Genomic DNA, 912,857 nt, shown 5'->3' with positions numbered 1-912,857 from the left:
CCGGTGAAACGCCGACGCGCCGCCCGCCCACTCAAACAAGGACGGAATAGGAGAGGAAGCCATCAACCCAGTGTAATGATGTAATCAAGCGACGAGACGACTAAGGCCTTCGCGAATTGCTGGCTAGATCCAACCCACTCTGCCGTGCAAGGCGGCATAACCGACGAAGCTGACGGTGTCGATCAGGCTGTGGGCAATCACCAGCGGTAGCACCCGCTTTGTGCGAGTGAACCACCAACCGAACAACGCGCCCATAACGAAGTTGCCCAGAAATCCGCCGAGACCTTGGTACGCGTGGTAACTGCCTCGGATCACCGCGCTCAGTAAAATCGCCTTCCACGGCGTCCAGTTGAGCTGCCGCAGCCGGGTCAGCACGAAACCGATCATCACGATTTCCTCGAGCAGCCCGTTCTGGATCGCGTCCAGCACCAAGATCGGATATCGGTACCAGATATCGGCCAGACCGGATGCGCTGATGTCTGCATTGACCCCCAGATGTCGCGCAAGGACGACGAGGCCGAGACCGGGGATCCCGATCAATGCGGCAATGCCGGCGCCCTGCAGGAACTCGCGTCGCAGCCGGGTGGTATCGAAACCGATGCCGAAGCCGGGACCGGCCTGGCCGAGGTACAACAGGTAGAGCGCGAGCAGCGCCGGTACGACCCCGTTGACGACGTCCAGGAGCTGGTAGGACAGATCGACCCACGCTCGCGGGCTCTGCGCGTTATTCAGGCCGGCAACCGCGCCTCTGAAGCCGCCCCTGGTTTGTATGTCGGCATAGTTGATCAAGGAACTGACCGCTGAGATGCCAAGCGAGACGCCCAACACCAGCGAGATCTCGATCGCCGGCCGCGCCGGATTTCTGACCTGGGTATCCGCCCCGGATTCCCGGGTCTCGATGCTCACCTGTGCATTCTGCCGGAGCCAGATGAGTAAATACCTGTGTGCAGGCCTTTAATTTGTTTAGCTGCGACTGGTTCCCGGGGGCGCTGCTAGCTCAGGCGTCCAGTTGACGGGGTCAATGAGACGTTGTTGCAGGCCTCACAGGTGTCGGCAGGAATTACCCCAGATCGCATGAGGTATCCGAAAATGATGCAACCAAGGCACACGGCCAGGATCGATTCGAGAGCGGCCGCCACAACAATGAGCGCCAGCATGGCACTCGTCACCACGGACGATCCAAAGCCGAACCATGAGATGACGGAGGCCACAGTTATGACCGCGCCGATCGCTTGAGCGAAACGCTTCGGCGGCCCGGGCACCAGTTTGGCTGGTCCCAATCTGGGCGCGACTACCCGCGTCGCAAGCTGACCCAATGGACTCAAGGTCGGACCAGTAGCCACCCGGGCGAGAAAACCCAGAGCTAGAAACGCCGTCAGCCACAAGGTTTGGGTGGCCAACGCCACCAGCGCGATCACAAGAACACCGGCGGCCACGGTACGAGCGGCCTTCTCGTTCACGGGATTAGGAAAACCGATCACCGACGCCATGCCTCGTAAACGACGTCGCGGGCGCGACTATTCCTACTCGACCGGCAGGAAAGCTCACATTGGTCAGTGGCCGCGAGCGATCCATTCGTCCAGTTGTCCGGCCTCTGCTCCGATCGTGGTGTCAGGGCCATGCCCCGTGTGGACGACGGTAGCTGCTGGCAAGGTGAGCAGACCGGAGCGAATCGATTCGATGATGGCGCCGAAGTCGGAGAAGGACCGTCCGGTTGCTCCTGGGCCGCCCTGAAAGAGGGTGTCGCCGCTGAATACGGAGCCCAGCGCGGGGGAGTAGAAGCACACAGCCCCCGGCGCGTGGCCGGGTGTGTGCCGCACCTCGAGGCCAACACCGGCGATTGCGATTTGATCGCCGTCAGCTAAAGGGGCGTAGTCGAAATCGGGATAGGTACGACGCCACAGCACATCGTCCGCTGGATGGAGCCGCACCGGCGCATCGAATCGCACGGACAATTCCCGCGCGGCGGTCACATGATCGTCGTGAGCATGTGTGCACAGCACCGCCTGTAGTTGGCGATCGCCGATGACCGATGCGATGACGTCGGCGTCATGGGGGGCGTCGATGACCACGCAGGTGCTGTCATCTCCGATGGCCCAGACGTTGTTGTCAACGTTCCAGGTTTCGCCGTCCAGGCTGAACGTCCCGGAGGTCACCGCGTGGTCGATCCGGACGGACCCAGCAGGCATCAGAAGACGACCACGGACCGAAGCACATCACCCTGGTGCATGCTTTCAAACGCTGCTTCGACGTCGCCGATGCCGATCGTCTCGGTAACGAATTTGTCCAGCGGCAGGCGACCCTGCAGATACAGATCGATCAACATGGGAAAGTCCCGCGACGGCAGACAATCGCCGTACCAGGACGATTTGAGGGAGCCGCCCCGACCGAACACGTCGATGAGCGGAAGCTCGAGCGTGAGCTCCGGCGTCGGGACACCGACCAGAACGACGGTGCCGGCAAGGTCACGGCCATAAAAGGCCTGCTTGTAAGTCTCGGCTCGACCGACTGCATCGACGACCACGTTCGCGCCGAAGCCGTCTGTTGCACGCTGAATCGCCTCGACGACGCCGACCTGATCCAGCCCCTTGGAATTGATGGTGTGCGTTGCACCGAACTCACGCGCGTGAGCCAACTTGCGATCATCGATGTCGATACCGATGATCTTCGCCGCACCCGCTAGCCGAGATCCGGCAATCGCGGCAGCGCCCACACCACCGCAACCGATGACCGCAACTGAATCGCCTCGGCCAACTGCGCCGGTGTTGATGGCCGCACCGAGGCCGGCCATGACTCCGCACCCGAGCAGACCCGCCACAGTTGCTGGCGCGGCCGGATCGACCTTGGTGCATTGACCAGCCGCGACCAGCGTCTTATCGGCAAATGCGCCGATGCCCAGAGCCGCGGACAATTCGGTGCCATCGGTCAGAGTCATCTTCTGCTTGGCGTTGTGGGTATTGAAGCAATACTGAGGGCGGCCTCGAAGGCAGGCACGGCATTGCCCGCACACGGCCCGCCAGTTCAAGATCACGAAGTCGCCGGGCGCAATGTCGGTGACGTCGGGTCCGACGGCTTCGACAACGCCGGCGGCTTCATGCCCGAGCAGAAACGGAAAGTCGTTGTTGATGCCGCCTTCGCGATAGTGCAGGTCAGTGTGGCAGACACCGCACGCTTGCACTGCGACGACGGCTTCACCAGGCCCGGGATCGGGAACGATGATGTCGACGAGCTCGACCGGGTTTTTGAGAGAACGGGCGATGACACCGCGAACGGTTTGACTCATAGGTGAATTTTTGCACGAACCCCGTGATCGTCAGTCGTCGGTCAGCGATCCGAGACTGGCACGTAGGAGCGCTCGGCTGGCCCCACATACAGCTGACGCGGCCGACCGATCTTCGTCTGAGGATCATTGATCATCTCGTGCCACTGAGCAATCCAGCCGGGCAAGCGGCCGATCGCGAACAGGACCGTAAACATCTTCGTCGGAAAGCCCATCGCTCGGTACAACAGTCCGGTGTAGAAGTCGACGTTTGGATACAGCTTCCGGCTCACGAAATAGTCATCGGAGAGCGCATAACCTTCAAGTTCAATGGCGATGTCGAGCAGATCGTCGCGCTTTCCGAGCGTTTGCAACACCTCGTCAGCAGTCTTTTTGATGATCGAGGCCCGCGGGTCCCAATTCTTGTAGACACGGTGCCCGAAGCCCATCAGCTTGACGCCGTCCTGCTTGTTCTTGACCTTCTCGACGAACGCCTTCACGTCGCCACCGTCATCACGAATGCCTTCGAGCATCTCGAGAACTGCCGAGTTCGCGCCACCGTGCAGCGGGCCGAACAGGGCGTTGATGCCGGCCGACACCGAAGCGAACAGGTTCGCTTGGGACGAGCCAACGAGTCGGACGGTCGAGGTCGAGCAGTTTTGCTCGTGGTCGGCGTGCAGGATGAAGAGGAGGTCCAGTGCCCGCGATATCGCCGGGTCGGCCTCGTACGGCTCCGCCGGGAATCCGAACGTCATGCGGAGGAAGTTGTCGACGAGACTCAATGAATTGTCCGGATAAAGGAATGGCTGGCCGACCGATTTCTTGTAGGCATAGGCGGCGATCGTGGGCACCTTGGCCAGCAGCCTCACGGTGGACAGGTCCACCTGGTCATCGTTGAACGGGTCCAGCGAGTCCTGGTAGAACGTCGATAGCGCTGAGACGGCGGAGGACAGTACCGGCATCGGGTGTGCGTCCCGGGGGAAGCCGTCGAAGAACCGCTTGAGATCTTCATGGAGCAGCGTGTGCCGGCTGATACGACCGTTGAACGCAGCCAGCTCGTCGGCGGTGGGCAGCTCGCCGTAGATCAGCAAGTAACTGACCTCGGCAAAGCTCGATTTGGCTGCCAGTTGCTCGATCGGGTACCCGCGATAACGCAGAATCCCGGCGTCGCCGTCGATGTAGGTGATCTGGGAAGCGCAGGAAGCCGTATTGGCGAATCCCGGGTCGAAAGTGACCAAATCTGCCTTGGCAAGCAGCTTGCTGATATCGGCGCCCGCGGCACCTTCGGTCGTCGGCACGATCGGCAGGGACAAGTCCTCGCCGGAGGCCGGGTGGAACACGGCGGTGTCGACGCTCGTGGCGGTGTCCGTCATCTCAGGCTCCCTCATTCTTTCGGATGCTCAAACCCTACTTCGGGGCTCCACGAGAATGTGAGCCTCCCGGGAGATATGAGAGCACCGCGACAGCTTGGTCCGGATGTTTTTCACGGCAATTAAACATTTTGTTCGAAAGGGAGGGCGCGCGTCCCGACATGCTCGGGCTCCCTACTCGCGAAGTCGGCGCCTGAGTGATCTAGTTGAGGCTATGAGCGACAACGATGATTCTCTGTACGGCGACTCGGTGTATGAGGCCGGTGTAGAGGACGCAGACGACTTCGACCCTGCCGAACAACTCACCGGCGAAGACCCGGAAGAGCCCTTCGATACCGGCTACTCGCCACCGGAATACCGCCCGGCGGCAACCCGGTACGGGACCACCGACCTCGAGGAGTTCGAGGGCGAGTCCCTCGAACAGCGGCTTGCCGAGGAGGAGCCCGACATCGAAGTGGAGGGGGATGACACCGACGCCTCACTCGACAGCGATACCACGCTCGACAGCGACGACGCAGACGTTGAAGCCGATCCGCGCGCCGGCCGGCTAGTCGCGCCGGACGAAGGTGCGCACGACGATCTGGAAAAGGACGAAGTCGCATTCGACGTCGGACGCGCCGGCAACGCGGCCAGCGCAGAAGAGGCAGCCGTGCACGTCATTGATGCGGACGAAGACTTCGAAGGTGTTCTCGAGTCGGACTCGGTTGACGACTGAACGCGCTATGTCTCGCCGAGCGATCCTGCTCGCGGGGTCCGCGGTCGCGCTCTCGGCGGGTGGTGTGGCGATCGCTGCAGACGTCTACGGGTCTGATGATCGACCGCACCCGAAGCCGGTCCCCGATCCTCTTACGCCGCTGCCCGATATTGCCGGCGGCCCGACGATAAGCGGTACTTTCACCTCCGTGGCCCGGCTGGACAGGCCGGTGAGCTGGACGATTGCCTATCCACCCGGCTATCAGCGAGCCAGCGCGTCCAGGCCGAAGCTTCCCGTCGCGGTCGTCTTGCACGGGCGGCATGGCGATCACGCGTATGCCTTCGGCAAGCTCTTGGGCCTGGACCGCTACCTCGCGTTGGCGATGCAGCAAGGCACGGCCCCGTTTGCCTTGGCGAGCGTCGACGGCGGGGATACCTACTGGCATCGACGTACCACCGGAGAGGATGCGGGTGAGATGGTGCTCGAGGAGTTCCTTCCGCTGCTGGGCTCTCACGGCCTTGACCTATCGCGCGTGGGGTTCCTCGGCTGGTCGATGGGCGGTTACGGTTCGCTACTGCTGGCGTCGAAGCTGGCTGAACGTGACGGCAGCGCCCGGGTGGCCGCCGTTGCTGCAGAGAGTCCGGCGGTGTGGCGCACCCTCGCCGAGAGTTACCCTGTCGCCTTCGACGGGCCGGCCGACTTCGCCGAAAACGGCATCTACCATCGATTACTGGCTCTCAAGGGAATACCGATTCGGATCGATTGCGGTCGACAGGACGCGCTGTACCCGGTGGCGTACGAGTTCGCTCGCGCTCTTACACCGGCACCCGCCGGTGGGTACGAGCGTGGTGGCCACGATCTGGGGTACTGGCGTCGAACAGCGCCAGGCCAGCTTGCGTTTATCGGCGCGCATTTCGCGACGGCGCGCTGAGGTCGCCTTCACCTGGAGGGTGGTCGCCTGATCAGCTGCCGACCAGGCCTTGAAGCAGGTGCTCGAGTTGCCGAGACGGGTCATCGGTCAGTCCGCCGTGAATCGGTCCAGGTTGCACCACGGTGCTCTTCGGCGCTGCAAGCCAGCCGAATCGTTGACCCAACGTGCTCAGGCCCAAGGTTGCCGCAGATTCATCCCCGCAGCAGACTGCATCAACGGCTCGCAAGGCGGCGGCCACTGCCTCCAGATCCAGCTCTGGGAACAGGTTTGTCAGCCGCAGGCTGTTGAGGCTACTTGCGGCGCACAGGAAGTCCGCCGCTTGGCTGTACAGAACCACGCCGATGTTGACGAACTCTTCGCGGTCAACCCGGGGCACGCAACGCAGTGCCACATATTGATAGCCGGTCAGCTGCGGCCCGGATTCGCCCTTCGAGCTGCTCACGCCGCTTGTCCTTTCGGCAGCCATCGGCCGCGGTTCTCCAATCGCGCGATCAGGTGTTCGACATAAGCCAACCGAACCTCCGCGGGGCCGCTCAGCCCGACCTCGACACCGCCCGCAGGGACGGGTTCCAGCCATTCGTCGGGAACCTGCGCGAGGACGTCAGCCAGCAGCTCCCTGGAGATGGTTTTGGAGCAGTGGTCATCGGCGGCCGCTAAGTGCGAGGCATGACCAATCATGATGTGATCGGTCGCATCGTATGGTTGCTCGGCGAACCGTTGCGGCGAGCTCAAACCACGGCTCCACCCATGATGGAAGTAGAGCGCCGCGCCATGGTCGATCAGCCACAATTGTTTGTGCCAGATCAGCACATTTGGGTTACGCCAGCTGCGGTCAATATTGGCCGTGAAGGCATCGAGCCAAAGAATGCGGGCGCCCTCCTCTTCATCGACGGCGTAGCTGCTGTCCCAGCCGAAGGATCCCGGCAAGAAATCAACTCCGAGGTTGAGACCGACGCTCGCCGTCAGGAGGTCCTGAACTTCTTGGTCGGCCTCGTACTTTCCGATCGCAGAATCGAGAGTAATTGCAGTCAACTCAGGAACTCGTAGACCGAGGCGTCGTCCCAGCTCGCCGACTACGACCTCGGCCACTAGGGCCTTGAGCCCTTGGCCCGCACCGCGGAACTTCATCACGTATGTGCCGAAGTCGTTCGCTTCCACCACCCCGGGAAGCGAACCGCCCTCGCGCAATGGAGTCACGTAGCGAGTCGCATAGACGTGTTCGATCACGATCTCAACCCGCGGGCCACTGCGGCTTCATCATGCGCAACCAAAACCGTGCGCAAGCAATCACCGTGCGCGGCGGCGCCGTAGGACCACCAAGACGACCAACAGCAGCGGTAATGCAAGCGGAATCAGTCGCTTGGCGACGGCTGGGCCTGCCGAACCGAGCAGATCGATCGGTTCCACTTCGGCCGTCGCCTGGCGGACCGGCCGCGGGGGTTGGCGAGCAGGCTCGGTTTGGGCGTTCTCCGCGGCCGGTGCCGACGTCGTCGCCACGGGCTCTGCCGCTGGCACGGTTGCCGGTTCTGACGCTGGTTCTGCTGCCGACCCAGCGTCGGTGCTGCCCGCGAGTTTGCCGGCGAGGCAATCTGCGAACTGACCGATCAACTTGTTTCCGACGTCGACCATGACGCCGCGTCCGAACTGGGCGGGCTTACCGGTGATATTTAGATCTGTCGTCACCGCGACCTTGGTCGACTGTCCCTCTGCAACTAGCGTCGCGGTGACCTTGGCCGCCGCTGTGCCGTTGCCGCGAGCGTCCTTTCCTTGGGCATCGATGACAGCCCGATGCGCGGCGATGTCCTTCTCGACAAAACTGGCTTTGCCCTTGTATGTGAGGCCGATGGGACCGAGGCGCACCTTGACAGAGCCGGTGAAATCGTCGCCGTCCACGGTTTCGAGTGCGGCGCCTGGCATACACGGTGCGACTTGCTCGATGTCGAGCAGCGCTTCCCATGCTTGTTCGATGGGCACCGGGACGGTAAAGGCGTGTTCTAGTTGCACCGCGAACTCCCTATCTCTCTCAAACGGCTACTGAACTTGCTATTGATGCGGTCTGTCTGGCGCTGTCGATCGATGGTGCAACGATTGATCTTGCAATTATCCGAAGGCCAGGGCCAGTCAAAAGCTTCGTTGCTACGTCGAAACGCGGGTCCGATCATCGAAGGTTAGTCGACGTCCGCGGCTCCGCCCGGCCGGTCAGCCGACGGCCTCGTTCAGCTCAGGGCGGTCGCGATGGATTGGCCCGTCGGACCGTCGAAGTGAGCGACCAGATCCGCCCCAGCGCTGGGCAATGATCTCGGCCGCGACCGACATCGCGGTCTCTTCCGGTGTGCGCGCTCCGATATCCAAGCCGATCGGAGCATGCAACCGCACCAGTTCCGCCTCGGTCAAACCCAGCTCGCGTAGCCGTTCAAGCCGGTCTTCATTCGTCCGGCGGGAACCCATCGCACCCACGTAGGCGACGGGCAACCGCAATGCGATCTCCAGCAGTGGTACGTCGAACTTCGGATCGTGGGTCAACACGCAAAGCACAGTCCGCTCGTCCACGTCGGTACGCGTCAGGTATTTGTGGGGCCATTCAACTACGACTTCGTCGGCGTCGGGAAAGCGCTTCTGGGTGGCAAAGATCGGGCGTGCATCGCACACCGTGACGCGATAGCCGAGGAACGAACCCATCTTTGCCACCGCGGCGGCGAAGTCGATCGCCCCGAATACGATCATCCGTGGCCGGGGGGCATATGACGCGACGAACACCCCGATGTCGTCGACCCGCCGTTCGCCGTCGTGGCCGTAGCGGATGGTCTTCGTTTGTCCCTGTTCCAGCAGTCCGCGGGCATCATCGCGGACAGCGTCGTCAAGTCTCGGCGACCCGAGCGATCCTGAGATCGAATCGGGTCGGATGATCAGCCGCCGACCCCGCAGCGGTTCTTCCGCATCAACAAGCGTCGCGATAGCCACTGGCCGGCCCTCAGCAATATCGTCGGCGATCTCGCCCAGTTCGGGGAACGACTTCGAGCTCACAGCTTCCACGAAGATGTCGATGATTCCCCCGCAAGTGAGCCCGACGGCGAATGCGTCGTCGTCAGAGACGCCATACCGCTGAAGGATTGGTGGACCGCCTTCGCGCACCACAGTGCCCAAGTCGTAAACAGCACCTTCGACACAGCCGCCGGACACACTGCCGATCGCCACGCCATCCGGCGCAACGATCATCGCCGCGCCGGGCGGGCGCGGCGCCGAGCTCCACGTCCCGACCACGGTCGCGACCGCTACCTCGGCACCGGCTCGCCACTGTTCCATGAGCTGGTCGAGCACGTCACGCATCGGCGATCACCTGAACGAGTTCCTCCAAGGCCGCGAAGCTATGGCCGGCGACCAGGGCGTTCAAATGCGGTAGGGCCGCGATCATGCCGCCAGTCACCGGAGCAAAGCCGTCCTTCCCTTTGTGAGGATTTACCCAGATGACAGCGTGGGCCAATCTGGCCAACCGCCGAATCTGTTCACCTAGCTGGGCCGGATCGCCCCGTTCCCATCCATCGGAGCACATCACGATGACCGCGCCGCGCGCAAGGCCGCGCTGCCCCCATCGGTCGGTGAACGCCTTCAACGTATCGCCGAGACGCGTGCCGCCGCTCCAGTCCGGAACGGCTTGACCGGCCTGACGGAGGGCGCGGTCAGGATCGCGCAGCCGCATCTCACGCGTGACCCTGGTCAGGCGGGTGCCGACGGTGAACGACTCGGTTCTAAGGGGCGCAACCCGAGTCGCGGCATGGGCGAAGCGCATGAGGGCCTCTGCGTAGGGTGCCATCGAGCCACTCACGTCGATTAACAAGACCAATCGACGTGGCTTCGTCTGGCGTCTACGGCGAGCGAGCCTGCTGGGTTCGCCACCGGCCTTGAGCATCGAGCGGACTGACTGCGCAAGGTCCACCCTTCCGCGTTGAGAGCTTCGGTAGCGATGTGATCGGCGGGCCGATACGCGTGGGGCAAGAAGCGCAAACAGTCGGTGCAGTTGATTCCGTTCGAGAGGTGTCAGTGCAGACACGTCCTTATGACGGAGTACTTCATGACGACTTGCCTGCACTGAGAATTGTGGCTTGTCCTCGGCCTGCTCGGCTGAGCCGTCGATGGCCAATTCGAAGGGTGCAGCGTATGAGACCGGCGGCGGTGGCGACGCCGGCTTGCCGACCGCGAGTTGTTCGGCACCGAAATACAGCGCGAATGCAGCGTCGTACCGCTCGAGATCCTCCGGATCCGAGCAGAGCGTCAGGCGCCCGGCCCAGTAGGTGTCAGTGGGTTTCCTGACGTCAAGGTGGGCAAGAGCCGCAACCATCGCGTGGACTCGATCCTGGCTGGCGGGCACGCCGGCATGGCGCAGTGTGCGGGCAAAGCCGACGAGCACGTCGAGCAGGTCGCCGGTCGGCGCAGGTGGTGTTGCTGTACCGCCTCGATATTGGCGTGCCGCCATCGTCGCTCAGCCAGCCAGCTCGGCAAGCACCGTGTCGCGAATGCGCACCGAGTCCTCCTGGTATTTCAAGACCGCGCCGAGGGTCGCTGCCGCTCGTTCGCGATCCAAGGTCCGTGCCCCCAGAAGGTGTAGGGCGCGGGTCCAATCGATCGACTCGGCTACTCCCGGAGGTTTCAGCAGGTCGGCTTCGCGCATTCGCCGGACGGCGGTTGCGACCTCGGTGATGAGTCTTTCGGAGGCCTCAGGAAGGCGACGACGAAGAATTGCCACCTCACGGTCAAACGGGGGATGAGCGACCCAGTGATACAGGCAACGTCGTTTCAAGGCATCGTGGACTTCTCGGGTTCGATTGGACGTGAGCACGACCAGCGGCGGGTTTTCGGCCCGGATTGTGCCAATTTCTGGAATGGTCACTGCGTTGTCGGCCAGTACCTCGAGTAGAAAGGCCTCGAACTCGTCGTCGGCACGATCGATTTCATCGATGAGGAGCACCGAGCCTGGTTGTTCCAGAGCCTGAAGTATCGGACGCGCGATCAAGAACCGTCGATCGTAAAGCGATCTTTCGAGATCAGCGCCCGGAGCGGCACCCGCCGCGCCCTGGTTCGCGATGCCGGCTGCCTCGGCTACCCGCAGATGCAGCACCTGGCGCGCAAAATCCCAGTCATAAAGGGCCTGCGTCGCGTCAATACCCTCATAGCACTGCAGCCGGATGAGACTGCCGCCGGTTACGGTGGCCAAAGCTTGCGCGAGACTGGTCTTACCGACGCCAGCGTCGCCCTCGAGAAAGAGCGGGCGGTGCATTTGCAGACTGAGATAGGCGGCGGTGGCCAAGCCTTCGTCGGCCAAGTAATCGGCTGCATCCAACGCAGACGCTATCGACGCCGGACTGCTCACATCGGTTTTCACGGAATGCATCACTCCAGAATGGCCTTGCCTCGGTTACTAACGCCACAGCGGCTGCCACGGCGGCCGGTTGCAGCACGGGTAGGCGTGCCGCGATCGTGTTCGACGGCACCTGCCGTACGCCCTCCTGCCAAGCCGTACGGTATCCCTCATGGAGCCGGTCTACTCATCAGTCATAACCCTGGCCAGGGTGGTCTTTGCCGCCCAGGGGCTTAAATTCTCCCTCGATGGGGCCGACAACGTACCGCGTAAGGGAGGCGCGGTGTTGGCGATCAACCACACGGGGTACATGGACTTTACCTATGCGGGCCTTGCTGCGCTGCCCTCCCGACGGTTCGTACGCTTCATGGCCAAAGATGAGGTCTTCAAGCACCGTGTTTCCGGTCCGCTGATGCGCGGCATGCGCCACATTCCGGTCGATCGCGAAGCCGGCGCCGCCTCGTTCCGGGAGGCGATCCGGGCGCTCAAGGCGGGCGAAATCGTCGGAGTGTTTCCCGAAGCCACGATTTCCAGATCCTTCGAGCTCAAGGAGTTCAAGAGCGGGACGGTTCGAATGGCCGCCATGGCTGGCGTGCCGATTCTGCCGATGACTATTTGGGGCTCGCAACGGGTATGGACCAAGGACTACCCCAAGCGGCTCGGCCGCACCAAGGTACCGATCTTGCTGCGGGTCGGCGAGCCGATGGCGGTCGGGCGACGCGATGATGCTGATGCCGCGGCGCTGGAGTTGATGCGGAGGATGACAGAAATGCTGCACATATCGCAGCAGGAATACCCGCCACTGAACGGTGACGATCTGAAGTTTCTGCCCGCTCGGCTCGGTGGCACCGCACCGACCCCGGAGCGGGCTGCGGAATTGGATGCACAGGAGGCTGCAGCGAAGGCGGCCCGCAGAGAGGCGAAGGCGGGCGAGCACTGACCGTGATCGTGAGCACGATGCAAGACGACTTTCCCCTGACTATTACGGCGATTCTCGAGCACGGCGCAAACGTGTACGGCCGCAGCGAATGTGTGACGTGGCAAGGCACACACGCTCGGCACACGTCCTACGCGACCATTAGCGAGAACGCCCGCCGTCTCGCTTCGGCCTTGACCAGGCTGGGGATTAACCGGGGCGATCGCGTCGCGACGTTCTGCTGGAACAATCAGGAACATCTAGAGGCTTACTATGCGGTGCCGTGTATGGGGGCCGTCCTGCACACGCTCAACATCAGGTTGCCGACAGCTCAGCTTGTCAAGATCGCAAACCATGCCGAGGACCGTATCGTCATTGTCGACAGCACCCTGATCGCCGCGTTCGCTGCCGCCCTACCCGAGCTTCGCACCGTCGAGATCGTTATCGTCGTCGGGCCGGGTGATATTTCGTCACTGGGCGCGATCCGGGTGTTGCGATACGAAGAGTTGCTGGCCGCCGAGGAGCCCAGCTTCGAATGGCCGAGGCTCGACGAGCGAGCGCCCGCACTCATGTGTTACACGAGCGGCACAACCGGCGACCCCAAAGGCGTGGTCTATTCGCATCGATCCACGTTCCTGCATGCGCTGTCAGGGCAATCTGCGAGCCTGAGCGGCCCGACGGAGTCCGATCGGATCCTCACCTTCGTGCCGATGTTCCATGTCAACGCATGGGGTATTCCCTACGGCGCCTTCATGTCGGGAGCAACGCTTCACCTACCCGGGCAGTACCTTGCGGCTGGACCGATCTGTGACTTCGTGGCCTCCGAACGTCCGACTCTGGCGTCAGCGGTTCCGTCTATCTGGCAAGCGATTCTCACCTACGGCGCGGACAAGAACGTCGACCTTTCTTCGTTGCGAATGGGAACGTCCGGCGGGGCAGCCGCGCCGCGCTCTTTGATCGAAGCGTTCGACCGGGACTACGGCGTTCGGATCATCCAGGGTTGGGGGATGACTGAGACGTCGCCCGTTGGCGGCATGGCGCATCCGCCAGCAGGCGTCGAACTGGGTACTGTCGAGGAGCTGGACTGGCGGATGAAATCCGGCCGGGTGACCGCGGGCGTGCAGATGCGTATCACCGACGACGCCGGAGCCGTACTGGCCTGCGACGGCGTCGCCGTGGGGGAGATCGAAGTCCGCGGTCCATGGATTGCGGCGGCGTATCACCAGCAATCCTCGCCGGAGAGCTTCCGAGACGGATGGCTGCGAACGGGCGACATCGGCACGATCGATGACCGAGGCTATTTCCAGATCACTGACCGCTCGAAGGACGTCATCAAGTCCGGTGGCGAGTGGATATCGTCGGTGGAATTGGAGAATTTGTTGATAGGGCACCCCGCTGTCGCCGAAGCCTCGGTCGTCGGCATACCTGACGAGAAATGGAGCGAGCGTCCGTTGGCCTGCGTCGTGGTGCGCGACGGCATTGGCTCGGACACGACACAACTCGCCGCGACGCTGGTCGAATACCTCCTCGAGCGGCTCCCACGCTGGCAAGTACCCGAGAACTGGGCCTTCATCGACGAGGTCCCGAAGACGTCGGTGGGCAAATATGACAAGAAGATGCTGCGGGGGAGATTCAAGGCTGGGGATCTCCAGGTCTTGAGGCTGGCGATTCCTCCATCCGGGCGGCCTGACGGACCTCGCGGGTGAGTGGCAGGTTAACGCCGACGGAGTTGATCAACCGAACATCGTGCGCCGTCGAAGCAGCTCGCACTGGCACGACCGCCGAATTCGATGAGGCGAATCGCCAACTTGAGGCCCTCGGTCCGGATCGGGTCGTGCTCGTCCAGGCCGCAGTAATTCGCGGGCTGCTCGAGGAAATCCATCCTGAAGGCCTCACCGGAGAACACGTGGGGCAAGCAATCGAGCGTTGCCTTACCTCGCTCAGCGCCAGACTGCTCGTTGTGGACGCCGAGGCACTGATAGCCGTCTACGCCGGAGCGCTCGGGGTGGCCGACCTCGAGGAGAGGGCAGAACACCGACCATCAGTCCTGATCACCAATGCCAGCCTGGTAATTGCCGATCTTTGTGACGCCGCCGGTGCCGATGTGTCTCAGTACCTGGTTGCAGCGATCGCAGAGATCGAACGCGCCGAAACCATGGAACTGCCGTGATGACTCGGTGCCTCAACCGGCCAAGTTGTCGAGTTCGGTCTGGATGTTGAGTCGAGCCTGGGCATCCCAGCGCACGCGCGCCGCAGCTGTTCGATAGAGCGGGCGGCGATTCAGCAGCCCGCTCAAGACGGCGGTTCGGCCAACGCGCCAGGCGTCCTCTGAAATTGACGCATATTCCAACCGAACGGCTGCTGCGTACTTCGCGTATTGCTCGGACTCTGAGCCCAAGATTGCCAGGTCGGCGTCTAGAAGGACTGAAGCGACCGGATCGTCGTCGCTGGCGGCATGGTCCAAGGTTGCCAGCACGAGGTCGGCGACCCGGACCGCCAGTTGGGCAGGTACGCCTACTCCGAGCAGCCGGGTTCGAGCCCACTCAGCGCTGCTGCGCTCGTCCTCCCCGGGTTTGGCCTCGTAGATGATGTCGTGTGTACAGGCCGCAGCACGTGCGAGCGCTTGGTCCTGAATTGTCAGCGCCAACTCTGGGCCGAGCCACGCTAGGTCCTTCAGGACCGCCACGATGTGTTCTACGCCGTGATAATGGCGGCTCGAAGCGGCATAGCTGCGCTCCAATTCCGCTGCGTCGCCTCTGGCGAGGTCGGGTTCGCCGCCGAGCTGGTGCACGACGCCGAGCCAGCAGCGTGCCAACTCGCTCATTCGACCCATTCTGCCCGACCTGGGCTTGAGTCGCGCTTCGGCAACGCGCTTCATGACGCAATTTGTGGCACAAACGGCGTTGGTCTGAATGGTGCATGGCAGCATTTGACGCCCTCTATTACGCCTTGGTTAACGCGTGTGTGTCGCCTCTCGCCGAGGCCGCTGACCGGGATACCTTCGGGCTGCTAACCGCGGGATGTTAGCCCGCCGAGACCTCAGGAGACATCATGGCGATCCGTATCAAGACAGAGCCGGCCGCGGTCAGCGGTGCCGAGGCCAAGGTCCAGTTCGTCCTTCCGGACGACATCCATGATGGACCGGTATCAGCCGTCGGGACGTTCAATGGTTGGCAACCGGGGGCGCACCGGCTCGTCCGCCGTAGCAATGGCACTCGCAGCGTGACGATTTCCGTTCCGGCTGGCCAGGCTCTCTGTTTTCGCTATCTCGGATCGGGCGGTGTCTGGTTTGACGACCCAGACGCTTCAGAGCTCGTCGCCGAGGGCGGAGTGATCCGGGTCTGACGTGGTCCCTCCGCGAGAACGTTCCAACCGTGTATGGCCTCGGTGAGCGTAGAGGCTGGTAGGCCGTATATCGCAGCCAGCGCACGTACATCGTCGGCCCGCAAGGTCAGCCACCGGCCGTTGGTGTCTCCACGACTGCGCTGCACCGATCGTAGATAGCGAACGAAGAGGGCGGCCGGCGCGGGCGCACCGTCGATGGAGTCCAGGTCGACCACCATCCCGCTCAATGCTCCGGGCTCGCCCGGGTCAGGAACATCTTGTGGAGGAAGCAGATCGGCGGTCGACACTTCGTATAGGTGCGCGAGACTTGCAAGCCGTGCAGCTGATATGGAACGGTCACCACGCTCATAAGAGCCAAGCACAACGGCCTTCCAGTCGTCGTCGGACTTCGTCGCGACATCCCGCAGTGACAGGTGCTTCTGTTGACGTACAGCACGCAACCTACTGCCGAGCGCCCGTAGGTAGTCGAGGCGGTCGTGCGGCTCCGGGTCTGATTGCGAATCGTCTGCGTTCTCGACGGGATCGGGCGGCTTGCTCATGATTCTCCTAGGACGCGACCTCGACGCGTGAGCCGTACTCGGACCGGATCCCCCGATGCTGGTACGAGTACGACTGCGTCTAACTGTCACGGATCGGGAATCCCGATGACTTGACCCGTGGATGGCCTGCTGAGCAAAAGCTATTCCGATTCGGCTTAACACGCAATTAACACGCTGAGTTTGACCATGCTTACGATGTGTCACGAAATTGCACGAATCTACCGGCAATCTCTACCGTGCGGGCACAGTTTGCTACATTGCGTGACATTCGCCAATATTTCAGTTGCGCCACGTGTGCGGTCACGGACTGTGGGTGCACGCCAAAACCTCACACCATCCATACCGTTACCGAAATGTTGCAAATACCCGCGTCACTGTCTGACTACGAGATTGGATCAGGTCAGGTCAGGCTCCTTCAAGTTCTCCCTGGCCCAGATCGCAGCGGACGTTCGATCGCCCACACCGATCTGCCGAAAGACGCTTCCCAGATGGGCCTTGACTGTCCGCTCCGAGATCCCGAGGGCGCGCGCGATCTGCTTGTTCGCCAGGCCTTTGCTGGCAAGCCCCAGAACCTCGCGCTCGCGCGCGCTGAGTCCATCAGAAGTGCGCTCGGTACGTCGGCCCGGCAACAAGCTGGCCGCGACTCGTGGGTCAATCGGCGAATGCCCTTTCGCCGCAGCGCGAATCGCGTTCATCAATTCCGATGGCTCACAGTCCTTCAACAAGTAGCCGATCGCTCCGGCATCGAGCATGTCGTTAACTCTTGACTCATCGGAGAAAGAGGTAAGTGCCAAGACTCTCGCACCTGGCCGGCTGTTGATCAGTTCTCGGGTGGCCGTGACGCCGTCCATGACCGGCATCGAAACATCCATGAGTACGAGGTCCGGAGCAAGCTCACGATCAAGGGTCAGCGCCTGTTTGCCGTCACTCGCTTCGCCGACGACCTCGATGTCCAGCGCGGTGAGCAGCAGTCCAGCCAGGCCGGCACGGACCAACGCATGGTCGTCCACGAGCAGCAATCGAATCATAGGTACGGTAAGTCCATTCGCACCGTAGTGCCTTGGCCCGGCGCACTTCGTATCGCGAGCATAGATCCTGAGCGGGCGGCGATATCGGACATGAGCTCCAGACCCAGGTGGCCGTCCTCGCCCCGGCGATTGCCGGAAACGCTACGATCGCGGCGCGCGAGATTCGGCGTGGTTGTGTCGAAGCCTGCTCCATCATCCTGAATCTCCAGCCGAACATACGTGCGGCTGCGGCCACCATCGCCGTACTCTTTGACATCGCTCGGTAGTAAGTCACCTGGTTGATGGTCGAAGGCCGCTGTACCGACGGAGATCAAAATGGTGGAAGCGTGCGCATGACGGAGCGCATTTCGTAACGACTCCTGCGCGACACGAAAAAGGGACTCTTGGGCTTCGGGCCTTAGCCTGGCGACAACTGTCTGGTCGACGCTTAGCTGTATTCGTGGACCCCGACCTGTCATTGTGCCAACCAGATCGCGTAGACCGGCCTCGAGTCCTCCTGCCTCGAGACTCGGCGGGTAAATGTCAACCAGCAGCGACCGCAATCCGGCGATGCTGGAACGGACCGTCGTCGCTGAGGTCGCAAGGTTTGCTGCTAGTTCGTGATCACCGATGGCCGACGCACGTTCGCCTGCGGCTGCAACGGAAAAGGAAGAGGCAACGAGTTGCTGGACGACGCCGTCGTGCAGATCGGCTGCAATTCGCTTACGTTCCTCGGTAGCGGCGTCAAGGCTGCGACGAGTGAGCGCTTCGCGTCGTGCTTCTTCGCGCCGAACTCGACGAACCAACGTCCAGAGCAGGGGAAACAACAACACCGCAACCGCGACGAGGCTGCTGACCATGATTCCAGAGAATCCTCGCCACAGGTCAAGTGTCTGGGCGTTGACCGAGTCGTAGCGGAAGTACGCCTCGAGCAGCATGGGCCGTCCTGAAGGAGTCCACACCGGTCGGTAGACCTCGAGCAACTTGCCCTGGCTGCGTTCAAACACATTCTCTGGACGTCGTAAATCACTGACGCTGGCTTCAGTCCGCGATCGTGTCAATGACGACTGCGCTTCATCATCGAGGACGAAGGTTGTGCCGACAAGACGCTTCTCATCGGAAAACACAATCAGGCCGGCCGGATTCCAGAGCTTGATCCGTATGAGCGAGCCACTGAGGACGCCATTGAGCACGACGGGGCCGAGCTTGGAGTTCGCGGCCGTCGAATCGGTCGTCATCGGATCTGTCAACAAAGGTTGGAAGACGGCGGTTGCCAAGATGTTGGTCGTCTCTGCGGCCTCGTGTACCGACTGCTGTTCGGCAAGCCGCCGACTGATGATGCCGCCCGCAATCGCAACAAGCAAAACGACCACAAACATTGCCGTTCCGAACTGAAAGAAGATTCGACGCAAAGACGCCGGTTGCTGCTGGTCGGTCTGCTCGGCGAGGCTTCGATTCAAGACCCGCCATTCTTGGCCGTAAAAGGCGTCCGCGCTGTCGGTATCGGGCTCGGCTGCCTTCGATGAGGCAGCACGGATTACTTGCGCGATCTCTTCACCAGCGCCGGTGCCGGCACCCGCTGCGCTCTTCATCGGGTAAGACTAGTGATGGCCCGCGCCGTCGTCACTGCCCCCGATGCCGCCTCGGTCGTCGCCAGGTTCCGGGGTGCGGGTCGTAGCGCCGCCACGGTCGTCGCCAGGTTCCGGGGTGCGGGTAGCAGCGCCGCCACGGTCGTCGCCAGGTTCCGGGGTGCGGGTCGTAGCGCCGCCACGGTCGTCGCCAGGTTCCGGGGTGCGGGTAGCAGCGCCGCCACGGTCGTCGCCGGGCTCCGGATGGCCTGAATCGGTTGATGTCGCCGACGCTGACCGGGTGCCTTTCGATGCCTGCGGTGCTGGTCCGCGACTTGACACCGATAGTTGATTGCCGACGATCTTGACCTGCTGGGCATTGCTGGGCGTGGGAACCGGGATTTGCTGACTGAAGGATGAATTTCCGACCAGGCCAGCAACAGCGGGCGTGGCTGCGATAGCGGCGGCAGCTATTGCGGACGCGGTGTACAAAACTAGACGCTTCACGGTGAGTCCTTTATTCGTTGGAATTTGTCCAATCAGTTATCCCCCGAATCAGGGTCCCTAGGCGATGAGACGTTGGTACTAGTACCGCAGGCTGGGACGTTCAGCCGTTTACCGGCCGAGTAGGCGAAATTGCGCAGGGTCAATGGTGGGTTTCCGTGGCGCCAACTCGCTCGCTCAACTACCTAGAGTGAAGGCGTGAGTCAGATATCTGCTGCTGTCACGGACCTTGCGTGCGCGGGCGTTCTCATCGGTTGCGCCTACGCCGACCGTGAAGAGCCCTCGCGCTGGTGGTCTGTCGCTTTTGCATCCGCTGCCCTCGGAAGTGCTATCGGCGCAGTGCACCACCTCGCCTTTCCGCCAGCAACGACAGGAGATTCAGGCTCCGCGGCGAGCTTCGCTGCCGCTGGGGCGGCCCTCGCGATTTCGCTGGCATCGCTCCTTACAGCGTCGCTCGCTACCGTCAAAGTCGTACGAGGAGAGTGGATTGCCAGACTGGGCTGGCTCTGCAGCGCATTGTTTGTGGTAGCCGCACTGGCGGGCAAAGGAACGGTCGGGCCCTTAGTTGTCCTTCAGCTTCCTACGATGATTTCCATAGTCGGCGTATGGCTGTACGCGGCGCGGAAGGAATTGGCTGGTGCGCGCGAGGTACTTGCTTCGTTCATCGTGACAGCTGCCTCGGCGCTAGCATTTGTGCCGCCGACCAAGCGGATTGGTCTGTCACTGGATATCGATCCAGTCACGTTCCAGCATCTCTTGCAGTTGCCCGGACTGGCAATGATTGCACTGGCGGTTCGCTGGAGGGTGGGAAACGTATCGAAGGTCGGCGTACAGCGGCGTTTCGGCGAAAATCTCGGATAATCCGCGACTACGGTCGATTTCCCGATCGCGTGTTCGGCTAAGTACCGCGTGGGCGCCGGATGTTGGTGTCTTCGTTACCCACCCAATGCGTCTCGGCTTCTCTCAGATATACGTAGGTATCGACATCGAGCCCGGCTCGCTGCGCGGCTGCCCGAACCGAGGGGTGCAGCAGGTCGAATCGCCGCGATCTCGTTGAGACACTGGAATTTGGGGTCAGTCGCATTGTCCTCACTCCTTCTGCCGTCTTGGAGCTACACCACATCACGACCCTCCGACAGTTCCGCTCGAGCGCGAGTCCATTCCGTCAGGGACCGACTCGAGCCAGACGACGGGCGCGCGCTCGGGCTCGGCCTCGTCACACTCTCGATCACTTCGACGCGAACAGAGAATGCGCCTTTGGCGATGATCCAGGTGACTTGTCCGGGAACGATCGACTAGGTCGTTCTGGGCGGTCGTCTGAAGCTCTCCAAAGGGTCCCCGTCGAGCAATTGCCGACGATTTGCGGCGGCGGACACCTGGAACCGGACGAAATCTGTCGGTTCCATCGAGGAGGTCGTGTGTCTCAAGATGATTGCGACTTCGCTACACGACATTGACACCGACCGGACCGCGCCATACCGTCCCACCCACCAACGATATCGAAATCTCGAAGCGTTGATCTGGGCCGCGCTTTTACGCTGAAGCGCGTCCGTGCATCGGCGCCGCAAAAACGTCCGGCGTCTCTCGCCGGAGGACCTCCAACACCGAAAGGTCTTGTCTATGCGCGCAAAAGTGCTGATTGCTGGTGTGGCGATTGCGGCATCATCGGTCGCCCTCGTGGCCTGTAGCTCGTCAAAGAACTCTTCGAGCGGGTCGAACGCGACTGGTGGCTCGACGTCTCAAGCCACCGGAGCGCTCAAGATCGGCGTGCTTTCTGATCTGACCGGTGCGAGTGCGTCCGGTTTCATCACCACGGAAAAGGGCATCAAGGCCTACACCGACGCGGTGAACAAAGCCGGCGGGATCAACGGCCAGCAAATCCAATACGTCATGGGCGATACGACATCGACCGCTGCCGGTGCGTTGACTGCGGCGCAGAAGATGGTCCAGACGGACAAGGTGTTTGCCATCGTGGAGGTGTCGGCGTTCTCCTTCGGGGCCGAGAGCTTCCTCCTGAAGCAGGGCATTCCCATGGTCGGCGGCGGTTTCGACGGTCCGATCTGGACCGACCCGAAGAACACCAATCTCTTCGATAGCGTTCCAATCACGAACTATCTCGATTACCAGGTCGCCATAGGGCAGTTCTTCAAGTCACAAGGGGTGACCAAGTGTGCGTCGCTGGGTTACGCCGATTCGAAGAGCTCATCTGACAGCGTCAAGGCGTTCAACAAGTCCTGCGAGGCGGCCGGTCTGACCTCGGTATTCTCGCAGGGCGTGCCGTTCGGCAGCACCGATATGGGTGCTGTGGCAATCAAGGTCAAGGATTCGGGAGCGGACGGGCTGTTCTACTCGACGGTGCCGAACACCGCCTTCGCCTTGAACGCAGCGTTGCGCCAGCTTGGTGTGAACCTGAAAGTCGCATCGTTGCCCACCGGTTACGGAGGTGACCTGTTGTCCTCAGCACCGGCAGTGCAGGCCGCCCAGGGTGACTTCTTCAGCACCGTCGGCCTACCCGCCGAGGCGAACACGCCGGCCACCCAGAAGCGGGCCGCCGACTTCGCCGCGGTCGGGGTAACGGGACCGCCGACCTTCGCCGAGCAGGAGGCTTACCTAGCGATGACTGCCTTCACGGCGGGTCTCAAAGGCACCGGGGCGAACCCCAGTCGCGACAAGTACATCAGCACCATGTCGGGCATCAAGGACTTCGACGGTGACGGTCTGCTCGCGCCGCAGAAGGTCAATTTCCGTGACTACCGCCCGAAGCAGTCTTGCTTCTACTACGTCAAGCTCCAGGGCACCGCGTTCCAGAATGTGCAGGGCTCACCGTTCTGCGGACCGAACGTGCCGTTGAACGGGTAACTATCAGTAACGATTAGCTAGATCGATTGGGCGAGGGCCAGAAGTGGCCCTCGCCCAATCGTCTGCTGCCGCGCACTCCAATGACGAGTACCTTCGCGCCGATGAGGTCGTTGTGCCGAAGGAGCGGCCAGCTCAACGAGTCGATCAACGACGCGTCGAAGCGGGTGGCTCAATCTGCCTAAATCAGAACCGGTCAGCAGCTCCACAGCTTCGCCGGCCGAGCGCATCTCAACCTGTCGTCGCAGCCTGCCAAGTCGTCTTATGCTTCTGTTGCTTTGATCGACGGCCTCGCCTTGTCCGTCGCCAACTGGCCGCGAAATTGGCACAATATGAGCCGAGGGTCCGGCACCTCTCATCAGGTTCTCGCTCAACTGAACAGTTGGGGCATCGACACCGACTCTGCGCGAACGTCGCTCAGCAAGATCGATCTCAACTCCTTGGTATCAGTGCTCAGACCCGCCCGCGGTACGTAGCGATATCTCTTGGCGTCAGCCCTTTTCGGGGCAATCGATGCAGTACTCGATCTCGGAGCGCTCTGGTTTGCGGGGCGTGCCGATTGCGCTGACCTGGGTTTACTGTCGGTCCTTACCAATTTCGTACCCAATATGGGATTCGTGCTCGGGGTGGTGCCGCCCGCGTTACTCGCGCTCCTCGACCACGGTTGGCAGTTCGTTCCAGGTCCACTTGAAGCCCTACTTGCGGTTGCCGCAACGTTGCTGGCGCGGGCCGTGTTCGTCGATTAGGACCCGGGCGCACGGTGATGTTGATCTTCGGCTCGTCCCGACGGCTCGCCAAAGCCAGGCGCCGGTACCAGAGGCGTTCCCCTTTCGCGGTGAGGGCGAAGGACTCCTGACAAGAGTTGGTCTACAAGAGTTAATCTGATTGTCATCTGGCCGAGGCTGCTGGTACACCGACGTCACGCAAGTCGGCCTACCCTTTTAACTAGGTGACGATGCCAGCCATTAGGTGGTGACCGGAAATGACCACAATCTTCTCCGAGCGTGCCGAAGAGACCGTTTCGCTTCCCCGACCGACACCCGCAGATCGGCGCCGGGAGCTTGGTTCGTCAGAGCGCTCGATGTTGGCCGAACGACTGCTCGCAGAATTCGGTGCGTTCCTCGGAACGCACACCGTGATGTCGGTTCTCGCGCAGCATGCCCGAAACGGCGGAACGAGCGAAGAAGTAGAAGAGCTTTCGCGGCGCGATCTATCGGAGATCTTTGCCGACTCATAGGCCTAGGGTCAGATTTCGGGAGCCCGACGCACATCGATGAGTTCGATACCAAGGTCACGCATCCGGTCAAATAGTGCATGCAGTCTGGCTTGATCGAGGTCGCCGGTCAGCACCGTAGCGGTCGGCTCGACATCCGTCGCCAGATCTGCAAATGCCTGTCGCGCGGCTGGTCCCAAGACACCTACCACTCTGATCTCATAGTTCATGCCTGCCATGTGCGCCCGCCCACCTAGCTCGCTCCGGTGCCTTTATGTTGCTCCGCAGCCAGATTCATGCATCATGCGTCTGGCATGAGAGCGACGCACTGTTGCGACGAACCATTCGTCATCCGAAAATGATGATGCCTGCGACGCCGGCCCGGCGTAGTTATTGAGCTTGTTTGGCTCTGTATCGGCATGATTGTGGATTAGGTGAAGACGTGTCCGAACCTGAAGACGCTGTTCCCGCCCCCCCTACAAACGGCGCGGACGAAGGTAAGCCTCGCCGGCGGATGACCGGATCCTCCTGGGCCTGGATTCGGGTGGTAATCGTTGTTGCCATCCTGCTCGTGATCCTTATTCCCTTGATCGTCGACGTTCGAGACGACGACGACAAGCAGACCGTGGCCAGTACGGACGGCGTTTGTTCTGCGATTCCGGTCGCCGCCGAGGTGCTGCCGTCGGTTGTCACAATTCAGGTACAAGGTGCGGGAGGCGCGGGCACGGGCTCGGGTGAATTCATCAATTCGGACGGCTACTTGCTGACGAACAACCACGTTATTTCAAGCGCCGCGAGCGGCGGCACCGTGACCGTGATCCTGTCATCTGGCGAAGAGAAAGCGGCGAAGATCATCGGACGCGATCAACTGACGGATCTTGCAGTCCTAAAGGCAGACGTATCAGGCGCGCAGTCCAAGCCGATCCATTTCGACACCGAGAACGATCTTGTGATAGGTCAACCGGTGTTCTCGGTCGGCGCGCCGCTCGGCCTGTCGAACACGGTTAGCGCGGGCATCGTCAGCAGTCTCGGCCGCACGATTCGGGTGCCTTCGGACGGGGGTCGAACCGCTTTGCTGGTTTCGGCGATCCAAACTGACGCATCTATAAACCCTGGCAACAGTGGCGGGACTCTGGCTAATTGCGCAGGGGATCTCGTAGGAGTACCTACCGCTGGAGCCACGGCAAGCGACTCGGTGGGTGGACAGGTTGCGGGCAGTATCGGTTTGGGCTTCGCGATCCCCGCAGCTACGGCTATGACCATCGCAAACGAGATCATCGCCGATGGAAGCGCCACCCACAGCTACGTAGGCCTTTCCGTTGTATCGGTGGGAGGCGTCGCTTCTCCCAGCACGGCGCGTGGCCTCTACGTCACGGCCGTCGATCCCGCCGGTCCGGCGGCAAAAGCTGGAATCCAAGTTGGAGACGTCATAACAAGCATCAACGGCGAGTCGGCACGTAGCGCTGATGACATCGAGAGTCTGACACTGACCCGAAGAGCCGGCGACAGCGTGAGCATTACCTTCAACAGGGCTGGCGCATCACACACCGCGTCAGTCGTAGTTGCCGCACAACCCTCCCAATAGCGAGCCAATCGTGCGAATCTGCTGGTGGATTGTCGCCGGCGCGCCTGGCACTATCTAGTCATGTCCGTCGTCAAGATCAACGCAATTACCGTACCGGCCGACAGCGGTGACGAGTTGGCCAGGCGCTTTGCCGCTCGAGCCGGGAGCGTCGACGGTCAGGACGGGTTCGAGGGATTCGAACTTCTGAAGCCCACCGACGATCGCACGACGTGGCTGGTGGTGACGCGCTGGCGGGACGACGAGGCATTCTCGGCGTGGATTTCCTCACCTGGCTTCGGGCATGGGAATCAGACCACAGGCAATGGCGGCACGCCCCCGCCACAAGACAGGGTGGGGATCCATTCCGAACTCTGGTCTTTCGCGATAGCGGGCGGCTCGCCCGGCTGACACCGTTGTGTCTAGCGCCTTGATCGATTGAGGTCGTCAACCACCGCTTGAGCTTGTCCCAACGACGCGAAGTCGACTGCGACCATCGTGGGCAACTGTCCGCGGAGCTTCGCGCAACGTTCCACCCGCGCTTCGAGGAAGCCGGTCGCGTTGACCTCCGCGGATGCGCTGCGACTGCCGGAAGCAATCGTGACGAAGTGGTTCAGTAGGAACAGCCGCTTCCCACTCCCTCCCCGATTCTCGTCACAGCTGCTGTCCTCAGCCAACGCCGAAGCAGAAGAGAAGGAGAATGGCGTTTCTTCGCCGTACGCATAGAAGTTCTGTAGCCAGGGCGCGGCATTTTGAGCGCGTTCGGTGAATACCACGAGTCGGTGTCCGGACGAGATCATCGCGCCAAGAGTCGGCCAGCGGGATGCTGGGTTGGCTGGTGGCGTCGCGATGTAGGGCAATAGGCCGGCCTCCTCGAACGCTGCGATGGTCAGAGCAGCGGGCGTCTCGTCCTGCAGCACGATCGTGACGACCTCGCGAGGGTTGCGATCCAGCCAACCACGCAGTTGCGCCAGCGTCGGGACGATCGGAAGGGCGCCGCCTCTGCACACGACGTGGCACAGCCAGGTGCCCGGTCGCGGGGGATTGGCTACACCTGCGACCGCACTCAATGCGCTCACTGTGTCGGGCGGCAGCCCCGACCCTGCCAGCCGTGAAGCGACCTGTTGAGGAGTTTCCCAAGTCCAGCTGTCGATTTGTAATGCGCGGGCGCCGGCGTCGAGCTGCGTGGTGATGTCTGGATCTTGCAGCGGGAAGAGAAATCGGTCCTCCGTGTTCGCCATGCCGTTATGGGTCGCCAGCGAGGTGACCTGGTCGTAAGGTCGCTGACACAGGTAGGTCTGACCGTTGCAGCGCTGGTCGACATGCGGTCGCGCGGGGGCGAGAAATCCGGCAATGACCAACAGGCAAGCTGCGCCGAATGCAACGGTCACGGGCCCACCTCGTCCCGTCAACCAGGCGGGAATCCTTCGTTCGCTCGGCGTCGCGGGCTGGCCGAGTCGGTGCCGCTGCTGTTTATGCAGGGCGACAGCCCAATACGCGAGCAACACCGCTACCGCGGCCAGCGCCGGGACGGCCGACGATGAGAACCAAGTCCGCATTGCCTCGGTGCGTGCCGCGTGGGCATTGTCTACGACCAACTGCTGGATCGATCCCGGCCAACTGGGCTGACGCGCCGAGCCGGCAAAACCCCGCAGCCAGAACCACAGGGCGCCACCAACGATGCATGCCAGCACCGTCCCAAGTCCAAGAGCGGCGCCAATCGCAATTGCCTGGCGCCATGGGTTCTTACGAGTCAGGAAGATAAGGCCACCGAGAGCGATCAAGCCGAGAACGATCGAACCTGACAGCAGCAACTCCAAGGGTGTTCCCAACCACCAGCGCACCTTCTCCAGCGCGCCCATGCCGTTCGGGCCCGCAACTTGCTCTACGTACGGCGTGAGGGACCAGGTCCGCGTGCGCGCAATCTGCAATAGGTCGCTTTGCGCAATTCGCGCTACGGCGGTGACGATCTCGCCTCCCACCGCGGCGATGGCTCCGTCGAGATCACCCGTGACCAGAGCGGCATGAACCGCGGGCTGAACGCTGGCCCGATCGTTGCCGGGGACCTGGGAGAGCAGCACGGTCTCGACTGCTTGCTTGCTTCGTGCGTCCAAGGGCACGGTCGGCAAGACCGAGGGTCGACGTCCGTTGCGTAGATCGTTGACGACTTGTCGAAAACGCTGCTCGAAGTCTTGGACGGTAACGGTTTTGAGTTCGGGCGTCGCCGCCAGCACCTCTGAGAGGTAACTTTCGGCCGCCCCTTGCAGATTGGCCAGCACCGGGTCAAGGGAAACATCGAGTTCGAGCGTGGGAGTGTCGCCGTTCAGCCAGCGAAGGAACCGCCGTAACTGTTCGGCGACAAGTTCACGCAGCGTGTCCGGTGGCAAGACCAGTCGTACATTCACGCCAATCGCGGCGGTGAGTGCCGCGGGTTGGCCCGCCAGTAGATCCGCCGTCAGTCTCGACAGCTGCGGATCCACCAATACCTCGTCATAAATACGTTCGAAGGTATTCGTGCGGTCTGCCGTGGCGATGTAGAAGCTGTCGTTGGCGACGGTGCTACGTACGGTGGTCGCGGCGACGACGTTGACGATACAGAGGCTGACGACAACCAGCGCCACGATTTGCAGCACGCGATTCCACAAGCGAACGGGGGAGTCTGTGGACGAAGTTGTTCGCGCCGCTTCCCCGGTCGTGTCGTTCATGGTGCTCACGCCACAGGAGACCTCTCAGTAATGTCTGATCGTCCACCGTCGACTTTGCGATGGTGGACCAGTATGCAGGAACGGCATCTGAATTCATTTCGCCGGACCGAGGCTAGTGGACGATTCAGAATCGGCTTTTACCAATCTTCGACAGCGCGCGGCAGGGTGGTGGCGGACGGGTGTCGGCGACTCCCGCAGCGGCGTGGTCGAATGGTCTTGATCCAAGGAGCGAGAATGCAATCTGACATTGATGCCGAGTCGAAGCGCTCACCTGCCCTTTTCGGATTCTCCGCGAGATCGTGGCGACAGCGCCGCGACCACGGTCGCGCTCTGCGGGCTGTCGTTCCGCGCTCTGCGCACGCCGACGGCGGAATCCCGCATGACCGCGATCCGATCGGAATTCTGCAGCAGCAGGCCGCTGCGCGAATACCCGAACTGATTGGCATCCGGCATAGTCGAATGGCTCAAACGCCGTTCGCGTTTCTACGCGGTGCGGCCGCCGTGATGGCCGCAGATCTGGTGACAACACCTGTTACCGGACCACAGGTTCAGCTCTGTGGCGACGCCCATATTCGTAACTTCGGCACCTTCGGAACGCCGGAGAGGAACCTGACGTTCTCGATCAACGATTTCGATGAGACGTTGCCCGGGCCATGGGAATGGGATCTCAAACGTTTCGCCGCCAGTCTGCAGGTCGTCGCGGCCGAACACGGGTTCAGCCCGTCGGTCTGCAGGGAACTCGTGATAGCTGCCGTGCAGTCCTATCGAGAACGACTGGCCAGATACGCTCAAATGTCCACCCTTGAAGTCTGGTATGACCGCAAAGGCGTCGACGACCTGCTCGGGCACTACGGCCAAAACGCCCGAAGCCAGATAGTGCGGGACATCGCGAAAGCGCACCGTCGAGAACACGACCGAGCCGTGGCCAAGCTGACTGAAACAGCAGACCGGGGCGTGGAGTTGGTCGGCGAGGCAGGTCACGCCGGTGGTGCCGTGCGGTTCCGTGAGGATCCACCGTTGCAGGTACACCTCTCATCATCGGGACAAGACGCGGATGAGGTGGTTGGCACCTTCGACTCGTACCGGTCGAGCTTGTCGGATGACATGAAGATTTTGATGGATCGCTATCAGGTCGTCGATGTCGCTCGTCGGGTGGTCGGCGTGGGCAGCGTTGGCACGCTTGTCTGGATCTGCTTGTTGGAAGGTTCGTCCCGACGCGGTGACGAACGCATAGTGCTGCAGATGAAACAAGCGCAGGCGTCGGTTTTGGAGCCCTATCTGCGACCCTCACAGTTCGCTCGGCACGGCCAGCGGGTGATAGTAGGTCAGCGCCTGACCCAGGGTCCGACCGACATCTTCCTAGGATGGTGTGACGGGCCACAGAACGGCCGCCAGTATTACGTCCGTCAGCTTTGGGATCGAAAGGGACGCTCCGAGCTGACCACGATGAACCAACGCGGATTGAAGGAACATGCAACTCTGTGTGCCTGGGCGCTGGCCAGGGCGCACGCTCGATCTGGCGATCCGGTAGTCCTTTCGGGCTATCTGGGACGCTCGCGGACGTTCGACCAGGCGATCGCCACTTTTGCGGAGCGCTACGCCGCTTGCAACGCGACGGATCACCGGGAGTTGGTTACCGCCATCGCCGATGGGCGCTTGCAGGGCAGCGACGTGATCTGATCAAAGGATGCCCAAAACTGGAGCATCGGTCAGTCTTCGCCGCCGAGTTCAGCCTCGAATGCTTCATAGATCAGATCTGAGCCGTGTTGCAGATGCCGATCAATGGCGGCGACAAGTTGTGTCCCGAGCACGTGTGTCGAGTCGACGTTCTCGACCGCGGATCCTTTGTCACAGCTGGAAACGACGTCCGAGGCCATGATGGCCATCTGGGCGTGCTCTCTGACCAGCGTCTCGACGCCGTGCGCCAATCGTGGCGCAGCGACCAATATGTCGTTGTGAAACCCCTGCAAGCCTTCGGTGGCCTCCACATGCGCGCGAAGGCAATCCTGTAGTTCCTGAGCCGATTGCCTGGTGTCCGCAGCTGAATTGCTTGTTGGCTCTGCGGCGGCAATCGCCAAGGATTGCTTCAGATGTTCCGTCGCGGCCCGAAGCGTGATGCGGCGTCGCCGGACTGCATCGAGGTCTGGGAGGGATGAGACTCCGGTTGGATCCATATGCGCCTCCTCGGGAATGCACTCTGATTGTGCTCGTCCGTGCCGCGTGTGACCAGATACACGCGGTGTGTCGTGTTCAGTTGAAGGTTGCGTAGGGAGTCAAGCAACGTCGGGGTCGCGCAGGAATGAGCTGAACTGATCCCGGTTGATTTGTTCAGATCAAAGCTGCGGTTTCTGCGGACGATTCGGCGGGATCGCTCGGTCGCGACCAGCGCGTGCGCTGCATCAGGGCGACGGCAGCTTCTCGTTGAGCGATCGCCGGGAGCCAGCCAGTTCACCCGACATCGACTCCGGGGAGGCGGGCGCGCAGCCGCTGTAGTTCGTCAGGACTGACCGCGACGTCTTGAGCCGAGCCTGGCGAGGTGGGGCAGTTCGTCGCGGCCGCGCTCGTCGGTCCACGACCCGTTCCAGTTGTCAACGGCAACTGAAAACTGATCAGTTGTCGCCGCCGACACCAGTCGAGGGTTCCGACGATTCGGGTCGGTCAGGAATTCGAGGATCGGCACCCGAGGGGTCCCTGTAGCAACCGCGCGAATCTGGTCCTCTCGGCGTTGCAGTTGTCGCACCTTCACCGGGCCTTATCGCGGGCCGGGTTTCTGCGAATCGACGATGCCGGAGTGGATTCGTCGAGTGCCGAGACCGCTGATCATTCGGCGGTGTCCCGTAGGTCGTTCCTCTTACGGTGACTGAACTTGACATCGCGTCGCCTGCCGCTTTTCTCGTCGCCAGGCGACGTCATGACCGCGGCGCTGAGCCGATCCACCACGCAACGGCGGTATCCGGAACGCACAGATGAGTTCCGGATAGCGCCGTGTGTGTGTGACTACTTGACCTCGGAGCGGCGCAGGGAGAGCAGCCCGACGACGAGGGGAAGGACGATCCAGATCATCGTGGTCGAGCCGAGCATCGCCCACTCCTTGACAGTGTTCGTGGCGCCATCGAGGAGCGCCACCTGCGTGTAGTGCCAGTCGATCCACGGCTGCAGGTCCTCGAACCACGAACGCACCTGAGCCAGGAGCGCGAGAATGCCGGGCATGACTAGTGAAGCGACGAAGTAGCCCACGATCGCGGCCGCGGAGTTGCGCAGCACGACACCGAGTGCGAAGCCGAAGGCCATGCCCACCAGGTTGTAGAGCACCATCTGGAGTGCCATGGACAACGAAATGTCCCACGCGGTGTCGACGCCTGCGAGTGCTGACCCGGCCGCGTTGCCGAGGGCGCCAACCGCAAAGGCGACGGAGACGGCGCCGAGGCCCACCAGGAGGGTCGCGATCGCCTTGGCGCCGATCACGCGTTCGCGGCTCGGCACCAGCGTGAACGTGGTTAGCCCACTTCGCTGGCTCCACTCACCCGTGACGGCCAGGATCGCGATGATCGGCAAGATCACTGACATCGGGAACCCGCTCGCCCTCACGAAGTTCTGGTAGGTGACGTCGCTGTTGAGGCCGAGGACGAGGAGCGACCCGGCCGAGATGGGCGACAGGGCGCCGATGCTGATGAGCATCCAGAATCCCGAGCGGGTGTTGAACATCTTGCGCAGCTCGACCTTGACGAGTCGGGTGGCCGGGATGGGTTGGGCGGTCCGTCGGGCCGGCTCGGCCTCGATGGTGTCGGGAGGGATGATCGTGGCGGTCATGCCGCAACTCCTTCGCGTTGGGTGTCGGCAGTGAGCGACAGAAACATGTCTTCGAGCCCGGCGCCCTCGGCGGACCGAAGCTCGGTGAGGGCGATGCCGGCGGTCAGGGCCACGGCCCCCACCCGAGTGGGGTCGGCATCGGTGCGGACCGAGCCGTCCCCGGCGAGCGTGCAAGGGATCCCGGCCCGCTCGAGCGCGTCAGCGAGGTCGCGCGGTGACGTCGACCGGACCAGCGTCCCCGCTGCCGCCAGCAGCTCTTCCTTGCTGCCGGACGCGACGATCTTCCCGTTGCCGATCACGACCAGGTCATCGGCGATGACCTCGACCTCGTGGAGCAGGTGCGAGGACAGCAGCACCGTGCCGCCCTGACTGGCGAAGCCCGTCAGCAGATCGCGCATCCACCGGATCCCGCCAGGGTCGAGCCCGTTGGCCGGCTCGTCGAGGATCAGCACCTTGGGATCTCCGAGGAGTGCGGTGGCGACACCGAGCCGCTGGCGCATCCCGAGGGAGTAGTTGCGCACCCGGCGCTTGGCCTCGGTGGGTGTCAGACTCACCAGCTCGAGCATCTCGTCAACGCGGCGGCGGGGCAGGCCGATGGTGTCGGCGGCGATCGTGAGGATCTCGCGTCCGGTGCGGCCGGCGTGCTGGGCGGAGGCGTCGAGAAGGACGCCCACCTCGAGGCCGGGGTTGGGGAGGTCGGCGAACCGTTCTCCGTTGATGGTCGCGGTGCCGGACGTCGGGGCGGTCAGGCCGACCATCACGCGCATCGTGGTGGACTTGCCGGCGCCGTTCGGGCCGAGGAAGCCTGTGACGCGACCGGACTGGGCGGTGAAGGAGACGTTGTCGACGGCGGTGAAGCCGGCGTACCTCCGGGTCAGTGACTCAACAGTGATCATGTGAGAACCCTCGCCGCGTCGCAGCGTGCGCACATCGGCGTCGAGGCCGGACCCTCCTCGGCCGTAGGGAGGAGCGGGTCTCGTTCTTTCGGTCGGTCCCCGGCGCCTCGGCGGTCCCTAGGCTGGGTGTGTGATCACCAACGCCCTGCGCTCGCTGTGGGCCGAGCCCCGAGCAGCCGCCGTTCCCGAACGGGTGACGCGCGACTGGGTGCTGGTCGGGGCGTTGATGGTGACGGCGCTGCTCGAGGGAGTCCTCCGGGACGACGTCGCCTGGCGGCCGTTCGTGACGATCGTGGCGGTCGGGCTTGCGCCGGTGCTGCTGTGGCGGCGTACCCACCCGTTGGTCTGCGTCGTGGTGGGCTTCGGCACTGGCATGGCGTTGGGACTGGCGAGTCAGCTGGCCGGGATCCCGGGTGTGGGCCTCAACACGATGATCTACATCCTGGTGCTCGCCTACGCGCTGGTTCGCTGGGGCTCAGGGCGCGAGATCGTGATCGGGCTGGCGGTGGTGCTGATCGCTGCGGTGGTCAGCATTGCGACCGACTACTCCGGGCCGGCCGAGCTCTTCGGTGGGTTCGGCGTTCTGGTGGCTGCGGCGGCGGACGGAGCGGCGTTCCGCTACCGCGCCGAGAGCCAGCGCCGGGCGTTGGACCAGATCCGCAGCCAGGAGCGGGTCGCCCTCGCGCGCGAGCTGCACGACATAGTCGCCCACCACGTCTCGGCGATCGCTGTGCAGGCGCAGGCGGGCCGGGCGATGGCCAGGCAGCGACCCGAGGCCGGGCTCGAGGCGCTGGCAGCCATCGAAGGGGAAGCATCGCGGACGCTCGCGGAGATGCGGGCGATGGTCCAGGTACTGCGCGACGGAGCGCCAGCGGAGTACGCCCCCCAGCCCGGCGTTGCCGACCTGCTGTCCCTCGCCCGCCGCGACTCGGTCCCGGTCGTCGACGTGGAGCTGCCGGATGACCTGGACGAACTTCCGCTCCAGGTCGACGCGGCGGTCTACCGGCTGGCGCAAGAGGCGCTGACCAACGCCCTGCGGCACGCCCGCAACGCCTCGCGTGTGGAGATCCGGGTCGTCGAGGGTGGAGGAAGGCTGCGGCTACGCGTGACCGACGACGGTCGGATCGACCCGGCGCGGTCGGCGAGCCACGGCTTCGGGCTGCTGGGGATGACCGAGCGCGTGCAGCTGCTAGGCGGCACGTTGCGCGCCGGGCCGGCGCCCGAGGGCGGATGGGCGGTCGACGCTGAGCTGCCGACGGTGGTACGCCGATGACGGTGCGAGTGCTGGTGGCCGACGACCAGGACCTGGTGCGCACCGGCCTGTCCATGATCCTTGACGCCCAGCCCGACATCGAGGTCGTCGGTCAGGCCGCCGACGGCCACGCCGCGGTCGAGCTGGCGCGTAGGCTCCACCCCGACGTGTGCCTGGTCGACATCCGGATGCCCGGGCTCGACGGCATCGAGGTGACCGAGCTCCTCGCAGGGCGGGGCGTCCCGGACCCGATGGCGGTGGTGGTGATCACGACCTTCGACCTCGACGAGTACGTCCACGGCGCGCTTCGGGCCGGCGCCCGAGGCTTTCTGCTCAAGGACGCCGGGCCGGAGCTGCTCGTCCAGGCCGTGCATGCCGCCGCCGTCGGCGATGCCCTGATCGCGCCGAACATCACCCGGCGGCTGCTGTCCACCCTGGCCGCCAGGGAACCGTCGAAACGACGTACCCAACCGATCGATCCGCTCACCGACCGCGAGGAGGAGGTGCTGGCGCTGGTCGCCCGCGGCCGCACGAACGCCGAGATCGCCGCCGACCTCTTCATCGGCCTGACGACCGCCAAGACCCACGTCGCGAGCCTGCTGACCAAGATCGGCGCCCGCAACAGGGTCGAGATCGCCATGTGGGCCTACGACACCGGCCGGGTGGGGGACTGAAGCCGCCGTCCAAGGACTCGGAGAAGCCGTTCCGCCAAGCAAGCAGGATTCGATGAGCGCGGTCTCGTCAAGGAGATGCGCCGCCAGCCGCGCATCGCGTGTGCGGTGAGCTGGGTGCCGTTGTCCATCCCGATATTCGCCAGTCAACGCCCGGTTTCCGTGGGCGCCGGCGGCAAGGTCGGTTGGACCGTCTTCTCGCTGTTGTGCACGGTCATCGCACTCATCGTCTGGTTCGCGGCTGGGCGCCGCAGCGCATATAACCGCCCGTCCTGATCGCAGCCCAGTCAGCCAGCATGACCGGCTTCACTGTCACGGGGTCTGGCTTTTGGATGATCACGAACGTAACGTGCGAAGCAAGTCCACGCCGTTGTCACCCACTGGCGCCTGATGGCACAGCAGCTCAGTCCGAGCAGGCCGGACCCGGATTGCCGAACTGTACTGAACTGTACCGAACTGTTCAGCCCCACAACTGATGGAAAGAGGTGCACAATGACTGACCCCGTCATCGTTGCCGCAGCCCGTACCGCGGTCGCCACGTCGCGTAAAGGAGCGCTGGCGAACACTAGCGTCGAAGACCTCGCCACTTGGGTTTTGGCCGAGACGGTGCGTCGCTCGGGGCTGGATCCTCAGTTGATCAACGACGTCATCTTTGCCGATTCCGGCAGCAGCGCGCGTTGGGCGGCAATCGAGAACGGCCTGATGAACGTTCCCGGGCAATCGGTAGGCCGCGCGTGCGCCGGCAGTCTGACCGCGATCGGCAATGGCGCGGGCAGCATCAAGGCCGGCATGGACTCGGCGATCGTTGCAGGCGGTGTGTACAGCGCCTCAACGAATCCGCGTGTCACCAAGCGGGTGCTGGGCACTGTCGATGAGTGGGCTCCGGCTCAGATGATGCTGCACTCACTTTCCGATGAGGCGCCCACTCAGGACGTCGCGATCACGGTCGGACACAGCACTGCGGTCGAGGCCGGTATCAGTCGCGAGGAGATGGACGCTTGGGCCTACCGCTCACACCAGCGGGCCATGGCCGCGATCGACGCCGGTAAGTTCGTTGACGAGATCTTCGCGATCAAGGTGCCGGCTTGGGACGGGTCGATCGTCGAGTTCGCCGTCGACGAACATCCACGTCGCGACACCTCGATGGAAAAGCTTGCCAGCCTGAAGGTGTTGCATCCGGAGATCGAGAACTACCAGATCACCGCTGGCAACTCGAGTGGCGTCAATGATGCTGCCGCGGCTGTCGCAATGACCAGTGCCGAGCTCGCCGCAGCCGAAGGCCTAGTACCAATGGCCAAAGTCAAGGCTTGGTGCTCGGCTGCCGTGCACCCCGGCCGCACTGGCTTCGGTGCCCTCGAAGCCACCAAACTTCTCCTCAAGCGCTCGGGCTACTCGGTGGACGACATCGCCCTCTGGGAGATCAACGAGGCCTTCGCGTCGGTCCCGATCGCGGTCTGCAAGGACCTGGGCATCAACGACGAACTGGTGAACGTCTACGGCAGTGGATGCAGTATCGGCCACCCGATCTCCGCATCTGGCGCCCGGATGATCAACACGCTGGTCTATGAGCTTCAGCGCCGGGGTGGAGGCCTGGGCGTTGCGTCAATGTGCGCCGCCGCAGGCCAGGGCGGCGCCGTCCTGATCGAGGTCTGATCGCCCGGTCAGCGGGGGTCTAGCGAAACCCGCCCTGCAAGAGGCACCGACCTCACGGTCGCATTGGTTGCGTCTCCATCAGCCGACCCCGATCACGTTCAATGTTTGGCTGACTGCCGGTCCGAAGCGAATGTTGCACTGCGGCGTACAGCAATACCGTCCCTACGATCTGGGCGAGGTGGTACGCCGAGGTGGGGTCGAGATGCAGTGGGCGCAGGTCGTGCCGATTGAGGGCCTTCGTGCCGGCCGCTGCCATGCTCGCGGCAATTGCGAGCAGTGCCATCGGCGCCATGGGATTGCGCTGGTAGGCCGCCCAAGCCCACAGCACCAGCACGCTGAGCATGGTCAGGCTCTCGCACCACAGAATCGCGCGGATACCCGCGTGCCCCGTCGCGACCATACTTACGTAGGCGACGAAACCCACCGAACGCAGTAGCCAAAACGCCCACGCCCGCCCAGGGCCAAGTGTTTCGGCTACGGTCGCAGCCAGCACGTACGAAACCCCGACCACGACGATGATGCTGATGACGCCCCAACTGACGTCGGCGATCCGAGGCCAGCGGACGATCACGCCGTGGTGCAGGGCGCCCAGCAACGCGGCGAAGCCGAACCAGTAGAACGCGGGGACCCAGTGCCGACAGCGGGCTGGCCCCCGCGACAACCGCCAGCCGGACAGCACCGTGACCAGACCGAGCAATAAATCGGTCAGCGATTGCGCCGGCTGCGCAAGCATGCCGTCCACGCTACGCGCTCGAAACTCGGCCGCTCTGCTGCGCCTTGGCGGCCATGGGAGCGCAACTGACCAGGTGCATGCTCAGCGACGGTTGCCGAGGAGCGCCCGTGCCGGCGATCGTTCCGACCAGGTGTGCTGAACAACGTGTTGACTATGCGCTCGGATGACAGAATTACGACCATGACCGCGGTATCCAACCATCCCGTCTATGAATTGATCGCCTCGATTCAGACGCTTGACGATCTTGCTAGGGAACACAAGGCTCAAGCGTTGCGGTGGCTGAACCAGACAGGCGACATCTACCGCCGAGTGAAGCCGCACCTACCGTCGCCTCACCTCGTGGCCTATTTCCTCGTCGTCGACCGCCAGTCCGGGAGGGTGTTGCTGTGCGATCACCGGTTGTCGGGCCTATGGCTGCCGACGGGTGGACATGTGGAACGAGGAGAAGATCCCGTCGACACAGTGCGACGCGAGGCGATGGAGGAACTTGGGATCGAGGCGCAGTTCGAAGTCGGCTACGGGCCTCGGCCGTTCTTTCTCACGATGACCGACACAGTCGGTCAGCCAGAAGAACGACACACTGACGTCAGCCTGTGGTTCGCACTTTCCGGGTCTCCCGAGCTGCCAATAAAATCCGACGATCGGGAGTTCTTCGGCGTGCGTTGGTGGAGCCGGGCGGAGTTGCTCGCCGCAGATTCTGCCCGTTTCGAGCCGCACCTGCTGCGTGCACTCGATGCCCTTGCATCAATCGTTAGCAGGTATCGATCAGGTCCCTCCTGATCGTGACTCCTATGCTCACTCCGCGCTACGTCCGGCTCGCTTGAGCCCGTCTTGATTCGCCGCTAGAAGGCGGTCTTGTAGGTATCGATCGCTCGCCGACTTGAGCCAGCCCAAGGTGGCGACGAGAACTTCATCTTGAGAGAGCTTCGAAGTATCGAGACGGTGCCAATCCCAGCGATCAGCGAAGCTGCGAAAAACAGCGATGAGTTCGCCCTGATGCCGTATAAATGCCTCAGCCCCAGCACCCTCGAAGCCCTGGACTGGCGAAGCAGCATGAGCCTGCCTTGCTGCGGGAGATGCAGCGCAGGTGTCCAGGCCGGCCTGCTCTTGCCGCAGCACGGTCCAAGGATTGGCTGCCTTTCTCGCAAACTCGAATGAACGTTCGGTGCCCATTTAGACCCCTACTAGCGTGGGTCCTCACTTAAGCAAAAATTCAGGAAAAATACACCGAATGTGGTGTCCGAGGGGGGACTTGAACCCCCACGCCCGATAAAGGGCACTAGCACCTCAAGCTAGCGCGTCTGCCATTCCGCCACCCGGACGAGTGCGAAGCAGAAGTCTAGCCGACGGATTCTGGCGCTTGGAACACTGGTAGGAAGGACTCATGACTTCCGCCGCAGAACCGCGCCTCAGTCCCGGATCAAGCACCGCCACGACGGCTGAAAGCGCTGCGGGGGCCGAGGTCGTATCTCTGCTCTCAGATCTCATCCGGATCAACACCTCGAATCCGACGCACCCTGAACGACCAGCGGCAGAATGGGTGGCCGCTCGGCTCGACGAGGTCGGCATCGAATCGGTCATCCTTGAATCCGAGCCCGGCCGTGCATCAACCATCGCGCGGATCAAGGGGACGGACCCGAATCGTAAGCCGCTGTTGATCCACGGCCATCTCGACGTCGTTCCGGCCGAGAAATCGGAATGGTCGGTTGACCCGTTCGCAGGCGAGGTGAAGGACAACTATGTCTGGGGCCGGGGCGCCGTGGATATGAAGAATATGGACGCGATGACGCTTGCCGTGGTCAGGGATTGGTCGCGGCGAGGCATCCAACCGGACCGCGACATCGTCCTCGCCTTCGTATCGGACGAAGAAGCCGGCGGCCTCAAAGGTGCGCACTGGCTGGTCGACAATCATCCTGACTACTTCGCCGACTGCACCGAAGCGATTAGCGAGGTCGGCGGGTTCTCGGTGACAGTTGGGGGCGACCTGCGTCTATATCTGATCCAAACCGCTGAAAAGGGCATCGGGTGGCTCAAGTTGCGCGCAGAGGGGCGACCGGGGCACGGCTCCATGGTGCACGGTGATAATGCCGTAACGGCTCTCGCGCGCGCGGTCACTCGAATCGGGGAGCACGAGTTTCCCGTCCACCTGACTCCGACTGTTCGCGAGTTTTTGAGTCGAATCGCCACCGTGACCGGGTTGCCGATCGATCCCGACGATCCAGGTTCGGCTTTGCCGCAACTCGGCGGTATGGCGCGGATGATTGGTGCATCCCTCCGCAATACGGCGAACCCGACGATGTTGTCCGCGGGATACAAGGCCAACGTCATTCCGTCTTCGGCGGAGGCGACAATTGATGCGCGTTTCCTGCCTGGCCATGAACCGGAGTTGTTCGAGACGATTGATGCGATCATCGCCTCGGCCGCCACGCCTGGCACCTCGATATCCAGGGAGTTCGTCACCAAGGACATAGCAGTCGAGACCGAGTTCGACGGCGAGATCGTCGATGCCATGGCGGCGGCGTTGAAGGCCGAGGACCCGTCCGCGATCGCGGTGCCTTACCTGATGTCGGGCGGCACGGACGCCAAGTCGTTTTCGCAACTCGGTATCCGAAACTTCGGCTTTTCGCCGTTGCTCTTGCCTGCCGATCTTGACTTTTCGTCACTGTTCCACGGCATCGACGAGCGCGTGCCCGTGGATGCGCTGCAGTTTGGCGTGCGCGTTCTCGATCGGTTCCTGAAAGCGTGCTGAGCCACGTTCGTAGCGGTTGGCAGGCCAGCGCCAGCTGAACCCGGGTTAGGCGATCAGACCCGGCATCGGCAGGGCATCAGCCAAGCGGCGTTTACGTCTGAGCAGGATCTGACGGGAGCCGTCCTCGTATTTGCGGACTCGAGCGAGTTCCCAGCCGCCATATTCGGCGTGTAACGCCAGCCGCACCGCCGCGTTCACCCTCGTGACATCGGAGGGGATGCGCAGCGGTGCGTACTCCCAGTCTGGATCAGAGTCCGCCCTGTTCTCTGTCGGCATCCCGCAATTGTGCCTCTAGATGTCATCGAAATCAGCACCCGGGAGCGGATCTGAGCCCACTTTGCCAAAATATGCGGGGATCGGACCGCGCCGATGCGCGCGGTGGCCGTGCCTCAGATCGTTCCATCAGATCGGATGCCATAGCAGTCGTTGTGGATCGCATCGGCAAGCGGTCGACGAGCACGCCAGCCGTGCCGTTCCAGATCGGGAATGGTGGCGAGCTCAGACACGGGACCCACACACAGCCATGCCACCGGGCGTATTTGCGTCGGAATCTTCAACAGGCGCTGCAGAAATTCCTCCCGGTAAAAGGAGACCCAGCCGAGACCGAGTCCTTCTGCCGTCGCTGCCAGCCACAGGTTCTGAATCGCCAAACAGGTGGAATACAAGCCCGCATCGGCAATTGCGTGCCGTCCCAAGATCGCCGGACCACCCCGTTCAGAGTCGTACGTGACGACGATGCCAACGCTCGAGTCCATGATCCCTTCTATCTTGATTCGGCTGAAGGTTCGCTGCTGCACCGTTGTCAACGACTGCTCGAAAACGCGCTTCTCCTCTGATACATGCGCCTTGAAGGCCCGTCGCAATTCCTGGCTACGGACGATGACGAAATCCCACGGCTGAGTCAGGCCCACGCTCGGCGCTGAGTGCGCTGCCCCCAAGACGCGCCGCAGGCTGTCAGGATCGAGTGGCGCACCCGTGAACTCGGCTCGTACGTCGCGCCGGCGCTCGATCGCGTCATAGACGTCCATAAGTGGGCGCAGCGCAGCTCGCGCTTGTGTTGTGTTGTCAGTCCGTTGTGGCGTCGATGTCATGGCAGGCTCCCGCATCCGGCCGCCGAGGCGGCATTCTGAGCGAGGCCGGTCTTCGGACTTCCGGATCGCTGTCGCGAGATCGCCTTCCCAGGCCGTTGAGCCCAGTGACTGCGCAAAGCGCGTGATCTCTGACTAGCCGGTTACCGCAGCGGGCCCTGTGCCGGAGTCGCACCGGCTTTCCGATTCTCCCCGGACGGGGCACCTCGCAGGTATTGCCAAATGGCACCCTAGCCTTCGAGCTGCGATCACAAAGCTGCGGCCATCATCCTCGCCGTAGCGAAGGCCGGTTCAGCCGAGGAAATCGCGTAAGGCGGTTCGTCGCGGCTTTGATCCGATGTCGTGGACAGCGCGGGCCACCGCTGGCCCCGCGCCATGGACGATTGACAGATGCCGCTGCGCCCGCGTCAGTGCCGTGTACACCAACGGACGGGACAACATCCGGCCACCTTCGGGCGGCAGCACCACGATCACCGCACCGAATTCCGAGCCCTGTGCGCGATGGACAGTGATGGCCCAACCGTGACTGATGTCGGCGAGCACCTTGCCGGTAACCTCGGCCGGCCCGGATCCGAAATCTATCGTCACGACCTTGTCGGCGACCTTGGTCACCACTCCGACCTCGCCATTCGCAAACCCTGTCGGCGTCACCTCGAGGTGGTTGGCGGTGGCGACCACCCGATCTCCCACATCGAATCGACCGAACAGCTGTTTAGACACGGGTGGATTCAGTTTCGCCTTGAGGGCCGCGTTGAGGGCGATCGTGCCGGCGGGACCTTTGTGTACCGGCGTCACGACCTGTATCTGCTCGGTTTTGATACCGAGCGCCCGGGGGATCGAGTCCGTCATGAGCTGTACGACGCGGTGCGCGCATTCGGCAGAGCCACGCGCTGGGACGATGACCACCTCCCGATCTGGCGAATCTACGGCTGGCAGATCACCTTCACGGACTGCGGTGGCCAGGCGCGCGATCGCGCCGCCCGCGTCCTGCCGGTAAAGCGTCGTAAGTTCAACGACAGGGACGACGGCCGAGGCAATCAGGTCAGCGAGCACCTGGCCAGGCCCGATTGACGGTAACTGGGCAGCATCGCCGACGATCATCAGGTGGGTACCGTCCGCGCACGCACGCAGCAGCGCGGCGGCGAGTTCCACATCTAGCATCGAGGCCTCATCAACGACGACAAGATCCTGATCGAGCGGCCAGTCAGGTCCGCGCGAAAAGCCGGCTGAGAAATCGACGATAGCGCTGGTGCCGTCCGTACCCGTTGTCGCACGCGGCTGAACGCCGAGCAGACGGTGAATCGTTGTGGCCTCCGCATCGCAGAGCTCGGCCAGGCGCTTGGCCGCGCGTCCGGTCGGCGCCGCCAGAGCCACCGATTTTCCGATCCGTTCCGCTTCACGGACGACCGTCGCCACAGTGCGGCTCTTTCCCGTTCCCGGGCCACCGGTCAACACGCTGACACCGTGGTCAAGGGCGTTGTCGACGGCAGAGCGCTGGACCGAGTCGAGCGCATCAGGATCAATGACCTCAGACTTTCGCCGCTTGCCGGCACGCGCCTTTCCGATAAGTGCGGCGGTATCAGTAAGTCGATGAATCGCCTCGGCAATCGCGCGTTCGGCCTCGGCATACCGTTTGAGAGCCAGTTGAGAATCGACCACCGAATCTAGGGCCTCGACGACCTCACCGGCGCACGCATCGGCGATGGCTTTAGCCGGATCGGCAACTCGGTGAAGTTCTAGATCCACCGTGACTTGCTCTACCGTGCTGACGGTGTGGCCCTCGCGAGCGGCCTGGCTGAGCGACCAGCCGACGAGCGCGCGTGAGCGTCGGGGATCGCCTTGCAGTACACCGGGAATCGCTGCGCGCCCGAGGGCGTCGGCGTCGGCGACCTCTACTCCGGTGAGCTGGAGCAAGCGCCAGGGGTCATCCTTGAGCAACCGCTCCGCCCCTGGGCCAAAGGTTTCCACCAGCCTTCCAGCCAATCTCGCGGGTAGCCCCGCGGCGAGCAGCAAGGCGACGAGGTCATAGGCCGGCTGGGCAGCGATGAAGGCGGAGAAAAGTCGGCCGGCTCGCAACTTACCGACTCTGGGCAGCGTCGACAGAGCCTCGGCAGTCACATCGTCGGGTGTCCGGATGTCCGCATCGGCGAGCGCGGCTGCCAACGTCGAGCCCAGGCCTTGCCACAATCCGGCTGCACAGAAAGCTGCGAAGACCCGTTCGTCCGTACGGCCCGGCTCGGTCAGCGGAGGTCCTCGGGATAGCCGACGACGGGTGCCGATACATCATCGAGTGCGAGGCGAATCTCGAGCGGGAGCTCGACCGACAGGGATTGGAGCGCCGCGGTGAGTTGACCCAGCGTCCGCGCGCCGACGATCGGGGCGGTAACTGCGGGCCGCCCACGCAACCATGAAAGCGCCACCGTAATCGGCGAGGTTGCGAGCCCGTCTGCGGCGATAGCTACGGCTTCGACAATTCCGACCGCCCGCGGCTCGGAATAGCTGGCCAGATTGCGACCCTGCGCCGCGCCCCGAGAATCCGCGGGCACGCCGTCGCGGTATTTTCCGGTCAGCACGCCGCCGCCGAGCGGTGAGAAGGGCAGAATGCCGATACCCAAATCTGTACAGGCCGGCACTACCTCCCGCTCGATCCCACGATCGAGCAAGGAGTAACGGACCTGGTTCGAAATTACTGGCGCCCGTCCTGGCACTGCCCGTTGCCAGGTGGCCGCCTGTGCGGTGCGCCAGCCCGAGTAGTTGGAAACCCCCGCATAGCGTGCCTTGCCCGAAGACACGGCTGCATCCAAGGCGGACATCGTCTCCTCGGCGGGAACCGTGGGGTCGACAGTGTGAACCTGCCAGAGATCGAGGTAGTCGACACCGAGATTGGTCAGTGATTCATCCAGACGTCGCAGCAGGGCGCCGCGCGAGGCATCAATGTGGACTTCATCGCCGGTGCGGGTAATGCCGGCCTTCGACGCGATGACGAGATCGCTGCGCGGTACGACATCGGCGATCAACTCGCCGAGAATGCGCTCTGACTTACCCGAACCGTAAGACACTGAGGTGTCCACGAACGTGCCGCCGGCATCGTGGAAGGCAACAAGGATCGCGGCTGCCTCATCGGCATCGGTTCCGTTGCCCCAGGTCATGGTGCCTAGCCCGAGCCCCGAGATTTTCAAGCCACTTCGTCCCAAGGCGCGCGTTTCCACACGCAAGAACCTAGTGCACCCTCAGGTCCGTCGCGGGGACGCACACCCAAGTCGGCCGACAAGTTGCCCACCGGTCGCTAGTGTGACTGGCGTGAAGCTTGGATTGAACATGGGCTATTGGAGCGGCGGCGCCGGAAACCTCGACAACGTCCTGCTCGCCAAGGAAGCCGATCAACTCGGATACGACTGCGTTTGGGCCGCCGAGGCGTACGGCTCGGACTCCGTGACCGTGCTCGCCTGGGTAGGTGCTCAAACTCAAAACATCGGCCTGGGCAGCGCGATCATGCAGATTCCGGGCCGCAGCCCGGTCCTGACCGCAATGACTGCTGCGACACTTGATGCGCTGTCCGGCGGACGCTTCCGCCTGGGCCTGGGTGTTTCGGGCCCGCAGGTCTCCGAGGGGTGGCACGGTGTTCGGTTCGACCATCCGCTGGGTCGGACGCGGGAGTATCTCGACATCGTCAAGCTCGCACTGTCAGGCCGCAGGGTCCGCTACGACGGCTCGCATTATCAGCTTCCGCTCTCCGACGGGCCTGGCAAGGCATTACAACTGACGATTCGCCCGACGCAGGACCACGTTCCGGTGTACCTAGCAGCCGTCGGCCCGAAAAACCTGGAGCTCACCGGTGAGGTCGCCGACGGTTGGTTGTCCGTCTTCTACTCAGCCGACTTCGCCGCAGACCAGCTATCTCATATCGAGGCGGGGCGTCAAAGGGCCGGTAAGTCCATGCAAGGGTTTGATGTCGTCGCCAGCCTGCCGTTGGTCATCGGCGAGGACCTCGACGCAGCAGCCCTCCCGGTGCGTTCCTACGCTGCGCTGTATGTGGGCGGGATGGGCAGCCGCGAGGTCAACTTCTACCACCAGCTGGCGAGTCGGATGGGGTTCGGCGACGCCGCTGGCGAGATCCAGGCGCGGTACATGTCGCGAGACTATGCAGGCGCCGCGGCCGCCGTGCCGTTCGATTTCATCGATCGGACCTCGCTCATCGGGCCCAAGGCCCGGATCGCAGATCGCCTCGCCGCGTTGGCTGAATCGGGGGTCACTAGTCTTAGCGTCATGCCGCTGGCCCCAAACCTCGAGGATCGACTTTCCGGACTGCGCATTGCCGCTGAGGCGCTGCGAGAGTCGGGGTTCGCAGCGTGACCAACCTCTCAAGCGTTCCCGTGGTAGGCAAACCCCACGAACGCGGAGCCGCTAAGTGAGCACAATCGGTCCGCTGCAGGCCGTCGTATACGGCGTCGTACAGGGTCTGACTGAGTTCTTGCCGATCTCCTCGAGTGGCCATCTACGTATCGTTCAGGCCTGGTTGAACCCGGATATCAGCCAAGCTGGCTTCACCGCGTTCACGGCTGTCATCCAGCTCGGCACCATGGCCGCTGTCGTTCTGTACTTCTGGCGCGAGCTCGTGCAGATCGCGGTCGCCTGGCTCAGAGGTGTGTTGAGCTTCCTCGGCAAGGGTGGCAAACACGAGCGCACCACCCTCGAGTATCGGATGGGGTGGTATCTCATCCTGGCGACAGTCCCGGTTGGTGTATTCGGATTGATCTTCTCCGACCAGATCGAGACCGGCGCGCGAAATCTGTGGGTCATATCGGTCGCGCTGATCGTGGCGGCTCTGATTCTTGCCCTCGCCGAGAAGGTCGGCAGTCGGACCCGCGATGAAGAGGAGATCAACACCAAAGACGCCGTTGTGGTTGGTGCGGCGCAGTCTTTGGCCTTGATCCCCGGTGTTTCCCGATCTGGGGCCACAATCACGGCCGGCCTGTTTCGAGGTCTGGACCGGGTCACCGCAGCTCGGTTCTCATTTCTGTTATCCGTGCCCGCAGTCGTCCTGTCCGGTCTATTCGAGGCGCGAAAGATCGGCGGCCCGGAGGCTCCGGGGATGGGCGTTACCGTGGTCGCAACGGTGATCTCGTTTGCCGTCGGGCTCGCCTCGATTGCGTGGCTGATCAAGTATGTGTCCAAGCACTCGACGTTTATCTTCATCGGCTACCGCATTGTTCTCGGGCTGCTGCTCATCGGGCTGCTCGCCAGTGGCGCAGTGTCAGCGACCTAAGCAACCCAGCTAGGCAAGCAACCCAGCTAGGCAAGCAACCCAGCAAAGCAAGCAACCCAGCAAAGTAGGCAACTTTCATGGCAACCGTCCTTCTGCTGCGTCACGGACTTACCGCGATGACAGGCCCTGTACTGGCTGGTCGACTCCCGGGCGTTCATCTCGACGAACGAGGCGAGAAACAGGCGCATTCAGTCGCCGACCGGCTTGCAGCGCTGAACCTGTCAGCGGTGGTGACCAGCCCGCTGGAGCGCTGCGCCGAGACTGCGAAACTTGCCGTCAAGGCACAGAAGGCTGTCGGTCACACACCCATCACGAAATCGGATCGACGTCTGCTCGAATGCGACTACGGCGACTGGACGGGCAGACAGATCTCCTCGCTCGCCAAGGATCCGCTGTGGCCGGTCGTCCAGACCCAGCCGTCAGCTGCGACCTTCCCAGGCGGCGAGGCGATGGCCGCGATGGCTTCACGGGCCGTTCAAGGGATCCGTTCGTTGGATCGTCAATTCAGCGACCGGTTCGGAACGGACGTGGTCTGGCTCGCCTGCAGCCATGGGGACGTAATCAAGGCCATCCTGGCGGATGCACTGGGAATGCACCTCGACCTCTTCCAGCGCATCGTCGTCGACCCGTGCTCGGTCTCGGCAATTCGTTATACGGACGGCCGCCCGTTTGTACTGACCCAAAATGACACCGGAGGCGATCTCGGCCGCCTTGCCCCGCCAAAGCCGGCCAAGCCTGGCAAGGGTGCCCGCGGTCGGAAAAGCGCTTCGTCCGGCGATGCGACCGTCGGCGGTGGCGCCGGCGCCGGCAACGTTTAGGCTTGGTGCAATGAGCCGTCAGTTGTTCTTCTTCGATCAGCCGAGACGCTTCGTCGTCGGCACTGTCGGCCAGCCGGGCGAGAGAGTGTTCTTCCTACAGGCATCCGATGGCTCGCGTACCGTCAGCGTCGCTCTGGAGAAGGCGCAGGTGACCGTGCTGACTGAGCGGATGGAGCAATTGCTCGCTGAGATTGCGGCTCAATCAGGTGTCGAGCTGCCCGAGGCAGTAACTCCAGACACCGACCCGCTCGAGAATCCGGTCGATGAGGAGTTCCGGGTAGCCGCGATGGGGTTGGCCTACGACACTGAAGCGGGACTGATCGTCATCGAAGCCCAAGCGGAGGCCGAGTCAACGGAGGCGGCGGAGGCAACCCTGCTCGAAGACACCGAGGACGGTCCGGACGCGCTCCGGGTGCGACTCCAGCATCGTGCGGCATTCGAGTTCATCGAGCGGGCGCGCCGAGTGGTGGCTGCTGGACGACCACCCTGCCCTTTGTGCAATCAGCCGCTGGACGCCAACGGCCACGTCTGTCCGCGCCACAACGGTTACCGTCGACAAACCCAGATTGACATCTGAGCACCCAGATGGACGAGTGTGACCGCGCTGACGAGGATGAGCCAGACGACATGGGCGAGCTCACGGCCGCGCGTGTCATGCCTGCCGAAGACGCATTGGTCTTGCTCGACAAAGGCGAATTGACAATCGAAGGTCGTGTTACAACCGCGTCGAATGCGACGCTGTACTGCCGGATCGAACTCGACGGGTTCGCCGCAGCATGCGTCTACAAACCGGTGGCGGGGGAGCGGCCGTTGTGGGATTACCCCGACGGCACGCTTGCCGAGCGGGAGTACGCCACGTACTTGGTCGGCGCAGCTACTGGATGGGACCCGGTTCCTCCTACCGTGCTCAGGGAAGGTCCCATGGGGGCGGGCATGGTCCAGCTGTGGATCGAGGACGACGACGATTACGACCTCATCGCCGCAATCAATTCCGGGAAGGTTGAGCAACTGCGGCGGATGGCACTGCTGGACGCTGTCGTCAACAACTCCGATCGCAAGGTGTCGCACCTCCTCCCGATCAAAACGTCTGCCGGACAGCTGCACGTCTATGGCATCGACCACGGTGTCAGCTTCGGCACCGAGAACAAGCTGCGCACCGTGCTGTGGCAATGGGCTGGGGTCCGGATTGAAGACGCTGATCTTGCCGTCCTGAGCGAGTTGTCACGCAGGCTGGACGGCGACCTCGGTGATCGGCTGTCTGATTTGCTGACGACAGCCGAGGTTCGGGCCACCCGCCGTCGAGTTCGATTTCTGATTCAAAGCGCGCTTTTTCCGCTGCCGCCAACTGACTGGCCCGCGGTGCCGTATCCGCCCTACTAGACGCGACTCGAACTCGCGAAGCCGCTGGCCTCGCAGACGTCTTTGGTTGGTGCATCGGCGAGAACAGTCAGACGCCACCCACCCACGAGATGGCTGACTCGCAGCCGCCCGCTACCGTTGGCGAATGCAGTCTTGGAACGCTCCCGACGTACCTTCCCTGCCAGGCAGAGCCGCCGGCGACCGCGCATTGAGTCTGTATGACACGGCGACTGACGAGGTTCGACCAACAGCGCCCGGGCCGACCGCGAAGATCTACGTTTGTGGCATCACTCCCTACGATGCGACCCATCTCGGCCATGCTGCGACTTACCTGGCGTTCGACCTCGTGCAACGTGTGTGGTTGGACGCGGGCCACGACGTCCACTTCGTGCAGAACATCACCGACGTCGATGATCCGTTGCTCGAGCGTGCACAACAGACCGGGTCGGACTGGGTAGCGCTGGCCGAGCGGGAGACAGACCTCTACCGGCAAGACATGACGGCACTTCGGGTGTTGCCCCCGCGGGACTACGTCGGCGTAGTCGAAGCCATCGACGAGATCTCCGATGCAGTGGCCAAGTTACTGGCTGATTCACACGCTTATCGGGTTGGCGACGACATCTACTCGCATATATCTGACAGCGGTCACTTCGGCTACGAATCCCGGTACTCGCGGGAAGAGATGCTCCAATTGTTCGCCGAGCGTGGCGGTGATCCGGAGCGGCCGGGCAAGCGTGATCCGCTGGATGCCCTGCTGTGGCGCGGTCGACGAGAAGGTGAGCCGTTCTGGGATTCTGCCGTCGGTCAGGGACGGCCCGGGTGGCATATCGAGTGTTCGGCCATCGCGGGGAATCGGCTGGGAATGGGCTTCGACGTTCAAGGTGGCGGTTCGGACCTTCGCTTTCCCCACCATGAACATTCCGCTGCACACGCCGAGGCGCTAACCGGCCAATGGCCCTTCGCCCGCCATTACGTCCACACCGGAATGATCGGCTTGGACGGCGAGAAGATGAGCAAGTCCCGCGGCAACCTGGTGTTCGTGTCCAAGCTCCTTGGCGCTCGGGTTGACCCGATGGCGATTCGGCTGGCGCTATTGGACGGTCACTACCGGGCGGACCGCGAATGGACCGGCGGACGTCTACCGGCAGCGGAACGGCGTTTGGACAATTGGCGCAACGCGATCGCCTCGGCGACAGCGCCGGACGCCATGGCGGTCATCGAGAAAGTGCGAGAGAGACTCGCCGACGACCTCGACACCGAGGGCGCAATCAGCGTCATCGACCGGTGGGCGGATGAGGCGACAGGTGGCAGCCCGTCGACAGGCGATGCGCAGTCACCCGTACTGGTTCGCGACGCGCTGGACGCGCTGCTGGGAATCAAGCTCTAGCGGTCGCTGCTCAGACCAGATCGACAACGATTGCGGTTATGTTGTCCCGGCCGCCGGCAGCGTTGGCGAGTCTGATCAGTTCGTCTGCAGCAGCTTGCGGATCATCGTTGTCCGAGAGAATTTGCGATATCTCTGAGTCGCCCAATTCGGTGGTTAGCCCGTCAGAGCAAATCAGGAAGCGGTCCCCGGTGGTTGGCGGGAAAAGCCAGATGTCGACGACCGGTGCAGGATCGGAACCGAGCGAGCGCGTGACGACATTTCGGCGCGGGTGCACGCGGGCATCTTCGCTCCGGATCTCGCCGGCGTTCACCAATTCCTGGACCTCTGAATGATCCATCGTCAGCTGGTTCAATACCCCGTTGAGGAACCTGTAGACCCGCGAATCGCCGACGTTGAAAACGGCCCATTGATCGGCGCCATCTGCGGAGACGACAGCCAAGCCGGTCAGTGTCGTTCCCAGGCCGTACCGGTCGCCTCGCTCTTGCCCGGCGCGCAGAATGCGATCGTTGGCCCGCCAGATGGCTGCCGTGATGTCCTCCGCATGTAGGGAATCGAGGTCTGACAGCGCTGCGAGCTCGGATACTGCTAGTTCGCTGGCTACCTCGCCTGCCGCGTGCCCGCCCATCCCGTCGGCCACCACGAGCAGCGAGGGCGACACCCATAAGTTGTCCTCGTTGCGGTCGCGGAGGCGACCGACATCAGTCGCAGAGCCCCATTTCAAAGCAAGCATTCGTTGGTCCGAAGCCTTCTACATGGAACCGGGCGGGCCGTTACCCCGGTCTCGTCGACGTAGATACCGTTCGAATTCCTTGGCGATGGCCTCGCCAGACGCTTCGCGCATCTCGCCGGCGTCGTCGCGCTCTTCAAGATTGCGGATGTATTCCTGGACGTCTTCGTCTTCTTCAGCCATCTCGTCGACGAGTTTTTGCCACTCGTCAGCTTGGGTCGGGAGCTCACCCATGGGAACCGGGATATCGAGAACCTCCTCGACGCGATGTAACAGCGCGATGGTGGCTTTCGGGTTCGGCGGTTGAGCGACATAGTGCGGCACGGCAGCCCAGAAGGAAATCGCGGGGATCCCGACGCCGACGCAGGCGTCCTGTAAGACGCCCACGATGCCGGTGGGTCCTTCGTATCGGGAACCTTCCAACCCGTAGCGGGCGGCACTCTCGGAGTCATAGGAAGTCCCGGTCACCGGAGTCGGTCGCGTGTGGGGCGCGTCGGACAGCAACGCGCCCAGAGTCACGACGGTCCGCACGCCTAGCTCGGTGACCATCTCGAGCAGTTCGTCGCAGAAGCTGCGCCACCGCATGTTGGGCTCTATGCCGCGGACCAGGACGAGGTCGAAGCTTGCCCCGGCCGGACGGCACACCGAAAGTCTTGTGGTTGGCCAGCTGATGCGCCGGGACACGCCGTCCACGAGGCTTACGGTCGGCCGATTGACCTGGAAGTCGTAGTAGTCGTCGGGGTCCAGAGCTGCCAGGGGCGTGGCATCCCAGGTGAGCTCGAGATGCTCGATAGCTCCGGTTGCCGCGTCCCCGGCGTCGTTCCAGCCCTCAAACGCCGCCACGAGGACGGGGTTCTGCAGGACCGGCCACTCCGCGGGTTCAGTCATTCGTCCAGCCTACGGCCGACCCACCTGACCCGTACGCCACATGGGTGATTACGCGCTGTTTGGCGCCGGTAGATTGGACCCGTGCCATTTTGTTCCGTCCCGAGGCTAAGCGATTCGCTGTCGGCTGGAACGTGCTGAGCGACGTGTCTTCGCTCCAAGCCGTTCTCTGGGATATGGATGGGACGCTCGTTGACACCGAGCCGTACTGGATCGCAGCAGAATATCGGCTCGTGGGGGCCTTCGGCGGCGAGTGGAATGACGAGCATGCACATGCACTGGTAGGCAATCCGCTCCTGGTTTCGGCCGCCTACATTCGCAAGCACGGCGGTGTCGAACTACCCCTTGACGACATTGTTGAGCGGTTGCTCGCTGAAGTGATCGCAGACACTCGCCAATACACCGCTTGGCGACCGGGAGTGCTGGGGTTGCTCTCTGAGCTTCACGATGTCGGCGTTCCCTGCGCCATGGTCACGATGTCTTATCGAAGCCTTGCCGAGGCCGTCAATGAACAATTGCCGCCGGGCACCTTTCAGAGTTTGGTCACGGGCGATGAGGTAACTCGTGGCAAACCTGATCCCGAGGCCTATCTCGTCGCAGCCCGTCGGCTGAATGCAGACCCCACTAGATGTATCGCCATCGAAGATTCGCCGGCGGGGATTCGTTCGGCGGAAGCTGCGGGTTGTGTGACGATTGCCGTACCAAATCAGGTACCCATCAAGCCTGTGACCTCGCGCATCATCGTGGATTCGTTGGCTGGCGTCACGATCGCCGACCTAGCCCAGTTGACCGGACTTGCTCCGCCTCAGGTCGAAGTGCACTAACCGCTCAGGTTCGCGGCACCCGCGAGCCGTTCGCTAGAGCTCTGGCTCTACGAGGACAGAGCGGCCATCGCGGTCGGTTGAGGAGTCAGACAGCGCATTAGCAGGGAACGGTGGGGGAGTGCCGCCCTTGGCAGGGCACAGTGCCTGGTGCGAACACCAGTCGCACAAACGGGAAGGACTCGGCCGGAAGTCTCCGGTCAAGCTTGCGTTGGCGATCGCTTTCCAGATGGCATGCAAGGTCTTTTCGAAACGAGCCAACTCTTCGGCGTCGGGCTGGTAAGTCAGAGTGTCTTTCGCTGCAAGATAAATCAGCCGTAGTTGGCGCGGGACGACGCCTCGGGTCCGCCACAAGACGAGGGCGTAGAACTTCATCTGAAAGAGGGCCTTCGCTTCGAAGGCTTCTCGCGGAATTGAGCCGGTCTTGTAGTCGACCACGCGGATGTCGCCAGCAGGCGAGACGTCTATGCGGTCGACGTAGCCTCGCAAGCGCAACCCGTCCAACACCACCTCGATGAACTGCTCCCGCGATTCCGGTTCAAGGCGTTGGGGATCCTCGAGCTCGAAATAGTTGGCGACGAGTTGCCGGGCCGAGCTCAACCATTCTGTCAGTGCAACACCGTCAGTCTCCTCGGCAAATAGCTCGGCGAGTCGGGGATCGCTGCCGCGCAACTCTTCCCATAGCGGCGCAACCGAGGATTGGGCCGCTTGGACGGTGCGCTCGGCTGTAGGCAGCTCATAAAGGTGCTCAAGAACTGAATGAACGACAGTGCCACGAGTTGCGTCACGAGTGGGCTTTTCAGGCAACCGATCGATGCTCCGAAATCGGTAGAGCAACGGACAGGTCTTGAAGTCCGCCGCCCTGGACGGTGACAGGGAACCGACCACCGCGATCGGAAGAGCAGATTCTTCGACCGGAGGCGAAGTAAATTGCTGATCGAACTCGTTCGCAGCGGTGGCCAAATCTGTCATGTGTTCGAGGCTAGCCGCCAGCCACGACAGTTTCGCTCAACCGCCCCGACAAGTCGTGGCCACGTAGCCATGGCCCCGACAAGTCGTGGCCACGTAGCCATCCGCGCGCGGGGCCGTCAAAGGCCGTGAATGCGCTTGAGCGGCCACACAACGGCGAAGGCACGGCCGACGATGGACGACTTCGGAATGGTCCCGAAGACCCGGGAGTCCGACGAATCGCACCGGTTGTCGCCCATCACAAAGTACTGGCCTACGTTCACATGCACCGGCGCGAAGTCCGTCGTCCCGTGACAGGAAGGATTGACGTACGGCTCGTCGAGCGGTTGACCGTTTATGTACACCTTCCCGTCATGACCACTGACCGTTTCACCTGGCAGGCCGATCACACGTTTGATCAGCTCCTTGTCATCGACCTGAAGCTGGGGCGGCTTGTCGAAGACGATGACATTTTTTCGCCCGACCGAACCGATTCGGTAAGACAGTTTGTCGACCATGACACGGTCAGGCTCGCAGGTCGGACAGCCGTGCAATGTTGGTTCCATCGAGGCCGACGGAATGTAGAACGAGGCAATCACGTACGTGCGCAGCACAAGCACCAACACGGCCGTACTCACGATGAGGATGAGATAGCGAAGAAGGAAAGGAAATCGCCGGCTGGTCGCGCCTCTGGTGGAATGCTTGGAGACCCCGTGCTTTGACTTCGGCCGCGAATGACGACCCTTTCGGCGGGCCTTGGTCGCAGCTTCGATCTGGGTACGCAGATCGGCGGGTGGCGCCTGTCGCCAAGGTCGCTCGGGTTCCACCACGGTTGAGAAGGTTAGTGGTCCAACCTGGGTTGGGCCTCCACTGTCCCTATGCGCGTGTTGAGTGGGCCTCAACGTTGCGCGTGTTCTGGGTGAGGTTTGCGATCCGTACGATGTTCGGAGTGAGTAGCCCACGTCCCAGCCAGGGTCAACCTGGTGCCGATAGCGCGCGATTGGTGCGATTGGGCAGCATCCTCGGGGTTCCGATCTTCGTTACTCCGAGTTGGTTGCTGGTGGTGGGCTTCGTCACGATCAGCTATTCGGACTTCCTTCGGTCACGCGTGGCCGGCCTGAGTACCGCGGGTTCGTACGTGCTGTCCTTGGGCTTTGCGGTCGCCTTGGCGCTGTCTGTACTGGCGCATGAGCTTGGCCACACCGTCGCGAGTCGTGCGGTCGGGCTCAACGTTGCTCGGATCGTCGTGTTTCTCCTCGGTGGCGTATCCGAGATCGAAGGTGAAGCTCAACGCCCTCGTGACGAGTTCGCCATCGCTGCCGCAGGGCCGTTGGTCTCCTTCCTGCTGGCGGCCGGCTGCTGGGTGGGCGGCCTAGGTGCTAGTTCCAATTCAAGCGTCGGCGTGATGCTTGAACTGCTGGCGTGGAGCAACCTGGTCATCGCGGTTTTCAACGTGCTTCCTGGCTTGCCACTTGACGGAGGGCGGCTCGTTCAAGCGCTGTTCTGGATGTTCGGAGGCAACCGAAGTCGGGGTACCACAATCGCCGCCTGGTCGGGCCGGGTGATGGCTGTCGTACTGGCCGCAGCAATTCTTATCCTCAACGTAATAGTCAACGACGGTCGGACTCTGTCGTTCACCTCTCTGATCGCGACAGCCCTGGGATTCGCCGTTGCGGCCTTTCTCTGGTTCGGCGCAACGCAGACTCTTCGAGCTGAATCCCTGAACCAGCGCGCGGCTGGAATTCGCCTGACCGCGTTGATCCGTCCGACGTTGTATCTCGACGCGAGCACACCGATTTCCGAGGCAGTCCGGCGGGTCGCCGAATCGGGATCGTCCGGCATCGTCGTTGTGGACTCGATCGGCCGCAGCCGCGCCCTCGTCCGCGAATCTCAAATCAGTCAGCTCGATCCCGTGCGGCGACCGTGGGCAACGCTTGCCGACGTCTCGCGGCCGCTCGAAGCCGGCCTGATCCTTCAAGAGAACCTGACTGGCCAGCAACTACTGGGGGTCTTGAGGGACAACCCGGCCAGCGAATATCTGGTCGTCGGATCAGACGGCACCAGCCGCGGAGTGCTCGCGACCAATGACCTGGTGCGAGCACTTCGGCAACCTCGAGGAGGACCTACTAGATGAATCCGCTCTTCCAGCCTGGCGATCGGGTGCAGCTGACCGACCCCAAGGGCCGGCTGTTCACCGTGACCCTCGAACCTGACAAACAGTTTCATACTCATCGCGGAGCAATTTCGCACAATGAACTGATAGGTACGCCCGAGGGATCAGTAGTTTTCTCGGCATCAGGCACCGGCTACCTGGCCCTGCGACCCTTGCTGACCGACTATGTGCTGTCGATGCCTAGAGGCGCGGCCGTCATATACCCCAAAGACTCGGCTCAGATCGTTGCCCAAGGCGATATCCACCCGGGCGCGCGCGTGCTTGAGGCAGGCGCCGGTTCGGGCGCGCTCACCTGCTCGCTGCTGCGAGCCGTAGGCCCAACTGGCCGGGTCATTTCTTATGAGCGCCGAGAAGATCATTTAGATCACGCGAAGCGCAACGTAGAAACCTTCTTCGGTGAGTTGCCAGAGAATTGGGACTTGCGGCTGGCCGACGTCGACTCACATCCTGCCGACGAAACGGTAGACCGGGCGATTCTTGACATGCTCGCGCCATGGGAGGTGCTCCCTGCGGTGGGTGCCGCACTTCGTCCGGGCGGCGTCCTGATTGGTTACGTAGCGACGACAACCCAACTCTCCAGACTGGTCGAAGCCATCCGAGATGACGGCAGCTACGCCGAACCGCACGCCTGGGAATGCATCGTGCGCAACTGGCACGTCGTCGGCTTGGCTGTGCGCCCAGATCACCGCATGCAAGGGCACACTGCGTTCTTGGTCACGGCCCGACGGTTGGCGCCGGGCGTTGTCGCGCCTACCCGGCAGCGTCGCCCCGCCAAGACGGTAGAGCTCGAAGAGGCGTTCGGGTTAGCCGCGATACCCGCAAGTCATCAGGACGGCAACCTCGACCAGCCCTCGATGCAACCATTTCGCCCCAATTTGCCGTAATGCCTGGACGGTCTACGCGTCCGGCCCCGCCACTGGGGCGCCATCACTCGCTCGAGCGACGTGAATGCAGTTGCCTGGGCACTCTTTCGCTGAGTCGAGGACGTCCAATCTCAGGTTCGCCGGCACATTTACTCGCACACCCGGAGCCAGTTTGAGGTCACCGGCGTCGTCCTTGACGTAGGCCAGGCCGTCGACGTCGAATTCGAAGACCTCTGGCGCGTACTGCACGCAGAGGCCGTCGCCGGTGCATTCTTCCTGATCGATCCACACCTCGAGGTCCGCACTGCTTTCGGTCAAGCGATTGCCCTTCTGCGCTTGTTAAGTCCCGACCCGTCGTAACCGATGGGTAAACACCAGAGTATCTGCCTCGCGATTTCATGCAGCCTGTGTAGGGTGAAATCGACCGAGGTCTCGAAGTGCAGAGCGATATCGGGAGAGTGCGCAGATGGCAGATGAATCGAGCTACAACCGGGCCGGACAGTTCGATCCGGAGCGTCCGGACGCGGCTGCGCTTGCCCAGGAGATCGAACTACTCCGAGCCCGCCTGGCCGAATCACCGAGGCAGATGCGTGCCTTGGAAGATCGGCTCATTGAAACGCAAGCCCGGGTCGCCTCGCTCAATGATCGAAACGAGCGCCTAGCGGACACACTGCGTGAGGCGCGTGACCAACTCGTGGCTCTCAAAGAGGAGATCGATCGACTGGCGCAACCGCCGTCGGGGTACGGCGTTTTCCTCGAGGCGGTCGACGAGCACAGCGTCGACATCTTCACGGGGGGTCGCAAACTCCGAGTCGCCGTATCGCCCGAAGTGGGTATCGAGACGCTCAAACACGGCCAAGAAGTCATGCTCAACGAGGCCATGAACATCGTTGCCGCCAGAGGTTTTGAGAAGGCCGGCGAAGTCGTAATGCTCAAAGAGATCCTCGAGGACGGCGAGCGCGCTCTCGTCATCGGGCACACCGACGACGAGCGCGTCGTGTACTTGGCCGAGGAGCTCCGGGGTACGAAGATCCGTTCCGGGGACTCCCTGCTGATGGAGTCTCGCTCGTCATACGTATTCGAACGCATCCCGAAGAGCGAGGTCGAAGAGCTCGTACTCGAAGAGGTGCCCGACATCGATTACAGCGACATCGGTGGCCTGGCGAGTCAGATCGAACAGATCCGCGACGCAGTCGAACTGCCGTTCCTGCATGCCGAGCTGTTTCGCGAACACCAGCTGCGGCCGCCGAAAGGCATCCTGCTTTACGGGCCGCCCGGCTGTGGCAAGACGCTCATTGCGAAAGCGGTCGCGAACTCGCTCGCCAAGCAAGTCGCACGTGTGCGCGGCGACAACGAGAAGGGACGATCCTTCTTCCTCAACATCAAAGGACCCGAGCTGCTCAACAAGTATGTCGGTGAGACCGAGCGACACATTCGCCTGGTCTTTCAACGAGCTCGGGAGAAGGCGAGCGAGGGCACACCGGTCATCGTGTTCTTCGACGAGATGGACTCCATCTTCCGGACCCGTGGGTCGGGTGTCTCGTCCGACGTGGAGAACACCATCGTGCCCCAGCTGCTCAGCGAGATCGATGGCGTCGAAGGCCTCGAGAATGTCATCGTCATCGGAGCCTCGAACCGTGAAGACATGATCGACCCGGCCATCCTGCGACCAGGTCGGCTGGACGTCAAGATCAAGATCGAGCGACCGGACGCCGAGGCTGCTCGCGACATTTTTGCCAAGTACATCTTGACCAGCCTGCCGATTCACCCGGACGACCTGGCCGAACATGGTGGCTCCGCGGATGCGACCGTAAATGCGATGATCCAGCACACGGTCGAACGGATGTACACCGAGAGCGAAGACAATCGATTCCTCGAAGTTACCTACGCAAATGGTGATAAAGAGACCCTTTATTTCAAGGACTTCAACTCGGGCGCGATGATCCAGAACATCGTCGATCGAGCCAAGAAGATGGCCATCAAGGACTTGCTGACCGCCGGTCAGCGTGGCATAAGGGTCCAACATCTCACCGCAGCGTGCGTGGACGAGTTCCGTGAGAACGAGGACCTGCCGAACACGACGAATCCAGATGACTGGGCGCGAATCTCCGGCAAGAAGGGTGAACGGATCGTGTACATCCGGACTCTCGTCTCCGGTGCCAAGGGGAGTGACGCGGGCCGCGCGATCGACACGATCTCTAATACGGGCCAGTATCTCTAGCGCCATCAGACCTGCCCAGCGCGGCCCTCGCCGAGTCGGGTTGGTTGAATACACACCGCGCTCATGCGGGTTTGTCACTAGATGACCGCTGTCTCGGGTCGACTACACGTAACCTGGAAGTCATGACGGTCACGAGGGTGATGGGCACCGAAGTCGAGTACGGCGTAAGCGTGCCCGGAAATCCGACGGCTAATGCGATGCTGCTCTCCGCCCAGGTAGTCAATGGATACGCCTCGCTGCTCCCGGGCGGTCGGCGCCGGCGGCCAGGTTGGGACTTCGAGGAGGAATCGCCGCTGCGCGATGCACGCGGCTTCGATCTGTCCGGTCCGAACCACGTCGCCGAGCAGTTCCTCGAAGACGAGGAGGATGCGGGCCTGGCTAATGTCGTCCTACCGAACGGTGCGCGACTGTATGTCGACCACGCTCATCCGGAATACTCGACGCCTGAGGTGACCACGCCGCTGGACATCGTCCGTTTCGACCGTGCCGGCGAACTCGTGATGGCCGCCGCGGCCCAGCAGGTCGCCCGACTCAGCGGCGCCACGATCACGTTGTACAAGAACAACACTGACAACAAGGGCGTTTCGTATGGCGCTCACGAGAACTATCTGATGAGCCGGCAGACGCCATTCGCCTCGATAGTCAGCCAATTGACGCCCTTCTTCGTAACCCGCCAGGTATTTTGCGGTGCCGGGCGCGTCGGCATCGGGCAAGACGGCCACCAGCACGGATTTCAGATCAGCCAGCGCGCCGATTTCTTTGAGGTCGAGGTCGGCCTGGAAACCACGCTGAAGCGACCCATCATCAATACTCGCGACGAACCGCACGCGGACCCGGAGAAGTATCGGCGTCTGCATGTCATCCTCGGCGATGCGAATCTGGCCGAACTGTCGACCTTCCTGAAAGTCGGTACTACATCACTCGTCCTGGCCATGATCGAAGGAGGATGGCTCGGCGATGATCTACGTATTGCCGAGCCGGTTCGAGAGCTCAGAGCGATCAGCCACGATCCCGGTCTGAAGCACCAGGTTCGCCTTGCTGACGGGCGAAGCATGACTGCAGTGCAGATCCAGTTGGAGTATCTCGATCGGGCCCGCAAGTTCGTCGACGATCGCCAAGGCGCCGACGCCGATGCCCAGACCATCCAGGTGCTGCAGGAATGGGAATCGGTACTCGAGCGACTGGCTCAAGACCCGATGCAACTTGCGGGGGAGTTGGACTGGGTGGCCAAACTGCGCCTGCTAGAGGGTTTCCGTGAGCGGGACAACCTCGAGTGGTCTGCGGCTCGGCTGCATGCCGTCGACCTGCAGTACGCGGACATCCGACCGGACAAAGGCCTGTATCACCGCCTCGTTCAGCGAGGATCGATGCGCACTCTCATCGATCCGCAGGTCGCGGTGACCGCGATGTCTACGCCCCCCGAAGACACTCGCGCCTACTTCCGCGGCGAGTGTCTACGCCGCTATCCGGAGTCGGTGGCGGCGGCGTCATGGGACTCGGTGATCTTCGATGTCGGACAACAGTCCCTCGTCCGCGTGCCGACGCTGGAACCCCTTCGTGGCTCAAAGATCCACGTTGAGGAACTGTTGAATCGGTGTCAAACCGCTGGGGCCCTTGTCACCGAACTTCTCGGCCGCTGAACATATCCGGTTGAGCTGAAGATCACCTCGCCGCGCCAACCGCCGCAGGAATCGCCCAGTCTGATCGTCCCGTCAAGTCGGATCGAATGCCGTTGTGCTGCGGGTATGGCGAGCGATCGCGAAGCGCGCCTACTAGTGTCGAGGGATACTCACCGAACGGTGTGCAAACGGAGGTGAACATGGCCAGTCACGAAGGCGGTCAGACCAGGCCGTCCAAGCAGCGCGAAGACGAGGCTGAAGAGGCGCCGGAACAGTCGTCCGACGTTGCCGAGCGACACGAAAAACTGACTGACGACGTCGATGCGCTGTTGGATGACATTGACGAGGTGCTCGAGACCAACCCCGAAGACTTCGTCCGAAGTTTCGTTCAGAAGGGTGGCCAGTGAGCCGGCACGATGACTCTCGGGGGCTGCTTCGCTACGCGACCGATCCGGGCTCGTCGTCGTTCGTGGAGTTTCTTTCCGCAGCGGCATCCGATCTGCTGCCCTCAAAGCGGATGAATGCATTCGGAGCCGACGCCGAATACCCGGCAGCCCCGCACGGTACGACCATCGTGGCCGCCATCTTCGACGGCGGTGTCATCATGGCAGGCGACCGTCGAGCGACGATGGGGAACTTGATCGCCCAGCGCGACATCGAGAAGGTGTTTGCGTCTGACGACTTTTCCCTCGTCGGAATTGCTGGCACGGCTGGTATGGCAATCGAGATCGTCCGTCTCTTTCAGGTCGAACTTGAGCACTACGAAAAGATCGAAGGCACGTCGCTCACGCTGGACGGCAAGGCAAATCGGCTCGCCGCAATGATTCGAAACAACCTGGGCGCGGCGATGCAGGGCTTGGCCGTGGTTCCGCTGTTTGCCGGCTTCGATGGGGATCTGAACAGCGACGGATCGGCCTCGGCCGTTGGCAAGATCTACAGCTACGACGTCACCGGCGGTCGCTACCCCGAGCAGTACTACCACTCGGTCGGATCTGGGTCCGTGTTCGCCAAGAGCGCGCTGAAGAAACTGTGGCGGCCTGGTCTCGACGAAGATGAGACGGTTGCGATCGTGGTCGAGGCTCTCTATGACGCCGCCGACGACGATTCGGCAACCGGCGGACCGGATCTGACCCGCCGTATCTACCCGGTGGTGTATTCGGCCACGGCGGACGGCGCACGTCGAATCGCCGATCCTGCCTTGGATACGGTCGTACGCGCACTGATCGACCGTCGTTCGGTCGAGACTGGCTCCTAGCCCGTCGACGAAACCCGCCGCCCCAGATTGCCCGCCCACCCAAACACCCACGACGACTATCGGAGACCACGATGTCGATGCCGTTCTATGCCTCGGCCGAGCAAATCATGCGCGACCGTTCCGAGTTCGCGCGCAAGGGCATTGCCCGCGGCCGCAGCGTGGTCGTGCTCACCTATGCAGACGGCGTGCTCTTTGTTGCCGAGAACCCGAGCTCAGCTCTGCACAAGGTCTCGGAGATCTATGACCGTATCGGGTTTGCGGCGGTCGGAAAGTACAACGAGTTCGAAAACCTCAGGGTTGCCGGTATCCGTCTGGCCGATCTGCGTGGCTACTCCTACGACCGGCGCGATGTGACGGCTCGTGCTTTGGCCAACGCATATGCCCAGACGCTCGGCTCGATCTTCACCGAGCAGCAGAAGCCTTACGAGGTCGAACTGTGCGTCGCCGAGGTCGGCCCCACTGCCGCTGAGGATCAGCTCTACCGGCTCTCTTACGACGGCACGATCGTTGACGAGCCGCAATTTCTCGTGATGGGCGGCCAGGCGGATGCTGTCACGGCTGCAGTCAAGGATTCGTTCCGTCCGGGCCTGCCGCTAGCGGAGGCCATCCCACTGGCAGTAACGGCGCTGGGCTCCGTGGGCGCGGACAATGGCACGCCCCGCGTCATTCCCGCCGATGGCTTAGAGGTCGCAGTTCTCGACCGGACCCGCGCCAAGCGCAAGTTCCGGCGAATCGCCGCGAGTGCGTTGGCGAGCCTGCTTCCCGCAGCCGACCCGGTACCGGCGGCGGGCGCCCATGAGCAAGCTGAACCGGTCAGCGGCGCCGTCCCAGAAGACACTGAGAACCCTGCATCAGATGATCAGGCTCCGCCCTCCGGGCAGGAGTGAGAGCAGCGCCTGCGGCTACCCCGCGACGATGTCGGGGCCGGAGACTGAAACCGAGACAGGCGACAACCCGGTCGGTGCTGGCCCACCTAGCCGAGCGCCCGTTTTCGGATCGAATGTCGAGCCGTGGCAGGGGCACGCGAAGCTCGGCGGCACGGTACAGCCCATATGCGGACAGATCGCGCTAAAGGCCACCACCTCAGTCGCTGCAGTCCGGGTGATGAGGATGTCCTGGCTACTGGCGCCCTTCGCTGCAACCGCGGATCCGATTGGAATATCGGCCAGTTTTGCCAGAGCTTTCTTGCCCGTACCCGCCGGTGCACTGGCGCTCGCGGGTGGTGAAGGCCTGCTACCCGCCGATGAGGACGGGTCAGTAGGTGACGACGTTGGGTTCGAGCCACTCGAGCCGGCCGTCGCGTCGCCAGAGCTCACGGCGACGACCGTCGGCGGCGGGGCCTGGGTACAGGCAGCCATAGTAAGCACCGTTGCGCCAGCGACCCCCACCCCCAGAACGGTCCGGCGGGTGACGGCGCCCGAGCGGTCATGGCGTTTGTCGTCGTAGTCGGTCACGGTGCTGCTCCGATCGTGGGGTCGGGGTTATCTTGACAACGGCGGTGGGCGCCATTGGGTTCATCGACGCCCTTCGCAGTTGACCGGCGACACACTCCCAGTCGCCCGGTTGAACCTTCCCGCTGCGGCGCCCGTAGGGATATTTGACTGGGAAGGATCAGATGTATCGGCAATCCACGCCAACGAGCGAACGCGACCTCATGCAAGCGCTGCACGACGAGCACGCTGCTGCCCTGTGGGCCTTCGCCGTCCGACTAACGGGCGGGGACCGTGCGGCTGCAGAGGACGTCGTGCAGGAGACCCTTTTCCGGGCTTGGAAACAGCCCGACAATCCGGTCTTCGCAGAGGAACAGTCCCGGGCTGCGCGCAGCTGGCTCTATACCGTTGCTCGACGGATCGTGATCGATGAATGGCGTGCCAGAAACGTGCGTCCGGAGAGACTTGTCGCCGACGTGCCAGAGCTGAGTACGGCAGATCACGCCGAGCAGTTGGTCGAGTCGCAGTTGATCGGCGACGCGTTGGGCCGGCTGACACCTGAGCACCGCGCGGTTCTGGTGGAAATGTTTTATCGGAGATCGACTGTCCGCGAGGCTGCCTCGACCCTACGCATTGCCGAAGGAACCGTGAAGTCGCGTACCCACTATGCCCTCCGTGCGTTCAAGCTGGCGCTTGCCGAAATCGGAGTGGAGTCATGACCGGACCAGAAATCGACGGCACCCCGGCTGGGCCCGACCACGACAGGTTCCAGTTCGACGACGCGCTCTATGTCCTCGGCAGCCTCGACACCGACGACCGCATCGTCTATGAAACGCACCTCGCTGATTGCCCGCGCTGTCAAGCGCAGGTCGCAGAACTGTCCAGTGTGCCGCAGATGCTGCGTAAGGCCGACGTGACGGCTTGGCGCCCTGAGCCGCTGCCGGACACCCTGCTGCCGCGTCTCATGCGACAGGTGCGTGAACAGCGGCGTGGGCGGCGCTGGCGGACAGCAGCAATTGCGGCCGTGGCCGCCTGCGTGATCACCCTGCTTTCTGTGGTCGCCGTTACGGCGATCAGACACTCGAGCGAGCCCACGCCGTACACCTTCGCGGCGCTTTCCACCGAAGGGGCACAGGTACAGGCAACGGTGAAGGTGACGAAGGCGGACCACGGCACGAACCTGCTTGTTAGATGCTGGGACTACCTCGGCTCCAATCCCTACCCGACGTCATCGCCAGGCTCAGCACCCGGAATGCAGTCAGAGGGCTATCGACTCATCGTGATCAACAAAGCGGGTGTGCAGCAGGATCGAGGCGGCTGGATGCCGGGTGGGGATATCGAGCTCTCGACCTCCACCAGCTGGCCCGAAGAGGCAATCAGCGCGATTCAAATTGTCGATGCGCAAGGCACTCCGCTGCTACAGGTGGCACCCTAGAGGCCCGGCATCTCGCAGGATGAAGTGCCGCGCATTCGTTAGACCAGATGCGCGGAGACGACAAGGTTGTCGAGATAGCTCCGAGCCCGGTAGTCGAAGTCTCCAGTACAAGTAATGAGGCGAAGCTCTGGCAGCGGTGTCGGCCCGTACACCTCGGCCGCGGGAAAGCTCGCCTTCGGATAGGTACGCACTGAGTCGACAACGAACGTGAGCCGTTGCCCGTCCTGGGTTGTCACGACCACCTCGGCGCCCAGCTTTAGCTCGCGCAGGCGGAAGAACACTGCCGGCCCGCTGACCGAGTCGACGTGTCCGGCGATCACCGCCGGCCCGGTTGCTCCCGGGATGACCCCGCCCGCATACCAACCAGCCACCGCAAAATCGGTCGGCGGTTGCAGCGTGCCATCAGGCAACAGGCCCAATCGCTGCAGGCGGGTGTCGACGCCGATGGATGAAACCGTCAGTCGCGATGGCGGACTCGAACGGATCGGAGCCACGGGCAGAACACCCAGCGGTGCAGCAGAGTGGACGTCGCCAGTCTTCCCGCTCGCAGCTTCGGGCCGCGTACCGGTGCTCTGCGAACCAGCCGAACTCAGCAGGGATGAAGTTCGCCCGGGCGAGGTGGTAGCCGCGTGACTCCAGGACCCGTGGTTGAACCATACGATCGTCGCTACCAGGCTGATGGCGCACAGAGCCGCGATCACGGCCGAGGCCGGCCATCCTGCCCGGCGGTGGATGTGCTGATGGAAGGCGTCGCTGCGATGAGCCACGGTTACCGGGTGCCCGCCGAATACTGCCGATGACGGCCGGCCCGGTTGTGAAGCGCAGGTGCCCGCCCGTCGAGTAATTGCCGTTTTCTATCGCGCCGTGCAACGACGAGCAACGACACGCAAGCTCCGGCCAAGGCGAACAAACCCGCGGCAAGGCTCGGTGAGCCGACCGAACTGCCGGATCCTTCGGAGAGCATCGATGACCAGAGGGCGGTTCCGCCTGCGCCAGCCGGTACCGACCCTGCGGGAGTCGTTGCTGCTCCTACTGCATCGACAACCGTACGTAACGTGATGCCTCCTCCTGGGGCGTCCAGCAGGAGCAGCGAAGTCACTGTTCCTGAAGCGACATCCAGCGATGCTGACGTCGCGGGCCCTCCCGCTGCTGAGGATTGGGCGCGCACCGACCATGACCCGGCTGGGACTGTGGCGTATGCCGTTGTCGTAGCGAAGGCCGCATTGTCTGCGACGACCGGTCCGCCAACGGCAACGACGCTGGCCCTGGGCGCTCTGCTCGCGCCTTGCACTAGACGAACCCGTCCCATCCCGGCCGGCGGGGTCGACAGGTCATCGCGCAGCACGAGAGTTTTCAACGAAGCATTCGCACCGATGGCGGCCGCCGTATAGGCCTGTCCTGCTTGAGCATTCAGGTTCCAGGACACGACCGGTGGGCTCGATACAGGAGCTCCGTGCGCCCGCATTGAAACCACATACAGCCCTGGGTTGATCCGCTCATAGGTGCTGACCGCGCCGTAGGTCGCGTTGGGTACCCACAGGGTCGTCTTGCCGCCGGCGAAAGCGGTTAGATAAATGTCCACGCCGGGCGTATCCGGGGAGAAGTGGGCGGCGCGAACGATGGCAGACGAGGTCGGTTCAGCGAGTGCCGTGGGCGCGCTGAACCAGGTGCCGACAGCAGTAAGCCCGATGGCGGCAACAATGACGCCGAAGCCGCGCAGCGCGAGTCTGGTCACGAGAATCTCCTTTGCAGGGTTGCTAAAAGGCGTCAACTAGCTATCCGGTCGGCAGGGTTGGTACGAGCATCGGGGCCCAGGTCAAGGTCGTTGAGCCATCTGAGAAGGAGACTGCCTTCGCGGGGCGATAGGACGCGGGCAACGTCTTGATCGTCGTCGCGATCAAGGTGGGCACACGAACTCGGATGGTCAAAACACGGATGGGTGCGCCCGCAGCCTTTTCGCCTGCGTCATAGGTCAGACCAAGCACGGCAACATGCGTCGAACCGGCAATGACGGCCAACGCAGTGGCCGCGCGCAGATCGAGGGCGCCTGCTCGGATTGCCTTCCGGGTGGCCGTGCTGAAGGTGAGGTTCGCATTCTCGACAAGCCCCCTACCGGCCATTTCCTGTGCTTGTTGCCGCCGAGCAACGAGTGTCGCGCGTTCGCTGGGATCGGCACCCATCACCTGCTGTACCGACACCGCGTCGTCGCCGCCGCCAAAGGTGACTACTGCGGTTGAATGCTCGAGACAGTCACGGGCGGCGCTGTCCGATCCCGCCCTGGCACGCAACGCAGGTGTAGAGACGACGTACTGGAACTTCGCCGAGCAGCCTTGCGGCGGCGTTGCAAATTGAGCGTTTATGTTGTTGGCGACCAGACTGAGGCTGACGTCCATGTCGGCCAGGACTGGCACGTTCGTTGGCACATTCGTCACCACCCAGTTCTCGGCCTGCAGGTTCAGCCGAGTCAGTGTCCGCGTACCACTGGCCTGGGAGTGCGGTGACCGATGGGGGTTATGTACCAGCCAAATACCCGCAACCACGAGTCCGGCCACCACGAGCGTTGCGGTAACGCCGACGAGCAGTCGCGACAAGACTGGCGGGTCGTCGAACTCGCTGTCGTCTGCCTCCTGAGTCGCCGCAGTTTCCCTCACCGACGTTGTGGGCGAACGCGCGATACCAATCGCGTCGGGCTCGGCGTCCTCCTTCTCATCGGCGACGTCAGTTCGGTTCTCATCGGTGAATCCGACATCGTAGGGGGCCGACGGATCATTGGACAGCTCGTCCTCTGAGGCGTCGCCGACCTCGGCAGCGTCCCCATCTTCGGCTGCTGCACTAGCTGCGACAGTCTCGCGACCCTCGGCAGGGGCTTCCCCGTGGATCGGCCCGGTGAGAGCGGCAAGCAGATCGAGCGCTTCGAGAAGATCGGCGATATCCGCGGGATCAGTCGGTAGCTTGCCCGCTCGATCCTCAGCAGGCAAGCCACCGTCGCCGTTTCCTGGCGTCGACGAAGCGTGCACAGTTACAGAAGGCGCAGCCCTATCGGGCGAGACTTCCTGAGGTGGACCGGATTGGAGGTTCGGCTGGGTTCGCCGCCGAGCTTGCCCCGGGGTCATCGAAGCCTTCGGACAGACGAACTTGTGCGGCTACCCACGACGACGTGTGACGTGTCGCTTTCGGTGCGGCTCGTGTCCATGATGAGAGCCCCCCATGACGCTCATCGGCGTGGCCGGTATGGAAACCATCCGGTAGAGCTTTACCGTCGGATCCCGCACCGGGCTGCGCCGGCTTCACTGTGAGCCGCGCTCAGCCGACTGCGCAACCGATCTGATCGATTTGTCGAGGAATTGGCCCGATCGCTAACACCGACTGAATGTCGTGTCACCGGCCGTAGTCCATCGAGCGCGGAGTGTTGTAAACCACGCCCGGGGTCGCCCGTTCAAAACGAGCGACCATTTGCCCGGTTCACTGACTAGGCTGGGGATGTGCAGCGACGTATTTTCGGTATCGAGAACGAGTACGGCGTGACCTGCACGTTTGAGGGTCAGCGCCGGCTCAGCCCTGATGAGGTTGCGCGCTATCTCTTTCGGCGGGTGGTGAGCTGGGGTCGGTCCTCGAATGTTTTCTTGCGCAATGGTGCCCGGCTCTATCTCGACGTCGGCAGCCACCCTGAGTACGCGACGCCAGAATGTGACTCGCTGACATCGTTGGTTACCCACGACAAGGCCGGGGAGCGAATTCTCGAAGGTCTACTCATCGATGCAGAGAAGCGGCTCAACGACGAGGGAATAGCCGGCGATATCTACCTCTTCAAGAACAACACCGATTCAGCGGGCAACTCATACGGTTGCCATGAGAATTTCCTTGTCGCCAGACATGGCGAGTTCAGCCGGATGGCCGATGTTCTGATCCCGTTTCTGGTGACGCGGCAACTGATCTGCGGCGCCGGCAAGGTTCTGCAGACGCCACGCGGGGCGGTGTACTGCTTGTCGCAACGTGCCGAACACATCTGGGAGGGCGTCTCCTCGGCCACGACGAGATCGCGTCCCATAATCAATACTCGCGACGAGCCACATGCAGACGCCGAACGGTACCGGCGACTCCATGTCATCGTCGGCGATTCGAACATGAACGAGTCGACCACGTTGCTCAAGGTCGGTAGCGCAGACTTGGTCCTTCGTATGATGGAACAAGGGATCTCGTTCAAGGACCTCACCTTGGAGAATCCCATCCGCGCCATCCGCGAGATCAGTCACGATCTCACAGGCACGCGCCAGATCAAACTCGCAAACGGCCGGATGTCGAGCGCTGGCGAAATCCAACGCGAGTATTTCGAAAAGGCCCGGGCCTTCGTGGACAACGCAGGTACCGACCCGGTCACCGAGCAGGTTCTCGATCTCTGGGGGCGCACGCTCAAGGCCGTCGAATCGGGCGATCTGTCGCTGATCGATCGCGAGATCGACTGGGCAACGAAATATCAGCTGATCGAGAGATATCGCAACAGGTATGACCTGCCGTTGTCCTCACCTAGGATTGCTCAGCTCGACCTCACGTATCACGACATCAGGCGCGATCGTGGTCTCTTTTACCTGTTGCAGGGCAGGGGAGCCGTCACCCGCGTGAGCACCGACTTGGCGGTGTTCGAAGCCAAGAACATCCCACCGCAGACCACCCGCGCCAAACTTCGCGGAGAATTCATCAAGCGTGCCCAAGAGACCCGGCGGGATTTCACCGTCGATTGGGTTCACTTGAAGCTAAATGACCAGGCCCAGCGAACGGTGTTGTGCAAGGATCCGTTTCGCTCGGTTGACGACCGTGTCGACAAGCTGATCGCGTCGATGTAATCGCGCTCGCGCCGAGCTACGCAATGTCAGACCAGTTAGTGACCAACCAGCTTCAGAACCAGCGACGAGCAATCGGTGAGCCGATCATGAACACGAAGCCTGATCACGTACGCCGCCCCGGACGGGGTGGTGCACGAGTCTCGAGCAATCGTCGCCTACCGTTCCCTGACATGGCAGCGCGTCGGCAACAGCGATTGGTCAATCTCGTCCTTTGCCTTCTTTCCACACGGCAGTTCATCACCGCGGAACGCATTCGCGACACCGTGGAGGGTTATGCGGTTGCTGAGGATGCCAGCAATCCTGACGAAGCCTTCAAGCGCAGCTTCGAGCGTGACAAGGCCGAACTACGCGACCTGGGTATACCGCTCGAGACCGGCCGCAACTCAGCCTTCGACAATGAAGACGGTTATCGAATTGCCCGAAAGGATTTCGAGCTGCCGCCCATCACCTTCGCCGCCGACGAGGCGGCGGCCGTCGGGCTGGCGGCGCGTCTGTGGAGCACCGCATCGCTGGCGAGCGAGGCGCGGACCGCCCTGATCAAGCTCCGAGCAGCCGGGGTCGAGATCGACGAGCCATCCGGGCTGGACGCACTCCCGAGCGTTCCTGCCAATGAACCCGCGCTGCCGGACCTGGTCGCGGCCGTCTCAGGCCGACGCGTCGTGCAGTTCTCGCATCGCAAGCCCTTTGCCGAGAAGCCAGAAAAGCGAATCGTCGAACCTTGGGGCGTGCTCTCCTGGCGTGGGCGCTGGTACGTAGTCGGACATGACCGCAAGCGCGCCGAGGTGCGCAGCTTCCGGCTGGACCGCATTGTGGGTGCCGTCTCGACCGTCGCCGGCGACCCGGAGACCACCAGGCCCGACGGGTTGAACATGCTTGATCTCGTCCGCGGCGCCAACCACCAGCCGGGCGAGGTCGCCCGAATCAAAGTCAAGGCCAATCGCGCGGGCCAACTACGCAGGCTGGCCCGGGGTGCCCATACGGATGAGGACGGCTGGCAAGCACCTGAGCGCCCGAGTGCTGCGTCGATGCCCGACGAGCCAGCCTTGGCCGAGGAGATCCTGGTCATTGAGTATCGGGATACGGATTGGTTGTCCGCGCTGGTCGCCGCTGCTGGTAGCGACGCCCTCGTACTCGAACCACCGGCGTTGATCAAGGCCGTCATAGCCCTGCTCGAATCTGCCTCCGGAGCAAAGCCGTGAGCACTGACACCCAAGACAAACTGACTCGGCTACTTGCTCTGGTCCCATACGTTCTCTCGCGTGGAGTGGCCTCGATCAGTGAGACCGCCGCGACCTTTGGCATCAGTGAGGACCAACTCCGCAAGGAGCTGGAAATGCTTTGGCTATGTGGACGTAGTTCGGGTCCGGAAGATCTCATCGACCTGATGTTCGAGGAAGATACCGTTTCAGTGACCTATGACGGTGGCCTGAGTAGGCCGCTCAAACTGACCTCCACCGAAGCCATGACGCTCGCCGTCGCCCTTCGGACTCTCACCGATGTCGCCGGAGCTACCCAGGGGGGCGCGGCCGAGCGGGCACTTGCCAAGATCGAAACCGCTGCAGGCCAGCACTTGGACACGACCGCCGTAGACATCCGTCTCGCCGCGCAAGACCGCTGGGTAAATTTGGCTCACCGGGCAGTGTCGGAAAAGCGGGCAGTCGAGCTGCGCTACTACACGGCTGCTCGGGATGAGTCAAGCCACCGGATCATCGATCCGGTCCAGGTTTTTGTCACCGACGGAATCACCTACCTCGAGGCGTGGTGCCGCAGGGCCGAAGGAATGCGGATCTTTCGGTTGGATCGCTTCGAGGCCGCTGAACTTCTTGACGAGCCAGCCGTGATTCCGCCGGATGTGTCCCCGAAGGATGTGACCGGCGGTGTCTACCGTCCGGCCCCTGAGCACCTGCTGGTGGAACTGAGTCTCCGGCCAGGTTGGGAGTGGGTCAGCGACTACTACCCGTGCGAATCGGTTGTAGTGAGCGACGAGGCGTTACGTGCCTCGCTAAGGGTGGCCGACCCCGCTTGGGTGTCGGCACTGGTCCGCCGTTCAGGGGGCGGAGTTCAGGTGCTCGCTCCGGACTGGCTCGCTCACGACGTGCGCCGTAGCGCGAGGGCCGCCATCGCTGCTTACGACGAACAGTAGGCTCGACTTCATGCAGGAGTGGATCGTCGCTGGAGCCTGGGCCTTCGCCGCTCTGTTCGCAGCCGTGCTCTTTGCCTTCGTGGGCTATGAGCTGAGCTGGAAGAGCCGGAGGTTGGAAAGAGATCGAGATCGGCTCGGATCACTGCTTGACGATCTGCGCCTCCTGGGCAGAGACCTGAGCGCCTTGGCGGACCGCACGAAGGCGTCCGCAGAGTCGTTGTCGGGTCCGGCTGGAACCGACCACTCCACGCAGTCGGCGAGCTGACTCGATCATGGTGAGACTGCGCCTGCGAAGTAAGCCCAAGAACGATGAAGGCCGGATGTCGGTCCTGGATCATCTTCGTGAGCTGCGACGGCGAATCTTCATCATCATGCTGATCGTCGGCATTGGCGCAATCATCGGCTGGGTTCTGTACGAGCCGATACTGCATATTTTGGAACGGCCGTACTGCGCAGTTCCGTACCAGCGTCGGCTCGGTGCCACCAGCCAATCAGACTGCTCGCTGCTGTTCTTCGGACCTCTGGACGGCTTCACGATTCGTCTGAAGGTTTCTGTCATCGCCGGCGCCATCATCACCGCGCCGTTCTGGCTGTTTCAGATCTGGGGCTTCGTGACGCCGGGCTTGCATCGTAATGAGCGAAAGTGGAGCCTGACGTTCATCGTCACCTCGACGCTGCTCTTCGCGGCGGGTATGGCGCTCGCATATTTCACGCTGGCCAAGGGACTGGAGACCCTGATTTCGTTGTCCGGCAGCGGAACTCAGGCCGCCCTGGACGTCACGAAATACATTTCCTTCGTCACGCTCGTGCTCGTGGTCTTTGGCGCGTCCTTCGAACTTCCGCTGCTCATCATCATGCTCAACCTGGTCAGAATCCTGCCCTATTCAATCCTCAAACGTGGGCAGCGGTTAGGGATCTTCGGGGTGTTCGTGTTCGCGGCGGTGGCGACCCCGTCCACCGATCCCTTCACGATGACGGCAATGGCCGTACCGATGGTGTTGCTCTTCGAGGCCGCCGTGTTCTTTGCCTTCATCCACGATCGCCGACGGGCTCGGCGACAGATTGCCGAGCAGGCGGATCAGCTAGCAGACGATGTTGCCTCGGCAGTCGACCCGATCCCGGAAAATCTTCCTTCCCATACCCCGGACGCCGGTCAGACCGAGCGGTGGTCAGACGACCTGCCGTGACGCAGCTAAAGGCGGCTGATTGCGGTTCGCAGATCAAGAGAAGGCGCTCGAAAGGTACTTGAGAAAGGGCGCTGCGATCGGCCTGTTGGCTAGGCGCCCTGCGCGATGTAGTGCTCGAGATGCTGGCGGTCGAACTCCAACTGTCGGATCCGCGCCGCCACCACGTCGCCGATGGTCACGATCCCGCTCAGTTTGCCGTCCGTCACGACTGGCATGTGCCGGAAGCGCCGTTCCGTCATGAGGCCGGCGATTTGATCAATGGGGTCCTCAGGCGAACAGCTGACGACGGGCGAGGTCATGAGTTCCGAAACCTCGGCCTCTAGGATCACGGCGCCGCCTTGATGCAGGCTCCGTACGACATCGCGTTCGGAGATGATCCCGACGATGTCGTCGCCGTCGACCACCACTAGTGCTCCCACGCGATGCTCGGCCAACGCCGCCAAGAGGCCGGTTATCGATTCCGCCGGTGCGATCGTGTAGACCGAGGATCCCTTGTGCTTCAACAGATCGGCTATGAGCATGTCGAACACCTCCGCGCTTGTCGTTCTTCTAACCTCGACGCTAGCAGTGTTCTGCGTCACAGCAAGCAGGCCGGCCCGCCGAGTTGTCCACCCATTCCAGCCCGCACGCCTGGCCGGCCATCGTTCGCGCTGAAAAGGGCACATATCTGCCCCGTACGCTGGAACTATGTCCTCGCCGGCGGAACGCTATTCGCAGTCCCGCAAACGATCGAAGTTCCCGACTCTGACAGATTTCCGGTCGGGGTATGGGTTCGAACTCGATGACTTCCAGGTTGCGGCCTGCGAAGCCCTCGAGGGCGGCTACGGGGTGCTCGTCTGCGCTCCGACGGGATCCGGCAAGACGGTCGTCGGCGAGTTCGCGATCCACCTGGCGTTGGCTATCGGCCAGAAGTGTTTCTACACCACCCCGATCAAGGCGCTGTCCAACCAGAAGTTCAACGACTTGATCGATCGATACGGCGCGGATCAGGTCGGCCTTCTAACCGGCGACAACGCCATCAATCCGCATGCCCCGATCGTGGTCATGACCACCGAAGTACTGCGGAACATGCTCTACGTGGGCAGCGACGCACTCACTGACCTGGGATATGTGGTCATGGACGAGGTGCATTACCTCGGCGACCGTTTCCGCGGCGCAGTATGGGAAGAAGTCATCATTCACCTGCCTGCCGCCGTCCGGCTGGTGTCCCTATCCGCAACGGTGTCCAATGCCGAGGAATTCGGCGACTGGCTCGTCGAAGTTCGGGGCGACACGAAGGTCATCGTGCATGAGCAACGGCCCGTACCCCTGTGGCAACACATGTTGGTCGGGACGCGAATGTTCGATCTGTTCGCCGCCGTCGAATCCGGTGGCGATGCCTCGGGTTCGGCGTCAGATGGCGCCGGTGGCCGGCGCGCAGCGGTGGACCCTGAATTGCGCCGCTTCATCCGGGACCGGATGCGCTTCGACGACTCAAGAGACCGAAGCTCGGGTAGGTCCGGGGGCGGCAGTCGAGGTCGCGACAAATACCGTCAGCACGGCGGGAGGTGGCGCCCGCCGCACCGGGCGGATGTCATCAGCCGGCTGGATCGCGAAGGTCTCTTACCAGCGATCACCTTCATCTTCAGCCGGGCAGGCTGCGATGCTGCCGTCAAACAATGTATCTACGCAGGCGTACGACTGACGACGGACGATGAACGCGACGAGATCCGCGCCATTGCCGAGAAGCGCACCGCGTCCCTGGCTCCGGACGATCTCGATGTATTGGGCTACTGGGAATGGCTCGAAGGCCTTCAGCGGGGCATCGCCGCCCACCACGCCGGTTTGATCCCGGCGTTCAAAGAAGCGGTTGAAGAACTCTTCGTCCGTGGTCTCGTCCGAATGGTGTACGCCACCGAGACGCTCGCGCTCGGCATCAATATGCCGGCGCGCACAGTGCTCCTTGAGCGGCTCGTGAAGTTCAACGGCGAGGGTCACGTCGAACTGACCGCGGGCGAATACACGCAACTGACCGGTCGAGCAGGACGCCGCGGCATCGATGTCGAGGGCCACGCTGTGGTGTTGTGGAGTCCCGAGGTCGATCCGGATCAGGTCGGCGGCTTGGCTTCGACACGCACGTACCCGCTTCGCTCGTCGTTCCGACCGTCCTACAACATGGCCATCAATCTCGTTTCACAGGTTGGTCATCAGACTGCCCGGGAGCTTCTCGAATCCTCGTTTGCTCAGTTCCAGGCCGACCGTTCGGTAGTGGGCATCACGAGACAGGTCGCTCGCAATGAACAAGCGATGGCTGAGCTCGCGACGAAGATGACCTGCCACCTAGGCGACTTCTCCGAATACGCTCGGCTACGTCAACAGATCAAAGATCGAGAGAATTCACTCGCCAAGGCAGGTGCCTCCCAGCGTCGTGCCTCCATCGCTCAATCTCTCGAGGCGCTGTCGGTGGGTGATGTCGTGCGCGTACCGGCCGGACGTCGCGCCGGTCTAGCAGTCGTACTCGACCCCGGAACCTCACCCATCGCCGACGCCCGACCGTTGGTATTGACCGAGGACAAATGGGCTGGTCGGGTCAGCATGATCGACTTTCCGACCGCGGCCGAAGTACTCGGGCGTGTCAAGGTTCCAAAACACTTCAACCATCGAAACCCGAGCGCTCGGCGCGATCTTGCATCGTCAATCCGAAACCTTCATCTGCCCGAGGTGCCGCACGGCTCCCGGCGACGAACTCGGAGCAGCGCGGCCGACGATCAGGTACTGGCCGATCTGCGTGCTGCGCTGCGGGCGCATCCGTGCCACGGCTGTAACGACCGTGAGGAACACGCCCGCTGGGCTGAACGCTACCTGCGACTCAAGCGAGAGACTGACACCCTTCGGCACAAGGCGGAAAGTCGAACGCATTCGCTCTCTCGGACCTTTGACAAGGTCTGCGCGCTGCTCACCGAGCGCGGCTACATGAATGTGGACGGATCAGTCGAGAAGATCACCGAGGCTGGCAGGCAACTGTCGCGGATCTGGTCGGAGTCTGATCTCGTCATCGCCGAATGCCTGCGCAGCGGGGCTTGGTCCGGACTGAACCCAGCTGAATTGGCCGCGGTGTGTTCTTCGATGGTGTACGAGGCACGGCGAGATGAGCCTGCAGCACCGAAATTGCCGCAGGGCGCTACCCGCGAGGCCTTGACGAACACCGTTCGACTGTGGGGCGAGATCAGTGAGCGGGAGGCCGAATACGGCCTGCCGATTACCCGTGAACCCGATCTCGGCTTCGTGTGGGCGAGCTACCGATGGGCCCGCGGCGATTCACTCGACAAGGTCTTGGGTTCGCTTTCCGATGACGGTTCTACTCTTCCGGCCGGTGACTTCGTCCGCTGGATGCGTCAGCTTCTTGATCTGCTCGAACAGCTTTCGCGCGCCGACGCCGTGCCATCGGGTCTGAGATCGACCGCTGCCGGTGCGGTCGCGGCACTACGGCGCGGTGTCATCGCACAACAAATCTGAGCCTCGACACTTGGCCCTCAGGATTCCAAGGTCGAGGTCCGGAGGCGCACCAAAGGACGGCTATTTCGCCAGCGCGGCAATGGCCTTTCGCAATCTAAGTACCGAGCTCGCGACGCCGAACTTTTCGCCGAGCGCATCGAGCATCTCTGGATCCTTCGGTGACCCGGGAACACGGGTTTCAAGGTCGGTATCAATCGGCACGTCGATCCGACCCCTGACCACCTGCGGCGCTACCGACAGGTATTCGGCCGCGGCGAGGACCTTCGTCCGGATAGTGGGGCTCATGGCCGAGTCTGCGCTCAGTGCGATGTCGAGAATCTGCTCGATCGGACCAAACTTCGTAACGGCGATCGCTGCGGTCTTCTCGCCGATTCCGGCGACGCCGGGCAATCCATCGGACGGGTCGCCACGCAGTACGGCGAAGTCGGGGTAGAACTCAGCCGGTACTGCGTACTTCGCCTGTACTTCCGCCGGTGTCAGCTCTGCGATCTTGCTGATACCGCGGCCCGTGTAGAGCAGCCGGACGCGTTCGGTCACCACACCGATCAGATCCCGATCGCCTGAGACGACGTCCACCGTCTCCCCGGCCGAATCGGACCGGTGGGCCAGGGTCGCGATTACATCGTCGGCCTCGAATCCGTCAGCGCCCACCGCGCACAGACCGGCAGCTTTGAGGACAGCGAGCAGCACCGGGATCTGAGGCGTCAGCAGATCTGGAACTTCCTCGACATCCGGCTTACCCCCGCTTGTGGGTATGGCCACCCGATGCGCCTTGTACGAGGGAAGCAATGCGACCCGGAAGGCTGGACGCCAGTCATTGTCCAAGCACGCGACGAAGCTTTGCGGACGATAGCGGGTAAGCAAAGTGGCCACCATGTCCGTGAAACCGCGTACGGCATTCACCGGCATCCCATCTGGCGATGTGACGGAATCCGGTACGCCATAGAAAGCACGAAAGTACAGCCCGGCCGAATCGACCAGCATCACTTTGCCTGCCATCAGCACCCCTTCATTGTCCTGCAGTTCGGTAGGTCCGCTAGCAGCGATGACGTCGGATCGAGCGCAACGCCTCTGAGCACGATAACGTCGGGCCATGGTGTGCGTGATCGGTGAGGCAGTGATCGACCTCGTTCCGGTGCATCCCGCCGAGCCGGCCGGGATGACGCCGCCAACGTACGTTGCCCATCCAGGGGGCAGCCCTTTCAACGTTGCGATTGGCCTGGCGCGACTTGGGCAACAGTCCCAGCTACAGGCTCGGTTGTCCGCGGACACCTTCGGACGACAGTTGCGCCGCCATGCCGAGCTAAATGGCGTCGACACGACATTGGCCATCACCGCGGCTGAGCACAGCAGCCTGGCGGTCGTGGGTCTCGATGCGAACGGCAACGCAGCCTACGATTTTTACCTCGCTGGCACCGCCGATTGGCAATGGACGGAGGGCGAGCTCGCGTTGACTCCTCCCGACTGTGTCTGGTTGCACACCGGGTCACTGGCCGCCTGGACCGCACCCGGCGCGGCCGCCGTTCAGGCCCACCTCGAGCGCGTCCGGGATCAGGGCTCAACGATCATCAGCTACGACCCGAACATCCGGCCGCTGCTGATGGGCGCGCGAGCCGTGGCCGTGGCCGCTGTAGAGCGCTCGGTAGCTGTGGCGCACGTTGTCAAAGCCAGCGCCGAAGACCTCGCATGGCTGTACCCCGGCCAAGACGTTGACAAGGTGGTGCGAGCCTGGCTGCGCCTCGGGCCGAGCTTGGTGGTCGTCACCGACGGCGGGGCGGGCGCGTACGCCGCTACGACGTCTTCGGAGCTGATATCGGTCGATGCGCGACCCGTTGCGGTCGTCGACACGGTCGGAGCAGGTGACGCGTTCATGGCCGGGTTGATCAACGCCTCGATCCGCAGTGCTATCAACCTAAGCGCTTTGAACGCCGACCATTCGGCTGCAATCTCAGCGATTCTCGAGGAAGCGATCTTGGTGGCCGCCTTGACGTGCGGTCGCGCGGGCGCCGATCCACCTACTGCCGATGAACTGGCTAAGGCTCGCGCGGCGCCTGCGCTGGATGGCTGACGATCGCTCCTCAGGAGCCTGCCACGCTAGGGCTCTTTGTAACCGTCGGCGTAGACACTCGCCGACTTGACCGTCGAGCCCCGCACGATCAGCTCCGTTTCCAGAACAACATCGTGAGCCTCTGCCGCGTCCAGCAGGCTGGCCAGCATCGCGGTGGCGAGTTGAGCACCCTGCTCAGCGACCGGTTGCCGAATCGTGGTCAGATCCATGAGCGCGGCCGTCGAATGATCATCGAAGCCGATAACGGCAATATCCTCAGGTACTCGCAGGCCACCACGGCGAATTGCCCGGACGGCGCCGTAGGCCATCTCATCTGATTCGGCGAAGACGGCCGTCGGGAGGTCGGGCAGCGCAAGCAGCTCGAGCATGGCAGCCTCACCTCCCTCGACGGTGAAGTAGCCGAGGCGCTCCAACGCGGGGTCAAACGCCACGCCAGCGGCGCTCAAGGCTTGTTGATAGCCGGTCCGGCGATGGTGTGGGGGAGTGAAGCGCATTGGATCGTCGGTCTCACCGCCGATGAGCGCGATTCGCCGATGACCGAGCGAGAGCAGGTGATTGACCGCCAGCTTCGCTGCCTCGATGTCGTCGATGCGAACCGAGAAGAAGCCATCGTGTTCAGCACCCAGCATGCCGATCGGTAAGTCGAGGGATTTGAGCGCGTCGACCTCGTCCTGGGTCAGCGCGAGGCTGACGACGATGACCGCATCGACCCGCTTGCGAACAGGGAGCACCGTGAAAAACCGTTCTCGCCCCTCGCTGTCTCCCAGATTGTGCAGCAAGAGGTCGTAGCCGGCCTGGCTGAGCACTGACTCAACGGCGCCGAGTACCTCGGCGAAAAACCAGCGATGCACGAACGGGACGACAATGCCCACGGTGGACGATCGTCCACTCGCCAGTCTCGCGGCGAACGGCGAAGCAACGTAATCAAGTTCGCGCGCCGCGGCGAGCACCTTGTCGCGTGTGGCCGTTGCGACATCGGGTAAACCGCGCAGGGACCGGGACACTGTGGCGATCGAGACACCCGCGCGTTTGGCGACGTCTTCGATGCTCGCTGCCATCGTCCCCCCGCTCTGGTGAAATCCTTAAGGCACGGTAATCCATGGCATACCGAGCGGCTAGGTCGGCCCTATGGTCGAGCTGGCAGACTGGACCGAATGCGGACCCTTCTCTTCAACGGACGAATCCACAGTCCGTGGGCTCCTGACGCCAGCGCGCTGCTGGTCGACGGCGCGGACGTGGCCTGGCTGGGCGACGACGCCTCGGCGGGCACGATGACCGCAGACCGCAGGGTCGACCTCGAAGGTGCTCTCGTAATTCCGGCCTTCGTCGACTCTCACTTCCACGCAACCGGTACCGGCCTGTCTCTGACCGGGCTGGACCTCAGCGATGCCGCCAGCCTTGCTGTAGCTCTGAGCAGGGTTGAGCGACTAGCCAGATCAAGCGGAGGACGGCCGCTCCTAGGTTCGGGGTGGGATGAGACCAATTGGCCTGAAGGACGACCCCCGACCGCAGCTGAGCTGGATCGGGCGAGTTACGGCGGCGTCGTTTACCTAGCGCGGACCGACGCGCATTCGGCGGTCGCGTCATCGGCGCTGATGGCCTCAATTCCTAGCCTGTCCAAGCTCGACGGCTACTCGCGGGATGGCTTGCTGACAAAGGAGGCTCACCACGCCGCCCGCGAACTGGCGCTCGCAGCGATCAACCCAGCACAGCGGCATGCGCTGCAGCGCGTCGCGCTCGAACGGGCGGCCAGTTGCGGGATCGCAGCTGTGCATGAGATGGCCGGACCAGAGATCTCGAGCGCAGACGACCTGACTGCCTTGTTGGCACTGTCGAGAGAAGAGGTCGTTCCGGAGGTCTTCGGATACTGGGGCGAGTTGGGCGGAACCGAAAACGCCCTGAGCCTAGGAGCGGTCGGAGCCGGCGGCGACCTCTTCTGTGACGGCTCGATCGGTTCGCACACTGCGGGCCTGTCTGAGCCGTATCTGGACTCCGACACGACGGGTTATCTCCGCTTCGACACCGCAGAACTCGCCGATCACATTGTTGCCTGTACCGAGGCAGGTCTTCAGGCGGGCTTCCATGCGATCGGTGATGCAGCTGTCGGGCAGGTGGTGGCAGCAATGGATCAGGCGGCCCAGTCGTTGGCGCCGGGGCGAGTGACCGGCGCCGGGCACCGGATCGAGCATGTCGAGCTGATACCGGACATCGCGGCTCTGGCGCGTACCGGCCTACTGGCATCGGTTCAGCCGGCCTTCGACGCAACCTGGGGGAGAGTGGGCGGAATGTATGAGGCGCGTCTTGGCGCACAGCGCGCCGCGACCATGAATCCGTTCGCGGAGTTGGCTGCGGCCGGAGTCCCGCTCGCGCTCGGATCCGATTCGCCCGTCACTTCGATCGACCCCTGGGGAGCTGTCCGGGCTGCGATCTACCCGTCGAATCCGAAGCACGCGCTGAGCGCCCGAGCTGCATTCGGAGCACACACTCGTGGGGGTTGGCGGGCAGCTCGCGCTGACTCGGACGGCTCGGGCGTTCTCGCACCCGGAAATCCGGCCACCTACGCCGTCTTCAGCGCTGGCCCGCTTGGGGTAGACACCCCTGATGATCGACTCTCGCGATGGAGCACCGACGAACGGGGCGCCGTGCCTGGGCTTCCCGACTTGAGTCCAGGCGTCGAGCTACCGCGTTGTTTGCGCACGGTGCGACGGGGCGTCCAGATATACGATTCCGGCGACCTCGCTTGAAGACACGCCTCGCGATTGCCTTTGCTGCCGGACTGCTCGGCGTTCTGGCTTTTCCACCCTTCGGTTGGTGGCCGTTGGCCTTCGTCTCGGTTGCCGGCTTTACGTGGGCAGTTCATGCCCAGAGTGCGCGGCGCGGCGCGCTCATTGGACTACTCTTCGGCGCCGGACTCTTCCTGCCGATGCTGCACTGGACCGCCACCTACGTCGGTGCCGTCCCGTGGCTCGTTCTCGTCTTCTCACAGACCTGGTACATCGCGTTACTCGGGGCCTGTGCGCCAAAGTTGCTCGCCCGACGTTGGGGACCGGTATGGCTTGCAGCCGGGTGGGTCGCCGAAGAAGCACTACGCGATCGTTTCCCTTTCGGCGGTTTTCCGTGGGGGAGGTGGGCCTTCAGCCAGGCGGAATCGCCAATGAAATGGTTCGCCACTCTTGGCGGCGCGCCGCTACTCACGTTCATGGTGACTCTTGGCGGCACCATTCTGGGCACGGCATTCCTTGGCAATGGCGAACGCCGGATCCGTGAGCGAACCGGATGGCTCGGTTCGGATCTGGGTCAAGGCGCGAGCCGCGCCGTCGCGGCTGCGCTGATCCCGGTCATCGGCCTCCTGTTGTGGATACCGCTGCACCCGCGTGCTGCTCCGAGAACGACCACTGTGGCCGCTGTGCAGGGCGACGTCCCCGACCGTGGGCTGGAATTTGATGCGCGGCGTCGCCAGGTGCTGGACAACCACGTCGCTCAAACGATGAAGCTCGCCGCCGAGATCAAAGCCGGAACGGTAGCGAAACCCGAGCTGGTGCTGTGGCCGGAGAACGCCTCCGATATAGATCCGACGGACAATCTGGACGCGGCTCAGGAGATCCAGCAAGCCGTCGACGCGGTGGGCGTGCCCATCCTCGTCGGCGCCCTCCTGGACGGCCCCGGCGCCACTCACGTCACCAACGCCGGGATTCTGTGGGAGCCGTCAGGTTCGTCTCAGCCCGGGCCAGGCGAGCGATACGTGAAACGGCACCCGGTCCCATTCGGGGAGTACATCCCGCTGCGCTCGGTCGCACGGGCGGTGAGCAAGAAGGTCGATCTCGTCGGTCGGGACATGATCGCCGGTACCGGCAACGGGCTGATGACCCAGACGCCGTATCCGATCGGCGACGTCATCTGTTTCGAGGTCGCCTACGACTCGCTCGTGCGGTCCTCAGTGAAAGCGGGCGCTCAAATGTTGGTGGTACAGACCAACAATGCGACCTTCGGACACAGCGCCGAGACCTACCAGCAGCTCGCGATGAGTCAGTTGAGAGCGGTCGAGAACGGACGCAGTGTCGTTCAGGTCGCGACAAGCGGCAAGTCGGCCATCATCGACGCCGATGGTACGAAGCTGGACGAGTCAGGTGCGTTGTTCACCCCGGATATTCTCGTTCAGACCATAGGACTGCGCACCTCGACTACTCTGGCTACCCGGGTCGGAGCGATTCCTGAGTGGTTGCTGACCGCATTCGCCTTGTTCGGCGTACTTGCTGGTTTGATGCCTTGGATGCGTCGACGCACTGCACGAAGCCGCACTAAAGGGAACGACACTAAACGGAACGACGCTAAACGGAACGACACTGAACGAAAGAACGAGAGAGAGCTGACCGCACCTGTGCCGAACGAGCCCAGCCCGCAACCTGCGATCGAGAAGAGGAACGGGTGACCCACTCCCGCGACGAGGCAACCTCCGCCATGGGGCGTGCGGACGCGCTCAAGGTCATCGTCATCATTCCGACGTACGACGAGCGCGAGAATCTGCCGATGATTCTCGAACGTCTGTTCGCTGCGGTACCAACGGCGCATTCATTGGTAGTCGACGACAACAGCCCGGACGGCACGGGCGAGATCGCGGACAAGATCGCCGCCGATGACGCGCGCGTACACGTCCTGCACCGTACCCAGAAAAGCGGCATCGGCGCCGCTTACATCGCTGGGTTTCGTTGGGCTCTCGAGGCCGGGTATGACGTCATCGTCGAGATGGACGCAGACGGCTCGCATGCCCCCGAGCAATTGCCTCGGCTACTCGCAGCGACTTCGCACGCTGACGTCGTCCTGGGATCCAGGTGGGTGCCTGGTGGGCAGGTTCTTAACTGGCCGAAGTCCCGTGAATTACTCTCCCGCGGTGGAAACCTCTACACGAGGCTGGCGCTGGGAATTGAACTTCACGACGCAACAGGCGGTTACCGCGCATACCGCAGGAACGTGCTGCAAACGATCGAGTTGTCGGGTATCTCCTCGCAGGGTTATTGCTTCCAGGTCGATCTGGCATGGCGCGCAGTTCAGGCCGGCTTTCGTGTGGTCGAGGTGCCCATCACCTTTGCCGAACGTGAGCGCGGTGAGTCCAAAATGAGCGGCAACATAGTCCGCGAAGCGCTTCTGCGTGTCACCGAATGGGGCGTCACCCACCGCGCGGCCCAGGTCAAGGGGCTGCTACGACGGCGGTGACGGCCTTGTAGATGTCATTGTCGCGATGTCATTGTCGCGATGTCATTGTCGTGATGCACTAGTCGCGAAACGCAGAAATCCCGCCGGCGGCGCGGCCTCATCGGCCGCGACGCGTGCGGGATTTCTGCAGATCAAAAGCTAGTGAGCTAGGCAGTCTTGGTGGACTTGCCGCCACCGCCACCACGGCGTGCGCGAAGGACGTCGAGCCGTTCGGCAAGAACTTCTTCGAGATCAGCAATGCTGCGCCGCTCGATCAGCATGTCCCAATGCGTGCGCGGGGGCTTGACCTTCTTCGCCTCCGGCTCGGGGCCATCGACGGACTTGGCCGCGGTGCCATCCAGACGGCACTCCCAGGTCGACGGGAGCTCGGCTTCGTCCGAAAAGGGGACGGTGAACTCATGGTTTCGTTCACAGCGAAATTTCACAAAGCGACGGGGCGCCGGCTCCGCCGCGTACTCGGTTTCGTAACTGATAGCGCCGAGGCGACTGCCTCGAAGAACACGATCGGCCATTTTCAGATCACTCCTCACCCATATCTGGGTACTGACCAACCAACGAACGAACCCAGCAGATGATTCCTGAGATCTGGGACGATGCGCCCGCGGTTACTCGCAATAGCGGCGTACAAAGCCCCAATATCATATCGCAGACAGGTTGGGAAGAACTAATCCGACATCCTGTGTACCGGCCATGGGTATTTCGTCGGACTGTTCGCGACGGCGTGACGTGTACCCAGCGGGGGAGGGGGAGCGATTAGTCAAGCGTGAGCTGACCGGGGTTGAGTTGATGACCGAGATCACCCGCTCTGTAGTGCGAACGGCACAGCACCTGGTACCGAACCTCTGCTCTGACATCAGCAGTGTCGGCCACCACGACGGTGTCGCCCTCGCGTACGACCCGGTCGTCCACGACGCGGGCGTTCTGCTGGCCGGGTCGGCCACACCAACAGAGCACCTCGACCTGAATAGCTGAAATCTCGTCCGCGAGTTCGATCAGGCGCTTGGCCCCTGGCAGCAGAAGACTGCGAAAGTCGGTGGCCAGCCCGAAGCAATAGACGTCGATGTGCAATTCGTCCACGAGCTCGGCCAGTTGATCCACGTGTTCGGGGTTCAGGAAGCCGGCCTCGTCGATCACGAGGTAGTCAACGCGCTCGCCCGCTGCCCAGCGCTGCCGGACCAGAGTGCACATGTTCAGCTCGTCGGTGACCTCGATGGCCGGACGTGACAGCCCGACCCGTGTCGTGATGATCGGGCCACCCGATCTGTCGTAACGAGTCAGGATCAATCCACGTCGACCCTGCCTCGCCTGGTTGTGGTCAATCTGCAAGGCCAGCGTCGATTTGCCACAGTCCATTGGGCCATAGAAGAACTTCAGGTGCGCCGGCATCGGGAGAGCTCGCCGATTGCCTGAGGCCGGCACCGATGCCAGTGCGCTGCTGCGATCGGGCGATAGCGGATCAGCAGCACGCGCAGACTCAGCTACCGACTCAGATGTTTCAGGCACGGACCGGCACGCTACTACTTCCACTGACCGCGCTGTTCAAGGACCTCTCGTAACACGTCCGCGCGGTCGGTCATGATCCCGTCAACTCCGAGATCGAGCAGCCGATGCATCTCCGACCGCCTATTAACGGTCCAGACGTGGACCTCGAAGCCACGCTCGCGCGCCGACTCGATGAACGTACGGTCAACGAGTCGCAACCACCGCGGGCCGGCTGGTACCTGCGCGGCACGGGCGCCCCCGAACTGTCGCCGAACTGGCAAGCGAGCGGGAACCGATCGGATGACCTGCGGTCCAACCGAAGCCAGCTTGAGCGAGACGATCTCGCTGGGGGACAAGCTCGTAGCCACGTATGGACCGGCCACCTTTCGAAGGACGGATAGGCGGCGGTCGGAGAAGGTTGCCAATCGGACGCGATGCCAGCTGTTGGTCCGTCGCACGGCATCCAGCGTCGGTCCGATAACGGCCGCGGTCTTGACGTCGATGTTGAAGAAGGCGTGGCCGAATTGCCCCAACAGGTCCTCCAGGCGAGGTATCGGCTCGCTGCCAACAATCCGAGCCTGGCTGAGCTCGTTCCAGGTCAAGGCGTTCAGTCGGCCGGTGTGATTGGTGAGGCGATCGAGCAAAGCGTCGTGGAATGCGACTGCAACGCCGTCGGCGCTTGCGCGCGCATCGGTCTCGAGATATCGATACCCAAGGTCGACTGCTGCCTGGAAGGCCGCCAGTGAATTCTCCGCTCCGATTGGTGAGAATCCACGATGAGCAAAGGCGATCGGTTCCACTCGTCCCACGGTAGTTCGTGGGCGGCGATCCTCCCATTTCGCTGGACACATCGGCGATCATGTGAACCATGAACCACGCCGAACCGCAGCCAGGCCGCAGGCCGCATCTCGCAGGGCCGACGGTGAGCCTGCGACCGGGCGGCGAAGCTGATATTGATGCTCTCGCAAGCATTCTTGCCGAACCATCAGTCGTGCAGTGGTGGGGTACGCCCGAGCCATTGGAGGAGCTGACGGCTGATCTGCTGGGTTCAAGCGATACGACCCTGTTGGTCATCGAGGTGGATCGCGAAGTCGTAGGCGGAATTCAATACCTCGAGGAGCGTGAACCCCGATATCGCCACGCAAGCATCGATATCTTCATTGGGACGCGGTATCAAAACCAGGGTATTGGGACTGAGGCAATCAAGGCGTTGGCAAGGTTTCTCCTTACCGAACGCGGGCATCATCGGCTGACCATTGATCCGGCAGCCGCAAATACTCGTGCCATTCGTTGCTATTCCCGAGTTGGCTTCCGTCCCGTCGGCCTCATGCGTCGATACGAGCGTCATGAGGATGGCACCTTTCACGACGGACTCTTGATGGACATGATTGTTGACGACAACTCGTGACCATGCGTCCGTCTGGATTCACTTGAAGATCAGCGCGGCGGATACCGGCCGATCAGCAACAGCGACGGTACTTGACATAACGTGCGCGCATCTGACGGTCGATATTCAGTCTGCTTGGATCCCGCTGAGTGACGGCGCGTCTCGTTGAACTGGCCAGATGAACCGATCAGCGTCAGATCGAGCACCACATCACTCGTATCTGTGTGCGTCATTCCGTCCCTGCGTTACTCAGCAGGCAACATTCCGATACTCGCAACGGCGGCCGATGTGGTCACAGGTGCCGCGAACGGGCAGGAAATGCGAATAGGTGGCCGCGTAGGCCGATTACCGGCCGTTCCAAAGTGCCGATAATCGACATTATGTCATTCTGAACGGCGAGGGCCGTCCTGGCTCTGCTCAGCCAGGTCTCGCAGGAATTGTGGCAGTCGCCCTGCGCCGAAGTCGTAGTAACGCACCCAGTGCGGTGTGATCGCGATGCGAGCCATCTGCTCGTACATCTCACGACAGTTCTGTTCGAAGTGGGCCGCGGCCTCGGCGTCCATTGTCTTGCTGGCCCCTGCGAGGTACTCGTCGGGCACACCATCGACGATCTCGACGCTGGCATGCCCGCGTATCGAAAGCGCTCGCGCCTGGCCGGGCGTGTCGCCGGCGTCAATCGTCAGGGCAACGTCCGGGCGAACCGACAGCGCTGCAACCTTCGGTGACGTCGTGGCGGTGGAGATCACCACCTGATCGCCTGTCCAGAAGAAGGCAATCGGGATCACTCGTGGAGTTCCGTCCGGCCCGATGTAGGCCAGGCGAGCCATCGACGTGGCGAGCAGCTCTTGCGCGCCGATATTTAGCAGCTCGTCCTCAATCTCTTTCTGTTGCATGTCTATTCTCCTTCAGCCTCGGAGCACGTCGTGAAGGCGTGCGGCCTGTCGGGTGAGGTGATCGCGCTCGGCAACGTTGGTCGCGGCGCGGGCCGCTTTCCCGTACAGGCGAGCCGCGATCGCGAGTTCGCCGGCCCGCTCCTGGAGGTACGCCGCCACCGCCGGGTATCTGGGGACCGTCGGATCCACCTGTCCAAGGGCAGCCAACCCTGCTCGTGCGCCGTCCGCCTCACCTACCGCAACGGCACGGTTCAAACGCACGACGGGGTTGCTGGTCAGACGGTCGAGCTCGTCGTACCACTCCACGATCTGCACCCAGTCGGTTTCATCCGCCTTGCGTGCGTCGGCGTGGAGCGCAGCGATGGCCGCCTGCGCCTGGTACTCGCCGAGCCGGTCGCGAGCCAGCGCAGCCTGCAGTATTGCCACCCCCTCGGCGATCAGCTCGGTATCCCAGCGCGACCGGTCCTGCTCCGCCAGTGGGACGAGCGCGCCCATGGCCGTCGTACGGGCCGCACGACGGGCGTGGTGCAACAACATCAGCGCGAGCAGGCCGGAGGCCTCCTCATCGTCGGTTATCGACGTCACTTGCCGGGTCAGCCGGATAGCCTCGTGGGCGAGGTCGACCTCGCCGCTGTAGCCCTCGTTGAAGACTAGGTAGAGCACCCGCAGGACGGTGACCAGATCACCGGGCTCGTCAAAGCGCACGCCCGCGACGGTGCGTTTCGCCCGACTGATGCGCTGGGCCATCGTCGCCTCTGGGACCAAATACGCCTCCGCGATCTGTCGTGTTGTCAGCCCACCCACGGCGCGCAGCGTGAGCGCCACCGCGGATGCCGGAGTGAGCGATGGGTGAGCGCACAGAAAATACAGCTGCAGGCTTTCGTCGACATCCTCGATCGGACCGGGCCGCGGCTCGACCTCGATCCGGGCCTCGCGCGCCTGTCGGGAGTTCTCCGCCCGGGTCGTGTCCAGGAACTTGCGCCAGGCCACCGTGATCAGCCAGCCTTTTGGGTCCGCTGGCTGGTCCGCGGGCCACGTCGCCAATGCCCGGATGATTGCTTCCTGCACCGCGTCCTCGGCCGTCGCGAAGTCGGCTCCACGACGGACGAGAACACCGGTGACCTCAGGAATCAGCGTCCGCAACAGGGATTCGTTCACTCCGCGATGGTGGGTGGCGCGGCAAGGAACGGACGCACCTCAAGCCATTCGTAGATTGGCTTGCCGTCCGGGCCAGGTGCGGCCGAAAGCTCGCCCGCCAGCTCCACGGCTCGCTCGTAGGTCTCCACGTCGATCACCATCCAGCCGGCAATCAGATCCTTGGTCTCCGCGAACGGGCCGTCGGTGACCGGCGGCAGACCCTCGCCCGCGTAACGGACGAACGTGCCTTCCGGTGACAGCGCCTGGCCGTCCACGTACTCCCCCGTGCCCTCCAGCCCGGCCGCGAAGTCCTGCATGAACTTCACGTGGGCGTCGATCTCGGCCGGCGTCCACCGGTCCATCGGGTCGATGTCAACGACGGGAGTCGGACCGCCGCGGTAGTGCTTGAGCAGCAGGTACTTGGTCATGCGTTCCCTCCTTCGGTGCGACGCGACCATTGTGGCCGCGTTCGTACCGGGGACGGCGCCGGCCTCGAGTTCTCGACACGGGGCCGCGATAAAACTCCCCCGGAATGGTTCGTCTTCTGACGAGCGTCCGCGAGGCAGTCCACACCCGAACCACCAGCCCGTCAACCGACCGCGTCCGGCCAGAGCGCGCGGACTGCTTCGGTAGCACCCTCGACCGAGTCCGGTCCGAGTAGGGAAAGCTGCAGCAGGTAGCCAGGCATGATCGACATCAGGACAGTAGCCAGCGCATCGGCGGTGACGTCGGCGGGCAGGTGTCCTGATCGTTGGTGGACGGCGACGAGATCAGCTACCGCAGCCTTCAGCTGCCTTAACAGCGCGTTGAATTCATCAGCGAGTGACGGGTTTCGTAGAGCTTCGGCCCAGACGAGGATCGCCAGTCCCCCAAGGCCATCGCTCGAATGCTTGGTCTGCACAACCGACAGAACCTCGGCCATCGCTGCGCCTAAGGAGCCGCGCGGCTGCTGGGATGTGATTGCGTGGATCATCGCAACCACATCCTGCATGTTCTCTTCAGCGATGGCGATGATCATGTCATCTTTGCTGGCGAAGTATCGATAGACCGCACCCGAGGAAAGTCCGGCTTCGATGAAGAGATCTTGCATAGACGTGGCGTGGAAGCCGTCGCGCAGGAAGCACCGACGCGCTGCGCTCAGGATGTGCTCGCGGCGGGCGTCTCGATATTGCTGCGTGACCTTCGGCATGTCCCCAAGATACAAGAAAAACGGACGTTCGTCTTGCAGGTTGTCAGGAGTCGTAGCAGGATAGGAGACTAAAGAGAACGATCATTCGCCTTAGGACGTGTCATTCGTGAAGAACCCTTTGGAAGCACACCCCGCATGGCGACAGCTCGTCATCGTTGCTGGGCTGCTACCCGTCATGATCGCACTCGCAATACTCGCGTTCGCCTGGCCCGCCGCGCGGATCGCGCCCCGTGAGCTGCCGCTCGGAATTGTCGGGACACCGCAAGCGAGTGAGCAGGCCGTCAGTGGCCTGAGCAAGGTCATGCCCGGCGGCTTTGCGTTGCATCGGTACGCCAACGAAGCCTCTGCCCGCGCAGCGATCGACGACCGGGACGTATATGGCGCGCTGATGGTGACCAGTACGGAGATCACCGTGCTCGAGGCCAGCGCGGCTTCGGCCACTGTTGCGCAACTCTTGACCACCGTGGGTGAGCAATTGGCGAGTGAGGCGCCGAAGCACCTGGTCGGCAGGCAGCCAGACGCGGCACCCGATGTCAGGATCGTCGATGTAGTGGCCAGCTCAGCAGGCGATCCACGTGGTCTGGTCTTGAGTTCCGCACTGTTGCCGTTGACGATTTGCAGCATCATCATCGCCTCGGTTATTGGTTTGGTAATCGGGTTCCGCCCCGCTTGGCGTCAGGTCGTAGCGCTTGTCGTTGTGTCCGGCATCGCCGGACTGGGCGCGTTCTTGATCGCCCAAAGCTTTCTCGGCGCACTCCCGGGCGAGCATCTCGCCACTTGGGCTGCGGTCTCGTTGACCCTGCTCGCGATTAGCAGCACGGCCGCAGGACTGATCGCACTGATCGGTTTACCCGGCTTTGCTCTGGGGGCGGTCCTCATGGTGTTTGTCGGCAACCCGTTTTCCGGGGCCACCTCTGCGCCGCAGCTACTGCCCGCGTGGGTTGATCACGTCGGTCAGTGGCTCCCGCCCGGCTCCGGTGCGAACCTCCTGCGCAGCACGGCCTATTTCGACGGTAACGGCGCCGCCGGTCACCTTGCCGTTCTCGTTCTGTGGACGATCTTCGGATTGTCGGCCGTCGTTGTCGGCCACCATACTTCGCCTCGTTTCGCCGCCGGTCAGAGCCGGATCGCCGCCAGTCGTCCTCCTCAGCCCAAAGTCGCCGAACTGGCCTTCCAGGATGGCTAGTGATAGGCCCGGCAAACCGACCTTCTTCTGGATTGCTTGCCGGCTTACCCCTAGCTTGCGTGCAAGTTCCGACGGCGAAAAGCCTTTACAAAACAGGCCTTCCCATACTTTCTCGACGACAACCCAGGTTGACGATTGTCAACCTTGGTCATCAAATCCTACCGGTCCTGATTGCGCTGGATTGCTTCGGCGATCTGCTTGATTCGCCTCAGCCTGGCATCCCAGGTCGCTCCGACTGTGGAGAGTTGAGCGACTGCGCGGGCAAGTTGTGCATCATCCACGCGGTAACGCATCTCCCGTCCGGCTGGGGTGACGTGGACCAACCCGACGCGGTCGAGCACGCCAAGATGTTTCGCCACGGCTTGGCGCGTCACGGGCAGCTGTTCGCTGAGTGTCGTTGCGGTTCCGTCGCCATCCGCAAGAAGCAGATCGAGCATCCTCCGCCGCGTCGGATCCCCGATCGCGGACCAGAGGTCGTCGTTGATGGCGACCGTCATGCGATCGAGACCAACTGAGATAGGTATTCGCCCAGCCGGGCGAGATGGGTGTCCCAGCCGAGGCAGTGATCCCGGTAATGCTCCTCCAGGACGGCAATTTCCCAACCCCTCTCGCGGAACCCGACTTCGGTTAGCCGAACGTGGGTGCCCGTACCGGATGGGAGTAGTTGGAAGGTGACCAGCAATGAGTTTGTCGACGTCGCAACCTCTCCATCCGGGTAAACCCAACGGAACGAGAAGAGCCGCGGTGGCTGAGCATCCACCACGGTAATCGGGACGACCTGCGTCTGAGCGTCACCCCAAACCAGTTCGCCGGTGAATCCTGGGGCAGCGACCAGATTTGCCCTAGCGCCCCACCACTCGCGAATGTGCACAGGGCTGCTGATGACCTCAAATACCACCTCAGGTGACGCCTCGATGTCGAACTCGCGCTCAATGCTTCCGTACTCCATGTCGCTCCCGCTCTCTGCAATGTTTGGTTGCACATGACGGTAGTACACTTCCGCCGGTAACGCAACCGATGGTTGCCTATTGGTGTGTCGACCGGTGACCAATCAGGATTGACCTCGCTGGTACCAACCAGCGGATCGTATTCATCCCGCATCCGGCGACCGTGCACTCAGGCTGACATGCTCGCGCGTAGCCGGGTCCGTTCGTCCTCAGAGAGATGAATGCTGGCGGCTGCAACGCTGTCCAGAATCGTCGCCGGACGCCTCGCTGATGGAATGGGAATGACGATTGGCGATAGGTCCAAAGCCCACGCCAGCGCGATCTGTTGTGGCGATATACCGCGCTCCTGGGCAATCGAGGCGAACACCGGCTTTTCGCCGAGCTCGCCTGCCTGCGCACGCCCACCGAGCGGACTGTAGGACAAAAAGGCGATCCCCTGGGACTCACAGGCCTCGACGATAGGCAACGCGTTGACTGACCACGGTGACAACCGGTTTTCGACCGCCGATATCTTCACAATGTTTTGCGCCTCGGCGAGCTGTCGACGGCCGGCATTGCTTATGCCGATGCGCTGGATTTTTCCTTCTTCCCGCAATTCGGCAAGAGCAGCCATCGAATCGACGAGGGCTACGTTGGGGTCGATGGCATGCAACAAGTAGAGCCCGATGGCGTCCACTCCCAATGCTCGCAAACTTCTTTCGCAGGACCATCGCAGGTTGGCTGGGCTGGCGTCTTGCACGAACGACTTTTCGTCCGTCCGCAGATTCCCGCCTTTGCATACAACAAGAACGTCGCTGGAGGAACCAGTCCAAGACGCGAGCGCGCGCGCCACCAACTCCTCGCAATACCCGAGTTCAGCAGCATTAGACCCGTAATTGATCGCGGTATCGATCAGCCGCACGCCTGCGTCCAAGGCCGCGTGCACCGTGCGGATGGCCGTGGCTTCATCCGGTCGTCCTTCGACCCCGAGCAACATCGCGCCGAACCCGATAGGTGGCACGTCCAAGTCTGCAATCCGCCGCGCCGGGTAAGCAGAACGCATAACTGTCATATGCGCGAGCATAAGACGACACTCAAGGGGCGAATACGCGGGGACCGCGCCATGGCATCCGCGGGTAGGCTTGCGCTGCATCGTCAGTTCGTCCTCAGCGACCGATGAGTGGCTGAGAGCGCCTTCGGAATCCGAAAGGCCCCATGTCTACGGTCGAATCATCTTGGACTTATCCAAAAATCGTCGCTCGACTCCGCGGTGCCGGCTGCGTCTTTGCTGAGGACGAGGCACGGTTACTCCTCTCAGGCTCCGGTACGTCTGATGAGCTCATGACGATGGTGGAGCGAAGGGCCGCAGGCGTGCCGCTCGAGCATGTCTTGGGCTGGGCTGAGTTCTACGGTCGCCGAGTCCTCATCGACGCCGGCGTGTTCGTGCCTCGCCGGCGGACGGAGTTTCTTGTGACCCAGTCCATCGAGGCTCTTACCCCGATGCCTCGGCGGCGAACCGTGGTCGATCTGTGTTGCGGGTCGGGTGCCATCGGCGCCAGCATTTTCGCCGCCCTCAGCGATGTCGAACTGCACGCAACCGATATCGATGCGACGGCTGTGCGCTGCGCGCGAAGGAACGTCGCGCTCGCGAATGGTCAGGTGTACGAGGGCGACCTCTACGACCCACTACCGATTCGATTGAAGGGACGGGTCGACCTTGTCGTGGCCAACGTGCCCTACGTCCCGACGTCGTCGATCCCGACGATGCCGCCAGAAGCGCGGGACTACGAAACGCAGGTCGCCCTCGACGGCGGCCCGGACGGTTTGGACGTCCTGCGATTGGTCATCGCCCGTGCCCCACAGTGGCTGGCACCAGGTGCGTCGGTGATGGTCGAGACGAGTGAAGGACAAGCCGCTGCGGCGTTGGCAACGATTTCCCGACAAGGGTTGGCTGCGCGCGTGACGACTTCCGATGAGCTGAACGCCACAGTCGTCATCGGCACAAAGCCCGCTAACTGGTGATCAGGCCTCCGCTGGGAAGTCCGCCGACCGGCTGACGGCCGCCCACTTCTCGGCCTCCGCTGCACGTGCTCTCGAAGATTGTTCGACGCTTGAAACCGCGCCCGCTCCGAGCAGCAACCGAAGCGGCGGGTCATCGACTCGAGTCAGGTCAATGATGATCTTGGCGGCGCGTGCCGGATCACCGGGTTGCGAACCGTCATTCGCGTCGCGATACCGATTCATAGCGCCAACGGTCGCGTCGTAGTCCTCGCCGACTGCCCTCCTTTGCATCGATGAGCCTTGCCAGTCAGTCCTGAAGGCGCCCGGCTCGATGATGGTCACCTTGATGCCAAACGGTTTCACCTCATTGCAAAGAACCTCTGAGAAGCCCTCGACGGCGAACTTCGCGGTCTGGTAAGCGCCCATTCCTGGAGTGCCTCCTACCCGCCCACCTACAGACGAAAACTGGATGAAGTGGCCCGAACGTTGTCTGCGCAGCACCGGCAATGCTGCCTTCGTAACGTTGACAACCCCGAAGAGATTTGTCTCGATCTGCGCGCGGAAATCATCGTCGGCCATCTCTTCGATGGGCGCCGAATTCGCGTAGCCAGCGTTGTTCACCACCACGTCCAGCGCTCCGAATTCGTCGAGCGCAATCTCTACAGCAGCCTCAGCGGCAGCGCGATCCGTGACGTCGAGCGAAACGGCGCGCACTGCCGATCCCCACTCCCCCACCAAGGCGTCCAACTGGGCAGGGTTACGGGCGGTAGCGACAACCAGATCACCCGCAGCGAGAACTGCCTTGGCAAGTTCCCATCCGAAGCCACGAGAAGTACCGGTAATCAACCAGGTCTTTGGCATCAGGGATCTCCGTGGGTCGAGCCTCGCATGCTGGTGGGACGGCGTTAAGTATTCACCAATCCTCGTGCAAAGCCGAGCGGCCCGAGGAGGACGAAGGGCCCTGAGGCCGAGAGTGATGCCCTACCGCCTTCAGAATACTGTCAGGCATGGGAATAGTAGTCGCGTCCGCAATCATCAGGGGCGCAGATTGAACAAACAAGATTCCACAGCTAATTCAGAATATATTGGATTCCGCTGTGGTGAATGAATATCTCAGCTTCGAGTCTCAGCCATCGACGACATTTGCGTGCGTCCCGTCCGGCGCTCGCTTTAGGCTGTCTTTATGCAATCAGTTAGGTGGTCGCGCAAGCGCGCTATGGGCGCGGCACCATTTGGTGGCCGACGTTCCAAACGCGGCGATCTGCGCCGAGGCCTAACTCTCGGGCTGAAGATCGTTGCGGCGTTACTTTCGCTAACGGTGTTTGTGACAACATGCGCTGCCTGGGCCTCATATCGTAGCTTCCTCTCGAACGTCACCACCGTAGATGTGATCGCTAAGCCGAAGCCGGACCAACCCACATTGCCTGATGTCGACGGGGTTTCTCAGAATATTCTCCTGGTCGGCAACGACGACCGGACGGGTGCTTCACCGGCAGAGTTGGCAGAAATGCACACTGCAGAGGACGACGGTGGCGTGAATACCGACACTATGCTTCTCTTGCACATTCCTGCCGACGGCTCCAGGGCGACTGGCATATCATTTCCCCGCGATTCATGGGTGGATGTACCTGGCCTCGGCCTGAGTAAGCTCAACGCCGCTTACGAATACGGCACCCGCAACGGTGCCGGTGCTGCGGGTGGGGCAAAGCTGCTCATCGACATGATTCAGCAGATCACTGGCCTACACATCGACCACTACGTTGCCGTAAGCATGATCGGCTTTCTCAGAATTGCAACAGTTCTGGGCCCCATTCAGGTGTGCCTGAACGAAGCCGTGGATGATCCCTACTCTGGCGCCGTGTTCAACAAGGGAATTAACACGCTGAATCCGAGCGAGGCCCTTTCTTTCGTGCGGCAGCGCCACGATTTGCCCGACGGTGACCTCGATCGTGAAGTCAGACAGCAATATTTTCTGTCCACAGAATTCCGGAAACTCAGCCAAGGCGGCGCGTTGTTACACCTTGGCACGGTGCAAAGGCTCCTCAAGGCAATCAGCTCGTCGATCGTCACCGATCCTGGCCTCAATCTCTTGACATTTGCGGCTCAGGTGAAGGATTTGAGCGCCGGCAACGTGACTTTTGCGACGCTTCCCATCACAGGTACGCCAGACATCTATCCCGGCGGTGTGCTTACCTCGGTGGTGTCTCTCGATTGGGCAGCCATACCGGGCTTCATCGCCAACGTCGTAGGCTCGACGCCCGCCTACCTCAGGGCCGTGCCGGTCACTCCACAAGGTATAGCTGTTGACGTCGTCAATGCCTCCGATGGCGACGGAACTGCCACCAGTGCTGCCGCTGCCCTGACTCGTCTGGGATTCGTAGCTACAGCCGATCCAACTCATTTCGTCACCCAAGACTCTGACCCCTCCAACATCACGACCAAGACCTCAATCGCCTATCCACCTGGAATGGAAGTGCAGGCCAAGACGCTCGCTGGGGCGATACCCGGCGCGTTGGTCGCCTCATCGACTTCAGTCAAGGTGCTGACCGTCCTGATCGGCACCGACGACCGCGGCATCGCCGCGCCGGTCGCCAACCCGCTCACGAGCTCAAGCGTGAACCCGACGACGAAAGCGACCCTAACCGATCCGGCTTCAGCTTTACCGCCTGCCAGCGCGAGCCAGCCAGCGATCGTGCCGAGCGGCGCATCCCGCGGCTACAGTTCGGCGGACTGCATCAACTGAGCAGCTCAGCGAATTTGTCTGGGCAACTCCTCCAGCCAACCCTGCTGCGCCGCGTACACACCCAGCTGAAACCGGGTGCTCACGCCTGCTCTTGTTTGAAGCTTCTCCAGATATCTAAAGAAGGTTCGGCGGCTCACGCGTAGGGTTCTCACGATGTCGTCGTCACTCATTCCCGCCGATAGCAAGCCAAGCATTCGCTCCTCGACGGGCTCGATGCGGGAGGAGACGGCACCTGTCGGCAAGATGGACAGACTCGATTGCCAGCACATCTCGAAGAGACCGACGAGCGCGCTGAAGAGTGTGCTCGGCCGGACAATGAGCAGAGTTCGGTTCACATCCGCGTCCGTGATCGACAGCGAAACCAGCGCGACGGTGTCATCGATGACGCTCAATTTCACCGGGACGGCACCGAGCACGCGCGCCTGCTCGCCTGCCTTGATGCACGGAACGATGTTGGTCTCGAGGTAGTTCTCACGTGCCAAAGAAGCCTGGGCGTACACGACTCGATATCCCACGCCCCGGGCGAGGTGGTCGAGTTCGGTCCGGTTCGACGATTGGGTTCGATAATAGGGAGGCGAGTCCAGCCGGCGGATTTCTCGTTGAGCGTGGTCTTCAGCCTGCTTGATCCTTTGCAGAATGGCTGGCCCAGTCACGACCTCAACGAGATGGTCCAGACTTGCCCGGCCCGTCTGCCGGGAAAACTCCCGATACGCGTTTTGGATGGCGACCACCGCTTCGTTGAGTTCGCCTTCCTTGCGGCTGCCGAGCATCCGTAGACCGGCGTCCGGGGGCACCGGCACGAATCTGTCTGTGCCCTCTGTCTGGTCCGCACCTGCCGCAGCAATCAGCCCGACATCCATCAACGCGTCGAGGCAACGCTGGGCGGTTGCGGGCATGTCACCCCGCGCAACGAGATCCGCCAGGGTCAGCGAGCCCTTCGCGAGCAGCTCGCGATAGACACTGACCGCGGCGGGCTCCACCCCAAGCAGGGCGAAATGCTCCTTAAGGTCGGCATGCTCCACAACGAACCCTGTCTCGCTAGTGCCACTGACACAAACGGTGTCCCGTCCAACCAAGCTGTGCGATAGAAATCTACCGGTGGGCGAACCATCCCGTTGCTTGTTCGCCCTCCGGCAACATAATGAAGCCTCGACCGGGTTTCGAAGACGCGATCCGGGTGAAGCTTTGCAGCCGCCACTCACGACCACGACCTGGACGTGGCCGCGGAGGCAGCAGCGGGCCACGGCATCGAGCCGTGGCCCGCTTTGTTTCGCTGAGAACCTTCGGGCCACCCCGTGCCGTGCGATCGCGGGTCTGTATCTCCTTCTCAGGTCTCGATGCGGGACTTCTCCGCGTGCGCCGTCGAGTCAGTGCCATATTCCATACCCATCGCCGATCGGACGAGAGCCAGGGTCTGCTCAGCATGCAATGTGGCGCGGGCAATTCCCCGCTCGAGCACGGCTTCGGCATCGGACGAGCAGAGTACTTCCCGTCGCCTGCGGATCGGAGCGAGGAACTGTCTCAGGGACTGCGCCACAACGTTCTTCAGTTCTCGCGCGCCTGAATCACCAACCTCCGCGGCGATATCAGTGGGATCCGCGCCGCGACAAAGGGCAGCGATCCGCAGTAGATTCGCGATCTCTGGCCGACGATGCGGTTCGAAGGTAATCAACCTTTCCGAATCTGTCGGCGCCGCGCGCAGCTTGGTCCGAATTGTTTCATCAGAATCGCGCAGCGTGATCGCGTTACCGCGGCTCTTCGACATCTTCTGTCCGTCGAGACCCGCGAGAACAGTCGCCTCACCGAGCAAAGCCTCCGGTACCTGAAACACCTCGCCGTACCGTTCGTTGAATCGCCGAGCGATGGTTCGGGTCAATTCGAGATGCGGAAGTTGGTCACGACCAACCGGAACGAGCGAAGCCTGGCAGAACAAGATGTCGGCGGCTTGATGGACGGGGTAGGTCAACATAAGACCACTGACCGCGGGCTGAGTCGAGAATCGAATCTCGTCCTTGATGGTCGGATTTCGTTCGAGCTCGCCAATACTGACCAAGGACAGGAACGGCAGCATGAGTTGGTTCAAAGCCGGGACCTGGCTATGCGGGAAAATCGTCGTCCGCGCTGGGTCCAGGCCGCAAGCCAAGTAGTCCAAGACCATCTCGACAACGGTACGACGGAGATCTCCGGGTCGATCGCGGTCAGCGATGACTTGATAATCTGCAACGACGACCAAGACATCGTGGCCACTCTGCTGCAAAGCCACCCGATTCGCGATTGTGCCGAAGTAGTGGCCGATGTGCAGGGAACCCGTCGGTCGGTCGCCAGTCAGGACTCGACCGCCTGAGCGATCGTCGAATCGGTTTGCACCCCGCAGTGTCGATGAATCATTTGATTTTGCTCGTTGATCGAGCATCATTTTCCTCCTTCGGCAGGAGGCATATCCACGCGCAGCGAGGGTCAGACAGAGCAGAGACCGTCCTGGCGAGGACGGCCCCTGCGGCTTGTTCGTTTGCAGCGCGGTGTGTCCGTCCTAGTCGGACGGCCACCAACAGATCTGCCGCGAATGCACGACTTCAGAATATCAGCCGGTCGCAGCCTTTTTTGGCGCTGCTTTCTTCGCCGAATTGTCCTTGGCTGCCGGATCCTTGGCTGATGGGTCCTTGGGCGATGCCTTTTTGGCCGCTGTCTTTCTTGGAGCAGACTTCCGAGCCGCAGCCTTGTTGCCCGGATCGGCAGTACCGGACTTCGCCGAATCAACCTTCGTAACCGAGCCCGCGACCTTGCTCCCCACCTCGGTGGAGGCGCCCGCGCGAGCGCGGTCGACGCTGCGTTGCAGCGCGGTGAGCAAATCGATCACCTCACCGCCCGTTTGCCCAGCTGACTTCGATTCATCCTCGGGCAACTCCGCTGCATCCCCCCGCTCCAGCTTCGCGTCTATGAGGTCGCGGACGGCGACCTGGTAGTCATCAGTAAATTGACCGGGCTCGAAGTCCGCCGCCATGCTCTCCACCAGCGATGCGGCCATCTTCAGCTCCTGTGGCCGAAGCTCGACGTCAGCATCGAGAGTCGCGAAGTCGGCTTCACGAATTTCATCTGGCCACAGCATGGTCTGTAGCAAGATCGCCTTGTCTCGCACTCGTAACACCGCGAGTGTCTCCTTCTGCCGGAGCGCGACCTTGACGACTGCCATCCGATCCGTTTCCACCAAGGCCTCGCGGAGGAGGGCGTAGGGCTTGGTGGCCCGCGCATCGGGCTCGAGATAGTAGCTCTTGGCGAAGAGGATCGGATCAACCTGATCGCTTGGTACGAACTCCACCACGTCGATTTCATGTCCGGTGGCCACCGGTAACTTGTCGAGATCTTCGTCTGTGAGAATCACCAACTGGCCATCCGAGGATTCGTAGCCTTTGGCGATGTCGTCGTAACTGACCTCCTCGCCACAGACGCTGCAGGTCCGCTTGTACCGGATGCGTCCGCCGTCTTCGCGATGTACCTGATGGAACCGGATGTCGTGTTCTTCGGTTGCTGCGAACAGACGCACCGGCACGTTCACCAGGCCGAATGACACGGCACCCTTCCAAATCGCGCGCACGGCCCTGCTCCCCTCGAGTGGCGGCAACCATTGTCCTACAGGCAGCATGACTCTATGCGCCCACTGCTCGCCAGCCCAGGAACGCCACCCAACGGTGATCAGCGGGTTGTCGACGGCACCACGCGGTACCGTCCGTCGACTGCCGTAGCGCTGGGCTCCGGCATCCGTGACGGCTTCGATCTGGGGTGGGCGCGCCGTGACTCCTAAGTCCGAACACGATCAGACCGTGAACGTCGACGGACGCACTTTGACGTTGCGCCGCCTGGACAAAGTTCTTTATCCCGAGGCCGGCACGACCAAGGCCGAGGTGCTGGACTACTACGCACGGGTCGCGCCGGCGATGCTCCCGCATCTGCGCGATCGACCGGTGACCCGCATTCGCTGGCCCGATGGCACATCATCCAAGCCGTTTTTCGAGAAGAACATTCCAACTCATGCACCTGATTGGCTGAGAACGGTCGAGTTGCCGACCCCCGGGTCGAGCCGAAACCGTGAGACCCTCGTCTTCCCTCTCATCGATGACACCGCGGGTTTGGTGTGGGCCGCGAACCTGGCTGCGCTCGAGCTCCACGTCCCGCAATGGACCGTCGGACCGCGCGGCGGCGTCCACAACCCGAACCGGCTGGTGATCGATCTTGATCCCGGACCGCCAGCCGGCCTCACAACCTGTGCCCAGGTCGCTATGATCCTTCGCCAGCGGCTGGCCGATGACGGACTGGAAGCTGTGCCGGTGACGAGCGGCAGCAAGGGCCTACAGCTCTACGTGCCACTGGACGGGAAGCAGTCAGCGATGGTCGTTCACGCCTACGCACGGGCGCTCGCGGAAACGCTGTCAGCCGAACATCCCGACCTCGTGGTAGCCAAGATGGCGAAGAACGTTCGTCCGGGCAAGGTATTACTCGACTGGAGTCAAAATAATCCGGCCAAGACGACCATATGCCCGTACTCAATGCGGGGCCGGGCACAGCCGTGGGTGGCTGCGCCGCGCAGTTGGGATGAGCTGTCCTCCCCCGATTTCGTCCAGTTGACGTCCGCCTCCGTGCTACGACGCATCGAAGAATCGGGTGATCTTGCTCAAGCGCTGCTCACCGGCGGTAGCACACTGCCCGGCTGATCGAATCCAGCCCGTCCTGCCAACGATCCACCTATCACCGCCGCGGCGATGGTGATCAGCGCGCCCATGATCAGCGCAGCCGGTTCACCCGGCGCCAGCACGTGCAGCTGAGTGCCGATGGTCGCCGCGGCTACGGGCACACCGAGTTGAGCCGAGGCCAGCAGACCGAAGCTGAGTGGCTGCCTCCTTCCGCGTAACAGCAGGTGACTGGCACACGCGCCGAAGCCCAACAGCGCGCCGATCAAGATGAACCGCGGATGGCTGCCCAGGTCGCGCAGGTTGAGGGACGCTCCGAGCCATACGAAGAACACCGGGCCGAGAAAGCCCTCGGTAAGCGCAAATAGCTGGCGAGCCAGTCGCCGCGGAGGACCGACAGCCGACACAGCCAGACCGAATGAGAATCCGGCGAGCAAGATCGACACATGCGTGCTGACGGCCAGGGCAGCAAGAGCGAACAGCGCTGCCAGGCTCACCCGGAGCTCAACCGCAAAGCGTCGCTCCTCGGACACCCGATGCACACGACGTCGCCAACCAGAGTTCTCAAGCCATCGCAGCACCACGAATAAGATCGCTGCCGCGGTTATCACCGACAATGCACCGAGCGCGGCTCGACCGGCGTGGCGTTGGTCAATCACCAACGGGAGCGCGACTATGCAAGCGGCGTCTGAAATTGCCACCTGAGGCATGAGTTCGAGAACTGCTGTTCCCTTCAGGGACAGTGAGTCGACAATCGGCAGGATCAGCGCCGCCGAAGATGACGCCATCAGCACTGCGTAGAGCAGGAAATGACCAGCGTGGAAGGCTGATGAAATCACTGCGGCGAGGGCCACGGCCACTGCTGCTGCGGCCATTGCTCGCAGGAGTCCAGCGCCCAACGCGGTATGCAGGCCCGGGTCCCGAAGGGGAACGTGAGTGCCGGCGACGAACATCACCAGGGCAAAGCCGATATCGGCTAACGTGACGAAGCTCGGATTCAAGGGGTTCAGATACCCGGTTCCGGTGGTCCCCAGGGCAATCCCGACCAGTAACTCGCCAAGCACGATCGGCAAATGCCACCCGCGCCGAGCGGCCAGTAACGGCCCGGCCAAGCTCACGAGCATGATCACGGCCAAGCTCGCAAAGCTCATTGTCGGTCTCCGTCTCTCTGCCGTCGGCTCAGCGCACGTTACAGGCCGCCGGGCAGGAGAAACTTTGCCTGTCTAAGGACAAACATAGGATAGGAGTGTGGCAGTGACCGAGCAGCAACAGGCACGTTGGTTGCGCAGGCTCCTCGGCTACTGCCTTCGCCATCGTGCTGACCTGTTCGGCGCGTTCGGAGCTTCGTTAGTCGGCGCGCTCGTTTCGGTCTCCGTCCCATTGGTCGTGAAGCACGTCATTGACATCGTCAGCGCTGGCGACAGCGACAGCACGGGCGCCGTGCCTACCGGACAGTCCGTGACTCCGTGGGTGATCACTCTCGTTGCGGCGGCCCTGCTGCAATATGGGCTGACTTTCTATCGCCGGTTCGCGGCGGGACGGCTGTCATTGAACGTGCAGTATGACCTTCGGGCCGACATCTTCGGGTCATTGCAGCGACTGGACGGCGCAGCCCAAGACGGCCTTCAAACGGGTCAAGTCGTCAGCAGGTCGATAACGGACGTCGGCTTGGTACAGGGGCTGCTGGCGTTCCTGCCGTTGCTCACCGGCAACGTCCTACTCTTCGTGATCTCGCTGGTCGCGATGCTTTGGCTGTCACCCCTTCTGACGGTGGTCGCGTTCCTGATCGCGCCCGCGCTGTGGTTCGTCGCAGTCGCTTCGCGCCGCGACCTCTTCCCAGCGAACTGGGATGCGCAGCAGCAGGCGGGCGATGTCGTGGGCCACGTCGAGGCTGCCGTGACCGGTGTCCGGGTGGTCAAGGGCTTTGGTCAGGAACAGCGCGAGGTTGATGAGCTCAGGGATCGAGCGAAGGGACTGTTCGCCTCCCGCATGCGCGTCGTGCGGCTGCAAGCCAAGTACTCCTCCGCCTTGTCAGCTATCCCTGCCTTGGGGCAAGTCGGGGTACTCCTTCTCGGCGGATATCTCGCCCTACACGGCGAGATCACCATCGGCACCTTTCTCGCCTTTTCGACTTATCTCGGTCAGCTCGTCGGTCCCGTACGCCAGGTGACCGCTCTGCTGACCATCGGCCAGCAAGCCCGAGCCGGCGTCGAACGGGTGCTTGAGGTTATTGATTCATCGCCAGAGGTGGTCGACGCACCGGATGCAAAACCGCTGCCGGCGGGCCCTGTCGGTATCGAGTTCTCTAGGGTGCAGTTTGGCTATACGCGCTCGAACCCTGTGCTCTGCGAACTCGATCTCACCGTGGCGCCCGGGGAGACCGTCGCAATTGTGGGCAGCGCGGGCTCTGGCAAGTCCACCATCGCCATGCTCATCCCCCGCTTCTACGACGTCCACGGTGGTTCACTGACCGTCGGGGGGCTAGATGTGCGCGAGCTGCGAATGGCTGACTTGCGGGCCTCTATCGGCATGGTGTTCGAAGACAGCTTCCTCTTCTCGGACACAATCGCCGGCAACATCGCGTACGGGCGTCCGAATGCCAGTGAAAGTCAGATCGTGGGCGCTGCTCGGGCTGCTGAAGCCGACGCGTTCATCTCAGAGTTGCCCGACGGCTACCAGACCATGGTCGGAGAGCGCGGGTTAACGCTGTCTGGAGGTCAGCGCCAGCGCATCGCCCTCGCACGCGCCCTGCTGACAGACCCGCGGATCATGCTGCTGGACGATGCTACGAGTGCCGTCGACCCTCGGGTCGAAGGGGAGATCCTGGCCACCTTGCGCCGCCTCATCTCTGGACGCACCACATTGCTCATTGCTCATCGCCGCTCCACCTTGGCATTAGCTGACCGGATAGCCGTTCTGGACCAAGGACGGGTCGTCGACGTCGGTGGCTATGACGAATTGCTCGCCCGATGTCCATTGTTCAGCCGCCTGTTGGCCGGCCCTGGCGACGATGCCGAGGGCATCGATGCCGGCGAACTTGATGCCGGCGAACTTGATGCCGGCGGTGGCCCGAAGGTGGCGACGGTCTCGACGAGCCCCGATGAGCGTGTCGACGGCGTGACGCCGAGGCTGTGGATCCGAGCCGAGCCGACCGCGGGAGAGATGACAGACGGTGTCGCTGATCGCCAGCCTGCAGCGGCGGCATCGGCGGGTGGCCCGATGGGCGGCGGCGTGTTCGGCGGAGACGCACCTGCCACGCCAGAACTACTCGCCCAGGTCGCGGCGTTGCCTCCCGCGACCGACCAACCCGATGTCGCCGACGGGCCGGCGCAGGCCGCAGATCCAGGTTTTAGTCTGGGACGACTCTTGAAACCGCTGCGCACTGCCTTCGTGCTCGGCATTGCGCTGATCGGGGTCGACGCTCTCCTGCAACTTGTGCTGCCCTTGTTGATCCGAAGCGGAATCGACAACGGGGTCAACAAAAGTGATGGCTCCGTACTCATCTTCGTCTCGGCCATTGCGCTCGGTGTCCTCATTCTGGATTGGGGCGTCAGTCTGGCCGGCCAACGCCTGACCGGGCGAACGGGCGAGCGGTTGCTGTACACATTGCGCCTCAAGACCTTTGCCCATCTGCAGCGGCTTGGCCTTGATTACTACGAGCGAGAGCTCGGCGGTCGCATCATGACCAGGATGACGACCGACGTCGACGCGCTGTCCAACTTCTTGCAGACAGGCTTGGCAACCGCGATCATCAGCGCCCTGACTCTCGTGGGCGTGCTCATCGCCTTGATCTTGCTTGACGCAGAACTGTCACTCGTACTTGTAGCGATGTTGCCGATATTGATTGCGGCAACGCTGCTTTTCCGGCGATTGGCTGTACCCGCGTACGTGGAGGCGCGGGAGCGGGTCAGCACCGTGAATGCCCAACTTCAGGAAAACGTAGCTGGGGTACGGGTTGCTCAGGCCTTCAGTCGTGAACGACACAACACCCGCCAATTTCTCGGAGCGGCCAGCGAGTATCGCAAGTCCCGACTCAGGGCCCAGACCTATATCGCGGCCTACTTTCCGTTCGTCCAGCTGCTCGCGGACCTCGCCGGCGCCCTGGTCCTCGCGTTCGGCGCGCAGCGGTTGGCCCACGGCACGCTCAGCTCCGGCTCACTGATTGCATTCTTTCTCTATCTCGATGCGTTCTTCGCGCCGGTGCAACAGTTGTCTCAAGTCTTCGACGGCTATCAGCAGGCGTCCGTTGGCCTTTCCCGGCTACAGGATCTGCTTCGAACGCCGACCAGCACTCCCTCGGCCGTCTCACCCCGCTCCCTTCCCGACCTGAAGGGTGAGATAACACTGAGTGAGGTCAGCTTTTCTTACCAAGGCACCGATCGCGCCGCGCTTGACGACGTCAGCGTCCATATTCCTGCGGGCCAATCGGTAGCTCTGGTCGGCCAGACCGGTGCAGGTAAGTCCACGGTCGTGAAATTGATCGCGCGGTTTTACGACCCGTCCAGCGGATCCGTCGACGTCGACGGCATAGACCTGCGCACCCTGAATCTCACCGATTACCGCCAGCGACTTGGTTTCGTGCCACAGGAACCGTACTTATCCCCCGGCTCCATCAGGGACGCAATCGCCTACGGGCATCCGCAGGCCTCGAATGCGCAGGTGGAGACAGCCGCTCGTGCAGTGGGAGCCCACGACATGATCGCCAGGCTCCGAGGTGGCTATCTCCATCAAGTCGGCGAACGCGGCCGGAATCTGTCAGCCGGTCAACGGCAGCTCATCGCGCTGGCCCGGGCTCAACTCGTCGACCCCGATATCCTGCTGCTCGATGAAGCGACTGCGGCTCTCGATCTCGCCAGCGAGGCGGTCGTCACGGAGGCCACCGAGCGGTTGAGCCGGCACCGGACGACCGTGACCGTTGCGCATCGCCTAACCACCGCCGCTCGGTCAGACCGCATCCTCGTCATGGCGGATGGGCGGATCGTCGAGGACGGCACGCACGAAAGTCTGCTATCGGCCGGTTCGGTTTATGCGGAGCTGTGGACGGCTTACCTGGAAGGATCGACCACGGCCAACGACGCAGCGTCGGCCGGCGCGCCAACTTCGGGGCGAACGTAGCCGGGGCCGTGGCCCGATGATCCGCCGCAATCGTCAAGCACGAGAGTCTTTGCGTGGCGGTGGTCGGCCTGCAGCGTTGCGTGCGAGATGTGGTGACGGTCCATCAGCACCTTGCGCACTGCGTTGGCAACGACATGGCAGTCCTGCTCCGGACCAACCACGATATGAGCCGACAAGGCCGGCTCACTGCTTCCGAGATCCCAGACGTGGAGATCATGCACTTCCGTCACTCCACCGACCGCTGCCATGTCGACCCCGATCTGCCGGGGATCGACGCCTTCGGGCGCAGCCTCCAGAAACACCCTGCCCGAGGCCCGGATGAGGCCGCAGCCTGAGTACACCATCAGGGAAGCGACTACAAGCGAAGCGACGGCGTCAGCCCGCGCCCAACCGGTTATCAGGATTACCGCACCGGCGACGGCCGTCGCTGCAAACGCCCAAAGATCGTTGACAACATGGGCGACAGCGCCGCGCACATTGAGGCTGGCTTTGTTGGCTCGGCTCGCCAACATGACCGCGAGCAGATTGACGAGGACTCCTATCAGAGCGACAACGAGCACCAAGCTCCCACCGACGTGCGACGGAGCCACCAGGCGCCGGACCGCTTCGATATAGAACCATGCAGCCAACACCAATAGCGTTATGCCGTTCGCTTGAGCGGAAACAGCATCGATACGGGTAAATCCATAGGTGTAGGAGCCTCTCGCGGGCCGTTGTGCCAACCTCGACGAAAGGATCGCCAGGGCCAGGGCCGCGGCATCAGTGAGCATGTGACCGGCGTCGGCAAGCAGCGCGAGCGACCCCGACACCAGACCAGCGACGACCTCGGCCACCATGAAGAGGACGATCACGCTGAGCGAGGCGAGTAGCCACTTTCGATCGGACTCGGGAGTGATTGCCGCATGGTCGTGGCCATGCGCCTGGGCTTGGCCGTCGATGGCGTCGATGGCGGGGTCGTCAGCCATTGCCATGCCCTCCGCCACGTTCCGGGTGAATTAGCTCGGTGTGTTCAGCATGCGCGAGCGCGATCTCCAGAAGCTCACTGACATGGACGTCGGCGAGTCGATAAATCGCCATCCGGCCATCGCGCCGGACCTCGACTACCCGGTGGGCGCGCAGCAGCCGCAGCGCGTGGGAGGTGGCCGACTCGCTCAAACCGCTGAGATCGGCGAGCTGGCCCACATTTTGCTCGCCTAGTCGTAGCGCGATGAGAAGCCGCAACCTGCCGGGGTCCGCAAGCAAGCCAAAGACGTCCGCCGTGTCAGTGATGTCTCGATCGGTAGGCTGCCCGCGCCGCGGCGCCGCGGCCGAGCTGGGCGTGGCAGCTATCTTCGGCGTCGCATCCATACCTGAACGCATGTTCATATGTTCAGGATGCCCGGTTCAAGTGCCGCCGTCAAGGACGATTCGAGTAGCCGCGGCCCACCGAGCATATTTACCAGCCGACGCCCAACGGGCGGCCTTCGGCGTAGCCTGCTGCGCTCTGGACACCGACCAGTGCGCGCTCGCTGAACTCGTCAATGGTCCGCGCGCCCGCATAGGTGAAGGCCGAACGAACCCCGGCAATGATCGAGTCGATCAAGTCCTCGACGCCTGGCCGCTGCGGGTCCAGAAACATTCGGCCGGTGGAGATGCCCTCTTCGAAGATCGCCTTACGAGCGCGATCGAACGGGGTCTCCTCACTCGTGCGACTCGCCACCGCGCGGGCCGACGCCATCCCGAAGCTGTCTTTGTACGAGCGTCCGTCGGCTGCGATGTGCAGGTCGCCAGGAGATTCGTACGTGCCCGCAAACCATGACCCGATCATGACTGACGAAGCCCCGGCCGCCAGCGCCAACGCCACGTCACGCGGGTGCCTGACACCGCCGTCGGCCCAGACGTGTTTTCCTCTTAGGCGGGCTACCCGTGCGCATTCCAGTACGGCGGAGAACTGGGGCCTGCCTACCCCCGTCATCATCCTGGTCGTGCACATCGCACCGGGGCCCACGCCGACCTTGATAATGTCCGCTCCGGCATCAATGAGATCGACCGCGCCGGCTTCGGAGACCACATTGCCGGCGACGATCGGCACGGCAGGTGCGAGATCACGAATCGCCTTAAGCGCATCGACCATTCTCTGTTGTTGACCGTGCGCCGTATCGACGACCAGCAAGTCGACACCAGCCGCCAGCATGCGCTCGGCCTTGCCCCGCACGTCACCGTTGACGCCGATGGCGGCGCCCACCCGAAGCCGGCCGTCACTGTCAACAGCAGGCTCGTACAGCGTCGCTCGTAGGGCGGCCGTCCGCGTGAGAACTCCGACGAGTAGACCCGACGCATCCACGACGGGTGCCAGCCGGTGATGCTCATCCGCGAGCAGGTCGAAGGCCTGTCGGGGTTCGGTGTGCGCCGGAAGGGTCACGAGCCGCGTCGACATCACCTCGCCGAGTCGCGCGAAGCGGTCTGCGCCTGCACAATCGCGCTCGGCGACGACCCCGACCGGCTTGCCGTCGGTGACGATGACGATGGCACCGTGAGCTCTTTTGGGCAGTAGCGCGAGTGCATCGGAAACGGTATCTGTCGGGCTGAGAGTGAGAGCCGTTTCGTGGACGAGATCGCGCCGCTTCACCCAATCCACCACATCGGCCACGATCTCGCCCGGGATGTCTTGCGGAAGGATCGTTATCCCGCCACGACGCGCGACTGTTTCGGCCATCCTGCGTCCTGCAACTGCGGTCATGTTTGCCACGACGAGTGGAATCGTCGTACCACTGCCGTCGTTCGTCGTGAGATCCACGTCGAACCGGGAGGACACGTTCGAATATCGCGGGACCATGAACACGTCGTCGTAGGTCAGGTCGTGCGAAGGCGTCAGGCCGTTGATGAACTCCACGTTTACAAGAGTCTAGCGGGATACGCCGGCCGCTACCTTTCCTAACCAGTTTCTTCCAACTCGCTTCTTCTAACCCTTCTCCTAGTCGCTTCTGGCAGACCGCTTCGTGTCGAGCGCCCCGCCGGTCCCGAGCAGAACGCAGTGACGCATAAACTCCGTGAGTGACGATTGCAGTCTTTGACATCGACGGCGTGGTGGCCGACGTACGCCACCGCCTGCACTTCCTCGACTATCCACAGGATTGGGACGGGTTCTTCGACGACGCTCATCTGGATACGCCCCTGCAGACCGGCGTCGAGCTCGTTCAAGCCCAGATCGCCGAAGGTCGTGAAATCGCCTGGCTAACTGGACGACCTGACTGGCTTCGCCGGACGACAGTCGATTGGCTGACCAAATTTGATTTGCCTACGGACGAGCTGTGGATGCGCCCGCCACACGACTACCGACCCGCCCGATTCCTCAAGGTGGACGTTCTTCGACATCTGGCTGAACGCGACATTGCCATCTTCGTGGACGACGATCCTGACGTGATTCGATCGGCTAGAAACGCTGGGTTTCCGGTCAAGATGGCTACCTGGGTACCGCACACCAAAACACTTCGCGAAGCACAGGAAGAAGCAGGAAGAACCTGACCCGCGCCACGATGCGCATTGAAAACATCACACTAGGTGACATTAAAGGCTTCCCATTTGTCCACGTTTAGTCTGTGTAAAGATTGCGAATCGGTGACGAGGCGATAAATACCGGCGTGTGGGAGTGGAATCGCTCTCGGAGGGTCCATGATAGATGTGTACTAGAACACATTCAGCTAGCAAGGAAGTGGCATGAGCAATTTCTCCGATCGCGTATCGGATCAGACGAGCGACCTTGTCTCGGTTCACACCATCACTCGGTCAGCATGTATCCATGAACCACGATGCCCGGATGCCGCAGGTCCGGACCGCGATGCCGCACACGTCATCGCCTGCCATCCGGAGCAGGGTTGGAGCCTGCTGTGCAACGGCGTCGTACTCTTCGAGGACTCCGGGGAGATCCTGCCTGACGGTCACTGTCTACATGCACGACGCGCCGATCTCACGGCAGCCGCACTGCATCGAGTCGCCTAGTCAGACCCGTCGTCCGGCGGCGTCGGGAGTCCGAACCGCCGGCGGCCTAGCTAGACCTTTCGGTTTCAGGCATACGCCTCGACCGGCGGACAAGAGCACATAAGATTCCGATCGCCGAATGCACCGTCGATACGACGGACCGGTGCCCAGTACTTTGACTTCGGATCTACTCCGGCTGGGTAGACCGCGGTCGAACGGCTGTATGGATGGTCCCAATCTCCGACCAAGGACTGCGCCGTATGCGGTGCATTCCGCAGCGGATTGTCGGTCGCAGGCCAGCGACCCCCACCGACTTCGTCTATCTCAGCCTTGATGGCAATCATGGCATCGATGAAGCGGTCGATCTCGACTAGGTCCTCGCTCTCGGTTGGTTCCACCATCAAAGTGCCAGCGACCGGAAAAGACATTGTTGGCGCGTGAAATCCGTAATCAATAAGTCGCTTGGCGACGTCTTCAGCTGAAACGCCCGTGTCTTTGGTGATCTGGCGAAGATCGAGGATGCACTCGTGTGCCACCAAGCCGCGAACACCCGTGTAGAGAACTGGATAGTGCTCGTTCAACCGAGCGGCGATGTAATTGGCAGACAGAATCGCAGTTGAGGTGGCCTCGACCAGACCGTCCGGTCCCATCAGACGTAGATAGGCCCAGGTGATCGGCAGGATGGAGGCCGAACCCCATGGTGCGGCTGAGATAGCCCCGGCTCCGGTCGTAGGACCGGCACTGGCCTGCAGCGGGTGGTTCGGCAAGAACGGAGCCAGGTGCGACCGCACTGCTACCGGGCCTATACCAGGACCTCCGCCACCGTGCGGAATGCAGAAGGTCTTGTGCAAGTTCAGATGCGAGACATCCGCGCCGAACTGCCCCGGTCGAGCCAACCCGACCATGGCATTCAGGTTGGCGCCATCTACATAGACTTGGCCCCCCGCCGCGTGCACTAGCTCGCACACCTCGCCGATGTGATCCTCGAAGACGCCGTGCGTTGACGGGTAGGTCACCATGATCGCCGCGAGTCGGTCGGCATGCAGCGCGACCTTTGCTTTCAGGTCGGAAAGGTCAACCTCGCCAGCCTCTCCGCTTGTTGCAACGACCACGACGCGCATACCTGCCAGGACCGCGGATGCCGCGTTCGTCCCATGCGCGCTCGCGGGGATGAGGCAGATGTCACGCTGGTCGTCGCCCCGGCTTCGGTGATAGTTGTGAATTGCCAGCAGGCCAGCGAACTCACCCTGCGCGCCGGCGTTTGGTTGTAGCGACACCGAGTCGTATCCAGTTATCTCACAGAGCCAACGCTGCAGATCATCGATCAGGCTGGCGTAACCGTCAAACTGTCCCTCGGGCGCGAACGGGTGGATGTTGGCGAAACCCGGGTTGGTCACCGGCTCCATCTCGGTGGTGGCATTCAACTTCATCGTGCAGGATCCGAGCGGAATCATCCCGCGATCCAGGGCGTAGTCGGAATCAGCCAGCCGTCGGAGGTAGCGAAGCATCGACGTCTCAGAGTGATGGGTGTTGAAGACTGGATGCGAGAGATAATCCGAAGTGCGAACGAGAGCCGACACGCCCTCAGTGCGAACATCAAGGCAGGACGTAGGCGAAGCGACCGGACGACCGGCCGAATTCGGAATGTCGAAGGCTGCGAGCACAGCAGACAGGTGCGCCTCGGTCGTGGCTTCGTCGCAGGCGATTCCAAGATGATCTTCGTCGATCAGCCGCAGGTTCACACCCTGTTGGTCGGCGGCTGACAGAACTGCGCGCGCACGGCCTGGGATACGAACCGTGAAGGTGTCGAAAAAGCGATGCGTTTGCACGTCAACACCGCCCGCTTCAAGGGCCTGCGCCAGCCCCGATGCCTTGGCCTGCACGTGCTCGGCAATCGTGCGAAGACCCAGCGGGCCGTGATAAACGGCGTACATCGATGCGATGACAGCGAGAAGTACCTGCGCGGTACAAATATTCGAGGTGGCCTTTTCGCGTCGGATGTGTTGCTCACGGGTTTGCAAGGCGAGTCGATACGCTGGATGTCCGTCAGCATCGACCGAAACTCCGACGAGGCGGCCCGGCAACTGGCGCTCGAGTCCAGCTCGAATCGACATGTAACCGGCATGTGGGCCGCCAAAGCCCATCGGTACTCCGAAGCGTTGAGTGGTTCCAATCGCGATGTCGGCGCCTAGCTCACCCGGCGGCATGAGCAAAGTGAGCGCGAGTAGATCCGCGGCGACGGCGACAATGGCTCCGGCAGCCTTCGCGGCCGAGATGACGGGACGCAGGTCGCGCACTTCGCCTGACGCGCCGGGATACTGCATCAATACGCCGAACGGCGCCGGGCCTTCCGCGGCTGGCAAACCGTCGCTGAGGTCTTCGACGCGAACCTGCAGCCCTAACGCTTCCGCGCGGGTGCGCACGACATCGACAGTCTGTGGAAAGCAATCCGCATCGATCAAGAACACCGACGCGCCGTCCTTTACCGCCGGCGCCGTTCGATGCGCCAAAGCCATTGCCTCGGCAGCAGCTGTCGCTTCGTCGAGCAAGGAGGCGCCGGCGGTCGGCAGCCCGGTCAGGTCCTCGACCATGGTTTGGAAGTTGAGCAGCGCCTCGAGCCGGCCTTGGCTGATCTCAGGCTGGTAGGGCGTATATGCCGTGTACCACGCAGGACTCTCTAAGACATTGCGTCTGATCACCGCCGGTGTGATCGTGTCGTAGTACCCCAAGCCGATCATCGATGCTCGGACTACGTTGCGATCGGCGAGGGCCCTCAACTCCGCCGCGACCTCGGCTTCGCTGCTAGCGGCTGGAAGTGCGAGCGCAATCCGCGTCCTGATGGATTCCGGCACGGCCGCCGACAGGAGATCGTCGATCTCGGCATAGCCGATGGCCTTAAGCATCGCGGTTTGATCGACCGCGTCAGTGATCCCAATGTGACGCGCCGAAAACGGCGTCAGCGGGGGTAGATCGGAATTTGCTGCGGAATTTGCCGGGGAATTCGTCATGCGTGCTCCTGCTGGTTGCCTGTAGACAGAGAGTCGAAGCCTGCGGCCCTACCGGGCGCGAGACTCCCCCTCTGTCAGGCGGCGATGCCTTTCAGAGCTACCTACGCATATGGTCCTTGAGCCTGAGAGGTTGGCGGGGAAATTGCCCCTTCGGCGTCAAACCGGATGGCGTCCGGTTGAACTCTCCCATATGCGTGTCGCGGTACCGCCAGAATACCAGTCAGCGGGCCTACCGACGGGGCTACACCCCGCCGCACGGTAGCCGGTCTCAGGCTGTTGCTGTGCGCCGCTGGCGTCGTTGTGACAGTTCGTCCGTTGACGGTGCCTCGACCAAGCCGTCGGTTCGCTCGGACGGCAAGCTCGCCAGTGAGCCGGCAAGCTCACGTAGGGCACCGCTGACCGCGATGCCGAAAACGCCTTGACCACCGCGCAGGAGGTCTACTACTTCTTCTGAAGAGGTGCACTCGTAGACCGTCGTACCATCAGAGAGCAACGTTATGTGCGCCAAATCGTCGACACCGCGCGTACGCAGGATTTCGACCGCGGCCCTGATGTTTTGCAACGAGACACCGGTGTCGAGGAGTCGCTTTACGACCTTCAGCACCAGGATGTCCTTGAAAGAATACAAACGCTGGCTGCCCGACCCTGCGGCTGACCGGACAGATGGCACAACCAGTTCAGTCCGCGCCCAGTAATCGAGTTGCCGGTAAGTGATCCCAGCTGCTGAACATGCCGTTGGTCCGCGATAGCCCACCGAATCGTCGGCACCGAGCGACGGCTGCGCGAAAAGAGCACCCTGTTCCGGCGTTTCGTCAACCACGTCGATCTCCCTGAGTTGTGCCGAGTCGTTCCGATTCCGCCGTGCCACAGCTACCCACGTTGTCTGATGTCAGACTGACTCTGCAGCCAGGATGACATCGGGTGGAATCAGCTGTCGAATTGCACGGTGGGTATTTGACGACGGTATGCCGTCCGTGGTCTCTCGGTCAACGCGCCTCGCCGCGCTTCAGCGAAAAACATAACCCTCAGGTGCACGTCGAGAGTTCCCCTCATCGGTGCGCAGCCCGCGCGGCCGCCCGGCCGGCCCCACGGCGGCCGCACCAGGATCACTCAGCCAGTCTCCGGGCGGGGTTCGTCACCCTCGGAGCCTGCAAAGTCGTCCGCCGAAATCTGGTCGAGAAACTCTCGGAAACGCTCTACCTCGTCTTCGTCCTCATCGGGGATCGCAATACCAACCGCGGCCAGCACGCTCTCGTCCCCGACAATTGGGGTCTCGGTGCGCAAGGCCAACGCAATTGCATCCGAGGGCCGGGCGCTGACGGTGGTGCCATCTCCGAACTGCAACTCCGCATAAAAGACGTCATCACGCAACTCAGTGATCGACACTTGCTTGAGATCGCCACCTAGCGCATCGATAACGTTTTTCAGTAGATCGTGTGTCATCGGCCGGGGTGTCTGTACGCCTTGCTGTTCGAACGCGATCGCTGATGCCTCCACGGCGCCGATCCAGATCGGGAGGTAGCGGACGCCGTCTGTCTCCTTGAGCAACACGACCGGTTGATTCGCGGGCAACTCGACGCGAACGCCGACAACCTGCAACGGGTGCAGCGTCATGTTCCCTCCCTGCAATAGCCGAATCACCACACGAGCTCCGACAGATCGCTGCCGCCCTTCGAGCCTAGCCTGATCCGCCTCAACCGACGATGTCGCGCAGCCCGATCTGTACGAGCGCCGTGTGCAGGCGCACGGATAACGCGGCGAGCTCACGCACCGTCTCCTCGGCCCGGGCCCGGCCATCGCTACTCCGTTGCTTGACCATCGGGCCTGCGACCTGGCCGAAGAGGCTTACTTCGCTCTCAGCCGCCTTCTTGAAGCTTCGGAGGTGACGGCCCTCGATGCCGAAGCGAGCCAGGTCCGACACGATCTGCGCAATCGCGAGCGCATCATCGTCGTACAGGCCACCGCTGCGCGCTGAGATCAGACCGAATTGCTCCAACTCCCGAAGTTGATCGGAAGTCAGGCCAACGGTGTTGAGTAGCTCCTCACGGGTTAACCGCAACGCCGCCGGCGCGGATCGGAAGTGCTCGGAAGTCGGAGCGTTATCGGTTATCGCCAAATGAGCTGGACGAGGGACACCGCCGATGAGTGATGGAGCATGACCGGAATCGATGGCCTCGAGTTGCTCCTTGATCACCCTCAACGGAAGGTAATTGTCCCGCTGCTGGCTGAGCACGTAGCGCAGGCGTGCGACATCGGAGGATGAGAACTTGCGATAGCCCGAGGGTGTCCTGTCGGGCTGGACCAATCCCTGGTCCTCGAGAAACCGGATCTTCGAGATCGTGACATCGGGAAAGTCAGAGCGAAGTTGCGATAGAACCTCTCCGATCGAAAGCGTGCCGCGCGATGGAATGCTCGGGTTGGTCGCGCTCACACTGTCGCTCCAGCCGCAGTCAGATACACCAGCCGGAACTTGCCGATCTGCACTTCGTCGCCGCCGGCCAGAGCCGCAGAATCAATTCGTTCGCGGTTGACGTAGGTGCCGTTAAGGCTTCCTACGTCGTACACGGCGAACCCGGCGCCATCGCGCCGAAATTCGACGTGTCGACGCGAGACCGTTACATCATCTAGAAAGATGTCGCTGTCCGGGTGTCGCCCTGCGGTGGTCACGTCTTGATCAAGCAGGAAGCGACTGCCCGCATTGGGCCCCCGCTTCACTACGAGCAGCGCCGATCCGGGCGTCAACGCATCTACGGCGCGCTGATGAGCTTCAGCGGAGAAGTCCGCGTCGCTATCGGTGGCCGGCGCGGGCGAGGAGGGCGCCGGGCTCGAGAAAATGGACGTCGATTCCGGACCGCTCGGTCGGGTACCTGGTGGCAAACCACCGTTGCCCAAGGGTGCACCGCACTGGGCGCAGAAGCGGCTCTCGGTGGAATTCTCGGTGCCACAAGCAGTGCAAAACACGCTGGTCAACGCCCTTTCTTCTCAACACAGAGCCCACCGGCGAACCCCAACGGACCGGTTCATGATGCCCGATGCTCTCGGCATCCGCGCGGCCATGTTGGGCGAGCCTAGTTCGGGCCGTAGCAAGGGTCAACGCGAGGTGGAGGTTTAATCGACCGCGACTGTTCGGTAAGCGGTCGCGTCCATCAGGGCGTCAAGCTCGCTGGCACCGGCGACATCGATTTCGACGATCCAGCCCGCACCGTAGGGGTCTGAGTTCACGAGCTCGGGATTGGCGTCCAGAGCTTCGTTGCGCGCCACCACTGTGCCGTTGAGGGGCGAGTACAAGTCAGACACGCTCTTTGTGCTCTCAACCTCCCCGAAGGTGTCGCCGCTCGAGACCGCGCTTCCGACTTCGTGTACCGACACGAAGACGATGTCTCCGAGAGACGCTTGCGCATAGTCGGTGATTCCGACTCGTACCTTCGAGCCGTCGATGAGCTTTGCCCATTCGTGGTCGGCGGTATAGCGGAGATCGTCGGGAACTTCGGACACGATGTCACCTCAATGATGTTGTCGGATATGTAGCCCTTGGCCCGGCCGTATGACCTTGAATGGGCTATGCGGCCGTGAACGGCTCCAGTAGCCGCGACCCTATCTGGTTGCATAGGGTGCTCGGCTACGGGCCACTCGGCCGCCGCACCTCATTCGTTGGTCGCATCACTTGTTGGTCGAAGTGGCGTACTTCGGTTTCGAAACGGGGCGAACGGCGGTGACTTCGATCAAGTCCTTCTCGGCAATCTCTGCCTGACCGCCGGCACTGCGGACGCTGCTCACTACTCCTGTCGGAATGTTCAGCGCCGTGTCCATTGTCTTCGCGTCGCCTATTGCCAGCACCGTGTATGGAGCTGAAAGAGTCGTGCCGTCAAGCACCACGCCACCGGGACCGTCCGTGAACGCGCTGGCCGTCCCGACCCGGACTGATCCGAACTGGATGACCTCGGCGCCCGCTCCGCGCAATTCCTCCACCACGTCCAAGAGGTCCTCGGCCTTCAACGCGTGATCCGGGTCAGTGATGAGTACCTGAATGCCTGGTCCGTGCGCCGGAGCCGTCCCGGCCAAGACAGCGAGCGCGTCCGCTTGACTCTGGGCCTCCTGACGCGCGGCCGCGTTGTTGCTGCCACTGTCGGAGAGGTTGGATTTCGCGGTCTGTAAGTCACTTATCTGCCCCTGAAGGCGCTCGATCCGGCTGTTCTGGTCGTCGAGAATTCGCACGAGATCGTCTTCACGCGCCGTCGAGAGCGAGTCGGTACTGGCGTTGGAGCGAAACTGCACGGCTAAGGCGAAGCCGAGAATGGCGAGCAGCGTACCGATGAGCACCGTCGCAGTCCGGTTCAGACCGCGTCTGGACCGCACAGCGTCATCTGGCACAGAGTCATCTGGCACAGCGTCATCTGGCACAGAGTCATCTGGCACAGAGTCATCTGGCACAGAGTCATCTGCCCGAGTCGGCTCAGAGCCTTCGGGCCGGACCGGTGGGGCGTCGCTCATGTCAAATTCGCCATATCGCAAGAGCCATCATGCTCGGAAGAGGTGTCGGCGGATGGCGGCCGCGTTGCCGAAAATGCGAATGCCGAGGACCACCACTACGGCAGTCGAGAGTTGGCCGCCGACGCCGAGCTTGTCGCCCATGAACACGATCAGTGCCGCGACCAATACGTTCGAGACGAATGAGACCACGAACACCTTCGCATCGAAGATGCCGTCAAGCCGTGCCCGGATACCACCGAAGACAGCATCAAGTGCCGCGACCACGGCGATGGGGAGGTAAGGCTCGAGCCAAAGCGGCACGGTCGGGCGAAATACCAGCCCGAGTATGACGCCAATGACAAGCGCAGCCGCCGCAATCATTGATGGGTTTCCCTACTACTCGGGTTGCTCGGAGAATCATGCGGCGTCACCTTATTGGGGTCGCCACCATTGGTACCCGATCCGGTGGCGGTGCCTGCGGAGCCGCGCGGCGCACCCGACTTGCCGTCAACGGCATTGGTTGGCGCTGCGCCGCTGGCCGGTTCTGCTGTCGACAGACCCGGGGACGCGTACTGCTGCTTCACGACCGTGGCTGCCGGCAGCTTCAGTCCCGACTTGCCGTCGAATTTGAAAGTGATGCCTTGCACCTGCTGGGCGGTCTTGAGAGCGCGGGCAATTGGGGAATCGGCGAAGGCAAGCAGCATCCCGTTCCGATCGCCTACGGCATCGATGGTGTAGGGCGTGTTGATCGTCTGAAAGTCGACCAAGATGGATTCGCCGGCGAATCGGATCGCTGAGGTAGCTGTCAGCCTGATGCCATTGACTGCGATGGCCTCGGCACCGGAATTCCATAGCTGATTGACGACATCACGAACCTGAACGTCATGAATCAGCGCTCCCTGTTGCTGGTTGCCGGTGCCGTCGCGTCCGTTGCTGGCAGAAGACACGGGCGCGGCCGGCTCGCCCAGTTCGATCGACACCCCTGGCCCGGAGACCGCCACGCTGCCCGAGCTGATTTCTAGGTTCTTCAAGCCTGGGTCGCCGACCGCGGAGAGCTGCGCATCACGTAGCGCAGCCACTTCTGCCGCGAGTGACTTGGCCTGGGAGTCCATCTTGGTACCGGCGGCCTGCAGGCTGTGAATGCGAGTGATCAGGTCGTGGCTCGCGGCCTCCCGGGCCGGCGCGGAGCGATGGTTCTGTTGGTAGGCGACAACGAGCAGCAACCCAACCGCCAGGCAGCCGATCCAGACCATCGGACGATCCCACCGGTGACTCTTGCGTTGCGACTCCGCCGCGGCGCGATAGCCCGGGTCGAGCGTGTTTGTAAGCAGATCGTCGAGCAGTGCGGTCGTCCAGGTCGGATGGCTTGCGCCGGTCACCGAAGCCGGCGGTGCCGAGACGGGTTCGGAGGGTGGTCTTTGGACGGTCATCGGTCAGCCCACCGGCATCTGGATAGTCAGCCTGCGCACTTGCACCAGGTAGAGCGCTCCGGCCCACACGTACAGTGCGGTCCCCCAGATCGTGAACGCCCATGCGACAGGTTTCACGATGTCGCCGAGGGTGCCTGTGTGCGATCCGATCAGCAACAACGGAAACGCGTACAAGAGGTTGAAGGTAGCGGCCTTACCGAGATAGTGGACTGGTAGCGCCGTGAGGCCGCGACGCCGGAGGGCAGGCAGCGTAGCCAGCAGAATCAGGTCGCGTCCGACGATGATCGCTGCCAACCACCACGGAATCACGTGCCGCAGTACCAATCCGAACAACGTGGCGAGGATGTAGAGGCGATCTGCTAGCGGATCGAGCAACGCCCCCAGCGCCGAAGTCTGGTTGAGTTTGCGTGCCAGGACGCCGTCAGCCCAGTCGGTAATACCACTGACCATCAGCACGACCAGTGCCCAACCATCGGCGTGGGGTCCGAGCAGAAGCCACAAAAAGAGGGGTACGCCGAGCAACCTCGCAAAGCTCAACAGGTTCGGAATCGTCAGGACAGCGGACCGGGCTGAGACCATTTCCGGTTCGGCTGATTGCGGCTGGTCATCCATCGCAGGCGCGAAAACCGTGCTTGGTACGTCCGGTCCCGCACCTGGAATGCTCATCGCTCCATGCTCGCACGCGCAGCCCCGTACTGAGTCCAGCAGTACCGACCGCTGCCTTTCATGATCGACATAGCCCGGATTCCCTACAGAAATCCGGGACCTTCTGGTCGGGCTGACAGGATTTGAACCTGCGACCCCCTGACCCCCAGTCAGGTGCGCTACCAAGCTGCGCTACAGCCCGTCCCGGTGCCGCGGACCAGCCCGCGAACCGGAGACGACTCTAGCCTAGTGACGGCCCAGGGCGCGCCGCGGTACTGGTGATGCATCAACGCTCGCCGCGAATGCCTCGCTCGCGAACCCGCACCGAGATCTCGATGGGGGTGCCCTCGAAGTTGAAGTCCTCACGCAATTTGCGCTCTATGAACCGGCGATATCCGGATTCAAGGAAGCCGGTCGTGAACAGCACAAATCTCGGCGGTCGCGTATCGGCTTGCGTCGCGAAGAGCACCCGGGGGTGTTTGCCGCCGCGGCCGGGGGGCGGTGTGGCCGCGACGATCTCGTTCAGCCAGGTGTTCAGTCGGCCGGTGGGAATTCGTCGATCCCAGGCAGCCAGCGACGTCCTCAGAGCTATGGCGAGCTTGTCGACAGAGCGTCCCGTCTTGGCAGAGACGTTGACGCGAGGCGCCCACTGCACCCGCTGCAATTCCCAATTGATCTCGCGCTCGAGCATCTCCCGTCGATCTTCATCGACAAGGTCCCATTTGTTGAACGCAATGACCAGGGAGCGCCCGGACTCAATGACCATCGTTATGACGCGCTGGTCCTGCTCGGAGATCACTTCGGAGGCATCGAGCAACACGACGGCGACCTCGGCAGCCTCGATTGCGCTCGCAGTGCGCAAGCTCGCGTAGTACTCCATTCCGGAGGCGTTGTTGACTCTTCGTCGGAGTCCAGCTGTGTCGACGAACCGCCAGACCTCGTCGCCAAGCTGCAGCAGGCTGTCGACCGGATCGACCGTTGTCCCGGCGACCGAATCGACAACCGATCGTTCCTCGCCGGTCAACCTGTTCAGCAGGCTCGACTTGCCCACATTCGGTCGACCGACGAGGGCAACTCGCCGCGGGCCTCCCTCAAGATCCGATTCTCGGGGAGCGTCGGGCAGCTTGGCCAGGATGGCATCGAGCAAGTCTCCGGAACCACGTCCATGCAGACCACTGACCGGATAGGGCTCACCCAGGCCAAGCGACCACAACTCCGCAGCGTCTGACTCGCCGCGTTCGTCGTCCACTTTGGTCACGGCCAGAACTACAGGGCGTCCTGCACGGCGCAGCGTTCGTGCCACAACCAGGTCAGTTTCCGTGGCGCCGGTGCGGGAATCGATGACGAACAAGACAAGGTCGGCTGTGACGACGGCTTGCTCGGCTTGCCGAGAAACCATCGCCTGCAATCCCGTCGCGTCGGGTTCCCAGCCGCCGGTGTCTACGAGGGTGAACTGCCGTCCGCCCCACACTGCGTCGTACGCGACGCGATCACGAGTGACGCCTGGAATGTCCTGCACAACGGCCTCGCGGCGCCCGAGGATCCTATTCACCAGGGTGGATTTTCCGACGTTCGGACGGCCAACGACGGCCACCACCGGGACCGACAGCGGTGTCTCGTCGTCGGATCCGACGTCGGATTCCGCTCCTTGCTGTGCGTCTTCGTCGTGTAGATCTTGCTCAGTCATCGTTAACACTCTCGGGATTGGATAACAGTCGACAGTCAGCCACGGCTGGGAACGCTCATGACCTGTCTGGCCAGCTGCTCGAGTACATCCACCACTTCTGTGACAGACAGTTCGGAGGTGTCGACCTCCGTTGCGCCATCGGGACGATGCAACGGGCTCACTGCGCGAGACGAATCGAAATCGTCCCGGCGGCGAATGTCTGCAGCTACGGCAGCAACGTCGCTCAACGCGAGCTCGCCCGCCCGACGTAGTGCACGGATCTGTTCCGTAGCGGTCAGATACACCTTGAGTTCGGCGTCAGGCCATACGACGGAGCCGATATCGCGACCTTCCGCCACAATTGATCCAGCCGAGATGATCGCGCGTTGCTGCGCCACCAACTGCTCACGCACAGCACCGATCGCCGCGACCGCACTCACAGCAGCGGTCGTTTCCGCAGACCGAATCTCGGCGTCGACGGACTCCGAGTTCAATGTGACAGTCGACCTCGCTGGGTCGGTACCGATCAGCAGGTCTATGCCCGCAACTGTGTTCGCGACTGCGACCGCGTCAGTCAGATCGACCTCGGCTCTGAGGACCGCCACCGTGGCCGCCCGATACATCGCTCCGGTGTCAAGGTAAGCGACCCCCAGCCGCTGAGCCAGCTGTCGAGCGACAGTCGACTTGCCCGTTCCCGACGGTCCGTCCAAGGCGACTACCCCGCGAAACGGGACTTCAGTCGGTCGCGCACCCATATCAAGCGTGTCCAGTCTCTGCATCGGGAGAGAACACGCCAACGACGCTGTAGGAACAGCGAGCCCTGCGAATTCTCACTCCGTTCGCCGGAGCCACCCATCAGGATACGGGCTTGAAGCACCATCCACCGACTGTCCGAATCGGCTGAGTCGAATCGGGACGGTCGGTGTGTAGCCGCTACTGGGGTAGATCGGTCCTGAGAGCCGCCGCGCCACGGAGATAGACATGCCGAATCTCGGAGCGAGGGCGCGACGTCTCCACATGTGCCAGTAGCCGAAGGGTGCGGGGCAAGGCGCCCGGGACGGCTATTTCCGAGGCGCACATTAGCGGCACGTCGGTGAGACCGAGCTGTCGCGCTGCATACGCAGGGAACTCTGCGGTCAAGTCAGGTGTCGCGGTGAACAAAATCGAAATCAGATCATCCGGCTCGATTCCGTTTCGTTGCATCACCCCGAGAACCAACTCGGTCGCGCCGTCCAAGACCTCATCACGAGTGTTGTCCGCGACCTGTATGGCCCCCCGAACTGCCCTCACCGACAATTTCCTCACCTTTCACAGTTCTTCAGAATGTAGATCTCATGGTCAGACTCGACTGATTCGTCCTCTGTTCCGTCTTCGCATACTTAACCCTGCCGAGCCGCAGCGGCGACGTCATCCTCCCGTCCGCTACAGACCGAGCTGTTGGTATAGCGCACTCAATTCGTCGCCTGTCAGCTCGCGCAGCGTCCCCTGCCGCAGGTCTCCGAGCCGAACCGGGCCGACCGAGGTCCGCACCAAGCGGCTAACAGGATGGCCGACTGCCTCGAGCAGTCGGCGCACTATGTGCTTGCGACCCTCGTGCAGCGACACCTCGACTAGCGCGCGGCTTCCCGAAGCATCAACGATACGAAAGCCGTCGATCTGAACCGGTCCGTCTTCCAGGTTGACTCCAGCGGCGAGTATGCGACCAAGTTTCGGGTCTACTGGGCCCGGGACGTCCGCAATGTAGGTCTTGACGACGCCGTGCGACGGGTGCGCGAGGCGATGTGCGAAGTCGCCGTCATTGGTAAGTATCAGAAGGCCTTCGGTCTCGGCGTCGAGTCGACCTACGTGGAACAAGCGTTCGGGGCGGTCTGCTACGTAGTCGCCGACACACGGCCGACCCTGCGGGTCCGACATCGCTGTCACGACTCCCCGCGGCTTGTTCATCGCGAGGTAGGCCAGATCTGTGCGGAGGTTGATGCGCTTGCCGTCGATTCGGACGATTGACACGGCCGGATCAACTCGCGTACCAAGCTCTGCCGGTTGGCCATCGACGGTCACGCGGCCGTCGGCAATGAGTTGTTCGCTGTGTCGCCGCGATCCGGCACCGGCGCTGGCCAGGACTTTCTGAAGCCTGATGCCGTCGGGGATGTGGCCGTCCGGAGCGCGCTCGGGTCGAGCGGGTCGGTCGTCGAAGGGTCGAGAGTTCATCAGAGTCCGTCGGAATCAATCGTGTCGAGCTCGGGAAGCAACGGGGCGAGTGAAGGTAGCTCGTCGACCGAGGCTATGCCCATCTTTTCCAGAAACTCCTGGGTCGTGCGGTACAGGCCTCCCCCGGTGTCTGGATCCAAACCTACCTCCGTGATCAGGCCCCGGCTCAACAGAGTCCGGACGACCCCGTCGACGTTGACACCGCGAATTGCAGATATCCGGGCGCGCGTGACCGGTTGCCGGTACGCGATCACGGCCAGCGTCTCGAGCGCTGCCTGACTCAGCTTGCTCCGCTGGCCGTCCAGCAGGAACGCCTCGATGACAGGCGCGTACCGATCACGGGTATACAGCCGAAAGCCGGTGGCCGCAGGGCGCAATTGCCATCCGGACCCGCGGTCGTCCAGATCCGCCGTGATCGCCGCCATGACTTCGGCGACCTCTGCCATCGGTCGTTGGACAGCTGCCGCCAATTGAGTCAGCTCCATAGGGCTGTCGGCGACGAACAGTAGCGACTCCAGAGCCCCACGGAGCGTGAGCCGATCGCTGAAATCCAACACAGCTGGCTCGGCCTCCGAGTCACTCGACGCAGCCTGCGAAGTAGCGGCCGCTGCCAGGTCGTCCGGATCGGCATTCGGCTCTGACATCACTCGTACTCCTCGTCGGGATCGTTCCCACCATCTGTCCGTGTCTGGCCGCCGGTCCATCTGACCCTCAGTTCGGACAGCGCCTCGGCCTGGTCGAAGGCGACGTCGCCATCGCGGTAAAGCTCGAGTAATCCCAGAAACCGCGCGACGACCTCGAGGGTGGAATTGCACTCAGCAACTAACGCCCGAAACGTTGCTGTGCCGACGCGGGCCAACCGCTCGCGCATTGCAGCCATGTGCTCGCGGACGCTGACCCGTGCGGCATGAATATGGTCAATGCCAACCATCGGCACGGGCTTTGGCTTTACCGCCGCAGCGGCTATCGCCGCGAACTGGTAGAGGTCAATCCCGATTTGCAGTTCGGGGCTCAGCGCGGCGAACCGTTCCTCCAATTCGGCATTCCGACCGAACCGACGTCCGGCACTTCGCTCGAGATCCGCAAGATGCTTCGCTGCAAGCTTGTAGGCGCGGTACTGCAGCAACCGGGCGAAGAGCAGATCCCGCGCCTCCAGAAGGGCAAGATCTTCCTCGTCCTCGACCTCCGCCGCGGGGAGCAATCGAGCCGCTTTGAGATCGAGCAACGTTGCGCCAACGACGAGGAACTCGGTCGCTTGACCAAGATCGAAGTCGGCGCCGGCCGCTGTCAGGTACGCAATGAAGTCATCAGTCACCTGCGAAAGTGCAACCTCTGTCACGTCGAGCTGCCTTCGGCCGATGAGGGTCAGCAGCAAATCGAACGGGCCATCGAAGTTGTCGAGGTGAACGCGGAACTTTCCATCACTCACCAGGGGCTCTGGTTCGGACGGCAAGTCCCATTCTTCGGGTAGGTCTTCAAGCGTGAGTTCGTCCGTCGAGGCGAAGACCGCCGCGTCGGAATCGGGTATGCCGTCACTCACGAGCGGGACAAAACCTCCATCGCCAGCTCCCGGTAGGCGGTCGCGCCACTAGAGCTCGGCGCCCAACTCGTGATCGGTTCACCAGCAACAGTCGTCTCGGGAAAACGCACCGTCCGGTTGATCACGGTGTCGAAAACCTTGTCACCGAATGCCTCCAGAACTCGAGAAAACACCTCGCGGCCGTGCAGGGTACGACCGTCGTACATCGTCGCGAGGATTCCCTCGAGACGAAGACCTGGATTCAAACGTTGCTGCACCTTGTCGATCGTATCGATGAGCAACGCAACGCCACGTAGTGAGAAAAACTCGCATTCCAGCGGAATAATCACGCCGTTGGAGGCGGTCAGCGCGTTTACGGTGAGGAGGCCGAGCGAAGGCTGGCAATCGATGAGAATGAAATCGTAGTTGTCGACCACTGGCGCGAGCGCTCGCGCCAATGTTTGCTCGCGCGCCACCTCATTCACCAATTGGACCTCGGCCGCAGACAGGTCGATGTTTGACGGAAGGAGATCCAAACCGGGCACCCCGGTCTTGAGGAGTACCTCGTCGATACCTACTGCGCGCTCCATCAGGAGGTTGTACGTCGTCAGTTCCAGCTGATGCGGTTGAATACCCAGGCCGACACTTAGAGCGCCCTGGGGATCGAAATCCACCAGCAAGACCCGACGACCGAACTCAGCCAGCGCCGCGCCCAGGTTGATCGTCGATGTGGTCTTTCCGACGCCACCCTTCTGATTACACAGCGCAAGGATGCGAGCTGGGCCATGGTGACTGACGGGCTCCGGGGCGACCAACGGCCGACGGTCACGAGCTCGTGCGGGGTCGGCTGACTTGACTCCAGATCCGGCTGCGTCGCCCGTTGCGATCACCGCCGGGTCTTGCCCGGGCGTTTGGGAGGTCGTCATGGAAGAAATGCGCTCCTTACGCGAACGGCGCTGACCCGCAAAGACGGTGCTTGACCCGTTGCGGAGGTTACCGCAATCGGGCCCCCTACCTGCGCAGGCGCCCAGGAGCGAACCATCCCGTCGCAATCTGTGAAGCCATTCGCGCGTACATGGCCGAGTCGGCCGCACGCTTTGGGCCGATTCTGGGATCCGAGTTTGAACACAGACTCTGAGGCCAGCCTTCAGGACGCCTGCGCTCGAGGGTGTGCACCCGCGTAGATCTCACGCAATTGATCGACGGTCACCAGGGTGTAGATCTGGGTGGTGGTCACGGAGGCGTGGCCGAGTAGCTCCTGCACGACACGCACATCGGCGCCGCCTTCCATCAAGTGTGTCGCAAAGGAATGCCGCAGCGTGTGTGGCGAGATGGCGCTCGTCAGACCAGCTTTCTCAGCAGAGCTACGCAGTACCGTCCACGCGCTCTGCCGCGACAGGGTGCCGCCCCTGGCGTTGAGGAAGACCTTCGCAGTTCCCCGTCCTTGACAGACCAATTGCGGTCGAACCCTGACCAGGTAGGCGGACAGCGCTTTGGCGGCAAACGATCCGAGCGGTACCAACCGCTCCTTCCCACCTTTGCCGCGTAACAGCACAGTCTGGCCGGCAAGGTCGATATCGTCGACGTCCAGCCCGACCGCCTCAGAGATCCGTGCTCCGGTGCCGTAGAGGAATTCCAGCAAGGCACGATCTCGCACTGACAACGGCGTCTGATCGAAATCCGAGGCGTCGAGCAGTCGCTCAATGTCTTCAACGGAGATGGCCTTCGGTAGCCGTCGGGGCCGGCTTGGTGGCTTGATCTCGCGAGCGACGTCGGATTCAACTTGGCCGTCGGCGTAGGCGAACTTGTGCAGTCCCCGGACAGCGACCACAGCCCGGGCGGCTGAGGACGCTGACAACGGTGGATGATCCGGATCGCCTTCGCGCATGGCGGCCAAGAAGGCACCGACGGTCATCGCATCCACGTCGGCCAGCGAATCCATACCGCGACTCGTGAGAAAGCTCAGATACCGGCGCAGATCTCTGCGATAAGAGGTCAGGGTATTCATCGACGAACCCCGCTCGACCGTCAGGTGATCAAGGTAGGCATCGATGGTCTGAGCGGCCGACGCCTGCGCGCCCTTGCTGGTTCTCTCAGCGACCGTCATCCGAGCAATCTAGCTCGCCACCGTGCGTCGGACGTGCTCGCCACGGCGAATCCGCAGATCGAAGTCCGTGCCAGCCTTGTGACTGCGCCTGCCGAGCGGCGAAGACGCCGGCTACCGCCGGCCCGTTCGTCAACTCGCCACGTAGCGCCATGTCGGCAAGATGTTGCAGACTGTGTCTCTCCACGGTCATGGTGATCTCTTCATGCTCGCTCTCGAACCTCTCCTCAGCAGGAACATCCACCAAGCCGCGGGCCAGAAAGATCCTGATCGCCTCATCGGTCATGCCCGGCGAGGTGTGAATATCGACGAGAACCTGCCAGTCGCTAGCTGTCAGCGAGGCTTCTTCGTAGAGTTCACGCTGGGCCGCTTGTAGGGCAGGCTCGCCTGCGACATCCAAGAGGCCCGCCGGCAGCTCCAGCAGGAACTGACCCACCGGATGCCGATATTGACGAACCATCACCGCCTTGTCATCAGCATCCAAGGCTACGACTCCCACCGCGCCGGGATGACCGATGACGTCTCGCTTGGCGATGGTGCCATCAGGCATCCGGATCGTGTCAGTACGCACGTCGATCGCCCAGCCTGAATAGTGGTGTTCGCTCGAGAGCAGCACAAAGTCTTCAGCCGTTGTCATCTGGCGGTATCCCTCAGACCGCTGCGGGCTCGGTGCTCGACAGCGGTGCGCGACTCAGAGTGTCCGATGCGTTATCGTCGTCCGGAATCTCAACCGGAAGGCGAGCTGCCTCGGAGTAGTCGATTGCCGCAGAGATGAAGCTGGAAAACAACGGGTGCGGACGAGTTGGGCGAGACTTCAGCTCCGGATGAGCCTGCGTGGCAACGAAGAACGGGTGAACATCTCGCGGCAGCTCCACGAACTCGACCAGCTTACCGTCCGGTGAGGTACCGGAGATGACGAGTCCGGCGTTGGTCAAAGCTTCGCGATAGCTGTTGTTCACCTCATACCGGTGGCGATGCCGCTCGGAGACATCAGTTGTTCCGTACGCCTGTGCCACGATCGAACCCGGAACCAGCTTTGCAGGATAGGCGCCCAACCGCATTGTCCCACCGAGATCTGCGTTTCCCGCGACGATGTCGACCTGATCTGCCATCGTTGCAATAACCGGGTCTGCTGTGTCAGGGTCGAACTCAGCGGAGTTCGCGTCGGCGATGTCTGCCAGGTTGCGCGCCGTTTCGATAGCCATACATTGCAATCCAAGGCACAAACCCAGTGTCGGTATCGACCTCTCGCGGGCGTACCTGATGGCGCCGAGCTTCCCCTCGATACCTCGGATCCCGAATCCACCAGGGATGAGAACCGCATCCACGCCGGACAGTTGGGTCGCGGCTCCTGCCGTCGTCTCGCACAGGTCCGAAGCAACCCAGCGGACATTCACCTTTGCGCGGTGGGCGAAACCGCCGGCACGCAGTGCTTCGGTAACCGAAAGATAGGCATCCGGAAGGTCGATGTACTTGCCGACCAGTGCAACGGTAACCTCCCGCTTGGGGTGGCGTACCCGATCGAGCAGGTCGCCCCACAACGTCCAGTCGACATCACGGAAAGGCAAGCCCAGACGTCGAACGACGTAGGCATCAAGGCCTTCGGAGTGCAGCACTTTCGGGATCTCATAGATGCTCGGCGCGTCAACCGCTGCTACGACGGCCTCGGCATCGACATCGCACATCAACGAGATCTTACGTTTGAGATTCTCTGGAATCTCGCGGTCCGCCCGACACACGACAGCATCGGGCGTGATCCCGATACTGCGCAACGCCGCGACCGAATGTTGGGTGGGTTTCGTCTTGAGCTCACCCGACGGTGCGAGATAGGGAACTAGGGAGACGTGGAGGAAGAAGCAGTTTTCCCGACCGAGCTCGTGCCGAACCTGCCGCGCGGCTTCAAGAAACGGCAGCGATTCGATATCACCGACCGTGCCACCGACTTCGGTGATCACGATATCCGGAATCTGCGGCGCCTCACCCGGTGAAAACGAGGCCGGGGCGGCCATCGACCGAATGCGGTCCTTGATCTCGTTGGTGATGTGCGGAATGACCTGCACGGTATCGCCGAGATACTCGCCGCGCCGCTCCTTCGCAATCACAGAGGAGTAAATCTGACCAGTGGTTACGTTGGCCGAACCCACGAGGTCGGTGTCGAGAAAGCGCTCATAGTGGCCGACGTCCAGATCAGTCTCAGCTCCATCCTCGGTCACGAACACCTCACCGTGCTGGAACGGGTTCATCGTCCCGGGATCGACGTTGAGGTACGGATCGAGTTTCTGCATGGTGACACGCAGGCCGCGAGCTTTGAGCAGGCTGCCGAGGGATGAGGCCGTCAGGCCTTTACCGAGCGAGGATGCAACCCCGCCGGTGACGAAGAGGTGCTTAGTGGTCCGGGCTGATTGAGCCAACGAGACTCCCGTGGTCGCATCGAATACGAGCTGCGGACGGGGCAATTATCGGTGAAACGCACACCCGATAATCCGAGCTGAAACCCCACATATCCACGGGAGTTCACGGTAACACGAATTGACGTGGGGCAGGGCCACCGCGCCGAGTCAGCTGGCGCGCTCAGCTGGAACCGCCCGGGATCAAGGCATCGACGCCGGCCCCGGTGCCGAACTGTCCGGGACGGCCAGCCAGGGCCTCGGCGGCAACCAATACTGTCGTCAGCTGTCCAAGTGCGGTGTTGCCGTCATCGACTGTGGACACGCCCTGCTTCGCCGTGGAATCGGCTCGCACAAGGGAGACCAGTCCACCCTGAGTCGCCGAGGCGTTGTCTCCCACGACGACGGTGGGTCCGGTCACTGCGAATTGGGTAGCCATCGACAGCAGTATCTTGCCAGCCGCATTGTCAGGGTCGCTGGCAGCCTTCGCGCCCGGCGCCACGAGCAGGATGACCTTGCCCGCTGCCGGGTTGGCACCTTCTGATTTGGCCATGCCCAGCGTGCCCAGACCGGCAAGTACCTGCGTGAGGTCGGTCGCCTGGCCTTTGCCCAGTAGGACGAAACCGAGCAATGAACCCGCCAGCGTGCCCGCATCATCGGTCGTTGGCAGTTGCAGACCGACCGGATGAGCGCCAGAGGTAGCCAGTGCGCGAATGTCGGTCGCACGCTTCGGATCGGTGAAGTTGGCTGACAGCTGGATCCGTGCCGTCACCTTGCCCCCGGCCGCGGCCACCTCGGCAGCCAGACCGTCCTTGAATTCGCTGCTGGCGCCCGGGGCGCCGACGATCACAACGTTCGTCTTCGCCAAGGACGAGTTCGCGATCTTTGTACCGAACGCTTTCGCCAGGTCGTCGGCGTCGCCGGCCTGGCTCTGTAGCGTCTGGTTCGCCTGGACGGCGCTTGCGTTGGACTGCTTCAAATCACTGACCTGGCGACGCAGATCGCCTACGACCGCGCCGTTGAGCGCGCTCGTACCGATGACCACGCCGAGCGCAATGGCCAAAAATATGCCGATGATTGAAACAAGGTGGTACCTGAACGAGATCACGAGAAGAGGTCCCTCAGTCGGTCGACGAGATGTTGCCATCCGTCGGACAAGATGTGCAGGTAGCTGTCACCAGCGCTGCTGGCGACCAATACGACGGCAATGGCCACGAGAGCGGCCAATGCGAGCAGGACGAGCGACAAGCTCGAAATCTTCGTCTGAAACAACTGCGCAGCGGCCTTGGCATCCACGAGGCGGCCACCGACCTTGAGTCTGGTCAACACCGTTGACGCCATACCGCCGCGACCGGCGTCGAGGAATTCCTCCAGCGTGGCGCGGATCCCGACTGTGACGATCAATTTGGCGTGGCCAGCGTCCGCGAGCAACATTGCCGCGTCTTCGCTAGTCCCCGCGGTCGGGAAGATGACTGGCTCGATTCGTAGATCCTGCACCCGAGCGAGGCCATCAACCCGGCCGTGCTCGTTCGCGTGAGCCACTACCTCACCTGCGTCGCGTAACGCGGCCTCCGACATCGCGTCCATATCGCCGATAACCAGATCGGGTCGATAACCGGCATCGCGGAGCACATCGGCGCCGCCGTCAATACCAATCAGGACCGGGCGAAACTCGCGAATGTAGTGTTTCAAAGCCTTGAGGTCTGACTTGAAGTCATAGCTGCGGGCGACCATGAGCACATGGCGGCCGTCGAAGCGGGTTGACAGGTCCGGTAAGCCGACGCCGTCGAGCAGGAGTTCCTTCTCGCGATGCATATGCTGCTGCGCGCTGGCCGCAAAGGCTGCCAACTGTGCAGACAGCCCCTCCTTTGCGCGATCCATCGCCGCCGCGATGCTCGCCTGATCCTGACGAACGCCGCGGGCTACCTCGACCTCGCCGCTATACAGGGTGTCACCGTCGAGGCGGAGGCGGGTGCCCTCCTTGAGCTCGGAAAAGATCTCGGTGCCCACATCGTCTACGAGAGCGATACCACTGGCGATCAGGATCTCTGGTCCGAGGTTCGGATACCTACCGGAGATGCTCGGCTTTGCGTTGACCACCGCGGCGACCTGAACTGCAATGAGCGCATCGGCCGTCGCGCGGTCAAGGTCGGACACGTCGATGACCGCGATGTCACCCGCATGCAGGCGTTGTAGCAGGCGCGGAACTCTTCGATCGAGTCGAGCAACGCCCGCGATACCCGGCAGTGACATGTCCCGCGATCGGCGCATGGTGGCCATCTTCATGTGATCCGATGCTGCCATCGACGACCGGCTTTTCGGGTCTTCGCCACGCGGAGTTACCGTTTGGATCGAGTTCCTCGACGTGTCTTCGGCAATTCTGGGACCGAGCCGCCGCCGTCCGTAGACTCAGACATCGCCGATTTGGCGTCGATCGCGGCCGCGGCAAGCAGCTCGGCTGCATGTTTGCGGGCAACAGGCGTGTCATCGCCGGACAGCATCCGGGCGAGTTCTGTCAGCCGTTCGGCGCCGATGACCGTCCGGATGTCACTACGGGTGACACCCGTTTCATCCGTCGCATTCGTCTTGTCGACGACCACGTGATGGTCGGCGTAGGAGGCAACCTGAGCGAGGTGGGTCACCACGATGACTTGATGGCGGCGCGCGAGCAGGGCGAGGCGCCGACCCACTTCGATGGCCGCACGGCCGCCGACGCCGGCATCGACCTCGTCGAAGACCATGGTGGGAACGGGATCGGTACCAGCCAGAACAACCTCGATCGCGAGCATGACCCTCGACAACTCGCCCCCGGAGGCACCCCGCTGAACAGGAAGCGACGGCGCGTCTGGGTGTGAACGCAGGAGGATCTCGACTTCGTCCACGCCGTCCGGGCCCGCTCCGACCGGTTTCTTCTCCACCATCACCGACGGAGCTGCATCTGTCGATGCGCGGAAACTCACCTCGACGATCACCGCCGACCCGGTCATGGCAAGCCCTGCGAGCTCAGTGGTGATCTTGGCCGACAGGTCAGCTGCGGCCTTCCGGCGGAGTTGCGAGACCTCGTCGGCGATTCGGACGTAGTCGGTCCGCGCCCGATCCCGTGCCGCTGCCAGCGCCGCGATTGCTTGTTCTGAGGTGTCTGACTCCAGAAGACGCCGCTGAGCATCCTCCGCCCATTCGATGACAGCAGCCAGGTCCGCGCCGTACTTGCGTGTCAGAGTGCTGAGCGAGGCCCGGCGATCCTGCGTCGCGGCGAGCCGTGCCGGATCGGCTTCGAGCTTCATCTCGTATGCGGCCAATTCGGAGCCGACGTCGTTGGCAACGCTGAGCAGATCTGTCAGTTGGTCACTGATGGCATCCAATTCGATGTCGGTCCCGGCAACCTGTTGCAGTGCCCGTCTCGCCGAGCCGACAAGGCTCTGAACGTCGGCGGCCTCCCCGACCGGATCGTCGGGGTCGCCGAGTAACAGGTTGTGAGCCGATTTCGCAGCAACCCGAAGCGTGTCTGCGTGTTCCAGGCGAGCCGAGAGCACTGCGAGTTCGAGGTCTTCACCGATCTGCGGAGCGACGGCCTCGATCTCGGCGATACCGTAGCGAAGCAGTTCGGATTCCCGCTCGAGTTCGCGCGCGTCACTCTGCCGTCTGGCAAGTTCGGCCTCCGCCTCGCGCCAGTCGCGGAAGGCCGCCCGACACTGCCCAAGGTCGATGCCGGCATAGCGATCGAGCGTCAGTCGCTGCTCGGACGGCTGGGTCAGACGCTGTTGGTCGGCTTGCCCGTGCACCGCAACCAATCCGGTGGCCAGTCTGCTGAGCACGGACGCTGGGACGGAGGCACCACCGGCAGCGGCACGCGAACGACCGTTGGAACTGACCACTCGCCGCAGGACAAGCGTGCCGTCGCCGTCGACATCCCCGCCCGCATCGACAACCAGACTTGCCGCCGCAGAGTCCGCGCCAACAAGTAGTCGGCCCTCCACGCTGGCGGAGTCGACACCCGGACGAAGTCGACCGAAATCAGCACGACCGCCAAACATCAGGGAGAGCCCACTGAGGACCATGGTCTTTCCGGCACCGGTCTCACCGGTGACGACAGTCAGGCCGGGCCCGAATTCGAGCACCGCTTCAGAGATCACCCCAAGTCCGCGGATGCGGATTTCCTCCAGCACGCCCTAGACAGTAGTGGGCCCGCCATCACGAAAACTGCGAACGGGTAGTTGGAATTTGGCGACGAGCCTTTCACCGAACGGCGTTGGGTGCGGCCTCGCCACGAGAATCGGTTTACTTCCACGCTCGACCTGCAAACGAGTGCCAGGTCTCAAATCGTGCGAACGCCGCCCGTCACAGCTGAGCAGACCCGACTGATCTGGTCTGAGAAGGTCAAGCCGGATCTGCGAGGTCGGCGCTACTACGAGGGGGCGGTCGAACAAGGCGTGAGCAGCGTTCGGCACCACGAGCATGGCCTCGACGTTCGGCCAGACGATAGGACCGCCGACTGAGAATGCATATGCCGTCGAGCCCGTCGGGGTTGCGCAGATGATGCCGTCACAACCGAAGCGCAACAACGGACGATCATCGACGGCAACTTCGACCTCGATCATCTTCTCGCGGCTGCTCTTCTCGACCGATACCTCGTTGAGCGCCCAATCGTGGGCGATCACTTCGTCATCAAACATCGTTGTCACCGCCAAGGTCATCCGTTCCTCGACCTCATAGTGACGATCGACGATCGCGGACACAGTTGCGTCGAGGGCATCGACCTCGGTCTCGGCAAGGAAGCCCACGTGTCCCAGGTTGACTCCGAGTAGTGGCACGTCGCAATGACGGGCGAGTTCGGCAGCACGAAGGAACGTTCCATCCCCGCCGAGCACGAGGCTGACCTCGGTGCCAACCGCGCAGTCCGGGCCGTCGAGAATGGTGATCTTGTCCAACGCCGAACCGGGGCCGCTCAGCTCTTCGTTGACGTCGTCCTTGGCGAGATCCGCGGCCTCCGTGGCATTCAGCCTGACTTCGAAGCCGGCAGCGCTCATTTTCATAATGACGTGTCGCGCGAGGTCACGGATGTCGGATCGCCCGGTATGCACGACCAGCATCACCGACCTCATGTGTCCTCCTTCAGGGTGTCAGCTGCCTTGATCGGCACGGTTGCTTTGATCGGCGTCTTGTCCTCGGCGTTCGCATCCGGCTCCATCGCAACGGACTGAATGAGATCGGAATCGGGTGGACCGGCGTCCTTTCGTAGCCACAGGAAGAACTCAATGTTGCCGCTTGGACCGGGCAGCGGACTCTTCGCTACGCCGGCCGTTCCCCAGCCGAGGCGCTCAGCTGCTGTCGCAACCGCGAGGACAGTTTCAGCCCGGAGTAGCGGATCCCGGACCACACCGCCCTTACCGAGCCGATCCCGACCGACTTCGAATTGAGGCTTGACCATCGGAACCAGGTCATCGATGGTGCACGATGCCAAGGCAGGCAGGACGAGGGCCAGGGAGATGAAAGACAGGTCGGCGACCGTAATGTCGGCCGCCCCGCCGATCTGCTCGGGAATCAACGTACGCACGTTTGTTCGATCCTGGACCCGTACTCGGTCATCGGACTGCAGCGCCCACACGAGTTGGCCGTATCCGACGTCGACGGCGATGACCTCACGAGCACCTCGCCGGAGGAGTACGTCTGTGAAGCCCCCGGTTGAGGCTCCGGCGTCGAGGCATCGGCGCCCGCTAACGTCGATTCCCGTGAAGGTGTCGAGCGCACCGATCAGTTTGTACGCGCCGCGTGAGGCATAACCGGGATCGAGCCCGGCGGATTGAATGCGGATCGGCGTATCCGTATCGACACCGGTAGCAGGCTTCGTCGCAGTGGCACCACGGACCTGTACCCGCCCTGAGGCAATCAGCTCGACTGCTTGTTCCCGTGAGCGGGCGAGCTGACGACGAACCAGCTCAGCATCCAGACGCAACCGGCGAACCATGTGCGCTCGGATCAGGCGTGGTCAAGGTCGGAGAGCGCAGCTTGCAACTCAAGATGCAGGCCCTCGAAACGGGTAGCGGCTTCGGCCAAGGGAAGGGTATCGATACCGTTCAACAAGTCGCGGGCACTTTCTATACCCAGAAGTACCTCGGTCACGGGCACGGGCGCAGGCACGGGATCACTCACAGATGCCAAGGTACCCGGTTGGTGCCTCGCTCCCCGGCAACCGCGATGCTGCGAGACTCGCGCAGTAGCTTATCGTCGCGTCACATCACTCGCGAAGCTCATCGAGCCTTGACCGGGAGGCCCAACCCGCTCAGTAGATCCAGAGCGATCTTGTCGGTCGCGACGAGCCCTGCCGGCCTCAGACCGGCGTCACTGAGCGACCATGCAGCTGCCGAGAGGGCACGCAACGGATCGAGACCGTCACCCTCCTCGGACTGCAGCCCGGCGCCGACGCTGAGATCGCGATCATCGATTCGGACCACGGCCGACCCGCAACCGAAGCCGTTCTCGAGTCTGTTGACCTTCGGGTGAGACGTCAGGAGTGCATTTAGGTCCCGACCGAGATAATCGGGACGCTGGGCAGTCGTTGCAGCCAACAAATCGGCCGGTGAGGTGACGCCCGTCAAGACGAGGAGCGCCGCGCAGTCGGCCCGCCTGGCGCCTTCGATGTCTGTGTCCAAGCGATCGCCTACCACCAACGGATGCTTCGCGCCCGAGCGTTGCACGCTTTCGGCGTGCATCGTCGGATCGGGTTTGCCCGTTGATACCGGTCTCATTCCAGTGGCATGGCGTAGTGCAGCGACCAGCGCGCCGTTTCCGGGTAGTGGACCTCGGGGCGAGGGCACGGTCGGATCTAGGTTGGTGGCGACCCACTGCGCGCCGCGGCGGATTGCCACCATGCCCTCAGCGAGCGCGTGCCAGTCGAGTTCGGGCGAGTATCCCTGAGCAACTGCCAGCGGTTCGTCATCAGCTGAAAACACCGGCTTTAGGCCTCGTTCGGTCAACGCCTCGATCAAACCCGTCGTGCCGAGCACTAGTACCGCGGACCCGTTGGGCAGTCGGTCTGCGAGATAATGGGCGGCTGCGTGGGAGGAAGTGATGACCTCACTTGGCTGTGCCGGGACTTCCATCCCGGTCAGGAGTGCGGCCACCTGCTCGGGAGTACGCGACGCATTGTTGGTGACGAAGGCCAACCGCATGCCTTGCCCGCGCGCGGCGGCTAGGGCTGCCGGCGCCCCCGGTATCGCCTGCGCTCCCACGTAAACCACGCCATCAAGATCTAAGAGAGCGACATCGTATTCGATCGCCAGCGGTTGCGCGGAAGCCATCATGGGCTGAATCATTCTCCATCGTGGCTCCTGGCCGGAACCCCATCCCTGGGCCGGGGAATTGCGTAACATCGTTGCGCGTGAGCATCGCCGACAACCCTGACCGCACCCAAGCCGCACCCCCGTCGAAGGGGCTGTCCCTGACACCGTTTCGAGCGACCCGCTATACGAACCCGGACGCGACCCTCGGGCTGCAGCTCTCACCTCCATACGACGTGATCTCACCGGAGGTACGCGCGTCGCTGATCGACGGTAGCGAGACGAACGCGGTTCGTCTGATCCTGCCGGGCGACGCCGAGTCAGCCCTGGCTGACGGCGATCCTTATGCCGGCGCCGAGATGCTGATCGAGGCATGGATCGAAGACGGGACACTTGCCGTAGATGACGTCGAGGCGTTGTTCGTCTACGAAATGTCCACACCGCAAGGCGACGTCACCCGAGGCCTGCTCGGCGCGATCGAGCTTCGCGACCCTGATGACGGCGTGATACTGCCGCATGAGAACACGATGGCAGGTCCTGTCTCCGACCGCCTTGCCTTGATGACCGCTACCGATGCGAATCTAGAGCCCATCTACCTTGTGTACGACGGCGGTGGAGCGGCTTCGAGTTTGGTGGCGGACACGCCTAGTACGCCGCCCGTGGCTCAGGCGCGGACCTCTGACGGAGTCACGCATAGATTGTGGGCACTGACTGATCCCGCTCAGCACGCGGCGGTTTCGGATGATCTGTCCGGCCGGCGTGCGCTGATTGCCGACGGCCACCACCGGTACGCGACCTATCGCCAGCTTCAAGCTGATCATGGTGGCCTGCCCGGGCCGTGGGATCGGGGCCTCACGCTTCTAGTTGACACTTCGGCTTATGGACCGCAGGTCCACGCCATCCATCGTGTCGTCGCCCTCGGTTGGGACCAGATCGTCGCGATGACACGTCAGGTAGCCACGCTAGGTGCGCCCATACCCATCGATCAGGTCGAAGATGTGCTCGCTGACATCGACGGCTTTGCCGTCGCGCTCGTTCACGGAGCCGAGGCCAGAGTGGTGAGCGACGTCAAACCGGACGTGATCTCCCACGGCCTGGGCTCAGAGTCGGGAACCGCTCTTGGCCGCCTGGATGTCACCATCTTGCATCGGGTTCTCGTCGAGCAGGTGTGGGGGCTGACCGATTCGGTCGAAACGGTCGACTACGCACACGACATCGACGACGCGATCGCGGCTGCTGACGCCAGCGGTGGCACCGCGGTTCTGCTGAGAGCCACTCCCGTACAGGCCGTCGCCGAGGTGGCCGCCGCCGGCGCAAGGATGCCGAGAAAATCGACGCTCTTCACTCCGAAACCAGCGTCCGGTCTCGTCCTGCGTCGATTCGCCGATCAGTAGCAGGTTCGCTACAGCAGGTTCGCGGCGCGGTCGGCGGCGTCGGTTTCGTCGTCGTGATCGGCGATCGCCGCGTGTCCGAACCACTGAATCGCGTCTTGAGTGCGGCCTGCTTCAGCCAGAGCGTCGGCGTAGGCGTACCAGAGCCTCGCGCTGCCAGGCTTCGGATTCTTCGGATCGAGGCCGCTTCGCTCGAGTACGGCCAAGGCAGCGTCGAGCTGACCCATGTCCCGCCGAGCACCCGCGACAACGATTTGCAGCTCGGCGCGCGTTGCTGGGTCCAACTTTCCAACGATCGGGTCTTCGATGGCTTTCAACGCACGCTCAGGCCGACCTAAGGCCCGCTCGCAATCGGCCATCACGGCGATGTTGGAGGCATCACCGGACATACGACGGGCCGCCCGCAGCTCTGACAACGCCTCCGCCCACTCGCCTGCGTGGTAGGCGGCGAGTCCACATGCTTCCCGAACCGCAGCTATACGTGCGCCGCGGCCTCGCGCAGCACGCGCGTGTTCGAGCGCCTTTTTAGGATCATCGTCGATCAGCTGACCCGCGGCGACCAGATGCCCACCAACGAACTCGGCGCCGAGCTTGCTCAGTGAACGCAACTCAGATCGAACTGCCGGATCGAGCAAGCGTGGATCAGCATCGGCCGGAATAGCGATCTCCGTGCCTCTGGTCGGTCGAGATCCGCGAGTCGCTTCATAGTCCTCTTCTTCTATCCGATGACTGCGTCCGCCTCGAGGAGCCGATTCACCGGTTCGCGCATATCGCGGAGCGCCTGCCCGATTCGGGCGATCCGCGCCTCCGTGATCCCGGCCACCGGAGCGACCAACATTGCCTTCGCGGCCGGCGGGCCGGCCAGTGGGACGTTCGCGGTTCCCACCCGATCGGTCATTACCGGGCCGGTCGCTGCCGCTCGCGGGACGGGCACCACTCGAGCGGCCCCAGTCATCCGAGCGGGCACCCGAGGCGAACCGCTCGTCACGACCGACCCTCGGTTGCGAGCGACGCGAAGGGTCCGAACCCGAGGCCCGGGCTGCCCCGCCGCGCCGGTCAGAAGCGGGCCGGTCGGAAGCGGGCCGGTCCGATGAGTAGCCGCGGCTCCCGCCTCGTCGGTCTGAGGCACCAGCCGAGCGTTCGGTGCCACTGGACCGGGGCCTGCCGGGCGAGCGGCTGGCGCCGGCGGTGCTGCCGCCAGACTCCCACCAGTTGTTTCCGGCCGCGCGCGGCGCGTCACGGCCAGCGGATTTGCGATCATCAGCACCACGGGACGAGGATCCACCACGTGCAGGGCGGGCTGACTGCGAACGATCCGTTGAACTCTCGCGCCACGGACGATCCGATTGGGAACGCGGCGGCTGAGCACCACGTACGTCTCGACGCTCCGAGCCGCGAGCGCCGGACGACCTCGATGCGGCGCCCCGATCGGCCGAATAGCCGGGACGACCGTCGCGACGGGCGGCACTGCGGTCGGCCGACCCGCGGGCATCACTGCGGTCGCCCGACCCGCGGGTGTCACCGGAGCTCTGGCTGCCTCGACCGCCGGCAGCTGGGTTTGAGGCGCGACCGCGATTTGAATTCACATTGCCACGGTTCGAGGCACCGCGTGAATTCGAACCTGATCCTGTCGTACGCCGTGCTCCGTATTCAGCCATTTAAATCATCCATCCCGATCAATAAACGAAAAACAATCGTGTAAAACAAATAAAGCCATTACTGTTCGACCGAGGCCGAACAGTAATGGCTCAAAATGCGGCCAAGGTCGTTCAGCTAAAAAGCCGAACGACCTTGGTCGAAGTTGTGTCCGGCGACGTCCTACTCTCCCACGCGGTGGCCCGCGCAGTACCATCGGCGCTGGGAGGCTTAGCTTCCGGGTTCGGGATGGGTCCGGGCGTTTCCCTCTCGCTGTGGTCGCCGAAACTCTATGGAGATGTGTGGTCCGCTCCCGCCGGCCCGGCCCCTGGTGTTGTGGGGTGGGTGGTGGGGGGTCCGTATCTCGAGAGACCGCACAGTGGACGCGTAGCATGTTTGTGGTGAAGTCCTCGGCCTATTAGTACCAGTCAGCTGCAACCATTGCTGGTCTTCCACTTCTGGCCTATCAACCCGGTGGTCTCGCCGGGGGCCTTACTCCACTTGGGATGGGAGTCCTTATCTTGAAACGAGCTTCCCGCTTAGATGCTTTCAGCGGTTATCCCTTCCGAACGTAGCTAATCAGCAGTGCCCTTGGTAGGACAACTGACACACCAGAGGTTCGTCCGTCCCGGTCCTCTCGTACTAGGGACAGCCTTTCTCAAGACTCCTGCGCGCGCGGCGGATAGGGACCGAACTGTCTCACGACGTTCTAAACCCAGCTCGCGTGCCGCTTTAATGGGCGAACAGCCCAACCCTTGGGACCTACTCCAGCCCCAGGATGCGACGAGCCGACATCGAGGTGCCAAACCATCCCGTCGATATGGACTCTTGGGGAAGATCAGCCTGTTATCCCCGGGGTACCTTTTATCCGTTGAGCGACACCGCTTCCACTAGCCAGTGCCGGATCACTAGTCCCGACTTTCGTCCCTGCTCGACCTGTCAGTCTCACAGTCAAGCTCCCTTGTGCACTTGCACTCAACACCTGATTGCCAACCAGGCTGAGGGAACCTTTGGGCGCCTCCGTTACATTTTAGGAGGCGACCGCCCCAGTCAAACTACCCACCTGACACTGTCCCTGATCCGGATTACGGACCGAGGTTAGACATCCAATTCGAACAGAGTGGTATTTCAACGTTGACTCCGCCCACACTGGCGTGCGGGTTTCACAGTCTCCCACCTATCCTACACAATTCGAACCGAACACCAATATCAAGCTATAGTAAAGGTCCCGGGGTCTTTCCGTCCTGCCGCGCGTAACGAGCATCTTTACTCGTAGTGCAATTTCGCCGAGTCCACGGTTGAGACAGTCGAGAAGTCGTTACGCCATTCGTGCAGGTCGGAACTTACCCGACAAGGAATTTCGCTACCTTAGGATGGTTATAGTTACCACCGCCGTTTACTGGGGCTTAAATTCTCAGCTTCGCCCTTACGGGCTAACCGGTCCTCTTAACCTTCCAGCACCGGGCAGGCGTCAGTCCGTATACATCGTCTTGCGACTTCGCACGGACCTGTGTTTTTAGTAAACAGTCGCTTCTCGCTGGTCTCTGCGGCCTTCCCACGCTCACCGTCGCTTGTACGGATCACGCGGACAGGCCCCCCTTCTCCCGAAGTTACGGGGGCATTTTGCCGAGTTCCTTAACCATGGTTCACTCGATCGCCTTAGTATTCTCTACCTGACCACCTGTGTCGGTTTGGGGTACGGGCCGCTCAGAGCTCGCTAGAGGCTTTTCTCGGCAGCATAGGATCATCGAATTCGCCCCAATCGGCTACGCGTCAGTTCTCAGGCCTGTGTCACGCGGATTTACCTACGTGACGCCCTACCACCTTGCCCCAGTATTACCACTGACTGGTACGACTACCTTCCTGCGTCACCCCATCGCTTGACTACTACTAGCTCGGGTCACGCGCTCCACCGGTTTCCGTCCGAAGACATGACCGGTTTCAGGCGCTTAGCATCACTAGCCTCATCATGGGCGCTCTTTCGCGGGTACGGGAATATCAACCCGTTGTCCATCGACTACGCCTGTCGGCCTCGCCTTAGGTCCCGACTTACCCTGGGCGGATTAGCCTGGCCCAGGAACCCTTGGTCATCCGGCGGAGGAGTTTCTCACTCCCCTTTCGCTACTCATGCCTGCATTCTCACTCGTGTGCCGTCCACGGCTGGGTTCCCCCGCCGCTTCACCCGGCACACGACGCTCCCCTACCCATCCACACCCCTGGCCCCATACCCCGAAAGGCAGGAACAGGGTAACGCGTGAATGACACAGCTTCGGTGGTGTGCTTGAGCCCCGTTACATTGTCGGCGCAGAATCACTTGACCAGTGAGCTATTACGCACTCTTTAAAGGGTGGCTGCTTCTAAGCCAACCTCCTGGTTGTCTATGCGACTCCACATCCTTTCCCACTTAGCACACGCTTGGGGACCTTAGCTGGTGTTCTGGGTTGTTTCCCTCTCGACTACGGAGCTTATCCCCCGCAGTCTCACTGCCGCGCTCTCACTTACCGGCATTCGGAGTTTGGCTGACTTCGGTAAGCTTGTGAGCCCCCTAGGCCATCCAGTAGCTCTACCTCCGGCAAGAAACACGCGACGCTGCACCTATATGCATTTCGGGGAGAACCAGCTATCACGAAGTTTGATTGGCCTTTCACCCCTACCCACAGCTCATCCCCCAGGTTTTCAACCCTGGTGGGTTCGGTCCTCCACACGGTCTTACCCGCGCTTCAACCTGGCCATGGGTAGATCACTTCGCTTCGGGTCTAGAGCATGCGACTCAAACGCCCTATTCAGACTCGCTTTCGCTACGGCTTCCCCACACGGGTTAACCTCGCCACATACCACTAACTCGCAGGCTCATTCTTCAAAAGGCACGCTGTCACGACCACACCCAAAGGCATGGCGACGCTCCAACGGCTTGTAGGCGCGCGGTTTCAGGATCTATTTCACTCCCCTCCCGGGGTGCTTTTAACCTTTCCCTCACGGTACTAGTCCGCTATCGGTCACTAGGTAGTATTTAGGCTTAGCGGGTGGTCCCGCCAGATTCACAGCGAATTTCACGGGCTCGCTGCTACTTGGGGTAACACTCGGGAGACAGCAGGTTTTCGTCTACGGGGGTATCACCCTCTACGCCACGACATTCAATCGCTTCGACTAACCACACTGTTTTCTCACTCCCTGCAGGCTCGGCAGAACCCACTGAATGGCCCCACAACCCCAACAACACAACACCTGCCGGCTATCACGTGTCACTGGTTTAGCCTCTTCCGCTTTCGCTCGCCACTACTCACGGAATCACGGTTGTTTTCTCTTCCTGTGGGTACTGAGATGTTTCACTTCCCCACGTTCCCTCCACACACCCTATATATTCAGATGCGGGTAACACGACATGACTCGTGCTGGGTTTCCCCATTCGGACACCCTCGGATCACAGCTCGGTTGACAGCTCCCCGAGGCTTATCGCAGCCTCCTACGTCCTTCATCGGCTCCTAGTGCCAAGGCATCCACCGTGCGCCCTTATTAACTTGACCACAAAGATGCTCGCGTCCACTGTGCAGTTCTCAAGGTACGGGCAACACTCACACCAACCCCCGCACACCCCCACCCACAGGCAGAAGCAGTTCAGGGAACATGAGCATCAGACCGATCCAGCCCCCCACCCGGACCCGCCCGACCCCTTACCCAAACAGCAAAGAGACCAGACCAAGCCACGAACCAGGGAAACCGTGAAAGCAACAAACCCCCGCCGCTAGACGGGACTGTTTGTTCTCTCAGGACTCAACAGTGTGCCTACACCACCCCGGACCAGGACCGGACCCGTTCCACCCAGAAAACTCTGGAGTACTAAAGCCCACCCCGGCCGAAGCCAGTGAATTAGTTAGTGTTCCACCCTCGAGCAGCCCGCGCCGAACAGACGTCGACGAACAGGCATGCACTGCGAAACCCCACCGGCCACCCAGGACCGGCGAACATTCCGAAGCAGCTCCTTAGAAAGGAGGTGATCCAGCCGCACCTTCCGGTACGGCTACCTTGTTACGACTTCGTCCCAATCGCCGATCCCACCTTCGACGGCTCCCTCCCCGAGGGGTTGGGCCACCGGCTTCGGGTGTTACCGACTTTCGTGACGTGACGGGCGGTGTGTACAAGGCCCGGGAACGTATTCACCGCAGCGTTGCTGATCTGCGATTACTAGCGACTCCGACTTCATGGGGTCGAGTTGCAGACCCCAATCCGAACTGAGACCGGCTTTCTGGGATTCGCTCCACCTCGCGGTATCGCAGCCCTTTGTACCGGCCATTGTAGCATGTGTGCAGCCCTGGACATAAGGGGCATGATGACTTGACGTCATCCCCACCTTCCTCCGAGTTGACCCCGGCAGTCTCCTATGAGTCCCCGACATAACTCGCTGGCAACATAGGACGAGGGTTGCGCTCGTTGCGGGACTTAACCCAACATCTCACGACACGAGCTGACGACAGCCATGCACCACCTGTGCAAGGCCCTTACGGACCCCGTATCTCTACGAGATTTCCCTGCATGTCAAGCCCAGGTAAGGTTCTTCGCGTTGCATCGAATTAAGCCACATGCTCCGCCGCTTGTGCGGGCCCCCGTCAATTTCTTTGAGTTTTAGCCTTGCGGCCGTACTCCCCAGGCGGGGCGCTTAATGCGTTAGCTGCGGCACAGACCTCGTGGAATGAGGCCCACACCTAGCGCCCAACGTTTACGGCGTGGACTACCAGGGTATCTAATCCTGTTTGCTCCCCACGCTTTCGCTCCTCAGCGTCAGTATCGGCCCAGAGACCCGCCTTCGCCACCGGTGTTCCTCCTGATATCTGCGCATTTCACCGCTACACCAGGAATTCCAGTCTCCCCTGCCGAACTCTAGTCTGCCCGTATCGGCTGCAGGCCCGGGGTTGAGCCCCAGGTTTTCACAGCCGACGTGACACACCGCCTACGAGCTCTTTACGCCCAATAATTCCGGACAACGCTTGCACCCTACGTATTACCGCGGCTGCTGGCACGTAGTTGGCCGGTGCTTCTTCTGCAGGTACCGTCACTCACGCTTCGTCCCTGCTGAAAGAGGTTTACAACCCGAAGGCCGTCATCCCTCACGCGGCGTCGCTGCATCAGGCTTTCGCCCATTGTGCAATATTCCCCACTGCTGCCTCCCGTAGGAGTCTGGGCCGTGTCTCAGTCCCAGTGTGGCCGGTCGCCCTCTCAGGCCGGCTACCCGTCGTCGCCTTGGTAGGCCATTACCCCACCAACAAGCTGATAGGCCGCGGGCCCATCCCTAGCCGAAAAACTTTCCAAACCAAGAGATGCCTCTCGATCTCATATCCAGTATTAGACCCGGTTTCCCGGGCTTATCCCAGAGCCAGGGGCAGGTTGCCCACGTGTTACTCACCCGTTCGCCACTAATCCACCAGCAAGCTGGCTTCATCGTTCGACTTGCATGTGTTAAGCACGCCGCCAGCGTTCGTCCTGAGCCAGAATCAAACTCTCCGTGAATGCTTCAAAGAAAACCCACCCCACACCAAAAAAGGCGCGAAGCAGAGAATCAACCACAAGAAAGCCAACCACCCCAAAGAGCAGTCAACGATTACTGACCAATTCCGAGCCGACAAAAAATCAACCCTAAATCAATCACAACAACCCACAACACAACAACCAACCCACAAAAGAGCCAGCCACCATGCCACAGGCAAAAAAATGGCACTAACTTTCAGCACACTGTTGAGTTCTCAAAGAACAAACACACACCACCACAAACCCACCACAAAGGCGAATCCGATCCGGGGCAACCCACAAAACACTACTCGGCCCGACACGCACAGTCAAACAACCGCACCCGACCCGAACGCCACCAATCAGTACCGGCATGAAGCCGCTTTTCTGTCTCGATGACCACACACCACCAGACCCACAACAACAAGCCCAACACCGTGCAACAAGAACCTTAACGTAGGCCCTCTGCCATTACAAATCGTGGCCGTCAGGTCTCTCCAGGCCCCGTATCTTCGGCCTTTCAAGATCATTTAAGCCCTTCGTTCAGCCGACGCTAGCTGTGACCCGGACCACCTTTCGCTTGCCGATCGAAACAAGTCGGTTCCTAAGCGACTCACCCTCGACGTCGTACTGTTTGGCTGGCTGTACCGCGCCATCAATCTTCACGGCACCAGAATCGATGAAGCGACGGGCGGCGGAGGTGCTTTCGGCCAAACCCGCGGCGGACAGTAACGCCGGCAGATGCACCATCTCACTCAGGTCCCAACTGAAATCGGTCGCCTGAACTGACAGATCTCCCCGTTGGTGAACAGCATTGAAGTGTTCCTCGGCAGCCGTAGCCGCCGCTGGTCCGTGGTAGAGACCGACGATCTCTCGGGCAACGCGACGCTTGGCCAGGTTTGCCGAAATGCCGCCCGCCGCGATGTCGGCAGCCACCCTTGCTACCTCCTGCGGATGCAACGCGGTGCAGAGGGTGGCATACGACTCGACCACTGAGTCAGGAATCGACATGAGTTTGCCGAACTGTTCCGTTGCGGGCTCCGAGATCGCGACGTAGTTACCGAGCGATTTGCCCATCTTCTCTACGCCATCGGTCCCGACGAGCAACGGCACCGTCAGCACTGCTTGCGGCGCCTGCCCCCGGCTCCGCTGCAGTTCCCTGCCAACCAAGTTATTGAAGGTTTGATCGGTACCGCCGAGCTCTATATCCGCCCGGACCTCCACTGAATCGATGCCTTGTAACAGTGGGTAGAAGAACTCCGACAGACTGATCGGACTCTTGTTCGCAAAGCGTCGGGCGAAATCGTCCCTCTCCAGAAGCTGCGCGACTGTCATAAGCCGGGTGTAGCCGAGGATCTCTGCCAAGCCCATCGGAGCGAGCCAATCCGCGTTGTTGAGCACCTCGGTCAAGTCCTGCTTGAGTATCTGCATTATCTGGTCGAAGTAGCCTCGCGCATTGGCCACCACCTGTTCCGCCGACTGCGCGGCGCGCATGCTGGTCTTACCCGACGGGTCGCCTACCTGGCCGGTGAATCCGCCGACAACCAAGATTGCGATGTGGCCGAAGTCCTGAAACTGGCGGAGCTTACGCAACACAACAGCGTGCCCAAGCGTCAGATCCGATCCGCTTGGGTCGATACCAAGCTTCACCCGCAAGGGTCGACCTTCGCGATCTGCAGCCAGCAAACGTTCGGCCAATCCGTCAGCGGGCAAGATATCGGCGGCGCCCGCCGACAACACTTCATAAGCTTCGCGCAACTGGGTAGGCAATTGACTCAGCGAAGACTGTGGTGGATCCGGGGTGACGTTCACATCCTCAAGTCTGCCGGTTGATCCCATTCGCCGAGCGGGCACCCACCCCACTGCCCGAGCGGCGTCCTCCCACCCGATATGGAGAGACCGAAGGCTCACCCGGCAACCAGAATCGCCACGGAAAGTCGGCCGCCACGGCGATGCCTACGCGCGGGCCGACCGAGTACGTTTGCTCCTCGCCGAGTTCAAGCAGCTGAACGAGCGAGCTGCGGGCGAGCAGATCCGTGCCTGTTCGCTCCCCTGTGAGGCCGAGGCACCTGGCCAGCCGCGCAGGGCCGCTGGCGAGCATCGGAGTCTTCAGTTTTGTCGGAGTGCGCCCGCGAGCAGCAGCCTCACCGCTGACGATCTGACCGGAACGCAGCAGCACCGCGGAGGCGACCTCGTACGTCCCACAGGTCACGTTGGCGCACCAGTGCATGCCGTAGATGAAGTAGCAATACAGGTGGCCCGCGGCACCGAACATGACCGCATTCCGCTTCGTTCGTCCACGGAAGGCATGCGACGCGGGATCGAGGGCACCCTCGTAGGCCTCGACCTCTGTAACGCGCACCGATACCTCGACGCCGTCTACAGAGCTCTTCAGAATTGCGCCGAGAAGCGTAGGAGCGACTTCCAACGCTGGCCTGGACAGCTGGTCACGATCGATCACGCCAGCAGGCTAGCCCGATCCGAATGCGAGCTGCCGGTTCAACACCTCGCGTAGGTTGATCAACTGTTCGCGTACCCGTACTGGAGCGGTACCGCCACGTCCCGACCGAGAAGCGAGCGAGCCGGCAACGGTGAGCACGTCCCGCACGCCAGGCGTCAAATGCGGCGAGATCTGCGCGAAGTCCTCGTCAGAAAGTGCGATCAGCTCGATGCCGCGACCTTCACAGGTCCGCACGCACTCCCCCGCGACCTCGTGGGCGACCCTGAACGCCACGCCTTGTCTGACGAGCCATTCAGCGATATCTGTCGCCAGCGAGAATCCCTGCGGAGCCAGCGACTCGAGCCGCGCCGTATTGAACTCCAATGTCGCGATCATGCCAGCGAACGCCGGCAGGAGCAGATGAAGGTTGTCGATGGCGTCGAAAACAGGTTCCTTGTCTTCCTGCAGGTCTCTGTTGTACGCCAGTGGCAATCCCTTCAGCGTCGCCAGCAGTCCGGCGTGATCGCCGATCAGACGCCCCGCCTTGCCTCGAGCTAGCTCGGCGATGTCCGGATTCTTCTTCTGCGGCATGATCGAGGACCCGGTCGAGTACGAGTCGTCCAGCGTTACAAAGGAGAACTCCTTGGTCGCCCAGATAATCACCTCCTCCGCAATTCGGGAGAGGTCAACCGCGATCATGGTGCTGACGAAGGAGAACTCCGCCACGACGTCGCGCGATGCCGTCGCATCGATCGAGTTCTCAGCGCTGGAGTCGAAACCCAATTCCACCGCGACCGCCTGCGGGTCGAGTCCGAGCGAGGACCCGGCGAGCGCCCCCGAGCCGTACGGGCTGACGGCGGCACGGACGTCCCAGTCTTCGAGCCGCTGGATATCACGCAACAGTGCCCAGCAGTGCGCCAACAGATGGTGTGAGAGCAGGATCGGTTGGGCATGCTGCAGATGCGTTCGACCCGGCATGGCAACGCCGAGGTGGGACTCGGCTTGATCGGCCAAGGCCTTGATGACCGAGCCGACTTCGACGGCAAGCTGACGAGCCTCGTCCCGCAGGTACATCCGAATGAGCGTTGCGATCTGGTCATTGCGGGAACGACCGGCGCGCAGGCGACCGCCAAGGTCGGCACCTACCCGTTCAACCAATCCACGCTCCAGAGCCGTGTGCACGTCCTCGTCCGAAGGACTCGCAACGAAAGCACCGGACCGCACGTCGGCGTCCAAGGAGTCCAATCCGGCGAGCATCCCGTCCAGCTCGCGCTCACTGAGCAGACCAGCCTTGGCCAGCACCCTGGCATGCGCCTTCGACCCAGCGATGTCATGTCGCGCCAGGCGCCAGTCGAAATGGGTGGAAACCGACAGCGCGGCGAGCGCATCAGACGGACCACCGCTGAACCGGCCTCCCCATAACCGCGTCGTAGGTTCGGTCGGATTACCGGAGGTCACTGCTTGCCGAGCTTCTGCTGCCGACGGGCCGCAATCCGGCTGGGCAATCCCCACAACTGAACGAATCCCTTGGACAAGCTCTGATCAAAGGTATCGCCCGTGTCATAGGTGGCAAGATCAAAATCGTAGAGTGAGCCTTCGCCGCGGCGTCCGGTGGCAACCGCGCGCCCCCCGTGCAAGCGCAGCCGAATGTCACCGGTGACGTATGCCTGCGAGGCATCGACGAAGCGATCGAGGGCATCCTTCAGGGGAGAGAACCACAAGCCGTCATAGACCAGTTCAGTCCAACGCTGTTCAACGGAGAACTTGAATCGTCGAAGATCACGCTCAACAGTGAGGTCCTCCAGTTCCTGGTGCGCCGTGATCAATGCGATCGCTCCAGGAGCTTCGTACACCTCCCGGCTCTTGATACCGACCAACCGATCCTCGACCATGTCGAGACGGCCGACACCCTGCGCGCCGGCACGCCGGTTCAGCTCGAGGATTGCCTCGAGCATCGTTACCGATTTCCCGTCAATTGCAGTTGGCACGCCGTTCACGAAGCTGATCACAACGTCATCGGGTTCGCGAGCTACAGCAGGGTCTGAGGTGTAGGAGTAGAGATCTTCGATCGGAGCGTTCCACGGGTCCTCCAGGAAGCCGGTCTCCACCGCGCGACCCCAGAAATTCTGATCGACTGAATACGGCGAGCGCTTGGACTGATCGATCGGCAACCCCTTGTCTTCGGCGAACTGGATGGCCTTGTCCCGCGTCATACCGCTATCTCGTACCGGAGCGATGACGTTCAACTCTGGCGCGATCGCGCCGATGCCCACCTCGAATCGCACCTGGTCATTGCCCTTGCCCGTGCAGCCGTGCGCCACCGTGTCGGCGCCGTACTTCTGTGCAGCAAGCGCCAGATGTTTGGCAATCACCGGGCGCGAAAGGGCAGATACCAGCGGGTAACGCTCGAGGTAAAGCGCGTTGGCGCGTAGTGCAGGAAGGCAGTACTCATCCGCGAATTCCTGCTTGAGGTCCAGAACGATGGACTCGACTGCACCGCAATCCAGAGCGCGCTGACGGATATCGTTCATATCTTCGCCACCCTGACCAACGTCAGCCGCAACGCAAACCACCTCGGCGCCGGTCTCCTCGGCGATCCACCCGATCGCGACGGAGGTATCGAGCCCGCCAGAATAGGCCAGGACTACCCGGTTCGTCATTGATGTCTCCTCTTCGATATTGCCACTCGTACGACTACGTCGGTTGATGGTCGGCTAAACAGCTATTCGGTGTAAGAACGTTCTTCGTCAGCTTGTATGTGATAGCCCGATCAGGTGATCGGCCAGTGCCTGGCCGCCAAGCGGCTTTCGGCTCACTACCAGAATGGTGTCATCTCCGGCGATGGTTCCGAGCACCTCCGGCAGACTCGCACGGTCCAGCGCGCTTGCGAGAAAGTTCGAAGCGCCAGGCGGAGTTCTCAGCACCACCAAATTCGCGCTGGCCTCTGCCGAGATCAGCAACTCACCCAGCATGCGCGCCAGGCGTTGTGGCGGCGCGTCATCGGCGTGGCGCGCGGCGAGCGGGGCGCCGTCCTGCGGCACGACGTATACGGGTTGTCCGCCGTCGGGAGTCCGCAGTTTGACTGCCCCGAGCTCGTCCAGGTCACGACTCAGCGTCGCCTGGGTGACCTTCGCGCCTGCCGCTCTCAAGAGCTCGGCAAGCTCCCCTTGAGAGCGGACGGTGTGTTCTGTCAGGAGCGCCACAATCTTGGCATGGCGCGCGGCGCGGGAGGTCAATTCGGCAACCACGACAGGTTCGGCAACCACGACAGGATCGGCAATCCCCGCGCGCCGGTGTTCTTGCCGGACTTGAGGGTGTCGCGCTGAGCCCGCAGGTCTAGCCATCAGGACCGTTCCAGCAGCCAACTCAGGACCGCCTTCTGCGCGTGCAGGCGGTTTTCGGCTTCATCCCAGACGACGCTCTGAGGCCCATCGATGACGTCGGCCGAAATCTCCTTGCCCCGGTAGGCAGGAAGGCAATGAAGCACGATCGCGTCCGGTGCCGCAGCCGCAAGCGCCTCGCTGTCGATCGCAAAGGGCTGAAAGGGAACCTCTCGGTCGGTCTTCTGGCTCTCTTGACCCATGGACACCCAGGTGTCTGTGACGAGCACATCGGCTCCGTCGAAGGCCGCCTCGGGCTGGCTGGTGACGCTTACCGAACCCCCGGTCTCGAGCGCGATCTCGCTGGCTCGCCGGACCACCACGGGATCCGGCAGGTAATGTTGCGGACCCCCCACTCGCACATGCATGCCGGCGGCCGCCCCGCCCAGCAGGTACGAATTGGCCATGTTGTTTGCCGCGTCGCCGACGTAGCTCATGGTCAATTCGGCGAGCTTTCCCTTGTGCTCTCGAATTGTTTGCAGATCAGCGAGAATCTGACATGGGTGGAACTCATCCGTGAGCGCGTTGATCACCGGTACTGAACTCGCTGCTGCCATGGCGTCGATCCGCGCCTGACCGAACGTTCGCCATACAATTGCAGCCACCTGACGATCCAGCACCCGCGCGGTGTCTTCGATCGATTCGCCACGCCCGAGCTGGCTGGTTTGCGCATCGATGATCAACGGTAGACCTCCGAGCTCGGCGATGCCGACACTGAAGGACACCCGGGTACGGGTGGAGGGTTTGTCAAAGATCACCGCAACGCAGTGCGGGCCGGCGAGTGGCTTGTGGCTGTACCGATCCGCCTTCAGGCGATCTGCCAGTTCGAGCACCTCGGCCAGCTCGACCGGGTTCAGGTCATCGTCACGCAGGAAATGGCGCGTCATGCGACACCTGCCTGAGCAACTCGTTCGGCCTGCACCTCAGCCAGGGCCGCCGACAAAATCTCAACTGCCTCGGCGGCTTCCGCCGCCGTGACAATCAGTGGTGGAGCAAGGCGAATCACGTTCGGTTTCACGGCATTCACCAGCAGCCCACGATTTCGAGCCGCGTCTTCGACAGCACCGGCCAGATCCGCGGACAAAACCACCCCGATCCACAAGCCGCTGCCCCGGACCTGCTCGATCAACGGAGTCGCGATTGCCCGCAGGCCGGACATGAGCTCAGCGCCAACCGCACGTACGTTTGCCAGCAGGCCGTCCTGTTCGATCGTGGTCAACACTGCGAGGGCTGCGGCACAAGACACCGGATTGCCGCCGAAGGTGCTGCCGTGCGAACCCGGCGTCAGTAACGACGCCGCGGCGCCAAAGCCCACGCAAGCCCCAATCGGCATTCCGCCACCCAGTCCCTTGGCGAGGGTGATGATGTCGGGCTGCACGCCGGCGGCGAGGCTTGCAAACCACTCACCGGTGCGTCCGATCCCACTTTGAACCTCATCGATCACGAGGAGCGCTCCTGACGCGTCGCAGATCTCGCGGGCCGCCTTGAGATAACCTTCGGGCGCCGGAACGACCCCGCCTTCTCCTTGAGTGGTCTCTAGGAAGACCGCGGCGACGGTTTCGTCCACCGCAGCCTCGAGCGCGGCTGCGTCACCGTATTCGACAAAGGTCACGGGCTCGGGTAGCGGTTCGAAGGGCTTCCGTTTGCTGGGATTGCCGGTGATCGACAGTGAGCCGAGCGTGCGCCCGTGAAAGCTGTTGGCTGTTGAAACCAGCCCGAGGCGACGACCCGATGGATCGAGAGAGCGGCCGTACAGTCGAGACATCTTGATCGCGCACTCGTTTGCCTCGGTGCCATCGTTGGAAAAGAACACCCGCGCTGAGGGCGCGGACGCATTGCCGCCTGCAAGCAGGCCGGCCAACTTCTCAGCTAGCGCAACGCCAGGCTGGTGAATCGCCAGATTCGACGTGTGGGCAAGCGTCGCGACCTGCGTGGCGACTGCACTGGTTATTGCCGGATGAGCGTGGCCGAGGGCCGATACGGCTATTCCACCGATGAAATCGAGATAGCTTGATCCGTCGGCATCCACTACCCTGCAGCCGCGACCACTCACCAGCGCGATGGGCGGAACGCCATAGTTGTCCATCATGCTGTCGGCCCATCGCCGTTGCAGGTCCAACGTGCTCATGAGGTTGCTCCAGGTACGACGTGAGTGGGATGGGGGGTCATCGGATCGTCCGGTAAGACCATCGTGCCGATGCCTTCGGTTGTGAAGATCTCCAGCAACAACGCGTGCAGTTCACGTCCATCAAGGACGGTGGCCCGCGGTACCCCAGAGCGCACAGCCCGAAGGCAGGCCTCCATTTTTGGCACCATGCCGGCGGACAGGGACGGCAACAGGGCAGAAAGCTCGGTTGCACCGATTTCACTGATTACGTCTGTGCTCTCGGGCCAATCCGCGTACAGGCCTGGCACGTCGGTGAGCACAATCAACTTTTCCGCCTGCAACGCGGTCGCAAGTGCCGAGGCAGCGGTATCGGCATTTACGTTGTACGAAAGCCCATCGCGACCTCTCGCCACGGTGGCGATCACCGGAATGCGGCCTGCATCCAGGAGTGCAGTTACCGCACTGGGGTCGACCTCCACGACATCGCCGACCTGGCCAATGTCTATCTCGACACCGTCCACCAGTGCAGGTCGCCGCTCGGCTGTGAAGAGTCCGCCGTCCTCGCCGGACAGGCCCACAGCGAACGCACCGAAGTTGTTGATCAGGTTCACCACGTCGCCATTCACCTGTCCGACCAAGACCATCCGAACGATGGTCATTGCCTCTGCTGTGGTGACCCGCAAACCACCACGAAACTCGCTCGCAATGCCCAACCGAGTGAGATGGTCGGTGATCTGCGGGCCGCCGCCGTGCACAACGACAGGGCGAATGCCTGCATAGCGCAGAAACATGACGTCTTCGGCAAAGGCCTGCTGGAGGTCCGGTGAGGTCATGGCATTGCCGCCATACTTGATGACAATGACCTTGCCGTGAAACCTACCGAGCCAGGGCAGGGCATCGATCAACGTCGCAGCCTTAGAGGCTGCCCGGGACAACTCAGCGGCCGAAATCCCGTCTCGCGTGGTAGGTGCGCTCGGAATCATCATGAGGAGTAAGCCGAATTCTCTTCGACGTACGCATGCGACAGATCGTTGGTGAAAATTGTTGCGCTATGGACCCCGGCGTTCAAATCGACCTCGATACCGATTGAGCGATCGGTAAGGTCAACGCCGTCGCGGCTCGCCGCCGCCTGCCCAGCGCGGCAGACCTGAATACCGTTGATCGCGACGTCGAGTTGGTCCGGATCGAAGGCGGCCGAGGTGGTGCCGATGGCTGCAAGCACCCGACCCCAGTTCGGGTCGTTGCCGAACAAAGCGCATTTGACGAGGTTGTTGCGGGCGATTGCCCGTCCGACCTCGACCGCATCATCCTCCGACGCCGCGCCACGGACGGCGATCTCGACCTCCTTGGTCGCGCCTTCAGCATCGGCAAGCAACTGTGCCGACAGATCGCTACATACCTGGAGCACATAGTCGGCAAAAGTCTCTGGCTCTGTTGACAATCCGGATGCACCGCTGGCCATCAAGATCACGGTGTCGTTAGTGGACATGCATCCATCAGAATCGAGACGGTCAAATGTGCGCCGCACCGCGCCTCGGAGCGCGGTATCGAGGGTCGTTGCGTCGACCTGGACATCGGTCGTGATGACGCACAACATGGTGGCAAGTCCCGGAGCGAGCATTCCGGCACCCTTCGCCATGCCGCCGACTGTCCAGCCCGCCGGGTGGCGCGCCACAGTCGTCTTGGCGACCGTATCTGTCGTGCGGATCGCCTCAGCGGCGGCAGGGCCGCCATCAACAGAAAGCGCGTCAGCCGCGACCCGAACGCCCGCCATTACCAAATCCATCGGCAGGCGCTCACCGATGAGTCCGGTGGAGCAGACAAGCACATCGGCGGCGCCGCAGGACAGTAGCTGGGCCACCCGCTCCGCAGTGCGGTGGGTGTCTGCGAAACCCTCCGGCCCGGTGCAGGCGTTTGCGCCTCCCGAATTCAGCACAACGGCACGCGCCCGGGCATCTGCCGAAGCCTGCTCCGACCACAGCACTGGCGCTGCCTTCACCCGATTTCCGGTGTAAACGGCCGCGACGCCATCAAGCGGTCCATCGTTGACCACCAGAGCAACGTCCGGCGCACCACTGACTTTGAGGCCGGCCGCCACCCCGGTCGCCCGGAAACCCTTCGCTGCAGTGACGCTCACGGTGCGACTCCGTTGGCAGACAGACCAGCACCTTCGTCGATCCCGAGCATGATGTTGGCATTCTGCAGTGCCTGGCCGGCGGCTCCCTTGCCTAGGTTGTCGATTGCCGAGGTCACGATCACCCGCCCCGAATTGACGTCCAGCTGCGCCTGCAGGTGAACCGAGTTCGAGCCAAGGGTGGCGGCGGTATGCGGTTGGCGGCCCTCGGGAAGTACATGAACGAACTGTTCATCGTGGTAAGCGCTCGACAGGACATCCCGAACGTCTGCCTCGCTCAGGCCCTGCCGCGCTGGAATGGCGGTCACCGTTGCCAGTAAACCTCTCGCCATCGGCGCAAGGACGGGCGTCATCGATAGGCTCGCCGCGCCGGTAGCTTGCAGTATTTCTGGGACGTGCTGGTGGGCGCCGACTTTGTAGCCCGAAAGGTCGCCCATGACCTCGCTGCCCAAGAGATTCAACTTGGCTGATCGTCCGGCTCCCGATGTACCAGAGGAGGCCACCACGACGACATCCTCACGTTCGACGATGCCACCAGCGACAAGGGGGGCGAGTGCGGCGATGATCGAGACGGCATAGCAGCCGGTGTTCGCTACGTGGGTGCTCGCAGCGATGAGCGATCTTTGACCCGGAAGCTCTGGTAGCCCGTACGTCCACGTACCAGCATGCGAGCCTCCGTAGTACCTATGCCAAGCGTCTGGGTCGCGTAACCGGAAGTCTGCACCGAGGTCCACGACGCGCGCCGATTTCGGGAGTTGGCCAGCAATCGCGGCCGACGCACCGTGCGGCAGGGCGAGAAAGACGAGATCAGCCTGACCGAGGAGACCGGCCGACGTATCGGCGAACCGCATGTCGCCGTAACTGACGAGGTGCGGATGAAGCTCACTGACAAATTCGCCGGCATTTGCGTGGGCCGTAACCGCCACGACCTCGAACTCCGGGTGCGCGGCGAGCAGCCGAAGCAGCTCGCCACCCGCATATCCGCTAGCGCCGGCGACGGCGACCGTAGTTCCCATACGATTTATTATGCAGCACGACGCAACTAAATACATTCCGGGGTCGGTAGTCTGCCGTCGTGAGGCAATCTGTCCCGGACATGCGGCTCATCAGCGACATAAGAACACAGCTGGCTGAGATGGCAGACCCAACTCTCGCGCCGGCCATGCAGGCCTACATGAAGTCGGAGATGCCATACCTCGGTGTTCGGGTGCCGATGGTTCGTGCCATCGTCCGCCAGGCTGAGCTTGCCAGGCCGCCAGTCGACCTAGAAATGATGACCGCCACCTCGGCGCAACTCTGGCGCGAAGCGACTCACCGCGAACAGCGCTACGCGGCCACGGCGTTGCTCGATACCCGCAGGGCCCAGCGTCTGATGGACCCACGAGCGGTGCCGCTACTGCAGGAAATGATTGTCACCGGCGCCTGGTGGGATCACGTGGACGAGGTCGCGCATCGCGTCAGTGACTTGCTGTTGGCGTATCGACCGAAACTCGATCCCGTGATACGCGCCTGGGCTCAGGCGGAGGACCGATGGTTGCGGCGCGCGGCCGTGATCAGCCAACTGGGCGCCCGAGCCAGTACGGATACCGATCTGCTGTCCCACACCATCGCCGCGAACGCCGCGGACCCAGACTTTTTTCTGCGCAAGGCGATCGGTTGGGCGTTACGTGAATATGCGCGGACGGATCCTGAGTGGGTACGTGCTTTTGTGACCGAACATGCGACGGAGCTGAGCCCACTATCCAAGCGTGAGGCGCTCAAACATGTCTGATCGCACGATCCTGATGACGATGAAACCAGCGACTGTCAGCCACGAAGCGTGGCACCGAATCTGGCCCCGGCCTCAGCGACTGCGGCGTCGCGCGCGGCCGTCGCCTCTTCGAGGGTCAGTGTCCGGTCGGGCGCGCGAAACCGTAGGGCGAACGCGAGTGAGCGAACACCTGGCCCGAGCCGTGTCTCGTCCGAGTAGACATCGAACAGCCGGACCGACTCCAGAAGCTCGCCCGCGCCCGTCCTGACTGCCGCCATCACCTCCGAAGCCGGAACGGCTTCAGGTACGACGAGTGCTACGTCGAGAAGGACAGGCGGAAAGTTCGAGACTTCGGGCGCCTGCGCGGGCGGAGGTGGATCGAAAGCATCGAGGTCGAGCTCCATCGCATTCACCCGAGGCGGCAGGTCAAGTGCGGCGACGACCTTTGGATCCAGCTCGCCGGCCACTCCGATCACCTTGTCACCAAGCAGGAGTTCAGCACACCTACCTGGATGCCACGGGGCGACGTGCGCCTGTCGGATGCGCAGCTCAGCCCGTGCCATCCGGGCAATGGTTCGCGCGGATTCGATTGCGTCGGCCCAGGTGGCCGCTCGGCCGGCGCCCCACCACCCCGATCGGTCGAAGTCGCCGGCCGACAGGGTCGCCACGTGACGCGGTTGTCGAGGTACCGTTCGCGCGATTGCAGCGAGCTCGGCGTCCGAGGGTCGGTGTTCGACGCTAGGGCGCGGGGCACGCTGGGTTGTCTCGGCCGGCAGGTAGATCAGACCCATTTCGAAGGTCGCGAGGTCGCGGCTCCCCCGACCAATGTTGCGAAGCAGATTCGCCAACAATCCGGGAAGCAGAGAGGTACGCATCTCAGGTTCGGCTTCGGAAATGGGATTGGCGAGACGGATTGCGTGCCGACGCTCGTCATCGACAGCCAAACCGAAAAGGTCATGTATGGACGGTGACACGAACGGATAATTGATGACCTCGGTATAGCCGGCTCCTGCGAGCGCCCGCGATACCGACCTCCGCAATTTTTGTCTCGGGGTCCAACCATTTCCAGCGGGAGCGGTCGGCAGGATCGAAGGCACCTTGTCGTACCCGACCAGCCGGACTACCTCTTCGACCAAGTCAGCCGGATCGGTGAGATCTGGACGCCACGTTGGCGGCGTGACAAGGAAGCGATCACTGCTTGTCTGGTCCGGGGCAACAAGGCACCCAACCTGCTCGAGGCGCGCCCGCACGGTCTGAGGAGCGATCGTGAGGCCGGATAGCTCAGCGGCACGCAGCACCGGCAACACGATGGTGATCGGGGCAGGACCATCGCCGATCACGGAGTAGCCCGGCGACGCGACCGCGCTGCCGTACCGGACAAGCAGGTCAACGCAGCGTTGCAGTGCTACGCCGGCAATGCGAGGATCCACTCCACGTTCGAAACGCTTTGCAGCCTCAGAAGGCAATTTGTGTCGTCTGACCGCCCGCGAGATGGCCGCCGGATTCCAGTGGGCGGCCTCTAACAAGATGGCGGTCGTCTCCGCCGTGATCTCGGTTGAAGCGCCACCCATCACACCTGCGAGAGCGACCGGACCCGAATCATCCGTTACTACCAAATCATCCGGGTCGAGCGCTCGTACGATGCCGTCCAGCGTCGTGAGTTTTTCACCAGCCTCCGCGCGCCTGACCCCAATGCCACCGGAGAGTTTCGAGCGGTCGAACGCGTGTAGCGGCTGGCCGGTCTCGAGCATCACGTAGTTGGTGATATCGACAGCCAACGAGATGGAACGCATACCCGAGGAGCGCAGCCGGGCCGCGATGTGTGGCGGAGTGGGAGCGCCAGGATCGAACCCGGTCACCGCTCGTGCCGAGAACTGATCGCAACCGACCGAATCGGACACCGTAATCGGGTAGGCAGCCTGATCTCTCGCTGGCAACGCCACGTCCAGGTCATGGAATTGGACATCCAGCGCAGCGCCCGCCTCGCGTGCCAGGCCTCGCACAGACAGGCAATAGCCGCGGTCCGGTGTGACGGCGATATCGAGAACGGCATCTCGAAGTCCCAACCGATCCAGGCCATCATCGCCCGGCTCGGCTGAACCCGGCTCCAGCACCACGATGCCGTCGTGGTCCGAGCCGACGCCAAGTTCGCGCGCGGAACAGATCATTCCGTCAGATACGTGGCCGTAGGTTTTTCGAGCGCTGATGTCGAAACCACCCGGCAAAGTAGCCCCGGGCAAGACCGCGATAATGAGATCGCCGGCGGCGAAGTTATGAGCGCCACAGACGATTCCGCGCGGCTCAGCTTCACCGACGTCGACCGAGCACCAACGGATGACCTTCCCGTTCTTCTGAGGCTCATCGACGAAGGAGAGAACTCGACCGACCACGACTGGCCCGCTGATTCCGTCGGCCGCGGACTCGACGCGCTCGACCTCTAGTCCCACCCGAACCAATGCGTCTCCGAGTGCCCGCGGCTCAAGACCGGGCGGCAGGTCTACGAATTCGGCCATCCACGAAACCGACGCTCGCATCTCAGGCCTCCATTCCGAAGGCCTGGGTGAAACGCACGTCGCCTTCGACGATGTCACGCATGTCGGCCGAGTTGTTCCGAAACATCATCGTTCGTTCGATTCCCATTCCGAAGGCGAAACCCGAGTAGATCTCCGGATCGATGCCACACGCCCGCAACACTCGTGGATTGACCATGCCGCAGCCGCCCCATTCGATCCAGCCCTCGCTTCCGCATGTTCGACACGGGCGGTCCGGGTTGCCGACCGAATCCCCGCGGCAAACGAAACACAACAAGTCGGGTTCGGCGCTCGGCTCTGTAAAAGGAAAGTAGGACGGGCGCAGCCGAGTGATGATGCCTGGTCCGAAGAAGGCCTCAGCCATGTGATCGAGGGTGCCCTTCAGGTGCGCCATCGTGATGCCCTTGTCGATCACCAGGCCCTCTAGCTGGTGGAACACCGGCGAGTGGGTGGCATCGAGTTCGTCGGTACGAAACACCTTGCCCGGACAGACGACGTAGATCGGTGGCGTCCTGGCCAACATCACCCTCGCCTGCACAGGTGACGTGTGAGTGCGCAGAACCAGGCCGCTGTCTGACGAACCATTGGCATCTTCGACGAAGAAGGTGTCCATCAACGAGCGCGCAGGGTGATCCACACCGATGTTCAGCGCGTCGAAATTGAACCATTCGGCTTCGATCTCGGGCCCTTCGGCGACCTCCCAACCCATCGCCGTGAAGACGTCGCCGACCAACTCTTGGGTGGTCGTCAGCGGATGCCGGGCGCCCTCGAGGTGGCGGTCCCACGGCAACGTGACGTCGACCGATTCCTCGGCGAGCACCTGCGCGTCATTTTGAGCCTGCAACACGGCAAGCCGTGCCGTGTGGGCCCCGCGCGCTTCGTTGCGCGCCGCGTTGATTCGCTTGCCGGCATCAGCCTTCGCCGCTGGTGGCAGGGCACCTATCTCACGATTTGCCAACGCAAGTGGCGATCGGTCACCGAGATGTGCGGCCTGGGCGACGTGCAATTCATCGAGATCCGACGCTAGCTCGAAGGCCGCCCGCGCCGCAGCTACGCCAGCTTGCAAAGCCTCCGGAGACAGCGCGGCGACCTGCTTGGGGTCGTACGGATCGTTGGCGCCGGACATGGTGCTTCCCTCTTTTTCTCGGCTCGGCCGTCGTCCATCGGAACGAAAACTTCGGTTGATCGGGCTCAGGCGCCCCGCAATGACGTTATTGCCGATCCAGTCTATGAGACACGTCGCACCCAATTGCAGTCGCTTGCTCCATTACCGCTTATCGGTAACTCGCTGTGCCCGCGCTGAGCTGTACAAGCAGATTGCAGCCGCGGCAGCCAGATTCAGGCTTTCGGCTCGACCATAGACAGGCACCCGAACCTGAGCGTCCGCGACCTCGAGCACGGATTCTGGCAGTCCCCGTGCCTCATTTCCGAACAGCCAAGCCGTCGGAGCGCTCAGCGAGCCATCATCGATCAAGATGTCGAGATCGGTCGTCCCGCCACCGGTGGTTGCCAGGGTGAGCAGACCAGACCTCCGGCAAGCCAGGACAACCTGCTCGGGATCCGTGCCGGTCACGACATCCAGGTGAAAGATGCTGCCCGCGCTCGCCCGAACTGTCTTACCGTTGTACAAATCGACGGCATCGCCTGCGAGTATCACCAGACTGGCCCCCGCGGCGTCCGCGGTCCGCAGGATTGCCCCAGCATTGCCAGGCTCGTTTGCCTCGACCAGTACGGCTGCCAATGAGGGGCGACGCGACAGCGCGGACTCGAACGTCAGGTCAAAGATGTGACACACCGCGATGAGTCCCTGCGGCGTAACCGTCTCGCTCAGGCCCATCGCTGCCTTTTCGGAGATCTCCTCGACGACGATCGAACGAGATCTAGCGATCGAAACGAGGTCCGCGTACCTGAGGAGGGCAATCTCAGTCGCGAAAAGCTCGACAACGATCTCTGGCCTGTCAAGTGCCTCACGCACGGCCTGCGCGCCTTCGACGAGGAAACGCCCGGTCTCGTGGCGATTTCGCCGACCGGTGAGTCGTCGAGCCGCTACGAGCCGGGCGTTTGAGTCAGATAGCACCGACTGGCTGGGAGACCGCTCAGGCGGCGTCGGAAGCGACGGCGCCGCCGATGCCCTCAGCCTCGACTGCCTGCTTGGCCAGGACCACCAAAGCTGCGAATGCCGGCGCATCGTTGACCGCGAGATCGGCCAGGATCTTCCGGTCTGCCTGCACACCGGCGAGCCGCAGGCCCTGGATGAACCTGTTGTACGTCATGTCGTTAGCGCGCGCCGCAGCGTTGATGCGGGTGATCCAAAGCTGGCGGAAGTCGCCCTTCCTTGCCTTGCGGTCGCGATACGCATAAGTCGAGGAGTGGAGCAGTTGCTCCTTGGCCTTGCGGTACAGCCGCGAGCGCTGACCCCGGTAGCCGGACGCGGCCTCGAGGGCGCTACGGCGCTTCTTATGGGCGTTTACCGCCCGCTTGACGCGTGCCACTTTGTAGTCCTTGATCTTTCAGGCTCTGCTGCCGGCCCGATTCGGGTCGCAAGCTCGGCGGGGATGTCGTCGGGAAGAAATCAGCGACCGAGCAGTCGCTTCACGCGAGGCGCGTCATGTGCAGAAACCTCACGCGTGCCGCTCAGACTGCGGGTCAGCTTGGATGACTTGCGCTCGAGCAGGTGACGCTTGCCGGCCTTCTCGGTCAACAGCTTTCCGGTGCCGGTGACCTTGACACGCTTCTTCATCCCGGAATGGGTCTTCATCTTGGGCATGGAACTTCTCTCTCAGGTTGCGTAACTAGTTGCGAGTCGGCTGACTACGTCAGGCGGGCTGTTCGTCCGCCTGCTCGACGTGCTCTGCTGGTCGCGCGGGTTTGCTGCTCTTTCCGGCCTTGTGCGGCGCTACGACCATTACCATGTTTCGGCCGTCCTGCTTCGGCGAGAACTCGACGAAGCCGAGTTCGGTGATGTCTTCGGCCAGCCGCTGCAGAAGTCGGAATCCAAGTTCGGGACGTGACTGCTCCCGGCCTCGGAACATGATCGTTATCTTGACCTTGTCGCCCTGCTTAAGGAACCGCTCGACGTGACCTTTCTTGGTCTCATAGTCGTGCGGGTCGATCTTCGGACGAAGTTTCATCTCTTTGACGACGGTTAATGCTTGGTTACGCCTGGCCTCTCGAGCCTTCTGCGCACTCTCGTACTTGAACTTTCCGTAGTCCATGAGCTTGCAGACCGGCGGACGAGCCATGGGTGCTACCTCGACCAGATCTAGATCTGCCTCGGCGGCGAGTTCCAGGGCTTTACCGATCGGCACAATGCCGACTTGCTCACCTTCGGGACCGACGAGACGGACCTCGGAAACACGGATCCGGTCGTTGATGCGGGGTTCAGAGCTGATGGGGCCTCCTTGGTTGGCTTTCGTGTGATGCAAGGCCCCACAGTCCGTGCCGCTCTTCGAAGAAACGGCCGAAGCTGCGAAAGGCCCCGCCTGCAACCAGTGCAGTCGGAGCCCAAACGAATTAACACGCGATCCTCGTGCGGCCATTCGGCACGCGACACACACGCACCCCTAGCAACACGACGTAGCCCTCACGGGCTGCGCTGGACCGTACCCGGCTACCAATGGCGGCGCGGGTGGGAAACTCGATGGGCTTCCGCTTGCACACCCCTCGGTCAAGAGGAGCGGGTCGCACATGCCAGGCTACCAGTGTGAGCCCCACCATCCCAACTTCCGGAGACGTCCCGGTATCTGGACAAGGCCCCGGTATGGGCGAGTCCGACGGGCAGTCTGACAGCCAGCAGGTCCGTGAACTTGCCCAGATCCCGGCCGTCGAGGTCATTACGCGAGCCTCCGTGATGCTCATGAGCGCCGCTGCCGAGAAGCTCGGTCTGGCTGAGGACGGCGAGCAGTTCAAAGACCTGGACGAGGCGCGTCGTCTCATCGATGCATATGCAGGGCTCCTCAGCGCGGCCCAGGCTGACCTCGGTGTACACCGCGCGCCGTTACGCGATGGCCTAAAGGCTTTGCAGGCCGCGTTCCGCGAAGCGTCGATTTACCCGGACGCTCCTGGTCAAGGTCCCGGCGAACGGTCGCCAATCTGAGTTCTACCGAGACGCTAGTCGCCTGGTCCTGGCTGGCCTGGGTCGGTGCGCTCGCCTTCGCTGGTAGCTCGGCTCGCTGCGAAAAGTTCGCGTAGGCCCTGCATGACTTCGACGCTGTGCTCGCCGTCGCCACGCTGAACGGCATACAGCGGAATGAGTTCGTCTCCCGGAACCACAAGTCGGGCGAAGCGCACTTTCGGTGGAAACTCCACTGCGGTTACGAGATCCCAGTCGACATGCTTGAAGCCGCCGAAAAAGCCGCGGGCGTCGACGCCGGACTGATCAGCACGCAGCCGTGGTCGCAAGAAAGACAGAATCCCTATCGCGATCAGCACTCCAATGCCCGCTACGCCGATCTGGTCCGCTCCGGTGAAAGTGACACCGTCAGAGGTACTCGGCAGTATCGCGGCGATCGCCACCAGGGCAATCAGTACGACGGCGGCAACGGCGACGGCGATGCGGGCTGAGCGCAGTGGTCTGGCCTCGATGACGCCTCGTACGCGGACCTCAGGCTGTGGGGAGGCGCCACCCCCTGGCGGGACTGGCGGCTCGGTCACCGCGTTCACAGCCGGCACGCGTGAATATCTGTGACCAGGATGGCGCGCGCGCCGATAGCCCAGAGTTCATCCATGATGCGGTTGGTGTCTTTACGCGGCACCATCGACCGGACTGCCGACCAACCCGGCGTGCGCAAGGGTGACACAGTTGGCGATTCGAATCCTGGAGTCACCGCGACGGCCTGCTCGAGCAGGTCGTCAGCGACGTCGTAGTCCATCAGCACGTACTGCCGCGCAATCATCACGCCCTGCAGGCGCCGGATCAGTTGCTCGACGTATGGGTTCGCCTCAGCTCCAGCGCGACGGATTAGCGCGGCTTCTGAACGCAGTAGCGGCTCGCCGAAAACCTCGAGACCAGCATTGCGAAGCGTGGTGCCGGTCTCAACGACGTCAGCTATCGCATCAGCGACTCCGAGTCGTACGGCGGTCTCGACCGCGCCATCGAGCTTGATGACCTCGGCTTTGATGCGTTGTTCATCGAGGTAGCGCTCGAGAAGCCCTGGGTAGGCGGAGGCGATTCGTTTGCCGTCCAGTTCAGCGAGGGTCTTGGTGGTGCCGGCCAAGGACGCGAACCGAAAGGTCGAGCCACCAAAACCCAACTTAAGGATGACCTCTGCGTCGGCACCGGAATCCAGGAGCAGGTCTTCGCCGGTGATACCAACTTCGAGCCGTCCAGAACCGACATAGACGGCAATATCTCTGGGGCGCAAGAAGAAGAACTCGACGCCGTTGTCCGGGTCGGCGAGCATGAGTTCCTTGCTGTCGCTGCGTTGCCGGTAACCGGATTCGCGAAGCATCTGGCTGGCGGGCTCGGCGAGGGCGCCCTTGTTCGGGACCGCAATACGAAGCAGTTCTGTGGAGGTCACGTCAACTCACAAATACTTGTAGACATCGGCGAGCGTGAGGCCTTTACCGAGCATGAGCACCTGCACGCGATACAGCAGCTGGCTGATCTCTTCGGCGGTTCGATCCGAGGATTCATGTTCTGCGGCCATCCACACCTCGGCCGCTTCCTCGACGACCTTCTTTCCCTGGGCATGGATGCCATCGTCCAGAGCAGTCACCGTGGCAGAACCGGTGGGTCGATCCAGCTGGCGCTGGCTCAGCTCAGCGAAGAGATCATCGAAGGTTTTCATCGGTGCTGAGCGTACCGGCGACCGCTGTGGGGCCTCGAAGCCGAGGCACCCAGCGACCGCCCACGGACAACATCAGCGAACTCAGTCGGCTTCGACGATTGCCGCCACCGGTCCCCCACCGTCCGGACCCTGGTGTGCGGCCGACACCGATACGAAGACCGCCGGGTCTCCGGTTACCGAGGCCGCGACACCCCCTACTGCCGCCTTGATCTGGCGATGCCAATGAACATCGGAGTCATCGAGCATTGCGTTACGACGCCCACGCACGCTTCCGTCCTGACTCGCCTCACACTTGAGGAATACATTCACGAGCCGACCTGCGAGGTCCGAACTGTGCGGCCGATCAGGCAGTTGCAGGCCGGCATCCCGAATTGCTGCCCAGATGCCATCGGCATCGAGGGCGTCGGCCATCACCCCGTGGCCGATCCGGTATCTGCCGCCGATCCCCCTGGCGTTGCCGACCACGACTACCTGGGCACGATCGAGTTCCACGCCCGACGAGCAGGAGGCGACGGAGGAATACAGCGAGCGATCGCGCATCACATCGGCGTCGGCCGGCATCTCGATCTCACCGAGCGCAACTGCGATACCCAGTGCCGTACAGCCATTGGATACGTCCATCGAATGCAGCGTGTCGTCGGTAAACACGTCATGCCCGCGACTCTTGGCGTCGCGGATCGTGTCAATCGTGAGAAGCGGCGTCTTCGTCTGGACGTAGTGGACATCGGAAGCGCTTGTGATGCCGGCACGCTGCATTGCGATAGCAACCGCTGCCGCGACTTTCGTGATCATCGCGCTGCGCCCGATGTCCTCGGGTAGCAGGATGTCGCTCATGGCGAAGCCGACGGTCAGACGAGGCTCCGCTGTCTTCGCAACCGTCTCGGGGTTCACCGTGGCAAAGATCGTGGCGTGCGGAGAAATAATGCCATCGGTGCCGCCCGACCAGACTATCGGTATCTGGGCAACCTCCTGGACCGAACGGCTACCTTTTGCCAGTAGCACCTCGCGGAATGCGCGGTCAGCGATGATCCTGGTGTAGTCGTTGACGCCGCCGTTTCCCTCTGTCTTGCCGATTACAGCGATCACACGGTCGGCTTGCAAGACGCCATCGTCAATCAGCTTTGCGAACTCGCTGGCGTCCGACACGTTGTGCAACGGAACCTTGCGTACCTCGATCGGGTCGGGCATCGAATTCTCCTTCGCGGTTCATCGGCTGGCTCGTCAACTGAAGGGCCCGGTGGGCGGCACATCCGCCGGTGTGACGACCGTGCCGACGGTTGGCTCAACGGCATTGTGACCGGCCTCACCAGTGCTTACCAGCTGATGCAAGGCCTCGCCAATGCGGTCCAGTGACGTGATTACGGCGGCTCGGCCGCCGCCTTCGACATATCGGCACGCGGCTTCTACCTTCGGGCCCATGCTCCCGGTCGCGAATCCTTCCCGAACAATGAGTGATCGAAGCGCATCCACACCGATCGATCGCACGGCGGCAGCGTTCTGTGATCCCCAACCGCTTACGACGTATTCGACGTCTGTCGCTATGACGAGGTAGTCAGCAGCCATCGAGTTCGCGAGCAACGCGGCGGTGAGGTCCTTATCGACTACAGCTTCGACCCCGCGGAGGGTGCCATCCGGAGCCGGTACAACAGGAATACCGCCGCCGCCGGAGCAAACCACTATGAACCCCGCCGACAACAACACCTGCGCCGCGTCGACGTCAAGACACTCCAGCGGCTGCGGCGATGCGACGATCCGCCGCCAACCTCTTTCATCACGGCTTTCCCAGTGCTGACCGTGTTCGATCATCCTTGTAGCCTCGGCCTCATCCACGTATCGGCCGATCGGCTTCGAGGGCTTGACGAAAGCTGAATCGTCGATGGACACGCGAGTCCGGGAAATGACGGCGGCCGCCCGAGCTCTCGAACCCCGTTGGATCATCGCCCGGTCCAGTGCATTGATCAGCAGAAGACCGATGGTCGCCTGAGTCTGGGCGCCACACCAATCCAGCGGAACGCGCGGGACCACCGACGCTGCAAGCTCATTCTTGACCAGCAAATTACCAACTTGCGGACCATTGCCGTGGGTTAATACGACTTGGTGCCCGGCGGCGGCCAACTCCGCAATTGGTTCGGCAGCACGCTCCACGGCGGCGCGCTGGTCCTCTGGTCGCGCTCGGCCGTCACGCGCGGTCATCGCATTACCGCCGAGCGCGATCACAACGCGCACGCTGCCTCCTGCCTAGCCCGCCGACCGATCACTGCTCTTCAGCAATCTCACGCAGCTGTCCCTGGACTCTGTCAATAAGCTGAATCGGCGGCATCAGCGATCATCGACCATCCCTGCGGTGGGAGTTGTGTAACCTCGCCCGTTCAGACTCACTCCGCGCGTTCGGCGTCTAGTTGGTCCAGCCAGGTACGAACTGATTCGTTGTGCTCGCCGAGCGTTGGCGGTGCGAGGTGGGCCGCGCGGCCGCCATCGTCGTATCGTAGCGGTGGACCGGGCAGCGTAAGGTGCCCGAGCGTCGTGTGCTCGACGTCGATGAGCAGACCTTGCGACTTCGTCTGGTCCCAGTTGTAGACCTCATCCAAATTGCGTACCTGGCCGGCGGGTGTACCCGTCTCTGCCAGCTTCAGCATGAGCTCGTCGCGGCCGAAGCGGGCGAACGCGTTGTCCACCGCAGCTTCAACCGCGACGCGATCCGCGACGCGATCTGCGTTTGTACGCCATTGCGGCAGATCAAGATCGAAGGCGGCCGCAAAGGACCGCCAGAGGCCTTCCGACCCCACGGCAATCTGAACCATGCCATCGCGCGCGTGAAATAGCCCGTACGGACATATCGACGGGTGGTGTTTTCCAGCAACGCCGGGGGTCTCGCCGGCGACGGTGTAGCGCGTGCCCTGAAAGGCGTGCACTCCGACGACACTGGCCAACAACGACGTCCGGACGACCTTGCCTCGCCCGGTTACGGAACGCTCGTGCAATGCCGACACCACTCCGAATGCGCCGTACATACCCGCAAGGAGGTCTGCTATAGGAACGCCGACCTTCGTGGGCTCGTCCTGCGACGGGCCGGTGACCGACATCAGACCACCTTCGCCTTGTGCGATCTGGTCATAACCGGAGCGGCCACCCTCCGGGCCGTCGTGTCCGAATCCGGTGATCGACAGGACCACCAACCTCGGGTTCAGCTCGGCGAGCCGCACCATATCGAATCCCAGCCTGTCCAGCACGCCCGTGCGAAAGTTCTCGACGAGGACGTCGACGTGGCGCACGAGACGAGTCAGTGTCCGCACGCCATCTTCTGACTTCAGATCGAGGGTGATCGATTCTTTGTTGCGATTGCATGACAAGAAGTAGGTCGATTCACGCTCGCCTACCTCAGGCTGTACGAAGGGCGGCCCCCAGCCGCGCGTGTCGTCGCCGTGACCGGGCGTCTCAACTTTGATCACCCGCGCACCTTGATCGCCAAGCATCATCGTGGCGTGTGGCCCGGCAAGCGCGCGAGTCAGATCTAGCACGACGATGTCTGAGAGAGGTCCAGTCATTGGATGATCCTAGGCACCGCGGCTACCAGTCGAACGTCGAGGACGTCACGCCGCCCGAGAGCAGTTCATATCCCGGCCCGCGATCGAAGAACGGACGCTGACCGATGCGTGTAGCGCGCAGCGTTTCTCGTAGCGTCGCCGTGTCGATGCTGGCCACCTGCACATCATCGCTGTCCTCAGCCAGGACGACTCCGTAGTCTGCACGGGCTGCTGCAAACGAAACCTTGCCCCAGCGAACATCGCGGAGGACGGCCGCTGGATCACGATCAAGGGGATCACCCCAGCCACCGCCACCCGTTGTCCTGATCCGAATGATCTCGCCGGCATAGACAGGCTCAGCGTCAGCTAATGCGTCAACCGTGCGCTCCCGAGGGCCGCCAGGATCGATGACCACCGAGAAGGACTTGCCTGCCTTGCCCCCCTTGACGCCCCAACAGGCCAGGATCGAGCGATCCGCGATTGACATGAAATGCCCATCCTTCAGCATCCGGATGTCCTTCTCGTAACCTAGGCCCCCTCGGTACTGACCGGGGCCGCCGGAGTCCACGGCGAGCCCCAATCGCTCAACCAGCAGGGGAAATCGGGCCTCTGTGAACTCGGACGGAAGATTTCGCGAATCAGGGACAACGTGGATGGTGTCTTCGCCATCGGCGTAATACCGACCACCCGAGCCGCCTCCCAGGACCTCACGCATCAGGTAGGGCGCGCCGTCACGGTCCTGCCCGTACACACCCGTGTAGCGGATCGTTTCCTGATCGGCTGGCATTCGTCCGTCCACGGCCTTCGCCAAAACCCCAGCAAGTACTCCGAGGAGGCGCAGGATGACAAACGTCCTTGCGTTAGTCGGCGCCGGAAAGACCGGTGTCAGCAAGGTTCCTGGCGGCGGGAAGCGCATTTCCATCAACGGCACCACACCCTCGTTGACGTCGAGCTCAGCCATGCGTTCGGGCGAGTCTGCGAGATTTCGCAGAACCGGCGCCAGCCACTTCTTGAGGAAGTTTCCGTCGGCATAGTTCGCGCAATGATTGATGGGGCCCTTGGCTTGTGGCGCAGTTCCGTTGAAATCGAGAATCAGGCGTTCGCCATCGGCATCATCTGCCGCAGTTCGGGTCAGCGTGATCCGTTGCGTATGCAGTCTTGGCTCGTCGACGCCGTCCTGTTCGGCGTAGTCCTCCCAGGTCCACGTCCCGACCGGGATCTTGGCCAGAATTTCCCGTCGGTACGTTTCAGTCGTCCGATCAACGATCTGGTCAAAACACGACTCGACGACGGCCTGCCCGTAGCGCTCGAAGAGTTCTCCGAGCCTTCGAGCGCCCATCAAGCACGCTGAGCACTCAGCGTCCAGATCGGCGGCAAGTGATTCCGGCATCCGCGAGTTACGAGTCATGATGGTAAGTGCAGCGCGGTTCGGCACTCCGGCATCCCAAAGCTTGATCGGCGGCACCATCAGGCCTTCCTCGAAGACGCTTCGCGCGTGCGACGGCATCGAACCCGGTACCGCTCCCCCGATGTCATCATGATGTCCAAAGGCTTGCACGAAGGCGACAACCTGCGGCGGCACGCGATCGCCCCCATCGCCGCTGAGGTCGTCGCGTGCACCTGCAGCCGCGAAGACCGGCACTGTCACGCACAGATCGGGAAGATGCCCGATGCCGCCTTCGGATCGATACACGTCATTGTGGAAGAACACGTCGCCCGGGCGCATCTCGCTTAACGGGAAGTCACGGGCGATCGGGTGTACCAAGGCCGAATACGAGCGTCCAGTGAGTTTGCGCAAAAGGCGGTCATGAATACCGGCTCGGAAGTCGTGCGCATCGCGGATCATCGGTGATCGCGATGTTCGTGCGATCGCCGTCTCGACTTCCAGTTCAACCGCCGCGAGGCTGCCCTGCACCACCTCCAAGACAATCGGATCGACACTGATTCCTCTGTTCAGTGTTAGCGATTCCGTGTTAGCCGTACTCATGCTGAGGCCTCGCTATACAGATCAGATGTTTGGGGACCATCACCTCGCGCGTTCACGATGCGTCGCGAGTTCGGGTCACGAGCAAATTCCCGAAGGCGTCGACCATCGCGACGAATCCCGGATGGATCGGAACGGTCGCGCCGAACTCCTCGATGATGGCCGGGCCCGCAACCCGGTGACCGGGCCCGAGGTCGGGGCGCCAGTACAAAGGAGAAATCACGTACTGCGCGCCGTCGAAGCACACCTGCCGAGTACCGGTTCTCGCCCGTTCGGCATCTTCGGTGTACGACGGATACCGTGGCAGGTTGGGTCGTCGTATCGGACCGATGCCGGACACCCTCAGGTTGACCCACTCGACTGGCTGGGATTTGTCGAATCGAAAGTCGTAGCCGTACAGATCTTTGTGAGCTTGGTGAAAGGCGGCCGCAACCTCGTCAGCTGTGGCCTGATCCATCGGTTCCGCGTTTGAGCCCGATATCGTCACCGGTACCCGTACCTCAAAAGCCTGGCCGAAATAGCGCAGATCAGCTGTTCGAACGATTAGATGCTCGGCATCTGCGAATCCCTCCGTTCTGAGCGCGGACGCGGCCTGACGGCTCAACGTGTCGAAGGCGGCGGAGATTGCGGCTATATCGAGATCGTCGTGTTTTGCGACCATGGTGTGGACATAGTCATTCTTGACATCGACGGTGAGCAAGCCGAAGGCCGAGACGTTACCTGGGTTCGGCGGTATCAATGCGCCTCGGAGGTTGAGGATGTCGAGGAGTCGGCACAACAGCAACGAGCCCGATCCGCCAAACGTGGCAAGCGTGAAGTCACGTACGTCCAGGCCACGCTTGATCGTGATCTGGCGCAAGGCATTCGCTTGATTCCACGCGGAGATCTCGAGCACACCGGCCGCGCATGCTGCCACGCTGAGACCGAGTGTCGACGAAAGTTCGGCCAATCCTTTTGCCGCGGCACCAGCATCCAGGGAAATCTCGCCACCCAGCAGGTGCGCCGGAATACGCCCCAGCACCAGGTGGGCGTCGGTGACAGTGACGTCCGCGCCGCCTTTGCCATAACAGAGCGGGCCCGGCTCGGCCCCAGCTGACTTTGGACCCACCTTCAACGCACCCTCTGGCGAAATCCACGCGATCGAACCGCCGCCCGCTCCGACCGTGGCCACATCGATCATCGGGATCTTCGACGGATAGACCCCGACACTTCCCTCAGTCGTCAGGGTGGGCTCGCCGTCCATAACAACGGAGACATCGGTCGACGTCCCGCCGCCATCACATGTGAGCACCCGGGTGAAACCCGCGTGCTGAGCGATGAGTGCGGCGCCCAGCGCGCCAGCTGCAGGCCCAGACAAGACGGTCGTAATCGGCTGGTGCACGACCTCCTCAGCCGACAGAACGCCGCCGTTGGACTTCATCACATAGAAGGGGATTGGTGCGCTGACCGCTCCGCCCGTCGCGGTGGTGACCGCATCCAGTCGGCGCCTGATGGAATTGACGTACTGCGAAACTCTGGGTTTGACTGCTGCGTCGACAAGGGTCGTCATGGCGCGTTCGTATTCGCGGTACTCCGGCAGCACCTCAGACGAAATCGATACGACGGCGTCGGGGTGAAACTCGCTGAGGATGTCGCGCATCTGATGCTCATGCCGAGGATTGGCATAAGCGTTCAAGAAGCACACTCCGATTGCCAGAATCCGTCGCGCTCTGAACCACTCCGCTACAGCGATTGCCTGCCTACGATCGAAGGGGCGAAGTTCTCCGCCCGTGTAGTCGAACCGCCCGTCGACGGTCTTGACCAGGTCGGCGGGAACGATGCGCTCGGGTTTTACCCAAAAGTAGCTATTGCCGTAGCCGTCGGGTACGGACTGACGGGCGATCTCGAGCATGAACTCGTAGCCGGTTGTGGTGATGAATCCGAGCGGGCCGACCTTGCCTTCAAGAAGTTGGTTGGTGGCGACAGTCGTGCCGTGGCTGACTGCCATCAGCACGTCACCTGTCTCGCCTGGATCGACATCCATCAAACGAAGCACCTTGTCGATGCCGTCCATGAAGCCTTCTGCCGGATCATCGGGCGTCGAGGGCGTCTTCGTCGTAACCAAAGTTCCCGATAGCTCGTCGAAGGCGACGATGTCGGTAAACGTGCCACCGGTATCGATACCTACCCGGATACGTCGAACTGCCATGATCTGAGTCAACTGGCGCGCCGCGCCGAACTCCTCGGCAGGATGTGCCGAAACCTCAATCCAGCCTTGGAGAGAACGCTCCGGTTACTACACGCCTCCGGCTCCTGAGCGGAAGGTCGCTCGTCCCGCGGGCCTTAGTGATTCGAACAAAGGGAAGCACCGGGTTCGCCGGCTACACGAGAGAGCAGGCGCCCTCACCACGACCGTCGCCGTGATCCGACGAGAACTCCGGCGAGTGCGATGGCGGCTCCTATCAACGCTCCTGCGAGGAAACCGCGGTCGGGAAACGAAGTCTGCGTCCGAGATCTTGCAACCTTTCGCGCTGCTGAATCGACCATCCGCACGGGTACTGGCGCGCTCTCGACATCTGCAGTGCTCGTCAGTTCGTCGTCCACCCGAGCGAAGAACTCGCCTGCCATCTTCTTCGCCACACCTGTGAGCATCCGTTGGCCTACGCCGCCGATGACGCCACCCACTACCGCATCAGCGTCGTAGCGCAAGCGGGTATTTCCTTCGAATTCGCTCAGATCCACTTGCACGTCCGCACTGACCGTACCCGGAGCTCCGGCTCCTGATGCGCGCAGAACGAAGGAGCTGGGCTGGCGCTGGTCACGCAACTCCACCCGGCCGGCGTACGTCCCCTTGATCGAGGCGACGCCGGCAGTCAACGTCATCCGGTAGGCGTCGGGACCGGTAGGTTCCAGCCGCTCGCACCCCGGAATCGTACGAACGAGAACGTCCGGATCATTGAGAGCTGCCCAGACCTGTTCGATCGGCGCGTGTAGCAACGCCTCACCTGCGACCTTCATCCTGCGAACCCCCTTTGGGTACTTGGTCATACGGCGCGAGACGGCACTGCGCGGCCGCCGGGTGTTGGTCAGTCAGGCGGCGCGGCCGCATGCTGCTGCCTGAGCTCGAACAGCTCCGACGGTGAGATCGGCATAGAGGTTATCGCGAAACCCTCCGCGTCTGAGATCGCAGACGCCAGGAGTGCCGCGCTTGGGATGACCCCGGCCTCGCCCGCGCCCTTCACGCCGAGCGGGTTGAGCGGCGACGGCGTTTCAAGATGATCAATCTCGATGCCCTTGGGCACCTCGCTCACGTAAGGCATCAGAAAATCCATGAACGATGCGTTCTGAAGCTGACCGGCCTCGTCGTAGACCATCCGCTCGTACAAGGCACCTCCAATGCCCTGGGCGACGCCGCCATGTATCTGTCCCTCGACGATGAGCGGGTTGATCAACGTGCCGCAGTCGTGAACCACGCAGTACCGCAGAATCGTGACCTCGGCGGTATCGGGATCTGTCTCCACGATCACTGCGTGCATTCCGTTGGCAAACGTCGAGCGCAACGGTGAGTAGTACTCCTTGCCCTCCAGTCCCGGTTCGTCACCGTCACGTACCGGCGCGAGATCTGGATCGCCAACAGCGAACTGGGTCGCGGCCTTGGATGCCTCATCGAAGGCATACCTGAGCGGGTTGGACAGCACCGCGACAGTACCGAGTGAGATTTCTGCACCTGGTACGCCCTTGACCCGTACCATGCCGGCGACGATCTCGACGTCAGCAGGATCGACCTCCAGAGCGTCCGCGGCGACCTTGAGAACCTTGGCCTTGGCTGCTCGCGCGGCCAAGGCTATGGCGGAGCCGCTCATCACTGCGGCTCGGGAGGCGAATGTCCCAACTGCGTAGGGAAATCTCCGTGTGTCACCGGTGACCACCTCGATATCGGCCATCGACACACCCAATTCGTCGGCGACGATCTGCGCGAATGCAGTTTGATGCCCCTGACCCTGCGATGTCAGACCGGTAGCCACTTTGACCTTGCCCGAGGTCTCGATCTGGACGTGACCGCCCTCGTACGGACCGACGCCAGTTCCTTCGACGTAGCAGGCCAAACCGATACCGACCGTGCGCCCCTGCGCGACGGCCGCAGCCTTATACACGGCCCAGTCATCCCATCCGATCAGCGCCTTGATCTTCTCCAGAGAAGCAGGGAAGTCTCCGGAGTCATAGATGAGCGGCCGGCCGTCCTGGAAGATCAGGCCGTGATCATAGGGCATCTCTTCGGGTTGGATGAAGTTGTTGGCCCTGACCGTAGCGCGGTCCATTCCCAGTTCGGCCGCTATGGCGTCGACAGTCCGCTCCATGGCGAAGACACCCTGGGGTCGGCCGGCACCACGGTAAGGTGTAACGATTACTGTGTTGGTGTAAAGCGAATCGAACTCGACCCGGTATGCACCGGGCTTGTAAGGACCGAGTAGTTGCGTTGAGGTAATGATGGGCACGATCAACCCGTAGGGAAGATAGGCTCCGTTGTCGTGCCAAAATCTGACCGAGAGCCCAAGTATTCGCCCGGCGGAATCGAACCCGACCTCGACACGCTGCACCTGACCACGTTCGTGGGCCGACGAGATGAAATGCTCGCGGCGATCCTCGGTGAACTTCACGGCACGGCCTATTGCGCGCGCGGCCATCGGAACGAGAACCTCCTCCGGCCACGGATGAACGATCTTCACCCCAAAACCGCCGCCGACATCCGGCGTGATCACTTCGACGCTACCGAGATCTAAGCCGAGCTTCGCGGCTACGGCGGCGCGGACGCCGGTCGACGTCTGGGTTGACGTCCACATTCTCAGTCGTTGCGAATCGCCGTCCCAGTGCGCGAGAACTCCCCTACCCTCCAACGGAGTGCTGGCGGATCGTTCTATCTCGAGGTCGAGTTCAAGGCGATGCGGCGCAGCCGCGATGGCGAGCGCTGCGTCGCCGACTTCTTGAACGAAATGTGCGGCCACATTGCCGGGAACATCCTCGTGAACCAGATGTCTGGCGCTGCGCGCATTGGCAATACCTACCACTGGCGGCAGAACGTCGTAGCTGACCAAGACTCGTTCGGCGGCATCTTCGGCCAGATAGCGATTCTCGGCGATGATCACAGCGACAGCTTCGCCGACATAGTTGACCTCGTCCTTTGCGAGGGCATACTGCGTTCTTCCGGCGACGATCGAAGGATGCGGAATCAGCAACGGCAACGGTTCGGCCAACGCCCCGGGCAGATCCTCATAGGTGTAGATCGCGAGTAACCCATCGACGTCCAGCGCGCCCGACACGTCGATATCGGTGATCCGTGCATGCGCGTGCGGCGACCTGACAACGGCCATCTCAGCCGCGCCGTGCCCGAGATCGTCGAGAAAGCGGCCAGCTCCGGTCAGCAGCCGAAGGTCCTCGACCCTCGAGACACGTTCGCCCATCATCCTCGTCGTCATGCCCGATCCGGTTCTTCCATCGGCTGTTCGACTTCGGAAATGATGTCGGCAGCGCGCAGCACTGCTGCGACTATGTTCTGGTAACCGGTACAGCGGCAAAGGTTGCCGCCGATCATTTCTCTCGCCTCCTCGATGCTGGGCCGCGCATTCGCAGCAATCCCTGCGGTTATTGTTGTCAGGAATCCAGGGGTGCAGAAACCGCATTGCAGGCCATGGCATTCCTGAAACGCCTGCTGAACCGGCGACAACTTCCCGGCCGGATCGGCAAGGCCCTCAACCGTTGTTATCGACTGGCCATCCATGCTGATCGCGAGCAACAAGCATGCTCGCATCGGCGTGCCATCGACGAGAATGGTGCAGGCACCGCACACGCCGTGTTCGCAGCCCACGTGCGTTCCGGTCAGTTCGAGATCGTGCCGCAGGAAGTCTGACAACAGTCGACGCGCAGGAACCTTCGTTTGGTACGCGATGTCATTGACGATGAGGCTTATATCGTAAAGTGATTCGCTCATGCACTCGCTCCGATAGCCGCGTCGGCAGCGTTGCGGGCCGCATCCCGGACGACGCGCGCCGTGAGAATTTCGGCAAGGTGTCGCCGGTATTCGGCCGAGGCGTGAATATCGGTCTCGGGGTCTACCCGGTCCCTCACGTAAACAGCAACGTCGGCGATATCGGCATCAAATAGGCGCCCTCCGATCACGTCTGTCAGATCGATCACCAACGGCGCGGCCGAGATCGATAGATACGATGCGCGAACCGAGCGAATACGAAGGTCGTCGTCAAGAGTCACCAACGACGCAGCCCCGCATACGGCGTAGTCTCCGTGACGTCGCGAAACCTCGGCGAAGGCCGTACCGGACTGCGGCGGAGAGGACGGAAAGAAGGCCTCGACCGCCAGTTCGCCCGGGCGTAACGCCGACTCCATTGCACCCAAGAAGAAATCCGCTGCCGCTATCGTCCTACGGCCACCGGCCGAAATCGCCGTCACCGTGCCGCCCAGTAACGCGAGTACGGCGGGCATTTCCGCAGCTGGGTCAGCGTGCACGATGCTGCCCACCGTCGTCCCTCGGTTGCGGATAGTTGGATGAGCGACCAGCTTGAGCGCGGTCGAAAGCAGCGGCTGCGCGTCTCGAGCGCCAACATCACCTTCCAGCGCAGCGTGTCGTACCAGAGCGCCGATGCGCACACCACGGGATTGGCTGTCGATGTAGGCCAGATCGTTGATGCGGTTGATGTCGACGAGATGACTGGGCGCAGCTAAGCGCATGGACAACAAAGGCACCAGGCTTTGTCCGCCGGCGAGAACTTTTCCCTCTGGGCCGAGATCGGCAAGGATCTTGACAGCTTCATCAATTTCGGTCGGACGGCTGTACTCGAACGAGGCAGGCTTCACGTCAGAACTCTTCGGTGCGATCGGCCGACGAAGCCGCCTTGGTTAGCCAGGCGAAGGCACCGGTCGCAGCCGATCGCGACTCCTCGATTGACATCAGGCCTTACACCGCCAATACCCAGAATGAACCCGTCGAAAAAGGACAGCGGTTCGGATGATTTCTGATATCGCCAAGGTCCTCGGCTCGCATCCCTTCCTCGTAGAGATTCGATCATGCCGTACGACGAGACTGTGCCACCAGCTGTAGCGGACTCTTGCCAACGTCGACCCGAATCACGGTTAACTATTGACAACCGCTGGCGCTGGCGTCAGATGCCTCGCATCTGGACAACCTGAAGAGCGAGCGCGACGTCGAGGCGCAGGTGCGGGTCGGTGGTGAACGGACCGACTATGCGCTCCAACTTTCCGATTCGATATCGCAGAGTGTTGTAGTGAAAATGCAGTAGGCGTGCGGTCTCGGCGACGTTCAGATTTGTATCGAGCAGGGTCTGGAGTGTCAGGCGCAGATCAGCGGCCTCCGAGCTATCGGTGCTCAGGTCGGCGAGTACCTCGACCGCGAAGGTTTTCAGCTCTGCTGTGTCAGGCACCAGCGACAACAGCCGATGGACCCCTAGCGAGTCGAAATGCGAGACACTTCCGTGACCGTGGACGCGTCGCCCGACGGCGACCGACTTGCGTGCCTGCGAATAGCCGGCGGCAATTTCGCCCGGACTCGTGACCACCCGTGAGATCCCGGCACAGAAGGACTGACGGCCTCCGCCACGATCGCCGCGTACGGCCATCACGACCTGATCGACACTGACGGCAGGGTCGTCGACCCGGACAGGCAACAATGTGACGACTTCTTGACTGAATGCGACCACCGGCGCGGACTTGTCACGAGCCCGAACAACCTGGTGCCAGGCCGATGAGAACCGCTCATGCTGGGAGCGGTGGATGACCGGACCTGGGACCACACCCGACGCGGCAGCATCAACCGGATCCAGTTCGGCGACGACGACGACGAGCGGCCGGTCAATTTCCCATCCCAACGCACGGCAGTGCGCGACGACGCTTTCATCAGCGTCAACAAGACCTGTCAGGACATCTCGGAGATAATCGCCGCGGAACTTGCCCTCGACGGCGGATACCGCAAGTTCCTTGGTAATCGTCAAGGCAGCGACGATCGCCGCCCGCTCGATGGCGGTGAGCGAGCCTGGTGGCAGCCTGTCATCAGCTCGATAGGCCACGATCCGGCCGTGATCGATGCCGCCTGCGACGATCGCTGTCATCGCGGCCGACCCCAGGACCGCGCCCGGAACGGCTTGCCGCCCGGGACGAAGTCGCTCGACCAGCAGACGTCCCGTCAAATCGAACTGGTCAGCCGCCTCGAGACCAGATCGGTGCGGCTCCCCACCCTCGTCGGCGAGTACGCGCCCGTCTGGCGTCGTAATAAGCACCACACAATCGAGCAGCCGCGAAACTTCAACGGCGATCTGGGGCAGACCGCCGCCGTCGAGCACGATCGCTGAGATCGCTCGATGCAGCGCATCCGCCTCGGCCAAGACCCTGGCCTGGCGGTCGAGCAACTCGCCGAAAACGTCAGCCAGGACCTCGTCGAATGCGACTGCGTCGGGCAGCCGAAGCACCGGAAATCCTAGTTCGTCGGCGCGATCGAGAACCCGCTGCGGGATCTCGTCGAGATAACGACCCAACTTGACTGCAAGAGCGGCCAGGCCTTTCGTGTTCAAATCCCCCACGAGGTCGAGCATCAGTCGTTCCTGCTCTGCGGGACCGGCTTGGCTCAGCGGAAAGCCGGTGGTCAACAGAAGCTCGTGCTGCTTGACCCACGGCAGAATATCCGGGACTTCCATGACATTCACCCCACGGACCAGGCGATCCAGCCCCGTGTGGCCCGCGAGAACCGTGGTTCCCTCGAGGCTCGGCGTTCCGAGGAGGGCCCGTACTGGCAGGCCATCCAGAGTCGGGTCTGTCAGATCGCCGACCTTTCGCGCGTGATCATTGGCAATTGTGCCCATCGGCAGACGGTAGCCGACGCCGTTACGTTCCAGCGAACACGGGTCGGAAAAGGGGTGTGAATGGGGCAAACCTTCCTTGAGGCACGGGCCGAGACCGTGCAAGCCGGGGTGCTTTCGGTCTTTGCCGAGGCGTCGGAATTCCTGAGATCCCAGGTCCGGAACAATCAAGGCACCGCTCACGTCCTCGGGGTGTTCGCAGAGGCTTGTTACGTCGAGCTGACCTCCGGTGCAGTGTGCGCGATCCTGACGACGACCGCCGTGGTTCAGCCGATCGGCATCCTGCTGGGGGGCGCGGTTGTACACGATCTTCGCGATTGGGTTGGTGCCGCTCGTGAAGCCAGTGTCGGTGTGGATTCGCTAAAGGTCGGCCGCATCGAGGCGCACATTCGCGCTCTGCGCGATCCGAGTCTCCGTTATCTCGGCGAGCCCGACCCGGCGTTGCTGGCCCGGCTCGAGTGCACCCTGAGGCTGGAGGCCTCCAGAATCGCGCTACCCGCGTGGCCGAGCGAGGCGGCAGCTCTGCAATATCGTCTACCCAGTCGGGAAGGGACGAAAACTTTGGCCCGCTCAATCGCTGACTGCATTGGCCACGGACCGGGACTCACGCCGTCAGGTGATGATTTCTTGTGCGGCCTGTTGGCAGGTGGCGTGCTATTCGGTCGCGAGGTAGCGGCCCATCGCGCGGTCATCCGGCACTATCTGAGAACGCACCCGGGCGCGACAACCAGCTTGTCGCGTGCCCTGTTGCTGCGTGCATGCGCCGGCGAGGGCCTGACCGAGCTGTCTGAACTCGGCAAGGCCTTGTGCCGCCACGCCGATCGTTCAACGGCGGAGGCAGTAGAGCAGGTGGAGACCGCCGCTCGGACCGTGACGTCGATTGGCCACAGCTCGGGGCTGGCACTGGCGACGGGTCTGCTCTACAGCGCAGAAATGCTCTCTGGCGGCGTCCGCCGGCCGAGCAATTCGCGTGCCGACGTCGCCAGGGCTCGGTAAGAGCCATCAGATCGAGAGGGGCGTCGTGAGCTCAGATACACAAGAACGAGTCGAATTGCGGCGAGGGCTGTACCAGGACTCGGTCACACTCATGCAGCTGAGCCGTGATCTGACCGCAACCGCGGGCGTCACTTCAGCGCTGGTAGCCATGGCCACGGACGTGAACCTCGAGGTTCTCCGCGATATGGGTTTCCGCGCGCCCGAGGGACTCGAGTCGCCGAACGAGCTCATCATTGCGATCCGTGGCGTGGATCGGTCGACGGTCGAAGCGGCAATGGCCAGAGCCGACGAGTTGCTCGCGGCACCGCGCGGAGCCAGCAACCGCACTGGCATCACCGATGGCAGCGACGCCTTTGGCAACTTCGGAGCGGACGTGCAGGGACGGACGATCGGCACCGTCGCGCGAGATCTCGAACTGAGTTCGCCCTCTCAACGGTGCCTGGCTCTGATATCGGTCCCCGGACAGCATGCATTCACCGAGGCCGTCGACGCGCTCGACGCCGGATGCGACGTCATGATTTTCTCGGACAACGTGACCGTCGAGCACGAAGTGATTCTCAAGGATTACGCATCCGAACGTGGTCTGCTTGTGATGGGCCCGGATTGTGGCACCGCTGTCCTCGGTGGAGTTGGGCTGGGCTTCTCGCACACGCTCGGACGCGGGCCGGTCGGATTGGTCGCTGCCTCCGGCACGGGAGCGCAACAAGTTTTGTGCCTGCTCGACGCCGCCGGAGTGGGGGTCACTGCCGCGATAGGCACCGGCGGCCGGGATTTGTCCGCCGAGGTTGCCGGCCGTTCGACTATCGCGGCTATGCGCGTACTCGATATCGACCCCGATACCGAGCTCATCATGGTCGTTTCCAAGCCGCCGTCGGAGGCGGTTGCGACGGAGCTCAAGCATGTCGCGGCAACCCTGTCGACACCCGTCCACTTCGCACTGCTCGGCCCGGACCTGCCTGATCTCACTGCGGCGACTGAACAAGCGCTTGCCATGCTGGACCGCCCACCCCCGCGCTGGCCGTCGTGGCCCGCCCGCAGCACTCGCCACGCGCAAGCGGACGGCCCTCGGACCGGTACAGCACTGCGCGGCTTCTATTGCGGGGGCACCCTGTGCGATGAGGCGATGCTCATCGCCACTGCCAAACTGGGCCCCATCTATTCCAATACGCCGCTGTATCCGGAATGGGCACTCGACGCATCGCTGCACACCGAAACGCACCTGATGATCGACTTCGGAGACGACGCATTGACTCGGGGGCGCCCTCATCCGATGATCGACGCTTCGATGCGGAACCGGTACTTGCTCGCCGCGATAACCGATCCGGAAACAGCTGTCCTGCTGCTCGACGTGGTGCTGGGACATGGGGCCCACCCCGACCCCGTTGCAGAGCTCCTACCGATCATCGCGCAAGCCGAGGTCCCAGTAGTCTTAAGCCTGATTGGAGCTCGCCTCGACCCGCAGTCACCAATGGATTCCGCGGCGCGGCTGAGCGACGCCGGCGCAGCCGTGTTCACCTCGAACGCGGCGGCGACACGTCATGCCCTCGCACTCCTGGAACGGAGCACATCTTGACGTCTCCAGCACCGTTGAGCGGCGCGTCCATGATCCTCACCGCTGGTGTTGACCTGTTCGCAGAGGCCGTTGCAGCCCAGGGTGCGCCGGTGCGGCGCGCCGATTGGCGTCCGCCGATGCCCGGAACCGAGGCCGATCTATCCCGGGTCATGTCAGATCCCCGTCGATCATTGGCCAATGCCGAGGCGATCCAGCGGATCGTGTCGACGGATGCCTACCTCGTCGACGTTCTTCCGGCCGGCGAGGCCCTCGGCCTGTCGGCGAGCGACTTCCTGCACGCCGGGCCCCCGATCGGGTGGGATCGCGCATCAGGACCACTCCGGGGCGCTCTGATGGGCGCCGCCGCGCTCGAGAAGATGGTCTCGAGCCCGGAGGAGGCCCCAAAGCTCTTCGAATCCGGATCCGGCTACACGCTCGATTCGTGCCATCACCATGGCGCCGTTGGGCCGATGGCCGGTGTCGTGTCCGCATCGATGTGGGTGTTCGTCGTCGAGAACCCGTCAACCGGTGCTCGCAGCTTCTGCACCTTGAACGAGGGACTTGGCAAGGTCCTGCGCTACGGCGCTTATTCGCCTGAGGTTCTGGACCGTCTCCGTTGGATGTCTGAGGTCCTGGCCCCGCTGTTGCAGCGATCCGTGCGGGCTCGGGGACCTGTGAATCTACGAGCCATCCTCGCGCAGATGCTTCAAATGGGCGATGAGGCCCACAACCGAAACCGCGCCGGAACCCTCATGCTGCTACGGGAGTTGCTGCCCTCGCTGATCGATTCCGAAGCACCAGCTGCCGACGTAGCCGAGGCGGTTCGGTTCGTCGCTGCGAACGATCATTTCTTTCTCAATCTGGCGATGCCCGCCTGCAAGCTCACGCTCGACTCGGCTCGAAATATTGACGGTTCCACGATCGTGGTCGCGATGGCGCGAAACGGCACTGACTTCGGCATTCAGACCGCGGGGACCGGTGATGCGTGGTTTACCGGCCCGGCACAACTGGCCGACGGGTTGTTCCTGGGCGATTATGGCCCAGCGGACGCCAATCCCGACATTGGCGATTCAGCTATCACCGAAACAGCCGGGCTCGGCGGTTTCGCCATGGCGGCCGCTCCGGCGATCGTCCGTCTCGTCGGCGGTAGCGTCCACGAGGCACTGAACACGTCCCGACTCATGTATGAAATCACGGCAGCCGAGCACCCCATGTACTCGATACCCGTACTGGACTTTCGAGGCGTGCCGACCGGCATCGATGTCACGAAGGTGGCCCGGACGCAAATCCTCCCCCAGATCAACACCGGAATGGCCGGCAAACAGGCCGGCGTGGGTCAGGTCGGGGCGGGGCTTGTGAAACCACCAGCCGAGGTATTCCCGAAGGCGTTGGCAGGATTGGCTGCGCGAGTCCGAGCGTCAGAGCGTGGCTCGGTACGCTAACCGATCGTGACGCACAGCAACCCCCAGAGCATCGAACAACAGATCGCGCACGAGCTCGGCGTTCGTGAACGTCAGGTTGTGGCCGCGGTGGGCCTGCTCGACAGCGGCGCCACGGTGCCGTTTATCGCTCGCTATCGAAAAGAGATCACAGAGACTCTCGACGACGCCCAGCTCCGGACCATAGAGGCACGACTGGCCTATCTGAGAGAGCTGACCGAGCGTCGGGTGGCCGTGCTCGAGGCCATCGCAGCGCAGGGCAAGTTGGACGACGCGTTACGACAGCAAATCATGGCAGCTGATTCGAAGGCCCGCCTGGAAGACATCTATCTTCCGTACAAGCAGAAGCGTCGTACCAAGGCCCAAATCGCGAGGGAGGCCGGCTTGGAGCCGCTGGCCGCCCGACTTCTCGCCAACCCGCGGCTCGAACCACATGCCGAGGCCCTGGCCTTCGTCAGTGCCGCGAACGGAGTTGGTGACGCTGAAGCCGCGCTCGAGGGCGCACGCGCGATCCTTACCGAACGCTTCGCCGAAGATGCCGATCTCATCGGATCGTTGCGCGAGCGGCTCTGGCAACAGGGCCGACTCGCCTCCGCTGTTCGTACGGGTCGGGACGAAGACGGCACCAAGTTCTCTGACTACTTCAACTTCTCGGAGCCTCTGACCAAGTTACCGTCGCATCGGATACTTGCAATGTTCCGTGGCGAAAAGGAGGACGTCCTCGATGTCACGATAACCGGGGAGGACTCGTCGGCGAGCTCGCCGGCATCCGTCCTCAACGGCTACGAGGTGAGGATCGCGGGCAGGTTCAAGATCGCCGACAACGGACGAGCCGCGGATCGCTGGCTGTTGGACACGGTGCGATGGGCGTGGCGGACTCGCATCTTCGGCAGGCTGTCACTGGACTTGCGCGCCCGGCTACGGCAGGCCGCCGAGGACGAAGCCGTTCGAGTATTCGCTGCAAACCTTCGCGACCTCTTGCTCGCCGCACCTGCCGGAACCCGTGCCACCATGGGTCTCGATCCTGGGTTTCGGACCGGCGTCAAGGTCGCTGTCGTCGATTCCACCGGCAAGGTCGTGGCCACGAACACGATTTACCCGCATGTTCCACAACGACGCTTTGAGGAGGCCTTGGGGACGCTCTCTCGATTGGCCACGGAGTATCAAGTCGATTTGATCGCGATCGGCAACGGTACTGCCTCACGCGAGACGGAGAAGCTTGCTGCCGAGCTGATCAACCGAAATCCCGCGCTCACCCTAACGAAGGCGGTGGTGTCCGAAGCCGGGGCATCGGTCTACTCCGCGTCGGCCTACGCCTCAGCCGAACTTCCGGAGCTCGACGTCTCGCTGCGAGGCGCCGTATCTATAGCGCGGCGGCTTCAGGACCCCCTCGCGGAACTGGTGAAAATCGATCCGAAATCAATTGGAGTGGGTCAGTACCAACACGATCTACCCGAGATCAGCCTTTCGCGTTCGTTGGATGCTGTTGTCGAGGACTGCGTGAATGCCGTTGGTGTCGATCTGAACACCGCATCAGTGCCCTTGTTGGCCCGGGTATCCGGCGTCGGCGAGGGACTAGCTGCGAGCATCGTTGCTCATCGGGACACCGTTGGGCCGTTCCGTACTCGGCGCGCGTTGAAGGACGTACCCAGACTCGGACCGAAGGCATTTCAGCAATGCGCGGGTTTCTTACGCATCCAAGCTGGCGATGATCCACTCGATGCCTCAAGCGTTCATCCAGAGGCGTACCCCGTGGTGCGGCGCATAGTTGCCGCCACGGCCACCAAGCTCGAATCGTTGATCGGCAATTCGGCCGCGCTCGCAGCGATCAAGCCCGACGAATTCGTCGACGATACCTTCGGCCTGCCAACGATCACCGATATCTTGGCTGAGCTGGAGAAGCCGGGCCGTGATCCTAGACCGGCTTTCAAGACCGCTACATTCGCCGATGGTGTCGACACCTTGGCAGACCTGCGTGTGGGAATGGTTCTCGAAGGGACAGTCACCAATGTTGCCGCCTTTGGAGCATTCATAGATGTTGGCGTTCACCAGGACGGGCTCGTACATATCTCCGCGATGTCGGATTCCTACGTCAAAGACCCGCGCGACGTTGTCAAATCAGGCGACATCGTTCGGGTAAAGGTTCTTGACATCGATATCGCGCGTAAACGAATCGCACTCACGCTACGACTGAGCCAGGACGTGGGTCGGGGCGACTCGGCCAAGACATCAAGGCCGGTAACGGCCAAGACGTCAGGGCCGGTAGCGGACAAGCCAGATGGATCGGGCGGACCGTCCCGAGAGCCGGCCAAGGCCAAGCGATCCAATCCTTCCCGCACCTCCGGACGAGCTGAGCGCCCACCGACGGCACCTTCAACAGCGATGGCAGAGGCCTTACGTCGGGCGGGCCTGGGCAGGTCATGACAGCGGCGAGGTGTCCTCGCTCACGGACCCGGCGGCACAAGTAGGCTTGACCGATGCCGATCCTCGTGCGGGCAGCAATGTTAGGTGTGGCCACCGGATCGCGAAGCACTCTCGGGCTCGCGGTGCTGACGCTAACGGCAGGCCGTGAGCCCGCGAGGGCGGCTTCGGGTGCTGTGCCGGCAGGCAGACGTCTCCGGACCCAAAGCGTTCGGTCCGGTAGCCCTTGGACCAACACCGCACAAATTGCGCGCACCTGGACTGATAGCACCTGGACTCACCGCACGTGGACCAAACGCGCTGCCGCGCTCGCCTTGGCCGGCGAACTCGTAGGAGACAAGCTCCCGCAGACGCCGAGCAGACTCGAACCCGTCGGCGTCGCCTCCCGAGTGGTAATGGGGCTTGCCTCCGGCGCCATTCTCTCTTTCAGGGAAGGTCATTCGTCGAGTCGAATGCTGCTCGCCGCCGCCGCTGGCGCTGCTGGCGCAGTCGTGGGAACCGGCGTCGGGGCCACCTGGCGCGATCTGGCGGCCGAGAAGTTCGGATCAGATCTGCCCGGCGCCCTAATCGAGGACGGCGTGGCGATCACGTTGGCCAGCGCTGCAGTGCGCGGCTGATGCCTCAACTCTGATCGACTGCCGCCAGGTCCGCTGGAGTGTCGATGTCGCTTATTTGATTGGGAAGATCGACGAAACGCACTCGATCCGGATGAAGATCTATGAACCTGCGTGCGCCCTGGTCACCTTCTGCAGCGGCACCGAATTCTCCGAAAGAATCACGCGAAACAAGCACCGGATGAGATCGCTTCCCCCCGCGCCGAGCCACCACGACGTCTGCCAGGTCGACCGCGTGTGCCTCCGCGACCGCGCTTATGTCGGATGGTTCGATACCAATCTGATCGACCAACACGATGATGCACACGTCGCCAGATACTGCCTGCAGTCCGATCCGCAGGGACGAGCCCATACCCAAGTCAGGGTCGGGGTTGACGATTGTCGTTGCGTCATCGGCGCGAATTGCCGCTGACCGCACGACTGCGACGACCTCACTGCAACCACCAGCACGCAGGAGGCCCACCGCACGATCAATTAGCCGGACGCCGCCGACAATCAAGTCGGCCTTCGGCCGACCCAATCGGCGTCCCGCGCCTGCGGCCAGCACCAAACCACTGGTAGCCACCCGATGTACACCGTCGCTTCCCTCAGTCGTCCTCACGGCGGCATTCGTTTCATCAAGAACCTTCAGCTATCGGCGTGGATAGTCCCGCAGTAGGACTGCGGTGGCCAACGCCGCCTGCGCCGCCTCGTATCCCTTGTCTTCCTTGGAACCTTCGAGACCGGCTCGATCGAGTGCTTGCTGATCGTCATCGCAGGTGAGCACCCCAAATCCGATGGGTACACCGCTGTGCACCGAAACCCGTGTCAGCCCGCTTGTCGCAGCGGAGCAAACGTACTCGAAGTGCGGCGTACCGCCGCGGATGACCACGCCCAGTGCGACGATCGCGTCGATCTCGCTCTCTGCCACTCGACTCGCGGCAACGGGCAGTTCGAATGCACCCGGGACCCTAAGCACCGTTACATCGGTGACGTGCGAGTCCGCCAAGGCCCGCTGTGCACCGTCGAGCAGTCCAGCCATCACCGCGGTGTGCCATTGTGCGGCGATGATCACCACCTTCAGGCTCGAAGCCCCAGCGACCGCACCGGTCTCAGGTGCACCGTGGCCACTCATTCGGGTGCACCCCAACCCTGATCTTGACCTGCCGCATCATGATGCACGGCCAAGGAATCCGGGCCGAGATCCAGATCATGACCCATTCGGTCGCGTTTGGCTTCGAGGTAGCGCAAGTTCTCAGGATTGACGTGCGAGGGCAAGCGCACTTGGCCGATCACGGACAGTCCATAGCCTTCCAGACCGGCGCGCTTGGCTGGGTTGTTGGTAAGTAACCGCATCGTGTGAATGCCGAGGTCTGCCAGGATCTGTGCACCGGTACCGTAGTCGCGAGCGTCGGCTGGCAGACCCAGATCAAGGTTGGCGTCCAGCGTGTCCCGACCGGCATCCTGAAGCTGGTACGCCTGCAGCTTGTGCAGCAGACCGATGCCTCGTCCCTCGTGTCCGCGGATGTAGAGCACCACACCACGTCCCTCGCGCGCCACCGCAGCCAGAGCAGCGTCCAGCTGCGGCCCACAATCGCAACGCAACGAACCGAATACGTCACCAGTCAGGCACTCGGAATGTACTCGAACGAGAACGTCCCGGCCGTCACCGAGATCGCCGAACACGAATGCGACGTGCTCGCGGTTGTCATAGGACGAGGAGTACCCAACGGCCGTGAACTCGCCATACCGAAGGGGGACTCTAGCTTCAGCGACGCGCTCGACGAGCTTGTCGAAGCGTCTGCGATAGGCGATCAGATCGGCGATCGAGATGAGGCAAAGACCGTGCTCGTCCGCGAAGGCTCGCAGCTCCTCGGCCCGCGCCATGCCAGAGGGATCCTTCTCGCTCACGACCTCGCAGAGCACGCCAGCGGGACGCAGGCCAGCAAGCGTGGCAAGGTCCACCGCGGCTTCCGTATGGCCGGGGCGACGCAGCACTCCGCCGTCCTTTGCGCGCAATGGGACGATGTGACCGGGTCGAGCCAAATCAGCAGAGGTTGTGGACGGGTCCGCCAGCAGTTGAATCGTGTGCGCCCTGTCGGTCGCCGAAATCCCCGTGGCGATGCCTTCGCGGGCATCGACGGTTACCGCGTAGGCGGTCCCGCGACGGTCCTGATTGACCCTGAACATCGGTGGCAGATCGAGTCGGTCCGCTTCTGCTTCGCTCATTGGCACACAGATGTAGCCGGAGGTGTAGCGAACCATGAACGCGACAAGTTCGGGCGTCGCGCGTTCGGCCGCGAAGATCAGATCGCCTTCGTTCTCCCGATCCTCATCGTCGATTACGACGACAGCCCGTCCTGCGGCAATCTCTTCGATGGCCTTTTCTACTGGATCCAACAACATTGTCTAGCTGCCGCCGTTCGTTTCGTGCAACTGGGTGTCGAGCGCCGCGTGTTGCAGCAGGCGCTCGGTGTACTTGGCCAGGACGTCTACCTCGAGGTTTACTGGATCACCGACCGCGAGCGAGCCTAGGTTCGTTGCTCGCAAAGTCTCCGGAATCAAGCCGACCTCGAAAAAATCGGCGCAGCCGTGTGCCTCAGCGAGTACAGCCTCGTCCACGATCGACCCCACCGCCGTCACCGTCAGCGAGACACCGTGCACCGCGATCGAGCCCTTTTCAGCGACGTACCGCGACAACTGCGCCGGCATCGCAAAACGGAACGACTCCCACTCGTCGCCGGGCGAACGGGCAAGCACGATCCCGGTGCCGTCGACATGCCCTTGGACGATGTGGCCGTCCAAGCGTCCGTCGACGCGAGCGGCACGCTCGAGATTCACTCTGTCACCCGGCTCTAGCTGGCCGATGACGCTGCGCTTGAGGGTCTCGGCCATCACGTCGAAATCGAGATCTACCGGCTCGCTGACGTTGCTGAGCGAGCGTCGCTGTGCTGGCGATTGGCCGACGACGGTCAGACAGACCCCGTTGACGGCGATCGATGACCCATGTTTGGTCTCCGCGGCGACCGTCGTCGCGCGGATACGGAGTACAGCGGAATCACCGTGTCCGATGACCGAGACAACCTCGCCGAGTTCCTCGACGATGCCGGTGAACATTCCTACTCCTCCTGACCGGCGGACCATGTTGGGCGGCCCACAATTCTGACGTCGTCGCCTAGTCGGCTGACATCTGATACATCCAGTGTGACGGCATTAGCCATGGTGGTTATTCCCGCGTCCTGCAGGGCGGCCAATCCCGACCCCAACAGCTTCGGCGCGACATAGGCCACGACCTCGTCGATCAACCTCGCTTCCAGGAAGGCGCCCGCCAGCGTCGGGCCGCCCTCAAGTAACACGTGTCGCACACCCCGGTCATAGAGCGCCTTGAGCGCGAACCTGGGAACGGCCGTATCGAGCACCACGGTCTCAGCCGCCGCATCGAACACTCGCGCGTCATCGTTAACGCGATGCCGTCTGTCGAGCACAACCCGCAATGGTTGGCGCGCCGCCAACGCATCGGCCGCGGCCCCGCCGACGCCACGCACTGTCAATTGTGGGTCATCGGCCAAGACCGTACCGCTGCCGACCACGACCGCATCGACGATATTTCGCAGGGCGTGCACATCTGCGCGGGACTCAGCGTTAGTTATCCACTGCGACGTGCCATCGCGTGCCGAGCTGCGCCCGTCGAGCGTCGCTGCAAACTTCCAGGTGACAAAAGGACGCGACTGAACCACGGCGAACAGCCAAGGCCGCAACGCCCCCCTGGCGATCTCGCCTTGGTCGACGTCGGCCATGACTTCGATTCCAGCGTCGCGCAGGCGTTGCGCGCCCCCAGCTGCCTGCGGATTCGGATCCGATACCCCGAACACAACACGCTTGATCCCGGCGTCTATCAAGGCTTCGGTACATGGGCCGGTGCGGCCGGTGTGGTTGCAGGGTTCCAACGTCACTACTGCTGTGGCTCCGCGGGCCGCCGCACCCGCCGCACGCAAGGCAACAATCTCGGCGTGCTCTGAACCAGCTGCCTGAGTCACTCCCTCGCCAATGCGGCGGCCGGCCGGGTCGAGGATCACTGCCGCGACCGGCGGATTCGGGCTCGTCCGCCCCGCTGCGGTGCGAGCCAGCTCGGCCGCATGCTGCAGCGCGACCACCTCGGCATCGGTGGCCTGCAGCAAGGTCATCTTCGTCGCTCCGAACGCCCGCTGTTGATTTCGCAACGAGCCATTGCCGCCCGTGCCTGATCGCGCAGCTTCTCGACCTCCAATGCCGGGTCGGCGGAGTTGTAAATCGCTGATCCGGCGACGAACACGTCGACGCCCGCCTCTGCTGCTTGCTCGATCGTATCGGCCCCAATTCCGCCGTCGATCTCGATAAAGAGTCGGAGGTGACCGGAGTTAACGTGTTCGCGCGCCAACCGAACCTTGTCGAGTACCTCAGGCATGAATTTCTGGCCGCCAAAACCCGGCTCAACCGACATCACGAGCAAAGTGTCGAATTCTTGGAGGATGTCGAGATAAGGATCCAACGGGGTACCCGGTTTCACGGCCAGCCCCACCAAGGCCCCAGCGGCCCGAATAGACCTAGCCGTCTGGGCAACGTCGTCGGCCGCTTCCGCATGAAACGTGACATTCGCCGCACCGATTTCTGCATAACCGACAGCCCATTTGTCCGGATTATCGATCATGAGATGGCAATCCAATGGGAGCGTGGTCGCACGGTGCAGGCTCTGTACGACCGGCAAACCCAACGTCAGGTTGGGGACGAAGTGATTGTCCATCACATCCACGTGCAACCAGTCCGCGCGGGACACCGCCTCAGCCGCGTCCGCCAAATATGCGAAGTCCGCCGAGAGGATGCTCGGCGCGATCATGGGTTCTGGCTGAGATGCTGGCACGACCAAAGTCTAGGGTGCTCGTCGCCCGGGCCCGACTTGGCTGCTGGCCAATTCAGCCCGTCCTACGAAGCGCCGCAAAGAACATCGCGTCAGTGCCCTGCCGGTGTGGCCAAAGTTGCACCATCGGCGAGTCGTCCAGCCCCGAAACGCCGACAAAGGACGGGCGAGCGTCTAGTAGTTCGAGGTCGGGACGTCGCTGCAGCAGCGCCGCTATCTGCTCTCGAGTCTCGGCGAGATGCGGTGAGCACGTGACATAGCCGACGACCCCGCCCGGACGGACCAGCCGGACCGCGGCGTCAAGCAATTCCCCCTGAAGTCGAACAAGGCCGGCCTGATCATCGGGCGACTTGCGCCACCTCGCCTCCGGCCGGCGCCGCAGGGCACCGAGGCCTGTGCACGGAGCATCCAGCAGGACGCGGTCATAGGTTGGGGTTGCCTCGAGCCGGCGAGCATCACCCACCGTCACTTCTACATCCCAACCAGCGGTTGCACGCGAAATCAGTTCGGCTCGGTGAGGATGGAGCTCGTTAGCAGTCAGCCTGGCGCCCCGATCGTCGGCAAGGGCTGCCAGCAGCGCCGCCTTTCCACCGGGCCCCGCGCAGAGATCAAGCCACCGCTCGTCTGGGCCCTCAACACCGATGCCAGCCAGCGCCAAGGCGCAGAGCTGGCTCCCCTCGTCCTGGACTCCCGCTCGGCGGTCTCGCACGGCGCTGAGCGCACCCGGTTCGCCGCCGTCTACAAGCCTTACCGCATAGGGCGAAAACGGTCCCGGTTGACCAGCGGATTCGACAACCAACTCAGCCCGGGAGATCCGTCCTGGCCAGGCGACGAGGTGCGTTTCCGGGCGCTCGTCGTCAGCTGCCAGCGCTGCTTCAATCTCGGTGATGTCGAGCTCGGTGCTGTCAAGCTCGGTGCTGTCAAGGGGACTAGGCCCGCTGACTGTGCCATCTCCGGCTGACAACGCGGCGGCAAACGCCCCGACGATCCAGCCAGGATGGGAATAGCGAATCGCGATCCGGCCCAGCGGGGATGCGTCCCGAGCAATGCGTTCACACCAGTCGTCGAAGCTTCTTGCCGACACCTTTCTCAGTACGGCATTGACGAAACCGGCGGCACGAGTGTTACCGGTAGCACGCGCAAGATCCACCGAGGTGGCGACAGCGGCATGCGAGGGGATGCGGGTCTTGAGAAGCTGATAGGCGCCGAGCCTCAGCACATTGAGCACGCCGATCTCGATATCACGAAGTGGTCGCGTCGAGCAGATGCGCAGCACCTCGTCGATCGTGCCTGTTGCACGAAGCGTTCCGTAGCCCAACTCGGTGGCCAAGGCAGCATCGCGCCCGGACAGGCCTGCGTCAGAGACCAGATGCGGCAGGACAAGGTTCGCGTAGGCCTCGTCCTCCTCGACGGCGGTCAGGGTGTGAAACGCCACCAGGCGAGCCGGATCAACGACGTCTGACGCCCGTGCGCTGCCTGCGTTCGGGTTCATCGTCGGGCTGCTTGAGTTGCAATGTGAGTTTGATCCTGCTCAGCCAAGGGAATCTCCGCTTACCAGTCGCACGCCACGTGCCCAGTCTGCGGCGCTCATCGGTTTCTTCCCTGGCGGCTGAACGTCGCCGAGCAGAAGTGGCACAGTAGCCGTGCCGACCAGCACCGCTTGCTTACCGACTTCGACCACGCCGGGTGCCAAGACGGCGATGTTTTCTGCTCCGGTTGGCAGGTTCAAATCAATCGGAGCTAGCTTGAGTCGGTCACCTCGGAAGTTCGTCCAGGCGCCGGGTGTCGGAGTGCAGGCCCGAATTCGGCGATCTATGGCCGACGCTGCCTGGTCGAACCGGATCTCGCCGTCGGCCGGGGTCAATTTCGGTGCCAACGACACACCTTCGCTCGGCTGTGGGGCGGGGTACAGCGAGCCGTCGGCGATACCGTCCAAGGTTGCCACGAGCAGGCCCGCACCCGCGATCGCCAATCTGTCGAGCAAGTCGCCACTGGTGTCGCGCGGTTGGATCTTTTCGGTCAGGACTCCGAAGACAGGTCCATCGTCCAAGCCCGGCCCGATCAGAAACGTCGTAGCGCCGGTGAACTCGTCGCCACGCAGCACAGCGTGTTGCACCGGTGCCGCCCCACGCCACGCCGGGAGCAGGGAGAAGTGCAGGTTGACCCATCCGTATCGGGGCAAGCTCAGCGTCGGCTCACGTAGCAGAGCGCCGTAGGCAACGACCGGACAGACATCGATCGCCAGGGCGGCGACGGTCTCGACGAAGGCTGGATCTGTTGGCTTCGTCGGAGTAAATACCTCGATGCCGAACTCAGCGGCACGCTCGGCCACCGGCGAGGGCCTGAGCAAGCGACTCCGACCGCTAGCGGCGTCTGGTCTGGTCAGCACTCCAACGACCTCGTGGCCTGGATGGTCGATCAAGGCTTGTAGGGAGGGCAGAGCAACCGCTGGCGTACCGGCGAAGAGCAACCTCACCGACGTAAGCCGAACGGGGTACTCGAGGTACTACCGACGCCGAACGGATGTGTCTGATGTGGACTCAGCTTGATAACCGGTGGCTGAAGACCGGACCACTCCGCATTTCGTATCTCGGTCATTGCTGCCTTACGAGTCTCCGGGTCCAGCCGATCGACGAAGAGCACGCCGTCGAGGTGATCCGTCTCGTGCTGCAAACACCTGGCCAGCCGTGCGGTGCCTTCAACGGTGATTGGATCGCCGTACATGTTCTGTCCGTGAGCGACAACGTGCTCCTTGCGCTTGCAGTCCCACGACAAGCCGGGGATCGAGAGACAACCTTCCGGGCCGTCCTGAAGTTCGTCATCGGGAAAATGCAGGATCGGATTGATCAGGTGGCCTTGTTCTTCATCACTGACTCGATAAGTGAAGACGCGCAATCCAACGCCGAGTTGCGGTGCAGCTAAACCCGCACCCGGTGCCTCGATCATGGTCTCGGTCAAATCTGCGACCAATCCGTGCAATTCCCGATCGAAGACTCGTACGACCTCAGCCGGCGTACGGAGGACGGGGTCGCCGAACAGTCGGATCGGAAGCACGGTCACTTGTCCATTGTATGAAAGGCCACTATGCGCGCCCACCACTTTGCCCCAACGGGCAGGGTAGTTAGCATGGCTAACGAACGAAAGGACCGCTTCGTGTCAATTACCGATGCGCACGACCGCCGTATCGCGCTGTCCGTAACCACGGTCGGCGTCCTGGCTGCAACCCTCAACTCGTCGATCTTGCTTATTTCGCTTCCGGCCATCTTCGACGGCCTCGGATTGAACCCCCTTGCACCCGAGAACATCTCCTACCTGCTCTGGATGTTGATGGGTTATCTGCTGGTAACCGCCGTCCTGGTTGTCACGTTTGGCCGGCTGGGCGACCAGTACGGCCGGGCGAAGCTGTTCAACCTCGGTTTCGGGATCTTCACCGTTGCCTCCATCGCTTGCGCGCTTGTACCCAACACCGGTTCGGCGGGGGCGATGGAACTGATCGCACTACGCGTGATCCAGGGTGTCGGCGGTGCCATGCTCACCGCGAACTCCACGGCGATCATCACCGACGCCTTCCCAGCGGACCGGCGAGGCTTTGCGCTGGGCGTAAACCAGGTAGCCGCCATCGGAGGCTCGTTCCTCGGCCTCGTGATCGGCGGGTTGCTGTCGGAATGGCATTGGCGGGCTGTCTTCTGGGTAAGCGTGCCGATCGGCATCTGGGGTACCTGGATGGGTTATCGCACCCTGCATGACAAGCCGCGCGATCGCACCAAGAAGGTCGCGATCGACTGGTGGGGCAATCTGACTTTCGGGGTTGGCCTGATCTCCATCTTGATCGCCATCACGTACGGCTTGCAGCCCTACGGCGGGCACACGATGGGGTGGACGGCACCTAGGGTTCTGACCGGGCTCATCGGCGGCGTTGTCCTACTCATCGCTTTCGGATTCATCGAAACCCGCGTCAAAGACCCCATGATGGACCTGCGGCTCTTCAAGAATCGTGCCTTCGCGGCCGGTCAGACGGTGAACCTGCTCGCTTCGATGGCACGCGGCGGACTGCAGTTCATGCTGATCATCTGGCTTCAAGGCATCTGGCTGCCCTTGCACGGCTATGACTTCTCCAGCACACCGCTTTGGGCCGGTATCTATATGCTCCCGCTGACGATTGGGTTCCTGGTTGCCGGCCCGGCCTCTGGTGCGCTCTCAGATCGGTTCGGCGCGCGGGCTTTCGCGACCGGCGGCCTACTGCTAACCGCCGCAACCTTCGGCGGGCTTATCGCATTGCCCGCCAACTTCAACTACATGATGTTCGCACTTCTCCTGGCCCTGAACGGCATCGGTATGGGGTTGCTCGCCGCACCGAACTCAGCCGCCATCATGAACTCGGTACGAGCCAGCGAACGGGGTGCGGCCTCCGGTATCCGGGCCACGGGGATGAACGCGGGCATGGTGCTTTCGATGGGTGGTTTCTTCACCCTGATGGCAATTGGACTCGCCAGTCGGCTTCCTGATTCGATGTACAGCGGACTTACCAAGCTCGGCATAACTCCGGAGGCTGCGACCCAGATATCCCATACTCCCCCGGTCGGCACCCTGTTCGCTGCCTTCCTTGGAGACAACCCGATCAAGGCGCTTGTATCTCAGATTGACCCGAAGCAGTTGCAGCCGGGCTCCGGCGTCGATGTAGCTACGCTCACCGGCCGGGAATTCTTCCCCAACCTCATCGCAGACCCCTTCCGCCACGGACTGGCGATAGCCTTCGGAGCTTCGATCGTGATGCTGTTGATCGCTGCGGTGGCCTCAGCGCTTCGGGGTGACAAGTTCCTTCAGACCGAGGACGACGTGGCAACAAGCGTTTCTGGGGTTGTTGCTGACACCGGTGACCGACCTCGGCACGAGACAATCGGCCAAGCGATCGCCCGTGAGGGCGCCGCCCTGGATGGCATCCCTGGGCAGGACGTTGCCTACGAAGACGCCTTGGCAGAACAGGGCGCGCCGCGGTCAGGGCCGTAGTCTGCGTCGGATGGCTGTTCGGGCCGCGTCGGACCTGCCCGTGCAACTGCGGCCAAACTTAGAAGAGCTCCAGCGGGTCCAAGCTGATCCGCACAGCCCCACCTGACTTCCGAGCCGACCTGATCGCGGCGGCCGCGTGTAGAGCTTCTGCCAAGGCAACGCCATCCGGCCGAGGCACCCTGACCAAGGTCCGGATCTGCTCGACCGGCAGTTCGCCGACGGCCAGACCGCGCGGTGGTCGCGATGTAATCACCGGAACGGCGCCCAGTTCTTCGGCGGCCGCTGGAAGGTGCGCCAGGCTCAGCAACTCTGCGATGTCGGCGGCCGACCCAGTGAGTGAGGCGAACCGAGTGACAGGCGGAAAGGCCAGCGCGGATCGCTCGGCAAGCTCACGGTCAGCGTGACCGGACGGGTCCCACCGAACCAACGCCTGCACCGGTGCCAGGCTGGCATCTGCACCTATCACAACCCGCCCATCGGCCCAGACCAACGCCGCCGCGTTACACCAGCGGCGCAGTGTTTCCTCAGCCGCTCGGAGATCCGGTCGGGATAGCAGCGCCCAGCCGTCCAGCAGCAGTGCCGCTCCGTACCCGCCAGCAACCACGGGCTCGGCGCCGGGAGTCGCGATAACGACCGACGGACCACTCGGAATCTCAGCCAGGACTTGATCGCCAGCGCTGGTACGGGTTACCACGCCCGGGAACGCGCGCCCGATCTCTTCGGCCGTTCGGGCCGCGCCGATCACTGTGGCGCGCATCTTGGTGCCCTGGCAGAGCGGGCAACGCCATTGGACAGCGGCCTTTCCGCACCACAGGCAGGTCGCGACCGATGTGCCGGAGGACGCGGCGAGCGGCCCATGGCAATGCTCGCAACGCGCCGGCGTCCGGTCATCGCTGCACGCGAGCGCCGGCAGGTAGCCGCGGCGAGGGACCTGAACCAAAACCGCGCGGCCCCCGGCAAGAGCGTCCCTCGCTGCACGGAACGCCAAAGCAGGTAGCCGCGCGCTGCGGGCCACCGGGTCACGTTCGAGCTCATACTCATCGCCGGTAGCGATCATCCGTGGCGAGGACTCTCGGATCTGCTCGCGACCGGCAACGATGTGTTGAGCCCACCCCGAACTGAGCAGCAGCGACGATTCAGCCGTTTGCGCGAAACCACCGATCAATAACGCGGCGCCACTTTGAGCCGAGCGCAACACGGCCACGTCCCTCGCGTGCGGATAGGGGGCTCTTGGCTCGGCGAGCAGGTCGTCGCCGTCATCGAAGATCACAATCAGACCTAGATCAGCGACCGGCGCAAATACTGCCGAACGGCTGCCGATGACGGCTTTGACAGCTCCGCGTCTGACGGCGATCCATCGCTTGTAGCGAGCTTCCGGACCCAAATCGGCAGACAGTACGACATGGCTGGCAGCCGGAAGTACCGCCGAAAAGGCCGCGTCAACCCGTGATACATCGCGGGCATCAGGCAATACGACAATGGCGCCGCGGCCAGCCGCGAGACTCGTCTGCACCAGCTCCGCAAGCCTTGCTGGCCAGTCCTCCCCCGCCAGTGCATTCCACACGGCCCGCGCCGGCCGGCTTTCAGCTACTGCTGAAACGAAGGCGGCGCCGGCCCGGTAGCGCGTCCAGCCGGCGACGTCGGAAGTATCAGGCGCACTGACCTGCCCGCTGGGGGCAGGCATCGCCGCGGCTTCGGCGCGGGCATGCCGCGGTGGAACTCCGAGACGCACCACGTCGGCGAAGGTTCCGGCCCAGCGGTCGGCCACTGCCCGGAACAGGACGGCCGTTTCCGGGGTCAGGACGGGCTCGTCGCCGACACCACGCTCGACGTATGACAGTCGGCCGTCATGATCGCTCGCGTTAAGCCGGTCGAGTACCCACCCGTCAATCAGACGCCCGGCGAAGCGGACCCGGACGCGGGACCCGGCGATCACACGATGGTCGAGCTCGGCCGGCACCAGATAGTCGAAGGGACGATCCAAATGGGGCAACGGTGAATCGACCGCGACGCGGGCGACCGGAAGTCTCGCGGCCGGCTGCCGGGAACGCTTGGACTCCGCTGGACGCGCCAGATTTGTCCGCCGCTCAGTGCTGGTCACCTGCTATGCCTACCAGCCTCGACCGACGTTTTCCGCGCGAGTTCGCCGGACCGAATCAGTATCGTGCGTCCCACGAATCTCTGGCGCCCAGCATTCGCCGAGCGCCAGAGCCGTAGGTGTTGACTGCTCTAGCTGTTCGCCAGTTTGGCGAGCTGATCGGCGCGGTCGGTGCGCTCCCAGGTGAAGTCAGCGTGCTCGCGGCCAAAGTGACCGTACGCGGCGGTCGTCTGGTAGATCGGGCGCTTCAGATCCAGATCGCGGATGATTGCCGCGGGGCGCAGATCGAAGGTCTCATTTATCGCGTCGATGATGCGCTCGACCGGGACCGTCTCGGTGCCGAATGTTTCGACGAACAAGCCAACGGGCTCGGCCTTGCCGATGGCGTAGGCAACCTGAACCTCGACGCGCCGGGCAAGCTTCGCGGCAACGACGTTCTTCGCGACCCAACGGAGCGCATACGCAGCGGAACGATCGACCTTCGAAGGGTCCTTGCCGGAGAACGCACCGCCCCCGTGGCGAGCCATGCCGCCGTAGGTATCGACGATGATCTTGCGACCGGTCAAACCGGCATCACCCATCGGGCCGCCGATAACAAAGCGACCGGTCGGATTGACCAGGAGCCGATAACCCTCAGTGTCGATACCAAGGCCTTCCAGTACCGGCTTTACCACGTGCTCTTCGATGTCAGGCTTGAGCAGCGTGTCGAGATCGATGTCCTCGGCGTGCTGGCTCGACACCACAACGGTGTCAAGCCGGACGGGCTTGTCGTCCAGGTATTCGATGGTGACCTGAGTCTTGCCGTCCGGACGCAGGTAAGGCACCGTTCCATTCTTGCGGACTTCGGTCAGCTTCTCGGCCAAGCGGTGTGCCAACCAAATAGGAAGCGGCATGAGCTCCGGTGTCTCGTCCGATGCGTAACCGAACATCAAGCCCTGGTCGCCGGCGCCCTGAGCAGCAATCGCGTCTTCGGCGTTGTCTGCGCCCTCCACCCGGGACTCGTAGGACGTGTCTACGCCCTGCGCGATGTCCGCGGACTGTGCGCCAATCGACACGCTGACGCCACAAGATTCGCCATCGAATCCCTTGCGAGACGAGTCATACCCGATCGCCAGGATCGTCTTGCGCACGATCGAGGGAATGTCAGCGTATGCCGAGGTGGTGACCTCGCCGGCGATGTGGACCTGCCCGGTGGTGATCATCGTTTCGACCGCAACGCGGCTGGCCGGGTCCTGGCTGAGCAACGCGTCGAGGATGCCGTCAGAGATCTGATCGGCGATCTTGTCCGGATGGCCCTCGGTCACAGATTCCGAGGTAAAGAGGCGGCGGCTCACAAATGACTCCTGGTTCTATAGATGGCGGGCAAAGTCTAGCGGTTGAGTCGAGAAATGATGGCATCGCAGATTGCGGAGGCCAGCACGGTCTTTGGGCCCAGCGGGACGTCCAGCTCGGATCCGTCGTCACCGAGAATGACCGCAGCGTTGTCCAACTGGCCGAAGGCCTTCTGGTCAGAGACGGCGTTCACAACCAGCAGATCACACCCTTTTCGGGCAAGTTTGGCCCGCCCATGGCTGAGGACATCGGCTGTAGCATCGCCGGTCTCTGCGGCGAATCCCACGATGACGGCGGTCAGCTCGCCCGCTTTCCGAGCGGATACCAGTTCGAACAGAATGTCCGGATTACGCGTCAGGGCAACCGGATCGGGGTCTGAGTTGGACTTCTTGATCTTGTGCTCAGCGATCATCGTTGGACGAAAGTCGGCAACGGCTGCGGCCATGATGATCACGTCGGCGGTCTTGGCGGCCGCATGAGTGGCCTCGCGCATCTGCAGCGCGCTCACCACGTTTATCACCTCTGACCCTGCCGGCGGTGGAGCGTCGACGTTGGCCGCGATGAGGGTCACCTGAGCGCCCCGAGCGGCGGCTACCGTCGCAATATCAAAGCCCTGCTTGCCGGAGGAACGGTTGCCGAGGAATCGGACCGGGTCCAACGCCTCCCGGGTGCCGCCGGCCGTGATGAGCACGTGCCGGCCGACGAGATCGGCGGGAAGGTTACGACCTAGACGAAGTAGCAGTTCGGCCACCCGTGCGATTTCGCCCGGCTCCGGTAGGCGACCTTTTCCGCTGTCGGTGCCAGTGAGGCGCCCGATCGCGGGCTCGAGCACGGTACTGCCGCGACGACGCAGCGTTGCCACATTTTCCGCCGTCGCTGGGTGGTCCCACATCTCGGTGTGCATTGCCGGGACGAACAGCACCGGGCACCGGGCAGTGAGCAGGGTGTTGGTCAGCAAATCGTCTGCAAGGCCGTGTGCAGCCTTGGCCAACACATCAGCGGTCGCGGGTGCGACGACGACGAGATCAGCCTCCCTGCCGATTCGTACGTGCGGCACATCCTGAGGTTGCGACCAAACGTCTGTCGCAACCGGGTTGTGCGACAACGCCGCCCAGGTGGCCTCACCAACGAAGTTGAGCGCGGCACTGGTAGGCACAACGATGACTTCGTGGCCGGCCTCAACGAGCCTACGTAGTAACTCGGCCGCCTTGTAAGCAGCAATACCGCCAGCCACGCCGAGGACCACACGCTTACGGGCAGTCGCGGAGCCGAACTGGTCTGGTGCGGCGGATCCGGCGACTGGATTCACAGCTGGCACCTCGTCTGAAACGGACCCGGCGCTGCGGGTACGCGAGGGCGTGATGTCAGGCTCCTGACCAGCCACATTCGTGCGTGCGCCGGAGGAACTCAGGCCTCGGAGGGCTTGAACTCGATGAGGTCTGAGTTGATCTCGCGGAGGGCAATCGAAAGTGCTTTCTCCTGCGGAGCGGTCTCGACCATTGGGCCGACATATTCGAGCAGACCTTCGCCGAGTTGGCTGTAATAGGCATTGATCTGCCGTGCGCGCTTGGCAGCGACGATCACGAGGGCATACTTCGAGCCTGTCCGGTCGAGCAGCTCGTCGATCGGCGGGTTGGTGATGCCTTCAGGTGTAGACGCAATTCCGGTCACGCGGGGCCTCAAGTTTCAGTCGAGATTTCGGGCTCTCGGTAACGCCCGCGCAGATATCGACTCCGGCTGGTCCGAAGTCCGTATCAGCGGCGGCGTTACGGAAAGGCAAATTCGAGCAATCTTACCAAGCGAAGTGCAATTCTTCCCACTTGACGGGCGCTGGGGTGCCCAAATGTCGACACTCGGTGGATGCGCCAACTGTCAGGCGGCCTGTTCACAGGATATGAATGTGACGCACGTTACGGGTGCCCCGTGGCTTGCACCGATACTGTCCGTTTGCACCGCATCTCTTCAGCCGCATCTCTTGGGCAGCACCTCTTGCGCGCCATTTGACGCAGGAGAGGACGCCGCAGCGGACACGGGAGATGTCGTGCGGCAAGACGGTCAACGCGCACAACCCGAAACTGGAGGCATCTGCAGATGGCGCTCGAGATTGCTACTCGCCGATGGCACTGAAGATCGCGGTCGTCCGTGAGGCCGAGCACGAACACCGGGTCGCGCTCGATCCAGAGGCAGTTGTCCGGCTCAAGGTCCTGGGCGTCGAAGTCCTGATCGAGGAGGGGGCGGGCACCGCTGCATGGTTCTACGACACTGCCTACCTGGACGCCGGCGCTCGGATTGCGGGCCGAGCCGCAGTACTGGCCGACGCGGACGTCTTGATGTGCGTTGCGAAGCCTGCCGACGATGCCATCGAGGCTCTGAAGGACGGTCGCACGGTCATCGGATTGCTTGCGCCTCTGACAAGTCCGGAACTCGTGCGCCGACTGGCGGAGAAGAAGATCACCTCGATCAGCCTTGATGGCTTGCCACGCACGCTGAGTCGCGCCCAGGGAATGGACGCCCTGAGTTCTCAAGCGAATGTGGCGGGTTACCGCGCGGTGCTGCTTGCGGCCGCCCACTTCGAACGCTTCTTTCCATTGCTCATCACCGCCGCAGGAACCTCCAAACCGGCCAGCGTGCTCGTCCTAGGTGCTGGCGTCGCCGGGCTGCAAGCGATCGGCACCGCAAGAAGGCTTGGCGCACTCGTGAGCGGGTATGACGTGCGGCCGGCCGCGCGGGAGGAAGTCCAGTCCCTCGGCGCCAAGTTTGTCGAACTGGGGACGTCGATCGCAGGTTCAGGTGAGGGCGGGTACGCCCGCGAACTGACTTCTGATGAACGTGATGCACAGCAGTCCGAACTGGCTGCCCACATCGCCCGACAAGACATCATCATCACCACGGCACAGGTCCCGGGCAGGACGCCGCCCCTTTTGGTGACCGGCGACGCGGTCGCTGCGATGCGGGCCGGCTCGGTCATCGTCGACATGGCCGCCAGTGACTTGGGCGGGAACGTAGCTGGGTCGAAGGCCGGAGAAACTGTCGTCACACCCAACGGGGTCACGATCATCGGCGCTGCGAACCTTGCCTCTCTGATGGCGACCAGCGCATCTCAGACCTATGCCCGCAACGTAAGCGCTTTGCTTAAGCACCTCCTCGCCGAGGACGGGTCGCTCAATATCGATTTAACCGACGAGATCACCCGAGGTGTCGTGATCACCCACGGCGGGCAGATCGTTCATCCAGCCACGACGGCTGCAATTGAAGGGACCCGATGACTCAGGGCTTTGTGGGCAATCTGACCATCTTCGTGCTCGCGCTGCTGGTCGGCTTCGAGGTCATCAGCAAGGTACCCGCCACGCTTCATACCCCGCTGATGTCCGGTGCCAACTCGATCCACGGCGTGGTGTTGGTCGGAGTAGTGATCCTTTCCTCTTTTGTCAGCGGGCCGTTGGGCTACATCCTGACGTTCTTCGCCGCTGCTTTCGGCGCAGCCAACGTCATCGGTGGATACGCCGTCACCGACCGGATGTTGCAAATGTTCAGGAAGCGGCCTACCCCACCCGAGCGAAGTCCGAGTTCGGCCGGCACGAATCCCGCCGATGTGCCGAATGACCCCAGTGGCGGCAGCCGATGACCGTCAATGACGGCGTGCGGCTCGCCTCACTGTTCGGCGCCGCGTGCTTCGTGCTCGGCTTACACCTGATGAACTCGCCCGCCACGGCGCGGCGAGGCAATCAGCTATCTGCCTTCGGCATGTTTGTCGCCATCGTTGCCGTGTTGGTGCAGGTTTCGCACGGCGGCACGATGACGGCGACAAGATGGCTCGTGCTGGGCTGTGGCGCCCTGCTCGGAGGTGCGGTTGGGCTTTACTCCGCGCGCAAGGTCGCGATGACCTCGATGCCTCAACTGGTCAGCCTGTTCAATGCCGTCGGCGGTGGCGCGGCCGCCCTCATCGCAGTCGCGGACTATCAGCACAACACCCACATCTCCAGCGGCATTGCGACGGCGACCGTGCTGGACGTGCTCATCGGTTGCGTGACGTTCTCGGGGTCGTTGGTGGCGGCCGCGAAGCTGCAGGGTTACTTCAGTCAGCCAGTCACGTTCCCCGGCGCAAGGGCCGCGTCGGCGCTGCTGACCCTCGCCGCCGTGGTCGCAGGCATCGATGTCATCGCAGGTGCGCACAACCCGTGGATCCTCTTCATCGTGGTCGTGTCGGCCAGCGGTATCGGGATCCTGATGGTCTTGCCAATCGGCGGCGCGGATATGCCGGTGGTCATATCGTTGCTGAACGCGTTTACCGGTACGGCGGTGGCGATGGCCGGATTCGTCCTGGAAAATGCGACGCTGATCATCGCAGGTGCTCTGGTGGGCGCCTCCGGCGGCATTCTGACCAAACTCATGGCCGACGCAATGAACCGCTCGGTCCTGAGCATCATCGCCGGCGGCTTCGGGACTGGTGCGACCGGAGTCGACGTCGGCGCCGCGAGCGGCGGCAACGTGCGGTCGATCGCAATCGACGACGCGGCATTGCAGTTGGCTTACGCAAGCAAAGTCATTGTTGTGCCTGGTTACGGGCTGGCGGCCGCACAGGCCCAACACGAAGTGCGCGAGTTGGCGGAGCTGCTGGAGAGCCGCGGGATCGAGGTCTCCTATGCGATACATCCGGTTGCCGGACGGATGCCAGGTCACATGAATGTGTTGCTGGCAGAGGCCAATGTTCCTTATGACCAGCTGCGCGAGATGGATGAGATCAATCCAGAGTTCGATCGCACGGATGTCGCGCTGATCATCGGCGCCAACGACGTCACCAACCCCGCCGCCCGACGCCCAGGAAATGCCGTTTCAGGAATGCCGATTCTTGATGTCGATCATGCTCGAAGCATCATCGTCATCAAGCGATCGATGGCTTCCGGCTATGCCGGGATCGACAATGAGCTCTACACCGATCCCAAAACGAGCATGCTTTTCGCCGATGCCAAGAAGGGATTGTCGCAACTCGTCGCGGCGGCCAAAGTCGTCTGATTCTTGGCTGGTCAGACGACGGCTGCTTCGATCAATTTGACGAGCTCGGCAGCTGCCCGCTCAACGTCGTCGTTCACGATGACCTGGTCGAACTCGTCCGCGGCGGCCAGTTCGATCTCGGCGCGCGCCATCCTTGCCTCGAGATCGGGCGGCCCTTCGGTTCGGCGGCCCAAAAGACGATCGCGCAGCTCGCCGATCGACGGTGGCGCCAGTAGCACGAACTGCGCCTCTGGCATCGACTCGCGAATTTGCCGGGCGCCTTGAAGCTCTATCTCCAGGACGGTCGGCCGTCCGGCGGCGAGGTGTTGTTCGACCGGCTTACGCGGCGTGCCGTATCGATTGCCGGCGAAGGTCGCGTATTCAAGTAGCTCGTCGTCCGCTATGAGCTGATCGAACTGCCCATCACTGACGAAATGATATTGAACCCCGTCGGACTCACCCGGCCGCGGGTTGCGGGTCGTGCAGGAGACCGAGACCCAGACGTGTGGAAACAATCGACGAACCTCGGCCACCACGGTGCCTTTGCCGACACCCGAAGGTCCGGAGAGGACAGTCAGTCGAGCGCGGTGAGATTCAGGCTGGACAGAGGTCATGCTCGCATTCTGCCCAACGCGTCGCGGCGGCGTTCACTCCGGTCTCCCGCAGCTACCCGCCTCGCCCGGAGCAGCGCAGAGGTGCACCCGCTCAAGATATCGATTCGCTTTTCAGGAAAACGAATTCGTCGATAGCGCGTTCAGTCGCTTCGCGCATCGCTGCGGCGGACGGACCGTGTCGCAGAACCTCGCGTGAGACGCTGGGTAGCACCGCAGCCAGACCGGCACCGAAGATACGTCTCACGTCGGCCGCGGTACCGCCTTGGGCACCTATGCCCGGGACCAGGAACGGGCCATTCAGACCGGAGAGGTCGGCCACCGAGTCGCCAATCGTGGCACCGACCACAACCCCCAAGGAACCTAGGGGCTCTGCGCCGGTATTCCGAGCTGCCAAGTCGTCGACGATCGACTGGGCGACGGTGCGGCCGTCGGCAACGCGTGCGTGCTGAACCTGCGGGCCTTCGGCGTTAGAGGTTAGTCCGAGTACGAAGACTCCGGCACCGTAGCGGTCCGCCAGCTCGAAGGCAGGCTGCAGCGAGCCAACGCCCAGATACGGACTGACCGTGATGGCGTCGACCGCAAGGTCAGAAGCCGGGTCGAGGTAGGCATCGGCATATGCCGACATGGTTGAGCCGATGTCGCCACGCTTGACATCGAGCAGAACCAACGCGCCAGCCGATCGTGCCGCGACGATCGTCCGTTCAAGGACCGCTATACCGCGGGAGCCGAAACGTTCGAAGAAAGCGGACTGTGGTTTGACGACAGCTGCCGTGTCTGCGAACGCCTCGACGCAGGTGAGCGCGAACCGCTCGAGCGAATCGACGTCGTCGGACAGACCCCACTGGCTGAGCAGGCTTGCGTGGGGATCGATGCCGACGCACAAGGGACCGCGGGTGCCGAGGGCATCGACGAGACGGGCACCGAAACTCATGAGGAAACCTCTATTGGCGTTCGGTCGGCGAAGAACTCTGCTTGTTCGTCCATTGATCGGTGTGCGAATCCGACGGCTTCGGCAACCGACGTGAAGCCCCGAGCAGCCAGTTCGGCGTTGAGTTCAGCGATGATTCGAATCGGCGCGGTCGGGTCATGAAAGATCGCTGTGCCGACCGAAACCGCGGATGCGCCCGCAAGGATGAACTGCAACGCATCTTGGCCGGTCTTGATACCTCCCATACCGAGCAAAGGTAGATGAGGTACGGCCTGATGGACTTGCCAAACACAGCGCACCGCAACTGGCCTGATCGCCGGCCCGCTCAAGCCACCCGTTACCCCGCCAAGCGTGGGGCGCATCGTGTCGAGGTCAATCACCATACCGAGCAAGGTGTTTATGAGTGAGATACCGTCGGCCCCAGCATCGACCACTGACCGGGCGATCTGGCCGATATCGGTTACATCTGGCGATAGCTTGGCAAAGATCGGAGTATTGGGGTTCGTCGCCCGCCGGACCGCCGAGATCACCCGGGCGGAGGCACTGGCGTCGCAGGCGAATACCTGCCCTCGATTCTCGACGTTCGGGCAGGAGATGTTTACCTCCAACAGGTCGACCGGTTCGTCATACAACCGTCTGGCGAGTGCAACGAATTCGTCGGTGTTGTGACCTGCGATCGAAACCACCGTCCGAGCGCCCGCCTGGCGTAACCAGCTGAGGTCGTTCGCGATGAAGGACTCGATACCGGGGCCTTGCAGGCCGATCGAATTCAACATTCCACTCGGAGTCTCGGCCATTCGTGGCGTCGGCCGACCCGATCGGGGCTTCAACATGATCGACTTCGTTACGATCGCACCGAGCTCTGAGACGTCGAAGAACTGGCTCAACTCTTTACCCGCCGCCGCGCAACCGGATGCGGTCAGAACGGGATTTGGCAACGCCATCGATGCGAGCGACGTCGTCATATCGACGCTCATCGGTGACGGTCGATCTTCCATTTGCTCACTCGCCATCCTCACATTCCATCCGCGCCGAGCAGGTCAGCCGGCAATGTACCTACGTCGGCCCATCTGACCCGGCCGGCGTCAAAAACCGGTCCCTCCACGCATGACCGGACGAACCTTGAAAGCCCGTCCGAGTCCACCACCGGCAGTACGCAGGTCATGCACACGCCGATCCCGCAGGCCATCGACTCCTCGACGGCAACCAGCGCGGGTATCGCATGGGCCTGCGCGACCTCGCCGACCGCTCGGAGCATGCCCATCGGCCCGCATCCGTAGACAATCTCTGCTCCCAGCCGCTCGATTGCTGACGGCAGTGGATCGGTTACCCAACCCCGCTGGCCTGCCGAACCATCATCGGTGGTCACCGTGACTGCTCCGACCAGCCGCTTCACCTGCAGTTCGCCGAACAACCGGCTTGCTGTAGCGGCACCGATTATCACCTCGAGCTCGCTCTCCTGGCTGAGCAGCATTTCTGCCAACGGAATCAACGGAGCCGTACCGTAGCCGCCACCGACGAGAACAGCTGGCACACCGGGCTGGGGCAGCGGAAATGGCACACCGAGCGGACCGACAAGATCCAGTCGGGCGCCGATCTGCTGCCGCACCAGCCACTCGGTGCCCCGGCCATGCGCGGCGACCACGAACTGAATTGTGCCTGCGTATTCCGTGCCAGGTTTGACACCGTACAAGGCGAATGCTCGTCGCAAGAGCATCGAGGTGTCGGGCCCGCCGACTGCGACTGCCACGAACTGCCCCGGCCGGTAACCACGCGCGACTCCCGGTGCGACCACCGTGAATTGAACATATTCACCGAGCTTGGTCACGTCGAGAATCTCGCCGGACTCCTGGACAGCATCCGAGCTTCGACCCGGGCCGGTGCTGCCGGTGCCGCCCGAAGCTGAGCCACTCAAATCTGCGCCGTTTGTGCCGTTGGAGTCCATCAGCGTCCCTCGCGCCAAGCCTGCAGGGCCAGGTGATGCGACTGCAGCGACTGCACGCCGACCTCGCCCCGAACCAACTCCTCGATCCCCTGGACGGCCGCGGCTGCGGCCTGCACGGTCGTCAAACATGGGATCCCCGCCTGCACGGCGGCCGTACGGATCTCGTAGCCGTCGACTCGCGGCCCCGAGTTTCCTGGTGAACCGAAAGGGGTATTCAGTACCAGATCGACCCGTCCAGCAAGGATCTCCTCAACGATGTTTCCCGGACCAGCGGAAAACTTGCCGACGACCTCGGCCGCGACGCCATTGCGTCGCAGAACTTGGGCGGTTCCCTCGGTGGCCAGGATCCGGAACCCCAAATCGTGCAGTCGCTTGACGGGGAAGATTGCGGCACGCTTGTCCCGGTTCGCGATCGACACGAACACAGTTCCCTTGACCGGAAGTGAGCCGTAGGCGGCGGCCTGCGACTTTGCAAATGCAGTTCCGAACACCTTGTCGAAGCCCATGACTTCGCCGGTGGACTTCATCTCGGGACCAAGAATCGAATCGATCGAATCACCCGCCGGCGTGCGGAATCGATGAAATGGCAGTACAGCCTCTTTGACAGCGATCGGCGCATCGGAGGGCAGGTCGCCGCCATCGCCAATTCTCGGAAGCATGCCTTCGGACCGAAGTTGGGTAATTGTCGCGCCCAGGGCAAGTCGCGCCGCCGCCTTGGCCAACGGGACTGCGGTGGCTTTCGAAACGAAGGGCACCGTGCGACTTGCTCGGGGATTTGCCTCCAGCACATACAGAATGTCGCCTGACAGTGCGTACTGCACGTTCATCAGTCCGCGAACACCTACTCCCTGCGCAAGCTTGAGGGTCGCGTCACGAACTTGGTCGATGACCGAACTTCCGAGCGTTATCGGTGGGAGCGCGCAGGCGGAATCGCCGGAGTGAATGCCGGCCTCCTCGATGTGCTCCATGACCCCGCCGAGGTAAAGATCAACGCCGTCATAAAGGGCGTCGACATCGATCTCAACGGCATCGTCAAGAAAGCGATCGACCAAGACCGGTCGGTCGGGTCCGATCTCGGTGGCCCCGGCGATATAGGCGGCCAGGTTCGCCTCGTCATAGACGATCTCCATGCCACGCCCGCCCAAGACATAGGACGGTCTGACCAGCACTGGATAGCCGATCGCATCCGCTGCGGTCTTGGCCTGGGCAAAGGAGATTGCCGTCCCGTGTTTGGGTGCAAGCAGCCCCGCTTCGTCCAGCACCCGGCCGAATGCCCCGCGGTCCTCCGCAAGATCGATCGCCTCGGGCTGGGTACCGAGCACGGGCACGCCTGCCTCTTTGAGGCGACCCGCGAGGCCCAGCGGTGTCTGGCCGCCGAGAGTGCAGATGACGCCGGCTACATTGCCTGATTGCTGTTCTGCATGCACGACCTCGAGGACATCCTCGAAGGTCAACGGCTCGAAATACAGGCGGTCAGCAGTGTCGTAGTCGGTGGACACCGTTTCGGGGTTGCAGTTGATCATCACCGTCTCGTAGCCGGCCTCGCGAAGGGCCATGACGGCATGCACGCACGAGTAGTCGAATTCGATGCCCTGGCCGATCCGGTTCGGACCACTGCCGAGGATGAGGACCTTCAGCTTGTCGGGCTGGGCAATGACCTCGGTCTCTTCGTCATAGGACGAATAGTGATAGGGCGTGATGGCCGCAAATTCGGCTGCGCAAGTGTCGACCGTCTTGAAGACCGGTCGAATTCCGGCACGATGACGCAAGGCCCGCACGCCATCCTCGCCCGCCAGCTCCGGCCGCAGCTCGGCAATCTGCCGATCCGACAGTCCATGTCGTTTGGCTTCCCGCAGGAGCTCTGGCGTAACCGAGACGGCAGCCGCCACCCGCTCGCCGACCTCGAGGATCAGCGCGATCTGGTCGATGAACCACGGATCGATGCCGGTGGCCTCGGCGACCTGGTCTACTGAAGCGCCCGCTCGCATTGCCCGCTCAACCGCATATAGGCGTCCGTCGGTGGGCACCGAGGCGATTCCCAACAGCTCATCGACCGAGGCAAAATCGCTGTTCGAACGCGGACTGGTCCAGAATCCGGCAACCTTCGTATCCATGGAGCGCATCGCCTTGCCCAGTGCCTCGGTGAAATTGCGTCCGATCGACATCGCTTCGCCGACTGACTTCATGTGGGTCGTCAGGACCGGGTCCGCGCCAGGAAACTTCTCGAAGGCGAACCGAGGGATCTTTACGACCACGTAGTCCAGCGCCGGCTCAAAGGAGGCGGGCGTAGCCCGAGTGATGTCGTTGCTGACCTCGTCGAGCGTGTAGCCGACGGCAAGCTTGGCAGCAATCTTGGCAATCGGAAAGCCAGTCGCCTTCGAGGCCAGGGCAGACGAACGCGAAACGCGCGGGTTCATTTCGATCACGATCATCCGGCCGGTCTCGGGATTGATCGCGAACTGGATGTTGCAGCCGCCGGTATCGACGCCGACCTCGCGCAAGATTGCTATGCCCACATCGCGCATGTGCTGGTATTCACGATCGGTCAAGGTCATCGCCGGTGCGACGGTAATCGAGTCGCCGGTATGTACACCCATTGGATCAACATTCTCGATCGAGCAGACGACGACCACATTGTCGTTGCGGTCGCGCATCAGCTCGAGCTCGAACTCCTTCCAGCCGAAGACGCTTTCTTCGACCAGGACTTCGGTGACCGGTGACGCAGCCAATCCCCGCCCGACCAGTATGCGGACCTCATCGGCAGTGTGGGCCATTCCCGAACCGAGCCCACCCATGGTGAACGATGGACGGATGACCACCCGGTTCCCCACCGTCTCGGCAAAGGTCATAGCCTCTTGCAAGGTGTGGCACACCGCTGACGCCGGTGTCTCGGCACCAACGAGCCGGACGATGTCCTTGAACTTCTGACGATCTTCACCGCGTTGAATCGCGTCGATGTCAGCGCCGATCAACTCGACGCCGTATTTGGTGAGCACGCCGGCCTCATGCAGGTTTACCGCGAGGTTCAAAGCCGTCTGTCCGCCGAGGGTGGCCAGGATCGAATCAATCGGCCGCCCCAGGTCCCGCTCGGTTGCGATGACCTTTTCAACGAAATCGGCGGTAAGGGGCTCGACGTATGTGGCGTCGGCGAACTCAGGATCCGTCATGATCGTCGCAGGATTGGAGTTGATCAAGCTCACCCTGAAACCCTCGCTGCGTAGCACGCGGCAGGCTTGGGTTCCGGAGTAGTCGAATTCGCACGCCTGGCCGATCACAATCGGACCAGATCCGATAACCAGGATGTGTTTGATGTCAGTTCGTTTTGGCACTATTTCTTCCCCTTGGCGGCGGCACCACGGCCCTCAAGCAAATCGACGAACCTGTCGAACAGATACGCCGCATCATGTGGCCCTGCCGCAGCTTCGGGGTGGTACTGCACCGAGAACGCCGGTGCATCGAGTGCCCGCAAGCCCTCCACCACATCGTCGTTCAAACACACGTGGCTAACCTCGACCGCTCCGTAGTCAGTCTCGGTAGCGCCGTGCCGTGGGGCGTCGACGGCAAACCCGTGATTGTGCGCGGTGACCTCCACCTTGCCCGTCGAGAGATCTTGAACCGGCTGGTTGATCCCCCGATGGCCGTAGCGAAGCTTGTAGGTGCCGAAGCCGAACGCTCGACCCAAGAGTTGATTTCCAAAGCAGATTCCAAACACTGGTAGCTCAACGGCCAGCAGTTGGCGCAGCACGGACACCGCTGCGTCCGCGGTGGCCGGATCGCCTGGGCCGTTCGACAGGAAGACAGCATCGGCGCCCGTTGCGAGCACCTCCGCTGCCGACGACGACGCCGGGAGGACGTGTGTAGTGATGCCTCGCTCGGCCATCCTTCGCGGCGTCATCGACTTGATCCCGTAGTCCAACGCAGCGACGGTGAACCGGGTTTCACCCAGTGCGGTAACGGTATATGGCTCTGGCGTCGACACGTCGGCGGTCAAGTCGGCACCCGCCATCATTGGCGATTCATGCACCTTCGACAGCAACGAGTCAGCGACGAGGTCGGTCGAGGACACAACACAGCGCATCGCCCCCCGCTCACGCAGATGGCGCGTCAACGCTCGAGTATCGATACCAGATATGCCGACAATGCCCTGCAAGCGAAGCTCATCCTCGAGTGAACGACGTGCTCGCCAGCTCGACACCCGGCGGGCGGGATCGCGCACGACATAACCGGAAACCCAGATCCGAGTAGACTCGTCGTCCTCGTCGTTGATTCCCGTGTTACCGATGTGCGGCGCAGTTTGGATGACGATTTGGCGGTGATACGACGGATCGGTGAGCGTCTCCTGATAGCCGGTCATCCCGGTGTTGAAGACTGCCTCCCCGAATGTCTCACCCATAGCGCCGAATTGCTCGCCGGTAAACGTCCGGCCGTCCTCTAGAACGAGCAGAGCCTTACTCATCCTCTTTTCGTCCCCGATTCGTTCATCTCGTTGTCTGAGTCCGTATGTAAGTCCTTGCGCGTGCGCGCATCCGTGCTGATGTCGGTACCAGCGTTTATTGCTCGCACCCACGCCGGGTACCCGGCTTTGTCATCCGCGCGCAGGCCGGTGTCGAGCTCGACGTCGCCATGACGCCACCGGAGCACCAGCAGACCGCCCCGCCCGACAACTTTCCCGGCGAGTGCTGGCTCCAAGCGTGCGTCGAGCAACTGCCCCGCCGGTATGAAGATCGACCGGCTTCCCTGCCGCTCGATGAGCACACCGTCGTCTGTCAGCCGCGCCCGTGAATCCGCCCGCTGCCCTAAGGAATGCACGACGACTCTATTTTGCCATTGCGTTGCGATCGTCGTGCCGACATAGAGTCCCGATAATTCGGCTACCCGATCCGGGCCGAGTGTCGATGGGATCGCTGCGAGATCGGGCAATGCGCTCTGCCGGCGGCCGCGATTGCGCCAACCGGTGCGCAGACCCAAGAGCGCCAGCGCAAACAGGACGGCGAACGTGAGAACCAACTCGATCCTGTTCATGCCGGCACCCGTTCGTTGTCAACGAGCATGCCCTCGGAGACGGTCAGACGGCCGCGTAACAAGGTGGCCAGCACAACACCTGGCAGGGTGCGCCCGGCGAACGGGGTGTTGGTCGACAGAGACGCCAATTGATCCGGATCGACCAGCCAACTAGATTCCGGGTCGATCAGGGTGAGATTGGCGGGCTCGCCGACCCTGATGTCGCGGCCATGCTCGCTCACGCCACCGATGCGAGCCGGACGCACACTCATGCGATCTGCCAGCCCGGCCCAGTCGAGCAGTCCGGTGTTGATCATGGCTTCGATGACCACCCCGACGGCTGTCTGCAGGCCGAGCATGCCGAACGCCGCATCACCGAATGCATGATCCTTGTCGTGCCCGGCATGGGGCGCGTGATCAGTCGCAACCGCGTCGATCGTTCCGTCGGCCAGAGCCGCCCTCAAAGCCTGGACGTCTTCAGCTGGCCGGAGCGGAGGATTCACCTTGAACACCGGGTCATAGCTGGTCAGCAAATCACAGGTGAGCAGCAAATGATGCGGAGTTACCTCGGCCGTGACGTCGATTCCGCGGGACTTCGCCCACCGGATCACTTCGACGCTCCCCGCGGAAGAGACATGGCAGACGTGCAATCGAGAACCCGTGTGTTCGGCCAGCATCACATCGCGGGCGATGATGCTCTCCTCCGCCACTGACGGCCAGCCGGGAAGGCCCAGCCGGCCCGATATTTCGCCCTCGTGGGCACAGCAGGTGGAGTCGGCCAGCCTCGGGTCCTGAGCGTGCTGGGCGAGGACGCCATTGAAGGGCTTCAGGTATTCCAGCGCTCGACGCATCAGCCGTGCATCCGACACACAATGGCCGTCGTCGCTGAAGATACGAACGGCTGCTGACGAACGGGCCATGTTGCCGATCTCGGCCAACTGCTCGCCGGCCAAGCCCTTCGACACCGCCCCGACCGGGCGCACGTCCACTAAACCGGCCTCGCGGCCGAGGCGCTGGACCTGTTCCACGATTTCGGCGGTGTCGGCAACCGGATTTGTGTTCGCCATCGCATGGACACATCCGAAGCCGCCGAGCGCGGCCGCGGCGGAACCGGACTCGATCGTCTCGGCGTCTTCACGGCCGGGCTCTCGCAGGTGGGTATGCAAGTCCACGAACGCCGGAAGCAGGATCGCCCCACGACCGTCGATGATCTCAACTGGAACGCCTTCCCGGGACACGCTGATGCCAGGGCCTATCTCGGCGATCAGGCCGTCGGCGATCAGCACGTCGGTGATCACGCCGCCGAGGGGTCTTACGCCATGGAGAAGCACTGCGTTGCTATGCGGCCGATCACGCCGTGCGTCGCCGTGCGGCGCGCTGCTTCGCACCTCATCGCTGGGCCGTTGAATCATTGGGTCACTTCTTCCAGAAGGGGCGCAGGCACATCGGCACCGGCGAGGAGGTGGTAAAGGACCGACATCCGCACCGCCACACCGGCTTTGACCTGATCGAGAACGATCGAACGGTCCCCGTCGGCCGCCGCCGACGAAATCTCGAGGCCTCGATTCATAGGTCCTGGATGCAGGATGGGCGCACCGTCCGGGAGCAGTTTCAGCCGGCGTGGATTAAGACCATAGGAGATGGCGTACTCACGTTCGGTAGGGAAATAGCCGCCGCTCATGCGTTCGCGCTGAACCCGAAGCATCATGACGGCATCGACTTCACCGTTGACCTTGCCGACCAAGGTTTCGTCCAGATCCCAACTGGTCGCACAACCCCAGGTTGCCACGCCTGCCGGCATCAAGGTCGGGGGCGCCACCATTGTCACCTTCGCGCCCAAGGTGTGCAGTAGCAACACATTGGATCGGGCGACCCGGCTATGGGTGAGGTCCCCAACGATCACGACGTGGCGACCGGCTAGGTCTCCGATGCGTCGCCGCAAGGAGAACGCATCCAGCAGAGCCTGGGTGGGATGCTCATGCGTTCCGTCGCCGGCGTTGACGACGTGGCAATCGACCCACTCGCTGATGCGCTGTACCGCGCCGGACGTCGCGTGTCGAACGACCAGCGCGTCGACCCCCATGGCCGCGACTGTCAACGCGGTGTCGCGAAGGCTCTCGCCCTTGCTCACGCTGGAGCCCTTTGCGCTGATGTTGATCACGTCAGCCGACAGCCACTTGCCCGCGATCTCGAACGACGAACGCGTTCGGGTGGAGTCCTCGAAGAAGAGGTTCACGACGGTACGACCACGCAAGGTCGGCAATTTCTTCACCTGACGAGCTTGGATGGCGTACATCTGCTCGGCGGAATCGAGGAGAGTCAGTGCTTCAGCCGCGGAGAGGTCCGCGGCGCTGAGCAGGTTGCGACTCATTCGTCCGGCCAAGCTGCCGCGTCGGCGTCGTCCAAAGCTGCGCTGCGAGTGCCGTCAACCCCTGGACGGCCGATCGCAGCAGGGCGGACAACGAGGTGGACAGCATCCTCGTCGTCGATCTCGGTAAGGCTCACTTTGACCTGCTCCTCGCGCGCGGTGGGCAGGTTTTTGCCCACGTAGTCGGCCCTGATCGGCAGTTCGCGATGGCCGCGATCGACGAGCACCGCTAGTTGGACCGCTCGTGGACGCCCGAGGTCGTTGAGCGCGTCCAGGGCAGCGCGGACGGTCCGCCCGGAGAACAGCACATCATCGACCAGGATCACGAGTTTGCCGTCGATCCCACCTTCAGGTTCCTCAGTCGGGCCCAGAGGGCGAATGCCCTGCGTCCGCAAGTCGTCTCGGTGCAGTGTTATGTCAAGCATTCCCAACCCGACATCGACACCGCCGAATGAGCGGATCCTGCTAGCCAGTCGCCGCGCGAGGTATGCACCGCGAGTCGGAATACCAAGTAGAGCCAGATCCGAGCCGCCTCGGCTCTTCTCAAGAATCTGGTGGGCGATTCGATCCAAGACACGCGAGACGTCGTCGGCGTGTAGGACGGTCTTGAACTCAACCCCGGAATGACGGGTGATGGCGGATGCTCGGCTCGAAGGCCGCGAGTTCGACTGTGCCGGCATGGCTACAGCGGACCCCCTTCCTCGCCTCACAGGACGAGTCGTTAAAGGACGTCGGATTCACGTTCACGGTAGCAGCCCCAGGCGGTGCACAGGTCGCGGGGCGCGCCAAGGCAAGATTCGGGAGTTAATCCGGGCAAGATAGACGACAACTGTTACGCTGTGTTGTCTAAGTACTATTCCAAAGGGACATCCAAACGGACATCCAAAGGGACATAACCACCCTAATCCGTAACCGTGAGTGGTCGCACCACCTATAGAACGTAGGACGCGAACGTGACTGAGCAGAACGCGGGAGAAGCAGAGGCCGAGGACCTCGCCTCTGTTGTCGGCGGGTCCGCCGCGGCAGACGGGCCGTCAGAGGCTCCGGACGACCGCGAGTACGCCCGCGCCCTGGGCAGCCGTTTGCGTGCGGTCCGTTCTCAGCAGCGACTTTCGCTCCATGGTGTGGAGCGAAAGTCTGGCGGCAAGTGGAAGGCAGTCGTCGTCGGCTCGTACGAGCGCGGCGACAGGGCCGTATCCGTCGCCCGGTTGGCCGAGCTCGCCGAGTTCTACGGGGTGCCGATCTCGGAGCTCCTGCCGTCCGAGGAGGGCGGGGCGTCCTCGCGTCCCGAGGCGTCCAGCAAGATAGTGCTCGACCTACAGAAGATGCAGAACATACCCGCCGAAGACGCCGCTCCCCTTGTCCGTTACGCCCAGTCGATCCAGCGGCAACGGGGCGACTACGGCAACAAGGTGCTCTCGATCCGGGGCGAGGACCTCCGCGCCCTTGCATTGATGTTCGATACGTCGCTGGAAAAGCTCACCGAGCGCCTGATCGACTGGGGTGTGCTTGCGCCCGGCTCGATGGGTCACTCGACTTCGGAGCCAAAACACACCGCAGGGACCTGACCCAGTTCAAAGCATCCAATATCAGGCCGGGCCGTGAATGGTCAGGCTGCACTCGCGAGTAGCCAACCGCTGTGACGATTGCGCTCTCAGCTACCGGCGGAGCCGCCGGCCGGGATCTGGTCACGCAGCACTCTGCCGAGGATTCCGTTGACGAATTTCGGTGAATCGTCGGTCGACAGATTCTTAGCCAGCTCGACCGCCTCGTCAATGGCGACCGCGTCCGGTATGTCATCGGCCCACAGCAATTCGTAGAGTCCTACCCGCAGTATCGCGCGGTCGACGCCCGGCATCCGCTCGAGCGTCCAGCCTTCGGAGTAGTCCGATAGCATTTGGTCGATCTCTGGCTGCCGCGCCGACACTCCCGAGACCAGCTCAACCGTGTATTCGTTTATCGGTGGGTCACCAAGGGCAACTCGCTCGGCAAGGGTCGCCAAGGGGTCGTCACCGCGCAAGTCCGCCTCGTAGATGAGGTCTACAGCGCGTTTACGGGCTTTGCTGCGGGCAGCCATATCGAAGACTATCTATTCCGGCTAGCTGCTGATCCGACCGAGGTACCGGCCGTCCCGGGTGTCGATCTTGATCTTTTCGCCGGTGGTGACAAAGAGCGGCACCTGCACCTCGGCGCCGGTTTCTACTGTTGCGGGCTTCGTACCGCCAGTCGCACGGTCACCTTGCAGACCCGGCTCGGTGTAGGTGATCAGCAATTCCACCGAGGTCGGCAGCTCGATGAAAAGCGGTAGACCTTCATGCACCGCGATGACCGCTTCCGCGTTGTCGAGTAGGTAGTTGGCGGCCTCGCCCACGACCGCAGCAGGAACATGCATCTGCTCGTACGATTCGCCGTCCATGAACACGAAATCGTCGCCCTCTTTGTAGAGGTAGGTCATGGCCCGCTTGTCGACTGTCGCCGTCTCGACCTTGGTACCAGCATTGAACGTTCTGTCGACGACCTTGCCGGAGAGGACGTTCTTCAAGGTGGTTCGAACGAAGGCGCCTCCCTTACCAGGCTTGACGTGCTGGAATTCAACAACGGTCCACAACTGGCCGTCGATATTGAGAACCAAGCCGTTCTTCAGGTCGTTCGTGCTGGCCATAAGTGGGTAGGTCTCCTAGATCTCGTCAGTGACACATCATCGGATTGCATGTTGGGCTTCCGGTGACCGCGCGGTCTTGGGTAGTCGATGCTCGCTACCCAAGACTAGGAGCACCAACGCACTAGTTTAGCCGCCGAGCGGATTCGAACCGACCACCGGATACAGCACGCCCACGGCCCGTCCCGGTCTGATTAGCGGTATCGACACACTTGCCTGCTGGAGCCATTGCCTCATGCGGTCGAGACAGCTGTTCGGTCGCTGTCCAAGCTCAGCTGCCGGCCGGGGTGAACCCGAGCACGGGGCGACTTCTGCCGCCACTTTCGACGAGCAGAGCAACGGCGATTCCACCCGGTTTGATACCGCCATGAGTGCCGACCATCCCCACCGGCTCGATGGTGCGACCGAAGCTCAATTCAGCGGCCTGCTCCTCGGTAATATGCCTGATCGGCATGGCGACCTCTATCGCCTGCGGCAAGGGCAGGACGACCGGGTCGTCGAGCTCAGCCAGCTCCTCCAGAGGCAGCGCTCGCTCTAACCCGAACTGTCCCACCCGAGTCCTTCGCAAGGCCGTGAGATGGCCACCGACTCGCAGTGATGCGCCGAGATCACGAGCGAGGGCGCGCACGTACGTCCCTGACGAGCAGTCAACCACCACATCGACGTCGCAGAAGCCACCGTGATCATCGTCGACAAAACGCGGTCCACCGATGATGTCGAATCTGGAGATCGTCACCGGGCGAGCGGCGAGGTCTACTGTTTCGCCCGCCCGCACGCGCGCATAGGCCCGTTCGCCATTGACCTTGATCGCTGAAACCGAAGATGGTCGCTGTTGAATCTCCCCGCTGAGGACACCTATTTCGCTAAGGATTTGATCCACCGACAGCGACGACGCATCCGTCCTGGCAAGGATCTCGCCGTCCGCATCGTCGCTGGTCGTCGTCGCGCCAAGACGAACGGTCGCTTCGTAGGTCTTGTCCGTCAGCACGAGGTGATTGAGAAGCTTGGTAGACCGTTCGACGCCGATCACCAGCACTCCCGTCGCCATTGGGTCAAGAGTGCCTGCATGCCCGACACGTCTCGTCTTGGCGAGTCGGCGAACCTTGGACACGACGTCGTGGGAGGTGATCCCAGGCGGTTTGTCGACGATGATGAGGCCGCCTGGCCCGGTGGGTCCCTTACGTGCCACAGGTAATCTCCGCTCTGGTCACTGACTGCCGCCTCATGCTGCCTCTCCTACAACCAACCATCGATTTCCCCTGGTGCGCCAAGTCATTCCGACGAATCGCAGACCGATGAACACCGCCAACCCGATCCAAATGCCAGCCAGACCCCATCCAAAATGCAACGCGGCGAGGCAGATCGGCACATAGCCTCCAAGTGCCGCGACGAGGGTCACGGTGCGCACGAAGGCATTGTCGCCCGCGCCGAGAAGCACACCGTCCAGAGCAAAAACGATGCCGCCGAGCGGCATCATCGCAACGAGCCAGGGCCAGAGCACGTGAGCCTGATGCTGTACCGAGAGATCGGAGGTGAACGCTGCAGGGATCGCATACCAGCCTGCAGCCATTGCAGCACCGAACAGTGCCCCCGCCGTGACGCCATATCGGCTGACGCGCCATGCGATCGCTTTGGCTGCCTCGACATCGCCACCGCCGAGCGCTGCCCCTACCAGTGATTGCGCCGCTATTGCGAACGAATCAAGCAACAACGCGATGAACTCCCACAACTGCAGGCCGATTTGATGAGCGGCCAACTGGGCGGCGCCCATGCGACCGGCCACTCCGGCGGCGGTCAAATAGGCGGCCTGGAAGGCCAGCGCCCGTAACACCAGATCTCGGCTGACGACCAATTGCTTGCCCATCACTGGCCACTGTGGGGCCTTGGGAAGGGCCTGGCGCCTGATCGCGACAATGCACAGCAACGCCGCAATCCACTGAGCGCCAACGTTGGCAACGGCGGAACCCTCCAGTCCCAGACCGGCCGGGTACACCAGCAGCGGCGAGGCAACCGCGGAGGCGAGGTTGGCGACGACGACGATCCGAACCGGGGTCCGAGTGTCTTGGACGCCCCGCATCCAGCCGTTGCCGGCGAGCACCAACAACACGCCGGGTAGACCGAGTATTGCAATCCGCAGCCACGATTCGGCCGCCGTTGCAACCTCATTGGCGCCACCTGCGACCAGCCTCGTCAGCGGGCCGGCAATCAACTCACCGACACCGACAGCCGCCAGGCCAACGATGAGGGCGAGCCACGATGCCTGCACGCCCTCATTGACCGCCGCCTCCCGCCGGCCCGCACCGTAGAACCGTGCGGCACGCCCGGTTGTGCCGTATTCGAGGGAACTACCGAGGATTGCGAGCAGCGTCATGATGGTTCCTGCCGCGCCCAATGCCGCCAGTGGGACGCGACCGAGATGACCCACGACTGCGGTATCAACGAGTAAAAAGAGTGGTTCGGCCGCAAGGACCACAAACGCTGACCCGGCAAGGGTCACGATCCGCCTGGCGGAGGTGTCAGTAGTCGTCACGATAAGCCTGTCGAGTGATCATCGATCGCTGCTGGCCGCCGGCTCGACGACAGCGATTGCCTTGCTCTGGCGGCTTACTCGCCTTCGTCGTCCGCACGTGGCTTACGGTAGGGGTCGGCATCGCCGGCGGGCACGGCATTTTCCCGGACCTTCGACACATCCGCATCAGCTTGACGTGCCACCGCGAGTAGATCCTCGATGTGCTTGGCAGTATCGGCGATCTCGTCGAGTACGAAGGTCAACGTGGGAGTGAACTTGACTCCGGTCTGCTTACCGACTTCGGAGCGCATCTGTCCCTTGGCTGCCTCGAGCGCTGCCGTCGAGTCCGAACGTTCGAGCTCACCACCGAACACGGTGTAGAAGATCGTCGCGTCATGGAGATCACCGGTCATCCGAACGTCAGTCACGGTCACCATACCCAACCGTGGATCCTTGATCTGGCTTTCTATGTACGAGGCAACAATCTGCCGAATCCGACCCGCCATTCGACGCGATCTCGGCGAATCAGCCATGGTGTCTTCCTTTCAACACGTAAAACGGGGAGTCTCCGAACCAGTCCATGATTCGGAAACTCCCCGCCAGAACTACTTAGCCGCGCGGCTTTTCGCGCATCTCGAAGGTCTCGATGATGTCGCCGACTTTGATGTCGTTGAACGAACCGAGACCGATACCGCATTCGAAGCCCTCGCGGACTTCGGTCGCATCGTCCTTGAACCGTCGCAACGAATCGACCGCCAGATTCTCGTTGACCACGATTCCATCACGAACCAGCCGAGCCTTGGAATTACGGCGGATCGTGCCCGAGCGAACAATGGAGCCCGCCACGTTGCCGATCTTCGGAACCCGGAAGACCTCGCGGACCTCGGCGGTACCGAGCTGCGCCTCTTCGAATTCCGGCTTCAGCATGCCCTTCAACGCCGCCTCGATTTCGTCGATCGCCTGATAGATGACGGTGTAATACCGCACATCTACCCCTTCACGATCGGCGATCTCGCCAGCCTTGCCGGCGGGACGAACGTTGAATCCGATGATGACTGCGTCCGAGGCGATCGCCAGATTCACGTCGTTTTCGTTGATCGCTCCAACGCCACGGCCGATGACCCGCAACGACACCTCGTCGTTGCCGTCGTTCAGCTCGATCTTTAGCAATGAATCCTCGAGCGCCTCGACCGAGCCCGACACGTCACCCTTGATGATCAGGTTCAACTGCTGAACCTCACCCGCTGCGAGTGCCTTGTCGAGATCATCGAGTGAAATTCGACGACGGTTGGATGCAAGCTGCGCATTCCGCTCGCGGGTCGATCGACGATCAGCGATCTGTCGAGCGATCCGGTCCTCTTCGACAACGATGAACGAATCGCCGGCCCCAGGCACCGACGTCAAGCCGAGCACCATCACTGGTGTTCCGGGGCCCGCCTGTTCGACCTGGTTGCCGTCATCGTCGAGCATTGCCCGGACGCGACCAAATGCGTCTCCAGCAACGATGGAATCACCGACATTCAGCGTCCCCCGCTGCACCAACACCGTCGCGACGGGACCGCGACCGCGGTCCAGATGCGCTTCGATGGCGATGCCCTGCGCGTCCTGATCCGGGTTTGCTCGCAGGTCGAGCGCCGCGTCAGCGGTCAGCAGGATTCCTTCGAGTAACTCGTCAATGTGCAGGTTGTTGCGGGCAGAGACATCAACGAACAACGTGTCGCCGCCATACTCTTCGGCGACGAGCCCATATTCAGTGAGCTGCTGCCGAACCTTGGCGGGATTGGCACCTTCCTTGTCGATCTTGTTCACAGCGACGACGATCGGCACATCGGCGGCCTGTGCGTGATTGAGCGCCTCGATCGTCTGAGGCATCACGCCGTCGTCGGCTGCAACGACAAGCACTGCAATGTCGGTCACCTTGGCGCCGCGAGCACGCATAGCCGTAAACGCCTCGTGACCGGGTGTGTCGATGAACGTGATCGGTCGGGTGCTTCCCTCGTGATCGACGTGGACCTGGTAGGCACCAATGTGCTGGGTGATGCCACCTGCTTCGCCGCCGATCACGTTGGTCTTGCGGATCGCATCCAGCAGGCGGGTCTTACCGTGATCGACGTGACCCATCACAGTCACGATCGGTGCACGAGCAATCAGATCACCTTCGGCGCCCTCATCCGAACCGAACGTCAAATCGAAGGACTCCAGCAGTTCACGGTCTTCGTCCTCAGGACTGACGACCTGAACGTTGTAGTTCAGCTCCGCACCGAGTAACTGCAGCGTCTCCTCGTTCACCGACTGCGTAGCGGTGACCATCTCACCGAGATGGAACATCACCGTCACCAGTGAGGCCGGCTCAGCGTTGATCTTGTCGGCAAAGTCAGACAGCGAGGCTCCTCGCGGCAGCCGCAACACATCGCCGTTACCGCGCGGAACCTGCACGCCGCCAATCGAGGGCGCAGACATGTTGTCGAACTCTTGGCGTCGCTGCTTCTTGCTCTTGCGGCCACGAGTCGGACGACCGCCCTGGCGACCAAATGCACCTGCGGTGCCCGCGCCACGACCGCGACCGCCTGGACCGCCGCCACCTGGGCGGGGGCCGAAGCCGCCGGCTCCAGCGCCTGGAGCACCGGTGCCGCCGCCTGGGCCGCCGCGGTAACCGCCGCCGCCGCCGCCAGCCGGACCACCTGTGCGGTAGTTACCGCCGCCACCGCCAGGAGCACCGCCGGGACCTGCGGGACGACCAGCGCCGCCCGGTCCACTGGGGCGACCACCGGGGCCACCGCCAGGACCGGCAGGGCGACCGGGACCACCAGGGCCCCCCGGTCCTCCGGGACGACCCGGACCGCCGCTGCGACCGGGCACCAAGCCCGGATTGGGCCGCGGCGGCATCATGCCTGGATTAGGTCGCGGACCGCCTGGACCAGCTGAGCCGCCGGGACGAGGGCTTGCTGGGCGCGGCGGCATCTGATTCTGGTTGTGTCCGGGAGCGCCCGCAGCCGGACGAGGTGTTGCCGGCCGGGGTGCGGCCTGGCTTCCGACTCCAAATGGATTGTTCGCTACCCGAGGCGCGCCAGGGCGCGGACCAGCCGGCCTGGGAGCCGGCGCACCGGGGCGCGTCGCGGCAGTTGGGTCCTCGACCGTTGGAGGCGTAACCGGCAGGGCGGGTTCGGGCGTGACAACCGGCGCCGGCGCGGGCGTCGAGTCGGCTACGGGTGCAGGAGCGGGCGCAGCTGCGACCGGCGTCGGAGCAGGCGCTACGGGTGCCGGAACGGGCTTGGCGGCCGGTTTCGGCGCGACCTTCTTGGCCGGCGCCGCGGACCCAGCTGGGAACGCTTCACGGAGCCGACGCGCCACAGGGGCTTCTACCGTCGACGATGCACTCTTCACAAACTCGCCGAGTTCGCTCAACTTGGCGAGAACTTCTTTACTTGGTACACCAAGCTCTTTGGCGAGCTCGTGTACGCGGGCCTTGCCTGCCACTGGACTCCTTGTCGCAGGACCGGCGGTGACCCGCACAGTCCCGATTTAGGTGGGAAACGCAATCATGGTTGGCGCTTCATCGGGTGCTCATAGCTCTTCGTCTCACTTTCGCGGGTCTCCCCAACGACCCGAGCGGCGGAAGCCGTACGGGGTACTACAGGTCACCAGCTGAGGTAGCGACCGCACTTGGCGCTTCAAACAGCGATGACACGTATTCGCGGACCGGCGTCGGATCGGTGGTCGCCGTACAGCGCAGCGCCCTGCCAAATGCCCGACGACGCTCAGCGAAAGTCACGCACTCCAGGTTCGGGTGAATCCATGCTCCCCGGCCCGGAGCGCAACGCCGCGGATCTGGGCAGATCTGGACCGGACTAACCGGAACAGCTCCAACCGCTGGATCAGCGACTACGCGTAGCAACTCGGTGGCAGTCGCTCTTTGGCGGCAGCCGATGCAGGTGCGGATAACTACACGTTGCAGCGAGACTGCCCCCAGCGGGTTGACGGCCACAAAGAAGTCTACTCCCTGTCGTCGCCAGCAGCGTCCACGACGCCCGCCTGGCCGACAAGCTCGGCCGGAACGACAGCGCTTGAATCTGGACCAGCGCCATCTGAACCTGCGCCGTCTGAACCTGCGCCGTCTGAACCAGCGCCGTCTGAACCAGCGCCGTCTGAACCAGCGCCGTTTGGACCAGCACCCGCCGCTTCTGCACCCTCGGTCTCGGCGTCAGAATGGATGTCGATCCGCCATCCGGTCAGGCGAGCGGCCAACCGAGCGTTCTGACCTTCTCGGCCGATCGCGAGAGAGAGCTGATAGTCGGGCACGACCACTCGAGCCGCTTTGGCCACTGCATCGACAACAGTGATCTGCTGCGCTCGTGCCGGCGAGAGCGCGTTCCCCACAAAAGTTGCTGGGTCCTCGTCGTAGTCGATGATGTCGATCTTCTCACCGTGCAGCTCGGCGACGACATTGCGCACGCGCTGTCCCATCGGGCCGATGCACGCGCCCTTTGCATTCAGGCCGTCGACCATGCTGCGGACCGCGATCTTGGTTCGGTGGCCGGACTCGCGTGCTACGGCCATGACCTCGACACTTCCATCGGCGATCTCGGGGACCTCCAACGCGAACAGCTTCTTCACCAGTCCTGGATGCGTCCGACTGAGACTGATCTGCGGGCCTCGCATGCCACGTGTGACGGCGACGACGTAGGACTTGATCCGCGTGCCGTGGTCGTAAACCTCACCAGGAACTTGCTCTGACTGCGGGAGGACAGCCTCGATCTTGTTGTTCAACTCGACGATTACAAGACCGCGTTGCGCGGCTTGGGCGTCCGCTTGGATCACTCCTGTGACGATGTCGCCTTCATGCCCGGAGTATTCCCCGAACGTGGTGTCGTGCGCCGCGTCGCGCAGACGTTGCATGATGACCTGCTTCGCGGTCATGGCGGCGATGCGTCCGAAATCGGTGGGAGTGTCGTCGAATTCTTCGATAAGTGCCCCGTCCGGGCCGTGCTCGGCAGCCCAGACCGTCACCTCGCCGGACTTCCGATCGATCTCGACACGCGCGCTCGGCATCGGATGATTGGTGTGACGATATGCGGTCAGTAGTGCTGTCTCCAGCGCCTCCATGACGGTATCGAACGGAATCTCTTTCTCTCGCTCGATGCTGCGTAGGGCTGCAATGTCCACTGAGACCATGGGCTCAGGCCTCCTCGTGTGCGTTCTGGGCTACGTGCGCTGTTGCGCGGTTGTGTTCGCGGTTCGCGGGCCGTCCTGCTTGGCCGGGCGCAGGGTCGCTGTCTGGCTCGAAATCATCGGACGCCTGGGAGTCATCGGACGGCGGGAAATCATCCGGCACCCCCGGTCGGGAGAACTCCACCTGAATACGACCGGGCCCCAGCGTTGAATGTGGATGTCTTGTCTGTTCGCCGTCATGGTCGAGCACGACAGCGTTGGCGTCGACCGACGTTATTCGCCCCGATATCAGATGAGCGCTTGCATTGGCGTGTGCGCCGCTCGTGCCAGCGCCCGACTCGCCCACAGGCCCCGACTCGTCCAAAGGCCCCGACTCGTGCAAAGGCACGGTGACGAGGCGACCGATCGCACGACGCCAGTGGCGCAGCTCGGTGAGGGGCCTGTCAACTCCAGGCGAGGAAACTTCGAGGACGAATGGGCCGGAAAATGTCGTCGGCTGAGCTGAGTCCGCGTCGGCGTCCAACAGCTCTGACAGCGCGCGGGATATGTCAGCTACCGCATCGAGGTCCACGCCGTCATCAGCATCGACGATGACACGAATCAGACTGCGCCGACCGGCGGCCGTCACGGACAGGTCTTCAAGGTCATAGCCCTGCGACGTGATCACCGGCCCGAGCAGCTCCATCAGCTGTTGGCGCTGCGGCGTCCGCGCACTCATCCTCTCAGCGCTCCCGTCGGTGTCCAGTTGTGGTTAGTAGGCGTACCTGCGCTCACACTACCGGCATCTGAAAGACTGGTCGGGCCATGGTTGAGATCTCGCGCCGAACGCTCTTCGGACGATCGGCTCTCTTGGTCGCTGCCGCGGGCGGTGTTGCGTTGGGCGTGACGAAGACGGTGCACCACAAAGTCGCGATCCCGCCACCTCCACCGCCGGCCGTGCTGACATCCTTGCTCGGGACTCAGACCCGGCTCTTGGCCAGCTATGACGCGGCGATGGCGGCCGCTGGTCAGACTCCGGTACCGCTCGCGCCGCTGCGGGCCGATGTCGCGGCACACGGTGATGCGTTGCGGGGCGTCTTGCAGAACTATCCCGGCTGGCGTCTGAACCCCACCGAACCGATTGCCAGCCCCACCGCTGCACCAGCTGCGCCAACCATTGCCGGGCTGGCGTCGATGTCCGGATCGGCGGCTGCAGCCTTTTCAGCGGCTTGCCTCGGCTGGCCTCATACCGAGGTCAATGCCGGGCAAACTGTCGGCTTGCTAGGCAGCATTTCAGCGTGCCTCAGCACGCACCGTGAGGTTCTGGCGTGAGCAGTCCGAGCAGTGCGCCCACGTCAGAGCAAGATCAGGTGACCTCGGCCTTGCAGGACATCTTGATGGCCGAGAACGCCGCAGTCTTTGGATACTCGGTGATCGGTGTGCATCTAGGGACGGCCGAGCAGATAGAGCGGGCGCGTTCATCGCAAGCAGCTCACCGCGTCGCCCGCGACAGAGTGATGGCCGCGCTCGTGGCGCGTGGGTCTGTGCCGGCTCCCCCGCAGCCTTCTTACCAACCTCCTGAACGCATCGACAGCGCCCTGAGTGCTCAGCGCTGGGCCGTTGCGCTCGAGGAGCAATGCGCGCTTGCCTACCGATATCTGCTGGTGTCCGCCTCAGGAGCTCCTGCGGCTGATGCCCCCAACGCTGGGCCGACCACAAACTCCAGTTCAGCGGCGCCCGATGGTGCCAATTCAGAGCTCAACACGCTGCGATCCCAAGGCTTGCAAGGTCTGACATCATCTGCCGGCGAAGCCGTGTTCTGGCGCCGATTCACAACCCCTGCCACTCCCACGGTGGCATTCCCAGGCACCTGACATTCGCTGCGTGCTGCTGCAATGCCTTCAGATCCAAGCGTCCACAACCTTCAGCAAATCTGACAGATCGTCGATGACCGCGTCAGGCTGGCCTTCCACTCCAGTTGTTTGCCAAGGCGGAATCTGGCTGTGTGGGATATGAACTGCGCGCATGCCCGCACGCTTGGCACCAAAGATGTCATCGAAGAGCCGGTCGCCGACGAACACCGCCGCCGCCGGGTCAGCGACGCCGACGGCTTGCATCGCGGCACGAAACGCTCGCTCGTCGGGCTTGGTCCATGGTATTTCTGACGAATACACCGCACCGTCTATGTAGGCGTGCACGGCGTCGCGCGCAAAGATCCGCTCGTGCTCATCACGAGGCCAGATCGTGTTCGAGAGAATTCCAATCTTGAGCCCGCGCTCGCGGAGCCCCTGGAATAGCGGCTCAACAGCGGGATCGGTGACCGTGTGCTCATCCCACCAGTCGTAGTAACTCCGACGCTGAGCGTCGGTAAGTGACAGTGCTGCAGCCTGCAGAATGTGGTCCAAGGTGGCGCTGCGATGCTCATCTCGGCTGAGTGTCCAGATAGCTTCCTCAGCTGCCAACAGGGCGCGCGTCTTGCTCTCGTCGGCGGTCACGGCGAACCAGCATGCGAAGGGGTCGATGGTGTGCCAGGGCGTCAACGTTCCGCCCCAGTCGAAGATAACTGCCTGCAGTGCCATGGATGATGGATACCAGATCGCACCGACACCTGCGACGGCAACAGCGGCGAACGGACGTCAGAACAGGACAGTGCTCAGCGTGCCGATTTCTACCATTCCCAATCGGTCGTACATGTTGCGCGCCGTCACATTGAAGTCGTTTACGTACAGGCTGACCGTCGGAGCTCGATCCAATGCCAGGCGAAGCACAGCCGCCATCGCCGCCGTCCCCAAACCTCTGCCTCTGAGATCCGGACGGACCCAGACTCCTTGCACTTGCGCGGTTCCGCATGACAGCGCGCCGATCTCAGCTTTGAACTCGACCTGACCACGGTCGTCGAAACGGGCAAAAGCACGGCCAGTCCCGATCACTTCAGCTACGCGAGCCCGATAGCTCGCTCCGCCATCGCGGCCCATCGGTGAGATCTCAAGTTCTTCGGTGAACATCGCGATGGCAGCAGGCATGAACCGCTCGATCTCCGACGGGCGCACAACCCGGACAGTCGGATCGAATTCAGCGTCGGCCGGTCGGTCGATTACGAGCAGAGGCTGTGACGCACGGACGGCTCGGGCCGGGCCCCACCGGCGGGACAGTACTGGCCAGATGGCTTGGACCGACGATGCCGGTCCGACAATCGAGGAACAGCCGCGCCCACTCCGCGAAAGTTGATCGGCAAGGGTCTCCAGTGCGGAGCGGTCATCACCCACTGGAATCAGATTGCCACCGTGGAACAGGGCCGCGCGCAGATAATGTACGGCGGCTGCGGCGTCGATCTCGGTACCTGAATCAAGTCCCCAGATGAATCCGCCCAGGCGTCGAGCGTCCAATCCGGGCGAGTATTCGATCCGAGAATCCAACACGCAGTTCGTGATCCGGTCCTGATGGACTAGCCGACGCAGCTCAGGGCCGTCCGAACCTGTCAACACCCGCGGTCGGGTCTGCAACGCGGTCACAAATGTGCACGCTACCGCGCCGAGTCAGAAATCCGTGCCGTGAACCGGTACGCGATCAGCCAGGAATGCCAGATCCAGTCGGCGCAACAGGGCGGCATCACTCACCTCGACGCGGCCTGCGGCAGCTAATTCTCCAAGGCGCATTCCGCCGAGATAAGCGGAGCCCAAGGCGTCGACAGTGATCCTGAGGTCGGCAAGCCGGTCAGTGTGCACGCATTCCGCACCGTCGGGCCCACCCTTCAATGCATAGCGTCCAGCGGTTGCACCAACGGCGCCCGTCTCGTCGACGACCTCCAGGACGGCGTCAATTTCGAGCTGGAAGGTTCGCGCAGAGAGCATGGACTCGATGTCCAACGGCCGCACCCAGATGCCGTCGTTCAGCACCGTTGTGCGCAGCTGACGAGGATTGTCCAGCAGGTGCGGTAGCGGATCATCGAGGGCGATCTTGCGGCTCTCAATCGTGCCAACCAGATCGAGACCGAGCAACACCTGCCACAACGCCCGATGCGCCTCGGCCGTCATCCAGACGTAGTCGGTGACAACGCAAACGTGTTGGGGGCGTCCGTCTGCCCAATTGGGCTCGATCCGATAGGCCACAAAACCATCAGCATGAACAACGTATTGAACGGCACTGCTTCCGTTACGGTTCGTCTCGCGATCGATGAAACTGCGCTCCCACCAGGAGGGACTGCGACTCAACGCGCCGGGTACTGTGCGCCGCCATCGATCGTGGATCGGCGGCAGGATCGACCGTGCTTGCTCAGGCGTCGCAGACGAGACTGGTCCGCAGGAGTTGGCATGCGAGGACTCAGGCGAATTCAGCACCGCGAGCTGCCGGTCGATTACGGTTTTGCGCACCCTGGTCGCCGGTCCGAATCCGAAACGGCGGTAGATCCCACCCTCGCTTGCCGTGAGGATCGTCATCATCTCGCCGCGATCGGCGAAGTCGCCGAGTTGACGCTCCATCAAGGCTCGTAAAATTCCTCGGCGGCGGTGCACCGGGCTGACTGACACCCACGTAACCCCCGGCACACCAACCGAAGTTCCAGCCGCCCCGGGGAGCGTGAGGTCGAAGTGGTAATCGCCGGTGACGCCGACTATCCGGTCTGCTTCGGTGGCGACGTAGAACCTGCTCGGATCAACCGCGATCAGGGCGTCAGCGACATCTTGCTCGGAGTACGTGAAGCCGAAGGCGGCGCCGTCCAATAGGGCTATTTGTGGAAAGTCTGCATCGACGGCAGGTCGAATCAAGATGTCCATAGCCGCCCACCCTCGCCCCAAACTGCCGGCGCCACAAACGATTTTCGCGTGATCAACGGTCAGGGACCGCTGACGTGTTCAGCTGACGGCGACCGTCGGTGGCCCGGAGGCCGCACCGTCGGCTTGCATCTGCTCGGCCAAACGCAGGGCCTCCTCGATCAGGGTCTCCACAATCTGGGACTCCGGAACAGTTTTGATGACCTCGCCCTTGACGAATATCTGGCCCTTGCCGTTGCCACTGGCAACGCCCAAATCGGCCTCACGGGCTTCCCCCGGACCGTTGACGACGCACCCCATCACCGCTACTCGCAACGGAACCTCGACGCCGTCCAGCCCTGCGCTCACCTTCTCCGCCAACGTGTAGACATCGACCTGTGCGCGCCCGCAGGAAGGACACGAAACAATCTCGAGCCGCCGCTGACGAAGGTTCAGAGATTCCAAAATCTGAAGCCCGACCTTGACTTCTTCTACCGGGGGTGCAGACAGCGACACCCTGATCGTGTCACCGATGCCTTTCGACAACAGCGCGCCAAAGGCGACACCGGACTTGATCGTTCCCTGGAAGGCGGGCCCCGCTTCGGTGACACCAAGGTGCAACGGGTAATCGCATTGCTCGGCCAGCAACTCATAGGCACGAACCATCACGACTGGATCATTGTGCTTCACAGAGATCTTGAAATCGCGAAAGCCGTGTTCCTCGAACAGGGATGCCTCCCACATGGCTGATTCCACCAAGGCTTCTGGCGTGGCTTTGCCATATTTCTCGAACAATCGCTTGTCAAGCGAGCCTGCGTTCACGCCGATTCGCAAGGAGGTGCCGGTGGCAGCGGCCGCGCGCGCGATCTCACCCACCTTGTCGTCGAAAGCGCGGATGTTGCCAGGGTTGACTCTCACCGCGGCACAGCCAGCGTCTATCGCGGCGAATACATACTTCGGTTGAAAGTGGATATCGGCAATCACCGGGATTTGAGACTTCTTCGCGATCGCCGCAAGCGCGTCAGCATCGTCCTGACTCGGGCAGGCCACACGCACGATGTCGCAGCCGGCGGCTGTGAGTTCAGCAATTTGCTGGAGCGTGGCGTTGACATCGGAGGTAAGTGTCGTCGTCATCGACTGCACCGAGATCGGCGCGTCGCCGCCGACCGCGACCGAACCCACCTTGATCTGGCGAGACTTGCGGCGCGGCGCCAAGACAGGGGGCGGCGCGGTCGGCATACCCAGCGAAATCGATGTACTCATCTCAAATTCCTCTATCCCTGTTTGCGCTCGGTGGATGAACGATCAGTTAGCGCAGGTCGAGAAGGTCGACGACGAAGATCAGCGTCTCGCCGCCCTTGATCGCGCCACCGGCCCCACGATCGCCGTAACCCAAGTGCGGCGGGATGATCAGTTCTCGTCTACCGCCGATCTTCATACCCTGAACGCCCTGATCCCAACCTGCGATCACACGGCCTTCGCCAAGTCCGAAGGTAAAGGGCGCACCCCGGTTGTAGCTCGCGTCGAACTCCTCGCCTGTGGAGTGTGCGACCCCGACGTAGTGCACGACTGCCTGCTGACCCGCCTGCGCAGTCGCGCCGTCACCCTCGATCAGATCGCGGATCTGAAGCTCACCCGTGGGCGCTGCGCTCGGGAATTCAACCTCAGGTTTGGATGGGACGGTCACAGGATCTCCTCTTCATAGAACGTTGGTCGTCATACAACGCTAGTTCGTCAACGAGATTGGTTTAACAATATCCGCATACATCACAAGGACCGAAAACACGATGAGCACGCTCGCGACGACATACATGACCGGAACCAGCTGCGCGACGTCGACGAAGATCGCCCGCGGCCGACGTCGCAATCTGGCAAATCCACGCCGGATCGACTCGACGATCGCGCCTGCCACATGACCGCCGTCCAGCGGAAGCAACGGCAACAGATTGAAGAAGAACAGCAATAGATTGACGCCGGCGAGCAGGCTCAACAGCGTCGAAATCTTGTCGAGCAGGCTGATGCCCTGAGCATCTGCGATCTGACCGCCGATCCGGCCCAAGCCAACAACGCCGACCGCACCCTGCTGGTCTCGTGGCTTGTTTTCAAAGACTGTCCCGACCAAGCTGCTGATCTTGCTCGGAAACTGCTTCAAAGCGTCAATGCTGAGCCCGAGTTGCTGCCAAACGACACGTCCCAAGGCGGCGGGGCCGAGTTGCTGGTATGCCTCGGTAGTCCCGATGCCGATGAATCCGGCCTGTTTCGTCTTCGTGCCGGTGTCGTTCGCGTACTTGGTCGTCTGCACTGGCGTGAGCGTCAACGGCACATTCTTGCCGTCACGGAGCACGGTCATAGTGATCGGCTTGCCGGCCGAAGCCTCGATGATCTTCACCGAGTCCGACCACTCTTTGATCTCGACCCCATTGATTGCAGTGATCTTGTCGCCGGGCAGCAGCACACCATTGGCGGGTGCCTTCACAAAGTCAGCACTGTTCTCGGCAGGACAGTCGGTCACCGTGGAGGTGACGGGCACCACGCACTTGCTGACCTCGGCGACGGTGTTCGTCGGGCCCTTGACCCCGATGAGCCCATAGAGCAGCACGGTGATGAACAAAAAGATGAGCAAATTCATCGTCGGACCGCCGAGCATGATGATCATCTTCTTGCCGGGTGTCACCCGGTAGAACTGACGATGTTCCTCGCCCGGCTCGACCTCAGATCGGCTGGTAGCGCGAAACTCCTCGACTAGATCGGCCATGCGGCGTGGCCATCTGCTCCGGCGACCGTCGGCGCGCGGCGGCACCATGCCGATCATCCGAATGTAACCGCCCATCGGAATCGCCTTCAGGCCGTATTCGGTGTCACCGCGTTTGCGCGCCCAGATAGTCGGACCGAATCCAACCATGTACTGAGTCACCTTGACGCCGAACTTCTTGGCCGGGAGCATGTGCCCGACCTCGTGCAGCGCGATGGACGCCAAGAGCCCGAGCGCGAAGGCGATCACACCAAGGGCGTACAGCACGCGGCGATCCTTTCCGATAACACGTAGCGTGGCTCAGCCGCGAGGGCGCTGGAACCAGTCGTAAAACTGTCCGAAATGACTTCCTACCATTGTGCCCCGACCGCAGCCTCTTAACGACTTTCTGACATCGAAAGCTCAGCTGCTACCCGAGACCGCGCCCACAACTCGGAGTGTTCAACATCGGCGATGTCGCGAGGGTTCCCGGCTGCGGCATGTTCTGTGCTCAGCCACAGCTCGAGGACGCGCCTGGTGATGTCGACGATATCGAGGAAGGCGCAGCGCCCAGTGTGGAAGGCCGCAACAAGCTCTTCGTTGGCGGCATTGAAGACTGCCGGCGCACTACCTCCGGCGATACCCGCGGTTCTCGCCACATCGATCGCCGGGAACGACTCGTTGTCCACCGGCTCGAAGGTCCAGCTGTGCGCCTTCGTCCAATCCATGCCCGGGGCAGCGTCGGCGACACGGTGTGGCCAGCCGAGCGCAAGCGCAATCGGCATCCTCATATCGGGAGGGCTCGCTTGGGCCAAGGTCGAGCCGTCAATGAACTCGACCATGGAATGAACCATTGATTGGGGGTGCACAACGACATCCACCCGGTCGTAGGCCACGTCGAAAAGTAGCGCCGCCTCGATCAGCTCCAGGCCCTTGTTGACCAGAGTCGCAGAGTTGGTCGTCACCAAGGGGCCCATGGTCCACGTCGGGTGCGCCAACGCCTGTTGGGGGGTGACGTGCAGCAACTGATCCCTGCTGTGACCCCGGAAGGGACCACCGCTGGCCGTCAAGACCAAGCGCCGCACCTCGGCGGCCGTCCCACCGCGCAGGGCTTGGGCCAGAGCCGAGTGCTCAGAATCAACTGGGACCAGCTGTCCTGGGGCTGCGGCGTCCAAAACAAGCGGGCCGCCGGCAATGAGTGATTCCTTATTGGCAAGCGCAACCGTGCGGCCGGCCTTCAAAGCCGCCAGCGTCGCCCGCAAGCCCTGGGCGCCGGCGACCCCGTTGAGCACCACCTCACAATCCAGAGCGGCCAGCTGTTCGGTGGCCTGCGGTCCCGCCAGTACTTGGGGCAGCGGTTCACCGGCCGGCCAGGCGGCCGCCAACCGTTCGCGAAGTTCGAGTTCTGCGGAGAGAGCGCTCACCGCGACATAAGGCACTCGCCAAGACACGGCCTGCTCGACGAGCAGACTCAGGTTCGTTCCACCGGCGCAGATACCGGCCACCGAGAAGGCGTCGGCGGCGTTGCCGATGACATCAAGAGCCTGAGTACCAATCGAACCGGTCGAGCCAAGCAGAACAACGCGGCGAATTTCGGCGGGGCGGGTCACCTGGTCATTGTGGCCGATGTCAGAATGAGAGGGCGCCCGACACCTCAAGTACATCGAGGTCGACTCGCGTCCAGTCGGTTAGTTTCGAGCAGATCAAGTCCCAACAGATCAAGTCCCAACAGATCAACAGGTATCGGGAGTGAGTGTCACATGGCAGCCGAACACGGAAACCAGCTGACGGACGGCTCCGACGCTCACGCTGAGCATGAACGTCCGGAAGACTGGGGCTGGCACCACGAGTTCAGCACCGGCCGACAGATCATGGGCTGGTTCTCAGTGATCGTGCTTGGGCTCTATCTGACTACCACCCACTACAACCTCGCTGGCGCTCTGGGCATCGTGCTGACGATGCTCGTCCTCGCCGGCGGCCTGATCTGGGATCGTCAGCGCCGCAAGACACAGTGGCGCAACTAGTCTGCTATTCGACTTCTTTGATCCCCCACGCAGAGCCGTAGCCGTCTTTCGAGTCGGCCAGCAGGTCCAGAAATGGAACGGCGTCGAACGCCTCTGGGCCGAGCACGCCCGCACCGGTCCAGATTCCGGTAGCAATAAGTTCACAGGCAACGATGGGATTCACCGCGGTCTGCCACACCACTGCCTGTGACTGGTACTCCGCCATCGACCAATCGTTGTCCACCACGTGATAGAGATACGTAGAACGTGGCTGACCGTCCTTGCCCAACCCGCGTACCCAGACTCCGGCGCAAGTCTTACCGCTCATCTTGTCGCCGAGTTCAGCTGGATTGGGTAGTGCCGCAGCCACCACATCCCTCGGACTCACCGACGCATCGCCGACCTGCAGCTTTGTTGTCGAGTCCAGTCCAAGCTTGTGCAAGGTCTTGAGGACCTCTATGAACTCGTCACCCAGGCCGTATTTGAAGGTGACGCGCTTGGTGTCGATCCAGCGCGGCATCAGGATTACCTCTTCATGCTCGACGTTGACGCACTCGACCCTTCCGATGCCCTCTGGAAAGTCGAACACCTCAGCCTCGCTGAACGGCTCGGTCGTGTACCAGCCCCGATCTTTCTCCCAGATGACGGGTGGATTGAGGCATTCTTCGATCGTCGTCCAAATCGAGAAGGACGGCGCGAAATCGTAGCCGCGGACGGTCAGGTTCGCGCCGTCGCGCACGCCCAACTCCTCGATCTCACTGAACAGGTGATCTGCGGCGTACCGCGCGAAGACATCGGCCAGGCCTGGTTCGACCCCGGCACCGACGAGCGCGATCTTGCCAGAGGCTTCCCATTGCTCGGACAAGGCAAACTGCTCATCCCCCAACTTCACGCCGACCTTCGCGAAGGGATCTGTCGGGTGAGGTTTCGACAAGGACATTGCCATGTCCATGTAGTGGACATTGCTGGCGAGCGCAGCTTCGAAGATTGGCATAGTAAATCGTGGGTCGGTTGCACCAAGCACGAGGTCGATGCCATGACTCTCGATCAGCAGCTGAACAGCCTGCTGATCGGAAGCGTCGACCTGGGCTGCGAGAAACCGTTCGTCGGCGGTGTCGCGAACAGCCTTCTCGGCCCGTGCCGGGTCAAAATCAGCGACGAGGACCGATTCGAAAACCTTGCGTCGGGCGGCAATCTTGGCGGCCGCCGAACCAACTCCACCGGCTCCGAGAATGAGCAGCTTCACGAGATCGATCTCCCATCGTAGTTTCTGGCTACGAAAACTTTGCAACGCATTGAAGCACCGATACTGCGGATTCAGGATGAGGCTTTGCCCAGGATGCTGCAGTCTGTGGTTCTCAGTACTCGGTACCCGGTCGAGTGCAGCCGTTATCGTCCGTCGAGTAACGGCTGTCGAGGATCCCACCTCGTACCGTCAGCGGCGTCTTTACGGCGGCGGGCGATGCCGCTGAGTACCTCCAGAACCACCCGGTTGGCGAGAAAGCTCGTGATCTCTGCGTGATCATAGGGCGGTGATACCTCCACGAGGTCGACTCCGACGATCGGCAGTTCGTACGCGATGCGCCGAACTGAATCGAGTAATTGTCGCGCCGTGAGGCCACCTGGCTCCGGCGTGCCGGTTCCCGGAGCATGGCCGGGATCGCAAACGTCTATGTCGACCGACAGAAAAACGCCGTCACAATCGTCAGTTGCGATCTCAAAGGCCTCAGACAGACATTCATCGAGACCCCGGGCGGTTATCTCGGTCATCTCGAAGGAGCGCATGCGCTGATCGGCCATCCAACTGAGAATCTCCGGTGGTGGCCAGTACCCACGCAGACCTAGCTGTAGAAATCGATCACCGCGCAGCGCGCCCGACTCGATGAGGCGACGCATCGGTTGGCCGTGGCCTACGAGCGAGCCAAAGGTTATGTCGCCGGTGTCGGCATGGGCGTCGAAATGAATCATCGAGATCCGACCCTGACCCAGGTGCTGCGCCACACCGGCAGCATCAGGCCAAGCGATCGTATGGTCGCCACCCAGAATCAACGGAATTGCGCCCGTTGCCGTGACGGTATAGACGGCTCGCTGCAGGTCGTGCACAGAACGTTCGGCATCGCCGGAATACATCTCCACGTCACCGGCGTCGAAGACCTTGAGGTCCTGCAAGGCGTCCACCCGCATGGCCAGTGATGGCCTGCTGCCATCGTGTGGGAGATAGCAGGTCTGGCGGATATATTGCGGCCCGAACCTCGTACCGGGCCGATGCGAGGTTCCGCCGTCAAAGGGAGCACCAAGAATGACGACGTCAGCGCCGGCATACGACCCAGCGTCCGCCCAATCGCAACGTTGCACTCCGAGAAAGGTGATATCAGGGCCGAACTGCGGGCCATAGCGTGACATGTCGTCAGTTCTACCAGCCGCGGGACGTCCCACTCATGCTGATTCAGTGGATTCTCGTCCAAATATCTACGGATTCGCTTGCAATTCAGCCCTTAATCACGCATTATTCGTAGGTGGCTGATTCGAAGGGCCGGCCCGATGGCATCTCGAAGGCAATCATCGAGCAATTGCAGCAGGACGGGCGACGCCCATACGCCTCGATCGGCAAGGCGGTCGGCCTTTCGGAGGCAGCTGTGCGTCAGAGAGTGCAAAAACTCGTCGACTCGGGAACGGTCCAGATCGTGGCAGTGACTGATCCGCGACAGATTGGCTTTGACCGTCAGGTCATGGTCGGCATCAATGTCGAGGGCGACCTGGACGAGGCCGCGAATCTGTTGGTTGACATACCCGAGGTCGTCTACGTCGTCCTGACCGCCGGCTCCTTCGACATCCTTATCGAGGCGGTCGTCATCGACGACGACCATCTGTTGGAGTTGATAAATGACCGGATCCGCAAGTTACCTGGAGTCCGGCGCACCGAAACGTTCGTGTACCTGAAGCTGAAGAAGCAGACCTACAACTGGGGTATCGCATGACACCAAACGCAAACACCGACCAGCTCTTCGGCGAGCACAATGCCGATGCGCTTTCGAATTCAGCACGTGACCACTTGTGGATGCACTTCACGCGCCTGTCAACCTATGAAACCTCACCGGTTCCGATCATCGTCCGCGGCGAAGGCTCATACATCTATGACATCCACGGCCGTCGCTACCTCGATGGGCTGTCCGGCCTGTTCACCGTCCAGGTTGGCCACGGGCGGCGCGAGTTAGCCGAGGCGGCAGCCAAGCAGGCTAGCGAGTTGGCTTACTTTCCGCTGTGGTCTTATGCACATCCGCAGGCGATCCAGCTCGCTGAACGACTCGCGGATGCCGCGCCTGGCGATCTGAACCGCATATTCTTCACGACTGGCGGCGGTGAAGCAGTAGAGACCGCGTGGAAACTTGCCAAGCAATATTTCAAGCTCACCGGAAAGCCTGAGAAGTACAAGGTAATTTCGCGCTACGTCGCCTATCACGGCACGCCCCAGGGTGCCCTGTCGATCACAGGTATCCCCGCTGCAAAAACGATGTTCGAGCCGCTGGTGCCTGGCGCACACAAGGTACCCAACACCAATATCTATCGGGCTCCGGTACATGGTGATGACCCGGTTGCCTTCGGGCGGTGGGCCGCCGACCAGATCGAGGCCGCCATCGTGATGGAGGGCCCGGAATCTGTCGCGGCCGTGTTCTTAGAACCCGTGCAAAATTCTGGAGGGTGTTTTCCTCCGCCGCCCGGCTACTTCCAGCGAGTTCGCGAAATCTGCGACGAGTACGACGTCCTGCTCGTGTCGGATGAGACCATTTGTGCTTTCGGACGACTCGGTCCCACCTTTGCGTGCGAAAAGTTTGACTACGTGCCGGACATGATCATCTGCGCCAAAGGAATGACGTCGGGGTATTCGCCCATCGGCGCCTGTGTGATTTCGGATCGTCTCGCCGAGCCATTCCTCAAAGGCACGACCTACTTCCCGCACGGTTACACCTTCGGCGGACATCCAGTGTCGTCGGCCGTCGCCATGGCAAATCTGGATCTCTTCGAGAAGGAGCGCCTGAACCAGCGCGTTCTGGATAACGAAGGCGCCTTCCGAAACACGCTTGAGAAGTTGCACGATCTCGAAATCGTAGGAGACATCCGTGGCGACGGCTACTTCTACGGCATCGAACTCGTCAAGAACAAGATCACAAAGGAGACCTTCGACGACGACGAATCCGAACGCTTGCTGCGGGGGTTCCTGTCCAAGGCGCTCTTCGACGCCGGTCTCTACTGCCGTGCCGACGATCGCGGCGATCCGGTCATTCAGCTGGCGCCCCCATTGACCTGCGGACAGGCGGAGTTTGACGAGATCGAGCAGATCCTTCGTGGTGTCCTGCTCGAAGGCGCGAACAAGATCTAGCGAGCGTATTGGGGGGATCATCCGTGTAGCGCCCAGCACGCGCGGGCGGTGCGGGCGCTACACGGATGGCGTTAGGGTATGCAGGTGAACCGCAATCCGCAGGTTCTCGTCGTGGGAGCGGGTATTGCCGGGGCAGCGTGTGCGCGCTTCCTGGCCGAGCGCGGAATTGGTGTGTGTCTACTCGAACGTGCTAGTTCGCCCGGCGGACGGATGGCCTCACCGCTGACTCGCGGCCGACGCGTCGACATCGGCGCCTCTTACTTCACCGTGTCCGACGATGGCTTCGCTTCGGTCGTCCGCCGCTGGCAATCGTCTGGACTCGTTCGGGAATGGACGGCCAGCTTTGATGTGGACCCGCCTCGTGAATCGGAGCGGGCAGTCGCGGCACCGCTCGAGCCGGGACCCGTACGTTGGGCCGCCACCCACGGACTGCAATCACTCGTCAAAGATCTGATCCAGCAGACCGACAACCTCGAAGTACGCCTGTCGGGCTATGTTGATTCCGTCGACTGGCGCGAGAGCACGTTCACTTGTGCGGGTCTGATGAGTCGCAACGTCGTGCTGGCAATGCCCGATCCGCAGGCGCGGCAGCTGCTGTCGCAGTCTTCAGCCCTGCAATCTGAGCGCGCACGTCTCGACATCGCCTTCGAATCGACTATTGCCGTCAGCCTTGGCTGGGCTAAGAGGCAGTGGGGCTTCAGCGATGGTGTATTCGTCAATGAAAGCAGCGATATCTCATTTGTAGCCGACGATGGCGCTCGGCGCGGTGATGCTGCCCCGGTCTTGGTGGTACACACCACGGCAGCGCTGGCACAGAAATGCCAGCACGATCCACGTGAGGCAATAAAGCCGGTTTTGGCCACGCTGCGCGAACGATTCGGCATCGTCGACCCGCCCGACTGGGCGGCGACGCATCGCTGGTCGGTAGCCAAGCCGTCGCGCGCTCACCCAGAGCCCTTTGGTTGGTTCCCAATTGTCGCGGACGGAGACGGCGGGAGGCGAGCGGACGACGGAGGTCCACCAGACGGCCGGGGCAATGGCGCGATATTAGGAGTCGCCGGAGATGCGTGGTGCCCGCAGGGTGCCCCGCGCGTCGAGAGCGCCTGGTTGTCAGGCACAGCATTGGGTGAACACCTCGCCGCACAGTGGAAGTGATTCCGACTGCTGCCAAAAGGCCTCTGGCGCGGGCCGCTCAATACGGTGCGCCGGCCCGAATGTGCTCGAAAATCAAGTTCGTTTCGGTCAAAGCGACGTCTGGATTACCACTGAGGTTGACGACCACGAAGTCCCGGAGGTTTTCAGTCCCACGAGCGGCGACGTGAACGAGAAAATCGTCCGCGCCCGCAAGAAAGAACACGTTGAGCACCTCTGGCAGCGCAGACACGCTCGCAGCAAATTCCTGCATGTGGCTACGGGCATCGGCCTGCAGCCGCACGGCGATCATCGCCTGAATACCTCGGCCAACCGCGGCCGGATCGATATCCGCGTGGAAGCCCCGGATCACTCCCCGTTCTCGGAGGGAGCGGACCCGCCCCAGGCAGGTCGAAGGGGCCACGCCAACAGCATTCGCCAGAGCGTTGTTGGGTAGTCGTGCGTCTTCGGCGAGGCGCTCAAGAATCGCCCGATCAACTGCATCGAGAGAAGGAGTCTGCTCCCTGCTAGTCGCCTTACTAGTTGCGCTGCTAGTTGCGTTCACTGTCGGCTCGGTGGGAGCCCGCCCAGCTGGCCGCAGTCTGTTCGGTGAAAGGCCTTCTTTTCGGGATTGATCCGCACTTCTGGTTGCCACATCCCCATATTGACAGAATATTGTTCATCTCACTAGCGAGAGACTCCCCGATAGTTCATTCTCATTGTCAATCAGCGACAGGTGGCCGCGAGAACGCGCCCAGTGTTGAATTGAATTGACCAGTAACGATGGAGGCGCTTCATGAAGGTCGGGATCCCCCGCGAGATCAAGAACCACGAGTACCGGGTCGCAATCACGCCAGCGGGCGTCAACGAACTCGTTCGCAATGGTCACGAGGTCTTCATCGAGACAGACGCCGGCGTCGGGTCCGCTCTGCCCAACGAAGACTATGTCGCAGCTGGCGCGAAGATACTCGAGACAGCGGATGACATCTGGCAGACCGCCGACCTGATTCTTAAGGTGAAGGAGCCGATCGCCGAAGAGTACGGTCGCATGCGCTCGGACCAGACACTGTTCACCTATCTCCATCTCGCTGCTGACAAGGCATGCACCGATGCCTTGCTCAGGGCCGGAACCACCGGCATCGCCTACGAGACCGTCCAACTTCCGGACAACTCGTTGCCGTTGCTTGCGCCGATGTCCGAGGTGGCAGGTCGGCTCGCACCGCAGGTTGGTTCGTATCACCTCATGCGACAGGGCGGTGGCCGCGGTGTGCTGATGGGCGGCGTACCCGGCGTCTACGCAGCCAAGGTCGTTGTGATCGGTGCGGGCGTGTCTGGACAGAACGCGGCGGCGATCGCGCTCGGCATGCAGGCAGAAGTACTGCTGCTCGATCGCAACGTCGCCCGATTGCGACAGATGGACGCCATCTACCAAGGGCACTGTCAGACCATCGCTTCGAACGCCTACGAAGTCGAGAAGGCCGTACTGGACGCAGATCTCGTGATCGGCGCCGTACTCGTACCGGGCGCCAAGGCGCCAAAAATTATCAGCAATGAGCTGGTCTCGCGAATGAAACCAGGTTCGGTCCTCGTCGACATTTCGATCGATCAGGGTGGCTGTTTCGAAGATTCACGACCGACGACGCACGCCGAACCCACCTACCAGGTTCACAATTCAATTTTCTATTGCGTTGCAAACATGCCCGGCGCGGTGCCTCACACCTCGACCTACGCCCTGACCAACGTCACCCTGCCCTATGCCGTCGAACTTGCGAATCGGGGTTGGAAGGATGCCCTGCGCGCCGACCACGCGCTCGCCCTGGGCCTGAACACCTACGCCGGTGAACTCACCAACAAGCCGGTAGCCGAAGCCCATGGGTACACGAGCCGCACACTGGCTGAGGTGCTCGCGTAGGCACGACCTGCGGAAGGTCTAGCGCGCTGGCCGGAAGGGCAATCCCACTGCGCCGAAGGGCGGAACCAGTATCGATACATACCAAGCGCTCTCGCTCTGGCACGAGACTGCCTGGGACTCTCCGAATCCGGCCGTCTGGGACTCTCCGAGTCCGAGACCTGCGTTCGGCTTGTCGCAAACGGATCCGCACCGCGGAGTAGACGTGGCGATAGTCGGTGCTGGTTACACAGGTCTGTGGACGGCTTACTACCTAAAACAGGCCGCGCCGGACTTGCGCATTGCTGTCGTCGAGGCCGAGGTCGCGGGCTTCGGTGCATCAGGTCGTAACGGCGGTTGGTGCTCCGCGCTGTTTCCGACTTCTCTAACGGCGCTTGCCCGAGAATATGGAGAAGATGCGGCGATTCGTCAATACCGGGCCATGCAGCAGACAGTCACCGAGGTCGGAAGAGTCATCGAGTCGGACGGGCTGAGAGCCGATTGGCGACAAGGCGGAACGATAACCCTCGCCCGCAGTGCGGCTCAGTTGGATCGAGCACGCCAGGAGATCGAAGAGGCGAGGGCGTTCGGCTTCTCATCGGCTGATCTCACGCTGCTCGACGAGTCCGAAACGCGTCAGCGCCTCAACGCTCAATCGACGGTCGGGGGCGTCTACACACCGCACTGCGCAGCGATCCATCCCGCGAAGTTGGTACGGAGCCTGGCGGCCAGGGTCGAGGCGCTCGGCGTGCGGATCTTTGAGCAGACTTTCGCGGAGTCCATTCGTCCTGGGCGCGTGATCACCGCCGGCGGAACCCTTCGAGCCGATTTCATCGTGCGGGCAACCGAGGGTTTTACGCCGCGATTGCGCGGCCACAAGCGCACTGTCGTTCCGGTGTACTCGCTGATGCTCGCGACCGAGCCGCTCTCGGCGAGGGTGTGGGACGAAATCGGCCTCGCCCATCGCGAGACATTCACCGATCTTCGGCACCTGATCATCTACGGCCAGCGAACCGCCGACGACAGGCTGGTGTTCGGGGGTCGCGGCGCCCCGTATCACTTCGGCTCGGCAATCTCACCGAGCTACGACCGGGTGCCAGCTGTGTTCGATGCCCTGCGCAGCGGCCTCACCGAACTGCTACCGATCACCTCCACGGCGCGCATCACACATAGATGGGGCGGCCCGCTTGGCATCGCACGGGACTGGCAGGCCTCCGTGGGTTTGGACAGATCAACCGGCCTCGCCTGGGCCGGCGGCTACGTCGGTGATGGGGTCTCGACGACGAACCTGGCCGGCCGAACGTTGGCCGACCTGATTCTCGGAAACGAGACTGCCTTGACGGCGCTGCCTTGGGTGAACCATCAATCGCCACTGTGGGAACCCGAGCCTCTTCGTTGGCTAGGGGCAAACGCAGGCCTATCCGCGATGACGTGGGCCGACAGAGCGGAAAGCCGCTATGGGCGTTCGTCGCGGGTCGCAAATGCGGTCAACCGGGTGCTCGGTCGCTGAGGTTGCTGGCCGGTCGAGACGATCACCTATTGCCTCTGACCGACGGTTGATGACTTGCTTTCGGCCAGCTCGAGATTGATGCGAGCTCGACGGGGAAACGACAAGCTTTGCGTCGCCAGCATGACCAAGCCTGCCGCGAGGCCCCAAAGCGCCGATCCGATGCCGCCGATACTTACGCCCGAGGCCGTCACCAGAAACGTCACGACTGCCGCATCGCGGCAGCCCTGGCCTTGCCCGTCCAACACTTGCTGAGTCGCGGCCGCCAGCGAGGCGCCGAGCGTCCCCAACAGCGCCAGACCCGCCACCGTCTCTACGAGTCCGGCGGGAGCCACGGCCACCAATGCCGACAGAATCGCCGCGCCGAAGCCAAAGGTCAGATAGCAAAAGCCGGCGAACGCCGAGGCGACCCATCGCCGGTCTCGATCGGGGTGAGCATCAGGACCGGCGCACAACGCAGCGCTGATCGCTGCAAGATTGACGACGTGGCCGCCCAGCGTCGCGCCTACGACGGTTCCGATGCCGGTTTCGAGCAAGACACCCCGCACCGGCACCGGGTAGCCGAAACCATCCAGCACCGCGATTCCAGGAACGTTCTGCGAAGCCATGGTAACGATGAACAGCGACAGACCCAGAGTCACCGCTTGGACCGACAGATGCGGCGCAGTAAAGGTCAAGCTCGCGACGATGGAATGGTCACCGAGCCGGGAATCCCCTGCCCGCGCAACGATCTCGGTGAGCGCTACGAGCATCGCCGCGGGTACCGCCCATCGGCGGGCGAGTCGGAACAGGATCAGCCAGGTCAGCACGATCGGTAGGGCAAGGCCCGGTTGATGCCGCACTGTGGTTACCGGAACAAGACACAACTCCAGCAAGACGCCGGCAAGCAGTGCATTTGCGATCGGCTTCGGAATTGCCAGAATTAGTCCCCGTAGCGGGGCGATCAGTCCCGTGAGGATGATGGCGCACCCGCGGACCAGAAACGCGCAAACGGCCGTACCGAAACCACCGTCGGGCATGCCAGTTGCCAACAGCAGTGCGGCCCCGGGAGTGGACCACGCGATGCTAACGGGGATATGAGTTCTGACTCCGGCCCAGATTGCCAGGATCCCCATGATCACGCAGACCGTGAATAAGCCAGACGCGGCCTGGCGTTCAGAAGCGCCGACGGCCCGCAGGCCGGCCAGGACAATAGTGAAGGAGCTTGTGAACCCGACCAGCGCAGTGATCGCGCCTGCCACAAGTGGCTGGGTCCGTTCCATATGTGGAACGATACCGTCATGTCCCCGTCGCAAGGCAAGCCATCTAGCGTACGAGTTGATGCAGGCGCGCCTCGGGACGCTCCCGGCTCAGACGACATCGAAGAGCTTGCCTTGGCCATCGGTCGGCGAATCACCGGATTGCGGAGCACGCGGGGATGGTCACTGTCGACGTTGGCAAATCGAGCAAAGCTTGGAAAGGCCACGCTCTCCGAAATAGAGGCCGGCCGCAGGAATCCGACATTGGAGACCCTCTATGCGATCGCCGGCCAGCTCGACACTCCCCTGGCATACCTGCTGACGGAAGACGGCGCATCTACGCCGCCACCTGCACGACTGAGCGGAGACGCAGTCACAGCCCGGCTCATCGATGTGTTCGCCGACGACGATGCCACTACCGAGATATACCAACTTACGGTTCGACCGGGACGTACCCAGGTCTCGCCCGGGCATGGCGCGGGTGTGATTGAGCACCTGATTGTCAGTTCTGGGATTCTGGTGGCCGGTCCGTTGGCCGCACCCATTCGACTGCAAGCCGGCGAACACGGTCAGTGGGAATCATCCGCCGAACACAGCTACTGCGCAGTTGGAGGCGATATCGTCGAGGCAGTTCTCGTTATACGGCACCCGAAGCGTCGCCAGAACAGATTCTGAATCGACGTAAGTCGACTGTTACCCACCTATGATGCGCAGATGAGTAGAAGCACGCCAACGAGAACGCTGCAGAAGTTTCCCGGCGAAGATTCCTCCGCCCTGCAAGCACTAATCGCGGAGATGCCGATCGCTCACGTTGCCTTTGTCATCGATCATCAGCCATACGTCCTGCCGATAGCGGTTGCCATCGAAGCCGGTCCGAACCCGAGCGAGCCGCCCACTATCCTGTTACACGGTTCGAGTGGATCCCGGTGGTTACGTTCCGTTGCAGACGGCCGCCAGGTATCAGTCGGCGTGACAGCCCTAGATGGCTTGGTGGTGGCACGATCTGCCTTCGAATCATCGATGCACTACCGCAGCGCGGTCTTGTTCGGCACCTGCTCGCCAGTGCCTGCTACCGAACAACTGAGTGCGCTGGACACGCTCACCGACGCGCTGATTCCCGGTCGGGTCAGCGAAGTCCGACGACCACACCGGAAGGAGATCGCTGCGACGCTGGTGCTGAAAATGACCGTCGAAGATTGGTCCTTCAAAGTCTCTGACGCCTGGCCGGAAGACCCGCCCGAGGACGTCGCAACGGATACCTGGGCCGGCGTGCTGCCTCGTACGGCAAAGTATGGGCGAGCAGAGCCCGCGCCAGATCTCGCCGAGCACGTACAGCTGCCGCCGTCCGTCAGCAGGATCCTCAATCGCTGAGCCGTCCGAGTGACCTCGGGCGGAGCTCGGCGAATCAGCCTTTAGCGGCAAGCTGCCCGCAGGCTCCGTCGATCTCCCGGCCGCGGGTATCTCGCACTGTGATGGACACACCGAATGACGCGACGCGCCGAACGAACTCCTCTTCGACCGGCTTCGGTGACGCATCCCATTTCGAACCTGGTGTCGGGTTCAGCGGTATGAGATTCACGTGCGCCAAGCGCCCGGACAGCAACTCGCCCAGCAGATCCGCCCGCCATCCCTGGTCATTGATGTTGCGGATCATGGCGTATTCGATCGAGTAGCGCCTGCCAGTGCGAGCGGCGTAGGCATCTGCCGCCTCGAGCACCTCCCGCACGCTCCAGCGGGTGTTGACCGGGACGAGGGTGTTACGGAGCTCGTCGTCCGGCGCGTGAAGCGAGACGGCGAGGGTGACGTTGAGACCCTCGTCGGCAAGCCGATTGATCGCCGGCACCAATCCGACTGTCGACACCGTGATGTGTCGCTGGGACAAGCCCAGGCCTGCCGGCGCGGGTTCGACCATGCGATGCAGAGCAGCGGCCACCCTTTTGTAGTTTGCGAGCGGCTCGCCCATACCCATGAAGACCACGTTCGACAGCCGGACCACTCCGCCGGACAACTCGCCAGCGGCCGCCACACGTGCGGCCGCTGCGACCTGTTCGACGATCTCCGCGGTGGACAAGTTGCGGCTGAGGCCGCCTTGCCCGGTGGCGCAGAACGGACACGCCATGCCACAGCCGGCTTGGCTGGAAACGCAGACGGTCAAGCGGTCCTTGTAACGCATCAAGACGCTCTCAACGAGCGTGCCGTCGTGGAGCTTCCACAGAGTTTTGCGAGTCGTGCCGCTGTCGGTTTCGACGTGGCGCACCTCGGTGAGAAGTGGTGGGAGCAACGCTTGACCTAGTCGGCTTCGGACGCCCGCTGGAAGGTCTGTCATGGTGTCCGGGTCATTCTCGAGGCGGCCAAAATAGTGCCGGGACAGTTGATCGGCACGGAATGGCTTCTCGCCAAGCTCAGCTACGGCCTCGCGTCTTTCCGACTGCGACAGATCAGCAAGGTGGCGTGGCGGCAGGCCACGGCGCGGGGCATCGAAGACGAGCGGTAGGGAGGTCATATCACCTCCCATTGTCCCACGATAAATGCCCGCTGCTCGCCGCCGCCGGATCGCAGGCCCTACCGCAAAAACGCGACGAGGAGCAGATAGGCGATCGGCGCGCAGGGCAGAAGCGAGTCCAACCGGTCCATGATGCCGCCGTGCCCCGGCAAGAGTTTGCCCATGTCCTTGAGGCCGAGGTCGCGCTTGATCATCGATTCGCCGAGATCACCCAGGGTCGCGGTCACCGCGATCACGACGCCGAAAGCCACTCCCTTCCACCAGTCCTGGTGGAAGCAGAACACCATCATCAGAACGCCGCATGCTGAACTGGCGAGAATGGACCCGCCGAAGCCCTCCCAAGACTTCTTGGGCGACACCATCGGCGCCATCGGATGTTTACCGATGAGGACACCGGCAACATAACCCCCGGTGTCAGAACATACGACCGCCAGAATGAAGATTACGATCCGTGCGGCGCCGTCGTCAGGATGGGCAAGCAGCGCGGCAAAACCCGCCAGGAACGGAACATACAGCGACACCAGGGTCGCCGAAGCCACATCCGCGAAGTAGCCCGAAGCACCGTCGGCCAGGCGCCAGATCAGTATGCCCAACACGGTGAGGAGCAGCGCTCCCACCAAGCCATCAGGGCCGCGGAACCAGGCGATGGCCTCCATCGCGACACCGCCGACCAAGAGCGGCAGCAGCGGCGGGCGGGCCTCGACGGTCGAAATGGCAGTAACCATCTCGTAGACGCCGAGTGCGGCGGCGATCCCGACGACAATCACAAAACTCGGTCTATACAGGAAGAGCGTCAGCAGTATCAGCGCACCCAGTGCCGCTCCAACGGCGATAGCCGCGGGCAAGTTGCGGCCTGCTCGTGATTTCTTGTCCTCCGCAATCGCAGCGGTCGACTCCACAGCCATCGGTACAGGCGAATCGACGACGGCCAAATGCCGCCGTACGGATGGCTCCTCCGCCGCCGCGGCTTCACGCTCAACGATGGCCTCGGCCTGTTCGGCTGCGCGCCGCGCTGACCGATTCGGCTGATCCGCGAACGGCGGGTTGTCAGCCCGGGCACGAGCTATCAGTTCGGCAGCTGAGAGCCCGGTACCGCTGGCGCCGCCATGTCGCCCGACGGATTCGTTGTCCGCCGGATCGTCGGAATTACGGCGAGCCATCAGACTTCGAGCAGCTCGGCTTCTTTTACGCGAACGGACTCGTCGACCTGCGCTACATACCGATCGGTGAGTTTTTGCAATTCAGCTTCCGCTCGGCGAGCGTCGTCCTCTCCTACCTCGCCGTCCTTCGTGAGTTTGTTGAACGTCTCATTTGCGTGGCGTCGGACCGATCGGATCGACACCTTCGCGTCCTCGCCGCGGCTCTTGGCCACCTTGACGAATTCGCGTCGACGCTCCTCGGTCAACTGCGGAAACAGCACCCGAATGATGTTGCCGTCATTAGTTGGGTTGACACCGAGGTCGCTGTCACGGATCGCTCTCTCGAGTGCGCCCAACTGCCCCGCGTCGTACGGCTTGATTACAGCCATCCGGGCTTCGGGGATGCTGACCGATGCGACTTGTGCCAGCGGAGTCATCGCACCGTAGTAATCGATCGCTATCCGGTTGAAGGCGCTCGCTGACGCCCGTCCGGTGCGCAATCCCCCAAGGTCGTTATGCAAAACGCTAACGGCCTTCTCCATCTTCTCCTCGGCCTCGAAGAGGGTCTCGTCGATCACGTCCATCTCCTTGCATTTCGGGGTGTTGCACATCTCTTCTGTACCAGAGCAGTTGAATCATCTGCATAACTGGCCGTGCCGATACTGATCGCACTCCAGCGATGCCAGCTTGCCACGCAGCAGGGCTAGCCCGCGGCTGACACCACAGTTCCGATCTTCTCACCGCGGACGACGCGAGCGATGTTGCCGTCTGCAAGATCGAAGACGACGATCGGCATGGCATTGTCGCGGCAGAGGCTGAATGCTGTCGCGTCAGCGACGTTCAGGCCACGTTGAAGAACCTCGTCATAGCTGATGGTGTCGAACTTGACTGCATTGGCATTCTTCTTTGGATCGGAGTCATACACGCCGTTGACGCCGTTCTTGCCCATCAGGAGAACCTGACAACCGATCTCGAGAGCGCGCTGAGCTGCAGCCGTATCCGTCGAGAAGTACGGCATGCCAGCGCCCGCCCCGAAGATGACGACGCGACCTTTCTCAAGGTGTCGCTCGGCCCTGCGGGGTATGTAGGGTTCAGCGACCTGGCCCATCGCGATCGCGGTCTGGACGCGCGTCGGAACACCGCGCTTTTCGAGAAAGTCCTGCAGCGCGAGGCAGTTCATGACGGTGCCGAGCATGCCCATGTAGTCTGCGCGGTCCCGGTCCATGCCTCGTTGACTGAGCTCGGCACCGCGGAAGAAGTTGCCACCGCCGACCACTACAGCGACCTGAGTTCCAGTGCGTGTCACGTCACTGATCTGACGGGCGATGGAAGAAACCACGTCGGGGTCAACCCCCACCTCACCCCCGCCGAAGACCTCACCAGAAAGCTTCAGCATGACCCGCCGATACCGGTTCGGCTTCGTTTCAGTGGCGGTCTGGTCGGTCAACAAGTCGAGTGGCGCGGCTGGCGCGACCGAGTCGCCCTCCGGGACAGCGCGCGACTGAGCAGGCGCGTTTGAGTGAACTGCCGGGCTCGGGTGGCCGACGGGCCCCGGCTTCGGAATCGGGTGACCGGAGGCGGACGAAGAAGGGGCCCCCTCGCCGAACCCGGAAGGAGTTTCGGTCATGGCGGCCCCTCTTCGTTGGTGTGCGTCGCGGTAGATCTTGCCCTATCGATCCGCAAACTGCCGGATCGGAGCCCGTCCGCTCTTAGGCGCCGACGTCGAAGCGTGCGAATCCGGTGACGGCAACGCCCGCCTCATCCAGCAGTGCCTTGACCGTCTTCTTGTTGTCCTGCACTGCCGGCTGATCCAGTAGTACGCCGCCTTCGCCCTTGTAGAAGCCCGTAACCCGGCCTTCGACAATGCGGCTTATCGCCGCCTCGGGCTTGCCCTCTTCACGCGCGGTCGCCTCTGCTACGCGCTTTTCGGTCTCGAGCACCTCGCCCGGCACATCGTCGCGCGTCAGATACTGGGCCTTGAGAGCAGCGACCTGCATCGCCGCGCCCCGGGCTGCGCTCACGTCGTCGCCGGTGAACGAAACCAGCACGCCAACCTGCGGCGGAAGGTCGGCAGACTTCTTGTGCAGATAGCTCGCAACCTTTCCGGAGAGCTTCACCGCATTTCGAAGCTCGAGCTTCTCGCCGATCAACGCATTCAACCCGATGATGCTCTCGTCCACGGTCTTGCCGTCGGCGAGGGTCTCCTTCAGCAGGGATGCCACATCAGTGGCGTCGGACTTGACGAAGTGCGCGAGGATGTCGCCGGCAAGGCTCTGAAATTGTTCGTTCTTGGCCACGAAGTCGGTCTCGCACGCCAACTCGATCATGGCATTTTCAGCAGCCGCCACCAGCCCATTGCTGGTGGACCGCTCGGCCCCACGCTTCGCGGCCTTGCCCGCACCCTTGATTCGAAGCTCTTCGACTGCCTTGTCAAAGTTGCCGTCGGCGGCTTCGAGAGCCTTCTTTGCATCCATCATGCCCGCGCGCCGGTTGCGTCGCGAAGCTTCTTTACGTCAGCGGCGGTAATCGCCATCTTCTCGATCCCATCTCATGAAGTTGCGGGTTATCTGTCTAGCTGGAGTCCACCCGCCCGATGCGTTCTGGGCAGGTGGATCGACGATTGGCGCCTTGATTAGGCGTTTCATGCCGAAGGGCGCCCAAGTGCCGATCGCGAAGATCGAACACCGGCGCGCCCCGTCGGTAGCTCTGAACTGCCTAGGCGTCTTCCTTAGGGGCTTCGGTCTCCGCCGAGGGAACCGGGTCGCTATCGGCTGCTTCGGCGATGTCCTGCGCTGATGCCACCTCGGGTGCGGGCGCAGCCTCTGCCTCGGCGGAGGATTCGCTCACCTCGGTCGGCTTGAGCAGTTCCTTCTCCCAATCGGCGAGGGGTTCATCCGTGCCGAGCTGACCGGGTTCCGGCTTCTCGTCCCGACCGGCGTTCGCAGCGGCGCCAGCACGCGCCATCAGACCCTCAGCGACGGCATCGGCGATAACACGGGTCAACAGGCCCGCACTCCGAATCGCATCGTCATTGCCCGGGATCTTGTAGTCGACCTCGTCGGGGTCGCAGTTCGTGTCGAGAATCGCGATGACCGGAATTCCCAGTTTGTGGGCTTCGCCGACCGCGATGTGCTCCTTTTTGGTATCAACGATCCAGACTGCGCTTGGCGTCTTCGACATCTCCCGGATGCCACCGAGGGTGCGCTCGAGCTTGACCTTCTCACGGGTCAAGATCAGCTGCTCCTTCTTTGTGGCGGTACCTTCCCAACCAGCAGCTTCCAGAGCTTCGAGTTCCTTCAGGCGCTGCAGCCGCTTGTACACAGTCGAGAAGTTCGTCAACATGCCGCCTAGCCAGCGCTGATTGACGTAGGGCATGCCGACGCGCGTCGCCTGTTCTGCGATCGCCTCTTGCGCCTGCTTCTTGGTGCCGATGAACATCACACTGCCGCCGTGGGCGACCGTCTCTTTGACGAATTCGTAAGCACGGTCGATGTAGGTCAGCGTCTGCTGCAGGTCGATAATGTAAATGCCGTTGCGCTCGGTGAAGATGAAACGCTTCATCTTCGGGTTCCAGCGGCGAGTCTGATGACCGAAATGGACGCCGGAATCGAGCAGGTTCTTCATAGTGACGACGGCCATTGGGCACGTCCTCCTCACGCTCATGCAAGCAAAACCCTGTGGCAGGGCCTCACACGCAATTCGGTTGTCGCAATCGAGCCGGGTGGCCGATTGCCCTAGTGCCCCAATTCGCGGCCAGTCACCGACTCGCTAGAGTCGGACCGAGGTGGCCGCCTGCCGACCGAGCCGAGATCGGCCGATGCGGTAGAAAGGGCACGCGAAGTCACCTTGCTGTTGCAAGGTGCCAAGCAAGTGTAGCCCGTTCATCCGATGCAACGTAATCCTTCGATGCGTCCCCAACCACGCCGCGAATCGCCCTAGTCCTCCGGACGCGCGCGCGCTGCCGAATCCCCCGTCGCTCGGGCGGTTCGACGGGCGACAGCCGCAGCTTCTGCTCGGCCCCCGACTCCCAGCTTCGCCAAAATATTGGAGACATGGACGCTGACTGTCTTGTCGCTGATGTACAGCTGCCGCGCGATCTGCCGGTTCGTACGTCCCTCGACCAGCAGAGCCAGCACGTCGTTCTCTCGGCTCGTCAATGTGTCCAGCCCCGTACGGTCGACGTCGCGTGCTGTGTCGGCCGTGTCGTGCCGACCAACAGACAGAGCCCGAATCTCGTCCAGCAGAGGCTTCGCGGCGAGACGTTCAGCAACAACTGCCGCCGCCTCTGCCAGCTCGCTGGACTCCTGGTTTCGTCCGCATGCCTTCAACACTGTTGCCAGCCGCGCCATCGAACGCGCTTGCTCATAGATCTCACCGTCGAAAGCGTCGGTCGCCGCACGCCACAACCGGATGTGTTCCTCGACGGTCGGAGGGTCTATGTCGGCGAGCCAACGCAGGCGTGCGTACTCGGCGTCCAATCGTGCCAGCCACGCCCGGGCTTCCGGTCCAACCGACCGTCCCCGGGGCGTGCTCGGATCGATGGTGCTGTGACCATCGGCATGCAGTTGGGCTCCGCGCAACACCGCCGCCCGACGTTGGTCGGCCCTCAACGTTGGCACCGTCGCCGAAATCGAGGCGAGCGCCAGCGCCGACAGTCGTACTCTGGCCATGAACCACGGCTGCCGCCAGATGTCGACTATGAGGTCCACGAGCTCATCGTGGGCGCGTAGGGCAAGGTCAGTGCGTTTGAGCTGGGTATAGAGATCGATCGCGTGAGTAAGTGACCACACTGCCGTTTGCCCGTCCCAGCGCCACCGTTCACGTAGCTGAGCCAGGTCGTCGAGCGCAAGCAGGTCGCCCCGCGCCGCACGGATGGCAAAACCGGCCGCTGTCATCTTCGAGGCGGCGAGTCTCGTTGGCTGTTCGCCTGAAAGGTCCGTGATCGTCACGCTTGCCTCCCAGTCCCCGGAGGCGAAGTAGACCAACGCCAAGTGCGTTCGGGCGTCGATGCCGTAAGGCGCCCACGTTCGCCCGGTGGCGTTCGCACGCTCCACGCACCTTCGATAAGCCGTCGCGGCGGCCGCCAGATCGCCTTGGCTGAACCGCAGAACGCCAAGCTGAAAGAGGCTTCTCAGTTCGTCGCCTATCTGACCGCGCGCCCGCGCGTGTTCGGCAATCTGTTCAAACTTCGCTGCTGCCGCGTCCGGATCTTGGGCACGCTTTTCTTCAACAGCAAGCGTTGTCCAGGCATCCGTGGCAAGTTCGGGACGACCAAGTCGGTCGGCGATCTTGATCGTCTCGTGCGCCCAAGCGTCCGCTTCGTCGGTGCGTCCAAGTTGAGACATTGCACGTGCGTGCAATGTCGTCAGCTGGGCTCGAAGCTCAGTCGGTGGTTCGGCCGAAACCAGTGCCAGCGCCTCAGTTGTCGCCTCGATCGCCTCTAGCTCGCCTTCGACGAGAGCGGCGTGCGTGCCGATCGAAAAGAGGACCTGCGCGCGCAAATGAGCTGGAGTGTCGGGGCTCAATTGCCTGCCCGCATCTCGCGCGAACGCGAGGGCCCGGGTCAGATGTCCAGCAGCTGACGCGGCGTCCGCGGTCGCCAGGAGCAAACCAACGTGATCGGCCTCGACGCCTTTTGTCAGCCGCGGAATGAGTTCCAGCGCCGACTCGTAGTGGTGCATCGCTTCTTGCGGGGCGGCTACTGCTAGCGCCTCGTCCCCCGCGCGGATGCTTGCTGCGTACGCAGTGTCGAGATCGTGCGATTCCCTCGCATGTCGAGCGAACTCGGCCGCCGTACCTGCGATGGACTCCTTACCGAGTGCCGCCGCATAGGCGGCGTGCAAGCGAACGCGTTCACCGGGGAGCAGATCGTCATAGACGGCTTCACCGAGCAACGCGTGCCGGAAGCCATATCGAGAATTGTCCGCAGGCTCAAGGATGTGTGCGTCCACCGCCTCGCGCAAAGCGGCGTCCAACTCGAGATGGGGCATACCCGCGACGACCTCGAGGACCTCGTGCGGGACCTGCCGGCCAGCAACCGCAGCGAGCCTTACGACGGCGTGCGCGGCGTCTGAGAGTTTGTCCAGTCGCACCAGTAGAAGGTCGGCGAGGCCCGCTGGTACCCCGCCGTCCTCACACGTGTCGTCTTCGGCTGCGGCGAGCAATTCCTCTGTGAAGAAAGCATTTCCGTCCGCTCGCTCGACTATCCGGCGGATCACGGTCTCGGAGAGGTCAGGAGCGGCGTCGGCAATAAGCGCTCGCACATCATCGACTGCGAGCGGCGCCAAGTGGATGCGGCGGACCGCCGGCAACCGAGACCACTGTGCGACCGCGGGACGCAGCGGGTGCCTGCGATGTAGATCGTCACTTCGATAGGACACAACTATCGAAACGCGCTCGCCATCCAAACGGGCGAGCAGAAAGGCGATCAGGTCACGCGTCGATTGATCGGCCCAGTGCACGTCTTCAATGAGCAGCAAGGTTGGCGCATCTTGCCCAATCCGTGCCAGTGCACCCAGCACACTCGCGAACAACTCGCCGCGATCTACCCGAATGGCCTCGCTGGAGGCGGGTGCCCCCATGAGCCTTGACTGGGGCAATAGCCTGCCGACCAACGGAAACTCGTCGAGGACGGCCTGAACGAGTTCGGGCCGCTGCCGTGCCAAGCGGCCGAAGGACTCAGTGAACGGCAGGTATGGCAGGGCCATGTCGCCGAAGTCAATGCAGTGACCGACCAACTGAATCATCGCTCGTCGGTCGGCTTCGGCAACAACCTCGGTGAGCAGCCTCGTCTTGCCTACGCCCGCGTCGCCGGAGATCAGGACGGGACTGCGCTGACCTTCAGCCACTTCATCGAGGCTCGTGAGCAACAGTGCTAGCTCTGCTGCCCGACCGACCAACGGTCGCGGTGTCGTGGTCACACCGCCATCTTGCCGTCTCCCTATGACAGCCTGCATGGGAGATCGTGCCAAGTCCCTGCGTCACCAAGACGCAGCAGTCTCAAATGCGGCTCTAGCTCGACCGCGCGACCGCACCTCGTTACGTTCACACTTCGTGACGAGCGCGCCGTCGAGTGTGATGGCCTCTCGCGGTCATGCCGCGGCTCACTCCCGCCTGAAATGACTCGCGAATCTTGGCCTGGCGATATTTGATCTCGGCCGTGGAGTCTTGCGTCGGATACGTATACATCTTGTTGCCTCCTGGGTGCCTTGTTTGACAGTTACGACGATGCACCTCTGAGGAGGGCTGCCACATCGGAACAATTACCTAGTGCTCGTGCCAGCTGCGAACCTGGCATCGGCCTTACCTAAGGGGTCGCCTTAGGTAAGGCGACCCGGCAGCTCTCACCGGACGTGCGAGAAGGTCGAGGGTCTGACAACGCGCTATCTGATGACTTGAATACGGACCTTCATGGCCGGTCGGTTCCACATCGTCGAACCAGTCTGAACGTCCGTCGACGGCGCCAGAACAACTTGTGGACAACGTGGTCTTTGTACACACATCCGCTTCGGTGCCCGTCGCTGCCCACCTTCACCGGCATCGTGAGGCGATGCGATTCATTCGGTCGGCCAAACGCTCAACAGGCGGCTCATCGGGACGCCGCTCGATGGGCCGTTTGTCGATCCTGGCACTAATCAGCTTCCTCGCGGTGGAGGGCACTTTGGTATTGAACCTCCCCGCGCTGGCTCAACCTGCGGTGTTGGTTCCCGCGGAAGACGTAGTCGGTCGGATGGCTGTCTCAGGGAGCCTGACCAGCTATCAGCCGCCTGTCCGCGGCGTTCTGAGCGTTCTGACACGGTTCGCAGCGCCTTTGGACCGCTATGCCGCAGGACACCTCGGCGTTGACCTCGGCGATGCTGACGGTTCCGTGGTGTTGTCTGCCGGTGCCGGAACCGTCCGCTTCGCAGGCATCGTCGCCGGCCGGGGTGTCATAGTCGTGGCCCACCGAGATGACATCAGCACTGAGTACGAGCCGGTTGCAACGCTCGTGCGAGTGGGGCAGCGAGTCGGAGCCGGCCAGCTCATGGGACACATTTCCGGACGCCACGCAAGCTGTGCGCCTGTTTCATGCCTGCATTGGGGCGCTCGGCGTGGTTCGGCTTATCTGGATCCGTTGAGCCTTCTTGGCCCGCTCGGAATTGTCCGTCTGCTGCCGAACACGGGCTCGATACCGGGCAACAACACCAGAAGCGGCTAGATCACGCGCGCGGATGCGCCTGATTGAAACTCTTACGCAGTCGATCAACGGAGACGTGGGTATAGATCTGTGTGGTCGAGAGGCTCGCATGCCCTAGCAACTCCTGCACTGCACGCAGATCTGCGCCTCCGTCGAGCAGATGGGTCGCGGCCGAATGGCGAAGACTGTGTGGCGACACGCTGCTACCGACCCCCGAGCCCCCGGTCGAGCGGTTCACGATCGACCTCGCGGCGCGCTGGTCGAGCCGCCGCCCACGGCGGCCCAGAAGCAGTGCGGCGCCGGATTCAGTCGTCTCACATTCTGGTCGACCCGATGACAGCCATCGATCGATCGCTGTATCGGCTGGCGCTCCGAAAGGCACCACCCGCTGCTTGTTGCCTTTGCCTAGTACCCGAAGCACGCGGCGTCCACGATCGACATCATCGAGATCGAGACCGACCAGTTCAGCTACGCGGATTCCGGTCCCGTACAGCAGTTCCAGGACGAGCCGGTCCCGAAGTTCGGTAACGCTGTCGCCGCCAATGTTGTCGATCATCCGGGCCGCGTCCGTCGCAGAGAGGACCGAGGGAATCGACCGATGTGGACGAGGACTGACGAGCAACTCCCCCACGTCGGCTTCGATCCGTTGATGGGTGAATGCCCACCCGGTAAAAGTGCGTGCTGCGGCCGCGCGACGTGCAAGGGTCGTCCGTGCTGCCCCTTGCTCGTGCAGAGAAGCGAGCCAAGAACGCAGACTTCGCAACGACAGCCCCGACAGGTCGCGCTCGCCTCGCCCGGCAAGATGGGTCAGCAACAATGTCAGATCCCCGATATAGGCCGACACGGTGTTTGCGGAGCGATTGCGCTCGAGGCTCAGAAATCGTTCGAACTCGAAGAGCGCCTCCGACAGCGGGGTGGGTAGCTCAGAACGAAGTTGCGCGAGATCAAGCCGGTCGCGACGAGGTTCCGTCGCGTTGGGAACGACGCTGCCGTGCGACTTGGGAACGACGCTGCCGTGCGACTTGGGAACGACGCTGCCGTGCGACTTGGGAACGACGCTGCCGTGCGACTTGGGAACGCCGTTGCCGGGCGGCGCCGCCTCTGGTGCGTGATGACGATCGGAACTCACAAACAATGACCATGCGCTGCGCGTTCAAGTCGGTCAACTCGCCACGCTCATCGATCGTCGGCGCGGAACTCGACACCCGGTGCCGAGATCTGCGGGATCAGGCTCCGTCGTCAGATCGAACGGTCAGCTTCGCGCGGCTGCGGCGGACGAGCGACTTGTAGGCCTGCTCAATAAGCCGCGCGCGCTCGGTGGGGTCATCCACTTGTTGTAGGCACGTTTCGAGGTTGTCTTCGCGGGAAATGCGGTACATCTTTACCAAGATCCTTCAGTTGCTTCGAATGGCACGAAGCTCTCAAGCCTACTCCTGGGTAATTGCGAGTGCAACAATCACTCACGCGATATTGGCAGACGGTTTCTGCCAGCCCGTCAGGTCGTCCTCCGGGCCGCCGATCGGCAGTAGCCACCGGCCGATGGGGTGACAAAGCCCAGCTGGCCGAGTTTGGGCAGGGCGATCACAACCTGCTGAACCGGCTGCCCGCTCAGCCGCGCCAGCTCGACCTCGGTGACGACACCGCGCGCAGGAAAGCCGTCCAGGACTGCACGAGCACGCGCATCGAGGCAGTCATAGTCAGTAACCACGCTGAGCTGCTGAGACGGTTCGACCACGTCGGCGAGCGAGCCACAGTAGCTCAGGATTTCGGACACCGAAGTCACAAGCACGGCCGGACGTTCTTCGCGCTGGATCAGAGCATGGCTGCCGGCCGACATAGCCGAGGTCACCGGACCGGGCACGGCTAGCACCGCCCGGCCGAGATCGCGCGCGTAACGAGCTGTGTTCAGCGCACCCGAGCGTTGCGCGGCCTCGACCACCAACGTGGCGGAGCCGAGGGCAGCGATCAATCGGTTCCGACTCAGAAAACGCTGACGATGAGGTGCGCTGCCGGGCGGGCGCTCGCTGACCAGAACTCCTGTCTCGGCAGTTTGGTCGTACAGCCGGTCGTGCGCCGCTGGGTAAGGCCGGTCCAGGCCGCCGGCCGACACCAGGACGGACGTGCCGTCCGCGGCTAAGGCTCCGCGGTGTGACGCAGCGTCGATCCCGTACGCGCCGCCGGAGACGATCGCGACGTCGCGGACGGAAAGGCCGTAGGCCAAATCGGCGGCCACATGATTGCCATAGGCAGTCGCCGCTCGCGAACCCACGATCGACACCGATCTGACGCCGATGCTCGACAGGTCACCGCTGCCCCGGATCCACAGTGCGAGCGGTGGTATCAGTTCGCCGCGCTCCGGTCGCTGGCGTTTGCCAGCTAGCCATTGCTCGATCCTCTTGTCGGCCGCTCGGTAGAGCGCACCGAAGGCGAAGTGTGGCCACTCGCTGCTGACCGCCGTGATCAACCTGATGGCATTTCGCTCCGCTGCCTCTAGATCTGCGGCCGCGTCGACAGCATTGCGCCGGGATGCCGTGGCCTCACGCACGGCAGGCGAGACATCATCGGACCGAATGGCCTCCGCGGCCGCCACGTAGCCGAGCTGACGAACGAGCATGTACACCGGTAACGATGCGGGTTCGGCGACTCGACTCAGATATGCCGCGGCGAGCAGTGTCTGTTCGTCGGGCGGAGACTGCGGCTCATCGTGTCTCACGTTCCCATCACTCCGGCCCGCCCTGTGCGTAGCCACACGGCCTCACTGATCTCCTCCAGTGACGGGCTGTTCTTGCCCGCCAAATCGGTAAGTGTCCAGGCCAGCTTGAGCACGCGATCACACCCTCGCGCGCTGAGACCGCCGCGGTCGAGTTCAGCGTCGAGCGGCGCCAGTGCACTACGGCTCGGTCGCCAAGGGCGCCGCCGCAAGACCGGTCCGGGCACCTCCGCATTAGTCGTCCAGCCCTGCGCGGACCAGCGATCCTCAGCGGCAAGCCTGGCGCGACGAACTCTGGCGGCAACAGGAGCGCTGGGCTCACGCGGAGTCGCGTCGTCCATAAGGTCGGCCCGAGTGACTGGATCGACGGCAATTTGCAGGTCAATCCGATCAGTAAGCGGACCCGACAGGCGTTGTCCGTAGCGACGTCGAGCATCTGGCGTGCACAAACACTCGCGCGCTTTCGGCGAGCTGCAGGGACATGGATTTGTTGCCAGCACCAGCTGAAACCGAGCCGGATATTCGACCGACCCCCCGGTGCGATGCAGCACAATTCGACCCGACTCAAGAGGTTGTCGGAGCGAATCCAAGACTCGCGGCGAGAACTCGGCTGCCTCGTCGAGCACCAACACGCCACGGTGGGCAAGGGTCGCTGCTCCCGGCCTAGCGAGCCCCGATCCGCCGCCGACCAGAGCAGCCATGGAGGAAGTGTGGTGCGGCGCCTGCAACGGTGGGCGACGCACCAGCGCTGTACCGGGGCCAAGTAGACCCGCAACCGAGTAGATGGCGGTCACCTCGAGGCCTGATGCGTCATCCAGGCGCGGGAGGATGCCGGGCAATCGGGCAGCGAGCATGGTCTTGCCCGCCCCCGGCGAACCGGACATCAGCAGATGATGAGCGCCCGCAGCGGCAATTTCGAGAGCCCGACGAGCAATTGGCTGACCGACCACGTCGGCAAGGTCGGGACCGTCATCGTCTGCACCCGGTTCTGAGCTTCGGGCTCGGGCCAGCGGCGGCCCGTCCTGCTTGGTTGCAAGGACAACCTCGCGCAGTGAGCTGGCAGTGAAAACCTCGATACCCTCGACCAACGCGGCTTCCGACCCGTTGGCTTTTGGCACGACTACTCGGCTGATCCCTGCGTCCTTCGCCGCGATAACGGCCGGCAAGACACCTCGAACGGGCCGCAGCCGCCCATCTAATCCAAGTTCGCCGAGCCACACCCCCTCGCAGATTCCTGCGGCGGCGATCTCGCCTGTGGCCGCGAGGATGGCCAACGCCAGGGCAAGGTCGAACATGGAGCCGTTCTTTCGAACATCTGCAGGCAGCAAGGCCACCGTGATGCGTTTGCTGGGCCAGGTAAGGCCGGAGTTCAGTACGGCAGAGCGCACGCGTTCCCGCGATTCTGTTACGGCAACGTCCGGAAGGCCCGTAAACGTCAGGCCTGGCAGTCCTGGCGAGAGGTCTGCTTCGACCTCGACGAGGCGCCCCGTGACCCCGATCAGGGCAACGGCATTGGTGCGCGCGAGACTCATCAGAAGGCTCCGCGAAGGTGTTTGACCTGAGCCGGGCCAGCAGACCGTTTCAAGACACTAACTACGTCAAAGCGGATGCTCTCCCACTGTCCCGGGTGCTCGGACAGCCACTGCAGTCCGAGCGCCCGCAGCCGCCTTGTTTTGGTGTAGCTGACGGCTTCGGCCGGGTCTCCGAAGGCCAATGACGACCTGGTCTTCACCTCACAGACAACGAGAACACGGCCGTCTCTGGCGACGATGTCTATCTCGCCGCGTGCACACCGCCAGTTTGTCTCGAGCACCTCTATGCCGGCGTCGGTGAGGCATCTGACCGCTATGCGCTCCCCGTACTGACCGAGCGCGTCCTTGAGTCGCATACATGGACAGTGCCGGATGCGGAAGCTCGGAAATGTGTCTCGTGGCGATTGTGGATAACCGCTGCGCCTGTGGAGGGTCAGGCGTCGTGATTGTTACGCACCGAACGGATCCTTACCGGAAAGATCCAGGTCGGGCTTCTCGAGTTCCTCGATGTTGACGTCCTTGAACGTAACGACTCGCACGTTTTTAACGAAACGCGCAGGTCGGTACATATCCCAGACCCACGCATCACGCATGGTCACTTCGAAGTACACCTCACCGTCAGCATTGCGTGGCAACAACTGCACGTCATTGGTCAGATAGAAGCGCCGCTCCGTTTCGACTACGTAACTGAACTGGCCGACGATGTCCTTATACTCGCGATAGAGCTGAAGCTCCATCTCGGTCTCGTACTTCTCAAGGTCTTCTGCACTCATCTATCGACTCCCGACTCGTTGCTCTTTGCCGGCGTACCAGGTTTTGTGCTTTGCAACCCCTCGACACTGGCACCATCGTCGGGCTTCACGACACGGCTTCGATGCTCATTGCTCCATCATCGTCCATCTCCAACTGCGCGCGGACGACGCCTGGAAGATTCCAAGACCGCCGATGTATCTCCGACGGGCCGTGTTCAGCCAGGGCAGCCATATGTTGCGGGGACGCGTAAGCCTTGTTCTCCTCGAATCCGTAGTGCGGGTACTGATCCGCCAATTCGATGAGCATGGCGTCTCGTTCGGTCTTGGCGAGAACCGAAGCCGCGGCGACCGAGGAGCACTTCATATCCCCCTTGATCAACGTCCGCACCGGAACGGAGCATCGCCAGCGGTCGGTCTCGGACTCGGACTCGGACCCGGCGGGATCTGGCACCGCGAACAAGGCCAGGTCCTCACGCCTGGTGAGATAGTCGTGATTGCCATCGAGTAACACCCACTCCGGTGCAATCATCAGCTGACCGACTGCTCGCTCCGCCGCAAGCCGTAGCGCGGCAATGATGCCAATCCGATCGATTTCGGTGGCCGATGCATGGCCGACCGCACAATCAAGTGCCCACCGTCTGATCCGCGGAACCAACTGTCGGCGCGCTTGTGGGCTGAGCAGCTTGGAATCGGCCACACCGAACGGTGCGGGTTTCGTGTCAGGAGCCAACAGAACCACGCCCACCGAGACGGGACCGGCGAGCGCGCCGCGACCGACCTCATCGATCGCCGCAAGTAGTCCTGCGCCATTGCGCCATGCCTCGCGTTCCAGGCGAAGCGTCGGCGCCGGGACCGGAGTCATGAACGGGCCATGTCGCGAAGCAGAAGGTCATGGAGCAGGTCAGCGAGTGCTGCGGGTTCGTGACGAACGGGGTCACGCCGCAACTCCCCGGCGGAGAACCAGCGGTGTCCGAGCACGGTGTGCTCCTCCAGTTCCGTGCGATTGCCACCCGATATCTCAGGATGGTCCTCGATGCGAACGACGAAGAAGTGATCCGTCTGATCGTAGGCAATTCCGTTCAAGGTCCAACAGCGGCGCTCCGAATGGTCGGCGGTGGCGTCTTTCGGAATTGCTACGTCGATGCCGCATTCCTCGGCCAGTTCTCGTACAGCCGCCTGCGCCGGAGTCTCGTCCGATTCGCAGCCACCCCCCGGCGCGGCCCACACCGACTCCCCACCGTCAGCGGACACCAGATGTTCCAGTAGCAGCACCTGATAGTTCTGATCAATGAGCAGAACTCGTCCGCCCGTACGGACGAGCGGGCCCGCGGGCGGCCCGACCGATGTGGCGGCGCTGCTCACGTCCGCGGGGACGGCGAGGGCGCGTACAACGATAGACACGATCTCCTGAGGCCAGATCTGTGCGGTTGACGCACGCAATTCCGACACAGTCCACCATCGTGCCCCGAGAACAATGCCCCGCTCGAGTTCAGTCAACGCGACTGGGGCGACGGGAGGCGCGTGAGCGTCGATCCGGGCCAGAAAGTAATAGTTCGTCTGATCCCAACTCTGGCCATCCATCGACCACACGTGACGGCCCACATGTACGGCTACAGATGAACGCAAGGTGACCGTCAGACCGGTCTCCTCGAAGAGTTCGCGAACCGCCGCTTGCGCAGGAACCTCGTCACCCTCGACACCGCCTCCCGGCGTCAACCAATGGCTACCGGTGCTACCCATGTCATTTCGCTCTTCTACGAGTAGCACGCGATCGGCGCGATCCAACAGGATCACTCGCCCAGCAACCCTGCGCGGAGCACTAGGAGGGGGCATCGTCAGTTCTCGCCGCGCCGTCGACGCCGACGGCGCAGATAACCAAGGCCTCCCACGGCAAATACTGCCGCCGGTGCAGGTTCGGTGACGACCGAGGCCGGCCCTGGTAGTCCCAGCGAGGTGAAGGTGGCTGGTGTGCCAAGAGTGCGCCACCGCGAAGGCGGCCAAGCAATCACGACAGCCTTGCCGATTACGTCGTCAACGCCGACCGTACTGGACTCGGGATCGCAATTCGCTCCCACGCCGCCATCGCCACAGTGATAGCGCGAGTCAGCAGAATCGCTGCGATGATCACCCATGACCCACAAACGACCGGCCGGCACCGTCACCGGGCCGAAGCTGCGGGTGTCGTTGACCGCCTTAACCCCAGGCGCAGGGGGTTTGCTCCACGGGCTGGGCTCGAAAATGTAGGGCTCGTTCAAGCTACGCCACGGTCCGCTCGGTCCATTGTCAGACACCTGAACGTTGCCGTTGTCGTCGCAGCATTTGATTGTCTGACCGCCCACGGCGATCACCCGTTTAACCAGATCCTTTTCGCTGGGCGGCACGACGCCGACCAGTTGGCCGAACCACTGCACCCCGTGCACGATTGGGTTGGACGACAGACTCACGCCACCGCCTTCGTCCCAGTCCACCGGAGCCTTGAACACCACAATGTCCCCCGGATGTGGGTCACGGACGTGGTACACGGGCTTGAAGACGAGGATGCGGTCGCCAGAGCAGCCGGGGCATCCGTAAAGTGTTTGCTCCATCGACTGGGATGGGATGTAAAAGGGCTGAAGAACGAACGTCTTGAGCACAATCGCAATCGTGATCGCGACGACGATGAGGATGGGCAGTTCGAACTTCGAGGCCTTGCCTCGACGGCGCTTAGTTGTAGGACGACCTGGCCCGCTCGAACCGCGACGTAGTAGGCGTTGTACATCAAAACGGCGTCGCACGTCCGGTGCAGACGAACTGGGCGGCCCGTCGACTGGTTCGGCCGTGTCGTCGACCCCCATGTCGGAGCCTCGAGGGTCGTGGCCATCTGGTTCCGAACTGAAGTCCGGACCAGCTACGCCCGGCTCCGGATCAACCGTTACAGGCTGTGCGTCCGCTGCCGGAGTACCGACATTTGCGTTCGAAGCGTGTGGGGGCGACTCATCTGCCGGAACTGGACCAACGCTCACATCGCTGCGCCTATCGGAATCGGGATCGTCAGATCTCTCCGTGCTCCACAAGCCGCCTTGCCCGCCGGTGTCCGACGCCATGGCGGCTTATCGACACTCGGACAGACGTGATCTAACAGCGGCACGGGGCTGCATTCAGCGAGTGACGTTGTCCCGCTTCTCTTTGATCTTGGCCGCCTTGCCGCGCAGGTCTCGCAGGTAGTACAGCTTCGCGCGCCGGACATCGCCGCGCGTAACAACCTCGATCTTGTCGATCACAGGCGTGTGCACGGGAAAAGTACGCTCCACTCCCACGCCGAAGCTGACCTTGCGAACCGTGAAGGTCTCCTGAAGGCCGCCGCCTTGACGCCGGATGACAACGCCCTGGAATACCTGGACGCGAGAGCGTGTGCCTTCGATAACCCGGACATGCACCTTGAGGGTGTCGCCAGCCCGGAACTCTGGGATGTCGCTTCGGAGCGACTCGGCGTCCAACGTCTGCAGGGTGCTGCTCATTTCGGCTCTGCTTCCTTCGTGTCTGACGTCCCGGGTGTGGGCACACGGGCGTCAATCGCATATGTCTCGATTATGTGGCTGCTGATCGCTGTTGCCGATCGGCGCGCTGCCCCCGGTCGCGGCGGACGTCGAGCCGCTGCGTTCGCTAGGCAACCCCATGATGGTGCCACATCGGCCGCCTAAACGAGAAACCGGGCGAGCTGTGGATACCCGGAGAAGCTCTCGGGACCCCCCGGTTGCACAACCCTGCGTTCTATTCGTCAGCGACATCGGGCAGCAAGTCGGGCCGCCGCCGGCGGGTGCGCTCGACAGATTGCTCTCGGCGCCACGCGGCGATGCGGGCGTGATTGCCGGACAACAAGACCTCGGGCACGTCCAGTCCGCGCCAGCTCGCGGGTTTGGTGTAGGCGGGTGCCTCCAGCAAGCCCTCCACCGCCTCGGTAAAGGAATCGTCCTTAGCCGAATCGACATTGCCCAGCACGCCCGGAATCAGCCTCGCGATGGCCTCCACGATGACCAACGTTGCTGCTTCGCCGCCGCACAAGACGTAGTCCCCGAGGCTGATCTCGTCGACGATCATGCGCTGGCCTGCGTAGTCGATGACTCGAGCATCAATACCTTCGTACCGGCCGCAGGCGAACAGCAGCCAATCCTGGCTAGCAAGTTCGGCTGCCACGCTCTGCGTGAACGAACGTCCTGTGGGAGTCGGAACGATCAATCGAGGCTGGCGTTGCGCACCGGGCGGCGCAATCTCATCTATAGCCCTCGCCCAGGGCTCAGCAAGCATTACCATCCCCGGGCCGCCGCCGTAGGGGGTGTCGTCGACCGTGCGATGTACATCGGTCGTCCATGACCTCAGATCGTGTACATCTACCCGTACCTGACCGCGTTTGATCGCCTTGCCGAGCACAGATTCTCTCAGCGGCAGCAGGTAGTCGGGAAAAATGGTGACGATATCGATCGCCAACCCCGCACCCATGGGCGCTTCGTGCACCGATGGGCCAGCGGCCGTCATGTCTTGGGCCGCCCGGTCACAGATCCAGCAACCCATCTGGCGGGTCGATCGAAAGCGTCCGCGCGGCCAGGTCGACCACCGGAACAAACTGCTTACGAAACGGTACGAGTACCTCTCGACCAGCGACGTCGATCGCGAGCAGGCTGTCACCCGGCGAGTGAAGAACATCTGTGACGAGGCCGACGTCCACGCCCTGCACGGTCATCGCCATGAGGCCGATCAGATCCGTGTCGTAGAACTCATCAGGATCCTCGATCGGTGGCCGCTCGGTGGCCGCTATGACCAAGCGCGTCCCGCGGACGGCCTCGGCTGAGTTGCGATCGTCGATGCCCTCGAACTGAACGATCTGCTTGCCCGATTGCGTCCGGACTTCAGCGATCGTGAGAGGACCTCGCTCGGCCGGATCGGTTTCAAGGACAGCTCCTGGAACGAATCGCTCTTCGGGAACATCCGTCCACGGCTCGACGTAAACGGCGCCTTTGATGCCGTGCGCCTTGCCGATCCGGCCGACAGCAACGAGGTTGGTGCCAGTGTCCTTCGCGGAACTGACGCCAGGCCCGTTGCTGCCTACCGGATTCGGAGTCTTAGCCATGATGAAGCGGAGCGTCAGCGGCGCTCGTCGGTGTCGACGACATCGACTCTGATTCCCTTGCCACCCACGCCGTTGACGACCTGGCGAAGAGCCTTGGCGGTTCGACCGCTGCGCCCGATGACCCGACCGAGATCCTCGGGATGAACGCGCACTTCGAGTCGGCGCCCGCGCCGGTTGTCGATCAGATCCACGGTCACATCAGCGGGATGATCGACGATGCCGCGCACCAAGTGCTCGAGGGCTTCCTCGAGCACTTATTCGGCCGTTTCGTCTGCCGCAGGCGCGGCGTCAGCCGGCGCATCTGCAGCCGCGGGAACCTCTGCCGCGTCGGTGACCGCCGAGTCCGTGCTGGGTTCCGCGGCAACCTTCTTCGGCGCCGCCTTCTTGCGAGGCGTCGTCGCGTCAACGGCTGGTTCGCCCTCTGAGTCCTTGAGAGCGGCGTCGAACAGGGCGCGCTTGTCGGGCTTCGGCGCGGCCAGCTTCATCGGCTCCGGTGCTGGCAGGCCCTTGAACTTCTGCCAGTCACCAGTGACCTTGAGAATCGCGACGACTGCCTCGGTCGGCTGCGCACCGACGCCAAGCCAGTAGGCAGCACGATCACCGTCGATGCGGATGATCGATGGATCGTTCTTCGGGTGATACTCACCAATGGTCTCGATCGAACGGCCGTCCCGCTTGGTGCGGGCATCAGCGATGACGACGCGGTAGTGCGGCTCGCGCATCTTTCCAATACGCGTGAGCTTGATCTTGGTTGCCACTTGTTTTCGGCTCCGTATTTGTGTGCAGGGCGGACCAGAGCGCCTGCGGGTGGGGAACACCCAGGCGATGATCCTTGTGGACTGGCCAGAGATCGGTGAGAGGGTCCGAAGAATGGCCGGTACTCAGCCCGCCATTCTGCCAGATCCCCCGGCCGACTGTTACCACGAGTCAGATCAAGCTCTGAAGTAGCCGATCAGCTCGGATTGCGTGGCCGTCAGTCGGCCTGCGATCTATCGGCCTGCCATCTATCGGCCTGCGATCTATCAGCCTGCGATCTATCAGCCTGCTATCTATCAGCCAGGATCCCACTATCGGCCAAGGTCCCAACGATGGCGCACGATCGCCACTGGTGTCGCTTCGCCGCGATCCTGCGAACTCAACACCACGCGGCGAGCCTTCAGCCACCAGCGGATCATCTGGATCAAACCAACGAGCTGCACACTGACCGCCACCGCGAAGGCGTACCGGTAGGCCAGGGTGTCGACCGCGCCCACTCTGTCCAGCGTCCAGCCGATTCCGAGACATCCGATAATGCCTGCCACAAAGCCGCCGACGTTCACGACGCCGGTCGCCGTTCCCACAATCGCAGGTCCGTTGTAATCGCGAGCCAGCGCGAAGCCAATCGCCGAAACCGGCCCACCTAGCCCGGTGATCAAGACGATCGCCACCAGCAGCGGCCGCGGAATGTGTTCTGGGCAGGCAATCAGCAAAACGTACCAACCGGACACGGTCACCGCGCACAGACCGATCGCGCAGGGAACCCGGATCGCCGGAAACCTTCCGGTGAAGTAGCCGACAACGGGGCTCGCCAAGGTGCTGAAGGCCACGACTGCGAGCAGCAACTCCGACGCACCGTTACGGCTCAGGCCCTCGCCCTGGACCAGGAACGGCACCCCCCACAGCACGCCGAAGGTCAGGGAAGTCGACATCGACGCGAAGTGAACCCAAAATCCCGCTCTCGTGCCCGCCATCGACCATGCGGTCGCAACTCGCCGTCGGACTGCTGCCAACGACGTCAGCAGATCTGCAGGCCCATCGGAGCGCCGCGGCACGGGGGCGGACTTCCGCAGTACCAGGTAGACGCCGAGTCCGCTGAGCAGCGAAAGTGCTCCGGCCGCGAGAAAGGTCGGTGTCCACCCCGCGGAATGCAGCACGGTAGCCAGGGGCAAGGTAGCGGCGATGTTTCCAACGGTGCCGACCATGCCCGTCATCGCAACGACCAACGGATAGCGGCGGGGGCTAAATTGGCCAGCAGCGAAACGAAGCACACTGACGAACGTCAGCGCATCACCAAGACCAAGCATGGCCCGCGCGAACAGAGCCAGTGGATAGTTCGGAACGATCGCGAACATGATCTGAGCGAGACCCATCGTCCCTGCCGCGACAAGTAGCAGCCTGCGAGGGCCGTATCGATCGACCAGGATCCCGGTTGGAATCTGCATACCGGCGTAGACGCCCAACTGCAGTAGCACGAAAATACTCAACTGACTCGGGCTTATCCCGAATCGCGCACTTGCCTGGAGCCCGGCCACGCCCAGGGACGTTCTATGAAATACCGCCACCAGGTACACGGTTACGGCGACGGCCCAGCGCCGGACGGCGGTCGTGCGGCTGCGCCGGACGGCGGTCGTGCGGCTGCGCCGGAGGCCGGTCATCTCATTCGCCACAGAATCTGCGGCGTCTCAGGTGGCGATCGGACACCAGGCAGTTGGTGCTAATTGGGTTCGACGACACGGCCGCGAAGGACGGTACGCAGAGGGCGTTGCAGCGTTGAGAGATCGAGCCGCGGGTCAGCCTCATACACGATCAAATCGGCCTCAGCGCCCTCGGTCAGGCCCGAAAAGCCGAGCCATTGTCGCGCTCGCCACGAGGCCTGAGCGATGACCTCTGGCTGCGGGATGCCGGCGTCGACGAGCGCCGCGATTTCATGACGAACCAAGCCGTGTTCGAGTGAGCCGCCGGCGTCGGTACCCGTGTAGATCGGGATCCCGGCCTCGTATGCGTCACGGATGCGCTGTCTTGACGTTGCATGGAGGCTGCGCATATGTGCCGCATACACCGGATACTTGGCGTCACCCTGCGCAGCGATCTTGGGAAAAGTGTCGATGTTGATCAGAGTCGGCACGACGGCTATACCCTGACGCACCACGTCGTCTATGACGTCAGAGGTTAATCCGCAACCGTGCTCGATCGAATCGAGGCCTGCGGCGACGAGGCCAGGCAACGCGTCCTCACCAAAGACATGTGCAGCGACTCGAACTCCTAGCGCGTGGGCGCGCTCGACGGCCGCGACCAGAACGTCATCTGGCCACACGGGTGCAAGATCGGCTCGATCCCCCATCGACCGATCGATCCAATCGGCAGCCAACTTGACCCAGCCATCCCCGCGACCAGCTTGACGCTCCACCTCTGCGATGAGATTCTCTGGCTCGACCTCCACTCCCAGGTCGCGGATGTAGCGACGGGGACGGGCGATGTGCCTGCCAGCCCTGATCAGTCGCGGCAAGTCAGCCCTGGACTGCACATGGCGATTGTCAACCGGCGATCCGGCGTCTCTGAGGAGCAGCGCGCCGGCATCTCGATCCAGAATTGCCTGTTGAGCCTGGCCTTCCGGAGTTGGTTCATGACCAGCCGGCGAAAGCCCGACATGGCAGTGCGCGTCAACGAAACCCGGGATCACCCAGCCGCGGTCGGCGATCGTCTGCGCGTTTGGCATGGGCGTGAAGCTCAGGCGCCCGTCGATGATCCAGACATCGCGTTCTTCTTCGTCCGGCAGGAGAATCCCCCGCAGATGGAGGACTTGACTGTCTACCGGCATCAGCGGCGCCGCTTCGCGGTACTGAAGATCGACCTCGTAATCTCGCGGCCGAGTACGGTCGCAGCCGACCGCGCAAACGACTTGAACGCCGAAGAAGACAGCACATTCGCCAGCGAACCTTCGTCCGTCTTCGATGCGGTTTTGGATCCCGGCTTAGCCTCCGGTTTCGCGGGTTGTTCCGGCCCGCTGGCCGGCGACTCGGGTTGCGCCAGGCGTGCTGCAAGCTTCTCGTAAGCGGACTCGCGGTCAACCGAAGGTCCGTATTTTGCAAGCAGGCCCGAAGCTGCAACGGCCTGCTGCTGCGCCGCCGGATCGATCTGTGCCATGAGCGAGCGGGGCGCGCGTAGCCGTGTCCAGGCGACCGGTGTCGGCGCACCTCGGTCGGAAAGCACGGTCACGACGGCCTCACCGGTACCGAGTTGGGTAAGCAGTTCCTCGAGCTTGTAGTCCGAAGTCTTGGGATAGGTCCGAACGGCTCTTGCAAGATTGCTCGCATCGTCTGGGGTGAATGCTCGCAACGCGTGCTGAACTCGATTGCCCAGCTGGCCCAGCACCCCGTCTGGGAGGTCGGCAGGCACCTGTGTCACGAAGAAGATGCCGACGCCTTTCGAGCGGATCAGGCGGACGGTCTGCGTCACTTGATCGAGAAATGCCTTGGAAGCTCCGTTGAAGAGAAGGTGTGCTTCGTCGAAGAAGAATACCAGCTTGGGCTTGTCCGGGTCTCCGACCTCCGGAAGCTCGTGAAAGAGATCCGCCAATAACCACATGAGGAATGTCGAGAACAGCCCGGGTCTGTCCTGCACCTGGGACAGCTCTATCGCAGAGATAATGCCCCGTCCGTCCGAGGCGGTCCGCAGCAGGTCAGACGGTTCCCACTCTGGCTCGCCGAAGAAGACATCGCCGCCGTTATTTTCCAGAGTGATGAGTTCACGAAGGATGACGCCGGCGGTCGCCTTGCTCAGGCCGCCAATGTTGGTCAGATCGGCCTTACCCGATTCCGAGGTCAGGTACTGGATCAGCGATCGAAGATCCTTCATGTCTAGCAGAGGCAATCCTGCAGAATCGGCGTAGTGGAAGATAAGCCCCAGCGACGATTCCTGCGTCTCGTTCAAGTCCAGGATCTTGGACAACAGCAGCGGGCCGAAGGCAGTCATGGTCGCGCGGACCGGGATGCCGGTGCCCAGACCGCCGAGAGCGAGAAACTCAACCGGGTAAGCGGTCGGCTGCCAACTATCACCCGTGTCGGTCGAGCGTTGCACGACCTTGTCGTTCGATTCACCTGCCTGGGCCAACCCCGACAAGTCGCCTTTGATGTCAGCAACTACAACGGGGACGCCGTTTGCTGAGAGCTGTTCGGCCAGCCCCTGCAAGGTCTTCGTCTTGCCGGTTCCGGTAGCGCCCGCTATGAGTCCGTGCCGGTTGAGCATGCCGAGTGGAATCCGCACCGGGGCGTCCGGATGCGCGGTGCCGTCCAACACGACACAACCAAGCTCGAGGGCGATACCGCTGAACGCATAGCCCGCCGCGATGCGAGCGGCGGTGTCGGTGGCATCAGCCGTGCCTGCCGTCATATTCAAGCTCCTGGGTTCGCCGGCGCTATTTCTTGGGGAACTTCAGCTTGCTCAGATCAGGCAATTGCGTGCCAGGCGGAAGTTCTGGCGTACTGAAGCCGCCAGGCAGTCCTGCGCCAGGGCCGCCAAACCCGCCGGTAAGCCCACCCATCCCCGGAAAACCAGCCGGCGTCCTGGGCTGGCTCGATCCCCTGCCAGCCTGCTTGTTCTTTCCCTTCTTGTTGCCCTTGCGGCCCTTTGCATTTCTGGTGTTTCGCCGGGCGCCTGGCATGCCCATGCCGCCAGTCATGCGCATCATCATCTTGCGGGCTTCGAAGAAGCGATCGACGAGGTTGTTGACCTCACTGACCATCACGCCCGAACCAGTGGCAATGCGTAGTCGGCGCGAACCGTTGATCATCTTCGGATCGGCTCGCTCGGCCGGCGTCATAGAACGGATAATCGCTGCAGTTCGATCGAGGTCCTTGTCGTCGACTTGGCTGATCATCTCTTTCATCTGACCTGCGCCGGGGAGCATCCCCAGTAGATTGCCGATCGGTCCCATCCGCTTGATCGCCTGCAGTTGGTCGAGAAAGTCCTCGAGCGTGAAGTTGTTGCCGCTCGCGAGCTTGGAGGCCATCTTTTCGGCCTCGTCGTCATCGAAGGTCCGCTGTGCCTGCTCGATCAACGTGAGCATGTCGCCCATACCGAGGATCCGCGACGCCATCCGGTCCGGATGGAAGACGTCGAAATCCTCGAGCTTCTCGCCGTTGGAGGCGAACATGATCGGTTGGCCGGTGACATATCTGACAGACAACGCCGCGCCGCCCCGAGCATCACCGTCGAGCTTGGTGAGGACGACACCAGAGAAACCCACGCCCGTGGCAAATGCCTCGGCGGTATTGACTGCGTCCTGACCCACCATGGCGTCGAGGACGAAGAGAACCTCCTGAGGCTGGATTGCGTCCCGGATCGCAGCGGCCTGAGCCATCATGTCGGCATCGATGCCCAAACGCCCCGCCGTGTCCACGATGACCATGTCGTGCTGCGAACGCTCAGCGAATGCGATGGAATCCCTGGCAACTGCGACCGGGTCACCTACGCCGTTACCGGGCTGTGGGGCGTAGACAGCCACACCCGCACGCTCGCCAACCACCTGCAACTGATTCACCGCGTTGGGACGCTGCAGGTCGCAAGCGACCAGCACTGGGGTATGGCCGAGCTGTTTGAGGTGCCAGGCAAGTTTGCCGGCGAGAGTGGTCTTGCCCGCGCCTTGCAGGCCGGCGAGCATGATCACGGTAGGGCCAGTCTTGGCGTACTGCAGTCGCCGGGTCTCGCCGCCCAGGATCTCTACGAGTTCTTCGTTGACGATCTTGATGACCTGCTGGGCAGGGTTGAGGGCACGTGACACTTCTTCGCCGGTTGCACGCTGCTTCACCGCGGCGATGAACTGACGGACGACAGGCAGGGCCACGTCGGCTTCGAGCAACGCGATTCTGATCTCCCGCGCGGTCGCGTCGATGTCGGCCTCGGAAAGCCGGCCCTTGCCGCGCAGGCCCGTGAAGACCTTGTTCAACCGATCTGACAGTGTGTCGAACACCTGCAACCCCTCAAAACTGACAGCCACTCACGGCCGCTTGTGTATCTCGACCTCCCAGGTTACGGGACGCGACCTGTCCAGGAAGTATCCAAGCGGGTCGGGGAACCTCAGTCGTCAGAGCAACCCACGTCCGCCATCCACGTAGACGACCTGACCGGTCACATAACCGGACTCCTCCGCAGCAAAGAACGCCGCCAGGTTCGCCACATCAGCCGGTGTACCGGCTCGACGCACCGGGACGCTGGCGGCAACGTCGGCGCGCATCTGTTCGATCGTGGTGCCCGTGCGGTCGGCCGTGGCTTTCGTCATCGCCGTCTCGATGAAGCCGGGTGCGATTGCGTTCGCGGTCACTCCAAATGGGCCGAGCTCGATTGCCAGCGTCTTGGTCAGGCCCTGCAACCCAGCCTTGGCTGTCGAATAGTTCGACTGTCCGCGATTGCCCAACGCCGACGTGGAACTCATGCTGATGATCCGTCCGTACTTCCCCTCGACCATGAACCTCTGCGCCGCCTTGCTGCAGAGAAAGGCGCCCTTGAGGTGAACATTCATGACCGTGTCCCAATCGTCCTCGGACATCTTGAACAGCAAGTTGTCACGGAGGACCCCTGCGTTGTTGACCAGGATGTCCAGACTTCCGAACTCCGCCGCGACCCGTTCGAATGCGCTCTGCACCTGATCAGCGCGGCTCACATCCGCACTGATACCGATGCCAACACCGCCGACAGCCCGGATCTCGGTCAACACCTGCTCGGTATTCGACCCAGTCAGATCGAGGACACCGACCTTGGCGCCTCCAGCGGCGAGCTTGACTGCGATCGAGGCCCCGATACCTTGAGCGGCGCCTGTTACTACTGCTACCCGACCAGCTACCCCAGTCATGTGTCGAACTCCTATTCCAAGCCCTGTTACGGATCAGCGTTCGTGCCACTCTGCCGCATCGATAGGGCGTGCGTCTTCGGTATGCAGTATTTTCTGAGCACGCGCGAGATCGTAGATACGGCGCGTATCAGCCAGCCATGACTGGACGTCGGCGGCCTTGGCTGACCACAACTGGGCAACTTCTGCGTGCGGAAGAATGAGAAACGTTTCAGTGGCCAGGCCCTCGATCACCGCGTCTGCGACTTCACCGACACTGAGTATCGGGCCGGACGCCGCGACCGAACGCGCGGTCGCGTTACCCGTCGCCAGCGGCCCTGACAGCAACGGGGTGTCAACGCCCATTGGGCACAGAACGCTGACCTTGATTCCTAGCTCGGCATACTCGATCGCCAGCCACTCGGCGAATGCCACCGCAGCGTGTTTCGTTGCGGCGTAGGGCGCGTCGCCCGGGGCGGTGAGAAGTCCGGCGGCCGAGGCAGTGTTCAGCAGGTAGCCGCCGCCAGCTGCGATCATGGCCGGAACCACCGCCCGCGCGGCGTAAACCTGCGCCATCACATGCACATTCCATGCCAGTCCCCATGCGCCGTCGGCCAACGGTCCCGACTGGAGGCCGACGCCTGTCGCGATACCGGCGTTGGAACAGAACAGATCGATCCGACCATGACGATCGAGCACCGCCGCGACGAGATCGGACATCGCGGACTCGTCTGTGACATCGAGCTGATGTACGCGAGCGACCGGGCCAAGTTCGTCCGCGACTGTCTGCAACGCCTTGCCACGCCTGTCAACCAGCTCGACTGCTCGCGCGCCTGCCGCGACAAAACGCCTTGCCAGCTCGGCGCCGATTCCGCCACCCGCGCCTGTCACGACGATGACGGAGTCGGCGATTAGCACCCCGTAACCCTACGTTGGGGTAACCCCATGTTGGGCGGGCAGGGTTCAGTGCGCCAGAGCCAGAGCAACCGTCGAAGTAACGTCAGCCTGCCTGGATTCGTTGAGCGGTTTGCCGTCGGAGTCGGTCACGTAGAACGCGTCAACCACGTACGAACCAAGCGAAGAAATTCTGGCCGAGCGGATGTCAAGTCCGGCTTCCTCGAGCGCCGCGGTTACCCAGTGCAAGAGTCCGATGCCGTCGCGCGTCCGCACTTCGAGCACGGTTGCATCGGTCGCCTCGTCGTCGAACCACAAGAACCGGGGTGTGGGCTTATCCCCGTCGAGGCCATCATGGTTCTCATAGGCCGCCTCTTTCGCGCGCAACCGGTCATCGAGGCCCAGAGTGCCACCGAGAATACGAAGCAGGTCTGCGTTGAGGACTTCAGCCTCAGGGAATTGTCCGAATCTCGGCGAGACGGTGAACCGGCTGACGGCATGCGCGCCGACCGTGCGGACGTCCGCTGCCTGAACGTCGAGCGAGTGCAACGCCAACAGTCCGGACGTTCTGGAGAGCAAACCAGGCGCATCGGGAGCGACCACGATGACGTCTGATCCTTCGATCACCACTCTCGTTTCACCCGACGCTGCGAGGGCCGCCAACCCAGGCGAGAGCGGCTCCGGTTCCGGCAGGGCCTCGCCGCCGATGACGGCTCGGGTTCGGTTGACGAGCTGTCGTATCAGCGCCGCCTTCCAGTCACTCCAGGCTGCCGGTCCGGTTGCCGCGGCGTCGGCGATCGCCAGGTAATGAAGAAGGTCGAGCAGCTCGGTCGAGCCTTTCAAGATGGAAATGACAAGCTGAACGGTAGAAGGATCGTCGATGTCGCGGCGCGTTGCGGTGTCGGGCAACAGCAGGTGATGTCGCACTTGGGCCGTGATGAGTTCGGCGTCACGCGGACTGAAACCCATACGGCGGGTGATGGTTTCTGCCAGCTGCGCGCCGACCACGGAGTGATCACCGGGATGACCCTTGCCGATATCGTGCAGGAACGCGCCCGCTAGCAGGAGATCTGGCCGGCTCACCTCCGAGGCCAACGCACTGGCTTGCACCGCAGCTTCGATCAGGTGCCGATCAACGGTGAACTTGTGTACCGGATTGTGCTGAGCCTTGAACCTGACAATCTCCCATTCGGGCATGAGCCGGCTCATCAGCCCGTGCTGATCCAGGGCTTCGAGCGCCCCGATTGCGCGACGGCCCGCGCCAAGCAAGCCAATGAATTCACCGCGCGCCTCTGCCGGCCACGGTTCGGGCATTGCAGAGGACTCGGTAGCAAGTCGCGAGAGCGCATAGCTACTGATCGGCAGGTCGTGTTCAGCTGCTGCCCGGGCCACCCTGAGTACGAGAACGGGATCGGCCCACGGGTCGGCGTCGCGCGCCAACACGACCTCGCCACCTTGGGAGACGACGTCCTTGGCAAGCGGTGTCCGAAATGCAGCATCGGGTCCAGCCGAAGACCGGCCGAGACGCAGCTTGAACACGCTCGATCGCCCGGACGGCGCGTTGCTGGCGGCCACTCGGCGCCAGGCCGCGTCCGTGGCGTAGGCCAATGCACGGGCCGACTCGTTCACCGATCGCAATACGGCATCGCCATCTGGCTCGCCAATATCGTTCAGGGCGCCGAGCGCTACCGCGACCGCGCTGCGATCTTGGCCTCGCAGCACGTCGGCAGCCCGCCCGGAGATCCGGTGGAGTTCGCCGCGAACATCGAGCAACGTCCCGCTGGCCTGCACGGCGGCAGGGGCCAGGTCGACCAGTTGCGCCGAGGCGAGTGCGCGCAGTCCCACCCAATCACGCAGCCCGCCCCGGCAGTCTTTGAGGTCCGGCTCGAGCAGGAAGGACGCATCTCCGCGCGTCGACCACCTGTTGCGAGCAAGCTCCTGAAGTTCGGTCAGCCTGGACGGTGCCGTCCGTCGCCAACGTGAAATCACCTGTTCCCGCAACAAACCTGTCAGCGCGGGATCGCCCGCGATATGCCGGGCGTCCAGCATGCCCAGCATGGCCTTGAGATCATCGTTGGCCACCGACACGGCCTCGTCGACGGTTCGAACCGAATGGTCTAATCCCACTCCGGCATCCCAGACCGGATACCACAGGTCGTCGGCCACCCGGCCGATTTCCGGAACTTTTCCGGTGTGCAGCAGCACAAGATCCAGATCGCCGAAGGGGGTCGGCTCCCTGCGCCCCAAACCTCCGACGGCCAACAGCGCTATGCCGGCGATATCGGGCAGCAGCCCGGTAAGCCAACTGTCGTACATAGCGCTCAGAGCGGTCCGCAGTTCCGGACCGACCAGGTCGGTTCGGGCCAGTATCTCGGCCCGAACCGACCTGATGGAATTCTCAGAGGGCGTCTTCATCCCGTTCGCCAGTTCGGACGCGAACCACCGCGTCGACATCGGTAACCCACACCTTGCCGTCACCGATCTTGCCGGTGCGGGCGGCTTCGGTGACCGCGTCAACTACCTTGCCTGCGTCCAAGGTGCCAACCAGAACTTCGACCTTGACCTTCGGGACGAGGTCGACGGTGTATTCCGCGCCTCGGTAAACCTCTGTGTGGCCACGCTGCCGGCCGAAGCCGGACACCTCGCTCACGGTAAGACCCTGGATACCCAGATTTTCCAGGGCAACCTTGACCTCTTCGAGCTTGAACGGCTTGATGATCGCTGTCACCAACTTCATGGCGGTCAGACTCCCTTACCGGTCAGTTCCGAAGAAATGTTCTCGTTTGGTTCAGACGCGCTACCCGTGAGGTGGCTGAGGCCTCCGCTGAGCACCGTCGAGAACGAGTATGCCGACTCTGCGTGCTCGGACTCGTCGAGGCCGGTGAGTTCGGCGTCTTCAGAGACTCGGAAGATACCGACCGCCTTGAGCACCGTGCCGATGATGAAGGTAACCACGAACGAGTATGCAAGGACACTCGCAGCCGCGACGATCTGCACTTCGAGCAGCTTGCCGCCGCCGCCGTAGAACAGTCCTCGTTTCGATTCCACTCCGCCCGCGAGTGCGCCGTGATCGAAGCCGAAGAACCCGATCAGGATCGTGCCGGTGAGACCACCGACGAGGTGGACGCCGACGACGTCGAGTGCATCATCGAATCCGAACCGGAACTTCAGGCCGACCGCGAGCGCGCAGAGAATGCCTGCGATGAGTCCGATCGCCATGCCGCCCAGTGGCGAGACAAACGCACATGCCGGCGTGATTGCCACGAGACCGGCAACGGCACCCGAGGCTGCGCCGACGGTCGTCGGCTTGCCATCACGCAGTTGCTCGACGAGCAGCCAGCCCAGCGTCGCCGCGCAGGTTGCGACTGTCGTAGTCGTGAAGGCGAGGCCAGCGACGCTGTCTGCCGCGCCCTCGGATCCGGCGTTGAACCCGAACCAGCCGAACCACAGCAGCGAAGCGCCGAGCAGCACGAACGGCACGTTGTGCGGCTTCATCGGATCCTTGCGCCAGCCGACCCGCTTGCCGAGAACAAATACCAAGGCGAGCGCCGCGGCTCCGGCGTTGATGTGGACTGCTGTACCGCCTGCGAAGTCCTCCGCCCGGAGCTTGTTCAAGATCCAGCCGGTGCCGAATACCCAGTTCGCGACCGGGAAGTACACCACGGTGACCCAGATACCGACGAACAGAGTCCAGCCCCAGAACTTCACCCGGTCCGCGATAGCACCAGAGATCAGGGCCGGAGTAATCATCGCGAACATCAGCTGGAACATCGCGAAGACCAACACCGGCACGCCCGCGCCTGCCGTGGCAACGCCGTCGGGCAAGGTGGAACCGATCTTGTAGATCGGCCCGAAGCCCCACAGGCTGCTAAGCGTGTCCGGGTTGCCCAGGCCGTAGAAGTTGGCGCTCGACCCGATTAAGCCGCCCCAGCGGGAGGCCCCGAAAGACCACGAGAATCCGTAGAAGGTCCACAGCACACCTACGACGGCTAGACAGATGAAGTTCATCATGAGCATGTTGAGCGCGTTCTTCGCGCGGACCATGCCGCTGTAGAAGAACGCCAAACCTGGTGTCATGAGCAGGACCAGTGCCGCGGACGCGAGGATCCAGGCAGTGTTGCCGGAATCCAAGGTCGCCGTGGCTGGGTCCGCAGCTAACAAGATGGCAGATTGCACCCGTGCGTCTCCTTCGTTGGTGGGATTGTCGAAGGCGGCGTTGCCTCGAAACGTAGCCAGAGATTGTCGGGTTGCTGTTTCGGCAATGCGACCTCGGATGTTTCCGGCAGATTAACGATCACGAGTGCGACAACCGTCACGTCGGAGATGTCCGGATAGCGCACAGTCATCGCGCCGGATCCGGACGCACCGTGACCTCGCAGACGTATCAGCGATAGATCGGGACGGCTCCTCCCGCCGATAGCCAGAGCCATAACCGTTGCTACCCGCGCGGCAGGCTCGCTCTAGCGGAGGTATTGATGGAGCCTCGGGCGGTAACCGACCTCTCGACGGCATCGGGCTGGCCGCTGCTGAAAATGACGGACGTCCTGCCGAGAACCCTGCTGGCGGTTGCCGCCATGTTGGTGCTAGCAGGCCTTGACTTGGTGGGCGCGATCTTGGCACGGCGCTGGGCGGACAGCGGTTCGGTCGCCTTCCTTGCGGCCGGGCTGTGTTGCTTCGCCGTTCTGTTCTGGGTCTATTCGTCGAGCTTGCGATACGCCGAGCTGATCCCGATAACCTTCGGTTGGATCGCGGCGCTTCAGGTCGGTCTGATCGTGATCGAGCGGGTACGCAGTGCTGCCGCCGTCCCTGCGGGCCATTGGGTCGCCGCGGCTGCCATCGTGATGCTCGAGGGTTATCTGTTGTTCGCAGCGGCCGCTTGAGGTAGTTGGGTAACGTCGTGACAATGCCGAGTCTCACACGCGCCGAAGCCATCGAACGGGCCAATCTGCTGAGGGTGGACAGTTACCGGATCTCCCTCCTCCTGACCGAGGACGATCCCGAGTTTGCCTCGACCACAACGATCCGGTTCAAGGCCAGCACGGCCGGCGCAGCCACCTTCGTGGACTGCAAGGCAGTTGCGGTCGAGTCCGCTGTACTCAACGGCGAAGATGTGGACCTGTCCGGGTTGTCGGAAGGGCGACTGCCACTGACGAACCTCCGTGCCGAGAACGAATTGACCATCGTGTCGACGATGGCTTTCTCGGCGGACGGTGAAGGGCTGCATCGACACGTGGATCCCGCTGATTCCCGCGCGTACTGCTACGCAATGTCATTCTTGGACGCTGGGCCGCGTTGGTTTACCAGCTTCGACCAACCCGACCTGAAAGCGACCTACGAGATCGAGGTCAGGTGCCCGGTTGACTGGATCGTGATCGGCAACGGGGCGGCTACCCGCCACGAACCGGGGCACTGGAGTTTGGCAACTACGCGCCCGCTGTCCACCTATTTCGTCACTTTGGTTGCCGGGCCCTATCATTCGGTTACTGCCGAACACGACGGCATCAAGCTGGGTCTGCACGCGCGTGCGTCATTGGCCGCGAGCCTCGACGCCGAGGCTCCAGAGATGCTGGAGATCACGCGCCGGGCATTCGATCGTTACCACGAGCTTTTTGGGATTCGCTATCCCTTCGGTGAATATCACCAGGCCTTCTGCCCCGATTTCAACGCAGGCGCCATGGAAAATCCGGGATGTGTAACGCTGCGCGATCAATACGTTTTTCGCTCAGCCGTGACTGAGGCAGAACGTGGCGTCAGAGCGAACACGATCGTGCACGAGATGGCACACATGTGGTTCGGCGATCTGGTCACGATGCGTTGGTGGGACGATCTATGGCTGAACGAGTCGTTCGCCGAGTACATGGCACATCGGGTCTGTTCAGAAATTACCGACTACGCGGCATGGACGGAGTTCGGAATCCGCCGCAAGGACTGGGGGTACGTCGCCGACCAGGCGCCCTCTACCCATCCGGTGGCTGGCAACGGATCTGCCGATGCAGCCTCGGCACTCGCCGACTTCGACGGTATCTCCTACGCCAAGGGCGCCTCGGCTCTGAAGCAGCTTGCGGCGTTTCTGGGCGACGAGATCTTCTTCAGTGGCCTACGGAGTTATTTCGCTCGGCATTCCTACTCCAACGCCGAGTTCCGTGACCTCATGACGGCATGGACCGATGCAGGTGCACAAGGTCTCGACGACTGGTCGGCGCAATGGCTTCGTACCAGCGGCCTGGACACGATCTCTGCTGCGCCCGCGAGCGATCAGGTCACGCTGACCCGATTCTCCCCGGACGCCAGCAGGCGACCGCACGCGATACATGTGGCGGGCTTCGACGCGCAAGGGTCAGTGGTGTTCAACGAGCCGGTGGCCATAGTCGCGAACGGGCCCGAACCGCTGAGGCTGGAGACGGGGCGTCCGGTGACGTTGGCGGTGGCCGATTCGATCGACGAGACCTGGGCCAAGATCAGATTCGGCGAGAATAACTGGCCTGCGGTCCGCAGCGTGTTGGCGAAGATCGAGAATCCCTTGACTCGCGTGGTCGTCTTCAATGCCATCCGTGACTCCGTCCGAGACGCTGATCTCAATCCCGCTGAGGCGTTGAACATCGTGTTGGCCGCACTAAGCACTGAGTCAGAAGCGATCGTCATCGCCGATCTGCTCCAGTTCAGCGCGCATCACCTTGCCGGCACCTTCGCGCCCGTCGGGGACCGCGCAGCTCGGCTGGGACGCGTCGCCGAGCTTGCCGCCAGCTTGTTGGATGCGGCGAAGCCGGGCAGCGACCCGCAGTTGGTCGCGGCCCGCGCCTTCATTCGCAGTTCGCGCGACAGCGCCCGGCTCGAAGCATGGCTTGCCGGCAATGATGTGCCAGATCAGCTGAGGGTCGACGCCGAACTACGTTGGGCCATCGTGGCCCGCCTCGCTGCGCTTGGATCGGCCGACGGTGATCTGATCGGCGCGGAGCTGCAGCGTGATCGAAGCACCTCCGGTTACGGACATGCTGCCCGCGCCCGCGCCCTGCGCCCGGACGCAGAATCGAAGCGCATCGCGTGGAGGCTACTAACCGAGCCCAGCGAGACCCCGGCTTATGAGCTATACGCGACCGCCGAAGCGTTCTTTGAGCCGAGCCAGACCGAACTGACCCACGAGTACGTCGCCAGGTACTTTACCGATCTGCCCGCTACGTCATCACATCGACGTGGCTGGTCCTTGGCTCGGGTAACGCTGCTGAGCTACCCGACGACGAGTGCCAGCGCGCAGACCCTGGAACTTGCCGAAGTCACGCTCGCTCGCTCGGACCTGGATCCCGGTGTCCGCAGATCGCTCGTTGACGGCACGGACGCGCTTCGCCGTGCGCTGCGTTCACTGACCCGGTATGGGTCTGGCTGAGGCCGCGATGTCGATGGATTAGGGTCGCCTTATGACTGAAATGAGTGTGCGTGGCCTCACTGTCGCGATCCACGTCGGCGACCGTGAACAGGCCCTTGCCTTCTACTGTGCGCTCATCGGACGAGATCCCGACATGGGCCCTGATCCGGACTTTTACGAATGGGAAATCTCCCCCGGTGCCTGGCTACAGCTGGCCACGGGACGGGAAGAAATCGCGCCATCGTCCTTCAGGCTCAGGCTCAAGGTCGATGACATCGAGGCATCGGTGAAGATCCTGGAGGCAAAAGGCTTCGAACCGGGTCGGATCAAGCGGCTGCCGGGACTGGTCACCTTCGCGAACTTGACAGATCCCTGGGGCAATCCGCTCGGCATCTATCAGGACATGGGTTTGGCGCCCGGCGTTTGATCACGTGCGGTCACAAAGGCCGCGACGCAGGTCTCTACGTCCTCGGTCGAGTGGGCTGCTGAAAGCTGCACGCGGATCCGGGCCTTTCCCTGTGGGACGACCGGGTAGCTGAAGGCAATCACGTAAACGCCTTGGTCCAGCATCGCATCGGCGATTCGGGCGGCCAAGGCCGCATCACCGAACATGACCGGAACGATCGGATGTTCGCCGTCGAGAAGCTCGAATCCTGCTGAGGTCATGCGATTTCGAAATAGCTCGGCGTTCTGACGCAAGGTGGCCCTGGGCATGGCGCTGCGCTCGACAAGGTCGAGCGCAGCCAAAGTGCCCGCAACGACGGCGGGTGCCACGGTATTTGAGAATAGATACGGACGCGATCGCTGCCGCAAGAGCTCTACGATCTCGGCCCGCCCGCTAACGTACCCGCCGGAAGCGCCGCCAAGCGCCTTGCCGAAGGTCCCCGTGTAGATATCGACCTGATCGGAAACCCCTGCCAGCTCGGGCGTACCCCGACCGTGTTCTCCAATGAAACCGACCGCATGGGAGTCGTCCACCATGACCAACGCGTCGTGCTCCGCCGCGAGATCGCAGATCTGCCGTAGCGGAGCGAGATAACCGTCCATTGAGAAAACGCCGTCGGTTACGATCACCCGCTGTCGCGCGCCTGCCGAGGCCACCAATTGAGCCTTCAGGTCAGCCATGTCGCGATTGCGGTATCGATATCGCTGAGCCTTGGAGAGCCGGATGCCGTCGATGATCGAGGCGTGATTCAGCTCGTCGGAGATGATTGCATCGTCGGCTGTGAACAGCGTCTCGAAAACCCCTCCGTTTGCATCGAAGCAAGACGAGTAAAGAATCGTGGCTTCCGTGCCGAGAAAGGCTGATACTGCCCGCTCAAGTTCGATGTGCAGAGTCTGGGTACCGCAGATGAAACGCACGCTCGCGAGCCCGAATCCCCAATCATCAATGGCCTTCTTCGCTGCTGCCTCGATGTCGGGGTGGTCAGCCAAACCCAGGTAATTGTTCGCGCAAAAATTTAGCACTCTCTTGCCGCCAGCCGTGATGTGCGCCGACTGTGCCGAGCTGATCTGGCGCTCGCTCTTGTAAAGACCGGCCTCGCGGATCTCATCGAGCGTAGCTATGAGTTGCTCGCGCATGGTGCCATACATCGCAGTTTCTCCTTTTGGATACTCAAGGACCTGTCCAGGCGTGACAAATGCTATTTCGCCTCACGTCAAACTTTGCTCCAGTCGAGCACGACCTTGCCACCGACACCGGCTCGCGCGGTGGCGAAACCCTTGGCCCAATCCGCCGCATCGAACCGATCTGTGATGACAGGGGAAATGTCTAGTCCAGACCGCAACATCGCGCTCATGGCGTACCAGGTCTCGTACATCTCTCGACCGTAGATGCCTTTGATCGTCAGCATATGTGTGACTACTCGGGCCCAATTCACAGTGATCTGCTTCGTCGGGAGGCCGAGCATTGCGATACGACCACCGTGATTCATGTTCGCGATCATGTCTGGTAGCGCGGTGGGCTGCCCTGACATCTCGAGCCCTATGTCGAATCCTTCGCGCATGCCGAGGCTGGCCTGCGCTGCCGCGATCGATGTCTGTTCGACGTTCACAGCGAGATCAACGCCGAGGCTGCGCGCCAGGGTCAGCCGCGGTTCGCTGATGTCGGTGATGACCACGAACCTGGCTCCGATATGTCTGGCTACTGCGGCAGCCATGAGGCCTATCGGACCGGCACCGGTGATCAGTACATCTTCACCGGCCATGGGGAAGCTCAACGCCGTGTGTACGGCGTTGCCGAAGGGATCGAAGATCGCAGCGAGATCGGGATCGATGTCGGAAGGATGCACCCAGACATTGCTTTCTGGCAGTACGACGTATTCGGCGAAGGCACCATCGCGGTGCACACCCACGCTCGAGGTCCTGATGCACATCTGGCGCCGTCCAGCGCGGCAATTGCGGCAGATTCCACAAACTATGTGGCCTTCACCCGAGACCAGGTCTCCGACTCGCACGTCTCGTACCGCGGATCCGATTTCGGCCACCTCGCCGAAGAATTCGTGACCGGGTATCAATGGCGTTTTGACCTCATGCTGGGCCCACTCGTCCCAGGCCTCGATATGCAGATCCGTTCCGCAGAGCCCAGTTCGTAGGACTCGGATCTTCACCTCGTCGTCGGCGGCTTCGGGCTCGGGTCTATCAACGAACTCGAACCCAGCATGGGGCCCGGACTTGAACAATGCCTTCACGTACAAGCTCCTCGCGTCGTTGCGATTCAGAACGCAGACCGGGATTGCCAGCCGCGTCCTGCTATCAAGCTATTCAAGAATTCCGAGCTTGCCAGATCAGCCGTCGCCTTGTCGGAGTCTTGCACTAGCTTCGTCGGCATGACCCAGATAGCTCTGTTCCATTCCGTTCTCGGAATACGAGCCGGGGTGAGCCAAGCCGCCGATGTCATCTCCGCTGCTGGGCATCGCGTGCACGTCGTGGACCAGTACGAAGGCGAGGTCTTCGACAACTACGACGAGGCCAGCGCGTTTGCCGAGTCTATTGGCTATCAGGTACTCGCGCAGCGCGCACTCGACGCCGTCGCTGGGCTAGGCGAAGCCATCGTGTATGCCGGCTTCTCCAACGGCGGAGGTATGAGCGAGTTCGTCGCCAGCCAGCGGCCATCGGCGCTGGGTGTTCTCATGCTCGCCGGCGCCGCCCCTCCCCGCCTGCTCGGTCTGGATGCAACGCCCTGGCCGTGGCGCGTACCTGCGCAGATTCACTACACGTACAACGATCCGTTTCGTAGCGACTCATCGATCGCTGAAGTTCGGGAATGGCTCAAAGCCTCCGATGCACCTCTCGAACAATTCGACTACGTCGGTCGGGGGCACCTGTTCACAGATCGGTCGCTGCCAGACGAGTACGAGCCTGTGAACGCTGACCTCATGTGGGCTCGGGTACTCGGTTTTCTCGACAGGGTCAGCAGAATCTAGCCAGCCCACGGCTAGCCAACGGCGTCGCCCAAAAGCGCGTCGACAAACTGCTCGGGGTCAAAAGGTGCAAGGTCGTCCACACCCTCACCGAGTCCGATCAGCTTTACTGGGACGCCGAGTTCGGCTTGCACGCTGATTACGATGCCGCCCTTGGCTGTGCCGTCGAGCTTCGTCAAAACCACGCCGGTGACGTCGGCGACCTCAGTGAAGACTCGCGCCTGGGTCAGTCCATTCTGGCCGGTCGTTGCATCGAGAACCAGCAGGGTCTCATCTATCGGACCCTGCCTCTCAACGACGCGCTTGACCTTGCCGAGCTCATCCATCAGACCGACCTTGGTGTGCAACCGTCCAGCCGTGTCGATGAGCACGGTGTCGACTCCAGCGGCTTTGCCCGCCTTGACCGCTTCGAAAGCGACGCTGGCCGGGTCGCCCCCTTCCGGTCCACGAATGGTTTCCGCGCCTACCCGAGAGCCCCAGGTTTGAAGTTGATCCGCTGCGGCAGCGCGAAAGGTATCGGCGGCCCCGAGCAGCACGGTACGACCATCGGCGATGAGGACTCGAGCAAGCTTGCCGCACGTCGTTGTCTTTCCGGTTCCGTTCACCCCGACAACAAGGACAACCGCCGGGCCTTCACCGCTGGACACGGTGTGGAGGGTCCGGTCCATCTCCGGACGCAGCGCCGTAATCAATTCCTCGCTGAGGAGCGCCCGTAACTCCGTGTGACTTCGGGTGCCGAGAATTTGTGTACGGGTACGAAGCCGAGCGACTATCTCCGTCGTCGACGCGAGACCGACATCGGCCGTTATGAGTGCTTCTTCGATCTCGTCCCAAGCCTCGTCGTCAAGTTTGTCCCGGGATAGTACGGACAGTAGCCCGCGGCCAAGCGTTGTCTGTGACCTCGCCAGCCTGGCTCGAAGCCGGCGCATGCGACTAGCAGTGGGTTCCGGGACGTCGAGTTGCTCGGCCGGCAGAACCGCCTCGTCTGCGATCTGTGAAATTTGGCCGTCGGGCGGCGTGGCGAGGTCAGTACTCGTTGGCTCAGTCGGCGGCAGCGTGCCCACAGTGCCCTGCGTGCCGTCAGGCGGGCGAGCGATGCCGGTCTCACCCGTCCGTAGCGCGGTCGGCTCGGCCCTGGGTAAGCCGCCAGCGCTTCGCCTGCGAGACCGAGGCAGGACAAAGCCGAAAACGACAATCGCGGCGAGAACCAGGAGTACGACGATGGTCAGGATGATGGGGAGCACCTGCTCATCCTCTCAGCACCAGGGGCGGGCAAGAAATCGCTGCCGAGGTTGCCGACGTCGTCGGCACCTACGCGCCGAGATGAACTGCGCGATTGTTGGGCCGAGTGCCACTCGGCATACCACTAGGCCGTCTTGAGGGACTAGGCCGTCTTGAGGGCTCCACCCGTCAGCCAGGTAGTCCACGGAACGTTCCAGTCGCCGTACCCCTGGCCGAGTTGCATCGCCGGCCCGTTTGCGTTGGGGTAGCTCACCACGTCACCGATCTCGAGGAAGTTGAAGAGTTGCTTGGCAACCGCCGGAGAGAGATTTGTGCAGCCGTTCGAAGTACTGCGTACGCCTAGATTGGCTACGTTCCACGGAGCCGAATGCAGGTACTCGCCGCCGTAAGTCAGTCGCTGGGTCCACTGAACGTGCGGGTCGTAGTAGCCAGGACCTCTCATCGAAATATCCGCGCCCTTTTCCATGATGACCTTCGTGCCACGGGCGGTCGGGGTGTTCGATGCACCAAGCGAAACCGCGAACGTGCCGTACAACCTGTTGTCAGTCTTTACGGTCATCTGCAAAGTATTGGCGTCAACCGTCAGGATGTTGGCCGCACCCGTCGAGATCGACAAGGTGAGGCTGTCGTCGAAAGACAGGCCCGGTCCGGCAGTGAGGCCGTTGACAGGCAGATTCATCTGAATCTTGGCGTGGGCGGGCCAATACGTCGACGGCCGGTAGTGAGCTTCCATGGCCGAACCCGCATGCGCCGTCGACTCGAAGTACCAACTACCACTGATCGGCCTCCCGTTCACGGTGACGGTCGTGGCCGCAGCAAAAGCCTTCGCGTTGGTAGGCGCGCGGTCGAACCACGCGATGATCGGCATGCCTACGCCATAGGTGCCGCCGTCGTTCTCCAACAGTGAGACGTGCACCTTCTTCGTCGGCGCGACGGGCTTGGGCGGCGGCTTAGGTGCGGCTGAGGACGAACTCGCCCCTGCGCTCGGGCTCGAGGCTGACGCTGACACGGGCGCAGAGGCAGAACCAGCGGCAGAAATGGACGGGCTGGGTGCCGCCGTACAGCCAGCCAACATCGATGCGATGGCAAGAAGGGGGACGGCAACCAGGACTATTCGACGCAACACCACGGGAACGTTACCTGCTGAAACTGACAGCCTTGGTTTCACGAACCTGTGAGGTGGCCCCTGAACACGCTCAGAAGCTGCGATATCTCACATACGGTATGTAACCAGATATTATGGGCGAGTTCCCTGAAACCAAGGCTAGCTCACGTTGGCCGGCACGTCGGGTTCGTCCCGCAACCGCTGACTGATCACTTGAGTGATGCCGTCACCGCGCATGGTCACCCCGTACAGAGCATCGGCGACTTCCATCGTGCGCTTCTGGTGCGTGATGATGATGATCTGGCTGCTAGCTCTCAGTTCGCCGATCAATCCGACCAACCTGCCCAGGTTGACGTCGTCGAGCGCTGCCTCGATCTCGTCCATCACATAGAACGGGCTGGGTCTGGCTCGGAAGATCGCCACCAGAAGGGCGACGGCGGTCAACGACCGCTCGCCACCTGAAAGCAGCGAAAGCCGTTTTACCTTCTTGCCCGGCGGACGGGCTTCGATGTCAATGCCGGTGAGCAGCATGTCGTCCGGTTCGGTGAGGACGAGTCGGCCTTCGCCGCCCGGGAACAAGGTTCGAAAGACGATCTCGAATTCACGTTCTACGTCGTGATAGGCAGCGGTGAACACTTCGAGGATTCGGTCATCGACCTCCTTGACGACAGTGAGCAGATCTCGGCGCGTGTTCTTCAGATCCTCCAGCTGAGTGGCCAGGAATTGATGACGCTCCTCCAACGCGGCGAATTCTTCGAGCGCCAGCGGATTGACCTTGCCCAACAGGGCCAGATCCCGCTCGGCTCTGGCAGCCCGCTTTTCTTGCGCGGGCCGGTCGAAGGGCCCCGGCTGAGGGACGATGACATTCTCGCCACGTTCGTGGGCCTGCTGGTATTCGGCCATCTCCGATGACGACGGCGGCACTGGCTGGTCAGGTCCGTAGTCGTGGGTCAGAATGTCGACCGCGACGCCGTACTCCTCTGCTGACCGAGCTTCCAACTGCTCGATCCGCAGGCGCTGCTCGGCCCTGGCAACCTCGTCGCGGTGGACGGCGTCAGTCAGCTTCGCCAGGTCGCCAGCCAGTCTGCGAGCAGTAACACGCGCCGTCGAGAGCGCTGATTCACGCTCCAGCCGCGCCTGCTGGGCCGCTTCACGCTCGGTCGCGGCCTTGGCTACGGCTGCCTCGAGATATGGCATCGCCCTCAAAGCGGCATCGCTCACCGCTTCAGCGACAAGGGCACTCGCGGCGCGCTTGCGCCTCGCCGCCTCCTGCTGACTGCGTGCGTCGCGCTCGGCCGCTGCGGCACGCAACAACTGCTCGGCTCGGCCAGACAGGGCCCGCACCCGCTCCTCTTGGGTGCGAACCGCCAGCCGAGCGTCCATCTCTGCCTGTCGGGCAGCCGCGACCGAAGCCGCTCGGTCGTCGCGCTGCTCGACCGGCGGCTCCTGTTCGGCCGGCTCGGATTCGGCGAGCCGCAAACGCTCCTCAAGCTCAACGAGACCGGCCAGGTCCTCGTCCCGGGCACGCTCTGCTTCAGCGCGGGCGATATCGAGACGTTCGGCCTCTGCCACCGCGGAGCGCTCGACCTGAGAAAGCTGCCCAAGCCGCTCGGCGACCGCGTTCAACCTGGCATCGGATTGGTTCAGAGCAGCAAGGGCGGCCTCTACGCCATCCTTCAGCTGGGCGGCTACGGCTTTCGCCTGTGTCAAGTCGGCCTGCAGACGCTCGTATCGCGACGCCGATTCGATGGCCTTCTGCTCGGCCTCATCTACGGCGACCTGGACCTCTAAAACGCTCGGCGACGACGAGGAACCGCCGAAAGCCCAGGTTCTACCGAGTACATCACCATCGCGGGTGACAGTGCGTACCTCGGGATGTAGTTCGACCAGCCGTTTAGCCGACGCAAGGTCCTCCACCAGTGCCACTTGGGACAGCGCCTGCGCGACTGCTCCCCGAAGGTTTGCCGGCGCGGTCACGAGATCAACAGCCCAGCGCGCGCCAGCGGGAAGCGGCGGCCACTCGGATCTATCCGTGTGCCGCTCAGTCCCGTCAGGAGGATCACCAGCGATCAACAAGCCCGATTGGCCGCCTTCAGAAGACCTGAGAAGCTGCAGGGCGGCTGGCACATCGGCGATTGAACTCAGCGCCACCGCGTCGGCGATCGCACCGAGAGCCGCGGTCAGGGCGACCTCGTCGCCCGCCTCAACCGACAGCAAGGCCGCTACAGAACCGAGCACACCGGGTAGTTGTGACCCCGCCGCGAGCAGTGCTCCGGCGCCGTCCTTGCGCCTGAGGCCCATGGCTAAGGCATCTCTGCGGGCGGCCCAGGTCGATCGATCGCGCTCCGCTTCACGCTCGGCTTTGACAAGATCCTCGACTCGCGCCGAGGCCAGTTCGAACTGCTCGAGCGCTGCTTCGTGTCGCGCGTCGAGATCGACCTCGCCGTCGTCAAGCGCGCCCACCTCGCCCTGAGCCGCCGCGAGTTCGACTGAGGAGGAAGCTGCTCGCTCACGTGCCTGTTGTGCCGCCGCGCCGATTCGCGCGATCTCGTCACCTCCGGCCGAGGCGCGAGTCCGCAACGCGTTGACCTGCCCTGCCAGTTTCGCCAGGCCCTCCCTGCGGTCAGCAACCGCCCGCGCAGCCGCGACGAGGGCGCGCTCTGCGTCGGCGAGCTCCCGTTCTCCCTGTTGCCGAGCGGCCACGGCCTCCTGAAGGACGATCCGTGCATCCTCGAGTTGGGCAGCGAGGGCGTACTCCTCGCTTTGAATCGCCGAGGCGTCGCGTTCGAGCTCTTCCGGGTCGCGCCCCCGGCGCGCTTCCTCGCCGAACTCCGACAGATGCCGAACGCGCTCAGCTGCCAACTTCTGGGTGCTACGGAAGCGCTCTTGCAGAGCTGAGAGCCGAAAAAACACCTCTTGCGCTGCGGCTACCGCCGGTGCGTCGGCAGCCAGTGCGAGCTCAAGCTCCGCTTCAGCGGCAGCCGCGGTGGCGAGCTCGTTCTCGACCAAGGTGCGCCGGGTACGGATGGCCGCCTCGTCAGCCACTTCGGCTTCCAAGGCAGCACGTAGCGAGATCAGGTCATCAGCCAGCAACCTCAGCCGGGAATCGCGAAGCTCCGCCTGGACACCCGCGGCACGGCGAGCGACTTCGGCCTGCTTCCCCAGAGGCTTGAGCTGGCGGCGGAGCTCGCCGGTCAGATCGTTGAGCCGAGTGAGGTTGGCCTGCATCGCGTCGAGCTTGCGCAGAGCACGCTCTTTGCGCTTGCGATGTTTTAGGACTCCGGCGGCTTCCTCGATGAAACCACGGCGGTCTTCAGGGCGAGCTTGAAGCACGGAGTCAAGTTGGCCCTGGCCGACGATGACGTGCATCTCTCGTCCGATGCCGGAGTCCGAGAGGAGCTCCTGGATGTCGAGCAGGCGCGCGGCGTCGCCGTTGATCTCGTATTCGCTCGCCCCGTCTCGAAACATCCGCCGAGTGATGGACACCTCGGTGTAGTCAATCGGCAGGGCGTTGTCTGTGTTGTCGATCGTGAGAGTGACCTCAGCGCGCCCGAGCGGAGGCCGTCCGGCGGTACCGGCGAAAATGACGTCTTCCATTTTGCCGCCGCGCAACGCCTTGGCACCTTGCTCACCAAGTACCCAAGCGATCGCGTCGACGACGTTGGATTTTCCGGAACCGTTCGGGCCGACGACGGCCGTGATTCCAGGCTCGAATCGGAGCGTCGTTGCCGATGCGAAAGACTTGAAGCCCTTCAGCGTCAGTGATTTGAGATGCACTCAGGCTCCGGAAGTAGCTCGACGATGGCGTTGTTCGCGGTGCCGAACGAACACCAAGTGCGCAGCTGGACCTGCAGGGCCCGTACTCGTAACCCTGTGCCACGCCGCCTGGGCCTCGCGCCCGGAACCGCTCAGCGCAATCTACCGCTCGGGCCGGCTGTCGTACGTCAGGCCAGCGCAGAGGCCGAGCTGGTGATCCGGTGTAACTCGTCAAGCAGCTCGACCGAGGACATCGAGTCCTTCAGTTCAGCGAGCTCTGCCTCGAGATCTCGAACGCGGGCTCTGAGCCTGGCGTTCTCTTCGATGAGGTGACGATCTGCAGAGGTGGGAAGGTGTCCCAGCAACGCCCTGGCCATGTTGCGACCTTTCGCGGTCTCCGCCGGCCGGGCGACCACGTGAGGCGAAGACTTAGTTCGTTCGCGCACGAAGCCGCCGACGTCGAGCCGGTGAGGAAGTGATTTCTGTCATCCCATGGTCGCACTACGCACGCCAAGAAACAAATCCCAGGCACGATTAATGTCGCTACCCGCGCGCCAGCTCACCGCGAACCGGACACCTTGGGCAATCGCTGACAGTTTGCGCAAAAGTATGAGGAGCGATTCATCCACTTGATTCGGCTGATTGCGCGACCACATCGCGGACACGGCTCGCCAACCCGTCCGTAGGCATTCAGCGATCGGTCAAAATATCCACTCTCGCCGTTCACGTTGACGTACAGCGCGTCGAACGAGGTACCGCCCGCTGACAACGCGTCGGAAAACACAGCCCGCAGTCCAGCCAGCAGGTCGACCAGTTTGGCACGGGAGAGCGACCGGGTGGAACGATCTCCATGTATGCGTGCTCGCCATAGGGCCTCGTCTGCATAGATGTTGCCGACCCCGGAGATGCACGTCTGGTCGAGCAGCGCACGTTTGATCGTGGTGTTTCGGCGCCTTACCGCTGCAAACCAGCCACCATCGTCGAATGCCGGATCCATCGGGTCACGGGCGATGTGAGCTATTCCTTCGGGTACCCAGTCCGGGCCTTCGGGCACCAGTTGGTCCAGCTGGAGTCCGCCGAACGTCCGTTGGTCGACGAATCTGAGCTCAGGGCCATCGTCAGTGAAACGGAATCGAGCACGTAGATGGCGACCGGCGGGAGTATCGGGCGCCAGGACGAGCAACTGCCCGCTCATTCCAAGGTGCGCCGTCAGGCTGTCCGGACCACCATTCAGCGGCATCCACAAGTATTTGCCGCGTCGATGGACAGCCGTGATTGTTCGACCGCGAAGTTGGTCAGCAAGATCAGCAGGCCCGGCAAGGTGGCGGCGGGTGGCACGAGGATGTAGCGAATCGACGGTGTCGATGGTTCGCCCGAGCACCCAGCGCTCGAGGCCGGACCGCACGGTCTCTACCTCGGGAAGCTCAGGCACCGGGTTGTTCGACGGTGGCGCTCACCGGTAGGGCCTCGAGCGAATTCGGACTCAGTGCTCTCCAGGCGGCCTCGGCCGCTGCTTGCTCGGCCTCTTTCTTGCTGCGACCAGGTCGCACACCATAGGTGTTACCGCCGACCACTGCAGCCGCGGTGAAGGCTTTGGCGTGATCGGGTCCACTCGACGTGATTTCGTAGTCCGGGACGCCTAACCCGCGAAGGGCCGTCAGTTCCTGCAGAGAGGTCTTCCAATCCAAGCCGGCGCCGTAGCCAGGCGCCGCCTTCAAGACATCGTCGAAGAGCCGGTGAATTACCTCGGTAGCAGTGCTAATGCCGTGCTGTAGATGAATCGCACCAAGAATGGCCTCAAGCGTGTCCGCGAGGATCGATGGCTTGTCTCGGCCGCCGGTGGCGTCCTCTCCCCTGCCGAGAAAGAGGTACTTACCGATTCCGCCATCGCCGATCGTTCGAGCCACGTCCGCAAGAGCCCGCATGTTGACGACCGATGCTCGCAGCTTCGCAAGCTTGCCCTCGGGAAGGTCCGGGTGATTGAGATATAGCGCCTCGGTGATTACGACGCCGAGCACCGAATCGCCCAGAAACTCCAGGCGCTCGTTATGCGGCAAATCGCCGTTTTCGTACGCGTAGGAGCGGTGTGTGAGCGCACGAGTGAAAAGCTCGGTGTCCATTTGGACGCCGAGCTCGGCGGCCAGCTCAGCCGGATCGGCGTTTTGAGCCGGCCTACCGGGTGCCATCGACGACCCCGGCCTCTTGCAGGATGGAGTCCATACGCTCGCGGTCAGACCGCGAGAACCTGCCGTCCGTCGTACTGACCGCAATTGCTGCACGCAGTGTGCGGCAACGTCGGCTGCCCGCAGGCACGGTTCGGGCAGGTGACCAGCGTCGGCGCGCTCGTCTTCCACTGGGAGCGCCGGCTCCGGGTGTTCGAACGCGACGTCTTCCGCTTCGGGACGGCCACGGCGGTTACTCCTGACTCTCTGTCGTACGAATCGCGGTCGGTTGACCGTCCGTACGAACTGCTTCGGTGTCGAACCGCTCGGTTAGAGCGGCCCAACGAGGGTCGATCTGGCTATGCGAATGGCCTATTGGAAGATCGTCGATTCGTTCCCCACATTCGGAGCACAAACCGCCGCAGTCCGGGTCGCACAGCGGCGTAAGCGGCAAACTCAACACCGTCACGTCCCGGACGACTGGCTCAAGGTCCAAGCGATCACCTTGCAACCGTGAGACCTCGTCCGAGTCGGTGGTCTGCTCCGTAGTGCTGTCGCGGTATGCGAACAACTCGACAAAGTCGACCTCCAACTCGTCGGTGTACCTGATCAGGCAGCGCCCGCACTCACCGCTCAGCTCGCCGGTGACCACGCCTGTCGCCAGTACGCCTTCGGTCACCGATTCAAGCCGGACGGTCAGATCGAGCGGAGAACCTTCTGGCACTCCGATCATGTCCAAGCCGAGATGCGCAGGAGCAGGTATCTCACGCCGATATTCACGACCCGCGCCGGGACCCCGTCCGAGTTCCCTGGTGTCCAGGACGAACAAGCTTCGGGTATTCACGGGTTGACCTTCGGTGAGCAGAAACGAGCGGACCTTTGCAGCTGGCCAGAACGTGCAATTGGCCGTCGTTCAGGCTACCCGAGGTACGGCGAGGGATGAAATCGCACCCTCGTAGGCTGTCATCGCGGGTCGCTATGAGGACGGCCGCTCAGCTGCTTGGCGGAGTGCTGTTACCGAGCGCCGCTCGGCCGTTTTCGGCGGTCGCAGCCAACCGCTGCAAGTTGGCCACGAGCTCTGAAAGGGTCTTGTCCGCGTACCCGTAGGCGTCTGATTTCAGCCTTTCCGCGTATTCCTCGGCGTCCCGCCGAGCGCCGGCTGCGTAGGCGTTCGCATCATCGGTGACGCGGGCAGCTTCGGTGCTTGCGGCCTGATGCACCGTAGCTGAGGCCACCAACATTGCCTGTTCGGCCTTGGCCTCCTCGAGCAGGTTGTGGGCCGCCGTTCGAGCCGTATCCACGACGGTGTCCGCTTCCTCCTGCGCAGCTCGCCCGATCTCTTCTGCCCGCTCGCCAGCCTCGGCGAGCAGCCGATCACGCTGGGCGACGACTCGTCGGGCCTCCATCATCTCCGGCGGCAGAACCTCGCGAAGCGCATCCAACAAATCGAGCGTGCGTTCTCTCGGGACCACACACGAGGAGGACATCGGTAGCGTTCGCGCGGTCTCGATCAACTCGACCAGCTCCGTCAGCACTTCATCAGCGCGGGCCAGAGTGTGATCAGTCACGACCGCTGTTCTCCTCGATTCGGGCCAGCATCTGAGCATGGACCGAGTCCGGGACCATGCCGCGTATATCACCACCGTAGGTAGCGACTTCTTTTACAAGGCTAGACGCAAGGAAGCTGTACTCGGGATTCGTCGGCATGAAGAGCGTGTCGATTCCGGTCAGACCCCGGTTCATCTGAGCCATCTTCAACTCGTAGTCGAAGTCACTCACGGCGCGAATGCCCTTCAGGATGACGGGGATTTTGTTCGAGCGGCAGTAGTCCACAAGCAAACCGTGAAACGAATCAATTCGAACATTCGGATATTCGGCGGTGACCTCTTTCAGGAGGGCCAGTCGCTCGTCGACGGTGAACAAGGACGACTTGGTCTTGTTGATCAGCACCGCGACGACCACCTCGTCGTAGAGCTGGGCGGCCCTGCCGATGATGTCGAGATGCCCGTTCGTAACCGGATCGAACGACCCTGGACAGACAGCTCTTCGGACAATGGTCTCGGCAGTCATCGCACCTTCTGGTCTGGGCTGGGTCTGGGCTGGGTCGGGTCACGGTCTGGGTCGGGTCACGGTCTGGGTCGGGTCACGGTCTGCGCGAGGCACCCGCACACCGAAGGCCGTAGCGGGCACTACACGCGGCGACCGTACCAAAGCGCTCCCTCGCCGTAACGTCTTTGCTTCATGGCCTTTATCTCATTTGGCCACTCGGGCGCGGAGTCGCGCCACGATCGTTCGACCACCACGATCGCCCCGTCGGTCAGCCAGCGCTCGTCCGCGAGCCGAACCAAGAGGTGACTGACGATGGTCGCGGGAACGGCATAGGGCGGATCCACAAAAACGAAATCGAAGGCGTCGTCGGCGCCAGCCGCCGCCAAGTACGTCTCAACGCTGCAGCGGTGCACCACCGCGCCCGGCAATCCGACTGTGGCGAGGTTCTCATGCAAGATCGCCGCCGCCCGATGGTCAGACTCTACAAATACAGCGGCGTCAGCTCCTCGAGACAGCGCCTCGATGCCGACCGCTCCTGATCCGGCATACAGGTCCAGGGCGCGCGCACCGATCAGATCCATCTCGGTCGCCAACGTATTGAACAAGGCTTCCCGGGCGCGCTCCGATGTCGGTCGGGTGCCGCGGGGTGGCACCGCCAGCCGGCGCCCCCGCGCCTTTCCACCGACGATCCGCGTCACGCCTGAGCACCTTAGACGGCTCGCAGCCAGCGCGCGAGGCGGCTGCCAACCGATCAGGCCAACCGATCAGGCCAACCGATCAGGCCAACCGATCAGGCCAACCGATCAGGCCAACCGATCAGGCCAACCGATCAGGCCTTGTGTAGATACTCAACCCGATCGGAGTCGAAGGACTCGTGCAGGAACAACTGCAAATCTAGGTGCCGCTCGAGGGTCGGGTCGGCCGCGATAACCTCACGCGCCTCACTGCGTGCTTCCATGATCAATTGCTCGTCCCGCAACAACGACAACAGTTTCAACCGGGAGCGCCGTCCGGACTGCAGTTCACCGAGTACGTCGCCCTCTCGGCGCTCCTGGAGGTCGAGCCGGGCCAGCGAGAATCCATCAGAGGTGTCGGCCACCGCCTGCAGTCGTCGAAACGTTGGATGACCGATCGGTAGCCGAGTCACCATGAGGCAGTAGTTCTTGTGATCAAGGTCCTGATAGCTGCCCCGACCGATCCGACCCCGTAATTGATGCAGTTGCGATACGCCAAATCGGTCGGCATCCATGATGATCATCAAGGTTGCGTTGGCGACGTTCACGCCGACCTCGATCACGGTGGTCGCCACGAGCACATCGCAGGAACCTGAGACGAAGTCGGCCATCACCGCCGATTTCTGGTCGCCGCTGAGCCGCCCATGCATGAGTCCGAGGCGCAGGCCAGCTAATGGACCAGCTGACAATTCCGCGAAGGTTGCGAGCACGGAGGCGGTCTGGCGGACCTCTTCCTCAGACGGCGTGGAGTCGTAACCGACCTCGGCCAGGTCGCCGATGTCAGCAACCTCGTCGCCCTCGCCGATCCGCGGACAAACAACGTAGACCTGGTGCCCTTTTGCCACCTCTTTGTGCACACGTTCCCAGACTCTGTCGAGCCAACCTGGTTTGTCAGTGACCGGAACCACCGTGGTGTCTATCTTGGATCTGCCTGCTGGCAGTTGTCGGAGCTCCGACGTCTCGAGATCGCCGTAGACAGTCATCGCGACTGTTCGGGGTATGGGCGTTGCTGTCATGACAAGCATGTGCGGAGGAGCTAATGCCTTGCTTCGCAGGGCGTCGCGCTGTTCGACGCCGAAGCGATGCTGTTCGTCCACCACGACCAGTCCAAGGTCGGCGAACTGTACGTGATCCTGAATCAGCGCATGCGTTCCGATTACGATGCCGGCCTGGCCCGAGGCCGCATCAAGCAAAGCAGCGCGCCGTGCGGGAGCCGACATTGAGCCTGTCAGCAATGCGACATTGGTGCCCAGCTCCGATCCGCCGAGTTGGCCCGCGCGGGCGAGGTCGCCTAGCAGCTCCAAGACTGTCGCTTCGTGCTGGACGGCCAGTACCTCCGTGGGGGCAAGCAGGACTGCCTGCCCACCGGCATCGACGACCTGAAGCATCGCCTGCAACGCGACGACCGTCTTACCCGAGCCGACTTCTCCTTGAAGCAGCCGTTGCATCGGATGCTCGGCCGCCAGCTCGCGTGAGATCAACTCAGCGATGTCGGTCTGCTCGGCCGTGAAGTCGAAGGGCAATCGGTCATGGAAAGCGTCCACCAAGCCGCCGGGGCGGGCAGGCCGCGCAACGGCGGGGTTCGCGGCCTGGGCGTGCTTGCGCTGAGCCAAAATGAGCTGAACGCTGAATGCCTCGTCAAAGGCCAGCCGATGCCGAGCCTTGTCATAGTCAGATCTAGTCTCCGGTCGATGAATGTGCCGCAACGCCCAATCCAGATCCATCAGCCCGGCACGTGCCTTGACTTCGTAGGGAAGTGGATCAGCAACGTCGTCCAGTTGGTCTAGAACGAGTGATACGCAGCGCGCGATCGTCCAGGACGGCAACCCACTTGCGGCCGGATAGACCGGAATCAGCGTGTTCGCAAAGTCTTCCGCTGTCAGTTCGTCGGTTGCGTCGTCCAAGATGTACTCGGGCGAGTTGAGTTGCAGCTTCGAACGGAAACGGCTGACCTTCCCCGCGAAGAATCCCCAGCGACCAGCAACCAGCTCTTTCTCACGCCACTGCTGGTTGAAGAAGCTAATCGTGGCCCTGTTCTTGCCCGAACTGATCACGACTTCGAGGATGTGCAACTTGCGTCCCGGAATCCGACGGCCCGTCACCGACTCGATCTCAGCCTGGACCGTGACTTCGTCACCCTCGACAAGCTCGGAGAGGTCCGTGAGCTCACCACGCTCGCTGAACCGCCTCGGATAGTGCCGCAACAAGTCGCCGACCGTTACCAATTCGAACGATTTTTCGAGCGATTTCGCCGCCTTGCCGCCAAGAACCTCGCGAAGCAATGTGTCACGGGAGGCCATGGGATCACTGTGCCAGACCGTTGTGACTACGTTCGCTACTCGACCCCGATCAGCAGCGGAAAATGCGGCTGACCGCCGACGAAGGCATTGATCTCGACTAGCGGGTGGCGTTTTCTGACGAAGCGTTCGACAGTTGCCGAGGCTTCCGCCGCGAAGTCGTCCGAACCGGAGAGCACAGTGACCAGTTCGCCCCCTGCGCTGATCAGCCGCTCGACCAAGCTGATGCCCACCGCGGCGACTTCGGAGCCGATCTCCACTACTTCGCCGTCGATGAGTCCGAGGACATCACCTGCTTCACACCGACCGACATAGGTAATCGATTCACGCACCGCGATGGTCACCTCAGCAAAATGGGTGGCTGCCGCCGCTTCAGCAACGGCAATCACGTCGTCCTCGAATCGTCTGTTCTCGTCATGCACTGCGATGGCGGCCAGGCCTTGCACTGGGGATTTGGTGGGAATCACCGCTACGGCGACGCCGTGGGCCCGTGCCTGTTGGGCTGCCGCTTCGGCGACGCCACCGACCGCGGACGCATTCGGAAGCAGAATGACGCGGGCGGCCTGACTATTCATTAGCTCGGCGAGCACCTCCGCGGTCGAGGGACTGCGACCGGGCCCGCCGTCTACGACCACGACACCCTCAGACCGGAACAGGTCGGCCAGGCCGACGCCGGGCGCAACTGCAACGATCAGCGTCCCTGAGCGAGTGTCAGCTGGTGCGGCCGCAATCTGATCAGCGAATCGAGTCACCGTGATCCGATGTGGTCGACCGATCTCGATAGCCGCCTCAATCGCCGCACCGACGTCGTTGACGTGGACGTGGACGTTGTAGGGGCCATCGCCCGTTCCGACCACAACCAGGCTGTCCCCGAGCGGGACCAAGGCCGCTTTGAGACCGTCCACCACCTCGGCCGGGGCGTCCAGCAGATATTGAACCTCGTATTCGAACGCGTCGCTGCCCGTTTCTCGGACCCGCTCGAGCGCCGCGCGGTTGCGCGGGGGCATTCTCAGCAGGCCGACATCGTCGGATTCGCGTCCTGTCACCACAGTCGCCAGCGCGTCCAGCAAGACAACCAGACCACGGCCCCCCGCATCGACGACCCCAGCTCGAGCGAGCACGTCAAGTTGTTCTGGCGTACGGCGCAAGGATTCGCGCGCTCCTTCAGCGGCGGCGGCGACGACCCGCGCCAGCTGACCGGTCAGATCTTCAGCCGTCTCGCCGGAAGTTGCCTCCGCAGCAATCGCAGCGCCCTTGATCACCGACAGGATCGTTCCTTCGACGGGAACGGAGACGGCGTCGTATGCTGCTTCGCTCGCGCGTTTCAAGGCCTTGGCGACCAACGACGCGCTACCTTCGACCGCGCCTTCGAATGCCTCCGCGAGGCCGCCAAGGATTTGGGCGACGATCACGCCGGAATTTCCTCTGGCCCCCAGCACCGCGCCGCTGGCCATAGTGCGGAGTACGGCGCCCGCAGCCGCGGAGCTGTCCGTGGCTACAGCCTCGGCGGCGCTGCGCAATGTCAGCGACATGTTCGTGCCGGTATCGCCGTCGGGTATCGGGAAGACGTTCAGGTCGTCGATCTCGGAGCGATGCGCCTCGAGGTCCTCAGCGGCCGCCGTGCACCATCGACGGACAGCTGAGGCATCGAGGAGAACCAGCATGAACGTCCTCTCTGCCATCTTTGGGTCTGCCACCAAGAGACCAAGTGCTGGCGGTCACGATACTGGGAGCTCGCCTGCATGGCTGTCTTTCCTAGGACACCAGGTTCGCCGATCGGCGCCCCGTTTTGATCGCAAGCATGTCGCTGGCTACACTTGACCGGTTGCCTAGCCATGCTCAGGTGGGCGGCACCGTCCGGACCATGCTCGCCCGGGCCATACACGATTAGCAATATTTCTTCGTCTCGAGAACTTGAGGAGGCCATTGTGGCCAGCCACTGCGATGTCTGCGGCAAGGGGCCCGGCTTCGGCATGTCCGTTTCGCACTCCCACCGTCGTACACACCGCCGGTGGAATCCGAACGTCCAGACCGTCCGTGCTCTGGTCGCTCCGGGTACCCGCCGTCGGGTGACGGTGTGCACGTCCTGCCTGAAGGCAGGCAAGGTTACGCGCGGCTAGTAGCTGTCACTCAAAGGCCGGCCCCTCGCGGGTGCCGGCCTTTTTGTTTGTGTTTTCTATTCACTTCTGCCGTCGGACGGCGGGTCCCTTCTGCCGTCGGACGGCGGGTCCCTTCTGCCGTCGGACGGCGGGTTACGAGCCGCGGAAATGTTCGTGACCGCCCTCGGACCAGCGCAATCCATCCACTCTCACGCCCTCACCTTCGCGCACAAGACCGATAGCCGTCCATTCCGACGGCAATGACGCGAAGTTCGGGAACGTCGCGACGAGGCAGTAATCGTCACCCCCCGTAAGGACCCAGGTCATCGGGTCGACGTTGAGAGCGGAAGCGACGTCGCGCAGTTTGGAAGCAGGCGCCAGTGCCTCCCCGCGTAGGTCGATGCGGACGCCGCTTGCCTCAGCGATATGACCGAGGTCCGCGATCAGTCCGTCGGACACATCGGTCATTGAGCTGGCCCCGAGTTCGGCTGCCTTCGGCCCCTGCGCATAGGGCGGATCAGGGCGCCGATGTGCGTTGACGACTTGAACGGGCGAGCGGAAACCCCGCGACAGCACGGCGAAGCCAGCCGCTGCCCAACCGAGGTGACCGCACACCGCGACTATGTGGCCGGGTAACGCACCCGAAAGCAGGACGGGTTCACGTCCTTGCAGATCGCCAAGGGCGGTCACCGAAACGACAATCAGATCCGCAGCGCTCACGTCGCCACCCACCACCTCGGCGCCGACCTGGGCGCATTCCTCAGCGAATCCCGCCACCAACCCATCCACCCATGTGAGTTCCAGGGTGGCCGGCACGGCGAGCCCAACAAGCAACGAGGTCGGTTGGGCACCCATCGCAACGATGTCAGCGATGTTCCGCGCCGCTGCCTTGCGGCCGATGTCGTTTGCCGTCGACCAGTCGCGGCGGAAATGCCGATTCTCGATCAGAAGGTCGGTCGAAGCGACAACCCGGCCATCTGGGGTGGCGACAACCGCTGCGTCGTCGCCCGGACCGATCAGCGTGCTGCCGCTGGGCGTGCCTGGGCGCAGTGCCTGCGTCATCCGCCGGATGAGGCCAAATTCACCCAACTCGGCGATGGTTCTCGGTTCGGAAATGTGACCAGCCTCCAGTGCGTACAGTTTCAGGCGCCGCCCCCCGCTCCCTGAGTGAGATGGGTGAGCGTGGGTGCCCGACCAGAGAATCTTCACATGTCGGGGTGGGCGGCCTGCGCTAGGTTCTACTAGTTGCAACCTGCACTGAGGGCAACCAATCGCCAACGACGACGAAAGGGACGCAGCGTGTCCGATACGGTTCAGGCCTACATCCTCATTCAGACCGAGGTCGGCAAGGCGGCCTCAGTCGCTGCCGAGATCGCCGGCATCTCTGGCGTTACCCTCGCCGAGGACGTCACCGGCCCATACGACGTAATCGTTCGGGCCGAAGCCACCAACGTCGACGAGTTGGGTCGCCTCGTTGTTGCCAAAGTGCAGGGAGTCAACGGTATAACCCGTACTTTGACCTGCCCGGTCGTGCACATCTGAGCCCGTCCGTTTCGACCAAGATCAGTTCCCGCTCTCAGGAATTCCCATCGCTGACAACAAAGCCAACTCCCGCCGGCCTGCCTTGATCGCGACCGCGGTTGCGCTCCCCGTCGCAGTCGTCCTCGCCTTCGTCTTCACCGCTGGGCATACCAAGCAGAACGCGCCCGATTCCACGGCCAGCGGACCGCTCCCAGCGGTTACCGTGGCTCCCCCGCCAGCGCCCGGCGTCGCAACCCAAGAGGCCTGTGTCAAGGTGTTCGCGGGGCTGCCGGTACAACTTGGCGATCTCGCGCCACGAAAGACCGATACCGACTCGTCCTTCGTTGCGGCGTGGGGTGACCCGGCCATCGTGTTCCGCTGTGGGGTGACGAAATCTGCCGTGTTCGGGACGCCCCAAGCCGCCGACCCCATTGACGTCAATGGCGTCATCTGGCAGCCCGATCCGCAACAGAAACAAACCGTCTACACCACGATCGACCGCAAGCCCTACTACGTTGACCTGACTGTGCCCGCCGGCCAGGCCCAGCCCCTGGACGAGTTGTCAGCCGAGCTCGCGGCCGCCATAAACGCGATACCGCAGACCTGCACCGCGACCGACAGCGCAGGCAACGCAGCCAACAGCAAGCTGCCGATCTGCAGCTAATCCTAGGTAGATCGGTGTTTGGCAAGCGCCGTCGAAACCAGCCGATCGATCAGCTCCGCGTAGCCCACTCCGGATTGCGCCCACATCCGGGGATACATCGAGATCGGCGTGAAGCCCGGCATTGTGTTGACCTCGTTGACGATCAGGCTGCCGCCCGTTGAGACGAAGAAATCGACCCTTGCCAGGCCAGAGCACTCCAAAGCTTCGAAAGCGACACACGCTGCTGACTGGACAGCGGCGATGAGATCGTCAGGCAGCTTCGCCGGTATGTCGAAATCGCACGCATCATCGAGATATTTCGCTTCAAAGCTGTACCAGTCAAAGTCGGGGTGCAGACGAATCTCAGCCGGTAACGAGGCAGATACCGTGCCGTCGGCGTCCTGCAAAACGCCGCATTCGATCTCCCGTCCCTCGATTGCGGCCTCGACGAGAACTTTCGAATCGTGTTCGAACGCCAGGGTGAGGGCGTCCGCCAGCTCACCGTAATCTCGGACTCTTGTGATGCCCACGCTCGATCCCGCGCGAGCCGGCTTGACGAAGACCGGAAGGCCGAGGTGCTCGATGTCGGCGGGCTGCAACGGCGTGCCCCGTCGAGCGACCACATAGCTCCCCACGTCCAGGCCCGCAGCCTTCAGCACGGTCTTCGTAAACGCCTTGTCCATGGCGGTTGCGCTGGCCAGCACGCCGGAACCTACGTAAGGCACACCGGCCATTTCCAACAAACCCTGAATCGTTCCGTCCTCGCCGTAGGCCCCATGCAAGACCGGGAAAACGACGTCGACGGTGTCCAGAAGCGAAACCGCAGACCGCGCGTCGAACAGGGCGAGCTCGGCAGCTGCCCGCGGAGCCACTCCCGCTTCTGGCGAGTCGCGTGACGTCGGAGCATCGGTGGCATCGGCCGCCGTAACCTCTGGCAGTTGTCGGCCGGCGATCTGTAATTGTCGAGGATCGGCCTCGGTCTGAACCCACCTGCCCTCACGGGTAATTCCGATGGTTGTGACGTCGTATCTGCTTGGCTGCATGGCGGCCAGCACACTGCCCGCACTTACTACCGAGATCGCGTGTTCGCTGCTTCGCCCGCCATACACAAGGGCAATTCGGATACGTTGAGCCACGGTATGGCAGGCTAGTCGATCGATAGCCGAGGTACTCAACGATTCGGCCGATCACGACCTGAGAGATTTCGGCATCCAAGCGGTCCAACCGATGCGCGCTACTCGCTCTTGATGGAGCGACTCATGAGGCGCTGTACCGCTCGAACCGGGCTGGAATCGCCGTAGCAGACTGACTCGACCTCACGGACTATCGGAACATCCACTCCGTGCCGGTCGGCCAGATCGAGAATCGAACGACATGAAATGACGCCTTCAGCCACCTGGCCATGGGTCGCGTCCTGAGCTTGAGCGAGACTGTCCCCCCTTCCGAGGCGCTCGCCAAAGGTTCGGTTACGAGACAATGGCGACGCGCAGGTTGCGACTAGATCGCCGAGGCCGGCAAGGCCGGCGAAAGTCACCGGATCGGCACCCAGTGCTATGCCCAGTCGGGCCGTTTCCGCTAATCCGCGGGTAATCAACGATGCCAGCGTGTTGTCTCCGAATCCCATGCCGACGGCCATCCCACAGGCAAGCGCTATTACGTTCTTGACCGCTCCGCCGAGTTCGGTTCCGATAACGTCGGAGTTCGTGTACGGCCTGAAGTATGGTGCGCTACAGGCTTTCTGGACCTGCTCTGCCCGTCTCGGATCCAGACAGGCGACAACCGTGGCAGTTGGTTGGCCCATAGCAATCTCGGGTGCAAGATTCGGCCCCGATACGATCGCGACACGCTCCGGATCCGCTTTCGCGACTTCGCTGATCACTTCGCTCATCCGCTTTACGGTGCCGAGCTCGATGCCCTTCATGAGACTCACGAGCGTGACATCGTCGGGCAGTAGCTCAGCCCACACCTCCAGATTTGAACGCAGGGTCTGGGACGGAATCGCCAGTACCACCAGATCTGCACCGTCGAGCGCCTCGACCGCAGCGGCAGTCGCTCGCAGCGAGTCCGGCAAGACGACATGAGTCAGATACGCCGGGTTGTGGTGGGTGGCGTTGATTGCATCGGCGAGTTCTGGGCGCCGGGCCCACATCACGGTTTCGGTCCCCGCGTCGACCAGTACCTTCGCGAACGTGGTGCCCCAGGATCCCGAACCCAGTACCGCTGCTCTCATTCGTGCTCCTGTTCGTCATGCGGCAATCGGGCACGTAGCGCCGATCGTCGCCACGACCGCTTCGTCTCCTTCGCACTCGCACGCGCCTTCGAACGCGAGTTCGTCCTACGTTTCGTACCGCTGACCACATCGGTCGCCGACCCAGCGGCGCCCCCCGGGTGATGGTAGAACTCATCAGGAGCCGGCTCGCCACGAATGGCAGCAACTTGATCGCGAACCTCGCGCATAATGTGGTCTGTCATCTCGTGCAGCACAGCTGTTCGGGGCTCGCCACCTCGATATTGCGACAGATCTACCGGCTCACCGGCCCACATCGACACCGTCTTTCGCGGAATCGGGCGAAACCGATGGGCGTAGAAATCGAGAAAATGTTGGGCGCCCCACTGCCCGACCGGGATAACGGGTACCTCCGGCGCAAGCAGAGCGAGCCTAGCGATGCCGGTTTTGCCGCGCATCGGCCAGAATTGCGGATCGCGGGTCACGGTTCCTTCCGGGTAGATCAGCACGACCTCACCCCGCTGCAATGCCTCGACCGCACCCCGCAACGCCTCGTTTGCCTCGGCAGTGCCGCGATAAACCGGTATTTGGCCTGCGCCTGAAACGATCCTGCCGGCTAGCGGCAGCTTGAACAGACTGGCCTTCGCGAGGAATCTAGGCAATCGTCCGGCGTCCCAGATGAACCTGCCGACGACGAATGGGTCTGCATAGGAGATGTGGTTGATCGCGAGAATCGCCGGCCCCTGACGCGGTATGCGATCGGCGCCCCTCCAGTTGCGACGCCACAGGATGCTGGTAAGCGGATAGATGACGATGACGCAGAACCTCAGATACGGACCTGGTTTCCCCGTCCTACCCTTTCTCACCGGCTACCCCCTCCTCACAGTGATCTGTGGCGAGTCTGCCACTGTGCGGCCGGCGGCTCCGCACCTGCACCAGGCGGGGCAACCCCCAGGCAGCTTTCCGGTGGCCACTAAGCTCGAGGACGTGCGTTGGCAGCTACTCATGCCGGTCCGGCCGAACGGGACCGGCAAGTCTCGGCTACTCGGTGCGACAACAGATGCCGGACTGCACAGCAACCTCGTGCTGGCGATCCAACGTGATGCGATGGCCGCGTTGGTCGCAGCTCGCGCCCAAGCGCCCGCGCGCAGGGAATCGCACTCCATGGAATTGGGCTCCATGGATGCAGGTGCCATGGATGAAGGTGCCATGGAATCGGGTGCCACAATCGCCGGAATCCACGTCCTGACTTCGGGCAATCCGAGAAGATTGCCCCCGGGCGTCGAGCTCATGCCCGATGCCGGAGGCGGCCTGAACGCAGCGTTGGCGGCGGCCTCGGCGACCCTGCGAAGCAGATATCCACGCGATCGGATTCTTGCTCTGGTCGGCGACCTGCCATCGCTACGCGCTGGCGAGGTGCTGGAAGTATTGCAAACCGCGACAGCAGTTGGTCGCAGTTTCGTCTCCGATATCAACGGGACTGGCACGACCATGCTGATGAGTGGGGCCGACCAGGAGCTGGCGCCCTGTTTCGGTCCCGGATCGGCAGCGAGGCACCGGGCATCCGGAGCAATCTCGCTCATGGCTGGCCCCGGTGCGAGATCCGACGTCGACACGGTCGAGGATCTGCAGCGGTGTCTCGACTTGGGAGTCGGACCGAACACAGCCCGCATGGTCGGCCATCTTCAGCCCTTTACCTAGAGCGGGCATGATGTTAGTCATGACCGACATCGCGACCTCTTCGGAACTGAACGAGCCGAACACCTCGGCTGGCGCGACTGCCTCGGCCAGTGCCCCAGGAGACGATGCGATGGCGCCCCCTGGTGGGCCCGCGCAAGGTGTGCAACAGCCCCGTGGGCGTGCGACCGGAGAATTGCCGCCGGATCGATACAGCAACCGCGAGGTGTCCTGGCTCAACTTCAACGCGCGAGTGCTGGCTCTGGCCGAGGATCGGCGTCAGCCGCTGCTCGAACGTATGAAATTCCTGTCGATCTTTGCCAGCAACCTCGACGAGTTCTACATGGTCCGCGTTGCCGGGCTCAAGCGTCGACAGGAGATGGGGCTTGCCGTCCATTCGCCGGACGGCATGTCTCCAAGGGAACGGCTCGCTATGGTCGCCGAACGCAGCCGCGATCTCACATTGCGACACGCTCGCTGCTTTCTCACCGACATAGAGCCGGCGCTCGCGGCGGAGGGTATCCGGATCTTGCGGTGGAGTGATCTCACCGAAGGCCAGCAATCCGAGCTGAGCGAGTACTTCCATTCCAAGATCTTTCCGGTTCTTACTCCCTTGGCGGTAGATCCGGCTCACCCCTTTCCCTACATATCAGGGCTGTCGTTGAATCTGGCGGTCCTGGTGCGCGATCCCGAATCCGAGGTCGACAGGTTCGCCCGCATCAAGGTTCCGAACAACGTCCGGCGCTTCGTGGTGGTGAGCCAGACGGCGGACGTGGCGGAATACCTACCGCTGGAAGACCTGATTGCCGCTCACCTAGCTGCCTTGTTCCCCGGGATGGAGGTCGTCGAGCACCACCTGTTCAGGGTCACCCGCAACACCGACTTCGAAGTCGATGAGGACCGCGACGAGGACCTGCTCCAAGCCCTGGAACGCGAACTGGTTCGGAGACGATTCGGGCCCCCAGTGCGGCTGGAGGTCGGCGAGGACATCGATTCCTCGATTCTGGCGTTGCTGATCAGCGAGATCGATGTCCAGCCTGAGGATGTTCAGCAACTGCCGGGGCTGCTCGATCTCACGTCGCTCTGGCAGATCTATGACATCGACCGACCGCATCTGAAAGAACGCCCGTTCGTACCGGCGACGCATCCGCGTTTCGCGGAGGGCGAGACGCCGAAGTCGGTATTCGCCACGCTGCGCGAGGGCGATGTGCTCGTGCACCACCCGTACGAGTCCTTTGCTACCAGCGTGCAGCGGTTCATCGAGCAGGCGGCCGCAGATCCCAACGTGCTGGCGATCAAGCAGACTTTGTATCGAACCTCTGGTGATTCGCCCATCGTCGACTCGCTCATCGACGCCGCAGAAGCCGGCAAGCAGGTGGTTGTGCTTGTCGAGATCAAAGCCAGGTTCGACGAGCAGGCAAACATCAAGTGGGCGCGCGCCTTGGAGCGAGCCGGCTGCCACGTCGTGTACGGCCTGGTCGGTCTGAAGACACACTGCAAGACCTCGTTGGTGGTCCGCCAGGAAGGTGGATCGCTTCGTCGATACGCTCACATTGGAACGGGAAACTACCACCCGAAAACCGCGCGGCTGTATGAGGATTTCGGATTGTTCACCGCTGATGAGCAGATCTGCTCCGACCTCACCGACCTGTTCAATGTTTTGACCGGTTACTCGCGTCAAACCGAATACCGGACGTTGCTGGTCGCCCCACACCGGCTGCGCAGTGGGCTGCTTGAGCGCATTGAACGCGAGATCACCCTTGCTAACGAGGGCAAGCCCGCACACCTTCAGTTCAAGACCAATCACCTGGTCGACGAAATCTTGATTGACGCCCTCTATCGAGCTTCGCAGGCGGGTGTTCGCGTGGAACTGCTGGTCCGAACCTTCTGTACCATCAAGGCAGGGGTGCCCGGCCTGAGCGAAAACATCACGGTGCGCTCGATTCTGGGGCGGTTCCTCGAACACTCGCGAGTGATGTACTTTGCCAACGACGGCGACCCGGAATACTGGATCGGTTCGGCGGACATGATGCACCGAAACCTCGATCGTCGCGTTGAAGTACTCGCACAGGTGACCGGACCCAACACTGAGCAGTTACGCGAAACACTTGACCTCGCGTTCTCACCGGACACCAGCGCGTGGGAACTGCAGGGGGACGGTCGCTGGATTCGCAGCGGGGGTCCGAAGTCCATCGACTACCAGGAGGTTCTGCTCAAGCGCCTGGCTCATCGAAGCGAGTGATCAGCTCCGGGTCATCCCACCGACCGCCGGCGTCGCGGGCCGCCGGTGGAGTTGTATGGCGCCAAGTCGATGCTGACGTCTTGGTGGCTCTGGTGCATCGGCCGCGCTATGACGACTGGAGTCTTCCGAAAGGCAAACTAGAGCCTGGCGAACATCCGCTACTCGCTGGTGTGCGCGAGGTCCGTGAAGAGACCGGCTCGGACGTCATCGTCGGCCGCATGCTGAGCAGCGTTCGGTACTCGCTCGGCGAAACCGAAAAGCGAGTGTCGTATTGGGCAATGCAACACATCAACGGCGAGCATCAACCCTCTCGTGAAGTCGACGAGATCAGCTGGCTGACGATCGCCGAGGCCAACCGGAGGTTGACCTACCCGATCGACCGAGGCGTCTTGGCTGATTTCGCGAGGATTCCCGCTGAGACGACAACCGTGCTCCTGGTCAGACATGCCAGAGCAGGCAAGCGGTCACAGTTCTCTGGAGACGACCGGCTGCGGCCGCTCGAGAAGATCGGGCGCCGCCAGGCCCGTGACGCCGTGCCGTTCCTGACAGCGTTCGCACCAGCGAATATTCTCAGTGCAGACCGGGTTCGATGCGAGCAGACGGTGCAGCCGTTGAGCGAGCACCTCGGACTAAGGATTGCGACCGCGCCCGAGTTCTCGGACGAGGCCTATGCCGCGGACCCCGACCGTGCGCTCAAAACCGTGCGGCAGCTTGCTGGTGAGCGCACTGCTTCGGTCATCTGCAGTCAGGGACACGCAATTCTCGCACTGCTGGGCGATCTCGAGATTGCCAACGCCCAGCAGACCTCGCGCAAAGGCTCGGTATGGGCGCTTTCCTGGGTCCAAGGCGAATTGGTTGCCGGAACGTACTATTCCCATCCCGGCTGAGGTCCCATCCCGGCTGAGGTCCCATCCCGGCTGAGGTCCCATCCCCGCTGAGGTCGCGGCGGTTGGGATCGGTCTAGAGGGCGGCCGCCGCGAGACTGGGCAGCCATGGCTTCCGGCCGTCCTCAAAGCTTTGGATCAAGTCCGGGTGACGCAAGGTCAGACCTATGTCGTCCAAGCCCTCTAACAGCCGCCAGCGCGTGTAGTCATCGAGTTCGAAATCGTGCACTTCCCCAGTCCAGCGCACCTGGCGCTCGGTGAGGTCGATCGTGACCTTCGTTGTTGGGTCATCCTCGATGTCGTCCAGCAAGCGCTGGACGATCTTCTCCGGAAGCACCACGGTGAGCAGGCCGGCCTTGAGCGAATTGCCGCGGAAAATGTCTGCAAACCGCGGTGAGATCACGACCTTGAACCCATAATCCGACAGCGCCCAGACGGCGTGTTCGCGTGACGATCCGGTCCCGAAGTCGGGTCCAGCGACCAGGACCGACGCCCCCTTGAACCTGTCCTGGTTGAGCACGAAGTCGTGCTCGTTGGCACGCCAGGCGTGAAATAGCGCATCCTCGAAACCGGTGCGGGTGACGCGCTTGAGGTAGACCGCCGGAATGATCTGGTCGGTGTCGACATTGCTACGCCGCAACGGCACGGCCGTGCCGGTGTGAACAGTGAATTTATCCATGATGCCTCTCCTTACAGATCTGCCGGGCTGGCGAGATGGCCGGTGATCGCGGTCGCCGCGGCGACCAAAGGCGATACCAGATGCGTGCGGCCGCCCTTACCCTGCCTGCCTTCGAAATTCCGGTTGGACGTGGACGCGCTGCGCTCGCCCGCGGCGAGCTGATCGGGGTTCATACCGAGGCACATGGAGCATCCGGCTTGCCGCCATTCAGCCCCAGCAGCAGTGAAGATGGCATCCAGACCCTCTTCCTCCGCTTGGGCTTTGACGCGCATCGAGCCAGGAACTATCAGCATCCGCACCCCGTCAGCCACCTTCTGCCCCGCCATTACGGCAGCGGTCGCGCGAAGGTCCTCGATGCGTCCGTTGGTGCACGAACCGACGAAAACCGTGTCGACCTTGATGTCGCGAAGCGGTGTCCCAGCCGTCAAGCCCATGTAGGCCAAGGCCTTCTCAGCGGCGACCCGGTCCGAATCCTCAGCGAACTCAGCCGGATCGGGCACGGACGCGGACAGCGGTGCACCTTGGCCCGGGTTCGTCCCCCACGTTACAAATGGCGTTACGTCCGCGGCATCGAGGACGACCTCGGCGTCGAACTGGGCATCAGCATCGGTGGCAAGGGTCTTCCAGTAGGCGACGGCAGCCTCCCAATCGGCACCGACCGGAGCGTGCGCGCGACCCTTCAAATAGGCGAACGTTGTCTCGTCAGGTGCGATCATGCCAGCGCGGGCGCCCCACTCGATGCTCATGTTGCAGACCGTCATCCGGCCCTCCATGCTCATCGCCTCGAAGGTGTCGCCGCGGTATTCCACCATGTAGCCCTGACCACCGGCCGTACCCGTCTTTGCGATCACCGCCAGGATCACATCCTTCGGCGTGACGCCTGGCGCCAGCGGACCGTTCACGGTAACGGCCATTGTCTTGGGTCGGTCCATCGGAAGCGTCTGGGTGGCAAGCACGTGCTCGACTTGGCTGGTTCCGATACCAAAGGCGAGCGCTCCGAACGCGCCGTGGGTCGAGGTGTGCGAGTCACCACAGACAAGTGTCATACCCGGCTGCGTAATACCCAGTTGAGGACCGATGACGTGGACGATCCCCTGCTCCTTGTTGCCCATGGGGTACAGCGTCACCCCGAATTCGGCGCAGTTGCTGCGCAACGTATCGACCTGGGTACGACTCACCGGGTCCGCGATTGGCGCGAAGATGTCCTGCGTGGGGACGTTGTGGTCCTCCGTCGCCAACGTGAGGTCTGGCCGCCGAACTGCCCGACCTGCCAGCCGAAGGCCATCGAAGGCCTGAGGGCTGGTGACTTCGTGCACGAGATGCATGTCAATGTAGAGCAGGTCCGGCTCACCGGGCGCGGTACGCACCAGGTGGCTGTCCCACAGCTTCTCGGCCAACGTCTTACCAGTGGTCCCGTCCATCAAACATTCCTCCTGCGTCCCAGCAATCGTATCGGCGATCGACTAGCGTCCCATTATATGAGACGCTAGTATCGACCTATGGGACAGCATAGCGGTATTGGCGTCGTGGACAAGACCGTTGCGATTCTCGTCGCCGCCGGCGAGGGCCCGGCCGCGCTGTCGGACCTGGTGGAACGAACTGGCATCCCGCGCGCAACCGCCCACCGGCTCGCGGTCGCCCTTGAGGTCCACCGTCTACTGGCTCGCGATGCCGAGGGGCGTTTCGTCCCCGGACCGCGTCTCGCCGAGCTCGCAGCGAACGCCGTTGACCCACTGCTCGATCGGGCTGTGGAGGTACTTGCGTGGGTCCGGGACACCTCGGGGGAAAGCAGTCAACTCTACCGGCGAGATGGTCGCGATCGCGTGTGTGTCGCAGCCGCTGAGCGCACGACTGGGCTTCGTACGACCGTGCCGCTGGGCGCACGTCTACCGCTGACGGCGGGCTCGGGCGCGCAGGTGCTGTGCGCGTGGGAATCACCCGACACCATAACTACCTTGCTCCAGCACGCCGAGTTCAGCGAGCGCTCCCTCGCCGAGGTTCGCCGCCGCGGCTGGGCCCAATCTGTGGGCCAGCGGGAGGCGGGCGTCGCGTCGGTCTCCGCCCCGGTGTTTGGTCCGGGCCGCCGGGTTATCGCAGCGGTCTCGATTTCCGGGCCGATCGAACGGCTCGGACGGTCGCCGGGCCAGCGTTTCGCGCCCATCCTGACAACCGCGGCTCAGCGTCTGCAGAACTCGCTGACACCTTGATGAACTCACCTGACGAATAGCAGCTAGCCCCCTGGCGGTCCTATGAGCGTCCGACTAGGGACGGCCTCAACGAGCTGGGATGACCGGCTCATGGTCCAGCCAATAGGCGGTGGGCATGGCTCGGCCGAAGAGATAGCCCTGCTGAATCGAGATCCCCATCTCGAGCAGACGGCGGGACTGAGTAACGGTCTCGACACCTTCGGCTACCAGCCGGGGAGCCAAGGTACGCAACAACGAGGCCGTACCTTGCACGAATTCCCACCCTTTGGCGTCACCGTCAGTGGGCAGCAACGAACGATCCAGCTTGATGGCCGCCAGCGGTAGAGATCGCAGCATCGACAACGCCGTCTCGCCACGACCGAAGTCGTCGATGACGATCGCCAAGCCGAGTTCTGCCCCACGCCGCAGTTCAGCCATGAGCACGGCCGAGGAAACTCCGACGGCGACCTCCTCCGTCAACTCCAAGACAATGTCCGCGGGCTCCAGGCCGGCTTCCGCGGCCGCCTCCGCCACCGTGCCGATGGCCAGACCCGTGCCCATGAACTCTCGGGAGATGTTCACGCTGATACTCGCGCCGCCGAAGACACCTCGAAGCTTGCGCCCATCGGCAAAAGCTCGCTGGCAGAACATCTTCGCCAACCTCGGCGTCAACCCGAGCACATGACTGGCCTCGATTATTCGCTCGGCATCCAACCCTGCTCCCGGACCGCCGAGGCGCAGGAGCGCTTCGGCGCTTTGCACGACACCTCGCTCGACGTCTATCAGCGGTTGGAAGTAGACCTCGATCTCTCCGGCGACGACGGCTCGCCGAACCCGCTCCTCCTCGTCCACCCGTTCGCTTGCTGCTCGCGATATTTCGGGCGTCCACCGCACTACGGTCCGCCACGACGACCGCTTGGCTGCGGCCAGGGCGCGCTCGGCATGGTCGACGACCGAGAGTAAGTCCTGTCCCTTGAACCGACGATCCCAACCGGCCTGCAGGGTGATGACTATTCGGTCCTCGCCGAATGGCACCTCGATGTCACCGGCGTTTTCAACAGCTTGCGGGACAGGCGAACCTGCGACGCAGAGAACGAGGAACTCGTTTCCGGAAAGGCGTACGACGACGTCTGTCGGCCGCGCCACTGAACGCAGCCACCGTGCGACCTCGATCAGACACTCGTCCCCGCCGCCCTGACCCCACAAGTCATTGATGCTCTTGAAACGGCGGACATCTGCCAGCAGGACCGCAGTGAACGGCGACTGCGCGGGATCGTCCAATTCAGCGATATCCAGCAATGCCCGTCGGTTGTAGAGCCCGGTCAGCGGGTCCCTGACGATTTGGTCGACCAAACCCTGGCGCGCGTGCGGCGAACTGGTGATCTCTTCAAAATGAAAGACCACCAACGATGCGGCGGCGCTGGTCGAGTCTGCTGCCGCGGCGTGATTGGCGTGCACTCGAAACCATCGCGGCTCGGGCTGGACCGTGGCAATCAGTTCGTCGATGGTTTCGCCTGCCGCGGCGCCTTTGAGCACCTCTCCGATAGACGGACCCATATCGTTGGGCAGAATGGACTGAACTGTGGCGCCCTGCTGTACTTCTGATACAGCCGCGAACTGCAGGAACTGCTCATTCCACCAGGCGATGCGGCCACTCAGGTCCGTGAGAACCGAAGCGAGCCGATTCGGACCAGTCGGCCCGCTGGAGTACCCGTCCGAGCCGGCCGAAAACTCATTGCCGGAGACCTGCCAGATCGCCGCCCACCTGTCTGGCGCTGCGCGTACCAGCCGGACGCTGAAGGCCTGATTCGAGAGAAGCACCTGGAATCGCGACTCGACGTCACTCGGCTTGCTCCACGAGATACGGGTACCGATCGCGGACCAGAACATGACGGCGTCGTAAGAACGTCCCGGCCAGTCAAAGCCCGCCGCGGCGACGACCGCCGGGACGGCCGCGTCGATACGGCTTCCGTGCACGCGCATCTCGGCGACGAATACGCCGGTCACTTGCAGGATCTTCTCTATGGTCGCGGAATCGGCCTCGAACGGCTCGGCACTCTCGGACTCCGCATCTAGCGGCGCCGCAAGGTCGGCAGCCGAATCTGGACCCGAATTGGCGGCTGCAGGAATAGCCGGGTCAGGGTTGTGCAGGTCGACGCCTGGGCTCTGGCGGTGAAGCGGATCCATCACCCATCCTCCCCGGGCTCCACGCCCGTGCCAGGCCTGCACAGCGCGCAGTCGGGCCGGACGCAAACTCGGGCCTACCTAACACAACCATGGCACGCGACATCGTCAATGAAAAGCCTGTCGGACCTGGACGCGTGGGATCCGTGGCCGACATTTAACTCTTAAGCGGCAACAACCGCGGTCGAAGCTCTGCGGCATCTGGCAGTCGTCGACCAGCAATGGCCCCCGAAGTATCTCGGGGGCGCTAACCGTTGTGGTAGCCCCGAAGGGATTCGAACCCTCGCTACCGCCGTGAGAGGGCGGCGTCCTAGGCCGCTAGACGACGGGGCCCTAGGCAATCAAACAGCTCATCGCTCCGACGTTCGGACCGATGTTCAGACCAACTTGCATTTATTGCGCTGGGGTACCAGGACTCGAACCTAGACTAAGTGAATCAGAATCACTTGGGCTGCCAATTACCCCATACCCCATTGCTGCCCGGCCTTGGAGTGCGGACCGAGCCGAGCGCTTACTCTACCGGACGTCGCGGCGGGATCTGAAATCGGACACGATCAATGCTGTGCAGCGGTAAGCCTCGCTAGGGTGGGCTGCCGACCAAGCAGTTCCATGGATTCGAAAAGCGGGGGTGAGACCTGCTTTCCGGTGATTGCCACACGCAAGGCCCCAAACGCATTGCGCGGCTTGAGTTGCATCCCGTCGATCAACTCAGCGTGCAATACCGATTCGATGGCGGGCGCCGTCCAATCGGCGAGATCCTGCAAAACCCGGATCGAAGCTGCGATTACCACCTGTCCCGCTTCACCCAGCTGCTTGCTAGCCGCCGCCTCGTCGACCACGAACTCCGAGTCACTCACAAAGAGAAAGCGCAGCATCTCAGCGCCCTCGGCCAGAGTCTTGATTCGCTCCTGAACCAAAGGCGCTGCAGCTGCTACCAGCCGAAGTTGATCTGGCGTGACATCGGCACCGAGAAGGTCGGATCTAACAAGAAACTCCCGCAGCCGGGAGGCGAAGTCTGCCGGTTCGAGCAACCGGATGTGGGTCGCATTTATCGCTTCCGCCTTCTTGCCGTCGAATCTCGCCGGATTGGCATTTACGTCGGCGACGTCGAAGGCCTGGACCATCTCGTGCAACGAGAAGATGTCGTGGTCGTCGGCGATGGACCAGCCCAGCAGGGCCAAATAGTTGAGGAGACCCTCGGGCAGGTAGCCGGCCTCGCGGTAGGTGTTCAGTGACGCCTGGGGGTCACGTTTGGACAACTTCTTGTTGCCCTCGCCCATGACGTAGGGCAGGTGACCGAACTGCGGCACCCGCTCTGCGACGCCCACGTCCATGAGGGCGCGGTAGAGCGCAATCTGACGAGGCGTGGACGGGAGGAGGTCTTCGCCGCGTAGGACGTGGGTAATGCGCATCATTGCGTCGTCAACGGGATTGACCAACGTGTACAGGGGTATTCCGTTCGCGCGCACCACGACGAAGTCCGGTACGGCCGCTGCCGCGAATGACACCTCGCCGCGGACGAGATCGGTCCACCCAAGATCAGTATCGGGCATCCGCAAACGCAGTACTGGCTCGCGACCAGCCGCACGGAACTCGGCGCGCTGCGCCTCGGTGAGGTCGCGATCATAGTTGTCATAGCCGAGCTTGGGATCCCGGCCATGGGATCTGTGTCGCGCCTCTACCTCCTCCGGCGTGGAGAACGACTCGTACAGGTGCCCGGCGCGCTTTAGTCGCGCGATAACGTCGCGGTAGACCTCGTGTCGCTCGCTCTGCCGGTACGGCCCGTACGGTCCGCCGACCTCGGGTCCCTCATCCCAATCCAGTCCGAGCCATCGCAGGGCGTCGAGAAGTTGCTGGTAAGACTCCTGGGAGTCACGAGCGGCATCAGTGTCCTCGATCCGAAACACGAATGTACCGCCGACGTGTCGCGCATATGCCCAGTTGAACAAGCACGTACGAATCAAGCCCACATGCGGATTGCCTGTAGGAGACGGACAGAACCGGACTCGTATGTCGCCGTCCACGGCGACCTCCGGCACCGCACCGGTCATCGGCGCTTGACCGGATTGACGAGTTGGCCGATGCCATCGATAGCGACCGTCACGGTGTCGCCCGCGACGATCCGCCCCACGCCCGCTGGAGTGCCAGTCAATATCACGTCCCCAGGTACCAAGGTCATCACGTGCGACATGAAGGACACCAGCGTGCCGACGTCGAACACCATGTCCCGGGTGTTGCCGTCCTGCCTCGTCTCGTCGTTGACGAGGGCCCGGATGCGGACCGCGCTCGGATCGAACGTGGTCTCGATCCACGGTCCGATCGGGCAAAACGAGTCATGGCCCTTGGCCCGGGTGAACTGTCCGTCTGCGCGCTGTTGATCTCGTGCTGTCACGTCATTGGCGCAGGTGTAGCCGAAGATCACGTCAGTAGCTTTCTCCCGGGGCACGTCCTTGGCGACCTTGCCGATGACGAGTGCCAGTTCCGCTTCGTGATCGACCTCGTCCGAATCGGCCGGCAACCGGATGACATCATGCGTGCCGATGACGGACGTTGATGGCTTGAGGAAGATCAGCGGACGTTCCGGCACGTCACCGCCCATCTCGGCGGCGTGCGCGACGTAGTTGCGACCGACCGCGATGACCTTGCTTGGCAATATCGGGGCCAACAACCGAACATCACCGATCGCGAATCGCTCGCCGGTGAATTCGATCGGCCCCATCGGATGATCCTTGATCGCAGCAATGGTCAGCGCGTCATAGACAGCCTGGGCCTGACCTTCGACAACACCCCAGGCGATGCCACCAGGATGAACAAATCTCGCGATACGCACGATGGTCAGGCTACCGGTGCGAAGAATCGCTGTGCATTGGCGGATACTGAATGGGTGAGCGACCTGCACAACGTGCCGCCGGCGGTTCGGCGAAGAATGGCGACACTGCTCCTGCCACCCGCAGTCGTGCTGCTGATCGCCGGCCTGGCGCCCCTGATCTGGTCAAGCGGATGGGTTTGGAAGCTGATCGGCATCGTGGTGCTGGTTGTTGCTTGTCTCCTGGTCGCAATCGCATTCGGCCTTCGCCGATCTGCAACGATCGATGCATCGGCCGCGCAGGCCGAGAGGTACGAAGCCGACGTCGATGCCGCAATCATGGCCGCGACCGCCTGCGGATCAGACTGCGGGAGTTCATGCGGTTCAAACGATTGCGCGGTCAGATCCTTGCCGCGCAACGAGCCGTTGCACCGCAAGTAGTTGTTGCACCGCAAGTAGTTGTTGCACCGCAAGTAGTTGTTGCACCGCAAGTAGTTGCTGCACCGCAAGTAGGCGCTCAGCCGTACGCGAACCTAATCCACTTCGGGCGCCGGTGAGGCTGCCTCGCCAACTGCTGCTCGACCTCGTCTGCGTGCCTTGGCCCGTTGGACCAGAGCGACGTAGACCAGACCTGCGCCAGCGCTTGCCAGCGCCACCCAGAGAAAGCGCCAAATACCGGAGGCCACCGTCGCGCCCCAGAGCCCAAGGCCGATCAGCGCAAGCCTGGCTAGCGGTAGGGAGGCAAGCAGACCGCGCACCGACGTAGGCCACCGGCCGGTTGCGTTCAGTTTCCCAACAACCCGTAGCGGACCGCATCTGCCAGAGCAAGCCATGAGGCTTCGATTATGTTGGGGTGAACCCCAACAGTCGTCCACGCCTGAGACTTGTCCGAAGTTTCGATGAGCACCCGAGTGGTCGCGTCCGTACCGTGTTTGCCCGGCAGAATTCGTACCTTGTAGTCGGTCAACTCGAGCCCGGACAGCGACGGGTACGCCTCCTCCAAGGCTTGGCGCAGCGCGCGATCCAATGCGTTCACCGGGCCGTTTCCTTCGGCTGTCGAGATGACCCGTCGGCCGTCGGCATGCACTTTCACGGTCGCTTCGGTCACGATCACGCCGTCTTCGCGTCGATCCACGATTGTGCGGTAAGACTCCAACGTGAACGGCACGAACGCAGCGGCGCCATCCAGTTGGTCCCGCACCAGTAGTTCGAACGAGGCGTCAGCGGCCTCATAGGACCACCCTGACGCTTCGCGATCCTTGACCTGCTCGACGATCTGGCTCACGACCTCGGGGCGTCCCGTCACGTCGACTCCGAGTTCGGCCGATTTGAGCTCGACCGAGGCCCGGCCAGCCATCTCGGTGATCAGTATTCGCTGAGTGTTGCCGACCTCGCCGGGCTCCATATGGTTGTAGAGCTCGGGTCCCATCTTGATCGCCGAGGCGTGCAGGCCCGCCTTGTGGGCAAAGGCCGAGCCGCCGACGTACGGAGCATGCGTGTCCGGTGCGAGATTGGCAATCTCGGCAATCGCATGCGAGACCCGTACGCTCTCGGCGATGGCTCCGGCCGGCAGGACATCGAGGCCCATCTTGAATACGAGACCGCCGATCACCGAAAAGAGGTTTGCGTTACCGGCTCGTTCGCCGTAGCCGTTCGCCGTGCCTTGGACGTGCGTGACACCCGCGTGCACGGCAGCCAGCGTATTGGCGACGGCGCACCCCGTGTCGTCCTGAGTGTGGATGCCTAGCCGTATGCCGGTACGACCCTTAACGGCCGTCACTATCTCGCCGACGCTCATCGGCAGCATGCCGCCGTTGGTGTCACACAGCACGCCGACATCAGCTCCAGCCTCGTGCGCGGCGTCCAGGACCCGAATTCCGTAATCCGGGTCATGCTTGTAACCGTCGAAGAAGTGTTCGCAATCGACGAATACTCGCCTGCCTTCGGCCCGCAAAAAGGCCACGGTGTCGCGAACCATGTCCAGATTTTCCTCAAGAGTGGTGCGCAATGCGCGCTCGACGTGCCATACGTCCGACTTCGCGACCAGCGTGATCACTGAGGCTCGACTGTCCAGCAGCGCCTGCACTTGTCGATCTTCCTGGACTCGAACGCCGGCCTTTCGCGTCGATCCGAATGCCACCAGGGTCGCATTGACAAGTTCCAGCTCACCGGATGCCGCGCGCGCAAAGAACTCCGTGTCTTTCGGAACTGCGCCAGGCCAACCGCCTTCGATGAAGCCGACACCGAGCGAGTCAAGCAACTTGGCAACCGCCAGCTTGTCCGCTACGGAGTAGCTGATGCCCTCGCGTTGGGCACCATCGCGCAGAGTGGTGTCGAAGACATGGAAATCGTCTGTGAGCATGGAATCCTCGGTCTCGAAGGCTGAGATGCGCCGACCCTGTTGCCGATGCCTCAGGAATTGCGGGCTAGCTGGCTGCTGCGGACGCGATCCGCTCGCCGATCTCGGCCGTTGACCCGGGGCTCGCCGCGCCAGTGCCAGCTCGTCCGGCGATGTGCGCCTCGACGGCTGCCTCTACTCGATCTGCCTCCGCCTCGTGCCCCAGATGGCTGAGCAACATCGAGACCGACAGAATGGCCGCTGTTGGATCAGCGAGGCCCCGCCCGGCAATGTCGGGCGCCGAACCGTGAACCGGTTCGAACATCGATGGCGTCGTGCGGGCCGGGTTGAGATTGCCGCTGGCGGCCAGTCCAATACCACCCGCGACCGCGCCCGCCAGGTCGGTGATGATGTCACCGAACAGGTTGTCGGTGACTATCACGTCATAGCGAGCAGGATCGGTCACGAGGTAGATCATCGACGCGTCGACATGGTTGTACGCCACAGTGATGTCGGGATACTCCTCGGCCACCGTGGCAACGATACGAGTCCAAAGATCGCCGGCGTTGACCAGCACGTTGTTCTTGTGGACCAACGTCAGGTGCTTGCGCGGCCGCTTCATCGCACCCTCGAATGCCGCCCGCACGACGCGCTCAACACCGAATGCGGTGTTGACGCTGACTTCCGTCGCGATCTCGTGCGGGGTGTTTTTACGCAACACTCCCCCATTACCCGCATAGGGACCTTCGGTGCCTTCTCGGTACACCACGAAGTCGATCTTCGGATTGCCGGCCAGCGGCGTAGGGATCCCTGGGTACAGCTTGGAAGGCCGCAAGTTGACGTAGTGATCGAGCTCGAATCTCAATCGCAAGAGCAATCCACGTTCCAGAACTCCGGACGGGACGGAAGGGTCACCGACTGCGCCAAGCAGGATGGCGTCGTGCTGGCGTAGCTCGGCCAACACCGAATCCGGAAGCGTCTCGCCTGTGCGATGCCACCTTCCAGCGCCGAGGTCATACGGTGTCTTTTCCACTCCTGGCAGCACGGCATCGAGGACCTTCACCGCTTGCTCGATGACCTCGACGCCGATCCCGTCGCCGGGTACGACCGCTAACTTCATCAATTGTTCCTCTCAATTCGGCACAATCCGAACTCCCGGCTCGCTGCTGACAGAGTCGGACCGGGCACAAATCGGGTCAGGTCAGCGGGCTGCGGTGCCTTCGACGTAGTCGGTGTCGGATTCGTTGTTGACCCAGCTCATCAGACCACGAAGCTTGCGCCCGGTTTCTTCGATGGGATGCTGTTCACCCTTGGCCCGCAAAGCCTTGAACTCCGGTGCTCCGGCATCCTGATCGGCGATGAAGCGAGCCGCGAAGGCGCCGCTCTGGATCTCGCCCAGAATCGTCTTCATGTTCTCCTTGACGTGCGGGTCGATCACCCGCGGACCCGAGACGTAGTCGCCGTACTCAGCGGTGTCAGAAACGGACCAGCGCTGTTTGGCGATGCCGCCCTCGTACATCAGATCGACGATCAGCTTGAGCTCATGGAGGCACTCGAAGTAGGCGATCTCAGGTTCGTAGCCGGCCTCAGTAAGCACTTCGAAGCCATACATCACCAGTTGTGACGCGCCGCCACACAGTACGGCCTGCTCTCCGAAGAGGTCGGTCTCGGTTTCTTCGGTGAACGTGGTCTTGATCGCGCCGGCGCGAGTTCCGCCGATCGCCTTGGCGTACGACAACGCCAGTTCGAATGCGCTTCCCGAAGCGTCCTGTTCGACTGCGACCAGGACGGGCACGCCCTTGCCGTCGACGAACTGCCGACGGACGAGATGACCCGGACCCTTCGGCGCGACCATAGCGACGTCAACATTTGCTGGCGGCTTGATATAGCCGAATCGAATGTTGAAACCGTGACCGAAGAACAGCGCGTCGCCGTCCTTGAGGTTGGGCTCGACCGAATCTGCATACAGCGCACGTTGCTTATGATCGGGCGCGAGAATCATGATGAGGTCCGCTTCCGCCGAGGCTTCGGCCGGCGTCAGAACGCGAAGGCCGGCATCGGTCGCCTTGGCGCGGCTCTTGGAGCCCTCGGGCAGGCCGACACGGACGTCGACACCGGAGTCGCGAAGGCTCAACGCATGTGCGTGTCCCTGGCTTCCGAATCCGAGCACGGCGACCTTGCGCCCCTGCACGATCGACAGATCTGCATTGTCGTCGTAAAACATTTCCACGGCCATCTGGTGGCGTTCCCTCTCATCAAGCCGGCGCCCGGTTGGCGGCCGACTACCTAAATATTCGGACTCATCATGAGGCACTGCGCTCGACGCTTCGCAGGGCTGCTTGCGTCATTGACCGTGGTCCGCGACCAAGAGCGACCATGCCAGACTGGACCATCTCGCGGATGCCATAGGGCTCGAGCATCTTGAGCATGGCTTCAAGTTTCGCAGGTGGCCCAACCACCTCAACAGTGACCGCCTCGGGGCCAACATCGATTACCTTGGCCTTGAACAACTCCACCGTCTCCAACACACCGCGCCTGCTGGTCTCGTCCGCTCGCACCTTGACGAGTAACAACTCGCGTTGAACCGCGTTCTCGCGCTCCAACTCGACGATCTTCAGCACGTTGATCAATTTATTGAGCTGTTTGGTGACCTGTTCGAGCGCATTGCCCTCAACCGAAACGACGATGGTGATGCGTGAAATTTCGGCATGCTCGGTCGGCCCGACCGCAAGGGAGTCGATATTGAAGCCGCGGCGGGAAAACAGACCCGTTACCCGCGCGAGTACACCTGGCTTGTTTTCGACGAGCACAGACAACGTATGGACGCTCATCGGTACACCTCTCTCGTCACCGGCTTGGAAAGTCCGGCGTCAACGCGTGATTCGTCCAACATGAAAGCGGTCAAGACCTCGCAGTGAGACGCGGTCGTATCCAGCAACGGCACAGCGGCGTCACCGTCGGCGAGCAGCAAGCCGATCTCCGTACACCCAAGGATCACCGCTTGCGCCCCATCGGACACAAGCCGACTGATGACCTTTAGGTAGCCGGTTCGGGAATCGCTCCTGACGACACCGCGCGTCAGCTCGTCATAGATCACGTTGTGTACGAACTGCAGGTCTGATTCCTCAGGTACGACGACGTCTATACCGAGCGGTCGGAGCCGGTCGGCGTACATGCTCGAGCGCATGGTGTAACCCGTGCCGAGCAGGCCCACCTTCGCCCAATTTCGTTGAACACATTGGTCAGCGACGATGTCGATCAAGTCTATGAACGGCACGCCCAGCGGTTCGGCGATCTCGGCAGCGACAAGGTGCAAAGTGTTGGCGCAGACCGCGACCGCCTCCGCTCCGCCGGCCTGCAATGCGAGGGCCGCGCGGCCGAGGTCATAGCCAATGCCTGCCCAGTCCCCGGCTACCTGCTGTGCATGGACGGCGGAGAAATCAACCGAATGGATGGTGACAGCAGCGCTCGCCGAGCCGCCCCGTCGGTCCCTGACGGCTTCGTTGAGCAATCTGTAGTAGATAGCGGTCGATTCCCATGAGGTCCCGCCGATCAAGCCGATTCGCCTGAGCGGCTGATCAGCCGTCGCAGCAAACTCGTCACTGGGCAACGCGTTCACGTCACACGCCGGAGTCGAAGTTGGGGCGTATGCCGCGAGCCGCCAGAATCTCGTCGTTGGACGTACCCGCGGCAACCATGGGCCACACCATTGCATCTTTACCGACGGTGAAATCGACGACAACTGGTTGGTCGTCGATGGACATTGCCTTCTCGATTGTCGCGTCGACATCGGCTTTGCTCTCGCACCGTAGGCCGATACATCCATAAGCGTCAGCAAGTTTGACGAAATCAGGGATGCGCGGACGGCTGCCCGACAGCTGGCTCGCGTCGACGGTGGCATGCGTACCAAGGTTGGTGTTTGAATAGCGCTCTTGATAAAACAGCGTCTGCCACTGCCGCACCATGCCGAGGTTGCCGTTGTTGATGACCGCGACCTTGATCGGAATGCCCTCGATCGCGCAGGTGGCCAATTCCTGATTGGTCATCTGAAAACAGCCGTCGCCGTCGATTGCCCACACCAACTTGTCTGGAGCGCCTACCTTGGCTCCCATCGCTGCCGGCACCGAATACCCCATCGTGCCCGCGCCACCAGAGTTGAGCCAGGTGTACGGATTCTCATACGAGATGAACTGGGCTGCCCACATCTGATGCTGGCCGACGCCCGACGTGAAGATCGTATCCGGACCGGCGATCTTACCGAGGCGCTCGATCACGTACTGGGGTGCGAGGGCCCCATCATCGGGCTCTTCATATCCAAGTGGATACGTCTCACGCCAGCTGTCGACCTCGCGCCACCAGCCGGTCAGATCCGATCGATGGTCCGCGGCATATTCAGCCTGAATCGCAGGAATCAATTCGACGATGACCTCGCGGGCGTCACCCACGATCGGTACGTCGGCAATGCGGTTCTTACCGATCTCGGCCGGATCGACATCAGCGTGGATGATCATCGCGTGTGGCGCGAAGGAGTCGAGTCGACCCGTAACCCGATCGTCGAACCGGGTTCCGATCGCGATGAGTAGGTCAGCCTTCTGCAAAGCCGTCACCGCCGAGACGCTTCCGTGCATACCCGGCATTCCCAAGTGCTGGCGATGCGAATCTGGAAACGCGCCTCGCGCCATCAGCGTTGTGACCAGCGGTATGCCGGTGAGCTCGGCCAGTCGCTTCAGCTCCGCCGTTGCGTGCGCCTTCAGCACGCCACCACCGATGTAGAGCACCGGCCGCTGGGCGCCCGCGATCAACCGCGCCGCTTCTCTGATCTGCTTGCCGTGCGGCTTGAGAACTGGCCGGTAGCCGGGTAGATCAATAGTGGGTGGCCAGTTGAACGAGGTTGCCGCCTGCAGGACGTCCTTGGGAATGTCGACCAACACCGGTCCAGGGCGGCCCGTCAAGGACAGGTGAAACGCCTCGGCGATAGTCTGCGGAATCTGCTCGGCGTGCTGGACCAGGAAGTTGTGCTTCGTAATAGGCAACGTGATGCCAGAGATGTCCGCTTCTTGAAACGCGTCGGTGCCGATCGCGGGGTACGGCACCTGTCCGGTGATCGCCACGATCGGAACTGAATCGAGAAAGGCATCCGCGATCGGCGTGACGAGGTTGGTGGCACCCGGGCCGGACGTAGCCATACAGACCCCGACTTTGCCCGTCACCTGTGCGTAGCCCTCTGCCGCGTGTCCTGCGCCCTGCTCGTGGCGGACCAGGATATGGCGGACTCTTGTGGAGTCATACAGCGGGTCGTACGCCGGAAGGATTGCTCCGCCCGGGATGCCGAATACCACTTCTGCGCCGACCTCTTCGAGTGAACGGACCAGTGACTGAGCGCCGGTGACCTGCTCGTTGAAGGATTTCCCGGAGGGTGACGCAGTCATGCTCATGAACCTCTCTGATGCCGCTTGAGTGAAGTGCGGATTCTTGTCAGCGGTGAATCTGTTTCTGTTGTGCGGTGAGCGATCGCTTATGTGCAACAAAAAACCCCTCGTGCTGATGCACGAAGGGTTTAGCGCGTCGTCTGCGGGTTTCCGCTGAGGACGCGCTAGTCGATAAGTACGAGGCGCTGCACAGGAAATAACATACACCCGGTCTGGACGACGTTCAACAACACGGGATCTCTATCCCACCCCCTGAGATGCAAGGTCGCCGACGACTGGTCGGATCACTGCGGTCTATGCCACAATTTAACACCAATATTACTTTCGGCGCGCACATTGCCCAGGGATATGTCACTATCACCGCATGCTAAGAAAATGTGTGTTCGCATCCGTGACTGTCCTCGCGCTTTCAGCTACCGGGTTGGTCGGGATCGACAGCGCACAAGCGGCGGTCGCGCCGGCGCCCGCAACTATCGCCCAGTCGGTCTTCGCCGCACTCAACGCGTCCCGGATCAAAGCCAAACTGCCGCCGCTTCGATGGAATGCTGGCTTACAGCGCAGCTCTCATGCCCATAACGTCACTATGAGCGCGCGCAACACGCTTGGGCATCAGCTTCCGGGGGAAGCGCCCTTCGGCAGCCGCATCACTGCGCAAGGCGTCCGTTGGACCTACGCCGCGGAAAATATCGGCTGGGCGTCGCAGGTCAATACCACTGGGGCTCTGCAGATCGAATCGGTGATGCTTGCGGAGAAAGCTCCGAACGACGGCCATCGGCGCAACATCCTGTCGAATCAAGTCAATTCGATAGGCATCGACATCGTCCTGGACACCAAACACCACCGGCTCTGGCTCACCGAGGACTTCGCGAAGATCTGAGCTCAGCTGCCGATCCTGCGATCCAACGAAGCGCGGACCATCGCCATTGCCTCGGCTGGCGCTATGCCCAGAGAAGTTGCGGTATCGACAAACTCATCCGCTGCCGCGACCGCAGCCGACCGCGCTGCATCACCCGCCGCTGACACAACGCTTCCAGCGCGCCCCCGGGTCTCGATCAGACCCGCCACCTCAAGCTCTCGATAGGCCCGGGCAACGGTGTTGACGGCCAATCCGAGCTCCGCGGCGAGTTGGCGCACCGTCGGTAGCCGCGTGCCGACTGTGAGCTCACGTGACGCGATCTTGGCGGCGTACTGGGTACGGATCTGCTCGTAAGGCGGGACAACCCCGTCGGGTTCGAGCGTGATCGCTGCAGCGACGCTGGCTGGAATGTCGCCCGCTCCGGTGGAGGGCACCGTCGGCATTCTCGACTCAGCCACTACTAGCAGACTGCGCCTTGCGCGGCTGAACCCACGAGTTGGGCGTATTTGCGCAAGACTCCGGTGTTGAACCGGGGCGGCAGCGGTTGCCACGTCGCACGGCGTCGCTCGAGTTCATCGGCGTCGACATCGAGTTCGAGAAGTCGGTTCGCTATGTCCACAACGATGCGGTCGCCGTCCTTCACGAGCGCGATCGGTCCACCAACAGCGGCCTCAGGCGCGACGTGTCCGATACAGAGGCCCGTCGTCCCCCCAGAAAACCGACCATCGGTGAGGAGCAGAACGTCCTTGCCCAGTCCGGCGCCTTTGATAGCGCCCGTAATGGCGAGCATTTCACGCATTCCCGGGCCACCCTTAGGACCTTCCCAGCGGATGACCACGATGTCGCCTGCCTTCAACGAGCCAGCGGCAACTGCGTCCATCGCGGCCTGCTCGCGGTCGAACACCCGGGCGGTGCCCTGGAAGACGTCCGCGTCGAAGCCGGCCGTTTTCACGACTGCACCCTCGGGTGCAAGGGACCCGTGCAGGATCGTCAGCCCACCGGTCTTGTGTATTGGAGCCGACATCGGCCGAATGACCTGGCCGTCGGGTCGCGGTGGGGCGATTTGTGCCAGGTTCTCGGCGAGAGTCTTGCCCGTAACGGTCAACGCATCACCGTGCAGAAGTCCTTCGTCCAACAAGGCTTTCATGACCACCGGGATGCCGCCGATTCGGTCTATATCAGTCATCACATAGCGACCGAACGGTTTCATATCGGCAAGGTGCGGCACCTTGTCCCCGATTCGATTGAAATCTGCCAGGTTCAATTCGACTTCTGCTTCGTTGGCTATTGCGAGTAGATGCAGGACCGCGTTCGTGGAGCCACCGAGAGCCATGACCACCGTGATCGCGTTCTCGAAAGCCTGCTTGGTCAGGATGTGACGCGCGGTGATGCCGGCGTCGATCAGATGAACCACGGCCTCACCGGACCGCTCGGCGTAGGCATCTCGACGAGCGTCGGGCGCAGGAGGCGCCGCCGATCCAGTCAAGGACATACCCAACGCTTCGGCAGCCGAGGCCATCGTGTTGGCGGTGTACATCCCGCCGCAGGCACCCTCGCCAGGGCAGATCGCCCGCTCGATCTCATCGAGCTCATCGCGGGTGATCTTGCCGGTGAGACAAGCGCCCACGCCTTCGAATGCATCGATGATGGTGACGTCGTTTCCGTGCAGTTTGCCGGGCAGAGTCGAACCGGCGTACAAGAACACCGCTGCCACATCGAGTCGAGCAGCAGCCATCAACATCCCGGGTAGCGACTTGTCGCAACCGGCGAGTAGCACGGCACCGTCTAGGCACTCGGCGCGGAAGACGGTCTCGACCGAGTCCGCGATGACTTCGCGCGAGACAAGCGAATAGTGCATACCCGCGTGACCCATCGAGATTCCGTCGGATACCGAGATCGTTCCGAACTCCATGGGGAACCCGTCCGCGCCGCGAACGCCGACCTTGGCCTGCTTCGCAAGGCGGTCCAAGGACAGGTTGCAGGGCGTGATCTCGTTCCAAGACGACGCGACGCCTACCTGGGGCTTACGCCAGTCGTCGTCGCCCATCCCTACCGCGCGGAGCATGCCGCGCGCCGCGGCCCGCTCAATACCGTCGGTCACCGTATGCGAATGCGGTTTACGGTGGACTATCGGTGCTGCGTCGCCGCCTGCCTGCCCGCGGGGAGAACCCGTCTGCTCGTTCGTCACGATGGTCGAGCCTACTTTCATAGAGCGCGGGCGGATATGCGAGGCAGGTCTCACCACAGCGCACCCTAGTCTGGCACCCATGACCGAACGCTCGCGAACTGTTATCAGACAGCCGAATTCCACGTTCTTCATCGTGGCGTTCCTCGCGCTCTGCTTGACCGCAGTCGTTCAGTCAGCACTCTTCACATTGGTCTATCTCATCCCGATCGGCTGCATTGCCTACATCTTGCGGACGGCAACCATCGTCGACGACAACGGACTCACCGCCCGCGCCTTGTTCGGCGCGCAGACCATCAGTTGGGACCACCTCACCGGACTCCGCCTTGCAGATTCGGGCGCCGTATATGCCGTCGACGACGCGGAATCCCAGCTCAAGCTGCCCTGTGTTCGTGCGACGAAACTGAATCCGCTCATCGCTGCGAGCAATGGCCGGATCCCGGATCTCGCAGCTTAGAAGTGCCCTGGAGTGCTACCTAGCCGCTGAGTCCACACTGTGGGCTCAATAATCGCCATCAACGACATTTATCAACGGTTCACCTCGGGTGAATCGTGCGAGCTGGGCTGAGATCAGTTCCGCCGCTCGAGCCTCGAATCCGAGCACCGACCCTCCCACGTGCGGGGTGAGCAAGAGATTGGGCGCGGTCCACAGCGCATGGTCCGCTGGCAGCGGTTCCGGATCGACCACGTCGAGCGCAGCTCGTAGGCGGCCGGATCGCAACTCCGAAAGTAGTGCCTCGGTGTCGACGATCGGTCCGCGAGCCGCATTGACGAGCAGGGCGTTATCAGCCATCTTGGCCAGGAACTCAGCATCAACCATGCCCACCGTCGCCGGTGTCTTCGGCACGATGACAACTACGACGTCGGCGTCCGGTAGCAATTCAGGTAGCTCGGATGTTGCATGCACGCCCGCTCGAGCATGGCGCGCGACCATCGTGGTACTGGCGTCACAGGCTGCAACACGCCGCGCGAGCTGCTCACCGACATCGCCCGCTCCAATGATGAGAACTCGCTTGCCCGCGAGTTCGTCCGTCACGGTTCGGTCCCAACGACGATCGAGCTGCGCTCGGGTGAACCTAGGGAACTCCCGCAAGACGCTGAGCACGGCGGTCAGGGCCCATTCAGCCGTCGCCGAGCCGTGTACGCCACGGGCATCGCAGAGGATCACACCGTCCGGCGTGTGCCCGATGAAGGTATCCACGCCGGCGCTCTGGCTCTGAATCACCCTCAGCCTGGGCATCGCCGAAATGGCCGCATCAAGGGCAGCGACGTCGCTGAGTAGGAAGCCCGGCACCCAGAACTCGACCTCGGCGAGATTGGCGTGATCGGCTTCGGACAGTTCACCCGTCTGCCAAATGACCGCCCGATCGGCGACCTCAATAGCCGGGTCCAGTTGCTGGATGCGCTCACGAAGCGATGCCGACGGCAGGCACACATCTTTCATGCTCCGAACGCTACCGATCGACGAGCGAGGATTTGAACACCATGGCTTCGAAGACCTCGGATTCACACGCCCTGCGGCAGCCCTATTCCACCCCACAGGCAACGCGGTGGGGCAGACAGGCAGACTGGGTTCGTGATGAGGCGAGCTCGCGTGGCGGGCGGGTTGGCGGCCGCGGCGCTAGCGGCCGCGCTGACGGCTGGCTGCAGTAATGGCGCTACAGGCAACCAGCCCACCTGGGTACCTCAGCAAGACTTTCAGGCCAACGCCGAACCTCAGCCCGAGCTACCCGGCAATGGCCTGCCGGCACCCAGCCCTTCAGCGCCCGGCAACGGGCCACAGCCCTCAAACCCCAATGGCGGATCCTCAGGATCCTCGCCAAGTCCGTCGACGACTGTCGATCCAGCCGTGGTGGCCACGAAACTAAATCAGCCGACCGGCCTGATCGTCCTTCCGGACGGTACGGCCCTGGTCGGCGAGCGCACGACCGGGCGGATTGTGCTGGTACAGCCGACGGCAGGCAAGCCCATCAAGGTCATCCAGACTCTTCCTGGCGTGGACGGCGCCGGTGACGGAGGTCTGCTGGATCTGGCGCTGTCACCGACGTTCGACCAGGACGGCCTGATCTATGCATACCTGACGACCTCGACGGACAACCGGGTCGTGCATTTCTCGATTGGTGGCGCACCGACGCCGGTCATTGTCGGAATCCCCCGCGGGACGTCTGGAAATGTAGGCCGCATCGCCTTCGACGGCACTGGAGCACTGCTGGTGGGCACGGGAGACGCAGGCATACCTGCATTGGCCGCAGCCGGGACAAGCCTGGCAGGAAAGGTGCTTCGTTCAGACGATGTCGGCAAACCCGTGACCGGCAACCCGAATGCTAGTTCGATCATTTTCGCATCCGGTCTAGCGGCTGTTAATGGCTTGTGCGTAGACCCGCAATCCGGACTTCGAGTGGCAATTTCGGCCGGCCGGCCGGATGAGGTTAACGAAATCAAGGCCGGTGCAAGTTATGGCTGGCCCACCAGGGGCAGCAATTCGACGGTCGCATCGGCAACTCTGCCAGCGGGCCTGTCAGGCGCCGGGGGGTGTGCACTCAGAAACGGCCAACTTGTCGTCGCGACCTCAACTGGCACAGCCTTGGCGTCGGCAACCATCGACTCCAAAGCCGTCATCGGCACCTTCACACCCGTACTGCAGGGTAAGTACGGGCGGCTTCGGACTGTCGTAGCCGGATCAGACGGGGCGTTGTGGCTGACGACCAGCAATCGCGACGGTAAGGGAAAGCCTGTGTCCGATGACGATAGGGTCATTCGAATTCCAGCCTCGGCTGCTAGCGGCAACTCGCCCCTGTAGTTCAGGTCGCACCTCAAACGCACGAAATCCAGATCACGATGCCGAGGTGGTCGCTTGCGTGCCGGAGCTCAGCGTGGATCAACGCGGAATCAACCTGAACAGGAACTGCTTGTGCAGGCCCAACCAGACCAGACCGATCACGGCGAAATCGAGCAACGAATTGAAGACGACTCCTCGGGCTGCGGAGATGAACGGAATTGCAAAGACCAACGCACTCTGCACGATGTAGACGTACATCGAGTTGCGACCGAACAAGGTGACCACATTGCCTACCGTGGCCATGATCGGCCGGTGTAGGCGCTCGATCACAACGTAGCCGCCAGCGAACATGATCAGCAGAAATACCGGACGCAACAGACCGAGACGATTGTCGAAGATGAGAAAGTCATACCAGGCCGCGGTCGGTCGCAGGCTCGGCGCCCAGAGCGTCACCATGCCCGCGCCGTACAGCAGCACTGCTGAGGTGACGGCAACCAGGGCAAGAACCTGCCGGGTTCGATGGCGAAGCGAGCGCAGCCAGCCGAATATCTCGGTCAAGTGATAACCGACGGCGGCACCGACGACGAAGTGCACCTGCCACTGGATGAACGCGCCGGAGGCGCCCCAGATCGCGGAGTCAAAACTCATCGAGACATACGCAGCAACCGAAACCAATACCACCAGCCAGGTCAACCGGTGAGACATCAGCCAGATCAGCAACGGGGCGATGAAGAACAGCGGTGCGTAGAACGTCAAGAAGTCGGTCCAGCCGTACACGTAGTGCAAGCTCAGCGTGTTGTAGAGCACCCGCTGCCAGGAGGATTCGGTATCCAGTCCGGGCTTCGCTCCCGTCCAACCAAAATTCGTCACGATGCGACCCAGGCCGGTGTAGGCGATCGTGCATACGCAGGCCACGAGATACAACTTGCCGCCTCGGGCCCATGACCTGCGCGCGGCTTGTCGGAAGCCTGAGTTCTCTAGATCTCGTCTTCGAAGCATTGCAACCAACAGGCCTGAGATGAAGAAGAATCCTTCGGCCTCCGAGACCCACAACCGGCCTCTGCCGTCCAGGTAGCCCAGCAAGGAGGGGCCGTAGTCCAGATGCACTGAAGCCAGAATCAGGACGAAGTAGCCGCGCATCAGATCCAGCGTCAGAAGACGCCCGAGCTTTGGCGGCCGCGCGGATGCGACACGTTCAGTTGCGGTGCCGGAAGCCGTCCCTGAATGGGCCTTTTCGGTTGATACCTCGGACGCATTCGGAGCTAGAACTGACACTCATCGAGCCTCGGCCATCCGCCTGGGTGCAGCCTGGCTCAAATATGGGTGCCAGATGAGTACCGCTAGCCCGCTACCAGATGCCGGGCCTGATGCCTATTCAGAAATCCCCAGACGCTGCAGCAGAATCTCGCGTACGGCTGCCGCATCGGCCTGACCTCGGGTGGCCTTCATCACGGCTCCGACCAAGGCGCCAACTGCCGGTAATTTACCCGCCCGAACCTTCTCAGCTACATCAGGATTCGCAGCTATTGCTGCGTCCGCCGCTTCCGTCAGTGCCGTCGTGTCCGAGACCACCGCCAAACCTCGTTCGGCCACTACCTGGTCCACGTCGGTGGCGCCCTGCAACACAGCATCGACGACCTGTCTGGCGAGGGCCGTGGACAGCGTGCCCGCGCTGACCAAAGATATGATCCGCGCCACGTGCGCAGGCGTGACCGCCAGTGACGAAGGGTCGACCTCGAGCGCATTGGCCTGCTGTGCCAGGTAGCCCATCCACCAGTTTCGCGCCTCTGCGGCGGGCGCTCCGGCATCGATGGTCAACCCGACGAGGTCCACAACCCCAGCGTTCACCATTTTTGCCAGATCCTCGACTGAGAACCCGAACTCGGCCTGCAATCTTGTGCGCCGAGCGGCGGGCAGCTCTGGTAGCGAAGCCCTGATCTCATCGACCCATGCTCGGGCGGCAGCGATAGGAACCAAATCTGGTTCGGGAAAATACCGGTAGTCGGTGGCCTCTTCCTTGCTGCGACCTGACCGAGTTTCGCCTGTCGTCTCCTGAAAATGCCTGGTCTCCTGCTTGATGCGCCCACCGCGATCCAAGATCGCAGCCTGTCGGATCATCTCGGAGCGAACCGCACGCTCGACGCTGCGTAGCGAGTTCACGTTCTTGGTCTCGGTCCTGGTTCCCCACTCGGCTACGCCCTTTGGGGACAGGGACGTGTTGACATCGCAGCGCAAGCTACCCTGCTCCATCTTGACGTCGGAGACGCCGAGCGTTCGCAATATGTCGCGCAACTCGGTCACGTACGCCTTTGCCACCTCAGGAGCGAGCGAACCTGTCCCTTCGACGGGCTTCGTGACGATTTCGATCAAGGGAATGCCTGCCCGGTTGAAATCGACCAGCGAATACTCGGCGCCGTGAATGCGACCAGTCGCGCCGCCGACATGAGTGTTCTTGCCGGTGTCCTCCTCCATGTGAACACGTTCGATTCCGACGCGATACGTTTGACCCTGGACCACGACATCGAGGTAGCCCTCGGTACACAGCGGCTCGTCGAACTGCGAGATCTGAAAGTTCTTTGGCATGTCCGGGTAGAAGTAGTTCTTGCGAGCGAAGCGGCACCACTCGGCAATCGAGCAATTCAAAGCCAGGCCGATGCGGATGGTGGATTCGACGGCCTTGGCGTTGGCAACCGGCAGGGCTCCGGGCAGGCCGAGACACACCTGGCAGGTATGGGTGTTCGGCTCGGCCCCGAACTCGGTGGAGCAACCACAAAACATCTTGGAAACGGTGCCGAGTTCGACGTGAGTTTCCAGACCGATCACCGGGTTGTAGCGGCTCACCACACCCTCGTAGCTGGCGTCCACATTTTCGGTGACCTCACCGCTCAGCGTCATCGCACGGCTCCCAGTTGCGGAATACTTTTCAAGATAGGTCCATTCGCAGCGTTGTAGGCAGTCTCGAAGGCGGCCCCAACCCGATAGCAGCGATCGTCTGCCATCGCCGGCGCCATGATCTGTAGCCCAACCGGCAGCGCCGGGCCGGTCTCGGACGAAAGGCCGCACGGCACCGACATCGCGGGTGTGCCTGCCAGCGAAGAGGGCAGCGTGCACAAGTCGTTGACATACATGGCCATCGGATCAGCGACGCGCTCGCCGATGCCGAACGCGACGAACGGTGAGGTAGGTGAGACGAGGACGTCGGCGAGTGAGAACGCTGCCGAGAAGTCACGTGCGATCAACGTGCGGACCTTCTGCGCCTGTCCGTAGTAGGCGTCGTAATACCCCGAAGAAAGCGCGTACGTCCCGATCATGATCCGCCGTTTGACCTCCGGTCCGAAGCCTTGCTCCCGGGTCAGGGACATGACCTCCTCGAGAGAGTGCGAACCATCGTCACCCACGCGCAGGCCGTACCGGACTGCGTCGAAGCGCGCGAGGTTTGAGGAACATTCACTCGGGGCGATCAGGTAGTAGGCCGCGAGCGCGTAGTCGAAATTCGGGCAGCTCACCTCGACGATCTCGGCACCGAGACCAGCGAGCAGATCGACGGCTGAACGGAACGCGGCCAGAACTCCGTCCTGATAACCCCCCGCAGCCCCGGTCAGCTCGCGCACCACCCCAATCCGCACGCCGGACAGATCGCCACCAGCGCCTGAGCGAGCCGCGGCGACCACATCTGGACCAGGTTGCGGTATCGAGGTCGAGTCGAGCGGGTCGTGCCCGGCGATGACCTGGTGAAGCAGCGCGGTGTCCAGGACAGTTCGCCCGAATGGACCTGCCTGGTCCAGCGAGGACGAGAAGGCAATCAGACCGTTGCGGCTGACCGCGCCGTACGTGGGTTTGTGGCCTACGATCCCGGTCACGGCGGCGGGCTGCCGGATTGACCCCCCAGTATCGGTCCCGATCGACAGCGGAGCCTCGAACGCGGCGACCGCGGCCGACGATCCGCCGCTGGAGCCGCCAGGCACTCGGGAAAGGTCCCACGGATTGTGGGTCGGGTGATAAGCCGAGTTCTCGGTGGAGGACCCCATCGCGAATTCGTCCATGTTCGTCTTGCCCAGCATCACCAGGCCCGCATCGAGCACCTTGCGGGTCACCGTCGCGTCATAGGGCGGCACCCACCCCTCGAGGATCTTGGATCCGGATGTCGTCGGCAGGCCCTTTGTCACGACGACGTCTTTCATCGCCATCGGCACGCCGGCAAGCGGGCCCAACGGTTCGCCTGCCGCGCGCTTGCTGTCCACGGACTTCGCGGCCGCGAGGGCTCCGTCAGCGTCGATGTACAAGAACGCCCTGATCTGGCCGTCAACCTGAGTGATCCGATCCAGATGCGACTGTGCTACTTCCACCGCGCTAGCGTCACCCGAAGCAACGGCGGCCGCGGTCTGGCAAGCGTCCAATTCGAATAGATCTGTCATGTCGCGTTACTCCTCTTCGCCCAGGATCTGGGGCACTCTGAATCGGAAGTCCTCGACAGACGGCGCACCTGCAAGCACATCCTCGCGGGGCAAGCACGGCGTGACTTCGTCCGGACGGAAGACGTTTTCCAGCGGTACGGCATGCGACGTCGGCGGGATGTCGCCTGCGGCAACTTCGCCGATACGCGCTACCGATCCCAGAATCACGTCCAGTTGACCGGCGAAGAGGTCGAGTTCGTCCTCGGTGACCGCTAGGCGAGCGAGTTGGGCGAGATGCGCGACTTCATCGCGAGTGAGGGTAGGGCGATCATCAGACACGAATTAGGAGTCTATGACCTGCGGCACCAGGCCTGAGACCAAACCCCGCGATCAGGCCGTTGACGCCTGCCGATGCCAGCCGATACGGCCCGCGGACGCAGGTCAGCAGTCGAGGCAGGGATGATGAGATTACTGAGCGTGCTCTGACGAGGCACCCGGGGTAACAGGCTGGATACATCGTGTTGGGACAATACGCGGGTGTCCTTCCTGATCAGAGTCGTCCTGCCCGATCGCCCGGGTGCACTGGGCGCCGTCGCAACCGCACTCGGCCATGCGGGCGCCGACATTCTCAGCGTCGACATCGTCGAGCGCACTCCCGGACACGCCACTGACGATCTCGTGGTCGAGCTGCCACCGGACAAGCTGGCAGACTCGTTGGTGACCGCGGCAGCCAGCGTGGAAGGCGTTCGCGTCGAGTCGATCCGCCCTTACGCGGGGGTCATAGACCCATTCCGCGAACTGGAACTGCTGGAGAAACTCGCGCCGAACAACGACGATGCTCGTACCGTCCTGGCCGACGGCGTGTGCCGATTGTTTCGCTCAGGTTGGGCGCTCGTCCTTCAGGCACCCGAGTTGACCGGTGGACCGTCAACAGTCATTGCACGCAGTTCTGCTGCTCCTGAGATCGAGACGCTCGCCACGCCGTGGTGGCCCGCCCAGCCCCCAAGGCCATTGGACGCGGACGAAGACTGGGCGCCAAACGACTGGTCGGCCCTCGGCACCGAACTTGCCGTCGTGCCGCTGGGCGCCGAAGCGATTCTGGTCGGCCGCCCTGCCCTGCGTTGGTTGGCGAGCGAGCTCATCCGGATGTCTCACCTGGCCTCGATCGCATCAACGGTGCTGACCTCCTAGCCCGACAAACCGTCTCAGCTGGGATGGTTAGCGCGCGCCGCGCAGGCGGAGGCGCTAGCTCTCGTCGCCAATGCGTGCGAGGGACATCGCTGCGTCTGGCCCATCGGCAAGTAAGACATCGAAACCAGACTCGTCCAGTATGGGTACCTTCAGGTCGACTGCCTTTGCGTACTTCGTGCCGGGTGCCTCCCCTACGACAACGAACGCCGTCTTCTTCGACACCGAGCTTGCGTTCTTGCCGCCTAATGCCGCGATTGCCTCGGCCGCGCTATCACGCGTAAAGCGCTCAAGAGAACCGGTGACCACTATGGAGAGTCCGGCCAGCGGCTTGGGACCGTCATCGACGGGGCGATCCTCGCTGAGGACGACCCCTGCGGCACGCCACTTTTCGATGATCTCGCGATGCCAATCCACGGCGAACCAGTCGACCAGGGATTCGGCGATGGTCATACCCACGCCCTCAGCGGCGGCAAGCTCCGCGGCGCTGGCCGACGCGATGGCATCGATCGACCCGAATTGGGCTGCGAGTTCTTGGGCTGCCGTCGGACCGACGTGCCGAATCGACAAGGCAACAAGTACACGCCACAGCGGCCTGGTTTTCGCGGCTTCGATGTTGTCCAGAAGTTTCTTGGCGTTTGCCGCCAGTTCGCCGTCCTTGCGAATAAAAAACTCGGCTTGACGTAGCGCGGTGGCATCGAGTTTGAAGAGGTCGCCCTCATCGGCCACAATTCCGGCGGCTAGCAACGCAACCGCCGCCTCGTAGCCAAAGACCTCAATATCGAAGGCGCCGCGACCCGCGACGTGGAACAGCCTCTCACGTAGCTGTGCTGGGCACGAGCGTTGATTCGGACACCGGATGTCGGCGTCGCCGTCTTTCTGTGGCTTGAGTTCGGTACCGCACTCTGGGCAGTGCGTCGGCATCACGAACTCGCGTTCCGAACCGTCGCGCAGGTCGACGACGGGACCAAGAATCTCCGGAATCACGTCGCCGGCCTTGCGTAACACGATCGTGTCACCAATTAGCACGCCTTTGCGTTTCACCTCACTTGCATTGTGCAAAGTCGCAAGCGAGACGGTCGACCCGGCAACCTGAACGGGCTCCATGAAGCCGAAAGGTGTCACCCGTCCGGTGCGCCCGACGTTCACGCGGATATCGAGGAGCTTCGTGTTCACTTCTTCCGGGGGGTATTTGAAGGCAATCGCCCATCGCGGGGCACGACTCGTAGCGCCCAACTGCCTTTGCTGAGCGAGTGAATCAACCTTGACCACAACACCGTCGATCTCGTGCTCGACGTCATGTCGATGTTCGCCGTAGTAAGCGATGAACTCCTTGACCTCGGACAGCGAGGGCAGGACCTTTGCCCGCGCAGACGTGGGCAGGCCCCAACCTTGCAGAAGGCCATACCATTGCGACTGCCTTGTGACCGTGGGGCCGCCTTCAACGTGTCCTACACCGTGTACGACCATTTGCAGCTTGCGAGAGGCTGTGATCCTTGGATCCTTTTGCCGTAGCGACCCAGAAGCCGTGTTGCGCGGATTCGCGTACGGGGGCTTGCCGGCCTCAACCAACGCTGCATTCAACTCGGCAAACCGTTCGAGCGGAAAATAAACTTCACCACGAACTTCGATCACTTCAGGTATGCCGTCTCCCACCAGACGGTCCGGAATCCCCTGGATCGTACGGACGTTGCCTGTCACGTCCTCACCTGTGCGGCCGTCGCCACGGGTTGCGCCACGCACCAGCCTGCCGCGTTCGTACACCAGATCGATAGCCAGACCATCGACCTTCAATTCGCAGAGATAGCCCGTTTCGCCGACTTCTTTGTCAACTCTCGCGGCCCAGGCATCGAGTTCGTTCTGAGAGAAGGCATTGTCCAAAGACAGCATTCTCTCCAAGTGGGCGACCGCATTGAATTGCGAGGAGAAATCGCCGGCAACACGTTGCGTAGGTGAATCCGGAGTGCGCAACTGTGGGAAGTCGTCTTCAAGTTTTTGCACCGCACGGAGCTTGGTGTCGTAATCGGCGTCGGAAAGAGTCGGCGCGTTCAGAATGTAGTAGCGATAGGAAGCGTCTAGCAGCTCTTCGGATAGCGCCGCATGCTGTTGACGTGCGTCGGCCGGGACAGAGTCATCCTCGATGGAGGGTGTCGGGTCTGCGGTGCTCACAGCGAACAAGTTACCGTCCACCGCCGACAGAACTCAGCTTCGGGACTGTCAAGCAGCCGCGATGGCGCCGCGCTCACTGCTCCGTAAGAGACCGGCCGACATCGCGCAAGATGTTCATGACGCGCCGTACGTACGGTGCGGACGCACCTGCCAAGCCACATTGCGGCGTCACCACGACGGCATCCGCGAGAGACTCAGACGCAAAACCAAGGCGCTGCCATAGTGAGGCCACCTTGTTTCGGAGCTGGTCGAAAGAAATCTCTGCATCGGTGCTCGGCGCGATGCCCAGCCAAACGGATACATCGGCCTCAATCAGCTCACCGATCGAATCGAGCTGTTTCATACTCAAGAGGGCGTAGTCCACAGCAATCGCCGAGGCTCCCGCATCGCGAATCAACTCGAAGGGAACGTCCGCCGCGCAACAATGCAGAACCCGATGCCCGACGTCGGCGGCCTCCAGGAGGGCGGCCAGGGCAGGCTGCGCTATTGCAGGTGACATTGAACGCACTGTGCCGTAGCCCGACGGGGTGGGCACCGTGCCAGCCAGGACTGAAGGCAACGCCGGCTCGTCGACCTGGAGAACGATACGCGTTCCTGGCAGCCTCGAACGGAGATCGCTCAAATGAAGCCGAGTGCCTTCAGCCAGCGAGCCGGCCAGATCTCGAAAGGCCCCGTGGTCGGTCAATACCTTGTGCAGGTTAGGAAGTTCAACGTTCGCTGCCATCGTCATCGGACCGCAGACTTGCACCTTCAACAATGGCAGTCCTTGCGCCTGCTCGGTCAGCGCATCGAGGTCGCGCTTCAACAGATCGCCCGCTCGGCTCATGTCCCGACCTGTGTGATCCGAGGCCGTCCAGCCATGAAGTTGCCATTCCAACGGCAGATCAACGAGCATGGCTCCGGCCCTACCTACCATGTCAGCGCCGATGCCTCGGTCGGGAAGCTCCGGCAGGTACGGCAGTTCGGGAACTTCGCCGAGCACCAGCCGGACTGCCTCATCAGGGTCCGAGCCCGGAAGCGAACCCAGGCCGGTCGCGGTACCCCGGGGCCACGGCCTATCCGTCATCGCCGACCGGTCATTCGGACGGCCCTGCAACCGGCTGCAGGGGCCGCACGCTGGTGGCCGTAATGGTGGCCGAGCCGATCACTCGATCTCCGTCGTACATCACGAGTGCCTGGCCAGCCGCAACGCCACGCTGGACGCCCTCCAGGATGGCAATCAGGCCGCCGCCACCGGCAGAATCATGCGGCTGGCTCAGGCTGATCCGAGCCTGAGAAACCATTCCGTGCGCGCGCATCTGAACGAGGCAATCGAAATCACGGTCAGGCGCAGCGCTCGTCCACACCGGTCGGTCACAGTGGATGGTGTTGACCTCGAGATCATGTGCGCTACCGACGACGACCGTGTTCGTCTTGGGCTGGATGGCCAACACGTAGCGCGGATCCCCCGAAGGTGTGGGCGTCGTCAACTTCAGCCCCTTCCGCTGCCCGACCGTGAACCCGAACGCACCGTTGTGTGAGCCGAGGACGTCTCCAGCGGAATCGACGATGTCTCCGGGACGCTCCCCCAGTTGCCGTTTCAGGAATCCCTGGGTGTCGCCGTCGGCAATAAAACAGATGTCGTGCGAGTCCGGCTTGTCGGCAACCGTCAGACCTCGTCGAGCGGCTTCGGCACGCACCTCGTCCTTGGTCGAATCCCCAAGTGGAAAGATAGCGTGCGCCAACTGCTCCGGACGCAAAACGGCCAGCACATAGGACTGGTCCTTGGCGTGATCGACGGAGCGGCTCAGGCTGCCTGCGACCAGCTTGGCGTGATGGCCGGTAACCACCGCGTCGAATCCGAGGGCTAAGGCCCGATCCAGCAGTGCCTCGAACTTGATCTTCTCGTTGCATCGCAAGCAGGGGTTCGGGGTGTGCCCGGCCTCGTACTCGGCGATGAAATCGTCGATTACATCGGCCTTGAAACGGTCCGCGAAGTCCCAGATGTAGAACGGGATCTCGAGGATGTCAGCACAGCGGCGGGCATCATGCGAATCTTCGACCGAGCAACACCCTCGCGCGCCAGTGCGCAACGTGGCCGGTTGTTTGGACAGAGCGAGGTGAACGCCAGTCACGTCCCACCCGGCATCGACAGCACGAGCCGCGGCGACCGCGGAGTCGACGCCGCCGCTCATGGCAGCCAAGACCTTCATGACGCTCGCGCCGTCGTCGTCGCAAGCGCAGACATGCCAGCCCGACGGGCCCGCTCGGTGACCGGACCGATTGAATCGATGACTGCCCGCACATCGGAATCCGTGGAGGAATGGCCCAATGACAGCCGCAACGATCCACGCGCCCGGGCCTCGCCGGCTCCCATCGCGAGCAACACATGGGACGGTTGAGCGACTCCTGCCGAACAAGCAGAACCTGTCGAACATTCGACCCCACGGGCATCGAGCAGCATCAGTAAGGAATCGCCCTCACATCCGGGGAACGACAGATGAGCGTTACCGGGTAAACGATCGACCGGGTGGCCGTTCAGGATTGCGTCCGGTACCTCGCGGAGGATGCCTTCGATGAGTTCGCGGCGGAGGCTCCCCAGCCGAGCAGCAGTCTCAGCGCGGCGATCAACGGCTAGCTCCGCGGCCAGTGAAAAGCCCACTACGCCAGGAGTGTCGAGAGTCCCGGATCGAACGTCACGCTCCTGCCCACCGCCGTGCAGTAGCGGGATGCACGACACCTCCCGCTTGAGCAGCAGCGCACCAACGCCGTACGGGCCACCTAGCTTGTGACCTGTGACAGTCAAAGCATCAACGCCCGACTCAAGGAATGACACCTCGAGGGCGCCGACGGCCTGCACCGCATCGGTATGAAATGGCACACCGTAACCGTGCGCGATGTCGGAAAGCTCCCTGATCGGCTGGATGGTTCCGACCTCGTTGTTCGCCCACATCACGCTCGCAACGGCGACAGACGCCGGGTCGGTTTCGATAGCGGCAGAAAGCGTCTCCGGAAGAACGGCGCCGTAGGCGTCGACCGGCAAGAACTCGACCTGCGCACCCTCGTACTCGGCTAGCCAGTTCACCGCGTCCAGAACAGCATGGTGCTCGATCGCGCTGACGAGGACCCTGCGCCGTCGTGAGTCCTCCGCGCGGCGCGCAAAGAAAATGCCCTTGACCGCGAGGTTGTCGGACTCGGTTCCGCCGCCCGTGAAAATCACCTCGGAAGGTCGAGCATCAAGGGCCGACGCCAATCGCTCTCGCGACTCCTCGACAATCCGGCGTGCCTTACGACCGGCGGTATGTAGTGACGAAGGGTTGCCGACCAGGGTCATGGCCTCCGTCATGGCGGCGATGACCTCCTCCAACATCGGAGTGGTGGCGGCGTGGTCCAGATATGGCATCGGAGACCAGCTTACGGCGAGACAGCGTTCGAGCCGACCGCCGACGCATGGCGGCCCTGCGCAACGCTGGCACTGCGCGAAGCCGGTCCAGCGCTGTTTCGGTCCGCTCGCGGGCCACGGTCCGCTGGCCTGAGCCGGGCGGCCCGCACGATGGCAAGGAGTCCTGCGCCCGACAGCACCAAGAACACGATCGAGAGACCCGAACCGTAATCGATCTTGCCGTGTGCGCCGGCAGCGACCAATGCACCAGAAAAGGCCGTGCACAGTGCGCTGCAGGAAGAATCAGCCAACTGCAACGAAGCCGAGTCCGAACCGCGGTCGGCGTCGTTGGTGAACTCGAGCATCGAGACACTCGCGGTCGTGAGAGCGAATCCGGCACCTAAGCCCGCCAGCGGCCAGGCCAGGAAAGCAGCCCACCCGGGCACGACCTCAGCAGCGGTGGCGGCCATACCGATCCCCGCAGCAGCCATCAACACCAGACCGCAGCCCACGAGGAACGGCCGGCTTAATCGCTTGGATCTGCTCTGCACCTGCGAACCCAGCGCCCACGTGACCGCGCTGAGCATCAATGGCGCCCCTGCCAGGGTTGGCGAGTAGTGATGCTGCACCTTCAGCGTCAGCGGCACGATCGATTCCATCCCGAAGAAGGTCCCAGCGAGAACGCCTCGAAACGCCACGGCCGCCGGCACACCGGCCGCGAAGGAGATCGTGCCTGAGGGCAGCAATCGTCGCAGGCCGAGGACGAGCAAGGCGATGCCTGCAACGGCCAGTGCCACGCTGGCGGGTCGTTGGTTCTCTCCGATGTTGGCGATTCCTGCAATACCGATTGCCGTCAGAATTGCGTAGCCGATGCGACTTGGATTCTGGAACCGCTGATGATCGGCGTGGCTGGCATGTACTCGCAGCTGCCGCAACGAGGGCACCAGCATCAGCCCTCCGACCACGACAAACGGGGCCAAGCCCCCAAAGACCCAGCGCCAGGAGAAATGCTCGGTGATCCAGCCGGCGATGACAGGGCCAACCAGCCCTGGAACGATCCACGCGCTGGAGAGCGCGGCGAAGATTCGCGGCCTGATCTCGTCCGGGTAAGCCTCGCCCATCACCACGTACATCGCGGTGATCAGCAACCCGACCGCCAAGCCCTGTACGACCCGCGCACCGACCAGGATCGTCATGGAACCGGCGAGGCCGCCGATTACCAGTCCGACGACGAACAGCAGTAGGCCGACGAGGAGAGGCATTCTCGGCCCGCGCAGATCCGAGTACATGCCCGACGACACCATGCCGACTACCGACGCCACCAGAAAGCCGGTGAATGACCATCCGTACGAGCCAAGGCCGTGCAAATCGCTCGCCGCAGTGGGAAGTGCCGTCGCCACGGCCATCGCCTCGAACGCGATGATCGTCATCAGAATGATGATGCCGAGCGTGGAAATTCGGTATGCCGACGAGAAGATCGACTTCGGTTTGCCGCTGGTGCGGGCAATGGTCCGGTCGGTCACGTTAACTCAGTCTACGGCTCGTTATCTCATTCCTAAAATATCCTGATTCCCCCGCCTAGCCAGCCCCGAAATATCCCTTTTCAGCTCACGCCTTGATGTCCTAGTGCGTCGTTGCGTCGCGGATCGCCAGCTACCTCTGAGCGGCGCAACCCGTATCCGCCCGACATGGCCAGGGCGACACCGCACACACCGAAAACCGAGGCCAGCACCACGAGCACCGCGCTCAGGTCGGCTGGAGAATCATCAGCATCGTCGACGAATACCTTAGACACGCCATTGCAAGCAAAGTGAAAGCTGCCCGTCTGGTCGGCGGTGAAGGTGGCGAAGACGTGTAGGTCCCTCGGATCGTCTCGTGTACCTGAAATCGTGATCGGTCGCGTCGCGCCGTCCGGAGCAGATGCCATACACACCGGCGTGATGTCCGAACCCAGGACGCCAGCCTTCGTCAGTTTCGCGACACCGTCCGCGCTCGACAGTTGATATGTCCGACCTGCAGTGATGTGGTAGGTCGGCGCCGGCACCGCGCCACGGTCGTAGGCGTGCCGCTGGCTTCCCGACACCAAGCGGGCCCCGCCAAGGGACAAGGCCGCGATGACCGCCAACATGACACCTGCGGCCAACCGGGCGGCCGGCGTCAGTCGCTGGCTGCTGCGCCGCTCAGGTTCGGTCATGCCACCATCGTGTCATCCTGCAAGGCCGACCCAAGTCCCGCCAGCCAGGGCGCCCTCAATTTTACTTGCGTATTCCGCAATGAAAATGCCCTGTGCCTGCAGCCAGTCGTCCGAGTAGTAGGTATCGGAATATCGCTCACCCCCATCGCAGATCAACGTCACAATGCTGCCCCGCCGACCCGATGCGTGCATCTGCATTGCAATCGTCAATGCCCCGATGAAATTGGTACCGGTGGAGGCACCGACGCGCTTGCCCAGGGGTTCGGTCAGGTACCGCATCGCGGCCAGCGACGCCGCATCGGGGACGCTGATCATCCGGTCCACCACGTCGCCGACGAAGCTCGGTTCGACGCGCGGCCGGCCGATACCCTCGATCCGCGACCCCTTGCCGGTCACGATCTTGTCGCTGTTCGCCTGCCAACCTGGGAAGAACGCCGAGTTCTCGACGTCAACCACGCACAGTCGGGTATTCAGCCTCCTATACCGGATGTAGCGGCCGACGGTCGCCGACGTTCCTCCGGTGCCCGCTCCTACCACGATCCACGACGGGACCGGATACGGTTCAAGGGCCATCTGAGCGAAGGTGGATTCGGCAATGTTGTTGTTGCCACGCCAGTCAGTGGCCCGTTCCGCGAAGGTGAACTGATCGATGTAGTGTCCGCCACACTGGTCGGCCAAGCGCGCCGCTTCGGCGTAAATCATCGTCGCGTCATCAACCAGATGGCACCGTCCACCCTGGCGCTGGATCAAGGCGATCTTGTTCGCCGACGTGGAACGGGGCATCACTGCCACGAACGGAAGACCCAACAGCCGAGCGAAGTAGGCCTCGCTGACCGCGGTCGAGCCCGACGAGGCTTCGATAACGGTCGTGCCCTCTTTCAGCCAGCCATTGGCTAGCGCATACAAGAAGAGCGAACGCGCCAGGCGGTGCTTGAGTGAACCAGTTGGATGCGTCGATTCATCCTTGAAGTAAAGGTCGATTCCCCAGTCACGCGGAAGCTCGAATCTGATGAGATGGGTGTCGGCTGATCGGTTGGCGTCCGCCTCTACCCGGCGGACGGCATCATCGGACCAAGCCCGTTCAGCCGACGTTCCTCGTTCGACATCGGTCATCGTTTTCTCCGCTTCGAGCCCGCGTTGCGAATGCGGTGGTGCGCATCCGGCTGCGGTGGATGCTACTGAGCGTGGCGAGCATTCTCAGCCGATCAGCGAAAGAACCTCGGAGGGGCTCGCTGCCAACCCGATCGCTCCCGCCGTTGTGAGCTCGGCGCGCGTGCCATACCCCCACAGAACTCCGATACAGCGAACACCGTGCGCTGCCGAGCCAAGGACATCATGGCTTCGATCGCCGACCATCAGAACGGTCGTTGGATCAGGACCGCCAAGCCGGCGCAAGACCTCGCCGACAACGAGGGCCTTGGTGTCCAACGCTCCCCCGAGTGTGTCGCCGCCGATGGTGCTGAAGTAACCAGCGAGACCGAGGTAGTCGATGATCTGAGCGGCGTGGAGCTCGGGTTTGCTGGTCGCCACTGCCATCTTGATGCCTCGACTCGACAGCGCTTCGAGCAGGCGCGGCACACCGTCATACGCGTTGGTGACGTACATGTCGCCCTCGTCGACGTAGTGCCGGCGGTATGCCGCGATCGCTTCGTCCAGGCGATCCTCGCCGACCAAAGGCGGCAGGGTGTGGTAGAACGGTGGCCCGAGTAGCGCCCTGGCTGTCTGGTCGTCGATCCACGGAACACCGAGATCAACGAAGGCTTTGCGCAGCGAGTCCAAGATGCCCGGTGCCGAATCACTCAGCGTTCCATCGAGATCAAACAGAACTGTCTCGATCGGCGGCATGGACTCAGTTCCCGACGAACTCGGCTTTGCCAGGGCCGTTCTGAACGAACGAATCGATCCCCCGTTGCTTGTCTTCCGTGGCGAACACGCCAGCGAACAAGTGGGATTCGAGCCTGAGCCCAGTAGCGAGGTCGATCTCCAGACCCTGATCGATAGCCGCCTTGGCCGCTCTGAGCGCCAAAGCTGGACCCTTGGCGAACTTCGCGGCCATCGCCTGAGCGGTGCTGTAGACATCCGCGGTCCCGACCACCACATCGACGAGACCGATCTCAAGAGCCTCCGCGGCGTCGACAAATCGGCCCGTATAGATGAGATCCTTGGCCTTGGACGGACCGATGAGCCGCGGCAGGCGCTGCGTGCCACCCATACCGGGGATGAGACCGAGCAAGACCTCTGGCATGCCCCATTTCGCCTTGTCAGCGCTGACCCTGAAGTCGGCTGCAAGCGCAACCTCGCACCCGCCGCCGAGCGCAAACCCGGTTACTGCAGCGATGACTGGCTTCGGGATCTGAGCGATGGACTCGGTCGTGGCCATGATCGAGGTCGCGACCCGGCTCATGTCCTGGGCCGACATGGTTTGGAACTCCTTGACGTCCGCCCCGGCCACGAACACCTTCTCGCCACCCCACAACACAACCGCACGAATGTCATCGCGTCGGCTGCATTCCAAAGCCGCCTCGCGGAGGCCGTCCTGCACCTCGGTGTTGAGGGCGTTGACCGGCGGTCGATCAATCCGAATTGTCGCCACGCCGTTGTCTACCTCGCATTGGACGAGTGTTGCCACACCTAGGCTCCTTGACTCTGGGCCGCCAGGAAGACGGCGATGCACGATGTGAGCCTGAGCCTATTACCCGCGCGTTCACCGACCTGTGGCGATCCGGTCGCACCGGCGGATGGACAGCAAAACGGGCCCGGCGATAATCGCCGAGCCCGTCCTCAGTGCAGGAAATCAGATGGCGCGAACGTTCTCCGCCTGCGGGCCCTTCTGGCCCTGGGTGGTGTCGAATTCGACCTTCTGGTTCTCGTCGAGGCTGCGGTAGCCGTCCGACGTGATGGCTGAGTAGTGGACGAAAACGTCCGCGCTGCCATCTTCGGGAGCGATGAAGCCAAAGCCCTTTTCAGCGTTGAACCACTTGACGGTTCCCTGAGTCATGCTGGTGTTCCTTCCATCTTTTGTCAGGTATCGCACCTGCGATACCCGGGTCACTCACCGGACGTACGAACCGTTCCCGGTAGGACCGAAAATGGAAGGGACAACCGGTCGCCAGGTGATGAAGGATAGTTATCCGACGATTCCTGTCTTGGCGGCCAAGGTAACCGTACCAACATCAAGGCAGAAACGGTCAAGCGGCGCGACATTCACCGAGCGCTATTCGGCCGTGCCTTGGCGGCGACGACCCCGTAAGGCTCCTAAAATTGCGGAGTGCGAGACCTCCGAGGACTACCCAAGGTCCATCTGCACGTACATCTTGAAAGCACGATCAGGCCGGCAACCGTCGCCGAGATCGCCCGCGAGAACCAATTGCACCTGAAGTCCATCGGCCCATCGACAGGCTCCCTAGCGACGATTTCTGGTGCCAGGATGGTTGGCCAAACCTCTGACTCACCGCTTGTCGGCTCCGAATTCCGCGCCTTCGCCGATCAGAACGGTCGCATCCGTGACGTGCTTATTCGCCCCGAAGACTTTCGGCGGATCGCCTTTGAATTCTGTGCCGACGAAGCGGCCCAAGGCACTCGGTACGCCGAAGTGACCTTCACGGCCGCCGCGCACGAGGAACGACTGGGGCAACCGAACATGCCCGTGGAAGCCGTACTCGACGGGCTTGCCGCCGGTCGGGATGCCTACGGGATCGAGTCGCGGCTGCTACTCGACCACCCGCGTAAGCGATCGGTCGCGCGTGCTCACCGCACGCTTGACCTGGCGATTCAGTACGCCGATCGAGGGGTGGTCGGCATCGGGCTCGCCGGGGAAGAGTCCCACCCGATCGATCAGTTCGAAGCGGTATTCCGGCGTGCGATGGCCTACAACATTCACCTCGTACACCACGCTGGCGAGGCTTGCGGCCCAGAGAGCATTCGCACGGCCCTTGGGGTTGGGCGAGCCGAACGCATCGGTCACGGCATAACAGTCTTGCAGGACCCGGAGCTCGTCGCCGAGATGCGCGAGCTCAAAATTCCACTCGAGGTCTGTCCCTCGTCAAACGTTGCACTCGGCTTTGCCCGTTCCATAGAAGGACATCCCATTCACGAGATGAGATCGCAGGGGCTCGTTGTCACGCTCAATGCGGATATCCCGTCGGCCACGAACTCGCCGCTGCTGAAGGAGTTCGAACTGGTCCGCGCTGAGTTCAACTATGACGACGAGTCGATCGCAGAGCTCAACCGAGCGGCCATCGACGCCTCGTTCGCACCGGCTGAGACGAAGTTGAGACTTCACCGCTCGACCAACGACTGGCTCACCTAGAATCGCTTAGTACAGACCTACCTTGTGTCGGGAACGAAATCGCCCCTCCTGGAGTTGGTATGAGTTCCAGGCCGTTTTAATTGAAGGAATTCCCTTGACCACGAGTCTTTCCGTCCTTTCCAAGTCATCCCGCACGGCTCTGCAGGCACGACTGGCCGATCTCAAGGCCCAGCGTGCGCAGGCGGCCGTCGAGAGCATCCCTCAGTCCGGCACTGGCGACGCCGCTGACCACGCTGGAAACATCGACGCCCTGATCCGACTCGGTGAGCTGGACAGCCGTATCGCCGATCTCGAAGTCCAACTACAGGCTCCGATCATCGAGGCCGCAGACCCGCTCGAAGCAGCGGTTGGCAGCCAAGTCGTCCTGCGCTTCGGACCGGACGAAGAACCCGAGACCTTCTTGATCGGGCGAGTTGAGCAGGCGAGCACCGGCATCGAAGTCATCACGCCGAACAGTCCACTCGGCTCGGTCCTCATCGGAGCGCACCCAGGAGACGCAGTTACGTACCGCGCTGCCAACGGCAAGACGATCAGTGTGACCTTGGTCTCCGTAGGCGCCTGAGCCTCGAAAAAGATGGCTCCGCCTGCGGAAATTGACCGTTTACGCGAGATCTGCCTGGCGTTGCCACAAACTACGGAGCGGCTCAGTCACGGTGAGCCCACCTGGTTCGTCCGTGACAAGAAGAGCTTTGTGATGTTCGCAGATCACCATCACAACGATGGACGTCTAGCTTTCTGGTGCGCTTCGGTGAGCGAGCGCCAGCAGTCATTGATTGAAGAGGACCCGGAGACGTTCTTCGTGCCGCCGTACGTCGGTAAGAAGGGGTGGGTGGGGGTCCGCCTCGACCGGCAGCCGCAGTGGGACCTCATCGCAGATCTTGTCGACGAGGCCTACCGCATGAGTGCTCCGAAGAGCGTGCTGGCCGAACTCGATCGCCAGGACCCGCTCGGGCTATGACACCGCGCCCGTCACACTGCCCGGGCGATGACACCGCGCCCGTCACACTGCCCGGGCTATGACACCGCGCCCGTCACACTGCCCGGGCGAAGAACCTGCCTCCGGTGTGTTCTACCGACAGGTTCAACCCGAAGGTGACCGACAGAAGTTCTGAGGTCAGAACGTCGTCGAGCAAACCTTGCGCCACGACGCCGCCCTCGCGCAGCAACAACGCGTGACTCATGCCGGCCGGGATCTCTTCAACGTGGTGGGTTACCAAGACCATCGCCGGCGCCTCGGCGTCAGCGGCGAGAGCAGACAGCCGACGGAGCAAGTCCTCGCGACCCCCAAGGTCCATGCCGGCCGCGGGTTCGTCCAGCAACAACAGTTCCGGATCTGTCATCATCGCCCGTGCGATCTGAACTCGTTTGCGCTCGCCCTCGCTGAGTGTGCCGTAGGTGCGCTCCGCCAGGTCGCCGACGCCGAAGCGTGACAGCAGGCTCTTCGCACGACGGACGTCCAGCCTGCCGTACGCCTCGCGCCATCTGCCGATCACCGCGTACCCAGCGGAAACAACGACGTCCACGACCAACTCGCCCGCCGGGATGCGCTGCGCCAGCGATGCCGACGAGAGCCCGATCCGCGGGCGCAGTTCGAAGACATCGACCGCGCCGAGCCGCTCACCGAAGATCGCGACGGTGCCCTCTGTCGGATGCATCGTCGCGGCAGCCATCTGTAGCAGAGTGGTCTTGCCAGCACCGTTTGGCCCGAGAACGACCCATCGCTCGTCCTCCTCGACGGTCCAGTTCATTGCGTCGAGCAACACTTTCTGTCCACGACGTACGGTGACCTGCTCGAACTGCAGCGTCGCGTCGGGGTTGGGCTCAAATTCCGGTGACACCACCCATCCATCCAACAGCACCCACATTTCCTAACGCAGGCGGCATCACCCCGGCGCGTCTTGATTGCGAAGCACAAGGTGACAACACGAGCCTGTCGATCAGCCCGCTTAAGGTGCGATGACCCCGCGTAAAGTGCGAGGACAATGGAACCCGCAACGAACCTCACTCAGTCGTTGGCGCGCCGGCTCGGCGCTCCCAGCGACAACCTCGTCGCTGGGCTCGGCGCTCCCAGCGACAACCTCGTCGCATGGCCCGGCAAGCCATTTCCGGTCGGCGCCACCTGGGACGGCGAGGGCACGCACTTCGCCATCTGGTCGCCAACGGCTACCAGGGCAGACGTCTGTCTGTTCGATACCGCCGGCGACGAACATCGCGTCCAGCTCGCCGAGCGGACCTTTCACATCTGGCACGGCTACATCCCCGGCATCAACCCCGGCCAGCGCTACGGGTACCGGCTGCAGGGCCCGCACCAGCCTTCCGCGGGACTCATTCACAATCCCGCGAAGCTGCTCATCGATCCCTACGCGAGAGCAATCGACGGCGACTTCGTCGACGACCAAGCCTGCTATGCCGACAACGATCTCGACTCGGCCCCTTTTGTACCTCGATCCGTGGTGGTGCTCGACGGATTCCCGTGGGGCTCAGATAGACGTCCACACACGCCGTGGGAAGACACGGTGATCTATGAGTTACACGTCAAGGGCTTCACCGCCTTGCATCCCGACATCCCGGCTGAGCTGCGCGGCACCTACGCGGGCCTGGCACACCCGGCCGCCATCTCTTACTTGAAGAGTTTGGGAATTACCGCTGTCGAGTTGCTACCGATTCACCACTTCGTCACCGAGCCCGCGCTCCAACGTCGTGGCGCGAAGAACTACTGGGGATACAACTCGATCGGATTTTTCGCACCGCACGCTGCCTACGCGACCCACACGGGGCGACTGGGCGGAAATCAGGTACGCGAGTTCAAGGCGATGGTGCGCGCGCTGCACGCTGCCGATATCGAAGTCATCCTCGACGTCGTCTACAACCACACCGGCGAAGCCGAACCCGATGGACCCGTGTTGTCCTTCCGTGGGATCGACAACACCAGCTACTACCGGCTGGATCCCAACGATCGTTCGAAATATCTCGACTACACCGGATGCGGCAACACTCTCGACGCCAGAATCCCAACCGTGCTTCAAATGGTGATGGATTCGCTGCGTTATTGGGTCAGCGAAATGCACGTGGACGGCTTCCGGTTCGATCTGGCATCAGCTCTGGCCCGTTCCCTGCACGATGTGGACAAGCTGTCATCGTTCTTCGACGTCATCCACCAGGACCCGGTGATAAGTCAGGTCAAGTTGATCGCCGAGCCGTGGGATCTTGGCAATGGTGGGTACCAGGTTGGCGAGTTTCCTCCGTTGTGGACGGAGTGGAACGGCAAGTACCGCGATACTGTCCGCGATTTCTGGGCACATGGCGCCGGCGGCGTACGCGACCTCGCCTACCGATTGACCGGCTCCTCGGACCTGTACGGAGACGACGGCCGGCTACCTTTTGCATCTATCAATTTCGTAACCGCACATGACGGATTCACCTTGCGGGATCTGGCAACCTACGAGCATAAGCACAATGAAGCCAACGGCGAGAGCAACCGCGACGGCACGGACGACAATCGCTCGATCAACTTTGGCGTCGAAGGCGAAACCGACAAGACAGACATCGTCACAATTCGGCGTCGACAGGTCAGAAGTCTGCTTGCAACACTTCTGCTGTCTACTGGCGTGCCGATGTTAGTAGCCGGGGACGAGCGGTTTCGGACGCAGCAAGGCAACAACAACGCCTATTGCCAGGACAATGAGATCTCGTGGCTTGACTGGACTTCGAGTGACGCGGCGGACGACTTGTTCGCGTTGGCCCAGCGGCTGATCGCGTTACGTAAGTCATCTCCGGTGCTCCGGCAACGAGCATTCTTCGAGGGTCACTCGGTTGTCGGCGGCGACGGCTGCAAAGATCTCGCCTGGTTTCAGGCGTCTGGCGTCGAGTTGGGCGACCGTGAATGGTTTGATCCGAACCTCCGCACGATTGGTATGTATTTGGACGGCCGCGGCCTTCGACACCGTGGTCCCCGCGGCGAGCTCATCTTGGACGAGTCCTATTTGCTCATCCTGCACTCCGGAGACGACGCGACCGCTTTCACGGTGCCCGGCAAGCCATGGGCAAGCCAGTACGACGTTGTCATCGACACCACCGAACCCGGCGGCGACGACGGTTCGTCCTCCGTCATCGACGCCGGTACGACTATCACCGTAGAAGCCCGTTCAGTGTTGCTGTTGCGAGCTGAACGGGGCTGAGGCACTGCGGGTCCCGCGTCAGTGCGCGGACGGGTGAGTGCCAAGCGTCAGTGCGCGATCGCGACCAAACCTGTTTCAACCGGGTTTGCCAGCGACGGGTGGACAGGCATGACCCGGACCGTGTAACCGAATGCGCCTGCGCGGTTCAGCGGGATATCGCCGGTGAAGAACGCACCGTCCTCACGCTCGTCGGCCAGGTCGAGCACTTCGATATTGGTCGTAGTGAAGCGATTGTCTGCGTCCACCGGTCCGAACAGCGCCTGAACCTGAACATCGGATGATTTCAAGCCAGCCAAGGCCACTTCCGCTCTCAGCGTTAGCGTGCCACCCAGAGTCGGATCGCCATCGACTTGAGACTCGACATGCCGCACTGCAACACCCTTCCAGGCGCCCGTCACCCAGGATTTCCACGCTGCCATGTCCTTCGCTGCGGCGTAGTCATTCGCGTTCATGAGCGCCGCAGCCTGCGCAGCTGGCGCATACAGGGTGCGAATGTAGTCACGGACCATCCGCGTGGCGAGTACTTTCGGTCCGAGCGACTTCAGGGTGTAGCGCACCATCGAGACCCACTGTGCGGGGATGCCTTTGGAGTCTCGGTCGTAGAAGCGCTGCGCTACCTGGTGTTCGATGAGGTCGTACATCGCTGCAGCTTCCACCGCATCACGATGGTCATCGGTGGTGCCGTCAAGCGAATCATCGGCCGACGGGATCTCCCAGCCGTTCTTGCCGTCCTCGCACCATTCATCCCACCAGCCGTCTTTGATGGACAGGTTGAGGCCACCGTTGAGAGCCGCCTTCATACCGGAGGTCCCACATGCCTCCAACGGCCGAAGTGGATTGTTGAGCCAGACATCGCTACCCCAGTAGAGGTAACGCGCCATGCCGATGTCGTAGTCGGGCAGGAAGGCGATTCGTTCGCGCACCTCAGGGTCGTCGGTGAATCGGACGAGCTGGGCGATCAACTCCTTGCCGCCGTCATCGGCCGGATGCGACTTGCCCGCAACAACGATCTGTACCGGGCGTTCCGGATCGGTTAGCAGCTTCTTCAGTCGTTCAGGGTCCCGCAGCATCAACGTGAGTCGCTTATAAGAGGGCACCCGACGGGCGAACCCGATGGTGAGTGTGTCCGGATCGAATGCATTGAAGGTCCAAGCCAGTTCGACGCCGGAGAAACCTCGCTCCAGCCCACTCTGACGGAGGCGGCGCCGGATCTCGCCAACCAACCGCTCCCGCAGATCGCGTTTGATGGACCAGAGTTCGATGTCTTCGATCTGGTCGATCGCGTCCCAGCCCGTCCCTGCGGCCAGCGCTTCTGAGCCAGCGACACGCTCAGCCAGATCAAGGATCTCTCGTGCCATCCAAGTTGGCGCATGGACGCCATTGGTGATCGATGTGATCGGCACTTCGTCCGCGTCGAAGCCTGGCCACAGGTTGTTGAACATCGACCTGCTCACTCGACCATGAAGCTGCGCGACGCCGTTGGCCCGTTGGCCGAGCCGAAGGCCCATATGCGCCATGTTGAACTTGGTTACATCCTCTTCGCGCCCGAGCTCGAGAATCTTGTCAACCGGAACCCCTGGCACATCGTGCAGATAGGACTCAATGAGAGTGCGATCGAATCTGTCGATTCCCGCTGGGACGGGCGTATGAGTTGTGAATACGGTGCCGGCACGTACCGCGGTCAGGGCTTCGTCGAAGCTCAACTTGGCTTCGCCGAACGTGAGCTCGCTGATCCGCTCGATTCCGAGGAATCCTGCGTGGCCCTCGTTGGTGTGAAACACCTGGGGCGAGGCATGCCCCGTGATCGCGCAGTACGCCCGGAGGGCTCGTACGCCGCCGACGCCCAGCAGCAGCTCCTGCAAGAGACGATGTTCTGGGCCGCCGCCGTAAAGCCGATCGGTGACGCCCCGGGCGGCGGCGTCGTTCTCCTCGACATCGGAATCGAGCAACAGCAACGGCACCCGGCCTACTGACGCCAGCCAGATCTGGGCGTGTAGAGCGCGCCCCTCGGGCAGCTCCAGGATCACTCTCGAGGCATTGCCGTCGGCGTCGCGAAGGGGAGTTAGGGGTAGGCCCTGTGGGTCGAGTGAGGGGTAGCGCTCCTGCTGCCATCCCTCGCGCGACAAAGACTGCGAGAAGTAGCCGGCCCGGTACAGCAGACCCACGCCGATGATCGGCGCGCCCAGGTCAGAGGCTGCTTTCAAGTGATCGCCAGCGAGGATGCCAAGGCCACCGGAGTACTGAGGGAGCACTTCGGTGATGCCGAACTCAGGTGAGAAGTACGCGACGGATTCGGGCAGCGACCCAGGCTTGGCCTCCAGCTGGCGCTGGTACCAGCGCGGCTGCTCGAGGTAGTCCTTCAGATCGTCGGACACGTCGGAAAGTCGTCGTAGGAACCTGCGGTCCCGCGCCAGCACTGCGAGTCGATCGGTGCTCACGCCGCCCAGCAATTTAGCGGGGTCGCCGTTGGACTGTGCCCATAATTCCGGATCCACGGACTCCAGGAGATCCAGCGAATCCGGGTGCCAGGACCACCGCAGGTTAGCAACGATCTCGCCCAGCGGCGCCAGCTGCTCCGGGAGCGCAGCGCGAACGGTCAATCGACGAAGAGCCTTCATAGGGCAGAGGATAGCGGGTGACGGTAACGCTTACAGACGAGCACGGGAATGACTTACGTCATCATCGATCTCCGACAACCGCCTTGACGGGCGCTACGGTGAACGGGTGGCCGGACGACTGGGACTCAACGCAATACACCCTGTGATCGCGCTCGGCGAGCTGCCTGCACGGGCGGTCGTAGGCGAGCACATCACTATCGAGGCAACGGTATTTCGGGAAGGCCACGACGCGGTAGCGGCGTCAGTCGTCTGGCGCTCTCCGAAGGGGAAGTCTGCGGAATTCAATCGGCTGCGACCGCTTGGCGGCGGCAGCGATCGGTGGCGGACCGAGGTAGTGCCCACGACGCCCGGCATGTGGACTTTTCAGGTCGAGGCTTGGAGCGACCCGCTCAGCACCTGGTACCACGCCATCGAAGTCAAAGTCGATGCCGGGCAGAACGCCGAGGAATTGGCCAATGACCTGGAGGCCGGCGCCCAGCTGTGGGAACGGGTATCGGCTTTGAGCAAGACAAAAGCGGAGACCAAGCTCGCGATGTCGGTGGCAAAGGACCTCCGGAACGAGACCGTAGATATTCCATTGCGAATCACCCGCTCGCTCAGTCATGAGGTCCGCGATCTCGCGCATCGCCGTCCCATCCGGGAATTGATCACCGAGTCACACAGCTACGAAGTCTGGGTGGACCGGCAGAAAGCGCTCTATGGCGCCTGGTACGAATTCTTTCCACGCTCGATCGGCGCCGAACTCGCCGATGATCTCGACGACCCGGCGAGACCGTTGCGGCATGGCACTTTTGCCGACGCCACCAAACATCTCGACTACGTTTCTGATCTCGGGTTCGATGTCGTCTACCTGCCGCCGATCCACCCGATCGGGAAGGTGAATCGCAAAGGCCCGAACAACAGCCTCAACCCCAAACCAACCGACACCGGTTCACCCTGGGCGATCGGTTCGGACGAGGGCGGCCACGATGCGATTCACCCAGAGCTTGGTGATGAAGCGGATTTCGCGGCCTTCGTCGCACGTGCGCGGGAACTCGAGCTCGATGTCGCCCTCGACCTTGCCTTTCAATGCGCGCCTGATCATCCGTGGGTAAAGCAACATCCGGAGTGGTTCACGACGCTGCCCGACCAGACCATCGCTTACGCGGAGAACCCGCCGAAGAAATATCAGGATATCTACCCACTCAACTTCGACAACGACCCGAAGGGCATCTACGCCGAGTTGCTCCGCGTAACGATGCTCTGGGTGAACCGTGGGGTAAAGATCTTTAGGGTCGACAATCCTCATACCAAGCCGCTCGATTTCTGGCAGTGGTTGATCGCGAGCGTCAAGAAGAAAAATCCGGAGGTGCTGTTTCTAGCCGAGGCGTTCACCCGCCCGGCCATGATGCACGAGCTCGCACGAATCGGATTCAGTCAAAGCTATACCTACTTCACCTGGCGAAACACTCCTTGGGAGTTACAGCAGTACGGTGAAGAGCTCGTGGCGGCAGCAGACTATATGCGTCCTAACTTCTGGCCGAACACGCCCGACATCCTGAACGAGTTCCTGCAGTACTCGGGTCGGGCAGGATTCTCCATCCGAGTGGTGCTGGCTTCGATGATGTCTCCGAACTACGGGATCTATTCGGGATTCGAGTTGTTCGAAAGCACTGCCGTTCGACCCGGTAGTGAGGAGTACCTGAATTCCGAGAAGTACCAACTGCGCCCGCGCGATTATCAGGGTGCGATTGCACGAGGCGATTCCCTGGCGCCGTTCATCACACGACTCAACGAGATTCGGCGCGCGCATCCGGCGCTGCACCAGTTGCGCAATCTTCGCTTTCACCAATCGGAGAATGACGGAATCATCGCCTTTTCGAAGAAGGACCCGAACTCAGACGACACGATCCTTGTTATCTGCTCCATGGATCCGCACAACACGCGAGAGGGATGGGTCCATCTACGGCTGGACGAGCTCGGCGTCGATTGGTTCACCAACTTCACGGCCAGCGATCTCGTCACCGGCACGAATTACGAATGGGGCGAGCACAACTTCGTGCGATTGCACCCACACCAGCCGGCACACATCTTTTCAGTGCATCGCCACGTTTGAGAACCGATAAGGGCCCGCCAAGACGGCCTTGCGGCTGCGCCACGACATAACCGCACGATCGGACAATGCCGACAACGCCGACGCCACGCTGAGAAACGAACCGACGGAGAACGCTGAGCCGAACGCACCAACAGAACCGATGGACAGCACGGACCCGACCGACCCGATGGACAGGATCGATCCACGCGAGCCGATCGACAAGATCGAAGCTTCAGAACGAATGGAGAGGACCGAAGGGATCTTGCCGCTCTTGACCGTAGACATGGCGCAATTGTCTGCCGTCAACGGGTGCTATTGCAATTGCTCCACCGAGGCGATCAACATCGTGGTTCCATGAAGAGGTGCCCGCATGGTTGATCTGGATCATTCTTGCCGCTGGTCTCGCCGGCGCTGAGGCGCTCTCGCTCGACTTGGTACTGGTGATGTGCGCCGGAGGCGCTTCAGCGGGAGCGATCGTAGCGGCGGCGGGCGCCCCGCCAGCGGCTCAGGTTGCCGCGGCAGTGGCCGTAGGTCTAGGACTACTTGTCTTCGTACGTCCGGTCGCGAGGCGTCACCTCAGCGGCGGAACGACCCACGTTTCGGGCACGGCTGCTCTGGTTGGTCACGACGCCATCGTCCTGAGTAGCGTAGACGCCCACGATGGGCGGGTCCGTCTGAACGGTGCGGAGTGGTCTGCCCGCTCGTTCGACCACGTCCAGGTCATCGAACCGGGCACCGTCGTACAGGTGATGCAGATCGACGGCGCGACCGCCGTCGTCTGGGATGCGAAGCACCTGCGATAGCGGCATCTGAGAACGACTGCACTAGAGAACGACATTGAGAGAGGACTGGGATGGATCCCATACTGATAGCGGTGCTCGTGATCGCGATTCTGGCGATCATCACTCTGGTGCGCAGCGTGCGCATCATTCCGCAAGCTCGTGCCGGGGTTGTCGAGCGCCTTGGGCGCTACACCCGCACGCAGGGCGCGGGAGTGGCCGTGTTGGTTCCCTTTGTCGACCGGCTGCGGCCGCTGATCGACCTGCGGGAGCAGGTCGTGAGCTTTCCGCCGCAGCCGGTGATCACCTCCGACAACCTGACCGTGGCCATCGATTCAGTGATCTACTTTCAAGTTACGGATCCCCGATCGGCAACATACGAAATCCAGAACTACATCCAGGCGGTCGAACAGCTCACCATCACGACACTGCGCAACGTGGTTGGCGCCCTGAACCTCGAGCAAACCCTCACCAGCCGCGACGGCATCAACACTCAGCTGCGTGGCGTGCTCGACGAGGCTACCGGGCCTTGGGGGATCAGGGTCGCCCGCGTCGAGATCAAGGCAATTGAGCCGCCAGCGTCAATCCGCGATGCCATGGAGAAGCAGATGCGCGCCGATCGTGACAAGCGGGCGATCATCCTTTCTGCCGAAGGCCAGCGCGAGTCTGCTATCAAGACGGCTGAGGGGCAGAAGGCAGCACAGATTCTGTCCGCCGAAGGTGCGAAGACTGCCGCCATTCTCGCCGCGGAAGCGGATCGACAGTCTCGAATCCTGCGAGCAGAGGGTGAGCGAGCGGCGAGATACCTTTCCGCACAGGGTCAGGCAAAGGCTATCGAGACGACCTTCGGCGCTATACATGCAGCGAAACCCGATCCGGCGTTGCTCGCTTATCAATACCTGCAGACCTTGCCGCAGATTGCGCAGGGTGACGCGAACAAGATGTGGATCGTGCCGAGCGAGTTCTCCAAGGCGCTCGAGGGTCTTTCAAAGCTCACAGGGGGAACCGACGACGACGCGCCCTCCTGGCTGGCAGCGACGAGTACCGGTGGGCCGCCTGGATCGAGTGGTGGATCGGCCGCTAACGTAGCCGAGGCGATCGACACGACCGGTTGGTTCGATTCGAACCTCCCCCCGGCGGCGGAACAGCCCGAGGCAGCCGGTATTCGTGCGTCAGATGACGACCCCGACTCGCGCATTGCTCATGCCGGATTGCCAGACGATTCGGACTCGAGCGGCTCAACCAGCCTGCCGCCGATACCGCCACTACCATCTGTACCGCCCTTGCCGCCCTCCTCCTAGCCCACGTTCTAGCCCACGTTCTAGCCCACGTTCTAGCCCACGTTCTAGCCCACGTTCTAGCCCACGTTCTAGCCCACGTTCTAGCCCACGTTTTAGGAGACTTTCGCAGCCGGTCCGGCTGCCGCATGGACTGATCGCTCAGCTATCGGCGGCGGAAGCTGTGAGCGTTTCCAGTTCATGGCAGACTCGGACGCGCAAAGGGGCCGCAGCACCCGCCGGCAAACAATTCCGGACGGATCTAGCGCCAGCGCGACAGGAGGCACTCGTGACCGAACCCGTGCAGACTGACCGCGATCCCGAATGGTTCAAGCGAGCGGTTTTCTACGAGGTGCTGGTACGTGGCTTCTCGGACTCGAACGGCGACGGCACGGGTGACCTTCGCGGTCTGACCGACAAGCTCGACTACCTTCAATGGCTCGGCGTTGATTGCCTGTGGCTGCCGCCGTTCTTCCCGTCACCATTGCGTGATGGCGGCTATGACGTGTCTGACTACACCGGTGTCTTGCCGGAATTCGGCACGTTGGAGGATTTCGGGCACTTCCTGCAGGAAGCCCACAACCGAGGTATCCGCGTCATCATCGACTTCGTCATGAACCACACCTCCGACGCGCACCCGTGGTTCCAGGCCAGCCGTGCTGATCCTGACGGACCTTACGGGGATTTCTACGTCTGGGCCGATGACGACACCAGATACCCCGAGGCACGAATAATTTTCGTCGACACGGAGCCATCCAACTGGACCTTCGATCCCATTCGCAAACAGTACTTCTGGCATCGCTTCTTTTCCCACCAACCCGACCTCAACTTTGACAATCCAGCGGTGGTCGAGGCGATCATGGACGCGATTCGATTCTGGCTAGAGATGGGCATCGATGGTTTCCGCCTGGACGCGGTTCCGTATCTGTTCGAACGCGACGGTACGAACGGCGAAAACCTTCAAGAGACGCACGCCGTGCTGAGGATGGTTCGCAAAGAGGTCGACGATAACTATCCCGACCGGGTACTGCTTTGCGAAGCCAACCAGTGGCCGGCCGACGTGGTGGAATACTTCGGCGACTACTCGGTCGGCGGTGACGAGTGCCACATGGCATTCCACTTTCCGGTCATGCCTCGGATTTTCATGGCCGTTCGGCGAGAGAACCGTTACCCGATCTCAGAGATCCTGGAACAGACCCCACCTATTCCGTCGAGTTGCCAGTGGGGAATCTTCCTCCGCAACCACGACGAACTGACGCTCGAGATGGTCAGCGACGAAGAGCGCGACTACATGTGGAACGAATACGCCCAAGACCCACGGATGAAGGCCAACATCGGTATCCGCCGCCGGCTCGCTCCCCTGTTGGACAACGACCTGAACCGCATCGAACTCTTTACTGCGCTGCTGATGTCGCTGCCCGGTTCGCCCGTCCTCTACTACGGGGACGAGATCGGAATGGGCGACAACATCTGGCTGGGCGACAGAGACGGGGTACGGACGCCGATGCAGTGGACGCCGGACCGCAACGCCGGATTCTCAACGGCCGAGCCAGGACGCATGTACCTTCCGGTGAACTCTGACTCGGTGTACGGATACCAGGTCACCAACGTCGAGGCTCAGACCCGCAACACTTCGTCGTTGCTGCACTGGACCAGAAGGATGATTGGACTTCGCAAGGCCAATCCCGCCTTCGGACTCGGTACCTTCACTGATCTCGGCGGCTCGAATCCGTCTGTCCTCTCCTTCGTCCGCGAGTTCGGTGACGACGTCGTACTCTGCGTCAACAACCTCTCGCGATTTCCGCAAGCCGTCGAACTGGATCTTCGCCACTGGGAAGGCGCAGAGCCGGTCGAGATGACGGGAGGCAGCCACTTTCCTGCGATCGGTGAGCTTCCATATCTACTTACCCTCGCCGGCCACGGGTTTTACTGGCTGCGTATTCCGCAACACCAACCCCGTGCCGGGACCGGCCTACCCGCGGCCGAGGGCTCCGCGGTTGCCGACGGCGAGGAATTCGGACCCGTTGCCGATGCTGAGATCACAGCGATTCCCGGTGACGTAGTCGCTCCCGTTCAAGACAGCGCAACGCCTGCCGCCGTCGCTGTCGGCTACGGCTCGAGCGACGCGGAAGGAGTCTGACGAGTGAGAGTAAATCCGACTGAAGTAACGCGCGTGCTCAACGATTGGCTCGGCCAACAACGTTGGTATGCCGGTAAGTCCAGGGACGGCCGTGTCGAAGCGCGGTTGCTCGCGACGCTGACAGAGGTGCCGCACACCGTCCAGATTTGGATCGCTGATGTCGCCTATGACGACGGCAGCGTCGAGCACTATCAAGTGCCGATCGTGCTGCGAACCGCGGCCGTGGACTACCTCGACCACGCGCTGATCGGGTCGGTACTGGATGCCGATGGCGAACAACCGATCGAGATCTACGATGCCTTGCATGACAAGGAAGTCACCGGGGTCTGGTTGCGAGCGCTCTCGACCGGAGCCCGACTCGATGGTGTGGACTTCTTTCCGACAGTCGAGCCGAGTGAGATTCCGATCGAGGAGAACAGCCTGGCATTAACCTCGGAACAGTCCAATACGTCACTGGTCTTCGGCGATATTGCGATCATGAAGGCCTTCCGACGTATCGAGGCGGGCCTGAATCCTGACATAGAAATCCACGAAGAACTGAGCCGGCTCGGCGCGCGTCATGTGGCGCGGTTGTTCGGCCATGTCACGGCGCAGATCGACGGTCAGCCTTGGAGTCTGGCGATGGTCCAGGAGTTCATGACCACCGCTACCGACGGCTGGCAGTTGGCAACCGCAAGCGTCCGGGATCTGATGGCCGAAGCTGACCTGCATGCTGAAGAGGCCGGCGGAGACTTCGCGGCCGAGGCACATCGCCTCGGAGTATCTACCGCTGAGGTGCATTCTGACTTGGCTAAGTCGTTTGGCACGTCCGAGTTGCGAACCGAAGATCTCCAAGAGCGAGCTGCGGCTATGACAGCCCGGCTGGAGGCCGCCTTGGCCGAGGTGCCATCACTCGGCGGCGTAGCGGGCGGGTTGCGCCAAGCCTATGCCGATCTTGCCGGCTACCGTGAGCCGGTTGTTGCCCAGCGAGTACATGGTGACCTTCATCTCGGTCAGGTACTTCGCACGGTACATCGCTGGGTGTTTCTGGACTTCGAAGGCGAACCGGCGAAGAGCATCGGGGAGCGACGAGCTCAGGACTCCCCCATCCGCGACGTGGCCGGCATGCTTCGCAGCTTTGACTACGCGGCCCGGCATCAGCTCGTCGACATCCGGGCAACCTCGCAATCGGAATTTCGCGCAACTGAATGGGCCGATCGAAACCGGGTCTCGTTCTGCGAGGGATACGCCGAGGGTGGCGGCGTCGATCCGGAACAGGCCGGCGTGCTTTTGCGGGCCTTTGAAGCCGACAAGGCTGTCTACGAACTCGTGTACGAAGCACGAAATCGGCCCAACTGGTTGCCGATCCCCCAAGCTTCGTTGCAGCGTCTCGCGCAAAGCGCCTGAGTTGTGCCGAACAAGTTGACGATGCGAAGAAGGTAGCGATGCAGTCGACCCAGGCAACCACGTTCAACCCTAGTGCTGACGAACTCGATCGCCTCGTCGCGGGCAATCACGCCCAGCCCCATTCAGTGTTGGGCGCGCACCCAGTCGCTCCAGGCCGAACCGCGATCAGAACGCTACGTCCAGAAGCCGACTCCGTGAGCGTCCTGCTCGACGGCAAACGCACTGCGCTGCAGCAGATCCATCCGGCTGGCGTTTTCGCGGGAGTTGTTGAGGCTGATCCGACCGATTACCGACTCGAAGTCAGTTACGGTTCGCAGACATTCGTGGTTGATGATCCCTACCGATGGCTGCCGACCCTCGGAGAGTTGGATCTGTATTTGGTAGGCGAGGGCAGGCACGAAGAGCTGTGGAAGGTGCTCGGGGCCCATGTCCGGAGCTATGACACCCCGAGCGGCCCGGTCATCGGTACGTCCTTCGCAGTTTGGGCTCCCAACGCGACCGGAGTCCGGGTACAGGGTGACTTCGACTATTGGTCCGGTCGGGCGTTTCCTATGCGGTCATTGGGGTCCTCAGGAATCTGGGAGTTGTTCGTCCCCGGGGTAGGCGACGGCACCCGGTACAAGTTCAACATTCTCGGCAAGGATGGCGTGTGGCGCGAAAAGGCCGATCCGATGGCCTTCGCCACCGAGGTTCCGCCGCAAACTGCGTCAGTCGTCCACACGGCGAACCACGAATGGGATGACGCCGACTGGCTGCGGAAACGGGCTGAGACCGCCTGGCACGCATCGCCAATGTCGGTCTATGAGGTTCACCTGGGATCGTGGCGACAGGGTCTTGGCTACCGTGAACTCGCGACCGAGCTCGTCGACTACGTCAGAAGCGTTGGCTTCACCCACGTCGAGTTCCTGCCGGTCGCCGAGCACCCGTTCGGAGGCTCGTGGGGTTATCAGGTGACCTCGTATTTCGCGCCCAGCAGTCGGTTCGGCAATCCAGACGATTTCCGTTATCTGGTCGACAAATTGCATCAGGCCGACATCGGCGTGATTGTCGACTGGGTGCCAGCCCATTTCCCGAAGGATGCCTGGGCTCTGGCGAGGTTTGACGGCACGGCGCTCTACGAGCACTCCGATCCGCGGCGAGGCGAGCAGCCAGACTGGGGCACCTACGTGTTCGACTTCGGCCGCATCGAGGTACGAAATTTCCTTGTCGCAAATGCGATCTACTGGCTCGAGGAATTTCACATTGACGGGCTCCGGGTAGATGCCGTCGCGTCGATGCTGTATCTGGACTACTCACGCAAGGCTGGGGAATGGCTGCCGAACAAGTACGGCGGTCGCGAGAATCTCGAGGCCGTTGGCTTCCTCCAGGAGATGAACGCCACGGTGTACAAACGGGTTCCGGGCGTCATGACGATTGCCGAAGAGTCCACGTCCTGGCCCGGGGTCACGCGGGCGACTCACCTCGGCGGCCTTGGCTTCGGCTTCAAGTGGAATATGGGATGGATGCACGACACGCTCGAATACATTCAGAAAGAGCCGATCTACCGGCAGTATCACCACCATCAGATGACTTTCTCGATGGTGTACGCATACTCCGAGAATTACATCCTGCCGTTCAGCCACGACGAGGTCGTCCATGGCAAGGGTTCGCTGCTGAACAAGATCCCCGGCGACCGATGGCAACAGATGGCAACACTGCGCGCCCTCTACGCTTTCATGTGGGCTCATCCGGGCAAGCAGCTGATATTCCAGGGCTCGGAGTTCGCTCAGGGCGGTGAATGGAACGAGAGCCGCTCACTGGACTGGTGGCTACTCGACGCTGCAGATCACGCGGGCGTGCTTCGCCTGGTCGGCGACCTGAACGCGACCTATCGCAGCACCCGAGCCCTGTGGTCTCAGGACATCGTCCCTGAAGGTTTTGGCTGGATCGACGCCAACGATGCCAGCGGCAACGTCTTCTCGTTCTTGCGTTGGGGTGACGACGGCTCTGTGCTCGCCGCGATCGTAAATTTCTCGGCGATGCCACACGAACGATATCGCCTTGGCTTGCCGTTACCGGGCCGGTGGGAGGAGGCGCTGAATACCGATTCCGAAATCTACGGCGGCTCCGGCGTCGGGAATTGGGGTGCCGTATCTGCTGACGGTCCTAGCTGGCACGGCCAAGCGACATCAGCGACAATCCGGGTACCGCCGCTCGGCGCTATTTGGCTCCGCCATGATCCGGTGCCTCGTGTCGCCGAATCCGACGCATCGCCCTCTTGAGCCGATCCAGGAAGGGTCTCATGGGCCCGGAATAGTCACCAGGCCAAGGCGGTTGAGGCATATAGTTGCACAAGCAACAATATAGGAGGCTCAAGAATCATGGCTGCGATTACCGCTGACACCTTGACCCTGCCACGCGTCAAGGGCGCGGCGCTGGGCGATGTCGAACGTCCAGTCCTCGTTGTGACTACCGCCCCAGCGGGACATGAGGGCGAAGGTTTCCCCGTTCGCCGCGCACTGGCCGGGGTCAACTACCGCTACCTCGACCCGTTCATCATGATGGATCAGATGGGTGAGGTGGACTATCCCGCTGGCGAACCCAAGGGAACGAACTGGCACCCGCACCGCGGTTTCGAGACCGTGACCTACCTGATCGAAGGTCAGTTCATTCATCAGGACACCCACGGCGGTGGTGGAGTTATCACCGAAGGCGCAACACAGTGGATGACAGCTGGGGCAGGCCTGCTCCATATCGAGACACCGCCCGAGAAGCTGGTCGAGGAGGGCGGGCTATTCCACGGCTTCCAGCTTTGGGTGAACCTGCCTGCCAAAGACAAGTTCCTCGCGCCGAAGTACCAAGGCATCGAGGCCAGCAACATCACCCTGCTAGCTAGTGCAGACGGCGGCTCGTTGCTGCGCGTCATCGCCGGCGAAGTGGACGGTCACGTGGGTCCCGGTTCGACTCACACCCCGATCACGGTGATTCACGCGAGTGTCAGCCCAGGTCAACAACTCTCGTTGCCATGGCAGCCGACCTACAACGGTCTGGTGTACGTCATGGCGGGTTCTGGGACGGTCGGGCCGAAGAGCGAACCGATTCACGCCGGCCAACTGGCAGTGATGGGGGAAGGCGACCGGATCACCGTGACGGCCGACGCGAAGCAGGATGGCCGGACGGCCGCGTTCGAGGTGATTTTGCTCGGTGGCGAGCCGATCAGGGAACCGATGGAGCACTATGGCCCGTTCGTGATGAATACCCGGGCGGAACTTCAGCAGACGCTCGAGGACTACCAGGCCGGTCGGCTTGGTGTCATCCCCCCGGACGCGATCATGCCGCACGTACCCCACGGCCAGCGAAGCCCGCTCGAGAACTGAGCGCTGCAAAACCTACCGCAACTAAACGACGTACGTCAGATGCCAGCCCGACCGATTCGACTTCGGCGGGGCTGGCATTTGGCTCTTGCGGAGCTGCTAGAACAGGGCATTGGCCAATTCGCGCCGCGCTGGGCCGACCCGGGGGTCGTCCGGTCCGAGTAGCTCGAAATACTCGACCATCCGGTCGCGGATAGGCATTCGGTCATCGCCGCGCGTCCGTTTGACCAGGGCAATTAGACGACCGAAAGCGGCATCTATCTGATTATTTGCGAGTTCTGCGTCCGCCGCGGCCAGTTGAATCGCAACGTCGTCGGGCGCGGACTCGGCCTGGGCCAGTGCGTCAGCAGGTAGCGCAGAGAAACGCTTCAGCAAAGCGACTTGGAGCAAGGCGAGTCGAGCCTCGGTGTTTGCGGGTTCCGCCAACAGAATCGCGTTGTAGCGATCGGCCGCAGTGTCAAAATCCCCGTCCTCGAGAGCTTGCTCGGCGGCACTGAACCGTTCGTCTTCGGGCGGCGCCACCTCGCTCTGAGTATCCGGAGCGAGTGCCTCAGGCCCCTCGGCCGGGGCCGGGGAACCTGACAAGCCGGCTTGCTGGGCGGCCTCGAGCAGCGCAGCAATAAATTCGCGCAGCTGTGGTTCGGGCAGCGCTCCCTGGAATCCAGGCACCAGCTGGCCACCGATCACGGCGAAAACCGTCGGAATGCTCTGTACCTGCAACATCTGAGCGATCTGCTGATTTGCATCGACGTCGATCTTGGCCACGATGAATCGGCCGCCGGCTTCTTTCGCCAGCTTCTCCAACAGTGGGGAGAGCTGCTTGCACGGCTCACACCACTCGGCCCAGAGGTCCAGCAATACCGGGACCTGGAAAGAGCGGTCGAGGACCTCGGCCTGGAAATTCGCCTCGGCAACGTCGATTACGAATTCACCGCCGGCAGGAGGTGGCGCGCTCGCGGCGCGGGCTGCCGCCTCCGAACGCGCCTTGACGGCGGCAAGGTCGACCGCACCGCTCATGGCGGCGGCCATCGCCGCTGACGGGACGGGGCCGGACGAAGAGGAACTAGCTGGGCGCGCTCCAGGTCTCATATCTCCAGTTTTCCAGGTCTCGCCACGGCGTGTGCACCGCCCCGCCAAATTTGGTCCACGTGCCGTACTGACGCCTACTACGTTAGTTCTCAAGGTCGTCACGCCAGATATGAGGTCATTCTCGATGAGGCTTTCCCCAACTCGCCAGGTGGCGCAGGTCGACGACTATTTCGGGACGCAGGTAGCCGATCCGTATCGCTGGCTAGAAGGCCCAGCGAGCGATCCTGAGATCAGCAAGTGGGTGCACGACCAGGCAGGCGAGGCGCGCGCCTATCTCGATGCACTACCTGGGCGCGTCGCGATTCGCAAAAGGATCGCGGAGTTGGCATCGCTACCAACCGAAACGGCCCCACGGGGCGCAGGCGACCGTTGGTTTCGCTTCAGCAACGACGGGACCACCGAGCAGGCTGTCTATCGGGTGGCGGAGGCACGGACCGAACCTGATGGGCTGTCCTGCGCGGGAGGGGCACTTACGGACCGGGTATTGATAGACCCCAACCCGCTGGTCGAGCACTCGACGACCTCCGTTGCCTCTGCGATTCCCAGTCCAGACGGAAGGTTCGTCGCGTTCACTTACTCCGACGCCGGTAGCGATTGGCAGAGCTGGCGGGTTCGAGACGTCGATAGCGGCGAAGATCATTCCGACGAGGTCCGGTGGGCGAAGTTCACCGAGGTGGCTTGGCTACCGGACTCCACCGGGTTCTTTTACGGGGGATTTCCAGCACCAGACGTCACGGAAGAGAACGCGTTACGGGCTACTAACACTGGCCATCAATTGCGGTTGCATCTACTCGGCACTCCGCATTCTGCTGATCGGGTGGTCCTGGAGCTCCCCGACGAGCCTGAGTTGCTATTCGTTCCCCATATATCTGACGACGACCGATGGCTCGTGGTTGTCGTCGAGCGCGGCTCCGATCCGACAAACCAGCTCTGGATCGCGCGACTACCCAATGATGGCGACCTCAGTGAGGGTTCGGACGTGCTGCGGCCGCATCCGCTGATCGCCACTCATGACGCCAGCTGGCAACCGGTAGGAGCAGTAGCCGGAAAACTGATCCTGCTGACCGACAAGGATGCTCCTCGCGGCCGACTGGTCAGCCTGGATCTGTCGACCGGGCAGGTCGTCGACCTGGTGGCGCAGCGAGCGAGCAGCCTGATCGGGGCGTATTCGGCCGGCGGTCGCTACGTGTTGCATTGGCTACGGGACGCGCACTCAGCCGTCACGGTGCATGACATTGACGGTGTACAACTCGCCGAGATCCCGCTGCCGGGCCTCGGTTCAGTGCTCGAGGTTCAATCTCGCAAAGACTCGCCCCTGCTGCACCTGACCTATACCTCGTTCACCGTGCCGCGGCTCGTCCTGAGACATGATCTGAACTCGGGGCGGAGCACGTCGGTATTCGGCACGCCCAACATGGGATTCGACGACATCGTCACCGAACAGATTCAATACCAAAGCAAGGACGGAACCACGGTCCCGATGTTCTTGGCCCATCGGTGCGATGTGGATCCTGCGAGCGGGCCGCATCCCACTCTCCTTTACGGGTATGGCGGATTCCGGGTTCCGGTGCTCCCGCAATTCAACGTCGCGCGCGCAAGCTTCCTGAGCGCCGGTGGGGTACTTGCGGTTCCGTCGCTGCGCGGCGGCGGCGAGTATGGCACTGACTGGCACGACGGAGGGCGTTTGGCGAACAAGCAGAACGTCTTTGACGATGCCATCGCAGCTGCCGAGTACCTCATCGGGCAAGGCTGGACGTCCGCGGAGCAACTTGCCTGCAACGGCGGATCAAATGGCGGCCTGCTCGTCGGGGCGCTCATCACCCAGCGGCCTGATCTGTTCGCTGCTGCAGTTCCCGAAGTCGGTGTCCTGGATCTGCTCCGCTTCAAGCACTTCACGATCGGGTGGGCATGGACCTCGGACTACGGCGACCCTGATCGTAGCGAGGCCGAGTTTCGAACGGCATACGCCTACTCGCCGTATCACCGGCTGACGACAGGCCGAAGGTACCCACCAACGCTCATCATGACCAGTGACCATGATGACCGAGTAGTTCCAGCGCATAGCTACAAGTTCGCCGCCCGACTCCAGGCGGTCAGCGACCCGGGCGCCGTCGCACTCTTACGCGTCGAGCGCGACGGGGGGCACGGCGCTGGTCGAGCACGTTCAGCGATCATCGAGGAGCGCACAGATGCTGTCAGCTTCATGAGCAACGCAATCGGGCTGAGCTGGTAGGCAAAGAGTCGTCGACGAGGTTCGGTCGCTAACCGTCCGAGGCATCTAGGGGCGCATCGACGGACTTGACCTTGCTCACCCCAGAGGACAACTCACACGCGCGACCCTGGGTGATCTTCTGCGGGCTCAGGTAGATACTCGAAACCGTCACGTTGTCGCCGACGCTCACTGCGCTTGCATCCGTCGGCAGCGAGGGATCAGCGAGCTGAAATCTGAGCAACTTGGTGAACTGGCAGTCCGGGGCGACGGATTCGATGCTGAATTCCACCGGTGGCGCGGCGGCGCCGCGGCTTATGTTGTCCAGCCCACCAGCCCCGGTCGAACCCTCGACGAGATCGATCAGTCCGTCATGCTGGATGTCGTCGGTTTTGTTCTGCGCATGGGTGTGACCAGCATTCAGCTGCCTGATCTGGTGCGGTAACTGCTTTGCAAGCTCTGATGTAGCGCTGGGTTCATGGCTGGCGAAGATATCGACAGAGAGATCCTTGCTCACACCTTTGACGGCCGCGTCCATCGACTCTCGCTCCAGTGGATCAGTGATCTTGTCTTCGCCGGAGCCGAAGGGCCCATCCGCGCCATACACGCGCGGGTCAGGCACACCGGCAATCGTCAGGCCGAACGCGCGAACCCGCGAACCCGTTACGAAGTACGAGCCGTCGGCCAGCCGCGTCTTGGAGCCCAAGACGGTCACACCTACGACCTTGCTCATTACCCTTATGGTATCGGGTGAATCATGATTCCCAGCCAGCCAGATCATGGGAACCTTCTTTGTTATTCGTGCCATTGCAGCGAGATAACTCGGGGTCATCTCAGCAGTGGTGCCGAATTCGCTCTCATCGCCGGTGTTCACGATCAACTTGACATCGAAGTTGTCCACATACTGTTCGACCAGGGGGTACTCGGCCGCCAGATGCATGTCGGAGATGTACATGACGTTGTAAGCAGTCTCGACGGTGTTCTGCTGATCGATTCGCGCCTGCAGAGCGGCCTGGATACCTACGACCGCGCCGAGCACGTTGTAGGCCTTCGATTGTTGGTTGTAGAACTCGGCCAGCTGGGACGGGAAGAGTTGCACCGCACCGAGGGTGCCGGTGAGCCGAGACTGTTTGTTCCAGTCCTCATTAAAGGTGAGGACGCCATAGGCCGCCACAACCGCGGTCACGACCGCGGCGACCGCCAACTGCCGCAACCTGAGTCGGAGCTCTCGCTGCCGCCGCGGCAGGCCGCTCAGATATCGCACGGCCATGTTGATCGTCGCGGCCATCGCCAGACCAAGCCCCGCGCCAATGAGCGCCAACCCACCCAACCACAGGACCATCAGCGGAATCTGATGAGCGAACCCGGACTTCAACTGATCGACAAAGGCCGCAGTGTCGGGATTTGCATCCTTGGTCAGCCTGAGCAGATCGACATCTTCGGGTGAGATGTGCACGCCGAAAGGTAGTCCGTCGACATGCGGGAACTGCCAACTGCCGAGGGTGGTATCGGCAGTAAAGCCACGGCGGGTGAAGAGAGTGGCCTGAACCCGAAACGGCACGCCCGCCACGGTCGCCCGGTAGGGAAACGCGCGCAACATGACATTGGCGAAGATCAACGGCAGCGAAATCCGCAATACCCACGTCAGGATGAACCGGGTGGGCTTGGCAACGATGCGTCTGACCGTACGAAGCGATGACTCCGGTTGTTCGGCCACGCCGTCTGTGGTGGTGGGGTCTGTGGTGGCGTGGTCTGTGGTGGCGGCGTCTGTGGTGGCGGGGTCTGTGGCGGCGGGGTCTGTGGCGGTGTCGCCGGAAGCCTGGTGCTCCGGCTGGGCTGGCGTGATGTTGTCCTCCACCAGGTCCAACGTACCGATAGGTCGGCGGCTCAGGTGCGCAACGCCTTAATCCACGAAGTCTCCCGCATCGTGACGAAGCTGGCGAAGCGTCCGGAACAGCCCGTCAAGGTCTTCGGTCGACAGCCCGCTCAGGCCGAATCCCTGTCGATGCAGTTCCTGCGTCGCCTCATCCGCGACTTTTCGGCCCGAGTCTGTAATCACCGCGAGGGTGCCTCGGCCGTCGCGTGGATTGGGCTCCCGTATGACGAACCCGGACGCCTCGAGCCGGTCGACGACGTTGGTGACGCTGGTGGCGTGAACCTGAAGCCGCTCACCGACTTTCGACAATGGCAGTGCGCCCGTCGATGAAAAGGTCAGGAGCACCAGCGCTTCGTACCGCGAGAAAGTCAGCCCGAACGGCTTGAGGGCCGCGTCCAAGCCGGCGATGAGAATCTGCTGCGCGCGCATGATCGATGTCACGGCACGCATGGCTGCGTAGACGTCCTCACCAGCATCCGGGTAGTGCTGGGTCCACGATTGGCTGGCACGCAGCACCGGGTCGAAGGGAAGCGGTCCAGACATGCCGGTCAGCATAGGGCTTGTTCTCGTCCTCGATCCGGCGGCATGACGCACGGCACCTCGGGCGGGGGCGAGTAAAAGCGCTCCCGTGCTTATGAGACGCGCCTGGAGGACGGTCGACGTAAGGTGTCGGGCATGACCAGCCTTCCCAGTCCGAAGTCTCTTGCGACTCTCGATCTACTCGAGTTGGACAGCGACCTGGACGCCGACGATCGCCTGTTACGCGACACAATCAGACAGTTCGCCGACGAGCAGCTACGTCCGAACATCGCAGAATGGTTCGAAGCGGGAACTCTGCCGGCTCGAGACCTGGCACGCGAGTTCGGCAAGCTCGGCGTGCTCGGGATGCACTTGGACGGCTACGGTTGCCCAGGCGCCAAACCTAGTCAATACGCACTGGCCTGTATCGAGATCGAAGCCATCGACTCTGGGTTGCGTTCGCTGGTGAGTGTCCAAGGGTCGCTGGCGATGTACGCCATACATGCCTACGGAAGCGAAGAGCAGAAGCAGCAATGGCTGCCCAGGATGGCTTCGGGCGAGGCCATCGGATGCTTCGGCCTGACTGAGCCTGACGCAGGTTCGGACCCGGGCTCGATGCGCACCTTCGCGCGGCGCGATGGAGTTGGCCCCAATGCGGACTGGGTCTTGCATGGTTCCAAGATGTGGATCACCAACGGGTCTGTCGCTGACGTTGCGGTCGTATGGGCCAAGACCGACGAAGGAATCTGCGGATTTCTGGTCGAGAAGGGAACCGATGGGTTTACAGCGACCGATGTGCACCACAAGATCTCGTTGCGCGCATCGATCACGTCTGAGCTCAGCTTCGACGAGGTACGCCTACCTGCCTCGGCAAGGCTGCCGCTAGCAAAAGGGCTCCGAGCGCCGCTCGGGTGCCTGACCGAAGCTCGATTCGGCATCATCAACGGTGTCGTCGGCGCCGCTCGTGACGCACTCGCCGCCACTCTGGACTACGCGGGGACGCGCGTCCAATTCGGCAAGCCTATTTCGTCTTTTCAATTGACCCAACGCAAGCTCGCCGAACTTGCGGTGACTGTGCAGAACATGCAGCTTGTCGCAAGGCGGATGTGCGAACTCAAGGACGCACACCAGATCAAGCCACATCAGATCAGCTTCGGTAAGTTCTCAAACGTCCGCTCCGCCTTGGAGGTCTGCAGGGAAGCGCGCAGCATCCTCGGCGGTTCGGGCATCACCACGGAATATCCGGTTCTCAGACATGCCGTAAACCTTGAGACCGTCTACACCTACGAGGGAACGCACGAGGTGCATACCCTCGTGTTGGGCGAGCAGTTGACCGGCATTTCCGCCTACCGCTAACGCCCTGCACTTCGCCACGAAGGCCCTCTTGGCACTGGCCAGGAGGCACCGGAGACCGCGTGTGGTTAAGGTTGCGCGTGGATTGGAATTTACGGACCTGTTCGCGCGCCGGACACGTCACTTACGCACCAACCGACTCGGCCCTGCGGGCACGACTCGAGGCGAGTACGCCACTTGGGGAGGCGTGGCGCTGTCTGCGATGCGGGACTTACGTTCTCGGCTCACCGGCCGGAGTCGGGGCGGCGGAAGACGCGCCGGTGCTGTTACGGGGCAAGGCTCTACGTTCGGCGTTCATCCTGAGATTTCTAGCTATCGAGCGTTTCGTGCGGGGCATCCTGATCCTTGTGCTCGGTATCGCGGTTTTACAGTTCAAGTCGAGTCAGGTGAGCGTACGGCAGCTGTTCGAACGAGATCTCAGCGCAGCGAAACCCTTGTTCGATCAGCTCGGCTGGAATGCAACCGACTCCGGGCTCATCCGCGCAATCGAGGACGCTCTCAACGCAAAGAGCTCGACGTTGAATCTCGTCGCGGCCTTCCTGATCTTCTCTACAACTGATTGAGGGCGTCGGACTCTGGAGGCTCAAGCGCTGGGGGGAATACTTCGCGGTCGTGGCCACGTCACTCTTCTTGCCACTAGAGCTGTATGAGCTAAGCGAGAAGATAACCGTGCTCAGATTGGCCACGTTTGCCGTGAACGTTGGTGCGGTCCTGTATCTGCTGCTTTCGAAAAGGCTTTTCGGCCTGCGTGGCGGCCACCGTGCCTACGAGGCGCAGCTGCACGAGGCGTCCTTACTCGAAGTCGAGGAATCAGCTACCCAGGCCTGACGCAGCTGCACGGCCAGCCGGGCCCGATGCAGCTGCACAGCTGGCTGGGCCCGATGCAGCAAGGTCAGGCCTGCGTAGCGGACAAAACGCTATAGCCGCCTCAGGCCTTGGGTACCCGAATGATCAAAGCATCGCCCTGTCCGCCGCCGCCGCAGAGAGCGGCGGCGCCGACACCGCCGCCTCGACGCTTCAACTCGTGCGCCAGCTGTAGCACGATGCGCGTACCGGACATGCCGATCGGATGTCCGAGGGCTATCGCGCCGCCGTTGACGTTGACGATCTCCGGATCGACGCCGAGTGCGCGGGTCGAGGAAATCCCGACGACAGCGAACGCCTCATTGATCTCGATCAGGTCCAGGTCCGAGACCGCGATGCCTTCTTTGGCGGTGGCGACCTTGATCGCGTTGGCGGGCTGGAGTTGCAGGCTGGAGTCTGGACCTGCCACCGACCCGCTGGCGCCGATCTCGGCCAGCCACTGAACGCCGAGTTCTTCGGCCTTGGCCTTGCTCATGACAACCACGGCGGCTGCGCCGTCAGAGATCGGGGAGGCTGTCCCGGCAGTAATTGAGCCGTCCTTGCGGAACGCCGGCCTGAGATTGCCGAGGGTCTCCGCCGTGGTGTCCGCACGGATACCTTCGTCATGCCGGATCGTGATCGGGTCGCCCTTCCGTTGCGGAATCTGAACCGGAGCCACCTGGTCGTCGAACAGGCCGTCCTTCCATGCGCGAGCGGCGAGCTGGTGGCTTCGCGCACCGAACGCGTCCTGGTCGGCGCGGCTGACCTCTTGGGCACCGACGTTCGCGTCCTCGGCCAACTCACCCATCGGCTGTTCAGTGAAGGCGTCGCGCAGACCGTCGTAGGCCAGGTGATCGCGCAGCGTCACGTCACCGTATTTGAAGCCCTCTCGGGAGCCACCCAGGATGTGCGGGGCCCGAGTCATCGATTCCTGCCCGCCTGCGACCACAATGTCGTACTCGCCCAGACGAATGAGATGGTCAGCCATCGTGATGGCATTTATGCCTGAGAGACAGAGTTTGTTGATCGTGACCGAGGGCACGCTCATCGGGATTCCGGCCTCAACGGCAGCCTGCCGGGCTGGGCCCTGGCCAGTATCAGCCGAGAGAACCTGACCCATGATTACGTATTCGACCTGTGTCGGATCGATGCCGGTCTTCTCAAGTGCGGCGCGGATCGCGATGCCACCCAGACTGGTCGCGGGAAAGTCTTTGAGCGAGCCGAGCAGTCGTCCCATGGGGGTCCGCGCCCCGCCGACGATGACCGAAGTGCGTTCTGACATCAATCCTCCAGTGGATTCTGCTCGTGACGAACTTGAGGTGCTCGCGCCGACGTCCGCGCGTCTGGATTACCCAGCCGTGCGGCCTATGTTCAGTAGCGCAGGCGAGCCCGAAGCCCACGATAGTCGCGACCAGACGTGCGCGCAGGCGACAATTCATATGAGGAATGCCACGGACTGCTTCCTGGATGCGCTTACGGTCGCCACCATAGGTGAATGACCATCCTGCGCATCGACCACGTCGGCCTTGCTGTCCCAGACCTCGATGAAGCGATTGCCTTCTACGCGGCAACCTTCGGAATCGAGAGCGTGCACGAGGAGACGAACACCGAACAGGGTGTCCGGGAGGCCATGCTCGCGGTCGGCGACGGTACCACCCGCATCCAGCTGCTCGCTCCGCTCGATGAGACCTCGACGATCGCGAAGTTCATCGGACGCAGTGGCCCAGGCATGCAGCAGCTTGCATACACCGTCGACGACATCGAGACGACCTCAGCAGAGTTGCGCGCAAAGGGTCTACGTCTGCTCTATGAGCAGCCGCGCCGGGGAACTGCCGATTCGCGGGTGAACTTCATTCATCCCAAGGACGCCGGCGGTGTGCTCGTTGAGCTGGTGGAACCCGCCAGCACCCATTAGCTCCGGCTGAGCGGCGCCGCTGGGGACAATCCGCGGATACGCCGCCTAAATCGGACCACAGGCCGCTTACTTGGTGAGGATCTCGTCGAGGCAGTCTGCGTCGCCGTGCGCTGTTGTTGGGTTGCTGTTGGGCTGATGCGGGCTGTCGTAGGCAGTCCCAGGGCAGACACACCTGGCGATACCAGCGAGCTGTCGCCTTCGCGTGCGAACATGGATGCATGGCAGCAGACAACCAAACCGACCTCCTGCCCTTGCTAGGCGATGATGTGCCGCATTTCGACATCGCTATGCGCGGTTACGATCGCCGCCAGGTCGACGAATACGTCGCGCGCGCCGAGGCTGAAATCGCCGAGAGCCAATCCGCTCGCGACGCCGCGCTGGCAACGAGTGCGGATCGCGCAGCGCAACTCGCCAGCAACGCGGCCCACATCGAGTCGCTGACTCGGCAAGCCGCCAAGACAACGAGCGAGGCGGTCAGCCCTGCAAACGTGTCCGATCGGATTCGGGACATGTTGCAGTTGGCCACGGACGAAGCCGCGCAGACTCGGCGTGCTGCCGAAGAAGAAGCAGAGCGGGTGATTTCGGCCGCCAAAGCTGACGCCGAACGGGTCCGCGGCGAGGCGGCCGCCGCGCAACAGCGGCTGACCGCGAGCGCCACGCAGCGCTCGGCTGAGGCAGACCAAAAACTCGCACAATCGCGGGTGCAGGCGGCTGCGGACATCGAAAGGGCGAATGCCGAGATCGCCGCCCTCATCGAGGCGACGAATGCTGATCGGGCGCGCCTCGATGCCGAAGCTGCCGCTGCTCGCGAGGAGGCCGACCGGACATCTGCAGCGCACCGTGAGCTCGCCGACGAGGACTTCGAGATCACGTTGCGCGCTCGGCGACGGGCTGCTGAAAATCAAGCCATCGCCGACCACGAGCAGGCAAAGAACATCGCCATCCAGCTCGTCGAGGACGCTAAGAACGAGGTAGCCCGCCTGAAAGAGGAACGGTCGGCCCTTCTGCAAGCGTTAACTGACCTGCGCGACAATCTCGCCTCCCTGATCGAAGGCGCTACCCCCCGGTGATCGAGCCCGCGCGCGGCGGTACTGGTCCGCCCGCTGTCGAGCCTCGAGCCGAACTAGAGCCAAGCGCTGCCACCAGTTCAGGTACCCGGAGCGGCGATCCCACCTCCGAACTCTCAGCCAGACTTAGGCCGGCTTCAGGGCGCACATTTGCGACCTATTCTCCGTTTCGGCTGGGATTGACGGCCGCAATCGGCTTCGGTCTCGCGTACCTGTTGTTCCGAGCCCTGGACCAGGGTCAGGACACGCTCATCTTGCTCGCTTTGTCACTGTTCTTGGCCGCTGGGCTCGACCCTGCAGTACGCAAGCTCGAGGGCTTCGGCTTGTCACGTGGCCCTGCGGTGGCAGCAGTCTTCGTAAGTGCAATCCTCATACTCGTCGGCATCGGCTTCGCCGTGGTGCCACCACTGGTCGATCAAACCGCGACATTCGTCCACAACTTGCCGGGCTACGTGACCGAACTCCAGAACAACAGGCGGATCGCAGAACTCGACAAACGCTTCGGGATCCTCAACTCGATTCAGAACTATCTGCACGACTCGAAGCTGGTGCAGCAGCTTGCAAGCAACCTTTTCACCGTTGGGTCAACGCTCGCAACGACGATCTTCCAGATCTTCTCACTTGCCGTTCTGACGCTTTACTTCCTGCTGTATCTGCGTGATATCACGGGATTCGCGTATCGACTGTCGCCGGCCTCGCGGCGACCTGCAGTGAGCCGCATCGGCGACAAGATCGTGATCCAGATCGGGCATTACGTCGTGGGCACCGGCGCCCTCGCCCTGAGTTCCGGACTCATATCACTGATTTTCTTTTGGATAGCTGGGGTTCACTACCCCTTCGCACTTGCGTTCATCGTCGCGGTATTTGAACTGGCCCCTGTGGTGGGCGCTGTTCTGGCGACGACGGTCGTCACGACGGTGGTGGTCCTCGATTCAGTGCCACGTGGGATCGCTACCCTCGTGTTCTTCATCGTCTGGTACATCGCCCAGCGGATCTGGCTTTACCCCCGGTTGCTACACCCATCAGTTCGGATCAGCCCAGCGGCCGCCGTCGTCGGTGCGTTGGCGGGCTTCACGCTCTTCGGGGTCGTTGGATTTCTGGTGTCGATTCCGCTCGTTGCGGTGATCACGTTGATCTTGCGAGAGGTTGTCCTGCCGAGGCAGGCGAGTCGCTAGGCCGTTAGTGCGCGCTGGCGATGCTGCCTCCCCCTCACGAGTACCGCGGTGCGTTGCGCGAGCGTTGTACGCCCGGCTGTCGACGGTCGCGGGCTGACCAACATGAAGTGTGCCAGTGGCGCCGGTCGGCAGCGTCCAGGTCTTCTGCTGGCCAGGCAACTACATGAGGTGTCGCTGCGCTCAGAACCTGGTCGCAACCAGGGCATCGGTACGGTCCCGAAGAGCCTGAGCCGCTAATCGAGCGCACGCGGTAATCGCGCTGCTGCCAGGTCTCTACCCGCTCGTGTAGGCCGGCAGGCTGCCCTTCCGAAACGACTTGGCTCCCGCGCTTACGGGAGGGCACGTTTCTACGGGGCATATATTCAGGCTAGCTCGCCCGTCACACTGCTGAGCCCGCGAGGGCTTGCACAACCCTCGATGGGCTGGGCCGCCCGAGTTGCTCAGCCATCCAGACGCTTGTCGCCACCAGCTTGTCGAGGTCGACGCCGGTTTCGATGCCCAGGCCGTCCAGCTGCCAGATCAGGTCTTCAGTAGCGAGGTTGCCGGTCGCACTCTCGGCGTACGGACAGCCACCGAGACCGCCGGCCGAAGCGTCCACGATCGACACACCACACTGCAGCGCGACCAAGGTGTTCGCAAGCGCTTGCCCATACGTGTCATGAAAATGCACCGCGAGCTGGTCCAGATCTAGGCCGTCAGCTTCGAGCTCGGCGAGGACTGCACGCACCTGTCCAGGGGTGGCAACACCGATCGTGTCACCGAGGCTTAGCTCCGTGCAGCCGAGCTTCATCAACCTGCCCGCCACCTCAGCGACCTGTCGAATTGGTACGCGACCCTCCCAGGGATCACCGAAGCACATTGACAGATACGCACGAACCCGCATGCCGTGCTCGCGCGCGCTTGCCACTACAGGTGCGAACATGTCGATCGATTCGGCGACGGTTCTGTTCAAATTTCGCTGTGCGAAGGTCTCGGTGGCCGAGCCGAAGATTGCGATCTCGTCGACGCCGGAATCGATCGCGCGCTGCAGACCTCGCTCGTTCGGTACCAGAACCGGGTAGCGGACGCCTGGTCGACGATTCAGGTCGGCGAGCAACTGCTCGGCGTCGGCGAGCTGCGGTACCCACTTCGGGTGCACAAAGCTCGTTGCCTCGACCACCTGGTGGCCAGCTTCGACGAGCCGCTCGATGAACTCGACCTTGACACCGACGTCAACAATTGCGGCCTCGTTCTGCAGACCGTCCCGCGGGCCGACCTCGCAGATCGTTACCCTGGCCGGCAGTTGCCCAAGACGGACGACGTCAGGCAGCCGGAGAAGGGAGTGACGCGTCATGGACCAAGCATATTGTTCTCGAGCGGGTCCCGCTCGGGAACGCCGTTGTAACCGCGCCCAGTGCCGCCCAGTCCTGCATCGCCTTCGCCAGCCGCTGCTCTGGGTTGCCAAGGCCTACGTTTGGCCGCGCCCGGAGATCTTCCCCAGCGCAACCTTGCTATCTGTTGCAGCTGGCTAACGGCCTTTTCCTTGCGGTCGAAAGTGCTCAACACGAGCGGTATCCGATACCGCTGCTGCGTAATCGCACGTGATCGAGCGAACTCGCGCAGGCCGTCCGGTCCGTGGATACGTCCGAACCCTGACGTTCCGCTGCCACCCCACGGCAGCGCAGGGATGAAGGCAAAGGTAAGGACCGAGTTGATGCTCACCATGCCCGCCGTCAAGCGGCGGGCTATCTTCGGTCCCTGTCGCTTGCTGAAGACGGACGCACCGAGTCCGTAGCTCCCCGAGTTCGCCAGTGCGATTGCTTGTTCCAGGTTGTCCACTTTCGTGATGGCTACGACGGGACCGAATGTCTCTTCCATCATGGCTGCATCCGCCTCCGCGACGTCGACCAGCACTACTGGGTCCACAAACGGCGCTCGCACGGAGTGCCGTCCTCCCACGGGTGATCGCGCCCCGTGTGCCAGAGCCTGGTCAACATGCGATGCGATCGTATCGATCTGCCTTGGCATAGTGATCGCTCCGTAGTCGGAGCCGACGCCATCGCCTACCCGCAGACCCCGCGCGAGCTCGACTACCTTTGCGGTGAACGAGTCATAGACGCTGGCCTCTGCATAGACGCGTTCGACGCCCGCACATGTCTGCCCGGCGTTGTACATCGCTCCCCAAACGGTCTGAGAGGCTGCAAGGTCAAGGTCGGCATCTGCCGCGACGATGAGAGCGTCTTTACCGCCACCCTCGATGACGCAGGGTGTCAGCGTCTCGGCACACGTAGCCATCACGATCTTGCCAGTGCGGGCCGATCCGGTAAACGCAACTTTGTCGACCCCGGCGCGACACAAGGCTTGGCCGGTAGGGCCAAGGCCAGTGACCAATTGTAGAACCGGAGACTCCGGCACAACTGCCGCGAAAGAATCGACCAACCATTTGCCAACCGTCGGCGTGAATTCGCTCGGCTTGAAAACCACGGCGTTGCCGGCTGCGAGGGCGTAGGAGATGGAACCCATCGGTGTGTGTACCGGGTAGTTCCACGGTCCGATGACCCCCACCACGCCGAACGGCAGATACTCCAACGTGGCCGAGTGATTGACCGCGAGAATGCCCGGCGCAACCCGGCGCCTGCCGAGCACCTTTCGCGCGTGGTGGGTCGCCCAACTCAGGTGAGCCACGGCGATTGTTACTTCAACAATCGCGTCAGGGACTGACTTACCACTTTCGTCGTGGACAAGCGCGGCTAACTCTTCGGTGTGGGAGACGAGGTACGCGCGCCAAGCCGTCAGCCGGTTCCGGCGCGACGGTTCGCCGAGTTTCGTCCACCAAGCGGCGGCGCGGCGAGCGGCGGCGGCAACCTCCTCCACCTGAGTGGCCGAGTGCACATCAAAAGAGGCGATCAGCTCGCCCGTCACGGGATTTGTCGATGCAAAGACGCCTGTTGTCACATCATTGACCGGATGAGCCATGGCCCGAGGTTACTGATCAGTAGACGCCGATGCCAGCACAGGAAATATGTCGTTAGAACAAGCGTTGGGACGGGTCGTCCTTTCCTCTCAGCAGGTCATAGTCGAGTATCAAGCAGGCGATTCCGCGGTCCAGGGCGAGTGTCCGGGCTTGGGGCTTGATTTCCTGTGCGGCAAAGATCCCTTTGACCGGCGCGAGCAGCGGATCACGATTGAGTAGTTCCAGATAGCGGGTCAGCTGCTCAACACCATCGATGTCGCCCCGCCGCTTTATCTCGATGGCGACTGAGACTCCCTGAGCATCACGCGCCATTATGTCCACCGGCCCGATGGCGGTCGGGTATTCGCGCCGCACCAACCGGTAGCCCTGCCCCGCCGTCTCGATGTGTTCGGCGAGTAAGAGATGCAAATGAGCTTCGACGCCGTCCTTCACCAAACCGGGGTCAACACCCAGCTGATGCGAGGAATCATGCATGATCTCTTCGATATTGATGAGCAACTGCTCGCCGGCCTTGTTGGTGACGATCCAAGTGAGCTCGGTCTCGTCAAGCCGGCACGGTGGCGACATCCAGTTGAGGGGTTTATAGGAGCCGCCGTCGGCGTGAACCAGTACCGAACCATCGTTCTTCACCATTAGCAGGCGCGGCGCCATAGGCAGGTGCGCTGTGAGCCGACCGATGTAGTCAACCGAACAACGAGCTATGACCAGACGCACCGGGGCAGCCTATCGGCCGCACCGCACGCTCGCGACGCCGGGCGAACTCCGGGCATTCGACGCCGCGCGGCACGGTGCAGGATTCACGCATGAGTTCACCTGAACGCGAGACCCTCACCTGGACCGACTTCGGCGTAGCTGGCCGAGAACTTGCGCTTGCGATCGCGGAGGACGGATTCAAACCTGACCTGATTCTCGCCATCGCACGCGGTGGGCTGTTCGCTGCCGGCTCGCTCGGCTATGCCTTGGACGTGAAGAATCTCCACGTGATGAACGTCGAGTTCTACACCGGGGTCGACTCGCGCCTGGTCATGCCGGTCATGTTGCCGCCCGTCCCCGATCCCGTTGATCTGTCCGGCGCGCGCGTCCTGATAGCTGATGACGTCGCCGATACAGGGGCAACATTGAGATTGGTCAAAGACTTCTGCGCGAGCCATGTTGCCGACGTCCGCTGTGCCGTCGTGTACGAAAAGCCGACGTCGACAGTGAAATGTGAGTACGTCTGGCGGCGTACTGACCGCTGGATCAACTTTCCGTGGTCAACTGAACCGCCGGTTGTAGCCGGATCGATGAATCGGGACGCCTAGCGGGCGGCCTGGTCGACCAGCAGATCGGTGACACCACCGATCGTCGGCGGAGGCACCCTGTTCGCTGCGACCGGTTATGCCCATATTCTCGAATAGCAAATCGAATAGCAAAACGAATACCGCAGCGGAGGGAGGCGTGATGGGATTCGACCTCTCCGTTCCGCTCACCGCCTTCGTCATGGCGGCATTGCTAGCATTTGTCCTCCGTTGGGCCTTTCGACCTTCCCGACCTCGCACTGGCCGACCCGCGCAGGGACCCAACGCCGACCTGGGTCTACTCACCGCAGTTCTCAGCTCGGCAAGCCGGTCCGAGGCGTTGCGCGCCAAAAATCAGCTGTCCGCAGCCGGTATTCGGTGCTCACTATCGAGACTCGCCGCAGACCGGTATGACCTGTTGGTGTTTCGTCCCGATGTCGAACGGGCCACCGAGCTGCTCGCCGGCTGACCCCTGGCAGGCAAGACCGGCCGCAGCGTTCGGAGAACGTCTCAGAAGAGGTCGGATTCGGCCCGCGTGACGTCAGCACCGAGCGAGCGCAGCTGCTCATCGAAGCGGACATAGCCGCGGTCGATGTGATGAATCTCGGACACCTCAGTGACCCCATCGGCGACCAGGCCCGCGAGAACCAAGCCGACGCCTGCCCTGATGTCGGTCGCCCGGACGGGTGCACCAGAGAGTTCCGGCTTGCCCCGGACGACCGCGTGATGGCCGTCCGTTCGCACATCGGCGCCCATGCGGGCGATCTCGTCGCAGAACATGAAGCGAGCCTCGAAGAGATTCTCGGTGATCATCGCGGTACCTTCGGCAATCGACAACAAGGCGATTGCCTGCGGCTGAAGGTCGGTTGCCAGGCCGGGGTACGGCAACGTGACCACGTCAAAACTGCGCGGACGATCAGTCGCCGACACCCGGAAACCATCAACAAGCACATCGACCGACGCACCCGCAGACACCAGCTTGTCCAGAGCAATCTCCAGATGAGCCGCCCTGCCGCCCCGGACCGTGACATCGCCTCTGGTCATGGCCGCAGCCATCGCCCACGTCCCCGCGACGATCCGATCAGAAACCGCCGCGTGTGCCGTCGGTTTGAGTGAATCGACGCCGGAGATCTCCAGGGTCGAGGTGCCGATGCCGCCGATCTGTGCACCCATCTCGACGAGCATGTTGCACAGATCGACGATCTCCGGCTCGCGCGCAGCATTATCGATGACGGTTGAGCCCTTCGCCAGCGTTGCCGTCGTGAGCAGGTTCTCGGTCGCGCCCACACTTGGAAAGTCCAGCCAGATGGTCGCACCGTGCAGCTGATCGGCCTCGACGACGACGTAGCCGTGCTCTACCCGCACGGCCGCGCCCATCTTCTCCAATCCCATGAAGTGCATATCCAGCGGACGCGAGCCGATGGCATCACCACCTGGCAGGGCAACCTGAGCCTTGCCGCAGCGGGCGATGAGCGGTCCTAGGACACAAATCGAACCGCGAATCTTTCGAACCAGCTCGTACGGTGCTCGATGCTCCAGAAGGTCGGGCACGTCGATCGACACCACATCTGTGCCGTTCTCATCGCGATGCTCGGTGACGGTGCAGCCCAGCCGCTCGAGCAACCGGTTCATGATGGTGACGTCGGAGATGGCCGGCAAGTTCGAGATCGTGGATCGTCCCGGGGCAAGCAACGCAGCAGCCATCAGTTTGAGAACGCTGTTCTTGGCACCCACTACAGGCACCTCACCTGACAATCGGGCACCACCGACGACTCGCAATACCTGCACCCGGACAGCCTAGTCGGCGCTCTCCGTCGGGCTTACCGCGTCGCGACGAGATGGAGTACATCTCCTGACCGCTAGATTCACTGTATGGCTGTGCACTTAACGCGTATCTACACCAAGACCGGCGACGACGGGACGACGGCGCTCGGCGATATGAGCCGGGTATCCAAAACCGACGTTCGCGTCGCCGCGTACGCAGACTCGGATGAAACCAATGCAGCCCTGGGCGTGGCGATCGCACTCGGCGATCTCGACGATCGCCTGACCGTCGTGATTCGGCGACTCCAAAATGACCTGTTCGATGTCGGCGCCGACCTCTGCACGCCCATCGTTGTCGAACCAAAATATCCGCCACTACGGGTGACCGCGGAATACATCAGCCGCCTAGAAGGCTGGTGCGACGAATTCAACGCAGAGCTCAGCAAACTCGACAGCTTCATCTTGCCGGGCGGCACGGCGGGCGCAGCGTTACTGCACACGGCTCGAACGATCGCCCGCCGAGCCGAACGGTCGACGTGGGCATTGATCGAGGCAGATCCGAACGTCACGAACGTCCTCGCAGCCACCTATCTCAACCGGCTGTCCGATCTACTGTTCATCCTCGCGCGATGCGCCAACCCGGCCGGCGACGTCTTATGGCAGCCGGGCGGCTCCGTCTGAAGTTGGCCTGTGCTTATTGAGCGCCTCAGAACCTCGGCGCTGTGCTGATTGAGCGCCTCAGAACCTCGGCGCTGAAGCCTCCAGCCACGATAGAAATCCTGTCAGGCCGCTGTCTGGGAATCCGAGTGAAATCGATTCGCCCCGAAACGAGCACTCCACTATCGACAGATTTGGGCGCAAGGCCATATCCCGACTCGCATCCCAAGCTCGATTTGATACGACCGACAGCTCACTGCGAGGCATGCGCATCGCCGCGGTGGGCGACAGGCTTAGAGTTCGATACCAGACAAACTCGTCGCCGGCATAGCGCCCGACGCCGTTGGCCCAGCGCTGGTCGCCGCGCTTGAGCGCGACGGCCAAACTTCCCACGGAGGAGACCATTCGTCGCTGGTGAAGTACCACCAGAACAAATGCGGCAATAGCGCAAAGACCGAAAAGGCACACGGCGACGAGGCCGAGGACCTCGACCGCTCTCACCGTGTGCCTCCGTGGCGGAAATCATGGCCGCCGACCACCGGCGGCCCGTGTTGCGTTAGATTTGCTCCCCCGCTGCGCGCAATCGGGCGAGAGCCCGATCTCGTGCCGCGACAGTCGACTCGCCGGACCCCGAACCTGCTCGTTCGAGCGCCGCGTGAGCACGTGCTACGTCAATCTCGTCCGCCGATTCGGCCATCTCAGCTAACACTGACACACCGTCCTCCCGAACGGAGAGGAAACCACCGTGAACGGCCACTCGCTGTTCGACCCCGTCCGCCTGCTGAATCCGGACAAGCCATCCCGGCGCAAGAGCACCGAGCAAGGGTGCGTGACCGGCCATCACGCCAATCTCGCCCTCGCTGGTACGTGCGTACACCGCGGTGGCCTCGCCTGACCAGATCGGCCGCTCTACCGAGACCAGTTCAACCTGCATTGTGTTAGCCATTGGCGCTCCCCTTACCGATCACTGAGCTCAGGCGTTGTTGAGTTCGTGTGCCTTCTGCTCAAGATCCTCGATGCCGCCGCACATGAAGAACGCCTGCTCTGGGTAACTGTCGAAGTCCCCGGCTGCCAGACGCTTGAACGCGTCGATCGTCTCCTCGATCGGAACGAACGAGCCCTCGATCCCCGTGAACTGCTTGGCCACGAATGTGTTCTGCGAAAGGAAACGCTCGATTCGTCGGGCGCGCCCGACCAGAATCTTGTCTTCCTCGGAGAGTTCATCGATGCCAAGAATGGCAATGATGGACTGCAGCTCGTTGTAACGCTGCAGGATCCGCTTCGTCTCCTGGGCGACATCGTAGTGCTCCTGGCCAATGTACTGGGCATCCAGAATGCGTGATGTCGAGTCCAGCGGATCGACGGCTGGGTAGATGCCCTTCTCCGAGATCGGACGAGACAACACGGTCGTCGCATCGAGGTGAGCGAAGGCGGTGTGCGGAGCCGGGTCGGTGATGTCGTCGGCGGGAACGTAGATCGCCTGCATGGAGGTGATCGAGTGACCACGCGTAGAGGTGATGCGCTCCTGCAATTGGCCCATCTCATCGGCAAGCGTCGGCTGATAACCCACGGCCGACGGCATGCGGCCGAGCAGTGTGGACACCTCGGACCCCGCCTGGGTGAAGCGGAAGATGTTGTCAATGAAGAGCAGCACGTCCTGACCCTGCACGTCACGGAAGTACTCCGCCATGGTCAAGGCCGACAGCGCAACCCGCAGGCGAGTGCCCGGCGGCTCGTCCATCTGTCCGAATACCAAGGCCGTTTTGTCGAGAACACCGGAATCGGTCATCTCGGCGATCAGGTCATTGCCTTCGCGAGTGCGCTCGCCCACCCCGGCGAAGACAGAGACACCACCGAAGTTCTCTGCGACGCGGTAGATCATTTCCTGGATGAGCACGGTCTTGCCCACACCGGCACCGCCGAAGAGCCCGATCTTGCCACCAGTCACGTACGGGGTGAGCAGATCGATGACCTTGATACCGGTCCACATCGGCTCGGTCTTGGACTCGAGCTGGTCGAATGGCGGCGGGTCACGGTGAATCGACCAGCGCTCGGGAAATTCGAGGTTCTTGCCAGCTTCATCAAGCGGTACGCCCAGAGCATTGAAGACGTGGCCTTTGGTGATGTCACCAACCGGCACGGTGATCGGGCCGCCCGTGTCGGTCACCTCGGCCCCACGAACAACGCCATCGGTGGGCTGCAGGGCGATCGCGCGCACCATGTCGTCACCGATGTGCTGCGCAACCTCGAGAGTCAGCGTCTTGGAAAGCTCGCCGAGTTCGACCTCAACCGTAAGGGCGTTGTAGAGGCCAGGAATGTTGTTCCGGCCAAACTCGACATCGATCACGGGGCCCGTAACGCGGACCACTCGGCCCACACTTGGGGCCGTCGTGTCGGTTGAGACGGAATCTTCGAAGAGAGTGGTCATCTACTGGTCACTTCCTGCTGCGGCGAGAGCGTCGGCGCCGCCGACGATCTCGCTGATTTCCTGGGTGATCTCGGCCTGGCGAGCCTGGTTCGCCAACCGTGTGTAGGTCTTGATCAGATCGGATGCATTGTCGGAGGCGGACTTCATTGCGCGTCGCCGAGCCGCCGACTCAGATGCTGCTGACTCCAGCAGGGCCGAGAAGATGCGCGCGCTGATGTACCGCGGTAACAACGCACCGAGCAATTCCTCGGGCTCCGGCTCGAAATCGTAGGACGGGCCGAGCTCAGACTGTTCGCTCGCGTCGTCTGACACCAGCGCGCCCTCGGCGTGACGAACGGGCGCCACCTGAACTGCGACTGGCGTCTGTGTGACCATCGATTCGAAACGGGTGTAGACGACGTACAACTCGTCGATGCCCGCGGAATCGTGCGACTGGCCTTCGCTGCCGGCCTCGAGGGCCGAGACGACCGTTTCCGTCGCGTCGCGGACGTCGAGGAACGTCGGCTGCTCGGAGAATCCGGTCCAACTCTCGGCGATAGCGATCTGACGGAAGCGGTAAAAGCCGACGCCTTTGCGACCGATGACGTAGAGAACGGGCTCTTTGCCGGCCGCACGAACCTCATCGCTGAGTTCGTTTGCTTTCTTGATTGCGTTCGCGCTGTACCCGCCAGCAAGACCGCGGTCTGAAGTCACCACCAGGATGCCGGTCCGCTTTGGGTTTTCCGTCCCGGTCAACAACGGGTGTTTGAGCGAGGTGTCCGTACCAAGCGCCCGAAGAGCGCGCGTGAGCTCATCGGCGTACGGCCGGGCCGCGTTGACCCGGTTCTGCGCCTTGACAATCCGCGACGCGGCGATGAGCTCCATCGCCTTTGTGATCTTCTGGGTCGACTGGGTCGACTTGATCTGCCGCCGATAAACCCGAAGCTGAGCGCCCATCAGCTACGACTTCGCGTCCGCTTGAGCAGCTTTGTCTGCCTTGAACTGGGCCTTGACCTCAGCCGTTGCAGCCTCGAGCAGACTTATCGTGTCATCGCTCAGCTGGCCAGTGTTGATGATGGCGTCGAAGATCTCTTGCTTGCTGTGGGCAATGTAATCATGCAGCGCAGCCTCGAACGGTCGAACGTCTGCAACCTCGAGATCATCGAGCTCACCGGTTGTCCCGGCCCAGATCGAAACGACCTCCTTCTCGGGCGAGAACGGAGATGACGCGGGTTGCTTGAGCAGCTCCACCAGACGCGAACCTCGTTGCAGCTGCTGTTGGCTGGCCTTGTCGAGGTCTGACCCGAAGGCCGCGAACGCCTCCAGCTCGCGGTACTGGGCAAGATCCACGCGAAGTCGCCCGGCGACCGATTTGAGTGCCTTGGTCTGAGCAGACCCACCGACTCGCGACACCGAAATACCGACGTTGATAGCTGGCCGGACGCCTGCGTTGAAGAGGTCGGTCTCGAGGAAGCACTGGCCGTCGGTGATCGAAATAACGTTGGTCGGGATGTAAGCCGACACGTCGTTACCTTTGGTTTCGATGATCGGCAAACCAGTCATGGAACCGCCGCCGAGTTCGTCAGAGAGCTTTGCGCAGCGTTCGAGAAGGCGCGAGTGTAGGTAGAACACATCGCCGGGGTAGGCCTCACGACCGGGCGGGCGGCGAAGCAGCAAGGACACTGCGCGGTAGGCCTCCGCTTGTTTGGAGAGGTCGTCGAAGACGATCAGGACGTGCTTGCCGGCGTACATCCAGTGCTGGCCGATGGCCGAGCCGGTGTACGGGGCGAGGTATTTGAAGCCGGCCGAATCCGAGGCGGGGGCGGCAACGATGGTGGTGTACTCGAGGGCGCCTGCCTCCTCGAGGGTGTTCCTCGCGGCCGCGATCGTCGAGCCCTTCTGACCGATCGCAACGTAGATACAGCGAACCTGTTGCTTAGGGTCTCCAGATTTCCAGTTCGTACGCTGATTGATAATCGCGTCGAGAGCAACTGTGGTCTTGCCTGTCTGGCGGTCGCCGATGATCAGCTGACGCTGGCCACGCCCAATTGCCGTCATCGCATCAATCGCCTTGATGCCGGTGAGCAGCGGCTCGCGTACCTCCTTGCGCTGGACGACCGTAGGTGCCTGCAACTCAAGCGCGCGGCGCCCGTCGGCGACGATGTCACCGAGGCCATCGATCGGAACTCCGAGCGGGTTGACGACGCGGCCGAGAAAGTTGTCGCCGACCGGCACCGAAAGGATCTCTCCGGTTCGCTTGACGGCCTGTCCTTCTTCGATCTGGGAGGCATCACCAAGGATGACCACCCCGATGTCACGGACATCGAGGTTCAGCGCCAACCCCAAAGTGCCGCCTTCGAACTCCAGGAGTTCGTTGGTCATGGCACTGGGTAGGCCCTCGACGTGGGCGATGCCGTCACCGGTGTCGGCAACCACGCCGACCTCTTCGCGCGAGGCCTCGGGCGAGTACGAGGACACATAGCCCTCGAGCGCACTCCGGATCTCATCGGCGGAGATCGTCAACTCAGCCATCTTGGTTCCTCAATCTCGATCGCTAGATATGCCGTGTGGGTCAGTCTGCTTCATTCTGCTGCTGTCTTGCTCAATGCTGTCTTGCTCAATGCTGTCTTGCTTGCGTAATGCTGTGATGCTCTTGCTTGGCACCGCGGTTTCGCCGACTACAACTTCAGCCGGCCAGGGCCGACCGCGCCGCGGCCAGCCGGGTCGCAACTGTGCCGTCTATTACCTCGCCGCCGACGCGCACAACCAGGCCGCCCTTTATCGAAGGGTCGACCGCAGTTCGCACGTTTATTGGCCGACCGTAGATGCTCGTCAAGATCGAGCCGAGGCGCTCGGTCTGCTCTTGGCTGAGTTCACTCGCGGAGACCACTCGGGCGACGGACCGGTCGCGCCGGACGGCACTTGCCTCGAGAAGGTCGTCGATTGCCAGTTGGATGCTGCGCTTGCGTCCGGTCGACACGGCGTGAGCCAGCAGCTCGATAGTGATGGAATCGGCCTTGCCGTCCAAAACCGAGTGCAGAAGCGCGACCCGACGCTCGGCCGGCACTACCGCCTCGTCCAACGCGGAGGTAAGGCCGGAGGCGGTCTCGAGAATGCGTTCGAACCGAAACAGCTCGTCCTCGACTGTGTCCAGACGACCCTGTTGCTGGGCCGAAGCCAGCAGCGTGTCATCCGCGAGGATCTCCAAGCTGTCGGTCAGGTCCCAGGCAGATGACCAACGGCTCGTAACGGCCGACACCACGAGATCCACCGCAGGCTCGCCGATACGCCCGCGAAGCAGCGACCGAGCAAGCTCACCACGAGTAGCCGAATCGGTCGAAGGGTCGGCGAGCGTTCGCCGTAACCGCGGTTGGTGCGCAAGCAAATCCGCAGTCGCGTAAAGCTCGCTGGCCAGGTCTCGCTCAGCAGTTCCGCCTTGTGAGGCGAGACCTTCCAGCACGCCGTTCAGACCCTCGCGGACATCCGCGAGTGCCTGACGTGAGGCGGCGTGAATCATGCCGGACCACCGGGGCTTCCGGGGGAACCGGCGGTGCCGCTAGCCTGCTGGCGTTCGATGTCGGCCAGGAACGCATCGACCGTGCTTCGCACCGCAGCATCATCGGAAAGCCGCTCGCCGACTATTTTTTCCGACAGCTCAACCGCCAGCGTGCCGATTTCGCCACGCAGCTCGCGGACGACTTGGCTGCGCTGTGCTGCAAGTTGCTCGGCACCCCGCGCAACGATCCGTCCTGATTCTTCTTGCGCCTGGGCACGCAAATCTTCAACGATGCGCTGCGCCTCTGCGCGCGCACCCTCGCGGATCTGCGCCGCCTCGGCACGCGCCTCAGCTAGTTGGGCGTTGTACTGCTCAAGTAAGCGCGCTGCCTCGGCCTGCGCCTGCTCGGCCCGCTCGATACCACCCTCGATGGCGTCTCGCCGTTCCGCGAACGATTTCTCGAAGGCGGGAACGATGTACTTGCGGACCAGCAGGAACAGCAGCCCAAAGATGATCAGCACGAGGACGATCTCGGACACGTGCGGAAGAAGCGGATTCGGTTCTTCCGTGGTGGTCGTGTCCGCTGCAAAGATCGATGTCATGTTCGGATCCCCATTGCTCGGTGCTGCCGCGGCCAGTTACGGTTTGAGGACGAAAGCCAGCGCGATACCGATGATCGCGAGCGCCTCGGCGAGTGCGAAGCCGAGGATAGCGATCGGCTGCAACCGGCTCTGCATCTCGGGCTGGCGAGCAGTCCCGTTGATGTACGCGGCAAAGATGAGGCCGATACCAACACCCGGGCCGATTGCCGCGAGGCCGTAGCCAACCATGTTGAGCGTGCCACCCATGAGGGTTTCCTTTCGTTTCTCGGCCAGTCTGGCCGATAGTGACCTTATTCGTGGTGCGCACGGTGCGCGGGTATAGCTATACCGGTCTAGCGGATTAGTGTTCCGAGGCCAGAGCGCCCTGGATGTACTGCGCTGTCAGCAACGTGAAGACGTAGGCCTGCAGGAGCGCAACGACCACTTCCAGGAATCCGATCAAGACGCCAAGAGCAAAGGCGAGCACGCCTGCCGGTTTGAGCACTATGGACCCGGTTGCATCGAGCAGAAGGTAGGCGCCACCGGTCGAGAAAAGAATGATGAGCAGGTGGCCGGCGAACATGTTCGCGAACAGTCGCAGCGACAGCGTGATCGGACGGATCAGGATGTTCGACAGGAATTCCAGCGGAATCAACAGCGGCAGGATCCACCCGGGGACGCCTGCGGGAATGGTCGTCGCCTTCAGGTAGCCGAAGAATCCCTTGTCCATGATTCCGACGGCGTTGTAGATGATCCATACCATGGCGGCGATGCCGTAGGCGAAGCTCACTCGCGAAAACGGCGCGAACTGCAAGACGGGAACGATGCTGAAAAGATTGTTGACCAGGATGAAGAAGAAGAGCGATACGAGCAAAGGAACGAACCGCTTGAAGTCCTTGCCGCCGATCACGTCCTGCGCAATGCCATTGCGGACAAAGCTATAGGCCTGCTCGCCCAAGTATTGGCTTTTCGTCGGCACGACAGCGCCATTGCGGGATGTGACCGCTAGGAAGAGGTACGCAACCACAGCGCCCAGGACGAGCAGCACTGACGATTTCGTCAGCAGGACGTCGTAACCGCTCTCATTCCATGACTTACCTGTGAAGTCAGGAAAGAAGAAGTCGATCGGTCCGGGTGCATGGAATCCTTCTGCAAGGACACCGCTTACGGCGTGGCTCACGCAGTCTCTCCTCGGTCATTACTATCTGGCCGTTGTGCTTGGGCTGCATCGTCGGTGGTCGTGCTGGTGGTCGAATCGCTCGCGTGCCCGTCTGGCCCACGAATCAGGTATCGGGCGAATACTAGGTATAGCCCAAAACCCGCGCCGACCAGAATCCCGATCGGAATCCAGTATTCGGCGTGGAGCCAGACGCTCAATCCCCAGCCGATGAAGCCATAGATAGCTACGCCGGCCACAAGGTAGCCGAACGCTGCCCACGGATCACCGCCCGGCGCCGGAGCGCCGGGTTCTGAGGGACGGTTCATCTGATCGAAATGTTAACAGGCGTACAAGGGCGTTACGACCGCACCCTGGTGCGCATGATTTCGGTTCCAATCCAGACCACAATGCCCGTAAACAAGCCGCTGGCAATGGCTGCACCGTCGACGACGCGCGGGCTGGATGCGGCCAATACGAGCGCCAACGCGATTCCGGTTGTCGCGTAGCTCAACATCGCGACCACGAGGGTCAGGCTGGGCAGGTATTTGCCGGTGAATCGAATGTTGAACGAGCCGAACTCAAACGCACCTACGACCAGTGCGAGACCTCCGAGGTAACTCAGGCCGGCTCGGGTACCCGCATCGCTCAACAAGGCGAAACCCAAGCCGCCGGATACGGCTGCGACAGACAGTAGGGCCCACCGCCAGATCGTCCAGCGCCGAACGTGGAAGGTGCCGTGCTTGGCATGACTGTGGTCACTACCGAGCTGACCGTAGTCGAGGGATGGCCGTAAACAGTAAGCCGGCAACGAGCAAGGTGCCGATAACCGCTACAACCAGCCACGGCCCCTGGGTGGTCAATGCCATCGCGACCGCCCCGAAAGCCAGTACCGCCGACCAGAAGTACAGCAGCAGGACAGTTCGGCGGTGAGTGTGCCCGAGATCCATCAAACGATGATGAAGATGTTCCTTGTCGGGAGCAAATGGAGACTGCCCGCGTCGCAGCCTCCGGATGACCGCAAGGAGCAGATCGCCGAACGGCAGGGCCAGCACCGCGATCGGCAGAATAAGTGGCAGATAAAGGGGTAGCGCGCCAGCACGGCCAAGGGTTTGCGGATCAGCTTTGGAGACCGCCGTGGTGGCCGCCGCCGACAACATCAGTCCGACGAGCATCGACCCCGAGTCGCCCATAAATATGCGAGCAGGCGCAAAATTGTGTGGCAGAAATCCCAGGCAAACGCCTACGAGCCCAGCACAGATCAGCGTTGGTGCTGCGGCGATCCCGAAATTGCCGGCGGCCGCGAGGTGATAGCTGTAAGCAAAGAACGCAATGCCTTGAATCGCGGTCACACCGGCTGCAAGGCCGTCCAGCCCGTCGATGAAGTTGATTGCATTGATAGTCAGAACCGTTAGCAGAATGGTCAGCTCCACGCTGGCGTCGCGGTCTAGCACGATGCCGGTGTGCCCCCAAGGGACGTACAAAGTGAGCAACTGGATGCCGCCCACGATCGACATCACCGCGGCCGCCAGTACCTGCCCGGCGAACTTGGTCAACGAATCCAGCTCGTAGCGGTCATCGATGACACCAACCGCGCAGATGATCAAGCCGCCCCACAGAACACCGTTGATCTCGGTGCCGTCAGCAAAGGTGCTGCGCAGCGTGGGCAGCGCATGCGCGATCACCATCGCCACCGCGAAGCCCACGAGCAGCGCGGTGCCCCCCAACCGTGGCGTGTCGACGGCGTGAACATCACGATCCCGGGGCTTGGCTACCGCACCCCACTTGGTGGCAATTTGTCGGGCCACCGGGGTAAAGAGATAAGTCCCTATCGCGGCGATGCAGCCGACCAGGGCATATTCGAGTGATGGGTGCACGTCTAGTCCGGCTGCCCTTCTACTCGTCTCCCGCTATTCGAGCTCAACGCAGAGATTAGCGCTCGACGGTTGGCCTGGGACGAAGGCTCGCATCCGCTCCGGGTGCTCACACGCGGGTCTCGCCAAACAGGCTCAGCTGCAAGTCAGTCGCACACTTCACGCGTTCGGCAGCGAGATCGTCGGCAGAACGGCCTTCAGACTTTCGATACTGACCGCGCCCTCACGAACGATTCGTGGCTGATCGCCAGTCAGATCAACGATGGTGGACGGGAGCCCGATAGGTACCTCGCCGCCATCCAGGTAGACCGACACCGACTCGCCGAGCTGGTCATAGGCCTGCTGAACAGTGGTCGGAGGGGCCATCTTCGTCCGATTGGCACTCGAGACGGCCATCGGGCCGGTGATCTCGAGCAGTTCAAGCGCCACCGGATGCAAGGGCATTCGAATACCAACCGTGCCGCGGGCGTCACCCAAATCCCACGCCAGCGAAGGCGCATGCTCGACGATCAGGGTCAGACCGCCGGGCCAAAAGGCCTCAATCAGATTTCGGGTGTCAGATGTTACATAGCTCAAGAGGCCGTCGACCGTGGTCCACGACCCGACGAGCACCGGGACCGGCATGTCCCGGCCACGCCCCTTCGCCGCAAGCAAACCGGTCACTGCGGCGGTGTTGAAGGCATCGACGCCGATTCCATACAAGGTGTCGGTCGGAAAGACGACTATCGAACCGCCTTCGACGGCCCGAGCGGCCGCGGCAACGGCATCGGCCCGATTCGCCGGATCACTGCAATCAAGCATGTCACTCACGCGACCATCTTGCCTGAGTCGTCACGATCGCTCCGCCAGGGCTGCGCGATGGGTGACCGCGCTCCTAACTGCGGAGGCGAACCTCGGGCGCCCGGCAAGATCAAGATGATCCGTCACGGCAGACCACCGACTGTCTGAACGCAACAGCGCAGGCAGCGTAATGCCCTGGCTCTCATCGTGTTCGATCACGACAAAACCAGCCGGCCTCAGTAATCGAACTGCGGCAAGCGCGACTGCGGGCATGAGGCCGAGCCCGTCATTCCCAGCGAAAACTGCGGCGTCGGGGTCGTGGCCCACTTCACGGCTGAGGCTGCCACGCATCAGATCCGGTACGTAGGGCGGATTGCTGAGCACGACATCGACTTTCCCCGCGAGATCGAATAGCAGATCTGGAGCCGCGACGTCAGCGGTCACGATCTCGATGGGCCGGTCCCCCGCGTCCGCTCGAGCCTGTGCGTTTCGGCGGAGCCAATCAGAGGCATCCGTTGAGCGTTCGACAGCAACGACGCGTGCCGACGGGAACTCATTCGCCACCGCCAGAGCTATCGCACCAGAACCTGCACAGAGATCGACGACCAGCGACGCGTCGGACAATTGGTGATGCGCAAGGTCGACGATGAGCTCGGTCTCCGGTCGCGGGATGAAGACCCCTGGGCCGACGAGCAATTCCAGGTGGCGAAACGGGGCGCTTCCGAGAATATGTTGAAGCGGAACGCCGGCCTTGCGTTGACTTATTGCGAAAGCGAAGTCTTGGGCACCAGCCGCGGTGATCGCGTCGCCCCGCGCAATCGAGGCCCGCAGCTGACCTCGCTGCAGACCGAGCACGTGGGCGAGCAGGATTTCGGCGTCCGGGCCTGGGCTCACTGCGCCGCCGTCGGCAAGCTGGCGCGTCGCTCGTTTGAGCTGATCGCTGAGAGAACTCAATGCTCGGTGTTACCGGCAAGTGCAGCTTCGGTGTCTGCCTTCGTAAGTGCCTCGATTACGTCGTCCAAGGCACCGTCGAGCACCTGATCCAGGTTGTAGGCCTTGAAGTTCACGCGGTGGTCCGCGATGCGGTTCTCGGCAAAGTTATAGGTCCGAACGCGCTCTGAGCGGTCGACCGTACGAACCTGCAGCCGCCGGGCATCTGAGGCCGCTTCCGCGGCCTGTTCCTGGGCGTGCGCGAGCAACCGCGCACGCAATACCCGAAGGGCGGCTTCGCGGTTCTGCAATTGGCTCTTCTCGTTCTGCATGGCGACCACGGTCCCCGTCGGGAGGTGCGTGATCCGAACCGCTGAGTCAGTGGTGTTCACGCTCTGTCCACCCGGCCCGGACGACCGGTAGACATCGATTCGCAGATCGTTCATATCAATGTCAACGTCGACATCTTCGGCCTCAGGCAGGACGAGCACACCTGCAGCAGAGGTGTGAATCCGACCCTGGGACTCAGTGACCGGTACCCGCTGTACCCGATGGACACCACCCTCGTACTTGAGTTTCTGCCATACCGGCGCCTCCGGTGTGCGAGCCCGCACTGCGACCGTCACGGACTTGTGGCCGCCAAGATCGGTCGCTTCATCGTCAAGTATCTCGGTGATCCAGCCCTGTCGCTCGGCATATCGCAGATACATGCGCAACAGATCACCAGCAAACAACGCCGACTCGTCGCCGCCCTCACCGGCTTTGATCTCAAGGATTACGTCCTTGGTGTCGTTGGGATCCTTTGGCAACAGCAACTCGCGCAGGTGATTTTCCAGTTCTGGAATCCGAGCCGCCAGCTCTTGCGCTTCAGCCGCGAAAGCCTCGTCCTCGCCTGACATTTCACGGGCGGCCTGCTCGTCGGCACGTACCCGATCTAGTTCACGGGCGCACCCGACGATGGGAGCGAGCTGAGCGTAGCGACGGCCGAGTCGCTTCGCGACGTTCTGGTCGGCGTGGACCGATGGATCTGACAGCGCCTTTTCGGTCTCTGCGTATTCGACCAAAACCTGCGCCAGCGTCCCCGCGCCTTCTACGACCTGAGCCATGCCGGCCATCCTTCTTGAATTGGTGCACCAAATTGCAATCAACCTCGCCGACCGCGGCGGCTCTTGGTGCCGAGCAGCGCGGTCGAGAGAGCAAAGAAAACGGCGCCCGCCTGCGTGCCCGATAGGCACGGCAGAACGAGCGCCGTCTAGATAGCTAGGCGTTGGTGCGGGTGCGCTTTCCGTAACGCTTCTCGAACTTGTCCACGCGGCCACCGACGTCCATGATCTTCTGCTTACCGGTGTAGAACGGGTGGCAGGCTGAGCAGACCTCAGCGTGAATAGAGCCGGACTTCTCGGTGCTGCGGGTGGTGAACGAGTTTCCGCACGAGCAGGTCACGTTGGTGACCACGTACTCGGGGTGAATGCCGTCCTTCACGGTGGTTCCCTTCTTTGGCACATTATGTGCCGATTATGGCCGCCGGGTCGCCTGCGTTAATGATGCACAAGCGTGAACCGGAACCGGGTCGTCAACCAGACAGTGTGCCAGCTGAGGGCACATTGATCAAAACGCTTGGCGTAGCTCCCACATTCCCTCGCCGATGGCTAGCTCAGTGGCAAACCACTGAGCGTCGTCTGCAGGTCTGCGGCAGCCTGCGCCGGCTTCTTGGCACCGGTGAGAACGGAGTACGCGTCGTCAGCGACGGCGTCGCTGATCGCCTGGTATGCCGGGCTCACGACCGTGGGCTGAGCTGTCTTCCACGATTGTTGAAGCGCGGCGAGGAATGGGTACTTCGTCCGTAACGCAGCGTCGTCGTAGACGCTTTGCAGCGCTGGCGGCAAAGATCCGGTCGTCAGCAGCATCCGCTGAGCTGCCGCTGAGGTGAGGTACTTGGTGAAGGCCAATGCCGTCTGTTGGTTCTGTCCAGCCACGTTGATGCTCACGCCGAGACCGCGAAATGGCGCAGGCGCAGCACCCGTGGCGCCGGGCAGCGCAGCGACCTTGAACTTTCCGCTGACCAATGACGACTTCGCTACCAGGTCCGGGTATACATCGGCATCGGCGCGAAGCATGAGCAGCGAACTGCTGCTGAAGGCGCGGACGCTCTGGTCGGTGCGATAGGTGATTGCTGATGCCGGTATCACTTTTCTTGCGTAGGAGTCCGCAAGAAACTGCAGGCCCTTGCGCGTGCCGGCTGTGTTGGCGTCCGCGGACTTGCCGTCGACGCTGAGAAGGTGTCCGCCCCCGGCGTAGATTGCCTCGATGGCGTTGTCGGTGAGATCCTCCCCTTCGGCGTACTGGCCGCTGAAGCACGCGATGCTCGCTGCCGTAGCGACCGAGCACTGAGCCGCCAGCGCACCCCAGTTCGCGGGCGCGGCCTTCACAAGATCGCTTCGGTAGTAAAGCAAGCCAGTCTCAGCCGTGATCGGCTCGGAGTAGAGCACTCCGCCATAGGTACCGGCAGCCACAACGGGGGCGACCAGCCCCGACGTGTTCACCGCGCGATCGCCGGTGAGGGGTTCGATCCACTTGTTCGCCGCAAAGTCGGCGGTCGAGCTGAGATCGGTGGCGATTACGTCAAAGCCCGCCGAGCGCTGCTGGAGATTCTCCACAAGACCATCGCGTCGGCTCGCCGCATCCGCCGGAAGCGCCTTCAATGTGACCGTTTCGCTGGGGTGCGCCTGGTTCCAAGTCGCGATCACTGCCTTCATCGCCCCGCTCGAGTCCGCCGATGCAACCGTGATCGGACCGGTCGTCGATTTCGAAGGACCCTGAGCTCCCTTGCCGGAGGACGTGCAGCCAGCAGCCGCCAATACTGCGACGACGGCGACAGCGACGCCCGCCGTCCCAGCCCTAGTCGCCGTTCGAATTGACAGCGCTCGGCGCATCAAAATTGACTCCTCTTGTGTTGAACCACGGACGTGGTGCCATCGGGATGCAGCCCATCGCGGTGCCGTCAAACTCCCTGGCGCAAACTCTCGGTTGGCTACCACGGTGCCACGACGGCACCGCGGTTGCCGAATCCCGCATCCGCGCAAAGCGGCCAAATCGGTTGCTGAGCATGGCCTCCAACCCCGTGAGACGGGGCCACCAGCCCTCAACCTGTGAGTCTGACCTCAACGCCGTGGATTGGCCTTCGCATGGCTAGAGGCGACGCGCGACTGGTTCCATTCGCACGATCGACTGCAAGCCAACTCCGCGAGGCAAAAAGAATGGCGCCCCAACACGGTACGAGGACCGGGTTGGGGCGCCACTTTCCGGCTCAGATCGATCAGCGGTCGTCTGCTCCAGGAGCAGTCTTGGCGATCTGCATCAGGAATTCGATGTTCGTCCTGCTCTTCTTGAGCTGAGTCAGCAGCAACTCGATGCCTTGCTGCGCGTCCAGCGCGTGTAGCACGCGCCGCAACTTGAGCACGACGGCCAACTCCTCAGCGCCGAGCAGAATCTCTTCTTTTCTTGTCCCCGACTTGTCCACGTCGATAGCCGGGAAGACTCGCTTGTCGGCAATCTTGCGGTCCAGGATCAGTTCTGCGTTGCCGGTGCCCTTGAACTCCTCGAAGATGACCGTGTCCATTGTGGAGCCGGTTTCCACGAGCGCAGTCGCGATGATCGTGAGCGAGCCGCCGTCCTCGATGTTTCGAGCGGCGCCGAGAAAGCGCTTCGGTGGGTACAGGGCCGTCGAATCGACACCGCCTGAGAGGATTCGACCCGACGCCGGCGCGGCCAGGTTGTAGGCGCGACCGAGCCGGGTGATCGAATCGAGGAGGACGACGACGTCGTGGCCCATCTCGACTAGACGCTTAGCGCGCTCGATCGACAACTCAGCGATCATCGTGTGGTCTTGCGGGCGGCGATCGAAGGTAGAGGCAATGACCTCACCCTTCACCGAGCGCTGCATGTCGGTGACCTCTTCGGGCCGCTCGTCCACCAGGACGACCATCAAGTGGCATTCGGGGTTGTTCACCGATATCGCGTTGGCGATTGCCTGCAGCACAGACGTCTTGCCAGCTTTCGGTGGGGAGACCACAAGGGCCCGCTGACCCTTGCCAATGGGCATCACCAAGTCGATGATGCGCGTGGTCAAAATGTTCTGCTCAGTCTCGAGGCGAAGCCGATCCTGCGGGTAGAGCGGTGTCAGCTTCGTAAACTCGACCCGCTGCTTGGCTTGTTCGGGATCGACGCCGTTGACGCTGTCCAACCGAACGAGGGGGTTGAACTTCTCCTTGCGTTCACCGTCACGAGGTTGCTTGACCATGCCGGTGACAGCGTCGCCACGGCGAAGTCCGAACCGACGAACGTGAGAGTTCGCAACGTAGACGTCCTCGGGACTTGCGAAATAACCCGCGGTGCGAATGAACCAAGTGTTCTTGTCCTCAACCGCGTCGAGGATTCCGGCAACGGGAATCAATACATCGTCGTCGCCAATGGTCGGCTCGGCGTCCTGCCGACCGCTTCTGGTCGAGCCTTCAGCGCCCTCGAACCGGTCGCGGTTACGACCGCGGCGGTCACGGAATCTGCGGCCACGCCGGTTGCCGCCGAAGTCATCGTCATCGTCGGCGTTGTTGCGGTTTTGTCCATCGTTGCGGTTTTGGCCGCCGCTGTTCTGGTTACCGCCGCTCTGGTTGTCGTTGCGATTCTGGTTGCGGTTAGCACCGCTGTTCTGACCGTCGCGGTTCTGGCCGCCATTGTTTTGGCCGCCATCGTTCTGGCCGTCGCGGACTTGGTTGTTCTGGCTGCCGTTGTTCTGGCTTTGGCCGTCACGATTCTGACTGTTACGGCCGCCGTCACGGTTCTGGTTGTCGCGGTTGCCGTCACGGTTCTGGTTACCGTCGCGGTTCTGGTTGCGCGACCCGCCGTTACCGTCTCGGTTCCGCCCGCCTCGCTCGTTCTGCCGGTTCGCGGTGCCATCGTTGGCCTGCGTCCGACCGTCACCGGCGGCATTCGAATCCGGTGTTGAGGGCGCCTCGACCTCCGAGAGGCTCGACGACGAATCGCGAGTGTCACTCCGCAACGGATTTACCGAATTCGAAGCGGACTGGTCGGCGCTCGTGGTCGAGACGAATTCGTCGGTCAGTGTCGGCTGAGCTGCCTGCGGGGCGCCCGCTGCACGGCTGGCGGAGCGGCGCGCGCGAGAAGGTTTGGTCGCGTCGACGTTTCCGGCCGCGTCGGAGGAGCTGGCCTTCGCGCCAGACGATTTGGGAGCAGTGCGAGCGCCGGAGTCACTCGGTGCACGGTTTGCGCCCTCGATGGCAGCGATCAGGTCGCTCTTGCGCATCTTGCCGGTAGTCAGGCCCATCGAACCTGCGAGGGCTTGGAGCTCGGGCAGCAGCATCGCCGAGAGCGAGCCGGAGCGGCGCTTGGCTCGAGCTACCGACGGGGCGGTAGAGCCGTTTTGCTCCTTGGGGGCACCAGACGACTGATCGTCGGTGCTGGACAGGACGTCGAGCTGGTCCTGGGTTTCTGTCACTGTGGTGTCGGATCCTTCCGAGGTGGTCGTACGCCGTCTCTTAAGCGATAACTGCAGGCGTACGCCGATGTGGAATCGGCGGGGTTTCGCCGGAAAGTGACCGGCGAACCGGTCAATCTGGAGTGTCCAGCCCATGTAGATGCGGTGTGTCCAAGATAGAGAAATCAACGACTTCTACACGCTTGGAGTGGCATCGCAGGCTCATCGAGCTGCGTTCGTCGCGTTTCTCCACGAACCGTGGTCCCGCGAGGAATGAGGTCAGCGTAGACGCTTTCCTGTCTCCGGAGCAACACGGGTGGGGTGTGTCGTATTCCTGATCCCATTCGGGAATGCGCAGGAACCGGTCGATCAAGGTCCCCCTCAGCTGAGCAGCGCGCCCTCGGCGATGTTCAACGGTGCGTATTCCCAACCAGCGGGACAGTACCGCTCGACCATCGACGCTTGGGCAGCCGACGTGGCCAAAACGAGGACGGTAGACCCCGCTCCTGAAATCACCGCCGCAAATCCAGCTGCTCGCAGTGTTGTTACGAGCGAGTAACTGGGGGTCATCGCAGCCGCTCGGTAGGTCTGATGGAGTCGATCCTCGGTCGCGCGCATCAACATGTCTGGCCGACTCTGCATCGCGACGACGAGCAAGGCAGATCGGGACGCATTGAACGCTGCGTCCGCGTGCGGGACCACGCTCGGCAGGGCCGATCGGGCGGCCTCAGTGGCGGACTCCTCTCGAGGTATCAGCAAGACCGGGCAAACACCGGAGGCGCTCAAATCACCGGTCTTCGCCGCCGAGGCGCTCGAATCACCGGTCTTCGCCGCCGAGGCGCTCATCAGGTCGACCCTGACCGCGCTTGCCACTCCGTCTGCGGTCCAGGCAATCGCCAGGCCGCCAAGCAAGCACGCCGCGACGTTGTCGGGATGGCCTTCAATCCTCGAGGCCAAGGCAAGTGCGTCCTGGTCGTTGAGTATTTCCCTGCCTCCAACAACCAGGCCTCGCGCCAGCTCGACCCCGGCCACGATTGCAGCAGCCGACGATCCAAGGCCGCGACCGTGCGGAATGCGGTTCTCGCAATTGAGACGCAATCCCGGGGGCTGGCCACCGAGCCGCTCGAACGCGGCTCGCATCGATCGCACGATGAGATGGCGTTCGTCGCGAGGTATGACTGCCTCGCCTTCGCCGGTAACCGAGATTTCCAGGCCCGACGGCGTGACGGTCGCTCTGACTTGGTCGTAACGCGTAAGCGCGAGCCCAAGAGCATCGAAGCCAGGGCCGAGGTTGGCGCTGGTAGCCGGCACTGTGACCGCGACCTCGGTTTCGACAAAGCGCGGATTGGACATTGCGGTCCTCGGCGTCATCCCTCGAACGCTTGCGGATTCAGCCACTCATGCCAGCCCGAGTTGGACGGCAGCCGCGTGGCCGTCAACCGGAATCGTAACCGGCGCCGGGGCGCCCGCGATCGCCCATTCGGGATCCTTCAGTCCGTTGCCGGTGACTGTGCAGACCACCAGGGAGCCGGCGGGGACCTTCCCCAGTCGGGCGGACTTGATCAGACCGGCCACACTCGCCGCCGACGCGGGTTCGACGAACACTGCCTCGGTGCGGGCCAGCAGCCGATACGACTCGAGGATCTCTTTGTCGGTAACAGAGTCGATCAAACCGTTCGAGTCATCGCGGGCCTGCTCAGCCTGTGACCACGATGCGGGGTTGCCAATGCGGATCGCAGTCGCGATTGTCATCGGTTTGAGAACGGGTGCGCCGAGCACGATCGGCGCGGAGCCAGCAGCTTGAAAGCCATACATGGCAGGAGTGCCGTCGACGATCCCGTCGCGGGCGTACTCGGTATAGCCCTTCCAATAGGCGGTGATATTTCCCGCGTTGCCGACCGGAATACAATGAATATCGGGCGCCCGACCCAGCAGGTCGCAGATCTCGAACGCCGCCGTCTTTTGGCCCTCTATTCGATCCGGGTTCACCGAGTTGACCAGTGCAACCGGATAATCTACGGCGAGCTTGCGTGCGAGCTCCAGACAATCATCGAAGTTCCCGTCGACCTGCAGCAGCTTCGCACCATGCACGAGGGCCTGCGCCATCTTGCCGAGGGCGATCTTGCCTTGCGGCACCAACACGGCACAGACCATCCCGGCTCGAACTGCATAAGCGGCAGCCGAGGCCGATGTGTTGCCGGTCGAGGCGCAGATGACGGCTTTGGCGCCAGCCTCGGCCGCCTTGGAGATGGCCATCGTCATTCCACGGTCTTTGAACGATCCGGTCGGGTTCGCACCTTCGACCTTCAGGTACACCTGCGCTCCGACACGCTCCGACAATCCGCTGGCCTCAACGAGCGGCGTGCCTCCCTCGAACAAGGTGATCACCGGAGTATTCGCCGTAACGGGCAGTCGATTCCGATATGCCTCGATCAGCCCCGGCCACGCCGAGCCGTCATACTTGCGTCCGGTCATCGAGAGAATCTCCCTGTTGCTTATGGCTAATCTGGGCGCTGTAGGTCGATCTACTCCGCGGACATGCCCTCGACCCGCATCACACTTCCAGTGCGTCGGATGAAGTCATATCGTGCAAGCCGTTGCACCGTCGAGGCAAGCGCGGCGTCGGCTGCTGTGTGAGTCACGAGGACGAGCGTTGCAGCATCGCCTCGCCCCTCCTGACGTACGGTCTGGATGCTGACCCCGTTGTCAGCAAAGGCCTGGGCAACGGATGCGAGCACCCCTGGCTTATCGGCAACATCGAGCGAAACGTGATAGCGCGTCGAAACCTCGCCGATCGGTTGGATTGCGAGGTCGGCGTACGCGCTCATCCCGGCGCCGCGGCTGCCGCTGACCCGATTGCGCGCTACCGCTACCAGGTCACCCAGCACCGCACTGGCAGTTGGCTCGCCGCCCGCTCCGCGTCCGTAGAACATGAGCGAGCCTGCGGCCTCGGCCTCGACGAAGACCGCATTGAAAGCATCGCCTACGGCCGCGAGTGGGTGCGAGAGCGGGATCATGGCCGGATGAACGCGCACGGAGACCGAGCCCCCGCCATCGTCCGCCGACGAGCCGGATCGTTCGCAGATGGCCAGCAGCTTGACCGTGCAGCCGATCGCCGCAGCACTTGCAACATCGGCTGCAGTGACCGCGCTGATGCCTTCCCGGTAGACGTCAGAGGCAGTGACTCGGGTGTGGAACGCAAGCCCAGCCAGGATCGCGGCCTTGGCTGCGGCGTCGAATCCATCGACATCGGCTGTCGGATCGGCTTCGGCATACCCGAGCGCGGTGGCTTCGGCAAGTGCTTCAGCAAAACCCGCGCCGGTAGAAGACATCCGGGAAAGGATGAAATTGGTCGTGCCGTTGACGATGCCGATCACACGCGTGATGCGATCGCCGGCGAGGGATTCTCGCAGCGGGCGAAGCAACGGAATGGCGCCGGCCACCGCGGCCTCGTAATAGAGATCCACGCCGTTTGCCGTGGCGGCTGCATGCAACGTGGCGCCGTCCTCGGCCAGCAAGGCCTTGTTCGCACTGACCACGCTTTTGCCCGATTTGAGCGCCGCGAGGAGCAGGCTGCGCGCCGGCTCGATGCCGCCGATGACCTCGACCACGAGGTCGATGTCTTCCCTCATGACCAATGCCTCAGCGTCAGTGGTGAGCAGTTCGGCCGGGACGTCGGAGTGCCGGTTCGGCCGACGGACCGCAATCCCCGCAAGTTCCAGCGGAACACCAACTCGGGCGGCTAGATCGTCGGCCTGCTCGGTGAGTAGCCGTGCCACGGCTGAGCCGACGACACCGCAACCGAGCAAGGCCACCTTCAGAGGCTTTCGTGCTGGCACGTCGACCTGATCGGCCACGACGTTGACGACGCTCATCTCGGGGCTCCCGCATCAATCGGATTGTCTGCCTCAATACCGCGGGATCCCGTCTCGTCGACGTCCCCCGAACTGCGCCCTTCGGCGCCGCTCTGCGCCGCTGTCGCGGCATCTTCGCTCTCTCGTCTGTAGCCGACCTGCCAGCCGACGTCGGTTGCCATGACCTCGTCCAGCCGCTCCCGTCGCACAATTACTGACGCGACGCCGTCAGCGACTGCGATGACTGGCGGGCGCGGCAAGCGGTTGTAGTTGCTGGCCATGGCATAGCAGTAGGCACCTGTCGCCGCCACGGCAAGCACATCACCTGGCCGGACGTCGGACGGCAGCCAGCAGTCCTTGACCACGATGTCGCCGCTCTCACAATGCTTGCCGACAACGCGCGACAGCTGCGGTGCTGCGTCAGTATCGCGGTTAGCCAGCACCACGGTGTACTCGGCGTCATACAGCGCAGTGCGAATGTTGTCGCTCATACCGCCGTCCACCGAGATGTAGCTTCGCACCAGCCCGCCATCGAGGCTGACCGGCTTGACTGTGCCTACCTCGTACAGGGTGATCATCGTCGGGCCGATGATGGCTCTACCCGGTTCAACCGAGAGCCGGGGTAGGGGCAGCCCGGACCGCACGCACTCGGAAGCGATGATCATTTGCAATCGCTCGGCGATGTCTGCCGGTTCCTCTGGATCGTCGGCATCGGTGTAGGCGATCCCTAAGCCGCCGCCGAGATCGATCTCGGGCAGCGCAACGCCGTGAGCGTCCCGCACCGCCGCGAGAAGTCCGACAACGCGATGCGCAGCGACTTCGAAGCCGGAAGTGTCGAAGATCTGCGATCCGATATGGGAATGAAGCCCAACGAGTTCAAGCGAAGGTTCGGCGAGCACGCGGGCGACCGCTGCCAGCGCGTCCCCATTGGTCAAGGAGAAACCGAATTTCTGGTCCTCATGGGCTGTCGCAATGAACTCGTGGGTATGCGCCTCAACCCCCACCGTGACCCGGATCAGGACTCGTTGCCGAATCCCTGCGACAGAGGCGAGCTCGGCGAGTCTTTCGATCTCGATGGCAGAGTCGAGTACGACCCGGCCGACCCCAGACTCGACCGCCATGGTGAGCTCATCTCGCGACTTGTTGTTTCCGTGCAAGGCCAAACGAGCCGGGTCTACTCCAGCGCGCAGCGCTATCGCCAGCTCACCACCGGAGCAGACGTCGATTCCCAATCCCTCGTCCGCAATGAGTTTGGCTACCGATGTGCACAAGAACGCCTTTCCGGCATAGAAGACGTCTCCCCCATCGAAAGCGGCGGCGTAGGTGCGCGCCCGGGAACGAAGGTCTTCGGTGTCCAGGATGAACGAGGGAGTCCCGAACTCCTTCACAAGGTCCGTGGCCGCGATGCCCCCGAGGTGGACCTCGCCGCCGCTCCGCCTGGCAGAAGCCGGCCAGATCTTCGTACTCAGCGCGCCCGTGTATTCACGGGACGAGGATTGAGCACCGGTGGGCAGCACGTCGGCATGCCGCGGACCGGCCGGGTGAGCGGAACGGCTCATCGGTCTTCGCTGCTCGCTGTGCGAGTCGGTGCGATGGCGATCATCGAACGTGATCCTGTCTGCTAGCCGCGTTGATGCCTTGACCACGCGGAGACTCCGTCGGTTAACGGTAGCGGGCGGGTTACATCCGCTCGGGGGCGGAGACGCCAAGCAGGTCGAGTCCGTTCGCGAGTACCGTCCGAGTCGCGACATTCAGCCATAGACGCGTCCGGTTGACATCGGTTATCGGTTCGTCCCCTTTCGGGATGATCCGGCAGGCCTCGTACCAGCGATGCAATGTGCCAGCGAGCGCTTCGAGGTACCGGGCAACCCTATGGGGCTCGCGAAGTTCAGCCGCCTGAGCGACCACTCGAGGAAACTCCCCCAACGCGGTGAGCAGTGCGGACTCGGTCTCGTGCACCAACAACTCCGGCTTGAAGGTCTGCAAAGTTATGCCCACCTCGGCGGCATTCTTGGCGACATTGCAGGTGCGCGCGTGAGCGTACTGAACGTAGAACACCGGATTGTCGGCGCTTCGGCGTGTGATGAGGTCGAGGTCGAGGGTCAACGGCGAATCGCTCGGGTACCGGGACAGGGAGTAGCGAACCGCGTCCACACCGGCTGCCTCGACAAAGTCGGTCAGCGTCACGATCTCCCCGGCGCGCTTTGACAACCGAACCTCTTCACCTGCACGAAGTATCTTCACCAGCTGGCCGATGAGGACCTCGATGTTCACGTCGGGGTCATCACCTGCACATGCGGCGATCGCCCGCAGCCGGTTTACGTAACCGTGATGATCGGCACCGAGCAGGTAGATGCAAACGTCGAACCCGCGATCTCGCTTGTCGACGTAGTAGGCGGTGTCGGAGGCGAAGTAGGTGAGGTCGCCATCGCTTTTGAGTAGTACGCGGTCCTTGTCGTCACCGAAATCGGTGGTCCGCAACCACAAAGCGTCGTCGGCTGTGAACAGGTGGCCCTGCGCCTTCAACCGATCGAGGCCACGTTCGACCGCGCCGGAGGTGTGGAGGTAGCGCTCGGAATACCAGACATCAAAGTGCGTACCGAAGTCCTCGAGCGTCTGCCGCTGCTGTGCGAGCTGAAGCCGGTAGCCCTCCTCGCGAAACGCCTCGACCTGTTTCTCGCCCTCGAATTCCAGGACCTCGGGGTTTTCCGCGACGATCTCGGCAGCAAGTTCGGGGATGTAGTCGCCGTGGTAGCCGTTGTCGGGCACGGGGTGGTTGAGAGCCGCTGCACGCAGCGATGCCCCGAAGAGGTCCATCTGCACGCCACGGTCATTTATGTAGAACTCCCGCGTCACGTCAGCACCGGCCGCGCTGAGCACTCGACCGATTGCATCGCCGACCGCAGCCCACCTCGTATGACCCAAGTGCAACGGACCCGTCGGGTTCGCCGAGATGAATTCGAGATTGACCTTGAGCCCGGCGAGGGTCTTGGAGTGCCCGTATAACGAGCCTGCCTCGACGATGGTTTGCGCGATAACGCCGAGCGACGCCGAGTCCAGCGTGATGTTCAGAAAGCCCGGACCGGCGACAACGACCTTGTCGATGCCCGCGGTTTCGCCGAGAACGGCGGCGATCGCCTCGGCGACATCGCGGGGCGACTTACCGGCCGGCTTGGCGAGGCGCATCGCCACATTCGTCGCGTAGTCGCCGTGCTCCCGGTTCTTCGGACGGTCCAGGACGATGTCTTCTGGCATCGAGGCGACGAATGCGCCCGACTCGACGGCACGCACAACGGCGGACCGGATGGCTTCAATGAGATCGTCTGGTGTCACGGACCCATGTTAGTTGCGCCGTCTGCCCGGTTTTACTTCGATACCGAGCTGTCGGCTTTGCCCGAGTTCGCAATCGCACAGATTTTTATTCGGTGCTGCACAGCCTCGCCTCCTAGACTGGTGCGAAACCCGTATGGCCGACTGCCGCGTCAGCCAGCTATGAAAGCGACTCGATGACCAAGCCGACCAAGCCGACCTCCGGTAGATCCAACAAGGGCCAGCCTGCAAAGGGTACGAAAACGCCGGCGAAGAAGGTGCAGTCCCGCAAGATCGTCAATCAACGGCAGACGCCGTGGGGCCTCATCATCACCACCGTCGTCGTAGTGGCCCTCGCGATCGGGGTCATCGGGTACGCCGTCTCGAAGACCAACAACAAGAAGTCCACAGCGTCGGTCAAACCCGACTCGATCAGCGGTATTCAGCACTATCCGAACCTGACCCGCAATCATGTCTCCGGCGTCGTGAACTACCCACAGTCTCCACCGGTCGGCGGCGACCACTCCCCTGTTTGGGCCGACTGCACCGGCACCGTCTACCCGAACCAAATCGCCAATGAGAACGCCGTGCACACGCTTGAGCACGGCGCGGTTTGGATCACCTACAAGCCAGGGCTGCCCGCTGCGCAACTGGACGTACTCACGAAGCTTGTCTCGGGCAATCAGTACACGCTCCTCACGCCGTATGCGGGCCTGAAGTCCAATGTTTCCCTTCAGGCCTGGGGTTACCAATTGTTCGTCGACTCGGCGACCGATCCGCGGGTTGATCAATTCGTCGATGCGTTGAAACTCAATCAGTCCAACACGCCCGAGTTCGGCGCTTCCTGCGATAATCCGACCTTCAAGACCAACCCAAGCACGCCCGGGCATCCGACCGAGTCCTGATCTCAGATGAGCATCGTTATGGATCCCACCGATGAACTCGAACCCGACGAGGTCGGCCCGAGCGCCTCGAACGGGCGCTTGCGGGCCGCACTGGTGGCGATGTTGGTCGCGGCGGCGCTAGTTGTCGCCGGCGGAGTTGGATATGTAATCGGTCATCGCGGCGGTGGCTCGAGTACGCCCGACTCAAGCTCGGTCGATGCCGGCTTCGTCTGGGACATGACCGTGCACCACCGGCAAGCGGTGAGTATGGCCGGCTTCACCCGCGATCACAGCACCGATCCGGCTGTCGCCTTGTTGGCGTATGACATCGAGAGCAGCCAGAACAACCAGGTCGGGCAGATGCAAGGCTGGCTCGACGCATGGGGTTTACCGGTCACGAATCCAAACCCAGTGATGGCCTGGATGGCGGGTTCCGGTCACGATCACACGGAGGCCGACGGCTTGATGCCTGGCATGGCCACCCAGGCCGAGATCGATAAACTTCAATCGCTGTCGGGCAAGGCGCTCGATGTCTACTTCTTGCAGTTGATGCTCCGTCATCACCAAGGCGGCCTGCCGATGGTCCAATGGGCCGCGACCCACGCGAGCGAGCCCTACGTTCGCAATGCCGCCCAAAAGATGGCCGACAGCCAGAGCGGCGAGATCATCTTGATGGAACAGATGCTCCGCGAGCGCAATGCAAGTCCGTTGGCGCCGCCCGCATGAACGCGCCGACGGTCTGCGGCGGGAATGGTGCTCGCGCAGGCTCGCACGGCGGTCGGTAGCGGGCTCGCCGACTGATAAGCTTCACCGCGGTCCAAGACGCCACACACTTCGTGCGCGTCGAAAGGCCCCCGTAGCTCAGGGGATAGAGCACCGCCCTCCGGAGGCGGGAGCGCAGGTTCGAATCCTGCCGGGGGCACCACACTCGAGGTACCGCAATCATTGACTCCGGCCGATCAGCGGGCTGACTCAAGATCAACAATATTTGTCCCGGTACGGCAGCTTGAGCCGCTGCGTCCATCCGCTCCGCCACGTCGTCGAGCTGGTCGGGGAAAGATGCCCATATTGGTCCAGCGTCATCACTGCGGACTTATGGCCAAGCATCTGCTGAACGACCTTCACATTCGCGCCCGACGCGATCGCCAGGCTTGCCGCGGTGTGGCGTTCCTCGTGCGGGTGCAGGCCCCCGACTCCGACGTCCTTTGCGGCACGGTCGAACGCCGCTCCGCGAAAGATAGGCGCCCGCAACGCTCCCCCACCTCTCACGCCCGCATAGACCAGCCCTGCGCGGACAACGGCCCTTCCCATGTCGCCAACGGGAGGATAGCCCGGCCGATAACCAAACCCATGAGGTCCAAGAGCTTCCACCACCCAGGCGTGTCACCAAGACTGCTTAAGCTGGCCGCGACGAATGCCGCTCCGAATCAGGTTCGACCGGATAGGTAACGGCGGTGATAGCCGATGAGGTCCCATCATCGACTGCCGGTTTGAGGATCGCCATTGGTCACAGGGGAATTCTGCACACCATCCTGGTTGGCCTCCTCCGACTCGACTCATCCCCTGCCATGGGAACTGAAACTGGATGACCGGCAAGGCAGACTTCTTGTCGGCCCGCTGGTTGCCGACATCGCGAGCACGCCCGGGCGGCCGGCGCCGGATATGCGGTACCCGCGCGGAAGACCAGTAGAAACTACTGAGGAACTGCCACCTCCGTCGTGGTCGACTGTATCCATGACGCGATCCTTCAGCCGAGTCTGGAACTTAGGCATTCCGCGGAGCAACGGCGTGATGCCGAGGTGTTTCGTGCCCTACACGACGAGCACACGCACTCCTTGCTGTCGTACGTGGTTGGGCTGACCCGAGATCGGGGCCGGCGCGCAGGACATCGTGGAGGAGACGTGGTCCGAGCGTGGCGAAACACGGCAGTGCGCGAATAGACCGGCGGCTCAGAGCGAGGCTGGCTGTTGACGGTGGCGAGGCACATCGTCATCGACGACGGTGGACCGACAGCTCAATACGGGCCGCGCTGCACACCCTGTCAATCGAACACCGACAGACGCCGTTCGAGACCTACTTCCACGGCGCGTCGGTGGCCCAGGCCGCCGAGACACTCGGTGCGCCACGCGGCCCCGCACCCACAACGCGCCACGCGCGCAACGACTGGCAATCGAGGGGATGGGCGGGGTCGCTTGACGACACCCAACCCGACCGAACAACACGACGCGGGCGCCGTCATCCTGGGCGTCGCGGCAAGCGACGCCGTGTTTTCCACTCGACACGACCGTCCCGAGCGAAACTTCCACACCACCGACAAAGGAGACCTGCCATGACCAGCAAGCCAGTGCTCGAACCGGCCGCGCAGCAGTTCGCAGACGCGACCGCCAACCCGCCCTTCCTGTTCGACCTCGGCCCAGAGAAGGGTCGCGAGGCCGTCGACCAGGTGCAATCCGGCGACATCGCCAAGCCTGACATCGACGTCAGCGACACGACGGTGCCCGGGGGGCCGTCCGGCGAGGTGTCGATCCGCATCCTGCGCCCGCGAGGCGCGACCGGCCCGCTGCCGGTCATCGTCTACATCCACGGCGCCGGCTGGGTGTTCGGCAACGCGCACACCCACGACCGGCTGATCCGCGAACTCGCGGTCGGCGCCAACGCAGCCGTGGTGTTCCCCAACTACAGCCTCTCCCCGGAGGCCAAATACCCCACCGCGATCGAGGAGTCCTACGCCGTGGCCGCCTGGGTCGCCCAGCACGGCGCGGAGCAGAACCTCGACCCGACCCGCATCGCCGTCGCCGGCGACTCCGTCGGCGGCAACATGAGCGCCGCGCTCACCCTGCTGGCCAAGCAGCGCGGCGAGGTCAGCTTCGTACAGCAAGTGCTCTTCTACCCGGTCACCGACGCGAACTTCGACACCGAGTCCTATCAGCAGTTCGCCGAAGGCTACTTCTTGCGCCGCGACGCCATGCAGTGGTTCTGGGACCAGTACACGACCGACCCGGCCCAGCGCGCGGAGATCACCGCATCTCCCTTGCGGGCCTCGCTCGACGAGCTTGCCGACCTGCCGCCCGCACTCGTGATCACCGGCGAGGCCGACGTGCTGCGCGACGAGGGCGAGGCGTATGCCGCCAAGCTGCGCGCCGCCGGCGTCACCGTCACCGCGGCGCGCTACCAGGGCATCATCCACGACTTCGTCATGCTCAACGCCCTGCGCGGCACACACGCTGCCGGCGCCGCCATCGCCCAAGCAATCACCACCCTTATCGACGCCCTGCACCCGACCGCCTGACAACCACCCCCGGAAGCAGGCGGCAACCATGGCGCCGCAGGATGAAACGTGCGGCGCTTCGGGCCTTGACGGTCAGGGAGGTGCGCTAGACAGCGTCTCGAAGTGTCCTCCAATCAACGGAAAGGCGCGGATCGGACGGGAGAGTCTCTAGGGTGCTCGATGGCCGCTTCAGGAGCGAGTGCTCATCACCCTCGCCACCCACAGCGCAATCGCCTTGACCAAAGCAAACGCCGCGATCTTGCGATGGATGTGTTGGAAACTGGGACCCTCGACCTCCACCCTTAAGGGCGCCCGGGCGCGCCGCTACGTCATTTCCAGTGAGTGCGATCCTCAGGCAGGACTCGAATGAATCGACGAGGTCGATGCGCGGCCAATCCGCTGCGTTTCCCTCGCCTGCGAGCCGCAGTGGGACTGGGCAGGGGGCGATATCGTGTCCGACATCGTCGACATCGTCTTTGACCGGCCGGCTGCTCGCACACTCCTGATAGCCCGATCGTCCGAAGGCGAATGCCCAAGCGGCGTGAACGGGCCGGTTATCCGATGCCCGAGGGCCGCCTAGGCGAAGGCGCTGGAGTGGAACTGACCGGCGAAGACGCCCCGGCCGGGGCGCTCGGTCAGGGTTCCGGTAGCGGCGCGCGGAATGCGTCCCGCTCTGGTTGGCTAACGTCCTCGAGCGCTCGCCGGGTGCGACGAGGCAGCCGTCGTAGGACCGGGAGAATGCAGCCGACGGTAACAGCTCGGCTCGACGCTATCGGGTGCAACCTGAAATGGCAGGAGACTATGCGCGTTGTCGCGCAGTACGCTTGAACCCCCCTCGAGGCGAGGGCGCGGCAAGACTTCGTCGCGGACGTTAGCGCGTGGAGCCCAGACGAGGTGACGGCTTACGGTGGCTACAGCGATTCCCCGGCTGATTGACCGGGATCACCTTCTCACCGCGCTTGATCCCGCGACGGCGGTGAAGGTCACGATCATCTCGGCTCCTGCGGGTAGTGGAAAGACGTCACTGTTGCGTATATGGGCAAGGCGGGTGGGTCAAGCGCGTGCACTTGCCGCTGTGCAGTTGCAACGCGACGAGCAAGACAGTCAGCTTTTTTGGCTCGAACTTCTCAATGCGATTCGCCGGGCCTCCAAGACAGGTGGCTCAACGGAACCGGCCGTAGCCACTCCCGCGTTCAACGAAGGGGCAATCGTCGACAGGGTTTTAGGAGAAGTTGCTGAGTATCCCGGCTTGCTCACCCTGGTCATCGACGATCTGCACGAGCTGGACTCATCCGAAACGCTTGCTCAGCTCACGCGCCTGTTAACGAGCCTTCCCCCTCACGTGAACGCCCTGCTCGCGACTCGTCGCGATCTCAGACTGCACCTGCAACGGCTCCGCCTCGCCGGCGACCTGGCTGAACTGCGCGCCGCCGATCTGCGGTTCACTGAGGCTGAGACACGCGAGTTTCTCGAGGCTTCCGGTATCAGGCTGTCCGAGGCTGGAACAGCACTGTTGCACAAGCGAACCGAAGGGTGGGCGGCAGGCCTGCGGCTCGCCGCGATCGCCCTCACCGGCCATCCCGACCCCGAGGGTTTCGTTGCCGAGTTCTCGGGGAGCAACCGCACGGTCGCGGAGTACCTGATCGCCGAGATGCTCGAGTGTCAGCCACGTGAGGTCCAGGAGGTGCTTCTACGCACCGCCGTCCTGGACCGTGTCAACGGCGAACTAGCAGACTTGTTGAGCAACCGCGCAGGCTCGGAGCGGATTCTTCTGGAGCTGGAAGACGCTAATGCATTCGTGTCGTCGTTGGACACGGAGCGTACTTGGTTTCGCTACCACCACCTTTTCGCCGATCTTCTCCGCCTGGAGTTGCGGCGACGGCATCCAGAGGCGCTTCCCGCACTGCATCGACGGGCCGCTGAGTGGTTCGCACAGCATGGACAGTTTGTAGATGCCATCCGACACATGCAAGCGGCGGGCGACTGGCCCGTTGCGGCACGACTGCTCGCAGATCACTCGCTCAGCCTGACCCTCGACGGGCAGGAGCGAACCATCCAAGCACTGTTGGACGCGTTCCCGTCCGGAGCTCGCGCGGAAAACCCCGAACTCGCCGTGGTGCGGGCAGGAAGCGCGCTGGCCCGGGGACGTCTCGACGAGGCGGACGCGCACCTAGCAGTCGCCGAAACTCATGCGGCGACAATGCAATCAGTTCGTCGACGTCGACTCGGCGTAGCGATCGCGTCGCTGAAGCTGTCGGTGGCGAGGAGACGCGGTGACCTCGCTGGGGTGATCGAGCAGGTCGCGTTCCTTGCCTCGCCCATCTTGGGAACGACCGACCCGGATGTCGCCCTATCTAATGACCTGCGAGCGGTGACCCTGATGAACCTGGGGGCGGTCGAGGGCTGGACCGGACTTGAGGAAGCGGAACGCCACCTCCAACAGGGCGCCAGCCTCGCCAGGCAAATCGGCCGGCCCTACATCGAGGTCAATTGCCTAGCCCACCTCGGTTTTGCGTCCATGACCCGCTCGTTAGCTACTGTCCGACGATGCTGCCGCGAGGCGGTTGAGCTGGCCGAGCGGTACGGCTGGGGCGCGGAAACATTCATCGCACCGACGCACGTGACCCTCGCCTACGCGATGATCTGGATGGGTGAGTTCGACGAAGGCGAGCGATGGCTAAAGCGCGCAACGGAAACGCTACGAGGAGATGCAGCGCCGGCTATCGGGTTGGCGATGCATCTCGTGACCGGAATGCTTCACGCCGGGCGCGGCCTCAACGAGGAAGCGCTCGAGCAGTTCGCGTCTGCGGGACGTCTGCAATCCGAGTTGATCGGAACGCACCGGGTGGCGAGCCAGGTCACCGGCTGGTTGGCGGCAACACAGGCCCGTCTCGGGATGGTCGAGGCGGCCCGCGCATCACTGGAGGCAACTACCGTCGAGCGGTCGGACTGGGGAGAAATCCACAACGCGTGCGCCGTGATTTATCTCGCGGAGAACCGTCCGAGAGAAGCACTCGGCGCGCTACACGGCGTTCTTACCCGGGCCGCGCCGCTTATCCATGACTTCACCGTCGTTGAGGCTCATCTTCTGGCCGCCCGTGCCAACCTCGAACTCGGTGAGCACCGAGCCGCGAACGACGCCACCGAGAGCGCGCTGTCGCTGGCGGAGGCTGATCGGCTGGTCCTGCCATTCGCGATGACCGCATCGGGCGACCTACTCGAGGCCGTCCCCCGTCACGAGACAAGGCACGCGGCGCTGCTGATTGACATACTCGATGTCCTGCACGGCGAGCGGCTGATCACCAGAGACCTTCCACCTTCACCGCCAACAGAAGCGCTTAGTCCGAGCGAACTCAGGGTCCTTCGCTATCTCCCGACCAACCTGTCTAGGCCTCAAATCGCGGGAGAGCTATCCGTATCAGTGAATACGGTCAACACCCACGTCAGCAGCATCTACTCCAAGCTCCAGGCCCGTGACCGCGCCTCAGCAGTGCAGCGGGCCCGGGAGCTGAGGCTACTTTCGCCCGGCGCTCACTAACCGAATGGTCACCAGATCCTGGTGATGCGGGTTCACTAGCCGGCGCCCAACCATGGCGTCATGGATCCTGGACTCGCCACGTACAGCATTCGGATCAAAGGGCAGCTCGGGGCTACGGCGTTGTCGGCTTTTCCAGCGCTACGGTCCCGGCACGAAGCTGCGGAAACGGTGCTCACCGGCGACCTGGACCAGGCGGCGCTTCACGGCGTCTTGTCGCAGATCGCGGCGCTGGGCCTCGATCTCGTCGAGATTCGAACACTGCAACCGAACCGCAACCCGGCGGGGCCCGGAGATAGCGACCGGTGATACCAGCCTTCCGCCGGCCGGCTGTTCGCCGCCAACATCCGCAAAACATCTGCAGGCAGGGAATCCACTCATGACGAATAAGAGCAGCAACGGTGGGATCGGCGATCGCCCGCAGATGCCGGTGATACCAGCCCCAAACGACCCGGGTAGCAGTGGCCTCACGGCGGTCCCGATGAACTGCCTGGTTGCGTCGGGCCGCCGCGTTCCCGGCCGCCACCCCAGCGCGATCGCAGAACAGCTCGCCGAGCACGCGGGCCGCCTTGCCCTGGAGAACGAGTCGCTCGAGGATCTCACCGGACTCATCGCACACGAGGTGAAATCCGCCCTGCTGCACGCACTGCTGGATCAGGACCCCAAGTCCGGTCTCATGCGGGCCCTGGAAGTCGTCGACACGATCCTTGAAACTGTTCGAGTCCGGCATGCCAACGGCAACGTCATAGTCGCAGATGGAGCAGCGGTTAATGAAGTTGTGCAACAGACCCTTTCTGACCTCGGAAGGATCGACGTCGACGTCATCACGAGCGCCACCGGTGTGTTTCCGCTGCCTCGCGCCGCTCTGGGCCTCGTGCTCCGCAATCTGCTCGCAAACGCCGTCGCAGCCGGCGCGAACAACATCCATATCTCGACCAAAGGCTCCGCCGAGGTTCGAGAGCTGGTTGTCGACGACGACGGTGTGGGGATCGAGTCCCAGGACGGTTATGCCACTGGCGATCAGCTGGGCCTCGCGTTGTGCCGCCGGCTCGTAGCGCGGTACGCAGGGTTGATCGAACTAGAGCCGCGGCCGACGGGTGGAACCCGCGCCGTGATCTCCGTCCCTGGAGCCAGCAGATGATTCGCGTTCTCCTCGTCGACGACCATGCATTGTTTCGGTCATCACTCCGTGTACTGCTAGATCGCGAGGATTGCATCACAACGATCGACGAAGCCGGAACAGCGGAGGAGGCCATCGCCAAAACCCGTGCATTACAGCCCGATGTGGTGCTGCTCGATCTGGTCCTTCCCCGGACGGACGGCCACGCGACCATCCCCGAGCTCCTGCTAGCGAGCCCCTCGACGAAGGTTCTGGTCGTCTCTTCACAGACCCAACCGACATCCGTCCGGCGGTCGATCGCCGCCGGGGCCTGCGGCTTTGTGCCGAAACGGTCGTCGGACACGGAGCTCATCGAAGCCATCCGTCGCGTCGTGGCGGGTGAACAATACGTGGAGCCCGCCCTCGGCGCGCGGCTCGTGGTCGATGACTCATCGCCTGAACTCGACGCGCTCTCTGAGCGAGAACGCGACGTGCTTCATCTCCTCGCGCTCGGATACACCAGTCTGGAAATTGGCAAGAGGCTTCATATCTCGGTACGCACAGTCGACTCCCACCGCGCGAACATCATGCGAAAGCTCAGCCTGCAGACGCGCGCCGAGCTTGTGCTATGCGCGCTCGTAAGTGGCCTAATCGGCGCAGCATGATCCTTGGCCGATAGAGGCTGCCGGCGCCTATGCGGATGAGCCACAGAGCGTCGCAGCGGCGAGTCATCATCGAGTTCAGGCGATGTGCCATCACCCAATAGGCAGGCAAATTGACAACACTAGATCAAGGGCCGAGAGGAATCCGCCATGGACGACACAATCGTAGAGCTGGACCACCGGCCGAGCGGCAGTTTCGAGGTATCCCTGCTATGGCATCGCGACCTCGAGGTCGTCAGCCTCATCATTCGGGACCGATCAGGACGATCGCTTGAGATCCCGGTGGTCCACGACCGGGCACTGCAGGCGTTCAAGCACCCCTTCGCCTACGCCGCATCGATAGGCGTTGACTACCTCACCAGCCTAGCCCGGATGCACCGTGATCTTGGGCTGTCGAACGTGCAATAACGCCGAGATGCCCTTGCGCGGTGGGAGAAACCAGAGCTGAAGAACCGTCATGGCGCGCCCGAATTAGCGGCACCCGCATTTCGACTCCGCCCGGGTCGGTGAATTCGAACCTAGCGTTCAGCGACCGCAAGGGCCTCCCGCCAGCGCTGGTAGTTCTCGGGACTGGCGCGGCGTGGTCCGTGGATGACGTCCCTTCAGGCCGGCTCGTCCAGGCCAATCAGCCTGCTGCAGTAGCTGCCGCGGCTTCGCAACGTATCCAGGCTCGCCGCCAGGCACGAGAGGCTCGCCACCGCACCCGGGTGCTGGCCGGGTATCGCCAGCGAACTATCCGTCTTGGTGAACACGTCGACACATGCGCAACATTTACGCCCAACTGTCGGTCCGCGATCGCCCTTCGACATTGCAACGCACCCCGAGAGCTGCGACTACTGGTCGCAGGCCTTGCCCTCGCGCAGTCACCTGACCCCAGTGATGAGGATTCACCCACCAGCGCCGGACCAAAGGCCTCATGGACCACCACGCGCCCAGAACACGATCCGGATCGGCAGCCACCCCGCCCGTCACGGTGCTTGCTGCGTTCCCGGCGCTGGTGCCGCAGCACCTAGGCACCGAGACCGCACTCAGCGACCTCGTCCGCCGGTCGACACCGCGACCCATATCGTCAGGGTCAGGTGACGACGGCCCACCCTGATGGGCGCTAACTTCAGGCCACGTAAGGCCCGGACGACGGATGCGCCGGGCGTGCAGAGAACACCAGGAGGCATGAGATGCCGACCACTACCCAGCCGTCTACGACGCGGCTTAGCGTGAACGAAGCGTGGTATGAGGCTGTGTTCGCCTCCGCACTGCAGCCATCGGACTCCCCAGCCTCCGATGTAGTCGCAGAGGCCATCAGATGCGCCCTACGCCAGTTCGGCGTCCGTGGCTGCGCCGACCGGATGGCACAAGAGTTCGGCGACCACCCCGACGCGGCCGCCGGCCGAATGCGATGGGTGCGTCAACTTGCCCGCGAGGCTAGAGGCGGACGATGAACGAGACCTGCGACCGGTGCGGACCAGCAGTCTGGGCCGTCTACCGCGTGAGCCGGCATGGCGAGCTGTACCTATGCAGGCGTTGCGCCGGCCGGCTATGGCCAGCCCTGTCAGCGCGGGGCTGGACCGTCTGGCTCGTCATTCTTTCGGGCCTCGGGTGGGCTGGTCGTTCAGAGGCGCCAATGAGCCCGTTTGCGGGCGAACATGACTGCGGTCTGGGCGGCCGGGTCAGAGGCGGTTACGTGATCGTGCGTTCAAGACCGGTAGGAACTACGGAAGACCGGCCGTCTTTGTGATGATGGACTACTTGCATGGACGCAAGACCGCCTCGCGAGCCTGAAACCTCTCGGCCCAGCCCGTGCTCGAACGCACGCCGTGGGGTGGTCAGCCGAGCTGGGAAGCGCGGTTCTTCCATGCGATCAAAGAGGAATTCCGTGCTGGCGCGTGCGCTGCACGATGCACACGCGCAGCCGTTGCTGTCATATGTCGTTGGACTGACCAACGGTGACAGGGCCAGGGCGCAGGACATCGTGCAGGAGACGCTGCTCCGGGCATGGCGCAGCACGACCGTACTCGAACCGCGGGGGCAGCGAAGCTGGCTGTACGCGGTGGCCAGGAACCTCGTCGTCGACGAATGGCGCTCGGCGAGGTACCGCCGCGAGGTGGTGACTGATGATCTTCCCGAGCAGGCCGTGCAAGACACGGCGCAGCAGACGGTGGATCGAGAGCTTGTGCGGGCCGCACTACAAACCCTGTCGGTCGAACACCGGCAGACGCTGTTTGAGTGTTACTTCCGCGGCGCCTCCGTACGCGAGGCCGCGGACACCCTCGGCGTGCCACCCGGCACCATCAAATCCCGCACCCACTACGCCCTGCACGCACTTCGACTGGCCATCGAGGGGGTTAGGCGGCGTCGCCTGACGAAACACCCCGGCGCAATGGTGCGCGCGACAAGTTCAGTCAGTCAAAGCAGGGGAGATTGCTTCTCGGCTCGTCAAACCGTGTCGGTACCTAATTCGCGCGTTTCGCTCCATTCGAGGATGAGTTCACGCGCGGCGAAGTACCAGGCGCCGTCGATCTTGACGAAATCGTCGAGATAACGGAGCCAAGCGACCATCATCATGCGAGATCCGTCTTGAGTAAACAGGTGGTGGGCGATGGTGTAGCTCTCGCCGGTGGCTCGGTCGCCGTCGATCTGAGTACGTAAGTGCCGTACCGGTGCCTCACAGCGTGCGGGGTGCCTGGGATGCCGGCGCGATCCATCGCCAGGCTGAGCACGTGACTCGGCGCCTTGGGCCCGATGGGTTTGCTCGCGTCGATTTGCGACTGAGAACCAACCATCCCTCCCGGGGATAGTGCTCAGCGTCCGCCGCCACGGTCGGGTGCAGCGGCAGATCGGCGGGGTAGCCGCCCTTGCCGACCACGTGCAGCATGCCATCGCGAACGTTCACGCCGCGGATCTTCGCGAACTCGTCTGAGCGCAGCCCTTGGAAGGCAGCCAGACCACCATCATGTGGGTACGCGCACGTAAGCCGGAATCGAGCGGCAGCTGCACATGCTCGGTCTTGGTCGGCCTAGGCCAACTCCGTGGCGTTTTCTGCGTGGGCAATTTCGCGCTCGGATCATCGATCTGGTAGTCCATCCGTTGCAGCCAACGGATGACCTGGACACGCGCGGCGATTGTGCGCTCGCTCAGACCTCCGGCCCGCATCCACCCAACCCATTCTCTAGCAACTGTCCGAGGCTCACGGGCCGTCGCCTAGTGCGACCAACCTGCCGATCTCGCCCGTTCGTCCTCAAGGCTTCGCCATTCGTGATCGCGGACCACGCACCACGTCGGGCAATTCGTGTTGATAATTTCGTCTCCGCATCAGGTCATCGCCGGCTCATTTAGCCGACGCCTGGACGGCAGGAAATCCGGGGGGTCCACGCTCGTCAGCCGCCCGCTCACTATCGCATCGCGTCCTGATGTGCATCCGACCAGCCAGAGGGCTTGCGTCGGCATTCGTTGTTCACCGGATCCGGTCCGAAGGCTGCCCGATCGGCGTGCCGTTGCACCACGATCGGATACGCATCATTCGTCATCCGCACCTCGGCTATGTCACGCCCGCAGGTCGAGCAAGTACGAGAGCGTCGGGTAGCCACGTGAACACTCTCGGTTACACGCCCGCGAGTTCCAAGTCGGCGCGCCGACCAGCTAACGAGATTCGTACGCGCTCGTGTTCCCGATCATCGTGCCTGCGCCTCTGGCTTGCGCTTTGCGAAGTAGGTGCGCACCTCTGATCGAGTCACCCGGTACAAAATTGCAACAAGCAAGAATGCTTGTAATACCTGCTCAGCGCGCATCCAAAACGGATATGGATTGATCCACAGCAACGCAAGACTGGCGATGCCTGCGATGCTCAGCCAGTGGACTCGTAGGTAGGCCCGTCGACGACCGCGCAACAGGGCACGTACGAGAAACACGTAGACGATCGCCACGACGACGTTGCCGGCCACCCGGGACCAGATCGCGGCGTTCGCGGCCTGCCGAAAGATGCGTTGCTGCTCTGCCTCGGTCAAGCTCGAATCGTGACTGAGGTGATGGTGCGCGACCTGGTAGTTGATAACGCTGTGCTTGAAGGTGAAGACCAGAACGGTCAGCAACAACGACATCGCTAGATTGGCGATCAACAGATATATCAATGGATGAAGCGAACGAGGCGGCGGCGCCACCGACTCCAATCCCTCTTGAACTGGTGGCATTGCCGGATACTCGGTCACACCGAGGACCATACGTCAGCTGGGTGGCCGCCACGCAAATCCTTTTGCGTTCATACGGAATACCGATCAGCAAGCCCAGCACACTGATCAGCGAAATCAGCCAGACGTCACGCCCGCCGGGTTGTCATGGGGGTTCATGTATGCCGATCGTGGGGTCGCCACATGATCGGGCGGGACAACGCCCACGACACCTTCAGGCGCCACAATGGGAACAGTAGCGACGAGTAGATGGAGGTAGGCCGTGTCGGATTACCCAGGGCTCATTACCCCGCTTGATCACGTAGAGCCGGTTCCGCGCCGTATCCGAGCCGTCCTGGAAGGAAAGGTCGTCCTCGACACAACTCGCGCACTCTACGTCTGGGAGTCGCCGCACTACCCCCAGTACTACATCCCGCTGGCCGATATCGATTCGAGCATTCTCGTCGACGAGGAGCACGTCCAGAAGCTGCGCCGGGGTAGCGCGCGCAGGCATGCCATCAAGCTCGGCAGTGCGTCGCACCCGGGATCAGCGCGGCTGTACGGCGAGGACGCGATCCCCGGCCTCGCCGGGACAGTGCGCATTGAGTGGTCCGCGCTGGACGCGTGGTACGAGGAGGACGAGGAGGTCTTCATCCATCCGCGCAACCCCTACGCCCGCGTCGATGCGCTCAGATCAACGCGCAACGTGCGAGTCGAACTGCAGGGCACAGTGTTGGCGGAATCGACCTCGCCGATCATGGTCTTCGAGACAGGCTTGCCCACCCGGTACTACCTCAACCGAACAGAAGTCGATTTCACAAACCTCCTACCGTCCGACACCGAAACAGCTTGCCCCTACAAGGGACGGACCACCGGCTACTGGTCGGTCCAGCTCAACGGCACCACGCACGCCGATCTCGCCTGGTGCTACGACTTCCCCACTCGTCAGCTCCTTCCGATCGCCGGCCTGATCGCGTTTTACAACGAGAAAGTCGACATCCTCCTTGACGGTGTGGCACTCGAGCGGCCAGTCACACCGTTCTCCGCTGCAAGCGACGCGCCCTAGGCCTGGTTCGGTTTACAGCGCTCGTTCTGCCGGGGTATCGTCACCTCAGCACAAACTCAGGTACGAAAAGTTCAGCTACAAAGGCTCACCCAGAGCCGCATCGCGAGAAAAGAAGCCGGTGAGATTCCGGCGCGGTAGCGCCACTGTATCGAGCAACCGCCAAGAAGCGTTGTTCGGAGCCAGACCTTCCTGCGATGTAAACCGTTTCTACCGGGACGCATCATCCCGAAGGAGAAGAGTTATGACCACCGCCGTCAATCCGTCATCACCGTCCGTATCGATACCGCGCGTGCTGCCCGCTACCCGAGTAGCGATTCTGCTCGGCATCACGGTGTTCCTCGCCTTGGCGGTCTACTACTTCGTCGGCATTGACGAAGGTATGTCGTCGGTGTTCGGCAAGACGCTGGTCGTCCACGAGTGGGTTCACGACTCAAGGCACTTTCTCGGATTCCCTTGCCACTAGTCCTGCCAACCTCGGACAGGACATCCAATGGAAATACGCATCATTCTGCGTGGCGTGCTCTCTGGAGCAATCGCCGGCGTACTTGGCTTCATCTTTGCCCGGATTTTTGCTGAGCCCTACATCCAACAAGCCATCGATTACGAGTCCGGCCGCGACGACGCCATCGCCTCGGTAGCCAAATCGCTTGGTGTCACCGTAGAGCCTGACGGCCCAGAGATCTTCAGCCGCACGATCCAAGCGAACATCGGCGTCGCGAGTGGCATCATCGGTTTCTCGGCAGCCATGGGCGCTTTGGTCGCCGTGACCTACCTGGTCTTGCATGGCAGGTTCGGGGTGCGGCCGCGCACGCTCGCGCTCTTTATCACTGGGCTCGGATTCCTGGGCGTCTACATGGTGCCCTTCGTCAAGTACCCGGCTAACCCACCTTCGATCGGGCACACCTTCACCATCGCGACTCGCGCGCACCTGTATCTGACGATGGTGGCTTGCTCGCTGATCTTCCTTGGCTTGGCGGTCTTTCTCGGCCACCGCATCCGGCACAGGTTCGGCACCTACAACGCGACCCTGATCGCGGCGGGGGCCTTCATCGTACTGATAAGCATTGTGATGGCCGTCCTCCCGTCGCTCGGGCATCTCGCCGCAAACAAAGCGGTGGAAGGCAGCCTCGGTTACGGCAAGTCTGCGACCGAGACTCCGCTTCCGGTGACGGACCCTCAAGGACACATCGTCTACCCGGGATTCTCCGCGGACGTTCTCTGGAAGTTTCGGTTCTATTCGATCATCGCCCAATTGATCATCTGGACGACGATCGGACTGACTTTCTCCTATCTTGTTGAGAGGTTCGTCGGCAGACCTGCCACGACCGATCCAGCACCCCGAGAAGTCATCACCGTCTGAGACGCACCACGGAACGATCCGGTCAAGGTATACGGACAGCGAGCGCCAGATACCGATCGTCGGCGTCATCGAGCAGCTCGCAACGCCACCCGCTTTCGGCTAGCGCTCTGTGGATATTCGCCCCGGCGCGGACATCGTCACCGTCGAGCGCGTGACCGTGACGCGCGGCTAGCTGCGCTCGCCCGATCGGATGGAACAGCGCAAGTCGACCGCCGACGCGGCAGACTCTTGCAAGCTCCGCGAGGCCGGCGACCGGATCGTTCAGGTGCGAGACGAGACCTGCGGCAAACACAGCGTCGATGGAGCCAGTCGCGAGAGGCAACCTCGTGACGTCGGACAGTATCAACGCGGCATGAGTGTCCCGCCCGAGTCGCACTGCCTCGGCCAGCATCTCGGCAGTCACATCAATAGCGATGACTGCCCCCGTCATGCCCACCGCCGTTCGCAGTGCGGGCAGCGCCCGTCCGGTGCCGCATGCCGCGTCAAGGACTACGCCCCCGAGCTGCGGTGCGAGCTCGGCAACTGCCCGCGCATAGCGCGGGGCGTCGTCGGGAAAGCGGTCCTCCCAGCCAGCCGCTCGGGGACCGAAGTACGCCCGGGTCGCCGCTACGTCAGTGCTCATCGCAACCCAGTACACATCGCAACCCAGCGCTCATCGCAACCCAGTGCTCATCGCAGCGTCGCGGTCATTCATACGATCGTTCTACACCCCGGCCGGGCGCGGCTAGGGTGACAACACCGAATCTGCACTCAGGAGGGCACTATGCGTCTGTCCGCTCGAAACCAGCTCACCGGGACGGTCTCAGGCATTGAGGTCGGCGCCGTGATGACCATCGTCAAGGTTGATCTCGACGGCGGCCAACAGGTCACAGCTTCAGTGACCAAGCAGTCCGTCGAAGAACTCGGTCTGGTGGTCGGCTCGCCCGTTACAGCAGTGATCAAGTCTACCGAGGTCATGCTAGGCGTGGAGTAGCAATCGCAGGCGGCCGGTGAACGCATCGCGCGCGCACTCCGTATTACATGCGAGGCAACGTCTAGAGATGGAGTGCGTATATGAACGACGAGGGATACAGCAGGCGGACAGTGCTCGGTGTTGGTGGCGCCGGCGTGCTTGGAGTGGGCCTGCTCGGCCTCGCTGGCTGCAGCGCCAGCAAATCGTCTTCAGACGCACCTGCTCCCGCGAGCTCCGCTGGCGCGGGTGGTTCGAGCACAGCCGGGGGCTCGCCCGCAGGGGCGTTGGTCAAACTTTCTGACGTCCCGGTCGGGGGGTCAGTGGCGGCAACCGCCAAGTTCGACGGCAAGCCCGTAGTCGTCTCGCAGAAGACGGCCGGCGCAGTCACAGCCTTCTCTGCAATCTGTACGCACATGGGCTGCACTGTGAATGCTGGCGGTGCGCAGTTCCATTGCCCCTGCCATGGCTCGATCTACGATGCGTTCACTGGCCAGGTCATTCAAGGCCCAGCGCCGACGGCTCTCACCTCAATACCGGTTACCGTCTCAGGTGACGAGGTCGTCGCCAGTTGAGCGACCGATGCAGCTGGCTAACCTGCCAATTGACCGGCTGGGAGTATCGGCTTGTCCGGGTAGGCCGATAACGCCTAGGGCTATATCGTCTGCTCATGCCACGCAACGAAGCCGATGACCGAGGCGCGACCACGCAGCGTGAACTCGAAACCATTCAGGTCGCACGCCGAGGATCGGTAATCACGCTCACTCTGAACCGGCCGGAACGTCTGAACGCCATCGTCGGGACCATGCTGGACGAGCTGCTCGCCGAACTCGAAAGCATCGCATCAGATTCCACGGCACGAGTGGTCGTTATCACTGGCGCCGGACGAGGCTTCTGCGCTGGCGGAGACTTGAATGCGACCGGATCTGGTGCGCCGGGACGCATCGAAACCTCAATCGCGGCAAGTCGGCGGGCGCTACGGATCTCTGAACTCATGCGTTCCATGCCCCAACCCGTCATCGCCGCGATCAACGGCCCCTGCGCCGGGGCCGGCCTGTCCTGGGCGTGCGCGGCAGATCTCCGGATCGCCGCCGAATCTGCGACATTCAGCACGGCATTCGTCACCGCCGGAGTGGGCGGCGATCATGGCATCACCTGGTTGCTGCCCCGCATTGTCGGCGTCGGTCGCGCAGCAGACCTGCTGCTTTTGTCAGAGCGGTTCGGGGCCGAGTTCGCACTGACCATCGGCCTGATATCACGAATCGTGCCGGACGCGGAGCTGCTCAGCTCGGTGGAGCAGCTGGCCGCGCGCCTGCTCGAGCGAGCGCCTGGCGCCCTGGCCGCAATGAAGGCCAACCTGCGTGAGGCACAGAGCCTCTCCCTCGGCGAGTCACTAGACCGGGAGGCTGAACGCCTCGTGCATGCGTTCAGGCACCCTGATTCCGCCGAGGCCGCACGGGCGTTCCTGGAAAGACGCCCCCCGCACTACTCCGATTGAGCGATCGGCTCTGTCGACAGTCGGCTCTGTCGACAGTCGGCTCCGTCAACAGTCGGCTCTGTCAACAATCGGCTTCTGTGACCAGTCAGCTTGACCAACGCTTGACCATTGCCAGTAACGTGAACCCGATCCGAGACTGAACTTCACCAAAGCTAGGAGCTGCCGTGACCTTGGCGTTGTCACCCGGTTGCGGAGCGCGCTTCGATTCCGTCGAAGCCGTGGATCAGTATCTCGCCTGCCTGTCGGCTACCGGATTCGGTGCGGTCTCACTCGGTCTCGATCAGATCAAACCCTTCACGGTCAACGGCGCGACCGGGCTACAACTCCTGCGGCGGATGCTAGAACACCACGGCCTGGATTGTTCAGACATCCTGACCGTCTCGGTACGGGGCCAGGAGCGTGACGAGGCTGAGTCGACGAAGTTCATCACCGACGTCGCTCATGGCGTCGGTGCACGTTCGATACTCCTGGTTTGCTTCACCAAGCCAACGGATGCGGTGATGCAGCGCCTCGATCGACTGGCAGCGATTACTGTGCAGGCACAGGTGAAACTGGCCTTGGAGTTTGCGCCTGGCCTTGCGATCGACTCAATTCAGAAGGGGTTGGAGGTCTGCGCGACAATCGGATCGGACCGGATGGGGCTCGTGGTCGATACCTGGCACTTCTTCCGCGGGCCGAGTACATGGGCCGACCTTGAAACTGTGCCGCTGGAGAACGTTTTGCTCGTCCAGTTCGATGACGCGCCGCCGGCCATCAGCGCGGATGTGATGGACGAGACCACCAACCGGCGGACGTGGCCGGGCCAGGGCAGCTTCGAGCTACAGCGATTCGCCACGACACTGAGCGATCGCGGATGGGCAGGCGTCAGCAGTGTCGAGGTGCTGTCCGATGAAACGCGATTGCTCGACATGCACACTTTCGTCCGGACGGCTTACGAATCGTCCAAGCCGTACTGGCCGTAACCCGAACCGGCAGCCACGATCAGCCAAGGCCCGCTGCGCTTGCCGCGATTCGAAGCACGCCCTCCAACATCGCAGGCGTCAGCCGTCCGGTGAAGGTGTTCTGCTGGCTGACGTGATAGCAGCCGATCAGGGTCAGCGATGCACTATTTCCGTCCGAAACATCTCCGTCGACGTCACGCCTGGCAAGTTCATATCGTGCGCCATGCCCGAATCGCGGTTGGGGCGACGGGATGCGCCACCCGGCGTTTGCGAGAACCGGAAGTAACGCCTGCCAACCGAATCGTCCGAGTACGACGACGGAACGCAGCGTTGGGGCCAACAGTTCGAGCTCGCGAGCGAGCCAGGGACGGCAGGTGTCGCGTTCACCCGGAGTGCGTTTGTTCGCCGGTGGCGCACAACGCACCGGAGCGGTAATCCGAACACCACGCAAGCTCAACCCGTCGCCGATAGCCTCGCTCGACGCCTGAGATGCCAGGCCTACCGCGTGCAACGCAGCGAAAAGCACGTCGCCGGACCGGTCTCCGGTGAACATCCGGCCAGTGCGGTTTGCACCGTGCGCGGCGGGGGCAAGGCCGACGATTGCCAGCGGTGCATCGGTCGGACCGAATCCCGGTACCGGCCGCCCCCAATATTCCCACTGCCGAAAGGAAGCGCGCTTGGTAGACGCGACCTCCTCGCGCCATGTCACCAGTCTGGGGCAAGCGCGACACTCCACTAGAGCGTCGTCGAGGTCAACTAGGGATGTCGCTCGGCTCGCGCTCGAAATTGGGTAGCGCCAGTCCGTCGGTGCCGGATGGGTCGAAGATGGTTCGACCGACTGGAGATCGGTTGGACACAACCCGTCGGCCGATTCGGAGACCTTACGCATCGGAGGTACGCGCTATGGTCGCGCTCGCCCGTCGAACGGCACGGATCGGCTCGTCCGGTATCGAGGCGGCCAGGAAATCGTAACTGTGCAGTAGGACGTTCGCGGCTCGCGACCCTGCGGCGGCCTGTTCGACGATCCCCGCGAGCCAGTCAGCAAGATCGCCCCAGCCGGGTGCAGCGAGAGAACCACCGACCTGTTGCACCGACAGCGCAGCGCACAGGTTGGCGAAGGCCATCCGGTTGCGCAACGGCCACCCCCTAAGCGTCCCAAGAACGAACGAGGCAGCAAAGACGTCGCCGGCCCCGGTGGCGTCGACTGCATTGACCGGCAGCGAGGGCACCCACTCCTCTTCGCCAGTAATCGAATCGATCCCGATCGAACCCTGCCCGCCGCACGTGACCACGACAACGGGCACGCTGTCAGCCAATTTCATCAGTGCTGCACGCGGATCGTCGCTTCGGGTGTACGCCATCGCCTCGGTGCTGTTCGGCAGAAATGCATACAGGTCAGCAAGCTGCTCGAGAACCTGAGGCGACCATTGCAGGGTTGGATCCCACCCCACGTCGCCGAACAGTCTCGTTCCGCGACTGCTCGCTTCCGACACCCAAGGTTCGGGACGTTCCCCGAGGTGGACTACGCCAGCCGCTGCATTCGGTGGGCTGGAGATCAGATCAGTCGTAGGAACGGGCGACGGATGGCTGTGGGTGACCATCGCACGATCGCGGTGTACCGCCAACGAGACGGTGACCGGCGAGTGCCAGTCGGCTATGCGTTGCGAGAGCGACAGATCCACGCCCTCTTGCTCAGCTAGCGTGCGCCAGAGGAAGTCGCCGTAAACATCGTCCCCGAAAGTCGCCGCGAGGGCCGTACGCAACCCGAGTCGGCTTGCTGCTACCGCTAGATTGGCGATACCTCCAGGGCACGATCCCATTCCTTCGGCCCACAACTCGGTACCGTTCGTCGGCAGGGCAGGCAATCCCGTCAGCACGATGTCGAAAAAGACCGTGCCCTGCATGACGACGTCGAACTCGGGTTCGTTGATCGTGATCAGCCCCTCTCTCAGGTCAGGCCCAACACCCGGTCTACTTCGAACTCGATGACGACTCGAGTGGGGTTCGGTCGTGGCTGCCGGTATCGCTCGGCGTAGCGCCTCTCGGCCTCCAGCACCGCAGCCTGATCGGCGCGCACGATGGCGACTCCCTCGAGGGTGGACCAGCGGCGGCCGTCGAACTGGCAGACGGCGAGGCGGGCAGAACCCGCTACGCGCGCGTTAGCGGCTGACACATTACGAGCCTTGCGGGACGAGGCCGAACAGATCACGCGCCCAATTCGCCTTTCGAAGTCGAAGGTAACTCCGACAGGTACGACGTGCGGCGAGTGATCAGGTCGTTGCGTGGTCAACGAAGCGAGGTGACGTTCAGTCCAAAAGGCCCGAAACTCCGACGAGAATCCGCTTGATTCCTCGGTCGCAGAGTTCTCTGTCGAAGCCATACCGCCCCCCACCGTTTCGCTCGACTTCGACAATCCCAACCCGTGTCGACGCGCAAGGTGCGCCTGATCGCAGATTCCAGGCTCTCACAACTACCCAGCCCGCTGAGATGCAGCCCAGCACTCTCACTCGCCTGCCGGCGGCCTGCGCAAGAGGGCCGGGAGGTAGGCCGCGCCGCCCGCAGGCGCAAAAGCGGCCGCCCGGTCCCCTGGATTGGACATCGAGCACGACCTGAGTGAGAGGCACCCACAGCCAATGCAGGAATCCAGCCCATCCCGCAGGGCCTGCAGGGCAATGATCTGCTCGTCGAGGCGTTGTCGCCAATCGCGCGAGATGCGGTTCCAGTCGGCTTTCGTCGGGGTCCTGGAGTCAGGCAGCTGCTTCAGCTCCGCACGAATCTCCTCCAGGCTCAGCCCGACATTGCGCGCCGCACGGATGAAGGCCAACCGTCTGAGGACGTTTCGCTCGTACCTGCGCTGGCCGCCGCTCGTCCGTGTCGCTTTCACCAGACCTTCGCGCTCGTAGTAGCGCAAGGCCGAAGAGGCGAACCCACTTCGGCGGACCACTTCGGAGACCGTCATCTGATGCTCCATATCCATGATCGCATTCTACTTGACTTGAAGTTGACTTCAACTTTAACAATGAATGAGCCGACTCGCCCGCACCGAATGCGGATCGGCGAACGTCCTGAGGAGGAGTCATGGCAGTAGCACTCATCACTGGAGCGTCGTCCGGTCTCGGCAAGGCGCTTGCATACGCATTGACACGACGGCATTACACCCTGATTCTTGATGCCAGACGCTCGCAGCCGCTCCTTGATCTGGCCAGCGAGCTGTCGTTGATCACCGACGCCACGGCGATCGCCGGTGACGTCTGCGATCGCGGCCATCGAGCCGCGCTGCAACAAGCAGTGCAAAGCCAAGGCGGCCTTGACCTGCTGATCAACAACGCAAGCATGCTCGGCCCGAGCCCGTTACCCGATTTGGCCAATCTGCCGTTGGAGTCGCTTAGCGAAATCCTGGCCGTCAACCTGATCGCGCCACTCGGGCTGATCCAGGAGCTCCTGCCGGACCTTAGCGAATCGGCCGTCGTCGTGAATGTGAGCTCGGATGCGTCCATCGCGAACTATCCCGGGTGGGGTGGTTATGGTGCATCCAAAGCGGCACTTGACCATCTGACTGCGACCCTGGCGGTGGAGATGCCCGGTCGGCGCTGGTATGCAATCGATCCGGGTGACATGCGCACGCCGATGCATCAGGCGGCCTTCCCCGACGAGGACATCAGCGACCGCGCCGAACCCGAGACCGTGGCCCCAAGTCTGCTCAATCTGATCGATCGCAGACCGTCGAGCGGTCGATATCAGGCATCCGATTTTGGTCGCGAGCCAGTCGCGACCACTAGCGCACCCGCAGAATCGCCAGGAGGCATTACACGATGACCGCCACCTTGCCGGCCACTCATTTCGCCCTACCCGAAAGCCTAACTGCAACCGAGCCCCCCGAGCATCGAGGCCTTAGCAGGGACCACGTCCGCCTGCTGGTCGCCCAATCCGGGGGAATCGAGCACACCACGTTCGACCAGCTCGCGAGCTACCTCTCCCCCGGCGACCTGATAGTCGTCAACACCTCGCAAACCATGGCGGCTGAGATTGACGCCGTCCGGCAGGACGGCTGGCCAGCCGTGGTCCATTTCGCCACCGAACTCGACGATCGAAGCTGGGTTGTCGAGCTCAGAACCGCGCCGAGCGCACGGCGGCCAATTCTGGACGGATTCGCCGGTGAGCTAATCCGGGTGGCGCGTTCGGTACGGGTTCGTCTACTCGAGCCCTATCCGGCCCGGGGCGCGTCTCCAACTGGACGAGGTAATCGACTCTGGCGCGCGCAGGTCGTCAGTCGCAAACCGTTCAGCCAATACCTGGCTGAGCACGGCCGGCCAATCAGCTACGGCTACCTCAGACGTTCCTGGCCACTGGCTGACTACCAAACCGTGTTCGCCACTCACCCTGGATCGGCTGAAATGCCGAGCGCAGGCAGGCCATTCAGTGCCGAACTGCTCGTCAACCTGCTGGTTTCGGGCATCGCGATCGCGCCGATCACCCTGCATACCGGAGTCTCATCTCAGGAAGCCGGCGAGCCTCCACAGGCTGAGCGATTCTCGGTGCCTGCTGCGACCGCGAGGCAAGTCAATTCAGCGCGGGCGGCCGGGTCACGAGTAGTCGCCGTCGGTACGACCGTCACGCGCGCGCTTGAATCTGCTGCAGGCACCGATGGTGAGGTCCGATCGGCGAGCGGTTGGACAGACTTGGTGCTCGGGCCACAGCATCCGGTACAGGTGGTGACCGGTTTGATCACCGGGCTGCACAACCCAGACGCGTCGCACCTGCTACTCGTGGAGTCCGTTGCCGGTGCAGAGCTCGCTCAACTTGCATACGACGCCGCCGTCACCGAACGCTATCTATGGCACGAGTTCGGCGACTCGTGTCTGCTGTTGCGACGCTGAACGCGTGCCGAGGGACGATCGACGAGGCGGGTGCGTCCTATACCGTCGAGTAATGCATCCGGTCTTCGAGGCTATCGCGACAGACCCGGCGAGCTCGCTTGTTGCCCTTGACTTCGACGGCACGCTGGCGCCGATTGTGAACGATCCCGCGCAGTCACGTGCGGTGCCCGGAGCTATCGAGACATTGGCTGTCCTGGCACGACATGGGGTACAGGTGTCGATCGTCACCGGCCGCGACGCCGTGACGGTGGTAAGCCTGGGGCAGCTGGAGCGGATACCCGGTGTGCGGGTGAGTGGCTTGCACGGCGCGCAGACCTGGCGGGACGGCAAGCTGGTCACCCGAGCGGAGCCCTCGGGTATCGCAGAACTACGCCAGTCGTTACCGACCCTCATCGAGTCGGCGGATCCAGCAGTCTGGCTGGAAGACAAGGGGCTTTCCCTCGTCGTGCACACTCGGCTGGCCGAGAACCCTCAAGCAGCACTGAACGCACTGACCGAACCAGTCACCGAACTCGCCGCAACGCACGGCCTTGACGTAGTCGGTGGAAAAATGGTGTTGGAGATCCGCATTCCCGGCCTGTCCAAGGCAGACGCGCTGGAGGAGCTACTCGGCCTCGACATCGCAGCAGCAGTCTTCGGTGGCGACGACTACGGTGACCTGCCTGCGTTCAAAGTGATCCGGGACTGGCGCACAGCTCCTCGCGACACCAGCGATCAGGCCCGCAGCGCCCGATCCGGCTTGACGATTGCCGTGGGAGACGTTGCCGAGGTCCGACAGGCAGCGGATCTTCACGTTGACACCCCTGAGGATCTCGCTGACCTGTTGGCCGAGCTTGCCGACCGACTGGCAGGTGGTCAGTCCAGCGACACTGCTCGAATCTGAGCCCGGAACCACTCTGGCGGAGAGACCCCGGCCGAAGACTGGCGTAGGCGTGCTGAGCGTAACTCCTTCTCAACCTCGGGCATTTCCAAAGCAATCCGCAATGCGGCGGCGGTGCCTGTGACGTCAAAGGGATTGATCAGGACGGCATCGTCACCGAGCTCGTCCACCGCGCCCGCCTGCCGCGACAGCACGGCGATTCCATTGCGCTCGGACAGCACACATCCCTCTTTCACCACAAGATTCATGCCGTCGCGGATCGGATTGACCAACAGCACATCCGCCATCCGCATGGCCGCCAGCGATCCCGGATAGTCCTCCTGCACCTCGAGTTTCAACGGCGTCCACTCGTCGGTGCCGAACTCGTCGTCGATCTCGTCAGCGAGTCGTTTGACTTCCGCGGTGTACGCCCGGTAGTCGGCGAGATCATGCCGCGATGGGTAGGCAAAGGCGAGGTGAATGACCCGGTTGTGCCAGGCCGGGTTTGCCCGGAGAAACTCCCGGTAGGCCATCAACCCGCGCAGGATGTTCTTGCTGAGCTCGGTGCGGTCCACCCGCGTGATGACTTTTCGGTCGCCGACGATTTTCTGCAAGGTTCGCATCCGCGCCTCGGCGTCGCGTTGACGGGAGCGGTCCTGCATGGCCTCGACGTCAACGCCCAACGGAAAGACCTGAATTGAAACCTGACGGCCGTCCTGTGCTGTGACAATTCCGCCCGCCTCGGTGTACTCCACGGTCGCTCGCAGTATTTCTCCGCAGCAATCCAGAAACGCCTTCGCCCACCTGTGCGTATGGAACCCGAGCACGTCAGCGCCGAGGAGCCCGTTGAGTAACTCGCCCGCGATGTCGTCAGGAAATAGCTGGAAGTATTCCGGGGGTGCCCAGGGGGTGTGCGTGAAGTGCGCAATCCGAACGTCGTGCCGAAGCGAGCGTAGATAAGACGGGACCAGATTCAGGTGGTAGTCCTGCACCATGACGGACGCCTCCGGCGCCGATTCTGCATCCAACGCTTCCGCAAAAGCGTGGTTGTACCGCCGATAGGCCGCCCACTGACGACGCCAATTGGCATCGAAGACTGGCGTCCGGGCCGTGTCGTAGAGCAAGTGGCTGATGTACCAGAGCGAGGAATTGGCAATGCCGTTGTAGGCCTGACGAAACGTCGTCGAATCGATCGGCAGCATCCGAACCGAAAGCCCGTCGAGCAGGTCGACAGACGCATCCGCGCCCGAGACATGGCCACGCTCGGACTCTCGCGCAAGCGCACGTTCGACATCATTGAGGGCTGCACAGACCCAGACGACATCATCACGGCCTTGCAGAGCGCCGAGCATTCCGGAGACGAGACCACCTCCGCCACGATCAATCTGATCCTCGCCGCCCTCCACCGCGCGGACCGAGATCGGTCCGCGATTCGATGCAACGACAAGTCTTGCTTTACCCGTTCGGGTATCGGTTGTCACGACAGTCCTTTCACCTCGTCAAAGCCCACTGCTCAGAACGAGCGGCTAGGTACGGCCGCGATTCACACCGGCCCCCTCGAGTCGCCTGGCCGCGTTCACCAGTCCGACGTGGCTGTATGCCTGCGGGACATTGCCCCACAGTGTGGCAGTCGATCTGTCGAACTCCTCGGCGATCAACCCGACATCATTGGTTGCCGCGAGCAGCCGACCGAAAAGTCCTTCTGCAGCGTCCAGGTCCCCGATACCCGCCAGTGCATCCACCATCCAAAACGAGCAGGCGAGGAACGATCCCTCACTGCCACCGACCCCATCAGCGGATCTCGCACGTTCTGGCCGGTACCGACGAACAAAACCACTGGCATCGGTTAGTTCCCCGCGTACCGCCTGCACAGTCGCTACGATCCGTCGGTCGTTCCACGGCAGGAAGCCCACCCGTGCCATCAGCAGCAGCGAAGCATCAAGCTCATCGGAGCCATAGGATTGCACGAAGTGGCTACCGGTTGGGTCCATGCCCTGGGTACAGACCTGGGCGTGGATCTCGTCTCGTTGTTTACGCCAGTCGTCGACCGGCCCGTCCAGATCGCAAGTCTGCGCTCCGTTGATCATCCGGTCGAATGCCACCCACGCCATCACCTTCGAGTGGACGAAGTGCCGGCGCTTGCCACGTATCTCCCACAAACCATCATCGGGGCGGCGCCACCGCCTGGTCACCTCCTCGCACAGCAAACGCTGTATCGACCACGAACTGTCCGTCGCCGCCGTGTGGTCGGCTCGCTCTGGATGCTTGGTGATCTCGGCTGCCCTGGCGAGATCGAGAGTGTCGAGTACTTCGCCGAAGATATCGAGCTGGAATTGCCTTGCGGCAGCGTTGCCCACGCGGACGGGCTGCGACTGCACGAAGCCGGCGAGCCAGGGAAGTTCTGATTCAGTGATTCGTCGCGCACCATCGACCGCGTAGAGAACCTGCAGGTTGGCGGGATCGCCGGCAACGGCGCGCAGTAGCCAGTGCCGCCAGTCGGCAGCCTCGTCGGTGTAGCCGCACGAGATCAGCGCCTCGAGAGTGAACGTTGAATCACGTAACCAGCAATAGCGGTAGTCCCAATTCCGACTGCCACCTGGCCGTTCCGGAAGCGAAGTGGTTGCGGCGGCGACGATGCCGCCGGTGGGTGCATAGGTCAGCGCCTTCAGGGTGATGAGCGATCGGCGCACCTGTTCCTGCCAGCGGCCGGAATAGCTACAGCGTGACAGCCAGTCCTGCCAGTACCGCTCCGTGTCAGCCAGTGCTTGCACCGGGTCCACCGGGGCAGGCTCTGGTTCATGCGACGCGACCCGGGTGAGCACAAACGCTACCTGCTCGCCGGCGGAGACCGAGAAACTCGCTTCGCTGTGGTGATTCTGCCCTATCAATTCCGCATCGGATCGGATGTAGACGGCATCTGGTCCTGCGACGGCTCCGACGCCACCCTCGATGCTGCGAACCCAAGGGACGATTCTCCCGTAGTCGAAACGAATCCGAATCAGGGTGGCGAAGTCGACGCTGCCCTCCTCGCCTCGCACGATCCGCACAACGTCTGAGGATCCGTCATGCGGCGGCATGAAGTCGATCAGCGTTGCGCGGCCGGTCTGGGTCCGAAACTCGGTCTCCAAGATCAATGTGTCCGGGCGGTAGCGCCGGCTGGTCTCCTCGACGGGCTGGTTGGGCGCGATAAGCCAGTGGCCGTTTTCCTGGTTGCCCAGCAGGGCCGAGAAACAGGCCGCTGAGTCGAATCTGGGCAGACAGAGCCAATCGATCGAGCCAGCGCTCGACACCATCGCCGCGGTGTGCAAATCACCGATCAGGGCGTACTCGCCGACCGATCGTGCACACGCCCAGGCAATCTGTACCTCGGGCCGACTCATCCATCCTGTCTACCAGCAGTCCGGCGATGCGAAACTGCCCGATAGCTGCAATGTCCGCACGCCGCGTGCTCAGACAGCGCGACCTCGCCCGAACAAACCTCTTGCCTACACAACCACTGGCAAGCACCTGAGAGCGACTCAGCGGGACATGCCCGATTTCACCGTTGTTTCTGTTTGGATAGCGCCATGACTGTGACTCAAGCGCAGCCGGGCCATGCCGAGCGTCCGGACGGACGCATCGTGATCAACAATCTGACCAAGGTCTTCGGCGTGCAACGAGCGGTCGACAACCTCTCCTTCACTGTCGAGCCCGGTTCGGTCACCGGATTTCTCGGACCCAACGGCGCAGGCAAGACCACGACGCTACGCATGCTGTTGGGACTGGTGAGCGCTACATCCGGCACGGCAACAATCAACGGCGTCGCTTACAGATCACTTGCCAAACCGCTCCAAACGGTCGGCGCCGCCCTTGAAGCATCGAGTTTTCATCCGGCGCATACCGGCCTGCAGCACCTGCGGATCTATTGCGCCGCGGCCGGACTACCGGCCAGGCGCGCAGACGAGGTCCTCGACCTGGTCGGCCTGACCGATGCCGCCAAGAAGAAGACCAAGGGTTACTCGATGGGTATGCGGCAGCGACTTGGTCTGGCCGGCACGCTGTTGGGCGATCCGAAGGTACTGATCCTCGATGAGCCCGCCAACGGACTGGACCCCGAGGGCATCAGGTGGCTTCGTGGCTTCTTCCGCCATCTCGCGAGCGAGGGCCGAACCGTACTTGTTTCGAGCCACCAGCTAGCCGAGGTTCAAGAGGTTGCCGATAGAGCCGTCATCCTGAGCCAGGGCAAATTGGTTCGGGCCGGAACCCTCGAAGAACTCTCCGCAGGCACCTCCACAGCGGTGGTTCGGGGCCCCGACCTCGCACCGTTGCAACGCGCTCTCATTGCTGCCGGCATGACTGGCACCACGGAGGCCGACGGCTCGATGCGCGTTAGGGCCGACGAGCTCACCCAGATCGGCCATCTCGCCTTCGTCAACGGTGTGGAGCTACACGAATTGAGCTTGGAAGAATTCGACCTCGAGCAACTCTTCTTCACCCTCACCGAAGGTGCGCATCAAGGCGCGACCTTCGACGAATCCCGCGGCCCGGCCCCATCAATGCCACCCCGCGTGGAGGGCACCCGATGATCAACCTCATGAAGTCCGAGGTACTCAAGGTGCGGAGTACCCAGGTCTGGATCTGGATGGTGCTACCCGCGGTAGCGCTGACGGCCTTGGCGACCATCATTACGGTGTACAGCACGATCGACGACAACGAGCACCTCGGCGAGCCGATCCGTTACTACGACATCTTCACTCAATCCGGCGGTGCCGCGATCGCCTTGTTGGTCATCGGAATCCTCGGGCTGACCACGGAATTCCGGCACCAAACCATCACGCCGACGCTGCTCGCCACGCCCAACCGGTGGGCGTTACTCGTGGGTAAGGCGCTGTCCTACGTCCTCTTCTCGCTCTTCTACGCGGTCATCTGCGTCATCGTCAACTTCGCCATCGCCATCCCATGGCTGGATGCAAAGAACATTCCGCTCGAGTTCGGTCACGGCGTCGTCGGCGGAGTCATCAAAGCCTTCCTGTCGCTGGTGCTGACCGCCCTCTTCGGTCTGGGTCTGGGTGCCTTGATCAAGAACCAGGCAGCAGCCCTGGTAATCGGCATCCTGTACTTCGCGATCATCAGCAATCTGCTAGGTGCAATACCGGGAGTCCGCAAGGTTTACCCGTTCGAACCGGGCGGGGCGATCTCCGCTTTCACCTCCAACGGCCACGTTCAGGGAACGCCGTCGGACGTGCACCTGCTCGCACCGCTGGCAGGTGGCTTGGTGTTCTTGGTGTGGGCGCTGGTCCTGTTGGTCGCCGGTGGATATCTCAGCCTGAACCGCGATATCAGCTGACAGGCGGCGGTCGCGTCACACGTTCGGCCGCATTTGTGAGCAACCGCACCGATCTCCAGGGCCAGATAACGGGCACGCCGCTGCATAGACAGCCGCTGTCCGCGTAGTCTTATTAGCCGGGTGCTGGCCCATTCGTGTGATGAATGTCGCAGAATGAGCTGAACCCAACTCGCCGACATACGCACACTCTCAAAAGGTGGCCGAACCTCGTGACCGCACCGTCTTCGACTGGTGAATCATCCGCAGCGCGCCCGGACTTCGGGGCAAACGAATGGCTAGTCGAGGAGATGTACGAGCGCTACCTAGCCGATCCGCAGAGCGTCGACGCGGCGTGGCACGAGTTCTTCGACGACTATCGTCCGGCCGTTGGTCCCGCGACGGCGTTGAACGGCACGGCGGTCGGGCACTCAAACGGTGTCGTGAAGTCCGCACCGGCGGTTGACGCACAGACTGCGACAGTGCCGCTGAACGGATCTCCAACCGGCTCGCTCGGTGCTAGTCCCGCTCCGGCGATTACCGAGGCGGCCCCAGTCACCGCCCCGCCGGCCAAGGTTGCAGGCATTGACCGCCCCTCGTGGACCACTCCGACGGTCGCGCCGACAGCAGCCCCCGAGGCCCACATCACTACCTTGCGCGGGGCTCCCGCCAAGGTCGTGTCGAACATGCAGGCATCGCTTGAGATCCCAACCGCGACGAGCGTCCGCGCGGTGCCCGCCAAGCTGCTATCCGACAACCGGATTGTCATCAACAACCATCTGCGCCGCGCGCGGGGCGGCAAGATCAGCTTTACCCACATCATCGGCTACGCGGTTGTCCGCGCGCTCAAGTCGTTTCCCGAGATGAACAATTCGTTTGCTCTGACCGCCGACGGCAAGCCGGCCGTCGTACAACCAGAGCACGTCAACTTCGGCCTCGCCATCGATCTGCCCGGCAAGGACGGAGCCAGGTCCCTGGTCGTCGCCAGTATCAAGAAGTCGGAGAGCATGGACTTCGCCGCCTTCTGGGGTGCCTACGAAGACATCATCCGCCGTGCCAGGGCGGGCAAATTGACGGCTGATGACTTTGCCGGCTCGACGATCAGCCTCACCAACCCAGGGACGATCGGTACGAATCATTCGGTGCCGCGCCTGATGCAAGGGCAAGGCACCATCATCGGCGTCGGCGCGATGGAGTACCCCGCTCAGTACAGCGGAATGAGCGAAGAAGCACTCACTGGTGCGGCGATCAGCAAGATCATGACGCTGACGTCGACCTATGACCATCGCATCATCCAGGGCGCGCAATCCGGCGAGTTCCTGCGCAAGGTTCATCAGCTGCTGCTTGGCGAAGACAACTTCTATTACGACATCTTCAAAGCACTGCGAATCCCCTATGAGCCCGTCGTGTGGCTCACCGACCGCGAGGTCAGCCACGAGGGCCAGATCGACAAGTCGGCGCGGGTGGTCGAGCTGATCAACGCTTACCGCACCTCGGGCCACCTCATGGCCGACACCGATCCGCTCGAGTTCATGATTCGCAACCATCCTGACCTCGACATCACCAAACACGGTCTGACCCTGTGGGATCTCGACCGCGAGTTCCCGGTCGGCGGTTTCGCGGGCAACAAGCTCATGAAACTGCGCGACATTCTCGGGGTGCTCCGTGACGCGTACTGCCGCCGCGTGGGCGTGGAGTACATGCACATCATCGATCCCGAAGAGCGAGCCTGGATCCAGTCCCACATCGAAGTCAAGACCGACGCGCCTACCCGCGACGAGCAAAAGCACATCCTCTCGCGGCTGAACGTCGCCGAGGCCTTCGAGACCTTCCTGCAGACGAAGTACGTCGGCCAGAAACGCTTCAGCCTCGAAGGCGGCGAGACCGTGATTGCGCTGCTCGACGCGGTGCTGGCGACCGCAGCTGCACAGGACCTCGACGAAGTTGTCATTGGTATGCCACACCGCGGCCGCCTCAACGTGCTGGCCAACATCGTCGGCAAGCCGTACGCGAAGATCTTCAACGAGTTCGAGGGCAATATCGATCCGGGGACAGCGCAAGGCTCCGGTGACGTCAAGTACCACCTCGGCGCGCAAGGTACGTACACCTCACCGGACGGTAAGGCGATCGCCGTCGAGCTGACCGCGAATCCATCTCATCTAGAGGCTGTCAATCCAGTTCTCGAAGGAATAGTGCGCGCCAAGCAAGACATTCTCGACAAGGGCGAGGGCGGTTTCACCGTGCTGCCCTTGCTCATGCATGGTGATGCTGCGTTTGCCGGACAGGGCGTAGTTGCAGAGACCCTCAACCTGTCGCAGCTTCGCGGGTACCGCACCGGTGGCACCGTTCACGTCGTCGTGAACAACCAGGTCGGTTTCACGACATCGCCGTCGCAATCACGATCGAGCCTCTACTGCACCGATATCGCACGGATGATTTCGGCTCCGATCTTCCACGTGAACGGCGACGACCCCGAGGCCTGCGTTCGGGTTGCCCGACTTGCCGTGGAGTATCGGCGCACGTTCAAGAAGGACGTCGTCATCGACATGGTTTGTTACCGCAGGCGCGGTCACAACGAAGCCGACAACCCCTCGTTCACCCAACCGCTGATGTACGACATCATCGATAACAAGAGGAGCGTTCGTAAGCTCTACACGGAGGCGCTCATCGGCCGCGGTGACATTACGATCACCGACGCCGAAGAGGCCCTCAAGGACTTCCAGGCTCAACTGGAAAAGGTCTTCCTCGAAACCCGCAATGCGACTGGACGACCTACGCCCGAACCGGTCATGAACGAGTCCGCACCACAACAACAGGCGCCGAGTGCGATCTCGGCAGAGTTGATCAAGAGCATCGGGGAGCTTTACGCCAATCATCCCGAGGGATTCACAATTCATCCCCGGCTCAAGCCACAGATCGACCGACGAGTCGCGATGACGACGGGTGGCGATGTCGACTGGGCCACAGCTGAACTGCTCGCGTTCGGCTCGCTCACAGTCGACGGACATCCGGTTCGCCTCGCGGGTCAGGACTCGCGCCGTGGCACCTTCACCCAGCGACACGCGGTGCTGATCGATCGCGTGAACGGCGAGGAGTACACGCCGCTGCGGCACATCCCGAATGCCACCGCGCCGTTTCGCGCCTATGACTCCTTGCTTTCGGAGTACGCAGCAATGGGTTTCGAGTACGGCTACTCGGTCGCGAACGAGGAGTCTCTTGTCGTTTGGGAAGCACAGTTCGGCGACTTTGCCGACGGCGCGCAGACCATAATCGATGAGTTCATCGCCTCCGGTGAGGCCAAGTGGGGCCAACGGTCTTCGGTGACCTTACTTCTGCCGCACGGCTATGAAGGTCAGGGACCAGACCATTCATCAGGTCGGCCGGAACGCTTCCTTCAGCTCGCGGCCGAGAACAACATGACGATCGCCATCTGCTCCTCGCCTGCGAACTATTTCCATCTGCTTCGCCGCCAGGCATTGTCAGACATCCGCCGGCCACTCATAGCTTTCACCCCGAAGTCCTTGCTGCGACTCAAGGCCGCTGTGAGCCAGATCGACGAGTTCACGACGGGAAGCTTCCGCCGAGTGATCGGCGACAACACCGTCTCGGCTGACGGCGTGACCCGAGTGGTGTTGTCCAGCGGCAAGATCTACTACGACCTGCTCGCCGCCCGGTCGGCCGCGAACCGCACTGATGTCGCTTTGGTGCGTGTAGAGCAGCTGTACCCGTTGCCGGCCGACGAGATCGCAGCGGAGCTGGCCAAGTATCCGACCGCGCAGCTCATCTGGGCTCAGGAAGAGCCGGCAAACCAGGGTGCCTACCCGTTCATCGCCTTGAACCTGCCGGAACAACTTGCTGCCGGCGGCGACACCCGACCGATCTATCGGGCTTCGCGGAGAGCATCAGCCTCTCCGGCTGTCGGCTCGGCCAGTGTCCATGAGGCCCAGCAGCGCGATGTCGTAGCGACCGCACTCGGGTGAGTCGACCGTGGCAGGCGCTAGGTTGGATACATGCCAGAACGACTTTCTGACGAGCAACCGGTTCGCTGGGGCATCCTCGGGGCGGGCAGCATCGCGGACAAGGTTTGCCACGACATTGTCCTGACCGACGGAAATGTGTTGGCGGCGGTCGGAGCGCGCGATGCCAGCCGAGCAGCTGAATTCGCGGCGCGCTACGGAGAAATGCGCAGCTACGGAAGCTACGAAGCGCTTGTCTCTGATGTAGAGGTCGACGTTGTGTACATCGCAACCACGCACCCCGGCCATCACGATCATGCGTTGCTGGCCATCGAGGCCGGCAAGTCGGTGTTGATCGAAAAGCCCGTCTGCCTGAACGCCGGCGATGCCCGGGAAGTATTCGAAGCGGCGACGGACGCTGGCGTCTTTGCGATGGAAGCGATGTGGATGCGCACGAATCCATTGATCCGCAAAGCCGAACATTTGATCAGCGAGGGAGCTATCGGGGAGGTCCGCGGCGTCCGTGCCGAGTTCGGACTCGGCCTGCCATTCGACCCTGCAGACCGGCTCTATGACCTGGCTAACGGTGGGGGCGCCCTACTCGATCTCGGTGTGTACCCGATTACGTTCGCATACCTGTTCCTCGGACGCCCTTCAACCGTTCTGACGTCCGGGGTCCTCTCGCCCACCGGTACCGACGACACGGTCGCTATGGAATGGACGTACAGCCTCGGTACCGGTGCTCAATTGTGGTGCTCAGCCTCGACGCCAGCTCCAAACCAAGGCGTGGTGTTCGGTTCGACGGGCTGGATTGCCACCGAAGGTGAATCGCACCGGCCCACGGGGTTGATCGTGCACACCGCTGAGACCGAGTACCGGCTTGCAGACCCCATCGCCGGCCACGGATACGGGTATGGGCCTGAGATCGCCGAGGTGGGTCGCTGCCTGCGTGCCGGGCTCATGGAAAGCCCTTTGATCCCTCATGCCGACACGATCGCCATTCTCGAGTTGCTGGACGAAGCTCGCGCGGTTCTCGGCGTCAGCTACCCAGGAGAGTAGATGTACTTCACCGATCGAGGCATAGAAGAGCTCGAGAGTCGTCGTGGTGATGAGGAGGTCAGCCTCGCGTGGTTGGCGGGTCGCCTTCAGTCCTTCGTCGACCTGAACCCAGAATTCGAAATCCCGATTGAGCGGCTCGCCACCTGGCTCGCCCGGGCCGATGACGAAGATGACTGAGTCTCGCTCAATGTCAGGTGCGCCAAGGCGGGCTTGAGGGGCCGTCGCTCGGGGTTTATGGGCCCTCGCCCGGACCGAAGCGGGGATACTTCACTCGTGGCCGAATGGAGCAACCTACGTAGCCGCGTCGATCAGCTGTCGGCACGTGTTCGTGCGCTCGGAGTCCGCGAAACGCTTTCCATTGAACGCGAGGTCTTCCGCCGAATCCTCAAATCGACGATTGCGGCGACGCTCGCGTGGCTGGCAGCGGAGCTGATCAACAGTCCAAGACCTGCCTTGGCGGCGTTGGCAGCGATCATCGTCTTGCAAATAACGGTTCGCTCTTCTTTGATGCGCAGCATTCAGCTAACCGTTGCGGTAACGGTCGGGCTCGGTGGCTCCGCCGCCCTCGGTCACCTTCTCGGCGTGAGCTGGTGGTCGATCGGCTTGGTCGTACTGGTGGGACTGATCGTCGGAGAGCTATTGCGGCTGGGCACCCTGTCCGGGCAGGTCGCGATCTCAGCGATGTTGGCACTGTCGCTCGGAACCGGTTACGGCATCGAGCGGACCATTGACACCGCCCTCGGTGCATTGATCGGGGTTCTGGTGAACGTATTGATCAGCCCGGCGTCCTATGTTTCCGAAGGTGGCCGAGCGTTACGAGCGCTCGGGGAGGACCTCGGGGCGCTCCTGAACGAGATTGCCACAGGTCTTAGCACCCATCCGGATGAAGAGACCCTGCACCGGTGGTTGTCGCGGGCGCGCGATCTCGGCGCCGACTCCCGCGCTGCGATCGCGACCGTCAAGCAGGGCGAAGAGAGTCTGCAATTCAACCCACGGGCCCGAGCAGATCTTGATCAACTCGCCAGGCTGACGGAAGGGCGCCGTGCCCTGGATCATGCGATAACTCAGACCCGCGGCATCGCGCGCAGCTTGCTCGAGCTACCGAGGCACGAGGCGGACCCGACCGTGGCCGCGGCACTGCCATCTCTGTCAGAACTCATCGAGGCTGCTAGCGAGGCGGTCGCGGCCTTCGGTCGGCTGCTTGACCAGCCGAACTCCGTGCCGGACCGGGCACTCCTCGAGCGAATTCCAGCGCGGGCGTCCATGCTCGCTGCGCGGGCAGTACACGCGTTGGGCTCGCTGACGATCGACGGCGATCCGGGAGCAGCCGAGTTCGATCAAGTCGATTCGGCGACGACCGAAGATCCGTCGAACGCCGGTATCTCCACTTCGCCGAGCGGAGGGGCCGGACGCTTGCTCGTCTCGATCTTCGTCGACGTCGAGCGACTCGTCCACGAGGTGGACATCGTCTCCGGCACGCACCGAGCAGCGATTGCCGCTCCAGCGGCTATGGAAGTCCGCCCATAGCTCGCCCCGAACAGCCGCAGAAACATCTGGGCTATCGGGCCGATCGCGACCGCGAACAGTACGGTGCCGACACCAACCGTGCCGCCCAGCAGCCAGCCGACCGCCAGGACGCTCAATTCGATCGCGGTACGAGTCAAGCGAATAGACGTGCCCAGCTTCTGGGACCACCCAGTCATCAGACCGTCCCTCGGGCCGGGGCCCAGCCCGGCGGTGATGTACATCCCGGTCGCTAGGCCGCAGAGCACTATGCCGCCGAGTAGGAGGGCATAGCGGGCCAGCAAACCATGCTGCACGGGCAGGAAGCCGAGGGTCACATTCAGCGACAGACCGACGACGACCACGTTGCTGACTGTGCCCAATCCGGGTATCTGTCGAATGGGCAGCCAGCCCAGCAACACGACTGCTCCCACGATGATCGACACGGTGCCGATGGCCAGGTGTACTCGATTGGCGATGCCCTGGTGCAGCACGTCCCAAGGGTCCAAACCGAGCCCGGCTTGAACCTGCATGGCCGCTGATGCGCCGTAGAGGCAGAGCCCGACGTAGAGCTGACTCAAGCGGCGTAGCCAGGCCCCGATCGTCCGGGAACGGGATCGATCAAGCCTCACCTTTGCGCCGCGCACACTTTCGATATCCACCGCTCAATCTTGCAGTCCAATTGAAGCCCATCAACAGAGCCAATCCGTAGGAAGTGGCCTGACTCATCGGTCCACTCAAGGCACAAGGGTGCAGAATGGCGTGGTGAGCACATCCAACGAGGCGCATTCTGCGACCCCCGGCAGAATTGGCCCGCTTACCGTAGCCGGCCTGATACCCGATCTCGCAGAGCAAACCGGTCCTCGCTATCGAGCCCTCAGCCAGGCGCTCGCCGCGCTGGTGCTGGATGGCCGGCTACCGGCAGGCGCTCGGCTGCCATCGGAGCGGGAACTGGCACGGCATCTGCAGATCAGCCGAGCGACCGCAACCGCCGCCTACGACGACCTGGCCGCGACCGGCATGCTAGTTCGTCGGCAGGGCTCTGGGAGCTATCTGATGCTCCCCGCGGCCGCACGAGTGACCGGGCCCGGTGCTCGGATGGCTCGCGCAGCGTTGCCGCCGGACACCCTCGACCTCTCCATCGCCAGCTTGCAGGCGATGCCGGGTGTCATCGAGAACGCGACCTTGGCAGCTCACGCGCGGCTTGGCCCGTTCACCGCCGCTAGTGGCTATCACCCTTACGGGATAGAGGAATTGCGGGAGGCGGTCGCACAGCGATATCGCGCCCGAGGCGTACCGACCACCGCCGAGCACATCCTGATCACCAATGGTGCCCAGCACGGATTCGATCTGATCTTGCGGACCATGGTCAGCCCCGGAGATCGCGTGCTGACCGAGCTACCGAGTTACCCGGGGGCGCTCGAGGCGATCAAGGCCCACAGCGCCCGCGCCATCCCGGTGCCGTTTGGCGAACAACACGCCTGGGACTTAGAAGCGATCGCAAACACGCTGCAGCAAACGGCGCCGAGACTGGCATACCTGATACCCGACTTCCACAATCCGACCGGCGCCTTGGTCGGCACCAGCCAACGGCGCCATGCAGCTTCAGCCGCTAGGCGATCGGGAACGCGCATCGTTGTCGACGAATCCTTCATCGACATCGATCTTCGCACCACCGAAGAGCGCGAAGGCTATGAACGCGATGAACGCGATGAAGCCCTTGGGGGCAGTCCCGGCTGCCCGATGCCGATGGCGGCCATCGATGACTCCGTCCTCAGTCTCGGATCATTGTCCAAGGCGATCTGGGGCGGTCTACGGATCGGCTGGGTACGGGCCGATCCTGGCGATATTCAACGGCTGGCCGGCGCTCGCGCGCTTGGCGATATGAGCGGGGCAGTAATCGAGCAACTCGTTGCCTTGCATCTCATCACCAATCCCGATGACAGCATCGATCGTCGCCGCAACAGCCTGCGTTTGCAGCGCGACGTGCTGCTTTCGGAGCTGTCCGATCAGCTACCAAGCTGGACAACGGTGTGCCCGCCGGGCGGCCTGTCGGTGTGGGTGGAACTCGACGCTCCGGCAGCCACGCCCATGACGCACCTGCTCGAACATCGGGGCGTACTGATCAGCCCGGGGTCCCGCTTCGCGATCGACGGTGCACTGGAACGGTTTCTGCGGATTCCGTTCGCGCTACCGGCACCACAGCTCGTTCGAGCGGTTCAGATTCTCGCCCAAACCTGGGGCGAGCTCGATCCGCGGCGACTCCCCCGTCCAGACAGTTCACTGATCGTCGCCTAGACGCACTTCTCCCCGCATCGTGTAACACTCGGCATCCCATTGATGCCGAGCGTTACACGATTCGGAAGTTAGAGGATGCGTGCGACGCCGTCTCGGCGAGCTTGATCGGCAACCGCGGCCCGCACTGCCGGCGCGACGCGCACGTCAAACGGGGTCGGCACGATGTAGTCAGGTCGCAGTTCGGCGGCCACAACGTTGCCAATGGCGTCGGCGGCCGCGAGTTTCATGCCTTCGGTGATAGTCCGCGCACCAGCGTCGAAGGCACCGGCGAAGACTCCCGGGAAGGCGAGCACGTTGTTGATCTGATTGGCAAAATCGCTGCGGCCGGTAGCAACCACCGCGGCGTGGCGGTGCGCGACATCGGGGTGGACCTCAGGCGTCGGGTTGGCCAGCGCGAAAATGATCGAGTTCTTGGCCATTTGCGAGACCGTAGATTCGGGTACCGCACCTGAGCTCACGCCCAGATAGACATCCGCGCCGATCATCGCCTCCTCGCAGGAACCGGTCAGCCCGAGCGTGTTCGTCTTGGCCGCCAGCTCCTGCTTGACCGGAGTGAGGTCCGTGCGGCCCGGGTGCACGATGCCCCGTGAGTCCGCCACCGCAATATCGCCGATACCCGCTGCGAGCAGGATCTTGGCACACGCAACTCCGGCTGCCCCGGCTCCCGAGACCACCACGCGCAGCTCGCCCAAGGTCCGACCGGTGATTATCGCTGCGTTGCGAAGAGCCGCCAGGACGACAATCGCCGTGCCGTGCTGGTCATCATGGAATACCGGGATCGGCAGCAGCTCGCGGAGCCGCTCCTCGATCTCGAAGCACCTCGGTGCGGAAATGTCCTCGAGGTTGATGCCACCGAACGACGGGGCGATCCTGACGACGGTATCGATGATCTCTTGAGTATCTGTGGTCGCAAGCACGATCGGCACCGAATTCAGGCCGGCGAACTGTTCGAAGAGCGCTGATTTGCCTTCCATGACCGGCAGCGCAGCAGCGGGCCCGATATCCCCGAGACCAAGCACTGCGGTGCCATCACTGATCACGGCAACCAGCCGCGAACGCCAGGTATAGACAGCGGCAAGGTCCTCGTTCTGAGCGATCGCCGAAGATACCTCCGCCACGCCTGGGGTGTACGCCAGTGATAGCGACTCGCGGTCGGTCAGAGCCATTGTGCTCTTGACGACGAGCTTGCCGCCCTCGTGGCTCTTGAAGATCGGGCTGTTCGGATCGAACGGCTGCGTCATTGCAGGCTCCCAGAGAGGTGTGAACTAACACGAATTTTCGAACGTCCCCGCCACGAAGCTACGGTCATGCGGCAAATGCCGGAGCACACCGATTATGAGGCGGAGTGCTGACGTCCGGTGGGACGGCGAGGGTGTGCGTCCGCTCAAGCTTCGGGGCACGAGCCGGGATCGCGGCCTGCCTCTGATGAATCGGGTCTTCGGGCTATCCGGGGTTGCCCCGTAGGCAAAGAGTCTGGCATGTCTGGGCTGCGACGCACAGTCACCGACTCGCTGCGTGAGCAAGGCCACGGATACATCACAAGTCCAGTGGCGTCTCAACGTTGACACGGCGCGGGCGCAACCGACCCAATCGGTAACGTAGGCCGACCGTTGGCGACGGTGGCGCCGGTCGGCGTGCCTGAGCTAGTGGAAGAATCCACAACACCCGCGCCAGCACGTCGGCCTCACCGTGAACGCGCGAATCTGAGCCTGCTCGGCTATTGTCGCTGGCCAGGATCCAGCCGTCGGCTGTCTCGCTTACAGCCCTTTTGACCACCAGGAGATCTGGTTGAGTACGAAATCGAGCCAGGACGACAGCACCGGGTACCGCGGGAGCCCGGTAAGACGCTATGACGAGGTCGCCCGGAATCAGCGTCGGCGTCATCGAAGATCCAACGACCCATACGCCCTGCCACGGCAACACGTACGTCATCTGATGCATGCTGCCTGATCGAGGAACTGTCGTCGGAGTAGGGTCGCCAACGTGCTCCAAGAAGAGGGCGCCCCATAGTCTGACTGAAGGAGATGTCATGCGTTTGCTGCGGCACTCGACCACCGCTTCAGCTCACTGCGACCTGCCTTGCGGTGTCTATGACCCCGCTCAGGCCCGCATCGAGGCAGAGTCCGTGAAGGCCATCATGGAGAAGTACCAGGGCAACGAGGACCCAGTTTTTCGTACTCGCGCTCTGATCATCAAGGAGCAGCGCTCCGAACTCGTCAAGCACCACCTCTGGGTGCTCTGGACGGACTACTTCAAGCCGCCACACTTCGAGAAGTACCCGCAGCTGCACGAGCTGTTCAACACCGCTACGAAGGCAGCCGGCGCCGCTGGTGGCAAGGGTGCAGTTGACCCTGCCGAAGGCCAGAAACTCCTGGACCTCATCGCCCAGATCGACACCATCTTCTGGGAGACCAAGAAAGCTGCGTGAGCGATTCGCAGTTCGACGGCCGTGTGAACGACACGAGAGTTGATACCGCAGTGGAGGCCGATCCGGAGTCCGGATCGGCCTCTGCGTTATTCACGTCTGGCAGGCCGGCGCTGGTTCTCATTCGCCACGGCGAGACCGAATGGAGCAAGCGCGGCCAGCACACCGGACGGACAGATATCGAGTTGACCAAGGTCGGTGAAGATCAGGCCCGCGCTGCTGGCGAGCTTGTCCGACGGCTCCTCGATGGAGCGCGGCCCTCACTCGTGATCAGCTCGCCAAGACAACGAGCCCTGCGGACTGCGGAGCTGGCAGGCTTCACGCCACAGGTCGTCACCGAGGACGCCGCAGAATGGGACTACGGCGACTATGAAGGACGGACGTCAGCGGACATCCGACGCGAAGATCCAGGATGGACGATCTGGTCGGGCCAGGTTCCGGGCGGAGAGACTGCGGATCAGGTCACCGCGCGCCTTGATCGGGTCGTGACGCTTGCCACGACACATCAGGAGCAAGGCCCGGTGCTCACGTTCTCGCACGGACACGCAAGCCGGTGCGTAGCCGCGCGGTGGCTGGGCGAACCGGTCAGCGCTGGCAGGCATTACTGGCTCGGCACCGGCGCGGTGTCAAGCCTCGGATACGAGCGCGACAGCCGTGTCATCCTGCGCTGGAATCTCGATGGATCGATAATCCAATCCATCCCATGGACATGAACACCGACGAACTACCCGGGGACCGGATGACATTGGTCGACAGGAGTGCGGCATCGTGACGGACCCAGATCCGGGCTCAGGCGTTGAAGACCTGGACGGCAGGAACGGCTCTGGGGGCGCCGAGGTCGAACTCGCGCTGCCTGCCGACCCGGCTTACGTCTCGGTGCTCAGGACGGTCACCGCATCGTTGGCCGCGCGCCGGGACTTCACGCTCGAAGAGATCGACGACTTGCGCATTGCTGTCGATGAGGCGAGCGCCCTGCTGCTACCTTCGGCCACTGCTCGAAGCAGGCTCAACGCCTCCTTCGGTGGCCATCACGACAGCTTGACCGTGACCGTTTCCCTGTCGGAGACAACCGCCGCCGAGGGCAAGGAGATCGACGAATCTAGCTTCGCCTGGATGGTTCTCGCAGCACTCGCGGATGACGTAGGCACCGACCTCGTCAACGGCCGCCTGTCGGTCACACTGAGCAAAACCCGCACCCCGCACACACGATGACGGAGCAAAACCCGACTACGCCCGATCAGGCCGAGACTGCTGCGGGGCGGAATCGTCCGGACCGGGATCGGGTCCGTTTGTTGTTCGTTGAGTTGAACAGACTCGATCCGGGCTCTGTAGCTCACCGCGAGATTCGTGACCAGCTCGTCGAGGCGCATATGGCACTCGTCAGCTATCTCGCGCGGCGATTCGCGGGCCGGGGTGAACCATCCGACGACCTGGTTCAAATCGGGACGATCGGTTTGCTACACGCGATCGACCGGTTCGAACCTGAGCGCGGCCTCGAGTTCTCGACCTTCGCCACGCCGAATATCGTCGGTGAGATCAAACGCCATTTCCGCGATCGTGGATGGATGGTGCGCGTTCCCCGGCGCCTTCAGGAACTGCAGGGCGCGCTGACGTCAGGTATCGGCGAACTCTCGCAGCAGCTCGGGCGATCGCCTACGGTCGCCGAGCTCGCGAGGCATCTCAACATCACCGAAGAGGATGTCATCGAGGGCACCGAATCAGCGCGGGCTTACAACGCGATTCCGCTCGATGCGCCAAACGCCTCGACCGGAATGAGCATCGCCGATTCGCTGATCGAGTCCGACGTCGCGTTGGCGCATGTCGAGATCCGGCACGCGCTGCGTCCGGTGCTGGCTGGTCTGGCCGGCCGCGAACGCCAAGCCTTGCTGCTGCGGTTCGTCGAGAACAAGACGCAGAGCGAGATCGCAGCTGTGCTGGGTGTGTCCCAAGTGCACGTCTCGAGGCTGCTGGCCAAGACGCTGACCGACTTGCGAGACAAGCTGCCAGACGTCCACGTCGACGATTGAGCCTGTCAAAATTGAAGATTCGCTAGAGGACCCGATCGAGGGACTGCCGTGCCTCCGGCGTGAACAGCAGCACGAGTGTCGCGAGTGCAGCCAGCAGGATAGGCACGGCAATGAACAGCCGGCCCGCCTGAAATCCGAGCGAGAACGTAACCGGAAGCGTCAATAGCTGGATGAGAACTACCGGGGTGCGTGCGCTCGGGCGCAATCGGTTCAGGCCGCGTGCGCACAGCCACAGGACAGCCGCAGCCCCGAGCGCGAAGCCCACGACGGCAAAGGCAGCCCAAAGCCGGGTCGTCGTGTGGACCGCGATCAGAACGAGCAACACGACTGCCGCACCGAGCAAGGCGACCGCCTCAGCGAAGACGATCGCGGCCGCGGCTCGGATCGCAGTTGGCACGTTCTCTCGTGGTTCATCGGCTGCTTGCGGCACATCTGCAGAGTAGGTGAGCAGCCCGCGCCCCATCAGCGCGGCCCGCAGCATGCCAAGCAGCGTTGGCTCCGAGCGGTTACCGACAAGTACAGTCAGAATCGTGCGCGTCCTCGTCGTCTCCAATCCGCGTGCGACGTCGACGACGCCCCGCCAGCGTGACGTCGTAGTCCACGCTCTGGCAGCAAACGCCAAACTCGAGGTGGACGAGACCGCGAACCGGGGACACGCGGCAGCACTTGCCTGCAGGGCGATGCGGGACGGCGTCGATGTGGTCGTCGCCCTCGGCGGTGACGGCACGGTCAACGAGGTTGTCAACGGTCTGCTCACAGATGGAGTCCACGATCGCGTGCCCGCCCTGGGCGTTATACCGGGTGGGTCGACGAACGTGTTCGCGCGAGCGCTTGGCCTGCCCAACGACCCGATCGAAGCCGCCGGTGCACTCATCAACGCGATAGACGGCCAGCGGCGTCGCAGCATCAGCCTTGGCCGCGCCGACGACCGCTGGTTCGTCTTCGCCGCTGGGCTGGGCTTGGACGCGGCGGTTGTCAGCGATGTTGAGGCGCACCGTCGGCGGGGCCGCAAATCGACGCACGGCCTGTACGTCCGCACTACGATCCGAAAGTTCTTCACCGAGCAGCGACACAAGCCCGCCCTGGAACTCGAACTCCCGGACGGCGAGATCCGGCCTGATCTCTACATGGCCATCGTTACCAACTGCACGCCGTGGACATTCCTCGGAAACCGCCCGCTGTCTCCTACTCCGCAGGCATCGTTCAACGAGGGTCTCGACCTCTATGTCCGGACGAGGCTAGGACTGCCCAGCGTGTTGTGGGGGGCAGCGAGAATCGCTCGAGGGACAACCCGGCGCAAAGAATTCGGCGCGCGTATGGAACACGATCTGGCCGAGTTCACGCTTCGCGCGTCCCGCCCGCTGCCATTCCAAGTCGACGGCGATGCACTCGGCGAGCGCCAAGAGGTGCACTTCACGGGAATACGCGACGCCCTCCGAGTATTGGTTTAGTGGCTCCTAAAAGGCTTGAATCGACCTGTGAAGAGCCTGAGGATCCTGTTACCGAGTACTACTAATTGGGGTAAAGCCCTTGCTTCGTCGCCGAGGGTAAGCAACCCTGTACTCGCAGCAGGAGTTTGAAAGCGCAACCGGTGATGAGTTCCTTGATGTGATCGAGCTGTCAAGAAGCCGGTTTTGCTTGCCGTACGCAGGAGCTCGTGAAAGAATTCACAAGCGCTGTGGGTAGCACTATTCCGGCCTGCAGTACTCAAGCACGATAGGAGAAATACCCCATGGACTGGCGTCACCGCGCGGTATGCCGCGACGAGGACCCGGAACTGTTCTTTCCGATCGGCAACACCGGTCCGGCATTGATGCAAATCGAGGAAGCGAAGGCAGTTTGCCGTCGTTGCCCGGTCATGTCTGAATGCTTGGCTTGGGCGCTCGAGAGCGGGCAGGATGCCGGAGTCTGGGGTGGATTGAGTGAGGACGAGCGACGAGCACTCAAGCGTCGCAACGCTCGCGCTCGCGCCCGCATGGCCTGACAGGTCATTTCGTTCACCCTGATCGACCCAGAAATTCGTTCCTGAAGCGAAATTCGTTCCCGAAGCCGCGCCTGCCATCGACCGATGCATGGTCACCCGATGCATCGTCACCCGGCGCAGGACCTCCCGAAGCGCCGGGATGGCGCGGCGTACTAACTTGAAGGACCGCGATCCTTACGGCTCAGCGGGATTCGCACAATTGCCGCCGTCCCAGCTCCGCCCTCCGGGCGTCGAGTCAGCTCGAGAACGGCGTTGAGTTCGGCGTCAACCAACGTGCGAACAATCTGCAGTCCGAGCCGATCGGCGCGATCGAGTGAGAAACCGTCCGGCAGCCCCGCCCCGTTGTCAGCAATCTGCACCGTGAGCGTTCCCCTCGATCTCGCGCCTGAAACCTCGACCGAACCGGTTCGGCCGTCGGCAAATCCATGCTCGACTGCATTTCCCACGAGCTCCGTGAGGACCATGACTAGGGGCGTAGCCAGTTCGGCCGGCAGCTGGCCGAAGGTGCCGACGCGCCCGACGCTCACTCGGCCCGCGGCGCCGGTCACGTCGACGAGCATTTCCAGCAATCGATCCACGACCTCGTCAAAGTCGACCTCTTCGTCGATCGCCGAAGACAGCGTCTCGTGAACCAAGGCGATCGACGAAACTCTCCGCATCGACTCTTCAAGCGCGGTCCGAGCTTCCGGATTTGCCAACCGCCGCGATTGGAGGCGCAACAGAGCTGCCACCGTCTGCAGGTTGTTCTTCACTCGATGGTGGATTTCGCGAATCGTTGCGTCCTTGCTGAGGATCTGCCGATCACGGCGCCGCAACTCGGTTACATCCTGAAGCAGCACGAGCGCACCGAGCGATTCGCCTCGCAAGAACAACGGTATCGCCCGAAACTGGACGATCGCTCCGCCGCCGTCGATTTCGCGGCTGAACGGATGATCCCCGGCGAGGGCCTCGTGGAGCATCTCGTCGAGGTCGGCAGCATCGAACGGGTCTCGGGCCAAGGCAGCGACTGCGGCCGACAACGGAGCCGTCAGGAGGTTGCCGGTAAAGCCCAGCCGGCGGAACGCCGAGGAGGCGTTTGGGCTGGCGTATAGAACGGCGCCAGTCCGGTCCACCCTGATCATCCCGTCGCCAACACGCGGACCGGCAGCCTCCTCGCGATCGCTTCCCGGACCAGGAAACGCGCCGGCAGCGACCATCGAGGCCAGGTCGGCTGCGCTCTGGAGATAAGCCAACTCGAGTTGGCTGGGGCTGCGCACGCTGGTCAGATTCGAATCACGGCCGAGTACAGCGACGGGACGGCCTTGGAAGAGAATCGGGATGGCTTCGCGTCGGATCGGCGTGTCACCGTCCCAGTCCGGGTCCGACTCCCGAAAGATTCTCGACTCCCCCAGCGCGATCTGCAGTGGCGCTGCCTTTGGGCCGCTGAGGTGGTCACCCACCTGGTCGTGCAGGTACGCGGTCGGCCCCGTCGTGGGGCGACACTGAGCTGCGCAGAGGAACTCTACGGAGCTGAGAGCGCCGCTGGACTCACTCGTCCACTCCGAGCCTGCGGGGGCAGTCCCGATCGGCACCCAGAGAAGCAAATCGGCGAACGAGAGGTCTGAGAGCAACTGCCACTCGGCGACCAATCGTTGCAGATGACCAGTCTGCTCAGCGTCGAGGTGGGTGTGACTCGCCAGGAGGTCGGACAGGGCTGACATGGTGCCGCTGAGCCTGCCATACCCGGGCATCGAACAGTTCTCGGCCCACCGAGTCTGATTGCGTCCTGGGCAATTGCCGAGATTCTGACGATTAGCGGAAATGGCCGGCATTTTCAAGTAACGACCTCCGAGGTGAGCAAGACATGACAAAGGCCGGACCTCGAAGGGTGAGGTCCGGCCTTTGTGTCTAGAAGCTGTGTCTAAAAGCTGTGTCTAAAAGCTGTGTCTAAAAGCTGTGTCCAGAAGCGCAACCGAGCGGCTAAGCCAGTCAGTCGGCCCGGTACTCAAGATGCGACGTTTCTATGACGACCTCGGTCAATCGCAGCCGAATCGTTGACTTGAGACTGTCGGGGGCTACGTCACCGCCGCAGGTCCGCGCCACGAGGGACTTGACGTCCTGCTCCAGCCCGAAGTGCCGCAGGCAGGGCGCGCAATCGTCGAGATGGGTTCGGATGCGGTCTCGAACCTCTGGGTCGGTCTCGTCGTCAAGGTACAGGTACACATCGGACAGAACCTGGTCACAATCCAGGCCACCCGGCCCGAAGCCCATCATGATGTCTCTCCTTCACCTGCGCCGGTCGAGCCGGCCTTGACCAGACCACGGTCCTTCGCGTAGTCGGCAAGCAGGAGCTGAAGCTGCTTTCTACCGCGATGCAAACGCGACATCACGGTCCCGATCGGGGTGTCCATGATCTCGGCGATCTCCTTGTAGGCGAAACCCTCCACGTCTGCGAGGTACACAGCGAGACGGAACTCCTCGGGAAGCGATTGCAGCGCGTCCTTGACGTCGGAATCTGGCAAATGGTCCAGTGCTTCCATTTCGGCTGAACGTAAACCGGACGAGGTATGCGATTCCGCCGCGTGCAGCTGCCAGTCCTCGATATTCTCCGAGCTCGACTTCTGAGGTTCTCGTTGCTTCTTGCGATACGTATTGATGAAACTGTTCGTGAGAATGCGGTAGAGCCACGCTTTCAGGTTCGTGCCCTCTTGGAACTGATGGAAAGCCGCGAAGGCCTTCACGTACGTCTCCTGGACCAAGTCCTCGGCGTCCGCGGGGTTACGCGTCATCCGCATCGCGGCCGCATACAGCTGGTCGACGAACGGCAGAGCGTCGCGCTCAAACCGAGCTCGGCGCTGCTCGACAGTCTCCTCAGCCACTGCTGTACTCCCCTTCAGCTTCGACGGGCCGCCGGATGCACTGCTGACTGACTCAGCAGCGGCACCGTCCGCCAACTGGAAGCTTACGGGGCGCCGCAGAACCGCGGAGGGCTCAGGCGTGCCGACCGTCGTCCACGAACCCACTGGGGTCGGGGAAACGGGCGTCCGATCGAGCAGCAACGTCATTGTGGGGGGTCTTCCTTTAGCGAGGGTCTCATCTGTTGGAACACTCGCTGTTAACCATTCCATTCCCCGTTCGCCACGAATTGCCGACACCATTACCGGGCAATCCGGCGCGCTCTGATCAGGTGAGTTGGCGGGCCGGACCGCGCGGTGCGTCAGGTTGCCAGACGGATTTGTCGGTGCCGCCACCGCCGTCAGAGCACCAAGGACACCATGGCTGTAACTTGCGGTGGGTCGAATGAGATGCGATCAAATAGATCATGGAACCTTGCACGAGGGCCCACAGCCACCGGCCGCCCGACAGGGTGAGCAAGTAGTTCGAGCCAAGCAGCACGATCAGGTAGGGCACCACCAGCTTCAGGTTGGTTCCGGCGTGGGCCGTGTAGAAGCGACGTTGGTAGCGCTGCGCCATCTCGGCGGCATTCAGCGGGATCCCTGCGGCGCACGCCTCACACAGCCGGCGATCGTGGCTGCGCATCTGCAGCCAGGTCACCACGACGAACGCGAGCAGCGATACTCGGGCGAGCAGATCCACCATCGAAGGTGGCGCGGTGCGCAATCCGAGCGCGATCGAAATCGCGATCGCGACCATCAAAAATTGGGGCGACAGATGCCCCCAGAGCTCCATCGCCCGCGATCTGGGACGTGAATAGCCGTAACTATCGGTCATTGGCTTGCTTTCCCCCGTTTGGAATGCATGTATGACTCTGTTGAAGAGTGTAAGACCTCTGCCGTGATGGCAGGATGAACCGCATGAGCGGGGCTACACCGGCGACTGCGACACTCGAGCGGGCGAGCATCGCCTACAAACTGCATCCCTATGACCATGACGCCCGCGCCGAGTCGTATGGAGAAGAGGCCGCTCAGGCGCTAGGTATCGACCCCAACCGCATCTTCAAAACCTTGATCGCTGCCGTCGATTCGCGTCTCGTCTGCGCCGTGGTGCCGGTATCGGCCAAGCTCAGTCTCAAGGCACTTGCCGCAGCAGCCGGCGGCAAGAAGGCGGAGATGGCCGATCCGGCAAAGGCCCAACGGGCGACCGGATATGTACTCGGCGGCATCAGCCCGCTCGGTCACAAGTCCCGGATACCGGTCGTCCTGGACAGCTCCGTCCAGGGCTTTGACACGATATTCGTATCGGCCGGTAGACGGGGCCTGCAGGTCGAACTAACGCCCACAGATCTGCTGTCGCTGACCGGCGGGAACATCGCGGCGATCGCAACCGACCGGCCCGGCTGAGTTCTGCCGATCAGGTGTCGCACGCGAGTGGCCGCCGTTCGGTCCGGGTCTCGCCTAGCGTCTATCCGGAACTGGCCCGGCGTCCTATCAGGGTCTAGCCGGGCGCTGTCAGCCATGCGGCCACAGCCGCGCCGACCTCTTCCGCGGATTTCTTGAGCGAGTGATCACCAGCGACTGCGACAACCGTGACGTCGGGGTGCGGTCCTGGCATGCCGAACGGGTCCTGCAGGCCTTGGACAACCAGCGTCGGGACTGGTACCGACGCCAACTCCGCAAGCCGGCTCTTCTCGGGCTTGCCAGGCGGATGAACGGGGAAAGCGAGTGCGACCACTCGGCTGGCCGGCGGCCTGATCGAGCGGTCCGCCGCGGTCCGGCAGGCCACTCGCGCCCCTGACGAGCGTCCGCCGTAGACGAATTCAAGCCCCTTGAGGTGTTTGCGGCGGCCCAGATTGGCGATGATCGCAGACCAGGCGCCGTCGAGCGAGGCTGCGGTTGGAGGCGCCTTCTTACCGGCAACCCGGTAGGGCTGGGTGACCCGGGCAACGCTGATTCCGGCAGCCAGGGCGTGGCTGCGAACCGCGAGCAAATCGGGAGATTCCACAGTCCCGCCAGCACCGTGCCCAATTACGAGCAAGAGCGGGCCGTCAGCGCTGTCGAGGTCGACCCAAGCCTGGCCGACCGGAGTAGCAATAATCAGCCTCGTTGTCTGGGCCGTCGTTTTGAGGATCATCTGCAGCCGCCGAGAGTCACCTAGAAGAGCTCCAGCGCCGGTTCGGCTGGCTCTACCCGGGTCAAGAGGTCGACGGAATTGTTCTGCACGCTGTTCACCTTGGCAGAAACCGGCCGCAGCTCAAGTGCCTCGCGCGCCGCCTCGTCTTCAGGAGTCAGGAGCTCGCTGGGGCCGCCTTGCGACGGATCCAGCCAGCGCGACCAGTTCGCCTGGCCGACTACCAACGGCATTCTCTCGTGGATCTCAGCCAACTCGCCCTGCGCAGGCACGGTCACGATGGTGACCGAGAGCAGCCACTGCACGGCAGAGTCCTCGGTATCGTCAGATTCGCCTGCTGTCGATTTCGGGCGCCAGAACTCGTAGAGGCCTGCAAGGGCAAGTGATCGGCCATCGCCGGGGGTCATGAGATATGGCTGTTTGGCCGGCTTGCCGGCCGTGTCCGTAGTGCGATGCCACTCGTACCAACCATCGGCAGGCACTAAACAGCGCCGCTTGGCGAAAGCTCGTTTGAATGCCGCCTTGTCAGCCAGACTTTCGGCGCGTGCATTGATCATCTTGTTGCCGACCGACTCGTCCTTCGCCCAAGAAGGCACCAGACCCCAACGGGCAGCGCGTAGCTGCCTGACTGGGTCGACAGCGCTCTCGCTCCTGCTTTCTATCCCTCTCGGGAGTCGAGTGAGAATCGTTCGAACCGATGTTGTCGGCGCTACGTTGTAGTCAGGCACGATGACCGGATCATCCGACTCGGCCACCTCCACCGCGTCGAACTCGTCCAGCAGGTCTGCTGTTGACTTCGTTGATACGTACCGCCCACACATACTGTTCGACGTTACCGGCAGACTGTGACTATGACATCCGGTGCGAGCCCTGCGGCAGCAAGCGCAGACCAGCCGCCAACACAGCGTCCAGACGAGGTCGACGCCTGGACCGCGCCTGCCGGTTCTGGCCCGCTGGCCGCAACCGTCGCGTTACCGGGCTCGAAGTCACTGACCAACCGGGCGCTGATCCTCGCCGCGCTATCCCGAAACCCGACCCGAATCACTGCTCCACTGCGCGCGCGTGACACCTGGCTGATGGTCGAGGCGCTGCGGAACCTGGGCGCTGACATTACTGAGGACGCCGCCGGCAGCCTGTTGATAACTCCGGGCCAGCTGCATGGCGCACAGATCGATTGTGGTCTCGCAGGAACGGTCATGCGTTTCGTACCACCAGTAGCCGCCCTCGCGAGCGGGGACACCTTCTTCGACGGCGATCCACATGCCCGAACGCGACCGATGGCTACCCTGATCGACGCGCTGCGACAGGCGGGTATCGGCATTTCCGACGAAGGCCGTGGGTTGTTGCCTTTCACCGTACTGGGAACCGGTTCGGTGCCGGGCGGCGTCCTGGAACTCGATGCCTCCGCGTCATCGCAATTCGTTTCCGCGCTGATGCTGGCCGGCGCCCGCTTCGACAAAGGCGTCGAGATTCGGCATATCGGCGAACCGATGCCGTCGCTGCCGCACGTTGAGATGACAGTCGCTGCACTTCGCGGGGCCGGCGTGGACGTCGACGATGCGGTTGCAAACCGCTGGGTGATCGGCCCTGGCGTGATCGACTCCCCCGATGTCGTTATCGAACCGGATCTGTCGAACGCGGCTCCCTTTCTGGCGGCCGCCCTTGCTGTTGGTGGCACTGTGACCATCCCGCATTGGCCAGGCGTCACCACGCAGCCCGGAGACGCCCTTCGGGCGCTGCTCAGCGAGATGGGCGCCGACGTTCGGCTGGACCCAGACGGGTTGAGCGTCACGGCCGGCGGAACGATCCGGCCGCTGGTGGCCGACCTACACGACGTGAGCGAGTTGACCCCCGTTCTCGCTGCCCTCTGCGCTCTCGCGGACGGCGAGTCGCAGATCGTGGGCGTCGCACACATTCGAGGGCATGAAACGGATCGACTCGCTGCCATCCGAACTGAGCTCGCCGCAGCGGGTAGCGACGTCACGGAGACGCCCGATGGCCTGATAATCCGGCCCGCCAAGCTTCACGGCAGCCTGTGGCACGCCTACGCCGATCATCGAATGGCTCAGGCCGGGGCGGTACTCGGGTTAGTTGTGGCAGGTTTGAAGATCGACGACATTGCCTCCACCACCAAGACGATGGCCGACTTTCCGGGCCTCTGGACGAGCCTGTTAGCGCAAACGCAAACCCGAGCAGGGTAGGGAATCATGGCGCGACGCGACGCGAATCGGCTGGACGAAGACGACGTCCGCCATCGGCCTTCGCCACGCGGAACTCGGCCCCGGACAAAGCAGCGGCCGGCTCATGCAACCGCCGCGCCTGGCATGGTTCTCTCCGTAGACCGAGGTCGATACGGTGTCCTGTTGAACGACAGCGACGTCGTCTTGACGACAATGCGTGCCCGCGAGCTCGGCCGCACGGCAATCGCGGTCGGTGATCACGTCGATGTTGTTGGCGACACGTCCGGACAACCGGACACTCTGGCTCGCATCGTGAGGGTGGCCGACCGGCGGACCGTATTGCGCCGTACCGCCGATGACAATGACCCGTACGAGCGGGTGATCGTGGCCAACGCCGACCAATTGCTCATCGTCACGGCACTTGCCGATCCGCCGCCTCGGTACGGACTGATCGATCGCTGCGTTGTCGCCGCCCTAACTGCGGGTATGGAGCCGATTCTGTTGTTGACCAAGGCGGACCTGGCTTCGCCTGACGAGGTGCTCGCGAACTATGCAGACCTGGATGTACCCTCCCTGGTCATCTCCCGGGATTCCGACCTCACCGAAGTGCGACAGGTTTTGGACGGCAAAATCACCGTGTTCGTCGGCCATTCCGGCGTAGGAAAGTCGACGCTCGTCAACACCCTGGTACCGGGCGCAGGACGCAGTACTGGCGTGGTAAGCGGAATCGGTAAGGGGCGCCACACTTCAACATCCGCGGTCGCCCTCCGTCTGCCTTCTCCCTTACAGGGCTGGGTAATCGATACCCCGGGTGTGCGGTCGTTCGGCCTGCACCATGTCACAGCGCAAGACGTGCTGTGGGCATTTCCCGACCTCGAGGACGGCGCGGTTCAATGCCCGGGCAGTTGTGAACATTTGACTGCAGCCGACGGGTGCAAACTCGACGCCTGGGTCGAGTCAGGGCACTCTTCCCCCGCCCGACTCGAAGCTTTTCGCCGCCTGCTGGTCAGCCGTAGCGACCTTGGTGACCCGTAGCTCGCCCTAGATCACCCTTAGCGACGAAGGTATTTCCCCAGGACGTCGAGACCCTGCGCGAGCTCGCCGATTTCGCCCGCGAAAGACAAGCGAGCGAACCGTTGACCCGCCCGGGTGTCAAAGTCGACCCCAGGCGCCAGCGCAACGCCGGTGTCGTCGAGCACCTTTCGGACCCACAGCAACGAATCATCAGTGAAGTCCGAGACATCGACGTACATGTAGAACGCGCCATCGGCAGGCGCGAACCTCGGCAAGCCGATGGACGGCAAGGCATCGAGCAGCAATGCTCGGTTCAGTTTGTATCTTTCGACATTCTCGTCCAGTTCGGCATACGCCTCAAACGCCGCTACGGCCGCCAGCTGCGACAGAGCAGGCGGGCAGATTGCATAATTGCTAGCAAGCCGATCCACGGCATCAAGAAGAATGTCCGGTACCAACAACCACCCGAGTCTCCAGCCCGTCATCGAAAAGTATTTCGAGAATGAGTTGACAACGATGGAATCCCGACCGTATTGCCATGCTGACGAAGCCGGCACGGTGAAGCTGATGCCGTGATAGAGCTCGTCCGAAATAAGTCGCACGCCGGCCGCCGAGCACCATGCGACGATCTGCTCCAAGGCCGCGCCGGAAACCATCGCCCCCGTGGGGTTCGCCGGCGACGCCAGGATAATCCCATCGGGGCGTGGGTTCATCGCCTCGAAGATGTCCAGGGAGGGCATGAATCCCAGGTCGGGACCGCAGTCGAATTCTTCGACCACGACCCCGAGGCTCTTGAGGATGTTGCGGTAGGCAGGATAACCCGGCCGAGCCATGGCCACGACATCACCGGCATCGAAAGAAGCAAGGAATGACAACAGAAACCCGCCAGACGAGCCCGTTGTCACCACGACGTTCCGTGCTTCTACATCGATGTCGTACCACGACTTGGTGTGTGCGGCGATCGCGTCGCGCAACGACGGGATCCCCAGCGTGGCCGTATAGCCGATCTTGTCGGCTGTCAGAGCTGCCGTTGCCGCAGAGCGGACAGCGCGTGGCGCTGCCGTGGACGGCTGGCCCGCGGCAAGGTTGTAGACCGCACGGCCCTGCGCCCGCCGGACCTCGGCCGCACTGAAGATCTCCATCACATAGAACGGCGCAACGTCGGCGCGGCCAGAGGGTGAAAAGGTTGATCGTTGTATTCGCGGCGGATCCCCGCCGGGCTGCGACTGTCTCACTCGGCGACGATAACCTGACCAGCGTGACCATCGGGAACGAATTGCTGCAATCGGCGTCCGGGCCGCTGGGGGATCTCGCCGTCGCCTTGCAACTGGCTGATCTCGCGGACGGCATCACTACCTCCAGATTTCGGGCCAGCGACCTGCTGGTGACGAACAAGCCGGATCTGACGCCGGTGAGCGATGCAGACAAAGCGGTAGAGCGAGCGATCCGTACTCATCTCGAACTGCAGCGGCCGGGCGACGCGTTCTTCGGGGAGGAGTACGGCTCGACCGGTACGGGTCCCCGAAAATGGGTGGTCGACCCAATCGATGGCACCAAGAACTACGTACGTGGCGTGCCGGTCTGGGCGACTCTGATCGCACTGTTGCTCGACGACGAACCGGTCCTTGGTGTGGTCTCGGCCCCTGCGCTCAGCCAACGTTGGTGGGCCAGTCTCGGCGGCGGCGCGTTCACCAGCGCGCAGGGTGAAGAGCCCCGGCCGATCCGAGTCTCCCAAGTGACGAAAATAGCGGATGCCAGCCTTGCCTATGCCTCCCTGGATGGTTGGCGTGCGCTAGGCAAGTTGAACTCGATGATCGGATTGACGCAGCAGGTCTGGCGCTCGCGCGGATATGGCGACTTTTGGTCGTACATGCTCTTGGCCGAAGGCGCGGTGGATCTTGCGGCCGAACCGGAGCTCTCGCTGTGGGACATGGCCGCACTCGCTCCGATCGTGGTCGAGGCAGGCGGTCGATTCACCGGGCTTAATGGCGTGGACGGAGTTCACCAGGGCAATGCTGCGGCGTCCAACGGCCTGCTTCACGAGGCGTTGCTCGGAGTCCTCGGTACAAACCGGAGACGGCCTACCTCAGGCGGGGCGGCCTAGATCGGCAACCGATTCGGCGTTTGCAAGTTCGAGTAGATATCGGCCGGGTAGTCGCAGCTTCGAGGCACGTAGACCACTGCCCACCACGACCTTGGCCGCTTCGGCAACTGCAGTGTCCACGAAGATCCGCCAGTCGGCCGGAAGCCCTATCGGTGTGATGCCCCCGTACTCCATCCCTGTCAACGACACCGCCTCGTCCATCGGGGCGAAGGATGCCTTGCGGACGTCAAGCAGCCGCCGCACGATGCCGTTGACGTCGGCTCGAGTCGTTGCCAGCACCATGCACGCCGCATAGCGGACCTCACCCTCACGCTTGCCCGCGACGATCACGCAGTTGGCAGACTCAGCGAGCGATACGCCATAGGTGCTGCAAAACTCTGCCGTGTCAGCGAGACTTGGGTCGATAGGCGCTACCTCAACCTGCTCGTTGGCCGGCCAGACTTGCAGTTGTGCCTCGACGGGCTCAGCGAGGAGGTTCGGTGACCTTAGGGCGGAACGCCATTGCAGTGTTGCTGCAGAGTTAGGTTCGATCACGAACACACACTCTGCCAGAGGCCTTTTTCCCGGCGTCGTCCGTTGAGCTTTGATGCTGTACACCAACGCCGCCGCTGATGATGAGCGGTGCTGGGACGCAACAAACCTTAGGGTGAGCGCGCCCCAGCCCCGCTTCGTCCTAGTTAGTCGCTTCTTCGCCTGGAGTTGAGATCAGTGCGAACCGCGCGCCACCTGGGTCAGAGACCACGGCCATCCGTCCGAAAGGGGTGTCCCACGCGGGGCGGATCACGTTGCCGCCGAGCTTGACCACTTCGTCGGCTGACTCGTCAGTGTCATCGACGGCGAAGTAGATGAGCCACGCAGGACCGGAGTCATCGTCGGCCGCTGCCTCGCCTACCCCGCCGATCGGCGCGGCCTCCGCCGATGCGCCGTCGACTGCGAACGTTGCGTACTTGAACTCGCCATCGGAAACATCAGCAAACGAGAAGCCGAATACCGCCGCATAGAACTTTTGGTTGGCCTCCCACGACCCGGTCATGTTCTCTTCCCAGATCAAGGACCCGGGCTCGTTCGCCAACTGCACACCGGTGTGCGTTCCGGCCTGCCAGATGCCGAACGCCGCACCCCCCGGATCTACGGCGATCGCCATACGACCGAGATCAGCCACGTCCATTGGGGGCGCGAGCACCTGGCCCCCGTTTTCGGAGATCGCGGCCGCGGTAGCGTCTGCGTTTTCGACCGCCAGGTAGGTCGTCCACGCGACGGGCTGGTCTTCAGACATCACCGGAGCCAGACCGGCAACCGCATGGCCGCCCTTGGTCGCAGTCGAGTAGCCCCCAAATTCGGGCGGGCCCTCGACGACTTGCCAACCGAACAGGCCCTCATAGAACAGCCGCGCGGCCGAGATATCGGCAGCGCTCACATCGACCCAACAGGGCGTGCCCGCAGGCCAAGGCGTGTCGCGGGTAACCATCATGTACCTCCCATAGATCGAACTTGCGGTAGCGAAGTAGTACTCCGCAGGTACGACAAAGGCTGCCACCGCGACGCGTCGGCCGCCATGGGTTTGCCAAGATTCACCGCGCCGACGTGCACGGTTCAACACGCGTATCGCACGCCGCGTCTAGCGTCGTGGTCGGGACCACTGAATGCAGCTTGGGTGTCTGGACAGCGTTCTTCGTCTAGACCGCGTTCTTCGTCTGGACAGCGTTCTTCGTCTGGACAGCGTTCTTCGTCTAGACAGCGTTCTTCGTCTAGACAGCGTTCTTCGTCTAGACAGCGTTCTTCGTCTAGACCGCTCAGCGCTGCTGAGTAGCGTGCAGGGCAGCAAACCAGCACGCCTGACGACAGGGCTCGAGGCCAGCGAATCCGCTTCCACGGCGCCCGGCTCAGTCAGTGATAATTCGGCGGAGAGTAGGACTTCGACGCGGAACCCACCGCGTACGCGAACGAAAGGATCTTCGGTGACCACTGAGAACCCGCGGCAGAACATAACGTTTCCGAGCAACGGCGGAATTGCCCATGGCTACCTCGCGATACCCGAAAAAGATGGTGTCCCGACAACCGGTCCCGGTGTGGTGGTCATTCAGGAGTGGTGGGGACTGACCGATCACATCGTCGGCATCGCCGACCGCTTGGCCGACGCAGGATTCGTAGTTCTGGCTCCGGACTTGTTCGGAGGCAAGACGACCCATGATGCCGACGAGGCGGGCAAGCTGATGTCCGAGCTCCCGGTCGAGCAGGCGACGAAGGACCTCGCGGGTGCAGTCGACTTCCTACTCGCGCATGAAGCCGTCACGTCTGAGAAAATCGGCGCTGTTGGATTTTGCATGGGTGGAGGGTTCGTGCTCCTGCTAGCGGCTCAGCTCGGTGACAAGATCGGCGCCGCAGTGCCCTTCTATGGGGTCGGTCAGGGTGTGCCGAACACTTACGCCGGCCTTACTGCGGCGGTTCAAGGCCACTACGGCATGAATGACGATTTCTACCCAGTTGATCAGGCCAGACAGCAAGAAGAGCAAATCGCCAAAGAGAGCGGCGCGGAGGTCGAGTTCTTCTACTACCCGACGGGCCACGCGTTCCACAACGATGAGAATCTTCTCGGTACTTACGACGAGCAGAACGCGAAGCTGGCATGGGACCGGACTGTAAACTTTCTCCGGGACAAGTTGAGCTGACATGCCCGAACCAACTGAAGCCGAGCGTGCAGATCTTGAAGCCCGCCGCGCCGAACTACGAGATCGATACCTGACACCGCAGGATCGCCGTCCGCCCAGCACTGCGCGCGGTATCCACCACGCGGCGCTGATTTGCAGCGATGTCGCAACGACGATCGACTTTTACCAGGGGCTACTGGGCTTTCCGCTCGTTGAACTGGTCGAGAACAGAGACTATCCGGGATCGTCGCATTTCTTTTTCGACCTAGGAAACTCCACGTTGCTCGGATTCTTCGACTTTCCTGGTCTGGGTCTCGAGCCGGGCGTCGAAGCAATCGGCACCGTTCAACACATCGCCATCTCGGTCGCCCCAGATCAACATGGCGCGCTGCGCGCGAAACTAGATCGTGCAGGGGTTGCCTATGGCGGCCCTGACAAAGGCATCGAGGAATCCTTGTACTTCAGGGATCCGAATGGCATCCAGATCGAGCTACTCCGTGATGAGTTGATGTATTTCGGAGGCCGATGGCTGGACGGCCGCACGTGAAACTCGGGTTCGGCCTGCCCGTGTCGGGGAGCTGGGCGACACGAGAGAATGTGGTGTCCATCGCCCGTCGCGCGGAACAGGGCGGCTACGAATCGTTGTGGACCTTCCAGCGCTTGTTGCATCCGGCCACCGGTGACTGGGGGTCGATGTACCGATCGGTCACCGATCCACTGATCACCCTGGCCTACGTCGCAGCGATCACGGAACGTCCTCGCCTCGGCGTGGCGATTCTGAATGCCCCCTACTTCTCTCCGATCTTGTTGGCGAAGCAACTCACGACCCTGGACGAACTTTCCAACGGGCGGTTAGACGCCGGCCTCGGGCTCGGTTGGGCCGAAGAGGAATTTGTGGCTTCTGGTGTCGACTTCGCGAGACGTGGCGATCGCATCGAGGAGTTCATCCAATGCTTGACTGCCATCTGGACTCAGCCGCAAGTGTCCTTCAACGGAGAGTTCTATCAAATTCCGCCTTCCAACGTTGATCCGAAGCCCGTGCAACAACCTCATCCACCAATCCTGCTGGGTGGTGACGCCGACCGAGCGCTGAAACGCGTAGGACGACTCGCCGACGGTTGGATCAGTCGGAGTCGGCATGACCTGACCAAGATCGCAACCGATATCGAGATCATCAAGACGGCGGCACGAAGTGCTGGGCGAGACCCCCACGACCTGCGTGTCATCGTCCGTGGTGTCGTGAATCTGGTTGAGGCAGCGTCTGTCGCGGCGACCGGAGCGGCCGACCGACGCCCACTGCATGGAACAGCACAGCAAATCAAGGATGATCTTTCGCGCCTCGCCGAGCAGGGGGTCACCGAGGTGTTTCTCGATCTCAACTTTGCACCCTCGATCGGTGATCCACAGGCTGACCCGAAGGCATCCATGCAACACGCCGTTAAGGTGCTAGAAACCTTTGCGCCGTTTTCGCACTGAGGCTCCTGGCGACTGAAAGGCCATGAGGTAGACGCGAACGTAGGTGTCCTGTTGACCGGCTGAGAACGAGGCGACGAATCCCCCCACAACCAGTCACACTCCACAAGCACGATTTGGCTCTCTGGAACTGGTAGGAGCGGGAATGCAGACCATCGCTCAATTCGCGATTCGTAGACGCTGGTGGGTTGTAGCTGGGTGGATCGCCTTCATCATCGGTACTCAACTCCTACTCAGCGGGCTTGGTGGCTCGAACTACAAAGATGACTTCAAGCTCCCCCACACCGAGACCGAGACCGTCTCCCAGCTCCTGACGAAGGCCGGTCTGGACAGCCAGAATGGCGCCAGCGGCACCATGGTTCTGCACTCGAAGGTCGGCACGATCGCCGACTATGAAGGCACAGTCAAGCCAGCCTTGCAGAAGCTGTGCGCCAGTGATCTTGGGATCTCGACGATCTCGTCTCCCTACGGTGCCGTTGCGTGCCCACCCGCCACGGTCACCGCTTCAGCCGACACCGCGGCCGCACGGGCTGCATTGATCAGCCCTGACAAGAGCGTGGGGATCGTCGAGATCAACTGGACGGCTGTGAATCCAAGTATCAGCGATGTCCAGAAGGTGTACGACCAACTCAGCGCCTCCTTGTCCACCAAGACCATTCAGGACAAACTGCAGGTCGAGTTCACCGGAAACGTGTTTCAGGCCGTGTCGCAGGGCGGTGGCGGCATTCCGCCTGAGCTGATCGGCTTCATCGCTGCACTCATAATCTTGTTCGTCGTGTTCCGTACCATCGGTGCCACCGTCCTCCCCCTAGCCAGCGCGATCGCGGCGATGGGCAGCGGACTCGCACTAATCGGGCTGTTGTCACACATCATGAGCGTCGCGAGCTTCGCCAATGAGCTCGCGCTGTTGATGATTCTCGGCGTGGGCATCGACTACGCCCTCTTTATCGTGACAAGACATAGGCGAAATCTGATGCGCGGTATCTCGGTGGAGGAGTCGATTGCCATTGCAATCAATACCTCGGGCCGCGCGGTGCTCTTCGCCGGCACGACGGTCTGCATCGCATTGCTGGGGCTATGGGCTTTGGGGGTCAGCTTCCTCTACGGGGTGTCGCTGGGTACCGCGATCGGCGTCGCCCTGACGATGGTCGCATCGCTCACCTTGCTGCCGGCGTTGCTGTCCTTCCTGGGGTTGAAGGTCCTGCCCCGCAAACAGCGCCGAGCCGTTCGGGCCGGCACCTTCGATCTCTCCGAGCACCAGGGGTTCTGGTACCGGTGGTCGCGCATCGTCGAGCGCAACCGGATCGTCCTTGCCCTCGTCGCCGGGATCGTCCTCGTCGTTCTCGCCATCCCCTTCTTCTCGATTCGTCTGGGCTCCTCTGACCAGGGCACCGATCCGAAGGGCTCCACGACTCGCGCGGGTTATGACTTGATCGCCCAAGGCTTTGGGCCCGGCTACAACTCGAGCCTGCAGTTGGTGATCAGCGGGCCCGGGTCGACCGACCAGGCTTATCTGGAAAAGGTCGCAACTACGCTCAAGGGTGTTGATGATGTTGCGCCCAACAGCGTGCGGATCGTCCCCACCGGCAAGCAGGTTGCGTTGGTGACCTTTAAGTCGGTGAGCTCGCCGCAGGACGCGAGGACCACCGATCTGGTGAAGAATCTGCGCAGCAACATCCTGCCGCCGCTGTATCAAGGCACGCAGAGCCACATCTATGTCTACGGAGTCACCGCAATTTTCGTGGACTTCGCGAAGGTGCTGTCGGCGAAGATGGCATTTTTCTTCATAGCTGTCATTGGATTGTCGTTCCTGCTCTTGATGGTCGCCTTCCGCAGCCTCGTGATCCCGCTCACGGCCGCGGTGATGAACCTGCTGGCGGCCGGTGCCTCCTTCGGCGTGGTGGTGGCCGTGTTCCAGTGGGGCTGGCTCTCGGAGGCATTGGGAATCGGCGGGGCGGGTCCGATCGAGCCGTTCATTCCGGTGATGTTCTTCGCGATCCTCTTCGGACTTTCGATGGACTATCAGGTGTTCCTGGTTAGCCGAATGCATGAGGAATGGCAGCACACCGGCGACAACAGCCGTTCAATCACCGTGGGCCAGGGCGAGACTGGTGGCATCATCACCGCCGCCGCAATCATCATGATCGCGGTCTTCGGCGGATTCGTCCTCGGTGACGCCCGAGTCATCAAGCTGTTCGGAATCGGGTTGGCGTCGGCGGTATTCCTCGACGCCTTCATCGTCCGAACGATCCTGGTGCCGTCGCTGATGCACATGATCGGCAAGGCGAACTGGTTCTATCCAGCCTGGCTGGACAAGATCACGCCGCGCGTCTCGATTGAAGCCGCGGATGCAGATGAGGATGCCGACCCGGCCGCAGGCATGGATGACAAGTCACTGACCCGCGTCTAGGCCCTTGGACCCGTCACATTGAACATCTGTCGATGCTCGGCCGCTTAGCTACTACGGCCGAGCATCGACAGCGCGGTCGAAACAATTCTCGGCTCGTCGAGCAACACCAAGCGAGAAGCATCGCCGAGCGGCACGAAGCTGTCCAGACTGGTTACACGTTCGATCGCACCAGCGAAGCCGGCGTCTACGAGGGCCGCGATCACGCCTTCAGAAACTCCGCCGGTGCGACGGGTCTCGTCCACAATCAATGCCCGCCCGGTCGCTTCGGATTCGGAGAGAATATCGGCGACCGGTAAAGGCGACAGCCAACGCAGGTCGACAACCCGCACCGATATTCCCTGCGCGGAAAGGGCTTTCGCGCTGCGCAGACTCATTGGCAGGCCGTTGCCGAAGGTGAGGATGGTCAGGTCCGAGCCAGCACTGTCATCGACCAGCCACCTTCTGGCTCGACCGATCGGAATGTGTTCGCCGTCAAGTGACAGCGGCCGATAGTCGGCAAGCCAGCCGCCGTCGCCATCGTTGTACAGATCTCGTTGGTGGTACAGCGCGATCGGTTCGAGAAAGACGGAAATCGTTCCGTCAACCACGGCGGCCGCGATCATCGTGCGCAGCATTGCCGGGGCATCGGAGGAATGTGATGGCACCCCGACCACAAGGCCAGGGATGTCGCGCAGCACGGCCACCGAATTGTCGTTGTGAAAGTGTCCACCGAAGCCCTTCTGATACCCAAGTCCGGCCACTCGGACAACCATCGGATTGCGATATTGGCCCTGGGAGAAAAATTGCAAGGTCGCAGCTTCGCCTCTTAGCTGGTCCTCCGCGTTGTGCAGGTACGCCAGGTACTGGATCTCGGGTATTGGCAGAAAGCCGTCCAGCGCGGTTCCGAGCGCCAGGCCGAGAATGGCCTGCTCGTCGAGCAACGTATCGAAGACCCTCGCTGCGCCGAATGCCTTACGCAGGCCGCGCGTCACGCCGTAGACGCCACCCTTCACCGAGACATCCTCGCCGAACAGCAGCGATTCCGGTCGTCTGGCGAGCTCGTCGTGCAGCGCACGGTTAATCGACTGCGCCAGCGTCAAGGCACCTTCGTCCTCCGGCAGGACCGCGCCGAACACCTCGCGGCGCGCGTCGTCAGGGAGCCGAGACACCACCTCGCGGGCTACGGCGTCGGGCGAACGTGGCGCCAGCGGAGCGAGGACGACCTCTGCCGAAGCCAGCTGTGGCGTTGCCAGCACCTCCGCAGACGTGATGGTGACTTGGGCCCCGACCGCCTCATAGCGGGCTAGCAACTCCGTCCCGGTGGCCGCACCCGCGCCGACCAGCAACTTGGCGGTAGCGATCAACGGATCGCGCGCGTAGTCAGCAGTGATGTCGGTCTGCCGCCGATAGGCCATTTCGGCATCAGATCCGGCGTGGCCGAGGTATCGCACCATCTTCAGATGCAAGAAGGCCGGCTTCCGATTTGCTCGGACGAAATCGACCGCTTGGGTGGCGGCATCGTAAACGTCGGCGATGTCGCAGCCGTCTGCCGCGATGTACTTCAGGCCCGGGCGCGCCGAAAAACGCTGCGTGATCCAGCCCGAGGGCGTTGGCGTGCTGATGCCGAAACCGTTGTCTTCGCAGACCATCAACATCGGCATCCCGATACCTTGAAAAACAGTGTTGGACGACGAGTTGAACGCTCCGACCAGGGTCGAGTGATTGACTGAGGCGTCGCCGAAACTCGTGACGACTATCGCATCCTCTGGCCACGGCGTATGAAGGCCGAGGCGGCGGGCACGATCGATGCCGAAGGCGACTCCTACCGCGCGCGGCAGGTGGGACGCGATGGTTGAGGTCTGGGGTATCACCGCAAGTTCGTGGTTTCCGAATACTTTGTGGCGGCCGCCGGCAATCGGTTCCGATACCGCCGAGCTCACGCCCGCAAGGATGTCGCGGACCGGATCTTGACCAGGTACTTGCTGGGCACGTGCGCAGTAGAACCCACCTGATCGATAATGCAGCAATGCCGGATCTGTCGGTCGCAGGGCCAGAGCCACGGCCGCGTTGCCCTCGTGACCAGCCGAGGCGATGGTGTAGAAGCCGCGACCCTGGACCTGCATCCGCTTGGCGGCGAGGTCGCTATGGCGGGACTGGCACTGCGCGATGAACAATTCGCTCGTCTGGTCGACGGTCAGCAAACTCCCAGCCCGAACCGGGCTCGCACCCGCGCGCACGCGTCCGCCGACTGGTGCCTGCAACGCCGCGAGGACGCTGAGGAAGTGTTCTTCGAGCGGAACGCGGTCGGCAGCCACGCGACCATTTAACCGCGCGGCCGCAGCACCGAGAACACTACCGTCGGGAGTCGACTCGCCTGGAGGGTGACCGGGTAGCAGTTAGGCGGATACCTCGGACAGGTCGCCGGCCCACAGCGTGTGAAAAGCGCCCGGCTTGTCGACCCGCTGATAAGTGTGCGCACCGAAATTATCTCGGAGTCCCTGGATCAGCGCCGCCGGCAGCCGCGTGCGGCGAAGTCCGTCGAAGTAAGCGAGTGAAGATGAGAATGCCGGAGTCGGAATCCCATGCTGCGCAGCGGCCACAACTATTCGGCGCCAGCTGTTGAGTCCGTCCGACACCGCCGCGGCGAAGTAAGGTGCGACGAGCAGGGAGGGTAGCCCGGGATCAGCCTCGTACGCCTCGACGATCCGGTTCAAGAACCTTGCCCTAATGATGCAGCCGCCACGCCAGATCGTCGCCATGGCCGCGCGGTCGATTTGCCATCCGAATTCCTCGCTGCCTGCCTGAATGTGATCAAATCCCTGCGCATAGGCCACCACCTTGGACGCGTACAGGGCTTTACGTACGTCATCGATGAAGTCTTGCCGATTGGTGGCGAATGCCTCGCCCCCGGTATCCGCACCGCCGAAGGTGCGAGCCGCAGCCTCTCGCTGATCGGCGTGTCCGGAAAGCGATCGTGCGAAGGTCGCCTCCGCGATACCGGTGATGGGCACGCCCAGATCAAGGGCACTCTGCACCGTCCAGCGCCCGGTGCCCTTCTGCTCGGCCTGGTCGAGCACGATATCGACGAACGCCTTGCCCGTTGCAGCGTCCTTGTGAGCCAACACGTCGGCAGTGATTTCGATCAGGAACGACTCCAGATCGCCTGAGTTCCAATCACGAAAGATTGCTGCGATCTCAGCGGGTGTATCGCCCAATCCGCTGCGAAGCAGGTCGTAGGCCTCGGCGATTAGCTGCATGTCGGCGTACTCGATGCCGTTGTGGACCATCTTGACGAAGTGTCCTGCGCCGTCCGGGCCGACGTGTACACAGCATGGAGTCCCATCGACCTCCGCGGCGATCGAAGAAAAAATTGGCCCGAGCTTCTGATAAGCCTCAGCCGAACCTCCCGGCATGATCGAGGGGCCGTTGAGAGCACCTTCCTCCCCGCCGGAGACCCCGCTGCCGACGAAATGCAAGCCCTGCTTCTTCAGGCTCTCCTCGCGGCGGCGGGTATCGACGAAGTGCGCGTTGCCGCAATCTATGACGATGTCGCCCTCGTCGAGCAGTGGTGCAAGTTCATCTATCACAGCATCGGTCGGATCGCCTGCCTTGACCATGATGATGATCGCCCTAGGCTTTTCCAGCGACGCCACGAAGTCGGTCAGCGATTCGCTGGGAATGAAGGTGCCCTCGCTGCCATGATCACGAACCAAGCTCTCGGTTCGAGAATGACTTCGATTGTGAAGCGCTACCCGGTACCCGTGCCGGGCTAGATTCCGGGCAAGATTGCGGCCCATCACCGCTAAGCCGGTCACGCCGATCTGTGCTGTACCGGCCGGACGAACAGCGGTCGATTCGGTCATGAGGAGTGCTCCTTAGTTTGTCGGCTATCGCGAGAATTTGTCGGCTATCGCGAGGTCACGCGGAAGTCAGCTCGGACCGAAGCGCTCGACCCGAATACGGGAATCCGGATAGTCGAGATTGACCAGTTCATGGCTCAAAGCTTCTGCAAAGCCAGCCGACCCACAGACGAAAGCTGTCTGCGCTCCCGGCAGGAGCGGTCGCAGGTCGTCGCGGGTCAGCCGCCGACCGCCATCGCCGGTCAGAGCGACGGTCGCGCCATAGCTGGAAAGCTCATCGGCGTAGGGCAGATCGGCATGGGTTCGACCGGAGACGGCAAGTCTCAACAGATCCGAACGGCCAACAGCAGCGGCGTGCCTGGCCATTGCCACCAGAGGCACGACTCCGGTCCCGCCGCCGATGGCCAGTGCTGGACTAGTCGCGTCCCACACGAACCAGCCGCCGATCGGACCGCGGACCTCGACCCGGTCACCGGGCTCGACCACCTCATAGAGGTAGCCCGAGACCTCGCCGTCATCCAAGCGCTCGATGCAGAGCTCGACGAGAGGATCGCCCGGGGCCGAAGAAACGGAATATGAGCGGGAAGCCGTATAGCCGTCATCAGCGGTGAGTCGAACCACATAGTGTTGACCTGGAAGGTGTTGTAGACGACCTTCGACCTCGAGCCGCAGGATCACGATTCGAGGGGATACTCGGTTCGCCTCGCGCACTGTGGCCGATTGCCACTTCGTTGCCTGAACAGCGCCCGCCAGACCAGGGCCGGCCTCAGCCACTGTCAGTCACCTTGGTAACGCTGCTCTTTCCAGGGGTCGCCGCGGTCGTGGTAACCGTTGCGCTCCCAGAAACCGGGCTCGTCATAGTCCAGCAGCGTGAACTTCGAAATGAACTTGGCGCTCTTCCAGAAATACAGGTGTGGAACCAGCAAGCGAACCGGACCACCGTGTGCTGCCGAAAGGTCTTTGTCCTCATGTGCCCAGACGAGCCAGGCCTTGCCTCCAGTGAGATCAGCAAGCGGCAGGTTCGTGGTGTAGCCAGTAGAGGACGTCGCGAGCACAAACGATGCCGTCGCGCCGATCTCGACCTGATCGAAGAAGATGTCTGTGCTGACGCCGGTGAAGTTGGTCGCCAATTTGGACCAAGTCGTCACGCAATGAATGTCGCCTTCATACTTCGATTCCGGCAAGGCGCGCAGATCCTTCCACGTCCAGGTCCGGGTCTTGTCGACCAGGCCATCAATCGTGAAAGTCCAACGGTCGAAATTGATCGGCGGAGTTACCTCTGCCGTCAGCACCGGCCAGTCTGAACCGACGTCGTATTGCCCGGGCGGCAGTCGCTCGTCTCGGGGGCGTCGCGCTCGGCCACCAAATCCGCGTGAAGCTAATGCCATGACGGCTCCTCTCCTCGATAAACCCTACCGAGAAGAGGAGCCGTGGCACAGCTTAGGCAGCTTCAGCACCTTCGCGGGGCTGACCGGCCTGATCGGATGAGGCTGCCGCGGAAGCAGCCTCCTCCGAAGCGCTCTGAAGCGCTAGCGCGAGAATCTCACCGACGTCGGCGACCAGCCGAACATCGATCGCGGCCAACACATCGGCCGGTACCTCGTCCAAGTCCGGACCATTGCGGGCTGGCAGGAAGACGGTCGTGAGTCCCGCTCGCTGAGCGGCAAGCAGCTTCTGCTTGACGCCGCCGATCGGAAGCACCCTTCCGTTCAGTGTGACCTCACCCGTCATACCGACCTCGGAGCGAACTGGCACGCCGGTCGCCATCGAAACGATCGCGGTGACCATGGTGACGCCGGCCGATGGGCCATCCTTCGGTACCGCACCTGCCGGTACGTGGATGTGGATGCTCCTGTTCAGCACCGCCGGATCCACGCCGAACTCAGCAGCGTGCGAACGGACGTATGACAACGCGATCTGCGCCGACTCCTTCATGACGTCACCGAGCTGACCGGTCAGGGTCAGACCCGCCGTGCCACCGGCAGCCGGTTCGGTTGCCGAAGCCTCGATGAACAACACATCGCCACCCAGGCCGGTTACCGCGAGACCAGTAGCAACGCCAGGTACCGAGGTCCGTTCGTGCGCCTCGGCCGTAAATCTCGCCCGACCGAGGTACTTGCGGAGATCGTCCGGCCCGATCTTGATCTGAGCCGAACCCGGTTCGTTTGCCAACTCCGTTGCAACCTTGCGCAACACCTTGGCGAGCAGCCGCTCCAACTGCCTTACCCCGGCTTCGCGAGTGTGCTCCGAAACCAGCTGGCGTAGTGCGTCGTCGCTCAGTTCCACTTCCTCGGTGCTCAGCGCGGCCCGTTCCAGCTGCCGTGGCAGCAGGTACTGGCGCGCGATCGCAACCTTGTCATCCTCGGTGTAGCCGTCGATGCTCACGAGCTCCATCCGGTCCAACAGCGCCGACGGGATCGATTCGATCACGTTGGCTGTGGCCAGGAACAGCACGTCGGAAAGGTCCAGATCCAGGTCCAGGTAGTGGTCGCGGAACGTGTGGTTCTGCGCCGGGTCCAAGACCTCTAGCAAGGCCGCAGCAGGGTCGCCGCGATAGTCAGCACCGACCTTGTCGATCTCGTCCAACAGGACGACGGGGTTCATCGAACCTGCTTCGCCGATCGCGCGCACGATGCGACCAGGTAGCGCACCGACATAGGTACGGCGGTGCCCACGGATCTCGGCCTCGTCCCGCACCCCACCAAGCGCAACACGAACGAACTTACGTCCAAGTGCCCTGGCGACGCTCTCGCCGAGCGACGTCTTACCAACGCCGGGCGGTCCGACCAGAGCCATGACCGCGCCGGAGCCACGTCCGCCGACTACCTGCAGGCCACGATCGGCCCGCCGGCTGCGGACGGCGAGGTATTCGACGATCCGATCCTTCACGTCGTCGAGACCGTGGTGATCGGCATCGAGAACGGCGCGCGCGGCGGTGATATCAGTGCTGTCGACGGTTCGATTTCCCCACGGCAGCTCCAGGACGGTGTCCAGCCAGGTCCGAATCCAGCCAGCCTCAGGGCCCTGATCACTGGCCCGCTCGAGACGTCCGACTTCGCGAAGCGCGGCCGCGCGAACTGAATCAGGCAAGTCGGCGGACTCGACGCGACCACGGTAGTCCTGGGCGCCGTCGGGTTCGTCCTCGCCGAGCTCCTTGCGGATGGCCGCGAGTTGCTGGCGGAGCAGGAATTCGCGCTGGTTCTGTTCCATGCCCTCGCGAACGTCCTGGCTGATCTTCTCAGAGACCTCGAGTTCTGCCAGGTGGTCGCGTGTCCATTTGATCAACGCTTCCAGCCGCTCGGCTACATCAGGCGTCTCCAGTAGCTGGCGCTTCTGTGCCGATGATAGGTACGACGCATAGCCGGCAGTGTCGGCGAGCTGGCCGGGGTCGACGATCTTCTGAACCGAATCGATCACTTGCCAGGCGTCCCTGCGCTGCAGGTTCGCAATTACCAGCGTCTTGTATTCAGCGGCGAGCTCACGGTCGTGTTCGGTGATCGACCGGTCTGCCACAGGTTCGGCTTCGACCCAGAGCGCGGCTCCGGGTCCCGTTACGCCGGTACCGATCTTGGCTCGAGCACCGGCGCGCAGGACTGCGGCCGGGGCGCCGCCGGCCAGACGGCCGACCTGCTCAATCGTGGCAACTACGCCATACGCGGCGTAGCGATCCTCGAGTCGCGGTGCGAGCAGCAGACTGCCGTCGCTGCTCGTCCTGGCTGCGTCCACGGCTGCCTGGGCTGATTCATCGAGTTCAATCGGTACAACCATGCCGGGCAACACGACGAGGTCGCTGGTTGCCAGCACGGGTAGACGGGTTATGTCGGCCATTGGGCCATCTCCTCACAGTTGAGTCTTGTTCACTCAACCTTGCAGGAGGGCAAGTTGTTCCCGAGCGGATGCTGCCGCTTCAGCGACCGAAATCTGGACTTCAAGTGCGCCGGTCATGAGTCCCAGAGGCCAGTCACGCTCGGGTCGCAGGCCCCGCGCTTGCCGGATCACTGGTTAGGGGTATTTCGGCGGGAGGCTCTTCGGCTAGTGGCGCTTCGGTGACGTCTGCCTCGCCCAATTGAACTTGTGCTACTACCGCGCTGTCGGCACCGCGCCCGGCACCCCGGCGAACCGCCAACGCTCCTATCACCGCGGCGAGCAGGCAGGCTCCCGCAGCAAGCCAGAGCCCCGCGCGGCCTCCGAATTGCTCGCTGACCGCACCGGCGATCGGCCCACCGATCGGAGTCGAGCCGAGAAAGGCGACTGTCCACAGCGAGATCACGCGACCGCGCATGCTCGGCGCCGACTCGAGTTGAAGCGTGGTGTTTGCTTTGGAGAGGAAACCGACGCTCACCGCGCCGACAAGCGCGATGGCAACCATCTCGAGCCAGAGATTTGGTGCGATCGCGGCGCCGGCAAGCACCAGCGCGAAGATCGCGGCCGAATTGACCAGCGACGCCAAGCCGGTGCGACCGCGGGCCGCGACGTAGACCCCTCCGATTACCGCACCGATCCCCATGGCTGCAGTGATGAAGCCGTAGGTTTGAGGGCCGCCGTGGAAGGTCTCCTTCGCGACTACCGGCAGGACGACCTGAAACTCGTACGCCAAGCAGCCGACGAGCGCCATCATCAGCAACGGCGCCAACAGGTTGGGTGTCCGCCGGACGTAGGTGAGCCCCTCGCGCAATTGGCCCTTGGACCGCCGTGTCGGCATCGAAGGTTGCAGCGCGCTGAGGTCAAGCGTGAACAGCGAGAAGACCACGGCGGCGAAGCTGGCGGCGTTCAGCAGGAAGCAGATCCCGAGCCCACCGAGAGCGATGATGACGCCCGCGACGGCTGGGCCGACGGCGCGCGCGGCATTCGCCAGCACGGTATTGAGGGTGACGGCATTGCGCAGGTCAGCCGGACCAACCATCTCCAACACGAAACTTTGCCTGGCCGGGTTCTCGAAGGCGTTGTTCATGCCCAACAGGCAAGCAAGGACGAAGACTTCCCAGAGGTGGACCTGATGGGTGACGGTGAGCGAGCCGAGTACCAGTGCGAGCAGGCCCATAATCGACTGCAGGCTCATCATCAGCTTACGTTTGTCGACCCGATCAGCGACAACGCCGCCGTACGGTCCGAGAAGCAACACCGGCAGCGTCTGCAGGGCCACGAGCAGACCGAGGGCGGTACCCGAGCCGGTCAACTGCAGCACTAGCCACGCCTGGGCCACAGATTGCATCCAGGTCCCGATCAGCGAGACCGCTTGGCCAGAGATATAACGTCGATAGTTCGGTATGGCGAGCGCGGCAAACGCGTCCCGACCAAATCCTTCGAAAGAGGGCCGCTTCAATGAGGTCATCGAAGCCAAACTCACGTATTGCTCGACTTGTGAGCTCGACTCAACGCGTTCGCGTCGGTGCTGATCGGGTCAGGCCGGTGCATCTGCTCGGCGAGGGCCTCGATCGCAGGTATCGCGGCAAGCAGTTGCGCGGCCCTTTCGTCAGACAGCATCGATAGTCGCTCGGCGAAGAGGGTTGTTCGTTCGGCCCGCAGCCGAAGTTGCAAGTTCATGCCCGCCGCGGTGGCTTCCACCAGAACGGCTCGCCCATCATCTGGATGTGTGGAGCGCGTCACCAAGCCCAAAACCTCGAGTTTGCCGATGATGCGAGAGAGCATCGTGGGGTTGAGTCCCTCGAATTCTGCAAGTTCGCTCGCCCCGACCGGGCCGAGCCGAGCAATCGCGGCGAGCACTGACAGTTGTGATCGCGTCATGTCTCCTCTGGACACCTGACGCTCCACAAATCGCGTGATCCGGGCCATCGACATTCTCAGCCGGACGACGTCCTCTTCGACGAAGGTGCCCTGGCTGGACTCGTCGTGGCCTACCGCCCGCTGGTCCCGACTCTGAGTCACTTTGCACCCCACTAATAATTGCCTATCAGCAAGCATACATCAGCTAGACCATCTTTGGCAGCATTTTCCGGGGCCCGGCCCGCTAGCGAGTAGGTCAGGTGGACTGACGGCGCCGGACATTGAGCGTCTCGAGGAGCCGGAGCCAAATTTCACTGGCCGTCGGATAGCTAGGCACCACATGCCATAACACCGATACCGGTATCTTGGCCACGATCGCCATCGTGGCTGAGTGGGTCAACTCCGCAATGCCGGTACCGACGAAAGTTGCACCTACGACGACGTCTTCGCCTTTGTCGATGACCAGCTTGGCGCGGCCGACGTAGTTGTCTCGCAGCACATACGTCCCGGCGAGCGCCGCGAGGTCGTACTCAACGATCTCGATATCCAGACCTGCGTCGCGCGCCTGTGCCTCGGTATAGCCCGCCGAACCCACCTCAGGATCGGTAAACGTCACCTGCGGAACCTGATGATCACGATCGACGACATCGGTGTGGATGCCGTACGCGCGGCCGTCCAGCGGCTCGCCTGCAGCGCGTGCGGCGATCACTTCACCGACGACCCTGGCTTGATACTTGCCCATATGTGTCAGCAGTGCGCGACCGCAGAGATCACCGATGGCATATAGCCATTCTCCGCCTTGCTGGTCGACCTCAGTCACGGTGAGATGATCATCGACAGTTACGAACCCGTTGCCGCGCCAGCCCACGGTGTCAAGACCGAGATCAGCGCTGTTGGGCTTTCGCCCGGCTGCGACAAGGATTTCGTCGGCTACAACCGTCCCCCCGTCGGACATCGTCACCGTGACCTCACCGCCGTGGATGTGCCCCACCGGTGCATCGTTGATCTGCCCCCGAGCAACGGCGGTCACGCGGGTGCCCGTGAAAACCTTGATTCCGAGCGTGTCGAATTGGGCCTGAATGATCTCGCTTGCGAACGGCTCATTCTTGGCCAACAAGCGAGGCGCACCTTCGACAACGGTGACCTCCTGCACTCCGATACCGTTCAGCCAGGTTGCCGCCTCGCAGGCGACCACCCCACCACCGACGATGACAACGCGCTGTGGAATCTCGTGCATGTTCGTCACGTCTCGTGAAACCCAGGGGCGCGCCTCAGCAAGCCCTGGAATCGGGGGTATTGCCGGCGTGCTGCCAGTGTCGAGGACGACAGCGTGTCGCGCACGGATCGTGCGCTCCGTGCCATCGGAACCTGTCACCACCACACTTCGCGAGCCGTTCAAGCGGCCGTAGCCACGAACGACGTCGATGTCGACGCTGATCGCCCAGTCCACCTGAGATGAATCGTCAAGGTGGTTAACAATTTTGTCGCGACGTGCGAGCACCGCCTGGGCATCGAGGACTCGACCTTCGACGAGCTCTTTCATCCCGGGCAGATCTCGGCTGATACCAAGTATCTCCACCGAGCGGAGCAGCGCTTTGCTCGGCATGCACGCCCAGTACGAACATTCGCCACCGACTAACTCCGCTTCGACGATTACAGCATCAAGACCGGAGAACTGGCTCGCGTATTGCGCCGCATTCTCGCCCGCAGCGGCGCCGCCCAGGACGATGACGTCCCACTCGTTGCGATCTGGATCGACTGAAGCACTCATCAGGTATGCCTCTCTGAAGACGTGTGGCCAGATTAGCGGGATAATGGGATTCGCGGGATTCTCGGGACAAGCCCGATTGAGGCGACCGCCTGCCAGAAGTAGGGCTCACCGCAGACAGACCATCGGCGTGGCTTCAGGTGCGCGCGGCCGCCGCGGTCGCCCGCAAGAACTGATCTTGCGTCAAAGGTGTTTCTTTCAGGACAGCAGATAGCCCATCCCTCGCCGCCGGTCGCAGACCAGCGATGAGCAATTCCAGGTGCCGGCGCCAGGCATGGGGCGCAACGGGCCCGCTTGATTCGATCACGCCACCGAGTGACCAGAGGACCATCGAGATGTCCGTCGCCGTGGCATCCGCGCGGATCCGGCCGGCATCCTGACCGCGGCGAAGCAGTTCCGCCAGTAGCAGCCGGAATTCGGCGAGCGCATCAGACTCTGCATCGGAGTGATTCCACAAACTGCGCAGGCACCCAGATTGCAGCGCCTGAAGCTCGCCCGTACCGACGAGCAGTACCTCCAGGCCCGAACCGTCGGGCAGACGTGCGGCCTTGCGGGCTATGTCCTGCATCCTCAAGCGCATCTGACCGACGAGCGCATCGATCAAGGCCTGTTTGGTAGGGAATCGTCGATAGAGGGTCCCAGTGCCGACACCGGCGACGCGGGCAACCTCGTCGACCCCGGCCGACAACCCGTTCTCAGCGAATACCTGACTCGCCGCATCGAGTAGGCGCTGGCGGTTCTCGGCAGCATCACGCCGAAGTGGTCGGGCAGTGGAGGCAGTCATCGACTCACTCGGACTCATCGCCGACGACCGTGCCGCCGGCCACCAACGCCATACCGGGGTGGGACAGCTGCGCCTGCTCCTGCTGGTGTTCGTCGCGGTTCACGTTCAGCTTGGGAATGAGCAGTCCGGCGAGGGCGGACAGCAACAACGCAAGCGCCAGTACGGCGAACGCCATCGTGTACCCAGATTCCTTCGGCAGGCCGCTTGGCTGCAGTTCGGAGGTGACAATACTTGCCACGACGGCGGCGCCGATCGAGCCACCGATGGTTCGAATGTTGGCGTTCATCCCGCTGGCCACACCTGTCTGGTGTGACGGAACGGCGTCAACGATGATGTTCGACATCGCCGAGAATGCCAATCCGAAGCCGGCGCCGAGCAGCGTCATCGAAATGATGATCTGCCAGATTGCCGAGTGCGCCACAGCGAGAATCACGAACGCCGGAACGCACAGCATCGAGCCGGTGATGAGAATCGCTTTCGATCCGAAGCGGGCCGACAGTGCACCGGAGGCGGTGCCCAGCACGAACATCGCCAGCGCCATCGGCATGACGACAAGCCCGGCTTCGGTGATGCTTTGGGAGAACCCGTAGCCCGCGGAGGAAGGCGTCTGCAGGAATTGAGGCATGAATGCAAAGATCGAGTACAGCCCCACGCCGAACAGTAACGACACCAGATTCGTCGTCCACACAGCGGGAATCCGCATCATGCGCATGTCGATCAGCGGCTGAGCCGCTCGAAGCTCGACGAGAACCCAGGCAACGGCGAGGACTATGGCCGCTGCCAGCAAACCGATGACTGACAGGGAGGCCCAGCCCCAGATCGGTGCCTGACTCACAGCAACCAGTAGCGCTATCAGCCATCCGGACAGCAGCAGCGCGGCACCCCAGCTGATCCTTCCCTGTGTGCGCTCGGGCGATTCCGGGACGAAGAAGTAGGTGGCTACCGCTGCCGCCGCAACGATCGCACCCGGAATCCAGAACAACCAGTGGTAGTCGAGCGCGTTCACGATCGGTCCGGCGAGCACCAAGCCCAGCCCACCGCCGATACCAAGCAAAGCAGCGATTACCCCAACAGCGCCGGCAACTTTCTCACGCGGAAACTCGTCGCGAATGATGCCGAAGGACAACGGAATCACGCCTCCGCCGATCCCCTGGATCGCTCGAGCGATGATCATCACCGTGATGGAGCTGGCGACCGCGGCAAGGACGGACCCGACGGCAAGGCTGGCCAAGACGAAGACCATGACCTTTTCCTTGCCGATCATGTCCCCGACCCGGCCGAGGATCGGCGTGCATACCGAGGCCGACAGCAAATATGCCGTCAACACCCAGGTCACAGTGTTCTGCGTCGTGTGCAGATTGGTCTCGAGCAATGGCAAGACCGGGGTCACCAGGGACTGCAACAGCGAATACGCCAGGACCCCTGCGGCGAGGACTACGAAGGTGACCTGATAACGCGATCGCGATGCTGATGTTGACATCTTGAATTCCCAACGAAGACCGATACCGGAGCGACGGCTCCGGCAGCGGTTGAACTTTATCGCTTAAGCGGAGTCAACGTTCCGCATAGGCGCGATGTGCAACGCATCTCACAGGTGGAATGGCGTTTGGCACCCGGCAATCTCGATGAAACATCAGCGCCGTTCGGGCTCAGCGCGGCGCTCAGTGTGGTCACCGACGAGGTCGGAGTCGCGGCGGTCTCGGCGATCGGAACTACGGTCGGTAGCCCGCCGATCGCGTCTATCGGAGCCGTAATCGCGATCCACGGGGACGCGATCGGCAGCCCGACGGTTGTGCGTCGGCGGGGCAACCGGCGGCGCGGCCAGAATCCGGAAGGATCCGGTCCCGTCCGACACGTGCGCCCCGCTTGCGGTTGCGGCGGCACCGCGGTACAGAACGTCCTGCCATCCGACCACGGCCGGCATCGGCGCTGCGCGCCTGCGGCGTCCGCGCGCCGAGATCAGTGAACCGCCTTGCTTACCGGTCTGCTTCTTGTCCGCCTTTTCGGTTACGTACAGGTGCTCGACGAATCCGAGCCACACATCGACGATCGAGTTTCGCAGCCCCATCAAGGCAAAGACGGCATACGTTGCTGTCGCGGCGTTGAACCCGGCAAAAACTGCGTTGCCCCAGTTCGAGTGGTGGACATCGCGCCACAGCGTCAGAACCGAGTATCCGATGATCAGAAAAGGGAAGACCGCGAACAACAACGGCGTGGCGGTTCGATTGCTCACCTTCGGAGTCCGTGCGAACGGAATCTTCTTCGCGGTGATCGCCTGCTGGATCGACTTCAATACACCCGCCAGGTTGACTGGCAGCAGGATGAGGTTGAACCCGTAGATCCGCAGGATGTCGGTGCGCTTGTAGCCACAGCGACGAAGATCGCTTGCCATCGCCATGAAATACGGCAAGGCAGCGAGGACGACAAGCGGGCTCAGCAATTTGCTGTCGAAGGGGTAAGCCAGAAGAAACACGAGCCCGACACTGCTCCACGCCGTTGAGGCCATGTAGTTGATCCTCAACAGTGTCTGCAAGGCGCTGCCGTGCTCGCCTCGCTTCCTTCGTTCACGACTATCGCGCCAGAGCTTCGGCAGGATGAGCAATCCGCCATTGGCCCAACGGCGACGCTGAATACTGAGAGACCCAAAATCGGGTGGGGTCGCTGAATAGCTCAGCCGTTCGGGGTAGTTGATGAGCCGCCAGCCGTGGATGCTCAGATCCAAGCTGGATTCGGTGTCCTCGATAACCGTGCGGTCCTGAACGTAACGGCGAACTTCGTGACCACCCTGATGCTCGACCTCGACGATGTCATCGAGCGCCTTCTTGCGAATAACGGCGTTGGCGCCAACCCAGAAGGTTGCTTCGTAGTAGCTCATGCCCTGGTGCACGATGTGCTGGAGATCAGTTGTCGCTCCAGCCAATCGCTCCATCCGAGTGGAAGAGCCGGGGAACGCCGAATACGGCGTCTGGGCGACGGCGAGTCGGAAGTTCTCCGGTTGGCCCATCAGGTGCACCAGACGGAGGCAATATTCCGGCAGCAGGATGCTGTCAGCGTCCAAAGTAAGTAAGAAATCGGCGTCGGGGATGACGATTGATCCGGTGTTCGCCGACGGAGCAAGCACCAGCCCGTCCGGCGTCTCGCGAGGCTCGAAGCTCCGACCCATCAGGCCGATGTAGCTGTTGAGGTTCATGGCCTTGTTGGCTTCGTGGGACAGCGATGCGTAGAGCTTGCGCTCGAACCAGGTCAGTTCGCCGCGGAACGTCCAGGCCAGCCTTCGGTGCAGTTGCAGCAGTCGAATCTGTGGAAGAACGGCACCTTCAGCTGCTGCGTCGGCGAGCGCCCGGCTGACTTCGGCAAAGTCGGCAGCCAGGACGCCCAAGACCCGATCGGCGAAGAAGCGGTCGACGTGGTCTTCGATGAGTTCTTGTTCCGCTCGCTTGCGAAGCCAGGCTGAAGCCCATCCATACTCCATCGCCAGATCGAGCAACTGCTCTGCAGTCTGCTCGGAATCGGCACGCTGCGAAGTCTCGAATTCCTCTAACGTCCGGGCGAAACGCTCCCGGGGTTCAGCCAACCACGCGGTCAGCTCAGCTGCCAGGCCCCTGGCCGCAGCCAGCGACTCGGAGTGTTCACGCGAGTTCGGATTCGGCGGGTCGTCCAGCAGGAGAACGATCCGCAGATACGGATACTCCTGCAGGGCGGCTGAAAGCAAAGTCTTGCGAACAGTCGCGACCCCCTCGCGGTACGACGGGACGAGGACGGTCATGGTGGGCAGCGTGGTGTCGAATGACTCGTCGATTACGGCTCGCGGCACCCGACGGTGCGCTCGGCTTCGGTATAGCGACCCTTGCCGAGCGACGAGGTACATCAGCGACGAGAGCGTCAGGAAAGACATGATGATGACGTATCCGGTCGTCTCAGACGTGAATCGCATGCCCTGAAAGCCACGATTTACGAATTGCGAGAGGACCGTCACAAATATGTAGGAAGCCCACGCCAACACCGTGAGAACGATGCCGAGCCGGCCGAGAGCGATCTGCGCATCGCTCGCCGCGGGTGCTACAGCCGGTAACGGGTCGACCCGTTTGTCGGCGCCCCACTGGCGTTTCGGCGCGCGTTTTAGGACGGTCAAGCTCATCGAGTCTCCTGTGCGTTACGGAAAGTAGCGCCAGCTCGCACTTAGATCTTCAGTGCGCCCCGTTAGCCGACTTGACACGGAGCATACATCTAACGGAGAGTTTACGTAAAGCCAGCCGAAAACCTTTACAAGGGACCTCCCCGGTCCGCGATGAACGGAGCGCGAGCACCCCATGACCCCCGAAGAACGGGCGCACGCTGCAGCAGTCGGCGAATTCGAGCAAACGCCCGAACCTCGCCGGCGCCTTTCCTGGATTCGCGTCCTCGGGGTCTTCGTCGTGATCGGTGCCATCGCCGCATCTTTGGTCGGATTTCGCAGTGCGAGCAACCATTCGGTGGTCGCGACGGCGTCGACGTCGTTTGCGCCCTACGTAGATGTGACCGCAACTCCACAGTTCGGGTTCGAAGACCCGGCAGCATCGACCTCGACCAACCTCGTTCTCGGCTTCGTCGTCAGCTCCCCCGGTTCTGCCTGCCAGCCGAGCTGGGGCGGCGCATATTCGCTGTCGTCGGCCGCGAGCGGGATGGACCTGGACCGCCGGATCGCTCGGCTGCGGCAACGTGGTGGCGAGGTGTCGGTCTCATTCGGGGGCGCGGCGAACTCCGAACTCAGCATCGGTTGTAAGGATGTCACTCAACTTTCAGCCGCTTACCGATCCGTCATCGACCGCTATTCAGTGAATTCGATAGACCTCGACATCGAAGGCACGACCGCCTCAGCTCCAGACGTAGCCACGAGGCGAGCGATCGCAATCAACGCGCTGCAACAAAGCGAAAAGGCCGCCGGCCACTCGCTCAGCGTTTGGGTCACGCTGCCCGTCAGCCCATCTGGTCTTACCGCCGAAGGCAAAACGGTCCTCAACGCCATGCTTGCCGCACACGTCGAGCTCGCTGGTGTCAATGGCATGACGATGGATTATGGCCAGCCGCTCTCGTCGGGCCAAACGATGGCCAGCCTGAGTGAAGGCGCGCTCACGGCGCTGCAGCAACAGTTGCGAGACGCCTACTCCGCTGCCGGGTCCAGTCTGTCGGATGGGCAGGCATGGCAACACATCGGTGCTACGCCGATGATCGGCCAGAATGACACTGCCTCCGAACGCTTCGAACTCGCGGATGCTCAACAGCTACTCGCGTTCGCCCAGAGCCACCGACTGCGGCGCTTGTCCATGTGGTCGGTGAACCGGGATCAGACCTGTGGCCCGAACTACGCGAATGTCGAGATCGTCTCAAACAATTGCAGCGGCGTCAGCCAAGCGCCAGCCGCATTCACAAAGATCTTCAGCGCATTCAGCAACGACGGTTCGCTCAGCGGTGGCAGCGTACAGCCAAGTCCGACGGCCGGTGCTACGACCGCCACTCCGCCTGCGGGCAGCTCGAACAACTCCGAGACCGGCGTCGATAATCCGGCAACGTCGCCGTACGCGATCTGGAACCCGGCCGCGGCCTACCCTAAGAACACGAAGATCGTCTGGCATCACAACGTTTACCAGGCCAAGTGGTACACCCAAGGCGATACGCCGGACGCACCGGTCGCAACCCCGTCAGACACGCCTTGGACGCTCATCGGACCGGTACTGCCCGGCGAGCACCCTGCTCCGACGCCCACGCTCAAGGCGGGTACCTACCCGACATGGAGTTCGGCGAAGGTCTACGTAGGTGGCGATCGAGTGTTGTTCGAGGGAGTCGGCTACCAGGCGAAGTGGTGGACGCAGGGCGACGCCCCAGGTGCGCCGGTGCTCGCACCTTCTGACACACCGTGGACGTTGATCACCTCGTCCTAGGGTGAGTCCTAGGGTGAGTCGCCTTAGGCTGACAAGCCGTCACGGCAATCTGACGCCGGGGTTTCAGACGGCCGACGGTAGCTTGGCGACCAACGTCAGGACGTCATAGCTCGCTACCACTGCGCCCTCCTGATTCGTCACTACCGCATCCCAACGCACTTCGCCGTAATCGGCCGAAGCCCTAGGCGTGATCTGCTTCGCGGTCAGGGTCACGGTCAAACTGTCGCCTGCCTTGACCGGCGTGAGGAAGCGAAGCGAGTCGACGCCGAAGTTGGCCAGCACCGGGCCAGGACTCGGTTCGACGAACAGGCCCGCGGCCAACGACACCACGAGGTAGCCATGTGCGACGATGCCGCCGAACAGTGGGTTTGCCGCCGCAGCGATGGGATCGGTGTGGGCGTAGAACGTGTCACCGGTAAACTCCGCGAAGTGGTTTATGTCCTCGAGAGAAACCACCCTCGGTCCCGCTACGACCGTGTCGCCCAACCTCAACTGCTCTAGGTGCTTGCGGAACGGGTGGACTGCTGTCTCGTCGCGAGTTGCACCCTGCACCCATCGACCACCGATTGTCGAGAGCATGTCCGGTGACGCCTGAACCGCGGTTCGTTGCATGTGGTGCAGGACGCCTCGGATCCCGCCGAGCTCCTCGCCACCGCCCGCGCGTCCGGGACCGCCATGGACCAAAGTCGGCAGCGGTGACCCATGACCGGTGTTCTCCTTCGCGTCGTCTCGGTCGAGGACGAGAATCCGGCCGTGCCACGGGGCGATACCGAGAACCACTTGGCGCGCTACATCTCGATCATGCGTGACCAACGATCCGACCAGCGATCCCTGACCTCTCGCTGCCAGTTCGATCGCGTCCGAGACTGTCGTATAGGGCAGCACGGTGCTGACCGGCCCGAACGCCTCGACGTCGTGCGGAGCGCGCGCGTCGGGATCATCACAATGCAGCAGCATGGGAGGTACGAATGCGCCGCTGACGGCGTCGGCGCCATGTACTTCGAAGGTGTCAGGATCGCCAAACACCAGTCGGCTTGATTCTGAAAGGGTTTTCACGGCACGCAGCACCTCACCCCGTTGATCGAGGCTGGCCAGGGCGCCCATCGTCACGCCGTCCTGCGCGGGGTCACCTACGACTACGCGCTCGAGGCGTGCGCGAGAGGCATCGATGACGTCAGCGACAAGATTTCTGGGGACGAGTGCGCGGCGTATCGCAGTGCACTTCTGACCCGCCTTGCTGGTCATCTCGTTGACCAATTGCTTCACGAACAGCTCGAACTCTGGTGTGTCCGGGGTTGCATCGGGCCCGAGAATCGCGCAATTCAGCGAGTCAGCCTCCGCATTGAAATGCACGCCTGCCTCCACAACGGCGCGGTGCGCCCGCAATTTCGCCGCTGTCTGTGCGGAGCCGGTGAAGCCAACCATGTCCTGGCCACCGAGGTGGTCGAGGACGCCTGTCGCGCTACCGATCAACAGTTGGACGGACCCCTCCGGCAGCAGGCCGGAGTCGACCATCCGTCGGAATACCAACTCGGTGAGGTAAGCGGTCTGACTGGCTGGCTTCACGACCGTTGGCACGCCCGCCAGGAAGGCCGGCGCCAGCTTTTCAAGCATCCCCCAAACCGGAAAGTTGAAGGCGTTGATCTGAACCATGACACCGCGCCGGCTTGTGTAGATGTGCTGACCTACGAAGGTCCCGTTCTTACCGAGGCTTTCTGGCTGGCCATCGAGGACCAACACGTCATTCGGCAGCTCCCGCTTGCCTTTGCTGGCAAAGCTGAGCAGCGTTCCGAAGCCGCCGTCGACGTCGACGGCCGAATCGCGCTGCGTGGCCCCGGTCGCGGCCGACAGATCGTAGAACTCCTGCTTGTGGTTCATCAGGTATAGCGCGAGGTCCTTCAAGATGGCGGCTCGCTCATGAAAGGTGAGTTCGCCGAGGGCCGCGCCGCCGACCTCGCGCCCGTACTGCAGCATCGCCGAAGCATCGACGCCTGCGGTCGAGACCTGGGCAACCTCGGTGCCGTGCACAGCATCGAGCAGTGCGAGAACAGGCCCTGGCTGCGTCAACCACCGGCCACCGATGTAGCTCTCGAGAACTCTGGTCATGAAGATCCCCTCAATTACCGTCCGTTCGGTCGTTTAATACTGTCACCCCTGGCCGCGCTGCGGTCAAGCGATTCAACCCAGATGCTTGTAGGAGCCTGGTCTCCCACATCGGAGACAGGCTGTCTCGGGTGCTGCCTCGGGTGACAGGCTGTCTCGGGTGACAGGTTTCAGAGCCCGCGCTGACCCGACGACCGGAGGCGGTGCGCCCGCGAGGTCGCTACCCGAAGTCCACCGAAGGCAACCTTGAGCACGGCTTCAGCCAATTCGCCTGCGCTGATGCCGCCATTCGGCCGATACCACTCGGCCAGGGAATTGACCGTCCCGAACAGCAGCCGGCTTGTCACGGCAGGGTCGATATCAGAACGAAGGTCTCCCTCGTTCGCAGCAGCCTGCACAAGATCGCTAACGAGACGGTCGAACTCCCGTCGACGGGCCAACGCCTGCAGCTCCACCGGCGTGTTGCCTCGCACGCGTAGCAGCAGCGTGACGTATGGCAGCTCGTGAATCAAAACCTCAACGCTGCGGTACACCAGGTGTTCGAGGCGATCTATCGCGGGGCCTTCGGTGGTTTCAGGTTCGTCCGTCACGGCGAACAGCGCGTCGAGGGCTCGGTTGAGCGCAAGACGCAGCAGCTCCTCTTTGCCATCGACGTGGTGATAAATCGACGACTTACCGATGCCCAGCTTCGCTGACAGGTCCTCCATGCTGGTGCCGTCGTAGCCTCGCTCATTGAAGACCGTCACAACTACAGCCAGCAATGAGTCGAGGTCATAGCCCGGCCGGCCGCGACGAGCCGGGACCGGCTTGTCTCGATCCACACGATTGACGCTGTTGACCGAAGGGCTCATGGCTGCATTGTCTCAGCTGGGCGAGCAAAACGTGCTTCGGACACCACCGGCAACTACATGCGGCTGCTGAGGCCGGGCACCTTAAGGCGAACGTGCCAGAACTGCTTGTGCCCGTCGCGGTGTTCATGCACAATCAAGGAACCGACCGATCGTTCGGTAATGAGGTGAGCGCATGCCCCACTCTGGAGTGGAATCGATGAACGACCCTAGGACCTTGGCCGCCGGTGGGAGGCCTACGGACAGCGGGCTCCAAAGCGGCTTCGACGAGACGATCTCTCGCGGTCAGCGTATCGAGCCCCGTGACTGGATGCCTGACGGGTATCGAAACACTCTTATTCGACAGATCGCTCAGCATGCTCATTCCGAGATCATCGGGATGCAGCCCGAGGGCGACTGGCTGACCAAGGCACCCTCGTTGCGTCGCAAAGCCATCTTGATGGCGAAGGTCCAGGACGAAGCCGGCCACGGCTTGTACCTGTACTCAGCGGCCGAGACACTCGGCGCTGACAGGACGGATCTGACGCACAAGCTCATCCAGGGACGACAAAAGTACTCGTCGATCTTCAACTACCCTACGCTCACCTTCGCCGACGTCGGTGTCATCGGCTGGCTGGTCGACGGCGCCGCGATCTGCAATCAGGTGCCACTGTGCCGAAGCTCCTACGGGCCGTACGCCCGCGCCATGATCCATGTCTGCAAAGAAGAATCCTTTCACCAACGGCAAGGTTTCGAGCTTCTGATGACAATGAGGCGCGGCACCGAGGCGCAACGTTCGATGGTTCAAGATGCCGTAAACCGTTGGTGGTGGCCTTCGTTGATGATGTTCGGGCCTCCTGATGCGGATTCCCCTAATACCGAACAGTCAATGGCCTGGGGCATCAAGCGGCATACCAACGATGAGCTTCGCCAGCGATACGTCGACATGTCGGTTCCGCAGGCGGAAGCCCTTGGAGTCTCATTTCCAGATGAACGGATCAGCTGGAATGCCGAGCGTGACCATTATGATTTCTCGCCGCCCGATTGGAACGAGTTCATGCAGGTTATACAAGGGAATGGTCCGTGCAACGTCGAGCGAGTAACGCGCCGTAGAAATGCTCACGAGGACGGAAAGTGGGTTCGAGACGCGGCCACGGCCTTCGCGGCGCAGGTCGCAACCTCGGCAAGCTCGTCATGACGAAACGTAGTGAAGATACCGTCGAGTCAGCCGTGGAGGCCGCCGTTGATGTCGGCTGGCCGCTCTATGAGGTCTTCGTGAGGGCCAAGCGAGGTCTGAATCACGTGCACGTGGGTTCTCTGCACGCTGCCGACGACGAGATGGCACTCAGGCACGCCCGAGACGCCTACACCCGTCGGAACGAGGGCGTCAGCATCTGGGTGGTGGCGTCGGCCGACGTCAAGGCATCGAGCCCTGACGAGAAAGACCCATTCTTCGCACCCAGCGGGGACAAGGTCTACCGCCATCCGACGTTCTACGAGATTCCGGACAACGTCCCGCATATGTGAGGCCTTACCCGAGCCCAGCAGCACACCGCCCGAATTTGCCAGAGAGGAGAAACATGCCCGATCAGGATCTGGACCACGACAACGCGTATGGCGGATTGATCGAGAGTGGCGAAAGCATGGAAGACCATCATTGGGCTTTCGGCACGAACTTCGATGACCCTCTCGCCGGCGTGGCGATCGAGACGCCCGCTGGCGTCGACGGCCACGATCTGGCTATTTACAGTCTGATGTTGGCCGACGACGCGCTCATCATGTCCCAACGACTCGCGCAGTGGAGCACCTGCGCTCCAGAACTCGAAGAAGAGCTCGCCCTGGCGAACATCGGTCTCGATCTGCTCGGACAGGCCCGATTGCTGTTGGCGCGAGCAGCCGCGGCAGATGCTTCCGTGGTCCCCGGACTACCGGCAGGCTCACCCGTACCATCCGAGGACGCGCTGGCTTTCTTCCGTGACCAAACGCAGTTCCGCAATGTTCGGCTCACCGAACTCGAGAACGGCGACTTCGCACTTTCGATGTTCCGCTTGGCTGTCTTCTCCATCTGGCGGTTGGAAATGTTCAAGCGTCTGACCGAATCCAAAGACAACGTGCTGGCCGCGGTGGCGGTCAAAGGCGTCAAAGAGATGACTTACCACCGCGACTACGCGGCACGTTGGTGTGTCACCCTCGCCCGCGGTACCGCCGAATCCCGCCTTCGCATAGAACGCGGTATCCAGGCCATTTGGCCCTTCGTCGCCGAACTGTTCTTCGACAACGCGATCGAGCAACGGATGGCTCAGTCAGGCGTCGGTGTTGTCTCTGCCGAGTTGCGGTCTGAATTCGACCTGGTCGTTGATCAGCTGGTCGAGGCTGCTGAGCTCTCGAGCCCGCGCGCTAAGACAGCGACGGCAATTGCCGGGCTCGCTGGCCGCGACGGCATTCATACCGAGGCCATGGGGGCGCTGCTCGCGGAATTGCAGAGCGTGGCCCGCGCGCACCCCTGCGGGCGGTGGTGATGACGACTCCCCTCGAGCGCGCCTGGACAGCCGTGGGCGCGGTCGCTGATCCAGAAATGCCCATGCTGAGCCTGGTTGATCTCGGCATCGTTCGAGAGGTCGGACTCGTAGACGAGACGTTGGTCGTGTCGATAACGCCGACGTATTCGGGTTGCCCGGCGATGAGCACCATCAGGGTCGACCTGCAGCGAGCATTGAGCGATGCCGGTTTTGCCCGTGCCGAAGTGCGCACCGTGCTGCGCCCTGCGTGGAGTTCGGAATGGATCACGCCGGCCGGCCGGCAGAAGCTACGCGAAAACGGCATAGCTCCGCCTGAGGTCACCGACCGCATCACCGCCGACGTGCCTCGAGGTCGAATTCCGCTCACGTTGGTCCGGCGCGCGCAGGCGGTGCATTGTCCACAATGCGGCTCGACCGATACCCGCTTGACCTCCGAATTTGGTTCTACCGCCTGCAAATCGATGCACCGTTGCCGTTCCTGCGCCGAGCCGTTCGACCATGTCAAGGAGATCTAGGACCATGTGGACCTCACAGCGGGACGACCTCGTGGGGCGAGCAGGCCTCAGTTCGTCAAAGGGCCAGCCGCGTCGCCGGCAATTCCACCCCTTGTCGGTGCGGTCGGTCCAGCCCCTGTGCGACGACGCAGTCGCGATCAGCTTCGAGATCCCGCCGGCGCTGGTCGAGACGTTCGCGTTTGTTCCTGGCCAGTCCGTCACCCTTCGTCGCACGATCGATGGTCGGGAGGAGCGCCGTTCGTACTCGATCTGCGCGCCCGTCGGCGACCTTGTTCGGGTGGGGATCCGCGAGGTCCCGGGTGGGGTCTTCTCGTCGTGGTTGGTCCACCAGGTTCATCCGGGCGAAGTTCTGGAGGTCCAGGCGCCCGCTGGTTCCTTCACACCCGATCTCGCTGCCGGCGGCCGTCACGTACTGATCGCGGCAGGTTCCGGCATCACGCCAGTTCTTTCGATAGCGGCCTCCCTGCTGATCGACTCTGACGCCCAGGTGACGCTCTTCTACGGAAATCGTCGGACGACATCGGTCATGTTCGCCGAGGAGCTCTCCGACCTCAAGGATCGATTCGGCCCGCGACTCGAACTTGTCCACGTGCTCTCGCGGGAACCGCGCGACGTAGAGCTCTTCACGGGGCGCCTGGATGCTGAGCGAGTTCGCTTGCTGCTACACCTTCTGGTGCCCGTTGGCGACGTCGATCATTTCTGGTTATGCGGACCGCTTGGCATGGTCGACGACGCAATCCGAGTGCTACGAGAATTGGGCGTGCCCGAAGGTCGCATGCATCGCGAGCTGTTCTACGTCGAGGACGTGGCACCAGAAACTCGTACGAACGGCCCCGAATCCGACCGCGACCCGAATGCCGGCGAGCCCACCTCAGCGGTCACCATAATTCTCGACGGCCGTTCCACCACCCTCCCGCTACGCCGCGACGTCCCTGTGCTCGATTCCGCCCAAGTGTCGCGGTCGGACCTTCCATTCGCGTGCAAAGGTGGTGTCTGCGGTACCTGCAGGGCGAGAGTGACGTCCGGCACCGTGGATATGCGTCGCAACTATGCGCTCGAGGTCAGCGAGGTGGAAGCAGGCTTCGTACTTACCTGCCAGTCGCTTCCGACCAGCGATGAGGTCACCGTTGACTACGATGCGTGATCCGTATACCGGCGCCGACGGACCTGCCCGGCGAACCCGGAGCCCTCATGTCTGAGCCACGATCACCGATCGAAACCGCATCACGCGACGAGATTGCCGCACTGCAGCTGAGCCGAATGCGTTGGTCTTTGCAGCACGCCTACGACAACGTTGGTCACTATCGCCGTGCCTTCGACACGGCGGGTGTACATCCGTCCGACCTACATCAGCTCAGCGACATCGCGTTGTTCCCGTTTACCACGAAGGCCGATCTACGGGACAACTACCCGTTCGGCATGCTCGCAGTTCCGATGGGTGAAGTGTCGAGAGTGCATGCCTCTAGCGGGACGACCGGGCGGCCAACGGTGGTCGGATATACGGCGACCGATCTCGACCTTTGGGCCGAGCTGATGGCTCGATCTCTACACGCCGCTGGTGTTCGGCGCGGGGACAGGGTTCATGTCGCCTACGGGTACGGACTGTTTACCGGCGGCCTCGGGGCCCACTACGGTGCTGAGCGGCTGGGATGCACAGTAATTCCGGCATCAGGTGGGATGACCGAGCGTCAGATTCAGTTGATTTCAGACTTTGAACCCGACGCAATCCTTGTCACCCCGTCCTACATGTTGACAATCGTCGACGCGATGGAGCGTCAAGGCCTCGCAGCGCGGAACACGTCGCTACGCGTCGGCGTATTCGGCGCCGAACCATGGACTGAAAAGATGCGGGGCGAGCTCGAACAGCGGATTGCCATCGACGCCGTAGACATTTATGGACTGTCCGAGGTAATGGGACCCGGAGTGGCACAAGAGTGCGTCGAGACCAAGGATGGCCTGCACATCTGGGAAGACCATTTCTATCCTGAAATCGTCGATCCGATGACCGGCGAGGTATTGCCCGACGGCGAGATCGGCGAGCTGGTCTTCACCTCGCTGACCAAAGAGGCGATGCCGGTGGTGCGCTATCGCACCCGTGACCTCACCAGGCTGTTGCCGGGCACGGCGCGGACGATGCGGCGCATGCAGAAGGTAACCGGTCGCAGCGACGACATGATCATCTTGCGCGGTGTGAATCTTTTTCCGACACAAATCGAAGAACTCATCCTCGGTATCGACGCCCTTGCTCCGCAGTTTCAGTGCGTACTCGATCGGCCAGACCGGCTTGATCGGCTAACCGTGAACGTTGAGTACCGGCCAGGAACGGACGCCGTGTCTCAGGCAGATGCTTGCACGGCGTTGAAACAGCGAGTCAAAAATCGAATTGGTGTCACAATCGAGGTGGCGGTATTGCCGCCCGAAAGCATCGAGTTCTCGATGGGCAAAGCCCGGCGGCTGCTCGACCATCGCCCGAAAGGCTGATTTGCGGAACGCCCACCCGATGCTTTGACTCGAATGCGCGCAGCGGCGATGAGATGAACCTCTCGTGAGGGTGATGTCCAGCAGCCGAGACGGCTGTGCTGAAATCATTCCATGAACGATGCCTTCGATGACGTCCTGAAAGCGAACGCCGAATACGCCGCCGGGTACCAGAACCCGCATCTGCAGGGACGCGCAGCCAAGGGTCTGGCCGTCGTGACCTGCATGGATTCGCGGATCGAGCCGCTAGCGATGCTGGGCCTGGCCAAGGGCGATGCAAAGATTCTCAGAAACGCTGGCGCCCGCGTCACCGATGACGTCCTTCGAACCCTGGTGCTCGCCGTCCATTTGCTTGACGTCCGCCGGGTCATGGTCGTAGCCCACACTGATTGCAGGATGTCGAAAGTCACCGACGAGCAGGTTTACCAAGACATTATGGAGATCTCGGGGATCGATACTCGTAGCCTCGATTTCGGAACGATCTCTGACCAGCGCGCAGTACTGGCCAAGGATGTTCGGCGCATCTTGAGCTCACCGTACCTGCCCGACGAGCTCGCCGTCATCGGCTGTATCTATGACCTCGAAACCGGCGGCCTCAGCGTCGAGGTCACGGACTGAGCTTGCGTGGCTGCACCGACGGAACCGATTCCGCTGCCCCGTAGTCCCGAGTGACTGTGGCCACTCGAACCTGGTAGTTCAGGTACCAGATCGCGCGTCCCCGACGTTGGACGATCAGATGGGCTGCCACGTCCTTCCACGCACGAGCCGCATCGTCGTCGACCCAGTAAGAGACCGTAATTCCAAGGCCGTCCCGCGCGCTTTCGATGCCCAGATAACCAGGCTGGCTATGAGCCAATTCCTCCATCGCAGCTGAAGCGGCCTCATAGCCGTTGTCCCCCTCGCTGCGAACAGAGGTGAAAATGACTGCGGTGTAGGGCGGCCGCGGCGTCGAGGCGATATTTGCGTCGCCGCTAGCTCGGCTGTCCGGCTGTCGCGTGGGTCCGCCGTCGGTGCCCGCCATGAGTACATCCTCTCGTATCGCCCCACCACTTGGCGTGGGAATTTCGCCTCGCTATCGGGTGGGACTACGTAATATCGGCCGCGTGACTGGCACATCCGATTCCAGCTCGCACGTCGCCGACTCGGGTCCTCATCTATTGGATCGCCGGGACTACTTAGATCGCCGGGACGACTTAGATCCCCGGGACGACTTGGGTACGCCTGTTCGACTGTCTGCAGCCCCGTCGCGGGTGGTCTCACTCGTGCCCTCACTAACGGAGGCGATCGCGACGACACAGCCGCAGTTACTTGTAGGTGCTACGGATTGGTGCACTCATCCCGCCGGGTTGAGCGTCACTCGGGTGCGCGGGACGAAGAATCCCGATATCGCCAAGATCATTGGCCTTCATGCCGATCTCGTTGTCTGTAATCAGGAAGAGAATCGAAAGATCGACGTCGATCGTTTGCGCGCGGCCGGCGTGACCGTCTGGGTCACGAGAATCGAGACGCTCGATGAGGCGTTCACCGCCTTGGACCGCTTGTTCGGTGTCGCGTTGCGCGTTGACAGCCCGGCCTGGCTCGATGAGGCGCGGGCACTCTGGACCGGGCCGGGCTCGGCGGTGCCAAACACTGTCAGGACAGCAGCGATACCGATCTGGCGCGACCCGTGGATGGTAATTGGCGGCCACACGTTTGCTGATGATCTGCTGAAACATATGCAAATCGAGAACGTCTTCGGCGACCCCGCTGATCGCTACCCCCATGTGTCCGTCCAAGAGATTGTGGTGCGGCGCCCTGACATAGTGATCTTGCCCGACGAACCTTACCCATTCGCAGTCTCGGATGGGCCAGAAGCGTTTGCCAGCGCGGCTGACGGCCGGCCGATCGACGTGGTTTTCGTCAGCGGCCGCCACCTGACGTGGTACGGACCCTCACTCGTAGAGGCCCATCAGACGCTCGCGGCACAACTCCAGCGGTGATGCCAGTCTCCCAGAGTTGCTAGGACGTCCTAGTAAGTGGTGTACTGGATGTACTAGGACGTCCTAGCATTTGCGCAATCCATCGTTTGGAGCCTGCTGTGCCCGAATTACACCTCGCGAAACATCCGGTGCGGGTCCTGACGGCCGCGGCATTGTTCGACGGTCATGACGCCGCCATCAACATCATGCGACGCATACTTCAAGCTCAGGGCGCTGAGGTCATTCACCTAGGTCACAACCGATCCGTTGATGAGATCGCGACCGCCGCAATACAAGAGGATGTCCAAGCCATCGCGATCAGCTCCTACCAGGGCGGTCACGTCGAGTACTTCGAATATCTGGTGCGCCTGCTCAGCGAGCGTGGCGCCGACATCGGCGTTTACGGCGGTGGTGGCGGCACGATCGTCCCGGCGGAGATCGACTACCTGCACAGCGTCGGGGTTAAGCGAATTTTCTCCCCGGAGGACGGCCAACACCTCGGCCTGGCCGCCATGGTCAACACGATCATCGCCGATAGCGACCGGTCACTGCCTACGCCGACACCGGAGCTTGCCGATCAGCTCAACAGCGGACAGGCCTTGGCACTGGCCCGGGCGATCTCGCATTTAGAAGCCGCCACCCTCGACGACCAGACGCTGGCGTTGATCCGCGATCACCGCGGCGCCGGCCTCGTCCTCGGCATCACTGGCACCGGTGGTTCAGGTAAGTCTTCGTTGACGGACGAACTCATCCGCAGATTCCGCATAGATCAGCAGGACAATCTGCGAATCGCCGTCCTGGCTGTTGACCCGACCCGCCGCAAGGGTGGCGGAGCGCTGCTCGGTGACCGCATCAGAATGAATTCTCTCGGTGCGGGCAAAGTGTTCTTCCGTTCGTTGGCGACTCGCGGCACCTCGGAGCTGCCCCCTTCGCTCGGCGACGCCATCTCAGCATGCCAGGCCGCCGGGTTCGATCTGATCATCGTGGAGACTCCGGGCGTCGGGCAGGGAGACTCAGCAATCGTCGATCTGGTGGACTGTTCGCTGTATGTCATGACAGCCGAGTTCGGTGCCGCCTCCCAGTTGGAGAAGATCGGCATGCTCGACTACGCCGACGTAGTGGCAATCAACAAGTATGAACGCCGCGGTTCCGAAGATGCCCGGCGCGATGTGGCCAGGCAGCTCGTGCGCAATCGGGAGGCGTTCGGACAGAGTTGGGAAGACATGCCGGTCTTCGGGACCAGCGCTGCGAGTTTCAACGACGATGGCGTCACAGCCTTGTACCAGGAGTTGCGACGCCAGCTTGTTGCCAAAGGCGCGGAATGGCTGTCCGCAGACGGCGGGGTGCTGCCGCTCGTTTCGGTCAAAGCGTCGACAGGGCTGACCATTCCGGTTCCGGCGAATCGCGTCCGATACCTTGCTGAGATCGCGGACTGTGTTCGCGCTTACCATGCGGCAACGGAGATGCAGGTAGGCCTGGTCAGGCAGCATCAAGCGCTGAGGACTGTCGGCGACCTGGTCGGCGCGGGCTCGGATCTTGCGGTTTCATTGAACGACATGCGAGACCGGCTCCAGACGAGTGAGGACGCCGCCGTCGCGCTGGCTCAGTTGGAAGCCTGGCCCGAAACAGTCCGCGCCTATTCTGGCGACGAGCTTGTGGTTAGTGTCCGCGACAAGGAAATCAGGACGCCGCTGGCCCGGAAGACGCTTGCGGGCAACGAGGTGCGCAGGGTCAGCTTGCCGAAGTACGAAGATCACGGCGAGTTGCTGCGCTTCTTGCGCAAGGAAAATCTGCCCGGTCATTTCCCTTACACGGCCGGCGTCTTTCCTTTCAAGAGAGACGGCGAAGACCCAGCGCGAATGTTTGCCGGTGAGGGCGACGCCTTCCGGACGAACCGACGGTTCCACCTGTTGTCAGAGGGCCAACCGGCCAATCGCCTCTCGACCGCCTTCGACTCCGTCACCTTATACGGGCGCGACCCCGCCGTACGGCCCGACATCTACGGCAAGGTTGGGACGTCCGGCGTTTCTATCGCCACCATCGAGGATATGAAGGTCTTGTACTCAGGCTTTGATCTGTGTGCCCCGGACACCTCGGTCTCCATGACGATCAACGGTCCCGCGCCGACCATTCTGGCGTTTTTCCTCAACACCGCTATTGATCAACAGCTAGCGAAGTTTCGTATCCAAAACGGTCGGGAACCAGGGCCGGATGAGGCCGCTCAGGTACGAGCACTGGCGCTGCAGACGGTTCGCGGGACGGTTCAGGCAGACATTCTCAAGGAAGATCAGGGTCAGAACACCTGCATCTTTTCCACGGACTTCTCCCTACGGATGATGGCCGATATCGCAGCCTGGTTCGTCGACCAGAAGGTCCGAAACTTCTATTCGGTTTCCATCTCCGGGTATCACATCGCCGAGGCAGGTGCGAACCCGATCAGTCAGCTGGCGTTCACGCTGGCGAACGGCTTCACCTATGTGGAGGCCTACCTCGCCCGCGGCATGCACATCGATGACTTCGCACCGAACCTGTCTTTCTTCTTTTCCAACGGCATGGACGCCGAATACACGGTGCTGGGACGAGTGGCACGCCGAATTTGGGCGATCGCGCTTCGCGACAAGTACGGCGCCAACGAGCGTTCTCAAAAACTCAAGTATCACGTACAGACTTCCGGACGGTCGCTGCACGCACAGGAGATGGCGTTCAATGACATCCGGACGACTCTGCAAGCCCTAAATGCCTTGTATGACAACGCAAACAGTCTGCATACCAACGCATACGACGAGGCTGTGACCACCCCATCGACGGAGTCCGTGCGTCGCGCGCTTGCCATCCAACTGATCATCAACAAGGAGTGGGGTTTGTCGGCCAACGAGAACCCCTTGCAAGGTTCCTACATCGTTGATGAGCTGACTGAACTCGTCGAAGCGGCAGTGCTCACCGAGTTCGACCGGATCACCGAACGCGGCGGTGTCCTCGGTGCTATGGAGACGGGCTATCAACGCGGACGGATTCAGGACGAGTCGATGCTCTACGAACAGCGCAAGCACGACGGAACCCTGCCAATCGTCGGCGTCAACACCTTCCTCGCTCCCCCATCCGATGAGCCGGCACGTGAGCTCGAACTCGCGCGCGGTACCGAGTCCGAGAAGCAATCCCAATTGGCCCGGCTGGCCGCGTTTCACGCAGAGCATGACGCCGAGGCGAGCGCGGCGCTGAAGCGATTAACGGAGGCCTCGGCTACCGACGAAAACGTCTTCGCAGTGTTGATGGACGCAGCCCGGGTCTGTTCGCTGGAACAGATCACCGAGGCCTTCTTCGAAGTTGGCGGTCAGTACCGACGAAACGTCTGACGCCACCCGGCCTCAGCGGCTACGTAAGCCGGCCCTCAAAACTCCAGGACGATTCGTCCGCGGGTACCGCCGGCTTCGAGCTGGCGATGAGCTTCTGCTGCTTGCTTTGCCGGGTAGGTTCGGGCCACCCGAAGCGTGATCACACCGTCTTCGACCTGTTGTCGCAAACCGTCAAGCCGCTTCTGCTCCGTTGCATAATTTCGAACCCTGACGTTGTGCGTTGTGATATTGCGTCCGGGTTCACCACCCCAACCTCTTACGACGGCGAGGCCGCCACCGTCCTTGATGGCCGGCACTATCGCAGCGTCCATCACGGCGCCGTCGGCGAGGCCGTCCACTCCGTCGGGCACAATCCCGCGCATCAGTTCGCCGACACCCGGACCACGGCGGACGATATGGTCTGCACCGAGGCCACGGACAAGTTCCTCGTCAGCCTCGGACGAATCAGCGATGACCTGAAGACCCTCCGCCTTTGCCATTTGTATTACGTAGCTGCCGAGGGTGCCCGCTGCGCCCGTGACACCAAGAATCTGGCCAGGGGCAAGCGCCAGCATGTCCAGGGCCATTCGTGCCGTCAGGCCGTTCATCGGCAAGGTCGCCGCCGAGATGAAGTCGCAATTCGCCGGCGCGCGGGCAACCGACTCCGAAGGCACCACGATCTGCTCTGCGTAAGCACCGCGCAGCGCGATGAATGGACGCACGATTGCCATCACCTTGTCGCCGAGCTGCCAATCGGCGCCGTCACCGACTTCATCGATGACGCCCGCCGCATCCATACCAGGAACGTAGGGGCGCTCGAGCGAGGCGAGCTCTTTGGCAGAAACGCCCGCACGGAAGCCGGTGTCGGTGGGATTGACCGCAGCAGCCTGAACCCGAATCCGAACCTGACCAGGACCTGCATGTGGTTCCGGCAGGTCAATCTCCTCGAGAACCTCCGGCCCCCCGAATTGCCACAGGCCGATTGCCTTCACAACGCCACATTCTGTGTCCGCGCTGCAGCATGCTGGAGCGCCCGCCGGGTCAAGAGCCTCGCGAGATGTCTGCGATACTCCTCGTTCGCATGCATATCCACTACCGGGGCGGTCTCGTCAGCGGCTAGTTCAGCCGCGGCGCTCAAGTCCGCCCCAGCAGCCAAAGCCTGCTCGGTGGCCAGAGCCCGAATCGGCACGCTTCCCATGTTGGCCAATGCCACGCGTCCACGTACGGTTGCGGCCGCGACGATGGCCCAGTCGTTCGCGCGGCGGGTGAACTTCTGGTAGTCCCACGGACTGTCGCCCGTTCGTTCGACGCGAACCTCGACAATCATCTCGTCCGGGCCAAGCGCGGTCTCGAAGTAGCCGAGAAAGAAGTCGCTTGCTGGCACAGCACGTTTGCCGCCGGGGCCCTGCAGGATCAGCGTTGCTTCGAGCACCGTTATGGCGGTCGGCAAATCAGCCGCAGGGTCAGCGTGAGCCAGGGAGCCGCCAAGCGTGCCCCGATGGCGGACTTGAGGATCACCGACCAGGGAGGCTACCCGGGACAACAGCGGCACCTCCTGATGCAGTACCTGCGAAGCGGCGAGAACACCGTGCCTGGTCAGCGCACCGATCGCGACCTCAGAACCTTCGAGTCGAATATAGGAAAGCTCGGCGATGCGGGCGACATCGAGCAGGACGGTCGGATAGGCAAGTCTGAGTTTCATCATAGGCAGTAGCGAATGGCCGCCTGCAATGAGCTTGGCGTCTTCACCGTGCTCGCTCAGCAGCTCGATGGTATGGGCAGCTGACTCAGCGCGCACGTAGTCAAACTGAGCGGGGATCATTCCGCTTCTCCTGCAGCGGTGAGAACAGCCTGAACGATGTTGTGATAACCGGTACATCGGCAGAGGTTGCCTTCGAGACCGATGCGTACCTCTTCCTCTGTCGGGTGCGGGTTGTCCTTGAGTACGCCGATGGCCGCCATCACCATTCCCGGTGTGCAGAAGCCGCACTGTAGTCCGTGCGAAGCCCGAAAGGCTGCCTGCATCTGATGCAACTCTTCTCCCGGACCGCTCAGGCCCTCAAGGGTCGTTATCGCGGCGCCGTCAGCCTGCACCGCCAACACCGTGCACGATTTCACGGTTTCACCGTCGAGCTCAACGGTGCACGCGCCACATGAAGTCGTATCACAACCGATGTTGGTAGCGCGCAGCTCGCGTACCTCGCGCAGGTAATGAACGAGCAGTAGCCGTGGTTCGACCTCATCGGTGCTGGCTTGTCCATTGACAGAAATGTTGACGAGCATTCGGTTACGCCTTTCCGGCTTGAGCTTGCTGGATCGCTGACCAGACGCGTTGTGGTGTGGTGGGCATATCTATGTGCCGTACTCCAAGATGTGCCACCGCATCGATGACCGCGTTCTGGACGGCAGGCGTCGCACCGATCGTGCCGGCCTCGCCGATTCCCTTTGCCCCTAACGGGTTATAGCTGGTCGGGGTCGCCATGTCGACGAGCTCGAAACTCGGCAACTCGGTTGCCGAGACGATCGGGTAGTCGGCGAAGTTGGTGGTGGTCGGGTTGCCATCGACGTCGTAGAGCACCTCCTCCAAAAGCGCTTGTGCTGCGCCCTGCGCAAGTCCACCGTGCCGTTGTCCCTCAGCCAACAGCGGATTGAGCACCGTACCGGCATCATCGACCGCAATGAGGCGTTGCAGAACGGCTTTCCCCGACTCGACGTCGACCTCGACGACCGCGACGTGTGCGCCGAACGGATAGGTCGCGCCAGGTGCGCTGAAGATGGAGCGAATTCGCAGTGGCTCCCTCTCAGCCAAATCCGCATAGCTGATGCCGACTTGCGGCACACCGCGCACCATCAGGCCCGGCAGTGAAGGATCCGCCACCAGGTCGGCAGGGTCCACCTCGAGGAGCTCAGCAGCTCGCTGTTTGGCCAGATCGAGCAGCTCCTGGCTGGCTTGGCGAACAGCAGCCCCGCCCTGTTGCAGGCTGCGCGAACCCCCGGTCCCGCCGCCCTCCGGGATGAGGTCCGTGTCGCCCCACTTGACGGTGATCGACTCTATCGGGACGCCTAGTTCTTCACTTGCCAACATTGCCCAGACCGTCGAATGGCCTTGGCCATGCGGGGAGGTGCCGGTGAGAATTGTTACCGAGCCGTCGGGATGAACCTCCACGACGGCATTTTCCCGGGGCGCGCCGGCCTCGCCGCCGGCGCCGGTGATCTCGACATATGTCGACAGACCGATCCCGAGTTGAAGGACATCATTTCGATCGCGGCGCTTGGCCTGCTCAGCCCGGAGATCGGCGTAACCCGCGGCAGCAAGTACCAGATCAAGTGCGGCTTCATAATTGCCGTTGTCGTACAGCGCTCCCGTCAACGTCCGCAGCGGCTCATCGAACGGGGGGATCAAGTTTCGGCGCCGAATCTCTGCTGGGTCGATGCCGATTTCGGTGGCGTAGAGGTCCATGGCCCGTTCGATCACCGCTGTCGCCTCGGGACGGCCCGCGCCTCGATACGCACCGACCGGCGTCGTGTTTGTGACTACGCTACGAATTCGGCTCTCGAGCCGCGCGATGTCGTACACCCCGGTGGCCATCAGGACGGTGAGTGATGGCAGCATCGCACCGAAACGCGGGTAGGCGCCTGAGTCCTGCAGCAAGTCGAGGCGGTACGCCTGAACCCGGCCATCTCGGGTGCCGCCGATCGTGACGGTCTGGTGCTGCGCGCGCCCGTGGGTCATTGCAAGCATGTTTTCTGATCGCGTTTCAACCCACCGCACAGGCATATCGAATCGCCGAGCAGCCCATGCCACCACTGCCTGTTCAGGGTCCGCGCCGAACTTCGCTCCAAACGCACCACCGACGTCCGGCGTGATCACCCGAATCCTGTCCGGCGCGGTTTTGAGCATGCCTGCGAGCGCTGTCTTGGTTCCCTGGGCGCCCTGATTCGGACACCAGATGGTGAGCCGGCCATCGGTGCCCCAAACCGCGGCGGCAGACCGTACCTCCAACGGTGCCGCGGCCACCCGCTGATTCTCGACCTGCTGGGTGATCACCACCTCGCAGTCGTCAAAGAAGGAATCATCGAACGGCTTGCCTGAGGTGAACGCGTCGTTGGTGCCGCACTCAGGGAAGAGCAGGACGTCACCCTTCGCAGCATCGGCGGGGTGAACGGCTACCGGCAGTTGCTCGTAGTCGACATCGACTAGCTCCGCCGCGTCGGGCCCGGCGTACCGATCGCGGGTGAGCACCATGGCAACGGGCTCGCCAACGTAACGGACAGTCCCCTCGGCGAGCAACGGCTGCGCCATCTCGGTCGGGAACATCGGCATCATCGGCTTTTGTCCGGCGAGTTCGGTCAAGTCAGCTGCACTGATTACGCCGATGACCCCCGGAGTCTGCGTCGCTTGAGTGACATCGATCCCGACGATCCGGGCGTGTGCGACCGGCGAACGGACGAAGGTCGCGAAGGCTGCACCATCAAGGCGATCGTCCACCAGATCCTCGGTGTAAGTGGCGCCTCGGGTGAGAAATTTTGGGTCTTCGGTGCGCACCACTCGGGTACCGAGAATGGACAATTCTGCTCCTGCCGTAGTCGCCGGGACCGAGCGCCGACAGCTACCTAAGCGGCTGCGGGGCTCGGCCGCTTCTCACGGTAACAGCGAGAACCTCCGAAGGATCCTGTCGACCCGATTTTGTGGCAATGCCGCGCTAGAACTCAAAGGAGTTCGAGAATCGTGGCGTTCGCTTGACCGCCGCCTTCGCACATCGTCTGAAGCCCATAGCGTATGCCGTGGGCTCGCATGTGATTGAGCATCGTGGTCATCAACCGGGTGCCGCTGCCACCGAGCGGATGACCGAGGGCAATGGCCCCACCGTTGGGATTCAGGCGTGCGGGATCGGCCCCTGTCTCGACCAGCCATGCGAGCGGCACCGGCGCAAACGCTTCGTTGACTTCGAATACCCCGATGTCATCGATACTCAGCCCGCTCTTTGCCAACGCCTTAGCGGTGGCCGGGATCGGTCCGGTCAGCATCAGATACGGATCATCACCGGTCACAACACAGGTGTGCACTCGCGCAAGCGGAGTCAAGCCGAGCTCGGCCGCCTTTTCAGAGGTAGTGATGAGCATTCCGGACGCACCGTCACTGATCTGCGAAGCGTTCCCAGCCGTGATGACACCGTCGGGGCGGAAGGCCGGACGCAGTTTCGCCATGCTATCCACCGTGCCACCTCGACGAACTCCCTCGTCGGCATCGACTTTCGTGCCCTCAGGGTTGATAACAGCGGCGATCTCGTTGGCGAACCGTCCTTCGTCCTGAGCGTGCGCGGCCTTCTCATGCGAGGCCAGGCTGAACTCGTCCAGTTGCTGGCGACTGAACTTCCAACGCTCGGCGATCATCTCGGCTCCGTCACCCTGACTGGGAGCGCTGTCGCCGTATCGGCTGCGGAAGCCTTCGCCGAAGGGCCACGCGCCCTGGGTGCTTGATCCCATTGGCACCCGGCTCATCGACTCGACCCCACCAGCAACAGCCAGGTCATAATGGCCGGCGATAACGCTGGCAGCCACGAAGCTGACCGCCTGCTGGGAAGATCCACATTGGCGATCAACGGTCGTTCCCGGGACGCTCTCAGGCCACCCGGCGGCCAGAACGGCGTTTCGAGCTATGTCGACCGATTGTTCGCCGATCTGCGCGACACAGCCCCACACGACGTCGTCGACGAGCACCGGGTCGACGCCAGCTCGTTCGACCAGCGCGCGGAGGACATGCGCCGAGAGGTCGGTCGGTTGAATTGCCGACAGCCCACCATTTCGTTTTCCGGTCGGCGTGCGTACTGCCTGGACGATTACCGCATCTCTCATGACGACTCCTTCATTCGTTCGATTTGATGAGCTTGTTACTCACCAAGTCCAACTCATCGATAGCTGGGTGGTGGCCTTCGGCGCAGGACAGTTCCAACGTGACTGTGCTGCCACAGATTCGGTGCTGGAGATCCACTGGACCTCCCGACGGGGCTAGCCATCGGTCACCCCACTGCATCAGGCCAACCAAAACCGGAAAGAGATCTGCTCCCTTTTCCGTGAGCCGGTAGTGCTGTCGGGTCCGCTGCCCGTCTTCTTTGTAGGGTTCTCGTTGCAACAGTTCCGCGTCGAGCAATTCACGCAGTCTCGCGGCTGCCACCGGCTGGCTGATACCGACACGTTTGGCGAAGTCCTCGAATCGGGTAGTGCCGTAAAACGCCTCTCGCAAGATCAACAGTGCCGAACGGGTACTGACCACCTCGAGCGCCCGACCGATCGAGCAACCGTCCGCGCTCCACCCGCTGCGCGGATCCAGCTGTCCCGTCATCCTTACGGTATCCACGAACCGAGCCTACCTGACTTATGACTAACTAAGCCAGGTTTTCGCCGCCAGATCTTTTCGGCCCCGGCGCAGCTCTCTGGTCAGCCTGCGGCAACCCGTGCGGCCGTCAGGGCATCGGCCCACCAGAGCAAGTCGTCGATGAGGAGCGCGAGCCGCCTTTCCAGAGCGGCAAAGACGGCGATGTCGAACGGCTCGGACGCCTGCATCGCCGGCACCATCTGCTCGGGCAGAATGTGTACGGCATGCCGCAGTGGAGCCATCTCGAACTCGACACTCACCCCACGCAGTTGCTCGATGACCCGCGCGCCGCCGACATTGCCCCAACCCACGAAGGAGATCGGCTTTCGTCGCCACTCGATGAACGTGTGATCCATTGCGTTCTTCAACACTGCCGGATAGCCGTGGTTGTACTCCGGGGTCAAGACAATGAAACCCTCGGCATCATCGATTCGTTGCCCGAGCCGTTCGGTTTCTGGAGTCGAATACTCACGTAAAGTGCGAGCCGGCGCCACCTGGTCGAAGAAGGGCAGCGGATGGTGGCGCAGATCGATCAGATCGACCTGCACGACCTCACGCTCGGCCAGCCTTTGCGCCACCCAGGTCGCTGGCTTGTCTGCAAAGCGTCCCTCACGGGTACTACCGACGATGATTGCGATTCGCGTCATCCCACTCCGATTTAGTACGTCACACTCTTCGTCCGGTAAAGGCGATGAATCTGGTCTGTTCGTCAGCGTCGCTCGGTACCTCGAGCTCCGGGCCCATGACACCCGGGCGGCGCAACATGTCGGAGGCCCCGCGCATATTTGCGAATGCGACAGACACCGCCTCGGTGTCCAGTTGCTCGTCTGCCCCCAGGGCTCTGGCCAAATCCCAAGTGTGCACGGTCAGCTCACCGGTCATGAAGCGAACGGTCAACTGCTCGAACGTCATCGTGCCCATGGCGGTCTCGTACTCGACTCCGATTCGTGCGGGATCGGCCAGACCTTCGGCCCACCAGTTCACTCGATCTCGCCACGCAGCGGCCAGGTCGACATCGTCGGGTAACGCCGCGACCTCGGGTCCGCCCACCGTGTTGGCGATGCGCTGGTCACGCAGCACAACGTGTTCAAGCAGGTCGCGCACCGACCAGCCCTCACACGGCGTCGGCGCTGCCCACTGCTCGCCCTCAACGCTGTCCACGAGGTCGGTGAAATGACCGACTACTCTTTGGTAGATTGCAATCCCGGTCGACATGGCGTCACGCTACCGCGCAGTGACCACGCATCGATCGTGAACTCGCTCACCGCGCTCTCCCCAGCCGCTTCGAGTACCGAGCCAAACGCTTGTGACCAAACGCTTCTGAACCATCACCGAATCACGAGCGGATTGACATTGGCACCGGTGGCGTGAGGCAGTGCGAGGGGCGCAACTACGAGTGCGCCAGCGACTCCCCCACCGGCGGGCATCGACGCCCGGAGCGAAGCGAAATCACAACTATCAATCAGCAACTGACCAATCGCCCAGATAAGCGAATGCGCCGTGCTCACCGGGCTGGTCGTCTTCGGAGCGTCCAAGAAGTCCCAGCACAGAATGCTGACCTCGTGCTCAGCGATCCATCGGACGCCACTTTCACCGAGACCAGGACTGGGAGCACTCATGTCATACGTGTGGCCCGCCGCTTCGTACCGATCGCGACCCATGTACAGCAACAAGGCGTCCCCCGGCTCGAATGCGACCCCCGCCTGTGCGAGCGCCTCGGCTATGTCCGCGCCCGTAACCGGGGCGTCCGGTGCCACCCAATCGGTCCCGCGAATCGATGGAATGTCGGCTAGTACGGCGCGCGTCATAAGACCCGCGTTTGCCAGATCGAGGACCGAGGGCGAGTCGGGGTCGTCCAGACTGAAGCCGCCGTACCAGGTACCACCGATGCCGACGTGATTCAGCGCATCGAGGTGGGTGTTCTGCAACCCGTGACAGTCGAGCTCGACGTGATCGGAGCCCATCGCAGCAACATCGGATCCGGTGACGAACACCTCGACGGACATGGTTGGACGACCGTCTCGGCGAGCGCTTGGCGCGTTAACCAGCGGACGGGCGAGGCTGACAACGGCGCCCGTCGTCATAGCCTGGACTGCCCGCGCCCGCGATTCAACAGTGAGATAGTTAGCCGTTCCCCTGCGATCTTCCGCACCAAACTGCGCACGGGCGGCAAGCTCGAGAAGCCAGCTGGATTCGTTGGATTGTGCTGTTGCCTCCGGCAAACCAGAACCTCACTCTCATTCGCAGGCCGTCCCTGTCGTACCCCGTGGCAGTATCGCACGAAGCCCTCACTCCGCGCGGAGCCCGAATTCGATCCGGATCAGGACATGGCGGGACGACAGAAACGCAGCACATGCGCGACCGCCTCGTCCTTTGTGAAGCCGAATCGTTCGGTCCGGCAGCCGCGGATCGTGTCGAGACAGACCGCATAGATTGACAGCGCGTCGGCTTTCGCATTCGTGAGGACACCGGACTCAACCTGCCACTGCTCGATCGCGGTCACCAACGGAGCACTCATGATGCTGCCAAAATAGTCATGGTGAGCGTCCACGTCGGCGCTCCTGACCTCGGCACCAAGCATCGCGATCCGCCGGGCCCGTCGAGCGTCGAAGACCATGCTGAGCATCTCGTCCACCCAGACCTCGACTGCCTGCCATGGTGACTGCGTCGTCGCCATTCGCTTGCGTATGCGAGCGGCCGCGAACTCTGCGTCCTGCTGACGGATGGCCATGATCAGATCGCTCTTGGATTCGAAATGTCGGTAGAACGCCCGAGTGGCCAGACCTGCTTCGTCGAGGATGTCGTTAAGCGTGGCCTCCCGGAACCCATTACGTTTCAACACCGAAATGGCGGCGTCAAGCAGCATCTGCAGTTCGGTCGACCGGTCGTAGAGACGAGGCCGACCACGATTCGCAGTGGTCATTCGGGCAGCTTACGGTCAGACGCCGGGCGCGGCGCTTTACCGGTCACCGCGACCAGGCGTGGCGTGCTCTGCTACTCCTTGCCTTCGAGTGGGCTCTGACCGACGTGCGGGAACAGCTCCAGAAACGCGCCTTGGGTAATACGGTGCCGAACCGACTCTGGCTGGTCGTCGAACAGCTCATGCAGTGTTTTCTGGGTGTGGCCGAATGTGCCTTCGATGTGGGGGTAGTCGCTCCCCCACATCACATTGTTGTAGCCCATCGCCGTCAACGCTTCGACCGCTGACTCGTCGTGCTGGAAACTTGCATAGACCTGGTCGAACAGAATTTCCTTAGGAAGGCGCGTCAGGCTGTCGCGGATGAAATCGCTGTGCTGGCGGTAGGCCTCATTCAATCGATCTCCTACGAAAGGCACCCAAGTAGCACCCGCTTCGGAGATGACCAGCTTGAGTCCGGGGTGTCGATCCAGCACACCCGAGGCGACCATAAACGCGGCCATCGTCATGCCGCTGTACGAAGCCCACAAATAGTTGACCGTGCCGGCACCGGGGCCGTGGAAGAAGACGGCCTCCTCACCACCAGCACCGGTGTGTACGGCCATCACCATGCCGGTCTCTTCCATTGCCGCCCAAAGGGGCTCCCAGTACGGACGGTTGAAGTCCGGCGTACCTTCCGGCGTGGTACACGGCAGGTTGATCGCTTTGATCCCCATGCCCGCCACTCGTTGAACTTCGGCGACCGCATCGTCGACGTCCAAAGGCGAAATCTGAGCAGGCATGACGTGGCGGACGTTGTTCTGCTGGATGTCGACTGCCCAATCATTGGCGACTTTGACCGCCTCGCGGGCCAGCACCGGATCGGTAATCATCGAGTTCCAAAGACCGACTGACGGGTAGATCAACTCTGCCCAGATGCCTTCTTGATCTAAGTCGGCACGTCGGATTTTCATGTCATACGCACCCGGTGCCCTCAGGGCCTCCACGAGCGTCTGTCCGCCTTTACCTTTAACCGTCTGAATCTTGGGCATCGGCCGCGTGAAACTCTTGCCGTCAACGTAGATCGTCTCCGACGTGCCGTCCTCTGACTTCACCGACCGAGGCATCCGTTCAGCAAGCGCAGCCGGCAAGCCGCTGCTGTACAAGTCCTCCGGCTCGAAATAGTGCGAGTCACCGGAATTGGCCCAGATCTTCATCAGAACTCCCAGCGGATCGTTCAGCTGCCTCGAAAGTATTGGTCGTCGCTACCTTAACCCCGGGCGGCGGGTTAATGAAAGAGCCAATTTCAAGGAACCGTCTGGTAGCCGTTGTATCGAGCTCCGAGTCAGATCTGCTCTGGCGCGTCGACCTGCAGTACCCCGGGGATCGCCACCGTCTTCGACACGGGGAGATCGACGTACCGCGGTCCGCGCAGCAACGAGGCCGCAGCACCTGCGACCGCAAGAGTCGCCGCCGCTGCAAAAACGATGATCAGACCGTGGTGAAACGGCCCAGAAATGAGGTGCGGGAAGAAGTGTCGGCCGGTGAGTAGATCAACGTTTACCTGGGGCAAGGTCGACAGAACCCCGGTTGGCGCTAGCAGATGCTGCATAGGGTTGACGCCGAGAAAGGCAGCGAACAGCGACGAAACCGGTGGTAGCTGAGCGACCTGCTGCGCGACCGCGGTCGGAACGCCCTGCTGTTGCAAGCCCGTAGTAAGCGTGTGGGGCAGCGAGTCCGCCAGCCCAGCGATCATGAGGGAGAAGAAGATTCCGATCGAGAGGGAGGTTCCCGAGTTTTGGAAGGTAGATCGCATACCGGAGGCCGCGCCGCGCTGATCTGCGGGCACGCTGCTCATGATGGCTGATGTGTTCGGAGCCGAGAACATGCCGCTGCCGATTCCGTTGAGCGCGATCAATACGGCAAACTGCCAGTACGGAAAGTCGATCGGCAACAGCATCAGGCCGATGAAACTGGCTGCGAATACCAACATTCCAGACGTCGCGAAAGCCCTGGCGCCGAATTTGTCCGAGTAATATCCGGCCACCGGCCCGGCAATCAAGACGCCTATCGTCAGCGGGAGCAGGAAAATGCCGGCCCACAGCGGGGTGTCTGCATAGTCGTAGCCGTGCAACGGCAACCAGATGCCCTGCAACCAAATGATGAGCATGAACTGCAGGCCGCCGCGCGCGATCGAGGCGAAAAGGCTGGCCGCGTTTCCGGCGGCGAAGGCCCTGATCTTGAACAAGGCGAGGTTGAACATGGGAGAGGCAACCCGGCTTTCGATCAACCAAAACGCGACCAGAAGTGCGATTCCAAGGATCAAGCCACCGGAGACTCGCGGATTGAACCACCCCATGGCGTGGCCACCGTGCGGCTGGATGCCAGCGGCGATAGAGGCGAGCAGCAGCGTCGTCCCCAAAGCGAACGTCACGTTGCCCCACCAGTCGATCTTGGCCGGGTGACGTTCGCCGGAGTCGCGCAAACTGCGGTAGGCCCATATCGTGCCGAAGATCCCGACCGGCACGTTCACCCAGAAGACTGCGCGCCAGTCCCACGCCGCCAGTATGCCGCCGGCGACCAGACCAATGAATTGGCCGGCCAGGGCTGCAATCTGATTGATGCCAAGCGCAAGTCCCCGCTGATCAACCGGGAAGGCGTCGGTGATGATCGCAGCGGAGTTTGCAATCAGCATCGCACCGCCGACTGCCTGCACAATGCGCCAGGCGATCAACCACAGAGCGCCGTGCGCGCCCTCGAACGGATCGAATGAGAGCATGATCGAAGCGAAGGTGAACACCACGAAGCCGGCGTTGTAAATTCGCACCCGGCCGTACATATCGCCCAGCCGGCCCAACGTGACCACCAGCACCGCCTGCACGAGCAGGTAGCCCATGATCATCCACAGCAGATAGCTGATATTGCCGGGTGCTAGCGGATCAAGGTTTATGCCACGAAAGATCGCCGGCAGCGAGATGATCACAATTGAGCCATCGAGCGTCGACATGAAAACACCGAGTGTGGTGTTGCTCAAGGCGACCCACTTGTATCGATCGTGAGCGATCGCCGGCTTGGTCGCTAGGTCACTAGACATGAGCTGCACTTTCAAGTGAGGCCTGCTTCGCAACAGGCGGGGCCGCGAGTTCGATGGGCGTGATGTTCGTCAAAGGGCCTGCGCCAGACGTTCGAGCAGCGGCGCCACGGCTAGCAGCTGCTTGCGTTCGGACTCAGTGAAATGGCTGGCCAGCGCCTGCGCCATCAGTTCGGTGCGCTCCCGGCGCCTACCAAGCAAGGTTTGGCGACCGGCCTCGGTAATAGAAAGCACGACGCGTCGTCCGTCCAGGGCATCCGGTCCTCGAGACACAAGTCCTTTGGCCTCCAAACCAGCCAGCGTTGCGCCCATCGACTGGGGGCTGATCTGCTCAAAACCTGCCAGCACAGTCGGTGTCGACGAGCCGTCGCGGTCGAGTCGAGCGAGCGCCGAAGTCTCCGGCAGGCTGAGCTCGCCGTCGACGTGGACCTGTCTCATGCGGCGGAACATCAACCCGAGACTGGCACGCAGCGCACCCGCCGTACGGGCGATGTCATCCACCGTCTCAGTCACGATGCGAAGGCTAAACTAATAAGTTTCTCCTTGCTAGATCGCCTACTGCGCGCCCGTCTCTGCAATCGAGCTCTTCGCGTGCGTGGCTGGTGAAAGTGGCTCCGTGAGGTGTGCCACAGCCGCTGTCGTCGCCCGCTTGGGTCAACGCTTGTCGACGCTGGCCAACGCTGGTCAACGCCGAGACTCTCAACGTGGACTCGCTATCGTGGCCGATATGAGACCCCGGGTTTCCGTCCTAGACGACTATCAGAGTGTTGCGCTTTCGAGTGCGGATTGGTCCGAGGTCGAGGCCGCGTACGACATCGACGTCATTACCGAACATCTCCACGATGCCGGAGACCTCGTTCGACGCCTGCGCGACACTCAGGTCGTCGTCGCGATGCGAGAGCGCACAGCATTCTCGGCGACAACTTTGGCCTCGCTACCAGAACTACGGCTGTTGGTGACCACGGGCATGGCGAACGCATCGATAGATATCCCTGCCGCCCGTGCCCACGGCATTACCGTGTGCGGCACCGGGGGCGCGGGCAACTCAATGCCGGAACTGACCTTCGGGATGATGATTGCCCTATCGCGACACTTCGTCGAAGAGGACCGCAATGTGCGCGCCGGCCGCTGGCAGGAGACCATCGGCCCCGGACTGTCCGGGCGCACTTTGGGAATCGTCGGGCTCGGTCGGCTCGGAAGTCGAGTAGCCGTCCTCGCCCAGGCCTTCGGCATGGCCGTGACGGCGTGGAGTCCGCATCTGACGGCCGAGCGCGCGGCGGCGGTTCCCGGCGTCCAGGCCGTGACCAAGGAGCAGTTGTTTGCCGGGTCCGACTTCGTCTCAATACATATGGCCCTGACCGACACAACGCGTGACCTCATCGGCGCCGCCGAGCTGGATCTGATGGCTCGGCACGCATTTCTCATCAACACAGCTCGCGGACCGATCGTGAACGAGACGGCCCTGGTGAGCGCGCTTGAACGTCAATCCATCGCCGGAGCCGCGCTCGACGTATACGACATTGAACCTTTGCCCACAGATCATCCGTTGCGCACGATGCCGAACACATTGCTGCTACCCCACATCGGTTACGTCTGCACGGAGGCATACCAGACCTTCTACGCCGACGCTGTCGAGGACATCGTCGCATTCGGCGCGGGCGCTCCCGTTCGTGAACTCGCCTGAGGCCTGCCTAGCAGAACTCGTCTAGTTCCCGAGACTTGTCTGGTTACCGCGGCTCGTGTCGATCGGGGAGAAGACATCTACGTTCCGTTGACTAGGACGCGCCACACAGCACATCGCTGCCGATCTGACCCCAACCTGGTCGTGCGAGCCCGTCGCTCAACATGTACAGGACGCGTTCTTGTTACCGTGCGGCATGGCACGCTTCAGGCACGACCTGCACCACGGCTACGACACTCATATTGTCGCGGCCGGTAAGGAGCAGGCTTTTTGGATCCTGGTGTCGTTTCTGATCACGTTCATCTTGGTCCGCGTGATCACGCACGCTATCCGAGCTGGTCATGGCCCGTTTCGCAACGTCAGCGTGGGCGGCACTCACCTGCACCACCTGGTGCCGGGCATCCTGTTGCTCATCGTGACCGGCTACCTTTCCAACGCCTTGCACCTGCGCGAAGCACGAACCGTGGTGGCGATCTTCTTCGGGATCGGGGCCGCGCTGACGCTGGACGAGTTCGCGCTGTGGCTACATCTGAAGGACGTCTATTGGTCAAAGCAGGGTCGTCGATCGGTCGACGTGGTGGTGATCTGTGCGGCGGTCGCTGGTCTGGTGGTCTTGGGTGAGAACTTCTGGCGCGACGTCGGCCGAGCGCTAGGCCATCTGGTTTGACGCCTTTGCCGCCGTGGTGTCAGCGGTGCTCGCGCCTGTCCATGCGTTCGAACATCTTCTCTCGCCTTCGAGCTGTGCCGCGAGAGCGTTGCGCCGTTGAGCGCTGCTCACGAACTCGTTCGCCCGTACCCACCGGATAGCCAGCTTTCACAAGGCGGTGCTCGGTGGTCTCGACGATGTAGCCCAGCGCGAAAATGAAGCCCATCACCAAGCCGCCGAACGCGCTCATCGCTCGTATCCAGAAGGGTCCCGGGACGAAGACCAAGATGCCGGCGACGACGGGCGCCATCTGCAATAGCGATCGAACCACTTGCCTGAGTACCCAGGTCTTACCAGTCGTGTCCATCCACACCCAGCCACGGTTGCGCTCGGGCAGACCAGCGCCGTATGCATAGGCCAACCAACGCCATGGCGTTGGCCGACGGATCGCCGGAACGGAGACGTGTTCAGATTCAGTCACAGTTATTCGAGCACCCATCTCAACGGCCTTCATATAGCAGGTACACTAACAGTTAGTGCACTCATTAATTGTACGCCTGACCTTCGGCTCGTTGAACAGCCGCCGCTGCCAGCCTGAGGAGACCGACCTATGCCCAACAAGACGATGCCCAACAAGACGTTGCTCGACAAGACGTTGCCCGACAAGACGATGCCCACCAAGACGATGCCCGACGATTCGCTTGCACTCGAGCGGCAGGTCTGCTTCGCCTTGGCCGTTGCCAACCGCAGTGTCCTTGCCGTTTACCGACCGCTCCTTGAGCCGATGGGCCTCACGCATCCGCAATATCTGGTCATGCTCGCGCTCTGGGGCGAGACGCCCATGACGGTAAAGGACCTTGCTAGCGCGTTGCAGCTGGATCCCGCGACACTTTCGCCGCTGCTCAAACGTCTTGAGGCCGCAGCGCTGGTCACTAGAACCCGCAACGAGGCAGACGAGCGCCAACTCCGTATCGAACTCACGCCTGCTGGAAAGCGGTTACGCAGCCGGGCCGAGCAGATCCCCGCTCAGGTAGTGGAGAAACTCGACGTGACGATCGCCGAACTTGAGACCCTGCATCAGGTGCTGACACGCATCAACAAGGCCGCTGTCGCTTCCGGCCTGAAGCGAGACGACTGGACGTAACCGCGGAGCACTTGACCGCATGCGGTGGGAGCATGGGGTTATGTCGAACCGAACAGAGAGCGGTAGCGCCGAGTGCAACGCCGAGCGCGGCCAGGTCATCGAGATACTGGGCGACGCGAATCAACTCCCCGAGTGGGCGCCTGGTTTCGCTGACTCGGTGCGCGGTGACGCCACGTCTGGATGGGTGATAACCAAGGCTGGGAGAGAGTTCTCGGTCAGCGTCGATGCGCACCCGGAGGCCGGCACGGTGGATTACGTTCGCGAAGTCGCGCCAGGCGTGCTGGGCGGCGCATATCTGCGGGTGATTCCGCGTCCAGGCGGCGGCAGCGTCATCGTGATGACCCTGCCGATAGCCTCCGGAGCGCAACCAAATGAGGTCAAAGCCACGCTGCATGACGAGTTGACCGCACTCGTTGCCTTGGCCGACGCAGGCTGAGCGAATCGCCACCCATCCTCCGAATCGCGTAACACCTGGCATCGTAGGGATGCCGGGTGTTACACGATTCGGGCCGTCAGACTCTCTTGACTGCGGCCATGATCAACTGCGCATAACTGGCCGCACCAGCAGGATTTAGATGGAGGCCGTCGCCGTAGAACCATGCGGGGTGTGAGCCGCCGATTGAATTCCAGTCAACTAGCCGTACATTGCTGAATTGATGGGCAGCTGTTCGGATCGCTCGATTGTTCGGATCTTGCCAATCACGTGCTACCCGATCGGTTACCAGAACGACCCGAGCCCGATCACGCAGCATCGACAACGTCGACGACAGTTGCGCCGGATTGATGACACCATTGTTGCCGGTGTGGATCACGACTGTCGGAGCGAGCTGGCCAGTCCGATGCAAGGCTGCGATCTCGTCGAGGACAACATAGGCCTGCCGACCTTCGACGGCGTCAACTTTTACCCGGCCATCTAGCGCGAGCAGGGCGCTTGTTGCCCCGAGAAGAACCGAGTCCCCGAAGGCGCTGACGACGGGCAGCGCGAGGCGCTCTGCTGTACTCGGAGCAAGACGATGAGGTGGCGCCCCGGGACGCGTAACCGGCTGCCGAGCCGCGCTCGAGTTGACCCGCGGATGCGCGGGAGTCGAAGGCAGCGAACTGCGGATGTCGGGCGCCAGGGTCGATGCCGACGACGGGCGGTCGCTGCGCGCGTTCAGCGTGCCGGCATTGGCATTTCCCGCGTTGGCAGTTACTGCAGCACCCGCGGACAGGGTGAGCACAGCGACGCAGATGAGAGCGGTTGCGCCGGCAAGGAGCCCATGCGCAACGCCCGGACCCGGAGCCGGCCGATTGAGCGGCCCCGCTGGTCTGGATGTGATCGGAGCTGGCCGCTCAGTCGACATCCTCGAGGCGGTGACGATGACACCCTCGGGCTCGGCGCTCCCACTGCTGCGAATCGAATCTCGGCGTCGACTCACCGAGCGTAGTGGGCGCTCCACGAAGCGATAGCTTGCCGCACCAAGGACGAGGATCAGGCCGAGTCGAGCAGCATCGATTAGCAGCACCGGACCGTGCAGATCGATGCCCGGACGGGTCACCACGACCACCGGCCAGTGCCACAGGTAGATCGAATACGACCGCTCCCCTACCCAACGCATTGGCTGCCGATCGATGATCGGCCCAAGCGCCCCTCCGCGACGCACGACAGCGCACACGACGAGCACGGTGAGAGCCGAGATGCCCAGAAAGCCGCCTCGGTACAACCCCGGTGTGTATTCGTTCAGATGCCTGAACTGCCAGCACAGCACCACGAGACCGAGCAATGCCATGGAGTCCGTTGCCCAAATAGGCGCCCGCCGAGCGCGGGTGAGATCCGCGGGCGTTCGAAACGACCGCAATACGAACCAGGCTCCCGCCGCCGAGCCGAGGAACAGACCCATGCTATGAGTGTCCGTCCCGAAATAAACGCGCGATGAGTCGCTGACGTAGGGAACCTCCGTCCGCACGGCAAGGATTGTCATGGCGAAGGTTGAGGCTAAAGCGAGGATGAATGCGTTCACCCCCACCAGGCGAACAGCCGACGCGACCGAGCGCTTGCGACGCCCGCGACGGGATCTGACCGCAAGCAGAAAGACAGCGACCGACCAAAGCAGGTAATACTGCTCTTCGATGGCCAGCGACCACAGGTGCTGCAGCATGGGCGGCCTGCCGGTCGAGACGAAATAAGACTGATGAGCAAAAATCAACCACCAGTTTGTGACGTATCCGAGACTCGAGGCGACGCTTGCGTGCAGTGTCGAACGCTCATCACTCCACACCAATGAACTCGCTATGACAGCGACCAGTAGTACGGCCACAGCCGGGAACAGTCGTCGCGCTCGGCGCGCATAGAAGCGTCCGAGCCGCAGCCGCTCGCTGTCGACGATCTCGAGAAGCAGCAGCCGTGTGATCAGAAAACCACTGATCACGAAGAACACGTCAACCCCGAGAAAGCCACCAGGCAGCAGAGCTGAGTCCAGATGAAACATCACCACGGCCGCGACCGCGAGACCACGGAGACCATCTAGCCCGGCAAGTCGATTGGTGGGTAGCGCAGGGCCGATGTCGGATCCCTCCGCTACGACCGTCATCCGGCAACTCCCCCTGTGACCTGCACATCCGCGCCCGGCAAAGCCGTTGACGGCAGGTCGGATGTAACTCGCTGCCGTCAACGGATGCCGAAAACCCGAGGAATTTGCGCTCCTGGCGGACCGGCGTTTACGCCAGTCCAAAAATCGGCAAGACGCTGACTTTATACCCTGCCCGTCGAAGCACGAGGACGTCACGCCCAACGGCGTGCGGTGAAAGTCGGCACAGCCTCTATTCGAGGGATTTCGTGTTCGAAGCGGGATTGGCTTCACCTGCACTACCGATCCCGCCGCGGACGGAGTCAAAGATCGCGAGCCCCTGGCTGACCAAGCCGGCTGCGATCTCGCCGAGGCCGTCGGAGCCGTTCAAGACCGTGACGTTCGCCTTGGAAAGACCCTGTGCCGCCTCGCGCACGATCATCGGCAACTGTTCGATGAGCAACTGGTCGAGCGCGACCCTGTTGTTTGACGACGCGGCCTCTGCCTGGATCCGCGTCTTTTCTGCGTCGGCAAGTGCAAGTACGCGGATACGCTCAGCCTCGGCCTCCGCGGGCTTGACGACCTCTGCGACGAGCTGCTGCTGCCGCAGGGCCGCATTGCGGGTAGCGAGCTCGGTCTGAGCCGCGAGCACTTCGCGCTGGGCTGTTGCCTGCGCGAGCGGCCCAGCCTGGCTTGCCTCAGATTCCGCGGTATCGACCTCGGCCTTGGCCTTTGCCCGCACGATGGAGGTTTGGCGAGTGAACTCGGCCTGCGCACGCTGAGACTCCTGCTCTGCTTGGGCCGCTGCCTGGTTGGCCTTCGCAATAGCGACCGAAACTTCCGAATCGTATTGAGCCTGCACGATGCTCGTTTGCCTCGTGAACTCGGCCTGCGCTCGTTGCGATTGCTGCTCTGCTTCAGCTGCGTCCTGATTTGCTTTGGCTTGCGCGACTGAAACCTCGGCGGCGAGCTGGGCTTGCACGATCGTCGTCTGCCGTTGATATTCGGCCTGCGCGCGTTGGGACTGCTGCTCGGCTTCGGCCGCCGCCTGGTTCGCCTGGGCCTGGGCGATCTGCGCTTGCCGTTGTATCGCAGCGTTGTGCGGCGCGGCCATCGCCGTTATGTAGCCCAGCTTCTGATCATCAATTGACTGGATTTGAAACGCATCGACCGTCAATCCGATCTTCGCCATCTCGATCGCGGATCCGTCCAGCACCGCTTCGGCCAGCCGTTGGCGTTCCGTGACGATCTCTTCAACCGTCATCGAACCCACGATCGAGCGCAGGTGACCGGAGAAGATGCGGCCTACCAGCACCGACATCTGGTTCTGATCGGAGAGAAACCGCTGACCAGCGTTGACGATGCTCTCCGTGTCGTTGCCCACCTTGAACGCGATGACCGCCCGCACGTTCAACGCGATGCCCTGTCTGGTCACACAAGCCTCGGTCACTTCGGCCTCGGCCATCGACAAGGAAAGAAACCGGGCCTTCCGGAATAGTGGCAAGACGAATGCCCCGTGACCTGTGACCACCCGGAACGGTGCGTCCCCGTCGTTGCCCTTGCCTCCGGAAATGAGCATTGCCTCGTCCGGCTCAGGCACCTTATATCCAAACATGAAACCGCTTCTTTCTTCTTACCTCGGCACACCGAGTAGACAGTCGACCGCTCGGGGCGAGCAGGACGAGTTCAATCCATACCCTCCCACCGCACGACCGTGACCGTGCGATGCGGATGGGTATCGATCACAAGGACCCGGGTCCCGACCGCCAACGGCGTCTCGGACAGGGCGATGAAGCGCTCGGTGCCGCCTCGAATCGAAACCTGAACCTCGCCGGGACCGTCCTCTCCGCGGCAGGGCAAAGTGAGCGTTCCAACTAGGCCGATCACCGGGTTCCCACGTAGCCAAGAATATCTCGCGAGCCCGTTCAGGGCTCGGGAATGCACGAAGTCCTTCGGTACTGCTAAACCTCGCCGAACTGCTAAACCCGCCGACCGAATCGTGTAACGCTCGGCACCCGTGGGGTGCCGAGCGTTACACGATCCGGGTCCTTTTGCGGGTGGATTACGGAATGAGGACGATCTTGCCCCGCGTATGCCGCTTCTCCAGTTCGGCGTACGCCTGCTTTACCTCGTCGAGGGAAAAGGTCGCCGCGATCGGAAGCTCGATCTGGCCGGAGGCTACAAGCCCGGCCATCTCGGCGAGCACCGCTGTTGTCGATGCGTCCGAGCTACCCTCGGTTTTGGCACCGTACTCACGCGCAGCGTCCCACGAGATGATGGTTTCGATCCGCTCGGGTGCGATACCGAGTTCAGCAGCAAGATGCACGTATTCGGGGCCAAAGAGGTCAATGAAAGCATCGATGCCTTGCGGCGCCACTGCCCGCAAGCGATCCGCCAACGCCTTTCGGCTCTCTACATCCGCACCGCCTTTGGGGTAGCTCACAGGCGTAACGCCATGTTCAGTCAGCCAAGCGTGATTCGGCTCCGAAGCGATGCCGATGACGTTCGCGCCCTTGATCTTCAACAGCTGCACCACCAGTGAACCGACGCCTCCCGCCGCAGCGGATACGACCACCGTGTCACCGGGCTTGACCGAGACCGCTCGCACTGCGGCGTACGCGGTCACCGCCACGACGTACATCGATCCGGCGACCTCCCATGGCATGTTCGGGGGCTTGCTGATGAGCTGCTCGACCGGCACGGTGACGTACTCGGCGTGACTCGAACGCCGGTCGGACCAGCCCAGCACCTCATCCCCGACCGAGAACTCGGTGACGCCCTCGCCAACGGCATGGACGACACCGGCAAGGTCGCTGCCCTCGCCAGAAGGAAACGTGCTCGGGAAGATAGCCTCGAGGTATCCGTTTCGGATCGATGCCTCTCCTGGATTGATGCCCGCTGCCGCCACCTTGACAACAACCTCGCCTGCCACGGCGGCTGGTACGTCTACGTCCGCGACGTATAGGACGTCCACATCGCCGTACTTGTCGAACCGCACTGCCTTCGCCATCGGAAACTCCGTTTCGTCGAGGACGTCAGATGCTCTGTCCTAGTCCCAGCGGTGCCGGGCGGACACTTTATTCCGCTCATGGCAAGCCTGCCTGTTTCTCGGCGGGACCTGTACGCGGCACATTCCGCTGGCTGCAGTCGGCTGCGAATACGAGCTCTTGCGTCTCGCTAGTGATACTGCAACTATGAGCGAACTCACTTGAGATGCCTGATGTTGCGGTAACAGAGGCCCCGGAGGTGTCATGACCGCCGTCGAACGCGAGCCAAAGACAGCAGACTCCAACGCAGTTCTGAATCTCACAGAAGTGGCGCGGGTCGAATCACCGGCGCTCTGGCACTTCGACAATTTCGATCGGCTGCGCGAGCAGGCCCCGATGCATCGCGGTGACGCGCTAGGCCACGAGTTCTGGCTTGCCACGCGGATGGAAGACATTCGGGAGGTGTACCAAGATCCGAGCGTCTTCTCCAACCACCTCGGCGGGCTGCACGTCCCCGATCCGGAGTATCTCTGGATTCCCGAGATGCTCGATCCCCCACTCCATACGGCCTGGCGGCAGCTGCTCGGCGGCCTGTTCTCGCCGGGTGCCGTAGCGAAGTTGGAGCCTCGCGTCAGAGGCAGATTTGTCGAGATTCTCGACGACATCGCCGAACGCGGCGAGTGCGAGTTCATTCAAGAAGTTGCATTGCTGTACCCCAATGTGATTTTCATGGAGCTCATGGGTTTGCCCGTGGAAGATGCTGCCCAGTTCCAGATCTGGGAAACCGAGATCCTCCACCTGCCGCCGACTGAACTCGAACGTTCCATGGCTGCGATGGGCCAGGTCAACGCCTATTTCGCCGACCTGATTGCCGACCGGCGCAAACAGCCGAAGCAGGACATCGTCACGATCGCCTCTGGCTGGGAAATCGACGGCAAGCCGGTTACCGACGACGACCTGCAGTCGCTGTTCCTCCTTCTATTCATGGCGGGCCTCGATACCGTCGCCATGCAGCTCTCTTACTCCTTCATGCATTTGGCCACCCATGACGAAGACCGGCGCAGAATCGTCGCGGACCCCGCTCTCATCCCGGGCGCAATCGAAGAGTTTGTGCGGTACTACTCATTCGTTACGCCGGCCCGCAAGGCGCTCACCGATACCGAGATCGCCGGCTGCCCGGTTAAGGCGGGGACCTCGGTTTGGCTACCGCTGGTGTCGGCGAACCGTGATCCTGCCGAATTCCCCGACGCCGACAAGGTAATCATCGACCGGCAGGACAACAGGCATATCGGATTCGGCGCCGGACCGCATCGCTGCCTGGGCGCCCATCTGGCGCGCCAAGAGCTCAACATCGCGCTGGAGGAATGGCACAAACGCATTCCTAACTACCGTCTCGCGCCCGGTGTCGAGATTCGCGAGCACGGTTCCAACCAGATTGGCTTGAACAATCTGACGCTCATGTGGGACGTCTAGCAAGTCCCGGCCCTGTATCCGCCATTGCTCTATCCCTGCGACCCGCGGTGGGTTAACTTACTCGGGTATCTCCTAGCTCGGCGAACACCACGAGTTGGTCCTCGATCGTTACTCGCTTCATAGGGAATGGTGAACGACGCATGGGTGGACCCTTGAACGGCTTGAGGATCGTCGAGATCGGCACCAGCTTGACGATTGCCCAATGCGGGAATCTCTTCGCCGATCTCGGAGCCGAGGTCATATCGATCGAGCCACCCGCGGGTAGCGAGTTGAGAGCCATTCCTGGCTTCCGCTTCCTCGGACGGGGAAAGAAAAGCATCGCGCTCGATCTTCATAACGCAGTCGACGCCGACTGCGCTCTTCGGCTTGCAGCGGGCGCCGACGTCGTGCTGGCCTCACTTCGGCCCAAGGCCTTGGCGAGGTTTGCTATCGACTACGAATCCGTCGCAGCTGTTAACCCTCGCGCCGTCTACGGCTCAGTGACCGGCTGGGGCCGGTCCGGGCCGATGCGAGACACCAAGGGCTACGAGGGTCTGATCATGGCCAAGATCGGCGCGAACGTCGCCCATCAGCGCATGGTGCCGCGACCAGGGCCAGCTTTTCTTACCGTTCCGTTCGCCTCGTGGAGTGCGTCTCAAACTCTGCTGCAGGGAGTGTTCGCAGCCCTTCGTGAGCGCGAGACTAGCGGCGTGGGCCAACTTGTGGAGACGAGCCTCGCACATAGCCTCGGTGGCCTTGATCCGTGGAATCAGGTCAATGCGCTCCTGACCCAACGCTATCCCGATGCCTTTTCCAGCGCGTTGCCCATCGCCGCGGACGGAAGTCCGAACTCCGCTTTCACCTACAAATTGCTCGTTGCCGTCACGAAGGATGGTCACTGGCTTCAATTTTCGGAGGTTCAGCCACGCCTGTTCGATGCCTTCGTTCGCGCCGCTGGCTTCGAGTGGATGAAACAAGACCCTGAATGGTCCGAATTTATCCTCTCGTGCATCAACACGGTGAACATCCCCGAAAGTGCGAGCGCGGCCAAACGCTTCCAGTTCTGGGACATGCTGCTGGCCGAGGTGCGCAATCGCACGCTGGCAGAGTGGCAAGCGGTCTTTGACGACGATCCAAATGTCTTCGCCGAGGTATTCCGCCGCGGCACGGCACTCCTGCATCACCCGCAACTGGCGGCTGAAAACCAAACCATCGTGCTTCAGGATCGCAGACATGGCGATGTCCTACAGCCAGGCCCACTGATCCGATTTAGTGAAACTCCCGCGCAGCTGGGCGCTGATGCGTCTGAGCTCGACGAACACGGCACCGAACTGCGCGCTCGTGCCGGTGAGGTCGAACTCCAACCTGCCCCCGCGCCTGCAGCTCCTACCGGGCTGCTGCCGCTGTCGGGTGTCACTATCTTGGAACTTGGAACGTTCTACGCCGCGCCCTATGGGGCCACCGTGTTGACCGATCTTGGCGCCAGGGTGATCAAGATAGAGGTGATTGACGGCGATCCGATGCGGAAGCAGCAACCGTTTCCCGAGTCCGGTGCGATCAAGGTCTTACAAGGCAAGGAATCGGTGGCGCTCGATTTGGCTGCGCCTGAAAGCAAAGAGATCTTGCAACGCATCGCGAAATCTTGCGATCTCGTGCTCTGCTCATTTCGCATGGGTGTAGCTGACCGTCTCGGCGTCGGCGCAGACGACCTGCACCGAGTAAACCCCCAGATCATGTATCTCGATGCGCCCGGCTTCGGTATTCGTGCGCCGTACGGAAATCGCCCTGCATTCGCACCGACGATCGCGGCGGGCAGCGGGATCGCCATGCGCAACGCTGGCGCGCTGATTCCTGAAGGAGTGCCAGACGACTTCGATGTGATCCGGGCGCGTGCTCTGCAGCTGCAGGCTGCCGGCGGAAGCTCAGCTGCCCAGCCTGACGGCGTCGCCGCACTGGCTGTCGGAACCGCGCTCGCTGTCGGCGCCTACCTGCAAAGCAAGGGACTCGGCGGTCAGCGGATGCTCACGACGATGCTGCAGTCCTGTGCTCATTGCCTCGCCGAGGACATGGTGGAGTACGCAGGACGCTCGCAAGCACCGACCGCTGACGCTGGCGCACACGGCCTCAGCGCTCTGTACCGTCTGTATGAAACAGCGCAAGGATGGGTGTTTCTTGCCGCGCCTTCGCCTAAGGAATGGGAACCGCTCGTCAAGGCTCTGGCCGATCAGGTCGATCTGAGTGCCGATAACCGCTTCGCGACCTCGCAATCGCGGATCGAGCACGACGCAGAGTTGGCCGAGACATTGAGCCTCGCCCTGCGTGCTCGAACCGCACACGATTGGGAGAAGGATTTGCTTGCGCAGGACATCGGCTGTGTGGTGGTCGAAGACCGGCCGGTCGAACAGATCTTTATGGGTGAGTTGGCGGAGAGCCAGGGGTGGCTGGCGACCGTCGACAGCCCGATTCTCGGAGAGTACCCGCGTTTGGGGCCCTTTAACACGTTCTCCAGGTCCGCGACTGTCGCCACTGTTGGCAGCACGCTGGGGCAACACACAGCGCCGGTACTGCGCGAACTCGGGTATACCGCCGAAGAGATTGCCGATCTCGCCGAACGGGGCGTCGCACAAGTCGGCTGATGCTCCCAGCCGTTCGGTGAAGACGGCGAAGGCTGCCGCGAAGGCGAGGACGAAGTGGCTGGTGTGTCGATTTGCTCTCACTGCCCTCCCGTACCCGAGCCTCCGGCGTAGATTTTTTCCATGGCCAACCAGTTGGAATTGCATCCGGCACATGGACCACACGAGCCGACAACCGGTACTCCACGCCGGCGCCCTGGCTCAGTCAGAAGAACGTCGACCATCGACTCGCTGCGCAGCGGTGACCTCGATCGTCGCGTCAGCCTCGCCGGCCGTGCGCGCGATCTCATTACGCATATGGACGGAACCACCACAGTTGCTGGCTCGGCGAGGATGGCGGTGGACATCGCCTATACCGGTGGGCCGGTTGTGCAGGAGATTGAGACCACCCCTCATGTAGTTGGCGTGGAGAACCTCATCGGACGAATAGCCAGCGCGGGCTTTCGAGCGGCTATCGATGCCGACACAACTGCGGCTCACGGCGAACTGATCTACCTGCTGCTAGACGACATCCCGGTTGCAACGCTGGTCTCGGGTTACGCAGTCGGACACGCGGTCAAGCGTGGCGATCTGACGCTTACCGCGTTGACGACCATGCGAGCACCCGGACCACCGGCGCACGGTCCCAACATGTGTGCTGGATTCCAGGTCGGCGGCACCATCATGAATGCCCTTGCCGATGGCGGCGGCCACGCCTTGGTCACCGGCCCGGTCGCAACCGAGATCGTCGATGCCGACGACACGATTGGCTGGCATGAATTCCCTGGGCCGTTGCGCCCGGATTCGATGAGACGTTGGCGGCGAGCCGACCTCTGGAAGAACGAAGATGGCCTTTTGGAGGTCGACACGTTCTTCCGGGACAGCCACTTGGCCAGCGATGGTGTCGAGACGATCATTCACGAATACACCGTGGCTGCCGTAATCGATCCCGTCGAGATGCGAATCCTCGAATGCGAGGCCACTCCCCGTGTGCTGCCCTGGCAGGAGTGTCCGCAGGCGGCCGGAAGTGGTGCCCGCTTAGCGGGGATGGCGGTCTCGGGGCTTCGGGCGCAAGCCCGCGCGGAGTTGTTGGGCATCACAGCCTGTACGCACCTGACCGATCAGCTGCGAGAGATCGAAGACGTAGCCACTCTGCTGGCCTTACTGCCAAGCTGAGATTGCCACGGGCAGTCACGGCGGTTCAGGCCTTTCAGGCCTTGGGGAACGGTCAGCCGGCAACGACAGCCTTGCTGCTTTGCAGCGTCTCAATCCGATCTGCTGAGTAGCCAAGCCACTCAAGGATCGGAACAGTGTGCTCACCGATCGCGCAAGGATTGCCGGCCACTGTGTTGGAGCGAGAGAACCGCACGAGTGGCGCCAGCCGCGGAATCTCATCGAGCACTGCATGCTTGCACGTCGTCACGAAACCAGAGAGGTCGCCCAGACTTCCTGGATCCAGAAAATGGGCTTCTACGGGACCGCGCATTACCTCCACGCATGCGACGTCGACGGCAGTTAGTCGCGATTCCCACGTACTAGCAGGCAACGTCTGGAAGATCTTCTCCAGCGTAGAAATGAGGTCTGCTTCATTCTGTGTCCGCGCGGCCGCGTCGATGAAGCGGGGATCCTCAGCGATCGGAAAGTCAACGGCGAGAGCTGACGCCAAACGGCTCCACTCGCGCTGAGAAGGAGCAGCCAGAAATACCCAACCATCAGCTGCCTCGTAAAGACGGTAGAGCGCACCGATTCCGTAGAGCTCGGCATCGGCAGTGGGCGCGGCCGGTCGACCATCGAAACGCACCATCTGCTCGGAAAGCGCATGGGTAGCCGTCGAAAGCATGGTGGCCAACATGCTCTGACCACCGAAGCCGAGGCGTCGGACGAGCAGACCGAGACTCATTACGGTCCCGACAGTGACCGCGGCGTAACCATCGGCGTTACCGACTCCCATCACGCCGTAAATCAGGCGGACAGCTTGCTGCTTGATCTCCTCGAGCGACATCCCGACCCCGTCGCTGATCGCCGCAGGAGCATTTCGATCGACCAGACCCGCGGCCGCGCCGATGGTCGGCGCATAGGCCGGACGGTGGCCGCACGGCCCGTCCGGGCCATAACCAGGCGCGGTGACATAAACAAGATTCGGATTCACCGCGCGAAGAGTGATCGCGTCCAAACCCAACCGCTCAGCCACTCCGGCGCGGAAGGACTGCAAAACGACGTCCGCCCGGCGGACGAGATCAAGCACGATCTCGTGCCCTTGAGCGGTCGCGATATCTACCGCGATGCTCTCCTTGCCAACCAATGCCTTGATACCGGCAACATCGGGAAACGGGAGCATGTTGCGCATCGGGTCACCGGCCGGCTCCTCGATCTTGATAACCCTCGCACCGTAGTCGGCGAGCAACGTGGCGCCGAAGGGCGCAGCGTAGTAAGTGCCGAGCTCGAGAACCGTGAGCCCCGATAGCGGCGCGCCCGACGCGCCGGGCTCAGGCGAACCGATATCGGCATCACCACACCGGTCGAGCCGACCAGCCACCAATTGACGAATGGGTCCGGAATGCTCGTTGCGGCGAGGCGCCGGACAACCCAACTGCGCCGGCGTCGAATCCATCCGGACGACGGCCGCCGGCTGGAGCACCGGACCTCGTTCAGGATCCTCTATCTGGACGACCATGCGGTTCCAGATCGTCTGTGGATGATCGAGAACCTCGTTGTTGCGTCGGAAGGTCTCCGCCCAAACGTTTGGATTCTCATCGAACAGCCGCTGCCACTCGGCGAGCGGTTTCGAGTTGACGGCAAGCAGCAGGTGCTCCCAGAAGGCCTCCCGCTTGGCCGGATCGTCAAAGTTGGGCGCTCCGGCCCAGTCTGGATCCGACAACATCCAGCCGAGCCCCAGCGTCTGCATCATTGCTATGAACAGCCGGTCGACCACCTGAGAAAACTGCAGCCAATGGCCATCTGAGGTCATTGCGATCAGCAGGCGAAACGACAGGCCGCCCGTAGGCACGCCATTCTCGACGACTGGGGTCTGACTGAAACCACCCTGAAAACGTTGGGCAACTACACGGGAAAACCAATTGAACGTATCGTGAACGGTGAGCCCCTGAGCGATGCTGGTCTCGACATGCTGGCCAAGTCCGCTGTCTGCACGTTCGATCAATGCAGTCAACACACCTTGCAGCGCAAGTTGCGTAGCCGGGAAGGATCCATACAGTGCAGAGGGAAACGCCGGCCGCGACGGGTTGGCTCCGCCGGCCATGCCGGCAACTTGCCACAGCACGCCGGTCTTGGCCATGATCACGCCTTCGTAGCCTTGCAGCTTCGTGTGCGGCCCCACGCTGCCAAAACCAGAAAGCGACGCGTACACGAGCCCCGAATTCCGATTTCGCAACGCCTCGTAGCCGAGGCCCAAACGGTCAGCAACCCCCGGGCGAAACGTCTCGATCAGCACATCGCTGACGTCTGCCAGCGCAAGGGCCGTCGACAGGTCCGTCGCATCTTTAAGGTCTAGCTCGATGCTTCGCGAGCCTCTGGCCCAGAACGGCCACGCCGCCTGAGTGCGCAAGGCGCTCCCGCCTGGCGGTTCGATGTGGATTACCTCGGCTCCAAAATCGGCCAGGAGTTGGCCGGCCTGAATTCCAGGCTGTGTAGGCGAAAGCAGCATCACTCGGATGCCCGTGAGTGGCCCGCTGGTCGGGACGTCAGCGTAGCCGGGCGTGATCGAGTCGCTGGCCGTCGCACTGCTTTCACCCATATGGACGCCGATCTCCTTACAGTAGCGGCGGTTCGACCCCACGATTTGGTCGACGACGCAATGCCAGCGCAGCTGCCTCGACTTCGTGCGGAATGTGCCGACCTGGCACATAATCGCCAGGCGTTGTGCCTAGACCGTGCCTGAAACGAAAACTAGATCGATCCTCAAATGCTGTCAAGGACTGCACCTTCCGACCGTGGTCGTCTATTGACAACGATGCTTTCAAAAATTACGGTGTATAGCGGCGAGCGCGTTGCCGGCCCGCTTACCTCGCCGTGATTACGTCGCGGGGACTCCTCTTCGAGGTTGGGAGAATTGGCTTGTCGATCACAGATAAAGCTGCGATTGTCGGTATTGGTACAACCCCGTTCTACAAACGCGGCCAGTCCGGTGATCAGACCGAACTCGAATTGATGGTCAAAGCAGCGACAGTGGCGCTGGACGATGCAGGGCTGAAACCGCACGATGTCGACGGTTTCTCCTTCTACGCCGGAGGCTTTGACGCCGGAATGCTCGCGACGGCGTTGGGGATCAAAGAGTTGCGCTACTCGACGATCATGAGCGGTGGCGGCGGGGGATCCCAAGGAACAGTCGCCAATGCGGTCGCCGCGGTAGCGGCCGGGTATGCCGACGTCGTTCTGTGCAACAAGGCCTGCTTTTCGGGAGGACCGGTCGGCGTCCGCCGCGGCCAGCCGCGCGCTCGGACGGGCATTGTCGGCGGCGGTGTCGCCGATTGGGACTACTACCACCCATATGGATTGATGTCACCCGGCCAGTCATTCGCGTTGATGGCCCGCAAGCATATGGATAAGTTCGGCACGACCACACGGCATTTCGGCGAGGTCGCCGTCTCGACGCGCTTTCATGCGAGCCGGAATCCGAATGCGCTGCATCGAAGTCCAATAACCCTGGAAGATCACGAGAACTCGCGGATGATCGCCGATCCGCTTCGCCTGCTCGACTACTGTCTGGAGACCGACGGAGGAACGGCGGTAATCGTCACCTCGGCCGAACGGGCCAAGGATCTAAAGCAAAAGCCTGTCTACGTCATGGGTGCTGCGATGGGCGGCCCCGGGCCATTTGGTCAAGGCATCTTCTACCACCAGATGCCGGATGAGATCTATCACTGGTCTGGACACAAGCCCGTCGCCGACCGAGTCTATGCAATGGCTGGGGTTGGTCCCGGTGACATCGATGTGGCCGAGATGTATGACCACTTCACCCCGCTGGTCATCATGCAACTCGAGGAATACGGTTTTTGTGGCGAAGGCGAAGGTGGCCCTTACGTCGAGAACGGCGGTATCCAATGGGGCAACGGCCGGATGCCGGTCAACACGCACGGCGGCAACCTCTCCGAGGTCTACTTGCTCGGCCTCACCCACACAATCGAAGGGGTGCGCCAGCTGCGTGGTACCTCGACTTCTCAGGTTCCCGATGCCGAGATCGCCCTTATCACGTCCGGGCCTGGCATCCTTCCCACGAGCGCGCTCATCTTGCGTAACTGAGGCCGTATCGAGCCGGCGCAAAATTCGCGCAATCAGAACCGCCAGCCGAAGGGACTTCAGCCGATGACCATCAACACCGACAACTACCTCCCAGCCGACATCGCAATCAGCTTTCCGGATAAGTACTCACAGGAATACTGGTCACGTACGGCGAAGGGCGAGCTGGCGTTTCAGCGCTGTGCGGTGTGTAAGACGTTTCGCCATCCCGCTGGACCGATGTGCCCGAACTGCGCCGCGTTCGAAGACGAATGGATCGCCGTTGCTGGCCGCGGCAGCGTGTACACCTTCACCATAGTGACCCATGCCGTACATCCAGCGCTCACCGCAAGCGTCCCGTTCAACGTCGTGCTCGTTGAGTTTCCTGACGCGCCTGGCGTACGGCTGGTGACGAATCTGATCGACACCGAGGCTGAGGACATCACCATCGGCATGCCAGTTGAGGTGATCTACGAACAAACTCCGAATATGACGTTGCCGAGGGTAAAACGCCTCGTCACGTAACCGGAGGGTCCGTGACGGCCGACCAGGGTTATCGGAGAGCAAAGGAGCGCGGACGTCTGGCCGACCCTGCCCGAAAGCCGAGCAAGAGTCACCGAGTCACCGGGTCACCGAGTCACCGATGGCGAGTCGGACGAAAAGACCGGCACGGTATAACTACCTCTGAGGAGCGCCGGCCTCAGGGCTCTCCATCGGCGGGGTTCAGGTTCGAACTTGACGTCGCGGCATCCGGATCATGTGCGGGGTCCGGAAAGCGGCGGAGTTCGACCGTCTCTGTCGCCGTGTCGAGGATTGCGTAGGAGACAAGCCGCGAAGTCGGATCCCGCGATTCTCCCAACGAGCCAGGATTGACGACCAGCGTGCGGTGGTAACGCTCGGCCATAGGCACATGCGTATGGCCGAGCAGCAGAATGTCCGCGTCCAGCTCCGAACAACGTTCCAAGATCGTCGAGCCCGCATAGAGGTATTCGTTGAACGGGGCAAACGGGCTTGCATGCACCATGCAGATCTTCTTGCCGTCGGCGACAATGTCCAGGCGCATCGGCATTGAGCGGAGGTAGGCGATATTTGTCTCCGACGCGTCCGGGCGCGGTTTGGAGGTTCCATACTTCAAGAAGCCGAGTTCATGATTTCCGAGCACAGACCGCAGCCCTTCCTCACGAGCGCGGTCGATCACTGCATTGGAGAACTTGTACTCATAAATGAGGTCGCCCAACAGGAGGATCTCATCGACGTCCGGCTTCAGCTCTGCCAAGGCCCTGTCGAAGGCAATGGCATTGCAGTGCACGTCAGAGATCAATCCGAATCTCATAGCCACCCGCTCTCGAGCTCGGCCGGCTACCACATCGCCTCGGGTGACTGCGCCAGTTCTCGGCTGGCCGGCGCTCAGTCAAGTCGTCGCAAAACGGCGTTGACTGGACCTTCTTTGGCGACGTCATCTGAGTACCAATGGCTGCCGTCCGAGGCGGTAACGAGCAGTCGATCAGCGATGGCTGGATCCCAAGTCGCCTCCCGCATGTAAAGCGGTGGTGCCATGAAGTAGGAGCCACTCGACAGTGGCCGACCGTCGCGGACAAGCACCTCGAAGCTTGGTGTCCCCAAGACCTCTTCGTCGTCCGCGATCTCGATTTCGCGTAGTTCCATTTTGCTCAGACCTATTTCGTATGTCGGTTCGCGGCTGCCGGGGCCCTCAACAGCAGTGCCCCGGCACCTGACGATTTGCGTACCCGAATATCAGAACTCGTCCGCTGGTGGTGCGCCGACCTCGGGGAACAAGTCTTGGAACGCGCCGACGGTGATGCGCTTACGCACCTCTTCGGGCTGATCGTCGAACAGCTCATGCAGCGTCTTCTGAGTGTGTCCGTAGGTGCCTTCGAGGTGCGGGTAGTCGCTACCCCACATGACGTTCTGCCAGCCCATGTTGCGCATTGCCGGGATGGCGGTGACATCGTGCTGGAACGAGGCGTAGACCTGATCGAAGATGAACTGCAACGGCGGCTTGGACAGCTCGGGACGAACATACATTCCGTGCTGGCGATACCCTTCGTTCATACGATCGCCCAAGAACGGACCCCACGCCGCACCGCCCTCTGAAACGAGCACCTTGAGGTCTGGATGCCGGTCGAGCGCGCCGGAGGCGACCATCTGCATCGTCGCGATCTGGCCGCCGAACGTGGTGTAGGTGTAGTTCAGTACAGCTCCGCCCGGACCATGGAAATGCACACCGGTCTGCTTGTCGGCGTCGAGCGGCTCCGTGCCGATGTGGAAAGCGAGCACCATGTTGTTGGCCTCGAGCGCGGTCCACAGCGGGTCCCAGTTGTCTACGTAGTTGTACGGCTTTTGCCCCGGCGGTGGTGCTGTGGGAAGAAAGGCCGCGCGAAAGCCGAGTTGCGCACAACGCTCGACCTCGGCGACCGCGTCGTCGATGTCGAGCAATGAAAGGGACGCCGTCGGAATCAGGCGCGGTGAGGCCTTCATGATGTACTCATGTGCCCAGTTGTTCAGGGCCTTGACTCCCTCGCGCATGAGATCTGTGCTCTTGATCGAGCTGGCCCAGATACCGATCGACGGGAAGGTGACCTCGGCCCAAATTCCTTCCTCGTCGAGGTCCTTCAAACGCAGATGCGGATCGTTTGCACCGGGCGCGCGATTGTTGACGAGATCACCCATCGACTGCCCGTTCTTGCCCGGTCGCGGCATGTTGCGCTTGAATTGTTGGCCATCGACAGTGACGATCTCGTAGCCGTCGAACTTCTCGGACCTGGGCATTCTCTCCGCCAACGCCTTGGGCAGGCCGTTCTCGAACAGATCGGCTGGCTCGACGAAGTGCGAGTCACCCGAGTTCGCCCAGATTTTCTTGGGAATCATGTTGGTCTCCTGTGGGGGGACGAAATGTGACCGACGGGTAGCTGCCTTATAGCGCAACTACTTATACAGCGTAGAATTGATGTTAGTCAGCAGGGAGTTAACCCGCAAGAAGGTGCGGCTGACGGACGAGCAATCCGTCAGGCTCCTCGTGGTGTCTTCGATGTCGAAGTTGCCTTTGACGACGTGCCCTTTGTCGACGTTGCCGACGTTGTCGATTTCACGGTGGCCCGTCGTCGGACGGGGAGGACCTCGGCCGCCCTGGCCGTCGGGGGCGTGCCGTGCTTACCCTTGTTTGGTTCCTGACGATCGACGTGTGCAGACAGCATTAGCCGTAGACCCGCCACGATCACGTTGATGCCAAAGTCTCGATAGTCGGGCTTGTGCAGATCCGCCCAGTAGGGTTGTAGCTGCGCCAATGCCGGCCAGCTGGCCGGGGGCGCCTCCCGTCCGCCCCGCGCGTTGGAGCGCATCAGTCGCTGCTCCATACCCGCTCGACCAAGGCCGTAGGAGTGGATGACGCTGAACGCCAACGCGGCGCCGCGCTCGTCGAAGCCCGCGTCGAGAAATATCTCAATGTAGGCGTTGATCAGGCGCCAACCGTGCTCGGTAGGTCGCATTCCGAACATGACTGCATCGATACCGCGCCAGGTGGCCAAGACCGCGGAACTTCGGCCGTCCAGAATGCGCAGCCGCTCCTCCCACATGCCAGTGTCTGGCGGCGGAACAACGATTCCGGCCAGGACAGCATCGACGAGCAGTACCAACAGATCGTCCTTGTTACCCACGTGGTGGTAGATGGCCATCGGCGATACACCTAGCTCACGGGCGAGCGGACGCATACTGAGGGACTCGAAGCCATGCTCAAGCCCAAGTCGCAGGGCAGCCTCGACGATCTCATCGATACTCAGCGCCCGTGGCTGACCACCGGGGATCTCCGCAGCTCGTTCCACACCGATTGCGCCGTTCACGCGTGGCAAGACGATCACCCGCTTCTCATCCGCGTAACCGTCTGCACAGCGAACATCGCCAGCCGACGCCATCTTCGACCCAGGTCAGCGCATTATGTCACGCAGGCCCTAATACCCGGGCCGGCGCGAGGCCTACGCTGCCGTCCAGCACCGATATCTCTCAAGTATCTCTAACGGCTGAGGGTCGCCGAACGTAGCCGCCCGAAGGCGGGGTGCGCAGCGCCGCAGCGCGGTTGCGCACCCCACCCGCGTTACGCGCTGGTTGCCAAGGCCTCCTCCGGAGTAAGCCGACCGGGTTGCGCCGCTGAAGCGACGGCGGCCGTCCGAGCCGCGGAAAGGGGCTTCGCTGCCGGCAGCACAGGGTCGGCAGGCCGTTGGGTATGCCAGTCAGTCAGAGCCTGGTAGGCGGCCGCAACCTCCAACAAGCGATCTTCTTCGTACGGTCGGCCGCCGAGGATCGTTCCGACGGGCACCTTCGGGTCGACGCCGAGCGCTTCGAACCCGATCGGAAACGCAAGCTCGGGCAAACCGAGAATGTCGAACGGGACGGGCCCGGTCTGCAGCAACACATCGCAAGAACCCATGACGTCATCGAGCAATTCGCGCAACAGGTGGTGCTTGGCCCGCTGCCCGGTGACCCACTCGTCGCCGGACAGGAAGATGCCCTGCAGCCAACTGAGCAACGATACGCCGAACAGTTTGGGGTCCTGCTTCAAATAAGGCAGGAAGGGCTCCGCGCGCTCACTGAGGCGAATGTCGTTGAACCGGCCGGTCATGAGCGCCCAGTCGGTCGGGTAGGTCACGTCGACCACTGTGGCTCCCGGAATGTTGCCAAGGGTGTTGAGAAAGGTCTTGCGCAACGCCAGCACCGACGCATCGTTGGTGGTTAAGAAGTCCGGCGGCACTCCGATCGTGGTCTGCCGCCGTAGCGTCACTCTGCCGTGCTTGGTCACGGGCAGCGCCGACGTGATCAGGTCGGGCACTGCCGGCAGACCGAGCGTACGGACGTCGTTCGGGTCGGCACCGGCCATGATGGTCATCATGATCGCGGCGTCGAGAGCATCGCGGGCGAGCGGGCCTGAGTGATCGCGTGTGTATGAAAGCGGAATCACACCATAGATCGAGGTACGACCCATCGTCGGCTTCAGACCGGTGAGGTTCTGCTGATTGGACGGATTGACAATGCTGCCGCCCGTCTGGGTACCGATCGATGAACAGGCCATCCGACCGGCAACCGAACAAGCGGGACCAGTGGACGAGCCGCCAGGATCGACGCTGATGTCGCCCGGCGTCCAGGCATTTACGGTCGTGATCGTGCCGTTGGGCGTAGTGGCACGCGTCGTTGCCAAAGGGCCCATCTGTCCCTTACCGAGGACGATGCCACCCTCGTTCTTGAGTCGGGCGACAGAGGTGGCATCGTAAGGCGGAACAAAGTCCTGGTAGATGAACGAGTTCGCGGTCGTCTTCAGTCCGGCGGTGTAGTAATTGTCTTTGATACAAAGCGGGATACCCGCAAGCGCGCCGGTCAAGTGTCGATCCGCCGCCCTGGCCTGAGCTATGGCCTCGGCCGCAACCACGGTATTGAAAGCCTGATAGATCGCGTCGAAACGATTGATCCGATCCAGATGTGCCTCGACCAAGGTGGTGGCCGTCAGCTTGCGGGTTCGCAATAGGTTTGCAGCCTCGGCCAACGTCGCCTCGGTGGGGTCCTTCCTGGCGGCCGCTCGGACATCGACGTTAGGTATGACGACCTTGCGCGGCCTCGGCGCCCGAGCCGGCGACGCCGAAGCGGTTGTAGATTCGAGCACGACCGGCGCGGCGGCAAGGACCGCCGCTCCTGCCGTCACCGTGGCAGATCGGGCCAGGAAAACGCGGCGATTGATCTCCCGGCTCATTTCTCGGCCGCCCGTCCGGTCCAGGCCTCAGTGATCGATGGGTATTCCAGCGGGGGCGAGAGCTCCTGGCTGAGGGGCGTAGAGGCTGCGGCTGGACGCCAGGCGTTGATCTGCACTGGCGAACTGAGAACGAAAGACCGAAGCGAGGTCAGTACCTGATCTTGGGTGGGTGCCCCAGTGACAGGATCGGGTGTGGTGGGTAACAAACTTAGATCGATGCCGGACAACACAAGTCTGGTTTTGATGAAGGTGTTGAGTTCATCCGGGGTGAGCGTGGACGGATCCGCAGACATGCAGAGCTCCTCTAGTTAGCTGTACGAATCGGGTGAAATGCCCAATGACAACCAACCGGGATTGTGTTGCGATTAATCACCTTTTATGTAACGACCGTGAGTCACGGTGCGCGAAGACCGGCTACTCGGTCACAACCGGGTAGCCGGCTTCTGACGATATCGATCCGAACGGAGGATGGTTTGCAAACCAGCAATCAGGACGTCGAACGCGAACCCCCGGTAATCGGACCGATTCAGATCGGCCCAATGCGGCTGAACTCTCGCCAGTGCTGACCAGGCTGGCGGCGGGCCTTCATGTTCATGTCGCGAGCGACTCAACCGATCGGCCATGCCCGTGCGGCCGAGACCGTAGGAGTGGATGACGCTGAACGCGAGCGCCGCACCGCGCTCATTGAATCCTGCATCGAGCAATATCTCAATGTACGCATTGATCAAACGCCACCCATGCGGTGTCGGTCTCATCCGGTACATGATCGCGTCGATGCCCCGCCACGTAGCCAACAGGGCCACGCTCGTGCCGTCGAGGATCCGCAGGCGCTCATCCCACGGACCGCTGTCCGGCGCCGGTACGTCAATGCCGGCAAGAACAGCATCAACGAGCAGTACGAGCAGATCGTCCTTGTTGCCTACGTGGTGGTAAATAGCCATCGGTGAGACGCCGAGTTCGCGCGCCAACGCCCGCATACTGAGGGATTCAAAGCCCTGCTCGAGTCCGAGGTTCAACCCGGCTTCGACGATCTCGTCCACGCCGAGAAGTCGCTGCGGGATGACTGGAGACGACGACGGAGGTTCGGCAACCTCGATCGGGCCGGTCTTGCGCGCCAAGATACCCCGCTTCCCATTTGTACGGTTCGCTTAGGGCATCCGCTACCGGCTGGCTACCCGAACGGCTTGGTGCATTGTGCCATGCACCGGTTCAGTTGGAGCGCGAGCGGGGCGGCGGAGTTGGGAGCGAAACGCAACTCGAGCGCATCACCCGGCAGCGATCAGTGCGCGGCCTCCATGCCCAGGTACTTGCTGAAGAGATCCTCGTCTTTGAGAGCAGCCGCGTCGCCATGGGTCACAATCCCGCCGTGCGACAGCAGGTACGCATAGTCCGCCATGTCCAGAGCGCGCGTCACATATTGCTCAACCAGCAGCAACGACGCACCTTCTTCAACTATCTTATGCAGAAAGTCGAAGACTTGATCGACGATGACGGGCGCAAGTCCCATTGATGCCTCATCGACCAGAACCAAACGCGGCGCGGCGAGATAGGCCCGCGACATCGCCAGCATCTGTTGCTGGCCACCGCTAAGGCTTCCGGCAACTTGCCTCATGCGGTCCTTGAGGAAGGGAAAAACCTCGACAGCCCGTGCGATCGATTCCTTCTCCTTGCCCTTGGGACTCTGCATGATCAAGTTGTCACGAACGTTGAGGTTCGGAAAGATCGCACGACCCTCTGGGATGTGGCATAGACCATGCCGGGCGCGCCGGTACGTGGGCTCTGCCGTTACATCCGAGTCCATGAGGTGCACCGAGCCTGAGAGCGCAGGCAGTTCGCCGGCAATCGCGCGCAACAACGTTGTCTTACCGGCGCCATTCGGCCCTAGCAGCGCGACGACCTGTCCGCTGCGAACCTCTAGCGAGACGTCGCGGAGGACCACGGTGTCGCCATACCCGGCCGTCAGATCCGTGACACGAAGCATGCGAGCCCCTCAGCAAATAGTTGGTGAAGATTAATGTTCCGATTCAAGGGAACCGTTCGGGCCCGCTGGCCCGTGGAGTCCGATTAGATGACTTGCTAGACACCGTACAAGAGCACGAACAGAAGGTAAAGATGATCCGCTCGACGCGCGCCACGAGCCTCCGTACGGAGCGAACTGAGCGCGGCCGGGTGCGCATATACCAACACCCGGCCGCGCTCTGTCAACGGCGCACATCGATCAGTTACGAAATGCAGCTCGCCTTCAGCCCTTGCGGCGCCACCAGCTTGTGATCGGAAATCTTGGCCTCGTAGTAGCAATTCACCGCACGGGCGTTATTAGCAACGGTCTTGGAGAACGTAAGCGGCCCGGTGAGCCCCCCTACCGTTTGATCCTTAACCGTGTACAACGCATCGAGAACGGTCTGGTTCGTGACCGTGGCCGGGGCTGGTCTCATGATCGTCGCGAAGAGTTGCGCCGAGACCCACGCCGTTGCCTCAGCAGGGCCGAGGTTCTTGTCGCTTATCTTTGCTTGGTCTGCCACCGTATGGAAGTCCGCTGTCGCTGAGTCGTCCACGAAGGCGGGGAACGTAGTCAATGGCACAGCCGCGCCATCGACGTTCGGCGAGGCCAGCACATCCGGCGTAACCGACGTCGCGTTGAAGATATATTCCGGGGTGTAGCCCTGCCTCTTGCAGTCGGAGGCCATCCGGACGCTGCCACCGCCTTCGATCGCGAGCGATAGAGCATCTACTCCTGCGTTCTTGGCTGCAAGGCAATTGGACGTGTAGTTGGGAGCGGTTGCTGAGGCAGTCGCGCCGTAGCCGAACTTCATTCCCGCCGCAGCGGCGGCAGCCTTGTGGAAGTCGATCGCAGCCGCACACGCAGCGACCTCCGTACAGTTGACTACGCCGTAGGTCGACTTACCCTCGGACTTGGTCATGAAGGCCCCGCTGAACACGGCCGTCGTCAGGGTTGCCGTGGAGGGAAAGAACATCGGACTGGTCGTCCAGAGCGGCGTGTAGGAGTAACCACCGACGACCGGGATATTTTTCGATTCGACGTAAGAAGCCCAGGTGGATTCCAGGCCCGCCTCGGCTGCCCCCACTATGGCAACGACGTGCTTGTTCTCGACCAAGTCCTTCACGGCCGACTGAGCGGTCGCCGCGTCGTTGTGATCGTCCACGACGTCGAATTTCACCGGGTGCCCATTTAGGCCGCCACCGTTGTTGACCCATTTCGCCCATGACGCGTACAGCGCGGGCATATTCTTGTTCGCGTCGCCCGCGACTCCTGAAAAGGTGCCGACGGTGCCAATTTCGATGGTGGACGCCGTGAGCGCGGGTCCTGACGAAGCGGCCGCTCCGCTCGCTGAGCTGTCGCTGGATGAACAGCCTGCCAGGAGCAACACGGCGCCTGCGCCCGCTGCCACCCCGGCTCTCCATCTGTTCGCGGACATGCCGCGCCTACCGGTGGTGACCTGCATGTGGGGGTGACTCCTTGTACTCGGGTGATTGGACCCCCAGCGAGCTTGCCGCTGAACAGAACGTGCCGTCAGTCAAGGGGCATGCTCGCATGCCGGCTCGGCGGCTGGGACTGTCTGCGGATCCCGCTGGACGTTTTCTTGACACACTTCGACACGCGCGGGCCCCGCAACAAGGCACGCTGTCGATGCTGGCTACGCGCAGCTTCGGCGATGCTATCCACATGAGCTATACAGCGTCAAGACTTCTTGTCCGTGCGATTATCCTGTTACCCACTCGTTACTGCATGGATTTAGCCGCTACAGTAAAACGCCGTATAGGGTCCCGACATAGATGCAGTCGGCGCCGGGTCATCCGGCACCGCGCCTCAATCAAAATGCGACCCTAGAATTGGAGCTTTCACGCATGCTCTCGGATCTTCTGCCGTTCATTCTGGTAGGCCTGACGGCTGGTGCGGTCTACGGCATGACAGCCACGGGTCTGGTTTTGACCTTCAAGACATCGGGAATCTTCAACTTCGCTCAGGGCGCACTCGCCACTGTCGCAACCTACGTCTTCTACTCCTTGCATACTCAGGAGGGGATGCCATGGCCGTGGGCGATGCTTTTGAGCGTAGGCGTACTCGGGACGCTGATGGGCCTTGGGATGGAGCTGATCGCTCGCCGACTAGCCGGCATGAGCACGACAATGAAGATTGTCGGCACCCTGGGCATCATCCTCATCGTCCAAGGTGGGACGGCGATCATCTACGGCGACAGCCTGCGCCAGGTCGATCCGTATTTGCCGCAAGACACCTTCACCATCGGTAGCCTGGCGGTTGGCTACGACCAGTTGATCATCATTATCGTCTCGCTCCTCGCGACCGGGGCTCTGTACGTCTTCTTCCGGACAGCTCGCATGGGCACCGCTATGCGCGCGGTCGTCGATAATCCCGGCCTCTTGGCGTCTCAAGGAGTCAATCCGACGGTGGTTCGCCGGTACTCATGGATCGTGGGCACGATCTTTGCCTCCCTGTCAGGTGTGTTACTCGTGCCCTCGATCGGACTCAGTTCGCTGGCATTGACCCTGTTGATCGTGCAGGCATTCGGAGCCGCCTCGATCGGTTACTTCTCAAACCTTCCGCTGACCTACCTCGGCGGCCTCGTCGTCGGGGTTCTCGCATCAATAGCAACCAAATACGCTGGCCAAGGATTCTGGGCCGGCCTTCCGCCTGCCGTGCCATTCTTGGTGCTGTTCGTAGTTCTGATTGTGGTGCCCCGTGCTCGGCTAACGGCTCATCAATCAAGCGTTCCACGCCCACAACCTCAGTGGCGGGCTCCGCTGCGGTTGCAAGTCATCGGCGGCAGCGTTCTTTTGGTCCTGATGCTCATCGTCCCTATGATCGTCGGAACCAAACTGACCTTCTACACCACAGCATTGACAGAGGTCATCCTCTTTCTGTCGCTGGGGCTCCTCGTACGATCATCTGGCCAAGTCTCCCTTGCCCATATGGGTTTCGCCGCTATCGGCGCCGCAGCATTCTCCCATTTCGCCGTCCATTACCACATGCCGTGGCTCGTCGCGTTGCTGCTGGCAGGCGTCATCGCCATCCCGGTCGGCGCGATCATCGCGATTCCGGCGATCCGGCTCAACACCCTTTACCTGGCGCTGGCCACCCTCGGCTTCGGGATCTTGCTGGAACAGATGTTCTACACCAGCAAGTTCATGTTCGGTCCCGACTCCAATGGCTTGCGCTCACCCCGGCCACACCTGAGCTGGCTCAGCGTTGACTCGGACAAGGGTTTCTACTATGTCGTGCTGGTCATTACCTTGATCTGCGCCGTTTTCGCCGTATGGCTGGATCACGCCCGCTTCGGCCGGCTGCTCCGCGGTTTGGCCGACTCCCCCATCGCGCTGTCCACAATGGGCACCAACATCAACCTGACCAAATTGCTCGTGTTCTGCGTCTCGGCATTTCTCGCCGGCATCTCTGGCGCGCTCACCGCCTCTACGGGAACCTCAGTTTCGGGATCGACCTTTCCCTCTTTCAATTCGTTCACATTGGTTGCGTTGCTGGCGCTTACGGCCGGACGCGTGCCCTGGTATGCCTTCGGAGCGGCCATCAGCCTGTATGTGGTCCCGTCGTTCTTCACCAGTTTCGACATCACCAACTACCTGACTGTGCTGTTCGGAATCGGCGCGGTCCAGACTGCTCTGCTGTTGGAGACGCAAGGCCGAGTGCCTGCTGGCTTCCTCCGCTTCATCGATCGCATCGGCGGGCGCAAGCCCGCACCGGCAACCGCCGGCGGGCCGCCCGCCTCGAAGGCAGCGGTCTCAACTCAGCGCGCAGCCCGGGTGGAGCTGAAACAGAGAGGCACGGTACAACCCTCAGATGGTCTGCACGTAGACCGTCTAACGGTCCGCTTCGGCGGCGCGCTCGCAGTGAACGACTTCAGTCTCAGCGCGCCATCTGGAGCCATCACGGGGCTCATCGGGCCGAACGGGGCCGGCAAGACCACGACATTCAATGCATGTTCAGGCCTGCTACACCCGAGTACCGGCACCGTGACCCTGCATGGGCGTAACGTCTCGAAGCTGGCCCCTGCGGCCCGCGCCAGGCTTGGTCTCGGACGGACTTTCCAGCGCATGGAGCTGTTCAATTCCCTGACCGTGCAGCAGAACGTGGCTTTAGGCGTCGAAGCATCTCAAGCCGGCACTCGGCCGTTGAAGCAGGTCGTCAGCAATCCCTCAGAACGCAAGCTTGCCGAAGAACGCCCACGTGATGCGATGGAGCTGTGCGGTATCGCGCACCTGGCGTCCGTCCAAGTTGGACTTCTTTCCACCGGCGATCGACGGCTTGTCGAACTGGCGCGGTGCCTGGCCGGCCCTTACGACATGATCCTGCTCGATGAACCCTCCTCAGGCCTGGACAACCAGGAGACTCAACAATTCGGGGCGGTTCTCGCGCAGGTCGTCGCACAACGCGGCACCGGGATCCTCCTTGTGGAACACGATATGAGCCTGGTCATGTCGATGTGCCAGTACATCTACGTCCTCGACTTCGGAAATCTGATCTTCGAAGGCACACCTGCCGAAGTCGCCGCCAGCCCGCTGGTCAAGGAGGCGTACCTAGGAGCCGTCGAGTTGGAAAACGATCTGGACCCGACATCCGATGCCGTGCCGCTGGCCTGATCGAGCAAGCGCAGCGGTAGCTGTCGCGAGCACGCAGCCAAAACGAGGGCCGAGGGCCGCCGAGAACTCGGCGGCCCTCGGCTTCACCTTTTCCGCTCACGTGAATCGAGATACCGCGAGGTAATCGAGCAAGCGCCCGTGATCATGTCAGCGGCTGGAGGTGCTTGCGCTCGAGCTGCGGCCGTCGTGACCAACTGTAGGCATTGCGTCGCGCTGAGTTAGGTAGGTATACCCCGTATCTCGGCTGTTTACGCCATTGACTATACGGCAGAAAGGCGCTCCCATGGAAAGCGCGTAACAAGTAAGTAACAGAAATGCAAAACCAGAGATCACCCACTGCGCGCGGTATATCTTTTCCACGTCCGCACAAGGAGGACTCGGTGCGTGCCGGACAGAGCCCTCGCGATGCCCGCATCACTAACTAGCCCGACCACAGCTCCGTACATCACCATCACCCACAAGTGATTTACGAGTCGCCAACGGGGCCGACTTTTACCTTGTTTGCATGTTTACACCGTATCAGGCAAGCGCACGACGACGACAATGCCCTCCACGTCCCGAATCATCCATCCGTACCGAGTGCTTGGAGCATCGTTCATGCCATTTACCTTCAATAGACCCAGCGTGTCGCGTGGTCCACTGCGCGCAGCGATGGCCTTCGCAGCGATTGCGGGATTGCTGCTGACGGCCTGCTCGTCGAGCAAGTCGACGTCGAGCGGATCTGCCCCAACTGACCAGAGCTCTGGTCCCGCGCTGTCGGGGTCCGTAATCAACATCGGCACCGTGGGTACGTTCTCCGGGGTTGTCGGGTTTACGAACAAAGACATGCCGGCCTTCTATCAAGCTTGGGCAGGCTGGGTAAACAACAACGGCGGTATCAACGGACACCCCGTTAAGTTCTACGTAGTGGACGACAAGAACGATGCGGCGACGGCGCAAGCGGGCGTCAAGGACCTCATTGACAACAAGCATGTGGTGGCCCTGGTGGGTACGGCCGAGTCGGGCTTGGAATCGACTTGGGCGTCAGAGCTTACGGCCAAGCAAGTACCAGTCGTCGGCGGTTACTCCTACACGCCGGACTGGACCGACAACCCGCTGTTCTTCCCATCGAGCGCCACGGTCCGCACCGCGATCTGGAGTGGCGCCTTTGCGGCCAAGGCCGAAGGCAAGACCACCTACGGCGTTGTGAACTGCACCGAGTCCGCTGCCTGCGCAGCGGTGATTCCACTGCACAAGGCTGGGGCTGAGGCCGCTGGATTGAAGTTCGGATACGGCGCGACGGCTTCGGGCACCGCACCCAACTACACATCTAACTGCCTGGCGGCGAAGAATGCCGGAGTCGACGTGCTCGCCCTTTCGACGTCAGGAGCAAACGTCCGATTCGCAACCGACTGCAAGCGCCAGAATTACGAACCGCAGTACTTGCTGGCCGCGACGACAATAAACCAGCCGATTCTCGACTCGCCCCTCTTCGACGGATCCCTGATCACGCTGACGACGTTCCCATCGTTCCTTGACGACCCGGCGACGAAGGATTTCCAAACGGTGGTGGGTCTCTCCAAGATCAAGGCAGCGGACGTCAACCAGGCCGAGGCCACCGCTTGGACCGCGGTCCAACTCTTCACTGCGGCAATGAAGTCTGCGCCGGCAAGCGTTTCCAGCAAGTCTGTCCTCGACGGTCTGTACACGATCAAGGACAACACCCTGGGCGGGCTCACCACGCCGCTGACCTTCACTGCGGCGGATAAATCCCGCGAGCAACTCTGCTACTTCACCGCAGAGATCAAGGACAAGAAGCTGACCGCTCCTAACGGCCTGACCCAAGCCTGCATCAAGTAAGGCCGCATTCTGAAGTCAACGCCGGCCGGGTACTCGCCGAGGGGCGAGTACCCGGCCGGCTGTTGCTTCTCCCGAGCCTTGGGCGGCGGCACGTCCGACTCGGGCCGTGTTATGCCGTTCGTCTGCTGCTACGAGCGAGTTTTCGATCGATCGCCAGTTGTGCTCGCAGTCCGTTCAAGGAGTTCTCCAGGCCGAAATCAAAGGCCGCCCGATTCATCGCGGACGAGGTATAAGGCTCGCCCCCCGGCGGCCGGCTGGTCGACGCGAGCAGCGGAAAGTCGCTGAGCAGCTTGCGCCTATTTTGCGCGTAACTCGAGTCGGTTCGTTGTTGTCGTGCCGATCGCTCGATGAACAGGCACCCGCGCGTGTGGACGTCGAGTCCAGCAAGTGCGTGCATCGCCGAAACCGCAGCGAAGCCGGCACCAATCAAGATCTCGGAGAGCTCTGTCCCCCACGTCGCAATGAGCGACATCGTATTATCGGGCAAAGGCCCTCGACGCATAATCGTCAGGTCACAGAGCACGTCGTCGTTTCGCAAGATCGTATGAAAGTCGCTGAAGAACCTACGCAGGTCCTCCTCCCAACTAAGGCCGCTCAACGCCGGCAACCGCGCATCGAGCCTCAGAAACGCCTCTGCCCTCATCGCTTGCAGCAGGCCTTCTTTGCTCTTGAAGTGCCAATAGACGCTCATGGCACCCATATCGAGGTGCTCAGCTAGCCTCGTTATGCTCAGGGCCGCGACGCTATCGATTTGGCACAGTGCGAACGCGCCGCTGACTACATCGTCGGGTCGGATGGATCCTCGCTCCCGTCGCTGGCGCATCCCTTCCGAACTACGTTCAGTCGATGAAACCATCTAAGCTCCCCAGGGACTGCGTTATACGTCGTAGACCAGGGACAACTATACGGCGTACATGTCGATCGCTCGGTTGTACAGATATTGAGGGCGCATCTCCGGTCAGCACCGTTGCGTCGCCAGTCCTGGCATGCCGACCGCAGAGATGCGAGATGAGCTCGGCTTGATGAGCGCAGTACCCGCGGCCGAGGGAATAGACGGACGCCTGCATTCCCGAATCGAGTCGGCCCGCGCGAACAGAGCTCAAGGAGCCGTCGCTGGCCAGACCCTGATCCGGATTGGGCTTCACCCGACCTGGACGGTAGGACAACCGCGACATCCTTCGCGTCTCGAGCATGGGGCAGAAACGAAAGAACCAACGCCCTGAGGCGCTGGTTCTGACGAACAACTTCGGTTGTAGCGGGGACAGGATTTGAACCTGCGACCTCTGGGTTATGAGCCCAGCGAGCTACCGAGCTGCTCCACCCCGCGTCGGTAAACATCACATTACAGGCCTATGTCCCGCAATCCAAATCGGGACCAGTCCGACCAGTGGACCAGCCCCGATTTGGCGGGAATCCCCAGTTACTAGGAGGGCGAAGTCGACGGTATCGGCTTCGGAGAGGTCGCAGGAGCCGAGGAACCGCGTGCCTTGATATAGGCGTCGGTCAACTGTTGAACCTTCGCCTGCGCCGCGCCAACCGCAGCGAAGTTGCCGGTCTTGTATGCGTTCTCGAGGTCCGCGAGAGCGGTATCGAGCTGAGTCAATATCGCGTTCACGTTGGACGGGACGGGGGTGGTCGGCTGAGCTGGCGCGATTGGGGCGCTCGACGTCGGCGGTGCCGAGCTTGTCGGCGGTGAACTGCTAGCTGGCGGCACGCTCGTCTGGCCGCCGGAACCATTTATACCAACGAGGGGTTGGCCTACGATCGGCTGACTGAGGTTCTTCAGCGCATCACTCAGGTTCGCCGCATAACCGATCTTGTCACCGTAGGCAACCTGCACTCGCTGCAGAATTGGGTAACCCTGCGCTCCTGAGGATTGGACGTACAACGGTTCCACATAGAGGAAGGAGTTACCGATCGGCAGAGTGAGTAGGTTTCCGTGAATGATGCTCGATCCACCCTGATCGAGCAACGACAGGTTCTGCGAGATGGTCGCATTCGACTTGAAGGTGTTCGCGATCTGCTCCGGACCCTGGATCACGGTGCTGCTCGGCACCCGTAGGACCGTCATCTTGCCGTAATCAGGCCCAGGATCACTATCGACCGTGATGTAGGCGGCCAAGTTAGTACTGTTGTTGACCTTCATGGGCGTAGTCAGCTGGAACTGCGCCTTGCCGCCCTCGCTGGCCGGTGCACTGGCCAGTACGTAGTACGGCGGCTGCGCTGCCGCGCTGTTGTCCAGGTTCGGGTCGTTGGGGACAGTCCACTTGTCCGCAACGTTGTAGAACTGGCGCGGATCGTCGACGTGATACTGCTCGAGCAGAGACCGCTGGACCTCGAACAGATCCTGCGGGTAACGCACGTGCGCTTGCACATCCGCCGGCATCGAGGCCTTGGGCTTGATCACACCCGGAAAGACCTTCATCCATGACTTGAGGACCGGATCCTGGGTATCCCACTGATACAAGGTCACAGCGCCGGTGTAGGAATCAACCGTTGCCTTTACCGAGTTGCGGATGTAGTTGACCTGGCTACTTGCCTGGGAGGCCGTTCGGTTCGTCGCGGTCAGCGAGTCACTCGTCAGATCAGACAAAGTTTCTCGTTGCGAATAAGGGTAATTCGCCATTGTTGTGTAGGCATCCAGCATCCAGACGGTCCGACCGCCGATGACAGCAGGGTAGGGATCGCCATCAACCGTCAGGAACGGCGCTACCTTCTCGACGCGTTGCCGTGGGTCGCGATCGAACATGATCTTGGCGCCCTTAGCGCTGGCCGCGTCGTTGAGCAAGAAGTTTCCCTGCCGGTACTTCACCGCAAATGCAAGTCGATTCACGACGTTTCCGAGGGAGATGCCGCCGCTGCCGGCATAGGTCGTCTTCTGGTCTGCGCCGTCATACTCGCGGGGGGCTCCGGAGGCGCCGACGATCGAGTAGTTGGGTAACAACTCGCCGTAGTAGACCTGTGGTTGAGTCATGTCGAGCGGACCGGTTGGCGGGATGTCACCTTCGGTGAACTCCTTGGTATTCGTCACATCGCTGCTCGCGGCGGCGGCGACGAATCCGTAGCCATGCGTGTAGAAAGTGTGCTGGTTGATCCAGTTGGTCTGATTGCCTGTCAGCTTGCTCTGATCAAGTTCCCGCACCCCGACGACGTAGTCCTGAGTCTGCCCACCAACGGTATAGCGATCGATATCCAGCTTGTCGGAAAAGCCGTACTGATTCCGCAATTGCTGAAATTTGCTGAAGGTCGGCGACACCACATTCGGGTCCAGGATACGAAGGTTGGCGACCGTAGGATCCGTGGGAACCAGCGCACTGACGCTCGGGGTTGTCGTCGTCTTATAGCTATCGTAGGTGACTGTGCCGCCGTCAGCACCGTCGTTCGTCGTCGTCTGAATGCCATAGGCGGCTCGGGTGGCGGCGATGTTCCGGGAGATATAGGGCGCTTCCTTGTCGCTGGCGTTCGGCTTGACGCTGAGCTGCTGCACCAGAGCGGGATAGATTCCGTTGATACCTATGGACAAGACGAGCAGCACGATAAACGAAACCGTGGCGATCATGGCACTCTTGAGCCACAGGCTGGCCAAGACGGCCAGCGCGATCAAGACGGCGACCCAGAACAGAATTGTCTTCGCGGGCAAGGTCGCGTGAACGTCGGTGTACGACGCCCCTGTCGTCTTGCCGCGGTCAGAAAATACCAGGCCGTACCGGTCCAGCCAGTACGCACAAGCCTTCAGCGCGATAAAGAAGAAAACCAACAAGGTGATATGACGGCGAGCTGAGATTGTCAGCTTCGGGCCGGGGGTGGCGATCCGAAACGCGCCGAAGAGATAGTGCACTGCCAGGCTGAGGATGAGCGAGAAAATGACGATGTTGAAGCCGAAACCGAGCAGTACCCGATACGCGGGGTAGTCCCAGGCGAAAAATGAGATGTCGCGGTGGAATTGTGGATCTTTGACACCGAAGGAGACGCCATGGCGCCATAGCTGCCAGATCTTCCAGTTCGACTGAGCGGAGGCTCCCGCTCCGATGAACAGGGCTACGAGGAGGACGATGAAGATTGGCCGCTTGCGAGGTTCCAAGACCACCCGGTATCGCTCGAGATTTTCCTGCTCTTGAGAGATCGGGCGGAATGGCGGCCTCATTCGGTAGGCCAGGAACACGTTTGCGCCGACGGCCACAGCAAGAACCAAGCCAAAGATCAGGAACAGCACAACCCTGGTCCACAGAATCGTTGAGAAGACATCTCGATACTTGACCTCGCCGAACCACAGCCAGTTGGTGTACACGCGGGCCGCTGACCCCAGCAAGGACACCAGAACGAAGAGCGAGATCAACACCCCGATGATGATCTTGCCGCGACGCGACACCCTGATGCTGGGCATTTCAGGCCGCATGGCCACAGTGCTCTCCTCATCTGGCCTCTGAGCGGCGGGACGCGATGTGCCGCACGACACGGCGCGCCCACGTAACCACCCGGAGGACCACTCCCGACCTACGCAACGCGCAGGCCGTCCTCAAATCAGCAACGTACCGAGCCGAACCGCGGTTCCGCAGGATGCGACCATCTAGTCATGACGCACAGCTCCGATCCCGCTCCGGCAGCCTCCATCATGCTCGAAGCAGTTGCGGCTGAGATCGAGGCCTTCGCGAATGAGGCGGGCTGGGACTCCGCGCCCTTGCTATTTGCCCTCGTACCGACGCGATCGCTGGCCGCCGATCCAGGTGCTGCCGCGTTGCTCTCTATAGACGGAACGTCCATCGATCCCGCCGAAATCGATGAGTCGGCGATAACGCCGATCGCTCAAGAGGACCTGCCGGAGGGCGCATTGGACGAGGTCCTGGCGCAGATCGGCTGGCCCGATGAGGTGATCGGTTGCGCGGTCAGCCAGGAAATCCTGATGTTGCCGCCTTCGGTGGAGGGCGAGTTGGACGATCTGGCCATCGACGCTGCAGTCAACGTTGCAGTCGATCATCCGCAACGCCGGGAGGCAAGGCTTGTGGTGGCGGTACTTCGAGACGGCCGCTCTGCGTGCATTCTTCGGTTGCGGTCGGTGCCGGGTGCGGAAACCGGGGACGATCTACTTACCGGAACCGATTTGGCGCCGAATCTAGCCGCGGCTCTCTCGGCCACGCTGTCCGACTGATTTGCCGCCGCTCAGCAGCGGGGAAGATCTGTCCCGCCCGCGTTCAAAGTGTCCAAGCTCTTTATTGCATCAGACAGCATGGAAACCTTGATGACGTTCAGGCCAGCAGGGATGTTTCCTCGAACATCGGCACAATTTCCCGCCGGCGCCAGGAAGACCGTCGCACCGTCCTGCCGCGCGCCAAGCATCTTCAGCTGAATTCCACCGATTGGACCGACATTGCCGTCCGGATCGATCGTCCCCGTTCCGGCGATGAACCGGCCGTGCGTCAGGTCATCGTGGCCAATTTTGTCGATGATGCCCAAGGCAAACATCATGCCTGCCGACGGACCGCCGATGCCGGCAAGTGCCAGGTTGACCTGAAACGGAGGAAGGCACCCCTCGGTCAGCGTGATCCCCAACAGCGGGGTGGTGCTTGCCCCGGACGGGGCCGACAACGTCAACGTCACCTTGGTATCAACACCGGCGCGACTGATCACCGCAGGTACTTTGGACCCCGCGGGTAACGAATCGAGCACTTTCTTCAAACCAGCGTCGTCGGTCACCGGAACGCCGTTGAACGAGACGAAGCGGTCCCCTGCTTGCAGGACGCTGACGTTCGCCGAATCTGGGTTGACAGCGAGGACGCCGATGCCCTTCGGAAAGTTCAGCTGACAGGCCGCGGCGACGATCGCAGAATCCTGTGACTCGATGAAGTCTTGCTTGTCCTGAGCGTTCGTTTGCTCTTGGGACTGACCAGGGGGGTACACGCTGTCGTGGGGCACGACGACCTGGTCGTGAGCAAGCCAACCCTTCAACGCGCCGATCACCGTCGTGTTCTGGGTGTCGACAGAAACCGTCGTCAAGTTGAGATTGCCAGTTGTGGGCGAGACCGGGTGGCCCTTGATGGCAATGATGTCGGTACCGCTGTCCTGGCCAAGCGTGTTGACCGTTGGACCTGGGCTCAAGACCACGTACGGCACGCGCAGCCCAAAGCTCGCGACGCCGAGAACTACCACCAGCACCGCGCCGATCAACAGGGTTCTTATCTGTCGAGACATTGCCGACACCCTAACTGCCGGCGAGCTCGCTCTGCTCAGCCGGAGCCGGTATCAGGATCAAATTCACCGGGACGACTGCATCACCGTGTTGTGAAGTGAGAGCTTCCAAGATCGCGTGATGCTCCGCAATTGCGTTACCGGGGCGCAAGGTACTCGAACGCCACTCAGTCCACCCCCGCCATGACAGCACCAGCGCGCCGATTGCGGTTGAGCAGACCGGGGCAAGCAGCCACCACACCCATGCCATGCTCGACACCGTAGGTCTTTAGCGCGTGCGCGACGTGGACGCGCGCCGTGATTTCGCTGAAAGCTGATTCCAATCGGGGCACGACACCCACCTCGCGCTCGTTAGCACTAGCGTGACTGGTATGAGTGACTTCGGCTTCGGATTCGGTCCCGGCTCGGGCGGTGATCCGGACGACATCGCAGGCAAGATCCCACTATTTGCTGAGTTGCAGCGTCTGCTCGCCGGCGACGGCGGCCCGGTGAATTGGGACCTTGCCCGTCAGCTGGCGATCTCGAATCTTGCCAGCGGGCATCGAAGCGTTACCGCCGCGGACTCGAGCGCGGTCGCGGACTCCCTGCGACTGGCCGACCTGTGGCTTGATGGTGTGACCGATCTACCGTCAGGAATCACGACAACACAGGCGTGGAGTCAGGTCGACTGGGTCGAGAAGACGATTGGAGCCTGGGCCGCGGTGTGCGATCCGGTCGCCAGCCGGGTCGTCGCAGCCATGTCCGGTGCGCTCCCACCCGAGGTCGCCGCGCAAGCAGGTCCGATGGCGCCCATGATGTCGCAGCTCGGCGGCCTGATGTTCGGCGCTCAACTCGGGCAGGGGCTGGCCGCCTTGGCCGGTGAAGTCGTGTCCGCAACCGACGTCGGCTTGCCGCTCGGCCCTCCCGGCACTGGCGCGCTGGTGGTCGCAAACGTCGAGGCGTTAGCGGACGGTCTTGGTCGACCTCGCGATGAGGTCAGGCTTTTCATGGCGTTGCGCGAGGCGGCGCACCAACGCCTGTTCGGTCATGTGCCCTGGTTGCGCCAGCAACTGATCGAAGCCGTAGATGCGTACGGCCGTGGCATCTCAATTGATCCCGAAGCAATCTCGGCGGCGCTCAACGAGATTGATCCGACCAACCCTGAGTCCTTGCAGAGCGCGCTATCCGGCGGCCTGTTCGAACCGCAGAACACGCCCGCTCAGAACATCGCTCTGCGGCGGCTGGAGACGCTGTTGGCGCTCATCGAAGGATGGGTCGACAACATCGTCAGTCATGCAGCGGGAGACCGCATGCAGGGATCGCAAGCGATGTCCGAAGCTGTCCGGCGTCGTAGGGCCTCAGGCGGCCCGGCCGAGCAAACGTTCGCGACACTCGTTGGCTTGGAACTGCGCCCGCGACGCTTACGTGAAGCTGCGTCACTCTGGCTTGCCATGACGGATCGGCACGGCGCCTCGGTTCGCGACGGCTTGTGGAATCATCCTGATCTACTCCCTACCGCCGACGACCTAGACGATCCGAATGCCTTCGCAGCGATGTACGGGACGATGTCGGAGGCAGACAGGTCAACTTTCGACGAACTCGCCAAGCTCGCAACCGAGGCTGGACCTGCCGACGCCGGACCAAGCGACTCCGGACCAAGCGACTCCGGTTCTAGCGGCTCCGGACCGGGCGACTCTGGACCGGGCGACTCGGCTCAGAACAGCGAATCCGCAGACGGCGAGTCTTCCGGCGAGGCACCGCAATCGGACAAACCCGAAAGCTGAGCAGCGGTCGAGACGCCCTCGAGGAAGCCGCGTGCTCGCTCGGTCCGTGGGAAACGGTCGACCAATCCCCAGAACTGAGGACCGTGACCAGATTCGAGTAGATGGCTCAATTCGTGCATCAGCACATAGTCGATAACCCAGGCCGGCATCGGCTGCAGGCGGTGTGACAACCGGATGGTCCCGTCCGAAGGCGTGCAGGAACCCCACCGGTGCTCCATATTCCGCACCCACCGCACGCTGGTAGGGCGCGCTCGAGCATCCAGATATTCGGACGAAAGCTGACTCGCACGCGAGGCAAGCGCTGTGTCACTTGCCCGCGGGCCACGACTGGCAAGTACCGTTTCTCGCTTCGTTACCCGCTCGACCATCTCGGCTACGAGTTCCTGTTCCCTGGCCTTGCTCAGTCGTGCGGGCACGAGCACGACGATGCGGTCGCCGTCCCGATACGCCGAAACCGTCCGACGTCGCCGAGCACTGCGCCTGACCTCGACGGACTCAGCCGGGACATTTGGCAGCCGTGGGGCAATGAGCGGATCGACATCGGGCATGGGAGCAGACTAGAGCCTCGCAACGACATCCTGATGCCGACGCTTGCGGCTGTGACCGGCCGATGAGTGCCATCCGAACTCGACTATGTCGCCGTGGCGGTTACTTAGCGTCTCACTCCAAAAGCCGATTAATCACGCAACGTGATCGAGCATCATACGGCGATCAGGAGCCTTCCACACCTCCGTCCACAAGTTTTCCACCGAAAATTCCTCCGCAAGCGCTCGTCATCCGCAGGTTATCCACAACCGCCTCCACAAGTGTGGACGTGGGCTTGAGGGTTAAATTGCTGTCTGTGGACAACGTCGCTCGTCGCAGAACCATTTGTGCGACTGTCTGCAGTCATGAGCAGATCATCGCGAGCCAGCGATAACCGGTACGCGGACGGCAACACTCGCCCCGAGCAGAAGATGCGAATCAACGAATCCGTTGCCGTCCTGTGGCGCGGAGCGAATACCGTCCAGCTCGAACTCGGACCGCGTCGAATTGTGGTGGAGAATGTGGGAACCGAACAGCTGCTTGCTTTGATGCCCGCCCGGCGGGTCTCCCCTCGAGGTAGTTCCGTATCCCCCGCATCCGCCGTATCCAACGTCGACCCAGCTCAGGAGTGCGAACCGGAGCTCTCGGATCTACGGCGAGTATTGGATCGATCCGGATTCATGTCCCGCAGCTCAACGCGTCTGGATGTCCTCGATCAGGAGCACGCGGAGCCAGCGCATCTACTGCCCGACCTCTCCGCTTTGACGGGGGCTATCGGGTCCGACGCACGGTCAGTGTTGATGGCGCGGCACGAGACTGCGATCGCCGTCCACGGCACCTCGCGCCTCGCGGTGAGCATCGCTGCCACCCTGGCGGCCGCCGGAGTGGGTTGGGTTCAGCTGGTGAACGGTGGCGACGTGAGCGCAGCGGACGCCTGTCCTGGCGGGCTGGCGCCATCCGATGAGGGACGCAGATTCGGCGCGGCCGCGGCGGACGCGATTCGCCGAGCCGCGCCAGATGTCGACACGACGCCAATCCCCTATGACCGCAGGGCCGACCTCGTCGTCCTGACCGATCCGGGCCCGATCGATTCTGCGGTCCGCGCCAGCCTGCATTTGGACGGCTTGGCCCATCTATCCGCGGAGGTGTCAGGCCTACGAGCGATCGTCGGGCCCTTGGTACTGCCTGGCGTGACCAGCTGCCTGCGATGCGCAGATCTCCATCGAACCGAGCGCGACCCAGCCTGGCCCGCGCTAGCGGTCCAGCTCTCCGGGCTGCCTAAACGCCGAAGGTCCTCAGACGTTGCCTTGTGTGTCGCGACCGCAGGTCTTACTGCAAGCCAGGCGCTGGCGTATTTGGATCGGCAGCACCCAGCAACGGTCGAAGGCACGCTGGAATGGCAGCTGCCCGATTGGCGCCTCAGACGCCGATCCTGGCCCCCTCACCACGCCTGTGACTGCGGGGCGTCGGCAAAAATGGTCAGGGCAGGCCAGAATGGACACGTGAGCCTTCGATGAGTGACATCCCGCAGCGTGGCATGGCCAGGTCGGCACAGCTGGCCAAACTCCCCCTGGGCGTCGCCGGTCGAGCGACCGTCGGCCTGGGGAAACGCCTCGCTGGGCACTCATCGGAGGAGGTCCAGGCCGACCTTGCGCAGCGGACGGCCGACCAACTGTTTGCGGTTCTCGGCCAGCTAAAGGGCGGTGCCATGAAGTTCGGGCAGGCACTGTCCGTGTTCGAGGCAGCTCTACCTGAAGACGCCGCTGCCCCCTACCGCGCGGCCCTGACCAAGCTGCAGGAAGCCGCACCACCGATGGCAGCGTCGGTCATGCACCGAGTCCTCGACGAGCAGTTCGGGCGATCCTGGCGATCACGATTTTCGTCTTTCGATGACGACCCTGCTGCTGCCGCATCGATTGGGCAGGTCCACCGTGCTGTTTGGGCCGACGGTAGAGCTGTAGCAGTGAAGATTCAATATCCAGGTGCGGGCCCCGCTCTCATGGCCGACTTCAACCAGCTCTCCCGCTTCGCAAAGCTTTTCGGGCGGATCTCCCCCGGCATGGACATCAAACCGTTACTGGCCGAGCTGAAGGCGAGGGTCAGCGAGGAGTTGGACTACACGCTCGAAGCGGACTCGCAGCGACGGTTCGCCCAGGCATACAACGGCGACCCCGATATTGCGGTTCCTCGGGTGGTGGCGAGCGCTCCCCGAGTGATCGTCAGCGAATGGCTTGAGGGAACTCCGCTTTCATCGATCATCGCCACAGGCACCCAGGAACAGCGCAATGCTGCCGGCATGCGACTGGCGTTGTTGCATTTCTCTGCGCCACAGCGATGCGGTCTGCTTCACGCGGACCCGCATCCGGGAAATTTCAGATTGATGTCTGACGGCAGGCTTGGTGTTCTGGACTTCGGCGCGGTCGCGCGGCTGCCCAACGGCACACCCGAACCTCTGGGCCGAATTACCCGCCTTGTCTTGGAAGGCGATGTTGACGCGGTCGTCGCGGCGATGCAAGCCGAGAACTTTATCCGACCTGGCGTGAAGATCGATGCGGCCAAGGTGATGGAGTATCTACGTCCGATCCTTGATCCATTAGCCAAACCGGAGTTCAGCTTCACGCGGGATTGGATGAGGGAGCAAGCACAACGCATCGGCGACCCGCGCAGCGAGGCCGCGCGCGTGGGCCGAATGCTCAACCTGCCGCCCGAGTACTTATTGCTGCACCGGGTCACTCTTGGTTCTATCGGGGTTCTATGTCAGCTCGGTGCCACCGCGCCATACCGAGAGATTGCCGAAGTCTGGCAACCCGGTTTCAAAGCCTGACAGCGAACCGAGGCCAGGCTCTGAGTGGACCGCCTACCACCACTCCGGATCGAGTTTTGCTTCGATGGCACGGACGTTTGTCGCGGCGCATTCGGGGCAGGTCCAGCGAACGCGGCCGGAATCGCGGTTCATCACCCAGGTCAGCAGGATCGCGGCGCTTACATCCTCCGACCCGCGAGCCGTGGCAGCCACGATGCCGCAGAGCTGGCAAATAACTTCCTCCATAAGGCTATTTGACCACCAGCGGGACTCGATCGCGATCTGGGTGGCACTCGCGAACGAACGCTGCTTGTCACAACGTATGTGGCGTCAATTCTTGTGACACGACGACGTCGGGAGGGCGGCAGAACGCGGCCGTTGCCTCGTCCTGCACACACCCTCCCGACGTTTTCGACCTCACGATGATCCCGCCCGGTTAGCCGGCGAGGTCATAGTTGGCGGCACCCGAATGTTCCGACAACCGACGCTGCGAACGCGATGCTCGCCGTGTGCAATATGCCGCGATTCGTTGCCACATCTGTACCGAGGCAACCTCACTCGCCAGTCTCCGGTTGGCCGCATCCTTCAGCCGCTCGCGTATTCGTTCACGCGCGATCGCTTCGCTCTGGCAGTACATTTCGATTCTCCTTGGAAAGTTGTTTAGTTCGTTCGACATTGATGTGTCAGCTGGCAGGTAGATCAGAGGTAATCCCTCGATCCCCGCATGACCGGCGTCAGCGGTGCCCGCAACGGCGATCATGCGGCGACCTCGTTCTTACGCGGACGACCTCGCGGCCGCTTACGCGCAATCACGGTGCCCTGTTCGAAGATCTCGCCACCCCAAACGCCCCAGGGTTCGCGACGGTCAAGCGCGCCCGCGAGACAACCGGCGCGCACCGGGCACTCAACGCAGTGCGCTTTGGCTTGCTCGAGATCAGCTGGAGTGTCTGCAAACCATAGGTCTGCATCCAGTACACGGCAGGGTAAGTCGTCGATGTCAGCGCCGAATGCGGGGTCAACTACAGGGATCAGGTCTTCACAAATCGAGATCGCAGCCGGGGTTGTGGCCGCAACCCGCGGCTGTTCCTCCTGCTCGATCAGCAACGGAGTGGCATACACGTCGGGTCAACCTCCTTGTTCCAATAGCTTTTCGGTGTCGGTGTCGGTGTCGGTGTCGGTGCGGTGTCGTTGAGTGTCGATGTCGTGAACCTCGATGGCGGTAGTTCCTTCTGCATCCGGCGATACATTTGATACGGGAATGACAAAGGCCGCGGTTCCCGGTATCGGGAATCCGCGGCCTCGAGGGTTTCGCTCTGAGCTGGTCAGAGTGGTATCCCTCGAGGATGGCGGACCCAACCGAAATCGACGTCGGTCATTCCGGCAGCGCTACCGCGGTGGTTTGCTGGCTTGACCTGGGCGGCCTCGAATGCCGAAACGATGAGCGCCGAGACAGCAGAGAAGGCAGCCGGGATCTCCGCGACTGCGATGTAGGTCGTGTTCGTGAACATTCGGCACCTCCTTCGAAGGTCTAGGCGCAAGCTCAGCTGAACGGCTGCTCAGGCGCGATGTATTTTCTCGTGTGCACGCGAGGCTATCGGACCAGGCGCAAGGTGCACAATTCATTTTCCGAGATTGGCTGAAAATTGCTGACGGATGTCATGTTCGATGCCTGCGGACGGGCGAGCGAGATCCGCCCGCTCGCCCGACGGGTCGGCAGAACATCATGTGATTAAAGGCGAAACAGGGCCAGGAGATGTTGTTGCTTCCGCAACTTATTCAACCTCGACCGGCTCAGGATCCTGTCCCGAGAGCACGGCTAAAACGGGCACCGCGTAGCGCTCGAGTTTCGTCGGGCCCACCCCAGCAATTGTTGCCAACGCTCGTTCATCCGCGGGATTTCTGTCAGCAATAGCGACCAACGTTGCGTCTGAGAATACGACGTAGGCAGGAACACCCTGCGCGTCTGCCTGCTTCTTTCGCCATGCTCGCAACCGACCGAAGGTGGCTGCGTCCTCGGACTGCGGCACGACCTTGGAACGCTTGCGGGCCGATGCAGCTTCTGATGACGCTCTAGCCGTAGCCGGGCTGGCGCTGGGGCGCAGGCCATCGAGAAAGCGGCTGGGCCGGCGCCGTCGTGCCTGCCCGGGGTTGCGTGCCAAAGCCCACGACAGCGCGAGGGACTCCCGAGCACGGGTGATCCCGACATAGAGCAACCGCCGCTCCTCCGCGAGCTGGTCGGCAGTGGTGGCGTGCTGGATGGGAATCGTCTGATCCGCGAGCCCGACCAGAAAGACGGCGTCCCACTCGAGACCCTTCGCCGAGTGCAGCGAGGCAAGCGTGACGCCCTGGACCGTCGGCGCATGTTGCGCGGCCGCTCGCTGCTCCAGGTCGGCGTTGAACTCGTCGAGACGGGCCGTGGGCTGATCGATCAATAGCTGGTCCGCGAGGCTCATCAGGGCCGCAAGTGACTCCCACCGTTCGCGCGCCGCTCCGCCGTCCGGCGGGTGGTCGGCATTCCACCCGACTGAGCTCAGAACCTCCGCGACGGCCTCCGGCAGACTTACCTCGCCATCGTCTGCGCGAGCAGCGCCCCGGAGCAAGACAACTGCCTGACGAACCTCGGCTCGCTCGAAGAACCTGGCCCCACCACGCAACACGTAGGCAATTCCGAGGCTCGACAAGGCCTGCTCGTAAACCTCTGATTGCGCATTGATCCGAAACAGGATCGCTATTTCGGAGGCCGGCGTCCCGCCGTCGACGAGGCGTTTCACCTGTGCGCCGACCGCAGCAGCCTCGGCCACCTCATCATCGTGCTCGGAGAAGGTCGGCTTCGGTCCGTCCGGTCGTTGACCGATCAAACTGAGGCGCGACATGGCCTCGCGCGGCGCGCCACCTATCAACCGGTTGGCCAGCTCGACGATCTGCGGGGTCGAGCGGTAGTCGCGCTCCAAGCGGACGACGGTGGCGTCGGGGTAACGCTCCGCGAAGTCGAGTAGGTAGGAAGGCTGGGCACCAGCGAAGGAGTAAATGGTCTGGTTGGCATCACCGACAACGCAGATGTCATCGCGCTCGCCCAGCCACGCCGAGAGCAGACGTTGCTGAATCGGCGACACATCCTGGTACTCGTCGATCACGAAATATCGGTACTGGGCTCTAACTTTTCGGGCAACCTGATCGTTTTCTTCCAGCGCCCCGGCCATGATCAACAAGAGATCAGAGAAGTCGATCTCATTGTTGCGACGCTTGGCCTCCTCGTAGCCGGAGTACACCTCCGCGACCTTCGCAGGAGTCAGCGAAATGCCGCGATTGGCCCTCGCCGCTTCGGCCACATACTCGCTCGGCGAAACCAGGGATGACTTGGCCCAATCGATCTCGCTCGCCAGGTCCCGAAGCTCGGCGCGGTCAGCACGCAACCGGAGCCGGTTGGTGGCCTGCACGATCCACCGGATCGGGCTGTCGCTCACGTCGGGCATCGGTCCGCCCAGAATCTGAGGCGCGAAATAGTTGAGCTGGCGCAGCGCGGCGGCATGAAACGTGCGCGCCTGTACTCCGCCAGCCCCAAGGGATCGCAGGCGCGTACGTAGCTCCCCCGCCGCCCTCGCAGTGAAAGTCACGGCCAAGACGGCGTCCGCGGGAACGGCCCCCGTGCGTACCGCATATGCGATCCGGTGAGTGATCGCCCTCGTCTTGCCGGTACCGGCCCCAGCCAAGATGCAGACCGGACCGTGCACGGCCACCGCGGCCGCTCGTTGCTCCGGGTCGAGCCCAGCCAACAGCTGCTCTGCCGTCTCGGGCCGCCCCGCGTTACCTACGTGCCCACCCGTCGCTGGGGGGTTAGTAGCTGCCACAGATGCCGTACTGGTCGATGCCGTACTGGTCGATGCCGTACTGGTCGATGTCGTGCGGCGGGAGCTCACCCACCCCATCTTGCCAAGCTTCGGTGACAGTTTCGGCCAGTGGGAACATTCCGTCACTTACCCTGTTGAATTGACTAGGAGCGCCACCCGCTCCAGTTGGTGCGATGCGCGCACCAAACGAGACGATGAATGAGGGCCAATGAGCGCGCAGTTCACGATGTACACGACCTCCTGGTGCGGTTACTGCGTGCGACTGAAGAAGGGCCTCGAGCAGGCTGGCATCACGTTCGCAGAGGTCAACATCGAGCAGGACGAGAACGCAGCCGTCCGTGTCATGGAGGTCAACGGCGGCAATCAAACCGTCCCGACACTCGAATTCGCAGACGGTTCGGCCCTGACAAACCCCACGGTGGCGCAGATCAAGGAAAAGCTCGCAGCGTTGGCGTGACCCGCTTTCACCCGATCTCACCCCAGCATCTGGTCGCACAGTTGGTCGACCTCGCCATCTCGAGGCACCCCGGCTCGCACCCGCTACGGTTCGGTTTCGATGCTCCGCGATGCGCAGAGACTAGTGCGCTGGTCGGAGGAGTTGCACAGGGCCTTATCGCGGCCGGCACCCCGGCGGCGATCGTGCAAGCCGGCAATTTTTATCGTGATGCCTCGTTGCGATTCGAATATGGCAAGACCGATCTTGAATCGTTCTATTCGGGTTGGTTGGACGTCAACGCGCTGCAGCGCGAAGTACTGGTCCCGCTTGGCGGAGGAGACGGCCGTTCTGTCCTGGGCGGTGACCGCCCTGCCGCTCTTGCGGACTCGACGTATCTGCCGTCCCTGCGAGATCCGGTTACCAACCGCTCCAGTAGGGCCATGCCCGCCAGCCTGGCCGCGAACGGCGTCTTACTACTCAGCGGCGAGCTCCTGCTCGGTATCGGTTTGACGTTCGATCTGACCGTGCATTTCTGGGTATCGCGACAGGCACGGATCAGGCGCACTGCCGCTGAATGGGCCTGGACGCTACCCGCCCTGGATCGCTATGACATCGAGGTGGACCCGGTTTCCATAGCTGATGTGGTCTTGCGTTACGACGACCCGGAGCACCCTGCGATCTTCGTTCGGTGATCCGTCTGGGGCTTGGAACGTCTGGGGCTTGGAACGTATCGCCTAGGAACGCTGCTAGTCGTGCCGCGTCGGCGACGTCGAGGCAATCTCGTTCTCGCCTTCGGCCAACCACGCATCGATCAGCTGCCGTGCGATGGACATCGTCCCTGGCAGGGCACGCAGAATGCCGGTCTCAGCCAGCGACTCCTCACCCCAGTCTCGCGCTCGGCGCACCTCTTCGCGAGTGAACCAGCCAGCTTCTGCTATCTCGTCGTTGTCCGGGATCAAGGTCGAATCCCCGGCCGTGTCGGCGGTGAAGCCGAGCATGAGTGACGCTGGGAAGGGATGGGGCTGGCTTGCGAAGTATTCGACATTGCGCACTCTGAGGCCGACCTCTTCACCGACCTCGCGAACGACTGCAGCCTCGGCCGACTCGCCGGCTTCGACGAAGCCGGCAAGCACGGACAGTCGTCCCGGCGGCCAGAGAGGCGACCTCGCTAGAAGGCATCGTTGTTGACCATCGCGAATCAACATGATGACGGCAGGATCGGTCCGCGGAAAATGCTCGGATTTGTCGGCCGGGCAGATTCTGCTCCAACCCGACTGGGCGACCTCGGTGACAGCTCCGCAGCGCGGACAATGTGTATGGCGCTGATGCCAGGCCTGCAGTGCCGTCGCGGCGGTGAGTAAGCCGACCTCGAGGTCGTTGAGTACGACCGCGAGGTCGCGCAGCCCGCGCCAGTCTGCGTCTACTTCGGCGGTGGCCGCGGCCGTGTACGCCAACACCGCGAAGTACACGACGCCTGCGGCTTCGCCGAGCAGCACTCGGTCACCTTCGACGGTGACTTCACCTGGCGATCGGAGATACAACGACGATGGCGACCTCATACGAATGCTCGACGCCGCCGACAGGACAAGCACTCGGCTCGTGGGCGCAGACCACGCGGCGTCGTTCCACTCGGCGTCGCCTCGACGGTGGGCTATCCGGTCATGCGCCGATCTGGACAACACCGGCACGGGCACCGGCACGACCTGGCGCGCCGCTACGCTGTCAGCCACCGCTGGTGTCGGCGTCCTGCACGGTGACATCAATGACCGCGCTGAGCGGGCCCGCGATGCTGGCTGCATCGCCGACGGCAACACCGATGAGTTTGCGCGGCGCCAGGAACTCGGCTGCGGCATCGGCCACCTGCGAGATCGTCGCGGCCGCCAGACGTTCGCGGTGTCGCGTCAGCCACTCGATATCCAAGCCGGCGCCAAGCAAGCCTGACAGGGTGGACGCCAGGCCCGCCTGGGTCGACACTGAGAGCGCCATCGTCCCGATTGCGTACTGCCGACTCAGATCCAGCTCCGCCTGGGTTATGGGCAGCGACGAAATGCGGCCCAGTTCGTAGAGCGTCTCGACGACTGCCGGAGCAGTCACCTCGGTCGCTACGTCTGCGGATGCGGTGAACGACGAGGCAAGGGTCGAATGGTCCAGCGAGCTCCTCGGCGAATAGGTATAGCCCTTGTCCTCACGGATATTTTCGACCCAGCGGGACGAGAACATGCCGCCAAAGGCCAGGTTCGCCAGCTGCAGCGCTGGATACCTCTCGTCATCACGCGTAAGCGAGTGGCCACCGAAACGCAGCGAGGTCTGCACGGAACCCGGCCGGTCGACGATAAGCAACGGCCCCAAGTCGAGTTCCGGTAGCGCCGGCACCTTCCGCTTGGCCTGAGTTCCCGACCATTCGCCGAAAATGCGCTCAACCGAATCCAACGCACGCGAGGGTAGGACGTCTCCAACTATCACGAGCAACGCGCCATCCGGTCGAATCAGATCCGAATGCAACGATCTGAGTTGGCCGGCTGTGGTCGCTTCGACGTCTGCGATAGCGGGCAGTGATGTGCCGTAGGGATGTCCCGGCGCCATACGCTGGCCGAGGGCCTCGTTGGCGATAACGCCAGGCTGTGATCGAGCTAGCGTAATCCGTTCGACGAGGCGTGCACGCTCGCCACCGACCTCGTCTTTTGGATAGCTGGCTGACGTGAGGACTTCCGCGAAGAGCCTGAGCAGATCGGGAAGCTTCGTCGACAGCGCAGATGCCGACAGCAATAAGCGATCTGCGTCCAATCCGACGGACAGATCTCCGCCGAGCTCCTGCAACGCGACGGCAAGTGAGTTGCGGTCATACCTTGCAGTACCCGTCAGTATCGTGTCGGACAGCAGCGCTGAACGGGCCAGATGATGTGGCTTCGCTGAAAGAAACGGAACGCGGAGACGAACCTCGACCATCGGAACCGACGGCCGCCGTGCCACGACAACGCGAAGGCCGGACTCCAACGTGCGCTCGGCGGTCGTGATGCGTTTCGGTTTGGCGGGTTTAGCCAGCGGGGGCACCGGCAAAGGTACCGAATGACGACCCGAACCCCGTGCTCCGTTTCGCGGTGAGGTGTTCGGTGCCGACTCGGCCGTCTGAGAGGTTGCGTTTGCCGGGCTCATTTACCTGCTCCTGGAATGAGTTCGACAACGGCTCGGCTGGACGGTGCGAGATCTGCGGCGGCAGCACGAATGTCTGCATCGGTAATCTCGGCCAACAAGGTGGGCAGCCCCAGGATCAGGGACGCCTTGCCGAAGAGCATCTCGAACTTGGCGAATTCCAAGCTCCGGTTGAGAACCTGGTCGAGTTCGCGGAAGATGGTCGCGGCAAACTTGGTCCGTACCCGATCGAGTTCGCCGGCCTCGGTGCCGTTGTTCGCGATACGGTCGAACTCCTCATCCACTGCGGCAATGACCTTGTCTGTCGAGGACGCATCGCTGAAATGCGCAGTGACGTTGAGCCGGGTGGGATCGCGTTCTTCCAAAGGGTCACCGAAGGTCCCGAGATACGCGGCAACGTCGGTTACAAGACGTTTCGACTGCACGAGGCTGCGCTGCAATCGCGATGCGTCGCCGTCAGAAAGTATCTCGGCGAGCAGCAGGTTCGAGAGGTAGCGGTGCAAGTCCGATCCTGGGTTCGGCACTCGATAGCCGAGCGCCACCGCGGGCATGGGCGCAAGGGCATCGGTAACCGTCTCGCGACGTTCGCTGCTCAGCCCGGGTTCACCGAAGTCTTGTCGCACCGGCTTCTTTCGCCGACGGATACCGGAAAAATGACGTTCGATCAGTTCGATCGCGTTGTCGGGATCAATATCCCCGGCCACGCCGAGGACAGCATTGGCGGGCGCGTAGTAACTGTCGAAGAACGCGGCGGCGTCTTCGGCGGTTGCATTCTGGAGATCCTCGAACCCTCCGTAACCGTTGTGCGCATTAGGGAAAGTGTCAAACAGCACTGGGGGGAGGACGAGCCAAGGAAATCCGCCGTACGGTCGGTTGAGCACGTTGACCCGAATCTCTTCCTTCACGACAGAGATCTGATTGGCGAGGTTCTCTTCGGTAATCCGGGGAGAGCGCATACGGTCGGCCTCGAGGAAGAGACCGCGTTCGAATGCGTTGGATGGCAGCATCTCGAAATAGTTCGTGTAGTCAAGATGCGTGCTGCCATTGAACATTCCGCCTGAGGCTTGCACGTATCGGAAGTGCTCCAGTTTCTCGAGATTTGCCGAGCCCTGGAACATCAGATGTTCGAACAAGTGCGCAAAGCCCGTCCGCCCTTGCGGCTCAGATCGAAAGCCAACGTCGTACAAGACGGCGATGCCGACGACGGGCGCGCTACGGTCCGGCGAGATCACGACCCGAAGGCCGTTACCGAGCGTGTGATGGACGAGTTCGAACGACGGTGCGCGAAATCCCTGCGCGGGGGCAGTCGATGCGCCCCCTGACTTGATGTTGGCCACGTTCCTACCCTAGTCAGTCCTTTGGACTCGTCACCGCCAGCGCCCGGAATGTTGGCTGCCCAGCCACCCGGGAGTAACAGGGAGCGGCTGTCTCACGCCCTCAGATGATCTTGATGGTAGCGACCGTCGCCTCAGCCTTGGGCCATAGATCTTTACGGTCATCGGGTATCGACATCATGAAGATGCTGACGCCGGCACTTGTCGGGACCCCGACCACCCAGAGCCGCTCGGTCTGGGCCTTGATGTTGTTCGCGGCACGGAAGGCGGGGTTGATCGTTATCTCCGTGACGAGCTCGTAGCCGGTGGCACCGGAGAACGTCTGCGTATGCGCTGCCAAGGTCTTGGGCGAGGGACCGTCACCGTAAGCCTGAGCCAAGGCATTCTCGGTGCGGCGCTGGACCTCGGTCTGCACGTCGGCCAGGCTCGGCGGAGCGCTGGTCGGAATCGAACCGTTGGAGGGAACCGCGCTAGGGCCCTGCCGGAAGGCCACGATGCCGGTGGAGGGGTTGACAATGACGCTCTTCGGGTTACCCGAGCCCTCGCTGATGACCCATCCAACTTCGGTTTCGTGGTCCAGCGAGATCCGCAGGCCAAGGTAATTGTTCGCAACGCCTTGCCGGAGGTAGTTGTCGATGCAGTTGTAGGAGAGATGCGATTCCTCGTCACGAATCGTCGGGCAGGCCACTGCGGGGACGTCCGTACCGCCAGAACTCCCACCGCCCCCCCCGGAGCTGGGACCCGGTGTGGGAACGGCTGCGGTCGGATTGGGCCCGGGCAACGCTGACGGCGCCCCCACGCTGTTCTCGGACTTGTTGCCACCCGTCCGCAGAGCGTTGACAAACGCGACGATCACGACGACGACCACTACTGCCGCCACCGCGATCCAGAGCCCCGCTCGCCTACGCGGTGGTGGCGGTGGCGGCGAACCCCAACCCGAGTTGTGCCCGGAGCTCCCGTTGGAATCCCAACCTGTCGTCGATCCGGCGACGGGAGGGGCAGACCATTCCGGCCCGGGACCGGGGGGCTGAGGCGCAAGCCAAGTCTCTGGCTGCCAATCCGGACCAGTCACGCTGCGCTCCTCGGTCGCTGGCGCTCCCTGCGATGCTCACTCGAGTCGCCAATCGCTGCGCTCCTCGGTCGCTGGCGCTCCCTGCGATGCTCACTCGAGTCGCCAATCGCTCCGCTCCTCGGTCGCTGGCGCTCCCTGCGATGCTCACTCATTGCGGGGTTAGCCCTTGAGCCCGAGTCGGCCAACGGCTGCGAATTCCTGCCAGAGGTAACCGGCTGCCTCGGCTCCCTTGTACAACATCGAAATGGTTACCTTCTCGTTCGGAGCATGGATCTGATCGTCGGGTAGCCCAACCCCAAGAAACACCAGCGGCGCGCCGATCGCATCGGCTATGGCAGCTTCCGGTCCCGACCCGCCCTCTCGGGTCGGTAGCACCACGTCAGTATCGAAGGCCGCGCAGATCGCTCGGGACAGCGCGCCGAACGCGGCCGTGTCAATGCCCACGACACAGGGTGAGACTCCGTCGCCCTCCCACTCGATGCTGTGCTCGATTCCGTCCGGTGTATGTGCGGCTACAAATCGTTCTACGGCCCCCCGGATCGCCGCGGGGTCCTGATTGGCGACGAGGCGGAAGGAGAGTTTCACGAAGGCGTCACTCGGAACAATTGTCTTCGTACCGTCTCCCTGGTAACCACCGCCGATGCCGTTGACCTCGGCGGTAGGCCTGGCACCGAGCCGTTCCAAAGTAGAGAAGCCGACTTCGCCGGTTAAAGCTCTGGACTTGCTGGTTGCCAAGAATTCTGCTTCGTCGAAGGGAACGCGGGCGATCAATCGCTGCTCATCGTCGGTCAGGGCCAGAACATCGTCGTAAAAGCCGGGAACCTGAATTCGCCCCCCTTCGTCGTGAAAGGCTGCAGCCAACCGAGCGATTGCGATAGCGGGGTTGGGAACCGCGCCGCCAAATGATCCGGAGTGCAGATCAAGATCAGGTCCGTGGAAGTTCACAGTGGCCGATACCAGCCCACGCATGCCGGTGACTGCACTCGGAATGTCTTCTGCCAGCATCCCCGTGTCAGTTATCACCACGACGTCGCTGGCCAGCCGATCCGCCCGTTCGGCGAGCAGCTGCTCAAAGTTGGGTGAACCTGACTCCTCTTCGCCCTCGACAAGGAATCTCAAGTTCACGGCAGGACTGCTACGCCCAGTTGCAGCCAGATGCGCCCGCAGTCCGAGCAGATGAAACAGCAGTTGGCCCTTGTCGTCTGACGCGCCCCGGGCACGCAGCACTGCGCCGTCGACCGTCGGTACAAACGGATCGGTATTCCACAATTCGATCGGATCTACCGGCTGGACGTCGTGATGCCCGTAAACGAGCACTGTCGGCGTGTTCTCGGTGGCGTCCTCGGCTGGCCACTCGGCGTAGACCGCCGGCAGTCCTCGAGTCGGCCAAATCTCAACTGTGGGGAATCCGGTGCGATGGAAGGCGTCGACCAGCCACTCGGCGCTGCGGTGGACCGCGTCGTGATGTTCGGGCTGCGCGCTGATGCCAGGTATTCGCAGCCACGCATCCAGATCGGCCAAGAGGCTCGCTTGGTTTTCGGTCACAAAGGTGCGCACATCGGTCACGCACTCAGGCTAGCCTTCGGGCTCGGGATTCCAACGCCCGAGCGCACCTAGAGGAGCATTACACAGTGACTCGTTACCTGGTTGTCGGAGCCGGAATTCTCGGTCTGGCCACCGCTCGCGCGCTGCTGAGAAAAGATCCTGCGGCGGCGGTGACTGTACTCGAGAAGGAAGCTCAGCCGGCGTTACATCAGACCGGCCGCAATTCCGGGGTCATACATTCCGGCATCTACTACCCGCCCGGATCAGCAAAGGCCGTGATGTGCCGGGCCGGGGCGCGCTCGATGACCGCATTTGCCGAAGCACACGGCATACCCGTCATCGCCACCGGCAAGCTGATCAACGCGACACAGCCGGACGAGCTTCCAGGACTGAAGAGGCTGTACGAGCGGGGTATCGCCAATCAAATTCCGGTGAGCCTCATCGGACCGGAGGAGGCGAGAGGGTACGAGCCCTATATCGCCTCGGTCGGCGCAGTCCATGTGGCCAGCACCGCGATTACCGACTATCGGGCGGTGTGCGGCGCGTTCATGATAGAGATAACGGCAGGTGGCGGCGACGTCCGGTTCGGGCATCCGGTCATCGGTTTTGATCGACGCGGATCTGTGACGATCGTCAGGACGACCGGCGATGAATTCGAGACCGATGTGGTTGTCAATTGCGCGGGCTTACATGCCGACCGGATCGCTGCCCTTGACGATGGGACAAATTCCGAAGGTGAAACCTCACGAATCATCCCCTTCCGCGGCGAGTACTTTGAGCTGAGGCCCGAACGTCGTTATCTGGTGAAGGGCCTGATCTATCCAGTTCCGGATCCGGATTTTCCGTTCCTTGGTGTGCATCTGACCAAGATGGTGGACGGCGGCGTACACGCTGGACCGAATGCTGTGCTCGCGCTGGCGCGCGAGGGCTACCGATGGCAGACCGTCCGGCCGCGAGACCTCCTAGACGTGTTGAGCTATCCCGGATTCTGGAGACTTGCGCAACACAACATGCGACCGGGCTTGATGGAGGTCCTTCGATCGCTGTCCAAGAAGCGGTTCGCTGCGAGCCTCGCCCGCTTGGTACCCGAGATCACCGCCGATGACCTCATTCCTTCTGCAGCGGGAGTTAGGGCCCAGGCGTTACGCCCGGACGGCGGCTTGGTCGATGATTTCCTGATCCGGACGAAGGGCGGCAACGTCCACGTCCTCAACGCCCCATCGCCAGCTGCAACCAGCTCGTTGGAGATCGGCCAGCACATCGCCTCGCTGGCTATGGCTGGAAACCATTGATCGTCGGGGTGCCCTGGTCAGCCATTTAGCAGCGTGCGTAACTGCGAAGCCGTCAGGAGATCGGCCGGCGCGACCGTGACATCGGCTCCCACGTAGTGGAACGCCGCGCTGACCAGCGCTAGGTCGGAGTCGCCAATGCCCTGCAGCTCTGCCCACGCCAACCGGTACAGAGCAAGCTGGGTAGCTTTGGCACGAGCCTCTGCGCCGACAGGGGGGCTGCCGGTCTTCCAGTCGACGATGACGAATCGGCCTGTCGGCTCTCGAAACACAGCGTCCATCCGACCGCGAACCACTCGCCCGTCAAAGGACATCTCGAAAGGGACTTCGACGGCGATCGGTGTCTGGTCGGCCCACGCACTCGTTTCGAACCTCGCTTTGAACTCCTCCAGTTCGAGATCGTCGATCTGTTCGTCGACAGCACCGGGAAGTTCGTCGATGTCCAGTAAGGTCTCCGCGGCCCATCGCTGTTCCAGCCACCGATGGAACGCATTGCCACGCCGGGCCTGTTTCGCCGGGCGATGTGGAAGCGGACGCCGGAGTCGCCTGGCCAAAGCCTCTGGATTCTGAGCCAGTTCCACGACCTCGGTGACCGACAGTTGATCCGGCATCGCGACGACCACCTCGCCGGGCCCACCGGCGGCGCGGTGCTCGGCAAGAAGCAGGTCGACATCGCGTTGCCAGGACTCGGCGATGCTCAGGTCCGCGCTCGCCCGCCTCGCAATGGCAGGCATCGACGATGGCAGCGATCGGGAGGATGGCGACACAGCTTGGCGAGCCATCGATTGCCGAACGAGTTCTGCGGCAGATTCCAGGGCAACGCGTCGCGCCGGGCTTAGTGGGTCCGCCGGCCATAACACGGCGTGATCAGCGGCTTGAAGTGGATTCGTCTCGCCCTCACTGACGACATGCCATCGATCAACCTCGACAGTGCCCCCCTCGGCAAGACCCCTTAACTCTTCAAGAAACACCGAAGGCACCCGTACGGTGCTGCCGGACCCCCAAGCCGCACCCGAGACGTAGAGCGCCTTTCGCGCTCGAGTGAATGCCACATAAGCCAGGCGCCGCTCTTCAAGGAGGTGACGCGCCGTCAGTTCTGCACGATGCTGCTTGACGCGCTCCTCGGCGTCCGATCGGTCCGCGCAACCGAGGAATGTCAACTCCGGCATGTGGTTTCGGTCGCCCCGCAACGGCGTAGGCAGGAGCGCAGGGGTACTCGCCCAATCATGGCTCTTCGCCTGGTCGGGAAACCCCTTTTCGATCAATCCAGCCACGCAGACGACGTCCCATTCGAGCCCTTTCGACCCATGCACGGTCAGAATCTGAACGCGCTCAGCCTGGACTTCGGTTGCTGCGGGTTTGAGGCCGTATTCCTCATCTTCAGCCGCCTTGAGATACCCCAAAAAGGCAGATAAGCCGGCCACCCGATCGCCGCCCGAACGTTCGCCGACAAAACGTGCGGCTTCATCAATGAAGCGATCCACATTTGCCCGACCAGGGTCCCCGAGAACGGCCTCAGATGCTTCGGAGCGAGCCGCGACCTCGACGTCGAGCCCTAGCGCGCACTCGACCTCGCTGATCAGATCAGGTAATGGCAGTTCCAGGCGTCGTCTCAGGCGGCGAATTACCGTTCCGCAGTCCGCGAGACGACGAAACCCCTCCGCCGAATACGACCGTTCGTCGCCAAGGTCGTCGAGCGCTTCGATCAGCGAGGGATCTACTCGTTCATCGTCGTCGTGCGAAGCACCATAAGCACCATCGGATCGATCGGGGTCGTCTGGTATCAGGCTCAGTGGATCGTCCGAGGAGCGCGCGTCGCTCGACTGTAGGGAGCGGCTTGTCTGGCCCGCCAGCATCCGTGCCCGCTCGTGAAGGGCCACGAGATCTGCGGGGCCGATACGCCAGCGAGCCCCGGTCAGTAAGCGACCTAGCGAACCGCCGGCATTGTGGTCGGCGAGTACCTGAAGCACTGCGCGAATGTCGGAGATCTCTGGCAGCGTCAGGAGTCCACCCAGATCAACGACCTCCACGGGCAAGCCTGCTTCGCGGATCGACTGCGCGATGGTGGCGATCCCCGACCGCTTGCGTACCAGCACAGCAAGCGTGCGTTGGCCGTCTGTCCAGTCCGGATGCTCACGCTGCAGCCATTCTCGTTTGAGCGTTTCGGCGATCCAGATCGCCTCTTCGACAACCGATGGCTGGAAACTGATTGCCACGCGACCGATCCCAGCGTTTGGGCGCTCAGTAAGCGGTCCATCACCCGGGTTTCGAAGAGGTTCGGCGATCCGATTGGCAGCACTTAGGATGCGCCGATCATTGCGCCAGCTCGTCAACAACCCGAATCGTTGGACGGCCTGGCCATCGCCACTCTGGAATCGGCGTTCGAATTGACCGATGTTCGCCGCGCTTGCACCGCGCCAGCCATAGATCGACTGGAGCGGGTCTCCGACGGCTGTCACCGCTTGGCCTTCAGCGAACAACGCGCACAGCATCTCGATCTGCGCGTGGCCGGTGTCCTGGTACTCGTCCAGCAATATCAGGTCATACCGAGATGCCTCTATTGCGGCCACCGCCGGCAAGCTGGCCAATTCGGTGGCAAGCACCATCTGATCTGGGAAGTCGATCGCTCCGACGCGTCGCTTGGCTTCATCGAAACGCTCGATCAGCGGAAGCAGGTCTGTGCGTTTCATGAGGCTGGAGCGCAGCTTGTCGACGTACTCCGGCCATTCCTTTCGCGTGCGCTGGCCCTTCGGCAGCGGATCCAGTTGATTGCGGATCTTGGTCGTCAGCGCGCGCACTTCGTCGGCCTCGGCGAGGTGATCGGCAAGCTGCCCGGCCAGATCCAAGGTCCGTTCGGTCACAGTCGATACCACACCTGGCTCGACCTCGAACGAGCCGTCGTAGCGTCGCACCACTGAATCCGCGAGCTGCCATCTCGCGGCCTCGGTAAGCAGACGCGCGCCAGGCTCTCGGCCGATTAGCATTGCGTGCTCGTCGACCAAGCGGCCAGCGTAGGCGGCATAGGTGAGCACGGTCGGCTCGCCGATGGGCTCAGCGACCTGGTTGTCCGCACGGTAGAACGTACGCAAACGTGCCCGGATACGCTGCTGTAGCTCTCCAGCAGCCTTACGGGTGAAGGTCAAACCGAGGATTCGCTCTGGAGACACGAGACGGTTGGCAACAAGCCAGACGACACGTGCCGCCATCGTCTCGGTCTTGCCTGACCCAGCACCCGCGATGACGACTCCTGGGCGCATCGGCGCCTGGATGATCTCCGTCTGTTCGCTCGTAGGCGGGTAGCCACCGACCATTTCCGCAATTGCCGCCGGACTGAACCTGACGAATTCTCGGTTCGGCCTGGCGGGTACCTGAAGTATCAGCGGCTCAGCCACGCTCATGCGGTCACCTGCATTCCATCGCTCTGCGCCGGACAGCTATTGCGAACCGGGCACCTCGTGCACCCACTGCTCGGCCGCGCCATCACCGTGCTGCCTCGCAGCACCGAGGCAATCCGCGCGAGTTCGCGGCGTACCCATTCGGGATCGCTCATGTCGGTCAGCGCCGGTTGACGCTGTTCGCCGGGGGTAGCGGCACCGACCTGCACCAACCGTGCGCCGCCGGGTTTTGCCGGAGCGTCACCGGTAAAACCACCCTCGAGCACCGCGAGCTGATACGCGGCGAGCTGCGGATGTTCAGCCACCGCGTTCTTGCTTGGCTTGTTCTTGCCCGTCTTCAGATCGACTATCACAAGGCGGCCAAACTCATCCTTCTCAAGCCGATCGACTTTGCCGGAAAGCAAGACATCTCCGACCTCTACTCGGAACGGCAGTTCCCGACCAACCTCGGTCAGCTCGGCCCGGCTCGTCCTCAGCCAGTGGGTCAATTCGGCCAGCATCCGTTCCGCCCGGCCACGCTCATTGATCGCATGCCACGGCGCGCCGAAGTCAAGCTTCGACCAGCCCTCGTCGAGCAGCTCCGCGAGCTGCTCCACGGTCGCATCGAGCGGCGCCTGTTCGGCCACCGAGTGCAAGAGGGTTCCTAGCGATGCCGCGGCCTCATCAGTCGCGTCCACTGCGCCTACTTCGGTCAGCAACGCCCTTAGCTCGCAATCGGAATATGCCTCGAACTTGGACGGGCGGATGGGAACCAGGCCCCCAGAGACCGGACGGATTGGTGCCGAGGTCGACAGCTCAGCCAGCCCCCACCATTCATCCGGGTGTGCGCCGGGGATACCTTCGAGTGCCAGCCGGGCAAGCTGTTCGGCAGCCGCATGTCGATCGGGCTCAGTGGTACGCACGTCCATCATCGCGGCCCGGAGTTCAGCCACGATGCCCGGAAGGGCAAAGGCCCGCTTGCCTGTCTGAACGGGCCGCACGTCGACTCCATCGGGTAACGGAGCAAGTTCTTCGAGGAATTGCGATGGCTGGGTGTCCTCGGTGGCCAACGCGGTCACCACGAGCGATCGGCGCGCACGAGTCACAGCCACATAAAACAGCCGACGCTCCTCCGCCAGTCGCTGGCCTAGCAGACCCGTCGCGATCGGCGCTCGGTCTGCCCGCAGATCGACTAGAAGATCTGCCCCCAAAAGGGAACCTCGTTGTTTCAGATTCGGCCAGCTAGCCTCTTGTACACCTGCAACGCAGACCACGTCCCACTCGCGGCCCTTGCTCGCATGCGCAGTGAGAATGGTGACCACCTCGCCACCGGCGCGTGGCGTGCTGGTCCCGCTGTCGGTGATCTGCAATTGGGTCACCCAGCGATACAGTTCATCCACGCCGCCGCCGGGCGAACGTTCGGCGATCTTGGCAGCTTCGTCGAACAATGCAAGCACTGCGTCGAGATCGCGATCCGCTCGTGCACCGTCTGCTCCGCCAAGAAGGCTTCGCTGTTCCAGCCGGGCGCCGACACCGCTGGCGTTCCAGACCGCCCAAAGGATGTCCTCCGCGGCAGCACTCGACGATGCAGCCGAGTCCCCGGATTCGATCACGGCTCGAACGCGTTCGACTGGGCGTCGTACTCCGGGCGGAACGAGCGCGCTCGCGCCGGGTTCGGTGAGCAATAACGCCAAGGTCGTATCGGCGCCCGCGGCTCTGCGCAGATGCCGTCGCATCCGCAAGATCTGAAGTGGATCCGCCCGGCCAATCGGCCCACTAAGAAGCAGCTCCGCGTCCTCAGCCGTTATCTCCGCCGGGCGCGCAACGCAGCTCAATAGCACTAGCAGGTGCGCGATCGCTGGCTCATCGACAAGCGCGCCGCGCACCGCTTGCCCGACCGGCACACCCGCGGCGGCCAAGCCGCGCCTCAGGCTGTCGGCGGATGAGCCGGCAGACCGCACGATTACCGCCATTTGCGACCACGGAACGCCGGCTTCTATGTGTGCTCGCCGCAACACCGTTGCCAAGTGGGCAGCCTCGGCCGAAGCCGACGAGAAGACGGCGACGGATATCTCACCGTCGTCCAGCGACGCGTCAGCGCCGAGCATCCGATGCCGAACCAGACCGCCGCCGAGCCTGGCCGCAATCCGACGCGAGCCAGCTAAGAGGGTCGATCCGCTCCGGCGGCAGACCGACAAGGTGACGGTCTGCATCTGAGGGTCAAACAAGGTCGGGGTGGCCGAGGCGAAGAGTCCTTCGAATAGCGAGTCGACCTCGCCCATGGTGTGTTGATCGGCACCTCTGAAGGCGTAGATCGCCTGGTCTGGGTCCCCCATGATTACTAGTTCGTCTGCACCAGCCGCGATCAGCTGCAGTAAGTCAATCTGCGCAGGATCGGCATCTTGAAACTCGTCAACGAAAATTCGGCGGCGGCTTGCCCGTTCCGCGGCCAGCAACTGCGGATTGGCCAACAGCTCAGCCTTCGCGCGCTGAATGAGTTCGGCGGCGTCGAACGCGCCTGGGGCCTTCAGTGCGGTCACGTCCAGATACTCATCCAGTATCTCGGCCGCAGCCAACCAGTCCGGCCGAGCATGCTTAGTGCCATATGCCGCGAGCTCGGCAGGCGCGATATCTCGTTCGATCGCCCGCATCAACAGTTCGCGCAACTCATCGGTAAAAGCTCGAGTCTCACTTGCGGCAGAAAGGTGAGCGGGCCAACCCTCCCTACCGTCGATGCGCCGACCCGCCAATAGGTCACGAAGGGTCACGTCTTGCTCCGAACCTGACAACAGCCGAGGTGCTGGCTCACCAGTGAGGACGGCCGAGCGGCGGACAATACCGAAGGCATAGGAGTGGAAAGTGCGAGCCACTGGCTCAGAGACCGTGCGTTGCAGTCGCGCTGTCACCCGATCACGAAGTTCACCGGCGGCAGCTCGAGAGAAAGTGAGCAGTAGCAGATTCTCGACCGGCACGGCGCGGTTAACGACTCTGTCCACCGCAGCCTCGACGAGGGTGGTGGTCTTGCCCGTGCCCGGACCAGCCAGGACACGCAAAAGCCCGTGATCATGGTCGACGACCCGGTGCTGGTCGGCGTCCAACAGAGGCGGCCGCGGTGTGAGTCGCGGTGGCCGCGTCAGGCGAAACGTCGGGTTCTGCGGCACCCCTTCATCACATCACAAAGTGCCGACAGTTCCGCGGAACCGACCCACGCCGCCAACCCACGCCGTCACCTAGAATTCGAGGGCCATCAGGAGGCGGTGGACGGGACGCCTCCGTCCCAGCGGGCGACCTTCATGTCGACACGATCGCCTCGGATCGGCACGCCGTCAGCCCGAAGCAACGCCAACTGCTCGCCACGGATGTGTCCTGCAGTGGTGCCGTCGGCGTGCAAGACCCGGTACCAGGGCAGACCGTCATACGATTCGGTGGCCAACACCCGACCGATGACCCGAGCCGATTTCACGCCGATGTACTCGGCAACGTCGCCGTAGGACATCACTCTGCCTGGGGGTATTGATTCCACACAGGCAAACACACGCTCGGCTAGCGAAGCGGAACCCGCAATCATCGTGGCGTCAGGAGGAGGAGGAGCCAGATCAGTAGGACGGCAAGGAGGGGTCGACCTGGTTGACCCAGCCGATCACACCGCCTTGCACGTGTACCGCGTCGGCGAAGCCTGCGGCCTTTACTGCCGCTAGTGACTCAGCGGAACGAACGCCCGTCTTGCAGTACAAGACGATCTGACGATCTTGCGGGAGTTCGGACAACGCCTCGCCGCGCAGAATCCGGTCCTTCGGGATCAGGGTCGATCCCGGGATGGACACAATCTCGTACTCCGCCGGCTCCCTTACGTCGATCAGGGCGATCGGCTTCTTGGCGTCGATCAGCTCCTTTAGTTCGGCGGCGGTAATCGTCGAACCTGCGGCAGCCTGCTGGGCCTCTTCACTGACCACGCCGCAGAAGGCCTCGTAATCGATGAGCTCGGTGATTGGCTCGGTAGCCGGATCTTTGCGGATCTTGATCTCATCCCATGTCATATCCAGAGCGTCGAAGACCAACAGGCGCCCGACGAGCGTTTCTCCAATACCCGTGATCAACTTGATGGCCTCGTTGACCATGACTGATCCGATTGCCGCGCAGATGACGCCGAGCACGCCGCCCTCAGCACACGATGGGACCATTCCAGGCGGCGGTGGAGAGGGGTACAAGTCGCGGTAGTTCGGGCCGTACTTGTCCCAGAAGACGCTGACCTGACCCTCAAATCGATAGATCGAGCCCCAGACGTATGGCTTGCCGAGCAGCACAGCGGCGTCGTTGACCAGATAGCGGGTCGCGAAATTGTCCGTGCCGTCGACGATCAGGTCGTACTGGTTGAAGATTTCCAACACGTTCGAGGTGTCGAGGCGCTCTTCATGCAGGTTGACTGTAACGAGCGGATTGATCTCGAGGACCGAGTCGCGCGCGGACTGAGCCTTGGACCGGCCGATATCTGACTGGCCGTGAATGATCTGCCGCTGCAAATTGGACTCATCCACCACGTCGAACTCGACGATGCCGAGCGTGCCGACACCTGCCGCTGCTAGATAGAGGAGCGCGGGCGAGCCGAGACCACCGGCACCGATGCAGAGCACCTTGGCATTCTTCAAGCGCTTCTGACCGGCCATGGCAACGTCGGGAATGATCAGGTGGCGGCTGTAGCGCCGAACCTCATCGATGGTGAGTTCATCGGCTGGTTCCACCAGCGGCGGTAGAGACACGAAGTCAGGTCCTTCCGAGGGCGGGGTGTTGACGACCCCGCGGTGAGCTGTACTGAATACATCCTCGGTCACAACGTCGGGACCGCGGTCAGCGATTCCCATTGTCCATGATCTAGTTGTGCCGGCGGTGTCGGGCAGCCGGCATCAGGACGAGTTGCGCTGAAAAAACTGCAGGTCTGGCCCGTCCCCCGGCTCTTCTGGTCCAGGCGCGTCCTTCACTCCAGTCGGGTACGGCCAGGGATTCGGCTGGCAGATCGCCCCGGAGGCAGTCTTCGTACCGATGGTCTGCTGCATCATCACAGGCGCGATTCCACTTGCCAGACACTCATGACTGTGGTTGTGACCCAGTGCGTGGCCGACCTCGTGGTTGACCGCGTAGAGGCGATAGGTGGCCAGGTCGCTCGAGTACGCCTTGGCGCCGCGCACCCACCGGGCGACGTTCAAGACCACCCGGGCATCGCTTCCGTCGTAGCAGGAGGTCTCCACCGGCAGGTCGTAGCCGCACAGTTGGCGAACGGTCATTGACGAGACCAGCGTGACGTGGAAGTCGACCGGCCCGGAGTCGACCCGCTGCAGAGCGGTCTTGCCGTCCGCTATCCACGACTGCGGATTGCTCAGGGCGGTCACCACCGTATTCGCGAAGCTATTGAGGTCGACGCCCGTCACGCCGTTTTCAACCTCGACCGAAAACTTGTGGACCGTCCCGGACCCGATCACCTTCGAAGTCCCAGGGATAGTGGCGAAAGTGCCCTTGCCCGTCGTCGTATAGGCCGCGCCAGGTGGTAGCGCCAGCGCTGGCAACACTCCGTTCAGTGCGCTCGCACCAGGGTTGTCGGACTTCAGATGTTCATTGGAGGCGGCCACCGACGGCCCCGAGGCCGCAACGCTGGATCTCGAGGTGTCGCCACCTCCACCGCCACTGAGGGCGTGCTTGACCGACTTCGGCGAATTGGTCGTGGCGAGCGCCAGGACCGTCAGCACCACCAGGATGGGAAGCGCGTAGGCCCGCCAGCCGTAGCGCTCTGCGAAGCGCTGCCAATGTCTGGCCGCAGAAGGTTTGGACGCCTGTTGGCGACCAGCGCTGCGCGAGTTCCGCGCGGCACCGTTCGGTTGGCGCGCATCCTCCGCCGAACTGCGGTTCGCCGTACTGCGAGTCGCCGTGCTTCGGTTGTCAGCGGCCGCCGTTCGACGGTTCGCGGCCAGCTGCCGATCCCGTTCGGGCGCCGAGGGGTGACTCACCTCGTCAGGCTCCCACACGGTTGGGATCACGCCCGTCATTTGCGCGCTGATAGAGCGACAAAATCGCCCGAGCCGTGCTCCTGGCATCTTCGAGTTGCGCAGTATGGCCTACGTCGTTCAGCACCAGCAGCGTCGAGTCCGCAATCACAGACGCCACCCGAGGGGCATTGGACACGTGCACCAGTTTGTCACGTGCACCCCAGACGACCAGAGTGGGAGCCTTGATTTCAGCCATCTGACGCCACGCGGAACGCTCACCCATCGCTAGGTAACCGCGCACCAGGCTACGAAACGACCGCAGCAACGCATCATGCGCCCAGGGCAGTTTCCGCCGGGCACCGATGTCGGCGGCCGCCTCGGCAAGTCGATTCGGCGGAACTCGTTCTGGATGGGCGAAACAGAGTTTGATCACGGCCTGAGCGCGTCGCTCCGGTGTACTGCGATCGATCCTGCTGAGCGCCTGGGAGCCAAGCCCCGGTACCAACAACAGCGGCATGAGCAGAGCGCTGCCTTTTCGTATCCTGAAGTCAGAGACTGCAGGCGAAATCAGCGTGAGTGTCTTGACCAGATCCGGACGGGTCGTGGCGACCTCGATGCAGATGGCGCCACCCATCGAGTTCCCGACCAGATGAACCGGGCCTCGCCCTGACGTCTCGAGGTATGCGACAACTATCGCGGCATGCTTGTGGAGTCGATAATCGTCGGCCAGCGGCGGCCCGGATTGACCGAAGCCGGCAAGGTCGAGCGAGCGTCCGTCAAACCAAGGCGAGAGTAAATCTGCCAGATCGGTGAAGTTCGTCGACGCCCCGCCGAGGCCGTGGACGTAAAGCGCCGGCTCCGCCTCGGGGTTCTTTGACGGCGTTGTCCGCACGAAAATGTCGGCGCCTTCGAGGGTGTGGAATTCACCTGGCCAAGGGGCGCGCTCAGGGTGAGGTTCGCCGACCGGGTAGTCCGCGGGCGACGCGAACTCGGCCATGCGTGGCGCCGCAGCACTCATGATCGTTCCGCACCCGCTTTCTCATAGAGGGCCGGTTGGCCGCGATGGCAGCCACCAGACTACTGACCGGTAAGATTCCGCAACGTCAGCTCGAGCACCGGGTGGTGTGCTCGGGTACCAGCAGAAGGGTCGTCATGACCGACACCGTCGACGCGTCCCGGGGGGCACGCCTGCCGAGATCCGCGCGGCGTAAGCAGTTGCTCGCGGCAGCCCAAGAGGTCTTCGTGAACAATGGCTACCATGCCGCCGCGATGGACGACATCGCCATCAGGGCGGGTGTCTCCAAACCCGTGCTTTATCAGCATTTCCCGGGCAAGCTCGACCTCTATCTCGCGCTCCTGGACACGCACGCCGAGGAGCTTGTCGGTCGCGTTCGCAACGCGCTGGCCGAGTCCGACGACAACCGGGCCCGCATCCACAACGTGATGACCGCGTATTTCGACTTCGTCGATGGGGAAGACCGAGGCGACGATGGCGCGTTCCGGCTCATCTTCGAATCCGACCTGGGCAACGAACCCGCCGTGCGCGAACGTGTCGATCGAGTCGCACGGCTCACGATGCAGGCCGTGGCAGACACCGTGGCCGCTGACACCGGCCTGTCCCGTCCCCAGGCCGAACTTCTTGGTGTCGCGCTGACCGGGGCTGCTCAGATCGCGGCCACATGGTGGCTCGACGCGGATCGGCCGGTCTCCAAGGCGGAGGCCGTGCGCCTGCTGGAAACCCTGCAGTGGCGTGGTATCTCGCACTTTCCACTGCATGCCTCCTCCCCCACGTGAGCATTCCAGCTCCCTACGTGAGCATTTCGAGCTCGCTGGATGGGCGGCGGCGACGACGTTCGCTCAGAGCGCAGCGCACCGGCTCGGCTTTCCTACGGTGGCTCCGCTAGCGTGAAGTGATCCGGCCAGGTGGTCGGCCCAGGACATCGGTAATCGGACATGGAATATCAGGAGGCTTCTCGTGGAGGTCAAGATCGGCGTGTTGCACACCCCCCGCGAGATCACGGTTGAGAGCACCCAGACTCCGACCGAGGTCGAAGAGCTGGTAGCGACCGCGCTCAAGAGCGTCGATGGTCAGCTGTCATTGACCGACGAGCGCGGGCGCAAGGTAATCATTCCGGCGAACCTGATCGCCTACGTCGAGATCGCACAGGCAGACGTGCGCCGGGTTGGTTTCGTCGCAGGCTGAGCGCTGCCTGGCTCCCCGAGCCGGACGGTTAGTTGAAGAGTCCGATTGCGGTCATCCGCTCCGTATGCCTAGTCGTTATTCGATCTATGAGCTGACCGATCTCTGCCAAGCCGCCCACTCCACCGACGATCAACTGGGTGAGGGCGTCTCGCTCCGCCGCGACACGCTGCGTCTGGCTTATCGCCTCGCCTACCAGTCGACGTCCCCATAGCGAGAGCCGTGATGCGGCGGTGGGGTCGGCAGCTATCAGCGCTCCAACCTCACGGACCGCAAACGCCGAGCTTCCGGCATCGGCGAGCGCTTCGGTCACCAACTGGCGCGTCGAGTCGTCGACGAACGCTGCTACTTCGCGGTAGAAATCTGCGGCGAGGCCGTCACCCACGTATGCCTTTACGAGGGCTTCGCCCCAGGTACGAGGCTCCGTCCGGGCGTGAAATGTCTCGAACGTCACCACAAAGGGCGCCATGGTCTGGAAAGGCTCGGCGCCCATCGAAGTGATGCGGTCGGTCAGCTTACGGAAATGACCCATCTCTACGGCCGCCATCTCCGACAGCGCAGCACGCTGCGCCATCGTCGGCGCCATCCGAGCGTCGGCAGCCATCCGGTCGAAGGCGCTCAGCTCGCCGTAGGCAAGAACGCCTAGCAGATCCAGGATCGCCGCTTGATTGCCGTCCGTCATTGGCCTCGCGTCTCTGTGTGGTGGAAATACCCGTAAGCGTTCGAAAAAGAGTGTCGCCGTCGGCCACGCTAGCGTCCAGATGACCGGGCGGAGGTTAGCTGGGCGGTAGACTGGCCCGGAGTCGCCAGCCATATCGATCGGTCGGCCTCACGTCCTAGCGGGTTTCTGCCGCGCTGGCGGCCGGCAGTACGGCCGCACCGCAGGTGCCCACTCGAAACAGCACCTGTTTGCAGAATTGGATAAACCACATGACCGACGCTGCCTCTGAGTCAGCCGCTCCGCTCGCCGCCACAGCACCTGTGAAACCCGAGAGTCCGCTTTTTTCGGACTTCGCAATCCGCCCGGAAATCATCGATTCGCTCAAAGCGGTTGGCATCGAACACACGTTCGCCATTCAAGAGCTGACGCTACCGATTGCGCTCGCAGGCCAGGATCTGATTGGTCAGGCCCGCACCGGTACTGGCAAGACCCTCGGGTTCGGCGTTCCGCTTCTCAACCGTATCAACATGCCGAGCGAGAAGGGCGCCGCGCCGCAGGCCCTTGTCATCGCCCCTACTCGAGAGCTTTCCGTACAGGTCGCCGGTGACCTGAGCACGGCGGGAAAGAAGCTTGGCGCGAAGGTCGTGAACATCTACGGCGGCCGCGCCTACGAGCCGCAGATCGAGGCGCTGAGGTCCGGGGCAGACGTGGTCGTCGGGACTCCCGGACGGCTGCTTGACCTGTCCCAACAGGGTCACCTACAGCTGGGTAACGTCCGATGCCTTGTTCTCGATGAGGCTGACGAGATGCTGGACCTCGGATTCCTTCCGGATATCGAGAAATTGATGGCGATGCTGCCCGCAGGTCGGCAAACGATGCTGTTCTCGGCAACGATGCCCGGGCCGATCGTGTCACTGGCCCGGCAGTTCTTGAATCAACCGATGCAGATCCGCGCGGAATCCGATACCGAAATACCGGCGACCGAACACGTGGAGCAATTTGCCTATCGGGCTCATGCCATGGACAAGGTTGAGGTGTTGGCTCGCATCCTCCAAGCGGAGGGACGCGGTTTAACCATGATTTTCAGCCGAACCAAACGAACCGCTCAGAAAATTGCAGACGAGCTGGTTGAGCGTGGGTTCGCCGCGGGCGCAGTGCATGGCGATCTAGGGCAGGGGGCCCGTGAGCAGGCACTCCGCGCATTCAGATCCGGCAAAGTCGATGTGTTGGTGGCAACAGACGTGGCCGCACGCGGTCTGGACGTCGATGACGTCACTCACGTAATCAACTATCAGTGCCCCGAAGACGCAATGACCTACGTACATCGCATCGGTCGCACGGCCCGCGCCGGCAAGTCAGGCGTGTCGGTGACCCTGGTGGACTGGGACGACCTGCCCAAATGGAAGCTCATCTGTGATCAGCTCAATCTGCCTTTCCATGAGCCACCGGAAACCTATTCGACCTCGCAGCATTTGTATCTAGAGCTTGGCATTCCAGCGTCGGCGAAGGGTGTCCTGCCGCGTAAGGAGCGAACCCGCGCAGGGCTGGACGCCGAACTGGTAGAGGATCTGGGTGGTCCCAAGAAGAAGGCAAGCCGGCAAACGAGCCATCGCGACGGGTCGGCTGCCGAGAGCTCGCCTGCTGGCCGGTCTCGATCACGCTCGCGAAGCAGGACTGCTGCGGATTCGGAAACACCCGCCGCCCCGGGCGATTCGAGTACCGCGACTGCCAGCGACCGCAACGCTCCCGCGAACCGGAATCGACGTCGCAGGCGAACGCGTGCTGGTTCCGGTTCTGGTTCGGGCTCGGGTTCGGTATCGGACACGATAACCACAAGCGATGGCGCATCCGCCGCGGCTGCCGCTTCCCGCAGCAACTCCGCAAGTTAAGTCAGGACGGCAGTGTGGCCCCGCCAGAGGACGTGATGCAAGCACCGATCCCACAGCGTCCACCTCTGCCGTCTGAGCATCCTGCGCTGTCGTCGTACCGCAGGCGTAATCGTCGCGCGATGAAGATCTATGCAGCAATTCTGACCGTGGTGGTCCTTCTCCTGTTCGGCGCAGTCAAATTGATCTATGCCCATGGCGAGTTGAACAAGGTCTCCCATATCACGGCCGCCGCTCCCCCCACGATTCCCGCTGCGAACACAGCAAGTTCCCTAGCAATGAAGTGGCACAGCGACGAACGACCTGCTGGAGGAAATCCGTACTCAAACGGCATCGTCGTCACCTACGCGGGGCACACCGTGAACGGCCGCGATGCCCGGACCGGCGTTGTGCGCTGGCACTACACTCGGTCCGACGAGGATGTCTGCGCGGTAGTTCAGCAAGATGCATCGACCATCGCCTTTTACAACCGCGACGGTAACTGCGACGAAGTTACCGGTTTCGTCACGGCAACCGGTGTACCCAAGTTCTATCGCACCCTTACCGACGACGGTGCACTCTCAGTTTCGAGCACCTCGAATGTGGTCTTGGTCGTTTCCGCGACCACTGTGCACGCCTTCGACAACGCCGGTGGAATTGACCGCTGGCTATGGACAGCACCCGCGGGCTGCAGAGTAGACAGAGCGCTCGGAGGTTCCATCGGGGTGTTGTTCAGCTATCACTGCGGCACACAGAACCATCTCGCACTCCACGATCTCACTGACGGTGACGAGTCCGCGAAGTGGACGATAAACGTGGGGGGACCTTACGTTCCGATCGCAGCGGGCGCGTTCGTAGCCGCTGCCGATCCGTCCTCCACCGAGGCGACGATCTACTCCTCCGACAAGGGTGTCGCAGGCAAGAAGTTCTCGCTTACCGGCGCCGCCGCCGGTGGAACGACCTCGATGGAGAGCCGTATCGCGACCGCGCTGACAGCGCTGCCACGCTCCCAGACCACGGTCGAAGGCGCCGACGCAAACAACAAAAGCCTCGAAGCGATCAACATCGGCGTGATCTTCTGCTTCTCCACGACGGGCCAAATATCCTGGACGGCCCCATCCGCCGGCCCCACGACAATCCTCGATGACGACCTCGTCTCTGCTACGGACAACGGTAAGGTCGTCCTGCACCAGATCGTCGACGGACATGAACAGCAAGTCGTTGCTGCTACCGGAGGAACGTTGCCCTATGCCGCCGGGGTGTCAACCTTCGCCATCGGTGCTGGCCTGCTCCTAGCAGGAACAACGACGGAGTATTACTCGTGAGAAGTGATTTTTCGATAGCGACGGGTGCAATCGCCGCAATCACCAACGACCGGTGGCGCGACGCAATGCCAATTCGTGCAACGGCGCTGTTCGTCCCTGGGTACACCGGCAGCAAAGAAGACTTCATGCCCCTGCTCCGGCCGCTGGCTGCTGCTAGCCATCGCGCCGTGGCGATTGATCAACGCGGACAGTACGAATCGAGCTGGGCAAAGTCGGCCGATGGCTATCGGATCGAGGCGCTGGCCCTCGATGTTGTTGAAATTGCTGAGCAACTGCGCGCTGGTCCCCAGCCATTGCACCTGATCGGGCACTCGTTCGGTGGTCTGGTGTGCCGAACCGCCGTTCTTGCCAAGCCTGAGCTGTTTGACACTTTTACGCTCATGGACTCCGGTCCAGCCGAAATCAGCGGTCAACGGCGCGCAGCGCTGCAAGCCGCCGAACCTGTGTTGGCAGAGCAAGGACTAGCTGGCTTGTGGGAACACGTCTCGCTGCAATCACAGGCTGATCCGAAATTCCGGCAATCACCGAAGGCACTTCTCGACTTCCTGCGCGCGCGCTTCTTGGCCAACGACCCAGTTGGATTGCAGACCATGGCCGACGAGCTTCGCAATGCCCCGGATCTTACCGATGACCTCGGTCGCCTTGGCTTGCCGAAGGCGGTGCTGTTCGGCGTGGACGATGATGCGTGGCCGCCCGAAGTGCAATCGCAGATGGCGGCTCGCCTCGGAGCGAGGGTCTTTGTGATACAGAATGCCGCGCATTCACCTGCGGTGGAGAACCCGTCGGCTACTTCGACAGCTCTGCTCGATTTCTGGCAACACCCTGCCGAATCGGACTAGTCAGCGACGAAATGCACTCCGGTAAATTGGCTGCGCCATTCGGTAACGTCCTTGGCGACGCCGGCCGTAGCAACCGCCGAGTCCAAGCCCCGCGCGATGAAGGAAGCCAGGGTTGGCATATCCGAAATACCCATGCCGAGCCTGACAATCTCGGGCGTTCCTATCCGCAGGCCATTGAAATCGCCCACGACGTCTGCGGTCGGCAGGCCGATTCCGCTGGCGAGTAGGTTCGCCTCACGTAAACGCCCGGCCGCCGCCTGCCCGCCGCCGAAGGACTCCGCCCTGATCGCAAACTGGTGAGAGCTCGTCGCACCGGCGGGCACGCTGAAAACCGGAACATCCAATCGCAACAGTTCGTCGCTCAATGCCGCTGCAGTCGCCTGCATAGTCGATGCGTAAGCCGACCCGCAAGCTTTCCAGTCGAGCAGCGAGACCGCTAGCGCGGCAACTCTTCCCGCGTCGAAGTTTGCCGTCAGACCCGGGTAGGCGATGGCCTCAATGCGCTCGGCAAGATCGGCGTCGTTGGTCACAACGAGCCCACCAGGCGGTCCGCCGAGACTCTTGTAGGTGCTCATGGTCATGACGTGCGCGCCTTCGGTCAGCGGCTGCGGCCAAACCCGGCCGGCCAACATGCCTGAGACGTGGGCAGCATCGAACATGAGCGTGGCACCCACCGCATCGGCGATCTCTCGAACTGCAGAAACGGGATGCGGGAAGAGATTGAGGCTCCCGCCAAGGGTGATCAGCCTCGGTGAAACTCGATGAGCTAACTCCTTCAGGGCGACGACGTCGACGGTGTACCCGCTGGCGGACACGGGTGCAGATATCGTTCGGACGCCATAGAGACCGGCGGCCCCCTCGGCATGATGCGTCACGTGGCCACCGAGCTCCGCGGGCGGCGCGATAACGACGTCGCCCGGCGAGCAAGTTGCCATGAATACATACAGATTCGCGAGCGCGCCGGAACTCACGCGAACCTCTGCATACCGTGCGTCAAAGGTCTCAGCTGCGAGCGCAGCCGCAATGATTTCAATTTGTTCGATGGCGTCGAGCCCGAACTCGTACTTGTCTGCGGGATAGCCAAGCGATGCCCGTGACCCGAGACCAGAAGCCAGCATCGCTTCGGCTCGGGGGTTCATCACGTTGGTCGCAGGATTGAGGTTGACGCATTCCACATCGTGGATCTGATGATTCAGTAAAACAAGGCGAACGAGTTCATCTCTAGTTGACTTGATGTCTGCCATCGCCGTTCTCGCCGCGATGTGTCTGACGAGCGAGGCAGTGGGGCGAGGTACCCAGTCGCGTTCACCGAGCGTCATGGCAAGTCTGACTCCAGGACGCCAAGCCCGGCCCAGCTGTCTTTCGGCTGCGATACCGACTGACCCTCGCGGCAATTTCGGCGGAAGTCGCACCACGAACAGGACGGACCTGGGTTCGGTTCGAATACCTCGACCGGGTCCGCTCCACCGGCAACGGTGTCACGTGCCGCGACAATGTCTGTCGCAGTCTGCTCAGCACGGCCGATGTGCTGCTGTAATGATTCCTCAGTGTGCTCGAACGCAGCAACGTGCCCGGTTCGAATGTTGTGCAGCTCGACAGTCCGACAGCGCTGATGCAAAGTGCGCTCCGCGGCGACGGCATACAGCGCCAGAGCGAGCGAGCCGCGCGCGTCATCGGCGTCCAGCCTGGAGCGCCCCGTCTTGTAGTCCACGATTACGAGTTCGCCGTCACGCTCGTCGATGCGATCTACCCGGCCTGATATGGCCAAGATCGAAGTTCGCGCGGCGACTGTGCGCTCGACTCCGCGAGGTTCGACGGCCTCGGGCCGACGAGCGTGTTCGTCGCTCAAATACTCGCTGACCCAGGCCGCTGCTTGATCACGCCAAGCCTGTGCCTGGTCGGCCGAGGCGAACCCGTCTGTCTGCCAATGCTGGCGAACCAGATGAGCGCCCGCTTCAGGAGAACGGCTTGTCGGTGACAGCTGCCACCATCGCGCCAAAGCGACGTGCACGGCTGCACCCATCGTGTTGTGCGCCCACGGTGGCCCCTTAGGCGGAGAGGGCCTGTCGATATAAGTCATGCGATAGCGCCGCGGGCAGTCGTAGGTGGCCAGCTTCGACGGTGTCGCTTGAAACAACGGTCGAGGCAGCCCGCTCAGTTCGAGCTGCTCAGGCTTGTCGGCATCAATCATGCTCACCAGTCGCCACCACCGCCGCCGCCGCCCCAGTCGCCGCCACCACCGCCCCAGTCGCCACCACCGCCGCCGCCGCCCCAGTCGCCGCCACCACCGCCCCAGTCGCCACCCGAGGAGTTTGCCCCGCCATCGGACTGCTGGCCCTGCTCAAAGCCCTGATTGAAGCCGCTGTCGTAACCCGATCCGTAGCCGTAGCCGCCCCACCCGCCACCGAAACCCCAGCCCCAACCTGGCGAAAGCGCCTCGGCGATGAGGAGTGTCTGCCAAAACGGCACGGAATACCAGCCACCGGCATAACCGCCACCGCCCGCAAAGTAATACGGAGCGCCTGGCTGATATTGCGGATAGCCCTGGATGTTTTGACCGTTGACGTTGACCTGTTGTGCTTCAGTCAGCTGCGGAGCAGTCGTCTCGGCAAGCGGTGGCAACTCCGGCCCAGGATCAAGCCCAAGCGCGGTGCGCGCAGTTCGCGTAGCCTGCAAACCCTCGAGAATCGAACGCCTGGCGCCGCCCAACTGCGCCAACGAGTTCGCAGAAGCGAGCTGCGAGCCACCCGAGTTGAAGCGCTCGGATGCGTCAGCAAGCGCCTGCCGAGCGGTCATATTGTCTGCGGGTTGCAGCGAACCAATATCGGCGGCGAGGCGGTCGTAGTACGGCTGAATGGCCGCCCGGGCGTCTGCTAGGGCCTGCTTGTCCTTCCGCTTGCGCCTCCAAAGCAGAGCGCCAATGCCTCCGGCTCCCAATAACCCGAAAACGCCGAGGATGGCCCAGCCGCTTGAACCACCGGATGAACCATTGGAGCTACCGCCACCGGACGATCCGCCCGTGTTTCCGTTGCCGGTCGAGGTACAGCTTCTCGACGTTGGCGCAGTTGATGCCAGCTGTGCGAAGCGCTGGATTGTTGCTGTCAGGTCCTTCGTCGCCTTCAGCTGAGTCAGGTTCTCCGTTACTGCGCGGTCGATGGAGACCGCGGCACACCCCGAACCGAGATAGTTCGAGCCAGCCCCATATCTCGTACCGACGAACACGCCGACGGTGACATCGCCGCCGACGGCCTGACCGATCTGCTTCGCCAGCGCGGTCGGATCTCCCGCGGTCGATCCGAGGACGGCAACCTTCACTTTGGTTCCGGCGAGCGAGGCACGGGCGCTGTCTTCAGACACCTTGATGTCGCCTATGTCGCCGGCTACGTAGAGATTGTCGGATTGCAGTTTGGTGATCGCATCGCTGAGGTCGTCGGCCGAGGCCGGACCGGCCATGACACCACTCGTGACCGCCATCAGACCAGCTGCGGCTATCACGCCGAACAAGGCAGTGCGAAAGCGCATCATGACCTCACGTTATCGGCCGGGCGATTTGCAGAACGCAAATCTCCTCGGGTCTTACAGCTGCTCAACGGGCGGGCGACCGAATGAGTTCGGCGCCCGACGCGAGGTCGACGAGTCGTTCAAACGATTGCCTCGACGTCGTCTCGGCGGCGAGCCGAATGGTCTTGTTCGTACCGTGATAGTCCGACGATCCAGTCGCCAGCACGCCCAGGTCGTTTGCGAGATCTCGTAGCCCCTGTCGATCTTCCGGTGCATGGTCAGGGTGATCTACTTCGATTCCAAGCATCCCCGACTCGACCAACTGCGCGAGCACGTCGGGTGCGAGCACCTTGCCACGTTTGCGAGCCCATGCGTGTGCAATAACCGGCACTCCGCCGGCTCGCCGAATCAACTCGATCGCGTCGAGAACCGCCATGTCCTGCTTGGGCACGTAGTACGGCGACGAACTGGAAAGGAGATCGGTGAAGGCCTCATTCACGCTGGTAACAACCCCTGCTTCGACCAGCGCGCGCCCTAAGTGTGGCCGGCCGACAGACCCGCCCTGCGCTATCTCAACAACGCGGTCCCAGGTGATCGGATAACCCGCAGCGATGAGGTTTTGGACTATCTTCTCGCCGCGGCCAAGGCGGTTGTCGCGCAACCTCGCACGCTCGGCCTTCAGGTCTTCAGCGTCTGGGTCGAAGAGATAGCCGAGAAGATGCAGGCCGGTTCGTTGGCCGTCGGGCGCGAAGTACGCGCAAGAGAACTCGGTCCCTCGTACCAGTGTGAACGAAGTATCGAGCTGTTGGACGGCCTGGACCGCTGAACCCCAACCGCCGGTCGTGTCGTGATCCGTTACCGCGAGCGTGTCGATGCCCGTCGCGACGGCCTTGGCGATTAGTTCGGCCGGCGAGTCGGTCCCATCGCTAGCTGTGCTGTGTGTGTGCAAATCGATCACCCTCGACACCCTACGGGTGGACGCTCACGCTCTTTCTTGTGCCGGCACTCAGCGAATCGGCGGTAGGGGCAGCGTGGACTGGTCGTGAAACGCGTCACCAGGGCCGTCGTCGCCCCCCGAGTTCGGTCGCGATCGTCCCTCGGTGCGCGGAGCCCGTTGCTTCGGCCCGAACAGCAATGCCGAGACCTGTTGGTAGAGCTCGTCCGGATTCTGCAGGAAGTCGATGCGACTAAGCGCCTGTTGCTGCCCCGCTGACTCGATCACGAACACGCCATAACCGAGCAACCTACCCAGCAGCGATCGTTCATAGGTGAGGTCCGTTACCTTGCTAAGGGGCATGATCGCCACCCGCTTGGTAAGGATGCCGGTGATCAGCAACACGCGCTTGTCGGTAATCACGAAACGCTCGACGTACCAGTCCCCCACGACCCAGCCGAACCAGCCGATCGCGCCTAGGATCGCCAGTACCCCAACGACTGCGAAGAACTGCGTATCGCCCATGAAGGTGAGAACAAAAAGCCCGGCAAGTATTACGCCGACAACGATCAACGCCGATATTGCCAGACTCGCCCAGTGGCGACGAGCGACCACTTCGAGGGTCTCGGTCGGCAGCAGGTAACGATCGAGATCATTCATGCGATCGACTCAACCGAACCGGTTATAGCTTTTTGATGAACTCGGACACGCTGGTGAACCCGTGCGCGAGGATGTGTTGTGTCGACTTGACCACATCGGCCGCGTCGTCGGGCGAGTTCACCACGAAGAACACGACGAAGCAGACCGCGAGAATGGTCGCGATCTTCTTTACGGTCACGTGCTCTCCTCAGGCTCTCGCCACGCGGCTTGGGTTGGGCTCACTGCGACCGACAAGGATGCCAAGCCACAGCAGGTCTCAACCACAGGTCGAGAGAATGTTTACCCGACACCGACGATCAAGGGTGGGAGGCGCGCGCTGATTCGGCAGTTCAGTGCTATTGCGCACCGAGAGCGGATAGCCCGATCAAGAGACGCGTGACGGTCGGATCCGATCCGACGGCTTGCCGGCTGGCGGTTCCGCGGGCATGCCTTCACGCGCATCCGACAGGATCAGATCCTCCAGAACGGCGTAGCCGGCGTCCGATGGGAAGCTAATCAGCCAAAGCCAGACGCCGGCGGCCTCACCGAGATACGCGCTCCGGTCGGCAGCGCTGGATGGCGTCGACCACAACGAAGTGGGGTGTCCATTCGCATGCACCTTCGCGGGCGGCGAGCAATCGGCGAGCTGCGCGGGGTCGGCGTTGACCGCGGCCGCATACCCTTCGCCGAGGCCGATTCCCGGCTCTTCGGCTACGATCAGCCACTCGCCCTCGCCGCCGAGCGGAGCCGGGCCAGTAAAGGCCGTGACCGTCGCCCGAATCCGTGAGCGTTCATCGCCCACCGCACCGAGGCCGACCAGCTTCCATCCCATCGGAAGTGGGTCGGGAAGCCAAAGCGGAACGTCGGAACCAGCCTGGACGTGGGCCAGGTCCGCCGCATCGAGACGGTGGTAGGCCGTCAACGGCAGCACGCCGCCGTGCTCGGAGCACCGCCAGAGGCTGCTGTAAGCACTCGGGGCGAGCAAATCCGCGCCGCAACGTGGGCACCAGGACGACCTCACCAGGTCAAGGTGCTCCCGTTCGCGGCATTCGTCAATGTGTCGCGTGTGGGTGTGCCAGGACGATTGTCTCTTTGAGGCGTCCGGGATGAAGTCAGTGGCCGCCTAGGTGACCGGGAAGGTGGCATGGGTTCCAGCCTGAGGTCCCCGTCGAATGCGCGAGACGATCCTTTTCGCGCTGTGCTCCGGACGTAGAGCACAATGTGAGCCGATGCCTACCTTGCCGATTCGTGGACCCCGGATGCCGCACCGCCGCGGCGGCGTGAGCGTGCCTTGGATTCCGCAGGTGGATCGTTCTGCCGCACTCGTTGACTGTGCCGTTTACCGGGATGGTCGCAGACAGGCCGGCTCGCCGTCCTGGCAGGAAGCACTTGACGACGTTCGTCGCACTCGCACCGGCTTCGTCTGGATCGGCCTCCACGAGCCAACCGAACATCAACTCGCGCCTATGGCTGAGGCCTTCGAGTTACATCCGCTCGCCGTGGAGGACGCGATCCACGCCCACCAACGACCGAAACTCGATCGCTACGACGAATGTCTCTTTGCGGTGGTCAAGACGGTGCACTACAACAGCAGCGGCGGGCTCGAGACGACCGAGGTCGTAGAAACCGGCGAGGTGATGGCCTTCGTCGGCCGCGACTTCGTGATCACCGTGCGGCACGGAGACCACGGAGGCTTGCGCGACCTCCGCAAGCGACTCGAGGACGACGAGGAACAGCTCGCCCTCGGTCCGTCGGTAGTGCTTCACGGCATGTTGGATCGGGTCGTAGACAGCTACTTGACCGTCTCCGCCGAGTTGCAGACCGACATCGACGAGGCGGAGACATCGGTGTTCGCGGGCAGTACGCGATTTGCCGATGCGAATCGGCTATACGTGCTCAAACGTGAAGTGTTGGCTCTGCGACGGGCCGCCGCACCGCTTTCCGCGCCGCTACGCATGCTCGGCGAGCGATCTATTCGCTTTGTTCACGAGGACGTACGTGAGTATTTTCGGGACGTAGACGACCACTTGACGGAGGTCGTCGAGCAAGTGACGGGTTTCGACGATCTGCTCACGACCCTTGTTTCTGCCAACCTCGCGCAGGTGAGCGTCGTGCAGAACGAGGACATGCGCAAGATCAGCGCGTGGGTCGCGATCATCTCGGTGCCAACTATGGTCGCCGGAGTCGAAGGAATGAACCTCGTTGGCATGCCGGAGCAGGATTGGCCGTATAGCTACCCAGTCCTCGGAGTATTGACGCTGGGCATCTGCGTGGGTCTCTATCGAGCGTTCAAACGAAACGGCTGGCTCTAGACCCAGGCGCCTCAGGTCAGGTCCACCGGTGCTCGGGAAAGATCTGCGAGATCGATGTTGTACTCGCGCCATCGCTCCCCCAAGGCCGCGCTGCCGTGTACCCGAGCCCAGGCAAGCTCCGTCGCCGTCGCCGGAATCAGCCTCAGAATCTCGACATCTGCTCCGCCTGGCACTGCGATGGGCTCCAGTGGGCCAGGTTCAATAATCGCGCCCGTGCAGCGCGAACCGGGGCACAGCGGTTCTGACAGATCTACTCGGTTGCCGATTTCGTAGACCGCCCCTTCCACCGCGGGTGCCGCTGCGAGGATGGCTAACTTTCGCCATATTTCATCGGGCTGTCCCGCCACTGAGATGAGCAACTCGGCCCGCGGGCCCGTCGCATCATCCACAAGCACAGCCGATGGATCGGTCATCGGATGCCGAGACATGCCGAGGCTCACGTAGTGGCTAAGCCCATCATCGCGATACCTCAGAACCTCGATCGGCTCGACGCCGAGAAACGAGACAGATGCACGCGCGGGCACCACTTCATAGTGTTGACGCAACGATGCCTCGACGGCACTGAGTACATCAGGATGTTGGTCAGGCACGGCCTGAACGCTACCTGCCGGGCGTGGCTCACCAGCGGGATGCCCAACCCCACTGATGAGCCACCGTATGCGACCGCGCCGGGCCTAGCTGCGGGATCGGTTCCCGGGCCGTCGACATCGAGCCGCGTCATCGCGAATTAGCACCGACGCGTTTTAGGCCCGAAAGGACGACGTGATCTGCTGTTCGACCGTGGCGTAACTCGTGCCAGCTTGATTCAATAATTTGCCGATGCCTTCCAGAGCTGACGAAAGAGCCTCCGCACTCTTGTTGAACTGCTCGTACAGCGCGGCGAACTGGGTTGCTGCCACGCCGGACCAGTCTGCGCCGAACAGCGGGTTCAACTGAGCCTTGAGCCCGGTGTGCTGACCTCGAACATCGCTGGCAGTTCGAGCGCAGCTCCCGCCGAGGGTACTGAGCTGCTGTGGTGAGACCTTCAAACCTACTGACATTGCTTGTCCTCCCGTGTTCTATGAACCGCTCGGTAAGGCGGCGACCCGACGAACGCTACCCAGATCGAACCGCGCCGACAGGCGCCCTGTGGACAACTGCGCCAGCTGCCTCAGTTATCCACAACCCGCTCCGGTAGCAATCAAAAGCGCATTGCAGTGCAACAGACTGTCCGGATGCGTCTGCCTCTGACACTGCAAACTCGTAATCGCGACGGCGTCGACCTCGAGGTCGACGTTGAGATTGTCGCGGGGGTGGAAACAACTCTGGCAGACCTGAGCGACCGATTCTCAACAGTTCTCGGCACGCCGGCTAGTACCTTCGTATCGGGGTCGGGCCGGCCGCTTCCGGCGGACGCATTGATAGGTGGTCCCCACCTTCGGGCTGGCTGCATTGTCGCGGTTGGCGGAAATGGACGCCAACGCCGGCCAACGCCATCAGTCCTTCAGTTGCGCGTCGTCGGCGGCCCGGACTCGGGCCATGCGGTGGCCCTTGATCGTGGAACCATCACAATTGGCCGCGCTGACAGCGCCGATCTCACGATCAAAGACCCGGACGTCTCGCGGTTGCATCTGGAACTTGAGGTCGATCATCGCGGGCTCAGGCTGACCGACCTGTCGTCTACGAACGGCACCCACTTCGTTGGCGGCGTGCAGGTAGATGGCTCCCGCGCGCTCGCGCCAGGCGAGTGCATCCAAATTGGGAGCTCCACGCTAGCGGTCGTTTCAGCTGGCGAGCCGCCGGCAGCGACCCGATCAGCGCCGGACGGAACGGTATTGGTGAACCGTCCGCCCCGCATGCTTCAGCCTCGCGGTGTTTCGGTAATCGACTTTCCTGACTATCCCTCATCATCGGCCCGGCCACGGGTACAGCTGCTCGCTGCATTGTTTCCGGCCGTCCTGGCAGGTGGTGTAGCCGTCATGATGCACAATCCGCAGTTCCTCGCTTTCGCCTTGCTCGGCCCCGTCACACTAATTGCCACCACCGCCGCCGGACGTCGAAGCTGGCGCCGCAGCGGACGATCAAGTAGTCAGGTTTTCCACGATGCTGAGCGGGGCGCTGAACGCGACCTGGCAGCCCGGTTAGCGGAGGAGATCGAGCGACGACGCTACGACTTTCCCGATCCGGCCGCTGTCGCCAGCGCCGTTTCACTGCCCGATTGCCGCATCTGGGAGCGAAAGCTTGAAGACGACGACTTCCTCTCAGTCCGGCTAGGTTTGGCGGATCAGCCAGCCGCGGTGTTTGGGCAACGGTCCGGTAAGCCGCTGTCGGCTGCTGTCGCACCAGCAGTGCCGGCTACGGCGTCGCTGAGAGGCGGGGCCCTCGGATTGGTCGGACCGCAAGGGGTCGTCCGAGGCTCGGCCCGCTGGATAGCTGCCCAGCTTTTTGCACTGCACTCGCCGAGAGAACTCACGCTGTGCGCGTTTCTCTCACACCAACAGCAGGATTGGCGATGGCTGAGATGGCTATGGAGCGCTTCCGCAGGAGTCCGTGATATCGCGACGGACACAGCGGGTCATCAGCGTCTGCTGGCCGACCTGCTCGCTCGCATCACGGATCGAGAAAATGGCCGGCCAGCTGATCGAGGCGGCTGGGAGGGGCCATGGACGGTCGTGCTCATTGACCGTGCTAGGGATTTCGGATCCATGCCGGGCCTGCGAACGCTTCTTGAGGACGGACCTGCAGTGGGCATCACTGCGTTATGCATTGACGATTCATCACGGCTGCTGCCGCCGTCATGCCGCGCGGTCGCAGAGTTCGGAGGCGAGACAGGGACTCAACTCGAACTGGCTGTGCTCGATCAAGAGCGCATCACCCACATCGCTGCAGACTGTGTGTCGCTCGCTTGGGCTGACAGACTCGCTCGGACACTGGCCCCGCTCCGGGACGCGGGTGCAGATGTTTCGACGACCCTGCCGCCGGAGGTGCGACTCGTCAACTTGCTGGGCGGAAGTCTGAGCGCGCCTTCCCTTATCGAGAGCTGGCAGAGCGGACCGAGGACGGCAACTCCCGTTGGGATGTCGGGCGCTGGCCCGACCATGTTAGATCTTCTCCAGGACGGACCACACGCCCTCGTTGCGGGGAGCACCGGCGCAGGCAAGTCCGAGCTGCTGCGTTCGTGGGTGGCTGGCTTGGCCGTAGGTAACGCTCCCTACGACATGAGTTTCGTGTTGATCGACTACAAGGGTGGCGCAGCATTTGCCGAGTGCTCTGGCCTCCCGCACGTCCTCGGCCTGGTAACCGACCTTGACCCATATCTGACACGACGAGCGCTCACCTCCCTCGAGGCCGAGCTTCGGCGCCGAGAGGAAGCCTTCGCTGCGGTGGGCGCCGCCGACGTAACCGAATACCGTTCGAAGGCTGGGGTTCTACAGGCGCAGATGCCTCGCTTGGTCCTGGTCGTGGACGAGTTCGCTTCGCTCGCCGACGATTTGCCGAGCTTTGTCAGCGGGCTGATCGGAATCGCTCAACGCGGACGATCGCTCGGCGTTCACTTAATCTTGGCCACCCAGCGCCCGGGCGGCGTGGTTTCACCTGAGATCAAGGCGAACATGGCGTTACGCATCGCGCTGCGTGTCATCGACCCGGGCGAATCAACGGATGTGATCGGCACCGCCGCGGCAGCTCGGATTGCCAAGTCCCTGCCCGGAAGAGCCTTCGCAAGACTCGCGAGCGGACTCGTAGAGTTCCAGACAGCACGCATCGGACTGCGTTCGGCCGACGGCGAAGTTGCCGCAGTGAGGCCGCTCGACTCCTGGAACAGGCCGATCGGGACAGGCGAAGCCGGTCTAGAGTCCGCTGACAACGAGTTGGAAACGCTGTGCCGGGCCGCCAAGGAGGCCGTTTCTCAACTGGCCGCTCCGCTTCCGTCAACACCGTGGCTACCGCCCTTGCCTTGGTTGATCAACGCCGCCGATGTGTCCTCCACCAAAGCCTGCAGAACCCGAATTGCCTTTGGAGTTATGGATGATCCCGCACATCAGACCCAGCCGGCGCTGCACCACGACCTAGCGGTGGGAGGATCATTGGGCCTCATCGGAGGCCCACGCAGCGGCCGGACTACGGTATTGCGGACGTTCATCGGCCTCGCTGCTGACGCTCTCGATCCCGATTCTATGCATTGCTACGTCATCGACTGTGCGAGCGGTTCACTTGCCCCCTTGATCGAGCTCCCGCACTGCGGCTCGGTCGCTACCGCCGACAGTGCCGCATCGATCGCACGGCTGATTTATAGATTGTCCGAGGAGCTCGATGCCAGACAACGTCGCTTGGCCCAGCTCGGAGTCGGCTCGGTGGCAGAGGCCAACGAGCTTGGCGAGGGACTGCCGTGGATAGTGCTTGCACTCGACGGTTGGGAGGGCTTTAACGCGCTGAGCGAAGACTACGACTCCGGACGTTCGTCGGATGCGCTGCTACGGATACTCCGCGACAGTGCTGCAACTGGTTTCACCGTCCTCGTCGCTGGGGATCGCGCAACGCTCGGAGTTCGAATCGCGTCGACTCTTCGCCGAAAGTTCCTTCTCGGTCTGACCGACGAGAGTGATTACGCGATGGCTGGAATACCCTCGGCCGCGGTCCCAGCTGTCTTCAAACCAGGTAGGGGCATTTCAGCTGACGATTGTCTCGAGGTCCAATTCGTCCTGCTAGCCGAGAATCCGTCGGCACAATCACAGTGGGCGGCTATCCGCCGGGTAGCTGCCCGCGCCCAGGCACCCCGGCTCACTGAGCCGATGGTGATCCGACCCCTTCCGACTCGCGTTTCACCATCGACCAGGTCGCAGAGCGGTCCGCTCAGCACCGCGAGGCGCGCAGGCGCTGTCCTGCTAGGTGTTGGCGGCGACGACCCGGCACCCATCAGCATCGATCTCTTCTCGCGCGACAATCGCTTCCTCATCGTTGGCCCCGCCCGGAGCGGTCGAAGCGTCGCGCTCCACGCCCTGGCAGCGCAGGCCGATATCAGCGGTACCGCCTGTTTAGTCGTCGCAGAGCAGCAATCGGTGCTCGCGAGATGGGCGGCACATCACGGTGTGCAGCTGATTGATCCGATGGTCGACGGTGACGACAAGACCGCCTGCCGGATCGCCGCGGAGTTCGCCGGACAACTGCTCCTGATCGACGACTGCGAGTCCCTACAGGGCACGCTGCTCTCGGAAGCAATCGCGCTGGTTGCGAGGAGGCGCGACATTGCCATTGCTGCGACAGCTCGAGCCGATCAGCTGATGGTCAGCTTTCGCGGCATTGCATTCGACATGCGGCGGAACCGGACCGGACTTCTTCTGCAGCCGACGATCAGCGACGGCGAATTGCTCGGCGTGCATGTTCCCCCTAGCCGTGAGGCGAGGGTTCCCGGACGGGGGGTTCTAGTCACGCACGAGGTTCGCAGGACCAACCCAGACGGTCTGCCGATTCAGGTGATCGCGATGGAGTGAGGCTGTCCGTGTCCGAACCGTTCTCACGACTCGATATCGGTCAGCAGATCATCAATCTCCTGCGTCGCAAACCAGGACAGTTCGAAGCCATCAGCATCATCGACAAGGTCCTCAGCCTGCTCATCGCCGAGATCTGCCGCGTCTACAACCTCCGCTGCCGCTGCTACCGCCTGTTCCGCCTCACGGTCGTCAACATGTACGGAAGCGCACGCGGAGATCGGGATCTCGGTCTCGACACGTACCACGCCTCGATCAAGATCATCGCGAATCGTCACCGAAGCATCCGGTACGTCCGCAGCGATCACGACCCGACGCCGAGCAGCGCTCGGATCACCCGATAACAAACGAAGCGAGGCACGAGCTGCTTCGGAGGTCGCTGCATACTCGAGCTCCTCGACATCGTCGTCGAGGTACCACTCACGTAGGCCTGGTGTGACCGCGAAGGCGGTGATGGGAGGCGGCGACATAACGCCGTCGCGGGCGAGAATCCTCAAGACAGTGGTGCTGCCAGGCAAATAAACCCTCACGCGGTACCCGCCTGCGGTCCTATCGGGGGGTTTCGTGCCTGGTTCTTCAATTCCATAGCGGAAGTTCGCAAGGCCGTGTGTAGTACGTCGGTTCGGCGACGCGGATTCATCAAGTTCGCTCCCATGGCTTCGAGATCGTCAGGACCCGGAGTGAGCAGCGTGACTCTTGCCCCCGCGCTGCGCAGCCGTTCGACATCTTGCACGATCCCACGTGTGATCGCCCGTCGAACCCTACGTTCGACCATCGCGACGGGAGACCGCGGGCTGTCCGGAGCAACAGCTGCCATCGGCGCGAGTACGAACACCTCCGCATATCGAAGGGGATCGATTATGTCGACCGAGGCGTTCGACGTCGTGCCGCCGTCGATGTACGCGGCGCCGGCAATTTCGACCGGGGCATACCACGCCGGAATTGAACACGAAGCGCAGACGGCGTCCGCAAGCCCCGCGGCGGGTCCGCCGTCGCGTCCGAAAACCACCCGGTTACCTTTCGAGTAGTCAGTCGCTACCACCCAGGTATCCCGCGAGGGCCATGAGCCGTCGCCGGTGAAGCGTTGGTCCACTGACGATTCCGCCAAGACTGCGTCAAGCATCCGATGGATCGGCTCCAGAGAACCTCGACCACGAGGCAGCAAGCCCGACAAAGCCACAACCGGAGGTACTGATGCATGGTGGCGGATGCCGTCCCACAGTAGCCTCGGCGATCCTGGCCGCAGGCCCGGACGAGGCGGCAGTGCACCCCCTGAATCGGCCTCGTAGTTCCAGCTGATCGGTGGGTCTTCCGGTAGCGGCATGCCAAGCTGATGCCGGCAAATGCTGTCAACGTCAACGCCACATCCGATCAGGCCAGCAACAACTGCTCCGGCCGACGTACCCACGGTCAGGTCGGCCGGACCCGCCTCAACACCTAGCTCATGCTGGATCGCAGTCAACGCACCTACAATCCAGGCAAATCCAAGGACTCCGCCGCCTCCGAACACGAACGCCCGCCTGGGTTGCTCGCTTCGCGCTTGCCGCCTCGGTTGCCCTGGCAAAGACTCGTCCTCTCGTCCGGTGAGCGTCACCGACGGCGATTGCGAGGGACGCCCGTGGCCGCCAGCAGTTCGGCTAAGGATTCCTCGATCAACGATGCCAGCAGATCGACGTCGTACATGGCATCGCGATCGGCGTTCAAGCCGAAATAGACGCCGCCGTCGTAGGAGGTGAGTCCAATCGACAGCGCTTGGCCAACCGCCAGCGGCACAACAGGGTACATCTCCAACATCTTCGCCTGGCCGGCGTACAGCGGGGCCTGCGGACCGGGCACGTTTGTGATCACCACATTGAACAGGCGCCGGCTGACACCGCTCGCAACTCGCGCACCCATCGCGTGCAGAGTGGGGGGAGCAAAGCCCGACAAAGCCACTAACGCGTCGGCGCCGACGGACTGCCCGGATTCCTGATGTGCCTTCATCGCGTAGCTCACTTGGGCGAGACGAACGATCGGATTCGGTTCTCCGACGGGAAGATCCACCAGAAAGGACGAGACGCGCCTGTTGGGCTGATCGGAGTCGGGATCGTTCACGCTGAGCGGCACCATCGCTCGTACCAGACTCGCCGGGCTCACCGACTCTCCACGAGAGAGCAGCCAGCCTCTAACTGCACCGGTCAGGGTAGTCAGAACGGCATCGTTAACGGTGCAGTCAGCTTGCTTGCGAACCTTCTTGTAGTCGTCAAGATCAGTCTTCGCAGTCGCGAACCTCCGCTGTGATCCGATTGTCGCGTTAAGCGGCGAGACCGGAGCGGAGCTGACCACAGTTCGTGCGGCCGACAGCAGCGCATTGGCCGCCTTTCCGACCCGCCCGGTGAGACTGCGTGCGTCAGCGAGCCCGATTCTGGCCGCGTCGACAACGGCACCGGGGCGATGGATGAGTTCGGCCATCGCGTCGACGACAAGCGAGACTGATCCCGGCTCGACGTCAGCCATCCAATGATCGTCCAAAACCGGCCGCGGTGTCGCAGAGGCATCAAGAATCACCTGAATGATGTCAATGGCACTGATTCCATCGATCATGGCCTGATGGGTTTTCGTGATGAGTGCGAATCTCTCGCTCGCGCCGCCGGCCACGCCCTCGACAAGGTACATCTCCCATAGCGGCCGGTTCCGGTCCAGAGGCCGCGATTGGACCCGACCTACGAGTTCCCGGAGCTGATCCTCCGAACCTGGCCGCGGAAGGGCTGAGCGGCGGAGATGATAGGTGAGGTCGAAGCCCGAATCGTCAACCCAGACGGGAGACCCCAGATGGCCGGGAACCGATTTGATCTTCTGGCGGTAACGCGGCACAAGAGAGATCCGTTGCTCGATCAGCTGGGCCAGAGTGTCGTAGTCGAATCCCGAGGCGGGCTGCTCGAAAACCGCGAGCCCGCCCATGTGCATCGGCGTCTTCGCGCCTTCGAGATAGAGGAACGAGACGTCCAACGAACTGAGCCGGTCGGCCATGCCTTGATCGTGTCACGTTCTTGACGTGCGAGACATGATGATCTGACACCAAAGGTCGCGACCGCTGGGCTCTCAGGACGAAATGTCTGCTTTGCGCCGACGCCCGCCCTCGGGCACCGGTACTCCTGCGACGGCAGCTGCGAGCTCGCGGACTGAGCGGCGCAACTGGCTTCCGGGCGCCACCTCGGCCAGGGTTTTGCCGACCGCCAGTGCGCTGTCAAGGCCAGGCCGGTCGTAGGGAAGCAACGCCGCTGAGGATTGACCGGCGAACCGGCGCAACGCTGCGTCGAGCTCTGTTACCGGATCACCCGGAACAACGCCACGTCGGACCCGGTTCATGACGATCCAGACGGGCGCAGATACTTCCGCCTCTCGTAGGTCAGACAACCCACGCACCAAGCGTTGAATCCCAATTGGGTCCGCAGAGGCGACCGCAAGTATGAGATCGGCGCCATCAAGTACCGCGAGCGTGGCGCCATTCCGGCGGGGCGCAAGGGTATCGAAGCTCAATTCCTCGTCGCTTTCGAGGGAGAAACCGACATCCACAACCGTGAATTCGGCGAGCGCTCTGGAGACGGTTAGCAACGCGTCGATGGCAGTCGTCTTCAGTTCGGGCCATCTATCAGCCCGCGGGAGTCCAGTCAGCACGCGGAGGTTCGGATTGATCTGCCACGCCAGCCCGGCAAGGCTGGCTCGATCCAATCGACGCGACTGCGCCTGCCTACATGCCGCCGCCACCCCGGGCGACTCATCGAGAAGTCCAAGCACCGACGACACGACTCCGCCGTAGACGTCTGCGTCCACCACCAAGGCGCTCACCGGCAACCTTGACAGCTCATCGGCCAGTGTTACCGCCACCGTTGTCCGCCCCGGCGCTCCAGTCGGGCCCCATACCGCGACCACCGAACCCTGTTTTGCGACTGGCTCGGCGAGCGAGGCAGAATCCTCGACGGCGCCTTCGGCATCAACAGGCCGGACAGTCAATTGGCCTGTCGCAAAAACCGGATCCGCGTAGGCACGGCTCGGAGATGGATTCGCACCATCGGACAACGCGCTCAACACGGTGGCGGCGAAGACGCCGGCGTCGGCGTCGGAGGGAACGACATGACCGACGCCGACGCTCTGCAGATGCGCTGAATCCAGGCCGAACTGAACATCATCGACGGCTGCGATGCCGACCACGACGACTCCTGCTGCAACAAGCCGATCCACTGCGTCAGTATCGAGTCGCCGGAGGCGAGCGTCGACCAGTACTGCAACCGCGACGCCCGAAGCGGCCACCGCAAGAAGATCGACGACGTCCACGCACCGTCGGACTACCACGATCGCGTGCTCGCCTACCTCGAGTTCGCCGAGCAAATCGGCCTCCCAAGCTGACCCTCCGGCTGCACTCAGAACGGGAATGCTCATCGAGCAGGACCCGCGCAAGCGGTTAGGTCGTCGTCTGACCCGGCTGGCCGCTCCGTGGACGACAACACTCCGATCCGAATTACGGTGCCGTCCAAGTCCAGCACCCCGATCACCCGCTGTGCGTCGGCCGGTGTCAGCCGGACCAGAATCCCCATGGTCGCCGACCCGCTCAGCGAGCCGCCACCGCCTGATTTGATGTCCTGCACAGCGACGTCCCGCAACAGGACTAGGCCGCGGCAAGACTTTGTGCTCACCCAGATACTCACCCGGTCCCCCTGTGCGACCTTCGGCGCGTCTTCCGGTCGCACCGGAATCACGACTGAAACTCCGGCCTCCGGCGCGATCAGCTCTGCTTGACCGAGTAGCTCCCCAGCGGCGATAGGAGAAGTAACCTGGCGCCCTGAAACCGGCTGATCTGTCGATACATAACTCGTCACTGCGCTACCGAGCTGTACACGCACAGTCTTGAGGTCCTCCGCTCGCAAAACGGTGCCGACCGACACATTTCTGGTCAGCGCCCAGACCGGCATTCGATGATCTGCGGACGAAACGACAAATGCGCCGACCAGGACTGCCGTGAGAACGAGGAGAACGCCGGCGATCAATCTGAGGTCCAACCAACTTGGGCGATTCATGCGGCGCGGGCTAGCCGACGGGGCCGACGATTCGTTAGCGCCGAAATGCGACGTCTGCGGCTGAAGGGAGTTGTCACTCATGATCAAGATCGTCTAATAAGTCGACACTGCAGTCTGGCGAATCCGAGGATCTGTGGATAACCAAAGGTCTCAGCGGGTACAGAGGTGAGAGAATGTGAACGTGCAACTAGGGAGGGACGAGATGACAGACCCCCGCTTTCTCACGCTCACCGATGTAGCTGAGGTTCTGAACATCTCCGCCTCGCAGACTTACGCGTTGGTTCGATCGGGCGATCTGGCCGCAATCAAAATCGGCGGACGTGGACAGTGGCGAGTGGAGCGCGAACAACTCGAGTCATACATAGCGCGAATGTATGACCAAACAAAACAATTCGTAGCCGAACATCCATTCGTCGACTCCCCCGCGGACCAGTCGGCAGAATAAGCAACTAAACTATCTGCCGGACAATGGCGGCAGTTCACGTCGCGATAGACGATAGCAAATCGATAAAACGAAGTTAGGGCCCTTTCCAGTTGTCCTGGAAAGGGCCCTAACTTAAGTTGTGTCCGGCGACGTCCTACTCTCCCACGCGGTGGCCCGCGCAGTACCATCGGCGCTGGGAGGCTTAGCTTCCGGGTTCGGGATGGGTCCGGGCGTTTCCCTCTCGCTGTGGTCGCCGAAACTCTATGGAGATGTGTGGTCCGCTCCCGCCGGCCCGGCCCCTGGTGTTGTGGGGTGGGTGGTGGGGGGTCCGTATCTCGAGAGACCGCACAGTGGACGCGTAGCATGTTTGTGGTGAAGTCCTCGGCCTATTAGTACCAGTCAGCTGCAACCATTGCTGGTCTTCCACTTCTGGCCTATCAACCCGGTGGTCTCGCCGGGGGCCTTACTCCACTTGGGATGGGAGTCCTTATCTTGAAACGAGCTTCCCGCTTAGATGCTTTCAGCGGTTATCCCTTCCGAACGTAGCTAATCAGCAGTGCCCTTGGTAGGACAACTGACACACCAGAGGTTCGTCCGTCCCGGTCCTCTCGTACTAGGGACAGCCTTTCTCAAGACTCCTGCGCGCGCGGCGGATAGGGACCGAACTGTCTCACGACGTTCTAAACCCAGCTCGCGTGCCGCTTTAATGGGCGAACAGCCCAACCCTTGGGACCTACTCCAGCCCCAGGATGCGACGAGCCGACATCGAGGTGCCAAACCATCCCGTCGATATGGACTCTTGGGGAAGATCAGCCTGTTATCCCCGGGGTACCTTTTATCCGTTGAGCGACACCGCTTCCACTAGCCAGTGCCGGATCACTAGTCCCGACTTTCGTCCCTGCTCGACCTGTCAGTCTCACAGTCAAGCTCCCTTGTGCACTTGCACTCAACACCTGATTGCCAACCAGGCTGAGGGAACCTTTGGGCGCCTCCGTTACATTTTAGGAGGCGACCGCCCCAGTCAAACTACCCACCTGACACTGTCCCTGATCCGGATTACGGACCGAGGTTAGACATCCAATTCGAACAGAGTGGTATTTCAACGTTGACTCCGCCCACACTGGCGTGCGGGTTTCACAGTCTCCCACCTATCCTACACAATTCGAACCGAACACCAATATCAAGCTATAGTAAAGGTCCCGGGGTCTTTCCGTCCTGCCGCGCGTAACGAGCATCTTTACTCGTAGTGCAATTTCGCCGAGTCCACGGTTGAGACAGTCGAGAAGTCGTTACGCCATTCGTGCAGGTCGGAACTTACCCGACAAGGAATTTCGCTACCTTAGGATGGTTATAGTTACCACCGCCGTTTACTGGGGCTTAAATTCTCAGCTTCGCCCTTACGGGCTAACCGGTCCTCTTAACCTTCCAGCACCGGGCAGGCGTCAGTCCGTATACATCGTCTTGCGACTTCGCACGGACCTGTGTTTTTAGTAAACAGTCGCTTCTCGCTGGTCTCTGCGGCCTTCCCACGCTCACCGTCGCTTGTACGGATCACGCGGACAGGCCCCCCTTCTCCCGAAGTTACGGGGGCATTTTGCCGAGTTCCTTAACCATGGTTCACTCGATCGCCTTAGTATTCTCTACCTGACCACCTGTGTCGGTTTGGGGTACGGGCCGCTCAGAGCTCGCTAGAGGCTTTTCTCGGCAGCATAGGATCATCGAATTCGCCCCAATCGGCTACGCGTCAGTTCTCAGGCCTGTGTCACGCGGATTTACCTACGTGACGCCCTACCACCTTGCCCCAGTATTACCACTGACTGGTACGACTACCTTCCTGCGTCACCCCATCGCTTGACTACTACTAGCTCGGGTCACGCGCTCCACCGGTTTCCGTCCGAAGACATGACCGGTTTCAGGCGCTTAGCATCACTAGCCTCATCATGGGCGCTCTTTCGCGGGTACGGGAATATCAACCCGTTGTCCATCGACTACGCCTGTCGGCCTCGCCTTAGGTCCCGACTTACCCTGGGCGGATTAGCCTGGCCCAGGAACCCTTGGTCATCCGGCGGAGGAGTTTCTCACTCCCCTTTCGCTACTCATGCCTGCATTCTCACTCGTGTGCCGTCCACGGCTGGGTTCCCCCGCCGCTTCACCCGGCACACGACGCTCCCCTACCCATCCACACCCCTGGCCCCATACCCCGAAAGGCAGGAACAGGGTAACGCGTGAATGACACAGCTTCGGTGGTGTGCTTGAGCCCCGTTACATTGTCGGCGCAGAATCACTTGACCAGTGAGCTATTACGCACTCTTTAAAGGGTGGCTGCTTCTAAGCCAACCTCCTGGTTGTCTATGCGACTCCACATCCTTTCCCACTTAGCACACGCTTGGGGACCTTAGCTGGTGTTCTGGGTTGTTTCCCTCTCGACTACGGAGCTTATCCCCCGCAGTCTCACTGCCGCGCTCTCACTTACCGGCATTCGGAGTTTGGCTGACTTCGGTAAGCTTGTGAGCCCCCTAGGCCATCCAGTAGCTCTACCTCCGGCAAGAAACACGCGACGCTGCACCTATATGCATTTCGGGGAGAACCAGCTATCACGAAGTTTGATTGGCCTTTCACCCCTACCCACAGCTCATCCCCCAGGTTTTCAACCCTGGTGGGTTCGGTCCTCCACACGGTCTTACCCGCGCTTCAACCTGGCCATGGGTAGATCACTTCGCTTCGGGTCTAGAGCATGCGACTCAAACGCCCTATTCAGACTCGCTTTCGCTACGGCTTCCCCACACGGGTTAACCTCGCCACATACCACTAACTCGCAGGCTCATTCTTCAAAAGGCACGCTGTCACGACCACACCCAAAGGCATGGCGACGCTCCAACGGCTTGTAGGCGCGCGGTTTCAGGATCTATTTCACTCCCCTCCCGGGGTGCTTTTAACCTTTCCCTCACGGTACTAGTCCGCTATCGGTCACTAGGTAGTATTTAGGCTTAGCGGGTGGTCCCGCCAGATTCACAGCGAATTTCACGGGCTCGCTGCTACTTGGGGTAACACTCGGGAGACAGCAGGTTTTCGTCTACGGGGGTATCACCCTCTACGCCACGACATTCAATCGCTTCGACTAACCACACTGTTTTCTCACTCCCTGCAGGCTCGGCAGAACCCACTGAATGGCCCCACAACCCCAACAACACAACACCTGCCGGCTATCACGTGTCACTGGTTTAGCCTCTTCCGCTTTCGCTCGCCACTACTCACGGAATCACGGTTGTTTTCTCTTCCTGTGGGTACTGAGATGTTTCACTTCCCCACGTTCCCTCCACACACCCTATATATTCAGATGCGGGTAACACGACATGACTCGTGCTGGGTTTCCCCATTCGGACACCCTCGGATCACAGCTCGGTTGACAGCTCCCCGAGGCTTATCGCAGCCTCCTACGTCCTTCATCGGCTCCTAGTGCCAAGGCATCCACCGTGCGCCCTTATTAACTTGACCACAAAGATGCTCGCGTCCACTGTGCAGTTCTCAAGGTACGGGCAACACTCACACCAACCCCCGCACACCCCCACCCACAGGCAGAAGCAGTTCAGGGAACATGAGCATCAGACCGATCCAGCCCCCCACCCGGACCCGCCCGACCCCTTACCCAAACAGCAAAGAGACCAGACCAAGCCACGAACCAGGGAAACCGTGAAAGCAACAAACCCCCGCCGCTAGACGGGACTGTTTGTTCTCTCAGGACTCAACAGTGTGCCTACACCACCCCGGACCAGGACCGGACCCGTTCCACCCAGAAAACTCTGGAGTACTAAAGCCCACCCCGGCCGAAGCCAGTGAATTAGTTAGTGTTCCACCCTCGAGCAGCCCGCGCCGAACAGACGTCGACGAACAGGCATGCACTGCGAAACCCCACCGGCCACCCAGGACCGGCGAACATTCCGAAGCAGCTCCTTAGAAAGGAGGTGATCCAGCCGCACCTTCCGGTACGGCTACCTTGTTACGACTTCGTCCCAATCGCCGATCCCACCTTCGACGGCTCCCTCCCCGAGGGGTTGGGCCACCGGCTTCGGGTGTTACCGACTTTCGTGACGTGACGGGCGGTGTGTACAAGGCCCGGGAACGTATTCACCGCAGCGTTGCTGATCTGCGATTACTAGCGACTCCGACTTCATGGGGTCGAGTTGCAGACCCCAATCCGAACTGAGACCGGCTTTCTGGGATTCGCTCCACCTCGCGGTATCGCAGCCCTTTGTACCGGCCATTGTAGCATGTGTGCAGCCCTGGACATAAGGGGCATGATGACTTGACGTCATCCCCACCTTCCTCCGAGTTGACCCCGGCAGTCTCCTATGAGTCCCCGACATAACTCGCTGGCAACATAGGACGAGGGTTGCGCTCGTTGCGGGACTTAACCCAACATCTCACGACACGAGCTGACGACAGCCATGCACCACCTGTGCAAGGCCCTTACGGACCCCGTATCTCTACGAGATTTCCCTGCATGTCAAGCCCAGGTAAGGTTCTTCGCGTTGCATCGAATTAAGCCACATGCTCCGCCGCTTGTGCGGGCCCCCGTCAATTTCTTTGAGTTTTAGCCTTGCGGCCGTACTCCCCAGGCGGGGCGCTTAATGCGTTAGCTGCGGCACAGACCTCGTGGAATGAGGCCCACACCTAGCGCCCAACGTTTACGGCGTGGACTACCAGGGTATCTAATCCTGTTTGCTCCCCACGCTTTCGCTCCTCAGCGTCAGTATCGGCCCAGAGACCCGCCTTCGCCACCGGTGTTCCTCCTGATATCTGCGCATTTCACCGCTACACCAGGAATTCCAGTCTCCCCTGCCGAACTCTAGTCTGCCCGTATCGGCTGCAGGCCCGGGGTTGAGCCCCAGGTTTTCACAGCCGACGTGACACACCGCCTACGAGCTCTTTACGCCCAATAATTCCGGACAACGCTTGCACCCTACGTATTACCGCGGCTGCTGGCACGTAGTTGGCCGGTGCTTCTTCTGCAGGTACCGTCACTCACGCTTCGTCCCTGCTGAAAGAGGTTTACAACCCGAAGGCCGTCATCCCTCACGCGGCGTCGCTGCATCAGGCTTTCGCCCATTGTGCAATATTCCCCACTGCTGCCTCCCGTAGGAGTCTGGGCCGTGTCTCAGTCCCAGTGTGGCCGGTCGCCCTCTCAGGCCGGCTACCCGTCGTCGCCTTGGTAGGCCATTACCCCACCAACAAGCTGATAGGCCGCGGGCCCATCCCTAGCCGAAAAACTTTCCAAACCAAGAGATGCCTCTCGATCTCATATCCAGTATTAGACCCGGTTTCCCGGGCTTATCCCAGAGCCAGGGGCAGGTTGCCCACGTGTTACTCACCCGTTCGCCACTAATCCACCAGCAAGCTGGCTTCATCGTTCGACTTGCATGTGTTAAGCACGCCGCCAGCGTTCGTCCTGAGCCAGAATCAAACTCTCCGTGAATGCTTCAAAGAAAACCCACCCCACACCAAAAAAGGCGCGAAGCAGAGAATCAACCACAAGAAAGCCAACCACCCCAAAGAGCAGTCAACGATTACTGACCAATTCCGAGCCGACAAAAAATCAACCCTAAATCAATCACAACAACCCACAACACAACAACCAACCCACAAAAGAGCCAGCCACCATGCCACAGGCAAAAAAATGGCACTAACTTTCAGCACACTGTTGAGTTCTCAAAGAACAAACACACACCACCACAAACCCACCACAAAGGCGAATCCGATCCGGGGCAACCCACAAAACACTACTCGGCCCGACACGCACAGTCAAACAACCGCACCCGACCCGAACGCCACCAATCAGTACCGGCATGAAGCCGCTTTTCTGTCTCGATGACCACACACCACCAGACCCACAACAACAAGCCCAACACCGTGCAACAAGAACCTTAACGTACCGATCAGGCCAAGACAAATCAGGGGTCTGACGATCGAGTTTGCCCGTTAGATATATGGGCAAACCTGTCTCGTCCCGAAACCCGTCGGTCACAGGGGGTCAGCCTGCGGCATCCCTTTGAACCGCGGCTACGGCGCGCAGAACAATCACTTGTACATCCAGAACCTCGGTGTTGCGTCGCCACTCCCCCGCCGCATGCACAGCAAGCTCTAGGAAGTCCGCGCCTAGGCGGTCGATCGTCCCGTCCACAACGCTGCCATCGGTTGACTGAATTCGCACCGACGAGCGGTCGCGGGCGATGCCACGCAACACATGCCTGAAGCCGAGCCGCGATTCCACCCGTCCCATCGAGCGCGGTGCTGCCGACAATCGACCGAGGCCGCTGATTGCGTTGACCGCGGCTATCGACACGACGGCTTCGCGACCGGAACTCTCGCCCATCAGAACCCAGTCCGAGCCGACTCGGCGAACCTGCCCGAAAACCACCAAGCCACCTTCGCACCGCAGCCGAAGCTGCGATCCCACCGATGGCCGCAGCCGGTCGATCACGCCCAGCTGCGCTGCTTCGACCCGCGTGCGCTCCTCAACTTCAGCGCTCCGTTCGGCCGCAGCCAACGCAGCGGCCTGCGCCTCCAGATCCGCGAAGAGCCCATCCCAGCGCATCCCGTTTTCCTTTCGAGCACCCGATCCAGTGACTACAGGATGCCTGGTTCGAGCCAACTGCGATGGGTTTTGCCAACCGCTTGACCGAGCTATACCGACGTCATATAAAGGCAAACGAAAGCAAACGAAAGGATGATGAATGAGACTGCGATCCCAATTGCCCCTTGTGTCGTCCGTGGCAGCAGACGGCTGGGTGCTGCTCCGGGTGCGGCCGCGCTGGCACGAGATGTGCGAAGGCCTGGCCGCACCGCACGATTGGGTACTCCGCGTCGGCACCGATCAGGCCGCGTTCGTGCTGCTCACCGGCACGTTGTGGCTGGTAGCGCTTTGGCTGGCCTTGGGCCTGGGATCGACAGCGCTAGGTTTGCTGCCAGGTCGGATCGGGTCCATCGGGCGAGGGTTGGCAACTAAGTTCGCGCCGCTTGCGCTCCAGCGCATTGTTATCGGTGCCGCCGGAGCATCAATCCTCCTCGGCACGACGATGGCGTCCGCCGACCCACTGCCCCCGAGTGATAGCGCGGTGACAGTCGCTGCGAGCAGCTTGCCTGCCATCGATTGGGTGCGCGGCGGTCCGCCGCAACGAACGCAGACTGTCACCGCCCCGGAGCCTGTCGCCACAGGTGCCAGCCCGGTCACCAACGGGCCTGCCATAACGTGGCCAACCGACGTCGGCGAGAACGCCAAGGTTGGCCAGAACGCGCGGCCCAGCGCGGCGCCGGCCACCCGAACCTCGCCGCCTCGAATGGCCCCGAGTGCGCCGAAGAATCAGATTGGTCGGGGAGGGACCCGAGTAAACATCCCGGGGGGCGCCCCCACGCATGCACAACTGCCGACCAGCATGACCGTGAAACGCGGCGACTCACTCTGGCTGATCGCTGCGCATCGGCTCGGACCACAGACGACGGCGGCGCAGATTGCGCGTGAATGGCCGCGCTGGTACGCCCAGAATCGCAGCGTCGTCGGCGACGACCCCGGGCTCCTGGTTCCGGGCGAGCAGCTCAACGCTCCATCAAGGGAGCGCTGAGGTGTCGGCCGCCCTCACGTATTCGCCCGTCGGAGTCGTCAACCGGGCGATCGCCGTAGCCCCCCGATTCGTAGTGAAGCCTGCGCCTGTCAGAGAGCCACCGTTCGATGACGAGCTCTTGCCGAGACATCTAAGCCTGATCGGTCCGTTGGATCGGCCGCTTCCGTTTCCCCAAGACGACCTGAGTGCACCATCAACGATGCGGCTGTCAATGACGCGCGGTTCTTTCAAGGCGCAACCCACCGGGCGAGCGGATTTACCGGAACTCGAGCGATTCGCGCGCCGGCTGGTCATAGGGATTATCGAGACCGCGACGGGGAGACGCCAGGCAAGTCAGCTGTCCCAGTACACCGCGCCCGCAGTGCAGGCCGGCCTAGCTCGGGACGCCGGCAAGATCAGCCGGCTGGGCACGGCTGCCCGTCCGGCGTGTCTGCACTCATTACACGTCATCGAACCCGCAGACGGCGTAGCAGAGATCGCGGCAATCGTGCGGATTGGGCCACGCTTTCGCGCTATTGCCCTACGACTTGAGGGGCTCGATGGTCGTTGGCGCTGCGTGCGCCTGCAGATCGGCTGAGCGGGCCACCAGAGCGCACGCAACCTTGCCAACCACATAACGGCAAGCGAGGAGCGAAACGACGAGCGAGGCAGGCCATCACGGGGGTGGGCCTGCCGCGCTTGTCGATTTCTTGCTCGCACGGCCGCGTTGGGTGTTACCAGCCAGAGGACCGCGTTAGCGCAGGAGGCAGGTTCCGCGCAGAACCGTTTGCGCCGTACTTACGTTCGCGCCGTACTTACGTTCGCGCCGTACTTACGTTCGCGCCGTACTTACCGCTTGCACAGCCTTACCGCTTGCACAGCCTTACCGCTTGCGCTTGTTACCGCGTGAACCTCGGTTGGGGTTGGCCCGCCGTTGCCGAGGGGGCGCAGGCCTGTTGCCGTTTTCAGACGACGCTGCCGTCTCGGTTCGAACCTCCGGGGTGTCAGAATCCAAAGAGGGAGCGCTGTAAGTGAGCGAGGCCTTCGTCTCGGTCCGACCGAGGCCCTTCGCCGAGATGTTGGGGTGATCATCGGCGCCTGGCCCGCCCGCAGCGATATCGGCGATCACTCGCTCCGCAGCTGCTACCGGATCTGGGACTACACCGTTGTCGATGGGCGCGCTGTCCATCGGAGCCGCGGCAGCAGCGTCGTCCTCCACCTGAACCTCGAGGTTGAATAGGAAGCCCACCGACTCCTCTTTGATCGCGTCCATCATCGCGCTGAACATGTCAAAACCCTCTTTTTGATATTCCACCAGAGGGTCACGTTGAGCCATTGCCCGAAGACCGATGCCTTCTTGCAGGTAGTCCATTTCATAAAGATGCTCGCGCCACTTGCGGTCCAAAACCGACAGCAGCACCCGACGTTCGAGTTCGCGCGTAACGTCCGGGCCCAGATCCGCTTCTCGCTGCTCGTAAGCGGCGAGCGCGTCGGCGACGATCTCTTCAACGAGAAACTCCCGCGTCAAATCGTTGCGATTGCCGCCCGCGGTCTCGATCGCCTCGTCAATGGTCAACGAGATCGGGTAGAGGGTCTTCAGTGCCACCCAAAGTTGTTCGAGGTCCCATTCTTCGGGATAGCCGGAGGAGGTTGCGCCCTCGACGTAGGAGGTCACGGCGTCCGTGATCATCGGCGGTATCTGCCCAGACATGTCCGCGCCAGAGAGGACCTTGCGCCGCTCGTCGTAGATCACCGTCCGCTGCTTGTTGAGCACCTCGTCATATTTCAGAACGTTCTTGCGGATCTCGAAGTTCTGCTGTTCGACCTGAGTCTGAGCCGATTGAATTGCCTTGGACACCTGCTTGTTCTCGATCGGAGTGTCCTCGGGCAACCGCATGAAGTTCATGATCGAGGCAATGCGGTCGCCGTTGAAGCGGACCATGAGGTCGTCGCCAAGAGACAGGTAGAACCGCGAGAAGCCCGGATCGCCCTGGCGGCCTGATCGGCCGCGGAGCTGGTTGTCGATTCGGCGCGACTCGTGTCGCTCGGTGCCAAGTACGTACAGGCCGCCAAGTTCGACGACCTCGTCGTGCTCTCTGGCAATGCTTTCCTTCGTCTTGGCCAGAACCTCAGGCCAGAGCGCCTCGTACTCCTCTGGAGTCTCGGCCGGAGTGACGCCGCGCTCGCGCAGTTCTGCATCTGCCATGAATTCTGGGTTGCCGCCGAGCATGATGTCGGTACCCCGACCGGCCATGTTCGTCGCAACGGTGATCGCGCCCTTGCGACCGGCCATCGCTACGATCGCTGCTTCGCGATCGTTCTGCTTCGCGTTGAGGACCTCGTGGGGGATTCCGCGACGCAACAGAAGGTTGGCCATGATTTCGGATTTGGCGACACTCGCGGTGCCGACAAGAACAGGCTGGCCCTTTTCGTAGCGTTCGGCCAGATCGTCAATCACCGCGGCGAACTTCGCATCCTCAGTTTTGTAGACGAGGTCGGTCGCGTCCTCGCGCACCATCGGGCGGTTCGTCGGAATCGGGACGACGCCGAGCTTGTAGATCTGGTGCAACTCGGCAGCTTCGGTCTGTGCCGTTCCCGTCATACCGGAGAGTCGTTTGTACAGCCGGAAGTAATTCTGCAACGTGATCGTTGCGAGCGTTTGGTTCTCTTGTTGGATCGCGACGCCTTCTTTGGCCTCGATCGCCTGGTGCATACCTTCGTTGTAGCGGCGACCCGACAACACACGTCCGGTGAACTCGTCGACGATTAGGACCTCGCCGTCCCGCACTATGTAGTCGCGGTCGCGCTTGTAGAGTTCCTTCGCCTTGACCGCGTTGTTGAGATAGCCGACCAGCGGCGTGTTAGCGGCCTCGTAGAGGTTTTCGATGCCTAGCTGGTCCTCAACAAACTCGACACCCTCTTCGGTGATGGCAATTGTGCGCTTGCCTTCCTCGACCTCGTAGTGCTCATCCTTTTTCATTCGTGGCGCCAACCGGGCGAATTCCGGGTACCACCGCTGGTTGTCATCGGCTGGCCCAGAGATGATCAACGGAGTCCGGGCCTCGTCGATAAGGATCGAGTCCACCTCGTCGACGACAGCAAAGTTGTGGCCGCGCTGCACCAAGTCGTCTGTCGACCACGCCATGTTGTCACGGAGGTAGTCGAACCCGAATTCGTTGTTGGTGCCATAGGTGATATCGCAGGCGTAGCTGGCTCGCCGCTGCTCGGGGGTCATGTTCGACAAGATCTTGCCGACTGACAGGCCCAAGAAACGGTGTACTCGACCCATCCAGTCGCCGTCACGTTCAGCGAGATAGTCGTTGACGGTGACGACGTGCACGCCTTCACCGGACAGCGCGTTGAGGTAGGCGGGCAGGGTTGAGACCAGTGTCTTGCCCTCACCGGTCTTCATCTCGGCGATGTTGCCAAGATGCAGTGCCGCCCCGCCCATGAGCTGAACGTTGTAGTGAAATTGGCCGAGCGTGCGGCGAGCGGCTTCGCGCACCACCGCGAAGGCTTCGGGCAGCAACTCGTCAAGAGTCTCGCCGTCTCCATAGCGCGCTTTGAACTGGTCGGTCAGCGCCCGTAACTCGGCATCGGTGAGATCGACATAGTCCTCTTCGAGGGTGTCGATGTGATCGGCTATGGACGACAGGCGTCTGACGATTTTACCTTCGCCAGCGCGTAGCAACTTGTTGAGAACCACCCAGCGATACTACGTGCGAGCAGGCCGCCTCGTAACGACAGCGTCACAATTGCCGGTCCGGCGCTCCTCAGCGTTCAATCAACTTCGGCCAGCCCTGAGCTATGTTCATTCGCGGTACAGCGCGTGTTTGCCTATGTACTGCACGACTCCGTCAGGGACGAGGTACCAAACAGGCCGCTCCGACCGCACCCGCTCGCGAACCGCCGATGACGAGATCGCCATCGCCGGCACGTCTAACAACGTCACAGAGGTGGACGGCAAGTGGTCGCCTGACAAGTGATAGCCGGGCCGAGTCACTCCCACAAAATGGCACATACCGAACAGCTCGTCGGCATCCTTCCAGGACAGAATCTGATGAAGCGCATCGGCTCCGGTGATGAAGAAGAGCTCGGCACCGGGTCGAATCTTCGCTATGTCACGAACCGTGTCCACTGTGTACGTCGGTCCGGGGCGGTCGATATCGACGCGGCTGACCCAGAATCGTGGATTCGATGCGGTCGCGACCACGGCCATCAGGTACCGGTGTTCAGCCGGGCTGACCTCCCGATCTGCCTTCTGCCACGGCTGGCCGGTCGGCACGAAAACAACCTCGTCAAGGTCGAAGAGATCTGCGACCTCACTCGCGGCGACGAGGTGGCCGTGGTGGATCGGATCGAAGGTCCCGCCCATGATGCCGACCCTCGCCGATGACTCGGTCGGACTCGAATCGTTGTGACCATATCTTCGGGCCGCCGCTGAGGTCATGGCGGAATCCTACGAGGCGTGCGTTTGCGACCTTGCCCGCCCGTTACTTCTGCGGTGCAGCGGTCGGCGTGATCGGACGTGGCAGATCGGTTTGACCCATCAGCCACTCGTCGACCGCAGAGGCCGCCGATCGTCCTTCGGCAATCGCCCACACGATCAGACTCTGACCTCGGCCGATGTCTCCGGCGACAAAGACGCCATCGACGTTGCTCGCCCAGCGCGAGTCGCGGCTTACGGTCCCACGATCGGTGAAGTCCACACCCAGCGAATTGAGCAAATCACCACGTTCGGGGCCAGTGAAACCCATCGCTAACAGCACGAGGTCACAACCGAGCTCGAAGTCGCTGCCTTCTATCTTGGCGAACCGGCCATCAACAAGTTCGACTTCATGCGCCAGTAAGGCAGTGACGTTGCCACTGTCATCGCCGACGAATCTTTCGGTGTTGACAGCAAAAACCCGCTCGCCGCCCTCTTCGTGCGCTGATGAAGTCCGGAAGATGAAAGGCCAGGTGGGCCAGGGGTTGGTCTCCGGCCGAGACTCCGGGGGGCGCGCCATGATTTCGAATTGGTGGACGGATATCGCGCCTTGACGATGCGAAGTCCCCAGACAGTCGGCGCCCGTGTCGCCGCCGCCAATGATGACTACGCGCTTGCCCTTGGCGGTGATAGGTGCCGCACTCAGGTCGCCCTGCTGTACCCGGTTGGCCCAAGGCAGGAATTCCATCGCCTGATGGATTCCGCTCAGCTCCCGACCTGGGACGGGCAGGTCGCGCCACTGCGTCGCTCCGCCTGCCAGCACGACCGCATCGTGATCCGCCCGAAGTTGTGCAGCGGTGATGTCTACGCCAACGTTGACGCCGGTACGGAACTCGGTGCCCTCAGCCGTCATCTGTGCCAGGCGCCGATCGATCGCCTTCTTCTCCATCTTGAACTCAGGAATGCCGTAACGAAGTAGCCCGCCGATGCGATCTGCCCGCTCGAACACCGTGACTTGGTGGCCCGCCCGCGTCAGCTGCTGGGCCGCGGCCAATCCTGCCGGACCCGAACCCACGACGGCCACTTTCTTACCGGTCCTTCGCGTCGGCACCTGAGGTGTGACCCAACCCTCGGCAAAGGCACGCTCGATGATCTCTTTTTCGATCTGCTCGATGGTCACTGGCTTCTGGCTGATTCCCAGCACACAGGAGGCCTCGCAGGGCGCGGGACATAGCCGACCGGTGAACTCTGGAAAGTTGTTGGTCGCATGCAGCCGGTCGATAGCGTCGGCCCAGCGATCACGGTAGACAAGATCATTCCATTCCGGAATCAAGTTGCCGAGCGGGCAGCCGTTGTGGCAGAAGGCAATGCCACAGTCCATGCAACGGCCGGCCTGGTCTGCTACGGACTTCTGATCGAATGGCTCGTAAACCTCTCGCCAGTCCTGCAGCCGGATCTCTACCGGACGCCGCTGTGGTAGCTCGCGGTCGTGCTTGAGAAATCCCGTGACGTCACCCACGCCTGGCCTCGCTTATCTGATCGGCTCCTACAGATGGGACGACGCCGGCCCGATGTCGAACAATACTTGAACTTCCAACCGAGATTCCGACCGAAGACGGGCGTGCGTCGCAAATCACCCGATTTGTCAGGTCCAGTGGGAACGTGTGATTCCTCTCTGTCACCCGATCTGGCCGGTCAACGGATCTGGCCGTCGCCGAACACCACCCATTTGGTCGACGTGAGCTCCCGCAAGCCCATCGGCCCCCGCGCGTGGAGCTTCTGGGTTGAGATGCCGATCTCGGCACCGAAGCCGAACTCGCCACCGTCGGTGAATCGCGTCGAAGCGTTCACCACCACTGCTGCCGAGTCGACTCGGCTCACGAACCGCCGCGCGGCTGCCAGGTCGGCGGTCACGATGGCGTCGGTATGGCCGGAGGACCAGCGTCTGATGTGATCGATCGCCTCATCAAGGTCTGCGACTACTCTCGCGGCGAGATCCAGGGAGAGGTACTCCGTTGCCCAGTCCTCATCGGTAGCTTCAACAACGTCAGCATTGACGTGGACAAACTGCTCGTCTCCGTGCACAACGACGCCCAGCACCTGCAACGCAGAGGTGATTCGGGGTAGGAACTGGTCGGCGATCGCCTGGTGTACGAGTAAGGACTCGGCGGAGTTGCAGACGCTGGGACGCGAGATCTTGGAGTTGACCACGATCCGTTCAGCCATGTCGAGATCGGCGCTCGCGTCGATGAAGATATGGACGTTGCCGACGCCGGTTTCGATTACCGGAACGGTCGAATTCTCAACGACAAAATTGATCAGCCCGGCGCCACCACGCGGAATGATGATGTCGACCAAGCCTCGGGCGTGCAGCAGATGAGAGACACTCGATCGATCGGTACCTGGAACCAATTGAATGGCGTCCGCGGGCAAGCCTGACTTCGCTGCGGCGTCAGCCAGGACGGACACCAAGGCTTGGTTCGATTCGAAGGCACTCCCAGAACCGCGCAGCAGGGCGGCGTTGCCTGATTTGATCGCCAACCCTGCCGCATCGACGGTCACATTCGGACGGGCCTCGTACACCATGGCCACCACGCCGAACGGCACCCTGATTTCCTTGATCTCGAGACCGTTGGGTTGGGTGAAGCCACGGACCACTTCGCCGACCGGATCCGGCAGGCCAGCCACATCGCGCAAACCCTGTGCCATTGCCGCAACACGCTCGTCGTCAAGGCTGAGCCGGTCGATCAGCTGCTCCGAAGTACCAGCCATGCGAGCGGCCGCCACGTCGCGAGCGTTTGCGGTGAGGACAACATCTGCCGAGGCCTCAAGCGAATCGGCCATCGCGAGGAGGGCCAGGTCTTTTGCGCCGCGAGTCATGGGGGCCAGTTCGACGGCCGCTGCTCGGGCCCGGGCTGCGACGGCGCGCACGTCGGCCTCGGAGACGATGGGGGTGCTCGCGGCGCTGGTCATGAGCTCAGGATAGTGACTACAGGACGATGAGGTCGTCGCGGTGAACAGCTTCACGGCGCAATTCCGCTGGCAGGTCGCGGGTCCGTTTGCCCAAGAGCACGGGCATGTCCTCTGAATCGAACGCGACCAGGCCGCGCGCGACCACGGCGCCGGTTTGATCTGCCAGCTCAACCGGATCGCCCGAGGAGAAATCCCCAGCGAAGGCAACGATCCCAGCGGGCAACAGCGACACGCGACGGTCTATCACCGCGACCACAGCGCCGGGATCAAGCACCAGCCGACCTCGCGGAGTGGTGGCGTGACGTAACCAGAACAGGCGCGAGGCGGTGCGTCGTCCGAGCGGAACAAAGAAGGTGCCGCCCCGGCCGGCGAGACCAGCAGCAGCCGAGGCTGCCTCCGTCAGCAGCACCGGAATGCCGGCGCCGGTTGCGATGGACGCTGCGTCGATCTTCGTCGACATTCCGCCGGTACCGACCGATGAGCCGGTGCCACCGACCCGGGCCCTGGCGAGGTCGGCCTCGCTGTCAACCTCGGAGATCAGTTCGGCTCCTGGCTTACGCGGATCGGAGGTATAAAGGCCATCGATATCGGATAGCAGCAACAACGCGTCGGCCTGGACCAGGTGCGCCACCAACGCTGCAAGACGGTCGTTGTCTCCAAATCGGATTTCATGCGTCGCTACCGTGTCGTTCTCGTTCACGATCGGAATCACACCTAGGGCGAGGAGTCGTTCCAGTGTGCGGACTGCATTGCGGTAGTGCCCGCGACTATGCAGGTCATCGGCGGTCAGCAAGACCTGTCCTACGGTGAGTCCGTGCAGAGAAAAGGCCGCGGCATAACGTTCGGCCAGCAGTAGCTGACCGACACTCGCCGCGGCCTGCTGGGTGGCCAGATCCCGGGGGCGGCCCTTCAGGCCGAGTGGGCCGATTCCCGCCGCAATTGCGCCGGAGGAGACGAGCACTACCTGCTGCCCGGCCGCGCGGCGGGCTGCGAGGGCATCGACGAGACTCTGGATGCGATTTGGGTCGAGGCGGCCGCGTTGCGTCAGCGAGGAGGACCCAACCTTGACGACAGTACGGCCCGCAGCCGCCACGGCTGCTCGGGTAACAGGTCGTCCATCAGGGGACGATGCGGGTTCAGTCATCGCGAGCGGCGTTGTAGTCGCTAGTCGTCATCAAGCGAGCCGGCACCAGAGTGGCCGGCTGACATGCGAGCTTCCACGAGTAACTCGTCATCGGACAGATGCGCACGCCGTGCCTTCTTGGCCGCCAGCCGATCGTCGGCATTCGGACGCGTCACATTGTCCAGTCGTTCGTCTGTTCCTCGCCGAGTGGGCTGGTACTCATCGTCGGCCATGCCGGACGTCGGTTCGAAGTCGAACACGAAGTCACCGATCGTCACAGTCGCTCCAGGCATCGCGCCCAGTTTCGCCAATTGCTGTTCGACGCCCAAGCGAGCAAGCCTATCGGCGAGATAGCCGACTGCCTCGTCGTTGTCGAACTGGGTCTGCCGCACCCAGCGTTCGGGTTTGGTCCCGCGGACGATGAACGCGTCCGGCTCGTCCGGATGTGGCGAAACGGTGAATCCCGATTCGTCCACAGCACGAGGCCGGATAACGATACGAGCGGGTGCCAACGCCTCCTGCCCAGCGCGGTATTCCTCGACAAGCCCGGCTAGTGCGAAGTTCAGTTCCCGCAAGCCGGCATGCGATACGGCTGAGATCGGGAAGACCCGATAGCCCCGTGACGTCAGCTCCTCGGTAACGAAGTCCGCGAGCTCAGCGGCCTCGGGGACGTCTGTCTTGTTCAAGGCGACGAGCCGGGGACGTTCGAGAAGGTCGCCGAGCGCGGACTCGTACTGACCGAGCTCGTTCTCGATCGCCTCGAGATCGCTGATCGGATCGCGACCCGGTTCCAGGGTGGCGCAATCCAGCACGTGCAGCAGAACAGCGCATCGCTCGATATGACGTAGGAAGTCCAGGCCGAGGCCTTTTCCTTCAGCGGCGCCGGGAATCAGGCCTGGGACGTCGGCGATGGTGTAGGTGGTCGCGCCAGCGCTGACCACTCCCAGGTTTGGCACCAGGGTGGTGAAGGGATAGTCCGCAATCTTTGGACGTGCAGCCGAAAGCGCAGCGATCAATGATGACTTGCCCGCGGAGGGAAAGCCCACCAGTCCCACGTCAGCCATCGACTTCAGCTCCAGAACGACGTCAAACGCCTCCCCCGGTTCGCCCAGCAGGGCAAAGCCGGGCGCCTTGCGCCGAGTCGATGCGAGCGCGGCGTTACCGAGCCCCGCGCGCCCGCCCTGGGCGACCACGAAACGAGTGCCTGCACCGGTGAGGTCAGCCACGGTTTCGCCGTCGACGTCGTGAACGACGGTCCCGTTGGGAACCCGGAGCTCTAAGTCTCCACCGTCAGCGCCGCTGCGGTTCTTGCCGCCGCCCGGCTTGCCGTTACCAGCCTTCTGGTGTGGATGGTGATGGAAATCCAGCAAGGTGTGGACCTGCGGGTCAACGACTAGGACGACATCGCCGCCGCGTCCGCCGTTAGCGCCGTCGGGACCACCAAGTGGCTTGAACTTCTCACGGTGTACGGAGGCACAACCGTGCCCGCCGTTTCCGGCGGTCACATGCAGGACCACCCGATCGACAAAACTCACCACTCGGGTGCTCCTTTCTATCGTCCGAAGGTTCTCGGGTTCGAGCGCTTCGCGCTAGCTCTAACGCAAAGAGCGGGCTCCGGTATGCCGGGCCCGCTCAACTGCGAGAAAGCTAACTATCGGTTGTCCGTGTCGGTAGCGCGGGCCCTCATGCCTCGACTGGGACGATACTGACCGTCTTGCGGCCACGCCGCTCGCCGAACAGAACGTTGCCATCGGCAAGTGCGAACAGAGTGTCGTCGCCACCCCGGCCGACCAGGTCGCCCGGATGGAACTTCGTGCCACGCTGCCGCACGATGATCTCGCCTGCGTTCACGAGCTGCCCACCGAATCGCTTCACGCCAAGCCGCTGGGCGGCAGAGTCGCGACCGTTACGGGAGCTGGATGCGCCCTTCTTATGTGCCATGACTACTTGCCTCCGCTTTCAATGCCGGTGACCTTGACCTGCGAAAGCTTCTGGCGGTGGCCGATCCGCTTGTGGTAACCGGTCTTGTTCTTGAACTTGTGGATCTTGATCTTCGGACCCTTGATCTGACCGAGAACCTCACCGGTCACCGAGACGGCAGCTAGGGCCGCGGCATCGGTGGTGACCTCTTCGCCGTCGACCAGAAGGATGGCGGGCAACGCGACACTGGCACCCGCGGCGGCGTCGAGCTTCTCGACCGTGACGACGTCACCGACCGCGACTTTGTATTGCTTGCCGCCGGTTTTGACGATGGCGTACATCGTGAATTCACTCCTGTCGAACAGCTATCGAAATCTAAGGGTGCGTGCCCGGCACCAGAATGGGCCGAGTTTCGTCGGCCGCTATCTGTGACTGGCTCGTCTACGCAATAACGGCCCACTCAGATCTTGCTGTGGGCCGTAGTACAGATTACGGTACGACGGCCCCTGCAAGCAAAGTGGCTACCGGGCGGAGGTGTCGCTGCCCGCTGGCACCGAGCTCGAAACAGCGGCCGGCGGACCGGCCGGCCTGCTGGCCGCACGCCGACGCCGGGGTCGAGCGGCCGGGGCAGAGCCGTTGTCAGCAGCGGGCGATGCCGGCGACCCGACTGGCTCACTAGACCAACCTGGCCGCGCGGCGGCGTCCCAGTCAGCCCCGGGATCGGAATCGGTTCTTGTGCTGGACCGCCCCATTCTCGCGGACTCAGCCACCCGCATGGCGCCTGAGATTGGCTCGTCGTGCGTCTCCGGCGTCAGCTCGACGGGCCTCGCTTCGGACAACGGCGAGGTTGACGCTTGCGTACTAGCCCACGCAGAATCAGCGACCTCGGCCGCGGCAGACCCCGAATTCGCGTATTCAACGGCGCCACCGCCTACATCGTCGGTAGCCACGTCAGCGAGACTGCCTGCATCGGTGTCTGCATCGGTGTCTGAACCGCCGCCGACCTCGTCATGATGGTTCGTCGCCGCGGCGATCGCCGCAATCGCGCTCGCAGCTGCCCGGCGTTTGTCGGCATCAACCACCAGTGCCGCTGCGTCGGTGCCCTCGTTGACCGAAGCCTTCGATTTGCGCCCGCGCTTACCTCGAGTCGGGCGGTCTTCATCAGCAGCCGTCGATTGGACCGGACCACCGAATTTACGCTCGACCGGATCGGTGTGGACGATGACGCCGCGACCCTTGCAGTGCTCGCAGGGCTCGCTGAACGCCTCGAGCAAGCCCTCACCGACCCGCTTACGCGTCATCTGCACCAGGCCTAGTGAGGTCACCTCGGCGACCTGATGCTTAGTGCGGTCGCGGCCGAGACACTCTGTCAGCCGGCGCAGCACCAGCTCACGGTTGCTCTCGAGCACCATGTCGATGAAGTCGATGACCACAATGCCACCGATATCGCGCAGACGGAGTTGCCTGACGATCTCTTCGGCGGCCTCGAGGTTGTTGCGAGTGACGGTTTGCTCGAGGTTGCCACCGGAACCCGTGTATTTGCCGGTGTTGACGTCGATGACGACCATCGCTTCGGTGCGATCGATGACGAGTGACCCGCCTGAGGGGAGATACACCTTGCGATCCAGTGCCTTCGTCAATTGCTCGTCAACACGCAGATCGTGGAACAGATCGGATTCAGCGGTGTGCAGTGAAATCCGATTGGCCAGCTCCGGAGCAACGTCGGAAACGTAGTCGGTGATGGTCGCGTAGATATCCGCTCCCGCTACCCGCAGCTGCTTGAAGTCGTCGTTGAAGACGTCGCGGACAACCCGGATCGCCAGATCGGGCTCGCCGTATACAAGGCTAGGCGAATCTGAGGTCTTGGCAGACTTGACCGAGATCGCATCCCACTGGGCCTTGAGACGCTCCACGTCGCTGACCAGGTCGTCCTCGGACGCGCCTTCGGCGGCGGTCCGCACGATCACCCCTGCGTCGTCAGGTACCACCTTTTTGAGAATCGCCTTGAGGCGGGTGCGCTCGACATCGGGCAGCTTTCGGCTGATTCCGGTCATCCCGCCACCGGGTATGTAGACCACGAACCGGCCGGGTAGCGAGATCTGGCTGGTCAGGCGCGCGCCCTTGTGTCCGATCGGGTCCTTGGTGACTTGAACCAGCACCATGTCACCCGAACTGAGTGCGTTCTCGATGGCTCGCGACTTGCCCTCGAGTCCGGCAGCATCCCAGTTCACCTCGCCGGCATAGAGCACGCCATTGCGTCCGCGGCCGATGTCGACGAAGGCGGCCTCCATGGAAGGCAGCACGTTCTGGACCCGCCCGAGGTAGACGTTGCCTACCGCGCTGGTGGCGGTTGCTCGCGTCACGTAATGCTCGACGAGGATGTTGTCCTCGAGCACAGCTATCTGGGTTCGATCGCCCGTCTGGCGTACAGCCATCACTCGGTCGACTGCTTCACGGCGGGCCAGGAATTCCGCTTCGGTGAGGATCGGGGCCCGACGGCGGCCTGAGTCTCTGTTGTCGCGACGACGTTGACGCTTCGCCTCCAGACGCGTGCTGCCCTTAACGCCGCGAACCCCGTCGGAATCGGCCTCGTTGCCACGACCGCCTCCGGCCGGGCGTGAGTCTGAACGGGAATCGCGGACGTGCACCACGGTGTTCGGCGGATCATCGTCTGCGGTCGCGTCGGCGCCTGAGGCGTCGTCGCCGCCTGAAGATCGCCGCCGACGGCGACGGCGACGGGCGCTAGCCGAAAGTGCCGCCTCAGCAACCTCTTCGGCATGGTCTGCCTCTTCGACTACGTCGATTTCGGAATCGTCGGCGTCGTCGTCGCTTGCACGCGCGCCATCGTCTTCGTCGGTCGACCCATCAGGGAGGTTGCCTGCGTCGGTGTCGTTTGTCTGCGCGTCGTGTGCGTCGCCAGTGCGGCTGCCGCGGCCACGGCGGCCCCGACGGCGACGGCGACGGCCACTGCCCGATTCAGTCGCATCTTCACCCTCGTCGGGCAACTCACCGGCCGTCAAGGCCTCAGCAGCGGGAAGGTCTTCACCCTGGTCGTCGGGGCGGACGCCATCGTCAGTCCCCTCGCCCGGAATCGTTTGCCCGGATTGCGAAGATCGCCTCGACCCCGAGGTGGAACGCTCGTCCTTACGTCCCGAGGTGGTCGAGGTCCTTCCGCGGGTCCGTGTCGGGCGGGATCCAGCCGGTTCAGCGTCGCTCGGCTCTGTCGACTCTCCCGCCGACGAAGTTGATTCCGACGCTAGCGGCAAGAGCGATGCGTCAATTGACTTGGCCGCAGATTTGGAGCCGCCGCGACGCCTGCTTGGGGCCGGTGTCGATTCGGACGGTGGTTGGAACAGCACGGACGGCGCCGCGAGTACAGGACCCGACGCCGCGGCAGCTTGGCCGGCCGGTTGGCTCTCCGCGATGTCCGCAGGTGGCCCGTAGGCCGAGCCGTCGGCGCTCGGAGGTTGATCCGTCGAATTCGCAACCGAAGCCGTCGCCTTGGTGGCCCGCTTGCGCGTAGCTTTCTTCGCTGCTTTTGCCGGTGGCTCCGGCTCACCTGCAGTCGGCGCCCCTGCCAGCTGGGCGCCGGCCGCATCTCCGTCAGCAGTCGCCATTGCAGGGGCCGCAGCCTTCTTCGGAGCGGCCTTGCGCGCGCGGGTCGCCTTTTTCGCAGGCTCGGTGGCGGGAGCTTCGGAAGCGATGGTTACGCCCTCGCTGTTGCCCGCCTTCGCGACGGTCGCCTTCGCCGCCTTGACAGCTTTGACAGCTTTCGTCGCCGCCCGTGGTGCCCGTTTGGCGGCAGCTTTGCGAGGGGCCCTCTTGGATGGCGCCGTCGCATCGGGAACGCCATCGAGAACCGGCGCGGTCGGACTGTTCAATTCTGGATTGTTGTCAGGTTCGTTGTCGAGCATGTGCTCGTGCTGCTCCTTCTGATAGCCGGGGCAGCTCACCGGGTCTTTTCCTCGGTGAGCGACCGCACAGCAATATCGAGGCAGCCCACCCGCAAGCGGGCTGCAAAGTCTGCTCCTCGCTCGTCAGCGGTTGCCGACGGGCGTTTCGTTGTTCAAAAGCTGAGTGCTACCTAACGGGTCGCCCACTACACCGGCGTCATCGATCGGTCCCTGCGCCAGTCTGGTAGCCCGCGGGGGCTGTGACTGGGCGAAACCGGCGACGGACTGCAGCGCGGTGAGTACATCGTCAGGCCGTACAGCGGGGGTTACCTGCCGTACCACCATGTCGAGTATCGCACGTCCACCGTCGTTACCTCTGCCGGTGGCAGCTGAGTTCGTCACGTTTGCGGCATAATCGCTCGCGCCGCCGGGGCCGCTTGGGTTCGCTATTCCGCCGTCGGTGACGCGGCTCGCGGCCTCCGAAAGCTCCGTCGAACCGAGCGTTTTTGGGGCCGACACCGACGCCCAAACGATCGCCGAGCGGGCATCAATGCTGCGTTTCCCGTCCTTTGTTAAACGATCGACAAGCACTGATTCTTCCGCAAGCAACGCCTCGACCGCATTGCTCAGCGATTCGCCGACCGGCGCGTCAGCGGCCCCGACACCATCAGCGCCACCGGTGAATTCCAGGCGCCACCAGGACGCTTGAATCTGATCGGCCAAGGATCCCGGCGGGCAGTCCGCGATGTCCCGCGCTGAGACCATGTCGAGGCCGTCGGGTAGGACGCTGTCGAGCGCCGCCCGCACGGCTTCGGGGTCGCAACGCTCGGCTAGCGCGATCTCGAGGTATTCCGCCTCCGAACCGACTCCGGTAGGCGCCGCGCCCACATAACTGATCTTGGGGTGTGGGTGGAAGCCGGCCGAATACGCCATCGGGATGTTCGCGCGACGGAGCGATCGCTCGAACGCACGCGCGAAATCACGGTGCGAGGAGAACCGCATCCGGCCCCGCTTGGCATAGCGGAGGCGGATCCGCTGCACGATCGGCGGCGGCGGCGGCCCCTCGGGTTGGCGGCGGCTCACTCGGGCACTCCCTCGGCCAGCGGTACGCCAGTACGCACACTCACCGTTTCACAGCTAGGGGCAGGAGTGACTTGCCGGTTGGCCCGACCTGGATATCGGTGCCCATCGTTGGGCAGACGCCACAGTCGAAGCAAGGTGTCCAGCGACAGTCGTCCTGCTCGTAGCCGGTCAGCGCATCCTGCCAGTCGTCCCACAGCCACTGTTTGTCCAGCCCGGAATCGAGATGGTCCCAGGGCAGAACCTCGTCGGCATCACGCTCACGGGTTGTGAAAAAGTGGACATCGACGAGCTCGTCGGCAAATACCGATTCGGCCGCGCTCATCCAACGCGCAAAGGAGAAATACTCGCTCCAGCCGTCGAAACGAGCACCGTTTCGCCAGACCTGCTCGATGACGGCACCGACTCGACGATCGCCCCGCGACAGCAGCCCTTCGATCAATGACGGCTCGCCATCGTGATAGCGCATGCCGATATTGCGGCCCAGCGACTTGTCAGTGTTGATGGCCGCCCGCAACTTTCTCAGTCGCTCGTCGATGACCTCAGGCGCGGCTTGAGCAGCCCATTGAAAGGGCGTGTGCGGTTTAGGGACGAACCCGCCGATCGACACGGTGGCTTTGATGTCGCGTGATCCGGTCGCCTTACGGCCGGCTCGGATGACGTCCTGCGCCATCGTGGCGATCTCCAGAACATCTTCATCTGTCTCGGTCGGCAAGCCACACATGAAGTACAACTTCACCTGTCGCCAGCCCTGCGAATAAGCCGCGCTCACCGTATTGATCAGGTCGTCGTGGCTGACCATCTTGTTGATAACGCGCCGCAGTCGTTCCGAGCCGCCCTCAGGTGCAAACGTCAGTCCTGACCGCCGACCGTTGCGTGAGAACTCGTTGGCGAGATCGATATTGAAGGCGTCCACCCGTGTGGACGGAAGCGACAGCGACACCCGCGACTCTTCATACCGGTCAGCCAGTTGCTTCGAAAGTGGGCCGATCTCAGAATGGTCTGCGCTAGAAAGGGAGAGCAGCCCCACCTCTTCGAAGCCGGTCGCCGCCAAGCCAGCCTCGACCATCTTGCCAATACCTTCGATCGACCGCTCGCGGACGGGGCGCGTGATCATGCCCGCTTGGCAGAAGCGGCAGCCTCGGGTGCAACCCCGGAAAATCTCGACCGACATTCGCTCATGCACGGATTCGGCCAACGGGACCAGCGGTGTCTTGGGATAGGGCCAAGCGTCAAGGTCCATGACGGTGTGCTTGAGGACCCGAGCCGGAACGCGATCACGGTTGGGCGTCACCGCCGCTAACTTTCCGTCGGGAAGGTAGGTCACGTCGTAGAACCGCGGAACGTAGACCCCACCGGTTTCGGCGAGGCGAGTGAGCAGTTCGTCGCGTCCCCCGGGGGACCCTTCGTCCTTGAAGGCGGCGATTACATCGGTGATGGCACCGACGATCTGCTCGCCGTCACCGAGGACAGCTGCATCGATGAAGTCGGCAACCGGCTCGGGATTGAACGCTGCGTGTCCGCCGGCGAGCACGATCGGGTGCGAGTCCTCGCGATCGGCAGAATGCAGCGGGATCCGCGCGAGGTCGAGCGCGGTGAGCATGTTCGTGTAGCCGAGTTCGGTCGAAAATGACACGCCGAACACATCGAAGGCGCCGATCGGCCGATGACCGTCGACCGTGAACTGGCTTATACCGTGCTCGCGCAGGAGATTCTCGAGATCGGGCCAGACCGAATACGTTCGCTCGGCCAAAGCATCTGTTCGTTCGTTGAGGACCTCGTACAGGATCTGAATGCCCTGATTGGGCACTCCGACCTCGTAGGCATCGGGATACATCAAGGCCCACCGAACCTTGGCCGACTCCCAATCCTTCGTTCGTGCGTTCAGCTCGCCGCCAACATATTGGATGGGCTTTCGCACCTGCATGAGCAGCGGTTCCAGCTGATCGAACAGGGAATCTGCAGTATCGGCACTCACGCTGACTCATCCTACGTGGTAAGCCGGGACCCTCGTACGCTTAAGCCCTGAGTTCCCGGGCATCCAGTGCAGCCCAGTCTGCCGCGGGAGTAGCCACCGGAGATCTTCACACTCATATCGTGGTGGCGACGCCTAACGAGGTAAGAGTCCGGCCCGGAAAGATCAAGCTCACGGACCCGACGCCGAGCCGCTTCTGAATAACCTCGCCTAGGACGTCAAACGCGCCGTTCAGACCAGCGACATCACCCGAATCGAGGGTATCGGGACTCAGCTTCGCCCATTTGCCGTGCACGTTGCCGCCGGCCACGCCGCCACCAAGCAGCCACATCACACTGCCATGACCGTGGTCGGTGCCACCGCTGGCGTTCATCGCCACCCGGCGTCCGAATTCGGTCATGACGACGACCGTCACGCGCTTGCGACGGATGGGTCCGAGATCGGTGAGAAAGGCCGCCAGAGTGTTGGCTGCCGAGACGAGCTGCCGGTCCAACTGGCTTGCCTCGTTGGTGTGGGTGTCCCACCCGCCGACGTCGACAGTCGCGACCTGCAAGCCAGACTCCGCGCGCAGCAACGTCGCCAGATCGGCCATCGCGGTACCGAAGTTACCGCTCGGATAGGTAGCTCCGTTGCGGACTCCGGCGCTAGCCCTGACGCGCTCGGCCGTGCTCAGAGCCGCGAGCGTCGTCGGCACATCCTCTCCCAGCGGACCCGACAGCCCGCGATACAACGTCGTGATCGCGGCCTCGCTCTGCGCGGTGACGCCTGCCCAACCCGGGAACACGAACGATTTCAGGGAATTCATCGCCAGCGTGCGTTGATCTCCCGACATCGAAACCGGCAGCGCGGATCCTTGCGATACCGCTCGGAACGTCGTGCCTGGTCCGAGCGCTTGTAGGGTTCTGTCCAGCCACCCGGTCGGGGCCGTGTCCGAGCCGCCACGTTCGAGGAATTGCTGAGCCTGGAAGTGACTTCGGCTCACGCCCGAGGCTGATACTGCTGGCACGAATGCCAGCTCACCAGACCGCCAGAATGGCATCAAGGCGCCCACCGACTTGTTCAAAGCCCAGCCGCCGGTTCCCTCGAGGGCGATGAGGTTCGTCTCGCTCGGGATCAGGGAAGCTCTGGTGGAACGCAGGTATTCCAGACCCAAATCAGCCGAGGCTGGATGAAGGACCCGCAATCCGTCCGCGGCTCCCCTGAGGAAGACCACGATGAGCGTGTTGCCGTTCACCGTAGCGGGCGCCGCATAGGCAGCTCGCGTGGTCACCAACTGGCTCCCGAGTGCGGCAACTCCGACCATCCCCATTCCGGCGAGAAACGTGCGCCTGGTCCACGCGTTACTGGCCCACAATTCGTCCTGGGTACGGAGTGCCGTGCGCACCTGTTGGGCGCGGTGCTCGACGGTAAGCTCGGCTGCCCCCCTGTCGTGGCAGTCCGTTTCACGGTTACCGGAGGGCATGATGCGGCGCGTCGAGAATCAGCGGGATGAGGTGGCTGAGATACCAGCGCAGATTCGACTTGGCCAGCGGGGTGCTGGCGGGCTCACCAAGGAAGGTTTGCAGTGCGGCACGATGCGCCGGGGCGAACGACATTCCGGTCAACCGTCGGGTGAGCGCGTCGACTGCCGCACCGCTGGTGTTCGGCGTCGGCAGACCATATAGGCCTTCGGGATTCAGCTTTGAGAAGCCTTGATACCAGTTCTGAGCGAGTCCGCGGTGGTAGGCCCATTCAGTGAGCAGAGTTCCGGACGATCGCCAGGCGGCCGCCTGATCGGGATAACCATTGGGGGCACCCCAGTCCAGCGGCACGTTGCCAAGATCAGCAGTCATCCAATGCAGGCTTTGCAGTGCCTGCGACATGTTGGCCGGCCGGATGCCGAGAACGCGCACTGTCGCCAAGAGATTTTCGGTCGGTCGGCGAACCTTCGCGCCGCGACTCGACCAGAATTCGTCGGAACGAAGAATGGTCGACAGCATCGGCACAATCTGGGTCTTGCCAGCCAAGTACGACGCTGCCACCGCGCTCACGAGCGCTGCCGACGGAGTGTCCGATACGTATCGCACACACATCTTTTGCGCCAGACGGGTAGCTGTGCTCGGGTGCGTTGCGAGGTAACGCAGGTAGGCGTCACCGGCGGCCTCGCCGGCGGTAGCTGACGAATTCGGATGGCGGAACCCAAGAACCTGAATGGCTCCGAGCCAATGCTCTTCTGATCGATAGACGTAATTGGCGTTGACGTCCAAGCCTCGCCCGGTCAAGATCCGCGCTGAGTTCTTGACGTCATCCTCGGTGTATCGAGCACCGGTACCGACCGTATGCAGCTCGAGCAACTCGCGTCCGAAGTTCTCGTTGACCGCAGTCTTCTTCGACGATGCAAGGCTGAGATAGGTGAGCATCGCTGGGTTGCGGGCGGAAGCAAACAACATATCGGTGTACGAACCAAGTGCGTAGCGCCGGATGACGTCACGATCCATGGTGTGCCTGGTATTCCACAGGTCGCCGTTGTGATTGGACACGTTGAGGTGATTGGCGAAGAAGTCGACCACGGTTTCGTAGATTCGGGCCGGGCTCCATGCCTGTAACCCCAACGTCACCCTGCTCAGCTGGTCCATCGCTTCCCACCCGAACTCATTACCGTTGGCCTTGAGCCAGCTCCGTACCTGCGCAGGAGTCTGCTTGAGAAGCGGACCAGCGGCTGCCACAGCGGGCACCGCGGCGTAAGGCGCGAGCCGCTTGCCGCCGGCGATCTCGTCAGCGAACCAAGCGTCCGGGCCGTGTGCGCGCAAGAAGGCGCGGATGGTGGGCTCGGCACCGAAAGTGAAGCGGGACAGCAGATGGGTCTCTGGGTCCCAGACCAGCGGCGGACGAGCGGTCCGCGCGGCATGCGCCTGCGCTGCCGCGATCGACGGCCAGATTCGTATCGTCACAATGGATGTCGCTCTCCGTAGCCAATGCGGCACGGAGAGTTAAGCACATGTTAAGTGCCGAGTCCATACACAAACTTAACGACAGCTGCGACGGCGCCCGATCCGCTGTCTCATCAGCAGCTCACGACCGGCAGCGGCGATGGATCGCCAACAACAATCCGATCGCCAGGCCCTGGGCGAACATCGATGACCCACCGTAGGAAACAAAGGGCAACGGCAGCCCGGTGACCGGAGTCAGACCGAGGTTCATGCCGATGTTCTGAAAGGTCTGAAAGCCGATCCAGCACACGATGCCCGCGGCGACCAGCCGTGCGGCGCCGGTGGCGGCACGCGCGATCCGTAGACCTCGCCACAACACGACGCCGAACAACGCGATGATGGCAGCAGAGCCGACGAACCCAAGTTCCTCGCCCGCCACCGAAAACACGAAATCTGTTTGCTGCTCGGGCACGAAAGCGCCGCTGGTCTGGGCGCCGTGGAAGAGACCCTGACCGAAAAAGCCGCCATGCGCGATCGCGATGTGGGCCTGGTTGATGTTGTACGCAACGCCCTGCGGATCCTTGCCGGGGTTGGTGAAAGCGGCGAACCGGGCGAGTTGGTAGTCGGCCAGGACGCCGGCCTTGATGGCAAAGAACGCACCGAACACAGCGACCGCGATCAATCCGATCAGCCAGCGCGCTCGCACACCCGCGGTGAGCAAAACGCCAAACGTCGCCGCGCAGATCACCAAGGCCGAACCCAGGTCGGGCTGCAACATGATCAACCCCAGCGGAAGGAGCGCGAGACCTAGCGCGACCCCGAGCTCCGAACCGGATGGCGGCTGACCGGCGGCCCGCCGATCGCTGCGTTGTCCGAACAGGACGGCCAAAGCGACTATGAGCCCGAGTTTCGCGAACTCTGCGGGCTGGATCTCGAAACCGCCTCCAATGACAATCCAGGCGTGTGCACCGTTGATCGTCGAGCCGATCACAAACACCGCGAGCAAACCGAGGATGCTCGCGACGTAGAGCAGGGGCCCGATCAGGCGTAGCAGCCGGGAATCGACGCGCGCCGCACAGAAAAGAAGCACTGCACCGAGGGCTGTATTGAGGAGATGCCTAGCCAGATAGGTCTGCGGGTTCGCACCGGCGTCGATCAAGCGGGTGCGGGTCGCGGACCACACCAGCAAAGCGCCGATCAGGCAAAGCAGGCCGACAGAGAGAATAAGAACCTTGTCATAGGGATTGACGCGTCGTGTGTCCGTGACCCGACGAAGACTCGCCCGCGGTGGCGGGGCCAGCGCAGTACTCATCGCTTGGGTGCCGGCGCACTGGAGGACACTTGGACTCTCGGCGCGATCTTCGGCATCTTGACCGCTGGCACTGCCCCCGGCAGAACCGCGCCAGCTCCAGTGCTTGGGTCGCCAAGCAGGCCTTCATACACTTTGCGCACCATCGGTGCCGCGGCGCTCGAGCCCAAACCAGCTTGTTCGACCATGCCTACGACCACGAATTTTGCGGTGCCGACCGCCGCTCCAGGCTGGACCGGCCCCCAAGAGGCGAACCAGGAGGTGTCTTGCTTGCCATAGACCTCGGCTGTCCCGGTCTTGCCGCCTATCAGGAGCTTGACCGGCGACCCGTCAAATGCCAAAGCCCCGGAGACCGAGTGGTTGTCCTCGAAATGCAAGGAGTCGCCGAAGAACTCCAACGTCTGCTTGCTGACCGGAACCTTGCGCACGACCTTCGGCGTGATCGTCTTGATCACCTTGCCCGATGCATCGACCACTCCCCAGCCAAGGGTCGGTGCATACAGCGTTCCGCCGTTGACCATGGCCGAATAGGCGGTCGCGAGCTGAAGTGGTGAGATAGTGGTTTCGCCCTGTCCGATCGCCATATCAGCGTTGTCGCCAGCCCGGTACCGGTACCCGTCCGTGCAGTTCTCCGATGCCAGCTGTGTCAAATAGGCCCGGGTCGTCGGGTCTTTCTCATCCGGATAACCCTTCTTGGCGTCCGCGCAGTACTCACCTTTGTTCGCGTTCCACCGCGCCAATCGGGTTTCGCGATCTGCCATACTCCCGCTGGCCTGCTCATCGGCGGGCAGGTCGATCTGCGGAGAACTTCCTACGCCGAAGGCGCTCGCCATCGCCTGAAGTTGCTCGAGAGGCTTTTGCCCAGCGGCGATTCGTGCCTCGTCCGAGTAGTACTCAGCCACCGCCGGGGCGTAGAAGAACGTGTCACAAGAAACCTGCAGTGCGAACTTCGGCGTAATCGATCCGCCGAAAGACTCCGAATCGAAGTTGGTCTTCGTACGGCCATCGACGTTGAGAGAGCCCGGACACGGGTATGTGCCGTCGGGCGTCATAGCCCCGGTCCCGAAGTCGTCGGACAGGCTGATCAGCTTGAACGTTGAGCCCGGTGCGTACTGGCCCGCGATCGCTCGCCCAACGAGCGGTGCATTCGCGCTCGGGTCAACGAGCTTCTGGTAGTCGGCGACCGAAATGCCGCCGACGAACTCCGACGGGTCGTAGGTCGGGTAGCTCGCCGCAGCGATTACCCGTCCGGTATGCGGATCCATCACGACCAGCGCTCCAGACGGTGCAGCATTGCCCTGCTTTCGCGAAGCCGCAATCTGATCCGACAATGACTTCTCCGCCAGGGCCTGCACATTGGAATCGATGCTGGTGACCAGAGTGCTACCGGGCTGAGCCGGCACTGAACCAGCATCACTCACAGCTTCGCCGGTGGCGTCAAGATTGACCTCTGTGGTGCCGTCGACTCCGCGGAGGACAGAATCGTAAGACTCCTCCAGGCCACTGCGCCCGATCGTGTCGGCGTCGGCGAGTTTTTTGTTCGCCTTCTGATCATCGGCGCTCACAGCACCGGTGTAGCCGAGCAGGTGGGCCGCCAAGGAGCCATCCGGATAATCGAGGACCGTCTGCGTCGTGACAGCGATTCCCGGAAAGTCTTCGGTGTGCTCCGAAACCGCCAGCACGACCGTCGTATCGATATCGGTGGCGACCGGCACGGGCTGATAAGGCTGGCCCGTCCAACACGGGGCCGGCACGCGCACACCGCAGGGCGTGATCTCCTTGGCCAGATCGGCAGCCTTCGTTCCGAGAATCGTTGCCAACCGATTGAGAACAGCCGCACCCTTGTCCGGAAGGGAAAGCAGTTTTGACCGATCTACGGTCAGCACATGAGTCGATCGATTGCCGACCAGTAGCCGTCCTCGCGAGTCCACAATCTCACCCCGCGCAGCAGGCACCACGATGCTGCCGACGTGAGTCAGACCAGCGGACTGCTGGGGTTTGTTCTGATCGAGCATCTGGACGAACGCCAACCTGGCGAGCAACGTCACCAACAGTGAAGCCACCAGCAAGCCCAGTACCGAAATCCGTGCCCGATGAGCGTTCGCCCGATACGAACGAGTCCGAAACGAATTCGACGAGAACGAGCGACTGCGAGCCCGCCCAGGCCAAAACCGTCTAGTTGGCGACATAGCGCCCGACCAGCTCTGCAGTGGGACGGTCGGCCCGAATGCCCTGTGCACGCAGCATCGCCCGCACAGCTGGTACGACTGCCAGGCCCAGCAGGGCATCGGTCAGCACCACGGGCACGAACAACCGAACGGCGAGTCCGAAACTGGCGTCGTGCGAACCAAGTACCGCTAGCACCAAGCCGACCGCAAGGCCTGCGAACCCAGCGATGAGAGCAGCCATCGCAGCCACCGCGCGGGTACGGTAACCGCGCTCAACCGCCAAGCCGCCAAGGACGCCTGCTGCCACGCCGGCGCCCATCCAGCACAACGCCTGCACGCCTGCTGGATGGGCGGATCCGAGATCAGCAAGCAGGCCCGTACAGAAACCGAGACCCAAGCCCACTCCGGGCCCCGCATAGATCGCGACGACGACAACCAGTAGGACGGGCAGGGAAACTGGCACCGGAAACGTCAGCGGGCCGACCAGAGTCGCTTGCAGCAGGAGTGCCGTCAGCACCGTGGCGACTGCCGAGATCAATCTCGTCACCGGTCGGCCCCGTTACCAATTGGAGGGCGCACGGCGTCAGAGTGCCCGGTGAGCACGATGCCCAGCAGATCGAGCCCTGTTTGGGGGGCCGTAGGGCGAACAGTCGTCTTAACGGTCCCGTCGGTGGACGTCGTCACCGAGGTGACAACACCGATTTCCAATCCCCCGACGAAGGTCGTGTCCCCCGCCGGGCCGGTAACGAGATGGTCGCCCACCTTCACGCTGGTGCCGTCGTCGAGAAGCCCTGCGCTCATCCCGTGAGAACCGTTCCCCTTTGCGAGCAACAGCGCACCCGAACGGGAGTCACGAGCGCCGACGCCGAACGTGGGGTCGGCCGCGAGTAGAACAACAGCACTCGTCGGGTAGACGGCTACGACACGGCCCGTCAGCCCAAAGCCGTCGGTGACCGTCTGACCGACCGAGACCTTCTCACGACTGCCTACATCGACGGTCACGGTCCATTCGAATCCGGCACCCGGCCCGGTGGCGATGACCCGCGCCGGCATGACGCTCCAGCCGGCGGCGTCAGCCTGCAACTGCAGTGTCTGCAATCGTCTTGCGGTAGCGCCGTCAACAGATTGAGCCGCCACCTGACGCCTGAGATCAGTGTTTTGTTGTTTGAGCTTCGCGATCTCGGTGCGGTCGGAGCCGACATCGGGAATCCCTTGAATGAAACGGCGAACCGGACCGATCACTGAGTCGGTTCCTCGATACAGCGATCCAAGCGCCCCGGTGGTTCCGGTACGTGAACCGCCCAGCGAGCCACCGGCAAAATCAAGGCTGATGAACAGCAACGCCACAGCCGTCAAAATTGCCGCACCGATCGTCTGTCGGCGAGTGAGCCTGCGCATGGACTATTCCCGACAGCCCGGTTAGCGCCGATGCCCGTCGACGACCACCTTGTGGAGAGTCTCGAATTGCTCGACAACGGTGGCCGTACCCAGCACCACGGAATCCAAAGGCCGTTCGGCGACGAGGACGGGGATACCGATCTCATGCTGCAGCCGAGCATCGAGGCCCCTGAGCAGAGCCCCTCCACCGGTGAGGACGATCCCACGCGTGACCAGGTCACCAGCGAGTTCAGGCGGGCAGCGATCGAGTGTTGCCCGCACAGCACCGACGATCCGGTTGATCGGTGGGTTCATAGCGTGCCTGAGTTCGTCTGCCGACACGGCCACGTTGCGCGGCAGCCCCGAGGCGATATCGCGGCCCCGAATTTCGGCCCGCACAGGGCCCGCGATCGGGAACGCAGAGCCGATCGAAATCTTCAGCTCCTCAGCCGTTCGTTCGCCGATCAGCATCGAAAATTCGGCACGGACGTGTTCAACGATCGCCCGATCGAGTGCATCGCCGGCGACGCGGAGACTCGTGCTCGACACGATGCCGGCGAGAGCAATCACGGCTACTTCGGTCGTCCCGCCGCCGATATCAACGATCATCGAGCCCGATGCTTGGCTTACCGGTAATCCGGCTCCGATCGCGGCGGCCATCGGCTCGGAAATAATGTGCACGCGGCGGGCGCCCGCGGCGTACGCCGATTCGCTCACCGCGCGTTGCTCTACCGAGGTGATGCCGCTCGGCACGCAGACGACCACTCGAGGTCCGGTGAACGCTCGCCGGCCAATCACCTTGCGGACGAAATACCGAAGCATCTCGGCGGTGATGTCGTAATCAGCAATGACGCCGTCCTGCAAAGGGCGAACCGCTCTGATGTGCCCAGGCGTGCGCCCGATCATCCGCTTCGCCTCAGTACCGACCGCGACTACTGCCTTGGTAGTCGTATCAACCGCTACGACCGAAGGCTCGTTGAGCATGATGCCGCGGCCACGTGCGTACACAAGGGTATTCGCGGTACCGAGGTCGACCGCCAGGTCACCGCCGAGCAGGTCGCCGCCAAGCAGCGACATCGGGGTGAAGGCCATGAGAACTCTGCTACCTCATCTTTGGTTCACGGTGGGCCGTGATGCCCGTGTTACTCGTGTGAATATCAAAGATGATCGTATGTTGCGACTGCCAATATCACGGTCGCGACTCGCCGCACCGAACTCGCTGGTAACTAAGAAAGATCGACCCTGTTCTCAGGCTTCGGCCGGGAACCACAGAGCAATCTCCCGAGCTGCCGACGCTTCGGAATCCGAACCGTGGACAAGATTCTGTTGGACCTTCAACCCCCAGTCCCGCCCGAGGTCACCGCGAATCGTGCCCGGTAGCGCGGCGGTGGGATCGGTAGCGCCAGCTAGCGCACGGAATCCCTCGATCACGCGATGGCCTTCGGCGACGAGGGCGACCACTGGGCCTGAGGACATGAATTCGACCAGCGGCTCGTAGAAGGGTTTTCCGACGTGTTCGGCGTAATGCTGCGACAGCAGGTCGGCGTCAGCCAGCCGGTGCTGCAATGCGACGAGTCGGTAACCCTTACGCTCGACGCGCGACAACACCTCGCCGATCAGATTCCGGGCTACGCCGTCCGGCTTGACGAGAATCAGCGTGCGCTCGATGGTTTCAGAGGTCGGCTCAGCCGCAGTTTGAGTCACCGAGCCAGAGTATCGGCCCGACGAACGGCGAGCGGATCAGGGACCTGGATCTGGATCTGGATCTGGATCTGGATCTGCTCAGGACACCAGCATGCGCCACCCCGCCGGGGTGCCGACGAGCTGATGCCGGGTCTGCAGTAGGTAGCCCCAAATGCCAAGGAAGAAGACCACTACGACGGCAAAAATCGGCACCAGGACGATCACCGCTGCCAGCAAGACCTGCAAGGCAGACCCAAGGCCGATTCCCCAGGGCCTTCGCAGTAAGAATCCAGCGCCGACGAGGAGGACGGCCAGACCGATCAGTAGCCCGGTTTTCGTACCTGAGAGGCCTTGCGAGGTTTGAGCGATTGTTCGTGGGACAAGAAGGACGACGAATGCCTCTAGGCACAGAATGGCCGCCATGCCGCCGCGGGTAGCTCGGTTGGCCTTCAACCTGCGAGCTTCCCAGTCCTCCTCGGTCGGCTCCCAATCCGCGTCATCGGGTACAGCCTGATCTGGAGCACCCTTTTCCTTCGGTTCACTGCCCTCGGTCACGTCCGGTTACCACCGAGCAGGGTACGAGCTTCCCCAGCGGTGACGACCGAACCGGTTACCAGGACGCCTGCGCCGACCACCAAGCCGTCTGCACCTTCTTCGGCCAGTTCGATCGCCCGCTCGATCGCATCGTCGAGCCGGGGCTCCACCGTTACCCGATCCGCACCGAAGACGTCGACCGCAATTGCCGCGAGATCATCGACACCCATCGTCCGCGGCGAGGCGTTCTCGCTCACCACGATCTGATCCAGAACCGGCTCGAGCACGTCCAGACAGGCTCGGACATCCTTGTCGGCGAGCATGGCGACGACTCCGATCAACTGTCGAAAATCGAACCCCTCGTCCAGCGCTTGCACGGTAGCGATCATGCCCGCCGGATTGTGGCTGGCATCGACGAGCACTGTCGGTGCCGAACGCAGCGCCTCGAGACGGCCGGGAGCGGTGACTGCGGCGAAGGCAGCTCGAACTATGTCCAGGTCGATCGGACCAGATTCCGCTCCCGCGCCGAAGAAGGCCTCGACGGCTGCCAGCGCGCATGCCGCGTTCTGAGCTTGGTACGCACCGTGCAAGGGAAGGAACACGTCGTCGTACTCGCCACCGAGGCCCTGCAAGGTCAGCATCTGCCCACCGACGGCGACGCGTCGATCGAGAACGCCGAACTCGAGACCCTCCCTTGCAACCGCCGCTTGCACTTGCGCAGCACGCTTCAGCAACTCCGCTGCAGCCTCGTTAGGCTGCGCCGCAAGGATGGCCGAGGCGCCCTCGTGGATGATGCCGGCTTTCTCGGTGGCGATCTCGGCGACCGTGTCACCCAGGTAGGCGGTGTGATCCAGTCCGATGGGAGTCACCACCGCCACGGGCGAGTCGAGCACGTTCGTCGCATCCCATGTCCCACCCATGCCCACCTCTACGACAGCCACGTCGACGGGCGTATCGGCGAAGATCGCGAACGCCAGCCCGGTTATCGCTTCGAAGAAGGTCATCTTGATGTCTGCGCGCTCGTCCACGAGATCGAGGAACGGCGTGATCTCCCCGACCGCGTCGGCGAAGGCGCCATCGCTTACGGGCGAGCCGTCGATGACGATACGTTCCGTCATTTCGGACAGATGCGGACTTGTGTAGCGCCCGGTACGAAGGCCGAAGCCGCGAAGCAGTTCCTCGATCATGCGGGCTGTCGAAGTCTTGCCGTTCGTCCCGGTGATATGAATCGAGCGATAGGCCTTCTGTGGCTGACCGAGAAGGTCCATCAACATCTCGATCCGGTCTCGCGACGGGCTGATCTTCGCCTCACCCCAGCGGCTGAGCAGCAACTGCTCGGCTGCCTGACGACGAGACCGATCCGACTGTGCTCTACTTGCTGAGGCGGATTCCACGGGAGTCCATCCTACGGGCGCGGACGGCGTCAAGCGGCACGCGTCGCGCAAGCCATGCAATGCGGGCCCTGAGCAGGCAGCCCTTCGGCTAATCCCTGGATACCGCGACGCGCCACCGCCAGCTGTTCTTATCCAGTCGTCAACAGTCCCGCTGCCTGGCGGCCGGCCTCGGCGATCAATGGTTCGGAACACGACAGCAGTCTCAAACAGCCTTCGGACACTGTCGGCGCAAGGTCCGTGGTGTCGAGTGCAGAGTTGCTTCTGATCGATATTACGCTTTCAGCAAAAGCAAAAACCAGCTCGGTGGCCACGCGGAGCGATGTGGCCTGGGTGAAGACTCCAGTTCTGATTCCCGCTGCTATGCGTCTGCCGTAGGCATCTCGGAGCCGATTGCGGTCGCGGCGAAATTCGGCAAACCGCTCGGCGCGCAGCTCGGGCAACTGATACAGCGCCCCCGCGTTCGAGGACCCCCCGGCAAGCAGCGTGACGTCGAAGTGCGCGAGTGCATATAGCTGAACCTGAGCAGAGTGGCCCGACCGGGCAATCCTCGTAGCAAAGGCCAGCGATGGTTCGACCGTACCGGCGAGCAGCCCGGCAAGGATGTCTTCTTTGCACGCAAAGTGGTAGTAGAGCGAAGCCTGCTTGATCCCAACCGCCAGAGCAATGCTGCGCGTCGAGGTCGCAGCGTAGCCGTTTTCCGAGAAGAGCTGGGCCGCCGCTTCGAGAATCTCCTCGCGGGCGGACAGGCCCTCCCGACGACTCGGAATCAGTCGAGCCCTGCCCACTGCTGAGGTCGTGGTACTCACAGTTCCCGAACGTACACGCGTTGGTAAGGGGATGAATGCCGCACACTCCCCCACTTCCCCAGCGGACCTGTACTTCGAAACGCAGTGTTTACGAAAGTGCATCCTGCCGTCACTACCGGCTCCTTACTGTCTGTCTATCGAATGACAGGTATTCGAACCAGCAGCAACCTGTCGACCGACAGGTATCGCGACGAAAGGTGGTCCAGTGACGTCTGCGCCATCGTCTGCGCTCTCCACGACACAATCAAGAAGCGAACCCGAGCAGGTTGACCGGATCGCCGACATCAGCGGGCTACACGTCACCTTTCAGCGCGATGGCAAATCTATCCATGCGCTGCGCGGAGTCGATCTGCAGATACGTCCCGGCGAGATTCTGGGTCTGGTCGGGGAGTCGGGTTCAGGCAAAAGCGTGCTCGGGCTGGCGCTGCTCGGACTGCTCCCGGGCCATCCGCACACCGAAGGTTCGGTGCGGGTGCGCGGTACCGACATGTTGGCAGGATCAGCCGCTGCGCACCGCCAGGTCCGCCGGCTCGATCTGGGAGCGGTATTTCAGGATCCGATGACCTCGCTGAATCCGACCATGAAGGTCGGCAAGCAGCTCATCGAAGCCACCGGGAGCGCCGAGGAAGCCGAACGCCTGCTTGCGGCGGTCGGAGTGCCCGAACCGGGCCGCAGAATGTCGAGCTTCCCCCATGAACTCTCCGGCGGTCTGCGGCAACGCGTGATGATCGCAATGGCAGTGGCCGGCAATCCAGGGCTCGTCATCGCCGACGAACCAACCACTGCCCTCGATGTCACCGTGCAGGCCCAGGTGCTGGCCCTGCTGAGCACCTTGCGGGATGAGATCGGGTGCAGCGTTCTGCTGATCACACACGATCTCGGTGTTGCGGCCCAGATCGCTGACCGCGTCGCCGTCATGTATGCCGGACGGCTCGCGGAGTTGGGCCCGACCCGCGACGTGCTCGGCGCGGCGGCTCATCCGTACACGCTTGGCTTGATGCGCTCCCGGTTGTCATTGACGGCCGACCGGCACCGTCCGCTACCGGCCTTGGCCGGTGAGGTACCCAGTCCGGTGACGCCGCTGCCCGGGTGTGCTTTCGCACCCCGGTGCGTCGTGTCGGTCGACGATTGCCGGGCTGTCCTGCCAGCGCTGGTCAGCATCACCGACGAACACTCGAGAGCATGCATCCGCTCCGCACAAACCGTCCGGTCAGGTGCCTCAGCCGACGCCGGGCCGGGCGAGTCGATCGAACCAGCAGCAAAACAACGCTCCTCGTCGACGCACGCCGAGCCGGTCGTCGTCGTCCAAGATGTGGTGAAGACGTTCGCCGTCGGATCCGGCTGGCGGCGCGGCCGAGGTGGTGGCCTGCGGGCATTGCGCCGGGTGTCCTTGACCATCGGCGCCGGTGAATCAGTAGCTCTCGTCGGCGAGAGCGGTTCGGGCAAGTCCACCTTGCTTCGGGTCATCGCCGGTTTGGAAACCCACGATGGCGGGTCGGTGACCTTGTCCGGCGGTCACCGACCGCAGATGGTCTTCCAGGACGCCGGAGCGTCGCTGACGCCGTGGATGAACGTCGGCGAACTGATCGGTGAGCGCTTGCGGCGAGCCCAAGGACTCACGTTGTCCAGAGCTGAGCGTCAGGATCGGGTGATCGCCGCACTCAAAGAGGTGGGCCTACCCGCAGAGGCGGCTCGCGCACGGGCCAGCCAGCTCTCAGGCGGGCAACGACAGCGGGTTTCGCTTGCGCGCGCGACCGTCATCCCGCCTGCGCTGCTGCTCTGTGACGAGCCCACCAGTGCCCTCGATGTCTCCCTGGCCGCGTCGGTTCTGAATCTGATCGCCGACCTCCGCAGGCGGCTGAACATGTCAGTGTTGTTCGTAACGCATGACCTCTCGGTCGCCAGGGTCGTCGCCGATCGGATAGCGGTCATGTATCTCGGCAGGATCGTCGAGATCGGCGATGCGGAGGAGATCACGTCCCGCCCGGCGCATCCGTACACCCAGACGTTGGTCGCCTCGATTCCGGATGTCGGTCGCAAGCCGCCTGCGCTGAAGGGTGAACCAGCAAGTCCGCTCAGACCGCCGGAGGGCTGTGCGTTTCATCCACGATGTCCGATAGCCATCGAGGCCTGTAGCCAGCCAACGCTGGAGGTCCGGCTTACCGCCCGTCCAGGCGGGACCCGCCAGGTCGCTTGTACCGAAACTGAGGTGGTCTGAGGTGGTCGTTGTCGACCCCGCGCTCGAGCTGCGACCGGTACGAACCCGCCGGGCGCCCGTTCTGCCAAGAAATAGTCACCGTTACCTGAACTACGCTGGCGCCAGCCTCGTCGTGATCGTCACCTTGGTCGCCCTGCTCGCGCCGATCATCGCACCGCATGATCCGCTCCAGCCGGTCGGGATTCCCTTTCAGAAACCAGGCCATGGTGGATTTCTGCTGGGGAGCGACAGCATTGGTCGTGACATCCTGAGCCGCGTCCTGTACGGCATGCGAGCGAGCTGGTTCGCGGCCTTGGCCGTGGTGGCCATCGGAATGCTCTTCGGTGGACTCATCGGGCTCATCGCCGGCGCTGCGGGCGGTTGGCTGGACAACCTGCTCATGCGCGTGACCGACGCATTTCTGTCCCTGCCCGCGCCTGTTCTCGCCATCGCCGTCGTGGCCGCCCTCGGCCCAGGCTTCATCCACACGCTGATCGCTGTGTCCATCGTGTGGTGGCCGTTCTACGCCCGAATCGTGCGCGGTGAAATCCGGAATCTGGCAGCTCGGCCGCATATAGAGGCCGCAAAACTCTCGGGAACGTCTCGACTACGGGTCGCCTTCAGACATCTGCTGCCTGGCGCCATCCCAGCGGCAATCGTGACCGCCAGCCTGGATATTGGCAACCTGATACTCACCCTGGCGGGCTTGTCTTTTCTCGGGCTGGGTCAATCAGCGCCAGCCCCCGAGCTCGGTGCCGACAGTGCACGCAATCTCAGCTACCTCTTGCAGTACTGGTGGGTTCCGGTCATGCCTGGACTCGCGGTGATGGTACTCGCGCTCGTGGGCAACATCGCTGGAGACAGCGTTCGCAACCTCCTCGATGGACGCAGGTAATCGGATGATTTCGCTGCTGTACAAACGCCTTATCGCGATGTTCGCGATCATCATCGTCCTCGCTGCGGTGATTTTCTACTTACAACACATCTCGCCGCTCGATCCGGTGCATGCTCAGCTGGGTGCACAGGCCTCGGCCTCGGCGGTGGCGGAACGCCGTCACGAATTGGGCCTTGACCGTCCGATCTCTGTGCAGTTCTGGAACTATCTCAAAGGCCTTGCACACGGAGACCTCGGGACCTCTTACCGAACACGTCGGCCGGTCACGACCGACTTGGGCAAGTACCTGCCGGCGACTCTGGAACTTACCCTCGCGGGATTGATCATCGCGATCTTCCTCGCAATGCTGCTGGCGTTCGGCACCATCCTCAAGTGGCCAGGTTCACGATTGTTCCGTGCGATTCTCATGGTTGGGGCCTCCACGCCAACGTTCCTGCTCGCCATCGCCGGGATCATCATCTTCTACCAGAAGTTGGGGTGGCTGCCCGCAAGCGGTCGAACCGGACTGAACAATGTGCCGACAGGTCCAACGCGGCTGCTTGTCGTGGACGGAGTCCTGCACGGGCAGCTATCGGTGAGCACCGACGCCATCAAGCACCTGTTCCTTCCGGCCTTGGCTATCGCGTTGGGACCGGCGGTGTCGATCGGTCGGGTACTGCGGTCGAGCCTGTTGGCGGACCTGCACAGCGACTACGCCCGTACGGCCAGAGCGAAGGGCCTGTCCGAACTGGGCGTGCTGCGCAAGCACGTCCTGCGCAATGCACTCGGGGCCGCGCTGTCGATGACAGGTCTGCAGGTTGGTTTGATGTTTGCCGGTGTCCTTGTTGTAGAACAAGTATTCGGCTGGCCCGGGATCGGACAGTACGTAGCCCAAAGCATCCCGGTTGCTGACTTTCCGGCCATCGCCGGTGTAACGCTGATGCTCGGCGTCGCGTACATCGTCATCAACACCGCAGTGGATATTTTGCAGGCCGTCGCCGACCCGCGGATCAACGCCTGACATGACGACGGATTACGAAAGCTCGGCAAAGTCGCTTCACGATCGCCAGTTGCGGATCACCCCGCCCAGATTCCGGAAAGCAGTTGAGAATGCCTAAACAGCCCTTGTTCGTCGGCAATCCCGTATTGGTAGTGGTCGACATCCAGCAGAGCGGCGCCCTGCCGGCGGAGGAGATGGGCATTGTTCATATGCCTGGTCACGCGGACCGAGTAACGAAAGCGGCGCGCCTGATAGCTGCCGCTCGAGAGGCACGTGTTCCGGTGGTCTACTTCCAAGAAGTTCACCGACCGAGTGGTGTCGATTTCGGGCGCGAACTCGACGGCGCTGAGGGGCCACACTGCATCGATGGCGCGCCAGGTACCGCAATGGAGTTTGAACCACGAGCCGACGAGTTCCACATAGTCAAACGACGCTATTCGGGTTTCATCGGCACGGAGTTCGAGATCGTCCTTCGCGGCCTGCGTGCCAGCACCCTCATCCTCATCGGAGGGTTGACCGACGTCTGCGTCCATTACACCTTTGCCGACGCGCATCAACGCGACTACTACGTACGGGTCGTCGAGGACTGCGTGGGCGGATCAAGCCAAGCAAGGCACGAAGCATCGCTGGATGCGATGGAGTACCTACAGGCGGGGGCCCGCCGAACGACCGCTGAGATCGTCGACGCTCTCGGTGTATTTGCACAATCCAATAACTCGAACGAACTTCTGGGGGTCTGATATGGCTGGGAAAGTATTTCATCGGGGCAGCCGCCGGGCCCTTGTCGGCGTGGCCGCCGGCGTGACCGCGATCCTCTCGCTCGCGGCATGTGGCGGGGGCTCCTCCCCGTCTAGCAGCGGTCCAGCCAATGCAGCACCGACTGACAAGACACTGAAGCTGTCCTTCCTTCAAGATCCTGGCCAGCCGCCAGATCCGGACATCTTCTATGCCGGCCAAGGACTGTTGCTGACCACCAATCTCTACGAGGGCCTGCTCACCTACAAGACGGGCACAGCCACACCGACAATCGAGCCAGCGCTCGCGACCAGTTGGACGGAGTCGCCTGACCACAAGAAATTCACCTTTGTCTTGCGCAAGGGTGTGACCTTCCACGATGGAACGCCCTTCACCTCGGCAGCAATCAAGGCATCCTTCGACCGACGACTCGCAGTCAATCAGGGGCCGGCCTATATGGTCGCCGACGTCGCTTCGGTGACCACTCAAGGCGATTATGCTGCGACGATCACCCTCAAACACAGCAACGCGACCTTCCTTGCCTACCTCGCGGCCGCCTACGGACCGAAGATGATGAGCCCGACGGCCCTCGCGGCTAACGCAGGCACCGACCACGATCAGAAGTACCTGACCACTCATGACATCGGGACCGGCGCCTACACGCTTACCGATGCGCAGGTGGGTGATCACTACACACTGAAGTCCTATCCAAAATACTGGGGCGCGCAGCCGTATTTCACCGAAGTCGACCTACCAGTGATCACCGATTCCTCAACGCAGCAGCTGCAGTTCAACAACGGCCAGTTGGCGGCAATCCTGCACGACCTGCCGTCTTCGGCAGTTTCTTCTTACCTCAGCAGTAAGAAGTACTCGAACTACACGCTTCCGACGATGATGTCTGACTATCTGTACGTAAATCCGCACAAGCCCTTGGAGAGCAGCCAGGCCAACCGGGTCGCCCTGCTTCAGGCCATCGACGTAGACGCTCTGGTCAAGCAAGCCTATTTCGGCCGCGGGACGAAGGCCACCCAGGTCTACCCGGCAAACATGATGGCAAGCCAGTTCGCCCAGCAAGGCATCACCTATGACCCCTCGGCCTTGAAGTCCATCGTGTCCTCGCTTCCGTCGGACCAGAAAACAATCACGATTGGTTACGACTCGTCATCACCGGACAACCAGTTGGTTGCGAACCTGATGTCTGCCCAGTATGCAGCCGTCGGACTGACCGCCAAGGTTCAGAGTTACCCGACATCGCAGATCTTCGGCTGGGTAAGCGACGTGAAGGGAGCGCCCGACATGCTGGCAACCCTCGGTTGGCCTGATGCGCCGCCGCCTTACACCTGGGCGCACATCAGCTTCGACAAGGACGCCGGCTTGAACTACCTGCAGTGCTCCGACCCGGCGACCAGCGCGCTGATCGCGCAAGGCGCCCTGACCGGATCCGACGAGACATTCTCCGAAGCCGCGCAGAGTGCGTCCAAGACGGGATGTTGGATGAACCTCGTCAACGTATCGGACTTCGTGGTCGCCCAGACCTGGTTGAAGGGTGTTGAGAACGCTCACACGGTGTCCAACCCGAATACGCTGATTCTCGCGAACCTGTCGGCCGGATGAGACCGGACGCCGAGCAAGTCGAGAGGAGCGGTTGAGTATGGGTAACGGCGTGCGACGGATTGTGTTGTTGACACTGGGATGGGAGGACTTGCCGAGAGCTGTTTCGATTCACGGCGCACCTGCATCTGAGCGGATGCGCGAGCCAGCGCCAGGGGTGCTGCTTCAGGTCGACGGCGGCTGGCTACTCCTCGATACCGGGTTCAACACCGCGCTCATCCGTGACCCGGCGCTGTACCGGAGGTACTACCCGAGCATCGAGTACGTACCGGTACTGCCGGGAGACGGCGAACCCATCGTCGAAGCGTTGGACGAAGTGGGAATCGATATCGCAGACATACACGCGGTTGCGCTGAGTCACTTGCATCACGATCACGCCGGCGGTCTCAAACTGTTCGCCGGCCAGGTGCCCGTCCATGCTCAGCGCAGGGAGTTGGAATACGGAATGTCCAACCATCCCGAACCCGAACACCATGCGATGGCTCGGGTGGACTACGACGATCCGCGTATCGACTGGCGACTCGCCGAGGGCGAAGCCAAGATCGCTCCGGGGGTGACGGCCGTACCGACCTACGGCCACACCCCCGGGCACCAGAGCTTCATGGTCGAACTCGATGAGTCTGTCGGCGGCGGTGGATTCGTATTTGCCTTCGATGCCGCTGACCTGACTGAGAATATCGAGCAGGAGCTGGCAATCGGGGGTTTCATCGACGTCGATCCTGAAGACACGATTGAGCCCATTCGCAAACTGAAGAAGATCGCGGCCGAACGCGACTTCACGTTGGTGCCTGGCCACGATCCCGTGGTGTGGCCCCGGCTGACCCGCGAATTTCAGACTCGGTTCCCGACCGAGTGATCGAGCTGGACCTGCTCGTGCGGGCTCCGCGCGCAATCGTCGACGGCGCGGAGCAAGCGGTCGACGTAGGCATAGCCGACGGCAGAATTGCCTGTGTCCAACCGTGGGGCACGGTGTCCGCTGCCGGCCTATGTCACGAACTCGACGAAGACGTAGTGCTGCTGCCCGGCTTCGTCGACTCGCACGTGCACATAAACGACCCGGGCCACAGCGACTGGGAGAGTTTCGCCTCGGCGACGATGGCAGCGGCAGCGGCGGGGTTGACGACCCTGGTCGATATGCCGCTGGACAGCGTGCCGGTAACGACCACGCCGGCCGCATTGAGAGCCAAGCGATTGGCCGCAACGGGCCAATGTCGAGTCGATGTCGGGTTCTGGGCTGGCGCGGTACCCGAGAATCTCGGTTCGCTGGATCGGCTGCACAACGCTGGTGTCCTTGGTTTCAAGGCTTTCCTGACAGACTCGGGTACAGCTGATTTCGCTCCGCTGTCCAATGATCAGCTCACCTCGGCCATGTCCGAGATTGCCGGGCTCGGCAGCCGCATCCTCGTCCACGCCGAAAGCGATGAAGAGCTCTCCTGCTATCAGCGCCCGTCCGGCCGTAGTTATCAATCGTTTCTCGATTCGCGCCCGAACCCGGTCGAGGATCGTGCCGTGTCCACGGTCATTGAGGCAGCGAGACAGACCGGTGCCCGAGCCCATATCGTCCACCTTTCCAGCGCAAGCGCACTACCGCTGCTTGCAGTCGCACGGCGCGAGGGTGACGTTCTGGTGACCGCCGAGACCTGTCCGCACTACCTGAGCTTGTCCGCAGCGGAGGTGCCGGACGGGGCGACGGAATTTGCAGCTTGCCCACCGATCCGCGACAACGACAATCAGGAGTTGCTCTGGCAGGCCCTCGCAAACGGGCTGATCGACACCGTGGTCTCAGATCATTCGCCTTGCAGTGTCGAGTTGAAACACCTCGGGACCGGGGATTTCGGCTTGGCCTGGGCTGGCATCAGTTCTCTGCAACTCGGGCCGTCGCGGGTCTGGACATCGGCAAGCGCCCGAGGTTTCGCGCTCACGGACCTAGTGCGCTGGATGTCCAGCGGGCCTGCTTCCTGCGCCGGATTGCAGAACAAGGGAAGCCTTGCGGTGGGAGGCGATGCCGATTTCGTGGTGTTCGACCCGGACGCCGAGTTCGTCGTCGATGCTGCCCGACTGCACCATCGGCAAGCCATAACACCCTACGCAGGGCAGAAGCTGCGCGGTCGGGCCCGCGCTACCTGGCTTCGCGGACGATGTGTCTTCAGCCTGGAAAACACCCCCGAGCGGAATCACGGCATCGATTCGGCATCCGGACCGCCTATCGGCCGGCTGCTGAATCGCGATGATCAGATCGAATGAGCAGCAGCGGGCGCGATAGGAGTAAGCGATGCAGATCCTCGTGGTGAATCCGAACACGTCGGCCGCGATGACTCAAGACATAGCCAAGGCGGCGGCAGCTGCCGCCGCACCGAATACCACGATTCTTGCGGTACAGCCCTTCTTCGGCCCGGCCGCGATCGACTCGGCCATGGAAAGCTATCTCTCCGCCGTGGCGGTCATGGATCGAATACTTGCCGTCACAGAGCCCTATGACGCTGTGGTGATGGCGGGTTTTGGTGAGCATGGCCGAGACGCTGTGGCGGAGCTGCTTACGGTGCCTGTCCTCGACATCGCCGAAAGCTCAGCGCATGTCGCCTTGATGCTCGGACGGAACTATGCCGTGGTCACGACCTTGCAGCGATCGGTTGCGGCCATCACCGACCGCCTAGAGGCCGCAGGATTGGCCGGAAGGTGCGTGTCCATCAGGTCTTGCGGTCTGAGTACGGCTGCGGTTGAAAAGGATCCGGATGCGGCGATGGCTGCCATCATCGAGCAGGCCGAGATCGCCGTTTCGTATGATCATGCCGAGGTAATCTGCCTCGGTTGCGGTGGCATGGCCGGCTTGGCCGAAGCCATAACGAACCGGTTGGGCGTACCCGTCGTAGACGGAGTGGCGGCTGGCGTACGTCTGGCAGAGGCTCTCGTTGGCCTGGGCCTGAGCACGAGCAAGGTATGTACTTACGCCTCGCCTCCTGGCAACCCGGTCAGTGGTTGGCCACTCTCGGCTGCGCTCGGCCTGCCGATGGCGAAGCTGGTCTCGGGCGATGCCGGGTGAACAGCGATCCCGTTGCGAACGCTGTGGATTTGGCGTCCAGATGGTTCGGATCAAGCGTTCTCGAGGCCAGCGATGAGTCCTTTGGCTTGAAGGAGAGCCTGCTCACACCCGGGCCAGCCGCTTTCGAGGCCGGCAACTACGACCACCGAGGCGAGATCGTCGATGGATGGGAGACCCGTCGACGGCGGATCCCGGGACACGATTGGGCGCTAATTCGGTTGGGGGCTGCTGGGCGGATCGAATACGTCGATATCGACACGAGCCACTTCACTGGCAACTATCCGACCCACTGCTGGGTGGAAGCCTGCGCGATGCCGGGCTACCCAAGTGTGGCTGAGCTGACTGAGCCGTCAGTGCCGTGGGTCTGCATCGTGCCGCCGGCTCGCCTGGTAGGCGATGCTCACAACTACTTTGAAGTGAGCGATCAACGTCGATTCACCCATGTCCGGCTGTCTATTGATCCGGACGGCGGCGTGGCGCGAATGCGCGTGCTCGGCACCGTACTGCCCGATCCACGGGAATGGCAGCACCTCACAGTCGAGCTGTCCTGCGTCGAGCAAGGTGGCCGCGTTGTGTGGTCCAGCGATGACTTCTACACGCCGGCTCAGGTGCTCATCCAGCCCGACCGCGCGAGAAACATGGGCGAGGGTTGGGAAACGCGCCGCCGCCGTGACGACGGCCACGACAGCGCCGTCATCGTCCTGGCAGCGGCAGGCAACCTGCACATGTTCGAGGCAGACACGACACACTTCAAATACAACGCCTCGGCCGAAATAGCGCTCTTCGGCGCCACCGCGAAGGAGTTTGTCCAACTCCAGTCAGACCTTGCTTCGACAGCCGGTTGGCACCCGCTACTCGGACGAACACCTTTGCAGCCCGACACCCGGCACAGGTTCCGGCTCGATCCCGACGTCGCCGCGGAAATTGCCGCGGTCCGGATTGAAACCTATCCCGACGGAGGCCTGTCGCGAGTCAGGGTGCTCGGAACACCTACTCCCGAGGCGATCCGCGCGGCCACGCTCAAACTGCAGTCAGCGAGCTGACCCTTTTGCGTCCCAAGTGTGGCGTTCATGCCTGTCTATCGACTGACAGGTCGCCTGACTGACGCGTTTTTAGTTGTTACCGCAGGGTAAAATGAGCCGACCAAGCTGCTCGCGGCCGCTTTCAGCTGGCACACTGGCCACGTGATCGCGAACCGGATGTTCATGTTGCACTACGGAACGGAACTGGTGCACAAGTCATTGTCCGTCCTCGGCGGCGGCGATCATGTTATTGCAACCCCGATCTATGGCGCCTTGATCGAGACCAGCGACGGATTGGTGCTTCTGGACAGCGGGATCAACGCCCGAGCGCTCAGCAATGCGTCTTTGCTCACAGAGATATACGGTGCCCAGATGCACCCTTGGGGTCCGGAAGGCAATCCCCTGGAGGTCGCGCTGGCGTCAATTGGCTTCAGCGTTGCCGATATCAGCCTGGCCGCGATCAGCCACCTGCACCTGGACCACAGCGGAGGAATCCCGTTGCTCGCCGCAGCAGGAGTCCCGGTAGTAATCCAAGAACGTGAACTGGAGTACGGTCGCCAGCGAGCGGCCCAGGGCTCCGAGCGGTCGGTGGCATTTTTCGCCGACGATTACCTACGGCCGGACATCATCTTCAAGACGGTCAGCGGTGACGCAGAGTTGGCGCCGGGAGTATTCACGGTGTCGACGCCTGGACATACCCCAGGGCATATGTCTTTTCGAGTGGACCTGGCTGACACAGGAACGTGGTTGTTCGCAGCCGACGCCGCTGACCTCGGCGAAAACCTGCTAGAACGGATCCCCTGCGGTTCGGTTGCTGAGCCTGAAGACGCGGAGAAGGCCAGGCGCTCGATACATCATCTGATGGACGAAGGTCTGCGACTGGACGCCCGCGTAGTGCCGGGACACGATTCGGTGTTCTGGAAAGCGGTCTGGCACCCACGGGATGGCCACCGCTGAGCACCGTAGCGGTGAGCCAACTGCACCTTGCCGTTGGCGAGGTCGCGGCCAATCGCGCGGCAGCCAGCACCGCGATCGAGCAAGCCGCACTGGCCGGGGCCGAGCTGGTTGTCCTCCCGGAACTCACCCAATCCGGTTACGTCTTTGTCGACAAGGCAGAAGCCCGCAACCTGGCCGAGCCCGTTGTGGGTCCGACGGTGAGCGAGTGGTGTCAGGCAAGCGCGCGCCATGGGGTGATCGTCGTCGGTGGGTTTTGCGAGCTGGGATCGGACGGCGAGCTCTACAACAGCGCGGTCTTGATCGAGGACGGCTCGGTGAAGGCGCTCTATCGTAAGGCTCACCTCTGGGGCACCGAGAACGAGATCTTTCGTGCCGGCAACGAGCCGCCTCCGGTGGTCTCCACGGCCGTCGGACGGGTGGGCATCATGGTTTGCTATGACCTGGAATTTCCGGAATGGACGCGGATGGCGGGGCTGGCCGGAGCCGACCTCCTTGCCGCGCCGGTGAACTGGCCACTCGGTGACGCACCGCTGCGGCCGAGCAGAACAGACCGGATCGAAACCATCAAGGTGCAGGCGGCGGCCGCCGTCAACAGGATGTACGTCCTGGTTGCCGACCGTTGCGGCTCAGAGCGGGGCGTCGACTGGGTCGGGGGCACCGTCATCGTCGATCCGGACGGGTATCTGCTGACCGACGCGGCGGCTTCGGGCAGAGTTGATCTGTTGACAGCCGAAGTCGACTACGCCTCGGCCAGGGACAAACGGCTCGGAGCGCACAATGACGTCTTCACCGATCGACGGTCGGAGCTCTACGAGCTTGTAGCCGAGTCAGCAATGTCAAACGAGGGCCGTCACCGAACGCTATAGGGCGTCCAAGGCGGCCTTGATCCGATCGATATCGGCCGCCGCCACCGCGTTACGCTCGCGAATACCGGACACAACATCGTCGGGCGCCTTGGCAAGGAAGCTCTGGTTTCCCAGCTTCTTGGCGGTCTGATCAAGGTCCTTCCTGGCAACTGTGAGGTCGCGGTTGAGCCGAGCCCGCTCGGCGTCCTTGTCGATTGCAGTCGACAGATCAAGATCGATCTGGACGCCGGCGGCGGTCGTCAAGGAGGCCGTGGGAGTAAAGCTCAGACCGGGTTCCTCCAGGCGCAGCAAGGTTCGGATCTCCGGCTCATGCCCGGCGAGACCAGTGAATCGCGCTGGAATCTTCGCTGATGGTTTGACACCCTGATCGCTGCGGAACCGGCGTACCTCCAAAACAACGGCCTGCAGCGCCTCGATTGGCTGCTCGGCTGCCCTGTCCACACGCTCTGGGTCCGCAACGGGCCATTGGGCGATGACCAGGCTCTCCCCGCCCGTCAGGTCGGTCCACAAAGTTTCGGTGACAAACGGAATGAGGGGGTGGAGCAACTTCAGCAGGCCATCGAAGACTTCGCCGAGAACTCGCCGGGTGGTCCGCGCACGTCCCGGTTCAGCGACCACCGCATCACCGCCGAGCGATACCTTCGCGAGCTCGAGATACCAGTCACAGACCTCGTCCCACGCAAAGTGGTAGAGAACGTCCGAGATCTTCGCGAACTCGAAATCGGCGTAGAGCGAATCGACCTCTGCGATCACCGCGTTCAGCCGGGAGATGATCCACGCGTCCGCGCCCGTCAGTTCGGCAGGTAGCTCACCCTCGGTCGTCGCGCCGTTGATCAGCGCGAATCTGGTGGCGTTCCACAGCTTGTTGCAAAAGTTGCGAGACCCGGTGACCGCCTCTTCGCCCAACGGCATGTCAGTGCCCGGATTGGCTCCGCGGGCAAGGGTGAAACGCAGCGCGTCGGTGCCGTACCGATCCATCCATTCGATGGGATCGACGCCATTACCGCGCGTCTTTGACATCTTCTTGCCGAATTGGTCGCGCACCATGCCGTGCAGGGCAATGGTGTGAAACGGCACGGCCTGGTCCTCGGTTTCGTCCTTCATGGCATACAGACCGAACATCATCATTCGCACTACCCAGAAAAACAGGATGTCGTACCCCGTCACGAGCACCGAGGTCGGGTAGAACTTCGCTAGATCTGCGGTCTTCTCGGGCCAACCCAAAGTCGAGAATGGCCATAGTCCGGAGGAGAACCAGGTGTCGAGAACGTCTTCGTCCTGACGCCAGCCAGCCGCCTCGCTCGGTACCTCGTCGTCAGGTCCGACACACGTCATCTCGCCGTTTGGCCCGTACCAAACCGGAATCCGGTGACCCCACCACAGCTGCCGCGAGATACACCAATCGTGCAGGTTATCGGTCCACTGGAGGTAGCGAGGCGCCATCTCGGGAGGACTGATCCGGACCGACCCGTCCCGTACCGCGTTCCCGGCCGCCTCTGCGAGCGGAGCAACCTTGACGAACCACTGCAAGCTGAGCCGCGGCTCGATGGGCTCCCGCGAACGTTCTGAGTGGCCCACCGAATGCAGATACGGCCGCTTCTCGGCGACGATACGGCCCTGCTCGCGTAATCTCTCGCGCACTGCTGTTCGCGCCTCGAACCGATCTAGGCCATCAAACTCGGTTCCGGTGCCCTCGATACGGCCCTGCTCGTCCATCACGGTAAGCATCGCCAGCTGATGGCGTTGCCCTATCTCGAAGTCGTTGGGGTCGTGAGCCGGAGTCACTTTCACCGCGCCGGTACCGAAGGCCGGATCTACGTGGGAGTCAGCGATGATCGGGATCGTCCTGCCCGTCAAGGGCAATTCGATCTCAGTGCCGACAAGATTCGTATACCGCGGATCGTCTGGATGGACGGCAACCGCAGTGTCACCCAGCATCGTCTCGACCCGCGTGGTCGCCACCACGATGTGGGGTTCATCGTCTCGCAGAGAGCCGTATCGCATCGAGACCAATTCGCCCTCGACATCTTCGTGGATCACTTCTGCGTCTGAGAGCACCGACCGAAGGTCTGGAGACCAATTGACCAACCGCTCAGCGCGGTAGATCAAACCGTCCTCGTAAAGCCGCTTGAACATGGTCTGGACCGCCCTGGAAAGGCCCTCGTCCATGGTGAAGCGCTCTCGCGTCCAGTCAACGCTGTCGCCGAGGCGTCGCATCTGGGCGAGAATCGCTCCGCCGTTCTCTTCCTTCCATTCCCAAACCCGGTCGACGAAGGCCTGCCGGCCGAGTTCGCGCCGGTTCGTGCCCTCCAGTGCGAGCGCTCGCTCGACCAGCGCATGCACGGCGATGCTCGCGTGGTCCATGCCCGGAAGCCAGAGTGTTTCGTAGCCTTGCATCCTGGCACGGCGGATGAGCGCGTCGATGAGGGTGTGCTCGAAGGCGTGCCCGATGTGCAGGCTGCCAGTCACATTCGGAGGGGGTATCACGATGGTGAAGGGGGGTTTTTCTGAGGTGGCATCCGCGGTGAAGTAACCACGCTCGACCCAGCGCTGATACAGCGATGCTTCTACCTCCGCCGGCGCGTACGCGGTCGGCAGTTCGGTCTTGGCAGCGTCTGGGCTTGCGGAATCGGTCACCCTTGAATTCTACGGACAGCGCGGCAATGAGAGTTCACATAGCTGCCCGATCGCGTACCGCCGGTCAGGAATTCGCGCGCTCCGTTGGGATCACCGAGTACACAGCCTGGACGAACCTCATCGCACCGTTACTGTCAGCAGCTTTGCCGTCTGGACCGGTATCCGAATCCTTTCGCTCGTAACGATCGAGAACAGCCTGCATTTCCAAAGCCAATTGCTGTGCCTCTGCCGCGGTGAGCCACGCGCCATGGCTGCTCAGGGTCATCACGTCCTTCCAGTCGGCATGCGCTTCATGGTCGCGGTCGATCCAGTTGAGTGCGTCAGCTCGCTGTCGGTCAAGAATTCGATTGATCAGCACCGACTCCCCCGCGAGAGACGCTCTGGGTTCAGACGATTCCAGCCGTAACCCGTCGCCAGCGGCCTCCCAGGGCCTTTCCCTGCCGTCAGGTGTCGCCTCCGAGCGGCGGATTATTCCCCACTTCTCCAAGGCTCGCAGGTGATAACTCATTGCGCTTGCGCTGAGTCCAGCGATTTCGGCACACTCCGTCGCAGTGAGCCGCCGCCCGTTGAAGAACTCGTCGATCACGGCGAGGCGGGCAGGATGGGCGAGAGCCTTGATTGCGCGCGGATCGGTAAGTACTACCGGATCTCGGTTGCTTACAGCGCTTGCGCCTGCGCGGGCGCGCGACCGTGGTGGCGTTCGGGTCATGAAGTTACTTTATTCTGTCGCGACCACTTGACAGGGAAAGTGTGAAGTAATAACTTCACAGCATGTCCTTCATACTTTCTCCGATCTTCCTGCTAACGATGCGCGGGCTGAACCATAGCCATGCCTCAGATCGGCAGGCCTCGCTGAACAGATCCGATCGCGTTGCGGCACAGCCGCCCAGATCCCGGCAAGCGCGCCCGGATCCATTCTGCGAGGCATTCCGCCTCGGCAACGTCGTTGGCGGGCTTCATTCGCAACACTAGATTCGCAGCGCTCTAGATTCGCAACGCTCTAGATTCGCAACGCTCCAAACCCGCAAGACCAGGGCGGTAGCGCGCTAGCGTCCGAATGCGATCGCTGCAAGCAGACCGAGCAGTTCCGCTGGGTCTCGTTCCAATCCCCGTGCAGCGAACCATGAGCAGATATTTCGGCAGTCACGCTCCAGGAAATCCAGACCGTGCGGATTCGCAACGATGTCCACCACCTGCGGAAGATCGATGAGTACGAGCTGGCCATCTCGCACAAGGACGTTGTACGCCGACAGATCGCCGTGTGCTTGGCCTTGCATTGCCAGCAGCTGCATGGCGTGCATGATCTGGTCGAAATAGTCGCTGAGTTCGCTACGATCCGGGCGTTGCTGCGCCAACCGCGGCGCAGCGACACGGCCCGAGCCGATGAACTCCATCAGGACTTCGGTGCCATCGACCTGAACTGGGTACGGGACGACAACGCCACGGCTCCAGAGGTCAGAAAGCGCGGTGAACTCTGCCATCGCCCATTGACCGGCCAGCACCTGAAGGCCGTATTTCGTCCGGTTCGACATCGCCCGCTGATCTCGGCTTCGGCGGGCGACTCGGCCCTCGAGGTAGCCGGCGTCTCGATGAAAGTTCCGGTGCTCGCGGTCGCGATATCTCTTCGCTGCAAGTACACAGGATGCACCCTGCGGTACAGCCCTCTCGATCAGGTGAACGTCAGCCTCTTTTCCAGACTTCAAGACGCCTAGTTCGGTGTCGAGCGCCGCGTCTGAAGTGACTACCCAATCCGGAAGTGGGCCAGGACCATGAGCGCCCTTCACCACCGATGACCAGGTAGACCAACGCTGATCCGGTCCCGGGCCTTCGACCATCTCAAACGCGATGCTCGGCAGCGTCGGTGCAGCTGGGTGTTCCGGTTCTGATGATTGTGATGATGTTCCTGGTACGGCAAAACAGTCGTTGGACGACAAGATATTGGCTCCTCGATGAGTACGAGGCCGCCGAACATCAGAATCAGCGTGCTAGCGGCCTCGAAGGAATGCAGGACGGCGTACGTCCCAGGACGGCGATGCACATATCGACGCCTCCTTCACACTCGGGCCAGATTAATCACGTCGGCGGTTTCACCCGCGACTGTTACCGAACCAGACAATGCCGGTACCCGCAGGATCGCGCAAATCATTTTCTCGCCGCGACGATCTCCGCGACAACATAATGTCGGGCGGCGCCCAGAACCTCGGATTCGGGCGGGTGTGGCTTAGGCCGATTTTTCCCGAGGTGTTTCGACCTCGGCACGCGGGACCAGCGTCGGGTAAACGTGTTCGAGCACAGTTTCGGCGGTGATGACGACCTTGGCGACGTCTTCCCGTGAGGGCACTTCGTACATCACGGAGAGCAGGACTTCTTCCATGATGGCGCGCAGACCGCGAGCGCCGGTCTGGCGCTTGACGGCTTGATCCGCGATCGCCTCGAGCGCGTCGTCGGCGAACTCCAGTTCGACGCCGTCCAGTTCAAAGAGCCGTGCGTACTGTTTGACCAATGCGTTCTTCGGCTCGGTCAGAATCTGTACCAGGGCCTCGCGGTCAAGTGGCCTGACGGAGGTAATCACCGGCACGCGGCCGATGAATTCCGGAATCAGGCCGAATTTCATCAGGTCCTCGGGCATGACATCGGCAAAGATGTCGGTGCTGTCCACCTCGAACTTCGTCTTCAATTCGGCTCCGAAGCCGAGACCCTTCTTGCCGACTCGACCCTCGACGATCTTGTCCAGCCCTGCGAACGCGCCGCCCACGATGAACAACACGTTCGTGGTGTCGATCTGGATGAATTCCTGATGCGGGTGCTTGCGACCACCCTGTGGGGGCACCGCCGCCGAGGTGCCTTCGAGAATTTTCAGCAGTGCCTGCTGGACACCCTCGCCGGACACGTCACGGGTGATCGAGGGGTTTTCGGCTTTGCGAGCGATCTTGTCGACCTCATCGATATAGATGATGCCGGTCTCGGCCCGCTTGACGTCATAGTCTGCGGCCTGAATGAGCTTGAGCAGGATGTTTTCTACGTCTTCTCCGACGTAGCCGGCCTCGGTCAGCGCGGTTGCGTCAGCGATCGCGAACGGCACGTTCAGCATGCGCGCGAGCGTCTGGGCCAGAAGCGTCTTGCCGGAGCCGGTCGGGCCTAGCAAGAGGATGTTCGACTTGGCCAATTCGACGTTGGACTCCGAGCGCTTTCCGGTGGTCTCAGCTCCGGCCTGGACTCGCTTGTAGTGGTTATAGACAGCTACGGCGAGCGTCCGCTTGGCGTCGTCCTGACCCACAACGTAGGAGTTCAGGAACTCCCGGATTTCGGTGGGCTTGGGCAGCTCATCGAAAGTGAACTCGGTGTTCTCCGACAGCTCTTCCTCGATGATCTCGTTACAGAGGTCGATGCATTCGTCGCAGATGTAGACGCCTGGACCAGCAATCAGCTTCTTTACCTGCTTCTGGCTCTTACCGCAGAAAGAGCACTTCAGCAGATCGCCGCCGTCGCCTACCCGAGCCACCCGATGACCGTCCCCTCAATAGCGTGCATGTCAGATGTGCGCTGATCCATCGTGCCCGTGATCGTACCGTCGTAGTACCGCATTCACCTGGATGACCGGTAGGTCAACCTGCCGACGCGGCCCCGTAAAGGGCAGCCATAGAAGAAAACGCTACCCCGTACGGGCCGAGAAGTCGCATCTTTAGTCGCGTGTCCCGTGTTGGGGGCAACTTCTGTTGCGTGTGTTACTTGTGTGACGAGGACCTCAAGCGCCCAGACGTTTGGCCGCCTTAGATGAGTTGGTCGCCCTAGTTGTTTGGTGGCCTAGACCTTAGTTGTTTGGTTGCCTAGTCGTTGACGAGCTTGCGGGTCGTGATGACCGAATCCACGATGCCGTATTCCTTGGCCTGGTCGGCGGTGAGAATTCGATCGCGCTCGATATCGAGCTTGACCTGCTCGACCGTCTGTCCGGTGTGGTGGGCGAGGATCTCCTCAAGCAGCCCCCGCATGCGCAGGATTTCATTGGCCTGAATCTCGAGGTCGGTGACTTGGCCCTGCCCCTCGCCCGATGGCTGGTGGATAAGCACCCGCGAGTGCTCAAGGGCAAAACGCTTGCCCTTGGTGCCAGCCGCCAGCAGTACGGCCGCGGCCGAGGCCGCCTGGCCCATGCAGTACGTCTGGATCTCTGGCCGCACGTAGGTCATCGTGTCGTAAATCGCCGTGAGAGCAGTGAACGAGCCGCCGGGCGAGTTGATGTAGATCAAGATGTCGCGGTCTGGGTCGGTCGACTCCAGGCAGATCAGCTGCGCAATAACGTCGTTGGCGACGACGTCGTCGATCGGCGCACCCAAGAAGATGATGCGCTCCTCGAAGAGCTTGTTGTACGGGTTCGACTCTTTCATCCCGTAGTTGGTGCGTTCGACAAAGGACGGCAAGACGTAGCGGCTCTGCGGAGACGGCGGCGCGAATCCGCCACCGGTGCCGGGCGTAAACAATTGACTCATAGTGTTCGGATCTCCTTACGCTGGCGCCGGAGCGTTGCCGGCGCCCATCTGAGCGACGCGGCTGACCACGTGGTCGACGAAGCCGTATTCGAGAGCCTGCTGGGCGGTGAACCACCGGTCACGCTCGGAATCGGCCTGGATCTGTTCCACGGACTGACCCGTGTGCTCGGCGATCAACTGAGCCATTTCTTTCTTGGTGAGTCTGAACTGCTCGGCCTGAATCGCGATATCTGAGGCAGTGCCTCCGATACCAGCTGACGGCTGGTGCATCATGATGCGCGCGTGGGGCAGCGCATATCGCTTGCCCTTCTGGCCTGCAGAAAGCAGGAACTGGCCCATGGACGCCGCCAACCCGAGCGAGTAGGTCGCCACGTCGCACTCGACGAACTGCATCGTGTCGAAGATTGCCATACCCGCGGTGACCGAGCCACCGGGTGAGTTGATGTACAGGTTGATATCGCGGCTCGAATCTTCAGCCGAGAGCAACAGCAACTGGGCGCAAATCTGATTGGCGATGGTGTCGTCAACCTGCTGACCGAGGAAGATGATCCGCTCGCGCAACAGTCGGTCATACACCGAGTCGCCCAAGCTCATGCCGGCGCCGGCGGCGCGGGCCTCGACGATCGGTCCTCGACCCTGCACGGAGCCCAGACTTGGAATGGCCTGGGTGGCGCCACTCAGGCCTGTCACGTACGGACCTGACTGGTACTGCGCGTCATGAGAAGTCACGTTTCATTCCTTCCTCTGCTGTAAGTACAGCTGCATCTACATCGACCCTAACGGCAGAGGCGGGCCGGGGACTCCCCAGACCCGCCTCCGTTCGCTCAGGGCGTGAAATGCCAGTCTCAGCGATATTCGGACCCGCTATTTGGCTTCGTCGTCGGACGTCTCGTCGGCAACATCGTCAATCAGGTCTTCGGCAAGGTCGTCATCGTCTAGATCGGCAGCTTCAAGATCGTCATAAGCATCGAGCTCTGCCTGGCCTTCTGGTGTCGATAACGCAGACAGGTCGACAGTGTTGCCGGATTCATCTGTGACCGCAGCTGACTCAAGGACGGTCGCCAACGCCTTGTTACGGCGTACGTCAGCAACCAGCGCCGCGATGTTTCCCGCCTGCACGATCTGGTCGGCGAATTCCTGGGGCGCAACGCCATACCGCTGGGACTGCCGCACGATGTACTCGGTCAGCTCGGCATCCGACACCGCCACTGCTTCGGCATCTGCGATGGAATCCAGAATGAACTGGGTTTTGACAGAACGTTCGGCGACCTCGCGCAGTTCGGCGATGAACTCGTCCTTGGTCTTGCCCTCGGTCTCCAGATAGCGTTCGAACGCGGCATCATCGTGACCGAGCTGGTGAACCACATCGTGCTCGCGCCAATCGATCTCGGCCTGCACCGACGACTCGGGTAGCGGTACCTCGGTCTGCTCAACGAGCAGCTCGAGGACCTTGTCGCGGGCCTCGGCACCTTGGCTCAAGCCCTTGACACGGGTGAGGCGCTGCTTGAGATCGTCCCGCAATTCAGCAATCGTGTCGAACTCTGACGCCAGCTGTGCGAAATCGTCGTCGGCCTCGGGGAGCTCGCGCTCCTTGACCGAGTTCACGACCACGTTGATGTCAGCGTCTGAACCGGCGTGGTCACCGAATGCGATCTTGGACGCGAACGCTGCGGACTCGCCAGCGAGCTTGCCGATGATGGCTTCGTCGAGGCCCTCGATGAGGTTTCCCGACCCGACCTCGTAGGACAGGCCAGTGGCCGAGCCACCCTCGACCTCCTCGCCGTCGACCTTCGCGGAAAGGTCGATCGACACGAAGTCGCCGGTCGCTACCGCCCGATCAACGCCATTGAGCGTGCCGAAGCGTGCACGCAGCGCCTCGAACTGCTCAGCGATCTCTTCATCGCTTACGACTGCGTCGGCGACCGTCACGGCCAGACCGTCGTAAGCCGGAACGGTGATCTCGGGGCGGATGTCCACCTCGGCGGTAAAGGCGAGCTGCTCGTTGTCTTCGAGTTTGGTGACTTCGATGTCTGGCTGGCCCAACGCTCGGACCCCACTGTCACGCACCGCGTCGGAGTACGCACGCGGCAAGGCCTTGTTGATGGCCTCTTCGAGTACCGCCGCTCGGCCGACGCGCTGATCGATGATGCGCGCGGGGACCTTCCCAGGGCGGAAACCGGGGACCCTGACCTGAGATCCGATCGCCTTGTAGGCCTCGTCCAGGCTGGCCTTCAGCTCGTCAAAAGGCACCTCGACCGCGAGTTTCACGCGGGTGGGGCTCAGGTTCTCGACGGTGCTCTTCACGATGTGCTCTTCGCTCCTCGGAGTTCGACAGGTGGTACTCGGGTATCGCTTTGGTGCTGACTGCTGGCCTTGCTACTTCGTGTGGCCTCGCTACTTCGTGTGGCCTTGCTACTTCGTGACTACTCAAACTGGTCGTACTGGTCGGGGTGACAGGATTTGAACCTGCGACCCTCCGCTCCCAAAGCGGATGCGCTACCAAGCTGCGCTACACCCCGGCTCACTTTTCGCGCGCGAACGAGCGAGAGGTGTCCCGACCGAGAAGTGTACGGGGGTCCAACCCATTCATCACCACGCGCTAGTCTGTATCCGCAGAACCCGGATCGGACGGCTTGTTGATTGCTGGATGGATCGCTGGACGAAACGGGCATTGCGGGCGTAGCTCAATGGTAGAGTCTCAGTCTTCCAAACTGATTGTGCGGGTTCGATTCCCGTCGCCCGCTCGGACGAAAGAGGCCCCGTGCAGCGTGCGGAGCCTCTTTTTCGTTTGTTGATTCGGGGGGCTCGCTCGGCATTTCGAAACAAACGAATACGACGCGGTCAGAGCGGAGAGCACATGAAGTACCGAATCGGCATCGGCGTTGGCGCCTTCGACGTGGAGCCCCGGTCCTACGCCGACATGGTGCGCTCGATCCGCCAGCTCGGCTTCGATTCGATCTGGATTCCGGAGGTCCTGACCTCATCAGGACCCGATGTACTGGTGGCGCTCGGCTGGGCCGCCCAGCTCGATCCCAAACTGAAACTCGGCACGACGATGCTGCTGCCCGGCCGAAATCCAGCGCGGTTGGCCAAGTCACTGGCCACCCTGGACGTCCTGAGTGGCGGTCGGTTGCTCGTCACTTTCGTACCTGGCCTCATGCAGGGGCCCGAGCGCGCGGCCATCGGAGTTCCGCCCGCCGAACGCGGACCAGCGATCGAACGCACCCTCCCCCAGTTGCGCCGCTGGTGGGCAGGCGAAGAAGTCGAGGGCATCTCCATCGCCCCACACCCGCTCCAGCAGCCGCTCGAATGCTGGCTTGGCGGCATCGCTCGGGCCGCCCTGGTGCGCTGCGGCCGCTTCGGCGACGGCTGGTTGACAGCCATGTGCACGCCGGCCGAGGCCGCGGCTGGTATGCAAGTGATCAACGAAACCGCGGAGAGAACTGGGCGGGCCATCGATCCCGAACATTTCGGCATCAGCATCGGTTACAGCCACCGTCCATTGGACGACGGCCAACTCGCCGCAATCGCCACGCGCACCAAGGGACGCGACGTCGATCCTTCGACTCTGATGCCGGTCGGGACCTCGGCCCTGCGCGACCGGCTTCAAGAGTTCATGCAGGCAGGCTTGTCGAAGTTCGTGGTCAGACCAACGCCGTCGGAACGGGGATGGCGCGAAGAACTGCAAGAGCTTGCCGAGGCTGTCGGCGATCTGCAAACCTGACATGACCTCGAGCCAATTCATACTTGTGGGTTGCTGGGTTGTTGGTTGAGATTGCTCCACCGCAACAGGGAGAACCGATGTTCGATATCGCGCGACACGTCATGGACTGGCGGTCCGAAGGCAGAGCAGTGGTACTCGCACGGTTGGTGGACTCTGTCGGCTTCAGTTCGCAAGACCCGGCGGCGGTAGTCGCCTGGACCCTGGGCCTCCCCCTCGCAGGAACGCTGTTCGCTGGGGCCGCGGACGAGCAACTGGTGCAACTGTTGTCTGGACACGGACAACGAAACGCCGAACTGAGCACAATCACGGTCGCGGACGCCGACGCGATGAGTGTCGGTTTGAGCTGTGGCGGCAACGCTCGGGTGCTCATCCAACGGGCGGACGACATCGATGACGAAGGCTGGCAACGACTGTCCGACCGCGAGGCAAGTTGCCTGGTCACACGACTACCGAACCTTGAAAGCATCGCGCGATTGGGCAGCGACGCCTCGGAAACGGCGGTGTATTCGCAATCCAGTCTGGACGGCGCCGACCTCGACCCCGCGATCGCTGCGGTATTCGCACGAGGTGCCACCACAACCCAAGTGCTCAGCTCCGGCGGCGACGAATGGTTTATCACCGCGCTGTGGCCAACCCCGACGTTGCTGGTGGTCGGATCGGGGTTGATCGCCGAGGCCCTGAACCGGATCGCGACGTTGCTGGGGTGGCGTTCAATGGACTCGGACGACTCGGAGACCGCGGTCATTGAGGCAGCAAACCTACGCACCGGCGACGGGTTCGTCGTTCTCAGCCACGACCTCGTCATCGCGGGGCCTGCACTGCGCGCAGCCTTGTCCGGCCCGGCCACCTACGTCGGCGCACTCGGGTCCCGCCGGACGCAAGCTGCGCGCTCGGAGTGGCTCAGCGCGAACGGGACGAGCCAAGGGGCAATCGCTCGGATTCACGGTCCGGCGGGACTGGACATCGGTGCGCAGACACCCTATGAGATAGGGATCGCGATCATCGCGGAGATGTGTGCCGTCCGTACCGGCCGCAATGCCGGGCGGCTGCGGGACCGAACGGGTCCGATCCAGGGCTAGGAGGAACCGCCAGCGTCATTGCGCGCTGCACCGGACATCGAGGGTGCTGCTACCGCTTGTGCCACCACCGCGATGGGGTCACGTCTGATCATGACCATGGTTCGATCGTCGTCTTGGGTAGCAGGCACTCCCTCTATCAGATGTTGGGAGACGCCCTGCCAGCTGTTTTGGGTCGCGAGCAACTCGACGCTGTCCTTCAATCGCTGAGTACCGGCATCGAGATCGCGCGTTCGATCTTCGACGACGCCATCGGTGTAGAGAAACAAGGCTTCTCCGGGCTCCAATACGTCGGCGTCAGACACTCCTGCCAGATTCGGAAGCACGCCGAGGACAGTGCCCGTGGCCGTGGAGATTCGCCAAGGCGGCGTTGCAGAGGGACGGAAGTGAACGGCGGGCGGATGACCGGCAACCCTGATCTCATACGCTCCCGATGAGAGGTTGAGCTGGACATAGATGGCAGAAGCGAAACCTAGCGACCATTGCTGTCGCGACAGGTAATCGTTGGCCGAGGTCAGAAACTTCTCCGGCTCGACCGATCCCAACAGCCCACCAACGGCGCCGGACAGCAGCAGCGCTCTTGGTCCGGCCGCGATACCGCTGCCAGAGACGTCAATGACCGCAAGGTGCAAAATCTGCTCTCCGGCCGCATTTCGCACTAGTCGGTTCGATACGAAGTCGCCCGCGATGGCTGCTCCGTCGGCTGGCCGCTGCTCGATGTCAACCGACCAGCCGGTAGGTACCTCGGGCAGTTGCGCTTGCACCAGAAGCCTGTCCCGGATAAGGCCGATGACCTTCTCCGCGCTCACTTGCCGCAGGCCCAGCCGGTCCCGGCGGCGAGCTTGCGCCACGGCAACGACGAGCGCGATCGAGATCATCACGAACCCCGATACCGAGAGCTGTCTTGAGTTCAACCCGTGCACGGCAAAAACGATGGTCAGGCAGACCGCAATGGAAGCGGTCAGGATCCACATGGACCGGCTGGTCAGGATCAACGAGGAAACGACAATGACGATGATCATGACGCTGGCGACCTTGATCTGGCGGTTGTTGTCTGAAATCGACCAGGCTGTCCCGGCGATAAGGACAAACAGGCACAACGACAGCTCGACGCGCTCGGTCGGTCGTTCTCGACGAGGGCGAAGGCGCTGCAGGCTCCGGCGGAAACGGTCGTTGATCATGTACAACCAAAGGTACGGGACGACATCGGGCTCAACCATGGAGAGCGTATCGAACCGTAATACAGATCGGAGCCTCGCGAGTCGCAGAATAAGGCACGATGTCTTGGTGGCCAGCTCAATCGACAACTCGAGCAGCAGACGCAGTCGCCGCCGGTCCGCACAGCGTAAAGCCGCGACGGCGAGCACGCCTGCTAGCTCGGATCTGATCAGCTCCGCTGAGGCGCCTGCCGATTCGGCTGCTATGCGAGAGCCGGAAGCGCGGTCGGTCGCCAGCCATGAGCCCTCGGCGGACCTATCGGCGGAGGCCTCGGCGGAGTTCTCGGCGGAGGCCTCGGCGCCCGATCGGCAGCGCCATGACGGACAGCGCCATGACGGACAGCGCCATGACGGACAGCGCCATGACGGAGAGGAAGCCCTAGTCACCGACGGGAAGGCGAAGGCGGCGAGTGATGCCGGAGCACGATCACCGCACCGTAAGCCCGATCACGAGGCGGGCCGGGAATCGGACCGCAGCTGGCGGGACCTGACGGGGAATGCCCCGTCGATCGTCGGTGTCGGGGGCGCCCTACGAGCGCGAGACGTCGCACGTCCAAGCGAAGCGGACCTAGCAGCGGCCGAACGCAACCTGGTGATCGTTCGCCGCCAGTGGCAGCCACCGGACGGCGAACTGCCGATCAGAAGAACTCATCACGACAGGTAATGCCGCTGCTGCTTCCACCTGCGGGCCAGGCACCTCTAGCTGCAAAGGCACCTCTGGCGAGCGGGGCACCTCCAGCGGGGGGCACCTCCAGCAGGGGCACCTCTAGCGAGGTATCTCGCCGGTTTCCTCGTACGCGGTAACCATCTTGATCCTGCGAATGTGGCGCGGGTCCTCGGAAAAAGGCGTTTCGACGAAGGCGTCGGCGATCGCTATCGCATCGGCCTCATTGTGCATCCGGGCACCAAGGCCCAGGACGTTCGCGTCGTTGTGTTGCCGCCCCAGCTGCGCCGTCTCGAGGTTGTAGGCCAAGGCTGCTCGCACACCGCGCACTTTGTTGGCAGCGATCTGCTCACCATTGCCGGAACCGCCGATGACGATGCCGAGGCTCCCCGGATCGCCAACGACGCGCAAAGCTGTTGGGATGCAGTAAGTCGGGTAGTCGTCGGTCGCAACGTATTCCGACGGGCCGCAATCGACTGGCTCGTGGCCACCCGATGCCAGGTGGGCGATCAACACGCCCTTCAACTCGAGGCCTGCGTGGTCGCTACCCAGATAAACGCGCATGAGCGCAATCGTGCCAGTTTGCGGTGGGAGCACAATGCGGGGGTGCCATTCCTCGAAGTCCAGCCCGTCCTGTTGCTCGTCTGCGCGGGCGCATTGGTCTGGTACGTCAAGGAGCTTCGGGCACTGCCCGCCGAGCGCCGCTGGCCGCGGCATCGCACGATGTCCTTCATGATCGGGCTGGTACTGGTCCTGGTGGCCACCGACGCGGGGATAGCCTCCGACACCCGACGGCTGTTCTGGGTGTGGCTGACCCAGGCGCTGTTACTCCTGCTGGTCCTACCGATACCGCTCCTGGTCGGCCAACCGGTCGAGCTCGCGCGTCAGGCCAGGAGGCCAGGACCGCCAGGACCGCCAGGACCGCTCGTCCGGTTCGCTGACTCAGCATTCGGCCGGGTGTGCGCATCACCCATCGTCGGCGCGGGTCTGATCCCGATCGCGTGCGTGTTGTTCCTCTTCGGCCCGATACCTGGATGGTCGATACGCGACGCCGGCGTTGGCTGGACGGTTCAGACCGCGATGCTGATCGTTGGCCTGATCATCGTGCTACCGCTCGTGTCTAACGACATCACGTCCAGTTCGCTGGCGATCAGCGCTGCAGTGGCCGTCGGCTTTGTCGAATTGTTGCTGGATGCGGTGCCAGGCATTGTGATGAGACTGTCCACGCACCCGGTGACGAACTTTTTCGAGTACCGCACCGTGGTCGCCGGTCAGCGCGGATGGCTTTCCGATCAACAATTCGCCGGCGGCATTCTCTGGTGCGTCGCCGAACTGCTGGATCTGCCGTTTCTGATACTGATCTTCCGGCGATGGGTGCAGGCCGATGCCCGTGAGGCGGCCTTGATCGATGCAGAATTGGTCGACTCAATGGCCGTGAGCGCGCGAGACATGCCACCGGCCGGCGATGCGGCCCCCTCCGATGCCGCGGAGGGCACCCATGAATCCAACCAGCCGTGGTTCATGACCGATCCACAGTTGCGTGATCGCTTCCGGTCGCGTTGACCGGAGGTCGACCCGCACGCGGGTTAGGCGAGACTGCGGGTTAGGTGAAAAGAAAGTCGCCGCTCACCGACCGCGGCAGCCGATGTTCGGCGACTGCGGCTGACGTCGGAATTGCGCCATAAACATGCGGGAAGCACTCGTCCATCCCGTACAGGTCTTCGTCGACTACCGGCTCGAGCAGAAGAGCTGGGTCTACCTCTACCACGATTAGATCGACCCGCTCGTGATAGAGGTAGTTCGCAGTTCCGGCGACCTGATGTCGGTATGAGAAGTGCACAAACCCATCCGAGGCCAGCGACTCGGGCGCGTAACGCCCCAGTTCACAAGCTGCGCGCCACTCGGCTTCCCCGACGATATGGAAAATGCCCATCATCGGCTAAGCATGCCAGCTCAGAAATCAATAGGGGCGTCCGGAGGCCACTGTTGCGGTCTAGTCAAACTGGGGGGACTCGGTGCGGGTCCGCTTCAATTCGAAGAAGTAGGGGTAGCTTGCCAACAGCCTGCTGCCGTCCCAGATCTTGACGGCGTCCTCGCCACGTGGAATCCGGGTGATGACGGGGCCGAAGAATGCCACGCCGTCGACGTGGATGACCGGCGTGCCGACGTCCATACCCACCGGATCCATGCCCTCGTGATGGGACTTCTTCAACGCGTCGTCGTACTCTTCAGAATCCATTGCGTCTGCGAGGTCGGCGGGTAAGCCGACCTCGGTCAGCGCCTCGATGATCGTCGCGCGGTCGAGCTCACGCTTCTCGTTGTGCCGTTTGGTGCCCAGAGCGGTATAGAGGTCGCGGAGAATATCGGTCCCGGAATGTTGCTCTGCCGCGATCGCGACCCGCACGGGACCCCAGGCCTTCTTCATCATCTCTTTGTAGCGATCTTCGATGTCATCACGACCGCCGTTGAGCACCGCGAGCGACATGACTCTGAAGGTCAGGTCGATGTCCCGCTGCTTCTCGACCTCCAAGATCCACCGGGAGGTAACCCAGGCAAACGGGCAGGCCGGGTCGAACCACAGCTCCACCTTCGGACGCGTTACTTCAGCGGCTGACGTCATATCTCGCTCCCAAATGTGAATCGGATCGTGAAACACTAGCTTCCGACACATCACAACAATTCACCAAGGAGCGTCATTCCGTGCCCGACGATGTTCACATTGATCTGCAAGCAGGTTCATCGGTAGGCGGCGGCGAGCGGTTGGACGCGAACACCGTGCCGGTCCCCAACCTCACACGCGAGGATGCCCGCCTACGGGCAGGGTTGCTTACGGTTGATTCCTACGATGTTGTGCTCGATCTGACCGACGCCGATGGAGGCCCGAGCGAACACGCGTTCCGCTCTCGAACGACCGTGACCTTCGCCGCCAGTCGGCCGGGTGCCTCGACCTTCATCGATGTAGTAGCAGAGCGATTCCACGAGGTCAGCCTCAACGGCAAACCGGTCGACGTCAGCAGCTACGAGCCCGCTGACGGAATCGTGCTTGCCGATCTTGCCGAATCGAACGTCCTCGTTGTCGATGCTGACTTGCTGTACACGACCATCGGCCAGGGCGTGCACAGGTTCACGGACCCGATCGATGACGAGGTCTACCTTTACACCCAGTTCGAGACGACCGATTCCAAGCGGATGTACGCCTGTTTCGACCAGCCTGACATCAAGGCGCGATTCTCCTTGCATGTGACGGCGCCGGCTCACTGGACGGTGGTCTCGAACGGCGCCGTGACCGAGGTCGAGGATGACGACGAGACCAAGACGGTGCACTTCGCCACCACGCCGCGCATGAGCACCTACATCACCGCACTCGTCGCTGGACCTTACTTCGAGGCGCGCGATCACCATGACGGCATCGATCTCGGGCTGTACTGCCGCAAGTCGCTGGCGGAGTTCTTCGACACCGATGAGCTGTTCACGATCACCAAGCAGGGTTTCGACTGGTACCACGCCAATTTCGGCGTCCGCTACGCCTTCGGGAAATACGATCAGCTCTTCGTTCCCGAGTTCAATGCGGGCGCGATGGAGAACGCGGGCTGCGTCACGTTCCTGGAGGATTACGTCTTTCGCAGCCGCGTAACCGATGCTCGCTACGAACGCCGGGCGGGCACGATCTTGCATGAGATGGCACACATGTGGTTCGGCGACCTGGTCACGATGAAGTGGTTCGACGACTTGTGGTTGAACGAGTCCTTCGCCGATTGGGCGGGCACCATGTCGCAGTCGCAAGCCACGCGCTGGACGGATGCCTGGTCGACCTTCACCAACGTCGACAAGACGTGGGCGTACCGGCAAGATCAACTGCCCTCGACCCACCCGATAGCGTGCGAGATACCCGACGCGGAAGCGGTTGAGGTCAACTTCGACGGGATCACATACGCCAAGGGCGCGAGCGTGCTCAAGCAACTTGCTGCTTACGTTGGGCTCGAGGAATTCCTCGCTGGTGTAAGGCAATACTTCGCTGACAACGCCTATGGGAACACGACCCTTCCGGATTTTTTGGCCGCGCTGAATGCGGCATCGGGCCGGGAGCTCTCCGACTGGGCAAAGGTCTGGCTGGAGACCTCGGGTTTGAACACCATCACCCCTGAGTACACCCTCGACGAGAATGCAAACTTCGCCTCGTTCGCGCTGATCCAGGATGCGCCGACAGTGACGGCCAAAGACAATGTGTTGAGACCGCACCGGCTAGCAGTGGGGCTCTACTCCTACAACGACTCCGGAGAGCTCGTTCGCACGACCCGAGTTGAGCTCGACCTCGACGGCGAACGCACGGAAGTACCCGAGCTGGTTGGGCTTCCCCGTGGGGACTTCATCATCGGCAACGATGACGACCTGACATATTGCAAACTACGGCTGGACGAGCACAGCCTGCACACGCTGCGAACCGGGGGCCTGGGCGCGCTGACGGATTCACTTACGCGTGCTGTGTGTTGGGTCGCAGCGTGGGACATGGTGCGCGACGGGGAGCTCGCTGTCCGTGACTACCTGGACCTCGTCATCGCCGGCGCACCGTCAGAATCGCAGATCGGTGTGGTGCAATCTGCGCATCGTCAATTGCTGCGTGCGCTGGAGATCTACGCCGATCCCGATTGGGCCCCCACTGGCCGTGCGCGTTTCGCTGACGTCGCCATCGAGGCAGCGCGACAGGCCGTTCCCGGCTCCGACCACCAGCTCGCCTGGGTACATGCTGTGCTATCAGCGGCGATAACCGTTGAACAGACGGCCTTCGTGAGTCGTCTACTCGACGGTTCGGAGACACTTGAGGGCCTGGCGATCGACACCGATCTACGGTGGGCGATCGTCCAGGCGCTGGTAGCGCGAGGTGTCCTCGGAGCCGAATCGATCGACACCGAGGCCGACCGCGACCGAACCTCCGCTGGTGTCCGAGCTGCGGCCACGGCACATGCGCTCATTCCGACGGCCGAATCCAAAGCCGCTACCTGGAACGCTGCGTTCTTCGACGACACCCTCAGCAATGCCGTGATGCGCGCCAAGATTCTCGGCTTCTCCCACCCTCTGCAGTCCGAACTGCTGACCGACTATCCGGCGAAGTACTTTGCCAATGCGGCGGACGTATGGCAGCGACGGACCTCGGAAATGGCTCAGGACGTGATCGTCGGCCTGTTCCCAACGTGGTCCTCGGCCATCGACGCGGAGACTGTTCGATTGGCTGATGAGTTTCTGGCAAACACCTCACGCTCCCCCGCACTACGGCGGTTGGTTTCCGAGGGGCGTGCCGATGTCGTACGTGCCTTGAAGGCCCGCGAAACCGATCGCGCCGCAGCCGAACCCGCGGATTGACCGAATTGTGTAACAACCGGCATCCAGGGGATGCCGGTTGTTACACAATTCTGGGTTACGGGGCCGGTTTGGGCTACGGGCCGAAGGTCGGGCGCAGCGGGAAGGCCGCATTGCCGTCCGGACCGACCTTGACCGCAAGCACCTGGTGCAGCTGAATACCGTTCGTCTCGAAGCCGAGTCGCGAACCGGCCATGTACAGACCCCAGACTCGCGCCGTGGCATCACCGACGTCAGCGACGCACTCGTCCCAGTTCCGTTCGAGGTTCTCGCACCACGCCTTCAGGGTCAGGGCATAGTGCTCACGCAAGTTCTCTTCGTGCCGTACTTCGAGCCCGGCGTTCTGTGCCTCGCTGATGATCCGTCCGGAACCGGTCAACTCGCCGTCGGGAAAGACGTAGCGATCGATGAACAGCCCAGGCAGCGCTCGTTGCTTGTTGTCGGGACGGGTAATGCAATGGTTGAGCAGCCGGCCACCGTCGCGGAGCTTGTCGCGTATGAACGCGAAGTAGGTCGGATAGTTGCCGACGCCGACGTGTTCGAGCAAGCCGATCGACGAAACAGCGTCGTAGCCATGGCCCGGGGCATCCCGGTAGTCGGAATGCCGCACCTCCGCAAGACTGGTCAGGCCCTCGCGCTCGATTTCGGCCTGCGCCCACTTGGCCTGCTCAGACGACAGCGTGACGCCCAGCGCCTTGACGCCGTAGTGCTTGGCGGCGTGCCGGACCATGCCACCCCAACCACATCCGATGTCCAGCATCCGCATGCCCGGCTCCAGGCCCAGCTTGCGAGCCACCAGGTCGAACTTCTCCTCCTGGGCCTCCTCGAGGCTGGCGTCCGCCTTCGGGTAGACGGCACAGGTGTAGGCCATCGAAGGGCCGAGCACCTTCTCGTAGAACGCGTTCGACACGTCGTAGTGGTGATGAATTGCTTCGGCGTCGCGCGTGCGTGAATGCCGAAGACCCTCAACGGTGCGACGCCAGCGCGGCAGGGATTCCTGTTTTGGAGGCTCCGGGGGCACCAGGTTGCGAGCGCCCAGGGCCTTGATCAGTTCGGCGGCTTCACGCGCCGTCGGGCGGCGGAAGCGCCAAGACTCGAGAAGTTTCATCGCGTCGTACGGGTTACCCGGATGCGCACCGATCAGGCGCAGGTCACCACTGATGTATGCCCGCGCCAGGCCGAGGTCACCCGGGGCGGTGGCGAGATATCGAAGGCCACGTTCATTGACGAGATCGAGCTTGATCTGCGCGTCGTCCGGGCCGAAGCTACTTCCGTCGTACGCCGTGAACTGCAGCGAGGGTGCCTCGACGGTCAACGTCCTGACAATGTCTGCAATCTTCATCGTCGCCCTACCGCCTTCTCGTACATGCCCGTCAACCGATGAGCCGGGTCGTACTGATCCTTTAATTTTGAATAGACCTCGCCGCCGTACATGGCGTCGAAGACGTCCCTTTCGTAGTAAGCATCTGAATAGAGCGATTTATGTCCATCCCGGCTGGCGACCGCGGCCTCGATGAGCCGGTTCACGTCACCATCGATACGGCCAGGCTCGATCTCTACGGTGCCCCAGAACCCCACGTTGATGTAGATCTCGCCAGGTTCTAGGGGGTACAGCGGCCAAGTCCGAGCCGAGCTGGCCGCATCATCGCCAGCTCCTGGCAGTTCGCGGAGCCTCAGCGGGCAGAGCCATACTGGCGACATTGGTACGTGCTCAGCGAACCAGTTGAGGAAGTCTGCGGTTTGACTGAGGGGTATCTCGACGTCTTGTACGACGCGCTCACGAGCTCCGATGCCTCTCAGCCGATCGATCTTGGCTCCGACGTGAAAGCGGTGATCAAGGCTGACGAGCCGATGATAGAAGTCGCTTCTGCGGTATTTCGCCGGCCATACCCGACGGATCTTGGGATTCTGCACACCGAACGCGCCAGAGCACCAGAACCAATCGGTGTCCCACCGCCAGATGTAGTCACTGACCGTGAGGCAATCACGCTCGCGCTCTTGAATCGAACGGTAGTAGATCTGTTGGCCGGTGTAGTCACTCGCCTCGGCCTGGCCCGCCTCGCGCGGCCAATCAGCCCAGTTGCCGAGGGTCAGATATGCCTCGCGCGGGCCGAAGACAACACCGTCGAGAAACTCCACGGCTTCGCCGTCCCATGACCGCTTGGCGGTGACATCGGCCACGGCACTGCAGAGCGCGTCAAGGTCATCGAAGCGGATGTGACGCAACGCAACGTAAGGACGAACCGGGTCGAGCTCGATCCGGAGCCGTACTGCGTAACCGAGGCTGCCGTAGGAGTTCGGGAACCCGGCAAACAGGTCTGCGTGTTGGGTCGGGCTGGCCGTGATCAGTTGACCGTCGCCGGCGAGGACGTCCATCTCGAGGACCGCCTCGTGCGGCAGGCCGTTTCGAAACGACGAGGACTCGATGCCGAGACCCGTGACCGCGCCGCCCAGCGTGATCGTCTTGAGCTGTGGCACTACGGTCGGCATCAGCCCGAACGGCAGCGTCGCCTCGACCAGACGCTCGTAGGTGCACATGCCCTGCACGTCCGCGGTTCGTCCCTGCGGGTCAACGGATATGACCGCATCGAGGCCGGTGACATCCAGCCCCACGATTTCTGCCGCCGTGCGCGGCCGAAAGAGATTCGAAGTCCGCTTCGCAAGCCGAACTGGCTGGCCGACGGGGATCGCCGCGTAAGACGCCTGCAGCCGCGCTACAGCGTCCGCGTGCGTCTGTGGATCGACCATGACTGTGCTCATCGCGTAATACCTTAGCGGCGAAGTGTTTCGTCCGGCTAACCACTTCGCTGTGGCGAGCCCTTCATCACCCCGAAACGGGTCCTCAGGCGCTACGGCTGAGGGTGCGAACGTGAGTCGAAGGTAGTGCGATCAGGCATCGCCAGCAGCGTCGGCTAGCTGGCGAAGGCCGTTGACGATGCCCCCGGTGAGATCACCTGTCGTGAAGGAGGCTCGCATAGCCAGGGCTGCAAGACCGCGATGCGATTGGGAATGCGCTCGGCGGAGCGGCCGCCCGTGACTATCTCCAGTCGTCGCTGGCCGGGCGAAACCGCAATGAGGACGGGCGCGTCGTGCTTCGCAGCCAACTTTGCGAACATCTGCTCGGCGAGCGCCCGGGTGTCACCAGGTAGCTGGCCGACATAGACGCTGAACAACAAACCCGTCTCACGAGAGGCGAGCGTGATGGCTTCGTCGATCCGCGAGAGCTGAGCCGGCTTGAACGGTCGATCAGGGCTGATATCGGGGCTGCGTGGCGTGGTCAGCTCTTTATCGAGCCCACGAGCGACGGCTACCTCTTTTGAGCTCCCACCGGTAGCCGATACACCGCCGACGCTCGAGCTAGCCACCAGACTGTTCGTACCGTCACCACTCACCGCTTGCACCCCCTGACGCCTTTGCCGGTTCGGCCACTGCTCCGGACACCGCGAGCCTGGTTCCGGCCTCGAGAGTGTTCGCTGATTGCAAGCTGGACACCGGTCCCTCGTGCTCTGGATGCGGCAGGTACCAGACAGGTTTGTAGTCCCAGGACGACCCGGGACGGTACCGCGGAGCGCGCACGGCTCCGGGCCCGAGCGTGACGATCGCGAATACGGCGAACACGCCAGCGGGGATCCCCACGAAGACCAGCACCGTTTCGACGATGCTCATATGCCCCTCCAGCCCTGCAGTGTGCGTGCTCTTCCGCTCACACGGTATCGAAACGTTCGCATCCCAAACCCGCTGGGTGTCAGTTTCTGCGCCCAGCACGGATTCTGCCCGTTGGTGCGCACGATGACACGTCGCGACGCGAGGCGAATTTTGGCTCAGCTGGCTGAAGCCGCTGCTGGCGCCAGCGCCGGGTCATAGCCCAGGTACCGGTCCCACGAGGGGTCGCGTTTCGCCCAGCCGAGGACCAGGGCGACCGTCGCGGACGGCTGCACCGGCGGCCGCGGCAACGACCAGCCGATCTCGGACAGCAGCCGGCTGCCCTTGCGATGGTTGCACCGGGCGCAGGCAGCAACGACATTTGTCCACTCGTTGCGGCCACCCCGAGAGCGCGGCACCACGTGGTCGATCGTGTCAGCCCGGACGGCGCAATAGACGCAACGGTGGGCGTCACGGGCGAGAACAGCGCGTCGGGTGAGCGGGATCTGCCGACGGTACGGGACCCGCACATAACGGCATAATTTGACCACGTGGGGGATCTGGATGGAGGTGGTTGCCGAATGCATCAACTCGTCCCCAGCCTCGACCATGATGGCTTTTTCGGCGAGCAGGAGCACCACGGCGCGTCGTGTAGGAACGACACACAGCGGTTCATATGACGCATTGAGCACAAGCGTCCCCGCCACCGGCCTCACCTCCGAGTGTGTTAACAGTCAACCCGACGCCGACCGATCCCGCACCCATTAATTGCCGACGACACACCGTCGACTTCGACGACATGCCCCGCGCACAGCCTAGGAACCGGGAAAGGGAGAATGGAGCGGTGTCCGTGACCCCAATTTCGCTACCTGCTCGGCTGTCACCGTCTGTTCGGCCACCCGCGAGCGGCAGTCGCGCCATGTTGCCGTGGTAGATCAGCAGTTCTTCGACGAGGCGGGCGGTGCAGAAACCTTCCGGCTGCTCGTGGAAAGGTTCTACGCCGGTGTGGCTCTGGATCCGTTGTTGCGGCCGTTGTACCCGGAGGAGGACCTCGGCCCGGCAGCAGATCGGCTTACCCTCTTCCTGATCCAGTACTGGGGCGGCCCCGGCACGTACTCCGAGACGCGCGGGCACCCACGGTTACGGATGAGGCACGCTCCCTTTGTGATCGGCGAGGCTGAGCGTGACGCGTGGCTGCGACACATGCGCGCGGCCCTTGTCTCACTGGACCTGCCAGCACCGGTATCCGAACGCATCTGGGACTACCTGGTGATGGCTGCAGACGCGATGCGCAACACCCTCACCTGAGGCTCCGTGGGCAGCTTCGAACGCGGTCAACGGACGGTCCGGCCCGCGCCGGCTGACTAGACTCCTGCCTACGATTGCCGTCGCGTTGACCTACACCGCGCTCGTCCACAGAGGGAAGTGGCGTGTCCGACGCTCAGAACGACCACATTGAAGACGCAGCAAGCGTCGGGCTCAGCAACCCCGTTGCGTCCGACTTCGACGACCTAAACGCCTTCGACGACCTCGATCACGACAGTCTTGGCGCTGCACACCAAGCCGGGAGCGGCTGGTGGCGCACCGCGATCTTTTACCAGATCTATCCGCGCAGCTTCGCAGACGGCAACGGCGACGGCATGGGCGACCTGATCGGCGTCAGAGACCGCTTGGATTACCTGGCAATGCTCGGGATCGACGCCTTGTGGCTCAGCCCGTTCTACACCTCCCCGATGGCCGACGGAGGTTACGACGTAGCGGATCCGACAGACGTCGACCCGATGTTCGGCACCTTGGCCGACTTCGACGCCCTGATCACCGGCGCGCACGAACGTGGCATCAAGGTGACGGTCGACATCGTGCCGAACCATCTCTCTGATCAACACGTCTGGTTTCAACAGGCGCTGGCGGCGGCGCCGGGCTCGCCCGAGCGCGCGCGCTTCATCTTCATGGACGGAAGCGGCCCGGGGGGCGCAACGCCACCGAACAACTGGCCGTCCATCTTCGGCGGCCCGGCGTGGACCCGGGTCCCCGACGGCCAGTGGTACCTGCACATTTTCGCGCCCGAACAACCCGACCTCAACTGGGCCAATCCCGAGGTCCCTGCCGAATTCGAGCGGATCCTACGGTTCTGGCTCGAACGCGGGGCAGACGGATTCAGGGTGGACGTCGCCCATTCGATGGCAAAGCCGGCGGGACTGCCCGATATGGACCTCACCGAGTATCAGGGCCCAGGTACGCAGCTCAATCCGGATCTCCGCTTTGACAATGACGGTGTCCATGAACATCTGAAGATGTTTCGCCGGGTAATCGACAGCTACGAAAACCGGATGGCCGTCGGCGAGGCCTGGGTGCCGGACGACGAACGCCTGGCCCGGTATGTCCGCGGCGACGAGTTGCACCTGACCTTCAACTTTCGATTAGTCGAAGCCGAATGGTCAGCTGCGGCATTTCAGGCAGCGATCGACGGCTCATTGACTGCGATGGCCGAGGTCGGCGCGCCGTGTACCTGGGTGTTGTCAAACCACGACGTGGTGCGGCACGCAACGAGATACGGCGGTGGCGAACTTGGGCAGTCACGCGGACGCGCTGCAGCGTTGGTTCAGTTGTCATTGCCTGGGGCTGCCTACCTGTACAACGGCGACGAGCTCGGCTTGGAAAATGTCGACCTGCCTGACGACGTGCTGCAGGATCCGACCTGGGAACGAAGTGGCCACACTGAGCGTGGGCGTGACGGCGAGCGGGTTCCGCTGCCTTGGAAGGGCAAAGAGCCGCCGTTCGGCTTCGGCGATAGCGACAGCAGCTGGTTGCCGATTCCCAAAGAGTGGGCGGCGGTCACTGTGGAAGCTCAAGTGAACGATGATCAATCGACGCTGTCACTGTATCGAGCTGCCCTTCGCCTCCGCCGTCAGCTTCCAGAACTGCAGAGTTCGAGCTTCACCTGGCAACGAGCCCCCCGCGGGTGTCTGGCCTATCGCAGAGGCCCCAACCTGGTGGTCGCGCTCAATGCCGGGGATTCGCCGGTGGACTTGCCTCCCGGCGAAGTCCTGCTCTCTTCATCACCCATCGAGGGCGACAAGCTACCGGCGAACACTGCCGTCTGGCTCCGGGCCTAGCGAAGCACGATCACGGGATCGACAGCCCACCGAGGAGCCCCAGCGCGTTGCCGGCAGAAGCGACGAAGGTCGAGCCGAACTGGGCTGCCACCCGAACCCAACCGGGTGCGACGTCGATGGCAGCTGACGTGCCCCGGGGCAAGAAACCCATTCGCGTCAAGGCGCTGACTGCGCCCAGAGGTACGTCAACGGTGTGCCCTGGAGAAGTCGCCGTCAGCACGATGGAATTCACCAGCGCCTCTTGCGCTGGCTTGCTCGCCGCCTCCCTTGCGAGCTGTGCGCCTGAGCGGATGAGATCTCGCAGTGTGGAATCCGGCACGATCTCGACTCGGTGCCAGCCCTTCCGCGGCGGCAACGGGGTAAGCCAATGCGCATCGTGACGTTGAGGTATGTCACCGGCGTCGTCGACCCAACGCAGAAAATCGGTCGCTGCGACGGTGATGTCGTAGGAACGTTCGGACTCAATCAGCAGTGCGCGTCCTGCCACAACGTCGTAGGGCAGCCGGATGAACCCGGCGACGAGCCCGGGGTCGGCTCGGATCCGAAGCATCGTCAGCGGATCGATGGACAACGCACGTTCGGCCATCGGTGCGAGTTCGGCGACGTCGGCAGAGTCGGGCATGGTCGACGTCGGCACCGAAATCACCCCTTTCCGTTCGGCAGGGATGTCACGGCTCGCTCGTCGCCGTTGCGGGTGCCCTCGATATCACCGGAGCCGGGACTGTCGGTGCCGGGACCGTCTGTGAACGAGTGCAGCAGCCGGCGCTCCTCCGCGCTGAGCCGGCGCGGGCGTTCGGTGGCGAAATCGTAGGTCACCAGATCGGTCGAGGCACGCGCCACCAGCTGCTCACCATCGAAGACGTCGTAGCACACCCGAAAGGATGCCGCCCGCACCTCCTCGATCCAGAGTTCGAGCCGCAACGGTTCGGGGTGATATATCACTGGCTTCAGATAGCTGATCTGATGACGGGACACGACGGTACCTCGCTCGAACGATGAGTCGTAGCGGTCGAAGAACATCGAAACGCGTGCCTGCTCGAGGTAGGAGAGGTACGCGGTGTTGTTCACGTGGCCGTAGGCGTCCATGTCCGACCATCGCATTGCGCACCGTGCAACGAACCGAGGCATTTAGTCGCGGGTGAGCTTACGGTGGGTCACCGCATGCGGGCGGGCTGCTTCGGCTCCCATGCGCTCGACCTTGTTCTTCTCGTACGAGTCAAAGTTGCCTTCAAACCAGAACCACTGCGCGGGATTGTCGTCGGTGCCTTCCCAAGCCAGGATGTGCGTCGCAACACGATCGAGGAACCATCGATCGTGGCTGATGACCACGGCGCAGCCCGGGAATTCCAACAGGGCATTTTCCAAAGAACCGAGCGTCTCGACGTCAAGGTCGTTGGTCGGCTCATCGAGCAGCAGCAGATTGCCGCCCTCTTTGAGCGTCAAGGCGAGGTTGAGGCGGTTACGCTCGCCGCCGGACAGGACTCCCGCCGGCTTCTGCTGGTCGGGACCTTTGAATCCGAAGGCGGACAAATAGGCACGGCTCGGCATTTCGACCTGGCCGACCTTGATGTAGTCGAGCTCGTCCGAGATGACCTGCCAGACCGTCTTCGTTGAGTCGATGCCACCACGGTTCTGGTCGACGTAACTGATCTTGACCGTCTCCCCCACCCGCACCTCGCCCGAATCGGGTTGCTCGAAACCGACGATGGTCTTGAACAAGGTGGTCTTACCGACACCGTTCGGGCCGATGACACCGACGATGCCACCCCGCGGCAACGAGAAGGACAGGTCTTTGACGAGCAGCCGACCGTCGAAACCCTTGTCGAGATGGCTGGCTTCGACGACGACCGTACCCAGTCTCGGGCCCGGCGGAATTTGGATCTCTTCGAAGTCGAGCTTGCGGGTCTTCTCCGCCTCGGTCGCCATCTCCTCGTACCGCTGCAGCCGCGCCTTGGACTTCGCCTGGCGTCCTTTGGCGTTCTGCCTGACCCACTCGAGTTCTTCGGTGAGCCGCTTCTGCAACTTCTGGTCTTTCTTCCCCTCGATCTTGAGCCGCTCGGCCTTCTTCTCCAGGTAGGTCGAGTAGTTGCCCTCGTAGGGGTGTGCGCGGCCCCGGTCCAACTCGAGAATCCACTGGGCAACGTTGTCGAGGAAGTACCTGTCGTGGGTGACGGCCAGGATCGTGCCGGGATACTTCGCAAGGTGCTGTTCCAGCCATTGCACGCTCTCGGCATCGAGGTGGTTGGTCGGCTCATCGAGCAGCAACAGGTCAGGTTGCTCGAGCAGTAGTTTGCACAGCGCAACCCGGCGTCGCTCACCGCCAGATAGATGGGTGACCGCCTCGTCGCCGGGCGGGCACCGGAGCGCGTCCATCGCCTGCTCGATGCGTGAGTCGAGTTCCCAGCCTTCGCCGTGCTCGATCTTCTCCATCAGCTCACCCTGCTCGGCCAGCAATGAGTCGAAGTCGGCGTCCGGCTCACCCATCGCGGCAGACACCTCGTCGAAGCGGGCCAGCCAACCGCGCATCTCAGCGACAGCGTCCTCGACGTTCTCGCGGACCGTCTTCGTCTCGTCTAGCGGCGGCTCCTGCTGCAGCAGGCCGACGCTTGCGCCCGGAGCGAGCAAAGCCTCGCCGTTGGACTCTTTGTCGAGCCCGGCCATGATCTTCAGGACGGTCGACTTACCAGCCCCGTTGGGACCAACCACGCCGATCTTGGCGCCGGGCAGGAATGCCAGCGTGACGTTGTCGAGAATGACCTTGTCACCGTGTGCCTTGCGAACGCGATTCATGGAGTAGATGTACTGAGCCACTAGATGTCCTTGCCACTTTCACTCGAGCCGTGGTTACAGATGAGCCGTTCGGCCAAACCTTAGTGTCCAGTGTCCCAGTTCCGCCGCGATGTCGTGACGCCTGCCCACATCCGAGCACGTTCGCGGTGCGAACAGGCGCTGGCAGCCAGCGAACGGCCGTGTGAAACACCCCCATAGAGGTTAGCTCTGCTAATGGTTCGTTCACCGAACTACTCGGTGTACCGTGGCCAATCGTGAACTCCTCGGATGACGCACTCACAAAAGTTGAACCGGCACTCCAGGCGGTTCGCGCTCTGGCGCGCGTCGCTCGGGCCCTCGACCGAGCCTCTGGCGAACTCAGCCTGGCGCACTACCGGGTACTGGCCGCGATCGCGGAGGGTGACGAGCGAGCCTCACGAGTTGCTGTCCGGTTGGCGATCGGTAAGCCGACGATCAGCGCCGCGGTCGAGGCCCTGTGCCAGCGGGGGCTGATCGTGCGTGCCAGCGTTGCCGGCGATCAACGCGCGACTGCCCTCAGCTTGACCATTGAGGGTCAGTCGCTATTGGACTCGGTCGAGGCCACCATGCTGACCTGGCTGAGGGATGTCTGCGACCGAACGCCGGACGGCGCCCGGGTCATGCAATCGCTTAGTTGGCTCGGTGCCGCGATCGACGAGGTCGCGGACGAGAGATTCCGGCAAACACGTGCTGTTGTTGGGGCGCAGACCGACGGGCCTAAAAGCGGAGCCAACCGATGACCGAAGCCGAACACGGCTGGGTGCGGCGCCTGGGCGGCTACGTGATGAGGCAACGGCGCAACGTTCTGCTCGCGCTGGTCGCAGCCGTGGTCGGTAGCGCTTGTCAGACCGGTGTGCCTCTGATCGCCAGGCAAATCATCGACAAGGTCATCATCGCTCGCACCTCGCCGCTGTGGCCCTGGCTGCTATTGCTCGGTGCCGCTGCGCTGCTGAGTTTCGCGATGTCATACCTGCGCCGCTACCGGGGCGGCCAGGCTGCGCTGGCCGTTCAATACGATCTACGCAACGAGATGCACGACCATCTACAAAAGATGGACCTGCAGAGCCTGAGTCAGATGCCTACAGGCCAACTCGTGTCCCGAGCCAACTCCGACTCCACCCTCGTACAAGGACTGCTCAGCTTCTTGCCGATCATGAGCGGCAATGTGCTTCTGATGCTGCTCTCACTCGGCGTGATGATCTACCTCTCCCCGTTGCTCGCGGTCGTGAGCGTCGTCGTGCTACCCGCTCTGCTTGTCGTCTCCTACCGAATGCGCCGACGGGTCTTCCCGGCCACCTGGGACGGCCAGCAGCGCGAGGGGGACGTCGCTCAGATCGTCGACGAGGACGTCAATGGCGTTCGGGTGGTTAAGGCGTTCGGTCAGGAACAGCGCGAACTCGATCGAATGGTCGACACCGCCAGCGTCCTCTACGGATCGAGAATGAGAGGAGTCCGACTGCAGTCGCGCTACCAACCAGCGCTCGAGGCAATACCGACGTTCGCCCAGGTGGCGATTCTTGCCCTCGGCGGTTTGATGGTCCTACATGGTCAGATAAGCCTGGGAACATTTCTGGCCTTCTCGACCTACGTCGCTCAGTTCGTAGCGCCCGCGCGCCAGCTCGCTGGTGTGCTGACGATCGCCCAGCAGGCACGGGCGGGCGTCGAACGGATATTTCAACTCCTGGACTCCAAGCCCGCGATCTCGGACACACCCGACGCTGTCGTGCTGGCCCGGGTACGTGGCGAAATTACGTTTCACCACGTGGTCTTCGGCTACGACGAGAAAACTCCGGTGTTGCACGAGCTCAACCTGCACATCGCTGCCGGCGAGCGGGTAGCGATCGTCGGCGGCAGTGGCAGCGGTAAATCGACGGTGGCAGCGTTGATATCGCGTCTGTATGACCCGGACGAAGGCAGTGTGCACCTCGACGGGCAGGACGTCCGAAACGCCACCCTGCATTCGGTCCGCAGCCAGATCGGGGTGGCCTTCGAAGAGAGTTTCCTGTTCTCCGATACCGTCCGTGCCAACATTGCCTACGGCAGGCCAGCTGCCTCGGCCTCCGAGATCGAAGCCGCGGCCCGCGCCGCGGCGGCTGATTCGTTCATCGCCGAATTACCCAACGGCTACGACACAATCGTCGGCGAACGCGGCCTCAGCTTGTCCGGCGGTCAACGCCAACGCATTGCCCTTGCCCGCGCGATCCTTTCTGATCCCGCGATCCTGATTCTCGATGATGCGACCAGCGCTGTGGACGCCCGCACCGAGGAGGCAATCCACGATGCGCTTCGTAGTGTCCTTGGCAACCGCACGACGTTGCTGATCGCGCATCGGCTGTCAACCTTGCACCTTGCCGATCGCATCCTCCTTCTCGAAGAAGGGCGCATCGTCGAAGAGGGCACCCACGAGCAGTTGTCGGCACGAAGCTCGCGCTATCGCGAATTGCTGTCGGGCGAACGCGAGGACTTAGCAAGTCAGGCCGGAGATCAGATCGAGAAACTCGCCCCGCTGGTCTCCGCGCGATCCGGCGTTACGGCGACCGCCTGGTCAGCGAGACAGGCCGGGGATTTGCCTACCGGCCGACCTCCGGGTGGTTCAGCTCGAAGCATCGGCGCGCCGAGCATCGGACCAGGGCTTGGCGGCTCGGGCGGGAGCTGGCGACTCAACCTCGCTGCGACTCCCGAGCTACTCGCGCGCGTCGCCGCGCTTCCGCCGATCAAAGACTTCCCTGAGATCGATCTCCCCAAGGAATCCGAACGGGACCGCACTTTCACCCTGCTCCGATTGCTGAAAGCCTTTCGACGGCCGCTCCTGATCGGCCTGATCCTGGTCGTCCTCGACGCGCTTGCGGCCTTGGCCGGGCCGATCCTCATCAAGACCGGAATTGACAACGGAGTTGCGGCCCAGTCGAAGACAGTGCTGTTCGCTGCGGCCGGGGTGCTGCTCGTGATCACCTTTGCCGACCTGCTCGACCAGATTGCCGAAACGTTCGTGACGGGCCGCGCAGCTGAACGGATCATGTTGTCGCTACGGATCAAGGTCTGGGCACAGCTGCAACGGCTTTCGCTTGACTACTACGAACGGGAGATGGCCGGCCGAATCATGACCCGCATGACGACCGACGTCGACCAGTTCGAATCGTTGATCGAGAACGGCCTGCTAGCCGCGCTTGTTTCCTTCGTAACCTTTCTCGGGGTCGGAGTCGCTCTGGTCGTGATCAATTCCGTTCTAGGACTATGGACACTCACCGTGGCGATCCCCCTGGGGATCGCGACAGTATTCTTCCGGCGACGGGCCGCAAAGCTGTATGACCAGTCCCGAGAACGGATTGCGATCGTCAACGCCGACTTTCAGGAGAGCCTGTCCGGGGTACGAGAGGCCCAGGTCTTCGTCCACGAAGCAGCGACTGTCAAGCATTTCCACAGCCTCGGAAAGCATTATCTCGAGTCGCGGGTCGCCGCCCAACGTTTGGTGGCGACCTACTTTCCGTTCGTACAGTTCCTCTCTGCGGTCGCGGACGCGATCGTCCTCGGAGTGGGAGCCCGGCTGGTGGCGTCCGGGCAGCTGACTACCGGAGCGCTGATCGCTTTTCTGCTGTACATCGATATGTTCTTCTCACCCATCCAGCAGCTCTCGCAGGTCTTCGATTCTTGGCAGCAGACCCGGGTTTCGGTCGACCGAATTGCCGAGCTGATGGCTTTGGAAACCCTGACCCCATCAGCGGAAAATGCCATCGAACCCGGTCGTCTGCTTGGCGAGTTGGAGCTTCGCGACGTCCATTTCTCCTACCCGAGCGCACCGATCAGGCCCTCGCCACAGCGTCGGGGCCCGGCTGACCCCCGCCTGATCGGTCGGCCCGAGCAACTGGTCCGCCCGGAGGCCTTGCGTGGCGTCGATCTCTTGATCGGCAAGGGTGAAACCGTCGCCCTCGTTGGCGAAACCGGTGCCGGTAAGTCGACGGTGATGAAGCTGTTGGCCCGTTTTTACGATCCGGACGAGGGCAGTGTCACTGTTGACGGCCAAGACCTGCGCAAGCTCGACCTGCACGGGTTCCGCATTCAACTCGGATACGTACCTCAAGAAGCATTCCTGTTCAGTGGGTCGGTAAGGGACAACATCGCCTACGGCCGACCATCAGCAACTGACGCCGAGGTGGAGGCCGCAACCCGGGCCGTGGGCGCCCACGAGTTCGTCGCGGCGCTGCCCGGCGGTTATTTGCACGAGTTGACCGAGCGAGGCAGATCTCTGTCAGCCGGACAGCGTCAGCTCATCGCGCTTGCGCGGGCCGAACTCGTAGACCCTGCAATACTTCTGCTCGACGAGGCGACCTCGAATCTCGACCTGCTGAGCGAAGCGCACGTCAGTGCGGCGATGCAACGGCTCGCCCGACAACGTACGACGATCATCATCGCCCACCGGCTGCAGACCGCTCGCACCGCGGACCGAATCGCGGTACTGGATCGGGGCACGATCGCCGAGCTCGGCAGCCACGAGGAGCTGATCGCAGCCGACGGAAAATATGCTGCAATGTGGGAGGCGTTCGAGGTCAATCGCTACGCAGGAGCATCCAACTCACAAGCCAGCTAGTTCAGCACATCAGTGACCGCACACTAAGGTCTAGGCGGCTAACTGCGGGCGAGAGGAACGACATGGCACGAATGGACGCAACGGTTGCACTCGTTACCGGCTCGACCAGGGGAATCGGACGAGCCGTGGCTGAGCTGTTCGCTTCCGAAGGCGCCCGAGTGGCCGTGCACGGCACGCGCGAATCGGATGCCGCCGCGGTGGCTGCGACGATTCCACGTGCGGTGGGCTTCGGCGCCGACATGGGGGACCGGGAGGCCGTCGCATCGATGGTGCAGCGCGTCACCGAAGCGCTCGGACCGATAGACGTGCTCATCAACAACGCCGGCATCTCGGCTCGAAGCGCAATAACGCGTGTGACCGACGAAGAGTGGGATCGAGTGATCGCCGTCAATCTCACCGGTCCGCTGGCCGCCATCCGAGCGGTCGTACCAGGCATGAAGCGTGGCTCGGGGGGCTCGATCGTCAACATGATTTCGGCCGCGGCGACGGATGGCTTCGCGGGTTTCTCGAGTTACGGGGCATCTAAAGGCGGCTTGCTCGGTCTGACCAACACCCTGGCAGTCGAACTCGCGATGTTCAACATCAGAGTGAACGCGGTGTCGCCGTCGGCGCTCACTGAAATGAACCGGCAGCTGCCGCCCGAACTCTTGAAAACCCTAGTGGATCGAGGCATGGCCTCGGTCGAATCGGTCGCGGACGCGGTCATGTTTTTGGCTTCAGACATGTCTCGGGACCTGACGGGCCAGGTGCTCGAGGTGACCGGCGGCCTAGCTCACTGAGTCAGGTCATCGGGTGAAGGCGGCACGGGCAGCATCTCGACCTTCAGCCACTTGAGACCAGAACCCGGTCGTGCCGGCTTGAAGCTCTCGCGCGGCGCCGATCATGCCTGCCATGGCCGCATAGGCGAATGCGCCACCGACCGAGATCCGGCGGACTCCGAGGTCCGACAGCTCGGCTACGCCTGGGCCATGTGGAAGCAACAGCACGTTCACCGGTCGATCGACCGAACTGACTATCGACAAGATGTCAGCCGGAGCTGTGACGCCCGGTGCGTAGAGGACGTCTGCGCCTGCCTCCTGAAAGGCCTGCAGTCGCTGGATGGTGTCGTCGAGGTCTGGCCGCCCGTGCAGGTAATTCTCGGCACGCGCCGTGAGGAGCACCTGGTGTGGCCCAGCGTGAGCTGCAGAAGCCGCGGCGACAATGCGATCCATGGCCAGCGCAAACTCATAGATCGGCGCGTCGTCGCTGCCGGAGTAGTCCTCAATCGAGCAACCCGCGAGGCCGACATCGGCTGCGGCGACGACGGTGTCGGCGACCTCTTCAGGCTGATGGCCGAATCCGTTTTCAAGATCAGCAGAAACGGGAAGGTCGCTAGCCCGCACTATCGAGGCCGCATGGTCAAGGGCCTCGGCTTTAGTCACCGAGCCGTCCAGCCGGCCGAGCGAGGATGCGAAGCCGCTGCTCGTCGTGGCAAGCGCCTCGAAACCCAGCCACTTCAGTACCGCAGCCGAGCCCGCGTCCCACGGATTCGGCAGCAAGAGCACGTGGTCACCGTTGTGCAATTCCAGAAAACGTTGGTACAGGTCGGGCATCTCGCTCGAAATCGCCATGCCGCCGAGGCTAACAACCGACTCCGACAGGCCGTCGTGGTCGGATTCGGACGTGCTCGGGTTCGGACGTGGTCGGACATGACAGTCCCGCTGCCGATCCGCCGCCAAATATCTGCCAAATCGTCGCCGGAATGCGTTATCGACCCCTCACCTCGGACAGGCGTGTGCCGATAAGCACGATGTGACCCTCTCTCAAGCGATGCGACCGCGAGACCACGGCGAAGCGACGAAGGCGGTCTTCAACCTGACCGCTGTCGCTGCCGCAGTCACCGGAGTGTCCGCGGTCTGGGCGCCCGAGACAGCTCACAGCAGCCCACTTGCGGTCGTCGGGATGCTCGCGGTCTTGGCACTTGTCGTGCTCGCAAGTTGGCTGCTGCGCAGGGCCCATGGAGGCAACGATGTCTGCTGGGCGCTTTTTCCGCTTTTCACCGTTGTGCTGGTCGTCGCGCTGGATCTACTGACGCGGGATGCGTCCATCACCGCGCAGATCTTCCTCTTCTTTCCCGCTCTGTACGGCGCGTCACAGTTACGCCGACCAGGCGCGATCATCGTCACCGCCGCAACCGTCCTCGCCGATGCCGCTGTGGTGTTCAGCCTGCTGACTCCACAGCTGGCCTTCGTGAACGTTATTTACATGAGTGCGGCACTCGTCACGTCGGCCATGCTGCTCATCAAGGCCGGCGAGCGAAACGACGCCTTGGTGGCGAAGCTACAAAGGCAAGCTGCCGTCGATCCCCTGACCGGTCTGGTCACCCGCCGAGTTCTCGATAGCGCAGCTCGAACGGCGCTGTCGGGTGCAGCCAGTGAGCAGGGCACGGTACTGATACTGCTCGATGTCGACCGCTTCAAGTCAGTCAACGACGAATACGGCCATCCGGCTGGCGACGACGTGCTCGTACAACTGGCGACGATCATCACCAAGCGCTGCAGACCGTCCGATGTAGTGAGCCGCCTTGGGGGCGACGAACTGGCGCTGCTGCTCTCCGGGACCCCGCCCCACGTCGGCTACGAGCGAGCTCTCGAACTGCGCGCGGACGTCGCCGAGCACGTCTTCAGGCTGGCCGAAGGTCAAGAGCTCCGGCTATCAGTCAGCGTTGGCATCGCACACGCGCCGACTCACGCGTTGGACTTGCGGGCGCTGTACAGCGCCGCGGACACCGCTCTCTACGACGCGAAGCGAGGCGGCCGAAATCGGGTCGCCATCATGAAGGAGGACGCGAAGCTCATTGCCCACTGACCTGTCTGTTTCGCCAGCAATCGCCGGAAAACGTCTCAGCCGTAATCTTTTCTTAGCTCCGGGACCCCCTCAGCCGGGTAAGCTCTAGCGACGGGACCCCCATAGTCAACCTAGGTCGGCCTCTTGATACAGCGTCTCCCAGTACTTACCGTAGGCACGATTCACCTGCCGTCGGCTCGCGAATTCGCGCGCCACGGCGGCAGACACGTCGTTGAAGGCGTGCTCGCGCCAACTCTTACCTTCTACATAGCGATGACGTTCGGCGGTCTTCGCCCGGCGCTCATCGCTGCGTTATGCCTGTCCTACACCGTGCTTGCCGTCCGTGCCTTCGGACGTCGCCGGTTACCAGGCATCGTCGTCCTTGGCGCGGTGTTGATCACTGCACGTACGATCCTCGCCTTTGCGACCAACAACACCTTCCTGTATTTCCTCCAGCCCAGCCTCGGCAACTTCTGCCTAGCCGCGCTCTTTCTTGCTTCGGTCGCCAAGCGGCAACCGTTGACCCGAAGGTTGGCTGACGACTTCTGCTCCTTCCCGAAGAGTATGTCCGGCCACGACGGACTCCACCAGTTCTTTTGTCGGCTCTCATTACTGTGGGCCGTCGTCTGCGCCGCGAACGGAGCGGGCAGCCTGTTGTTGCTCAGCTACGCCTCACTCGGTCACTTCTTGATCTTCAAATCGCTCATCTCCTACGGTCTGATCATCAGCGGCATCGTAGTTTCGTACTTGTGGTTCCGGCGATCGATGGGTTCTGCGGGCTTGCGGGTGGCATTCGCCCGACATTGAGCGCGGCAATGTCACTTTGTTGATCAAGGCATTTCTCCATCACCTGCGCTCGGCGGCTGCGTCCGTCGGGCTCGAAGCCGAGTAATCGGCAACGCACTGGTTAAAGCCCGGGTAAACCTTGGGGGCAGTTGTGTGCCGATGTATTGACTGATCTGCCGGAAATGACGAGAGTGAGAGTTCGTCCTCACAAGAAGCTCTCAGCCGGGGGTGTTTCGGCAATGATCACAAGCCGTCCTCGCAAGCTCTCGACCTTGCCTCGCCGCGCGATCGCGTTTGGCGCAACAGCTGCGACCGCCTTCGGCCTGCTCGCGACGACCGCGATCGGCACTGCGAGTGCAACCAGCGCCGACAAGCACTCCGCGGGCTCCTCGCGGCCCGAGAACCAGAACCCGGTGGTGCTGTTCAGCTCAGACGGCATGCGCCCAGACCTGATGCAGCGCTTCGCCGGCCAGGGGGCGATGCCCACGTACGCCTCGCTCATGCGTGCCGGCGCAACCGGCGACAACGGTCTAACCCAAGGCTTCCCGCCTAACACCGGGCAGGGCTGGTACACCCTCGCCACCGGCGCATGGCCCGGGGTGCATGGCAGTACCAACAACACCTTCTTCGACACCCGGCAGCCCTTCACAAGCTCGACATCGTTTTCTTTCCACGGCAACGGAGCCAGCCCAGGTTCGGACCCGACCAACGTTCTCGAGGCGCAATCGGTGGCTTCTTCTGCCGAGCTAGCGGGCAAGAAGGTCGCGCAATTGGAATGGACGGGCGGCCTGAATGCCAACATCGCCGGGCCAACCGTTGACTACGCCACGTTCTTTTCCCAGCGCGGCGTGCTCGAATATCCTGCCGACTCCACCAAGCAGAGCTCGGCAGCCAGCTTTGGCCTGTCATACCAGGTAGCTGCCTTCACACCGGCCAGTGGGTGGACGAATGTGCCGACAAGTAAAGGCGTTTCCGCGCAACAGACGACTTTGACCGTTACCTCGACCTCGGCGGCGCTCAATCCGACGCGGGTCTTTGACCTCTACGTCTACGCCAGCGGTCGGCATGGCTACGACCGAGTCGTGATGGTATCGACCGCAGCGGGCAAGGACGGCTCGAAAGCAGCGGCGAATCTGATCCCGCGCACATACAGTGCAGTAAAGGTCGCCGGGGCAGACGGTCTAATCGGCGCTGCTGCGGGTGAAAGCGCCGGTTTCTACGTCGACGTCACGACCCTTACCCCAGACCTGTCGAAGTTCGGTCTGTACTTCACCTCACTGACGAGGCCAAACGCGCATTGTGCGACTGCCGCGTGTGACGCGCTACCAGCCGGAGCCCCGGGTGAGGACAAGCTCGCGAAATACATCTCTGACAATCTGCCACCAGCTGTATTCGGCGACTTTGCGCCCGAGGAGGCCGGCCTGATCGACGAGGACACCTGGTTCGCTCAGACTGTGGGTCTCAACCAGGCCTATGACACCGCGGTGTTCCGCTACGTACTCAAGACGCTGCAGCCCGATACCAACGTCTTGTTGGCAGGCACCGATCAGACGGACGAAGTTAGCCATCAGATCCTCGGCCTGTTGACGCCGACTGCCCCGGACGGAACCGCGAATCCTTACTACGACCGTGTCGCCGGTGTCGGTCCTCGTGATCACCGACTCGACCAGCGAGCGGCTTACCTAAAAGACGCATACTCCTCGGCGGACGCGCGTCTCGGATTGGTGCGTTCGCTGATCAAGAACGCCGACGTGCTTGCCTCCAGCGACCATGGCTTCGCACCCCAATGGGAAGCGGTCGATGGCCCGCTCGTGTTGAAACAACTGGGCTTGCAAGATGTGGAGCAAACAGGAAACTGCCGACCCGCCGCAACGAGTGCACCCGGAGGCACCATCGCCAAAGCCTGTTGGGCAGGTGCAACCACCCAGATCTATCTGAATCTCAAGGGTCGCAATCCTGATGGCGTGCTTGCCGCAGCCGACTATCAAGCCACCGTGGACAAGATCGTTGCTGCCTACCGTGGGCTGAAAGACCCCACCACCGGTAAGCCGATCGTCGAGAAGGTACTGACCAAGGCTGAGTTGGCCGACGTCGAAGGTAGTGACTCGCTCAACCCCACTCGTTCGGGCGACGTCGTCGTCGTCACCAAGGTCCCCTACGAATTTGATGGAAACACCGTCGGGACGCTGGTCGCCCCGTCGAAGTTCTTCGGTCAACACGGTTACCTGCCCGAGGATGTCGATCTCGCGCACAACATCAACATGCACGCAACCTTTGTTGCAGGCGGGCCGGATATCTCGCATATGCGATCTGTGCAGGGCGTCCGGGCCGTCGATCTCGCGCCAACCCTGGCGATCCTCGGCGGCTTCAACCCGCCCTTGCAGGCGCAGGGCCAAGTGCTGACGTCAATCCTTCGCGATGGGAGCCGCTACTCCACGGGCCAGTTGCTCGGGATCAACGACGTACACGGAAACCTGACCAACAAGGGCCTGACGTACACCGATCCGTATACCGGCGTCAAAGACACCGCAGGTGGTATCGCCACCCTGGCGACCTACCTCGAGCACGCCAGAGCGAGCGATCCGCACGACACCGTAACCGTCGAGGGCGGCGACATGGTCGGGGCCAGCCCGCCGGAATCAGGACTGCTCCGCGACAAACCCACGCTCGACGCTCTGAACGCAATGGGAATCGACGTGGGCACGCTGGGCAATCACGAATTCGATCGCGGCGTCCCTGAGATGCTCAGGCAGGTGAACGGCGGCCAGTCAACCGTTGATCCGAGTATCACGTTCAATAAGCTCAACTTCCCTGTTGTCGATGCCAACGTCATCAGCGATACGACGAACAAACCCCTTCTGAAGCCCTACACAATAAAGTCCATCGGTGGAGTTCCCGTCGCGTTCATCGGCGCCACCACCGTCACGACGCCGACGATCGTGACGACCGGCGGCACGACCGGGGTGCACTTCACTGACGAAGCCACCGCAATCAACGGTGTAGTGAATCAACTTCAGCACGCAGGTGTGCACGCCTTCGTCGCCGTCGTGCACGAAGGGGGCACCCAATCGAACTACCCGGTCGGCACCGTCAACGATCGAATCAACGACATAGCAGCACATCTCGACCCCGCTGTCTCAGTCCTCATCAGCGGACACAGCCACACCGTCGTCGACACCAGGGTCGGCCATGCTCTGGTCATTCAGGCATCGTCGTTCACTCGTGCTTACGACCAGGTCCACCTGTTGCTCGACAGGAAGTCCCGAACGATTGCCGCGACCTGGGGATCGGTACAACCTGTCTGGGCAAACACGCCTCCACTGACGACCGACCCGAGCGCTCCTGTGATCGCGCCTGACCCGGCGGTCGAAGAGATTGTCGACGCCGCGCTCACGGCGACAAACCCGGTGACTCAGCGCGTGATAAACGCGGCGTCAGCTGATATTCCGTCGCAACGTGAAGGCGGAGCTACTGCCGCCGGGGAGTCTCCGGCCGGTGATCTCATAGCAGATGCCCAACGCGCGTATGCCCAAACGCAGCTCGCCTTCGTGAACACCGGAAGCGTCCGCGCCGGGTTGTTGGCTGGCCCAGTCACCTACGGCAATCTGTTTACCATGCAGCCGTTCCAGGACGACTACGTGGATACGTTCACCTTGACCGGCGCGCAGGTCTGGGCGTTGCTGCGACAGCAGTTAGCAGCGGGCACGGGCGGGATCATGCAGATTTCCGGCCTGCACTTCACCTACACCGGTACGCAGGGCTCCGGCACGATCACCGGCGTTTTCCTTGGCCCAGCAGGCGACAACAGCAATCCGATCCCCGACGATGCCACGTCGAGCTTTACTGGAACCGCCAACTCATTCATGATCGGTGGCGGCGACGGGTTCACCGTCCTCGAGCAGGCTGGCAACATAGTCCAGACGGCCGATGCCGAGCTAGTCCCACTGGTCAACTATGTAGCCGGCCTGCCGAACCCGTTCGCGTACTCAACCGATGGACGCATCGCGATCGGCTGACGCTCATCCACGCTAGAACTTAGTCGCTCGATTCGCGATCGGCATGAGCGGTTGATCCGATCACGCCCTTGGCGGCACTGACGACAGTGACCTTGGCGACGTCCGCCAGACGCGCTAACTCGGCTCGAGCACTTGCTGGCAGGTAACCTCGACCGATCAGAATGCCGATCGCGATGTTTACCAGTGACATCTCACGTACGCCTATCGAAGCGTCGGCGTGAGAAGGTGCCGGTGGCTCTCGATCGAGCCGGATCGCGTCCATCGGAAGTCCGAGCGCAAAGCTCAAGTCAGCTGCGAAGTCTGTGAAAGCTCCCGCGGTCGCAGCATAAAATTCGACAATGCTGCCGTGCGCAGCAGAGCTCACTGCAGGCAGCGCCAGAACGGCACTTGTCGCGACGTCCGCTGGTAAGGCACCATCCGGAAACCTGATCGTGATGGGTAATCCGTCGATGACGAGCGTGACGCACAAAGCCAGATAAGACGGAACTGACTGCCGCACGCTGTCAGCCAGCGCCTCCAGAGCATGTTCAATATCGGTATCCGCCTGGTCGAGCGCGCGGCTCAACACACCAAGATCAGCAGCCAGTGCGGCGGAAATCTCCATGGAATAACCCCGAGCGGCCCGAACGCCAAAAGGGGTGCAAGGCTGCGTGCGGGGCAAGACGCGATGCATGCAGACCTAGGCCAGAGGCGGGTCGGGTCCCGATTCCTACGGCGTCAGTGCGGTAGACGCTACACCTGTTGAGGTCCTCGGACTGCCAATGCAGTCGCGGGATGCTCAATCATCGGAATGCCTGGCTCGTGCGCGACGAACTGCCTCGTCGACGATCGATTGCGCGACGACAGCCGATTTCCGATTCTCCGTCTGGCTGATGACGCGCAGCCGCTCGAACGCTTCTTCTGACGTACAACCTGCCCGGCTCATCAAGATTCCGAGAGCCTGATCAATGATCGCCCGACCGTTGAGGGCAGCCTGCAGGTGAGCAGCCAGCCGGCTCGCCTGGGACAACGCCTGAGCATTCTGCACCGAGATCGCGGCCGGTACGGCGAACAACTCCCCCAGCTCGACAGCTCGGTCATCGAAGGCGTTTCTGGCGTGAGCGTAAACGTTCATCGACCCCAAGGTGCCTGTCTCGGCGAGCAAGGGCAGCGACAACACGCTGTGCACGCCGAGGCGACCGGCTCTCGGACCGAAGCGCGGAAACGCCCTGTCGCCGCCCAGCGAGGACGAACGGACGGTCCTGGATTCAGCTGCGGCGGTTATACACGGACCTTCGCGCAGGCCGTACTGAATCGCGTCGACATCTCGGACGAAGTCCGCGGTGGCGACTACGGTGTCCGGTCGGTCGTCTTGAAACAAGGTCAAGCCGGCACCGTCGGCTCCAGGGATTGCACCGACCGCGAATTCGGCAACATGGGTGAGCACTTCTTCGAGACCTCGCTGCCCTCGGCCCGAGGCCAACCGAGACAGCCCCGTGAGACTGTTCCGTAGATCGTCGTCGTCGGCCGCATTTGAACCCGTAGTGCCCTGCGTCATCGCCATCTCCACACGCGGTACCGGATCCGCCTTGTGATGTTAGCGTGACCAGAGAACGGCTTCATGTCGGTCGAGCGAATATGGGTCGGTTGGGCCGCGGTGGCGCGATACCTCTGGCCTCACCGAGGTGCGCGAGGATCGCCGAATCGGGTACCGGACGCGCGTAGAAGTAGCCCTGCGCAGAGTCACAACCCTCAGCCGTGATCGCCTCGTGTTGGGCCTGATTCTCCACTCCCTCAGCTATCACGACGAGGCCGAGCAAGTGTGACAAATTCGCGATCGCGGACACGATCGCAGTTGCCGACAGCGATTGCCCAACCTGCGCGATGAAGCTCTGATCGATCTTCACGATGTCGATGGGTAACTGGCTCAGATAACCGAACGACGAGTAACCAGTGCCGAAATCGTCCAAAGCGATCCGGATTCCGTGGGTTCTGAGATCAGCTAGAACGCCAACGGCCCGATCACTGTCTTCGATGAAGGTGCTTTCTGTGATCTCGAGAATCAAGGCTGTTGCGTCCATCCCCGTCTCAGCAAGGACGCTCAGGACCGTCTGGACGAACCCGGCGGCCATCAGCTGACGAGCAGAGACGTTGACGGCGACATCCAACGGATTATCAGGGTATTCGGCAAGCCAGCGAGTTCGGTCCCGGCAGGCACGGTTGAGGATCCAGGTCCCCACCACGTTGATGAGGTCGCCTCGCTCGGCGACCTCGACCATAGACAGTGGGTTGACCGGCCCGCGCCCTAAAGGCGTCCACCGGAGCAAGGCCTCGGCACCCAGCACGACGCGATCAGCTGCGCGAACGATTGGTTGATAGGCGACCTCGAGCTCGTCCGCCTGACAGGCCTTGCGAAGTTCTGCGTCCATACTTTGCCGGACCTGAGATTCCAGTGCTTCCCGCAGATCCAGGATCTGGTGCCCGGCGCCGCCATTTCGCTTTGCCTGATACATCGCGATGTCCGCATCAATGACGAGCTGTTCGGACACGTCTTCACCCGCACCGGCATAGGCCATCCCGACGCTTGCCGTGATGACCTGCGGCCCGACGGCAAGGTGAAATGGTGCGGCGAAGGCTGCATCAATTCGTTTTGCGAGACCCTCGATATCAGAGGAATCACGGAGGTCCTCGCACAAGAAGACAAACTCGTCACCTGCCACTCGAGCCAAGGTATCCCCCGGTCGCACAAGATCGGCGAGACGGTTGGCTACCGCTACCAGGAGCTCATCGCCAATTCGGTGACCGTAGGTGTCATTGACCACCTTGAAACCGTCGAGGTTTGCAAAGAGAATCGCCGCGGTGCTGTGGGAGCGACGGCTTCTGGCAGCCGCATCCTCGAGCCGCTGTTGCAAGAGCGTGCGATTCGGCAAGCCTGTCAACGGATCGTGCAGTTCCACATGCCGGAAGCGGTCAGAATTCGCGCGCGCCTCGGCCCGATCCTGGCCATTTCGGAGATAGGCCGCAGCCACGTACGCAAGTGTCTGGGCGACAGCAAGGTCGTGCAGATCGAGCATGCCCGGTTCATCGCGATACAGGTCGAGGGCACCGAGCTCACCGCCGCCGCCATGGCGCAACGGGAAGGTGAACACAGCGGCGAGGCCAAGGGCTGTCGCCGCGGGGCCGAAATGCGGAAACCTTTCATCACTGGCCAGGTCTGGCGCGGCGACCGGCAGACCCGATTGGATTGCCGACAGCCGAGGTCCCTCGACGATATCTGTCTGCAGACTTTCGTAGCGGAACGCGACTTCACTTGAAGCCGCTACGTAGCGCGGCGAGGGTCCGTCTGAATTCAGAGTCATCGCTGCCGCGCTCACGGGCAGGATCTCGACGATGCGCCGTACCAGGTGATCCAGAATGGACTGGATGGGAAACTCCGTCACGATCGTTCGGGCGAAATCGCTCAGGACAGCCGACAGCTTGTCGTCGTGTGCCACGGTCACCATCCCGTCGCCGACGCCAAGTCGGGCAGGGTGTGGACGAAGTCAGCGAGCTTCGACCATCAGAACCGGAGGAGCCTGGTTGCGAGCGATCGCTCTACAAGGCTCAGGTCCTCTGGCCTTGGTTCCAGGCTGGCTGCACGTCTCAACCAGGCAACACGTTACGCGCTCAAGTAAAGCCCATGCAAGGAAACGGCGTTGCCTATCGACGACTAACGGACCTATTCCGGCCAAAGGTCGCAAAAACCTGCTTCTACTACTCCGGGCCAGGGCCAAGCCCGAGCGAGAGCAAGGTGGCTTCCTCGCGAAACGTCTGATACATAGTCGATTCGAGCGACAGGTTCAGCTGGCTCTTGATGTGACCGATTCGAATGCTCAGGTCCGGAGCCGGTCCGTCTGGACCCATCCGCGGTCCGCCAGCGGGAGCCGACAGAGTCGCGAGCTTGTTCGCCCACTCGCGGGCAGTACTTTCGAGTTCGGCACCGGGCACGCATTCATTGATCAGGCCCCATTCGGCTGCGGTCGCGGCAGGCAACGGATCACCGAACAAGGCGATCTGTTTGGCGCGTGCCAGACCGACGAGTCGCGGCAGGATCCACGCGCCACCGCCCTCGAGCGGTAGCCCTCTACGGACGAAGATCTCCCAGAAGCTCGCCTCCTCCGCCGCGATCGTCAGATCACAAGCAAGCGCGAGCTGACATCCACCGCCCGCCGCCATCCCGTTGACCGCAGCGATGAAAGGCGTCTCGCTACGCCAGATTGCGTCCATGAGGCGAGCCCAACCGTAAAGAATCCCGTCGTCGCGCGCGGTATGTGGCGAGCCGCGGCGGCGCTCCGGCGGTATCTCGAAAGGGCCGCCTTGTTGGGTGATGTCGGCGCCAGAAGAAAAGACCGTGCCGTTGCCGGTGATGACAGCGACCTTGACCGCGTTGTCTTCACTAACCTCGTGGATGGCCTCCAGTAAGGCATCCCGTAGGCCCATCCCGTTCGGCCCTGCGCCAGCCGGGTAGTGGTCCATCGCGTTGCGCTTGTGCGGCCGGTTCATGCGCAGCCAGGCGACGCCGTCGACGACCTCATATTGCAGGCCCGCGGAATCCCAATCCTCAACTTTGGCGGTCATGGTCCGGCTCCTATCTCACGAGGTTCAGTACTGAGTTCAGTGCGATACAAAGCGAGTTTGGGACCGCTGCATGGTGCGCAGCCCAGGTCCGTCGCGCACTGACCGTACTACGAAGAATCCACTTCGGTGATGTGAGCATTCACCCACCGCTAACGGTTGCATTTCAATCGTCGGCAGGCATCACATGCCTAGTCAAAGACAAAGTGCTCGATGAGGGTGGCTAGGGCATTGGGTTGATCGGACTGGATCGAGTGACCTGCACCAGGCACAACTTCCGACCGTGATGCCGGTGCTCGACGTGCAAACTCTGCGACGTCTGCATCGGAGACGAAAACACTTTCGCCGCCGCGTACCTGCAGGACGGGTACGGCTATCGAACCAACGTCGTCCCACAAGTAGCTGAAATCCGTCGGACCCTTCCTGTCGCCCGGCAGGTCATATCGCCAAGCCCAAGTGCCGTCTGCAAGCTGCTTCGTGTTATGTATGACGCCGCGGCGAACGGCCTCGGCCGGACGACGGGGAGACGCCCGGACGGCGGCCTGCACCATCTCCTCGCGGGTGGCAAAGGTCTTTTGGCCGCCAACCAGCGCCGTGGTGCCTCGCTGCTCTTCAGTCATCGTCTTCGTCTGCAGCATGACGCCTGGAGTTACGTCGACAATCACCGCGCGTCGGACCAGGTCGGGCCGGGTGCTCGCAAGGCGAATCGTCGTCAGGCCACCGAGAGACATGCCAATGACAGCGGCCGCATTCGGGGCGAGCTCGGCGATGGCCGCTGCGATCGCGATCGCATTCTCCACCGGCCAGTAATCATGATCCGGTCGCCAGTCCGAATGACCGTGGCCGGGCAAGTCGACAGCGATCGCGGGTCGTCCCAACCTCATTGCCACCAGATCCCAGGTGTGGGCGTTCTGGCCGCCGCCATGGACGAACACCAATTCGGGGTCTGCGGTACCCCACACCAGAACACTCACCTTCTGGCCGGTGCCGATGTCTACCGAAGTCCGTCTAACTGAGGGAATGGAGTCAGCCCCGAGGCCAAGTTCAGCAGCCACCTCGGACAATGCGTCGAACTCCGTTTGGGCCGCACCGGAATCGTCGGCCTGCGTCTCGCTCACGTCAGCGTTCCTCCGTAACTGTGAATCTCGGGTAGGTCACCAGCCATGATCGTGTCCGCCACAGATACTGCTCGGCCCGCACCGACGGGGTCAAGCATGCTCGAGCTGCGGGTCGCAAGGGCTCCTGCCTTCGCAACCCGCAGCTCGTTTACCGCTTAAGTCGTTGCCCGCTAGAGCGCCTCAGCGACCTTTCCACTGCGGTGTGCGCTTCTCACCGAATGCGCGGGCGCCCTCGAGAGCGTCCTCGCTCTTGAAGACTGCATCGTGCTCCTCAGCAGCCACCGCTTGCGCCGCCTCGACCCCTTTGGCGTACGTCGCGCGCATCAGCTTCTTGGTCGCGAGGACACCCAACGGGCCGTTCTCCGAAATACGGGCCGCGAGTTCCAGAGCAGTCTTCAGAACATCTGCGGCCGGCACGACCCTGTTGACCAAACCGAGCTGCAGGGCGCGCTCAGCGTCGATGAAGTCGCCGGTGAGACCGAGCTCCAACGCCACCGCCAGCGGAATGCGCGCCGGTAGTAGATAGCCACCACCGGCCGCGTACAAGCCGCGCTTGACTTCGGGGATGCCGAACTTAGCTTGGTCGGCTGTCACAACCAGATCGCAGTTCATGACGAGCTCGAAACCGCCGGCGACCGCCGTCGCATTCACAGCGGCGATGACGGGCTTGCCGAACGCGCCACGACTGAATTCCGTGAAGCCGGCCATTGCTGCCGGATCACGGGGCGGGGCGCCGGAGGACTGGGCGGCAGCAAAAGCCTTCAGATCCATACCGGCACAGAACGCCTTGTCGCCGGCTGCGGTCAGGATCACGACTCGTACACCGTCGTCGACCTTGGCCTCGGCGAAGGCAGTTGACAGCTGCTCGAGCATCTCCGGGTTGAGGGCATTGCGCTGCTCGGGCCGGTTGAGGGTGAGGATCTCTACAGATCCCTCGCGTCGTCGTTCGAGGTCCATCGTGAACTCCTTCGATCGTGGGGCAGCGCCCGGGCAGGGCTCGGCGCAGGCGCGTCAACGGTTGCAGGCACTGAATCGCACAGGAAAGTGCGGACTCTCCGCCATCCGTCGCACGATATCCAAAGACGTTTACCTCGTTTCCGCGGGGACTGCAAGGGATGAGCCCCGGATAGATGGGATATGACACTCTGGCGATCGGCCCCAGTCGATCGGCCGCAAGCAATCGACCGCGGGGTTTGGACGGACACGCCGAATGCCAGCCTTGCTGGTCGTTGTTCATCAACAGGTTCTGCGAACAGGTTCGAGTTGGGGCACTTGCAGGGCAGACTTGCCTCATGACCGATTCCGTTCAGCGAGAATCATCGGCGGCACCAGGAAATGCCAACGTCGGCGATCCGGACGCTGATGCCCGGCCGACGCACCCCGCCGTTCATCGAGCGAGCTGGATAGGTCTGACGCTCGGTGCGCTCGGTGTTGTCTACGGCGATATCGGTACGAGTCCGCTGTACGCCCTTCAGACGGTCTTCTCGATTGATCACGGCGCGGTTCGCGCGACGCCGTCCGACGTCTACGGCGTGATATCGCTGGTCTTCTGGTCGATAACCCTGATCGTGTCGGTCAAGTACGTGTTGTTCATTCTTCGCGCCGACAATGATGGCGAAGGCGGCGTGATGGCACTCGCCGCCCTGGTGCGCAGGACACTCGGTAGTAATGGCAGACGAGCCGCGATTTTCATGGGCCTCGGTGTGTTCGGAGCATCGTTGTTCTACGGCGACAGTCTCATCACGCCCGCGATCTCGGTGTTGTCGGCAGTAGAGGGTCTCAAGATCGCGGCGCCGAGCCTGTCCGACCTTGCCCTGCCATTCAGCGTTGGCATCGTGGTGATTCTCTTCGCCGTGCAGCGATGGGGCACCCATCGAGTAGGTCGCCTGTTCGGGCCGGTCATGGTCGTATGGTTCGTGACCCTGGGGGTTCTGGGGCTGCCGAAAATCGTCGCCCACCCCGACATTCTCCGGGCCTTGTCACCGACCTACGTTGTGAGCTTCATAGCCGACCATCCCTATACCGCCTTTATCGCTATGGGCGCGATTGTGCTAGCCATAACGGGCGCAGAGGCCCTCTATGCCGATATGGGCCACTTCGGGCGCCCGCCGATTCGCCGTGCGTGGTTCGCGATGGTGTTTCCGGCTCTCACACTCAACTACCTGGGTCAGGGCGCGTTGATCCTTCACCAACCGGCCGCGATCCAGAATCCGTTCTTCCTGCTGGTGCCTGGCTGGGCCAGGATTCCGATGGTCATCTTGGCCACCATGGCGACCGTGATTGCCTCGCAAGCCGTGATCTCCGGGGCTTACTCGGTTTCGCGTCAGGCGGTCCGGCTCGGGTTTCTGCCGCATCTCACGATTCGGCAGACGTCCACGAGTGAGAGCGGGCAGATCTACGTGCCCGCTGTCAATTGGTTGCTGTGCCTGGGCGTCCTCGTATTGATGCTGAGCTTCCGAACGTCGAACAAGCTGGCGACGGCCTACGGGGTCGCGGTTACCGGAACGTTGATCATCACCACAACCTTGTTCCTGGTCGTGGCTGCGACCCTCTGGAGGTGGGCTCTGTGGAAGCTCATCCTCGCCGGAGTGGTCTTCGGCGGCGCCGAGGTCACCTACTTCGCCGCCAACCTGACGAAGGTCGCGCACGGCGGTTGGTTGCCGTTGTTGGTGGCCCTCGGTGTGTTCACGGTAATGATGACCTGGCAGCGCGGACGCATACTCATCACGGACCGCCGGACCGAGCTGGAAGGGCCGCTGATGCCCTTCATCGAACACCTGCACGAGAAGAAGATCATTCGGGTGCCGGGCACAGCTGTTTTTCCGCATCCGACGGGGCAAACCACGCCGCTGGCGCTGCGCGCGAACCTGGAACACAACCATGTCTTGCATCGACGCGTCGTGATCATCTCGATTGTTTCGGACACGGTTCCGCACGTACCGCTTGCCGATCGACTCACCGTCGACAACCTCGGCTACACCGACGACGGAATCGTGCATCTCACCGTGAGATTCGGCTTTCAGGACGAGCAGAATGTCCCGGACGTACTTCACGCGGTACGCGGAAAGCACAAAGAAGTCGACCTCGATCTCACCGACGTCACGTATTTCCTTTCGAAGATCACCATTCGACGCGGTGACAGCAAGGCGATGAGTTCTTGGCGAAAGCGACTCTTCATCGGGATGTCTCACAACGCCGCGACGCCATCGGAATACTTCCGACTGCCAGAAGACAAGACGGTAGTGATGGGCTCGCACGTCGACCTTTAGGGTCGGCGCGCCACGGTCGCTGGTGCGGACACACGCTGATCGCCCATCAGCTGCGAATGCCAGTGGCAAAGCGGCAGCGGCCTTTCGATGTGAGCTTCGTGAAGCGGCCACGCGTCTTCGTGGATCGCGCCGGGCGCCACCAGAAACCAACCGTCGGCAGGATCTTTGCACCTCTGGACATTGCAGGTCGCCATGCCCGTAATACTTCATCGTGACAGTGAACAACTATCGAATTCGGCCTTTCGAGCGGGCAGAAAGCAGCGTTCGATCTCACGTCCTATCGCTGTCCAGCGGAACGGCCGTTGCCCGGACCAGCCCAAGTTGAACGGTCTGTGGAGGCATCACCGCGTTGATCGACCAGTCACTTGCGGTCCGAATGCGGTTTCCGGGCAGCGACAGCAGATGATAAGCCCGCGTGACGGCCTTGGCAGGCACGCCCGACAGGGGGACGTTCAGCGGGTTTGCCGCAGCGGACGCGCCGCCCAGGTCGACAAGAAAGCCCAGGTCTCGATGGCGGTAAGGCTTGCGCTTGCTGTCGTCCACACCAGCGTTGGTGGTCAGTGACGCTACGACGTTGGCCGCGACGAGCTTGCCCTGACGCTCTGCGTGCTGCGCGGTCATTGCCGTCAATTCGCCGGGTCGGGTGAGGTCCGGCACCGCAGCGCAATCGCCGCAGGCGAACACGTTCGGGTAACGCGGCACAGACAGAAATTCGTCGACTACCAACCTGCCGCGCTGGGTTTCGAGCCTCATCCCGGCGACCAGCGGATCCGGTCGAACGCCGACGCACCAGATCAGAGATCGGTTGGGCACCTCTTCGCCGTTGGTCAGTCGAGCGCTGTTTGATACCGCGCGCTCGATCGACTGTTCGGTGCGAACTTCCACCCCGCGCTTTCGCAGCACCCGCTCTGCTGTGACCGATAGCCGTGGATCCAGTTCTGGAAGCAAGCGCGGGGCGATGTCGAGAATCATCCACCGCATCCGTTGATGGCGGAGCGCGGGAACCCGCCGTGCCAATCGCGCGGTGAACAACTGACCCTGGGCTGCGACCTCAGTACCGGTGTAACCCGCTCCGACCACCACGAAGGTGCAGCGGGCGTCACGTTCTTCTGAATCGCGTGTGGTGGCGGCAAGCTCGATCTGCCGAGTGATGTGATCGCGAAGATACAGAGCCTCAGCGATGCCTCGGAAGCCATGCGCATGTTCAGACACCCCTGGAACCGGTAGCAGCTTGTTTACGCTTCCGGCAGCGAGGATCAGACGGTCGTAGTCCATTTCGTCCCGCACTCCCTCGGGATCTGTCCAGCTCACAGACTCTCGCTCAAGGTCGATTGCATCCACTTTGCCCAATACCAGGCGAACCCCGGGTAACCGCTGCGGGAGCGATACGCAGATGCGCCGCGGCTCGAGTACCCCCGCCGCAACTTCGGGCAGCAACGGCAGATAGAGAAAGTAATCCGTCGGGTTGATCAGCACGATCTCGGCCGTCCGGCCGACCAGTTTGAGCAGGGTTCGGGCCGCGTAGTAGCCCGCGAAGCCTGCGCCGACGATCACAATTCGCGCGGACCCAACCCTCGACTCGTCCATCCTGGCTCCTCGAAAGCGACGGTGAAGTCTCATTCTCTATCGCAAGTCGATCGCCGGCTCAACCGAATAGTCGCCCTCGTGTCGGCGTCGACCCGACCTGCTGCAAGTTCCAGAGCTGCAAGATCCCAAGCTTAAAGACCCTGGGTGAAAGATCCTGAGCGAGATCAGCTGTACTTCTTAGCGATTCGCCGTGCTTTATCACGCGTATCGATCGCATTTTGTTGCTCTCGCTCATGCAATATCCCGAATGTGAACCCGTTCTCCCCTCTGGCTGTTCCGGCTTTGGCGCCCAACCTCCGCAGCAGCTCTGCGCTGACGATGCTGTCTTGGTGCTCGCCGAGCAGATCCTGCAGCTTCTGATACCGGCCGGCCTGCTTCGCGGAAGCCTTGCGGCCGATGACAGGTTCGGCGGCCTCGGCCGCGTACCGGGCTCGCTTCGCCGCCTTGCGAGCAGCGTGCAGGCGGTGAACGTCACCAGTTGCATTCGCATGTCGGAGGCGACGTGCCACCTTGCGCTCAGCCTTGTCGACCAACCGGGTCAACTCGTTTGGCCGTCCAGAGGCCTTCGGCTGCAGCGGCGGGTCCGCGACCCACGCAGCGATGTCGGCGAGCAGCGAAAGGTAGCGAGGCTGGCTCATCGCCTCCTGAAGGGTCTGCCAGTGTTCGCCTTGTTCGGCTCGCAGCGTGGTATCGATTCGGGTCTTGACTGGCCCAAGCACGAGAGTTTCGTCCAATCCCTCGAGCAAGCGGTCGAGACGCTTGGTGAGCACTTGGCGATCGCGAACCTCACCGAGCAAACCTCCGTACCACCGAAGCTCGTCGTCCAGCACGGCGGCACGGTCGGAGTCGAAGAGCACCGCGAAGGTCCGCAGCGTGCTCCGCAGCCGACGGGTAGCAACGCGAGTCTTATGAATCACGCTCTCATCACCACGACGCAATGCAATGTCACCGGCGATGATCATGCGTTGCTGTTCACGGATGTACGCGGCCGTAATGTCACCTGCTCGCGGCTTTCTATTGGGGCGGGTTACCTGATTGGCCTCAGGCAGCGCGCGGGACAGCTTCGAGCTGCTTGTCGATCGGTGCGCGCCCGCGCGCCGGAGAGCTCTACCCAGCGCTTGGAGCAGCTCTACTGGGTTCTCGCCGAGCTCGACCTCGATCTCGCGCCAGCTCGACGCGGTGGCCGAGTCGCCCGCTGCCGAAGCCCGAACCGTGTCATCGTCGATCTCGGCAAGGCGGCGCCCCTCGACATCCAAGAGCCGGGTTACTGCGCGCTCGGTTCTCAGCGTTGCAATCTGGATCAGGGGTCGGTCAAGGCTGACCCCGAGGAGCAGGTCGCGAAGCTCCGGCGGCACGCTGCCGTCACCATCCTGCGAATCCTGCACACGGATCTCCTCACGGAACGGCTCGTGGGGAATCTTCAACTGCCAGCCGGTATCCGTCGTACCGGTGCGCCGCCGAAGCGTGATGTGGGCCTGTAGCAAGGCCCGGTCGGCCGTGTCGAAATAGTCGCTACGAAGTCGTTCCGTGACGTGCTCCATCCGGCCGCCGGCTGGGAGCAATGCATCTACCGCAGGGACAGCGAATCCGGCCTCGACATCAAACTTCAGCTCACGCTCGATATAGCTCTCAGTCATCTGTTCATTGTGCGGGGTCCACCTGAGATACATGTCAGGTTCAGCCTCCGTTCAGCGGACGCCCGCGGCACTTCTTGCCTGAGCGCCCCGAACAGCCGGATTTACCGACCTGGCCGAGATCGAACATGCGCTGTCCGATCTCGGCCAAACTGTCGAGATGCCGACCGGTCTCACGTTTGGATACTCAGCTGGATGTAGCCCGCGACAATGTCAACCGGCCGTGGCGAAGGCGTTTGCGAGCACGCGATCCGCTGCCGCGAACTCGGCCTGATCTTCGACCATCAGATAATCGCCTTCGTCGTCGAGACGCTCAGGCAAACCGTCAGCATCGACGACGACCGACCCGGACATGCCACGCCTACGACGTTCGAATTTCGATACCCCGCGAGCGAGGTCATGCCCTATCGAGCAGGCGTCGATTTCGTAGGAAACGCGGTTGATCTCGTCCTTGACGTACTGGCGCGAAAACAGTTCGCCGCACACCATGATCGGATCGCCCTTCTTCAGTGAAAGGGCTACGTTTTCTGCAAACTCGCGCCAGAAGACCACATTGATGAAGAGCTTGTTTCCATCGACCCACTCACCGGTCTCGCGGTCTTTTCGTCGCTTCGTATGAGCTACCCGAAACGAGAGCCGAGACACGCCGGTATCGGTCGTCTTGAGAACTATTTCGTCGACGACGTTGCCGATGATCGTGATGGTCGAGTCGTACATCATGTTTGCTCCTTCGCATGTTCCGGTTCCACCGGGGCCCGTGCGGGCTGAGATAACTAGACCTCGCTAGCGCCGGCCACGAGCAGTCGAGTGGGAACCTGTGGATGACTGATCTTGTTGGGGACAACCGCTGGCAACGTCGCGCAAACGGTGCTCGACTTCGGCTATAGACCGACCGCGGTCAGGTCCAGCCTTGCCAGTCGATCGGGATCCACCAGGGCAGCGATCTCGACGATCCGGGCGCCGACGACGGCGAAGCTCATGACAGAGATCCGTTCGCCTCCGGCGAGGATGACCACGCCCGGTCGGCCGTTGACCAAGACGGGCAGGATCTCGGCGTCCGGTCTGGCAAAAAGCATTGCTCGTCCAGCGACCGCCGTGGCGCCCCGTACGAACGCGGTTGCCGCGGCCCGTTTCGGACCGCCTTGTGAACGAAGAACGACCTCAGGATCCAACAGCTCGATGAGCTGTCGCAAGTCACCGCTACGCGCGGCAGCAAAAAACGCGTTCACCACGCGAGGGTTCTGCTCAGGATCGGCCTGCTCGGCTGGCGAGATGTCCTGAACCCGACGGCGTGCGCGACTCGCGAGCTGCCGTGTTGCGCCGGGAGTTCGACCGAGCATCGACCCGATCTCTTCGAAAGGAACATCGAACATGTCGTGGAGCACGAACGCAAGCCGCTCGGCTGGCTGAAGAGAGTCCAGGATGACGTTCATGGCAACACCGACCGCGTCGGCGAGCAGCGCCTCCTTCTCAGGGTCGATGCCTGCGACGCTGCTGACTATCGGATCGGGCAGGTAGACCTCCAGGGGATCCTCGCGACGACGGTTGCGGCTACGTAAGGCGTTGAGACACAACCGAGCCACGATCGTGGTCAGCCAGCCTGCGACGTTCTCCACGCCTTCGATGCCAGCGCCGTCGAACCGAATCCACGCCTCCTGAACGACGTCCTCGGCCTCCGCGAATGAACCGAGCATTCGGTAGGCGACCGACCGCAAGCGCGCGCGGTGCAGCTCGAATTCTTGAGCGCGCGTTTCAATGTCCACCACTCGCCGTCCCTCCTGTAGCGCCTGACGATCAGAAAACGCTTGTCACATCTACTCGTTCACCGGTGTCAACCAACTGACACCAGATACCTGCCTGGTGTGACTCGAAGCGCGACCGGTCGGCCTCCACGAAGCGCGCGCCTCGGTTCACCGACCACCGAAAGAGATGACGAAATGACCGTCCTGATGATTCGTTCGACCGTGAAACCGGAGTTCGCCACCGAGGTCGAGCGAGCCGTACGCAAGATGTTCGATGCCATCGAGAAGGCCAAACCAGCCGGCGTCCGCTATGCCTCGTACCGGTTGCCCGACGGCGTCACGTACGTAGCGGAGCTCGAGATCGCAGACGGTTTCGAGAATCCGTTGCCTACCATTGCAGAATTCCGAGAATTCCAGTCGGGCCTGAATGATTGGCTGGCCGATCCGCCGGCCGCGGACGAGCTGGAGGTGCTGGGTTCGTACCCGGCATGAGACACGCCGTCAACGGTCGAGCGGCGTTAGGCTTCGAGCTGCAACTCGTCCGACGGGCAAGCGAATGAACGACGATATGCCGTTGGTGCCACACCTGTGTGCCGCTGGAAATGATGACGCAGTAGCGCTGCGGTCCCAAACCCCGATCGTTGTGCGATGAATTCGATTGGCTGGTCAGTCGATTCGAGCTGACGCCGTGCGTAGAGCACTCGCTGGCGCAGCAGCCACGAGTGTGGCGTCGTTCCCGTGGCCTCGTTGAACCTGCGGGCGAACGTTCGTGAGCTCATGTTGACCCGCGCCGCCATCGAGTTGACCGTGTGAACACCCTCGAGCTCTTCAAGCAGCTCATCCATCAGCTCGGCCAACCCATCGCTACCGACCGGCGGTACCGGAAGATCGATGTATTGGGCCTGACCGCCGGCGCGATGCGGTGGCACAATCATTCTGCGGGCGACCGTATTTGCCACCTCGGCGCCGTGCTCGGTGCGCATCAAGTGGAGGCATAGATCGAGTCCCGCGGCTGTGCCTGCAGAGGTGAAGACACGGCCGTCCTCGACGTACAGCACGTTCGGGTCAACCTCAGCGCTCGGGAAGCGCCGTGCGAGGGCCGTGGCATGACGCCAATGTGTCGTGCAACGGCGGCCATCCAACAGACCCGCTTCGCCGAGAGCAAACGCTCCCGAGCAAAGCGCCATGATTCGCGCGCCATTGTCGTAAGCCTGACGTAGCGTCTTGATGACTGCAGACGGGATCTCGGCTGTCTCACCGGCCGACACGATCACTAGATCTGCGTCGAGTGCCTCTTCGAACCGATATTGCGCCGTGATCGTAAACCCGTTGTAGGTAATAACTGGATCTTCGGTCTCGGAGCTGACGAAGAAGTCATAGACCGGCAGGCCCTGGTCTGATCGGTCGATACCGAAGGCTTCGCATGTCACCCCGAACTCAAAGGGGTGGATGCCGGGGAAGATCAGTGTTACGACCTTGTTCAACGCCATGGTGACCATAATGAACCCATGTTTGGCGGATAATCAACTACTGACGTCTTTTCTGCCACTCGTGGCAGCATCTCGGCTAGCGCAGACTTACTGCCATGGCAATCATCATCGTGTTTCTAGTGATCCTGGCGGGACTCGTCCTCGCGGGTATGGGCGTTTGGGGCACCGACTCCCGCGATCCCCGATTCAGCATGTTTCCGCGGTCGGACGCCTTGCAGGGGCCGGACGGCTTCGAGCGGCGTCGCTGACTGAGAAATGGGGCTGAGAAACGTGGCAAAGCCGCTGGATAGCATTGCGGCAAGCCCTCGTAGCTCAGCGGATAGAGCAGGCGCCTTCTAAGCGCTTGGCCGCAGGTTCGATCCCTGCCGAGGGCACGTGTCGTACTGTCCTCGTGCGATCGCCGTAACGGCCAAGTCAGCTTGAGGTCGACAGCCGATCGATCAACGGATCCAACTCGGCGGCCAGCCCGAAATCTTGGGCCGTGACTCCCCCGGACGAGTGCGTCGCGAGCGTCAGTTCGACCGTCCGCCACGACAGCTTCACGTCGGGGTGATGATCCAGCCGCTCGGCGATCGGCGCCATCTCGCCGATGAATCGGACAGCGATCAAGAAGGACGGAAACTCAACAGTCCGATTGAGTTCAGACGTCGTGCCCGTCCATCCGCTGGCAAGCGACGCCAGTCCCTCGGCCAGTTCAGCAGTCGTCACGACTGTGCGATTCATGGCAACCTCCGGTCTGTCCGACGCTCGAGTTTTGGAGTGTGACCTCCGGTGAGTATGCAGCGACATTCGAAGGCGCGCTACGGCCAGCCAGGCTGTTACCGGGCGTAACGACGGCCCGGTGCTCTACGCTCGACAACCGTGAACGCACGCGAAGACAAACTGGTGTGGATCGACTGCGAAATGACCGGCCTGGAGCTGAGTCGCGACGCCCTCATCGAGATTGCGGTTCTGGTGACTGATGCCGAGCTGAAAGTACTCGGCGACGGGCTCGATATCGTCATCGGCTGCGCCGACGACGTGCTAGACACCATGGTCCCGTTCGTTCGCCAAATGCACGAGACCTCCGGACTGACCGAGCAAGTACGCACCTCAAAGATCACTCTCGGCGAGGCAGAGAAACAGGTTCTGGACTACATCAAGCAGTACGTGCCTGAGGCCGGCACCGCTCCCCTGTGTGGAAATTCGATCGCAACGGACCGCGGTTTCATCTCTCGTGACATGCCCAATCTCGACGGATACTTGCACTATCGGATGATCGATGTCTCCTCGATCAAGGAGTTAGCGCGGCGCTGGTACCCGCGGGTCTACTTCGGGCAACCACCGAAGGGTCTGGCGCACCGGGCGCTGGCAGATATCCATGAGAGCGTGCAGGAGCTCCGGTACTACCGCAACACCTTGTTCGTCCCGCAACCCGGCCCTACGAGCGAGGAAGCGACCGCGGCAGCAACCGCCGCATTGCAGGGTTAGGGTTCGCCCGTTCGACTGGTCCCACAGCGGCAGCTTTGCGATGGTCAACCCCCGCAAGAACCGGACACCTCAACAGGTAGACTGATCCAGCTCAGACGCTCACGATCGTGAGGGCCCGAGCAATGGTGGGTGTAGCTCAGCTGGTAGAGCGCCGCGTTGTGGTCGCGGATGTCGCGGGTTCGAGTCCCGTCACTCACCCCAAAAAGCGCAGCCCCCGAGCAGTCGGGGGCTGCGTTGTTTCCGAGCCATCCGCCGACTCGTTCATCAGGCCCTCCGTTCATCAGGCCCTCCGTTCGCCGTCGCTGCCATTGCTTTAACCGACACGCTCAATCGAGAGCGGACCAAGCATTTGTATACAATGTACGAATGGCTCCCACTGCCAGCCTTGGCGCCACCCACCCGTCGCTACGCGACGTGGTCGCAACGGAACTGCGCCGACTCATTCTGGCCGGAGAACTCGCCCCTGGTACTCGCTTGATCGAGGATCGACTCGCCGAGCAGCTCGGCGTGTCTCGCAATCCAGTTCGCGAGGCGATTCGAGTTTTGGGTGCCGAGGGATTCGTGGAAGTGACGGCACGTCGCGGCGCCTTTGTCGCGACGATGTCAGACAAGCAGGCCATCGACTTGTTCGAGGTTCGACTGGCACTCGAACCGCTCGCGGCCCGGCTCGCCGCGCACGCGGCGCAACCACAGGACATCGATGAGTTGGCCGAAATACTCGAACGGGCCAGGCTCGCCACCGATGACACAAATCTAGATGCGCTGTCTGATCTCAACACCGAATTCCATTCGAAGGTGTTCGGGATCGGAGGGAACGACTATCTTGCCGGGATTGGAATTCCGATGGTGAAGCGCGGTCAATGGCTGTTCAGGCACAGCGCCTCGTATCGCGCGCCGCACTCATGGGTGGAACATCAGGGACTGATTGCTGCGATCCGCGCCGCCGATGCTGAGCTGGCTGAGTCCGAAGCCCGCGATCATGTTCTGGCCGCGCGCGCGTCGTATCGGCGGCCCACTGGCGGCACCACTGTCGGCTCCGCTGGCGGCTCCGCTGGCGGCTCCGATGGCGGCTCCGATGGCGGCAAGGCGTAGCCGGAGAATGAAGTCAGTGACAGGTGCGGCTAGTGACCGCGGGAGCCACCGCGCGGTGGGCCGATGACACCCGGTCAGGCCGCCCTGCTGGCCGGTGCCGGCTTCGTGGCCGGAACGCTGAACGCAGTCGCCGGGGGCGGTTCGCTCATCTCGTTTCCAGCCCTGCTCGCCGCCGGACTCGGCAGCGTGCCGGCAAACGTCACGAACACCGTGGCGCTGTGGCCCGGCTACGTCGGTGGTGCGATCGGCTACCGGAGAGAGCTTTCCCAGGACCGCAGACAGGTTGTCGCGCTCTGCTTGACGGGATTGGTCGGCGCCGCAGCGGGCTCGGTGCTGCTGCTGACCACGCCCGCTGATGTGTTCACTGCCCTCGTGCCGTGGCTGGTGCTAGCGGCCACCGCGCTGTTTGCCCTCCAGCCGTGGGTTTCGGCATGGGTGTCTCGGCGAGCACGAATGAGCGGCAGGGACCCATCCGGGCCGCCCCTCATCATTGGGGTGCTGCTGGCGTCGGTGTACGGCGCCTATTTCGGCGCCGGCCTCGGCATCATCTTGTTGGCCGTAATAGGCAGCCTGTTGAGCATCAACCTCCAGCAGGTCAATGCCTACAAGAACGCGCTCTCGATGTCGATCAACACCCTCGCGATGGTGTTCTTCGCGATTTTCGGCCCGGTGCACTGGCTCCCGGTGCTGATCATGGCCGCGACCAGCCTGCTCGGTGGCTTCCTCGGCGCCAAGGTGGCTCGCCGCCTACCGGCCCACGGACTTCGCATCGCCGTGATCGGGTTTGGCACCGTCGTTGCGATCGTGCTCTTCGTGCGCTGAAGATGGGTCGGCCCGCTGGCTCGGCCGTTCAAGGTAGGAAACATCCGGCTCCTTGAAGCCAAACTTGCGGTACAACCCGTGTGCATCGGCGGTATGCAGCATCCAGCGGAATTCCGCCCCGGGCCCGTCGTCGATCATTGCCCTCACGAGCGCCTCGCCGAGGCCGCGTCCGCGGTGCTCGCGGTGAACGTAGACGTCGGCAAGGTAAGCCAGGTTGCAGCCGTCAGATACTGCGCGGGCGAACCCCACCATCGCCCCGCACGCGTCGTAGCAGCCGACTACTCGCCATGCCGCCGCGATCTGGCGTTCGACGTCGGCGCGAGTACGCCATCGAGCCCAATATGCTTCGGAACTCAGAAAGCGCCAGGCCGCATCGACATCGACACGGCGTGGGTCATCGTCGATCTGATATCCACTAGTCTCGGCCACCCACCAAGCATGCAGGCCGCGACCAACCGATATTCGGTGGTTATTAGCCGAACTCCACGCGTGGGCCGGCTGCCCGAGATTTACGGCATTGCGTCCAGTTCTGCTAAAGTTTCGCCTCGGCCCGCAGAGATGCTGTCCACCAGATTTCACGACGCAACACGCACCATCTAGGCTCAACCAATACGCGCCGCTAGCTCAACTGGCAGAGCAGCTGACTCTTAATCAGCGGGTTGGGGGTTCAAGTCCCTCGCGGCGCACTCATCGCCATCGTCCGGTCCATCCGGTCGGTGGCGTTCTGCATTTCCGGTCTCGATCCACTCAAGCGGCACGCCTGTACGTAGAGACCACTGACGCAACACGATCCGCCGTGGTGTGACTCGGCCCGACTCGTAATTGCTGATCGTGTTACGTGACACCTCGATCGCTTCAGCGAGCGACCCCTGATCCAATCCCGCAAATTCTCGGGACTTTCTTAGACGGTCGGCGACGGTCCAGATAGGGACGATGCCGGGTTCGAGTGCGCTGGTCATGCGCACAAGGTTACGCATGGCGTAGATCCTTGCGCAAGCCTAGAAACTTTGCGACTCGCGCAACCTTAGGTACTTGCATGTTCCGCGAACCTGCCCTACGTTGTGCAAATGCCAAACCATCACCAAGTGGTGAATAGATCCGACCTCGCGGCCACCGCCGAGGTAGCTGAGATTTTGGGGCGGTCCGTTGCCACCGTAAACCGTTGGGCCAAGGACGGGAAGCTCCGTCCCGTGGCAAAGGCTCCCGGTATTCGGGGGCCGTACCTGTTCGATCGCGCCGAGATCGCGCGATTTAAGACCGGCCGCCACTCGTGACCGCCGAGATCGTTCTATTCGCTATCCCGTGCATCATCTCGTGTCTGGCGGTCACCGCTGGCCGTCGAGTCCTGAGCCGCCAGCGGGCGGATCTTCGGAAGGACCGCGTCGAGCACCTTGAGGTAGTGGATCGTGTCCGCGAGGCGCTTCCTCGCTTCCTCGTCCTCCCTCATCTCGTCACTGAACATGAGTCCCGCGAATCCGGCGCCGAGCATCGCGCCCAAGGCGAGCATCGCGGCGGCGAGGATGCATCCGGCGGTAGTTGCCGAGACCGATCCATTCCGAACACCGACAAGTGCGAGGCTCTCGCCGAAGCTGATTACGAGGACGATAACGATGGTCGCAATGCGCACCAGTCTGGGCAGCCTCGAGATTGTGCCGACGATGTCGCCGCTGAGGTAACCGGCGAGCAGCAATACCGGTATGAGCGTCGCGAATACACCGCACTGGTCGGCGTTCATGTTTGTTCTCCCTCTGGTTGTGGTGATCCGAGGGTAGGTGGCGAGCCGGGGCGCGGCGGCGAAACTGGCCTCGGCTCGCCGCGGGGGTCCGCATCATGACCGCGGCGGAGCAGGCGTTGCCAATCTCGAGCCCCGTTCATTTCCGCACCACCGGATCGTCGGTTGCTTGCGGCGCGCAGCACCCCGCGATCACGGTCACTGATGATCCGGACACGATTTCGTGCCCGGAGTGCATGGTTCGCTACCTGCACGGCATGGACCGGCTTCGAGCCGACGTCGCCGAGGTAGTGAGGTTCACGAACCCGGTCGAGCCGCCGCCGTCCGCGCTCGCCGCTCGGCAGGCAGCGACTCACCGCGCGGGCCAGGCGGTTCGGCGCGCGAACCGGGCAGCAAAGATCGTCGATTCGCTGGCGGCGTCTGATGGCGGCCGCGCGCTGCTATCCGGTTACACGGCGGCACGTGAGCTGCTCGACACCGCGCTTACTGATCTGGATATTTCGCTGGCGACGTTGAAGAAACTCCGCCGCGACGAACTCGACGCTGCGAAGTCGGCATGACCGCGCAGGGCCTGGACCAGGTCACGCTGTACGACTTCGACCTGTCGGTCCAGATCCCGGTCGCGAAGATCGTGACGTTCATGGACCGCGAGATCGACTGCACGGTCACCGGCGCGATCTACATGGGCACACCGTGCTGGCTGGTCGAGCCGGCCGAGGCTGACCTCCACCGGATGGAGATCAAGACGCTGCGCACGTCGACACCGCCGTCGACCCGTTCGCTGTTCATCATCAAGCTCGCTTGCTCGTGCGATCTCTGCAGGCAGGCCACTCAGTGACCGCCGGTATGGACGCCGGCGGCTGGATCGTCGTCCTCGCCGCACTGCTCCTGGCCGCGGTCGCCGCGCTCTATGTGCTGTGCCCGCCGTTCCGTCGCTGGGTCGACGACGAAAACCCGAACCTCACCAGCAATAGCGAACGGCCACCCGCTGCAACGGATGGCCGTTCCGATCACCTCGAGAGGTAACACCATGCAACGCACATCTTATCGGCTGAGCCGTGTGCCGATCGTGATCGGCGCGGCGTTCGTCGCCCTGGTCCTGGCGTGCGGCACCGCGTACGCCTGCCACCCGACACCGTCACCGCGGCCCACTCCGCCCTCGTCGTGCAGCCCGAAGGGATACAGCTCATGCCAGCCGAAACCGAGCCACACCCGCACGCGACCGGCGGAATCATCGAGCCCGGTTGGCACGTCGAGCGCCTCGAGCCCGGCGAGCGATACATCCGCCTCGCCAACGCCCTCAGCTACCTCGGCACCCACCGATTCGAGCCCAACCGGCTCCCAACCGCCAGCGCAGACTGGGACGCCTTCAAGTCCGCCCGATACCAGCTCGTCCGCGCCGTCGAGCAGCAGCGCCGCCGCCTCGCCGTCGTCGAGTAGCGCAACGCCTGCTTGCCGGTCCGGTCAGATCATCACGCAGCCGGCGCCGTGCATCAGCGCACCGTGGATCTATTTGCCGCCGGTCAACCTCCCGCCACACGGCTACAAGCCGATACCGCACCTACCGCTACCGCCCAAGACCGTCGCTCACCCTGCCGCCGCGGCCGCGGCCGCCATAGACGCACCGGTCGTCGCCAGTCCCCCCGTGCTGGCTTCGACCGGTGCCACACCCCACCGCGTGATCGTCGTTGGGCTGATCTTGCTGCTCGCCGGCATCGTCCTCGTGGGCCTGTTCTGGCCGCGCCGGACGTGGGAAAACCCGACACGCAACTACACCAGGAACACCCGATGACCGCCGAGACGATCCCGGCCGTCCTCGAGCACGTCGTCATCGAGGAGGATCCGGCGATCCTGATCGCGCGGCTCCGTGTCGCGGCCGCCCGGCTACACCCGGACAACTTCGACCGCACACCGACGCCGATCCAGTACATCGCGATGGCGCTCACCGTCGAGCTGACCACGTTGTCGCTCATGATGGGCAACGAGGCTCACGTCCTGGCCGCGACCGCCATCTACGACGCGCCCGGGCGCTGGTGAATCCCGTGAAGCGCGTCACCGACCGAGACGAGCAGTGGCTCGCCGAGCACGGCCTGACGTGGCAGCCCCTACCGCCGAACATCATCCCGCCGGCCGAACCGCGACCCGTCCGCTGGACCGACCGCGGCGAACGCCTGCTGCTACTCGTCCGGACCGTCGGCGAATACGCGACCATGCTGCTGCTGTTCTGCGCGGCCTACGCCCTATGGCTGTTCTGCTTCTGGATCGCGATATGGCACCGCGACCTCGTGCCGTGGGTCGCGATCGCCCTGTTCGCTGTACCCGCGGCCGCCTACCAGCTGACCAAGAGGTGGCGGCGGTGAGCCCGGCGAGCGAGCTGTGCACGGACCGCAACTGCGGTCGGCGGATGGACCAGTTCCTCATCGACAACGGCTACGAATACCACGTCGGCTGCGGACTAAACCCGCGCGACAAGATCGCCGCGATCCGCTGGTACGCCGAGATATCACGAGAAGTACTCGCTGCCCGCATCAAGGCCGGCACGCAACTGCAACCGCAACGGATCGCGCTCGACATCATCCGCGAGACCGCGACCCAGCTCGAGGTGCTATCCGCGAACACCGTCGCCGGCGACATGAACGCGCTGGCGATCAAACCCACCGACCGCCGCGTCGCCTGGGCGAAGGCCATCGAACTCGGGTACGTCCAACCGTCGAGGGTCACCGTCGGAACCGGCAAGACGGCCACCCCGGCGTATCAGTCGCTGCTGTACCGGAAACTCACCCCCGCGCAGCAACGCCGGCGCGCCGCGCGCCTCGACGTGGCGGTGCCGGCATGAGCGCCGAGGTCGAGAGGCTGCGGCGAATTGAGGCGCTCTGCATCGCCATCGAGAACCGCGCCAAATCACTGATCGAACGTCCCGAGGAAACCCTGCGACGGTTTCGGCAAGAGCTGGCTGCACTCGCTGCAGAAGCACCAACCGAGGTGGCAAAGCGGGACGCGAAAAACCTCCGTGTTCTCGCTGATGCGCTGCAGAAGCGTGGCCAGTGGCCGTTGGAGCAAGCCGTCTTGCGCGATATCGCTGCGCGAATCGAGGTGTCGTCGTGACTGTTCCTGGTATCCCAGTAGATCCGACCGAGGATTTATTCGGTTCGTCATGGGACTGCGCAGGGTGCGGTGAAACCAATGTCGGTGTACTTACTGAGGACTCGACCTGCAGATATTGCGGCTATGTCGTCAACGCGGAGGACTACGACCCAGTAGAGCCCCAACTGGCCGATCCGAGCGCGACGGTCGTGGTCTACAGGATCACTTGCGGTCACCCGGTGGCCACGACCTCCGCGGCGATCACTGACCTGATCGTGTTCGATCGGGTCTGGGCTGTGCGGCCGGCGTCGGATGAGGATCTCGCGTTCATGGTCACGAAGGGCGCGGCCGGTTCCTGCTACGCCTGCCGTCTCCCGTCGCAGGTCAACTATCTGACGAAGATGCTGATGGTCGCCGCGCAGAAGCTGGTGACCGGATGAGCGCCGCACCCGCGCGGCCTCGGCTGACGTTGCCGGCGCTCCTCGAGCAGCTCGTCGAGGCGACATCCGCGGATGACGTGATGGTCATCGGTGTCCGCGCGATCGAGTCGCATTACCAATTCGCAAAGGTCTATTGCCGTGTGTGCCCGGGCAGCCACTCACTCAAGACACTGATCGGTCTGTGTGGTCACGTCCGCCGAACCTTGCCGAACGGACCCGGTAATCCGGAGCGGTGGCACCAGCACACCTTGACCGATTTCGCGGTCGGCGAATGAACGAACACATCCGCGAGATAATCGCCGAGGCCGTCCTCGACCTGGCCCTGATCATCAAAGACCCCGACGACCAAGAGATCCGTCGCGCCCAGCGCATGCGGTCCGCGGCTGAACGCGCACTGACGATGTGCGCCGGCGACGCGATCACCGCCATCACGATCGCTGCGTCCCTCGTCGACGTCGACGGCGCGATCCAACCCTGGCACCTGTCCGACCCCAACTGGTCAACCATCCACAGCGCCGAACCCCGAAAGGACGTCCCGAGATGACGATCACCATCACCGACATAGAAATCGGCCTGGTCCACCCGCACAAGGCCAACCCGCGCCACGACGCGACCGCGGACGCCGAGCTGGTGAAGAGCATCAAATCGTCCGGCATCCAGCAGCCGCTCACCGTAGCGCCGTCAGCAGACAACTTCGGCTACACGCTCATCGACGGCCATCGCCGTATCGACGCTGCCCGCCAGGCCAAACTCGCCACGGTGCCGTGCCTGATCCGTGAGGAACTCGCGCACGAGCCCGCGCAGATCGAGGCGATGCTGATCGCTGGGCTGCGCCGACGCAACCTGTCGCCCGTCGAGGAAGGTGAGGCGTACCAGCTGCTGCTGACATTCCCGGACTACACCGCGGCGATGATCACCAAAGCGACCGGCACCTCCGCGAAGAGCGTCAAGCAGCGGCTGCAGATCGCCGAGATGCCCGACGCCGCGAAGGCGAAGATCCACGATGGGCAGCTGTCGCTGGGCGACGCCGTGAAGTTGGCGCCGTTCGTCGACGAGCCCGAGGTTTTCGAGAAGCTCTCGCAATCGGTGGGCACCGGCAATTTCCAGTACAACCTGGCGGACGCGAACAAACGCCGGAAGGCGATCGCGGCCGCGATTGAGGCCGGCGCGGAGATAATCAGCAGCCGGGCCGCGATGTACGAGCGGTATCCGAACGCGATGAGACTCACTCGCGAGGATGAGGTCGGCCCTGGTGTTGTGCTGATCTACCCACCAAACGCTTACTACTCCGAGTACTTCAAGGCCGAACCTGAACAGGCCGAGCGTGATCAGCCGAGCTCCGTGATCAGTGCCGATGATGATGCGCATGTCTCCAACGCCGGTGGGTCGATGGTCGAGAAGGGTCGGGCGAAGAAGCAGCGCGAACAAGAGCAGGCCGACTGGGCCGAGCGTGAGCGGCTCAAAAAGATACGGGAAACCGCGACTGCTGCCCGCCTCGAGTTCTGCCGCGACGTTGTCTCCACGGTCGAGCTGAAGACAACCGACCTCGAGATCGGCCTGCGCGGCACGTTCTGGAACCTGGTTTACGAGGGCGAGAACGTGACGCTCGACTTGCTCGGCGTGCCTAAGAGCGATGACGTGGACGGGCGCCGCGCCCTGGGCCGCCAGATCACCGACAAGATGAGCCTGGCTTCGCTCGTCCTGGCGCTGGTCCTCACGCAGCATCTGCTCTTCTCTGACCCGATCCTCGGCACGCGCAACAGCTACCGCGATCTGGATGAGTATCAGGGCGCCCGCACCTATATGGACTTCCTTGCTGGGCAGCTCTGGTATCAGCCCAGCGATGTCGACCTCGAGCAGCTCGCGGCGGTCGACGAACGGATCGCCGAGCTGACCGCGGCGGTGGCCGGCAGTGGTTCGGAGTAAGCCGACCACGTGCGGAGCGATCGCCAAGGTCAACGCCCGGCTCGTACCGAGCCTGCAACGCCCGTGCACCGACCCGCCCGGGCATAGCGGCCGCAAGCATCATCACGTCGTCGACGGCCGCACGGTCATGGTCTGGACGCGTGACCCGGCCGAGAGTCGGCCGACGACACGCACGGTGCTACTCGGATGAGGTGTGATCTGCGGGCCTGCCGCGTCTGTACCGGGTGCGCCCACGACCGGCACCAGGAATGCCGGCAAACCGTGACCTGCCCATCCAGCGGCAGGGTGAACCGCTGCGAATGCTGCGGGAAACCCGAACCGCAATCGCTCCGCGAACGGCTGGAATCGGCCAACAATCCGAAAGTGAGGCTACCCGCATGACCGTCGTAACCGTAGGCACCGACGATCTCCGCCAGGCCCTTCGCGCCGTATCCGTCCACGCGGATCCGGATCCGGAGTTCGCGCAACTCCACCGCGTCCGGCTCGAGATCGGATCGGTGAATTTGACCGTCACCGCCACGAACCGTTACACGGTCGGCCACGCGATCGTGTCGATCGAGGACGGCGATGGCGAAGTCGCCAAGTTCGACCTGTCACCCCAAGACGTCAAGGAGATTCTCGGACTGTTCAAGGGCAGCAAAGACGGCCAGGACGAGTTCCTCCGCCTCGAGGTCACCGACGAGCTGCTCACCGTCACCGACATCTCTGGCCTGTTCGCCGGCAAAGCGCTGTCGCTGCCCAGATACGCCACCGACGACAACTTCCCCAACATCGAAAAGCTGCTGCACACCAAGCTGACCGCCGGCACGTCCGAGTCAGATCGGATCGTCACAAACGGCCAGCTCCTCGGACTGTTCACCGCGGCCGCGAAGGCCTACAGCGAGGCTCTGGTCATCGACACCACACCGGTCGGCTACTCGATGGTCATCACGTGCGGCGAATCGTTCCTCGGGCTGCTCACCGCGATCCGGCCGGATGAAGATCTCAGCCTGCAAATCGACGGCTGGCACAGCGCCTGGCTGCGCCGGCTCGTCGAGTACTCCCTGACCATCGACGAAACAGAGGACACCAATGCCTGAGCTAACGACCCGATCAGAGCACATCCGATGGTGTAAGGAACGCGCTCTGGCGGAACTAGATCAAGGCAATGTCCAGAACGCATTTGCATCGCTGGTCTCAGATCTCGGCAAGCATGGCGCAACGCGCGACCACGCGGCATTTGAACTCGGCGCAATGCTCCAGCTCGGCGGCTTTCTATCGACGCCGCGCGAGATGCGGGAGTTCATCGAGGGCCTGGAGAGCGGCGACTGATGGACGAACACCTCTACACGGTCGCTGTAACACTTGCAGCTGCTCGTGAATGGCCGCGCACACTCCACATGGGCATCGAGGGCTACACAGCCGCTCACCGTTCCGTCGACGATGCGTTCCAGGCACTGGCCGCAATGCGCGGCCTGACCGTCACCGAGCTGACGGACGCGGTCAACGCCGAGACCGAGCGGCGACATGTCTGAGTGCGCCAGGAGCACACGCTCAGTGACGTCGGTGCACCTGATTCGCCGTCGCCGAGCGGAGGGCACGAGCGGTTCGAGCAGCCAGGGAATCAGATGGCGTGTCGGAATCGGAAACCGGCGCGATGGCGATCTTTCGATCAGAGGAATCGTCGTCGTCGGGAAAGACGATTTGAAGTGGACCGAGGACCAACGGGGCGAGCACCAACGCGACCGAGATCACGATCGTCCAAGACGGCCACCCCTTCTTGATTCCGCTCTCCGACCCCATGATCAGGAGCACCCAAGCCACCACCCCGCAGAACACACTAAGAGTCCAGGCGAGTCGCGAGGTCAGTGTCTTGGTGTACCTGCGGACGTTTCGGCGTTCGAGGACACCGGCCAGGAGAAATACCGGTATGACCTGGGCGAGGAGCACGCACTGCCCTGGACTGACACGGGGTTCATTGATCTTTGCGAGCAGCAACATGACGCTGAGTTTGCACTATGACCTTTCGACCAAAGATCGCCGAGGTGTTCTCGCGCGGCTGGCGAGAAGAGCGGGCGTCCACCTGACGGCCCCAAGCCCTGTCCGCAGGTGTTGATGATGATTCGAGATCGTATGAGGAGACCGCGCACGTGCCCTGGAACAAGAACGGCGACACCGGTGGCACGCACCCGGCGATCATGGCCGTTGCCGGGCTTCGCGGCTACCAACCCGGTGACATCAATATGGTCGCCGGTTTCTATTGGCGATTGACCAACCAGTCGAGCGCGTTCACCACCGACTACATCGTCGACGCTGGCACCGTCGTCACCTTCACCGAGAACAACCCGCGGCTGCTGAAATTGGCCATCAGGACCGGGCTGCTCACGAAATGCAAGGGCGAGAACGGCCTCGCCGCGTATCGGCTCCTCGAGGATCCCGAATTCGTCCACATCCGGACGAAGGCTGAGATCCAGCTGTCGCGGCAGCAGAAGGCCGACACCAACAACCTCCGCCTTGCTGTACCGGTTCGGTTCCGCGACGGCGACCTGTGCCGTTACTGCCAGGTCGTCACCGCGTGGGCCGGCCGCATGTCACCCCGCCGCGGCACGCTCGACCACCTGCATCCGGGCGAGGAAGCGACCGTCGACACGATGGTCGTCGCGTGCACGCACTGCAATAGCCAGATGCGTGATATGGCCGGCGAGGAACGCGAAACGCTGCTGCCCGCGCCCGACGTCCCGTTCTACACCCAGACCACAGCGAAATGGCTGACCAAGAACGGCCGCCCCGTGGAACCGAGCGGCAACACCAACCAGCGACCTGACACCCAGCCGGGCCACGCGCAACCCGAGACCACCGAAACACGAGCGCAGCGACCCAGCACCCAGCCGGGCCACGCGCGCATCGCGGCAAGCGATCCGACCAAACCCGGACCCCGCGCCGGCACAACCCAGCCCCGCACGCACGCGAATCGATCCCCGAATAGCAATTCGAATTCAGAAACTCATCGCGAGGGAATGCATTCGGCTGGGTCGGGTAGGGACGGGTCGGGTAACTCCGTACTTAGCTCTACCCCCGTGACATCTAGCAAACGACGACGCAAACGCAGTCGTCGTTCACGTGGAGCACCCGAATGACCAAACGCAGCAGACTCAGGAACAAGCAACCCGCCCTCCCGCCACCGAAGAAGACAGATCCGGTTCAGGACCTGATCGATATCCAGGCCGACGAGCTGCTCATGCTGTGGCGCATCCTTCCCGCCGCGCTGGCCCGCGATTCGGTCACCTCATCGATCGGCGGCGAGCGGCATGGCACCGGCGGCGCGAAAGGCTCACCCGCTGGCCTGAACTTCCAGGTCCTCGAGGTGGCCAGCATCATCGAGACCGGCCTGACACAGCTATCGGCCGAAGCGACCGCGATCCTCCATGAACTGAACCCGGCCCACGGCCCGACGCACCTGCTGTGCGACGACCCGTCGTGCGAGGACCTACGGCGGCCACTTCGGCGGACACCGTCGCAGATCATCACCTCGATCCCGCGATGGCACCGCGAACTCGCACACCGCGGCCAACCTCTCGCGCGCTACCTCGCCAAGGACCTGGCGGCGTGGCTGAGGATGGCCCAATCAGCAATCGGCATCCAGTCCCACGACACCCGTTCAGACCTGACCTGCCCACACCACCCCGACGCACTGACCGGCCTGCTCGAGGTCGGACCGCAAGCTCGTCTCAACCCGACACTGCTCGCTGGCCCACCGGGCCGTGACTGGATCATGCGCGGCGGCGAGTGGGCCTGGTCATCGACAACCGGGCAGCCGGCGTTCGTGTGGCAGGCAAGCGGCGCGATCCGATGCCCACGATGCAAACGAACCTGGACTACCGTCGCGGAACGCCGCGCACTCGCCAAGGAGGCAACCCGATGAACCTGGCCGACTTCCTACTCGACCGCGCGCAGGAGGACATGACGCACGCGGCGAACTTCCGCGCATGGCTGGCCGAGACCGGCAACACCATCGTGTGGGGCGGCACCTCGCTAGTCGATCGGATGGAGATCGAGATCCTCGCCAAGGGCCGCGTCGCGCAACGGCTCAAGGCATTCGACGGCGCCGAGATGACACTCGATCGACTCGACATCAGAGGACGCTTGGCTGGGTTCAACGCGACAATGTTCGCAGCCAGGTGCCTGGCGCTGGCGTACGCAGACCACGAGGACTATGACGAGCAATGGCGATTGTGAGGCGTTGACCTTGATCCTGTTCGTGGTGATCATTGCCCTACTCGTTGTCGGCGCAATGCTCGTCGGCTACGTGATCCTGCGGCACCTCGCCTCAAAGTGGTGACCGGACTATGACTCACGACGACCAGCTGCTGCTCGATGGTCCCGCGATCGCCGTTGCGCTCGGCCGGCATCCTGATCAGATCAGGCGTTGGGCATCCGATGGTCTCATCACTCGACGCGGCCGCGATCGCAACGGCCGCACGCTGTACGACTACGACGAAGTCGAGGCCGTGGCGCTGTCGAAACCGACACGCACACGCGCACGGGTGTCAGCACTCCCGTCCGACAATGGTGTTTAATCACAGCTGAGTGCAGTGCCATCACTGTGTCCAAGGCCCGGTCAATTGATCGGGCCTTCGTCATGTTCGAAGGTGATCGCGGTGTAACGATGGCCGAGTTCCTGACCGACCACCAGCTGCGTGTGCGTAAGCGTCAGGTCCTGGCCGTGGCCACACACTGCGCGCTGTGCGGCAAGGCGCTCGACTTCGACGCACCACCTCGCACACCGTGGTCGCCTTCGGTCGACCACAAGCTGGCCCGCGAGCTGGGCGGCGACGACTCCTGGTCCAACCTGCAGCCGTCCCACTACGGATGCAACGCAGGCAAGGGCTATAAGGCGACACCACCCATGCGGACATCACGAATCTGGTGACCGATGCACCCCGGGGGCGGGTAAAAGTCTGGCCCGTAGGCGGTGTTCTCGACCCGCTGTGCATGTTTTTTTCTCCCCTCACGCGTTTGGGGGGACCTTCGGAAGGCGCGCCATGGATCTGCTCGACCACGGCGGCCGCCACCACCCGCGCGAGGGATGCGAGCTATGCAGCTCGTGGCCCGACTGGTGGCGTGACCTCGCCATCAGACTGACGATCATGGGAGAGATCATGACCAGCAATCAGGAACACCTCGACACCGACATAAAAGGCTTGACCGATGGATTCAAGTCCCTCGAGGACGTGATCACCGGCCTCAAGGCACAGCCGGGCGCCGACGCGCTCGACTTCAGCGCGGCCGACCAGCTGCTCGCCTCGGTCCAGGCCGCGGTCGCCGCCGATTCCCCAGCGCCGGCCGCGCCCGTCGTCGTGCTGCCGCTGTACGAGTTCGCCGGCGACGACCAATTGTCGATCGATTCGACGCAATGGTCGCTCGCCGACGTCGCGGCGACCGATGGCCACGCGCTCTATCACTTCGCCGGCGACGTCGACGCGAACGCGACGGGCGCCTCGGCCGAATGGGTCGTCTACACCGGCTCGACGACGCCGGTCACGCACTAACAATTTGGGGCCGCGGGCAGATTGACGGCGCGGCCGGCTGAAGTACTCCACCGATCCAGCTGCCATCGGTGGAGCCCTAAAACGCTCAGAAAAAACTCCCCGTACCTCCGTACGGCATCCTGCATTGGGTCTCGCTGATGGCGCATCGTTTACCTCGGCGGGGTACGCGGGCAGTCGAGCGGGCGACCCTTGAGGAGCTGTACTCGCTGGAGTCTGTGAACACGGCTCCGGGCCAGATTGCCCTTGCATTAGCGAGGCATTTGGACGACGGCGCGGGCATGGCGGCGGCGGCGATCGCGAAGGAACTTCGTAACACGCTGCTGCAAATCAAGACTGGCGGCCAGGTCGATGACGGCGATCCAATCGCGATTTTCCTCTCACGTATCCGGTCTCCGAGCCCAGCCGAGGTTCAGCACACCGAGAACGCTCAGCCGGTCGACGTGGGGCGGCCCAGCGGCGGAGATCGCGAAAGCGATGGGCAAACCGCTGATGCCGTGGCAGCGCCACGTTCTCGACGTCGCCCTCGAGATCGATCCGGTGACCAAGCTGCTGGTGTACCGGGAGTGCCGACTGACGGTGCCGCGCCAGCAGGGCAAGACGCAGCTGATTCTGATCCTGGCGATCTGGCGGGCGCTCGGCCTGGGCGAGCCGCAGAACATCGTGTACACGGCGCAGACCCGAAACGACGCTCGGCAAAAATGGGAAAAGGACCACGTCGAGGAGCTGAGACACTCCCCGTTCAAGAGCCTGTTCGAGATTCGCCTCGCAAACGGAAGCGAAGCGATCCGTTGGCGTAACGGCTCGAACCACGGCATCACGTCCTCGACGGAGAAGGCCGGTCACGGCTCGACCATCGATCTCGGCATTGTCGACGAAGCGTTCGCGCAGATCGACTACCGCACCGAGCAGGCGATGAAGCCGGCCATGATCACCCGCGAGCAGCCGCAGCTGTGGGTTGTCTCGACTGCGGGCACGCAGGAATCGATCTACCTGAACGAGAAGGTCGAGGACGGCCGCGCGCGAGTACTCGCCGGCGCCACGGATTCGGTCTGCTACTTCGAGTGGTCCGCTCCCGAAGACGCCGACCCGGGCGACCCGCAGACCTGGTGGGACTGCATGCCGGCACTCGGCCACACCATCACCGAAGACGGTGTCCGCGCTGAGTACGAGGCGATGAAGGTGAAGGCATTGCGCGAATTCAAACGCGCGTTCCTCAACCAGAAGGCGGACCGCCCAGCCTCACCGCCGCCGATCGATCCGGAGCTGTGGGCAGAGCGCGGCGTCGACCCTGATCTGGTCGACGTCGAGGACCCGGTCGCCTTCGCGGTCGATGTCAACCCGGAACGCTCGTACGCGGCGATCGCGACGTTCGGCATGGCCACCTCGGAAGAAGTCGACGGCCGGTTCGAATTCGGCGAGCTGGTCGAGTACCGCCCCGGTATCGACTGGGCGGTTCCGCGGCTCGCTGAGCTCAAAGCTGAGCACAACCCGAAGGCGATCGCGTTGGACCCGTCCGGCCCAGCCGGTTCGCTGATCCCCGCGCTGCAGGCGGCCGGCATCGAACCGTTGCTGATCACCGCCCGGGAGATGGCCCAGGCGTTCGGCTCGTTGAAGGACGCGACCGTCGCGGAGGACATGTTCCACAGCGAGGGACAGCCGGCGCTGGACGCCGCGATCGCAGGCGCTGTGATCCGCGAGTTCGGCGACGGCCCGTCGAAGCTGGCCCGGAAAGGCTCGGCGGCCGATATCTGCCCGCTGGTCGCGCTCGTGGCGGCCCGGCAGGCCTGGCAGACAGCCGAGGAGCCCGAGGAGATAGCCGAGTTCTCGGTCTTCTTCATGGACGACCTGGAGCTGTGCGACGAGTGCGGGAAGAACCCGCACGAAGACCCTGACGGTGAGCACGATTTCCTGTGCGGCCAGTGTCGAGAGGACACCCGAAAATGAGTGACCTGCTCCTGATATTGGGCCTCGTGCTGATCATCGTCGCCGCGTTCCTGTTCTCGGTCATCGCCGGTCTGTTGCTACTCGGCGTCGGCATGCTCGTCGTCTCGTTGGCGCTGAGCGACGGCAAAGGACTTACGCTGTGGCGCTCCTGAACCGCGCGATCCGCAACGCCCGGGCGATGATGCGCGCGGCCGAATGGGGCGACTCCTCGATCCCGCCGAACTCGGCCGGCACGGACTTCTCCTCGAGCCTCGGCGGCGCGAGCGGTGAAGGTGCGGCGCTCGGCATCTCGACCGTGTTCGCGTGTCTGAAGGCGCTGCACGACGATGTGACGACGTTGCCGTTCATGGCCTACGAGGGCGAGCGATTCGGGCCGCATCAGCCGCTGAAGATCCAGCCCAGGATCGTGACCGAGCCGTTCGGTCCGGACGTCGCGCCAGAGGTCGGTTTCGGGCAGTTGGCGTACTCGAAAGCAGCCCGCGGTAATGCGTACGCCTTCGTTGTGGCGACCGATCCGAAGACTGGTCTGCCGGATCAGACGACGATCCTGCACCCCGACGCTGTGCACCCGACGCGGGACCGCAAGGGCGTCAAGTGTTTCAAGATCGGCCCCGAGACGTACTACTCGGACAAGGTCATCCACATGACCGGCCTGATGCAGCCCGGCGCGGTCGCAGGCATCGACGTCCTCACTGCGCAGCGGCTGCTGTTCGACCTGGCGTTGAAGGTCGGCCAGTATGCCGACGGATTCTTCGGCGGCGGCGGATCACCGGCCGGCGTCATCTCAGTCAAGGAGTCAGGCAACCGCAAGAAGGCCCGCGAGGTCAAAGAGGCATGGGAAGCCGGGCACGCCGGCGTCGCGAACGCTCACCGGCCCGCGGTGCTGTTCGGCGGCGCGACGTGGCAGCAGCTGTCGGTGTCTCCCGAGAACGCGCAGTTCCTCGAGACGCGCAGGTTCCTCCGCGAGGAGGTTTGCGGCCTGTACAACGTGCCGCTGCACCGCATCCAGGCGATCATCGACAACGCCGCCCAGGGTGGCGGCAAGGGCCTGGATGCTCTGGACGCCGGCTACATCCGGCACGGGATCCTGCCGCTGTTGCGCAGCATCGAGATCGCGTGGAACCGGATGATCCCGGGCGGCCTCGGTTCGTGGACCGGCTTCTATGTCGATGAGTTCCTCCGAGCCAACGCCTCTGACCGGGCGACGATCGCGAATCAGCAGCGTGTCTCGGGTATCCGCACGATCGACGAGATCCGCGCCAGCGACGGCCTCGAGCCTTACCCCGATGGTCTCGGGTCGAATCCGTTCTCTCCGCTCAACTCCAACGCATCGCCAGCCGGCGGCGCAGACAACGCACCGGCGCCAGGGAGTACTCCATGAAGAAGATCCGTAACGGTGGTCTCCGGGAATTCGAGCAGCGTGTCCTCGACGGCGACGTCCGGGCGATGCGTGCGCTGGTGCGCCAGGCATCCGGGCCGAACACCCTCGACCTCCCGTTCCACAACGTCGCGCTGCGCGCAGCACCCGACGGCACCGGCGGTTCGCGGCTGCTGTTCACCGGCTACGCCTCGATCGTGGACACCCCCTACACGATGTGGGATTGGCTAGGCACCTACGCCGAGGTCGTCCGCGGCGGCGCGTTCACCAAGACGCTCAGCGAGAACCCCGACACGATCTTCTGCCTGAACCACGGCTGGGACAGTGCGCCGATGGCCCGCACGAAAGCGGGCACCCTGCGCATGGGCGAGGACTCGACCGGCCTCGCGGTCGAGGCTGACATCGACGCGAAACGATCGGACGTCTATCAGGTCCAGTCGGCGATGGACGCCGGCGAACTCGACGCGATGTCCTTCGCGTTCTACGTGATCCGGCAGATGTGGTCACCCGATTACGAGCAGCGCGACATTCAGGAAGTCGACCTGGACGGTGGCGACACGTCGATCGTCACCTGGCCGGCGAATCCGGCGACCACGGGCACCACGGCGCTCCGCAAGCGGGCAGCGCAGGCCCTGGCCCGCTCACGTGTGCCGGCGCTGATCGTTGAACGGGCCCGGGCCGAGAAGCGCGCAGGCGCGACGCTCAGCGCCGCGACGATGACGACGCTGCAGGAAGTCCTCGACCTGATCAGCGATGCCGACATCGGTCTGGACGCCGCGCAGCCGCTGCTCGCCGAGCTGATGGGCGTTCCCAATCCCGACGACGACGGCGAAACCGACGACGTGTCCGACGACACGGCGACGGATGACGAATCACAAAGCAACTCCGGCCCGCATCCCGCGGACGTCAGAGCCCGGCTCGCGCTTCTAGCCGTAGCCGCGAAGTAACGCACCACCCCGCAGCACGCCGGCCGCCCACGCCGGACGCCTGACATGGCGCACCACCTGGGACGGATCACCTGCCGCGACACAGCAGTGACCCACATCCAATGACCGTAAGGAGCAATCCGCCATGTCCAAGTCCACTCTGCCGATCCACCCACGGACCGGCCTCGAGGCCATCGGCGTCACCCGCCGCGGCCCCGTCTGGCCCGCGCTCGGCGGTGAAGCCGGCGTCCTCGAGGCGACCCGCGAACGCCGCGACGCACTGTCCCGCCAGATCGATGAGGCTCTGGCCGCACCGATCCCGGAGGACCGCACCGAGGCCCGAGCGGCGAACGACGCCGTGCAGACCCTGATCGAGGAGCGCACCCAGCTCGACGAGCGGCTCCGCGTCATCCAGGAGCAGGAAGCCCGACGCGCAGCGGACGCTGACGTCCAGCGCCGGCTCAGCGGCGGCGTCGATGCACTGGGCCAGCCGCGGGCCGTCATCACCCGCGAGCCGCGCACCTACGACTCGTACCAGCGTTCGTCCTACTTCCTCGACCTGGCCCGCGTGCAGCTGCAGCGCGGCGACGGCGACGGCGGTGTCGACGCGGCCCGTGACCGGCTCGCCCGGCACGCCAAGGAATTGTCGATCGAGCTGCCCGCTCGTGAGGCACGCCGCGACGAGGCGGCCCGTGAAGGCACCGACCACGAACTCCGTCGCAGCGGCTACAACCGGCGGGCCCGCGAGAATGCGTTCGAGAAACGGGTCAACCCGAACCGCACCGACGGCCAGGGCGGTAACTTCGTCCCGCCGCTGTGGCTCATCGATGAGTACATCGACCTGCCGCGGTTCGGCCGGACCACGGCCAACCTGTGCAACACGATGGCGCTGCCGTCCGGCACCGACTCGATCAACCTCCCGAAGGTCGCCTCGGGCACCACGGCCGCCATCCAGGCAGCGGATGCGGCCGGGGTGTCCTCGACCGACCTGACGGACACCTCGGTCAGCGCACCGGTCCGCACCATCGCCGGTCAGCAGGACATCGCGATCCAGCTGCTCGACCAGTCGCCGATCTCGTTCGACGAGGTTGTAATGGCGGATCTGCTCGCCGACTACAACATGAAGCTGGACCTGCAGGTGATCAACGGATCCGGCACCAGCGGCCAGGTCACCGGCATCCTGAACGTCTCGGGTATCAACGCGGTCACCTACACCGACGCGACCCCGACGCTGCCGGAGTTGTGGGTGCCGCTTCTGCAGGCCGCGTCCAAGGTCGCGAACCTCCGGAAGATGCCGGCCACCGGCACGGTCATGACCCCGTCGCTGTGGTACTGGGCCCTGTCCCAGCTGGACAGCACGAACCGCCCGCTGCTGGTGCCCAACACCAACGCGATGAACTCGATGGGCGACAACGGTCTCCTCGAGGCGGACGGCCCCGCCGGCATGTTCACCTACGGCCTGCCCGCGTTCCTCGACGGCAACATCCCGTCGAACCTCGGCGCCGGCACGAACGAGACCCGCAGCATCACCGCTCGCTGGCAGGACCTGTTCCTGTGGGAGGGCAGCATGCGGACCCGCGTCCTGTCCGAGGTGTTGTCCAACACGCTGCAGGTCCGGATCCAGGTCTACAACTACGTCGCGTTCATGGGTAACCGGCGTCCGGAGGCCATCTCCGTCATCGCCGGCACCGGCCTGATCTCACCGGCCGGCTTCTAGCCAGACGTGGGTGGCGGGAACCTGCCGCTAACTTGTTCCCGCCACCCACCCTGACCGCGGCACACACCAAGAATCCCCAGAGGAGAGAAGGACGTCATGCGACGCGAGCAGTACATCAGCGGTTTGAAGGACGAGAAGGCCAGCCTCGAGCAGCGGCCCCAGAGCGACACCCGCGACCGACGCCTGGCCGAGGTCGACGACCAGCTCGACCAGTACGGAGAGAAACCCCAAGGCCGCCGCCGCGAGAAGCGATCGACCGAACCGACCCCGCCACCTCCGCCCGCACCACTAATCGACCCGGCGCCCGCGGACTGATTTCGACGCTGTTCGGGAACTTTGACAGGAGCGAGCCGTGGCATTCGACGTAGGAGATCCGGTCCCGCTTGCCGTTGCCGTCACTGACAGCAGCGGCGCCGCGGCGAATGCCACGCTCGTCACCTGCACCGTCACGCTGCCCGATGGCGTGACAACCGTGAATGTCACGGTCACGAACCCCTCGACCGGTACCTACGTCGGCGCCTACATCGCAACAGTCCCAGGCAGGCACACGGTCCGCTGGGTCGCGACGGGCCTGAACGCTTGCACGTACTCCGACGTGTTCGAGGTCGCGGCCGCTGACCCGGGAATGCTGATCAGCTTGGCGCAGGCCCGCTCAGCGCTGCGCCTGCCCGGCTCCGTGAGCGCTTCGCAGCGGATCGACGACGAGGACCTGCGGGAACTGATCATGGCCGCCACAGGGCCCATGGAGGACCTGTGTGGGCCGATCCTGCCTCGGCAGTGCGATGAGACCCACGACGGCGGCGGCGTCACTGTGCGGCTGCTCCAGGCGCCGTGCATCAGCATCACCAACGTCGTCGAGTCCTACGGTGCCGGCTACAACCGGACCCTGACGCTCGAGACGCTGGACGGTAACGGAGCGTTCGACTCGTTCGGCTACACCGTCGACCTCGACGACGGGATCCTGATGCGCCGGATCTCCGGCGTGGCCGCTCAGTTCATCGGCGGCCGCCGCAATATCCATGTCACCTACGTCGCCGGCCGGACCGTCATATCGATGCGCCTCGTTCGCGCGACCCGCCGACTAGTGCGCTGGTTGTGGCAGACCGAGATGCAGGGCCAGCGGCCCACGAACTCCGGCCCAGAGCAAGTGACCTACACCCCGATGGGCTTCGCCGTACCGAACGCGGTGGTCCAACTGTGCGGCGACGAGCGCCGGATCCAGGGCGTGGCCTGATGCAGTCCGTCCCCGGCGTCTGGGACGCCCTCTACAGCGCGCTGCAAACGTTGTTCCCGGCACCGGCGTACGTCTCGGCGGGCGACCCGGGCGAATACCAGCCGGACCTCATCATCGCCATGATGGGCATCACCTCGCCCACCACCCGGCCGACGATGGGCACGAACCGCAGCCGCGAGGAGATCGCCGACCTGACGCTCGTCATCTCCGCGTACGTCGCCGGCGGCGCGGAGGCCCAAGCACCCGCGATCGACGCCGCCTACGTGGCGTACGGCCAGCTGGTGGCCTATCTGCGAGCCACCCCGAACGAGAAGCTCGGCGGCTCCTGCTACGACTCCTGGGTCTCGTTCGGGTCGATGGTCCCGTCGACGAGCTGGGAACACGTCGAGGGCCTGGCCGATCCAGTGCCCGCCGGCCGAATCGCTGATCTCACCTGCACCGTCACCGCGAAAGTCCGCTACTAGCCCGGAGGATTCCGTGCCTGTCATCAAGAACATCAATCCCCTCGGCCAGGTCGACCTTCCGCTGATCATGCGCGAAGGTGACCCGCTCGACGAGCACGGCGTCGGCTGCCTCGAGCCCGGCGAAGAATTCGAAGTCACCGCCGAGCACGCGCGGATGCTGCTCCCGCAGACGCTCAACTACGAGCCTGTCGATGCCGAAGCGCATCAGATCCTCGAGGCGCTCCAGGCCGAAGCCGAACCGGCCGAGGACCCCGTGCCGGCCGACCCGGCGGCGACACCTGCCGCCGGCGAGGACACCAGCACACCGCCGGCCGCAGGCGATCCCGCGCCGGCCGCCGATGCCGCAACTCCGAAGGGTGAGGCCCAGTAATGGTCAGCGCACAGGATGCCTCGATCGGCTTCGGGACGGAAACGACGTTCAAAACGGCGGTCACAACCAACCGCTGGCTCGAGTACGTCGACGAGTCGCTCGACTGGAACAAGAACGTCAAGCAGGGAAAGGGATTGCGTGTCGGCGGCCGCGTGGCGCGCTCAGGCCGGCGGACGGTGCCCACTGCGGACGGCGGCGGTGACTTCACCACTGAGTGCGTGTCTAAGGGCATGGGCTTGCTGTTCTCGTACCTGCTTGGATCCGGTGTGTCGACGTTGGTGGCCGGCAGCACCTTCCAGCAGGTGTTCACCCTGGCGGATCTGCTGCCTTCGTTCACGCTGCAGAAGGGGCTGCCGCACGTCAACGCCGACGGCAGCTTCACCGTCGACCCGTACACGTTCTTCGGTTGCACCGCGGACTCGTTCGAGCTGGACTTCACCAGCGGCGACATCTTGTCGTTGAAGGCGACGATCGATGCCGCGGACCTGACAACGGCTACGGCGTATGCCGCGCCGTCTTACGCGGCCGCGCCGAACCTGTTCCACTTCGCCAACGCCTCGCTGTCCTCGGGAACGTTGACGCCACCGACCGCGACGGCGCTGGCGAGCGCCACGACACAGATCGCTGACATTCGCAGCGGGTCGTTGACTCTCAACCACAACACCGCGCAGGACCGGTACAACTTCGGCGGCGGCGGCCGCAAGTCGAAGCCGACCGTCGGTGAGCGCGATATTGCGTGCAAGCTCGTCGGCGAATACGACTCGACCGCCTACCGCGACGCGGTGCTGAACGAGACGCCGATGTGCCTGCTGTTCAACTACACCGCCAGCTCGCTCAGCACCGGCCTCGAAACGCTGCAGGTCGTCGTTCCCGAGGTGAAGTTCGACAGCGAGCTGCCCAAGACGAACGGCACCGATCTGATCACTCAGTCGATGTCCGGCGTGGGCCTGGACAACCTGACCGCGGCACAGCCGATCTGGATCGTGCTGCGCACCTCTGACTCGGCGCTCTGATGCCTGTAGAGGCGAACGAGCAGTTCACCGCGGCCGCGAAAGCCCTGAACGAGGCGGCGGATAAGACGATCCGCACAGAGGTGTACGCGGCGTTCCGGCGGGCAGCCAAGCCGCTGGGTGAGTCGATCATTCGTGAGGGCTCGGCCGAGCTGCCGCACCGCGGCGGCCTAGCCGCCCGGGTCGCCAAGGCGAAGCTGGCCCAGTCAAACGCGACGACGGGCAACAACCCTAAGGTTGCGATCTCGCTGAAGGTCCGCGAGGGCTACTCGCTGAAGTCGATGGATGCCGGCACGATCCGGCACCCGGTGTTCTCCCGCGCTGACCGCACGCAGGTCTGGGTGAAGCAGTCGATCCGCTCCGGAGCGTTCACCCGTCCGTTCGAGGCGGGCGCGGATCCGGTCCGCAAGGAAGTACTCACCGCGCTCGAGAACGTGGCGCGGCAGATCAGGGACGGCACCGCGCGCGGCGCGGGTACGGCCCTCGGCAACCAAGGCGGCTAGATGAAGTTCATGATCGGAGATCGTCTCTACAACGACGCAGCGTTGGATCAGCTGTCGTTGAAGGACATTCTGATACTCGAGATGGAGACCGAGAAGCTCGGCCGGCCGCTGAAGTTCGCGCAAGTCCAAGGCTGGGCCGAGGAGTTCAACCGCCTCGCCGATCGGATGGCGGACAAACGCGCGACCGCGGCCGTGCGGGCCGAGGCGGAGAAGTCCCTGACCGAGCACGAGGGCGCGCTGTGGGTCACGGCGATCACCATCTGGGCGTCCCGCAAGATCGCAGGCGAGGAGATCACGTTCGGCGCGGCGATCGATTTCCCGATGGGTAGCCTGCGGATTCTTCCTGAGCCGGAAGATCGGAAGGCGCCCGCGGACCCTACGCGAGCCCGACCGGGTTCCGGTCGGGCCGCAAAGCGTCCAGCCGGCAAACGCGCCACGAAGTCGACCTCGAGAAAGCCGTCTACAGCCGGCTGACGCTGATCTGCCACCTGTGGCCGTCGATCTCGCCGTGGAACGTGTGGGACCTGAAGTACGGCGAGTGGCGGCTATTCGCGGCCGAGGCCGACGCCTACAGCGATGAGATGAAGAAAGCGCAGGGCTGACCTCGTGACCGATATCTCGTTGAAGTACCTGCTGTTCGGCGAGGACCGCACGGCCAGCAAGTCGATGAAGGGCCTCGCCGGCGAATCAGCCAAGACGGGATCCTCGCTGAAGACGAGCGTCGTCGCCGGCGCGGCTGTAGCCAGCGCCGCGATCGTGGCGTTCGGCAAATCCTCGGTGGACAAGTTCAAAGAGGTCGGCGGCCAGACCCAGGGCCTGATGCGGATCATGGGCGGCACCGCCGAGGAAGCCTCGAGGTTGCGGTTCGCGGCCGACCAGTCCGGTGTCTCCTACGAGACGTTGTCGAAGTCGACCGGTAAGTTCGAGAAGGCGCTCGGCGCCTCGCTGGGTAGCGGCAAGGCCACCTCGGCGATGATCAAAACCCTGGGTTTCGACTTCCGCGACGCCCAGGGCCACGTGAAGCCGATGAGCGATATTCTGCCGCAGCTGTCGGACAAGTTTTTGAAGATGCCCGCCGGTGCGGAGAAGACAGCGCTGGCGATGCAGCTGTTCGGTAAGTCTGGTGCGGACATGTTGCCGTTCCTGAATAAGGGCAGCTCCGCGATCGCGGCCCTGGAGAAGCAGTCCGACAAGTACGGCCTGACGCTGACCGGATCGAACCTCGACGCGTTGAAGAAGTCCAAGGCTTCGCAACGGGAATGGAACGCGAGCCTGCAGGGTCTGCAGGTCCAATTCGGGGCACAGATCCTGCCGCTTCTCACCAGCTTCACCAGCTTCGTCCGCGGCCAGATCATCCCTGTCGTGATCGCGGTGACGACCTATTTCCAGACCCACAAGAACATGCTGGTCCTGGTCGCGACCGCGATCGGTCTGATCATCACTGCGATGACGATCTCGGCGGTGGTGACTAAAGCCTCCGCGGTGGCGACCAATCTGCATACCGTGGCGAGCGGTATCGCCAAGATCGCGACGGCAGGCTGGGCCGCGGCTCAGTGGCTACTCAATGCCGCGATGTCCGCGAACCCGATCGTCCTGGTGGTGTTAGCCATCGTCGGCTTGATCGCGATCATCGTGCTTATCGCGACGAAAACAGACTGGTTCCAGAGACTGTGGTCGGTCGCCTTCCACGCGATCCAGACTGCGGCGATGGTGGTGTGGAACTGGGTCAGGGCGAACTGGCCGCTGCTGCTGGCGATCCTCACCGGCCCAATCGGTATCGCGGTACTGATCATCACCCGCAACTGGGGTGCGATCAAACAAGGCGCGAGCGATGTGAAGAACTGGATCGTGAGCTCGTTCAACAACGTCGTTAGCTTCTTCTCCGGCCTCGGCGGCCGCATGCTCGCAGCCGGTAAGGCCTTCATGTCGTCACTGTGGACCGGCATCCGGTCGGGCGTGGGCAACGTCGGCGGTTTCGTCGCCGACATCGGATCGGCAATCCGCAATGGAATCAACGGGATACTGCACCTGCCGATCAACATCCCTCGGATCAATACCCACATCCCAGGGATCGGCACCGTCGGCGGCGAGACTCTGATTCCAGCGCTGGCCAAGGGTGGCGTCGTGACCAGGCCAACGGTCGCGCTGTTCGGTGAGGCAGGACCGGAGGCAGTGATTCCGTTGAACAAGTACAAGGGCGGATTCGGCGGCGGCGGCGACGTCTACAACATCAACATCACGCACCCGCTAGGTACAGACGACGCGATCGTCCGCGCGATCGTTCCAGTACTACAGCGGGCCAGGGCGCGCAACGCCTACGTACCGGGATCGATCTGATGGCATTACCCGCAGGCCTGAAACTGGAACTCAATCTGACCGGCACATGGATCGACGTGAGCGGCGACTACGACGGCTCGCCGATCACGTTCAAGTTCGGTCGCTCGTCCGACGTCTCATCGACCCCGCAGGCGGCGTCGATGAGCTGTCGGTTCAACAACGGCAACCCGAACGTCAAGGGCGCCGGCGCCTACACACCGGGCCGCCAAGTCCTCGCCGATGGCGTGACGCCGCACCCGTTCTGGCCCTCGCTCACGGTGCGCAAGCAGATCCGGCTGTCCTACACGCCAGTTGCGACTCGGATCGACCGGTTCACCGGCTACATCCGGCAGATCCAGCCGACTCTGGGCGCGGACGGCTATACCGCCGAGTCTTTGTTCTCGGCGTCCGACCGGACCGACAAGCTGTCAAAGGTCACGCTCGACGCGCCGCTGATGACCGAGATCCTGCAGGATTCACCGTTCTTGTTCTTCCCGCTGACCGAGCCCGCCGGCTCGATGCAGGCGCTCGACGTGGCCAGCGGCCAAACGATGTCCGTCGTGCAGTCGGGCGCCGGCGGACCGTTGGCGTTCGGCGACGCGGGTCCCGGATCCAGCGACGGCACCGGCGTCAAGTTCGCGCCCGCCAGCCTCGTGAACGGCCAGTACCTCCAGTCAGGCGTGCCACCGTTCCCGAAGTTCCTCCCGGCGCTCGGCGACGGCGCCGAGATCTGGGTCCGGGTCCTGTCAGCGCCGGCGTCGACGACCGCGTTCTTCAGCATCGAGGACGCCGGCAGCGTCGGATTGAACGGCGCACCCGCGGGCCTGTCGCTCGAGGTGAACTCCGCCGGCCACGTCGTGCTCGACAGGTCCGGCGCATCACCGGTCACGATCACCTCGAGCGCCTCGATCGCCGACGGCGGATGGCACCTCATCAGCTTCACCCAGGCCGTGTCCTTCGGCGTCAACAACTACGAGCTGTTCGTCGACACGGTCTCCCAAGGCACCGCGACCTCGCTGTATGGCGATGAGATTTACCGGGTCACCGTGGGCCAGAGCTCGCTGTCGACCAAGTCCTCGGCGCTGTTCACCGGCAACATCGGCTACCTGGCATGGTTCGGCATCGGCGGCGCCGGCAACAACGCATGGAACCCTGACCGGGTCGCCGCTCGGTACGCAGCGGGCCGCGGTTACTACGGCGACACCAGCGGCACCCGCATCAAGCGGTATCTGGCCGCGGCTGGTCTGACCTCGGCCGATTGGGATATCGACCCTGGCAAGGCGATCCTCAACACGTACCCGCAGGCCGGCAAGTCGGTTGTCGCCGCGTGTCAGGACGTCGTGGCCAGCGAAGGCCCGGGCGCGGTGTTCTACGTGGCACCGAACGGCAAAGTCACCTTCCGCGATCGGACGTTCCGCAAACCCGGCGCGCCGATCCTGACCGTCGACGCCGGCGCCGACCTGGGCGTCACCTTCGCGCCGTCACTCGACGACCTGGCGCTGATCAACCAATCGACCGGGTCACGCTCAGCCGCCTCGGGCAGCCTGTCGACCCAGACCGCCGCCGATGACGCGTCGATCGAGGACAACGAACTGTCGAGCGAACAAGTCACGTCCTACGCGACCACCGACAGCGACGTCCTGCAGCTGCTGCAGGCGCGCGTCTCGGCGAACGCCAACCCGGGCTACCGGACGCCGCAGATCACGATCGACCTGCTCACCGCGACGACCGCCGGCCTCTACACCGCGTTGGCCGCGCTGCAGGTCGGCTCGCGGATCCGGGTCACCTCCCTCGACGCGACCGTGTCTCCGTCCACCCAGCTCGATCTGATCGTCGAAGGCTGGACCGAAACGATCGCGGCCGACCAGTACACGATCGTGCTCGACACCTCGCCGGCGGACAACCCGGCGACGATGGTCCTCGACGACACCTCCTACGGCAGGCTGCAGTGCTCCGGCCAGACCCTAAACGCCGCCATCACCGCGACCGCGTCAACGATCGTGATCGCGACCAGTGACGGGCCGACGTTCACAACGGTTCCCGCGCGGTACCCGCTGAGCACCCAGATCGGCATGGAGGTCCTCACGCTGGTCAACCCGCCGAGTGGCTCCGCCAGCCCGCAAACGTTCACCGGTGTGCTTCGTGGTCAGAAGGGCACCCCAGCGGCCGCACAGGCCGCCGGATCCATCGTCAATCTATGGCCCACGGCCACCCTAGCTCTGTGAGGTCATAGATGCCGATTAACCCAGTCGCAGTTGGGGATCCTTGGACCGCCGCGTACGCTATGCAGCTGATCAACCAGCTCAACGGCGCGAACACGGTCCAGCCTTTCCAGCCGACCTCGAACACCGACACCCCGGCGTCGCCCAGTGTCGCGCCGACCACCTGGATCAACCTCGGCAACATCACGGTGCCGGCCTGGGCGTCATCGGCCGTCGTGAGCATGAAGATAACCGGCTGCTTCGAGATCGCAGCGGGTACCGACGTCGTGACCCTGAAGATCGGCATCGGGGCCGCTCTCGGATCGGCATCGCCACGCTTGACCTTGCCGACCTCGCCGGGCCGCGGGCCGTTCGTGTGGGACGACCTGATCAGCTCGATCGCGACCGGATCGCAGGCGCTGATCGTGCAGGCCACCCGAGTCAGCGGCACCTCGCAATACCGCGTCGATGCGAACTCCTACATCTCCGCGAACATCGCGTTCCTGCCGTAACCGGCGGGGCATCTGTACACACCCCGCTGCCAATGAAGACCGTGAGGGACCTGGGATGCGTGAACCGAAATGCTGATCACCCTCGTAGCCCTGGCCACGATCATCGGCGCTCCGGTCGCACTGATCGGCGTGTACTTCACGGTCAAACAAGGAATCACCCAGTCGCGCGAATCGCGTGAAAACCGTCAGTCCGCAGCGATCGCCGCAGCTGTGAAAGCGGCGACGGATCCGCTCAGACAAACCATCAAGAACCTTCGGGAGGCGTTGGCAGCAATGACGACGGACCGGAACTACTTCCGCCAGCACGCCGACGAACTCGAGGCTGAGCTTCGGGAGAAGAACAAATGATGGGCATCCACGACAGACTGGCCCGGCTCGAACCCGCCGAGCGCACCATCCTCAAACTGGGCAGCATCTGCGTAGGCCTCGTGCTGATCTGCGCATCCCTCGGCATCGCGCTGTCCGCGCAATCCCGCGCCGGTACCGCCAACCAGCGCGCCCAGGCCGCATGCCAGGTGTACAAGACGATCGCCGAGGCGCCCGTGTCGCCTAAGGCGACCGTGCTCGGTTTGACCATCGCGGCCCAGATGCGGCTGGCCTACTCGAATGCCGGTTGTACGCAAGGACCTTTGAAGCCGATAGATCCGCGCGTCATGCCGTACCTGGGTAAGCGGTGACGTTGCTCATCACCCATCTCGTTGTCTAGGAGTCTCACCATGACCTACGCAGCACAAGCCAGTTTCGGCGTCTACGACCCAGCGGCCATCGGGTGGGCGACCGCTGACCCTGAGAGGGATTCGTCGCTCCTAGTGCCGTTCAGCCATTCGGGTGTGTCCTTCGGGCCGATGAACCGCTATGCCGTGCCGGTATTCAAGGCCGTCCTCGACGAGCTGGTCCCGCAGATTCCCAGCAAGCGACTCGTCGCCGGCCAATGCGGCTGCTACAACCCCGGGTCTCTCACAGTCGGCGGGTCGCGATCGTTCCACACCTACGCGATCGCGATCGACATCAACTGGGGCAGCAACCCGATGTACGCGGCGAGCAAGCCCAGCCTGCCCGACTCGCTGCCCGCGATCACATCGGCGATCGCGCAGAAGTACGGATGCGAGTGGGGCGGCGACTGGTCCTACCCGCAGGACTGGATGCACATCGAGATCCACCTGACCCCGGCCGAGGCGGCCGCGGTCACACCCATCGCGTCAGCACCGCCCGCTCAAACTCTGGAGGAGTTTCTCATGGCAGTGAAAGCAACACAGGACCAATGGAATCTGGTTGTGCAGGCGGCCAACGTGACCGCCCGTTCGCTCACGATTTCGAAGATCCAGACCGGCTACAACAACGGCGTCATAGCGGCGAGGAACACCGCGCTGCTACTCACCGGCCAACAGGCCGCCACCGCCGCGTCCAAGACTCGCGCTGACGCGCTCGCCGCGGCCGTCGCCAAACTGCTCGCACCCGAGACCGCAAAATGAGCGCGCACTCGATCGTCGACGACATCGAGGACGCCGGCGAGAAAGTCAGCTGGATCGCTCGAGCGGTCGCCGCTAAGCGCGGCACGATCGTCGCGGTCATCGGCACCGCGGGCACCGTAGCCGCAGCGCTCGGCCTGCCCGACGCTCTCGGCGTCTCGCAATACGCGACGACGTGGGTCGAACGCGGGATCGCCGTCGCCTCGGTCATCGGCGGAATCACCTGGATCCATAAGGGTGCCACCACCGCTGACGCGAGCAACCTACCTAAAGACACCAGCGGCGAGCTGCTCGTGCCGCTGTCTGAAGCAGCGCAGCACATCGCGAACGCGACCACCGGCGCCCTCGTTGACGTGCAGTACCCAGGCCTGATCGATGTGGATCCCGACGAGCCGGAAGACGCAGAACTACCCGCGACGCCGGCGCCCGGGCCCGACGACCGCGCAGTCGACGGCGCGTTCGCCGCCACACCTAACCCAGCGACCGCCGCCCTAACCACCTGACCCGACTCCCCGTACCTCGAGCCCTCGACAAGTGTCGTGGGCTTTTCTCTTGCCCTGAAAGGGAAGCCCATGAACGTCATCGATCAGTGCCAGCAGTGCGGAGGAGTCGACGATCACCCGAAGGTGCGAATCGGCGACGCGTTCGGCAGCGGAGTCGTTATGATCTATCACCTCGACTGTCTGCCGCACGAGATGGAGCAGTCTTTCCGCGCTGACCCGAACTTCGGGCACCTGCGCGCCGCGGCGATCGACGCGGCCAAAGACGGAACGCACGGCGATGAGCTGCGCGCCGTGCTCGTCAGCCAGGACGCGGAACAGCAGAAGATCATCGACGATCTGAACGCTGCAGCCGAGGCCGCCAACACCGCCCCGGCGGTCTGATATGGGCGCCATCGACCAGGCCGTCGGCAACCCGATCCTCGATGTGCTGCTGCCCAACGGCAGCTCCGGCACTCTCACGCTCGGCGCGCTCACCCTGACCCTGCCATTCAAGTGTGTCTTCACTTCCACGCTCGGGACCGCGGCCGCGAACGGCACCGCCATCCAGGCCGGCGTGTCGATCGCGGGTCTGTTCACGTCCGCCGCGGCCTCGGTATCGAACGTCCCGACGAAGTCGAACACTGGCACGATCTCGATCACGGTGTCCGGCGCCGGCGGCACGTGGGCCGGCTGCGAGATCTACGACTCGACCGGTACACCTAAGCGTGTGCTCTACGGACCAAGCTCCTCGCTGGCGAAGGCCTACAACACCGGCGACATCCTCGCCGTCAACACGGGCAACGCGACAGGAACGGTGCAATAGCTATGACCGCCAAACTCGGCCGTAACCCCGTCCAGTGGTTCGTGGTCCTCCTCGTCGTCTCTCTTTGCATCGCGATCTTCGCCGTCAAGGCCGGCAGCGCGACCACGAGCACGTCCTGCTCTAAGACGGATGACGGCACGAACGAAACCATCACCTGCCCCTCGAGCCAGATCACGGCTACCCAGACCGTGGTGGTTCCCGGCCCAACCGTGACACTCACCTTGCCGCCCCTCTCAAGCCCGATCGGTTCCACAGCGCCCAGCTCGAGCGCGCCGTCTCAGACCCCGACTCCGAGCCCGACGCCGACCAGCCCGTCGACGATCACGAACGGGCAGCAGATCAATCCGTCGAATGTGGGCATCGCCGCGTGGGTCGGGCCGAACGGCGAGACCTGCACGAGTCCGAAGGTCTACACGGCGAAGGTCTCAGCGAGTTCGCTGGGCGCCTCGGTCACGTGTGCGTGGTTCAAGAAAGGCGTCACGATCGATCGAGATATCAGCATCACCGCGGCGCGCTTCGACACGTCGATCGACACCAACGGTCACACAGTGAACCTGAACTGGGTCAACGTCGACACAGTCACCGCTGAGGACATCGCCATCCACGGCGACGGGACGTACAACCTGTTCCGCTGCTCCGTCACCGGCTCGTCGGACGCGTTGCGGTTCGAGGGTGACAACGTGGTCGAGTCCTACCTGCGCACCAAAGCTGAGTCGTCCTCGGATCACAACGACGCCATCCAGGCCTACCAAGCCGACGCCGGCGGGTCGATCCTGCGCAGCAACATCGACGCCAAGCCGGTGAACGCCGCCCAGTTCGGTATCGGCGCTGGCAACGGCGCGATCTTCCTCGCCGACAATTCCAAAGGTAACGCCGACATCGAGGACAACTACCTCGCCGGCGGCGGGTACACGCTGCGGCTCAACGAATCGATGATCTACACCCACGTCAAGGGCAACGTCATCGTCAAGGGTTCCTATCTGTTCGGACCGCTCGACACCACCAACTCAGTCAAGGGCGCGTTCCCAGACTGGTCTGGTAACACCCTGTCCGACGGCACACCGATCCCGGCCCCGTGACGCGGGACAACGCTCGCCAGCTTGCCGAAACGGACCCGGGCGCTGCGATCACAGCGGCGTGGCAGGCGTTCCGGCAAGCCAACTGGGACACGCAGGACCGCCTCGGTGTGAACACCTACCGAGGCGGTCTGCACAGCAATGTCGATGACGTCGAGCGGATGGCCATCGCGCAGCAGATCCCGGTGTCGTTGATCGAGGTCGCCGAGCAATTGTTCCAGGGCTACAGCGAATACCACGGCGACGAAACCGACACCGCGACCGCCCTGCAGTACGTGTCCAGCGCTGAGCAACTGATCGCGGCGTTGCAACAAATCAACTAGGGGGCGGCATTGTCGAGCACGCTCCTAACCTCAGGTTCCTCGAGCACGGCAACGACCACCGTCAACTTCTCCGCTCAAACCGCGGGGACACTGCTATGTCTGTTAATCGAGGCCGACGACTACCGCACCACCACCGGCGCCGGCCGGCCTGAATCGACGAGTTTCATCCTCCCGGCTGGCGGGTCGGTGCAGTCCAACGTCGGCATGTACGTCTGGTACAAGATCGCGACCGGCTCGGAAACGTCGGTGCAATACACCATCGGATCCGCGTCACACTCCGAGTACCAATTCATCGCAATCACTGGCATCGACAACACGACGCCATTCGACATCGGTTCCAGCACCTTCGCGAACACCTTCGGAACCACTTACGCCACGCCATCGCTAACCCCGACATCCGGTGACCGGGTAGTCCTCGCCGCGGTTGGTGGCTCGACCGGCGCTAACGACGTCACCGGTCTTGGCTCGTGGACGAACTCCTACAGCCAGGTCGGATCGAGCGTCGGCGGAACCTCGCCGCAAATGAATATCGGAAGCGCGACGCTCGCCGCGACCTTTAACGGATCCACCGCCACGAGCAGCACGGCGACCTTCACGGGCAACGGTCCCGGGAACCGCTCATCGATCATTCTCGCGTTCAAGGCCGCCTCCGGCGGAAGTACCGTCACTGGCACTGTCACCTTCCCGGTCGCGGGCGCGCTGTCCGTCGCCGGCAATTCGACTCAGCCGGCCTCGGTCGGCTTCGGCGTCTCGGCCAGCTTCGGCGTCACAGGCCAGGACACCGCGAACGCAGCGGTAGCGATGCCTGTCGTCGGTTCGCTCGCGCTCGCCGGCCAGGACACTGTCTCGAGTGCCGTTGCGATGCCAGTGAATTCCGCGCTGTCGATCGCCGGCCAGGACACCGCGAGCGCCGCTGTCGCGATGCCGGTTGTCGGGGCGCTCTCGATCGCTGGGCAGGACACGATCTCCTCGAGCGTTGCGATGCCCGTGGTCGCCGACTTGGCGATCGCCACCGCCGGCAACCAAACCGGCGCCGTCGCTATGCCGGTCACGAGCGCCTTGGCGATCGCTGGCCAGGACACCACGAGCGGCGCGGTAAGCATGCCTGTGCTCGCCACCTTGGCGGTGAGCGGATCCAGATCGGCGGCCGGTCTCGTCACCCTGGGCGTGGTCTCGTCGTTTGCGGTGAGTGGGCAGGACACCGTGAACGGCGCGATCGCGCTGCCCGTGGTCGGCGCGCTCACCCTGCAGTCCGCCGGCAACGTCACCGGCGCGGTCGCGATGGCTGTCATCGGTGCGCTCGCAGTCAGCGGGACGAAAACCAGCAGCACGGCGATTGCGGTGCCAGTGCTCGCCACGTTCGCGATCGCGGTCGGTACACCAACTACGCCCGGATCCATGACGGCGGCCGCGGTAACTGTCCCGTCGATGGTGCCGGCTGCCTCGAGCCCGGGCGGATCCATGACGGCGGCCCCGGTGATCATGCCGAGGATGGCGGCGAGCCAGTGAGAAGGAGAAGGCCATGAGCGCGCACTCGTGGAACTAGAACCTCAGCGACCAACTGAGTAACGCCCCGCACCGTAAAGGCTTCGGCCTTCGGTGCGGGGCGCTTTGCGTTGTGCGAGGACTACGCGCGAGCCTTCGCGATCGCGTCCCGGAGTTCGGCGAACCCGCCGGCCTGCTTCTTGCGGAAGTGCGCCTGGTACTTATTGCCGTCATTGGTCTTGACGATCAGATTCCCATTGACCAGCATCGAGGCGTCCTTGAACGTGACATCAGCCATGTCCTCGACCGGGATCGAGATTGAGTCGCCCTCGACGCGGATCCGCTTGTCCGACTCGGCCATCTCGGCATAGTGGTCCGCGATCCGTGCAAGCGTGTCCGGACCCAGCAGCGCAGCCCTCGACGCCTTGTTCTTCGCATGCAGCGTCAGAAGCTGTCCGTCGAACTCGGCATCGATCATGTACCCATCAGTCTTCACGCGCGCATCATGGCACATAACACGAACTTTAACTAGAGCCTTCTTCGGCTACCGTGGCCGCATGCAGCTGGTCAAGACCGCACGCGGATACGTAGAGGTCGGGCCCCTGGAGTGCGCTAATGGGCATCGCTATCGCGGCGGGCGAGTACTCGTCGGCTGGCATCCCTGCGAATGCGCCGGCGGTAACGGCCACCGCACCCACGAGTGCCGTGAGTGCGGCGACGTTCGCTACAACCCGCCGCACATCCCAGGCGCCGGTTACTGGGAAGCGATCGGCTAGCGGCGACGGAGGACAGCGCTACGGTGTGGCCTGACATCGTTCCTCGGGCCGAAGGGCAACCATGCACTTCCACACTCACAGCATCCAGTGGGGCACTGGGTGGGAGGCAATCACTGCGGTCATAACGTTTGGTGCTCTGGTCGCAGCCGGCTTCGCTGCGAAATTCACTTTCAGCGCCGCGAGATCTGCGGCCAAGCAAACCGAGTCAGCTCGCACACAGGCAAAAGCTGCCCAAGACCAACTGACGCTGGCCCGCCGTCAGGTCGACCTCGCCGAGGCCGAAGCCGCCAGGTTGAAGGCAGAGTCTGATCGCGCGAACATCAGGCTCGTCACTTCGCAGCTCGATGCACTTGCCCCAGCCGTGATCGGCCGCGCTCGACCCAGCTCGAGGAACAAAGCGTTCTTCAGCTACGCCAGCGCAGCCGGACTCCGCGATTCGGGCTACGACTACGGAGGCGCCACCTTTACCGTGCCCAGCATTAGCCGATTTGTTGATGTCCACCCCGACGTCATGGCGGGCGAGGTCTACGCCATTTTCGTGACGATCAACTTCCACAACTATTCCAACGTGCCCGCTCGAATCGCGTTCATTACAGATGGGCATGGCGAACTCGACTGGCCAGGGGGCGAGTTATACCTAGCGCCCGGCCAATCACGAGACATTGTTTGGAAGCGGATTTCAGCCTCGGGCGTCGAGTGGCAAAAACTCGGTGAGCCAGGCATAGAGGGCCAGCTATTGGACCTCGAATATTGGGTCCGCGACCACGGCGCCAACGTCCGGGACACCTACCGTTTCAACGCCGACCTGAGATTCTTCGAACGAGATGGCTCCCGACTAATCGTCAAACCCGAGCCTGCATTTCCCTGGACTGAGGCCTGGGCCGATCCGTCGAGCCGTCGTATCTACGATCGCCTCGAATCAGGCGCATCGAGTGAAACTGCTGTGGGCATCCGTGCAGCGGGAGAGGTCAGCTCGTAAATATCGCCACGTTTCACGCTGCGTGAATGTCTGCCGCAGCGGCCGCTCGACGCTTCGCGCCGTCTGGCACCGCGGTGTAAATCCTCGTCGTTTCGATGCTCGAGTGGCCGAGCAGCTCCTGCACCGCGACCAGGTCACGCTCGGCGGCGTAGGCCTTCGTTGAAAAGCGGTGCCGCAACGTATGCCCGGTGTACCCGGGCCCGAGAGCCCGGCTGATCAATTTGCCGACGTGTGCGGGAGTCATCGGCTCGTCGACCCCAGGCCGCGGAAAGACGTAGCCAGGGTGAAGCTTCGCCAGCTCGACCGCGACGATCTCGGGAATCGGCACGAGCCGCTGCCGAGCACCTTTGCCGCGGATCCGGATCTCGTCGCCCTCGATCCAGTCGGTGTGGAACATCGTGATCTCGCCGCGCCGCATCGAGCAGCACGCGGCCAGCAGAATCATCAGCCGCTCGCGTTCGGCCGCGTGAAGTAGCGCCTCGTTAATAAGCCATTCGGGCGTGGGCCTCGGCACGGGCCGCTTGGGTCTCGGCGTCCGCAGATAACGGGTGGGGTCCTTCAGTGTGAGCTCGGTCTCGATACCCCAGGCGTAGAACTTGCGAACGCTGGATCTGACAGATCTGCGGTAGTCCCCGCCCCACCGGTCGTGCCGCGCGAACCACGCGACCAGATCGTGCAGTGTGAGTTCCCATGGCCGGAGCGTGCCGTTCTCCCGGGCCAGCAATGTCAGGTGGTAAACGCGTAGTTCGATCGTCGTTCGAGGGAAGCCCTGGGCGACGAGCCACTCGGTCCAGTTGTTGATCGCTTCCCTCCAGATATCTGGCAGGGGCACGGATATATGTTCGGCAGGTTTGGTCCAAGCTGCAGCTCGAACGAGACGCAAGTTCCCCATGATGCGGTTGTGTCGTTTGTGATCAGTTGGGAACTCAGGAAGCGATGCGCAGGGGCGCATCGGCCGGGGCAAGGTCACGCGGTCGACCTCGCCGTTCAGTGAGCGGCGTGACCTTCTTTGTCCCCGGAAGCTCTGAATCAGCGGGTTGGGGGTTCAAGTCCCTCGCGGCGCACAAATGTGGTGTTTTCGGACACCCTCTACCGGGCGATCTACCGCCATGAAGGATTCAGTCGCTCGCGAGGTCGCGCCCAGCCGGAATCAGTCGTCGGCGAACGCTGCCCGCAGCTTCGCGTCCTGCTCGTCGCTGAGGTTCGTCTGGATGAGCTCGGGGTGAGTGCCCTGGAACGCCCCGCGCACCTTGTCCTCAACAGCACCCTGACTCATCAGGAACAACGCCGAGGTTCCGGGCGTGATCTGGTTGCGCACACCATCGATGAACGCCTCATCGATGCCGACGTTGGCCATCGACCCCATCAGGGCTCCCATCCCCGCACCGATCGCCAACCCGATGAGCGGCACGAAGAAGATCAATCCGAACAACAGGCCCCAGAATCCACCGCCCAGCGCGCCGGCACCGGTGGTGTTGTGAAGTTGCTGCGTCTTCGGCTTCTTCTTGTCTGCGGGCCAGGTCACGATCGCGCCGTCCAGCACCTGGATGAGCTGCTGCTTTTGCAGCTCCTCCAGCGTGGCGAGCGCTTTCTCCGCGCCATCCGCGGTTTCGAATTTCCAGACTGTAAGGGCGGACATTTGGAACCTCCTGCATCGTGGTCAGCGATTCGGTACCTGCGGACTTCCGACAGATCGATCCCGCCGTATCGGAGCCCGCACCTAGGCAGCGTGCCCGAGCGCAAATAGCCGCGCCTCATTCGCCGAGGATGACACCGCCAACCCCTACCGCGAGCGGCCCCTGGCGCTCCATCCAGCGTGATCCAATTGGGCCGGGCTCGCAGTACCTGCTAGAGTCTAATGAACATCATATTCGGTATGAGTTTCATTAGATCAAGCCTCAGAAGGTAGCCGCACAGACCGTGATCTCAGTCAGAAGTCGCTGGGTCGCGGCAGCCGTCCTCGGTACTGCGCTCGGGTCTCTGCTTGTCTCCGGGTGCGCCTCGTCCGGCAGCTCAGATGATGCGACTGCAGGCTCTTCCGCCAGAATTTCGGTCGTCGCATCAACCGATGTTTACGGCGACATCGTTTCCGAGATCGCGGGCGACAAGGTCAAGATCACATCGATTATCGATAGTTCGGACGCTGATCCTCATAGTTACGAGGCAAACACGCAGAATCAGCTTGCGCTTTCGAAGGCGAAGATCGTCATCGAGAACGGCGGCGGCTACGACGACTTCATGGATGCGCTGCTCAAGACGGCAGGCAACAAGTCGGCGAAGGTACTCAACGTCGTCGACATCTCAGGCAAGGCGACGGGCAACGAGAACGACCTGAACGAGCATGTCTGGTACGACTTTCCCACGATAGAAAAATTTGCCGCCCAGCTCGTCACGGCGCTGGCGAACGCAGACCCTGCTGACGCCAGCACCTTCACCGCGAACGCCCGGACGTTCAGCAGCGATCTGAAAGCCCTTGAAGCCACCGAGGCCACTATCAAGGCCAGCAACGCCGGAGCCGGCGTCGCGATAACCGAACCGGTACCGCTGTATCTTCTCCAAGCCTGCGGTCTGGTCAACAAGACCCCTGCTGATTTCAGCAAGGCCGTCGAAGAGGAATCGGACGTCTCGCCGCGGGTTCTATCAGAGACACTTGCATTGTTCGACGACAAGCAGGTGAAGCTGCTTGCCTACAACGAACAAACCTCGGGCGCTACAACCGAACGAGCACTGGCCGCTGCGAAGGCGAATCACATCCCGGTTGTGCCGGTCACTGAAACGCTCCCGGCCGGCAAGAACTACGTGAGCTGGATGAGCGACAATCTGAATTCGGTTCGGAGCGCTCTTGACCAGTAACACGCCCGTGGCCACGGGCTCAGGCTCGAACGATAAGAGCGTCCTAGAACTGCGCGCGGGCTCGCTCTCATTCGGCGAGCGAACGCTCTGGGCCGACCTGGATCTGAAGATCCGAGCCGGCGAGTTCGTGGCGGTCCTCGGCGCCAACGGGTCAGGAAAGACCAGTCTCATCAAAACGATCCTCGGTCTTCAGCACTTGACGTCGGGGACGATGTCCATCGTTGGCAAGCCTCCACAGCGGGGCAGCGATCTGATCGGATACGTCCCACAGGAACGCCGGCTCGCAGCCGCAACCCCAATTCGTGCACGCGACCTCGTGCGGCTGGGAATAGACGGCCAGCGTTGGGGACCGGGTTGGTTCAACCCAGGCCGTAACAAGCGTGTCGAACGGATCCTGGCCTCGGTGGGCGCAGAGCATTTGTCGTCGGTTCCGGTTCATCTGCTTTCCGGCGGTGAACAGCAGCGGATCCGGATTGCCCAGGCACTGGCGACAGATCCGCAACTGCTGTTATGCGATGAGCCGCTGCTGTCGCTGGATCTGAATCACCAGCGCGCGGTAGTCGGCCTGATCGATGGCCGGCGCCGATCGCACGACACCGCCGTACTGTTCGTAACGCACGAGATCAATCCGATTCTGCCGTACGTCGATCGGGTTCTTTATCTCGCAGAAGGAAGATTCCGGATCGGCACCGTCGATGAGGTGATGACCTCGGCCAGTCTGTCGGCTCTGTACGGCTCGAATATCGAGGTCATCCGCACCGGCTCGCGGATCATCGTCGCAGGCGTTCCCGATGTTCCGGACCACGAACATGAACACGAAGAAGCTGACGACGAGGACGAAGCGTGACGAGCACGCTGGCAGCTGCTGATCCGAGCATCATGCAACAGATCTTCAACTTCACCGACTACGGGCAGCTGCTCGCTCTCGTCCACAATTCGATCATCGCCGGCGCCGTGCTGGGCGTCGTGTGTGGGTTCATCAGCGTGTTCGTCATGCGGCGTGATCTGCCGTTCGCAGTCCACGGAATCAGCGAGTTGTCCTTCGCCGGAGCAGCCGGCGCCCTGCTCATCGGCGTGAACGTCGTCATCGGGTCGTTGGCCGGATCGATAATCGCCGCTGTTGCTATCGGTGCGCTCGGGATCAAGGCTCGCGATCGCAACTCCATCATCGGCGTGTTGATGCCGTTCGGACTTGGCCTGGGCGTGCTGTTCCTAGCGCTCTACAAGGGACGAGCTGCCAACAAGTTCGGACTGCTCACCGGCCAGATCGTCGCGGTGGACACACCGCAACTGTCATGGCTCATCGGTATCTCGATAGTGGTGCTGATCAGCCTTGTGATTCTCTGGCGCCCACTCACCTTCGCAAGCCTCGACCCTGACGTCGCGGCGGCCCGCGGCGTACCGGTACGGCTTCTCGCGCCTGCCTTCATGCTGATTCTCGGACTCACCGTCGCGATGTCCGTCCAGATCGTCGGCGCGTTGCTGGTGCTCAGCATCGTCTGCACACCTGCCGCCGCGGCGATGCGTGTGACCGCCTCACCGTGGCTCACCACCGTGCTCAGCGTCGCGTTCGCGACCGTCTCGGTCGTCGGCGGAATCTTGCTCGCGCTGGGAAGCTCGCTGCCGATCAGCCCGTACATCACGACAATCTCGTTCGCCTTTTACGTGACATGCCGGATCGTCGGTGTCGTACGGGATCGGACCCGCTCGGCTGTCTGAGGTGGCTCGGCTGTCTGAGGTAACAGGTGAGCGATGCCTGAGAGCTAGGGCGCTGAGACCGAAGCGATGGGACGACCAGCAGTATTGTGGTAATGATTATCACGCACATTCATGGTCACGAACGACCACCAGCCACAGCCCTTAGGAACCGTTATGACCACAGCTCTAGGCGGCAAACGCCGCCAGCGAAGCACGCGGCAAGGTGGCCTCGTTCGCGATCAGCTGGCGGCCGGAGAGGGATTCCGCAGCGCGCAATCGGTGTTCTCCGAGCTTCGAGCCAAGGGTGAGGTCATCGGACTTTCAACCGTGTACCGCCACCTGCAGTCACTTGCGGACGACGGCGAAGCAGACACACTCCAGACCCAGGAGGGCGAGGCGCTTTACCGCCTGTGCGGCCAGAGCGCCCACCATCATCATCATCTCGTCTGTCGGGTCTGCGGCCGGACGGAAGAGATCGAAGGCCGCGGCGTCGAAAAATGGGCAGCGCAGATGGCCGAGCAACACGGGTTCACCGATGTTGGGCACACGATCGAGTTGTTAGGCGTCTGCGCGGGCTGCACCGCTGCCGACGCAAAGAACTAGCCCGTGAGAAGGCGGCCCGAGACCGGTGCCGAAGTGGTGTTGCGAGATCAGTCCGGCGGCTCGCACGAATGTCGGGCCAGCGAACTCAGCGACGACCGCCTGGCGCTCGAAATGGCCGACGGCATGGGCGCTGGTTTGCAGTGCAATGATCGAATTCTCGTGACCTGGCCAGAGGCGGCTGGGCTTGTCTGCTTACCGGTCGTTCTCGTTGAGCACGATTCCGAACGACCCTCGCACTGGGTTGCTGACATCGACGGCGAAGCGTGGCTCGAGCAACGTCGACAGTTTCCGCGAGCGCCGGTATCGGGAACCGTGGGACTACGGCCCGTCGGAAGCCAAGCCGCCGCCGTCGCAACTGGCTTCCTGCTGGACCTCAGCGAGGCCGGCATGAGATGCACAGTCGAGGACGGCTACCGCTCGCTCGGCCAGCCCGCGACCGACGTCGACATCACACTTGCGCTCGAAGCCGGGCTCTTCCGGCTTTCGGGCAAGGTTCTGTACGGGCGCCAGGCAACGCACGACGCCCACCGGCTGGAATTGGTCGTGATTTTCGATCGGCCGGTGCCGCAGGTGGATCAGCTGCGGGATCTCATCGAGCGATCACAAGCCTGACGGTCATCGGCGGCTGCGTCGAAGGTTACGCACGACGAGCAGCGTCAACAGCAAGGCTGCACCACCGATCACGGCCTTACCGGCGGGAGAGGTCAGCTTCTCCTTGATCGAGTTCGTCGCATCGTCGACAAAACGCGACGGTGCAAGCCGCTCGGCAAGCTGATCGACCGAGATGGCCAGTTGGTCCCGGGCCTGCTCGATCTCGGCCCGGATTTCGTCCGCGCTGCGTTCGACTGCCACTACGACCCCTTTCGGTCACGTTTGTCAGACCCGTCAATCTCGGGTGACGACCAGAGTAGCGAGTCGGTGAACCCGACCAGGGCCGCACCAGCGATTCTGGGAGGCGATACGGTGGCTGCCATGACCTCACGGCTATCACCCGGCGACTCCGCGCCCACGTTCACCCTCCCCGATGCAGACGGCAATCCGGTATCGCTGGCCGATTTCCGGGGCCAGCGCGTCATCGTGTACTTCTACCCGGCCGCCTCCACGCCGGGCTGCACCAAGCAAGCCTGCGACTTCAGGGACAGTCTCGATCACCTCAAGTCAGAAGGCTTCGCCGTTCTGGGCGTGTCACCAGACAAGCCAGCCAAACTGACCAAGTTTCGGGACAACGAGGGCCTCACGTTTCCGCTGCTGTCCGATGAGCAAAAGACCGTCCTCGAGGCCTACGGTGCCTACGGCGAAAAGAAGTTGTACGGAAAGACGGTAGTCGGCGTGATTCGGTCAACCTTCGTCATCGACGCTGCTGGCAAGATCGAGCTTGCGCAGTACGCGGTCAAGGCAACCGGCCACGTTGCGAAACTGCGCCGGGATCTGGGCTTGGATTGATCGGCCTGGATTGATCGGCCTGGATTGATCGGCCTGGATTGATCGGCCTGGATTGATCGGCCTGGATTGATCGGCTTGGACTGATCGGCTTGGACTGATCGGGCTGATGAGGCCAAACTATGGTGCTCGGCATAGGGTGATCCGGGTAACGGGGCCGTAGCCCAAAGGCAGAGGCGCACGGTTTAGGTCCGTGACAGTGGGGGTTCGACTCCCCCCGGCCCTACGAATCAAAGGGGCCCGGCCGGTCGAGGAGGTAGACCGGCCGGCCCGGCACATCCCGGCCAACATCCAAAGCGGGCGCCGCTCCGAATCGCTCTCATGTCACCCAATTTCGGCGCAGCCTCGCCACGACTGGTATCAGCTGAGGTCGCCCTGACGACTCGCCGGTATACCGCTGTTTGGGCGGTCGAGGCTCGTTCGACTGTCGAGGCTCACGCCCGGATCTCACTAATATGAGTCGGGTGCGATCCGAGAAGGTGACGTCGATCGGGGTGCACTCCGTCGATGCTGCCCGTGCGGAGCCCACCGACGAGTTGGCTGGCTTGCTCGCCGCCGCATCTCGTGGCGAAGAACAAGCCTTCGCGTCGCTGTATGACAAGACCTCGCCCCGCGTCTACGGAATGGTGGTCCGCGTCGTCCGAGATGCGGCGCAAGCTGCCGAGGTCACCCAAGACGTTTATCTCGAAGTTTGGCGCCAATCCGCACGCTTTGATGCAAGCCGATCGGCCGTTATGCCGTGGCTGTTGATGATCGCGCACCGCCGGGCTGTCGATCGGGTGCGTTCGGCGCAATCCTCCGTCGTTCGAGACAACCGCTACGCCGTGTTGAGCACCGAACGCCCCTATGACAGCGTGAGCGAGCAGGTGCAGACGAGCCTCGAATCGCAACGGGTTCGCAAAGTCATGGACGACCTGACCGACGCTCAGCGCGAGGCCGTCAGCTTGGCCTACTTCGGTGGCTACACCCACAGCGAGGTCGCTGAGCTGCTGCACATTCCGCTCGGCACGGTCAAGACACGGATCCGGGACGGCCTGATTCGGCTGCGAGATGCATTGGGGGTGACGTCATGAGTCCAGAACTGCATGCGCTGGCCGGCGCTTACGCCCTCGACGCACTAGATAACGATGAGCGTTCGGTATTCGAGGAGCATCTGGCAGATTGCCCCGACTGCGCTATTGAGGTGGAGAGTCTGCAAAGCGCTGCTGCGGAGCTCAGCCATATCACTGAGACGACACCGCCGCCGGCGTTGCGCGCAGACGTCCTCGCAGCCATCGGCCGCGTCCGGCCGCTGCCGCCGGTGACCGACAACGTCATCGCGCTACGGCGAGCCAAGACCAGCCGGTCGGTGTGGCAGGTCGTAGCTGCTGCGTGTGCCTTGATCGCCCTTGTCGCGGCAGGCTGGGGCTACCAGCAGCACCGGGATGCGCACACTCGCAACACGGCCTCGGTGAGCATCGTCGATCAGGTGCTGAGCGCGAACGATGCGACCACGGTCAGCGGACCGGTCGGCAATGGGCGCGCCACCCTGGTCTTCTCCAAGGCGCAAGGTCGCCTCGTGCTGGTTGGACATGCGATTCCGGCTCCCGGTGCGGACAAGACCTACCAGCTGTGGATGGTCTCGGACGGCAAATACATCTCGGCAGGCACGTTCGTCCCGGATGCGAATGGAGACGTGAGGACGGTTGCTTCTGGAGATCTGGCGAGCACGTCGAAGATGGGCATCTCGCTCGAGCCGGCTGGCGGTTCGCCGCAACCGACCAAGGTCATAGCCACGATGACTCTGTGACGGTTGGACCTGTGACGGGCCATACCTGATCGCGCCCTGACCGCTGCACCTATAGCGTGAGATCGTGCAGGTTGATCTGAACGCAGACCTCGGTGAAGGCTTCGGACGCTGGACGCTCGGCGACGACGAGGCTCTCCTGGACATCATTACGAGCGCCAACGTGGCTTGTGGCTTCCACGCCGGCGACCCGCTGATCATGCGCCGGGTCTGCGAGTTGGCAGCCGCGCGTGGTGTCGTCATCGGTGCTCAGGTCGGCTACCGCGACCTGGTCGGTTTCGGGCGCCGTCGTATCGACATCGCCCCGGCAGAGCTCGCGGCAGACGTCCTCTACCAGCTCGGCGCACTCGAAGCCTGCGCGCGCGCGGCCGGCGCCCGCGTCGGCTACGTCAAGCCGCACGGCGCCCTGTACAACACAGTTGCTGTCGACGGCGCCCAAGCTGCAGCCGTCCTCGAAGCCGTCAGCGCATTCGATCCGAACTTGCCGGTACTCACGTTGCCGGGCAGCATGCTGGCGACTCTGGCCGACGATCGCGGTATCCGTGCCGTGTCCGAGGCATTCGCAGATCGGGCCTACCTCACCGACGGATCGCTCGCCCCACGCAGTATCGCCAATGCTGTGCTGCACGATTCTCAAGCAATTGCCGCACGGGCGATATCGATCGTTCGCGACCGAACTCTGACCGCGATCGACGGTACGAGCATCGGTATCGTCGCGGAATCCGTCTGTCTGCATGGCGATACTGCCGGCGCAGTCGAGAACGCCCAGGCGGTGCGCAAAAGCCTGCTCGACGCCGGCATCGAACTGGGGGCCTTCACGTGACGGCCGGCCGGCTGCTGCCGTATGGCGAGACTGCCGTTCTCGTGGAGATCGAGCAAGCTCACGACGTCATCGGACTACGAGACGCCCTCCGACGGCTCGCTACCGCGCCAGACAGAGCAGCGTCCACAGCGGCCGTGTCGCCAACCAGAAGCTCGCCCGTCAGGGCCGTCGTCCCAGCTGCCCGGACTGTGCTGGTGGAATTCGATCCGCGCTGTACCACGCGCAGTTGGGTTCAGGAGCTCATCGAGGAAGCGCTCGCAGCAACCGGTGCCGGAACCGAACCGCTGGCCGCAGCAGTCGTTCAGCTCGAGGTTCAGTACGACGGTGCGGACCTGACCTCAGTCGCAGCGGAACTCGCGGAATCCATCGAGGCTGTCATCGCGCGCCATACCGAGCCTGAATACCTCGTCCAATTCTGCGGATTCTCCCCCGGATTCGCATACCTGACCGGCCTTGATCCTAAGTTGCGGCTCCCCCGCCTCGCTACGCCTCGCCCGTCGGTCCCAGCCGGATCGGTCGCGGTTGCAGGCGAATACACAGGCGTGTATCCACGCCCCTCGCCGGGTGGCTGGCTGCTGCTCGGCCACACCGACCAGGTCCTTTTCGATGCCGCGCGTGCCCAACCCGCTCTATTGAGCCCCGGTACTCGTGTGCGGTTCGTCGCCCGATGAACATCCTGAGCTCATGATCAACGTCATCGAGCCGGGCCTGCATGCAACGTTGCAGGATCTCGGTCGGGTGGGTTACACAGACATCGGGGTGGGGCGGTCCGGCGCTGCGGATCTGGCGTCCCATCGGCTGGCGAATCGGCTGCTCGGAAACGATGATCGGGCGGCGACGATCGAAATCACCTTCGGCGGCTTCAGTTTCAGGCTCACGGCCGCAGCAACGATTTCACTAACCGGAGCGCGCTGTCCGATACGTGACTCGCCCACGATGGACTGGAATCGGGCCCATTCCCTACCAGCCGGGGCGGTCGTCACCCTGGGCGTGCCGGCAGCCGGGCTGCGAACCTACCTGGCAGTGCGAGGTGGCCTGGCCGCGGAGGAGGTCCTGGGCTCCCGTTCAACCGACACGCTTTCCGGGCTTGGCCCGCAGGTGCTAGAAGCCGGCACCACGCTAGCCATCGGGACTCTGATCTCGGGCGATCCGGCCGCTGATCCTGTTGTGGTTACGGCAGCAGAGCATGCCGGGCCCCGACGGCTTTTGGTGTTCCCGGGGCCGAGGCTGGACTGGTTCACGGCTGAGGCATGGCAGCGTTTATTGAGTTCGCCATGGACGATGCAGGCCGATAGCAATCGGATCGGATACCGGCTCAGTGGCGTGCTACTCACCAGATCCAGGGCCGGAGAACTGCCTTCGGAGGCTACGCTGCCCGGCGCTGTGCAGGTACCGCCCGATGGCCAGCCGATCGTTCTCGGCCCGGATGCACCCGTAACCGGCGGATACCCCGTGCTCGGCGTCGTCCCGCGTGCTGAACTCGACCAGCTTGCGCAGTGCCGTCCAGGTGACGTGATCCGTTTTCAGGAGAAGCGGAAGCGTACCGAGGGTTGAAGACTGTCACCTATCTGACCCAACTGCTCCAGAACGGGACTGAACCAATGAATCAGAACTACCAAGTCGAAATTCGAACCGTGGCCGACAGCGCGTTGCTCAGCGCAGTGCGCTATGTCCACGAAGCCGAAGCAGAGCAGACGATGGGCGCCCTACCGGCTCAAATGCGCGAGGCGGGTCCCGTTCCGATGCGTCCCGACATCGCCGAGCGCAAACGATGATTCTTCGGGCGAGCAAGCTCGCCGTGCTGATATCGGTCGTGACTGTAACCGTGCTGGTCGGCGGTGGGTTGGTGCTTTTGGGCCGATCCACCGCCTCCAACGGTGGCAGTGCCGACCGTGCCAAGGCCGACCGTGCTAATGCCCAACGTGCCAATGCCGATAGTCAATCCGCTCTGAACGCCGCCTATTTGGACGGCCTGCGCGCCGGTGAGGCAGAAGGGCGGCAGGAGGGTCGTGCCCTACAAGCAACCAAGCTGGTTCCGGCTTCGTCCCAGCAAGTCGCCAAGGACGCGTTCAACCAGGGCTACTCGGCGGGTGCCAACGACATTTTTGGTGACTACGACGGTGGCTGGGAACTCTCAGTGCCTTACGTAATCACCCTGGAACGCGGAACCGGCGAGATCACTTACCGGGTCAAGTCCCGCACCTTGTTCGAGCCGAAGATCAACTACTACCTCTGTTCCAACGGCCACGATGCCTGCCAGCAACCGAAGTCGTAACACCACCGCGACATCACAAGTTCACAATCTGCACACAGCTCCTCACTAAGCTTCGCGGCATGAGATTGTCGAAAATAGTCATCGTGACAACGGCCGTGCTGGCGCTGACCTGTGGATTCGTATCGCCGGCGGTGGCCTCTCCGGCTGCCTCAACTATCGGAGCACCCGGTGCCGGCGATCCGTACTTTCCGTTGCAAGGCAACGGCGGGTACGAGGTTAGCCATTACGCGCTCGACATCACTTATCAGCCAGCGACGAAACAACTCACCGGAAACGCGCTCGTCACTGCACGCACGACTCAGCGACTGACGAGGTTCGACCTTGACCTTCGGGACAACCTGAGGGTGTCGCGCGTTCTCGTGAACGGCCGGCGCGCGACCTTCAGTCAACCGCCGGCTCTGAATCAGGAACTCGTCATCACGCCACCTTCGGCACTGCGTCGAGGCGAACCCTTCATCGTGGGGGTCAGCTACGCCGGTCCGGCTACGCCGGCGATCGATCCGGACGGGTCGCTCGACGGGTTCATACCGACCAACGACGGCGCGTTCGTCGCCAGCGAACCGCAGGGCGCGCCAACCTGGTTTCCAGCGAACGACACCCCCACCGACAAGGCAACGTTCACCGTAGCTATAGCGGTTCCAGCCGGCTTGACAGGGATTTCGAACGGGACCCGCCTCGCGACCTGGACTGCTCCGGGCCCGTCCGGCTCGACTTCGGCGCGCTCGCTGTGGGCGCACTCGCTCTGGTCAATCCAGCAGCCGATCTCGACCTATCTGGTGACCGCTTCGATCGGCCACTTCGACGTCACAACCGGGCGAACACCAGCCGGAATCCCGCTGCTCAGCGCGGTTGACCCAAGTCAGGCGGCAGCCAGCGCGCCGGTGTTGGCGAAGCTCCCCGCCATTGTCGACTGGTTCGCGACGAAATTCGGGCCGTATCCGTTTGGCAGCGCAGGAGCCATCGTGGACTATGCACCGAACGTTGGTTATGCCCTGGAGACCGCCACCCGGCCGGTGTTCGACTCCGCACCCGATGAACTGACGTTGGCTCACGAACTTGCGCACCAGTGGTTCGGCGACAGCGTCACCTTGAGTCGGTGGCGTGACATCTGGCTGAACGAGGGTTTCGCCGAATTCTCGTCCTGGTTGTGGGATGAACACACCGGCGGCACCACCGGGGCCCAGCATCTTCAGGACTTGCTGGCAGAGCCCGCCGACAGCGACGTGTGGGATCCCCCACCGTCGAACCCAGGATCTAATGCCGACATCTTTGACAGCTCGATCTACGAGCGAGGGGCTGGGACTTTGCAGGCGTTGCGAGAACTGGTCGGCGATCGCACCTTCTTCTCGATCCTCAGTGGCTGGGCTGCGATCCACCGCGGTGGCAACGCCACGGTGGCAGACTTCCGGTCGTATGCCGCCAAGGTTGCCCATCGCGATCTGACTGCCCTGTTCGCGACCTGGCTCGACCAGCCCGGTAAGCCAGTCGTGAGCTGAGCACCTCGTGATCTGCAACGCTGGCTAGGATTTCAGATCGTGCTCATCCGCGAGGCAAGCGACAGCGACTGGCCAGCCATCTATCCCTTCTTTTCGACGATCGTCCATGCGGGCCAGACGTATGCCTTTCCGGACGGACTCTCACTGACCGAAGCGGAAGTCTGGTGGATGGAGCAGCCGCCCGGTCACACGGTGGTCGCCGTCGACGGCGATGACGTGCTCGGATCGGCCAAAATGGGGCCGAACCGTCCGGGTCGTGGCTCGCATGTTGCGACGGCCAGCTTCATGGTCAGCCCTGATCATCAAGGCCGAGGCGTAGGCCGGGCGCTGGCCGACCACGTGTTGGAGTGGGCCCGGGCCGCCAACTACCACAGCATTCAATTCAACGCTGTCGTCGAGACGAACGTCGCTGCGGTGCATTTATGGCAGGCGCTTGGCTTCGACATCCTGACTACCGTTCCGGAGGCGTTCGACCACCCCGAGCACGGGCTGGTTGGCTTGCACATCATGTTTCAAAAGCTGCGTTAGAACTCGTCCCTACGAGGGCACTTCAGTTTCGCCGCGTACCTGCCGATAAATCTGCTGAGGAGATTTAACGACCCGTTCGCGCGAGGCCGAGGAGGCTGGGTATGCAAGAGCGTCACCCCATGCCCACGAATGCACCCGCCACCTCGCGCCCCAACAACACCGTCGTTGCCACGAGGACACCCTCACTGTTCCTGGTCGACACTCACTTCCTAGCTGACGCCCACTCGATCGCGACCGCTGAAGGCCGAGACGAGGAGTGCCGCCAGTTGCGCCAGGCGCAACGCATCAGCAGAGTCGGCTCCTGGCACTATGAACTCGCCAGCTGCCGGCTGACTGTCTCAGATGCATTGCTCGAGTTGTACGGCCTGGATCGAAGCTCCTTCTCGGGGCAGTACGCAGCGCTTGACGAGTGCGTGCATCCAGATGACAGCGCTCCCCTCGTTGAGGCAACCCAGCTGCTCAGAGACACCGGCGAGCCAATGATCATGCGGTACCGGGTGATCCGCGCAGTTGACGGTGTCCAGCGCTGGTTCGATGCCAAGGGTATTGCCGAGCACGCAATCGATGGCCGCATCGCCAGTTTGGCCGGCACTGTCACCGATGTCACCGAGCTCGTCCAAACCGAGATCAGAGCACGACAAGCCCACGCTGAGCTCAGCCAGGCCCACAATTACCAGCGAGCCGTGATCACCGCTACCCCAGATGCTATCCACGTCTATGACGTAGGCAGCCGATCCCTTACCCGCGCCAACAAATCGGACCGCCCGCTGATCGGATTCACCGATGAGATGGCCACCGTCATGCGGGGCGCTCTGCTCAACCGACTCGTCCCGGCAGAAGATGTTCGACTGCTCGACAGTGCCTTCGCTGCCGCTCAGAAACTGCCCGACGGCGACGTCACCCAACTGCGCCACCGCGTCAGCCATGGCGATGGTGAGATCCGGTGGTTGTCGCGTCGGCTGACGCCTTTTGCCCGCGACGCCGAAGGCCAGGTCAACCTCATCCTGGTCATCTCCCGCGATGTGACCGACGTCGTGGAGGTCGAACAGCGCCTCGAACATGCCGCCCTGCACGATGAACTCACCGGACTGCCCAATCGCCGATTGATCCGCGACCGTCTCGAGCATTCATTGGACCGGGCGTCGCGTGGCGGACATATCGCAGTCCTGATCTGCGACCTGGACGGGTTCAAGCGCATCAACGACGGCCACGGACATCGAACCGGAGACGATGTGTTGATCCAGGCAGCACAACGCCTGGTGGACGCCACTCGCACCGGGGATACCGTCGCACGGATGGGTGGCGACGAATTTGCCGTCGTGCTCGACATACCGCAGGACGAGGATCCCGGACCCTTGGCCGACAAGGTGGCCCGCCGCATCGCCGCAGCCATCGCAAAGCCGATCCATGCAGGCGGAATCGAGCACGCCCTGTCTATCAGCATCGGAATCTGCCTCACCGACGATGACGCGACCGCCGAGAGCCTGCTGAGCGACGCCGACACGGCCATGTACCACGTCAAATCGCGCGGGGCGAACGGTCATGCGTTCTTTCAGCCCTTTCAGCGCCCGGACACCGCCGGCCGCGACTACATCGAAAGGCACCTGCGCAGAGCTCTGGCCGAAGATACGGTGGAGGTCTACTACCAGCCGATCGTCGATCCCCGTTCGAATGCGCTGCATGGTGTTGAGGCGCTGGTGCGTATCCGCGATGACGACGGCGCATTCTTGAACACCGCACAGATCGTCGATGTCGCCGAGCACACCGGACTCATCACCGCATTGGACGAGCGCGTGCTCCATATGGCCTGTATGCAGGCGGCCGCCTGGCGGCGCACTCCTGAGCACGCCGACCTGATGCTCGACCTCAATCGAAGCGTCAAGGACATCACCAAACCAGGTTTCTTCGAGCGCATCACCGACGCGCTCAGCCAAAGCGGTCTTGATCCACGTGCGCTCACGTTGGAGATCACCGAGACTGTCCTGCTCGACGCCAATGAGGACAACCTCGCCGACCTGCGCGCACTGAACAACCTCGGAATAGGCCTGGCAATAGACGATTTCGGCACCGGCTACGCCTCGTTGCGCTACCTCGCCGAACTTCCGATAACGTGCATCAAGATTGATCGTTCATTCACGAGTCGGCTGCCGTGCGACCCGACGTCGATGACCCTGGTTCGCGCGACGGTGGGCCTGGCCGAACAACTCGGCATCAACTGCATCGTCGAAGGCGTGGAAACTACCCGCCAGCTCAACGCACTCCCCGACTATGACAGCCTGCTGATCCAGGGTTACCTCTATGCCAGGCCGCAGAGTCCTGCTCAGTCACTCGCCGCTCTGATCGCCCCTACCAACCAGGAAGTCGTTCTCAGCGCGACCGCCTAGCCGCGGGTAACGGACCCTGACAGTGAGCAAACGAAGGCTGTTGAGGCGGCTGCGCAACGTTCCACTCAGTCGATACCCTTGCAGCTGCGGCACATCGCCGTGAGCAGACGCTGAGGAGAATAGCGATGGCGGACACGAACGACTGGAACGGGCAGATAATCGCGGAGTTCCGAGCGAATGGCGGCAAGGTTGGCGGCAATTTCGAGGGCGCGCCCGTGACCATCCTGCACCACCGCGGACGCAAGTCGGGTACGGAATTCCTCGCGCCCGCCATGTATCTCGCGGACGAGGCCGATCCGAAGACCATCTACATATTCGCATCCAAGGCCGGGGCGCCGACGAATCCGGACTGGTATTACAACCTCGTCGCAGCCGATGAAGGTGTGGTCGAAGTCGGCGCCGAGACCTACCCGGTAAGCGTGGAAGAAGTCACGGGAGCCGACCGCGATCGTATCTACGCCGAGCAAGCGCGCCGGTACCCCGGCTTCGCCGAATACGAAGTGAAGGCCGCCGGCATTCGTACCATCCCAGTACTCGCCCTACGCCGTCGCTGAGCTTCGACGACTAGTACTGCTGAGTCGCGACCATGAGTTTTACCTACGTCCTGCGGCCGTCCTTCGACCGGGACTTTCTCGCCTCGGCTACGCCGGCGCAGTACGAGATCTTTCAGCGACACGGCGCCTATCTGGAGGAACTGCACGCCCGCGGAGTGGTGCGCTTCGCGGGCCGTTGTCTGGACGGGCCGTTCGGTCTCGTCGTGCTCGAAACGACCGACGAGGCTGCCGCACGGCGCCTGATGACGCAGGATCCTTCTGTGTCCTCGGGTGTTCAGCAAGCGGAGCTGTACGAATTTGCGGTATTCCTCGAAGGGCCACTTGCCGAGCCACAAACTGGCTGATCGCAGCGAGCAGGCGGAATCTCTTGGATTGACTGCGGATCTGTCGATCTGGATAACGTGTCCAGTTCATCGGCGAGTTCCGTGACGAGTCATCCGACGGCGAGTCCGTCCGACGCGACTTTTTCGACCTTGCATTCAGCGTGGCAGGGCCTCTGGGTCGCCGCGACGTCATCGCCGTGGATCGCTGCTGGGTTTGCGATCCTCGTGCTGCTGACCGCCGCGCGAGCCGTCCACGCCGTTGCGCACACCAGCTAAATCCGACCGGCCTGATCTGCCGCAACGCCGCCACCTGGTTTGAGCTCGCTCAGTTGGGCATTCGACAATGCGAAGACAACCCGACCGAGCCCGATGTCGCCATCGCTAGCGATAATCATCGCTGCTCCCCGTTCGACGCGCATCATCATCAAGGGCGTTACGTTAAATCTCTGTTAGAGTGAGCCTCAGCTGAACGTTGCCCCACTTCGTACCGCGACAGCCTTCAGTCACCGCACGCGATGCCGATAAATAGGCAATACCTGCACGGGGCCGAGCGAAGGAAGTTCAGTGGCAGTGCCATCCTCGAGCGACGTCGAACTCGAAAAGGCCCGTTCAAAGTTCCTCTACGTGGTCAGGCTGACGGCTCTGTGTGCGTTCTTGGCGGTCGCAGGCCTTGCCTACATTGCGGATTCGCTTGCCAGCAAGATCACCGGTTCCGACAGCCTGCAGCATCTGGCGACCGCAGGCATCGTTGCACTGGCTTCCGCGCCGGTCGTGATCATTGCGCTTCGCCTCGTCTTCAACCAGGTCAGCAGCGCTGATGCCGTCGCGGATGCAAGGCAGTCTCGCCTTGACGAGGAAGGGCGGCATCGCGATCTCGAGGCGAAGGTGTCCGACGCCCTCGAAATGGCCGACAGCGAGCAAGAAGCGCTTCGGGTCATCGAGCGCAGTTTTGCGACGGTCCTGCCCCATCAGCCGGTTGAACTTCTGCTGGCCGACAACAGCCACGCCCATCTCACGCTGCGCGCATTCACCGCGCCGGACGGGGCAAAGGCCGGCTGCACAGTGGCTTCGCCTCAGGAATGCCCTGCGGCACGACGGGCGCGCGTGCACCACTTTCCCGATAGCGACGCTGTAAACGCGTGCCCCAAGCTCGCTGATCGTGACCAGGGGCGTTGCTCGGCGCTCTGCATCCCGGTTGCCGTCATGGGTCGCACTGTCGGAGTCATCCACTCCGTGCAGGAACTAGGGGCGACCGTGGAGGACGGTGCCATCGAGGATCTGCAGTCGATCGCCAATCAGGCCGGTCACCGGCTGGGCATGCTGCGGATCATGGCCGAGACCCAGATGCAGGCCTCGACCGATGGCTTGACCGGCCTGCTGAACCGGCGCGCCTTCGAAAACGGATTCCTCGGCCTGCGCAGCAGTTCGCGCAATGCTCCAGCCGTTTTCACGATGGCTGATCTCGACAATTTCAAGAAGATCAACGATACCTATGGCCACGAGACCGGCGACCGGGCGCTACGCGTCTTTGCCGAAACCCTGCGGAGTGTCTTACGCGAGAAGGATCTCTTCTCACGCCGCGGTGGAGAAGAGTTCGCTGTCATCTTCCCTGACTGCGACATGGCGTCGGCGCTCGGCGCGCTCGACCGCGTACGGACCGAGCTTCAGACGGCCATTCAGCTGGCAGGATTGCCCGTCTTCACTGCCAGCTTCGGAGTCGTACCGGCCAAACTCGAGGATGACCTGGATGCCCTGCTCGCCCGGGCCGACGCTGCGCTGTTCGAAGCGAAACGCAACGGCCGCAACCGAGTCGTCGTGCATGACAGCGCGGGCACCGCTGAGGCATCATTCGGCTCGTCGCTGCCTGAGCAGCCGTCTCAGCAGCAGGGCGGGCATGCGGTCTCGGTGAAGGAGTCCACTGCGGCGTAGTCAGGCAGTATGCCGCGCTTCAGCTAGGGCATCGCTTGCGAACGATGATGTTGTAACACTCGACCGCTGGGTGTCGGCATCAGTGCGCGTGGACATCGGTACGGTGGTGAAATACGCCGTCAAGGGGAACGCGCATGACTAAACGCAAGCCGCCGAACGTGTCGTGGGGCGACTGGGTCGAGCACCAGATCCGTGACGCCCAGAATCGAGGCGGATTCGATGATCTTCCTGGCAAGGGAAAGCCACTTCCAAGCCTGAAGGAACCACACGACGATATGGCTTGGATCGCGGCCAAACTCCGCCGCGAGAACCTGTCAATCGCCGCGATATTGCCGCCGTCGCTAGCACTGGCCAAGGAGGTCGAAGACCTGCCGGAAAGGCTGGCGAAGGAGAAGTCCGAGGCGGCCGTTCGAGCAGTCGTCCTTGACCTGAACGAACGAATCTTGCAGGCTCACCGCCGACCGCAGGAAGGGCCGCCGATGCGGGTGATGACCCGCGATGTCGAGCGGGTCGTTCAGGACTGGCGCGAGTCCCACAACAATGCCAACGAGCCCTGATCATTCCGCCCTGATCGCCGGGTAGCGAAGATCAAGAGACCTTACCCTCGGTACGCAGCGGTCGGCCGACTGAGGTGATACACCGGCCGTTGTCCAGACGCCATTTCCAGCCATGCATCTGACAGGTCAGCACGCCGTCCTCCACCTTGCCGAACCGGGTCAGGTCGGCCTTGAGATGCGGGCACCGACGCTGGAATGCGTAACCGCCCATCTCGATGGTTTCGTCGTCGTGGGCTGCCTCGGCATACCAACCCTCGGCGTAATTGAGCCGCTCCTCGGACAGGCATTTGAAGAAGGTGTACACGTACTCGTTGTACGGCCCCACCCGGCTGGCCGTGAACCGGCAGGACAGGAACAGCGAATTGACCCAGTCGATCTCGTGATCGAAAATCAGCTGTTCCAAATAGGCGCGCTTGGTCTGGAACTGATATCGGACCTTCTCGTCCGCGTACTCGCGTACCTCACGGGCGACGAAGTCAAGAATGAAATCGATGTCACCACGCTCGGGATCGCGTGCCGTGAACCGCACCCCGCCGTTGATGCCCGCAGCCATGTGGTCGGCCTCTTCCAGCAGCGGGGTGAACCATTCCGTGATTTCCTTCATGACGTCGATCTCTGGATGAGCCCAGGTCTGCTTGGCCTTCTCGACCTCAGGTTGCCGGCGGGCCTTCATATCGATGAGATAGCTGGTTTTGTCCGCGAAGAGTCTGTCAACGGCCTCGGACGTCATCGGATGCTCGAGCGGACAACCCTGCTCGGTCACATGGGCGACCGTGCCCGGCAGTAATAGGCGCCCGTTGGTGCGCCCCCTGGCTTCGAGCCAATCCAGGAAGACCTTCTGGTCAGGGAAGATGTTCGATTCATCGTCGAAGATGTCGTTGAATCCCCATAGTTCGTCGTCGAGAAAGCAAGGTGGGCCAGCCGTTGGCATGACGTAGCTGGCCTCTACGTCGCGGATGTAGCGCAAGGTTCGATCGAACTGCCGTTCACGTTTGGTCGCGCCGAGCGCCTGCTTGGCGCGCTTTGGCAGGTCATAGACCATCGGAAACCAGATGGCACCAGAGAACTGCAGGAGATGCACGTCGACGTGGCCCAGCTTGGCGAACGACGTCAGGTCCGAGGGCCGCGCGTCGTTCTGATTGAGCAGGACGGTGGTGCCGTCGGACAGCCACAGCGACGAATCACCGACGGGCCCGTCGGTGGGCGCAGTCAGCGATTGGATCATGACCTGCAGACCGTCGACGTCGCGCACCTCATCGTTGACCGTCTTCACGAACGATGTGAAGCCAAGATCGCGTAGCTCATCTTCGAGTTCGGTCGTCGCGTACGCCGGCAGCAGGACAGTCGCCTTTTTGGACACGTACCGCTCGAGGTGAACTGGATCGAAATGGTCACGATGCAGGTGCGAGATGAACAGGTAGTCAGCCTGGCCGATGCGCTCCCAGTCCAATCCCGAATTGTCTGGAAACGGAAACCAGGAGCCGAAGTATGCGGGGTTGACCCACGGATCGGTCAGCACCGAGCCGAACTCGGTCTCGATCAACGCACTGGCGTGCCCCAGCCCGGTAACTCGCATAAAACGTTGCTCCACATCGTCGCTGGCCATCTAGTCTTCGCTGCCGTCCCACGGTAACCGTTCACGCTGAGTGGCCCCGCATTCGCACGCAATTCGCGCCTGACGATCGTGGCAGCCGGTCCGACAGGTACATTCTCCAAGATTCCGCGTAAAGGAGCGGCCCGTGCCCGACGAACTACTAACACGCATCGCGCCAGTAGAGCGGCTAGCCGGGACGCCCGCACACAGCCTCATCGAGCGCTGGTTTCTGGACATGATCTTCGAGGGCGAGCTCGCACCGAGCGACCGCCTACCGCGGGAGCAGGACATGGCAGCGGCGTTCGGGGTGAGCCGCATGACTCTGAGACAGGCGCTGGCCGGGCTGCAACAACGTGGCGTGATCGACCGCGTGCCGGGCCGCTCGGGTGGAACCTTCGTGGTCGAACCGAAGATCGAATGCGACCTGACCGGTCTCACCGGCTTCACCGAGCAGCTGCGCCGAGCGAACCTCGAGGCGCGGGCAGAGGTAGTCAGTGCTCTCACCCAATCCGCCTCACGTGCGGTCGCCCGTGCTCTCGGAATCACCCGCGACGATCTGGTCCACGAGATCGTTCGGGTTCGGTCCGCCGACGGGCAGCCGCTTGCACTGGAGCGGTCCTACTTTCCAGCCGCAGTCTTCACTGACCTGTTGCGTCACGATCTCACCGGATCGTTGTACCGCCTGCTGACGACTGAATACAACCAAGAGCCACTCACGGCAACCGAATACCTCGAACCCGTCAACCCCTCTCCTGGCGATATGGGGCTCCTCGGGCTGACTCCTGGCGTACCAGCGATGCTGGTCGAAAGGACCGCGTCCACAGCTTCCGGGCTGCCCGTCGAATATGCCCGCGATCTCTTCCGGCCGGACCGCGTGCGGATCAGCGTCCACAGCGGTTGGGCCGCGCGCAACGGCTAGCGACACCGTCACCAGCCGATCCGGGCCTCGTGGGTGGGCGGCTCGGCCCCTTTTTCTTGCGGTTCTCGCGGCTGTATGTCCGCGTTTGACCAGGATTCTTGGACACGGTTGCGCAACCGAAACGATTGCGTAACCGCGATCGCACATTCGATCTAGACCTTAAGTGTCCGTAGGGCTTAGCATCCCGGAACCGGATGTTTGCCAGGTCCGCTCGAGCGAGGAGCTCACGTGAGGGATACCGCGTGAGGACAGCTGCACCGGACGAGCGCGCGCTGCGCTTGCTGGGCGATTTGGTAAATGGGCAAGCCCGGCCATCCACGATCGGCTCCACGATCGGCTCCACGATCGGCTCCGCGTCCGGCTCGAACGAAATCGAGCCGTTGCCCGGCGGCCTCACCAACTTGAACTACAAGATCACGACCGATGCCGGCTGTTACGTTGCCCGTACCTCGTCGCCGCACAGCGGTCTGCTCGCCATCGATCGAATCGCCGAATACCGCAATTCGGTCGCTGCCGCCACCGCCGGTGTAGCTCCGGAGGTCGTCGAGTACCGGCCTGACCTCGGCGTCATGGTGATCGCGTTCGTCACTGGCCGCACCTGGTGTGCCGCAGACGTTCGGGACCCGAACAATCTGCCGAGAATCGCCTCGGCCTGTCGCCAGCTGCACCGCGGGCCGCGCTTCGTCAACGACTTCGACATGTTCGCGATCCAGCGGCGATACCTGTCGATCGTGCAGGAGTCCGGCTTCCGCCTGCCGGCTGGCTACCTCGATTTCATGCCAACTCTCCGTGAGATCAAGACGGCGCTCGCCGCTCAGCCCGAACTCACGGTCCCATGCCACAACGATCTGCTCGCCGAAAACTTCATCGACGACGGGAGCAAGCTCTGGCTGATCGACTACGAGTACGCAGGCAACAACGAGGCATCCTTCGAACTAGGAAACATCGCGAGTGAATCCAATCTGGCCGATAGCCAGTTGGCGGAATTGGTGAGTTTGTATTTCGGACACCAGTCACCGTCGAAATATGCCCGCGCCCAGCTCTGGGCTCTGATGTCGCAATACGGCTGGACACTCTGGGCCTCCATCCAGGACGGCGTGAGCGACCTCGATTTCGATTTCTGGAACTGGGGAATGGAGAAGTACGAACGTGCAGTCGCGACCTTCAAGGGCGCGGATCTTGAGCAGTTATTGCGAGCGGTACAACAGCCCGATCGAGACAACCCGACCAGCTAAGGGGAAACAACGTGCCTGAAGGTAACGATCTGGCCGAGCTAGGCGAAGACGAAAAGCGCCTGGCCGAACTCGGCTACAAGCAGGAGCTGAACCGGTCTTGGTCTGGCTTCTCGAACTTCGCGATCTCGTTTTCGATCATCTCAATCCTCGCTGGGTGTTTCACCAGCTTCGGACTGGGCTGGAACAATGGTGGACCGGCCGCGATTGCCTGGGGATGGCCTATCGTCAGCATGTTCATCCTGATCATCGGCCTGTGCATGTCGGAATTGGTGTCAGCGTTTCCGACCTCGGGCGGCATCTACTGGTGGGCCTCGAAGCTTGGCGGCCCCAAGGCCGGCTACTACACCGGTTGGCTCAATCTGATCGGCCTGCTCGCAATCGTCGCCTCTGTCGCGTACGGGTGTGCAACGTTCCTCGACTTGACGATCGGGACATTCTCGACCTCGTACGCCTCGCACTACAGCCTCAATCGAGTCTTCTACATTTTCATTGGCATCCTTGCGCTGGCTGCGTTGATCAACATTTTCTCGTCCCACCTGCTCGCGATTTTGAACAACATCTCGGTGTGGTGGCACGTCGCCGGAGCAGCCGCCGTGGTGTTGATCCTGATCTTCGTGCCCAAGCACCACGCAAGCATGTCGATGGTGTTCACCCACACCGTCAACAACACCGGCATCTTCGGCTCGAGTACCCACGGCATCGGTTTTCTCTTTTTGGTGCTACCTATTTCGGCGATCCTCACGCAGTACACCATCACGGGATACGACGCGTCTGCGCACCTCTCGGAGGAGACCAAATCCGCTGCCAACTCCGCGGCGCGCGGTATCTGGCAATCGATCTTCTACTCGGCCATCGGTGGCTGGATTCTGCTGCTGACGTTCCTGTTCGCCGTGCAGGATCAGGACAAGGTCACCGCCGGCGGTGGCGGCGTCGCCGTCATTTTCTCCCAAGCGCTGACCTCCAATTGGGGAGGCACGGTTCTGCTGATCTCGGCGGCCGGCCAATTCTTTTGCACCGTCGCATGTATGACCTCGACAACGCGAATGTTGTATGCGTTCAGCCGCGACGGCGCAGTGCCCGGGGGCCAGTACTGGTCCAAGTTGAACCACAACCGCGTTCCGGTCTACGGCGTGATCGTCTCGGCCATCATCGCCATCATCGTGACGCTGCCCGCACTGGTCAAAGTCGATATCAACGGAGCCCCGGTTCCGGTCGCGTTCTTCGCCGTCGTCTCGATCGGCGTCATCGGGCTGTACGTAGCCTTCGCCATCCCCATCTTCTTGAGATGGCGGGCCGGTGACTCGTTCGTGCCGGGTAACTGGACCCTCGGGTCGAAGTACAAGTGGATGTGCCTGGTCGCGGTGATCGAGATCGTGGTGTCCTCGATTGTTGCCTTGTTCCCAACGTCCATCGGCGGGGTCCCGTTCACCGACGGCTTCGCCTGGAAGTATGTGAACTACACGCCGATTGTCGTCCTCGGGGCGTTGCTGCTGCTGTGGATCGCCTGGCATGTGTCGGTCAAGAATTGGTTCAAGGGGCCCAAGACGACGGTGGACCTACCTGTTGGTGTGACGGCGGCGGACGAGATAGCCGCCGAACGGCGCCACCAAGGCGTCCCCGCACCCGACGCGCTGTAACCGCACTGCCGACGCGCGCTGAAACGTGGCGCGGCGTCGACGGACGTCGGGTAGCGAAGAGGACCAGAGTGCAACGAAGCACTTGCGGGGGCCGGTCCTCTTCGCTACCCAGCGGTTCGATGGCTCAGCGGCTTCGCCGGACCCGCATCGTGCGAGCCGACATCGCCCTCGGCCTGAGGCACCGGCTGCGGATCAAGCATGATCCCGATGACGGCGAGCACGATGAGATCAAAGGCGAAGCTGACCAGACCGAACCACTGCTCTCGGTTGAAGACGACGATCTCGGTGAACAGCACTTTCATCAGCACTGCGGTCTGAATCAGACGCAAACCGCTTTGGCGATGCCCGCTGAGTAGCCGGACAACACCCACGATGACCAAGGTCGCGCTGAGCAGACTGGGGATACCGGTGTCGAGGGATTTACGCACGAAACTGACGTTGTCGGCAGCGATGAACGAGGCGAGCACGGTAACGATAATGTCGATTGCGATCAACGCCGAGATCCACAGCACGAGTCGCTGAGCCAGTGCCGAACCGAGCAGACCGGCCGAGATCATGGAGATCCGGTCTCGAATCTGGGTAAGCGACGTCTCGATCGAGCGTTTCGCCGGCGGCTGCGCTCGTAAAGCCTTGCCGACCGCGAGCGCCGCCTCTCTCAACTCGCTCGTCTCATCGACGCCTTCGAGAAGGGCCAACGCGTATTGACGCGCGTGCTGATCGAGCTGGCCGAGCGAGAGGTCTGCGACCGCGGTCGCCGCGAGAGCAAGCCTGCGACTGTCGTCGAGTTTGCGGCGATGGATGAATTCCCGAACGATCAGGTAGCCGAACACGAAGGTCGCGTAGATGATCGCGACGGCCGGACGGAAGAAATAGTTGACGTCCTTGGTAAGAAACTTGCCGATCTCGTCGATGAAGAGTCCGAACCCAATCCCCCCGATGAACGCTGCCCGAACTCGTACCCGCGTCCCCGGAAGAATCTCGACGATGACAATGGCCACGCCCATGAGCAAGCCGCCCCAGAGCACGTGCGCGACATGCAGACCACCACCGCCGACCTGCGGATACCCCGTTACTGCAAGTGCGGTACGGACGACAAGCACAGTCGCAACCGCCGTGAACAGGAACAGCTCGAACCGCCCCAGCGCGCGTTCATCGCGCCACTGGTCTGAGGCAGGCCCGTCAATCACCCAGCGCGTCCAGCAGAGCGGGCAGCAGTGCCCGTAAGGCCTTGCCCCGGTGGCTGATCGCATCCTTTTGGGCAGGATCTAGTTCCGCACTCGTGACCTCGTAGCCGTCGGGGACGAAAATCGGGTCGTAGCCGAAACCATTGGCGCCGCGCGGCTGTCTGATCAACCGGCCGCGCATGACACCTTCGGTGACCCGCTGCTCGCCCGCAGGAGTGACCAGAGCCGCCGCGCAGACGAAGGCCGCCCCGAGGCGTTCATCTGGGACATCGGCCACCTGCTCGAGCACGAGGTTGAGGTTCTTCTCGTCATCTTTTGCTTTGCCTGCCCACCGGGCCGACAGCACGCCTGGCATCTCGTTCAGGGCGTCGACGGCAATACCCGAGTCGTCGGCAACCGACACGAGGCCTGTGTACCGGACGGCCTCGTTGGCTTTCAACAACGCGTTCTCGGCGAAGGTCGCCCCAGTCTCCGGCGCCTCGTCGTAGGCGGGGACGCTGCCAAGGCCGAGCACCTCGACGTGGACGTCCGTGTCGAGCTCGGTAAGGACAGCATCGGCAAGGATGCGTCGCAACTCATCGAGTTTCTTCGGATTGCGGGTCGCCAGAAGAACAGTCTTCGTCCTCGATCCGGTCACGACGCGAGTGCCTGCTTCTGCAGCAGATCGAGTTCGGCGCAACCCGCGATCGCCAGATCGAGTAATGCATCCAGTTCGTCGCGGCGGAACGGCACGCCCTCGGCCGTCCCCTGTACCTCGACGAAGTCGCCCGAACCGGTCACCACGACGTTCATATCGGTTTCGGCGCGCACGTCCTCTTCGTACATCAGGTCCAACCGCGGTTCGCCGTCGATCACGCCTACCGAAACCGCAGAGAGCGCATTGATCAGCGGAGCGGGCTTGGCCAATGCCTTTCGCTCGCCGAGCCAGCTCACGGCGTCGGCCAGCGCGACATAGGCACCCGTAATCGCCGCGGTACGAGTCCCGCCGTCGGCTTGGATGACATCGCAATCGATCGCAATCGAGTTCTCGCCGAGAGCTGAAAGGTCGATCGCCGCCCGCAACGAGCGCCCGATCAGCCGGGAGATTTCGTGTGTGCGGCCGCCGATCTTGCCTCGCACCGACTCTCGGTCATTGCGGGTCAGGGTCGCCCGCGGGAGCATCGAGTATTCCGCCGTCACCCAGCCGAGCCCGCTCCCCCTACGCCAGCGCGGAACACCCTGCGTGACCGAGGCCGCGCACAGCACCTTCGTCGCACCGAACTCGATGAGCGTCGAGCCTTCGGCGTAAGCCTGCCAGTTGCGGGTGATCGTGATCGGGCGGAGTTGGTCGGCGGCGCGACCGTCGGGGCGGGTCATAGCCGTCACCCTATCCACCGGCGCCGACAGCGGCGATCAGCGCCTGTCTAGTCCGTATCAGTCCGTATCAGCGCCTGTCAGCGCGTATCAGCACATATCAGCGCCATGTACGTGAGCTGTCAGGCAGCTCGGGCAATCTGATGATCGACAGCGGTGCAGCTGATGAATGCCGCCCACGTTCCACAGTCCCATACGAAACCTGAGGAGTTGTCAGATGGAATACGCCATCGAAGCCCACGGCCTGACGAAGCGCTTCGGCAACGCGACAACCGGAACCCAGGCCTTGGCCGGTGTAGATCTCGCGGCGCGTCCAGGTTCTGTCCTCGGAGTCCTTGGCCCGAACGGCGCTGGCAAGACCACAGCGGTACGAATCCTGGCTACCCTGCTCAAGGCTGACTCTGGCTCTGCACGCATCGCGGGCCTGGACGTCGCCACCCAGGCCCACAAGGTGCGCCAGACCATCGGTCTGACCGGCCAGTACGCCTCAGTCGACGAAGACCTCACCGGTACCCAGAATCTGGTCATGATTGGCCAGTTGCTGAATCTGTCCGGTCGTGACGCCAGGAGCAGAGCATCCGAACTCCTGGAATGGTTCGACCTCTCCGACGCGGCCAGCAGAATCGCCAAAACCTATTCCGGCGGTATGCGACGCCGTCTCGACCTCGCGGCCAGTCTGGTCGGGCGCCCGTCCGTCATCTTCCTCGATGAGCCGACCACCGGCCTTGACCCGTCCAAGCGCGAAGACATGTGGGGTGTCGTACGGCGACTCATCTCCGAGGGCTCGACGGTTCTGCTGACCACGCAGTATCTCGACGAGGCGGACGCACTGGCGGACGAGATCAGCGTCATCGATCACGGCCGAGTCATCGCCCACGACACCCCGGACGGCCTCAAACAGGTCGTCGGCGGCCAGCGGCTGGAAGTCCGGCCCACGGACGAGAGCCGCCTCGATGAAGTGGCCTCGATTCTCGGCGTCGTCGCCGGTGCCCGACCAGAAATCGCCAGCCGCGGCCGGCTGAGCGTGCCGGTGGAATCCGATACCGCCCTCACCGACACGGTGGCCCGCCTCAGCAACGCAGGCATCACCGTTACCGAACTCTCGCTTCACCTGCCGAGTCTGGATGAGGTCTTCTTCACTCTTACCGGCCGGTCCACCGATACCGATGCAGATACCGATGCAGAGGAGCCAGCCGCATGACGACGACCCTTTCCCCTGAAGTCCAACCCCGGCCGCAAGGCCCGCTCGGCGAGCTCGCGGCCCCGATAAGCGGTTCGGGCTTCGCGATGACGATGCGTCACGCGCTCGTGTTGGCGCGACGCAGCCTGATCAAACTCACCCGGACCCCTGAGCAGCTGATCGATGTGACGCTGCAACCGGTGATCTTCCTGCTGCTGTTCACTTACATCTTCGGTGGCGCCATCGGCGGTGGGTCGCAGCACGAGTACCTGCAATTCCTGTTACCGGGCCTGTTAGGTCAATCCATCGCAATGGCCGGGGTAGCTCTCGGCCAGAACCTCAATGCCGATATCGAGAAAGGGGTATTCGATCGCTTCCGATCGCTTCCGATCGCGCGGTCGGCACCGCTGGTGGGCGCGGTCCTCGCTGATGTGGTGCGTTACGTCGTGCTGTGCGCGGTGTTCGCCATCTTCGGCACGCTGATCGGCTTCCGCTTTCACACCAATGCGCTTTCCGTCGCCGCCGGCTTCGGGCTCTCCATCGCCTTCGCACTGTGCTTCTGTTGGATCTCGGTATTCGTAGGTATGGTCGCTCGGACCTCGGGATCCGTGCAGGGAATCATGTTCCTGCTCGTCCTCCCGCTGAGCTTCGGTAGCAACACCTTTGTCTCCACGGACACGATGCCGGGTTGGTTGCAGGCCTTCGTAAAGGTGAACCCGATCTCGCACCTGGTCAGCGCAGTGCGCGGTCTGATGCTCGGCGGCCCGGTCGCCACCGACCTCGCTTGGACGTTGGGCTGGATGGCAGTGATACTCGTCGTGTTCGTTCCGCTCGCGCTTCGCGGCTACCGTCGGCGGGCCTGAGCACCGATTTCACCAGCAACCACCGCGCCGCGATAGTTGATGGGCTAACTGGGCGAGACAGCCCGCGCTATCGAGGCCGGATTCACTCGCTCGAGAGCTGCCTCGCGATCGAGTTGGCGACCCTGTTGATAGAACTCACCGAAGTCATCGGCCATCGACTGTCGCAGTCGTTGGGTCAGCGAACGCACGAAGGTATCCGTCTTGTCGTCCGCGCCCCGCAGTTGTGCGGCGGCTCCCAGCATCGCCGCGGACTCTCGGTCATAGCCTTGATCGGCAGCCCAGGTCGCGACCGCTACCGCAACCGATGCCATGATCGGCATGTCCTGGGTACCCAGAGCCGCGTCGTAGGCGAGCTCCAGACGATCGCGTGCCCGCGCAGCCCGTGCTTCTTGGTCCGGTCCGTGAGAGCACAACTCCAGCGAAGCAACTGTCGCCAGGGTGATCGCCCGAATGTGACCGTTGATCGGATGCACGGGGCTGAGCAGGTCCAACTGATCGACAAGACTTTCACGGTAGTACTCGATCGAGGCCTGGTCATTCTCCACCACAGCGATCGCGGCGAACGCCGCGTCGGCCAGTAACCGTTGCGCCCGGCTTCCGGCCTGGAAGTCCGTGGTCTTTACCAGCTCGGCTTGGCGCTTTGCGGCTTCCAGATCACCCAGACGCAGGTAGAGATCGGTAAGTCGCAGGTGCAACATCGCCTCGTCTGACGATGCCCCGAACTCCGCCAGCTGCGCAGCGGCCTGCTGATACTCATCGATGGCAAGCCGCAATTCACCATCGAGTGCGTGGACCTGGGCCAGCGCGGACAGCGTCGAAGCCAGCCCCCAGCGGTCGCCGATCTCAGAGAATATTTCGAGAGCGAGGCTGGCATCGTGACGCATTGCTTCGATGTCCCCGTTGTTCTCGTGCAGATTGGACCGAAACATCAGGGCCGCGCCGTGTACCCACGCATCCCCACACGACATCGCAGGTTCGAGCAAGCTCATAACCCGCTCGGAGTCGCCGCTGAAGAACGCCATCATCGGTCGCATCAGCATCACAACAGGATTGTCATCGGCGTCGATCTCAGCCAACCGATGCCCGATCTCGTCCAGGCGCGTCAGTGTCGCGGCGACCTCGGGCTCGGCTCCGTCGCCGAAGGTGGTCGCCATCGTGTTGAGGGCATGAACCGCCGCGGCGAGCACCTCGACTGCGCCGTCGGATTCACCTTCAGAATCAGCAGGCACGTCCAAAGCGAATGCCAACCAGGTCACCGCCTCGCTGTGGCTGCCCAGCAACGTCCAGTACCACCCAAGTGATGTCGCCAGCCGCAGGGTCTCCTCGCGCTTACCTGACTCACCGAGATACCGCAGCGCCGCAAGGGCATTGTCTCGCTCCAGATCGAGAATGCGCAGCCACGTCAACTGCTCGGCGGTGCGTAGCCACGGCTCCGCTTCGGCAACCAGCGCGGCGAAATAGCGGGCGTGCGCCATTCGGACGGCGTCCACCGCGTCTCGTTCGGACAGCCGCTCGGCGCCGTACTCGCGAATCGTCTCCAGCATTCGAAATCGAATACCAGTTGTGTCGTCAACCTGCACCAACGACTTGTCGACGAGTGCATTGAGCAAGTCTGCGATCTGATCAGCGGGCAGCGCAGCGTCGGCACAAATCGCAATCGCACTGTCGACAGTCGCCCCGGAGGGAAAGACCGACAACCGCTCGGCGAGCAAACGCTCGGTCGGGGTGAGCAGATCCCAGCTCCATTCGACCACAGCGCGTAGCGTCCGGTGGCGTGGCATAGCGACCCGGCTACCACCCGTCAGCAACCTGAAGCGGTCCGACAACCGGGCAGCGATCTCGGCGACGGGCAGGACCCGCAACCGTGCGGCGGCGAGTTCGATAGCCAACGGCAAGCCGTCCAACCGGCGGACGATCTCGACCACCGAGCTCACCGTCGACTCGTCGACGGCGAAGTCCCCGCTCACCGAAGCGGCGCGGTCTGCGAACAGTTGGACCGAGGGGTAGCTCGTCGCCTCGAGCACACTCGCATCGGCGGTCGGGAGGGTTAGCGGCGGCAGGATGCACAACGCCTCGCCATCGATTCCCAACGGCTCGCGGCTGGTGGTCAGCACGCGCAGCTGAGGACAGTGCGCGAGCAGATTGTCCAGCAGCTGAGCCACCGCACTGATCAAGTGTTCACAGTTGTCGATCACGAGCAGGCAGCTCGAGTCGGCGAGTACGTCGATGAGCCGATCCAGCGTTGCCATCCGCGCAACGTCGGTGGCTCGTTCAAGAACCTGATTGGTGCGCACGCCGAGCGAGCCGAGAATGGCCTGCGGGATGTTGGCCACTTCAGTCACCGGCGCCAGCTCTACCAGCCACACGCCGTCGTCGAGGCGCTGCGTCCAGTCGGCGGCGACGACACCGGCCAGCCTGGTCTTGCCGGCGCCTCCTGGGCCGACGATGGTTGCCAAGCGACCGGATTCGAGCAGCGTCGAAACGCGCTTCACCTCGTCGTCGCGGCCGAGAAAACTCGTGAGCGAGGAACGGAGATTGGTCTTGCGGGCCGTCCGCGGCTCGACAGCCGATCCCGGTGCGGGCGAGCGGCCGTTGGAGCTTGCCGGTCCGGGAGTTGCGCGCAGGAGTTCCAGATGTGCCTGCTGAAGGCTCGCGGTCGGGTCGCTGCCGAGCTCGTCGGCCAGCCTGCTGCGTAGGCGTTCGTACACTGCTAGAGCCTCTGCCGGTCGGCCTGACGCACTCAGAGCTGCCATCAGCAACTGCGTGAACTGCTCGCGCAGCGGGTGCTCCTGGGCCAGCAATTCCAACTCGGGGACAACATCGCCAGCTCGTCCGAGCTTCAGGTCCGCCTCGATTCGCCCGCAGATGGCGCTCAGGCGCAGGTCATTCCAGCGGACTACCGCGAAACGCGCATAGTCGGCGTCGCCGGCGTCAGACAGCGCAGGACCGCGCCACACAGCGAGTGCCTGCCGAAACACCTCTGCCGCACGAGCTGGATCATGTGCCTCGGCCGCCAACCGGGCATCACGCACGAGCTGGATGAATAGATCGGTGTCGAGTTCGACGCCGGCCAGTTGATAGCCGCCAGGTACCTGCTGCACGAGCTGCGGATTGCCGAGCGTGCGTCGAAGCCTCGATATCAAGGTCTGGAGTGCGTTGGCCTCCTCGGCCGGGGTCTGCTCGCCCCAGACGGCGTCGATCAGCTCGCTGGTGCTGACGGGGTGCTCGGCGTCGACGGCCAACCGGACCAGCAGCCGCCTCAGCCGAAGGCCTGCAACCTGCACCACCCGGCCAGAGTCGATGACCTGGACGGGTCCGAGAACGGATACTTGCACGCTTTCATCGTCTCAGGTCGCGCCAAATCATAAGGCGGGCGGTGCGCAGTGCCAGGATGATCAGATGCGAAGCAAGCTGATTCGGGTTCATACCGGCCATCAACCGCAGGTGCGCGATATCACCGCTGACTGCGAAGTCTTTCTCGCCGCTGAAGCTGCTGAGACGAGCGGTTTGCTGAACGTCTTCGTTCCGCACGCCACGGCAGGGATCGCGATTCTGGAAACCGGGGCGGGTAGCGATGAGGATCTCCTCGCGATCCTCCAGTCGCTTTTACCCGCCGATGACCGGTGGCGGCACCGACACGGTTCGGCTGGCCACGGTCGCGATCACGTGTTGCCGGCGATCATTGCCCCGCAGGCGACCATCCCTGTTCTTGATGGCCGAATGCAGCTGGGGACGTGGCAGTCGGTGTGTCTGGTCGATACGAATGTCGACAATCCCGATCGCGAGGTACGCCTCAGCTTTCTCGCCGGCTGAGGCGCACTGTCACCGCCGGCTGAGTTCGGCGTGATCGAGCCCTGCGAACCTGTGGACGAGTTTGTTGAACGGCTCCGCGGCCCCCGTCGCGTCGAACTGATGTATCGGCGCGGTGGCTGAATCTGGGCGAAGCAGATCCGCCTGCAACAGCGTGCGATAGACGTCCTTGGCGGTCTCCTCGGCGCTCGAGACCAGCGTCACCGCATCGCCGAGCACGACCGACAGCAATCCTGTGATCAAGGGGTAGTGAGTGCAGCCGAGAACGAGGGTGTCGATGTCCGCCGCCGCCAGCGGCGCAAGGTAGGACTCGGCGAGACCGAGGAGCTGCCTGCCGCTGGTGACACCGCGCTCGATGAACGGCACGAACTGCGGGCAGGCCGCCACCACGACATCGAGGTCAGGTGCAGCGGCAAAGGCGTCTTGGTAGGCACCTGAGGTAACCGTTGCGACTGTGCCGATGACGCCGACACGCCGGTTCCGGGTCGCCGCGACCGCCCGGCGGACTGCGGGGCGGATTACCTCGACGACCGGTATGTCGTACCGCTCCCGTGCATCGGCGAGGCAGGCCGAAGAGGCTGAGTTGCAGGCTATGACGAGCATCTTTACGCCCGACGCGACGAGTGAATCCATCACCTCGAGGGCGTACTTTCGCACGTCAGCAATTGCCAGCGGCCCATACGGCGCGTGGGCGGTGTCGCCGATGTAATGCAGCGCCTCGTTGGGGAGTTGGTCCAGAACGGCGCGCGCGACGGTCAGTCCGCCAACTCCGGAATCGAACATGCCGATCGGAGCTTCGGCAGATAGCGCAGGCACCGAATAAGCCTACTCAGCTGCTCATGAACGGCGGGGCGCTGCTCGGTGCCTTCGCCTTGTTCGGTCTGCGATGCATCACGTACGCGATCAGCGCGCCGACGATGAAGCCGGAAACGTGCCCGCCCCAGAACACGTTGCTGTCCAGTCTTGGCAGCAGTCCCGAGAACATCGACGAAAACACCGCCGCGACGGCGACCGCAACCGCGATCCAGACGAGTCTTCGGGAGAACCAAGCCCTTGCCAGAACATAGCCCAGCCAGCAGAAGATCACACCGCTCGCGCCGACGATGACCGAGTCACTCGGGCCAGCCAACCAGTCGATGAGGCCGGCACCCAGGATGCCGGCCAGGGTCACGATCATGAAAGCCCGGACACCGCTGATCAACATCAGCCAGGCAAGCACGACGAACGGCACCGAGTTGGCGACGAGGTGACCGGCGTTGGCGTGCAGAAACGGCGAGAAGATGATGCCGTCCAGGCCGTCGATCTTGCGTGGCTTTATTCCGAACCGCAGCAGCCGATGATCGAGGACAGCATTGACGATGAGAATGATCCACAGCACTGCGAGCATGCCGCCGGCATAGACCGCGGCGCCGGAATAGGTGGAGGGCCTGAGACCGACGGTAAGGCTGGAGTTTGCCAGCTCCTCGCGCTGTTGCTGTTTGCGGGCAGCCTGCTGCTGCGGCGTCAATCGCGACAGCGAGGCTCGTCTCGGAGGCTTCGCCGGTGTGTTGCCTGGGCTCGATGCCGTCACGCACCCAACCGTACCGGCAGTCCCAATGCCGACGCGTGCCGGATTGGTTACCTCACTCAGCTATCGCTCAAGTGCCAACAACTCGGCGAGTCGCCGGTGCGCGATACGAGGGCACTAGGCCCAGAGCTGCCCCTCTAGCCGCTCGGCGGCCTGCTGCAGCGAGCCCGAGTACGCACCGGTCGACAGGTACTTCCACCCGCCGTCGCACACCACGAAGACGACGTCGGCAGAGTCACCGGCCTTCAGAGCCTTGTCCGCGACCCCGAGCGCTGCGTGCAGAATCGCGCCGGAGGAGATGCCGCCAAAGATGCCCTCTTGCTCGACGAGATCGCGAGTGCGACGCAGCGCGTCATAGGAGGTCACCGAGAAACGCGAGCTCAACACGGAATCGTCATAGAGTTCCGGTACGAAGCCTTCGTCGATATTGCGCAGGCCATAGACAAGTTCGCCGTAGCGCGGCTCGGCCGCGATGATCTGCACACCGGGAACCTTCTCGCGCAGGAAACGGCCCGTGCCCATGAGCGTTCCGGTCGTCCCGAGCCCGGCCACGAAATGCGTGATGGACGGCAGATCCGCGAGGATCTCAGGCCCCGTTCCGTCGTAGTGCGCCTGGGCGTTCGCCGGGTTTCCGTATTGATACAGCATTACCCATTCAGGATTCTCGACTGCCAGTTTCTTCGCCAGTGCCACGGCCTGGTTCGAGCCGCCAGCGGCGGGTGAGGAGATGATCCGGGCACCGAACATCTCCAGCAGCTGACGGCGCTCCTCCGAGGTGTTCTCCGGCATCACGCACACGATGCCGTAGCCCTTCAGTTTGGCGATCATCGCGAGGGAGATGCCGGTGTTACCCGAGGTGGGTTCGAGGATCGTGCAACCCGGGGTGAGCCGTCCGTCCGCCTCTGCAGCGCTGACCATGGCCAGGGCGGCGCGGTCCTTGATCGAACCGGTGGGATTGCGATCTTCGAGTTTCGCCCACAGCCTGACTGCTGGACCCTCTGCCCCTGGTTCCCAACGCGGCGAGAGTCTCGGCAACCCCACCAGCGGTGTGCCGCCGACGGCTTCGGTGAGTGAGTTATAGCGAGTCATGTGATGACCGCATTTCTAGACGGAACCGCCAGCGGCGCTACCGCCAGCAACGGCAGGCAGGATGGTCACCGAATCACCGTCGGCCAGGGTGGTGTCGAGCGAACCGGTGAAACGGACATCTTCGTCATTGACGTAGATGTTCACGAATCGGTGTAGCGAGCCGTCGTCGGTGATCAGCCGAGCTTTGAGGCCCGAGTGCCTGCTCTCGAGGTCATCGAGCAGCGCGCCAAGATTGGCGCCGTCACCCGGCACCGCCTTCGAGCCGCCGGTGTAGCTACGCAGGATGGTCGGGATCTTGACCTCAACGGCCATGGTGTGGAACTCCTTCTACGGTGTGCACGTCAGGGTGGATCTGCCGCGCGATTGGCTACAGGACTGAGAACGACCTGGGTGTGGAAAATATGTCCTCAGACCCGTGGTCGTTGTGCGATCAGTGACAGTCGTAACAGACAGCGACGATCGTGTGCCCAAGCAGCACGCGCTCGATACCACTGTCATAGCTGGTTGGGTTCAGTGCTTCGCGAAAGTTGGTCACAACTGTGCCACCACCTGAACGGGCTCCTCAGTCACTATGCCCTCGAGGATGCGGAACGAGCGAAACTCGACGGAGTCGGGCTGCCGCGTTGAAACGAGCACGTAGTGGGCGTTCGGTTCGGAGGCGAACGATATATCGGTGCGTGAAGGATAGGCCTCGGTGGCGGTGTGCGAGTGGTAAATGATCACGGGTTCTTCGTCGGCGTCGTCCATCTCGCGCCAAACCTTGAGCTGCTCGGTCGAATCGAAGCGGTAGAACGTAGGCGAACGCTCAGCGTTGAGCATCTCGACCACTCGAACCGGACGATCCGACCCCTCCGGCCCCGCGACGATTCCGCATGCCTCGTCCGGGTGGTCCCGGCGGGCATGGGCGACGATCGCATCGTAGGTCGCCGTAGAGAGTGTCAACACAATGAACCAGGATATCCGCCACCAGCGACCGTCAGCACATCAGCCCATCAGATGCATGACGAGCATCTCTTGGACGCCGCTGAGCCAGTGGTACAGAACCGTCGACTCAGCGGCCGGATCGAGTTCCTCAGTCTCGCTGACCCCGAGCCTCGTGCCGAGCGCGAGCCGGACATCGTTGATGACGCGGATCCAGCGGTCGGCCGCCTCGTCATCGAGTTCGAAGCGTCCACCGCCGACCGGCAGCTCCGCGCGACAGGCCTGGATGCGAGCGCAACGCTCAGCTCTGAGGTCGGCAGCTACGAGTTGCCGGAATTCGGCCGACGCCTCGTCGTCATCGGTGTAGCCATCCGGGTAAAGGCGTGCGATGACCGGATCGACCGAGCCCGCTGCCTGCTCGTACGGCGCGTCGTCCGTGCTGAGCAGTTCGGCCAGATCGTCGAAGATGTCACCCAGCAGAGCGGCCTCCTGAGGCAGCAGATCGACCCGCAGAGTCGCGTGCTTCCGGCGTACTTTCATCCACGTACTTTCATCCGCGCACCTGCATCATGAATCGCGCTGGATCGTGGCCCAGAGACCGTAGCCGTGCAGCGTCGCGGTGTCGCCTTCCATCCGCTCCCGCGGACCCGAAGAAACGACGGCCTTACCTTTGTTGTGCACATCGAGCATCATTGCGGTGGCCTTGTCCTTCGGATAGCCGAACACCTTCATCAGGACATGGGTCACATAGCTCATCAGGTTGACCGGGTCATTCCACACGACGGTGACCCAAGGCCGATCTGGATCGATCTGTTCCTGTTCATCAGAGCGCTGTTCGGTAACGGGCTCCAGCAGGGGTGTCGACGCGGTTGTCACCATTCAATGGTGTCACGGCGCTCATCTGGCAGCATCTAGAACATGGACGCTGTCGGCAGTTCCTCAGCTCTGTTTACCGACCGTTACGAACTAACAATGCTGAAAGCCGCATTAGCCGATGGCACCGCGTCGCGCCACTGTTCCTTCGAGGTCTTCGGTCGCCGTCTGCCCGACGGCAGGCGCTTCGGCGTGGCCGGTGGAATCGGCAGGCTGTTGGAGGCGATCGCGGCCTTTCGCTTCACGCCAGGCCAACTAAGCGGGCTGACTGAAGCCGGAGTGATCGACGACCCGACAGCGGAGTACCTGGCCAGCTATCGGTTCAGCGGTGATATCGACGGCTATGCCGAGGGCGAGCCGTACTTTCCCTATTCGCCGATCCTCTCGGTCAGGGGCACGTTCGCCGAGGCGGTCCTGCTGGAGACGCTGGCGCTCTCGATCCTCAACCATGATTCGGCCATCGCGGCGGCGGCTGCCCGGATGGTGGTCGCCGCCGGTGACCGTCCGTTGATCGAGATGGGCTCGCGCCGCACCCATGAGGCTGCAGCCGTTTCGGCAGCGCGGATCGCGTACTTGGTCGGCTTCGCCTCGACTTCGAACCTCGCGGCCGGCGAGCGTTACAGCCTTCCCACTGCGGGGACGGCGGCTCACGCCTTCATCTTGTTGCATGACACCGAGGAAGCTGCTTTCGCCTCGCAAATCAAGGCATCCGGGGTTGCTACGACCTTGCTCGTCGACACATACGACATCGGCCTGGGCATCGAAAAGGCCGTTGCGGTGGCCGGCCCAGCGCTCGGAGCGATCCGGATCGACTCGGGCGACCTAGCCGTGATGGCGCACCAGTCACGCGCCCAACTTGACGCGCTGGGAGCATCCGGCACCAAGATCGTGGTGAGCGGGGACCTGGACGAGTACTCGATCGCTGGGTTGGCAGCCGCGCCAGTTGACATCTACGGCGCTGGGACAGCTGTCGTCGTCGGCTCCGGGGCACCTACCGCAGGTCTGGTCTACAAACTCGTCGAAGTCGACCAGCGCCCGGTGGAGAAACGCAGCGAGAACAAAGCCAGCCGCGGTGGCCGCAAACTTGCCTATCGCCGCCATCGGGCGTCGGGTACGGCGACCGAGGAGCGGGTCGTCCTGGGCAGCGCCGACTACGTCCCGGCCGAGCGGGACCGTCTGCTGACTGTTCCCCTGATGCGCGCAGGTCAACCGGTCGACCAACCGTCGTTGGAGCAGTCCCGGGCACATCACCGCAAGGCAATCGAGGCACTTCCGTGGGAGGCACTGAAACTGTCGAAGGGCGACCCCGGCCTGCCGGTGGTGTTCGACTGATCACCCCACCGCAGGGCCGCTCGGCATGGGTCGCAGGGCCGGTCAGTCCAGTTAGTTGCAGGGGCCGGTCAGCTCAGTGAACTGTTCGACTCGGCGACCTCATCGTCGAGATCTGCGGCTTCGATCTCTGAGCGGGAGATACCCAGGATGTAGAGCACCACGTCCAGGAACGGGTGATTGACTGCCACCTCGGCGCTATCACGCAGCGCGGCTTTGGCGTTGAACGCGATGCCGAGCCCAGCTGTCCGCAGCATGTCGATGTCGTTGGCACCGTCGCCGATTGCCACCGTCTGCGCCAGCGGAACTTCGAACGACTCGGCAAAGCGGCGCAGCGCGGTCGCTTTACCCGCGCGATCGACGATATCGCCCAGCACCCGTCCGGTGACTTTGCCGTCAACGATCTCGAGAACGTTGGCCGCGGCGAAGTCCAGGCCAAGCTCGGTCACGAACCGATCGGTCAGGACCGTGAAACCGCCGGATACGACTCCCACCGTGTAACCGAGGCGCTTTAGCGTACGCACCATGGTTCGGGCGCCGGCCGTCAGTTGAAGGCTGTCGCGGACCTGCTCGACGTCGGCCAGTGACAGCCCTGCCAACAGCTTGACCCGGCGGGTCAGCGATTCGGTGAAGTCGAGGTCGCCGGCCATTGCCTCGGCCGTGATCGAGGCCACCTGATCCTCGACACCAGCACGTCTGGCCAGCTCATCGATGGCCTCACCCTGGACCAGCGTCGAATCGACGTCCAACACGACCAGGCGCTTGGCGCGCCTAGCCAGGCCAGCACGTTCGACGGCGATGTCAAGGCCGGTGTCACTGGCCGCGCTCACGAGGGTTCCCCGCAACTTAGTCTCGTCGGCGTCCGCGACGATCATGTCAAGACTCGAAACCGGGTACGTCGACAACTGGGTTACCGATTCGATGTTTCCGCCGACGTCGGCGATGCGCTGGGTTACGTCGGCGATGGACCCGGGGCGGAGCGGATGCCCGAGCACGATGACGTGCAACTTCGGCTTGCCCGGGGCGGCGGGCTGGGAGTGCGAGCGCGTGGGCGAATCGCCGGGTTGCTCGAGGACTACGACCTCGTGCTCCATCCCCAGCGCGGCGCAGGTGTTGCTGATCGAGCGCCGCAACGAAGCCGGATCACCGCGGAGATCTACGACCACACCCAGGATCAGTCGCTCGCGGATCACGACCTGTTCAACATCGACGACGTCGACATCATGCGCCGCGAACGCGGAGAAGAGCGCGGCGGTTACCCCGGACCGATCACGTCCGGAGACGGTTATCAGCACACCGATTGGATCCATCAGAATTCTTCCCGATCACAGCGGACGTCGATGACGCCGACGCCAGCTGTGATGAGAACGCTAATTCCCTGGATCCGGGTCTCTCTGGCCCTGGCGGTCGCCATTGCTGCCCACACTTACCTTGCCGACCTCTTCGACGAACTTGTGCTTCTTGTCCGCGTGCGCTTCACGCTCGAGCCGATCGATGAGGTGCGGGTAGTGCGCCTCGAAAGCCGGCCGTTCGGATCGAATCCGTGGCATCGAGGTGAAGTTGTGGCGCGGCGGCGGGCAGGACGTCGCCCACTCCAGGGAGTTGCCGTGACCCCAGGGGTCGTCGGCTGTCACAACCTCACCGAAGCGGTAGGACTTGTAGATGTTGTAGAGGAACGGCAGCATCGACGCGCCGAGCAGGAACGAGCCGAGAGTTGAGATCGTGTTCAGCGTCGTGAACCCGTCGCCCGGTAAGTAGTCGGCGTAGCGGCGCGGCATGCCTTCGTTTCCGAGCCAGTGCTGAACCAGGAACGTGGCGTGGAATCCGAAGAACGTCAGCCAGAAGTGCAGCTTGCCCAACCGCTCGTCCATGTAGCGGCCGGTGAACTTCGGGAACCAGAAGTAGACGCCCGCATAGGCAGCAAACACGATGGTTCCGAAGAGCACGTAGTGGAAGTGGGCCACCACGAAGTAGGAGTCCGACACCTGGAAGTCGACTGGCGGCATGGCCAGTAGAACGCCGGTCAGGCCACCGAACAGGAAGGTGACCAGGAAGCCGACCGAGAACAGCATCGGGGTCTCGAAGGTGATCGAGCCTCGCCAAAGGGTGCCGATCCAGTTGAAGAACTTCAGACCCGTCGGGACAGCGATCAACAGCGACATGAAGGAGAAGAACGGCAGCAGCACGGCGCCGGTGGCGAACATGTGGTGAGCCCAGACGGTCAAGGACAGGGCAGCAATCGACAGCGTTGCCAGCACCAAGCCCTTGTAGCCGAACAGCGGTTTTCGGCTGAAGACCGGGAAGATCTCTGACACCACCCCGAAGAAGGGTAAGGCCAGGATGTAGACCTCCGGATGGCCGAAGAACCAGAACAGGTGCTGCCACAGAATGGCGCCGCCATTGTTGGAGGCGAAGACCTGGCCGCCGAGATGGCGATCAACCCACAGCACCAGCAGCGCGGCGGTCAGGATCGGGAAGGCGAGCAGCACCAGTAGTGACGTGACCAGCGTGTTCCACACGAAGATCGGCATCCGGAACATCGTCATTCCCGGAGCGCGCAGCGTGATGATGGTCGTTACAAAGTTCACGCCGCCGAGGATCGTACCCAGGCCGGAGATCGCCAGGCCGATGATCCAGAAGTCGGTACCGGTGCCGGGCGAGTTGATCTCGTTGTTGAGCGGCAGGTAGAACGTCCAGCCACCGTCGGCGGCACCGCCCGGGGTGAGGAAGCCCGCGCATGCGGTCGTTGCACCAAACAGATAGAGCCAGTACGAAAAGGCGTTCAGCCGCGGGAAGGCGACGTCGGGTGCGCCGATCTGCAGCGGAACGACCAGGTTTGCGAAGGCGAAGACCAAGGGCGTGGCGAAGAACAGCAACATGATGGTGCCGTGCATCGTGAACAACTGGTTGTACTGCTCGGGCGTCAAGAATTGCATGCCCGGTCGCGCCAACTCGGCGCGCATGATCAGGGCCAGCACTCCCCCGAACATGAAGAAGGTGAACGACGTCACCATGTACATCCGACCGATGAGCTTGTGGTCGGTGGTGTGCAGCATCTTGAGGAACAGCGATCCCTTGGGATCGGGCGTCGCCGGATACGGGCGCGTCACGATCGGCATGGGCTCGATGTCCAACGGGCTCACGATGATCGGCTCAGCAGTCGTGGTCAAACCAGCCTCCGGCAACTTGTTTCAGCTGTTCAGGCCGGCACCCGCTGTCAACGCAGAACCGCCGTTAACGCATAGAGGTACATCGTCCCGAGCTTCCTTCCAGAGGATAACCACCATCGGCCCGACGGCAGGCACCGACCCGGCCGGTTTGTCCCTGGGTCGTCGCCCAGCGTGCCTCGGCAGGACTTAGCGCAAAGTTCATCTGGGCGTCGGGTTTCGCTCGGCGGCAGATCGCGCGGTGCGGCAACACTGTGAACGTGCGGGTTGCCCTCGTCGCAGAAACCTTTCGACCGGCCGTGAACGGCGTGGTCAACTCCGTCGTCCGAACCGCCGATCACTTGGCGCGTCAGGGGCACGAGCCGGTCGTGATCGCACCGTCCGGCGACACCTACCGCTCCGATGCAGGTCAGCGCATCCAGGTCATCGCCGTCCCGAGTACGTCGTTGCCCGGCTACGCCGGTCTGTCGATCGCGCGACCCGGTCTGGACCTGCGCGATGCGCTGGCGGAGGTGGCGCCCGACGTCATACATCTGGCATCCCCGCTGATGCTCGGCTGGTCCGCGGCGGTCGCCGGTCGCGCGTTGGGAATACCGTCCATCGCGGTCTTCCAGACCGACCTGAGCGGCTTCTTTCGGCGTTACCGCGTGGGCTTCGCCTCCGGTGTCCTGTGGTCACGGCTGAGGCGCCTGCACAGTCTGGCCGACCTGACGCTGGTGCCCTCATCGGCGACGGCCAACCAACTTCGGGCGCACGGCATCGGCCCGCTGGCGATTTGGCAACGCGGGGTCGACGCCGAGCGGTTCCACCCGAAGCACCGCAGCGAGCTGTTACGTGCCGAGACCGGCGGGCTGGGCACGATGCTCGTCGGCTACGTCGGGCGGCTCGCGGCGGAGAAGCGAGTCGAGCTGCTAGCGCCGGCCAGCCGCCTCGGCGGCGTGCAGCTTGTGATCGTCGGTGACGGGCCGAAACGTGCAGCCCTCGAGCGCGCGATGCCGCACGCTACGTTCACCGGGCTCCAGACCGGGCACGACTTGTCGCGGCTGATGGCCAGCTTCGATCTGCTCGTCAACCCCGGCGCGGACGAGACCTTCTGCCAGGTCGTGCAGGAGGCGCTTGCGGCTGGCGTGCCGGTCCTGACCGCTGCCGCGGGCGGACCGCTCGATCTGGTGCGACACGGCGAGAACGGCTGGTTATGGTCCGGTGACGACCCGAAGGTGCTCGCCGCACAGATCTCTGCGCTTCGGGCGGATCGTCGAACCTTGGTCGCCGCAGCCCGGCAAGCACGTCCCTCTGTCGTAGCTCGCACCTGGAGTCGGATCGGCGACGAACTCATCGGGCATTACCGCGCGGTCATCGGGCTTCGAGCGAACACGGGCGACGCCGTCAAACCGAGGAGCGCAGTCAAGCCGAGGAGCGCCGTCATCCCGATCGGCCCTATCCCGATCGGTGCGCACCCGAACAGCGCCCGGCCGGCGCATCGAAAGAGCGTGCCGGGCAGCGCTGCCCGGTGATGCGGATCGTCCAGCTGGCGAACTTCTACACACCTTCCTCGGGCGGCCTGCGGGTAGCCGTCGATCGTCTGGGTGCCGGATACCGCGAACATGGCCATGAGACGACCCTGATCGTGCCGGGCCCGGCCAGCCGAGAGCGTCCTGGCCTGATCCAGATCGCCGCGCCAAAGCTGCCCAACGGCAGCGGTTATCGGGTCATCCTCTCCCGCCGAGCCGTGTTGCGCGCTCTAGCGGACGCTAAGCCCGACCTCATCGAGGTGCACGACAAAATACTCCAGCACTGGGTTTCGGTCTGGGCGAGAACGCTGCGGATTCCGGTGATCGCGGTATCGCATGAGCGCCTGGACATCACCCTTCGACACTTCGTGTCGAAACCGCTCGCCGCGCTGGTCCCGACATTCGCGCGGCGCCTCGCGATCAGGGCGCTGGACGAATGCGATCGACTCGTCGTGTGCTCGGAGTTCGCAGCCGACGAGTTTCGACATCTCGGCGCCGATAACGGTGCTCTGCGGGTGGTGCCGCTCGGCGTTGATCTCGATCAATTCCGGCCCATGCCCGTCGACCGCTCTGCCACCAACTGCTCTGTCACCAAGAACCACTCTGCCACCCAGAACCACTGTGCCGCCGAGGACCAATCTGCCGCCGAGGCTGGTGGCGCGCAGCCGATCGAGCTGATCACGGTCAGCAGACTTTCGGCGGAAAAGCGGCCAGACCTTGCCATCAGCACCCTGGCCGAGCTGCATCGCCGTGGCGTCCCTGCCCGCCTGACGCTGGTCGGCAAGGGACCGCAAGAACGACGGCTGCGGCGCCAAGTCGCCGAGATCGCGAAGGGTGCGAACCACTCTCGCGGCAATGACGCGAGATGCGGCCGGTCGATCGGGCCGCTCGACGTTCGCTTCGCCGGCTACGTCCGCCCGGCGACCCGAGTGGCCGAGCTCTTCTCTGCCGCGGACGTGGCCCTCGTACCCGGGCCGGCCGAGACGTTCGGACTCGCCGCGTTGGAGGCACTCGCCTGTGGAACCCCTACCGTCGCCGTTCGCAGTGCGGGTGCGGCCGAGATCGCGAATATCGATCAACGGGCTGGGCGGGCGGCAGCGGCTGACCCGGTCAGCTTCGCCGATGCGGTCAGCGCGTTATTGGCTACCGACGCCGCTAGTCGCCGTCGGGCCGCGCGTGAGGTCGCCGAACAGTTCACCTGGGCCAGAACCGTCACCTCGATGATCAACATCCAAGCCGAGTTGGTTGAGTAGTTTTAGCCAGAGAGGAACGCAGCTCAGGCTCGAGCGAATTGGCGGCTCACCACGGCCGTCGGACAGGACGAATCGATGAGTGTGAAGATCGGCTACAAGGCATCGGCGGAGCAGTTCGGCCCCCGCGAACTACTGAACTACGCGGTACAGGCCGAGCAAGTCGGACTCGACAGCGTCACGATCTCAGATCATTTTCAGCCATGGCAGCACGATGGCGGCCATGCGCCGTTCTCCATCGCGTGGCTGGCCGCGGTTGGTGAGCGAACGGAGCGAGTTCAGCTGGGGACATCGGTGCTGACCCCGACGTTTCGCTACAACCCGGCGATCATCGCGCAAGCGTTCGGTACCCTCGCATGCTTGTATCCGGATCGCGTGATGCTCGGCATTGGTACCGGTGAAGCTTTGAACGAGGTATCGGTAGCCAGACTCGAATGGCCTGATTTCAAAGAGCGATTCGCCAGGCTACGAGAATCGGTCGACCTGATGCGCGCGCTTTGGAACGGCGAACGAGTCACGTTCGAAGGCGAGTACTACCAAACCACGGACGCCACCGTCTATGACCGACCATCGAAGCCCGTGCCGATCTATGTGGCGGCAGGCGGGCCGTTGGTGGCGCGCTATGCCGGACGGGCTGGTGAGGGCTTCATCTGCACCTCAGGCAAGGGACGCGAGCTCTACGAAGACAAGTTGCTGCCCGCCGTCGACGAAGGTCTGGAGAAGGCGGGACGGGCCGCGGACTCGATCGATCGCATGATCGAGATCAAGCTTTCCTATGATCCTGATCCGGATCTGGCACAGGAGAACTGTCGATTCTGGGCGCCGTTGGCCCTGACCGCGGAACAGAAGCACGGCCTGCACGATCCGATCCAGATGCAGGCAGCCGGCGCCGAACTGCCGATCGAGCAGGTCGCGTCGCGCTGGATCGTCGCATCGAAACCTGAGCAGGCCATGGAGCAGATCAAGCCCTACCTTGACCTGGGTTTCGACCATCTGGTCTTTCACGGGCCGGGACATGACCAGTCAAGGTTCCTGTCCGCGTTCAGCGAGCAGGTTCTGCCGATGCTGCGGGCCTACAAGCCCGCCTGATCACGACCGACCAGCCTTTGAACCGACCAGCCTTTCAACCGAAGCTGTGGCCGGCCGCGTGCTCGGCCTCGATCACGTAGGCGGCGCGACCGGTTCGCAGTGGGTAGGGCTGCCCGGTGTACTTCTTCGAGATCCGGTCGATGATCTGCCAGCCGATCTCGCCGTCGACCTGCTCAACAACGCGCCCGCGAATCTCGGCCATCGTGAACGGCTGATCGCGATCGGTGACCGAGATCGCGACGCGTGGGTCGCGGGCAAAGTTGCGGGCCTTGCGAGAGTGTGGATCGGTGAAACACGATGCGGTCGTTCTCGACATCGATCCACAGCGGCACGCTGTGCGGTGATCCGTCCGGGAGCAGGGTGGCCAGGTGGGCATAGTTCGGGCGCTCGAGCAGGCTTCGAACGACTTGGGGTAGGGCGCTCATGATGATTCCCCCTGCAGGGTCGGCGGCAGCTTGAAGTGATCGAACAGGCTCGCGTCGAACGTTGTTATCTCAGCGACCCCGCCGTCTGCGACGCGGATGACGTCGAGCTTGAAGGCGCGGAATTCGAATTCGCCCGGACGCCGCAGGTAGGCGGCCGCCGCGGGTAGCCGATTCGCCGAGGTGATGACCAAGCGCCAGTCCCCCATGCTGCCGACGCCGAACGCCCACTGCACGAGTTCGGTGACCTGCTCGCGCCCGTCATAGAAGGTCGGGCTCGGAGGCATGGTCACGCGTATATCGGCGCGCATCAAGGCGATCGATGCGGCAGAGTCTGCTCGTTCGTGGGCGTCGACGAACCGCTCGAGAAGGTCGCGTTCGGCTGCGCTACGTTCAGCTACGTCCCAGTCCAGGCGGTCCGCGGGGAGTTGCTGCCGAAGCGTCGCACGGGCGCGCTGCAGCGCACTGGTGGTCGACGCGAGCGTGAGTTCGAGTGCCTCGGCGGCCTCCGCTGCGGGCCAACCGAGCACATCTCGCAGAATCAAGACCGCCCGCTGCCGTGCGGGCAAGAACTGAATCGCCGCAATGAACGCCAGCTCTATGGTTTCCCTCGCGATCACGGCATTCTCAGGATCAGCGTTGGCCGGTGCTGCCTGATCCAGGAGCGAGTCCGGGTACGGCTGCAACCACGGGACCTCCGCAAACGAACTGAACGCCCGCACCTGCCGCTGTCTGCGGCGCAATACGTCGAGGCAGACGTTGGTCGCTATCCGGTAGAGCCAGGCGCGAAAGTTCGTACCGTCGGTGAAGCTGCCCCGACTGTCCCAAGCACGAAGCAGTGCGTCTTGAACGGCGTCCTCCGCGTCGACGAACGACCCGAGCATTCGATAACAGTGCACGTGTAATTCGCGCCGATGTCGCTCGACGAGCAGATCGAACGGCGTTTCGTCAGTCGGATCAGGTGCCGTCGCTGGCCTCATATCTGTTGTATTCATACCCATCAAACGCCTGCCGCGACGATTACTAATCGGTCTTGCTGTCAGCTGCAGCTGAAATGCGCTCTAGGTTTGGCGCTGCGCTGCTCGCTCCACGCGCGGGGTCGCGTCGGCGGTCTGCTGGATCCATTGCCACGCGCGCTCGACCTGGCCGTCCAGTTCCGGCAGATCTCCGGCATTGTCGATCACGAAGTCGGCGTGCGCGACGCGCTGTTCGGGTGGTAGCTGCAGGGCCACCCGGGCCCGGGCGTCCTCGGCGTTCATGCCGCGATGCGTCACGAGCCTCGAGACCGCGATCTCGACCGGCGCGACGGTGACGATCAACCCCTCCTGCCCGTACATGCGTTGGTTACCCATGGCCGATTCCATGATGACCACATCGTCGCTGCCCTGGTGGAGCAATGCCCGCCGCACGATTTCGTTCTCGGTGATCGGTGCGACCATCGCGGTGATCTCAGCGAGCTGGGCTTTGTCGTGGAAGACCACTCGGGCCAGCGCGGCGCGATCCAGGTAGCCGCTTTCGTCGAGGATATCGACGCCCCAACGCTCGACGATCTGATCGAAGAGTGGCTGTCCGGGCTGCTGCAGCTCCCGCGAGAGCTGGTCGACGTCAATGACCTCAGCGCCCTTGAGCGCCAGCCGACGGCCGACTTCGGATTTACCGCTACCGATACCGCCGCTGAGACCGACGAACTTCACGTTCGGGATGCTAACAGCGATCATCTTTGCGTGACCGCGCAGCTTCGCCGGCTTGTCCGGCCAACAGGTCGTCCACAGCTCACACCTTTGAATGTCACATAGCGTCACATCTCGTAGGGTCGGCCTCCGCCGAATTTACCTTGCCGGGTTAGCTTGGGTGGGTCTGGCCATTTTCAATCCTCTGAACGGGGTGTGTGTGAAGTTTGGTACGCGGCGGTCTGTCGTCGCTGTGGTTGCGCTGTCCATCGCACTCCTCGCGGCGTGCAGCTCAGGCTCCGGCTCGCCGTCGGCTAGCGGGTCGTCCTCGGCATCGGCCGGCGTTACCACCACAAATGTCGGCGTCAGCGTCACGCCAGAGTTTGGGACGAAACCGACGCTGACGATCCCCGCTACCGCCGCACCGACTGCCTTGTCACAGCAGGTATTGACCCAAGGCACTGGTGCCACGGTCGCCAAGGGCGACACCCTCGTGGCCAACTACGTCGGTCAGACCTGGGCCCCGAAGGACGGAAAGCCCAACGTGTTCGACAGCTCCTTCGACCGGGGTCAGGCTGCCGCATTCGTCATCGGCGTCGGGAGTGTCGTTCCCGGCTGGGACAAGACACTGGTGGGTAAGAAGATCGGCAGCAGAGTGCTGTTGACCTTGCCGCCTGCTGACGGCTACGGCAGCGCCGGTCAGACCGATGCCGGCATCACGGGCACCGACACTCTCGTGTTCGTGGTTGACCTGGTCGCCAGCTACTCGCCGAATGCCTCAGCGCCCGGGACGGCCGTCGCCAACTTGCCTACGACTGGCATCCCGAAGATCACCAACATTCCCGGAAAGCAGCCGACAATCACCAGCACCGCCGGTGTAAAGGTGCCAACGCAACCCGTGACGACCCTGCTCGTTACCGGATCCGGCGCAAAGATCGATTCGGCCAAGACCCTGGTGCTCCAACTCGTCCAAACTGACCTTGCGACCGGCAAGGACACCCAGTCGACTTGGGGCCAGGCTCCTCAGACCGTCGCAGGGGCAACTGTGCTCGGCCTTGCTGACAAGCTCACCGGACAGAACATCGGCTCACGCGCCGTCGTCGTCGTACCGGCAACCCCAGCACAGCCCGCCTCGTCAACGGCGGCAGCCACTCCGGCCTCACCGCCAGAGATCATTATCATCGACGTCGTGGGGCAATTCTGAGCTAGTTCTCCGGCTGGTTCTAGGACGCTCCGGCGGGCCGCAGGAAATCCCAGTTACGTGCTTGGTCATAGCCTGAGACCTCGTACACCTGATGCAGGAGTCGCTTGTCACTGGCCAGGATCTCGGGCGTGAAGTTGTTCAAACGCGACGTGATCTTGTCGACGGCAGCGTCGAGTTGATCAAGAGGAACGACCCGATTGACCAGCCCGATACGGTGCGCCTCGGCCGCGCTGATCATTTCGCCGAGCATCAGAAACTCAGCAGCGTGCTTGAGCGACATCACGTAGGGCGTTATCACGATGGGCGGGCCCCAGCCGTTCGTCACTTCCACCTCGCCGAACATCGCGTCCTCGCTGGCAACGGTGAGATCGCATACCGCGGCGAATTCGCATGCTTGACCGAGGCAGTATCCGTGGACTTTGGCGATCACCGGTTTCGGCATATCCCAGATAGCACTTGCGAGATCGCGCGGATTCACCGAGCCCGAGTCTGCGTCGGGATTGCGGATGTCGCCGCCGGCGCAGAAGGCTCGGCCCGCGCCACTGATGACGACCGACCGGATCTGCTGGTCCGCGCCCGCGGTTTTCAACGCAGCGAGCAGGTCGCGATGCACCGCAGCGCTGATCGCGTTGAGCTTGTCAGGACGGTTCAACGTGATTTCGGCGACCGACTCGCGCACGGAATACAGGACATTGTCATAGCTCGTTGTCATCGGGCTGGTGATCCTCCATCTTCGGTTCGGCAATCGCGGCAAGAGTGCCGGTGCTGACCGTAGCGCGGCGAGCGAGTCGTTGGTCGCGCGCGGGCGGTGCCGCCCGCTCGGTACGTTGGCATCATGTCCGATCTGATGCGCGCTGTCGCCTTCACCAAGAGCCTGCCGATCGAGGACTCCGACAGCCTTGTCGATATCGAGACCGAAGTACCGATACCCGGGCCCCAGGATCTGCTGGTCAGAGTTGAAGCGGTCAGCGTGAATCCCGTCGATACCAAGGTCCGCCAAGGCGGCGATCCGCAGGGCGGCCCCAGAATTCTCGGATTCGACGCAGCGGGCACCGTGATCGGCAAAGGTGATGAGGTCACCCTCTATGACATCGGCGAGGACGTCATGTACGCGGGAACCATCAACCGTCCGGGGACCAATGCGCAGTTTCACCTGGTGGATCAGAGGTTGGTGGGGCCCAAACCCAGCACGCTGAGTTTCGCTGAAGCGGCGGCGTTGCCGTTGACGACCATCACGGTCTGGGAATTGCTCTTCGACCGGTTGAAAGTCGGGCCAGGCAGCGCGGGCTCGCTCTTGGTCGTCTCGGCCGCCGGTGGGGTCGGATCGATGGTGTGCCAGCTCGCCCGAACGATGACCGATCTGACAATCGTCGGCACGGCAAGCCGAGCCGAGACGATTGCCTGGGCGACTCAGATGGGCGCGCACCATGTGGTCAACCACCACGGCGACCTGGCTGCCAACGTAAGTGCCGTGGCAGCGGAAGGCGTGGACTACATCTTCACGCCGCAGTCCGAACACAACCTCGCCGCGTATGCCGAGATCATCAGGCCGTTTGGGCACATTGCGGCCATCGACGAGCCGGCCGGACTGGACCTGCGGCCGCTGAAGTCGAAGAGTGTCGCCTGGCACTGGCAATTCATGTTCACGCGCCCGCTATTCCAAACGCCGGACATGATCGAACAACACCGATTGCTAGCTGCGACGGCCTCGATGATCGACTCTGGCGCGCTCAGGACGACGATGACCGAGGAATTCGGGCCGATCAACGCCATGACCGTGCGAGACGCGCATCGGCGGGTCGAATCCGGTGCAGCGATAGGCAAGGTCGTTGTCGCTGGCTGGGAGTGACGCCTGACCGGCCGCTGGTGGCGTGATCAGTCCGGCAGCCTTGGCACGGTCAGTCCCTGGTTCTTGCCGAGCAGCACACCTCGGGTGATCGAGGCCGTACCGTAGCGATCTCGAACCCGATCGACGGCTGCGTCCAGGCTCAGCCCGTCGTAGCGCTCGAACGGTAGTTCCAGTTGGACCACGTCCGCATCACAAAGATTTGTCAACGCAATACCGATGAGCGTGATCCCACGTTCTCGAATCAGGCCCGTGCACGAACCTAGAACGTGCCGCAACGCCGCGAGCAACACGGCAGTATCAGCGGTCGCCGCCGACAAGGTGTGTGATCTGCTCGCGCGGGTGAAATCGTCGAAACGGAGCCGGAGCACGACGGTCCGGCAAAGCCGGCGCGCAGCGCGAAGACGGCGGCAGACCCGGTCGACCAGGCCGATCAAGCGCGCGTCCAATTCTGCTGGGGTCAGCCTGCGGCGGCCCAGGGCCGACTGCGAACCGATTGATCGGCGCCGACGGCCCACCACGACCGGTCGTGGATCGCGATTGCGCGACAGGGCGTACAGCTGTCGTCCCGAAGCTGGACCAAGCATCGCCACCAGCGCCTGCTCTGGCAGCTCGGCGACTTCGGCCACGGTCGTGATTCCATATTTCACCAACTTCTCTGCCGTCACCCGGCCAACTCCCCAGAGTCGCTGGACGGGCAGCGGGTGCAGAAATGCCAGCTCGCCGTCGACCGGAACGACCAGCAGGCCGTCCGGTTTGCCATCGCCGCTGGCAACCTTGGCAAGAAACTTGGTTCGCGCAACACCGACGGTGATCGCCAGCCCAACCCGTTCCCGGACAGCCAGGCGCAGTCGAGCCGCGATTTCGGGAGCGCTGCCAGAGACCTGTCGTAGACCCCTGACGTCTAGAAAAGCCTCATCGATGGAGACGGCTTCGACGAGCGGTGTGGTGTCGTCGAAGACCGCGAAGACTGCCTTGCTGGCTGTGCTGTAGGCATGCATTCTGGGCGGGACGATGATCGCGTCGGGGCATAGCGCCAGCGCTTGCCGGCCGCCCATCGCCGTACGCACACCGCGGGCTTTTGCCTCGTAGCTCGCAGCCAGGACTACCCCCGCGCCGACGATGACCGGTCTGCCCCGCAGACGCGGATTGTCACGCTGTTCGACCGAGGCGTAGAACGCGTCGAGGTCGGCGTGCAAGATTCCCGGCTCGTCGGACACGGCCAATAATCGCACACCTGTTCGATAATTACTACGGCGCCCGCTTCCGGTTCGACCGCCTTCGACTTCACGCTGGCTGAGGTCAGCGTCCCGCCAACGGTGCAGACACCCAGCGCGAGCGGTGACTCCGGTGCCGAGCTCGCAGATACCGGATTCCCCCTGCGCACAACCACATTCGGGGCCGTTGCCCTCGTGTTGCTTGGCGTGCTGCTGCTCGCGACAACACGCCGGTGGCGAGACGCACGGTTGCGGTGAGGCTTGGACCGGTCAGCTGATTTCGCGCCGGCAACGCACCAGAAAGTCACGTTCGGCGGCGTTTTCGGCTCCTTCAATTGCTGTCTCATACGCGGCCTCGGCCTCAGCCATGCGGCCGAGTCGGCGCAACAGGTCGGCCCGGATCGCGTGAAACCGATGGTATGAAGTGAGATTTGGCCAGTCGCGCAGCCCATCGACCAGCGCGAGCGCGGCTTGCGGACCGTCGACTTCAGCCACCGCGACGGCGCGGTTGAGCGCTATCACCGGTTCGGGCGAGGCTAGAAGTAGCTGATCGTAGAGCTGCACGATCTGGGGCCAATCGGTGTCGGCCGCGACCGGCGCGTCGCTGTGCACGGCGTTGATCGCGGCCTGAATCTGGTACGGCCCGGGTTGATCGCGCGCCAGACATTGCTGCACAATCGCTTGGCCCTCGGCCACGAGATCGCGATCCCAACGCTCACGATCCTGCTCTGCCAGCAGCACCAGGCCTCCGTCGGCGTCCACTCGGGCGGCGCTCCGGGATTCGATGAGCAACATCAGCGCGAGCAGGCCCAGGACCTCCGGTTCGTCCGGCATGAGTTCGGCCAGCAACCGTCCGAGCCGGATCGCCTCCAGACAGAGGTCCTCGCGGATCAGAGATCCACCGGAGCTGGCGGTGTAGCCCTCATTGAAGATGAGATACAGGACGGCAAGCACCGCGGTGGTCCGTTCGGACAGTTCCGCGTCATCCGGAATCCGATAGGGAATCCGCGCGTCGCGTATCTTGCCCTTCGCCCGGACAAGCCGCTGAGCCATCGTCGATTCAGGCACCAGGAACGCCCGGGCGATCTCGGCAGTGCTAAGCCCACCGAGAAGTCGCAGCGTCAGCGCAACCTGAGCGGGCGCGTTCAGCGCCGGATGGCAGCAGGTGAAGATGAGCCGTAACCGGTCGTCGCGCACCACACTCTCCTCGCCTAGGTCGCGTCCCCCCTCAGCCGAGCGCAGCAGCGCCGCCTCGGCCTGCCGATCTGCACGCGAGGCCTCGCGGCGCAGGCGGTCGATCGCCCGGTTGCGAGCGGTAGTGATGATCCAGCCCTGCGGGCTCGCGGGCAGACCGTCCGAGGGCCAGCGCTCTGCCGCGGCGACGAACGCGTCCTGGACCGCCTCTTCAGCAATGTCGATATCACCGAAGGTGCGAATCAGGACCGCGATCGCGCGCCCGTGCTCGGCGCGGAACACGCGTTCGATGTCAACGTCGCCGATCGCTGTCACGTCAGCTGTCAGAGCTATTGCGGAACGGCCTTACCTCGATCGGGAGCGTTGTCGCCTCCGCGAGCTTGCGACTCCAGGCCAGCGCACCGTCCAGATCGTCGGCCTCGATGATGGTGAAACCGCCGAGATGCTCCTTGCCTTCAACGAACGGGCCATCGGTGATCAGCGCAGCCGCGGCCTGGGGACGAATGACGGTAGCGGTGCTGGGCGGACACAGTCCGCCGGAGAAGACCCAGACGCCGGCGGCCTTTAGCTCGGCGTTCAAGCTGTCGAGGTCGCGCGAGATTTCGGCGAGGGTCGCAGGATCCGGGATCGGTCCATCAGGTTGGTACACACTCAACAAGTACTGCGTCGTCATCGTAGGTTCCTCTCGTGTTCAAGACTGGCTCGGGTTCAAGACTGGCTCGTGTTCAAGACTGGCTGGGACATCTCCTACACGAACGGCGCCCCGCCGAATCGACACCATCGGCCCCGTCAGATCGGTATACCCGCTGCTCACACAAGTTGGTATACCGCCGCGTCGCCGTGGCCGCTCGCCCGAATACCAACCCAGCGGGCGCCTGAGAGGCAGGTGTGTTCTTACGAGATGGTGAACCCGACATTGGCAGATGCCGTACACACAGGTGCACGTCATACCCTGCGAACCAACGGCCCACGACCGACCGCCGTCGAAGGAGCTCACGCTGATCACGCTCGTTCTCATCGGACTCGTCGGAGGGCTCATCACAGGGATCTCGCCCTGCGTGCTGCCGGTCCTGCCAGTCGTATTTCTCACCGGCGGCGTCCAGGAACGGCCAGCAGACAGCCCGGCTGAGCAGCGCCGTCGCGGACGTCGGCCGTTCCTGATCGTCGCGGGACTCGCCATCAGCTTCAGCGTCTTCACGCTCCTCGGCACGCTTGTATTGAGCGCCTTGCCGCTGCCCAAAGACACCATTCGATGGGCAGGCTTGGTGGCACTGGTGCTGTTGGGCATCGCGATGATGTTTCCGGCAGTTCAAGCGCTCCTCGAGCGACCGTTCTCCCGTATCGGCCAACGCGAAGTCGGCAAGGATCACGGCGGATTCGTGCTGGGGCTGGCTCTCGGCGCCGTCTACGTTCCGTGCGCCGGGCCCGTACTGGCCGCAATCACCGTCGCTGGAGCGACCGGCAATATCGGCGTGCGAACCATCGCGCTGACAGTGGCTTTCGCCGTCGGCGCCGCCATTCCGCTGCTGATCTTCGCACTCGCGGGACAGCACGTCGCGGACCGGGTACGCGCCTTCCGTGACCGCCAACGTGGCGTGCGGATCGTGGCAGGTTTGATCGTGATTGCGCTCGCGGTGTCACTCAGCTTCAACGTCACAGATGCCCTGCAACGAACCGTTCCCGACTACACGGCCGGACTGAACAAAGCGCTCGATGGCCCGGCGGTCGCCAAGCAACTCGGTTCCACTCAGAGCGAGCCACTGCAGGAATGCGTGCAGGAACCGCTCGCCGCGCTGCAGGACTGCGGAAAGGCGCCCGCCGTATCCGGCGTGCAGCAATGGCTGAACACTCCTGACGACGCGCCGCTCAGTCCCGCCTCCCTGAGCGGCAAGGTAGTACTCGTCGATTTCTGGGCCTACTCGTGCATCAATTGCCAGCGCGCGATTCCGCACGTCCAAGCCTGGTACGCCAACTACGCCGCGGACGGCCTTGTCGTTATCGGCGTACACACGCCGGAGTACGCGTTCGAGCACGTCGCCGGCAACGTCGCGGCCGGAGCGAAACGGCTGCACATCACCTATCCGGTGGCGTTGGACAACAGCTACACGATCTGGAACAACTTCGGCAACGACTCGTGGCCAGCTGACTATCTGATCGACGCCAGCGGTGAAGTTCGGCACGCTTCGATCGGCGAGGGCGACTATTCCGGCACCGAGTCCTTGATCCGGCAACTGCTCAGCGCCGCGCACCCTGGCGTGCAGCTTCCCCCGGCTACCGACGTCGCCGACAACACACCCACGGATCAACAGCAAACGCCCGAAAGCTACCTGGGCGTGGCGCGGGCGGACAACCTGGCGAATAGCGCAACGCTACGTGCCGGATCGCAGACCTTCAGCTACCCGGCAACGGTTCCGGCCGACTCGTTCGCGCTCACCGGCACCTTCAACGTTGCGCCCGAGTCTCTGACTGCCACCAAGAACGCCGGTATTCGATTGAACTTCATGGCCAGTTACGTCTACCTCGACGTCGGCGGTACCGGCACTCTCACCGCAACAGTGGATGGCAGAACCACGAACTACGCGGTCTCCGGTGCGCCCGATATCTACACGATCGTCAGCCAAAAGGAACCCAAACGAGACACGGTGACCATTACGCTCTCCCCCGGTCTGGCGGCGTATTCCTTCACTTTCGGCTAGCGGCTTACCTTCGATGAACACGATGGCAACCCAGGTAGACGAAATTGTCCGGCGCTACCTAGGCTTGAGCGGTGATGTGTCCAACGCACCGGCATCGAGAGGGCCAGCTGTGAAGGGCGCTTCGATCAGTAGCGCCGGGTATCGCGAGTATCCGCCGCCGTGGATGTTGACTCGATCAGTCAGTTGCATCTGGGAGCAACAACCCGTCGAGGCTCTAGACCAGCTGATCGTGCCCGACGCCAGCCTCGATCTGATCTGGTTGGCCGATCGCGAATTGGTCATCGCCGGTGCCGACACAGGCCCGCGGCATGTCCGCTTGCCCGGCGGCGCATTGTCTTCTGCTATCAGATTGCGTCCGGGTGCTGCCGCAACCGTGCTGGGCATTCCTGCCTCGGAGCTGCGCGATCAACAAGTCGAGGCCAGCCTCGTCCTCGGCGCCGATGCTCAGCGGCTCGCTGAGACCCTCGCTGCCGCCGCACCCGAGCTCCGTCTCGGCCTGCTCGCCGATGCGGTTGCCCGGCGGCACTCCGAGCCAGACACCCTTGTGGTCGCGGCCGCAAACCGACTTGCCCGGCCGCGCGCCCGAGTCTCACACGTCGCCAGCGAACTCGGCGTCAGCGAGCGCCATCTTCAACGCCGGGTCGTCACTTCAATCGGCTATGGACCCAAGATGCTGGCACGAGTCATTCGGTTACGCAGGCTGGCAACGCTGACGAGCCCGTCGCTGTCCGCCCGAGCAGACGAGGCAGGCTACGCGAGTCAGGCACATATGAATGACGAGGTGCGCCGGCTGACAGGCAAGACTCCGGTCCGATTTCTGGAAGACGGGCCCCCGGTCGCTGCGTAGCGTTTACCCATGCCCATTCACCCGATGCCCACTGACCCGATACCCACTGACCGCACGACCGTTGATGTGCGTGCGGCCGAGCGATTCATCGCCGCCAACGCTCGACTAATCGACCGCCACCGGGTCGCCGTCCTCTTGCACGGAGCGGACAACGAACCCGTTCTGGCTGCGCTGCGGGCGTACCGCAACACCGATGGTGGTTTCGGCCATGCCTTGGAGCCCGACGTGCGCTCACCGTACAGCGAGCCAGCCGCAACCCTGCATGCGCTGGAGGTGCTCGCCGGCATCGATGGCCTCGACAACCCGATGGTCGTCGGCGCGGCTGATTGGGTATCGGCCATCTCCAATCCTGACGGTGGGCTGCCCTTCGTCATGCCAACGGCCGATTCCTTTCCACACGGTCCGTGGATGGTGCCCTCAGACGGAGGCTCGCACTTGACCTTCGCGATTGCGGCATGCCTGTGGCGCGCGGGCAGCAAGCCAGCTTGGTTGGCGAAAGGCACCGACTGGTGCTGGGCCACGCTGGCCAGACCCGAGGGCATCAACGCGTGGCTGCTCAAGTTCGCGTTGGATTTTCTCGATGCCGTTCCGGACGAAACGCGCGCGCGGAGTGCCGTCGAGACGTTGCGCTCGCAGATCGGAGCGGATGGCACCGTGCCGGTACCTGGTGGCACCGAAGACGAGCGGTTGACCCCGTTGACTTTGTCGCCCAGCCCCGGCGCGCGCAGCCGCGCAATGTTTACGACCAAGCAGATCGAAACCGACCTGGATCTGCTCGAAGCCGGCCAGCAGCCAGACGGCGGCTGGACGTTCGACTGGCTCGGGTGGTCACCCGGTCAATCCGTCGAGTGGCGCGGCATCGTGACTCTCGAGCACTCGAGACCCTCGTTACCCATGGGCGCCTTACTCCACAAGCTGTTGACTGATTCGCGTTCGGACGCCGTCGAAAGTCACTCGGCTATAAGGCCCCTCGTCAGCGAACTAGCGTTCAGCGCCCGGTTGCGGGGTGCGAGCCTGGTCCACTTGCCGAAGAAGTATGCGGACCCACGCCGACGTCGGATCAGCACCAGCGCTGTCCGATTGCGCGTTCGGGGGCGCTGAACGCACGCCTTCTGGATCTGCACCGTCTGGATGAGGGTCGGGAGCGACTGCGAGGCCAGCGATCGCCCTCGCAAGCGCATCGACATCGCGCCCGCTCGGCTGCTGCGCTCCGGACTCGATTTGCACAGCAAGCACGCCGATTGCGTCTACAAGGTCTTCCAACGCGATCGCAGCGGGCAGGGTGGCGGCGGCGCGCTCGTCCACCGGCGGCGGCTCTACCAGGGCGGCCGCGGCAGCTGCCCGCGCCTGATGGGCCGATCGATAGGCCTCCGCACGCACGGTCGCCCAGCCGTCCCGATCCCTCGGCTCAAGGACTGCCTGTCGGAGATAGGCGAGTGTGGCGCGTACCGCGTTATCAAGTCGGGCACCTTCGGGCAGCAACCCTCGATCGGGCCACAGCAGGTAGCCGAACACGACCGCAATCGCGCACCCGGCGAGCGTGTCCAGCGCCCGTACTGCGGGATAGGCCGGATCCGCACGACCGATGCAGGCACTGAGCAACGCCGAACAGGTAACACCCACAACGCTGAACGCGTAGAGCCGCGGAGCGGCCAGCACCGCAAAGCCCAGTGCCAACGCCGCGGCGATGGCAACGAGCCAGCCCGACCTCACGATCAACAGCACTGCCGCGGCAAGCACGGCGCCGGCCATGGTGCCGGCCACCCGATTCACGATTCGCTGAAAGACCGAGGCGTATTCAGGGCGAACGACGACAGCTACCGTCATCGGCAACCAGAACGAGTGAGTCTGGTGATGCAACTCTGCAGTTACGGCTGTCGCGATACTCATGCACAAAGCGAGCCGGAGCCCGGCGAGAACGGCGGCACGATCGGTCACGGACCTGGCAGCCGTCCGCAGTCTGACGGGGAGCGGAGCCGGCCCCTCGTAGATCCCCGCGTCCAGGGCCTCGGAGTCCATCTCGTCCAGCGCAGCGGCCAGCGTGCTCAACGCTGCCAAGGCAGCTGGATTCTCTGTCGTCGTAGGCGTTTCATCCTGATTCGCGAACGATTGCGGCATCGAGTGTGGCATCACCTGCGCGTTCGACTCCCCCTTCGCCGCGAACCGATTCGCTCGCACCTCGACACCTGCGCGTCGGACCGCGCTGATCGCGTTTGTGGGCACGGTCACGCCCACCGCGTACAGCTCCGCGGCCGCGAGCGCCACCCGCTCGGCTGTGAAGATCGCTCGATTCAAGGAATGCCGGACAGCCCGTGTGGCGAACTCAGCGCTCAGCCGATGGTCATAACTCGCGGCCCGACTGGCCGCAGATGCCCGGGCAAGCCCAGTTCGTGCCTGCGCTGCCTCGGTAGTGCCGATGGCTGCCAGCAACTCTGCGGCGGCGTCGAAGACATCTGCGGCAGCGTCGCGCTCGTGGTGTTCCCTGCGAAGCAACCACGGTGCGGTAGCCACCACGAACACAGTTGCAGTACCAAAAAGGTAGTAACCGGCCTGTTGCCACCAGGGCAAGGCCACACCAGCAAATTCGGCGAATGCGACGCCGACGACGGCCATCAATGCACCGGCGGTTGCCAATCGACCAATCGCACCAACCATCCCGGAAACGAGCGCCACCCCGGCCGCCAGCAGGATCTTGTCTCCGGTGTCTGTAGTCGTGCCCGCGGCCAGCGAGCCCAAACCCAAGCCGATGACGGCCCCGGCCGCTTGGCAGCCCAGGGCCACCACCCTCGTCCGGTAGACGCCGGTCGTGACGAAGACCGCTGCGCAGGCAACTCCGAAATAGGTGAGGCCCACCGCGACCAGATGATCGGTGATCAGCCCGAAGGCGAGAATTACCCCGGCGGCAACTACGGCCCAGATCGCTGGCCGCACGGCCCAGGCGGCCGAGGATGGCTGTAACGCGCCGCGCACCGAACCACACCAGCGCCTACTCGCTGTGGCGACTGCCAACCGACTCCTCCTGGCCGTGCCGAGTGCGGCGGACCCGGACATTCGAAGAATACGTGCGCGGCCGGCCCGGGCAGCATTCGCCGGGCATGCCGCCCGCCCAGAAGAATGACCAGAAGGATGACCGGACGGATGGCTAGAAGGATGGCGGGCGCGAGGTCTGGGGCCGAGTCCGAGCGGTGTTTGGAGGGACGCTCAGAGTCGGCGATAGCCGGGATGCACCCCGGGGGCGAGCTTCTGATGCGCCACCAGTCGGGTCAGGATCTCGAGCAGACGAGCCCGGTCGACATCGTCCAGACCGGCCGTAATTCGTTTCTCGTGTTCCCGCGCGACCAGCGCAATGGACTTCAATCCCTCCCGACCAGCGGGAGTCACAGTGAGCACGTTGACGCGACGATCGGTCGAGTCGCGTGAGCGCTCGATCCAGCCTCGTGCTTCCAGATCATCGACGAAGCTGACGATTCGACTCGGCGCCATACCGAGTCTTTCGGCCAGCTGTTGCTGGCTCAGTCCGGGTTCGGACCGAAGAATTCTCATGATGCCGGCGAGCGGCGGCGTGAGCCCGTGTTCGGAGAGGGCGAGGGAGAACTGTTCGGCCGCCTGGTCGCCAAGTTGGGCGAGCAGGAAAGCGATGCCGCCGCGGGCACCGACCGGAGAAGACGAGGACACCTGCACACTGTAGCTCCGAGATAATCATTCTGTGATATAACTATTCTATGGCAAACACGATTTCGCCTGATGGGTGCCGTCCTTGACCAGTGATATGCGCGGTCACGCCCTGATGCGCAGTCGACTGGTCGTTCAGGCGCGGGTCGCCTTCACGTCCGCGCGCCGTGTCGAGCAAGCCTGCTATCTGATCGGCCTCTTGCTGGTTGCCTCCGGCCTGTTCCACTTGGGTATAGCGATTATCGATTCCAGGCCGTGGCTGGGGCCGCTGTCATGGCGCAAACCCGCGACGTTCGGCCTGTCATTCGGAACGGTGCTGATATCGATCACCTGGGTAGCGTCCTATCTAACGCTGACCGAGCGAAGCCGCAGCTGGCTACTCGGGGTGTTCGCCGCAGACTGCATCGTCGAGGTAACCGGAATCACGATTCAGGCTTGGCGCAACGTGCCATCGCATTTCAACAACGTCGGAACGTTCGACGCAGTCATCGCTTACAGCCTTGCCGCCGGCGGTGCCGTGCTGGTCATTGTGCTGGGCACGCTCGCACTCACAGCCTTTCGAGGGAGAATTTCGGCGGCACCCAGCATGAGGCTTGCGCTGCAAGCAGGATTCGCGTTGCTGCTAGCCGGCCTGGCTGCCGGCATCGCAATGATCGCGCGCGGCGAAAGCCTTATCAAGGCGGGGAATCGAAGCGCTGCCTACGACACGGCGGGCTTCCTGAAGTGGTTCCACGCCATCACATTGCACGCCGTTCTGGTACTGCCGTTGCTCGCCTGGTGGCAAGCGCGGACGGATCACGACGAGGTCGAGCGCACCCGTATTGTCTCAATCGCCATTGCAGGTTACGTATTCGCCGCCGCCGTGGTGCTTGTCGTTTCGCTCGCCAGAATGTGAACGGCACAGCCTGATCAAGCATCGACGAGCTGCCGTTCGGTCTCGGAAACCGGCGGAGGCGTGGGCTTGTCGCGGCGCGCGGCAAGCCATTTCGATACCCGCAGCGCCGTCAACAGTGCTAGCAGCACGCCAAGGGTCCAGGCGAAGCCGGCCACCCAGGTCGTCCATCGCACCGCTGGCGCTGCAGATTTGGCAAGCTTGGCAGGCTTGTTGCTGATCGCCAGCTGGAACTTCGCCGGGGCGGCGTCGTCGAGCCGAACGCTGACCTGCCAATTGCCAACAGCAGGGGTGTAATAGCCGGAGACTCGGTACAGGTCTGGACCGATACGAGTTGCCGCAACCTGCTGTTCGGCGACGCCCAACTTGGTAGAACCAAATCCGACGCTGACCAGTTGCGGTGCTACGGCTGAATCGACAGCGATTGTGTAGTCGATCAGACCAGGCTGCAGGCCGGACGGCGTGAGCGACACTTTGTTACCTGCAGCCGACGCAGTGCGAGTCAATGCAGCCGGACTCGCTTGGAACGCCTGATTGCGTGCCGAGCCCGACAACAAGGGTGCTATGAACAACACGAGCAAGCCCAGTACGACCTCGATCGCGATCGTGGCCCGAAAATGCGACAGCAGGATGCGAGTGAGTGAGCGGTCCTCGCCTGTCGATCGCAATCCGTCGATCTGCGGCATCAACCAGAACTGGTTGAAGGCACCGAGCGCCAGCAAGCCACCGAACACGATCAGCTTCACGAGCAAGGTCCGCCCGTATAGCGTCGTGACCAGTTGGTTCAGGCCGGCAACGTGCACCCAGTACAGCCAGAGTCCCGACAGGGTGAGCGTGGCAACCGATATCAGAGCAACGGCCGAGAAGCGGCGGATCGCAACTGGCCAGAAGCTGGCGCGCGCATCGGCCGCCACCCCACCGCGCACGAACAGCGCGACGAGCCCGACCAGGCCACCAATCCAGACCGCGCTGCCGACCAGATGACCGATGTACAGAACTGTGTTGAAGATCCCCCGCGGAACGTTCGCCGGCACAGCAGAGGGTATTTCCCTCGCGGCGAGTTCGAGCAGCCCGCAGGTCAGCCCGACTGCCATCACCGGTACCAAGGCCCGACCAGGTCGAAACGCTGCCGGTATGACGATGACTGCGGCAAGCAATGTCAAGAACAGTCGCGCACCAAGCAGATGACCGGCTCCGTCAGCCCCGAATGAAGGCCACACCGAGCCGAAGTCGAAGGTGCCATCTGCATAGGCCATTTGGGCAAACGTCGTCGGGACGAATAACGCGATCGCGATCGCCGCGACGCGGACCAGCCGGCGGTCGGTTGACTCTGCGACCGCTTGCGCGCCGGCACGTCGAGCGGCCGGCGCAGTTACCAGGAACCGCAAGGCCAAAGCACCTACGAAGGTCATGATCGAGATGATCGGGACCCACTCGACCAGGTTGTCCTTGAGCGGACTCAACTTCACCTTGGGCTTGGGCTGGGTAACCGTCTCCGGCGAGCCAGCACCGTCGCGTATATCGAAGGCGAAGGCTCCCTTCGCGCCACCGGCGCTCCATGCAACGGTGAACACGCCGGCCTCAAGCGCCGGCATCGCCATCGAGAGTGTGTCGCCAACCGGTAACAGCTGACCGTCAGCGGCTACCTTTCCTGCGCTGTCGAGCACTCGCGCGGTTCCGGACTTGGCGCCGTTGCCGGGCGTGATCAGAATCCGCGTCGGCGCCGTCTGAACTTCAGAGTTCGCGGCAGGCACGGTCGACACCACCGGTGCTGCGGCGGCCGAGCTTGCAGTCGCCAGCCAGCCGAACGGTGCGAGGGCAAATATCAACAGAGCGATACAAAGGCGTCTCATAGTTAGGCGAGACTAACCTAAGCAAGGCAAGCCTATCCATACTAAAATAGCGACAAAGATCACGGTTACCCGGTGAACCACGATCGTCCTTGCGCCGTACGGGCGGGCCAGGCAGTGGGGCAGCCGTGGTCAGTAATAGATCGGACCGACGACGCCGCCTCCCACCGCCACCGCCTCGCCGTTTATCGACACGCTCCGCGGTGAGGCCAGAAACGCCACGACATCAGCTATCTCGGCCGCGGTCACAAATCGTCTGATTGAAATGCCCGCGGCAATCCGGCGAATCACCTCCTCTTCGCTGCTCCCTCGGTTTGCAGCCATCTCTGCAATCAATCCCGGCGTGCGCTCGGTGGCCGTCATGCCCGGGTGCACAACCGTGACATTGATGCCGGACGGTCCCAGCTCGTCGGCCAGATTCTTTGTCATGGCTGCGACTGCGACATTGCGGATCGAGCCGAACACCGAACCTGTTTGGCGCGCCGCCAGGCCACTGACATTGATGATTCGACCCCAACCTTGACTGGTCATGTGCGGCGCCACCGCCTTTGCGCAACGTAGGTAGCCGAGCACCTTGGTGTCGATCTCGACTCGCAGATCTGCGTCTTCAAGTTCCTGCAGCGGACGCGACGCTCCCGGAATCGAAGGCTGGGCAGCGGCGTTGACCAGAATGTCGATCCCGCCGAGGTCCAGGGCAACCTGCGCGACCATCGCCCGCACTGCCTCGTCATCCGTCGTGTCACACACTCTGGCTGAGGCTTTCGCGCCGGTCGCCGTCAGTTCTGCTGACGCGATGTCCAGAGCCTGTTGGCTACGGGCGACCAGAGCGACGTGAACTTCTTCAGCCGCCAAGACTTTTGCCACTGCGAAGCCGATTCCCCGGCTTGCACCGGTGACGATCGCGCGCTTACCCGCCAGTTGCAGATCCATCTGCGTCCCGTCCTATCAGTCCCGACCAATCCCAGCTGCTCGGGCGCGAGGCAATCGAGACAGCGTCGAATCACCCTCCTGGCGTGAGTCCAGTGCCGGCCAGAGCGACCAAACTCGAGAGATGCACCCACCAGCCCCTTCGTCTGACCATACTGAACGCGTGTCTGATCAATCGGTAGCGAAGGCCGCGATCTACAAGAACATGGTGCCGGTTCCCGGCGGCCACTTCGTGATGGGCGCTGAAGATCGATACCCGGAGGAACGGCCGACCCACGAAGAGACCGTTGCGCCCTTCATCATGGACGAGCATCCCGTGACGAATGCGGAGTTCCGTCGGTTCGTGGTCGCCACTGGTCACCGTACAACGGCGGAGAACGCGCCCGATGCGATCGACTTTCCCGATGCTGAGCCAGCTGATCTCGTACCGGGTTCGCTGGTGTTCCAGCAGACCGCAGGACGGGTGCCACTGGATGACTGGCAACGGTGGTGGCATTGGGTTCCGGGTGCGAGTTGGCGGCATCCACTGGGACCGCATAGCAATCTGGCCGGTCTAGAGCGCCATCCGGTCGTACACGTCTCCTATGAGGACGCACTTGCCTATGCCAGCTGGGCCGGCAAAGATCTTGCCACCGAAGTGGAATGGGAGTACGCGGCGAGAGCGGGACGTCCGCACACCACTTACGCGTGGGGTGAGGACTTCGAACCTCGCGGCCGTCGGATGGCCAATACCTGGCACGGGGAATTTCCTTGGCTCAACCTCGACGAACGCCACCCCCGTACGACACCGATCGCGAGCTTTCCCCCGAACGATTGGGGTCTCGTCGACATGATCGGAAACGTGTGGGAATGGACCGCCACACCCTGGACGTCCGATCATGAATCACGCATGCGTGGCGAGCCCACAATCGGCCCGGATCAATCACACAGCTGCTGCGGTGGCGCCTCGCCGTTCGCCAAGGACACCTCGACCGCGCTGGAGGAATATGACCGACGGGTGATGAAGGGCGGTTCACACTTGTGCGCCGAGTCCTACTGCCACCGCTATCGACCGGCAGCCCGCCAGGGCCAACAGGTGCGTAGCAGCACAAGTCATCTCGGTTTTCGCTGCGTCGTCAGGCCAACCTGAGTTTGCCGGGTCAAGGCCCGGCGAGCGTTCTCACTCTCTGACGATGAGGACAAACCCTTGCGCGCCGCCTTAACCTCAGCGTGACGTCATTCCGCGTCCGCAGCCGAAAGGATCAAACCGTGTCAGACCAACTCCTCCTTGCAGACAGCCAGAACTATCCGCTACTCAATCTGTTCTGGACGTTCCTCTGGTTGTTTCTGTGGATCATGTTCATTTTCCTGCTGATTCGCATCATCAGCGACATCTTCCGCAGCAGTGATCTGAACGGGTGGGGCAAGGCCGCGTGGTCTCTGTTCGTGATAATTCTGCCTTTCCTCGGCTGCCTGGTGTATCTCATCGCCCGTGGGTCGAGCATGCAGGAACGGGACGTTAAGCAGGCCCGAGCGGGTGAAGAGGCATTTCGCGGTTATGTCCAGCAGGCCGCCGGCACCACGAGTGCGGCCGATCAGCTGACCAAACTGGCAGAGTTGCACGACCGGGGTGTGCTGACCGACGCCGAATTCGCCAGCCAGAAGGCCAAGACCCTCGCGTGAAGCTGCTAACTCTCGTGTGAATGACGGCGGCGCCGTAGCGGAAGCACCAACTCGGCCAGCCAACTGAAGATGGCGATCAACAGGCCACCGAGAACCGCGGCGCCGAATGAATCGATGTCAAGGTCACTGGTTATGCCGGCCGTTATAGCAAGCAACGCGGCGTTGATGACAATGAGGAAAAGGCCAAGAGTGAGGACGATGAACGGCAGGCCGAGCAGACGAAACAGCGGGCCGAGGAACAGATTCACCACCGAGAACAGGACCGCGATCCATAGCAACGAGAGAAAGCCACCGTGGACGTCCATTCCGGGCACCACGGAAGCCACGACACCGATGATGACCGCGAGTACTACGAGGCGAAGGCAAAGTCTCATAAGCATGGTTCCAGTAGACAAGGCCGCGTGACGGTGGCGGCTCCCCCTGGGCGAATGATCTGAAACATTCACCATTCGCTCAGGGGACCGCGCCCGCCGCACTCGCTACGATCACGCTCTGCGCGTGAGCCCCTACCGCATTTGAGCACGTAGGATCCTGCCTACAGCAGACCAACGGGCTGGAGGTGCGCGTCGTGGCAGACGAAACGAACCGCCGCGAAAGGACAGCCGAGATACTGCCCGCGGTCAAACGACCCGACCCCTTGGTACTCGACAGCGCAATCGGAATTGGTGTTCAGGCGATTCGGTTGTCTTCCGTTGCCGTCAACGCCACGCGTCGCGTCGCGCAACCATTGAGCGCGGTCCTGTTGCGGCCGCCGCTGGTCCCGAAGAAATACTGGCCACAGACCCGCTTGATCCAGCTCGCTGAGCGCGGCCAGGTCGCCCGCCAGGTGCAAGCGGCCAGGCTTGCAGAGCTGGTCAATGAGCTGGTTCCGTTGGTGTTGAACGCTGTGCTCGACCGGATAGACCTAACTCAGCTCGTCCTCGATCGGGTTGTGCTGCAACGCATCATCGAGGCTGTCGACATCGACGCGGTGGCCGCGCGGATCGATCTTGATCCCATCGTCGATCGAGTACCCATCCAGCGGGTTCTGGACCGGGTGGACGTTGACGAAGTCGTGGCGTCGGTCGACCTCGAAGCCGTAATCAACCGGATCGACATAGATGCGATCGCCGCGAAAATCGACATTGACGCCATTATCGGTCGCCTGGACCTGGCCGGCTTGGCCCGCGAAGTCATCGATGAGATTGACCTTCCGGAAATCATCCGGGACTCGAGCGGCGCGATGGCATCAGAGACGGTCGTCGGCCTGCGAATGCGCGGCATCGAGGCAGATGAACGGGTCAACCGCATCGTCGATCGAATCGTGCTCCGACGGCGAGGGCGAAATACGGACACTCAGGCTCGGACGGGGCACGATGACACCGACTGAGCACCCGTCCCCGGTTCCGCAGGTCGGCCGTCCCTTCCAGGGCCACCGCGCCGGCATCGTCTCGCGCACCATCGCTGCGGCGGTTGACCTTTTGGTCGTCGTCGCGATCGTTACCGGCTGCTACCTCGCACTCGCTGCGGTGCTGTTCGCGGTGAACCCCACCAGCTTCAGCTGGCCTGACAGCTTCGCTTGGAGTATTCCGTTGGTGGGCTTCGTGATCGTGGTTCCCTACTTGACGCTGTCATGGTGTACCACGGGACGTACGTACGGCGACGCGCTGCTTGGCCTTCGCGTTATCAACATCAACGGACGCAGGATGCGGTTGCCAGGGGCGGTACTGCGCGCGGTGCTGTGTGTGGTCTTCCCGATCGGGCTTCTCTGGACGCTTTTCAGCCCCGCCAACCGTTCCCTGCAAGATATGGTCCTGCGGACGTCGGTCATCTACGACTGGGCGCCGCAGACCGAAGGCGATGCCCGGCTCTTGGATCCGAGCTGAACAAACGCATTCCAGCCGCAACCTTTTCCCAGGCTCCGGCGGTCCTCTCCCGCCCGCCCGTCCCAAACAACTCACAGTCGGCCAGTGAGTTGTTACCTGCCGCGCAGGTTGCCCGCGGTACTGATGTTCCTGGGCTCGCTGGTGCTGGCGAGCTAATTGATCACGAACTCTGACAATCCGTTTTCAGGCCCTTCACGTCGGAAACCACGTTACTGATCCACTGCGCAACCTCGCTTTTGGACTTTGCGGGATCTGACAAGACCTGACCCAAAGTCTGCAGATCCGTACTCAGCTTGCTGAGCTGATCCTTGAGCGCGCCGCTTGCATTGGTGGCTGTGCTGGCAAGTTCGGTCACAGCGGTCTTCACGGCCGCCACCTTTTCAGCACTGGTAGAACTGGTATTCGTCAACGTCGACGTGAGCTGGCTCAGGCTCGATTGAATCGATGCGCACGCCGTCGGGGTGGGTGCGGCCAGGCCATCGGTTGACGACGTGGATCCGCCGGCTGTCGACCCAGTTGGCTGCGGTGAGGAGGACGAAGAGCATCCCGCGACGAACACGCTGACCGCCAGAGCCAGGGCCGCGATAAACGGCGCGAACGACCGATGCTCGGGCTGTGGCAGGCGGAAGCTACTCACCCACACCACCATAAGCGGCCGACAGCTCACCGCCTCATCTGCCGCGCATGAATGACGCGCGTCAACCGGCGGTCGATCGGCGGTCGATCGGCGGTCGATCGGCTACCGGCCGTAGGGACCGCGCATCCCCCGCCCAGGCTCGCGGGTCCGAAGTTAAAGGAATGTGATGCTAACGCTCGGGTTCCTGTGAGTTGAGAACCACAGATCTTTGTTTGTACAACTGCGTCACTTGGACCCGAGTACAAACGTTGAGATCAGTGGAGCTCATCTGAGCAGAAGATGAGCCCACTTCGAACGAGGAGACCCGTGAGAACGCATCGCTATCGCATCTGTGTGGCTGGCCGACTTGGTCCGGCGGCGCAGGAAGGATTCGAGGGCCTCGATGTCGCGCCTAAGGACGGCGTCACCGAGCTGTCTGGCTCGCTGGACCAAGCGGGCCTCTATGGCGTCCTCAAGCGAATCGAATCGCTCGCGCTCGAACTGGTCGAGGTCCGACGCGAACACTGAGCCTTGTTCGAGCGGTTGCCCGTCACCGGTGCATCAAGCGTCGGCGAAAGCCCCCCGTAAGGCCTTGTCCTGCTCCTCGGAAAGATTCGTGAAGATCAGAGTTGGCTGCTGTCCACCGAAGGCATCATGCACCTTGTCCATGACCGCATTACCCGTCATGACGAACAGCGCCGAAGTACCGGGCGTGACCTCGCTGCGAACGTTCTTGATGAATTCGTCATCTATGCCCACGTCTGACAGTGATCCGGCAAGCGCGCCCGTGGCGGCACCGATCGCCATCCCCAGCAGGGGCACAAAGAAGATCAGGCCGAACAGAAATCCCCAGAACGAACCGCCGAGCGCGCCGGAGCCTGCGGTTGAATGCATCTGTCGCGTCTTCGGCTTCTTCGTCCCGGCCGGCCAGGAAACTACTGCACCGTCATAGACGTCGATGAGACCTTGTTTCTCCAGGCTCTTCAGTGTGTCGAGAGCCATCTCGGCGCCTTCCGCATTCGGAAACTTCCAGACGGTGAGTGTTCCCATGCCCATATCCCTTCATTGCTGAACTCTTGGTGTTGATCGCTTGGTGTTGAACGCTTGGTGTTGATCGCTTGGCGGACGTTCGATGCTTGGATGTGGTCGGCGTTTCGGCGGCAACCACAACCGCTACGTACCCAGCAAGCGCGCCTTTTGGGTCTCGAATTCAGCGTCGGTCAGCAAGCCGCGATCCTTCAAATCACCAAGTTGGGTCAATTGCGTCAGAATCGTGTCCGACCCCGCCGGTTGCTGCGCGGCTGCCGACTGCGGCGGCGTGCTCTGCCAGTTCTGCGTCGGCATCTGCTGTTGCGCAGCGGCAATCTGCTGCTGTTGCTCGTACGCGGCCGCCTCTTGCTGTGTTGCTGCTCGCTCGTTCTGCCGCCTCGTCACGCCGCCGGAGACGGCGGTTGCCGTCCCGGCGATGACAGCCGTTCGAGCCATCGTGCCCAGCAAGCCAGGCCGGCCCACTCGACCGAAGCCACGACGAATCATGTGCTCACTCCTCAGATAGTGATTCAGGCGGACGACTCGGCGAGGGCGGCCAACGCCATTTCTGCGACCGGTCGGGGAATTCGTTCGTTTGCAATTACTTCACCATCGGCATCTCGCAACGCCTCGGCAAAGGCTGCGGCCCAGGTGTTTTCCCAGATCAACGCGACAGCCGTACTCCCTGGCTCGACCCCTGCGGCGGCAAGCTCGATATCCGCGTCGCTGATGAGGCCGTCGTATTCGCCATCGAGCTCGAAGAAGAGTTCGCGCACGTCCTCGTCGAGATCGTCAATCTCCATCGAAGCGACCGTTCCGTCGGCACCCCTGCTAATTACCACCAGATCGAGGATCCGAACCGTGTTCATCTCGACGAGGTTGATGAGGGCCGGCACAAGTTCAGCCCGAAAGCGATTGTCGGGAAACTTTACGAGCAGATACTCGATTGGGCCTCTAGCCATGGTTGATTCCTTCCGGCCGTCATCCTTGAGGTGAAACGTAGGCATCTGGCTGCCCGTGCGACTCACCCAATGCGGATGATGCCTCGAAGGCGACGCTGGCGGCTGCGGCCACCGAGCGGCTTGGCGGCAAGCGGCCGCCCTAGCATCGATGGACGCTCATCCGGCCAGGATGACGACGACACGAAGGCCCGGCGTCAAGCTAATGTCCTGAGCTCAGCTTGCTCTGAGCACCGGCCGAACGAGGAGACCGCACCGAGGAGTCGAGGGTGGCAGAAGAGGACGCGGGCGACGCCAAGTCGGTCTCGGCCGCCGAAACAACTGACGGCGCGGCGGACACGACTGGCGGCGCGGCCGACACGACTGGCAGCGCGACGGACCCATCAGCAGAAGAGCTAGCGACCTTACGCGCGGAGAACGAGGAACTTCGACGGCAGAAGGTTGCCCTTGAGCACGGAAACACGTTAGGCAAGCGTGTTCTCAACGTGGCTCGGACAACGCTCGTCGTCATCTTGTTGGTGCTCACGGCGGTGCTCGCCACCGTGTCGGTGCCGGCGATCTGGGGCCGGAACCTCGTCTTGAATACCGACCGCTATGTACAGACGTTGTCACCACTGGCCTCAGATCCGGGCGTCCAAGCGGGTGTGATCAAAGCGATCGATACCCAGTTCGAAAACAACGTCGACATCAAAGCCCTGCTCGCCGACGTCTTGCCGCCCAGGGCACAAGTGTTGGCGGGACCACTCCAGAGCGCCGCGAACTCCCTGGTGAATACCGTCGCGACCAGATTCGTGCAGAGCCCCGCGTTTACAACGTTATGGACTGAGATCAACCGTGCGGCGCACAGTCAGCTCGTCGCCGTGCTCACCGGCAAGAACGGTAGTCAGAACGCCATCTCCATCGCCAACGACACTGTCGTATTGAATCTGGGTCCAATAGTCGATCAGGTCAAACAGCAGCTGGTCAACGCCGGACTCACCGTAGCCGCAAATGTTCCGAGTGTCGGCGCGACCATCGAGGTCGCCCAGGTCAGCGGTATCGAGTCGGCGCGGCGCTATGTGCGCTGGCTCGATAACGCGGCGAATTGGGTGCCGATTCTCGCACTCGTGTGCCTGATCGCCGCGGTCGTCGCGGCCCGGCGGCGGCGGCGCGCTCTGATCGTTGCTGCGCTTTCCACTGCAGCCGGGCTAGTCCTCTTGGCCCTCGTGCTCGCCATCGCGCGCCACCAGTACCTCAACGCCTTGCCCGGGACCTACCTCTCAACCGACACCGCCGGGCGGATCTTCGACACTCTCGTCCGCTATCTCCGGCTAGGCTTGCGACTGGTGCTGTTGGCGGTGCTGCTGCTTGCGCTCGGCGCTTGGCTCAGCGGCCCGGCGAGGGCGGCTCGATCAATCCGGCACGCGGTTATGGTATTTCCGCGCAAGGCCTCGCGTGAGCTGAGCAGTAGCCAGTTCGGCAAGACCCTCGAAGCCAATCGGTTGCTGGTCTCCGTTGCTATCGGCGCCGTCGGGGCGCTGATACTCGTGCTGTGGACCAACCCTGGTCTGGTGACCGTCATCGTGGTATTTGTCGTGGTTGCCCTGCTCATTCTGCTGATCTACTCACTCAAGCCGACACCAGACTCGGACTCGGATGGCGCTCGACCGCCGGCCGCTTCACCGCCGGCGGGCCCACAGGCTGCCCTCACCCCCGAAGGGTGATTCAGGCCGCCACTTCAACAGCGATTATGGATTCAGCCGACGACGAGTCAACGCCGACGGCAAGTGCAGCGGGAGGCGCGGTGTCCCGAGTGACTTACGAAATCCGCGTGGTCGGATCGCTCGGACCAGCTGCCCAAGAGGCCTTCGCCGATCTGGATCTGCAGACCGAGCCGACGTCGACCGTGCTCTCTGGCGAACTCGATCAAGCCGCGTTGCACGGACTGCTCGATCGGGTGCGAGCACTGGGACTGGAGCTGGTCGATATCAGACGCGTGCGGCCGACGCGAGACCGCTGAGATGACCAAGGCTAGGCCAACACCTGAACCCGGGGAATCGTTGCGGGCGCAATATCACGAAAAGATCACTTCTGTAGACATTCCGAGCACAGCCCCTAGATTCGAGGCGGGACACTCAATCCCGAACGCACGAGCACGCCGGGGTTACGGGGGCGGAATCCCAGGAGCGAGTGATCGGATGGGCGCTTCATCTGCAGTCGCAAGCAAGGTCTCGCCGCCTTCCTTGCCACCGCATCTCGTGCCACGCCCTCGGCTGGCCGCCCGGCTGAACGGCGGCGCCCGTGGGCCGTTGACCCTCGTCTCCGCTGGTCCAGGCTCTGGCAAGACCGTGCTGTTGAGCAGTTGGGTCGCCAGCGTGAACATGCCGACAGCTTGGCTCTCCCTTGAGGCACCCGACAACGACAGCAAGCGGCTGTGGCCGATGGTCGGCGAGGCATTGCTCGCGGCGGGCATAGTCGGCGAGACCGACAGTTTCGCGACGTTGCCTCATGATCCGGGCGATACCTCGCGCTTCCTCTCGGCCCTACTCGAAGCCATTCCGGGTCCCGCACAACACCTACTGGTCATCGACGATGCCCATGTACTCACCGACGGCGAGGTGCTCGCTGAGATCGATGCGATCATCCGCTACGGTTTCCCCCGCTTGCGGCTCGTCTTGAGTTCTCGAAGCGATCCGTTGCTACCGCTGCATCGCTATCGCCTGTCGGGGCAGATCTGTGAGCTGCGCGCGTCCGACCTGGCAATGACGCGGAGCGAGACCCAGACTCTGCTGAACGCATACGGAGTAACGCTGCCCGGACGCGAACTTGCCCTGCTCACGCAGCGGACTGAGGGCTGGACCGCGGGCCTGCGGCTGTCGGCGATGAGCATGGCCGGTTCGAAACATCCCGAACGATTCGTGACCCAACTCGCGCTCGACCAAGGCAGCGTCGGCGAATACCTCATGGAAGAAGTGCTGAACCGCCAGCCCAGCAGAGTACGACGCCTGCTTGTGCAGACCAGCTTTCTCGATGAGGTGACCGGACCACTTGCTACCGCGGTAACCGGCATCGACGACAGCTCGGTCCTGTTGAACGAATTGTCGCGGACGAATTCCTTCGTGCTGCCGCTTGATCGTGACACGGACCGCTACCGCTATCACCAACTGTTGAACGACATTCTGCGTTACCTGCTCCGGCGTGAGTACCCGGACGAGACGGCAGAACTGCAGCGCCGCGCCGCGGCCTGGTACGAAGCACAAGGCGATCTCGGTGCGGCAATGCGCTTCGCCGTCGCCGCCGAAGATTGGAACCGAGCTTCTGCCGTGCTCGTTCATGGTGGGTTTGCTCGAGCCTTCGTAGAACGCCAGGACATCATCGACCTAGGCCTAGGCGGTCTTACGACTGGCCCGAGTGGGGAATCAATCGCCGATTTCGATGAGCCCGAAGTGCGTGTCGCTCGAGCTGCAGTCGCCGTCATGTCAGGTGAACTGCAGATGGCCGAGCAGCACCTCGTCCAAGCGCGCAGTGCTGAGCTGCGTCCAGACGTAGAAGCCACAGCCGCGCTTGTCGAGGTCGTTGCGGCACACCAGGCCGGTACTGTGGCCGAGCTCGATCGTGCGGCGGCACAACTTCTCAGCCTCCCGACCAAGGCCGGCGCGGTGCGATCCACGGTCGGGTTACGCGCCGCCGTTCGGCTCGGACAGGCTAGCGCGCACTACTGGGACGCCAGCCCACACGCCGAGGTCGAAAAGCTCCTGTTGGATGTATTGGACCTGACGCGCAAAGCCGGTGTCCCCGCCCTCGAGCTGGAGTGCCAGGGCTTGCTGCAACTGGCGTACACCAATGCTGGTCGATCCGAGCATGCGCGGATGTGCGAGGCACAGAGCCTGGCGTTGATCCGACAATTCCCACACCTTCGGCGACTGAGTGTGCACCATCTCGCGCATGCCTACGCCGCCTACCTGAAGATGGATCTGGCCGGTGCCGACCGCGCCCTTCGTCGAGCGCGCCAGCGCATGCACGCCGACGCCGACGCCTCGATGCGAGCCGCGATCGTCCTACTGGGATTGCACGTCCTCATAGCTGCCGGGCGGGTGCCTGACGCGTATCAGCAGCTTCTCACCGCGCCCGAGCTCGCGCGGCCGCTACCCGCCTTGCTGAAGCGAACCTGGACCTTGACCCGCGCCGATATCGAAACGCGCTTGGGACGTCCGAACGCCGCCCTCAAGCTACTGACTGAAGACCCAGTCAAATCCAAGGACACGATGCTGACGATCATGGCCGCACGGGCGTACCTGAAGCTGGGAGACGCCGACGCCGCCTGCCGATCGATCCGGCCCGTGCTGATCTCGGCCGAGAACAACGTGCCGCTACCGATGCTTCTGAGTGCGCTGCTGACCTCGGCATCAGTCGCCGCACGCAAGGGCAACGACGCGAAGGCAGTGGAGGAGATTCTGCGCGCGGCCGACCTCGGTACCGAATACACCATCCAGCCCTTCACAGATGTCCAGGACGAGCTCGCGGGCGTGCTTTCACGGCACGCGGAGGCGCGGGCGGCTTGGCCCGAACCGGTCACCGGGAGCATGGAACTCAGCCAGCCGCCAGCGGGCCATCCTGCCACCGGCCCACTCCCCGAGGCCCTTACCGAACGCGAGATCGCGGTGCTGCGCAGGTTGGCCACGACCATGACAACTGCCGAGATCTCCAATGAGCTGTGCGTCTCGATCAATACCGTCAAGACCCACATCGCCGCGATCTATCGCAAGTTACCCGCGGCCGGCCGCCGGGACGCTGTTTCGCGAGCCCGATATCTCGAACTGCTGTAGGGCGTTCGTGCGCTCCCGAGAGAGCCCGGCCAACAAACCTCCGACCATTCCGTTGGGATGAGGCACAACGTGCTCTTGATCTCGAAGATTGAATGTCCTAGGCCTGGACCAAGAGGGGGCTCGAACTAGTGGGTGCCGCAATTGGTTCGATGTTGGGTTTTGCGGCCGGCGTCGCAGTCAGTCCGTTGCCGATCGTCGCGATAATCCTGTTGCTAGCAACACCTCACGGCAGGTCCACCGGATCCTGCTTTGCACTTGGTTGGGTGTTGGGCTTGGCGGTACTCGGAGTCATAGTCCTTGCCATCGCCGGGCCAGCCGATGCCTCCGCTGATGAGGGACCGGCAACCTGGACAGGCTGGTTGAAGCTGATACTCGGCCTTGTCCTGTTGGTGTTCGCAGGACGTCAATGGCGAACGCGCCCGGCCGCAGGCGAAGCCGTGCCGCCACCGAAATGGATGAGCGGACTCGACACGATGGACGCTGGCAAGTCTCTTGGCCTAGGCGCGCTCCTGGCGACCGTCAACCCCAAGAACGGGGTGCTGACAATTGCCGCTGCCTCTTCCATCGCTGCTACCGGCGCGTCCGGCGGCGAGCAGGCCGTCGCGCTGGCGTTGTTCGTGCTCATCGGTTCGCTTGGCGTCCTGGCGCCGGTGGCAGTCTTCTTCTTCACCGGCGCGAAGGCCGTTCACACCCTCGACTCGTGGCGTAGCTGGTTCATCGCCAACAACGCTGCGATCATGGCGGTTCTGTTCTTTGTGATCGGGCTGAAACTCGTCGGCGATGGCATCGGCATCATCTCGTGATCATGCCCAGCGTGACTTTCCATCACGGTGACCAGTCGATGCAGGGCCTGCTCGCTCAGCGCTATCTGCTGATGGGCGAGATAGGCCGTGGTGCGCACGCAGTCGTCCTGCGCGCATCGGACACCAAGCTCAATCGAGCCGTTGCGGTCAAGATGTTCGCCCTCGACGGCAACCCTGCTGCGTTGCCACGGTTCCACACCGAACTGCACACGATGGCTTGCCTCAACCACCCTGACCTGCTGCACCTCTATGACGGGGGCATAGATCTGGACGACAGCCTGCACCAATACGGCTATCTGGTCTACGAGCTTTTGCCGACGACTCTTGCCCAACGGGTGCGGGGCTCAACGCTCAATTGGTCTCAGACTGCAGACATCGGTTTCGCGTTGGCCAGCGGGTTGGCGTATCTGCACCGCAATGGATTCGTCCACCGCGACGTTAAACCTGCCAATGTCTTACTCGACAACCCTCTTCGAGAGGCGGATCAGCATGGAGTTCGACTCGCGGATTTCGGCATAGCCGCGCGCCTAGGGCCAACGGGAGAACTGGACATCGGAAGTATCGGACCACTCAACGTCGAACCAGCCGGTACTGTGCCCTACTTCAGTCCCGAGCAGGTCACTGGCGAACCTCTTACCACCGCTAGCGACGTCTATGCCCTGGGACTACTGCTCATCGAATGCCTTACTGGCGCTCCGGTATACCCAGACGGCGGTGACCTGAGCGAGACCGCGCTGGAACGGCTCCGACGTCGACCCGAGGTACCACCCCGGATCCGATCCCGAATCAGCAAGCCGGCTCAACCCCTATTCACGGCCATGTGCAATCGCGATCCGCGCAGCCGGCCTTCGGCGGCCGAGATCGCTGTCGGCCTACGCGGCTGATACGGCCGGGGCCACACCGCCTTGGATGGTCACCAGATCGTGACGTGTCATCGAGGGCCTAGTGCGCCGGCGCGAATACGGTTGACCAGTCGTGCTGGATGCTGATGGTGGTCCACTGCTGCTCCGAGGCCTGCAGTTGGAGTCTTTCCGAGCCGGCGTTGTAGGCAACATCTCGATCCGGGTCATCATGTGAGACCACCAGCGCGAGCGCCGTACGGCCGGGAGGCGCTGCGAATTCCAGCATTTCGATATCGCCGTTCGCGTTCCCCCCGGCTATCAACGGGCGCACGCCGGTGCGCGCCCAGATCCGAACTGGCTTCACCGGGCCGTCGTCGAAAATGTCCATCTCTGCCTGGTACACGATCGAGCCCTGCTGGTATCGCAGACCGGTTGAACTACCGATAACCCGCTCGGGAGGGACGCCATACATGTGAGCCGTGACCATCCGCATGAAGTCCCGATCGCCCCCGGATGCAATGTACGTGGTGAACCCGTGCTCGGTCAGATAACTCAGCAACTCACACATCGGCCGATATCCGATCTCTGAATACGGACGCCGTAGCGTGGGATGCTGCTGGGTGTAAAGGAAGTCCCGGGCGGCGTCCTGGTACTTCTCGACTGTCCACCCGGCGAAGGCCTGGAGGACGCCACCGATCAGCGCGTGGACCTTCGTATCATCGCCCTGGTAGTGCTCGGTGATCGCAGACCCGAGCCATGCGTAATCCTTCTCATAGGCGGCGCTGAACGGCTGCCGCTGACGTAGCGAGGGATCCCGCTCGGCCAGTTGGGCCATCCGTTGCAGCAGAAAACCGACTTCGACCGGCATCGGTTTCTCAGGCCAGAGCGTGCCATCGTTGTCGAATACTGCGATGCGCTCCGGCTCCGGCACATAATCTGCGGAGTCCTCGGCGCTCACTCTCGCCACGAAGTCAGTGATGACAGCGCGCGTAGCGGTGTCATTCCACGAGCTCAGCGTTTCGGGCATTGGCGTCTCCGGAATCTTGTGTCCTCCGCGGCCTCAGTGAGCGCTGGCACCTCGGCCTACGCACTCCTCACTGCACTGCCGCGTTGGACGTTGCGCGTCGTTCATTTGCAGCCTGCTGCCCATGGCGTTAGGAGGCCTCACCCCGCAAGCATGAGCAGCGACGGGCCGGCTCAGGCCAAGCTGGACTCGAAGGGGCTGGACTCGAAGGGGCTGGACTCGAAGGGGCTGGACTCGAAGACCCGAAGCCACACACTGCCCGATCGGCACGCGTCGAGAGACAGGAATCGATAATGGACGTACGAACGGAACAGTCTGCGCCGGTAATGTCCGCCTGGGTCGGCTGGATAGTCTTCGGCGGCGCGATGCTCATCCTCTCGGGCCTGTTCACGGCCATCTGGGGTCTGGTTGCCCTCGTACGCGACGAGTTCTTTGTGGTCGCGCCGTCCGGCAACATCTTCGACGTCGACTACCCGGTGTGGGGTTGGATCACCATCGTCCTCGGGGTAGTCAGTCTCGCGGTGGGCGTCGCCCTGCTGGCCGGCTCGCGTCCGGCACAACTGTCGGCGATCGTGTTGTCCCTGCTGAGCGTGGTCGTTCATCTCCTCTTGCTATTCGCATATCCGGTGTGGTCCCTGGTCGTGATCGCCATGGACGTGACCGTCATCTACGCCATCGCCGTCCACGGCCGCGAGTTGCAGCCCGCCCGCGGGAGCACGCACTTCAGTCGGTGAACGTGACGTGAAATGGCCGAATGGCACCCGCCCCAACTTGCGGAGACTGCTGCCGGGATTTCGCCGGGCGCTACCTGCAAAGGCGACCTTTCGCGCCGATCTGCTGGCCGGATTGCCCGACGCGATCAGCAGCGTGCCCGACGGGATGGCCACGAGCGTGCTTGCCGGAGTCAGTCCGGTGCACGGGCTTTATGCCAGCTTTGCCGGGCCCATCGGCGGCGGCGCCTCGACCTCGACCAAGCTGATGGTCGTAACCACGACGACCGCCGCCGCGCTCGCCGCGGGCTCGGCCGTAGCCGGAGTCGACGAACAGCACCGGCCCGACGCCTTGTTCCTGCTCACTGTCCTCGCAGGGGCAGTGATGATCGCCGCGGGTCTGCTCCATTTCGGCCGCTACACCAGGTTCGTGCCGCATTCGGTCATGATCGGGTTTCTAACCGGAGTTTCGTTCAACATCATCTTCGGACAAGTGCCACATATGCTGGGCTATGATGCGCACGGTTCGTTCAATCTCGCAAAAGCCATCGATGCGCTGACTCATCTCTCCTGGTCTATGCTCCCGTCATTGCTGACCGGCCTGGCAGCTATGGCGATCACCTACTCACTGTCCCGAACTCCGCTGAAATCGGTGAGTGCTCTGCTCGCCTTGGCTTTGCCCACAGTCGTCGTGATCGCGGTCGGCGCGCAGAGCGTGGCCAGAGTGCACGATTCGGGAGAGATTCCGCTTGGTCTGCCGTTGCCACAACTGCCGCACTTGAGCGAGCTCAGCTTTCCGATCTTGACCGGGGCGTTCGCCGTGGCGGCAATCGTGCTCGTCCAAGGCGCCGGGGTCGCCGAAGCAGCACCAAATCCGGACGGCACATTGTCCGACGCCAACCGGGACTTCATCGGGCAAGGGGTCGGAAACATCACCAGTGGACTCTTCAAAGGGCAACCAGTCGGAGGTTCGGTCGGCCAGACTGCAGTCAACGTCTCGGCCGGCGCGCGTACCCGATGGGCATCAATCTTCGCTGGACTCTGGATGTTGATTATCTTGCTGGTCTTCGCGGACCTGGTCGGAAAAGTGGCGATGCCGACGCTGTCCGGCGTACTGATCATCGCGGCACTGGGTTCGCTCAGGATCACCCAGATCACGACCATCTGGCGTACCAGCGCTATCTCCAGAGTCGGCATGGTAACCACCTTTGCAGGAACGCTCTTCCTGCCTGTTGCCGCTGCGGTCGGCATCGGAATTGCAATCGCACTGTTGCTACAACTCAATCAGGAGGCGCTCGATCTGCGAGTCGTCGCTCTGGTGCCTACCAGCAGCGGCTTCGAGGAGCATCCTGCGCCGGAGAAACTCCCGAGTGGAGCCGTCACCGTGCTGGACATCTACGGCAGCCTCTACTACGCCGGCGCACGGACCCTGCAGAGTCAGCTCCCGGATCCGACGTTCGCACGTTCGTCAGCGGTCGTGCTTCGCCTTCGTGGTCGCACCATGGTCGGCGCGACGTTTGTCGTTGTCGTCGAAGACTATCTGCGACGCATCCGGGCCGGCGGCGGTCAATTGTTCCTGAGCGGGGTAGATCCGGCGCTATGGAAGCAGCTCAGTCGATTCGATCGCTTCGAGTCGGCCGACGACATGCACATCGTCCGCGCGGATTTAGTGGTCGGCTCGTCTACGCGCGAGGCATACGACCAAGCGCTGGCGTGGGTCAACCAGCAGCGCCGGTGATGCCGCCCGACGGTAATGACACGGTTTAGTTCGTTCGCATCTCGTCGCCGTGAACCGTAATTGCGTAGATGACCAGCACGTCAAGCGTGATCACAATGACTGACCAGACCGGAAAGGAAGCGATGACGAGCAGATTGCCGATGGCGCTCAGCGCGGCCACCGCGATAGCTACGATGCCGGCCCAGAGTGCTCCGGTGAAGAGCGCAAGCCCGGCGACCAGCACCACGATGCCGACGATGAGGTTGATCCACCCCCAGGTGGTGTAGCTGAGATTGACCACATTGCCTCGCCGACCGGAAACGAACACCTCGTCGCGAGTTATGCCGACAATGCCCCAGATGATGTCGTAGATCCCCGACACCACCATCATGATCGCCGCGAACACGATCCAGCCCACCCATGCAGTCGCTCGCGAAGGAGCTAGGTCTACGTCCCCGTTAGCACTGGTGTACATGAGAGTTGTCCTTCCGGTCTGATCAGCTCAAGCTCGGCAGCGCCGACTCGTCTCACAGAATGCCGTGAACGCTTGCTTTGCGGCTCACCCACAGCGCGTGATGTCCAGGCGCGGGATCTCCGCTGTCATGGGTGGGCCTGGGTGGTCGTCGCTGCTGTTTCACTCTGCCGGGGTGACGAAGATCTGCCCCTCAGCTGGCTAGCGTTTGCCGAATGGCCACGGCTGTCAGAGTCCTCGAGCGGTACATACCCGTCTGGACGTGGAGTCGTAGCTACCAGCGCCGGTGGTTGCGTGGTGACTTCATCGGCGCGCTCACTGCGTGGGCGATTGTCGTTCCAGAGTCGGTGGCCTATGCCCAGATAGCCGGTGTGCCGCCCCAGAATGCCTTCTATGCTGCCCCCGTCGCCCTCCTGGCCTACGCGATCTTCGGGTCGTCCCGCAACCTGATCGTCGGTGCTACCTCAGCCGCGGCGATCCTGTCGGCATCGACGGTCGCCGCAGTGTCCTCCGATCCGAAGGAACAGATCCAGCTTTCGGCAGCGTTGGGTTTGGTCGCCGGGGTGATCCTGATTGTTGCCGGCATGCTGAAAATGGGATTCATCACCAATTTTCTTGCCGAATCTGCCCTACATGGGTTCTTGTTCGGAATGGCGCTAACGATCGTGGTTCGCCAACTTGGCAAGATCGTTGGCATCTCCACCGGCGACGGCGACTTCTTTGAACGGGCCGGACATCTGCTCAGGCATATCAGTGATTGGTCGGTCACAACAATCGTTGTCGGCGTGCTTGCCATCGCGGCGTTGCTGGCGCTGGAGCGATACCTGGCCAAAGTCCCGTCATCACTCGCCGTGCTGGTTGCGGGTATCGCTTGCTCGTATATTTTCAATCTTGACGAGCACGGCGTCGAGGTTGTCGGCAAGATTCCGTCCTCCGTGCCGACGCCACGGATTCCTGACGTGAGCAGCGGCCAGCTCGTCGAGCTGCTTGGTGGTGCATTCGGGCTGGCTTTGATTGTCTTCGCCGAGTCGTTCTCGATTTCCAGCCGATTCGCTCAGGCGCATGAGTATGAAGTCGAGGCCGATCAGGAAATGATCGGTATGGGCGCCTCGAACGCCGCAGCTGGATTGTTCGGCGGTTTTGCCGTGTCGGGTAGCGCCTCTCGCACCGCAGCGGCGGATGCAGCAGGTGGCAAGACACAGATGCTGTCGTTGATCGCGGCCGTATTCGTTCTGATAACAGCGGCGTTTCTAACGCCACTGTTCACCCAGCTGCCAGAGCCAGTGCTGGGCGCAATCGTCATCGTCGCGGTCCGTGGCTTTTTGCGCCTAGATACGCTGAAGCTTTATTGGCAACGGGATCGTCAATCCTTTGCAGTGGCTATGTCGGCGTTGCTTGGTGTCCTCGTCTTCGATTTGCTCCCTGGTTTGATCATCGCCGTCGGACTATCGCTCATCCTCTTTATCGCACGCGCCAGCGCTCCAGAGCTCGCGATCCTCGGTCGAGGTCCGAGCGGGTTGTATGAGGATTCCGCGGCCAACCCGGACGTTACCCAATTGTCGGGGGTGCTTGTGATCCGACCTAACGGCGGTCTGTTCTTCGGCAACGCCGACCGGCTGCGAAAGGAAACGCTGGCGTTGGCAAGTAAACCCGCAACGCCGCCGGTGAAGAACCTGCTATTGGTCTTGAGCGCGAGTTTTCGGCTCAGCTTGCCGGTTATGGATTCGATCAGCCAGCTGCACAAACAGCTTGACCGTCAAGGAATCCAGCTGTGGCTGGTTTCCCTGCCAAGCACCGCCCGGTCTGAGCTCGAATCCGACGAGCTGTTCCAGCGCATCGGAGCCCGGCACGTGCAACGCACAATCGATGGAGCGCTGGCGGCGGCGAGCGAGGCAACCGACGCCACGGACGCGCTCAATACCCAGGCTGACTGAACGAATGGCGGACCGCCCGAACAGATGCCCGATCACAAGCGAGGTTCGGGCAAGGCGCCACAGTGGCTGCCAACCGGGCGCGCTCTTCGGCTGGCGCTGCCCGCGGCTTCAGGTGGCTGGTGGTGTCAGTTGCCCGATGCGAATGTTGTTACCGAACGGGTCGCGCAGTCCGAAATCTATGCCGTAGGGACGCTCAGTGGGGACGTCGGTTATCTCGACACCGCGGGAGATGAGCGTGTCGTAGGTCTGCTGGGCGTCGTCGGTGGTGAAGATCAGCCAGCCACCCATGGCACCCTTGGTCACCAATTCACGGACCTGCTCGGCCGTTGCCTCATCCATGGCAGGTGGGCCGGGCTTCTCCAAGAGGATCTGACGTCCGGGCTCGCCTGGGACATTGACCGTGAGCCACCTCATGAAGCCGATATCGGCGTCGGTGTTCACCTCAAGGCCGAGCTTGCCGACGTAGAAGTCGAGCGCCTCGTCCTGGTCGAGTACGAATACCTGGGACTGTGACAGTGAGTTCAACATGGCGACGACGCTATCGAACCGGCAGCTGGGCTGCTTATCCAAAACTGCTCGGACGCATCCACGCCATCGCGAAGCACGACGGTACCGCGACGACGTCGGCACGCAGACGATAGGCCGACGGCGATTCCCCGACGATCTCGCGAAACGTGCGGCTGAACGTCCCGAGACTGGTGAAACCAACCTCCATGCAGATCTCGGTCACACTCTGCTCAGACTCGCGCAACCTGAACATGGCCCGCTCAACCCGCCGGCGCTGCAGATATCGGTGCGGCGTTTCTCCGAACGTGGCCTTGAAAGTGCGGATGAAGTGCGCTTGCGACACGTACGCGATGCCGGCCAGCGTGGCTATGTCCAAAGGCTCGGAATAGGTCCGGTCCATCGCATCGCGTGCGCGCAGCATCCGACGATTCGATTCTTCGACCTCACGGCTCACCCACTGATCTCACCACAGCTGCGATCCGCTCGAGATCCCAGGCCGCCGGTATGCGAGCGGAAAGGTCAAGAGCTGAGATCCAGCCTGTCACGTTAGTGCGATGCCAGGCGAAACGATCCAAATCATCGGTGGCGACGAAGAACCTTTGATGGCTTCGGCGCTCGGTCGCAGTCCACATTGATCAGGAGGCGACCCGATGCCGACAGCGCACGATGCGGCAGCCATGCCCCTTACTGCGGCCAGACCCAGCCCGCGCCGGCGGTTGATCCGCTTGAGTGCCCTCTGCGTGGCCGCTTTCGCCATTTCGACCGCTGCGCTGGCGGCGTGCAGCTCTTCGACCGACACAACCGCCAAGACCGGAGGGTCCGCGGCATCCAGCCCGATGTCGATGCCGATGTCAACCGTGGCATCGGGATCTACACCTTCGTCGATGGCCTCATCGATGGCTGGCGCTGCCCAGTCGGCGGCAATGATTCACATCAGCTCGTTCAAATACACGACACCGACATCGGTTAGCCCAGGCGCCACGGTGAGCGTCATGAACATGGACGGCGAGAACCACACCGTCACCGCCGACAGCGGAAATGCCTTTGATGCAAAGGCCGATGCTGGTGCGACCGTGACGTTCAAGGCACCCATGACGCCAGGCAGCTACCCGTTTCACTGCACGTACCACGCGAACATGCATGGAGTTCTGGTCGTGAAATGACGACCCTGGCGACCCGCCGACACGTGACACGCGGGGCTGCTCTCCGCTTGACCACCGCCGCCGGGCTGGCAGTCGACGCCGTTGTACACGCGCAGCTCGCCTCCAGCTATCAGCTCGCGGCACCGGGCGGTATCGGGCAAGGCAACCTCTTCAGGGTCGAGGCGGTCGTGGCCGGTCTGGCGGCGGTGTACGTCCTCGTCCGTGGTACCCGGTCGGCATATCTAGTTGCGTTGGCGGTCGCACTTGGCGGTCTCGCTGCGATCTTGCTCTACAGGTATGTCGATGTACCAGCGTTCGGCCCGATCCCATCGATGTACGAGCCGCTTTGGTTTGCAAAGAAGGAGATCAGCGCGGTCGCACAAGCATTTGCAGGAGCGGCGGCACTGATCGGCCTTTCCCGAAAAAGGCAATCCGAACCCGCTCGTTGATCCGAACCATCCCAGAGTTCCATCCATAGCTCGGGCCTAGCCCGGCAAACTCTTCGGAGGAAACGTGAAGAAATCCCTACTGCTGATCGCACCGGCGGTTGCCCTCGGCGCGGCAATTCTGACGCTGCCCGGCATCGCCTCGGCCGCCGACAGCACCACCTACCAGGCGCAGCTAGATGCCCTCAACCATTCGACCGGCTCGGGCAGCGTCATGATCCAGCTCAATGGATCACAGGCAACCATCACCGAACACTTTGACGGCCTCGCAGCGACCTTCAACGGCAGCCCCTACCCCCACGTGCAGCACATTCACATCGGCGCAATGGGTCAATGCCCCACGACAGCGGCAGATACCAACAAGGACGGCGTGATCAGCACAACCGAAGGCGCACCCAGCTATGGTGCGATCGGTACCACGCTCTCGACCTCGGGCGACACCAGCCCGGCAGCGGGCACGACCCTGACCGTTGCACCCGCGGGCGCCTCGACCGACTACAACCGGACGATCACCCTCGACGCAAAGACCCTGGCCTCACTCAAAGCAGGTACCGCCGTCGTCGTGGTGCATGGGTTGGATCCGGCAACGTTGAGCACAACTGCCCAGGGTGAGAAGAGCGATCTCGTTCCGTCCCTGCCGTTGGCAGCAACCTCGCCTGCGCTGTGCGGAACGCTGGTCGCGTCGCAGATGAGCAGCATTCCGGGCGGTAGCGCAGGCACCGGAGGCGGTAGCACAGCAGGAACCGAAGACAAGTCGCTCATCGGTATTGGCGGCGGGTTGGTCGCCGCCGGTGTCGTCGCTGGCGGTTTCGCATTGCGCCGCCGGACAGCCGCTGACAGCTGAGCCTGAACCAGACGGGATCTGAGAACACATGACCGAGTACGAGCAGCACGGCCGCGGTGCACGCCGAGTGTGGCTCACCATGGCCGTGCTGCTCGTGCTCGTCGGCGTCGCAGCCCTCATCATCGCCCAACGCGCACAGCAGCATGCTCCACAACCACCCGCCTCGGCGGCCATCGCACAGTCGACGGCACCTCGCGTTGCGACGCCGCGAGCCTCGAGTGCCGGCGAGCAGACAGCCGGCACACGAGCGAAGGCAATGCCGGCGACGGTCGGGCCGATCTTGAAGGCCTCGACGCCGACGCACGTGAGCATCCCGGCGATCGGAGTGGACAGTAGCCTGCTACAGCTCGGTCTCAATCCCGACAAGACCGTGCAGGTTCCCCCTTTGGGGAAGGACTCACGCGCCGGGTGGTATCGAAACTCGCCGTCACCGGGACAGCTCGGACCGAGTGTCCTGCTGGGCCACGTCGATTCCGCCGAGTACGGGCCGGGCGTCTTCTTCAAACTCGGAGCGCTACGCCCTGGTGATCAGGTCAGTGTGACGCGAGCCGACCGTATGGTGGCGGTCTTTCGGGTCGACCGAGTCGTGTCCTATCCGAAGGATCACTTTCCAACGCTCGAGGTGTATGGCAACACCGATAATGCCGCTTTGAGATTGATCACCTGCGGCGGCAAGTTCGATCTCAGCACCCACAACTACGAGAACAACATCGTGGCCTACGCATCACTCGTCGCCAGCCACGTTGCCCCATGATCTTTGACCGTAACCGTCCGAAGGAGAAACCCCGATGAAGCGACATCCCTGGCCGTTGGCCTTGCTCGCACTGGGTTTGGCCGTAGCCGGCTGCACGTCAACTCAGGGAGCCGTACCGCACGCACCGACTTCGAGCGTCGCCGCGAGTACGGCTCAGGCGGTGGGGCCGAGCAAGACCGCGCTGCAGATCTGCGGAGATGATCTCGGCGGCCAGGTGAAGCAAGTCCTCAAGTTGTCAGCGCCGGCCACGACTCAGTCGACGTTCATCGACAATCTGTACACGTGCACGTACGACCTTCCGATGGGTCCGTTGGTTCTCTCCGTCCAGCATTCAGAGACCGATGCGGTGGCAAATTCCTACTTCGAGACCCTTCGTACCAAGCTCGCGCCCACGACGACGTTGATCGGTCTAGGAGAACGCGCCTATGGCACCCCTGCCGGCGTCGCAGTAGTGATCAAGGACAACGAGACACTCCAGGTGAACGCCACCGGCCTGCCCGTTGTCTTTGGATCAGAAAAGCAGAAGCGGACCGACCTTGCCTACGAGATCGCCTCCGACGTGCTCGGCTGCTGGACCGGGGACGGCGACGAATGAGGATCAGGCTCAACTGACCTTGGCGGCCGTCCACTCCATACTCGGCGCATTCACCAGGTCCGCATAGTCGGCCAGGTAAAAGTCCGCGACCCGGGCCGGTGTGAACTCCCTCGCGTAGCTCAGCCCGGCCGCCGAGTCGATGGTGGTCGACCCGCCAAGTACTTGCGCGATTGCGGCGGCTAGGGCTTGCGGATCATCGGCAGCGACGGTCAATCCACGCGCGTCCGACAGAGTGCCGATCAAACCGTCGACCTCGGTTCCGATGACGGGTACGCCGAGACCAAGCGCGAGCACCGCGCTCTGCGACCAGGCCTCCTCACGGGACGGCACGACATGGACGGTGGAGCCGGCGATGTAGGTCCAGGGATTGTCCACCCAGCCAGGGGCAAAGACCCGTCCGGCCAGACCACGCCGCTCGACCTCGGCGACCAACGCGGGGCGCATCGGGCCGTCGCCAAGCAGGTAAGCGGCGACATCAGGCCGATCGAGTATGGCGAGCGCCTCGATGAGTACGTCCGGTCCCTTGTCAGAGCTGAACCGTCCTGCGAAGGTCAGCCGGGGACTGGGTAACCCTGAGCCCGCCGCCGTGTCGAGCCCGGCCACCGGTGATCGAGCGTGCCGAATGACGTCGCTGCCGACACCGGCGTCAACGGCAAACTGCCGCGCCGATGGACCCATGGCATAGAACCGATCGACCCGAGCAGCCACCGGCTGTAGGGCGCGAACGCGCCCGCTCGACCAGTTCACCTCGTTGTGCTCGGTCGCGACGAACGGAGTGCTGCCGATGACCTGTCCGACGGCCCACCAGGCGCCAACCATGTGCGCGTGCACGAGATCGGCGTCGGTCAACTTGTCCGACAGCCACGATGCGAATTCCGTGGAGAGCTGCCACTGAAGGTTTCTGAGCGGGTGAAACGAGAATGCGGTACGAAAGGCGATCGTCTGCACGTCGTACCGTTGAGCGAGCCGCAAACCTTCTTCGGTGGCATCACCAACCAACAGCGTGGTGCGCACGCCGTGTCTGCGATCAAGCTCGGCCGACAGTCGCAACAGTGCAAGTTGAGCGCCGCCCGGCTCGAGCTTTCCCAGAACGCGAATGACGTGCATGATCAGTCCGCCGTCCCGGTCTCGGGGTCGCCCTCGCTGGCTACCCGGAGTCGCTATTGTAGGAGTTCCGAGCGAGTCCACGAAGCCCTGAAACCCAGGAAAGGCCTTTGTTCATCTAGGTTTCATGCGCAGTTTTCCCGCGCGACACTACGCATCTTCCTATTGAGACTCGCATGAACACCGAGTCCGGACGGAGCAACAATGACCGGGTTCACCGCCAACCCCCGCCATGCCGAGGACCTGCACGCCTGGCATATTCTCCGACCGTTGCTCGATGCGGGAAACTACCTGCCGTGGGGCACCGGATCGATGCGACCGAGCGGTTTGGTCCTTGTTTGCAACGAGATTCTTTTTGGCCGCAGATCGAACATAGTCGAATGCGGCAGCGGGGTCAGCACCGTGGTGCTCGCCCGACTGCTTCGCCAGCTCGGTGGGAGCGCGACCATCGTCGCCCTGGAGCACGACGCAGATTGGGCCAGGCTCGTCACCGAGCTGCTGCAACGCGAATCACTGGATGGCGTGGCACAGGTCATTCACGCGCCGCTGACGGGCCAGCCCCTTTGGTACGACCGAACGGCCTTGGTGCAGATTCGTGATCAGATCGACCTGCTTGTGGTGGACGGCCCGCCTGCATACGCTGTCGGGCACGGGCTCAGACGTGCCCCCGCGCTAAGTGCATTCGATCCCAAGCTGGCGCCGGCGGCAACCGTCGTGCTGGACGATGTGGATCGACCAGGCGAGCGCGAGGTGCTGATCGAGTGGGAGTCCAGCACCTCATGGCGGTTCTCGATCGACGACTCTGCCGGGGTCGCGATCGGCCGTCGGCGTTAATCGGGCTCGGCGAGCAGAGCGCTCAGCGATACAGGCCCGAACAGGCTGTCCAACGCGGCCGTATTCGGACCTAGCCGTGCAACGAATGAGAGGCTGAGCACCATGGCAGCAGATATTCACTGGCCAGATGACACACCCGTCGCCCAAGTCCGCGTGGCGCGCCCCACCGACCAACTCGAGGCGGTGACACGGTTCTATCGGGACGGCCTAGGCCTCGTCGAGCTATTCCGTTTCGACGCCCACGCCGGCTACAGCGGGGTGATGTTCGGTTTGCCCGGCACCGACTACCATCTTGAATTCACTTCCCACACGAACGGGAGTCCGTGTCCTGCACCCACTCGAGACAATCTGCTCGTGATGTACTTCGCGACCGCAGCTGCCCAGCAACTCGTGTCCAACCGGTTCGCAGAGCTTGGTTACCCGGCAGTCGCTGCCGAAAATCCGTTCTGGTCAGACAACGGCGGCGTCACGATAGAAGACCCGGACGGCTGGCGCGTGGTGCTGATGCCTACCCCGGGCCTGTAACGGCCGCTCCTGCGGTTGGCTGAAGGTTCGGTTACCGACCTAAAAGTTGGTGCCTCCGTCGATGTTGATAAGCGAGCCCGTGAGGTAGCCAGCCCGCGGCGATAGCAGGAACGCGATCAGCTCACCGACCTCGGCAGGTTTGCCCGGCCGTTCCAAGGCGATTTCCAATCCCCACTCCTCAACCATGATTCGTTCCAGCGCTTCCTCGTACGGGATGCCGCGAGTCTCGGCCGTGTGTGCGCGCAACTGCTGCAGTCCGCTCGTTTCGATCGCGCCGGGACAGATGCAGTTGGCACGAATGCCCTGCGCCCCGTACGTCTTTGCGATTCCCTTCGTGAAGGTAGCGACCGCACTCTTCATCGCCGAGTACGGCAACCGCGCGATCTCGGGAGACCGGATCGAATACGCCGAGGTTGTCACGATCGTGCCGCCGTTGACCGCTAGGTGCGGCAACGCTGCTTCGACCGTTCTGGTCGTTCCCAGCAGCACGTCACGCATCACTTCGATCCACCGGTCGTCGGAGATGTCGAATGGTTCGTGGCCGATCAGGCCAGTGGTCACGGCAACGCCGTCCAGCCTGCCAAAACGTTCGACCACGTCAGCGACAGCAGCCTGAGCACTGCCCGGCTGGCTGACATCGAAAGCCAGACCGATCGCTGCCTTCGCGCCCGCGGCAGCTACATCGTTGGCAGCGGCGGTAGCGCGCGCCGCGTCCCGGCCGATGACGGCAATTGTCGCGCCATCGCCAGCGAGGGCCGTGGCGGCAGCCAAGCCCATCCCCGAGGTACCACCGGCGACGATGAATACCTTGTCGCCTATGAGCAGATCCATGGCATGCCTTTCGGTTGATGTAGTCGCCTTCGGCGAGAGATGTAGTAGTCGCCTTCGGCGAGAGATGCTGGAACGACTGGTCAGGGCGCCTCGGGCGCTTGACCGGCGACGATGGCGGCGAAGCGGCGCTTGACCTCAGGCACCCGCTCGGGGTGGGTGAACGCGAACAGCCGGTCGTCGGAGACGGCGTCGAGCGCGATCGCGGCGACCTGCTCCGAACTCAGTGCCGACGGCATGCTCACACCTTTTTGTGCCATGCCGGTAACGACCAGTCCGGGCATCAGGATCGTGACACCGATCGGGGCCTCGGCCTGGCGCAGTTCGTGAAAGGTGGTCTCGGCCAACCCGAGCAATGCATGCTTCGAAGCAACGTAGGGGCCAATGCCCGCTCTCGCAGTGACCGATGCCATCGAACCCGTGACGAGCAGATGGGCCGGCTCGCCCGCGGCAATCAGCCGCGGTATGAAGGCGCGGAAGACATGAATCGTGGGCCACAAATTGACATCCAGCACTCGATGCCAATCTTGTTGGGAGATCTCCCAGACCCGACCGGGCACGACGATGCCGGCGTTCGAGCACACCAGCTGCACCGATCCCAGCGCGAAGGCGGCGTCCGCGATACGGTCGACCAGTGAGGGATCTGATACATCCCCGGCTATTGTCTCGACCGTGACACCGTATGGGCGCAATGTCTGCGCAGCCGTTTCGAGCCGCACGTCGTCGATATCGCTGAGGACAAGATTCAGGCCAGCCTCGGCAGCGGCCGAAGCGAGTGCCAATCCGATGCCACTTGCCGCGCCGGTCACGACCGCAACTCGCCCGCTCTGAAGCCTCATATGCATCCCTCCGCGCACCTAATGGATCGTCCTGCCCGATTGCACCCTCTTGTGGGCGCCCGAAGCGGGACGCGACCGTTCTGAGCCGAACGTCTCTGCCCGAGCGTTCTGGACTGTATATCGCGGCCACCCATCAACTGGGTAGCGCGCACTCCGCGATTCCAGCCGGTGGCGTGCAGCTTGGGCTACGAACGGGTAACGATGTCAGGATTTCAGCGGCCGATGAACCTCTTCGACGGTGCGTGTCCCGTAGCCAATAACGATTTGGCATCGCGTATCAACAACGTCTCGACCCGGACATCGGATGCGTCAAGTGGACTCCGCGATCGGAGAATTCCGGCGACGATCCCGATAACCAAGGGCCTCAATCGATTTGATTGCTGTGGTACTTACCGTTTGAGCAACGGTATCGACCACGAGAGCGGCTCTTTCAATTGGATCAAGAGCGTTGACGTCCTCTTGAAATCCCCCTAGTCTCGGGCCACCACAGCGAGGCTCGGTGGCGGCACGGCAATCCGGCCGTCGCGCCATGCGCTTTAGCAATCTGACCAATCACTGAACAAGTGCTTGGTCGAGGGCTTTGGGATTCTGCAGAATCTCACCCCCCCGTTCACCCACCGTAATCGGAGGCTTGGCACATGCGAGGAAGAGCAATCCGCATCACCGTCACGGCGATCGCCGTCGTGGCGCTAGCAACAACAGCGTGCAGTTCGTCGAAGAAGTCAAGCGACGGATCGGCCGGAGGCACCTCGGCCGCGACCGGCGGAACGATCAAGATCGGTGTCATCACCGATAGCAGCGGACCGTTCTCTTCGTCCTTCACCACGACCGAGAAGGGAATCAAGGCCTACACGGAGTCCATCAACGCAGCCGGCGGTGTCAATGGCAAGCAGCTCGACTACGTGATGGCTGACACCACGTCAACCGTTCCCGGCGCACTGCTCGCAGCTCAGAAGCTCGTCCAGAAGGACAAGGTCTTCGCGGTGGTCGAGGTGTCCGCGGTATTTTCCGGCGCGCAGCCCTACCTTTTGAAGGCTGGCATCCCCGTCGTGGGCGGTGGTTTCGACGGACCCGAGTGGAACGTTTCGAGCAACACGAACCTGTTTGCCGCAACCGGCGTGACGGATTACTCCAAGGTCAACAGTGCTCCGGGCGAGTTCATGAAGTCGCAAGGGGTAACAGTGTGCGGTTCGATCGGCTACCCGAACGCAACCGCCGGACCCTCCGCGGTTGCCGTTGTGAAGTCATGTGAAGCGGCCGGTCTCAAGAACGGTTACCTCAACACGCAGGTCCCGACCGGCTCGACGGATGTGGGCGCCATTGCGATCGCGATGAAGAATGCCGGCGTCGATGGCGTCAGCATCCCAGTCGTGGCGAGCACCGGGTTCGCGCTGGCGGCGGCCCTGAAGCAACTGGGTGTCAAGCTCAAGGTGCTCTTGCTCGCAACGGGCTACGGAGGCGACTTGCTGGCCTCCCCCGCGGCGGTTACAGCGGGTCAGGGATTCATGTTCTCGTCGGTTGGAAACCCGGTTGAAGCCAACACGCCGGCGACCCAGAAGTTTGTCGCGGACTTGGCCAAGGTGGGCGTCACCGACACACCAACCTTCGCCGAGCAAGAGGCGTACATCGCGATGTCTGCAGTTGATACCGGTCTCAAGGCCGCTGGCAACAACCCGACGCAGGCATCGTTCAGTACCGCCTTGCGGGCTGTCCATGATTTCGACGCAGGAGGCTTGCTGAGCCCGGCCAAGATCGACTTCTCGAACTTTGCCGGCGCAGCAGCGGGTGCAGGAGCGGGTGGCTGCATCTTCGCTGCGACTCTGACCAACAAGACCTTCGTGCCGGTTCCGGGAACGCCACTCTGTGGAAAGACGCTGCCGGGTCTCACCACTGGCTGAGGATGCCTGGCGGAACAACTCGCCTCAACCGAATAGAGACTCAACCGAATAGAGAACTGCCCGGATCCGCATCGGATCCGGGCAGTTCTGTTGCAGCGGCGATCTGGGACGTGCTCCGGCGCTAGCCAAAAAGGGGTTACCCTCGAGGTAGCCGGGTGAATTTTGCACGGTGGTCGTGGGCGTACAGCCAGACTGCGGCACCTTCGTGGGGCTGGAGTCCTGATATGCCAGAGTTCCGAGACCTTTCAGATCTGTTCGCACAACTCGGCCGAGACATCGCGACCAACACAGCGGGTGACTCCGCGCTGGCGGTAATCACCGCCGCCGCAGTTCACGCCGTCGAGGGTGCTGACGCCTCTGCCGTCACCCTGGTCAGAAATGGCAAGTTCGAAACTATCGCCTCGACCGGCGATCTGCCCGGCCAAGTAGACGCGATTCAGTACGAACTTGGCAGCGGCCCCTCCGTGGACGCGGTACTCGAGCAGACGATCTTTCACAGCAATGACCTGCGCAGCGAGCTCCGATGGCCTGATTTCGCCGATCGGGCGGTGGTAGAGACCGGGGTCTTGAGCATGCTTGCGTTCCGGATGTTCTTCGAAGAACGTGATCTGCTCGCCGGTTTGAACATCTACTCGGTCAAGCCGGAGGCTTTCGACGATCTCGCCGAGACGACTGGACTCATTCTCGCTACTCACGGTGCTCTGGCCCTTGCCGGCACAACCCGGCTGCGACGGATCGAACATCTTGAACGGGCCTTGGCGTCCAATCGCGATATCGGCGTGGCGATGGGAATTCTCATGATCCGCCACCTGGCCACGAAGCAACAGGCGTTTGACATGCTGCGTGTGGCGAGCCAGCACAGCCACCGCAAGCTGGGTCTCGTCGCACTGGAAGTCATCGACACCGGGCAGCTTTCGTATCCAGGCGCGCGTCACGCCGAAGCCCGGTCAGAACCGACGTAAAGGCTGCAGGCATGTCTGACTTGCCGGCGTTGATTTGTCGCGGCTGATTCGCTGATCGATCAACGGCACGGCGGGCAGGACGATGAAAGCTGCCCTGCCCGCCGTGCCGCACTCGGGCCGTACCTGCCGGTTGGACTAACCGGCGCCAAGAACCTGCAATGCTTAGTGTTCTACTACCATCGGTGTCGCCGCAGGTCGCGGAGCCCGGACCGTCAGCGCAACGAGTACCCAACCCGCGACCAGGAACAGGGTCGCTGCCACGAATGCCCGGTCGGCCGCATAGACGAACACGTGATTCGCTTGCTGTACAACGTTTGCTCCCACCAGCGGGTGAGACTGTGCATGGGTGCTGGCTGAGCCGAATACCGTTACCAGCACTGCCACTCCGAGAGTCCCGCCGAGTTGCTGCATCACATTGATGAGCCCCGAGGCAGCCCCCGCATCTTCGGGCGCCACACCTACGAGTGCGGCCTGGGTCAGTGTGACGAGCGACAACCCGTTGCCGATGCCGAACAGCAACAACGACATCAGGATCGATGCGTAGGACGAATCAGCACTCAGTCGGCTCGCCAGCAGAAGTCCCAGCGTCGAAAATCCGATTGCGGCGAGCATCAGTGCCTTGCCGTTGAAGCGATGCACCAGCACCCGCGCAGCCAGCTGGGAAGACGCAAACACGGTCAACGGGATCGGCAAGAATGCGAAGCCGGTCTGTAGCGGGCTGTAGCCGAGAACGTCCTGCAGGAACTGGGTCAGGAAGAAGAACATCCCGAACATGCCGGCGAAGAGCAGGCCACGCGCGACGTTGGCACCGCTTCGACTCGGATTCGTCAGCAGCCGCAGCGGCGTGATCGGTTCCTCGGCGCGAAGTTCGGTGAGCACGAAGGCCGCGATGAGTACGACGCCGGCGAAGAAGGACAGCAGAGTGAATGAGTCACTCCAGCCGTCGCTGGCAGCACGAACGAAGCCGTACACCAGGGCGCCTATCCCGATAGTCGAGGTCAAGGCTCCGGCGTAGTCAACCCGGCCCGTGAGCCGCGGAGTCTCCGGCAGGACTGCTCGCCCTGCGAGAAACACGATCACGCCGATCGGCACGTTGACGAACAAGACCCAGCGCCAGGACGCCCACTCGGTGAGCATGCCTCCGGCCATCAGGCCAATCGCGCCGCCGCTGATCGAGACGGCAGTGAAGAGTCCGATTGCCCGTAGCCGCTCGCGGCCTTCGGGAAACATTGTGGTGAGCAGCGCCAGCGAGGATGGCGCGGCGAACGCACCGCCCACGCCCTGCAGGGCCCGTGCCGCGAGGAGGAACCACCCCGTGGTTGCGAAGCCACCGGCGAGCGAAGCAAGTGTGAAGACCGCGATGCCGCCGAGGAATACCGCGCGCCGACCCAATAGATCACCCGCGCGAGCACCGAGTAAGAGCAACCCACCAAAGGTCAGGGTGTAGGCGTTGAGCACCCAGGAGAGCTCGGAATCGGAGAAATGCAGGGCCGTCTTCATGTCAGGCAACGCGACGTTCACGATCGTCGCGTCGAGCACCACCATCAACTGGCAGGTCAGGATCACTGCCAACACCAGAGATGCGCGGTTGATGCGTCCGCTGGGTTTCAGTCTCGCCAGCGGGGTCCGGCGCATCGATGGCGCCGGCTCGAGGATTGTGTTAGAGGACATTGGATAGTCGACCTCTCAAAGGTTACGATTAGTTAAACGGAAGCTCCCTCCGAATACTATACGGAGGCTGCCTCCGGTTATGCAAGCGAATTGTGTCAGTGGTGACATGAGGTCAAAGAAGGGGAACAATCGAGCGATGGGTGCCACGATCGACGCAGCGACCGAAGCCGCGGGCGCATATGCGCCGGCCGGTGACGGCGGCGCTGAGACCTCAGCTGCGCTCAGCCGGCCGATGCGCGCCGATGCGCGACGCAACTACGAGCGCTTGGTCGCTGCTGCCCGAAAAGCCCTCTCCGAGCGGGGCAGTGACGCGTCGATGGAAGAAATCGCCAAGAGCGCCGACGTCGGCGTCGGCACGCTTTACCGGCACTTTCCCCGCAGGATCGACCTGGTTGAAGCGGTGTACCGCGACGATGTCGACGCGCTGGTCATCAAGGCCGATGAGTTGGCCGACCATCCCGAGGCCTGGGATGCGCTGGTTGCCTGGTTGGATGCATTTATCCATTACGCGCAGACAAAGCGGGTATTTCTCAACGAGCTACACGAAGCCTTCGAGAAGAATCCCGACCTGGCCTCCAATTCCCGCGAGCGCATCGGCGCGGCAGCCGGCAAGGTTCTCGGACGGGCCCAGCTCGAGGGTTCAGCGCGCGCTGACATCGATCAAAGCGACCTCATGCAGCTGGTCAGCGGTATGTGCATGGCACGTCAGGCCACTCTGGAGCAGAACGAGCGGTTACTGAAAATCGTCCTCGACGGTGTGCGGTCCCCGAGCTGAGCGGACCGCCGCAGGCCCTCCAGCTCGTACGTCGACCCAGCGCGCAGCGGCCTCTTCCCAGAAAACACTCATAAACCCTCGGCCCGAGTCGATTCTAGGGACATGTCCGCAGCGATCGTCACGCTGGCCGGGGTCTCCTCAGCACCCGCCCGTCCCGCCGACGCGCTCGCCGTCGCTGCCGACGAAAGTCCGTCCCCCGCTCTGGTGCTGTGCCCCGTCGCAGACCGCCTGATCGTCCGCTGGATCAACCAAGCTGCCCTGAACATGCTCGGCCTGGAGCGTGACGAAGTTGCAGACGCCGACCTGTCCGATCTTCAAGGCGAGGGTCGGGCCGAGCTCGCCGACTGGACCGATATCGTCATCCGTGCAGTGTCTGATCCCGATGAGCTACCGGCATGGGAGTGGCACAACGCGGCCGTAGACGTACCCGATCGGCGGCTGTCCGCAGTGCAGGTGATGCTGCGTCCAGTCGCTGCGGATTGGGTCGTCTGGCTCCGCCCGATCATCGATGGCCAGCTTGAAGCTGAAGTAGCTCGACAGGAATCGGAACATCGGTTCCGAGCACTGGCCGAACATGCACCGGTAGGCATCATCCTGTCCGAAGCAGGTGTTCGACTCGGTTTCGTCAACGACAAGTTCGCCGATATCTCCGGTACCCAACGGTCCGCGCTTCTGGGTAAGAGTTGGCTCACGACCATCCACCCGGAGGATCTGCCTGCGTTGCTGGAGATTCTGGACGAGGTGCTTGCCGGCCAGCCTGTCGAGGCAACTGTCCGAATGTTGTCGGTATCGGATTCGCAGCGCTGGGTACAGTTTCGCCTTACACCAGTTACCACTCCACGGCGGGCGGCGGGATTCCTCGGGACAGTAGAGGACATCACGGCGCGCCGTGCCAGAGAGGCGCAACTGGCATACCAGGCCGGACACGATGCACTTACCGGATTGGCCAACCGCCGCAACCTGATTGACGCTCTCACCCAGCTCTTGACGAGTCGGCGGACGCGCGACCGCGACGCTGCGATCCTGTTCTGCGACCTTGATGCTTTCAAACACATCAATGACACGCTCGGCCATGATGCCGGCGATCGCGTCCTGATCGAAGTTGCGCAACGACTGTCAGCGACGGCTCGCGATCATGACCTCGTCGCCCGGATAGCGGGCGACGAATTCGTCGTCCTGATCCGTGAGATCGGCGGACTTTCCGATGCAGCTGCGGCCGCTTCGCGCCAGCTGGAGGCGTTGGCCGCGCCGATGCGCGTGGCGGGAACCGTCGTGACGGTGTCAGGCAGCATCGGCGTCGCGATGGCACGCGAGTACGAGACGGCGGCCGAACTGCTGCGAGCCGCCGACAGTGGCATGTACGAGGCCAAGCGTGCTGGCGGCGGGATCTACCGGCGAACGCCATCGAACCCAAAGGCACCGATAGGATCGGGCGACGCAACGACCGGCGAGGCTTCGTGATGGTCGCACCAACGCGTCCGCGGCCGGACGACCGGACAAAGGCAGAGGTGCCCTCACGCGCAGCGGCTGCAACGAGAGTGCTGCTCATGATCGACGATCCCGACAGCGGAGTCGCTGAACTGGCCAACGCAATCGGTTGCGATCCTGCCTTCACCGCGCGGGTGATGGCGCTGGCCAACTCGGCGTACTACGGCCTTGGTGGACGCGTCGGCAGCGTGCAATTCGCAGTCTCCGTCCTAGGGTTTCAGACCATCAGGGCACTGGCTGTTTCAGCGGCCGCGGGGCTAGACCGACCGGATTCGGTACCGGTTGGTTTCTGGGAGCAGGCGGCGGTGTCTGCAACCGCGGCCAGCGCTGTCGCACCCATTCTCGGGGCCAATTCCCAGAGCACTTTCTGCTTGGGACTGCTGCACACCCTTGGTTCCGCGCTATTGCACCAACGTTCGCCGCTACCCCAGTTGTGCCTACCCTTCGCCGCAGATAGCGACGAGCTACAGCGACGAGAGCTCGAGCTCTACGGTGTCGGTCACGCCGAGGCCGGCGCGGAACTCTTGTCCTCGTGGCGATTTCCGCAGCAACTGTGCGAGTTGATCCATTCCCATCACGAGGTGCCGTTGCCGGACGCCAACGCGCTCTCTCGCTCACTGAGCGCGTCCCGCGAGATAACCGACCTCGCGCTGAACGAACACGCGGATCGAGCGCGCTCTGAGCACGTTCTACTACGCCTGAGCGAAGGCCGCTTGACGCCCAGCCAGCTCGATCCGCTGCTGTCAAAGGTCATCGAGACCTCGGCGAGCTTGTTGAGTGGACTAACGGCCTCCTGAGGCAAATCTCGGCGAACTCGTGAAGCGGACTTGACATCCGCTGTCAGATCGCAATACTTAAGGACATGCTTAAGTATGAGGATCAGCTCGACCTGGTGTTCCAGGCGCTCGCCGATCCGACTCGACGCGTGATTGTCGAGCGGCTGAGTCACGGTTCTGCGTCGGTCAGCGAGTTGGCCAAGCCACTGCCCATGTCGCTGCCCGCCGTCCACCAACACCTGCAGGTGCTGGAAAGCAGCGGTCTCGTGCGATCAGAGAAGCTCGGACGGGTCCGCACCTGTCATCTGGAGCTGAAAATGCTCAATACCGCCGAGCACTGGATTGAGGCGCGCCGGGCCATGTGGGAGCGCCGCCTCGACCGACTGGACAGCTACCTGGCGAGCCTGCCGCCTGAGAATCAAACCGATTCAAGCGGCGGAAACGCTGCCTCCACGACCTCCACCCCGAAGAAAGGAAAGTCCACATGACTCGCACCGTCGCACACGACACCTTTGTCATCGAGCGCCAGTACGCCGCCTCCCCCGCCCGGGTCTTCACCGCCTTTGCCGATCCCGCGGCCAAGGCCCATTGGTTCGGTGACCCCGGCACACCCACCAGCACGCCGCACGAACTCGACTTTCGCGTCGGCGGACGTGAATCGATGCGCGCCGGCGCACCCGGCGACGGACCCAGCTTCACTTACGACGCCCTCTACCAGGACATCGTGACCAATCAGCGAATCGTCTACTCCTACGAAATGACGATGAACGGCAACAGAATCTCCGTGTCAGTGGCTACGGTCGAACTGATTGGTGAAGGTACCGGAACGCACCTGATCCTGACCGAGCAGGGCGCATTCCTCGACGGCCTCGATACCGGCGCGATCCGCAAGCAAGGCACCGAGGAGCTACTTGACGCCCTTGGCCGCTACGTCGACGCCGCGAGCCCGTCATGATCACCGATCGGCGCATCGCGCTCTACGTGTTGTGCACCGGCATGCTCATGATCGTGCTCGACGTCACCGTCGTGAATGTTGCGCTCCCATCTATTCAATCCGACCTCGGGTTCTCTTCGTCCAGCCTGGCCTGGGTTGTCAACGCCTACCTGATCGCCTTCGGCGGCCTCCTACTGCTGGCCGGCCGGCTCGGTGACACTTTCGGCCGGCGGCGCGTTTTCCTCTCCGGAATAGGAGTGTTCAGTCTCGCATCGCTGGTGTGCGGTCTCTCCCAAAACGCCCTGATGCTCGAACTCGCGCGCTTCGTCCAAGGCGCTGGCGGAGCACTGACCTCGTCGGTCATCCTCGGCATGATCGTCACCATGTTCACCGAACCCCGTGAACAGGCCCAAGCGATCGGCGTCTTCGCCTTCGTCGCCTCCGCAGGTGGCGCCGTCGGTTTGCTCGCCGGCGGCGTCCTGACCCAGTTGATCAACTGGCACTGGATCTTCTTCGTCAACCTGCCAATCGGCCTCGCAACCGCCCTACTCGCACGGCGATTCGTGAACACCGATGAAGGCACCGGCCTGAGCGGGGGCCTCGATATCAGCGGCGCAGTCCTCGTTACGACCGCCTTGATGCTCGGCGTGTACACCATCGTGAAGCCGGCCGCCGACTACGGCTGGAGTTCAGGACGAACGCTCGGCTTCGCCGCCGCAGCCATGACCCTGCTGGTGGCCTTTGTACTGCGCGAAGCCAAGGCTGAGAATCCGTTGATGCCATTGCGGATATTTCGCTCCCGCAACGTGTGCGGCGCGAACATCATCCAGGTTCTCGGCGCGGCCGGCATGTTCGGCACCTTCTTCCTCGGTGCACTCTACGTCCAGAAGGTTCTACACTACGGCCCCTTGAAGATCGGCTTCGCCTTTCTGCCCGCGTCGGTGTTGATGGGCGCGATCTCGGTGCGCTATTCAGATCGGTTGATCGCCCGCTTCGGCGCGCGCCACCTTTGCACCTTCGGCATGAGTTGCATCGGGGCTGCGTTGGCGTTGTTCGCCTTCGCGCCGATCGGTGCCAACTACTGGTTGCACATCTTCATCCCGCTGTCGATCATCGGCGTCGGCGCCGGGCTGTGCTTCCCGCCGCTGATGGGATTGGCGATGTCTGGTGCGACCGCCGATGATGCCGGGCTGGCCTCAGGCCTGATCAACACCACCGGGCAGGTCGGCGGTGCGCTCGGCCTTGCCGTCCTGGCGACTATGTCTGCAACACGCACGAACCATCTTTTACAACAGGGTAGTTCGTCGGCGTCGGCACTGACTGGCGGTTACCACCTCGGGTTCTGGATCTCCTCCGCCCTCGTGTTCGCCGGTGCCCTGGTGTCGATCTTCGTGCTGCGAGACGCCGGCGATGGCGACACGCCTGAGACGACCGACGCCAAGCTCGGCCAGGATCGCGACGATGCCGCACCGACCTTGGTATACGGCTAGGTCGTTATGGCGACACGGCTGTATACCGATCTCGGGACGGCCGATGGCCCGACAGGATTGAACCCGGCACAATAGGAATATGACAGAGTCCGCAGCAGTCAATCTGACCAAAGCGCTGGCCTCGTTCGATGAGGTCTACAGCCCGCGGATCGTCGCTCGCATGAACGACTACGACGTTCGCGTCGCGCACACCCTGGGCGAGCACATCTGGCATGTGCACGAAGATACCGACGAGTTCTTCCTGGTACTCGATGGCCAGTTCGATGTTTCCCTACGCGACCCGGACGACGGGCACGAGCGAACTGTGGTTCTGCGCGAAGGCGATACCTTCGTCGTCCCAAAAGGAACCGAGCACAAGCCGTCCTCGCCCGGTGGGTCGATTCTCATGTTCGAGCCGAGCGGCACGTCGAGCACCGGTGATCGTCACGAAGGCGATATTCCCGCCAACGTCGACAGCACCACCGGTCACGACTTGTGACGGCCGGAGATCCGAACGATTTCGTTGATGAAGTCAGGCCAGAGCACGGCCGGCAGGTCATGGCCCATACCGTTGAAGCCCACGAAACGCGCGCCAGGGATTGCCTTCGCAAGCGCGATGCCACCTGAGGGTCCGACCAACGGATCGTGCAGCCCATGCATGACCACGGTCGGAACGGCTATCCGGCTCAGGTCGACAGTGCGATCGGACTGCGCCATGACGGCCGCCAACTGTCGACGCTGACCCGCCGGGTCATACGCACGGTCATAACTCTGCGCGGCAAACTCCGCGACGTCGGCCTCGGCCAACGCGTACGCAGGCGACCCGATCATCGCGAACATCTCGACACTCGCGGCTATCGCTGCCTCCCGATCGGGGGCCGGCTTTCGGCGCAGAACACTTGAGAGCACCTTCGGCGCAGTCCGCCCGACCCGGCGAGAACCCGTCGAAGTCATCACGAGGGTAAGGCTGGCGATCCGGTTCGGCTCGCTCAGCGCGACCAACTGGGCGATGAACCCACCCATAGACGCACCAACGAGATTCACACCGTCGAGCCCGAGCGCGTCCATCAGACCCAGAGTGTCTGCAGCCAAATCGTCGAGGGTGTAGGCAGGCTGGCGGCGGCGCAATGCCACCGCCACCGGATTGGGTACTGACAGGTCGTCGAGGTGAGTCGACAGCCCCGAATCGCGGTTGTCAAAGCGAATGACGTAGAAACCCTCCGCGGCCAGCTGCTTACAGAAGGCCTCAGGCCACCCGAGCATCTGAGTGCTCAGACCCATCACGAGCAGCAGCGGCGGATCGGACGGATCGCCAAACGTCTCGTATGCGAGGACGATGCCGTTCGCGTCTGCCAACCCCGGTGCCATCCGCACAGCATGTCATTCGATCTTCAGCCCCGCATCTTGAGCCATGGGCTGCCTGATGCGCAATTAACTTAGGGCTTCGCAGCCTCACCGATCCCAGCCGGACGGCACGGTCGCCTCAGGCAAACTGCGGATACAGCGCTGCTGATCCGCCGGCGAGACCGGCGCGCACCTGAGCGCTCAGGTCGTCGGCGATGATCTCGATGTCACCAGCTTCGAGCCCGTCCAGCGCCAACGCAGCGATCACCGCCGGGTCATGCTTGGGCGCCTTGACCGCCCGCACCAGGTCGGTGTCCATGTACCCAACGTGCAGAGCACTCACCGCAGTGCCTTGGTCGGCGAGTTCCACCCGAAGCGCGCTGGTCAGCGACCATTGCGCCGATTTGGCCGCCGAATACGCGCTCATCTCAGGTGTGGTGTACCACGACATGACCGACAGCACGTTCAGGATGGCGCTGGTACCGGCGGCGGCAAGTTGCGGCGCGAAAGCTCGGGTAACCGCAAGCGTTCCGAAGAAATGCGTTTCCATCTCAAGGCGAACCTCATCGATCGGGGCAGGCAGCAGCGAGCCCCCGAGGAAGATGCCGGCGTTGTTGATCAGAATCGACACGTCCCCGGTCGCCTCTACCGCTGCCTGAATCGAAGCGTCGTCGGTTATGTCGAGCGCGATCGGGATTGCGCCAGCTATGTCAACGGAGTCGGGATTGCGCGCCGAGGCGTAGACCTTGGCGCCACGCGTGATGAGTTGGTCAGCCAGGTGTCGGCCGAGGCCGCGGTTGGCTCCGGTGACAAGGGCGGTACTTCCAGCAAGCTTCATTGGTATCTCCATGGTGTCTGGGTTTGTTTTTCCAATCTAGCCTTCTGGCTAGGGAAAGGCAACTCAGGGTAAGCTGGAGTCATGGCAAGCTCGAATGTGCTCGACCCTTATTGCTCCATTGCTCGCAGTCTCGGCGTGATCGGCGAACGATGGACCTTTCTGATTCTGCGCGAGGCCTTCGACGGCGCAACCCGATTCGCTGACTTCCGCGATCGGCTGGGTGTTGCACCCGACGTCCTCACCGATCGGCTCACCACCCTTGTGGAGTACGGGGTCATGACCCGTGAGCCCTACCAGGAACCGGGTACCCGATCCCGTTACGCCTATGTCCTAACCTCGTCGGGCCAGGACCTTCGGGTCGCGCTCGGAGCGCTGCAACAGTGGGGCGATGAACATCTCCCGCGCCAGGACGGCCCGACGATCGAGCGGCGTGCACAGGACACCGGACGTCCGCTACATGTCGGCTACATCGATGACCGAGGCCGCGAAGTGCCGCTGCAGAACGTCTCGTTCATCCGTACCAACGCTTACCCGACCGCCTCCTGACCTCAGTCGGCTGACGGAGTTCTACTGCTGCGACTGCACATGCCGTCGCAGGGTGTCAGCGGCCGGCACCGGCTGGTCGAACTGAATGACGACCTCTCGGCGATCCGCACCGTCCGCCGAGAACTTGCTTGCGGTGACCCGCCCGTCCAACTGCACTTCATGCGAGCCAAGCGCGAAGGTAGCCCGCACCCTCGCGTTACGCCGGGCAGCCCAGATTGCGCTCGCGTCTATCAGGCAGCGGTTCGCCACCTCACTGATGTCGAGCAATTCACCGGTTGCCGTCCTCGGCGCCAGTGACCTGATCTCGTCCACGAGCTCCGTCACGGTAATCGGACCGCTAGCCGGCACCCGCACCCACGATCGCCGCTGCTCACGCCATGGCTCCCCCGTCGGTTCCAGATCCCACAGCCGGGTCTCGCCGTCGTGGCGCATTTTCGCGATCCGGGCGCGCACCTTGTTGACCGCGCCATCTCCGGACGCCCAACTGAGCGTGAGGTCGGCGCCGATCAACAAGGGCACCCCGACAGCCAGCTGTTCGGGACGCAGGACAGTCAGCTGTTCGGCAGATACCCCACGTGTTTCGCTACGATGTTCGCCGCCGTCCTCATCGCTGAGCACGACGGATTGGCCCACCTCGGGCAGCATCTCTGGCACCCAGCACCCCCGTATCGCCAGTCGAATCAGCCCAGCCGAATCAGCCCAGCCGAATCAGCCCAGTCGAATCAGCCAGTCGAATCAGCCCAGCCGAATCGTGCATGCCAACGCTCTGGACGATACAGCCGCAGCTGGCTGGATCGAAGGCACAGCGATGCAGGTCGCAGCGGCTAGTCGCGATCGAGTGCCATTCGGGCGAAGGTCTCGAGCTGGCGTTCGATATCAGGTCCGCCAGGTTGATAGGCGATCTCGGTCACACCGGCAGCGGCCCACTCATCCAGACGCTGACGCAGCTCGGACGAGGTCGCTGTCGCGGTAATCGTCGGAATCAATGCACTTGCGGCGTCGACGACAGCCTCATCTGCTTCATTGAGGATGACTTGATGGCCGGCATGCACCGCGAGATAGCGACGGTCCGGCGGCGTCAGCTCGATGGCCTCTCGCCATTGTCGGCCGCCTGGTAAGTCGTCGACCGCGGCCGCGCCGCCACGTTCGTAGGCGACGTGATAGAGCACGGCAACTGCCGGAGCCACCGCAGCGATCGTTCGAGGCGAATCGGCCCGTTCGCCGTCGTCCAGAACGCTGCCCCACATCAACAAGGTCCGTGAACCGTGCTCGGCGGCACGCAGCACCTCAACACTCGAGGAGAAGACGCCGTCTCCGAGTTCGGCGGCGACCCGTTGACCCTTCGGCCCATCGGCACCGATCAGAATCGGAACGTCGACGGGCCGTGCCGCTCCGCAGCCCGGCGGGTGCAACATCCGAAGCACTCGACCCTGCCAGGTGACGTCCTCACCGCGAAGCAGGCCTCGCAACGTGGCCACATAGGCGGCGACATCGTCCCAGCGCATCGGTCGCTCGCCAAGGATGACACGGCCGGTGAAGCCACTACCCAACGCGATCGCGACCCGGTCGGGTGCAAGCTCGGAAAGGGTGGCAACGGCGGCCGCGGTAACCATCGGGTGACGCAGGCTGCCGACGATCACCCCAGGACCAAGACCGATAGTGGTCGTCCGGTTGGCCGCCAGCGCCAGGATCATCCACACATCGGGCAAGACAGCCGGTGAGTCGTAACACCAGGCCCGCTCGTATCCCAGTCGTTCAGCCAGCGCGATCTGATCGGGCGTGTCCATGGATGTCGCGAATGCGCACGATATGCGCAGCCGTTGACGAGGTGGCGTCAACGCAGACCGGCGAAGACGTCATCTTCGGGCAACGGCGCCCCGGTGGAGTCCTGAACCCGGACGAAAGTCTCGACGCCCATCAACTCGGTGAAGGTGTCCTGGCCCATTTGCAGAAAGAAGATGTTTTCGCTTTGACTCGCATGTGCGGCCAGTGCACGAAATTTCTGTCCACCGAACTCCTTGGTGTCTACCCAGGTCGTGATGTCGGCGTCGTCGAGTCCGATCTCGGGCTCTTCACTATTGGGATCGGGCTCATCCCAGTCAGCCCCGAGTTCGCGCATGACGCGGCCGAATTCCTCCATCATCGAGCGCGGCGTCGTCGTCCAGTAGACCTTCGAAGGCACTGCGCTTGCGGTCGCCGCATTTGCGGCGACCGCGGCCATCGTGATGCGGTGAGCCTGAATGTGATCGGGGTGGCCGTAGAAGCCGTTCGCGTCGTAGGTGACGAGAACGTCCGGCCGGTATTGCTCGATCAGCTTGCTCAGCCGAGCAGCACCTTCTTCGACCGGGGTTCTCCAGAACGAACCGGGGGCATCGTTCGTCGGCCAACCCATCATGCCTGAGTCGGGGTAATCGAGCATTTCAAGATGACTCACATTGAGCACCGCACAGCTGGCTTCGAGTTCGCCGCGCCGCACGCTTGCCACCGCCGCCGGGTCGTGGCCGGGTTCACCGGGCTTGATGCCACCGGGACCGTCGCCGCAGCTACCGTCCGTGCAGGTGACGAGCACGGTCTGAATTCCCTCGGCCGCGCAGCGCGCCAAGATACCGCCGGTTCCAGTCGCCTCGTCATCGGGATGAGCGTGCACGGCCATCAACGTCAGAGGGCGATCAGTCATGATCCCACCCTAAGCGCCAGTGTCATGAAGGTGCTGTTCGGACTCGGTTGGTAGTCCGCGAAGGGCTCGCACGGCAGGAAACCGACCCGCGCGTAGAGCGAGCGCGCTGGGGCGAAGGCCACCATAGAACCGGTCTCCAGGCTCAGCCGCCGAAAACCACGATCGCGTGCCACCGCGATCAGATGATCGAGGACCGCGCCGCCGATCCCCTGGCCTCGCCAGGCATGCGCCGTGTGCATGGATTTCAGCTCGGCATGACGCTCGTCAAGCTGTTTGAGCGCGCCGACACCGACCAGCTGCGAACGTAGGCGTGCTCCGTAGAACGCGACACCCGGATCGAGCAAGGCCTCGACGTCCAGAGCATGAACGTCCGCTGGCGGGCTGTGGGTGTTGGCGAAGGCGAGATGCTGTTCCAGGAGCGCACGCACGTCGTCTGTACGCGGGTCCTCGATGGCAACTCGCACGTGCTCCACATCAGGAATCTATGTCATCGGTGCAGGCGGATCTGCCTGCACCGACAAGACGCATCGCTCTTCGCCCGGCGCCCATCCGGCGCTAGTATCCGGCCATGTCACTTACGGCGTTCCTGGACCTTCGGCTCAAGTCTGATTCCATCGATACCGCGCACCAGCTTCTGAAGGACATTCTTGTCGATACCCGGAATTTTCCGGGGTGCCTCGGCGTCCAGGTGCTTACCGATCTTGCCGATCCTGCCCACATCATCCTCGTGGAATCGTGGGCATCGGAGGAAGACGATGCGGCCTATCGCGCCTGGCGTGCCGGCGAGGGAGCGAGCAACCTGGCATCGGTGTTGTCCGGCGCGCCCGTCTTGACCAGGTTGTCCGTCGAATCAGGCATCTGAGGAAGGCATTTCGCCGCCCACCGCGGCGTGCGTTGACAGCCGCCGGTGACCACCGGTAAACATCGATGTACTTTTTCTAAGTCGCGGACGGTTTTTTTGGGCATGCTTTCATAATTCTGAGTCACGTTCGTGTACGCGTTCAAGGTCTGGCATCTGCTTTCACACATCCTTCGGATTCATGCGCTCTTCTGGCTTCACAAAGGAGTATCAATGGCTGCGTTCCCACAACGGCTTCAGGGCAAAGTCGCATTCATCACCGGTGCCGCCCGCGGCCAGGGCAGAGCGGAGGCCGTCCGTCTCGCGGCCGAGGGCGCCGACATCATTGCGGTCGATATCTGCACCTCGGCGACCTCGACCGCCTATCCAGGCGCGACTGAAGAAGACCTCAACGAGACGGTGCGTTTGGTTGAGGACCTCGACCGACGAATCATCGCGACGGTGGCCGATGTGCGCGACCTCGCAGCAATCTCCGCTGCTGTCAGTGACGGTGTGGCTGCTCTGGGACGCCTGGACGTCGTGGTCGCCAATGCCGGCATCTGCTCGGCGGCCATGTCCTGGGAGGTGACGCCGGAACAGTGGAAAGAAACGATTGACACCAACTTGACCGGCGTCTTCTACACCGCGAAGGCAACGGTGCCGATCCTGCTCGAGCAGGGCACGGGCGGCTCGATCATCTTCACAAGCTCGGTCGCCGGATTGCGTGGGCATCCATTCCTGAGTCACTATGCCGCCAGCAAGCATGGCGTCGTGGGTTTGGCGAAATCGATGGCTACCGAGCTCGGTCAGTACAACATCCGGGTCAACACCATCCACCCACACGGTGTCCAGACCGGTATGAGTGTCAATGACATGCATCCCCTGCTGGAGAAGCACGCCGCTACGCTAGCGCCGATCTTCATGCAGATCCTGCCTGATCCCGTCTCCCAGCCCGAAGACATCGCCAACGCGGTCGCCTGGTTGGCATCGGACGAGGCCCGCCACGTCACAGGCATCCAGCTGCCGATCGACCTCGGAACCTTGCTTCGCTGACTCGTTCGGCAATGTCCCCCGCCCCCGCAACCCCGCAACCCGTGCCGGCCCGTCGGGCTGTGGAACTGGAGTCTCGGATGGAATTGCCCAACGGTGCACACGGAACCCGACTTGCCGGCAAGGTTGCGATCGTGTCCGGCGCCGGCTTCGACGGCGAATTTCTCGGCACCGGTGCAGCAACGGCGATCCTCTTCGCCGCCCAGGGCGCTCGAGTGGGCTTGATTGATATATCTGCCGACCGTGCTGAACACACCCTGGCAAGCATTGCCGAATTCGGCGGCGAGGCTGTCGTGGCGGTGGCCGATGTCTCCGATGCCGCCGGGTGTGTCGCTGCCGTCGGGCAGACCATCACTCACTTCGGGCGGCTCGATATCTTGATCAACAACGCTGCGATCGCTGCTGGCGGCTCGGTGGTCGACATCGATCCGGACGTTTGGAACCGCGTGGTCGACATCAATCTCAATGGCGTGATGCGCATGAGCCGAGCCGCCATACCCGCTTTGCGGGCCGCTGGAGGTGGGTCGATCGTCAACCTCTCGTCGATCGCGGGTACGCGCGGGCTGGGCACCTCGGCTTACGCTGCGGCGAAGGGTGGCGTAATCGGTCTTACTGCTGACATGGCCTACAGCCACGGCCGCGAGGGTATTCGGGTCAACTGCATCGTTCCCGGCCACCTGCACACACCTATGGGATACGGCGGTGATCCCGAAGTTCGTGAGGCCCGCCGCCGCAGCGGCATGCTCGGTACGGAGGGAAACGCCTGGGACGTGGCGTGGGCGGCCGTATTCTTCGCCTCTGACGAGTCTCGGTGGGTAACGGCAACACAACTCCCAGTGGACGCTGGAACGACTGCCACGACCGCCTTCGCCATGCGAAAGCATCTCACCGACGACCTTTGATACCGACGAGTGCAAGACCGCCTTCGACGTTGCTCGGGCCAGTCCGATGAGTTTCTGGCTAGCCACTCACTAACGTGAAGTCATGCTCGTAACGCGCTCGGTGTCGTTGTTCATCATCGCCGCTATCGCCGAGATCGGTGGTTGCTGGCTGGTATGGCAGGCCGTGCGCGAGCACCGGGCCTGGTGGTTCGCCGCGGCCGGGGTTCTCTCGCTGGCGGCCTACGGCTTCGTCGCTACGGCGCAGCCGAACAGCCATTTCGGTCGTATCCTCGCGGCCTACGGCGGCGTCTTCGTGGTTGGCTCGCTGCTGTGGGCCATGGCCTTCGACCGGTTCTGTCCGAGCCGATTCGACATAATCGGTGCCGCTATCTGCGTTGTCGGGGTGAGTGTCATCATGTTCGCACCCCGCCAGTAGTGGGTCTTGAATTGCTGGCTGCATAAGCGCCGCCGTAGTCTGACCGTCGTTCGGCCCTTCGTGGCCCTGGGTACCAAGGGCCACAGACTCAGGAACTCAGATGGCACTGCCTGCAGAAGACGTTGTCGCGATCGAGCAGTTGTGTGCGCGGTACAACCACGCGGTCGATGCCGGTGACGGCCCGGGTTTCGCCGCGACGTTCACCGAGGACGGCGTCTTGGTTGTCAACCAGCGGTTCGAAGGGCACGCCGCATTGGCCGCGTTCGCCGAAAGCGTGCCGACCCGGATACCGCGTCCGCGTCACATCGTTTCGAACGTCCTCGTCGACGGCGACTCGAACGCGGCGAGCGCGAAGGCCTATCTGCAGCTCTACGCGCGTACGGGCGACGGCGGCGGTCTGTCGATGATCAGCTCCGGCGTCTACGCCGATTCGCTGCGTCGCAAGGACGGGCAGTGGTTGTTCATCGAGCGGGTTTTCGCCGCGGACTGAAAACTTCAGTCCGCGAGACAACCGCGATCGCTGTCATCGGGTCGCAGACGACGGCCCGTCCGATCACGACACCCTTGCCGCGACGGTCCCCAGCCAGCCGACGCCATTGTCGACCGGCCGAGGCGCCGGGCCCACTCCTCAATCAGATTTCGAAGCTCGCGCGCGACGTTTGCGCCGCTCGTCCATGCTGATCGAGATGATCGGAAATGCGAACAACGCCGCCAGAATGCCCAACATGAGCATCATCTTCAGCCAGGGCAGTTCTTGATCTGTCATTGTTCGAACTCACGGTGCCGATTGTTCGGCTGCTGGACGGCACGCTGGCATGTCACACAAAGAGGTGCATGTGGGAGCACCTCGAGCCGATCGGGTGATTGCCGTGCGCCGCAGTTCACGCAGTATCCGTAGGTTCCGTCGGCCATTCGGGCGAGTGCTAGCTGAATGTCGGCCAGTGCAGTCCGGGCGCCGAACAAGATCGTTGCCCGGATCTCGAGCGCCGCGTCGTTCTGCACGCGGCCGCTCCGCTCTGGCGCGGTGAGTTCTGCAATCTGCTCGAGCCGAAAGCGCTCTTGCTGTTCCAACATCGACGCCAGCGCTGCGAGCTGGACGTCGGTTAAGGCGGAAAAATCGGAAACCCTTGTCATCATGCGAATCTCCTTTGCTGAGGGTGCATCAGCAGCCCACGGCAGTCATCGACCGCGCGGCTGATGATGCGGAAAGTGGCTAGCTCGCTAGCTCAGCGGGAGGTGCACGCGGCTGGGGCAGCTGAGCCAGCTCAGCCACCCACACCGTTCGTTCTTCGGGCAATCCCTCGAGAGCTGAGATCGCTCTCGTCGGACGGGAGCCATCATCGGCGACGAGGTCATAGGACAGCGGATTGCTGCGCGACGACGCTCGGTCCGCAGACCCGAGCGTCACTACATCGACATGACCACTGACCGCGTGGACCGTCAGCGCCGGGACGGAATCTCCGGGATAGCTGGCAAGGGCGCGAGAAGCCGGCAGCGCAAGGAGTAGTAAGGCGCAGAGCAGGCCGCCCAACGCCGACGAAGCGCGTCGAGTGCGAACTGCAGGCAGCCCCCTCATACCTTGCCAACGCCCCGCGCTGGGACAAAGTTTCAGCAGATCACCACGACACGCCGCAGCCCGCCAGTGCGGCTTCGGTTTCCAGCCGAGTGATCGCCTGTAACGGCCGCTCCGGCACCGGTAGCCCGGCGGCGTGACACGAGGCACACAGCACGTCGTCGTAGGCCATGCTCAATGCGATGAGCTTGGTGCGGTGCACGGGTTCGCGCGATGCCTCGGCGCGTTCGTAGAGCCGGGACAGCCGGCGAAGGTCGGCCGTCAACCGCTCGAGGTCTGGCTTCGGCGTCGGAGGTGGTCGACGCATCCAATCCGGCAATCCGTGCACGAAGAGTTCATAGGACTTCAACATGACCCAGAAGAATGCGCACGGCATCAGAAAGAGTGCAACCAAGCCGATCAGATCCCACACCGTTGCAGCGCCTCCCTCAGGGCGTGCCATCGAGTATCCGCCGCGGCGCGGACAAACGGTAGCCCGGATTTGGCTCTGTTGACTTTCGGCGCTGTCGGCGCAAGCTGCTCATTATGAAGTCGGCAGCTGGAGTGACGCCCAGCCCAGTCTGGATGAAGGTGGCTGATCGATAAATGACAGATCGAGGACAGCTCACGCTGATTGATGCGCACACTCACACTCAGCCTTCGCTCGAGGCGACCACGGCGTTCATGGCCAACCTCGGCATGCCTGCGGCGGGTGAGGGCACAACCGATGAATTGGTATCAGGGATGGATGCCAACAACATCGCCTGGACGATGATCGTGCCGTGGTTACCCGCTCAGGATTTCGTGGCGGAAGCGGTTGCGGCTGGTACTGATCGCGATCTCGCGACCGAGCAGGTGTTGCAACGTTGGCACGACCTCAACTCGTGGGCGGCAAGCTCCGCCCAGCGCCAACCGGATCGCCTGAAGTCCATCGTGGGCCTTGACCCAGTATTGATGTCGACTGAGTTCATCGAGTCCGAGGTTCGTACGCAGCTCGCCGCGGGCGCCAGCGGATTGAAGGTCGCACCGATGTTCATCGGCGTGCCTGCAGACGATGAGAAGATGGAGATCGTCTGGCGGTTGGCCGTCCAGAACGATGTACCTGTGCTCAGCGAATCCGGCGCCCTGGGCTACGGCGAGCACGGCGCCTGGGGCCACCCGCGGAATTTTGAGACCGTTCTGCGCAGTTACCCGACCCTGCGCCTGCAGTTGGCGCACCTCGGGCAGGGTGCTGAGGACGACATGGCCAAGCTCGTCCAACTGTCCGACACGATCATCACCGACACTGCTCTCAGGCTCGGCGGAATGGGCGACGACGGTCCCGATCCCGTCGAGTTCGCCGAACTGATCCGGCGGATCGGGACCGACAAGGTCGCTTTCGGAACGAACTACCCGATCGTCGACCAGGCCCGTTACGCCCAGGCGCTACGTGACCTGCCCTTGTCGGACGCGGAGCTACAACTGGTCGGGCACGACAATGCCGCACGCCTATGGCGATCGTCCAACTGATCTCAAGCCGTTAGTGGCAGCCTCGTTCCAAGGAAAATTCGAGGGAGAATTTCGCAGGCAGATTTCACGGGAGAACTTGTCTGCTGACGTGTCGATTCTGCTCGCCGCCGTTCGTCGCCATGGTGTTGTCACCCAATTGCCGACAGCGATCGGTCTGTCGTCAGATCAAAGGAGAACCACAATGGCGAAGTTCGTCTACCTCTACACCGGTGCCCAGATGGCCGAGACGCCCGAAGCTCAGGAGCAGGCGATGCAGGCGTGGGGCGCATGGTTCGGCACGCTCGGCGCTGCCGTCACCGAAACAGGCAACCCTTTCGGCAGTTCGGCCACCGTCAAATCGGGCGGCACTGTCGCCGGTGGGACGTCAAATGTCGGCGGCTACTCGATCATCGAAGCAGATTCGCTCGACGAGGCCTCAGCCAAGGTCAGTGGCTGCCCCGTCCTGCAAAGCGGCGGATCCGTCGAGGTGTACGAAGCGCTGGCCATGTAGCACTGGCCATGTAGCCTCCTGCCATGCGCGTCTTGGTCCTCGGTGCGGGATTCGGTGGTCTGGAACTAACTGCAACGCTGTCCGAGCAATTCGGCGACACCGTCGACGTCGTACTGATCGATCAGAGCGACGACTTCGTGTTCGGTTTCTCGAAGCTGGACGTGATGTTCGGTCGCGCGATCCCGGCGCAGGTGCGACACCCCTATCGCGACCTGGTCAAGCCCGGGGTGCGGTTCGTGCAGTCGACCGTGCGCTCGATCGACCCGATCGCCAAGCGGGTCGAAACCGATGCCGGGACGTTCGAGGGCGATGTTCTGGTGGTAGCGCTGGGCGCTGACCTCGACCCGAGCGCCACACCCGGACTGGTGGAATCAGGTCATGAGTTCTACACAGTGGCAGGTGCATTCGCCGCCCGCGACGTCCTCGAACGGTTTGGTGGTGGTCGCGTCGTTGTCGGGGTCCTGTCGACGCCGTTCAAATGCCCGCCCGCACCGAGTGAAACTGCCCTGCTCATGCACGATTACCTCGTCGCGCGCGGGCTCCGAACTGCGTCCCAGATCTCGCTGGTAATGCCCATGGGCGTGCCGATCCCTCCGTCACCGGCCGCTTCGGACGCGCTGTTGCGGGCCTTCGCCGAACGCGAGATCGCCTGGTACCCCGAGCGATTGGTAACCAGGCTCGACCCGGCCCGAAAGGTCGTCGAATTGAGTGACGGCAGCGAGATTGGCTATGACCTGTTTCTGGGCGTGCCGGTACATCGAGCGCCCGCGGTGGTTCAGCAGGCCGGTCTGACTGTCGACGGCTGGATACCGGTCGACCCGCTGACCCTCGAGACTGCGTTTAGCGGTGTCTACGCGGTTGGTGATGTCACGAGCGTAGGTACGCCGAAGGCCGGTGTTTTCGCCGAAGGCCAAGCAGCGGTGGTCGCTGCGCGGATCGGTGCGCTGATTCGCGGCAGCGAGCAGTCGGTGCAGTACGACGGCCACGGGATGTGTTATCTGGAATTCGGCTCCGGCCAGGTCGCTCGTGTCGACGTGACCTTTCTGAGTGGCATCAAGCCCGTAGGAGCCCTGGACGGACCCTCGCAGGCGCTGGCGGCGGACAAGGTTAACTTTGGTTCCAGCCGTATCCAACGTTGGTTCGACCGAACCTGGTCCCTCGCCGAGTCGGCCAGTCCCTAACCAGACCGCGCTCAGAACCCGATCGGGCAGCCCGAGGCGTGCCGTCAACGGGCCCGGGCGCGGAGCCATGTCGGCATTTGGTGATCACTGAACGCAAACGAGAGCAGTGCTCTTGACAAGCTGAGCCAGGTAACGGCATCATTGCTCTTGACCGAGAGCACCGCTCTCAGCTGGGAAGGACGAACCGATGGCCGACGAACAGCGTTACCTCGAACCCGACTGGTTCACCCGCAATATCTTCAACCGCACCGTTCGCGGTCTGACCCGCATCGGCATCAGCGTGGTCGGTTCCCGCGAGCTGCGAGTCCGCGGCCGCAAAAGCGGTCAATGGCGCACCACTCCGGTCAACCTGCTCACCGTCGAGGGCTCGCGCTACCTCGTCGCGCCACGCGGCACGACCGAGTGGGTCCGCAATATTCGCGTCTCCGGTGGCGGCGAACTGCGGGTCGGCCGGCGTACCGAGGTCTTTCAGGCCGACGAGATCGCCGACGACGTGAAGGTGCCGATCTTGCGCGAATACCTGCGGCGCTGGGGCTGGGAAGTCGGTAAGTTCTTCGAGGGCGTCGACAAGAACGCGACCGATGAACAGCTCGGCGGCATCGCAGCAGGCTTCCCGGTCTTCCGGGTGCGCAGCGAAAGTTAGCGCCCGTAACACGACGGTCATCGAAGCTTGCGAAGCCTGAAACCGAAACACCGTTCACTGGTTCTCGACCCACTCGACCTCGAGCGGGGCGCGTCTAGGGTTCCGCCGTTCACTCGGGTCTGGTCCAAGAGATGCACGCATCGCCCAGCGCGGTGTGCCACGGCGGGAGAAAAGCCCGGGAGATTCGATCTCCCAGGCCTGTCCGCAGCTGTCTGGGAGCCGACCGAAATGGGTGGGCTATGAGCACGTCCGGCAAGCTGAGCAGCTTCCAGGAGATCCCCGTCGTCAACGTTGCAGGTCTGTACGGCACCCCCGAGGAGCAGCAAGCGGTTGCCACGGAGCTGGGCAAGGTAGCTCGCGAGGTCGGCTTTCTCTACGTGACCGGAAGCGGCGTGAGTCAAGCGCTGTTCGATGATCTGCTGTCAGTGACGAAGCAATTCTTCGCTTTGCCGCTCGAAGAGAAGATGAAGGTCTACATCGGCAATTCGTCCAATCACCGTGGCTACGTGCCGACCGGCGAAGAGGGCGGCTACATCAACAAGTCGAAGGCGGCCGAGAATCAGAAGCCCGCAGATCTCAAGGAGGCTTTCGATCTCAGCCTCGACCTACCGGCCGATGACCCCGACTATCTCGCTGGCAATCCGATGGTCGGCCCGAATCAGTGGCCGCCGCTGCCCGGCATGGCAGAGACCGTCAATCGTTACTACGACGCCGTCCTCGCCTTCGGTAAGGTGCTGTTGCGAGGTTTCGCGCTCGCGCTCGGTGAACCGGCCGACCGCTTCGATGCGATGGTTACGAAGGCTCCCAGCCAGCTTCGCCTCATCCACTACCCCTTCGACCCGGCGGCCACTGACTCCCTCGGAATCGGAGCCCACACCGACTTCGAGGTCTTCACCCTGCTCAAACCCACGAAACCGGGACTGGAAGTGCTCAATGGCGCCGGCGAGTGGATCGACGCGCCTCCGATGGATGACGCGTTCGTGGTCAACATCGCCGACATGCTCGAGATCTGGTCGAACGGCGACTTCGTCTCGACTACGCACCGCGTGCGCAAGGTAGCCGAGGAGCGCTATTCGTTTCCGTTGTTCTTCAACGTCGACTACGACGTGCTCGTCGCGCCGCTGGAGCGCTTTAGCCGCCCTGACGGTTCCAACAGAATGCCGCTGCGCGCAGGAGAGCACTTGTACGCGCAGACAGTCCAAGTCTTCACCTACCTGCAAGAGCGTTTGGCCGCCGGTGAAATCTCGATGCCAGAGGTCTGGATGGAGAAGAACTCGTTCGGACGTGAGGCCGAACTCAAACGCGAAGCTGAGCTGCCTCGACCGGTGGAGGGCACCGTTGACCCGACTCTCGTCGCTGCGGAGTGAGCGTGATCCCCGCCGAGATGACTGGCGGCTGGGTTCGCAACGGCATCACGATGAACGGCGCCGAGCCAGCAGCTGAGAACACCGTCGTGTGGTGGTTGCAAGCCCCCACCAAACATTGCGATTTGCGAGTGCCTCACGAGGGTACCGACGGTGTCATGTCGTTCGCCGGCACTACGAGCTGGGCTGAACCGTCGCTCACTTGGAGTCCGGAAATCGAGTTGGACAGGAGCATCTTCGAAGACGTCGGCGTGATCAGTTGGGATGGCAATGATCTGATCGAGACTGGCGTTTCCTATGAGGGCGAAAGAACAATCTCGTATGTCGAACGCTGGCAACGACTACCGGGAGGCTCTGGAGAGCTGCTCGCCCTGAGCTCGCCGAGCGGTCGTCTCGTCCGCACCGGACGCTATGCGCTGACGATCGTTGACCAACGCCTTGCCGGCGGCACCTTCGCGGCCGTCGCCTGGATTTGGCAAGGGGAGGAGTGGGTGATCGATCATTGCTGGCCGGTGGGAGCGACCGCTCCCGCGCCGCCTGCCTCGGTAGGCGATGGGCAGGCAACCGTTGTCCTGTCCGACGGCATCGAATGGACCGTAGACGAGCACTGGAAGGTGTCGGATATCAGTGGCTGACGAGAAGTTTCATCTTGCGTGGTTCTTGAATTTCGTGACCGATGACTGGAGCGGCACCTGGGGCGCCGGCGGTCGGGACATGTCCGGCGACTTCTATGTCGAGATGGCCAAGGATCTCGAACGAGCCTGCTTTGACTACGTGATCATCGAGGACAAGCTCATGGTGTCAACCGCGTGGGGCGGAACCATGGAGAACGACCTCAAACACGGCGTGAACCCCAAGCACGACCCGGTACCGCTGGCGGTGCTCATGGCGCAGGCCACGTCTCGCTTGGGACTCGTGCCGACGATGTCGACGAGCTTCTACCCACCATTCCTGCTGGCCCGGCTCTGCGCCACCATCGATCACATCGCCCGCGGCCGGTTCGGGTGGAACATCGTCACATCAGCTGAAGACCGGTCCGCGCAGAACTTCGGCATGGACAAGCTCTACGAACACGACGAGCGGTACGCGATGGCCAACGAGTACCTCGAGCTGGTGACCGCCCTGTGGGAGTCATGGGATCCGGATGCGGTCGTTCGCGATCGCGAGACCGGAACCTTCGTCGATCACACCAAGGTCCGGACCATCGACTTCGAGGGCAAGTACTACCGCTCTCGCGGGCCCCTGAATACGGTGCGCGCCCCCCAGGGCCATCCGGTGCTCTGCCAAGCCGGTGCCTCGCCGCCCGGTCGGGCCTTCGCCTCGCGTTTCGCAGATACCATCGTTGCCACCGCCAACACCCCTGATCGCATGAAGGCTTTCCGCGACGACATCCGCGCAAGACTGGTCGATCAGGGTCGCAAACCCGATGACTGCAAGGTCCTGTTTCTCATCGCGCCCATTGTCGGCGACACCGTCGAGGAAGCTCAGGCCAAGAAGCTGCGATGGATGTCTGACCCACTCTTCATCGAGCTGGTTCTCACGACGATGGGTTCGATCACCGAGATCGACTTCTCGGTCTTCGACCTCGATGCGCCGCTCCCAGAGGTCACTACCAACGGAGAACGGGGCTTTCTAGAGGCTTTCGCGAAACGTGCTGAGGGTAAAACGCTGCGACAGGCGGTCATCGACGACGGCCTCGGCGGCGCGAACGACTTCGTCGGAACCCCCGAAACCGTGGCGGACAAGATGGCGGAGTTCATGGCAGAGGTCGGTGGCGACGGCTTCCTGATCACGAGCCCGGAAAAGAAGCTAAATCGGCGCTACGTCACCGAGATCACCGACGGACTTGTGCCCGAGCTTCAGCGTCGCGGTCTGGTGCGAACGTCATATACGCATGAGCAATTTCGCGACAATCTGTTGGAGTTCTGAGTAACGGTGTCAGCAACTGTTGTGGTCGGCAATCCGAAAGTCGCATCACGCACTGCCTCGGCCGCTATCGCGGTGGCCGAGGCAGTCGGCCGCAGCGCGGTTGATGGCGACGGTGAGCTCAGCGACGAGCCCACCGTGATCGAGCTGGCTGAGCTCGGACCGGCATTGTTCTCGTGGGGCGATGCCAAGGTTGCCCAGGCCAAGGCAGCTGTGCTGGCCAGCGATCTGATCGTCTTCGCATCCCCGGTTTACAAGGCGTCCTTCACCGGGCTGCTCAAGGCATTTCTCGATCAGTTCGGCCGCGACGAGCTCGGCGCTCGCGCCGTCGTACCGCTCATGGTCGGTGCGTCCCCGGCACACTCACTCGCCGTGGAAGCGCAGCTTCGTCCCGTCCTGATCGAGATCGGCGCCAGCTGCCCCACCCGCGGCCTTTACATTCTGGAGTCGCAGATACCAGAGCTGGCGCCAGTCATCGACGAGTGGCTCAGCGTGTGGGGCACCGCGCTGAACGCGGTCATCAGCACCCACCAGTGAGCCATGGGCCGCCGGCGACCTACGGGACGACGGTTACCGGCCAACGAGCGTCCTTGACCAGGTGCACGGCAAGCGAGCCGATCAAGCGGTGCCCGGCCTTCGTTGAGGCGCCGACGATGACAGCGTCGACCCGGCGTTCTTCGGCCAGGCGGACGATTTCGGCGAACGGGTTACCTTCGCGCTCGACGAGTGTCACGTCGACACCGAGCCGCGGTGCCTGCTCGGCGATCGCAGCTCGCAGCTCCTCAGCGACCGCGTTGTTGCTGAACCGGACCGCGGTGGTCGCCTCTGGCGAAATACCCGTTGCGCCGAGCGTATGGACGAAGAGCACCACAAGTTTGGAGCCCTGACGGCGCGCCAGCCCTGCCGCGTAGGCCGCGGCCCGCAGCGACGTCTCCGACCCATCGACTGCAACCAGAAGCACATTCGGACCGTCGGTTCCCAACTCGAACACCCTTGCACGGTATCCGACCCCCGAATCGTGTAACGCTCGGCACCCTATCGATGCCCGGTGTTGCACAATTCGAAGGACGGACGACGAAAAGCGAAGGGGCGGACGTACTCATGGAGCAGCGCACGATCGGAAAGCTGGCGGTCTCGGTCGTCGGACTCGGGTGTAATCAGCTGGGCACGCAGTATTGCGACGAAGCCACGTCGGCACGCATCGTCAGCGAGGCTCTCGACGCCGGAGTGACCTATTTCGACACCGCCGACGAGTACGGCGAAAATTATTTCGATTCCACTGACCCTGACGGGTGGGGACGCTGCGAGGAATATCTGGGTCGCGCCCTCGGCGCGCGGCGGGGCGAGGTGATCATCGGATCGAAGTTCGGGGCGCGACCGCACTACGACCAGACCCTGGGTGGCGGTAGCGCCAAGTGGGCGCGGCAGGCGCTGGAGGACAGCTTGCGGCGCTTGGGCACCGACTACATCGATTTGTATCAACTGCACTTTCCCGACCCGGACGTGCCGATCGAAGAGACCCTCGGGGTGATGAACGAGTTCGTCGCCGCTGGCAAGGTGCGCGAGATCGGATGCTCGAACCTGACCGGCGCTGCTCTGGAGGAAGCGGCAACGGCGGCGGCCGACAACGATCTCTTGCCGTTCGCCAGCATCGAAGGTCCGCTGAATCTCTTGCAACGTGGCAACCTGGACGAGGTGTTGCCAACGGCCGACCGGCTCGGCATGGCTTACATTCCGTACTACCCGCTGGCAAGCGGCGTGCTGACCGGCAAGTATCGGCGAGGCGAGGCGTTTCCCGAGGCCTCGCGCATGGCTGACAAGGTTCCGGACGGTATGGGAGCGAAGATCCTTTCCGACCGGGCGTTCAACCGGATCGAAGCGCTGGAGGCGTTCGCGACGGAGCGTGGTCACACCCTCATCGAACTGGCCTTCGGCTGGTTACTGGGACAGCCCGCGGTGGCAAGCGTGATAGCGGGCGCATCGAAACCCGGCCAGGTGACGGTGAACGTCGGCGCTGCGGGCTGGCAATTGTCACCGCAGGAGGTCGCCCTGGCTACCCAGGTGGTGGTCGATGCCGGGAATTGACCGGCTACGACCTGCCCCCCGACCAGCTCCAGGCATATTTGCCGTCATCGGCCACCCGACCACCTTCGCCGAGCAACAGTGGCTTGAAAGTGTCGACCATGATCGCCAGTTCGTCGAAGGACTGCACGCCGATGCTCTGTTCATAAGCCCCTGGTTGGGGGCCGTGCGCGTGACCGCCCGGGTGCAATGAGACCGAACCGGCCGCAATACCTGAGCCTTTGCGCGCCTCGTAGTTGCCGCGGACATAGAACATCACTTCGTCGCTGTCGACGTTGGAGTGATAGTAGGGAACGGGTATCGACAGCGGGTGGTAATCGACCTTTCGAGGCACGAAGTTGCAGATGACGAAGTTCGCACCTTCGAACACCTGATGCGCCGGCGGCGGCTGATGGACTCGGCCGGTGATCGGCTCGAAATCACTCACGTTGAAGGTATAGGGATAAAGGCAGCCGTCCCACCCGACGACATCGAAGGGGTGCGAGGCGTAGGTGTAGCGGGTGCCCGCGATCCCCTGCGACGAGCGATGCTTGACGTAGACGTCGACATCGCGCCCTTCGATCAGCAACGGGTCGATCGGCGCGCTGAAATCCCGTTCGCAATACGGTGAATTCTCGAGTAGCTGGCCGTACTTCGAAAGATAGCGCTGCGGCGGAGTGATGTGGGAGTTTGCCTCGATGATGTAGGCACGCACTGGCGCGCTGGGGTCAGGGATCCATCGATGAGTCGTGGCCCGTGGTAGCAGAACGTAGTCTCCATCAGCAAAATCAATGGTTCCGAAGACGGTTTCTACGGTGCCGGATCCCGACTCGATGAATACGCACTCATCGCCGATCGCGTTCCTGTAGAGCGGTGAGGGCAATCCAGCGGCGACGTAAGAGATACGAACATCGGCGTTGCCGAGCACCAGCCGACGGTCCGACACCGGGTCGGCCGCCTTCCACTCGTTCTCGGTGAACAGATCGTGCAGCCGGAGGTGGCGTGGCAATAAGGGCTCGTTCGCCTCCAGGGCCGTACTGGGCAGATCCCAGCGCGCTGCGTCGACGATGGCGGACGGGATTTCGCGGTGATAGAGGAGTGCAGAATCCGACGAGAATCCCTCCTCCCCCATCAGTTCTTCGTAGTGCAGGCGCCCGGCAGAGTCGCGGTGTTGGGTGTGGCGCTTGGGCGGAATGGATCCGACACGACGGTAGAAAGTCATCAGACGCTCCTCTTTTACTGCAGGTCTTCGCGGTGCACGTGTCGATGCGCGATACGCCACCCCTCGGGCGAGGCCTCCAACCGATCCCGCACGACCGTGAGTCGGTTGAACCAGGAATTGGTACCGATTGGGGTGGCCGCGATCGTCACGTAGGCCTCAACCCACGTCTGCGTCTCGTCTTGAGCAACGGTGAGATTGTTGATCACGTGCTTGCGAACCTCGCCGGCAGCTCGCGCATTCACCAAGAAGGCACGCGCGAACTCGATCAGGGCGGCGCGTCCGGCGACTGGGGCTGGATAACTGGGAGACTCGAAGATGCCATCCGTGGTGAAGGTCTGAGCCCAGCCCAGGGCTCGACCAGAATCGATCAGATGCGATTGCCGGCCATAGAGTTGGTTAATCTCAATGATCGTTTGCACGTCGGTGCATAGCGGAAGGTCGCTCACCTCGGTGGGATCCACGCTGACGGTCACCTGCGCCTCATCTCCGTCTGTTCCAGTACGACTCGTGACTCAAGACCCAGACTAGCGATCACTGCAGTGCTGCGGCGGCGGTTATCACGCCTCGCGCCTCGCCGAGGCTCAGAACGGGCTGGTCGGTGTCGCCCGTGCCGGCTAGTCCGGTCAAGATGACCTCATCACCGTCGCGAAGGTAACCGACCTCGACGGAGTCACCGAAGTTCAGCGGTACGCGCCCGTCGCGGGTGAGTTCGAGCAGGCTGGCTCGTGATTGCGGGGTCGGCCCGGAGACGGTTCCTGAGCCGTAGACATCCCCCGGCAATACCCGGGCACCACCACCGGTCAGGTAAGCCAGCTGCTGGTCCATCGTCCAATACATGTGCCGCAGGTTGGTCTCGGTCAACGGGTAGGTCTGCCCATCGCGTTTTAGCGCGGCGAACAGCCGAATGTCCAAGCCCCATTGGGTGTATCGCTGCAGGTACGGCAACGGGGCCGGGTCTTGCACGGGTCCGTCGACCCGCTGCCCAGCCAGTGCATCCAGCGGGGTAATCCACGCCGCGATCGTGGTGGCGAAGGACTTCGACATCAGTGGCCCGAGCGGCGGATTCTCAAATCGTTGGACGTCACGAGCACTCCAATCGTTCAGCAAGGCGATCCCGAAGATGTGCTCGCTCGCCTGTTCGGTCGTGATCGGCTCGCCAACGCGATTTCCGCCGCCGGTTACAAAGGCAACCTCTAGTTCGAAGTCGAGCAGCCGGGTTGGCCGGCGCACGGGTTCGGACGCTTCGTCGACGAGGTGGACGTGTGGACGCCGGACACTCGTGCCGCTGACCACGAGGTTGCCGGGCCGACCGTGATAGGCCAGCGGGACGTGCCGCCAGTTGGCGGGCAGGGGTGGTGCGCCCGGCCGGACGATCTCCCCCGCGTTCTCGGCGTGGTAGAGCGAGGAGTAGAAATCCACGAAGTGCGTCGGGCTGACCGGGAGTCGGAGTTCCACATCCGCGATGTCGATCAGGGCGTCGGCAAGCACCTCTGCGGTCAGCTGTGGACTTCGAGGTGCTCGGAAGAGTTCGATCAGCCGACCGCGCACCCCTCGCCAGACCGCTGGTCCCTGGCCGAGAAAGGCGTTCATCGAGGGGGCGCCGAAAGTGGCCGCTGGTTCGTCGAGCACGCCGTCCAGCAGACCGGCACGGGCCAAGCTCGAGAGATCGATGACGTTATCGCCCAAGCGGGTAGCCACCCGCTCGCCACCGGCCGAGGTGAAGATCACGCCGAAAGGCAGGTGGTGCAGCGGATAGCCAGAGTCCGGGGCCACCGCTAGCCAGCTTGCAGCATTGCTGAGGCCCTCGGTCTTGCCCTGGTCGTTCACGCCCTGCCTTCTTTCTTTCGCTGCCTTAGTTCGCTGCCTTCGTTCGCTACCTTCGCCGCGATCGCGTCGTTGTGAAACGTACGCGAGCCGCCTGGCTGTGCGCAGCCCGATGGTGAGGCACTATTCAGGGCATGCAGCGCACAGGCTTCAATCCGGCCGAGGTCGGGTCCCGCCCGTTCTACCGATTGTTGACAGCTCTCGTCGTTCCCAGGCCGATCGCGTGGGTGTCTACGACGTCTGCGACCGGCGTCCACAATCTGGCGCCACATTCATTCTTTACGGTGTCCTGCGTGGACCCGCCGATAGTCCAGTTCACTTCGGTCGGCCGCAAGGACTCGCTGCGAAACATCGAGGCGACGAAGGAATTTGTCGTGAACTTTGCCACCGAGTCCCTCTTCACGCAGATCAACGCGACAGCCACCGACTTTCCGTCCGACGTCAGCGAATTCGATGCCGTGGGTTTGGACCGCGAGGCCAGCTTGCTGGTAGCCCCACCGCGGGTTGCGGCCTCGCCCGCCGCGCTGGAGTGTCAACTGCACAGCACTCTGGAGCTTGGCGATTCCGTGGTGGTCTTCGGCCAGGTCGTCCACGCCGCCGTTGCCTGCGATGTGCTGGACGGCAATCACCCGCTCATCTCCCGACTCAGGCCGTTGTCGCGCCTAGGCCTCGATGAGTGGGGTGAACCTCCCCAGGCCCGGCGGATCAGCCGAATCGCCTATCGGGAGTGGCCGGGTCACTACGACGTGGGTGTCACTACGACGTAGGCCCGGACGACCACCCGGCCTGAGGCCCGCCGGGTTGAGGACCCCTTGGTGAGCCGTAGCTAGACGCTGCCGACAGCGCTCGCCGGCGGTCTCACGGATCCGAGTAGCCGGCGAAGCGCTGACACATCGCCCGTGATGCCTACGGCCGCCGCAGTCACCGCGGCATCGAGGCCGCTCGGATCCTCGAGAAGCGCATTGAGCGTGGCTGGGTCGGTGCGTAAAACCGCGTCGGGATCAACCGGCTCGCCGGCATCGACGAGCACTCGTCCGGCTCCAGTACGAATCGTCCAGACTCGGTCGTCGAGATCGAACCGGAACACGGCCGGCGCGGATGCGGGATCCAACCGGGCGGCTGTGCGGAGATACAGCAACACCGAGGTGGCGCTGAGAGTCAGCTGCGTCGCCGGAAGTGGCCGCTGAACACCCCAGCTACCAAGGGCGAGCACGATCGGCTCCAGTTCACGTCCCCAGTCGGTCAGTTCGTAGACGGAGGAACCCGCTGGCGGTGGCAGGACGCGGCGGCGTATGACGCCATGGCCCTCGAGTTCACGCAGGCGATCTGCGACCACGTTCGAACTCGCGTTGCGCAGGGCCCGACGCAGGTCGGAGAACCGCTGCGAGCCGAGCAGCAGTTCGCGGACGACAAGCAACGCCCAGCGCTCCCCCACGACGTCCAAGGCGCGGGCGATGCCGCAGGCATCCCCATAACTGCGACTCGTGGGCACGCCGCCAGCGTATCGCGCTCAGTTTCTGATAACAACTTCGTAGTTGTGATTAACAACTACTCTGCTAACCTCGGCAACCACGGGAGAACCGATCCCGAGAAGACGATGCATTACGAAGGATCACACCGGAAGGAGCCACATCATGGGCCAACCAGTCGTTCATTTCGAGATCATCGGTTCAGACCCGAGCGCCTTGAGAAGCTATTACGGCCAGCTTTTCGGTTGGGAATTCGACCAAGGCAGTCCAGTATCGGAGGCCGTCTCTGAGCCAGATAACTACGGATTCACCGAGCGCTCAACAACCAGCGATGGGGTCGGAATTCCGGGTGGCGTCGGCGGCGGCCCCGATTACCAAGCCCACGCGATGTTCTATGTCGGCGTGCCGGACGTGGAGGCCGCCCTGCGGCAGGCCGAAAGCCTAGGCGGGACGCGCCGGCTCGGGCCGGATCGAGCACCCACCGGGCTGATCATCGGTCATTTCAGCGATCCCGAGGGGAACCTGATCGGTGTTGCTGGTACGAGGTAAACGTCGATTAGCCGTTCCTCTATGGTGAATCATGACATCGAGCAAGCCTGCGCATGCCAGCCTGCCTATGTCAGAAGCCCACCGTATGTCAGAAGTCCAGCGAGCGGCTAGGAGCCACGATGAATCAGCCAGCGCCAAGAGTGGGAGTGGTGTTTCTTCCGCACCTGCCGCCGGAGCGCCTTCGCGACATCGTCGTAGTCGCTGAAGACTGCGGCCTCGACGACCTGTGGCTGTGGGAGGATTGCTTCCTCGAGGGTGGTTTCACCAGCGCGACGGCAGCTCTCGCGTGGACGAGCTCGATCCGAATCGGCGTCGGGCTGTTGCCGGTTCCGCTGCGCAATCCGGCACTGGCCGCGATGGAGATCGCGACTCTGAGTCGGCTGTTTCCCGATCGTTTCATCCCCGCGGCTGGGCATGGCGTTCTCGAGTGGATGGAGCAGGTGGGCGCGCGAGCGTCCTCGCCGATGACGTTGTTGCGCGAGTGGGTGACCGCGACGCGGTCCCTGCTACATGGTGAGCGCGTCACGGTCGATGGCGACTACGTGCGGCTCGACCAGGTCGCGCTTGATTGGCCACCGCTGGCTGCGCCCCCGCTCCTGGTCGGCGCCCGCGGTCCCAAGACCCTAGCGCTGGCGGGCGAATGCGCCGATGGCCTCGTCCTGGACGTACCCATCACGCCGGACGGCGTTCGCGCGGCGATCGACACCGCAGCTGCCGCCCGTGCCCACGAGGTGGTGGTCTACATATCGTTTCCGGCATCGGTCACCGAATCCGCACTTGCAGAGACCATCCGTGAATATGGCGACGCCGGAGCGACCGCCGTCGTACTGCAACCGACGGTCGACGATCCCGACCCGGCTGCGACGATCCGCACAGTGGCAGCGGCACGACAATTGCTCCACGAGCAAAACGGCAATCGCCCCTGACCGGCTCTCGTCCCCGAAGGTGGCAGGGTACGGTGGGCGGGTGGTCACGCTCGATGATGCGGCTGGAATCGCCTTGGCACTGCCCGATGTCACCGAAGGCGAGCGACATGGCACCCGAACCTGGTCTGTCAATGGCAAGGCGTTCGCATGGGAACGGCCTTTCAGCAAGGCAGACATCAAGCGGTTCGGCGACACCGCACCCCCACCGGGCCCGATCGTTGCCATTCGAGTCGCCGATCTCGGCGAAAAGGAAGCCGTGCTAGCGGCGGCCGGAAGGGCGTTCTTCACCATCCCGCACTTCGACGGGTATTCCGCTGTGCTCGTTCAGCTGAGCAAGGTAAGCAAGAAGGCGCTCGAGACCGCGATGATCGACGGCTGGTTGGCCTGTGCGCCATCGGCACTAGCCGAGAGCTACCTCAAGCGCTGAGCAGACACCGCACCGTCATCGGCGGTGTCAGCGCCGCTTGCCGGTCGTCTTCGCAGCCCTTTTCGCCGGGCCCGTATAGCCCAGACCGCGCAGCGCTGCTTCGACGATTGCATCGGCATAGGAGTGGCTGAGCGGGGCGATGCGCAGGAGATAGCGGTGGTAGAAGCCGCCGTAGAGCAGATCGACGGCTATCCCCAGGTCTACGTCGGCAGGCAGTTGACCCGCCGCCTGAGCCGCACGCAGTCGGTCCTCACACGCGGCAATCCGCGGACCGAAAATGCGGTCGAGCAATTGCTGACAGAGTGCGTCGTCGTGCTGACTGTCTGCCACCAGTGCACGAAACGACGGCCCGAAGTTCGGGTCAGCGCTGAGGTCGATCACTGATCTGAGTTGCCTTTTCAGGTCGGCCTCGAGATCACCGGTATCACCGAATTCGATTCTCGGGTGCACGTCTGGCGCCCACATGTCCAGCACCACGGCCCCTTTGGAGCGCCACCAGCGATAGATTGTCTGCTTGCCGACGCCAGCGGTGGAGGCTATGGCCTCGATCGACATACTGTCGTAGCCGACGGTGCCGATCAACAATCGCGTCGCCTCGAGAATGGCCGTACGCGAACGCTCGCTGCGCCGCGTCTCGTCCGGGCCGTTGCTTGGCGTCATGAACTCAAATTATCACGTCACGAGACGAACCGAATCGTCTTGACACGAGACGGACCGGTTCGTATCGTCGAGTCGTGAGAACGTGCTGAGCCGACCTAGTGCCGATCGCCTCGGCTCCCGTCGAGATGAGCCCCGCCCGGCCTTCGCCAGTAATGCCAAATAGTCCTGGTTCAAAAGGAGAATCCATCATGCCTGTCATCAGCCGCGCGCTGGCGCGGCAGCCCTTGCCAGTCAATCGACATCAGGGGTTCGTCCAAGGCCCGCTGGCGGTGGCTGCATCTCTTGCCGCGGTCAACACAATCCTCGCCCAGCCAGCGTGGCCACGCTCGGGCCGCGTGAAGGCTGCAGGTCCGACATCGCGTAGACAATCGTTGCCGCCTTTGCCTTGTCAGGTCAACGATCCCGATCTGTTCTTTGCCGAATCGCCGGCCGATCTTGAACGGGCAAAGACATTGTGCGTTGACTGCCCAATCCGTGCGGAATGCCTGGAGGGCGCCGTCCACCGTCACGAATATGCCGGTGTTTGGGGAGGTCAGATCTTCGACCACGGCGAGATCGTCACGTTCAAGCGCACCCGTGGCCGACCCCGCAAGAACAACGCCGTGCCCCGCCGGTTTGCCGCACAGGCACTGACCGATGCTTTCGATCAGCAGCGGCCGGCGGACGATTCGCGCTGCGCCTGACTTGCGCCGAATGGTGTCAGAACGCAACAAAGCGTGTGGAGAGGCGATGACAACCTCTTCCAAAATTCGATGACCGCTGGGTGAATCATTCAGCGACGTTGCGACTCCTGTCAGATGTAGCGGGTTCGCCCGCTGTGTCTGGGAGGAAACATGTCCTGCCGCCTTGCGGCGGCTTGCTTGTTCGGGGAATCGCTGATGAGCGCTAACAAAACGCCTGTTTCACCACTCACCCAAGAGCTGCGCCTCGCCACTACGATGACCGGCGGGGTCAGCCTGGCCATCTGGATGGGAGGCGTCACCCGAGAGCTGAACTTGTTGAGCCAATCGTCGCGCTGGCGACAGGCGCAGGGAGAACCCCCTGCGGACGGTCCCCTGACCATCGCGACAGTGAAGGCGATGGGTCTCTACGGATCACTCATCGACCTGCTCGATGTTCTGGTGGAGGAGGACGTCCTGTCGGGCACGAGCGCGGGAGGCATCAACGCGGTCCTGCTCGCCTACGCTCGGGTCAACGGCCGCGATCTGGCGTCACTGCGCGATCTCTGGATGGACCTCGGTGCGCTCACAGACCTGTTGCGCGAGCCGACGGACAAGGTCGTGCCATCGTTGATGTACGGCGACGAGCGGATGTTTGCCGAGCTGGACGAAAACCTACCTCGTTTGATCGACGCGCAACTGCCGGGCCTTGCTGACGGGCCGCCCTCGACCACTCTGTACGTGACGACGACGCTGCTCTCGGGTGAGACAAGCCGTTTCACCGATTCGTTCGGCACCCTCGTGCAGGATGTCAACAGACGCGGGCTCTTCACCTTTGATGAAGACCAGATCGGCGAGCGGGCTAACAGCAGCGCGCTCGCATTGGCGGCTCGCAGTACCGCGTCGTTCCCCGGTGCGTTCGAGCCGTCCTTCTTGCCGTACACCGCGAGCACGCCCAAGGTCGGGGCTACACCCGCACGTCCGCCGATGGATCCGTTCATGGACATCACACGTGCTCATTGGGTGGCCGACGGGGGCCTGCTCGACAACGAGCCTCTCGACGTCCTGCTGCAACGGATCTTCGAGCGGCCGGCGCACCGGGCGGTACGAAGGGTGCTGCTCTACGTGGTGCCCTCGGCCGGCCCGCAAACCAGTGCCCCGGTCGAACCCGCCGATGCTGGAAAGCCGCTCGGCATGCTCGACGGCCTGATGAAGGACCTGTCTGCAGTCACCAGCCAAAGCATCTCGGCTAGCCTGCGTGCCGTCCGGGACCAGAACGACAGGATGGCCGCCCGCATCGATATGCGCCTTCAGCTCGCGGCTATGGCCGCGCGGATACCTTCGGGCGAACGGCTGCTGACCAAGGACGTTCTCACTTCGTATGAACGTCAGACCGCCGCGAACGAGGCCGGCAAGTTGGTTCCGCCGCTGCTCAAAGTCCTCACCACCTGGCAGGCCAGTAGCGGGGCCAAGAACGGCACGTCAAACCCTCTGGTGCCTGATGCCTGGCGTGTCGAGCTGGCCGTTGGCGGTGACGCGGACACGAAGTGCCGTAACGCAGTCGTGACAACGATGATCGCCCAATGGTCGCCGCCAGAACCTTCCGCGCTGCCCGCTGACTTTGCAGGGCTGACCCGCTACGGCTTGGTTGCCTTTGATACGGCCAAGTCGATCCTGCTCGACATCTTGCGGGGCGCGTACGTCATTGCGGCGTCTGATGATGACCGCCTGCCGCTCATGGATCTGCTGCAGAGTGTGCATGACGCGCAGCCGCCAAAACGCGTAGATCTCGACGAGCTGGCGCGCGAGGTCTGCAGCGACCCGACGGTCCTCGCCGGCAGCCTCGAGTCGGCTGCCGCCGCATTGGCGAGAAGGTACGCGGACGAGACCGCGCTGGTGCGAGACGCCTGGCACGATCTTGCCGAGGTCGTAACCACCCACGCATTGCAGGTCATCGCAACGAATCCAGTGCCCGTTCCGGCTGGCGCGGTGACAGCTGGCTCGGTCGCAGATCAGCAGCGAATCGCTCGGCAAACGGTTCAGACTTATCTCGGCTACCTCAAGCCCCGGGAGGGCACCGAACTGACCGCACAACGGCTCTTCGACCTGGCGACAACGCAACGCGCGATGTTGCCGGTGGATATCGGGCCCGAACAAGCGGTGGAACTGGTGCAACTCAGTGCTGACACCCGGTGCCGGCTGGCGCCGGAGCGTAGTACCGCGCAGGACAAGCTGACAGGTATGCAGTTTCACCATTTCGGTGCGTTCTACAAACGCTCCTGGCGCGCGAACGACTGGATGTGGGGTCGCCTGGACGCCTGCGGTTGGTTGGTACACATCCTGCTTGAGCCGGCCCGGGTTCAGGCCATTGCCGATCGCCCGAGCAGCGTCCGCAACGCCGGCGAATCGAAAGCTCAGTGGTTTCTTCGCAGACTTCGAGAGACCTTCGAACCCGAACGAGCGTCAGCAGGTACCGCAGCGCTGCAGGACGCAGCGGACGCCCCGTTGCTCGACGAACTGAAGTATCTCGACGACCCCACCGAAGTCGCGCCCAAGAGCTTGTCGGAGACCGCCATGTGGCTCGCCCAAGCCTGGCAGCGTGTGGTTGCCGACGAAGAGTTGCCCATAGTGGCAAACGCTATCCAGTCATCTAGCGCATCGGACAAATCCCCCGATTGGAGCCCTTCTCGTAGCCGAGCATGGGCGGCGAAAGTGACCGAACAGAAGCAGGACCTGGCGGTGCTGCTCGCCGCCTGCCCGGTGCCGGACGAGACGCTTGCGACCGACACTGGCTCGCCCCTGATGATTCGAAGCTTGGCCAAAGCGGCCGCGACGACGTCCGCTGCGCTCAACTCTGTCGAGCAGTTGCCGGGTGTTCTGCGACCGGCCATGACGACCACCCATACCGTCACCCTCGGTGGTTACCGAGTCGTCAAAGCCGTCCGCGGCGTAGCCCGGTTAGTCATTCTCATCGGCTTGGTACTACTCACGGTCGGGGTGGCGCTAGCCCTTCAGTCGGCTACCGCGTTCGGTATCACTGGCCTGATCGCTGCCGGCGCGGGCGGCTATCTGATCGTCTTCGGCACCTGGCAGCTGAGTACCCGATTGCTCGGCGCGCTCATGGGCTTCACGCTCACCGCGGCGGTCGCGTCGCTCGCGGCTCCGGTGGTGCGCAGCGGGCTGTTCGGCAAGTCGCCGGCGGACTCTGGTGTGGTTGGCCGACATGTCTACTGGCTTGGGACCTCCTGGTGGCATCCGCTACTCGTCATCGCGCTGCTAGCCATGGTGATGGTTGCCTATTCAGTCCTTGCCTCGAAGTGGTTCGGACGTTTGGCCTTGAAATTACAGCGACCCAAGGTGCGACCCCTGGCCGCGTCGGCACCGTTGCCCGTCGCCAGCGGTTCGGAAGCCCACAAGGTCACCGGCCACCGCGCTCATCTGGGTGTCCCCGCCTTTGCACGGTTGAGCCCGCGACGTCGAGTGAGTTGATCGAGGATCGCTGCACCACTCGGGTGTGCGCGGTTCTCAACCAGCGATCGCTGGACGGCGATCGGACCACCGGGTGGCCTGCTCGAACGCGTAGCCGATCTGCAGCACCAGTAGGTCGGCGCGATGTGGGCCGACGATCTGCACCCCGACTGGCAGTCCATCACCGGTGAAGCCTGCCGGGACCGAGAGCGACGGATTGCCAAGAACGGATACGAAGTAACACGATCGCATCCAATCCAGATACGTCTGTTGAGCAACTCCACCTACGAGGGTCGGGTACTCAGTCGTTGCATCAAACGGTGCCACCTGGCTCACCGGCAACACCAGCGCGTCATATCGGTGAAAGAAGACCCGCGCGCGATGAAAGAGCTCGGTATGCAGCCGCTGCGCGCGGGCGATGTCTGCGCCGCCGAGTCGACGGCCTTCATCGACATTCCAGACCACGCTCTGCTTCATCGCCTCAGGGCTGGCGTCCCGGAGGGCACCGAAGCTGGCTTCGAACTGAACGCCACGCAAAGTTCTGAAGACCTCGTCGGCACCGCTGAAATCGACACACGCCTGCTCGACGACGCACCCGAGACTCTCGAACACCGACGCTTGGGCGGCCACGATGTCGCGTACTTCGGTGTCCACGGCCAGCGTGCCGCCGAGGTCGGGCGACCACGCGATCCGCAGATCGCTGAGATCTCGGTCCAGCGGCGTTGCGAACGTCTCCCCCGGCTCCTGCAACGCGATAGGCGACAGGTCTGTCGGTCCGGCCACTGCGGAGAGCAGCAATGCCACATCCCTGACGGTCCGACCCATCGGGCCCTGCACAGACAGCGTCGACAACGCGGTGACGGTGGGCCACGACGGCACCCGGCCTGGCGAGGGACGAAAGCCCACCACGTTGCAGAAGGACGCCGGATTTCGGAGTGACCCACCCATATCGCTGCCCTCGGCGAGAGGCGCCATTCCGCAGGCCAGTGCTACCGCAGCGCCGCCACTGGAGCCCCCAGCCGAGCGCGACAGATCATATGGATTGCGGGTCAATCCGAAAACCTCATTGAAAGTGTGCGATCCGGCCGCGAACTCCGGCACGTTCGTTTTGCCCAGGCTGATCGCGCCCGCCGTGCGCTCGCGGGCGACGATCAGCTCGTCTTCGTCCGGTATGTGGTTGGCGAACAAGGGCGAACCCTGCGTCGTGCGAATGCCCGCTGTTGCGTGGGTGTCCTTGTGCAAAATGGGTAATCCGTGCAACGGCCCGATTTCGGCGCCCGCGGTCAGCCGGTCATCGGCGGCGTCTGCCTCGCTCAGCGCGCGCTCGGCGACCAGCGTGACGACTGCGTTGACGGCCGGATTCACTCGTTCGATCTGCCGGAGATGAGCCTCGGTCACCTCTCGTGCGGACACCTCACGCCTGCGTAGAGCGGCAGAAAGCTCGACTGCCGACATGAAGACGATATCGGTGCTCACGATGCCACGATATCGCGTGTCGCCGTGACAGGCTTCCGGTATGCGCCGCTACCAGCACCGTTCGCCAGCGGCGAGCAAACATCGTTCACTGCGAGGCAGGTGAGTCAGGAGAAGATGCGGCGCGCGAGGTTCGTGCTGGCCAGATCGAGGAGTTCGTCACCACGGCCGGAGAGGATCGTGCGGGTCGCGTAGAGGGTGAAACCCTTGATCTGGTCTCGGGTGATGCTCGGAGGCATCGACAGCTCTTGCCTAGCCGTCAACACTTCGACGAGTGCCGGCCCGTCGTAGGCAAACGCCGCGCGCAACGCCGCCTCGAGGTCATCCGGGCGCTCGACACGCTGACCGTGCACACCCAGCGCTTGGGCCACCTCAGCGAAGTTGGGGTTGTCCAGGTCCGTTCCGAAGTTGACGAGGCCGGCGGCCTTCATCTCCAATTCCACGAAGGCGAGTGCTCCGTTGTTGAATACGACGATCTTCACCGGCAGGCTCTGCTGACGCAACGTGATGAGGTCCCCAAGCATCATCGCCAAGCCGCCATCGCCGGAGAGCGTGATGACCTGGCGACCAGGCTGCGAGGCTTGGACGCCAATGGCCTGCGGTACTGCGTTGGCCATCGTGCCGTGGTTGAACGAGCCGATCAGGCGTCGGCGGCCGTTCATCGTCAAGTAGCGAGCAGCCCAGACGACCGGCGACCCGACGTCCGGCAAGAAAACGGCATCGTCGGCGGCAATCGCATCGATGGTCTTCGCGACGAACTGGGGATGGATCGGCGTGCGGTTTCGGTCGTTGACGGCTAGCTCGTCCAAACCCTGACGCGCCTTGGCATAGTGCTCACGCATACGGTCCAGATGCTTGCTGTCAGTCTTCGCCGCGAGTCGGGGTAAGAGCGCGGTAACAGTGTCCTTCACTGTGCCGACGAGTGCGATGTCCACGTTGGTCCGACGACCGATCTGCTCGCCACGAATATCTACCTGCAGGACAGTGGCCTTCTGGGGGTAGAACTGCCGGTAAGGGAAGTCAGTGCCGAGCATCAGCAGCGTGTCGCAGTTTTCCATGGCCTGGTAGCCCGAACTGAACCCGAGCAACCCGGTCATGCCGACGTCGTGAGGGTTGTCGTATTCGACGAACTCCTTGCCGCGCAACGAATGGACCACCGGAGCTTGCAGCGCCGCGGCAATTGCGACGACCTCGTCATGAGCGCCCGCGCAACCCGCACCGGCGAGGATCGTTACCCGAGCCGAGCTGTTGAGCGCCTCGGCGGCGATACTCAACTCGGCGTCGCCAGGGCGAGCCACCGTCGTGGACCCGCGAATGGTGGCAGCGCGCTGGCTGCCGTCGAAGTCGTGCATCAGGATGTCGCCAGGCACCACCAGTACCGCAACACCGCGGCGCTCGATCGCGGTTCGGATCGCGATATCAAGCACGTAGGGGAACTGCTCGACCGAAGCAGCCAGTTCGCAGTACACACTGCATTCACGAAACAGCTCCTGCGGGTGAGTCTCTTGGAAGTAGTTGCCGCCGATCTCAGCACTGGGAATGTGCGCGGCGATGGCGACCACCGGTACCCGGCTGCGGTTTGCATCGTAGAGACCGTTGATCAGATGAAGGTTTCCCGGTCCGCAGCTGGCAGCGCACACGGCGAGGTCGCCCGTCACTGCCGCCTCTCCTGCCGCGGCGAACGCGGCGGCCTCCTCGTGCCTGACGTGTTCCCACGCAAGGGTGCCGTCGCGGCGCAAGGCTTCGGTGAAACCGTTGAGGGAATCGCCCGGCAACCCGTACACACGCTGCACCCCTGCATTCTTGAGGGTTTCGACGATCAGATCCGAAATCGTGGTTGCCATGGATCAATCCAATACCTCCTGGGCAACCTTCGCCAGCACCAGTGTGCCTTCGGTCGGCGAGCCTCAGCGTTGCGTTCACGTTGGCATGGGAAGGTGCGGCGAAATGCTGCCTACCTGGAATAGGACTCTCGATGACCACTCCGCCGCCGTTTGATCCGCCGCCGTTTAATCCGCCGCCGTCTGATCCGCCGCCGTCTGATCCGCCGAGCGCGCCCCCGCCCAACCTGCCGCCACCGAACTTTTCGACGAGCGTGACGCCGTCCCCGGCCAGCGGCCACCCGGTTCAGCTGTCAGTCGCTCAGAACGAGAATCCAAGCCGGTTGCTGGCGATCTTCAGCATTCCCTTCTTCCTCATCCGGTCCATCTTGCTGATCCCGGCGTTCATCGTTCTCTACTTCGTTGGCATTGTGATGTTCATTGTTGCGTGGATCGCGCAGATCGCCGTCGCGTTCACCGGAAACTACCCTGAGGGCATGCGCCGCTTCGTTGCTGGAAGTCTCCAGTGGCAAACAAGGGCGAGCGCCTACCTTCTTGGCTTGACCGACAAGTACCCGCCGTTCAGTCTCAGCTGATCGAACTCAAAGCAAGCCAACGCCCGCCTCGCTACCAGTCGGCCCGGCATACCGTATAGCACTATCAAGACGAGTGAAACGCCGACGGTCCCGTCGTGGGTCGATGCCCGGGACCGGAGCGGCGACAGCTCGACGCATGCCCGCGCGTGCAAGGTCATCAGTTCTGAAACTTCACATCGTGGGGCGCCATTGTCATACTGCTATTGGCGTAAGGAGGCTTCATGAGCAACGGAGCCAATACCAACAGACGAACTCACAGCGCCCGCATGCCTCGCGAAATCTACGAGCGAGAGCTCCTCCGGTTGCAGGCAGAGCTGGTCACGATGCAGAACTGGGTGAAGGAGTCAGGCGCAAGAATCCTCGTCATCTTCGAAGGACGGGACGCCGCCGGCAAGGGCGGCGCGATCAAGCGCGTGACTCAGTATCTGAACCCGAGAATGGCACGAGTCGTTGCGTTACCGGCACCCACCGAGCGAGAACGTGGCGAGTGGTATTTCCAACGTTACATCGACCATCTGCCCAGTCGCGGCGAGATCGTGCTGATGGATCGGTCTTGGTACAACCGCGCGGGTGTCGAAAATGTGATGGGATTCTGCAGTCCGGAACAGCACCGGCGATTTCTTGCCCAGTGTCCAGTCGTCGAGCGTCTGCTCGTTGACGACGGCATCTTGCTGCGCAAGTACTGGTTCTCGGTCAGCGACGCCGAACAGCAGCATAGATTTCGAGCCAGGCTCGAGGATCCGCTTCGCGGCTGGAAGCTGTCGCCGATGGATCTGGAATCCATCACTCGCTGGGAGGACTACTCCCGCGCCAAGGATGACATGTTCGTTCACACCGACACGATCGAGGCACCATGGTTCGTGATCGAATCGGACGACAAACGGCGGTCAAGAATAAATATGATCGCCCATCTGCTAGGCAGCGTTCCATATACCGAGATCGCCCACGAGAAGATCGCCATGCCCAAGCGCCCACCTACTGCTGGCTATGTCCGACCGCCACGCGAGCTCTATCACGCCGTGCCTGATCACGCCGCAACGCTGTGCTGATCCTGGCTGACTCGCCGCAAACGCGTCCAGCACTGTCAGCACTATTCGTCGTCTGCCTCGTCGCGGCGATCGTCCCGATCGTCTCCCACCTGCTGCCGGACCGACCACCACAGGTGGTGCTGTTGCTCCTCGGCGGCATTCTGATCGGGCCGTCCGTCTTTGACCTGGCCAAACCAGCCGACATTCAGCTGATCGCGGATTTGGGTCTCGGGTTTCTGTTCTTGCTGGCAGGCTATGAGGTCGAGGCCACCTCGTTGCGTGGCACCATCGGCCGCCGGGCAATCGGGGGTTGGCTGGCGTCGCTTGGACTGGCCACGATTGCCGTCTTCTTAATGAGCGAAATCGGATTCATTCGCGCTCCGGTCCCCATCGCAATCGGGCTGACCACGACCGCGCTCGGCACGTTGCTGCCGATCATGCGTGATCGTGGGATGCAACAGGGCATCCTTGCTGATTGCGTGACCGCTTGCGGCGCGGTCGGTGAATTGCTGCCGGTGCTTGGAATCGCACTCGTGCTTGGGGCTTACAGCTCGTGGATCGAGGTCATAGCGATCAGCGCGGTCTGCGCTGTGGGTTGGGCGCTGACGACTCTCGGCCGTCGGGCGCGCGGTACAGCGCTCGAGCGAGTCCTCGCGGCCACCGCGCACGGCACGGCGCAGACCACCCTGCGCTGGACGATGGTGATCCTGGTCGGCTTGCTGCTGTTGACCTCGCGCTTTGGCATCGACAGCGTCCTAGGTGCCTTCCTCGCCGGCCTGGTGCTACGCCACTGGACGTCCGCGGATGCCGGCGAATCCTTTGACCGAAAACTTGACACCATCGGCTATGGGCTCTTCATCCCGGTGTTCTTCGTGGTTTCAGGTATGAGCCTCGATCTCGCCTCCATCGGGCGGCAACCGATCCGGCTCCTGCTGTTCTTCTTCCTCCTCATCGCGGTGAGGGGCCTGCCGCTACTGATCTTCTTCCGCGGCGTCCTGCGCTTCCTGCCGCGATTGCAACTGATGTTTCTCAGCGCGACTACCCTGCCGCTGCTCGTAGCAGTCACCACACTGGGAGTGCAGGACGGCCACATGCTGCCGGCCAACGCTGCTGCACTCGTCGGAGCCGGAATGCTTTCAGTGGCCGTGTGCCCGCTGATCGGAATCCGGGTCCTCGGTTCGCTGGACCGCAAGTCCACCGAACGCGACTCCGGACGGTCAACGGCAATCTCATCCGGACCCTGAACGTCAGGCTCAGCGCGGGGATGGACAGGCGCACGGTTCAGCCAGTTCGGCGTCGATGAGCGCGGTGCATCCCGCGGCATGGCTGTGCATCTTGGTAGTACGCTCGCGCAGCCGGCCAAGGGACTCGGCGTCGCCTATCGGCACGCTGGCCTGAAGGTGTTCGCTTGCGTGCACCTCGGGCAGGTCCAGCACGGCATCGACCAGGCTGGCGCGCGTGCCAGTTGGCAAGTGGCCGGCCTCGGCCTGAAACGAGACCCGTGCGGTTGCATGTGGCTCTGCGTACGTGCTGACCTGCGCCGCGGCAAGGGGCTGGCCCTGATCAGTGATCTCAACGCTCTGCTCGGTGCTGGATTGGGTCATGGACCTACTGTGCTCGCTGCCCCATACGGGCCGACAGGGTCTTTCTACCTGTGGTGGCCGTCGAACCGCCATTGGTCGACCCTGGCCTGACGGCCCGACGGCCCGACGGCCGGACGGGCCCGGGTGCGTGCCCAGGACCAAAGTCCCGGTGAGAGCGGACCAGCGCCTCTAAGGCAAGTCCTCGATCGCGATCAGAATCAGTTTGCAAGGCAAGTGGATTTGCACTGCACCCGATGATGTCCCGCTGTCTGGGCAGCTAGCAAGCGAAAGGAACCCGAACATGACCGAACAACGTGCGATGGCCGGATCCGCTCACATCGTCGTGGGAGTGGACGGGTCAGAGCCGTCCCGACAGGCCTTGCTGTGGGCAGTACAGTACGCGGCCCTGATCGGTGCCACCGTCGACACCGTCATCTCCTGGAGCTATCCAGCCGTCTATGGCATTGGTGCAATTGCCACGGACTGGAATCCCGAGGCGGAGGCACGCCAGACACTCGCCGACACCGTCTCCTCGGTGCTCGGCGAGAAGGTGCCACTTACTCTCACCCAGTCGGTACGTGAAGGAAACGCCGCGCAGGTCCTACTCGACGAGACCAAGGACGCGCAGATGTTAGTCGTGGGTAGTCGCGGGCACGGCGGATTCGCCGGACTACTTCTCGGATCGGTCAGCGCCAATTGCGCTGAACACGCGCAATGCCCCGTGCTAGTTATTCATGGAAAGGCGTAATCATGTCCACGCTAACTCACGACACCCTTGACGTTCCCCCCGTCGCCGACGGAGCGACGAGAGTTCCCCGACGCATGATCGACACCGTGCTCACGGCAGGTGGACTGCTCATGGTGGTCGTTCTGCTGGTGGCCGGAGGCCTGCTGGTGTGGGCGCACGACTTCGTCGACAACGAGATCCACAATCAACTTGCGGCAGAAAAGATTTTCTTCCCGCCGGCAAACAGTCCCGCCGTCGCTGGACCCGAATTCGCCGCGATGCGGCAATACGGCGGTCAACAGCTGACCACCGGGGCGCAAGCTCAGGTCTATGCCGATCACTTCATCGCCGTACATCTCAAGGAGATCGGCGGCGGCAAGACCTACGCACAACTCAGTACTGCGGCCCAAGCCGATCCAAAGAATACTGTCCTTGCCGGCCAAGTAGCCACCGTGTTCAAGGGTGAGACGTTGCGTGGCTTGCTGTTGAACGCCTACGCCTTCGGGACGATGGCCACGATCGCACTCATCGCCGCTATCGCCGCGTTCGTCGCCGCCGCCTTGATGCTGGTGTTGTCCGGCCTGGGAATCCTTCATATCCGTAGGAGCAGGATCCCAACTACCGCGTAACCGCCCCACCGAAGGCAGCTGAAGCACGCGCCCGTCCCGTTTCTCGGGACGGGCGCGTGCTTCACTCTGTCGGATCCGGACGAGAGACTTTGGCACCGTAGACGGCCGCCTGGGTACGACGTTGCATACCAAGCTTGGCCAATAGGCCCGAAACATAGTTCTTGATGGTCTTCTCCGCCAGAAACAGTCGTTCACCGATCTCGCGGTTGGTCAGTCCATCGCTGATGAGACTGAGGACTTCACGCTCGCGGTCGGTGAGCGAAGCCAGCCGCTGATCCTGCGGGGCACCATCGCGCAGCCGACTGAGCAACCGTTCGGTGACGGCGGGATCCATGAGAGATTTACCCGCCGCGACCTGACGAATCGCATCGACGAGGTAACTGCCGCGAACCTCTTTGAGCAGGTAACCCGCTGCCCCAGCCATGACTGCGGCGAAGATTGCGTCGTTGTCGTCATATGAGGTCAGGATCAGGCATCGGATCTGAGGCGCCGATGAACGAATCTCACGACACACTTCGATACCACTTCCATCCGGCAACCGAGCATCGAGCACGGCTACGTGCGGCGTCGTGGCCGGGATTCGCCGCAGCGCTTCTGCGGCCGTACCCGCCTCACCGACGACGACGATGCCGGGCTCGGCATGCAGAAGGTCAGCGATACCTCGCCGGACGATCTCGTGGTCGTCGAGAAGAAACACTCTGATCGGATCGACTTCGTTGATCTTCACGGCAGTGGGATCGTCCATTGCAAATGAGTTCCTTTGTGATCGATTCGCGTTGGCTGGTCAGCCGCATCTGCCAGGGCAAGCATGCCGCCACGCTGCTCGGCGCGCTCGCGCAGGTTGGCCAGGCCGCTACGCCGACGCGTGTCGCCGAGACCTACGCCGTTGTCGGTCACCTCCATCGACAAGGCTGTCGTCGCTGCGGTGACATCGATGTGGACACGGCTGGCCCCGGCATGGCGGGCGACATTGGTGAGCGCTTCGCGCAGGACGGCAACGAGGTCCTCCGCTACCGACTCGGTTACCAGGGCGTCGATCGGACCGGCGAAGCGAACCTCAGGATCGAAACCGAGTAGCGCGCTGACCTCGTCTACAACTGCAAGCAGACGGGTACGCACCGTTCCGGTCTCGGGGCCGAGAGGCCCGCGGAGTTGAAAGATCGAGGTTCGGGTCTGGCGAATCGTCTCGTCAATGTCGGAGACGACTCGACCCAACTTGGTGGCACGCTCATCGTCACCCATGCTGCCGGCGACACTCTGTACCGTCAGCCCGATCGCGAATAGCCGTTGAATAACGTGGTCATGCAGATCACGGGCAATCCGGTCACGGTCCTCGAGGAGCACGATCCGTTGTTGATCGGTGCGCGCATCAGCAAGTTCTAGTGCGATGGAGGCATGGTTGGCGAACGTAGTGGCCATCTCCAGGTCGGCTTCGGTAAATCGATGCCGACCCCGCTCGCGGCCGATGACCAGAGCTCCTCGGGTTCGCTGCGGCCCACCGAGCGGAATGACCATGGCCGGCCCGACCGAAAGCACCTCTGACAAGTTGCCCGAGTAGCCAGGGTTCTCCTCGGCGTCGCCCACCAACACCGGGCCGGTCTGGAACGCCAGCCCGACCAGTGTGTTCTCGATCGGCGAGGTGAGTGCGATGAGCTCGTCGGCACGCTGGCCCGAGGCGACTTCGACGATGAGGCGCTGGCCATCGGGCGTCGGCAACATGAAGGTGACGACGTCGGCGTCGGCGATGAGCCGTGCCTGTCGCGCGATCAGCCGTAGCGGCTCCTCCCCCTCTGCGGAAAGCAGCTGCTGGGTGACCTCGGTCGAAGCTTGCAACCACTCCTGTCGCCGTCGCGATTCCTCATACAGCCGGGCATTCGCGATCGCCACGCCAGCAGTCGCAGCCAGAGCCGCGGCGAGCTCCTCGTCCTCTGCCGTGAACTCGCCACTTTCGGGCTCGGTCAGGTAGAGGTTGCCGAACACGACATCGCGCACCCGGATCGGCACGCCGAGAAAGCCCTTCATCGGCGGATGGTGCGCCGGGAAGCCGACGGAGCGCGCGTCATCGCTCATGAGGCTCAGGCGAATCGGGCGTGCGTCGTCGATCACCGCGCCGAGCAGACCTCGCCCCTCTGGCAGATGCCCGACGAGGGCAATCGTCGCCTCGTCGAAACCTACGTTGACGAACTGCTCGAGGCCGCCACCGGCAGGGTCGATGACACCAAGTGCGCCGTAGCGAGCATGCGTCAGCTCGCACGCGGCTTGGACGATGCGCCTCAACAGTGCTGGTAGGGCGAGGTTACCGACGATCGCCTGGTTGGCGCGTAGCAACCCCCGCAGCCGACCTTGGGTCGAGACGACGTCTTGAGCCCGGCCGATCAGCTGGTTCAGCAGTTCGTCGAGTTCAAGTTTGGGCATGTCCGGAAACCGGGGCGCTGGTGCATCGTCCTCCGGCGCTCCGGGCAGGTCACTGTCGCTCTGTATCGAGTCCGCCATCGTTGCGTTCAGGCTATCGGCTTTCGCACGGAGTAGTCGGCACGGTCAGCGCTCTCACTCCGACTCACTCAGCATGTCGACCAGCCGTCGCCTGCGTGACGCCGGAGTCGCCGGGGCACGGCCGATCCGTAGCAGCAGATGCGGGTGCATCTGCAGGTTCAATTGCTGCCTGAGCGCGATGTTGGTGGCGGCGACCTCGATGACCTGGGTGAACGGGCTCGCGACGTAGCCACGGCGGGTGATCTCGAGCAAGATGTGTTCGAGCGCTTCGCCGGCGTAAACCCAGTCGCTCGGCGTGTCTTGTGCGGTACTCAGTAAGAACATGGCCTGGTTCAGGCTGGAATGGGTCTCGGTCGGCAGCCAGCCGTGGCCGTGGGTGTCGAAGTCTCGAAGCGGAACATCGTCGTGAGCATCGGCATCGACGTGGGGCACTGCGAGTGCAGGCACGCCGTCGAGGCGGCGTGGGTCCTCACTGGTCCAGGCCCGGAGCTCGGCGCGATAAGCCGGATCGAGATTTTCGAAGTCATCGGCCTGCTGGCTGAGCCGCGCTACCGTCTGCCTGTCCTGCGGCAGGCTGATTGGAATCAGCTGCGCGCGTTCGGAATCTGCGATCTGCACGAGGGCCTGGCCAACCTCGGGTGGCAAGGGTTCGTCGGCGAATCGACGTCGGTTGGTTTGACGGGATTCGACGACGGCGTCAAGAGCACCGATGAGAAGGCCGTCAACCGTCTCGTCCGGCAGGGTTAGTCTAGCGACCAGATTCGGCTGGCTCGGGTCCGGAAAAACCTCGACCAGCGCGTCGTAGCCAGCCGCGGCCAGCGCGACGCGAGCGTTGAATACCGCACAGCCGCAGCTGATCAGCAGCTGCCGACCGCGGGGATCGAGCACTCGCAGTCGTCGGCTCCAATCGGCATGTACTTCCAAGGCGGAGCCGCCAAGCAGGAATCGCCAGGGCTGTGTGTTGTGCACCGAGGGAGCCAGCGTCGCACGTACTGCGGCACGACGGATCGCGCTGGCCAGTCTGGGTTCGATCAGGGAGGTCATGTCGATCACCTGTTTCGGGGTTGCGATCGGTCGAGGCTTGCAAGTTCAGCAATCCGCGGTCTGGTTATGGTCACGCCTCAGCAGTGACGTCGGCAGTGACGTCGGTGATGACGTCGGTGAGAGGGCGGCGCGGGGTCGCCGGCGTGGCCGCAGCGATGCCCGCCCGCAACATCAGCTGAACGTTGCCCCGCAGTCGCAGGTCGTGGCGCAGTTGATCTCGGGTACTCGATACTTCAGTGACCTGTGACAGGATGCTCGTCTTGAGTCCGACACTGGTCAATTCGAGAAGCACCCGGCCGAGGGCCTGACCGGCGATGAGCCAGGCGCGTTCATCGTCACCAGGAGTCGTAAGGATGAGCATGCTCTGGTCGAGGCGGGATCGCGTTTCTGCTGGCAGCTCACCTGTGCCGCTGGTATCGAACTCTCGAATGGGGATGTCGTCATGTGCCTCATCGGAGGCCTGCGGGACGGCCGACACGGGCACGCCGTCAGGGCTGTCGGGGTCGTCGGTTATCCAGGCTCGCAGCTCCTCGCGATAGGCCGGGTCAGCGTCCTGAATGCTCTCGGCTCGTTGGCTCAGCACCGCCACTGCCACCCGATCTTCCAGCTCACGGAGCGGGTGCAGGGACGCGCCCTCGATCTCGGCGGCATGCATCGCGGCATCAAGAGCGTGGTCCGGGATGAGGCCGCGGCTGAATTGGCGCCGGTTGCTGTGCCGGTCTTCGGCGACGGCGTCCAGTCGTTGAGCAGCCTCGTCCAGTTCAGCCGCTGGCCCGGCAACGGTGATAGTGGCGAGCAGTTCCGGATGCGCTGGGTCCGGTAGCAAAGCGGTGACGCCGTCGATCTGCGCGGCCGCCAGCGCAACGCGGGCTCCGAACAGCGCCGCCCCGCAGCTGATCGTTGCCTGCCGACCCGTCGGGTCTATGACCGGGACGCGTCTACTCGAGTCAACGAGCAGGTCGAGCCGATCGGAGTGAATGACGAAACGCCAAGGCTGGGTGTTGTGAATCGAAGGCGCGAGGGTGGCACGTGCCGCGGCGTTTCGGAGCGCCTTTTCGACGACGTCAGCGGTAGGTACCCGGGGGTCCAGCGGGGTGGTAGTCATGTCTCGTTCCTCAGTTCTCTCGTGATAGGACGACCTTCAGGGCACCGGTCTCGCCGGCGCGGGAAAATACGTCGTAGGCATCGATGAAGTCGTCGAAGCCGAACCGGTGGGTGACGAAGCGTTCAGCGTCGATTTGGCCCGACTTCAACAGCCGCAGCAGTGTAGGAGTGGAATACGTGTCGACCAATCCGGTCGTGATGGTGACATCGCGCGTCCACAGTCGCTCGAGGTGCAGGGTGACTGGCTTGCCGTGCACACCGATGTTGGCCACCCGACCCACCGGCCGCACCAGATCGGCGGCAAGTTCGAACGTGGCGGGCACGCCGACCGCTTCGATCGCGACATCAACGCCCAGACCACCAGTCAGTTCCATGACCGCAGCGATCGGGTCCTGCTCGGCATTGTTGATGACGACGTCCGCACCGAATTGCTTCGCCGCCTCGAGCCGGCTCGCGGCCATGTCGATCGCAATCACCATGCTCGGACTGAACAATCGCGCACCGCTGATCGCGGATAGACCTATCGGCCCAGCGCCGACGACGGCGACGACATCACCGGGGCGCACCTTTCCGTTGAGCACGCCGACCTCGTAGGCGGTCGGGAGAATGTCAGCGAGCATCAAGAGCGCCTCATCGGTGACGCCAACCGGTACCGGGTACGTCGAGTTGTCAGCGAACGGGACCCGTACGTACTCGGCCTGGGTGCCGTCGATCTCGTTGCCGAGGATCCAGCCCCCGCCACCGGTGCATTGGCCGTAGCGACCTTCGCGGCAGAACCTGCAGGCGCCACAGGCGCTCACACAGGAAACCAGAACCCGGTCGCCGACAGCGATGTTCTTCACAGTGGTACCAACCTCTGTCACGGTCCCCACGGCCTCGTGGCCGATGATGCGCCCAGCCACCATGGCCGGGACATCACCCTTGAGGATGTGCAGATCTGTGCCGCAGATCGTGGTCGTGTCGACACGAACGATGGCGTCCGTGTCGGCGATGAGCTCCGGGCGAGCGACGTCTTCCCAGGCCTTGAGCCCGGGTCCGTGATAAACAAGCGCCTTCATGACGAGCTCCCAAGATCGATGAGATGTGCGTATGACCTCATCGTGCGCTCGTCCATGACTCAGCGGCAGGGCTGAAGGTCCTGACCCTGTCGGGACTGTCCTGGAGAAAAGGGTCCCTTTGACTGGTCCGCGACGCGCCAAAGAAAGCGACGCTGAGGGAGCACAAAATCTGGTTCTCAAATCAATCTATGAGGAGACGTCGATGCCCACAGTGCCTCGTGACATGTCTGACCTACACCTCGCACCGGTCGTGCTCGCTGTGGACGCGAGAATCGATGCTCTCGGCCAGTTGGATGCGGACGCGCTGACCATTGCGGTCGAAGACACGAGCGACGACCCGATCAAATACCTCAGCTTCAGGGAGGAAGCCTTGATCACCGCGATTCAGCAGTCGATTGAATGTCACGGGTGGGCACTGGCCTGGGATCCGCGCGGATTGCGAATGACGCACGGTGAACGAAGCCTCGTCCTCGGCGTTCCGCCCTCGTTCATGGCCTATCTTGCGGCAGATCAGCTTTTCTTGAACGCTTCGCGGCGGATCATCTGAAGAAGCGTCGGCGCACCCTCTGACGTCGTCACCGCAACGGCCTTGCGAGCGTAGCGAGAGTCAGTTGCTTGTTCGAGCATGCTCGCTGCCAGGTCGGGACGGCTGGTGAAGACACCCGGCGCCTCATCTTCGTGTAGCTCATAGGTCGTCACGCCATCGGTGTCGAACAGCCCCGACGGGCGCATGATCGTCCATTTCAGATCGCTGGCCCGGACGATTGCTTCCATTCGGCGCATGTCGTCGTAGGTGGACTTACCGATCGTGGCGGTGAGCATCGGCTGCAGTACTCGATTTAGCAAAAAGCTGCCCTCGGCGTGCCGGTGCGGCTCGGTGGCGCTGGAGCTCACGACGACCAATCGCTTGACCCCTTGTTGAGACATGGCCGCGATGATGTTGCTGACGCCGTCGCTGTACACACTGATCGGCTTTCTCGTGAACGGCACGCCGAGGCTCGACAGCACGACATCGGCTCCTTCCACCGCCCGATCAACCGCCGCAGCGTCATAGACGTCGGCCTCTGCGATGGTCAACCGTTCATGCGCCACCGGAAACTCCGCTGGTCGGCGGGTGACGGCTACGACGAGATGTTCAGCGTCTAGCGCCTGCCTGGTCAATTGACGCCCAGTGGCCCCGTTGGCTCCAAAGACGACGATCCGCATGGCTACGCTCCTCCTGACCCGCGTTTCCGCGGATCGTTCGATGGATACTACGACTATCATATGATATGACATTCATAGCACCTGGGAAGGATCGTCGCAATGCACACGTCGAGTGGGCTCTCGGATCGATCCGAACCGCCCGAAATGAACTCAGCGCGACGGCGCCGCATTGCTGCGGCAAAGCAGAGCCTGCGGGAACTGCGCATGGAACTTTCCGTGCTCAATCACCGGGTGGGCAGTCGGATCGAGGTCAGGGACGTCGACTTCGACTGCCTCGACGTGATCACCAGGCATGGACCGATCAGCCCCAGTGCGCTGGCCCGCCGGGTCGGCGTTCACCTTGCCACGATGACTGGAATCCTCAATCGACTCGAGACCGGCGGATGGATCACCAGGGATCGGGTCGCAGGCGACCGGCGGGTGGTACTCGTCCGTGGCGTCGCAGACAAGCAGCGTGAGATCTACCGGCTGTACGGAGGCATGAACAGCGCACTGGACGAGATTCTCGAGGACTTCTCCGACGACGAGGTCGATCTGCTGATCGACTTTCTGCAGCGTTGCACGGCAGCGGGCCAGTCTTCGACCGACAAACTCACCGACACCGCCGACACCGCCGACACCGCCGACACCGCCGACACCGCCGACACCGCCGAGTAAACGCGCAGCGGTGACCCGGGCACGGCAGCACGCTGGCCACAGCCTGAGCTGTGGCCAGCGCGACCCATTCCTTAGCAGATCTGTTGGGAGCAGATCTGCTGGATTGGGCGATCGCTCAGAACACTGTGAACGGCGCCGATACCTCGACGTCATACGGCGTTGTGGTGTTCTTGTCGAGCTGCACGACGTACGAGCCGGCCTGAACGGTGGGCGGCCCAGCGGCGTTGATGTCGCCCTGCGTCTCGGCCAGCGTGTTCAGGCTGAACGTGACCCGGACGACCTTCGACTGCCCCGCGTTCAGCGTCACCCGGGTGAAGCCGACGAGCCTTTGCGGCGGTGTCACCACATCGCTCGTGGGCTGGCTGACGTAGACCGGCACGACGTCCGTTCCGGCTGTCGACCCGGTATTGGTCACCGTGAAACGAGCGGTCGCGCTGCCGTTGCTCGAAACGTTGGGCGTGACCGACAAGTTGCTGCGAGCAAAGGTCGTGTACGACAGGCCATACCCGAACGGGTAAAGCGGGTTGTAGGCGTGACCCGGGCCCGAACCGGTGCCAGGTAGCTGATCAAAGAACTTCGGTTGGTCGCCAAGCGGCGACGGGGCTGTCCCGTCGAAGTCCGCGCCCACCGTCGCGGCATCGGACGGCCAGCTGACCGGCAGCTTTCCGCTCGGATTCACCTTTCCGAAGACGACATCAGCTACGGCCGCACCAGCTTCGGTGCTGCCCTGGTAAGCCATCAGCACGCCATTGGCGTTCTCGGCCGACCCGAGCCCGACCGGACGACCAGCGAGCACGACAACGATGACCGGCTTACCTGTTGCCTCAAGGGCCGTGACCAGCGCTTGCTGATCGGGTGGCAGCTGCGGAGCGGGGTTGTCACCGAGTCCTTCGGCGTACGCCTTTTCCCCCACTGCCACTACGTAGGCACTCGCCGAAGGCGCGAGGGCTACCGCCGCGGCTTGGTCGGGTGCTGAGACCGCATTGGGATCAACCGCCTGAATACCTTTGAGGACGGTCGTTCCGGGCGGGATCTGGTTGGCTGGCCCCATGCAGCAGACGTGGCCGGCTCCGAATACGCCCTGCCAGCTCACGCTCCAACCACCGAGCTGATTTGTCATCGAGTCGGCGCTAGGCCCGGTCACGACAACCTTGCCCGTCGGCGAAAGCGGCAACGCGTTGTTCTGGTTGCGCAACATGGTGATCGACTCGGTGGCTGCTTGCAGGGTCGACTGGCGGCCAGCGGTCACTGCCGCATTCGCTGCCTGAGGGTTCACGCAAGCAACGCTGGGGTTGTTGACGCACGGCTGATCGAAGAGCCCGAGCTGGAACTTCAGCGTGAGAATTCGCCGTACAGCCTCGTCTATACGCGCACGCGAGATCTTGCCCGTGTTGACGTCCTGGAGTATCGCTGTCTGCCATTTATCGGCGTCGAAGACCTGCATACTCATATCGACGCCGGCGTTGACCGCCTTGGCGATCGCACCAGCCAGGTCGGGGGTGATGTGGTACGCGGTCTGCAGAGCTGGTACATCCTGGTAGTCGCTGATGACGACACCCTGGAAACCAAGCTGCTTGCGCAGGATGTCGGTCAGCAGGTAGTGCGAAGCTGTCGCCGGCACGCCGTTGATGGAGCCGGAATCAGCCATCACCGTCTGGGCTCCAGCATCCAGAGCACCCTCGTACGAAGGCAGAATCGTGCTCTGCAGATAGCTCAGTGGCAACAGCGCTTCGTTGCGGTCGTGGCCGTTGATCGATTGGGAGTAGCCAGCGAAGTGCTTCACCGTGGCAGCGACGTTGAGCGCCTTACCTTTCGCGGTGGCCTGCAGTCCCTGGACGTTCGCCGCGCCCATCGCTGCGGCCAAAGTTGGCTCCTCGGCCCAGGTTTCATACGTACGGCCCCATCGGTTGTCCCGTGACAAGTCCTGTACAGGGGCGAAGTCCCAGTTCCAGCCGGTGGCAGCCAGCGCCTTCGCGGTAGTCCTACCGCCGACCTGCGCAAGCGTCGGGTCCCAGGTGGCACCCATGCCGATCGACTGCGGGTAGAGCGGAGCCTGCCAGGGGTGACCGAAGCCGTGTACCGCGTCGACACCGAAGATCACTGGGATATGCAGCCTTGAGTTCTTGACCGCATATTGCTGAATGATGTTGTACTCATTCGCCCAGTCGAATCCGGTGTTGCCCACCCCGCCTTGACCGGTCGTGTCGATTGGGTTGTTGGTCCCGCCGGCCAGAATCGAACCAGCCTTCGAATCAATGAGGATCTTCTTCATGCAGTCAGGGTTCGGAAGGTTGAAGCCGTTGTCCCCGCAGGTGGTGCTGTTGGGATCGGTCAGCGTCGTGACGAGCTGCTGATCCATCTGACCGACCTTTTCTTCCAACGTCATCGCGTTCATCAGCGCGTTGACCCGCGCGGCCACCGATTTATGCGCGTCGAGCCAGGGCACCGAAGGCGGTTTAGCCGAAGCGGTGTCGTACCTGGCGAGCGCCGGAACGCCGACAGCAGCCAGGCAGAGCACCGCCACCACAGCTACTAGTGCCCGACGCCTTCCATCGGTTCGGCGGCGGACGTTTGAAACGGACATGGCCGACCTCCTCGGGGTCGTGCGAGGAGCAGCTTGAGTCGACGTCCCTACCGCGCGGCGCGCATGCCCGTCGCGCCCACGACAGCGTCTCCTAAGTGATGCGGGTACGGCAGGGACAAAGGCGGGCGGGTGTGCCCACCACACTCCTTTTGGCGGCAATTGTCAATAGATACGGCGCTGGGCGGGGCAGGCAAATCGATCCCTGACCGTTGATTTATAGTACGCAGATGCGTACTAATTCTGGTCTGGCGCGAGGTGCGCTCAGCGACGCTGCTTTGGTCTCACGCGCGGCTACGAGCTTGGCGGCACGAGCTCGTGCTCAGCGTCGCGGAGCCCTCAGCCTGAACCAAGTCGCCGTACTCGGCTGGCTGTTGCGGGCCGGCCCGATGACGCCCGGCGAGGTCGCTAGCCGGCTGCGCCTGCAACCCCAGTCGCTTACTCGCACCTTGAACAAACTTGAGGAGGCCGACTTGGCACAGCGCAATATTGACCCAAGCGATGGCCGGCAGTCGCTGCTCACGATCACCGCTAGCGGGCGAAAGTCATTGAGGGACGAGATGAGACCCCGGAACCAATGGCTTGCCACTGCGATGTCGGAGACTCTGACCGAGGCCGAGCGCAAATCCCTCGTACTCGCCGCCGGGCTCATGCAACGATTGGCAGAAGTAGACGCATCTCTTGCGCCGGAGGGGTCGTGACCGCGGGTTCAGCACCCGCCGGGCTCGCACCGGGCCGACCGACGTCGCAGCGCGACCACGCGGAGCTGGCTGGACAGACACCGGAGAGAGTCTCCCTGCGACGCATCGCGTCCCTGTTCAACCCCTACCGATGGCAGGTCCTCGCGCTGGTGGGCCTGGCCGTTCTACAAGGAATCGCGGGCGTGTGTTCGCCCTTTCTGTTACGCGAGATAATTGATCGAGCGCTGCCCGAGCGCAGCGCGGTACTGGTGACCTGGTTCGCGGGGGGCATGCTCCTCGCCTCGGCTGCGAATGCCGTCCTGTCGGTCGCCTCCACCTGGCTGTCCAACCTGATCGGTCAGCGGGTCATGCACGATCTCAGAGTCAGCGTCTACGAGCATCTGCAGCGGATGTCGCTGGCCTTCTTCACCAGGACCCAAGCAGGCGAGCTGCAATCCAGGATGGCCAACGACGTCGGTGGCGTCGACAACGTCATAACGAACACGGCAAGTTCGACGGTGCAGAATGTCATCGCTGCTGCCTCGGTCACGGTCGCGGCTCTGGTCATGGACTGGAAGCTAGCCATAATCTGCCTGATCGTCGTACCCATCTTCCTCTTGTTGGCCCTCCGGATTGGCAGGCGAAGGCGCGCAATTGCTCGTGGCCGCCAGCGTAAACTTGCCGGGCTGACCGCTCACATCGAAGAGTCGCTGTCAGTCGCCGGCATGCTGCTCACCAAGACGATGGGTCAGCAAGAGCAGATGAAGCAGCGCTTCTCGACCGAGTCTCGAGAACTGTCCCAACTCGAAATGAGCGCCGCCATGAGTGGGCGGTGGGTGCTCGCCAGTCGCCGAGCGAGCCTGACGATGATCCCCGCAATCGTCTATTGGCTCGCGGGTTTGGCGCTTGCGCACGGCGCCACCACGATCTCGATCGGAACTGCGGTCGCCTTCACGAGCATCCTCAACCGATTGGTCGCTCCTGCTTCGGCACTTCAGGGAGTGGGCTTATCGGTTTCGACATCGCTGGCGATGTTCGGCCGGATCTTCGAGGTTTTGGACCTCGATGTCGAGGTAGCGGAATCGAGAGACGCAATCGAACTGCGTGAGGTGCAGGGCAAGGTCAGCCTCCGAAAGGTCAGTTTCCGCTATGCAACCAAGCCTGATGATCCCGACAACAGCGATCAAGACAACAGCGATCAAGACAACAGCGAAAGACCGTGGACGCTACGGGACATAGATCTCGAGATACCGGCGGGCGCGACCGTCGCCCTGGTTGGCGAGACCGGTTCGGGTAAGACAACGCTTGCGTACTTGATCGCTCGGCTGTACGACGCTCAGCGCGGTCAGATTGAGATCGATGATGTGGACGTTCGCCGGATTCGGTTGGCCACCGTGGCGGCCTCAGTCGGTCTCGTCGCTCAAGATACCTTCTTGTTTCATACGACAGTTCGCGCCAATCTCCTGTTCGGCGCACCCAACGCGACCCAAGCCCAGCTGGAGGCGGCGGCCAGGGCTGCCCGCATAGACGAGCTCATCACGTCTTTGCCGGAGGGCTATGACACCATGGTTGGCGCCCGCGGCTACCGGTTCTCCGGCGGGGAGCGGCAACGGCTGGCGATTGCGCGGATGATTCTGCGCAACCCGCCGATCCTGGTGCTGGACGAAGCGACGAGCGCTCTCGACAACGAGACCGAACGGATAGTCCAAAAGGCTTTGGAGCAGCTTGCCCAGGGCCGAACCACAATCGCTATCGCACATCGGCTCAGCACCGTCCGCCATGCCGATCAGATCGTCGTACTCGATCACGGACGCATCATCGAACGTGGCACGCACGAGGAGCTGATCAGCCGCGGCGGCCGGTACGCCCTGCTCGCAGGCACGATGACCTGACTCAACCCATCGTCTGATCGTCACAACGCGGTAGAGCGTGTCGGTGTCGGGCGGCGGGCCGTGCCGATGAGACCCTCCATTCGGCCGTCGGGCGAGTCACCAGCCCCGGTCCATAGGTTCGCCGTGACATCACCCGATGAGGAGCACTAGTGGAGACGAAGGTTGGCCATTTGCGGGGAGGTGCCTTTCGGACAACCCTGATCGCGCTGGTAGTCGTGTTGGTGGCCATAGTCGCTCTGGTCGTACTGTTCGGTGGTTACGGCTCAACCGACGGCGGCCACGTTGCGATCGTTCGAAACGGTGGCCCACTGGACAACACAAAAATTCGGCAGGTGGTGCCGGCGGGTTCCGGCCGCACTCGAATCGGTCTCAACTCGACGATGCACAAATACCCCACCTCGCAAAGGTTCTTCACGATCAGCTCAACCGGCAACGCCGACGCGAACGAGTCCGTGACAGTTCCCACCGCAGACGGGGTCAACGTCGGGGTGGAAGGAACGGCCTACTTCACGCTCAACACGAGCCCTGCCGACGGCTACGCGGTCTTGAAGTCATTCGACAACGCCTACGGGACGAGGCAGTTCAAGTGCACCGGGTCCGCAACGTCAAAGGACCTCTGGGCCGGGGACGCCGGCTTCGCGTGCTTCTTGGACCAGATCTTCTCGCCGGTGATCAACAACGATCTGCGCACGAGCATCGGAGATGTCAAGTGTGCCGATCTGGTGAGCTCGTGCTCACTCGTGCAGAACAGCAGCGTGGCGATCGACCCGACCAAGGTCGGTCAGGGCAACGTCAACCTGGCAAACATCGAGAAGAACATCAGCGCCTCCCTGACCTCTGACCTGAACTCCACCCTCGGCGGTGGTTACTTCCAGAACGTGAAGTTCAATCTTGCCAAGATCGACCTGGACCCGGCCGTACAGAAGGCGATCAGCACCGCGCAGGCGAGTTTTGCCGACGTATCCCAGGCCCAGGCTGACCTGAAGAAAGCACAGATCGAGGCGCAAGCAAACGAAGCCAAACAACGCGGCTATACGTCGTGCCCGGTCTGCGCCCAGCAGGACCTACTCGCGAAACTGCCACAAGGTATTACCGTCTTCGCACCGGGCAATGGCTCGGGCATTAGCCTGGCTGTACCAAGCAAGTAGGGCTGCGCCGAGCAAGTAGGGCTGCGCCGAGCAAGTAGGGCTGCGCCGAGCAAGTAGGGCTGCGCCGAGCAAGCAGACCGGTGCGCGAAGGCCGGTGACGGCGCGATTGCAGGTTGGAAGGTCGAGTCGGAAGGGCGGAGCACCGTTGGCGAGGATCGTCTTCGAAGGGGTCATCCTGCTGCTCATCGTGGCCGGCGTGCTCTTTCTCGCGCGCGAGTGGGACGACCGCCGTCGAATGCCGACCACCAGGGCCGACCGGGCCCTTACCGCACCCACGACCGCGGTCTGGCAAGCAACGAACGTGGGCACGCACGACAACCAGACAGAAGTCGCGGTCATTCTTCGCGGCCCTGGGCCGAGCGACGTATGGGAGCGTCGAACGTGTGCCGTTATTCCCAACTTGGACCCGGACTACGACACCCGCCTCTACAACGCAATGGAGGATGCTCGGGCCCGCGCTTCGTTGCTGAACAGCATGCGGGACGGATAGGCGCCGCGGGGCTGATAGGTCCTGCGCGGCGGGCAGGCATCGAGTCGGTTTCTGAGATCGCGACGGGTGCGAGCGGCATTTGAGGGCTAGGTTGGACGAGTAGCGGCCGTCAGACGCGGCTGGTGAGCGAGAAGGAGAATCAGATGATACTGAGGAAGAGCCAGGTCGTGGACAGCCTCCGCCAGCAACAGCACTACGAAGCCGCCAGCAAGGTCGAGCGCGAGCTACCAGATGACGTTGACACTGAAAAACACGCCGCGTGGTTGACGCAGTTGGATTTCCGAGAAGAGCAGTTCAAACTCGGCGGCGAGTACGACAGCAAGTAGTCCTCCCGAGGACGACCCCAGCACCCGCAGGCACCGCGCAAGGAGGCTTTTCAGAAAACCGCTTCCTCCGCGTGATGAACATGGCATCCTTCCGGCATGACCGAATACCGAGCCATGTTTGACGCGTCGATGACCTTCTTGAACGGCGGCGGCCTGCGGGTCGAAGCCTTCAGGGTGGATGTGCCGCGACGTGATACGTCCGAAGACGAGATCGTCGCGCTCTTCATCTCATCGTTGAACCTGCTGATGGTTGAGCATGTCTCGTTGACGAAGCTCCAGATCATCGAAGAACCTCACAAGGGAACGCACGCCGGGCCGAGCGACCATTCCCCCAGGGGTGAGTCCGGCCAGTGGGGGCGGCTCGTGGACCTCAGCCACCTCATCACTGAAGGCATGACCACGATGCCAGGGCTACCGGTACCGCACATCACGCCCCACCTCACCCGTGAGGCGTCCCGCCAGGTCTATGCGGCAGGGACGGAGTTCACGATCGACGTCATCACGATGGGCGGCAACACCGGAACCTACGTCGACAGTCCGTTTCATCGCTACTCTGATGGCACTGATCTAGCCGGTGTGCCCCTCGCGCGACTGGCGAATCTGCCTGCCGTTCTTGCCCGAACGGCTGGCAGCGCCACGCGCGCCGTCGACGTCGCCGCGCTTGCTGGCCTCGAAGTTGCGGGCGCTGCAGTACTTTTGCACACCGGGGCCGACCGGCACTGGGGAACGCCTGCTTACTACGAAGACGCTCCGTTTCTGACGGAGGCCGGCGCCGAATGGCTCGCTGCCCAGGGCGCCGCCTTGGTCGGTATCGATTCGGCGAACATCGACGAGATGACACCGGGTGGGCCGCGGCCAGCCCATAGCGTGTTGCTCGCGGCCGGAATTCCGATCGTCGAACATCTCACCGGCCTCGATCAATTGCCGCCGACCGGCGCTCGCTTCACCGCGGCGCCACCGAGGGTTGCCGATTTCGGGACTTTTCCGGTCCGCGCCTTCGCCGTCCTTCCACCGAATTGAGTGATTGTCGGCGAAGACTGCCACCCGACAGAGCCGGAGATGACTGACCCGGCTCGGCGTTGTCAGTAGCCGTATCCCCCGCCGCTGTTGCTGTTGTTGCTGCTGCTATTGGCCGCACCGAGCACGGCGGTGCCATCGGAGGAGAGCACGTACCACCTCGCGCCGAACTCGTCGATCGCCTGCCCGCGCGTCTGGCCCGCCTTGCTGTCTCCGGCGAAGTAGTACAGCGGGTGGCCGGCGTAGCTCAGCTGCCGAGTCCCGCCCGGCGCAGCGATTACGCCGATAGCAGCGGCTGAAGCACCGCCGGCCGCGTGCGGCACAGCAGACACTGGAACCGGTGGCCACACCGCGGCGCAGCTGCCGCCACAGGTCGACGACGACCCGGTGTCCTTCTGGAACAGATACATCGTCCGACCCTGCGAATCGACCAGGATAGGTCCCAAACCTGTACCACGGGTTGCCACCACGGTCGTACTCGGCGACAAACTGAGCGCATTCGTACCCGATGCGGAATTGGTAATCGTCACACCGAGAACCGCCGCGAGTGCACTCAAACCGGCACCGCCGACGACATACAACGGCAGGCGTTTGGATCTGATCATCATGACTTCAATTCCTCCTAGCTTGGTTGATGGGATTTGACAGAGAGGGACTTTCGGTACTCCCACGCCATAGCGCGCAGTACCGCGCGGAGCACGATGTCCGGGTCGTCTCTGGGGATGAAGTGCCCGGTGGCAGTCGTGATGACTGCCGATGCGGGCAGCCCTCGGTCCAAGGCTGCTGCCATCCGGGGTCCTGCGACACGATCGCGCTGCCCAGCCACGATGACCACCGGGCAGTGGATTTCGTTCAACCGCTCCTGCAGTCGTCGCGCGCCGGCCACCAGCTGCCGTTGCTCGGTGAGAAAGCTCCGCCAGAGGCTGCCCCTGGCTAGCTGGCGAGCGACTTCCCTGGCCGCGGTGGGGCTAATCCCGGCGCGACGAACGAGAACCAGCTGTCGAAGCTTGGGAATCTGCAACGCGAGGCCGCCCGAACGGAATCCGAGCCAGGTCAGAGCGGGTCCCATGACGGGTGCGGCCAGCGCGCGGTCAGTGAAGGTCACCGAGCTCGAACCGGCCGCGGGTGCGATCAGGACCAACGCTCGGACCCGTTCAGGAGCGGTGGCTGCCAGAGCCAAAGCAGTTCCGGCGCCGATGCTGTGCCCGACGACGACCACCGGCGAATCCTGCTGATCTTCCAGAAGCCCTGCGAGGATTAAGGCGGTGCTGAATTGGTCTACGGACTCGTCGCCATCGCGACTGTTGGCGGGTCGATCGAACGGGATAACCCGCAATCCACGGCTTTGCAGCAACGGACTGACCCGCGACCAAATCACCGGTGACCCCGGCTGGCCATGAATCAGCAACACACCCTGAGCTTTGCCGTCTTCGGATTCGGTTTCGGTTTCAGTATCGGGACCGCTGACGACGCGACTGGTTCGGTGGTGGGTGAAGACCGACGTCGACGTGCATTGGGGTGGAATCGCGAACCGCGGCTTGTCGGGCATGGCAGAGCTCCGTTCGATAAGAGGTAGTTCTCAGAGGTAGGTCGGTGAGAGTCAGCTGGCAGAGGTCGTCAGAACCGTGACCGTGTTGTCGGTGTCGGTGTCGGCGTCGGTGTCGGTGTCGGCGTCGGTGTCGGCGTCGGTGTCGGCGTCGGCGCGGTCCAGAGGCTTATGAGATCGACGGTGTGGGCTCATTCGCCACGCGGCGAGTAACACGATCAGGGTTTCAGTAGCCACCGCCGCGGTTCCGAGCGGGCAGTTCCAATTACTGATATCAAGGTTGTCTGTCGGCAGACCGGTTGTGCGGCTGAGGACATAACCCAGTAGTGCGCTCATGGCGATGAAGTCGGCCAACGCCCAGACGAGCCGGCCAGGGACGGTCATCAGCAGGCCCGCGGCCAGCACTGACGCCGCGATGAGTACGAAGTATCCATAACCGATCAAAGGAGTTTCAAGAAAGGTGTCGGGAAAGTCCGCCACATGGATGACCGCCACCGCGGCCAGTGCGATAGCGCCCGCACAGCGCGCTAGGTATTCGGTGGGGATCCGGTTAGATACAGAATTGGTCAGTACAGAATTGGGCTGTACAGAATTGGTCAGTACAGAATTGGGCTGTGCGGGCATGGGAGTTCTCCTTGGATGATGTCGGTCCGCCGGTTCTCAGGCGGCGATGCACAGGTCTAGGTGTCGACGAAGACGGTTGAGGGCGTAGTGCAGTCGGGAGCGCGCCGTGCCCGCGGGCACGCCCAATCGGGCCGCGCTCAAGTGCACGGGTGTCCCCAGAAAGAATGTTTCGATGACGATCTCTCGTTGGGCATCGGGCAGCTGCTGCAGCGCGTCCAACAACATCGCGTGATCCAGCAGTTGGTCGAGGCCGCCGTCAACGACTGGCTCGGTTGACGCGTTGGCCTCGATGAGCACCGGTCGCGCCTTGGCCGCCCGGACAGCATCGATGAGCAATCGGCGAGTCACCTGAAACAACCATGCTCGGGCAGGGCGCTCGTCCTCGATCAGGTTCGGGAAGTTGCGCCAGGCGCGCAGGAACGTCTCCTGCACGATGTCTTCAGCGCGGCCTCGGTCCGCGGTGAAACGTTGGGCGTAGGCGAGCAAGGCCTGGCCGTGTTCTGCGTACAGCGCCCTGAAGGCCTGTTCCGCGTCGAGGGACTCGGTCTGGCTAGAATCGTTCAGCATGACTACTAACACGCTTAGTAGATGACGAACGTTCAATCCCGGCTCCAACTAGCCGCCCTTTTTACAGCGTCGATTGAACGACCCGTCGCTGCTGTCCGTGTTAGTTGGGGTGCAGGTAGTAAAGGGCTCCGATAAGAAGGCGTCCGATAAAGCGAACCTGAGGGTCGTCGGAGAGGGGTTGTCATGACTGAACCGCGTCGGCTGCGACCCTTCGGCGAGCTCGAGGCCGCGATCATGGACTTGCTCTGGGACGCCGGCACACCCCGAGTGGTGCGCGAGGTGGTCAACGAGCTTGGCCCGCAACGATCGTTGGCCTACACGACGGTGATGACTGTGATGGACAACCTGTACCGAAAGGGCTGGCTGGACCGCGAACGCGATGGGCGTGCCTGGCGGTACTCGGCTGCGATCAGCCGGGAAGGCTATGCCGCGCAGCTCATGAACGACGCGCTCTCGGGCAGTTCGGACCGGGCCGGCGCGCTGGCCCGGTTCGTCGAGCAGATCGATGCCGAAGACGCTCAGGCTTTGACTCAAGCGCTGGCCGAGGCGTTGGCCCAACGACGCAACGCGGGCACCTGATGACAGTTGGCGCTGCGCTGCTCGGCTACGCACTGATCCTCGGCGTGCTCGGGCCAATGGCGGCGCGCCATGAGGCTTGGCTTGCTCGCGCGCCGCGACTGGGTGCCATGCTGTTGCTCGCAGCCGCATGGTCGGTGTTGACCGCGCTTTTCTTGGCCGGTTTGACCGTCGCATTGCCCGGCACGGCGCTGTCGAGCGGACTGAGTGAGCTGCTGGGTGCCTGCATCTTGAGGCTGCGGGCCGCCTACGTGACCCCTGGCGGCGCAGCGGTCGCCGGCGCCGGACTTACCCTCTCGACGGCGATCGCCGTCCGAGTCTGCTTGGCGTCGCTGCAGGTTGTCCGGGTGCGGCGGGCCGAACGTCGCCGCCAGCGCACGCTGGTCAGGTTGTGCGGACGAGAGGCGGCAGAGCTAGGCGCGGTCATTCTCGATCAGGCCCAACCGGCCGCGTATTGCCTGGCAGGCCGTTCGAGCACCGTTGTTCTCACCAGCGGCGCCGTCGAATTGCTGACGGGCCCCCAGCTCGCTGCGGTGCTCGCGCACGAGCGGGCCCATCTGGGTGCTCGACATCATCGCTTGCTGGCCAGTGCCGCGTTGGCCGCGCGGACTCTGCCTGAATTGCCACTGATGCGGGGGCTTCCTGCTCAGGTTCGTGGTCTGTTGGAGATGCACGCCGACGAACTCGCGGCGGGCGCTCACGATCCCGAGACTCTTGCCACCGCACTTGTCGCAGTGGCGACCGCCCAGTCCGCCTCGGGAGCCGCCCGGCCCCCGGCGATGGTCTCGTCCGCCACTCTCGCCGCGGCCGATGGCGACACTCTGAACCGAATCCGGCGGCTCCTCCTGCCGCCCGACGCGTTGAGCCCGCGGCGACGCCGGGCAGCGCGGGCGGCAGTACTCGCCTTCGGCCTACTTCCGCTATTGCTCGCTCTGACACCCGCAGCGGTGGCAGCCAATCAGCCTCCGGTGCGTCAGGTGCAGACCGTCCGAACCACCTATACCTCGCAAAACGCGCAGCTCGGGCATGGAGGGCAGGTTCGCCAAACCGCTCGAGACGTCGTTAGTTCGAGCGGTTTGTCAGGAGTGAAGGTTCACCCGTCTCCGTCTCGATGAACGGCTGAGGTTCACTGCCATCGTCAACGGGGGCCGGCGTGTGAGCCGTGAGCGCATGACCGTCACGCATCCGCGTCGAGATCAAGGCGGCAGCCATGGCGCAACCGGCGGTAAGCAGGTACACCAGCACGAAGGGTCCTGTCGTCGTCGAGTTCGCCGCCAGAGCGGTGAACAGGCCAATCCCGACGACCGATCCGATCTGGTTGGAGGTCTGCTGCAAGGAGGTAGCCAGTCCGAAGTCCTCCTCGTGCACGGCGTGACCCATCGCCGAGACCAAACCAGGCTGAGCATGACCGAAGGCCCAGCCGCTCAGCGGTAACGCCAGCCCGATGATGAGCAAGGTCGTCGACGCCGCGCCAGCCGCCATGAGGCACATGATCACCGCCAGCGCGGTGCAGGCATAGATGACGATTCGTCGCTCGCCGTAGCGAACACCTAACCGCCCAGCGACCGGCGCTGCCGCCATGATGAAGGTGGCGCGGGGCACGCTGATCAGCGACGTTGTACCGGCCGAAAGGCCCATAACCGACTGCAACAACAGTGGCGTGATGATGAAGTTGCCCATCCACCCTGCACCGAGCAGAAAGGTCGCCGCACTGACCACCCGGGTGTTACTGGCGGCCAGAACGCGCAGCGGCAGCAGCGGCGAGCGTGCCTTTCGTTCGATGCGTACGAGAGCCCAGACGGCTATCGGGACCAGGGCCAACGCAATGATGGGGACGGCCGAGAGGCCCCACACGCCAAGCCGATTGATGCCGAAGGTGAGGGCGAAGGTAGAGATCGCCAGCGCCGCTGCACCGGCGAAGTCAACCGGGGTGCGAGCGCGGTTCTTCACGTCCCTCGGCAAGATCAGGATCGCCGGGAGAAAGGCCACAAACGAGATTCCAGCCTGGATCAGAAATATCGGCCGCCAACCGACCAAATCGACGAGTGGGCCACCGATGATGACGCCAACCACCGAGGCGCCGGCCAAAGTGCCCGAGGCA

At 62.7% G+C, this 912,857-nt stretch carries 878 protein-coding genes, 12 tRNA genes, 6 rRNA genes, 7 pseudogenes and 3 riboswitches (2 of these 906 running past the window's edge); of the genes and pseudogenes, 382 read left to right on the top strand and 521 right to left on the bottom strand.

Translation table 11 applies throughout. The annotated features are described in order from the left end of the window. From ACSMXN_RS12800 to ACSMXN_RS12775, 6 genes are all read right to left on the bottom strand, one after another. Window positions 1–63, bottom strand: the start of a protein-coding gene (locus ACSMXN_RS12800; RefSeq protein WP_022911846.1) for a group II truncated hemoglobin. The gene continues 411 nt to the left of window position 1, outside the view; 63 of the gene's 474 nt are visible here — the first part of the coding sequence; it begins with the start codon at window positions 61–63; the stop codon falls past the left edge of the window. Between the two features lie 60 nt (window positions 64–123). Continuing rightward, the gene (locus tag ACSMXN_RS12795; protein ID WP_022911845.1) at window positions 124–906 is read right to left on the bottom strand and encodes a CPBP family glutamic-type intramembrane protease; all 783 of its coding nucleotides are present in this window, start codon (window positions 904–906) and stop codon (window positions 124–126) included. An 86-nt stretch (window positions 907–992) separates the two neighbouring features. After that, a complete protein-coding gene (locus ACSMXN_RS12790; protein WP_196811139.1) occupies window positions 993–1,460 on the bottom strand; it encodes a DUF4395 domain-containing protein in 468 nt (155 codons plus the stop codon). Window positions 1,461–1,553: 93 nt separating this feature from the next. Beyond that, a complete protein-coding gene (locus ACSMXN_RS12785) occupies window positions 1,554–2,189 on the bottom strand; it encodes an MBL fold metallo-hydrolase (protein ID WP_022911843.1) in 636 nt (211 codons plus the stop codon). Next, the gene (locus ACSMXN_RS12780; RefSeq protein ID WP_022911842.1) at window positions 2,189–3,283 is read right to left on the bottom strand and encodes an S-(hydroxymethyl)mycothiol dehydrogenase; all 1,095 of its coding nucleotides are present in this window, start codon (window positions 3,281–3,283) and stop codon (window positions 2,189–2,191) included. The genes ACSMXN_RS12785 and ACSMXN_RS12780 overlap by 1 nt, the downstream gene beginning before the upstream one ends. Window positions 3,284–3,324: 41 nt before the next feature. After that, the gene (locus ACSMXN_RS12775) at window positions 3,325–4,632 is read right to left on the bottom strand and encodes a citrate synthase (RefSeq protein WP_022911841.1); all 1,308 of its coding nucleotides are present in this window, start codon (window positions 4,630–4,632) and stop codon (window positions 3,325–3,327) included. Window positions 4,633–4,843: 211 nt separating this feature from the next. Here ACSMXN_RS12775 and ACSMXN_RS12770 point away from each other — a divergent pair, with 211 nt between their 5' ends. Then, complete coding sequence (locus ACSMXN_RS12770; RefSeq protein WP_022911840.1) at window positions 4,844–5,344, top strand: DUF5709 domain-containing protein; 501 nt, start codon at window positions 4,844–4,846, stop codon at window positions 5,342–5,344. A 7-nt stretch (window positions 5,345–5,351) separates the two neighbouring features. After that, window positions 5,352–6,254 carry an alpha/beta hydrolase gene (locus ACSMXN_RS12765; protein ID WP_022911839.1) on the top strand — a complete coding sequence of 301 codons (903 nt, stop codon included), beginning with the start codon at window positions 5,352–5,354 and terminating at the stop codon, window positions 6,252–6,254. 31 nt (window positions 6,255–6,285) lie between these two features. On the opposite strand, the gene ACSMXN_RS12760 is transcribed toward ACSMXN_RS12765, so the two are convergent. The 6 genes from ACSMXN_RS12760 to ACSMXN_RS12735 form a co-directional block, all read right to left on the bottom strand. Then, window positions 6,286–6,696 (bottom strand): DUF3037 domain-containing protein, encoded by a 411-nt coding sequence (locus tag ACSMXN_RS12760; protein WP_022911838.1) that lies wholly within the window; start codon window positions 6,694–6,696, stop codon window positions 6,286–6,288. Next, a complete protein-coding gene (locus ACSMXN_RS12755) occupies window positions 6,693–7,481 on the bottom strand; it encodes a HipA family kinase (protein WP_022911837.1) in 789 nt (262 codons plus the stop codon). Before ACSMXN_RS12755 ends, ACSMXN_RS12760 begins: the two co-directional genes overlap by 4 nt. A gap of 60 nt (window positions 7,482–7,541) precedes the next feature. Then, window positions 7,542–8,258: an SRPBCC domain-containing protein gene (locus ACSMXN_RS12750; protein WP_022911836.1), complete on the bottom strand. Its 717-nt coding sequence runs from the start codon at window positions 8,256–8,258 to the stop codon at window positions 7,542–7,544. A 195-nt stretch (window positions 8,259–8,453) separates the two neighbouring features. Beyond that, window positions 8,454–9,581: an XdhC family protein gene (locus tag ACSMXN_RS12745; protein WP_022911834.1), complete on the bottom strand. Its 1,128-nt coding sequence runs from the start codon at window positions 9,579–9,581 to the stop codon at window positions 8,454–8,456. After that, on the bottom strand, window positions 9,574–10,725 hold the full coding sequence (locus ACSMXN_RS12740; RefSeq protein WP_022911833.1) for a VWA domain-containing protein: 1,152 nt from the start codon (window positions 10,723–10,725) through the stop codon (window positions 9,574–9,576). The genes ACSMXN_RS12745 and ACSMXN_RS12740 overlap by 8 nt, the downstream gene beginning before the upstream one ends. Window positions 10,726–10,731: 6 nt before the next feature. Then, window positions 10,732–11,640, bottom strand: a complete 909-nt coding sequence (locus ACSMXN_RS12735; protein WP_022911832.1) for an AAA family ATPase — start codon at window positions 11,638–11,640, stop codon at window positions 10,732–10,734. Window positions 11,641–11,779: 139 nt separating this feature from the next. Here ACSMXN_RS12735 and ACSMXN_RS12730 point away from each other — a divergent pair, with 139 nt between their 5' ends. Genes ACSMXN_RS12730 through ACSMXN_RS12720 form a run of 3 tightly spaced genes read left to right on the top strand, consistent with a single transcriptional unit; the run spans window position 11,780 to window position 14,693 of the window. Continuing rightward, window positions 11,780–12,547: a lysophospholipid acyltransferase family protein gene (locus ACSMXN_RS12730; protein WP_022911831.1), complete on the top strand. Its 768-nt coding sequence runs from the start codon at window positions 11,780–11,782 to the stop codon at window positions 12,545–12,547. Window positions 12,548–12,564: 17 nt separating this feature from the next. After that, window positions 12,565–14,229: a long-chain fatty acid--CoA ligase gene (locus tag ACSMXN_RS12725; RefSeq protein WP_455407586.1), complete on the top strand. Its 1,665-nt coding sequence runs from the start codon at window positions 12,565–12,567 to the stop codon at window positions 14,227–14,229. Continuing rightward, window positions 14,226–14,693, top strand: a complete 468-nt coding sequence (locus tag ACSMXN_RS12720; RefSeq protein ID WP_022911829.1) for a hypothetical protein — start codon at window positions 14,226–14,228, stop codon at window positions 14,691–14,693. Before ACSMXN_RS12725 ends, ACSMXN_RS12720 begins: the two co-directional genes overlap by 4 nt. 12 nt (window positions 14,694–14,705) lie before the next feature. On the opposite strand, the gene ACSMXN_RS12715 is transcribed toward ACSMXN_RS12720, so the two are convergent. Beyond that, entirely contained in the window at window positions 14,706–15,347 is a 642-nt protein-coding gene (locus ACSMXN_RS12715) for an HD domain-containing protein (RefSeq protein ID WP_035942968.1), read from the bottom strand. A 227-nt stretch (window positions 15,348–15,574) separates the two neighbouring features. Here ACSMXN_RS12715 and ACSMXN_RS12710 point away from each other — a divergent pair, with 227 nt between their 5' ends. Further along, window positions 15,575–15,868 (top strand): isoamylase early set domain-containing protein, encoded by a 294-nt coding sequence (locus ACSMXN_RS12710; protein ID WP_081648921.1) that lies wholly within the window; start codon window positions 15,575–15,577, stop codon window positions 15,866–15,868. Here ACSMXN_RS12710 and ACSMXN_RS12705 read toward each other — a convergent pair. From ACSMXN_RS12705 to ACSMXN_RS12690, 4 genes are all read right to left on the bottom strand, one after another. After that, window positions 15,787–16,407 (bottom strand): transcriptional regulator, encoded by a 621-nt coding sequence (locus ACSMXN_RS12705; RefSeq protein WP_022911826.1) that lies wholly within the window; start codon window positions 16,405–16,407, stop codon window positions 15,787–15,789. The genes ACSMXN_RS12710 and ACSMXN_RS12705 overlap by 82 nt on opposite strands. Window positions 16,408–16,802: 395 nt before the next feature. Beyond that, entirely contained in the window at window positions 16,803–17,435 is a 633-nt protein-coding gene (locus tag ACSMXN_RS12700; protein ID WP_022911825.1) for a response regulator transcription factor, read from the bottom strand. Next, on the bottom strand, window positions 17,432–19,006 hold the full coding sequence (locus ACSMXN_RS12695) for an ATP-binding protein (protein WP_022911824.1): 1,575 nt from the start codon (window positions 19,004–19,006) through the stop codon (window positions 17,432–17,434). The genes ACSMXN_RS12700 and ACSMXN_RS12695 overlap by 4 nt, the downstream gene beginning before the upstream one ends. 9 nt (window positions 19,007–19,015) lie before the next feature. Further along, window positions 19,016–19,489: a hypothetical protein gene (locus tag ACSMXN_RS12690; RefSeq protein ID WP_022911823.1), complete on the bottom strand. Its 474-nt coding sequence runs from the start codon at window positions 19,487–19,489 to the stop codon at window positions 19,016–19,018. 195 nt (window positions 19,490–19,684) lie between these two features. Between ACSMXN_RS12690 and ACSMXN_RS12685 the strand changes: the two genes are divergently transcribed. Continuing rightward, window positions 19,685–20,347: a DUF6962 family protein gene (locus tag ACSMXN_RS12685; RefSeq protein ID WP_022911822.1), complete on the top strand. Its 663-nt coding sequence runs from the start codon at window positions 19,685–19,687 to the stop codon at window positions 20,345–20,347. A 37-nt stretch (window positions 20,348–20,384) separates the two neighbouring features. On the opposite strand, the gene ACSMXN_RS12680 is transcribed toward ACSMXN_RS12685, so the two are convergent. Continuing rightward, complete coding sequence (locus ACSMXN_RS12680) at window positions 20,385–20,570, bottom strand: hypothetical protein (RefSeq protein ID WP_155958258.1); 186 nt, start codon at window positions 20,568–20,570, stop codon at window positions 20,385–20,387. 536 nt (window positions 20,571–21,106) lie between these two features. Here ACSMXN_RS12680 and ACSMXN_RS12675 point away from each other — a divergent pair. From ACSMXN_RS12675 to ACSMXN_RS12665, 3 genes are all read left to right on the top strand, one after another. Further along, a complete protein-coding gene (locus ACSMXN_RS12675; protein ID WP_455407585.1) occupies window positions 21,107–22,345 on the top strand; it encodes an ABC transporter substrate-binding protein in 1,239 nt (412 codons plus the stop codon). Window positions 22,346–22,827: 482 nt separating this feature from the next. Beyond that, on the top strand, window positions 22,828–23,088 hold the full coding sequence (locus ACSMXN_RS12670) for a hypothetical protein (RefSeq protein ID WP_022911819.1): 261 nt from the start codon (window positions 22,828–22,830) through the stop codon (window positions 23,086–23,088). Between the two features lie 236 nt (window positions 23,089–23,324). After that, window positions 23,325–23,579, top strand: coding sequence for a hypothetical protein (locus tag ACSMXN_RS12665; RefSeq protein WP_022911818.1), 255 nt, complete (start codon window positions 23,325–23,327; stop codon window positions 23,577–23,579). 8 nt (window positions 23,580–23,587) lie between these two features. Here the strand turns inward: ACSMXN_RS12665 and ACSMXN_RS12660 are convergent, their stop codons facing one another. After that, entirely contained in the window at window positions 23,588–23,794 is a 207-nt protein-coding gene (locus ACSMXN_RS12660; protein ID WP_022911817.1) for a hypothetical protein, read from the bottom strand. Window positions 23,795–23,997: 203 nt separating this feature from the next. Between ACSMXN_RS12660 and ACSMXN_RS12655 the strand changes: the two genes are divergently transcribed. Both ACSMXN_RS12655 and ACSMXN_RS12650 read left to right on the top strand, forming a co-directional pair. Further along, entirely contained in the window at window positions 23,998–25,140 is a 1,143-nt protein-coding gene (locus ACSMXN_RS12655; RefSeq protein WP_155958256.1) for a trypsin-like peptidase domain-containing protein, read from the top strand. 60 nt (window positions 25,141–25,200) lie between these two features. After that, window positions 25,201–25,527 carry an antibiotic biosynthesis monooxygenase family protein gene (locus ACSMXN_RS12650; RefSeq protein ID WP_022911815.1) on the top strand — a complete coding sequence of 109 codons (327 nt, stop codon included), beginning with the start codon at window positions 25,201–25,203 and terminating at the stop codon, window positions 25,525–25,527. An 11-nt stretch (window positions 25,528–25,538) separates the two neighbouring features. Here ACSMXN_RS12650 and ACSMXN_RS12645 read toward each other — a convergent pair whose 3' ends face one another. Then, window positions 25,539–27,821 carry a PI-PLC domain-containing protein gene (locus ACSMXN_RS12645; protein ID WP_155958254.1) on the bottom strand — a complete coding sequence of 761 codons (2,283 nt, stop codon included), beginning with the start codon at window positions 27,819–27,821 and terminating at the stop codon, window positions 25,539–25,541. 234 nt (window positions 27,822–28,055) lie between these two features. On the opposite strand from ACSMXN_RS12645, the gene ACSMXN_RS12640 reads away from it, so the two are divergent. After that, complete coding sequence (locus ACSMXN_RS12640) at window positions 28,056–29,501, top strand: DUF2252 domain-containing protein (RefSeq protein WP_022911813.1); 1,446 nt, start codon at window positions 28,056–28,058, stop codon at window positions 29,499–29,501. Between the two features lie 29 nt (window positions 29,502–29,530). Here the strand turns inward: ACSMXN_RS12640 and ACSMXN_RS12635 are convergent, their stop codons facing one another. The 3 genes from ACSMXN_RS12635 to ACSMXN_RS12625 form a co-directional block, all read right to left on the bottom strand. Next, the gene (locus ACSMXN_RS12635) at window positions 29,531–29,995 is read right to left on the bottom strand and encodes a hypothetical protein (RefSeq protein ID WP_022911812.1); all 465 of its coding nucleotides are present in this window, start codon (window positions 29,993–29,995) and stop codon (window positions 29,531–29,533) included. Between the two features lie 823 nt (window positions 29,996–30,818). Then, window positions 30,819–31,631 carry an ABC transporter permease subunit gene (locus ACSMXN_RS12630; protein ID WP_022911810.1) on the bottom strand — a complete coding sequence of 271 codons (813 nt, stop codon included), beginning with the start codon at window positions 31,629–31,631 and terminating at the stop codon, window positions 30,819–30,821. Continuing rightward, window positions 31,628–32,527: an ATP-binding cassette domain-containing protein gene (locus ACSMXN_RS12625; RefSeq protein WP_022911809.1), complete on the bottom strand. Its 900-nt coding sequence runs from the start codon at window positions 32,525–32,527 to the stop codon at window positions 31,628–31,630. The genes ACSMXN_RS12630 and ACSMXN_RS12625 overlap by 4 nt, the downstream gene beginning before the upstream one ends. 130 nt (window positions 32,528–32,657) lie before the next feature. On the opposite strand from ACSMXN_RS12625, the gene ACSMXN_RS12620 reads away from it, so the two are divergent. From ACSMXN_RS12620 to ACSMXN_RS12605, 4 genes are all read left to right on the top strand, one after another. Continuing rightward, a complete protein-coding gene (locus ACSMXN_RS12620) occupies window positions 32,658–33,800 on the top strand; it encodes a sensor histidine kinase (RefSeq protein ID WP_022911808.1) in 1,143 nt (380 codons plus the stop codon). After that, entirely contained in the window at window positions 33,797–34,453 is a 657-nt protein-coding gene (locus ACSMXN_RS12615) for a response regulator transcription factor (RefSeq protein WP_022911807.1), read from the top strand. Before ACSMXN_RS12620 ends, ACSMXN_RS12615 begins: the two co-directional genes overlap by 4 nt. Window positions 34,454–34,528: 75 nt before the next feature. Beyond that, the gene (locus ACSMXN_RS12610) at window positions 34,529–34,726 is read left to right on the top strand and encodes a hypothetical protein (RefSeq protein WP_022911806.1); all 198 of its coding nucleotides are present in this window, start codon (window positions 34,529–34,531) and stop codon (window positions 34,724–34,726) included. A gap of 216 nt (window positions 34,727–34,942) precedes the next feature. Beyond that, window positions 34,943–36,103: a thiolase family protein gene (locus tag ACSMXN_RS12605; protein WP_022911805.1), complete on the top strand. Its 1,161-nt coding sequence runs from the start codon at window positions 34,943–34,945 to the stop codon at window positions 36,101–36,103. A gap of 52 nt (window positions 36,104–36,155) precedes the next feature. On the opposite strand, the gene ACSMXN_RS12600 is transcribed toward ACSMXN_RS12605, so the two are convergent. After that, the gene (locus ACSMXN_RS12600; RefSeq protein ID WP_022911804.1) at window positions 36,156–36,836 is read right to left on the bottom strand and encodes a DUF6962 family protein; all 681 of its coding nucleotides are present in this window, start codon (window positions 36,834–36,836) and stop codon (window positions 36,156–36,158) included. A gap of 180 nt (window positions 36,837–37,016) precedes the next feature. Between ACSMXN_RS12600 and ACSMXN_RS12595 the strand changes: the two genes are divergently transcribed. Continuing rightward, entirely contained in the window at window positions 37,017–37,616 is a 600-nt protein-coding gene (locus ACSMXN_RS12595) for an NUDIX hydrolase (RefSeq protein WP_051148765.1), read from the top strand. A gap of 15 nt (window positions 37,617–37,631) precedes the next feature. Here ACSMXN_RS12595 and ACSMXN_RS12590 read toward each other — a convergent pair whose 3' ends face one another. Further along, window positions 37,632–38,009, bottom strand: a complete 378-nt coding sequence (locus tag ACSMXN_RS12590; protein ID WP_022911802.1) for a hypothetical protein — start codon at window positions 38,007–38,009, stop codon at window positions 37,632–37,634. A gap of 61 nt (window positions 38,010–38,070) precedes the next feature. Continuing rightward, window positions 38,071–38,158: transfer RNA gene (locus ACSMXN_RS12585), tRNA-Leu, on the bottom strand. 62 nt (window positions 38,159–38,220) lie between these two features. On the opposite strand from ACSMXN_RS12585, the gene ACSMXN_RS12580 reads away from it, so the two are divergent. Further along, a complete protein-coding gene (locus tag ACSMXN_RS12580) occupies window positions 38,221–39,585 on the top strand; it encodes a M20/M25/M40 family metallo-hydrolase (RefSeq protein ID WP_022911801.1) in 1,365 nt (454 codons plus the stop codon). A gap of 45 nt (window positions 39,586–39,630) precedes the next feature. Here the strand turns inward: ACSMXN_RS12580 and ACSMXN_RS12575 are convergent, their stop codons facing one another. From ACSMXN_RS12575 to ACSMXN_RS12560, 4 genes are all read right to left on the bottom strand, one after another. Next, on the bottom strand, window positions 39,631–39,861 hold the full coding sequence (locus ACSMXN_RS12575; protein ID WP_022911800.1) for a DUF5703 family protein: 231 nt from the start codon (window positions 39,859–39,861) through the stop codon (window positions 39,631–39,633). A 113-nt stretch (window positions 39,862–39,974) separates the two neighbouring features. Further along, window positions 39,975–40,613, bottom strand: a complete 639-nt coding sequence (gene bluB, locus ACSMXN_RS12570; protein WP_022911799.1) for a 5,6-dimethylbenzimidazole synthase — start codon at window positions 40,611–40,613, stop codon at window positions 39,975–39,977. Window positions 40,614–40,702: 89 nt separating this feature from the next. After that, window positions 40,703–40,897: riboswitch (cobalamin riboswitch) on the bottom strand. A gap of 67 nt (window positions 40,898–40,964) precedes the next feature. Next, the gene (locus ACSMXN_RS12565) at window positions 40,965–42,836 is read right to left on the bottom strand and encodes an AAA family ATPase (RefSeq protein ID WP_455407584.1); all 1,872 of its coding nucleotides are present in this window, start codon (window positions 42,834–42,836) and stop codon (window positions 40,965–40,967) included. 77 nt (window positions 42,837–42,913) lie between these two features. Further along, window positions 42,914–43,882, bottom strand: coding sequence for an aldo/keto reductase (locus ACSMXN_RS12560; RefSeq protein ID WP_027139049.1), 969 nt, complete (start codon window positions 43,880–43,882; stop codon window positions 42,914–42,916). Window positions 43,883–43,973: 91 nt separating this feature from the next. On the opposite strand from ACSMXN_RS12560, the gene ACSMXN_RS12555 reads away from it, so the two are divergent. The 6 genes from ACSMXN_RS12555 to mshC all read left to right on the top strand — a co-directional run bounded on the left by ACSMXN_RS12555 (window position 43,974) and on the right by mshC (window position 49,503). Continuing rightward, a complete protein-coding gene (locus ACSMXN_RS12555) occupies window positions 43,974–45,026 on the top strand; it encodes an LLM class F420-dependent oxidoreductase (protein WP_027139048.1) in 1,053 nt (350 codons plus the stop codon). A 64-nt stretch (window positions 45,027–45,090) separates the two neighbouring features. Then, window positions 45,091–45,939, top strand: coding sequence for an undecaprenyl-diphosphate phosphatase (locus ACSMXN_RS12550; protein WP_035942959.1), 849 nt, complete (start codon window positions 45,091–45,093; stop codon window positions 45,937–45,939). A 77-nt stretch (window positions 45,940–46,016) separates the two neighbouring features. Next, window positions 46,017–46,757 (top strand): histidine phosphatase family protein, encoded by a 741-nt coding sequence (locus ACSMXN_RS12545; protein ID WP_022911794.1) that lies wholly within the window; start codon window positions 46,017–46,019, stop codon window positions 46,755–46,757. A gap of 10 nt (window positions 46,758–46,767) precedes the next feature. Beyond that, on the top strand, window positions 46,768–47,334 hold the full coding sequence (locus tag ACSMXN_RS12540; protein ID WP_027139047.1) for a DUF3090 family protein: 567 nt from the start codon (window positions 46,768–46,770) through the stop codon (window positions 47,332–47,334). 50 nt (window positions 47,335–47,384) lie between these two features. Further along, window positions 47,385–48,137 (top strand): SCO1664 family protein, encoded by a 753-nt coding sequence (locus ACSMXN_RS12535; RefSeq protein ID WP_035942957.1) that lies wholly within the window; start codon window positions 47,385–47,387, stop codon window positions 48,135–48,137. A 124-nt stretch (window positions 48,138–48,261) separates the two neighbouring features. After that, window positions 48,262–49,503 carry a cysteine--1-D-myo-inosityl 2-amino-2-deoxy-alpha-D-glucopyranoside ligase gene (mshC, locus tag ACSMXN_RS12530; RefSeq protein ID WP_022911791.1) on the top strand — a complete coding sequence of 414 codons (1,242 nt, stop codon included), beginning with the start codon at window positions 48,262–48,264 and terminating at the stop codon, window positions 49,501–49,503. A gap of 10 nt (window positions 49,504–49,513) precedes the next feature. Here the strand turns inward: mshC and ACSMXN_RS12525 are convergent, their stop codons facing one another. Both ACSMXN_RS12525 and ACSMXN_RS12520 read right to left on the bottom strand, forming a co-directional pair. Then, window positions 49,514–50,233 carry a protein phosphatase 2C domain-containing protein gene (locus ACSMXN_RS12525; protein WP_022911790.1) on the bottom strand — a complete coding sequence of 240 codons (720 nt, stop codon included), beginning with the start codon at window positions 50,231–50,233 and terminating at the stop codon, window positions 49,514–49,516. Window positions 50,234–50,251: 18 nt separating this feature from the next. Then, complete coding sequence (locus tag ACSMXN_RS12520) at window positions 50,252–51,118, bottom strand: PAC2 family protein (RefSeq protein ID WP_022911789.1); 867 nt, start codon at window positions 51,116–51,118, stop codon at window positions 50,252–50,254. Window positions 51,119–51,261: 143 nt separating this feature from the next. Between ACSMXN_RS12520 and ACSMXN_RS12515 the strand changes: the two genes are divergently transcribed. Beyond that, a complete protein-coding gene (locus ACSMXN_RS12515) occupies window positions 51,262–51,939 on the top strand; it encodes an HAD family hydrolase (protein ID WP_035942955.1) in 678 nt (225 codons plus the stop codon). Between the two features lie 33 nt (window positions 51,940–51,972). Here the strand turns inward: ACSMXN_RS12515 and ACSMXN_RS12510 are convergent, their stop codons facing one another. Next, entirely contained in the window at window positions 51,973–52,908 is a 936-nt protein-coding gene (locus tag ACSMXN_RS12510; protein WP_022911787.1) for a RecB family exonuclease, read from the bottom strand. Window positions 52,909–53,024: 116 nt separating this feature from the next. Next, the gene (gene lepB, locus ACSMXN_RS12505) at window positions 53,025–53,714 is read right to left on the bottom strand and encodes a signal peptidase I (RefSeq protein WP_196811137.1); all 690 of its coding nucleotides are present in this window, start codon (window positions 53,712–53,714) and stop codon (window positions 53,025–53,027) included. Between the two features lie 119 nt (window positions 53,715–53,833). On the opposite strand from lepB (ACSMXN_RS12505), the gene ACSMXN_RS12500 reads away from it, so the two are divergent. Together ACSMXN_RS12500 and ACSMXN_RS12495 are read left to right on the top strand one after the other, a co-directional pair. Continuing rightward, entirely contained in the window at window positions 53,834–55,018 is a 1,185-nt protein-coding gene (locus ACSMXN_RS12500; RefSeq protein ID WP_196811136.1) for a site-2 protease family protein, read from the top strand. Beyond that, on the top strand, window positions 55,015–55,941 hold the full coding sequence (locus ACSMXN_RS12495) for a tRNA (adenine-N1)-methyltransferase (RefSeq protein ID WP_022911784.1): 927 nt from the start codon (window positions 55,015–55,017) through the stop codon (window positions 55,939–55,941). Before ACSMXN_RS12500 ends, ACSMXN_RS12495 begins: the two co-directional genes overlap by 4 nt. Before the next feature lie 12 nt (window positions 55,942–55,953). Here ACSMXN_RS12495 and ACSMXN_RS12490 read toward each other — a convergent pair whose 3' ends face one another. Beyond that, window positions 55,954–56,238, bottom strand: coding sequence for a ferredoxin (locus tag ACSMXN_RS12490; protein WP_022911783.1), 285 nt, complete (start codon window positions 56,236–56,238; stop codon window positions 55,954–55,956). A gap of 148 nt (window positions 56,239–56,386) precedes the next feature. Between ACSMXN_RS12490 and arc the strand changes: the two genes are divergently transcribed. From arc to prcA, 5 genes are all read left to right on the top strand, one after another. Further along, complete coding sequence (gene arc, locus ACSMXN_RS12485) at window positions 56,387–58,141, top strand: proteasome ATPase (protein WP_022911782.1); 1,755 nt, start codon at window positions 56,387–56,389, stop codon at window positions 58,139–58,141. A gap of 122 nt (window positions 58,142–58,263) precedes the next feature. Continuing rightward, window positions 58,264–59,781, top strand: a complete 1,518-nt coding sequence (gene dop / locus ACSMXN_RS12480; RefSeq protein ID WP_022911781.1) for a depupylase/deamidase Dop — start codon at window positions 58,264–58,266, stop codon at window positions 59,779–59,781. A 179-nt stretch (window positions 59,782–59,960) separates the two neighbouring features. Next, on the top strand, window positions 59,961–60,167 hold the full coding sequence (locus ACSMXN_RS12475; protein WP_022911780.1) for a ubiquitin-like protein Pup: 207 nt from the start codon (window positions 59,961–59,963) through the stop codon (window positions 60,165–60,167). Next, entirely contained in the window at window positions 60,164–61,015 is an 852-nt protein-coding gene (gene prcB, locus ACSMXN_RS12470; RefSeq protein WP_022911779.1) for a proteasome subunit beta, read from the top strand. The genes ACSMXN_RS12475 and prcB overlap by 4 nt, the downstream gene beginning before the upstream one ends. A 71-nt stretch (window positions 61,016–61,086) precedes the next feature. After that, window positions 61,087–61,902, top strand: coding sequence for a proteasome subunit alpha (prcA, locus tag ACSMXN_RS12465; RefSeq protein ID WP_022911778.1), 816 nt, complete (start codon window positions 61,087–61,089; stop codon window positions 61,900–61,902). A 15-nt stretch (window positions 61,903–61,917) separates the two neighbouring features. Here the strand turns inward: prcA and ACSMXN_RS12460 are convergent, their stop codons facing one another. After that, the gene (locus ACSMXN_RS12460; RefSeq protein WP_196811135.1) at window positions 61,918–62,469 is read right to left on the bottom strand and encodes a Rieske (2Fe-2S) protein; all 552 of its coding nucleotides are present in this window, start codon (window positions 62,467–62,469) and stop codon (window positions 61,918–61,920) included. 161 nt (window positions 62,470–62,630) lie between these two features. On the opposite strand from ACSMXN_RS12460, the gene ACSMXN_RS12455 reads away from it, so the two are divergent. After that, a complete protein-coding gene (locus tag ACSMXN_RS12455; RefSeq protein ID WP_022911776.1) occupies window positions 62,631–63,164 on the top strand; it encodes a sigma-70 family RNA polymerase sigma factor in 534 nt (177 codons plus the stop codon). Further along, a complete protein-coding gene (locus ACSMXN_RS12450) occupies window positions 63,161–63,880 on the top strand; it encodes a zf-HC2 domain-containing protein (protein WP_022911775.1) in 720 nt (239 codons plus the stop codon). Before ACSMXN_RS12455 ends, ACSMXN_RS12450 begins: the two co-directional genes overlap by 4 nt. Window positions 63,881–63,918: 38 nt before the next feature. Here ACSMXN_RS12450 and ACSMXN_RS12445 read toward each other — a convergent pair whose 3' ends face one another. From ACSMXN_RS12445 to ACSMXN_RS12435, 3 genes are all read right to left on the bottom strand, one after another. Then, window positions 63,919–64,374: a class F sortase gene (locus ACSMXN_RS12445; protein ID WP_196811134.1), complete on the bottom strand. Its 456-nt coding sequence runs from the start codon at window positions 64,372–64,374 to the stop codon at window positions 63,919–63,921. A 275-nt stretch (window positions 64,375–64,649) separates the two neighbouring features. Then, on the bottom strand, window positions 64,650–65,615 hold the full coding sequence (locus ACSMXN_RS12440) for a DUF4397 domain-containing protein (protein WP_022911773.1): 966 nt from the start codon (window positions 65,613–65,615) through the stop codon (window positions 64,650–64,652). A gap of 40 nt (window positions 65,616–65,655) precedes the next feature. Further along, the gene (locus ACSMXN_RS12435; RefSeq protein ID WP_022911772.1) at window positions 65,656–66,897 is read right to left on the bottom strand and encodes a hypothetical protein; all 1,242 of its coding nucleotides are present in this window, start codon (window positions 66,895–66,897) and stop codon (window positions 65,656–65,658) included. A 465-nt stretch (window positions 66,898–67,362) separates the two neighbouring features. On the opposite strand from ACSMXN_RS12435, the gene pafA reads away from it, so the two are divergent. The 5 genes from pafA (at window position 67,363) to tatC (ending at window position 72,051) form a co-directional block, all read left to right on the top strand. After that, entirely contained in the window at window positions 67,363–68,721 is a 1,359-nt protein-coding gene (gene pafA / locus ACSMXN_RS12430; protein ID WP_022911771.1) for a Pup--protein ligase, read from the top strand. Window positions 68,722–68,891: 170 nt separating this feature from the next. Further along, complete coding sequence (locus ACSMXN_RS12425; protein WP_027139043.1) at window positions 68,892–69,920, top strand: helix-turn-helix transcriptional regulator; 1,029 nt, start codon at window positions 68,892–68,894, stop codon at window positions 69,918–69,920. Continuing rightward, window positions 69,917–70,864 carry a WYL domain-containing protein gene (locus ACSMXN_RS12420; RefSeq protein ID WP_022911769.1) on the top strand — a complete coding sequence of 316 codons (948 nt, stop codon included), beginning with the start codon at window positions 69,917–69,919 and terminating at the stop codon, window positions 70,862–70,864. The genes ACSMXN_RS12425 and ACSMXN_RS12420 overlap by 4 nt, the downstream gene beginning before the upstream one ends. A gap of 10 nt (window positions 70,865–70,874) precedes the next feature. Beyond that, window positions 70,875–71,129 carry a hypothetical protein gene (locus ACSMXN_RS12415; RefSeq protein ID WP_022911768.1) on the top strand — a complete coding sequence of 85 codons (255 nt, stop codon included), beginning with the start codon at window positions 70,875–70,877 and terminating at the stop codon, window positions 71,127–71,129. A gap of 7 nt (window positions 71,130–71,136) precedes the next feature. Further along, entirely contained in the window at window positions 71,137–72,051 is a 915-nt protein-coding gene (gene tatC, locus ACSMXN_RS12410) for a twin-arginine translocase subunit TatC (protein WP_022911767.1), read from the top strand. An 89-nt stretch (window positions 72,052–72,140) separates the two neighbouring features. Here the strand turns inward: tatC and ACSMXN_RS12405 are convergent, their stop codons facing one another. Next, the gene (locus tag ACSMXN_RS12405) at window positions 72,141–72,572 is read right to left on the bottom strand and encodes a CBS domain-containing protein (RefSeq protein WP_027139042.1); all 432 of its coding nucleotides are present in this window, start codon (window positions 72,570–72,572) and stop codon (window positions 72,141–72,143) included. 166 nt (window positions 72,573–72,738) lie between these two features. On the opposite strand from ACSMXN_RS12405, the gene ACSMXN_RS12400 reads away from it, so the two are divergent. Further along, complete coding sequence (locus ACSMXN_RS12400) at window positions 72,739–75,546, top strand: DEAD/DEAH box helicase (protein WP_022911765.1); 2,808 nt, start codon at window positions 72,739–72,741, stop codon at window positions 75,544–75,546. A gap of 60 nt (window positions 75,547–75,606) precedes the next feature. On the opposite strand, the gene ACSMXN_RS12395 is transcribed toward ACSMXN_RS12400, so the two are convergent. Further along, window positions 75,607–76,545: a 5'-3' exonuclease gene (locus ACSMXN_RS12395; protein WP_027139041.1), complete on the bottom strand. Its 939-nt coding sequence runs from the start codon at window positions 76,543–76,545 to the stop codon at window positions 75,607–75,609. Window positions 76,546–76,639: 94 nt separating this feature from the next. Here ACSMXN_RS12395 and ACSMXN_RS12390 point away from each other — a divergent pair, with 94 nt between their 5' ends. Next, complete coding sequence (locus ACSMXN_RS12390; RefSeq protein ID WP_022911763.1) at window positions 76,640–77,614, top strand: carbohydrate kinase family protein; 975 nt, start codon at window positions 76,640–76,642, stop codon at window positions 77,612–77,614. 26 nt (window positions 77,615–77,640) lie between these two features. Here the strand turns inward: ACSMXN_RS12390 and ACSMXN_RS12385 are convergent, their stop codons facing one another. Continuing rightward, window positions 77,641–78,672 (bottom strand): LacI family DNA-binding transcriptional regulator, encoded by a 1,032-nt coding sequence (locus ACSMXN_RS12385; protein ID WP_022911762.1) that lies wholly within the window; start codon window positions 78,670–78,672, stop codon window positions 77,641–77,643. 96 nt (window positions 78,673–78,768) lie between these two features. Here ACSMXN_RS12385 and ACSMXN_RS12380 point away from each other — a divergent pair, with 96 nt between their 5' ends. The 3 genes from ACSMXN_RS12380 to ACSMXN_RS12370 are packed head-to-tail and all read left to right on the top strand — an operon-like array spanning window position 78,769 to window position 82,825. Next, the gene (locus ACSMXN_RS12380) at window positions 78,769–80,358 is read left to right on the top strand and encodes an amidohydrolase (RefSeq protein WP_022911761.1); all 1,590 of its coding nucleotides are present in this window, start codon (window positions 78,769–78,771) and stop codon (window positions 80,356–80,358) included. Next, window positions 80,355–82,043 carry an apolipoprotein N-acyltransferase gene (gene lnt, locus ACSMXN_RS12375; protein WP_022911760.1) on the top strand — a complete coding sequence of 563 codons (1,689 nt, stop codon included), beginning with the start codon at window positions 80,355–80,357 and terminating at the stop codon, window positions 82,041–82,043. The genes ACSMXN_RS12380 and lnt overlap by 4 nt, the downstream gene beginning before the upstream one ends. A gap of 29 nt (window positions 82,044–82,072) precedes the next feature. Next, window positions 82,073–82,825 (top strand): polyprenol monophosphomannose synthase, encoded by a 753-nt coding sequence (locus tag ACSMXN_RS12370; RefSeq protein ID WP_027139039.1) that lies wholly within the window; start codon window positions 82,073–82,075, stop codon window positions 82,823–82,825. Between the two features lie 146 nt (window positions 82,826–82,971). Here ACSMXN_RS12370 and ACSMXN_RS12365 read toward each other — a convergent pair whose 3' ends face one another. From ACSMXN_RS12365 to ACSMXN_RS12355, 3 genes are all read right to left on the bottom strand, one after another. Continuing rightward, a complete protein-coding gene (locus ACSMXN_RS12365) occupies window positions 82,972–83,337 on the bottom strand; it encodes an RNA polymerase-binding protein RbpA (RefSeq protein WP_022911758.1) in 366 nt (121 codons plus the stop codon). A gap of 241 nt (window positions 83,338–83,578) precedes the next feature. Beyond that, on the bottom strand, window positions 83,579–84,328 hold the full coding sequence (locus tag ACSMXN_RS12360; RefSeq protein WP_051148729.1) for a thymidine kinase: 750 nt from the start codon (window positions 84,326–84,328) through the stop codon (window positions 83,579–83,581). Between the two features lie 14 nt (window positions 84,329–84,342). After that, a complete protein-coding gene (locus ACSMXN_RS12355; RefSeq protein WP_022911756.1) occupies window positions 84,343–85,107 on the bottom strand; it encodes a glycerophosphodiester phosphodiesterase family protein in 765 nt (254 codons plus the stop codon). A gap of 68 nt (window positions 85,108–85,175) precedes the next feature. Here ACSMXN_RS12355 and ACSMXN_RS12350 point away from each other — a divergent pair, with 68 nt between their 5' ends. Continuing rightward, on the top strand, window positions 85,176–85,715 hold the full coding sequence (locus ACSMXN_RS12350) for a GNAT family N-acetyltransferase (RefSeq protein WP_022911755.1): 540 nt from the start codon (window positions 85,176–85,178) through the stop codon (window positions 85,713–85,715). A gap of 362 nt (window positions 85,716–86,077) precedes the next feature. On the opposite strand, the gene ACSMXN_RS12345 is transcribed toward ACSMXN_RS12350, so the two are convergent. The 4 genes from ACSMXN_RS12345 to ACSMXN_RS12330 all read right to left on the bottom strand — a co-directional run bounded on the left by ACSMXN_RS12345 (window position 86,078) and on the right by ACSMXN_RS12330 (window position 88,913). Further along, the gene (locus ACSMXN_RS12345; RefSeq protein WP_022911753.1) at window positions 86,078–86,587 is read right to left on the bottom strand and encodes a pyridoxamine 5'-phosphate oxidase family protein; all 510 of its coding nucleotides are present in this window, start codon (window positions 86,585–86,587) and stop codon (window positions 86,078–86,080) included. Window positions 86,588–86,599: 12 nt separating this feature from the next. Next, the gene (locus ACSMXN_RS12340) at window positions 86,600–87,745 is read right to left on the bottom strand and encodes a DUF6596 domain-containing protein (RefSeq protein ID WP_022911752.1); all 1,146 of its coding nucleotides are present in this window, start codon (window positions 87,743–87,745) and stop codon (window positions 86,600–86,602) included. After that, the gene (locus tag ACSMXN_RS12335) at window positions 87,742–88,152 is read right to left on the bottom strand and encodes a YciI family protein (protein ID WP_022911751.1); all 411 of its coding nucleotides are present in this window, start codon (window positions 88,150–88,152) and stop codon (window positions 87,742–87,744) included. Before ACSMXN_RS12335 ends, ACSMXN_RS12340 begins: the two co-directional genes overlap by 4 nt. Window positions 88,153–88,313: 161 nt before the next feature. Then, window positions 88,314–88,913: a TetR/AcrR family transcriptional regulator gene (locus ACSMXN_RS12330; protein WP_022911750.1), complete on the bottom strand. Its 600-nt coding sequence runs from the start codon at window positions 88,911–88,913 to the stop codon at window positions 88,314–88,316. 106 nt (window positions 88,914–89,019) lie between these two features. Between ACSMXN_RS12330 and ACSMXN_RS12325 the strand changes: the two genes are divergently transcribed. Beyond that, window positions 89,020–90,099 carry a hypothetical protein gene (locus ACSMXN_RS12325; protein ID WP_196811133.1) on the top strand — a complete coding sequence of 360 codons (1,080 nt, stop codon included), beginning with the start codon at window positions 89,020–89,022 and terminating at the stop codon, window positions 90,097–90,099. A gap of 158 nt (window positions 90,100–90,257) precedes the next feature. Here ACSMXN_RS12325 and ACSMXN_RS12320 read toward each other — a convergent pair whose 3' ends face one another. The 3 genes from ACSMXN_RS12320 to ACSMXN_RS12310 all read right to left on the bottom strand — a co-directional run bounded on the left by ACSMXN_RS12320 (window position 90,258) and on the right by ACSMXN_RS12310 (window position 92,097). Continuing rightward, complete coding sequence (locus tag ACSMXN_RS12320; protein WP_022911748.1) at window positions 90,258–90,596, bottom strand: metalloregulator ArsR/SmtB family transcription factor; 339 nt, start codon at window positions 90,594–90,596, stop codon at window positions 90,258–90,260. Continuing rightward, window positions 90,593–91,048 (bottom strand): SRPBCC domain-containing protein, encoded by a 456-nt coding sequence (locus ACSMXN_RS12315; protein WP_022911747.1) that lies wholly within the window; start codon window positions 91,046–91,048, stop codon window positions 90,593–90,595. The genes ACSMXN_RS12320 and ACSMXN_RS12315 overlap by 4 nt, the downstream gene beginning before the upstream one ends. Before the next feature lie 167 nt (window positions 91,049–91,215). Further along, window positions 91,216–92,097: an aldo/keto reductase gene (locus tag ACSMXN_RS12310; protein ID WP_196811132.1), complete on the bottom strand. Its 882-nt coding sequence runs from the start codon at window positions 92,095–92,097 to the stop codon at window positions 91,216–91,218. A 143-nt stretch (window positions 92,098–92,240) separates the two neighbouring features. On the opposite strand from ACSMXN_RS12310, the gene ACSMXN_RS12305 reads away from it, so the two are divergent. Then, window positions 92,241–93,047 carry a putative protein N(5)-glutamine methyltransferase gene (locus ACSMXN_RS12305; protein WP_022911745.1) on the top strand — a complete coding sequence of 269 codons (807 nt, stop codon included), beginning with the start codon at window positions 92,241–92,243 and terminating at the stop codon, window positions 93,045–93,047. Here ACSMXN_RS12305 and ACSMXN_RS12300 read toward each other — a convergent pair whose 3' ends face one another. Continuing rightward, window positions 93,048–93,887: an oxidoreductase gene (locus tag ACSMXN_RS12300; RefSeq protein WP_022911744.1), complete on the bottom strand. Its 840-nt coding sequence runs from the start codon at window positions 93,885–93,887 to the stop codon at window positions 93,048–93,050. It lies immediately after the preceding gene. Between the two features lie 322 nt (window positions 93,888–94,209). Between ACSMXN_RS12300 and ACSMXN_RS12295 the strand changes: the two genes are divergently transcribed. Next, complete coding sequence (locus ACSMXN_RS12295) at window positions 94,210–95,769, top strand: LCP family protein (protein WP_081648916.1); 1,560 nt, start codon at window positions 94,210–94,212, stop codon at window positions 95,767–95,769. A gap of 5 nt (window positions 95,770–95,774) precedes the next feature. Here ACSMXN_RS12295 and ACSMXN_RS12290 read toward each other — a convergent pair whose 3' ends face one another. From ACSMXN_RS12290 to ku, 3 genes are all read right to left on the bottom strand, one after another. Further along, window positions 95,775–96,791 carry a transcriptional regulator gene (locus ACSMXN_RS12290; protein ID WP_022911742.1) on the bottom strand — a complete coding sequence of 339 codons (1,017 nt, stop codon included), beginning with the start codon at window positions 96,789–96,791 and terminating at the stop codon, window positions 95,775–95,777. Between the two features lie 305 nt (window positions 96,792–97,096). Beyond that, on the bottom strand, window positions 97,097–98,182 hold the full coding sequence (gene trpS, locus ACSMXN_RS12285) for a tryptophan--tRNA ligase (RefSeq protein WP_455407760.1): 1,086 nt from the start codon (window positions 98,180–98,182) through the stop codon (window positions 97,097–97,099). A gap of 168 nt (window positions 98,183–98,350) precedes the next feature. After that, the gene (gene ku, locus ACSMXN_RS12280) at window positions 98,351–99,361 is read right to left on the bottom strand and encodes a non-homologous end joining protein Ku (protein ID WP_027139034.1); all 1,011 of its coding nucleotides are present in this window, start codon (window positions 99,359–99,361) and stop codon (window positions 98,351–98,353) included. 54 nt (window positions 99,362–99,415) lie between these two features. Between ku and ACSMXN_RS12275 the strand changes: the two genes are divergently transcribed. Both ACSMXN_RS12275 and ligD read left to right on the top strand, forming a co-directional pair. After that, window positions 99,416–99,568: a hypothetical protein gene (locus tag ACSMXN_RS12275; RefSeq protein ID WP_022911740.1), complete on the top strand. Its 153-nt coding sequence runs from the start codon at window positions 99,416–99,418 to the stop codon at window positions 99,566–99,568. Next, window positions 99,558–100,475, top strand: a complete 918-nt coding sequence (gene ligD, locus ACSMXN_RS12270; RefSeq protein ID WP_022911739.1) for a non-homologous end-joining DNA ligase — start codon at window positions 99,558–99,560, stop codon at window positions 100,473–100,475. Before ACSMXN_RS12275 ends, ligD begins: the two co-directional genes overlap by 11 nt. Here the strand turns inward: ligD and ACSMXN_RS12265 are convergent. Beyond that, a complete protein-coding gene (locus tag ACSMXN_RS12265) occupies window positions 100,436–101,602 on the bottom strand; it encodes a cation:proton antiporter domain-containing protein (RefSeq protein ID WP_022911738.1) in 1,167 nt (388 codons plus the stop codon). The genes ligD and ACSMXN_RS12265 overlap by 40 nt on opposite strands. A 103-nt stretch (window positions 101,603–101,705) precedes the next feature. Here ACSMXN_RS12265 and ACSMXN_RS12260 point away from each other — a divergent pair, with 103 nt between their 5' ends. After that, on the top strand, window positions 101,706–105,566 hold the full coding sequence (locus ACSMXN_RS12260; RefSeq protein ID WP_196811130.1) for an ABC transporter ATP-binding protein: 3,861 nt from the start codon (window positions 101,706–101,708) through the stop codon (window positions 105,564–105,566). On the opposite strand, the gene ACSMXN_RS12255 is transcribed toward ACSMXN_RS12260, so the two are convergent. From ACSMXN_RS12255 to ACSMXN_RS12245, 3 genes are all read right to left on the bottom strand, one after another. Further along, window positions 105,497–106,531 carry a cation diffusion facilitator family transporter gene (locus ACSMXN_RS12255; RefSeq protein WP_022911736.1) on the bottom strand — a complete coding sequence of 345 codons (1,035 nt, stop codon included), beginning with the start codon at window positions 106,529–106,531 and terminating at the stop codon, window positions 105,497–105,499. The two genes, ACSMXN_RS12260 and ACSMXN_RS12255, sit on opposite strands and share 70 nt — an antisense overlap. Further along, a complete protein-coding gene (locus ACSMXN_RS12250) occupies window positions 106,524–106,931 on the bottom strand; it encodes a metalloregulator ArsR/SmtB family transcription factor (RefSeq protein ID WP_022911735.1) in 408 nt (135 codons plus the stop codon). Before ACSMXN_RS12250 ends, ACSMXN_RS12255 begins: the two co-directional genes overlap by 8 nt. A gap of 70 nt (window positions 106,932–107,001) precedes the next feature. Next, window positions 107,002–108,438 carry a GuaB1 family IMP dehydrogenase-related protein gene (locus ACSMXN_RS12245; protein ID WP_022911734.1) on the bottom strand — a complete coding sequence of 479 codons (1,437 nt, stop codon included), beginning with the start codon at window positions 108,436–108,438 and terminating at the stop codon, window positions 107,002–107,004. A gap of 161 nt (window positions 108,439–108,599) precedes the next feature. Between ACSMXN_RS12245 and ACSMXN_RS12240 the strand changes: the two genes are divergently transcribed. Continuing rightward, entirely contained in the window at window positions 108,600–109,070 is a 471-nt protein-coding gene (locus ACSMXN_RS12240; RefSeq protein ID WP_022911733.1) for a phosphatase domain-containing protein, read from the top strand. 192 nt (window positions 109,071–109,262) lie between these two features. Next, window positions 109,263–109,544 carry a DUF5999 family protein gene (locus tag ACSMXN_RS12235; protein WP_022911732.1) on the top strand — a complete coding sequence of 94 codons (282 nt, stop codon included), beginning with the start codon at window positions 109,263–109,265 and terminating at the stop codon, window positions 109,542–109,544. A 65-nt stretch (window positions 109,545–109,609) separates the two neighbouring features. Here the strand turns inward: ACSMXN_RS12235 and gcvP are convergent, their stop codons facing one another. From gcvP to ACSMXN_RS12095, 28 genes are all read right to left on the bottom strand, one after another. Continuing rightward, entirely contained in the window at window positions 109,610–112,531 is a 2,922-nt protein-coding gene (gcvP, locus tag ACSMXN_RS12230) for an aminomethyl-transferring glycine dehydrogenase (protein WP_022911731.1), read from the bottom strand. Between the two features lie 100 nt (window positions 112,532–112,631). Next, a riboswitch (glycine riboswitch) is annotated at window positions 112,632–112,730 on the bottom strand. A gap of 69 nt (window positions 112,731–112,799) precedes the next feature. Then, window positions 112,800–113,351, bottom strand: a complete 552-nt coding sequence (locus ACSMXN_RS12225; RefSeq protein WP_027139031.1) for a MerR family transcriptional regulator — start codon at window positions 113,349–113,351, stop codon at window positions 112,800–112,802. Window positions 113,352–113,641: 290 nt separating this feature from the next. After that, a complete protein-coding gene (locus ACSMXN_RS12220; RefSeq protein WP_035942320.1) occupies window positions 113,642–114,145 on the bottom strand; it encodes a bifunctional nuclease family protein in 504 nt (167 codons plus the stop codon). 79 nt (window positions 114,146–114,224) lie between these two features. Further along, window positions 114,225–114,962: a transcriptional regulator FtsR gene (ftsR, locus tag ACSMXN_RS12215; protein ID WP_022911728.1), complete on the bottom strand. Its 738-nt coding sequence runs from the start codon at window positions 114,960–114,962 to the stop codon at window positions 114,225–114,227. Beyond that, window positions 114,959–115,501 carry an oxoglutarate dehydrogenase inhibitor Odhl gene (gene odhI, locus ACSMXN_RS12210; RefSeq protein WP_081648913.1) on the bottom strand — a complete coding sequence of 181 codons (543 nt, stop codon included), beginning with the start codon at window positions 115,499–115,501 and terminating at the stop codon, window positions 114,959–114,961. The genes ftsR and odhI overlap by 4 nt, the downstream gene beginning before the upstream one ends. A 138-nt stretch (window positions 115,502–115,639) precedes the next feature. After that, window positions 115,640–116,026 (bottom strand): glycine cleavage system protein GcvH, encoded by a 387-nt coding sequence (gene gcvH, locus ACSMXN_RS12205; RefSeq protein WP_022911726.1) that lies wholly within the window; start codon window positions 116,024–116,026, stop codon window positions 115,640–115,642. Between the two features lie 165 nt (window positions 116,027–116,191). Further along, a complete protein-coding gene (locus tag ACSMXN_RS12200; RefSeq protein WP_455407759.1) occupies window positions 116,192–116,917 on the bottom strand; it encodes a DUF881 domain-containing protein in 726 nt (241 codons plus the stop codon). Window positions 116,918–117,049: 132 nt separating this feature from the next. Continuing rightward, window positions 117,050–117,382: a small basic family protein gene (locus tag ACSMXN_RS12195; protein ID WP_022911724.1), complete on the bottom strand. Its 333-nt coding sequence runs from the start codon at window positions 117,380–117,382 to the stop codon at window positions 117,050–117,052. Next, a complete protein-coding gene (locus ACSMXN_RS12190; protein WP_081648912.1) occupies window positions 117,379–118,431 on the bottom strand; it encodes a DUF881 domain-containing protein in 1,053 nt (350 codons plus the stop codon). The genes ACSMXN_RS12195 and ACSMXN_RS12190 overlap by 4 nt, the downstream gene beginning before the upstream one ends. Before the next feature lie 3 nt (window positions 118,432–118,434). Continuing rightward, window positions 118,435–119,097: a CDP-alcohol phosphatidyltransferase family protein gene (locus ACSMXN_RS12185; RefSeq protein WP_455407758.1), complete on the bottom strand. Its 663-nt coding sequence runs from the start codon at window positions 119,095–119,097 to the stop codon at window positions 118,435–118,437. A gap of 104 nt (window positions 119,098–119,201) precedes the next feature. Further along, window positions 119,202–119,278 (bottom strand) — tRNA-Pro (locus ACSMXN_RS12180). Between the two features lie 84 nt (window positions 119,279–119,362). After that, the gene (gene der / locus ACSMXN_RS12175) at window positions 119,363–120,763 is read right to left on the bottom strand and encodes a ribosome biogenesis GTPase Der (protein ID WP_022911721.1); all 1,401 of its coding nucleotides are present in this window, start codon (window positions 120,761–120,763) and stop codon (window positions 119,363–119,365) included. Between the two features lie 35 nt (window positions 120,764–120,798). Then, the gene (cmk, locus tag ACSMXN_RS12170; RefSeq protein ID WP_455407757.1) at window positions 120,799–121,521 is read right to left on the bottom strand and encodes a (d)CMP kinase; all 723 of its coding nucleotides are present in this window, start codon (window positions 121,519–121,521) and stop codon (window positions 120,799–120,801) included. Window positions 121,522–121,675: 154 nt separating this feature from the next. Beyond that, entirely contained in the window at window positions 121,676–122,038 is a 363-nt protein-coding gene (gene aroH, locus ACSMXN_RS12165) for a chorismate mutase (protein ID WP_027139026.1), read from the bottom strand. A 126-nt stretch (window positions 122,039–122,164) separates the two neighbouring features. Next, on the bottom strand, window positions 122,165–122,950 hold the full coding sequence (locus ACSMXN_RS12160) for a pseudouridine synthase (RefSeq protein ID WP_022911718.1): 786 nt from the start codon (window positions 122,948–122,950) through the stop codon (window positions 122,165–122,167). Beyond that, the gene (scpB, locus tag ACSMXN_RS12155) at window positions 122,950–123,594 is read right to left on the bottom strand and encodes an SMC-Scp complex subunit ScpB (protein WP_051148727.1); all 645 of its coding nucleotides are present in this window, start codon (window positions 123,592–123,594) and stop codon (window positions 122,950–122,952) included. Before scpB ends, ACSMXN_RS12160 begins: the two co-directional genes overlap by 1 nt. Next, on the bottom strand, window positions 123,594–124,403 hold the full coding sequence (locus ACSMXN_RS12150; RefSeq protein WP_155958282.1) for a segregation/condensation protein A: 810 nt from the start codon (window positions 124,401–124,403) through the stop codon (window positions 123,594–123,596). The genes scpB and ACSMXN_RS12150 overlap by 1 nt, the downstream gene beginning before the upstream one ends. A gap of 83 nt (window positions 124,404–124,486) precedes the next feature. After that, window positions 124,487–125,395 (bottom strand): ParA family protein, encoded by a 909-nt coding sequence (locus ACSMXN_RS12145; RefSeq protein WP_022911715.1) that lies wholly within the window; start codon window positions 125,393–125,395, stop codon window positions 124,487–124,489. A gap of 221 nt (window positions 125,396–125,616) precedes the next feature. Continuing rightward, entirely contained in the window at window positions 125,617–126,576 is a 960-nt protein-coding gene (gene xerD / locus ACSMXN_RS12140; RefSeq protein ID WP_022911714.1) for a site-specific tyrosine recombinase XerD, read from the bottom strand. Then, the gene (locus ACSMXN_RS12135) at window positions 126,563–127,210 is read right to left on the bottom strand and encodes an NUDIX hydrolase (protein ID WP_022911713.1); all 648 of its coding nucleotides are present in this window, start codon (window positions 127,208–127,210) and stop codon (window positions 126,563–126,565) included. The genes xerD and ACSMXN_RS12135 overlap by 14 nt, the downstream gene beginning before the upstream one ends. Before the next feature lie 13 nt (window positions 127,211–127,223). Beyond that, window positions 127,224–128,984 (bottom strand): CTP synthase, encoded by a 1,761-nt coding sequence (locus tag ACSMXN_RS12130; RefSeq protein WP_051148760.1) that lies wholly within the window; start codon window positions 128,982–128,984, stop codon window positions 127,224–127,226. A gap of 160 nt (window positions 128,985–129,144) precedes the next feature. Continuing rightward, window positions 129,145–130,068: a copper transporter gene (locus tag ACSMXN_RS12125; RefSeq protein WP_022911711.1), complete on the bottom strand. Its 924-nt coding sequence runs from the start codon at window positions 130,066–130,068 to the stop codon at window positions 129,145–129,147. Then, a complete protein-coding gene (gene steA, locus ACSMXN_RS12120) occupies window positions 130,065–131,246 on the bottom strand; it encodes a putative cytokinetic ring protein SteA (protein ID WP_022911710.1) in 1,182 nt (393 codons plus the stop codon). The genes ACSMXN_RS12125 and steA overlap by 4 nt, the downstream gene beginning before the upstream one ends. Window positions 131,247–131,299: 53 nt before the next feature. After that, complete coding sequence (gene recN, locus ACSMXN_RS12115; RefSeq protein ID WP_022911709.1) at window positions 131,300–133,126, bottom strand: DNA repair protein RecN; 1,827 nt, start codon at window positions 133,124–133,126, stop codon at window positions 131,300–131,302. A gap of 3 nt (window positions 133,127–133,129) precedes the next feature. Next, entirely contained in the window at window positions 133,130–134,062 is a 933-nt protein-coding gene (locus ACSMXN_RS12110; protein WP_022911708.1) for an NAD kinase, read from the bottom strand. Beyond that, window positions 134,059–134,925 carry a TlyA family RNA methyltransferase gene (locus tag ACSMXN_RS12105; RefSeq protein ID WP_022911707.1) on the bottom strand — a complete coding sequence of 289 codons (867 nt, stop codon included), beginning with the start codon at window positions 134,923–134,925 and terminating at the stop codon, window positions 134,059–134,061. Before ACSMXN_RS12105 ends, ACSMXN_RS12110 begins: the two co-directional genes overlap by 4 nt. Before the next feature lie 11 nt (window positions 134,926–134,936). Then, window positions 134,937–135,110 (bottom strand): hypothetical protein, encoded by a 174-nt coding sequence (locus ACSMXN_RS12100; RefSeq protein WP_155958252.1) that lies wholly within the window; start codon window positions 135,108–135,110, stop codon window positions 134,937–134,939. Between the two features lie 98 nt (window positions 135,111–135,208). Beyond that, window positions 135,209–136,261, bottom strand: coding sequence for an HAD-IIA family hydrolase (locus ACSMXN_RS12095; RefSeq protein WP_022911705.1), 1,053 nt, complete (start codon window positions 136,259–136,261; stop codon window positions 135,209–135,211). 77 nt (window positions 136,262–136,338) lie between these two features. On the opposite strand from ACSMXN_RS12095, the gene ACSMXN_RS12090 reads away from it, so the two are divergent. Beyond that, entirely contained in the window at window positions 136,339–137,631 is a 1,293-nt protein-coding gene (locus ACSMXN_RS12090) for a DUF1015 family protein (protein WP_022911704.1), read from the top strand. An 8-nt stretch (window positions 137,632–137,639) separates the two neighbouring features. On the opposite strand, the gene ACSMXN_RS12085 is transcribed toward ACSMXN_RS12090, so the two are convergent. The 15 genes from ACSMXN_RS12085 to argC all read right to left on the bottom strand — a co-directional run bounded on the left by ACSMXN_RS12085 (window position 137,640) and on the right by argC (window position 155,839). Next, the gene (locus ACSMXN_RS12085) at window positions 137,640–138,263 is read right to left on the bottom strand and encodes a tetratricopeptide repeat protein (RefSeq protein WP_081648910.1); all 624 of its coding nucleotides are present in this window, start codon (window positions 138,261–138,263) and stop codon (window positions 137,640–137,642) included. A gap of 83 nt (window positions 138,264–138,346) precedes the next feature. Next, window positions 138,347–139,150, bottom strand: a complete 804-nt coding sequence (locus ACSMXN_RS12080) for a hypothetical protein (RefSeq protein WP_081648909.1) — start codon at window positions 139,148–139,150, stop codon at window positions 138,347–138,349. A gap of 283 nt (window positions 139,151–139,433) precedes the next feature. Further along, window positions 139,434–139,550, bottom strand: a 5S ribosomal RNA gene (rrf, locus tag ACSMXN_RS12075). A gap of 111 nt (window positions 139,551–139,661) precedes the next feature. Continuing rightward, window positions 139,662–142,787 (bottom strand): 23S ribosomal RNA (locus ACSMXN_RS12070). Between the two features lie 460 nt (window positions 142,788–143,247). Further along, window positions 143,248–144,765: ribosomal RNA gene (locus tag ACSMXN_RS12065) — 16S ribosomal RNA — on the bottom strand. Together the 16S, 23S and 5S rRNA genes form the textbook arrangement of a ribosomal RNA operon. 540 nt (window positions 144,766–145,305) lie before the next feature. Further along, window positions 145,306–146,574 (bottom strand): tyrosine--tRNA ligase, encoded by a 1,269-nt coding sequence (tyrS, locus tag ACSMXN_RS12060; protein ID WP_196811203.1) that lies wholly within the window; start codon window positions 146,572–146,574, stop codon window positions 145,306–145,308. A gap of 4 nt (window positions 146,575–146,578) precedes the next feature. Further along, window positions 146,579–147,223, bottom strand: coding sequence for a DNA-3-methyladenine glycosylase (locus ACSMXN_RS12055; protein WP_022912494.1), 645 nt, complete (start codon window positions 147,221–147,223; stop codon window positions 146,579–146,581). A 9-nt stretch (window positions 147,224–147,232) separates the two neighbouring features. Further along, a complete protein-coding gene (gene argH, locus ACSMXN_RS12050; protein WP_022912493.1) occupies window positions 147,233–148,660 on the bottom strand; it encodes an argininosuccinate lyase in 1,428 nt (475 codons plus the stop codon). Continuing rightward, the gene (locus ACSMXN_RS12045) at window positions 148,657–149,862 is read right to left on the bottom strand and encodes an argininosuccinate synthase (RefSeq protein WP_022912492.1); all 1,206 of its coding nucleotides are present in this window, start codon (window positions 149,860–149,862) and stop codon (window positions 148,657–148,659) included. The genes argH and ACSMXN_RS12045 overlap by 4 nt, the downstream gene beginning before the upstream one ends. Window positions 149,863–149,949: 87 nt before the next feature. After that, complete coding sequence (locus tag ACSMXN_RS12040) at window positions 149,950–150,546, bottom strand: arginine repressor (RefSeq protein WP_081649009.1); 597 nt, start codon at window positions 150,544–150,546, stop codon at window positions 149,950–149,952. Continuing rightward, window positions 150,546–151,469: an ornithine carbamoyltransferase gene (gene argF / locus ACSMXN_RS12035; protein WP_022912490.1), complete on the bottom strand. Its 924-nt coding sequence runs from the start codon at window positions 151,467–151,469 to the stop codon at window positions 150,546–150,548. Before argF ends, ACSMXN_RS12040 begins: the two co-directional genes overlap by 1 nt. Beyond that, a complete protein-coding gene (locus tag ACSMXN_RS12030) occupies window positions 151,466–152,710 on the bottom strand; it encodes an acetylornithine transaminase (protein WP_022912489.1) in 1,245 nt (414 codons plus the stop codon). Before ACSMXN_RS12030 ends, argF begins: the two co-directional genes overlap by 4 nt. After that, the gene (gene argB / locus ACSMXN_RS12025; RefSeq protein WP_051148819.1) at window positions 152,707–153,672 is read right to left on the bottom strand and encodes an acetylglutamate kinase; all 966 of its coding nucleotides are present in this window, start codon (window positions 153,670–153,672) and stop codon (window positions 152,707–152,709) included. Before argB ends, ACSMXN_RS12030 begins: the two co-directional genes overlap by 4 nt. Then, a complete protein-coding gene (gene argJ, locus ACSMXN_RS12020; RefSeq protein ID WP_022912487.1) occupies window positions 153,672–154,826 on the bottom strand; it encodes a bifunctional glutamate N-acetyltransferase/amino-acid acetyltransferase ArgJ in 1,155 nt (384 codons plus the stop codon). Before argJ ends, argB begins: the two co-directional genes overlap by 1 nt. Next, complete coding sequence (argC, locus tag ACSMXN_RS12015; RefSeq protein WP_022912486.1) at window positions 154,823–155,839, bottom strand: N-acetyl-gamma-glutamyl-phosphate reductase; 1,017 nt, start codon at window positions 155,837–155,839, stop codon at window positions 154,823–154,825. Before argC ends, argJ begins: the two co-directional genes overlap by 4 nt. A 59-nt stretch (window positions 155,840–155,898) precedes the next feature. On the opposite strand from argC, the gene ACSMXN_RS12010 reads away from it, so the two are divergent. Next, entirely contained in the window at window positions 155,899–156,594 is a 696-nt protein-coding gene (locus ACSMXN_RS12010) for a DNA alkylation repair protein (protein WP_455407756.1), read from the top strand. Between the two features lie 35 nt (window positions 156,595–156,629). Here ACSMXN_RS12010 and pheT read toward each other — a convergent pair whose 3' ends face one another. The 6 genes from pheT to infC all read right to left on the bottom strand — a co-directional run bounded on the left by pheT (window position 156,630) and on the right by infC (window position 162,643). Then, complete coding sequence (gene pheT / locus ACSMXN_RS12005) at window positions 156,630–159,107, bottom strand: phenylalanine--tRNA ligase subunit beta (RefSeq protein WP_022912484.1); 2,478 nt, start codon at window positions 159,105–159,107, stop codon at window positions 156,630–156,632. 1 nt (window position 159,108) lies between these two features. Then, window positions 159,109–160,230: a phenylalanine--tRNA ligase subunit alpha gene (pheS, locus tag ACSMXN_RS12000; RefSeq protein ID WP_022912483.1), complete on the bottom strand. Its 1,122-nt coding sequence runs from the start codon at window positions 160,228–160,230 to the stop codon at window positions 159,109–159,111. Between the two features lie 141 nt (window positions 160,231–160,371). Further along, window positions 160,372–161,292, bottom strand: coding sequence for a TrmH family RNA methyltransferase (locus tag ACSMXN_RS11995; RefSeq protein ID WP_081649008.1), 921 nt, complete (start codon window positions 161,290–161,292; stop codon window positions 160,372–160,374). Continuing rightward, window positions 161,201–161,596, bottom strand: a complete 396-nt coding sequence (rplT, locus tag ACSMXN_RS11990) for a 50S ribosomal protein L20 (RefSeq protein WP_022912481.1) — start codon at window positions 161,594–161,596, stop codon at window positions 161,201–161,203. The genes ACSMXN_RS11995 and rplT overlap by 92 nt, the downstream gene beginning before the upstream one ends. 80 nt (window positions 161,597–161,676) lie before the next feature. Then, window positions 161,677–161,871, bottom strand: coding sequence for a 50S ribosomal protein L35 (gene rpmI / locus ACSMXN_RS11985; protein WP_022912480.1), 195 nt, complete (start codon window positions 161,869–161,871; stop codon window positions 161,677–161,679). Window positions 161,872–161,920: 49 nt separating this feature from the next. Continuing rightward, on the bottom strand, window positions 161,921–162,643 hold the full coding sequence (infC, locus tag ACSMXN_RS11980) for a translation initiation factor IF-3 (protein ID WP_081649007.1): 723 nt from the start codon (window positions 162,641–162,643) through the stop codon (window positions 161,921–161,923). Between the two features lie 221 nt (window positions 162,644–162,864). On the opposite strand from infC, the gene ACSMXN_RS11975 reads away from it, so the two are divergent. Further along, window positions 162,865–163,200: a DUF1844 domain-containing protein gene (locus ACSMXN_RS11975; protein ID WP_027139241.1), complete on the top strand. Its 336-nt coding sequence runs from the start codon at window positions 162,865–162,867 to the stop codon at window positions 163,198–163,200. A 14-nt stretch (window positions 163,201–163,214) separates the two neighbouring features. Here the strand turns inward: ACSMXN_RS11975 and ACSMXN_RS11970 are convergent, their stop codons facing one another. The 13 genes from ACSMXN_RS11970 to ACSMXN_RS11910 all read right to left on the bottom strand — a co-directional run bounded on the left by ACSMXN_RS11970 (window position 163,215) and on the right by ACSMXN_RS11910 (window position 179,262). After that, window positions 163,215–163,757, bottom strand: coding sequence for a PH domain-containing protein (locus tag ACSMXN_RS11970; protein WP_196811202.1), 543 nt, complete (start codon window positions 163,755–163,757; stop codon window positions 163,215–163,217). Between the two features lie 5 nt (window positions 163,758–163,762). Beyond that, window positions 163,763–164,608, bottom strand: coding sequence for an ATP phosphoribosyltransferase (gene hisG, locus ACSMXN_RS11965; protein WP_027139240.1), 846 nt, complete (start codon window positions 164,606–164,608; stop codon window positions 163,763–163,765). Window positions 164,609–164,629: 21 nt separating this feature from the next. Continuing rightward, complete coding sequence (locus ACSMXN_RS11960) at window positions 164,630–164,893, bottom strand: phosphoribosyl-ATP diphosphatase (RefSeq protein ID WP_022912475.1); 264 nt, start codon at window positions 164,891–164,893, stop codon at window positions 164,630–164,632. An 81-nt stretch (window positions 164,894–164,974) separates the two neighbouring features. Beyond that, window positions 164,975–166,081, bottom strand: coding sequence for a barbiturase (gene bar, locus ACSMXN_RS11955; RefSeq protein WP_022912474.1), 1,107 nt, complete (start codon window positions 166,079–166,081; stop codon window positions 164,975–164,977). A gap of 33 nt (window positions 166,082–166,114) precedes the next feature. After that, window positions 166,115–167,119, bottom strand: a complete 1,005-nt coding sequence (locus tag ACSMXN_RS11950; protein WP_051148801.1) for a carbamate kinase — start codon at window positions 167,117–167,119, stop codon at window positions 166,115–166,117. Between the two features lie 149 nt (window positions 167,120–167,268). Beyond that, entirely contained in the window at window positions 167,269–168,438 is a 1,170-nt protein-coding gene (locus tag ACSMXN_RS11945) for a CoA transferase (RefSeq protein WP_022912472.1), read from the bottom strand. A 22-nt stretch (window positions 168,439–168,460) separates the two neighbouring features. Beyond that, window positions 168,461–170,404: a hydantoinase B/oxoprolinase family protein gene (locus ACSMXN_RS11940; RefSeq protein WP_022912471.1), complete on the bottom strand. Its 1,944-nt coding sequence runs from the start codon at window positions 170,402–170,404 to the stop codon at window positions 168,461–168,463. Window positions 170,405–170,456: 52 nt separating this feature from the next. Further along, window positions 170,457–172,589, bottom strand: a complete 2,133-nt coding sequence (locus ACSMXN_RS11935) for a hydantoinase/oxoprolinase family protein (RefSeq protein WP_022912470.1) — start codon at window positions 172,587–172,589, stop codon at window positions 170,457–170,459. 194 nt (window positions 172,590–172,783) lie between these two features. Further along, window positions 172,784–173,398, bottom strand: coding sequence for an SRPBCC family protein (locus ACSMXN_RS11930; RefSeq protein ID WP_022912469.1), 615 nt, complete (start codon window positions 173,396–173,398; stop codon window positions 172,784–172,786). Window positions 173,399–173,466: 68 nt separating this feature from the next. Next, on the bottom strand, window positions 173,467–175,854 hold the full coding sequence (cutA, locus tag ACSMXN_RS11925; protein ID WP_022912468.1) for an aerobic carbon-monoxide dehydrogenase large subunit: 2,388 nt from the start codon (window positions 175,852–175,854) through the stop codon (window positions 173,467–173,469). Next, on the bottom strand, window positions 175,851–176,366 hold the full coding sequence (locus ACSMXN_RS11920) for a (2Fe-2S)-binding protein (protein WP_022912467.1): 516 nt from the start codon (window positions 176,364–176,366) through the stop codon (window positions 175,851–175,853). The genes cutA and ACSMXN_RS11920 overlap by 4 nt, the downstream gene beginning before the upstream one ends. Further along, the gene (locus tag ACSMXN_RS11915) at window positions 176,363–177,247 is read right to left on the bottom strand and encodes an FAD binding domain-containing protein (RefSeq protein WP_022912466.1); all 885 of its coding nucleotides are present in this window, start codon (window positions 177,245–177,247) and stop codon (window positions 176,363–176,365) included. Before ACSMXN_RS11915 ends, ACSMXN_RS11920 begins: the two co-directional genes overlap by 4 nt. 305 nt (window positions 177,248–177,552) lie before the next feature. After that, entirely contained in the window at window positions 177,553–179,262 is a 1,710-nt protein-coding gene (locus ACSMXN_RS11910) for a PucR family transcriptional regulator (RefSeq protein WP_022912464.1), read from the bottom strand. Window positions 179,263–179,322: 60 nt separating this feature from the next. Between ACSMXN_RS11910 and ACSMXN_RS11905 the strand changes: the two genes are divergently transcribed. From ACSMXN_RS11905 to ACSMXN_RS11885, 5 genes are read left to right on the top strand one after another with little or no spacing between them, the layout of a single operon-like run. Beyond that, window positions 179,323–180,255 (top strand): DUF2877 domain-containing protein, encoded by a 933-nt coding sequence (locus ACSMXN_RS11905; protein WP_022912463.1) that lies wholly within the window; start codon window positions 179,323–179,325, stop codon window positions 180,253–180,255. Between the two features lie 25 nt (window positions 180,256–180,280). Then, complete coding sequence (locus ACSMXN_RS11900) at window positions 180,281–181,828, top strand: hypothetical protein (protein ID WP_027139238.1); 1,548 nt, start codon at window positions 180,281–180,283, stop codon at window positions 181,826–181,828. Next, complete coding sequence (locus ACSMXN_RS11895) at window positions 181,825–183,249, top strand: YlbE family protein (protein ID WP_196811201.1); 1,425 nt, start codon at window positions 181,825–181,827, stop codon at window positions 183,247–183,249. Before ACSMXN_RS11900 ends, ACSMXN_RS11895 begins: the two co-directional genes overlap by 4 nt. A gap of 6 nt (window positions 183,250–183,255) precedes the next feature. Next, entirely contained in the window at window positions 183,256–185,670 is a 2,415-nt protein-coding gene (locus ACSMXN_RS11890) for a Tex family protein (RefSeq protein WP_022912462.1), read from the top strand. 53 nt (window positions 185,671–185,723) lie between these two features. Further along, window positions 185,724–186,284, top strand: a complete 561-nt coding sequence (locus tag ACSMXN_RS11885; RefSeq protein WP_022912461.1) for a membrane protein — start codon at window positions 185,724–185,726, stop codon at window positions 186,282–186,284. A gap of 4 nt (window positions 186,285–186,288) precedes the next feature. Here ACSMXN_RS11885 and ACSMXN_RS11880 read toward each other — a convergent pair whose 3' ends face one another. The 9 genes from ACSMXN_RS11880 to def all read right to left on the bottom strand — a co-directional run bounded on the left by ACSMXN_RS11880 (window position 186,289) and on the right by def (window position 194,214). After that, on the bottom strand, window positions 186,289–186,882 hold the full coding sequence (locus tag ACSMXN_RS11880) for a nucleotidyltransferase family protein (protein ID WP_022912460.1): 594 nt from the start codon (window positions 186,880–186,882) through the stop codon (window positions 186,289–186,291). Window positions 186,883–186,912: 30 nt separating this feature from the next. Then, complete coding sequence (gene ribH, locus ACSMXN_RS11875; RefSeq protein ID WP_022912459.1) at window positions 186,913–187,395, bottom strand: 6,7-dimethyl-8-ribityllumazine synthase; 483 nt, start codon at window positions 187,393–187,395, stop codon at window positions 186,913–186,915. Beyond that, window positions 187,392–188,666, bottom strand: a complete 1,275-nt coding sequence (locus ACSMXN_RS11870; RefSeq protein ID WP_022912458.1) for a bifunctional 3,4-dihydroxy-2-butanone-4-phosphate synthase/GTP cyclohydrolase II — start codon at window positions 188,664–188,666, stop codon at window positions 187,392–187,394. Before ACSMXN_RS11870 ends, ribH begins: the two co-directional genes overlap by 4 nt. A gap of 3 nt (window positions 188,667–188,669) precedes the next feature. Next, a complete protein-coding gene (locus tag ACSMXN_RS11865; RefSeq protein ID WP_022912457.1) occupies window positions 188,670–189,377 on the bottom strand; it encodes a riboflavin synthase in 708 nt (235 codons plus the stop codon). 2 nt (window positions 189,378–189,379) lie between these two features. Beyond that, window positions 189,380–190,444: a bifunctional diaminohydroxyphosphoribosylaminopyrimidine deaminase/5-amino-6-(5-phosphoribosylamino)uracil reductase RibD gene (ribD, locus tag ACSMXN_RS11860; protein ID WP_022912456.1), complete on the bottom strand. Its 1,065-nt coding sequence runs from the start codon at window positions 190,442–190,444 to the stop codon at window positions 189,380–189,382. Next, window positions 190,441–191,133, bottom strand: a complete 693-nt coding sequence (rpe, locus tag ACSMXN_RS11855; protein ID WP_022912455.1) for a ribulose-phosphate 3-epimerase — start codon at window positions 191,131–191,133, stop codon at window positions 190,441–190,443. Before rpe ends, ribD begins: the two co-directional genes overlap by 4 nt. 76 nt (window positions 191,134–191,209) lie before the next feature. After that, window positions 191,210–192,646 carry a transcription antitermination factor NusB gene (locus ACSMXN_RS11850; RefSeq protein ID WP_022912454.1) on the bottom strand — a complete coding sequence of 479 codons (1,437 nt, stop codon included), beginning with the start codon at window positions 192,644–192,646 and terminating at the stop codon, window positions 191,210–191,212. A 39-nt stretch (window positions 192,647–192,685) separates the two neighbouring features. Continuing rightward, complete coding sequence (gene fmt, locus ACSMXN_RS11845; protein WP_022912453.1) at window positions 192,686–193,630, bottom strand: methionyl-tRNA formyltransferase; 945 nt, start codon at window positions 193,628–193,630, stop codon at window positions 192,686–192,688. Then, window positions 193,627–194,214: a peptide deformylase gene (gene def / locus ACSMXN_RS11840; RefSeq protein ID WP_051148817.1), complete on the bottom strand. Its 588-nt coding sequence runs from the start codon at window positions 194,212–194,214 to the stop codon at window positions 193,627–193,629. The genes fmt and def overlap by 4 nt, the downstream gene beginning before the upstream one ends. 66 nt (window positions 194,215–194,280) lie before the next feature. On the opposite strand from def, the gene ACSMXN_RS11835 reads away from it, so the two are divergent. After that, window positions 194,281–196,161 carry an MFS transporter gene (locus ACSMXN_RS11835; protein WP_022912451.1) on the top strand — a complete coding sequence of 627 codons (1,881 nt, stop codon included), beginning with the start codon at window positions 194,281–194,283 and terminating at the stop codon, window positions 196,159–196,161. 58 nt (window positions 196,162–196,219) lie between these two features. On the opposite strand, the gene ACSMXN_RS11830 is transcribed toward ACSMXN_RS11835, so the two are convergent. The 4 genes from ACSMXN_RS11830 to rpoZ all read right to left on the bottom strand — a co-directional run bounded on the left by ACSMXN_RS11830 (window position 196,220) and on the right by rpoZ (window position 201,262). Next, window positions 196,220–198,262 carry a primosomal protein N' family DNA-binding protein gene (locus ACSMXN_RS11830; RefSeq protein WP_022912450.1) on the bottom strand — a complete coding sequence of 681 codons (2,043 nt, stop codon included), beginning with the start codon at window positions 198,260–198,262 and terminating at the stop codon, window positions 196,220–196,222. A gap of 128 nt (window positions 198,263–198,390) precedes the next feature. Next, window positions 198,391–199,593, bottom strand: coding sequence for a methionine adenosyltransferase (gene metK / locus ACSMXN_RS11825; protein WP_022912449.1), 1,203 nt, complete (start codon window positions 199,591–199,593; stop codon window positions 198,391–198,393). Window positions 199,594–199,628: 35 nt separating this feature from the next. Next, complete coding sequence (gene coaBC, locus ACSMXN_RS11820; RefSeq protein ID WP_051148816.1) at window positions 199,629–200,900, bottom strand: bifunctional phosphopantothenoylcysteine decarboxylase/phosphopantothenate--cysteine ligase CoaBC; 1,272 nt, start codon at window positions 200,898–200,900, stop codon at window positions 199,629–199,631. A gap of 98 nt (window positions 200,901–200,998) precedes the next feature. After that, the gene (gene rpoZ, locus ACSMXN_RS11815; protein ID WP_022912448.1) at window positions 200,999–201,262 is read right to left on the bottom strand and encodes a DNA-directed RNA polymerase subunit omega; all 264 of its coding nucleotides are present in this window, start codon (window positions 201,260–201,262) and stop codon (window positions 200,999–201,001) included. Window positions 201,263–201,627: 365 nt separating this feature from the next. Between rpoZ and ACSMXN_RS11810 the strand changes: the two genes are divergently transcribed. The 3 genes from ACSMXN_RS11810 to ACSMXN_RS11800 are packed head-to-tail and all read left to right on the top strand — an operon-like array spanning window position 201,628 to window position 204,604. After that, the gene (locus ACSMXN_RS11810) at window positions 201,628–202,857 is read left to right on the top strand and encodes a Re/Si-specific NAD(P)(+) transhydrogenase subunit alpha (protein ID WP_022912447.1); all 1,230 of its coding nucleotides are present in this window, start codon (window positions 201,628–201,630) and stop codon (window positions 202,855–202,857) included. Further along, complete coding sequence (locus ACSMXN_RS11805; RefSeq protein ID WP_022912446.1) at window positions 202,854–203,216, top strand: NAD(P) transhydrogenase subunit alpha; 363 nt, start codon at window positions 202,854–202,856, stop codon at window positions 203,214–203,216. The genes ACSMXN_RS11810 and ACSMXN_RS11805 overlap by 4 nt, the downstream gene beginning before the upstream one ends. After that, on the top strand, window positions 203,213–204,604 hold the full coding sequence (locus tag ACSMXN_RS11800) for an NAD(P)(+) transhydrogenase (Re/Si-specific) subunit beta (protein ID WP_022912445.1): 1,392 nt from the start codon (window positions 203,213–203,215) through the stop codon (window positions 204,602–204,604). Before ACSMXN_RS11805 ends, ACSMXN_RS11800 begins: the two co-directional genes overlap by 4 nt. An 11-nt stretch (window positions 204,605–204,615) precedes the next feature. Here ACSMXN_RS11800 and gmk read toward each other — a convergent pair whose 3' ends face one another. From gmk to pyrR, 10 genes are all read right to left on the bottom strand, one after another. Further along, window positions 204,616–205,197 (bottom strand): guanylate kinase, encoded by a 582-nt coding sequence (gene gmk / locus ACSMXN_RS11795; protein ID WP_022912444.1) that lies wholly within the window; start codon window positions 205,195–205,197, stop codon window positions 204,616–204,618. 91 nt (window positions 205,198–205,288) lie between these two features. Then, the gene (pyrF, locus tag ACSMXN_RS11790; protein ID WP_022912443.1) at window positions 205,289–206,128 is read right to left on the bottom strand and encodes an orotidine-5'-phosphate decarboxylase; all 840 of its coding nucleotides are present in this window, start codon (window positions 206,126–206,128) and stop codon (window positions 205,289–205,291) included. Beyond that, window positions 206,125–207,138: a dihydroorotate dehydrogenase gene (locus ACSMXN_RS11785; RefSeq protein WP_455407755.1), complete on the bottom strand. Its 1,014-nt coding sequence runs from the start codon at window positions 207,136–207,138 to the stop codon at window positions 206,125–206,127. Before ACSMXN_RS11785 ends, pyrF begins: the two co-directional genes overlap by 4 nt. A 2-nt stretch (window positions 207,139–207,140) precedes the next feature. After that, entirely contained in the window at window positions 207,141–208,070 is a 930-nt protein-coding gene (locus ACSMXN_RS11780) for a dihydroorotate dehydrogenase electron transfer subunit (RefSeq protein ID WP_022912441.1), read from the bottom strand. Further along, entirely contained in the window at window positions 208,070–211,399 is a 3,330-nt protein-coding gene (carB, locus tag ACSMXN_RS11775) for a carbamoyl-phosphate synthase large subunit (protein ID WP_022912440.1), read from the bottom strand. The genes ACSMXN_RS11780 and carB overlap by 1 nt, the downstream gene beginning before the upstream one ends. Further along, on the bottom strand, window positions 211,399–212,526 hold the full coding sequence (gene carA / locus ACSMXN_RS11770; RefSeq protein WP_022912439.1) for a glutamine-hydrolyzing carbamoyl-phosphate synthase small subunit: 1,128 nt from the start codon (window positions 212,524–212,526) through the stop codon (window positions 211,399–211,401). Before carA ends, carB begins: the two co-directional genes overlap by 1 nt. Beyond that, the gene (locus ACSMXN_RS11765) at window positions 212,523–213,092 is read right to left on the bottom strand and encodes a PH-like domain-containing protein (protein WP_022912438.1); all 570 of its coding nucleotides are present in this window, start codon (window positions 213,090–213,092) and stop codon (window positions 212,523–212,525) included. The genes carA and ACSMXN_RS11765 overlap by 4 nt, the downstream gene beginning before the upstream one ends. Further along, window positions 213,089–214,483: a dihydroorotase gene (locus ACSMXN_RS11760; protein ID WP_022912437.1), complete on the bottom strand. Its 1,395-nt coding sequence runs from the start codon at window positions 214,481–214,483 to the stop codon at window positions 213,089–213,091. Before ACSMXN_RS11760 ends, ACSMXN_RS11765 begins: the two co-directional genes overlap by 4 nt. Then, the gene (locus ACSMXN_RS11755) at window positions 214,480–215,442 is read right to left on the bottom strand and encodes an aspartate carbamoyltransferase catalytic subunit (RefSeq protein WP_022912436.1); all 963 of its coding nucleotides are present in this window, start codon (window positions 215,440–215,442) and stop codon (window positions 214,480–214,482) included. Before ACSMXN_RS11755 ends, ACSMXN_RS11760 begins: the two co-directional genes overlap by 4 nt. Then, the gene (gene pyrR, locus ACSMXN_RS11750; RefSeq protein ID WP_022912435.1) at window positions 215,439–216,119 is read right to left on the bottom strand and encodes a bifunctional pyr operon transcriptional regulator/uracil phosphoribosyltransferase PyrR; all 681 of its coding nucleotides are present in this window, start codon (window positions 216,117–216,119) and stop codon (window positions 215,439–215,441) included. Before pyrR ends, ACSMXN_RS11755 begins: the two co-directional genes overlap by 4 nt. A gap of 390 nt (window positions 216,120–216,509) precedes the next feature. Between pyrR and ACSMXN_RS11745 the strand changes: the two genes are divergently transcribed. Then, the gene (locus ACSMXN_RS11745; protein ID WP_027139226.1) at window positions 216,510–217,007 is read left to right on the top strand and encodes a transcriptional regulator; all 498 of its coding nucleotides are present in this window, start codon (window positions 216,510–216,512) and stop codon (window positions 217,005–217,007) included. 86 nt (window positions 217,008–217,093) lie between these two features. Here ACSMXN_RS11745 and nusB read toward each other — a convergent pair whose 3' ends face one another. From nusB to rimP, 9 genes are all read right to left on the bottom strand, one after another. Beyond that, on the bottom strand, window positions 217,094–217,516 hold the full coding sequence (nusB, locus tag ACSMXN_RS11740; RefSeq protein WP_022912433.1) for a transcription antitermination factor NusB: 423 nt from the start codon (window positions 217,514–217,516) through the stop codon (window positions 217,094–217,096). Window positions 217,517–217,537: 21 nt separating this feature from the next. Next, complete coding sequence (gene efp, locus ACSMXN_RS11735; protein ID WP_022912432.1) at window positions 217,538–218,101, bottom strand: elongation factor P; 564 nt, start codon at window positions 218,099–218,101, stop codon at window positions 217,538–217,540. Between the two features lie 268 nt (window positions 218,102–218,369). Then, window positions 218,370–219,287, bottom strand: coding sequence for a tRNA pseudouridine(55) synthase TruB (gene truB / locus ACSMXN_RS11730; protein ID WP_022912431.1), 918 nt, complete (start codon window positions 219,285–219,287; stop codon window positions 218,370–218,372). Window positions 219,288–219,320: 33 nt separating this feature from the next. Beyond that, on the bottom strand, window positions 219,321–220,628 hold the full coding sequence (locus ACSMXN_RS11725) for an MATE family efflux transporter (protein ID WP_022912430.1): 1,308 nt from the start codon (window positions 220,626–220,628) through the stop codon (window positions 219,321–219,323). A gap of 74 nt (window positions 220,629–220,702) precedes the next feature. Then, entirely contained in the window at window positions 220,703–221,140 is a 438-nt protein-coding gene (gene rbfA, locus ACSMXN_RS11720) for a 30S ribosome-binding factor RbfA (RefSeq protein WP_022912429.1), read from the bottom strand. A gap of 76 nt (window positions 221,141–221,216) precedes the next feature. Continuing rightward, window positions 221,217–224,084, bottom strand: a complete 2,868-nt coding sequence (gene infB / locus ACSMXN_RS11715) for a translation initiation factor IF-2 (RefSeq protein WP_022912428.1) — start codon at window positions 224,082–224,084, stop codon at window positions 221,217–221,219. A gap of 154 nt (window positions 224,085–224,238) precedes the next feature. After that, window positions 224,239–224,592, bottom strand: a complete 354-nt coding sequence (locus tag ACSMXN_RS11710) for a YlxR family protein (RefSeq protein ID WP_455407754.1) — start codon at window positions 224,590–224,592, stop codon at window positions 224,239–224,241. Between the two features lie 8 nt (window positions 224,593–224,600). Next, entirely contained in the window at window positions 224,601–225,779 is a 1,179-nt protein-coding gene (gene nusA / locus ACSMXN_RS11705) for a transcription termination factor NusA (RefSeq protein WP_022912427.1), read from the bottom strand. A gap of 4 nt (window positions 225,780–225,783) precedes the next feature. Next, window positions 225,784–226,494, bottom strand: a complete 711-nt coding sequence (gene rimP / locus ACSMXN_RS11700; RefSeq protein ID WP_022912426.1) for a ribosome maturation factor RimP — start codon at window positions 226,492–226,494, stop codon at window positions 225,784–225,786. A gap of 86 nt (window positions 226,495–226,580) precedes the next feature. Between rimP and ACSMXN_RS11695 the strand changes: the two genes are divergently transcribed. Together ACSMXN_RS11695 and ACSMXN_RS11690 are read left to right on the top strand one after the other, a co-directional pair. Beyond that, window positions 226,581–227,087 carry a hypothetical protein gene (locus ACSMXN_RS11695; protein ID WP_022912425.1) on the top strand — a complete coding sequence of 169 codons (507 nt, stop codon included), beginning with the start codon at window positions 226,581–226,583 and terminating at the stop codon, window positions 227,085–227,087. Next, window positions 227,084–227,629: a ferritin-like domain-containing protein gene (locus ACSMXN_RS11690; RefSeq protein ID WP_022912424.1), complete on the top strand. Its 546-nt coding sequence runs from the start codon at window positions 227,084–227,086 to the stop codon at window positions 227,627–227,629. The genes ACSMXN_RS11695 and ACSMXN_RS11690 overlap by 4 nt, the downstream gene beginning before the upstream one ends. Window positions 227,630–227,656: 27 nt before the next feature. Here ACSMXN_RS11690 and ACSMXN_RS11685 read toward each other — a convergent pair whose 3' ends face one another. From ACSMXN_RS11685 to dxr, 7 genes are all read right to left on the bottom strand, one after another. Then, window positions 227,657–228,334, bottom strand: coding sequence for an HAD-IA family hydrolase (locus ACSMXN_RS11685; protein WP_022912423.1), 678 nt, complete (start codon window positions 228,332–228,334; stop codon window positions 227,657–227,659). A 57-nt stretch (window positions 228,335–228,391) separates the two neighbouring features. After that, window positions 228,392–229,267, bottom strand: coding sequence for a DUF4081 domain-containing GNAT family N-acetyltransferase (locus tag ACSMXN_RS11680; RefSeq protein ID WP_022912422.1), 876 nt, complete (start codon window positions 229,265–229,267; stop codon window positions 228,392–228,394). A 24-nt stretch (window positions 229,268–229,291) separates the two neighbouring features. Then, window positions 229,292–230,527 carry a GNAT family N-acetyltransferase gene (locus ACSMXN_RS11675; RefSeq protein ID WP_022912421.1) on the bottom strand — a complete coding sequence of 412 codons (1,236 nt, stop codon included), beginning with the start codon at window positions 230,525–230,527 and terminating at the stop codon, window positions 229,292–229,294. Window positions 230,528–230,605: 78 nt separating this feature from the next. Beyond that, the gene (ispG, locus tag ACSMXN_RS11670) at window positions 230,606–231,766 is read right to left on the bottom strand and encodes a flavodoxin-dependent (E)-4-hydroxy-3-methylbut-2-enyl-diphosphate synthase (RefSeq protein ID WP_022912420.1); all 1,161 of its coding nucleotides are present in this window, start codon (window positions 231,764–231,766) and stop codon (window positions 230,606–230,608) included. A gap of 46 nt (window positions 231,767–231,812) precedes the next feature. Next, on the bottom strand, window positions 231,813–232,190 hold the full coding sequence (locus tag ACSMXN_RS11665; protein ID WP_022912419.1) for an FKBP-type peptidyl-prolyl cis-trans isomerase: 378 nt from the start codon (window positions 232,188–232,190) through the stop codon (window positions 231,813–231,815). A 39-nt stretch (window positions 232,191–232,229) separates the two neighbouring features. Continuing rightward, complete coding sequence (locus tag ACSMXN_RS11660; protein ID WP_022912418.1) at window positions 232,230–233,522, bottom strand: site-2 protease family protein; 1,293 nt, start codon at window positions 233,520–233,522, stop codon at window positions 232,230–232,232. A 110-nt stretch (window positions 233,523–233,632) separates the two neighbouring features. Then, the gene (gene dxr, locus ACSMXN_RS11655) at window positions 233,633–234,844 is read right to left on the bottom strand and encodes a 1-deoxy-D-xylulose-5-phosphate reductoisomerase (protein WP_022912417.1); all 1,212 of its coding nucleotides are present in this window, start codon (window positions 234,842–234,844) and stop codon (window positions 233,633–233,635) included. A 150-nt stretch (window positions 234,845–234,994) separates the two neighbouring features. Here dxr and ACSMXN_RS11650 point away from each other — a divergent pair, with 150 nt between their 5' ends. Beyond that, on the top strand, window positions 234,995–235,258 hold the full coding sequence (locus ACSMXN_RS11650) for a DUF2631 domain-containing protein (protein WP_022912416.1): 264 nt from the start codon (window positions 234,995–234,997) through the stop codon (window positions 235,256–235,258). A 4-nt stretch (window positions 235,259–235,262) separates the two neighbouring features. Here ACSMXN_RS11650 and ACSMXN_RS11645 read toward each other — a convergent pair whose 3' ends face one another. Both ACSMXN_RS11645 and speB read right to left on the bottom strand, forming a co-directional pair. Next, window positions 235,263–236,483 carry a saccharopine dehydrogenase C-terminal domain-containing protein gene (locus ACSMXN_RS11645; protein WP_022912415.1) on the bottom strand — a complete coding sequence of 407 codons (1,221 nt, stop codon included), beginning with the start codon at window positions 236,481–236,483 and terminating at the stop codon, window positions 235,263–235,265. Between the two features lie 143 nt (window positions 236,484–236,626). Continuing rightward, entirely contained in the window at window positions 236,627–237,640 is a 1,014-nt protein-coding gene (gene speB / locus ACSMXN_RS11640) for an agmatinase (RefSeq protein WP_022912414.1), read from the bottom strand. 113 nt (window positions 237,641–237,753) lie between these two features. On the opposite strand from speB, the gene ACSMXN_RS11635 reads away from it, so the two are divergent. The 3 genes from ACSMXN_RS11635 (at window position 237,754) to ACSMXN_RS11625 (ending at window position 240,770) form a co-directional block, all read left to right on the top strand. Beyond that, complete coding sequence (locus ACSMXN_RS11635; protein WP_022912413.1) at window positions 237,754–238,215, top strand: Lrp/AsnC family transcriptional regulator; 462 nt, start codon at window positions 237,754–237,756, stop codon at window positions 238,213–238,215. After that, a complete protein-coding gene (locus tag ACSMXN_RS11630; protein ID WP_022912412.1) occupies window positions 238,212–239,615 on the top strand; it encodes an aspartate aminotransferase family protein in 1,404 nt (467 codons plus the stop codon). The genes ACSMXN_RS11635 and ACSMXN_RS11630 overlap by 4 nt, the downstream gene beginning before the upstream one ends. Before the next feature lie 84 nt (window positions 239,616–239,699). Beyond that, complete coding sequence (locus ACSMXN_RS11625) at window positions 239,700–240,770, top strand: NAD(P)/FAD-dependent oxidoreductase (RefSeq protein WP_455407753.1); 1,071 nt, start codon at window positions 239,700–239,702, stop codon at window positions 240,768–240,770. A 37-nt stretch (window positions 240,771–240,807) separates the two neighbouring features. Here ACSMXN_RS11625 and ACSMXN_RS11620 read toward each other — a convergent pair whose 3' ends face one another. Then, window positions 240,808–241,311: an Lrp/AsnC family transcriptional regulator gene (locus ACSMXN_RS11620; protein WP_022912410.1), complete on the bottom strand. Its 504-nt coding sequence runs from the start codon at window positions 241,309–241,311 to the stop codon at window positions 240,808–240,810. A 231-nt stretch (window positions 241,312–241,542) separates the two neighbouring features. Here ACSMXN_RS11620 and ald point away from each other — a divergent pair, with 231 nt between their 5' ends. Together ald and ACSMXN_RS11610 are read left to right on the top strand one after the other, a co-directional pair. Next, on the top strand, window positions 241,543–242,658 hold the full coding sequence (gene ald / locus ACSMXN_RS11615; RefSeq protein WP_022912409.1) for an alanine dehydrogenase: 1,116 nt from the start codon (window positions 241,543–241,545) through the stop codon (window positions 242,656–242,658). Between the two features lie 70 nt (window positions 242,659–242,728). Beyond that, window positions 242,729–244,144: an NAD(P)/FAD-dependent oxidoreductase gene (locus tag ACSMXN_RS11610; protein WP_027139221.1), complete on the top strand. Its 1,416-nt coding sequence runs from the start codon at window positions 242,729–242,731 to the stop codon at window positions 244,142–244,144. Between the two features lie 26 nt (window positions 244,145–244,170). Here ACSMXN_RS11610 and ACSMXN_RS11605 read toward each other — a convergent pair whose 3' ends face one another. Further along, window positions 244,171–245,403 (bottom strand): benzoate/H(+) symporter BenE family transporter, encoded by a 1,233-nt coding sequence (locus ACSMXN_RS11605; RefSeq protein WP_022912407.1) that lies wholly within the window; start codon window positions 245,401–245,403, stop codon window positions 244,171–244,173. An 18-nt stretch (window positions 245,404–245,421) separates the two neighbouring features. Between ACSMXN_RS11605 and ACSMXN_RS11600 the strand changes: the two genes are divergently transcribed. Next, window positions 245,422–246,054, top strand: coding sequence for an XRE family transcriptional regulator (locus ACSMXN_RS11600; RefSeq protein WP_081649027.1), 633 nt, complete (start codon window positions 245,422–245,424; stop codon window positions 246,052–246,054). Between the two features lie 39 nt (window positions 246,055–246,093). Further along, complete coding sequence (locus tag ACSMXN_RS11595) at window positions 246,094–246,750, top strand: pyridoxamine 5'-phosphate oxidase family protein (RefSeq protein WP_022912405.1); 657 nt, start codon at window positions 246,094–246,096, stop codon at window positions 246,748–246,750. Window positions 246,751–246,784: 34 nt separating this feature from the next. Here ACSMXN_RS11595 and rlmN read toward each other — a convergent pair whose 3' ends face one another. The 7 genes and pseudogenes from rlmN to ACSMXN_RS11560 form a co-directional block, all read right to left on the bottom strand. Continuing rightward, window positions 246,785–247,882, bottom strand: a complete 1,098-nt coding sequence (rlmN, locus tag ACSMXN_RS11590; RefSeq protein ID WP_022912404.1) for a 23S rRNA (adenine(2503)-C(2))-methyltransferase RlmN — start codon at window positions 247,880–247,882, stop codon at window positions 246,785–246,787. Between the two features lie 59 nt (window positions 247,883–247,941). After that, window positions 247,942–249,042: a phosphatidate cytidylyltransferase gene (locus tag ACSMXN_RS11585; protein WP_022912403.1), complete on the bottom strand. Its 1,101-nt coding sequence runs from the start codon at window positions 249,040–249,042 to the stop codon at window positions 247,942–247,944. Then, window positions 249,042–249,599 (bottom strand): ribosome recycling factor, encoded by a 558-nt coding sequence (gene frr / locus ACSMXN_RS11580; protein ID WP_027139218.1) that lies wholly within the window; start codon window positions 249,597–249,599, stop codon window positions 249,042–249,044. Before frr ends, ACSMXN_RS11585 begins: the two co-directional genes overlap by 1 nt. Before the next feature lie 125 nt (window positions 249,600–249,724). Then, window positions 249,725–250,417, bottom strand: a complete 693-nt coding sequence (gene pyrH / locus ACSMXN_RS11575) for a UMP kinase (RefSeq protein ID WP_051148815.1) — start codon at window positions 250,415–250,417, stop codon at window positions 249,725–249,727. A gap of 313 nt (window positions 250,418–250,730) precedes the next feature. Next, window positions 250,731–251,554, bottom strand: a pseudogene (tsf, locus tag ACSMXN_RS11570) (translation elongation factor Ts). A gap of 182 nt (window positions 251,555–251,736) precedes the next feature. Next, on the bottom strand, window positions 251,737–252,660 hold the full coding sequence (gene rpsB / locus ACSMXN_RS11565) for a 30S ribosomal protein S2 (RefSeq protein ID WP_022912399.1): 924 nt from the start codon (window positions 252,658–252,660) through the stop codon (window positions 251,737–251,739). A 296-nt stretch (window positions 252,661–252,956) separates the two neighbouring features. Next, window positions 252,957–255,941: a helix-turn-helix transcriptional regulator gene (locus tag ACSMXN_RS11560; protein WP_022912397.1), complete on the bottom strand. Its 2,985-nt coding sequence runs from the start codon at window positions 255,939–255,941 to the stop codon at window positions 252,957–252,959. A 629-nt stretch (window positions 255,942–256,570) separates the two neighbouring features. On the opposite strand from ACSMXN_RS11560, the gene ACSMXN_RS11555 reads away from it, so the two are divergent. Continuing rightward, the gene (locus tag ACSMXN_RS11555; RefSeq protein WP_196811199.1) at window positions 256,571–257,218 is read left to right on the top strand and encodes a M23 family metallopeptidase; all 648 of its coding nucleotides are present in this window, start codon (window positions 256,571–256,573) and stop codon (window positions 257,216–257,218) included. Between the two features lies 1 nt (window position 257,219). Here the strand turns inward: ACSMXN_RS11555 and ACSMXN_RS11550 are convergent, their stop codons facing one another. The 23 genes from ACSMXN_RS11550 to ACSMXN_RS11440 form a co-directional block, all read right to left on the bottom strand. Further along, complete coding sequence (locus tag ACSMXN_RS11550; protein ID WP_027139215.1) at window positions 257,220–258,107, bottom strand: tyrosine recombinase; 888 nt, start codon at window positions 258,105–258,107, stop codon at window positions 257,220–257,222. Window positions 258,108–258,423: 316 nt separating this feature from the next. Beyond that, a complete protein-coding gene (locus tag ACSMXN_RS11545; protein WP_155958296.1) occupies window positions 258,424–258,576 on the bottom strand; it encodes a hypothetical protein in 153 nt (50 codons plus the stop codon). A 116-nt stretch (window positions 258,577–258,692) separates the two neighbouring features. Then, the gene (dprA, locus tag ACSMXN_RS11540) at window positions 258,693–259,910 is read right to left on the bottom strand and encodes a DNA-processing protein DprA (RefSeq protein WP_022912393.1); all 1,218 of its coding nucleotides are present in this window, start codon (window positions 259,908–259,910) and stop codon (window positions 258,693–258,695) included. Then, window positions 259,907–261,439: a YifB family Mg chelatase-like AAA ATPase gene (locus tag ACSMXN_RS11535; protein WP_022912392.1), complete on the bottom strand. Its 1,533-nt coding sequence runs from the start codon at window positions 261,437–261,439 to the stop codon at window positions 259,907–259,909. The genes dprA and ACSMXN_RS11535 overlap by 4 nt, the downstream gene beginning before the upstream one ends. Beyond that, the gene (locus ACSMXN_RS11530; RefSeq protein WP_022912391.1) at window positions 261,439–261,795 is read right to left on the bottom strand and encodes a YraN family protein; all 357 of its coding nucleotides are present in this window, start codon (window positions 261,793–261,795) and stop codon (window positions 261,439–261,441) included. Before ACSMXN_RS11530 ends, ACSMXN_RS11535 begins: the two co-directional genes overlap by 1 nt. Before the next feature lie 93 nt (window positions 261,796–261,888). Further along, window positions 261,889–262,212, bottom strand: coding sequence for a DUF2469 domain-containing protein (locus ACSMXN_RS11525; RefSeq protein ID WP_022912390.1), 324 nt, complete (start codon window positions 262,210–262,212; stop codon window positions 261,889–261,891). Window positions 262,213–262,297: 85 nt separating this feature from the next. Further along, window positions 262,298–263,053, bottom strand: a complete 756-nt coding sequence (locus ACSMXN_RS11520; protein WP_022912389.1) for a ribonuclease HII — start codon at window positions 263,051–263,053, stop codon at window positions 262,298–262,300. Further along, window positions 263,050–264,024: an NUDIX domain-containing protein gene (locus ACSMXN_RS11515; protein ID WP_022912388.1), complete on the bottom strand. Its 975-nt coding sequence runs from the start codon at window positions 264,022–264,024 to the stop codon at window positions 263,050–263,052. Before ACSMXN_RS11515 ends, ACSMXN_RS11520 begins: the two co-directional genes overlap by 4 nt. 2 nt (window positions 264,025–264,026) lie before the next feature. Next, window positions 264,027–265,193, bottom strand: a complete 1,167-nt coding sequence (lepB, locus tag ACSMXN_RS11510; RefSeq protein WP_196811198.1) for a signal peptidase I — start codon at window positions 265,191–265,193, stop codon at window positions 264,027–264,029. Window positions 265,194–265,328: 135 nt separating this feature from the next. After that, window positions 265,329–265,688, bottom strand: coding sequence for a 50S ribosomal protein L19 (gene rplS / locus ACSMXN_RS11505; RefSeq protein ID WP_022912386.1), 360 nt, complete (start codon window positions 265,686–265,688; stop codon window positions 265,329–265,331). A 253-nt stretch (window positions 265,689–265,941) separates the two neighbouring features. Continuing rightward, window positions 265,942–266,655: a tRNA (guanosine(37)-N1)-methyltransferase TrmD gene (gene trmD, locus ACSMXN_RS11500; RefSeq protein ID WP_196811217.1), complete on the bottom strand. Its 714-nt coding sequence runs from the start codon at window positions 266,653–266,655 to the stop codon at window positions 265,942–265,944. A 64-nt stretch (window positions 266,656–266,719) separates the two neighbouring features. Continuing rightward, the gene (rimM, locus tag ACSMXN_RS11495) at window positions 266,720–267,295 is read right to left on the bottom strand and encodes a ribosome maturation factor RimM (RefSeq protein WP_022912383.1); all 576 of its coding nucleotides are present in this window, start codon (window positions 267,293–267,295) and stop codon (window positions 266,720–266,722) included. A gap of 14 nt (window positions 267,296–267,309) precedes the next feature. After that, complete coding sequence (locus tag ACSMXN_RS11490) at window positions 267,310–267,549, bottom strand: RNA-binding protein (protein ID WP_022912382.1); 240 nt, start codon at window positions 267,547–267,549, stop codon at window positions 267,310–267,312. Continuing rightward, window positions 267,550–268,053, bottom strand: coding sequence for a 30S ribosomal protein S16 (gene rpsP, locus ACSMXN_RS11485; protein ID WP_022912381.1), 504 nt, complete (start codon window positions 268,051–268,053; stop codon window positions 267,550–267,552). Between the two features lie 309 nt (window positions 268,054–268,362). Further along, the gene (locus ACSMXN_RS11480) at window positions 268,363–269,709 is read right to left on the bottom strand and encodes an MFS transporter (protein ID WP_027139212.1); all 1,347 of its coding nucleotides are present in this window, start codon (window positions 269,707–269,709) and stop codon (window positions 268,363–268,365) included. A 59-nt stretch (window positions 269,710–269,768) separates the two neighbouring features. Then, entirely contained in the window at window positions 269,769–270,872 is a 1,104-nt protein-coding gene (locus ACSMXN_RS11475) for an amidohydrolase family protein (RefSeq protein WP_022912378.1), read from the bottom strand. Then, on the bottom strand, window positions 270,872–272,443 hold the full coding sequence (locus tag ACSMXN_RS11470; protein ID WP_022912377.1) for a helicase HerA-like domain-containing protein: 1,572 nt from the start codon (window positions 272,441–272,443) through the stop codon (window positions 270,872–270,874). Before ACSMXN_RS11470 ends, ACSMXN_RS11475 begins: the two co-directional genes overlap by 1 nt. Window positions 272,444–272,468: 25 nt before the next feature. Further along, window positions 272,469–274,022 (bottom strand): signal recognition particle protein, encoded by a 1,554-nt coding sequence (gene ffh, locus ACSMXN_RS11465; RefSeq protein WP_027139210.1) that lies wholly within the window; start codon window positions 274,020–274,022, stop codon window positions 272,469–272,471. A gap of 114 nt (window positions 274,023–274,136) precedes the next feature. Beyond that, a complete protein-coding gene (gene fabG / locus ACSMXN_RS11460; protein WP_022912375.1) occupies window positions 274,137–274,901 on the bottom strand; it encodes a 3-oxoacyl-ACP reductase FabG in 765 nt (254 codons plus the stop codon). A 33-nt stretch (window positions 274,902–274,934) separates the two neighbouring features. Continuing rightward, window positions 274,935–275,795 carry an SDR family oxidoreductase gene (locus ACSMXN_RS11455; RefSeq protein WP_022912374.1) on the bottom strand — a complete coding sequence of 287 codons (861 nt, stop codon included), beginning with the start codon at window positions 275,793–275,795 and terminating at the stop codon, window positions 274,935–274,937. Between the two features lie 45 nt (window positions 275,796–275,840). Next, entirely contained in the window at window positions 275,841–278,225 is a 2,385-nt protein-coding gene (locus ACSMXN_RS11450) for a [protein-PII] uridylyltransferase (protein WP_196811197.1), read from the bottom strand. Continuing rightward, complete coding sequence (locus ACSMXN_RS11445) at window positions 278,170–278,508, bottom strand: P-II family nitrogen regulator (RefSeq protein ID WP_022912373.1); 339 nt, start codon at window positions 278,506–278,508, stop codon at window positions 278,170–278,172. Before ACSMXN_RS11445 ends, ACSMXN_RS11450 begins: the two co-directional genes overlap by 56 nt. A gap of 5 nt (window positions 278,509–278,513) precedes the next feature. Then, entirely contained in the window at window positions 278,514–279,947 is a 1,434-nt protein-coding gene (locus ACSMXN_RS11440) for an ammonium transporter (RefSeq protein ID WP_022912372.1), read from the bottom strand. Window positions 279,948–280,246: 299 nt separating this feature from the next. Here ACSMXN_RS11440 and ACSMXN_RS11435 point away from each other — a divergent pair, with 299 nt between their 5' ends. The 3 genes from ACSMXN_RS11435 to ACSMXN_RS11425 are packed head-to-tail and all read left to right on the top strand — an operon-like array spanning window position 280,247 to window position 283,558. Continuing rightward, window positions 280,247–280,651, top strand: a complete 405-nt coding sequence (locus ACSMXN_RS11435; protein WP_022912371.1) for a hypothetical protein — start codon at window positions 280,247–280,249, stop codon at window positions 280,649–280,651. A gap of 23 nt (window positions 280,652–280,674) precedes the next feature. Further along, window positions 280,675–283,152 carry an aminopeptidase N gene (gene pepN, locus ACSMXN_RS11430; RefSeq protein WP_022912370.1) on the top strand — a complete coding sequence of 826 codons (2,478 nt, stop codon included), beginning with the start codon at window positions 280,675–280,677 and terminating at the stop codon, window positions 283,150–283,152. 31 nt (window positions 283,153–283,183) lie between these two features. Next, window positions 283,184–283,558, top strand: coding sequence for a VOC family protein (locus ACSMXN_RS11425; protein WP_155958295.1), 375 nt, complete (start codon window positions 283,184–283,186; stop codon window positions 283,556–283,558). On the opposite strand, the gene ACSMXN_RS11420 is transcribed toward ACSMXN_RS11425, so the two are convergent. Next, complete coding sequence (locus tag ACSMXN_RS11420) at window positions 283,528–284,724, bottom strand: glycine C-acetyltransferase (RefSeq protein ID WP_022912368.1); 1,197 nt, start codon at window positions 284,722–284,724, stop codon at window positions 283,528–283,530. The genes ACSMXN_RS11425 and ACSMXN_RS11420 overlap by 31 nt on opposite strands. Before the next feature lie 65 nt (window positions 284,725–284,789). Beyond that, the gene (tdh, locus tag ACSMXN_RS11415; RefSeq protein WP_022912367.1) at window positions 284,790–285,821 is read right to left on the bottom strand and encodes an L-threonine 3-dehydrogenase; all 1,032 of its coding nucleotides are present in this window, start codon (window positions 285,819–285,821) and stop codon (window positions 284,790–284,792) included. Between the two features lie 138 nt (window positions 285,822–285,959). On the opposite strand from tdh, the gene ACSMXN_RS11410 reads away from it, so the two are divergent. Then, on the top strand, window positions 285,960–286,556 hold the full coding sequence (locus tag ACSMXN_RS11410; RefSeq protein WP_022912366.1) for a dienelactone hydrolase family protein: 597 nt from the start codon (window positions 285,960–285,962) through the stop codon (window positions 286,554–286,556). An 11-nt stretch (window positions 286,557–286,567) separates the two neighbouring features. On the opposite strand, the gene ftsY is transcribed toward ACSMXN_RS11410, so the two are convergent. From ftsY to ACSMXN_RS11345, 13 genes are all read right to left on the bottom strand, one after another. After that, window positions 286,568–287,782, bottom strand: coding sequence for a signal recognition particle-docking protein FtsY (ftsY, locus tag ACSMXN_RS11405; protein WP_196811215.1), 1,215 nt, complete (start codon window positions 287,780–287,782; stop codon window positions 286,568–286,570). Between the two features lie 155 nt (window positions 287,783–287,937). Then, entirely contained in the window at window positions 287,938–288,921 is a 984-nt protein-coding gene (locus ACSMXN_RS11400; RefSeq protein WP_155958294.1) for a L,D-transpeptidase, read from the bottom strand. Window positions 288,922–289,059: 138 nt separating this feature from the next. Continuing rightward, window positions 289,060–292,677 (bottom strand): chromosome segregation protein SMC, encoded by a 3,618-nt coding sequence (gene smc / locus ACSMXN_RS11395; protein WP_022912362.1) that lies wholly within the window; start codon window positions 292,675–292,677, stop codon window positions 289,060–289,062. A 167-nt stretch (window positions 292,678–292,844) separates the two neighbouring features. Continuing rightward, window positions 292,845–293,102 (bottom strand): hypothetical protein, encoded by a 258-nt coding sequence (locus ACSMXN_RS11390; protein WP_455407752.1) that lies wholly within the window; start codon window positions 293,100–293,102, stop codon window positions 292,845–292,847. 113 nt (window positions 293,103–293,215) lie between these two features. Further along, entirely contained in the window at window positions 293,216–294,088 is an 873-nt protein-coding gene (gene mutM, locus ACSMXN_RS11385; RefSeq protein WP_022912360.1) for a bifunctional DNA-formamidopyrimidine glycosylase/DNA-(apurinic or apyrimidinic site) lyase, read from the bottom strand. Further along, window positions 294,081–294,842 carry a ribonuclease III gene (rnc, locus tag ACSMXN_RS11380; protein WP_027139208.1) on the bottom strand — a complete coding sequence of 254 codons (762 nt, stop codon included), beginning with the start codon at window positions 294,840–294,842 and terminating at the stop codon, window positions 294,081–294,083. The genes mutM and rnc overlap by 8 nt, the downstream gene beginning before the upstream one ends. A 44-nt stretch (window positions 294,843–294,886) precedes the next feature. Further along, complete coding sequence (gene rpmF, locus ACSMXN_RS11375; protein WP_081649001.1) at window positions 294,887–295,066, bottom strand: 50S ribosomal protein L32; 180 nt, start codon at window positions 295,064–295,066, stop codon at window positions 294,887–294,889. Between the two features lie 5 nt (window positions 295,067–295,071). After that, entirely contained in the window at window positions 295,072–295,662 is a 591-nt protein-coding gene (locus ACSMXN_RS11370) for a YceD family protein (protein ID WP_022912358.1), read from the bottom strand. 148 nt (window positions 295,663–295,810) lie between these two features. Then, window positions 295,811–296,386 (bottom strand): hypothetical protein, encoded by a 576-nt coding sequence (locus ACSMXN_RS11365; protein ID WP_022912357.1) that lies wholly within the window; start codon window positions 296,384–296,386, stop codon window positions 295,811–295,813. Further along, window positions 296,379–296,888: a pantetheine-phosphate adenylyltransferase gene (gene coaD / locus ACSMXN_RS11360; RefSeq protein ID WP_022912356.1), complete on the bottom strand. Its 510-nt coding sequence runs from the start codon at window positions 296,886–296,888 to the stop codon at window positions 296,379–296,381. The genes ACSMXN_RS11365 and coaD overlap by 8 nt, the downstream gene beginning before the upstream one ends. 119 nt (window positions 296,889–297,007) lie before the next feature. Further along, entirely contained in the window at window positions 297,008–297,565 is a 558-nt protein-coding gene (gene rsmD / locus ACSMXN_RS11355; RefSeq protein ID WP_022912355.1) for a 16S rRNA (guanine(966)-N(2))-methyltransferase RsmD, read from the bottom strand. Window positions 297,566–297,696: 131 nt separating this feature from the next. Next, window positions 297,697–299,901, bottom strand: a complete 2,205-nt coding sequence (recG, locus tag ACSMXN_RS11350) for an ATP-dependent DNA helicase RecG (RefSeq protein ID WP_022912354.1) — start codon at window positions 299,899–299,901, stop codon at window positions 297,697–297,699. Between the two features lie 35 nt (window positions 299,902–299,936). Then, window positions 299,937–301,562 (bottom strand): DAK2 domain-containing protein, encoded by a 1,626-nt coding sequence (locus ACSMXN_RS11345; protein ID WP_027139207.1) that lies wholly within the window; start codon window positions 301,560–301,562, stop codon window positions 299,937–299,939. Between the two features lie 264 nt (window positions 301,563–301,826). On the opposite strand from ACSMXN_RS11345, the gene rpmB reads away from it, so the two are divergent. Then, window positions 301,827–302,018 carry a 50S ribosomal protein L28 gene (gene rpmB / locus ACSMXN_RS11340; protein WP_081649000.1) on the top strand — a complete coding sequence of 64 codons (192 nt, stop codon included), beginning with the start codon at window positions 301,827–301,829 and terminating at the stop codon, window positions 302,016–302,018. Window positions 302,019–302,150: 132 nt separating this feature from the next. Here the strand turns inward: rpmB and ACSMXN_RS11335 are convergent, their stop codons facing one another. Beyond that, window positions 302,151–303,113 carry a thiamine-phosphate kinase gene (locus ACSMXN_RS11335; RefSeq protein ID WP_035943312.1) on the bottom strand — a complete coding sequence of 321 codons (963 nt, stop codon included), beginning with the start codon at window positions 303,111–303,113 and terminating at the stop codon, window positions 302,151–302,153. A gap of 183 nt (window positions 303,114–303,296) precedes the next feature. Between ACSMXN_RS11335 and ACSMXN_RS11330 the strand changes: the two genes are divergently transcribed. Together ACSMXN_RS11330 and ACSMXN_RS11325 are read left to right on the top strand one after the other, a co-directional pair. Then, window positions 303,297–303,539 carry an Lrp/AsnC ligand binding domain-containing protein gene (locus tag ACSMXN_RS11330; protein WP_022912351.1) on the top strand — a complete coding sequence of 81 codons (243 nt, stop codon included), beginning with the start codon at window positions 303,297–303,299 and terminating at the stop codon, window positions 303,537–303,539. Window positions 303,540–303,621: 82 nt separating this feature from the next. Beyond that, complete coding sequence (locus tag ACSMXN_RS11325; RefSeq protein WP_022912350.1) at window positions 303,622–304,182, top strand: DUF3515 domain-containing protein; 561 nt, start codon at window positions 303,622–303,624, stop codon at window positions 304,180–304,182. Between the two features lie 2 nt (window positions 304,183–304,184). Here the strand turns inward: ACSMXN_RS11325 and ACSMXN_RS11320 are convergent, their stop codons facing one another. The 3 genes from ACSMXN_RS11320 to ACSMXN_RS11310 all read right to left on the bottom strand — a co-directional run bounded on the left by ACSMXN_RS11320 (window position 304,185) and on the right by ACSMXN_RS11310 (window position 307,254). Next, a complete protein-coding gene (locus tag ACSMXN_RS11320; RefSeq protein WP_022912349.1) occupies window positions 304,185–305,297 on the bottom strand; it encodes a D-alanine--D-alanine ligase family protein in 1,113 nt (370 codons plus the stop codon). A 98-nt stretch (window positions 305,298–305,395) separates the two neighbouring features. Next, window positions 305,396–306,391 carry an NAD(P)H-dependent glycerol-3-phosphate dehydrogenase gene (locus tag ACSMXN_RS11315; RefSeq protein ID WP_022912348.1) on the bottom strand — a complete coding sequence of 332 codons (996 nt, stop codon included), beginning with the start codon at window positions 306,389–306,391 and terminating at the stop codon, window positions 305,396–305,398. Then, a complete protein-coding gene (locus ACSMXN_RS11310; protein WP_022912347.1) occupies window positions 306,388–307,254 on the bottom strand; it encodes a lysophospholipid acyltransferase family protein in 867 nt (288 codons plus the stop codon). Before ACSMXN_RS11310 ends, ACSMXN_RS11315 begins: the two co-directional genes overlap by 4 nt. Before the next feature lie 100 nt (window positions 307,255–307,354). Between ACSMXN_RS11310 and ACSMXN_RS11305 the strand changes: the two genes are divergently transcribed. Genes ACSMXN_RS11305 through ACSMXN_RS11295 form a run of 3 tightly spaced genes read left to right on the top strand, consistent with a single transcriptional unit; the run spans window position 307,355 to window position 311,194 of the window. Next, window positions 307,355–308,089, top strand: a complete 735-nt coding sequence (locus tag ACSMXN_RS11305; RefSeq protein WP_155958293.1) for a glycosyltransferase family protein — start codon at window positions 307,355–307,357, stop codon at window positions 308,087–308,089. Window positions 308,090–308,099: 10 nt separating this feature from the next. Beyond that, window positions 308,100–310,307 (top strand): RNA degradosome polyphosphate kinase, encoded by a 2,208-nt coding sequence (locus ACSMXN_RS11300; RefSeq protein ID WP_455407777.1) that lies wholly within the window; start codon window positions 308,100–308,102, stop codon window positions 310,305–310,307. Continuing rightward, window positions 310,304–311,194, top strand: a complete 891-nt coding sequence (locus ACSMXN_RS11295; protein ID WP_022912344.1) for an NUDIX hydrolase — start codon at window positions 310,304–310,306, stop codon at window positions 311,192–311,194. Before ACSMXN_RS11300 ends, ACSMXN_RS11295 begins: the two co-directional genes overlap by 4 nt. Before the next feature lie 73 nt (window positions 311,195–311,267). Here ACSMXN_RS11295 and leuD read toward each other — a convergent pair whose 3' ends face one another. Together leuD and leuC are read right to left on the bottom strand one after the other, a co-directional pair. Then, complete coding sequence (gene leuD / locus ACSMXN_RS11290) at window positions 311,268–311,870, bottom strand: 3-isopropylmalate dehydratase small subunit (protein WP_022912343.1); 603 nt, start codon at window positions 311,868–311,870, stop codon at window positions 311,268–311,270. Between the two features lie 11 nt (window positions 311,871–311,881). Beyond that, entirely contained in the window at window positions 311,882–313,291 is a 1,410-nt protein-coding gene (gene leuC, locus ACSMXN_RS11285) for a 3-isopropylmalate dehydratase large subunit (RefSeq protein WP_022912342.1), read from the bottom strand. A gap of 78 nt (window positions 313,292–313,369) precedes the next feature. Between leuC and ACSMXN_RS11280 the strand changes: the two genes are divergently transcribed. Then, entirely contained in the window at window positions 313,370–314,077 is a 708-nt protein-coding gene (locus ACSMXN_RS11280; protein WP_022912341.1) for an IclR family transcriptional regulator, read from the top strand. 66 nt (window positions 314,078–314,143) lie between these two features. Here ACSMXN_RS11280 and ACSMXN_RS11275 read toward each other — a convergent pair whose 3' ends face one another. From ACSMXN_RS11275 to ACSMXN_RS11255, 5 genes are all read right to left on the bottom strand, one after another. Then, entirely contained in the window at window positions 314,144–316,243 is a 2,100-nt protein-coding gene (locus tag ACSMXN_RS11275; protein WP_022912340.1) for a phosphodiesterase, read from the bottom strand. A gap of 254 nt (window positions 316,244–316,497) precedes the next feature. Continuing rightward, a tRNA-Glu gene (locus ACSMXN_RS11270) sits at window positions 316,498–316,573 on the bottom strand. Between the two features lie 68 nt (window positions 316,574–316,641). Next, window positions 316,642–316,713 (bottom strand) — tRNA-Gln (locus ACSMXN_RS11265). A gap of 81 nt (window positions 316,714–316,794) precedes the next feature. Then, window positions 316,795–318,291, bottom strand: coding sequence for a glutamate--tRNA ligase (gene gltX / locus ACSMXN_RS11260; RefSeq protein ID WP_022912339.1), 1,497 nt, complete (start codon window positions 318,289–318,291; stop codon window positions 316,795–316,797). Next, the gene (locus tag ACSMXN_RS11255; RefSeq protein WP_022912338.1) at window positions 318,288–319,070 is read right to left on the bottom strand and encodes a fumarylacetoacetate hydrolase family protein; all 783 of its coding nucleotides are present in this window, start codon (window positions 319,068–319,070) and stop codon (window positions 318,288–318,290) included. The genes gltX and ACSMXN_RS11255 overlap by 4 nt, the downstream gene beginning before the upstream one ends. 54 nt (window positions 319,071–319,124) lie before the next feature. Here ACSMXN_RS11255 and ACSMXN_RS11250 point away from each other — a divergent pair, with 54 nt between their 5' ends. Continuing rightward, on the top strand, window positions 319,125–319,487 hold the full coding sequence (locus ACSMXN_RS11250) for a hypothetical protein (RefSeq protein ID WP_155958292.1): 363 nt from the start codon (window positions 319,125–319,127) through the stop codon (window positions 319,485–319,487). A gap of 92 nt (window positions 319,488–319,579) precedes the next feature. Here the strand turns inward: ACSMXN_RS11250 and ACSMXN_RS11245 are convergent, their stop codons facing one another. The 7 genes from ACSMXN_RS11245 to ACSMXN_RS11215 form a co-directional block, all read right to left on the bottom strand. Then, a complete protein-coding gene (locus ACSMXN_RS11245) occupies window positions 319,580–319,804 on the bottom strand; it encodes a hypothetical protein (RefSeq protein WP_022912336.1) in 225 nt (74 codons plus the stop codon). Between the two features lie 26 nt (window positions 319,805–319,830). After that, window positions 319,831–321,408 carry a citramalate synthase gene (gene cimA, locus ACSMXN_RS11240; protein WP_022912335.1) on the bottom strand — a complete coding sequence of 526 codons (1,578 nt, stop codon included), beginning with the start codon at window positions 321,406–321,408 and terminating at the stop codon, window positions 319,831–319,833. A gap of 64 nt (window positions 321,409–321,472) precedes the next feature. Beyond that, entirely contained in the window at window positions 321,473–322,504 is a 1,032-nt protein-coding gene (locus ACSMXN_RS11235; protein WP_022912334.1) for a 3-isopropylmalate dehydrogenase, read from the bottom strand. A gap of 81 nt (window positions 322,505–322,585) precedes the next feature. Then, on the bottom strand, window positions 322,586–323,698 hold the full coding sequence (gene ilvC / locus ACSMXN_RS11230) for a ketol-acid reductoisomerase (RefSeq protein ID WP_455407751.1): 1,113 nt from the start codon (window positions 323,696–323,698) through the stop codon (window positions 322,586–322,588). Then, the gene (ilvN, locus tag ACSMXN_RS11225; protein WP_022912332.1) at window positions 323,688–324,215 is read right to left on the bottom strand and encodes an acetolactate synthase small subunit; all 528 of its coding nucleotides are present in this window, start codon (window positions 324,213–324,215) and stop codon (window positions 323,688–323,690) included. The genes ilvC and ilvN overlap by 11 nt, the downstream gene beginning before the upstream one ends. Continuing rightward, window positions 324,212–325,003 (bottom strand): amino acid racemase, encoded by a 792-nt coding sequence (locus ACSMXN_RS11220; RefSeq protein ID WP_022912331.1) that lies wholly within the window; start codon window positions 325,001–325,003, stop codon window positions 324,212–324,214. The genes ilvN and ACSMXN_RS11220 overlap by 4 nt, the downstream gene beginning before the upstream one ends. 1 nt (window position 325,004) lies before the next feature. Then, a complete protein-coding gene (locus ACSMXN_RS11215; RefSeq protein ID WP_455407776.1) occupies window positions 325,005–326,903 on the bottom strand; it encodes an acetolactate synthase large subunit in 1,899 nt (632 codons plus the stop codon). A 301-nt stretch (window positions 326,904–327,204) separates the two neighbouring features. Between ACSMXN_RS11215 and ACSMXN_RS11210 the strand changes: the two genes are divergently transcribed. Next, a complete protein-coding gene (locus ACSMXN_RS11210; RefSeq protein ID WP_196811196.1) occupies window positions 327,205–327,690 on the top strand; it encodes a CAP domain-containing protein in 486 nt (161 codons plus the stop codon). Between the two features lie 2 nt (window positions 327,691–327,692). On the opposite strand, the gene ACSMXN_RS11205 is transcribed toward ACSMXN_RS11210, so the two are convergent. Continuing rightward, the gene (locus tag ACSMXN_RS11205) at window positions 327,693–328,103 is read right to left on the bottom strand and encodes a GntR family transcriptional regulator (RefSeq protein ID WP_455407750.1); all 411 of its coding nucleotides are present in this window, start codon (window positions 328,101–328,103) and stop codon (window positions 327,693–327,695) included. A 26-nt stretch (window positions 328,104–328,129) separates the two neighbouring features. Continuing rightward, entirely contained in the window at window positions 328,130–329,878 is a 1,749-nt protein-coding gene (gene ilvD, locus ACSMXN_RS11200) for a dihydroxy-acid dehydratase (RefSeq protein WP_022912327.1), read from the bottom strand. A 58-nt stretch (window positions 329,879–329,936) separates the two neighbouring features. Here ilvD and ACSMXN_RS11195 point away from each other — a divergent pair, with 58 nt between their 5' ends. Then, window positions 329,937–330,311, top strand: a complete 375-nt coding sequence (locus tag ACSMXN_RS11195) for a PH domain-containing protein (RefSeq protein ID WP_022912326.1) — start codon at window positions 329,937–329,939, stop codon at window positions 330,309–330,311. Window positions 330,312–330,356: 45 nt separating this feature from the next. Here the strand turns inward: ACSMXN_RS11195 and ACSMXN_RS11190 are convergent, their stop codons facing one another. Beyond that, window positions 330,357–331,298, bottom strand: coding sequence for a 2-hydroxyacid dehydrogenase (locus ACSMXN_RS11190; protein ID WP_022912325.1), 942 nt, complete (start codon window positions 331,296–331,298; stop codon window positions 330,357–330,359). A gap of 135 nt (window positions 331,299–331,433) precedes the next feature. Here ACSMXN_RS11190 and ACSMXN_RS11185 point away from each other — a divergent pair, with 135 nt between their 5' ends. Next, a complete protein-coding gene (locus tag ACSMXN_RS11185) occupies window positions 331,434–332,654 on the top strand; it encodes a PQQ-dependent sugar dehydrogenase (RefSeq protein ID WP_027139196.1) in 1,221 nt (406 codons plus the stop codon). Window positions 332,655–332,732: 78 nt separating this feature from the next. Here the strand turns inward: ACSMXN_RS11185 and opgC are convergent, their stop codons facing one another. From opgC to gatC, 4 genes are all read right to left on the bottom strand, one after another. Continuing rightward, window positions 332,733–333,908 (bottom strand): OpgC domain-containing protein, encoded by a 1,176-nt coding sequence (gene opgC, locus ACSMXN_RS11180; RefSeq protein WP_022912323.1) that lies wholly within the window; start codon window positions 333,906–333,908, stop codon window positions 332,733–332,735. 96 nt (window positions 333,909–334,004) lie between these two features. Further along, the gene (gatB, locus tag ACSMXN_RS11175; RefSeq protein ID WP_022912322.1) at window positions 334,005–335,528 is read right to left on the bottom strand and encodes an Asp-tRNA(Asn)/Glu-tRNA(Gln) amidotransferase subunit GatB; all 1,524 of its coding nucleotides are present in this window, start codon (window positions 335,526–335,528) and stop codon (window positions 334,005–334,007) included. Beyond that, entirely contained in the window at window positions 335,525–337,048 is a 1,524-nt protein-coding gene (gene gatA / locus ACSMXN_RS11170; RefSeq protein ID WP_022912321.1) for an Asp-tRNA(Asn)/Glu-tRNA(Gln) amidotransferase subunit GatA, read from the bottom strand. The genes gatB and gatA overlap by 4 nt, the downstream gene beginning before the upstream one ends. 6 nt (window positions 337,049–337,054) lie before the next feature. After that, window positions 337,055–337,366, bottom strand: coding sequence for an Asp-tRNA(Asn)/Glu-tRNA(Gln) amidotransferase subunit GatC (gene gatC / locus ACSMXN_RS11165; protein WP_022912320.1), 312 nt, complete (start codon window positions 337,364–337,366; stop codon window positions 337,055–337,057). A gap of 198 nt (window positions 337,367–337,564) precedes the next feature. Between gatC and ACSMXN_RS11160 the strand changes: the two genes are divergently transcribed. Further along, entirely contained in the window at window positions 337,565–338,218 is a 654-nt protein-coding gene (locus ACSMXN_RS11160; protein ID WP_022912319.1) for an ACT domain-containing protein, read from the top strand. A 54-nt stretch (window positions 338,219–338,272) separates the two neighbouring features. Here the strand turns inward: ACSMXN_RS11160 and ligA are convergent, their stop codons facing one another. The 10 genes from ligA to cspE all read right to left on the bottom strand — a co-directional run bounded on the left by ligA (window position 338,273) and on the right by cspE (window position 348,937). Beyond that, window positions 338,273–340,393: an NAD-dependent DNA ligase LigA gene (gene ligA, locus ACSMXN_RS11155; protein ID WP_196811213.1), complete on the bottom strand. Its 2,121-nt coding sequence runs from the start codon at window positions 340,391–340,393 to the stop codon at window positions 338,273–338,275. A 64-nt stretch (window positions 340,394–340,457) separates the two neighbouring features. Next, window positions 340,458–341,450 (bottom strand): vitamin-B12 independent methionine synthase, encoded by a 993-nt coding sequence (locus ACSMXN_RS11150; RefSeq protein ID WP_022912317.1) that lies wholly within the window; start codon window positions 341,448–341,450, stop codon window positions 340,458–340,460. A gap of 10 nt (window positions 341,451–341,460) precedes the next feature. Continuing rightward, window positions 341,461–342,576: a tRNA 2-thiouridine(34) synthase MnmA gene (mnmA, locus tag ACSMXN_RS11145; protein WP_022912316.1), complete on the bottom strand. Its 1,116-nt coding sequence runs from the start codon at window positions 342,574–342,576 to the stop codon at window positions 341,461–341,463. After that, a complete protein-coding gene (locus tag ACSMXN_RS11140; RefSeq protein WP_022912315.1) occupies window positions 342,573–343,766 on the bottom strand; it encodes a cysteine desulfurase family protein in 1,194 nt (397 codons plus the stop codon). Before ACSMXN_RS11140 ends, mnmA begins: the two co-directional genes overlap by 4 nt. An 11-nt stretch (window positions 343,767–343,777) precedes the next feature. Further along, window positions 343,778–345,268, bottom strand: a complete 1,491-nt coding sequence (locus tag ACSMXN_RS11135; RefSeq protein ID WP_022912314.1) for an MFS transporter — start codon at window positions 345,266–345,268, stop codon at window positions 343,778–343,780. Between the two features lie 80 nt (window positions 345,269–345,348). After that, a complete protein-coding gene (locus tag ACSMXN_RS11130; RefSeq protein WP_022912313.1) occupies window positions 345,349–345,939 on the bottom strand; it encodes a hypothetical protein in 591 nt (196 codons plus the stop codon). Window positions 345,940–345,951: 12 nt separating this feature from the next. Continuing rightward, window positions 345,952–347,052: an L-cysteine desulfhydrase Cds1 gene (cds1, locus tag ACSMXN_RS11125; RefSeq protein ID WP_022912312.1), complete on the bottom strand. Its 1,101-nt coding sequence runs from the start codon at window positions 347,050–347,052 to the stop codon at window positions 345,952–345,954. Between the two features lie 84 nt (window positions 347,053–347,136). Next, window positions 347,137–347,784, bottom strand: a complete 648-nt coding sequence (locus ACSMXN_RS11120) for an HAD hydrolase-like protein (protein ID WP_022912311.1) — start codon at window positions 347,782–347,784, stop codon at window positions 347,137–347,139. A 4-nt stretch (window positions 347,785–347,788) separates the two neighbouring features. After that, window positions 347,789–348,568: an enoyl-CoA hydratase/isomerase family protein gene (locus ACSMXN_RS11115; protein WP_022912310.1), complete on the bottom strand. Its 780-nt coding sequence runs from the start codon at window positions 348,566–348,568 to the stop codon at window positions 347,789–347,791. Between the two features lie 165 nt (window positions 348,569–348,733). Next, window positions 348,734–348,937, bottom strand: coding sequence for a transcription antiterminator/RNA stability regulator CspE (gene cspE / locus ACSMXN_RS11110; RefSeq protein WP_027139193.1), 204 nt, complete (start codon window positions 348,935–348,937; stop codon window positions 348,734–348,736). A gap of 270 nt (window positions 348,938–349,207) precedes the next feature. On the opposite strand from cspE, the gene add reads away from it, so the two are divergent. The 3 genes from add (at window position 349,208) to ACSMXN_RS11095 (ending at window position 351,206) form a co-directional block, all read left to right on the top strand. Then, window positions 349,208–350,248: an adenosine deaminase gene (gene add, locus ACSMXN_RS11105; RefSeq protein WP_022912308.1), complete on the top strand. Its 1,041-nt coding sequence runs from the start codon at window positions 349,208–349,210 to the stop codon at window positions 350,246–350,248. A gap of 94 nt (window positions 350,249–350,342) precedes the next feature. Then, on the top strand, window positions 350,343–350,810 hold the full coding sequence (locus ACSMXN_RS11100) for a GreA/GreB family elongation factor (protein ID WP_022912307.1): 468 nt from the start codon (window positions 350,343–350,345) through the stop codon (window positions 350,808–350,810). A 12-nt stretch (window positions 350,811–350,822) separates the two neighbouring features. Further along, the gene (locus ACSMXN_RS11095) at window positions 350,823–351,206 is read left to right on the top strand and encodes an MmcQ/YjbR family DNA-binding protein (RefSeq protein WP_022912306.1); all 384 of its coding nucleotides are present in this window, start codon (window positions 350,823–350,825) and stop codon (window positions 351,204–351,206) included. 73 nt (window positions 351,207–351,279) lie between these two features. On the opposite strand, the gene ACSMXN_RS11090 is transcribed toward ACSMXN_RS11095, so the two are convergent. Then, entirely contained in the window at window positions 351,280–352,107 is an 828-nt protein-coding gene (locus tag ACSMXN_RS11090; RefSeq protein WP_455407749.1) for an ABC transporter ATP-binding protein, read from the bottom strand. 123 nt (window positions 352,108–352,230) lie between these two features. Between ACSMXN_RS11090 and glgX the strand changes: the two genes are divergently transcribed. Further along, a complete protein-coding gene (gene glgX, locus ACSMXN_RS11085) occupies window positions 352,231–354,426 on the top strand; it encodes a glycogen debranching protein GlgX (RefSeq protein WP_022912304.1) in 2,196 nt (731 codons plus the stop codon). Between the two features lie 47 nt (window positions 354,427–354,473). Here glgX and glgP read toward each other — a convergent pair whose 3' ends face one another. Then, entirely contained in the window at window positions 354,474–357,044 is a 2,571-nt protein-coding gene (gene glgP / locus ACSMXN_RS11080; RefSeq protein WP_022912303.1) for an alpha-glucan family phosphorylase, read from the bottom strand. A 106-nt stretch (window positions 357,045–357,150) separates the two neighbouring features. On the opposite strand from glgP, the gene ACSMXN_RS11075 reads away from it, so the two are divergent. Then, window positions 357,151–359,139 (top strand): alpha-1,4-glucan--maltose-1-phosphate maltosyltransferase, encoded by a 1,989-nt coding sequence (locus ACSMXN_RS11075; RefSeq protein ID WP_022912302.1) that lies wholly within the window; start codon window positions 357,151–357,153, stop codon window positions 359,137–359,139. Window positions 359,140–359,175: 36 nt separating this feature from the next. Here the strand turns inward: ACSMXN_RS11075 and ACSMXN_RS11070 are convergent. Beyond that, window positions 359,176–359,411, bottom strand: a pseudogene (locus ACSMXN_RS11070) (hypothetical protein); the annotation flags it as partial. A gap of 69 nt (window positions 359,412–359,480) precedes the next feature. On the opposite strand from ACSMXN_RS11070, the gene ACSMXN_RS11065 reads away from it, so the two are divergent. From ACSMXN_RS11065 to ACSMXN_RS11040, 6 genes are all read left to right on the top strand, one after another. Further along, window positions 359,481–359,921 carry an NfeD family protein gene (locus tag ACSMXN_RS11065; protein WP_022912299.1) on the top strand — a complete coding sequence of 147 codons (441 nt, stop codon included), beginning with the start codon at window positions 359,481–359,483 and terminating at the stop codon, window positions 359,919–359,921. Window positions 359,922–359,971: 50 nt separating this feature from the next. After that, window positions 359,972–361,198 carry an SPFH domain-containing protein gene (locus ACSMXN_RS11060; RefSeq protein ID WP_022912298.1) on the top strand — a complete coding sequence of 409 codons (1,227 nt, stop codon included), beginning with the start codon at window positions 359,972–359,974 and terminating at the stop codon, window positions 361,196–361,198. 265 nt (window positions 361,199–361,463) lie between these two features. Continuing rightward, entirely contained in the window at window positions 361,464–363,314 is a 1,851-nt protein-coding gene (gene treS, locus ACSMXN_RS11055) for a maltose alpha-D-glucosyltransferase (protein WP_081649024.1), read from the top strand. Between the two features lie 3 nt (window positions 363,315–363,317). Further along, complete coding sequence (locus ACSMXN_RS11050; protein ID WP_022912296.1) at window positions 363,318–364,700, top strand: maltokinase N-terminal cap-like domain-containing protein; 1,383 nt, start codon at window positions 363,318–363,320, stop codon at window positions 364,698–364,700. 38 nt (window positions 364,701–364,738) lie between these two features. Then, entirely contained in the window at window positions 364,739–366,961 is a 2,223-nt protein-coding gene (glgB, locus tag ACSMXN_RS11045; RefSeq protein WP_022912295.1) for a 1,4-alpha-glucan branching protein GlgB, read from the top strand. A gap of 99 nt (window positions 366,962–367,060) precedes the next feature. Further along, window positions 367,061–368,056: a pirin family protein gene (locus ACSMXN_RS11040; protein ID WP_022912294.1), complete on the top strand. Its 996-nt coding sequence runs from the start codon at window positions 367,061–367,063 to the stop codon at window positions 368,054–368,056. Between the two features lie 96 nt (window positions 368,057–368,152). Here ACSMXN_RS11040 and ACSMXN_RS11035 read toward each other — a convergent pair whose 3' ends face one another. Beyond that, the gene (locus ACSMXN_RS11035) at window positions 368,153–369,142 is read right to left on the bottom strand and encodes a tetratricopeptide repeat protein (protein WP_196811195.1); all 990 of its coding nucleotides are present in this window, start codon (window positions 369,140–369,142) and stop codon (window positions 368,153–368,155) included. Between the two features lie 124 nt (window positions 369,143–369,266). Between ACSMXN_RS11035 and ACSMXN_RS11030 the strand changes: the two genes are divergently transcribed. After that, window positions 369,267–371,375, top strand: coding sequence for a prolyl oligopeptidase family serine peptidase (locus tag ACSMXN_RS11030; RefSeq protein ID WP_027139189.1), 2,109 nt, complete (start codon window positions 369,267–369,269; stop codon window positions 371,373–371,375). Between the two features lie 28 nt (window positions 371,376–371,403). Here the strand turns inward: ACSMXN_RS11030 and ACSMXN_RS11025 are convergent, their stop codons facing one another. Together ACSMXN_RS11025 and ACSMXN_RS11020 are read right to left on the bottom strand one after the other, a co-directional pair. After that, window positions 371,404–373,209 carry a metallophosphoesterase gene (locus ACSMXN_RS11025; RefSeq protein ID WP_022912291.1) on the bottom strand — a complete coding sequence of 602 codons (1,806 nt, stop codon included), beginning with the start codon at window positions 373,207–373,209 and terminating at the stop codon, window positions 371,404–371,406. Between the two features lie 45 nt (window positions 373,210–373,254). Continuing rightward, window positions 373,255–373,770 carry a MarR family transcriptional regulator gene (locus ACSMXN_RS11020; protein WP_027139188.1) on the bottom strand — a complete coding sequence of 172 codons (516 nt, stop codon included), beginning with the start codon at window positions 373,768–373,770 and terminating at the stop codon, window positions 373,255–373,257. A 132-nt stretch (window positions 373,771–373,902) separates the two neighbouring features. Between ACSMXN_RS11020 and ACSMXN_RS11015 the strand changes: the two genes are divergently transcribed. Together ACSMXN_RS11015 and ACSMXN_RS11010 are read left to right on the top strand one after the other, a co-directional pair. Beyond that, window positions 373,903–375,102, top strand: coding sequence for an acyl-CoA dehydrogenase family protein (locus ACSMXN_RS11015; RefSeq protein WP_022912289.1), 1,200 nt, complete (start codon window positions 373,903–373,905; stop codon window positions 375,100–375,102). Window positions 375,103–375,173: 71 nt separating this feature from the next. After that, window positions 375,174–375,927: pseudogene (locus tag ACSMXN_RS11010) on the top strand (DUF2127 domain-containing protein). Window positions 375,928–376,027: 100 nt separating this feature from the next. Here ACSMXN_RS11010 and ACSMXN_RS11005 read toward each other — a convergent pair. Further along, window positions 376,028–377,224, bottom strand: a complete 1,197-nt coding sequence (locus ACSMXN_RS11005) for an acetyl-CoA C-acetyltransferase (protein WP_022912287.1) — start codon at window positions 377,222–377,224, stop codon at window positions 376,028–376,030. Between the two features lie 213 nt (window positions 377,225–377,437). Between ACSMXN_RS11005 and mce the strand changes: the two genes are divergently transcribed. The 3 genes from mce (at window position 377,438) to ACSMXN_RS10990 (ending at window position 380,099) form a co-directional block, all read left to right on the top strand. After that, window positions 377,438–377,857, top strand: coding sequence for a methylmalonyl-CoA epimerase (gene mce / locus ACSMXN_RS11000; protein WP_022912285.1), 420 nt, complete (start codon window positions 377,438–377,440; stop codon window positions 377,855–377,857). A gap of 218 nt (window positions 377,858–378,075) precedes the next feature. After that, complete coding sequence (locus tag ACSMXN_RS10995; protein WP_022912284.1) at window positions 378,076–378,927, top strand: hypothetical protein; 852 nt, start codon at window positions 378,076–378,078, stop codon at window positions 378,925–378,927. After that, window positions 378,924–380,099 (top strand): AI-2E family transporter, encoded by a 1,176-nt coding sequence (locus ACSMXN_RS10990; RefSeq protein ID WP_022912283.1) that lies wholly within the window; start codon window positions 378,924–378,926, stop codon window positions 380,097–380,099. The genes ACSMXN_RS10995 and ACSMXN_RS10990 overlap by 4 nt, the downstream gene beginning before the upstream one ends. A gap of 379 nt (window positions 380,100–380,478) precedes the next feature. Here the strand turns inward: ACSMXN_RS10990 and ACSMXN_RS10985 are convergent, their stop codons facing one another. From ACSMXN_RS10985 to nucS, 3 genes are read right to left on the bottom strand one after another with little or no spacing between them, the layout of a single operon-like run. Beyond that, window positions 380,479–381,432, bottom strand: a complete 954-nt coding sequence (locus tag ACSMXN_RS10985) for a hydroxymethylglutaryl-CoA lyase (RefSeq protein WP_022912282.1) — start codon at window positions 381,430–381,432, stop codon at window positions 380,479–380,481. Then, entirely contained in the window at window positions 381,429–383,054 is a 1,626-nt protein-coding gene (locus ACSMXN_RS10980; protein ID WP_022912281.1) for an aldehyde dehydrogenase family protein, read from the bottom strand. The genes ACSMXN_RS10985 and ACSMXN_RS10980 overlap by 4 nt, the downstream gene beginning before the upstream one ends. Before the next feature lie 52 nt (window positions 383,055–383,106). Beyond that, entirely contained in the window at window positions 383,107–383,766 is a 660-nt protein-coding gene (gene nucS, locus ACSMXN_RS10975; protein ID WP_022912280.1) for an endonuclease NucS, read from the bottom strand. An 89-nt stretch (window positions 383,767–383,855) separates the two neighbouring features. On the opposite strand from nucS, the gene ACSMXN_RS10970 reads away from it, so the two are divergent. Both ACSMXN_RS10970 and ACSMXN_RS10965 read left to right on the top strand, forming a co-directional pair. Further along, complete coding sequence (locus ACSMXN_RS10970; RefSeq protein ID WP_022912279.1) at window positions 383,856–384,353, top strand: phosphoribosyltransferase; 498 nt, start codon at window positions 383,856–383,858, stop codon at window positions 384,351–384,353. A 139-nt stretch (window positions 384,354–384,492) separates the two neighbouring features. Beyond that, window positions 384,493–384,798 carry a hypothetical protein gene (locus ACSMXN_RS10965; protein WP_022912278.1) on the top strand — a complete coding sequence of 102 codons (306 nt, stop codon included), beginning with the start codon at window positions 384,493–384,495 and terminating at the stop codon, window positions 384,796–384,798. Between the two features lie 41 nt (window positions 384,799–384,839). On the opposite strand, the gene murA is transcribed toward ACSMXN_RS10965, so the two are convergent. After that, window positions 384,840–386,117, bottom strand: a complete 1,278-nt coding sequence (murA, locus tag ACSMXN_RS10960) for a UDP-N-acetylglucosamine 1-carboxyvinyltransferase (RefSeq protein ID WP_022912277.1) — start codon at window positions 386,115–386,117, stop codon at window positions 384,840–384,842. An 84-nt stretch (window positions 386,118–386,201) separates the two neighbouring features. Here murA and ACSMXN_RS10955 point away from each other — a divergent pair, with 84 nt between their 5' ends. Next, on the top strand, window positions 386,202–386,774 hold the full coding sequence (locus ACSMXN_RS10955; protein ID WP_022912276.1) for a cob(I)yrinic acid a,c-diamide adenosyltransferase: 573 nt from the start codon (window positions 386,202–386,204) through the stop codon (window positions 386,772–386,774). A gap of 57 nt (window positions 386,775–386,831) precedes the next feature. Here the strand turns inward: ACSMXN_RS10955 and ACSMXN_RS10950 are convergent, their stop codons facing one another. The 23 genes and pseudogenes from ACSMXN_RS10950 to argS all read right to left on the bottom strand — a co-directional run bounded on the left by ACSMXN_RS10950 (window position 386,832) and on the right by argS (window position 410,652). Continuing rightward, window positions 386,832–387,218, bottom strand: coding sequence for a DUF2550 family protein (locus tag ACSMXN_RS10950; protein ID WP_455407775.1), 387 nt, complete (start codon window positions 387,216–387,218; stop codon window positions 386,832–386,834). Between the two features lie 88 nt (window positions 387,219–387,306). Next, window positions 387,307–387,696, bottom strand: a complete 390-nt coding sequence (locus ACSMXN_RS10945) for a F0F1 ATP synthase subunit epsilon (RefSeq protein WP_022912274.1) — start codon at window positions 387,694–387,696, stop codon at window positions 387,307–387,309. A 27-nt stretch (window positions 387,697–387,723) separates the two neighbouring features. After that, window positions 387,724–389,178, bottom strand: a complete 1,455-nt coding sequence (atpD, locus tag ACSMXN_RS10940; RefSeq protein WP_022912273.1) for a F0F1 ATP synthase subunit beta — start codon at window positions 389,176–389,178, stop codon at window positions 387,724–387,726. Continuing rightward, complete coding sequence (locus ACSMXN_RS10935) at window positions 389,179–390,114, bottom strand: F0F1 ATP synthase subunit gamma (RefSeq protein WP_022912272.1); 936 nt, start codon at window positions 390,112–390,114, stop codon at window positions 389,179–389,181. A gap of 3 nt (window positions 390,115–390,117) precedes the next feature. After that, window positions 390,118–391,689, bottom strand: coding sequence for a F0F1 ATP synthase subunit alpha (atpA, locus tag ACSMXN_RS10930; RefSeq protein WP_022912271.1), 1,572 nt, complete (start codon window positions 391,687–391,689; stop codon window positions 390,118–390,120). Between the two features lie 154 nt (window positions 391,690–391,843). After that, on the bottom strand, window positions 391,844–392,674 hold the full coding sequence (locus ACSMXN_RS10925) for a F0F1 ATP synthase subunit delta (protein WP_022912270.1): 831 nt from the start codon (window positions 392,672–392,674) through the stop codon (window positions 391,844–391,846). Next, a complete protein-coding gene (locus tag ACSMXN_RS10920; protein ID WP_022912269.1) occupies window positions 392,671–393,255 on the bottom strand; it encodes a F0F1 ATP synthase subunit B in 585 nt (194 codons plus the stop codon). The genes ACSMXN_RS10925 and ACSMXN_RS10920 overlap by 4 nt, the downstream gene beginning before the upstream one ends. A 36-nt stretch (window positions 393,256–393,291) precedes the next feature. Beyond that, a complete protein-coding gene (gene atpE / locus ACSMXN_RS10915) occupies window positions 393,292–393,501 on the bottom strand; it encodes an ATP synthase F0 subunit C (protein ID WP_022912268.1) in 210 nt (69 codons plus the stop codon). Window positions 393,502–393,595: 94 nt separating this feature from the next. Then, window positions 393,596–394,414, bottom strand: coding sequence for a F0F1 ATP synthase subunit A (gene atpB / locus ACSMXN_RS10910; protein WP_022912267.1), 819 nt, complete (start codon window positions 394,412–394,414; stop codon window positions 393,596–393,598). Then, complete coding sequence (locus ACSMXN_RS10905) at window positions 394,411–394,719, bottom strand: hypothetical protein (RefSeq protein ID WP_022912266.1); 309 nt, start codon at window positions 394,717–394,719, stop codon at window positions 394,411–394,413. The genes atpB and ACSMXN_RS10905 overlap by 4 nt, the downstream gene beginning before the upstream one ends. Before the next feature lie 32 nt (window positions 394,720–394,751). Next, on the bottom strand, window positions 394,752–395,201 hold the full coding sequence (locus ACSMXN_RS10900) for a hypothetical protein (RefSeq protein ID WP_455407748.1): 450 nt from the start codon (window positions 395,199–395,201) through the stop codon (window positions 394,752–394,754). Next, entirely contained in the window at window positions 395,152–396,267 is a 1,116-nt protein-coding gene (locus ACSMXN_RS10895; RefSeq protein ID WP_022912264.1) for an MraY family glycosyltransferase, read from the bottom strand. The genes ACSMXN_RS10900 and ACSMXN_RS10895 overlap by 50 nt, the downstream gene beginning before the upstream one ends. Window positions 396,268–396,423: 156 nt before the next feature. Then, window positions 396,424–397,074, bottom strand: a complete 651-nt coding sequence (locus tag ACSMXN_RS10890; protein ID WP_027139181.1) for an L-threonylcarbamoyladenylate synthase — start codon at window positions 397,072–397,074, stop codon at window positions 396,424–396,426. A 21-nt stretch (window positions 397,075–397,095) separates the two neighbouring features. Further along, a complete protein-coding gene (prmC, locus tag ACSMXN_RS10885) occupies window positions 397,096–397,998 on the bottom strand; it encodes a peptide chain release factor N(5)-glutamine methyltransferase (protein WP_022912262.1) in 903 nt (300 codons plus the stop codon). Then, entirely contained in the window at window positions 397,995–399,080 is a 1,086-nt protein-coding gene (gene prfA, locus ACSMXN_RS10880; protein WP_027139180.1) for a peptide chain release factor 1, read from the bottom strand. The genes prmC and prfA overlap by 4 nt, the downstream gene beginning before the upstream one ends. A gap of 154 nt (window positions 399,081–399,234) precedes the next feature. Next, on the bottom strand, window positions 399,235–399,456 hold the full coding sequence (gene rpmE / locus ACSMXN_RS10875; protein WP_027139179.1) for a 50S ribosomal protein L31: 222 nt from the start codon (window positions 399,454–399,456) through the stop codon (window positions 399,235–399,237). A 167-nt stretch (window positions 399,457–399,623) separates the two neighbouring features. Continuing rightward, window positions 399,624–400,907 (bottom strand): extracellular solute-binding protein, encoded by a 1,284-nt coding sequence (locus tag ACSMXN_RS10870; protein WP_022912259.1) that lies wholly within the window; start codon window positions 400,905–400,907, stop codon window positions 399,624–399,626. A 383-nt stretch (window positions 400,908–401,290) separates the two neighbouring features. Beyond that, window positions 401,291–403,486 carry a transcription termination factor Rho gene (rho, locus tag ACSMXN_RS10865; protein ID WP_027139177.1) on the bottom strand — a complete coding sequence of 732 codons (2,196 nt, stop codon included), beginning with the start codon at window positions 403,484–403,486 and terminating at the stop codon, window positions 401,291–401,293. A gap of 360 nt (window positions 403,487–403,846) precedes the next feature. Beyond that, window positions 403,847–404,836 (bottom strand): homoserine kinase, encoded by a 990-nt coding sequence (thrB, locus tag ACSMXN_RS10860; protein WP_196811194.1) that lies wholly within the window; start codon window positions 404,834–404,836, stop codon window positions 403,847–403,849. A gap of 27 nt (window positions 404,837–404,863) precedes the next feature. Next, window positions 404,864–405,940 (bottom strand): threonine synthase, encoded by a 1,077-nt coding sequence (gene thrC, locus ACSMXN_RS10855; RefSeq protein ID WP_022912256.1) that lies wholly within the window; start codon window positions 405,938–405,940, stop codon window positions 404,864–404,866. Between the two features lie 50 nt (window positions 405,941–405,990). After that, entirely contained in the window at window positions 405,991–407,340 is a 1,350-nt protein-coding gene (locus tag ACSMXN_RS10850) for a homoserine dehydrogenase (protein ID WP_022912255.1), read from the bottom strand. Between the two features lie 143 nt (window positions 407,341–407,483). Beyond that, window positions 407,484–408,878, bottom strand: a pseudogene (gene lysA, locus ACSMXN_RS10845) (diaminopimelate decarboxylase); the annotation flags it as partial. A gap of 121 nt (window positions 408,879–408,999) precedes the next feature. After that, complete coding sequence (gene argS, locus ACSMXN_RS10840) at window positions 409,000–410,652, bottom strand: arginine--tRNA ligase (protein WP_027139175.1); 1,653 nt, start codon at window positions 410,650–410,652, stop codon at window positions 409,000–409,002. A gap of 173 nt (window positions 410,653–410,825) precedes the next feature. Between argS and ACSMXN_RS10835 the strand changes: the two genes are divergently transcribed. The 3 genes from ACSMXN_RS10835 (at window position 410,826) to ACSMXN_RS10825 (ending at window position 412,437) form a co-directional block, all read left to right on the top strand. Then, on the top strand, window positions 410,826–411,533 hold the full coding sequence (locus ACSMXN_RS10835) for a DUF3105 domain-containing protein (protein ID WP_022912252.1): 708 nt from the start codon (window positions 410,826–410,828) through the stop codon (window positions 411,531–411,533). Window positions 411,534–411,551: 18 nt separating this feature from the next. Then, a complete protein-coding gene (locus ACSMXN_RS10830) occupies window positions 411,552–412,238 on the top strand; it encodes a DUF305 domain-containing protein (RefSeq protein WP_022912251.1) in 687 nt (228 codons plus the stop codon). Window positions 412,239–412,362: 124 nt separating this feature from the next. Continuing rightward, window positions 412,363–412,437, top strand: a tRNA-Arg gene (locus ACSMXN_RS10825). 78 nt (window positions 412,438–412,515) lie between these two features. Here ACSMXN_RS10825 and ACSMXN_RS10820 read toward each other — a convergent pair. After that, a pseudogene (locus tag ACSMXN_RS10820) lies at window positions 412,516–412,796 on the bottom strand (tyrosine-type recombinase/integrase); the annotation flags it as partial. 908 nt (window positions 412,797–413,704) lie between these two features. Between ACSMXN_RS10820 and ACSMXN_RS10815 the strand changes: the two are divergent. The 9 genes from ACSMXN_RS10815 to ACSMXN_RS10775 all read left to right on the top strand — a co-directional run bounded on the left by ACSMXN_RS10815 (window position 413,705) and on the right by ACSMXN_RS10775 (window position 422,615). Further along, window positions 413,705–413,845 (top strand): hypothetical protein, encoded by a 141-nt coding sequence (locus ACSMXN_RS10815; protein ID WP_022912249.1) that lies wholly within the window; start codon window positions 413,705–413,707, stop codon window positions 413,843–413,845. Beyond that, window positions 413,842–414,801: an alpha/beta hydrolase gene (locus ACSMXN_RS10810; RefSeq protein ID WP_022912248.1), complete on the top strand. Its 960-nt coding sequence runs from the start codon at window positions 413,842–413,844 to the stop codon at window positions 414,799–414,801. Before ACSMXN_RS10815 ends, ACSMXN_RS10810 begins: the two co-directional genes overlap by 4 nt. A gap of 886 nt (window positions 414,802–415,687) precedes the next feature. Next, the gene (locus ACSMXN_RS10805) at window positions 415,688–418,318 is read left to right on the top strand and encodes a LuxR C-terminal-related transcriptional regulator (RefSeq protein WP_022912247.1); all 2,631 of its coding nucleotides are present in this window, start codon (window positions 415,688–415,690) and stop codon (window positions 418,316–418,318) included. 60 nt (window positions 418,319–418,378) lie between these two features. Then, entirely contained in the window at window positions 418,379–418,624 is a 246-nt protein-coding gene (locus tag ACSMXN_RS10800) for a hypothetical protein (RefSeq protein ID WP_022912246.1), read from the top strand. A gap of 70 nt (window positions 418,625–418,694) precedes the next feature. After that, entirely contained in the window at window positions 418,695–419,456 is a 762-nt protein-coding gene (locus ACSMXN_RS10795) for an ATP-binding protein (protein ID WP_022912245.1), read from the top strand. Continuing rightward, window positions 419,453–420,079: a response regulator transcription factor gene (locus ACSMXN_RS10790; protein ID WP_022912244.1), complete on the top strand. Its 627-nt coding sequence runs from the start codon at window positions 419,453–419,455 to the stop codon at window positions 420,077–420,079. The genes ACSMXN_RS10795 and ACSMXN_RS10790 overlap by 4 nt, the downstream gene beginning before the upstream one ends. Before the next feature lie 147 nt (window positions 420,080–420,226). Further along, complete coding sequence (locus ACSMXN_RS10785) at window positions 420,227–420,484, top strand: hypothetical protein (protein WP_022912243.1); 258 nt, start codon at window positions 420,227–420,229, stop codon at window positions 420,482–420,484. 767 nt (window positions 420,485–421,251) lie between these two features. Next, entirely contained in the window at window positions 421,252–421,515 is a 264-nt protein-coding gene (locus ACSMXN_RS10780; protein ID WP_035943221.1) for a hypothetical protein, read from the top strand. A 413-nt stretch (window positions 421,516–421,928) separates the two neighbouring features. After that, a complete protein-coding gene (locus ACSMXN_RS10775; protein WP_455407747.1) occupies window positions 421,929–422,615 on the top strand; it encodes a sigma-70 family RNA polymerase sigma factor in 687 nt (228 codons plus the stop codon). Here the strand turns inward: ACSMXN_RS10775 and ACSMXN_RS10770 are convergent. The 4 genes from ACSMXN_RS10770 to ACSMXN_RS10755 form a co-directional block, all read right to left on the bottom strand. Beyond that, window positions 422,510–422,953: a nuclear transport factor 2 family protein gene (locus tag ACSMXN_RS10770; protein ID WP_081649022.1), complete on the bottom strand. Its 444-nt coding sequence runs from the start codon at window positions 422,951–422,953 to the stop codon at window positions 422,510–422,512. The genes ACSMXN_RS10775 and ACSMXN_RS10770 overlap by 106 nt on opposite strands. Before the next feature lie 9 nt (window positions 422,954–422,962). After that, window positions 422,963–423,226, bottom strand: coding sequence for a hypothetical protein (locus ACSMXN_RS10765; protein ID WP_022912664.1), 264 nt, complete (start codon window positions 423,224–423,226; stop codon window positions 422,963–422,965). Window positions 423,227–423,465: 239 nt separating this feature from the next. Next, window positions 423,466–423,600, bottom strand: a complete 135-nt coding sequence (locus ACSMXN_RS10760) for a hypothetical protein (protein WP_022912663.1) — start codon at window positions 423,598–423,600, stop codon at window positions 423,466–423,468. Between the two features lie 144 nt (window positions 423,601–423,744). Then, on the bottom strand, window positions 423,745–424,278 hold the full coding sequence (locus ACSMXN_RS10755; RefSeq protein WP_155958302.1) for a hypothetical protein: 534 nt from the start codon (window positions 424,276–424,278) through the stop codon (window positions 423,745–423,747). A 241-nt stretch (window positions 424,279–424,519) separates the two neighbouring features. Between ACSMXN_RS10755 and ACSMXN_RS10750 the strand changes: the two genes are divergently transcribed. The 3 genes from ACSMXN_RS10750 to ACSMXN_RS10740 all read left to right on the top strand — a co-directional run bounded on the left by ACSMXN_RS10750 (window position 424,520) and on the right by ACSMXN_RS10740 (window position 426,662). After that, window positions 424,520–425,302, top strand: a complete 783-nt coding sequence (locus tag ACSMXN_RS10750) for a DUF427 domain-containing protein (protein ID WP_022912661.1) — start codon at window positions 424,520–424,522, stop codon at window positions 425,300–425,302. A 241-nt stretch (window positions 425,303–425,543) separates the two neighbouring features. Beyond that, complete coding sequence (locus tag ACSMXN_RS10745; RefSeq protein WP_022912660.1) at window positions 425,544–425,765, top strand: CbtB domain-containing protein; 222 nt, start codon at window positions 425,544–425,546, stop codon at window positions 425,763–425,765. A gap of 27 nt (window positions 425,766–425,792) precedes the next feature. After that, window positions 425,793–426,662, top strand: a complete 870-nt coding sequence (locus ACSMXN_RS10740; RefSeq protein WP_022912659.1) for a CbtA family protein — start codon at window positions 425,793–425,795, stop codon at window positions 426,660–426,662. 22 nt (window positions 426,663–426,684) lie between these two features. Here the strand turns inward: ACSMXN_RS10740 and ACSMXN_RS10735 are convergent, their stop codons facing one another. Next, window positions 426,685–427,284, bottom strand: coding sequence for a class I SAM-dependent methyltransferase (locus tag ACSMXN_RS10735; RefSeq protein WP_027139291.1), 600 nt, complete (start codon window positions 427,282–427,284; stop codon window positions 426,685–426,687). 141 nt (window positions 427,285–427,425) lie between these two features. On the opposite strand from ACSMXN_RS10735, the gene ACSMXN_RS10730 reads away from it, so the two are divergent. The 4 genes from ACSMXN_RS10730 (at window position 427,426) to ACSMXN_RS10715 (ending at window position 430,071) form a co-directional block, all read left to right on the top strand. Beyond that, window positions 427,426–427,635 carry a TOBE domain-containing protein gene (locus ACSMXN_RS10730; protein ID WP_022912657.1) on the top strand — a complete coding sequence of 70 codons (210 nt, stop codon included), beginning with the start codon at window positions 427,426–427,428 and terminating at the stop codon, window positions 427,633–427,635. Window positions 427,636–427,715: 80 nt separating this feature from the next. Beyond that, on the top strand, window positions 427,716–428,186 hold the full coding sequence (locus ACSMXN_RS10725) for a Rieske (2Fe-2S) protein (protein ID WP_022912656.1): 471 nt from the start codon (window positions 427,716–427,718) through the stop codon (window positions 428,184–428,186). A gap of 95 nt (window positions 428,187–428,281) precedes the next feature. Further along, window positions 428,282–429,109 (top strand): enoyl-CoA hydratase-related protein, encoded by an 828-nt coding sequence (locus ACSMXN_RS10720; protein ID WP_022912655.1) that lies wholly within the window; start codon window positions 428,282–428,284, stop codon window positions 429,107–429,109. Between the two features lie 164 nt (window positions 429,110–429,273). Next, complete coding sequence (locus ACSMXN_RS10715) at window positions 429,274–430,071, top strand: TIM barrel protein (RefSeq protein ID WP_022912654.1); 798 nt, start codon at window positions 429,274–429,276, stop codon at window positions 430,069–430,071. Window positions 430,072–430,090: 19 nt separating this feature from the next. Here ACSMXN_RS10715 and ACSMXN_RS10710 read toward each other — a convergent pair whose 3' ends face one another. The 4 genes from ACSMXN_RS10710 to soxR form a co-directional block, all read right to left on the bottom strand. Continuing rightward, window positions 430,091–430,759, bottom strand: coding sequence for a uracil-DNA glycosylase (locus tag ACSMXN_RS10710; protein WP_455407746.1), 669 nt, complete (start codon window positions 430,757–430,759; stop codon window positions 430,091–430,093). Window positions 430,760–430,931: 172 nt separating this feature from the next. Further along, window positions 430,932–431,954 carry a PfkB family carbohydrate kinase gene (locus ACSMXN_RS10705; protein WP_022912652.1) on the bottom strand — a complete coding sequence of 341 codons (1,023 nt, stop codon included), beginning with the start codon at window positions 431,952–431,954 and terminating at the stop codon, window positions 430,932–430,934. A 44-nt stretch (window positions 431,955–431,998) separates the two neighbouring features. Then, a complete protein-coding gene (locus ACSMXN_RS10700) occupies window positions 431,999–432,430 on the bottom strand; it encodes a pyridoxamine 5'-phosphate oxidase family protein (protein ID WP_027139287.1) in 432 nt (143 codons plus the stop codon). Between the two features lie 123 nt (window positions 432,431–432,553). Then, window positions 432,554–433,027 carry a redox-sensitive transcriptional activator SoxR gene (gene soxR, locus ACSMXN_RS10695; protein WP_022912651.1) on the bottom strand — a complete coding sequence of 158 codons (474 nt, stop codon included), beginning with the start codon at window positions 433,025–433,027 and terminating at the stop codon, window positions 432,554–432,556. Window positions 433,028–433,128: 101 nt separating this feature from the next. Here soxR and ACSMXN_RS10690 point away from each other — a divergent pair, with 101 nt between their 5' ends. The 3 genes from ACSMXN_RS10690 to otsB are packed head-to-tail and all read left to right on the top strand — an operon-like array spanning window position 433,129 to window position 435,810. Further along, window positions 433,129–433,866, top strand: a complete 738-nt coding sequence (locus ACSMXN_RS10690; RefSeq protein ID WP_022912650.1) for an SDR family oxidoreductase — start codon at window positions 433,129–433,131, stop codon at window positions 433,864–433,866. Next, window positions 433,863–434,927, top strand: a complete 1,065-nt coding sequence (locus ACSMXN_RS10685) for an S-adenosylmethionine:tRNA ribosyltransferase-isomerase (RefSeq protein ID WP_022912649.1) — start codon at window positions 433,863–433,865, stop codon at window positions 434,925–434,927. The genes ACSMXN_RS10690 and ACSMXN_RS10685 overlap by 4 nt, the downstream gene beginning before the upstream one ends. 52 nt (window positions 434,928–434,979) lie before the next feature. Beyond that, window positions 434,980–435,810 carry a trehalose-phosphatase gene (gene otsB / locus ACSMXN_RS10680; protein ID WP_022912648.1) on the top strand — a complete coding sequence of 277 codons (831 nt, stop codon included), beginning with the start codon at window positions 434,980–434,982 and terminating at the stop codon, window positions 435,808–435,810. Here otsB and ACSMXN_RS10675 read toward each other — a convergent pair. Both ACSMXN_RS10675 and ACSMXN_RS10670 read right to left on the bottom strand, forming a co-directional pair. After that, window positions 435,783–437,267 (bottom strand): trehalose-6-phosphate synthase, encoded by a 1,485-nt coding sequence (locus ACSMXN_RS10675; protein WP_022912647.1) that lies wholly within the window; start codon window positions 437,265–437,267, stop codon window positions 435,783–435,785. The two genes, otsB and ACSMXN_RS10675, sit on opposite strands and share 28 nt — an antisense overlap. 45 nt (window positions 437,268–437,312) lie before the next feature. Then, window positions 437,313–439,166, bottom strand: a complete 1,854-nt coding sequence (locus ACSMXN_RS10670; protein ID WP_022912646.1) for a glycoside hydrolase family 15 protein — start codon at window positions 439,164–439,166, stop codon at window positions 437,313–437,315. Between the two features lie 186 nt (window positions 439,167–439,352). Here ACSMXN_RS10670 and ACSMXN_RS10665 point away from each other — a divergent pair, with 186 nt between their 5' ends. The 6 genes and pseudogenes from ACSMXN_RS10665 to ACSMXN_RS10640 form a co-directional block, all read left to right on the top strand. Next, on the top strand, window positions 439,353–440,351 hold the full coding sequence (locus ACSMXN_RS10665) for an ABC transporter ATP-binding protein (protein ID WP_022912645.1): 999 nt from the start codon (window positions 439,353–439,355) through the stop codon (window positions 440,349–440,351). An 8-nt stretch (window positions 440,352–440,359) separates the two neighbouring features. Beyond that, on the top strand, window positions 440,360–441,112 hold the full coding sequence (locus tag ACSMXN_RS10660; RefSeq protein WP_455407745.1) for a hypothetical protein: 753 nt from the start codon (window positions 440,360–440,362) through the stop codon (window positions 441,110–441,112). A gap of 209 nt (window positions 441,113–441,321) precedes the next feature. After that, on the top strand, window positions 441,322–445,068 hold the full coding sequence (locus tag ACSMXN_RS10655; RefSeq protein WP_022912643.1) for a multifunctional oxoglutarate decarboxylase/oxoglutarate dehydrogenase thiamine pyrophosphate-binding subunit/dihydrolipoyllysine-residue succinyltransferase subunit: 3,747 nt from the start codon (window positions 441,322–441,324) through the stop codon (window positions 445,066–445,068). 30 nt (window positions 445,069–445,098) lie between these two features. Next, window positions 445,099–446,103 carry a Gfo/Idh/MocA family protein gene (locus ACSMXN_RS10650; protein WP_022912642.1) on the top strand — a complete coding sequence of 335 codons (1,005 nt, stop codon included), beginning with the start codon at window positions 445,099–445,101 and terminating at the stop codon, window positions 446,101–446,103. Next, window positions 446,104–446,280: a DUF6104 family protein gene (locus ACSMXN_RS10645; protein ID WP_022912641.1), complete on the top strand. Its 177-nt coding sequence runs from the start codon at window positions 446,104–446,106 to the stop codon at window positions 446,278–446,280. It begins immediately after the preceding gene. Window positions 446,281–446,337: 57 nt separating this feature from the next. Then, window positions 446,338–446,865, top strand: a pseudogene (locus tag ACSMXN_RS10640) (FUSC family protein); the annotation flags it as partial. 575 nt (window positions 446,866–447,440) lie between these two features. Here the strand turns inward: ACSMXN_RS10640 and yczE are convergent. Further along, window positions 447,441–448,208, bottom strand: coding sequence for a membrane protein YczE (gene yczE / locus ACSMXN_RS10635; RefSeq protein ID WP_455407774.1), 768 nt, complete (start codon window positions 448,206–448,208; stop codon window positions 447,441–447,443). Window positions 448,209–448,371: 163 nt separating this feature from the next. On the opposite strand from yczE, the gene yczR reads away from it, so the two are divergent. Beyond that, window positions 448,372–449,904, top strand: a complete 1,533-nt coding sequence (gene yczR / locus ACSMXN_RS10630) for a MocR-like transcription factor YczR (RefSeq protein WP_155958301.1) — start codon at window positions 448,372–448,374, stop codon at window positions 449,902–449,904. Between the two features lie 68 nt (window positions 449,905–449,972). Here the strand turns inward: yczR and ACSMXN_RS10625 are convergent, their stop codons facing one another. Continuing rightward, window positions 449,973–451,145: an NAD(P)-dependent malic enzyme gene (locus ACSMXN_RS10625; protein ID WP_022912637.1), complete on the bottom strand. Its 1,173-nt coding sequence runs from the start codon at window positions 451,143–451,145 to the stop codon at window positions 449,973–449,975. 295 nt (window positions 451,146–451,440) lie between these two features. Continuing rightward, window positions 451,441–451,836, bottom strand: a complete 396-nt coding sequence (locus tag ACSMXN_RS10620) for a S24 family peptidase (RefSeq protein WP_022912636.1) — start codon at window positions 451,834–451,836, stop codon at window positions 451,441–451,443. A gap of 97 nt (window positions 451,837–451,933) precedes the next feature. Here ACSMXN_RS10620 and sodN point away from each other — a divergent pair, with 97 nt between their 5' ends. The 4 genes from sodN to ACSMXN_RS10600 all read left to right on the top strand — a co-directional run bounded on the left by sodN (window position 451,934) and on the right by ACSMXN_RS10600 (window position 454,356). Continuing rightward, complete coding sequence (gene sodN / locus ACSMXN_RS10615; protein WP_022912635.1) at window positions 451,934–452,332, top strand: superoxide dismutase, Ni; 399 nt, start codon at window positions 451,934–451,936, stop codon at window positions 452,330–452,332. Between the two features lie 110 nt (window positions 452,333–452,442). Then, window positions 452,443–453,042 carry a histidine phosphatase family protein gene (locus ACSMXN_RS10610; RefSeq protein WP_027139283.1) on the top strand — a complete coding sequence of 200 codons (600 nt, stop codon included), beginning with the start codon at window positions 452,443–452,445 and terminating at the stop codon, window positions 453,040–453,042. 55 nt (window positions 453,043–453,097) lie between these two features. Next, window positions 453,098–453,541 carry a hypothetical protein gene (locus ACSMXN_RS10605; RefSeq protein ID WP_022912633.1) on the top strand — a complete coding sequence of 148 codons (444 nt, stop codon included), beginning with the start codon at window positions 453,098–453,100 and terminating at the stop codon, window positions 453,539–453,541. Further along, complete coding sequence (locus ACSMXN_RS10600; RefSeq protein WP_022912632.1) at window positions 453,538–454,356, top strand: SigB/SigF/SigG family RNA polymerase sigma factor; 819 nt, start codon at window positions 453,538–453,540, stop codon at window positions 454,354–454,356. Before ACSMXN_RS10605 ends, ACSMXN_RS10600 begins: the two co-directional genes overlap by 4 nt. Before the next feature lie 22 nt (window positions 454,357–454,378). Here ACSMXN_RS10600 and ACSMXN_RS10595 read toward each other — a convergent pair whose 3' ends face one another. After that, window positions 454,379–454,837, bottom strand: coding sequence for a hypothetical protein (locus ACSMXN_RS10595; RefSeq protein WP_022912631.1), 459 nt, complete (start codon window positions 454,835–454,837; stop codon window positions 454,379–454,381). A gap of 49 nt (window positions 454,838–454,886) precedes the next feature. Between ACSMXN_RS10595 and ACSMXN_RS10590 the strand changes: the two genes are divergently transcribed. Beyond that, complete coding sequence (locus ACSMXN_RS10590) at window positions 454,887–455,807, top strand: diacylglycerol/lipid kinase family protein (protein ID WP_022912630.1); 921 nt, start codon at window positions 454,887–454,889, stop codon at window positions 455,805–455,807. A gap of 281 nt (window positions 455,808–456,088) precedes the next feature. Continuing rightward, on the top strand, window positions 456,089–456,340 hold the full coding sequence (locus ACSMXN_RS10585; protein WP_022912629.1) for a WhiB family transcriptional regulator: 252 nt from the start codon (window positions 456,089–456,091) through the stop codon (window positions 456,338–456,340). A 152-nt stretch (window positions 456,341–456,492) separates the two neighbouring features. Here the strand turns inward: ACSMXN_RS10585 and ACSMXN_RS10580 are convergent, their stop codons facing one another. From ACSMXN_RS10580 to ACSMXN_RS10565, 4 genes are all read right to left on the bottom strand, one after another. Beyond that, entirely contained in the window at window positions 456,493–458,040 is a 1,548-nt protein-coding gene (locus tag ACSMXN_RS10580; RefSeq protein ID WP_022912628.1) for a PAS domain-containing sensor histidine kinase, read from the bottom strand. 268 nt (window positions 458,041–458,308) lie between these two features. Next, window positions 458,309–458,593 (bottom strand): mycothiol system anti-sigma-R factor, encoded by a 285-nt coding sequence (gene rsrA / locus ACSMXN_RS10575; RefSeq protein WP_455407744.1) that lies wholly within the window; start codon window positions 458,591–458,593, stop codon window positions 458,309–458,311. Next, window positions 458,590–459,384 (bottom strand): sigma-70 family RNA polymerase sigma factor, encoded by a 795-nt coding sequence (locus ACSMXN_RS10570; protein ID WP_022912626.1) that lies wholly within the window; start codon window positions 459,382–459,384, stop codon window positions 458,590–458,592. Before ACSMXN_RS10570 ends, rsrA begins: the two co-directional genes overlap by 4 nt. Before the next feature lie 118 nt (window positions 459,385–459,502). Beyond that, complete coding sequence (locus tag ACSMXN_RS10565; protein ID WP_155958300.1) at window positions 459,503–460,051, bottom strand: hypothetical protein; 549 nt, start codon at window positions 460,049–460,051, stop codon at window positions 459,503–459,505. 83 nt (window positions 460,052–460,134) lie between these two features. Between ACSMXN_RS10565 and ybaK the strand changes: the two genes are divergently transcribed. Next, entirely contained in the window at window positions 460,135–460,620 is a 486-nt protein-coding gene (ybaK, locus tag ACSMXN_RS10560) for a Cys-tRNA(Pro) deacylase (protein WP_027139281.1), read from the top strand. Between the two features lie 94 nt (window positions 460,621–460,714). On the opposite strand, the gene ACSMXN_RS10555 is transcribed toward ybaK, so the two are convergent. Together ACSMXN_RS10555 and ACSMXN_RS10550 are read right to left on the bottom strand one after the other, a co-directional pair. Further along, the gene (locus tag ACSMXN_RS10555) at window positions 460,715–461,350 is read right to left on the bottom strand and encodes an alpha/beta family hydrolase (protein ID WP_022912623.1); all 636 of its coding nucleotides are present in this window, start codon (window positions 461,348–461,350) and stop codon (window positions 460,715–460,717) included. A 20-nt stretch (window positions 461,351–461,370) separates the two neighbouring features. Beyond that, window positions 461,371–462,168 carry an SOS response-associated peptidase gene (locus ACSMXN_RS10550; RefSeq protein ID WP_022912622.1) on the bottom strand — a complete coding sequence of 266 codons (798 nt, stop codon included), beginning with the start codon at window positions 462,166–462,168 and terminating at the stop codon, window positions 461,371–461,373. Window positions 462,169–462,198: 30 nt separating this feature from the next. On the opposite strand from ACSMXN_RS10550, the gene aroA reads away from it, so the two are divergent. Then, window positions 462,199–463,548 carry a 3-phosphoshikimate 1-carboxyvinyltransferase gene (gene aroA, locus ACSMXN_RS10545; protein ID WP_022912621.1) on the top strand — a complete coding sequence of 450 codons (1,350 nt, stop codon included), beginning with the start codon at window positions 462,199–462,201 and terminating at the stop codon, window positions 463,546–463,548. Window positions 463,549–463,554: 6 nt separating this feature from the next. Continuing rightward, on the top strand, window positions 463,555–464,562 hold the full coding sequence (gene rsgA / locus ACSMXN_RS10540; protein ID WP_022912620.1) for a ribosome small subunit-dependent GTPase A: 1,008 nt from the start codon (window positions 463,555–463,557) through the stop codon (window positions 464,560–464,562). A gap of 17 nt (window positions 464,563–464,579) precedes the next feature. Here the strand turns inward: rsgA and ACSMXN_RS10535 are convergent, their stop codons facing one another. Continuing rightward, window positions 464,580–465,683: an aminotransferase class I/II-fold pyridoxal phosphate-dependent enzyme gene (locus tag ACSMXN_RS10535; protein ID WP_051148810.1), complete on the bottom strand. Its 1,104-nt coding sequence runs from the start codon at window positions 465,681–465,683 to the stop codon at window positions 464,580–464,582. Window positions 465,684–465,799: 116 nt separating this feature from the next. Here ACSMXN_RS10535 and hisN point away from each other — a divergent pair, with 116 nt between their 5' ends. Next, complete coding sequence (gene hisN, locus ACSMXN_RS10530) at window positions 465,800–466,645, top strand: histidinol-phosphatase (protein ID WP_455407743.1); 846 nt, start codon at window positions 465,800–465,802, stop codon at window positions 466,643–466,645. On the opposite strand, the gene ACSMXN_RS10525 is transcribed toward hisN, so the two are convergent. Both ACSMXN_RS10525 and ACSMXN_RS10520 read right to left on the bottom strand, forming a co-directional pair. Then, on the bottom strand, window positions 466,628–467,176 hold the full coding sequence (locus ACSMXN_RS10525; RefSeq protein WP_051148824.1) for a YbaK/EbsC family protein: 549 nt from the start codon (window positions 467,174–467,176) through the stop codon (window positions 466,628–466,630). The genes hisN and ACSMXN_RS10525 overlap by 18 nt on opposite strands. Window positions 467,177–467,318: 142 nt before the next feature. Continuing rightward, window positions 467,319–468,182 carry a VOC family protein gene (locus ACSMXN_RS10520; RefSeq protein ID WP_196811210.1) on the bottom strand — a complete coding sequence of 288 codons (864 nt, stop codon included), beginning with the start codon at window positions 468,180–468,182 and terminating at the stop codon, window positions 467,319–467,321. A 421-nt stretch (window positions 468,183–468,603) separates the two neighbouring features. On the opposite strand from ACSMXN_RS10520, the gene ACSMXN_RS10515 reads away from it, so the two are divergent. The 4 genes from ACSMXN_RS10515 (at window position 468,604) to ACSMXN_RS10500 (ending at window position 473,176) form a co-directional block, all read left to right on the top strand. Further along, on the top strand, window positions 468,604–469,314 hold the full coding sequence (locus ACSMXN_RS10515) for a dienelactone hydrolase family protein (protein WP_022912615.1): 711 nt from the start codon (window positions 468,604–468,606) through the stop codon (window positions 469,312–469,314). A 1-nt stretch (window position 469,315) separates the two neighbouring features. After that, on the top strand, window positions 469,316–469,840 hold the full coding sequence (locus ACSMXN_RS10510) for a VOC family protein (protein WP_022912614.1): 525 nt from the start codon (window positions 469,316–469,318) through the stop codon (window positions 469,838–469,840). Next, window positions 469,819–470,769, top strand: a complete 951-nt coding sequence (locus tag ACSMXN_RS10505; protein ID WP_022912613.1) for a TIGR03619 family F420-dependent LLM class oxidoreductase — start codon at window positions 469,819–469,821, stop codon at window positions 470,767–470,769. The genes ACSMXN_RS10510 and ACSMXN_RS10505 overlap by 22 nt, the downstream gene beginning before the upstream one ends. Window positions 470,770–470,911: 142 nt before the next feature. Continuing rightward, complete coding sequence (locus ACSMXN_RS10500) at window positions 470,912–473,176, top strand: MMPL family transporter (RefSeq protein WP_022912612.1); 2,265 nt, start codon at window positions 470,912–470,914, stop codon at window positions 473,174–473,176. Window positions 473,177–473,220: 44 nt separating this feature from the next. Here the strand turns inward: ACSMXN_RS10500 and ACSMXN_RS10495 are convergent, their stop codons facing one another. The 11 genes from ACSMXN_RS10495 to ACSMXN_RS10445 all read right to left on the bottom strand — a co-directional run bounded on the left by ACSMXN_RS10495 (window position 473,221) and on the right by ACSMXN_RS10445 (window position 489,429). After that, window positions 473,221–475,470, bottom strand: coding sequence for a thiamine pyrophosphate-dependent enzyme (locus ACSMXN_RS10495; protein ID WP_022912611.1), 2,250 nt, complete (start codon window positions 475,468–475,470; stop codon window positions 473,221–473,223). Between the two features lie 81 nt (window positions 475,471–475,551). Next, a complete protein-coding gene (gndA, locus tag ACSMXN_RS10490; RefSeq protein WP_022912610.1) occupies window positions 475,552–477,018 on the bottom strand; it encodes an NADP-dependent phosphogluconate dehydrogenase in 1,467 nt (488 codons plus the stop codon). A 66-nt stretch (window positions 477,019–477,084) separates the two neighbouring features. After that, window positions 477,085–477,789, bottom strand: coding sequence for an FAD-binding oxidoreductase (locus ACSMXN_RS10485; protein WP_022912609.1), 705 nt, complete (start codon window positions 477,787–477,789; stop codon window positions 477,085–477,087). A 2-nt stretch (window positions 477,790–477,791) separates the two neighbouring features. Next, the gene (locus ACSMXN_RS10480; RefSeq protein ID WP_022912608.1) at window positions 477,792–478,403 is read right to left on the bottom strand and encodes a molybdopterin-dependent oxidoreductase; all 612 of its coding nucleotides are present in this window, start codon (window positions 478,401–478,403) and stop codon (window positions 477,792–477,794) included. A gap of 52 nt (window positions 478,404–478,455) precedes the next feature. Further along, on the bottom strand, window positions 478,456–480,843 hold the full coding sequence (gene lon, locus ACSMXN_RS10475) for an endopeptidase La (RefSeq protein WP_022912607.1): 2,388 nt from the start codon (window positions 480,841–480,843) through the stop codon (window positions 478,456–478,458). Between the two features lie 133 nt (window positions 480,844–480,976). Continuing rightward, on the bottom strand, window positions 480,977–482,347 hold the full coding sequence (locus tag ACSMXN_RS10470) for an MFS transporter (protein ID WP_027139273.1): 1,371 nt from the start codon (window positions 482,345–482,347) through the stop codon (window positions 480,977–480,979). Window positions 482,348–482,358: 11 nt separating this feature from the next. Continuing rightward, entirely contained in the window at window positions 482,359–482,901 is a 543-nt protein-coding gene (locus tag ACSMXN_RS10465) for a MarR family transcriptional regulator (RefSeq protein ID WP_022912605.1), read from the bottom strand. A gap of 94 nt (window positions 482,902–482,995) precedes the next feature. Continuing rightward, window positions 482,996–484,510, bottom strand: coding sequence for a dihydrolipoyl dehydrogenase family protein (locus tag ACSMXN_RS10460; RefSeq protein ID WP_022912604.1), 1,515 nt, complete (start codon window positions 484,508–484,510; stop codon window positions 482,996–482,998). Window positions 484,511–484,643: 133 nt separating this feature from the next. Next, the gene (locus tag ACSMXN_RS10455) at window positions 484,644–485,291 is read right to left on the bottom strand and encodes a TetR/AcrR family transcriptional regulator (RefSeq protein ID WP_051148809.1); all 648 of its coding nucleotides are present in this window, start codon (window positions 485,289–485,291) and stop codon (window positions 484,644–484,646) included. Window positions 485,292–485,295: 4 nt separating this feature from the next. Then, window positions 485,296–486,771 (bottom strand): MFS transporter, encoded by a 1,476-nt coding sequence (locus ACSMXN_RS10450; RefSeq protein ID WP_022912602.1) that lies wholly within the window; start codon window positions 486,769–486,771, stop codon window positions 485,296–485,298. 153 nt (window positions 486,772–486,924) lie between these two features. Then, on the bottom strand, window positions 486,925–489,429 hold the full coding sequence (locus ACSMXN_RS10445) for a glycosyltransferase family 2 protein (protein ID WP_022912601.1): 2,505 nt from the start codon (window positions 489,427–489,429) through the stop codon (window positions 486,925–486,927). Between the two features lie 172 nt (window positions 489,430–489,601). Between ACSMXN_RS10445 and ACSMXN_RS10440 the strand changes: the two genes are divergently transcribed. Further along, window positions 489,602–491,209, top strand: coding sequence for a carbohydrate-binding protein (locus ACSMXN_RS10440; protein ID WP_022912600.1), 1,608 nt, complete (start codon window positions 489,602–489,604; stop codon window positions 491,207–491,209). 63 nt (window positions 491,210–491,272) lie between these two features. Here ACSMXN_RS10440 and paaZ read toward each other — a convergent pair whose 3' ends face one another. Next, entirely contained in the window at window positions 491,273–493,315 is a 2,043-nt protein-coding gene (paaZ, locus tag ACSMXN_RS10435) for a phenylacetic acid degradation bifunctional protein PaaZ (RefSeq protein WP_022912599.1), read from the bottom strand. A 167-nt stretch (window positions 493,316–493,482) separates the two neighbouring features. Next, window positions 493,483–494,163, bottom strand: coding sequence for a TetR family transcriptional regulator (locus tag ACSMXN_RS10430; protein ID WP_022912598.1), 681 nt, complete (start codon window positions 494,161–494,163; stop codon window positions 493,483–493,485). Window positions 494,164–494,359: 196 nt separating this feature from the next. Here ACSMXN_RS10430 and paaA point away from each other — a divergent pair, with 196 nt between their 5' ends. The 7 genes from paaA (at window position 494,360) to ACSMXN_RS10395 (ending at window position 500,269) form a co-directional block, all read left to right on the top strand. Beyond that, window positions 494,360–495,337, top strand: a complete 978-nt coding sequence (gene paaA, locus ACSMXN_RS10425) for a 1,2-phenylacetyl-CoA epoxidase subunit PaaA (protein ID WP_051148823.1) — start codon at window positions 494,360–494,362, stop codon at window positions 495,335–495,337. Continuing rightward, window positions 495,334–495,666, top strand: a complete 333-nt coding sequence (paaB, locus tag ACSMXN_RS10420) for a 1,2-phenylacetyl-CoA epoxidase subunit PaaB (RefSeq protein WP_022912596.1) — start codon at window positions 495,334–495,336, stop codon at window positions 495,664–495,666. Before paaA ends, paaB begins: the two co-directional genes overlap by 4 nt. A gap of 53 nt (window positions 495,667–495,719) precedes the next feature. Further along, window positions 495,720–496,658, top strand: a complete 939-nt coding sequence (paaC, locus tag ACSMXN_RS10415) for a 1,2-phenylacetyl-CoA epoxidase subunit PaaC (protein WP_022912595.1) — start codon at window positions 495,720–495,722, stop codon at window positions 496,656–496,658. Then, a complete protein-coding gene (paaD, locus tag ACSMXN_RS10410; RefSeq protein ID WP_027139270.1) occupies window positions 496,658–497,173 on the top strand; it encodes a 1,2-phenylacetyl-CoA epoxidase subunit PaaD in 516 nt (171 codons plus the stop codon). The genes paaC and paaD overlap by 1 nt, the downstream gene beginning before the upstream one ends. A 4-nt stretch (window positions 497,174–497,177) precedes the next feature. Further along, the gene (paaE, locus tag ACSMXN_RS10405) at window positions 497,178–498,317 is read left to right on the top strand and encodes a 1,2-phenylacetyl-CoA epoxidase subunit PaaE (RefSeq protein WP_022912593.1); all 1,140 of its coding nucleotides are present in this window, start codon (window positions 497,178–497,180) and stop codon (window positions 498,315–498,317) included. Between the two features lie 47 nt (window positions 498,318–498,364). Then, window positions 498,365–499,654: a phenylacetate--CoA ligase PaaK gene (gene paaK / locus ACSMXN_RS10400; protein ID WP_027139268.1), complete on the top strand. Its 1,290-nt coding sequence runs from the start codon at window positions 498,365–498,367 to the stop codon at window positions 499,652–499,654. Between the two features lie 111 nt (window positions 499,655–499,765). Next, window positions 499,766–500,269: a beta-class carbonic anhydrase gene (locus ACSMXN_RS10395; RefSeq protein WP_022912591.1), complete on the top strand. Its 504-nt coding sequence runs from the start codon at window positions 499,766–499,768 to the stop codon at window positions 500,267–500,269. Here the strand turns inward: ACSMXN_RS10395 and ACSMXN_RS10390 are convergent. Beyond that, window positions 500,259–500,672, bottom strand: coding sequence for an antibiotic biosynthesis monooxygenase family protein (locus tag ACSMXN_RS10390; protein ID WP_022912590.1), 414 nt, complete (start codon window positions 500,670–500,672; stop codon window positions 500,259–500,261). The genes ACSMXN_RS10395 and ACSMXN_RS10390 overlap by 11 nt on opposite strands. A 136-nt stretch (window positions 500,673–500,808) precedes the next feature. Here ACSMXN_RS10390 and ACSMXN_RS10385 point away from each other — a divergent pair, with 136 nt between their 5' ends. Together ACSMXN_RS10385 and icmF are read left to right on the top strand one after the other, a co-directional pair. Further along, window positions 500,809–501,630, top strand: coding sequence for a helical backbone metal receptor (locus ACSMXN_RS10385; protein ID WP_081649033.1), 822 nt, complete (start codon window positions 500,809–500,811; stop codon window positions 501,628–501,630). Between the two features lie 98 nt (window positions 501,631–501,728). Further along, window positions 501,729–504,962 carry a fused isobutyryl-CoA mutase/GTPase IcmF gene (icmF, locus tag ACSMXN_RS10380; RefSeq protein WP_022912588.1) on the top strand — a complete coding sequence of 1,078 codons (3,234 nt, stop codon included), beginning with the start codon at window positions 501,729–501,731 and terminating at the stop codon, window positions 504,960–504,962. Window positions 504,963–504,997: 35 nt separating this feature from the next. On the opposite strand, the gene ACSMXN_RS10375 is transcribed toward icmF, so the two are convergent. From ACSMXN_RS10375 to ACSMXN_RS10315, 13 genes are all read right to left on the bottom strand, one after another. After that, a complete protein-coding gene (locus ACSMXN_RS10375; protein WP_022912587.1) occupies window positions 504,998–505,933 on the bottom strand; it encodes an NADP-dependent oxidoreductase in 936 nt (311 codons plus the stop codon). Then, window positions 505,930–506,763, bottom strand: a complete 834-nt coding sequence (locus tag ACSMXN_RS10370) for an FAD binding domain-containing protein (RefSeq protein WP_022912586.1) — start codon at window positions 506,761–506,763, stop codon at window positions 505,930–505,932. The genes ACSMXN_RS10375 and ACSMXN_RS10370 overlap by 4 nt, the downstream gene beginning before the upstream one ends. Further along, complete coding sequence (locus tag ACSMXN_RS10365) at window positions 506,760–507,224, bottom strand: (2Fe-2S)-binding protein (protein ID WP_022912585.1); 465 nt, start codon at window positions 507,222–507,224, stop codon at window positions 506,760–506,762. Before ACSMXN_RS10365 ends, ACSMXN_RS10370 begins: the two co-directional genes overlap by 4 nt. Before the next feature lie 4 nt (window positions 507,225–507,228). Then, window positions 507,229–509,511: a xanthine dehydrogenase family protein molybdopterin-binding subunit gene (locus ACSMXN_RS10360; protein WP_022912584.1), complete on the bottom strand. Its 2,283-nt coding sequence runs from the start codon at window positions 509,509–509,511 to the stop codon at window positions 507,229–507,231. Between the two features lie 140 nt (window positions 509,512–509,651). Beyond that, entirely contained in the window at window positions 509,652–510,797 is a 1,146-nt protein-coding gene (locus ACSMXN_RS10355; protein ID WP_022912583.1) for an acetyl-CoA C-acyltransferase, read from the bottom strand. A 10-nt stretch (window positions 510,798–510,807) separates the two neighbouring features. Continuing rightward, window positions 510,808–511,299, bottom strand: coding sequence for a winged helix-turn-helix transcriptional regulator (locus ACSMXN_RS10350; RefSeq protein ID WP_022912582.1), 492 nt, complete (start codon window positions 511,297–511,299; stop codon window positions 510,808–510,810). 80 nt (window positions 511,300–511,379) lie between these two features. Next, window positions 511,380–511,964 carry an NADPH-dependent FMN reductase gene (locus ACSMXN_RS10345; protein ID WP_022912581.1) on the bottom strand — a complete coding sequence of 195 codons (585 nt, stop codon included), beginning with the start codon at window positions 511,962–511,964 and terminating at the stop codon, window positions 511,380–511,382. 19 nt (window positions 511,965–511,983) lie between these two features. Beyond that, window positions 511,984–512,532 (bottom strand): TIGR03086 family metal-binding protein, encoded by a 549-nt coding sequence (locus ACSMXN_RS10340; protein WP_022912580.1) that lies wholly within the window; start codon window positions 512,530–512,532, stop codon window positions 511,984–511,986. A gap of 113 nt (window positions 512,533–512,645) precedes the next feature. Further along, entirely contained in the window at window positions 512,646–513,539 is an 894-nt protein-coding gene (locus ACSMXN_RS10335) for a cyclase family protein (RefSeq protein ID WP_155958299.1), read from the bottom strand. 98 nt (window positions 513,540–513,637) lie between these two features. Next, a complete protein-coding gene (locus ACSMXN_RS10330) occupies window positions 513,638–514,240 on the bottom strand; it encodes a TetR/AcrR family transcriptional regulator (protein WP_022912578.1) in 603 nt (200 codons plus the stop codon). Between the two features lie 71 nt (window positions 514,241–514,311). Next, complete coding sequence (locus ACSMXN_RS10325; RefSeq protein ID WP_022912577.1) at window positions 514,312–515,430, bottom strand: amidohydrolase family protein; 1,119 nt, start codon at window positions 515,428–515,430, stop codon at window positions 514,312–514,314. 128 nt (window positions 515,431–515,558) lie between these two features. Continuing rightward, complete coding sequence (locus ACSMXN_RS10320; RefSeq protein WP_051148822.1) at window positions 515,559–517,307, bottom strand: MFS transporter; 1,749 nt, start codon at window positions 517,305–517,307, stop codon at window positions 515,559–515,561. Between the two features lie 69 nt (window positions 517,308–517,376). Next, window positions 517,377–517,817 carry a MarR family transcriptional regulator gene (locus tag ACSMXN_RS10315; protein WP_022912575.1) on the bottom strand — a complete coding sequence of 147 codons (441 nt, stop codon included), beginning with the start codon at window positions 517,815–517,817 and terminating at the stop codon, window positions 517,377–517,379. A 214-nt stretch (window positions 517,818–518,031) separates the two neighbouring features. On the opposite strand from ACSMXN_RS10315, the gene ACSMXN_RS10310 reads away from it, so the two are divergent. Beyond that, window positions 518,032–518,988: a D-2-hydroxyacid dehydrogenase family protein gene (locus tag ACSMXN_RS10310; RefSeq protein WP_027139265.1), complete on the top strand. Its 957-nt coding sequence runs from the start codon at window positions 518,032–518,034 to the stop codon at window positions 518,986–518,988. A gap of 193 nt (window positions 518,989–519,181) precedes the next feature. Then, entirely contained in the window at window positions 519,182–519,652 is a 471-nt protein-coding gene (locus ACSMXN_RS10305) for a hypothetical protein (protein WP_051148808.1), read from the top strand. A 19-nt stretch (window positions 519,653–519,671) separates the two neighbouring features. Here the strand turns inward: ACSMXN_RS10305 and ACSMXN_RS10300 are convergent, their stop codons facing one another. After that, window positions 519,672–520,112, bottom strand: a complete 441-nt coding sequence (locus ACSMXN_RS10300) for a DUF5313 family protein (protein WP_196811209.1) — start codon at window positions 520,110–520,112, stop codon at window positions 519,672–519,674. Between the two features lie 189 nt (window positions 520,113–520,301). Between ACSMXN_RS10300 and ACSMXN_RS10295 the strand changes: the two genes are divergently transcribed. Further along, the gene (locus tag ACSMXN_RS10295; RefSeq protein ID WP_027139263.1) at window positions 520,302–520,775 is read left to right on the top strand and encodes a MarR family transcriptional regulator; all 474 of its coding nucleotides are present in this window, start codon (window positions 520,302–520,304) and stop codon (window positions 520,773–520,775) included. Between the two features lie 40 nt (window positions 520,776–520,815). Then, a complete protein-coding gene (locus ACSMXN_RS10290) occupies window positions 520,816–521,211 on the top strand; it encodes a hypothetical protein (RefSeq protein ID WP_022912571.1) in 396 nt (131 codons plus the stop codon). A 76-nt stretch (window positions 521,212–521,287) separates the two neighbouring features. Here ACSMXN_RS10290 and ACSMXN_RS10285 read toward each other — a convergent pair whose 3' ends face one another. The 4 genes from ACSMXN_RS10285 to ACSMXN_RS10270 all read right to left on the bottom strand — a co-directional run bounded on the left by ACSMXN_RS10285 (window position 521,288) and on the right by ACSMXN_RS10270 (window position 526,331). Next, a complete protein-coding gene (locus tag ACSMXN_RS10285) occupies window positions 521,288–523,345 on the bottom strand; it encodes an acyltransferase family protein (RefSeq protein WP_022912570.1) in 2,058 nt (685 codons plus the stop codon). 229 nt (window positions 523,346–523,574) lie between these two features. Next, entirely contained in the window at window positions 523,575–524,936 is a 1,362-nt protein-coding gene (locus ACSMXN_RS10280; RefSeq protein WP_022912569.1) for a flotillin family protein, read from the bottom strand. A 71-nt stretch (window positions 524,937–525,007) separates the two neighbouring features. Continuing rightward, window positions 525,008–525,208 (bottom strand): hypothetical protein, encoded by a 201-nt coding sequence (locus ACSMXN_RS10275; RefSeq protein ID WP_027139262.1) that lies wholly within the window; start codon window positions 525,206–525,208, stop codon window positions 525,008–525,010. A gap of 175 nt (window positions 525,209–525,383) precedes the next feature. After that, a complete protein-coding gene (locus tag ACSMXN_RS10270; protein ID WP_022912567.1) occupies window positions 525,384–526,331 on the bottom strand; it encodes an NADP-dependent oxidoreductase in 948 nt (315 codons plus the stop codon). Window positions 526,332–526,572: 241 nt separating this feature from the next. Between ACSMXN_RS10270 and ACSMXN_RS10265 the strand changes: the two genes are divergently transcribed. The 3 genes from ACSMXN_RS10265 to ACSMXN_RS10255 all read left to right on the top strand — a co-directional run bounded on the left by ACSMXN_RS10265 (window position 526,573) and on the right by ACSMXN_RS10255 (window position 531,548). Continuing rightward, on the top strand, window positions 526,573–527,781 hold the full coding sequence (locus ACSMXN_RS10265; RefSeq protein WP_022912566.1) for a cytochrome P450: 1,209 nt from the start codon (window positions 526,573–526,575) through the stop codon (window positions 527,779–527,781). A 140-nt stretch (window positions 527,782–527,921) separates the two neighbouring features. Further along, complete coding sequence (locus ACSMXN_RS10260; protein ID WP_022912565.1) at window positions 527,922–530,396, top strand: CaiB/BaiF CoA transferase family protein; 2,475 nt, start codon at window positions 527,922–527,924, stop codon at window positions 530,394–530,396. A 120-nt stretch (window positions 530,397–530,516) separates the two neighbouring features. Then, entirely contained in the window at window positions 530,517–531,548 is a 1,032-nt protein-coding gene (locus ACSMXN_RS10255; protein WP_022912564.1) for a DUF2889 domain-containing protein, read from the top strand. 52 nt (window positions 531,549–531,600) lie between these two features. Here the strand turns inward: ACSMXN_RS10255 and ACSMXN_RS10250 are convergent, their stop codons facing one another. Further along, on the bottom strand, window positions 531,601–534,126 hold the full coding sequence (locus ACSMXN_RS10250) for a CoA transferase (RefSeq protein ID WP_196811208.1): 2,526 nt from the start codon (window positions 534,124–534,126) through the stop codon (window positions 531,601–531,603). 320 nt (window positions 534,127–534,446) lie between these two features. Between ACSMXN_RS10250 and ACSMXN_RS10245 the strand changes: the two genes are divergently transcribed. Together ACSMXN_RS10245 and ACSMXN_RS10240 are read left to right on the top strand one after the other, a co-directional pair. Then, a complete protein-coding gene (locus tag ACSMXN_RS10245) occupies window positions 534,447–535,631 on the top strand; it encodes a thiolase C-terminal domain-containing protein (protein ID WP_022912562.1) in 1,185 nt (394 codons plus the stop codon). 63 nt (window positions 535,632–535,694) lie between these two features. Then, window positions 535,695–536,132, top strand: coding sequence for an OB-fold domain-containing protein (locus ACSMXN_RS10240; protein ID WP_022912561.1), 438 nt, complete (start codon window positions 535,695–535,697; stop codon window positions 536,130–536,132). 175 nt (window positions 536,133–536,307) lie between these two features. Here the strand turns inward: ACSMXN_RS10240 and ACSMXN_RS10235 are convergent, their stop codons facing one another. The 9 genes from ACSMXN_RS10235 to ACSMXN_RS10195 form a co-directional block, all read right to left on the bottom strand. Continuing rightward, window positions 536,308–536,940, bottom strand: coding sequence for a metallophosphoesterase family protein (locus ACSMXN_RS10235; protein ID WP_022912560.1), 633 nt, complete (start codon window positions 536,938–536,940; stop codon window positions 536,308–536,310). A 74-nt stretch (window positions 536,941–537,014) separates the two neighbouring features. After that, on the bottom strand, window positions 537,015–537,272 hold the full coding sequence (locus ACSMXN_RS10230; protein WP_022912559.1) for a hypothetical protein: 258 nt from the start codon (window positions 537,270–537,272) through the stop codon (window positions 537,015–537,017). Between the two features lie 90 nt (window positions 537,273–537,362). Continuing rightward, window positions 537,363–538,496: an amidohydrolase family protein gene (locus ACSMXN_RS10225; RefSeq protein ID WP_022912558.1), complete on the bottom strand. Its 1,134-nt coding sequence runs from the start codon at window positions 538,494–538,496 to the stop codon at window positions 537,363–537,365. Between the two features lie 137 nt (window positions 538,497–538,633). Further along, window positions 538,634–539,482 (bottom strand): TetR family transcriptional regulator, encoded by an 849-nt coding sequence (locus tag ACSMXN_RS10220; RefSeq protein ID WP_196811207.1) that lies wholly within the window; start codon window positions 539,480–539,482, stop codon window positions 538,634–538,636. Window positions 539,483–539,715: 233 nt separating this feature from the next. Continuing rightward, the gene (locus tag ACSMXN_RS10215) at window positions 539,716–541,359 is read right to left on the bottom strand and encodes an amidase (protein ID WP_022912556.1); all 1,644 of its coding nucleotides are present in this window, start codon (window positions 541,357–541,359) and stop codon (window positions 539,716–539,718) included. Further along, window positions 541,356–541,652 (bottom strand): hypothetical protein, encoded by a 297-nt coding sequence (locus tag ACSMXN_RS10210; RefSeq protein ID WP_022912555.1) that lies wholly within the window; start codon window positions 541,650–541,652, stop codon window positions 541,356–541,358. The genes ACSMXN_RS10215 and ACSMXN_RS10210 overlap by 4 nt, the downstream gene beginning before the upstream one ends. Window positions 541,653–541,781: 129 nt before the next feature. Beyond that, a complete protein-coding gene (locus tag ACSMXN_RS10205) occupies window positions 541,782–542,477 on the bottom strand; it encodes a TetR/AcrR family transcriptional regulator (RefSeq protein ID WP_022912554.1) in 696 nt (231 codons plus the stop codon). A gap of 161 nt (window positions 542,478–542,638) precedes the next feature. Continuing rightward, entirely contained in the window at window positions 542,639–543,340 is a 702-nt protein-coding gene (locus ACSMXN_RS10200; protein ID WP_022912553.1) for a branched-chain amino acid ABC transporter ATP-binding protein, read from the bottom strand. 241 nt (window positions 543,341–543,581) lie between these two features. Next, window positions 543,582–544,769, bottom strand: coding sequence for an ABC transporter substrate-binding protein (locus ACSMXN_RS10195; protein WP_196811206.1), 1,188 nt, complete (start codon window positions 544,767–544,769; stop codon window positions 543,582–543,584). Window positions 544,770–545,226: 457 nt separating this feature from the next. On the opposite strand from ACSMXN_RS10195, the gene ACSMXN_RS10190 reads away from it, so the two are divergent. Then, window positions 545,227–547,992, top strand: coding sequence for a branched-chain amino acid ABC transporter permease/ATP-binding protein (locus ACSMXN_RS10190; RefSeq protein WP_035943420.1), 2,766 nt, complete (start codon window positions 545,227–545,229; stop codon window positions 547,990–547,992). A 509-nt stretch (window positions 547,993–548,501) separates the two neighbouring features. Here the strand turns inward: ACSMXN_RS10190 and ACSMXN_RS10185 are convergent. Beyond that, window positions 548,502–548,819, bottom strand: a complete 318-nt coding sequence (locus ACSMXN_RS10185; protein ID WP_196811228.1) for a hypothetical protein — start codon at window positions 548,817–548,819, stop codon at window positions 548,502–548,504. Between ACSMXN_RS10185 and ACSMXN_RS10180 the strand changes: the two genes are divergently transcribed. Next, window positions 548,818–549,831: an ABC transporter substrate-binding protein gene (locus ACSMXN_RS10180; RefSeq protein ID WP_455407742.1), complete on the top strand. Its 1,014-nt coding sequence runs from the start codon at window positions 548,818–548,820 to the stop codon at window positions 549,829–549,831. The two genes, ACSMXN_RS10185 and ACSMXN_RS10180, sit on opposite strands and share 2 nt — an antisense overlap. Window positions 549,832–549,940: 109 nt before the next feature. Here ACSMXN_RS10180 and ACSMXN_RS10175 read toward each other — a convergent pair whose 3' ends face one another. The 3 genes from ACSMXN_RS10175 to ACSMXN_RS10165 form a co-directional block, all read right to left on the bottom strand. Continuing rightward, a complete protein-coding gene (locus ACSMXN_RS10175; protein ID WP_081649015.1) occupies window positions 549,941–550,687 on the bottom strand; it encodes a TetR/AcrR family transcriptional regulator in 747 nt (248 codons plus the stop codon). A gap of 397 nt (window positions 550,688–551,084) precedes the next feature. Further along, window positions 551,085–551,158: transfer RNA gene (locus tag ACSMXN_RS10170), tRNA-Met, on the bottom strand. Window positions 551,159–551,254: 96 nt separating this feature from the next. Continuing rightward, complete coding sequence (locus ACSMXN_RS10165) at window positions 551,255–554,227, bottom strand: UPF0182 family protein (RefSeq protein ID WP_051148805.1); 2,973 nt, start codon at window positions 554,225–554,227, stop codon at window positions 551,255–551,257. Between the two features lie 177 nt (window positions 554,228–554,404). Here ACSMXN_RS10165 and ACSMXN_RS10160 point away from each other — a divergent pair, with 177 nt between their 5' ends. Next, on the top strand, window positions 554,405–554,977 hold the full coding sequence (locus ACSMXN_RS10160; RefSeq protein ID WP_022912545.1) for a PPA1309 family protein: 573 nt from the start codon (window positions 554,405–554,407) through the stop codon (window positions 554,975–554,977). Between the two features lie 11 nt (window positions 554,978–554,988). On the opposite strand, the gene ACSMXN_RS10155 is transcribed toward ACSMXN_RS10160, so the two are convergent. Then, window positions 554,989–556,017 (bottom strand): S16 family serine protease, encoded by a 1,029-nt coding sequence (locus tag ACSMXN_RS10155; RefSeq protein WP_022912544.1) that lies wholly within the window; start codon window positions 556,015–556,017, stop codon window positions 554,989–554,991. Between the two features lie 10 nt (window positions 556,018–556,027). Then, window positions 556,028–556,264 carry a hypothetical protein gene (locus tag ACSMXN_RS10150; protein ID WP_022912543.1) on the bottom strand — a complete coding sequence of 79 codons (237 nt, stop codon included), beginning with the start codon at window positions 556,262–556,264 and terminating at the stop codon, window positions 556,028–556,030. 121 nt (window positions 556,265–556,385) lie between these two features. Between ACSMXN_RS10150 and ACSMXN_RS10145 the strand changes: the two genes are divergently transcribed. After that, window positions 556,386–557,777, top strand: a complete 1,392-nt coding sequence (locus tag ACSMXN_RS10145; protein ID WP_022912542.1) for a zinc-dependent metalloprotease — start codon at window positions 556,386–556,388, stop codon at window positions 557,775–557,777. On the opposite strand, the gene ACSMXN_RS10140 is transcribed toward ACSMXN_RS10145, so the two are convergent. After that, on the bottom strand, window positions 557,708–558,325 hold the full coding sequence (locus ACSMXN_RS10140; RefSeq protein ID WP_022912541.1) for a M48 metallopeptidase family protein: 618 nt from the start codon (window positions 558,323–558,325) through the stop codon (window positions 557,708–557,710). The genes ACSMXN_RS10145 and ACSMXN_RS10140 overlap by 70 nt on opposite strands. A 342-nt stretch (window positions 558,326–558,667) precedes the next feature. Here ACSMXN_RS10140 and ACSMXN_RS10135 point away from each other — a divergent pair, with 342 nt between their 5' ends. Both ACSMXN_RS10135 and ACSMXN_RS10130 read left to right on the top strand, forming a co-directional pair. Further along, the gene (locus ACSMXN_RS10135; protein ID WP_022912540.1) at window positions 558,668–559,819 is read left to right on the top strand and encodes a thiamine biosynthesis protein ThiF; all 1,152 of its coding nucleotides are present in this window, start codon (window positions 558,668–558,670) and stop codon (window positions 559,817–559,819) included. Further along, window positions 559,816–561,126 (top strand): ABC1 kinase family protein, encoded by a 1,311-nt coding sequence (locus ACSMXN_RS10130; RefSeq protein WP_027139256.1) that lies wholly within the window; start codon window positions 559,816–559,818, stop codon window positions 561,124–561,126. The genes ACSMXN_RS10135 and ACSMXN_RS10130 overlap by 4 nt, the downstream gene beginning before the upstream one ends. A gap of 33 nt (window positions 561,127–561,159) precedes the next feature. On the opposite strand, the gene ACSMXN_RS10125 is transcribed toward ACSMXN_RS10130, so the two are convergent. From ACSMXN_RS10125 to ACSMXN_RS10105, 5 genes are all read right to left on the bottom strand, one after another. Continuing rightward, window positions 561,160–561,351 carry a hypothetical protein gene (locus tag ACSMXN_RS10125; RefSeq protein WP_022912538.1) on the bottom strand — a complete coding sequence of 64 codons (192 nt, stop codon included), beginning with the start codon at window positions 561,349–561,351 and terminating at the stop codon, window positions 561,160–561,162. A gap of 510 nt (window positions 561,352–561,861) precedes the next feature. Further along, entirely contained in the window at window positions 561,862–562,149 is a 288-nt protein-coding gene (locus tag ACSMXN_RS10120) for a WhiB family transcriptional regulator (protein WP_051148820.1), read from the bottom strand. A 278-nt stretch (window positions 562,150–562,427) separates the two neighbouring features. Next, window positions 562,428–562,613 carry a hypothetical protein gene (locus ACSMXN_RS10115; RefSeq protein ID WP_022912535.1) on the bottom strand — a complete coding sequence of 62 codons (186 nt, stop codon included), beginning with the start codon at window positions 562,611–562,613 and terminating at the stop codon, window positions 562,428–562,430. A gap of 264 nt (window positions 562,614–562,877) precedes the next feature. Next, entirely contained in the window at window positions 562,878–564,953 is a 2,076-nt protein-coding gene (locus ACSMXN_RS10110; RefSeq protein WP_022912534.1) for a UvrD-helicase domain-containing protein, read from the bottom strand. Beyond that, window positions 564,940–565,071 carry a hypothetical protein gene (locus ACSMXN_RS10105; protein WP_022912533.1) on the bottom strand — a complete coding sequence of 44 codons (132 nt, stop codon included), beginning with the start codon at window positions 565,069–565,071 and terminating at the stop codon, window positions 564,940–564,942. Before ACSMXN_RS10105 ends, ACSMXN_RS10110 begins: the two co-directional genes overlap by 14 nt. Before the next feature lie 90 nt (window positions 565,072–565,161). Between ACSMXN_RS10105 and ACSMXN_RS10100 the strand changes: the two genes are divergently transcribed. Next, window positions 565,162–565,410, top strand: a complete 249-nt coding sequence (locus ACSMXN_RS10100; protein WP_022912532.1) for a mycoredoxin — start codon at window positions 565,162–565,164, stop codon at window positions 565,408–565,410. After that, window positions 565,407–566,081, top strand: coding sequence for a uridine kinase (locus ACSMXN_RS10095; RefSeq protein WP_022912531.1), 675 nt, complete (start codon window positions 565,407–565,409; stop codon window positions 566,079–566,081). Before ACSMXN_RS10100 ends, ACSMXN_RS10095 begins: the two co-directional genes overlap by 4 nt. 54 nt (window positions 566,082–566,135) lie before the next feature. Here the strand turns inward: ACSMXN_RS10095 and nudC are convergent, their stop codons facing one another. The 5 genes from nudC to ACSMXN_RS10070 form a co-directional block, all read right to left on the bottom strand. Continuing rightward, window positions 566,136–567,119 (bottom strand): NAD(+) diphosphatase, encoded by a 984-nt coding sequence (gene nudC / locus ACSMXN_RS10090; RefSeq protein WP_022912530.1) that lies wholly within the window; start codon window positions 567,117–567,119, stop codon window positions 566,136–566,138. After that, window positions 567,112–568,542, bottom strand: coding sequence for a M16 family metallopeptidase (locus ACSMXN_RS10085; protein WP_022912529.1), 1,431 nt, complete (start codon window positions 568,540–568,542; stop codon window positions 567,112–567,114). Before ACSMXN_RS10085 ends, nudC begins: the two co-directional genes overlap by 8 nt. After that, complete coding sequence (locus tag ACSMXN_RS10080) at window positions 568,539–569,876, bottom strand: insulinase family protein (protein ID WP_022912528.1); 1,338 nt, start codon at window positions 569,874–569,876, stop codon at window positions 568,539–568,541. Before ACSMXN_RS10080 ends, ACSMXN_RS10085 begins: the two co-directional genes overlap by 4 nt. A 100-nt stretch (window positions 569,877–569,976) precedes the next feature. Beyond that, window positions 569,977–570,945, bottom strand: a complete 969-nt coding sequence (locus tag ACSMXN_RS10075) for a hypothetical protein (protein WP_155958298.1) — start codon at window positions 570,943–570,945, stop codon at window positions 569,977–569,979. A 159-nt stretch (window positions 570,946–571,104) separates the two neighbouring features. Beyond that, entirely contained in the window at window positions 571,105–572,511 is a 1,407-nt protein-coding gene (locus ACSMXN_RS10070; protein ID WP_027139253.1) for a dipeptidase, read from the bottom strand. Between the two features lie 65 nt (window positions 572,512–572,576). Here ACSMXN_RS10070 and lhgO point away from each other — a divergent pair, with 65 nt between their 5' ends. Then, window positions 572,577–573,782 carry an L-2-hydroxyglutarate oxidase gene (gene lhgO, locus ACSMXN_RS10065; protein ID WP_022912525.1) on the top strand — a complete coding sequence of 402 codons (1,206 nt, stop codon included), beginning with the start codon at window positions 572,577–572,579 and terminating at the stop codon, window positions 573,780–573,782. A 17-nt stretch (window positions 573,783–573,799) separates the two neighbouring features. Here lhgO and ACSMXN_RS10060 read toward each other — a convergent pair whose 3' ends face one another. The 6 genes from ACSMXN_RS10060 to ACSMXN_RS10035 form a co-directional block, all read right to left on the bottom strand. After that, window positions 573,800–577,177, bottom strand: coding sequence for an ATP-dependent DNA helicase (locus ACSMXN_RS10060; RefSeq protein WP_022912524.1), 3,378 nt, complete (start codon window positions 577,175–577,177; stop codon window positions 573,800–573,802). Beyond that, window positions 577,174–580,314: an ATP-dependent DNA helicase gene (locus ACSMXN_RS10055; protein WP_022912523.1), complete on the bottom strand. Its 3,141-nt coding sequence runs from the start codon at window positions 580,312–580,314 to the stop codon at window positions 577,174–577,176. The genes ACSMXN_RS10060 and ACSMXN_RS10055 overlap by 4 nt, the downstream gene beginning before the upstream one ends. A gap of 86 nt (window positions 580,315–580,400) precedes the next feature. Then, window positions 580,401–580,721: an MGMT family protein gene (locus ACSMXN_RS10050; RefSeq protein ID WP_022912522.1), complete on the bottom strand. Its 321-nt coding sequence runs from the start codon at window positions 580,719–580,721 to the stop codon at window positions 580,401–580,403. A 28-nt stretch (window positions 580,722–580,749) separates the two neighbouring features. Continuing rightward, entirely contained in the window at window positions 580,750–581,910 is a 1,161-nt protein-coding gene (gene moeZ, locus ACSMXN_RS10045; RefSeq protein ID WP_027139251.1) for an adenylyltransferase/sulfurtransferase MoeZ, read from the bottom strand. A 144-nt stretch (window positions 581,911–582,054) separates the two neighbouring features. After that, entirely contained in the window at window positions 582,055–583,149 is a 1,095-nt protein-coding gene (locus tag ACSMXN_RS10040; RefSeq protein ID WP_196811205.1) for a DUF3152 domain-containing protein, read from the bottom strand. Between the two features lie 4 nt (window positions 583,150–583,153). Next, the gene (locus ACSMXN_RS10035) at window positions 583,154–584,146 is read right to left on the bottom strand and encodes an alpha/beta hydrolase (RefSeq protein ID WP_196811204.1); all 993 of its coding nucleotides are present in this window, start codon (window positions 584,144–584,146) and stop codon (window positions 583,154–583,156) included. A 134-nt stretch (window positions 584,147–584,280) separates the two neighbouring features. Between ACSMXN_RS10035 and ACSMXN_RS10030 the strand changes: the two genes are divergently transcribed. Then, window positions 584,281–584,922 carry a TetR/AcrR family transcriptional regulator gene (locus tag ACSMXN_RS10030; RefSeq protein WP_027139250.1) on the top strand — a complete coding sequence of 214 codons (642 nt, stop codon included), beginning with the start codon at window positions 584,281–584,283 and terminating at the stop codon, window positions 584,920–584,922. A gap of 181 nt (window positions 584,923–585,103) precedes the next feature. Beyond that, window positions 585,104–585,331: a DUF3107 domain-containing protein gene (locus tag ACSMXN_RS10025; RefSeq protein WP_022912517.1), complete on the top strand. Its 228-nt coding sequence runs from the start codon at window positions 585,104–585,106 to the stop codon at window positions 585,329–585,331. 28 nt (window positions 585,332–585,359) lie between these two features. Here the strand turns inward: ACSMXN_RS10025 and ACSMXN_RS10020 are convergent, their stop codons facing one another. Beyond that, window positions 585,360–586,010: a ferritin-like fold-containing protein gene (locus ACSMXN_RS10020; RefSeq protein ID WP_027139249.1), complete on the bottom strand. Its 651-nt coding sequence runs from the start codon at window positions 586,008–586,010 to the stop codon at window positions 585,360–585,362. Between the two features lie 248 nt (window positions 586,011–586,258). Between ACSMXN_RS10020 and ACSMXN_RS10015 the strand changes: the two genes are divergently transcribed. The 3 genes from ACSMXN_RS10015 (at window position 586,259) to ACSMXN_RS10005 (ending at window position 590,018) form a co-directional block, all read left to right on the top strand. Next, window positions 586,259–587,878, top strand: a complete 1,620-nt coding sequence (locus ACSMXN_RS10015; RefSeq protein ID WP_022912515.1) for a DEAD/DEAH box helicase — start codon at window positions 586,259–586,261, stop codon at window positions 587,876–587,878. A 119-nt stretch (window positions 587,879–587,997) separates the two neighbouring features. Then, window positions 587,998–589,179: a hypothetical protein gene (locus ACSMXN_RS10010; protein WP_022912514.1), complete on the top strand. Its 1,182-nt coding sequence runs from the start codon at window positions 587,998–588,000 to the stop codon at window positions 589,177–589,179. Beyond that, on the top strand, window positions 589,176–590,018 hold the full coding sequence (locus ACSMXN_RS10005; protein ID WP_022912513.1) for an alpha/beta fold hydrolase: 843 nt from the start codon (window positions 589,176–589,178) through the stop codon (window positions 590,016–590,018). Before ACSMXN_RS10010 ends, ACSMXN_RS10005 begins: the two co-directional genes overlap by 4 nt. Here the strand turns inward: ACSMXN_RS10005 and ACSMXN_RS10000 are convergent. From ACSMXN_RS10000 to ACSMXN_RS09970, 7 genes are all read right to left on the bottom strand, one after another. Continuing rightward, window positions 590,015–591,337 carry a beta-eliminating lyase-related protein gene (locus tag ACSMXN_RS10000; RefSeq protein WP_022912512.1) on the bottom strand — a complete coding sequence of 441 codons (1,323 nt, stop codon included), beginning with the start codon at window positions 591,335–591,337 and terminating at the stop codon, window positions 590,015–590,017. The genes ACSMXN_RS10005 and ACSMXN_RS10000 overlap by 4 nt on opposite strands. Further along, window positions 591,334–592,209: a PD-(D/E)XK nuclease family protein gene (locus ACSMXN_RS09995; protein WP_035943245.1), complete on the bottom strand. Its 876-nt coding sequence runs from the start codon at window positions 592,207–592,209 to the stop codon at window positions 591,334–591,336. Before ACSMXN_RS09995 ends, ACSMXN_RS10000 begins: the two co-directional genes overlap by 4 nt. A gap of 2 nt (window positions 592,210–592,211) precedes the next feature. Next, a complete protein-coding gene (locus ACSMXN_RS09990; protein WP_022912510.1) occupies window positions 592,212–593,543 on the bottom strand; it encodes a hypothetical protein in 1,332 nt (443 codons plus the stop codon). Between the two features lie 61 nt (window positions 593,544–593,604). Beyond that, entirely contained in the window at window positions 593,605–594,477 is an 873-nt protein-coding gene (locus ACSMXN_RS09985; RefSeq protein ID WP_022912509.1) for a PHP domain-containing protein, read from the bottom strand. 48 nt (window positions 594,478–594,525) lie between these two features. Continuing rightward, window positions 594,526–595,113, bottom strand: coding sequence for a PH domain-containing protein (locus tag ACSMXN_RS09980; protein WP_022912508.1), 588 nt, complete (start codon window positions 595,111–595,113; stop codon window positions 594,526–594,528). Between the two features lie 22 nt (window positions 595,114–595,135). Then, on the bottom strand, window positions 595,136–595,291 hold the full coding sequence (locus tag ACSMXN_RS09975) for a hypothetical protein (RefSeq protein WP_022912507.1): 156 nt from the start codon (window positions 595,289–595,291) through the stop codon (window positions 595,136–595,138). A 186-nt stretch (window positions 595,292–595,477) separates the two neighbouring features. After that, window positions 595,478–596,113 carry a DUF6758 family protein gene (locus ACSMXN_RS09970; RefSeq protein ID WP_022912506.1) on the bottom strand — a complete coding sequence of 212 codons (636 nt, stop codon included), beginning with the start codon at window positions 596,111–596,113 and terminating at the stop codon, window positions 595,478–595,480. A 208-nt stretch (window positions 596,114–596,321) separates the two neighbouring features. On the opposite strand from ACSMXN_RS09970, the gene ACSMXN_RS09965 reads away from it, so the two are divergent. Beyond that, complete coding sequence (locus tag ACSMXN_RS09965) at window positions 596,322–597,404, top strand: magnesium and cobalt transport protein CorA (RefSeq protein WP_027139245.1); 1,083 nt, start codon at window positions 596,322–596,324, stop codon at window positions 597,402–597,404. An 11-nt stretch (window positions 597,405–597,415) separates the two neighbouring features. Here ACSMXN_RS09965 and ACSMXN_RS09960 read toward each other — a convergent pair whose 3' ends face one another. Both ACSMXN_RS09960 and ACSMXN_RS09955 read right to left on the bottom strand, forming a co-directional pair. Then, entirely contained in the window at window positions 597,416–597,994 is a 579-nt protein-coding gene (locus tag ACSMXN_RS09960) for a suppressor of fused domain protein (RefSeq protein WP_022912504.1), read from the bottom strand. Window positions 597,995–598,147: 153 nt separating this feature from the next. Next, window positions 598,148–598,444, bottom strand: a complete 297-nt coding sequence (locus tag ACSMXN_RS09955) for a WXG100 family type VII secretion target (RefSeq protein WP_022912503.1) — start codon at window positions 598,442–598,444, stop codon at window positions 598,148–598,150. Window positions 598,445–598,618: 174 nt separating this feature from the next. Here ACSMXN_RS09955 and ACSMXN_RS09950 point away from each other — a divergent pair, with 174 nt between their 5' ends. Further along, window positions 598,619–602,872 carry an FtsK/SpoIIIE domain-containing protein gene (locus tag ACSMXN_RS09950; protein WP_022912502.1) on the top strand — a complete coding sequence of 1,418 codons (4,254 nt, stop codon included), beginning with the start codon at window positions 598,619–598,621 and terminating at the stop codon, window positions 602,870–602,872. A 23-nt stretch (window positions 602,873–602,895) separates the two neighbouring features. Here ACSMXN_RS09950 and ACSMXN_RS09945 read toward each other — a convergent pair whose 3' ends face one another. The 5 genes from ACSMXN_RS09945 to ACSMXN_RS09925 all read right to left on the bottom strand — a co-directional run bounded on the left by ACSMXN_RS09945 (window position 602,896) and on the right by ACSMXN_RS09925 (window position 607,923). Further along, window positions 602,896–603,399: a DUF6912 family protein gene (locus ACSMXN_RS09945; RefSeq protein WP_022912501.1), complete on the bottom strand. Its 504-nt coding sequence runs from the start codon at window positions 603,397–603,399 to the stop codon at window positions 602,896–602,898. Then, window positions 603,396–604,379, bottom strand: a complete 984-nt coding sequence (locus ACSMXN_RS09940) for a patatin-like phospholipase family protein (RefSeq protein ID WP_455407773.1) — start codon at window positions 604,377–604,379, stop codon at window positions 603,396–603,398. The genes ACSMXN_RS09945 and ACSMXN_RS09940 overlap by 4 nt, the downstream gene beginning before the upstream one ends. An 80-nt stretch (window positions 604,380–604,459) precedes the next feature. After that, entirely contained in the window at window positions 604,460–605,878 is a 1,419-nt protein-coding gene (locus tag ACSMXN_RS09935; protein ID WP_022912499.1) for a WS/DGAT/MGAT family O-acyltransferase, read from the bottom strand. A 72-nt stretch (window positions 605,879–605,950) separates the two neighbouring features. Continuing rightward, a complete protein-coding gene (locus ACSMXN_RS09930) occupies window positions 605,951–607,288 on the bottom strand; it encodes a chromosome partitioning protein (RefSeq protein ID WP_022912498.1) in 1,338 nt (445 codons plus the stop codon). Then, window positions 607,285–607,923: an SAF domain-containing protein gene (locus ACSMXN_RS09925; RefSeq protein WP_051148803.1), complete on the bottom strand. Its 639-nt coding sequence runs from the start codon at window positions 607,921–607,923 to the stop codon at window positions 607,285–607,287. Before ACSMXN_RS09925 ends, ACSMXN_RS09930 begins: the two co-directional genes overlap by 4 nt. A gap of 202 nt (window positions 607,924–608,125) precedes the next feature. Between ACSMXN_RS09925 and ACSMXN_RS09920 the strand changes: the two genes are divergently transcribed. Beyond that, entirely contained in the window at window positions 608,126–608,368 is a 243-nt protein-coding gene (locus ACSMXN_RS09920; protein WP_022912496.1) for a helix-turn-helix domain-containing protein, read from the top strand. 120 nt (window positions 608,369–608,488) lie between these two features. Here the strand turns inward: ACSMXN_RS09920 and rrf (ACSMXN_RS09915) are convergent. From rrf (ACSMXN_RS09915) to ACSMXN_RS09900, 4 genes are all read right to left on the bottom strand, one after another. After that, window positions 608,489–608,605: ribosomal RNA gene (gene rrf / locus ACSMXN_RS09915) — 5S ribosomal RNA — on the bottom strand. Between the two features lie 111 nt (window positions 608,606–608,716). After that, a 23S ribosomal RNA gene (locus tag ACSMXN_RS09910) occupies window positions 608,717–611,842 on the bottom strand. A gap of 460 nt (window positions 611,843–612,302) precedes the next feature. After that, a 16S ribosomal RNA gene (locus tag ACSMXN_RS09905) occupies window positions 612,303–613,820 on the bottom strand. 555 nt (window positions 613,821–614,375) lie between these two features. Further along, complete coding sequence (locus ACSMXN_RS09900; RefSeq protein WP_022911702.1) at window positions 614,376–614,939, bottom strand: hypothetical protein; 564 nt, start codon at window positions 614,937–614,939, stop codon at window positions 614,376–614,378. A 139-nt stretch (window positions 614,940–615,078) separates the two neighbouring features. Between ACSMXN_RS09900 and ACSMXN_RS09895 the strand changes: the two genes are divergently transcribed. Continuing rightward, window positions 615,079–615,963, top strand: a complete 885-nt coding sequence (locus tag ACSMXN_RS09895) for a hypothetical protein (protein ID WP_155958251.1) — start codon at window positions 615,079–615,081, stop codon at window positions 615,961–615,963. 211 nt (window positions 615,964–616,174) lie between these two features. Further along, complete coding sequence (locus ACSMXN_RS09890; protein ID WP_196811127.1) at window positions 616,175–616,540, top strand: Rv3235 family protein; 366 nt, start codon at window positions 616,175–616,177, stop codon at window positions 616,538–616,540. A gap of 285 nt (window positions 616,541–616,825) precedes the next feature. On the opposite strand, the gene secA is transcribed toward ACSMXN_RS09890, so the two are convergent. The 22 genes from secA to ACSMXN_RS09780 all read right to left on the bottom strand — a co-directional run bounded on the left by secA (window position 616,826) and on the right by ACSMXN_RS09780 (window position 645,512). Continuing rightward, the gene (gene secA / locus ACSMXN_RS09885) at window positions 616,826–619,648 is read right to left on the bottom strand and encodes a preprotein translocase subunit SecA (protein WP_022911699.1); all 2,823 of its coding nucleotides are present in this window, start codon (window positions 619,646–619,648) and stop codon (window positions 616,826–616,828) included. A gap of 105 nt (window positions 619,649–619,753) precedes the next feature. Further along, complete coding sequence (nadD, locus tag ACSMXN_RS09880; protein ID WP_022911698.1) at window positions 619,754–620,392, bottom strand: nicotinate-nucleotide adenylyltransferase; 639 nt, start codon at window positions 620,390–620,392, stop codon at window positions 619,754–619,756. A gap of 43 nt (window positions 620,393–620,435) precedes the next feature. Further along, entirely contained in the window at window positions 620,436–621,887 is a 1,452-nt protein-coding gene (locus ACSMXN_RS09875; protein ID WP_022911697.1) for a glutamate synthase subunit beta, read from the bottom strand. Window positions 621,888–622,063: 176 nt separating this feature from the next. Further along, the gene (locus tag ACSMXN_RS09870) at window positions 622,064–623,341 is read right to left on the bottom strand and encodes a glutamate-5-semialdehyde dehydrogenase (RefSeq protein ID WP_022911696.1); all 1,278 of its coding nucleotides are present in this window, start codon (window positions 623,339–623,341) and stop codon (window positions 622,064–622,066) included. 16 nt (window positions 623,342–623,357) lie between these two features. Beyond that, window positions 623,358–624,485: a glutamate 5-kinase gene (gene proB, locus ACSMXN_RS09865; protein WP_022911695.1), complete on the bottom strand. Its 1,128-nt coding sequence runs from the start codon at window positions 624,483–624,485 to the stop codon at window positions 623,358–623,360. 20 nt (window positions 624,486–624,505) lie between these two features. Next, window positions 624,506–626,002 (bottom strand): GTPase ObgE, encoded by a 1,497-nt coding sequence (obgE, locus tag ACSMXN_RS09860; protein WP_022911694.1) that lies wholly within the window; start codon window positions 626,000–626,002, stop codon window positions 624,506–624,508. A gap of 145 nt (window positions 626,003–626,147) precedes the next feature. Further along, the gene (rpmA, locus tag ACSMXN_RS09855) at window positions 626,148–626,405 is read right to left on the bottom strand and encodes a 50S ribosomal protein L27 (protein ID WP_022911693.1); all 258 of its coding nucleotides are present in this window, start codon (window positions 626,403–626,405) and stop codon (window positions 626,148–626,150) included. A gap of 2 nt (window positions 626,406–626,407) precedes the next feature. Next, window positions 626,408–626,725, bottom strand: a complete 318-nt coding sequence (gene rplU, locus ACSMXN_RS09850) for a 50S ribosomal protein L21 (RefSeq protein WP_022911692.1) — start codon at window positions 626,723–626,725, stop codon at window positions 626,408–626,410. A gap of 180 nt (window positions 626,726–626,905) precedes the next feature. Further along, window positions 626,906–630,298: an Rne/Rng family ribonuclease gene (locus ACSMXN_RS09845; protein WP_455407741.1), complete on the bottom strand. Its 3,393-nt coding sequence runs from the start codon at window positions 630,296–630,298 to the stop codon at window positions 626,906–626,908. Window positions 630,299–630,421: 123 nt separating this feature from the next. Continuing rightward, window positions 630,422–631,360, bottom strand: coding sequence for a TIGR03936 family radical SAM-associated protein (locus ACSMXN_RS09840; protein WP_022911690.1), 939 nt, complete (start codon window positions 631,358–631,360; stop codon window positions 630,422–630,424). 40 nt (window positions 631,361–631,400) lie between these two features. Next, window positions 631,401–633,284: a TIGR03960 family B12-binding radical SAM protein gene (locus ACSMXN_RS09835; protein ID WP_051148757.1), complete on the bottom strand. Its 1,884-nt coding sequence runs from the start codon at window positions 633,282–633,284 to the stop codon at window positions 631,401–631,403. Between the two features lie 163 nt (window positions 633,285–633,447). Continuing rightward, entirely contained in the window at window positions 633,448–634,794 is a 1,347-nt protein-coding gene (locus tag ACSMXN_RS09830; protein ID WP_022911688.1) for a DUF1501 domain-containing protein, read from the bottom strand. Next, window positions 634,781–636,262 (bottom strand): DUF1800 domain-containing protein, encoded by a 1,482-nt coding sequence (locus ACSMXN_RS09825; protein ID WP_022911687.1) that lies wholly within the window; start codon window positions 636,260–636,262, stop codon window positions 634,781–634,783. Before ACSMXN_RS09825 ends, ACSMXN_RS09830 begins: the two co-directional genes overlap by 14 nt. Window positions 636,263–636,383: 121 nt before the next feature. Then, a complete protein-coding gene (rodA, locus tag ACSMXN_RS09820) occupies window positions 636,384–637,553 on the bottom strand; it encodes a rod shape-determining protein RodA (protein WP_022911686.1) in 1,170 nt (389 codons plus the stop codon). After that, on the bottom strand, window positions 637,550–639,613 hold the full coding sequence (locus ACSMXN_RS09815; protein ID WP_051148726.1) for a penicillin-binding transpeptidase domain-containing protein: 2,064 nt from the start codon (window positions 639,611–639,613) through the stop codon (window positions 637,550–637,552). The genes rodA and ACSMXN_RS09815 overlap by 4 nt, the downstream gene beginning before the upstream one ends. Before the next feature lie 112 nt (window positions 639,614–639,725). Further along, complete coding sequence (gene mreD / locus ACSMXN_RS09810) at window positions 639,726–640,265, bottom strand: rod shape-determining protein MreD (protein WP_022911684.1); 540 nt, start codon at window positions 640,263–640,265, stop codon at window positions 639,726–639,728. Then, on the bottom strand, window positions 640,262–641,116 hold the full coding sequence (gene mreC, locus ACSMXN_RS09805; RefSeq protein WP_022911683.1) for a rod shape-determining protein MreC: 855 nt from the start codon (window positions 641,114–641,116) through the stop codon (window positions 640,262–640,264). Before mreC ends, mreD begins: the two co-directional genes overlap by 4 nt. Before the next feature lie 21 nt (window positions 641,117–641,137). Next, window positions 641,138–642,187: a rod shape-determining protein MreB gene (mreB, locus tag ACSMXN_RS09800; RefSeq protein WP_022911682.1), complete on the bottom strand. Its 1,050-nt coding sequence runs from the start codon at window positions 642,185–642,187 to the stop codon at window positions 641,138–641,140. A gap of 156 nt (window positions 642,188–642,343) precedes the next feature. Further along, the gene (gene ndk, locus ACSMXN_RS09795) at window positions 642,344–642,799 is read right to left on the bottom strand and encodes a nucleoside-diphosphate kinase (protein WP_022911681.1); all 456 of its coding nucleotides are present in this window, start codon (window positions 642,797–642,799) and stop codon (window positions 642,344–642,346) included. A 78-nt stretch (window positions 642,800–642,877) separates the two neighbouring features. Next, complete coding sequence (locus ACSMXN_RS09790) at window positions 642,878–643,333, bottom strand: DUF4233 domain-containing protein (RefSeq protein WP_022911680.1); 456 nt, start codon at window positions 643,331–643,333, stop codon at window positions 642,878–642,880. After that, window positions 643,330–644,706, bottom strand: coding sequence for a bifunctional folylpolyglutamate synthase/dihydrofolate synthase (locus ACSMXN_RS09785; RefSeq protein WP_022911679.1), 1,377 nt, complete (start codon window positions 644,704–644,706; stop codon window positions 643,330–643,332). The genes ACSMXN_RS09790 and ACSMXN_RS09785 overlap by 4 nt, the downstream gene beginning before the upstream one ends. 128 nt (window positions 644,707–644,834) lie before the next feature. Beyond that, window positions 644,835–645,512 (bottom strand): TetR/AcrR family transcriptional regulator, encoded by a 678-nt coding sequence (locus tag ACSMXN_RS09780; RefSeq protein ID WP_035942311.1) that lies wholly within the window; start codon window positions 645,510–645,512, stop codon window positions 644,835–644,837. Between the two features lie 205 nt (window positions 645,513–645,717). Between ACSMXN_RS09780 and ACSMXN_RS09775 the strand changes: the two genes are divergently transcribed. The 11 genes from ACSMXN_RS09775 to ACSMXN_RS09725 all read left to right on the top strand — a co-directional run bounded on the left by ACSMXN_RS09775 (window position 645,718) and on the right by ACSMXN_RS09725 (window position 657,814). Continuing rightward, a complete protein-coding gene (locus tag ACSMXN_RS09775) occupies window positions 645,718–647,730 on the top strand; it encodes an ABC transporter ATP-binding protein (RefSeq protein WP_022911677.1) in 2,013 nt (670 codons plus the stop codon). Between the two features lies 1 nt (window position 647,731). After that, window positions 647,732–648,604 carry an ABC transporter permease gene (locus ACSMXN_RS09770; RefSeq protein WP_022911676.1) on the top strand — a complete coding sequence of 291 codons (873 nt, stop codon included), beginning with the start codon at window positions 647,732–647,734 and terminating at the stop codon, window positions 648,602–648,604. Then, entirely contained in the window at window positions 648,591–649,604 is a 1,014-nt protein-coding gene (locus tag ACSMXN_RS09765; protein ID WP_022911675.1) for an ABC transporter permease subunit, read from the top strand. The genes ACSMXN_RS09770 and ACSMXN_RS09765 overlap by 14 nt, the downstream gene beginning before the upstream one ends. 89 nt (window positions 649,605–649,693) lie before the next feature. Then, window positions 649,694–650,323 (top strand): cysteine hydrolase, encoded by a 630-nt coding sequence (locus ACSMXN_RS09760; RefSeq protein WP_022911674.1) that lies wholly within the window; start codon window positions 649,694–649,696, stop codon window positions 650,321–650,323. Between the two features lies 1 nt (window position 650,324). Continuing rightward, a complete protein-coding gene (locus ACSMXN_RS09755; protein ID WP_022911673.1) occupies window positions 650,325–651,932 on the top strand; it encodes an ABC transporter substrate-binding protein in 1,608 nt (535 codons plus the stop codon). A 37-nt stretch (window positions 651,933–651,969) separates the two neighbouring features. Then, on the top strand, window positions 651,970–652,785 hold the full coding sequence (locus ACSMXN_RS09750) for an N-acyl homoserine lactonase family protein (protein WP_022911672.1): 816 nt from the start codon (window positions 651,970–651,972) through the stop codon (window positions 652,783–652,785). A gap of 5 nt (window positions 652,786–652,790) precedes the next feature. Next, window positions 652,791–654,173, top strand: coding sequence for an allantoinase AllB (allB, locus tag ACSMXN_RS09745; protein WP_027139013.1), 1,383 nt, complete (start codon window positions 652,791–652,793; stop codon window positions 654,171–654,173). A 28-nt stretch (window positions 654,174–654,201) separates the two neighbouring features. After that, window positions 654,202–654,969 (top strand): aspartate/glutamate racemase family protein, encoded by a 768-nt coding sequence (locus ACSMXN_RS09740; protein ID WP_022911670.1) that lies wholly within the window; start codon window positions 654,202–654,204, stop codon window positions 654,967–654,969. Beyond that, window positions 654,966–656,012, top strand: coding sequence for an allantoicase (alc, locus tag ACSMXN_RS09735; protein ID WP_022911669.1), 1,047 nt, complete (start codon window positions 654,966–654,968; stop codon window positions 656,010–656,012). The genes ACSMXN_RS09740 and alc overlap by 4 nt, the downstream gene beginning before the upstream one ends. A gap of 141 nt (window positions 656,013–656,153) precedes the next feature. After that, on the top strand, window positions 656,154–656,948 hold the full coding sequence (locus ACSMXN_RS09730; RefSeq protein ID WP_022911668.1) for an N-acyl homoserine lactonase family protein: 795 nt from the start codon (window positions 656,154–656,156) through the stop codon (window positions 656,946–656,948). An 11-nt stretch (window positions 656,949–656,959) separates the two neighbouring features. Then, window positions 656,960–657,814, top strand: a complete 855-nt coding sequence (locus ACSMXN_RS09725) for a nitrilase-related carbon-nitrogen hydrolase (RefSeq protein WP_022911667.1) — start codon at window positions 656,960–656,962, stop codon at window positions 657,812–657,814. Here the strand turns inward: ACSMXN_RS09725 and ACSMXN_RS09720 are convergent. The 8 genes from ACSMXN_RS09720 to ACSMXN_RS09685 all read right to left on the bottom strand — a co-directional run bounded on the left by ACSMXN_RS09720 (window position 657,809) and on the right by ACSMXN_RS09685 (window position 667,454). Then, the gene (locus ACSMXN_RS09720) at window positions 657,809–660,451 is read right to left on the bottom strand and encodes a valine--tRNA ligase (protein ID WP_022911666.1); all 2,643 of its coding nucleotides are present in this window, start codon (window positions 660,449–660,451) and stop codon (window positions 657,809–657,811) included. The two genes, ACSMXN_RS09725 and ACSMXN_RS09720, sit on opposite strands and share 6 nt — an antisense overlap. Window positions 660,452–660,515: 64 nt before the next feature. Then, entirely contained in the window at window positions 660,516–661,160 is a 645-nt protein-coding gene (locus tag ACSMXN_RS09715) for a winged helix-turn-helix domain-containing protein (RefSeq protein WP_022911665.1), read from the bottom strand. Window positions 661,161–661,497: 337 nt separating this feature from the next. Beyond that, on the bottom strand, window positions 661,498–662,286 hold the full coding sequence (locus ACSMXN_RS09710; protein WP_081648904.1) for an RIO1 family regulatory kinase/ATPase domain-containing protein: 789 nt from the start codon (window positions 662,284–662,286) through the stop codon (window positions 661,498–661,500). 386 nt (window positions 662,287–662,672) lie between these two features. Further along, window positions 662,673–663,953: an ATP-dependent Clp protease ATP-binding subunit ClpX gene (gene clpX / locus ACSMXN_RS09705; protein WP_022911663.1), complete on the bottom strand. Its 1,281-nt coding sequence runs from the start codon at window positions 663,951–663,953 to the stop codon at window positions 662,673–662,675. A 325-nt stretch (window positions 663,954–664,278) separates the two neighbouring features. Continuing rightward, a complete protein-coding gene (locus tag ACSMXN_RS09700; RefSeq protein ID WP_022911661.1) occupies window positions 664,279–664,935 on the bottom strand; it encodes an ATP-dependent Clp protease proteolytic subunit in 657 nt (218 codons plus the stop codon). Between the two features lie 15 nt (window positions 664,936–664,950). Beyond that, window positions 664,951–665,529: an ATP-dependent Clp protease proteolytic subunit gene (locus tag ACSMXN_RS09695; RefSeq protein ID WP_051148755.1), complete on the bottom strand. Its 579-nt coding sequence runs from the start codon at window positions 665,527–665,529 to the stop codon at window positions 664,951–664,953. A 270-nt stretch (window positions 665,530–665,799) separates the two neighbouring features. Beyond that, entirely contained in the window at window positions 665,800–667,239 is a 1,440-nt protein-coding gene (gene tig, locus ACSMXN_RS09690) for a trigger factor (RefSeq protein WP_022911659.1), read from the bottom strand. Window positions 667,240–667,377: 138 nt separating this feature from the next. Continuing rightward, window positions 667,378–667,454, bottom strand: a tRNA-Pro gene (locus ACSMXN_RS09685). 154 nt (window positions 667,455–667,608) lie between these two features. Between ACSMXN_RS09685 and ACSMXN_RS09680 the strand changes: the two genes are divergently transcribed. The 3 genes from ACSMXN_RS09680 to ACSMXN_RS09670 all read left to right on the top strand — a co-directional run bounded on the left by ACSMXN_RS09680 (window position 667,609) and on the right by ACSMXN_RS09670 (window position 669,738). Continuing rightward, a tRNA-Gly gene (locus tag ACSMXN_RS09680) sits at window positions 667,609–667,679 on the top strand. A 113-nt stretch (window positions 667,680–667,792) separates the two neighbouring features. Beyond that, on the top strand, window positions 667,793–668,659 hold the full coding sequence (locus tag ACSMXN_RS09675) for an LLM class flavin-dependent oxidoreductase (protein WP_022911658.1): 867 nt from the start codon (window positions 667,793–667,795) through the stop codon (window positions 668,657–668,659). 77 nt (window positions 668,660–668,736) lie between these two features. Then, window positions 668,737–669,738 carry an XdhC/CoxI family protein gene (locus tag ACSMXN_RS09670; protein WP_022911657.1) on the top strand — a complete coding sequence of 334 codons (1,002 nt, stop codon included), beginning with the start codon at window positions 668,737–668,739 and terminating at the stop codon, window positions 669,736–669,738. Here ACSMXN_RS09670 and ACSMXN_RS09665 read toward each other — a convergent pair. Beyond that, on the bottom strand, window positions 669,735–670,955 hold the full coding sequence (locus ACSMXN_RS09665) for a PP2C family protein-serine/threonine phosphatase (protein ID WP_022911656.1): 1,221 nt from the start codon (window positions 670,953–670,955) through the stop codon (window positions 669,735–669,737). The genes ACSMXN_RS09670 and ACSMXN_RS09665 overlap by 4 nt on opposite strands. Window positions 670,956–671,022: 67 nt before the next feature. Here ACSMXN_RS09665 and ACSMXN_RS09660 point away from each other — a divergent pair, with 67 nt between their 5' ends. Continuing rightward, window positions 671,023–671,616, top strand: a complete 594-nt coding sequence (locus ACSMXN_RS09660) for a hypothetical protein (protein WP_022911655.1) — start codon at window positions 671,023–671,025, stop codon at window positions 671,614–671,616. A 102-nt stretch (window positions 671,617–671,718) separates the two neighbouring features. On the opposite strand, the gene ACSMXN_RS09655 is transcribed toward ACSMXN_RS09660, so the two are convergent. Continuing rightward, window positions 671,719–672,180, bottom strand: coding sequence for a ribose-5-phosphate isomerase (locus ACSMXN_RS09655; RefSeq protein ID WP_027139009.1), 462 nt, complete (start codon window positions 672,178–672,180; stop codon window positions 671,719–671,721). Between the two features lie 42 nt (window positions 672,181–672,222). On the opposite strand from ACSMXN_RS09655, the gene ACSMXN_RS09650 reads away from it, so the two are divergent. Then, window positions 672,223–673,179 carry a cytochrome c oxidase assembly protein gene (locus ACSMXN_RS09650; protein WP_022911653.1) on the top strand — a complete coding sequence of 319 codons (957 nt, stop codon included), beginning with the start codon at window positions 672,223–672,225 and terminating at the stop codon, window positions 673,177–673,179. A 40-nt stretch (window positions 673,180–673,219) separates the two neighbouring features. Here the strand turns inward: ACSMXN_RS09650 and ACSMXN_RS09645 are convergent, their stop codons facing one another. Then, on the bottom strand, window positions 673,220–673,552 hold the full coding sequence (locus ACSMXN_RS09645; RefSeq protein WP_022911652.1) for a DUF952 domain-containing protein: 333 nt from the start codon (window positions 673,550–673,552) through the stop codon (window positions 673,220–673,222). 57 nt (window positions 673,553–673,609) lie between these two features. Then, complete coding sequence (locus ACSMXN_RS09640; RefSeq protein ID WP_022911651.1) at window positions 673,610–674,236, bottom strand: mycothiol-dependent nitroreductase Rv2466c family protein; 627 nt, start codon at window positions 674,234–674,236, stop codon at window positions 673,610–673,612. 80 nt (window positions 674,237–674,316) lie between these two features. Here ACSMXN_RS09640 and pepN (ACSMXN_RS09635) point away from each other — a divergent pair, with 80 nt between their 5' ends. After that, on the top strand, window positions 674,317–676,974 hold the full coding sequence (gene pepN / locus ACSMXN_RS09635) for an aminopeptidase N (protein WP_022911650.1): 2,658 nt from the start codon (window positions 674,317–674,319) through the stop codon (window positions 676,972–676,974). Window positions 676,975–677,047: 73 nt separating this feature from the next. Here pepN (ACSMXN_RS09635) and ACSMXN_RS09630 read toward each other — a convergent pair whose 3' ends face one another. The 5 genes from ACSMXN_RS09630 to ACSMXN_RS09610 form a co-directional block, all read right to left on the bottom strand. After that, entirely contained in the window at window positions 677,048–678,313 is a 1,266-nt protein-coding gene (locus ACSMXN_RS09630) for a class I SAM-dependent methyltransferase (RefSeq protein WP_022911649.1), read from the bottom strand. Next, window positions 678,310–679,731, bottom strand: a complete 1,422-nt coding sequence (locus tag ACSMXN_RS09625) for an FAD-binding protein (protein ID WP_022911648.1) — start codon at window positions 679,729–679,731, stop codon at window positions 678,310–678,312. The genes ACSMXN_RS09630 and ACSMXN_RS09625 overlap by 4 nt, the downstream gene beginning before the upstream one ends. A gap of 152 nt (window positions 679,732–679,883) precedes the next feature. Further along, a complete protein-coding gene (locus ACSMXN_RS09620; protein WP_455407740.1) occupies window positions 679,884–680,363 on the bottom strand; it encodes a DUF5130 family protein in 480 nt (159 codons plus the stop codon). Next, window positions 680,353–680,637, bottom strand: coding sequence for an aa3-type cytochrome oxidase subunit CtaJ (gene ctaJ, locus ACSMXN_RS09615; RefSeq protein WP_022911646.1), 285 nt, complete (start codon window positions 680,635–680,637; stop codon window positions 680,353–680,355). The genes ACSMXN_RS09620 and ctaJ overlap by 11 nt, the downstream gene beginning before the upstream one ends. Window positions 680,638–680,792: 155 nt before the next feature. Next, window positions 680,793–681,320: an HNH endonuclease gene (locus ACSMXN_RS09610; RefSeq protein ID WP_027139004.1), complete on the bottom strand. Its 528-nt coding sequence runs from the start codon at window positions 681,318–681,320 to the stop codon at window positions 680,793–680,795. A gap of 220 nt (window positions 681,321–681,540) precedes the next feature. On the opposite strand from ACSMXN_RS09610, the gene ACSMXN_RS09605 reads away from it, so the two are divergent. Both ACSMXN_RS09605 and ACSMXN_RS09600 read left to right on the top strand, forming a co-directional pair. Then, window positions 681,541–681,921 (top strand): globin, encoded by a 381-nt coding sequence (locus ACSMXN_RS09605; protein WP_022911644.1) that lies wholly within the window; start codon window positions 681,541–681,543, stop codon window positions 681,919–681,921. 281 nt (window positions 681,922–682,202) lie between these two features. Continuing rightward, entirely contained in the window at window positions 682,203–683,729 is a 1,527-nt protein-coding gene (locus ACSMXN_RS09600) for a glycoside hydrolase family 13 protein (protein ID WP_027139003.1), read from the top strand. 10 nt (window positions 683,730–683,739) lie between these two features. On the opposite strand, the gene ACSMXN_RS09595 is transcribed toward ACSMXN_RS09600, so the two are convergent. From ACSMXN_RS09595 to ettA, 3 genes are read right to left on the bottom strand one after another with little or no spacing between them, the layout of a single operon-like run. Then, window positions 683,740–684,366: a hypothetical protein gene (locus ACSMXN_RS09595; protein WP_155958247.1), complete on the bottom strand. Its 627-nt coding sequence runs from the start codon at window positions 684,364–684,366 to the stop codon at window positions 683,740–683,742. A gap of 5 nt (window positions 684,367–684,371) precedes the next feature. Continuing rightward, window positions 684,372–684,830: an acyl-CoA thioesterase gene (locus tag ACSMXN_RS09590; protein WP_196811126.1), complete on the bottom strand. Its 459-nt coding sequence runs from the start codon at window positions 684,828–684,830 to the stop codon at window positions 684,372–684,374. Window positions 684,831–684,857: 27 nt separating this feature from the next. Next, window positions 684,858–686,540, bottom strand: a complete 1,683-nt coding sequence (gene ettA, locus ACSMXN_RS09585) for an energy-dependent translational throttle protein EttA (RefSeq protein WP_022911640.1) — start codon at window positions 686,538–686,540, stop codon at window positions 684,858–684,860. Window positions 686,541–686,773: 233 nt separating this feature from the next. On the opposite strand from ettA, the gene ACSMXN_RS09580 reads away from it, so the two are divergent. From ACSMXN_RS09580 to ACSMXN_RS09570, 3 genes are all read left to right on the top strand, one after another. Further along, a complete protein-coding gene (locus ACSMXN_RS09580; protein WP_022911639.1) occupies window positions 686,774–687,277 on the top strand; it encodes a MarR family transcriptional regulator in 504 nt (167 codons plus the stop codon). Then, on the top strand, window positions 687,274–691,122 hold the full coding sequence (locus ACSMXN_RS09575) for an ABC transporter ATP-binding protein (protein WP_022911638.1): 3,849 nt from the start codon (window positions 687,274–687,276) through the stop codon (window positions 691,120–691,122). The genes ACSMXN_RS09580 and ACSMXN_RS09575 overlap by 4 nt, the downstream gene beginning before the upstream one ends. 62 nt (window positions 691,123–691,184) lie before the next feature. Beyond that, window positions 691,185–691,901 carry an SDR family oxidoreductase gene (locus ACSMXN_RS09570; protein WP_027139002.1) on the top strand — a complete coding sequence of 239 codons (717 nt, stop codon included), beginning with the start codon at window positions 691,185–691,187 and terminating at the stop codon, window positions 691,899–691,901. Window positions 691,902–691,907: 6 nt separating this feature from the next. Here ACSMXN_RS09570 and ACSMXN_RS09565 read toward each other — a convergent pair whose 3' ends face one another. Continuing rightward, window positions 691,908–692,732 (bottom strand): isocitrate lyase/PEP mutase family protein, encoded by an 825-nt coding sequence (locus tag ACSMXN_RS09565; protein ID WP_081648963.1) that lies wholly within the window; start codon window positions 692,730–692,732, stop codon window positions 691,908–691,910. 181 nt (window positions 692,733–692,913) lie between these two features. Here ACSMXN_RS09565 and ACSMXN_RS09560 point away from each other — a divergent pair, with 181 nt between their 5' ends. From ACSMXN_RS09560 to ACSMXN_RS09550, 3 genes are all read left to right on the top strand, one after another. Beyond that, the gene (locus tag ACSMXN_RS09560) at window positions 692,914–693,969 is read left to right on the top strand and encodes a diguanylate cyclase (protein ID WP_455407739.1); all 1,056 of its coding nucleotides are present in this window, start codon (window positions 692,914–692,916) and stop codon (window positions 693,967–693,969) included. A 123-nt stretch (window positions 693,970–694,092) separates the two neighbouring features. After that, entirely contained in the window at window positions 694,093–694,755 is a 663-nt protein-coding gene (locus ACSMXN_RS09555) for a VC0807 family protein (protein ID WP_022911634.1), read from the top strand. Between the two features lie 218 nt (window positions 694,756–694,973). Further along, window positions 694,974–698,750, top strand: coding sequence for an alkaline phosphatase family protein (locus ACSMXN_RS09550; RefSeq protein ID WP_022911633.1), 3,777 nt, complete (start codon window positions 694,974–694,976; stop codon window positions 698,748–698,750). Window positions 698,751–698,769: 19 nt separating this feature from the next. Here ACSMXN_RS09550 and ACSMXN_RS09545 read toward each other — a convergent pair whose 3' ends face one another. From ACSMXN_RS09545 to ACSMXN_RS09520, 6 genes are all read right to left on the bottom strand, one after another. After that, window positions 698,770–699,354, bottom strand: a complete 585-nt coding sequence (locus ACSMXN_RS09545) for a hypothetical protein (RefSeq protein WP_022911632.1) — start codon at window positions 699,352–699,354, stop codon at window positions 698,770–698,772. Window positions 699,355–699,528: 174 nt separating this feature from the next. After that, window positions 699,529–700,287: an ANTAR domain-containing protein gene (locus ACSMXN_RS09540; RefSeq protein ID WP_035942876.1), complete on the bottom strand. Its 759-nt coding sequence runs from the start codon at window positions 700,285–700,287 to the stop codon at window positions 699,529–699,531. Between the two features lie 61 nt (window positions 700,288–700,348). Continuing rightward, the gene (locus ACSMXN_RS09535; protein WP_196811125.1) at window positions 700,349–702,223 is read right to left on the bottom strand and encodes an EAL domain-containing protein; all 1,875 of its coding nucleotides are present in this window, start codon (window positions 702,221–702,223) and stop codon (window positions 700,349–700,351) included. Window positions 702,224–702,482: 259 nt separating this feature from the next. Continuing rightward, window positions 702,483–703,346 carry an enoyl-CoA hydratase/isomerase family protein gene (locus ACSMXN_RS09530; RefSeq protein ID WP_022911629.1) on the bottom strand — a complete coding sequence of 288 codons (864 nt, stop codon included), beginning with the start codon at window positions 703,344–703,346 and terminating at the stop codon, window positions 702,483–702,485. A 188-nt stretch (window positions 703,347–703,534) separates the two neighbouring features. After that, window positions 703,535–704,461 carry an alpha/beta fold hydrolase gene (locus tag ACSMXN_RS09525; RefSeq protein ID WP_022911628.1) on the bottom strand — a complete coding sequence of 309 codons (927 nt, stop codon included), beginning with the start codon at window positions 704,459–704,461 and terminating at the stop codon, window positions 703,535–703,537. A gap of 180 nt (window positions 704,462–704,641) precedes the next feature. Continuing rightward, on the bottom strand, window positions 704,642–705,418 hold the full coding sequence (locus tag ACSMXN_RS09520; protein ID WP_022911627.1) for an enoyl-CoA hydratase-related protein: 777 nt from the start codon (window positions 705,416–705,418) through the stop codon (window positions 704,642–704,644). Window positions 705,419–705,753: 335 nt separating this feature from the next. Here ACSMXN_RS09520 and ACSMXN_RS09515 point away from each other — a divergent pair, with 335 nt between their 5' ends. Continuing rightward, entirely contained in the window at window positions 705,754–707,730 is a 1,977-nt protein-coding gene (locus ACSMXN_RS09515; RefSeq protein ID WP_022911626.1) for a potassium transporter Kup, read from the top strand. 270 nt (window positions 707,731–708,000) lie between these two features. Here ACSMXN_RS09515 and ACSMXN_RS09510 read toward each other — a convergent pair whose 3' ends face one another. From ACSMXN_RS09510 to sigJ, 4 genes are all read right to left on the bottom strand, one after another. Then, window positions 708,001–709,317, bottom strand: coding sequence for an NAD(P)/FAD-dependent oxidoreductase (locus ACSMXN_RS09510; protein ID WP_022911624.1), 1,317 nt, complete (start codon window positions 709,315–709,317; stop codon window positions 708,001–708,003). A 164-nt stretch (window positions 709,318–709,481) separates the two neighbouring features. Further along, the gene (locus tag ACSMXN_RS09505; RefSeq protein WP_027138997.1) at window positions 709,482–710,954 is read right to left on the bottom strand and encodes a CYTH and CHAD domain-containing protein; all 1,473 of its coding nucleotides are present in this window, start codon (window positions 710,952–710,954) and stop codon (window positions 709,482–709,484) included. A 210-nt stretch (window positions 710,955–711,164) separates the two neighbouring features. Continuing rightward, window positions 711,165–711,671, bottom strand: a complete 507-nt coding sequence (gene ssb / locus ACSMXN_RS09500; RefSeq protein ID WP_022911622.1) for a single-stranded DNA-binding protein — start codon at window positions 711,669–711,671, stop codon at window positions 711,165–711,167. Between the two features lie 161 nt (window positions 711,672–711,832). After that, window positions 711,833–712,717 carry an RNA polymerase sigma factor SigJ gene (sigJ, locus tag ACSMXN_RS09495; RefSeq protein ID WP_027138996.1) on the bottom strand — a complete coding sequence of 295 codons (885 nt, stop codon included), beginning with the start codon at window positions 712,715–712,717 and terminating at the stop codon, window positions 711,833–711,835. Between the two features lie 171 nt (window positions 712,718–712,888). On the opposite strand from sigJ, the gene ACSMXN_RS09490 reads away from it, so the two are divergent. Further along, window positions 712,889–713,185: a hypothetical protein gene (locus tag ACSMXN_RS09490; protein ID WP_022911620.1), complete on the top strand. Its 297-nt coding sequence runs from the start codon at window positions 712,889–712,891 to the stop codon at window positions 713,183–713,185. 26 nt (window positions 713,186–713,211) lie between these two features. On the opposite strand, the gene ACSMXN_RS09485 is transcribed toward ACSMXN_RS09490, so the two are convergent. Then, the gene (locus ACSMXN_RS09485; RefSeq protein ID WP_027138995.1) at window positions 713,212–714,183 is read right to left on the bottom strand and encodes a helix-turn-helix domain-containing protein; all 972 of its coding nucleotides are present in this window, start codon (window positions 714,181–714,183) and stop codon (window positions 713,212–713,214) included. A gap of 95 nt (window positions 714,184–714,278) precedes the next feature. On the opposite strand from ACSMXN_RS09485, the gene ACSMXN_RS09480 reads away from it, so the two are divergent. Beyond that, window positions 714,279–714,431: a hypothetical protein gene (locus ACSMXN_RS09480; protein WP_022911618.1), complete on the top strand. Its 153-nt coding sequence runs from the start codon at window positions 714,279–714,281 to the stop codon at window positions 714,429–714,431. A gap of 53 nt (window positions 714,432–714,484) precedes the next feature. Beyond that, a tRNA-Arg gene (locus ACSMXN_RS09475) sits at window positions 714,485–714,557 on the top strand. A gap of 40 nt (window positions 714,558–714,597) precedes the next feature. Here the strand turns inward: ACSMXN_RS09475 and ACSMXN_RS09470 are convergent. Continuing rightward, window positions 714,598–714,906, bottom strand: coding sequence for a 4a-hydroxytetrahydrobiopterin dehydratase (locus ACSMXN_RS09470; protein ID WP_022911617.1), 309 nt, complete (start codon window positions 714,904–714,906; stop codon window positions 714,598–714,600). Between the two features lie 138 nt (window positions 714,907–715,044). Here ACSMXN_RS09470 and orn point away from each other — a divergent pair, with 138 nt between their 5' ends. From orn to ACSMXN_RS09450, 4 genes are all read left to right on the top strand, one after another. Beyond that, window positions 715,045–715,653: an oligoribonuclease gene (orn, locus tag ACSMXN_RS09465; RefSeq protein ID WP_022911616.1), complete on the top strand. Its 609-nt coding sequence runs from the start codon at window positions 715,045–715,047 to the stop codon at window positions 715,651–715,653. 125 nt (window positions 715,654–715,778) lie between these two features. Then, window positions 715,779–715,854: transfer RNA gene (locus ACSMXN_RS09460), tRNA-His, on the top strand. Window positions 715,855–716,019: 165 nt separating this feature from the next. Next, window positions 716,020–716,745: a GntR family transcriptional regulator gene (locus ACSMXN_RS09455; RefSeq protein WP_022911615.1), complete on the top strand. Its 726-nt coding sequence runs from the start codon at window positions 716,020–716,022 to the stop codon at window positions 716,743–716,745. 63 nt (window positions 716,746–716,808) lie between these two features. Then, window positions 716,809–717,567 (top strand): sulfite exporter TauE/SafE family protein, encoded by a 759-nt coding sequence (locus ACSMXN_RS09450; RefSeq protein WP_022911614.1) that lies wholly within the window; start codon window positions 716,809–716,811, stop codon window positions 717,565–717,567. Here ACSMXN_RS09450 and ACSMXN_RS09445 read toward each other — a convergent pair. Next, complete coding sequence (locus ACSMXN_RS09445; protein WP_022911613.1) at window positions 717,493–717,996, bottom strand: GNAT family N-acetyltransferase; 504 nt, start codon at window positions 717,994–717,996, stop codon at window positions 717,493–717,495. The genes ACSMXN_RS09450 and ACSMXN_RS09445 overlap by 75 nt on opposite strands. 184 nt (window positions 717,997–718,180) lie before the next feature. Between ACSMXN_RS09445 and ACSMXN_RS09440 the strand changes: the two genes are divergently transcribed. Beyond that, window positions 718,181–718,253: transfer RNA gene (locus ACSMXN_RS09440), tRNA-Lys, on the top strand. On the opposite strand, the gene ACSMXN_RS09435 is transcribed toward ACSMXN_RS09440, so the two are convergent. Continuing rightward, the gene (locus tag ACSMXN_RS09435; RefSeq protein WP_081648962.1) at window positions 718,215–718,526 is read right to left on the bottom strand and encodes a helix-turn-helix domain-containing protein; all 312 of its coding nucleotides are present in this window, start codon (window positions 718,524–718,526) and stop codon (window positions 718,215–718,217) included. The two genes, ACSMXN_RS09440 and ACSMXN_RS09435, sit on opposite strands and share 39 nt — an antisense overlap. 126 nt (window positions 718,527–718,652) lie before the next feature. Here ACSMXN_RS09435 and ACSMXN_RS09430 point away from each other — a divergent pair, with 126 nt between their 5' ends. Then, entirely contained in the window at window positions 718,653–718,841 is a 189-nt protein-coding gene (locus ACSMXN_RS09430) for a helix-turn-helix domain-containing protein (protein ID WP_022911612.1), read from the top strand. Between the two features lie 14 nt (window positions 718,842–718,855). On the opposite strand, the gene ACSMXN_RS09425 is transcribed toward ACSMXN_RS09430, so the two are convergent. Next, a complete protein-coding gene (locus ACSMXN_RS09425) occupies window positions 718,856–719,302 on the bottom strand; it encodes a hypothetical protein (RefSeq protein ID WP_022911611.1) in 447 nt (148 codons plus the stop codon). A 95-nt stretch (window positions 719,303–719,397) separates the two neighbouring features. Between ACSMXN_RS09425 and ACSMXN_RS09420 the strand changes: the two genes are divergently transcribed. From ACSMXN_RS09420 to ACSMXN_RS09345, 16 genes are all read left to right on the top strand, one after another. Beyond that, the gene (locus tag ACSMXN_RS09420; protein WP_022911610.1) at window positions 719,398–719,859 is read left to right on the top strand and encodes a hypothetical protein; all 462 of its coding nucleotides are present in this window, start codon (window positions 719,398–719,400) and stop codon (window positions 719,857–719,859) included. After that, entirely contained in the window at window positions 719,856–720,137 is a 282-nt protein-coding gene (locus ACSMXN_RS09415) for a hypothetical protein (protein WP_022911609.1), read from the top strand. The genes ACSMXN_RS09420 and ACSMXN_RS09415 overlap by 4 nt, the downstream gene beginning before the upstream one ends. Further along, on the top strand, window positions 720,134–720,325 hold the full coding sequence (locus ACSMXN_RS09410; protein WP_022911608.1) for a hypothetical protein: 192 nt from the start codon (window positions 720,134–720,136) through the stop codon (window positions 720,323–720,325). Before ACSMXN_RS09415 ends, ACSMXN_RS09410 begins: the two co-directional genes overlap by 4 nt. 162 nt (window positions 720,326–720,487) lie before the next feature. Further along, entirely contained in the window at window positions 720,488–720,739 is a 252-nt protein-coding gene (locus ACSMXN_RS09405) for a hypothetical protein (protein WP_022911606.1), read from the top strand. A gap of 73 nt (window positions 720,740–720,812) precedes the next feature. Continuing rightward, the gene (locus ACSMXN_RS09400; RefSeq protein ID WP_022911605.1) at window positions 720,813–721,091 is read left to right on the top strand and encodes a hypothetical protein; all 279 of its coding nucleotides are present in this window, start codon (window positions 720,813–720,815) and stop codon (window positions 721,089–721,091) included. Next, window positions 721,088–721,336, top strand: coding sequence for a hypothetical protein (locus tag ACSMXN_RS09395; RefSeq protein WP_022911604.1), 249 nt, complete (start codon window positions 721,088–721,090; stop codon window positions 721,334–721,336). The genes ACSMXN_RS09400 and ACSMXN_RS09395 overlap by 4 nt, the downstream gene beginning before the upstream one ends. Window positions 721,337–721,341: 5 nt before the next feature. Beyond that, complete coding sequence (locus ACSMXN_RS09390) at window positions 721,342–721,659, top strand: hypothetical protein (protein ID WP_155958244.1); 318 nt, start codon at window positions 721,342–721,344, stop codon at window positions 721,657–721,659. Then, the gene (locus tag ACSMXN_RS09385; protein ID WP_022911602.1) at window positions 721,647–722,135 is read left to right on the top strand and encodes a hypothetical protein; all 489 of its coding nucleotides are present in this window, start codon (window positions 721,647–721,649) and stop codon (window positions 722,133–722,135) included. The genes ACSMXN_RS09390 and ACSMXN_RS09385 overlap by 13 nt, the downstream gene beginning before the upstream one ends. Further along, entirely contained in the window at window positions 722,132–722,404 is a 273-nt protein-coding gene (locus ACSMXN_RS09380) for a hypothetical protein (protein ID WP_022911601.1), read from the top strand. The genes ACSMXN_RS09385 and ACSMXN_RS09380 overlap by 4 nt, the downstream gene beginning before the upstream one ends. Beyond that, on the top strand, window positions 722,401–722,823 hold the full coding sequence (locus tag ACSMXN_RS09375; protein WP_022911600.1) for a hypothetical protein: 423 nt from the start codon (window positions 722,401–722,403) through the stop codon (window positions 722,821–722,823). Before ACSMXN_RS09380 ends, ACSMXN_RS09375 begins: the two co-directional genes overlap by 4 nt. Then, entirely contained in the window at window positions 722,820–723,098 is a 279-nt protein-coding gene (locus tag ACSMXN_RS09370) for a hypothetical protein (protein WP_022911599.1), read from the top strand. Before ACSMXN_RS09375 ends, ACSMXN_RS09370 begins: the two co-directional genes overlap by 4 nt. Continuing rightward, window positions 723,095–723,367: a hypothetical protein gene (locus ACSMXN_RS09365; protein WP_022911598.1), complete on the top strand. Its 273-nt coding sequence runs from the start codon at window positions 723,095–723,097 to the stop codon at window positions 723,365–723,367. The genes ACSMXN_RS09370 and ACSMXN_RS09365 overlap by 4 nt, the downstream gene beginning before the upstream one ends. Beyond that, on the top strand, window positions 723,364–724,749 hold the full coding sequence (locus ACSMXN_RS09360; protein ID WP_022911597.1) for a ParB/RepB/Spo0J family partition protein: 1,386 nt from the start codon (window positions 723,364–723,366) through the stop codon (window positions 724,747–724,749). Before ACSMXN_RS09365 ends, ACSMXN_RS09360 begins: the two co-directional genes overlap by 4 nt. A 377-nt stretch (window positions 724,750–725,126) precedes the next feature. Further along, window positions 725,127–725,828 (top strand): hypothetical protein, encoded by a 702-nt coding sequence (locus ACSMXN_RS09355; protein WP_155958242.1) that lies wholly within the window; start codon window positions 725,127–725,129, stop codon window positions 725,826–725,828. Then, window positions 725,821–726,060: a hypothetical protein gene (locus ACSMXN_RS09350; protein ID WP_022911594.1), complete on the top strand. Its 240-nt coding sequence runs from the start codon at window positions 725,821–725,823 to the stop codon at window positions 726,058–726,060. Before ACSMXN_RS09355 ends, ACSMXN_RS09350 begins: the two co-directional genes overlap by 8 nt. Beyond that, on the top strand, window positions 726,060–726,263 hold the full coding sequence (locus ACSMXN_RS09345; protein ID WP_022911593.1) for a hypothetical protein: 204 nt from the start codon (window positions 726,060–726,062) through the stop codon (window positions 726,261–726,263). The genes ACSMXN_RS09350 and ACSMXN_RS09345 overlap by 1 nt, the downstream gene beginning before the upstream one ends. 19 nt (window positions 726,264–726,282) lie before the next feature. On the opposite strand, the gene ACSMXN_RS09340 is transcribed toward ACSMXN_RS09345, so the two are convergent. Beyond that, window positions 726,283–726,729: a hypothetical protein gene (locus ACSMXN_RS09340; protein ID WP_022911592.1), complete on the bottom strand. Its 447-nt coding sequence runs from the start codon at window positions 726,727–726,729 to the stop codon at window positions 726,283–726,285. A gap of 149 nt (window positions 726,730–726,878) precedes the next feature. Between ACSMXN_RS09340 and ACSMXN_RS09335 the strand changes: the two genes are divergently transcribed. The 30 genes from ACSMXN_RS09335 to ACSMXN_RS09190 all read left to right on the top strand — a co-directional run bounded on the left by ACSMXN_RS09335 (window position 726,879) and on the right by ACSMXN_RS09190 (window position 750,534). Next, a complete protein-coding gene (locus ACSMXN_RS09335; RefSeq protein WP_022911591.1) occupies window positions 726,879–727,865 on the top strand; it encodes a hypothetical protein in 987 nt (328 codons plus the stop codon). Continuing rightward, entirely contained in the window at window positions 727,862–728,650 is a 789-nt protein-coding gene (locus ACSMXN_RS09330; RefSeq protein WP_022911590.1) for a hypothetical protein, read from the top strand. Before ACSMXN_RS09335 ends, ACSMXN_RS09330 begins: the two co-directional genes overlap by 4 nt. Further along, window positions 728,647–728,964, top strand: a complete 318-nt coding sequence (locus ACSMXN_RS09325) for a DUF6221 family protein (RefSeq protein WP_022911589.1) — start codon at window positions 728,647–728,649, stop codon at window positions 728,962–728,964. The genes ACSMXN_RS09330 and ACSMXN_RS09325 overlap by 4 nt, the downstream gene beginning before the upstream one ends. A 110-nt stretch (window positions 728,965–729,074) precedes the next feature. Beyond that, entirely contained in the window at window positions 729,075–729,305 is a 231-nt protein-coding gene (locus ACSMXN_RS09320; protein WP_022911587.1) for a hypothetical protein, read from the top strand. A gap of 89 nt (window positions 729,306–729,394) precedes the next feature. After that, the gene (locus ACSMXN_RS09315) at window positions 729,395–729,658 is read left to right on the top strand and encodes an HNH endonuclease signature motif containing protein (protein WP_196811124.1); all 264 of its coding nucleotides are present in this window, start codon (window positions 729,395–729,397) and stop codon (window positions 729,656–729,658) included. Between the two features lie 112 nt (window positions 729,659–729,770). Further along, entirely contained in the window at window positions 729,771–730,277 is a 507-nt protein-coding gene (locus ACSMXN_RS09310) for a hypothetical protein (RefSeq protein ID WP_022911585.1), read from the top strand. A gap of 474 nt (window positions 730,278–730,751) precedes the next feature. Continuing rightward, window positions 730,752–732,221, top strand: a complete 1,470-nt coding sequence (locus ACSMXN_RS09305) for a terminase large subunit domain-containing protein (RefSeq protein ID WP_051148723.1) — start codon at window positions 730,752–730,754, stop codon at window positions 732,219–732,221. Continuing rightward, the gene (locus tag ACSMXN_RS09300; protein WP_022911583.1) at window positions 732,218–732,373 is read left to right on the top strand and encodes a hypothetical protein; all 156 of its coding nucleotides are present in this window, start codon (window positions 732,218–732,220) and stop codon (window positions 732,371–732,373) included. Before ACSMXN_RS09305 ends, ACSMXN_RS09300 begins: the two co-directional genes overlap by 4 nt. After that, complete coding sequence (locus ACSMXN_RS09295) at window positions 732,361–733,602, top strand: phage portal protein (protein WP_022911582.1); 1,242 nt, start codon at window positions 732,361–732,363, stop codon at window positions 733,600–733,602. Before ACSMXN_RS09300 ends, ACSMXN_RS09295 begins: the two co-directional genes overlap by 13 nt. Then, entirely contained in the window at window positions 733,599–734,546 is a 948-nt protein-coding gene (locus ACSMXN_RS09290) for an HK97 family phage prohead protease (RefSeq protein ID WP_022911581.1), read from the top strand. Before ACSMXN_RS09295 ends, ACSMXN_RS09290 begins: the two co-directional genes overlap by 4 nt. Before the next feature lie 124 nt (window positions 734,547–734,670). Then, window positions 734,671–736,242, top strand: coding sequence for a phage major capsid protein (locus tag ACSMXN_RS09285; protein WP_022911580.1), 1,572 nt, complete (start codon window positions 734,671–734,673; stop codon window positions 736,240–736,242). Between the two features lie 96 nt (window positions 736,243–736,338). After that, on the top strand, window positions 736,339–736,557 hold the full coding sequence (locus ACSMXN_RS09280) for a hypothetical protein (protein WP_022911579.1): 219 nt from the start codon (window positions 736,339–736,341) through the stop codon (window positions 736,555–736,557). A gap of 37 nt (window positions 736,558–736,594) precedes the next feature. Further along, entirely contained in the window at window positions 736,595–737,476 is an 882-nt protein-coding gene (locus ACSMXN_RS09275) for a hypothetical protein (protein ID WP_022911578.1), read from the top strand. Continuing rightward, on the top strand, window positions 737,476–737,940 hold the full coding sequence (locus ACSMXN_RS09270; protein ID WP_155958237.1) for a hypothetical protein: 465 nt from the start codon (window positions 737,476–737,478) through the stop codon (window positions 737,938–737,940). The genes ACSMXN_RS09275 and ACSMXN_RS09270 overlap by 1 nt, the downstream gene beginning before the upstream one ends. A 13-nt stretch (window positions 737,941–737,953) precedes the next feature. Further along, entirely contained in the window at window positions 737,954–738,310 is a 357-nt protein-coding gene (locus ACSMXN_RS09265; RefSeq protein ID WP_022911576.1) for a hypothetical protein, read from the top strand. Further along, on the top strand, window positions 738,310–739,323 hold the full coding sequence (locus ACSMXN_RS09260) for a phage tail tube protein (RefSeq protein ID WP_022911575.1): 1,014 nt from the start codon (window positions 738,310–738,312) through the stop codon (window positions 739,321–739,323). Before ACSMXN_RS09265 ends, ACSMXN_RS09260 begins: the two co-directional genes overlap by 1 nt. Further along, complete coding sequence (locus ACSMXN_RS09255; RefSeq protein ID WP_022911574.1) at window positions 739,323–739,823, top strand: hypothetical protein; 501 nt, start codon at window positions 739,323–739,325, stop codon at window positions 739,821–739,823. The genes ACSMXN_RS09260 and ACSMXN_RS09255 overlap by 1 nt, the downstream gene beginning before the upstream one ends. Continuing rightward, on the top strand, window positions 739,824–740,297 hold the full coding sequence (locus tag ACSMXN_RS09250; RefSeq protein ID WP_022911573.1) for a hypothetical protein: 474 nt from the start codon (window positions 739,824–739,826) through the stop codon (window positions 740,295–740,297). Window positions 740,298–740,429: 132 nt separating this feature from the next. Continuing rightward, a complete protein-coding gene (locus tag ACSMXN_RS09245) occupies window positions 740,430–742,160 on the top strand; it encodes a phage tail tape measure protein (protein WP_022911572.1) in 1,731 nt (576 codons plus the stop codon). Continuing rightward, window positions 742,160–744,364 carry a LamG-like jellyroll fold domain-containing protein gene (locus ACSMXN_RS09240; protein WP_022911571.1) on the top strand — a complete coding sequence of 735 codons (2,205 nt, stop codon included), beginning with the start codon at window positions 742,160–742,162 and terminating at the stop codon, window positions 744,362–744,364. The genes ACSMXN_RS09245 and ACSMXN_RS09240 overlap by 1 nt, the downstream gene beginning before the upstream one ends. An 8-nt stretch (window positions 744,365–744,372) precedes the next feature. Further along, window positions 744,373–744,852, top strand: a complete 480-nt coding sequence (locus tag ACSMXN_RS09235) for a hypothetical protein (RefSeq protein ID WP_155958234.1) — start codon at window positions 744,373–744,375, stop codon at window positions 744,850–744,852. Window positions 744,853–744,921: 69 nt separating this feature from the next. After that, entirely contained in the window at window positions 744,922–745,200 is a 279-nt protein-coding gene (locus ACSMXN_RS09230; RefSeq protein WP_022911569.1) for a hypothetical protein, read from the top strand. Continuing rightward, entirely contained in the window at window positions 745,197–745,529 is a 333-nt protein-coding gene (locus tag ACSMXN_RS09225; protein WP_155958232.1) for a hypothetical protein, read from the top strand. The genes ACSMXN_RS09230 and ACSMXN_RS09225 overlap by 4 nt, the downstream gene beginning before the upstream one ends. A 39-nt stretch (window positions 745,530–745,568) precedes the next feature. Beyond that, window positions 745,569–746,324 (top strand): M15 family metallopeptidase, encoded by a 756-nt coding sequence (locus ACSMXN_RS09220; RefSeq protein WP_022911567.1) that lies wholly within the window; start codon window positions 745,569–745,571, stop codon window positions 746,322–746,324. Next, complete coding sequence (locus ACSMXN_RS09215; RefSeq protein WP_022911566.1) at window positions 746,321–746,824, top strand: hypothetical protein; 504 nt, start codon at window positions 746,321–746,323, stop codon at window positions 746,822–746,824. The genes ACSMXN_RS09220 and ACSMXN_RS09215 overlap by 4 nt, the downstream gene beginning before the upstream one ends. A 69-nt stretch (window positions 746,825–746,893) precedes the next feature. Beyond that, window positions 746,894–747,205 carry a hypothetical protein gene (locus ACSMXN_RS09210; protein ID WP_022911565.1) on the top strand — a complete coding sequence of 104 codons (312 nt, stop codon included), beginning with the start codon at window positions 746,894–746,896 and terminating at the stop codon, window positions 747,203–747,205. Window position 747,206: 1 nt separating this feature from the next. Continuing rightward, the gene (locus tag ACSMXN_RS09205) at window positions 747,207–747,626 is read left to right on the top strand and encodes a hypothetical protein (protein ID WP_022911564.1); all 420 of its coding nucleotides are present in this window, start codon (window positions 747,207–747,209) and stop codon (window positions 747,624–747,626) included. A 2-nt stretch (window positions 747,627–747,628) separates the two neighbouring features. Beyond that, on the top strand, window positions 747,629–748,705 hold the full coding sequence (locus ACSMXN_RS09200) for a hypothetical protein (RefSeq protein ID WP_022911563.1): 1,077 nt from the start codon (window positions 747,629–747,631) through the stop codon (window positions 748,703–748,705). Further along, window positions 748,702–749,025, top strand: coding sequence for a hypothetical protein (locus ACSMXN_RS09195; protein ID WP_022911562.1), 324 nt, complete (start codon window positions 748,702–748,704; stop codon window positions 749,023–749,025). Before ACSMXN_RS09200 ends, ACSMXN_RS09195 begins: the two co-directional genes overlap by 4 nt. Before the next feature lie 9 nt (window positions 749,026–749,034). Next, window positions 749,035–750,534 (top strand): hypothetical protein, encoded by a 1,500-nt coding sequence (locus ACSMXN_RS09190; protein WP_022911561.1) that lies wholly within the window; start codon window positions 749,035–749,037, stop codon window positions 750,532–750,534. A gap of 118 nt (window positions 750,535–750,652) precedes the next feature. Here the strand turns inward: ACSMXN_RS09190 and ACSMXN_RS09185 are convergent, their stop codons facing one another. Next, entirely contained in the window at window positions 750,653–751,006 is a 354-nt protein-coding gene (locus tag ACSMXN_RS09185) for a hypothetical protein (RefSeq protein WP_155958229.1), read from the bottom strand. Between the two features lie 61 nt (window positions 751,007–751,067). Here ACSMXN_RS09185 and ACSMXN_RS09180 point away from each other — a divergent pair, with 61 nt between their 5' ends. Both ACSMXN_RS09180 and ACSMXN_RS09175 read left to right on the top strand, forming a co-directional pair. Further along, window positions 751,068–751,286, top strand: a complete 219-nt coding sequence (locus tag ACSMXN_RS09180; RefSeq protein ID WP_155958226.1) for a hypothetical protein — start codon at window positions 751,068–751,070, stop codon at window positions 751,284–751,286. Window positions 751,287–751,347: 61 nt separating this feature from the next. Then, the gene (locus ACSMXN_RS09175; protein ID WP_022911558.1) at window positions 751,348–752,265 is read left to right on the top strand and encodes a hypothetical protein; all 918 of its coding nucleotides are present in this window, start codon (window positions 751,348–751,350) and stop codon (window positions 752,263–752,265) included. A 13-nt stretch (window positions 752,266–752,278) separates the two neighbouring features. Here ACSMXN_RS09175 and ACSMXN_RS09170 read toward each other — a convergent pair whose 3' ends face one another. Together ACSMXN_RS09170 and ACSMXN_RS09165 are read right to left on the bottom strand one after the other, a co-directional pair. Further along, window positions 752,279–753,097: a tyrosine-type recombinase/integrase gene (locus ACSMXN_RS09170; protein ID WP_196811123.1), complete on the bottom strand. Its 819-nt coding sequence runs from the start codon at window positions 753,095–753,097 to the stop codon at window positions 752,279–752,281. A 318-nt stretch (window positions 753,098–753,415) separates the two neighbouring features. Then, window positions 753,416–753,904 carry a DUF1269 domain-containing protein gene (locus ACSMXN_RS09165; protein WP_022911557.1) on the bottom strand — a complete coding sequence of 163 codons (489 nt, stop codon included), beginning with the start codon at window positions 753,902–753,904 and terminating at the stop codon, window positions 753,416–753,418. 281 nt (window positions 753,905–754,185) lie between these two features. Here ACSMXN_RS09165 and ACSMXN_RS09160 point away from each other — a divergent pair, with 281 nt between their 5' ends. From ACSMXN_RS09160 to ACSMXN_RS09140, 5 genes are all read left to right on the top strand, one after another. Next, window positions 754,186–755,118 (top strand): metal ABC transporter solute-binding protein, Zn/Mn family, encoded by a 933-nt coding sequence (locus ACSMXN_RS09160; RefSeq protein WP_022911556.1) that lies wholly within the window; start codon window positions 754,186–754,188, stop codon window positions 755,116–755,118. After that, window positions 755,108–755,965 carry an ATP-binding cassette domain-containing protein gene (locus tag ACSMXN_RS09155; RefSeq protein WP_196811122.1) on the top strand — a complete coding sequence of 286 codons (858 nt, stop codon included), beginning with the start codon at window positions 755,108–755,110 and terminating at the stop codon, window positions 755,963–755,965. Before ACSMXN_RS09160 ends, ACSMXN_RS09155 begins: the two co-directional genes overlap by 11 nt. Before the next feature lie 32 nt (window positions 755,966–755,997). Further along, a complete protein-coding gene (locus ACSMXN_RS09150) occupies window positions 755,998–756,837 on the top strand; it encodes a metal ABC transporter permease (RefSeq protein ID WP_051148751.1) in 840 nt (279 codons plus the stop codon). Between the two features lie 153 nt (window positions 756,838–756,990). Then, the gene (locus ACSMXN_RS09145) at window positions 756,991–757,419 is read left to right on the top strand and encodes a Fur family transcriptional regulator (protein WP_022911553.1); all 429 of its coding nucleotides are present in this window, start codon (window positions 756,991–756,993) and stop codon (window positions 757,417–757,419) included. A gap of 3 nt (window positions 757,420–757,422) precedes the next feature. Next, the gene (locus ACSMXN_RS09140; protein WP_022911552.1) at window positions 757,423–758,031 is read left to right on the top strand and encodes a PilZ domain-containing protein; all 609 of its coding nucleotides are present in this window, start codon (window positions 757,423–757,425) and stop codon (window positions 758,029–758,031) included. A gap of 3 nt (window positions 758,032–758,034) precedes the next feature. On the opposite strand, the gene ACSMXN_RS09135 is transcribed toward ACSMXN_RS09140, so the two are convergent. Next, window positions 758,035–758,271, bottom strand: a complete 237-nt coding sequence (locus ACSMXN_RS09135) for a DUF3618 domain-containing protein (RefSeq protein ID WP_022911551.1) — start codon at window positions 758,269–758,271, stop codon at window positions 758,035–758,037. Between the two features lie 120 nt (window positions 758,272–758,391). Between ACSMXN_RS09135 and bcp the strand changes: the two genes are divergently transcribed. The 15 genes from bcp to ACSMXN_RS09060 all read left to right on the top strand — a co-directional run bounded on the left by bcp (window position 758,392) and on the right by ACSMXN_RS09060 (window position 769,304). After that, entirely contained in the window at window positions 758,392–758,862 is a 471-nt protein-coding gene (gene bcp, locus ACSMXN_RS09130; RefSeq protein ID WP_027138993.1) for a thioredoxin-dependent thiol peroxidase, read from the top strand. Window positions 758,863–759,012: 150 nt separating this feature from the next. Beyond that, window positions 759,013–759,085 (top strand) — tRNA-Leu (locus ACSMXN_RS09125). A gap of 229 nt (window positions 759,086–759,314) precedes the next feature. After that, a complete protein-coding gene (sigK, locus tag ACSMXN_RS09120; protein WP_022911549.1) occupies window positions 759,315–759,932 on the top strand; it encodes an ECF RNA polymerase sigma factor SigK in 618 nt (205 codons plus the stop codon). Beyond that, window positions 759,929–760,648: an anti-sigma factor gene (locus tag ACSMXN_RS09115; protein WP_022911548.1), complete on the top strand. Its 720-nt coding sequence runs from the start codon at window positions 759,929–759,931 to the stop codon at window positions 760,646–760,648. Before sigK ends, ACSMXN_RS09115 begins: the two co-directional genes overlap by 4 nt. Before the next feature lie 64 nt (window positions 760,649–760,712). Beyond that, window positions 760,713–761,468 carry a 5-oxoprolinase subunit PxpA gene (locus ACSMXN_RS09110; RefSeq protein ID WP_022911547.1) on the top strand — a complete coding sequence of 252 codons (756 nt, stop codon included), beginning with the start codon at window positions 760,713–760,715 and terminating at the stop codon, window positions 761,466–761,468. Further along, the gene (locus ACSMXN_RS09105; protein ID WP_022911546.1) at window positions 761,465–762,139 is read left to right on the top strand and encodes a 5-oxoprolinase subunit B family protein; all 675 of its coding nucleotides are present in this window, start codon (window positions 761,465–761,467) and stop codon (window positions 762,137–762,139) included. The genes ACSMXN_RS09110 and ACSMXN_RS09105 overlap by 4 nt, the downstream gene beginning before the upstream one ends. Window positions 762,140–762,152: 13 nt before the next feature. Continuing rightward, window positions 762,153–763,022 (top strand): 5-oxoprolinase subunit C family protein, encoded by an 870-nt coding sequence (locus tag ACSMXN_RS09100; protein WP_027138991.1) that lies wholly within the window; start codon window positions 762,153–762,155, stop codon window positions 763,020–763,022. After that, entirely contained in the window at window positions 763,019–763,243 is a 225-nt protein-coding gene (locus ACSMXN_RS09095) for a hypothetical protein (protein WP_022911544.1), read from the top strand. The genes ACSMXN_RS09100 and ACSMXN_RS09095 overlap by 4 nt, the downstream gene beginning before the upstream one ends. Further along, complete coding sequence (locus tag ACSMXN_RS09090) at window positions 763,240–763,743, top strand: hypothetical protein (protein WP_022911543.1); 504 nt, start codon at window positions 763,240–763,242, stop codon at window positions 763,741–763,743. Before ACSMXN_RS09095 ends, ACSMXN_RS09090 begins: the two co-directional genes overlap by 4 nt. A 59-nt stretch (window positions 763,744–763,802) precedes the next feature. Beyond that, window positions 763,803–765,239 carry a M1 family metallopeptidase gene (locus tag ACSMXN_RS09085; RefSeq protein WP_027138990.1) on the top strand — a complete coding sequence of 479 codons (1,437 nt, stop codon included), beginning with the start codon at window positions 763,803–763,805 and terminating at the stop codon, window positions 765,237–765,239. Window positions 765,240–765,278: 39 nt separating this feature from the next. Continuing rightward, a complete protein-coding gene (locus ACSMXN_RS09080) occupies window positions 765,279–765,767 on the top strand; it encodes a GNAT family N-acetyltransferase (protein ID WP_022911541.1) in 489 nt (162 codons plus the stop codon). Window positions 765,768–765,886: 119 nt separating this feature from the next. After that, window positions 765,887–768,151, top strand: a complete 2,265-nt coding sequence (locus tag ACSMXN_RS09075) for a GGDEF domain-containing phosphodiesterase (protein WP_022911540.1) — start codon at window positions 765,887–765,889, stop codon at window positions 768,149–768,151. Window positions 768,152–768,276: 125 nt separating this feature from the next. After that, window positions 768,277–768,705 carry a nitroreductase family deazaflavin-dependent oxidoreductase gene (locus ACSMXN_RS09070; RefSeq protein WP_022911539.1) on the top strand — a complete coding sequence of 143 codons (429 nt, stop codon included), beginning with the start codon at window positions 768,277–768,279 and terminating at the stop codon, window positions 768,703–768,705. 32 nt (window positions 768,706–768,737) lie between these two features. Then, complete coding sequence (locus tag ACSMXN_RS09065) at window positions 768,738–769,049, top strand: YciI family protein (protein ID WP_022911538.1); 312 nt, start codon at window positions 768,738–768,740, stop codon at window positions 769,047–769,049. Between the two features lie 81 nt (window positions 769,050–769,130). Next, entirely contained in the window at window positions 769,131–769,304 is a 174-nt protein-coding gene (locus tag ACSMXN_RS09060) for a hypothetical protein (protein WP_022911537.1), read from the top strand. Here ACSMXN_RS09060 and ACSMXN_RS09055 read toward each other — a convergent pair. After that, complete coding sequence (locus tag ACSMXN_RS09055) at window positions 769,301–769,423, bottom strand: hypothetical protein (protein WP_455407738.1); 123 nt, start codon at window positions 769,421–769,423, stop codon at window positions 769,301–769,303. The genes ACSMXN_RS09060 and ACSMXN_RS09055 overlap by 4 nt on opposite strands. Window positions 769,424–769,592: 169 nt before the next feature. Here ACSMXN_RS09055 and ACSMXN_RS09050 point away from each other — a divergent pair, with 169 nt between their 5' ends. Both ACSMXN_RS09050 and ACSMXN_RS09045 read left to right on the top strand, forming a co-directional pair. After that, window positions 769,593–770,957 carry a sensor domain-containing diguanylate cyclase gene (locus ACSMXN_RS09050; protein WP_022911535.1) on the top strand — a complete coding sequence of 455 codons (1,365 nt, stop codon included), beginning with the start codon at window positions 769,593–769,595 and terminating at the stop codon, window positions 770,955–770,957. Window positions 770,958–771,091: 134 nt separating this feature from the next. Next, window positions 771,092–771,514, top strand: a complete 423-nt coding sequence (locus tag ACSMXN_RS09045; protein WP_022911534.1) for a DnaJ family domain-containing protein — start codon at window positions 771,092–771,094, stop codon at window positions 771,512–771,514. 31 nt (window positions 771,515–771,545) lie between these two features. On the opposite strand, the gene ACSMXN_RS09040 is transcribed toward ACSMXN_RS09045, so the two are convergent. Continuing rightward, window positions 771,546–773,090: a Rieske 2Fe-2S domain-containing protein gene (locus ACSMXN_RS09040; protein ID WP_027138989.1), complete on the bottom strand. Its 1,545-nt coding sequence runs from the start codon at window positions 773,088–773,090 to the stop codon at window positions 771,546–771,548. Between the two features lie 163 nt (window positions 773,091–773,253). Here ACSMXN_RS09040 and ACSMXN_RS09035 point away from each other — a divergent pair, with 163 nt between their 5' ends. From ACSMXN_RS09035 to ACSMXN_RS09025, 3 genes are all read left to right on the top strand, one after another. Continuing rightward, window positions 773,254–774,027 (top strand): GntR family transcriptional regulator, encoded by a 774-nt coding sequence (locus ACSMXN_RS09035; RefSeq protein WP_022911532.1) that lies wholly within the window; start codon window positions 773,254–773,256, stop codon window positions 774,025–774,027. Between the two features lie 242 nt (window positions 774,028–774,269). Then, on the top strand, window positions 774,270–775,262 hold the full coding sequence (locus tag ACSMXN_RS09030; protein ID WP_022911531.1) for a choline/ethanolamine kinase family protein: 993 nt from the start codon (window positions 774,270–774,272) through the stop codon (window positions 775,260–775,262). A gap of 11 nt (window positions 775,263–775,273) precedes the next feature. Next, complete coding sequence (locus tag ACSMXN_RS09025) at window positions 775,274–776,899, top strand: amino acid permease (protein ID WP_022911530.1); 1,626 nt, start codon at window positions 775,274–775,276, stop codon at window positions 776,897–776,899. Window positions 776,900–777,003: 104 nt separating this feature from the next. Here the strand turns inward: ACSMXN_RS09025 and ACSMXN_RS09020 are convergent, their stop codons facing one another. From ACSMXN_RS09020 to rph, 3 genes are read right to left on the bottom strand one after another with little or no spacing between them, the layout of a single operon-like run. After that, window positions 777,004–778,086, bottom strand: a complete 1,083-nt coding sequence (locus tag ACSMXN_RS09020; protein WP_022911529.1) for a hypothetical protein — start codon at window positions 778,084–778,086, stop codon at window positions 777,004–777,006. After that, complete coding sequence (gene rdgB / locus ACSMXN_RS09015) at window positions 778,079–778,720, bottom strand: RdgB/HAM1 family non-canonical purine NTP pyrophosphatase (RefSeq protein WP_022911528.1); 642 nt, start codon at window positions 778,718–778,720, stop codon at window positions 778,079–778,081. The genes ACSMXN_RS09020 and rdgB overlap by 8 nt, the downstream gene beginning before the upstream one ends. Then, a complete protein-coding gene (rph, locus tag ACSMXN_RS09010; protein ID WP_022911527.1) occupies window positions 778,717–779,439 on the bottom strand; it encodes a ribonuclease PH in 723 nt (240 codons plus the stop codon). Before rph ends, rdgB begins: the two co-directional genes overlap by 4 nt. Window positions 779,440–779,653: 214 nt before the next feature. On the opposite strand from rph, the gene ACSMXN_RS09005 reads away from it, so the two are divergent. Beyond that, complete coding sequence (locus tag ACSMXN_RS09005; RefSeq protein WP_022911526.1) at window positions 779,654–780,637, top strand: daunorubicin resistance protein DrrA family ABC transporter ATP-binding protein; 984 nt, start codon at window positions 779,654–779,656, stop codon at window positions 780,635–780,637. Next, complete coding sequence (locus tag ACSMXN_RS09000) at window positions 780,634–781,479, top strand: ABC transporter permease (RefSeq protein WP_022911525.1); 846 nt, start codon at window positions 780,634–780,636, stop codon at window positions 781,477–781,479. The genes ACSMXN_RS09005 and ACSMXN_RS09000 overlap by 4 nt, the downstream gene beginning before the upstream one ends. A gap of 44 nt (window positions 781,480–781,523) precedes the next feature. Here ACSMXN_RS09000 and ACSMXN_RS08995 read toward each other — a convergent pair whose 3' ends face one another. Continuing rightward, window positions 781,524–784,814, bottom strand: a complete 3,291-nt coding sequence (locus tag ACSMXN_RS08995; protein ID WP_022911524.1) for a BTAD domain-containing putative transcriptional regulator — start codon at window positions 784,812–784,814, stop codon at window positions 781,524–781,526. 64 nt (window positions 784,815–784,878) lie between these two features. On the opposite strand from ACSMXN_RS08995, the gene ACSMXN_RS08990 reads away from it, so the two are divergent. Next, on the top strand, window positions 784,879–785,292 hold the full coding sequence (locus ACSMXN_RS08990) for a secondary thiamine-phosphate synthase enzyme YjbQ (RefSeq protein WP_022911523.1): 414 nt from the start codon (window positions 784,879–784,881) through the stop codon (window positions 785,290–785,292). Window positions 785,293–785,301: 9 nt separating this feature from the next. Here the strand turns inward: ACSMXN_RS08990 and murI are convergent, their stop codons facing one another. The 7 genes from murI to clpS form a co-directional block, all read right to left on the bottom strand. Beyond that, window positions 785,302–786,072, bottom strand: a complete 771-nt coding sequence (murI, locus tag ACSMXN_RS08985) for a glutamate racemase (RefSeq protein ID WP_035942305.1) — start codon at window positions 786,070–786,072, stop codon at window positions 785,302–785,304. Window positions 786,073–786,118: 46 nt separating this feature from the next. Further along, window positions 786,119–786,859 carry a rhomboid family intramembrane serine protease gene (locus ACSMXN_RS08980; protein WP_022911521.1) on the bottom strand — a complete coding sequence of 247 codons (741 nt, stop codon included), beginning with the start codon at window positions 786,857–786,859 and terminating at the stop codon, window positions 786,119–786,121. A gap of 114 nt (window positions 786,860–786,973) precedes the next feature. Beyond that, complete coding sequence (locus ACSMXN_RS08975) at window positions 786,974–787,945, bottom strand: cysteine synthase (protein WP_022911520.1); 972 nt, start codon at window positions 787,943–787,945, stop codon at window positions 786,974–786,976. A 15-nt stretch (window positions 787,946–787,960) separates the two neighbouring features. Further along, the gene (locus ACSMXN_RS08970) at window positions 787,961–788,257 is read right to left on the bottom strand and encodes a MoaD family protein (RefSeq protein WP_022911519.1); all 297 of its coding nucleotides are present in this window, start codon (window positions 788,255–788,257) and stop codon (window positions 787,961–787,963) included. A gap of 219 nt (window positions 788,258–788,476) precedes the next feature. Beyond that, on the bottom strand, window positions 788,477–788,890 hold the full coding sequence (locus ACSMXN_RS08965) for a M67 family metallopeptidase (RefSeq protein WP_022911517.1): 414 nt from the start codon (window positions 788,888–788,890) through the stop codon (window positions 788,477–788,479). 39 nt (window positions 788,891–788,929) lie between these two features. Continuing rightward, window positions 788,930–789,406, bottom strand: coding sequence for a DUF2017 family protein (locus ACSMXN_RS08960; protein WP_022911516.1), 477 nt, complete (start codon window positions 789,404–789,406; stop codon window positions 788,930–788,932). Between the two features lie 27 nt (window positions 789,407–789,433). After that, window positions 789,434–789,721 (bottom strand): ATP-dependent Clp protease adapter ClpS, encoded by a 288-nt coding sequence (gene clpS, locus ACSMXN_RS08955; protein WP_455407772.1) that lies wholly within the window; start codon window positions 789,719–789,721, stop codon window positions 789,434–789,436. 63 nt (window positions 789,722–789,784) lie between these two features. On the opposite strand from clpS, the gene ACSMXN_RS08950 reads away from it, so the two are divergent. Further along, window positions 789,785–791,071 carry a nicotinate phosphoribosyltransferase gene (locus tag ACSMXN_RS08950; RefSeq protein ID WP_022911514.1) on the top strand — a complete coding sequence of 429 codons (1,287 nt, stop codon included), beginning with the start codon at window positions 789,785–789,787 and terminating at the stop codon, window positions 791,069–791,071. Between the two features lie 68 nt (window positions 791,072–791,139). Here the strand turns inward: ACSMXN_RS08950 and serB are convergent, their stop codons facing one another. Continuing rightward, window positions 791,140–792,378, bottom strand: coding sequence for a phosphoserine phosphatase SerB (serB, locus tag ACSMXN_RS08945; RefSeq protein ID WP_022911513.1), 1,239 nt, complete (start codon window positions 792,376–792,378; stop codon window positions 791,140–791,142). 60 nt (window positions 792,379–792,438) lie between these two features. Continuing rightward, window positions 792,439–794,187: an aa3-type cytochrome oxidase subunit I gene (gene ctaD / locus ACSMXN_RS08940; RefSeq protein ID WP_035942829.1), complete on the bottom strand. Its 1,749-nt coding sequence runs from the start codon at window positions 794,185–794,187 to the stop codon at window positions 792,439–792,441. Between the two features lie 308 nt (window positions 794,188–794,495). On the opposite strand from ctaD, the gene ACSMXN_RS08935 reads away from it, so the two are divergent. From ACSMXN_RS08935 to fgd, 3 genes are all read left to right on the top strand, one after another. Continuing rightward, window positions 794,496–795,749 carry a glycosyltransferase family 4 protein gene (locus ACSMXN_RS08935; RefSeq protein ID WP_081648961.1) on the top strand — a complete coding sequence of 418 codons (1,254 nt, stop codon included), beginning with the start codon at window positions 794,496–794,498 and terminating at the stop codon, window positions 795,747–795,749. After that, a complete protein-coding gene (locus tag ACSMXN_RS08930) occupies window positions 795,749–796,999 on the top strand; it encodes a glycosyltransferase (RefSeq protein ID WP_022911510.1) in 1,251 nt (416 codons plus the stop codon). The genes ACSMXN_RS08935 and ACSMXN_RS08930 overlap by 1 nt, the downstream gene beginning before the upstream one ends. A 75-nt stretch (window positions 797,000–797,074) precedes the next feature. Continuing rightward, window positions 797,075–798,085 carry a glucose-6-phosphate dehydrogenase (coenzyme-F420) gene (gene fgd / locus ACSMXN_RS08925; RefSeq protein ID WP_027138985.1) on the top strand — a complete coding sequence of 337 codons (1,011 nt, stop codon included), beginning with the start codon at window positions 797,075–797,077 and terminating at the stop codon, window positions 798,083–798,085. 34 nt (window positions 798,086–798,119) lie between these two features. On the opposite strand, the gene ACSMXN_RS08920 is transcribed toward fgd, so the two are convergent. The 3 genes from ACSMXN_RS08920 to coaE all read right to left on the bottom strand — a co-directional run bounded on the left by ACSMXN_RS08920 (window position 798,120) and on the right by coaE (window position 800,201). Beyond that, a complete protein-coding gene (locus ACSMXN_RS08920; protein ID WP_455407737.1) occupies window positions 798,120–798,401 on the bottom strand; it encodes a hypothetical protein in 282 nt (93 codons plus the stop codon). A 105-nt stretch (window positions 798,402–798,506) separates the two neighbouring features. After that, window positions 798,507–799,487 carry an RNA polymerase subunit sigma-70 gene (locus tag ACSMXN_RS08915; protein ID WP_022911508.1) on the bottom strand — a complete coding sequence of 327 codons (981 nt, stop codon included), beginning with the start codon at window positions 799,485–799,487 and terminating at the stop codon, window positions 798,507–798,509. A gap of 81 nt (window positions 799,488–799,568) precedes the next feature. Further along, entirely contained in the window at window positions 799,569–800,201 is a 633-nt protein-coding gene (coaE, locus tag ACSMXN_RS08910; RefSeq protein WP_022911507.1) for a dephospho-CoA kinase, read from the bottom strand. A 196-nt stretch (window positions 800,202–800,397) separates the two neighbouring features. On the opposite strand from coaE, the gene ACSMXN_RS08905 reads away from it, so the two are divergent. Continuing rightward, the gene (locus tag ACSMXN_RS08905) at window positions 800,398–801,381 is read left to right on the top strand and encodes an FKBP-type peptidyl-prolyl cis-trans isomerase (RefSeq protein WP_455407736.1); all 984 of its coding nucleotides are present in this window, start codon (window positions 800,398–800,400) and stop codon (window positions 801,379–801,381) included. 19 nt (window positions 801,382–801,400) lie between these two features. Here the strand turns inward: ACSMXN_RS08905 and ACSMXN_RS08900 are convergent, their stop codons facing one another. Then, a complete protein-coding gene (locus ACSMXN_RS08900; protein WP_022911505.1) occupies window positions 801,401–802,093 on the bottom strand; it encodes an enoyl-CoA hydratase/isomerase family protein in 693 nt (230 codons plus the stop codon). Window positions 802,094–802,216: 123 nt separating this feature from the next. On the opposite strand from ACSMXN_RS08900, the gene ACSMXN_RS08895 reads away from it, so the two are divergent. After that, window positions 802,217–803,230 carry a zinc-binding alcohol dehydrogenase family protein gene (locus ACSMXN_RS08895; protein WP_196811120.1) on the top strand — a complete coding sequence of 338 codons (1,014 nt, stop codon included), beginning with the start codon at window positions 802,217–802,219 and terminating at the stop codon, window positions 803,228–803,230. Window positions 803,231–803,256: 26 nt separating this feature from the next. Here the strand turns inward: ACSMXN_RS08895 and dinB are convergent, their stop codons facing one another. Beyond that, window positions 803,257–804,453 (bottom strand): DNA polymerase IV, encoded by a 1,197-nt coding sequence (gene dinB, locus ACSMXN_RS08890; RefSeq protein WP_027138983.1) that lies wholly within the window; start codon window positions 804,451–804,453, stop codon window positions 803,257–803,259. Window positions 804,454–804,546: 93 nt separating this feature from the next. Here dinB and ACSMXN_RS08885 point away from each other — a divergent pair, with 93 nt between their 5' ends. Beyond that, window positions 804,547–804,702, top strand: a complete 156-nt coding sequence (locus ACSMXN_RS08885) for a hypothetical protein (RefSeq protein WP_022911502.1) — start codon at window positions 804,547–804,549, stop codon at window positions 804,700–804,702. A gap of 12 nt (window positions 804,703–804,714) precedes the next feature. On the opposite strand, the gene ACSMXN_RS08880 is transcribed toward ACSMXN_RS08885, so the two are convergent. Together ACSMXN_RS08880 and ACSMXN_RS08875 are read right to left on the bottom strand one after the other, a co-directional pair. After that, complete coding sequence (locus tag ACSMXN_RS08880) at window positions 804,715–805,953, bottom strand: RNA polymerase sigma factor (protein ID WP_022911501.1); 1,239 nt, start codon at window positions 805,951–805,953, stop codon at window positions 804,715–804,717. Window position 805,954: 1 nt separating this feature from the next. After that, window positions 805,955–806,311 carry a YciI family protein gene (locus tag ACSMXN_RS08875; protein ID WP_022911500.1) on the bottom strand — a complete coding sequence of 119 codons (357 nt, stop codon included), beginning with the start codon at window positions 806,309–806,311 and terminating at the stop codon, window positions 805,955–805,957. Window positions 806,312–806,636: 325 nt separating this feature from the next. Here ACSMXN_RS08875 and ACSMXN_RS08870 point away from each other — a divergent pair, with 325 nt between their 5' ends. The 3 genes from ACSMXN_RS08870 to ACSMXN_RS08860 are packed head-to-tail and all read left to right on the top strand — an operon-like array spanning window position 806,637 to window position 810,282. Continuing rightward, window positions 806,637–808,334 (top strand): cytochrome c biogenesis protein DipZ, encoded by a 1,698-nt coding sequence (locus tag ACSMXN_RS08870; RefSeq protein ID WP_027138982.1) that lies wholly within the window; start codon window positions 806,637–806,639, stop codon window positions 808,332–808,334. Window positions 808,335–808,356: 22 nt separating this feature from the next. Beyond that, window positions 808,357–809,181, top strand: coding sequence for a DUF6597 domain-containing transcriptional factor (locus ACSMXN_RS08865; protein WP_022911498.1), 825 nt, complete (start codon window positions 808,357–808,359; stop codon window positions 809,179–809,181). Between the two features lie 9 nt (window positions 809,182–809,190). Further along, window positions 809,191–810,282 carry a hypothetical protein gene (locus tag ACSMXN_RS08860; protein WP_455407735.1) on the top strand — a complete coding sequence of 364 codons (1,092 nt, stop codon included), beginning with the start codon at window positions 809,191–809,193 and terminating at the stop codon, window positions 810,280–810,282. Here the strand turns inward: ACSMXN_RS08860 and ACSMXN_RS08855 are convergent. After that, window positions 810,163–812,190 (bottom strand): FUSC family protein, encoded by a 2,028-nt coding sequence (locus tag ACSMXN_RS08855; protein ID WP_196811119.1) that lies wholly within the window; start codon window positions 812,188–812,190, stop codon window positions 810,163–810,165. The genes ACSMXN_RS08860 and ACSMXN_RS08855 overlap by 120 nt on opposite strands. Window positions 812,191–812,382: 192 nt before the next feature. After that, window positions 812,383–812,856, bottom strand: a complete 474-nt coding sequence (locus ACSMXN_RS08850) for a MarR family winged helix-turn-helix transcriptional regulator (RefSeq protein ID WP_027138979.1) — start codon at window positions 812,854–812,856, stop codon at window positions 812,383–812,385. Between the two features lie 73 nt (window positions 812,857–812,929). Here ACSMXN_RS08850 and ACSMXN_RS08845 point away from each other — a divergent pair, with 73 nt between their 5' ends. Beyond that, on the top strand, window positions 812,930–813,748 hold the full coding sequence (locus ACSMXN_RS08845; protein ID WP_455407734.1) for a hypothetical protein: 819 nt from the start codon (window positions 812,930–812,932) through the stop codon (window positions 813,746–813,748). A 14-nt stretch (window positions 813,749–813,762) separates the two neighbouring features. Here ACSMXN_RS08845 and ACSMXN_RS08840 read toward each other — a convergent pair whose 3' ends face one another. Together ACSMXN_RS08840 and ACSMXN_RS08835 are read right to left on the bottom strand one after the other, a co-directional pair. Next, complete coding sequence (locus ACSMXN_RS08840; protein WP_081648889.1) at window positions 813,763–815,598, bottom strand: CopD family protein; 1,836 nt, start codon at window positions 815,596–815,598, stop codon at window positions 813,763–813,765. Between the two features lie 129 nt (window positions 815,599–815,727). After that, complete coding sequence (locus tag ACSMXN_RS08835) at window positions 815,728–816,525, bottom strand: SDR family NAD(P)-dependent oxidoreductase (protein WP_022911492.1); 798 nt, start codon at window positions 816,523–816,525, stop codon at window positions 815,728–815,730. A 202-nt stretch (window positions 816,526–816,727) separates the two neighbouring features. Between ACSMXN_RS08835 and ACSMXN_RS08830 the strand changes: the two genes are divergently transcribed. Then, complete coding sequence (locus tag ACSMXN_RS08830; RefSeq protein ID WP_027138978.1) at window positions 816,728–817,651, top strand: formylglycine-generating enzyme family protein; 924 nt, start codon at window positions 816,728–816,730, stop codon at window positions 817,649–817,651. Window positions 817,652–817,857: 206 nt separating this feature from the next. Continuing rightward, window positions 817,858–818,184, top strand: a complete 327-nt coding sequence (locus ACSMXN_RS08825) for an SHOCT domain-containing protein (RefSeq protein ID WP_051148747.1) — start codon at window positions 817,858–817,860, stop codon at window positions 818,182–818,184. A 5-nt stretch (window positions 818,185–818,189) separates the two neighbouring features. Here the strand turns inward: ACSMXN_RS08825 and ACSMXN_RS08820 are convergent, their stop codons facing one another. Next, entirely contained in the window at window positions 818,190–818,564 is a 375-nt protein-coding gene (locus tag ACSMXN_RS08820; RefSeq protein ID WP_155958219.1) for a phage holin family protein, read from the bottom strand. Between the two features lie 188 nt (window positions 818,565–818,752). On the opposite strand from ACSMXN_RS08820, the gene ACSMXN_RS08815 reads away from it, so the two are divergent. Together ACSMXN_RS08815 and ACSMXN_RS08810 are read left to right on the top strand one after the other, a co-directional pair. Next, the gene (locus ACSMXN_RS08815) at window positions 818,753–819,553 is read left to right on the top strand and encodes a hypothetical protein (protein ID WP_155958217.1); all 801 of its coding nucleotides are present in this window, start codon (window positions 818,753–818,755) and stop codon (window positions 819,551–819,553) included. Then, the gene (locus tag ACSMXN_RS08810) at window positions 819,540–820,049 is read left to right on the top strand and encodes an RDD family protein (RefSeq protein WP_022911487.1); all 510 of its coding nucleotides are present in this window, start codon (window positions 819,540–819,542) and stop codon (window positions 820,047–820,049) included. Before ACSMXN_RS08815 ends, ACSMXN_RS08810 begins: the two co-directional genes overlap by 14 nt. Window positions 820,050–820,209: 160 nt before the next feature. Here the strand turns inward: ACSMXN_RS08810 and ACSMXN_RS08805 are convergent, their stop codons facing one another. Further along, entirely contained in the window at window positions 820,210–820,686 is a 477-nt protein-coding gene (locus ACSMXN_RS08805; RefSeq protein ID WP_155958215.1) for a hypothetical protein, read from the bottom strand. Window positions 820,687–820,992: 306 nt separating this feature from the next. Here ACSMXN_RS08805 and ACSMXN_RS08800 point away from each other — a divergent pair, with 306 nt between their 5' ends. Next, window positions 820,993–821,193 carry a hypothetical protein gene (locus tag ACSMXN_RS08800; RefSeq protein WP_022911484.1) on the top strand — a complete coding sequence of 67 codons (201 nt, stop codon included), beginning with the start codon at window positions 820,993–820,995 and terminating at the stop codon, window positions 821,191–821,193. A gap of 33 nt (window positions 821,194–821,226) precedes the next feature. Here ACSMXN_RS08800 and ACSMXN_RS08795 read toward each other — a convergent pair whose 3' ends face one another. The 3 genes from ACSMXN_RS08795 to ACSMXN_RS08785 all read right to left on the bottom strand — a co-directional run bounded on the left by ACSMXN_RS08795 (window position 821,227) and on the right by ACSMXN_RS08785 (window position 822,656). Continuing rightward, complete coding sequence (locus ACSMXN_RS08795; RefSeq protein ID WP_027138976.1) at window positions 821,227–821,715, bottom strand: DUF1269 domain-containing protein; 489 nt, start codon at window positions 821,713–821,715, stop codon at window positions 821,227–821,229. A gap of 123 nt (window positions 821,716–821,838) precedes the next feature. Beyond that, entirely contained in the window at window positions 821,839–822,201 is a 363-nt protein-coding gene (locus ACSMXN_RS08790; RefSeq protein WP_022911482.1) for an SHOCT domain-containing protein, read from the bottom strand. Between the two features lie 23 nt (window positions 822,202–822,224). Then, window positions 822,225–822,656 (bottom strand): DUF6325 family protein, encoded by a 432-nt coding sequence (locus ACSMXN_RS08785; RefSeq protein ID WP_027138975.1) that lies wholly within the window; start codon window positions 822,654–822,656, stop codon window positions 822,225–822,227. A 266-nt stretch (window positions 822,657–822,922) separates the two neighbouring features. On the opposite strand from ACSMXN_RS08785, the gene ACSMXN_RS08780 reads away from it, so the two are divergent. From ACSMXN_RS08780 to ACSMXN_RS08760, 5 genes are all read left to right on the top strand, one after another. Then, window positions 822,923–824,356 (top strand): hypothetical protein, encoded by a 1,434-nt coding sequence (locus ACSMXN_RS08780; protein ID WP_022911480.1) that lies wholly within the window; start codon window positions 822,923–822,925, stop codon window positions 824,354–824,356. 26 nt (window positions 824,357–824,382) lie between these two features. Next, complete coding sequence (locus ACSMXN_RS08775) at window positions 824,383–824,652, top strand: hypothetical protein (RefSeq protein ID WP_022911479.1); 270 nt, start codon at window positions 824,383–824,385, stop codon at window positions 824,650–824,652. Window positions 824,653–824,830: 178 nt separating this feature from the next. Then, window positions 824,831–827,458, top strand: coding sequence for a LuxR C-terminal-related transcriptional regulator (locus ACSMXN_RS08770; RefSeq protein WP_022911478.1), 2,628 nt, complete (start codon window positions 824,831–824,833; stop codon window positions 827,456–827,458). Window positions 827,459–827,586: 128 nt separating this feature from the next. Beyond that, window positions 827,587–828,261: a GAP family protein gene (locus ACSMXN_RS08765; RefSeq protein ID WP_022911477.1), complete on the top strand. Its 675-nt coding sequence runs from the start codon at window positions 827,587–827,589 to the stop codon at window positions 828,259–828,261. Between the two features lie 11 nt (window positions 828,262–828,272). Continuing rightward, window positions 828,273–829,145, top strand: a complete 873-nt coding sequence (locus ACSMXN_RS08760; protein WP_455407733.1) for a serine/threonine-protein kinase — start codon at window positions 828,273–828,275, stop codon at window positions 829,143–829,145. Window positions 829,146–829,203: 58 nt separating this feature from the next. Here ACSMXN_RS08760 and ACSMXN_RS08755 read toward each other — a convergent pair whose 3' ends face one another. Then, a complete protein-coding gene (locus ACSMXN_RS08755) occupies window positions 829,204–830,130 on the bottom strand; it encodes an HAD family hydrolase (RefSeq protein WP_022911476.1) in 927 nt (308 codons plus the stop codon). A 290-nt stretch (window positions 830,131–830,420) separates the two neighbouring features. On the opposite strand from ACSMXN_RS08755, the gene ACSMXN_RS08750 reads away from it, so the two are divergent. Both ACSMXN_RS08750 and ACSMXN_RS08745 read left to right on the top strand, forming a co-directional pair. Continuing rightward, the gene (locus ACSMXN_RS08750; protein ID WP_022911474.1) at window positions 830,421–830,861 is read left to right on the top strand and encodes a DUF7144 family membrane protein; all 441 of its coding nucleotides are present in this window, start codon (window positions 830,421–830,423) and stop codon (window positions 830,859–830,861) included. Window positions 830,862–830,868: 7 nt separating this feature from the next. Beyond that, window positions 830,869–832,575, top strand: coding sequence for a sulfate transporter (locus tag ACSMXN_RS08745; protein ID WP_022911473.1), 1,707 nt, complete (start codon window positions 830,869–830,871; stop codon window positions 832,573–832,575). 25 nt (window positions 832,576–832,600) lie between these two features. On the opposite strand, the gene ACSMXN_RS08740 is transcribed toward ACSMXN_RS08745, so the two are convergent. Beyond that, on the bottom strand, window positions 832,601–833,029 hold the full coding sequence (locus ACSMXN_RS08740; RefSeq protein WP_022911472.1) for a DUF7144 family membrane protein: 429 nt from the start codon (window positions 833,027–833,029) through the stop codon (window positions 832,601–832,603). Between the two features lie 212 nt (window positions 833,030–833,241). Here ACSMXN_RS08740 and ACSMXN_RS08735 point away from each other — a divergent pair, with 212 nt between their 5' ends. Further along, entirely contained in the window at window positions 833,242–834,960 is a 1,719-nt protein-coding gene (locus tag ACSMXN_RS08735; protein ID WP_051148719.1) for a SulP family inorganic anion transporter, read from the top strand. Window positions 834,961–835,068: 108 nt separating this feature from the next. Here the strand turns inward: ACSMXN_RS08735 and ACSMXN_RS08730 are convergent, their stop codons facing one another. Next, window positions 835,069–835,488 carry a VOC family protein gene (locus ACSMXN_RS08730; protein WP_022911471.1) on the bottom strand — a complete coding sequence of 140 codons (420 nt, stop codon included), beginning with the start codon at window positions 835,486–835,488 and terminating at the stop codon, window positions 835,069–835,071. A gap of 34 nt (window positions 835,489–835,522) precedes the next feature. Continuing rightward, window positions 835,523–835,921 carry a helix-turn-helix domain-containing protein gene (locus tag ACSMXN_RS08725; protein ID WP_022911470.1) on the bottom strand — a complete coding sequence of 133 codons (399 nt, stop codon included), beginning with the start codon at window positions 835,919–835,921 and terminating at the stop codon, window positions 835,523–835,525. Window positions 835,922–836,117: 196 nt separating this feature from the next. Here ACSMXN_RS08725 and ACSMXN_RS08720 point away from each other — a divergent pair, with 196 nt between their 5' ends. The 5 genes from ACSMXN_RS08720 to ACSMXN_RS08700 all read left to right on the top strand — a co-directional run bounded on the left by ACSMXN_RS08720 (window position 836,118) and on the right by ACSMXN_RS08700 (window position 839,248). Next, window positions 836,118–836,630, top strand: a complete 513-nt coding sequence (locus tag ACSMXN_RS08720; RefSeq protein WP_022911468.1) for a cupredoxin domain-containing protein — start codon at window positions 836,118–836,120, stop codon at window positions 836,628–836,630. Next, window positions 836,627–837,058 carry a hypothetical protein gene (locus ACSMXN_RS08715; RefSeq protein ID WP_022911467.1) on the top strand — a complete coding sequence of 144 codons (432 nt, stop codon included), beginning with the start codon at window positions 836,627–836,629 and terminating at the stop codon, window positions 837,056–837,058. The genes ACSMXN_RS08720 and ACSMXN_RS08715 overlap by 4 nt, the downstream gene beginning before the upstream one ends. Before the next feature lie 64 nt (window positions 837,059–837,122). Next, window positions 837,123–837,899: a hypothetical protein gene (locus ACSMXN_RS08710; RefSeq protein ID WP_022911466.1), complete on the top strand. Its 777-nt coding sequence runs from the start codon at window positions 837,123–837,125 to the stop codon at window positions 837,897–837,899. 28 nt (window positions 837,900–837,927) lie between these two features. Further along, a complete protein-coding gene (locus ACSMXN_RS08705; RefSeq protein WP_022911465.1) occupies window positions 837,928–838,653 on the top strand; it encodes a class F sortase in 726 nt (241 codons plus the stop codon). 34 nt (window positions 838,654–838,687) lie between these two features. Continuing rightward, window positions 838,688–839,248 (top strand): hypothetical protein, encoded by a 561-nt coding sequence (locus tag ACSMXN_RS08700; protein WP_022911464.1) that lies wholly within the window; start codon window positions 838,688–838,690, stop codon window positions 839,246–839,248. 9 nt (window positions 839,249–839,257) lie between these two features. Here the strand turns inward: ACSMXN_RS08700 and ACSMXN_RS08695 are convergent, their stop codons facing one another. Continuing rightward, the gene (locus ACSMXN_RS08695; RefSeq protein ID WP_022911463.1) at window positions 839,258–840,355 is read right to left on the bottom strand and encodes a glycosyltransferase; all 1,098 of its coding nucleotides are present in this window, start codon (window positions 840,353–840,355) and stop codon (window positions 839,258–839,260) included. A gap of 201 nt (window positions 840,356–840,556) precedes the next feature. On the opposite strand from ACSMXN_RS08695, the gene ACSMXN_RS08690 reads away from it, so the two are divergent. Both ACSMXN_RS08690 and ACSMXN_RS08685 read left to right on the top strand, forming a co-directional pair. Further along, window positions 840,557–841,186 (top strand): class I SAM-dependent methyltransferase, encoded by a 630-nt coding sequence (locus tag ACSMXN_RS08690; RefSeq protein ID WP_022911462.1) that lies wholly within the window; start codon window positions 840,557–840,559, stop codon window positions 841,184–841,186. 102 nt (window positions 841,187–841,288) lie between these two features. After that, on the top strand, window positions 841,289–841,711 hold the full coding sequence (locus ACSMXN_RS08685) for a VOC family protein (RefSeq protein WP_022911460.1): 423 nt from the start codon (window positions 841,289–841,291) through the stop codon (window positions 841,709–841,711). A gap of 39 nt (window positions 841,712–841,750) precedes the next feature. On the opposite strand, the gene ACSMXN_RS08680 is transcribed toward ACSMXN_RS08685, so the two are convergent. Continuing rightward, window positions 841,751–842,542 carry an SDR family oxidoreductase gene (locus ACSMXN_RS08680; protein WP_022911459.1) on the bottom strand — a complete coding sequence of 264 codons (792 nt, stop codon included), beginning with the start codon at window positions 842,540–842,542 and terminating at the stop codon, window positions 841,751–841,753. Window positions 842,543–842,622: 80 nt separating this feature from the next. Beyond that, entirely contained in the window at window positions 842,623–843,378 is a 756-nt protein-coding gene (locus ACSMXN_RS08675; protein ID WP_022911458.1) for an SDR family NAD(P)-dependent oxidoreductase, read from the bottom strand. A gap of 638 nt (window positions 843,379–844,016) precedes the next feature. Between ACSMXN_RS08675 and ACSMXN_RS08670 the strand changes: the two genes are divergently transcribed. Both ACSMXN_RS08670 and ACSMXN_RS08665 read left to right on the top strand, forming a co-directional pair. Beyond that, entirely contained in the window at window positions 844,017–845,276 is a 1,260-nt protein-coding gene (locus ACSMXN_RS08670; protein ID WP_022911456.1) for an ABC transporter substrate-binding protein, read from the top strand. A 224-nt stretch (window positions 845,277–845,500) separates the two neighbouring features. Then, complete coding sequence (locus tag ACSMXN_RS08665; RefSeq protein ID WP_022911455.1) at window positions 845,501–846,238, top strand: GAF and ANTAR domain-containing protein; 738 nt, start codon at window positions 845,501–845,503, stop codon at window positions 846,236–846,238. A 162-nt stretch (window positions 846,239–846,400) separates the two neighbouring features. Here ACSMXN_RS08665 and ACSMXN_RS08660 read toward each other — a convergent pair whose 3' ends face one another. After that, window positions 846,401–847,909, bottom strand: a complete 1,509-nt coding sequence (locus tag ACSMXN_RS08660; RefSeq protein WP_022911454.1) for an MFS transporter — start codon at window positions 847,907–847,909, stop codon at window positions 846,401–846,403. A gap of 136 nt (window positions 847,910–848,045) precedes the next feature. Here ACSMXN_RS08660 and ACSMXN_RS08655 point away from each other — a divergent pair, with 136 nt between their 5' ends. From ACSMXN_RS08655 to ACSMXN_RS08625, 7 genes are all read left to right on the top strand, one after another. Then, the gene (locus tag ACSMXN_RS08655) at window positions 848,046–848,684 is read left to right on the top strand and encodes a TetR/AcrR family transcriptional regulator (protein ID WP_022911453.1); all 639 of its coding nucleotides are present in this window, start codon (window positions 848,046–848,048) and stop codon (window positions 848,682–848,684) included. Window positions 848,685–848,786: 102 nt separating this feature from the next. Further along, entirely contained in the window at window positions 848,787–850,145 is a 1,359-nt protein-coding gene (locus tag ACSMXN_RS08650; protein WP_022911452.1) for a diguanylate cyclase domain-containing protein, read from the top strand. Continuing rightward, window positions 850,145–850,969 (top strand): HDOD domain-containing protein, encoded by an 825-nt coding sequence (locus tag ACSMXN_RS08645; RefSeq protein WP_155958213.1) that lies wholly within the window; start codon window positions 850,145–850,147, stop codon window positions 850,967–850,969. The genes ACSMXN_RS08650 and ACSMXN_RS08645 overlap by 1 nt, the downstream gene beginning before the upstream one ends. Before the next feature lie 65 nt (window positions 850,970–851,034). Continuing rightward, window positions 851,035–851,436 carry a metalloregulator ArsR/SmtB family transcription factor gene (locus ACSMXN_RS08640; protein ID WP_022911450.1) on the top strand — a complete coding sequence of 134 codons (402 nt, stop codon included), beginning with the start codon at window positions 851,035–851,037 and terminating at the stop codon, window positions 851,434–851,436. Further along, window positions 851,433–851,903: an SRPBCC family protein gene (locus ACSMXN_RS08635; protein WP_022911449.1), complete on the top strand. Its 471-nt coding sequence runs from the start codon at window positions 851,433–851,435 to the stop codon at window positions 851,901–851,903. The genes ACSMXN_RS08640 and ACSMXN_RS08635 overlap by 4 nt, the downstream gene beginning before the upstream one ends. Continuing rightward, on the top strand, window positions 851,900–853,372 hold the full coding sequence (locus ACSMXN_RS08630) for an MFS transporter (protein WP_022911448.1): 1,473 nt from the start codon (window positions 851,900–851,902) through the stop codon (window positions 853,370–853,372). Before ACSMXN_RS08635 ends, ACSMXN_RS08630 begins: the two co-directional genes overlap by 4 nt. Window positions 853,373–853,451: 79 nt before the next feature. After that, complete coding sequence (locus ACSMXN_RS08625; RefSeq protein ID WP_022911447.1) at window positions 853,452–853,850, top strand: cupin domain-containing protein; 399 nt, start codon at window positions 853,452–853,454, stop codon at window positions 853,848–853,850. On the opposite strand, the gene ACSMXN_RS08620 is transcribed toward ACSMXN_RS08625, so the two are convergent. Together ACSMXN_RS08620 and ACSMXN_RS08615 are read right to left on the bottom strand one after the other, a co-directional pair. Further along, window positions 853,838–854,719 carry an alpha/beta fold hydrolase gene (locus ACSMXN_RS08620; protein ID WP_022911446.1) on the bottom strand — a complete coding sequence of 294 codons (882 nt, stop codon included), beginning with the start codon at window positions 854,717–854,719 and terminating at the stop codon, window positions 853,838–853,840. The genes ACSMXN_RS08625 and ACSMXN_RS08620 overlap by 13 nt on opposite strands. A gap of 115 nt (window positions 854,720–854,834) precedes the next feature. Beyond that, window positions 854,835–855,533, bottom strand: a complete 699-nt coding sequence (locus ACSMXN_RS08615; RefSeq protein ID WP_022911445.1) for an SDR family oxidoreductase — start codon at window positions 855,531–855,533, stop codon at window positions 854,835–854,837. Window positions 855,534–855,614: 81 nt separating this feature from the next. On the opposite strand from ACSMXN_RS08615, the gene ACSMXN_RS08610 reads away from it, so the two are divergent. Continuing rightward, a complete protein-coding gene (locus ACSMXN_RS08610; RefSeq protein WP_027138968.1) occupies window positions 855,615–856,079 on the top strand; it encodes a winged helix-turn-helix transcriptional regulator in 465 nt (154 codons plus the stop codon). Window positions 856,080–856,100: 21 nt separating this feature from the next. On the opposite strand, the gene ACSMXN_RS08605 is transcribed toward ACSMXN_RS08610, so the two are convergent. From ACSMXN_RS08605 to ACSMXN_RS08590, 4 genes are all read right to left on the bottom strand, one after another. Next, window positions 856,101–856,724 (bottom strand): PilZ domain-containing protein, encoded by a 624-nt coding sequence (locus tag ACSMXN_RS08605; protein WP_022911443.1) that lies wholly within the window; start codon window positions 856,722–856,724, stop codon window positions 856,101–856,103. A gap of 179 nt (window positions 856,725–856,903) precedes the next feature. Beyond that, the gene (locus ACSMXN_RS08600; RefSeq protein ID WP_196811116.1) at window positions 856,904–857,866 is read right to left on the bottom strand and encodes an LLM class flavin-dependent oxidoreductase; all 963 of its coding nucleotides are present in this window, start codon (window positions 857,864–857,866) and stop codon (window positions 856,904–856,906) included. 47 nt (window positions 857,867–857,913) lie between these two features. Continuing rightward, window positions 857,914–858,756 carry a PIG-L family deacetylase gene (locus tag ACSMXN_RS08595; protein ID WP_027138967.1) on the bottom strand — a complete coding sequence of 281 codons (843 nt, stop codon included), beginning with the start codon at window positions 858,754–858,756 and terminating at the stop codon, window positions 857,914–857,916. Further along, window positions 858,753–859,229, bottom strand: coding sequence for a GNAT family N-acetyltransferase (locus ACSMXN_RS08590; protein WP_022911440.1), 477 nt, complete (start codon window positions 859,227–859,229; stop codon window positions 858,753–858,755). Before ACSMXN_RS08590 ends, ACSMXN_RS08595 begins: the two co-directional genes overlap by 4 nt. Before the next feature lie 95 nt (window positions 859,230–859,324). Between ACSMXN_RS08590 and ACSMXN_RS08585 the strand changes: the two genes are divergently transcribed. The 5 genes from ACSMXN_RS08585 (at window position 859,325) to ACSMXN_RS08565 (ending at window position 862,451) form a co-directional block, all read left to right on the top strand. Further along, window positions 859,325–859,618, top strand: a complete 294-nt coding sequence (locus ACSMXN_RS08585; protein ID WP_022911439.1) for an antibiotic biosynthesis monooxygenase family protein — start codon at window positions 859,325–859,327, stop codon at window positions 859,616–859,618. 210 nt (window positions 859,619–859,828) lie between these two features. Then, entirely contained in the window at window positions 859,829–860,647 is an 819-nt protein-coding gene (locus ACSMXN_RS08580; protein WP_027138965.1) for a mycofactocin-coupled SDR family oxidoreductase, read from the top strand. Window positions 860,648–860,724: 77 nt separating this feature from the next. Continuing rightward, a complete protein-coding gene (locus ACSMXN_RS08575) occupies window positions 860,725–861,546 on the top strand; it encodes an SDR family oxidoreductase (RefSeq protein ID WP_022911437.1) in 822 nt (273 codons plus the stop codon). 82 nt (window positions 861,547–861,628) lie between these two features. After that, window positions 861,629–861,961, top strand: coding sequence for a YnfA family protein (locus ACSMXN_RS08570; protein ID WP_022911436.1), 333 nt, complete (start codon window positions 861,629–861,631; stop codon window positions 861,959–861,961). A gap of 100 nt (window positions 861,962–862,061) precedes the next feature. Beyond that, window positions 862,062–862,451, top strand: coding sequence for a nuclear transport factor 2 family protein (locus ACSMXN_RS08565; protein WP_022911435.1), 390 nt, complete (start codon window positions 862,062–862,064; stop codon window positions 862,449–862,451). A gap of 138 nt (window positions 862,452–862,589) precedes the next feature. Here ACSMXN_RS08565 and ACSMXN_RS08560 read toward each other — a convergent pair whose 3' ends face one another. The 4 genes from ACSMXN_RS08560 to ACSMXN_RS08545 all read right to left on the bottom strand — a co-directional run bounded on the left by ACSMXN_RS08560 (window position 862,590) and on the right by ACSMXN_RS08545 (window position 863,976). Further along, window positions 862,590–862,727 (bottom strand): hypothetical protein, encoded by a 138-nt coding sequence (locus ACSMXN_RS08560; protein WP_022911434.1) that lies wholly within the window; start codon window positions 862,725–862,727, stop codon window positions 862,590–862,592. Continuing rightward, complete coding sequence (locus ACSMXN_RS08555) at window positions 862,724–863,098, bottom strand: TraR/DksA family transcriptional regulator (protein ID WP_022911433.1); 375 nt, start codon at window positions 863,096–863,098, stop codon at window positions 862,724–862,726. Before ACSMXN_RS08555 ends, ACSMXN_RS08560 begins: the two co-directional genes overlap by 4 nt. Window positions 863,099–863,174: 76 nt before the next feature. Beyond that, the gene (locus tag ACSMXN_RS08550) at window positions 863,175–863,537 is read right to left on the bottom strand and encodes a hypothetical protein (RefSeq protein ID WP_027138964.1); all 363 of its coding nucleotides are present in this window, start codon (window positions 863,535–863,537) and stop codon (window positions 863,175–863,177) included. Between the two features lie 40 nt (window positions 863,538–863,577). Continuing rightward, window positions 863,578–863,976, bottom strand: coding sequence for a hypothetical protein (locus tag ACSMXN_RS08545; protein ID WP_155958212.1), 399 nt, complete (start codon window positions 863,974–863,976; stop codon window positions 863,578–863,580). Between the two features lie 143 nt (window positions 863,977–864,119). Between ACSMXN_RS08545 and ACSMXN_RS08540 the strand changes: the two genes are divergently transcribed. The 8 genes from ACSMXN_RS08540 to ACSMXN_RS08505 all read left to right on the top strand — a co-directional run bounded on the left by ACSMXN_RS08540 (window position 864,120) and on the right by ACSMXN_RS08505 (window position 871,163). Beyond that, the gene (locus tag ACSMXN_RS08540) at window positions 864,120–865,022 is read left to right on the top strand and encodes an amidohydrolase family protein (RefSeq protein WP_022911430.1); all 903 of its coding nucleotides are present in this window, start codon (window positions 864,120–864,122) and stop codon (window positions 865,020–865,022) included. A 181-nt stretch (window positions 865,023–865,203) separates the two neighbouring features. Next, window positions 865,204–865,512: a YciI family protein gene (locus ACSMXN_RS08535; RefSeq protein ID WP_027138963.1), complete on the top strand. Its 309-nt coding sequence runs from the start codon at window positions 865,204–865,206 to the stop codon at window positions 865,510–865,512. A 23-nt stretch (window positions 865,513–865,535) separates the two neighbouring features. Further along, window positions 865,536–866,693: an NAD(P)/FAD-dependent oxidoreductase gene (locus ACSMXN_RS08530; RefSeq protein ID WP_022911428.1), complete on the top strand. Its 1,158-nt coding sequence runs from the start codon at window positions 865,536–865,538 to the stop codon at window positions 866,691–866,693. Window positions 866,694–866,880: 187 nt separating this feature from the next. Continuing rightward, window positions 866,881–867,336, top strand: a complete 456-nt coding sequence (locus ACSMXN_RS08525; RefSeq protein WP_022911427.1) for a nitroreductase/quinone reductase family protein — start codon at window positions 866,881–866,883, stop codon at window positions 867,334–867,336. A gap of 83 nt (window positions 867,337–867,419) precedes the next feature. After that, window positions 867,420–867,520: riboswitch (guanidine-I (ykkC/yxkD leader) on the top strand. A 55-nt stretch (window positions 867,521–867,575) separates the two neighbouring features. Beyond that, on the top strand, window positions 867,576–868,703 hold the full coding sequence (locus ACSMXN_RS08520) for a 2-oxoglutarate and iron-dependent oxygenase domain-containing protein (protein ID WP_022911426.1): 1,128 nt from the start codon (window positions 867,576–867,578) through the stop codon (window positions 868,701–868,703). Between the two features lie 2 nt (window positions 868,704–868,705). Next, entirely contained in the window at window positions 868,706–869,335 is a 630-nt protein-coding gene (locus ACSMXN_RS08515) for a hypothetical protein (RefSeq protein WP_155958210.1), read from the top strand. Then, window positions 869,328–870,629, top strand: coding sequence for an NtaA/DmoA family FMN-dependent monooxygenase (locus ACSMXN_RS08510; protein ID WP_022911424.1), 1,302 nt, complete (start codon window positions 869,328–869,330; stop codon window positions 870,627–870,629). The genes ACSMXN_RS08515 and ACSMXN_RS08510 overlap by 8 nt, the downstream gene beginning before the upstream one ends. Window positions 870,630–870,635: 6 nt before the next feature. Next, on the top strand, window positions 870,636–871,163 hold the full coding sequence (locus ACSMXN_RS08505; RefSeq protein ID WP_027138962.1) for an NAD(P)H-dependent oxidoreductase: 528 nt from the start codon (window positions 870,636–870,638) through the stop codon (window positions 871,161–871,163). Between the two features lie 19 nt (window positions 871,164–871,182). On the opposite strand, the gene ACSMXN_RS08500 is transcribed toward ACSMXN_RS08505, so the two are convergent. Next, window positions 871,183–871,617 carry a universal stress protein gene (locus tag ACSMXN_RS08500; RefSeq protein ID WP_022911422.1) on the bottom strand — a complete coding sequence of 145 codons (435 nt, stop codon included), beginning with the start codon at window positions 871,615–871,617 and terminating at the stop codon, window positions 871,183–871,185. Window positions 871,618–871,727: 110 nt separating this feature from the next. Between ACSMXN_RS08500 and ACSMXN_RS08495 the strand changes: the two genes are divergently transcribed. Beyond that, window positions 871,728–872,711, top strand: coding sequence for an aldo/keto reductase (locus tag ACSMXN_RS08495; protein ID WP_027138961.1), 984 nt, complete (start codon window positions 871,728–871,730; stop codon window positions 872,709–872,711). A gap of 4 nt (window positions 872,712–872,715) precedes the next feature. On the opposite strand, the gene ACSMXN_RS08490 is transcribed toward ACSMXN_RS08495, so the two are convergent. Genes ACSMXN_RS08490 through ACSMXN_RS08480 form a run of 3 tightly spaced genes read right to left on the bottom strand, consistent with a single transcriptional unit; the run spans window position 872,716 to window position 875,736 of the window. Continuing rightward, window positions 872,716–873,909, bottom strand: coding sequence for a homogentisate 1,2-dioxygenase domain-containing protein (locus tag ACSMXN_RS08490; RefSeq protein ID WP_022911420.1), 1,194 nt, complete (start codon window positions 873,907–873,909; stop codon window positions 872,716–872,718). A gap of 14 nt (window positions 873,910–873,923) precedes the next feature. Continuing rightward, window positions 873,924–874,382 (bottom strand): nuclear transport factor 2 family protein, encoded by a 459-nt coding sequence (locus tag ACSMXN_RS08485; RefSeq protein WP_022911419.1) that lies wholly within the window; start codon window positions 874,380–874,382, stop codon window positions 873,924–873,926. A gap of 58 nt (window positions 874,383–874,440) precedes the next feature. Beyond that, window positions 874,441–875,736 carry a fumarylacetoacetate hydrolase family protein gene (locus ACSMXN_RS08480; protein WP_022911418.1) on the bottom strand — a complete coding sequence of 432 codons (1,296 nt, stop codon included), beginning with the start codon at window positions 875,734–875,736 and terminating at the stop codon, window positions 874,441–874,443. 131 nt (window positions 875,737–875,867) lie between these two features. Here ACSMXN_RS08480 and ACSMXN_RS08475 point away from each other — a divergent pair, with 131 nt between their 5' ends. Continuing rightward, complete coding sequence (locus ACSMXN_RS08475) at window positions 875,868–876,500, top strand: flavin reductase family protein (RefSeq protein ID WP_022911417.1); 633 nt, start codon at window positions 875,868–875,870, stop codon at window positions 876,498–876,500. A 59-nt stretch (window positions 876,501–876,559) separates the two neighbouring features. Here ACSMXN_RS08475 and ACSMXN_RS08470 read toward each other — a convergent pair whose 3' ends face one another. Next, complete coding sequence (locus ACSMXN_RS08470) at window positions 876,560–877,225, bottom strand: transcriptional regulator (RefSeq protein WP_022911416.1); 666 nt, start codon at window positions 877,223–877,225, stop codon at window positions 876,560–876,562. Between the two features lie 142 nt (window positions 877,226–877,367). Between ACSMXN_RS08470 and ACSMXN_RS08465 the strand changes: the two genes are divergently transcribed. From ACSMXN_RS08465 to ACSMXN_RS08455, 3 genes are all read left to right on the top strand, one after another. Next, window positions 877,368–877,751 carry a VOC family protein gene (locus ACSMXN_RS08465; protein WP_022911415.1) on the top strand — a complete coding sequence of 128 codons (384 nt, stop codon included), beginning with the start codon at window positions 877,368–877,370 and terminating at the stop codon, window positions 877,749–877,751. 119 nt (window positions 877,752–877,870) lie between these two features. Then, window positions 877,871–878,677, top strand: a complete 807-nt coding sequence (locus ACSMXN_RS08460) for an LLM class flavin-dependent oxidoreductase (RefSeq protein ID WP_022911414.1) — start codon at window positions 877,871–877,873, stop codon at window positions 878,675–878,677. A 40-nt stretch (window positions 878,678–878,717) separates the two neighbouring features. Next, entirely contained in the window at window positions 878,718–879,104 is a 387-nt protein-coding gene (locus tag ACSMXN_RS08455; protein ID WP_027138958.1) for a hypothetical protein, read from the top strand. 27 nt (window positions 879,105–879,131) lie between these two features. Here the strand turns inward: ACSMXN_RS08455 and ACSMXN_RS08450 are convergent, their stop codons facing one another. After that, window positions 879,132–879,764, bottom strand: coding sequence for a TetR/AcrR family transcriptional regulator (locus ACSMXN_RS08450; protein WP_022911412.1), 633 nt, complete (start codon window positions 879,762–879,764; stop codon window positions 879,132–879,134). A gap of 335 nt (window positions 879,765–880,099) precedes the next feature. Here ACSMXN_RS08450 and ACSMXN_RS08445 point away from each other — a divergent pair. Then, window positions 880,100–880,360, top strand: a pseudogene (locus tag ACSMXN_RS08445) (WhiB family transcriptional regulator); the annotation flags it as partial. Between the two features lie 282 nt (window positions 880,361–880,642). Next, window positions 880,643–883,912: a patatin-like protein gene (locus tag ACSMXN_RS08440; protein WP_022911410.1), complete on the top strand. Its 3,270-nt coding sequence runs from the start codon at window positions 880,643–880,645 to the stop codon at window positions 883,910–883,912. A 36-nt stretch (window positions 883,913–883,948) separates the two neighbouring features. On the opposite strand, the gene ACSMXN_RS08435 is transcribed toward ACSMXN_RS08440, so the two are convergent. Both ACSMXN_RS08435 and poxB read right to left on the bottom strand, forming a co-directional pair. Further along, window positions 883,949–885,367 (bottom strand): amidase, encoded by a 1,419-nt coding sequence (locus ACSMXN_RS08435; RefSeq protein WP_022911409.1) that lies wholly within the window; start codon window positions 885,365–885,367, stop codon window positions 883,949–883,951. A gap of 104 nt (window positions 885,368–885,471) precedes the next feature. Then, window positions 885,472–887,208 (bottom strand): ubiquinone-dependent pyruvate dehydrogenase, encoded by a 1,737-nt coding sequence (poxB, locus tag ACSMXN_RS08430; protein WP_022911408.1) that lies wholly within the window; start codon window positions 887,206–887,208, stop codon window positions 885,472–885,474. A gap of 131 nt (window positions 887,209–887,339) precedes the next feature. Between poxB and ACSMXN_RS08425 the strand changes: the two genes are divergently transcribed. The 3 genes from ACSMXN_RS08425 (at window position 887,340) to ACSMXN_RS08415 (ending at window position 890,052) form a co-directional block, all read left to right on the top strand. Then, window positions 887,340–887,780 (top strand): DUF4389 domain-containing protein, encoded by a 441-nt coding sequence (locus tag ACSMXN_RS08425; protein ID WP_155958208.1) that lies wholly within the window; start codon window positions 887,340–887,342, stop codon window positions 887,778–887,780. A gap of 221 nt (window positions 887,781–888,001) precedes the next feature. Then, entirely contained in the window at window positions 888,002–888,829 is an 828-nt protein-coding gene (gene ppk2, locus ACSMXN_RS08420) for a polyphosphate kinase 2 (RefSeq protein ID WP_022911406.1), read from the top strand. Then, window positions 888,823–890,052, top strand: coding sequence for a cation:proton antiporter domain-containing protein (locus tag ACSMXN_RS08415; RefSeq protein WP_022911405.1), 1,230 nt, complete (start codon window positions 888,823–888,825; stop codon window positions 890,050–890,052). The genes ppk2 and ACSMXN_RS08415 overlap by 7 nt, the downstream gene beginning before the upstream one ends. 9 nt (window positions 890,053–890,061) lie before the next feature. On the opposite strand, the gene ACSMXN_RS08410 is transcribed toward ACSMXN_RS08415, so the two are convergent. Continuing rightward, on the bottom strand, window positions 890,062–890,412 hold the full coding sequence (locus tag ACSMXN_RS08410) for a hypothetical protein (protein WP_022911404.1): 351 nt from the start codon (window positions 890,410–890,412) through the stop codon (window positions 890,062–890,064). 280 nt (window positions 890,413–890,692) lie between these two features. Here ACSMXN_RS08410 and ACSMXN_RS08405 point away from each other — a divergent pair, with 280 nt between their 5' ends. Both ACSMXN_RS08405 and ACSMXN_RS08400 read left to right on the top strand, forming a co-directional pair. Next, entirely contained in the window at window positions 890,693–891,139 is a 447-nt protein-coding gene (locus ACSMXN_RS08405; RefSeq protein WP_022911403.1) for a universal stress protein, read from the top strand. Window positions 891,140–891,141: 2 nt separating this feature from the next. After that, window positions 891,142–891,747: a hypothetical protein gene (locus tag ACSMXN_RS08400; RefSeq protein WP_022911402.1), complete on the top strand. Its 606-nt coding sequence runs from the start codon at window positions 891,142–891,144 to the stop codon at window positions 891,745–891,747. 61 nt (window positions 891,748–891,808) lie between these two features. Here the strand turns inward: ACSMXN_RS08400 and ACSMXN_RS08395 are convergent, their stop codons facing one another. From ACSMXN_RS08395 to ACSMXN_RS08375, 5 genes are all read right to left on the bottom strand, one after another. After that, on the bottom strand, window positions 891,809–892,492 hold the full coding sequence (locus ACSMXN_RS08395; RefSeq protein WP_022911401.1) for a response regulator transcription factor: 684 nt from the start codon (window positions 892,490–892,492) through the stop codon (window positions 891,809–891,811). Next, window positions 892,471–894,240 (bottom strand): GAF domain-containing protein, encoded by a 1,770-nt coding sequence (locus tag ACSMXN_RS08390; RefSeq protein ID WP_022911400.1) that lies wholly within the window; start codon window positions 894,238–894,240, stop codon window positions 892,471–892,473. Before ACSMXN_RS08390 ends, ACSMXN_RS08395 begins: the two co-directional genes overlap by 22 nt. A 54-nt stretch (window positions 894,241–894,294) precedes the next feature. Next, window positions 894,295–895,284, bottom strand: coding sequence for an Acg family FMN-binding oxidoreductase (locus ACSMXN_RS08385; protein WP_027138953.1), 990 nt, complete (start codon window positions 895,282–895,284; stop codon window positions 894,295–894,297). A gap of 70 nt (window positions 895,285–895,354) precedes the next feature. Further along, window positions 895,355–896,389 carry an Acg family FMN-binding oxidoreductase gene (locus ACSMXN_RS08380; protein WP_022911398.1) on the bottom strand — a complete coding sequence of 345 codons (1,035 nt, stop codon included), beginning with the start codon at window positions 896,387–896,389 and terminating at the stop codon, window positions 895,355–895,357. Between the two features lie 10 nt (window positions 896,390–896,399). Beyond that, window positions 896,400–897,446 (bottom strand): zinc-dependent alcohol dehydrogenase family protein, encoded by a 1,047-nt coding sequence (locus tag ACSMXN_RS08375; protein WP_022911397.1) that lies wholly within the window; start codon window positions 897,444–897,446, stop codon window positions 896,400–896,402. A 202-nt stretch (window positions 897,447–897,648) separates the two neighbouring features. On the opposite strand from ACSMXN_RS08375, the gene ACSMXN_RS08370 reads away from it, so the two are divergent. Next, window positions 897,649–897,993, top strand: a complete 345-nt coding sequence (locus ACSMXN_RS08370) for a hypothetical protein (protein ID WP_155958206.1) — start codon at window positions 897,649–897,651, stop codon at window positions 897,991–897,993. Here the strand turns inward: ACSMXN_RS08370 and ACSMXN_RS08365 are convergent. Beyond that, window positions 897,957–898,652: an SDR family oxidoreductase gene (locus ACSMXN_RS08365; protein ID WP_022911395.1), complete on the bottom strand. Its 696-nt coding sequence runs from the start codon at window positions 898,650–898,652 to the stop codon at window positions 897,957–897,959. The two genes, ACSMXN_RS08370 and ACSMXN_RS08365, sit on opposite strands and share 37 nt — an antisense overlap. Window positions 898,653–898,751: 99 nt before the next feature. Here ACSMXN_RS08365 and ACSMXN_RS08360 point away from each other — a divergent pair, with 99 nt between their 5' ends. Further along, window positions 898,752–899,309: a MarR family winged helix-turn-helix transcriptional regulator gene (locus ACSMXN_RS08360; RefSeq protein WP_455407732.1), complete on the top strand. Its 558-nt coding sequence runs from the start codon at window positions 898,752–898,754 to the stop codon at window positions 899,307–899,309. Window positions 899,310–899,424: 115 nt separating this feature from the next. Here the strand turns inward: ACSMXN_RS08360 and ACSMXN_RS08355 are convergent, their stop codons facing one another. Continuing rightward, entirely contained in the window at window positions 899,425–901,893 is a 2,469-nt protein-coding gene (locus ACSMXN_RS08355; RefSeq protein ID WP_051148718.1) for a glycoside hydrolase family 3 N-terminal domain-containing protein, read from the bottom strand. Between the two features lie 227 nt (window positions 901,894–902,120). Here ACSMXN_RS08355 and ACSMXN_RS08350 point away from each other — a divergent pair, with 227 nt between their 5' ends. The 6 genes from ACSMXN_RS08350 to ACSMXN_RS08325 all read left to right on the top strand — a co-directional run bounded on the left by ACSMXN_RS08350 (window position 902,121) and on the right by ACSMXN_RS08325 (window position 907,446). Then, the gene (locus ACSMXN_RS08350; protein WP_022911392.1) at window positions 902,121–902,591 is read left to right on the top strand and encodes a MarR family transcriptional regulator; all 471 of its coding nucleotides are present in this window, start codon (window positions 902,121–902,123) and stop codon (window positions 902,589–902,591) included. Then, window positions 902,588–904,462, top strand: a complete 1,875-nt coding sequence (locus ACSMXN_RS08345) for an ABC transporter ATP-binding protein (RefSeq protein ID WP_022911391.1) — start codon at window positions 902,588–902,590, stop codon at window positions 904,460–904,462. Before ACSMXN_RS08350 ends, ACSMXN_RS08345 begins: the two co-directional genes overlap by 4 nt. Before the next feature lie 149 nt (window positions 904,463–904,611). After that, window positions 904,612–905,610, top strand: coding sequence for an SPFH domain-containing protein (locus ACSMXN_RS08340; protein WP_022911390.1), 999 nt, complete (start codon window positions 904,612–904,614; stop codon window positions 905,608–905,610). Between the two features lie 145 nt (window positions 905,611–905,755). Continuing rightward, window positions 905,756–906,100 (top strand): hypothetical protein, encoded by a 345-nt coding sequence (locus ACSMXN_RS08335; protein WP_155958204.1) that lies wholly within the window; start codon window positions 905,756–905,758, stop codon window positions 906,098–906,100. 143 nt (window positions 906,101–906,243) lie between these two features. Further along, the gene (locus ACSMXN_RS08330) at window positions 906,244–906,426 is read left to right on the top strand and encodes a hypothetical protein (protein WP_155958203.1); all 183 of its coding nucleotides are present in this window, start codon (window positions 906,244–906,246) and stop codon (window positions 906,424–906,426) included. Between the two features lie 96 nt (window positions 906,427–906,522). Then, complete coding sequence (locus ACSMXN_RS08325) at window positions 906,523–907,446, top strand: cyclase family protein (RefSeq protein ID WP_022911387.1); 924 nt, start codon at window positions 906,523–906,525, stop codon at window positions 907,444–907,446. Between the two features lie 62 nt (window positions 907,447–907,508). Here ACSMXN_RS08325 and ACSMXN_RS08320 read toward each other — a convergent pair whose 3' ends face one another. From ACSMXN_RS08320 to ACSMXN_RS08305, 4 genes are read right to left on the bottom strand one after another with little or no spacing between them, the layout of a single operon-like run. Next, window positions 907,509–908,051, bottom strand: a complete 543-nt coding sequence (locus ACSMXN_RS08320) for a hypothetical protein (protein ID WP_022911386.1) — start codon at window positions 908,049–908,051, stop codon at window positions 907,509–907,511. Window positions 908,052–908,065: 14 nt separating this feature from the next. Next, window positions 908,066–908,992, bottom strand: coding sequence for an alpha/beta fold hydrolase (locus ACSMXN_RS08315; RefSeq protein WP_022911385.1), 927 nt, complete (start codon window positions 908,990–908,992; stop codon window positions 908,066–908,068). A 51-nt stretch (window positions 908,993–909,043) separates the two neighbouring features. After that, window positions 909,044–909,613, bottom strand: a complete 570-nt coding sequence (locus ACSMXN_RS08310) for a hypothetical protein (protein WP_022911384.1) — start codon at window positions 909,611–909,613, stop codon at window positions 909,044–909,046. A gap of 36 nt (window positions 909,614–909,649) precedes the next feature. Next, window positions 909,650–910,180, bottom strand: a complete 531-nt coding sequence (locus ACSMXN_RS08305; RefSeq protein WP_022911383.1) for a sigma-70 family RNA polymerase sigma factor — start codon at window positions 910,178–910,180, stop codon at window positions 909,650–909,652. 183 nt (window positions 910,181–910,363) lie between these two features. Here ACSMXN_RS08305 and ACSMXN_RS08300 point away from each other — a divergent pair, with 183 nt between their 5' ends. Both ACSMXN_RS08300 and ACSMXN_RS08295 read left to right on the top strand, forming a co-directional pair. Continuing rightward, window positions 910,364–910,759, top strand: coding sequence for a BlaI/MecI/CopY family transcriptional regulator (locus ACSMXN_RS08300; protein WP_022911382.1), 396 nt, complete (start codon window positions 910,364–910,366; stop codon window positions 910,757–910,759). Further along, window positions 910,759–911,871, top strand: coding sequence for a M56 family metallopeptidase (locus ACSMXN_RS08295; RefSeq protein WP_022911381.1), 1,113 nt, complete (start codon window positions 910,759–910,761; stop codon window positions 911,869–911,871). Before ACSMXN_RS08300 ends, ACSMXN_RS08295 begins: the two co-directional genes overlap by 1 nt. Here ACSMXN_RS08295 and ACSMXN_RS08290 read toward each other — a convergent pair. Beyond that, a protein-coding gene (locus tag ACSMXN_RS08290; RefSeq protein ID WP_022911380.1) for an MFS transporter crosses the window boundary here: on the bottom strand, window positions 911,819–912,857 show its 3' portion. It continues 452 nt past the right edge of the window; 1,039 of the gene's 1,491 nt are visible here — the last part of the coding sequence; its start codon lies off the right edge, out of view; it ends in the stop codon at window positions 911,819–911,821. The two genes, ACSMXN_RS08295 and ACSMXN_RS08290, sit on opposite strands and share 53 nt — an antisense overlap.

It is taken from the genome of Parajatrophihabitans canadensis (assembly GCF_053764775.1).
This window is presented reverse-complemented; position numbering and strand designations above follow the sequence as displayed.

Excerpts from the sequence above, each read along its gene's own strand:
- ACSMXN_RS12785 (WP_022911843.1), bottom strand. The coding sequence starts at position 2,189 with ATGCCTGCTGGGTCCGTCCGGATCGACCACGCGGTGACCTCCGGGACG.
- ACSMXN_RS12780 (WP_022911842.1), bottom strand. The coding sequence starts at position 3,283 with ATGAGTCAAACCGTTCGCGGTGTCATCGCCCGTTCTCTCAAAAACCCG.
- ACSMXN_RS12775 (WP_022911841.1), bottom strand. The coding sequence starts at position 4,632 with ATGACGGACACCGCCACGAGCGTCGACACCGCCGTGTTCCACCCGGCC.
- ACSMXN_RS12770 (WP_022911840.1), top strand. The coding sequence starts at position 4,844 with ATGAGCGACAACGATGATTCTCTGTACGGCGACTCGGTGTATGAGGCC.
- ACSMXN_RS12765 (WP_022911839.1), top strand. The coding sequence starts at position 5,352 with ATGTCTCGCCGAGCGATCCTGCTCGCGGGGTCCGCGGTCGCGCTCTCG.
- ACSMXN_RS12745 (WP_022911834.1), bottom strand. The coding sequence starts at position 9,581 with ATGCGTGACGTGCTCGACCAGCTCATGGAACAGTGGCGAGCCGGTGCC.
- ACSMXN_RS12740 (WP_022911833.1), bottom strand. The coding sequence starts at position 10,725 with ATGGCGGCACGCCAATATCGAGGCGGTACAGCAACACCACCTGCGCCG.
- ACSMXN_RS12735 (WP_022911832.1), bottom strand. The coding sequence starts at position 11,640 with ATGCATTCCGTGAAAACCGATGTGAGCAGTCCGGCGTCGATAGCGTCT.
- ACSMXN_RS12730 (WP_022911831.1), top strand. The coding sequence starts at position 11,780 with ATGGAGCCGGTCTACTCATCAGTCATAACCCTGGCCAGGGTGGTCTTT.
- ACSMXN_RS12725 (WP_455407586.1), top strand. The coding sequence starts at position 12,565 with ATGCAAGACGACTTTCCCCTGACTATTACGGCGATTCTCGAGCACGGC.
- ACSMXN_RS12715 (WP_035942968.1), bottom strand. The coding sequence starts at position 15,347 with ATGAGCGAGTTGGCACGCTGCTGGCTCGGCGTCGTGCACCAGCTCGGC.
- ACSMXN_RS12710 (WP_081648921.1), top strand. The coding sequence starts at position 15,575 with ATGGCGATCCGTATCAAGACAGAGCCGGCCGCGGTCAGCGGTGCCGAG.
- ACSMXN_RS12705 (WP_022911826.1), bottom strand. The coding sequence starts at position 16,407 with ATGAGCAAGCCGCCCGATCCCGTCGAGAACGCAGACGATTCGCAATCA.
- ACSMXN_RS12700 (WP_022911825.1), bottom strand. The coding sequence starts at position 17,435 with ATGATTCGATTGCTGCTCGTGGACGACCATGCGTTGGTCCGTGCCGGC.
- ACSMXN_RS12695 (WP_022911824.1), bottom strand. The coding sequence starts at position 19,006 with ATGAAGAGCGCAGCGGGTGCCGGCACCGGCGCTGGTGAAGAGATCGCG.
- ACSMXN_RS12680 (WP_155958258.1), bottom strand. The coding sequence starts at position 20,570 with ATGCGACTGACCCCAAATTCCAGTGTCTCAACGAGATCGCGGCGATTC.
- ACSMXN_RS12675 (WP_455407585.1), top strand. The coding sequence starts at position 21,107 with ATGCGCGCAAAAGTGCTGATTGCTGGTGTGGCGATTGCGGCATCATCG.
- ACSMXN_RS12665 (WP_022911818.1), top strand. The coding sequence starts at position 23,325 with ATGACCACAATCTTCTCCGAGCGTGCCGAAGAGACCGTTTCGCTTCCC.
- ACSMXN_RS12660 (WP_022911817.1), bottom strand. The coding sequence starts at position 23,794 with ATGGCAGGCATGAACTATGAGATCAGAGTGGTAGGTGTCTTGGGACCA.
- ACSMXN_RS12650 (WP_022911815.1), top strand. The coding sequence starts at position 25,201 with ATGTCCGTCGTCAAGATCAACGCAATTACCGTACCGGCCGACAGCGGT.
- ACSMXN_RS12645 (WP_155958254.1), bottom strand. The coding sequence starts at position 27,821 with ATGAACGACACGACCGGGGAAGCGGCGCGAACAACTTCGTCCACAGAC.
- ACSMXN_RS12640 (WP_022911813.1), top strand. The coding sequence starts at position 28,056 with ATGCAATCTGACATTGATGCCGAGTCGAAGCGCTCACCTGCCCTTTTC.
- ACSMXN_RS12635 (WP_022911812.1), bottom strand. The coding sequence starts at position 29,995 with ATGGATCCAACCGGAGTCTCATCCCTCCCAGACCTCGATGCAGTCCGG.
- ACSMXN_RS12630 (WP_022911810.1), bottom strand. The coding sequence starts at position 31,631 with ATGACCGCCACGATCATCCCTCCCGACACCATCGAGGCCGAGCCGGCC.
- ACSMXN_RS12625 (WP_022911809.1), bottom strand. The coding sequence starts at position 32,527 with ATGATCACTGTTGAGTCACTGACCCGGAGGTACGCCGGCTTCACCGCC.
- ACSMXN_RS12615 (WP_022911807.1), top strand. The coding sequence starts at position 33,797 with ATGACGGTGCGAGTGCTGGTGGCCGACGACCAGGACCTGGTGCGCACC.
- ACSMXN_RS12610 (WP_022911806.1), top strand. The coding sequence starts at position 34,529 with ATGCGCCGCCAGCCGCGCATCGCGTGTGCGGTGAGCTGGGTGCCGTTG.
- ACSMXN_RS12605 (WP_022911805.1), top strand. The coding sequence starts at position 34,943 with ATGACTGACCCCGTCATCGTTGCCGCAGCCCGTACCGCGGTCGCCACG.
- ACSMXN_RS12600 (WP_022911804.1), bottom strand. The coding sequence starts at position 36,836 with ATGCTTGCGCAGCCGGCGCAATCGCTGACCGATTTATTGCTCGGTCTG.
- ACSMXN_RS12595 (WP_051148765.1), top strand. The coding sequence starts at position 37,017 with ATGACCGCGGTATCCAACCATCCCGTCTATGAATTGATCGCCTCGATT.
- ACSMXN_RS12590 (WP_022911802.1), bottom strand. The coding sequence starts at position 38,009 with ATGGGCACCGAACGTTCATTCGAGTTTGCGAGAAAGGCAGCCAATCCT.
- ACSMXN_RS12580 (WP_022911801.1), top strand. The coding sequence starts at position 38,221 with ATGACTTCCGCCGCAGAACCGCGCCTCAGTCCCGGATCAAGCACCGCC.
- ACSMXN_RS12575 (WP_022911800.1), bottom strand. The coding sequence starts at position 39,861 with ATGCCGACAGAGAACAGGGCGGACTCTGATCCAGACTGGGAGTACGCA.
- bluB (WP_022911799.1), bottom strand. The coding sequence starts at position 40,613 with ATGGACGTCTATGACGCGATCGAGCGCCGGCGCGACGTACGAGCCGAG.
- ACSMXN_RS12545 (WP_022911794.1), top strand. The coding sequence starts at position 46,017 with ATGGCAACCGTCCTTCTGCTGCGTCACGGACTTACCGCGATGACAGGC.
- ACSMXN_RS12540 (WP_027139047.1), top strand. The coding sequence starts at position 46,768 with ATGAGCCGTCAGTTGTTCTTCTTCGATCAGCCGAGACGCTTCGTCGTC.
- ACSMXN_RS12535 (WP_035942957.1), top strand. The coding sequence starts at position 47,385 with ATGGGCGAGCTCACGGCCGCGCGTGTCATGCCTGCCGAAGACGCATTG.
- mshC (WP_022911791.1), top strand. The coding sequence starts at position 48,262 with ATGCAGTCTTGGAACGCTCCCGACGTACCTTCCCTGCCAGGCAGAGCC.
- ACSMXN_RS12525 (WP_022911790.1), bottom strand. The coding sequence starts at position 50,233 with ATGCTTGCTTTGAAATGGGGCTCTGCGACTGATGTCGGTCGCCTCCGC.
- ACSMXN_RS12520 (WP_022911789.1), bottom strand. The coding sequence starts at position 51,118 with ATGACTGAACCCGCGGAGTGGCCGGTCCTGCAGAACCCCGTCCTCGTG.
- ACSMXN_RS12510 (WP_022911787.1), bottom strand. The coding sequence starts at position 52,908 with ATGACAGATTTGGCCACCGCTGCGAACGAGTTCGATCAGCAATTTACT.
- ACSMXN_RS12495 (WP_022911784.1), top strand. The coding sequence starts at position 55,015 with ATGAATCCGCTCTTCCAGCCTGGCGATCGGGTGCAGCTGACCGACCCC.
- arc (WP_022911782.1), top strand. The coding sequence starts at position 56,387 with ATGGCAGATGAATCGAGCTACAACCGGGCCGGACAGTTCGATCCGGAG.
- dop (WP_022911781.1), top strand. The coding sequence starts at position 58,264 with ATGACGGTCACGAGGGTGATGGGCACCGAAGTCGAGTACGGCGTAAGC.
- ACSMXN_RS12475 (WP_022911780.1), top strand. The coding sequence starts at position 59,961 with ATGGCCAGTCACGAAGGCGGTCAGACCAGGCCGTCCAAGCAGCGCGAA.
- prcA (WP_022911778.1), top strand. The coding sequence starts at position 61,087 with ATGTCGATGCCGTTCTATGCCTCGGCCGAGCAAATCATGCGCGACCGT.
- ACSMXN_RS12455 (WP_022911776.1), top strand. The coding sequence starts at position 62,631 with ATGTATCGGCAATCCACGCCAACGAGCGAACGCGACCTCATGCAAGCG.
- ACSMXN_RS12450 (WP_022911775.1), top strand. The coding sequence starts at position 63,161 with ATGACCGGACCAGAAATCGACGGCACCCCGGCTGGGCCCGACCACGAC.
- ACSMXN_RS12425 (WP_027139043.1), top strand. The coding sequence starts at position 68,892 with ATGGCAGCGCGTCGGCAACAGCGATTGGTCAATCTCGTCCTTTGCCTT.
- ACSMXN_RS12415 (WP_022911768.1), top strand. The coding sequence starts at position 70,875 with ATGCAGGAGTGGATCGTCGCTGGAGCCTGGGCCTTCGCCGCTCTGTTC.
- tatC (WP_022911767.1), top strand. The coding sequence starts at position 71,137 with ATGGTGAGACTGCGCCTGCGAAGTAAGCCCAAGAACGATGAAGGCCGG.
- ACSMXN_RS12405 (WP_027139042.1), bottom strand. The coding sequence starts at position 72,572 with ATGCTCATAGCCGATCTGTTGAAGCACAAGGGATCCTCGGTCTACACG.
- ACSMXN_RS12400 (WP_022911765.1), top strand. The coding sequence starts at position 72,739 with ATGTCCTCGCCGGCGGAACGCTATTCGCAGTCCCGCAAACGATCGAAG.
- ACSMXN_RS12395 (WP_027139041.1), bottom strand. The coding sequence starts at position 76,545 with ATGGCAGGCAAAGTGATGCTGGTCGATTCGGCCGGGCTGTACTTTCGT.
- ACSMXN_RS12390 (WP_022911763.1), top strand. The coding sequence starts at position 76,640 with ATGGTGTGCGTGATCGGTGAGGCAGTGATCGACCTCGTTCCGGTGCAT.
- ACSMXN_RS12385 (WP_022911762.1), bottom strand. The coding sequence starts at position 78,672 with ATGGCAGCGAGCATCGAAGACGTCGCCAAACGCGCGGGTGTCTCGATC.
- ACSMXN_RS12380 (WP_022911761.1), top strand. The coding sequence starts at position 78,769 with ATGCGGACCCTTCTCTTCAACGGACGAATCCACAGTCCGTGGGCTCCT.
- ACSMXN_RS12370 (WP_027139039.1), top strand. The coding sequence starts at position 82,073 with ATGGGGCGTGCGGACGCGCTCAAGGTCATCGTCATCATTCCGACGTAC.
- ACSMXN_RS12365 (WP_022911758.1), bottom strand. The coding sequence starts at position 83,337 with ATGGCCGATCGTGTTCTTCGAGGCAGTCGCCTCGGCGCTATCAGTTAC.
- ACSMXN_RS12350 (WP_022911755.1), top strand. The coding sequence starts at position 85,176 with ATGAACCACGCCGAACCGCAGCCAGGCCGCAGGCCGCATCTCGCAGGG.
- ACSMXN_RS12345 (WP_022911753.1), bottom strand. The coding sequence starts at position 86,587 with ATGCAACAGAAAGAGATTGAGGACGAGCTGCTAAATATCGGCGCGCAA.
- ACSMXN_RS12335 (WP_022911751.1), bottom strand. The coding sequence starts at position 88,152 with ATGACCAAGTACCTGCTGCTCAAGCACTACCGCGGCGGTCCGACTCCC.
- ACSMXN_RS12330 (WP_022911750.1), bottom strand. The coding sequence starts at position 88,913 with ATGCCGAAGGTCACGCAGCAATATCGAGACGCCCGCCGCGAGCACATC.
- ACSMXN_RS12320 (WP_022911748.1), bottom strand. The coding sequence starts at position 90,596 with ATGACGGTCGCCATCAACGACGACCTCTGGTCCGCGATCGGGGATCCG.
- ACSMXN_RS12315 (WP_022911747.1), bottom strand. The coding sequence starts at position 91,048 with ATGGAGTACGGAAGCATTGAGCGCGAGTTCGACATCGAGGCGTCACCT.
- ACSMXN_RS12310 (WP_196811132.1), bottom strand. The coding sequence starts at position 92,097 with ATGACAGTTATGCGTTCTGCTTACCCGGCGCGGCGGATTGCAGACTTG.
- ACSMXN_RS12305 (WP_022911745.1), top strand. The coding sequence starts at position 92,241 with ATGTCTACGGTCGAATCATCTTGGACTTATCCAAAAATCGTCGCTCGA.
- ACSMXN_RS12300 (WP_022911744.1), bottom strand. The coding sequence starts at position 93,887 with ATGCCAAAGACCTGGTTGATTACCGGTACTTCTCGTGGCTTCGGATGG.
- ACSMXN_RS12295 (WP_081648916.1), top strand. The coding sequence starts at position 94,210 with ATGCAATCAGTTAGGTGGTCGCGCAAGCGCGCTATGGGCGCGGCACCA.
- trpS (WP_455407760.1), bottom strand. The coding sequence starts at position 98,182 with ATGCTCGATCAACGAGCAAAATCAAATGATTCATCGACACTGCGGGGT.
- ACSMXN_RS12275 (WP_022911740.1), top strand. The coding sequence starts at position 99,416 with ATGCGCCCACTGCTCGCCAGCCCAGGAACGCCACCCAACGGTGATCAG.
- ACSMXN_RS12265 (WP_022911738.1), bottom strand. The coding sequence starts at position 101,602 with ATGAGCTTTGCGAGCTTGGCCGTGATCATGCTCGTGAGCTTGGCCGGG.
- ACSMXN_RS12255 (WP_022911736.1), bottom strand. The coding sequence starts at position 106,531 with ATGGCTGACGACCCCGCCATCGACGCCATCGACGGCCAAGCCCAGGCG.
- ACSMXN_RS12250 (WP_022911735.1), bottom strand. The coding sequence starts at position 106,931 with ATGAACATGCGTTCAGGTATGGATGCGACGCCGAAGATAGCTGCCACG.
- ACSMXN_RS12235 (WP_022911732.1), top strand. The coding sequence starts at position 109,263 with ATGAGCAATTTCTCCGATCGCGTATCGGATCAGACGAGCGACCTTGTC.
- gcvP (WP_022911731.1), bottom strand. The coding sequence starts at position 112,531 with ATGACGAATTCCCCGGCAAATTCCGCAGCAAATTCCGATCTACCCCCG.
- ACSMXN_RS12220 (WP_035942320.1), bottom strand. The coding sequence starts at position 114,145 with ATGACGCTGCACCCGTTGCAGGTTGTCGGCGTTCGCGTCGAGTTGCCC.
- ACSMXN_RS12195 (WP_022911724.1), bottom strand. The coding sequence starts at position 117,382 with ATGATTGCGGCGGCTGCGCTTGTCATTGGCGTCATACTCGGGCTGGTA.
- ACSMXN_RS12190 (WP_081648912.1), bottom strand. The coding sequence starts at position 118,431 with ATGACCGTCCAAAGACCACCCTCCGAACCCGTCTCGGCACCGCCGGCT.
- ACSMXN_RS12185 (WP_455407758.1), bottom strand. The coding sequence starts at position 119,097 with ATGAGCATTCCAGGTGCGGGACCGGACGTACCAAGCACGGTTTTCGCG.
- der (WP_022911721.1), bottom strand. The coding sequence starts at position 120,763 with ATGACTGAGCAAGATCTACACGACGAAGACGCACAGCAAGGAGCGGAA.
- cmk (WP_455407757.1), bottom strand. The coding sequence starts at position 121,521 with ATGCAGAGACTGGACACGCTTGATATGGGTGCGCGACCGACTGAAGTC.
- ACSMXN_RS12160 (WP_022911718.1), bottom strand. The coding sequence starts at position 122,950 with ATGAACTCTCGACCCTTCGACGACCGACCCGCTCGACCCGAGCGCGCT.
- scpB (WP_051148727.1), bottom strand. The coding sequence starts at position 123,594 with ATGTCAGAGCCGAATGCCGATCCGGACGACCTGGCAGCGGCCGCTACT.
- ACSMXN_RS12145 (WP_022911715.1), bottom strand. The coding sequence starts at position 125,395 with ATGACGACCTCCCAAACGCCCGGGCAAGACCCGGCGGTGATCGCAACG.
- xerD (WP_022911714.1), bottom strand. The coding sequence starts at position 126,576 with ATGACGGTCGCTGAGAGAACCAGCAAGGGCGCGCAGGCGTCGGCCGCT.
- ACSMXN_RS12135 (WP_022911713.1), bottom strand. The coding sequence starts at position 127,210 with ATGACAACGGCTGAAGACTTTGTGCTGCTCTCGAGCGAACACCACTAT.
- steA (WP_022911710.1), bottom strand. The coding sequence starts at position 131,246 with ATGAAGATGGCCACCATGCGCCGATCGCGGGACATGTCACTGCCGGGT.
- ACSMXN_RS12110 (WP_022911708.1), bottom strand. The coding sequence starts at position 134,062 with ATGAGGTCGGTGATGCTGGTCGTGCATACCGGGCGATCCGACATCCGT.
- ACSMXN_RS12105 (WP_022911707.1), bottom strand. The coding sequence starts at position 134,925 with ATGGTTCGCCGGTTGCGTCTGGATGCTGAGCTGGTTCGTCGTCAGCTC.
- ACSMXN_RS12095 (WP_022911705.1), bottom strand. The coding sequence starts at position 136,261 with ATGATGGCTTCCGCGCAACCGCTGGCGATCGAATACGATGTCGCTCTC.
- ACSMXN_RS12045 (WP_022912492.1), bottom strand. The coding sequence starts at position 149,862 with ATGACGAACCGGGTAGTCCTGGCCTATTCTGGCGGGCTCGATACCTCC.
- ACSMXN_RS12040 (WP_081649009.1), bottom strand. The coding sequence starts at position 150,546 with ATGGCTAGACCTGCGGGCTCAGCGCGACACCCTCAAGTCCGGCAAGAA.
- argF (WP_022912490.1), bottom strand. The coding sequence starts at position 151,469 with ATGACGCGCCATTTCCTGCGTGACGATGACCTGAACCCGGTCGAGCTG.
- ACSMXN_RS12030 (WP_022912489.1), bottom strand. The coding sequence starts at position 152,710 with ATGAGCACGTTGGACCTGCAACGGCGATGGGCCGACAGCATGATGGAC.
- argB (WP_051148819.1), bottom strand. The coding sequence starts at position 153,672 with ATGATTCCGAGCGCACCTACCACGCGAGACGGGATTTCGGCCGCTGAG.
- argC (WP_022912486.1), bottom strand. The coding sequence starts at position 155,839 with ATGGGAACTACGGTCGCCGTCGCCGGCGCTAGCGGATATGCGGGTGGC.
- pheT (WP_022912484.1), bottom strand. The coding sequence starts at position 159,107 with ATGCGAGCGTCGGTTTCGTGGATGGCCGAATTCGTAGACCTGCCGCCC.
- pheS (WP_022912483.1), bottom strand. The coding sequence starts at position 160,230 with ATGTCCGGCGCCAACGATCCGTACGACCCCAAGCAGGTCGCCGCGCTG.
- ACSMXN_RS11995 (WP_081649008.1), bottom strand. The coding sequence starts at position 161,292 with ATGCGCCGGCATTCGCAGCTTTGGTGGTCCTGGCCAAGCAGGCAGTCG.
- rpmI (WP_022912480.1), bottom strand. The coding sequence starts at position 161,871 with ATGCCCAAGATGAAGACCCATTCCGGGATGAAGAAGCGTGTCAAGGTC.
- infC (WP_081649007.1), bottom strand. The coding sequence starts at position 162,643 with ATGGCCGCACGAGGATCGCGTGTTAATTCGTTTGGGCTCCGACTGCAC.
- ACSMXN_RS11975 (WP_027139241.1), top strand. The coding sequence starts at position 162,865 with ATGGGCGAGTCCGACGGGCAGTCTGACAGCCAGCAGGTCCGTGAACTT.
- ACSMXN_RS11960 (WP_022912475.1), bottom strand. The coding sequence starts at position 164,893 with ATGAAAACCTTCGATGATCTCTTCGCTGAGCTGAGCCAGCGCCAGCTG.
- bar (WP_022912474.1), bottom strand. The coding sequence starts at position 166,081 with ATGCCCGACCCGATCGAGGTACGCAAGGTTCCGTTGCACAACGTGTCG.
- ACSMXN_RS11945 (WP_022912472.1), bottom strand. The coding sequence starts at position 168,438 with ATGACTGGACCTCTCTCAGACATCGTCGTGCTAGATCTGACTCGCGCG.
- ACSMXN_RS11940 (WP_022912471.1), bottom strand. The coding sequence starts at position 170,404 with ATGAGTACGGCTAACACGGAATCGCTAACACTGAACAGAGGAATCAGT.
- ACSMXN_RS11935 (WP_022912470.1), bottom strand. The coding sequence starts at position 172,589 with ATGGCAGTTCGACGTATCCGGGTAGGTATCGATACCGGTGGCACGTTT.
- ACSMXN_RS11930 (WP_022912469.1), bottom strand. The coding sequence starts at position 173,398 with ATGAAGGTCGCAGGTGAGGCGTTGCTACACGCGCCGATCGAACAGGTC.
- cutA (WP_022912468.1), bottom strand. The coding sequence starts at position 175,854 with ATGACGACGAGGATGATGGGCGAACGTGTCTCGAGGGTCGAGGACCTT.
- ACSMXN_RS11920 (WP_022912467.1), bottom strand. The coding sequence starts at position 176,366 with ATGAGCGAATCACTTTACGATATAAGCCTCATCGTCAATGACATCGCG.
- ACSMXN_RS11910 (WP_022912464.1), bottom strand. The coding sequence starts at position 179,262 with ATGGGCACAATTGCCAATGATCACGCGCGAAAGGTCGGCGATCTGACA.
- ACSMXN_RS11905 (WP_022912463.1), top strand. The coding sequence starts at position 179,323 with ATGGGGCAAACCTTCCTTGAGGCACGGGCCGAGACCGTGCAAGCCGGG.
- ACSMXN_RS11885 (WP_022912461.1), top strand. The coding sequence starts at position 185,724 with ATGCCGATCCTCGTGCGGGCAGCAATGTTAGGTGTGGCCACCGGATCG.
- ribH (WP_022912459.1), bottom strand. The coding sequence starts at position 187,395 with ATGAGTGGCCACGGTGCACCTGAGACCGGTGCGGTCGCTGGGGCTTCG.
- ACSMXN_RS11870 (WP_022912458.1), bottom strand. The coding sequence starts at position 188,666 with ATGTTGTTGGATCCAGTAGAAAAGGCCATCGAAGAGATTGCCGCAGGA.
- ACSMXN_RS11865 (WP_022912457.1), bottom strand. The coding sequence starts at position 189,377 with ATGTTCACCGGCATCGTCGAGGAACTCGGCGAGGTTGTCTCGGTCATC.
- ribD (WP_022912456.1), bottom strand. The coding sequence starts at position 190,444 with ATGACCTTGCTGCAGGCCACCGATGCCGAGGTGGTCGCGCTGCAGCAT.
- rpe (WP_022912455.1), bottom strand. The coding sequence starts at position 191,133 with ATGATCGCGCCGAGCATCCTCTCGGCGGACTTCGCATATTTGGCGGAC.
- ACSMXN_RS11850 (WP_022912454.1), bottom strand. The coding sequence starts at position 192,646 with ATGAACCCGAACGCAGGCAGCGCACGGGCGTCAGACGTCGTTGATCCG.
- ACSMXN_RS11835 (WP_022912451.1), top strand. The coding sequence starts at position 194,281 with ATGGCTAACGAACGAAAGGACCGCTTCGTGTCAATTACCGATGCGCAC.
- ACSMXN_RS11810 (WP_022912447.1), top strand. The coding sequence starts at position 201,628 with ATGTCGTGCGGCAAGACGGTCAACGCGCACAACCCGAAACTGGAGGCA.
- ACSMXN_RS11805 (WP_022912446.1), top strand. The coding sequence starts at position 202,854 with ATGACTCAGGGCTTTGTGGGCAATCTGACCATCTTCGTGCTCGCGCTG.
- ACSMXN_RS11800 (WP_022912445.1), top strand. The coding sequence starts at position 203,213 with ATGACCGTCAATGACGGCGTGCGGCTCGCCTCACTGTTCGGCGCCGCG.
- gmk (WP_022912444.1), bottom strand. The coding sequence starts at position 205,197 with ATGACCTCTGTCCAGCCTGAATCTCACCGCGCTCGACTGACTGTCCTC.
- pyrF (WP_022912443.1), bottom strand. The coding sequence starts at position 206,128 with ATGAGTTTCGGTGCCCGTCTCGTCGATGCCCTCGGCACCCGCGGTCCC.
- ACSMXN_RS11785 (WP_455407755.1), bottom strand. The coding sequence starts at position 207,138 with ATGGCGAGTGAGCAAATGGAAGATCGACCGTCACCGATGAGCGTCGAT.
- ACSMXN_RS11780 (WP_022912441.1), bottom strand. The coding sequence starts at position 208,070 with ATGGACTCCAACGGCACAAACGGCGCAGATTTGAGTGGCTCAGCTTCG.
- carA (WP_022912439.1), bottom strand. The coding sequence starts at position 212,526 with ATGAGTAAGGCTCTGCTCGTTCTAGAGGACGGCCGGACGTTTACCGGC.
- ACSMXN_RS11765 (WP_022912438.1), bottom strand. The coding sequence starts at position 213,092 with ATGAACAGGATCGAGTTGGTTCTCACGTTCGCCGTCCTGTTTGCGCTG.
- ACSMXN_RS11760 (WP_022912437.1), bottom strand. The coding sequence starts at position 214,483 with ATGATTCAACGGCCCAGCGATGAGGTGCGAAGCAGCGCGCCGCACGGC.
- ACSMXN_RS11755 (WP_022912436.1), bottom strand. The coding sequence starts at position 215,442 with ATGAGTCGCAACCTGCTCAGCGCCGCGGACCTCTCCGCGGCTGAAGCA.
- pyrR (WP_022912435.1), bottom strand. The coding sequence starts at position 216,119 with ATGCCGGCACAGTCGAACTCGCGGCCTTCGAGCCGAGCATCCGCCATC.
- nusB (WP_022912433.1), bottom strand. The coding sequence starts at position 217,516 with ATGGCTGCCCGCAGCAAAGCCCGTAAACGCGCTGTAGACCTCATCTAC.
- efp (WP_022912432.1), bottom strand. The coding sequence starts at position 218,101 with ATGGCCAGCACGAACGACCTGAAGAACGGCTTGGTTCTCAATATCGAC.
- rbfA (WP_022912429.1), bottom strand. The coding sequence starts at position 221,140 with ATGGCTGATTCGCCGAGATCGCGTCGAATGGCGGGTCGGATTCGGCAG.
- nusA (WP_022912427.1), bottom strand. The coding sequence starts at position 225,779 with ATGGTCTCAGTGGACATTGCAGCCCTACGCAGCATCGAGCGAGAGAAA.
- rimP (WP_022912426.1), bottom strand. The coding sequence starts at position 226,494 with ATGAGTGCGCGGACGCCGCAGCGCCAACAGCTGATGGAGCTGCTCGGG.
- ACSMXN_RS11695 (WP_022912425.1), top strand. The coding sequence starts at position 226,581 with ATGGTTGAGATCTCGCGCCGAACGCTCTTCGGACGATCGGCTCTCTTG.
- ACSMXN_RS11685 (WP_022912423.1), bottom strand. The coding sequence starts at position 228,334 with ATGGCACTGCAGGCAGTTATCTTCGACTGGGGCGGAACGTTGACGCCC.
- ACSMXN_RS11675 (WP_022912421.1), bottom strand. The coding sequence starts at position 230,527 with ATGGACATCTTGATTCGACCTGCCGTCGATGCAGACTTTCCACAAATA.
- ispG (WP_022912420.1), bottom strand. The coding sequence starts at position 231,766 with ATGAGTACATCGATTTCGCTGGGTATGCCGACCGCGCCGCCCCCTGTC.
- ACSMXN_RS11650 (WP_022912416.1), top strand. The coding sequence starts at position 234,995 with ATGGCAGCCGAACACGGAAACCAGCTGACGGACGGCTCCGACGCTCAC.
- speB (WP_022912414.1), bottom strand. The coding sequence starts at position 237,640 with ATGTCACGCTATGGCCCGCAGTTCGGCCCTGATATCACCTTTCTCGGA.
- ACSMXN_RS11630 (WP_022912412.1), top strand. The coding sequence starts at position 238,212 with ATGACACCAAACGCAAACACCGACCAGCTCTTCGGCGAGCACAATGCC.
- ald (WP_022912409.1), top strand. The coding sequence starts at position 241,543 with ATGAAGGTCGGGATCCCCCGCGAGATCAAGAACCACGAGTACCGGGTC.
- ACSMXN_RS11605 (WP_022912407.1), bottom strand. The coding sequence starts at position 245,403 with ATGGAACGGACCCAGCCACTTGTGGCAGGCGCGATCACTGCGCTGGTC.
- ACSMXN_RS11600 (WP_081649027.1), top strand. The coding sequence starts at position 245,422 with ATGTCCCCGTCGCAAGGCAAGCCATCTAGCGTACGAGTTGATGCAGGC.
- ACSMXN_RS11595 (WP_022912405.1), top strand. The coding sequence starts at position 246,094 with ATGAGTAGAAGCACGCCAACGAGAACGCTGCAGAAGTTTCCCGGCGAA.
- rlmN (WP_022912404.1), bottom strand. The coding sequence starts at position 247,882 with ATGACCTCCCTACCGCTCGTCTTCGATGCCCCGCGCCGTGGCCTGCCG.
- ACSMXN_RS11585 (WP_022912403.1), bottom strand. The coding sequence starts at position 249,042 with ATGGCTCGCCGTAATTCCGACGATCCGGCGGACAACGAATCCGTCGGG.
- pyrH (WP_051148815.1), bottom strand. The coding sequence starts at position 250,417 with ATGCTGAAGCTTTCTGGTGAGGTCTTCGGCGGGGGTGAGGTGGGGGTT.
- rpsB (WP_022912399.1), bottom strand. The coding sequence starts at position 252,660 with ATGGCCGTCGTCACTATGAAGAACCTGCTCGATTCCGGCGTCCATTTC.
- ACSMXN_RS11555 (WP_196811199.1), top strand. The coding sequence starts at position 256,571 with ATGCGATTCATTCGGTCGGCCAAACGCTCAACAGGCGGCTCATCGGGA.
- ACSMXN_RS11545 (WP_155958296.1), bottom strand. The coding sequence starts at position 258,576 with ATGTACCGCATTTCCCGCGAAGACAACCTCGAAACGTGCCTACAACAA.
- ACSMXN_RS11535 (WP_022912392.1), bottom strand. The coding sequence starts at position 261,439 with ATGAGTCTCGCGCGCACCAATGCCGTTGCCCTGATCGGGGTCACGGGG.
- ACSMXN_RS11530 (WP_022912391.1), bottom strand. The coding sequence starts at position 261,795 with ATGCGACTCAAGGACGCGCTCGGTCAGTACGGGGAGCGCATAGCGGTC.
- ACSMXN_RS11525 (WP_022912390.1), bottom strand. The coding sequence starts at position 262,212 with ATGAGTGCAGAAGACCTTGAGAAGTACGAGACCGAGATGGAGCTTCAG.
- ACSMXN_RS11520 (WP_022912389.1), bottom strand. The coding sequence starts at position 263,053 with ATGACTCCGGTCCCGGCGCCGACGCTTCGCCTGGAACGCGAGGCATGG.
- ACSMXN_RS11515 (WP_022912388.1), bottom strand. The coding sequence starts at position 264,024 with ATGCCCCCTCCTAGTGCTCCGCGCAGGGTTGCTGGGCGAGTGATCCTG.
- rplS (WP_022912386.1), bottom strand. The coding sequence starts at position 265,688 with ATGAGCAGCACCCTGCAGACGTTGGACGCCGAGTCGCTCCGAAGCGAC.
- rimM (WP_022912383.1), bottom strand. The coding sequence starts at position 267,295 with ATGGCTAAGACTCCGAATCCGGTAGGCAGCAACGGGCCTGGCGTCAGT.
- ACSMXN_RS11480 (WP_027139212.1), bottom strand. The coding sequence starts at position 269,709 with ATGACCGGCCTCCGGCGCAGCCGCACGACCGCCGTCCGGCGCAGCCGC.
- ACSMXN_RS11475 (WP_022912378.1), bottom strand. The coding sequence starts at position 270,872 with ATGCCGGTAGACAGTCAAGTCCTCCATCTGCGGGGGATTCTCCTGCCG.
- ACSMXN_RS11470 (WP_022912377.1), bottom strand. The coding sequence starts at position 272,443 with ATGACGGCAGGCACGGCTGATGCCACCGACACCGCCGCTCGCATCGCG.
- fabG (WP_022912375.1), bottom strand. The coding sequence starts at position 274,901 with ATGACTGGGGTAGCTGGTCGGGTAGCAGTAGTAACAGGCGCCGCTCAA.
- ACSMXN_RS11450 (WP_196811197.1), bottom strand. The coding sequence starts at position 278,225 with ATGTCGACGCGGTGGTTCGCGTCCGAACTGGCGAACGGGATGAAGACG.
- ACSMXN_RS11445 (WP_022912373.1), bottom strand. The coding sequence starts at position 278,508 with ATGAAGTTGGTGACAGCGATCATCAAGCCGTTCAAGCTCGAAGAGGTC.
- ACSMXN_RS11435 (WP_022912371.1), top strand. The coding sequence starts at position 280,247 with ATGGAGCCTCGGGCGGTAACCGACCTCTCGACGGCATCGGGCTGGCCG.
- pepN (WP_022912370.1), top strand. The coding sequence starts at position 280,675 with ATGCCGAGTCTCACACGCGCCGAAGCCATCGAACGGGCCAATCTGCTG.
- ACSMXN_RS11425 (WP_155958295.1), top strand. The coding sequence starts at position 283,184 with ATGACTGAAATGAGTGTGCGTGGCCTCACTGTCGCGATCCACGTCGGC.
- ACSMXN_RS11420 (WP_022912368.1), bottom strand. The coding sequence starts at position 284,724 with ATGTATGGCACCATGCGCGAGCAACTCATAGCTACGCTCGATGAGATC.
- ACSMXN_RS11410 (WP_022912366.1), top strand. The coding sequence starts at position 285,960 with ATGACCCAGATAGCTCTGTTCCATTCCGTTCTCGGAATACGAGCCGGG.
- rnc (WP_027139208.1), bottom strand. The coding sequence starts at position 294,842 with ATGGCACCCGGTAGGCCGGCTCAAAACGCCGATCCGGCTGAGCTGGCC.
- coaD (WP_022912356.1), bottom strand. The coding sequence starts at position 296,888 with ATGACTGCCGAGACCATTGTCCGAAGAGCTGTCTGTCCAGGGTCGTTC.
- recG (WP_022912354.1), bottom strand. The coding sequence starts at position 299,901 with ATGGCCTCCCGTGACACATTGCTTCGCGAGGTTCTTGGCGGCAAGGCG.
- ACSMXN_RS11345 (WP_027139207.1), bottom strand. The coding sequence starts at position 301,562 with ATGCTGGTTCTCCTCGATGCCTCAGCTGTCCGTCGATGGTGCACGGCG.
- ACSMXN_RS11315 (WP_022912348.1), bottom strand. The coding sequence starts at position 306,391 with ATGAGAGCAGCGGTACTGGGTTCGGGATCCTGGGGCACCACGTTCGCG.
- ACSMXN_RS11300 (WP_455407777.1), top strand. The coding sequence starts at position 308,100 with ATGTTAGTCATGACCGACATCGCGACCTCTTCGGAACTGAACGAGCCG.
- leuD (WP_022912343.1), bottom strand. The coding sequence starts at position 311,870 with ATGGATAAATTCACTGTTCACACCGGCACGGCCGTGCCGTTGCGGCGT.
- leuC (WP_022912342.1), bottom strand. The coding sequence starts at position 313,291 with ATGGACGGGACCACTGGTAAGACGTTGGCCGAGAAGCTGTGGGACAGC.
- ACSMXN_RS11280 (WP_022912341.1), top strand. The coding sequence starts at position 313,370 with ATGGGACAGCATAGCGGTATTGGCGTCGTGGACAAGACCGTTGCGATT.
- ACSMXN_RS11275 (WP_022912340.1), bottom strand. The coding sequence starts at position 316,243 with ATGGATCCGCTTCACCGCCAGAGCCCAGGCGTCGACCTGCACAACCCT.
- gltX (WP_022912339.1), bottom strand. The coding sequence starts at position 318,291 with ATGACCGGTGCGGTGCCGGAGGTCGCCGTGGACGGCGACATACGAGTC.
- cimA (WP_022912335.1), bottom strand. The coding sequence starts at position 321,408 with ATGCTCACAGACGATTTCCATGTCTTCGACACCACTCTGCGCGATGGT.
- ACSMXN_RS11235 (WP_022912334.1), bottom strand. The coding sequence starts at position 322,504 with ATGAAGTTAGCGGTCGTACCCGGCGACGGGATCGGCGTCGAGGTCATC.
- ilvN (WP_022912332.1), bottom strand. The coding sequence starts at position 324,215 with ATGAGCGTCCATACGTTGTCTGTGCTCGTCGAAAACAAGCCAGGTGTA.
- ilvD (WP_022912327.1), bottom strand. The coding sequence starts at position 329,878 with ATGAAAGTAGGCTCGACCATCGTGACGAACGAGCAGACGGGTTCTCCC.
- ACSMXN_RS11195 (WP_022912326.1), top strand. The coding sequence starts at position 329,937 with ATGACCGAACGCTCGCGAACTGTTATCAGACAGCCGAATTCCACGTTC.
- ACSMXN_RS11190 (WP_022912325.1), bottom strand. The coding sequence starts at position 331,298 with ATGAAAGATGTGTGCCTGCCGTCGGCATCGCTTCGTGAGCGCATCCAG.
- ACSMXN_RS11185 (WP_027139196.1), top strand. The coding sequence starts at position 331,434 with ATGAGGCGAGCTCGCGTGGCGGGCGGGTTGGCGGCCGCGGCGCTAGCG.
- gatB (WP_022912322.1), bottom strand. The coding sequence starts at position 335,528 with ATGACGCTGAGCGGTGAGGTCACCGAAAATGTGGACGCCAGCTACGAG.
- gatA (WP_022912321.1), bottom strand. The coding sequence starts at position 337,048 with ATGACAGATCTATTCGAATTGGACGCTTGCCAGACCGCGGCCGCCGTT.
- ACSMXN_RS11150 (WP_022912317.1), bottom strand. The coding sequence starts at position 341,450 with ATGACGGATAGGCCGTGGCCCCGGGGTACCGCGACCGGCCTGGGTTCG.
- mnmA (WP_022912316.1), bottom strand. The coding sequence starts at position 342,576 with ATGAAGGTCTTGGCTGCCATGAGCGGCGGCGTCGACTCCGCGGTCGCC.
- ACSMXN_RS11140 (WP_022912315.1), bottom strand. The coding sequence starts at position 343,766 with ATGCCATATCTGGACCACGCCGCCACCACTCCGATGTTGGAGGAGGTC.
- ACSMXN_RS11130 (WP_022912313.1), bottom strand. The coding sequence starts at position 345,939 with ATGACCGAACCTGAGCGGCGCAGCAGCCAGCGACTGACGCCGGCCGCC.
- cds1 (WP_022912312.1), bottom strand. The coding sequence starts at position 347,052 with ATGACCGATGTCGAACGAGGAACGTCGGCTGAACGGGCTTGGTCCGAT.
- ACSMXN_RS11120 (WP_022912311.1), bottom strand. The coding sequence starts at position 347,784 with ATGCCGCCGATCGAGACAGTTCTGTTTGATCTCGATGGAACGCTGAGT.
- cspE (WP_027139193.1), bottom strand. The coding sequence starts at position 348,937 with ATGACTCAGGGAACCGTCAAGTGGTTCAACGCTGAAAAGGGCTTTGGC.
- ACSMXN_RS11095 (WP_022912306.1), top strand. The coding sequence starts at position 350,823 with ATGGCTCCGCCTGCGGAAATTGACCGTTTACGCGAGATCTGCCTGGCG.
- glgX (WP_022912304.1), top strand. The coding sequence starts at position 352,231 with ATGGAACCCGCAACGAACCTCACTCAGTCGTTGGCGCGCCGGCTCGGC.
- glgP (WP_022912303.1), bottom strand. The coding sequence starts at position 357,044 with ATGAAGGCTCTTCGTCGATTGACCGTTCGCGCTGCGCTCCCGGAGCAG.
- ACSMXN_RS11060 (WP_022912298.1), top strand. The coding sequence starts at position 359,972 with ATGGATCCCATACTGATAGCGGTGCTCGTGATCGCGATTCTGGCGATC.
- glgB (WP_022912295.1), top strand. The coding sequence starts at position 364,739 with ATGCAGTCGACCCAGGCAACCACGTTCAACCCTAGTGCTGACGAACTC.
- ACSMXN_RS11040 (WP_022912294.1), top strand. The coding sequence starts at position 367,061 with ATGGCTGCGATTACCGCTGACACCTTGACCCTGCCACGCGTCAAGGGC.
- ACSMXN_RS11035 (WP_196811195.1), bottom strand. The coding sequence starts at position 369,142 with ATGAGACCTGGAGCGCGCCCAGCTAGTTCCTCTTCGTCCGGCCCCGTC.
- ACSMXN_RS11030 (WP_027139189.1), top strand. The coding sequence starts at position 369,267 with ATGAGGCTTTCCCCAACTCGCCAGGTGGCGCAGGTCGACGACTATTTC.
- ACSMXN_RS11020 (WP_027139188.1), bottom strand. The coding sequence starts at position 373,770 with ATGTCTGGACCGCTTCCCTTCGACCCGGTGCTGCGTGCCAGCCAATCG.
- ACSMXN_RS11015 (WP_022912289.1), top strand. The coding sequence starts at position 373,903 with ATGACCAGCCTTCCCAGTCCGAAGTCTCTTGCGACTCTCGATCTACTC.
- ACSMXN_RS11005 (WP_022912287.1), bottom strand. The coding sequence starts at position 377,224 with ATGTCAGAACGCACTTCGGTCATCGTCGGCGGGGCGCGGACCCCCATG.
- mce (WP_022912285.1), top strand. The coding sequence starts at position 377,438 with ATGACCATCCTGCGCATCGACCACGTCGGCCTTGCTGTCCCAGACCTC.
- ACSMXN_RS10995 (WP_022912284.1), top strand. The coding sequence starts at position 378,076 with ATGGCAGCAGACAACCAAACCGACCTCCTGCCCTTGCTAGGCGATGAT.
- ACSMXN_RS10985 (WP_022912282.1), bottom strand. The coding sequence starts at position 381,432 with ATGACGCGTCACTCCCTTCTCCGGCTGCCTGACGTCGTCCGTCTTGGG.
- ACSMXN_RS10980 (WP_022912281.1), bottom strand. The coding sequence starts at position 383,054 with ATGGCTCATCCGGTCAATGATGTGACAACAGGCGTCTTTGCATCGACA.
- ACSMXN_RS10970 (WP_022912279.1), top strand. The coding sequence starts at position 383,856 with ATGAGTTCACCTGAACGCGAGACCCTCACCTGGACCGACTTCGGCGTA.
- ACSMXN_RS10965 (WP_022912278.1), top strand. The coding sequence starts at position 384,493 with ATGGGATTCGACCTCTCCGTTCCGCTCACCGCCTTCGTCATGGCGGCA.
- ACSMXN_RS10955 (WP_022912276.1), top strand. The coding sequence starts at position 386,202 with ATGGCTGTGCACTTAACGCGTATCTACACCAAGACCGGCGACGACGGG.
- ACSMXN_RS10945 (WP_022912274.1), bottom strand. The coding sequence starts at position 387,696 with ATGGCTAACACAATGCAGGTTGAACTGGTCTCGGTAGAGCGGCCGATC.
- atpD (WP_022912273.1), bottom strand. The coding sequence starts at position 389,178 with ATGACCACTCTCTTCGAAGATTCCGTCTCAACCGACACGACGGCCCCA.
- ACSMXN_RS10935 (WP_022912272.1), bottom strand. The coding sequence starts at position 390,114 with ATGGGCGCTCAGCTTCGGGTTTATCGGCGGCAGATCAAGTCGACCCAG.
- atpA (WP_022912271.1), bottom strand. The coding sequence starts at position 391,689 with ATGGCTGAGTTGACGATCTCCGCCGATGAGATCCGGAGTGCGCTCGAG.
- ACSMXN_RS10925 (WP_022912270.1), bottom strand. The coding sequence starts at position 392,674 with ATGATTCACGCCGCCTCACGTCAGGCACTCGCGGATGTCCGCGAGGGT.
- ACSMXN_RS10920 (WP_022912269.1), bottom strand. The coding sequence starts at position 393,255 with ATGACATCGATCTTTGCAGCGGACACGACCACCACGGAAGAACCGAAT.
- atpE (WP_022912268.1), bottom strand. The coding sequence starts at position 393,501 with ATGGGTGGCACGCTCAACATGGTTGGCTACGGCCTCGCGGCAATCGGC.
- ACSMXN_RS10905 (WP_022912266.1), bottom strand. The coding sequence starts at position 394,719 with ATGAACCGTCCCTCAGAACCCGGCGCTCCGGCGCCGGGCGGTGATCCG.
- prfA (WP_027139180.1), bottom strand. The coding sequence starts at position 399,080 with ATGGCTCAGGTCGTAGAAGGCGCGGGGACGCTGGCGCAGGTTTTGGTC.
- ACSMXN_RS10870 (WP_022912259.1), bottom strand. The coding sequence starts at position 400,907 with ATGCGCCGAGCGCTGTCAATTCGAACGGCGACTAGGGCTGGGACGGCG.
- thrB (WP_196811194.1), bottom strand. The coding sequence starts at position 404,836 with ATGACGCCGAGGACCGCAATGTCCAATCCGCGCTTTGTCGAAACCGAG.
- thrC (WP_022912256.1), bottom strand. The coding sequence starts at position 405,940 with ATGACCGGACGCAAGTATGACGGCTCGGCGTGGCCGGGGCTGATCGAG.
- ACSMXN_RS10850 (WP_022912255.1), bottom strand. The coding sequence starts at position 407,340 with ATGAGCGTCGTCAACGTCGTGGCCGATCAGGTCGACGTGCCAGCACGA.
- ACSMXN_RS10835 (WP_022912252.1), top strand. The coding sequence starts at position 410,826 with ATGACCAAGCCGACCAAGCCGACCTCCGGTAGATCCAACAAGGGCCAG.
- ACSMXN_RS10830 (WP_022912251.1), top strand. The coding sequence starts at position 411,552 with ATGGATCCCACCGATGAACTCGAACCCGACGAGGTCGGCCCGAGCGCC.
- ACSMXN_RS10810 (WP_022912248.1), top strand. The coding sequence starts at position 413,842 with ATGACCAGCAAGCCAGTGCTCGAACCGGCCGCGCAGCAGTTCGCAGAC.
- ACSMXN_RS10800 (WP_022912246.1), top strand. The coding sequence starts at position 418,379 with ATGGATCCTGGACTCGCCACGTACAGCATTCGGATCAAAGGGCAGCTC.
- ACSMXN_RS10795 (WP_022912245.1), top strand. The coding sequence starts at position 418,695 with ATGACGAATAAGAGCAGCAACGGTGGGATCGGCGATCGCCCGCAGATG.
- ACSMXN_RS10790 (WP_022912244.1), top strand. The coding sequence starts at position 419,453 with ATGATTCGCGTTCTCCTCGTCGACGACCATGCATTGTTTCGGTCATCA.
- ACSMXN_RS10785 (WP_022912243.1), top strand. The coding sequence starts at position 420,227 with ATGGACGACACAATCGTAGAGCTGGACCACCGGCCGAGCGGCAGTTTC.
- ACSMXN_RS10780 (WP_035943221.1), top strand. The coding sequence starts at position 421,252 with ATGCCGACCACTACCCAGCCGTCTACGACGCGGCTTAGCGTGAACGAA.
- ACSMXN_RS10775 (WP_455407747.1), top strand. The coding sequence starts at position 421,929 with ATGCGATCAAAGAGGAATTCCGTGCTGGCGCGTGCGCTGCACGATGCA.
- ACSMXN_RS10770 (WP_081649022.1), bottom strand. The coding sequence starts at position 422,953 with ATGGCATGCTGCACGTGGTCGGCAAGGGCGGCTACCCCGCCGATCTGC.
- ACSMXN_RS10765 (WP_022912664.1), bottom strand. The coding sequence starts at position 423,226 with ATGCGGGCCGGAGGTCTGAGCGAGCGCACAATCGCCGCGCGTGTCCAG.
- ACSMXN_RS10760 (WP_022912663.1), bottom strand. The coding sequence starts at position 423,600 with ATGACGAATGATGCGTATCCGATCGTGGTGCAACGGCACGCCGATCGG.
- ACSMXN_RS10745 (WP_022912660.1), top strand. The coding sequence starts at position 425,544 with ATGACCACCGCCGTCAATCCGTCATCACCGTCCGTATCGATACCGCGC.
- ACSMXN_RS10740 (WP_022912659.1), top strand. The coding sequence starts at position 425,793 with ATGGAAATACGCATCATTCTGCGTGGCGTGCTCTCTGGAGCAATCGCC.
- ACSMXN_RS10735 (WP_027139291.1), bottom strand. The coding sequence starts at position 427,284 with ATGAGCACTGACGTAGCGGCGACCCGGGCGTACTTCGGTCCCCGAGCG.
- ACSMXN_RS10730 (WP_022912657.1), top strand. The coding sequence starts at position 427,426 with ATGCGTCTGTCCGCTCGAAACCAGCTCACCGGGACGGTCTCAGGCATT.
- ACSMXN_RS10725 (WP_022912656.1), top strand. The coding sequence starts at position 427,716 with ATGAACGACGAGGGATACAGCAGGCGGACAGTGCTCGGTGTTGGTGGC.
- ACSMXN_RS10720 (WP_022912655.1), top strand. The coding sequence starts at position 428,282 with ATGCCACGCAACGAAGCCGATGACCGAGGCGCGACCACGCAGCGTGAA.
- ACSMXN_RS10705 (WP_022912652.1), bottom strand. The coding sequence starts at position 431,954 with ATGCAGGGCACGGTCTTTTTCGACATCGTGCTGACGGGATTGCCTGCC.
- ACSMXN_RS10700 (WP_027139287.1), bottom strand. The coding sequence starts at position 432,430 with ATGGCTTCGACAGAGAACTCTGCGACCGAGGAATCAAGCGGATTCTCG.
- soxR (WP_022912651.1), bottom strand. The coding sequence starts at position 433,027 with ATGGATATGGAGCATCAGATGACGGTCTCCGAAGTGGTCCGCCGAAGT.
- ACSMXN_RS10690 (WP_022912650.1), top strand. The coding sequence starts at position 433,129 with ATGGCAGTAGCACTCATCACTGGAGCGTCGTCCGGTCTCGGCAAGGCG.
- ACSMXN_RS10685 (WP_022912649.1), top strand. The coding sequence starts at position 433,863 with ATGACCGCCACCTTGCCGGCCACTCATTTCGCCCTACCCGAAAGCCTA.
- otsB (WP_022912648.1), top strand. The coding sequence starts at position 434,980 with ATGCATCCGGTCTTCGAGGCTATCGCGACAGACCCGGCGAGCTCGCTT.
- ACSMXN_RS10670 (WP_022912646.1), bottom strand. The coding sequence starts at position 439,166 with ATGAGTCGGCCCGAGGTACAGATTGCCTGGGCGTGTGCACGATCGGTC.
- ACSMXN_RS10665 (WP_022912645.1), top strand. The coding sequence starts at position 439,353 with ATGACTGTGACTCAAGCGCAGCCGGGCCATGCCGAGCGTCCGGACGGA.
- ACSMXN_RS10660 (WP_455407745.1), top strand. The coding sequence starts at position 440,360 with ATGAAGTCCGAGGTACTCAAGGTGCGGAGTACCCAGGTCTGGATCTGG.
- ACSMXN_RS10650 (WP_022912642.1), top strand. The coding sequence starts at position 445,099 with ATGCCAGAACGACTTTCTGACGAGCAACCGGTTCGCTGGGGCATCCTC.
- ACSMXN_RS10645 (WP_022912641.1), top strand. The coding sequence starts at position 446,104 with ATGTACTTCACCGATCGAGGCATAGAAGAGCTCGAGAGTCGTCGTGGT.
- ACSMXN_RS10625 (WP_022912637.1), bottom strand. The coding sequence starts at position 451,145 with ATGACGCAGCCGTTCGATCCGAACAGCCCGATCTTCAAGAGCCACGAG.
- ACSMXN_RS10620 (WP_022912636.1), bottom strand. The coding sequence starts at position 451,836 with ATGACGTACGTGTTGCCGTGGCAGGGCGTATGGGTCGTTGGATCTTCG.
- sodN (WP_022912635.1), top strand. The coding sequence starts at position 451,934 with ATGCGTTTGCTGCGGCACTCGACCACCGCTTCAGCTCACTGCGACCTG.
- ACSMXN_RS10600 (WP_022912632.1), top strand. The coding sequence starts at position 453,538 with ATGACGGAGCAAAACCCGACTACGCCCGATCAGGCCGAGACTGCTGCG.
- ACSMXN_RS10595 (WP_022912631.1), bottom strand. The coding sequence starts at position 454,837 with ATGCTGCGGGCCGCGCTGATGGGGCGCGGGCTGCTCACCTACTCTGCA.
- ACSMXN_RS10585 (WP_022912629.1), top strand. The coding sequence starts at position 456,089 with ATGGACTGGCGTCACCGCGCGGTATGCCGCGACGAGGACCCGGAACTG.
- ACSMXN_RS10580 (WP_022912628.1), bottom strand. The coding sequence starts at position 458,040 with ATGTCAGCCCTGTCCGACCTCCTGGCGAGTCACACCCACCTCGACGCT.
- rsrA (WP_455407744.1), bottom strand. The coding sequence starts at position 458,593 with ATGATGGGCTTCGGGCCGGGTGGCCTGGATTGTGACCAGGTTCTGTCC.
- ACSMXN_RS10570 (WP_022912626.1), bottom strand. The coding sequence starts at position 459,384 with ATGACGTTGCTGCTCGATCGGACGCCCGTTTCCCCGACCCCAGTGGGT.
- ACSMXN_RS10565 (WP_155958300.1), bottom strand. The coding sequence starts at position 460,051 with ATGACCGATAGTTACGGCTATTCACGTCCCAGATCGCGGGCGATGGAG.
- ybaK (WP_027139281.1), top strand. The coding sequence starts at position 460,135 with ATGAGCGGGGCTACACCGGCGACTGCGACACTCGAGCGGGCGAGCATC.
- ACSMXN_RS10555 (WP_022912623.1), bottom strand. The coding sequence starts at position 461,350 with ATGATCCTCAAAACGACGGCCCAGACAACGAGGCTGATTATTGCTACT.
- ACSMXN_RS10550 (WP_022912622.1), bottom strand. The coding sequence starts at position 462,168 with ATGTGTGGGCGGTACGTATCAACGAAGTCAACAGCAGACCTGCTGGAC.
- aroA (WP_022912621.1), top strand. The coding sequence starts at position 462,199 with ATGACATCCGGTGCGAGCCCTGCGGCAGCAAGCGCAGACCAGCCGCCA.
- rsgA (WP_022912620.1), top strand. The coding sequence starts at position 463,555 with ATGGCGCGACGCGACGCGAATCGGCTGGACGAAGACGACGTCCGCCAT.
- ACSMXN_RS10535 (WP_051148810.1), bottom strand. The coding sequence starts at position 465,683 with ATGGAGATCTTCAGTGCGGCCGAGGTCCGGCGGGCGCAGGGCCGTGCG.
- ACSMXN_RS10510 (WP_022912614.1), top strand. The coding sequence starts at position 469,316 with ATGCCCGAACCAACTGAAGCCGAGCGTGCAGATCTTGAAGCCCGCCGC.
- ACSMXN_RS10505 (WP_022912613.1), top strand. The coding sequence starts at position 469,819 with ATGGCTGGACGGCCGCACGTGAAACTCGGGTTCGGCCTGCCCGTGTCG.
- ACSMXN_RS10500 (WP_022912612.1), top strand. The coding sequence starts at position 470,912 with ATGCAGACCATCGCTCAATTCGCGATTCGTAGACGCTGGTGGGTTGTA.
- gndA (WP_022912610.1), bottom strand. The coding sequence starts at position 477,018 with ATGACCGAATCGACCGCTGTTCGTCCGGCCGGTACAGCACAGATCGGC.
- ACSMXN_RS10480 (WP_022912608.1), bottom strand. The coding sequence starts at position 478,403 with ATGGCATTAGCTTCACGCGGATTTGGTGGCCGAGCGCGACGCCCCCGA.
- lon (WP_022912607.1), bottom strand. The coding sequence starts at position 480,843 with ATGGCCGACATAACCCGTCTACCCGTGCTGGCAACCAGCGACCTCGTC.
- ACSMXN_RS10470 (WP_027139273.1), bottom strand. The coding sequence starts at position 482,347 with ATGACCTCATTGAAGCGGCCCTCTTTCGAAGGATTTGGTCGGGACGCG.
- ACSMXN_RS10460 (WP_022912604.1), bottom strand. The coding sequence starts at position 484,510 with ATGAGTGCTTCAGTCGATCCAGATCGCAACGAGTGGGACGTCATCGTC.
- ACSMXN_RS10455 (WP_051148809.1), bottom strand. The coding sequence starts at position 485,291 with ATGACTGCCTCCACTGCCCGACCACTTCGGCGTGATGCTGCCGAGAAC.
- ACSMXN_RS10450 (WP_022912602.1), bottom strand. The coding sequence starts at position 486,771 with ATGTCAACATCAGCATCGCGATCGCGTTATCAGGTCACCTTCGTAGTC.
- ACSMXN_RS10445 (WP_022912601.1), bottom strand. The coding sequence starts at position 489,429 with ATGAGCTTGACCGTCCTAAAACGCGCGCCGAAACGCCAGTGGGGCGCC.
- ACSMXN_RS10440 (WP_022912600.1), top strand. The coding sequence starts at position 489,602 with ATGACCCCCGAAGAACGGGCGCACGCTGCAGCAGTCGGCGAATTCGAG.
- paaZ (WP_022912599.1), bottom strand. The coding sequence starts at position 493,315 with ATGACCAGAGTTCTCGAGAGCTACATCGGTGGCCGGTGGTTGACGCAG.
- ACSMXN_RS10430 (WP_022912598.1), bottom strand. The coding sequence starts at position 494,163 with ATGAGCCCTTCGGTCAACAGCGTCAATCGTGTGGATCGAGACAAGCCG.
- paaA (WP_051148823.1), top strand. The coding sequence starts at position 494,360 with ATGAACGACCCTAGGACCTTGGCCGCCGGTGGGAGGCCTACGGACAGC.
- paaB (WP_022912596.1), top strand. The coding sequence starts at position 495,334 with ATGACGAAACGTAGTGAAGATACCGTCGAGTCAGCCGTGGAGGCCGCC.
- paaC (WP_022912595.1), top strand. The coding sequence starts at position 495,720 with ATGCCCGATCAGGATCTGGACCACGACAACGCGTATGGCGGATTGATC.
- paaD (WP_027139270.1), top strand. The coding sequence starts at position 496,658 with ATGACGACTCCCCTCGAGCGCGCCTGGACAGCCGTGGGCGCGGTCGCT.
- paaE (WP_022912593.1), top strand. The coding sequence starts at position 497,178 with ATGTGGACCTCACAGCGGGACGACCTCGTGGGGCGAGCAGGCCTCAGT.
- paaK (WP_027139268.1), top strand. The coding sequence starts at position 498,365 with ATGTCTGAGCCACGATCACCGATCGAAACCGCATCACGCGACGAGATT.
- ACSMXN_RS10395 (WP_022912591.1), top strand. The coding sequence starts at position 499,766 with ATGAACGATGCCTTCGATGACGTCCTGAAAGCGAACGCCGAATACGCC.
- ACSMXN_RS10390 (WP_022912590.1), bottom strand. The coding sequence starts at position 500,672 with ATGGCGGGCACCGACGGCGGACCCACGCGACAGCCGGACAGCCGAGCT.
- ACSMXN_RS10370 (WP_022912586.1), bottom strand. The coding sequence starts at position 506,763 with ATGATCCCCGCTCAGTTTGACTACGTGCGCGCTGAGTCAGCTGCCCAT.
- ACSMXN_RS10365 (WP_022912585.1), bottom strand. The coding sequence starts at position 507,224 with ATGCTCGTCAACATTTCTGTCAATGGACAAGCCAGCACCGATGAGGTC.
- ACSMXN_RS10355 (WP_022912583.1), bottom strand. The coding sequence starts at position 510,797 with ATGAGAGATGCGGTAATCGTCCAGGCAGTACGCACGCCGACCGGAAAA.
- ACSMXN_RS10345 (WP_022912581.1), bottom strand. The coding sequence starts at position 511,964 with ATGACGCGAATCGCAATCATCGTCGGTAGTACCCGTGAGGGACGCTTT.
- ACSMXN_RS10340 (WP_022912580.1), bottom strand. The coding sequence starts at position 512,532 with ATGTCGACCGGGATTGCAATCTACCAAAGAGTAGTCGGTCATTTCACC.
- ACSMXN_RS10330 (WP_022912578.1), bottom strand. The coding sequence starts at position 514,240 with ATGACCACTGCGAATCGTGGTCGGCCTCGTCTCTACGACCGGTCGACC.
- ACSMXN_RS10325 (WP_022912577.1), bottom strand. The coding sequence starts at position 515,430 with ATGAAGATCTGGGCCAATTCCGGTGACTCGCACTATTTCGAGCCGGAG.
- ACSMXN_RS10320 (WP_051148822.1), bottom strand. The coding sequence starts at position 517,307 with ATGTCTAGTGACCTAGCGACCAAGCCGGCGATCGCTCACGATCGATAC.
- ACSMXN_RS10310 (WP_027139265.1), top strand. The coding sequence starts at position 518,032 with ATGAGACCCCGGGTTTCCGTCCTAGACGACTATCAGAGTGTTGCGCTT.
- ACSMXN_RS10305 (WP_051148808.1), top strand. The coding sequence starts at position 519,182 with ATGGCACGCTTCAGGCACGACCTGCACCACGGCTACGACACTCATATT.
- ACSMXN_RS10295 (WP_027139263.1), top strand. The coding sequence starts at position 520,302 with ATGCCCACCAAGACGATGCCCGACGATTCGCTTGCACTCGAGCGGCAG.
- ACSMXN_RS10290 (WP_022912571.1), top strand. The coding sequence starts at position 520,816 with ATGTCGAACCGAACAGAGAGCGGTAGCGCCGAGTGCAACGCCGAGCGC.
- ACSMXN_RS10285 (WP_022912570.1), bottom strand. The coding sequence starts at position 523,345 with ATGACGGTCGTAGCGGAGGGATCCGACATCGGCCCTGCGCTACCCACC.
- ACSMXN_RS10280 (WP_022912569.1), bottom strand. The coding sequence starts at position 524,936 with ATGTTTGGATATAAGGTGCCTGAGCCGGACGAGGCAATGCTCATTTCC.
- ACSMXN_RS10270 (WP_022912567.1), bottom strand. The coding sequence starts at position 526,331 with ATGGCGAAGGCAGTGCGGTTCGACAAGTACGGCGATGTGGACGTCCTA.
- ACSMXN_RS10265 (WP_022912566.1), top strand. The coding sequence starts at position 526,573 with ATGACCGCCGTCGAACGCGAGCCAAAGACAGCAGACTCCAACGCAGTT.
- ACSMXN_RS10260 (WP_022912565.1), top strand. The coding sequence starts at position 527,922 with ATGGGTGGACCCTTGAACGGCTTGAGGATCGTCGAGATCGGCACCAGC.
- ACSMXN_RS10255 (WP_022912564.1), top strand. The coding sequence starts at position 530,517 with ATGGCCAACCAGTTGGAATTGCATCCGGCACATGGACCACACGAGCCG.
- ACSMXN_RS10250 (WP_196811208.1), bottom strand. The coding sequence starts at position 534,126 with ATGGGTGAAAGCAGTGCGACGGCCAGCGACTCGATCACGCCCGGCTAC.
- ACSMXN_RS10240 (WP_022912561.1), top strand. The coding sequence starts at position 535,695 with ATGACCATCAACACCGACAACTACCTCCCAGCCGACATCGCAATCAGC.
- ACSMXN_RS10235 (WP_022912560.1), bottom strand. The coding sequence starts at position 536,940 with ATGAGATTCGGATTGATCTCTGACGTGCACTGCAATGCCATTGCCTTC.
- ACSMXN_RS10230 (WP_022912559.1), bottom strand. The coding sequence starts at position 537,272 with ATGGAACTACGCGAAATCGAGATCGCGGACGACGAAGAGGTCTTGGGG.
- ACSMXN_RS10225 (WP_022912558.1), bottom strand. The coding sequence starts at position 538,496 with ATGATTCCCAAGAAAATCTGGGCGAACTCGGGTGACTCGCACTTCGTC.
- ACSMXN_RS10215 (WP_022912556.1), bottom strand. The coding sequence starts at position 541,359 with ATGAGCCGGGAGATCAATCGCCGCGTTTTCCTGGCCCGATCTGCCACG.
- ACSMXN_RS10210 (WP_022912555.1), bottom strand. The coding sequence starts at position 541,652 with ATGTCTGCGGATCCGTCCACGCTCACCCCGGATGAACTCAACACCTTC.
- ACSMXN_RS10200 (WP_022912553.1), bottom strand. The coding sequence starts at position 543,340 with ATGCTTCGTGTCACGGATCTGACGGCCGGGTATGGCGACACCGTGGTC.
- ACSMXN_RS10190 (WP_035943420.1), top strand. The coding sequence starts at position 545,227 with ATGCTCTCGGATCTTCTGCCGTTCATTCTGGTAGGCCTGACGGCTGGT.
- ACSMXN_RS10180 (WP_455407742.1), top strand. The coding sequence starts at position 548,818 with ATGCCGGCCTTCTATCAAGCTTGGGCAGGCTGGGTAAACAACAACGGC.
- ACSMXN_RS10185 (WP_196811228.1), bottom strand. The coding sequence starts at position 548,819 with ATGTCTTTGTTCGTAAACCCGACAACCCCGGAGAACGTACCCACGGTG.
- ACSMXN_RS10175 (WP_081649015.1), bottom strand. The coding sequence starts at position 550,687 with ATGGTTTCATCGACTGAACGTAGTTCGGAAGGGATGCGCCAGCGACGG.
- ACSMXN_RS10165 (WP_051148805.1), bottom strand. The coding sequence starts at position 554,227 with ATGCGGCCTGAAATGCCCAGCATCAGGGTGTCGCGTCGCGGCAAGATC.
- ACSMXN_RS10160 (WP_022912545.1), top strand. The coding sequence starts at position 554,405 with ATGACGCACAGCTCCGATCCCGCTCCGGCAGCCTCCATCATGCTCGAA.
- ACSMXN_RS10155 (WP_022912544.1), bottom strand. The coding sequence starts at position 556,017 with ATGTCTCGACAGATAAGAACCCTGTTGATCGGCGCGGTGCTGGTGGTA.
- ACSMXN_RS10150 (WP_022912543.1), bottom strand. The coding sequence starts at position 556,264 with ATGGCATGGGTGTGGTGGCTGCTTGCCCCGGTCTGCTCAACCGCAATC.
- ACSMXN_RS10145 (WP_022912542.1), top strand. The coding sequence starts at position 556,386 with ATGAGTGACTTCGGCTTCGGATTCGGTCCCGGCTCGGGCGGTGATCCG.
- ACSMXN_RS10140 (WP_022912541.1), bottom strand. The coding sequence starts at position 558,325 with ATGCCCGATGTCGATCCGCTCATTGCCCCACGGCTGCCAAATGTCCCG.
- ACSMXN_RS10135 (WP_022912540.1), top strand. The coding sequence starts at position 558,668 with ATGAGCAGATCATCGCGAGCCAGCGATAACCGGTACGCGGACGGCAAC.
- ACSMXN_RS10130 (WP_027139256.1), top strand. The coding sequence starts at position 559,816 with ATGAGTGACATCCCGCAGCGTGGCATGGCCAGGTCGGCACAGCTGGCC.
- ACSMXN_RS10125 (WP_022912538.1), bottom strand. The coding sequence starts at position 561,351 with ATGGAGGAAGTTATTTGCCAGCTCTGCGGCATCGTGGCTGCCACGGCT.
- ACSMXN_RS10115 (WP_022912535.1), bottom strand. The coding sequence starts at position 562,613 with ATGTTCACGAACACGACCTACATCGCAGTCGCGGAGATCCCGGCTGCC.
- ACSMXN_RS10105 (WP_022912533.1), bottom strand. The coding sequence starts at position 565,071 with ATGTTCCCACTGGCCGAAACTGTCACCGAAGCTTGGCAAGATGGGGTG.
- ACSMXN_RS10100 (WP_022912532.1), top strand. The coding sequence starts at position 565,162 with ATGAGCGCGCAGTTCACGATGTACACGACCTCCTGGTGCGGTTACTGC.
- ACSMXN_RS10085 (WP_022912529.1), bottom strand. The coding sequence starts at position 568,542 with ATGAGCCCGGCAAACGCAACCTCTCAGACGGCCGAGTCGGCACCGAAC.
- ACSMXN_RS10060 (WP_022912524.1), bottom strand. The coding sequence starts at position 577,177 with ATGAGCGTGGCTGAGCCGCTGATACTTCAGGTACCCGCCAGGCCGAAC.
- ACSMXN_RS10050 (WP_022912522.1), bottom strand. The coding sequence starts at position 580,721 with ATGATTGCGGGTTCCGCTTCGCTAGCCGAGCGTGTGTTTGCCTGTGTG.
- ACSMXN_RS10035 (WP_196811204.1), bottom strand. The coding sequence starts at position 584,146 with ATGAGTGCTGCGGCGCCACGCATGGCCGAGTTCGCGTCGCCCGCGGAC.
- ACSMXN_RS10030 (WP_027139250.1), top strand. The coding sequence starts at position 584,281 with ATGACCGACACCGTCGACGCGTCCCGGGGGGCACGCCTGCCGAGATCC.
- ACSMXN_RS10020 (WP_027139249.1), bottom strand. The coding sequence starts at position 586,010 with ATGACGGACGGCAATCAAGCGGCGATCCTGGATCTGCTAGGCGTTCTT.
- ACSMXN_RS10015 (WP_022912515.1), top strand. The coding sequence starts at position 586,259 with ATGACCGACGCTGCCTCTGAGTCAGCCGCTCCGCTCGCCGCCACAGCA.
- ACSMXN_RS10010 (WP_022912514.1), top strand. The coding sequence starts at position 587,998 with ATGAAGATCTATGCAGCAATTCTGACCGTGGTGGTCCTTCTCCTGTTC.
- ACSMXN_RS10000 (WP_022912512.1), bottom strand. The coding sequence starts at position 591,337 with ATGACGCTCGGTGAACGCGACTGGGTACCTCGCCCCACTGCCTCGCTC.
- ACSMXN_RS09995 (WP_035943245.1), bottom strand. The coding sequence starts at position 592,209 with ATGATTGATGCCGACAAGCCTGAGCAGCTCGAACTGAGCGGGCTGCCT.
- ACSMXN_RS09990 (WP_022912510.1), bottom strand. The coding sequence starts at position 593,543 with ATGATGCGCTTTCGCACTGCCTTGTTCGGCGTGATAGCCGCAGCTGGT.
- ACSMXN_RS09980 (WP_022912508.1), bottom strand. The coding sequence starts at position 595,113 with ATGAATGATCTCGATCGTTACCTGCTGCCGACCGAGACCCTCGAAGTG.
- ACSMXN_RS09965 (WP_027139245.1), top strand. The coding sequence starts at position 596,322 with ATGCCTACCTTGCCGATTCGTGGACCCCGGATGCCGCACCGCCGCGGC.
- ACSMXN_RS09955 (WP_022912503.1), bottom strand. The coding sequence starts at position 598,444 with ATGTCAGTAGGTTTGAAGGTCTCACCACAGCAGCTCAGTACCCTCGGC.
- ACSMXN_RS09950 (WP_022912502.1), top strand. The coding sequence starts at position 598,619 with ATGCGTCTGCCTCTGACACTGCAAACTCGTAATCGCGACGGCGTCGAC.
- ACSMXN_RS09935 (WP_022912499.1), bottom strand. The coding sequence starts at position 605,878 with ATGGCCGACCGGCTCAGTTCGTTGGACGTCTCGTTCCTCTATCTCGAA.
- ACSMXN_RS09930 (WP_022912498.1), bottom strand. The coding sequence starts at position 607,288 with ATGAGCATTCCCGTTCTGAGTGCAGCCGGAGGGTCAGCTTGGGAGGCC.
- ACSMXN_RS09925 (WP_051148803.1), bottom strand. The coding sequence starts at position 607,923 with ATGAATCGCCCAAGTTGGTTGGACCTCAGATTGATCGCCGGCGTTCTC.
- ACSMXN_RS09920 (WP_022912496.1), top strand. The coding sequence starts at position 608,126 with ATGACAGACCCCCGCTTTCTCACGCTCACCGATGTAGCTGAGGTTCTG.
- ACSMXN_RS09900 (WP_022911702.1), bottom strand. The coding sequence starts at position 614,939 with ATGCGCTGGGATGGGCTCTTCGCGGATCTGGAGGCGCAGGCCGCTGCG.
- ACSMXN_RS09895 (WP_155958251.1), top strand. The coding sequence starts at position 615,079 with ATGAGACTGCGATCCCAATTGCCCCTTGTGTCGTCCGTGGCAGCAGAC.
- ACSMXN_RS09890 (WP_196811127.1), top strand. The coding sequence starts at position 616,175 with ATGACGCGCGGTTCTTTCAAGGCGCAACCCACCGGGCGAGCGGATTTA.
- nadD (WP_022911698.1), bottom strand. The coding sequence starts at position 620,392 with ATGACCTCAGCGGCGGCCCGAAGATATGGTCACAACGATTCGAGTCCG.
- ACSMXN_RS09870 (WP_022911696.1), bottom strand. The coding sequence starts at position 623,341 with ATGACCAGCGCCGCGAGCACCCCCATCGTCTCCGAGGCCGACGTGCGC.
- proB (WP_022911695.1), bottom strand. The coding sequence starts at position 624,485 with ATGACTGAACCCGCATCGTCCCCTGATGGACGACCTGTTACCCGAGCA.
- rpmA (WP_022911693.1), bottom strand. The coding sequence starts at position 626,405 with ATGGCACATAAGAAGGGCGCATCCAGCTCCCGTAACGGTCGCGACTCT.
- rplU (WP_022911692.1), bottom strand. The coding sequence starts at position 626,725 with ATGTACGCCATCGTCAAAACCGGCGGCAAGCAATACAAAGTCGCGGTC.
- ACSMXN_RS09845 (WP_455407741.1), bottom strand. The coding sequence starts at position 630,298 with ATGCTCGACAACGAACCTGACAACAATCCAGAATTGAACAGTCCGACC.
- ACSMXN_RS09835 (WP_051148757.1), bottom strand. The coding sequence starts at position 633,284 with ATGCAGGTGCGAAAGCCCATCCAATATGTTGGCGGCGAGCTGAACGCA.
- ACSMXN_RS09830 (WP_022911688.1), bottom strand. The coding sequence starts at position 634,794 with ATGCCCTCCGGTAACCGTGAAACGGACTGCCACGACAGGGGGGCAGCC.
- rodA (WP_022911686.1), bottom strand. The coding sequence starts at position 637,553 with ATGAGTACTGCGCTGGCCCCGCCACCGCGGGCGAGTCTTCGTCGGGTC.
- mreC (WP_022911683.1), bottom strand. The coding sequence starts at position 641,116 with ATGCGCAGGCTCACTCGCCGACAGACGATCGGTGCGGCAATTTTGACG.
- mreB (WP_022911682.1), bottom strand. The coding sequence starts at position 642,187 with ATGGCCTTCACCCCGATGTCGCTGCTTGGCGGCGACCTGCTCGGCGGT.
- ACSMXN_RS09765 (WP_022911675.1), top strand. The coding sequence starts at position 648,591 with ATGGACGCAGGTAATCGGATGATTTCGCTGCTGTACAAACGCCTTATC.
- ACSMXN_RS09760 (WP_022911674.1), top strand. The coding sequence starts at position 649,694 with ATGCCTAAACAGCCCTTGTTCGTCGGCAATCCCGTATTGGTAGTGGTC.
- ACSMXN_RS09755 (WP_022911673.1), top strand. The coding sequence starts at position 650,325 with ATGGCTGGGAAAGTATTTCATCGGGGCAGCCGCCGGGCCCTTGTCGGC.
- ACSMXN_RS09750 (WP_022911672.1), top strand. The coding sequence starts at position 651,970 with ATGGGTAACGGCGTGCGACGGATTGTGTTGTTGACACTGGGATGGGAG.
- ACSMXN_RS09740 (WP_022911670.1), top strand. The coding sequence starts at position 654,202 with ATGCAGATCCTCGTGGTGAATCCGAACACGTCGGCCGCGATGACTCAA.
- ACSMXN_RS09715 (WP_022911665.1), bottom strand. The coding sequence starts at position 661,160 with ATGACCCGAACGCCACCACGGTCGCGCGCCCGCGCAGGCGCAAGCGCT.
- ACSMXN_RS09710 (WP_081648904.1), bottom strand. The coding sequence starts at position 662,286 with ATGGTCGAAGGCCCGGGACCGGATCAGCGTTGGTCTACCTGGTCATCG.
- ACSMXN_RS09700 (WP_022911661.1), bottom strand. The coding sequence starts at position 664,935 with ATGAGTCAATTGTTTACGCCCGGCACCGGTGGCGGATTCGCGCCGCCG.
- ACSMXN_RS09695 (WP_051148755.1), bottom strand. The coding sequence starts at position 665,529 with ATGAGCTTGGGCGACTCGGTGTATGACCGACTGTTGCGCGAGCGGATC.
- ACSMXN_RS09675 (WP_022911658.1), top strand. The coding sequence starts at position 667,793 with ATGAAGTACCGAATCGGCATCGGCGTTGGCGCCTTCGACGTGGAGCCC.
- ACSMXN_RS09670 (WP_022911657.1), top strand. The coding sequence starts at position 668,737 with ATGTTCGATATCGCGCGACACGTCATGGACTGGCGGTCCGAAGGCAGA.
- ACSMXN_RS09665 (WP_022911656.1), bottom strand. The coding sequence starts at position 670,955 with ATGGTTGAGCCCGATGTCGTCCCGTACCTTTGGTTGTACATGATCAAC.
- ACSMXN_RS09655 (WP_027139009.1), bottom strand. The coding sequence starts at position 672,180 with ATGCGCGTTTATCTGGGTAGCGACCACGCAGGCCTCGAGTTGAAGGGC.
- ACSMXN_RS09645 (WP_022911652.1), bottom strand. The coding sequence starts at position 673,552 with ATGATGGGCATTTTCCATATCGTCGGGGAAGCCGAGTGGCGCGCAGCT.
- ACSMXN_RS09640 (WP_022911651.1), bottom strand. The coding sequence starts at position 674,236 with ATGACGTCAGCCGCTGAAGTAACGCGTCCGAAGGTGGAGCTGTGGTTC.
- ACSMXN_RS09630 (WP_022911649.1), bottom strand. The coding sequence starts at position 678,313 with ATGAAGATTGCAGACATTGTCAGGACGTTGACCGTCGAGGCACCCTCG.
- ACSMXN_RS09625 (WP_022911648.1), bottom strand. The coding sequence starts at position 679,731 with ATGAGCACAGTCATGGTCGATCCACAGACGCACGCGGACGCTGTAGCG.
- ctaJ (WP_022911646.1), bottom strand. The coding sequence starts at position 680,637 with ATGAGCATCGTCGAAACGGTGCTGGTCTTCGTGGGGATCCCCGCTGGC.
- ACSMXN_RS09590 (WP_196811126.1), bottom strand. The coding sequence starts at position 684,830 with ATGCGATGGTCGGACATGGACGCCTACGGCCACGTGAACAACACCGCG.
- ACSMXN_RS09575 (WP_022911638.1), top strand. The coding sequence starts at position 687,274 with ATGACCGAAGCCGAACACGGCTGGGTGCGGCGCCTGGGCGGCTACGTG.
- ACSMXN_RS09570 (WP_027139002.1), top strand. The coding sequence starts at position 691,185 with ATGGCACGAATGGACGCAACGGTTGCACTCGTTACCGGCTCGACCAGG.
- ACSMXN_RS09565 (WP_081648963.1), bottom strand. The coding sequence starts at position 692,732 with ATGGCGATTTCGAGCGAGATGCCCGACCTGTACCAACGTTTTCTGGAA.
- ACSMXN_RS09550 (WP_022911633.1), top strand. The coding sequence starts at position 694,974 with ATGATCACAAGCCGTCCTCGCAAGCTCTCGACCTTGCCTCGCCGCGCG.
- ACSMXN_RS09545 (WP_022911632.1), bottom strand. The coding sequence starts at position 699,354 with ATGGAGATTTCCGCCGCACTGGCTGCTGATCTTGGTGTGTTGAGCCGC.
- ACSMXN_RS09540 (WP_035942876.1), bottom strand. The coding sequence starts at position 700,287 with ATGACGCAGGGCACTACGGGTTCAAATGCGGCCGACGACGACGATCTA.
- ACSMXN_RS09530 (WP_022911629.1), bottom strand. The coding sequence starts at position 703,346 with ATGACCGCCAAAGTTGAGGATTGGGATTCCGCGGGCCTGCAATATGAG.
- ACSMXN_RS09520 (WP_022911627.1), bottom strand. The coding sequence starts at position 705,418 with ATGGACCTCGAACGACGACGCGAGGGATCTGTAGAGATCCTCACCCTC.
- ACSMXN_RS09515 (WP_022911626.1), top strand. The coding sequence starts at position 705,754 with ATGACCGATTCCGTTCAGCGAGAATCATCGGCGGCACCAGGAAATGCC.
- ACSMXN_RS09510 (WP_022911624.1), bottom strand. The coding sequence starts at position 709,317 with ATGGACGAGTCGAGGGTTGGGTCCGCGCGAATTGTGATCGTCGGCGCA.
- ACSMXN_RS09505 (WP_027138997.1), bottom strand. The coding sequence starts at position 710,954 with ATGACTGAGAGCTATATCGAGCGTGAGCTGAAGTTTGATGTCGAGGCC.
- ssb (WP_022911622.1), bottom strand. The coding sequence starts at position 711,671 with ATGATGTACGACTCGACCATCACGATCATCGGCAACGTCGTCGACGAA.
- ACSMXN_RS09490 (WP_022911620.1), top strand. The coding sequence starts at position 712,889 with ATGACCGTCCTGATGATTCGTTCGACCGTGAAACCGGAGTTCGCCACC.
- ACSMXN_RS09485 (WP_027138995.1), bottom strand. The coding sequence starts at position 714,183 with ATGGCGTTGAACAAGGTCGTAACACTGATCTTCCCCGGCATCCACCCC.
- ACSMXN_RS09480 (WP_022911618.1), top strand. The coding sequence starts at position 714,279 with ATGGCAATCATCATCGTGTTTCTAGTGATCCTGGCGGGACTCGTCCTC.
- ACSMXN_RS09470 (WP_022911617.1), bottom strand. The coding sequence starts at position 714,906 with ATGAATCGCACAGTCGTGACGACTGCTGAACTGGCCGAGGGACTGGCG.
- ACSMXN_RS09455 (WP_022911615.1), top strand. The coding sequence starts at position 716,020 with ATGGCTCCCACTGCCAGCCTTGGCGCCACCCACCCGTCGCTACGCGAC.
- ACSMXN_RS09450 (WP_022911614.1), top strand. The coding sequence starts at position 716,809 with ATGACACCCGGTCAGGCCGCCCTGCTGGCCGGTGCCGGCTTCGTGGCC.
- ACSMXN_RS09435 (WP_081648962.1), bottom strand. The coding sequence starts at position 718,526 with ATGACCAGCGCACTCGAACCCGGCATCGTCCCTATCTGGACCGTCGCC.
- ACSMXN_RS09425 (WP_022911611.1), bottom strand. The coding sequence starts at position 719,302 with ATGAACGCCGACCAGTGCGGTGTATTCGCGACGCTCATACCGGTATTG.
- ACSMXN_RS09420 (WP_022911610.1), top strand. The coding sequence starts at position 719,398 with ATGACCGCGGCGGAGCAGGCGTTGCCAATCTCGAGCCCCGTTCATTTC.
- ACSMXN_RS09415 (WP_022911609.1), top strand. The coding sequence starts at position 719,856 with ATGACCGCGCAGGGCCTGGACCAGGTCACGCTGTACGACTTCGACCTG.
- ACSMXN_RS09405 (WP_022911606.1), top strand. The coding sequence starts at position 720,488 with ATGCCAGCCGAAACCGAGCCACACCCGCACGCGACCGGCGGAATCATC.
- ACSMXN_RS09395 (WP_022911604.1), top strand. The coding sequence starts at position 721,088 with ATGACCGCCGAGACGATCCCGGCCGTCCTCGAGCACGTCGTCATCGAG.
- ACSMXN_RS09380 (WP_022911601.1), top strand. The coding sequence starts at position 722,132 with ATGAGCGCCGAGGTCGAGAGGCTGCGGCGAATTGAGGCGCTCTGCATC.
- ACSMXN_RS09370 (WP_022911599.1), top strand. The coding sequence starts at position 722,820 with ATGAGCGCCGCACCCGCGCGGCCTCGGCTGACGTTGCCGGCGCTCCTC.
- ACSMXN_RS09365 (WP_022911598.1), top strand. The coding sequence starts at position 723,095 with ATGAACGAACACATCCGCGAGATAATCGCCGAGGCCGTCCTCGACCTG.
- ACSMXN_RS09360 (WP_022911597.1), top strand. The coding sequence starts at position 723,364 with ATGACGATCACCATCACCGACATAGAAATCGGCCTGGTCCACCCGCAC.
- ACSMXN_RS09355 (WP_155958242.1), top strand. The coding sequence starts at position 725,127 with ATGACCGTCGTAACCGTAGGCACCGACGATCTCCGCCAGGCCCTTCGC.
- ACSMXN_RS09350 (WP_022911594.1), top strand. The coding sequence starts at position 725,821 with ATGCCTGAGCTAACGACCCGATCAGAGCACATCCGATGGTGTAAGGAA.
- ACSMXN_RS09345 (WP_022911593.1), top strand. The coding sequence starts at position 726,060 with ATGGACGAACACCTCTACACGGTCGCTGTAACACTTGCAGCTGCTCGT.
- ACSMXN_RS09340 (WP_022911592.1), bottom strand. The coding sequence starts at position 726,729 with ATGTTGCTGCTCGCAAAGATCAATGAACCCCGTGTCAGTCCAGGGCAG.
- ACSMXN_RS09330 (WP_022911590.1), top strand. The coding sequence starts at position 727,862 with ATGACCAAACGCAGCAGACTCAGGAACAAGCAACCCGCCCTCCCGCCA.
- ACSMXN_RS09325 (WP_022911589.1), top strand. The coding sequence starts at position 728,647 with ATGAACCTGGCCGACTTCCTACTCGACCGCGCGCAGGAGGACATGACG.
- ACSMXN_RS09320 (WP_022911587.1), top strand. The coding sequence starts at position 729,075 with ATGACTCACGACGACCAGCTGCTGCTCGATGGTCCCGCGATCGCCGTT.
- ACSMXN_RS09315 (WP_196811124.1), top strand. The coding sequence starts at position 729,395 with ATGGCCGAGTTCCTGACCGACCACCAGCTGCGTGTGCGTAAGCGTCAG.
- ACSMXN_RS09310 (WP_022911585.1), top strand. The coding sequence starts at position 729,771 with ATGGATCTGCTCGACCACGGCGGCCGCCACCACCCGCGCGAGGGATGC.
- ACSMXN_RS09305 (WP_051148723.1), top strand. The coding sequence starts at position 730,752 with ATGGGCAAACCGCTGATGCCGTGGCAGCGCCACGTTCTCGACGTCGCC.
- ACSMXN_RS09300 (WP_022911583.1), top strand. The coding sequence starts at position 732,218 with ATGAGTGACCTGCTCCTGATATTGGGCCTCGTGCTGATCATCGTCGCC.
- ACSMXN_RS09290 (WP_022911581.1), top strand. The coding sequence starts at position 733,599 with ATGAAGAAGATCCGTAACGGTGGTCTCCGGGAATTCGAGCAGCGTGTC.
- ACSMXN_RS09285 (WP_022911580.1), top strand. The coding sequence starts at position 734,671 with ATGTCCAAGTCCACTCTGCCGATCCACCCACGGACCGGCCTCGAGGCC.
- ACSMXN_RS09280 (WP_022911579.1), top strand. The coding sequence starts at position 736,339 with ATGCGACGCGAGCAGTACATCAGCGGTTTGAAGGACGAGAAGGCCAGC.
- ACSMXN_RS09270 (WP_155958237.1), top strand. The coding sequence starts at position 737,476 with ATGCAGTCCGTCCCCGGCGTCTGGGACGCCCTCTACAGCGCGCTGCAA.
- ACSMXN_RS09260 (WP_022911575.1), top strand. The coding sequence starts at position 738,310 with ATGGTCAGCGCACAGGATGCCTCGATCGGCTTCGGGACGGAAACGACG.
- ACSMXN_RS09255 (WP_022911574.1), top strand. The coding sequence starts at position 739,323 with ATGCCTGTAGAGGCGAACGAGCAGTTCACCGCGGCCGCGAAAGCCCTG.
- ACSMXN_RS09250 (WP_022911573.1), top strand. The coding sequence starts at position 739,824 with ATGAAGTTCATGATCGGAGATCGTCTCTACAACGACGCAGCGTTGGAT.
- ACSMXN_RS09240 (WP_022911571.1), top strand. The coding sequence starts at position 742,160 with ATGGCATTACCCGCAGGCCTGAAACTGGAACTCAATCTGACCGGCACA.
- ACSMXN_RS09235 (WP_155958234.1), top strand. The coding sequence starts at position 744,373 with ATGCCGATTAACCCAGTCGCAGTTGGGGATCCTTGGACCGCCGCGTAC.
- ACSMXN_RS09230 (WP_022911569.1), top strand. The coding sequence starts at position 744,922 with ATGCTGATCACCCTCGTAGCCCTGGCCACGATCATCGGCGCTCCGGTC.
- ACSMXN_RS09225 (WP_155958232.1), top strand. The coding sequence starts at position 745,197 with ATGATGGGCATCCACGACAGACTGGCCCGGCTCGAACCCGCCGAGCGC.
- ACSMXN_RS09220 (WP_022911567.1), top strand. The coding sequence starts at position 745,569 with ATGACCTACGCAGCACAAGCCAGTTTCGGCGTCTACGACCCAGCGGCC.
- ACSMXN_RS09215 (WP_022911566.1), top strand. The coding sequence starts at position 746,321 with ATGAGCGCGCACTCGATCGTCGACGACATCGAGGACGCCGGCGAGAAA.
- ACSMXN_RS09210 (WP_022911565.1), top strand. The coding sequence starts at position 746,894 with ATGAACGTCATCGATCAGTGCCAGCAGTGCGGAGGAGTCGACGATCAC.
- ACSMXN_RS09205 (WP_022911564.1), top strand. The coding sequence starts at position 747,207 with ATGGGCGCCATCGACCAGGCCGTCGGCAACCCGATCCTCGATGTGCTG.
- ACSMXN_RS09200 (WP_022911563.1), top strand. The coding sequence starts at position 747,629 with ATGACCGCCAAACTCGGCCGTAACCCCGTCCAGTGGTTCGTGGTCCTC.
- ACSMXN_RS09180 (WP_155958226.1), top strand. The coding sequence starts at position 751,068 with ATGCAGCTGGTCAAGACCGCACGCGGATACGTAGAGGTCGGGCCCCTG.
- ACSMXN_RS09175 (WP_022911558.1), top strand. The coding sequence starts at position 751,348 with ATGCACTTCCACACTCACAGCATCCAGTGGGGCACTGGGTGGGAGGCA.
- ACSMXN_RS09165 (WP_022911557.1), bottom strand. The coding sequence starts at position 753,904 with ATGTCCGCCCTTACAGTCTGGAAATTCGAAACCGCGGATGGCGCGGAG.
- ACSMXN_RS09150 (WP_051148751.1), top strand. The coding sequence starts at position 755,998 with ATGCAACAGATCTTCAACTTCACCGACTACGGGCAGCTGCTCGCTCTC.
- ACSMXN_RS09145 (WP_022911553.1), top strand. The coding sequence starts at position 756,991 with ATGACCACAGCTCTAGGCGGCAAACGCCGCCAGCGAAGCACGCGGCAA.
- bcp (WP_027138993.1), top strand. The coding sequence starts at position 758,392 with ATGACCTCACGGCTATCACCCGGCGACTCCGCGCCCACGTTCACCCTC.
- sigK (WP_022911549.1), top strand. The coding sequence starts at position 759,315 with ATGAGTCGGGTGCGATCCGAGAAGGTGACGTCGATCGGGGTGCACTCC.
- ACSMXN_RS09115 (WP_022911548.1), top strand. The coding sequence starts at position 759,929 with ATGAGTCCAGAACTGCATGCGCTGGCCGGCGCTTACGCCCTCGACGCA.
- ACSMXN_RS09100 (WP_027138991.1), top strand. The coding sequence starts at position 762,153 with ATGATCAACGTCATCGAGCCGGGCCTGCATGCAACGTTGCAGGATCTC.
- ACSMXN_RS09090 (WP_022911543.1), top strand. The coding sequence starts at position 763,240 with ATGATTCTTCGGGCGAGCAAGCTCGCCGTGCTGATATCGGTCGTGACT.
- ACSMXN_RS09085 (WP_027138990.1), top strand. The coding sequence starts at position 763,803 with ATGAGATTGTCGAAAATAGTCATCGTGACAACGGCCGTGCTGGCGCTG.
- ACSMXN_RS09075 (WP_022911540.1), top strand. The coding sequence starts at position 765,887 with ATGCCCACGAATGCACCCGCCACCTCGCGCCCCAACAACACCGTCGTT.
- ACSMXN_RS09070 (WP_022911539.1), top strand. The coding sequence starts at position 768,277 with ATGGCGGACACGAACGACTGGAACGGGCAGATAATCGCGGAGTTCCGA.
- ACSMXN_RS09065 (WP_022911538.1), top strand. The coding sequence starts at position 768,738 with ATGAGTTTTACCTACGTCCTGCGGCCGTCCTTCGACCGGGACTTTCTC.
- ACSMXN_RS09055 (WP_455407738.1), bottom strand. The coding sequence starts at position 769,423 with ATGATTATCGCTAGCGATGGCGACATCGGGCTCGGTCGGGTTGTCTTC.
- ACSMXN_RS09045 (WP_022911534.1), top strand. The coding sequence starts at position 771,092 with ATGACTAAACGCAAGCCGCCGAACGTGTCGTGGGGCGACTGGGTCGAG.
- ACSMXN_RS09040 (WP_027138989.1), bottom strand. The coding sequence starts at position 773,090 with ATGCGAGTTACCGGGCTGGGGCACGCCAGTGCGTTGATCGAGACCGAG.
- rph (WP_022911527.1), bottom strand. The coding sequence starts at position 779,439 with ATGACCCGCCCCGACGGTCGCGCCGCCGACCAACTCCGCCCGATCACG.
- ACSMXN_RS09005 (WP_022911526.1), top strand. The coding sequence starts at position 779,654 with ATGGAATACGCCATCGAAGCCCACGGCCTGACGAAGCGCTTCGGCAAC.
- ACSMXN_RS09000 (WP_022911525.1), top strand. The coding sequence starts at position 780,634 with ATGACGACGACCCTTTCCCCTGAAGTCCAACCCCGGCCGCAAGGCCCG.
- ACSMXN_RS08990 (WP_022911523.1), top strand. The coding sequence starts at position 784,879 with ATGCGAAGCAAGCTGATTCGGGTTCATACCGGCCATCAACCGCAGGTG.
- murI (WP_035942305.1), bottom strand. The coding sequence starts at position 786,072 with ATGTTCGATTCCGGAGTTGGCGGACTGACCGTCGCGCGCGCCGTTCTG.
- ACSMXN_RS08975 (WP_022911520.1), bottom strand. The coding sequence starts at position 787,945 with ATGACTCGCTATAACTCACTCACCGAAGCCGTCGGCGGCACACCGCTG.
- ACSMXN_RS08970 (WP_022911519.1), bottom strand. The coding sequence starts at position 788,257 with ATGGCCGTTGAGGTCAAGATCCCGACCATCCTGCGTAGCTACACCGGC.
- ACSMXN_RS08960 (WP_022911516.1), bottom strand. The coding sequence starts at position 789,406 with ATGAAAGTACGCCGGAAGCACGCGACTCTGCGGGTCGATCTGCTGCCT.
- ACSMXN_RS08950 (WP_022911514.1), top strand. The coding sequence starts at position 789,785 with ATGGACGCTGTCGGCAGTTCCTCAGCTCTGTTTACCGACCGTTACGAA.
- serB (WP_022911513.1), bottom strand. The coding sequence starts at position 792,378 with ATGGATCCAATCGGTGTGCTGATAACCGTCTCCGGACGTGATCGGTCC.
- ctaD (WP_035942829.1), bottom strand. The coding sequence starts at position 794,187 with ATGCCGATCGTGACGCGCCCGTATCCGGCGACGCCCGATCCCAAGGGA.
- ACSMXN_RS08930 (WP_022911510.1), top strand. The coding sequence starts at position 795,749 with ATGCGGATCGTCCAGCTGGCGAACTTCTACACACCTTCCTCGGGCGGC.
- fgd (WP_027138985.1), top strand. The coding sequence starts at position 797,075 with ATGAGTGTGAAGATCGGCTACAAGGCATCGGCGGAGCAGTTCGGCCCC.
- ACSMXN_RS08920 (WP_455407737.1), bottom strand. The coding sequence starts at position 798,401 with ATGTCGAGAACGACCGCATCGTGTTTCACCGATCCACACTCTCGCAAG.
- ACSMXN_RS08915 (WP_022911508.1), bottom strand. The coding sequence starts at position 799,487 with ATGAGGCCAGCGACGGCACCTGATCCGACTGACGAAACGCCGTTCGAT.
- ACSMXN_RS08900 (WP_022911505.1), bottom strand. The coding sequence starts at position 802,093 with ATGACAACGAGCTATGACAATGTCCTGTATTCCGTGCGCGAGTCGGTC.
- ACSMXN_RS08895 (WP_196811120.1), top strand. The coding sequence starts at position 802,217 with ATGTCCGATCTGATGCGCGCTGTCGCCTTCACCAAGAGCCTGCCGATC.
- ACSMXN_RS08875 (WP_022911500.1), bottom strand. The coding sequence starts at position 806,311 with ATGACGACGCAGTACTTGTTGAGTGTGTACCAACCTGATGGACCGATC.
- ACSMXN_RS08865 (WP_022911498.1), top strand. The coding sequence starts at position 808,357 with ATGGCAACCCAGGTAGACGAAATTGTCCGGCGCTACCTAGGCTTGAGC.
- ACSMXN_RS08860 (WP_455407735.1), top strand. The coding sequence starts at position 809,191 with ATGCCCATTCACCCGATGCCCACTGACCCGATACCCACTGACCGCACG.
- ACSMXN_RS08840 (WP_081648889.1), bottom strand. The coding sequence starts at position 815,598 with ATGAGACGCCTTTGTATCGCTCTGTTGATATTTGCCCTCGCACCGTTC.
- ACSMXN_RS08835 (WP_022911492.1), bottom strand. The coding sequence starts at position 816,525 with ATGGATCTGCAACTGGCGGGTAAGCGCGCGATCGTCACCGGTGCAAGC.
- ACSMXN_RS08830 (WP_027138978.1), top strand. The coding sequence starts at position 816,728 with ATGGTGCCGGTTCCCGGCGGCCACTTCGTGATGGGCGCTGAAGATCGA.
- ACSMXN_RS08825 (WP_051148747.1), top strand. The coding sequence starts at position 817,858 with ATGTTCATTTTCCTGCTGATTCGCATCATCAGCGACATCTTCCGCAGC.
- ACSMXN_RS08820 (WP_155958219.1), bottom strand. The coding sequence starts at position 818,564 with ATGCTTATGAGACTTTGCCTTCGCCTCGTAGTACTCGCGGTCATCATC.
- ACSMXN_RS08810 (WP_022911487.1), top strand. The coding sequence starts at position 819,540 with ATGACACCGACTGAGCACCCGTCCCCGGTTCCGCAGGTCGGCCGTCCC.
- ACSMXN_RS08795 (WP_027138976.1), bottom strand. The coding sequence starts at position 821,715 with ATGGGAACACTCACCGTCTGGAAGTTTCCGAATGCGGAAGGCGCCGAG.
- ACSMXN_RS08790 (WP_022911482.1), bottom strand. The coding sequence starts at position 822,201 with ATGATTCGTCGTGGCTTCGGTCGAGTGGGCCGGCCTGGCTTGCTGGGC.
- ACSMXN_RS08785 (WP_027138975.1), bottom strand. The coding sequence starts at position 822,656 with ATGGCTAGAGGCCCAATCGAGTATCTGCTCGTAAAGTTTCCCGACAAT.
- ACSMXN_RS08775 (WP_022911479.1), top strand. The coding sequence starts at position 824,383 with ATGGATTCAGCCGACGACGAGTCAACGCCGACGGCAAGTGCAGCGGGA.
- ACSMXN_RS08770 (WP_022911478.1), top strand. The coding sequence starts at position 824,831 with ATGGGCGCTTCATCTGCAGTCGCAAGCAAGGTCTCGCCGCCTTCCTTG.
- ACSMXN_RS08755 (WP_022911476.1), bottom strand. The coding sequence starts at position 830,130 with ATGCCCGAAACGCTGAGCTCGTGGAATGACACCGCTACGCGCGCTGTC.
- ACSMXN_RS08750 (WP_022911474.1), top strand. The coding sequence starts at position 830,421 with ATGGACGTACGAACGGAACAGTCTGCGCCGGTAATGTCCGCCTGGGTC.
- ACSMXN_RS08740 (WP_022911472.1), bottom strand. The coding sequence starts at position 833,029 with ATGTACACCAGTGCTAACGGGGACGTAGACCTAGCTCCTTCGCGAGCG.
- ACSMXN_RS08735 (WP_051148719.1), top strand. The coding sequence starts at position 833,242 with ATGGCCACGGCTGTCAGAGTCCTCGAGCGGTACATACCCGTCTGGACG.
- ACSMXN_RS08730 (WP_022911471.1), bottom strand. The coding sequence starts at position 835,488 with ATGTTGAACTCACTGTCACAGTCCCAGGTATTCGTACTCGACCAGGAC.
- ACSMXN_RS08720 (WP_022911468.1), top strand. The coding sequence starts at position 836,118 with ATGCCGACAGCGCACGATGCGGCAGCCATGCCCCTTACTGCGGCCAGA.
- ACSMXN_RS08715 (WP_022911467.1), top strand. The coding sequence starts at position 836,627 with ATGACGACCCTGGCGACCCGCCGACACGTGACACGCGGGGCTGCTCTC.
- ACSMXN_RS08705 (WP_022911465.1), top strand. The coding sequence starts at position 837,928 with ATGACCGAGTACGAGCAGCACGGCCGCGGTGCACGCCGAGTGTGGCTC.
- ACSMXN_RS08700 (WP_022911464.1), top strand. The coding sequence starts at position 838,688 with ATGAAGCGACATCCCTGGCCGTTGGCCTTGCTCGCACTGGGTTTGGCC.
- ACSMXN_RS08695 (WP_022911463.1), bottom strand. The coding sequence starts at position 840,355 with ATGCACGTCATTCGCGTTCTGGGAAAGCTCGAGCCGGGCGGCGCTCAA.
- ACSMXN_RS08690 (WP_022911462.1), top strand. The coding sequence starts at position 840,557 with ATGACCGGGTTCACCGCCAACCCCCGCCATGCCGAGGACCTGCACGCC.
- ACSMXN_RS08685 (WP_022911460.1), top strand. The coding sequence starts at position 841,289 with ATGGCAGCAGATATTCACTGGCCAGATGACACACCCGTCGCCCAAGTC.
- ACSMXN_RS08680 (WP_022911459.1), bottom strand. The coding sequence starts at position 842,542 with ATGGATCTGCTCATAGGCGACAAGGTATTCATCGTCGCCGGTGGTACC.
- ACSMXN_RS08675 (WP_022911458.1), bottom strand. The coding sequence starts at position 843,378 with ATGAGGCTTCAGAGCGGGCGAGTTGCGGTCGTGACCGGCGCGGCAAGT.
- ACSMXN_RS08670 (WP_022911456.1), top strand. The coding sequence starts at position 844,017 with ATGCGAGGAAGAGCAATCCGCATCACCGTCACGGCGATCGCCGTCGTG.
- ACSMXN_RS08665 (WP_022911455.1), top strand. The coding sequence starts at position 845,501 with ATGCCAGAGTTCCGAGACCTTTCAGATCTGTTCGCACAACTCGGCCGA.
- ACSMXN_RS08660 (WP_022911454.1), bottom strand. The coding sequence starts at position 847,909 with ATGTCCTCTAACACAATCCTCGAGCCGGCGCCATCGATGCGCCGGACC.
- ACSMXN_RS08655 (WP_022911453.1), top strand. The coding sequence starts at position 848,046 with ATGGGTGCCACGATCGACGCAGCGACCGAAGCCGCGGGCGCATATGCG.
- ACSMXN_RS08650 (WP_022911452.1), top strand. The coding sequence starts at position 848,787 with ATGTCCGCAGCGATCGTCACGCTGGCCGGGGTCTCCTCAGCACCCGCC.
- ACSMXN_RS08645 (WP_155958213.1), top strand. The coding sequence starts at position 850,145 with ATGGTCGCACCAACGCGTCCGCGGCCGGACGACCGGACAAAGGCAGAG.
- ACSMXN_RS08640 (WP_022911450.1), top strand. The coding sequence starts at position 851,035 with ATGCTTAAGTATGAGGATCAGCTCGACCTGGTGTTCCAGGCGCTCGCC.
- ACSMXN_RS08635 (WP_022911449.1), top strand. The coding sequence starts at position 851,433 with ATGACTCGCACCGTCGCACACGACACCTTTGTCATCGAGCGCCAGTAC.
- ACSMXN_RS08630 (WP_022911448.1), top strand. The coding sequence starts at position 851,900 with ATGATCACCGATCGGCGCATCGCGCTCTACGTGTTGTGCACCGGCATG.
- ACSMXN_RS08625 (WP_022911447.1), top strand. The coding sequence starts at position 853,452 with ATGACAGAGTCCGCAGCAGTCAATCTGACCAAAGCGCTGGCCTCGTTC.
- ACSMXN_RS08620 (WP_022911446.1), bottom strand. The coding sequence starts at position 854,719 with ATGGCACCGGGGTTGGCAGACGCGAACGGCATCGTCCTCGCATACGAG.
- ACSMXN_RS08615 (WP_022911445.1), bottom strand. The coding sequence starts at position 855,533 with ATGAAGCTTGCTGGAAGTACCGCCCTTGTCACCGGAGCCAACCGCGGC.
- ACSMXN_RS08610 (WP_027138968.1), top strand. The coding sequence starts at position 855,615 with ATGGCAAGCTCGAATGTGCTCGACCCTTATTGCTCCATTGCTCGCAGT.
- ACSMXN_RS08605 (WP_022911443.1), bottom strand. The coding sequence starts at position 856,724 with ATGCTGCCCGAGGTGGGCCAATCCGTCGTGCTCAGCGATGAGGACGGC.
- ACSMXN_RS08600 (WP_196811116.1), bottom strand. The coding sequence starts at position 857,866 with ATGGACACGCCCGATCAGATCGCGCTGGCTGAACGACTGGGATACGAG.
- ACSMXN_RS08595 (WP_027138967.1), bottom strand. The coding sequence starts at position 858,756 with ATGACTGATCGCCCTCTGACGTTGATGGCCGTGCACGCTCATCCCGAT.
- ACSMXN_RS08585 (WP_022911439.1), top strand. The coding sequence starts at position 859,325 with ATGTCACTTACGGCGTTCCTGGACCTTCGGCTCAAGTCTGATTCCATC.
- ACSMXN_RS08580 (WP_027138965.1), top strand. The coding sequence starts at position 859,829 with ATGGCTGCGTTCCCACAACGGCTTCAGGGCAAAGTCGCATTCATCACC.
- ACSMXN_RS08575 (WP_022911437.1), top strand. The coding sequence starts at position 860,725 with ATGGAATTGCCCAACGGTGCACACGGAACCCGACTTGCCGGCAAGGTT.
- ACSMXN_RS08570 (WP_022911436.1), top strand. The coding sequence starts at position 861,629 with ATGCTCGTAACGCGCTCGGTGTCGTTGTTCATCATCGCCGCTATCGCC.
- ACSMXN_RS08565 (WP_022911435.1), top strand. The coding sequence starts at position 862,062 with ATGGCACTGCCTGCAGAAGACGTTGTCGCGATCGAGCAGTTGTGTGCG.
- ACSMXN_RS08560 (WP_022911434.1), bottom strand. The coding sequence starts at position 862,727 with ATGACAGATCAAGAACTGCCCTGGCTGAAGATGATGCTCATGTTGGGC.
- ACSMXN_RS08555 (WP_022911433.1), bottom strand. The coding sequence starts at position 863,098 with ATGATGACAAGGGTTTCCGATTTTTCCGCCTTAACCGACGTCCAGCTC.
- ACSMXN_RS08550 (WP_027138964.1), bottom strand. The coding sequence starts at position 863,537 with ATGAGGGGGCTGCCTGCAGTTCGCACTCGACGCGCTTCGTCGGCGTTG.
- ACSMXN_RS08545 (WP_155958212.1), bottom strand. The coding sequence starts at position 863,976 with ATGGCACGCCCTGAGGGAGGCGCTGCAACGGTGTGGGATCTGATCGGC.
- ACSMXN_RS08540 (WP_022911430.1), top strand. The coding sequence starts at position 864,120 with ATGACAGATCGAGGACAGCTCACGCTGATTGATGCGCACACTCACACT.
- ACSMXN_RS08535 (WP_027138963.1), top strand. The coding sequence starts at position 865,204 with ATGGCGAAGTTCGTCTACCTCTACACCGGTGCCCAGATGGCCGAGACG.
- ACSMXN_RS08530 (WP_022911428.1), top strand. The coding sequence starts at position 865,536 with ATGCGCGTCTTGGTCCTCGGTGCGGGATTCGGTGGTCTGGAACTAACT.
- ACSMXN_RS08525 (WP_022911427.1), top strand. The coding sequence starts at position 866,881 with ATGGCCGACGAACAGCGTTACCTCGAACCCGACTGGTTCACCCGCAAT.
- ACSMXN_RS08520 (WP_022911426.1), top strand. The coding sequence starts at position 867,576 with ATGAGCACGTCCGGCAAGCTGAGCAGCTTCCAGGAGATCCCCGTCGTC.
- ACSMXN_RS08495 (WP_027138961.1), top strand. The coding sequence starts at position 871,728 with ATGGAGCAGCGCACGATCGGAAAGCTGGCGGTCTCGGTCGTCGGACTC.
- ACSMXN_RS08490 (WP_022911420.1), bottom strand. The coding sequence starts at position 873,909 with ATGACTTTCTACCGTCGTGTCGGATCCATTCCGCCCAAGCGCCACACC.
- ACSMXN_RS08475 (WP_022911417.1), top strand. The coding sequence starts at position 875,868 with ATGCAGCGCACAGGCTTCAATCCGGCCGAGGTCGGGTCCCGCCCGTTC.
- ACSMXN_RS08465 (WP_022911415.1), top strand. The coding sequence starts at position 877,368 with ATGGGCCAACCAGTCGTTCATTTCGAGATCATCGGTTCAGACCCGAGC.
- ACSMXN_RS08460 (WP_022911414.1), top strand. The coding sequence starts at position 877,871 with ATGAATCAGCCAGCGCCAAGAGTGGGAGTGGTGTTTCTTCCGCACCTG.
- ACSMXN_RS08450 (WP_022911412.1), bottom strand. The coding sequence starts at position 879,764 with ATGACGCCAAGCAACGGCCCGGACGAGACGCGGCGCAGCGAGCGTTCG.
- ACSMXN_RS08440 (WP_022911410.1), top strand. The coding sequence starts at position 880,643 with ATGAGCGCTAACAAAACGCCTGTTTCACCACTCACCCAAGAGCTGCGC.
- poxB (WP_022911408.1), bottom strand. The coding sequence starts at position 887,208 with ATGGCAACCACGATTTCGGATCTGATCGTCGAAACCCTCAAGAATGCA.
- ACSMXN_RS08425 (WP_155958208.1), top strand. The coding sequence starts at position 887,340 with ATGACCACTCCGCCGCCGTTTGATCCGCCGCCGTTTAATCCGCCGCCG.
- ppk2 (WP_022911406.1), top strand. The coding sequence starts at position 888,002 with ATGAGCAACGGAGCCAATACCAACAGACGAACTCACAGCGCCCGCATG.
- ACSMXN_RS08410 (WP_022911404.1), bottom strand. The coding sequence starts at position 890,412 with ATGACCCAATCCAGCACCGAGCAGAGCGTTGAGATCACTGATCAGGGC.
- ACSMXN_RS08405 (WP_022911403.1), top strand. The coding sequence starts at position 890,693 with ATGACCGAACAACGTGCGATGGCCGGATCCGCTCACATCGTCGTGGGA.
- ACSMXN_RS08400 (WP_022911402.1), top strand. The coding sequence starts at position 891,142 with ATGTCCACGCTAACTCACGACACCCTTGACGTTCCCCCCGTCGCCGAC.
- ACSMXN_RS08395 (WP_022911401.1), bottom strand. The coding sequence starts at position 892,492 with ATGGACGATCCCACTGCCGTGAAGATCAACGAAGTCGATCCGATCAGA.
- ACSMXN_RS08390 (WP_022911400.1), bottom strand. The coding sequence starts at position 894,240 with ATGGCGGACTCGATACAGAGCGACAGTGACCTGCCCGGAGCGCCGGAG.
- ACSMXN_RS08385 (WP_027138953.1), bottom strand. The coding sequence starts at position 895,284 with ATGACCTCCCTGATCGAACCCAGACTGGCCAGCGCGATCCGTCGTGCC.
- ACSMXN_RS08380 (WP_022911398.1), bottom strand. The coding sequence starts at position 896,389 with ATGACTACCACCCCGCTGGACCCCCGGGTACCTACCGCTGACGTCGTC.
- ACSMXN_RS08375 (WP_022911397.1), bottom strand. The coding sequence starts at position 897,446 with ATGAAGGCGCTTGTTTATCACGGACCCGGGCTCAAGGCCTGGGAAGAC.
- ACSMXN_RS08370 (WP_155958206.1), top strand. The coding sequence starts at position 897,649 with ATGCCCACAGTGCCTCGTGACATGTCTGACCTACACCTCGCACCGGTC.
- ACSMXN_RS08365 (WP_022911395.1), bottom strand. The coding sequence starts at position 898,652 with ATGCGGATCGTCGTCTTTGGAGCCAACGGGGCCACTGGGCGTCAATTG.
- ACSMXN_RS08360 (WP_455407732.1), top strand. The coding sequence starts at position 898,752 with ATGCACACGTCGAGTGGGCTCTCGGATCGATCCGAACCGCCCGAAATG.
- ACSMXN_RS08355 (WP_051148718.1), bottom strand. The coding sequence starts at position 901,893 with ATGTCCGTTTCAAACGTCCGCCGCCGAACCGATGGAAGGCGTCGGGCA.
- ACSMXN_RS08350 (WP_022911392.1), top strand. The coding sequence starts at position 902,121 with ATGCGTACTAATTCTGGTCTGGCGCGAGGTGCGCTCAGCGACGCTGCT.
- ACSMXN_RS08330 (WP_155958203.1), top strand. The coding sequence starts at position 906,244 with ATGATACTGAGGAAGAGCCAGGTCGTGGACAGCCTCCGCCAGCAACAG.
- ACSMXN_RS08325 (WP_022911387.1), top strand. The coding sequence starts at position 906,523 with ATGACCGAATACCGAGCCATGTTTGACGCGTCGATGACCTTCTTGAAC.
- ACSMXN_RS08320 (WP_022911386.1), bottom strand. The coding sequence starts at position 908,051 with ATGATGATCAGATCCAAACGCCTGCCGTTGTATGTCGTCGGCGGTGCC.
- ACSMXN_RS08315 (WP_022911385.1), bottom strand. The coding sequence starts at position 908,992 with ATGCCCGACAAGCCGCGGTTCGCGATTCCACCCCAATGCACGTCGACG.
- ACSMXN_RS08310 (WP_022911384.1), bottom strand. The coding sequence starts at position 909,613 with ATGCCCGCACAGCCCAATTCTGTACTGACCAATTCTGTACAGCCCAAT.
- ACSMXN_RS08305 (WP_022911383.1), bottom strand. The coding sequence starts at position 910,180 with ATGCTGAACGATTCTAGCCAGACCGAGTCCCTCGACGCGGAACAGGCC.
- ACSMXN_RS08300 (WP_022911382.1), top strand. The coding sequence starts at position 910,364 with ATGACTGAACCGCGTCGGCTGCGACCCTTCGGCGAGCTCGAGGCCGCG.
- ACSMXN_RS08295 (WP_022911381.1), top strand. The coding sequence starts at position 910,759 with ATGACAGTTGGCGCTGCGCTGCTCGGCTACGCACTGATCCTCGGCGTG.